Source organism: Devosia sp. T2-14 (genome assembly GCF_055397495.1).
In genome coordinates this window covers 1,770,115-2,679,977 of record NZ_AP027921.1, presented here as the reverse complement: position 1 = coordinate 2,679,977, position 909,863 = coordinate 1,770,115, and the positions used below count along the sequence as shown (strand labels likewise).

General features: G+C 63.5%; 852 protein-coding genes, 7 tRNA genes, 1 other RNA gene, 3 pseudogenes and 3 riboswitches (2 of these 866 only partly in view). Of the genes and pseudogenes, 354 read left to right on the top strand and 509 right to left on the bottom strand.

The window, feature by feature from the left end; all coding sequences use genetic code 11:
• A protein-coding gene (locus tag ACZ5WT_RS13035; protein ID WP_464284218.1) for a leucyl aminopeptidase crosses the window boundary here: on the bottom strand, positions 1-1,090 show its 5' portion. It extends 392 nt beyond the left edge of the window; only the first 1,090 of its 1,482 coding nucleotides appear in the window; the start codon lies at positions 1,088-1,090; the stop codon falls past the left edge of the window.
• Between the two features lie 209 nt (positions 1,091-1,299).
• On the opposite strand from ACZ5WT_RS13035, the gene ACZ5WT_RS13030 reads away from it, so the two are divergent.
• The 6 genes from ACZ5WT_RS13030 (at position 1,300) to rsmA (ending at position 8,692) form a co-directional block, all read left to right on the top strand.
• Complete coding sequence (locus tag ACZ5WT_RS13030) at positions 1,300-2,370, top strand: LptF/LptG family permease (protein ID WP_464284217.1); 1,071 nt, start codon at positions 1,300-1,302, stop codon at positions 2,368-2,370.
• Positions 2,367-3,437, top strand: coding sequence for an LptF/LptG family permease (locus tag ACZ5WT_RS13025; protein WP_464284216.1), 1,071 nt, complete (start codon positions 2,367-2,369; stop codon positions 3,435-3,437). The genes ACZ5WT_RS13030 and ACZ5WT_RS13025 overlap by 4 nt, the downstream gene beginning before the upstream one ends.
• A gap of 2 nt (positions 3,438-3,439) precedes the next feature.
• A complete protein-coding gene (locus ACZ5WT_RS13020) occupies positions 3,440-5,740 on the top strand; it encodes an LPS-assembly protein LptD (RefSeq protein ID WP_464284215.1) in 2,301 nt (766 codons plus the stop codon).
• A gap of 93 nt (positions 5,741-5,833) precedes the next feature.
• Positions 5,834-6,733 carry a SurA N-terminal domain-containing protein gene (locus tag ACZ5WT_RS13015; protein WP_464284214.1) on the top strand — a complete coding sequence of 300 codons (900 nt, stop codon included), beginning with the start codon at positions 5,834-5,836 and terminating at the stop codon, positions 6,731-6,733.
• Between the two features lie 94 nt (positions 6,734-6,827).
• Positions 6,828-7,826 (top strand): 4-hydroxythreonine-4-phosphate dehydrogenase PdxA, encoded by a 999-nt coding sequence (pdxA, locus tag ACZ5WT_RS13010; RefSeq protein ID WP_464284213.1) that lies wholly within the window; start codon positions 6,828-6,830, stop codon positions 7,824-7,826.
• Positions 7,823-8,692, top strand: coding sequence for a 16S rRNA (adenine(1518)-N(6)/adenine(1519)-N(6))-dimethyltransferase RsmA (gene rsmA, locus ACZ5WT_RS13005; RefSeq protein ID WP_464284212.1), 870 nt, complete (start codon positions 7,823-7,825; stop codon positions 8,690-8,692). Before pdxA ends, rsmA begins: the two co-directional genes overlap by 4 nt.
• Positions 8,693-8,749: 57 nt before the next feature.
• On the opposite strand, the gene gmk is transcribed toward rsmA, so the two are convergent.
• The 7 genes from gmk to fabD all read right to left on the bottom strand — a co-directional run bounded on the left by gmk (position 8,750) and on the right by fabD (position 15,063).
• Positions 8,750-9,388, bottom strand: a complete 639-nt coding sequence (gene gmk, locus ACZ5WT_RS13000) for a guanylate kinase (protein ID WP_464284211.1) — start codon at positions 9,386-9,388, stop codon at positions 8,750-8,752.
• 10 nt (positions 9,389-9,398) lie between these two features.
• Positions 9,399-10,289, bottom strand: a complete 891-nt coding sequence (locus ACZ5WT_RS12995) for a YicC/YloC family endoribonuclease (RefSeq protein ID WP_464284210.1) — start codon at positions 10,287-10,289, stop codon at positions 9,399-9,401.
• Positions 10,286-11,401 (bottom strand): endolytic transglycosylase MltG, encoded by a 1,116-nt coding sequence (mltG, locus tag ACZ5WT_RS12990; RefSeq protein WP_464284209.1) that lies wholly within the window; start codon positions 11,399-11,401, stop codon positions 10,286-10,288. Before mltG ends, ACZ5WT_RS12995 begins: the two co-directional genes overlap by 4 nt.
• A 162-nt stretch (positions 11,402-11,563) precedes the next feature.
• Positions 11,564-12,826 carry a beta-ketoacyl-ACP synthase II gene (gene fabF, locus ACZ5WT_RS12985; RefSeq protein ID WP_464287210.1) on the bottom strand — a complete coding sequence of 421 codons (1,263 nt, stop codon included), beginning with the start codon at positions 12,824-12,826 and terminating at the stop codon, positions 11,564-11,566.
• A 39-nt stretch (positions 12,827-12,865) separates the two neighbouring features.
• Entirely contained in the window at positions 12,866-13,102 is a 237-nt protein-coding gene (locus tag ACZ5WT_RS12980) for an acyl carrier protein (protein WP_046138081.1), read from the bottom strand.
• Between the two features lie 217 nt (positions 13,103-13,319).
• Positions 13,320-14,057, bottom strand: coding sequence for a 3-oxoacyl-[acyl-carrier-protein] reductase (gene fabG / locus ACZ5WT_RS12975; RefSeq protein ID WP_464284208.1), 738 nt, complete (start codon positions 14,055-14,057; stop codon positions 13,320-13,322).
• A 55-nt stretch (positions 14,058-14,112) separates the two neighbouring features.
• A complete protein-coding gene (gene fabD / locus ACZ5WT_RS12970; protein ID WP_464284207.1) occupies positions 14,113-15,063 on the bottom strand; it encodes an ACP S-malonyltransferase in 951 nt (316 codons plus the stop codon).
• A gap of 335 nt (positions 15,064-15,398) precedes the next feature.
• Here fabD and ACZ5WT_RS12965 point away from each other — a divergent pair, with 335 nt between their 5' ends.
• The 14 genes from ACZ5WT_RS12965 to ACZ5WT_RS12900 all read left to right on the top strand — a co-directional run bounded on the left by ACZ5WT_RS12965 (position 15,399) and on the right by ACZ5WT_RS12900 (position 29,491).
• Positions 15,399-17,168, top strand: a complete 1,770-nt coding sequence (locus ACZ5WT_RS12965) for a glucose/sorbosone family PQQ-dependent dehydrogenase (RefSeq protein WP_464284206.1) — start codon at positions 15,399-15,401, stop codon at positions 17,166-17,168.
• Positions 17,169-17,315: 147 nt separating this feature from the next.
• Positions 17,316-17,696, top strand: a complete 381-nt coding sequence (locus ACZ5WT_RS12960) for a VOC family protein (RefSeq protein ID WP_464284205.1) — start codon at positions 17,316-17,318, stop codon at positions 17,694-17,696.
• A gap of 159 nt (positions 17,697-17,855) precedes the next feature.
• On the top strand, positions 17,856-19,295 hold the full coding sequence (locus ACZ5WT_RS12955; protein ID WP_464284204.1) for a GGDEF domain-containing protein: 1,440 nt from the start codon (positions 17,856-17,858) through the stop codon (positions 19,293-19,295).
• A gap of 222 nt (positions 19,296-19,517) precedes the next feature.
• Complete coding sequence (rpsF, locus tag ACZ5WT_RS12950; protein WP_464284203.1) at positions 19,518-19,919, top strand: 30S ribosomal protein S6; 402 nt, start codon at positions 19,518-19,520, stop codon at positions 19,917-19,919.
• A gap of 18 nt (positions 19,920-19,937) precedes the next feature.
• A complete protein-coding gene (gene rpsR / locus ACZ5WT_RS12945) occupies positions 19,938-20,192 on the top strand; it encodes a 30S ribosomal protein S18 (protein WP_046169334.1) in 255 nt (84 codons plus the stop codon).
• 92 nt (positions 20,193-20,284) lie between these two features.
• Positions 20,285-20,857: a 50S ribosomal protein L9 gene (rplI, locus tag ACZ5WT_RS12940; RefSeq protein ID WP_464284202.1), complete on the top strand. Its 573-nt coding sequence runs from the start codon at positions 20,285-20,287 to the stop codon at positions 20,855-20,857.
• A gap of 260 nt (positions 20,858-21,117) precedes the next feature.
• Positions 21,118-22,605: a replicative DNA helicase gene (locus ACZ5WT_RS12935; RefSeq protein WP_464284201.1), complete on the top strand. Its 1,488-nt coding sequence runs from the start codon at positions 21,118-21,120 to the stop codon at positions 22,603-22,605.
• A gap of 2 nt (positions 22,606-22,607) precedes the next feature.
• Complete coding sequence (gene alr / locus ACZ5WT_RS12930) at positions 22,608-23,744, top strand: alanine racemase (RefSeq protein WP_464284200.1); 1,137 nt, start codon at positions 22,608-22,610, stop codon at positions 23,742-23,744.
• Positions 23,745-23,811: 67 nt separating this feature from the next.
• Entirely contained in the window at positions 23,812-24,348 is a 537-nt protein-coding gene (locus ACZ5WT_RS12925) for a DUF1697 domain-containing protein (protein WP_464284199.1), read from the top strand.
• A gap of 9 nt (positions 24,349-24,357) precedes the next feature.
• Positions 24,358-25,758 (top strand): DNA repair protein RadA, encoded by a 1,401-nt coding sequence (radA, locus tag ACZ5WT_RS12920; protein ID WP_464284198.1) that lies wholly within the window; start codon positions 24,358-24,360, stop codon positions 25,756-25,758.
• 129 nt (positions 25,759-25,887) lie between these two features.
• Positions 25,888-26,499, top strand: a complete 612-nt coding sequence (locus ACZ5WT_RS12915) for a CvpA family protein (protein WP_464284197.1) — start codon at positions 25,888-25,890, stop codon at positions 26,497-26,499.
• Positions 26,500-26,652: 153 nt separating this feature from the next.
• Positions 26,653-28,158, top strand: coding sequence for an amidophosphoribosyltransferase (purF, locus tag ACZ5WT_RS12910; RefSeq protein ID WP_464287209.1), 1,506 nt, complete (start codon positions 26,653-26,655; stop codon positions 28,156-28,158).
• Complete coding sequence (locus ACZ5WT_RS12905) at positions 28,158-28,892, top strand: SDR family NAD(P)-dependent oxidoreductase (protein WP_464284196.1); 735 nt, start codon at positions 28,158-28,160, stop codon at positions 28,890-28,892. The genes purF and ACZ5WT_RS12905 overlap by 1 nt, the downstream gene beginning before the upstream one ends.
• Positions 28,892-29,491, top strand: a complete 600-nt coding sequence (locus ACZ5WT_RS12900; protein ID WP_464284195.1) for a GNAT family N-acetyltransferase — start codon at positions 28,892-28,894, stop codon at positions 29,489-29,491. The genes ACZ5WT_RS12905 and ACZ5WT_RS12900 overlap by 1 nt, the downstream gene beginning before the upstream one ends.
• Positions 29,492-29,694: 203 nt before the next feature.
• Here ACZ5WT_RS12900 and ACZ5WT_RS12895 read toward each other — a convergent pair whose 3' ends face one another.
• Positions 29,695-30,957, bottom strand: coding sequence for a hemolysin family protein (locus ACZ5WT_RS12895; RefSeq protein WP_464287208.1), 1,263 nt, complete (start codon positions 30,955-30,957; stop codon positions 29,695-29,697).
• A 203-nt stretch (positions 30,958-31,160) separates the two neighbouring features.
• Between ACZ5WT_RS12895 and ACZ5WT_RS12890 the strand changes: the two genes are divergently transcribed.
• The 3 genes from ACZ5WT_RS12890 to ACZ5WT_RS12880 all read left to right on the top strand — a co-directional run bounded on the left by ACZ5WT_RS12890 (position 31,161) and on the right by ACZ5WT_RS12880 (position 33,456).
• A complete protein-coding gene (locus ACZ5WT_RS12890) occupies positions 31,161-31,598 on the top strand; it encodes an MAPEG family protein (RefSeq protein ID WP_464284194.1) in 438 nt (145 codons plus the stop codon).
• Positions 31,599-32,891, top strand: coding sequence for an RsmB/NOP family class I SAM-dependent RNA methyltransferase (locus ACZ5WT_RS12885; RefSeq protein ID WP_464284193.1), 1,293 nt, complete (start codon positions 31,599-31,601; stop codon positions 32,889-32,891).
• 79 nt (positions 32,892-32,970) lie between these two features.
• Complete coding sequence (locus ACZ5WT_RS12880; protein WP_464284192.1) at positions 32,971-33,456, top strand: TspO/MBR family protein; 486 nt, start codon at positions 32,971-32,973, stop codon at positions 33,454-33,456.
• Here the strand turns inward: ACZ5WT_RS12880 and ACZ5WT_RS12875 are convergent.
• Positions 33,379-34,641 carry an acyltransferase family protein gene (locus ACZ5WT_RS12875; RefSeq protein WP_464284191.1) on the bottom strand — a complete coding sequence of 421 codons (1,263 nt, stop codon included), beginning with the start codon at positions 34,639-34,641 and terminating at the stop codon, positions 33,379-33,381. The genes ACZ5WT_RS12880 and ACZ5WT_RS12875 overlap by 78 nt on opposite strands.
• A gap of 134 nt (positions 34,642-34,775) precedes the next feature.
• Here ACZ5WT_RS12875 and guaA point away from each other — a divergent pair, with 134 nt between their 5' ends.
• The 3 genes from guaA to der all read left to right on the top strand — a co-directional run bounded on the left by guaA (position 34,776) and on the right by der (position 38,750).
• The gene (gene guaA / locus ACZ5WT_RS12870; protein ID WP_464284190.1) at positions 34,776-36,347 is read left to right on the top strand and encodes a glutamine-hydrolyzing GMP synthase; all 1,572 of its coding nucleotides are present in this window, start codon (positions 34,776-34,778) and stop codon (positions 36,345-36,347) included.
• 129 nt (positions 36,348-36,476) lie between these two features.
• Positions 36,477-37,259: a tetratricopeptide repeat protein gene (locus ACZ5WT_RS12865; protein ID WP_464284189.1), complete on the top strand. Its 783-nt coding sequence runs from the start codon at positions 36,477-36,479 to the stop codon at positions 37,257-37,259.
• A gap of 39 nt (positions 37,260-37,298) precedes the next feature.
• Positions 37,299-38,750, top strand: a complete 1,452-nt coding sequence (der, locus tag ACZ5WT_RS12860) for a ribosome biogenesis GTPase Der (protein ID WP_464284188.1) — start codon at positions 37,299-37,301, stop codon at positions 38,748-38,750.
• Positions 38,751-39,348: 598 nt separating this feature from the next.
• Here der and guaB read toward each other — a convergent pair.
• Complete coding sequence (guaB, locus tag ACZ5WT_RS12855) at positions 39,349-40,851, bottom strand: IMP dehydrogenase (RefSeq protein WP_464284187.1); 1,503 nt, start codon at positions 40,849-40,851, stop codon at positions 39,349-39,351.
• Positions 40,852-41,265: 414 nt separating this feature from the next.
• On the opposite strand from guaB, the gene ACZ5WT_RS12850 reads away from it, so the two are divergent.
• Entirely contained in the window at positions 41,266-42,615 is a 1,350-nt protein-coding gene (locus ACZ5WT_RS12850; RefSeq protein ID WP_464287207.1) for an MFS transporter, read from the top strand.
• A gap of 105 nt (positions 42,616-42,720) precedes the next feature.
• Here the strand turns inward: ACZ5WT_RS12850 and ACZ5WT_RS12845 are convergent, their stop codons facing one another.
• Both ACZ5WT_RS12845 and ACZ5WT_RS12840 read right to left on the bottom strand, forming a co-directional pair.
• The gene (locus tag ACZ5WT_RS12845; RefSeq protein ID WP_464284186.1) at positions 42,721-43,461 is read right to left on the bottom strand and encodes an RlmE family RNA methyltransferase; all 741 of its coding nucleotides are present in this window, start codon (positions 43,459-43,461) and stop codon (positions 42,721-42,723) included.
• Positions 43,451-44,635, bottom strand: coding sequence for a Ppx/GppA phosphatase family protein (locus tag ACZ5WT_RS12840; RefSeq protein WP_464284185.1), 1,185 nt, complete (start codon positions 44,633-44,635; stop codon positions 43,451-43,453). The genes ACZ5WT_RS12845 and ACZ5WT_RS12840 overlap by 11 nt, the downstream gene beginning before the upstream one ends.
• Before the next feature lie 259 nt (positions 44,636-44,894).
• Here ACZ5WT_RS12840 and ACZ5WT_RS12835 point away from each other — a divergent pair.
• From ACZ5WT_RS12835 to ACZ5WT_RS12825, 3 genes are all read left to right on the top strand, one after another.
• Positions 44,895-44,968, top strand: a tRNA-Gln gene (locus tag ACZ5WT_RS12835).
• A 252-nt stretch (positions 44,969-45,220) separates the two neighbouring features.
• Positions 45,221-45,796 carry a putative immunity protein gene (locus tag ACZ5WT_RS12830; protein WP_464284184.1) on the top strand — a complete coding sequence of 192 codons (576 nt, stop codon included), beginning with the start codon at positions 45,221-45,223 and terminating at the stop codon, positions 45,794-45,796.
• A gap of 83 nt (positions 45,797-45,879) precedes the next feature.
• On the top strand, positions 45,880-46,419 hold the full coding sequence (locus ACZ5WT_RS12825) for a peptidylprolyl isomerase (protein ID WP_464284183.1): 540 nt from the start codon (positions 45,880-45,882) through the stop codon (positions 46,417-46,419).
• A gap of 99 nt (positions 46,420-46,518) precedes the next feature.
• On the opposite strand, the gene ACZ5WT_RS12820 is transcribed toward ACZ5WT_RS12825, so the two are convergent.
• From ACZ5WT_RS12820 to ACZ5WT_RS12810, 3 genes are all read right to left on the bottom strand, one after another.
• Complete coding sequence (locus ACZ5WT_RS12820) at positions 46,519-47,019, bottom strand: SRPBCC family protein (protein WP_464284182.1); 501 nt, start codon at positions 47,017-47,019, stop codon at positions 46,519-46,521.
• Positions 47,009-47,362 carry an ArsR/SmtB family transcription factor gene (locus tag ACZ5WT_RS12815; protein WP_464284181.1) on the bottom strand — a complete coding sequence of 118 codons (354 nt, stop codon included), beginning with the start codon at positions 47,360-47,362 and terminating at the stop codon, positions 47,009-47,011. Before ACZ5WT_RS12815 ends, ACZ5WT_RS12820 begins: the two co-directional genes overlap by 11 nt.
• Positions 47,363-47,502: 140 nt before the next feature.
• The gene (locus tag ACZ5WT_RS12810; protein ID WP_464284180.1) at positions 47,503-48,948 is read right to left on the bottom strand and encodes a xylulokinase; all 1,446 of its coding nucleotides are present in this window, start codon (positions 48,946-48,948) and stop codon (positions 47,503-47,505) included.
• Between the two features lie 114 nt (positions 48,949-49,062).
• On the opposite strand from ACZ5WT_RS12810, the gene ACZ5WT_RS12805 reads away from it, so the two are divergent.
• The 5 genes from ACZ5WT_RS12805 (at position 49,063) to ACZ5WT_RS12785 (ending at position 53,547) form a co-directional block, all read left to right on the top strand.
• Entirely contained in the window at positions 49,063-50,004 is a 942-nt protein-coding gene (locus ACZ5WT_RS12805; RefSeq protein WP_464284179.1) for a substrate-binding domain-containing protein, read from the top strand.
• Positions 50,005-50,053: 49 nt separating this feature from the next.
• Positions 50,054-51,565 carry a sugar ABC transporter ATP-binding protein gene (locus tag ACZ5WT_RS12800; RefSeq protein ID WP_464284178.1) on the top strand — a complete coding sequence of 504 codons (1,512 nt, stop codon included), beginning with the start codon at positions 50,054-50,056 and terminating at the stop codon, positions 51,563-51,565.
• Between the two features lie 4 nt (positions 51,566-51,569).
• Entirely contained in the window at positions 51,570-52,532 is a 963-nt protein-coding gene (locus ACZ5WT_RS12795; protein WP_464284177.1) for an ABC transporter permease, read from the top strand.
• 51 nt (positions 52,533-52,583) lie between these two features.
• Positions 52,584-52,760 (top strand): hypothetical protein, encoded by a 177-nt coding sequence (locus ACZ5WT_RS12790; RefSeq protein ID WP_464284176.1) that lies wholly within the window; start codon positions 52,584-52,586, stop codon positions 52,758-52,760.
• A 100-nt stretch (positions 52,761-52,860) separates the two neighbouring features.
• Positions 52,861-53,547 carry a L,D-transpeptidase gene (locus ACZ5WT_RS12785; RefSeq protein WP_464284175.1) on the top strand — a complete coding sequence of 229 codons (687 nt, stop codon included), beginning with the start codon at positions 52,861-52,863 and terminating at the stop codon, positions 53,545-53,547.
• Between the two features lie 128 nt (positions 53,548-53,675).
• Here the strand turns inward: ACZ5WT_RS12785 and ACZ5WT_RS12780 are convergent, their stop codons facing one another.
• From ACZ5WT_RS12780 to ACZ5WT_RS12755, 6 genes are all read right to left on the bottom strand, one after another.
• Entirely contained in the window at positions 53,676-66,785 is a 13,110-nt protein-coding gene (locus ACZ5WT_RS12780) for a DUF5801 repeats-in-toxin domain-containing protein (protein WP_464284174.1), read from the bottom strand.
• 208 nt (positions 66,786-66,993) lie between these two features.
• Positions 66,994-68,082, bottom strand: a complete 1,089-nt coding sequence (locus tag ACZ5WT_RS12775; protein ID WP_464284173.1) for an ABC transporter ATP-binding protein — start codon at positions 68,080-68,082, stop codon at positions 66,994-66,996.
• A gap of 3 nt (positions 68,083-68,085) precedes the next feature.
• Entirely contained in the window at positions 68,086-68,913 is an 828-nt protein-coding gene (locus ACZ5WT_RS12770; protein WP_464284172.1) for a carbohydrate ABC transporter permease, read from the bottom strand.
• Positions 68,910-69,824, bottom strand: a complete 915-nt coding sequence (locus ACZ5WT_RS12765) for a carbohydrate ABC transporter permease (protein ID WP_464284171.1) — start codon at positions 69,822-69,824, stop codon at positions 68,910-68,912. The genes ACZ5WT_RS12770 and ACZ5WT_RS12765 overlap by 4 nt, the downstream gene beginning before the upstream one ends.
• A gap of 73 nt (positions 69,825-69,897) precedes the next feature.
• Complete coding sequence (locus ACZ5WT_RS12760; RefSeq protein WP_464284170.1) at positions 69,898-71,196, bottom strand: ABC transporter substrate-binding protein; 1,299 nt, start codon at positions 71,194-71,196, stop codon at positions 69,898-69,900.
• A 58-nt stretch (positions 71,197-71,254) separates the two neighbouring features.
• The gene (locus tag ACZ5WT_RS12755) at positions 71,255-73,564 is read right to left on the bottom strand and encodes an alpha-L-rhamnosidase (RefSeq protein WP_464287206.1); all 2,310 of its coding nucleotides are present in this window, start codon (positions 73,562-73,564) and stop codon (positions 71,255-71,257) included.
• Positions 73,565-73,823: 259 nt separating this feature from the next.
• Here ACZ5WT_RS12755 and ACZ5WT_RS12750 point away from each other — a divergent pair, with 259 nt between their 5' ends.
• Positions 73,824-74,846: a LacI family DNA-binding transcriptional regulator gene (locus ACZ5WT_RS12750; RefSeq protein ID WP_464284169.1), complete on the top strand. Its 1,023-nt coding sequence runs from the start codon at positions 73,824-73,826 to the stop codon at positions 74,844-74,846.
• Positions 74,847-74,854: 8 nt separating this feature from the next.
• Here the strand turns inward: ACZ5WT_RS12750 and ACZ5WT_RS12745 are convergent, their stop codons facing one another.
• Positions 74,855-75,337, bottom strand: a complete 483-nt coding sequence (locus tag ACZ5WT_RS12745) for a hypothetical protein (protein ID WP_464284168.1) — start codon at positions 75,335-75,337, stop codon at positions 74,855-74,857.
• A 2-nt stretch (positions 75,338-75,339) separates the two neighbouring features.
• Positions 75,340-76,038: a helix-turn-helix transcriptional regulator gene (locus ACZ5WT_RS12740; protein WP_464284167.1), complete on the bottom strand. Its 699-nt coding sequence runs from the start codon at positions 76,036-76,038 to the stop codon at positions 75,340-75,342.
• A 617-nt stretch (positions 76,039-76,655) separates the two neighbouring features.
• Here ACZ5WT_RS12740 and ACZ5WT_RS12735 point away from each other — a divergent pair.
• The 4 genes from ACZ5WT_RS12735 (at position 76,656) to ACZ5WT_RS12720 (ending at position 83,615) form a co-directional block, all read left to right on the top strand.
• On the top strand, positions 76,656-77,981 hold the full coding sequence (locus ACZ5WT_RS12735) for a hypothetical protein (protein WP_464284166.1): 1,326 nt from the start codon (positions 76,656-76,658) through the stop codon (positions 77,979-77,981).
• Positions 77,982-78,045: 64 nt separating this feature from the next.
• Positions 78,046-80,088, top strand: coding sequence for a hypothetical protein (locus ACZ5WT_RS12730; protein WP_464284165.1), 2,043 nt, complete (start codon positions 78,046-78,048; stop codon positions 80,086-80,088).
• 90 nt (positions 80,089-80,178) lie between these two features.
• Positions 80,179-82,278, top strand: coding sequence for a type I secretion system permease/ATPase (locus ACZ5WT_RS12725; protein WP_464287205.1), 2,100 nt, complete (start codon positions 80,179-80,181; stop codon positions 82,276-82,278).
• A 2-nt stretch (positions 82,279-82,280) separates the two neighbouring features.
• On the top strand, positions 82,281-83,615 hold the full coding sequence (locus ACZ5WT_RS12720; RefSeq protein ID WP_464284164.1) for an HlyD family type I secretion periplasmic adaptor subunit: 1,335 nt from the start codon (positions 82,281-82,283) through the stop codon (positions 83,613-83,615).
• Positions 83,616-83,653: 38 nt separating this feature from the next.
• Here ACZ5WT_RS12720 and ACZ5WT_RS12715 read toward each other — a convergent pair whose 3' ends face one another.
• Positions 83,654-84,487, bottom strand: coding sequence for a c-type cytochrome (locus ACZ5WT_RS12715; RefSeq protein WP_464284163.1), 834 nt, complete (start codon positions 84,485-84,487; stop codon positions 83,654-83,656).
• A gap of 203 nt (positions 84,488-84,690) precedes the next feature.
• Here ACZ5WT_RS12715 and ACZ5WT_RS12710 point away from each other — a divergent pair, with 203 nt between their 5' ends.
• Positions 84,691-85,776, top strand: coding sequence for a helix-turn-helix transcriptional regulator (locus tag ACZ5WT_RS12710; RefSeq protein ID WP_464284162.1), 1,086 nt, complete (start codon positions 84,691-84,693; stop codon positions 85,774-85,776).
• A 182-nt stretch (positions 85,777-85,958) separates the two neighbouring features.
• Here ACZ5WT_RS12710 and ACZ5WT_RS12705 read toward each other — a convergent pair whose 3' ends face one another.
• Positions 85,959-86,549 carry a GNAT family N-acetyltransferase gene (locus tag ACZ5WT_RS12705; protein ID WP_464284161.1) on the bottom strand — a complete coding sequence of 197 codons (591 nt, stop codon included), beginning with the start codon at positions 86,547-86,549 and terminating at the stop codon, positions 85,959-85,961.
• A gap of 121 nt (positions 86,550-86,670) precedes the next feature.
• Here ACZ5WT_RS12705 and ACZ5WT_RS12700 point away from each other — a divergent pair, with 121 nt between their 5' ends.
• A complete protein-coding gene (locus ACZ5WT_RS12700; protein WP_464284160.1) occupies positions 86,671-87,096 on the top strand; it encodes a GNAT family N-acetyltransferase in 426 nt (141 codons plus the stop codon).
• Complete coding sequence (locus tag ACZ5WT_RS12695; RefSeq protein ID WP_464284159.1) at positions 87,093-87,983, top strand: DMT family transporter; 891 nt, start codon at positions 87,093-87,095, stop codon at positions 87,981-87,983. Before ACZ5WT_RS12700 ends, ACZ5WT_RS12695 begins: the two co-directional genes overlap by 4 nt.
• A gap of 230 nt (positions 87,984-88,213) precedes the next feature.
• Here ACZ5WT_RS12695 and ACZ5WT_RS12690 read toward each other — a convergent pair whose 3' ends face one another.
• From ACZ5WT_RS12690 to ACZ5WT_RS12675, 4 genes are read right to left on the bottom strand one after another with little or no spacing between them, the layout of a single operon-like run.
• Positions 88,214-89,329 carry an anhydro-N-acetylmuramic acid kinase gene (locus tag ACZ5WT_RS12690; protein ID WP_464284158.1) on the bottom strand — a complete coding sequence of 372 codons (1,116 nt, stop codon included), beginning with the start codon at positions 89,327-89,329 and terminating at the stop codon, positions 88,214-88,216.
• Positions 89,330-89,338: 9 nt separating this feature from the next.
• A complete protein-coding gene (locus ACZ5WT_RS12685; RefSeq protein WP_464284157.1) occupies positions 89,339-90,328 on the bottom strand; it encodes a serine hydrolase domain-containing protein in 990 nt (329 codons plus the stop codon).
• Positions 90,329-90,336: 8 nt separating this feature from the next.
• Positions 90,337-91,305 (bottom strand): ABC transporter ATP-binding protein, encoded by a 969-nt coding sequence (locus ACZ5WT_RS12680; protein ID WP_464284156.1) that lies wholly within the window; start codon positions 91,303-91,305, stop codon positions 90,337-90,339.
• Positions 91,302-92,258, bottom strand: coding sequence for an ABC transporter ATP-binding protein (locus tag ACZ5WT_RS12675; protein WP_464284155.1), 957 nt, complete (start codon positions 92,256-92,258; stop codon positions 91,302-91,304). Before ACZ5WT_RS12675 ends, ACZ5WT_RS12680 begins: the two co-directional genes overlap by 4 nt.
• Positions 92,259-92,465: 207 nt before the next feature.
• On the opposite strand from ACZ5WT_RS12675, the gene ACZ5WT_RS12670 reads away from it, so the two are divergent.
• The 5 genes from ACZ5WT_RS12670 to ACZ5WT_RS12650 all read left to right on the top strand — a co-directional run bounded on the left by ACZ5WT_RS12670 (position 92,466) and on the right by ACZ5WT_RS12650 (position 97,029).
• The gene (locus ACZ5WT_RS12670) at positions 92,466-93,965 is read left to right on the top strand and encodes an ABC transporter substrate-binding protein (RefSeq protein ID WP_464284154.1); all 1,500 of its coding nucleotides are present in this window, start codon (positions 92,466-92,468) and stop codon (positions 93,963-93,965) included.
• A gap of 105 nt (positions 93,966-94,070) precedes the next feature.
• Positions 94,071-95,021 (top strand): ABC transporter permease, encoded by a 951-nt coding sequence (locus ACZ5WT_RS12665; RefSeq protein ID WP_464284153.1) that lies wholly within the window; start codon positions 94,071-94,073, stop codon positions 95,019-95,021.
• Positions 95,018-95,845, top strand: coding sequence for an ABC transporter permease (locus tag ACZ5WT_RS12660; protein WP_464284152.1), 828 nt, complete (start codon positions 95,018-95,020; stop codon positions 95,843-95,845). The genes ACZ5WT_RS12665 and ACZ5WT_RS12660 overlap by 4 nt, the downstream gene beginning before the upstream one ends.
• On the top strand, positions 95,842-96,840 hold the full coding sequence (dgcA, locus tag ACZ5WT_RS12655; RefSeq protein WP_464287204.1) for an N-acetyl-D-Glu racemase DgcA: 999 nt from the start codon (positions 95,842-95,844) through the stop codon (positions 96,838-96,840). Before ACZ5WT_RS12660 ends, dgcA begins: the two co-directional genes overlap by 4 nt.
• A gap of 9 nt (positions 96,841-96,849) precedes the next feature.
• A complete protein-coding gene (locus ACZ5WT_RS12650) occupies positions 96,850-97,029 on the top strand; it encodes a KOW motif-containing protein (RefSeq protein ID WP_464284151.1) in 180 nt (59 codons plus the stop codon).
• Between the two features lie 61 nt (positions 97,030-97,090).
• On the opposite strand, the gene ACZ5WT_RS12645 is transcribed toward ACZ5WT_RS12650, so the two are convergent.
• The 4 genes from ACZ5WT_RS12645 to ACZ5WT_RS12630 form a co-directional block, all read right to left on the bottom strand.
• Positions 97,091-97,618, bottom strand: a complete 528-nt coding sequence (locus tag ACZ5WT_RS12645; protein ID WP_464284150.1) for a GNAT family N-acetyltransferase — start codon at positions 97,616-97,618, stop codon at positions 97,091-97,093.
• Between the two features lie 2 nt (positions 97,619-97,620).
• Positions 97,621-98,721: a M24 family metallopeptidase gene (locus ACZ5WT_RS12640; RefSeq protein WP_464284149.1), complete on the bottom strand. Its 1,101-nt coding sequence runs from the start codon at positions 98,719-98,721 to the stop codon at positions 97,621-97,623.
• Positions 98,722-98,929: 208 nt separating this feature from the next.
• Positions 98,930-100,516, bottom strand: coding sequence for an ABC transporter substrate-binding protein (locus tag ACZ5WT_RS12635; protein WP_464284148.1), 1,587 nt, complete (start codon positions 100,514-100,516; stop codon positions 98,930-98,932).
• Entirely contained in the window at positions 100,516-101,106 is a 591-nt protein-coding gene (locus tag ACZ5WT_RS12630; protein WP_464284147.1) for a helix-turn-helix domain-containing protein, read from the bottom strand. The genes ACZ5WT_RS12635 and ACZ5WT_RS12630 overlap by 1 nt, the downstream gene beginning before the upstream one ends.
• Positions 101,107-101,403: 297 nt before the next feature.
• On the opposite strand from ACZ5WT_RS12630, the gene ACZ5WT_RS12625 reads away from it, so the two are divergent.
• The 4 genes from ACZ5WT_RS12625 to ACZ5WT_RS12610 are packed head-to-tail and all read left to right on the top strand — an operon-like array spanning position 101,404 to position 104,871.
• Positions 101,404-102,396, top strand: coding sequence for an ABC transporter permease (locus tag ACZ5WT_RS12625; protein ID WP_464287203.1), 993 nt, complete (start codon positions 101,404-101,406; stop codon positions 102,394-102,396).
• A complete protein-coding gene (locus ACZ5WT_RS12620) occupies positions 102,396-103,295 on the top strand; it encodes an ABC transporter permease (protein ID WP_464284146.1) in 900 nt (299 codons plus the stop codon). Before ACZ5WT_RS12625 ends, ACZ5WT_RS12620 begins: the two co-directional genes overlap by 1 nt.
• Positions 103,295-104,128 (top strand): ABC transporter ATP-binding protein, encoded by an 834-nt coding sequence (locus ACZ5WT_RS12615; protein ID WP_464284145.1) that lies wholly within the window; start codon positions 103,295-103,297, stop codon positions 104,126-104,128. The genes ACZ5WT_RS12620 and ACZ5WT_RS12615 overlap by 1 nt, the downstream gene beginning before the upstream one ends.
• Positions 104,125-104,871: an ABC transporter ATP-binding protein gene (locus ACZ5WT_RS12610; RefSeq protein ID WP_464284144.1), complete on the top strand. Its 747-nt coding sequence runs from the start codon at positions 104,125-104,127 to the stop codon at positions 104,869-104,871. The genes ACZ5WT_RS12615 and ACZ5WT_RS12610 overlap by 4 nt, the downstream gene beginning before the upstream one ends.
• Positions 104,872-104,969: 98 nt before the next feature.
• Here ACZ5WT_RS12610 and putA read toward each other — a convergent pair whose 3' ends face one another.
• Positions 104,970-108,353 carry a bifunctional proline dehydrogenase/L-glutamate gamma-semialdehyde dehydrogenase PutA gene (putA, locus tag ACZ5WT_RS12605; RefSeq protein ID WP_464284143.1) on the bottom strand — a complete coding sequence of 1,128 codons (3,384 nt, stop codon included), beginning with the start codon at positions 108,351-108,353 and terminating at the stop codon, positions 104,970-104,972.
• A 140-nt stretch (positions 108,354-108,493) separates the two neighbouring features.
• On the opposite strand from putA, the gene ACZ5WT_RS12600 reads away from it, so the two are divergent.
• Complete coding sequence (locus ACZ5WT_RS12600; RefSeq protein ID WP_464284142.1) at positions 108,494-108,961, top strand: Lrp/AsnC family transcriptional regulator; 468 nt, start codon at positions 108,494-108,496, stop codon at positions 108,959-108,961.
• A gap of 48 nt (positions 108,962-109,009) precedes the next feature.
• Here ACZ5WT_RS12600 and ACZ5WT_RS12595 read toward each other — a convergent pair whose 3' ends face one another.
• From ACZ5WT_RS12595 to ACZ5WT_RS12540, 12 genes are all read right to left on the bottom strand, one after another.
• The gene (locus tag ACZ5WT_RS12595; RefSeq protein WP_464284141.1) at positions 109,010-110,824 is read right to left on the bottom strand and encodes a glucose/sorbosone family PQQ-dependent dehydrogenase; all 1,815 of its coding nucleotides are present in this window, start codon (positions 110,822-110,824) and stop codon (positions 109,010-109,012) included.
• Positions 110,825-111,025: 201 nt separating this feature from the next.
• Positions 111,026-112,603: a peptide ABC transporter substrate-binding protein gene (locus ACZ5WT_RS12590; RefSeq protein WP_464284140.1), complete on the bottom strand. Its 1,578-nt coding sequence runs from the start codon at positions 112,601-112,603 to the stop codon at positions 111,026-111,028.
• A gap of 61 nt (positions 112,604-112,664) precedes the next feature.
• Positions 112,665-113,654 carry an ABC transporter ATP-binding protein gene (locus tag ACZ5WT_RS12585; RefSeq protein WP_464284139.1) on the bottom strand — a complete coding sequence of 330 codons (990 nt, stop codon included), beginning with the start codon at positions 113,652-113,654 and terminating at the stop codon, positions 112,665-112,667.
• Positions 113,651-114,655, bottom strand: coding sequence for an ABC transporter ATP-binding protein (locus tag ACZ5WT_RS12580; protein ID WP_464284138.1), 1,005 nt, complete (start codon positions 114,653-114,655; stop codon positions 113,651-113,653). The genes ACZ5WT_RS12585 and ACZ5WT_RS12580 overlap by 4 nt, the downstream gene beginning before the upstream one ends.
• The gene (locus tag ACZ5WT_RS12575) at positions 114,652-115,824 is read right to left on the bottom strand and encodes an ABC transporter permease (RefSeq protein ID WP_464284137.1); all 1,173 of its coding nucleotides are present in this window, start codon (positions 115,822-115,824) and stop codon (positions 114,652-114,654) included. The genes ACZ5WT_RS12580 and ACZ5WT_RS12575 overlap by 4 nt, the downstream gene beginning before the upstream one ends.
• Positions 115,821-116,750 carry an ABC transporter permease gene (locus ACZ5WT_RS12570; RefSeq protein ID WP_464284136.1) on the bottom strand — a complete coding sequence of 310 codons (930 nt, stop codon included), beginning with the start codon at positions 116,748-116,750 and terminating at the stop codon, positions 115,821-115,823. Before ACZ5WT_RS12570 ends, ACZ5WT_RS12575 begins: the two co-directional genes overlap by 4 nt.
• Before the next feature lie 181 nt (positions 116,751-116,931).
• A complete protein-coding gene (locus tag ACZ5WT_RS12565; protein ID WP_464284135.1) occupies positions 116,932-118,383 on the bottom strand; it encodes a GGDEF domain-containing protein in 1,452 nt (483 codons plus the stop codon).
• A 221-nt stretch (positions 118,384-118,604) separates the two neighbouring features.
• A complete protein-coding gene (locus ACZ5WT_RS12560; protein ID WP_464284134.1) occupies positions 118,605-119,642 on the bottom strand; it encodes a sulfate/molybdate ABC transporter ATP-binding protein in 1,038 nt (345 codons plus the stop codon).
• A gap of 11 nt (positions 119,643-119,653) precedes the next feature.
• Complete coding sequence (gene cysW / locus ACZ5WT_RS12555; protein WP_464284133.1) at positions 119,654-120,526, bottom strand: sulfate ABC transporter permease subunit CysW; 873 nt, start codon at positions 120,524-120,526, stop codon at positions 119,654-119,656.
• A complete protein-coding gene (gene cysT, locus ACZ5WT_RS12550) occupies positions 120,516-121,373 on the bottom strand; it encodes a sulfate ABC transporter permease subunit CysT (RefSeq protein ID WP_464287202.1) in 858 nt (285 codons plus the stop codon). Before cysT ends, cysW begins: the two co-directional genes overlap by 11 nt.
• Positions 121,374-121,646: 273 nt before the next feature.
• Positions 121,647-122,138, bottom strand: a complete 492-nt coding sequence (locus ACZ5WT_RS12545; protein ID WP_464284132.1) for a group III truncated hemoglobin — start codon at positions 122,136-122,138, stop codon at positions 121,647-121,649.
• On the bottom strand, positions 122,135-122,737 hold the full coding sequence (locus tag ACZ5WT_RS12540) for a helix-turn-helix transcriptional regulator (RefSeq protein ID WP_464287201.1): 603 nt from the start codon (positions 122,735-122,737) through the stop codon (positions 122,135-122,137). The genes ACZ5WT_RS12545 and ACZ5WT_RS12540 overlap by 4 nt, the downstream gene beginning before the upstream one ends.
• 160 nt (positions 122,738-122,897) lie before the next feature.
• Here ACZ5WT_RS12540 and ACZ5WT_RS12535 point away from each other — a divergent pair, with 160 nt between their 5' ends.
• From ACZ5WT_RS12535 to ACZ5WT_RS12520, 4 genes are all read left to right on the top strand, one after another.
• Positions 122,898-123,500: a superoxide dismutase gene (locus ACZ5WT_RS12535; RefSeq protein ID WP_464284131.1), complete on the top strand. Its 603-nt coding sequence runs from the start codon at positions 122,898-122,900 to the stop codon at positions 123,498-123,500.
• Between the two features lie 95 nt (positions 123,501-123,595).
• The gene (fdxA, locus tag ACZ5WT_RS12530; protein ID WP_464284130.1) at positions 123,596-123,934 is read left to right on the top strand and encodes a ferredoxin FdxA; all 339 of its coding nucleotides are present in this window, start codon (positions 123,596-123,598) and stop codon (positions 123,932-123,934) included.
• Positions 123,931-124,482 carry a flavin reductase family protein gene (locus ACZ5WT_RS12525; RefSeq protein WP_464284129.1) on the top strand — a complete coding sequence of 184 codons (552 nt, stop codon included), beginning with the start codon at positions 123,931-123,933 and terminating at the stop codon, positions 124,480-124,482. The genes fdxA and ACZ5WT_RS12525 overlap by 4 nt, the downstream gene beginning before the upstream one ends.
• Before the next feature lie 97 nt (positions 124,483-124,579).
• Positions 124,580-124,861 carry a DUF6894 family protein gene (locus ACZ5WT_RS12520; RefSeq protein ID WP_464284128.1) on the top strand — a complete coding sequence of 94 codons (282 nt, stop codon included), beginning with the start codon at positions 124,580-124,582 and terminating at the stop codon, positions 124,859-124,861.
• Positions 124,862-124,910: 49 nt separating this feature from the next.
• On the opposite strand, the gene ACZ5WT_RS12515 is transcribed toward ACZ5WT_RS12520, so the two are convergent.
• Positions 124,911-125,933 (bottom strand): sulfate ABC transporter substrate-binding protein, encoded by a 1,023-nt coding sequence (locus ACZ5WT_RS12515; protein WP_464284127.1) that lies wholly within the window; start codon positions 125,931-125,933, stop codon positions 124,911-124,913.
• Between the two features lie 301 nt (positions 125,934-126,234).
• On the opposite strand from ACZ5WT_RS12515, the gene ACZ5WT_RS12510 reads away from it, so the two are divergent.
• From ACZ5WT_RS12510 to ACZ5WT_RS12470, 9 genes are all read left to right on the top strand, one after another.
• Positions 126,235-130,941, top strand: a complete 4,707-nt coding sequence (locus ACZ5WT_RS12510) for an NAD-glutamate dehydrogenase (RefSeq protein ID WP_464284126.1) — start codon at positions 126,235-126,237, stop codon at positions 130,939-130,941.
• Positions 130,942-131,022: 81 nt separating this feature from the next.
• Positions 131,023-133,092 (top strand): ATP-dependent helicase, encoded by a 2,070-nt coding sequence (locus ACZ5WT_RS12505; protein WP_464284125.1) that lies wholly within the window; start codon positions 131,023-131,025, stop codon positions 133,090-133,092.
• Positions 133,093-133,178: 86 nt separating this feature from the next.
• Positions 133,179-134,126 carry a class 1 fructose-bisphosphatase gene (locus tag ACZ5WT_RS12500; protein WP_464284124.1) on the top strand — a complete coding sequence of 316 codons (948 nt, stop codon included), beginning with the start codon at positions 133,179-133,181 and terminating at the stop codon, positions 134,124-134,126.
• 140 nt (positions 134,127-134,266) lie between these two features.
• Positions 134,267-135,532: an AGE family epimerase/isomerase gene (locus tag ACZ5WT_RS12495; protein ID WP_464284123.1), complete on the top strand. Its 1,266-nt coding sequence runs from the start codon at positions 134,267-134,269 to the stop codon at positions 135,530-135,532.
• Positions 135,533-135,648: 116 nt separating this feature from the next.
• Positions 135,649-136,521 (top strand): carboxylating nicotinate-nucleotide diphosphorylase, encoded by an 873-nt coding sequence (gene nadC, locus ACZ5WT_RS12490; protein ID WP_464284122.1) that lies wholly within the window; start codon positions 135,649-135,651, stop codon positions 136,519-136,521.
• Positions 136,521-137,351, top strand: a complete 831-nt coding sequence (gene cysQ / locus ACZ5WT_RS12485; protein WP_464284121.1) for a 3'(2'),5'-bisphosphate nucleotidase CysQ — start codon at positions 136,521-136,523, stop codon at positions 137,349-137,351. Before nadC ends, cysQ begins: the two co-directional genes overlap by 1 nt.
• Before the next feature lie 128 nt (positions 137,352-137,479).
• Complete coding sequence (locus ACZ5WT_RS12480; protein WP_464284120.1) at positions 137,480-138,028, top strand: PadR family transcriptional regulator; 549 nt, start codon at positions 137,480-137,482, stop codon at positions 138,026-138,028.
• A gap of 16 nt (positions 138,029-138,044) precedes the next feature.
• The gene (locus ACZ5WT_RS12475) at positions 138,045-139,295 is read left to right on the top strand and encodes an efflux RND transporter periplasmic adaptor subunit (RefSeq protein WP_464284119.1); all 1,251 of its coding nucleotides are present in this window, start codon (positions 138,045-138,047) and stop codon (positions 139,293-139,295) included.
• Between the two features lie 4 nt (positions 139,296-139,299).
• Positions 139,300-142,632 carry an efflux RND transporter permease subunit gene (locus ACZ5WT_RS12470; protein ID WP_464284118.1) on the top strand — a complete coding sequence of 1,111 codons (3,333 nt, stop codon included), beginning with the start codon at positions 139,300-139,302 and terminating at the stop codon, positions 142,630-142,632.
• A 48-nt stretch (positions 142,633-142,680) separates the two neighbouring features.
• Here the strand turns inward: ACZ5WT_RS12470 and ACZ5WT_RS12465 are convergent, their stop codons facing one another.
• The 9 genes from ACZ5WT_RS12465 to cysS form a co-directional block, all read right to left on the bottom strand.
• Positions 142,681-142,989 carry a hypothetical protein gene (locus ACZ5WT_RS12465; protein WP_464284117.1) on the bottom strand — a complete coding sequence of 103 codons (309 nt, stop codon included), beginning with the start codon at positions 142,987-142,989 and terminating at the stop codon, positions 142,681-142,683.
• 199 nt (positions 142,990-143,188) lie between these two features.
• Positions 143,189-145,084 carry an ABCB family ABC transporter ATP-binding protein/permease gene (locus tag ACZ5WT_RS12460; protein ID WP_464284116.1) on the bottom strand — a complete coding sequence of 632 codons (1,896 nt, stop codon included), beginning with the start codon at positions 145,082-145,084 and terminating at the stop codon, positions 143,189-143,191.
• Positions 145,084-145,404 carry an ArsR/SmtB family transcription factor gene (locus ACZ5WT_RS12455; protein WP_464284115.1) on the bottom strand — a complete coding sequence of 107 codons (321 nt, stop codon included), beginning with the start codon at positions 145,402-145,404 and terminating at the stop codon, positions 145,084-145,086. The genes ACZ5WT_RS12460 and ACZ5WT_RS12455 overlap by 1 nt, the downstream gene beginning before the upstream one ends.
• Before the next feature lie 95 nt (positions 145,405-145,499).
• On the bottom strand, positions 145,500-147,086 hold the full coding sequence (locus ACZ5WT_RS12450) for a LysM peptidoglycan-binding domain-containing protein (RefSeq protein ID WP_464284114.1): 1,587 nt from the start codon (positions 147,084-147,086) through the stop codon (positions 145,500-145,502).
• 200 nt (positions 147,087-147,286) lie between these two features.
• Positions 147,287-148,903 (bottom strand): citramalate synthase, encoded by a 1,617-nt coding sequence (cimA, locus tag ACZ5WT_RS12445; protein WP_464284113.1) that lies wholly within the window; start codon positions 148,901-148,903, stop codon positions 147,287-147,289.
• 4 nt (positions 148,904-148,907) lie between these two features.
• Complete coding sequence (locus ACZ5WT_RS12440; RefSeq protein WP_464287200.1) at positions 148,908-149,393, bottom strand: GFA family protein; 486 nt, start codon at positions 149,391-149,393, stop codon at positions 148,908-148,910.
• On the bottom strand, positions 149,393-149,872 hold the full coding sequence (locus tag ACZ5WT_RS12435; RefSeq protein WP_464284112.1) for a GFA family protein: 480 nt from the start codon (positions 149,870-149,872) through the stop codon (positions 149,393-149,395). Before ACZ5WT_RS12435 ends, ACZ5WT_RS12440 begins: the two co-directional genes overlap by 1 nt.
• Positions 149,859-150,239, bottom strand: a complete 381-nt coding sequence (locus ACZ5WT_RS12430) for a VOC family protein (protein ID WP_464284111.1) — start codon at positions 150,237-150,239, stop codon at positions 149,859-149,861. Before ACZ5WT_RS12430 ends, ACZ5WT_RS12435 begins: the two co-directional genes overlap by 14 nt.
• 46 nt (positions 150,240-150,285) lie before the next feature.
• Positions 150,286-151,704, bottom strand: a complete 1,419-nt coding sequence (gene cysS / locus ACZ5WT_RS12425) for a cysteine--tRNA ligase (protein WP_464284110.1) — start codon at positions 151,702-151,704, stop codon at positions 150,286-150,288.
• Here cysS and ACZ5WT_RS12420 point away from each other — a divergent pair.
• Positions 151,679-151,909, top strand: a complete 231-nt coding sequence (locus tag ACZ5WT_RS12420) for a hypothetical protein (protein WP_464284109.1) — start codon at positions 151,679-151,681, stop codon at positions 151,907-151,909. The genes cysS and ACZ5WT_RS12420 overlap by 26 nt on opposite strands.
• A 5-nt stretch (positions 151,910-151,914) precedes the next feature.
• On the opposite strand, the gene ACZ5WT_RS12415 is transcribed toward ACZ5WT_RS12420, so the two are convergent.
• Positions 151,915-152,928: a fumarylacetoacetate hydrolase family protein gene (locus tag ACZ5WT_RS12415; RefSeq protein WP_464284108.1), complete on the bottom strand. Its 1,014-nt coding sequence runs from the start codon at positions 152,926-152,928 to the stop codon at positions 151,915-151,917.
• Positions 152,929-153,067: 139 nt separating this feature from the next.
• On the opposite strand from ACZ5WT_RS12415, the gene ACZ5WT_RS12410 reads away from it, so the two are divergent.
• Positions 153,068-154,219, top strand: a complete 1,152-nt coding sequence (locus ACZ5WT_RS12410) for a DUF2865 domain-containing protein (protein ID WP_464284107.1) — start codon at positions 153,068-153,070, stop codon at positions 154,217-154,219.
• On the opposite strand, the gene gltX is transcribed toward ACZ5WT_RS12410, so the two are convergent.
• The 3 genes from gltX to ACZ5WT_RS12395 all read right to left on the bottom strand — a co-directional run bounded on the left by gltX (position 154,164) and on the right by ACZ5WT_RS12395 (position 158,194).
• Positions 154,164-155,489 carry a glutamate--tRNA ligase gene (gltX, locus tag ACZ5WT_RS12405; RefSeq protein WP_464284106.1) on the bottom strand — a complete coding sequence of 442 codons (1,326 nt, stop codon included), beginning with the start codon at positions 155,487-155,489 and terminating at the stop codon, positions 154,164-154,166. The genes ACZ5WT_RS12410 and gltX overlap by 56 nt on opposite strands.
• The gene (locus ACZ5WT_RS12400) at positions 155,486-157,153 is read right to left on the bottom strand and encodes an NAD+ synthase (protein ID WP_464284105.1); all 1,668 of its coding nucleotides are present in this window, start codon (positions 157,151-157,153) and stop codon (positions 155,486-155,488) included. Before ACZ5WT_RS12400 ends, gltX begins: the two co-directional genes overlap by 4 nt.
• Positions 157,154-157,237: 84 nt before the next feature.
• Positions 157,238-158,194 carry a hypothetical protein gene (locus tag ACZ5WT_RS12395; RefSeq protein WP_464284104.1) on the bottom strand — a complete coding sequence of 319 codons (957 nt, stop codon included), beginning with the start codon at positions 158,192-158,194 and terminating at the stop codon, positions 157,238-157,240.
• 193 nt (positions 158,195-158,387) lie between these two features.
• Here ACZ5WT_RS12395 and ACZ5WT_RS12390 point away from each other — a divergent pair, with 193 nt between their 5' ends.
• A complete protein-coding gene (locus tag ACZ5WT_RS12390; protein WP_464284103.1) occupies positions 158,388-158,816 on the top strand; it encodes a response regulator in 429 nt (142 codons plus the stop codon).
• Between the two features lie 3 nt (positions 158,817-158,819).
• On the opposite strand, the gene ACZ5WT_RS12385 is transcribed toward ACZ5WT_RS12390, so the two are convergent.
• From ACZ5WT_RS12385 to rpiA, 5 genes are all read right to left on the bottom strand, one after another.
• Positions 158,820-160,718, bottom strand: a complete 1,899-nt coding sequence (locus ACZ5WT_RS12385) for a PAS domain-containing protein (protein ID WP_464284102.1) — start codon at positions 160,716-160,718, stop codon at positions 158,820-158,822.
• A gap of 111 nt (positions 160,719-160,829) precedes the next feature.
• Positions 160,830-162,206, bottom strand: coding sequence for a class II 3-deoxy-7-phosphoheptulonate synthase (locus ACZ5WT_RS12380; protein WP_464284101.1), 1,377 nt, complete (start codon positions 162,204-162,206; stop codon positions 160,830-160,832).
• A 719-nt stretch (positions 162,207-162,925) separates the two neighbouring features.
• Entirely contained in the window at positions 162,926-164,323 is a 1,398-nt protein-coding gene (gene gor / locus ACZ5WT_RS12375; RefSeq protein ID WP_464284100.1) for a glutathione-disulfide reductase, read from the bottom strand.
• An 88-nt stretch (positions 164,324-164,411) separates the two neighbouring features.
• Positions 164,412-164,924 carry a DUF2059 domain-containing protein gene (locus ACZ5WT_RS12370; protein WP_464284099.1) on the bottom strand — a complete coding sequence of 171 codons (513 nt, stop codon included), beginning with the start codon at positions 164,922-164,924 and terminating at the stop codon, positions 164,412-164,414.
• A 29-nt stretch (positions 164,925-164,953) separates the two neighbouring features.
• Positions 164,954-165,655 carry a ribose-5-phosphate isomerase RpiA gene (rpiA, locus tag ACZ5WT_RS12365; RefSeq protein ID WP_464284098.1) on the bottom strand — a complete coding sequence of 234 codons (702 nt, stop codon included), beginning with the start codon at positions 165,653-165,655 and terminating at the stop codon, positions 164,954-164,956.
• Between the two features lie 254 nt (positions 165,656-165,909).
• On the opposite strand from rpiA, the gene ACZ5WT_RS12360 reads away from it, so the two are divergent.
• The 4 genes from ACZ5WT_RS12360 to ACZ5WT_RS12345 all read left to right on the top strand — a co-directional run bounded on the left by ACZ5WT_RS12360 (position 165,910) and on the right by ACZ5WT_RS12345 (position 168,746).
• Positions 165,910-166,503, top strand: a complete 594-nt coding sequence (locus tag ACZ5WT_RS12360) for a L,D-transpeptidase (RefSeq protein WP_464284097.1) — start codon at positions 165,910-165,912, stop codon at positions 166,501-166,503.
• 100 nt (positions 166,504-166,603) lie between these two features.
• Positions 166,604-167,617, top strand: a complete 1,014-nt coding sequence (gene moaA, locus ACZ5WT_RS12355) for a GTP 3',8-cyclase MoaA (RefSeq protein WP_464284096.1) — start codon at positions 166,604-166,606, stop codon at positions 167,615-167,617.
• A gap of 24 nt (positions 167,618-167,641) precedes the next feature.
• A complete protein-coding gene (locus ACZ5WT_RS12350; RefSeq protein WP_464284095.1) occupies positions 167,642-168,319 on the top strand; it encodes a dienelactone hydrolase family protein in 678 nt (225 codons plus the stop codon).
• The gene (locus ACZ5WT_RS12345) at positions 168,312-168,746 is read left to right on the top strand and encodes a hypothetical protein (RefSeq protein ID WP_464284094.1); all 435 of its coding nucleotides are present in this window, start codon (positions 168,312-168,314) and stop codon (positions 168,744-168,746) included. Before ACZ5WT_RS12350 ends, ACZ5WT_RS12345 begins: the two co-directional genes overlap by 8 nt.
• 138 nt (positions 168,747-168,884) lie before the next feature.
• Here ACZ5WT_RS12345 and ACZ5WT_RS12340 read toward each other — a convergent pair whose 3' ends face one another.
• Both ACZ5WT_RS12340 and ACZ5WT_RS12335 read right to left on the bottom strand, forming a co-directional pair.
• Positions 168,885-169,364: an Lrp/AsnC family transcriptional regulator gene (locus ACZ5WT_RS12340; protein ID WP_464287199.1), complete on the bottom strand. Its 480-nt coding sequence runs from the start codon at positions 169,362-169,364 to the stop codon at positions 168,885-168,887.
• A gap of 153 nt (positions 169,365-169,517) precedes the next feature.
• Positions 169,518-170,021, bottom strand: a complete 504-nt coding sequence (locus ACZ5WT_RS12335; protein ID WP_464284093.1) for a thermonuclease family protein — start codon at positions 170,019-170,021, stop codon at positions 169,518-169,520.
• 153 nt (positions 170,022-170,174) lie between these two features.
• Here ACZ5WT_RS12335 and ACZ5WT_RS12330 point away from each other — a divergent pair, with 153 nt between their 5' ends.
• A complete protein-coding gene (locus tag ACZ5WT_RS12330) occupies positions 170,175-171,701 on the top strand; it encodes a sensor histidine kinase (protein ID WP_464284092.1) in 1,527 nt (508 codons plus the stop codon).
• A 72-nt stretch (positions 171,702-171,773) separates the two neighbouring features.
• On the top strand, positions 171,774-172,937 hold the full coding sequence (locus ACZ5WT_RS12325; protein ID WP_464284091.1) for a serine hydrolase domain-containing protein: 1,164 nt from the start codon (positions 171,774-171,776) through the stop codon (positions 172,935-172,937).
• Between the two features lie 36 nt (positions 172,938-172,973).
• On the opposite strand, the gene cobT is transcribed toward ACZ5WT_RS12325, so the two are convergent.
• Positions 172,974-173,996: a nicotinate-nucleotide--dimethylbenzimidazole phosphoribosyltransferase gene (gene cobT, locus ACZ5WT_RS12320; RefSeq protein ID WP_464284090.1), complete on the bottom strand. Its 1,023-nt coding sequence runs from the start codon at positions 173,994-173,996 to the stop codon at positions 172,974-172,976.
• Positions 173,997-174,061: 65 nt separating this feature from the next.
• Between cobT and ACZ5WT_RS12315 the strand changes: the two genes are divergently transcribed.
• Together ACZ5WT_RS12315 and ACZ5WT_RS12310 are read left to right on the top strand one after the other, a co-directional pair.
• Positions 174,062-174,892: an adenosylcobinamide-GDP ribazoletransferase gene (locus ACZ5WT_RS12315; protein ID WP_464284089.1), complete on the top strand. Its 831-nt coding sequence runs from the start codon at positions 174,062-174,064 to the stop codon at positions 174,890-174,892.
• Between the two features lie 99 nt (positions 174,893-174,991).
• Complete coding sequence (locus ACZ5WT_RS12310) at positions 174,992-175,678, top strand: retropepsin-like aspartic protease family protein (RefSeq protein WP_464284088.1); 687 nt, start codon at positions 174,992-174,994, stop codon at positions 175,676-175,678.
• Positions 175,679-175,688: 10 nt separating this feature from the next.
• Here the strand turns inward: ACZ5WT_RS12310 and dusA are convergent, their stop codons facing one another.
• Positions 175,689-176,714: a tRNA dihydrouridine(20/20a) synthase DusA gene (dusA, locus tag ACZ5WT_RS12305; RefSeq protein ID WP_464284087.1), complete on the bottom strand. Its 1,026-nt coding sequence runs from the start codon at positions 176,712-176,714 to the stop codon at positions 175,689-175,691.
• Between the two features lie 113 nt (positions 176,715-176,827).
• On the opposite strand from dusA, the gene ACZ5WT_RS12300 reads away from it, so the two are divergent.
• Together ACZ5WT_RS12300 and ACZ5WT_RS12295 are read left to right on the top strand one after the other, a co-directional pair.
• Complete coding sequence (locus ACZ5WT_RS12300; protein ID WP_464284086.1) at positions 176,828-177,277, top strand: universal stress protein; 450 nt, start codon at positions 176,828-176,830, stop codon at positions 177,275-177,277.
• 84 nt (positions 177,278-177,361) lie between these two features.
• Positions 177,362-178,726, top strand: a complete 1,365-nt coding sequence (locus ACZ5WT_RS12295) for an FGGY-family carbohydrate kinase (protein WP_464284085.1) — start codon at positions 177,362-177,364, stop codon at positions 178,724-178,726.
• Here ACZ5WT_RS12295 and ACZ5WT_RS12290 read toward each other — a convergent pair.
• On the bottom strand, positions 178,723-179,652 hold the full coding sequence (locus ACZ5WT_RS12290) for a DMT family transporter (RefSeq protein ID WP_464284084.1): 930 nt from the start codon (positions 179,650-179,652) through the stop codon (positions 178,723-178,725). The genes ACZ5WT_RS12295 and ACZ5WT_RS12290 overlap by 4 nt on opposite strands.
• A 278-nt stretch (positions 179,653-179,930) precedes the next feature.
• Positions 179,931-182,405 carry a beta-mannosidase gene (locus ACZ5WT_RS12285; RefSeq protein ID WP_464284083.1) on the bottom strand — a complete coding sequence of 825 codons (2,475 nt, stop codon included), beginning with the start codon at positions 182,403-182,405 and terminating at the stop codon, positions 179,931-179,933.
• A 308-nt stretch (positions 182,406-182,713) separates the two neighbouring features.
• Here ACZ5WT_RS12285 and ACZ5WT_RS12280 point away from each other — a divergent pair, with 308 nt between their 5' ends.
• Positions 182,714-184,633, top strand: coding sequence for a putative bifunctional diguanylate cyclase/phosphodiesterase (locus ACZ5WT_RS12280; protein ID WP_464284082.1), 1,920 nt, complete (start codon positions 182,714-182,716; stop codon positions 184,631-184,633).
• Positions 184,634-184,654: 21 nt separating this feature from the next.
• Here ACZ5WT_RS12280 and ACZ5WT_RS12275 read toward each other — a convergent pair whose 3' ends face one another.
• Positions 184,655-186,514, bottom strand: a complete 1,860-nt coding sequence (locus ACZ5WT_RS12275) for an ABC transporter ATP-binding protein (RefSeq protein WP_464284081.1) — start codon at positions 186,512-186,514, stop codon at positions 184,655-184,657.
• 322 nt (positions 186,515-186,836) lie between these two features.
• Complete coding sequence (locus ACZ5WT_RS12270) at positions 186,837-188,687, bottom strand: ABC transporter ATP-binding protein (RefSeq protein WP_464284080.1); 1,851 nt, start codon at positions 188,685-188,687, stop codon at positions 186,837-186,839.
• A 315-nt stretch (positions 188,688-189,002) separates the two neighbouring features.
• Here ACZ5WT_RS12270 and pepN point away from each other — a divergent pair, with 315 nt between their 5' ends.
• Together pepN and ACZ5WT_RS12260 are read left to right on the top strand one after the other, a co-directional pair.
• Positions 189,003-191,642, top strand: coding sequence for an aminopeptidase N (gene pepN, locus ACZ5WT_RS12265; RefSeq protein ID WP_464284079.1), 2,640 nt, complete (start codon positions 189,003-189,005; stop codon positions 191,640-191,642).
• 231 nt (positions 191,643-191,873) lie between these two features.
• Positions 191,874-193,532, top strand: a complete 1,659-nt coding sequence (locus ACZ5WT_RS12260) for a sensor histidine kinase (protein WP_464284078.1) — start codon at positions 191,874-191,876, stop codon at positions 193,530-193,532.
• 191 nt (positions 193,533-193,723) lie between these two features.
• Here ACZ5WT_RS12260 and ACZ5WT_RS12255 read toward each other — a convergent pair whose 3' ends face one another.
• The 8 genes from ACZ5WT_RS12255 to ccmI form a co-directional block, all read right to left on the bottom strand.
• Entirely contained in the window at positions 193,724-196,486 is a 2,763-nt protein-coding gene (locus ACZ5WT_RS12255; RefSeq protein WP_464284077.1) for a bifunctional [glutamine synthetase] adenylyltransferase/[glutamine synthetase]-adenylyl-L-tyrosine phosphorylase, read from the bottom strand.
• Positions 196,487-196,667: 181 nt separating this feature from the next.
• A complete protein-coding gene (locus ACZ5WT_RS12250; protein ID WP_464284076.1) occupies positions 196,668-198,089 on the bottom strand; it encodes a sensor histidine kinase in 1,422 nt (473 codons plus the stop codon).
• Between the two features lie 4 nt (positions 198,090-198,093).
• A complete protein-coding gene (locus ACZ5WT_RS12245) occupies positions 198,094-198,765 on the bottom strand; it encodes a response regulator transcription factor (protein WP_464284075.1) in 672 nt (223 codons plus the stop codon).
• A 54-nt stretch (positions 198,766-198,819) separates the two neighbouring features.
• Complete coding sequence (locus ACZ5WT_RS12240; protein ID WP_464284074.1) at positions 198,820-200,346, bottom strand: Do family serine endopeptidase; 1,527 nt, start codon at positions 200,344-200,346, stop codon at positions 198,820-198,822.
• A gap of 158 nt (positions 200,347-200,504) precedes the next feature.
• Positions 200,505-200,945 (bottom strand): cytochrome c-type biogenesis protein, encoded by a 441-nt coding sequence (locus ACZ5WT_RS12235; RefSeq protein WP_464284073.1) that lies wholly within the window; start codon positions 200,943-200,945, stop codon positions 200,505-200,507.
• Entirely contained in the window at positions 200,942-202,915 is a 1,974-nt protein-coding gene (locus ACZ5WT_RS12230) for a heme lyase CcmF/NrfE family subunit (protein ID WP_464284072.1), read from the bottom strand. Before ACZ5WT_RS12230 ends, ACZ5WT_RS12235 begins: the two co-directional genes overlap by 4 nt.
• Complete coding sequence (gene ccmE, locus ACZ5WT_RS12225) at positions 202,912-203,385, bottom strand: cytochrome c maturation protein CcmE (RefSeq protein ID WP_464284071.1); 474 nt, start codon at positions 203,383-203,385, stop codon at positions 202,912-202,914. The genes ACZ5WT_RS12230 and ccmE overlap by 4 nt, the downstream gene beginning before the upstream one ends.
• A complete protein-coding gene (ccmI, locus tag ACZ5WT_RS12220; RefSeq protein ID WP_464284070.1) occupies positions 203,382-204,467 on the bottom strand; it encodes a c-type cytochrome biogenesis protein CcmI in 1,086 nt (361 codons plus the stop codon). The genes ccmE and ccmI overlap by 4 nt, the downstream gene beginning before the upstream one ends.
• A gap of 123 nt (positions 204,468-204,590) precedes the next feature.
• Between ccmI and ACZ5WT_RS12215 the strand changes: the two genes are divergently transcribed.
• Together ACZ5WT_RS12215 and ACZ5WT_RS12210 are read left to right on the top strand one after the other, a co-directional pair.
• Entirely contained in the window at positions 204,591-205,655 is a 1,065-nt protein-coding gene (locus ACZ5WT_RS12215) for a hypothetical protein (protein WP_464284069.1), read from the top strand.
• Complete coding sequence (locus ACZ5WT_RS12210) at positions 205,652-207,646, top strand: FAD-dependent oxidoreductase (RefSeq protein ID WP_464284068.1); 1,995 nt, start codon at positions 205,652-205,654, stop codon at positions 207,644-207,646. Before ACZ5WT_RS12215 ends, ACZ5WT_RS12210 begins: the two co-directional genes overlap by 4 nt.
• Here the strand turns inward: ACZ5WT_RS12210 and ACZ5WT_RS12205 are convergent.
• The 13 genes and pseudogenes from ACZ5WT_RS12205 to ACZ5WT_RS12145 all read right to left on the bottom strand — a co-directional run bounded on the left by ACZ5WT_RS12205 (position 207,643) and on the right by ACZ5WT_RS12145 (position 220,279).
• Positions 207,643-208,848, bottom strand: coding sequence for a hypothetical protein (locus tag ACZ5WT_RS12205; RefSeq protein ID WP_464284067.1), 1,206 nt, complete (start codon positions 208,846-208,848; stop codon positions 207,643-207,645). The two genes, ACZ5WT_RS12210 and ACZ5WT_RS12205, sit on opposite strands and share 4 nt — an antisense overlap.
• An 81-nt stretch (positions 208,849-208,929) precedes the next feature.
• Positions 208,930-209,406 carry an RT0821/Lpp0805 family surface protein gene (locus ACZ5WT_RS12200; protein WP_464284066.1) on the bottom strand — a complete coding sequence of 159 codons (477 nt, stop codon included), beginning with the start codon at positions 209,404-209,406 and terminating at the stop codon, positions 208,930-208,932.
• Between the two features lie 56 nt (positions 209,407-209,462).
• Complete coding sequence (locus ACZ5WT_RS12195; protein ID WP_464284065.1) at positions 209,463-210,839, bottom strand: ATP-binding protein; 1,377 nt, start codon at positions 210,837-210,839, stop codon at positions 209,463-209,465.
• Positions 210,840-210,852: 13 nt separating this feature from the next.
• Positions 210,853-211,512, bottom strand: coding sequence for a response regulator transcription factor (locus tag ACZ5WT_RS12190; protein ID WP_464284064.1), 660 nt, complete (start codon positions 211,510-211,512; stop codon positions 210,853-210,855).
• 22 nt (positions 211,513-211,534) lie between these two features.
• Positions 211,535-211,828, bottom strand: a complete 294-nt coding sequence (locus ACZ5WT_RS12185; RefSeq protein ID WP_464284063.1) for a hypothetical protein — start codon at positions 211,826-211,828, stop codon at positions 211,535-211,537.
• Between the two features lie 55 nt (positions 211,829-211,883).
• Positions 211,884-212,075 (bottom strand): annotated as a pseudogene (locus tag ACZ5WT_RS12180) (type II toxin-antitoxin system HicA family toxin); the annotation flags it as partial.
• Between the two features lie 2 nt (positions 212,076-212,077).
• Positions 212,078-212,320: a DUF1902 domain-containing protein gene (locus ACZ5WT_RS12175; protein ID WP_464284062.1), complete on the bottom strand. Its 243-nt coding sequence runs from the start codon at positions 212,318-212,320 to the stop codon at positions 212,078-212,080.
• A gap of 60 nt (positions 212,321-212,380) precedes the next feature.
• Positions 212,381-213,148, bottom strand: coding sequence for a glycoside hydrolase family 108 protein (locus ACZ5WT_RS12170; protein WP_464284061.1), 768 nt, complete (start codon positions 213,146-213,148; stop codon positions 212,381-212,383).
• On the bottom strand, positions 213,129-217,049 hold the full coding sequence (locus ACZ5WT_RS12165; RefSeq protein WP_464284060.1) for a baseplate multidomain protein megatron: 3,921 nt from the start codon (positions 217,047-217,049) through the stop codon (positions 213,129-213,131). The genes ACZ5WT_RS12170 and ACZ5WT_RS12165 overlap by 20 nt, the downstream gene beginning before the upstream one ends.
• On the bottom strand, positions 217,027-217,449 hold the full coding sequence (locus ACZ5WT_RS12160) for a hypothetical protein (RefSeq protein WP_464284059.1): 423 nt from the start codon (positions 217,447-217,449) through the stop codon (positions 217,027-217,029). Before ACZ5WT_RS12160 ends, ACZ5WT_RS12165 begins: the two co-directional genes overlap by 23 nt.
• A 260-nt stretch (positions 217,450-217,709) precedes the next feature.
• A complete protein-coding gene (locus ACZ5WT_RS12155; RefSeq protein WP_464284058.1) occupies positions 217,710-218,966 on the bottom strand; it encodes an Hsp70 family protein in 1,257 nt (418 codons plus the stop codon).
• A 173-nt stretch (positions 218,967-219,139) separates the two neighbouring features.
• Positions 219,140-219,793, bottom strand: a complete 654-nt coding sequence (locus ACZ5WT_RS12150) for a diguanylate cyclase domain-containing protein (RefSeq protein ID WP_464284057.1) — start codon at positions 219,791-219,793, stop codon at positions 219,140-219,142.
• A gap of 63 nt (positions 219,794-219,856) precedes the next feature.
• Entirely contained in the window at positions 219,857-220,279 is a 423-nt protein-coding gene (locus tag ACZ5WT_RS12145) for a YcgN family cysteine cluster protein (RefSeq protein ID WP_464284056.1), read from the bottom strand.
• 213 nt (positions 220,280-220,492) lie between these two features.
• On the opposite strand from ACZ5WT_RS12145, the gene ACZ5WT_RS12140 reads away from it, so the two are divergent.
• The 3 genes from ACZ5WT_RS12140 to ACZ5WT_RS12130 all read left to right on the top strand — a co-directional run bounded on the left by ACZ5WT_RS12140 (position 220,493) and on the right by ACZ5WT_RS12130 (position 223,847).
• Complete coding sequence (locus ACZ5WT_RS12140; protein WP_464284055.1) at positions 220,493-222,607, top strand: transglycosylase domain-containing protein; 2,115 nt, start codon at positions 220,493-220,495, stop codon at positions 222,605-222,607.
• Between the two features lie 119 nt (positions 222,608-222,726).
• Positions 222,727-223,299 carry a DUF1214 domain-containing protein gene (locus ACZ5WT_RS12135; RefSeq protein ID WP_464284054.1) on the top strand — a complete coding sequence of 191 codons (573 nt, stop codon included), beginning with the start codon at positions 222,727-222,729 and terminating at the stop codon, positions 223,297-223,299.
• Positions 223,296-223,847: a DUF1254 domain-containing protein gene (locus ACZ5WT_RS12130; protein ID WP_464284053.1), complete on the top strand. Its 552-nt coding sequence runs from the start codon at positions 223,296-223,298 to the stop codon at positions 223,845-223,847. The genes ACZ5WT_RS12135 and ACZ5WT_RS12130 overlap by 4 nt, the downstream gene beginning before the upstream one ends.
• Here ACZ5WT_RS12130 and ACZ5WT_RS12125 read toward each other — a convergent pair.
• Genes ACZ5WT_RS12125 through ACZ5WT_RS12115 form a run of 3 tightly spaced genes read right to left on the bottom strand, consistent with a single transcriptional unit; the run spans position 223,844 to position 225,339 of the window.
• On the bottom strand, positions 223,844-224,308 hold the full coding sequence (locus ACZ5WT_RS12125; protein ID WP_464284052.1) for an SRPBCC family protein: 465 nt from the start codon (positions 224,306-224,308) through the stop codon (positions 223,844-223,846). The genes ACZ5WT_RS12130 and ACZ5WT_RS12125 overlap by 4 nt on opposite strands.
• Positions 224,305-224,649, bottom strand: a complete 345-nt coding sequence (locus ACZ5WT_RS12120; protein WP_464284051.1) for an ArsR/SmtB family transcription factor — start codon at positions 224,647-224,649, stop codon at positions 224,305-224,307. Before ACZ5WT_RS12120 ends, ACZ5WT_RS12125 begins: the two co-directional genes overlap by 4 nt.
• A 9-nt stretch (positions 224,650-224,658) precedes the next feature.
• Positions 224,659-225,339 carry a glutathione S-transferase family protein gene (locus ACZ5WT_RS12115; RefSeq protein WP_464284050.1) on the bottom strand — a complete coding sequence of 227 codons (681 nt, stop codon included), beginning with the start codon at positions 225,337-225,339 and terminating at the stop codon, positions 224,659-224,661.
• Positions 225,340-225,480: 141 nt separating this feature from the next.
• Here ACZ5WT_RS12115 and ACZ5WT_RS12110 point away from each other — a divergent pair, with 141 nt between their 5' ends.
• From ACZ5WT_RS12110 to ACZ5WT_RS12100, 3 genes are all read left to right on the top strand, one after another.
• Complete coding sequence (locus ACZ5WT_RS12110) at positions 225,481-226,113, top strand: GntR family transcriptional regulator (RefSeq protein ID WP_464284049.1); 633 nt, start codon at positions 225,481-225,483, stop codon at positions 226,111-226,113.
• A 92-nt stretch (positions 226,114-226,205) separates the two neighbouring features.
• Positions 226,206-226,787 carry a biotin transporter BioY gene (locus tag ACZ5WT_RS12105; RefSeq protein WP_464284048.1) on the top strand — a complete coding sequence of 194 codons (582 nt, stop codon included), beginning with the start codon at positions 226,206-226,208 and terminating at the stop codon, positions 226,785-226,787.
• Positions 226,784-227,209 carry a DUF1284 domain-containing protein gene (locus ACZ5WT_RS12100; protein ID WP_464284047.1) on the top strand — a complete coding sequence of 142 codons (426 nt, stop codon included), beginning with the start codon at positions 226,784-226,786 and terminating at the stop codon, positions 227,207-227,209. The genes ACZ5WT_RS12105 and ACZ5WT_RS12100 overlap by 4 nt, the downstream gene beginning before the upstream one ends.
• Positions 227,210-227,211: 2 nt before the next feature.
• Here ACZ5WT_RS12100 and ACZ5WT_RS12095 read toward each other — a convergent pair whose 3' ends face one another.
• The 3 genes from ACZ5WT_RS12095 to ACZ5WT_RS12085 all read right to left on the bottom strand — a co-directional run bounded on the left by ACZ5WT_RS12095 (position 227,212) and on the right by ACZ5WT_RS12085 (position 229,994).
• Positions 227,212-227,856, bottom strand: a complete 645-nt coding sequence (locus tag ACZ5WT_RS12095) for a CatB-related O-acetyltransferase (RefSeq protein WP_464284046.1) — start codon at positions 227,854-227,856, stop codon at positions 227,212-227,214.
• Positions 227,857-227,962: 106 nt separating this feature from the next.
• Positions 227,963-229,156 carry a chromate efflux transporter gene (gene chrA, locus ACZ5WT_RS12090; RefSeq protein WP_464284045.1) on the bottom strand — a complete coding sequence of 398 codons (1,194 nt, stop codon included), beginning with the start codon at positions 229,154-229,156 and terminating at the stop codon, positions 227,963-227,965.
• Between the two features lie 22 nt (positions 229,157-229,178).
• Positions 229,179-229,994 (bottom strand): hypothetical protein, encoded by an 816-nt coding sequence (locus ACZ5WT_RS12085; protein WP_464284044.1) that lies wholly within the window; start codon positions 229,992-229,994, stop codon positions 229,179-229,181.
• 360 nt (positions 229,995-230,354) lie between these two features.
• On the opposite strand from ACZ5WT_RS12085, the gene ACZ5WT_RS12080 reads away from it, so the two are divergent.
• Positions 230,355-231,503, top strand: coding sequence for a DUF2336 domain-containing protein (locus ACZ5WT_RS12080; protein WP_464284043.1), 1,149 nt, complete (start codon positions 230,355-230,357; stop codon positions 231,501-231,503).
• A gap of 4 nt (positions 231,504-231,507) precedes the next feature.
• Here ACZ5WT_RS12080 and ACZ5WT_RS12075 read toward each other — a convergent pair whose 3' ends face one another.
• From ACZ5WT_RS12075 to ACZ5WT_RS12065, 3 genes are read right to left on the bottom strand one after another with little or no spacing between them, the layout of a single operon-like run.
• Entirely contained in the window at positions 231,508-231,840 is a 333-nt protein-coding gene (locus ACZ5WT_RS12075; RefSeq protein ID WP_464284042.1) for a DUF1491 family protein, read from the bottom strand.
• Positions 231,841-232,968 (bottom strand): peptidoglycan-binding domain-containing protein, encoded by a 1,128-nt coding sequence (locus ACZ5WT_RS12070; protein WP_464284041.1) that lies wholly within the window; start codon positions 232,966-232,968, stop codon positions 231,841-231,843. It abuts the gene before it with no gap.
• A complete protein-coding gene (locus ACZ5WT_RS12065) occupies positions 232,965-234,740 on the bottom strand; it encodes a PAS domain-containing sensor histidine kinase (protein WP_464284040.1) in 1,776 nt (591 codons plus the stop codon). Before ACZ5WT_RS12065 ends, ACZ5WT_RS12070 begins: the two co-directional genes overlap by 4 nt.
• 353 nt (positions 234,741-235,093) lie before the next feature.
• On the opposite strand from ACZ5WT_RS12065, the gene ACZ5WT_RS12060 reads away from it, so the two are divergent.
• A complete protein-coding gene (locus tag ACZ5WT_RS12060; protein WP_464284039.1) occupies positions 235,094-235,387 on the top strand; it encodes a hypothetical protein in 294 nt (97 codons plus the stop codon).
• Positions 235,388-235,562: 175 nt separating this feature from the next.
• Here the strand turns inward: ACZ5WT_RS12060 and ugpC are convergent, their stop codons facing one another.
• From ugpC to ugpB, 4 genes are all read right to left on the bottom strand, one after another.
• Positions 235,563-236,612 (bottom strand): sn-glycerol-3-phosphate ABC transporter ATP-binding protein UgpC, encoded by a 1,050-nt coding sequence (gene ugpC / locus ACZ5WT_RS12055; protein ID WP_464284038.1) that lies wholly within the window; start codon positions 236,610-236,612, stop codon positions 235,563-235,565.
• Position 236,613: 1 nt separating this feature from the next.
• Positions 236,614-237,462, bottom strand: coding sequence for a sn-glycerol-3-phosphate ABC transporter permease UgpE (gene ugpE / locus ACZ5WT_RS12050; RefSeq protein ID WP_464284037.1), 849 nt, complete (start codon positions 237,460-237,462; stop codon positions 236,614-236,616).
• Positions 237,463-237,474: 12 nt separating this feature from the next.
• Complete coding sequence (ugpA, locus tag ACZ5WT_RS12045; protein WP_464284036.1) at positions 237,475-238,359, bottom strand: sn-glycerol-3-phosphate ABC transporter permease UgpA; 885 nt, start codon at positions 238,357-238,359, stop codon at positions 237,475-237,477.
• Between the two features lie 78 nt (positions 238,360-238,437).
• Positions 238,438-239,766, bottom strand: coding sequence for a sn-glycerol-3-phosphate ABC transporter substrate-binding protein UgpB (ugpB, locus tag ACZ5WT_RS12040; RefSeq protein WP_464284035.1), 1,329 nt, complete (start codon positions 239,764-239,766; stop codon positions 238,438-238,440).
• A 352-nt stretch (positions 239,767-240,118) separates the two neighbouring features.
• Here ugpB and ACZ5WT_RS12035 point away from each other — a divergent pair, with 352 nt between their 5' ends.
• Together ACZ5WT_RS12035 and ACZ5WT_RS12030 are read left to right on the top strand one after the other, a co-directional pair.
• Entirely contained in the window at positions 240,119-240,334 is a 216-nt protein-coding gene (locus ACZ5WT_RS12035) for a cold-shock protein (RefSeq protein WP_464284034.1), read from the top strand.
• Between the two features lie 92 nt (positions 240,335-240,426).
• Positions 240,427-240,852 carry a SufE family protein gene (locus ACZ5WT_RS12030; protein ID WP_464284033.1) on the top strand — a complete coding sequence of 142 codons (426 nt, stop codon included), beginning with the start codon at positions 240,427-240,429 and terminating at the stop codon, positions 240,850-240,852.
• Here ACZ5WT_RS12030 and ACZ5WT_RS12025 read toward each other — a convergent pair.
• The 10 genes from ACZ5WT_RS12025 to mbhE form a co-directional block, all read right to left on the bottom strand.
• Positions 240,845-241,360, bottom strand: a complete 516-nt coding sequence (locus ACZ5WT_RS12025; protein ID WP_464284032.1) for a DUF6456 domain-containing protein — start codon at positions 241,358-241,360, stop codon at positions 240,845-240,847. The genes ACZ5WT_RS12030 and ACZ5WT_RS12025 overlap by 8 nt on opposite strands.
• Entirely contained in the window at positions 241,350-241,733 is a 384-nt protein-coding gene (locus tag ACZ5WT_RS12020; RefSeq protein WP_464284031.1) for a helix-turn-helix domain-containing protein, read from the bottom strand. The genes ACZ5WT_RS12025 and ACZ5WT_RS12020 overlap by 11 nt, the downstream gene beginning before the upstream one ends.
• Positions 241,734-241,914: 181 nt before the next feature.
• Positions 241,915-242,337, bottom strand: a complete 423-nt coding sequence (locus tag ACZ5WT_RS12015; RefSeq protein WP_464284030.1) for a Ros/MucR family transcriptional regulator — start codon at positions 242,335-242,337, stop codon at positions 241,915-241,917.
• A gap of 127 nt (positions 242,338-242,464) precedes the next feature.
• Positions 242,465-242,818 carry a monovalent cation/H(+) antiporter subunit G gene (mnhG, locus tag ACZ5WT_RS12010; RefSeq protein WP_464284029.1) on the bottom strand — a complete coding sequence of 118 codons (354 nt, stop codon included), beginning with the start codon at positions 242,816-242,818 and terminating at the stop codon, positions 242,465-242,467.
• Positions 242,815-243,114, bottom strand: a complete 300-nt coding sequence (locus tag ACZ5WT_RS12005; protein ID WP_464284028.1) for a cation:proton antiporter — start codon at positions 243,112-243,114, stop codon at positions 242,815-242,817. The genes mnhG and ACZ5WT_RS12005 overlap by 4 nt, the downstream gene beginning before the upstream one ends.
• Positions 243,111-243,590: a Na+/H+ antiporter subunit E gene (locus ACZ5WT_RS12000; RefSeq protein WP_464284027.1), complete on the bottom strand. Its 480-nt coding sequence runs from the start codon at positions 243,588-243,590 to the stop codon at positions 243,111-243,113. Before ACZ5WT_RS12000 ends, ACZ5WT_RS12005 begins: the two co-directional genes overlap by 4 nt.
• Entirely contained in the window at positions 243,587-245,110 is a 1,524-nt protein-coding gene (locus ACZ5WT_RS11995; protein ID WP_464284026.1) for a proton-conducting transporter transmembrane domain-containing protein, read from the bottom strand. Before ACZ5WT_RS11995 ends, ACZ5WT_RS12000 begins: the two co-directional genes overlap by 4 nt.
• A 40-nt stretch (positions 245,111-245,150) precedes the next feature.
• Positions 245,151-245,528 (bottom strand): Na+/H+ antiporter subunit C, encoded by a 378-nt coding sequence (locus tag ACZ5WT_RS11990; RefSeq protein ID WP_464284025.1) that lies wholly within the window; start codon positions 245,526-245,528, stop codon positions 245,151-245,153.
• Positions 245,528-245,953 (bottom strand): MnhB domain-containing protein, encoded by a 426-nt coding sequence (locus ACZ5WT_RS11985; RefSeq protein ID WP_464284024.1) that lies wholly within the window; start codon positions 245,951-245,953, stop codon positions 245,528-245,530. Before ACZ5WT_RS11985 ends, ACZ5WT_RS11990 begins: the two co-directional genes overlap by 1 nt.
• Entirely contained in the window at positions 245,950-248,325 is a 2,376-nt protein-coding gene (gene mbhE / locus ACZ5WT_RS11980) for a hydrogen gas-evolving membrane-bound hydrogenase subunit E (RefSeq protein WP_464284023.1), read from the bottom strand. Before mbhE ends, ACZ5WT_RS11985 begins: the two co-directional genes overlap by 4 nt.
• Positions 248,326-248,550: 225 nt before the next feature.
• On the opposite strand from mbhE, the gene ACZ5WT_RS11975 reads away from it, so the two are divergent.
• From ACZ5WT_RS11975 to ACZ5WT_RS11960, 4 genes are all read left to right on the top strand, one after another.
• Positions 248,551-250,647 (top strand): S9 family peptidase, encoded by a 2,097-nt coding sequence (locus ACZ5WT_RS11975; RefSeq protein WP_464284022.1) that lies wholly within the window; start codon positions 248,551-248,553, stop codon positions 250,645-250,647.
• Between the two features lie 74 nt (positions 250,648-250,721).
• Positions 250,722-251,330: a superoxide dismutase gene (locus ACZ5WT_RS11970; RefSeq protein WP_464284021.1), complete on the top strand. Its 609-nt coding sequence runs from the start codon at positions 250,722-250,724 to the stop codon at positions 251,328-251,330.
• Between the two features lie 179 nt (positions 251,331-251,509).
• Positions 251,510-252,055 (top strand): response regulator, encoded by a 546-nt coding sequence (locus tag ACZ5WT_RS11965; RefSeq protein WP_464284020.1) that lies wholly within the window; start codon positions 251,510-251,512, stop codon positions 252,053-252,055.
• Positions 252,056-252,139: 84 nt separating this feature from the next.
• On the top strand, positions 252,140-252,445 hold the full coding sequence (locus ACZ5WT_RS11960; RefSeq protein ID WP_464284019.1) for a DUF6958 family protein: 306 nt from the start codon (positions 252,140-252,142) through the stop codon (positions 252,443-252,445).
• Here the strand turns inward: ACZ5WT_RS11960 and ACZ5WT_RS11955 are convergent.
• Both ACZ5WT_RS11955 and ACZ5WT_RS11950 read right to left on the bottom strand, forming a co-directional pair.
• Positions 252,430-253,011, bottom strand: coding sequence for an LOG family protein (locus tag ACZ5WT_RS11955; RefSeq protein ID WP_464284018.1), 582 nt, complete (start codon positions 253,009-253,011; stop codon positions 252,430-252,432). The two genes, ACZ5WT_RS11960 and ACZ5WT_RS11955, sit on opposite strands and share 16 nt — an antisense overlap.
• Positions 253,008-254,522 carry a helicase HerA-like domain-containing protein gene (locus ACZ5WT_RS11950; protein ID WP_464284017.1) on the bottom strand — a complete coding sequence of 505 codons (1,515 nt, stop codon included), beginning with the start codon at positions 254,520-254,522 and terminating at the stop codon, positions 253,008-253,010. Before ACZ5WT_RS11950 ends, ACZ5WT_RS11955 begins: the two co-directional genes overlap by 4 nt.
• A 122-nt stretch (positions 254,523-254,644) precedes the next feature.
• Here ACZ5WT_RS11950 and ACZ5WT_RS11945 point away from each other — a divergent pair, with 122 nt between their 5' ends.
• Positions 254,645-255,946 carry a TIGR03808 family TAT-translocated repetitive protein gene (locus ACZ5WT_RS11945; protein ID WP_464284016.1) on the top strand — a complete coding sequence of 434 codons (1,302 nt, stop codon included), beginning with the start codon at positions 254,645-254,647 and terminating at the stop codon, positions 255,944-255,946.
• On the opposite strand, the gene ACZ5WT_RS11940 is transcribed toward ACZ5WT_RS11945, so the two are convergent.
• From ACZ5WT_RS11940 to ACZ5WT_RS11930, 3 genes are all read right to left on the bottom strand, one after another.
• Complete coding sequence (locus tag ACZ5WT_RS11940; RefSeq protein ID WP_464284015.1) at positions 255,943-256,944, bottom strand: asparaginase; 1,002 nt, start codon at positions 256,942-256,944, stop codon at positions 255,943-255,945. The genes ACZ5WT_RS11945 and ACZ5WT_RS11940 overlap by 4 nt on opposite strands.
• An 88-nt stretch (positions 256,945-257,032) precedes the next feature.
• Positions 257,033-257,371 carry an SH3 domain-containing protein gene (locus ACZ5WT_RS11935; protein WP_464284014.1) on the bottom strand — a complete coding sequence of 113 codons (339 nt, stop codon included), beginning with the start codon at positions 257,369-257,371 and terminating at the stop codon, positions 257,033-257,035.
• Between the two features lie 108 nt (positions 257,372-257,479).
• On the bottom strand, positions 257,480-257,902 hold the full coding sequence (locus tag ACZ5WT_RS11930) for a hypothetical protein (RefSeq protein WP_464284013.1): 423 nt from the start codon (positions 257,900-257,902) through the stop codon (positions 257,480-257,482).
• A gap of 226 nt (positions 257,903-258,128) precedes the next feature.
• Between ACZ5WT_RS11930 and ACZ5WT_RS11925 the strand changes: the two genes are divergently transcribed.
• Complete coding sequence (locus ACZ5WT_RS11925) at positions 258,129-258,998, top strand: NAD-dependent epimerase/dehydratase family protein (RefSeq protein WP_464284012.1); 870 nt, start codon at positions 258,129-258,131, stop codon at positions 258,996-258,998.
• Between the two features lie 17 nt (positions 258,999-259,015).
• Here the strand turns inward: ACZ5WT_RS11925 and ACZ5WT_RS11920 are convergent, their stop codons facing one another.
• The 9 genes from ACZ5WT_RS11920 to ACZ5WT_RS11880 form a co-directional block, all read right to left on the bottom strand.
• Complete coding sequence (locus ACZ5WT_RS11920; protein ID WP_464284011.1) at positions 259,016-260,677, bottom strand: urocanate hydratase; 1,662 nt, start codon at positions 260,675-260,677, stop codon at positions 259,016-259,018.
• A 93-nt stretch (positions 260,678-260,770) separates the two neighbouring features.
• Entirely contained in the window at positions 260,771-261,862 is a 1,092-nt protein-coding gene (locus tag ACZ5WT_RS11915; RefSeq protein WP_464284010.1) for a DUF917 domain-containing protein, read from the bottom strand.
• Entirely contained in the window at positions 261,862-263,115 is a 1,254-nt protein-coding gene (locus tag ACZ5WT_RS11910) for a Zn-dependent hydrolase (RefSeq protein ID WP_464284009.1), read from the bottom strand. Before ACZ5WT_RS11910 ends, ACZ5WT_RS11915 begins: the two co-directional genes overlap by 1 nt.
• Positions 263,112-264,470: a dihydroorotase gene (locus ACZ5WT_RS11905; RefSeq protein ID WP_464284008.1), complete on the bottom strand. Its 1,359-nt coding sequence runs from the start codon at positions 264,468-264,470 to the stop codon at positions 263,112-263,114. The genes ACZ5WT_RS11910 and ACZ5WT_RS11905 overlap by 4 nt, the downstream gene beginning before the upstream one ends.
• A 50-nt stretch (positions 264,471-264,520) precedes the next feature.
• Positions 264,521-265,273, bottom strand: a complete 753-nt coding sequence (locus ACZ5WT_RS11900) for an ABC transporter permease (protein ID WP_464284007.1) — start codon at positions 265,271-265,273, stop codon at positions 264,521-264,523.
• A complete protein-coding gene (locus ACZ5WT_RS11895; RefSeq protein WP_464284006.1) occupies positions 265,270-266,205 on the bottom strand; it encodes an ABC transporter ATP-binding protein in 936 nt (311 codons plus the stop codon). Before ACZ5WT_RS11895 ends, ACZ5WT_RS11900 begins: the two co-directional genes overlap by 4 nt.
• The gene (locus ACZ5WT_RS11890) at positions 266,202-267,395 is read right to left on the bottom strand and encodes an ABC transporter permease (protein WP_464284005.1); all 1,194 of its coding nucleotides are present in this window, start codon (positions 267,393-267,395) and stop codon (positions 266,202-266,204) included. The genes ACZ5WT_RS11895 and ACZ5WT_RS11890 overlap by 4 nt, the downstream gene beginning before the upstream one ends.
• Positions 267,396-267,578: 183 nt before the next feature.
• Complete coding sequence (gene osmF, locus ACZ5WT_RS11885; protein ID WP_464284004.1) at positions 267,579-268,490, bottom strand: glycine betaine ABC transporter substrate-binding protein OsmF; 912 nt, start codon at positions 268,488-268,490, stop codon at positions 267,579-267,581.
• An 83-nt stretch (positions 268,491-268,573) separates the two neighbouring features.
• Complete coding sequence (locus ACZ5WT_RS11880; RefSeq protein ID WP_464284003.1) at positions 268,574-270,118, bottom strand: aromatic amino acid lyase; 1,545 nt, start codon at positions 270,116-270,118, stop codon at positions 268,574-268,576.
• Positions 270,119-270,217: 99 nt separating this feature from the next.
• On the opposite strand from ACZ5WT_RS11880, the gene ACZ5WT_RS11875 reads away from it, so the two are divergent.
• Positions 270,218-271,351: a LysR family transcriptional regulator gene (locus ACZ5WT_RS11875; RefSeq protein WP_464284002.1), complete on the top strand. Its 1,134-nt coding sequence runs from the start codon at positions 270,218-270,220 to the stop codon at positions 271,349-271,351.
• Between the two features lie 74 nt (positions 271,352-271,425).
• Entirely contained in the window at positions 271,426-272,691 is a 1,266-nt protein-coding gene (locus ACZ5WT_RS11870; protein ID WP_464284001.1) for a DUF3422 family protein, read from the top strand.
• A gap of 53 nt (positions 272,692-272,744) precedes the next feature.
• On the opposite strand, the gene rhaM is transcribed toward ACZ5WT_RS11870, so the two are convergent.
• The 7 genes from rhaM to ACZ5WT_RS11835 all read right to left on the bottom strand — a co-directional run bounded on the left by rhaM (position 272,745) and on the right by ACZ5WT_RS11835 (position 279,011).
• Positions 272,745-273,077, bottom strand: coding sequence for an L-rhamnose mutarotase (gene rhaM, locus ACZ5WT_RS11865; RefSeq protein ID WP_464284000.1), 333 nt, complete (start codon positions 273,075-273,077; stop codon positions 272,745-272,747).
• A complete protein-coding gene (locus tag ACZ5WT_RS11860; RefSeq protein WP_464283999.1) occupies positions 273,074-274,069 on the bottom strand; it encodes an ABC transporter permease in 996 nt (331 codons plus the stop codon). Before ACZ5WT_RS11860 ends, rhaM begins: the two co-directional genes overlap by 4 nt.
• Positions 274,066-274,470: an endonuclease domain-containing protein gene (locus ACZ5WT_RS11855; protein ID WP_464283998.1), complete on the bottom strand. Its 405-nt coding sequence runs from the start codon at positions 274,468-274,470 to the stop codon at positions 274,066-274,068. Before ACZ5WT_RS11855 ends, ACZ5WT_RS11860 begins: the two co-directional genes overlap by 4 nt.
• A gap of 113 nt (positions 274,471-274,583) precedes the next feature.
• A complete protein-coding gene (locus ACZ5WT_RS11850) occupies positions 274,584-275,561 on the bottom strand; it encodes an ABC transporter permease (RefSeq protein WP_464283997.1) in 978 nt (325 codons plus the stop codon).
• Positions 275,558-277,063: a sugar ABC transporter ATP-binding protein gene (locus tag ACZ5WT_RS11845; RefSeq protein ID WP_464283996.1), complete on the bottom strand. Its 1,506-nt coding sequence runs from the start codon at positions 277,061-277,063 to the stop codon at positions 275,558-275,560. Before ACZ5WT_RS11845 ends, ACZ5WT_RS11850 begins: the two co-directional genes overlap by 4 nt.
• A 114-nt stretch (positions 277,064-277,177) precedes the next feature.
• Complete coding sequence (rhaS, locus tag ACZ5WT_RS11840; protein ID WP_464283995.1) at positions 277,178-278,164, bottom strand: rhamnose ABC transporter substrate-binding protein; 987 nt, start codon at positions 278,162-278,164, stop codon at positions 277,178-277,180.
• Positions 278,165-278,204: 40 nt separating this feature from the next.
• Complete coding sequence (locus ACZ5WT_RS11835; RefSeq protein WP_464283994.1) at positions 278,205-279,011, bottom strand: DeoR/GlpR family DNA-binding transcription regulator; 807 nt, start codon at positions 279,009-279,011, stop codon at positions 278,205-278,207.
• Positions 279,012-279,194: 183 nt separating this feature from the next.
• Here ACZ5WT_RS11835 and ACZ5WT_RS11830 point away from each other — a divergent pair, with 183 nt between their 5' ends.
• Positions 279,195-281,294 carry a bifunctional rhamnulose-1-phosphate aldolase/short-chain dehydrogenase gene (locus ACZ5WT_RS11830; protein ID WP_464283993.1) on the top strand — a complete coding sequence of 700 codons (2,100 nt, stop codon included), beginning with the start codon at positions 279,195-279,197 and terminating at the stop codon, positions 281,292-281,294.
• A gap of 126 nt (positions 281,295-281,420) precedes the next feature.
• Positions 281,421-282,710 carry an L-rhamnose catabolism isomerase gene (rhaI, locus tag ACZ5WT_RS11825; RefSeq protein WP_464283992.1) on the top strand — a complete coding sequence of 430 codons (1,290 nt, stop codon included), beginning with the start codon at positions 281,421-281,423 and terminating at the stop codon, positions 282,708-282,710.
• Positions 282,711-282,849: 139 nt separating this feature from the next.
• Here rhaI and ACZ5WT_RS11820 read toward each other — a convergent pair whose 3' ends face one another.
• Positions 282,850-284,346, bottom strand: a complete 1,497-nt coding sequence (locus ACZ5WT_RS11820; RefSeq protein ID WP_464283991.1) for a CoA-acylating methylmalonate-semialdehyde dehydrogenase — start codon at positions 284,344-284,346, stop codon at positions 282,850-282,852.
• 117 nt (positions 284,347-284,463) lie between these two features.
• Between ACZ5WT_RS11820 and ACZ5WT_RS11815 the strand changes: the two genes are divergently transcribed.
• Positions 284,464-285,342, top strand: a complete 879-nt coding sequence (locus ACZ5WT_RS11815; RefSeq protein ID WP_464283990.1) for a LysR family transcriptional regulator — start codon at positions 284,464-284,466, stop codon at positions 285,340-285,342.
• On the opposite strand, the gene ACZ5WT_RS11810 is transcribed toward ACZ5WT_RS11815, so the two are convergent.
• Positions 285,314-286,228, bottom strand: coding sequence for a LysR substrate-binding domain-containing protein (locus ACZ5WT_RS11810; RefSeq protein WP_464283989.1), 915 nt, complete (start codon positions 286,226-286,228; stop codon positions 285,314-285,316). The genes ACZ5WT_RS11815 and ACZ5WT_RS11810 overlap by 29 nt on opposite strands.
• A 399-nt stretch (positions 286,229-286,627) precedes the next feature.
• Here ACZ5WT_RS11810 and ybaK point away from each other — a divergent pair, with 399 nt between their 5' ends.
• A complete protein-coding gene (gene ybaK, locus ACZ5WT_RS11805; protein ID WP_464283988.1) occupies positions 286,628-287,101 on the top strand; it encodes a Cys-tRNA(Pro) deacylase in 474 nt (157 codons plus the stop codon).
• 86 nt (positions 287,102-287,187) lie between these two features.
• Here the strand turns inward: ybaK and ACZ5WT_RS11800 are convergent, their stop codons facing one another.
• From ACZ5WT_RS11800 to ACZ5WT_RS11785, 4 genes are all read right to left on the bottom strand, one after another.
• Positions 287,188-287,334 carry a DUF1127 domain-containing protein gene (locus tag ACZ5WT_RS11800; protein ID WP_464283987.1) on the bottom strand — a complete coding sequence of 49 codons (147 nt, stop codon included), beginning with the start codon at positions 287,332-287,334 and terminating at the stop codon, positions 287,188-287,190.
• Between the two features lie 262 nt (positions 287,335-287,596).
• Positions 287,597-287,728, bottom strand: coding sequence for a cytochrome bd-I oxidase subunit CydX (gene cydX / locus ACZ5WT_RS11795; RefSeq protein ID WP_464283986.1), 132 nt, complete (start codon positions 287,726-287,728; stop codon positions 287,597-287,599).
• 9 nt (positions 287,729-287,737) lie between these two features.
• Positions 287,738-288,886 (bottom strand): cytochrome d ubiquinol oxidase subunit II, encoded by a 1,149-nt coding sequence (cydB, locus tag ACZ5WT_RS11790; protein ID WP_464283985.1) that lies wholly within the window; start codon positions 288,884-288,886, stop codon positions 287,738-287,740.
• Complete coding sequence (locus ACZ5WT_RS11785) at positions 288,883-290,487, bottom strand: cytochrome ubiquinol oxidase subunit I (RefSeq protein ID WP_464287198.1); 1,605 nt, start codon at positions 290,485-290,487, stop codon at positions 288,883-288,885. The genes cydB and ACZ5WT_RS11785 overlap by 4 nt, the downstream gene beginning before the upstream one ends.
• 159 nt (positions 290,488-290,646) lie before the next feature.
• Here ACZ5WT_RS11785 and cydD point away from each other — a divergent pair, with 159 nt between their 5' ends.
• Together cydD and cydC are read left to right on the top strand one after the other, a co-directional pair.
• On the top strand, positions 290,647-292,386 hold the full coding sequence (cydD, locus tag ACZ5WT_RS11780; RefSeq protein WP_464283984.1) for a thiol reductant ABC exporter subunit CydD: 1,740 nt from the start codon (positions 290,647-290,649) through the stop codon (positions 292,384-292,386).
• Positions 292,383-294,032 (top strand): thiol reductant ABC exporter subunit CydC, encoded by a 1,650-nt coding sequence (cydC, locus tag ACZ5WT_RS11775; RefSeq protein ID WP_464283983.1) that lies wholly within the window; start codon positions 292,383-292,385, stop codon positions 294,030-294,032. Before cydD ends, cydC begins: the two co-directional genes overlap by 4 nt.
• Positions 294,033-294,078: 46 nt before the next feature.
• Here cydC and ACZ5WT_RS11770 read toward each other — a convergent pair whose 3' ends face one another.
• Positions 294,079-294,798 carry a Crp/Fnr family transcriptional regulator gene (locus tag ACZ5WT_RS11770; protein WP_464283982.1) on the bottom strand — a complete coding sequence of 240 codons (720 nt, stop codon included), beginning with the start codon at positions 294,796-294,798 and terminating at the stop codon, positions 294,079-294,081.
• Between the two features lie 182 nt (positions 294,799-294,980).
• Between ACZ5WT_RS11770 and ACZ5WT_RS11765 the strand changes: the two genes are divergently transcribed.
• From ACZ5WT_RS11765 to ACZ5WT_RS11755, 3 genes are read left to right on the top strand one after another with little or no spacing between them, the layout of a single operon-like run.
• Positions 294,981-297,239 (top strand): heavy metal translocating P-type ATPase, encoded by a 2,259-nt coding sequence (locus tag ACZ5WT_RS11765; RefSeq protein ID WP_464283981.1) that lies wholly within the window; start codon positions 294,981-294,983, stop codon positions 297,237-297,239.
• Entirely contained in the window at positions 297,236-297,646 is a 411-nt protein-coding gene (cueR, locus tag ACZ5WT_RS11760; RefSeq protein ID WP_464283980.1) for a Cu(I)-responsive transcriptional regulator, read from the top strand. Before ACZ5WT_RS11765 ends, cueR begins: the two co-directional genes overlap by 4 nt.
• Position 297,647: 1 nt before the next feature.
• Positions 297,648-297,848: a heavy-metal-associated domain-containing protein gene (locus tag ACZ5WT_RS11755; protein WP_464283979.1), complete on the top strand. Its 201-nt coding sequence runs from the start codon at positions 297,648-297,650 to the stop codon at positions 297,846-297,848.
• A 73-nt stretch (positions 297,849-297,921) separates the two neighbouring features.
• On the opposite strand, the gene ACZ5WT_RS11750 is transcribed toward ACZ5WT_RS11755, so the two are convergent.
• From ACZ5WT_RS11750 to ACZ5WT_RS11740, 3 genes are read right to left on the bottom strand one after another with little or no spacing between them, the layout of a single operon-like run.
• Complete coding sequence (locus ACZ5WT_RS11750; protein ID WP_464283978.1) at positions 297,922-298,872, bottom strand: substrate-binding domain-containing protein; 951 nt, start codon at positions 298,870-298,872, stop codon at positions 297,922-297,924.
• Between the two features lie 50 nt (positions 298,873-298,922).
• The gene (locus ACZ5WT_RS11745) at positions 298,923-299,927 is read right to left on the bottom strand and encodes an ABC transporter permease (protein WP_464283977.1); all 1,005 of its coding nucleotides are present in this window, start codon (positions 299,925-299,927) and stop codon (positions 298,923-298,925) included.
• Positions 299,908-301,449, bottom strand: coding sequence for a sugar ABC transporter ATP-binding protein (locus ACZ5WT_RS11740; RefSeq protein ID WP_464283976.1), 1,542 nt, complete (start codon positions 301,447-301,449; stop codon positions 299,908-299,910). Before ACZ5WT_RS11740 ends, ACZ5WT_RS11745 begins: the two co-directional genes overlap by 20 nt.
• A gap of 197 nt (positions 301,450-301,646) precedes the next feature.
• On the opposite strand from ACZ5WT_RS11740, the gene ACZ5WT_RS11735 reads away from it, so the two are divergent.
• Positions 301,647-302,672, top strand: a complete 1,026-nt coding sequence (locus ACZ5WT_RS11735) for a LacI family DNA-binding transcriptional regulator (protein ID WP_464283975.1) — start codon at positions 301,647-301,649, stop codon at positions 302,670-302,672.
• Positions 302,673-302,691: 19 nt separating this feature from the next.
• Here ACZ5WT_RS11735 and copM read toward each other — a convergent pair whose 3' ends face one another.
• Complete coding sequence (copM, locus tag ACZ5WT_RS11730) at positions 302,692-303,045, bottom strand: CopM family metallochaperone (protein ID WP_464283974.1); 354 nt, start codon at positions 303,043-303,045, stop codon at positions 302,692-302,694.
• A 112-nt stretch (positions 303,046-303,157) separates the two neighbouring features.
• Here copM and ACZ5WT_RS11725 point away from each other — a divergent pair, with 112 nt between their 5' ends.
• Positions 303,158-303,499, top strand: coding sequence for an ArsR/SmtB family transcription factor (locus ACZ5WT_RS11725; protein WP_464283973.1), 342 nt, complete (start codon positions 303,158-303,160; stop codon positions 303,497-303,499).
• Complete coding sequence (locus tag ACZ5WT_RS11720) at positions 303,496-303,969, top strand: SRPBCC family protein (RefSeq protein WP_464283972.1); 474 nt, start codon at positions 303,496-303,498, stop codon at positions 303,967-303,969. The genes ACZ5WT_RS11725 and ACZ5WT_RS11720 overlap by 4 nt, the downstream gene beginning before the upstream one ends.
• On the opposite strand, the gene ACZ5WT_RS11715 is transcribed toward ACZ5WT_RS11720, so the two are convergent.
• Together ACZ5WT_RS11715 and ACZ5WT_RS11710 are read right to left on the bottom strand one after the other, a co-directional pair.
• Positions 303,966-304,466: an SRPBCC domain-containing protein gene (locus tag ACZ5WT_RS11715; protein WP_464283971.1), complete on the bottom strand. Its 501-nt coding sequence runs from the start codon at positions 304,464-304,466 to the stop codon at positions 303,966-303,968. The two genes, ACZ5WT_RS11720 and ACZ5WT_RS11715, sit on opposite strands and share 4 nt — an antisense overlap.
• 14 nt (positions 304,467-304,480) lie before the next feature.
• Positions 304,481-304,822 carry an ArsR/SmtB family transcription factor gene (locus ACZ5WT_RS11710; protein WP_464283970.1) on the bottom strand — a complete coding sequence of 114 codons (342 nt, stop codon included), beginning with the start codon at positions 304,820-304,822 and terminating at the stop codon, positions 304,481-304,483.
• 92 nt (positions 304,823-304,914) lie between these two features.
• On the opposite strand from ACZ5WT_RS11710, the gene cobF reads away from it, so the two are divergent.
• From cobF to cobM, 7 genes are read left to right on the top strand one after another with little or no spacing between them, the layout of a single operon-like run.
• A complete protein-coding gene (gene cobF / locus ACZ5WT_RS11705; RefSeq protein ID WP_464283969.1) occupies positions 304,915-305,643 on the top strand; it encodes a precorrin-6A synthase (deacetylating) in 729 nt (242 codons plus the stop codon).
• Positions 305,644-305,689: 46 nt separating this feature from the next.
• Complete coding sequence (gene cobG, locus ACZ5WT_RS11700) at positions 305,690-306,877, top strand: precorrin-3B synthase (protein WP_464283968.1); 1,188 nt, start codon at positions 305,690-305,692, stop codon at positions 306,875-306,877.
• 2 nt (positions 306,878-306,879) lie between these two features.
• Positions 306,880-307,512: a precorrin-8X methylmutase gene (locus ACZ5WT_RS11695; RefSeq protein WP_464283967.1), complete on the top strand. Its 633-nt coding sequence runs from the start codon at positions 306,880-306,882 to the stop codon at positions 307,510-307,512.
• Positions 307,509-308,231, top strand: a complete 723-nt coding sequence (locus tag ACZ5WT_RS11690; RefSeq protein WP_464283966.1) for a precorrin-2 C(20)-methyltransferase — start codon at positions 307,509-307,511, stop codon at positions 308,229-308,231. Before ACZ5WT_RS11695 ends, ACZ5WT_RS11690 begins: the two co-directional genes overlap by 4 nt.
• Positions 308,228-308,989 carry a precorrin-3B C(17)-methyltransferase gene (locus tag ACZ5WT_RS11685; protein ID WP_464283965.1) on the top strand — a complete coding sequence of 254 codons (762 nt, stop codon included), beginning with the start codon at positions 308,228-308,230 and terminating at the stop codon, positions 308,987-308,989. The genes ACZ5WT_RS11690 and ACZ5WT_RS11685 overlap by 4 nt, the downstream gene beginning before the upstream one ends.
• Complete coding sequence (cbiE, locus tag ACZ5WT_RS11680; RefSeq protein WP_464283964.1) at positions 308,986-310,191, top strand: precorrin-6y C5,15-methyltransferase (decarboxylating) subunit CbiE; 1,206 nt, start codon at positions 308,986-308,988, stop codon at positions 310,189-310,191. Before ACZ5WT_RS11685 ends, cbiE begins: the two co-directional genes overlap by 4 nt.
• Positions 310,188-310,955 (top strand): precorrin-4 C(11)-methyltransferase, encoded by a 768-nt coding sequence (cobM, locus tag ACZ5WT_RS11675; RefSeq protein WP_464283963.1) that lies wholly within the window; start codon positions 310,188-310,190, stop codon positions 310,953-310,955. Before cbiE ends, cobM begins: the two co-directional genes overlap by 4 nt.
• Positions 310,956-310,976: 21 nt before the next feature.
• On the opposite strand, the gene ACZ5WT_RS11670 is transcribed toward cobM, so the two are convergent.
• From ACZ5WT_RS11670 to phnG, 16 genes are all read right to left on the bottom strand, one after another.
• Entirely contained in the window at positions 310,977-313,412 is a 2,436-nt protein-coding gene (locus ACZ5WT_RS11670) for an EAL domain-containing protein (RefSeq protein ID WP_464283962.1), read from the bottom strand.
• A 77-nt stretch (positions 313,413-313,489) separates the two neighbouring features.
• The gene (locus tag ACZ5WT_RS11665; RefSeq protein ID WP_464283961.1) at positions 313,490-315,214 is read right to left on the bottom strand and encodes an ABC transporter ATP-binding protein; all 1,725 of its coding nucleotides are present in this window, start codon (positions 315,212-315,214) and stop codon (positions 313,490-313,492) included.
• Between the two features lie 33 nt (positions 315,215-315,247).
• Positions 315,248-315,559 (bottom strand): hypothetical protein, encoded by a 312-nt coding sequence (locus ACZ5WT_RS11660; protein ID WP_464283960.1) that lies wholly within the window; start codon positions 315,557-315,559, stop codon positions 315,248-315,250.
• A 114-nt stretch (positions 315,560-315,673) separates the two neighbouring features.
• Entirely contained in the window at positions 315,674-316,417 is a 744-nt protein-coding gene (gene nagB, locus ACZ5WT_RS11655; protein ID WP_464283959.1) for a glucosamine-6-phosphate deaminase, read from the bottom strand.
• Between the two features lie 2 nt (positions 316,418-316,419).
• Positions 316,420-317,535 (bottom strand): ROK family transcriptional regulator, encoded by a 1,116-nt coding sequence (locus ACZ5WT_RS11650; RefSeq protein ID WP_464283958.1) that lies wholly within the window; start codon positions 317,533-317,535, stop codon positions 316,420-316,422.
• Between the two features lie 201 nt (positions 317,536-317,736).
• Positions 317,737-319,074, bottom strand: a complete 1,338-nt coding sequence (gene phnE / locus ACZ5WT_RS11645; RefSeq protein ID WP_464283957.1) for a phosphonate ABC transporter, permease protein PhnE — start codon at positions 319,072-319,074, stop codon at positions 317,737-317,739.
• Entirely contained in the window at positions 319,074-320,045 is a 972-nt protein-coding gene (phnE, locus tag ACZ5WT_RS11640) for a phosphonate ABC transporter, permease protein PhnE (protein ID WP_464283956.1), read from the bottom strand. Before phnE (ACZ5WT_RS11640) ends, phnE (ACZ5WT_RS11645) begins: the two co-directional genes overlap by 1 nt.
• Positions 320,046-320,146: 101 nt before the next feature.
• Positions 320,147-321,055, bottom strand: coding sequence for a phosphonate ABC transporter substrate-binding protein (phnD, locus tag ACZ5WT_RS11635; RefSeq protein ID WP_464283955.1), 909 nt, complete (start codon positions 321,053-321,055; stop codon positions 320,147-320,149).
• 65 nt (positions 321,056-321,120) lie between these two features.
• Positions 321,121-321,939: a phosphonate ABC transporter ATP-binding protein gene (gene phnC, locus ACZ5WT_RS11630; protein ID WP_464283954.1), complete on the bottom strand. Its 819-nt coding sequence runs from the start codon at positions 321,937-321,939 to the stop codon at positions 321,121-321,123.
• A gap of 223 nt (positions 321,940-322,162) precedes the next feature.
• A complete protein-coding gene (locus tag ACZ5WT_RS11625; RefSeq protein ID WP_464283953.1) occupies positions 322,163-322,777 on the bottom strand; it encodes a DapH/DapD/GlmU-related protein in 615 nt (204 codons plus the stop codon).
• Positions 322,774-323,478, bottom strand: a complete 705-nt coding sequence (gene phnL / locus ACZ5WT_RS11620; protein WP_464287197.1) for a phosphonate C-P lyase system protein PhnL — start codon at positions 323,476-323,478, stop codon at positions 322,774-322,776. The genes ACZ5WT_RS11625 and phnL overlap by 4 nt, the downstream gene beginning before the upstream one ends.
• 166 nt (positions 323,479-323,644) lie before the next feature.
• On the bottom strand, positions 323,645-324,418 hold the full coding sequence (gene phnK, locus ACZ5WT_RS11615) for a phosphonate C-P lyase system protein PhnK (RefSeq protein WP_464283952.1): 774 nt from the start codon (positions 324,416-324,418) through the stop codon (positions 323,645-323,647).
• 49 nt (positions 324,419-324,467) lie between these two features.
• A complete protein-coding gene (locus ACZ5WT_RS11610; RefSeq protein WP_464283951.1) occupies positions 324,468-325,349 on the bottom strand; it encodes an alpha-D-ribose 1-methylphosphonate 5-phosphate C-P-lyase PhnJ in 882 nt (293 codons plus the stop codon).
• Complete coding sequence (locus ACZ5WT_RS11605) at positions 325,346-326,434, bottom strand: carbon-phosphorus lyase complex subunit (protein WP_464283950.1); 1,089 nt, start codon at positions 326,432-326,434, stop codon at positions 325,346-325,348. The genes ACZ5WT_RS11610 and ACZ5WT_RS11605 overlap by 4 nt, the downstream gene beginning before the upstream one ends.
• 2 nt (positions 326,435-326,436) lie before the next feature.
• Entirely contained in the window at positions 326,437-327,036 is a 600-nt protein-coding gene (phnH, locus tag ACZ5WT_RS11600) for a phosphonate C-P lyase system protein PhnH (protein WP_464283949.1), read from the bottom strand.
• A gap of 1 nt (position 327,037) precedes the next feature.
• Positions 327,038-327,484: a phosphonate C-P lyase system protein PhnG gene (gene phnG, locus ACZ5WT_RS11595; protein ID WP_464283948.1), complete on the bottom strand. Its 447-nt coding sequence runs from the start codon at positions 327,482-327,484 to the stop codon at positions 327,038-327,040.
• A 76-nt stretch (positions 327,485-327,560) separates the two neighbouring features.
• On the opposite strand from phnG, the gene phnF reads away from it, so the two are divergent.
• Positions 327,561-328,286 (top strand): phosphonate metabolism transcriptional regulator PhnF, encoded by a 726-nt coding sequence (gene phnF, locus ACZ5WT_RS11590; protein ID WP_464283947.1) that lies wholly within the window; start codon positions 327,561-327,563, stop codon positions 328,284-328,286.
• 132 nt (positions 328,287-328,418) lie between these two features.
• Here phnF and phnN read toward each other — a convergent pair whose 3' ends face one another.
• The 9 genes from phnN to ACZ5WT_RS11545 all read right to left on the bottom strand — a co-directional run bounded on the left by phnN (position 328,419) and on the right by ACZ5WT_RS11545 (position 338,553).
• On the bottom strand, positions 328,419-328,982 hold the full coding sequence (phnN, locus tag ACZ5WT_RS11585) for a phosphonate metabolism protein/1,5-bisphosphokinase (PRPP-forming) PhnN (protein ID WP_464283946.1): 564 nt from the start codon (positions 328,980-328,982) through the stop codon (positions 328,419-328,421).
• Entirely contained in the window at positions 328,979-330,127 is a 1,149-nt protein-coding gene (locus tag ACZ5WT_RS11580; RefSeq protein ID WP_464283945.1) for an alpha-D-ribose 1-methylphosphonate 5-triphosphate diphosphatase, read from the bottom strand. Before ACZ5WT_RS11580 ends, phnN begins: the two co-directional genes overlap by 4 nt.
• Positions 330,128-330,402: 275 nt before the next feature.
• On the bottom strand, positions 330,403-331,470 hold the full coding sequence (locus ACZ5WT_RS11575; protein WP_464283944.1) for a Gfo/Idh/MocA family protein: 1,068 nt from the start codon (positions 331,468-331,470) through the stop codon (positions 330,403-330,405).
• Positions 331,467-332,321 (bottom strand): sugar phosphate isomerase/epimerase family protein, encoded by an 855-nt coding sequence (locus tag ACZ5WT_RS11570; RefSeq protein WP_464283943.1) that lies wholly within the window; start codon positions 332,319-332,321, stop codon positions 331,467-331,469. Before ACZ5WT_RS11570 ends, ACZ5WT_RS11575 begins: the two co-directional genes overlap by 4 nt.
• Positions 332,322-332,459: 138 nt before the next feature.
• A complete protein-coding gene (locus ACZ5WT_RS11565; protein WP_464283942.1) occupies positions 332,460-333,866 on the bottom strand; it encodes a CehA/McbA family metallohydrolase in 1,407 nt (468 codons plus the stop codon).
• A 100-nt stretch (positions 333,867-333,966) separates the two neighbouring features.
• Positions 333,967-335,079 (bottom strand): ABC transporter ATP-binding protein, encoded by a 1,113-nt coding sequence (locus ACZ5WT_RS11560; RefSeq protein WP_464283941.1) that lies wholly within the window; start codon positions 335,077-335,079, stop codon positions 333,967-333,969.
• 12 nt (positions 335,080-335,091) lie between these two features.
• Positions 335,092-335,922: a carbohydrate ABC transporter permease gene (locus tag ACZ5WT_RS11555; RefSeq protein WP_464283940.1), complete on the bottom strand. Its 831-nt coding sequence runs from the start codon at positions 335,920-335,922 to the stop codon at positions 335,092-335,094.
• A 4-nt stretch (positions 335,923-335,926) separates the two neighbouring features.
• Positions 335,927-336,883 carry a carbohydrate ABC transporter permease gene (locus tag ACZ5WT_RS11550; RefSeq protein ID WP_464283939.1) on the bottom strand — a complete coding sequence of 319 codons (957 nt, stop codon included), beginning with the start codon at positions 336,881-336,883 and terminating at the stop codon, positions 335,927-335,929.
• A gap of 323 nt (positions 336,884-337,206) precedes the next feature.
• On the bottom strand, positions 337,207-338,553 hold the full coding sequence (locus tag ACZ5WT_RS11545; protein ID WP_464283938.1) for an extracellular solute-binding protein: 1,347 nt from the start codon (positions 338,551-338,553) through the stop codon (positions 337,207-337,209).
• Between the two features lie 299 nt (positions 338,554-338,852).
• Here ACZ5WT_RS11545 and ACZ5WT_RS11540 point away from each other — a divergent pair, with 299 nt between their 5' ends.
• The 3 genes from ACZ5WT_RS11540 to ACZ5WT_RS11530 all read left to right on the top strand — a co-directional run bounded on the left by ACZ5WT_RS11540 (position 338,853) and on the right by ACZ5WT_RS11530 (position 342,740).
• Positions 338,853-339,899, top strand: coding sequence for a LacI family DNA-binding transcriptional regulator (locus ACZ5WT_RS11540; protein ID WP_464283937.1), 1,047 nt, complete (start codon positions 338,853-338,855; stop codon positions 339,897-339,899).
• A gap of 12 nt (positions 339,900-339,911) precedes the next feature.
• Positions 339,912-341,837 carry a DUF5054 domain-containing protein gene (locus ACZ5WT_RS11535; protein ID WP_464283936.1) on the top strand — a complete coding sequence of 642 codons (1,926 nt, stop codon included), beginning with the start codon at positions 339,912-339,914 and terminating at the stop codon, positions 341,835-341,837.
• A 66-nt stretch (positions 341,838-341,903) separates the two neighbouring features.
• Positions 341,904-342,740, top strand: coding sequence for an ABC transporter ATP-binding protein (locus tag ACZ5WT_RS11530; protein ID WP_464283935.1), 837 nt, complete (start codon positions 341,904-341,906; stop codon positions 342,738-342,740).
• Here ACZ5WT_RS11530 and ACZ5WT_RS11525 read toward each other — a convergent pair.
• The 5 genes from ACZ5WT_RS11525 to ACZ5WT_RS11505 form a co-directional block, all read right to left on the bottom strand.
• Positions 342,737-343,447 carry an ABC transporter ATP-binding protein gene (locus ACZ5WT_RS11525; RefSeq protein WP_464283934.1) on the bottom strand — a complete coding sequence of 237 codons (711 nt, stop codon included), beginning with the start codon at positions 343,445-343,447 and terminating at the stop codon, positions 342,737-342,739. The two genes, ACZ5WT_RS11530 and ACZ5WT_RS11525, sit on opposite strands and share 4 nt — an antisense overlap.
• Positions 343,428-344,189, bottom strand: coding sequence for an ABC transporter ATP-binding protein (locus ACZ5WT_RS11520; RefSeq protein WP_464283933.1), 762 nt, complete (start codon positions 344,187-344,189; stop codon positions 343,428-343,430). The genes ACZ5WT_RS11525 and ACZ5WT_RS11520 overlap by 20 nt, the downstream gene beginning before the upstream one ends.
• On the bottom strand, positions 344,186-345,193 hold the full coding sequence (locus ACZ5WT_RS11515) for a branched-chain amino acid ABC transporter permease (RefSeq protein WP_464283932.1): 1,008 nt from the start codon (positions 345,191-345,193) through the stop codon (positions 344,186-344,188). The genes ACZ5WT_RS11520 and ACZ5WT_RS11515 overlap by 4 nt, the downstream gene beginning before the upstream one ends.
• A complete protein-coding gene (locus ACZ5WT_RS11510) occupies positions 345,190-346,053 on the bottom strand; it encodes a branched-chain amino acid ABC transporter permease (RefSeq protein WP_464283931.1) in 864 nt (287 codons plus the stop codon). The genes ACZ5WT_RS11515 and ACZ5WT_RS11510 overlap by 4 nt, the downstream gene beginning before the upstream one ends.
• A 127-nt stretch (positions 346,054-346,180) precedes the next feature.
• Positions 346,181-347,347 carry an ABC transporter substrate-binding protein gene (locus ACZ5WT_RS11505; RefSeq protein WP_464283930.1) on the bottom strand — a complete coding sequence of 389 codons (1,167 nt, stop codon included), beginning with the start codon at positions 347,345-347,347 and terminating at the stop codon, positions 346,181-346,183.
• A 464-nt stretch (positions 347,348-347,811) separates the two neighbouring features.
• Here ACZ5WT_RS11505 and ACZ5WT_RS11500 point away from each other — a divergent pair, with 464 nt between their 5' ends.
• A complete protein-coding gene (locus ACZ5WT_RS11500) occupies positions 347,812-350,316 on the top strand; it encodes a PIG-L family deacetylase (RefSeq protein WP_464283929.1) in 2,505 nt (834 codons plus the stop codon).
• A 126-nt stretch (positions 350,317-350,442) separates the two neighbouring features.
• On the opposite strand, the gene solA is transcribed toward ACZ5WT_RS11500, so the two are convergent.
• The 4 genes from solA to ACZ5WT_RS11480 are packed head-to-tail and all read right to left on the bottom strand — an operon-like array spanning position 350,443 to position 356,090.
• On the bottom strand, positions 350,443-351,612 hold the full coding sequence (solA, locus tag ACZ5WT_RS11495) for an N-methyl-L-tryptophan oxidase (RefSeq protein ID WP_464283928.1): 1,170 nt from the start codon (positions 351,610-351,612) through the stop codon (positions 350,443-350,445).
• On the bottom strand, positions 351,596-352,474 hold the full coding sequence (locus ACZ5WT_RS11490; RefSeq protein WP_464283927.1) for a DMT family transporter: 879 nt from the start codon (positions 352,472-352,474) through the stop codon (positions 351,596-351,598). The genes solA and ACZ5WT_RS11490 overlap by 17 nt, the downstream gene beginning before the upstream one ends.
• 1 nt (position 352,475) lies before the next feature.
• The gene (locus ACZ5WT_RS11485) at positions 352,476-354,836 is read right to left on the bottom strand and encodes a PIG-L family deacetylase (RefSeq protein ID WP_464283926.1); all 2,361 of its coding nucleotides are present in this window, start codon (positions 354,834-354,836) and stop codon (positions 352,476-352,478) included.
• A gap of 30 nt (positions 354,837-354,866) precedes the next feature.
• On the bottom strand, positions 354,867-356,090 hold the full coding sequence (locus ACZ5WT_RS11480; protein ID WP_464283925.1) for an ROK family protein: 1,224 nt from the start codon (positions 356,088-356,090) through the stop codon (positions 354,867-354,869).
• Between the two features lie 197 nt (positions 356,091-356,287).
• Here ACZ5WT_RS11480 and ACZ5WT_RS11475 point away from each other — a divergent pair, with 197 nt between their 5' ends.
• From ACZ5WT_RS11475 to ACZ5WT_RS11450, 6 genes are all read left to right on the top strand, one after another.
• Entirely contained in the window at positions 356,288-357,523 is a 1,236-nt protein-coding gene (locus ACZ5WT_RS11475) for an extracellular solute-binding protein (RefSeq protein ID WP_464283924.1), read from the top strand.
• 70 nt (positions 357,524-357,593) lie between these two features.
• Positions 357,594-358,526 carry a carbohydrate ABC transporter permease gene (locus ACZ5WT_RS11470; RefSeq protein WP_464283923.1) on the top strand — a complete coding sequence of 311 codons (933 nt, stop codon included), beginning with the start codon at positions 357,594-357,596 and terminating at the stop codon, positions 358,524-358,526.
• Positions 358,523-359,383: a carbohydrate ABC transporter permease gene (locus ACZ5WT_RS11465; protein ID WP_464283922.1), complete on the top strand. Its 861-nt coding sequence runs from the start codon at positions 358,523-358,525 to the stop codon at positions 359,381-359,383. Before ACZ5WT_RS11470 ends, ACZ5WT_RS11465 begins: the two co-directional genes overlap by 4 nt.
• A gap of 3 nt (positions 359,384-359,386) precedes the next feature.
• Positions 359,387-360,895, top strand: a complete 1,509-nt coding sequence (gene argH, locus ACZ5WT_RS11460; RefSeq protein ID WP_464283921.1) for an argininosuccinate lyase — start codon at positions 359,387-359,389, stop codon at positions 360,893-360,895.
• Positions 360,895-361,962, top strand: coding sequence for an ABC transporter ATP-binding protein (locus tag ACZ5WT_RS11455; protein WP_464283920.1), 1,068 nt, complete (start codon positions 360,895-360,897; stop codon positions 361,960-361,962). The genes argH and ACZ5WT_RS11455 overlap by 1 nt, the downstream gene beginning before the upstream one ends.
• The gene (locus tag ACZ5WT_RS11450; RefSeq protein ID WP_464283919.1) at positions 361,959-362,858 is read left to right on the top strand and encodes a carbohydrate kinase family protein; all 900 of its coding nucleotides are present in this window, start codon (positions 361,959-361,961) and stop codon (positions 362,856-362,858) included. The genes ACZ5WT_RS11455 and ACZ5WT_RS11450 overlap by 4 nt, the downstream gene beginning before the upstream one ends.
• 97 nt (positions 362,859-362,955) lie before the next feature.
• Here the strand turns inward: ACZ5WT_RS11450 and ACZ5WT_RS11445 are convergent, their stop codons facing one another.
• From ACZ5WT_RS11445 to ACZ5WT_RS11420, 6 genes are all read right to left on the bottom strand, one after another.
• Entirely contained in the window at positions 362,956-363,750 is a 795-nt protein-coding gene (locus ACZ5WT_RS11445) for a sugar isomerase domain-containing protein (RefSeq protein ID WP_464283918.1), read from the bottom strand.
• A gap of 20 nt (positions 363,751-363,770) precedes the next feature.
• Positions 363,771-364,517 (bottom strand): GntR family transcriptional regulator, encoded by a 747-nt coding sequence (locus ACZ5WT_RS11440; protein WP_464283917.1) that lies wholly within the window; start codon positions 364,515-364,517, stop codon positions 363,771-363,773.
• Positions 364,510-365,388, bottom strand: a complete 879-nt coding sequence (locus ACZ5WT_RS11435; RefSeq protein WP_464283916.1) for an ROK family protein — start codon at positions 365,386-365,388, stop codon at positions 364,510-364,512. The genes ACZ5WT_RS11440 and ACZ5WT_RS11435 overlap by 8 nt, the downstream gene beginning before the upstream one ends.
• Entirely contained in the window at positions 365,385-366,236 is an 852-nt protein-coding gene (locus tag ACZ5WT_RS11430) for a carbohydrate ABC transporter permease (RefSeq protein WP_464283915.1), read from the bottom strand. The genes ACZ5WT_RS11435 and ACZ5WT_RS11430 overlap by 4 nt, the downstream gene beginning before the upstream one ends.
• Entirely contained in the window at positions 366,233-367,093 is an 861-nt protein-coding gene (locus ACZ5WT_RS11425; protein ID WP_464283914.1) for a carbohydrate ABC transporter permease, read from the bottom strand. The genes ACZ5WT_RS11430 and ACZ5WT_RS11425 overlap by 4 nt, the downstream gene beginning before the upstream one ends.
• 85 nt (positions 367,094-367,178) lie before the next feature.
• The gene (locus tag ACZ5WT_RS11420; protein WP_464283913.1) at positions 367,179-368,474 is read right to left on the bottom strand and encodes an ABC transporter substrate-binding protein; all 1,296 of its coding nucleotides are present in this window, start codon (positions 368,472-368,474) and stop codon (positions 367,179-367,181) included.
• Between the two features lie 413 nt (positions 368,475-368,887).
• Here ACZ5WT_RS11420 and ACZ5WT_RS11415 point away from each other — a divergent pair, with 413 nt between their 5' ends.
• A complete protein-coding gene (locus ACZ5WT_RS11415; protein WP_464283912.1) occupies positions 368,888-370,933 on the top strand; it encodes a methyl-accepting chemotaxis protein in 2,046 nt (681 codons plus the stop codon).
• A gap of 145 nt (positions 370,934-371,078) precedes the next feature.
• Here ACZ5WT_RS11415 and ACZ5WT_RS11410 read toward each other — a convergent pair whose 3' ends face one another.
• From ACZ5WT_RS11410 to ACZ5WT_RS11340, 15 genes are all read right to left on the bottom strand, one after another.
• On the bottom strand, positions 371,079-371,999 hold the full coding sequence (locus ACZ5WT_RS11410) for a sugar phosphate isomerase/epimerase family protein (RefSeq protein WP_464283911.1): 921 nt from the start codon (positions 371,997-371,999) through the stop codon (positions 371,079-371,081).
• A gap of 129 nt (positions 372,000-372,128) precedes the next feature.
• On the bottom strand, positions 372,129-372,584 hold the full coding sequence (locus ACZ5WT_RS11405) for an Lrp/AsnC family transcriptional regulator (protein WP_464283910.1): 456 nt from the start codon (positions 372,582-372,584) through the stop codon (positions 372,129-372,131).
• An 8-nt stretch (positions 372,585-372,592) separates the two neighbouring features.
• Positions 372,593-373,519, bottom strand: a complete 927-nt coding sequence (locus tag ACZ5WT_RS11400; RefSeq protein ID WP_464283909.1) for an electron transfer flavoprotein subunit alpha/FixB family protein — start codon at positions 373,517-373,519, stop codon at positions 372,593-372,595.
• Between the two features lie 14 nt (positions 373,520-373,533).
• A complete protein-coding gene (locus ACZ5WT_RS11395) occupies positions 373,534-374,280 on the bottom strand; it encodes an electron transfer flavoprotein subunit beta/FixA family protein (RefSeq protein ID WP_464283908.1) in 747 nt (248 codons plus the stop codon).
• Positions 374,277-375,065: a crotonase/enoyl-CoA hydratase family protein gene (locus tag ACZ5WT_RS11390; RefSeq protein WP_464283907.1), complete on the bottom strand. Its 789-nt coding sequence runs from the start codon at positions 375,063-375,065 to the stop codon at positions 374,277-374,279. The genes ACZ5WT_RS11395 and ACZ5WT_RS11390 overlap by 4 nt, the downstream gene beginning before the upstream one ends.
• Entirely contained in the window at positions 375,062-375,922 is an 861-nt protein-coding gene (locus ACZ5WT_RS11385) for a hydroxymethylglutaryl-CoA lyase (protein ID WP_464283906.1), read from the bottom strand. The genes ACZ5WT_RS11390 and ACZ5WT_RS11385 overlap by 4 nt, the downstream gene beginning before the upstream one ends.
• Positions 375,923-375,925: 3 nt before the next feature.
• The gene (locus ACZ5WT_RS11380) at positions 375,926-377,893 is read right to left on the bottom strand and encodes an acetyl/propionyl/methylcrotonyl-CoA carboxylase subunit alpha (protein ID WP_464283905.1); all 1,968 of its coding nucleotides are present in this window, start codon (positions 377,891-377,893) and stop codon (positions 375,926-375,928) included.
• Positions 377,894-377,895: 2 nt separating this feature from the next.
• Positions 377,896-379,503 carry a carboxyl transferase domain-containing protein gene (locus ACZ5WT_RS11375; protein ID WP_464283904.1) on the bottom strand — a complete coding sequence of 536 codons (1,608 nt, stop codon included), beginning with the start codon at positions 379,501-379,503 and terminating at the stop codon, positions 377,896-377,898.
• Position 379,504: 1 nt separating this feature from the next.
• On the bottom strand, positions 379,505-380,653 hold the full coding sequence (locus ACZ5WT_RS11370; protein WP_464287196.1) for an isovaleryl-CoA dehydrogenase: 1,149 nt from the start codon (positions 380,651-380,653) through the stop codon (positions 379,505-379,507).
• 25 nt (positions 380,654-380,678) lie between these two features.
• Positions 380,679-384,134 carry an indolepyruvate ferredoxin oxidoreductase family protein gene (locus ACZ5WT_RS11365; RefSeq protein WP_464283903.1) on the bottom strand — a complete coding sequence of 1,152 codons (3,456 nt, stop codon included), beginning with the start codon at positions 384,132-384,134 and terminating at the stop codon, positions 380,679-380,681.
• Between the two features lie 141 nt (positions 384,135-384,275).
• Positions 384,276-385,331, bottom strand: coding sequence for an ABC transporter ATP-binding protein (locus tag ACZ5WT_RS11360; protein WP_464283902.1), 1,056 nt, complete (start codon positions 385,329-385,331; stop codon positions 384,276-384,278).
• A gap of 10 nt (positions 385,332-385,341) precedes the next feature.
• Positions 385,342-388,539, bottom strand: coding sequence for an alpha-mannosidase (locus tag ACZ5WT_RS11355; RefSeq protein ID WP_464283901.1), 3,198 nt, complete (start codon positions 388,537-388,539; stop codon positions 385,342-385,344).
• Positions 388,536-389,351, bottom strand: coding sequence for a carbohydrate ABC transporter permease (locus ACZ5WT_RS11350; protein WP_464283900.1), 816 nt, complete (start codon positions 389,349-389,351; stop codon positions 388,536-388,538). The genes ACZ5WT_RS11355 and ACZ5WT_RS11350 overlap by 4 nt, the downstream gene beginning before the upstream one ends.
• The gene (locus ACZ5WT_RS11345; protein WP_464283899.1) at positions 389,352-390,242 is read right to left on the bottom strand and encodes a carbohydrate ABC transporter permease; all 891 of its coding nucleotides are present in this window, start codon (positions 390,240-390,242) and stop codon (positions 389,352-389,354) included.
• Between the two features lie 227 nt (positions 390,243-390,469).
• Complete coding sequence (locus ACZ5WT_RS11340; protein ID WP_464283898.1) at positions 390,470-391,786, bottom strand: extracellular solute-binding protein; 1,317 nt, start codon at positions 391,784-391,786, stop codon at positions 390,470-390,472.
• Between the two features lie 283 nt (positions 391,787-392,069).
• Between ACZ5WT_RS11340 and ACZ5WT_RS11335 the strand changes: the two genes are divergently transcribed.
• Positions 392,070-393,107 (top strand): LacI family transcriptional regulator, encoded by a 1,038-nt coding sequence (locus tag ACZ5WT_RS11335; protein ID WP_464283897.1) that lies wholly within the window; start codon positions 392,070-392,072, stop codon positions 393,105-393,107.
• Positions 393,108-393,164: 57 nt separating this feature from the next.
• Positions 393,165-394,208, top strand: a complete 1,044-nt coding sequence (locus ACZ5WT_RS11330) for a Gfo/Idh/MocA family protein (protein ID WP_464283896.1) — start codon at positions 393,165-393,167, stop codon at positions 394,206-394,208.
• Between the two features lie 18 nt (positions 394,209-394,226).
• On the opposite strand, the gene ACZ5WT_RS11325 is transcribed toward ACZ5WT_RS11330, so the two are convergent.
• From ACZ5WT_RS11325 to ACZ5WT_RS11300, 6 genes are all read right to left on the bottom strand, one after another.
• Positions 394,227-394,901, bottom strand: a complete 675-nt coding sequence (locus tag ACZ5WT_RS11325; RefSeq protein ID WP_464283895.1) for an ABC transporter ATP-binding protein — start codon at positions 394,899-394,901, stop codon at positions 394,227-394,229.
• Positions 394,898-396,103 carry an ABC transporter permease gene (locus ACZ5WT_RS11320; protein ID WP_464283894.1) on the bottom strand — a complete coding sequence of 402 codons (1,206 nt, stop codon included), beginning with the start codon at positions 396,101-396,103 and terminating at the stop codon, positions 394,898-394,900. The genes ACZ5WT_RS11325 and ACZ5WT_RS11320 overlap by 4 nt, the downstream gene beginning before the upstream one ends.
• 4 nt (positions 396,104-396,107) lie before the next feature.
• Positions 396,108-397,196 carry an efflux RND transporter periplasmic adaptor subunit gene (locus ACZ5WT_RS11315; protein WP_464283893.1) on the bottom strand — a complete coding sequence of 363 codons (1,089 nt, stop codon included), beginning with the start codon at positions 397,194-397,196 and terminating at the stop codon, positions 396,108-396,110.
• 68 nt (positions 397,197-397,264) lie between these two features.
• A complete protein-coding gene (locus ACZ5WT_RS11310; protein ID WP_464283892.1) occupies positions 397,265-397,669 on the bottom strand; it encodes a DUF2177 family protein in 405 nt (134 codons plus the stop codon).
• 17 nt (positions 397,670-397,686) lie between these two features.
• Positions 397,687-398,346, bottom strand: coding sequence for a ChrR family anti-sigma-E factor (locus tag ACZ5WT_RS11305; protein WP_464283891.1), 660 nt, complete (start codon positions 398,344-398,346; stop codon positions 397,687-397,689).
• The gene (locus tag ACZ5WT_RS11300) at positions 398,343-398,915 is read right to left on the bottom strand and encodes a sigma-70 family RNA polymerase sigma factor (RefSeq protein WP_464283890.1); all 573 of its coding nucleotides are present in this window, start codon (positions 398,913-398,915) and stop codon (positions 398,343-398,345) included. Before ACZ5WT_RS11300 ends, ACZ5WT_RS11305 begins: the two co-directional genes overlap by 4 nt.
• Positions 398,916-399,147: 232 nt before the next feature.
• Here ACZ5WT_RS11300 and ACZ5WT_RS11295 point away from each other — a divergent pair, with 232 nt between their 5' ends.
• On the top strand, positions 399,148-400,485 hold the full coding sequence (locus tag ACZ5WT_RS11295; RefSeq protein WP_464283889.1) for an NAD(P)/FAD-dependent oxidoreductase: 1,338 nt from the start codon (positions 399,148-399,150) through the stop codon (positions 400,483-400,485).
• A pseudogene (locus ACZ5WT_RS11290) lies at positions 400,485-401,153 on the top strand (DUF1365 domain-containing protein); the annotation flags it as partial. The gene ACZ5WT_RS11295 and the pseudogene ACZ5WT_RS11290, both read left to right, overlap by 1 nt.
• A gap of 24 nt (positions 401,154-401,177) precedes the next feature.
• Here ACZ5WT_RS11290 and ACZ5WT_RS11285 read toward each other — a convergent pair.
• A complete protein-coding gene (locus ACZ5WT_RS11285) occupies positions 401,178-401,738 on the bottom strand; it encodes a DUF2161 family putative PD-(D/E)XK-type phosphodiesterase (protein WP_464287195.1) in 561 nt (186 codons plus the stop codon).
• A 404-nt stretch (positions 401,739-402,142) separates the two neighbouring features.
• Here ACZ5WT_RS11285 and ACZ5WT_RS11280 point away from each other — a divergent pair, with 404 nt between their 5' ends.
• From ACZ5WT_RS11280 to ACZ5WT_RS11240, 9 genes are all read left to right on the top strand, one after another.
• Entirely contained in the window at positions 402,143-403,048 is a 906-nt protein-coding gene (locus tag ACZ5WT_RS11280) for a sulfurtransferase (protein WP_464283888.1), read from the top strand.
• A gap of 85 nt (positions 403,049-403,133) precedes the next feature.
• On the top strand, positions 403,134-404,348 hold the full coding sequence (locus tag ACZ5WT_RS11275; protein WP_464283887.1) for a YeeE/YedE family protein: 1,215 nt from the start codon (positions 403,134-403,136) through the stop codon (positions 404,346-404,348).
• Positions 404,345-404,710 (top strand): hypothetical protein, encoded by a 366-nt coding sequence (locus tag ACZ5WT_RS11270; protein ID WP_464283886.1) that lies wholly within the window; start codon positions 404,345-404,347, stop codon positions 404,708-404,710. The genes ACZ5WT_RS11275 and ACZ5WT_RS11270 overlap by 4 nt, the downstream gene beginning before the upstream one ends.
• Positions 404,710-405,288 (top strand): DUF6969 family protein, encoded by a 579-nt coding sequence (locus tag ACZ5WT_RS11265; protein ID WP_464283885.1) that lies wholly within the window; start codon positions 404,710-404,712, stop codon positions 405,286-405,288. Before ACZ5WT_RS11270 ends, ACZ5WT_RS11265 begins: the two co-directional genes overlap by 1 nt.
• A 98-nt stretch (positions 405,289-405,386) precedes the next feature.
• Positions 405,387-405,797, top strand: a complete 411-nt coding sequence (locus ACZ5WT_RS11260; RefSeq protein WP_464283884.1) for a PqqD family protein — start codon at positions 405,387-405,389, stop codon at positions 405,795-405,797.
• Between the two features lie 7 nt (positions 405,798-405,804).
• Positions 405,805-406,857 carry a serine kinase gene (locus ACZ5WT_RS11255; protein ID WP_464283883.1) on the top strand — a complete coding sequence of 351 codons (1,053 nt, stop codon included), beginning with the start codon at positions 405,805-405,807 and terminating at the stop codon, positions 406,855-406,857.
• Complete coding sequence (locus ACZ5WT_RS11250; RefSeq protein WP_464283882.1) at positions 406,854-407,606, top strand: glycosyltransferase family 2 protein; 753 nt, start codon at positions 406,854-406,856, stop codon at positions 407,604-407,606. Before ACZ5WT_RS11255 ends, ACZ5WT_RS11250 begins: the two co-directional genes overlap by 4 nt.
• Complete coding sequence (locus ACZ5WT_RS11245; RefSeq protein WP_464283881.1) at positions 407,600-408,277, top strand: glycosyltransferase family 2 protein; 678 nt, start codon at positions 407,600-407,602, stop codon at positions 408,275-408,277. The genes ACZ5WT_RS11250 and ACZ5WT_RS11245 overlap by 7 nt, the downstream gene beginning before the upstream one ends.
• Entirely contained in the window at positions 408,277-409,350 is a 1,074-nt protein-coding gene (locus ACZ5WT_RS11240) for a nucleotidyltransferase family protein (RefSeq protein ID WP_464283880.1), read from the top strand. The genes ACZ5WT_RS11245 and ACZ5WT_RS11240 overlap by 1 nt, the downstream gene beginning before the upstream one ends.
• Positions 409,351-409,353: 3 nt before the next feature.
• On the opposite strand, the gene ACZ5WT_RS11235 is transcribed toward ACZ5WT_RS11240, so the two are convergent.
• The 3 genes from ACZ5WT_RS11235 to ACZ5WT_RS11225 are packed head-to-tail and all read right to left on the bottom strand — an operon-like array spanning position 409,354 to position 412,035.
• Positions 409,354-409,842, bottom strand: coding sequence for a GAF domain-containing protein (locus tag ACZ5WT_RS11235; protein ID WP_464283879.1), 489 nt, complete (start codon positions 409,840-409,842; stop codon positions 409,354-409,356).
• A gap of 37 nt (positions 409,843-409,879) precedes the next feature.
• On the bottom strand, positions 409,880-411,043 hold the full coding sequence (locus ACZ5WT_RS11230) for a hypothetical protein (protein WP_464283878.1): 1,164 nt from the start codon (positions 411,041-411,043) through the stop codon (positions 409,880-409,882).
• Between the two features lie 11 nt (positions 411,044-411,054).
• Positions 411,055-412,035, bottom strand: coding sequence for an aldo/keto reductase (locus ACZ5WT_RS11225; RefSeq protein ID WP_464283877.1), 981 nt, complete (start codon positions 412,033-412,035; stop codon positions 411,055-411,057).
• A 207-nt stretch (positions 412,036-412,242) separates the two neighbouring features.
• Between ACZ5WT_RS11225 and ACZ5WT_RS11220 the strand changes: the two genes are divergently transcribed.
• From ACZ5WT_RS11220 to ACZ5WT_RS11165, 12 genes are all read left to right on the top strand, one after another.
• The gene (locus ACZ5WT_RS11220; RefSeq protein ID WP_464283876.1) at positions 412,243-413,298 is read left to right on the top strand and encodes a GntR family transcriptional regulator; all 1,056 of its coding nucleotides are present in this window, start codon (positions 412,243-412,245) and stop codon (positions 413,296-413,298) included.
• Between the two features lie 14 nt (positions 413,299-413,312).
• On the top strand, positions 413,313-414,851 hold the full coding sequence (locus ACZ5WT_RS11215; RefSeq protein ID WP_464283875.1) for an ABC transporter substrate-binding protein: 1,539 nt from the start codon (positions 413,313-413,315) through the stop codon (positions 414,849-414,851).
• A gap of 66 nt (positions 414,852-414,917) precedes the next feature.
• The gene (locus ACZ5WT_RS11210) at positions 414,918-416,090 is read left to right on the top strand and encodes a M24 family metallopeptidase (RefSeq protein ID WP_464283874.1); all 1,173 of its coding nucleotides are present in this window, start codon (positions 414,918-414,920) and stop codon (positions 416,088-416,090) included.
• Between the two features lie 39 nt (positions 416,091-416,129).
• Positions 416,130-417,110, top strand: a complete 981-nt coding sequence (locus tag ACZ5WT_RS11205; protein ID WP_464283873.1) for an ABC transporter permease — start codon at positions 416,130-416,132, stop codon at positions 417,108-417,110.
• A 5-nt stretch (positions 417,111-417,115) separates the two neighbouring features.
• Positions 417,116-417,961 carry an ABC transporter permease gene (locus tag ACZ5WT_RS11200; protein ID WP_464283872.1) on the top strand — a complete coding sequence of 282 codons (846 nt, stop codon included), beginning with the start codon at positions 417,116-417,118 and terminating at the stop codon, positions 417,959-417,961.
• A gap of 16 nt (positions 417,962-417,977) precedes the next feature.
• Positions 417,978-418,922, top strand: a complete 945-nt coding sequence (locus tag ACZ5WT_RS11195) for a succinylglutamate desuccinylase/aspartoacylase family protein (RefSeq protein WP_464283871.1) — start codon at positions 417,978-417,980, stop codon at positions 418,920-418,922.
• Between the two features lie 68 nt (positions 418,923-418,990).
• Positions 418,991-419,983 (top strand): ABC transporter ATP-binding protein, encoded by a 993-nt coding sequence (locus ACZ5WT_RS11190; RefSeq protein WP_464283870.1) that lies wholly within the window; start codon positions 418,991-418,993, stop codon positions 419,981-419,983.
• Entirely contained in the window at positions 419,973-420,947 is a 975-nt protein-coding gene (locus ACZ5WT_RS11185; RefSeq protein WP_464283869.1) for an ABC transporter ATP-binding protein, read from the top strand. Before ACZ5WT_RS11190 ends, ACZ5WT_RS11185 begins: the two co-directional genes overlap by 11 nt.
• Positions 420,948-420,969: 22 nt before the next feature.
• On the top strand, positions 420,970-422,205 hold the full coding sequence (locus tag ACZ5WT_RS11180; protein WP_464283868.1) for a metal-dependent hydrolase family protein: 1,236 nt from the start codon (positions 420,970-420,972) through the stop codon (positions 422,203-422,205).
• A gap of 50 nt (positions 422,206-422,255) precedes the next feature.
• Entirely contained in the window at positions 422,256-422,636 is a 381-nt protein-coding gene (locus ACZ5WT_RS11175; RefSeq protein ID WP_464283867.1) for a CidA/LrgA family protein, read from the top strand.
• Complete coding sequence (locus tag ACZ5WT_RS11170) at positions 422,633-423,358, top strand: LrgB family protein (RefSeq protein ID WP_464283866.1); 726 nt, start codon at positions 422,633-422,635, stop codon at positions 423,356-423,358. Before ACZ5WT_RS11175 ends, ACZ5WT_RS11170 begins: the two co-directional genes overlap by 4 nt.
• 71 nt (positions 423,359-423,429) lie before the next feature.
• Positions 423,430-423,930, top strand: a complete 501-nt coding sequence (locus tag ACZ5WT_RS11165) for a SixA phosphatase family protein (protein ID WP_464283865.1) — start codon at positions 423,430-423,432, stop codon at positions 423,928-423,930.
• Between the two features lie 65 nt (positions 423,931-423,995).
• Here the strand turns inward: ACZ5WT_RS11165 and ACZ5WT_RS11160 are convergent, their stop codons facing one another.
• Positions 423,996-426,065 carry a prolyl oligopeptidase family serine peptidase gene (locus tag ACZ5WT_RS11160; RefSeq protein ID WP_464283864.1) on the bottom strand — a complete coding sequence of 690 codons (2,070 nt, stop codon included), beginning with the start codon at positions 426,063-426,065 and terminating at the stop codon, positions 423,996-423,998.
• Positions 426,066-426,099: 34 nt separating this feature from the next.
• The gene (locus ACZ5WT_RS11155) at positions 426,100-427,350 is read right to left on the bottom strand and encodes a metal-dependent hydrolase family protein (RefSeq protein WP_464283863.1); all 1,251 of its coding nucleotides are present in this window, start codon (positions 427,348-427,350) and stop codon (positions 426,100-426,102) included.
• Positions 427,351-427,656: 306 nt separating this feature from the next.
• On the opposite strand from ACZ5WT_RS11155, the gene ACZ5WT_RS11150 reads away from it, so the two are divergent.
• The 8 genes from ACZ5WT_RS11150 to ACZ5WT_RS11115 all read left to right on the top strand — a co-directional run bounded on the left by ACZ5WT_RS11150 (position 427,657) and on the right by ACZ5WT_RS11115 (position 436,960).
• Positions 427,657-429,396, top strand: coding sequence for an ABC transporter substrate-binding protein (locus tag ACZ5WT_RS11150; protein WP_464283862.1), 1,740 nt, complete (start codon positions 427,657-427,659; stop codon positions 429,394-429,396).
• A gap of 83 nt (positions 429,397-429,479) precedes the next feature.
• Positions 429,480-431,327: a dipeptide ABC transporter ATP-binding protein gene (locus ACZ5WT_RS11145; RefSeq protein ID WP_464283861.1), complete on the top strand. Its 1,848-nt coding sequence runs from the start codon at positions 429,480-429,482 to the stop codon at positions 431,325-431,327.
• A complete protein-coding gene (locus ACZ5WT_RS11140) occupies positions 431,324-432,262 on the top strand; it encodes an ABC transporter permease (RefSeq protein WP_464283860.1) in 939 nt (312 codons plus the stop codon). The genes ACZ5WT_RS11145 and ACZ5WT_RS11140 overlap by 4 nt, the downstream gene beginning before the upstream one ends.
• Positions 432,259-433,215, top strand: coding sequence for an ABC transporter permease (locus ACZ5WT_RS11135; RefSeq protein ID WP_464283859.1), 957 nt, complete (start codon positions 432,259-432,261; stop codon positions 433,213-433,215). The genes ACZ5WT_RS11140 and ACZ5WT_RS11135 overlap by 4 nt, the downstream gene beginning before the upstream one ends.
• Positions 433,216-433,217: 2 nt before the next feature.
• The gene (locus ACZ5WT_RS11130; protein ID WP_464283858.1) at positions 433,218-434,501 is read left to right on the top strand and encodes an NAD(P)/FAD-dependent oxidoreductase; all 1,284 of its coding nucleotides are present in this window, start codon (positions 433,218-433,220) and stop codon (positions 434,499-434,501) included.
• Positions 434,502-434,544: 43 nt separating this feature from the next.
• Entirely contained in the window at positions 434,545-435,711 is a 1,167-nt protein-coding gene (locus ACZ5WT_RS11125) for a pyridoxal phosphate-dependent aminotransferase (RefSeq protein WP_464283857.1), read from the top strand.
• A gap of 86 nt (positions 435,712-435,797) precedes the next feature.
• Positions 435,798-436,523: a GntR family transcriptional regulator gene (locus ACZ5WT_RS11120; RefSeq protein ID WP_464283856.1), complete on the top strand. Its 726-nt coding sequence runs from the start codon at positions 435,798-435,800 to the stop codon at positions 436,521-436,523.
• 47 nt (positions 436,524-436,570) lie between these two features.
• The gene (locus ACZ5WT_RS11115; protein ID WP_464283855.1) at positions 436,571-436,960 is read left to right on the top strand and encodes a RidA family protein; all 390 of its coding nucleotides are present in this window, start codon (positions 436,571-436,573) and stop codon (positions 436,958-436,960) included.
• A gap of 202 nt (positions 436,961-437,162) precedes the next feature.
• Here ACZ5WT_RS11115 and ACZ5WT_RS11110 read toward each other — a convergent pair.
• Positions 437,163-437,237 (bottom strand) — tRNA-Gln (locus tag ACZ5WT_RS11110).
• 176 nt (positions 437,238-437,413) lie between these two features.
• Here ACZ5WT_RS11110 and ACZ5WT_RS11105 point away from each other — a divergent pair.
• A tRNA-Pro gene (locus tag ACZ5WT_RS11105) sits at positions 437,414-437,490 on the top strand.
• Between the two features lie 128 nt (positions 437,491-437,618).
• On the opposite strand, the gene ACZ5WT_RS11100 is transcribed toward ACZ5WT_RS11105, so the two are convergent.
• Positions 437,619-437,861, bottom strand: coding sequence for a hypothetical protein (locus tag ACZ5WT_RS11100; protein ID WP_464283854.1), 243 nt, complete (start codon positions 437,859-437,861; stop codon positions 437,619-437,621).
• Positions 437,862-438,044: 183 nt separating this feature from the next.
• Here ACZ5WT_RS11100 and ACZ5WT_RS11095 point away from each other — a divergent pair, with 183 nt between their 5' ends.
• Positions 438,045-438,278 carry a hypothetical protein gene (locus ACZ5WT_RS11095; RefSeq protein WP_464283853.1) on the top strand — a complete coding sequence of 78 codons (234 nt, stop codon included), beginning with the start codon at positions 438,045-438,047 and terminating at the stop codon, positions 438,276-438,278.
• A 200-nt stretch (positions 438,279-438,478) separates the two neighbouring features.
• Here the strand turns inward: ACZ5WT_RS11095 and ACZ5WT_RS11090 are convergent, their stop codons facing one another.
• Complete coding sequence (locus tag ACZ5WT_RS11090; RefSeq protein ID WP_464283852.1) at positions 438,479-438,664, bottom strand: DUF3008 family protein; 186 nt, start codon at positions 438,662-438,664, stop codon at positions 438,479-438,481.
• A 140-nt stretch (positions 438,665-438,804) separates the two neighbouring features.
• A complete protein-coding gene (locus tag ACZ5WT_RS11085) occupies positions 438,805-440,790 on the bottom strand; it encodes a BCCT family transporter (protein ID WP_464283851.1) in 1,986 nt (661 codons plus the stop codon).
• Between the two features lie 307 nt (positions 440,791-441,097).
• Between ACZ5WT_RS11085 and ACZ5WT_RS11080 the strand changes: the two genes are divergently transcribed.
• Positions 441,098-441,613, top strand: a complete 516-nt coding sequence (locus ACZ5WT_RS11080; RefSeq protein ID WP_464283850.1) for a hypothetical protein — start codon at positions 441,098-441,100, stop codon at positions 441,611-441,613.
• A gap of 19 nt (positions 441,614-441,632) precedes the next feature.
• Here the strand turns inward: ACZ5WT_RS11080 and ACZ5WT_RS11075 are convergent, their stop codons facing one another.
• From ACZ5WT_RS11075 to ACZ5WT_RS11060, 4 genes are all read right to left on the bottom strand, one after another.
• Positions 441,633-442,049: a hypothetical protein gene (locus tag ACZ5WT_RS11075; RefSeq protein WP_464283849.1), complete on the bottom strand. Its 417-nt coding sequence runs from the start codon at positions 442,047-442,049 to the stop codon at positions 441,633-441,635.
• 567 nt (positions 442,050-442,616) lie between these two features.
• Positions 442,617-442,946 (bottom strand): hypothetical protein, encoded by a 330-nt coding sequence (locus tag ACZ5WT_RS11070; RefSeq protein WP_464283848.1) that lies wholly within the window; start codon positions 442,944-442,946, stop codon positions 442,617-442,619.
• Between the two features lie 45 nt (positions 442,947-442,991).
• Positions 442,992-443,372, bottom strand: a complete 381-nt coding sequence (locus ACZ5WT_RS11065; protein ID WP_464283847.1) for a hypothetical protein — start codon at positions 443,370-443,372, stop codon at positions 442,992-442,994.
• Positions 443,373-443,384: 12 nt separating this feature from the next.
• Positions 443,385-444,122, bottom strand: a complete 738-nt coding sequence (locus ACZ5WT_RS11060; protein WP_464283846.1) for a glycoside hydrolase family 19 protein — start codon at positions 444,120-444,122, stop codon at positions 443,385-443,387.
• Between the two features lie 221 nt (positions 444,123-444,343).
• On the opposite strand from ACZ5WT_RS11060, the gene ACZ5WT_RS11055 reads away from it, so the two are divergent.
• Together ACZ5WT_RS11055 and ACZ5WT_RS11050 are read left to right on the top strand one after the other, a co-directional pair.
• The gene (locus ACZ5WT_RS11055) at positions 444,344-444,610 is read left to right on the top strand and encodes a hypothetical protein (RefSeq protein ID WP_464283845.1); all 267 of its coding nucleotides are present in this window, start codon (positions 444,344-444,346) and stop codon (positions 444,608-444,610) included.
• Positions 444,611-444,871: 261 nt separating this feature from the next.
• Positions 444,872-445,051, top strand: a complete 180-nt coding sequence (locus tag ACZ5WT_RS11050) for a hypothetical protein (protein WP_464283844.1) — start codon at positions 444,872-444,874, stop codon at positions 445,049-445,051.
• On the opposite strand, the gene ACZ5WT_RS11045 is transcribed toward ACZ5WT_RS11050, so the two are convergent.
• The 7 genes from ACZ5WT_RS11045 to ACZ5WT_RS11015 are packed head-to-tail and all read right to left on the bottom strand — an operon-like array spanning position 445,048 to position 452,602.
• Entirely contained in the window at positions 445,048-445,587 is a 540-nt protein-coding gene (locus ACZ5WT_RS11045) for a hypothetical protein (protein WP_464283843.1), read from the bottom strand. The two genes, ACZ5WT_RS11050 and ACZ5WT_RS11045, sit on opposite strands and share 4 nt — an antisense overlap.
• Positions 445,584-447,293, bottom strand: a complete 1,710-nt coding sequence (locus tag ACZ5WT_RS11040; protein WP_464283842.1) for a hypothetical protein — start codon at positions 447,291-447,293, stop codon at positions 445,584-445,586. The genes ACZ5WT_RS11045 and ACZ5WT_RS11040 overlap by 4 nt, the downstream gene beginning before the upstream one ends.
• A 23-nt stretch (positions 447,294-447,316) precedes the next feature.
• Positions 447,317-448,147 (bottom strand): hypothetical protein, encoded by an 831-nt coding sequence (locus ACZ5WT_RS11035; RefSeq protein WP_464283841.1) that lies wholly within the window; start codon positions 448,145-448,147, stop codon positions 447,317-447,319.
• Positions 448,147-448,917, bottom strand: a complete 771-nt coding sequence (locus tag ACZ5WT_RS11030) for a hypothetical protein (protein ID WP_464283840.1) — start codon at positions 448,915-448,917, stop codon at positions 448,147-448,149. The genes ACZ5WT_RS11035 and ACZ5WT_RS11030 overlap by 1 nt, the downstream gene beginning before the upstream one ends.
• The gene (locus ACZ5WT_RS11025; protein WP_464283839.1) at positions 448,914-451,331 is read right to left on the bottom strand and encodes a phage tail protein; all 2,418 of its coding nucleotides are present in this window, start codon (positions 451,329-451,331) and stop codon (positions 448,914-448,916) included. Before ACZ5WT_RS11025 ends, ACZ5WT_RS11030 begins: the two co-directional genes overlap by 4 nt.
• Positions 451,328-451,945: a hypothetical protein gene (locus ACZ5WT_RS11020; protein ID WP_464283838.1), complete on the bottom strand. Its 618-nt coding sequence runs from the start codon at positions 451,943-451,945 to the stop codon at positions 451,328-451,330. Before ACZ5WT_RS11020 ends, ACZ5WT_RS11025 begins: the two co-directional genes overlap by 4 nt.
• A gap of 9 nt (positions 451,946-451,954) precedes the next feature.
• Positions 451,955-452,602 carry a hypothetical protein gene (locus ACZ5WT_RS11015; protein WP_464283837.1) on the bottom strand — a complete coding sequence of 216 codons (648 nt, stop codon included), beginning with the start codon at positions 452,600-452,602 and terminating at the stop codon, positions 451,955-451,957.
• A 72-nt stretch (positions 452,603-452,674) separates the two neighbouring features.
• Between ACZ5WT_RS11015 and ACZ5WT_RS11010 the strand changes: the two genes are divergently transcribed.
• Entirely contained in the window at positions 452,675-452,971 is a 297-nt protein-coding gene (locus ACZ5WT_RS11010; protein ID WP_464283836.1) for a hypothetical protein, read from the top strand.
• A gap of 69 nt (positions 452,972-453,040) precedes the next feature.
• Here the strand turns inward: ACZ5WT_RS11010 and ACZ5WT_RS11005 are convergent, their stop codons facing one another.
• Entirely contained in the window at positions 453,041-455,401 is a 2,361-nt protein-coding gene (locus ACZ5WT_RS11005; protein ID WP_464283835.1) for a phage tail length tape measure family protein, read from the bottom strand.
• 102 nt (positions 455,402-455,503) lie between these two features.
• Here ACZ5WT_RS11005 and ACZ5WT_RS11000 point away from each other — a divergent pair, with 102 nt between their 5' ends.
• Positions 455,504-455,839, top strand: a complete 336-nt coding sequence (locus ACZ5WT_RS11000) for a hypothetical protein (RefSeq protein ID WP_464283834.1) — start codon at positions 455,504-455,506, stop codon at positions 455,837-455,839.
• A gap of 7 nt (positions 455,840-455,846) precedes the next feature.
• On the opposite strand, the gene ACZ5WT_RS10995 is transcribed toward ACZ5WT_RS11000, so the two are convergent.
• From ACZ5WT_RS10995 to ACZ5WT_RS10935, 13 genes are all read right to left on the bottom strand, one after another.
• The gene (locus tag ACZ5WT_RS10995; RefSeq protein ID WP_464287194.1) at positions 455,847-456,140 is read right to left on the bottom strand and encodes a phage tail assembly chaperone; all 294 of its coding nucleotides are present in this window, start codon (positions 456,138-456,140) and stop codon (positions 455,847-455,849) included.
• Positions 456,141-456,214: 74 nt separating this feature from the next.
• Positions 456,215-456,661, bottom strand: coding sequence for a hypothetical protein (locus ACZ5WT_RS10990; protein ID WP_464283833.1), 447 nt, complete (start codon positions 456,659-456,661; stop codon positions 456,215-456,217).
• Positions 456,662-456,748: 87 nt separating this feature from the next.
• Positions 456,749-457,936 (bottom strand): phage tail tube protein, encoded by a 1,188-nt coding sequence (locus ACZ5WT_RS10985; protein ID WP_464283832.1) that lies wholly within the window; start codon positions 457,934-457,936, stop codon positions 456,749-456,751.
• 46 nt (positions 457,937-457,982) lie between these two features.
• A complete protein-coding gene (locus ACZ5WT_RS10980; RefSeq protein WP_464283831.1) occupies positions 457,983-458,474 on the bottom strand; it encodes a phage tail terminator-like protein in 492 nt (163 codons plus the stop codon).
• Positions 458,475-458,476: 2 nt separating this feature from the next.
• The gene (locus ACZ5WT_RS10975) at positions 458,477-459,073 is read right to left on the bottom strand and encodes a hypothetical protein (RefSeq protein WP_464283830.1); all 597 of its coding nucleotides are present in this window, start codon (positions 459,071-459,073) and stop codon (positions 458,477-458,479) included.
• A complete protein-coding gene (locus tag ACZ5WT_RS10970) occupies positions 459,073-459,387 on the bottom strand; it encodes a hypothetical protein (protein ID WP_464283829.1) in 315 nt (104 codons plus the stop codon). The genes ACZ5WT_RS10975 and ACZ5WT_RS10970 overlap by 1 nt, the downstream gene beginning before the upstream one ends.
• A complete protein-coding gene (locus ACZ5WT_RS10965) occupies positions 459,384-459,983 on the bottom strand; it encodes a head-tail connector protein (protein ID WP_464283828.1) in 600 nt (199 codons plus the stop codon). The genes ACZ5WT_RS10970 and ACZ5WT_RS10965 overlap by 4 nt, the downstream gene beginning before the upstream one ends.
• A 9-nt stretch (positions 459,984-459,992) precedes the next feature.
• The gene (locus tag ACZ5WT_RS10960) at positions 459,993-460,379 is read right to left on the bottom strand and encodes a hypothetical protein (protein WP_464283827.1); all 387 of its coding nucleotides are present in this window, start codon (positions 460,377-460,379) and stop codon (positions 459,993-459,995) included.
• A 62-nt stretch (positions 460,380-460,441) separates the two neighbouring features.
• Positions 460,442-461,731, bottom strand: a complete 1,290-nt coding sequence (locus tag ACZ5WT_RS10955) for a phage major capsid protein (protein WP_464283826.1) — start codon at positions 461,729-461,731, stop codon at positions 460,442-460,444.
• A gap of 17 nt (positions 461,732-461,748) precedes the next feature.
• On the bottom strand, positions 461,749-462,606 hold the full coding sequence (locus ACZ5WT_RS10950; RefSeq protein WP_464283825.1) for a head maturation protease, ClpP-related: 858 nt from the start codon (positions 462,604-462,606) through the stop codon (positions 461,749-461,751).
• Complete coding sequence (locus tag ACZ5WT_RS10945; protein WP_464283824.1) at positions 462,584-463,861, bottom strand: phage portal protein; 1,278 nt, start codon at positions 463,859-463,861, stop codon at positions 462,584-462,586. Before ACZ5WT_RS10945 ends, ACZ5WT_RS10950 begins: the two co-directional genes overlap by 23 nt.
• Positions 463,862-463,870: 9 nt before the next feature.
• Positions 463,871-465,688 carry a terminase large subunit gene (locus tag ACZ5WT_RS10940; protein WP_464283823.1) on the bottom strand — a complete coding sequence of 606 codons (1,818 nt, stop codon included), beginning with the start codon at positions 465,686-465,688 and terminating at the stop codon, positions 463,871-463,873.
• Entirely contained in the window at positions 465,657-466,094 is a 438-nt protein-coding gene (locus ACZ5WT_RS10935) for a P27 family phage terminase small subunit (protein ID WP_464283822.1), read from the bottom strand. The genes ACZ5WT_RS10940 and ACZ5WT_RS10935 overlap by 32 nt, the downstream gene beginning before the upstream one ends.
• 31 nt (positions 466,095-466,125) lie before the next feature.
• Between ACZ5WT_RS10935 and ACZ5WT_RS10930 the strand changes: the two genes are divergently transcribed.
• Entirely contained in the window at positions 466,126-466,383 is a 258-nt protein-coding gene (locus ACZ5WT_RS10930; RefSeq protein ID WP_464283821.1) for a hypothetical protein, read from the top strand.
• 380 nt (positions 466,384-466,763) lie between these two features.
• On the opposite strand, the gene ACZ5WT_RS10925 is transcribed toward ACZ5WT_RS10930, so the two are convergent.
• Complete coding sequence (locus ACZ5WT_RS10925) at positions 466,764-467,147, bottom strand: HNH endonuclease (protein WP_464283820.1); 384 nt, start codon at positions 467,145-467,147, stop codon at positions 466,764-466,766.
• Between the two features lie 86 nt (positions 467,148-467,233).
• On the opposite strand from ACZ5WT_RS10925, the gene ACZ5WT_RS10920 reads away from it, so the two are divergent.
• Complete coding sequence (locus ACZ5WT_RS10920) at positions 467,234-467,602, top strand: hypothetical protein (protein ID WP_464283819.1); 369 nt, start codon at positions 467,234-467,236, stop codon at positions 467,600-467,602.
• A gap of 455 nt (positions 467,603-468,057) precedes the next feature.
• Positions 468,058-468,207: a hypothetical protein gene (locus ACZ5WT_RS10915; RefSeq protein ID WP_464283818.1), complete on the top strand. Its 150-nt coding sequence runs from the start codon at positions 468,058-468,060 to the stop codon at positions 468,205-468,207.
• 36 nt (positions 468,208-468,243) lie between these two features.
• Here ACZ5WT_RS10915 and ACZ5WT_RS10910 read toward each other — a convergent pair whose 3' ends face one another.
• Both ACZ5WT_RS10910 and ACZ5WT_RS10905 read right to left on the bottom strand, forming a co-directional pair.
• Entirely contained in the window at positions 468,244-468,513 is a 270-nt protein-coding gene (locus ACZ5WT_RS10910) for a hypothetical protein (protein WP_464283817.1), read from the bottom strand.
• Positions 468,514-468,606: 93 nt separating this feature from the next.
• A complete protein-coding gene (locus tag ACZ5WT_RS10905) occupies positions 468,607-468,900 on the bottom strand; it encodes a hypothetical protein (RefSeq protein ID WP_464283816.1) in 294 nt (97 codons plus the stop codon).
• A gap of 330 nt (positions 468,901-469,230) precedes the next feature.
• Here ACZ5WT_RS10905 and ACZ5WT_RS10900 point away from each other — a divergent pair, with 330 nt between their 5' ends.
• Positions 469,231-469,365: a hypothetical protein gene (locus ACZ5WT_RS10900; RefSeq protein ID WP_464283815.1), complete on the top strand. Its 135-nt coding sequence runs from the start codon at positions 469,231-469,233 to the stop codon at positions 469,363-469,365.
• Between the two features lie 627 nt (positions 469,366-469,992).
• Here ACZ5WT_RS10900 and ACZ5WT_RS10895 read toward each other — a convergent pair.
• Together ACZ5WT_RS10895 and ACZ5WT_RS10890 are read right to left on the bottom strand one after the other, a co-directional pair.
• Positions 469,993-470,691, bottom strand: a complete 699-nt coding sequence (locus tag ACZ5WT_RS10895) for an outer membrane protein (protein WP_464283814.1) — start codon at positions 470,689-470,691, stop codon at positions 469,993-469,995.
• A 127-nt stretch (positions 470,692-470,818) separates the two neighbouring features.
• Entirely contained in the window at positions 470,819-471,340 is a 522-nt protein-coding gene (locus ACZ5WT_RS10890) for a hypothetical protein (protein WP_464283813.1), read from the bottom strand.
• 149 nt (positions 471,341-471,489) lie between these two features.
• Between ACZ5WT_RS10890 and ACZ5WT_RS10885 the strand changes: the two genes are divergently transcribed.
• Positions 471,490-472,935, top strand: a complete 1,446-nt coding sequence (locus tag ACZ5WT_RS10885) for an ATP-dependent nuclease (RefSeq protein ID WP_464283812.1) — start codon at positions 471,490-471,492, stop codon at positions 472,933-472,935.
• Here the strand turns inward: ACZ5WT_RS10885 and ACZ5WT_RS10880 are convergent.
• The 4 genes from ACZ5WT_RS10880 to ACZ5WT_RS10865 are packed head-to-tail and all read right to left on the bottom strand — an operon-like array spanning position 472,932 to position 476,164.
• A complete protein-coding gene (locus ACZ5WT_RS10880; RefSeq protein WP_464283811.1) occupies positions 472,932-473,903 on the bottom strand; it encodes a toprim domain-containing protein in 972 nt (323 codons plus the stop codon). The two genes, ACZ5WT_RS10885 and ACZ5WT_RS10880, sit on opposite strands and share 4 nt — an antisense overlap.
• Complete coding sequence (locus tag ACZ5WT_RS10875) at positions 473,890-475,389, bottom strand: DEAD/DEAH box helicase (protein WP_464283810.1); 1,500 nt, start codon at positions 475,387-475,389, stop codon at positions 473,890-473,892. The genes ACZ5WT_RS10880 and ACZ5WT_RS10875 overlap by 14 nt, the downstream gene beginning before the upstream one ends.
• Positions 475,386-475,889, bottom strand: a complete 504-nt coding sequence (locus ACZ5WT_RS10870; RefSeq protein WP_464283809.1) for a hypothetical protein — start codon at positions 475,887-475,889, stop codon at positions 475,386-475,388. Before ACZ5WT_RS10870 ends, ACZ5WT_RS10875 begins: the two co-directional genes overlap by 4 nt.
• Entirely contained in the window at positions 475,886-476,164 is a 279-nt protein-coding gene (locus tag ACZ5WT_RS10865; RefSeq protein ID WP_464283808.1) for a hypothetical protein, read from the bottom strand. Before ACZ5WT_RS10865 ends, ACZ5WT_RS10870 begins: the two co-directional genes overlap by 4 nt.
• Before the next feature lie 471 nt (positions 476,165-476,635).
• Between ACZ5WT_RS10865 and ACZ5WT_RS10860 the strand changes: the two genes are divergently transcribed.
• The 4 genes from ACZ5WT_RS10860 to ACZ5WT_RS10845 all read left to right on the top strand — a co-directional run bounded on the left by ACZ5WT_RS10860 (position 476,636) and on the right by ACZ5WT_RS10845 (position 478,388).
• The gene (locus tag ACZ5WT_RS10860; RefSeq protein ID WP_464283807.1) at positions 476,636-477,277 is read left to right on the top strand and encodes a LexA family transcriptional regulator; all 642 of its coding nucleotides are present in this window, start codon (positions 476,636-476,638) and stop codon (positions 477,275-477,277) included.
• A 137-nt stretch (positions 477,278-477,414) separates the two neighbouring features.
• Positions 477,415-477,771, top strand: coding sequence for a hypothetical protein (locus tag ACZ5WT_RS10855; protein ID WP_464283806.1), 357 nt, complete (start codon positions 477,415-477,417; stop codon positions 477,769-477,771).
• Positions 477,772-477,846: 75 nt separating this feature from the next.
• The gene (locus ACZ5WT_RS10850) at positions 477,847-478,152 is read left to right on the top strand and encodes a hypothetical protein (protein WP_464283805.1); all 306 of its coding nucleotides are present in this window, start codon (positions 477,847-477,849) and stop codon (positions 478,150-478,152) included.
• On the top strand, positions 478,149-478,388 hold the full coding sequence (locus tag ACZ5WT_RS10845; RefSeq protein ID WP_464283804.1) for a hypothetical protein: 240 nt from the start codon (positions 478,149-478,151) through the stop codon (positions 478,386-478,388). Before ACZ5WT_RS10850 ends, ACZ5WT_RS10845 begins: the two co-directional genes overlap by 4 nt.
• Positions 478,389-478,521: 133 nt before the next feature.
• Here ACZ5WT_RS10845 and ACZ5WT_RS10840 read toward each other — a convergent pair whose 3' ends face one another.
• Positions 478,522-478,776, bottom strand: a complete 255-nt coding sequence (locus ACZ5WT_RS10840) for a hypothetical protein (RefSeq protein ID WP_464283803.1) — start codon at positions 478,774-478,776, stop codon at positions 478,522-478,524.
• A gap of 602 nt (positions 478,777-479,378) precedes the next feature.
• Here ACZ5WT_RS10840 and ACZ5WT_RS10835 point away from each other — a divergent pair.
• Complete coding sequence (locus tag ACZ5WT_RS10835; RefSeq protein WP_464283802.1) at positions 479,379-480,587, top strand: tyrosine-type recombinase/integrase; 1,209 nt, start codon at positions 479,379-479,381, stop codon at positions 480,585-480,587.
• Positions 480,588-480,737: 150 nt separating this feature from the next.
• Here ACZ5WT_RS10835 and ACZ5WT_RS10830 read toward each other — a convergent pair whose 3' ends face one another.
• Positions 480,738-481,046 carry a hypothetical protein gene (locus ACZ5WT_RS10830; RefSeq protein ID WP_464283801.1) on the bottom strand — a complete coding sequence of 103 codons (309 nt, stop codon included), beginning with the start codon at positions 481,044-481,046 and terminating at the stop codon, positions 480,738-480,740.
• Positions 481,047-481,319: 273 nt separating this feature from the next.
• Between ACZ5WT_RS10830 and ACZ5WT_RS10825 the strand changes: the two genes are divergently transcribed.
• The gene (locus tag ACZ5WT_RS10825) at positions 481,320-481,817 is read left to right on the top strand and encodes a MarR family winged helix-turn-helix transcriptional regulator (protein ID WP_464283800.1); all 498 of its coding nucleotides are present in this window, start codon (positions 481,320-481,322) and stop codon (positions 481,815-481,817) included.
• A gap of 76 nt (positions 481,818-481,893) precedes the next feature.
• On the opposite strand, the gene ACZ5WT_RS10820 is transcribed toward ACZ5WT_RS10825, so the two are convergent.
• Entirely contained in the window at positions 481,894-482,505 is a 612-nt protein-coding gene (locus tag ACZ5WT_RS10820; protein ID WP_464283799.1) for a biotin transporter BioY, read from the bottom strand.
• Between the two features lie 98 nt (positions 482,506-482,603).
• On the opposite strand from ACZ5WT_RS10820, the gene ACZ5WT_RS10815 reads away from it, so the two are divergent.
• Positions 482,604-483,518, top strand: coding sequence for an MBL fold metallo-hydrolase (locus ACZ5WT_RS10815; RefSeq protein ID WP_464283798.1), 915 nt, complete (start codon positions 482,604-482,606; stop codon positions 483,516-483,518).
• Here ACZ5WT_RS10815 and ACZ5WT_RS10810 read toward each other — a convergent pair.
• The 4 genes from ACZ5WT_RS10810 to pdxH form a co-directional block, all read right to left on the bottom strand.
• The gene (locus ACZ5WT_RS10810; RefSeq protein ID WP_464283797.1) at positions 483,508-484,332 is read right to left on the bottom strand and encodes a DUF1499 domain-containing protein; all 825 of its coding nucleotides are present in this window, start codon (positions 484,330-484,332) and stop codon (positions 483,508-483,510) included. The two genes, ACZ5WT_RS10815 and ACZ5WT_RS10810, sit on opposite strands and share 11 nt — an antisense overlap.
• A 73-nt stretch (positions 484,333-484,405) precedes the next feature.
• Positions 484,406-485,548, bottom strand: coding sequence for a M48 family metallopeptidase (locus ACZ5WT_RS10805; RefSeq protein ID WP_464283796.1), 1,143 nt, complete (start codon positions 485,546-485,548; stop codon positions 484,406-484,408).
• Positions 485,548-486,747, bottom strand: a complete 1,200-nt coding sequence (locus ACZ5WT_RS10800) for a DUF898 family protein (RefSeq protein WP_464283795.1) — start codon at positions 486,745-486,747, stop codon at positions 485,548-485,550. Before ACZ5WT_RS10800 ends, ACZ5WT_RS10805 begins: the two co-directional genes overlap by 1 nt.
• Positions 486,748-486,810: 63 nt before the next feature.
• Complete coding sequence (gene pdxH / locus ACZ5WT_RS10795) at positions 486,811-487,434, bottom strand: pyridoxamine 5'-phosphate oxidase (protein ID WP_464283794.1); 624 nt, start codon at positions 487,432-487,434, stop codon at positions 486,811-486,813.
• A 107-nt stretch (positions 487,435-487,541) separates the two neighbouring features.
• Here pdxH and ACZ5WT_RS10790 point away from each other — a divergent pair, with 107 nt between their 5' ends.
• Complete coding sequence (locus ACZ5WT_RS10790; RefSeq protein WP_464283793.1) at positions 487,542-488,477, top strand: DnaJ C-terminal domain-containing protein; 936 nt, start codon at positions 487,542-487,544, stop codon at positions 488,475-488,477.
• A gap of 113 nt (positions 488,478-488,590) precedes the next feature.
• On the opposite strand, the gene ACZ5WT_RS10785 is transcribed toward ACZ5WT_RS10790, so the two are convergent.
• Complete coding sequence (locus ACZ5WT_RS10785) at positions 488,591-489,544, bottom strand: L-threonylcarbamoyladenylate synthase (RefSeq protein ID WP_464283792.1); 954 nt, start codon at positions 489,542-489,544, stop codon at positions 488,591-488,593.
• A gap of 70 nt (positions 489,545-489,614) precedes the next feature.
• On the opposite strand from ACZ5WT_RS10785, the gene ACZ5WT_RS10780 reads away from it, so the two are divergent.
• From ACZ5WT_RS10780 to ACZ5WT_RS10765, 4 genes are all read left to right on the top strand, one after another.
• Positions 489,615-490,562 (top strand): histone deacetylase family protein, encoded by a 948-nt coding sequence (locus tag ACZ5WT_RS10780; RefSeq protein WP_464283791.1) that lies wholly within the window; start codon positions 489,615-489,617, stop codon positions 490,560-490,562.
• Between the two features lie 13 nt (positions 490,563-490,575).
• Complete coding sequence (locus ACZ5WT_RS10775) at positions 490,576-490,818, top strand: exodeoxyribonuclease VII small subunit (RefSeq protein ID WP_464283790.1); 243 nt, start codon at positions 490,576-490,578, stop codon at positions 490,816-490,818.
• A gap of 111 nt (positions 490,819-490,929) precedes the next feature.
• A complete protein-coding gene (locus ACZ5WT_RS10770; RefSeq protein ID WP_464283789.1) occupies positions 490,930-491,529 on the top strand; it encodes an SCO family protein in 600 nt (199 codons plus the stop codon).
• Positions 491,526-492,263 (top strand): TlyA family RNA methyltransferase, encoded by a 738-nt coding sequence (locus ACZ5WT_RS10765; protein WP_464283788.1) that lies wholly within the window; start codon positions 491,526-491,528, stop codon positions 492,261-492,263. Before ACZ5WT_RS10770 ends, ACZ5WT_RS10765 begins: the two co-directional genes overlap by 4 nt.
• A 159-nt stretch (positions 492,264-492,422) precedes the next feature.
• Here ACZ5WT_RS10765 and aroC read toward each other — a convergent pair whose 3' ends face one another.
• The 3 genes from aroC to fabI form a co-directional block, all read right to left on the bottom strand.
• Positions 492,423-493,538 carry a chorismate synthase gene (aroC, locus tag ACZ5WT_RS10760; RefSeq protein WP_464283787.1) on the bottom strand — a complete coding sequence of 372 codons (1,116 nt, stop codon included), beginning with the start codon at positions 493,536-493,538 and terminating at the stop codon, positions 492,423-492,425.
• 176 nt (positions 493,539-493,714) lie between these two features.
• Positions 493,715-494,326: a histidine phosphatase family protein gene (locus tag ACZ5WT_RS10755; RefSeq protein ID WP_464283786.1), complete on the bottom strand. Its 612-nt coding sequence runs from the start codon at positions 494,324-494,326 to the stop codon at positions 493,715-493,717.
• A gap of 59 nt (positions 494,327-494,385) precedes the next feature.
• Entirely contained in the window at positions 494,386-495,192 is an 807-nt protein-coding gene (gene fabI / locus ACZ5WT_RS10750; protein ID WP_464283785.1) for an enoyl-ACP reductase FabI, read from the bottom strand.
• 100 nt (positions 495,193-495,292) lie between these two features.
• Between fabI and ACZ5WT_RS10745 the strand changes: the two genes are divergently transcribed.
• Together ACZ5WT_RS10745 and ACZ5WT_RS10740 are read left to right on the top strand one after the other, a co-directional pair.
• On the top strand, positions 495,293-496,708 hold the full coding sequence (locus ACZ5WT_RS10745) for an FAD-binding oxidoreductase (protein ID WP_464283784.1): 1,416 nt from the start codon (positions 495,293-495,295) through the stop codon (positions 496,706-496,708).
• A gap of 86 nt (positions 496,709-496,794) precedes the next feature.
• Positions 496,795-497,352 (top strand): hemerythrin domain-containing protein, encoded by a 558-nt coding sequence (locus tag ACZ5WT_RS10740; protein WP_464283783.1) that lies wholly within the window; start codon positions 496,795-496,797, stop codon positions 497,350-497,352.
• Between the two features lie 62 nt (positions 497,353-497,414).
• Here the strand turns inward: ACZ5WT_RS10740 and ACZ5WT_RS10735 are convergent, their stop codons facing one another.
• Entirely contained in the window at positions 497,415-498,140 is a 726-nt protein-coding gene (locus ACZ5WT_RS10735) for an SOS response-associated peptidase (RefSeq protein WP_464283782.1), read from the bottom strand.
• 68 nt (positions 498,141-498,208) lie between these two features.
• On the opposite strand from ACZ5WT_RS10735, the gene ACZ5WT_RS10730 reads away from it, so the two are divergent.
• The 3 genes from ACZ5WT_RS10730 to ACZ5WT_RS10720 all read left to right on the top strand — a co-directional run bounded on the left by ACZ5WT_RS10730 (position 498,209) and on the right by ACZ5WT_RS10720 (position 499,393).
• Positions 498,209-498,610: an NUDIX hydrolase gene (locus ACZ5WT_RS10730; RefSeq protein WP_464283781.1), complete on the top strand. Its 402-nt coding sequence runs from the start codon at positions 498,209-498,211 to the stop codon at positions 498,608-498,610.
• Positions 498,611-498,643: 33 nt separating this feature from the next.
• The gene (locus ACZ5WT_RS10725; RefSeq protein WP_464283780.1) at positions 498,644-499,012 is read left to right on the top strand and encodes a TIGR02301 family protein; all 369 of its coding nucleotides are present in this window, start codon (positions 498,644-498,646) and stop codon (positions 499,010-499,012) included.
• Positions 499,013-499,114: 102 nt separating this feature from the next.
• Entirely contained in the window at positions 499,115-499,393 is a 279-nt protein-coding gene (locus ACZ5WT_RS10720; RefSeq protein ID WP_464283779.1) for a hypothetical protein, read from the top strand.
• A gap of 3 nt (positions 499,394-499,396) precedes the next feature.
• Here ACZ5WT_RS10720 and ACZ5WT_RS10715 read toward each other — a convergent pair whose 3' ends face one another.
• Positions 499,397-499,717 (bottom strand): DUF983 domain-containing protein, encoded by a 321-nt coding sequence (locus ACZ5WT_RS10715; RefSeq protein WP_464283778.1) that lies wholly within the window; start codon positions 499,715-499,717, stop codon positions 499,397-499,399.
• Positions 499,718-499,975: 258 nt separating this feature from the next.
• Between ACZ5WT_RS10715 and ACZ5WT_RS10710 the strand changes: the two genes are divergently transcribed.
• Positions 499,976-500,509 carry a DUF1269 domain-containing protein gene (locus ACZ5WT_RS10710; RefSeq protein WP_464283777.1) on the top strand — a complete coding sequence of 178 codons (534 nt, stop codon included), beginning with the start codon at positions 499,976-499,978 and terminating at the stop codon, positions 500,507-500,509.
• 6 nt (positions 500,510-500,515) lie between these two features.
• Here the strand turns inward: ACZ5WT_RS10710 and ACZ5WT_RS10705 are convergent, their stop codons facing one another.
• Entirely contained in the window at positions 500,516-501,841 is a 1,326-nt protein-coding gene (locus tag ACZ5WT_RS10705) for a dihydroorotase (RefSeq protein ID WP_464283776.1), read from the bottom strand.
• A gap of 78 nt (positions 501,842-501,919) precedes the next feature.
• Here ACZ5WT_RS10705 and ygfZ point away from each other — a divergent pair, with 78 nt between their 5' ends.
• The 3 genes from ygfZ (at position 501,920) to ACZ5WT_RS10690 (ending at position 504,217) form a co-directional block, all read left to right on the top strand.
• Positions 501,920-502,750, top strand: coding sequence for a CAF17-like 4Fe-4S cluster assembly/insertion protein YgfZ (gene ygfZ / locus ACZ5WT_RS10700; protein ID WP_464283775.1), 831 nt, complete (start codon positions 501,920-501,922; stop codon positions 502,748-502,750).
• Positions 502,751-503,073: 323 nt separating this feature from the next.
• Complete coding sequence (locus tag ACZ5WT_RS10695) at positions 503,074-503,676, top strand: YfbR-like 5'-deoxynucleotidase (protein WP_464283774.1); 603 nt, start codon at positions 503,074-503,076, stop codon at positions 503,674-503,676.
• Between the two features lie 112 nt (positions 503,677-503,788).
• The gene (locus ACZ5WT_RS10690) at positions 503,789-504,217 is read left to right on the top strand and encodes a hypothetical protein (RefSeq protein ID WP_464283773.1); all 429 of its coding nucleotides are present in this window, start codon (positions 503,789-503,791) and stop codon (positions 504,215-504,217) included.
• Positions 504,218-504,250: 33 nt separating this feature from the next.
• On the opposite strand, the gene ACZ5WT_RS10685 is transcribed toward ACZ5WT_RS10690, so the two are convergent.
• From ACZ5WT_RS10685 to ACZ5WT_RS10675, 3 genes are all read right to left on the bottom strand, one after another.
• On the bottom strand, positions 504,251-505,279 hold the full coding sequence (locus ACZ5WT_RS10685) for a cell wall hydrolase (RefSeq protein WP_464283772.1): 1,029 nt from the start codon (positions 505,277-505,279) through the stop codon (positions 504,251-504,253).
• 188 nt (positions 505,280-505,467) lie between these two features.
• Entirely contained in the window at positions 505,468-506,025 is a 558-nt protein-coding gene (locus ACZ5WT_RS10680; protein ID WP_464283771.1) for a hypothetical protein, read from the bottom strand.
• A 71-nt stretch (positions 506,026-506,096) separates the two neighbouring features.
• Entirely contained in the window at positions 506,097-508,379 is a 2,283-nt protein-coding gene (locus ACZ5WT_RS10675) for a putative PEP-binding protein (protein WP_464283770.1), read from the bottom strand.
• 177 nt (positions 508,380-508,556) lie between these two features.
• Between ACZ5WT_RS10675 and ispH the strand changes: the two genes are divergently transcribed.
• Complete coding sequence (gene ispH / locus ACZ5WT_RS10670) at positions 508,557-509,528, top strand: 4-hydroxy-3-methylbut-2-enyl diphosphate reductase (RefSeq protein WP_464283769.1); 972 nt, start codon at positions 508,557-508,559, stop codon at positions 509,526-509,528.
• A gap of 67 nt (positions 509,529-509,595) precedes the next feature.
• A complete protein-coding gene (gene rnhA / locus ACZ5WT_RS10665; RefSeq protein WP_464283768.1) occupies positions 509,596-510,042 on the top strand; it encodes a ribonuclease HI in 447 nt (148 codons plus the stop codon).
• 118 nt (positions 510,043-510,160) lie between these two features.
• Here rnhA and ACZ5WT_RS10660 read toward each other — a convergent pair whose 3' ends face one another.
• Positions 510,161-511,144 (bottom strand): DUF808 domain-containing protein, encoded by a 984-nt coding sequence (locus ACZ5WT_RS10660; protein WP_464283767.1) that lies wholly within the window; start codon positions 511,142-511,144, stop codon positions 510,161-510,163.
• A gap of 129 nt (positions 511,145-511,273) precedes the next feature.
• Positions 511,274-513,298 carry a glycine--tRNA ligase subunit beta gene (gene glyS / locus ACZ5WT_RS10655; RefSeq protein ID WP_464283766.1) on the bottom strand — a complete coding sequence of 675 codons (2,025 nt, stop codon included), beginning with the start codon at positions 513,296-513,298 and terminating at the stop codon, positions 511,274-511,276.
• Positions 513,299-513,421: 123 nt separating this feature from the next.
• On the opposite strand from glyS, the gene ACZ5WT_RS10650 reads away from it, so the two are divergent.
• Positions 513,422-514,024, top strand: coding sequence for a hypothetical protein (locus ACZ5WT_RS10650; RefSeq protein WP_464283765.1), 603 nt, complete (start codon positions 513,422-513,424; stop codon positions 514,022-514,024).
• On the opposite strand, the gene ACZ5WT_RS10645 is transcribed toward ACZ5WT_RS10650, so the two are convergent.
• Together ACZ5WT_RS10645 and ACZ5WT_RS10640 are read right to left on the bottom strand one after the other, a co-directional pair.
• Positions 513,962-515,863 carry a DUF2207 domain-containing protein gene (locus ACZ5WT_RS10645; protein WP_464283764.1) on the bottom strand — a complete coding sequence of 634 codons (1,902 nt, stop codon included), beginning with the start codon at positions 515,861-515,863 and terminating at the stop codon, positions 513,962-513,964. The genes ACZ5WT_RS10650 and ACZ5WT_RS10645 overlap by 63 nt on opposite strands.
• 43 nt (positions 515,864-515,906) lie before the next feature.
• On the bottom strand, positions 515,907-516,467 hold the full coding sequence (locus ACZ5WT_RS10640; protein ID WP_464283763.1) for a LemA family protein: 561 nt from the start codon (positions 516,465-516,467) through the stop codon (positions 515,907-515,909).
• A 305-nt stretch (positions 516,468-516,772) separates the two neighbouring features.
• Here ACZ5WT_RS10640 and rnk point away from each other — a divergent pair, with 305 nt between their 5' ends.
• The gene (gene rnk / locus ACZ5WT_RS10635; RefSeq protein WP_464283762.1) at positions 516,773-517,180 is read left to right on the top strand and encodes a nucleoside diphosphate kinase regulator; all 408 of its coding nucleotides are present in this window, start codon (positions 516,773-516,775) and stop codon (positions 517,178-517,180) included.
• A gap of 104 nt (positions 517,181-517,284) precedes the next feature.
• On the opposite strand, the gene ACZ5WT_RS10630 is transcribed toward rnk, so the two are convergent.
• The 4 genes from ACZ5WT_RS10630 to ACZ5WT_RS10615 are packed head-to-tail and all read right to left on the bottom strand — an operon-like array spanning position 517,285 to position 520,054.
• Positions 517,285-518,208 (bottom strand): glycine--tRNA ligase subunit alpha, encoded by a 924-nt coding sequence (locus ACZ5WT_RS10630; protein ID WP_464283761.1) that lies wholly within the window; start codon positions 518,206-518,208, stop codon positions 517,285-517,287.
• A 59-nt stretch (positions 518,209-518,267) separates the two neighbouring features.
• Positions 518,268-518,495, bottom strand: a complete 228-nt coding sequence (locus ACZ5WT_RS10625; RefSeq protein ID WP_464283760.1) for a hypothetical protein — start codon at positions 518,493-518,495, stop codon at positions 518,268-518,270.
• A complete protein-coding gene (locus ACZ5WT_RS10620) occupies positions 518,492-519,334 on the bottom strand; it encodes a S49 family peptidase (protein WP_464283759.1) in 843 nt (280 codons plus the stop codon). The genes ACZ5WT_RS10625 and ACZ5WT_RS10620 overlap by 4 nt, the downstream gene beginning before the upstream one ends.
• A gap of 51 nt (positions 519,335-519,385) precedes the next feature.
• Positions 519,386-520,054 (bottom strand): tRNA1(Val) (adenine(37)-N6)-methyltransferase, encoded by a 669-nt coding sequence (locus tag ACZ5WT_RS10615; protein WP_464283758.1) that lies wholly within the window; start codon positions 520,052-520,054, stop codon positions 519,386-519,388.
• A gap of 227 nt (positions 520,055-520,281) precedes the next feature.
• Here ACZ5WT_RS10615 and ACZ5WT_RS10610 point away from each other — a divergent pair, with 227 nt between their 5' ends.
• Complete coding sequence (locus tag ACZ5WT_RS10610; RefSeq protein WP_464287193.1) at positions 520,282-521,277, top strand: polyprenyl synthetase family protein; 996 nt, start codon at positions 520,282-520,284, stop codon at positions 521,275-521,277.
• A 46-nt stretch (positions 521,278-521,323) separates the two neighbouring features.
• On the opposite strand, the gene ACZ5WT_RS10605 is transcribed toward ACZ5WT_RS10610, so the two are convergent.
• From ACZ5WT_RS10605 to ACZ5WT_RS10595, 3 genes are all read right to left on the bottom strand, one after another.
• On the bottom strand, positions 521,324-522,199 hold the full coding sequence (locus ACZ5WT_RS10605; RefSeq protein WP_464283757.1) for a 4-(cytidine 5'-diphospho)-2-C-methyl-D-erythritol kinase: 876 nt from the start codon (positions 522,197-522,199) through the stop codon (positions 521,324-521,326).
• 4 nt (positions 522,200-522,203) lie between these two features.
• Positions 522,204-523,946, bottom strand: coding sequence for a tetratricopeptide repeat protein (locus tag ACZ5WT_RS10600; RefSeq protein ID WP_464283756.1), 1,743 nt, complete (start codon positions 523,944-523,946; stop codon positions 522,204-522,206).
• 103 nt (positions 523,947-524,049) lie between these two features.
• Positions 524,050-525,693, bottom strand: a complete 1,644-nt coding sequence (locus tag ACZ5WT_RS10595) for an electron transfer flavoprotein-ubiquinone oxidoreductase (RefSeq protein ID WP_464283755.1) — start codon at positions 525,691-525,693, stop codon at positions 524,050-524,052.
• A 124-nt stretch (positions 525,694-525,817) separates the two neighbouring features.
• Here ACZ5WT_RS10595 and ACZ5WT_RS10590 point away from each other — a divergent pair, with 124 nt between their 5' ends.
• The 3 genes from ACZ5WT_RS10590 to moaB all read left to right on the top strand — a co-directional run bounded on the left by ACZ5WT_RS10590 (position 525,818) and on the right by moaB (position 528,769).
• Complete coding sequence (locus ACZ5WT_RS10590) at positions 525,818-526,639, top strand: uracil-DNA glycosylase (protein WP_464283754.1); 822 nt, start codon at positions 525,818-525,820, stop codon at positions 526,637-526,639.
• 296 nt (positions 526,640-526,935) lie between these two features.
• Complete coding sequence (locus tag ACZ5WT_RS10585) at positions 526,936-528,222, top strand: MFS transporter (protein ID WP_464283753.1); 1,287 nt, start codon at positions 526,936-526,938, stop codon at positions 528,220-528,222.
• A gap of 10 nt (positions 528,223-528,232) precedes the next feature.
• On the top strand, positions 528,233-528,769 hold the full coding sequence (gene moaB, locus ACZ5WT_RS10580; protein ID WP_464283752.1) for a molybdenum cofactor biosynthesis protein B: 537 nt from the start codon (positions 528,233-528,235) through the stop codon (positions 528,767-528,769).
• Between the two features lie 68 nt (positions 528,770-528,837).
• Here moaB and ACZ5WT_RS10575 read toward each other — a convergent pair whose 3' ends face one another.
• On the bottom strand, positions 528,838-530,331 hold the full coding sequence (locus ACZ5WT_RS10575; RefSeq protein WP_464283751.1) for an MDR family MFS transporter: 1,494 nt from the start codon (positions 530,329-530,331) through the stop codon (positions 528,838-528,840).
• 425 nt (positions 530,332-530,756) lie between these two features.
• On the opposite strand from ACZ5WT_RS10575, the gene ACZ5WT_RS10570 reads away from it, so the two are divergent.
• On the top strand, positions 530,757-531,905 hold the full coding sequence (locus ACZ5WT_RS10570; RefSeq protein ID WP_464283750.1) for a PA0069 family radical SAM protein: 1,149 nt from the start codon (positions 530,757-530,759) through the stop codon (positions 531,903-531,905).
• 15 nt (positions 531,906-531,920) lie between these two features.
• Here ACZ5WT_RS10570 and ACZ5WT_RS10565 read toward each other — a convergent pair whose 3' ends face one another.
• Positions 531,921-532,505, bottom strand: coding sequence for a hypothetical protein (locus tag ACZ5WT_RS10565; RefSeq protein ID WP_464283749.1), 585 nt, complete (start codon positions 532,503-532,505; stop codon positions 531,921-531,923).
• 83 nt (positions 532,506-532,588) lie between these two features.
• Here ACZ5WT_RS10565 and ACZ5WT_RS10560 point away from each other — a divergent pair, with 83 nt between their 5' ends.
• From ACZ5WT_RS10560 to ACZ5WT_RS10530, 7 genes are all read left to right on the top strand, one after another.
• Positions 532,589-532,942, top strand: coding sequence for a DUF4180 domain-containing protein (locus ACZ5WT_RS10560; protein WP_464283748.1), 354 nt, complete (start codon positions 532,589-532,591; stop codon positions 532,940-532,942).
• A 46-nt stretch (positions 532,943-532,988) separates the two neighbouring features.
• Positions 532,989-533,639 carry a ribonuclease HII gene (locus ACZ5WT_RS10555; protein WP_464283747.1) on the top strand — a complete coding sequence of 217 codons (651 nt, stop codon included), beginning with the start codon at positions 532,989-532,991 and terminating at the stop codon, positions 533,637-533,639.
• A gap of 71 nt (positions 533,640-533,710) precedes the next feature.
• Positions 533,711-534,490, top strand: a complete 780-nt coding sequence (locus ACZ5WT_RS10550; protein WP_464283746.1) for a hypothetical protein — start codon at positions 533,711-533,713, stop codon at positions 534,488-534,490.
• 95 nt (positions 534,491-534,585) lie between these two features.
• The gene (locus tag ACZ5WT_RS10545) at positions 534,586-535,719 is read left to right on the top strand and encodes a DNA methyltransferase (protein WP_464283745.1); all 1,134 of its coding nucleotides are present in this window, start codon (positions 534,586-534,588) and stop codon (positions 535,717-535,719) included.
• A 118-nt stretch (positions 535,720-535,837) separates the two neighbouring features.
• Positions 535,838-536,374: a GFA family protein gene (locus tag ACZ5WT_RS10540; RefSeq protein WP_464283744.1), complete on the top strand. Its 537-nt coding sequence runs from the start codon at positions 535,838-535,840 to the stop codon at positions 536,372-536,374.
• A 26-nt stretch (positions 536,375-536,400) separates the two neighbouring features.
• A complete protein-coding gene (locus ACZ5WT_RS10535; protein WP_464283743.1) occupies positions 536,401-536,838 on the top strand; it encodes a VOC family protein in 438 nt (145 codons plus the stop codon).
• A 102-nt stretch (positions 536,839-536,940) separates the two neighbouring features.
• Entirely contained in the window at positions 536,941-537,327 is a 387-nt protein-coding gene (locus ACZ5WT_RS10530) for a c-type cytochrome (protein WP_464283742.1), read from the top strand.
• A gap of 4 nt (positions 537,328-537,331) precedes the next feature.
• Here the strand turns inward: ACZ5WT_RS10530 and ACZ5WT_RS10525 are convergent, their stop codons facing one another.
• Positions 537,332-538,375, bottom strand: coding sequence for an acyltransferase family protein (locus ACZ5WT_RS10525; RefSeq protein WP_464283741.1), 1,044 nt, complete (start codon positions 538,373-538,375; stop codon positions 537,332-537,334).
• A 299-nt stretch (positions 538,376-538,674) separates the two neighbouring features.
• Between ACZ5WT_RS10525 and ACZ5WT_RS10520 the strand changes: the two genes are divergently transcribed.
• Positions 538,675-538,812, top strand: a complete 138-nt coding sequence (locus tag ACZ5WT_RS10520; RefSeq protein ID WP_464283740.1) for a hypothetical protein — start codon at positions 538,675-538,677, stop codon at positions 538,810-538,812.
• Between the two features lie 161 nt (positions 538,813-538,973).
• Here the strand turns inward: ACZ5WT_RS10520 and mutY are convergent, their stop codons facing one another.
• A complete protein-coding gene (mutY, locus tag ACZ5WT_RS10515) occupies positions 538,974-540,026 on the bottom strand; it encodes an A/G-specific adenine glycosylase (protein ID WP_464287192.1) in 1,053 nt (350 codons plus the stop codon).
• 97 nt (positions 540,027-540,123) lie between these two features.
• Between mutY and ACZ5WT_RS10510 the strand changes: the two genes are divergently transcribed.
• The 12 genes from ACZ5WT_RS10510 (at position 540,124) to gcvPB (ending at position 552,866) form a co-directional block, all read left to right on the top strand.
• On the top strand, positions 540,124-540,639 hold the full coding sequence (locus tag ACZ5WT_RS10510) for a DUF721 domain-containing protein (protein WP_464283739.1): 516 nt from the start codon (positions 540,124-540,126) through the stop codon (positions 540,637-540,639).
• A gap of 98 nt (positions 540,640-540,737) precedes the next feature.
• Entirely contained in the window at positions 540,738-541,523 is a 786-nt protein-coding gene (locus ACZ5WT_RS10505; protein WP_464283738.1) for a DsbA family protein, read from the top strand.
• Between the two features lie 36 nt (positions 541,524-541,559).
• Positions 541,560-545,015 carry a chromosome segregation SMC family protein gene (locus tag ACZ5WT_RS10500; protein ID WP_464283737.1) on the top strand — a complete coding sequence of 1,152 codons (3,456 nt, stop codon included), beginning with the start codon at positions 541,560-541,562 and terminating at the stop codon, positions 545,013-545,015.
• 269 nt (positions 545,016-545,284) lie between these two features.
• On the top strand, positions 545,285-545,674 hold the full coding sequence (locus ACZ5WT_RS10495; RefSeq protein WP_464283736.1) for an AtpZ/AtpI family protein: 390 nt from the start codon (positions 545,285-545,287) through the stop codon (positions 545,672-545,674).
• 63 nt (positions 545,675-545,737) lie between these two features.
• Positions 545,738-546,472: a F0F1 ATP synthase subunit A gene (locus ACZ5WT_RS10490; protein ID WP_464287191.1), complete on the top strand. Its 735-nt coding sequence runs from the start codon at positions 545,738-545,740 to the stop codon at positions 546,470-546,472.
• 65 nt (positions 546,473-546,537) lie between these two features.
• Complete coding sequence (locus ACZ5WT_RS10485) at positions 546,538-546,765, top strand: F0F1 ATP synthase subunit C (protein ID WP_035087599.1); 228 nt, start codon at positions 546,538-546,540, stop codon at positions 546,763-546,765.
• Positions 546,766-546,860: 95 nt separating this feature from the next.
• A complete protein-coding gene (locus ACZ5WT_RS10480; RefSeq protein ID WP_464287190.1) occupies positions 546,861-547,499 on the top strand; it encodes a F0F1 ATP synthase subunit B in 639 nt (212 codons plus the stop codon).
• A 6-nt stretch (positions 547,500-547,505) separates the two neighbouring features.
• Positions 547,506-547,991: a F0F1 ATP synthase subunit B family protein gene (locus ACZ5WT_RS10475; RefSeq protein WP_464283735.1), complete on the top strand. Its 486-nt coding sequence runs from the start codon at positions 547,506-547,508 to the stop codon at positions 547,989-547,991.
• A 137-nt stretch (positions 547,992-548,128) separates the two neighbouring features.
• A riboswitch (glycine riboswitch) is annotated at positions 548,129-548,216 on the top strand.
• A gap of 158 nt (positions 548,217-548,374) precedes the next feature.
• Entirely contained in the window at positions 548,375-549,541 is a 1,167-nt protein-coding gene (gene gcvT, locus ACZ5WT_RS10470; protein ID WP_464283734.1) for a glycine cleavage system aminomethyltransferase GcvT, read from the top strand.
• 10 nt (positions 549,542-549,551) lie between these two features.
• Positions 549,552-549,917 (top strand): glycine cleavage system protein GcvH, encoded by a 366-nt coding sequence (gene gcvH / locus ACZ5WT_RS10465; RefSeq protein ID WP_464283733.1) that lies wholly within the window; start codon positions 549,552-549,554, stop codon positions 549,915-549,917.
• A 64-nt stretch (positions 549,918-549,981) separates the two neighbouring features.
• Positions 549,982-551,325 (top strand): aminomethyl-transferring glycine dehydrogenase subunit GcvPA, encoded by a 1,344-nt coding sequence (gene gcvPA, locus ACZ5WT_RS10460; protein ID WP_464283732.1) that lies wholly within the window; start codon positions 549,982-549,984, stop codon positions 551,323-551,325.
• The gene (gene gcvPB / locus ACZ5WT_RS10455; RefSeq protein ID WP_464283731.1) at positions 551,322-552,866 is read left to right on the top strand and encodes an aminomethyl-transferring glycine dehydrogenase subunit GcvPB; all 1,545 of its coding nucleotides are present in this window, start codon (positions 551,322-551,324) and stop codon (positions 552,864-552,866) included. Before gcvPA ends, gcvPB begins: the two co-directional genes overlap by 4 nt.
• 152 nt (positions 552,867-553,018) lie before the next feature.
• Here the strand turns inward: gcvPB and ACZ5WT_RS10450 are convergent, their stop codons facing one another.
• The 3 genes from ACZ5WT_RS10450 to ACZ5WT_RS10440 all read right to left on the bottom strand — a co-directional run bounded on the left by ACZ5WT_RS10450 (position 553,019) and on the right by ACZ5WT_RS10440 (position 555,066).
• A complete protein-coding gene (locus tag ACZ5WT_RS10450; protein WP_464283730.1) occupies positions 553,019-553,606 on the bottom strand; it encodes a hypothetical protein in 588 nt (195 codons plus the stop codon).
• Between the two features lie 22 nt (positions 553,607-553,628).
• The gene (locus ACZ5WT_RS10445; RefSeq protein ID WP_464283729.1) at positions 553,629-554,123 is read right to left on the bottom strand and encodes a redoxin family protein; all 495 of its coding nucleotides are present in this window, start codon (positions 554,121-554,123) and stop codon (positions 553,629-553,631) included.
• Positions 554,124-554,244: 121 nt separating this feature from the next.
• Positions 554,245-555,066, bottom strand: a complete 822-nt coding sequence (locus ACZ5WT_RS10440) for a protein-disulfide reductase DsbD domain-containing protein (protein WP_464283728.1) — start codon at positions 555,064-555,066, stop codon at positions 554,245-554,247.
• Between the two features lie 110 nt (positions 555,067-555,176).
• On the opposite strand from ACZ5WT_RS10440, the gene ACZ5WT_RS10435 reads away from it, so the two are divergent.
• Positions 555,177-555,752: a YqgE/AlgH family protein gene (locus ACZ5WT_RS10435; RefSeq protein ID WP_464283727.1), complete on the top strand. Its 576-nt coding sequence runs from the start codon at positions 555,177-555,179 to the stop codon at positions 555,750-555,752.
• A gap of 38 nt (positions 555,753-555,790) precedes the next feature.
• Here ACZ5WT_RS10435 and ACZ5WT_RS10430 read toward each other — a convergent pair whose 3' ends face one another.
• The 12 genes from ACZ5WT_RS10430 to coxB all read right to left on the bottom strand — a co-directional run bounded on the left by ACZ5WT_RS10430 (position 555,791) and on the right by coxB (position 568,647).
• Positions 555,791-558,670, bottom strand: a complete 2,880-nt coding sequence (locus ACZ5WT_RS10430; RefSeq protein ID WP_464283726.1) for an EAL domain-containing protein — start codon at positions 558,668-558,670, stop codon at positions 555,791-555,793.
• A 181-nt stretch (positions 558,671-558,851) separates the two neighbouring features.
• Positions 558,852-559,436, bottom strand: a complete 585-nt coding sequence (locus ACZ5WT_RS10425) for a GNAT family N-acetyltransferase (protein WP_464283725.1) — start codon at positions 559,434-559,436, stop codon at positions 558,852-558,854.
• 39 nt (positions 559,437-559,475) lie between these two features.
• A complete protein-coding gene (locus ACZ5WT_RS10420; RefSeq protein ID WP_464283724.1) occupies positions 559,476-560,777 on the bottom strand; it encodes a M16 family metallopeptidase in 1,302 nt (433 codons plus the stop codon).
• A 13-nt stretch (positions 560,778-560,790) separates the two neighbouring features.
• Positions 560,791-562,182 (bottom strand): threonine synthase, encoded by a 1,392-nt coding sequence (thrC, locus tag ACZ5WT_RS10415; RefSeq protein WP_464283723.1) that lies wholly within the window; start codon positions 562,180-562,182, stop codon positions 560,791-560,793.
• Positions 562,183-562,251: 69 nt separating this feature from the next.
• On the bottom strand, positions 562,252-563,010 hold the full coding sequence (locus ACZ5WT_RS10410) for an SURF1 family protein (protein WP_464283722.1): 759 nt from the start codon (positions 563,008-563,010) through the stop codon (positions 562,252-562,254).
• Positions 563,007-563,360: a DUF983 domain-containing protein gene (locus ACZ5WT_RS10405; RefSeq protein ID WP_464283721.1), complete on the bottom strand. Its 354-nt coding sequence runs from the start codon at positions 563,358-563,360 to the stop codon at positions 563,007-563,009. The genes ACZ5WT_RS10410 and ACZ5WT_RS10405 overlap by 4 nt, the downstream gene beginning before the upstream one ends.
• A 66-nt stretch (positions 563,361-563,426) precedes the next feature.
• Positions 563,427-564,263, bottom strand: coding sequence for a cytochrome c oxidase subunit 3 (locus tag ACZ5WT_RS10400; protein ID WP_464283720.1), 837 nt, complete (start codon positions 564,261-564,263; stop codon positions 563,427-563,429).
• 2 nt (positions 564,264-564,265) lie between these two features.
• The gene (locus ACZ5WT_RS10395; RefSeq protein ID WP_464283719.1) at positions 564,266-564,832 is read right to left on the bottom strand and encodes a cytochrome c oxidase assembly protein; all 567 of its coding nucleotides are present in this window, start codon (positions 564,830-564,832) and stop codon (positions 564,266-564,268) included.
• Positions 564,832-565,014, bottom strand: coding sequence for a hypothetical protein (locus ACZ5WT_RS10390; protein WP_464283718.1), 183 nt, complete (start codon positions 565,012-565,014; stop codon positions 564,832-564,834). The genes ACZ5WT_RS10395 and ACZ5WT_RS10390 overlap by 1 nt, the downstream gene beginning before the upstream one ends.
• Positions 565,014-565,946, bottom strand: a complete 933-nt coding sequence (locus ACZ5WT_RS10385) for a heme o synthase (RefSeq protein WP_464283717.1) — start codon at positions 565,944-565,946, stop codon at positions 565,014-565,016. The genes ACZ5WT_RS10390 and ACZ5WT_RS10385 overlap by 1 nt, the downstream gene beginning before the upstream one ends.
• 58 nt (positions 565,947-566,004) lie before the next feature.
• Complete coding sequence (gene ctaD, locus ACZ5WT_RS10380; RefSeq protein ID WP_464283716.1) at positions 566,005-567,708, bottom strand: cytochrome c oxidase subunit I; 1,704 nt, start codon at positions 567,706-567,708, stop codon at positions 566,005-566,007.
• 21 nt (positions 567,709-567,729) lie between these two features.
• On the bottom strand, positions 567,730-568,647 hold the full coding sequence (gene coxB / locus ACZ5WT_RS10375) for a cytochrome c oxidase subunit II (protein ID WP_464283715.1): 918 nt from the start codon (positions 568,645-568,647) through the stop codon (positions 567,730-567,732).
• Positions 568,648-568,974: 327 nt separating this feature from the next.
• Here coxB and ACZ5WT_RS10370 point away from each other — a divergent pair, with 327 nt between their 5' ends.
• The gene (locus ACZ5WT_RS10370; protein ID WP_464287189.1) at positions 568,975-569,484 is read left to right on the top strand and encodes an invasion associated locus B family protein; all 510 of its coding nucleotides are present in this window, start codon (positions 568,975-568,977) and stop codon (positions 569,482-569,484) included.
• Positions 569,485-569,502: 18 nt separating this feature from the next.
• The gene (locus tag ACZ5WT_RS10365) at positions 569,503-569,748 is read left to right on the top strand and encodes a PilZ domain-containing protein (protein ID WP_464283714.1); all 246 of its coding nucleotides are present in this window, start codon (positions 569,503-569,505) and stop codon (positions 569,746-569,748) included.
• 167 nt (positions 569,749-569,915) lie between these two features.
• Here the strand turns inward: ACZ5WT_RS10365 and ACZ5WT_RS10360 are convergent, their stop codons facing one another.
• On the bottom strand, positions 569,916-570,179 hold the full coding sequence (locus ACZ5WT_RS10360; RefSeq protein ID WP_464283713.1) for a YjiS-like domain-containing protein: 264 nt from the start codon (positions 570,177-570,179) through the stop codon (positions 569,916-569,918).
• A 153-nt stretch (positions 570,180-570,332) separates the two neighbouring features.
• Between ACZ5WT_RS10360 and ACZ5WT_RS10355 the strand changes: the two genes are divergently transcribed.
• The 4 genes and pseudogenes from ACZ5WT_RS10355 (at position 570,333) to ACZ5WT_RS10340 (ending at position 574,335) form a co-directional block, all read left to right on the top strand.
• Positions 570,333-571,220, top strand: coding sequence for a LysR family transcriptional regulator (locus ACZ5WT_RS10355; RefSeq protein WP_464283712.1), 888 nt, complete (start codon positions 570,333-570,335; stop codon positions 571,218-571,220).
• Between the two features lie 77 nt (positions 571,221-571,297).
• A pseudogene (gene xseA, locus ACZ5WT_RS10350) lies at positions 571,298-572,910 on the top strand (exodeoxyribonuclease VII large subunit).
• Between the two features lie 49 nt (positions 572,911-572,959).
• Positions 572,960-573,181 (top strand): DUF2093 domain-containing protein, encoded by a 222-nt coding sequence (locus tag ACZ5WT_RS10345; protein ID WP_464283711.1) that lies wholly within the window; start codon positions 572,960-572,962, stop codon positions 573,179-573,181.
• Complete coding sequence (locus ACZ5WT_RS10340; protein ID WP_464283710.1) at positions 573,181-574,335, top strand: hypothetical protein; 1,155 nt, start codon at positions 573,181-573,183, stop codon at positions 574,333-574,335. The genes ACZ5WT_RS10345 and ACZ5WT_RS10340 overlap by 1 nt, the downstream gene beginning before the upstream one ends.
• Here ACZ5WT_RS10340 and ACZ5WT_RS10335 read toward each other — a convergent pair.
• The 3 genes from ACZ5WT_RS10335 to ACZ5WT_RS10325 are packed head-to-tail and all read right to left on the bottom strand — an operon-like array spanning position 574,332 to position 576,726.
• Positions 574,332-575,585, bottom strand: a complete 1,254-nt coding sequence (locus ACZ5WT_RS10335) for an O-antigen ligase family protein (protein WP_464283709.1) — start codon at positions 575,583-575,585, stop codon at positions 574,332-574,334. The genes ACZ5WT_RS10340 and ACZ5WT_RS10335 overlap by 4 nt on opposite strands.
• Positions 575,586-575,627: 42 nt before the next feature.
• Positions 575,628-575,870 (bottom strand): DUF4170 domain-containing protein, encoded by a 243-nt coding sequence (locus ACZ5WT_RS10330; RefSeq protein WP_464283708.1) that lies wholly within the window; start codon positions 575,868-575,870, stop codon positions 575,628-575,630.
• Entirely contained in the window at positions 575,863-576,726 is an 864-nt protein-coding gene (locus ACZ5WT_RS10325; protein WP_464283707.1) for a 3'(2'),5'-bisphosphate nucleotidase CysQ, read from the bottom strand. Before ACZ5WT_RS10325 ends, ACZ5WT_RS10330 begins: the two co-directional genes overlap by 8 nt.
• A gap of 267 nt (positions 576,727-576,993) precedes the next feature.
• On the opposite strand from ACZ5WT_RS10325, the gene ACZ5WT_RS10320 reads away from it, so the two are divergent.
• Entirely contained in the window at positions 576,994-577,509 is a 516-nt protein-coding gene (locus tag ACZ5WT_RS10320) for a DUF6101 family protein (protein WP_464283706.1), read from the top strand.
• Positions 577,510-577,632: 123 nt separating this feature from the next.
• The gene (locus ACZ5WT_RS10315) at positions 577,633-578,427 is read left to right on the top strand and encodes a class I SAM-dependent methyltransferase (protein WP_464283705.1); all 795 of its coding nucleotides are present in this window, start codon (positions 577,633-577,635) and stop codon (positions 578,425-578,427) included.
• Between the two features lie 3 nt (positions 578,428-578,430).
• On the opposite strand, the gene ubiA is transcribed toward ACZ5WT_RS10315, so the two are convergent.
• Complete coding sequence (gene ubiA / locus ACZ5WT_RS10310; protein WP_464283704.1) at positions 578,431-579,360, bottom strand: 4-hydroxybenzoate octaprenyltransferase; 930 nt, start codon at positions 579,358-579,360, stop codon at positions 578,431-578,433.
• 224 nt (positions 579,361-579,584) lie between these two features.
• Here ubiA and ACZ5WT_RS10305 point away from each other — a divergent pair, with 224 nt between their 5' ends.
• From ACZ5WT_RS10305 to ACZ5WT_RS10280, 6 genes are all read left to right on the top strand, one after another.
• Positions 579,585-580,325, top strand: coding sequence for a 16S rRNA (uracil(1498)-N(3))-methyltransferase (locus tag ACZ5WT_RS10305; protein WP_464283703.1), 741 nt, complete (start codon positions 579,585-579,587; stop codon positions 580,323-580,325).
• 72 nt (positions 580,326-580,397) lie between these two features.
• Complete coding sequence (locus ACZ5WT_RS10300) at positions 580,398-581,768, top strand: glutamate--cysteine ligase (protein WP_464283702.1); 1,371 nt, start codon at positions 580,398-580,400, stop codon at positions 581,766-581,768.
• A gap of 127 nt (positions 581,769-581,895) precedes the next feature.
• On the top strand, positions 581,896-583,020 hold the full coding sequence (locus tag ACZ5WT_RS10295; protein ID WP_464283701.1) for a DUF6161 domain-containing protein: 1,125 nt from the start codon (positions 581,896-581,898) through the stop codon (positions 583,018-583,020).
• 80 nt (positions 583,021-583,100) lie between these two features.
• A complete protein-coding gene (purD, locus tag ACZ5WT_RS10290; protein ID WP_464283700.1) occupies positions 583,101-584,375 on the top strand; it encodes a phosphoribosylamine--glycine ligase in 1,275 nt (424 codons plus the stop codon).
• On the top strand, positions 584,356-585,390 hold the full coding sequence (locus ACZ5WT_RS10285; protein WP_464283699.1) for a patatin-like phospholipase family protein: 1,035 nt from the start codon (positions 584,356-584,358) through the stop codon (positions 585,388-585,390). Before purD ends, ACZ5WT_RS10285 begins: the two co-directional genes overlap by 20 nt.
• A 57-nt stretch (positions 585,391-585,447) precedes the next feature.
• Entirely contained in the window at positions 585,448-585,798 is a 351-nt protein-coding gene (locus ACZ5WT_RS10280) for a DUF1801 domain-containing protein (protein WP_464283698.1), read from the top strand.
• Here ACZ5WT_RS10280 and ACZ5WT_RS10275 read toward each other — a convergent pair.
• Positions 585,795-586,241, bottom strand: coding sequence for a nucleoside deaminase (locus ACZ5WT_RS10275; RefSeq protein WP_464283697.1), 447 nt, complete (start codon positions 586,239-586,241; stop codon positions 585,795-585,797). The genes ACZ5WT_RS10280 and ACZ5WT_RS10275 overlap by 4 nt on opposite strands.
• Before the next feature lie 384 nt (positions 586,242-586,625).
• Here ACZ5WT_RS10275 and mutL point away from each other — a divergent pair, with 384 nt between their 5' ends.
• On the top strand, positions 586,626-588,482 hold the full coding sequence (mutL, locus tag ACZ5WT_RS10270) for a DNA mismatch repair endonuclease MutL (RefSeq protein WP_464283696.1): 1,857 nt from the start codon (positions 586,626-586,628) through the stop codon (positions 588,480-588,482).
• A gap of 9 nt (positions 588,483-588,491) precedes the next feature.
• Positions 588,492-590,039 (top strand): VOC family protein, encoded by a 1,548-nt coding sequence (locus ACZ5WT_RS10265; protein WP_464283695.1) that lies wholly within the window; start codon positions 588,492-588,494, stop codon positions 590,037-590,039.
• A gap of 85 nt (positions 590,040-590,124) precedes the next feature.
• Here ACZ5WT_RS10265 and edd read toward each other — a convergent pair whose 3' ends face one another.
• The 4 genes from edd to ACZ5WT_RS10245 form a co-directional block, all read right to left on the bottom strand.
• Entirely contained in the window at positions 590,125-591,939 is a 1,815-nt protein-coding gene (edd, locus tag ACZ5WT_RS10260) for a phosphogluconate dehydratase (RefSeq protein WP_464283694.1), read from the bottom strand.
• Between the two features lie 64 nt (positions 591,940-592,003).
• Positions 592,004-592,699, bottom strand: coding sequence for a 6-phosphogluconolactonase (pgl, locus tag ACZ5WT_RS10255; protein ID WP_464283693.1), 696 nt, complete (start codon positions 592,697-592,699; stop codon positions 592,004-592,006).
• A gap of 192 nt (positions 592,700-592,891) precedes the next feature.
• Positions 592,892-594,373 carry a glucose-6-phosphate dehydrogenase gene (gene zwf, locus ACZ5WT_RS10250; RefSeq protein WP_464283692.1) on the bottom strand — a complete coding sequence of 494 codons (1,482 nt, stop codon included), beginning with the start codon at positions 594,371-594,373 and terminating at the stop codon, positions 592,892-592,894.
• Positions 594,374-594,400: 27 nt separating this feature from the next.
• Positions 594,401-595,339 (bottom strand): glucosamine kinase nucleotide-binding domain-containing protein, encoded by a 939-nt coding sequence (locus tag ACZ5WT_RS10245; protein ID WP_464283691.1) that lies wholly within the window; start codon positions 595,337-595,339, stop codon positions 594,401-594,403.
• Positions 595,340-595,545: 206 nt separating this feature from the next.
• On the opposite strand from ACZ5WT_RS10245, the gene cobU reads away from it, so the two are divergent.
• Positions 595,546-596,079, top strand: coding sequence for a bifunctional adenosylcobinamide kinase/adenosylcobinamide-phosphate guanylyltransferase (gene cobU, locus ACZ5WT_RS10240; protein WP_464283690.1), 534 nt, complete (start codon positions 595,546-595,548; stop codon positions 596,077-596,079).
• 1 nt (position 596,080) lies between these two features.
• Here cobU and cbiB read toward each other — a convergent pair whose 3' ends face one another.
• From cbiB to cobA, 4 genes are all read right to left on the bottom strand, one after another.
• A complete protein-coding gene (gene cbiB, locus ACZ5WT_RS10235; RefSeq protein WP_464283689.1) occupies positions 596,081-597,043 on the bottom strand; it encodes an adenosylcobinamide-phosphate synthase CbiB in 963 nt (320 codons plus the stop codon).
• An 81-nt stretch (positions 597,044-597,124) separates the two neighbouring features.
• Positions 597,125-598,576: a cobyric acid synthase gene (locus ACZ5WT_RS10230; protein WP_464283688.1), complete on the bottom strand. Its 1,452-nt coding sequence runs from the start codon at positions 598,574-598,576 to the stop codon at positions 597,125-597,127.
• A 40-nt stretch (positions 598,577-598,616) separates the two neighbouring features.
• On the bottom strand, positions 598,617-599,933 hold the full coding sequence (locus tag ACZ5WT_RS10225; protein WP_464283687.1) for a cobyrinate a,c-diamide synthase: 1,317 nt from the start codon (positions 599,931-599,933) through the stop codon (positions 598,617-598,619).
• Positions 599,899-600,735, bottom strand: coding sequence for a uroporphyrinogen-III C-methyltransferase (gene cobA, locus ACZ5WT_RS10220; RefSeq protein WP_464283686.1), 837 nt, complete (start codon positions 600,733-600,735; stop codon positions 599,899-599,901). The genes ACZ5WT_RS10225 and cobA overlap by 35 nt, the downstream gene beginning before the upstream one ends.
• 68 nt (positions 600,736-600,803) lie before the next feature.
• On the opposite strand from cobA, the gene ACZ5WT_RS10215 reads away from it, so the two are divergent.
• Entirely contained in the window at positions 600,804-601,532 is a 729-nt protein-coding gene (locus ACZ5WT_RS10215) for a cobalt-precorrin-6A reductase (protein ID WP_464283685.1), read from the top strand.
• On the opposite strand, the gene ACZ5WT_RS10210 is transcribed toward ACZ5WT_RS10215, so the two are convergent.
• Entirely contained in the window at positions 601,466-601,906 is a 441-nt protein-coding gene (locus ACZ5WT_RS10210) for a cobalamin biosynthesis protein (protein ID WP_464283684.1), read from the bottom strand. The two genes, ACZ5WT_RS10215 and ACZ5WT_RS10210, sit on opposite strands and share 67 nt — an antisense overlap.
• Positions 601,907-602,187: 281 nt before the next feature.
• Here ACZ5WT_RS10210 and ACZ5WT_RS10205 point away from each other — a divergent pair, with 281 nt between their 5' ends.
• On the top strand, positions 602,188-603,087 hold the full coding sequence (locus tag ACZ5WT_RS10205; RefSeq protein WP_464283683.1) for a cation diffusion facilitator family transporter: 900 nt from the start codon (positions 602,188-602,190) through the stop codon (positions 603,085-603,087).
• Positions 603,088-603,253: 166 nt separating this feature from the next.
• Positions 603,254-603,724: a hypothetical protein gene (locus ACZ5WT_RS10200; protein ID WP_464283682.1), complete on the top strand. Its 471-nt coding sequence runs from the start codon at positions 603,254-603,256 to the stop codon at positions 603,722-603,724.
• Between the two features lie 261 nt (positions 603,725-603,985).
• On the opposite strand, the gene cobO is transcribed toward ACZ5WT_RS10200, so the two are convergent.
• From cobO to ACZ5WT_RS10170, 6 genes are read right to left on the bottom strand one after another with little or no spacing between them, the layout of a single operon-like run.
• A complete protein-coding gene (cobO, locus tag ACZ5WT_RS10195) occupies positions 603,986-604,636 on the bottom strand; it encodes a cob(I)yrinic acid a,c-diamide adenosyltransferase (RefSeq protein WP_464283681.1) in 651 nt (216 codons plus the stop codon).
• A complete protein-coding gene (locus tag ACZ5WT_RS10190) occupies positions 604,626-608,504 on the bottom strand; it encodes a cobaltochelatase subunit CobN (RefSeq protein ID WP_464283680.1) in 3,879 nt (1,292 codons plus the stop codon). Before ACZ5WT_RS10190 ends, cobO begins: the two co-directional genes overlap by 11 nt.
• Before the next feature lie 6 nt (positions 608,505-608,510).
• Positions 608,511-608,729, bottom strand: coding sequence for an alkylphosphonate utilization protein (locus ACZ5WT_RS10185; protein ID WP_464283679.1), 219 nt, complete (start codon positions 608,727-608,729; stop codon positions 608,511-608,513).
• A gap of 9 nt (positions 608,730-608,738) precedes the next feature.
• Entirely contained in the window at positions 608,739-609,788 is a 1,050-nt protein-coding gene (gene cobW / locus ACZ5WT_RS10180; RefSeq protein ID WP_464283678.1) for a cobalamin biosynthesis protein CobW, read from the bottom strand.
• Positions 609,785-610,516, bottom strand: coding sequence for a CbtA family protein (locus ACZ5WT_RS10175; protein ID WP_464283677.1), 732 nt, complete (start codon positions 610,514-610,516; stop codon positions 609,785-609,787). Before ACZ5WT_RS10175 ends, cobW begins: the two co-directional genes overlap by 4 nt.
• Positions 610,517-610,537: 21 nt before the next feature.
• Complete coding sequence (locus ACZ5WT_RS10170) at positions 610,538-610,723, bottom strand: CbtB domain-containing protein (RefSeq protein WP_464283676.1); 186 nt, start codon at positions 610,721-610,723, stop codon at positions 610,538-610,540.
• A gap of 36 nt (positions 610,724-610,759) precedes the next feature.
• A riboswitch (cobalamin riboswitch) is annotated at positions 610,760-611,002 on the bottom strand.
• Positions 611,003-611,175: 173 nt separating this feature from the next.
• Between ACZ5WT_RS10170 and ACZ5WT_RS10165 the strand changes: the two genes are divergently transcribed.
• Both ACZ5WT_RS10165 and ACZ5WT_RS10160 read left to right on the top strand, forming a co-directional pair.
• On the top strand, positions 611,176-611,430 hold the full coding sequence (locus tag ACZ5WT_RS10165) for a DUF2164 domain-containing protein (protein ID WP_464283675.1): 255 nt from the start codon (positions 611,176-611,178) through the stop codon (positions 611,428-611,430).
• A gap of 133 nt (positions 611,431-611,563) precedes the next feature.
• Positions 611,564-611,860 carry a DMT family protein gene (locus ACZ5WT_RS10160; protein WP_464287188.1) on the top strand — a complete coding sequence of 99 codons (297 nt, stop codon included), beginning with the start codon at positions 611,564-611,566 and terminating at the stop codon, positions 611,858-611,860.
• Between the two features lie 29 nt (positions 611,861-611,889).
• Here the strand turns inward: ACZ5WT_RS10160 and ACZ5WT_RS10155 are convergent, their stop codons facing one another.
• Positions 611,890-612,834 carry a zinc ABC transporter substrate-binding protein gene (locus tag ACZ5WT_RS10155; protein ID WP_464283674.1) on the bottom strand — a complete coding sequence of 315 codons (945 nt, stop codon included), beginning with the start codon at positions 612,832-612,834 and terminating at the stop codon, positions 611,890-611,892.
• 148 nt (positions 612,835-612,982) lie between these two features.
• On the opposite strand from ACZ5WT_RS10155, the gene znuC reads away from it, so the two are divergent.
• The 3 genes from znuC to ACZ5WT_RS10140 are packed head-to-tail and all read left to right on the top strand — an operon-like array spanning position 612,983 to position 615,001.
• Positions 612,983-613,780 carry a zinc ABC transporter ATP-binding protein ZnuC gene (gene znuC / locus ACZ5WT_RS10150; RefSeq protein WP_464283673.1) on the top strand — a complete coding sequence of 266 codons (798 nt, stop codon included), beginning with the start codon at positions 612,983-612,985 and terminating at the stop codon, positions 613,778-613,780.
• Positions 613,780-614,598: a metal ABC transporter permease gene (locus ACZ5WT_RS10145; RefSeq protein ID WP_464283672.1), complete on the top strand. Its 819-nt coding sequence runs from the start codon at positions 613,780-613,782 to the stop codon at positions 614,596-614,598. The genes znuC and ACZ5WT_RS10145 overlap by 1 nt, the downstream gene beginning before the upstream one ends.
• Complete coding sequence (locus ACZ5WT_RS10140) at positions 614,588-615,001, top strand: Fur family transcriptional regulator (protein ID WP_464283671.1); 414 nt, start codon at positions 614,588-614,590, stop codon at positions 614,999-615,001. Before ACZ5WT_RS10145 ends, ACZ5WT_RS10140 begins: the two co-directional genes overlap by 11 nt.
• Positions 615,002-615,126: 125 nt before the next feature.
• Here ACZ5WT_RS10140 and rsmD read toward each other — a convergent pair whose 3' ends face one another.
• The 7 genes from rsmD to ACZ5WT_RS10105 all read right to left on the bottom strand — a co-directional run bounded on the left by rsmD (position 615,127) and on the right by ACZ5WT_RS10105 (position 623,685).
• Positions 615,127-615,684 carry a 16S rRNA (guanine(966)-N(2))-methyltransferase RsmD gene (rsmD, locus tag ACZ5WT_RS10135; protein ID WP_464283670.1) on the bottom strand — a complete coding sequence of 186 codons (558 nt, stop codon included), beginning with the start codon at positions 615,682-615,684 and terminating at the stop codon, positions 615,127-615,129.
• Positions 615,685-615,687: 3 nt separating this feature from the next.
• Entirely contained in the window at positions 615,688-617,550 is a 1,863-nt protein-coding gene (locus ACZ5WT_RS10130) for a pseudouridine synthase (RefSeq protein ID WP_464283669.1), read from the bottom strand.
• A gap of 125 nt (positions 617,551-617,675) precedes the next feature.
• Positions 617,676-618,377, bottom strand: coding sequence for a hypothetical protein (locus ACZ5WT_RS10125; protein WP_464283668.1), 702 nt, complete (start codon positions 618,375-618,377; stop codon positions 617,676-617,678).
• An 87-nt stretch (positions 618,378-618,464) separates the two neighbouring features.
• Positions 618,465-619,025 (bottom strand): signal peptidase II, encoded by a 561-nt coding sequence (lspA, locus tag ACZ5WT_RS10120; protein ID WP_464283667.1) that lies wholly within the window; start codon positions 619,023-619,025, stop codon positions 618,465-618,467.
• A gap of 115 nt (positions 619,026-619,140) precedes the next feature.
• The gene (gene ileS, locus ACZ5WT_RS10115) at positions 619,141-622,089 is read right to left on the bottom strand and encodes an isoleucine--tRNA ligase (RefSeq protein WP_464283666.1); all 2,949 of its coding nucleotides are present in this window, start codon (positions 622,087-622,089) and stop codon (positions 619,141-619,143) included.
• Between the two features lie 76 nt (positions 622,090-622,165).
• Positions 622,166-623,347, bottom strand: coding sequence for a glycosyltransferase (locus ACZ5WT_RS10110; protein WP_464287187.1), 1,182 nt, complete (start codon positions 623,345-623,347; stop codon positions 622,166-622,168).
• Positions 623,348-623,349: 2 nt separating this feature from the next.
• Complete coding sequence (locus ACZ5WT_RS10105; RefSeq protein WP_464283665.1) at positions 623,350-623,685, bottom strand: hypothetical protein; 336 nt, start codon at positions 623,683-623,685, stop codon at positions 623,350-623,352.
• Between the two features lie 158 nt (positions 623,686-623,843).
• On the opposite strand from ACZ5WT_RS10105, the gene ACZ5WT_RS10100 reads away from it, so the two are divergent.
• Positions 623,844-624,950 carry a helix-turn-helix transcriptional regulator gene (locus ACZ5WT_RS10100; protein WP_464283664.1) on the top strand — a complete coding sequence of 369 codons (1,107 nt, stop codon included), beginning with the start codon at positions 623,844-623,846 and terminating at the stop codon, positions 624,948-624,950.
• On the opposite strand, the gene ACZ5WT_RS10095 is transcribed toward ACZ5WT_RS10100, so the two are convergent.
• The 4 genes from ACZ5WT_RS10095 to ACZ5WT_RS10080 form a co-directional block, all read right to left on the bottom strand.
• Positions 624,920-625,903: a bifunctional riboflavin kinase/FAD synthetase gene (locus tag ACZ5WT_RS10095; protein WP_464283663.1), complete on the bottom strand. Its 984-nt coding sequence runs from the start codon at positions 625,901-625,903 to the stop codon at positions 624,920-624,922. The two genes, ACZ5WT_RS10100 and ACZ5WT_RS10095, sit on opposite strands and share 31 nt — an antisense overlap.
• 4 nt (positions 625,904-625,907) lie before the next feature.
• Positions 625,908-626,774 carry a TIGR01459 family HAD-type hydrolase gene (locus tag ACZ5WT_RS10090; RefSeq protein ID WP_464283662.1) on the bottom strand — a complete coding sequence of 289 codons (867 nt, stop codon included), beginning with the start codon at positions 626,772-626,774 and terminating at the stop codon, positions 625,908-625,910.
• A gap of 149 nt (positions 626,775-626,923) precedes the next feature.
• The gene (locus ACZ5WT_RS10085) at positions 626,924-628,147 is read right to left on the bottom strand and encodes an EAL domain-containing protein (RefSeq protein WP_464283661.1); all 1,224 of its coding nucleotides are present in this window, start codon (positions 628,145-628,147) and stop codon (positions 626,924-626,926) included.
• Between the two features lie 110 nt (positions 628,148-628,257).
• Positions 628,258-629,433: an ROK family transcriptional regulator gene (locus ACZ5WT_RS10080; RefSeq protein WP_464283660.1), complete on the bottom strand. Its 1,176-nt coding sequence runs from the start codon at positions 629,431-629,433 to the stop codon at positions 628,258-628,260.
• A gap of 191 nt (positions 629,434-629,624) precedes the next feature.
• Between ACZ5WT_RS10080 and ACZ5WT_RS10075 the strand changes: the two genes are divergently transcribed.
• The gene (locus ACZ5WT_RS10075) at positions 629,625-631,046 is read left to right on the top strand and encodes a sigma-54-dependent transcriptional regulator (RefSeq protein ID WP_464283659.1); all 1,422 of its coding nucleotides are present in this window, start codon (positions 629,625-629,627) and stop codon (positions 631,044-631,046) included.
• Here the strand turns inward: ACZ5WT_RS10075 and ACZ5WT_RS10070 are convergent.
• The 3 genes from ACZ5WT_RS10070 to ACZ5WT_RS10060 all read right to left on the bottom strand — a co-directional run bounded on the left by ACZ5WT_RS10070 (position 631,043) and on the right by ACZ5WT_RS10060 (position 632,660).
• Complete coding sequence (locus tag ACZ5WT_RS10070) at positions 631,043-632,008, bottom strand: DMT family transporter (RefSeq protein WP_464283658.1); 966 nt, start codon at positions 632,006-632,008, stop codon at positions 631,043-631,045. The genes ACZ5WT_RS10075 and ACZ5WT_RS10070 overlap by 4 nt on opposite strands.
• Positions 632,009-632,046: 38 nt before the next feature.
• Entirely contained in the window at positions 632,047-632,229 is a 183-nt protein-coding gene (locus ACZ5WT_RS10065; protein WP_464283657.1) for a hypothetical protein, read from the bottom strand.
• A gap of 68 nt (positions 632,230-632,297) precedes the next feature.
• Positions 632,298-632,660, bottom strand: coding sequence for a DUF427 domain-containing protein (locus tag ACZ5WT_RS10060; RefSeq protein WP_464283656.1), 363 nt, complete (start codon positions 632,658-632,660; stop codon positions 632,298-632,300).
• A 182-nt stretch (positions 632,661-632,842) separates the two neighbouring features.
• Here ACZ5WT_RS10060 and ACZ5WT_RS10055 point away from each other — a divergent pair, with 182 nt between their 5' ends.
• From ACZ5WT_RS10055 to ACZ5WT_RS10045, 3 genes are all read left to right on the top strand, one after another.
• Positions 632,843-633,133 (top strand): co-chaperone GroES, encoded by a 291-nt coding sequence (locus ACZ5WT_RS10055; protein WP_464283655.1) that lies wholly within the window; start codon positions 632,843-632,845, stop codon positions 633,131-633,133.
• A gap of 50 nt (positions 633,134-633,183) precedes the next feature.
• Positions 633,184-634,821 (top strand): chaperonin GroEL, encoded by a 1,638-nt coding sequence (groL, locus tag ACZ5WT_RS10050; RefSeq protein WP_464283654.1) that lies wholly within the window; start codon positions 633,184-633,186, stop codon positions 634,819-634,821.
• A 147-nt stretch (positions 634,822-634,968) separates the two neighbouring features.
• Positions 634,969-635,202, top strand: a complete 234-nt coding sequence (locus tag ACZ5WT_RS10045; protein WP_464283653.1) for a BrnA antitoxin family protein — start codon at positions 634,969-634,971, stop codon at positions 635,200-635,202.
• Between the two features lie 3 nt (positions 635,203-635,205).
• Here the strand turns inward: ACZ5WT_RS10045 and ACZ5WT_RS10040 are convergent, their stop codons facing one another.
• The 7 genes from ACZ5WT_RS10040 to ACZ5WT_RS10010 all read right to left on the bottom strand — a co-directional run bounded on the left by ACZ5WT_RS10040 (position 635,206) and on the right by ACZ5WT_RS10010 (position 641,823).
• Positions 635,206-635,955: a TSUP family transporter gene (locus tag ACZ5WT_RS10040; protein WP_464283652.1), complete on the bottom strand. Its 750-nt coding sequence runs from the start codon at positions 635,953-635,955 to the stop codon at positions 635,206-635,208.
• A gap of 16 nt (positions 635,956-635,971) precedes the next feature.
• Positions 635,972-637,171, bottom strand: coding sequence for a glycosyltransferase family 2 protein (locus tag ACZ5WT_RS10035; protein WP_464283651.1), 1,200 nt, complete (start codon positions 637,169-637,171; stop codon positions 635,972-635,974).
• Positions 637,172-637,237: 66 nt separating this feature from the next.
• Positions 637,238-637,945, bottom strand: a complete 708-nt coding sequence (hisG, locus tag ACZ5WT_RS10030; RefSeq protein ID WP_464283650.1) for an ATP phosphoribosyltransferase — start codon at positions 637,943-637,945, stop codon at positions 637,238-637,240.
• Positions 637,945-639,006 (bottom strand): ATP phosphoribosyltransferase regulatory subunit, encoded by a 1,062-nt coding sequence (locus ACZ5WT_RS10025; protein WP_464283649.1) that lies wholly within the window; start codon positions 639,004-639,006, stop codon positions 637,945-637,947. The genes hisG and ACZ5WT_RS10025 overlap by 1 nt, the downstream gene beginning before the upstream one ends.
• Before the next feature lie 28 nt (positions 639,007-639,034).
• Positions 639,035-640,450: a histidine--tRNA ligase gene (gene hisS / locus ACZ5WT_RS10020; RefSeq protein WP_464283648.1), complete on the bottom strand. Its 1,416-nt coding sequence runs from the start codon at positions 640,448-640,450 to the stop codon at positions 639,035-639,037.
• A gap of 150 nt (positions 640,451-640,600) precedes the next feature.
• Entirely contained in the window at positions 640,601-640,858 is a 258-nt protein-coding gene (locus ACZ5WT_RS10015) for a hypothetical protein (RefSeq protein ID WP_464283647.1), read from the bottom strand.
• A 341-nt stretch (positions 640,859-641,199) separates the two neighbouring features.
• Complete coding sequence (locus ACZ5WT_RS10010; RefSeq protein ID WP_464283646.1) at positions 641,200-641,823, bottom strand: DNA-3-methyladenine glycosylase I; 624 nt, start codon at positions 641,821-641,823, stop codon at positions 641,200-641,202.
• Positions 641,824-642,003: 180 nt separating this feature from the next.
• Between ACZ5WT_RS10010 and ACZ5WT_RS10005 the strand changes: the two genes are divergently transcribed.
• From ACZ5WT_RS10005 to ACZ5WT_RS09995, 3 genes are all read left to right on the top strand, one after another.
• Positions 642,004-642,396 (top strand): response regulator, encoded by a 393-nt coding sequence (locus ACZ5WT_RS10005; protein WP_464283645.1) that lies wholly within the window; start codon positions 642,004-642,006, stop codon positions 642,394-642,396.
• Positions 642,397-642,560: 164 nt separating this feature from the next.
• On the top strand, positions 642,561-643,142 hold the full coding sequence (locus tag ACZ5WT_RS10000; RefSeq protein WP_464287186.1) for a L,D-transpeptidase: 582 nt from the start codon (positions 642,561-642,563) through the stop codon (positions 643,140-643,142).
• A gap of 64 nt (positions 643,143-643,206) precedes the next feature.
• Positions 643,207-645,048, top strand: a complete 1,842-nt coding sequence (locus tag ACZ5WT_RS09995; protein WP_464283644.1) for a TadE/TadG family type IV pilus assembly protein — start codon at positions 643,207-643,209, stop codon at positions 645,046-645,048.
• A gap of 6 nt (positions 645,049-645,054) precedes the next feature.
• Here ACZ5WT_RS09995 and ACZ5WT_RS09990 read toward each other — a convergent pair whose 3' ends face one another.
• The 4 genes from ACZ5WT_RS09990 to ACZ5WT_RS09975 are packed head-to-tail and all read right to left on the bottom strand — an operon-like array spanning position 645,055 to position 649,871.
• Entirely contained in the window at positions 645,055-646,575 is a 1,521-nt protein-coding gene (locus ACZ5WT_RS09990; protein WP_464283643.1) for a TolC family protein, read from the bottom strand.
• A complete protein-coding gene (locus ACZ5WT_RS09985; RefSeq protein ID WP_464283642.1) occupies positions 646,572-648,566 on the bottom strand; it encodes an FUSC family protein in 1,995 nt (664 codons plus the stop codon). Before ACZ5WT_RS09985 ends, ACZ5WT_RS09990 begins: the two co-directional genes overlap by 4 nt.
• A complete protein-coding gene (gene mdtN, locus ACZ5WT_RS09980; RefSeq protein WP_464283641.1) occupies positions 648,547-649,593 on the bottom strand; it encodes a multidrug transporter subunit MdtN in 1,047 nt (348 codons plus the stop codon). Before mdtN ends, ACZ5WT_RS09985 begins: the two co-directional genes overlap by 20 nt.
• Entirely contained in the window at positions 649,593-649,871 is a 279-nt protein-coding gene (locus ACZ5WT_RS09975; protein ID WP_464283640.1) for a YtcA family lipoprotein, read from the bottom strand. Before ACZ5WT_RS09975 ends, mdtN begins: the two co-directional genes overlap by 1 nt.
• Before the next feature lie 140 nt (positions 649,872-650,011).
• On the opposite strand from ACZ5WT_RS09975, the gene ACZ5WT_RS09970 reads away from it, so the two are divergent.
• Positions 650,012-650,608 (top strand): IMPACT family protein, encoded by a 597-nt coding sequence (locus tag ACZ5WT_RS09970; protein ID WP_464283639.1) that lies wholly within the window; start codon positions 650,012-650,014, stop codon positions 650,606-650,608.
• A gap of 53 nt (positions 650,609-650,661) precedes the next feature.
• The gene (locus ACZ5WT_RS09965) at positions 650,662-651,159 is read left to right on the top strand and encodes a nucleoside deaminase (RefSeq protein WP_464283638.1); all 498 of its coding nucleotides are present in this window, start codon (positions 650,662-650,664) and stop codon (positions 651,157-651,159) included.
• A gap of 88 nt (positions 651,160-651,247) precedes the next feature.
• On the opposite strand, the gene ACZ5WT_RS09960 is transcribed toward ACZ5WT_RS09965, so the two are convergent.
• Positions 651,248-651,324: transfer RNA gene (locus ACZ5WT_RS09960), tRNA-His, on the bottom strand.
• Between the two features lie 270 nt (positions 651,325-651,594).
• On the opposite strand from ACZ5WT_RS09960, the gene ACZ5WT_RS09955 reads away from it, so the two are divergent.
• The 7 genes from ACZ5WT_RS09955 to ACZ5WT_RS09925 all read left to right on the top strand — a co-directional run bounded on the left by ACZ5WT_RS09955 (position 651,595) and on the right by ACZ5WT_RS09925 (position 662,266).
• A complete protein-coding gene (locus ACZ5WT_RS09955) occupies positions 651,595-654,267 on the top strand; it encodes a sensor histidine kinase (protein WP_464287185.1) in 2,673 nt (890 codons plus the stop codon).
• A 191-nt stretch (positions 654,268-654,458) separates the two neighbouring features.
• Positions 654,459-655,502, top strand: coding sequence for an extracellular solute-binding protein (locus ACZ5WT_RS09950; protein WP_464283637.1), 1,044 nt, complete (start codon positions 654,459-654,461; stop codon positions 655,500-655,502).
• Positions 655,503-655,556: 54 nt separating this feature from the next.
• Complete coding sequence (locus ACZ5WT_RS09945; RefSeq protein ID WP_464283636.1) at positions 655,557-657,200, top strand: ABC transporter permease; 1,644 nt, start codon at positions 655,557-655,559, stop codon at positions 657,198-657,200.
• A 167-nt stretch (positions 657,201-657,367) separates the two neighbouring features.
• Positions 657,368-658,849, top strand: a complete 1,482-nt coding sequence (locus ACZ5WT_RS09940; RefSeq protein WP_464283635.1) for an ABC transporter substrate-binding protein — start codon at positions 657,368-657,370, stop codon at positions 658,847-658,849.
• 81 nt (positions 658,850-658,930) lie between these two features.
• Positions 658,931-659,884, top strand: coding sequence for an ABC transporter permease (locus ACZ5WT_RS09935; protein ID WP_464283634.1), 954 nt, complete (start codon positions 658,931-658,933; stop codon positions 659,882-659,884).
• Positions 659,881-660,720 (top strand): ABC transporter permease, encoded by an 840-nt coding sequence (locus tag ACZ5WT_RS09930; protein WP_464283633.1) that lies wholly within the window; start codon positions 659,881-659,883, stop codon positions 660,718-660,720. The genes ACZ5WT_RS09935 and ACZ5WT_RS09930 overlap by 4 nt, the downstream gene beginning before the upstream one ends.
• Entirely contained in the window at positions 660,707-662,266 is a 1,560-nt protein-coding gene (locus ACZ5WT_RS09925) for a dipeptide ABC transporter ATP-binding protein (RefSeq protein ID WP_464283632.1), read from the top strand. Before ACZ5WT_RS09930 ends, ACZ5WT_RS09925 begins: the two co-directional genes overlap by 14 nt.
• A 76-nt stretch (positions 662,267-662,342) precedes the next feature.
• On the opposite strand, the gene bglA is transcribed toward ACZ5WT_RS09925, so the two are convergent.
• From bglA to ACZ5WT_RS09880, 9 genes are all read right to left on the bottom strand, one after another.
• Positions 662,343-664,013 carry a beta-galactosidase BglA gene (bglA, locus tag ACZ5WT_RS09920; RefSeq protein ID WP_464283631.1) on the bottom strand — a complete coding sequence of 557 codons (1,671 nt, stop codon included), beginning with the start codon at positions 664,011-664,013 and terminating at the stop codon, positions 662,343-662,345.
• A gap of 31 nt (positions 664,014-664,044) precedes the next feature.
• Positions 664,045-664,710, bottom strand: coding sequence for a UPF0149 family protein (locus ACZ5WT_RS09915; RefSeq protein ID WP_464283630.1), 666 nt, complete (start codon positions 664,708-664,710; stop codon positions 664,045-664,047).
• A gap of 70 nt (positions 664,711-664,780) precedes the next feature.
• Positions 664,781-666,094, bottom strand: a complete 1,314-nt coding sequence (locus tag ACZ5WT_RS09910) for a GH1 family beta-glucosidase (protein ID WP_464283629.1) — start codon at positions 666,092-666,094, stop codon at positions 664,781-664,783.
• A gap of 96 nt (positions 666,095-666,190) precedes the next feature.
• Positions 666,191-666,436 (bottom strand): hypothetical protein, encoded by a 246-nt coding sequence (locus ACZ5WT_RS09905; protein WP_464283628.1) that lies wholly within the window; start codon positions 666,434-666,436, stop codon positions 666,191-666,193.
• Positions 666,437-666,500: 64 nt separating this feature from the next.
• Positions 666,501-667,580, bottom strand: coding sequence for an Mrp/NBP35 family ATP-binding protein (locus ACZ5WT_RS09900; RefSeq protein WP_464283627.1), 1,080 nt, complete (start codon positions 667,578-667,580; stop codon positions 666,501-666,503).
• Between the two features lie 103 nt (positions 667,581-667,683).
• Positions 667,684-668,337 carry a fructose-6-phosphate aldolase gene (fsa, locus tag ACZ5WT_RS09895; protein ID WP_464283626.1) on the bottom strand — a complete coding sequence of 218 codons (654 nt, stop codon included), beginning with the start codon at positions 668,335-668,337 and terminating at the stop codon, positions 667,684-667,686.
• 82 nt (positions 668,338-668,419) lie between these two features.
• The gene (locus ACZ5WT_RS09890; RefSeq protein WP_464283625.1) at positions 668,420-669,604 is read right to left on the bottom strand and encodes an amino acid aminotransferase; all 1,185 of its coding nucleotides are present in this window, start codon (positions 669,602-669,604) and stop codon (positions 668,420-668,422) included.
• 63 nt (positions 669,605-669,667) lie between these two features.
• On the bottom strand, positions 669,668-670,594 hold the full coding sequence (locus tag ACZ5WT_RS09885) for an electron transfer flavoprotein subunit alpha/FixB family protein (RefSeq protein WP_464283624.1): 927 nt from the start codon (positions 670,592-670,594) through the stop codon (positions 669,668-669,670).
• On the bottom strand, positions 670,594-671,352 hold the full coding sequence (locus tag ACZ5WT_RS09880) for an electron transfer flavoprotein subunit beta/FixA family protein (protein ID WP_464283623.1): 759 nt from the start codon (positions 671,350-671,352) through the stop codon (positions 670,594-670,596). Before ACZ5WT_RS09880 ends, ACZ5WT_RS09885 begins: the two co-directional genes overlap by 1 nt.
• A 225-nt stretch (positions 671,353-671,577) precedes the next feature.
• Between ACZ5WT_RS09880 and ACZ5WT_RS09875 the strand changes: the two genes are divergently transcribed.
• The 4 genes from ACZ5WT_RS09875 (at position 671,578) to ACZ5WT_RS09860 (ending at position 674,606) form a co-directional block, all read left to right on the top strand.
• Positions 671,578-672,747, top strand: a complete 1,170-nt coding sequence (locus tag ACZ5WT_RS09875; protein ID WP_464283622.1) for a M20 aminoacylase family protein — start codon at positions 671,578-671,580, stop codon at positions 672,745-672,747.
• 30 nt (positions 672,748-672,777) lie between these two features.
• Complete coding sequence (locus ACZ5WT_RS09870; RefSeq protein ID WP_464283621.1) at positions 672,778-673,839, top strand: AbrB family transcriptional regulator; 1,062 nt, start codon at positions 672,778-672,780, stop codon at positions 673,837-673,839.
• A 24-nt stretch (positions 673,840-673,863) separates the two neighbouring features.
• Positions 673,864-674,160, top strand: a complete 297-nt coding sequence (locus ACZ5WT_RS09865; protein WP_464283620.1) for a hypothetical protein — start codon at positions 673,864-673,866, stop codon at positions 674,158-674,160.
• Positions 674,161-674,321: 161 nt separating this feature from the next.
• Positions 674,322-674,606, top strand: coding sequence for a hypothetical protein (locus tag ACZ5WT_RS09860; RefSeq protein WP_464283619.1), 285 nt, complete (start codon positions 674,322-674,324; stop codon positions 674,604-674,606).
• 42 nt (positions 674,607-674,648) lie between these two features.
• Here ACZ5WT_RS09860 and ACZ5WT_RS09855 read toward each other — a convergent pair whose 3' ends face one another.
• Complete coding sequence (locus ACZ5WT_RS09855) at positions 674,649-676,286, bottom strand: alpha-glucosidase (protein ID WP_464283618.1); 1,638 nt, start codon at positions 676,284-676,286, stop codon at positions 674,649-674,651.
• Positions 676,287-676,425: 139 nt separating this feature from the next.
• On the opposite strand from ACZ5WT_RS09855, the gene ACZ5WT_RS09850 reads away from it, so the two are divergent.
• Positions 676,426-676,761 (top strand): cupin domain-containing protein, encoded by a 336-nt coding sequence (locus ACZ5WT_RS09850; RefSeq protein WP_464283617.1) that lies wholly within the window; start codon positions 676,426-676,428, stop codon positions 676,759-676,761.
• Between the two features lie 2 nt (positions 676,762-676,763).
• Here ACZ5WT_RS09850 and ACZ5WT_RS09845 read toward each other — a convergent pair whose 3' ends face one another.
• The 3 genes from ACZ5WT_RS09845 to ACZ5WT_RS09835 are packed head-to-tail and all read right to left on the bottom strand — an operon-like array spanning position 676,764 to position 680,000.
• Positions 676,764-677,693, bottom strand: coding sequence for a 2-hydroxyacid dehydrogenase (locus tag ACZ5WT_RS09845; protein ID WP_464283616.1), 930 nt, complete (start codon positions 677,691-677,693; stop codon positions 676,764-676,766).
• A complete protein-coding gene (locus ACZ5WT_RS09840) occupies positions 677,690-679,018 on the bottom strand; it encodes a hemolysin family protein (RefSeq protein WP_464283615.1) in 1,329 nt (442 codons plus the stop codon). Before ACZ5WT_RS09840 ends, ACZ5WT_RS09845 begins: the two co-directional genes overlap by 4 nt.
• A gap of 46 nt (positions 679,019-679,064) precedes the next feature.
• On the bottom strand, positions 679,065-680,000 hold the full coding sequence (locus ACZ5WT_RS09835) for an AEC family transporter (protein ID WP_464283614.1): 936 nt from the start codon (positions 679,998-680,000) through the stop codon (positions 679,065-679,067).
• A gap of 158 nt (positions 680,001-680,158) precedes the next feature.
• Between ACZ5WT_RS09835 and glpD the strand changes: the two genes are divergently transcribed.
• Positions 680,159-681,688 carry a glycerol-3-phosphate dehydrogenase gene (gene glpD / locus ACZ5WT_RS09830; RefSeq protein WP_464283613.1) on the top strand — a complete coding sequence of 510 codons (1,530 nt, stop codon included), beginning with the start codon at positions 680,159-680,161 and terminating at the stop codon, positions 681,686-681,688.
• A gap of 28 nt (positions 681,689-681,716) precedes the next feature.
• Positions 681,717-683,204, top strand: coding sequence for a glycerol kinase GlpK (gene glpK, locus ACZ5WT_RS09825; protein WP_464283612.1), 1,488 nt, complete (start codon positions 681,717-681,719; stop codon positions 683,202-683,204).
• A 4-nt stretch (positions 683,205-683,208) separates the two neighbouring features.
• On the opposite strand, the gene ACZ5WT_RS09820 is transcribed toward glpK, so the two are convergent.
• Entirely contained in the window at positions 683,209-683,712 is a 504-nt protein-coding gene (locus tag ACZ5WT_RS09820) for a CAP domain-containing protein (RefSeq protein WP_464283611.1), read from the bottom strand.
• Between the two features lie 86 nt (positions 683,713-683,798).
• On the opposite strand from ACZ5WT_RS09820, the gene ACZ5WT_RS09815 reads away from it, so the two are divergent.
• A complete protein-coding gene (locus ACZ5WT_RS09815; protein WP_464283610.1) occupies positions 683,799-684,233 on the top strand; it encodes an EamA family transporter in 435 nt (144 codons plus the stop codon).
• Here the strand turns inward: ACZ5WT_RS09815 and ACZ5WT_RS09810 are convergent.
• A complete protein-coding gene (locus ACZ5WT_RS09810; protein WP_464283609.1) occupies positions 684,230-685,078 on the bottom strand; it encodes an aminoglycoside phosphotransferase family protein in 849 nt (282 codons plus the stop codon). The two genes, ACZ5WT_RS09815 and ACZ5WT_RS09810, sit on opposite strands and share 4 nt — an antisense overlap.
• A 217-nt stretch (positions 685,079-685,295) precedes the next feature.
• Between ACZ5WT_RS09810 and ACZ5WT_RS09805 the strand changes: the two genes are divergently transcribed.
• Positions 685,296-685,472 carry a hypothetical protein gene (locus tag ACZ5WT_RS09805; protein WP_464283608.1) on the top strand — a complete coding sequence of 59 codons (177 nt, stop codon included), beginning with the start codon at positions 685,296-685,298 and terminating at the stop codon, positions 685,470-685,472.
• A 50-nt stretch (positions 685,473-685,522) separates the two neighbouring features.
• On the opposite strand, the gene uxaC is transcribed toward ACZ5WT_RS09805, so the two are convergent.
• Entirely contained in the window at positions 685,523-686,929 is a 1,407-nt protein-coding gene (gene uxaC, locus ACZ5WT_RS09800; RefSeq protein ID WP_464283607.1) for a glucuronate isomerase, read from the bottom strand.
• Positions 686,930-687,120: 191 nt separating this feature from the next.
• Here uxaC and ACZ5WT_RS09795 point away from each other — a divergent pair, with 191 nt between their 5' ends.
• The 4 genes from ACZ5WT_RS09795 (at position 687,121) to ACZ5WT_RS09780 (ending at position 690,889) form a co-directional block, all read left to right on the top strand.
• On the top strand, positions 687,121-687,288 hold the full coding sequence (locus ACZ5WT_RS09795; protein ID WP_464283606.1) for a hypothetical protein: 168 nt from the start codon (positions 687,121-687,123) through the stop codon (positions 687,286-687,288).
• Between the two features lie 66 nt (positions 687,289-687,354).
• A complete protein-coding gene (locus ACZ5WT_RS09790; RefSeq protein ID WP_464283605.1) occupies positions 687,355-688,026 on the top strand; it encodes a response regulator transcription factor in 672 nt (223 codons plus the stop codon).
• Between the two features lie 6 nt (positions 688,027-688,032).
• Positions 688,033-690,498 (top strand): sensor histidine kinase, encoded by a 2,466-nt coding sequence (locus ACZ5WT_RS09785; protein ID WP_464283604.1) that lies wholly within the window; start codon positions 688,033-688,035, stop codon positions 690,496-690,498.
• A gap of 220 nt (positions 690,499-690,718) precedes the next feature.
• Positions 690,719-690,889 carry a hypothetical protein gene (locus ACZ5WT_RS09780; RefSeq protein WP_464283603.1) on the top strand — a complete coding sequence of 57 codons (171 nt, stop codon included), beginning with the start codon at positions 690,719-690,721 and terminating at the stop codon, positions 690,887-690,889.
• A gap of 110 nt (positions 690,890-690,999) precedes the next feature.
• On the opposite strand, the gene ACZ5WT_RS09775 is transcribed toward ACZ5WT_RS09780, so the two are convergent.
• The 7 genes from ACZ5WT_RS09775 to ACZ5WT_RS09745 all read right to left on the bottom strand — a co-directional run bounded on the left by ACZ5WT_RS09775 (position 691,000) and on the right by ACZ5WT_RS09745 (position 698,834).
• On the bottom strand, positions 691,000-692,547 hold the full coding sequence (locus ACZ5WT_RS09775) for a tripartite tricarboxylate transporter permease (protein ID WP_464283602.1): 1,548 nt from the start codon (positions 692,545-692,547) through the stop codon (positions 691,000-691,002).
• 15 nt (positions 692,548-692,562) lie between these two features.
• The gene (locus tag ACZ5WT_RS09770) at positions 692,563-693,048 is read right to left on the bottom strand and encodes a tripartite tricarboxylate transporter TctB family protein (protein WP_464283601.1); all 486 of its coding nucleotides are present in this window, start codon (positions 693,046-693,048) and stop codon (positions 692,563-692,565) included.
• Positions 693,045-693,989: a Bug family tripartite tricarboxylate transporter substrate binding protein gene (locus tag ACZ5WT_RS09765; protein ID WP_464283600.1), complete on the bottom strand. Its 945-nt coding sequence runs from the start codon at positions 693,987-693,989 to the stop codon at positions 693,045-693,047. Before ACZ5WT_RS09765 ends, ACZ5WT_RS09770 begins: the two co-directional genes overlap by 4 nt.
• A 168-nt stretch (positions 693,990-694,157) precedes the next feature.
• Positions 694,158-695,096: a LysR family transcriptional regulator gene (locus ACZ5WT_RS09760; protein WP_464283599.1), complete on the bottom strand. Its 939-nt coding sequence runs from the start codon at positions 695,094-695,096 to the stop codon at positions 694,158-694,160.
• A 123-nt stretch (positions 695,097-695,219) separates the two neighbouring features.
• Positions 695,220-696,494, bottom strand: a complete 1,275-nt coding sequence (locus ACZ5WT_RS09755; RefSeq protein ID WP_464283598.1) for a hypothetical protein — start codon at positions 696,492-696,494, stop codon at positions 695,220-695,222.
• Positions 696,495-697,027: 533 nt separating this feature from the next.
• Positions 697,028-697,942 carry a TatD family hydrolase gene (locus ACZ5WT_RS09750; protein ID WP_464283597.1) on the bottom strand — a complete coding sequence of 305 codons (915 nt, stop codon included), beginning with the start codon at positions 697,940-697,942 and terminating at the stop codon, positions 697,028-697,030.
• A 34-nt stretch (positions 697,943-697,976) separates the two neighbouring features.
• On the bottom strand, positions 697,977-698,834 hold the full coding sequence (locus tag ACZ5WT_RS09745) for an EboA domain-containing protein (protein WP_464283596.1): 858 nt from the start codon (positions 698,832-698,834) through the stop codon (positions 697,977-697,979).
• A 120-nt stretch (positions 698,835-698,954) separates the two neighbouring features.
• Here ACZ5WT_RS09745 and ACZ5WT_RS09740 point away from each other — a divergent pair, with 120 nt between their 5' ends.
• The gene (locus ACZ5WT_RS09740; RefSeq protein WP_464283595.1) at positions 698,955-700,337 is read left to right on the top strand and encodes a nucleotide pyrophosphatase/phosphodiesterase family protein; all 1,383 of its coding nucleotides are present in this window, start codon (positions 698,955-698,957) and stop codon (positions 700,335-700,337) included.
• 45 nt (positions 700,338-700,382) lie between these two features.
• Here ACZ5WT_RS09740 and ACZ5WT_RS09735 read toward each other — a convergent pair whose 3' ends face one another.
• The 6 genes from ACZ5WT_RS09735 to ACZ5WT_RS09710 all read right to left on the bottom strand — a co-directional run bounded on the left by ACZ5WT_RS09735 (position 700,383) and on the right by ACZ5WT_RS09710 (position 706,090).
• Positions 700,383-701,249 carry a UbiA family prenyltransferase gene (locus tag ACZ5WT_RS09735; RefSeq protein WP_464283594.1) on the bottom strand — a complete coding sequence of 289 codons (867 nt, stop codon included), beginning with the start codon at positions 701,247-701,249 and terminating at the stop codon, positions 700,383-700,385.
• Positions 701,246-702,439 carry a metabolite traffic protein EboE gene (eboE, locus tag ACZ5WT_RS09730; protein ID WP_464283593.1) on the bottom strand — a complete coding sequence of 398 codons (1,194 nt, stop codon included), beginning with the start codon at positions 702,437-702,439 and terminating at the stop codon, positions 701,246-701,248. The genes ACZ5WT_RS09735 and eboE overlap by 4 nt, the downstream gene beginning before the upstream one ends.
• Positions 702,436-703,647 (bottom strand): 3-dehydroquinate synthase, encoded by a 1,212-nt coding sequence (locus ACZ5WT_RS09725; protein WP_464283592.1) that lies wholly within the window; start codon positions 703,645-703,647, stop codon positions 702,436-702,438. The genes eboE and ACZ5WT_RS09725 overlap by 4 nt, the downstream gene beginning before the upstream one ends.
• Positions 703,648-703,671: 24 nt before the next feature.
• On the bottom strand, positions 703,672-703,899 hold the full coding sequence (locus ACZ5WT_RS09720; RefSeq protein WP_464283591.1) for a hypothetical protein: 228 nt from the start codon (positions 703,897-703,899) through the stop codon (positions 703,672-703,674).
• A 138-nt stretch (positions 703,900-704,037) separates the two neighbouring features.
• A complete protein-coding gene (locus tag ACZ5WT_RS09715; RefSeq protein WP_464283590.1) occupies positions 704,038-705,063 on the bottom strand; it encodes a Gfo/Idh/MocA family protein in 1,026 nt (341 codons plus the stop codon).
• 7 nt (positions 705,064-705,070) lie between these two features.
• Positions 705,071-706,090, bottom strand: a complete 1,020-nt coding sequence (locus ACZ5WT_RS09710) for a Gfo/Idh/MocA family protein (RefSeq protein ID WP_464283589.1) — start codon at positions 706,088-706,090, stop codon at positions 705,071-705,073.
• Between the two features lie 170 nt (positions 706,091-706,260).
• Between ACZ5WT_RS09710 and uxuA the strand changes: the two genes are divergently transcribed.
• Both uxuA and ACZ5WT_RS09700 read left to right on the top strand, forming a co-directional pair.
• Positions 706,261-707,454, top strand: coding sequence for a mannonate dehydratase (gene uxuA / locus ACZ5WT_RS09705; protein WP_464287184.1), 1,194 nt, complete (start codon positions 706,261-706,263; stop codon positions 707,452-707,454).
• A 19-nt stretch (positions 707,455-707,473) separates the two neighbouring features.
• On the top strand, positions 707,474-708,943 hold the full coding sequence (locus ACZ5WT_RS09700; RefSeq protein ID WP_464283588.1) for a mannitol dehydrogenase family protein: 1,470 nt from the start codon (positions 707,474-707,476) through the stop codon (positions 708,941-708,943).
• 159 nt (positions 708,944-709,102) lie between these two features.
• On the opposite strand, the gene ACZ5WT_RS09695 is transcribed toward ACZ5WT_RS09700, so the two are convergent.
• The 5 genes from ACZ5WT_RS09695 to ACZ5WT_RS09675 all read right to left on the bottom strand — a co-directional run bounded on the left by ACZ5WT_RS09695 (position 709,103) and on the right by ACZ5WT_RS09675 (position 715,135).
• Positions 709,103-711,439: a DUF7133 domain-containing protein gene (locus tag ACZ5WT_RS09695; RefSeq protein WP_464283587.1), complete on the bottom strand. Its 2,337-nt coding sequence runs from the start codon at positions 711,437-711,439 to the stop codon at positions 709,103-709,105.
• A gap of 57 nt (positions 711,440-711,496) precedes the next feature.
• On the bottom strand, positions 711,497-711,928 hold the full coding sequence (locus ACZ5WT_RS09690) for a c-type cytochrome (RefSeq protein WP_464283586.1): 432 nt from the start codon (positions 711,926-711,928) through the stop codon (positions 711,497-711,499).
• Positions 711,929-711,931: 3 nt separating this feature from the next.
• The gene (locus ACZ5WT_RS09685; RefSeq protein WP_464283585.1) at positions 711,932-713,506 is read right to left on the bottom strand and encodes a tripartite tricarboxylate transporter permease; all 1,575 of its coding nucleotides are present in this window, start codon (positions 713,504-713,506) and stop codon (positions 711,932-711,934) included.
• A gap of 9 nt (positions 713,507-713,515) precedes the next feature.
• Complete coding sequence (locus ACZ5WT_RS09680; protein WP_464283584.1) at positions 713,516-714,037, bottom strand: tripartite tricarboxylate transporter TctB family protein; 522 nt, start codon at positions 714,035-714,037, stop codon at positions 713,516-713,518.
• Positions 714,038-714,100: 63 nt separating this feature from the next.
• A complete protein-coding gene (locus ACZ5WT_RS09675; RefSeq protein WP_464283583.1) occupies positions 714,101-715,135 on the bottom strand; it encodes a Bug family tripartite tricarboxylate transporter substrate binding protein in 1,035 nt (344 codons plus the stop codon).
• Between the two features lie 453 nt (positions 715,136-715,588).
• On the opposite strand from ACZ5WT_RS09675, the gene ACZ5WT_RS09670 reads away from it, so the two are divergent.
• Positions 715,589-716,242: a GntR family transcriptional regulator gene (locus ACZ5WT_RS09670; protein ID WP_464283582.1), complete on the top strand. Its 654-nt coding sequence runs from the start codon at positions 715,589-715,591 to the stop codon at positions 716,240-716,242.
• Positions 716,243-716,326: 84 nt separating this feature from the next.
• Here the strand turns inward: ACZ5WT_RS09670 and ACZ5WT_RS09665 are convergent, their stop codons facing one another.
• On the bottom strand, positions 716,327-716,689 hold the full coding sequence (locus ACZ5WT_RS09665) for a sugar phosphate isomerase/epimerase family protein (protein ID WP_464287183.1): 363 nt from the start codon (positions 716,687-716,689) through the stop codon (positions 716,327-716,329).
• A 104-nt stretch (positions 716,690-716,793) separates the two neighbouring features.
• Here ACZ5WT_RS09665 and ACZ5WT_RS09660 point away from each other — a divergent pair, with 104 nt between their 5' ends.
• Positions 716,794-717,288: a hypothetical protein gene (locus ACZ5WT_RS09660; protein ID WP_464283581.1), complete on the top strand. Its 495-nt coding sequence runs from the start codon at positions 716,794-716,796 to the stop codon at positions 717,286-717,288.
• 161 nt (positions 717,289-717,449) lie between these two features.
• Here ACZ5WT_RS09660 and ACZ5WT_RS09655 read toward each other — a convergent pair whose 3' ends face one another.
• Positions 717,450-718,952, bottom strand: a complete 1,503-nt coding sequence (locus ACZ5WT_RS09655) for an FAD-binding oxidoreductase (RefSeq protein ID WP_464283580.1) — start codon at positions 718,950-718,952, stop codon at positions 717,450-717,452.
• A 253-nt stretch (positions 718,953-719,205) separates the two neighbouring features.
• Here ACZ5WT_RS09655 and ACZ5WT_RS09650 point away from each other — a divergent pair, with 253 nt between their 5' ends.
• The gene (locus tag ACZ5WT_RS09650; protein WP_464283579.1) at positions 719,206-720,639 is read left to right on the top strand and encodes an O-antigen ligase family protein; all 1,434 of its coding nucleotides are present in this window, start codon (positions 719,206-719,208) and stop codon (positions 720,637-720,639) included.
• On the top strand, positions 720,629-721,405 hold the full coding sequence (locus ACZ5WT_RS09645; protein ID WP_464283578.1) for a class I SAM-dependent methyltransferase: 777 nt from the start codon (positions 720,629-720,631) through the stop codon (positions 721,403-721,405). Before ACZ5WT_RS09650 ends, ACZ5WT_RS09645 begins: the two co-directional genes overlap by 11 nt.
• Positions 721,406-721,438: 33 nt before the next feature.
• Here ACZ5WT_RS09645 and ACZ5WT_RS09640 read toward each other — a convergent pair.
• From ACZ5WT_RS09640 to murA, 8 genes are all read right to left on the bottom strand, one after another.
• Positions 721,439-721,514, bottom strand: a tRNA-Phe gene (locus ACZ5WT_RS09640).
• Between the two features lie 230 nt (positions 721,515-721,744).
• A complete protein-coding gene (gene yacG, locus ACZ5WT_RS09635; protein WP_464283577.1) occupies positions 721,745-721,942 on the bottom strand; it encodes a DNA gyrase inhibitor YacG in 198 nt (65 codons plus the stop codon).
• Between the two features lies 1 nt (position 721,943).
• Positions 721,944-722,582: a Maf-like protein gene (locus tag ACZ5WT_RS09630; protein WP_464283576.1), complete on the bottom strand. Its 639-nt coding sequence runs from the start codon at positions 722,580-722,582 to the stop codon at positions 721,944-721,946.
• 9 nt (positions 722,583-722,591) lie between these two features.
• Positions 722,592-722,810, bottom strand: a complete 219-nt coding sequence (gene infA, locus ACZ5WT_RS09625) for a translation initiation factor IF-1 (RefSeq protein ID WP_035082742.1) — start codon at positions 722,808-722,810, stop codon at positions 722,592-722,594.
• Positions 722,811-722,885: 75 nt separating this feature from the next.
• On the bottom strand, positions 722,886-723,845 hold the full coding sequence (locus tag ACZ5WT_RS09620) for a UPF0262 family protein (protein ID WP_464283575.1): 960 nt from the start codon (positions 723,843-723,845) through the stop codon (positions 722,886-722,888).
• Positions 723,846-723,853: 8 nt separating this feature from the next.
• Positions 723,854-725,146: a histidinol dehydrogenase gene (gene hisD, locus ACZ5WT_RS09615; RefSeq protein ID WP_464283574.1), complete on the bottom strand. Its 1,293-nt coding sequence runs from the start codon at positions 725,144-725,146 to the stop codon at positions 723,854-723,856.
• Positions 725,147-725,156: 10 nt separating this feature from the next.
• Positions 725,157-725,591 (bottom strand): DUF2948 family protein, encoded by a 435-nt coding sequence (locus ACZ5WT_RS09610; RefSeq protein ID WP_464283573.1) that lies wholly within the window; start codon positions 725,589-725,591, stop codon positions 725,157-725,159.
• A 641-nt stretch (positions 725,592-726,232) separates the two neighbouring features.
• Positions 726,233-727,525, bottom strand: a complete 1,293-nt coding sequence (gene murA / locus ACZ5WT_RS09605) for a UDP-N-acetylglucosamine 1-carboxyvinyltransferase (RefSeq protein ID WP_464283572.1) — start codon at positions 727,523-727,525, stop codon at positions 726,233-726,235.
• A gap of 496 nt (positions 727,526-728,021) precedes the next feature.
• Here murA and ACZ5WT_RS09600 point away from each other — a divergent pair.
• Positions 728,022-728,096 (top strand) — tRNA-Thr (locus ACZ5WT_RS09600).
• A gap of 156 nt (positions 728,097-728,252) precedes the next feature.
• On the opposite strand, the gene ACZ5WT_RS09595 is transcribed toward ACZ5WT_RS09600, so the two are convergent.
• From ACZ5WT_RS09595 to ACZ5WT_RS09575, 5 genes are all read right to left on the bottom strand, one after another.
• Positions 728,253-729,176, bottom strand: coding sequence for an ABC transporter ATP-binding protein (locus tag ACZ5WT_RS09595; protein WP_464283571.1), 924 nt, complete (start codon positions 729,174-729,176; stop codon positions 728,253-728,255).
• 11 nt (positions 729,177-729,187) lie between these two features.
• On the bottom strand, positions 729,188-729,988 hold the full coding sequence (locus tag ACZ5WT_RS09590; protein ID WP_464283570.1) for an ABC transporter ATP-binding protein: 801 nt from the start codon (positions 729,986-729,988) through the stop codon (positions 729,188-729,190).
• The gene (locus ACZ5WT_RS09585; RefSeq protein WP_464287182.1) at positions 729,985-730,890 is read right to left on the bottom strand and encodes an ABC transporter permease; all 906 of its coding nucleotides are present in this window, start codon (positions 730,888-730,890) and stop codon (positions 729,985-729,987) included. The genes ACZ5WT_RS09590 and ACZ5WT_RS09585 overlap by 4 nt, the downstream gene beginning before the upstream one ends.
• A 15-nt stretch (positions 730,891-730,905) precedes the next feature.
• Entirely contained in the window at positions 730,906-731,883 is a 978-nt protein-coding gene (locus ACZ5WT_RS09580) for an ABC transporter permease (RefSeq protein WP_464283569.1), read from the bottom strand.
• Between the two features lie 96 nt (positions 731,884-731,979).
• On the bottom strand, positions 731,980-733,650 hold the full coding sequence (locus tag ACZ5WT_RS09575) for an ABC transporter substrate-binding protein (protein WP_464283568.1): 1,671 nt from the start codon (positions 733,648-733,650) through the stop codon (positions 731,980-731,982).
• Between the two features lie 315 nt (positions 733,651-733,965).
• Here ACZ5WT_RS09575 and ACZ5WT_RS09570 point away from each other — a divergent pair, with 315 nt between their 5' ends.
• Complete coding sequence (locus ACZ5WT_RS09570; RefSeq protein ID WP_464283567.1) at positions 733,966-737,373, top strand: response regulator; 3,408 nt, start codon at positions 733,966-733,968, stop codon at positions 737,371-737,373.
• 68 nt (positions 737,374-737,441) lie between these two features.
• On the opposite strand, the gene ACZ5WT_RS09565 is transcribed toward ACZ5WT_RS09570, so the two are convergent.
• Complete coding sequence (locus tag ACZ5WT_RS09565; protein WP_464283566.1) at positions 737,442-737,828, bottom strand: PRC-barrel domain-containing protein; 387 nt, start codon at positions 737,826-737,828, stop codon at positions 737,442-737,444.
• A 184-nt stretch (positions 737,829-738,012) separates the two neighbouring features.
• On the opposite strand from ACZ5WT_RS09565, the gene ACZ5WT_RS09560 reads away from it, so the two are divergent.
• On the top strand, positions 738,013-738,315 hold the full coding sequence (locus ACZ5WT_RS09560; protein ID WP_464283565.1) for a hypothetical protein: 303 nt from the start codon (positions 738,013-738,015) through the stop codon (positions 738,313-738,315).
• Between the two features lie 49 nt (positions 738,316-738,364).
• On the opposite strand, the gene ACZ5WT_RS09555 is transcribed toward ACZ5WT_RS09560, so the two are convergent.
• The 3 genes from ACZ5WT_RS09555 to ACZ5WT_RS09545 form a co-directional block, all read right to left on the bottom strand.
• Positions 738,365-739,030, bottom strand: coding sequence for a YiaD family glycine zipper/OmpA-like lipoprotein (locus ACZ5WT_RS09555; RefSeq protein WP_464283564.1), 666 nt, complete (start codon positions 739,028-739,030; stop codon positions 738,365-738,367).
• 106 nt (positions 739,031-739,136) lie between these two features.
• Positions 739,137-739,907: an SDR family NAD(P)-dependent oxidoreductase gene (locus ACZ5WT_RS09550; protein WP_464283563.1), complete on the bottom strand. Its 771-nt coding sequence runs from the start codon at positions 739,905-739,907 to the stop codon at positions 739,137-739,139.
• A 113-nt stretch (positions 739,908-740,020) separates the two neighbouring features.
• Positions 740,021-741,316 carry a hypothetical protein gene (locus ACZ5WT_RS09545; protein WP_464283562.1) on the bottom strand — a complete coding sequence of 432 codons (1,296 nt, stop codon included), beginning with the start codon at positions 741,314-741,316 and terminating at the stop codon, positions 740,021-740,023.
• Between the two features lie 320 nt (positions 741,317-741,636).
• On the opposite strand from ACZ5WT_RS09545, the gene hemA reads away from it, so the two are divergent.
• On the top strand, positions 741,637-742,917 hold the full coding sequence (hemA, locus tag ACZ5WT_RS09540; protein ID WP_464283561.1) for a 5-aminolevulinate synthase: 1,281 nt from the start codon (positions 741,637-741,639) through the stop codon (positions 742,915-742,917).
• A 22-nt stretch (positions 742,918-742,939) separates the two neighbouring features.
• Entirely contained in the window at positions 742,940-743,374 is a 435-nt protein-coding gene (locus tag ACZ5WT_RS09535; protein ID WP_464283560.1) for a GNAT family N-acetyltransferase, read from the top strand.
• A gap of 218 nt (positions 743,375-743,592) precedes the next feature.
• On the opposite strand, the gene ACZ5WT_RS09530 is transcribed toward ACZ5WT_RS09535, so the two are convergent.
• Positions 743,593-744,702, bottom strand: coding sequence for a hypothetical protein (locus ACZ5WT_RS09530; RefSeq protein ID WP_464283559.1), 1,110 nt, complete (start codon positions 744,700-744,702; stop codon positions 743,593-743,595).
• 431 nt (positions 744,703-745,133) lie between these two features.
• On the opposite strand from ACZ5WT_RS09530, the gene ACZ5WT_RS09525 reads away from it, so the two are divergent.
• A complete protein-coding gene (locus tag ACZ5WT_RS09525) occupies positions 745,134-745,517 on the top strand; it encodes a hypothetical protein (RefSeq protein WP_464283558.1) in 384 nt (127 codons plus the stop codon).
• 33 nt (positions 745,518-745,550) lie between these two features.
• On the opposite strand, the gene ACZ5WT_RS09520 is transcribed toward ACZ5WT_RS09525, so the two are convergent.
• Positions 745,551-746,753, bottom strand: a complete 1,203-nt coding sequence (locus tag ACZ5WT_RS09520; RefSeq protein ID WP_464283557.1) for an MFS transporter — start codon at positions 746,751-746,753, stop codon at positions 745,551-745,553.
• A 157-nt stretch (positions 746,754-746,910) separates the two neighbouring features.
• Between ACZ5WT_RS09520 and ACZ5WT_RS09515 the strand changes: the two genes are divergently transcribed.
• A complete protein-coding gene (locus ACZ5WT_RS09515) occupies positions 746,911-747,831 on the top strand; it encodes a LysR family transcriptional regulator (protein ID WP_464287128.1) in 921 nt (306 codons plus the stop codon).
• Between the two features lie 18 nt (positions 747,832-747,849).
• Here the strand turns inward: ACZ5WT_RS09515 and ACZ5WT_RS09510 are convergent, their stop codons facing one another.
• Positions 747,850-748,455, bottom strand: a complete 606-nt coding sequence (locus ACZ5WT_RS09510) for a TetR/AcrR family transcriptional regulator (RefSeq protein WP_464287127.1) — start codon at positions 748,453-748,455, stop codon at positions 747,850-747,852.
• 51 nt (positions 748,456-748,506) lie between these two features.
• Here ACZ5WT_RS09510 and ACZ5WT_RS09505 point away from each other — a divergent pair, with 51 nt between their 5' ends.
• Positions 748,507-749,214: a DUF4336 domain-containing protein gene (locus ACZ5WT_RS09505; RefSeq protein WP_464287126.1), complete on the top strand. Its 708-nt coding sequence runs from the start codon at positions 748,507-748,509 to the stop codon at positions 749,212-749,214.
• Here ACZ5WT_RS09505 and ACZ5WT_RS09500 read toward each other — a convergent pair.
• Together ACZ5WT_RS09500 and mscL are read right to left on the bottom strand one after the other, a co-directional pair.
• Positions 749,211-749,846, bottom strand: coding sequence for a response regulator transcription factor (locus ACZ5WT_RS09500; RefSeq protein ID WP_464287125.1), 636 nt, complete (start codon positions 749,844-749,846; stop codon positions 749,211-749,213). The genes ACZ5WT_RS09505 and ACZ5WT_RS09500 overlap by 4 nt on opposite strands.
• Positions 749,847-750,109: 263 nt before the next feature.
• On the bottom strand, positions 750,110-750,544 hold the full coding sequence (gene mscL, locus ACZ5WT_RS09495; protein WP_464287124.1) for a large conductance mechanosensitive channel protein MscL: 435 nt from the start codon (positions 750,542-750,544) through the stop codon (positions 750,110-750,112).
• Between the two features lie 167 nt (positions 750,545-750,711).
• Between mscL and ACZ5WT_RS09490 the strand changes: the two genes are divergently transcribed.
• Both ACZ5WT_RS09490 and ACZ5WT_RS09485 read left to right on the top strand, forming a co-directional pair.
• A complete protein-coding gene (locus ACZ5WT_RS09490; protein ID WP_464287123.1) occupies positions 750,712-752,334 on the top strand; it encodes an ATP-binding response regulator in 1,623 nt (540 codons plus the stop codon).
• A gap of 60 nt (positions 752,335-752,394) precedes the next feature.
• The gene (locus tag ACZ5WT_RS09485) at positions 752,395-752,742 is read left to right on the top strand and encodes a YciI family protein (RefSeq protein ID WP_464287122.1); all 348 of its coding nucleotides are present in this window, start codon (positions 752,395-752,397) and stop codon (positions 752,740-752,742) included.
• 16 nt (positions 752,743-752,758) lie between these two features.
• Here ACZ5WT_RS09485 and ACZ5WT_RS09480 read toward each other — a convergent pair whose 3' ends face one another.
• The 3 genes from ACZ5WT_RS09480 to ACZ5WT_RS09470 form a co-directional block, all read right to left on the bottom strand.
• A complete protein-coding gene (locus ACZ5WT_RS09480) occupies positions 752,759-754,111 on the bottom strand; it encodes an MATE family efflux transporter (RefSeq protein WP_464287121.1) in 1,353 nt (450 codons plus the stop codon).
• A gap of 93 nt (positions 754,112-754,204) precedes the next feature.
• Positions 754,205-754,873 carry a nucleoside/nucleotide kinase family protein gene (locus ACZ5WT_RS09475; protein WP_464287120.1) on the bottom strand — a complete coding sequence of 223 codons (669 nt, stop codon included), beginning with the start codon at positions 754,871-754,873 and terminating at the stop codon, positions 754,205-754,207.
• A 2-nt stretch (positions 754,874-754,875) separates the two neighbouring features.
• Positions 754,876-755,166 carry a DUF6460 domain-containing protein gene (locus tag ACZ5WT_RS09470; RefSeq protein ID WP_464287119.1) on the bottom strand — a complete coding sequence of 97 codons (291 nt, stop codon included), beginning with the start codon at positions 755,164-755,166 and terminating at the stop codon, positions 754,876-754,878.
• A gap of 133 nt (positions 755,167-755,299) precedes the next feature.
• On the opposite strand from ACZ5WT_RS09470, the gene ACZ5WT_RS09465 reads away from it, so the two are divergent.
• Both ACZ5WT_RS09465 and pdeM read left to right on the top strand, forming a co-directional pair.
• Complete coding sequence (locus ACZ5WT_RS09465; RefSeq protein WP_464287118.1) at positions 755,300-757,786, top strand: ligase-associated DNA damage response DEXH box helicase; 2,487 nt, start codon at positions 755,300-755,302, stop codon at positions 757,784-757,786.
• Between the two features lie 75 nt (positions 757,787-757,861).
• Positions 757,862-758,569, top strand: coding sequence for a ligase-associated DNA damage response endonuclease PdeM (gene pdeM / locus ACZ5WT_RS09460; RefSeq protein ID WP_464287117.1), 708 nt, complete (start codon positions 757,862-757,864; stop codon positions 758,567-758,569).
• Here the strand turns inward: pdeM and ACZ5WT_RS09455 are convergent.
• The 3 genes from ACZ5WT_RS09455 to ACZ5WT_RS09445 form a co-directional block, all read right to left on the bottom strand.
• The gene (locus ACZ5WT_RS09455) at positions 758,566-759,327 is read right to left on the bottom strand and encodes a TIGR02186 family protein (RefSeq protein ID WP_464287116.1); all 762 of its coding nucleotides are present in this window, start codon (positions 759,325-759,327) and stop codon (positions 758,566-758,568) included. The genes pdeM and ACZ5WT_RS09455 overlap by 4 nt on opposite strands.
• On the bottom strand, positions 759,324-760,250 hold the full coding sequence (locus tag ACZ5WT_RS09450) for a sulfite exporter TauE/SafE family protein (RefSeq protein WP_464287115.1): 927 nt from the start codon (positions 760,248-760,250) through the stop codon (positions 759,324-759,326). Before ACZ5WT_RS09450 ends, ACZ5WT_RS09455 begins: the two co-directional genes overlap by 4 nt.
• A 145-nt stretch (positions 760,251-760,395) precedes the next feature.
• Positions 760,396-763,923, bottom strand: coding sequence for a peptidoglycan-binding protein (locus tag ACZ5WT_RS09445; RefSeq protein ID WP_464287114.1), 3,528 nt, complete (start codon positions 763,921-763,923; stop codon positions 760,396-760,398).
• A gap of 205 nt (positions 763,924-764,128) precedes the next feature.
• Between ACZ5WT_RS09445 and ACZ5WT_RS09440 the strand changes: the two genes are divergently transcribed.
• Positions 764,129-764,800 (top strand): response regulator, encoded by a 672-nt coding sequence (locus tag ACZ5WT_RS09440; protein WP_464287113.1) that lies wholly within the window; start codon positions 764,129-764,131, stop codon positions 764,798-764,800.
• Here the strand turns inward: ACZ5WT_RS09440 and ACZ5WT_RS09435 are convergent.
• Positions 764,797-765,909 carry a quinone-dependent dihydroorotate dehydrogenase gene (locus ACZ5WT_RS09435; protein WP_464287112.1) on the bottom strand — a complete coding sequence of 371 codons (1,113 nt, stop codon included), beginning with the start codon at positions 765,907-765,909 and terminating at the stop codon, positions 764,797-764,799. The two genes, ACZ5WT_RS09440 and ACZ5WT_RS09435, sit on opposite strands and share 4 nt — an antisense overlap.
• Positions 765,906-766,262 carry a DUF952 domain-containing protein gene (locus tag ACZ5WT_RS09430; RefSeq protein WP_464287111.1) on the bottom strand — a complete coding sequence of 119 codons (357 nt, stop codon included), beginning with the start codon at positions 766,260-766,262 and terminating at the stop codon, positions 765,906-765,908. The genes ACZ5WT_RS09435 and ACZ5WT_RS09430 overlap by 4 nt, the downstream gene beginning before the upstream one ends.
• A 133-nt stretch (positions 766,263-766,395) precedes the next feature.
• Here ACZ5WT_RS09430 and ACZ5WT_RS09425 point away from each other — a divergent pair, with 133 nt between their 5' ends.
• Positions 766,396-767,037 carry a S24 family peptidase gene (locus ACZ5WT_RS09425; protein ID WP_464287110.1) on the top strand — a complete coding sequence of 214 codons (642 nt, stop codon included), beginning with the start codon at positions 766,396-766,398 and terminating at the stop codon, positions 767,035-767,037.
• Positions 767,034-767,486 carry an aminoglycoside 6'-N-acetyltransferase gene (gene aac(6'), locus ACZ5WT_RS09420; RefSeq protein ID WP_464287109.1) on the top strand — a complete coding sequence of 151 codons (453 nt, stop codon included), beginning with the start codon at positions 767,034-767,036 and terminating at the stop codon, positions 767,484-767,486. Before ACZ5WT_RS09425 ends, aac(6') begins: the two co-directional genes overlap by 4 nt.
• 30 nt (positions 767,487-767,516) lie before the next feature.
• On the opposite strand, the gene ACZ5WT_RS09415 is transcribed toward aac(6'), so the two are convergent.
• On the bottom strand, positions 767,517-769,127 hold the full coding sequence (locus ACZ5WT_RS09415; RefSeq protein ID WP_464287108.1) for a lysine--tRNA ligase: 1,611 nt from the start codon (positions 769,125-769,127) through the stop codon (positions 767,517-767,519).
• Between the two features lie 136 nt (positions 769,128-769,263).
• Here ACZ5WT_RS09415 and ACZ5WT_RS09410 point away from each other — a divergent pair, with 136 nt between their 5' ends.
• Entirely contained in the window at positions 769,264-769,677 is a 414-nt protein-coding gene (locus ACZ5WT_RS09410) for a tellurite resistance TerB family protein (RefSeq protein ID WP_464287107.1), read from the top strand.
• Here the strand turns inward: ACZ5WT_RS09410 and ACZ5WT_RS09405 are convergent.
• Entirely contained in the window at positions 769,674-770,501 is an 828-nt protein-coding gene (locus ACZ5WT_RS09405; protein ID WP_464287106.1) for a transporter substrate-binding domain-containing protein, read from the bottom strand. The two genes, ACZ5WT_RS09410 and ACZ5WT_RS09405, sit on opposite strands and share 4 nt — an antisense overlap.
• A gap of 4 nt (positions 770,502-770,505) precedes the next feature.
• Complete coding sequence (metZ, locus tag ACZ5WT_RS09400) at positions 770,506-771,714, bottom strand: O-succinylhomoserine sulfhydrylase (protein WP_464287105.1); 1,209 nt, start codon at positions 771,712-771,714, stop codon at positions 770,506-770,508.
• A gap of 40 nt (positions 771,715-771,754) precedes the next feature.
• Positions 771,755-771,830: riboswitch (SAM riboswitch) on the bottom strand.
• 78 nt (positions 771,831-771,908) lie between these two features.
• Between metZ and ACZ5WT_RS09395 the strand changes: the two genes are divergently transcribed.
• Together ACZ5WT_RS09395 and ACZ5WT_RS09390 are read left to right on the top strand one after the other, a co-directional pair.
• Positions 771,909-773,021, top strand: a complete 1,113-nt coding sequence (locus ACZ5WT_RS09395) for a 2'-deoxycytidine 5'-triphosphate deaminase (RefSeq protein ID WP_464287104.1) — start codon at positions 771,909-771,911, stop codon at positions 773,019-773,021.
• 102 nt (positions 773,022-773,123) lie between these two features.
• Positions 773,124-773,197 (top strand) — tRNA-Gly (locus ACZ5WT_RS09390).
• Positions 773,198-773,252: 55 nt separating this feature from the next.
• Here ACZ5WT_RS09390 and ACZ5WT_RS09385 read toward each other — a convergent pair.
• The 6 genes from ACZ5WT_RS09385 to hemP are packed head-to-tail and all read right to left on the bottom strand — an operon-like array spanning position 773,253 to position 776,981.
• On the bottom strand, positions 773,253-774,143 hold the full coding sequence (locus ACZ5WT_RS09385; RefSeq protein ID WP_464287103.1) for an energy transducer TonB family protein: 891 nt from the start codon (positions 774,141-774,143) through the stop codon (positions 773,253-773,255).
• The gene (locus tag ACZ5WT_RS09380) at positions 774,144-774,590 is read right to left on the bottom strand and encodes an ExbD/TolR family protein (RefSeq protein ID WP_464287102.1); all 447 of its coding nucleotides are present in this window, start codon (positions 774,588-774,590) and stop codon (positions 774,144-774,146) included.
• Positions 774,590-775,291, bottom strand: a complete 702-nt coding sequence (gene tolQ, locus ACZ5WT_RS09375) for a protein TolQ (RefSeq protein ID WP_464287101.1) — start codon at positions 775,289-775,291, stop codon at positions 774,590-774,592. Before tolQ ends, ACZ5WT_RS09380 begins: the two co-directional genes overlap by 1 nt.
• 1 nt (position 775,292) lies before the next feature.
• Positions 775,293-775,724: a hypothetical protein gene (locus ACZ5WT_RS09370; RefSeq protein ID WP_464287100.1), complete on the bottom strand. Its 432-nt coding sequence runs from the start codon at positions 775,722-775,724 to the stop codon at positions 775,293-775,295.
• A gap of 4 nt (positions 775,725-775,728) precedes the next feature.
• Positions 775,729-776,787, bottom strand: coding sequence for a hemin-degrading factor (locus ACZ5WT_RS09365; protein ID WP_464287099.1), 1,059 nt, complete (start codon positions 776,785-776,787; stop codon positions 775,729-775,731).
• A 14-nt stretch (positions 776,788-776,801) separates the two neighbouring features.
• Complete coding sequence (hemP, locus tag ACZ5WT_RS09360; RefSeq protein ID WP_464287098.1) at positions 776,802-776,981, bottom strand: hemin uptake protein HemP; 180 nt, start codon at positions 776,979-776,981, stop codon at positions 776,802-776,804.
• 417 nt (positions 776,982-777,398) lie between these two features.
• Here hemP and ACZ5WT_RS09355 point away from each other — a divergent pair, with 417 nt between their 5' ends.
• The 5 genes from ACZ5WT_RS09355 to ACZ5WT_RS09335 all read left to right on the top strand — a co-directional run bounded on the left by ACZ5WT_RS09355 (position 777,399) and on the right by ACZ5WT_RS09335 (position 783,676).
• A complete protein-coding gene (locus ACZ5WT_RS09355) occupies positions 777,399-779,717 on the top strand; it encodes a TonB-dependent hemoglobin/transferrin/lactoferrin family receptor (protein ID WP_464287097.1) in 2,319 nt (772 codons plus the stop codon).
• 67 nt (positions 779,718-779,784) lie between these two features.
• Positions 779,785-781,506, top strand: a complete 1,722-nt coding sequence (locus tag ACZ5WT_RS09350; RefSeq protein WP_464287096.1) for an ABC transporter ATP-binding protein/permease — start codon at positions 779,785-779,787, stop codon at positions 781,504-781,506.
• 17 nt (positions 781,507-781,523) lie between these two features.
• Positions 781,524-782,267 (top strand): ChuX/HutX family heme-like substrate-binding protein, encoded by a 744-nt coding sequence (locus ACZ5WT_RS09345; RefSeq protein ID WP_464287095.1) that lies wholly within the window; start codon positions 781,524-781,526, stop codon positions 782,265-782,267.
• Between the two features lie 3 nt (positions 782,268-782,270).
• Positions 782,271-783,140, top strand: coding sequence for a ChaN family lipoprotein (locus ACZ5WT_RS09340; protein WP_464287094.1), 870 nt, complete (start codon positions 782,271-782,273; stop codon positions 783,138-783,140).
• Positions 783,137-783,676 carry an invasion associated locus B family protein gene (locus tag ACZ5WT_RS09335; RefSeq protein WP_464287093.1) on the top strand — a complete coding sequence of 180 codons (540 nt, stop codon included), beginning with the start codon at positions 783,137-783,139 and terminating at the stop codon, positions 783,674-783,676. The genes ACZ5WT_RS09340 and ACZ5WT_RS09335 overlap by 4 nt, the downstream gene beginning before the upstream one ends.
• Positions 783,677-783,680: 4 nt before the next feature.
• On the opposite strand, the gene ACZ5WT_RS09330 is transcribed toward ACZ5WT_RS09335, so the two are convergent.
• From ACZ5WT_RS09330 to ACZ5WT_RS09295, 8 genes are all read right to left on the bottom strand, one after another.
• Positions 783,681-784,262, bottom strand: coding sequence for an NADPH-dependent FMN reductase (locus ACZ5WT_RS09330; RefSeq protein WP_464287092.1), 582 nt, complete (start codon positions 784,260-784,262; stop codon positions 783,681-783,683).
• Positions 784,263-784,282: 20 nt separating this feature from the next.
• A complete protein-coding gene (locus ACZ5WT_RS09325; RefSeq protein ID WP_464287091.1) occupies positions 784,283-785,293 on the bottom strand; it encodes a YeiH family protein in 1,011 nt (336 codons plus the stop codon).
• Positions 785,294-785,412: 119 nt separating this feature from the next.
• On the bottom strand, positions 785,413-786,915 hold the full coding sequence (locus ACZ5WT_RS09320) for a tripartite tricarboxylate transporter permease (RefSeq protein WP_464287090.1): 1,503 nt from the start codon (positions 786,913-786,915) through the stop codon (positions 785,413-785,415).
• Between the two features lies 1 nt (position 786,916).
• Positions 786,917-787,381 carry a tripartite tricarboxylate transporter TctB family protein gene (locus tag ACZ5WT_RS09315; RefSeq protein ID WP_464287089.1) on the bottom strand — a complete coding sequence of 155 codons (465 nt, stop codon included), beginning with the start codon at positions 787,379-787,381 and terminating at the stop codon, positions 786,917-786,919.
• Positions 787,382-787,450: 69 nt separating this feature from the next.
• Positions 787,451-788,425 (bottom strand): Bug family tripartite tricarboxylate transporter substrate binding protein, encoded by a 975-nt coding sequence (locus ACZ5WT_RS09310; RefSeq protein ID WP_464287088.1) that lies wholly within the window; start codon positions 788,423-788,425, stop codon positions 787,451-787,453.
• 104 nt (positions 788,426-788,529) lie between these two features.
• Positions 788,530-790,206: an FAD-dependent monooxygenase gene (locus ACZ5WT_RS09305; RefSeq protein ID WP_464287087.1), complete on the bottom strand. Its 1,677-nt coding sequence runs from the start codon at positions 790,204-790,206 to the stop codon at positions 788,530-788,532.
• Between the two features lie 358 nt (positions 790,207-790,564).
• Complete coding sequence (locus ACZ5WT_RS09300; RefSeq protein ID WP_464287086.1) at positions 790,565-792,013, bottom strand: NAD-dependent succinate-semialdehyde dehydrogenase; 1,449 nt, start codon at positions 792,011-792,013, stop codon at positions 790,565-790,567.
• Positions 792,014-792,079: 66 nt separating this feature from the next.
• Positions 792,080-792,973, bottom strand: coding sequence for a fumarylacetoacetate hydrolase family protein (locus ACZ5WT_RS09295; RefSeq protein ID WP_464287085.1), 894 nt, complete (start codon positions 792,971-792,973; stop codon positions 792,080-792,082).
• A 101-nt stretch (positions 792,974-793,074) separates the two neighbouring features.
• Between ACZ5WT_RS09295 and ACZ5WT_RS09290 the strand changes: the two genes are divergently transcribed.
• Positions 793,075-793,470, top strand: a complete 396-nt coding sequence (locus ACZ5WT_RS09290; RefSeq protein ID WP_464287084.1) for a carboxymuconolactone decarboxylase family protein — start codon at positions 793,075-793,077, stop codon at positions 793,468-793,470.
• 50 nt (positions 793,471-793,520) lie between these two features.
• Here ACZ5WT_RS09290 and ACZ5WT_RS09285 read toward each other — a convergent pair whose 3' ends face one another.
• Positions 793,521-794,081 carry a VOC family protein gene (locus ACZ5WT_RS09285; protein WP_464287083.1) on the bottom strand — a complete coding sequence of 187 codons (561 nt, stop codon included), beginning with the start codon at positions 794,079-794,081 and terminating at the stop codon, positions 793,521-793,523.
• A 153-nt stretch (positions 794,082-794,234) separates the two neighbouring features.
• Between ACZ5WT_RS09285 and ACZ5WT_RS09280 the strand changes: the two genes are divergently transcribed.
• Both ACZ5WT_RS09280 and ACZ5WT_RS09275 read left to right on the top strand, forming a co-directional pair.
• Positions 794,235-794,945 carry an IclR family transcriptional regulator gene (locus ACZ5WT_RS09280; protein WP_464287082.1) on the top strand — a complete coding sequence of 237 codons (711 nt, stop codon included), beginning with the start codon at positions 794,235-794,237 and terminating at the stop codon, positions 794,943-794,945.
• Positions 794,946-795,073: 128 nt separating this feature from the next.
• Complete coding sequence (locus ACZ5WT_RS09275) at positions 795,074-796,696, top strand: ABC-F family ATP-binding cassette domain-containing protein (protein WP_464287081.1); 1,623 nt, start codon at positions 795,074-795,076, stop codon at positions 796,694-796,696.
• On the opposite strand, the gene ACZ5WT_RS09270 is transcribed toward ACZ5WT_RS09275, so the two are convergent.
• The 6 genes from ACZ5WT_RS09270 to ACZ5WT_RS09245 form a co-directional block, all read right to left on the bottom strand.
• Positions 796,693-797,724 carry a FecCD family ABC transporter permease gene (locus tag ACZ5WT_RS09270; protein WP_464287080.1) on the bottom strand — a complete coding sequence of 344 codons (1,032 nt, stop codon included), beginning with the start codon at positions 797,722-797,724 and terminating at the stop codon, positions 796,693-796,695. The genes ACZ5WT_RS09275 and ACZ5WT_RS09270 overlap by 4 nt on opposite strands.
• Positions 797,721-798,785, bottom strand: a complete 1,065-nt coding sequence (locus tag ACZ5WT_RS09265; RefSeq protein WP_464287079.1) for an iron chelate uptake ABC transporter family permease subunit — start codon at positions 798,783-798,785, stop codon at positions 797,721-797,723. Before ACZ5WT_RS09265 ends, ACZ5WT_RS09270 begins: the two co-directional genes overlap by 4 nt.
• A gap of 61 nt (positions 798,786-798,846) precedes the next feature.
• On the bottom strand, positions 798,847-800,691 hold the full coding sequence (locus ACZ5WT_RS09260) for a glycosyltransferase family 2 protein (RefSeq protein WP_464287078.1): 1,845 nt from the start codon (positions 800,689-800,691) through the stop codon (positions 798,847-798,849).
• A 184-nt stretch (positions 800,692-800,875) separates the two neighbouring features.
• Complete coding sequence (locus ACZ5WT_RS09255; protein ID WP_464287181.1) at positions 800,876-801,862, bottom strand: Hsp33 family molecular chaperone; 987 nt, start codon at positions 801,860-801,862, stop codon at positions 800,876-800,878.
• A 216-nt stretch (positions 801,863-802,078) separates the two neighbouring features.
• Positions 802,079-803,011 (bottom strand): ornithine carbamoyltransferase, encoded by a 933-nt coding sequence (gene argF, locus ACZ5WT_RS09250; RefSeq protein WP_464287077.1) that lies wholly within the window; start codon positions 803,009-803,011, stop codon positions 802,079-802,081.
• A 117-nt stretch (positions 803,012-803,128) separates the two neighbouring features.
• Entirely contained in the window at positions 803,129-804,337 is a 1,209-nt protein-coding gene (locus ACZ5WT_RS09245) for an acetylornithine transaminase (protein ID WP_464287180.1), read from the bottom strand.
• A gap of 357 nt (positions 804,338-804,694) precedes the next feature.
• Here ACZ5WT_RS09245 and ACZ5WT_RS09240 point away from each other — a divergent pair, with 357 nt between their 5' ends.
• Positions 804,695-805,273, top strand: coding sequence for a GcrA family cell cycle regulator (locus ACZ5WT_RS09240; protein WP_464287076.1), 579 nt, complete (start codon positions 804,695-804,697; stop codon positions 805,271-805,273).
• Positions 805,274-805,392: 119 nt separating this feature from the next.
• Entirely contained in the window at positions 805,393-807,624 is a 2,232-nt protein-coding gene (locus ACZ5WT_RS09235) for an AI-2E family transporter (protein WP_464287075.1), read from the top strand.
• Here ACZ5WT_RS09235 and ACZ5WT_RS09230 read toward each other — a convergent pair.
• Entirely contained in the window at positions 807,611-808,009 is a 399-nt protein-coding gene (locus ACZ5WT_RS09230; protein WP_464287074.1) for a VOC family protein, read from the bottom strand. The two genes, ACZ5WT_RS09235 and ACZ5WT_RS09230, sit on opposite strands and share 14 nt — an antisense overlap.
• Positions 808,010-808,044: 35 nt before the next feature.
• Positions 808,045-809,325 (bottom strand): sensor histidine kinase, encoded by a 1,281-nt coding sequence (locus ACZ5WT_RS09225; RefSeq protein WP_464287073.1) that lies wholly within the window; start codon positions 809,323-809,325, stop codon positions 808,045-808,047.
• A 90-nt stretch (positions 809,326-809,415) separates the two neighbouring features.
• Here ACZ5WT_RS09225 and ppk2 point away from each other — a divergent pair, with 90 nt between their 5' ends.
• On the top strand, positions 809,416-810,273 hold the full coding sequence (gene ppk2 / locus ACZ5WT_RS09220; protein WP_464287072.1) for a polyphosphate kinase 2: 858 nt from the start codon (positions 809,416-809,418) through the stop codon (positions 810,271-810,273).
• A 39-nt stretch (positions 810,274-810,312) separates the two neighbouring features.
• Here the strand turns inward: ppk2 and ACZ5WT_RS09215 are convergent, their stop codons facing one another.
• Complete coding sequence (locus ACZ5WT_RS09215) at positions 810,313-811,146, bottom strand: MurR/RpiR family transcriptional regulator (RefSeq protein WP_464287071.1); 834 nt, start codon at positions 811,144-811,146, stop codon at positions 810,313-810,315.
• A 91-nt stretch (positions 811,147-811,237) separates the two neighbouring features.
• Here ACZ5WT_RS09215 and ACZ5WT_RS09210 point away from each other — a divergent pair, with 91 nt between their 5' ends.
• The 7 genes from ACZ5WT_RS09210 to ACZ5WT_RS09180 all read left to right on the top strand — a co-directional run bounded on the left by ACZ5WT_RS09210 (position 811,238) and on the right by ACZ5WT_RS09180 (position 819,317).
• A complete protein-coding gene (locus tag ACZ5WT_RS09210; protein ID WP_464287070.1) occupies positions 811,238-812,008 on the top strand; it encodes an N-formylglutamate amidohydrolase in 771 nt (256 codons plus the stop codon).
• A 39-nt stretch (positions 812,009-812,047) separates the two neighbouring features.
• Positions 812,048-812,560: a TRAP transporter small permease subunit gene (locus ACZ5WT_RS09205; protein WP_464287069.1), complete on the top strand. Its 513-nt coding sequence runs from the start codon at positions 812,048-812,050 to the stop codon at positions 812,558-812,560.
• Positions 812,557-813,882, top strand: coding sequence for a TRAP transporter large permease (locus tag ACZ5WT_RS09200; protein ID WP_464287068.1), 1,326 nt, complete (start codon positions 812,557-812,559; stop codon positions 813,880-813,882). The genes ACZ5WT_RS09205 and ACZ5WT_RS09200 overlap by 4 nt, the downstream gene beginning before the upstream one ends.
• A 122-nt stretch (positions 813,883-814,004) precedes the next feature.
• Positions 814,005-815,063, top strand: a complete 1,059-nt coding sequence (locus tag ACZ5WT_RS09195; RefSeq protein ID WP_464287067.1) for a type 2 periplasmic-binding domain-containing protein — start codon at positions 814,005-814,007, stop codon at positions 815,061-815,063.
• A gap of 63 nt (positions 815,064-815,126) precedes the next feature.
• Positions 815,127-816,488, top strand: coding sequence for a glutamine synthetase family protein (locus tag ACZ5WT_RS09190; protein WP_464287066.1), 1,362 nt, complete (start codon positions 815,127-815,129; stop codon positions 816,486-816,488).
• 99 nt (positions 816,489-816,587) lie between these two features.
• Positions 816,588-817,970: an aldehyde dehydrogenase family protein gene (locus tag ACZ5WT_RS09185; RefSeq protein WP_464287065.1), complete on the top strand. Its 1,383-nt coding sequence runs from the start codon at positions 816,588-816,590 to the stop codon at positions 817,968-817,970.
• Positions 817,971-818,162: 192 nt separating this feature from the next.
• Positions 818,163-819,317 carry an iron-containing alcohol dehydrogenase gene (locus ACZ5WT_RS09180; RefSeq protein WP_464287064.1) on the top strand — a complete coding sequence of 385 codons (1,155 nt, stop codon included), beginning with the start codon at positions 818,163-818,165 and terminating at the stop codon, positions 819,315-819,317.
• Between the two features lie 302 nt (positions 819,318-819,619).
• Here the strand turns inward: ACZ5WT_RS09180 and ACZ5WT_RS09175 are convergent, their stop codons facing one another.
• Positions 819,620-821,086 carry a mannitol dehydrogenase family protein gene (locus ACZ5WT_RS09175; protein WP_464287063.1) on the bottom strand — a complete coding sequence of 489 codons (1,467 nt, stop codon included), beginning with the start codon at positions 821,084-821,086 and terminating at the stop codon, positions 819,620-819,622.
• Between the two features lie 156 nt (positions 821,087-821,242).
• On the opposite strand from ACZ5WT_RS09175, the gene ACZ5WT_RS09170 reads away from it, so the two are divergent.
• A complete protein-coding gene (locus ACZ5WT_RS09170) occupies positions 821,243-822,157 on the top strand; it encodes a sugar kinase (RefSeq protein ID WP_464287062.1) in 915 nt (304 codons plus the stop codon).
• Positions 822,158-822,227: 70 nt separating this feature from the next.
• On the opposite strand, the gene ACZ5WT_RS09165 is transcribed toward ACZ5WT_RS09170, so the two are convergent.
• The 4 genes from ACZ5WT_RS09165 to ACZ5WT_RS09150 form a co-directional block, all read right to left on the bottom strand.
• The gene (locus ACZ5WT_RS09165) at positions 822,228-822,770 is read right to left on the bottom strand and encodes a DUF924 family protein (RefSeq protein WP_464287061.1); all 543 of its coding nucleotides are present in this window, start codon (positions 822,768-822,770) and stop codon (positions 822,228-822,230) included.
• Between the two features lie 60 nt (positions 822,771-822,830).
• The gene (locus ACZ5WT_RS09160) at positions 822,831-823,748 is read right to left on the bottom strand and encodes a VOC family protein (RefSeq protein ID WP_464287060.1); all 918 of its coding nucleotides are present in this window, start codon (positions 823,746-823,748) and stop codon (positions 822,831-822,833) included.
• Positions 823,749-823,922: 174 nt separating this feature from the next.
• Positions 823,923-825,731, bottom strand: a complete 1,809-nt coding sequence (locus ACZ5WT_RS09155) for an ABC transporter ATP-binding protein (RefSeq protein ID WP_464287059.1) — start codon at positions 825,729-825,731, stop codon at positions 823,923-823,925.
• A 359-nt stretch (positions 825,732-826,090) separates the two neighbouring features.
• Positions 826,091-826,222, bottom strand: coding sequence for a hypothetical protein (locus ACZ5WT_RS09150; RefSeq protein WP_464287058.1), 132 nt, complete (start codon positions 826,220-826,222; stop codon positions 826,091-826,093).
• 154 nt (positions 826,223-826,376) lie between these two features.
• On the opposite strand from ACZ5WT_RS09150, the gene ACZ5WT_RS09145 reads away from it, so the two are divergent.
• The gene (locus ACZ5WT_RS09145; protein ID WP_464287057.1) at positions 826,377-827,609 is read left to right on the top strand and encodes an aminopeptidase; all 1,233 of its coding nucleotides are present in this window, start codon (positions 826,377-826,379) and stop codon (positions 827,607-827,609) included.
• Positions 827,610-827,747: 138 nt separating this feature from the next.
• Here ACZ5WT_RS09145 and ACZ5WT_RS09140 read toward each other — a convergent pair whose 3' ends face one another.
• Entirely contained in the window at positions 827,748-829,022 is a 1,275-nt protein-coding gene (locus tag ACZ5WT_RS09140; protein WP_464287056.1) for an L-fuconate dehydratase, read from the bottom strand.
• A 128-nt stretch (positions 829,023-829,150) separates the two neighbouring features.
• Between ACZ5WT_RS09140 and ACZ5WT_RS09135 the strand changes: the two genes are divergently transcribed.
• Positions 829,151-829,942 (top strand): GGDEF domain-containing protein, encoded by a 792-nt coding sequence (locus tag ACZ5WT_RS09135; RefSeq protein WP_464287055.1) that lies wholly within the window; start codon positions 829,151-829,153, stop codon positions 829,940-829,942.
• A 2-nt stretch (positions 829,943-829,944) separates the two neighbouring features.
• Here ACZ5WT_RS09135 and ACZ5WT_RS09130 read toward each other — a convergent pair whose 3' ends face one another.
• The 4 genes from ACZ5WT_RS09130 to ACZ5WT_RS09115 all read right to left on the bottom strand — a co-directional run bounded on the left by ACZ5WT_RS09130 (position 829,945) and on the right by ACZ5WT_RS09115 (position 834,387).
• A complete protein-coding gene (locus ACZ5WT_RS09130; RefSeq protein WP_464287054.1) occupies positions 829,945-830,676 on the bottom strand; it encodes an SDR family oxidoreductase in 732 nt (243 codons plus the stop codon).
• Positions 830,677-830,761: 85 nt separating this feature from the next.
• A complete protein-coding gene (locus tag ACZ5WT_RS09125; protein ID WP_464287053.1) occupies positions 830,762-831,703 on the bottom strand; it encodes a substrate-binding domain-containing protein in 942 nt (313 codons plus the stop codon).
• A 122-nt stretch (positions 831,704-831,825) separates the two neighbouring features.
• Positions 831,826-832,821: an ABC transporter permease gene (locus ACZ5WT_RS09120; protein ID WP_464287052.1), complete on the bottom strand. Its 996-nt coding sequence runs from the start codon at positions 832,819-832,821 to the stop codon at positions 831,826-831,828.
• Positions 832,822-832,866: 45 nt separating this feature from the next.
• Positions 832,867-834,387 carry a sugar ABC transporter ATP-binding protein gene (locus tag ACZ5WT_RS09115; protein ID WP_464287051.1) on the bottom strand — a complete coding sequence of 507 codons (1,521 nt, stop codon included), beginning with the start codon at positions 834,385-834,387 and terminating at the stop codon, positions 832,867-832,869.
• Between the two features lie 207 nt (positions 834,388-834,594).
• Between ACZ5WT_RS09115 and ACZ5WT_RS09110 the strand changes: the two genes are divergently transcribed.
• The 3 genes from ACZ5WT_RS09110 to ACZ5WT_RS09100 all read left to right on the top strand — a co-directional run bounded on the left by ACZ5WT_RS09110 (position 834,595) and on the right by ACZ5WT_RS09100 (position 837,114).
• Positions 834,595-835,362 carry an IclR family transcriptional regulator gene (locus ACZ5WT_RS09110; RefSeq protein WP_464287050.1) on the top strand — a complete coding sequence of 256 codons (768 nt, stop codon included), beginning with the start codon at positions 834,595-834,597 and terminating at the stop codon, positions 835,360-835,362.
• Between the two features lie 24 nt (positions 835,363-835,386).
• Positions 835,387-836,211, top strand: coding sequence for an amidohydrolase family protein (locus ACZ5WT_RS09105; RefSeq protein ID WP_464287049.1), 825 nt, complete (start codon positions 835,387-835,389; stop codon positions 836,209-836,211).
• Positions 836,212-836,280: 69 nt separating this feature from the next.
• Entirely contained in the window at positions 836,281-837,114 is an 834-nt protein-coding gene (locus tag ACZ5WT_RS09100; protein ID WP_464287048.1) for a sugar phosphate isomerase/epimerase family protein, read from the top strand.
• On the opposite strand, the gene ACZ5WT_RS09095 is transcribed toward ACZ5WT_RS09100, so the two are convergent.
• Complete coding sequence (locus tag ACZ5WT_RS09095) at positions 837,111-838,511, bottom strand: FAD-containing oxidoreductase (protein WP_464287047.1); 1,401 nt, start codon at positions 838,509-838,511, stop codon at positions 837,111-837,113. The two genes, ACZ5WT_RS09100 and ACZ5WT_RS09095, sit on opposite strands and share 4 nt — an antisense overlap.
• 166 nt (positions 838,512-838,677) lie before the next feature.
• Here ACZ5WT_RS09095 and dapD point away from each other — a divergent pair, with 166 nt between their 5' ends.
• From dapD to ACZ5WT_RS09070, 5 genes are all read left to right on the top strand, one after another.
• Complete coding sequence (dapD, locus tag ACZ5WT_RS09090) at positions 838,678-839,520, top strand: 2,3,4,5-tetrahydropyridine-2,6-dicarboxylate N-succinyltransferase (RefSeq protein WP_464287046.1); 843 nt, start codon at positions 838,678-838,680, stop codon at positions 839,518-839,520.
• A gap of 88 nt (positions 839,521-839,608) precedes the next feature.
• On the top strand, positions 839,609-840,088 hold the full coding sequence (locus ACZ5WT_RS09085) for a DUF805 domain-containing protein (RefSeq protein ID WP_464287045.1): 480 nt from the start codon (positions 839,609-839,611) through the stop codon (positions 840,086-840,088).
• A 23-nt stretch (positions 840,089-840,111) separates the two neighbouring features.
• Complete coding sequence (dapE, locus tag ACZ5WT_RS09080) at positions 840,112-841,272, top strand: succinyl-diaminopimelate desuccinylase (protein WP_464287044.1); 1,161 nt, start codon at positions 840,112-840,114, stop codon at positions 841,270-841,272.
• Positions 841,269-841,811, top strand: coding sequence for a hypothetical protein (locus tag ACZ5WT_RS09075; protein WP_464287043.1), 543 nt, complete (start codon positions 841,269-841,271; stop codon positions 841,809-841,811). Before dapE ends, ACZ5WT_RS09075 begins: the two co-directional genes overlap by 4 nt.
• Before the next feature lie 16 nt (positions 841,812-841,827).
• Positions 841,828-842,388 (top strand): hypothetical protein, encoded by a 561-nt coding sequence (locus tag ACZ5WT_RS09070; protein WP_464287042.1) that lies wholly within the window; start codon positions 841,828-841,830, stop codon positions 842,386-842,388.
• Here the strand turns inward: ACZ5WT_RS09070 and truA are convergent.
• From truA to def, 3 genes are all read right to left on the bottom strand, one after another.
• The gene (truA, locus tag ACZ5WT_RS09065; RefSeq protein WP_464287041.1) at positions 842,385-843,122 is read right to left on the bottom strand and encodes a tRNA pseudouridine(38-40) synthase TruA; all 738 of its coding nucleotides are present in this window, start codon (positions 843,120-843,122) and stop codon (positions 842,385-842,387) included. The two genes, ACZ5WT_RS09070 and truA, sit on opposite strands and share 4 nt — an antisense overlap.
• The gene (gene fmt, locus ACZ5WT_RS09060) at positions 843,122-844,042 is read right to left on the bottom strand and encodes a methionyl-tRNA formyltransferase (protein ID WP_464287040.1); all 921 of its coding nucleotides are present in this window, start codon (positions 844,040-844,042) and stop codon (positions 843,122-843,124) included. Before fmt ends, truA begins: the two co-directional genes overlap by 1 nt.
• A gap of 125 nt (positions 844,043-844,167) precedes the next feature.
• On the bottom strand, positions 844,168-844,683 hold the full coding sequence (gene def / locus ACZ5WT_RS09055; protein WP_464287039.1) for a peptide deformylase: 516 nt from the start codon (positions 844,681-844,683) through the stop codon (positions 844,168-844,170).
• Between the two features lie 121 nt (positions 844,684-844,804).
• On the opposite strand from def, the gene ACZ5WT_RS09050 reads away from it, so the two are divergent.
• Both ACZ5WT_RS09050 and ACZ5WT_RS09045 read left to right on the top strand, forming a co-directional pair.
• Positions 844,805-846,223 (top strand): DNA recombination protein RmuC, encoded by a 1,419-nt coding sequence (locus tag ACZ5WT_RS09050; RefSeq protein ID WP_464287038.1) that lies wholly within the window; start codon positions 844,805-844,807, stop codon positions 846,221-846,223.
• 93 nt (positions 846,224-846,316) lie between these two features.
• A complete protein-coding gene (locus ACZ5WT_RS09045) occupies positions 846,317-846,808 on the top strand; it encodes a hypothetical protein (protein WP_464287037.1) in 492 nt (163 codons plus the stop codon).
• Here ACZ5WT_RS09045 and recR read toward each other — a convergent pair.
• The 6 genes from recR to ACZ5WT_RS09015 all read right to left on the bottom strand — a co-directional run bounded on the left by recR (position 846,805) and on the right by ACZ5WT_RS09015 (position 851,411).
• Positions 846,805-847,398, bottom strand: a complete 594-nt coding sequence (gene recR / locus ACZ5WT_RS09040) for a recombination mediator RecR (RefSeq protein WP_464287036.1) — start codon at positions 847,396-847,398, stop codon at positions 846,805-846,807. The two genes, ACZ5WT_RS09045 and recR, sit on opposite strands and share 4 nt — an antisense overlap.
• A 146-nt stretch (positions 847,399-847,544) precedes the next feature.
• On the bottom strand, positions 847,545-847,868 hold the full coding sequence (locus ACZ5WT_RS09035) for a YbaB/EbfC family nucleoid-associated protein (RefSeq protein ID WP_464287035.1): 324 nt from the start codon (positions 847,866-847,868) through the stop codon (positions 847,545-847,547).
• Positions 847,865-849,607, bottom strand: a complete 1,743-nt coding sequence (locus tag ACZ5WT_RS09030) for a DNA polymerase III subunit gamma/tau (protein WP_464287034.1) — start codon at positions 849,605-849,607, stop codon at positions 847,865-847,867. The genes ACZ5WT_RS09035 and ACZ5WT_RS09030 overlap by 4 nt, the downstream gene beginning before the upstream one ends.
• A gap of 63 nt (positions 849,608-849,670) precedes the next feature.
• Positions 849,671-849,766: signal recognition particle sRNA small type (gene ffs, locus ACZ5WT_RS09025), an RNA gene on the bottom strand.
• 52 nt (positions 849,767-849,818) lie between these two features.
• Entirely contained in the window at positions 849,819-850,493 is a 675-nt protein-coding gene (locus ACZ5WT_RS09020; protein ID WP_464287033.1) for a class I SAM-dependent methyltransferase, read from the bottom strand.
• 54 nt (positions 850,494-850,547) lie between these two features.
• Positions 850,548-851,411 (bottom strand): DUF817 domain-containing protein, encoded by an 864-nt coding sequence (locus ACZ5WT_RS09015; RefSeq protein ID WP_464287032.1) that lies wholly within the window; start codon positions 851,409-851,411, stop codon positions 850,548-850,550.
• Positions 851,412-851,509: 98 nt separating this feature from the next.
• Here ACZ5WT_RS09015 and ACZ5WT_RS09010 point away from each other — a divergent pair, with 98 nt between their 5' ends.
• Positions 851,510-852,370, top strand: a complete 861-nt coding sequence (locus tag ACZ5WT_RS09010) for an LOG family protein (RefSeq protein WP_464287031.1) — start codon at positions 851,510-851,512, stop codon at positions 852,368-852,370.
• Between the two features lie 120 nt (positions 852,371-852,490).
• On the opposite strand, the gene ACZ5WT_RS09005 is transcribed toward ACZ5WT_RS09010, so the two are convergent.
• On the bottom strand, positions 852,491-853,321 hold the full coding sequence (locus tag ACZ5WT_RS09005; protein ID WP_464287030.1) for a prephenate dehydratase: 831 nt from the start codon (positions 853,319-853,321) through the stop codon (positions 852,491-852,493).
• Positions 853,322-853,581: 260 nt separating this feature from the next.
• Between ACZ5WT_RS09005 and ACZ5WT_RS09000 the strand changes: the two genes are divergently transcribed.
• The 3 genes from ACZ5WT_RS09000 (at position 853,582) to ACZ5WT_RS08990 (ending at position 855,926) form a co-directional block, all read left to right on the top strand.
• Positions 853,582-854,139 carry a c-type cytochrome gene (locus tag ACZ5WT_RS09000; RefSeq protein WP_464287029.1) on the top strand — a complete coding sequence of 186 codons (558 nt, stop codon included), beginning with the start codon at positions 853,582-853,584 and terminating at the stop codon, positions 854,137-854,139.
• Positions 854,140-854,211: 72 nt separating this feature from the next.
• A complete protein-coding gene (locus ACZ5WT_RS08995; protein ID WP_464287028.1) occupies positions 854,212-855,150 on the top strand; it encodes a 2-hydroxyacid dehydrogenase in 939 nt (312 codons plus the stop codon).
• A 95-nt stretch (positions 855,151-855,245) separates the two neighbouring features.
• Positions 855,246-855,926 (top strand): YqaA family protein, encoded by a 681-nt coding sequence (locus tag ACZ5WT_RS08990; protein WP_464287027.1) that lies wholly within the window; start codon positions 855,246-855,248, stop codon positions 855,924-855,926.
• Positions 855,927-855,935: 9 nt separating this feature from the next.
• Here ACZ5WT_RS08990 and ACZ5WT_RS08985 read toward each other — a convergent pair whose 3' ends face one another.
• Both ACZ5WT_RS08985 and ACZ5WT_RS08980 read right to left on the bottom strand, forming a co-directional pair.
• Positions 855,936-856,865 (bottom strand): bifunctional helix-turn-helix transcriptional regulator/GNAT family N-acetyltransferase, encoded by a 930-nt coding sequence (locus ACZ5WT_RS08985; RefSeq protein ID WP_464287026.1) that lies wholly within the window; start codon positions 856,863-856,865, stop codon positions 855,936-855,938.
• Positions 856,866-856,921: 56 nt separating this feature from the next.
• The gene (locus ACZ5WT_RS08980) at positions 856,922-858,265 is read right to left on the bottom strand and encodes a leucyl aminopeptidase family protein (protein WP_464287025.1); all 1,344 of its coding nucleotides are present in this window, start codon (positions 858,263-858,265) and stop codon (positions 856,922-856,924) included.
• A gap of 141 nt (positions 858,266-858,406) precedes the next feature.
• Here ACZ5WT_RS08980 and ACZ5WT_RS08975 point away from each other — a divergent pair, with 141 nt between their 5' ends.
• Positions 858,407-859,180 (top strand): tetratricopeptide repeat protein, encoded by a 774-nt coding sequence (locus ACZ5WT_RS08975; protein ID WP_464287024.1) that lies wholly within the window; start codon positions 858,407-858,409, stop codon positions 859,178-859,180.
• A gap of 60 nt (positions 859,181-859,240) precedes the next feature.
• Here the strand turns inward: ACZ5WT_RS08975 and ACZ5WT_RS08970 are convergent, their stop codons facing one another.
• The 9 genes from ACZ5WT_RS08970 to ACZ5WT_RS08930 all read right to left on the bottom strand — a co-directional run bounded on the left by ACZ5WT_RS08970 (position 859,241) and on the right by ACZ5WT_RS08930 (position 867,630).
• Positions 859,241-860,239 carry a type II secretion system F family protein gene (locus ACZ5WT_RS08970; protein WP_464287023.1) on the bottom strand — a complete coding sequence of 333 codons (999 nt, stop codon included), beginning with the start codon at positions 860,237-860,239 and terminating at the stop codon, positions 859,241-859,243.
• Between the two features lie 22 nt (positions 860,240-860,261).
• Positions 860,262-861,236: a type II secretion system F family protein gene (locus ACZ5WT_RS08965; RefSeq protein ID WP_464287022.1), complete on the bottom strand. Its 975-nt coding sequence runs from the start codon at positions 861,234-861,236 to the stop codon at positions 860,262-860,264.
• Complete coding sequence (locus ACZ5WT_RS08960; RefSeq protein WP_464287021.1) at positions 861,236-862,723, bottom strand: CpaF family protein; 1,488 nt, start codon at positions 862,721-862,723, stop codon at positions 861,236-861,238. Before ACZ5WT_RS08960 ends, ACZ5WT_RS08965 begins: the two co-directional genes overlap by 1 nt.
• Positions 862,724-862,755: 32 nt before the next feature.
• The gene (locus tag ACZ5WT_RS08955; RefSeq protein ID WP_464287020.1) at positions 862,756-864,027 is read right to left on the bottom strand and encodes an AAA family ATPase; all 1,272 of its coding nucleotides are present in this window, start codon (positions 864,025-864,027) and stop codon (positions 862,756-862,758) included.
• A gap of 24 nt (positions 864,028-864,051) precedes the next feature.
• Positions 864,052-865,470, bottom strand: a complete 1,419-nt coding sequence (locus ACZ5WT_RS08950; protein ID WP_464287019.1) for a type II and III secretion system protein family protein — start codon at positions 865,468-865,470, stop codon at positions 864,052-864,054.
• A 13-nt stretch (positions 865,471-865,483) separates the two neighbouring features.
• Positions 865,484-866,392: a Flp pilus assembly protein CpaB gene (gene cpaB, locus ACZ5WT_RS08945; protein ID WP_464287018.1), complete on the bottom strand. Its 909-nt coding sequence runs from the start codon at positions 866,390-866,392 to the stop codon at positions 865,484-865,486.
• Between the two features lie 207 nt (positions 866,393-866,599).
• Positions 866,600-867,100, bottom strand: a complete 501-nt coding sequence (locus ACZ5WT_RS08940; protein WP_464287017.1) for an A24 family peptidase — start codon at positions 867,098-867,100, stop codon at positions 866,600-866,602.
• Between the two features lie 76 nt (positions 867,101-867,176).
• On the bottom strand, positions 867,177-867,374 hold the full coding sequence (locus ACZ5WT_RS08935) for a Flp family type IVb pilin (RefSeq protein WP_464287016.1): 198 nt from the start codon (positions 867,372-867,374) through the stop codon (positions 867,177-867,179).
• A gap of 73 nt (positions 867,375-867,447) precedes the next feature.
• On the bottom strand, positions 867,448-867,630 hold the full coding sequence (locus tag ACZ5WT_RS08930) for a Flp family type IVb pilin (RefSeq protein WP_464287015.1): 183 nt from the start codon (positions 867,628-867,630) through the stop codon (positions 867,448-867,450).
• Positions 867,631-868,023: 393 nt separating this feature from the next.
• On the opposite strand from ACZ5WT_RS08930, the gene ACZ5WT_RS08925 reads away from it, so the two are divergent.
• From ACZ5WT_RS08925 to ACZ5WT_RS08910, 4 genes are all read left to right on the top strand, one after another.
• A complete protein-coding gene (locus tag ACZ5WT_RS08925) occupies positions 868,024-868,479 on the top strand; it encodes a pilus assembly protein N-terminal domain-containing protein (protein ID WP_464287014.1) in 456 nt (151 codons plus the stop codon).
• A 112-nt stretch (positions 868,480-868,591) separates the two neighbouring features.
• The gene (locus ACZ5WT_RS08920) at positions 868,592-869,161 is read left to right on the top strand and encodes a TadE/TadG family type IV pilus assembly protein (RefSeq protein ID WP_464287013.1); all 570 of its coding nucleotides are present in this window, start codon (positions 868,592-868,594) and stop codon (positions 869,159-869,161) included.
• On the top strand, positions 869,158-869,742 hold the full coding sequence (locus tag ACZ5WT_RS08915) for a TadE/TadG family type IV pilus assembly protein (protein ID WP_464287012.1): 585 nt from the start codon (positions 869,158-869,160) through the stop codon (positions 869,740-869,742). Before ACZ5WT_RS08920 ends, ACZ5WT_RS08915 begins: the two co-directional genes overlap by 4 nt.
• 73 nt (positions 869,743-869,815) lie before the next feature.
• Positions 869,816-870,436, top strand: a complete 621-nt coding sequence (locus ACZ5WT_RS08910) for an HAD family hydrolase (protein WP_464287011.1) — start codon at positions 869,816-869,818, stop codon at positions 870,434-870,436.
• 45 nt (positions 870,437-870,481) lie between these two features.
• On the opposite strand, the gene ACZ5WT_RS08905 is transcribed toward ACZ5WT_RS08910, so the two are convergent.
• The 5 genes from ACZ5WT_RS08905 to ACZ5WT_RS08885 are packed head-to-tail and all read right to left on the bottom strand — an operon-like array spanning position 870,482 to position 874,663.
• The gene (locus ACZ5WT_RS08905) at positions 870,482-870,877 is read right to left on the bottom strand and encodes a VOC family protein (RefSeq protein ID WP_464287010.1); all 396 of its coding nucleotides are present in this window, start codon (positions 870,875-870,877) and stop codon (positions 870,482-870,484) included.
• Positions 870,878-870,888: 11 nt separating this feature from the next.
• A complete protein-coding gene (upp, locus tag ACZ5WT_RS08900) occupies positions 870,889-871,518 on the bottom strand; it encodes a uracil phosphoribosyltransferase (RefSeq protein WP_464287009.1) in 630 nt (209 codons plus the stop codon).
• A gap of 19 nt (positions 871,519-871,537) precedes the next feature.
• Positions 871,538-872,755, bottom strand: coding sequence for a phosphopentomutase (locus ACZ5WT_RS08895; protein ID WP_464287008.1), 1,218 nt, complete (start codon positions 872,753-872,755; stop codon positions 871,538-871,540).
• Positions 872,756-872,794: 39 nt separating this feature from the next.
• Entirely contained in the window at positions 872,795-874,111 is a 1,317-nt protein-coding gene (deoA, locus tag ACZ5WT_RS08890; RefSeq protein WP_464287179.1) for a thymidine phosphorylase, read from the bottom strand.
• A 51-nt stretch (positions 874,112-874,162) separates the two neighbouring features.
• Positions 874,163-874,663, bottom strand: a complete 501-nt coding sequence (locus ACZ5WT_RS08885) for a MarR family winged helix-turn-helix transcriptional regulator (protein ID WP_464287007.1) — start codon at positions 874,661-874,663, stop codon at positions 874,163-874,165.
• Positions 874,664-874,773: 110 nt separating this feature from the next.
• On the opposite strand from ACZ5WT_RS08885, the gene ACZ5WT_RS08880 reads away from it, so the two are divergent.
• Complete coding sequence (locus ACZ5WT_RS08880) at positions 874,774-876,033, top strand: HlyD family secretion protein (RefSeq protein WP_464287006.1); 1,260 nt, start codon at positions 874,774-874,776, stop codon at positions 876,031-876,033.
• A gap of 10 nt (positions 876,034-876,043) precedes the next feature.
• Positions 876,044-877,081 (top strand): FUSC family protein, encoded by a 1,038-nt coding sequence (locus tag ACZ5WT_RS08875; RefSeq protein ID WP_464287005.1) that lies wholly within the window; start codon positions 876,044-876,046, stop codon positions 877,079-877,081.
• A gap of 57 nt (positions 877,082-877,138) precedes the next feature.
• Here ACZ5WT_RS08875 and ACZ5WT_RS08870 read toward each other — a convergent pair whose 3' ends face one another.
• The 9 genes from ACZ5WT_RS08870 to ACZ5WT_RS08830 form a co-directional block, all read right to left on the bottom strand.
• On the bottom strand, positions 877,139-879,505 hold the full coding sequence (locus tag ACZ5WT_RS08870; protein WP_464287004.1) for an aldehyde dehydrogenase family protein: 2,367 nt from the start codon (positions 879,503-879,505) through the stop codon (positions 877,139-877,141).
• A 113-nt stretch (positions 879,506-879,618) separates the two neighbouring features.
• Complete coding sequence (deoC, locus tag ACZ5WT_RS08865) at positions 879,619-880,608, bottom strand: deoxyribose-phosphate aldolase (RefSeq protein WP_464287003.1); 990 nt, start codon at positions 880,606-880,608, stop codon at positions 879,619-879,621.
• Positions 880,605-881,399, bottom strand: coding sequence for a purine-nucleoside phosphorylase (locus tag ACZ5WT_RS08860; RefSeq protein WP_464287002.1), 795 nt, complete (start codon positions 881,397-881,399; stop codon positions 880,605-880,607). The genes deoC and ACZ5WT_RS08860 overlap by 4 nt, the downstream gene beginning before the upstream one ends.
• Positions 881,400-881,436: 37 nt before the next feature.
• Positions 881,437-881,847, bottom strand: coding sequence for a cytidine deaminase (locus tag ACZ5WT_RS08855; protein ID WP_464287001.1), 411 nt, complete (start codon positions 881,845-881,847; stop codon positions 881,437-881,439).
• Positions 881,848-881,874: 27 nt separating this feature from the next.
• Positions 881,875-882,840, bottom strand: a complete 966-nt coding sequence (locus tag ACZ5WT_RS08850; RefSeq protein WP_464287000.1) for an ABC transporter permease — start codon at positions 882,838-882,840, stop codon at positions 881,875-881,877.
• 1 nt (position 882,841) lies between these two features.
• Positions 882,842-883,963, bottom strand: coding sequence for an ABC transporter permease (locus tag ACZ5WT_RS08845; RefSeq protein WP_464286999.1), 1,122 nt, complete (start codon positions 883,961-883,963; stop codon positions 882,842-882,844).
• On the bottom strand, positions 883,960-885,567 hold the full coding sequence (locus tag ACZ5WT_RS08840) for an ABC transporter ATP-binding protein (RefSeq protein ID WP_464287178.1): 1,608 nt from the start codon (positions 885,565-885,567) through the stop codon (positions 883,960-883,962). The genes ACZ5WT_RS08845 and ACZ5WT_RS08840 overlap by 4 nt, the downstream gene beginning before the upstream one ends.
• A 27-nt stretch (positions 885,568-885,594) precedes the next feature.
• Positions 885,595-886,599, bottom strand: a complete 1,005-nt coding sequence (locus tag ACZ5WT_RS08835; protein ID WP_464286998.1) for a BMP family lipoprotein — start codon at positions 886,597-886,599, stop codon at positions 885,595-885,597.
• A 177-nt stretch (positions 886,600-886,776) separates the two neighbouring features.
• Positions 886,777-887,241: a CoxG family protein gene (locus ACZ5WT_RS08830; protein ID WP_464286997.1), complete on the bottom strand. Its 465-nt coding sequence runs from the start codon at positions 887,239-887,241 to the stop codon at positions 886,777-886,779.
• Positions 887,242-887,476: 235 nt separating this feature from the next.
• On the opposite strand from ACZ5WT_RS08830, the gene ACZ5WT_RS08825 reads away from it, so the two are divergent.
• From ACZ5WT_RS08825 to ACZ5WT_RS08815, 3 genes are read left to right on the top strand one after another with little or no spacing between them, the layout of a single operon-like run.
• The gene (locus ACZ5WT_RS08825) at positions 887,477-888,700 is read left to right on the top strand and encodes a cell surface protein (protein WP_464286996.1); all 1,224 of its coding nucleotides are present in this window, start codon (positions 887,477-887,479) and stop codon (positions 888,698-888,700) included.
• Between the two features lie 36 nt (positions 888,701-888,736).
• On the top strand, positions 888,737-889,675 hold the full coding sequence (locus ACZ5WT_RS08820) for a DUF6384 family protein (protein ID WP_464286995.1): 939 nt from the start codon (positions 888,737-888,739) through the stop codon (positions 889,673-889,675).
• Between the two features lie 4 nt (positions 889,676-889,679).
• The gene (locus tag ACZ5WT_RS08815; protein WP_464286994.1) at positions 889,680-891,239 is read left to right on the top strand and encodes a hypothetical protein; all 1,560 of its coding nucleotides are present in this window, start codon (positions 889,680-889,682) and stop codon (positions 891,237-891,239) included.
• A gap of 67 nt (positions 891,240-891,306) precedes the next feature.
• Here ACZ5WT_RS08815 and ACZ5WT_RS08810 read toward each other — a convergent pair whose 3' ends face one another.
• From ACZ5WT_RS08810 to ACZ5WT_RS08725, 18 genes are all read right to left on the bottom strand, one after another.
• The gene (locus ACZ5WT_RS08810) at positions 891,307-892,098 is read right to left on the bottom strand and encodes a 3-keto-disaccharide hydrolase (RefSeq protein ID WP_464286993.1); all 792 of its coding nucleotides are present in this window, start codon (positions 892,096-892,098) and stop codon (positions 891,307-891,309) included.
• Positions 892,099-892,261: 163 nt separating this feature from the next.
• Complete coding sequence (locus tag ACZ5WT_RS08805) at positions 892,262-892,660, bottom strand: VOC family protein (protein ID WP_464286992.1); 399 nt, start codon at positions 892,658-892,660, stop codon at positions 892,262-892,264.
• A 65-nt stretch (positions 892,661-892,725) separates the two neighbouring features.
• The gene (locus ACZ5WT_RS08800; protein WP_464286991.1) at positions 892,726-893,484 is read right to left on the bottom strand and encodes an iron ABC transporter ATP-binding protein; all 759 of its coding nucleotides are present in this window, start codon (positions 893,482-893,484) and stop codon (positions 892,726-892,728) included.
• Positions 893,481-894,476, bottom strand: a complete 996-nt coding sequence (locus ACZ5WT_RS08795; RefSeq protein ID WP_464286990.1) for an iron chelate uptake ABC transporter family permease subunit — start codon at positions 894,474-894,476, stop codon at positions 893,481-893,483. Before ACZ5WT_RS08795 ends, ACZ5WT_RS08800 begins: the two co-directional genes overlap by 4 nt.
• The gene (locus ACZ5WT_RS08790) at positions 894,466-895,428 is read right to left on the bottom strand and encodes an ABC transporter permease (RefSeq protein WP_464286989.1); all 963 of its coding nucleotides are present in this window, start codon (positions 895,426-895,428) and stop codon (positions 894,466-894,468) included. The genes ACZ5WT_RS08795 and ACZ5WT_RS08790 overlap by 11 nt, the downstream gene beginning before the upstream one ends.
• Before the next feature lie 78 nt (positions 895,429-895,506).
• Positions 895,507-896,427 carry a siderophore ABC transporter substrate-binding protein gene (locus ACZ5WT_RS08785; protein ID WP_464286988.1) on the bottom strand — a complete coding sequence of 307 codons (921 nt, stop codon included), beginning with the start codon at positions 896,425-896,427 and terminating at the stop codon, positions 895,507-895,509.
• A 163-nt stretch (positions 896,428-896,590) separates the two neighbouring features.
• A complete protein-coding gene (locus ACZ5WT_RS08780; RefSeq protein ID WP_464286987.1) occupies positions 896,591-897,172 on the bottom strand; it encodes an SCO family protein in 582 nt (193 codons plus the stop codon).
• 5 nt (positions 897,173-897,177) lie between these two features.
• Positions 897,178-897,663, bottom strand: a complete 486-nt coding sequence (locus ACZ5WT_RS08775; RefSeq protein WP_464286986.1) for a copper chaperone PCu(A)C — start codon at positions 897,661-897,663, stop codon at positions 897,178-897,180.
• 54 nt (positions 897,664-897,717) lie between these two features.
• Entirely contained in the window at positions 897,718-898,098 is a 381-nt protein-coding gene (locus tag ACZ5WT_RS08770) for a hypothetical protein (protein ID WP_464286985.1), read from the bottom strand.
• Positions 898,099-898,162: 64 nt separating this feature from the next.
• Positions 898,163-899,074 carry a LysR family transcriptional regulator gene (locus ACZ5WT_RS08765; protein WP_464286984.1) on the bottom strand — a complete coding sequence of 304 codons (912 nt, stop codon included), beginning with the start codon at positions 899,072-899,074 and terminating at the stop codon, positions 898,163-898,165.
• A 35-nt stretch (positions 899,075-899,109) separates the two neighbouring features.
• Positions 899,110-899,847 carry a TSUP family transporter gene (locus tag ACZ5WT_RS08760; protein WP_464286983.1) on the bottom strand — a complete coding sequence of 246 codons (738 nt, stop codon included), beginning with the start codon at positions 899,845-899,847 and terminating at the stop codon, positions 899,110-899,112.
• Between the two features lie 286 nt (positions 899,848-900,133).
• A complete protein-coding gene (locus ACZ5WT_RS08755) occupies positions 900,134-902,032 on the bottom strand; it encodes an ABC transporter ATP-binding protein (protein WP_464286982.1) in 1,899 nt (632 codons plus the stop codon).
• Complete coding sequence (locus ACZ5WT_RS08750; RefSeq protein ID WP_464286981.1) at positions 902,029-903,885, bottom strand: ABC transporter ATP-binding protein; 1,857 nt, start codon at positions 903,883-903,885, stop codon at positions 902,029-902,031. The genes ACZ5WT_RS08755 and ACZ5WT_RS08750 overlap by 4 nt, the downstream gene beginning before the upstream one ends.
• 158 nt (positions 903,886-904,043) lie before the next feature.
• Positions 904,044-905,135 carry a heparan-alpha-glucosaminide N-acetyltransferase gene (locus ACZ5WT_RS08745; RefSeq protein WP_464286980.1) on the bottom strand — a complete coding sequence of 364 codons (1,092 nt, stop codon included), beginning with the start codon at positions 905,133-905,135 and terminating at the stop codon, positions 904,044-904,046.
• Between the two features lie 47 nt (positions 905,136-905,182).
• Positions 905,183-907,033, bottom strand: a complete 1,851-nt coding sequence (gene recQ, locus ACZ5WT_RS08740; RefSeq protein ID WP_464286979.1) for a DNA helicase RecQ — start codon at positions 907,031-907,033, stop codon at positions 905,183-905,185.
• 232 nt (positions 907,034-907,265) lie between these two features.
• Positions 907,266-907,820 (bottom strand): DNA-3-methyladenine glycosylase, encoded by a 555-nt coding sequence (locus ACZ5WT_RS08735; RefSeq protein WP_464286978.1) that lies wholly within the window; start codon positions 907,818-907,820, stop codon positions 907,266-907,268.
• Positions 907,821-907,955: 135 nt separating this feature from the next.
• Positions 907,956-908,966, bottom strand: a complete 1,011-nt coding sequence (locus ACZ5WT_RS08730; protein ID WP_464286977.1) for an ABC transporter ATP-binding protein — start codon at positions 908,964-908,966, stop codon at positions 907,956-907,958.
• A protein-coding gene (locus tag ACZ5WT_RS08725) for an ABC transporter ATP-binding protein (protein WP_464286976.1) crosses the window boundary here: on the bottom strand, positions 908,948-909,863 show its 3' portion. It continues 56 nt past the right edge of the window; 916 of the gene's 972 nt are visible here — the last part of the coding sequence; its start codon lies off the right edge, out of view; the stop codon is at positions 908,948-908,950. The genes ACZ5WT_RS08730 and ACZ5WT_RS08725 overlap by 19 nt, the downstream gene beginning before the upstream one ends.

The window sequence follows — 909,863 nt, the reverse complement described above, 5'->3', positions numbered from 1 at the left end:
TGAAGCGCGGCTTGAAGCGATCCTGCGTGTACCAGAGCGCATCGGCCAGAACGAGGCGGCCTTCGGCGTCGGTGTTGATCACCTCGATCGTGGTGCCGCTCATCGCCTTGACGATGTCGCCCGGCCGCACGGCCTTGCCCGATGGCATGTTTTCGACGAGCCCGATCACGCCGACGACGTTGACCGCGGCCTTGCGGCCCGCAAGCGCCAGCATCAGGCCGGTCACCGCGGCAGCCCCGCCCATGTCGCCCTTCATGTCTTCCATGCTGGCGGCTGGCTTGATGGAAATGCCGCCGGTATCGAAAACGACGCCCTTGCCGACGAAGGCCAGCGGCGCGTCGCCTGCCTTGCCACCGCGCCAGTGCATGACCACGAGGCGGGCCGGACGGTCCGAGCCCTGCGCGACGCAGAGCAGCGAACCCATGCCGAGCTTTTCGAGGGCGGCAGGCTCAAGCACTTCGACTTCGACGCCAAGGGCCGACAGTTCGGAAGCGCGAGCGGCAAACTCCACCGGACCCAGCACGTTGGCAGGTTCGTTGACGAGGTTGCGCGCGAGAATGGTGCCATCGACGGTAGCGCCACGATCCGCAACGGCGGTTGCGGCCGCAGCGGGATCGGCGACATGGAGCGTCACGGTCAAAGCGGCCGGAGCATCGTCGGCCTGGGCGGACTTGTACTTGTCGAAGCGGTAGTGGCGAAGGCGAAGGCCGGCGGCCAGCTCCGCGACGGCAGCAGCGCCGGCGCCGGGTTCATCGATCACGACCGCAACGTCGGCGGCACGGGTGGCGGCGATCTTGGCCAGCAGCGAGCCGCCGCGATCCGTCCAGCCATTGAGCTGCACGGCTGCGTCGGCCTTGCCGCTACCCAGAACCAGCAGGCGCTTGCCACCGGTGCCGAGCACATCGAGCACCTGCCCCTGCTTGCCCTTGAAGGCGCTAGCTGCAGCGGCCTCGGCCCAGTCGAGCCCGGTCGCCTGCCAGACAGCGGCAGCGGCCCCAGCGGGAGCAGCGTTTTCGGCAGCATAGATGACGGTCAGGGGTGCGGTAGCGCCGGACAGCGCAGCGACGCGGATAGCGATGGATTGAGACATTGCGGGCCTTGATGGGCAGGACGGGCTGAGAAGCCGGACGAACAGGAAAGCCTTACATTGAGAGCTTTGCGCGCCGCGTCAATCCCGCAACAGGCCGGTGGGCAAAATCCGCACAGTGCGAAACCCTGACTTGTATGAGGTGGCGAACTGCACCAAGGTTCGCGCCGAAAGCGGGCTACCCCGCTCCCCGGAGTTGCTGGCCGAACCGCATGAAGAGACTGACAGCTTATCTCGCACGCCTGTTTGTCACCGATGCCGTCATTTTGTTCGGCGTCGTGTGCTTCCTGCTGTGGCTAGTCAACTGCCTGCGCTCTTTTGACGTGGTTTCTGTGAAGGGGCAGAGCATTGTCGTGCTTGGCGTGCAGGCGCTGCTGACGATGCCGCCGCTGGCCATCTCGTTCTTCTATATCTGCATCGGCATCGGGCTGGCGCGCGCGCTGCAGGCGCTGCAAGCCAATCGCGAGCTGCATATCATCCACACCAGTTATGGACTGGGCTCGTTGTGGCGCGCCACTGCAGTCGTCACTGGCGTGGGCGTTATCGGCGTGCTGCTGCTGTCCAATTTCGTCGAACCCTATGCCAACCGGCGGCTCAACGCGCTGAGCGCCAGCATTGCTGCCGATCTCGTCAGCTCCACCCTCAAGCCGGGGCGCTTCACGCAGGTAACGCCGGGCGTGATCCTGCTGATCGGCGGGCGATCCGGCAATGGCGAAATCACTGAGTTCTTCGCCGACGACCGGCGCGAAGCGGGCATGCGCCGCACCTACATCGCCGATACCGCCCGAGTTTCCACCGATGGGGAGAACTACATCATCGAGCTGCGCAACGGGCGGCTCGAATATGCCGAGGATACCGGCCGTTTCTCCGAAGTCTCCTTCGCGCGGTACGACGTCAGCGTGGAAAGCCTGGCCCAATCTGTGGGCTGGACCGACCCGATGCAGGAGCAGGACAGTATCGAGCTTGTGCGCGAGGGCATTGCCAACAATGACTGGAACGAGCAGCGCGTGATGATGCTGACCAATCGCATGGCCGAGGGCCTGCGCGTGATCGGCATGGCCATGATGGTGCTGGCGATGCTGGCTTTTCCCAGCGGCAAGCGCACGCGTTTCGCGGTGCCGATGGAGGCCGGCGTGCTGCTGATTGCTTTCGCCGAGCGCGGCCTGAGCGCCTATAGCCCGATCGGCACTGCGACCGGCGCGCTGGTTCTCGTGATAATCGCCGGCTGCACCCTGATGATGCGCATGCGCCCGCGTCCGATCATTCTGGGGGGCGCCCCATGAGCCGCATCGATTGGCTGGTGCTCAATCGCCTCGGCAGCCGCATCGGGGTGACGGTATTCGTGTTCTATGGGCTGATCGCCCTGGTCGAGTCGCTCGATACCTGGCGGTTCAATTTCGTCGCGGATAACCACGGCATGCCCATGGCCATCGTTATGGTGCTGATGAGCGCGGTTCGCTGGACCATCAAGACCCTGCCGGTGACCGTCTTGATGGGCGCTATCCTGGGGTTCATGGACCTCAAGAGCCGCCACGAACTGACGGTGATCCAGGCCAGCGGCATCTCGATCTGGCGGACGGTGCGCGCGCCGGTCATCGCAATCGCGCTGGTGAGTCTGGCGATCTCGCTGGTGCTGGAAACCGCTAGTACGCAGATCAACCGGGACCTCTACCCCACCCCCCCGGGACAGGCCGCAATGCTGATGCCAGCCGATGAGGTTTGGCTGGAGCAGCGCAACGAGGGGCAGCATTATGTGCTGACGGCGTCGGGCATGCAGCCGGGCGGCACGGTGCTCGGCGCGGTGACGGTGTTTCACCTGGGTACGGATGACCAGCCCCGCATCGAGGCGCCGTCAGCCGTGCTCGAACAGGGCCAGTGGGTGTTCCCCACCGCGACGCTGCGCTATCCGGACAAGCCGCTCGAGGTGGTGACCAACTACGCGCTGCCCACAGACTCCTCGCCCGCCGAGCTTAACCTGAAGCTCGCATCCACCGAGGACATGACTTTTTTTGAGCTGGCGGCACTGCTTAAGGCCGGCGTGAGCGACAGTTCCATGCGGAGCGCCGCGACCATGCGCATGATCAAGCTGCTGGCGCTGCCGCTTGTGCTAACCGGGTCTCTGTTCATTGCTTTTGCGTTTACCGCAGGTTATCGAAGAGGCTCTAATTATGGTCCCGCGGTTCTCTATGGGATCGTGCTTGGGTTCGTTGTGTTCGTGATTACCGAGATGGCCGACCGTGCCGGGTCGACTGGCGTTCTCGACCCCACGTTTGCGGCAGTCGGACCAGCGTTTGTAGCAATCGTCATCGGCGTGACGGTGTTGTTGCACAAGGAAGACGGGCGCGCGTGAGGATGAAGGCGAAAGCCAAGAGGGTGATATCGCCACGCCGCCTGGCCTGCGCCAGCGCGCTGCTTGCGCTTGCCCTGTCGTCCAATGCCCTTGCCCAGGGGCTCATGCCCATGGACCTGTTCAACGCCCCCGTCGACAGCAGCGCGCCCACAGCCGTGGAAGCCGCGACGCTGAGCTTCAACAGCGCGACCAACACCATTACCGCCAATGGCGACGTGGTGCTCAACCAGGGCGGCTATTCGCTGCGCGGGCAGAGCCTCGTCTACAATCGCAATAACGGCACCCTGAAATTCGTCGGCTCGGTATCGGTACGCGATCCGTCCGGCAATCTGGCCGAAATGACCGATCTTGATGTGACCGGTGGGCTCAAGCAGGCCTTCATCAATTCGCTGACGCTGACCACCTATGATGGCGCCCGCGTGACCGCAGAGAGCGCCGATTATGACGTCGCCCTGCGCACGATTCTCGAAAAGGCCACTTACGCTCCATGTGGCGAGTGCATTGATGATTCAGGCCGCCGCATAGGCTGGTCGATCAGCGCCGAGCGCGTGACCTACAATGCCGAAGACCGGTCGCTGTATCTCGAGCAGCCATCGCTGGCCCTGCTCGGCCTGCCGGTCGCTTGGCTCCCCTATCTGTGGCTGCCGGACACCAGCGCAACCGCGCTCGCCAATGTACGCATGCCGACTTACGACTACAGCGATCAGACGGGGCACCGGCTGGAAGTGCCCTACTACGCACATACGAGCCGCTGGACTGACATCATCCTCACCCCGACGCTGATGACGCGCCAGGGGTTCCTGATGGGTGCCGAATGGGTGCAGCGGTTTGATTCCGGTTCCTTCCGCATCAAGGCCTCAGGGCTCTATCAGCTCGACAAGAACGCATTCTCCTTCGCCGACGCCCAGCGCGACTGGCGCGGCGCGGTGCAGACATCCGGCGAATTTACGCCTATCGCAGATTGGACGGTGGGCTGGAGCTACACCGCGTTCACCGACGCGGCCTATCTCCCCGATTATCGGCTGGTCGTGGCCAAGTCATCGGTCAACGAAGTCTACGCGACCCACATAACCTCCGACACATTCATTGATGCCCGTGTGCAGGAGTTCAATCGGCTGGGCGACTATACCGCGGCGGATCAGAACAAGCAGGGGCAGGCCCTGCCCGCTCTGCGGTTCGACCATATCGAGGAACTTGGCCAAGACCGCGGCCGGATCGAGATCAGCGGGCGCCTGCTTGGCGTGCGCCGCGAACTGGATTCTAATGGCGTCAGCGGCGGCGTGCCCTATACCAACGGCTACGCCGGGAACAAGCAGCACGCGACGCTGCAGGCTGGATGGCAGACGCAGTGGATCGGCGCTGGCGGCTTTGTGGCAACGCCCTATCTCGGTGGACGGGCAGACGCTGCCTATTACGATGGCACCAGCCCCACCCTGCCCGGCGCAACGACGCTTTGGAGTGCAACGCCCATCGCCGCGATGGATGTCCGCTTCCCAGTAGCGGCCAATGACGGCTCGACTGTTCACCTGATCGAACCGATCGCGCAGGCGGTCTATCGCGGATCCGACACAGCGGCGGTCGGCATCACCAATGATAACGCCCAGAGCTTCGTGTTCGATGACACGAACCTGTTCAGCTACAACCGCTTCTCGGGCAGCGACCGCCAGGAAACGGGCCTGCGTGCCAATGTCGGCGGCCGTTATCAGGCCAACTTCGAAAATGGCGGCTATGTGGAACTGATTGCCGGTCAGTCGTTCCATCTCGCCGGGGTCAACGCCTTCGACACGACCGATGCCGCATTGACGGCAGCGGGCGGCGGGCTGGGCGGAACTGCATCCTATGCGGTGCTTGGTGCCTATGGCTCTTTCGTGCCCGGGCTCAAGCTGGGCGGCAAGGTTCAGATCGACACCACCAATCCCAGCATCGCGCGCGCCGGGCTGGGCGCCAGCTACGCGGCAGACGGCTACAGCGCCACGCTCGACTACACCTATCTTGCAGCGAACCCCGCCGGTGGTATGGCCGACAGCGCGCATGAGATTGGTGGCGAAGTCGGCGTTCCGGTGGCCGACTACTGGACGGTCAAGGCCAACACCTATTGGGATCTGGCGGGTAATACCTGGCTGCAGTTTGGCGGCGGCGTTGGCTATGACGACGGTTTCCTGGCCTTTGGCGCAGACGCCGTTCGCACCGGACCGACGCACAGCACACCCAACGATACTCGCGTCACGGCGACGTTCCGCCTCAAGGCTCCGGCGGGACTGAACGTGGGGCACACGGGCGTCGTGCCGGTACCCAAGTTCTAGTATCGGATTTTGGCCTCATTCGTGGGGCAATTGACAGCGCGCCGTTCCCACCGCATTGAGAGCGGGTGTTTTGACACGAGGCGGAAGACAACGATGGCAATGAATTTCTGGGGGCGCGCTGCGAGCGCCGTGTTCGTAGGCGTAGCGCTCTCTTTCAGCGCAGCCCTACCGAGCTTTGCACAGAACGTGAAGGTGACCGTTGACGGCACCCCGATCACCGACATGCAGGTTTCCCAGCGCATGAAGCTCTTCGTGCTCGAAGGCAACAAGACCGGCACCAAGGGCGCAACCGAACAGTTGATCGACGAAGCCATCCAGATGTCGGAAGCCAAGCGCCTCGGCATCACGGTGACCAATACGCAGGTCGACGAAGCCATGCTGCAGATCGCCCGCAACATGAATGTCAGCCAGGACCGGCTGGTGGCCATGCTGCAGCAGGGCGGCGTCAACATGGATACGCTCAAGGATCGCCTGCGCGCCGCCATCGCCTGGAATGCCATCACCGAAGCCGCAATCATGCCGCAGGTGCAAATTTCCGAGCTTTCCCTGGACCAGCAGGCTGCCACCAAGGTTCAGCCCTACCAGACGTTCGACTACATCCTCAAAGAGATCATCTTTGTTGGCCCCGGCTCGAGTGGCCGTACTGGCCAGGCAAGCAACTACCGTTCGAATTTCTCGGGCTGCGGTTCCGCGGTTGATCTGTCGCTGCGCTACACCGACGCCGCCGTGATCGATGTCGGCCGCCGCCATGCCACCCAGTTGCCAGAAGCCATCGCCAAGGAACTGGCCGGGCTCAATGTTGGCGGCATCACCAAGCCACGCGTCGTTGAATCCGGCGTCTCCATGCTGGCGGTTTGCGAAAAGGCCCAGGCGCAGGACCTGACCTTCATCAAGGGCGACCTGCGCGCCTCGGCCGGCAATGAGGCTCTCGCGGGACAGGTGACCACCTACCTCGCCGATCTGCGCAAGCGCGCCAAGATCATCTACAACTAATCAGTCCGGGCCCGCGCTAGCGGGCCCTTCTACCTGCTGGAGCCGGGGCGGTTGATTGCCAATCGCGGGCTCCGTTTGCCTGTTTGGGGGGGATATGGACAAGCCGCTGGCCATCAGCATGGGCGAACCTGCAGGCGTAGGTCCCGACATTATCCTGTCTCTGTTTGCGCGCCGGGCGGAACTGGGGCTCAGCCCCTTCTGCGTTTTCGGCAATGCCGACTTCTTCAAATCCCGCGCCGAGCGGCTGGGGCTGCCCGTGGCTGTGGTGAGTGTGAAGCCGGAAGAGGCCAACGCCACCTTTGACAATGCACTGCCTGTCGTGAGCGTCGAGGGACTGGTGCCCGACCATCCCGGACAGACGTCGCCGCTTTCCGCTGGAGCCGTTATCCGCTCCATCGAAGCTGCGGTGACGGCGACGCTCACAGGCCTATGCCGGGGGCTCGTAACCGCGCCTATCCACAAGGGTGCGCTCTATCATGCCGGGTTCAAGCATCCTGGCCATACCGAATTCCTGGCAGAACTCTGCGCCCTTGGCGGCAAGCCGCGCCTGCCTGTGATGATGCTGGCCCATGGCGGCCTGCGCGCTGTGCCGGTGACGATCCACGTGCCGCTACGTGACGTCCCCGACCTACTGACGCGGGAGCTGATCGTCGAGACAATCCAGGTAATCTCAAGTGATCTCAAGCGCCGCTTCGGCATTGCCAATCCCCGGATCGGGGTGGCGGGGCTCAATCCTCATGCCGGCGAAGGCGGTGCCATCGGCCGGGAAGAACTTGAAATCATCGGGCCGGCTATTACCCAGCTGCAGTTTGAAGGCATCGCGGCGGTCGGCCCCCTGCCCGCCGACACGTTGTTCTACCCAGCGCATTGGGAGCGCTATGACGCCGTGGTGGCAATGTATCACGATCAGGCGCTGATCCCGATCAAGACGGTGGCTTTCGAGGATGCCGTCAACGTAACCCTTGGCCTGCCCATCGTGCGGACGTCGCCCGATCACGGCACGGCCTTCGATATTGCCGGCACCGGACGCGCCTCGTCGGCCAGTTTTCTCGCAGCCATCCGGATGGCCGATACAATGACGGCGACACGATGAGCCAAATCGACAACCTCCCCCCTCTACGCGAAGTCATCGCGGAACACGGGCTTCGTGCCAAGAAAGAGCTGGGCCAGAACTTTCTGCTCGACCTTAACCTGACGTCACGCATAGCGCGTGTTTCCGGGTCGCTGGAAGGCGTTCGCGTCATCGAGGTGGGTCCGGGCCCGGGCGGGCTCACGCGCGCCCTGCTGGCCGAGGGCGCACGTGAAGTGATCGCCATCGAGCGGGACGCGCGTGCCCTGCCCGCCCTGGCGCAGATCGCCGAGGCCTATCCCGGCCGCCTGACGGTGATCTCAGGCGACGCCATGGAAATGGACTACCGCCAGCTGGCGAGCGGCCCCACGCGGATCATTGCCAACCTGCCCTACAATATTGCGACGCCCCTGCTGACCGGGTGGCTAACGCAGGACCCGTGGCCCTCGTTCTTCGAGAGCCTGACGCTGATGTTTCAGCGTGAGGTTGCCGAGCGCATCTGCGCGCAGCCGGGGGAAGATCCCTATGGACGCCTTGGCGTACTGGCGGGCTGGCGCACCGATGCGCGGATCGCCTTCAATGTGGGCCGACAGGCCTTTGTGCCGCCGCCCAACGTGACTTCGGCCGTGGTGCATCTGGTGCCCAAGCCGGTTGGCGACGACGTGAAGGTTAGGGATCTCGAGCACATCACACGTGCTGCCTTCGGGCAGCGCCGCAAGATGGTGCGGCAGAGCCTCAAGGCCGCTGGCGTGCCTGTGGAGGGCCTGTTGGCCGCTGCCGGGCTCAAGGGCGACGAGCGCGCCGAGGACCTGGCCATCGAGGCATTCTTGGCGATGGCACGTGCCCTGCCGGAACTGCGACGGATGCCAAAGGCAGACGCGACCGAATAAACAGAAAACGGGGCCACTGGCCCCGTTTTTCATTTCACGCGTCGATTCAACTGGCTCTCAGAGTGAATCGATCTGGTCCTGCAAGTCTTTGACGAAATTATCCAATTGGGTCAGACGCGGGCGCGCCAGGCGCGCCGCGGCGAGGATGGACCGCACCTTCTGCGTCGAGGCCTCAAGATCATCATTGATGATGATGTAGTCGTATTCGCCGAAATGCTGCATCTCGATCTTGGCATTGCGCAGGCGCTTTTCGATGGTGCCAGCGCTGTCCTGCGCACGGCGCTCAAGACGGGAGCGCAGTTCACTGATGCTTGGGGGAAGAATGAACACCGTCACCATGTCTTTGCGGCTCTGCTTATAGAGCTGCAGGGTGCCCTGATAGTCGACGTCGAACAGGATGTCGTTGCCGACCGCGAGCTGCTCTTCGACCTTGGCGCGCGGGGTGCCATAGAAGTTGTCATGGACCTGCGCCCATTCGAGCAGTTCCCCATCGGCCTTCATGCGGTTGAAGGTCGGCACGTCCACGAAATAGTAGTGAATGCCCTCGACTTCATCGCTGCGGCGAGCGCGCGTCGTGACCGAGACCGACAGGCGGATATTGGGATCCTGCTGAAACAAGGAGCGCGAAATGGACGATTTGCCGGCCCCGGAAGGGGAAGCGATAACCAGCATGACGCCGCGACGCTGAGACTCCATCAGCCAATTCCTATTCGATGTTCTGAACTTGCTCGCGTAGTTGATCGATCGCAGCTTTGAGGTCAAGGCCGATGGCCGTGAGCTCCACTGCATTGGATTTGCTGCACAAGGTATTGGCCTCGCGATTGAACTCCTGGGCCAGGAAATCAAGCCGGCGGCCGACCGCCCCGCCGCCCGCGATCAGCTGGCGGGCGCTGGCAATGTGCGCCACAAGCCGATCGAGTTCCTCGCGAATATCGGCCTTGGTGGCGAGCAGAAGTGCTTCCTGAACGAGGCGATCCTCGGGAATTGCGATGTCGGAGGCGACGTCCGCCACCTGCTGGCGGAGCTTGGCGAGAATGGTCTCGCGGCTGCGAGCCGGATGGCTTTCCGCGCGCTGCACGAGCGCGGCAATCTCGTTGAGCCGGTCGATCAGCACCTGGGCAATCTGGGCGCCTTCCTGACGGCGTGCAGCCACCAAGCCCTTGAGCGCCTGCGCAGCGGCCTCGAGAATGCCAGCCGACAAAGTTTCCTCGGCCTCGGAGGACATGGGCGTGTCGCGTTGCTCGAGCACGCCCTTAAGGCCGAGAATGCCATCCAGGGTTGGCGGCGCCGCGGTGATCTTGCCGCTCAGCTCGTCGATGGCGGCAAGGACCGTGGAAAGGGCCTGCCGATTAACCAGCAGATCGCCCCCAGCCCCATCGCGCTCGACGGAAAGATTGAAGGTCAGCGAGCCGCGCGACAGCGTCTTGCCGATCAACTGGCGGATATCGCTTTCGAGGGCGTCAAAGCCAGGCGCCAGCCGAAGACGGACATCAAGGCCTCGACCGTTCACCGATTTGACTTCGCAGGCGAAGGACGCGCCCGGCACCGAACCGGTGGCACGCGCGTAGCCTGTCATGCTGGCGAGCGACTGGCTCACTGTGCTGCAGGCTCGGCCGCGGCGCCGGCCTGCTCGGCCTCCAGCGCCTGGCGGGCGGCTTCGGCGTCGGCTTCGGCCTGTGCAGCAGCCTCGGCCGCTATCTTGCGATACTGGGCGACGTTCTTCTGATGCGCGGCATAGGTTTCCGCAAAGACGTGGCCCTCGCGCGGAGTTGCGCCCTTGGCCACGAAATAGAGGTAGTCGTGGCTATCGGGGTGGGCAACGGCACGCAGCGCATCGATGCCCGGATTGGCGATCGGCGTCGGCGGCAGGCCATTGATCTGGTAGGTATTGTACTCGGTCTTGGCCTCGATCTCGGAGCGGCGGATGCCGCGGCCAAGGGAGCCCTGCCCCTTGGTGATACCGTAGATAATGGTCGGGTCGGACTGCAGACGCATGCCTTCGCGCAGGCGGTTGACGAAGACTGCCGCGACCTGTGGCCGTTCGCTGGCAACGCCGGTTTCCTTTTCCACGACCGAAGCCAGCACGAGCATCTGCTCGGGAGTTTCCAGCGGCAGATCGGGGTCGCGCTCCGCCCATATGGAGGCCAGAGCGTCCGTCATCGCGGTCTGCATCTTGTCGAGCACCGACTGGCGGGTATCGCCGGGAACGTAATCGTAGCTGCCAGGCAGGACCGAGCCTTCCGGCGGCAGGGTCGAGACTTCACCGGTGAGGTTGCTGTCGCCGTTGATGCGCTGCAGCACTTCCCACGAAGTCCAGCCCTCGGGAATAGTCACTGCATAGCGGATGGGATTGCCTTCGCTGAGCTCCTTGAGGATCTCGGCCATGCTGGCGCCAGCGGGAATGCGGAAGTCGCCGGCCTTGATGACCGACTGGCGCTCGAGCACGCGACCGCCGAGCTGGAAAATGTACTGATTGGAGATGAGCCCCTGCTCTTCAAGGCGCGTCGCGATGGACGAAAGGCCCGATCCCGATTCGACCCGGAACGTGGTCTCTTCTTTGAGGGGTCCTGCCCCGTAAAACTGGGATGCGCCGTAGACCGCGAGGCCCCCGGCGACGAGCAGGCCGATGACCAGAAGGGTCAGCAAGCCATTGAGAATATCGATAAACCCATTGCTGGAACGGCGGCGCCTGGTTTTGCGATCATTCATCGTGCTGGTTCACCCTGGTAGCCCGCAAGCATGGAGATGCGGCCGGTCTTGTCACCGGTTTGAGTCAGCCTCATGGCCGCGGCATTCTTTGCATGCCACGCCACAAAGACAAGAGGCACACTGCGCGCGAGCGCAGTGTGCCTCTCATAGAGTCGTGGATAATCAGCTGACCTTGCGCATCACGAGAGACGCATTGGTGCCGCCAAAGCCGAAGCTGTTGGAAAGCGCCACGTTGATCTCTTTCTTGACGGCCATCTTGGGCGCCAGATTGATCACGGTTTCGACCGATGGGTTATCGAGATTGAGCGTTGGCGGCGCCACGCTATCCCGCATCGCCAGCAGGCAGAAAATGGCTTCGACCGAACCAGCGGCACCCAGCAGGTGACCGATGGCAGACTTGGTCGAGCTCATCACCGTCGTAGCGGCCGCATCGCCCAGAACGCGCGTCACAGCGCCCAGCTCGATCTCGTCGCCGAGAGGCGTCGAGGTACCGTGGGCGTTGATGTAGTCGATGTCCGAAGCGCTGATGCCAGCACGCTTGACCGCCGCGCTCATGGCGCGGAAGCCACCATCGCCATCAGGCGACGGCGCGGTGATGTGATAGGCATCGCCGCTGAGGCCATAGCCGATGATTTCGCCATAGATCTTGGCACCACGGGCCTTCGCACGCTCGTAATCTTCGAGCACGACGATCCCTGCACCCTCACCCATGACGAACCCATCGCGATCCTTGTCGTAAGGGCGCGATGCGGCCTGGGGGTTGTCGTTGAAACCGGTCGACAGCGCACGGGCTGCAGCAAAGCCGGCGAGTGCCAGGCGATTGACGCAGCTTTCAGTGCCACCGGCCACCATCACGTCCGCATCGCCCAGGGCGATCAGGCGCGCGGCATCGCCAATGGCGTGCGCTCCCGTGGAACATGCGGTAACGACGGAATGGTTCGGACCCTTGAGACCGAAACGGATCGACACATAGCCAGAAGCCAGGTTGATCAGGCGGCCAGGAATGAAGAACGGGCTGATCCGGCGTGGACCCTTTTCGTGGAGGAGCACGGAAGCATCATAGATGCCGCCGATACCACCAATACCCGAACCAATCAGAACACCGGTGCGTTCCTGCTCTTCCTGGGTCTTGGGCTCAACGCCCGCATCCTGGATAGCCTGAGTTGCAGCAGCCATGGCGTAGACGATGAAGGCGTCAACTTTACGCTGATCCTTCACGTCCATCCATTCGTCCGGATTGTATTTCCCGTCCGCATAATCGCCCAGCGGAAGCTGTGCGGCGATCTGGCAGGCAATATCATCGACCTGGAAGTCGTCGATCCGTTTAGCGCCACTCTTGCCGGCCAGGATATTGGCCCAAGTGGCTTCAACACCGCAGCCGAGGGGGGTTACAAGACCCATCCCGGTAACGACGACGCGTCGCAATTCCATGTTTTACTGCCTATCTCGGCTCAGCCCGCGGGCTTAGCCGACGGCCTTGGTGAGGAAGGAAACGGCATCGCCGAAGGTCTGAATGCCTTCAGCAGCGTCGTCCGGAATCTCGACCGAGAATTCTTCTTCGAATGCCATCACCAGCTCAACCTGGTCGAGGGAGTCCGCACCCAGATCGTCGATAAAGCTAGCCTTCTCGACAACCTTCTCGGCGTCCACATTGAGGTGTTCCACAACGATCTTGCGGACCCGATCAGCGACATCGCTCATATTTGACTTCCCTTTTCGAAATCGAGGTTTCGTTTCGCTTCTTATTGGCGCAGTGCCAAATCTTCAAGCACCGTTTGGCTGACTTGGAGGCAATGTAGGCGCGGTTCGATGCGCCCGCAAGGCAGTCTGCCACGGGTAACTGGCGGGGCGAGTATCACACTTGGAGCCGCACCACCAGAAGCCTAACAGCCGGTTTTCAACGGCTTTCGGCCTTTTATCAGATCATCGCCATGCCGCCGTTGATGTTCAACGTGTGCCCAGTGATGTAGCCTGCTGCATCGCTCGACAGGAAAACCGCAGCGGCGGCAATTTCCTGTGCAGTGCCCAGCCGATTGGCTGGAATCGTCGAAAGGATCGACTCGCGCTGCTTGTCATTGAGCTCATCGGTCATTGCCGAAGCAATGAAGCCGGGGGCGATGGAATTGACAGTAATACCGCGGCTGGCAACTTCGTGGGCCAGCGCCTTGTTCATGCCGATCAGGCCAGCCTTGGAGGCGGCATAGTTGCCCTGCCCGGGGTTACCCATGACACCGACAACCGAAGAAATGCCGATGATGCGGCCGAAACGCTGCTTCATCATGCCACGTAGTGCACTGCGGTTGAGATGGAATGCTGCGGTGAGGTTGACCGCGATCACCTCGTCCCACTCTTCGTCCTTCATGCGCATGAACAGGTTGTCGCGCGTGAGGCCGGCATTGTTGATGAGAATGTCGAGGCCACCCAGCTCGGCTTCCGCAGCCGGGACGAGCTTGTCGACCTCGGCGAGGTCGGACAGGTTGCAGGGCAGGATCGGGCTCGGCTTGCCGATTTCGGCGGCAGTGGCTTCCAGCGCCGCGACACGCGTGCCGCTCAGGGCGACGGTCGCGCCGGCTGCAGCAAGTGCTTTGGCGATTTCGCGCCCGATGCCGCCGCTGGCGCCCGTAACCAGAGCGCGTTTGCCAGTCAGATCAAACATTTAGTCTTCTCCACGGAGAGAGTGATTCAAGCCATTCACAGCCTGATTCAAGGTCTTATGCCAACAGTTCGGCCGCAAAGGCTTCGATATCGGCGGGTGAGCCAACGGCGGTTGCCACCGCATCGGCGTTGATACGCTTGGCCAGGCCGGTCAGCACCTTGCCGGCACCCAGCTCGGCCAGATGGGTCACGCCACCGGTGGTGGTCAGCCAGGTGACGCTCTCGGTCCAGCGGACGACGCCGGTGACCTGCTCAACCAGACGCTGGCGAATCTCGGCGGGGTCGGAAATTGGGGATGCCAGCACGTTGGCGACCAGCGGCACGGCCGGAGCATTCATGGTGACTTCTGCCAGCGCTGCGGCCATTGCCTCAGCGGCGGGCTGCATCAGCGAGCAATGAAATGGTGCACTGACCGGCAGGAGCAGAGCACGCTTTGCGCCCTTGGCCTTGGCGATTTCAACAGCGCGCTCGACTGCCGCCGTCGCGCCGGAAACCACGACCTGGCCGGGAGCATTGTCATTGGCCACGTCGCAGACATCGCCCTGGGCAGCTTCGGCAGCAACTTCGCGGGTGGTTTCGAGATCGAGGCCCAGCAAGGCAGCCATAGCGCCGTGCCCAACGGGAACGGCCTTCTGCATGGCCTGGCCGCGCGTCTTCAGCAGGCGAGCCGCGTCGGACAGCGAGAACGTGCCGGCAGCGCAGAGCGCCGAATATTCGCCGAGCGAATGGCCAGCCACATAGGCGGCATGATCGGCCAGGCGCACGCCCTTGGCTTCGAGCACGCGGATGACCGCGACGCTCACCGCCATCAGCGCGGGCTGGGCATTCTCGGTGAGGCGCAGGATATCATCCGGGCCTTCGAACATGGTCGCGGAAAGGCGCTGGCCGAGGGCCTCGTCGACTTCCTGAAATACGGCGCGGGCTTCGGGGAAGGCTGCGGCAAGATCCTTGCCCATGCCGACTGCCTGGCTACCCTGCCCCGGAAATGTGAAAGCGCGTTTGGTCATGAAGGCCCCCTTGTCGGTGCGCAGTTAGACACTCTCGAGGGAGAGTGTCCAGTTTCTGGGCGTTTGCCGGGAGTGTGCGGCGGTGTCAAGGCAGATATAGGGCGCGGCCGCCAAACGCCTTGGACTCAGCAGGTTACCGGCGGTTTTCGCGCATCCGGGAGGCAGTGAACGAATTTGAGGTTCACGCGTTCTACGCCCGACCGCGAAAGGATGCTGACATGATATCTCCCAAGATCGCCTGCGCGCTTCTTGCCTGCACTGCCTTGGTCGCTCCGGCAGTTGCACAAGGCCCTGATTCATACGTCACCGGGGCAAAACAATTCACAGAATCGGTGGTGGCAAAGGATCTCGCCAATCCGTGGGAACTGACGCTGGGCCCCGATGGCATGCTGTGGATCACCGAGCGGACCGGCAAGCGCATCAGTCGCATCGACCCGGCCACGGGCGAGCAGAAGGTGGCGATCACCATCGACGAGATTTCGGCGCCCGGCGGACAGGATGGCCTGATGGGCATGGCCCTGCATCCCGAACTCGGCAAAGGCACCGGCAACGATTACGTCTATACGGCCTACACCTACATCGACGAGGCCAAGGGCCCGGACCCGCAGGTCACCGACCCCAGCAGCCCCTATTACAAGCTCTACACCAAGATCATCCGGCTCTCTTACAACGAGGCCGATGGTACGCTGAGTGATCCCGTCGACCTGATCACCGGGCTGCCGGCAAGCAATGACCACAATTCAGGGCGCCTCAAGGTCGGGCCCGACAACACGCTCTATTATACGATTGGCGACCAGGGGAATAACCAGGGCGCCAATGTGTGTCTCCCCATCGAGGCGCAGCGGCTGCCGACCGCCGACGAGTTGGCCGCCAAGGACTACGTCTCCTATGTCGGCAAATCCCTGCGGCTCAACCTGGATGGCTCCGTGCCGAACGACAATCCGGAACTGGGTGGCGTCAAAAGCCACGTCTTTACCTATGGCCATCGCAACATGCAGGGCATCGACTTCGGCCCGGACGGCACGCTTTACGCCACCGAACACGGCCCCAAGACCGATGACGAGGTCAACATCCTGACCAGCGGCGGCAATTACGGCTGGTCAAACGTCGTCGGGTTCAAGGACGACAAAGCCTATGAGCACGCCAACTGGGAACTCGCGGCCAACCCGCCCTGTGCGGAGACCACGTTCAGCGAATACGTCATCCCGGACAATGTTCCTCACGTGCCCGAGACTGCGTTCACCGAACCCATGGTTGACCCGATTGCCACCATGTTCACCGTCGATACCGGGTGGAACTTCGTGGTGGCGGACTGCAAGGGCCTCGACTTCATCTGCTGGCCCACCGTCGGCATCACCAGCGTCGAGTATTATGAAGGCGGCGATGACCGCATTCCCGGCTGGGGCAAGGTGCTGCTCGCCCCCACCCTGAAGCGCGGGTCGATCTACATGCTCCCGCTCGATGAAAGCGGGAAGAAGGTGAATGGCACCATCGAGCGCTATTTCCAAACCAACAACCGCTACCGCGACATTGCCGTCAGCGCTGATGGCAAGACCATCTATGTGGTGACCGATGCCTCGGGCGTTGCCGAGAACGTCGCGGGTGGCACGACGACCGACCTCGACAATCCCGGCCAGCTCATCGCCTTCACCTATTCAGGAGAAGGTGATCCGAGCAAGGTCAAGCCGGCCGATGAGCAATCACTGCGGGGTCAGAACCAGGCGGCGGCCTCGACCAGCACCAGCGCCCCGGCGCCGGCAGCAGCTGTTCCGGTGGCAGACCTGCCGAGCTTTACCGACGCCCAGGTTGCGTCGGGCAAGACGGCGTTCAATGCCAACTGCGCCGTCTGCCATGGCGACACGCTGACCAACAACACCTATGGCCCGCCGCTGGCCGGTGAGTTCTTCCAGCCCAATTGGGAAGGAACTTCCGCCGTGGATTTCGTGGCCAAGGTGCACAGCATGCCGCCCGCCGCACCAGAATCCCTGACGCCTGAGGTCTATGCCGACATCGCGGCATACATCCTCTCGGTGAACGGACTACCGGCCGGCACGGAACCCCTGACCGCGGAGTCGGCCGGCACGATCAGCTTCGCCGCAAAGTAGGTTTCACCCCCTTAACGTCCCCCGGGAGGTCGCATCAGCGGCCTCCCGATCTTTTTGGAGAGGGCCGCGTTTCCGCCGCAGGATTCGTTTACACCCGCCTTGAGGAGGCGTATTTTTGGCGCCTCCAGCTCTGAACAGGAGGGAAATATGCTCACGGACCATCGTGCCTATGCAACTATCCCGGCTGCAGACATGAACCGCGCAAAATCGTGGTACAAGGACAAGCTCGGCCTGTCTCCCGCAATGGAAGACGACATGGGCTGCATGTACAAGCTGGGAGGCGGAACCAGCTTCCTGCTGTATCCGACACCCAATGCCGGCAAGGCGCCGAACACCCTGCTCTCTTTCGCCACCGAAGATGTGGAGGCGGAGGTGCAGGACATGAAACGCCACGGCGTGAAGTTCGAAGAATACGACATGCCCGGCCTCAAGACCGTCAATGGCATTGCCACCATGGGCAAGTTCCATGCGGCCTGGTTCAAGGATTCCGAAGGCAACATACTTGCCGTCGGCGACGAACCGAACTGATGCCCCCAAGCGAGCCGGGCATCGCTGCAATCTGCCCGGCTTGCATTGAATTCCCGGCCATACCCCCCTTGCTGCCCCTAACCAAGACAATGGGCGCAACGAGCGCGATAATCCATTAACTCGCCGTAGCTAAGATGCGCATGGGTAGGGATTTTTTCCATGCAATCACCGACCATAGCTACGATCTGGCGGGGTACCCTGCCTCGGAATCCCACACTGCAGTCGCTCGTAGTCGGTGCTCTGATATTTTGCGCCTGCATCATCGGCATTCACAGCCAGGTATTGTTTTCGCTGGCCAGTATCTGGCCCGCCAACGCGATTCTGCTGGCCATCATGGTGCTCAGGCCGGAAACCAATCGCCCCCTCACCTGGCTGACTTCAGCGTTGGCTTTTATTGGCGCCGACCTGCTGAGTGGCAATGATCTCGCACGATCAACGCTACTGAACGGAGCCAATATCGCTGGCGTGGCCGGCGGTGCATTGGCCTTCCAATCCATCCCGAAGGGGACGCTGCTGATGCAGCGCCCGATGGATGCGACCTTCATCGTCGTCAGCATCGTGTTTTCGGCCACCTGCGCCGCCGTGGCCGGAATGGTGCCGGGCATATACCTGTTTGCCATGCCGGCGAGCGACAGCTTCTATCTGTGGTTTGCGACTGAAATGGCCAACTACGCCATCTTCCTGACGCTAGCCTTCAGCCTCGTCATGCCGAAGGCCGCCGACCAACCGGGGGAAGTCCGCTTTCGTCAGCTCTCGATGGCCGCCGCGCTGATCGCGCTGGTAGGCTCCATCGCGCTGATGCACCTGCTGGGTCGCGCTGGCAGCATTGCTTTTTCGATACCGGCGTTAATCTGGTGCGCGGTGATTTTCCCGCCCACCATTGCCATGCTGCTGACGACGGCGGCCTGCGGGTGGTTGCTGATCGCAGCACCATTGAACCTGCTGCCGTTGCATACCGATCTGGCGGAATCGGCTTCGATGTCATCGCTGCGCCTAGGCGTCGCGATGCTGGCCATCGCTGCTTTCGCCGTCGCCTGCCTGACGGCGGCCTGGAACACCGCACAAGCAAGGCTGGAGCATGCTGCCAGCCATGACGCGCTTTCCGGCCTGCTCAATCGCGCTGCCTTCGTCGGACGAGCCGAACAGGCGCTTAAGAGCCCCGGGGCGTCCCTGTTGATGCTCGACGTCGATCATTTCAAGCAGATCAACGACAATCACGGCCATGCCATGGGTGACGCGGCCCTGGAAATGATGGGCACCACCCTGCGGAAGGCGCTGCGCGAGGGCGACGTGGTCGGCAGAATCGGCGGCGAGGAATTCGCAATCCTGCTGCCGCAGACCACGCAGATGACGGCAAGCGCTGTGGCCGAACGGCTGCGGCACGCCGTGGCGACCTGCCGCCTCGCGACCGATGGTGGGAAACCTGTGCCTATGACAGTCAGTATCGGCTTGGCCCACGTAACGGCGCAGTCCTCGCTCAACCAGCTCATGGCAGCTGCCGATGGGGCGCTGTATAGCGCCAAACACAACGGCCGCAACCGCGTGGCCATAGCGGGTACACGCGATCTGGATAGCCGTAGAAGCGCCCGCACTCGCTGAGAACTGCACGTTCTTGCGTCGGCCGGGGATTTGCCCTATAGCCACGCCAGCAATTCGTTTGGCCGGGGGCTGAACGGAGGGTTTGTGCGTTGCGCAGATAGGACTTCGGTCCGGCCTCCCGTGTTCCCGCTCTTTGCAAGACTGCTTTGACGCCTTTCCGGCTTCAAGGAGGCTCCGCGCCAGACGTTGCTGTGTTTGAAACCACGAAGGAAGGCGCAATTCATGGCCCTCTACGAACATATCTACCTGGCTCGCCAGGACGTGTCCCAGCAGCAGGTCGAAGAGCTGACCGCTGCGCTGACCGAGATCCTCGCTTCGGGCGGCGGCAAGGTCACCAAGAACGAATACTGGGGCCTCAAGGGTCTCTCCTACCGCATCCGCAAGAACCGCAAGGCTCACTACACCCTGCTGAACATCGAAGCAGCGCCTGCTGCTGTTGCCGAGATGGAACGCCAGATGCGCATCAACGAAGACATCCTGCGCTTCATGACCGTCCGCGTGGACGAGCACGAAGAAGGCCCGTCGGCGATGATGCAGAAGCGTGATCGTGATGATCGTGATGGCGACCGCGGTGGCCGTCCCGGTGGTGGCTTCGGCGGCGAACGCCGTCCGCGTCGTTTCTAAGATAAGGACCTAAAAGCTATGGCAATCAAAGACCTCACCACCGCCCAGGCCCGCCGTCCGTTCCAGCGCCGCCGCAAGACCTGCCCGTTCTCGGGCGAAGGCGCGCCGAAGATCGACTACAAGGACGTGCGTCTGCTGTCGCGTTACGTGTCGGAGCGCGGCAAGATCGTGCCGAGCCGCATCACGGCCGTGTCGGCAAAGAAGCAGCGCGAACTGGCCCAGGCCATCAAGCGCGCCCGCTTCATCGGCATCATGCCCTACGCCGTTCAGTAAGCTCCAGCTTACCTAACGACATACGTTGGGGCTCCGGATGGTCCGGGGCTCCTAACCGTCCTTGAGACGGGACAGCTACAAGGAATACCCCCATGAAAGTTATTCTGCTCGAGCGCGTTGGCCGCACCGGCACCATCGGCGAAGAAGTGTCCGTGAAGGACGGCTTCGCTCGTAACTTCCTTCTGCCCCAGGGCAAGGCGCTCCGCGCCACCGAGGCAAACCGCAAGAAGTTCGAAGCCGAACGCGCCAACATCGAAAAGCGCAATGATGACCGCCGCAACGCCGCTGCTGGCATTGCCGAAGGCCTCAATGGCCGTGAAGTCGTCATCATCCGCCAGGCCGGCGAAACCGGCCAGCTCTACGGTTCGGTTGCCTCGCGCGACATCGTGGAAGCTCTGGGCGCCGATGGTTTCACCATCCAGCGCAGCCAGGTCGACCTCGCCGACCCGATCAAGTCGGTTGGCGTGCACACCGTGCCGCTGAACCTGCATGCTGAAGTCGCCGTCTCGATCACCGTCAACGTTGCTCGCTCGGCCGACGAAGCCGTTCGCCAGAGCGCCGGTGAAGACGTCACCGTCACCGTCTACGAAGACGACGTGGAAGGCGACTTTGCCGCCGGCCAGAAGGACGCCCAGCAGGACGACCGCTTCGACGACGAACTCTAAGGCTTACGCCTGAGACGACAAAGGCCGGGCCCAGTGCCCGGCCTTTTTGTTTGCCACCCTGGCGTCGAAACGCTGGAGCCTGGCACCACCCGACTCGCCATTCTGCCGCCTTGCTCGCATGCAAGACACATTGGTTTCTGTCCCCGTTCTCCCCAGTGTTCACAGCGACAAGTCACGCGACGTTAACCGGTCCCCCGATAGGGCAAGACTCAAGGCAGAGTTGCGTGGTTAAGACACGTTAATGTTTCCCAAGAGGCATCATGGCAGAGCTCGCGCGGCTTCATCCCCCTGCAGACGACAAGTCATTTCGCCTGGCCCCGCACAACGTGGAAGCCGAGCAGGCCCTACTGGGCGCCATCCTGCTGAACAATGACGCGTTCTACCGGGTCGCCGACTTCCTAGAACCGGTGCACTTCTACGAGCCGATTCACCGCGACATCTACGAGCTGACGGGCAAGATCATCCGCGCCGGCAAATCGGCCGACCCGACGACAATCAAGACCCACCTACCCGATCAGCTGCTGCCCGATGTCACCATGGCGCAGTATCTGGCCCGACTCGCGGCCGAAGCGACCACCGTCATCAACGCGGCCGACTATGGCCAGTCGATTTACGACCTCGCCATCCGTCGCAACCTGATCCTCGTCGGCGAGGAAATGGTGCAGGTCGCCTACGAGTCCGACGTCGAAATGACGCCGAACAAGCAGATCGAAAAGGTCGAAGGCGAGCTGTTTCAGCTTGCTGAAAAAGGCCGCTACGATGGCGGCTTCCAGAGCTTCTCCAGCGCGCTGAGCGCATCTATCCAGATGGCGGGCGAGGCCTTCCAGCGTGACGGCGGCCTGTCTGGTATTTCCACGGGCCTCGATGACCTCGATCGCCAGATGGGCGGCCTGCAGCGCTCCGACTTGATCGTGCTGGCCGGACGCCCCGCCATGGGCAAGACCTCGCTGGTGACCAACATCGCCTTCAACGTCGCCAAGGCATACAAGGCCGAAATCGCGGCGGACGGCAGCCGCAAGGCGACCAGCGGCGGCGTGGTTGGCTTTTTCAGCCTCGAAATGAGTTCCGAACAGCTCGCAACCCGTATTCTGGCCGAGCAGGCCGAAGTGTCCTCATCGGACATCCGGCGCGGTCGTATTCACGACAGCCAGTTTTCCAAACTGGTTGACGTATCCAACATGATGAGCACGATGCCGCTCTATATCGATGATACCGGTGGTATCTCGGTGGCGCAGCTGGCCGCTCGCGCCCGCCGGTTGAAGCGGCAAAAGGGCCTCGACTTCCTGATCGTCGACTACCTTCAGCTGCTTTCCGGTTCGACCAAGGCTTCGAGCCAAAACCGCGTGCAGGAACTGACCGAAATCACCACGACGCTGAAGGCGCTCGCCAAGGAACTGGAAGTGCCGGTGGTTGCACTCAGCCAGCTCTCGCGTCAGGTTGAAGCGCGCGACGACAAACACCCGCAACTGGCGGACTTGCGCGAATCGGGGTCTATCGAGCAGGACGCCGACGTGGTGATGTTTGTTTACCGCGAGGAATACTATCTAAAGAACAAAGAGCCTAAAGAAGGCACGCCAGAGCACATGACCTGGCAGGGTGAAATGGAACAGGTACACGGCAAGGCCGAAGTCATCATTGCCAAGCAGCGTCACGGCCCTACCGGCACCGTGCAGCTCAGCTTTGAGGCGCAGTTCACGCGCTTTGGCAATCTGGCCCGCGCCGACTACCTGCCCGAGCGTATGGAATAGGCATGGCCTTGACGTCCGGCCTTGGCGGCCAACTCAGCATCGATCTTGGGGCACTCGCCCGGAACTGGCGCGCCCTGGACAAGGTGAGCGCCGGCGCGCTGACTGGCGCGGTTGTGAAAGCGGACGCCTATGGCGCCGGCATCACCATGGCGAGCAAGGCCCTGCATGCGGCGGGCGCACGCTTCTTCTTTGCGGCGACGCCCGACGAGGGCATGGCCGTGCGAGCTGCGGTGCCCGATGCGCACATCTTCATTCTCAACGGGCTCTATCCGGGCGCGGCCAACCTCTACATCCGGCAAAACCTGATGCCAGTGCTTTCCTCGATGGCAATGCTCGAGGAATGGCTGGCCAAGTGCGTCGAGCGCAACGAGGCCTACCCGTCGGCTTTCCACTTCGATACCGGCATGAACCGGCTGGGTTTCCGACTCAACGAAGCAGGCGTGGTGCGCGAGCGCATCCACAATCTCGGCTATGCGCCGCAGATGATCATGAGCCACCTGGCCTGCGCCGATCAGCCCAATCACGAAAAGAACCGCACCCAGCTGGCGCTGTTCGGGTCGGTGATGACGCAGTTCCCCGGTATTCCGGCGTCGCTCGCCAATTCGGCGGCGCTGATGACCGGACGGGACTACCATTTCCAGATGGTTCGCCCAGGCATCGCGCTCTATGGCGGCCGGGCGGTCAATGGACGCAAAAATCCGATGGCGCCCGTGATGACGCTGCATGTGCCGATTCTTCAGGTCATCGAAGCGCGCACCGGCGAAAGCGTCGGCTATGGCGGGAGCTACTCCCTGTCGCGCAACAGCCGCCTCGCCATCATTTCGCATGGCTATGCCGACGGCTTCTTCCGGTCCCTGTCGAGCACCAACACGCGCCCGGGCGGCAAGGTCGCGATTCGCGGAAAGATCTGCCCGATCGTCGGCAAGATTTCGATGGACCAGGCGACAGTCGATATCACCGAACTGGGTCAGGACATTCCCAATCCCGGCGAGGGCGCTGAGATCATCGGTAACCTGATCAGCGTCGATGATCAGGCCGACATTGCCGGCACCATCGGCTACGAGTTCCTGACTGCACTCAAGGGCCGCTACAATCGCAACTATGTGGGCGACGGCAACCTCCCGGTGAGCGAGACCTGATCGGTTCTCTTTTTGTTCTTGCCCGATGGCTCGCCTTGCGATAGTCGAGAAGACAACGAGGGAGCCCATGAGCGTCTTTGTCGTCCTGCTGCGCGCGATCGGACCGGTCACGCACAAGATCATGTCGATGACGCAATGGCGCGAAGCCGTGGCCGCTGCAGGGTTCGAAGCCCCCGAAACCTATTTCGCGACCGGCAACATGGTGGTGAGCGGCTCGGGAACGGCAGAGGCAGTCACCGACAAGATGAACCAGATTGTTCAGGAGCTAGGTCTGGGAGCCGGCAATCGGGCCGTGGTGCGCACCTCGGATCAAATCGAGGCCCTCTACCAGGCCAATCCCCTGCCCGAAGCCAGCGCCGAGCGCCCGAGTGAAGTGGCCGCCTATTTCTTCGCCGAAGCCAAACCGGATTTTGGCTGGATAAGGGATTATCCCGGCCCCGAACGCATCAGCATCTGCCGGGAACATCTTGTGGTGGACTATGGCGGCCGGGGCGCAGGCTCCAGGCTTCCCGCCATCATCGAACGAAAATCGGGGGTTGTGACCGCCCGCAACTGGAACACGCTGCGCGGCCTCGTCGCGCGGATCGCTGCCCGCACCGCATAAGGAAACGCCTTGGCCAAATCTCGCTCTTCATTTGTCTGCCAGGCCTGCGGGGCCGTCTCCAGCCGCTGGCAGGGCCGATGCGATGCATGCGGCGACTGGAACACCATCGTCGAAGAAATGGTCGATAGCGGCGTCGGAGCCGGGCCCAAGTCGGCCAAGTCGGGCGGGCGTCCGACCAATCTCGTGCCGCTCTCTGGCGAAACGCAAAGTGCCGCGCGCGTCGTGACGGGCCTTGCCGAGCTCGACCGCGTCACCGGCGGCGGCTTCGTCAAGGGTTCAGCGCTGCTGGTGGGCGGCGACCCCGGCATTGGCAAGTCAACTTTGTTGCTGCAATCGGCAGCGGCGCTCGCCAATCAGGGCAAGCGCGTCATCTATGTTTCGGGCGAAGAAGCGGTGGCGCAGGTGCGCCTGCGCGCACAGCGGCTGGGTCTGGGCGAAGCCAACGTCCTGCTGGCCGCCGAAACCAACGTCGAAATCATCCTCGCCACGCTCGAAAGCGGCGATGCGCCAGATCTGGTGATCATCGACTCTATCCAGACCCTGTGGACCGACCGCGTCGACAGCGCGCCGGGCACCGTCACCCAGGTCCGCACCTCGGCGCAGGCGCTGACGCGTTTTGCCAAGAAGAGTGGTGCCGCCGTTGTGCTAGTGGGCCACGTGACCAAGGATGGCCAGATCGCCGGCCCGCGCGTTGTCGAGCACATGGTCGACGCCGTGCTGTATTTCGAGGGCGACACCAGCCACCGTTTCCGCATCCTGCGGGGCGTCAAGAACCGCTATGGCGCGACCGACGAGATCGGCGTTTTCGCCATGACCGAACTTGGTCTCGAGCAGGTGGGCAATCCTTCTGCGCTGTTCCTCGATCAGCGCGACGAAGGCGCTGCCGGCTCCGCCGTGTTTGCCGGAATGGAGGGCACGCGCCCCATCCTCATTGAAATCCAGGCGCTCGTGGCGCCCTCGCCGCTCGGCACCCCCCGGCGCGCCGTTGTCGGCTGGGACAGCTCACGCCTTTCTATGGTGCTCGCCGTGCTCGAAACGCGGTGCGGAGTTCGCATCGGCGCCAACGACATCTATCTCAACGTCGCCGGCGGCCTGAAGATCAACGAGCCCGCAGCAGACCTCGCTGTCGCCGCTGCATTGATTTCCTCGCTGACCAGTTCGCCCCTGCCCGCCCAGGCCGTCTATTTCGGCGAAATCTCTCTGGCTGGTGGCGTACGCCCTGTTGTGCACGGCTCGTTGCGCCTGCGCGAAGCCCAGAAGCTCGGCTTCAAATCCGTCGCGACGGGGCGGCTCAGTGCCGCGGATCGCAGTTCCGGGCTTGAGGTCGCCGAGTATACCGAGCTATCGGAACTCGTGGGAAAGATCGCAGCCAATGGCAAACCCCGCGAGCCGCAACGCGACGAGTGGTGATGCGCTCACATTGCAGTGCTTTCGGGGGACATTGTTTCGCGTGGGCCCGCGCCGCCCTTGGCAGCGCAACACAAAGCGGTTAAACGAAGCCCAACAATGCCGGGGCGGCAACTGGAGCAGGCGAAGCATATGCTGACAGCGTTCGACGTTGGTGTTGGTGTGTTGGTGCTGATTTCGGCAATCCTCGCAACAGCGCGCGGTTTGACTCGTGAAGTGCTTTCACTGGCGACATGGGCAGGCTCGGCCGCCATCGCCATCTACATGTATCTCTATCATCCCGAGATCGCACGGCAGTACATCGCCGAGGCGGTCGTGGCTGATATTGCCACGGTGGTCGTGACCTTTATCGTCGCGTTGATCGTGCTGCACCTGCTGACCATGCGCATCGCCGACTTTGTCGTAGACAGCCGCATCGGGCCGATCGACCGCACTCTCGGCTTTGTGTTCGGCGTGCTGCGCGGCACCCTGATCGCCATCGTCATCACCATTTTCGGTACCTGGCTGCTGCCAAACAACCTGCCGAGCTGGGCTGCTGAATCCCAGTCGCTGCCGCATCTGCGCAGCATGGGCCAAACCCTGATTTCGCTGCTGCCCGAAGGGCTTGAGCAGCAGGTTACCAACATGCTCAAGGGCGGCACCGGCCTGACCGAAGACTCCGACGCGTCGCCCAATCCACTGGATCAGGGCACAGACTCGACCGAGGACGGCACGCCAGAGCCGACCGCGCCGGCCGCGATCTAATCGACGAGGCGAGTGCACTGCGCTCGCCACAACCCTGACCACCTTGCGTGGCAATGGTCGGGAACAACCAATATGGTCTATGGGACGGGCACAGGGCCGTCCCTGGCCCGTCGCCCCTGGCGACACGCAGAGTTGCGGTATATCCGCAAAGGTATGGAGACCCCGGTGAACCATCCGAGCGACGACGACAGCTTCGACATTGATGGCGACACGCTGCATGAAGAGTGCGGCGTGTTTGGCATTTTGGGGCATAACGATGCCTCGACCCTGACCGCGCTGGGGCTGCACGCCCTGCAGCATCGCGGCCAGGAGGCGGCGGGCATTGTCAGTTTCGATGGCCGCCAGTTCTTTACCGAAAAGCGCATGGGCCTGGTGGGCGACCACTATACCGACCCTGCCGTGCTGGCGAAGCTGCCGGGCGAGATGGCCATGGGCCATACCCGCTACTCCACCACCGGCGAAGTGGCGCTGCGCAACGTGCAGCCGCTGTTTGCAGAGCTGGCTGATGGCGGCATTGCCATTGCCCACAATGGCAATTTCACCAACGGCCTGACGCTGCGTCGGCAGATCATCGCGACCGGCGCCATTTGCCAGTCGACCTCCGATACCGAGGTTGTGCTGCATCTGGTTGCGCGCTCGCGCCATGCCTCGTCCACCGACCGCTTCATCGATGCGCTCCGCCAGATGGAAGGCGGTTACGCCATGCTGGCGATGACCCGCACGAAGCTGATTGCGGCCCGCGACCCTGTGGGCATCCGCCCGCTGGTGATGGGCGAGCTCAACGGCAAGCCGATTTTCTGCTCCGAGACCTGCGCGCTCGACATCATCGGGGCGAAATACGTTCGCGATGTCGAGAATGGCGAAGTCATCATCTGCGAGATCCAGCCCGACGGCTCGATCACCATTGAGGAGCGCAAGCCTTCGCACCCGGCGCCGGAACGCCCCTGCCTGTTCGAATATGTCTATTTCGCCCGCCCCGATTCCGTCGTGGCCGGCCGCAGCGTCTATGGCGCGCGCAAACGCATGGGCATCAACCTGGCCAAGGAAGCGCCGGTGGAAGCCGACGTGGTGGTCCCGGTGCCCGATGGCGGCACGCCCGCAGCAATCGGCTTTGCGCAGGCGAGCGGCATTCCGTTCGAGCTCGGCATCATCCGCAACCACTATGTGGGCCGCACCTTCATCGAGCCTACGCAGTCCATTCGCGCCTTCGGCGTCAAGCTCAAGCATTCGGCCAACCGCGCCGAAATCGCGGGCAAGCGCGTGGTGCTGATCGATGACTCGATCGTGCGCGGCACCACCTCGGTCAAGATTGTGCAGATGATGCGCGATGCTGGGGCCACCGAAGTCCATATTCGTGTCGCCAGCCCAATGATCCACTATTCGGACTATTATGGCATCGACACGCCTGATCCTGAGAAGCTGCTTGCAAACCAGCACAAGGATCTTGAGTCCATGTGCAAGTTTATCGGCGCGGATTCACTGGAATTCCTGTCGATCGATGGCCTATATAATGCCGTCGGCGGTGAATCGCGGAACCCGGATGCTCCGCAATTTACCGACCACTACTTCACGGGCGACTATCCGACGCAGTTGACCGACTTGAACGGCAGCGTCAAAAGCAAACCCAAACAAATCTCTCTGCTTAAAGAGGCCGGTTAATGGCTGGAACACAGGACCTTGCAGGCAAGGTCATCCTCGTCACCGGAGCCTCGCGGGGCATCGGCTATGCTGCATCCGTCGAGGCAGCGCGCCGCGGCGCGCACGTGGTGGCGATTGCCCGCACCGTCGGGGGACTTGAGGAACTTGACGACGAAATTCAGGACCTGGGCTCGTCGGCAACTCTGGTGCCGCTCGACCTGCGCGATGGCGACGCCATCGACCGTCTCGGCGCGGCCATCTTCGAGCGCTGGGGCGCCCTGGACGGCCTGATCGCCAATGCCGGGCAGCTCGGTGTGCTGAGCCCCCTGCCCCATGTGAAGCCGGAAGATTTCGAGAAGGTCATGACGGTCAACGTGACGGCGAACTATCGCCTGTTGCGCGCAACCGACCTGCTCCTGCGCCAGTCGACGGCCGGACGCGTTGCGTTCGTGTCGTCGTCCTCGGCCCGCTCGGCGCGCCCCTTCTGGGGCCTATACGCAGCCAGCAAGGCCGCCGTTGATGCCATGGCCAAGTCGTATTCCGGCGAAGTCGCCCAGACCAAGATGAAGGTCAACGTGTTCTATCCCGGCGCCGTGCGCACGGCGATGCGCGCCAAGGCCATGCCGGGCGAGAACCCCGATACGCTGCCCAAGCCTTCAGAGATCGCTCCCAAGCTGGTTGACCTGATGAGCCCTGCCATCAAGGAAAGCGGCCGCCTGTTCAACGTCGAGACCGGGGCGTTCGAAGAGATCTGATGGTGGACCTGCGGCCCTATCGCGCCAGCGATCTCGAAGCACTCTACGAGATCTGCCTCGTTACGGGAGACAGCGGCCAGGACGCATCGCCATTGCACAATGACCGGAAGGTCATCGGGCATCTCTACTCCGCTCCCTATGGGGTGCTGGAACCCGAGCAGGTCTTCGTCGCCGAGGATCAGGAAGGCGTTGCCGGCTATGTCGTCGGCACCTTCGACACCGACGCGTTTGACCAAAGGCTTGAGCGTGAGTGGTGGCCCGCTCTGCGGGAACACTATGCGAGCGTTCCCGCCGCAGACCTCACTGATACGGACCGCCTTCGCATCGAAGCGATCCGCAATCCGCATTCCAATCCGCCCGATATCGTCGCCCGCTATCCCGCCCATATCCACATGAACCTCCTGCCGCGGCTGCGCGGCAAGCGCGTGGGCACCGGCCTGCTCCAGCTCTGGATCGCCAGCGCCCGTGCAGCAGGCGTGAGCGGCATTCATCTCGGCGCCAATGCCGGCAATACCGGCGGCGTCGCCTTCTGGCAGGCCAGCGGTTTTCAGCCCGTGCAGAACAATGGCCGGACCGTGTGGTTCGGGATGTCGCTTTAGAGGCTCGATTGCGCCGTCGCTGATCCCGTTTTCGGACGGTCGACGACCGACGCTTAAGTGGGGTTGGAAGGAGGATTCCCGCCTGCGCGGGGCCGCATGGCACCTCCAGTAGACCTCATCCTGAGCCTGTCGAAGGACGAGGTCGTGCCCTATGAGGCCCGTAGTAGACCAGGGGCAGCTGCCTGCCCCTGATCACGCGTTACTTAATCGAGCTTGGTCATCAGTACTTTGTCGATGCGGCGGCCATCGAGGTCCATGATCTCGAATTTCCAGCCGTTGTGCTCGAATGTCTCGCCCACCTTGGGCAGGCGGTTGATGATCGAGAGGACGTAGCCGGCAACGGTTTCATACTTGCCATCGCGCTGGATGGTCAGCTTCAGCTTGTCGCCGAACTCATCGACCGGCATCCAGCCGGCAACGAGATAGGAACCGTCTTCGCGGCGCACCAGTGCCGGGTCGTCGCCCGTCTCTTCCTGGAAGACACCGGTGATGACTTCGAGAATGTCGCCCGAGGTCACGATGCCTTCAAAGTGGCCGTATTCGTCCACCACCAGCGCCATGTGCACTGTCGAGTTGCGGATGGCGCGGACCACGTCGAGCGCGTCTGCGTGATCCATCACCACCGGAACCGGCTGGACGAATTTGCGGATATCCAGCGGCTGGCCGTTGGCGAAGACACCGATGATGTCTTTGATCGCTACCACGCCGATGATGGAGTCGGCATCGCCATCCTGCACCAGCAGGCGCGAGCGGTGAGTATCGAGGATGGTCCGGCGGATTTCATCGCCGTCATCGGAGAGGTCCACAACGTCGACGTCGAGACGCGGCGTCATCAGGCCACGCGCGGAGCGGTCGGCCAGGCGCATGACGCCCGAGATCATCGAGTGCTCATCGCTCTCGATTACGCCCGCCGTCGTGGCTTCGGCGATGATGGTTTTGACTTCTTCTTCCGTCACCCTCTCCTCGGATTCCCCTGCCTGCCCCAGGAGGCGCAGCACGAGCTTGCCGGAGATATCGAGGACCCACACGACTGGCGAACCGATGGTTGCGAGCATTTTCATGGGGCCGGCCACGCGGGATGCCACAGCCTCGGCATCGCGCAGGGCGATCTGCTTGGGAACGAGTTCGCCGATGATCAGCGAGATATAGGTGATTAGGACCACCACGCCGCCAACGCCCAAAACGCTCGCGGCGTTTTCGTTGAGGCCGACGCTGGCCAGCCATTCGCTCAGGCGGGCGCCGAGCGTGGCGCCAGAGAAGGCGCCGGACAGCACACCCACCAGGGTAATGCCAATTTGAACAGAGGACAGGAATTTGCCGGGATCATCCGCCAGTTGAATGGCGGTCGCGGCTCCCTTGTTACCTTGCTCTGCCATGCCCCTCAGGCGGGCTGGACGAGCGGACACGACTGCCAGTTCCGACATTGCCAACAAGCCGTTGACGATGGTCAGGACGACGACGATCAAGATTTCTACGAACAAGGTCTTTTCATGTGGATGCGGCCCCGCTCTCAGCATCGGGTCGCTTTTGCCGGCACAATATAGGGGTAAACGGAGCGTTTACGCCATGGGTGTGGACAAAATGTCGTAACAGTTTCTGCGCGCACGATTTTTGGGTGTGGCGCGTTCAAATCTCGCGTTTAATCTCTGCAATACTCAGGAGGTTAGCGGTGCCGTTCGTCGACAAAATGCTGATCCTTGCCATCGCTGCGCAAGTATTGCTGACCCTGGGAATTCTGATCCTGATGGGATTTGAGCGCGTCCCGCGCGTCGTCAGCGGGGAGATTGCGGTCAAGGAAATCGCGGTCGAGCGAACGGCCTGGCCGCTGCGGGCGCGGCTACTTTCCAACAATTTCGACAATCAGTTTCAGTTGCCAGTGCTGTTCTATGTGGCCGTGCTGATCGCCCTGTGGAGTGGCGGCGCCGGGTGGGTGGAACTGGTGCTGGCATGGCTGTTCGTGGCAATGCGCTACGCCCATGCGGGCATTCATGTGAGCTCCAACCGCGTCTATCGCCGGTTCGGCGCCTATGTCTCAGGCCTTGTGGTGCTTGCCCTTCTGTGGGTATGGCTCGTGGTACGCCTTGTCATCCTAGCCCCGAGTATCTGAATGCGCCTTCCCGGTCGCCTGTCCGCCGCCATTGCCGTCCTGACCGATGTGGAGACCCGCAAGCGCCCGGTTTCGGAAGCGCTCAAGGCCTGGGGGCTCAACAATCGCTTCGCAGGTGCCGGCGACCGCGCCGCTATCGGCAACCTGGTCTATGACGCGCTGCGCCGCCGCGCCTCCCATGCCGCGCTGATGGGTACCGATAGCCCGCGCGCACTGGTGCTTGCCGTTGCGATGCGTGACTGGAACGAGGACCCGGCGGCGCTCAACGACAGTTTTGCGGCCGACAGCCATGCGCCCGAGCCGATGACCGACGAGGAAATGGCGCGCGCCATCGGCCAGTTGCCCGACGACACTCCCGGCTGGGTCATGGCCGACCTGCCGGAATGGCTGTCGCCCTCCCTGCAGCGCGCCTTTGACGAGAACTGGATCGCTGAAGGCATGGATATGGCCGGTCGGCCCTCGCTGGACCTGCGCACCAACACGCTCAAGTCGAGCCGCGACCGAGTGATGAAGTCGCTGGCCCGCTTCAACCCTGTCGAGACGGCCATTTCGCCGATCGGCATCACCATGCCGGCCGGCAACCGCGACGCCCGCACGCCCAACGTCACCACTGACGAGGGCTATCTCAAGGGCTGGTTCGAGGTGCAGGACCAGGGCAGCCAGATCGTGGCGGCCTTGGCCGGCGCCGTGCCGGGCGAACAGGTGCTGGATCTCTGCGCCGGTGCGGGCGGCAAGACGCTGGCTCTGGCTGCCGCTATGGCCAACAAGGGCCAGATCTTTGCCTATGACAGCGACCGCGCTCGCCTCGCGCCGATCTATGATCGGTTGAAGCGCAACGGCGCCCGCAATGTGCAGGTGCGCTCGCCCCAGCCCGAGGCGCTGGACGACCTCGTGGGCAAGATGGATCGCGTGGTGATCGACGCGCCCTGCACCGGCACGGGCACCTGGCGCCGCCGCCCCGACACCAAGTGGAAGCTGACGCCGGAACTGCTGAGCCAGCGCATGGGCGAGCAGGCGGCCATTTTGCAGGACGGCCAACGCTATCTGAAGCCGGGCGGCACGCTGGTCTATATCACCTGCTCGATCCTGCCCGAGGAGAACGATGATCAGGTCGCCGCCTTCCGCGCCGCGAACCCCGATTTTGTGTCGGTTGCGCCCGAGCAATTGTGGAGCGCCGCCTTTGGCACCACCCTGCCCCCCGAGCTTGCAACGCGGCAATCCGGCATTGCCCTGACCCCGCGCCTGACCGACACGGATGGCTTTTATCTCAACGCCCTGCGGCGTTCTGCATAACCATCACGCCATAGTTGAACCACATTGAAGATGGCGCGTTGCACCAACAGCGCCATCTCTTTTTTTGTGAGCTCAATCCATGACCATGCCTTCCCTCGCCGACTACAAGACACCCCGCCCATGGCTCACGCTTGGCGTGTTTCTGGTGGTCGTCATTGGCGTTGGCGGGCTGCTCGGCACCATTTCCACACCAGACGCCTGGTATGCAGGTCTCGCCAAGCCCTGGTTCAATCCACCCAACTGGATTTTCGGGCCGGTCTGGCTGGCGCTCTACGTCCTGATCGCAATCGCCGGCTGGCGCATCTGGATGATCGAGGCGCGCAGCGTGCCCATGGTCCTGTGGGGCCTGCAGATGGCACTGAACTGGGCCTGGTCGCCGGTCTGGTTCACCGCCCACGCGCCATGGACCGCATTTGCGATTATCGCAGCGATGCTGGTGCTGATCCTCGCCTTCATCTGGCAGGCGAGACGGCTCGACACCGTCGCCTCATGGCTGTTCGTGCCCTACGCGCTGTGGGTGGCCTTTGCCAGCGCGCTGAACCTGTCCATTGCCCTGATGAACTGATCGCGGAGCCTCAAGGCCTCGCGCCCAGGCCATTACCGGCGCCTCCAGCCGGCGATAGGACTGCGCAGCGATCACAATGGTGAGACCGGTGACGACGGCCGACGCGACGACGAAGCGCGTGGGGTCGCCAAGGCCGCCCTGGTTCAGGTCCGGTCCCCACGCAAGTCGGACGAGCTCCAGCACCAGGTAGTGCCAGACATAGATGCCGAACGAGATGCGGGCGAGATAGGCGGTTACGGGGTTGTCGAGCAGGCGGCCCAGCAGCACGCTCGAAGGCGCCGTGGCGAGTACCGTTCCGATCAGCAGATGGAATAGCGGGAACTGGTAGGGCACCCGAAGCCAGCCGTAGAATTCCCCGCCACCCTGAAGCCCCATGGCCCAGACCAGCGCGGCCGAACCGAGCAAGGCGAGCACAGCCATCGCGTCGAACCCGATCGAGCGCAGCTTTGCCAGCTTCACCTGTATCCCGCCGGCTAACGCGCCGGTGGCGAACATGGCGAAAAATCCGAACGGGTTGAACCAGGGCATCCAGGTCTTGGCGCCGCCCTGCAGGCCGAACCGCCATCCGAGGCGGTTGGTGTCGACCTGCACGGTGTTGATGAATATCCAATGCGCCAGCAGCGCCGCCGCGATCACGCCCAGCCAGGCGATCCGCGCGGAGATTCCACGCGGCGCGAACCGGAACAGGGCAAGGAAGCCCAGCGGCAGCAGCGCATAGGACGTCACCTCGAAGCCGATGGACCAGAGGGGGCCATTGATTTCAACAGGGAACAACGTGGTCCAGTGCCAGTCGCTGACCAGCAGCATGCCGGAAATATAGCGCAGCCAGAGCCAGCTATCGGGCTCGAAGCCGACGATGATGCTGGCGATGAAGGTCACAGTCAGCGCAACCCAATAGCCAGGCACGATGCGTGCGGCACGGCGCAGCGCATAAATGCGCAGCGACGGCATCGATTTACCGGCGTCCAAGGCCTGCCAGAAGGGGCGCGACAGCAGGAACCCGCTCAGCACAAAGAACATTGCCACGCCGAACCCGCCGACGCTGTTGAACACCCGCGCCAGCTCGGTTGCGCCCAATTCACTTCTGGAGTCTATGCGTTGCGCCAGGTGATGGAACAGCACGATGAAGCAGGCGCTGGCGCGAATGAAATCGGCGCCATGCAGGCGCGACTGATCGTTGGTCATGCTGATCCCCCCGAGGCGCACGGTTTTCCGCGTCTGCCTGCGGTGATAGTGCTGCCACTCCTGATGGCGCAGTGCAATCCTGTCCTGCGTGGGAGAAGCTTGCGGAATCTTCGCCCGGGCGGTATGGCCTCGCCATGCAAAGCCCAGACACCGCCGCCCGCCCGCAATCGATCCTCATCGTCGACTTCGGTTCGCAAGTCACTCAGCTGATTGCGCGTCGTATTCGCGAGACCGGTGTCTATTGCGAAATCCACCCATTCCAGAGTGCTGGCGCGGCCCTTGCGGCCATGCAGCCAAGCGGCATCGTGCTGTCGGGCGGCCCCGCCTCGACGCTCGATGAGAACGCTCCCACGATCGATCCGGCGATCCTCGCGGCCAACCTGCCGATCCTGGGCATCTGCTATGGCCAGCAGGCTCTGTGCATGGCGCTGGGCGGCAAGGTGGAAGCCGGGCACCATCGCGAATTCGGCCGCGCCGAGGTGAAGGTCGAGAAGCCCGCCGCGCTGTTTGATGGCGTCTGGGAGCTCGGCTCCGAGCATCAGGTGTGGATGAGCCACGGCGACCGCGTCGTTGCCCTGCCAGAAGGCTTCGAGGTCGTCGGCACCTCGGCCAACGCGCCCTTCGCCATGATCGCCAACGAAGCCCGCCGCATCTGGGCCGTGCAGTTCCACCCAGAAGTGGTGCACACCCCCGACGGCGCCAAGCTCTACGCGAACTTCGTGCACAATATCTGCGGCATCGAATCCAACTGGACGATGGCGGCCTACCGCCAAAAGATGATCGAGAAGATCCGCGCCCAGGTCGGCACCGGCAAGGTGATCTGCGGCCTTTCGGGCGGCGTCGATTCCTCGGTTGCGGCCGTGCTGATCCACGAAGCGATCGGCGACCAACTGACCTGTATCTATGTCGACCACGGTCTGATGCGCCTCAACGAGAGCGAGCAGGTCGTGACGATGTTCCGCGACCAGTACAATATCCCGCTGGTGCATGTGGATGCGTCCGAAGTGTTCCTGCGTGAACTCGACGGCCAGTCTGATCCCGAGACCAAGCGCAAGATCATCGGCCGCCTGTTCATCGAGACCTTCGAAGCCGAAGCCAAGAAGCTTGGTGGCGCACAGTTCCTGGCACAGGGCACGCTCTATCCGGACGTCATCGAGTCGGTGTCGTTCACTGGCGGGCCCTCAGTCACCATCAAGAGCCACCACAATGTGGGCGGCCTGCCCGAGCGCATGAACATGCAGCTCGTGGAGCCGCTGCGCGAACTGTTCAAGGACGAAGTGCGTGTGCTGGGCCGCGAGCTGGGCCTGCCCGAGAGCTTTATCGGTCGCCACCCCTTCCCCGGCCCGGGCCTGGCCATCCGCTGCCCCGGCGGCATTACCCCCGAGAAGCTGGACATCCTGCGCCGCGCCGATGCGATCTATCTCGATGAGATCCGCAAGTCGGGCCAGTATGACAAGATCTGGCAGGCCTTTGCCGTGCTGCTGCCGGTGCAGACCGTTGGCGTCATGGGCGACGGCCGCACGTATGAGTTTGTCTGCGCCCTGCGTGCCGTGACGTCGGTGGATGGCATGACCGCCGACTTCTACCAGTTCGACATGAACTTCCTTGGCAAGACGGCGACCCGCATCATCAATGAAGTGCGCGGCATCAACCGCGTGGTCTATGACGTGACGAGCAAGCCGCCCGGCACGATCGAGTGGGAATGATCTAGCGACCGACGTTCCCAGCGATACAATCGAATGGCGCGTGCGGTCCGGTGACGTCCGGGCCGCATTTGCATTCCCCCGGCAGCATGCTAAACGTGCGCCCAATTCACCAGTGACCTTAGGCAGACCATGTCCCAGGACAATATTTTCCGCGAAGTCGACGAGGAGCTGCGCAGCGACCGGATGCGCGCCCTGTGGCGTCGCTTCGCACCCTATGTGCTTGGCGCTGCCGTTGGCGTAGTGGCGCTCGTCGCCGTCAATGAAGGCTGGACCTGGTATCATTCGACCAATGCCGCGCAGTCGTCCGACGAGCTTTACAAGGCATTCGACGAGATCGAGGGCGGTGACCTGGCTGCTGCGCAGACCCAGCTCGACACGCTGATCGCCAACGGCTCGGGCAGCTACCCGACGCTGGCGCAGTACCGCAAGGCGGGCGTGCTGGCACAGGAAGGCAAGACTGCCGAGGCCGTCGCCGCCTATGACGCGCTGGCCAACAGCCAGTCGAACACCCGCCTGCGTGAACTCGCGCTGGTGCTGGGCGGTACGCTGATGATCGATACCGGCTCGCTCGCCGATGTCGAATCGCGGGTTGGCACCATTGCCGTCGACGGCAATCCGTTCCGCAACGCGGCGCGCGAAGCACTCGGCCTCGCCCAGTACAAGGCCGGCGACTACGCTGCGGCACAGGCAAGCTTCGAGGCCGTTATCAACGACCCGATGACCCAGAGCACCGTGCGCAACCGCATGGGCTACTACCTGGCTCAGCTGCTCTCGCAGGGCGCGATTTCGGGCGAACCCGAACCGGGCGCCGATGCTGCCGCCGCTGCCATCGAGAACACCCTCAGCGAGGAAGCGCCTGCTGCCGCGGACGCCCCTGCTGCCACCACCGAAGCAGTGCCGGCCGCGCAGTAAGCGGCCGCCTGACCTGACGCCAGATCGGAATCGATACGTATGACCGTCACCGTAGCCATTGTCGGTCGTCCGAATGTGGGTAAGTCCACGTTGTTCAACCGGCTCGTTGGGCGCAAGATTGCCCTTGTGGACGACACGCCCGGCGTGACCCGTGACCGCCGCGAAGCCGAGGGCCGCATTGCGGACCTGACGTTCCGCATTCTCGACACTGCAGGCTATGAGGACGTCACCGACGGCAGCCTCGAGGATCGCATGCGCCAGCAGACCGAGCTGGCCATCCGGGAAGCCGACGTCATCCTGTTCATGATCGACGCCCGCGCCGGTGTTGTGCCGCTGGACCAGCGTTTTGCGCAAGTTCTGCGCAAGGCCGGCAAGGATGTGCATCTGGTCGGCAACAAGGCCGAGAGCGGCGCCGCCGAGGCCGGGCTGGTCGAAGCGTTCAAGCTGGGCTTTGGCGAAGCCATTGCCCTTTCCGCCGAGCATGGCCTGGGCCTTTCCGAGCTCTATTCGATCGTCTCTGCCACTATCGACCGCAAGGCGGCCGAGAGCGAGGAGATGGAAGTCGGCGATCTCGACGAGATGCCCGAAGTCGATGTCTCGATCACAGAAGACATGCTCGAGGGCGAAGGCGACGAGGCAACGCTGCGCTGGAACCCCAAGCGCTACCTCAACGTAGCCATTGTCGGCCGTCCGAACGCCGGCAAGTCGACGCTGATCAACCGAATGGTTGGTGAGGAGCGCGTTCTGGTTGGCCCCGAGGCCGGCATTACCCGCGACAGCATCCTGGTGCCGTGGGAATGGGAAGGCCGCGTGATCAACCTGGTTGATACCGCCGGTATCCGCCGCCGTTCGCGCGTCACAGAGAAGCTCGAGAAGCTGGCCGTGGGAGACAGCCTGCGCTCGATCCAGTATGCCGAAGTCGTCGTGCTGATGCTCGATGCCACTATTCCTTTCGAGAAGCAGGACCTGGCGCTGGCCGACCTCGTGGAGCGCGAAGGCCGCGCCCTCGTGATCGCGGTCAACAAGTGGGACCTGGTCGAGGACAAGAATGCCGCGCTGGCGCACCTTCGGGAGGCCTGCGAGCGCCTGCTGCCGCAGCTGCGCGGTGTGCCGCTGGTGACCCTTTCGGGCCTGACCGGCAAGAATATCGACAAGCTGATGGACGCCATCTTCGCCATCGAGCGCAGCTGGAATTCACACGTGTCGACCGCCCGCCTCAACCGCTGGCTGGCGGGCATGATCGAGAGCCATCCGCCTCCGGCAGTGTCCGGGCGCCGCCTCAAGCTGCGCTACATGACCCAGGCCAAGACCAGGCCGCCGAGCTTCATCCTGTTCGCATCGCGCCCCGAGGCACTGCCGATGGCCTATCAGCGTTACCTGATCAACGGGCTGCGCGAGGCCTTCAACATCAAGGGCACGCCTATCCGTCTGTGGGTTCGTGGCGGCAGCGCCAACCCCTACGACGACAAGACCAAGCGCCGGATGGGATAGCAAAATCTGACCAGACTTTCATTGCCGGGCCTCGTCCCGGCAATGTCGTTTTTGCGCATGGCGTTACGCCGTCCGGCGATGCCGCACGGTTGCACAAGATCCAGCGTTGCATGCGGCGAGACGTGCCTCATGGAGAGTGGGAAAAGTGAGGCAAAGCCTCGCCGCATGCGCTGGGATTTCTGGTGGGCGGACTATCTGGTGAGGCGTGCCCCACCTTCCGCGGACCCACAGGGTTTACGAACATCCCCCGCTCCCAACAGCCATCTCACAGCCGGTTCGCGCGACCCGCTGGTGTCGTGAGACAGTGGGGAGATGATGCCACCAGTTCTTTGGGCGGGGATAAGCAGGATAAGGGGAAGCGCAGAGCCCTCGGGGCGAGCCTGAGGGTGACCGCCGGTGGGTGTGGGCGCGGGACGCACTACGCGCACGGCGTCGTCCCGGCCTTGAGCCGGGATCCATCCTGAGATGGGTGGGCGCACGCACGACCTTGCGGTGGTGTGGAATCTCGGGATGGGCCCCGGCTCAAGGCCGGGGTGACACCGAGTGTGGGGAAATGCCCCGGCCCTCCCCCCGATCAGGAAGGAAGGCCGCGCCCGCCTTAGCGGCCGCTGCGGTAGTTGGGGGCTTCGCGAGTGATGGTCACGTCATGGACGTGGCTTTCGGCCAGGGCGGCGCCGGAGATCTTCACGAAGACGGAGTTGTCTCGGAAGTCCTTGAGGTTGTGGGCCCCGGTATAGCCCATGGAGGCACGGAGGCCGCCAGCGAGCTGGTGCAGCACGGCGCCGGCAGCGCCCTTGTAGGGCACCTGGCCTTCAATGCCTTCGGGGACCAGCTTCATCTGATCGCGCACATCCTGCTGGAAGTAGCGATCGGCCGAACCCGAACCCATGGCGCCGACGGAGCCCATGCCGCGATACGACTTATAGGAGCGGCCCTGATAGAGGTAGACTTCGCCGGGGCTTTCGTCGGTGCCGGCCAGGAGCGAGCCGACCATGACGCAGGATGCGCCACCGGCCAGGGCCTTGGCCATGTCGCCCGAGAACTTGATGCCGCCATCGGCGATGACCGGAACGCCATGACGGGCGCCTTCCTCGGCGCAGGCCATGACGGCCGCGAGCTGGGGAACGCCAACACCGGCGACGATGCGGGTGGTGCAGATGGAACCGGGGCCAATGCCGACCTTGATCGAATCCGCGCCGGCGCCAATGAGCGCCTTGGTGGCTTCGGCGGTAGCGACGTTTCCGGCGACAATGCGGGTGGAATTGGACTCGCGCTTGACGCGCTCGACAGCCTCGGCAACGCGCACGGAGTGGCCGTGGGCGGTGTCGATGACCAGAAGGTCCACGCCGGCTTCGATGAGCTGCATGGAGCGCTCGAAACCCTGATCGCCCACCGTGGAGGCGGCGGCAACGCGCAGGCGCCCCTGCTCGTCCTTGACGGCGTTCGGATTGAGCTGGGCCTTTTCAATATCCTTGACGGTGATCAAGCCGGTGCAGCGGTAGTCGGCATCGACCACCAGCAGCTTTTCGATGCGGTGCTTGTGCAGGAGAACCTTGGCTTCGTCCTTGGACACGCCATCGCGGACGGTGACGAGGTTTTCGTGCGTCATCAATTCGCGGATCGGCTGAGCCGGGTGGGAGGCAAAACGCACGTCGCGGTGGGTCACGATGCCGACCAGCTTGCCGATGGAGCGGCCGCCCTTGCCGCCATTCTCGACCACCGGAATGCCCGAAATGCGGTTGATCTGCATCAGCGAGAGCGCATCCGCCAGGGTTGCGTCGGGGCCGATGGTGATCGGATTGACCACCATGCCGGATTCAAAGGACTTCACCTGACGGACCTGTTCGGCCTGCTCTTCAGCGGTGAGGTTCTTGTGAATGACGCCCAGACCACCGGCCTGCGCCATGGCAATGGCCATCGCGCTCTCGGTGACCGTATCCATGGCCGAGGAAATGATCGGAAGGTTCAGCGCTATGTCTTTGGTGACATAGGTAGAAATGTCGGTTTCGGTGGGAAGAATATCGGAGCGCGCTGGCTGGAGCAGCACGTCATCGAACGTCAGAGCCGCATCGCCGGTGATGGTGGTAATAATCTTCGCCAAGGCCAGACCTTTCCTGCCTTCTGATGCAATCAGAAATGTTGGAGTGTGAACCGGACGACGCAATCGGCGGGTTCAGGTTGGCGAGGGTACTTAGCACCGGGCCGCCAACTTGCATAGGGGCCGCAACGCAAAGGCGACCTTCGCGAAAATGCATAGCTGGGCGTGCGCGCTCAGTGCCACGTCCTCTTGGTTCGAGGCTAGCGAAGTGCTCGCACCGCACTATGAGGCCTTTTAGAGCGCGGCCATCCCGGTAAGCCATTGCAAGGCACGTCGAATTACGGAGGCTACAGGCCCTTCCCCCTCCCTGCACAGGCGTCCATAGTGTCGCACGCAGCGTTTGCGGCCCCTTTTTGATTCACCTGGTCTGTTTCAGTGATCCGCGTCACTCCCCTCATCCTTGCGGTTGCCCTGTTCATGGAACAGATGGATTCGACCGTCATTGCCACGTCGCTGCCCGCCATCGCGGCCGACATCGGGACGGAGCCGATTGCCCTGAAACTGGCGCTGACGGCCTATTTCGTGGCGCTGGCGATCTTCATTCCAATCAGCGGATGGATGGCCGACCGGTTCGGCGCCACCAAGGTGTTCCGGCTGGCCATCCTGGTGTTCATGCTGGGATCGCTGGCCTGCTCGTTTTCCTTCTCGCTCGAGACCTTCGTGGTCTCGCGATTCTTCCAGGGAATCGGCAGCTCGATGATGACGCCGCTGGCGCGCCTGCTGCTGGTGCGCTCAACGCCCCGCAACGAGCTGGTTTCGGCCATGGCCTGGCTGACGGTCCCTGCCCTGATTGGCCCGCTGACCGGGCCGCTGATCGGCGGTTTTCTGACCACCTATCTCAGCTGGCACTGGATCTTCTGGATCAATATCCCGATCGGGATCATCGGCATCGCCTGCGCCACGATTTTCCTGAAGGTGCCGGACGCCCGCAATCCCCGGCCGATCGACCTGCCGGGGTTCGTCCTGCTTGGGGTGACGTTCTCGGGTATCGTGTTTGGACTGTCGGTCGTGAGCCTGCCGGCGCTGCCGATCTATTACGGCTACGGTGCCATCGCGATCGGCGTCATCGGCGGGCTGCTCTATCTGGCGCACGCGCGCCGCGCATCTTACCCCCTGCTCGATCCGCGGCTGCTGCGGCACCGGATATTCCGGTCAGCCATTCTTGCCGGATCGATGTTCCGCATTGGCGTCGGAGCCTCGCCCTTCCTCCTGCCGCTGATGCTGCAGCTGGGCTTCGGGCTCAACCCGTTCCAATCGGGCGCGGTGACGTTCATCTCCGCCTTTGGCGCTATTGCCAGCAAGTTCATCGCCGAGCAGGTCTATGCCCGGTTCGGATTTCCACGGGTGCTCAGCATCGTTTCGGTGGCTGCGGGGCTACTGCTGTGCTCCCAGGGGCTGTTCAACATCGATACGCCAGTACCCTTGATGATGGGCGTGCTGCTGTTCAGCGGCGTACTGCGCTCGATCCTGTTCACCGGCACCAATGCCATGGGTTATGCCGACGTTTCCAACGAGGAGGCCAGCCAGGCCACCGCAATGGTGGCGGTGTTCCAGCAGCTCAGCATTGCGCTTGGCGTAGCCATGGCCGGCGCCATCCTCGAGATCAGCCCCATGCTGCGTGGCGGCGAGCTGGGCCTGCCGGACTTCCAGATCGCGTTCTTCGTGGTGGGCGGACTCAGCTGCCTGTCCGCACTGGTCTATCTTCGGCTGCCGCCCGATGCGGGAATTCTGGTATCTGGGCATCGGGTGAAGGGGGGCGAGGAGTGAATGCCACGCCTTCGTGGCTCGGGCCCCTCACTCCCTCGTTACCCTCGGGCCTGACCCGAGGGTATTAAGCTTGGCCGGCAGACGTCTACCGGCCAGTGGCCTATCCTATTCCTCGTCGCCGTCTTCCGGCATTTCATCATCCGCGCGACCCTTGAAGCCCTTGGCGATCAGATAGGCTTCGGCCGAATCCGAGCGGCTGGACGGCGGCTTGGCGTGGAAGGTGGTCTTGAAGTGGCGCTTGAGCATGTGCAGCAGCTCATGCTCGGTGCCGCCCTGGAACACCTTGGCGACGAAGCTGCCGCCCGGCGCCAGAACGTCGATGGCAAAATCGGCGGCGATCTCGATCAGCTGCACAATGCGCAGGTGATCGGTGGGGCGATGGCCGGTGGTGGGCCAGGCCATGTCACTCATCACCAGGTCGGCCTTCTTGCCACCCATGGCTTCGATTAGCATGGCGGGCGCATCGTCCTCGGTGAAATCCTTCTGCAGCAGGATGACGCCGGGAATCGGATCCATTTCGAGATAGTCGATGCCCACGATCAGCGGATTGATCTCGGTCGAGCCGGTGGCGGCGGCCGCAACCTGCGACCAGCCACCGGGCGCGGCGCCCAGATCGACGACGCGCATGCCCTTGCGGAAGAGCTTATGCTTCTCGTCCATTTCCTTGATCTTGAAGGCGGCACGCGAGCGATAGCCCGCGGCGCGAGCCCGCGCGACGTAGGGGTCGTTGAGCTGGCGTTCGAGCCACTTGGTGGAACTCACCTTGCGGCCCTTGGCCGACTTCACCCGAATCTTCAGGTCTTTTTCTGACTTACGGCCACCCGTGCCGAGGGCTTTATCCACCATTGCTGTTCCTTCGGGGATAGCGCGACGCGCGGTTGTGGGCGCGATCCGCGTCCATAAGGGAAATCAGGATGCCTTCGCGCAGGCCCCGATCGGCCACGCGAACGCGTTCGGTCGGCCATTCGCGGCGAATCGCCTCGAAAATGGCACAGCCGGGCAGCACCAGATCGGCGCGGTCACGGCCAATGCAGGGGTGTGCGACGCGCCGATCAAACGGCATGCCCAGCAGCACCTTCATCGTATCATCAACTTCGGCCCGCTTCATCCACAGACCGTCGACCTTCTGGCGCTCATAGCGCTCGAGGCCAAGATGCAGCCCGGCCAGCGTCGTCACCGTGCCCGAAGTGCCGATCAGGTGCACCGGGAAATTGGCGATCATCTGGCGCAGCTTTTCGCGGCCGCGAAACTGGCGCAGGTGCTCGGACACATGGTTCACCATGGCCTCGAACACCGCCGGAGTCACATCGACTCCACCGAATTTCTCGGCAATCGACACCACGCCCACCGGCAGCGACTGCCAGGAGCGGATGGAGGCCGACATGCGCCCCTGCGCCTTTGGCCGCCCACCGCGGAAATCAAGCCAGGCCAGCTCCGACGAGCCGCCGCCGATATCGAACATCAGCGCGCCCTGGGCCGCGCCCTCGATCAGGTCGGCACAACCGATCACGGCCAGTTCGGCCTCGGTGCGGCGATCGACGATTTCGAGCTCTATTCCCAGTTCCTGCTTCACGCGCGCGAGGAAGGCCGGGCCATTCTCTGCGGCTCGGCAGGCCTCGGTGGCGATCAGACGCGCACGAGTCGGCTGGTGTTCACGCAGCTTGTTCCGGCACTGGCGCAGCGCCTCCATGGTGCGTTCCATGGCAGCATCGCTCAGGCGGCCGGTGACGGAGACCCCCTCGCCCAGCCGGACGATTCGCGTAAAGCCATCGAGAACGCGGAAACCGTGTTCGTGCGGGCGGGCAATGAGAAGGCGGCAATTATTGGTGCCAAGATCAAGGGCCGCGTAGATGGGCCCCCGGTGGCGGCGCGGACTGGTGGCGGCTGGCGTCCGCGTGTCCGCTGCGGGCGGCGGCGATTTTGCCCCTGCCCTCCCCATTGGTCCCTGACCAGATGGAGCACGGATCGCCGGCTCGTCAGGCGACGAGAGCACGGCGGCGGACCGATCGGAATCGGTCACTGAAGTCTCCTGTCGTGCGCGGTCGCTGAGCCGGACCAGCCGGTCGCGCCCGAGCGCACTGTTTATTGCGTGTCATTTGGGAAGGTAGTGCATGGGGGAGATGAGCGCAATGGCGGGCTCACTTGTGCACTGCATGACAGATAATCGGATTATCTCATTGAGGCGCTTGCAATCCGTTTCGGCATTGTCTAGACAGTGCCCGCGCCGGACGGTTATCACCGCTTCGCCGCCCCACCCGGCGAACGCCAGGTGCCCTTGCTGGGGAATAGTTCAACGGTAGAACAGCGGACTCTGACTCCGTCAATCTTGGTTCGAATCCAGGTTCCCCAGCCAATCTTCATAACGCAAAATCAACAGCTTAGATTTCACGGCGACTCTTGATAGTTGCCCTCATGTTACGCTTCATGCGGCAACGGCAATATCTTGGTTTTTCGGAATTTTCCTTATAGCCCGGTAAATCCGTGCAACATGGACTGCGGCAAAGTTGTCATTGCCCCTTCGGGGCAGGCAATCTGGGTTGGACAGCCCAGCACGATAACCAGTCGAAAGCACACTTCTTCAATCCTAGCCCAACGGATAGCGACCATGAAAAGGTCTGCACAGACGCTAAGCGAATCCGATCGGCGTTTGGTGGCTGAATGGGCCGCCGCGTGTGCCGGGCGGGTCTTATGGATCGTCGAGGCCGAAAGCCCCGACGATGACCGCCCTCGTAACGCAATCGCGCGGACGCGGGCCTTCGCACGGGGAGAATTGAACACCGCATCGGAAATACGCCGCCGGTTTGGCGGCGGCAGCGCAGCTCGCGATGCAAAGACGCTGGCGGCAGTTGCCGCAGCGAGAGCGGCGGGCCAGGCTTCGGCGGTTTGTCACATGGGGGCGCATGCGCTTGGAGCAGCTGCATTTGCCGTAAAAACGGCCAGCCTGGCTGCCCAAAATCAAGTGGAAGCCGCCGACGCCGAGATCAGGTGGCAACTGGAATGTATGACGGAAGACGTGCGAGCCGCGCTTCTGCAACTTCCGCCGGTCGGGGAGCATCGGTCAGGTCCGCTGGGTCCTGGCCTGCTGGCGTCAGGGCAGACAGGGGCGATCATTCGTCAACTTCAGGTCCGTCTAGCTGACCCTGCCGTCAAAACAAGTGACGCCATCAATGGCAGCCGTTAAGAAGCAACTAGCTGGCGGACGACCGAAATGGGGGGCGGTTGCCGTCGATCGCGCACCAGACTCAAAACCAAGCGTAGAACAACATGCCATCATCATCTCCCCTCCCCAAGGTCGTCATTTCCACACCCCTGGGTGACATGACTGCCGTCATCGACGTGAACAGCGCCCCAATCACTGCAGCCAATTTCCTGGCCTATGTGGATCAGGGCCTGTTTGAGGGCACGAACATCTTTCGCATCGTGGCCGATCGCAACCAAGCCGATACCCTCCCGGCCAAGATCGACGTGGTGCAGCTCGGACACCGCATGCAGGGTACGACATACCCCACGCCCCTGCCCGCCATCGCGCATGAACCCACCAGTAAGACCGGCCTGCGCCATCGCGACGGCACGTTGTCCATGGCGCGGTACGCCCCGGGCACCGCTTCGTCGAGCTTTTCCATTTGCCTGGGTGACCAGCCGGAGATGGACGAGGGCGGCAGGCGACAGCCGGACGGCCATGGCTTTGCCGCCTTTGGATGGATCGTAGAAGGGATGGACGTTGCGCGGGCGCTGCATGCCAAGGCCGAGGACACTGACATGCTGAGCCAGCCTATTCCGCTCCTCGACGTGCGCCGCGCCTAGACACAATCCCGGGCACACCGGACCAACGTTGCGGCCGCGACACTGATGTCGCGGTCGCGCATTTTTAGACCCCGGTGCGCCGCGAGGGCCGCTGGTACGTCACTCCTCGCCGCCCAGCGTCAGTAGCAGTTCGGCCAGTTGGTCGAACTGTTCGGGGGCGCCTTCCATGCCGCCCAGGGATGCGTCGAGGGCTTGCTTGGTGGGGTAGAGTTCGGAGAAGGTCAGGTGCGTTTTGCCGTTATCTTCGACGAAGGTGACGGTGGAGATGGCGCCGTTCTCTTCTTCTTCGTTGGTCCAGACGATCCGCGAGGGTGGCACCACTTCGATATATTTGCCGAAGAAGGACCAAGTGTTTTCGGCGTCCTTGCCGAATTCGAGGCGGTAGGTGCCGCCGGTGCGCACGTCCATTTCACAGGAGCGCAGCGGGATGCCGATGGATTTGGGCACCCACCAGCGGGCGAAAAGTTCGGCATTGGACCAGGCCTCGAAGACCACCCGGGCCGGCGCATTGAAGGTGCGGGTCGACGCGATCTCGCGGTCGGATATGCGTTTCACCGTGGTGCGGCTCTCGGCCGATCCGCCATCTTGCCTATCGTTCATCACTCTTCTCCTTGAGTTTGAGTTCTTCGACGATCCCTTCGAGCCGGTCGAACCGGGCATCCCAAAGCTGGCGATACTGCTCAATCCACTCGGTTTCCTGCTCGAGACGGCTGAGGCCGAGCCGGCAAGTGCGCACCCGACCTATTTTCTTGGTGGTCACCAGCCCCGCCTGTTCGAGCACGCTGATGTGCTTTTTCATGCCCGTCAGGGTCATGTTGAACGTCTCGGCCAGATCGCTGATCGAGGCATCGGCACGCCCGAGTTGCTGGAGCACACCACGCCGGGTGGCGTCCGAAAGGGCGGCAAAGGACGTATCAAAACGGGCATGCTGAAACTGAACCATGCAGTTCAGTATATAGCAGTGCGGGCGTCATGCAAGAGGCGGCGAACGATCGGAGGGCGCGCCACTGCGAACGAATTAAGATGCTATTGGCAGTGACTTACGAGGAATTCGGACGGACCTAAGACCCCAAGCCGCTAGCCTCAAAAACCGGCATTGAACGGGCGCAGGCCCTGATAGAGGTCCATGAACTTGCCGAGGCGGTCGGCATAATAGCCCGCCTTGCCGCTATCGGGTTCGAAGGTGCGATCGTAACGCACGAGGCGGCGGACGACATCGGCGAGAGGCGCCGTTGCGTCGTGGGATCGTCCGGCGAGGATCGCCGCGCCCAGTGCAGCGGATTCGCGCGCGACGCAGCGGCGGAGAGGCTTTCCGAGCACGTCGGCCCGGATCTGGCACCACAAATCCGAATTGGCACCGCCGCCGCCGATATTGATGATCTCCGGATCTACGGCAGTCGACAGTTTGAGGGCGTCGAAGGCCAGGCGAACCGACAGGGCCACCCCCTCCAGCACCCCCCTGGCCATTTCGGCGGCGCCCGAAGTTGGATCAAGACGGGCAAAGGTGCCGCGCGAGGCGCTATCCCAGAGCGGCGCCCGTTCGCCCTGCAGGTGGGGCAGGAATAACGGAATGCTGCCGCTGGCATTCATGGCGAGCGCGGCGGTTTCCGCTGGCGAGCGGCCCAGCACGTGCGCGAACCAACCCAGAGCGGCGCCGCCGGTCTGTGTTGGCGCGGCGTGCATGACAATCCCCTCATAGGCAGGGAACAGCACAACGCCTGGCGTGGGGACAATGGTGGACGAGACAATGCCGGCCACTTCGCTGGTGCCGCTCTGATACATGGCGTCGCCGTTTTCGACGACGCCCACGCCGAACATACCTCCCCAGGCATCCATCGCCCCCACGACGACAGGCGTTCCAGCACAAGGCAGGCCCGCGCGGACGCGCCCCGCAACAGTGGTGAAGCTTGCCAGCGGCGGCAGCAGCTCGGCGGCGCGCGGAACCACGGCCAGCAGGTCCGCAACATAGCCCTTGGCATCGACGAGACCGACCGCCGAGATCGGATCGCTCATCACCGCGCCGGTCAATTGCAGCACGCAATAATCCTTGGGCAGCAGGACATGGCGGGTTTTGGCATAGAGATCGGGCGCAGTGCGGCGGATATGGGCCATGCGCGACAGAGCGTGGCTGGCATCAATCGGGATCGGCGCCCCGAACCAGGCGGTCTTCTGCGCTTGACTGATCTGGGTTTCCAGCATGGCGGCATCGGGCGCCGAGCGGCCGTCCTGCCAGACAATGGCGGGCAGCAGCGGCGCGCCATTGGCGTCGACAAAGACATGGGTATTGACCTGGCTGCAGATGCCGATGGCCTGCAGGCCCGAAAGATCATGCTCCGCGGCAAAGCCAGAAAGCGCGCCCAGGACGCCTGCCATCCAGTCCGCGGGGTCCTGCTCGGCATAGCCCGGTTGGGGGCGGCTGGTTGGATGCGGGTGGACGAAGCCAGCGAGTTTTTCGCCGTGTTCATCGACCAGAACGGCTTTGGTCGCCGTGGTCCCAACATCGATCCCGATCAGGGTGATTTTTGCCAAGTCCGCGCTCCCAAAGTCTCTGGCCGAGTCTCAACCTCTCCCATATGGTGCCAAACGGAAAAAGAAAACCAGTGGCAGGCTTTAGGGCCCGCGGCCTGGAAGGGGGACGACCAAATGACACGACAGAATCAGACCATTCGCGCGCTTCTCGCTGGCACCGCCCTTGTGGCCGCCGGCCTCACCGCGCAGGGCGCCGCTGCCCAATCCAAGATCGCGGTGATTACGCCGTATCTCTCCCAGCCCGGCACCCAATTCTACGTCGAGGCCTTCCAGGCCGCAGCGGAAGGCAAGGACTGGACGGTCAATGTCGTCGACACCGCTGGCGACGTCGCCGCCGTCATCAGCCGTATCGAGGATATGGTGACGCAGAATGTCGACGCGATCGTCATCAACGTCGACCCGACCCAGATCGCGGCGGGCCTGCAGGCCGCCAAGGATGCCGGCATCCCGGTGGTTGGCATGGACTCGGGCAGTGATCCGCTGCTGGTGACCAACATCACCTCCAACGGCTATGCGATGGCCGCCGAAACCTCGACCTATGTTGCCGACCGCATCAATGGCGAAGGCAATGTGGTGATGTTCGTGTTCGAGGCCTTCCCGCCCGTGCAGGTTCGTGGCGTCGTGGCCGATGCCGTGTTCGGCAATTACCCCGACATCAAGGTGATCGACCACGTCACCCCTGACGTCTCTGACGGCGGCATCGCCGATTCCCGCGCCAAGATGGAGGCGATCCTTGCCGCCAATCCCGAGCCGGGCAGCATCAAGGCGGTCTGGGCTGCGTGGGACCAGCCGGCCCTGGGCGCCCTGCAAGCCATCGAGGCCGCCGGGCGTGAAGGCGAAGGCATCGTCATCACCGGCATCGACGCCAATCCGCAGGCGCGCGAAGTCATCGCCACCGGTGGCAGTTTCGAAGCCAGCGTCGCCCAGGACTTCAAGGGCATCGGCACGGCCGCGGCTGATGTCGTCACCCGCCTCCTGGCTGGTGAGGAGATCAAGCAGAGCGTGATCTATGTGCCCACCAAGCTGGTGACCGCAGCCAACGCAATGGCCGAATAGACCTGACCGACCACAGCCGGCGGGTTCGCCCGCCGGCATGGATTTCTTGATGACCCTGCTTTCCCTCAAAGACGTGACCAAGGCCTATGGCGGGGTCCCTGCCCTCAAAGGCGTCGATCTCGACATTGCGCCAGGAGAAATCCACGCGCTGATGGGCGAGAATGGCGCGGGCAAGTCGACGCTGATCAAGATCCTGGCCGGGGTCGTCGCGCCCGATCAGGCCAGCATCACGCTCGATGGCACCCCCATCCAGATCGCCAGCCCAGCGCAGGCACATCGGTTAGGCTTCCGCTTCATTCATCAGGAATTCAACGTGGTCCCGGCGCTTTCAGTCGCCGAGAACATCTTCATGGGGCGGCACTATCCGCGCCGGGGGGGGCTGTTCATCGATTGGCGCGAGCTTAACCTGGCCGCACGGCAGACCCTGCTCAAGCTGGGGATCGATCACATCGACCCTGCCCAATCGCTGGGCTCGCTGTCGCTGGGCGACCAGATGCTGGTTCGCATTTCCAGCGCCTTCATCAGCGACGATGGCAGGCCCGCCCGGCTCTACGTGCTCGACGAGCCGACGGCCGCGCTCAACCGCAGCGAATCCGAACGCCTCTTTGCCGTGCTGCGCGAACTGCGCGCCGATGGCGCTTCGGTGCTCTACGTATCGCACCGGCTCGATGAGGTCATGGACATTTGCGACATGGCCACGGTGATGCGCGATGGGCGCAGCATTGATACCGGCAAGATTGCCGACATCACCCATGACGACCTCGTCAACCTGATGATCGGGCGCAAGGTCGAGGAAGCCTATCCACCCGTGCTCGCCGCGCCGCGCGCCGAGACCGTGCTGTCGGTGGAAGACCTAGCTACGCGGGGCGGCGGCACGATGTCGTTCGAGGTGCGGGCCGGCGAGGTGCTAGGCATTGCCGGGCTGGCCAATGCCGGTCAGCGGCAATTGCTGCGCACACTGTTTGGCGACCTGCCCAGCGCTGGCGGCACGATGATCCTTGCGGGCCAGACGTTCCGGCCGCGCAGCCCGGCCGATGCCTGGCGCGCCGGGATTGGCTACATTCCGCGTGAACGGCGCTCCGAGGGGCTCATCACCTCCCGCCCTATTTTCGAGAATACCACCCTGCCCCATCTCGCGGCCCAGAGCCGCTGGGGCGTCTGGCTGACGCCAGCGCGGGAAAAGCGCTTTGCCGCAGAACAGGGCGAAAGGGTTCGCTTGAAGTCCTCCGGGCCTGGCCAGCGGGTTCGCGAGCTCAGCGGCGGCAACCAGCAAAAGGTGGTCTTTGCCAAGGCGCTCGCCGGCAATCCGCGCCTGCTGCTGCTCGACGAGCCGACCCGCGGCGTCGATGTGGGCGCCAAGTTCGATATTTATTCCATCGTTCGCGCCATGGCGGCGCAGGGGCTCGGCGTCATCCTCGTCTCGTCCGACCTGCCCGAGCTGATCGGCATGGCCGACCGGATCGCCGTGATGCGCCACGGCGCTATTGCCGAAATCGTCGACGCCGCCGGTCTCGACGAAGAACGCCTCCTCAACCTCTGCTACGGCCGCGCCACAGGATAATTGCATGCTCACCATTCTGCGTCGCTACGGCACTCTCATCGGCTTTGCGGCAATCCTGCTGTTCTTCTGGATCAGCCTGCCCGACACGTTCATGACCGCTCGAAACTGGCTCAACATCTCCCAGCAGATGTCGATGCTGATCGTCGTTGCCTCGGGCATGACCATTGTCATGGTGATGGGTGATTTCGACTTGAGCGTCGGCTCCATGGCGAGTTTGGCCGGGATCGTCGCCGCCGTGCTGTTCACGTTCGACTATCCCATCTGGGCGGCAGTTTCGGTGGCCTTGCTGGTCGGTCTGGCAGGCGGGGCCATCAATGGGCTGCTCATCAGCTTCGTCGGCATCCTGCCTTTCGTGGCAACGCTGGCTACGCTCACCATGCTGTCCGGCGCGGCCTTTGTGGTCAGTGGCGGCAAGACCATTTCGGGGCGCGCCATTCCCGAGGATTTTGGCAATTTCGCGCGGGGCGGCATCGCGCTGGGAGACTGGGGCGGGGTCGCTGTCAGCGTGCCTAACCTGACGGTCCTGGCTCTGGTCGTGGTCGCGCTTGTCTGGGTTCTGCTGGAACAAACGTCGTTCGGTCGGCGTCTATATGCGATCGGCGGCAATATCGAGGCGGCCCATCTCAGCGGCGTGGCCGTGCGCAAGCTCAAGCTGATCGCCTTTGCGCTGACCGGCGGCAGCGCCGCGCTTGCCGGCATCATGTACGCGAGCCGCGTTGCGTCGGCCAACCCGACCCAGGGCAGCGGGCTCATGCTCAACGCCATCGCGGCGGTGTTCCTCGGCTCGACGCTCAGCGAGCATGGCGAACCGCGCCTGCTTTACACCATTGTCGGCGTGCTGGTTCTGGGCGTGCTCGACAATGGCCTGACCCAGCTCAGCGTGGACAGCTATGTCCGCCAGATTCTGGTCGGTGGCATCATCATCCTCGCCGTGTCGACCAGCTCATACACGAGGCGCCTCCGCTAACTGGCGCCACAAATAGGGCAGAGAATTACATGAGCAAGGATGGAGACACACATGGCTGAAGACAAACGCCATATCGAAAAGGTCCGCCTGGCCGGATGGACGGCGGGCGCCACCGAAAAGGACAAGAACACCAATCCACATCGCGGCAAAAAGAATGCCGATGAGGCGAACTGGGACGAAGCTTGGGAAAAGGGCTTTGCCGGAGAGGATTTCGACGTCTGGTCGTAACGGCCCGGCCGCCTCGCACTGACCGCTTGCCAATTGATCCATGTGGGACCAATCTCCACGGGCAGGACATCGAGTTGATCTCGCCCATGGGAGCCAGTTCATGATCGTAGATGGTGCCACCAGCGACGTTGATGAGGCCCAAACTGGACGCCTCAATCGCCGGACCTTCCTTGCGGGCACGGCCGCTCTCGGCGCCCTAGGGCTTGCAGGGTGCACGACAGCAGGCGGCGGCATCAGCCAGGCCGAGGCAGAGCGCATTTACGGCCCCCTCCCCAACGAACGCTTCCCCGTTCCCAGGGCCGATATCAGCAAGGTCAATCCGAAATATCTTCGGCAACGCGTGCGCTACGCCTCCAATGAGGCCGTCGGCACGATCATCATCGATCCCGGCCGCTACTATGTGTACCGCGTCGAGGGCGACGGCGAGGCGACTCGCTACGGTGCCAATGTCGGGCGGGCGGGCTTTCTGTGGAGCGGCAACGCCTATATCGGCCGCAAGGCAGAATGGCCGATCTGGACGCCGCCGCGGGAGATGATCTTGCGCCAGCCCGAAGCCGCGCCCTATGCCAACGGCATGGCGCCCGGGCTCAACAACCCATTGGGCGCGCGCACGCTCTATCTCTATCAGGACGGCCGCTACACGCTTTATACGATCTACAGCACCATCATGCCGGAGACGATCGGACGCGGCGTTTCCAGCGGCTGCGTCGGCCTTCTCACGCAGGACATGCTCCACCTCTACGATCGGACGCCGGTTAATACGAAGGTGATTGTCCTGAAGGCTTAGGCCTCCCACGCACCTAGGCTGGCCATCGCCTGGCCGACGGGCCTGCATCCACAGAACTGGACCGGTTTCAAAAAAGAATGGCACGCCAGGAGCGTGCCATTTTGGTTTGGATGGGTCGACGGAAGCGATCAGATATCGAAGATCTTGACCGTCTGGTTGTCGTCGAGGATCAGGTTGATACTCTCGGCCGCCGAGGTAAGGTTGCTGCCGGTGTCCTTGATCACCGCAACGTCGTGCCAGCCGGTCGCATCGTGAACCTGAATGGTCACGTCACCCTCGACACCGCCGCCAGCCGCACCGATGGCCTTGGTCGAGCCATCGGCATATTTGAACTGCACGTCGGCCTGGTTGCCCGTGGCACCCGGCAGCAACTGGCTGAGATCGATGGTATCGCCGATCACGAAGTCGGTAATGGTATCGACGTTGCTGGCCCCCATTTCGGCGAACCTGAATATGTCGTTGCCGCTGCCACCGGTAAGGGTGTCATTGCCAAGGCCGCCAAGCAGAATGTCATCGCCGTCGCCGCCGGTCAGGATGTCATTGCCCGCCCCGCCGAATAGCTGATCGTTGCCCGACCCGCCGTGCAGCTGGTCGTTGCCGTCATCGCCATACAGCACATCGTTTCCGGATTCGCCGAACAGCAGGTCGTTACCAGTCCCGCCATACACCGTGTCGTTTCCAGCTCCGGCGTAGACGATATCATTACCGCCACCGACAGAGATATTGTCGGCGCCGTCACCGCTGGAGACCTTGTTGTCTTCGTTGGTGAACGACGTGATAACGTCGCCATACTGGCTACCGACCACGTTGGCATTGCCGGCATTCAGCAACACGTTGATCGCAGTCGAAGACCCGGTGTAGTCAGCCGTTCCCGGAGGCCACGTCGTGAATGGCAGCGTGCCCGTCGCCGTATCCCCGTCCCGGTCGGTCGCCAGCAAGTTGAAGTTGAAATTCAACTCCTGCCCTGCCCCGCCACCCAGGATGCTGTATCCGCCGACCGACAGGCGCATGGATTCGCCGTCGAGGCTGAGACCGCCGCCAAAGGGATTGAAGGCGTTCGACGGATTTTCCACTTCGATCTGGTTGAACCCGCCGTTCGCGATCACCTGAACCACGCTTGCAGCGGTCAGGCCCGTCACCAGATAGCCACCATTGCCATCGCTTCGCAGCCCGGCAAGGTTGACGGTGACGCCATTGACAACGATCGACGTGATGGTTGCCACAGATCGAGTGCCGGTGAGAGCAGTCTGGTGCGCGGCGGTATCGCCCGCCACATCTGTTGCGGTAGAATTGTAGATGCGCACCCAGATTTCTGTGCCCGCTGGAGCGTCATTGGTGACGAAGGAGAAGGCATTCACATTGTAATGCCCGCCGTAGTTGTAGGTGCCTCCCCCCGTCGCGGCGTTCACAAAATCAAACCGGGTGATTTCGTTGTCCTGGTACTGATTGTTGTTAACGCCAATACCATTCGAACTCGTATTGACCGAGCCAGCCGTGATCGCGTTGGCTCCGGTCCGAACCGCAGCTGATATCAGCACGTCCCGATCGCCAGCACCGTTGATCACGTTGAACGCAACGTTGCCGTTCTCCGCAACCTGCAGGGCGTTGGGGTTCAGGGTTACTTGGCTTCCATCGTCCAGCGCCTCGTAGAACTTCACGGTATACTGGTCGTTGGCCTCAACTGTCGCGCTCGGATCGAGCTTGACGTCAAAGATCACCTTGCCGCCCGTGCCATCCGCATTCGCCCCGGTCTTGGCGACCAGTGTGTCGGTGCCAAAGCCATAAAGCTTTACCTGCTGGCCGCCGGACATCACGTTGCCAAGCTGGGAGGTCAGGTTAGAGCCATTCGTCCCGGAGAACACGATGGTGCCGCCATCGGCGCCGATATTCTCGAAGAAGTTGAGGTCGCCCTGGACAACAGCATCGGTTCCGTTGATCGCCCAACCGGCTCGCGCAACGATCGCGTCGGGCGCATCATCTTCCACCACGATAGTCGCAGTCGTGGGTGTGGAATACTGGGCGTCAGAGACGGTCATCCCAACGGTGAAAGACAGCTGGTTCTCGCCGCCGCCCGTCGGGTGGTCGACCGGACCTGACAGCGTCGCAGTCACCACGCCAGCGGCGTTCACCGAGAGGGTAATGATCGGCGTGCCGCCGACAGAGCCCACGAGCTGACCCGTGCCGACCCCAGTCCAGACCAGATCCAGACCGCCAGACTTGATACCCAACGGTGCTGATGAGAAGACGCTAGTCAGCGCATCCCCTTCCGCATCGACAAGGCCGAGGCTGCCGCTGGCGCTGGCATTGTTGGTGGTGTCCTGGCTGCCCAGCGTATCGGGATTGCCATTGGGCAGCCCTTCTTCGGATACGCGGATGGTCACCGGCGTAGCGGTCGGCGCCGTGTTCGCGTTGGTCACCACATAGCCCTGGGGCGCGTCGGCAAAGTCGCCATCGCTGTCCGTGATGCGGTAGAGGAAACTACCCGACTGGGCGCTGGCGGAGGCGTTCACCTCCGGATCGAGACTCCAGGCGCCGTTGGCGGTAAAGGTGAACTTGCCGATGCCCGCGACGGTGAAGGGGCCAGAGCCGATCAGGCTCCAGGTCGTACCGCCATCGAAGGAGACATGCGTCACCGATGCCCCGTCGGCTCCCTTGACGTCGTTGTCGAGCAGATTCGTGCCCGCAGTCACGCCGTCGGCTTCGCTCACTTCCAGGACCGGTCCGGCATTGGCCACCGGCACGTCGTCGGTGATGACCACGTCCAGCTGGCCGTTAGCCGAGGACCCGTCGCTATCCGTCACCACCACCGGGAAGACGATGGAGAAGGTGTTTTCGCCATTGGCATTGGCGTGAGTGACGTTGTCCTTGAGCGTATAGCTGTAGCTGACCGTGCCGGCACCCGTCGCGGTGTTCAACGTAAACCCGGTCACCGTCAGTGTGCCGGTCGTATCGTTGACGATGGTCTGCGGGAACGGACCGGCCACGGGCACTGGCGTGCCGTTGATGGTCAGCGAGCCGAAGCCGTCGGCAGCGGTGAAGCTGAACGAACCGGTCCCGGTCAGGGATTCGGGCGTGGTATCGGAACCGGCAGGCTCCGAACCGCGCACGCCCAGATCGTCTTCATCAAGCCGGATCTCACCGCCAGCTGTATCCAGACCGGTGATCGTCACCCCGTCATTGGCGCCGTTGATGGTGATGGTCAGCGTCGTCGTCGAGACGTCGCCATCGCCATCCGTGATGGTGTAGCTGAAGGTTTCCGTCAGCGTTTCATTGGAAGACAGCCCCTGCACGGCCGCCGCCCCGTTGTCGAGCGTATAGGTGTAGGAGCCGTTGGCGTTGAGGATCAGCGTGCCATAGGCGCCGGCGGTCGAGCCGCCCACCGTCCCCGCCGCCGAACCGGATACCGCCGTCACCGTGGCGCCGTCGGCGCCCTGGGTGTCGGCCTCCGAGCCATTGGCATCGCCTGTCAGCACATTGCCGTTGGCAACAAGGGCACCGTCTTCGGTAACGCTATTGGTATCGGCATTGGCCACCGGCACGTCGTCGGTGATGACCACGTCCAGCTGGCCGTTAGCCGAGGACCCGTCGCTATCCGTCACCACCACCGGGAAGACGATGGAGAAGGTGTTTTCGCCATTGGCATTGGCGTGAGTGACGTTGTCCTTGAGCGTATAGCTGTAGCTGACCGTGCCGGCACCCGTCGCGGTGTTCAACGTAAACCCGGTCACCGTCAGTGTGCCGGTCGTATCGTTGACGATGGTCTGCGGGAACGGACCGGCCACGGGCACTGGCGTGCCGTTGATGGTCAGCGAGCCGAAGCCGTCGGCAGCGGTGAAGCTGAACGAACCGGTCCCGGTCAGGGATTCGGGCGTGGTATCGGAACCGGCAGGCTCCGAACCGCGCACGCCCAGATCGTCTTCATCAAGCCGGATCTCACCGCCAGCTGTATCCAGACCGGTGATCGTCACCCCGTCATTGGCGCCGTTGATGGTGATGGTCAGCGTCGTCGTCGAGACGTCGCCATCGCCATCCGTGATGGTGTAGCTGAAGGTTTCCGTCAGCGTTTCATTGGAAGACAGCCCCTGCACGGCCGCCGCCCCGTTGTCGAGCGTATAGGTGTAGGAGCCGTTGGCGTTGAGGATCAGCGTGCCATAGGCGCCGGCGGTCGAGCCGCCCACCGTCCCCGCCGCCGAACCGGATACCGCCGTCACCGTGGCGCCGTCGGCGCCCTGGGTGTCGGCCTCCGAGCCATTGGCATCGCCTGTCAGCACATTGCCGTTGGCAACAAGGGCACCGTCTTCGGTAACGCTATTGGTATCGGCATTGGCCACCGGCACGTCGTCGGTGATGACCACGTCCAGCTGGCCGTTAGCCGAGGACCCGTCGCTATCCGTCACCACCACCGGGAAGACGATGGAGAAGGTGTTTTCGCCATTGGCATTGGCGTGAGTGACGTTGTCCTTGAGCGTATAGCTGTAGCTGACCGTGCCGGCACCCGTCGCGGTGTTCAACGTAAACCCGGTCACCGTCAGTGTGCCGGTCGTATCGTTGACGATGGTCTGCGGGAACGGACCGGCCACGGGCACTGGCGTGCCGTTGATGGTCAGCGAGCCGAAGCCGTCGGCAGCGGTGAAGCTGAACGAACCGGTCCCGGTCAGGGATTCGGGCGTGGTATCGGAACCGGCAGGCTCCGAACCGCGCACGCCCAGATCGTCTTCATCAAGCCGGATCTCACCGCCAGCTGTATCCAGACCGGTGATCGTCACCCCGTCATTGGCGCCGTTGATGGTGATGGTCAGCGTCGTCGTCGAGACGTCGCCATCGCCATCCGTGATGGTGTAGCTGAAGGTTTCCGTCAGCGTTTCATTGGAAGACAGCCCCTGCACGGCCGCCGCCCCGTTGTCGAGCGTATAGGTGTAGGAGCCGTTGGCGTTGAGGATCAGCGTGCCATAGGCGCCGGCGGTCGAGCCGCCCACCGTCCCCGCCGCCGAACCGGATACCGCCGTCACCGTGGCGCCGTCGGCGCCCTGGGTGTCGGCCTCCGAGCCATTGGCATCGCCTGTCAGCACATTGCCGTTGGCAACAAGGGCACCGTCTTCGGTAACGCTATTGGTATCGGCATTGGCCACCGGCACGTCGTCGGTGATGACCACGTCCAGCTGGCCGTTAGCCGAGGACCCGTCGCTATCCGTCACCACCACCGGGAAGACGATGGAGAAGGTGTTTTCGCCATTGGCATTGGCGTGAGTGACGTTGTCCTTGAGCGTATAGCTGTAGCTGACCGTGCCGGCACCCGTCGCGGTGTTCAACGTAAACCCGGTCACCGTCAGTGTGCCGGTCGTATCGTTGACGATGGTCTGCGGGAACGGACCGGCCACGGGCACTGGCGTGCCGTTGATGGTCAGCGAGCCGAAGCCGTCGGCAGCGGTGAAGCTGAACGAACCGGTCCCGGTCAGGGATTCGGGCGTGGTATCGGAACCGGCAGGCTCCGAACCGCGCACGCCCAGATCGTCTTCATCAAGCCGGATCTCACCGCCAGCTGTATCCAGACCGGTGATCGTCACCCCGTCATTGGCACCATTGATGGTGATGGTCAGCGTCGTCGTCGAGACGTCGCCATCGCCATCCGTCATGACGTAAGGGAATGAATCTGTGAGAGTTTCGCCCTCCGACAGGCCCTGGATGATGGCTTGTGACGCCGCGTCGGTCTTGAGGGTATAGGAATAGGTGCCGTCGGTACCGAGCACCAGAATACCGTAACTGCCATTGAACGTGCCGATGGAGGTCACGGCCTTGCCACTATCGGCGCCCGAGATATCGTTGGTGAGCACATTGCCACTTGTGCTGAGTGCATCTTCGCTCAGCGCATTGACGTCAGCGACCGCCGTCGGCACGTCGTCGACGATGCTGATCACCAGGTTGCCCGAGGCTGGGTCGCCATCGGCGTCGGTCACCACGATGGCGAAGCTCTCGCTGGTCGCGTCACCCGAGGTGTTGTCGGTCAGGGTATAGCTGTAGCCGATCGTGCCATTGGCGATGCTGGTGATGGTCAGCGTGCCATGCGCGCCGGGGAAGATCTGGTTGACCCCCGTCACCGCCACGCCGCCGATGGTCACGACCGCCGGGCCGTCGACCGCCACATAGCTGAAGCTGCCCGATGTGGTCTCGCTGTTGCCCGCGGCCGCCGAGCCTTCGCTCTCGCCCGGACGCGCCGGCAGACCCGCTTCGTTGACGCTGGTCCCCGCCCCACCCGCCATCGGCAGGTTGATGGTCACCCCGCTGTCAGCAATGCTGATGGTCAGCGTGGTGGAGGACGTGTCGCCGTCACCATCCTTGATGGTGTAGGTGAAGACATCGTCGACGCCGCCCTTGCTGTTGGCGTTGCGGACATAATTGTAGGAACCGTCGGCCGAGATCGTCAGGACGCCATAGGCACCGTTGATGACGGTATTGTTGGACACGGCTGCGGAAGCGCCCCCGGCCGTCGTGGCGACGATATTGCTGACCACAGCGCCGTCTGCACCCAGGGCATCGGCCACGCCATCGGTCGCATTGGCGTCGCCGCCGGCGACGTCAATGCCGGTCAGCACGTTGCCGGTGGCGACGGGCAGGTAATAGCTGAAATCGTCGAGGCCGAAATAGGCCGGCGCGTCGAGGGACAGGTGGTGGACGTTACCCAGGCTGGAGAGATCAACCAGGGTGGGGCCACCGGTAGCGCCGGGCTGAACCGATACGGTCAGCGTGCCAATGATGGCGTTGCTGGCGTCATAGGCGACGATGGTCACGGTGACCGGCGAGGCATTCTGCGAGGACATCCAGACCTGCAGCGGGCGGAACAGTCCGCCGTCGGCGCGGGCGATGGTCATCGGGTCGCCAGCCGTGCCTTCATAGCCAGGGACTTCGATGCCGGTCGCCTCGCCGAAGAAGGCCAGATTGTCACCCGACCGCGGGGCATAGGTCGCGTAGGGCGCCGTGCCTGCTGGATTGTGGACGCCCATCTGGCCGAACACAAAGCCATCGAGGCTGGGCAGGCGCTGCTCGCCGCCATCCGCCAGAGGGGGGATGTTGTCAAAGGTCATGACGACGGGCGCGCCCACCGAATCCACGTCAGCGCGGGCGGTCGGGACGTCGTCGTTGAACTCGAGATTGAGCGTGCCGGTGGCGGTATCAGCCGCGGACGTATCCGCATCGGTGTCGCCCACCGTATAGTGGATCACCTCGGAAACACTGGCTTCGGTGTTGTCGCCCAGCGGATGACGCACGGGTGCCAGCAAGGTCACGGTATAGTCGCCGGTCGACTGATCGACGACGATTTCGAAGAGGTTCAATCCATCACGGTCACCACCGGTGACCACGGCGGTCAGCGTGCTGGTTGCATTGTCCCACTGATAGGTAACCGTCTCCTGCCCGATCGTGCCCGGCAGGCCGTCCATGTTGGCCATGCTGAAGACAAGGGCAACGTTGCCCCCGGCGCCCGGCAGCGTGCCCTCGAAGGTTGCTTCATTATTGTCCGATTGGGGCGGCACCACGATGTCGCCGGCCGATGCGGCAGGGTTTGCACCCGCGAGGCCATCATCATCGACCATGGCGCTGGTCGTGCCGGCGGTCGGGATCAGGTTGGTCTGCTTGACCGAGAAGACGACATAGCCGTTTCCGAAGGTGACGCCGTCGCCGTCACCGTCAACGACGGTGATGAACTTGCCGAAATCGAGCGCGAGGTGGCTCGCCGCGCCGTGATCAATGTCGCTGTACATGGTCAGGACGGCCTTGCCGCCGACGATGGTCAGCTCGAATACCTTGGCGTTGCTGGCGGTGAAGCCGGTGACGGTCGTGCCGTCAGAGCGGACCTGAACCTGCTCGCCGCCGGAATGCAGCGTGCCGAAATCGGTCGCAGCAAAGGCCTTGATCTGGAAGCCGCCGCTGGCATGCGCGCCGTCGGCGCCGAATTGTGCCAGCGCCGACAGGTCGATCTGCCCGGTCTGCGGTGCAGCTGGCACGTCGACCGTTTGGGAGATGCCCATATTGTCGAGGATGATGCGCCCGGCCAGGGTGTTTGATGGGACGAGCTCAAGCCGCGACAGGCCGAGACCGGCGAAGCTGGTGCCTGCCGCGGTGAACACCGTCGAAGGAGTCTGCGCTGCATAGGCGACGTCGGCCGCGTTGAAAATGTAGGTGGCGATCAGCGCACCCGAGGCATCGTAGCCGTTCAGGGTGACCTGCGCGCCGCCAGCGCCGAACTTCCCGATTGCCATGCTATCGATGGTGAAGGTCGTGCCGGAGGCGGCCGTGAACACGATCGGCGTCGCGCCGGGGTTCTGCGGCGGGCCCTGCAAGGCGGATTCGGCGACATGATTGGCGATCACCGACCCGGCATTGACCGAGAGATTTGGACCGAGATTGGGGATCTGCCCGGTCGTTCCGGTGAAGTCGAATGTGGCCGTCGTGGTAACGGTCGTTGCCGCAACCGGTTCGTCCATTTCGGTCGCAGCCGGGGGCGCACTGGCAATGACCGGGCTGTCGTCGTCCACGTTGAAGCTGAGCGTGCCCGCGTCGGAGTCGCCATCGCGATCATAGACCTTGAAGCCGAACTGCAGCAGCAGGTTGTCCTCAAACGAGGTCTCGACGCCGCCGGTCGAAGGATCGTCCTGCGCCGGATGGGCCAGTGCGGCAGACATGGTCAGGGTGTAGGTGCCGTCTGACTTGATCTCAAGGGTAAAGACGGTAACCGGGCCCACGCCCGGCACGTTCATGGTACCGGTCAGCGTGCCGCCCAATTCGTACCCGACCGCAGCGCCACCAGCATTCGAGCCGGCCGCCCACGCGGTGGTCACGGCATAGGCCGTGCCGACGCCGTTGGCGCCCACATAGATGGCCTGGAGCGGGCTGACCGCTCCGTTCTGCCCATTGATGGAAAGGCTGTCGACGACGATCCGGTCGAGCCCGTCGGCACCGGCATTGAACACAATGGTGCCAGTGGCGGTCTTGCCATCGATGTTGTCGCCGGGGCCGCCGGGAATCCCGCCATTCTGGCTGTCATCATCAAGCAGGGCCACGGTGTTCGACGGCGTGACCGACGGCGCGTCGTCGCGGAATTCGATCTTGGCGCCAACTTCGATCACGCGGGTGACGGTATCGCCGTCATAGTCGGTGACCGAGACGCTGAGATTGATCTTGCCGGCCAGGCTCGCAATGTCGTTTGGCCCGTTGTTCGGATCATGCTGGATCGGCAGGTATTGCGCGATCGCGAGATGGCCGAAGTCGCCCAGCAGGTTCGTATCCGAGTAGGTCGCAATGGCGAAGGCGACATTGCCTGACGGGTCGGCGCTGCCATCAGCGGCGGCCAGCCGGCCGATGATCAGGCCGTTTTCCTCGAACAGGTAAATTGCCGTGCCGCCAGCCGCGTAGAGGCCGGACGGAGTGCCGTTAGGGCCGACGAGTTGAATGGCAACGGCCAGCGTCTGGGGCTCATCGGCCCCGGCATTGGCGGAAATGACGATTTCCGCTGCAGTATTGGCTGCATAGCCCAGTCGCACAGTAATGGCCTCGCTGGCCTCGAATGCGCTGAACAGGCCGCGGACGGTAGCTGAATTGGTGTCGTCAGCCTGGTTCCCGGCGCTTTCGTCATGCGTGACGGCGCTATTGGTGGCGCGCAGGCTCAGCGACGGGATGTCATCGGTGATCGTGACATTCGCCTTGCCGGTCAGCAGGACGCTGTCGCCGTCACCATCGGTCGCCTTAATGATCGAGCCGAAATCAATGGACGCAATCGAGCCCGCGCCGGAGACCAACTCGGTATTCTCGGTGTTGGTGCCGTCATCCACATGGTCGAGCTGGTCGAACAGCCGGAAGCTGAAATCGCCGTCGGCTTCCAGGGTGAAGGACAGCACGACCCGCAGCGTGCCCGGTACGAACCCGACGATGGTATCACCGACCAGCGAATACGACAGCGCGGCGCCCTTGGACTGCAGCTGCAGGCTCTGCAGCGTGGTCAGGGCGTTGGATGCAAAGGAGAAACCGCCGCCGGCGGCGGGGCCATCCGCGCCGAAATTCACCAAGGCGGACAGGCTGCCCGACGCAAGTGCGGCGCCCAGCACGGTGGTCGAGGACCCATCGGCGGTGCCGTCTCCCGGGCTGGTGCCGACCGACAGCAAGTTGCGAAGGTCATCTTCGTCAACGGTGATTGCGGCATTGCCGGCAACAACCGACGGACCGTCATCCTTGAACGTGATCACTCCGCCCACCTCGGCGGTGCGCGAGGCGGTGTCGCCGTCGCCATCGGTGGCCGTGACTGTGACGGTCACCAGGCCACTGAGGGTAAGCGCGTCGTCATGGGCAGCAGCAGAGGAGCCGTCGACTGCGTGGTCCAGCGCAACGTTCTGGGTGACCTTGAGGCGGCCATCGGCCAGAATCTCGATCTTGAAGGCGACCTGGTTGGCGCCATACTGGCCCTCCATCGTCGTGGCGCTGGTCGACACCAGCGTGATCGCGTGGCCGCCGATAGTGGTGGTGAGGCCCGTAGCGCTGCCGGCGGTCAGCGACAGCTGATAGGTCAGCGCGTTGGCAACTGCGGCGCCATCGGCACCATAGGTGACAACCGCCGAAACGATCGCGGTCGCGCTCGTGGCGGTGACAGTGCCGATGCCGAAGTTGGTGCCGGTTTCATCCAGGGTAACGGCGTCGGTCACAGTGACCGCGCCAACCGATGGACCATCATCCCTGAACGTGATCGCTCCGCCCACTTCGGCGGCGCGCGAGGCGGTGTCGCCGTCGCCATCGGTGGCCGTGACTGTGACGGTCACCAGGCCATTGAGGGTCAGCGCGTCGTCATGGGCAGCAGCAGAGGAGCCGTCTACGGCGTGGTCCAGCGCAACGTTCTGGGTGACCTTGAGGCGGCCATCGGCCAGAATCTCGATCTTGAACGCGACCTGATTGGCGCCGTACTGGCCTTCCATGGTAGTGGCGCTCGTCGACACCAGCGTGATCGCGTGGCCACCGATAGTGGTGGTGAGGCCAGTGGCACTGCCGCCGGTCAGCGACAGCTGATAGGTCAGCGCGTTGGCGACTGCGGCGCCATCGGCACCATAGGTGACAACCGCCGAAACGATCGCGGTCGCGCTCGTGGCGGTGACAGTGCCGATGCCAAAGTTGGTGCCGGTTTCATCCAGGGTGACGGCGTCGGTCACAGTGACCGCGCCAACCGATGGACCATCATCCCTGAACGTGATCGCTCCGCCCACTTCGGCGGCGCGCGAGGCGGTGTCGCCGTCGCCATCGGTGGCCGTGACTGTGACGGTCACCAGGCCATTGAGGGTCAGCGCGTCGTCATGGGCAGCAGCAGAGGAGCCGTCTACGGCGTGGTCCAGCGCAACGTTCTGGGTGACCTTGAGGCGGCCATCGGCCAGAATCTCGATCTTGAACGCGACCTGGTTGGCGCCATACTGGCCTTCCATGGTGGTGGCGCTCGTCGACACCAGCGTGATCGCGTGGCCGCCGATGGTAGTGGTGAGGCCGGTAGCGCTGCCGCCGGTCAGCGACAGCTGATAGGTCAGCGCGTTGGCGACTGCCGCGCCATCGGCGCCATAAGTGACAACCGCCGAAACGATCGCCGTCGCGCTCGTCGCGGTGACGCTGCCAATGCCAAAGTTGGTCCCGGTTTCATCCAGGGTGACGGCGTCGGTCACGGTGACCGCGCTAACCGACGGACCATCATCCCTAAACGTGATCGCTCCGCCCACTTCGGCGGTGCGCGATGCGGTGTCGCCATCGCCATCGGTGGCCGTGACTGTGACGGTCACCAGACCATTGAGGGTCAGCGCGTCGTCATGGGCAGCGGCAGAGGAGCCGTCGACCGCGTGGTCCAGCGCAACGTTCTGGGTGACCTTGAGGCGGCCATCGGCCAGAATCTCGATCTTGAACGCGACCTGGTTGGCGCCATACTGGCCTTCCATGGTGGTGGCGCTCGTCGACACCAGCGTGATCGCGTGGCCGCCGATAGTGGTGGTGAGGCCCGTAGCACTGCCGCCGGTCAGCGACAGCTGATAGGTGACGGCATTCGCTGCGGCAGCGCCATCCGCGCCAAAGGCAACGACGGTCGATACGATGGACGCGGCGCTCGTCGCGGTCACGGAGCCAACGCCAAAGCTGGTGCCGGTTTCGTCGACTTCAACCGACCCGCTCACCTGCAGCGGGCTCAGGTCCGGAATGTCGTCGAGGATTTCGTAGCCGAGGGTACCGCGGACCTGGTCGCCCGTTCCGTCGGTGACGACAAATTCGATGTTCTGCAGGGCGGCAAGATCTTCGCCCTGGGCGGCATGCTGGATCGGCCCGAGCAAGGTCGCCCGGATCGTGTAGGTCACGACGCCGGTGCCGTCGTCGCTGGCGGAAACCAGTTCGATGCGCAGGACGGGCTGGCCCAGCCCGTCGCGCCCGACAAGCGCGCCGCCTTCGAGCGCGAAATCAATGGGATTGCCGTTGAGGTCCTTCAGCTGTCCGTCGAGGGCATCCGGATTGACCAAGGCAAAGCCGCCCGCCAGATTGGCCGGCGCGTCATTGCCGAAATCGACCACAATGGTGGCGATCTGAACGGCTGCGCCAATGCCGGCGGCTTCTCCAGTACGGCCGGTATCCACCACCGCGCCCGGCAAAGCGTCCTCATCGAGCGCGCCAAGCAGTCCACGCGTACCATAGGAAATGGACATCAGGACGGGATCGTCGTCGAGCTCGGACGGGTAGTATTCTTCCATCGTCGTGCTGTCGAACAGCAGCTCGGTGGGCGGCAGCAGGTCGCCAATGGCGAGCGCATCGCCGATATTGCCCACGGGCACTTCGAAATTGCCGCCCGAGCCGGGCACGTCGCCGCCGGCAGATGGGCCGGCCGCGGTCTGGATGTCATTGGCGGCAAACAAGGCGGCCACGGTCTGCGGCGGGATTTCCACCGCGCCGATCATGACGGTTAGTCCCTCGACGGCGCCGTTTGGCACCACGATGACAGAACCATCGGGCTGAACGAATTCAAGGTCAGCGCCATTGACGCGCGGCTGGTCGATACTGGCGCCGGCCGGCAGGCGGACGACGTTGCCCTGGTCAACCTCCAGCACGAGGCGCTGGGCGCCCTCGGCTACCGCCGGCTGTGGTTCTACCGCTGGTTGGGTCGCGGCCTGGGCGACGAGCACGGGGGCCTCGCCTGCTGCGTTCTTGACCTGACCGGCGTCGACTGCACCCTCAACACGCTCAACCATGACCCACTCATCGCAAAAGGTTACTTGTTGCGGCGACTATAGGTTTGATTTTCTCGGCGGCACAATCTGTCGAAGTGGGTGATGTTATACCGGGGTATGCATCAAATTATAAATAGTTACTTAACCTTAACCACACCCGCATACCGGAGTATGAATTCTATATTTTTGGCCGGAAATCCGGGCCTCCAGCTCCTCCCCGCCTGGCAAATCAGTTGGGCGCCGGATGGCGGGCCCGCCCATCACTGTCGAACAGGATGGCGGCGTCGGGTGAAAAGGTCAGTTCCTGGGTCTGGCCAATGCTCAGACTATGGTCGCCATCGAGCACGGCTAGCCAGGAAATGCCCGACGGCAGCGTCAGGTTGACGTTGGTTTCATTGCCAAGCCGCTCGATCAGCGCCACCGCACCGACCAGTGTCCCGCCGCCATCGGTGACGATGGCATGGGGCCGAACGCCCAGCGTCAACGTATCACCCTCGCTGATCCCCGCCGTATCTGCCGGGATGGTCAGCGGCGAGAGGTCCTTGCTCCGCACGGTGATCGTGCCCTGCCCCACCGCGTCGACCACCACCGGCGCGAAGTTCATTTTCGGGGAGCCGATGAACCCGGCCACAAACAGGTTGGCCGGGCGCTGATAGAGCTCGATCGGCGCCCCGACCTGCTGCACCTCTCCGGCGCTCAGCACCACGATCTTGTCGGCCAGCGTCATGGCCTCGACCTGATCGTGAGTCACATAGATCATCGTGGCCCCGAGATCATGATGCAGCCGCGATAGTTCCATCCGCATGTCGACGCGTAGTGCCGCATCCAGATTGCTGAGGGGTTCGTCGAACAGGAACACTTCAGGCTGGCGCACAATGGCCCGGCCAATGGCCACGCGCTGGCGCTGTCCGCCGGACAACTGGCTCGGCTTGCGATCGAGCAGATGCTCCATCTGCAGGATACGCGCGGCTTCGCGGATCTTCTGGTCGCGCACATCCTTGGGCGTCTTGGCCAGCATGAGCCCGAAGCCGACATTGTCGTAGACGGTCATATGCGGGTAGAGCGCATAGTTCTGGAACACCATTGCAATGCCCCGGTCGCGCGGCTCCACGGCATTGCACAGCTGGTCGGCAATCCACAATTCGCCGCCCGAGATCTCCTCGAGGCCCGCAATCATCCGCAGCAAGGTGGACTTGCCGCAGCCCGAGGGCCCGACGAACACCACGAACTCGCCATGGGTGACGCTGAGATCGACGCCGCGGATAACCTCGACATTCCCGTAGCTCTTGTGCAGCGCTTTCAGCTCAAGTCCGGCCATGGTCTATCCTTTGACGGCGCCTGCGGTCATCCCCGCCACGATCTGCCGGTTGAAGAACAGGAAGACCAGCAGCGGCGGAATGGTGATGAGCGCAATATTGGTGAACAGCAGATTGTAGGACGTCTGGAACTGGCTCTGGAAATTGTAGAGCGTCAGTTGCACCGTCGCATTGGCATTGCCCGGCAGATAATAGAGCGGGTTGGTGAAGTCGTTGAACACGGCCACCGACTGCACCACGATATTGGTGACAGTCACCGGCCACAGCAGCGGCAGAATGACCCGGAAGAACACGTCGAACGGCCGCGCCCCATCGATGATTGCCGCCTCATCCAGCTCGCGCGGAATGGTGGCGATGAAGGCCCGATAGAGGATGATGGAGAACGGCAGGCCATAGGCCACCTCGATAAGGATCATCCCATGCAGCTTGGCAAACAGCCCGATGCCCTGCAGCAGCCAGATGGTCGGGACCACCGCGGGCGGGATCATCAGTCCGGCAAGGATCAGGAACTCAATGAGCCCGTTGAAGCGTGTCTTGCGGCGCTGCAGCACGAAGCCGACCATGGCAGCGAAGATCACCAGCAGCGTGACGCTGGCGACGGTCAGAATGGTCGAGTTGATGAAGGCGGTCAGCAGCATCCAGTTACGGGTGGTGACCACCTCGACAATGTTGCTCCAGAGGTAGTTCCCGGCAGGCCAGGAGAAATCGAGCAGCGCGGACTGTTTGCGGTCCTTGAAAGCCGTAAGGACGATGAAGGCGAAGGGCACAAGGAACACCACGCCTGACAGCAGGATGGTGACGGCGCTGAGCCAGTGGCGGCGAACGAAACTCATTCATGCCCCTCCCGACGATTGAGCAGCATGGTCAGCGGCACGACCAGCACGGCGATGAGGATGAACAGCACCACATTGCCGGCGGTCGAGAGGCCATAAAAGCCCGCCTGATATTGCTTGTAGATCACCGAGGCCACGGTGTCGGAGGCAAAGCCCGGCCCGCCCCGCGTCATCGCCCAGATCAGGTCGAAGGTCCGCAACCCGCCGATAAAGCTCAGGATGATGACGGTAACCGTCGCCGGCCGGCACAGCGGCAGGGTGACGTAACGGAAGTTCTGGAACTTGGTGGCGCCATCGATGCGGGCGGCCTCGTAATAGTCCTTGGGTATGGCGACGATGCCGGCAATGTAGATGACGGTGGCGAGCCCCACCCCTTTCCACACATCGACCAGCGCCACCGAGAACAGCGCCAGGCTTGGATTGGTCAGCCAGCCCGGCCCCTTGATGCCGAGCAGCGCCAGCCCCTCATTGATCATGCCCTGGGTCGGGTGCATCAGCACCGTGAAGGTAATGCCGACGCCCACGGTCGAAACCAACACCGGAAAGAACACCACCGAGCGCAGATAGCCGCGCGCCGCGATCTGGCTGGTCAGCAGCACCGCCAGCAGCAGGCCCAATACCACCTTGAGGCTAGAGGTAATCACTGCATAGAGCACGGTATTGATCAGCCCCTTGATCAGGAAGGGCTCGCGCAGGAACTGGGCGAAGTTATCCAGCCCGATGAAGGTGGAGTTGAACAGCGTCCATCGCGTCAGGCTGAAATAGAGCGAGGCGACGGTCGGCAGGAGAAACAGCACGCCATAGATGATGGCGGCCGGCAGGAAGAACCAGGCTGGGTAGGGCGATCGGCGTTTGAGCGCCGGCAATGGGGCGGCGCGCACAGGCGCACCGGTCGCGGACAACACGGCCATCCAGCTTTCCTCCTCCAGTTGGCGGTCCCGGGTGAGACCAGAAACCCGGAACCGCCCATGTGCAAGGGGCTAATTACCAGCCCGGGAGACCAAGCTGCTGAGCCTGCTTGCGCACGTCCTCATCGTAGAGCGCGGCACCGTCGGCTGCCGGGCGAATGCCAGAGCCAACTTCAACCGTGATCTGTTCCAGCGCTGGCCCCTTGATGGGCGAGAGGAATTCCAGCGCCGGGCCATTCTGACCGCCTTCGGCAAAGTAGGGCAGCATGTCGGACACGGCAGGTGGCACGTCGGCCGGAAGCGTGCAGCCACTGACCAGGTAGGGGCCCGAGGCGCCACCTGCCCGCGTCTGGGCTTCGCAGCCTTCAACGCTGGCGACAAAGGCGACGAACTTCATGGCCGCTTCCATGTTGGACGTGGTCTGCGGCACATAGAGCCCATCGGGCATCCACACGGTCAGACCGTTCTTGGCGGCATCCTCGCCGGGCTGGGCGAAGAAGCCGACATTGCCGAGCATGTCGGGGTAGGACGCCGCGATGGCCGTGGTGGCGAAGGTCAGCATCGGATAATGCGCACCTTCGCCCGCGGCGACCATGCGAATGCCGTCGTCATATTTGGCGGCTCCGAAGTCCTCGTTGTAGAAGCCCGCGTCATGGGCTTCCTGCAGCTTCTCGAAGCCGCGCAACGCGTTGGGATCGGTGGCGAACTTGGCCTTGCCGGCCGTGTAGTTGGCGGCAAAGTCGGGCTCAGCGGCCGACACGTTGTAATAGTCGGCCAACACGAACAGCTGGCTGGTCCAGGTGTCGCCATAGGTCTGGATCACGGCGACCTTGCCGGCATCCTTGATCTTCTGGTTGTTAGCCATGAACTCGGCCCAGGTCTTGGGAACCGACAGGCCCAGCTCTTCGTAGATGGCCTTGTTGTAGTAGATGCCGCCGCCCATGGCCGCACCCATCGGAGCGCCGCGCACGGTGCCGTCGGGCGCCGTCACCACCTGCTTGAACGAGTTCTGCACATTGGCCTGCCAGGGCTCGTTGGTCATGTCGACCAGGAACTGTTGCGGGTTAATGGCCTGGAACAGCGATCCCGAATTGTAGCGGAAAATATCCGACATGGTGCCGGTGGCCAGCCGCGTCTTGACCAGGTTGTCGCCTTCCGAGCCGCCCGGACGGGTTTCGATATCGATGTTGATGTCGGGGTTGGCGGCTTCGAAGCTCTTTACCAGCTCTTCGGCCACCGCCACGCCATCGGCGCCGCTGGGGATCAGGTAGGTGAGGTTCACGCTCTGGGCGAAGCTGGTGCCGGTCAGCGCCGTCATCGCCATCAGCCCGGCCGACAGGCCGGTCAGGACAATCCTTCGGGAAGTCGTCGTCATTGGTCTCTCTCCCTTTTGCCCGCACCATGCGGGCCCGTCCAAGCCGCCGCCTGTTCAATCAAGGCGTGCGGGCATTGATGCTGTGTTCGGCGCGCTTGCTGCGCGCCACCGGCGTATGCGTGAAGCTGATGGCATGCTGGCCTGGTGCGAGCACGCGCTCCCCTTTCCCGTCCCAGGCAACGCCATCGACCTCGATATTGCGGTAATCGGGCCGCAGCCGCAGCACGCCACGCGACCCCACCGGGACCTCCACGCTGTAGCGCACCTTTTCACCATCGACCGTCCATTCCGCACGGATCGGGCCGCGCGGGCTAGCATGGCTCGCCTTGACCGGCGACAGGTCGGCAATGATCGTCGGCTCGAAGATGATCGTGGCAAAGCCGGCATCATTCTCATCCGGCCGGAAACCTGCAACGCCCTCGAGCAGCCACTGGCACACTGCGCCATATGCGTAGTGATTGTAGGAGTTCATCTGCGGATTGTAGATGGAGCCATCGGCCTGGATCGCATCCCAGCGTTCCCAGATCGTGGTGGCGCCCATCTTCACCTGATAGAGCCATCCCGGCACCTGCTCCTGCAGAAACACATCTGCCGCGAGCCCGATTTCCCCGATCTTGACCAGCGCCGGCAGCAGCGCCGGAGTGCCGATAAAGCCGGTGCCGATGCGCCCATCGGCGCGGGCGATGGTCGCCTTGAAGTAGCGCTTGGCCGCTTCCTGACGGTCAGCCGGGATCAGATCATGCAGGAACGCCAGTGCGTACGATGTCTGGTCGTCATAGGCCAGGCGCCCCGATGGCGTGATGAACTCGCGGGCGAAGGCCGCCTTCACTTGTGCGGCCATGGCCTCGAGCCGCGTCGCGACATCGTCGTTGCCGGTAATGCGGGCGATGCGCGCCACAAGGCTTGAGGTGATGAAGAGGTAGATGGTGGCGGCGGCATCATCGCCAATGGTCGGCAGCGGCTTGGCACTCGGGCCGCTCGGTTGCAGCCAGTCGCCGAAGGTAAAGCCCCGGCCACCCCATTCGCGCGGCGGCGAGACGATGGGGCCATCGCTGATCGACCAGACGAAATCGACCCATTTGACCATGGCCGGCAGCACTTCCTTGAGGAAAGCCGCGTCGCCATAATGCAGATAGAGCTGCCACGGCACGATCGCCACCGCATCGCCCCAGCCGGTGCTGCCGAAGAAACCGGGATAGTCGGCCGGCTTGAGCCGTGTCGGATCGGGCACGACATGGGGCACCGCGCCATCGGCCCGCTGGTCGACCATCAGGTCGCGCATCCACTTCCTGAAGAAGTTATGGGTGTCGCCGAAATAGCAGGCGGTTCCGGCAAAAACCTGCGCGTCGCCGGTCCAGCCGAGGCGCTCATCGCGCTGCGGGCAATCGGTGGGCACTTCGATGAAATTGGCGCGCTGTGACCACACTGTGTTGAGCACCAGCCGGTTCACCAGCTCGCTGCCCGAGGTGAAGGTCGCCGTCACCTCCGTCACCGAGCTGATCGGCACCGACACGATGCTGCTCAGCTTAGCCCTGCCCTCAATGGTAACCCGGGCGTAGCGGAAGCCCTGGAAGGTGAAGAGGGGGCGGTAGTGTTCGACGCCCTTGCCGGACAGGGTGTATTCGAGCCGCGCTTCCGCTGTGCGGAAGTTCACATTGTAAAACTCGCCTTCCCGATTGAGCACTTCGGCATGCTCGACAATGACCCGCGCCCCGGCATCGCCGGATACCTCGAAGGCGACATAGCCGCCGCTGTTCTGCCCGAAATCATAGACCGTCCGGCCCTCGGCATCGCTCCAGCTCTTGACCACCGGCAACGGGCTCAGTTCGCGCACCGGCGTCGTCTCGTGGGCGATAAGCCGGCTCGGATCGAATTCGATTGTCTTGGTGCCGGCCGACACGCTTGGGGTGAAACCGGCATCGAAGATTTCACCGAAATAGATGCCCGACTTCCGCACCGGCAGTTCGCCACTCTGCCAGCTGGCGTCGGTCGCCAGCAACACCGCGTCGCCGGAATGCAGCTCGGCAATGGCAGCGATCTCGTCGCCCCAGGTGTTGAAGATCGGGGCCTTGCCCCACATCATCTGCGAGCGTAGCCAGCCGTCGGCCAGCCAGATTTTGATGCGGTTCTCGCCCGCCACCAGCAGCCCGGCGACGTCGTAGCTCTGGTAGCTCAGGCGATGGTCATAACTGGTCCACCCCGGCGTCAGCAGGTCGTTGCCCACCCGCTGGCCATTGATGAAGCAGCGGTAGAGTCCCAGCGCGCTGATATGCAGCGTCGCGCTATTGGGAACGCTATCGAGCGTGAAGCTTTTCGCGACGAATGAAGCGGGTGTGCCGACGCCCTGATCGGCCAGCGGGCGGATCATCCTGGCGGTCGCCCACAGGGGATTTGCCGCAATGGTCGCGTTTGGCCGCGCCAGCGTAGTCACTGCATCCGTCAAAGTATGCCTCCCTCGCCGCCGCTTGACGGCCCCTCGGTTTCCGAGGTGTATAATGTTCTACGTGTATCGTTCTACGAGAATGAGTTTTTGGCAATAGGCTTTTTGATGGCGGAATGTAATAAGCGGAGAGGCAGGCAATCCCCTGCATTGCTTGGAGAAACTGGCTGTTGAGCTGCGGACCCGCATGAGAAAAGCCCCGACTGCCAAACCGAGCCGCGTTACCATTCGCGAAGTTGCGCAGGATGCTGGCGTTTCGGTCGCCGCCGTTTCCAAGGTGCTGCGCGATGCCTATGGCGTCAGCGACGCAATGCGGCTCAAGGTGCGCCAGTCGATGGTCAAGCTCGGCTACCGGCCGCACACGGCGGCGCGCGGCATGCGGGGGCACACCTATACGCTGGGGCTCATCTTGCCTGAGCTGCGCAATCCGTTCTTCGCCGATATCCTGGCCGGTGTGAACACAGCGCTGGAGCGCACGCAATATCAGGTGCTGATGGGCATCACCCAATCAGGCGCCATGCTGGACGATGCGCTCGTCGACTCCATGATCGACCGCCAGATGGATGGGCTGATCGTCGTCGGCGCCAGCGATCAGGAACAGCTGCTCGATATCGCCCGGCGCAAGCCCCTGGCGACCATCGGCAATCACGCGCCCGACAATCAGCTCTACGATACCGTCAACAATGATGACCATGCCGGCGCGAGCCTGGCGGTGCGGCATCTGGCCGGCAATGGCTATCGCAGCATCGCCATGATGAGCCTGATTTCCACCTCGACCATCATCACGCAGCGCGAGCTCGGCTATCGCCGGGAAATGGTCGAACAGGGGCTGGGCGCCCATGTCAACGTGATCCGCACCCGCCAGACCCCGCGCGAGGTCCAGGTCGCCGCCCGGCGCTTGCTGGAGGGTCCGGACCGGCCCGAGGCCATCTTCTGCTGGACCGACTTCATCGCCCTCGAAGTGATCAGCGTTGCGACCGAGCTGGGCCTGTCGATCCCGCGCGATCTGGCGCTGGTCGGCTATGACAACACCAACTATTGCGACTTCGCCCAGAACAGCCTGACCAGCATCGATCAGTCCGGCGAACTGCTGGGCCTGCAGGTGACGCGCCTGCTGATCGAGCGCGTCAAGGGCCGCAGCGAAACCGAGCATTTCGTGGTGACGCCGCGCGTGGTCGCCCGCCGAAGCTCCTCCCGCCGCCCGCACTGACCGCGCCTTTACACCTCGATATTTCGGGCCGTCATGAACGCCCAGATGTCCCGGTTGACCGCGGTAACGGCTGATATCGCGGCGCGGATGCGGGCCATTTCCTCGTCATCGAGCGCTTCAACCTTGCCGTATTTCAGGTCATCGTTGAAATCGGCGATCCGCATCAGTTGGGTGCTGCTGAGCTCGCCATTGGCGTCGAACGAATAGATGCAGTGGTTATATTTGTTGCGCACCCGCGCCTCGCGCTGCAGCCGGTCGGCAAGGTCGAGCACGGCGCTGCGCGTGTCCGGCGTCACGCCGCTGGTCTTGGCCAGCCGCTCCAGCAGGTCCAGCCGGGCGCGGGTGGTGTTGAGCGTCAGGAAGATGACAATGGCCGCTTCCTTCCGCGTCCCCGCCAGATGGGCGATGAGGTAGATGAACAGGCTCTCGGTATTGGTCCACACATAGTTGAGCTGGCCCACCAGTTGCAGCACCTGGTCGATCCTGGCCATGGTCAGCGCTCCCGCATTGCGACCGGCCCGCGCGGCGTCCGGGACAGATGTTCCTGCAGGAACGCCGCGGCTGCCTGGGTACGATTGGTCACCCGAAGCTTGGCGATCAGATTGTGGACATGGGCTTTCACCGTGTGCTCCGACAGGGCCATGCGGTCGGCGATCAGCTTGTTCTGATAGCCTTCCGAAACCAGCTGCAGGATCTGCCGCTCGCGCGCGGTCAGGGATTCCAGCCCCAGCGCAGCGGCCTGGTCAGCCGCCCGCAGCACGGGCCCCGCGACGCGCACCGCTTCCGCGGGCGGCACCGCCCATTCCCGTTGCACATCGCGATGGAAGGCCCCGTCCTGGGACAGATACTCACCGCCCGCCACCAGCAGCGAGGCGACCGCGAGCCACACATCGAGCGGCAGCGTCAGCGGCAGGATGCCCTGCACCAGTTGATGGTCCATGAGGGTGACATCGAGCTCCTGCGTCCCGCGTTCGACGACGAGCCCGATGGCGGCGGCCGGAAAGCGGCGGCGGCATTCGCGTACATTGCTGGCAGAGGTCCAGCCGTCGCCATGGCTGACCAGCACGAGGCGGACACTGCTGTCGGGCATTTCGGCGCTGGAGAGATGGTCGAGCAGGCTGACCTCGAACATGGTGAAATGCCGTTGCGCCGCCTGGGAGAGACACTGATACACCGCCTGGCGCGACGCCATGAAGACGATGCGCTGCGGTGTCGCTCCCGCGCCCCCTGACCGCTCTGGCACGATCACCCTCCCCTGACTCGGCGGCTTTTTTGGCCGGCCACTCCTCCTGCTCCGCCGGCTCCGCGCGCCGGTCACGTTATGATTAACAAAAGTTAACACTGCCGGGCGTGACGCGAGCGTGATCTTTTCCATCGCACGGCCTCAGTCGATCGAGCCGGTAGCGGGGCCTTGATGGGCCGCTCCTGCCCAAGCGGACTAAGCCTTTGGGGCTTTTTCTAATCCCGGCGCGGGCAAAGGACGTCCATCGCGAACGCCCTGACTCCGAAACCACCGCCTCATGGGCCCTGCGGGTTAGGCCGAACAAACTAGGCAGATAAGGGCCCCGAGCCTGATCTAACTGCTGCCTGTTTTCCGGGGAGCGACCGTTTCACTATCGCCCGGTTTCGGCTGGCCCAGGCCGCCGAACGGGCGACGCCAAAATCGTCGGCACCAGCCGGATCGCCCAAGTGCATCCGGCTCCGCCGCCGCTTCGATCGCCTCCACCCCGCGGAACAGCCAGACTGACCTCGTTGGAAATGCATAGGGGTTATTGGCCAATCCGCTGCTTTTGAGCAGGAGAACCTCTGATGGCCGACAACTTTCAAAACAATGGCACGTTCACCGACAATTCCGACCTGAATTCCCACAACGACAATTCCGACCAATCGACCGACGGCAATACGCTCGACGTCGATGTGTCCGACGTCGGCAACGACAGCTCCGACAACTCGGACAATTCTGATAATTCGGATAACTCCGACAACTCGGATAACTCTGACAATTCGGACAATTCCGATAACTCGGACAACTCCGATAATTCAGACAATTCTGACAACTCTGATAATTCGGACAACTCCGACAATTCCGACAACTCGCTCAACCTCAATGCGACGCTGACGGACAACTTCAACGACAAGTCGGATAATTCCGATAATTCGGACAACTCCGATAACTCGGACAATTCCGACAACTCGGACAACTCCGATAATTCCGATAACTCGGACAATTCGGATAACTCCGATAATTCCGACAACTCGGATAATTCGGCTGATGGCTCGGATAATTCGACGACCAGCGACAGCTTCAATGACAGCCGCAACCAGTCGACCAATACCAGCATGCCGATTTCGGACTCGGGCAATGACAGCTCGGTGAACGACTCCTACAACGACAATTCGACCGATGACGACATCACGCTCGATCTGAACGACGTCGCCAACGACAAGTCGATCAGCGACTCCTACAACGACAATTCCACGACCGACGACAATTCGGCCGACGGATCGGACAACTCGTCCGGCAACGACAATTCGACGAATGACTCGAATAACGACAATTCGAACAATTCGACGAATGACTCCAACAACGACAGCTCGACGCACCTGGACGCCACGATCGACGTGGCGATCAGTGACTCGTTCAACAGCGCCACGGACTCGTACAACACGGATAACGACTTCGCTGACCTCGATATCGGCACCGCCACGATGGACAACCTGTTCATCAATAGCGGCACGCTCGATTTCAATCCCGGCGATGACGTGATCTTCGAGAATGTGTTCAACGGCGCCTTCTCGGGCGGCGGCGATGACGCTGGCTTTGCCATCAACCAGGTTGCCGACATTCTCGACAATGACGCGCTCGAGAACGTGCAGCAGAACAATGGCGGGGCGATCTTCAACGCCTACGCCACTGGTGGCAGCGATCTGCATGCCAGCGACAACACGTTCGACGTCTCCGCCGGTGATGACGCATCCAACCACAACATCGCCGATGGCAGCGCCTATGTCTCTGCCAATGCCTTCAACATGGAAGTTGTGCTGGGTGCGAACCTGCAGCAGAACGCCGTCGACGTGACGGTGGTCGGCGGCGACAACCATATGGGCAACGACGCCGGCAACGACGACGCATAACTCACCCCAAACGAACCCGGCCTGCGCGGCGCCACCGCGCAGGCCCACTGTCCGAGCGTCATGAATGCCCGCGCCAGCCGCGGCACTCGGAGGTAGCGCAGTGTTCCTGACCAACGACCCGACGACCGAGATCGTCGCCCATTTCCTCGGCTACTTCGAAGTGGCCGTCGAGGCGATGCGGACGCGGCTCGGCTACGAGCAGATCGAGGCCGCCCTTGCGCCCGGCCAGATCGATCCGGTCCTGGAACAGATTTCCGTCGAGATCACGCAGAAATTCGCCCTGGGTGCCTATCAGCCCGGCGTCGATTATGTGCCCCCGGTCTGGGAAATCCGCGGCAAGTCGCCGGTGGACGATATCGCCGCGCCCGCCCCGTTTTCGCGCATCCACCTGCCCCCGATCGACGCCGACGCGCCCGAGCACCCGCACGACGCGCCATACACCCCGACCGGCCCCTTCATCGGCCCCGAGCCCGGCTCGGTCATCGCCATCATCGCGCAGTCGATCACCCTGTCAGACGACGATATCGTGGTGCTGGGCCACTACGATGGCCCCCTGGTCTTCCAATCCGGCGCCGCCGAAGCCCTCACGCTCATGCACGGCGCGGCTTCGGCCATATCCGGCCCCGTTACCGGCGCCGCCGCGCTGCATGCCGTCAGCGACGTCCCCGTCTTCATCGAGCATGTGGCCGAGGTCTTTGCCGAACTCGCCACCGGCGAGGCTCCCCCCGACACCACGGTCCACGTCACCGAGAGCATCGAAGGCATCTATGTGAACGGCGAGCTCGTCGAGGAAGCCCCCGAGCTCATCAATGCCCTGCCCGTCCACCTGCAGCCCCTGATGGGTGGCGAGGAAGACGCGCCCCCGGAGGAACCCACCGGAACCCATGCCGAGGTCACCCTCTCGGGCGACGAGGTGGCGCCAACAGTGATGCTGCAGGCCGGTGGCAACCTGCTGGTCAACGAGGCGGGCTTCGTCAATGGCGGGATGGGCGGCGCGATCATCGCGGTCGGCGGCGACCTGCACCAACTCGACGTCATCATCCAGACCAACGCGCATTTCGATACCGACACCATCGGCGATGACGTGCCCGGCGCGGCGCAGAACCTCCCCAGCACCACCGCAGCCATCAACAGCGCCAGCTTCATTCAGGAAATCCGCGACGCCACAGGCGATGCCGCCGAGGCCAATCCCGGCGTGATGCCTTCTAACTGGCAGGTCTCCACCGTCGGCGGCGACCTCGTCTTCATCGAGTGGCTGAGCCAGTACACATTCTCGTCCGATCAGGACATCAGCGTGCTCTCCACCACCGGCGCCAACACCGTCGTCACGTCAGGCGAGAATGTGGGGCTCAACGGCGTGAGCTTCGTCAATCTGGGGCTCTATTTCGATCTCGTCATCGTCGGCGGCAATCTCTACGACGCCAACGTCATCGTGCAGACCAACGTGCTCTACGACAATGACACGATCCAGATGCTGGGCGACGGCTCAGCCGGAACGGGGTCCCTCGCCACCAGCGGGAATCTGCTGTGGAACGAAGCCTCCATCCACAATGTCGGCCCCACCAGCTTCGTCGAAGGCATGCCCGAGCATTACCACGAGGCGATGGCCAGTCTCGATGATGGCCAGCTCGGCATGCCGACCGGCTTTGCCACCGACATGCAGTTTGAAGGCTACGAGATGCTCAAGGTGCTCTACGTCGCCGGCAACATCTACGACCTGCGCTATGTCGAGCAGACCAACATCCTGGGCGACGCCGACATGGTCGCGGTGCAAAAGGCCGCCCTGCTCGAGGGCCAGCCCGAAACCCAGTGGGACATCAGCACCGGCGCCAACGCGCTGGTCAACATTGCCACCATCAAGGATTACGACGGCATGGGCGACACCGCCTATGTCGATGGCCAGGTCTATTCCGATGCCATCCTGATCCAGGCCGACATCATCGCCGCCGACAGCAGCCACCCCGGCACCGACGCACTGGTGACCGAAGTCATCGCTTTCCTCGACGTCGATGTCGCCCTCGACATGGCCCACGACGACGTTCTTGGCCCTGCCCCGCCATCAGCCGATGGCCCGCCCGCCGATATCCTTCAATCCGTGCTCGCCTAGTCCAATGCAGGCAGGGACCCGCCCATGACCACCGAGAGCCTTCGCCGATCCGGCGAGAACATCCTCGCCCGCCACCTGAATCAGAGCCAGATGGCCCGAGCCGCGCGGGTTGATCGCCTGATGTTCGACATCAGCACCGCAGCCGCTGAACTGGAAGCGCTGGCCGAGGAGGACGAGGAAGAGACCGCTGCCGAGCCCGAGGACGACCCCATCCAGCCGGAGCCGGAGCCGGAGACAGAACCCGAGCCTGAACCGCCACCCCCACCGCGCCCGGAACCCATCGAGGCGCGCGAGACCGAGTTCCGCGCGCCCGAACCCGCCGCTCGCCCCAGGATCCCGCCCATTGTCGATGCCGATCTCGGCCCGCTCAAGACCGTCAATGCCCCGGTGCGGGATGGCGGCGGCAAAGCCAGTGGCGGAGGCAACGGAGGGCGCGATGGCTTCCACAAGCGCGCCGCCACGCCCAACTTCGCCCAGAGTTTCCAGAACGGGCTCGATGTCGTCCGCACCAATCTGCTGATCGTCATGGGCTTCACGGTGTTCATCAACATCCTGGTGCTGGCCCTGCCGATCTACCTGTTCCAGATTTCCGACCGCGTCCTCACCAGCCGCTCGCTCGATACGCTGGTCATGCTCACTGCCGCCGTGGTGGGCGCCGTGGTGCTGCAGGCCGTGCTCGATGCCGTCCGGCGCTTCATCCTGATGCGCACCGCCGTCGAGGTGGCGGTGCAACTGGGCTCGCCCATTCTCAGCGCCGCCGCCCGCGCTTCGCTGCATGGCAATGGCCGCGACTATCAAGTGTTGGGCGATCTGCAGCAATTGCGCACCTTCATCGTCTCGGGCACACTTCTGTCTTTCCTCGATGCCCCGATGGCGCCGCTCTTCGTGCTGGCTGTTTACTTCATCCACCCCGATCTCGGGCACATCGTCGTGGTCGCGGCGCTCGCACTATTCGCCGTCGCGACCATCAACCAGCGCCTCACCGCCCGCCCGTTCGCCGAAGCCAACAACCTGCTCAGCCGCGCCACGCTGCATCTGGATTCCATGTCGCGGAACTCGCAGATCATCAATGCGCTGGCGATGATCCCCGAGGCGGTGCGCATCTGGGGCCGCGATACGGCGGGCTCCCTCAAAGCCCAGGTCCGCGCGCAGGATCGCAACATTCTGATGTCGAGTGTTTCCAAGGCCGTGCGCCTGCTCACCCAGGTCGCCATGCTGGGCTGGGGCGCATTCCTCGCCATTGAGGGCGAGATCACCGGCGGCATGGTGATTGCCGCCTCGATCATCGCCGCCCGCGCCCTCACCCCAATCGAGGGGGCCATCGAGGGCTGGAGCGGCTTCACCCAGTTCCGCGCCTCCTTCGGCCGCATCAAAAACCTGCTGCAATCCTCCCCGTTCAATTTCGAACGCCTGATGCTGCCCGAGCCCAAGGGACGGCTGGATGTCGAGCGCATCCTCTTCGTGCCGCCGCCCAACAAGAAGGTGCTGCTCAATGGCATTTCGTTTTCGCTGCTGCCCGGCGAGTCCCTGGCTGTGATCGGCAATTCGGGTGCCGGCAAGACCACGCTGGGCAAGATGCTGGTGGGGTCCATCCTGCCCACATCCGGCTCGGTGCGCCTTGACCTGATGGACCTGCGCAATTGGGACCAGCGCCAGTTCGGCGAGAATATCGGCTATCTGCCGCAGGATGTTCAGCTTTTCCCCGGCACCATCAAGGCCAACATCGCCCGCATGCGCGAAGATGTCAGCGATCAGGCCATCTATGACGCCGCCGTTCTGGCCGACGTCCACGAGCTGATCGCCGCCTTCCCGCAGGGCTACGAAACCTATGTCGCGGCCGATGGCGCCCCGCTTTCGGGCGGTCAGAAGCAGCGCATCGCGCTGGCCCGCGCCTTCTTCGGCGATCCCAAGCTGGTGGTGCTCGACGAACCCAATTCCAATCTCGATGCGCTCGGCGAAGCGGCGCTGGCCAAGGCGCTGCTGCATGCCCGCAAGCAGAAGATCACCGTCGTCACCATCACCCAGCGCCCGGCTCTGCTCAACGTGGTCGACAAGATCCTCGTGCTCAGCAATGGCTCGGTGTCGATGTTCGGCTCCCGCGCCGAGGTCATGGCCGCCTTGACCCAGAACAAATCGGCCAACGCCGCTCAGGCCGGTATCGACGCACCGGCGCCAGCGGGAGGGAAATAGCCATGTCCGCTGCCGCCGAGCTGCAAAACCTGGAATGGTATTCGGGCGTTCCCCGCTCCATCCGCAAGCAGACCCTGTTTGGCTTCGTGCTGGTCGTGGCGGCCTTCGGCGGCTTTGGCGCCTGGGCCGCCTTTGCGCCCCTCTCTGCCGCCGTCATCGCCCCCGGCAGCTTTGTCGCAACCGGCGAAAACAAGATCGTCCAGCATTTCGAGGGCGGCATCATCAAGGACCTGATGGTGCGCGAGGGCGATCAGGTCACCGCCGGGCAAAGCATGCTGCTGCTCGACGAAACCGCCGCCCATGCCAATGCCCAGCAGTTACAATTGCGGCTGGTGCGGCTCGAAACCATCTGGGCCCGCCTCAGCGCTGAAGCCGATGGCCTCACCGACTATCAGCCTCCACCCAGCGTCCTGGCCCTGCTCGACAATCCCGAAGTGGCCATGATCAACGAGAGCCAGCGCACCAATTTCAACGCCGCGCGCGACAAGCTGGATAACGAAACCGCGCTGATGCAGCAGAATGTCGCCGCCCTCCAGTTCCGCATCGAGGGGCGGCAGGCCCAGATCGCCTCGATGAACCGGCAACTGGACCTTCTGCGTGAAGATTACACCGTGATGGTCGACCTGCAGACCAAGGGCGTTGCGCCCCAGTCCTCAGTCCGCACCATCGACCGCTCCATCGCCGATGCAGAGGGCGACGTCGCCCGGCTGGAATTCGAGGTGCGCGAGGCCGAAGCGCAGATCGAGAAATATCGCCGCGAGATCATCCAGGCGACGGACGCGGTCCAGCAGGCGGCGCTTGATGAGATGCAATCGGTCGAGGCCGAGCTCGACGCCTTGCGCGAGCAGATCCAGCAGGCCAACAACGTGCTCGCACGCACCACCGTCGCCGCGCCGGTCGCCGGCACGATCGTGCGCATGTATTACCACACGACCGGCGGCGTCATCGAAAGCGGTAAGCCCATCTTCGAGATCCTGCCGGCCAATGTGCCGCTGATCGTCGAGGTCAAGATTCCGCGCATGCAGATCGATGAGGTCAATCAGGGCCAGTCGGCCACGGTGCGTCTCACCGCGCTCAACCAGCGCACCACGCCTGTGCTCAACGGCGAGGTTATCTACGTTTCAGCCGATACCATTGCCGACGCCGCCGACATGAACCAGGAAGTCTATGTGGCCCGCGTCAGCATTCCGCCCGAGCAGCTGGCCCGCGTCGACGGCTTCACGCCCACGCCCGGCATGCCCGCCGAAGTCTTTGTGCAGACCCGCGAGCGCACTTTCTTTGAATATCTCATCAAGCCCGTCACCGACAGCATGTCCAGGGCCTTCCACGAGCAGTAGCGACCCCGCGACGCGCCGCAAGCGCCGCGGGGCCAGCCTCACGGCGTCGGGATCGAGGGCAGCGACCGCAGATAGGCAACGATGGCCTTGAGGTCATCGGTCTTCATCTGCGCATAGAGCGGGAAGGCCATGGGGCCGGTCAGCTTGGACCCGTCAGGCCGCTCCCCCTTGGTGATCAAGTTGACGATCTCTTCGTCGCTATAGTCGCCCAATCCATACGGCGTGATATTGGCCGAAACCACCGTGCCCCACGGGCCATGGAACGGATTGCCGCCGGCACCCAGCAGGGTCTCGAATTGCGGGCGGCTTTGCTCGTCGAACTTGGTGTGGCAGACCGTGCAATGACCCACGGGCCCCGCCAGGTACTCGCCATAGGCCACCGTGATCCCCTCCGGCACCGACGCCACCGAGCTGATCGGCGGGCCATAGGCTGGCGGCAGCGGAATATTGTAGGTCGAAACGCCAGGGTCGTTCTCCACCGCCGGCACGGTGCGCAGATAGGCAACGACCGACGCCAGGTCATCATCGGAAATGCCGCGATAGACCTCGAACGGCATGGGCGGGCCGATCAGCGTGCCGTCGGGGCGTAGGCCCTCGCGGATCGCCTTGGCCAGCTCGGCGTCGCTCCACTTCGAGACGCGCCCGCCCGGCGTGATGTTGGGAGCGATGGCGGTAAAGGCATCGGATTGCTCGACCAGCCGGCCGCCCAGCGACTTGCTGGCATCGAACCCGGCCTCCCCGAACGGGGTGTGGCAGCTGCCGCAGGCCATGATGGTGTTGACGAGATAGTCTCCGCGATCGACCGACGCCGCCTGTGCGGCCCCCGTCGTTGCGCACAGTGCCAAGGCAAGTACCGGCAGAATTGATCTCATGTGTCGTCCCCTCGCAACGCGCCCCACAGGCGACTTACTCTATCGGACAACACATCCAGAACCCCATGACCAACTGTTCAAATCGCATGACTGCGCGTCCCAATGTCTGACGAATTCTCCGCAACGCAATCCGCTATTCTTGCATCAATGTTGCGGTAACGAACGATTTGTCTCTATGGTGACCCATTTGTTTGGCGAGGCGCATGAACAATTCCGCTACTGTTGCGCATCCGCGTGCCCCGCACTGCATGACCTGGCCGTTTCCGCCCGGGCTGGACAACTTTGCCGCCTGGCGCGCCGCCCTGTCCCGCCTGGTCGACTGTTCGATACCAGCCACTGAAGACCCCGGCCGGTTCGACTTCCACGGACGCAGCTGGCAATTGCCGGAATGTTTCGTGCAGGCCGGTGGCGGGTCACCGATGCGGATGGTCCGCTCGCGCGAGGTCATCGCCGACCGCCCCAATGCGCAGATGGCGCTCTACCTCGTCATCTCCGGCGCTATCTCCACCGAATATGAAGGCCGCCCCGTCACGCTGGGGCCGGGCGATATCGTCATCAACGACTATTCCCGCCCCTATCACAGCGAAACCTCGGCCTATGAGGGCATAACCATCACCTTCGACAAGGCCACCGCTCCGGACGGCTTTCACGGCGACGTGCATGGGCTGGTGCTCGAAGCGCACTCGGCCCCCGCCATTATCCTCGGCACCCAGATCCGCGCGGTAATCGACAACTTTGCGGGCCTCAGCACCGATCAGGCACAGGTGGCCTTCGACGGCATCTTGCGCCTCGCCGAAGCCTCGTTCGGCGCCGCCGTGCCCGATCTGACCCGCAGCGACGCGTCCGTATTCGAACGCGCCTCCCGGCTGGCAAGGCGCCGCCTCGCCGACGCGGATTTCGGCCCCGACGAGCTGGCCAGTGCGCTCAACGTCTCGCGATCCAAGCTCTTCCGCTCATTTGCCGATCATGGCGGCGTGCAGCGCTGGCTGCTCGGCGAGCGGCTCACTGCGAGCCTGCAGGCCATGGTGCGCTCCGGCGGCAAGCTCAAGGTTTCGGCCATCGCCCACCAGCATGGCTTTCGCAGCGAAGCCCATTTCAGCCGCGCCTTCCAGAAGCGCTACGAAACCAGCCCCAGCTCGGTCCTCGCTTTGGCGCGGCAGACGCATGGGACCATGCTTTACCTGGAATGGGTGGAAACCCACGCCAACCGTTATGGCGCGACTGTGGAGGCATGGCTGGTCTCGGCACTGGCCGCCGGCCGGACGACCGAAAACTCCGGCCCAGCCTAGGCCGCCATGCGGCGAGTGAGGCGTCGGGCCCAAGCGCCAACGGTCACTCGCCAATGCGGTGAAGTTGCCCCCAAGCATCACCGCACGCCATAGAGGCGCGCCCAGCTACCGGGAACCCGCCGGGGAACACCATGCCCATCCGTCCCCATCGCATGACCGTGCGTCCCAATTGCCGCAAAGGGTTAGCGCGGCTGCTCGAGCTGCCAGTTCAGGTTGGATCGCACAGCGGGCCATTCGGACGCGATGATGCTGTAGACGCAGGTGTCGCGGAGCGTACCGTCGCGCATGCGCATGTGCTGGCGGAGCACGCCATCGAGTTTGGCGCCTACCCGTTCGATGGCTCGGCGGCTCTGCTGGTTGAGGAAATGGGTGCGGAATTCCACTGCCAGGCATCCCAGCTGATCAAAGGCATGCGCCAGCAGCAGCAGCTTTGCCTCCGTGTTGAGCGGCGTTCTTTGCACGCGCCTGGCATACCAGGTGCCGCCGATTTCCAGCCGCGGGCTATCGATATCGATGTTGAGATAGGTGGTCATGCCAACGATGGCCTGGCTCGCCGGGTCGATCACGGTGAAAGGCAGCATCGTGCCCTTTTCCTGCAATCCGAGGCAGCGTTCGATCTGTGCAGCCATGCCCTCGGGCTTGGGCACTCCCGTATACCAGAGCTTCCACAGCTCGCCGTCTTCTGCGGCCTTCACCAACCCATCATGATGCTCTCGCGATAGCGCCACGAGTTTAACGCGCCGCCCTGCCAGCGTAACGGTGTCCAATGCCATATCCGCCCCCAAAATCCCCGCCAGTCTAGTCTCGGCGCGTTGCGCCAACAACTTCCTGCCCCTCCATTCTGGCAACTTGCCCCGCGATTGAATACCGTCGCGGCGTTGTTCCGAGACTCGCATGACTTACTTTATTGAATTGACCGCCGAACCGTCCGAGGCCGACCTGGCCAGGGTTGCCGAGGGACTGACCTCTTTCAACACGGCCGATGCAGGCCCATCGGGCCGCGTGCCCCTCGCCATTCTGGTGCGCAACGAGGCCGGGGCGGTTATCGGCGGGCTGTCGGGCTATACTGCCTGGGGCTGGCTTTATGTGCAGTGGCTGTGGCTGGCCGAAGCCCTGCGCGGCCAGGGTCTTGCCGGAAAACTGCTCGCCATGGCCGAGGCCGAAGCTGCTCAGCGCGGCTGCCACGGCGCCTATATCGACACGTTCAATCCCGCCGCGCTGCGCGTCTATCAGCGCCAGGGCTATGCCGTCTTTGGCGAATTGGCCAATTTCCCGCCGGGTCGCACCCGCTCCTTCCTGCAGAAGCCCTTATCCCCATGAGCCAGCCCTCCCGCACCATTCCCGGCATTCTGCTCTGCGCGATCGGCATTGCCTTCCTCTGCCTGATGGATGCCGTCGCCAAGGCGCTCGGCGCCAGCATGCCCACGTTCATGATCGTCTTTGTGCGCTATGCCGGCGCCGCCCTTTGGCTGGCCCTTTACATCGCGCTCACCCGCGGCGCCTGGCCGCTGCGCCAGAATTATGCCCGCCATGCCCAGCGCGGCGCGTTGATGGCCCTCACGGCCTGCTTCTTTTTCTATGGCGTCACCAATCTGCCGCTGGCCGTGGTGGCCGCGCTCGGTATGAGCGCCCCGATCTATGTGTCGCTGTTCGGCATCGTGTTTCTCAAGGAGCCGGTGTCGCTCGGGCTGGCGGGTGCCATCCTGCTGGGCATTGCCGGATCCATCGTCATCGTGTTTGGCGGCGATCCCATTCAGGTGTCCGGCTCGTCCGACCTGCTCGCCTGGGGCGCGGCCATTCTTGCCCCCATGAGCTATGCCGCCGCTATCGTGCTGATGAAGCATCACGCCGCCGATGAAGGCGCCGCCACCATGACTCTGGCGCAATCGACCGTCGCCGCTGCTGTCGCCCTGCCGCTGATCGTGCCCGGCTTTGCCATGCCTGCCGTTGCGAGCTGGCCGCTGATCGCATTGATCGGCCTGCTCGGGGCGTTCGGCTTCCTGTTCCTGATCAACGGGCTCAAGCGCATCCCGGCCTCGGTTTTCGCCGTGGTCGATTACTCCGCCCTGCTCTGGGCTGCCGGCTTTGGCTACCTGTTCTTCAGCGAAGTCCCCGAACTGCGCCTGTGGATCGGCGGCGGCCTGATCATCGCCGCCTGCGCCCTCGGCTTCGTCGTCGCCCAACGCCGCGAAGCCGCTGCGGCCTAGCAGCATCGCCGCCTGGGGCCTTTTGTGCGCCACCACCCCCACCCTCATTCCCTCCCCACAAGGGGGAGGGATGCGCAGGAGCCGATGATTTCGAGTTGAAAGAATGGGGGCAGGCAATTCCCGCACCCCCGATGCGGTTCCCTCCCCCTTGTGGGGAGGGCTAGGGTGGGGGTGCCGGCCTCTCACCGAACGCCGAGCAGGCACGCTCCCCCCATGTCTTGTCCCCCAGCCTAACCGGCCACCTTCCCGCCCGTCATCGGGGCAGCAACGCCCGTCGTGGTTGGGAAGCTGATCGGCAGGCCGCGCAGGGTGCGCACGGCGAGGAAGGCGAAGCACTCGGCCTCGATGGCATCGCCGCGCCAGCCGACAGCCTCGCCGGGCACGGCAGTCACACCGGCGCGCGCGTTGAGCATGGCCATGATCGTCGGGTTGCGGCGGCCACCGCCGCACACGATCAGCTTTTCAGGGCGGCGGGGCAGCAGGTCCAGCGCCTTGCCCACGGCCGAGGCCGTGAAGGCCGTCAGCAGCGCCGCGCCACTTTCGGCATCCATGCCGCGCGCCATGTCGGCGGTGAAGTCGAAGCGGTCGAGCGACTTGGGATAAGCCGCGGTCATGTAGGGGTGCTCAAGCAGCTTGGCGAGCCGGGCCTCGTCCACCATTCCGGCCGCGCCCAGCGCGCCGTCGCGGTCCATTTCGCCCAGGCCGAGCGATTTGACGAAGTCGTTGATCGGCGCGTTGGCCGGGCCGGTATCGAAGGCGATCACCTGATCGGCGCCATCCCACCACGTAACGTTCGCCACGCCACCGAGGTTCAGCACCGCCGTTTCACCCTTGGCGCCCAGCGTGCGCAGCAGCGCCGCGTGATAGACCGCCGAGAGCGGCGCGCCCTGCCCGCCTGCGCGGACGTCCGCCGTGCGGAAATCATAGGCCACCTTGGTGCCCAGCAGCTGCGCCATCAGCGCGCCATCGCCCAGCTGGCGGGTGTCGCCGATGCGGCCCGGCTGCGGCGCGCGGTGCAGCACGCTCTGACCATGGAAACCGACCACGCCGATATCGGCCATGGTCATGCCCTGCCCTTCGACAAAGCTGCGCACGGCGGCCGATTGCGCCTTGGTCAGCGCGGCTTCGGCTTCGGCAAAGATGGCGGGCTCGGCGCCCTCGAAATTCCACACGCGCGCCTGCGCCAGCGTTTCTTCCAGCAGGTCGCGCACCGACTGGTCATAGGGGGCCAGCGTATACTCGCCGAAGGTCTCGATGGTTTCGCCATCGGTCTTGATCAGCGCGATATCGATGTTGCCGTCCAGCACCGTGCCGGTCATCAAGCCAATTGCCCAGATCGGGTCCATGAGAAAATCCTATGCGAGGTTGATGGCGTCGCCGACGGCGCGCCGCAGGGCAATGATGCCGCTGTCGAAATGGCGGGTGGGATGAATGCGGTTGGTCAGCAGCGTCCAGGCGCGGCCCCGTGCAAAGTCCACCCACAGGCCGGTGCCGGTGAACCCGGTATGGCCAATGGTCTGTGCCGAGCAGTGCTCCCCGCCCGACCAGCCCTCATAGGGCCGTTCCCAGCCATGGGTGCGGCGGCCCGATAGCGGCGTGCGGATCAGCTCGATCGCCTTGGCCGATGCGCCTGACCCGTCGAGCAGCCCTCTGGCGAAATCAAGCACCGACCCTGCCGTGCCGAAAAGGCCGGCATGGCCCGAGCCCTGCAGGGCCGAACAATTGTCGTCATGGACTTCGCCCACCAGCACCCGGTTGCGCCAGGTGCAGTCCTCGGTCGCGGCCGATTGCGCAGGGTCGGCCGACCAGCCAAAACCCTTGCCCGGATCGAGGTCACGCCAGCTCTTCTTCGACAGCCGCTCCAGCGCGAAGCCGAGCAGGATAAAGTTGATGTCGGAATAGACCGATGGGCCGGCCCGCCATTCGCGCTGCAGGATGAAGGCGCGCAGCAGATCGGGATCGCGCCCATAGGTATAGATCGGCTCCACCGCCGGGAATGGCGTCTGGTGCCCCAGGCACTGCCGGAAGGTGATCTTCCGTTCCCAGGCATCGGCGTTGTACTGCCGGAAGTCCGGCAGCACCGAGATCAGCGGCGCATCGAGGTCGATGGTGCCAGCATCCGCCAGCTTCAAAATCTCGGTGGTGGTGAAGATGACCTTGGTCAGCGATGCCAGATCGAACCAGGTGCCCTCTTCCATTGGCCGCTGCATCGGCACGGTCTGGGCCGAACCGACGGCGCGCACCATGCGATTGCCGTCGCGGTCGACGACGCCCAGCACCCCACCGGGGATGCGGCCATTCCCGACCGACGCCTCGAGCGCCGCGAAGGCGCGATCAAATCCCACGGACGCGCTCATGCGGCGGGATAAAGGTGGCAGGCCACCTCCGTCTTGCTGCCGGGCTCGACTTCGCCATCGCGTGGTCGCGCCAGCTGGGGGCGGACGCTGTTGCAGATGTCCATGGCCACCGGGCACCGCGTATGGAACGCGCAGCCGGTCGGCGGATTGGATGGGTCCGGCAATTCGCCCTGCAGCACGATGCGCTGCTTGCGCTCGACGCCGGGCCGCGGAATGGCCGACAGCAGCGCCTGCGTATAGGGATGCTTGGGCGCCTCCATGATTTCTTCGGCGGGCCCCACTTCCACGATCCGCCCCAGATACATCACCGCGATACGGTCGCTGACATGGCGGATCACCGACAGGTCGTGGCTGATGAACATGATGGACAGGTTCAGCCGCTTCTGCAGATCCGCGATCAGGTTGATGATCTGGCTCTGGATCGACACGTCGAGCGCCGAGACGGCTTCGTCGGCCACCAGCAGCTTGGGGTTGAGCGCCAGCGCTCGCGCGATAGCGATACGCTGCCGCTGCCCGCCGGAGAATTCATGCGGATAGCGCTTGCCGGCATCCTCGGGCAGACCGACGATCTTGAGTAGCTCGGCCACGCGCTTGGCCCGCTCCTCGCGGTTGCCCACGCCATGCACCACCAGCGGTTCGCCGATGATCCCGCCCACGGTGTGGCGCGGATTGAGCGAGCCGAACGGGTCCTGGAAGATGATCTGCAGGTCGCGGCGGCGCGGCTTCATCGCGCGCTGGCTGAGGCCCATCAGGTCCTCGCCCTCAAACAGGATTTCCCCACCACTGGGTTCGATCAGACGGAGCAGCGAACGCCCCAGCGTCGACTTGCCGCACCCGGATTCACCAACGACGCCAAGCACTTCGCCCGCGCCGATTTCCAGCGACACGTCGGAGACGGCGTGGACGACGGCGCCATTGTGGCCGGGATAGGTCTTGCTGAGATTGCGGAGTTCTAGAAGGCTCATGCTGCAGGGTTCCAGCACCGGATCAGATGCGCGTCGCCCACCAGGGCGGGCATATCCGTGCCGCAGGGCGCCACCATGGCATGGCAGCGCGGATGAAAGGTACACCCGGCGGGGCGGCGGCCCGGAGGCGGCACCTGACCGGGAATGGCCGGCAGTTCGACGCCGGGAGGATTGGACGCAGGAATGGTGCGCAGCAGCGCCTCGGTATAGCGATGGCGCGGATGTGCGAAGAGCTCGACAGACGTCGCTTGCTCCACCACCCGCCCGCCATACATCACCGCCACGCGGTCGCAGTACTGCGACACGACGCCCAGGTCATGGGTGATCAGCAGCACGGCCATGCCGGTTTCGCGGCGCAGGTCGTCGAGCAGGTCCAGAATCTGGGCTTGCACGGTCACGTCGAGCGCGGTTGTCGGTTCGTCGGCCACCAGCAGCTTGGGCTCGCAGGCCAGCGCCATGGCGATCATGACGCGCTGGCGCTGCCCGCCCGACATTTGGTGTGGATAACGCCCCAAAGCGGTCTGCGGTGACGGGATTCCGACGCGCGCCAGCAGTTCCACGGCGCGGGCCTCGGCCTCGGCGCGGCTCACCTTGCGATGAAGTAATACCACTTCGGCGATCTGGTCCCCTACGGAGAAGACCGGGTTGAGCGAGGTCATCGGCTCCTGGAAAATCATGGCAATCTCGTTGCCACGCAGGGCTTCGAGGCCCTTGTCGTCGAGCTTGAGGATGTCCTTGCCGTCAAATTCGATGCTGCCGCTGACGATCCGCATCGGCGGCTCGGCCAGCAGCCTCATGATGGACAGCGCGGTGACCGATTTGCCGCAGCCTGACTCCCCCACGAGACCGAGCATTTCGCCTGCAGCGATGGTCAGCGACACCCCTTCGATCACCGGCCGGCTACCGACGTCGATATGCAGATCTGTAATGTTAAGCAGTGCCGGTTCGGCCATAGATTCCAACGGGTTCGGGTCAAGAGCATAATCGCCAGGTCCACCGGATATCATATCCACAGGACAGCTTGCACGGCCTGAGTTAGTACCATAGCGTTGGCCTTGTCCAGACTGGTCTTGTATTGGACTTAGTGTGGTATTTCGCGCCGCCCCGCCATTCAGAGGCGCGCAACGCGATCGCGCGAAATTCATCTCGGAGGATAATTAATGGCTTTGAAAAAGCTCGGAATTGCGCTGCTCGCCACCACGATGTTCGTCGGCGCGGCTGCAGCCGCAACCATCGACGTCGCCATCGACTCGTCGCCTGCCGGCCTTGATCCGCACCTGATCACCGCGTTCAACTCGGTCGTCATCGTGCAGAGCAACATCTATGAAGGCCTCACCGCCATCGACAAGAACCTGGCCGTTGTGCCGGCTCTGGCCGAAAGCTGGGACGTGTCTGAAGATGGCCTGACCTACACGTTCCACCTGCGTTCGAACGTCGTGTTCCACGATGGCTCGACCTTTGACGCAGAAGACGTGGCCGCTTCCATTCGTCGCGTCCAGGCTGAAGCCACCGCTTCGCCGCTCGCCAGCCGCGTTTCCCCGATCACCGGCATCACCGTGATCGATCCGGCCACCATCGAATTCAAGCTCGATGCGCCCTTCGCCCCCATCCTGACCTCGCTGTCGGGCATCGCCATTGTTCCGGCTGAAGTCGAAACCAATGTCGAAGCGCTGCAGCAGGCTCCGGTCGGCACCGGCCCGTTCAAGTTCGCCGAGTGGCAGCCGAACGGTTTCATCAGCCTGGCCAAGAACGACGCCTACTACGTGTCGGGCTCGCCCAAGGTCGATGAAGTCCGCTTCAATTTCGTTCCGGAATCGGCAACCCGTCAGGTTGGCGTGACCAGCGGCGAATATGACCTGCTCCCGGGCATCGATCCGGCAACCGCGCTGCAGCTGCAGGGCCAGCCCGGCGTGACCGTTCAGGAAACCCGCGACATCGCCTACACCCTGCTCGGCATGAATGCCTCGCGTGAACCCTTCACCAATCCGAAGGTCCGCACCGCGGTCAACATGCTGCTGAACCGCCAGGAAATCATCGACGGCGCCCTGTTCGGCGCTGGCGTTCCGGCCGGTCCGCTCTCGCCCGCACTGGTGAACTGGGCTGTCGATCCGTCGACCTATGCCTGCTACACCACCGACGTTGAAGGCGCCAAGGCGCTCCTCGCCGAAGCTGGCGTCACCACCCCGCTCAAGCTGACCATGAACGTGCTGCCGCGCCAGGATACGCGCGACATCGCTCAGGTCGTGCAGCAGCAGCTGGCGGCTGGCGGCATCGAAGTCGAGCTGATCACCCAGGAAATCGGTGATTTCGTGCAGTCGTGGCGCAATTCGGACTTCGACATGTTCGTCTCGGCCAATGGCGGCAACCCCGATCCCGACGAGTACTTCTACCGCACCTTCCGCGGCGGCGGCTCGACCAACGTCTTCAAGTATGACGACGCTGAGATCGACGCATGGCTCGACGAAGGCCGCACCCTGACCGACGCAGCAGCCCGCAAGGCTGTCTACGACAAGGTCCAGGCCAAGCTGGCTTGCGAAGGCCCGGCAGCGCACATCGCCTATGGCACGCTGTTCTCGGCCGTCAACGACAAGGTCCAGGGCTTCGAGATCTTCCCGAATGGCCGTCTGACCAGCCTCGTCAACGCGACCGTCTCCGAGTAAAGACCTACCCGGCGCAGTGCTTCGGCACTGCGCCGTCCTGTTTCTGGACCATCGGGTCCCTATCCGGACGCCACAGCGTCCGCTGCAATAATCGAGCCCCTGTTTATGCCGATGCGCTTCATCATGAGCCGGATTGCCGACCTGTTGGTCGTGCTGTTTGGCGTCTCGATCGTCGTTTTCCTGATGATCCGCCTTATCCCCGGCGACGCTGTCGCCATCATGCTTGGCGCCAATACCGAAATCACCCCTGAGCGCATTGCCGAACTCGAGTCCCGCGTCGGCCTCGACAAGCCCATCCTGGTTCAATACGGCCAGTGGATCTGGGGCGCGCTGCAGGGCAATCTGGGCACCTCCCTGTGGACCGGCCGTCCGGTCACCCAGGAAATCGCCGCCAATCTGTGGCCAACCGTCGAGCTGACCCTGCTGTCGGTCCTGTTCGGCGCCGGCCTTGCCATTCCGCTCGGCTGCTTCATGGCCGAAGCGCGCGGCAAGGGCGCCGAAGTCGCCGTCCGCATCGGCGCCATTGCCGGTTTGACCATCCCCTCCTTCTGGCTGGGCATCGTCTCGATTTTCCTAGTCGCCAAGTTCCTGCCCGGCGTGCAGGCGCTCGGCTATGTCCCCTTCCATCAGGACCCCATCGGCAATCTCAGCCGCATGATCCTGCCGGTGATTGCGCTGTCGCTGCCGATGCTGGCCAATCTCTCCCGTTTGGTGCGCTCGGCCATGCTCGATGCGCTCAATCAGGACTATATCCGTACGGCGAAGGCCAAGGGCGCCGGTCGTCGCCGCATCATCTACAAGCATGCGCTGCGCAACGCGCTGATCCCCTTCATCACCAGCGTCGGCGTTTCGGCCGGTTATCTCCTTGGCGGGGCCATCGTCATCGAGCAGGTCTTTGCCATTCCGGGCCTCGGCCGGCTGGTGCTGGGCGCCATCGCCGAGCGCAATTATCCCCTGGTGCAAGCCACCATTCTGGTCATGACCTTCGCCTTCGTCGTGGTCAATTTCATTGTCGACCTGCTCTATGCGGTCATCGACCCGCGGGTTTCCAAATGATCGCCTTCATGCAGCGCAACAAGCTGCTCACCTTCGCCGCCGTCTTTGTCGCGCTCCAGCTTCTGCTCGCCATCTTTGCGCCCCTGCTCGGCCTGCAGGACCCGTTCCAGCAGGTCATGGTCCAGCGCATGAAGGGACCTAACCTCGTCAACTGGCTGGGCACAGACCAGCTCGGCCGCGACGTGCTCGCCCGCATCGTGCACGGCTATCGTACCTCGCTCCTCACCTGCGCCACCGCCGTGGCGCTGTCGCTCGTCGTCGGCGGTACTCTCGGCATGCTGTCGGCCTATTATGGCGGCTGGTTCGATCGCATCACCATGCGCATCATGGACGTGCTGTTTGCCTTCCCGATCATGCTGCTGGCCATTGCCGTCATCGCCGTGCTGGGCCCCAGCACCTGGAGTGCTGCGCTCGCCATCGCCATCGTCTATACGCCGATCTTTGCCCGCCTGTTGCGCGGTCCGGCGCTGGTCATTTGCGAGAGCGAATACGTCAATGGCGCCAAGGCCATCGGCGCCTCCGACTTCCGCATCATCTTCCTGCACCTGCTGCCCAATCTCAGCTCGGTCGTGCTGGTTCAGACCAGCCTGCTGCTCTCGGCCGCCGTGCTCGTGGAAGCCTCGCTGTCCTTCCTCGGCCTTGGCGCTCAGCCGCCGACGCCCTCGCTGGGCCTGATGCTGTCGGAAGGCCGCAACTTCCTGCTGCTGTCGCCATGGCCTGCCGTGTTTGCCGGCTTCGCGATCCTCTTCCTGTCCTTCGGGTTTAACCTCTTGGGCGACGCCCTGCGCGACACCCTCGACCCGCGCCTCAAGGCCGTCTCCTGATGTCTGCCAAACTGACTGCCGCCGTCGAAAGCTTTGCAATCGACGGCGTCTTCACCATCGCCCGTGGCTCCAAGACCCATGCCGAGGTGATCCGCGTCACGATCGAACGCGATGGCCTTATCGGCCAGGGCGAATGCGTGCCCTATGCGCGCTATGGCGAAACCGTCGCGGGCACGCTCGACACCATTCTGTCGCTGACCGATCAGGTCGCGGCTGGTCTCGACCGGCAGGGCCTGCAAGCCGCCCTGCCCCCCGGCGCCGCGCGTAACGCCGTGGACTGCGCCTTCTGGGATCTCGAGGCCAAGACCGGCAACACCACTGCCGCCGCCATGGCCGGCATTACGCTGCCGCCTGATCTCGTCACCTGCTACACGATCAGCCTCGGCACGCCCGAGGCGATGGCGGCCGCTGTCAAAGCCGCCGGTGGCTATCCCCTGCTCAAGATCAAGCTGGGTGGCGAAGGCGACATCGAGCGCCTCAACGCCGTACGCGCCGCCGCCCCTAATACCCGCCTCGTCATCGACGCCAATGAAGGCTGGACCGAAGCCAATCTGGCCGCCAACCTCGCCCATTGCGCCGTACTCGGCATCGAGCTGGTCGAGCAGCCCCTCCCTGCGGGGAACGACGCCATGCTGGGCGCCATCACCCGTCCGGTTCCGGTTTGCGCCGACGAGTCCACCCATCACCGCGACGGGCTGTCCGCGCTGGTCGGTCGCTACGACGCCATCAACATCAAGCTCGACAAAACCGGCGGCCTTACCGAGGCCCTCGCCATGGTTTCCGCCGCGCAGTCGCTCGGCCTCAAGATGATGGCCGGCTGCATGGTCGGCACCTCGCTCGGCATGGCGCCCGCAGCCCTCGTCGCCGCATCGGCCGACTGGGTCGACCTCGATGGCCCCCTCCTGCTCCAGGCCGATCGTCCGCACGGTCTCACATACACCCACGGCAAGGTTAGCCCAGCCGCACCGATCTGGGGTAACTTCACGGACCGATAGGAGCCGAGGATGACCGGGATCAAAAATGGCGATCGCTGCACTGTCGTCGCGGGTACCCACAAGGGTCGCTCGGGCGTGGTGCAGGATCTCAACACCAGCAAGACGGGGCACCTGACCATCACGGTGCGCGAAGACAGCGGCGAGCGGTTCAAGACGCTCGCCAAAAATGTCGTGGTGCAGGAAAACTAGCGGCAAAACGCAAGAAATCCGTCAGCATGCTGCAAGACGCTGCGTGTTTGCGTATTCGCGCTCAGGCGGCGTCGGGCGCTGGCCGCTCAAACAGAATAGATGAGTGTTTCTGGTAGGTTGTGCGGGCATATTCGCGGAAACCGAGGGTTTCGGCGAGCCTGATCGAGGCCGCATTGGCCGGGTCGATCATGCAGACAGTCTTGGGAATTCTTTTTGAATCTGCATAGGTCAGCACCGCTTCCATCGCCTCGCGGGCCAGCCCCTTGCCGTGATAGTCCGGCAGCATGGCCCACCCCGCTTCCGGCGTATCGCCAAAGGGCGGATCGATGTCGCGGTGAAAGTTGGCCAAACCAAATTCGCCAACAATCTCATTGCTTTGGCGGTCGACGCCAACAAAATATCCAAATCCCAGCAGCTGCCAGTGGCCCGCATAACGCAATATGCGGGACCACACTTCCTCCTGCGTGCTGGGCCGTCCCCCGATGAAACGCGTCACATCGGGGTTCGTCCAGAGCCGGCTGCAGCCAACGAAATCATCCAGCGTGTGACCACGCAAAATCAGTCGCTGAGTCTGCAAAACCGGCGGCATTATCAGGCTCCGGCGGCGACTGCGGTGCGGGGCATTTCCGAGAAAATCTTGGCCTTGCCGTCGCGGATGATGACGATTTCTTCGAGGCGCAGCCCGAACTTACCCTGAAGATAAATGCCCGGCTCGATCGAGAAGCACATGCCCTCTTGCAGCACCGTTTCGCTAGTCGCGGTGATGTAAGGGGTCTCGTGAATGTCGATTCCCAGGCCGTGGCCGGTGCGGTGCAGGAAGTTCGGGCCATAGCCCGCCGCGGTGATCACATCGCGCGCCGCCTTGTCGACTTCCTTCGCCGGCACGCCTGGCTTTGCAGCCAAAAGTGCAGCAGAAACAGCAGCTTCCACGACAGCGTGGATCTCGTCATAGCTCTCGGGCTTCGACTTGAAGTAACCCATGCGGGTCATGTCGGACGGATAACCGCCGATCCGGCAGCCCGTATCGATCAGCACGGCGTCACCCGCCTTGAGCTTGGTCGAACCAGTATGGTGATGCGGGAAGGCGCCATTCGGGCCGAAGCAGATCGAGCAAAACACGGTGGTCGCGCCGTTGGCCTTGTAGAAAGCGCCAATGATTTCAGCGACTTCCACCTCAGTCATGCCTTCCTTGAGCGCAGCGAAAGCGGCTTCGACAGCGCGGTCGTTGAGCAGGTGGGCAGCCTTGATCGCAGCTTCCTCGGCCTCATCCTTGCGCGAACGCAGGTAGCCAACGGTGTCGGCCGTGAAGCGGCGGGTGGCGCCCGGAAGCGCATCGAGCACCAGCAGCGCGAAGTCGGCGCGCATGGTCTCGTCGAGCACGATGGACGGAGCGGCGGAAATGCCAGTCGCAGCAATCAGTTGGGCCAGCGCGGCATTGGGGCCTTCGGCGTCGCTCCAGGGGAAGAAGGGCAGATCGGTATGCTGGCGGGCGCTATCGACATTCAGCGCGGGCATCAGGAAACCGGCAAAGGTCTGGCTGACCATCAGCATGACAGGGCGCTCATCGCCGTGGGGCGAGAGATCGGCCATGTAAAGCATGTGGCTGGAAGGGCCGATAACGACGAGGTCGGTATTGGTGGCGGCCATCCGCGCGCGGAGGTTGGCCATGCGGGTGGTGAGGGTGGCGTTCATGTGTCGCTCATTTGCTGGCTGGGGCGCAGCAAGGGCTGCGTCATTCCCGCCAATGCGGGAATCCCTGCATCTGCAGGAAAAACAAAGGGAAATTAGAATGGGAACCGGACCGGAGGGACAGGGCCCGGTTCCCGATACGGCAGCGACCGGGGTCACCGCCGTAAACTGGAAAGCAATCGGCGGTGACCGGAGCCACCGCCGCTTCGAATTACTTCGTTACCAGACGGTAGTAGACGAAATCGGACGAAGTGCCATTCACATAACCGTTGACGTTCGGCGCCATGGCGACCTGGTAGGTGGCCTGGAACATGATGACGATCGGCGAGTTCTCCTGAACCTTCTTCTGAAGGTCGATATACATCGCGGAGCGCTTTTCCTGGTCGGGTTCGGCCAGTGCGGCGGTCACTTCTTCGTTCATCTCGGGCGGAACAGCCCACGCATTACGCCACGTGGTGGTCGGGGTGTAATTGTCGTCGGAGTTGTTCGAGTTGTAGGCGAAAGCCTTGGCATTGGAGTGCGGATCCATGAAATCCGGGCCCCAATAGAGCAGCATGGCCTGGTGCGTACGCTCGCGGTACTTCGTGATGACCTGAGCACCGGTGCCGGGCAGGATCTCGAAGTTGATGCCGGCTTCGGCAAAGCCAGCCTGGAGCGACTGGGCAATGTCGTTGAACGGGGTCGAGTTGATCACGTCGAGGGTGACGGTGAGCGGGGTGGTCACGCCGCCGTCAGCCAGGATCTGCTTGGCCTTCTCGAGGTCGTAGGAATACGGGGTCTCGTCATACGAGCCCGGGAAGCCTTCAGGCCAGAACGCCTGGTGCTTTTCCATCTGGCCCTTGAGGAAGGTCTGGGTCATGCCGTCATAGTCGACGAGATAACGGGCAGCTTCCCACAGTGCCGGGTTGGTCAGGTTCTCGTCCTTCTGGTTGAACGAGAGGAAGTGCACGGCCGACTGCGGATAGACTTCAACCTTGACAGCATTGGCGTCGAGGGTTGCGATCTGGTCCGGGGTCAGGTTCTTGGCCATGTCCACGTCACCCGAGGTCAGCAGGAGCTGCTGGGTGGCGGCTTCGGCAACGTGACGGATCAGGACCGTCTTCATTGCGGGAGCACCCTGGTAGTAGTTCGAGTTGGCTTCGAGGCGAACCAGCTCGGCAGGGCGGAAGTCCTTGAGGACGAATGCGCCCGAGCCAGCCGAGTTTGCGTTCAGCCAGGCATTGCCGAGGTCGCCGTTGACTTCGTTGGCCATGACGGTGACTTCGTCAACGATGGCGCCCGGACGAGCAGCCAGAACGTTGAGAACGAAGGCCGACGAGAAATCGCCATCCCACTTGACGGTGACGGTGTTGCCATTGGCCACGACCATGTCAGCTACATTCTCAGGGGTCCAGCCGAGCTGGGTGAGAATGAAGGCGGGAGTGAGGTTCAGCTTCACGACGCGCGAGAAGGAGAACACCACGTCTTCGGCGCGGACAGGGTTGCCCGAAGAGAACTTGACGCCATCACGCATGGTGAAGGTCAGGGTCTTGGCAGCTTCGTCGGCGACCCACTCGGAAGCCAGTGCGGCAGCCAGGACCTTGGTGTCCGCTGCGTCGTACTGCACGAGGTGATCATACAGGTTTGCATTGAGCTCGCCGGCCGTGAATTCATAGGCCTGTGCGGGGTCGATGGCGACGATATCGTCGATGTTCTGGGCAATGACCAGCGCATCGGCCGGGGTAGCGGCGTAGACTGCACCTGCCGCAAGCGGCAGAGTCAACGCGGTAGCAAGCAGAGCAGCCCGAAAGAGCTTCATCAGCGTTTCTCCTGTGGTTTGGCGATCTTCTTGTTCTTCACCGGCTTGGGGCCGGTTTTTGCTGCCGTCACAACATGGCGCGGAGGCCGTGCCGTAGAGCGGAAGAGGGTCAACGTGCCAGTCCAGAGCAGACGCGCCGGCTGGTCGGTATGATTGGTCCAGGAATGGGGGCGATTGCCCCGGAAATGCAGGCTATCGCCAGCGTTCATCACCATTTCGTCGCCATCAAGGCGCTGGGTGATGGAGCCTTCGAGCACGTAGAGGATTTCCTCGCCCTCATGGGCGACCGTCTCTGACTCGTAGCCCGGGGGCACGGTCATGACGAAGCTGGACAGCGTATTGCCTGGAAAATCGGCCCCGAGACGTTCATAGACGATGGACGAGCCATCGAGGGAAAAGCGGTTGCGTTCGCCTGCTCGCGTCAAGGCCGTCTGGGCTGTTGGAGCGGAGACGAAGTAGTCGATACCCACACCCAACGCACGCGCGATGCTGGCCAAAGTGCCTAGAGACGGCGTCGCGTGATCGCGCTCAACTTGGCTAAGATAGCCCACGGATACTTCGGCAGAAACGCCGAGCGCTTCGAGGGTCATGTGCAACTGCCGACGGCGAGCACGAATAAGGGCGCCCACTTTGGGCTGCCCCTCCGTCTCAGCAGTATTCAGTGCGCTGGCCGTCATCAAACCACCAAAATTTTTTTGATATAAGCAAAGATTTCTGTATGGTGAAAGCGAAATATGTAGCCCTTCACAGTCTACGAGAGAGTCATCTTGTGGGCCGATGATTTTGTTTTTGCAGGAGAAATTTGAGTGAGCCTGGAACCCCAGATTGCCTCATCCCCTGCCCCGAATGTCCAAGCTGGACGCAAGTGGGGACGCAGGCTTTCGGCGATCGCGGGCTTCGCGATCACTGTTTTCCTCACCTTTCTGGGCCTGTTAGCCATCACCTTCTTCATCGGCCGTGTGATCCCGATCGACCCGGTCCTGGCCGTGGTGGGCGATCGCGCGACCCAGGCGGTCTATGACGCCGCGCGGATCAGCATGGGGCTCGACCAGCCCCTGCCCGTGCAGTTCATTCAATATGTCGGAAAAGTTCTGACCGGTGACTTTGGCATGTCGGTTTCGACTGGCCGCCCGGTGGCAACTGATCTGGCCCGTTTCTTCCCGGCCACGCTCGAAATGGCGACCATCGGCATCATCATCGGTGTGCTGGTCGGTGTGCCGCTCGGCGTCATCGCCGCAAGCCGCCAGGGTTCGATCGTCGACCAGATCATCCGCGTGGTTGGCCTACTCGGCTATTCCATGCCCGCCTTCTGGCTGGGTCTGGTTGGGCTTGCCGTGTTCTACGCCCGGCTGCGGTGGGTGGGTGGCCCGGGCCGGCTCGACATTTTCTACGATGGCCTTGTGAACCCAGTGACGGGCCTCTTGCTCATCGACAGCCTGCTGGCCGGGGAAACCGACATTTTCTGGAATGCGGTGAGCCACCTCATCCTGCCCGCCTCGGTGCTCGGCTTCTTCTCGCTGGCCTATATCGCCCGCATGACGCGCAGCTTCATGCTCGACCAGTTGAACCAGGAATTCGTGACCACGGCGCGCGTCAAGGGCGTGCCGGAGCGCGTGGTGATCTGGCGGCATGCGTTCAATCCGATCCGGGTGCCGCTCATCACGGTGATCGGGCTCAGCTATGCGGGCCTGCTGGAAGGCTCGGTGATGATCGAGACCGTGTTCTCCTGGCCCGGCATCGGCAATTACCTCACCACGGCGCTGCTCAATGCCGACATGAACGCTGTGCTCGGCTCGACGCTGGTGATTGGCGCGGTGTTCATTTTCATCAACAAGATCTCGGACGTGCTCTATCGCGTCCTCGACCCGAGGGCCCGCTAATGTCCACAAGAGACTGGTTGCTCGAAGACTCCCCAACCTCACGCATGCAGGCCAATGCCGGCCGCGCCTATCGGGTGCTGATGGCATTGCTGAGCAATCCGCTGTCGGTGCTGGGCGGGATCATCATCCTTGGGCTGATCTTCACGGCCCTGTTTGCCCCTTGGCTGGCCCCCTACTCCGCCACCGGGCAGAATCTGGGCCAGCGTCTGCTGCCGCCTTCGGGCGAGCATTGGATGGGCACTGACGAGCTTGGCCGCGATATCTTCTCGCGCGTCATCTATGGCAGCCAGATTACCCTGACCATTGTCGGGCTGGTGGCGCTGATCTCCGCCCCGCTGGGCCTGCTGGTTGGCGCGATCTCGGGCTATTTCGGCGGCTGGACCGACCGTATCCTGATGGGCCTGACCGACATCTTCCTGTCCATGCCCAAGCTGATCCTGGCACTGGCATTCGTCGCGGCGCTCGGGCCTGGCATTAACAATGCCATCATCGCCATCGCCATCACCTCGTGGCCGGCCTATGCGCGTATCGCGCGTGCCGAAACGATGACCATCCGCAATGCCGAGTTCATTTCGGCGGTGCAACTGCAGGGCGCCGGACCGCTGCGCGTGATCGTGCAGCACATCCTGCCGCTGTGCACCTCCTCGATGATCGTGCGCGTGACGCTGGACATGGCGGGCGTGATCCTGACTGCGGCGGGCCTGGGCTTTATCGGCCTTGGTGCACAGCCGCCGCTGCCTGAATGGGGCGCCATGATCTCGCGCGGGCGTACGTTCATTCTCGACCAGTGGTGGGTCGCGACCATGCCGGGCTTTGCGATCATCATCGTCAGCCTCGGCTTCTGCTTCCTCGGCGACGGGCTGCGCGACGTGCTCGACCCCAAGAACGAGGGCAAGTAATGGCTCCCATGTTGCAGGTAGAAAACCTCAGGGTCAGCTTCCCCACCCATCGCGGGCGGGTCGAAGTGGTGAAGGGCATTTCCTTTGCCGTCGGCAAGGAGCGGCTGGGCATTGTGGGCGAAAGCGGGTCGGGCAAGTCCATGACCGGCCGGGCCATTCTCAAGCTCATCCGCAAGCCGGGCCTAGTAACCGCAGACAAGCTGGAATTCGACGGCATTGATCTGCGCAGCCAGAGCGAAAAGCAGATGCGCGCCATTCGCGGCGCCCGCATCTCGATGGTGATGCAGGACCCCAAATACTCGCTGAATCCGGTGATGACCGTGGGCGAGCAGATCGCCGAAGCGCTGGTGACCCACGAAAAGCTGGGGCGGCGCGAGGTCAACGAGCGCATCCTGGCCATGCTGGAAGCGGTGCGCATCAACGATCCCAAGCGCGTGGCCGGGCTCTACCCCCATGAAGTTTCGGGCGGCATGGGGCAACGCATCATGATCGCCATGATGCTGATCCCCGAGCCGGAACTGCTCATCGCCGACGAGCCGACCTCGGCGCTCGACGTGAGCGTGCAGGCGCAGGTGCTCGACATCATCGACGACCTCGTCACCCGCAAGGGCATGGGGCTGATCCTGATCAGCCACGACCTCAACCTGGTCAGCCGCTATTGCGACCGGATCCTGGTGATGAACTCGGGCAATGTGGTGGAGGAATGCGCTGCCGGGCAACTGGAGCAAGCGCAGCACCCCTACACGCGGGGCCTTCTGGCAGCGATGCCAACCATCAATGAGAGCCGGGCAGAACTGCCGGTGCTCGACCGGACGCAGTGGGCGGGCACATGAGCGCGATCAACCTCAAGAATCTCGACATTTCCTATGGCGACACCAAGGTCGTTCATGGGGTGAACCTGGATATCGCCGACGGCGAGAGCTTTGCCCTGGTGGGCGAAAGCGGATCGGGCAAGTCCACGATCCTGCGCGCCATTGCCGGGCTCGCGCCGGACTGGACCGGGGAAATCTCCGTATTGGGCAACCCGCGCGGCCATGGCGTCGACCGGCACTTTGCCACCGAATGCCAGATGGTGTTCCAGGACCCCTATGGCTCCCTGCACCCGCGCAAGACCATCGACGCCGCACTGAGCGAGCCGCTGGTCATTCACGGGCTGGGCAATCGCGGGCAGCGGGTGGAGGAGATGCTGAGCGCGGTTGGGCTCGACCGGCGCTTCCGGTTCCGCTTTCCGCACCAGCTTTCGGGCGGGCAGCGCCAGCGCGTGGCCATCGCCCGGGCACTGATGCTGGAGCCCAAGGTGTTGCTGCTCGATGAGCCCACATCGGCCCTCGACGTTTCGGTTCAGGCGGAAATCCTCAACCTGCTCAAGCGCCTGCGGGCCGAACAGGGCCTGACCTACCTGCTGGTGACGCACAACCTGCCGGTGGTGAGTTTTCTCTGCGACCGGCTAGCGGTGATGCGCCATGGGCGGATCGTCGAAGTGGCCGATGTCGACCAGCTCAAGCACGGCAAACTTGCCGAAGCCTATTCGCAGGAGCTGCTCGCGGCCACCGAAGGCCGCGTCGCGGCCGAGTAACGTCTCAAGACAGCTCTAAAACAAACACCCCCGGGTCACGCCCGGGGGTGTTTTCGTATGTGGCTATGCCCCCGGGGATGACCCGAGGGCTTGAGTGACTAGCCGGCCTGAGCCATCAGCGATGCGTTGCCGCCTGCTGCTGTCGTGTCGATGCAGACGTGGCGCTCGAGCCGCAGACGGCCCGCATCTGCGTCCGAGGTCAGCAGTGGCAGGATGGCACCGTCACGGGCGCTCATCGCAATGCGGATGGCCCGCAGATTGGCGTCGTCGGCATAGTAGGCCACGGCGTCGAACGTGCGGGCATGGCTGATCACGTCGAGATCGAGCGACGAGAGGATCGCCGTATTGCCCAGGGTTGCGGCCAGCGCGGCCTGCGCCTGCTGATCGGCCGGGGTGGGACCAAGGCAGAGCACGCTGCCGCGCGGGGCGGTATGCATGACGTTGGTCTCGCCGGTCGGGCCGGGCAACGGCAGGGCCGCGGTCTGGGCTTCGACCGAACCACGGGTGAAGCGCGGCAGATAGTGCGGGCCGCCAGCCTTGGGGCCAGTGCCCGAGAGGCCTTCGCCGCCAAAGGGCTGCGAGCCGACCACGGCGCCGATCTGGTTGCGGTTGACGTAGATATTGCCGGCATGAACGGTGCTGGACACCATGCGCACACGCGAGGAAATGCGGGTGTGCAGGCCGAAGGTGAGGCCGTAGCCGCTCGCATTGATCGCGGCGATGACCTGGTCGAGTTCGTCGGCCTTGAAGGTCGCGATATGGAGCACCGGCCCGAAGATTTCCTCGGGGATCTCCTCGATACCGCCAACGCGCAGCGCCGTCGGTGCAACGAAGGTGCCTTCGGCAGGCTTCTTCACCTGATGGATCACCTTGCCCGACTTGGCATAGGTGGCGATGTGCGCCTCGATCTTGTCGCGTGCAGCCTGATCGATGACCGGACCGATATCAGTCGACAGGAGCCAGGGGTTGCCCAGCGTCAGCTCGTCCATCGCGCCCTTGAGCATCTCGATGGTGCGGCTGGCCGCATCTTCCTGCACGTAGAGAACGCGCAGGGCCGAGCAGCGCTGGCCAGCCGACTGGAAGGCCGAGGCCAGGATATCGCGCACAGCCTGCTCTGGCAGCGCCGTGGAATCCACGATCATGGCGTTGAGGCCGCCGGTTTCGGCGATCAGCGGTGCGGTGGGCGCCAGGTTGGATGCCATGGCGCGGTCGATACGGCGGGCGGTCGGCAGCGAGCCGGTGAAGGCAACGCCTGCAATGGCAGGATTGGACGTGAGCGCGGTGCCCACTTCGCCGGCGCCCGGCAGCAGCTGCACAGCATCAACCGGGATACCGGCCTGGTGCATAAGCTGAATGGCGCGGAAGGCGATCAGCGGCGTCTGGGGCGCGGGCTTGGCGAGAACCGGATTGCCCGCAGCAAGAGCCGCCGCAATCTGGCCGGAGAAAATAGCCAGCGGGAAGTTCCAGGGCGAGATGGCCGCGAAGGGACCGCGCGAGCCAGCCAGCGCATGACGCTCAGCCTCGGCCGCGTAGTAGCGGAGGAAGTCGACCGCTTCGCGCACTTCGGCGACCGCGTCGGACCAGGACTTGCCGGCTTCGCGCGCCAGCAGCGCAAAGAACTCGGCGCTGTTGGCTTCGTAGAGGTCGGCAACCGCACGCAGGCGATTGGCGCGCGTGATGACAGGTACGGTACCCCAATTGGAGGCAGCAGCCGCGGTGATGGCGGCAGCCACGTCGGCCGTCGTGGCGTCGATGACGGTGCCGATCGTGTCAGCAGGATTGGCCGGGTTGGTCAGCGTAGTGGCCGCCCCCTGCCCGCCCGCAACTGCCAGCAGCGGCTTGGCGTGCCACTGGGTGGTCTGGAAAGCGGTACGGGCCGTGTCCATCGCCGGGAAAGCGACGGGGTCGGTAAGATCGAGGCCGGCCGAATTGGTGCGTTCGCCGAACAGCTTCGACGGGGCGACAATGGCCGGATTTGGGATGGCGTCGCCCAGCTCGAGCAGCTTGGCGATTGGATCCTGCGCGACGACGCTAGCGGGAATGCCTTCATCGGCGATCTGATAGACGAAGGAGCCGTTGGCACCGTTTTCGAGCAGACGGCGAACCAGATAGGCCAGCAGGTCCTTGTGGGCACCCACCGGCGCATAGATGCGGGTGCGGGTGCCGTGATTGGTGCGCAGCACTTCGTGCAGGCGCTCGCCCATGCCATGCAGGCGCTGGAACTCGAACGTGTCGTTGAAGCGGCCGGCTTCGGCGGCCAGGTGCAGCACTGCGGAGGCGGTGTGCGCGTTGTGGCTGGCGAACTGCGGATAGATATTGGTGGCGGCAAGCAGCTTGCGGGCCGCAGCGATGTAGCTGACGTCGGTTGCGGCCTTCCGGGTGTAAACGGGATAGCCCGGCAGGCCCTGCACCTGCGAACGCTTGATTTCGGCATCCCAATAGGCGCCCTTGACCAGGCGCACCATGATGCGGCGATCGAGCGACTTGGCCGTCGCATCGAGCCAGTCGATCAGCGGCAGGACGCGCTTGCCATAGGCCTGCACCACCACGCCGAAGCCATCCCAGCCGGCGAGTTCGGGCGTTGCCAGCACTGCGGCGATCACATCGAGCGACAGATCCAGCCGGTCGGCTTCTTCCGCGTCAATATTGAAACCCATATTGGCGGCGCGGGCGGCCAGAGCCAATTTACGAGTCGATTCAACAAGTTCGGTCATGACCCGATCGCGCTGGGCGAACTCGTAGCGCGGGTGGATCGCCGAGAGCTTGACCGATATGCCGGGATTGTCGCGGACGGAGGGCGACGTGCAGTGCGGCGCCAGCGCCGCTATGGCGTGGCTATAGGAATCGAAGTAGCGGACCGCATCTTCGGCTGTGCGGGCGGCCTCGCCCAGCATGTCATAGGAATAGCGATAGCCGAGCGTCTCTGGCTTCTTGGCGTTGGCAACGGCCTCGTCGATGGTGCGGCCGAACACGAACTGGCTACCCAGCAGGCGCATGGCCTGGCCAACCGCAGTGCGGATCACCGGTTCGCCCAGGCGGGCAATGGCGCGGTGAAGAGCGTTCTTGGGGCCGACTTCGGGATCGCCGAGAACGTCGGCGGTGAGGTTCAGGGCCCAGGACGAGAAGTTGACCAGCGCGCTGGAAGATGCGCCAAAGTGGCTGGCCCAATCGGAGCCGCCGACCTTGTCGTGAATAAGGGCATCGACGGTTTCAGCATCCGGCACGCGCAGCAGCGCTTCGGCGAGCGACATCAGCGCCACGCCTTCATCGGTATCGAGACCGTATTCGGCCAGGAAGGACTCCATCAGGCCCAGGCGATTGCCGGTACGGACGGTTTCAACGAGCTGGCGGGCATGCGCCGAGACGGCCTCGCGATCACTCTCGGAAAGGCCGGTATCGACGATCAACTGGCGGACGAGGCTGGTCTCGTCGGCGAGGTTACGGGCGCGAATGGATTGGCGGGCGGTAGCTATGTCGGTCACGTCTGGCTCCAGGGAACGCTGGGGCCGCGGGCCACAGCTGGAAAGGATAGTGACAGAAGGTTGACAGGCGTTTCGCCTGATCATGTAGCAATAGGGCACAGCAGGCGCTATCTTGGTGACACCTGTCAGGACAAAAGCCCATGAAAACCGTCACCTACGAGACTTTGGACCAGATCGACCGGCGGATACTCGATGAGCTGGCCCAGAATGGCCGCATCAGCGTGGCAGAATTGAGCCGCCGGGTGAACCTGAGCAAGACCCCGTGCCAGGCGCGGATCGCGCGAATGGAGGCTGCGGGCTACATTCTGGGCTACCGCGCGGTGATCGATCCGAAGCGCCTGGGCCTGCCCCATGTGGCCTTTGTCGAGGTGAAGCTGAGCGACACGCGCAAGTCGGCGCTCGCGGCATTCAACAAGGCGGTGCGCGCCATTCCCGAGGTGGAACAGGCCCACATGATCGCTTCCAGCTTCGACTACCTGCTAAAGGTGCGCACCAAGGACATCGCCGACTATCGCGAGGTGCTGGGCGAGCGCATCTCCTCCCTGCCCCACGTCGCGCATACGTCCACGCATGTGTCGATGGAAGCGGTGAAGGGCGACGAGGAATAGAAAAGGCGGGGCCATCGGCCCCGCCTTCGTTATGTCCACTATTGCCGCTTACCGAGCAGCGGCAACCTGTGACGGCTGGACCGCGGGGTAGGAATTGCCCCAGGAGTTGCGGATATAGGTCGCGATCTCGGCAACGTCGGTATCGGTCAGCGAGCTGAACGGCGGCATGTAGCCGAAGCCCTTGAGCACGACATTGGTGATGTAGTCGGCGTTTTCGAGCTTGGCGTTGCCCGCAAGCTTGAGACCGACGCCACCCTCGCCTGCCGCACCATGGCATGCCGAGCACTTGAGGTTGAACTTGGACTGGCCCTGCGCCATCAGCTCTTCAAGGGTGAGGTCGGCGGCGGGGGCTGCGGCTTCAACCGGTACTGCCTCGGCTGTTTTGGTGGCTTCGGCGGCGCCGCTGCTCAGCGCCACGCCGGCACCGTCGCTGCCGCCATAGGTGAACAGCAGGATCGCGCCGGGGTTGTGCATCACGCTGGTTGTCGGCTCCGGGCCGAACTTGGCAGCGGCCGAGCCGAAACCGTCGGTGGCGATGAAAACCGAGCGCCCATCGGGCGAGACCAGCACGTCGCGGTAGCGGTTTTGGGTGTTGAACCATTCCGTCGGCAGGCCTTCCGCGGCCAGCCCGTCCTCGGACAGCTTCTGGACGTAGAGTGCACCATTCTTCAGGGTCGGCAGCAGCAGCGAGTTGTCCCACTCTTCAATGCCGTTTTCGCCGGCTTCGTAATAGGCGACGGCGCCAGGTGCGATGGTGGGGTTGCAGATGAACCCGCACTGCGCGCCGAACTCGTAGCCGGTTTCGACGGTGAAGTAGGCCGCGATCGGCTCGACGACTTCGCCGGCAAATTCGCTCTCGATGTACTGCGGCACTTCGGGCGGAATGACGTTGGACCGTTCGATGCCGGCCGGGGCTTCGGCCCAGTTGGCAAAGACGTAGGCGGAGTCATCGACATAGCCCGAAACGTTCGGCCAGCCGTAGTTGCCGCCCGGCACGAGGATGTTGATCTCGTCGTCGCTGCTCGGGCCGTGTTCGGCCGAGTACAGAATATCGTTGCGACCGAAGGCGATGCCCTGCGGGTTGCGGTGGCCATAGGTGTAGATGTGGCTGCGGACGCCTTCGATTTCCGGGTTGTCGGCGGGGATGGAGCCGTCGAGCTCCAGACGCAGCACCTTGCCGGTATAGGCGTTCCAATCGCCAGCATCGACTTCCGCCTTCGTGGGCAGCTGCTGGGCGCGGATCGGGCGATGGTAGTTGCGGCCCTGGTTGCCGCCTTGCTCGCCCAGCGAATAGTAAATCTTGAGATCAGAGCCGATCACGAGACGGCCGGCATTGTGGTCGTTCCACGCCGGGATGCCGGAGATGAGTTCCAGCGGCTCGCCCAGCTGCTGGGTGGCTTCGTCATAGGTGTAGCGCACGAGCTGGGCCGACGGATCGGGGGCCTCGGCAGTACCGTTGTTCACCGTGTAGACCACATAGACGTAGTCGTTGCCGGTACCCTTGAGCAGTTCGGGGTGCAGGGCGAGACCAAGCAGGCCCTCATGCTGCGCGCCGGTATAGACGCCGTCGATCTTGAGCAGAACCTGCTTGACCCCTGTTGTTGGATTGACGCGCGTCACCTGCGCCGCGTTGCGTTCGGTGAGCCAGATCAGGTCATCGGGCCCCCAGACCATCGCCCAGGGGTTGGCGAGGCCGGTGGACAGGACCCGCGAGGAAAACAGCGTGCTATCGCCCGCCTCGATCTCAACGGGCGTGTACTGGGCCATGGCGGCCGTGCTGCTCAGCATCAGGCCGAGCGACACCAGTCCCGCCGCCGCGATCTTGGAAACCGAAGGCCTCGATACGCACTTGGACAAACTCATCGTCAATATTCCTCCAACAGGCAATTGGATCTGTTCAAACGATTCCAAGTTAGCAAGCTGCGGCGAAATGACCAAATCTGCCCAAGGACTTAGCGGCCAGCCTGTGGAAAGCAGGTCCGGGGGCTGGTCTACTGCAATGCCCCCAAAACAGAAACGGGGCGCCTGATGGCACCCCGCTCCAGTTCGAAACTGCGTCTTCGATTAGTCGATCTTGGCGTCGCGGAAGTACGGGACGTTCAGGGTCGAGCGCCAGAAGCCGGAGACCTTGGGGCTCATCATCATGTAGTTGTAGCGGTGGTACAGCGGCAGGATGACGTGATCGTTCATCAGGATCGCCTCGGCCTTGCGCATTTCGGCAAGGGACTCGGCTTCGTCGCCGGTGGACTTGGACGCTGCGATGGCGGCGTCGTAGTCAGCATTGGACCAGCCGATCAGGTTGTTCGGGCTGTCGGTGACGAAGTTGTCGAGGAAGGTCATCGGGTGCGGGTAGTCAGCGCCCCAGCCCATCTGTGCGATCTGGTATTCGATCTTCTGCACTTCGGGGTAGTAAACCTGCCACTCGGAAGCAGCGATGGTCACGTCGATGTTGAGGTTCTGCTTCCACATCTGCTGCATCGCTTCGGCCATCTTTTCGATCGCCGGGCTCGAGTAGATCATGAACGTGGTTGCGGGGAAGCCTTCGCCATTGGCAAAGCCGGCTTCAGCCAGAAGGGCCTGTGCGCCTTCGACATTTGCAGTGACGTCGAGACCGAAGGTATCGCGGCCATCGGTGAAGTCTTCACCAGCGATGGTCATGCCGGGAGGCACCAGACCAGTAGCCGGGGTATCGGCCGACTGCAGCACGAACTCGACCATTTCTTCGCGGTCGAGCGCCATGGAGAGCGCCTGGCGGACCTTCACGTTGTCGACCGGCGACTGGGCCGGGTTCATCATGGCGTAGGTGGTGCCCAGCGCCGGGACGATCATGAAGGCATCGGATTCAACCGACAGGCGCGGAATTTCCGGAGCCGGAACGGCTTCGATACCGTCAACCTGGCCAGCTTCCATGGCGGCGAGTGCCGTGGCGGGATCGGGGATCAGGCGGAAGGTGAGCTTGTCGAGCGAGACAGCGGCAGCGTCGTAGTATTCGGGGTTCTTTTCGAACACCACGGATTCACCGGCGTTGAACGCGGTGACGCGGAACGGGCCGGTGCCGATAAAGGTCGCGGCATTGCGGGTCCAGCCTTCAGGATCGGCTTCCACGATGTCCTGACGGACCGGGAAGAAGGTCGTGTAGGTGAGGAGCTGCATCATGTAGGGGACGCGAGCGCCGAGCGTGAAGGTCAGCGTCTTGTCGTCGGGAGCCGAGATCGCGATCTCGCCTTCGCCGGCATTGTTGTAGGCGTCTTCAGCGCCAACGATGTGGTAGAGCATCGGGGCGTTCATGGCGCCGGTTGCCGGGTTCAGCACGCGCTTCCAGGCATAGACGAAATCGCCAGCCACGACCGGCTTGCCATCGCTCCACTTCGCGTCACGAAGGTGGAAGGTGTAGGTCAGGCCGTCCTCGGAGATTTCCCAGCTCTCGGCAAGCGCAGGAACGATGTTGTTGTCAACATCGAAGCGGACGAGGCCTTCGAAGGTGTTGCCGATGATCGGTGCAGCAAAGGTCTCGGCGGTGGTGCCGGGATCGTACTTGGCCGACTCGTTGTTGACCACATAGGTCAGCTCGCCAGCGGCGAATGCGCCGGCCGTGGAGGCGAGGAACGCCGCCGTCAGAAGCGGCAGCAAGTGCTTGGTCATCGTCTTCTCTCCTGTTTTGGGCGGGGTTAACCCTTGCCCGGTCGTTATTCCTGCGGGCAGTTTAGGCTGCCGTCTGTTGTGCGCCATCGCCAGCATAGTGGCAGGCTGCAAGATGTCCGCCACCGATATCCTTCAATTCCGGCTCAACCTTTGCGCAAAGCTCCGTCGCCATCGGGCAACGGGTGCGGAAGCGGCAGCCGGTGGGAATATTCATCGGGCTCGGGATTTCACCGCGCACAGGATCAGCCGGGCGGGTCGCCGTCGGATCGGGCACGGGGATCGAGGCCAGCAGCGCCTGGGTATAGGGATGGCTGGGGCGGGCGTAGAGATCGGTATTGGAGGCCAGCTCGACGATCTTGCCGAGATACATCACCCCTATGCGATCGGAGATGTGGTGGACCATGCTGAGATCGTGGGTGATGAAGAGGTAGGTCAGGCCCAACTGGTCCTGCAGATCCTCAAGCATGTTGACGACCTGCGCCTGCACCGACACGTCGAGCGCCGAGATCGGTTCGTCGCAGATGACCAGATCGGGCTCGAGCGCGATGGCGCGGGCGATACCGATACGCTGGCGCTGCCCGCCCGAAAACTCATGCGCAAAACGGTTGGCGTGGTCGGCATGCAGGCCAACGCGGGCCAGCAGGTCATGCACCTTGGCGGTGCGGGACTCGCGGGTGCCGATCCCGGCAATTTCCAGTGGCTCGGCGATCAGGTCGCGCACCGTCATGCGGCCATTGAGCGACGCGTAGGGGTCCTGGAAGATCATCTGCACGCGGCGACGGAATGGCACCAAAGCGCGTTCGGAGGCCCTGGCGACGTCGACGCCATCGAAGGAAATGGAACCCGAAGTTGGCTCATAGAGCCGGATCAGGGTGCGTGCGAGGGTGGACTTGCCGCAACCGGACTCGCCCACAAGGCCCAGCGTTTCACCGCGCTGGATATCGAGATCGACGCCATCGACCGCGCGCAGAATGGGCTTGGGGCCAAACAGGGAGCCGCCGGTCGAGAAATGCTTGGTGAGATTGCGGACCGAAACCAGCGGAGCGCTCATGCTGCCACCTCATTGATACCAGCGACCTTGGGGGCGTCGGGGTGGTGGAGCCAGCAGCGCGCAGCCTGCGTTTCGCCGAACATGGGCGGCAGCACCGCAGCACATTGCTGCATAGCGTGCGGGCAACGCGGCGCAAAGGGGCAGCCGGCGGGCGGGTTGGCCATGTCGGGCGGCGAGCCGGGAATGGGTGTCAGGCGCTGATGGGTGTCATCACGCAGATCCGGTACCGAGGCGAGCAGGCCCGCGGTATAGGGATGGCGCGGCGTGGCGAAGAGATCGCGCACGGGAGCGGTTTCCATAACGAGGCCGCCATACATGACCACAATCCGGTCGGTGACTTCGGCAATGACGCCAAGATCATGGGTGATGAGGATCACCGCCATGCCGAGCCGGGTCTGGAGGTCTTTCAGCAGGCCCAGGATCTGGCGCTGGATGGTGACGTCGAGCGCGGTGGTCGGCTCGTCGGCAATCAGCAGCTTCGGATCGCAGGCCAGCGCGATGGCGATCATGACGCGCTGGCGCATGCCGCCAGAAAATTCGTGCGGATACGACTTGAGACGCTCGGCTGCCGAGGGAATGCGCACGAGGTCAAACAGCTCGATGGCGCGTGCCCGCGCTTCGGCGCGCGTGGCCTTGCGATGGCGCAGAATGGTCTCGATGACCTGCTCGCCCACGCTGAGCGTGGGGTTGAGCGAGGTCATGGGGTCCTGGAAGATCACACCGATCTTGTTGCCGCGCAGGTCGCGCAGGTCGGACTCGTCGAGCGCCGTCAGGTTCTGCCCTTCGAACAGCGCCTCGCCGCCCATGATGCGGCCATTGGCCTTGAGCAGGCGCAGCACCGACATGCAGGTGATCGACTTGCCTGAGCCGCTTTCGCCCACGATGCCGAGGACTTCGCCGGGATAGACATCAAAGCTCACGCCGCGCACGGCCTGCACCTGACCGCGCTGCGTGAAGAAGCTGGTCTTGAGGTCGCGGACGGAAAGGATGGAATCGCTCATTTGCGCATCCTCGGATCGAGCGCATCGCGCAGGCCGTCACCCAGGAAATTGAAGGCGAACATGGTCAGCGAAATAGCGGCGGCAGGGAAAAACAGCTGGTGCGGATAGGCGCGCATGGTTTCGACGGCATCGGAGGTCAGCGTGCCCCACGAGGCCAGCGGCGGGGTCACGCCGAGGCCGATGAAGCTCATGAAGCTCTCGATGAAGATGGCCGACGGGATCAGCATGGTTAGCGTGACGATGATCGGACCGATCGAATTGGGCAGCAGGTGCTTGGTGAGGATGCGGCCGGTGCTGGCGCCCATGGTGCGGGCGGCGGCAACATAATCCTGCTGCTTGAGGCTGAGGATCTGGCCGCGCACGATACGCGCCATGTCGACCCAGAATACGGAGCCGATGGCTATGATGATCGAATAGAGCCCGGAGTCGAACACCACCATCAACAACACGACATAGAGCGTCAGCGGAATGGTGGAGATGATCTCGACGATACGCATCATGATGGCGTCGGTCTTGCCGCCCATATAGCCGGCGATGCCGCCATAGAAGATGCCGATGAAGAAGTTCACCAGCGTGGCGACGAAAGCCACGGTCAGCGAAATGCGGGCGCCATAAAGCTGGCGGACGAGCACGTCGCGCCCGAGCTGGTCGGTGCCGAACACATAGGTACGGTTCCACGACCAGCCGGACGGGGTGATGGTGGAGCCATCCTCGGCAACCAGCTTGGCCGGCAGCGTCGAGTAATCGAGCGTGACGGTGGTATCGCCGAACTTGAAGGGCTGGGCCTTCTTGATCATGTCCTTGCGCTCGCCGCGCAGCAGGCCCAGCACATGGCCTTCAGCATCGACCTCATAGAGGTTGAAGTTGGAGGCGTTGAGGAAGAACCGGGTGGTATCCCCCTGCCCGTCCGTTACCGCATAGGTATCGAAAGCCGGCGGAATATTGGCGAGCTTGAGGTTCTGCTCGTAATAGGTGAACGGGCTGAAGAACGGGCCGAAAATGGCGGCAAGGATCAGCATCATGATAAAGCCGATCGACACGACCGCGGGCTTATTGGCCCACAGGCGCCGGCGGGCGTCCTGCCAGTAGGTCAGGCTGGGTGTCGCGGAGACCGCAATCCCATCGCTGGGCGGGAGCTTCTCCCACATGTTCGGGGCGATATCGCTCATGCTTTGGCGCTCGTCAGTTTGATGCGGGGATCGAGCACGGCATAGAGCAGGTCGACGATGAGGATCATCACCATGAGGGCGGCCGCGTAGAAAATGGTGATGCCCATGATCGCGGTATAGTCGCGGTTGGTGATGGAGAGCACGAATTGGCGGCCTATGCCGGGCAGCGCGAAAATCTGCTCGATGACGAAGCTGCCAGTGATCAGATTGGCGACGACGGGACCGAGCACGGTAACGACCGGAACAAGCGAATTGCGCAGGCCATGCTTGAACAGCACCTGACCGGGGCGAAGGCCCTTGGCGCGGGCCGTGGTCATGTAGTCCTGCTCGAAAGTCTCCAGCAGCGACGAGCGCGCGAGGCGCGCGACAAAGCTAATCCAGAACCCGGACAGAGCAAAAACCGGCAGGATATAGCCGCGCCAGTCATCGAGGCCGAAGGTTGGGACCCAGCCCAGGCGCAGGGCGAACACATAAAGCGTCACCGTGGCAATGACATAGCTGGGGATGGCGACGCCAATCGTGGCGATCAGCATGACCGTGGTGTCGGGCCACTTGTTCTTGTTGAGCGCAGCGACGATGCCGAGCGGCACGCCCACCGCGACAACGGCGATGACCGCGAGCAGGCCCGTGCGCAGGGTGACCGGCAGGCCATCGGCGATCATCTTGTTGACCGAGACGCCCGGATATTTGAACGAGGGGCCAAGATCGAAGCTGAGGATGCCGCGCAGGTAATTGAGGTATTGCTGCCAGATCGGCAGGTCGAGGCCAAACTTGGCGTTCAGCGCGGCGGAAATCTCCGGCGCCAGCATTCGCTCAGATACGAAGGGGCCGCCTGGCACCGCGTGCATCAGGAAGAACGTGAGCGTGACAATAGCCCACAAGGTAAGCAGCATCATGCCGAGTCGTTGCAGGATATATACTGGCATGTCGGAGAGTCCTGCAGTGATACGGCACGTCGAAATACGGCTGGCAGCACTTTTGTGCCACAGATTCTATTCCAACATCAAAAAATTTTTACTGCAAGCCGCGGCGACGCTAAATCCCTACCAACATGTATGATTTTTTGAGAATGGATCGAATTCCGACTCTGGCGTCTCCGACGCTCGGCTAGGCCGGTTTCGCTAATGGCGCAGCATCGGTGTAAACCACGCAATTGCGGCCATTGGCCTTGGCATCATAGAGCCGCCGATCGGCCCGCTGCATCAGTGCGCCGGAGGGTTGTTCGCCATCCCCCGCCGCAAGGCCGATACTCACGGTAACGGCTAGGCCAGGCTCGATGGTCGACCAATCGGTCGTCGCGATTGCGATGCGCACGCCCTCGCAGACTGAGGCGGCAGTTGCGATGGCGGCACCGGGAAAGACCAGTGCAAATTCCTCACCGCCCAACCGCGCGGCATGGCCGTGCGTGCCTATCTGTTCGAGCAGCGTACGAGCAACCCGATGCAGGACCACGTCGCCGACGATGTGGGAGAAGCGGTCATTGATGGTCTTGAAGTGATCGAGATCGACAATCGCCACGGCAAAGCTGGTTCCGGCAAGACGATTGAGGATGTGGTCGAAGCTGCGTCGATTGGCGATGCCGGTGAGCGCATCGGACATGGCCTGGTCGGCAAGCAAAGCAGCCCGGCTGCGGAGCGCGGCGGTTTCAGAGCGGATTTCCTCAATGCGGGCCCGGCGTCGCGCGGTTTCGCCGGATTGGCGCACATACAAGGCGTGGAAACGCTTCTGGATCGCCAGGGCCGCCTGAGCGTCCCCCAATGCTTCAAGAATATCGCCCAGCTTGCCTGCGGCATTGACCTGATGGTCCAACTGCCCCGTCCCGTCAGCCAAGGCCAAGGCCTCGCTCACCGCAGAGCGGGCTTCGTCCAACCGGCCGATGCGCTGCAATACATCGCCGAGCGAATAGAGGTAGTGAATGTGCAGGCTGATGCCGGGATCGCCGGGCAAGGCTGCGGATTGCTCAAGGCAGGCCAGAGCAAGCTCATACTGGCCCTGAAGGCCGAAATATTCAGCGCAGTTGCCGAGGCCCACGCGTTGCGTCCAGCGGTCGCCACTCGCATCGGCGAGGGTGATCGCCTGCTCGGTCAGTTCGATGGCCGTTTGCCGCTCGTCGTTGGCCAGACCCAGCTGCTCCAGCGCCATGGCTTCCTCTGCGCGCTTGGCATGCGCGAACCCCTGGATGAGCAGGTAAAAAGCCTGAGCGGCGCGATTGGAGAGGCGCTCGGCGATCAATACGGCGCGGGAGGTGAGTGCGATGCTGAGCTCGGCCTCGCGGCACACGGCGAGCACAATGCCCTTCGCGTTGAGTACAAATGCCAGGACAGCTTCGTCATTCGCCACCTCGGCGATGGAGAGCGCCCGATTGACCTGGTCGTAGGCTTCGTCGCTGAATCCGAGGTCGAGGAACAGGATGGCCTCAATGGCCAGGGAACGGGCCAGTTCAGGCTGGTTGTCCTCACGTTGCCACAACCAGCGAGCGCCCATCGCGCATTCGAGCCCCTGCTCGGCCTCGCCAAGCTTGTAGCAACTCCAGGCCATTTCGCAGAGGCTGGCTGCCATGAGCCCGGTATCACCGCGGGTTTCGGCATCACCATATACAGCTCGGAACTCATCCAGCGCCTCTTGGCAGCGATTGGCACGCAACAACTGCGTACCCCGCGCAAAGCGATCTGCGTTGGTTGATCCGGCTTCGTACACTGCCTACCCGCTGCACCCTAGGATTTTACCCTAGTCCGATTTTCTCGCCAGAATGCTAACGGATTGAAGCGCCTGAAGAACAATCAGCCAGCGGGGAACAGTTTCCAGCGGCGGGGGCGGAAGGCGATCCGGGTCTTTTCGCCGGCCGGGTGATCAAACGGCAGGTCGATTTCGACCTTATGGCCGTCGCCGCCGATTTCCAGCTCCACGCGGCGCGTGCCACCGACACGGCGAGCCGTCTGCACCACGCCCGCCAGAGAAGCATCGGCCTCGATCAACTCGACATCGTGCGGGCGGAAGAACAGCCGTGCATTGCCCGGTGCGGCATCGCCCGCCGGAACGCCGATGGCGCGACCGCCGACCCAGAGCTCGCCATTTTCGACGGTGACCGGCAATTCACTGGATTCACCGATAAAGCCGAAGACGAAGGGCGAGGTCGGGTGATCGTAGACCGTGTCGGGCGTGCCGACCTGCTCGATCTTGCCCTGGCTCATGACGCAGAGGCGGTCGGACAGTTCGAGCGCCTCTTCCTGATCGTGGGTGACGAAAACCGTGGTGTGTCCGGTGCGGTCATGGATTTCGCGCAGCCACTTGCGCAGGTCGCGACGCACCTGGGCGTCGAGCGCGCCGAAGGGCTCGTCGAGCAGCAGCACCGCAGGCTCGATGGCCAGGGCGCGAGCCAGGGCCACGCGCTGCCGCTGGCCGCCGGAAAGCTGGTTGGGGTAGCGCTTTTCAAGGCCCGCAAGCTGAACCAGATCCAGCAGTTCGAGAGCGCGACGGCGGATTTCACCGGCCGGAGGGCGGGTCGAACGCGGACGCACCTTGAGACCAAAGGAGATGTTCTCAAGGATCGTCATATGCCGGAACAGGGCATAGTGCTGGAACACGAAACCGATATTGCGCTCCTGCACCGAGCGCTCGGAAGCATCGGTATCGCCGAAGAAAATCTTGCCCGCTGTGGGCATTTCCAGGCCAGCGATAAGCCGCAGCAAAGTCGTCTTGCCCGAGCCCGAGGGCCCAAGCAGCGCGATCAATTCACCCGACAGAATGTCGAGCGAAACGTCATGCAACGCCGGGAACCGGTCGAATTCCTTGCGCACATTTTGAACGCGAACTTCCATATCAATTCCTATCAGTGGTTGGCGCCGGCGGCGATTTCTTCGCCGAAGCGCCATTCCAGAGCAGACTTCAACACCAGCGTGACCAGAGCGAGCAGGGCCAGCACCGAGGCCAGGGCAAAGGCCGCCGTGGCGTTGTATTCGTTGTAAAACATTTCCACCTGCAGCGGCATGGTGGTGGTCTCGCCGCGGATCTTGCCCGAGACGACGGCAACGGCGCCAAACTCACCCATGGCGCGCGCATTGCAGAGCAATACGCCATAGAGCAGGCCCCATTTGATATTGGGCAGCGTCACGCGCCAGAAGGTCTGCCACCCGTTGGCTCCCAGCGACAGGGCCGCCTCCTCGTCGCCGGTACCCTGATCCTGCATCAGCGGGATCAGCTCACGCGCCACGAAGGGAAAGGTGACGAAAATCGTCGCCAGCACGATGCCCGGCAGGGCGAACAGCACCTCGATCCCATACTGCTTGAGGAAGGGGCCCAGAAAGCTCCCTGCCCCGAACAGCAGCACATAGACCAGGCCCGAAATGACCGGCGACACCGAAAAGGGCAGATCGATCAGGGTGATGAGGAAAGCCTTGCCCTTGAATTCGAACTTGGCGATGGCCCAGGACGCCGCCAGCCCGAACACGACGTTCAGCGGCACGGCGATGGCCGCGACCAGCAGCGTCAGCCGGATGGCCGCCTGCGCATCGGGCTCACTCAATGCCGCAAAGAACGCATCCACGCCCCGGCCGAAAGCCTCGTGGAAGACGGCATAGAGCGGCAGGACAAGGATAATGCCCATGAACAACAGGGCAATGCCGATCAGCGTCCACTGCACGAAGCGGCTTTCGCTGGTGGGCGAGTGACGGCGTTTGACGCGTGCGCGGAGCTTAGTTGCCATAGCCATACCTCCTGCGGCTCCAGGCCTGGATGAGATTGATGGCAAAGAGCATGAGGAACGCGATGATCAGCATCACCGAGGCAATGGCGGACGCGCCGGCATAGTTGGTTTCTTCCAGCCGGATGACGATCAACAGCGGCGCGATTTCGGAGACGAAGGGGATATTGCCGGCGATGAAGATGACCGAGCCGTATTCCCCCACTGCCCGCGCGAAGGCGAGGGCAAAGCCGGTGAGAATGGCCGGCGTCAGGCTGGGCAGGATCACGCGGACGATGGTCTGGAACCGGTTGGCGCCAAGGGTGGCACTGGCTTCCTCCACCTCGTGGCTAACCTCTTCGAGGATCGGCTGTATCGTGCGCACGACAAAGGGCAGTCCGATGAAGATCATTGCGATCACAATGCCGACGGGCGTGTAGGCAATGCGCCAGCCCAGCGGGGCAACCAGGGCGCCAAGCGTGCCGTTGGGGGCATAGATCGCGGTCAGCGCAATGCCGGCCACCGCGGTCGGCAGGGCAAAGGGAAGGTCAACGATCGCATCAAACACCCGCCGGCCCGGAAAACGGTAGCGCACCAGAACCCAGGCGATGAGCGTGCCGAACACGACATTGATCGCCGCAGCGAGCAAAGCCGAGAGAAAGCTGACGCGAAGGGCGCCGAGCACGCGCGGATCGGTTGCTGCCTTCCAGAAGCCTTCGGGGCCGAGACCGGCCGAGCGCAGGCCCAGGGCAACCAGCGGGATGAGGATGATGAGAGAGAAATAGGTGAGCGTGAACCCGAGTGTCAGCCCGAAACCCGGGATAACGCTAGGCTGGCGGAAGACACTGCCACGGCGCTTAGCGGTGGTCATGGCAGCGGCGCTCAAGCGGCAATCCAGATGACTGATTTGGCAGCGGCGTTCATGTCGACCTCCCAACCGGTTCGGCGGCGCAACCCTATCTTTTCAGTCGAGTTTCACAAGATGACGCGATGGCGTTTGCATCACCGCCGATGGAAAATCCTGCTAGCCCGGAAGTCAAATGGAGATTTTGGTTGGCGCGCGCGACCGCTCAGCACCGGGACAGGAGAATCCTGTGCTTCGAGGCGCATGAATACCGGGAGATGCGGCCGACATTCGTCGCCGCTAGCGCGGCGGCGACCAGAGCGGGGTTTCACGCTCAAGCGGCCCCAGGCGGGTAATATCTTCGCCCCGGCGCATCGCGATGTTCATGCGGAACGAATTACCGATGCGCTCGGAGCGCTCAATGAACAGGGCCGCGATGTCGGGCGGGCACAATTCCTCGACCGTGCGGCGGAATAGAGCGAGCCACCGCATGAAATGCGCGTCGGACAACTCGGGGATGGCCATATGCTTGGGCATGGGACGCCCTGCATAGCGCCCGGTGCCCAGCAGCATGGAGCTCCAGAAATCGGCGATGACGGCGAGATGGTGCGGCCAGCCCTCGGGCGGAATGACCCGGTTGAACACCGGACCGATCACCGGATCGCGCCGCGCGTCATCGTAAAACCGGTCGACCACCGCACGGATCATCGTCTCGTCGAGACCTTCGGGTGTTTCCCAGCCGACGCGCACATGGCGCGTGCCGACGGGCGGACGGGGATTGTCCTCGCTCATGGCTTGGCCTCGCGAATGGAATAGCTGCAACGACGCCCGCCCATGACGATGTGCTCGTCGCGCTGCACCTCCGCCTCGGGCCCCAGAACCGAGCGGAACACGTCGAGTTCGGCGCGGCAGAAGCCCTGACATGCGGTGGCCGCAGCGCAAATGGGGCAGTGGTTCTCGATCAGCACCAATGAGCCATCCGCTTCCTCGCGCCAATCAGCCATATAGCCTTCGGCGGAACGAAGATCGGCCAGCGCGGCCACCTTGTCGCGCAGGCTCATGCTGTCGGCGACGACGGATTCGTAACTGGCGCGGGTTTCGGCCTCGCGGACGGAGATCAGCGTGTCCAGGGCATCCTCGCCCAGCGAAGTCCGGATGATATCAAGCAGTTGCACCGTCAGCGCAGCATGAGTGTCCGGGAAGCGCGATTGAGCGGCTGGGGTCAGGCTCCAGCTTTGGGTGGGACGCCCTACCCCCTTGGCTTCGCTGACCGCGGCGACAAGGCCTTCATCAGCGAGCCGCGCCAGTTGCTGCCGGGCGGCTTCCCCCGTCGTGCCGAGCAAACCGCCCACCGCGGAGGCCGACAGCGCGCCATGCATCTTGAGGACCATCAGCACACGTTCGGCCGGGCTGCGGGGCGACCATGCTTGATTTTCCAAGTTCAGGCTTGACATATTTGGGCTGGAGGTTTTCAAAGTCATTGCTTGGAAATTAAACGGCGCGCCGCAAAAATGCAAGCGCGCTGGCCTGAACCGAAATCGGAGCAATAAAATGGCCTTTGAACTTCCCGCCCTTCCCTATGCCCCCGCCGCCCTTGCTGAGCGTGGCATGAGCCAGGAGACGCTGGAGCTGCACCACGGCAAGCACCATCAGGCCTATGTGACGGCTCTCAACGGGTTCGTCGAAAAGAACGCGGACCTGCAGGGCGAGTCGCTCGAAGAGATCATCGCCTTCGTCAACGGCAAGGCCGACATGGCACCGGTGTTCAACAATGCCGGCCAGCACTGGAACCACATCCACTTCTGGAATGCCCTGTCGCCCAAGGGTGGCACCCTGCCCGGCAAGCTTGAGGCCAAGATCATCAGTGACCTGGGCTCGGTCGAAGCATTCAAGGATGCGTTCAAGACCGCTGCAACCACCCAGTTCGGTTCGGGCTGGGCCTGGCTCGTGCTGGGCACCGACGGCAAGCTCAAGGTGACCAAGACCGCCAATGGCAGCAATCCGCTGGCAACCGGCGAAGGCAAGCCGCTGCTCGGCCTCGATGTGTGGGAGCACAGCTACTATGTCGACTTCCGCAATCGCCGCCCGGACTATGTGACCAACTTCCTCGACAAGCTGGCCAACTACGAGTTCGCCGAAGCCAACCTGGGCTAAGCACCTCACTCCCACCACACGCGATGTCATCCCGGCCCTGCGCCGGGATGACACGGTGGGCGTGGCTGCGCTTGCGCGAATAATCGAGATTCTCAATGACTTACGTCGTTACCGAAGACTGTATTGCCTGCAAGCACATGGATTGCGTCGAGGTTTGCCCCGTCGACTGCTTCTATGAAGGCGAGAACATGCTGGTCATCAGTCCGGACGAGTGCATAGACTGCGGCGTTTGCGAGCCGGAATGCCCGATCGACGCCATCAAGCCGGACATGGAACCGGAGATTGCACCATGGGTTGAACTCAATCGCAAATATGCCCGGCTGTGGCCGAACATAACCGAAAAGGGCGCCGTTCCGGCCAACGCAAAGGCCATGGAAGGCGTGCCCAACAAGCTCCGCGACCTGTTCTCCGAACAGCCCGGAGAAGGATCGTGACGGAACTGATGGCAGACTTTGACTTTCCCGACACGATGCGACTGCACCCGCCGCGACAGCCGGTCATCGACGGGACCGAATTCCGGGCCACCATTTCGGCCATGGCATCCAGCGTTACCGTCGTCACGTCGGGACGGGGCGACCAGCGCATCGGGCGCACTGTCACCTCTATGCTGTCGCTGTCGGCCAATCCGCCGACCCTGCTGGTCTCGATTGATATCATGAGCCGACTGGCAGATGTCATTGCCAAACAGGGCAGCTACTCGCTGGCCCTGCTGGCCGACGACCAGGCCGCTGTCGCCAATGCCTTTGCCGGCCGCATCGAGCCGGCCGATCGGTTCGAGACCGCGAGCTGGAGCACCTGGCCCTCGGGCAATCCCATGCTGCTCGGCGCTGTAACTGCGTTCGATTGCGAAGTCGTCGGCTCCATCGAAACCGGCACGCATGTGCTGTTTGCCGGTGCCGTCATCGAAGCGGAGACCACGACCAGCCGGGTTCCCCTGATCTGGCAGCGGCATCGCTATCGCGGCATCACCGATCTCGATTAAGCCGCACAAAGGTGCCAAGCTGGCGGCACCAACCAATTCCGCTGCCCCCGCAACTCTCCCGCGGGTGCGGCATTAACCTCCGGTGAGGGAGGCGCTGATGCCTCGGTTCTATTTTCACTATCGCACCGACGACGAATTGATCCGCGATACGGATGGCAGCGAACTGCCGGACCTCGAAGCCGCCGAGCACAATGCAGCGGCGCTTGCCAAGGCGATCGTCGAACATGCCGCCAGCACCGGCGGGGATACGCGCGTGCCCCGCTCCATCGAAATCACCGACGCGGCGGGTGAGGAGCTGCTCTACCTGGTGTTCTGGGCTGGTCCCAAGTCCGGAACGGCAGACGGCGATGAGCCGATCAAGGCCGAGACGATACACTAGGCAACAAAACGCCGGCCCCGAGGGCCGGCGTTTTCATCTTGGGGCGAGATCAGGGGCCAGCGTAGATCTGGTCGAAGATGCCGCCTTCTCCAAAGAACGCCGGCTGGGCTTCGCGCCACCCGCCGAAATCCGCGATGGTCACCAGGTTGACCTCACCGAACCGCGCCAGATCTTCAGGCGCAGCGGCTTCAGGATGGAATGGGCGGTAGTAGTTGGCTGCGGCGATCGCCTGGCCTTCATCGGAATACAGATACTTCAGATAGGCCTCTGCAAGATCGCGGGTGCCCCGCTTGTCGACGATGCCATCGACAACGGCAACCGGCGGTTCAGCCAGGATCGATACGGAAGGTGTCACGATCTCGAAGGCATCGGGTCCAAGTTCCTCAAGCGCCAGGAAGGCCTCGTTTTCCCAGGCGAGCAGCACATCGCCAATGCCGCGCTGCACGAAGGTGGTGGTGGATCCCCGCGCGCCGGTATCGAGCACTGGAACGTGCTTGTAGAGATCGGTCACGAAGGCCTTGGCAGTTTCGTCGCTGCCACCCGGCTGCGCCTTGGCCCAGGCCCAGGCCGCCAGCAGGTTCCAGCGTGCGCCGCCCGAAGTCTTAGGATTTGGCGTGATCACCTCGACGCCTTCCTTCACCAGATCACCCCAATCGGCCAGCCCTTTAGGATTGCCCTTGCGGACCAGGAACACGATGGTCGAGGTGTAGGGCGCGTTGTTGTTTTCGAACGTGCCGCGCCAGTCGGGGCGGATGAGATTGGTACCGGCATCGACAATGGCGTTGATGTCGCTCTCGAGCGCCAGCGTGACCACATCGGCCTCGAGCCCGTCGATAACCGTGCGGGCCTGCGCCCCCGAGCCGCCATGGGTGACGCGCACCACGACAGTTTCGCCCGTAGTCTGTTGCCAGTGAGCGACGAAGGCGGCGTCAAATTCTTTGTAGAGTTCGCGGGTCGGATCGTAGCTGACGTTGGTCAGCGTGCGTTCCTGCGCGTGGGCCGTGACCACGAGGCCCAGCGCCAGCGAGGCCGCAAGGGCGGTGTAGGCCAGGAATTTGGTCGGGTTCTTCATCTCTGTCTCCCGGTGAGATCAATGATTAAAAGACTACCAGATCAATAGGGTATCACAAGGCGCGGACGATCGGGGATCAGGGGGCACGAGAAAACAGTTTGCTTCGAATTGCCACCTTCCGAGAAAATGATCGCCAAGGCGGGTCGAAACAACAGTCGCGCGCAAATTCATTCCAGAAGCTCCGCGACACCCAGACCGAGCAGTCTTATCGCCTTTTGCGCCCAGCGCCAGTAGGCGAACGGACTGGAGACAGCTGGAGTGCCTGTGCCTAGACTGCAATGGCGAGTGTGGGAGTCGTTACATGGAACTGGGCCAATCAAATCGACCGGCATTGCTGGATCGGGCCAACGCCTTGCTATCTGAAGATGCCAACTTTTCCAGGTTCTTTGCGGCCGCAATCCTGGCCACCGACAGCGACGACCTGGATCGCCAGTCGCCGGCGGAGTTCGAGGCCGTGCTCCGACAGTCCTATCAGCGCCTGCTGAGCTATGATGGCGACACCAGCCAGCTGACCGCGACGCCACCGCAAAAGTCCGGCGACCCGCTGGTGCTCGATATCATTTCGCCTGACATGCCGTTCATCGTCGATAGCGCCCTGGCAGCGGTCCGCGCCGCCGGTGGCTCGGTGCGCCTGTTCACCCATCCCGTCGTGCGGGTAGACGGGGCGACTGTCGGCACCATGACCGGCCGCGCGCTGAGCGTGCTGCATATTCACAGCGACCCGGTTGCCGATATCGACGCCCTGGTCAGCGAAATCGGCACCACGATGGCCGATACGACGCGCGCCGTGCGCGACTGGCAGCCGATGCTCGACCGTCTGCGCCGGGCCATTGCCGACCTCGAGAAGAGCCCATCGGCGGCCCAGCGCGAGGAGCCGCTGAAGTTCCTCGATTGGCTGATCGAGCATAACTTTACCTTCCTCGGCATGCGCGCCTACAGCATTTCGGGCGACGAGCTGGTGCCCGTGGACGAAAGCGGGCTCGGCATCTTGCGCGATCCGGATGTCCGCGTGCTGCGCAGCGGCCCGACCTTTGTCGAGACCACGCCCCAGCATACCGCATTCATGGCGTCGGACGAACCGCTGCTGATCACCAAGGCCAATGTTCGTGCCCGCGTGCACCGGCGCGTCCACATGGACTATGTCGGCATCAAGACCTATGGGCCCGATGGGCAGGCCATTGGCGAATTGCGCGTCGTCGGGCTGTTCACGGCGCAGGCGCAGTCCACGCCGCACACCGACGTGCCGATCATCCGGCGCAAGATCGCCGAGGTCATGCACCGATCGGGCTTCGATCCGCTCGGCCATGACGGGCGGGCCCTGCTCAGCGCCCTCGATAGCTATCCCCGCGATGAGCTGTTCCAGATCGATGTCGATCAGCTGTTCGAATTCTCGACGGCCATTGCCGGGCTGTATGACCGGCCGCGCGTGCGGGTTCTGCCGCGCATTGACCGCTTCGATAATTTCGTCTCCATTCTCGTCTATGTGCCGCGCGACCGCTACGACGGCGAAGCGCGCGCGCGCATCACGCGCTACCTGGCGCAGGTCTATGACGGGCGCGTATCGGCCTTCTATCCCCACTTTCCCGAAGGCGATCTCGTGCGGCTGCATGTCATCATCGGCCGCATTGCCGGACCGACGCCTCGCCCAAGCCGTACGGAGCTGGAAGCGCGCGTTGACGGGCTGACCTCCAACTTCGGTGACGTTCTGCTCGCCACCGCGCCCGATCCGGCGATGATCAGCGATTATCGCGGGGCGTTTTCAACTGCCTATCAATCGCGCAATACGGCGGCCGACGCCCACGACGATATCGCCGTGCTGCGGACCCTTGGCGATGGCGCCGGTGTTGCCATCCGTCTGCGCGAAACCGGCGGCGCCGATGGCTCGCTGGGACTCAAATTCTACCACCGCGAGAGCGCCATTCCCCTGAGCGACCGCGTGCCGATGCTTGAGGCCTTCGGGTTCCGGGTGATCGACGAACGCACTTACACAATCATCCCGCGTGATGGCGTTGAGCGCTACCTGCACGACATGGTTCTGGAGCCCTCGGACGGCGTCGCGCTTGCCGTGGCGACCCATGGAGCTGCGGTCGAAGAAGGCCTGCTAGCAGTATGGAACGGGCTCGCCGAGAGCGACCAGCTCAATGCGCTCGTCACCCGCACCGAACTGGGCTGGACCGATGCCGCCCTGTTGCGGGCGCTGTCGCGCTATCTGCGTCAGGTCGGCATTTCATATTCGCAGCGCTATATCGCGCAGGTGCTCGTCACCCAGTCAGAGGCCGCGGCGGCATTGGTCGCGCTGTTCAAGGCCCTGCACGATCCCAGCACCGACAATCATGAGGCCAGCGCAGACGCCGCCCGCCAGCGCATCATGGCCGCCCTCGACGCCATGGCGTCGCTCGACGAGGACACCATCGTTCGTCGCTTCCTCAATCTGGTGGAAGCCTCACTGCGCACCAATGCGTTCCAGCATGAGGCCGATGGCGGACGCAAACCAGCGCTCGCCATCAAGTTCGATAGCGCCCTGGTCGACGGCATGCCCGCGCCCCGCCCCTACCGCGAAATTTCGGTCTATTCACCGCGCGTCGAGGGCGTGCATCTGCGCTTTGGCGCCATTGCCCGCGGCGGCTTGCGCTGGTCCGACCGGCCGGAGGATTTCCGCAAGGAAGTTCTGGGGCTGGTCAAGGCACAGCAGGTCAAGAACGCCGTTATCGTGCCGGTTGGCGCCAAGGGCGGCTTCGTACCCAAGCGCCTGTTCCCGGGCATGGCGCGCGAGGCGTTCCAGGCCGAGGGCGCTGAGGCCTATTCCATTTTCATCGGTGCACTGCTCGACGTCACCGACAACCTGATCAACGGCACTGTCGTGCCACCACGGGACGTCGTGCGGCGCGATGGCGACGATCCCTACCTGGTGGTTGCTGCCGACAAGGGCACCGCGAGTTTCTCGGACCGGGCTAATGGCATAGCCATCGCGCGCGGCTTCTGGCTGGGCGACGCCTTCGCTTCAGGCGGCTCGGCCGGCTATGACCACAAGAAGATGGGCATCACGGCACGCGGCGGCTGGGAGGCGGTCAAGCGCCACTTCCGCGAAATGGACCGCGATATCCAGCGCGAGCCCTTCACGGTGGCCGGCGTTGGCGACATGAGCGGGGACGTGTTCGGCAATGGCATGCTGCTGTCGCCGGAAATCCGGCTGGTAGCGGCCTTCGACCACCGCGATATCTTCATCGACCCCACGCCGGACCCGGCTGCGAGCCTGGCCGAGCGGCAGCGCATGTTCGCCCTGCCCCGCTCCAGCTGGCAGGATTATGACAAGGGCCTGATCTCCGCGGGCGGCGGCGTGTTTTCCCGCAGCCTCAAATCGATCCCGCTCACCCCGCAGGTGCAGGCGACGCTGGGGCTTGAAGTCAGCCATGCCACACCGGCAGAGGTCATCCGCGCCATACTGAAGGCCGAGGTGGATCTGCTGTGGTTCGGCGGCATCGGCACCTACATTCGCTCCACGCTGGAAACCGACGCCGAAGTCGGCGACCGCTCCAATGACAGCATTCGCGTCACCGGCAACGACGTGCGGGCCAAGGTGGTTGGCGAAGGAGCCAATCTGGGCGCGACGCAACGTGGCCGCATCGAATATGCGCTCAAGGGAGGCCGCATCAACACCGACGCCATCGATAATTCGGCGGGCGTCAATTCGAGCGACCTTGAGGTCAACATCAAGATCGCCGTCGCACCGCTTCTGGCCGATGGCACGCTGACCGACGAAACGCGCAAGGCGTTCCTCGCCAGCATGACCGATGAGATCGCGGCGCTCTGCCTGCGCAACAACTACCTGCAGGGCCTCGCGCTTTCCCTGGCCCAGCGTGCCGGGCTGGCCGAACTGCCCAGCCACCGTGCCCTGATGGAGCAGCTGGAAGGCCGCGGCCTGCTGGACCGGGACGTTGAGTTCCTGCCCAGTCCCGCCGCCGTCGAGGCCCGCGCCGCCCAGGGCATGGGGCTGACCCGCCCCGAACTGGCGGTGCTGTTGGCCTATGCCAAGATGACGCTGTACGCCGACCTGCTGGACAGCACGGCCATCGACGACGACTACCTGGCCGGCGAGCTCTACCGCTACTTCCCCGAAACGCTGCACCAGGCCTACCCGGACGCAGTGGCGCAGCATCAGCTGAAGCGCGAGGTGATTGCTACCGTCCTCGCCAATGCGATGATCAACCGCGGCGGGCCTGCCTTTGTCAGCGAAATGACGGCGGCAACCCGCGCCAGCGCGGGCGAAGTCGCCCTCGCCTATGCCGCCACCCGCGACATCTATGGGCTGCCTGAAATCCACACGATGATCGATCGCCTGGACGGCAAAGTATCCGGCGAACTGCAGCTGTCGCTTTATGCCGAGGCCATGGCGCTGCTGCGCATGGAAACGCTGTGGTTCCTGCGCAATGCCGACGTCACCACCGGCATTGCCGGGCTGGTGCAGCGCCAGCATGCGGGCGTCAACCGGCTGCGCGCGCTGCTGCGGGACACCATGCCCCAAGCCTTGATTGACCGCGTATCCAAACGCGTCGTGGACCTTTCACTGGTGGGGGTGCCCGAGACGCTGGCGCAACGCATCGCCGACCTCTCCGTGCTGTCCTTTGCCAGCGATATTGTGCAGGTCAGCGAGCGCAGCCAGGTCAGCGTCCCCGACGCCGCAACCGCGTTCTTCGCCGTGTTTGATACATTTGGCCTGCTCAGTGCCATCGAACAGGGCCGCGCCCTCACGCTCCCCGACCGGTTTGACCGCATGGCGCTCGACCGCGCCCTGGCCAACTTGATGCGTGCGCAGCGCGACCTGACTGCCGACGTCCTCAAGGCCGATAGCGGTCCGGTCGCAGGGCGGCTCGAAGCGTGGAAAGCTATGCAACAGGCCGGTATCGAACGCACGGCAGCAGCAGTCGCAGAACTGACCCAGGGCGAGCTGACAGTGTCCCGCCTGTCGGTCGCAGCCGGTCTGCTCGCCGACCTCGCACGCGAAGTGTGATCGGGCACAAGCCCGCTCACCCATTGCGAACAAAACCAGAATGCATTCCTGTGAGGCTTTCCGTCTCACAGGTCTCGATTCGTGCTCGCCAGCCCCTCCTATCTCGATACGCTCAACCCCGAGCAGCGCCGCGCGGTTGAGCACGGCGTTGGAGAGGCGCGCCCCGGTCCCCTGCTGGTGATCGCGGGCGCAGGGTCGGGCAAGACCAATACGCTGGCCCATCGCGTCGCCCACCTGCTGGTCAAGGGCGCCGATCCGCGCCGCATCCTGCTGATGACCTTCTCGCGCCGTGCGGCCAGCGAAATGAGCCGCCGGGTCGAGCGCATCGCCGCCAAGGTTCTGGGCAGCGGCTCGGGTGTCGTTACCGATGCCCTCACCTGGGCAGGCACCTTCCACGGCATCGGCGCGCGGTTGCTGCGCGAACATGCGACCCAGATCGGGCTCGATCCGACCTTTACCATTCACGACCGCGAAGACTCGGCCGACCTCATGAATCTGGTTCGCCACGAGCTTGGCCTGAGCGAGGCCAAGAGCCGATTCCCGACCAAGGGCACATGCCTCGCCATCTATTCGCGCGTCGTCAACGCGCAGGGCGACCTGGCAACCGTGCTACAGGAAACCTTCCCTTGGTGCGCCATGTGGGAACAAGAAATCCGCCAGCTTTTCGCAAGATATGTGCAAGCAAAGCAGCAGCAAAACGTGCTCGATTATGACGACTTGCTGCTCTATTGGGCAGGCATGATGGACGACCCGCGCATGGCAACCGAGGTCTCCGCGCGGTTCGATCATGTGCTGGTGGACGAATATCAGGACACCAACAAACTGCAATCGTCGGTACTGCTGGCGATGCGGCCCGAGGGGCACGGTCTCACCGTCGTGGGTGACGACGCCCAATCGATCTATTCGTTCCGCGCGGCAACAGTGCGAAATATCCTTGATTTTCCAACGGCTTTCAGCCCGCACGCCGACATCGTCACCCTCGATCGCAACTACCGGTCCACCCAACCGATCCTCGGAGCGGCTAATGCGGTGATCGAACTGGCCACGGAGCGTTTCACCAAGAACCTGTGGACCGAGCGCCAGTCCGACGCTAAGCCGCTCCTGGTCACCGTGCGCGACGAAGCCGATCAGGCCCGCTATGTCGTCCACAAGGTCCTGGAAGCCCGAGAAGGCGGCATGTCCTTGAAAAATCAGGCCGTTTTGTTCCGTACGTCGAGCCACTCGGGCCCACTCGAGATCGAACTGACGCGGCGGAACATCCCCTATGTCAAATTCGGCGGGCTCAAATTCCTCGACGCCGCGCACATTAAGGACCTCCTGGCCATCATCCGCTGGGCCGAAAATCCGCGCGACCGGGTCGCCGGGTTCCGCGTGCTGCAACTGCTGCCAGGCGTCGGCCCCGGGACGGCCGGCAAAGCGCTCGATGCCATGGCGACCGGCCCCGATCCGATCTGGGCGCTGGGAGAAATCCCCACGCCGCTGCGGGCGGGCGAAGGCTGGACGGCGCTGGTCGAATTGATGCAGCGGCTGGCAAAACGGGGTACCGGTTGGCCAATCGAACTCGGCTATGCCCGGCTCTGGTACGAGCCGCTGATGGAGCAGAATTACGAAGACGCCGAGGTGCGCAAGCAGGACATCCTGCAGCTCGAACAGATCGCCTCGGGCTATCCCAGCCGCGAGCGCTTCCTGACCGAACTGACGCTGGACCCGCCGGATGCCACCTCCGACCAGGCGGGCGTGCCCCTGCTGGACGAAGACTACCTGATCCTCTCGACCATCCACTCGGCCAAGGGCCAGGAGTGGAAGGCCGTGCATGTGCTCAATGTGGTCGATGGGTGCATTCCGTCCGACCTCGGCACCGGCTCGACGCATGAACTCGAGGAAGAGCGGCGGCTGCTCTATGTGGCAATGACCCGGGCGCGGGACGAGCTGAACCTGATCGTGCCGCAGCGCTTTTTCGTGACCCAGCAGCATCGCCATGGCGACAAGCACATGTATGCCCAGCGCACGCGGTTCATCCCTCGGACGATGGTTCCGCTGTTCGAAGACATCCTGTGGCCGCCGGTAACGCCGGCCTATATCGAGGGTCTGTCCCCTGCTCCGGTGCGCATGGATATTGGCGCACAGATGCGCAACATGTGGACCAAGTAGCGGATCTTCCATACCAAAGTCGCCTTGCGTAGATAGCAGTGCGGAGTCACTGGTAAGCTCCCCTTCCCGAGCAACCGAGTGTATCGATGACCACGCTTTCAGAGTGGCTTGCCGCCCAACCTGTCGACCCCAAGCTGGCTTCGGTTGTCGCCACAATGGCCGCTGCCATCGCGGAGATCGCCGGAGTTTTGCGCGTTGCGCCGATCGCCGGGCAGACGGGGCTGGCCGGGGCAACCAACGTGCAGGGCGAGGCGCAAAAGGCCCTCGACGTGATCTCAAACGACATTGTTTTGAATCACATAGGCCAAAATCCCGAGATTTCGATTCTGATTTCGGAGGAGATGGATGAAGCCGTTCATTTCCAGAATCAGGGTGCTTATCTGGTGGCGACCGACCCGCTCGATGGCTCTTCAAATCTCGACGTAAACGGTGCTGTGGGCACGATTTTTTCGGTGCTCAATTCCGCTGGCGGCCTCCTTCAGCCGGGCACGGCCCAGCTGGCAGCCGGTTATGCCGTCTTCGGGCCTGCCACGGCGCTGATCCTGACCTTTGGCGCTTCGGTCGCGGTGTTCACGCTCGACAACGAAGGCGCCTACCTGCTGACCAATGACCGGGTGCAGGTGCCGGTCGCGTCGGCTGAATATGCCATCAACACGGCACGAGAACGGTTCTGGGACGACGCCACTCGCGGCTATGTCGCCGAGAATGTCGCTGGCGAAACCGGCCCTGCCGGCAAGCGCTACAACATGCGTTGGGTTGGCTCGATGGTCGCAGACATCCACCGCATCCTGATGCGCGGCGGCATCTTCATGTATCCGCTCGACAGCGAGACCGTGAGCAAGGGCGGCCGTCTGCGCCTGCTCTACGAGGCTAACCCGATGGCCATGCTGATGGAGGCCGCCGGGGGCCTGTCGACGACCGGACGCGGACGCATTCGCGATGTGGTGCCGACCAGCATCCACCAGCGTGTTCCCGTGATCACCGGCTCCGCCGAAGAAGTGCGCCGCGTCGAAGCCTGGTACGCCAAAAGCTGATCTCAAATGGCCGCCCCGCAAGGAGCGGCCAACCATACCGCGGGACGACCGTGACTTCCGTTCGATCCCAAATTGCAACGTTGCGATTGCCCGGCTATAGCTCCGTCTGATGCACCGGCGCCGTGCCGGGAGGAGCCACCATGACTGACGCCAGCCTGCCGAAGACCAATTCCAGCCCTTGGCCAAAGCGGCCGTTCCATCGGCAGTACCTGATGCGGCAGGCCAACAACCTGTTCGACTTCTTCCAGGCGCCCTCGATCAACCCCAAGGGCGGCTTCTTTGAGCTGGACGACGACGGCAATCCGATCGATGCGGCCAATTCCACGCGACAGATCCACGGCACGTGCCGCATGGTGCATTGCTTCGCCATTGGCAGCCTGATCGGCCGTCCAGGTTCCGACGAGATCGTCGACCACGGCATGCGCTATCTCTGGGAGCATCACCGCGACAAGAAGCATGGCGGCTATGTCTGGTCGCTCGATGACAACGGCCCCAAGGACGACAGCAAGCAGGCCTATGGCCATGCATTCGTGCTGCTGGCGGCATCGAGCGCGAAACTGGTGGGCCACCCGCTGGCCGACCAGATGCTGGCCGACATTACCGAGGTGATCGAGAAGCGCTTCTGGGACGACAAGGTCGGAGCGGTGCGCGAAGAGTTCAACAACGATTGGAGCGGCAACAGCACCTATCGCGGCCAGAACTCCAACATGCACTTGACCGAGGCGCTGATGGCCGCCTTTGAGGCGACTGGCGACAAGGGCTATCTCCGCAAGGCCGAGCGCATTGCTGAGCTGATCATCGCCAAGCATGCCATGCCGCTCGGGCATCGTGTGGCCGAGCATTTCGACGAGAACTGGGTGCTGGACAAGGATTATCTGGGCTCGGAAATGTTCCGCCCATCGGGCGCAACGCCGGGCCATTGGCTGGAATGGGCGCGCCTTCTCTATCAGCTGTGGGTGCTGGGCGAGAAGCGCATCTCGTGGATGACCGGGGCGGCGCGCGAGCTGTTCCGCCAGTCGATCGACCTCGGCTGGGACAATGTCCAAGGCGGGTTCTTCTACACGCTGGATTGGGACAATAAGCCCATCATGCGCGAGAAGCTGTGGTGGCCGGTCAGCGAGGCGATCGGGGCCGCCGCCTATATCAGCAGCTTCGACACCACGCACGACTATTTCCAGAGCTGGTATCGCAAGCTCTGGGACTATGCCGAGAACCACGTGATCGACCACGAGCGCGGCGGCTGGCTGAGCGAACTCAAGGAAGACCTGACGCCAACCTCGCGCCTGTTCGTCGGCAAGCCGGACATTTATCACGCGCTGCAGGCCTGCCTGATCCCGCTCTACCCGTCGACCGGGAGCCTCACCAAGGCGATCATCGAAGCGGACCACACACAGAAGAATATCTAGATCAGCGGGTTTGTTCTGCGGGCACGTCCCGTGGAGCAAATCTGTGCCTCGGCGGGCTGTTGCCACCGGAGCGGGGGGCGCGTACATCACGCCCGAGTTTTGGAGGACCACCGCCGATGTCGCTTTCAGATCGCCTGCCCGCCCAGTTGCCGCGGCTGCTTGTCGAGCGCGCCGTCGCAGCAGCCCTGGAGGAAGATCTGGGGCTGGCGGGCGATCTCACCAGTCAGGCGACCTTGCATCCGGACGCCCGGGCAACGGCCAGTCTTTCGGCGCGTGAGCCCGGCGTCATCGCCGGGCTTGATCTGGCGGCGGCGGCATTCCGGCTGGTCGGTGATGGTGTCACGTTCGAGCCCAAAGTGGCGGATGGCGACCAGGTTGCGGCCGGCGCGGTGATCGCCACCGTCAGCGGCCCTGCCCGGCTGGTCATGTCGGCCGAGCGCGTCGCCTTGAACTTCCTCAACCACATGAGCGGCATCGCCACGCTGACACGGAAATTTGCCGACGCGGTTGCGGGCACTGGCGCGCAAATCTGCGACACTCGCAAAACGACGCCGGGCATGCGCGCTTTCCAGAAATATGCCGTGCGCTGCGGCGGCGGGGCCAACCACCGCTATTCGTTGGATGACGCCATTCTCATCAAGGACAATCATATTGCCGTCGCCGGCAGCGTGACGGCAGTATACAAGGCCGCCGAGGCCTTTGCCGGTCACCTGGTATCCATCGAGATTGAGGTCACCAACCTCGCGGAGCTCGAGGAAGCGCTGGCCGCCGGCGCGCGCGTCATCATGCTCGACAATATGGACAATGACCTACTGCGGCAGGCCGTGGCGATCAATGCCGGGCGCGCCCGGCTGGAGGCCTCGGGGGGCGTCAAACTCGAACGCGTGCGCTCGATCGGCGAGACGGGCGTGGACTATATCTCCACCAGCCAGATTACCATGGCCGCGACGCCACTCGACCTCGGGCTTGATGTGGTGGTGGAGCGCTGATGGACGCCAGCCTGCAGGCACCAACCGATGCTCGTTTGACGAGCCTGGCGCTTGAGGCGGCGCGGGCCGCCGCGCGGGTGATCCTCGATGTGTATGCCCGCCCGATCAGCGCGGTGACCAAGGCCGATGGATCGCCGGTGACGGAAGCAGATGCGGCTGCGGAGGCGGTAATCCTCGACTACCTCAAGCCCACTGGCATACCCGTTCTGGGCGAGGAGAGTGTCGCGGCCGGTATTATCCCGGAACTGGGCGACCGGTATTTCGTGGTCGACCCGCTGGATGGGACCAAGGAATTCATCAAGCGGAACGGCGAGTTCACGGTCAATATTGCGCTGGTCGAAGACGGGGTGCCTGTCATGGGCGTCGTTTTGGCGCCAGCCACCGGAGAAACCTTCGTCGGCGATGCCTCTGGAGCCTTCTTCTGCAACTCACTCGCCGAGGTGGATGACGGGCGGAAGGCCCTGATCGTCTCCGCGCCAAAGCGCCTGCGCATCGTGGCGAGCCGTTCGCATGGCCACGTCGCCCTCGCCGCCCTTTGCGAGACGCTGGAAGTCGAAGCTGACGTGTCGGTCGGCTCATCGCTGAAGTTCTGTCTGCTGGCGCGCGGCGATGCCGAACTTTACCCGCGCTTCACCCCAACTTCCGAATGGGACACGGCGGCCGGTCAGGCTGTGCTAGAAGCCGCAGGCGGAGCAGTGGTGACGCTGGATGGGGCCCGGATGACCTATGGCAAGCACGCCCTGGGGTTCCTCAATCCCTACTTCGTCGCAGCAGCCAGCACCGAATTGGCCCAGCGCGCCGCCGCGGAGATGACGCGTATTCTGGCCTGAGGCGAGCCATGCAACTTCGCCTTAACTGCTCTCTGAGCCATGCAGACGCAAAACTTGCGTCATTCCAGCCAGGCATATAAAGAACCGGCATATATCGGCCCGACATATGGTGCCGATGGAGTCAGCGCATGAATGTCAGGACCCTTTGTCTCTCGATCCTCTATGAGGGCGAGGCGACCGGATATGAAATCCGGCGACTTTGCATAGAGGGCGAGTGCTCGTATTTCGTGGAAGCCAGCTTCGGCTCGATCTATCCGGCACTGGCGCGACTTGAGGACGATGGCCTCGTCACCAGCCGTACCGAACAACAATCGGGCAAACCGGCGCGCAAAGTATATTCGATCACCGGCGAGGGCCGTGCCGCGTTTGCCGCGGAGCTGACTGAGCCGCTGGAAGACGACATGTTCCGCAGCCCGTTCCTGCTCTTTGCCCGCTTCGCGCACATCTTGCCGCGCGAACTGGTTGAAATGCGGGCCAACGAATATCTGAACAGACTCGTCGAATCTCACAAGCAAATGAGCGCTGTGCTTGCGGATCGTACTAACCACGCCACCGATACGTGGGTCATCAACTACGGTCGCGCAATAATGGAGGTTGCCGAAGAACACATGCGCACCCATATGCACGATCTGATCACAATGGCGCGAGCCGAACCCAAAAAAGACGCAGCCGAGTAATAGGGGCTAAACTACAATGCGTGCACTGTTTTCCTACGGCCTGGCCTTCCTCATCCTGGTTATGGCGGGCCTGTGGCTGGCAACTGGAACACTTGTCGTGGGCGGCAACGGCCCGGGCAAGGGTGAGCGGGCGATCATCTCTGTCATCGAAGGCGAAGAGCATGGGCCGATCGCAACCACGCTGGCCGATGCCGGGGTGCTCGCCCAGCACGAACCTAGCCACACCGCTGACCCCTCCCTGACCATTGCTCAGCGCAATGACGCTGAAATGGGCGCCAAGACGGCCCTGCAGTCGGTTCGCACCTCAACCTACACCGCTCAGCCAATGGCCATCGAAGTGCCGCTTCGCGGCCGCACCCAGGCCAAGGCGTCGGTTGGCGCCGTCGCGGAGACGCCCGGCATCGTCGACGTCGTGCACGTGACCAAGGGCCAGCGCGTCGCCGTCGGCGACAAGCTCTGCACGCTTGACCAGGGCACGCGCGCTGCCGCCGTGGCGCAGGCCAAGGCCGGTCTGGCCCAGGCGGAAGCGACCCTGGCGCAGGCGCAGGCTGATTTCGATACCAATGCAGAACTGCGCGGCAAGGGCGTTGCTGCCGCGAACACTGCGCGCCAGCTCGAAGTTGGGCTGACCGCCGCCAAGGCCGCTGTAACCGGCGCCAAGGCCGGGGTAGACAATGCCCAGGCCGAACTCGACCGCACCGAGATCGTGGCCAAGGTCGCCGGCGTCGTGCAGGATCCGATGGCAGTCGCCGGTTCGATGCTCGGCCAGGGCCAGCCCTGCGCCACGATCGTGCAGCTTGACCCGATGGTCTTCGTCGGCCAGGTGCCGGAAGCCCGCATTGCCCTCGCAAAAACGGGCCTTGAGGCCAAGATCACCACCGTTACCGGCCAGGAAAGCTCTGGCAAGGTCACCTACATTTCGGCAACCGCCGATCCGGCCACCCGTTCGTTCCCGGTCGAAATCGAACTGCCTAACAGCGACTACTCGATCCGCGATGGCATCACCGCCACCGCCACCGTCAATATGGGAACCGCCCCCGCGCACCTGGTGCCGCAGTCGGTTCTGACCCTCAATCCCGATGGCGTTCTCGGTGTCAGCACCGTTGTGAATGGCATCGTCAAGTTCTTCCCCGTCACCATCGCAAGCGACACCCGCGACGGCGTTTGGGTTCTTGGTTTGCCTATCTCGGCCGACGTCATCACCGTTGGCCAAGAATACGTATCGGACGGCCAGGCCGTCGCAGCTACCAACGTAACCGCGAGCTGATACCATGCTGGACTTTATCGAACGCATCCTCAGGATGCCGCGGGTTGTTCTAACCGTCATGGTTCTGCTCATCGGAGCGGGCCTGGCGGCTTATGTCTCGCTGCCGAAAGAGAGCTTCCCGGCAATCGACATCCCGTACTTCTACGTTTCAGTCACCCAGACCGGCGTTTCGCCGCGCGATGCCGAGCAATTGCTGGCCAAGCCCATCGAAGACCGCGTCAAGGACATTGACGGGCTGGTGAACTACACCTCGACCTCGACCACCGGGCACGCCTCGGTGTTTCTCGAATTCGACGTGAGTGCCGACAAGGACAAGGCACTCAGCGACATTCGCGCCAAGATGGACGGCATTGCCTCCGTGCTGCCGGCCGATGCCCGCGAACCCACTGTGCACGAGATTTCGTTCTCGGACATGCCCACCATCTCGGTAGCAGTCTACGGCACGGTGCCGGAACGTGAGCTGGTCAAGCGCGCCAAGGACCTCAAGGAAGAACTCGAGAGCCTTGCGAACGTTCAGAGCGTGAGCCTGTCGGGTTCGCGCGACGAAGTTCTCGAAGTCACGATCGACCTCAACCGCCTCGAAGCCTACGACCTGACCGCAGCCCAGTTGTTCGACGCGCTGGCCAAGAACAACATGGTGGTTGCGGGTGGCACCCTGGACACTGGCCACGGCTCCTTCAACGTTGAAGTTCCCGGCCTTATCAAGAATGCGGCCGACGTCTACTCCCTGCCCCTCAAAACCTCGGGCGACACCGTTGTTACCTTCGGCGACGTCGCTACCATCACCCGCACCTTCGAAGATGCAACGTCTTACGCGCATGTGAACGGTCAGCCGGCCATTACGCTGGGCGTCGTCAAGAAGCTCGGGACCAACGTCATCGACGTCTCCGACCAGATCCGTGCAGCCACCGAGGCCTATACCGCCGACTGGCCGCAGGGCGTTGAAACGAGCTTCCTGATCGACCAGGCTGACTCCACCAAGGGGCTGTTCCGTTCGCTGGAAGCCGCCGTTCTGACCGCCGTCGCGCTGGTCCTGATCACCTGCGTGGCCACCCTCGGTTGGCGCGCCGCCATCATGATCGGCATGTCGATCCCGATCTCGTTCATGATCGCCTTCCTCGTGGTGCAGATGCTCGGCATGACCATCAACATGATGATCATGTTCGGCCTGGTGCTGGCGGTGGGCGTGCTGGTGGACGACCCTATCGTGGTCGTGGAATATGCCGAACGAAAGCTGCAGGAAGGTGTTTCGAAGAAGGAAGCCTTCATTCTCGCGGCCCGCAAGATGTTCGTGCCGGTGGTTTCGGCTACCTTCACGACGCTGGGCGCCTTCGTGCCGCTGCTGTTCTGGCCGGGCATTATCGGCAAGTTCATGAGCTACCTGCCGATCATCGTGATCGTTGTGATGTGTGCCTCGCTGGTTTCGGCGCTGATCTTCATGCCGATCATCGGCGCCATCATCGCATCGACCCATATCGACCCGAAGGCCAAGGAAGCCGCCGACGTCGTGATGTATGCCGACAAGTTCGACCCCAAGAAGGTCGGCGGCGTCACGGGTGTCTACGTGCGCATCATGCAGCACCTGCTGCACCAGCCCATCCTCACGCTTGGGGTCGGCTTTGCCATCGTGGTCGGCATGTTCGTCGCCTATATGAGCAACCCCACCCCAACTGAGGCCTTCCCGGCATCGGAGCCGGAATTCGGCACCATCAACGTGCTGACGCGCGGCAACTATTCCCCGAGCGAAATCCGAGACCTGCTGGTCGAGGTGGAAACGGAAATCCTGCAGGTTCAGGGCATCCAGGACGTTATCATGAGCTTCGGCGGTGGTGACGGCTTCATGACTGCCTCGGGGCCGGCCGATACGATCGGTTCCTTCCAGCTGCAATTGATGCCCTACAATGATCGCGTGAAGGCGGCGGAGATCTTCCAGAACATCCGCACGCGCGTTGCCGACATTTCGGGTCTGGAAGTGCAGATCGCCGGGCAGGAAAACGGCCCCCCCGCGGGCAAGGCGATCAACCTGCGCGTCGAGGGCCCCGTATATGACGACATCGCCCCCTCCGTGGCCAAGCTGCGCGACTATATTGAGCACGATTTGGGCCAGACCATTGATGTTGAAGACGGCCGCCCGCAGCCAGGTATTGACTGGCAGGTGACCATCGACCGCGAAATGGCCGCCAAATACGGCATTGGCGTGCGTGAACTCAGCCCCTATGTGCAGCTCGTAACGTCCGGCGTGAAGCTGGGCAGCTACCGTCCGGACGACGGCAGTGATGAGCTTGATATCCGTGTCCGCCTGCCGGAAGACGAGCGCACGTTCAACGCACTCGACTCCCTGCGTATCGTGACCCCGCAGGGCCTGGTTCCTGTCTCGAACTTCATCGAGCGGACGGCCGTGCCCAAGGTTGCCAACATCTCGCGGCGCAACGGCCTCTATTCGATGAATGTGGCCGCCAACCTTGAGCCGGGCGTGGAAACCAGCGCCAAGATCGCACAGCTGCAGGCCTGGCAGGCCGATCAGCAGTGGCCCGCTTCCGTCAAGATCGTCTATGGCGGTGCCGAGGAACAGATCGGCGACACCAATGCCTTCATCGTGCAGGCATTCGGCGCGGCGATGTTCCTGATCTTCCTGATCCTGCTGCTGGAGTACAACAGCTTCTATCAGGTGTTCGTGACACTCACGACGGTCATCATGTCCCTTGGCGGCGTGCTGCTGGGTATGACCATCACCGGCATGAGCTTCTCGGCCATCATGACGGGCCTGGGTATCGTGGCGCTGGCGGGTATCGTGGTGAAGAACGGCATCGTGCTGATCGACACCTACAACCACTACCACCGCGACGAGCATGTCGAGCCGGTCAAGGCAATGATGATCACCATCAGCCAGCGCGTGCGGCCGGTGCTGCTCACCGCAACCGTGACGGCACTGGGCGTGATCCCGATGGCACTGAACGTCGAGTTCGACTTCATCCGTCGTGAGATCGTCATGGGCGGCATTGCCGGCTCGTGGTTCACCCACCTCAGCGCCGCTCTGGTGTCGGGCCTGTTCGTCTCCACCGCCCTTACCCTGGTCATGGTGCCGGTGATGGTGGTGGCTCCGAACGTGCTGTGGGGCCAGATCAAGTGGATCGGCGAGCAGATCGGGCGTCTAGCCGGCCGCGGTCGCACTACGACCGCCGCTCCCGCTGGGTTCGATGGCATGACCGTCGAAATCCCCGAGGATGCCGATGGCGCCAAGCGCTACATCGTCAGCAAGGACGCCGGGCTGGTGGAAAAGGAAAAGAACGGTGTGACCGTGGTCAGCCGTCCGGACCGCCCGGAAGCGGCCGAATAGGCTTCAGACAGTCAAGCAAAAGGCCCGCAGCGATGCGGGCCTTTTTTGTTAGCGCGGGCGGTTGTCGTTGGCGGCATGTTGCGCCATCTCGCGGATGCCCCCCATCAGCTTGTCGAGAACTTCAGCCTCGTAAAGGCGCTTGATGCGATCAATCTCATCAAGCGTCACCGGATAGCCGAGCGCGTTGAGGCGACGAGTGAGCGCGTCAGCGTCCGGCACGACTTCGACGAGCGCGGGAGAGGCGGGTAACACGGAGAGCAAGCTGGCATAGGTCCGGTGGCCCAAATAGGCGGCCAGAGCCTCATCGGCATGCGCCGACCCTACCCTGCCAAGGACCCGGCGCAGCGATTTCTTCAATACGCGAATGTCTCGCGGTTGATCCTGGTGGATTGCATGACACGACCTTTGCTGGTCGACGTCCGCCGATTACGCGCCGACCGCAGGGGTCGTGACGATCTGAAATCTAACCCCCATTCAACCCGGCGGCAGGTTTGGAAGGGAGAGCCGGGAGCACCCTAGCGCAACTCAAGCGCGCCGAATACTCCCGGTGTGCCCCCTACTCCGCTGCGGGCGTACCGCGCTTGACGAACCCGTCGGGATCGTTGGCGGTTTCGAGCAGCTTTTCTTCGGCCTCGGTCGCCTCGCGCTGGCGGTTCCACATTTGGGCGTAGAGACCATTGTGGAGCAGCAAGTTGGAGTGGCTGCCGCGTTCCGCTACCACGCCATCGCGCAGAACCAGAATTTCGTCGGCATTCACCACCGTCGAGAGACGGTGGGCGATGACGACGGTCGTGCGGTTCTTCGAGACCACGTCGAGGGCAGACTGGATATCGCGCTCGGTCTTGGTGTCGAGCGCCGACGTCGCTTCATCGAGGATGAGCACCGACGGGGCCTTGAGAATGGTGCGGGCGATGGCAACACGCTGCTTCTCGCCACCCGAGAGTTTCAGACCACGCTCACCGACAGGGGTCGCATAACCCTTGGGCAGACCATTGATGAAATGGCCAACCTGGGCCATTTCGGCAGCGGCATGGATCTCTTCCTGAGAGGCACCGGGACGACCGTATTCGATGTTGTAGCCGATAGTGTCATTGAACAGCACAGTATCCTGCGGAACCATGCCGATCACCGAGCGCAGGCTGTGCTGGGTCACATCGCGCAGGTCCTGCCCGTCGATGGTGATCGAGCCACCCGTGACATCGTAGAAGCGATAGAGCAGCCGGGAGATGGTGGACTTGCCCGCGCCGGTGGGGCCGACAATGGCGACAGTCTTGCCTGCCGGCACTTCGAAACTCACGCCCTTGAGGATCGGGCGATCGGGATCGTAGTGGAAGGTCACGTCGTTGAACCGGATCGTCGGACCCACAACGTTCAGCGCGGGCGCGTTCGGCTTGTCCTCGATCTCGGGCTTCTGGTCGAGCAGCTTGAACATCTCTTCGATATCAGTCAGCCCCTGACGAAGCTCGCGATAGACGAAACCGATCTGGTTGAGCGGACGATAGATCTGGATCAGGAAGGTGTTGAGCAGAACGAAGTCGCCAACAGTGAGCGAGCCATTCATGACGCCCATAGCGGCCATCACCAGGATGACGATGGTGCCGGCGTAGAAGATCAGCGCCTGGCCAAAGTTCAGCGTGCCGAGCGAGGTCCAGATGCGGACGGCCGAACGCTCATAGCTCGCCATGGCGGCGTCGTAGCGCTTGGCCTCCATCTCCTCGTTGGTGAAATACTTCACCGTCTCATAGTTGAGCAGGCTGTCTATGGCCTTGGAATTGGCATCGGTGTCGCTGGTGTTCATGTCGCGACGGATGGAGATGCGCCAGTTCGAGGCCTTGATGGTCCAGACCAGGTAGCCCCAGATCACCAGGATCAGCACGCCAAGATAGCTGATGCCGAACATGGTGACGAAAATGATGGCCGTAACCACGAACTCGATAATCGTCGGAACGATATTGAGCATGGTGAAGCGGACGATGGTTTCGATGCCCTTGATACCGCGCTCGATAACGCGACTCAGCCCACCCGTGCGGCGCGCCAGGTGGAAGCGCAATGACAGCCTGTGCATATGCACGAAGGCCTCATAGGCAAGCTGGCGCACAGCGTTCTGGCCGACGCTGGCGAACCACACGTCACGCAACTGCTGGAAACCGGCGTCGATCAGGCTCGTCACGCCATAGGCGATGACCAGCATGATCGGGATAGCGACGCCCATGATCAGCGCGGCGTTGGGTGCCGAGCCATCTAGCGAGTCGATAATGCCCTTGTAGATGAAGGGAATGAAGGTGGTGGCGACCTTGCTGACGATCAGCGCGGCGAGCGCGAAGACCACGCGCCAGCGAAGGTCCGAACGGTCCTTCGGCCACATGTAACGCCAGAGATTGCGGATCGTAGAGAAAATGGAACCCTCGTCCGCGCTAACGGACGGCTTTGGCGCATCGGTTTTGGTGGCCATCAGGCGGATTCCGCTTCCAGAATGGGAGTAGTTGGGCCGAAGCCTGCGATCATGCCGGAATAGGCCGCGCCCAGGGCGGCAAGCCGGTCATGCTGGACAACATAGCAGTTGCGGGTGCCGCGCGGCCGGCGTTCGATCAAACCGGCATCGAGCAGCACCTTGATGTGCTGGGAGACCGTGGACTGCGCCAGGGTCAGTTCATCGGTGACGTCGGCGCAGCAACATTCGCCGCGTTCCTGTTTTGCCAGAATGCGCAGAATGTTGAGCCGCACGGGATGGCCCATCGCTCGCATGATGTTGGCAATATCGTCGTCTTGCATGGCTTCGCTGAGGTTTATCGTCATTTGACGATAAAATGGGCCTTGGCGAACAAATAATCAATGGCCCGCCGGTGGGCGGGCCATCTTGTGCAGCGCTAATTGGGCAGGCTGAACACCTGGCCGGGGTAAATCCGATCGGGGTCGCGGATCTGGCCGGTATTGGCCTCGTAGATCGTCGTGTACTTGATGCCTTCGCCGTAGACGCGCCGGGCAATGGTCCAAAGGTTGTCGCCGCGCCGGATGATGGCCTTGCCCGAGGCAAAGCGCTGGGCATCCGGATCGCCGACCGCAACCGCCACCAGTGTCGGCAGCGCGGGCTCAGCAGGCGCAGGAGCGGCCGCAACAGCCGCTTCAGGGGTCTTGGCCGGCTCCGGAGCCGGAGCAGCCTCTGCGGGTGCCGGAGCGGGCTCTGCGGCAGGCTGGGGCGCCGATGGTACCGTTGCGGCAGGTGCGGGTGCCTCTGCCGCGGGAGCGGAGGGTGCTGCCGGCGTCGGCGTGGCTGCGGGAGCGGCGGGAGCTTCCACTGCTGGGACTGCGGCGACCGCAGTCGGCGCCGTTTCCGGCAGGTCGACGCGGAAGTTCACCTCGGCGCGCGATATAACATTGGCGGTACCGGGTTCGAGCACGTCGACACGGACGCGTTGCTGGGCCCGGTTCAGCACAGGACCCGCCTCAACCAGCCAGCGCCCGTCGGCGACGGTGGTGTCGGCCACGAAGGCGTCTTCGACATAAAGGCGGATGGTTGCGCCCTCGGGGCCTGCGCCCGCGAAGAACGTGCGATCGCCTTCGATCTCGATGGCATCAATGGTGGGTTCAACGTTTGGCAGCGCTGCCGCGGGAGCAGCGGGCGCTACCGGGGCGGTCACTTCTGCATTGGCGGTTGCGACGGCCGGTGCCTCAGCGGCGGGTGCGGCTTCCACCGGCGCAGGCGCACTAGGCTCTACCGGCGCGCGCGCCGTTTCTGCCGGTGCTGCAGGAACAACGGGCTCGGCGCTAGCGACCGCAGCCGGCTCGGCCGGAGCAGCGGGCCCTGCTGCAGGCGGCGCCTCAGGTGCCGGTGCGGCGGGAGCCGCCTCGGCAACAGCGGGAGCCGGGGCCGGTGCCGGAGTGGTGGTAGCTGGTGCGGGTGCGGAAGTTGCGGGAGCAGCAGGGGTAACGGGAGCAGCGGGGGCCGGAGCCTCTGCGACCTTCGCGATCTCCCCCGCAGGATGCTCAACACCCTGAAGCACTTCACTGATGGCGCCAGGCGTGCTGGCTACTACGAGCGGCTCGCTCTTCTTGTCGTCATTGATCACGACGACGAAGGATTGGGCTGCACGGCCGGTCTTGCCGGTCTCGGCCAGCGTAATTTCGGTGCCACCGGGCGGGATCGGAGCATCGGGCACCAGAACCCAGTCGCCGCTTGGCTCAACCTTGGTTTTGCCCAGCAGTGCGTCGTTGGAATAGACCTCGACTTCGCTGCCCGGCGTGCCGCTGCCCGCGATAACCACCGAGCCATCGGGCTCGGCACGCAGCAGGCCAAATGTCGCCGCGACCAGGTCGTTGGGAACCGGAGCCGTCACGTCGACCGTGGGTTCGCCCACGGCCACCTCGGGCGCGGGTGCCACAGCGGCAGGCGCTTCAACGGCCGGGGCCGTTGCGGGTGCAGGCGCGGGTTGGGCAATGATGCCGGCATCGGCCATCTTGCCGCGCAGGCACAGACCCAGATTTTCGCCTGAATTGATGCAACTGACGACGGCCGGACCTGACAGAACACCGACGATGACGACAAGGGTAACCGCCGCTGCTCCGATGGTGAGAGCAAGAGGTTTTTTCGGTGCGGTCTCGGCCAGTTTGTCCTCCAGGACGAATGCGGCAGTTGCGTTAGTTGCAACCTGCCCGGTTATGCCACTTTTCCTGTCGTCCGCTGCGCCGCTTCAGTCTTCAACAGTTTGTAGGTGATGGATTCATACAGAGCTTCAAACGACGCATCAATGATGTTGGGCGAAACGCCGATCGTATACCAACGCTCGCCGGTGCCGTCGCGGCTTTCTACCAGTACACGGGTGATCGCGCCCGTGCCGCCATCCAGGATACGCACCTTGAAGTCAACCAGTTCAAGGTCTTCGATACGCGACGAATACTTGCCAAGGTCCTTGCGCATGGCCAGATCGAGCGCGTTGACGGGGCCATTGCCTTCGGCCACCGACATCAGCAATTCGCCCTCGACCCGGATTTTGACCACGGCCTCGGTGACGGTGATTTCTTCGCCCATAGCGTTGTGGCGGCGTTCGACGCTGGTGCGATAGTTCTCGACAGCGAAGTAGGACGGCAGCGTGCCCAGCACTTCATGGGCCAGAATGGCGAAGGAAGCGTCGGCGCCATCGTAGGAATAGCCGCGCGATTCGCGCTCCTTGACTGTCGCCAGCAGCTTCTCAAGGCGCCGGTCATCCTTGGCGATCTCAATGCCATGGCGCGCCAGTGCGGTCAGCAGGTTGGATTTGCCGGCCTGCTGGCTGACCATGATTGAGCGCTCGTTGCCCACGCTCTCGGGCGGGATATGCTCGTAGCTCGAAAAGTCCTTGAGCAGCGCCGATGCGTGGATGCCCGCCTTGGTGGCGAAAGCCGAAGCGCCGACATAGGGCGCCTGCCGGCTGGGAGCGCGGTTGAGGCGATCGTCGAACACACGCGAGATATGGGTCAGTCGCTCCAGACGCGCTGCGTCGATGCCCGTTTCAAAACGGTCGGCGAAGTGCCGCTTGAGCACCAGCGTCGGGATGATGGTGATGAGGTTGGCATTGCCGCAGCGCTCGCCGATGCCATTGAGTGTGCCCTGGATCTGGCGCACGCCAGCTTCAACAGCAGCCAGCGTATTGGCGACGGCCTGACCGGTGTCGTCATGGGCGTGAATGCCCAGGCGATCGCCCGGAGCCACGGACAGCACCTCCCCGACGATGTCGCGGATTTCGCTCGGCATCGTACCGCCATTGGTGTCGCAGAGCACCACCCAGCGGGCGCCGGCTTCAAGCGCGGTCCGCACGCAGGACAGCGCATAGGCCGGGTTGGCCTTGAAACCATCGAAGAAGTGCTCGCAGTCGATCAGCGCTTCCTTGCCGGCAGCAACAGTGGCAACCACCGTATCGCGCAGACTTTCCAGATTGTCTTCCAGCGAGATTTCGAGGGCGACCTTGACCTGCTGGTCCCATGCCTTGGCGACGAAGCACGTCGCGTCCGCGCTCGAGTTCAGCAGCCCCTGCACGCCGGGGTCGTTGGCGGCCGAGCGCCCTGCCCTCTTGGTCATGCCAAAGGCGGTGAACTTGGCCGTCTTGGTGCGCTTCTTTTCGAAGAACTCCGTGTCGATCGGATTGGCCCCGGGGAAACCGCCTTCGACGTAATCCACGCCCAGCTCTTCGAGCAGGCGGACAATGGAAATCTTGTCCTCAAGCGAGAACTCAATGCCGGCCGTCTGCGCTCCGTCGCGCAGGGTGGTGTCGAAGATATAGAGGCGGTCTTTGGTCATGAAACTACTCGGGCCAGCGGTCGGTATCGTGATCGGGATGCTGATGGTTTGAGGTTTTGATGGCGGCAGCCCAGTCGGCACCATCCTCTTCGGTGGTGCCGCCATTCTCAAGGCTGGGCAGCCCATCGAACCAGGCAACACGCCCCTCGTTGCCGGTATTGGCGTGGGGCGGGAAAAGCTCGGGATGATCGAGCGAACCGATGGTCAGGTTCACCCGGCCGCCGGTGGTGTCTTCATAGAACAGGGGCGTGCCGCACTCGCGACAAAAACCTCGCTCCACGTGTTCGGAGCTGCGGAAGCGGCTCGGGGCGCCGCGCGTCCACACCAGCGCATCGCGCGGGGCGGCAACCAGCGCGGCGAAGATATTGCCCATTGCCTTCTGGCACATGCGGCAGTGGCAGATGTGGGCATTGTCGAGCATTTCGGTGGCGTGATAGCGCACCGCGCCGCACTGGCAACCACCGCTGACTTCCATCTCGTAGCGCCGCATCACCGGCCTGCCTTCGGAGGCCATGCCTCAGTATCGTGGTCGGGATGCTGGTTGGAGTGGATCCCGGCGAGGAAATCACGCCATTCGTCGCTGGCCTCGGTGCGTTCGGGCAGCGAGGTCAGATCCTTGAAGAAGGGGAGCCGGTCGTTGAGATTGACCTGGAGCACCGGGGCCGCAACGGTCGGGTCGTCGAAGGCGCCGATGGCCAGCTCGAGCCCGAAGCGGGTTTCATAGGCCAGCGGCGTGCCGCAATCACCGCAAAAGGCGCGGCGGGCTGCGTTGGACGACTGGAACCACTTGGGCTCGCCACGGGTCCATTGCGCATTGTGCGCCGTTACCAGCGGACCAAAGAATCCGCCAAAAGCCTTCTGGCACATGCGACAGTGGCAGATGGACCCACGGCCGAGCCGGGTGACGCTGAAACGCACCGCGCCACACTGGCAGCCGCCAGTATGGGCCCCCGTGTTAGGCTGGGACATTGCACACCGCCTCAACATTGTGCCCGTCGGGATCAAAGACGAAGGCGGCGTAATAGTTCTCGTGATATTCCAGCCGCAGGCCCGGCCCGCCATTGTCGGTGCCGCCGGCAGCCAGTGCCGCGTGATAAAATGCGTCGACCGCTGCGCGGGTTGGGGCCGCAAAGGCCAGATGCACGTGCCCGCCCAAAGCCTGGCCGGTATTGATCCAGAATTCGGGGGCGTGCGCGCCGTAGCCGATCACCTTCACGCCGGGGAATTCCATCTCGCTGATGCGCTTGACGCCAAGGGGCGCCAGCGCGGCGTCGTAGAATGCCGAGGACTTTTCGAAGTCACCAACTGCGTAGCCAACATGGTCGAGAATGCTCATTGCCGTTCTCCCTTGCGCAGGACCGGACAGCCGTGGCGGTCAGCGATCATCGCTTCATCTCCCACTTGGTCTGGCGGTTACCGGCCTCGTCCTTGTAGTCCATCAGAGAAATGCCCTGCTCGGCAAGTTTGTTGCGGATCACGTCAGCCCGCACAAAATCCTTGCTATTGAGCGCGGCAAGGCGCTCGGCGATGGCAGTGGCGATGTGGGGCGGCTCTTCCCAGCCGTCATCAGACGTGATGAGCGAATCCGTGCCAAAACCAAGGAAGCGCAGCGTGGCGGCCAGCTGGGCGCGCGCATTGCCTTCTTCGCGATTGGCCTTTTTCGCCAACGCATCCAGAGCCACCGCGGCGCGATGGAAATTCAGGTCATCGGCCAGTTCGGCAACCACCGCCGCGTCGGGCGCATCGCCATCGGCAACCTCGCCGCCACGAGCCGCGCGCTGCCAATCGACCAGCTTGGCTTCGGCTTCTTCAAGGCGCTTCACCGAGAAATCGATCGGCTCGCGATAGTGCGTCATCAGCATGGCAAGGCGCAGAACGTCGCCGATCCAGGCCCGGCCACCCATGGTGCCGGTTTCCAGTAGCTCGTTGATGGTGACGAAATTGCCCAGGCTCTTGCTCATCTTCTGGCCTTCGACCTGAAGGAAGCCATTGTGCATCCACACCTTTGCCATGGCGTGGGTGCCATGGGCGCAGCGGGACTGGGCGATTTCGTTCTCGTGGTGCGGGAAGATGAGATCCAGCCCGCCACCGTGAATATCAAAGGTCTGGCCGAGGTAGCGCTCGGACATGGCGGAGCATTCGATGTGCCAGCCAGGGCGACCACGGCCCCAGGGGCTATCCCAGCCCGGCTCGGTGGCAGAGGACTGCTTCCACAGCACGAAATCGGCCGGGTTCTTCTTGTGGGCGTCGACCGCGATGCGAGCACCAGCCAAGTTGTCTTCCAGGTTCCGGCCAGAGAGCTGGCCGTAATCGGGCATGGACTTGACGTCGAACAGCACCTCGCCACCGGCCTCGTAGGCATGGCTATTGGCCAGCAGCGAGGTGATCAGCGACTGCATCTCTGCGATATTGTCGGTGGCGCGCGGCTGGATGGTCGGCTCGATCGTGCCCAGTGCCGCAGCGTCGGCTAGGAACTGCTGCTCTGTCTTCTCGGTGACGCGGCGGATGGCCTCGTTCAGCGGCAGATCGGGGAAGTCGCGCAGTGCGCGTGCGTTGATCTTGTCATCGACGTCCGTGATGTTGCGCACATAGATGACGTGTTCGGCGCCGTAGACGTGCCGCAACAGCCGGAACAGCACGTCGAAGACGATGACCGGGCGCGCATTGCCGATATGGGCAAAGTCATAGACCGTGGGCCCGCAGACATACATGCGCACATTGCCTGCATCCAGGGGAGCGAAGGGCTCCTTGGTGCGGGAGAGCGTATTGTAGAGCGTGATTGGCAGTGTACCCGAGGTCATCGTCGAAAAATCCTGGCCATGCAAAGGTGCGCTGGCTGACGGGCTCTTCGGGTATCAGATTTTGGATGAAGAAGACCGCGCCGCCAACGTGTGGTTAGCAGGTAATAATGCAGCGGTTAATCAGAATGAACCGGGTCTTCATGGCGCGGAGATTGACCGTTGCCCGTCCGGAAATCAAGCCGAAAAGCAAAAAGCGGCCAACTGACAGCATCATCCGAGCGAAACCTGCTGCACGACCTGCTGAACGATGTCGCCAAACACCGCCCTGCCCTCGGGCGAAACGGCACCGATGCGGACGGTGTCGCCGGCCTTGAGGAAGGGCGTGCGGGCCCGGCCATACTTCATTTTCTCGACAGTGCGCGCCTCGACGATGCAGGCGAACCCGATGCCATCGCGCTTGATGGGCAGTGCTTCATCGTGGCGATTGGAGACGGTGCCGCCACCAATGATGGTCCCCGCGCCGAGATTACGGGTGCGGGCAGCCTCGACGATCAGATCGGCGAAATCGAAATGCATGTCGGTGCCCGCATTTGGCTGTCCGAACAGGGTGCCGTTGACCTCAATGCGCACCGGCAGGTGCAGGCGATTGTCGCGCCACGCGCCGCCGAGGCTTTCCGGGGTAGCGACGATGGGGGCAAAGCTGGTGGAGGGCTTGGCATGGAAGAAGCCAAAGCCATTCTGCAGGTCGTCGACCACCAGCCGACGCAGCGAGACGTCGTTGCAGACCGTGACGAGTCGGATGGCAGCGCTGGCCTGCTCGCGGTTGGCGCCCATCGGAACTGGTCCGAGGATCACGGCCACCTCGGCCTCGAAATCTATCGCGAGGTCACCCTCGGGAACGCGGATGGGATCGGTGGGCGCGGAAAGCGAATCGGAGCCGCCCTGGTAAAGCAACGGCCGCGCCGACTGCAGCTCGGCATCCTTGCTGCCCTTGAGGCTGCGGACGCGTTCGAGATGGCTGAGGTAACCCGAGCCGTCGATCCACTGATAGGCGCGCGGCAAGGGCGCGAGGGCCTGCTCGGCAATGAAGGGCTGCCCCGCAATGGCGCCGGCATCGAGTTGGGCCGACAGGGCCTCAAGCGCGGGAGCGTGGGTCGCCCAATCGTCGAGCGCAGCCTGCAGCGTCGGCGCAATGCGGCCGGCGGAAACGAAGCGCTGGAGGTCGGACGAAAGCACCACAAGCTGCCCATCTGGCCGGTTGTTCCTGAGCGTTGCGAGCTTCATTGGGCGCGTTTCTCTTGTTGGTGTGACCTCGCAGCGCTACCACGGCGCTGACACGGCCACTATAGTGTTGCCAATGGTCCTAGCGTTATCTTAAGGCCCGACATTACGGCGCCACGCGCAGCAAAAGGATTGACCGAGTTTGACTAACCACGGCTCTCGCGCCCTTATCCTGACGGTGCTCGCGGCGATCTGCCTGCTTCTGGACGTGAACACAGCCTATGCGCAGGCGGCGCAGTGTGGACGGCTGGAAGACGCCTTGCGGCAGTTTGACCGGAATGCCGATTTCCAGCAGATGGGCGGCAATTCGCAGGCAGCGCGGCAGGCAGCGCGTGATGTGCAGCAGATGGAAAGCCGCTATGTGCGCGACGGGTGCAATGATGCCGCCAAGGCTGGCCGTACCCTGACGCCGCAATGTACTCAGATCGGCCGCGAAGTGCTGCGGCTGCGCGATGTCTATGCAAGTGTTTCCCGGCAGGTGGAAACGGCCAATGCCGTCGCCGGCCAGCGCGAAGCCATCCTTCAGGAACTGGCCCGATTCGGTTGCAATGTTGACCAGCGCTCGAGCGCCACCTTCACGACGCAGCGCCAGTCGGTCTTCGATCGTATTTTCGGCACAACCTCGGAGGGTGACTTTTCCGACGGCCAGATGGTCGATGGCGGCGGATATTGGGGCATGCAGGGCTATCAGACTGTGCGCACCGTCTGCGTCCGCCTGAGCGACGGCTACTTCTGGCCCATCAGCTATTCCACCCTGCCCGAATATATCGGCGCCGACGCGCAGCAATGTCAGGCGAGCTGTCCGACCACTGCGGTGGACCTCTATTACTACGACAATCCGGGCCAGGAGCCCGAGCAGATGCGCAACCAGTCGGGCATGCCCTATACCTCGCTGGGCACGGCGTTCCGCTATCGCGACGAGCTCGACACCAGCCCCAGCGCCAGCTGCAAGGTGGCGCCGCAGTCGGATGGCACCATCAACATGGCGCAGGCCACAGATGGCTCAACGCGTGCGATGCTCGCGGTGAACGGCGTCAGCTTCCCGCTGCCGCTGCGTGACCCGCGCGGTCAGGCTCCGGTGCAGGCGCCGATAGCGGCTCCGCTCGAAGTCGCAACGCTGGTTGATGTGCCCCTGCCCCGCCGCCGCCCCGCCGGGCCCGGCGAAACGGGGGTAACGCGCCCGGTTCAGGCCACCGCCAATACCGAGCTGCGCCTCGTGCAGTTTGGTGACCGGGTGGTCAGGGTAGTCGGTCCAGACACGCCTTACGCCCAACCAGCGGGAGCAGGCTCTTAAGCTCAGGCCCGTCGTGACGCCCGGTCAGCGCCAGGCGAAGCGGCAGGAACAGGGCCTTGCCCTTGCGGCCAGTGGCCGTCTTGAGTGCGTCGGTCCAGTGGCCCCAGGTCGAGCCGTCCCATGGCTCGGCCGGCAGCATGGCCTTGGCCAGAGCGAGAAACTCGCGGTCCTCGCTCGCCACGACGGACTCCACCGGGCCGGTGACCAGCTTGGCCAATTCTACGATATCGCCAAACTTGCGCAGGTTGTCGCGCAACAGCAGCCACATCTGCTCGCCCTCAAGGCCCAACGACGAGAGGCGAGCAACCGCGCCCTCGTAGGGCAGCGCATGCAGCAGGCGGGCGTTGAGGCCATCCAGTTCGGCCGGATCAAAGCGCGCCGGGCCATGCGAGATCATCGAGAAGTCGAGGCGATTGGCGATCTCATCAAGCGTCTCGTAGGGCTCGATCGGCAGGCTTGTGCCGGTGAGGCTCGCCATGATGGCGACGGCCATCGGCTCATAGCCCTCGTCGCGGAAATCGCTGATCGATTGGGAGCCGAGGCGCTTTGAGAAGCCCTGCCCGGCAACGTCGGTCAGCAGATTGTGGTGCGCGAAAATCGGGGCGGCGCCACCGAGAGCTTCGAAGATCTCGATCTGGGTGCCGGTATTGGAGACGTGATCCTCGCCGCGAATGACATGGGTGATGCCCAGGTCGATGTCGTCGACCACCGAGGGTAGCGTGTAGAGGTAGCTGCCATCCTCGCGCACCAGCACCGGGTCGGACATGGAGGCGGTGTTGACGGTCTGCGAGCCTTTGATGAGGTCTTCGAACACGACCGGACGGCCATCGAGCTTGAAGCGCCAATGGGGCTTGCGGCCCTCGGCCTCAAGGCGAGCACGGTCCTCGGCGGTCAGGTTCAGCGCAGCGCGATCGTAGATCGGCGGCTTGTTGAGCATGCGGGCGCGCGAGCGCTTGCGGTCCAGCTCGTCGGCGGTTTCGTAGCAGGGATAGAGGCGGCCGGCGGCAATCAGGCGATCGCGGGCAGCGTCATAGAGCGCGGTGCGATCCGACTGGCGCACGAGCAGGTCCGGCGTGATGCCCAGCCAGGCCAGATCGACTTCAATGCCGTCGGCGAATTCGCGGGTCGAGCGGGCATGGTCGGTGTCGTCCATGCGCAGCACATACTTGCCGCCATGGCGACGAGCATAGAACCAGTTGAGCAAGGCCGGGCGGGCATTGCCGAGGTGAATGCGGCCAGTGGGGGACGGTGCCCAGCGTACAACGGTCATCCGAGGGTTCGATCCTTATAGCCATTGGTAATCGGGTAGCGACGACCCAGGCCAAAGGCCTTGACGGTCAGCTTGGGACCCGGCGCCGATTGGCGGCGCTTGTATTCTGCAAGGTAGATCAGGCGCTCGATGCGCTCGACCAATGCGAGATCGTGGCCCTGGGCGACGATCTCGGCGATGGAAAGGTCGTCTTCGACGAGACCGGTCAGGATCGCATCGAGCACGTGATAAGGCGGCAGGCTGTCCTGATCCTTCTGGTCAGGACGGAGCTCGGCGCTGGGCGCCTTGTCGATGATCGCCTGCGGAATGACCTCCCCGGCCGGCCCCAGGCAATCGCCGGGAACATGGCCGTTGCGCCATGCGGCGAGGCGATAGACCTCCATCTTGAACATGTCCTTGAGCGGATTGTAGCCGCCGTTCATGTCGCCATAGATGGTGGCATAGCCAACGCCCATTTCGGACTTGTTGCCGGTGGTGAGCAGCATCGAACCAAGCTTGTTGGACACGGCCATCAGCACGACGCCGCGCATGCGGGACTGGATATTTTCCTCGGCGAGATCGGCTGGGCGATCACCAAAGATCGGGGCCAGACCCGCCAGCGCGCCATCGACCGGGTCGCCAATGGCGACGATGTCATAGCGAACGCCCAATCGCTCCGCGCAATCCTTGGCATCCTTGAGGCTGGCTTCGCTGGTGTAGCGATAGGGCAGCATGATGCAGTGGACATTCTCGGCGCCCAGCGCATCGACGGCCATGGCGGCAACCACCGCGCTGTCGATACCACCCGAAAGGCCCAGCACCACCTGCTTGAAGCCATTCTTGCGCACATAGTCGCGCAGGCCGAGCACGCAGGCGAGCCAGGGCGCCTCGTCGGTCGTGGTCAACTCGGTGACTTCGCCGCCATCGCAGGTCCAGCCATTGTCGCCGCGCACCCAGTCGGAGACGATGAAATCGGTGGCGAAGGACTTGCCCTGGAAAACCAGCCGGTTGCCTGGCTCGATGCCGAAGGAGGCGCCATCGAAGACCAGCTCGTCCTGGCCGCCTACCTGATTGAGGTAGAGCATGGGCACATCGTCTTCGGCGACGCGCGCACGGACGAGGTCTTTGCGGACATGCTGCTTGTTGGTCCAATAAGGTGAGCCATTGGGGCAGAGCATGATTTCGGCACCGCGCATGGCCAAGTGCTCGCAGACGCTCGGATGCCAGATATCTTCGCAGATCGGGATACCGATCGGCACGCCCTTGATCATCACTGGCGTGGTGAGTGGGCCCGGGACAAAGTAGCGCTTCTCGTAGAACACGTCGGAATTGGGCAGTTCGCGCTTGAGACGCGTGGCGATGATCTGGCCGTTTTCTGCCACCAGGACGGCATTGTGCAGTCCGGTCTTTTCCAGCCAGACCGTGGGCAGCACGAGAACGACATCTGTACCAGCCGTATCGGCGACAAGATCGCGCGCCGCCTGCATGGCGTCAGCAATAAACTTGGGCTTGTAGAGAAGGTCGTCCGGGAAGTAGCCGGTTAGGAAAAGCTCTGAGAGCAGCAGGATGTCTGCCTTGGCTGCCACCGCGTCGGCGAGTGCCTGCCGGGCCAGCGCCAGATTGCCGGGCAGGTCACCGACCTTTGGATTGAGCTGGGCAAGCGCAATTCTGAGGCGGTCTGTCACGGGCAAGCCTAACTGGATGGTGGACGGGCAAATTCAGTCTCTGCCATACCGCCCTCCCGTCCTCCCCCGCAAGAGGGAGGCGGATCAGAACTTGCCGGTCAGTTCGGCCCGCAGACCATAGCGGAACAGCGAAGCCTGGGTGGATGGCAGCGTCATGGTTGGCAGCGGGGCGCCACCAATCGAGCCATTGAACACGGCGTCGAGGCTGCCTTCGAGATACCAGGCGCGACCGCCGACCCGCAGGGTGAGATTTTCGGTAGGATGGAAACCCGCCATTGCTTCGAGCATGACGCCCTGCCCGCGACCGCTGATGGTGGTCTGGGCGTTTTCGTTGACGATAATGCCGCCGAAATCGAAACCACCCGGCGAGCTGCCGCCGAGCGCACCGGTCACCTTGGCATAGGGAATCCAGGCGGCTTCAGCCTGAATGTCGAACATCTCGAACTCGGCTGTGCCCTTTACGCCGAGGCGCAGGGCGTGAATGTCGAAATCGTCCCGGGCTTCGCCGAGGGTCGCGGGGTTGCCGCCGATGGCATATTTGCCGGTGCCGATATCGGGGGCGTCTTTCCAGTACTGGTAGCCGACAAAGCCACCAGCCGCGACACCGTCCGTCATGGTGCCGAAGGGCAGCCAGCCGAAATCAGCGCCAGCGTAGCCGATGCGGGAATTGCGGCCGATGTCCCCAGGCGTCGCGGGGGAAATGTCGTAGGTGCCTGTTGTGTGCAGGCCGAGGCCGGCGCGCGCGGCGAGGAAGGTCTGGGTCGACAGATCCTCGATCTTGCCGTGCAGTTCGCCGATCTGGGTCTGATCGCGAACCGAGAGGCCAACAGGTCCGAGAGGAGCGGTAAAGGTGGCATTCTGGCCGCCCCAGGAATACCAGTAAGCGACGCCGGTTTCGAAACGTATCGAGTCGTCGGTGTTTTCCCAGCCCTCGGGATAGGCGGGGCGCAGGTCGGGGTATTCGGGATAGTCTGCGGCTACGGCCGGCTGTGCGGCAATCAGTGCCAGGACGGCGGCGGCGCCGGCAAATGAACGCGTCATCGAGACCTCCGGATGAAACCCTTTCTGGGATGGTGGAGAATCTATCAACCATTACAGTTAATGTTCCGCTAAACCGCCGTTTGGCAATTTAGTAACCGTAGGCGCGCAGAATTGATCGGGTGCCTGGCAACTGACACGGCGCTGGGGAGTTTTCCCGCAACGCACTGAAATGAGTACGACTAAGAGCTTTGGGATGACACGCAGAATACTGGTGGTTGAGGACGAAATTTTCGTCGCGACCGAAATCGAACATGTGGTCGAAGAAATGGGTTTTACCGCCGTCGGTATCGCTCCCGATCAGCGTTCGGCACTGGCGCTGGCGGGGAAAACCGACGTGGCTCTGGTGGACCTCAACCTTCAGGATGGCCCGACCGGACTGAGCATCGGCCGTATCCTCGCCCAGACTCATGGGGTCACCGTTCTGTTCATGACCGCCAATCCGTCTCAGCTGGGCGATGGCGTGCCCGGGACCGTCGGCGTTCTCTCCAAGCCGGTCACCGACAGCGAACTGCGCGCTGCAGTTGCCTATGCCGTTGCCCGGCATGATGCGGCCGAGGCCACGCCGCCCAAACGCCTCAAGCTGTTCAACTGGTCCGGTGGAATGACCACCGCCGCGAACTAGGCCTTACTTCAGCCGTCCCGACCGGCGCAGCGCATCGACCGGCAAGTCCAGATCGACCCGCAGGCCATCGGCCTCCCAGATGCGCTTGAGTTGCCCGCGCAACTGCCCCTGAACGCTCAAATCGATCAGCCGCGAGCCGAAGCCGTTGAGCGCGTGCTCGCCGGAGAGCACCGGCCCGCCATGCTCTTTCCATGACAGATGATAGCGATCGCCGTCGGCCCTGCCCGTCAGCTCGATGCGTCCGTCCCCGGTGGACAGGGCGCCATATTTTGCGGCATTGGTGCCCAGTTCGTGGAACAGCAGCGCCAGCGGGGTGGCCGCGCCATCGTCAATCTCCGCGTCATCGCCGAGGAAGGCGAGGCGCAGGGCATCGCCCTGATTGTAGGGCAGCATCAACCGGTCGATCAGCGACTTGAGGGAACCCTGCTGGTCCGTGGGTCGGGCGATCGCGCCCTGCGGCCGGACGAAGTCATGCGCCTCGCCAAGGGCATAGACGCGCTGACGCAACTCGTCGGCAAAGTCCTTGACCTCGGGATGGCTGCGCGCCGAAAGGCTGATGATGCCCGTCAGAACGGCGAAGATGTTCTTGATGCGGTGGCTGAGCTCCTGGGCAACCAGCTCACGTTCCTCGGCGACGCGGCGCGTCTCGTGGATGTCGGTGCAAGTGCCAAACCAGCGCACAACCGCGCCGGTCTCGTCGTGCATCGGCAGGGCAAGCGCAAGGACCCAGCGATAGCAACCATCGCCCGTGCGCAGGCGATATTCGACCTGATAGTTCTCACCGGTCTGAACGGACTGGCGCCACTGCGCGATAGCCCGATCCCGATCGTCGGGGTGCAGCAGCTCTGGGAAGCTCTGCGATCCGGCATCCTCGGCGCTCATGCCGGTGAAGCTCAGCCAGCGCGCGTTGAAATAATCGCGCTTGCCCTGGGCATCGGCCGACCAGACCATCTGCGGCATCGCATCGGTGAGGGTTCTGAAGCGCAGTTCGCTTTCGGCCAGAGCCTCCGCAGTGCGGCGCTGCTCGGTGACGTCGACAGCGACGCCGGGGAGGCGCTGCACCCTGCCCTCGGCGTCCATGCGCGGCATGCCCGAGGCCACCAGCCAGCGGGTCGAGCCATCGGGTGCAAGGACGCGTGCTTCGACGTGCAATTGCGCGCCGGTGGCAACACTGGCCTCGAGGCTCTCCTTGAGGCGCGGCAGGTCTTCCGGATGAACGGCGGTGAAGTATTGCTCGATTGGTACGCCGAGGCCGGATCGGAGCGAGTCGATGTTGAACATCGCGGCAAAACGATCGTCGGCGGTCACGCGGTCGTCAGCGATATGCCAGTCCCAGGTGCCGACAAGCGTCGATCCATTAAGCGCCAGTGACAGGCGCTCCTCGCTGCGCGCCAGGGCCTTTTCGGTCATCACACGACCGGTCGTCTCATGGACGATGCAGAGGGTGCCCAGCGGCTCGGCATTGTCGTTGAGCAAGGGACTGTAGAGAAGGTCCATCCAGCCCGTCTCCAGCTGCCCGTGCCGGTCGAGGGCCAGTTCCTGATCGTGGAGAATGAGCGACTCGCCGCGCAGGCCAAGGCTGATCTTGTCCCGATTGAAATCGGCGATCTCCGGCCAGGCCTCGACGGCAGGCATGCCGAAGATGGCGGGATGGCGATTGCCGGCAAATTCGGCATAGGCATTGTTGTAGAGCAGGATGCCATCTGGCCCGATCAGCATGACCATCGGATTCGAGGCGGCCATCATCACGCGCACGGCGCCCTTGAGGCTTTCCGGCCATTCGGGAATGACTCCGAGCGGGTTGGAGGCCCAATCGAAATCATTGAACAGCTTGAGCGTCGGGTCCCGCTCAAGGCGGGCCCGCGCTTCGGGTGTGGCGTAGGGAAACAGTGACTTTGGCATGCGCTGCTTTCATGACGACGGCGCTACGGGCACATTCCCGTAGCACAATGAAAGACCGCGCGTCGTAACTGCAACGCTCGCAGATCGCAGCCGGTTCACCCGGCCGCGAATTTACTCGCCGGCAGCCAGACGCTGGCGAGGTGGCTTCTGCGTGTGGACTTCTTCGGAAACGAGGAAGGCCAGCTCGAGTGCCTGGCTCGCATTGAGGCGCGGATCGCAATAGGTGTTGTAGCGATCGGCCAGGGTTGCCTCGGTTACCGCAGAGACGCCGCCGACGCATTCGGTGACGTCATCGCCGGTCATTTCGATATGCACACCGCCGGCATAAGTGCCCATTTCGCGGTGGATCTCGAAGAACGACTTCACTTCCGACAGGACGCGATCGAAGGGGCGCGTCTTGAAGCCGGTCGAGGCCTTGATGGTATTGCCGTGCATCGGATCGGAGCACCAGACAACGGTGCGGCCGGCCTTCTGGACGGTTTCGATCAGGCGGGGCAAATGATCGTGGATCTTGTCCGAGCCGAAGCGCGAAATCAGCGTGATGCGGCCGGCCTCGTCGGTCGGATTCAACCGATCGAGCAGGCGCAGCAGATCATCGCTGGTGAGCGAGGGACCGCATTTGACGCCAATCGGGTTCTTGATGCCGGCGAAGTATTCGACGTGAGCTGCATCGGGCTGGCGGGTACGGTCGCCGATCCACAGCATGTGGCCGGAGGTGGCGTACCAGTCATTGGTGATGGAGTCGCGACGGGTCAGCGCCTCTTCATAGCCCAGAAGCAGCGCCTCGTGGCTGGTGTAGAAGCTGGTCTGGCGCAAAGCCGGCGTATTGTCGGGATTGAGGCCCAGCGCACCCATGAAGGTGATGGCGTCGTCGATCTTGCGAGCGACTTCCTCGTAGCGCGGGTACCAGTTGGAGCCCTTCATGAAGCCCACGGTCCATTCATGGATGCGGGTCAGTTCGGCATAGCCGCCCATCGAGAAGGCGCGAAGCAGGTTGAGCGTCGCGGCCGACTGGCGATAGGCATGCAGCATGCGCTCGGGATCGGGCACGCGGGCCTTTTCGGTGAAGGCAATGTCGTTGATGATGTCGCCGCGATAGCTCGGCAGCTCGACGCCATCAATGGTCTCGGTATCGGCCGAGCGCGGCTTGGCGAACTGGCCAGCCACGCGGCCGACCTTGACGACGGGCTTGGACGCGCCGTGGGTCAGCACGACGGCCATTTGCAGGAACACGCGGAAGAAGTCGCGGATGTGGTCCGCGCCATGCTCGGCAAAGCTCTCGGCGCAGTCGCCACCCTGGAGCAGGAAAGCCTCGCCACGTGCCACAGCCGCAAGCCGCGACTTGAGATCGCGCGCTTCACCGGCGAACACCAGCGGCGGGAAAGTCGACAGCTGCCGTTCGGCTTCAGCCAGCGCCGCAGCGTCGGGATAGGCAGGCACCTGCGAAATCGGTTTGGCGCGCCAGCTATCAGGGGTCCAGGTCGTCATGTTCGGCGGTTCCTTACGCAGGTCAGACTATGCGTGGGGGCGCAATACCAAGGCTGGGCGGCGCTGCCAAGGACAAACGGATCATCGCGAGCCCCGGAGCGCCACTGGAGCGAGCGCAAGGGCGCCGCTGGGCGAGCGAAAGCGCCCGCCGGCGCGGCGAGCGCCGCGGAGCCGTCGGTGTAGTGATGGGCTGCCGCAACTGCGACAACGGCGAGACCACGATCTCGTGGCGGGTAGTCCGCGATGGAGTGAAACCGAGGTCTCGCCGTCGCATCGGGGCGGCTCCTGCCCAGGATCTCGTCCTGGCGTTATGCCGTCGGGCGGAGCGACCTCCACCCCCCGATATCCCCCGCCGACCGTTCGTCGCGACCGCGCAGTAGTGCGGGTTGATGGGGAGAGAGTGGCACAGGTTTCGGGGGCGAGGATAAGGGGGATAAGTGGGGGCCCGGAGGCTGGATGGGTTGGGGAGATGCGGACATGGATCCCGGCCTTCGCCGGGATGACATCGGGGGTGGGGTGGATTTGGGCGCAGGATGTCGTGCGCATACCCTTCACCGCTGGCGCTGCCCACGGACTTGATCCGTGGGCCGATGTCGGTTCTTGCCGTGGGACCATGGCCCGCGGATCAAGTCCGCGGGCAGCACTGGCGGGCGGGAGGGATGGGAGTGTCCCCTCCTCTGCACTGGGGAGCGGAGGGTTGGAAACCCGTCCATCAAGGTCTAGCCGCCAATCTTTGTGCCGCTGCGGTAGGTGTAGCTGGGGGCCTTGAAGGTTACCAGTTCTTCGGCGGCGGAGGGGTGGACGGCCATGGCGCGGTCGAAATCGGCCTTGCTGGCGCCCATGCCCATGGGGATGGCGACGAGCTGGATCATTTCGCCGGCGCCCGGCCCCAGGATGTGGCAGCCGAGGACCTTGCCGCCATTGGCCTCGGTGATCAGCTTGAGGATCATGCGCTCGGTCTTGGTGGAGAGGGTGTTGATCATCGGGCGGAAGCGGGCGACGTAGACGTCGATATCACCATGGGTTGCGGCTTCGGCCTCGGTGAGGCCGATGACGCCGATTTCAGGCTCGGTGAAAACGGCGGTCGGGATCAGCGAGTGATCGACGGCCATCGGATTGTTGTTGAACACCGTTTCGGCGAAGTACCAGCCCTCGCGAATGGCAACCGGGGTCAGCGCGGCACGGCCGGTGACGTCGCCAACGGCGTAGATCGAGGGCACGGAGGTCTGCGAATAGGCATCCACGGCGATGGCGCCGGCCGGGGTGAGCTTGACGCCGGCGGCTTCGAGGCCAATTCCCTCAACGTTGGGCGAGCGGCCGGTGGCGAACATCACCGCGCCATAGGGGGCCGTGACGCCGTCGCTGAAGGTGACGCCGATATCATTGCCGTTGCGGATCATCGACTTGATGGTGGTCTGGTAGATGATCTTGATGCCGCGCTCGATCAGGCCCGCCTCAAGGCCGCGGCGCATGTCGTCGTCGAAGCCGCGCAGCACGCAATCGCCGCGATAGATGATGGTGGTGTGAACGCCAAGACCCGCGAAAATGGTCGCGAACTCGACCGCAATGTACCCGCCGCCCTCGATGAGTATCGAGTGGGGCAACTTGGGCAGATCGAACGCTTCGTTGGAGGTGATGGCCAGCTCAGCGCCGGGAATGGGCGGAATGAAGGGCGTGGCGCCGGTGGCGACGAGAATGTAGCGCGCAGTCAGTTGGCGGTCCCCGGCGACCAAGCGCACGGAATTAGGACCGGTGATGACGGCGCGATCCTTGATGATCTCAACGCCCGGCTTCTCGAGATTGGCCGTGTAGGCGTGCTCGAGGCGGGTGATTTCCTTTTCCTTGTTGGCGACCAGGGTCGGCCAATCGAAGGTGGCGTCAACGTGCCAGCCAAAGCTCGATGCGACATCGAACATGTCGCGGAAGCGGCTGGCATAGACGTAGAGCTTCTTGGGAACGCAGCCGCGGATGACGCAGGTCCCGCCAACGCGGAACTCTTCGACGATGGCAACCTTGGCGCCGTGGGTCGCCGCAATGCGCGCCGCCCGGACGCCGCCAGAGCCAGCCCCGATAACAACAAGATCATAGCTGTCGGTCACGTCGCGCTCCTTAATCATCGCCATCTACCGATGGATATGGGCTGGCGTTTCGCATAAAAAAAGGCCCCGCACAAGGCGGGGCCGGTATGCTCAAATTCACTATCGATCAGACTTCGAAGCCCTTGGAGCGCAGCTCGGCGCGCACCTTGGCGAAGAATTCCGAACGGGTATTGTTGGTGAACACCTGCAGGACAGCCTGGAGATCCGAGTTCACTTCGGTGTTAGCCTGGGCCAGCTTCATGCCAACCGGGGTCTCATAGAAAGCCACGATCTGCTGCAGCTCTTCGACGGTGAAGCGCACGGCATAGACGCGGGCAAACTGGTCCAGGAGCTCGCCCTTGCGGTTCTGGTATTCTTCGAGAACCTTGCCAACGGCTAGGTCGGTCTGTTCCAGCAGTTCCGGATTCTGCTGGACGATATCGCGCATCGTGCCGAGGCCGATTTCGACCAGAGTTACTTCGTAAACAGCGGCGCGATCGGTGAGATCAACATATTTGCGGGCCAGAGCCAGCTGCTCGGGCGGCACTTCCTGCGCCATGGCAGGGGCCGCAACGGCGAACATCACGGCGCTGAGCGCCACCGCTACCAGCGCCTTGGCGCGCGTCATAACACCGGTCATCGTCGAAAATCCCATCTTCTGCCGATCCATTAATTTGTGCCGCTCGTCAGCGCTTTTACGCCATCCGGTGTCGCCACATAAGCCTTCTTGCACATATTCAGGAACAACCCATGCTGCACAACGCCGGGAATGTCGAGCAAGTCGCGTGAAAGCGCTTCTGGCTGCGAAATGCGGCCAAAAAAAGCATCCAGAATGAGGTGTCCACCATCGGTGACGAAGGTGGTAGCCGGAGCAGATTCGCGCAGCTTGAGGCCGCCTTCGGCGCCATGGCGGGCGATGACGGCGGCAACGGCATGGCGCGTCGCGCCCAGGCCGAAGCGGTTGACTTCGATCGGCAGCGGGAAGCGGCCCAGCGTTTCGACGATCTTGGAGGCGTCGGCGATGACGACCATGGCATCCGACGCGGCCGCAACGATCTTCTCGCGCAGCAAGGCGCCGCCGCCACCCTTGATCAAATTGAGATGCGGATCGATCTCGTCGGCGCCATCGACGGTGAGATCGAGGCGGTCGAGCGTATCGAGATCGGAAAGGGGAATGCCGAGCGACTGCGCCTGGCGCGCGGTTGCTTCGGAGGTCGGCACGCAGATGCACTCAAATCCGGCAGCAACCTTGGCGCCCAGCAGATCAACAAAGTGCCACGCCGTGGAACCGGTTCCGAGGCCAAGCCGCATGCCGGGCCGCACATCGGCCAGGGCCATTGCGGCCGCCTGACGCTTCAAATCTTCACTCATGATCGCCTCGCGGTGGTTCAAACCTGGCCAATTGCAGGGGTTTGCCGCCCTGTCAATGCCGACTAAAGGCGTCGATCACGGTTAGGTGAATGACAACTGTAACCTGCTGGCAACACAATTTTGTCATCGTGGCCTCACTGTGGCGATTTTGGGGCGCGATCCTCTATTCGCTATTTCGCAAAGAGCGTAAGCAACCGCAATTGTAAGAAGGGGCGAATCGGAAGCCCGTTCTACTCCAGAGGCCAAGACGTCAGATGTTCAATATCAAGTCAGTGGTAGCAATCGGACTGTCGATACTGTTGTCGACAACCGGCGTCGTTCAGGCGGCAAGCTCGCTCGTATACGACTCCCGCAGCGGCAACTGGGTCGAAGCGGCCGAGCTGGCACCGCGCACCCGCGCCGGCAGCGCCATCCGCAAGGAAATCGTCGACTACCAGACCAAATATCAGCCTGGCACGATCGTGATCGAGACCGGCGAACGCCGCCTCTATCTCGTGCTCGAAGGCGGCAAGGCCATGAAGTATGGCGTTGGCGTTGGCCGCGACGGCTTCACCTGGTCGGGCTCGCACCGCATCAGCCGCAAGGCCGAGTGGCCAGGCTGGACCCCGCCCCCGGCCATGCGCAAGCGCGTGCCGGACCTGCCGGCCTATATGGAAGGCGGCCCGGACAATCCGCTCGGCGCACGTGCGCTCTATATCGGCTCGACGCTTTATCGCGTGCATGGCACGTCCGAGCCCTGGTCGATCGGCCAGGCTGTGTCGTCGGGCTGCATCCGCCTCACCAATGAAGACGTGAGCGACCTCTACGAGCGCGTCAAAGTTGGTGCGCTGGTGGTTGTGAACCACTAGAGGTCTGCCTCTAGCGCAAGATTTGGGGGCTGCCTTTCGGGGCGGCCCTTTTTGTTTGTGGCGGCTTTGAAAGCGGCCCGGCAGGCGATAAGTTCAGACCATGACCAGCCCACTGCCCCCTGCCCGCCCGCTCGTTGACCGTTATGGGCGGCACATTTCCTACCTGCGCATATCGGTGACGGACCGCTGCGATTTCCGCTGCGTCTATTGCATGTCCGAAGACATGACATTCCTGCCCAAGCGCGATGTGCTGAGCTTTGAGGAAGTCGAGACCATCGCCAATGCGTTCATCGCGCGTGGCGTGACCAAGCTGCGACTGACCGGCGGCGAACCGCTGGTGCGGCGCGACATCATGGATCTGGTGCGGACACTCGGGGCGCGTATCGGAAATGGGCTGGAAGAGCTGACGCTGACCACCAATGGCAGCCAGCTGCACAAGCATGCCCAGGGACTGGCCGATGCGGGCGTGCGGCGGCTCAACGTTTCGGTGGATACGCTGGACCCCGAGCGGTTTCGCGCCATCACGCGCCGCGGACGGCTCGACGATGTGCTGGCGGGGATCGACGCGGCGCAGGCGGCGGGACTTGCCATCAAGATTAACATGGTGGCGATGCGCGGCGTCAATGACGACGAAATCGAGCCGATGATGGCCTGGGCGCATGGGCGCGGCATGGGCCTGACGCTGATCGAGGGCATGCCGCTGGGCGAAGTGGGCATCGACCGGGTGGACAGTTACCTGCCGCTGCGCGAACTGCATGAAAAGCTGTCTCGGCGCTATACCCTGACCAAGTTGGACAAGCGCACCGGGGGCCCCGCCCGCTATGTGCATGTTGCCGAGACGGGAGGCGTGCTGGGCTTCATCACGCCGATGAGCCACAATTTCTGCGAAAGCTGCAACCGCGTCCGGCTGACGGCGACGGGACAATTGTTCCTGTGCCTGGGCCAGGACGATCAGGTGAACCTGCGCGACGCATTGCGCGATGGCGGGATGGCCGCGCTGGACGCAGCGCTCGACCATGCCATGCTGATCAAGCCCAAGGGGCATGACTTTGTCATCGACCGCGCCCGGCCGGAGCCGGCACTGGGACGGCATATGAATGTGACGGGCGGCTAACGACCGGGGGGAATGGAGGACTGCATGGGCGAACGGATTTTGCTGACGGCCAGCGATGGATTTGAACTCAATGCCTATCGCGCGACGCCGGAGGGCAAGCCGCGCGGCGGGGTGGTGGTGATCCAGGAGGTCTGGGGCCTCAACAACTGGATCCGCAGCGTGGTCGACCGCTTCGCCCGGCACGGCTACCTGACCGTGGCACCCGCGATGTTCGACCGGGTCGAGTTTGGCTACGAAAGCAACAATTACGGCCCCGAACAGTTCGCCATCATCGGCGAGCTGATGAAAAAGTTCGACCACAAGACGGCCCAGCTCGACGTGGCAGCGGCCGTTGGCGCGGCGTCGGCCGGGGGCAAGGTGGGCATTACCGGTTACTGCTTTGGCGGGGCGACGACGTGGCGCGCGGCTTCCCATCAGGGACTGGGGCTCAGCGCGGCGTCGGGCTATTACGGCGGCGGAGTGCCCAACTACATAGAGATGGCCCCGACTATTCCGATCGAAATGCACTTCGGCGACAATGACAGCGGCATTCCGCTCGACCAGGTGGACTCGCTCAAGGGGCGCCACCCGGAGGCCGACATCTATGTTTATTCAGCGGGGCACGGCTTCTGCAACAGCGACCGCCCGGACCGGTTCGACGAGGCTGCCTGCACCAAGGCATCGGCGCGCACGCTCGACTTCTTCCGCAAGCATCTTGGATAGCCTCGCCAGACACCGGGACTATCTCGAAGGCGAGTGGCGCGCGGCGCAGGCTGCGCCGCTTTCGGCACGCAAGGCGATGCTCGTCGCGATGCTGATCGACGCCTTTGTGGACCGGATGTTTACGGCGCTGCCGCCGGATGCCGGGGACATCCTCGAATATCGGGCAGAGGTGGCCGCTTCGTCTCCGGCGCTGGGGCTGTTGCTCGCACTGTGTAGCCGCAGGGATGGCGTGGACCTGGTGACCGAAGCGGTGCAAGTGCCGATCGCGGACTATGGCAAGCTGTCCGAAGCAGACTTCATGGTGAGCCTATACAACGACCATAGCGTGCAGCGGGTGCAGATCGTCGGGGCCGATGGAGAGCGACGCGACATGCACGAGGTGTTGCGCGAGGCGATGGGGGCGCTGGCGCTGGCCCACCAGCGCTGAGCCCCCCACCCTAACCAGCCATTCGAGCTTAGCTCTCATGGCCTTGCTCGCTCAAATCGCTCCACTGGAGCGATTTGTCCCTGCGGGCCGCTCTCAAGCCCCACAAGGGGGAGGGAGACAGATCGGGGCTTGCTGGGCCTACTTGTCGTCGTCGACGACGATGGCGAAGTCGAGCGGGAGGGCCGTGGTGTATTTGATCTGGCCCATGGCAAAGGCAGAGCTGACGTCGGTCAGGTTGATCTTGCTGATGAGGCGTTTGTAGAAGGCGTCGTAGGCGCCGATATCGGGCACGACGACACGCATCAGGTAGTCGACGTCGCCGCTCATGCGGTAGAATTCGACGACTTCGGGGAATTCGTCGATGACGCCGGCGAATTTACGCATCCAGCCGTCATTGTGCTCGTTGGTCTTGACCGAAACGAAGACGGTGACGCCGACATTGACCTTGACCGGATCCAGCACGGCGACGCGGCGCTGAATGACGCCGTCTTCCTCCATCTTCTGAATGCGGCGCCAGCAGGGGGTGGTCGACAACCCAACCTTGCGGCCGATTTCGGCCACCGGCATGGTCGCATCCTTCTGCAGCAGAGTGAGGATTTTTCTGTCGATCTTATCCAAAGCCATATCGCCCCCGCGAAATCAGATTTCTTATTCCGACTAAAACGCCGCTCATTTTGGACGATTAACTGCCACATTCGCCCGAGCTTAGCAATAACTTGCGCGACCCGAACGATAGCCCGAGGGCATCAGTGGCATCAAATCATCAGATAATCAGAGCCCAAACCCAGATAACCAGCCGCGCCACCCCTGCGGCCGGGCATGATCATCGCGCCAACTGCGCGGCGTGTCGAATCCGCCGGACCAGATGCCGCGCTTCTGGCGCTGCGCATCGGCCTGTTCGCCGCCATAAGCTCCGGCAGATATGGCGAGACCTTCGGCAACCAGGATGGCCCCCAGGTCGCGGCCGCCGACGGTGCAGCGGGCCAGCAGTCGATCGTATTGATCGCGGCCCTCGGGACGGCAATCGACGGAGTTGCGCGCGAGCAAGCCCGCCATCCGATCGCGGGCGGCCCAGCCGCAGGGCCAGGACTTACCGGAGGCGTCGGTGCAGTTCTGCGCCAGTTCGGGCGCGTCGAGGCCGAGCAGGCGCACACGATCCTCACCAAGGCGGAAACTGTCGCCGTCGCTGGCGCGCGCCATGCCGCTGACGGGCGCCGGAAACGGATCCAAAGCGGCCGCAGCCACCGCGACAACGGCCAGAACGGCGATGCCCAAAACGGCCCCGCGCGGGCCTTTGAACGGTCTATAGTGTGATCGTCGTGAGCCCCAGATTTCATCACCCGTTAACTACGCGGTCGCTAGTGTTGGACCAGTAGCGTAGCGAATGCGTTTTTTGTTCGCATTATTTAGTAACGAGTAATGAGTTCCATGGCGTCGCAACCGACGGTCATAGATGACGTCCGTTCACAGATGGGACGTGACGGCAAGCGTACGGCCCAGAAAACCGTACTGGACGCGCGACAGCGCCTCACCTCCAGTTCCGGCACCCGCGCCGATTACGATTTCGAGCTGATGCATGACTATGCGCAGTCGCGGCTGAACGCTGCAGTGCCGATGGCTGCCATCGTGGTCATCCTGTCTGTCGTCGCCAGCTTCTGGGTGCCCGTGGTGTTCACCACGCTATGGGCAGGGCTGGTCATTCTGAGCCTGCTGATCGTTGCGCTGGTGGCGCAGCGGTTCAGGCGCAGCGGGCAATCGAAATTCAATGCCGGGCGCTGGACGACCAGCTTCGTCGCCGCCGAAACCGTCTATGGGCTCGCCTGGTCGTTGATCGCACTGTTTACGCTGGTCGCTCGGCCCGACATGCTGACGCCGGTAATGTTTGCCATGGTGCTGGTGAGCGTGGCCGCCAACTCGGTGGCGACCCACACCCTGCCCCCGGCAACGCTGATGAGCACCCTGCCCGTGACCGTAACGGTTTCGGCCAATCTCATCGCGCTGGGCGGCACGCTGAACTACACGCTCGCCGCCGTCGCCATTTGTGGCGAGATCTTTTTCGTTTATGTCGCCCGCCAAATGCATGCCGCGGAGCTCGAGACCATTTCCCATCAGGCGGAAAAGGACGCACTGATCAGCGAGCTCGAAGAGGCAAGGCAGATGTCGGACGAGGCGCGGCGCCATGCCGAGCAGGCCAATATCGCCAAGTCGCAGTTCCTCGCGACGATGAGCCACGAGCTGCGCACGCCGCTCAACGCCATTATCGGCTTTTCCGAAGTGCTCAAATCGGAGCTGCTGGGGCCGCACCAGGTACCGCAATACAAGGAATATGCCGGGGACATTCACGGCAGCGGCCAGCATCTGCTGAACCTGATCAACGAACTGCTCGACCTCAGCCGCATCGAGGCGGGCAAATACGAGCTCAACGAAGAAGTGGTGTCGCTGGTCGATATCGCCGAAGACTGCCGCCGCATGATGGAGCTGCGCGCCAAATCGAAGGGCATCGAGCTGGTCTACAATGCCGGCAACAACCTGCCGAACCTGTGGGGCGACGAACGCGCCATTCGCCAGGTGGTGCTGAACCTTCTGAGCAATGCCATCAAGTTCACGCCCCAGCATGGCCGCATCGTGCTCGTCGTCACCCGGAGCGGGGATGGCGGGCAGTACATCTCGGTCAAGGATAACGGGCCCGGCATTCCAGATTCCGAAATCGAAACCGTGCTATCGTCCTTCGGCCAGGGCTCCCTGGCCCAGAAGACCGCCGAACAGGGCGCGGGGCTTGGCCTGCCGATCGTGCAGAAGATCATGGAGCTGCATCAGGGCCGGTTCGACCTGTTCAGCAAGCTGCGTTTCGGCACCGAAGTGATCGCCACCTTCCCGCGCGCCCGCGTGATGGATGCACTGGCACCGGTGGTGGAAAAGAAGAACCGCCTCGAGATTTACTCGCAGGCCGGCTAACCCATAGGCGTGATGGACTCCTCCTGCGGAAGCTGCGCCTTTAGACGCGCCGCTTCAGACAGGAGTTGTTCAATGAATTCCTTCACGCGCTTCGCAGGGTCTCTTAGCATTCTCGCGCTCAGTGCCCTGCCCGCTTTGGCCGCATCCGACATCAACGGCCTGCTCGAAAAGATCCGCGACGAGTACAAGCTGCCCTCGCTGGCAGCTGCGGTAGTAAAGAATGGCGAAGTTGTCGCGGCCGGGGCCGTGGGCACACGTGTCGTCGGCATGGACCTGCCAGTAACGGTGAATGACCGCTATCACCTTGGCTCGGACACCAAAGCCATGACGGCGACCATCGCCGGAACGCTGGTGGACGAGGGCAAGCTGCGCTGGGACAGCACGGTGGGCGAGGTGCTCGGAAGCAAGATCAAAGGCATGAGTGACGGCCTCAAGGCCGTGACGCTCCAGCAGTTGCTGTCGCATTCGAGCGGCATCCCCACCGACAATGACGAGATCCTGGCGCTGTATTTCAACGTCAATGCCTTCGACCATAACCCGGACGCGCTCCGGCTGATGGCTATCGATGCGTGGAAAGCCAATGAGCCAAAAGTGCCCGAGGGTTCGCCGTTCCAATATTCGAACCTGGGTTACCTGATCGCGGGCGCGATGATCGACACGGCAGCGGGAAAGCCCTGGGAAGTGTTGATGCATGAGCGCATCTTCGAGCCGCTCGGCCTGACCACCGCCGGCCTTGGGCCGCAGGCCACCTACGGCCTCTACGATGCGCCGATGGGCCATCGACTGGCTGCGGACGGATCGCTATCGCCGGCCACCTGGGGCGCGGCGGCAGATGTTCCTCCGATGCTTGGACCTGCCGGCAATGCTCATATGTCGGTGATCGACTTCGCGCGCTGGGGCGGCTGGAATGCCAGCGGCGGCACCGCCCCGCAGATTGTGACCAGCGCAACGCTCGGTGAAATCCACCGCGCCCATGTGCAAACTCCCAAAATGCCAAACCCGCCACCAGGCACCCCGGGCGAAGGCGAATATGCCTTTGGATGGGGCCTGTCGAAATTCGACTGGGCTGACTACGCCTTGCTGTCCCACAACGGCTCGAACGGCATGAACCTGGCCAAGATCCTGGTTGATACCAAGACGGGGCTGGCCATTGCCACGGTAACCAATCAGCCCGGCTCAGAGGCTGACCGCGCGCTGTCGGACGTGGTGCAGGCCCTCTATACCGAGCAGAAGTGACAGCGGGCGATTGCCGGCGACAGGCCGCCGGCTTCTCTAGGCGTCCTTGCCGCTGATGGCGGCGCTTTCAAAGGTCGCCATGTTGTTGTGCAGGTGCAGCGCGGTCTTGGCCAGCACGGCGGCCATGGCGGCGCCGCTTCCCTCGCCGAGGCGCATGCCCAGATCGAGCAGGCCTTTCTGGCCCATGGCGTTGAGCGCGCGGGTGTGGCCGTGCTCGGCAGAGACGTGGCCAAACAGGCAGTGATCGATGGCGGCGGGATTGATCGCGTGGGCGATGGCGGCGGCTGACGTCGCGACGAAGCCATCGACGATTACCGGCACCTTCTGGTGGCGGGCGGCAATCAGCGCGCCGAGCATGGCAGCGATTTCGCGGCCACCGAGGCGGGCGAGGACGGCCAGGGGGTGATCGAGTTCGCCGGCATGGCGGGCCAGTGCGCGATCGACGGCATCGGCCTTGCGGGCAAGACCTGCGTCATCGACGCCAGTGCCCCGGCCGACCCAATCGGCGCCGGTGCCGCCATAAAGCGCGGCGAAGATGGCGGCGGCGACGGTGGTGTTGCCGATGCCCATTTCACCGATGCAGATGAGATCAGGCTTACCGGCAATGGCTTCCATGCCATAGGCGATGGTGGCGGCGCACATCTTGTCGTCGAGCGCGGGCTCGAGGGTGATATCGCCGGTGGGCAGTTCGAGCGCCAGTTCGAACACGCGAAGATTGATTTCGTGCAGCGCGCAGATCTGGGAGATGGCGGCGCCGCCATTGGTGAAGTTGGCGACCATCTGGGCCGTGACTTCGCGTGGATAGGCCGACACGCCCTGATCGGTTACACCGTGATTGCCGGCGAAGATGGTGACCATGGGATTGTCGAGCCGTGGCTTGGCGCGGCCCTGCCAGCGGGCAAGAAACTCCACCAGCCCTTCCAGAGCGCCGAGCGAGCCGGCGGGCTTAGTGAGCTTGGCATCATGGGCGCGAACCGCCGCAACGGCGGCTTCGTCACCATCCGGAGCGATGGTCAGAAGCTCAATGACATCGGCGTAGGCAGGGCTGAGCGTGGGCATGGCGAGTCACGGTGGTTCGGGGTAGGAAGGTGGCGACTTGTTGCCGATTGCAGGACGAAAAGCAATTGAACGCCGAAGAACCCACCGTCGCACCAGCCGAACCCAGTGGCCCGAAAGGCCCCGTTGGCGGCCACGGACTGGGTGACGACCTGGTGATGGCGTTGCGGTTTTTCTCCCGCCTGCCGACCGGCAACACGCCCCACCAATTGCCCGACCTGGGACGTATTGCCATGGCTCTGCCGCTGGCCAGCGTGGTGATCGGCGGCGGCCCGGTGCTGCTGCTCATCGGCGGCACGCTGATCGGATTGCCGAGCTATTTCGCGGCCGCGCTGGCCGTAGCGGCAATGGTGCTGGCGAGCGGGGCCATGGCCGAAGATGCGCTGGCGGATGCGGCCGATGGCCTGTTTGGCGGGCACACGACCGAACGGCGGCTCGAAATCCTGAAGGACAGCCGGCACGGCACCTATGGGGTAGCGGCGCTGGCGCTGTTTCTGATGCTGCGCGTGGCAGCCCTTGGCGCGATGGCCGCGATCAATCCCTTGGTGGCGGGCGCGGTGTGGCTGGCGGCCAGCATCGTGGGACGGTCAGGCGGGCTGTGGCTGGCCGTGGCATTGCCCGCTGCACGCGCCGATGGCGCCTCGGCGGCGGCCGGACGGCTGCCAATGCGGAGTTTTGCCGTGGGCGCGGTGTTTGCCGCCGTGCTGCTGTTTCTGCTGGCCGGACCGGCGACCAGTTTGCTGGCACTTTGTTTTGCGCTGCTGTTGGCTTTGGCGGTGATCGCAGGCTGGACGGCCCTTTGCCGGCGGCTCGTTGGCGGGCAGACGGGCGACCTGATTGGAGCGCTGGTGGCGCTGGTGGAAATCGCCGTGCTGACGGGGCTGTTGCCGTTTGTCTGAACAGCGCGATCGCGCTTGGGGGCAGTTCGGCCTTGAAATTGTCATCGCACATGCCTTTATCGTCTTGATGAGACTGACAATCCCGCTGGAGGCGCAGGCATGATCTTTATCGGCATTGCGCTGGTTATCGCGGTGGGGCTTGCCCTGCTGATCAATGCCGATGTTGGAAGTCTCGCCGGACTGACGCAAATGCAGACGGCCCAACTCATCCCGCTTCTGGTGATCCTCCTGGTGTTTGCCGGTGGGCTCTTTACGCGCCGTCGCCGGGCATCCGAGCTGGTGGGGAGCCTGCTGCTGTGGGTCGGCATTTTTGGCGTGGCGGCCGTGACTTATGCCTATCGCGACGAGTTGACCGGCATGGCTGGACGCGTGATGGGCGAGTTCCGGCCCGGGGTTGCCGTGGTGGACGCCGAGCAAGGCATCGCCACCTTCCGCCGGGGCGTGGGCGGGCATTTCGAAATCAACGCGACGGTCAACGGGCACACGACGCCGATGATCTTCGACACCGGGGCGAGCGCCGTGGTGCTGACGATCGCCGATGCCGAGGCAGCGGGGATCGACGTTCGCGGGCTATCGTTCACCCTGCCCGTCGCGACGGCCAATGGCACCGGACGGGCGGCGCGCGTGCGGCTGGACCGCATCGAAGTGGGCGGGATCGTGCGCGAGCGCGTCGTCGCCTTCGTCACCGAGGCCGAAGCACTCAAGACCAGCCTGTTGGGCATGACCTTCCTCGAGACGCTGAGCCGGTACAGCGTTACCCAGAATTCGCTGGAGCTGGTGGATTAAGAGGGCGAGGCTAGACCGCGTCGGCGAGGGCGTGGCGGTTTACGGCTTCTAGGGCGCGCGTCATCACCGAGGAGTCGGCGCCGGGTTTGCAGGCATCGACGCTGAGAATCTGGCGGAACTGACGGGCGCCGGGCAGGCCGTTGGCAAGCCCCAGCATATGGCGGGCGATGTTGTTGAGGCGGGTGCCCTCGGCGGCGGCCTCACGGTCGGCATAGGCGGCCATGGCATGCATGATTTCGACGAGCCCTTGGGGCTCCTCGGTTGCACCGAAGAACAGGCGATCGACATCGGCCAGCAGCATGGGCGTGTGATAGGCAGCGCGGCCCAGCATGACGCCATCGGTGTGGGCCATCTCGGCCACGGCGATCTCGATGCTGTCCAGCCCACCATTGATCATCACCGGGAGCGGGGTGAGCCGCGCGCGCAGGCGATGGACCCGATCGTAATCGAGCGGGGGAATGGTGCGGTTTTCCTTGGGGCTGAGGCCCTTGAGCCAGGCCTTGCGGGCATGCACATAGAGGGCATCCACGCCAGCTTCGACCATCTTGTCGGCGAAGCGATCGAGACTTTCCTCGGTATCCTGATCGTCGATGCCGATGCGGCATTTGACGGTGACGGGGCGATCCGTCGCGTCGCGCATTGCGCGCACGCAATCGGCAACGAGATCCGGCTCGGCCATCAGGCAGGCGCCGAAGCGTCCGGACTGCACGCGATCGGAGGGGCAGCCGACATTCAGGTTGATCTCCGCATAGCCGAAGTCATGCGCCAGGCGCGTGGCCTTAGCCAGTTCGACCGGATCGGATCCGCCAAGCTGGAGCGCCACGGGCTGTTCGAAGCAATCAAAACGCAGGTGACGGGCCGCATCGCCGTGGACAATGGCGGCGCTCGTCACCATTTCGGTAAACAGCAAGGCTTCGCGCGTGAGGAGGCGATGGAGGTACCGGCAATGGCGGTCCGTCCAATCCATCATCGGGGCCACGCTAAAACGGCGGGCACGCCGAACGGTCTCGGCATCATCTCTGCGGGTCTGTTGCATGCCGCTTCCATAGTATTGATTAACTTGCGGGGCAATGCACGAGGGTATGATCTGGATCAAGACCAGCACCGCATGGCACGCATAAGCTGACTGAAGCAGAAAAGGAGCGCAGCATGTATACACGCATCGTCGTCGCCGTTGATGGTTCGGATCTGGCAGACAAGGCCCTCCGCCACGCCCTGACTTTGGCCAAGGAGTTCGGCGCAAAGCTATTCGTGGTGCACTCGACCGATCCGATGGTGCTGGCGGCGCCGGCGGCCGGCCTGATTGCCATGGATACGGGCGTCATCCTCACCGAAATCGAAAAAGCCAATGCAGACATGGCCAAGGCCACTCTGGACGAGGCCAAGCAAGTGGCACAGGCCAGCGGCCAGGTCATCGAAACACTGCACGTACCAGACAGTCTGCCGGCGGACGCCATCCTCTCCACTGCCAGTCGGCAAGGCGCCGATCTCATCGTCATGGGGTCGCATGGGCGGCGTGGACTGGGGCGGCTGCTGCTCGGCAGCCAGGCGGCCGAGGTGCTGGCGCATTCCGACATCCCGGTGCTGGTGATCAAGTAGGTCTCCCTTGGCGCTAACATGTTAGTTCTGGCGCCGATCACCGATTTCAAGTAATGCGGCAGGGGAGACCCGTGAGTATGCTTCATGCCCCTGCCCCGTTCCGTCGCCGTCATTGATATTGGCAAGACCAACGCCAAAGTCGTCCTGATCGACGCGGAGACGCGGCAGCAAATTGCCGGGCGCAGCACGCCCAACACTGTGCTGCGCGACGGGCCCTATCCCCATGCCGATGTGGAGCGGCTGTGGGCATTCATTCTCGATAGCCTGCGGGAGCTGCAGGCCGCACATGGGGTGGATGGGATATCCATCACCACGCATGGCGCCACCGCCGCGCTGATGGCCGGGGACACGCTGGCCATGCCGGTGCTCGATTATGAGCATGAGGGCCCCGACAGCATGGCCGACGCCTACGGCGCGATGCGGCCCGATTTCGCCGAGACGCTGTCGCCGCGCCTGCCGCATGGGCTCAATCTGGGCGCGCAGATCTTCTGGCAATCGCAGGCCTTTCCCGAGGCTTTCGCCGGTGTCACGGCCATCCTGACCTATCCGCAATATTGGGCCTGGCGGCTGACGGGCGTGATGGCGAGCGAGGTCACCTCTCTGGGCTGCCATACCGACTTGTGGGCGCCAGCGCGCGGTGACTTTTCGGGCATGGTGGCGGCGCAGGGCTGGATCGAGCGGTTCCCGCCCATCCGGCCTGCGGCATCGGTGTTGGGCAGCATTGTGCCAGAAGTCGCGGAAGCGACGGGGCTTGGTGCGGATACGCCGGTGACCTGCGGCATCCACGATTCCAATGCATCGCTGCTGCCCCATCTCGGCGGAAAAGAACCGCCCTTCAGCATCATTTCGACCGGCACCTGGACCATTGTCATGACGGTTGGCGGCGGCACAGATCGGCTGGATCCGGCGCGGGACAGCCTCGCCAATGTCGACGCCTTCGGGCGCGCGGTCCCCACGGCGCGTTTCATGGGCGGGCGGGAGTTTGACCTGCTGGTGAAGCAGATCGGCGAACCGCGCGCGGGTGACGTGGCGCGGATCATCGCCGAGGATATCCGGGTGCAGCCCAGCTTCATGCCGGGCGTAGGCCCCTTCCCCACCGCAGTGGGGCGCTGGACAGTGGACCCAACGACGCTGACGGCAGCAGAGCAAACGGCAGCGGCCTCACTCTATCTCGCACTGGTGACGCGGGCCAGCCTCGACCTCTGCGGGCTGGGCCACGAGATCATCATCGAGGGGCCGCTGGCGCGCAACGTCCTGTTCGGACAGGCGCTGGCATCCCTGACCGGCGTGCCGGTCAGCGCGTCGGGTGATGCGACGGGCACCAGTCTTGGCGCCAGCATGCTGTTTGGCGGGGCGACGGCACCAGCGGCGGCCGGGGTGGCGATTGCTCCCCTCGCTATCGAGGGCTTTGCCGAGTATGCCGCCCGCTGGCGCGCCGATATCGGCTAGGGAGCGGCGCCGGTCGGGTCGGTATCAATGGCGGTAAACCGCTTAGCCAACTGGCGCTCGCGCAGCCAGATATAAAGCCCGCTGAGAATGATGATGGCCGCGCCCAGGATGAACCACTGGTCTGGGGGCTGATTGAAGATCAGCCAGCTCGCCATGGCCATGTAGAGCAGGCTCAAATAGCTGAAGGGCGCGAGGGTCGATGGCGGCGCATAGCGATGGGCCACCGAGTTCAGATAATGCCCGCCAAGCCCCGCGGCGCCCATCACCGCGAAAGCTGCCCATGAAATGGGTTGGGTAGGCCAGACCCAGCCCGTGAAGGCCACCGGCGCCAGCAGGATAACCGGCGTTGCACCAGCATAGAACTGCTGGGTGAGCGCGGAATCCACGCCCGCAAGCTTGCGCGTCAGGATCGAGAACAGGGCAAGGAAAATGGCGCAGCCCACGCTGAGCAGCGCCGCCGGCTGGAATGCCTCGGAGCCGGGCCGGACAATGATCAGGATGCCGATGAAGCCCACGCCGATGGCGAGCCAGCGGCGCCAACCGACGGTTTCGCCCAGCAGCGGCCCGGACAGCGCACAGATGATCAGCGGTGACGTGAACTGGATGGCGCTGGTGACAGTGAGCGGCAGGTAGCGCATCGCGAGGAAATTGAGGCCGGTCGTGCAGAGCAGGCACGCACCGCGCAGGATTTCGAGCTTGAGATTGTTGCTCTTCCAGAGGTTCTTCCCGGTGACCGGCAGGAATAGCAGGAACAACAGCACCAAGTGCATGCCATAGCGAACGAAGACGATTTCCGTCGTCGGCATGCCCTCGATGGACAGCCATTTGGCCGAAATATCGAGAACCAGCAGCACCAGTTGGGACATCAAGACCAGGGCGATCGCGTAGTTGGCGCGGTTTTCAACCGGAGCGACAGCGTGGGTCATCTGGACGTCGAGGAAGTATTTGAAAACAAGGGCATGACAAGTCCAGGGGCCGCACGACAGGCAGTGCGCTAGGGTTGGTTGATGGCGGGCCGCATGTCAACGCGGTGGGGTAGGTTCTGGTATGGGAGATACACGAATACCTCCCAAGCACCGGGCTGCCCGCGGACTTGATCCGCGGATCACTCGTCGCGCAGTTCCGGGTTGGAGAGCTGTCCCCGGATCAAGTCCGGGGACAGCGCCGGTGGGGGTGAGAGAGGTCCCTGTCAGGACCCTGCCCGTCAGAACGTCTCGCTGAGATCGCGGACGCGGAGTGAGGTCACCAGTTCGGCGGCGGACGGCGTGGCGCCGTGCCGCGGGGTGAAGGTCAGCTCGGTGTGGCGGCCGGGAAGCAGTGTCACCGCGTTGTCGGAGAAATAGCCGGGCACATCGACACTGGCCGTGACGAACAGGGCTGGCTTGTCGCTGGTGAGGCTGAGGACCAGTTGGCCATCAACATCGGACCATGCGGCCCTCACCTTGGGCGAAACGAGTTCGTAGGCCTTGTAGGGCTTGGGAAAATAGTCGTTTTCGCCCAGCAGCTTGCCCTTCGCATCGCGCCAGGAAAAGAACAGGAACTCATCGGCGGCCAGCTCGCCGGCCTCAAGCCTGGTGACGTCGATGGCGGCGTCAGGACCGATGGCGGTATTACCCGAGAACACGACGCGATCACCGCCGCCAACTTTGATGGCGCGGACTTCGAGCGCAATCGTCGCGGGCTTTCCGGTGTCATTGATGCCGCGCAGGATGATCCCGGCATTGTCGGCGCTGGGAACCGCGACGACGTTGACGGGCAGATAGAACCTCTTGGCCATGTATTGCAGCAGCTTCCACTGCCCGCCGTAATCAAGGCTGGACCAGCTCGCCACCGGCCAGATGTCGTTGATCTGCCAGAACAGCGTGCCCATGCAACGCGGCTTAGTGGAGCGCCAATATTCAATGGCCGTCTTGATGGCGAGGCCCTGCTGGATCTGGCTGAGGAACACCATCTGGTCGAAGTCGCGCGGAAAGCGGAAATAGCGCGTCATGGTTTCGAGAATGCGCGCATTGCCGCCATTGTTGCGCTGATGGTTTTCCATCACCGGGGATGAGGGATTGCGATCCTTTTTCTCCGTAAAGGTCTCGATGACGTTCATCGACGTGAAGGACTGGAAACCGAATTCGGAGGCGAAGCGCGGATTGACAGTGCGGTAGGCGTCGAAGGATTTGGCGGAGTGCCAGACGTCCCAATAATGCAGGTCGCCACGCGTATCGGAGTGCCAGCCGTCGGAAAAATCCATGTAGCCTAGCGATGGCGAAGACGGCCAGAAGCGGCGGGCGGCATCCTCGTCCTCGACGATCCGGTGCAGCATGGAATTGAGCCGGTCGTAATTGGCGATATAGCGCTCCTTGTCGGCGCGCGTTTCGGGATACCAGTTAAGCGAACCGATGACCTCGTTGTCTCCGCACCAGAGGGCAATGCAGGCATGGTGGCTGAGGCGGCGCACCTGCTGGGTGACTTCAGTGCGCACATTGTCGAGGAAGTCGCGATCAGAGGGGTAGCTCATGCACGAGAACATGAAATCGTGCCAGATAAGGATGCCCAGCTCGTCGCACAGCTCATAGAAGTAGTCGGGCTCATACTGGCCGCCGCCCCAGATGCGCAGCATGTTCATGTTGGCGGCCTTGGCGCTGTCGAGCAGGTCGCGGATGACGGCCGGGGTGATGCGCGAGGGGATGGCGTCGGCGGGGATCCAGTTGGCGCCCATCATGGTGATGTCGCGGCCATTGATGCGGCACTTGAAGGAATGGTCGATCTCGTCCTTCTCGACGATCCATTCCAGCTTGCGCAGGCCGATCTGGCGAGCGGTCTTTTCGCCCTCGAGGTTGGTCACCAGCTCGTAGAGCGGCTGTTCGCCCTGCCCGGCCGGCCACCAAAGCTCGGGATCATGAATGGTGACGCTGTGGGTGACGATGTTCTCGCCTGGCTGCACCATCACCTTGTCTGCAATCACTTGGCCCGCGATGGCGTGCTCAAGTTCCACTGAACCTTGGGCAAAGGCAAAAAGGCGAGTCTTTATCGACAGTTCGACCGACTTCTGGCCGTGGGCCTGATCGACCTGAACGCTTTCCTGCCGCGCCAGTCGCGACCGGCGCAGGCTCATGGTGCCGTAAATGCCAATCGGCATCAGGCAGATGCCCCAGTCCCATCCCGCATGGCATGCTGCCTTGCGGATGAAGTTCATGTGGATGCCCTTCAAGCCATTGGTTTGATAATTGTAGGTGAAGGGGATCGGGAACGGGTGCGCGTCGGCGCGGGCCTTGGCCACATCGGGCGCGATATCGAACTCGATCCGCAGGGTGTTGTCCCCTGCCCGCACCTTGCCCGTGACGTCGATGTCGTTGCGGACGAAACTGTTCAGCGTTTTCGCGACGACCTCACCATTGAGCAGGATGGTGGCGATGCAATCGACCTCAGCGAGGGTCAACGTCAAATAGCCTTCGATGTCGGCGGCTGTGGCCGTGAAGGTGCGCTCGACGGACCAGGCCGTCTCGTTGACCCACATGACGGTTTTTTCGTTTTCGCCGTAATAGGGATCGGGAATGTGGCCGCCGGCTAGCAGGGCCGTGTGGACGTCGCCCGGCAGGGCAATCGGGGCAATGAGATCGTGCGTTGGTGAAGACAGCGTAAATTCGCCGCCCAAATCGAGGGCGGAATAGGTCGTTGGCACGGTCACTTTAGTCTCCTCACGGCGTGCTGCGGCGATCCCGGGCAGCGTTCATCCTGAGTGCGTGCCGGCTCGATGCAATCGATTGCATCAACGTTTAGCCGGTCTCGCGGCGGCTTCCAATGGGGCCAGACACGATTGCCGGGCCTTTTTGCATCGTTGCGATTTGCGCTTTAAGCCGGGTACGGCAATTGCCCAGACAAATTTACGTATGTGTTAGGACTTGCCCGAATAGGGTCCCCATACGAGGGGGCTCGTATTTTATGTCTGCAACGCAGAAGCTACTGCAGTTTTTTGCTGTCCCGAATGACCCAGAATTGGTCCAGGCGCAGGCGCGTGCCTTTAGCCGGCAGATTCCGCTGCTCTATGGAAACGTGGTGGTCAACACCCTGCTGCTGTCTGCCACCGTGACGGGGGCGCCGCCTCTGCTGCGTCTGTATATCCCGGGACTGCTGACCCTATTGTGCATCGTGCGCATGGCAACCTGGCTGCGCGCCCGAGAGACGCCGACCTACGCCCAGGCACGAAGGCTGCTTGTCAGTGCAGTGATCGCCTCGGGGGTGCTTGGCCTCGCCTTCACGGCGTGGGCGCTGAGCCTCTATGCCTTTGGTGACCCGTTCCACCAGGCGCATATTGCCTTCTATATCGCCCTCACCAGCATCTGCGGGGTATTCTGCCTGATGCAACTGCGGGCCGCGGCCGCGACCATGGCCCTCAGCATGCTGACGCCCTTTGCCATCTTCTTCATGAACAGCGGCAATCTAGTGCTAATGGCCGTCGCCGTTACCCTGACCATGACGGTCGCCACACTGCTTTGGATCCTGGTTGCCAACTATCGCGACTTTGGCGCGTTCGTTGCCTCGCGTACCGAAATGGCCAGCAGACAGGCCGAGACTCAGCGCCTGTCGGATGAAAACTACCAGCTTGCCAATGTCGACGCCCTAACGGGCCTGCCCAACCGGCGCTCGTTCGACCGGCAGTTGCAAGCCATGCTGGCCAAGGCCCACGCCGGTGGCTATCAGATCGCCGTGGCGCGGCTCGATCTGGACAGCTTCAAATCGATCAATGACATTTTCGGCCAGATCACCGGCGACCGTGTGCTGAACGAAGTCGCCCGGCGGATCAACGGAATTCGCCGCCCCTCAAGCCTATTGGCGCGGCTCGGCGCCGACAATTTTGCCCTTATCCTGGGCGGGCCCACAGACGAAGCCAATCTGCGCTCCTGCGGCGAGGAACTGACGCGCGCCATGCGGCTGTCCTTTGACCTCACGGGTACCAATATTCATCTATCGGCCTCTGCCGGCTTTGCCTCGTCGCGGCCCGGCGATACGGCGGAAACCCTGTTCGACCGCGCAGACTATGCCACCTCGGTGGCTAAGCGCGAGGCACGGGGCAGCGTCGTGGTGTTTTCCGAGCGGCACGCGCTCGACATCAGCCGCGTCCGCCGCATGGAACATGCGCTGCATACCGCAGACCTCGACGCAGAAATCTACATCCTGTTCCAGCCGCAGTTCGATATCGCGCACAACTGCACCACCGGCTACGAAGTGCTGGCGCGGTGGCGCAGCCCGCTGCTGGGCGAGATTTCTCCGGCTGAATTCATTCCCATGGCCGAGCGGTCGGGCGTGATCTCCAAGATCACGCAAACGGTGCTGCGCAAGGCGCTGGCGGTATCCGAACGCCTGCCAAAGTCACTGCGGCTGTCTGTCAATCTCTCGGCCCATGACCTGGGCTCGGCCACCGCGATCGAGGCTATCGTTGCCCTCGTCAGCAAAGCCGGGAAGCCTTGCCGTGTCGATTTCGAAATCACCGAAACCGCCGTCATGCGCGATATGGATCAGGCCAATGCGGGGCTGTTGGCGCTGCTGGCTCTGGGATCGCGCATTGCGCTCGACGACTTCGGCACCGGCCATTCCAGCCTCACCCATGTGCAGAAGCTGCCGCTAGACCGGATCAAGGTGGATCGCAGTTTCGTTGCCGAAGTGACCAATGACCCCACCAGCCGGGCAATCATCAAGACGACCGTCGACCTGTGCCGCAACCTGGGGATCACCTGTGTGTTCGAGGGCATCGAAACCGAACAGCAGCTGGACGCCCTTCTGGGGCTGGGCGGCACGGTGATGCAGGGATATCTGTTCGGTCGGCCGATGACCGAGGATATGCTCGGTGCCTATCTCGCCAGCGAAAATGAGCAGCCGCAACTCAGCCGCATCCAGCGTGTTGGTGCCGCCCACTAGAGAGCGGGCGACACCAAGGATTTACTCTGCGGCCGCTTCCAGATCGAGGAAGCCGCCCGACTGGCGTTCCCACAGCTGGGCATAGTGCCCGCCTGTAGCCAGGAGCTGGGCGTGACTGCCCTGCTCGACAATCTGCCCCTGTTCCAGCACCACAAGACGATCCATGGCCGCGATGGTGGATAGACGGTGGGCAATGGCGATCACCGTCTTGCCCTGCATCAGGCTCGTCAGCTGCTCCTGGATAGCCGCTTCCACCTCGGAATCGAGAGCGGAGGTGGCTTCGTCGAGCACCAGGATCGGGGCGTTCTTGAGCAGCACGCGGGCGATCGCCACGCGCTGCCGCTGGCCGCCCGAGAGCTTCACGCCACGTTCGCCCACATGGGCGTCATAGCCGCGATAGCCCTTGGGATCGACGAGACCCTGGATGACGTCGTGCACCTTGGCCTGTTCGGCGGCGCGGATCATTTCCTCATCGGTCGCCGACTGACGGCCATATTTGAGGTTTTCACGAACCGAACGGTGCAGGAGCGAGGTATCCTGGCTGACAAGCCCAATGGCCGCGCGCACGCTTTCCTGCGTGACATTGCGGACATCCTGCCCATCGATGCGAATACCACCGTCCTGAACGTCAAACATGCGCAGGGCCAAATTGACCAGCGTCGACTTGCCCGAGCCGGACCGGCCGACCAGGCCGATCTTTTCGCCCGGCTCCACCGTGAGGTTGAAGCGATCGATGACCGAACCATCCTTGCCGCGCCAATAGTTGAAGCTGACATTGTCGTAGGTCAGTTCGCCCTTGGTCACTTCCAGAGGCCTGGCATCGGGCGCATCGAGCATGGTCAGGGGCTGGGCGATGGTATCCATCGAGTCCCGGACGTTGCCGACCTGCCGGAAGATGTTGGAACCGATTTCGAGGATCCAACCGCTCATGTTCATGATCTGCAACGCGAACGGGATTGCCGTGGCCACCGCAGCAGCCGACAGCACGCCATTGTTCCAGCCGGCCAGCGCCAACCAGGTAACCGACACCACCAGCCCCGCATTGAGCAGGAACAGGATGGACCACATGTAGGTGAACACCCGCATCAGCTTGCGGAAGCTGATGGCGTGATCCATCACTGAGTCCGACACATACTGATCCTCATGACCGCCGGTCGAGAAGGTCTTGAGGGTCTGGATGTTGGTGTAGCTGTCGACGATCCGGCCCGTCATCACCGATTTGCTCTCCGAGAGTTCCTCGGAATAGCGGGCGATAAGCGGCATGGTGATGGTGAAGAGGATGGCATAGAGCAGCAGCCACACCCCGATCGGCACCAGCAGGACCAGATCAAGCTGCGCCAGCACGATGATGGCGACAACGACGAAGACCAGCGCGTACCACGCAGCGTCGATCGTAAGGTTCACCCCGATTTCGATCGCTTCGCCGGCTTGCATGATCTTGTTGGCGATGCGCCCGGCAAAGTCGTTCTGGAAGAAGGTCCAGCTCTGGCGGATGACGTGCCAATGGCTTTGCCATCGCACCAGATCGACCAGGTTGGGCACGATGCCGTGGTTGCGGATCAGGGTATCGAGCAGGAAGGTCAGCGGGCGAACCAGCACTACGACAAAGATCATCCAGAGGAAGGTCTGGCCGTTCTGGTCGAAGATTTCGCCGGGATTGGTGGTGGCCAGCATGCCGACCACTAGGCCGACAAATACAGGCATCAGCGCATCGGCGACTGAGCCGATGGAGACCAGCACGATGCGGGCTATGAAGGCCGCGCGGAACTGACCGACGAAGTAGCTGACGAAGGGACGGAGGCCCATGGGTGGCTGCCGATCCTTGGCGAGCGCGACGGGCGAATAGAGATTGTCGAAATAGGCAATGACGCGGTTGAACATTTGGAGCTCATTTTTCTTTGAGCCGCGCCTGACGGAGGGATGTGCTCGGGTCAGGTTCGGAATCGGTCCATGGGTTTGCGTTGTGCTACGCGGGGAGCCGTTGAGGCTTGAAGATGCGCGGTCGCGGTGATGGCCGTTTCGGTGTTGTCACCCATCGGTGTACTCCTTGGTTGGTAGGCGGTTGGACGTTGTTTCAGCTTTCACCGATGTTTCCCCCGGACTTGATCCGGGGGTCACTATCAGCGCCTGCTGAGGGCGAGAGGCCCGCGGATCAAGTCCGCGGGCAGCGATTGTGGGGCGGCGATATGGTGGCCAATGACCATCACTGCGCAGCTTCCTCAGGCTGGTCGGCGTCGAGGAACCCGCCAGACTGGCGGCTCCAGAGCTGGCTATAGATTCCGCCCGTATCGACGAGCTGGGCATGCGTGCCGGTTTCGACGACACGGCCCTTATCGAGCACGACCAGGCGGTCCATCATGGCGATGGTGGAGAGACGATGCGCGATCGCGATCACCGTCTTGCCCTGCATCAGCATCTGCAGCTGCCCCTGAATGGCCGCCTCGACCTCGGAGTCGAGAGCAGATGTGGCCTCGTCGAGCACGAGGATCGGAGCGTTCTTGAGCAGCACGCGAGCGATGGCGATGCGCTGGCGCTGGCCGCCCGATAGCTTGACGCCACGCTCGCCGACATGGGCGTCGTAGCCCTTGCGGCCTTGCGGATCGCTCAGCGTATCGATGAAGTCAGTCGCCTCGGCCTGCTCGGCCGCAGCACGCATCATCTCCTCGGTGGCATCGGGACGGCCATAGAGGATGTTGTCGCGCACCGATCGGTGCAGGAGCGAGGTATCCTGCGTCACCACGCCAATATTGGCGCGCAAGCTATCCTGCGTCACCTTGGCGATGTCGTGCCCGTCGATCAGGATGTGCCCTTCCGCGCGGTCGTAGAAGCGCAGCAGGAGGTTGACGATGGTCGACTTGCCCGCACCCGAACGCCCCACGAGGCCGATTTTCTCGCCCGGACGGATGTGCAGGTTGAGATCGTCGATCACGCCGGACTTCTTGCCGTAGTGGAAGCTCACCTTGTCGAACTTGATGTCGCCATTCACGGCAGGAAGCGCCTTGGCTTCGGGCTTGTCGGCCACGACGCGCGGCAACGAAATCGACGAAATGCCGTCCTTGACCGTTCCGATATTCTCGAACAGGGCAGACATTTCCCACATGACCCACTGGCTCATGCCCTGGAAGCGCATGACGAGGCCCAGCGAGACGGCGAGCGAGCCCGGCGTCATCACACCCTGCATCCACAGCCAGATGCCCGTGGCGCCAACCGAGAACAGCAGCAGAGCGTTGGACCAGAGCACGAGCATGTTGAGCACGGTGAACAGGCGCATCTGCCGGTAAACCGTGTCCAGAAACTCGTCCATCGCCTCCTTGGCGTAAGTCTCTTCTCGGTTGGAATGGCTGAACAGCTTCACCGTGGCGATGTTGGTGTAGCTATCGACGATGCGGCCGGTCATCAGCGAGCGCGCGTCGGCCTGAGCCTGGGAAATCTTGCCCATGCGCGGGATGAAATAGAACATCATGGCGACATAGGCCGCCAGCCAGACCAGGAACGGAATGGCCAGGCGCCAATCGGCCGAAGCCGCCAGCACCACCGCGCCGGTGAAGTAGACGACGACATAAACCAGCATGTCGAGCAGCTTCATCACCACTTCGCGCACGGCGAGCGATGTCTGCATGAGCTTGGCGCCAATTCGGCCGGCAAACTCGTCCTGGAAGTAGCTCATCGACTGGCGAATGAGATAGCGATGGCTCATCCAGCGGATGCGCTGGGGGAAGTTACCCAGCAGCGTCTGATGCATGGTGAGCGTCGAAATCAGCGCGAAGCCGGGCAGCACGATGACGATCATCGCGCCCATCATGGCTAGCTTCCAGCCATCGGTGGCGAGAAACGTCTCTGGGTCGGCGCCGGCAAGCCAGTTCACCACATCGCCGATGAAGCCAAAGATGACGATTTCTCCGATCGCCACCGCCGCAGCAGCAACGGCCATCAGCGCCAGCCACTTCTTGGCGCCGTGACTATAGTGCAGGCAGAAGGCCAGCAGCCCCTTTGGGGGCTCGACCGGATCTCCGGCCGGATAGGGATCTAGACGTCGCTCGAACCAACGCAGCATAACATTCACCATTCTAACAACCGGACGCGGCGTCGCCCTCTAGACGGTCGTCCGGCGACAAAAGCTGTCAGCAGGACGCTTGGGGCAGATAGTTACCGACCGGAATATTCGGATACCGCGCTCAATACGCCCGAAAGTGGCGCAGAGGAGCTGCGTGTGCAACCGGAGGAAGCCCCCTCCCCATTGCCAACTTATTTGGCGTAGAAGAGTGTGCCGAAGCGGTTGCTGGCCGATCAGGATACACGAATGTGGCGAGTCTGCTGTTGCGGAGCAGCCACAGTCGATTTCAGACAATTGATTTGACGGAAACACTAAATGCGCACCGAAAACGAGCACACTATCTACCTCAAGGACTACGCGCCGAGCCCATATCGCGTGACCTCGATAGATCTCGACTTCAGGATTCTTGCTGAAGGCACGCGGGTCCGCGCACTCCTGACCGTGGAACCGGCGGAAAATACCGCGCCCGGCACCCCTTTGGTGCTGGATGGCGACGAGTTGACTTTGTCATCAATTGCCATCGATGGCGCACCGCTGGCCCTGTTGGCCTATGCCACCGACGAGAACAGCCTGACCGTCTATGAGCCCCCGCTGCGCCGCTTTGTCCTTGAAACCGAGGTAAAGCTGCAGCCCGAGGGCAATACCAAGCTCATGGGGCTCTATCGCTCCAGCGGCACCTGGTGCACCCAGTGCGAGCCGGAAGGCTTCCGCCGCATCACCTATTATCTTGATCGCCCCGACAATCTGGCGGTGTTCAAGGTGACTATGACCGCTCCGCGCGACCTCGCGCCGGTGCTGCTGGCCAATGGCAACCTGATCGCCAAGGGCGATGCCGGTGACGGCTTGCACTATGCCGTGTGGGAGGACCCCTTCCCCAAGCCCGCATATCTGTTTGCGCTGGTGGCGGGCGATCTCGGCTCGATCACCGACAGTTTCACCACTGCATCGGGCCGCAAGGTGGATCTGGCGATCTATTGCACTCATGGCAAGGAAGAGCAGTGCCTGTGGGCCATGGACAGCCTCAAGCGCTCGATGGCGTGGGACGAACGCCGCTTCGGGCGCGAGTATGACCTCGACATCTTCAACATCGTCGCCGTGAGCGATTTCAACTTCGGCGCGATGGAGAACAAGGGGCTCAACATCTTCAACGATCGGCTGGTATTCGCCCAGCCGGAAACCGCGACCGATGGCGATTACGACGGCATCGAGCGCGTGATCGCGCACGAATATTTCCACAACTGGACCGGCAACCGCATCACCTGCCGCGACTGGTTCCAGCTCTGCCTCAAGGAAGGCCTGACCGTCTATCGCGACCAGGAATTCACCTCGGACGAGCGCAGCCGCGCGGTAAAGCGCATCTCGGATGTGGGCACACTGCGCCGGGCGCAGTTCCCCGAAGATGGCGGCCCGCTGGCCCACCCGCCGCGTCCGGACCAGTATCGCGAGATCAACAACTTCTACACGACCACGGTCTACGAAAAGGGCGCCGAAATCGTCCGCATGCTGGCGACGCTGTTGGGCGAAGCCGGTTTCCGCAAGGGCATGGACCTCTATTTCGAGCGCCATGACGGTCAGGCGACGACCATCGAGGCGTTCCTCGCGGCCTTTGCCGATGCCAATGGCGTCAACCTCGACCAGTTCAAGACCTGGTATCTGCAGGCCGGCACGCCGCGCCTAAGCGTCGACGAGCATTACGATGCGGCGGCGCAGACCTATACGCTCAAGCTCAAGCAGGAGACGCTGCCGACACCGGGCCAGCCCACCAAGTCGCCGCTCGTACTGCCCATCAAGTTCGGCCTGATCGGTCCCAATGGCAGCCCGATGGGCTGGAACGCGGTCAGCGGTGCCGAAGTGCGCGATGATCTGATTGTGCTGGACGGCGAAAGCGCCGAAGTGACGTTTACTGGGGTGGCAAACCGCCCGGTGCCCTCGCTGCTGCGCGAATTCTCTGCGCCGGTCATCATGCAGACCGGACTGACGCAAGACGACCAGCTGTTCTTGGCGCGTCATGACAGCGACCCGTTCAACCGTTGGCAGGCATTGCAGGATGTCGGCATGGCGCTGGCTGTCAGCGCGGTACGCGGCGAGCCGTGGAGCGACGCGGCCGTCACGGCGCTGAGCCAGGCCATGGGAGACACCCTGGGCAGCGAGGCGCTGGACGACGCGTTCAAGGCGCTGGCACTCGCCCTGCCCGATGAATCCCTGATCGGCCGTGAAATCGGCCGGGATGTCGATCCCTCGCTGATCCACGAGGTGCGTGACCGGCTGCTGCGTGCCGTTTTCGGGCCGTTGGCCGGCCAGATGCGCAAAACCTATGACGCGCTCACCAGCACCGCCCCTTACGCGCCCGATCCGTCGAGCACGGGGCGCCGCGCCCTGCGCAATCGCATGCTCGGTCTGCTGGTGGCCAGCGAAGCCGAAGGCGCCTCGGCACTGGCGGCCCAGCAATATGCCGAAGCCGGCAACATGACGGACCGCCTGGCTGCCCTGGCCTCTTCGGCGACGGCAGGCACGCCGGAGGCACCGGCCATGCTGGCTGACTTCCGCACCCGCTTCGGCGGCGATCCGCTGGTGCTCGACAAGTGGCTGGCGGTGACGGCTGCCGCGCCGCGCGACGACGTGATCGGCATCATGCAGGCCGTGCTGGCCGATCCCGGCTTCCCCAAGACCAATCCGAACCGGCTGCGGTCGCTGGTCGGAACCTTCGCCATGAGCAACCCGACTCAGTTTGCACGGGCCGATGGTGCAGGCTTCCGCTTCGTCGCCGATTTCGTCGCCGATGTGGACAAGATCAACCCCCAGGTGGCCGCGCGCGTGCTCACCGGATTCCGCATCTGGCCGATGCTGGAAAGCGGCCGCCGGGAGGCCGCAAAGGCTGCGCTGACCGGGCTTCAGGCCCATGGAACGCTGAGCCGGAACACCGCCGACATTCTCACCCGGATGCTCGCCGGCTAGCACCGCGAACACCGGTCGCTCCCGCCAAAGCGGGGGCGGCCACCCAACTACCTGCAGGCACCCTGTGGAAGAATTTTTTCTTCGCGGCTAAGTGATTCTCGTGACTCACGTTTTTGCGATCCGGCCGCCCGGGCGCCGGAAGGGGGTCTGGACACCGGAGTCGGCCTGATTCATTGTTCGTTAACGGGCAAATCGGGCGGGGCTAACACCCTCACAAGACGGGAGAATTCCATGCGGTCGGCGGAGGCATCCGGCGCCAGCGTAACCGGATTCGGTGCTGGCATGGGCAAGGCGGAAATCCGCCGCCAATCCAACCAGGGCAACGTCGCCCGGCCGTTCGCGATCGCATTGACGCCGGTGGCGTTGGCCGTGGCGGTCACCGCCATGGTTTCGGCCTCCCTCTTCGTCGCCTACGACACTGCGCGCACCTTCGAGGAAGCGCGACGCGAACTTTCCATTATCGGCAGTGTTCTGGCGCATGAACTGGCCTCGGTTGCCCCCGAAGCCGCCGCGGCCACACTGGACGCATCGAGGAGCCGTTTCGGCGGCATCGCCAAGGCAAGCTTCATCACCGCGAGCACTGTACCGCACCTGCCGTCTCTCGCCGAACAAACCGTGCTGGCCGAGCCGCATGGCACGCTGGCACTCGAGGCCGAGCAAGGCGGCGCCTGGACCGGCATCCTTCAGCGCGGCGCCGGGGCCTTCGGGCTTGCCGGTATCGTGGCCCTATTCGCCATGCGCCGCCGCCGCACCGACATGCCGGACCTCGTTCAGCGCCACAACTATCAGACGCTGGCCTCTGCCATTCCGATGGGTGTCGCCTGCTGGACCAAGGCGGGTGAGATGATCATCTGCAACGAACAGTATCGCGACCGGCTCGACCGGACCTCGGCGAAGATGACCTATCAGGAGGCCGTCAAACGCCTCACCATGGGCGGCTACATCAAGCTGCTCAACGAGGACGACGGCAGCCGTGTGCTGGAACTGCACCGCGAAGACGGCTCCTGCCTGCTGATCGACGAACGCCCCTTGGGTCAAGGCGCCTTCATGACGCTGGTCAGCGACGTCACCGAAGCCAAGAAAACCGACACGCTGCTGCATGCCATCCGCCAGGAACAGCGCCTGCTGGCTCGCCGCTACCACGAGGAAAAGCTCAAGGCCGAGGCCGCCAGCCGCTCCAAGACCAACTTCCTCGCCCATCTCAGCCACGATATCCGCACGCCGCTCAACCACATCATCGGCTTTGCAGAACTGATGCGGCACCAGACCTATGGGCCCCTGGGCGACGCGCGCTATGCCGATTACGTGCAGACCATCAAGACGTCTGGCGAGCATCTGCTTGCGTCGTTCGCCACCATCCTCGACCTGGCTGAACTGGAAAGCGGGCAGAAGGCCCTGCGCCGCGATGATGTCGACGTTGACGACCTGCTGGAAAATGTCGTGCAGCGCTTCAAGGCACAGGCCTCCCGCGCCGGCGTGACATTCGTGCTCGGCGAGCCGAGCGGCGCCGTGGTGGAAGGCGACCGTCTGGGCCTGTCTCGCATGGTATCCAATATCGTTGAGAACTCGCTGCGTTTCACGCCCTCCGGCGGGCGGGTGCACTTGTCGGCCTATGCCGCTCGCGATGACATGGTCATCGAGATCACCGATACCGGCCTCGGCATGAGCGAAGAGCGCCTCGCCAGCCTGTCGCAGCCCTTCGCCCTTGGCGACGCCACCTTCACCCGCGATGGCGTGGGTCCGGGCCTGGGCATCTCCATCTCGCGCGCAATCGCTGAACTGAGCGGGGGCAACCTCGCCATCGATTCAAGCCCGTCGCTGGGCACAACCGTGGCCATCTCGCTGCCGCTGGCGAACATGCAGGCCGCGCCTTCGGCTCAGGCTGCCTGAACCATGAACGGGGAATGGCATAAGGCCAATCCCATGCCTCGAAATGCCAGCCTGCAACAGCGCATTGACTGGCACCTCATGCACGCCGAGGCCTGCGGGTGCCGGGAGATACCGGACAGCGTCAAGCAGGCACTGGCGGAGCGAGGAATACCGCTGCCGCCTCGCAGAACCAGTTAATCCCGCGCTCGTGGCTAGAGCCCCCGCGCCGTCTCGTACCACTTGGCAGCCGCAGCAGTCACTTCCGAACGCATCGCCGTCAAATCCAGTTCGAGGCGTCCGAAGTCCGGATAGTGGGTCAGTCCTGCCAGCAGCTCCTTGAACGCTGCGGTCCAGGCTTCGTCCTTGAACGGGCTGACCAGAGCCGAACTCATCACCTGCAGCACAGTGGAATAGACGCCGTGGATCTCGGCGAGTCTGGCGCCTTCGGGCACGAGCCCGGTTTCACCAAGCCGGGTCAGAACACGAGCGGTTAGCGCCTGCGGCAGGGCAACGGTTGCGCCAGCGACCAGCTGGGCGGACTGCGCGACGAATTCGAGGTCCACCAGCCCGCCTTCGGCAAGCTTGAGATCGAACGGGTGGCGGGCCGGACGCTCGCGGGCCATCAGGCTGCGCATGGTCAGCACGTCCTCAATGGACTTAGCGGTGTCGCGTGGCTGGGCCATGACCTCGGCAATCGCTGCATCGACGTCATCCCCCAGGGCCTGGTCAGCGACGATCACGCGGGCACGGCTGAGAGCGAGATGTTCCCAGGTCCAGGCATTGTCGCGGTGATAGGCGCGGAAGCCCGAAAGGCTCGTGGCCAGCGGCCCGGCATTGCCGGATGGACGCAGACGCATATCGGCCTCATACAGCACGCCCTCGGCCGTAGGCGAGGTCACCGCCGCCACAAGGCGCTGCGTCAGCCGGGTATAGTAGTGGTTGGTGATGAGGGGCTTCTCGCCATCAGACTCGGCCTCTGGCGCATCGTAGAGCAGGATAAAATCGAGGTCTGATGTCACCGTCATCTCGCGGCTGGCCATCTTGCCGAAACTAAGGAGCGCAATGCGCCCGCCGACGATCTTGCCATGGCGGCGCTCGAACTCGCTGCGAACGCTGATCAGGAGGCGATTGACCAGCGTTTCGGCAAGAGCGGTGAACTGCTCCCCTGCCCCCGCTGCGCTAACCGTCCCCGAGAGCAGGCCCGCAGCGATCAGGAACTTCTGTTCCTGACCAATGATGCGGGCGCGGTCGATGATCTCCTCATAGGAACGCGACTCAGCGAGGAATGCGCCGACCTTGGCGACCAGCACGTCGCGGTGGGTCACCTCATTGGCGAAGGCCGGATCGATCAGCCCGTCCATGACGTGGGCGCGATGAATGACAGCCTCGGACATGCGGGGCGCGGAGGCCATCAACTGCACCAGCAGGGTGCGCAGGTTGGCGTGGCTACGGAGCAGCGCAAAGAGCTGCACCCCCGCAGGCAGGCGCGAAAGGAAGTCGTCAAATTTTGCCAGCGCCTCGTCGGCATTGCCGGCCGTGCTCAGGGTAGCCAACAGGGCGGGCAGCAGTTCGGTGAGGTGGGCACGGGCGGCGGCGGCGCGGGTCGCGGGATAGCTGCCATAGTGCCACTTGCGCACGGTCTCAATGGCCTTGTGCGCATCGGCAAAACCCATATTGGCGAGCGTCTCCAGCGTGCCGGGATCGTCGTCACTGCCGGTGAAGACCAGATTGCCCTCGCCGCTCCCCAGCGTTTCCCCTTCGGTGAACAGCTCGGAATAGTAGCCGACAACGCGTTCGAGCGCTGCACGGTAGCCAGCCTCGAAGGCACGCAGGTCCGGCTCGCCCATCAGGCGCCCCACCACGGCCACGTCCTCGGCGGAGGCCGGCATGATGTGGGTCTGCTCGTCGCGCAGCATCTGCAGACGGTTTTCGACGGCGCGCAGATACCAATAGGTCTGCGTCAGCTCGGTAGCGGCCTTGGGGGTGATCCAGTTGGCATCGGCCAGCGCCGCCAGCGCATGTGCGGTAGGCTTGACGCGCAGGGTCTTGTCGCGCCCGCCGGCGATCAGCTGCTGGGTCTGGGTGAAGAACTCGATCTCGCGGATCCCGCCCCGCCCCAGCTTGACGTTGTGCCCCTCGACGCGGATGTCGCCGACCTTCTTGGCAACGTTGATCTGGCGTTTCATCGCCTGAATATCGGCGATGGTGGCGAAGTCGAGGTGCTTGCGCCAGACATAGGGGGCAAGCTCGCGCAGGAACCCCTCACCCACCTGCCGGTCACCGGCGCAGGCGCGGGCCTTGATCCAGGCGGCGCGCTCCCAGTTCTGGCCGCGGCTCTCGTAATAGGCCAGCGCGGCATCGATCGACATGGCGACGGGGGTCGAACCGGGATCGGGGCGCAGGCGCAGGTCGGTGCGGAACACGTAGCCATGGAGCTGGCGGTCTTCCATCAGGGCAACCAGGCGCTGGATGATGCGCGAATAGACCTTGGTGGCCTCGCTCGGGTCGGCCAGCACGCCCTTATAGGGATCGTAGAAGGCGACAATGTCGATATCCGAGGAGTAGTTCAGCTCCTGCCCGCCATGCTTGCCCAGCGCAAAAATGGCGAGGCCGGAATTGGCCGCCGTTGCCTGCTCGGCCGGGATGGCCAGCAGTCCCCGCGCCGCTGTCAGCCGCATCAGCAGGTTGAGGGCCGCGTCGAGCGCCGCATCGGCGAGGTCGGATAGAGCCGCAGTCGACTGCGCCGTGGTCCAGGCGCCCCCGGTTTCGGCAATGGCCGCCAGCAAGGCCGTGCGCCCCTTGGCGATGCGCAAGACTGGCGCCAGTTCTTCTTCAGTGGCCGCCGCCCGCCCCATGGCCTCGACGGCATCGAGGATATCGGTGAACGCACCGTCGGCGCTGTCACTGAGGGCAGAGACCAGCCAGTCGGCATTGGCCTGGGCCAATTCCATCAAATAGGGAGCGGACTCGAGCAAGGGACCGATGGCCCCCGCCCCCCTCGCCAGAACCGCCTGTTGATCAGCGGATAATTGTGCGCACCACGCATCAAAACCGGGCGTGGCAACGGTCGGCAGGGGGAAGAGATTAATGGCCATGCCCGAAGGGATATCGTGGCGCAAGCGGGCGAGCAAGCAGGCTCGCGACGGCAAGAACCCCTTATCGTTCAGGCAGATCGATCACCGCGCGCACGCCGGGAGCATTGTCCTCGATGCGGAATTCGCCGCCATGCAACCGCGCCACGGCATCGACCAACGAGAGGCCAAGACCCGATCCGGTTTCGGAGCGGCTCTTTTCGAGGCGCACGAAACGCTCCAGCACCCGCTTGCGCTCCCCCTCTGGGATGCCGGGGCCATTGTCGGAAACCTCGATCAGCACGCGCCCATTGAGGCGGCGCAGCGCCACATTGATGCGGCCAGCGTCCCCATCTTCGGCGACTGGCTTGGCATATTTGACGGCGTTCTCCAGCAAATTGACCATGGCTTGCCCGATCAATTCACGGTTGGCGTGCAAATGCACCGCCTCCACGATGTCGGTCGTAATCACAATGTTCTCGTCTTCGGCGACCGGGCCGTAGAGCTCGGCAACATCGGCAACGACGGCGCTGACGTCCACGTCCGACAGCGCCCCTGATGGCGCCCCCGCCTCGGCCCGGGCGATCATCAACAGAGCATTGAAGGTCTGGATCAGGCGATCACTCTCGGCAATCGTCGTCTCGAGCGCCTGCTGGCGAACCTGGTCGCTTGCGCCCTCGCGCAAAGCGGATTCAGCCTGGTTGCGCAGGCGCGTCAGCGGCGTCTTGAGATCGTGCGCGACGTTATCCGTAACCTCCTTGAGGCCCTTCAGCAGCTGCTCGATGCGGTCGAGCATGGCGTTAAGGTTGGTGGCCAGGCCATCGAACTCGTCATTACGCTTGGTGACCGGCACGCGCTCGGAAAGGTTGCCGGACATAATCTTGGTGGAGGTGTCGCGGATAGTGTCGATGCGTTTCAGCACACGCCGTGCGGTGATCCCGCCAGCGATCAGCGAGAAGAAGATAATGCCCAGCACACCCAGCAGGAAGCTCTGCACGATGATGGCCGAAAAGCCGCGCCGCTCGACAACGTCGCGTCCCACGACGAGACGCATGCCATTGCTTACCTCGACCGAACGCACCACGGCAAAGCCGGACTTGGAGCGGCGCGGGCGCGCATTCTCATCGGGCGGGTCGATGAAGGGGTTGGCCCGTTCATAGTCGAAGCTGTAGACGCCCGGTTCGATCAGCACTTCGGGGGGAATGTCGGTGACGTTGCCCAGCAGATATTGCCCGCTAGCGTCGCCAAGAAAATAGACGCCCGGCCCCGGCGTGCGCGAAAGGCGATCGACCGCCAGAGCAAGGGCGCGGATGCCCTGCGTGGCGTCGATACGCTGCAACACCCGCACTTCGGTGGCGATATCCTCGGCCTGCTGGCGCTGGATGGAGACGCTCGACTGCCAGGTGATGAAGGCCAGAAGCAGAATGGCAAAAATCGAGAAGATCAGGATGAAGGTTGCCGTCAACCTGACCGTCGAAGTGCGCCAAAGCTGGAGAAAGCGGCTCAAGGGATCACTCGCGGATCATATAACCGGCGCCGCGCACGGTGTGCAGCAGCGGGGTGGCGTGCCCCTTGTCGATCTTGGAGCGCAGGCGGGACATGTGCACGTCGATGACATTGGTCTGGGGGTCGAAGTGATAGTCCCAGACGTTTTCGAGCAGCATGGTGCGGGTCACCACCTTGCCGGCATTCTTCATCAGATATTCGAGCAGGCGGAATTCGCGCGGCTGCAGCAGGATCGATTCGCCCTCGCGCTCTACCTTGCGGGAGAGCCGGTCGAGAAACAGGCTTCCCACCTCGTAGCTGGTTGCGGCTTCCGATGGACTGGAGCGACGCGCCAGCACTTCGATGCGGGCCAGCAATTCAGTGAAGGCATATGGCTTGGTGAGATAGTCGTCTCCGCCGGCGCGCAGACCGGTCACCCGGTCATCGACTTCACCAAGGGCCGAGAGAATGAGGACGGGCGTCTGGTCGCCCTCGGCGCGCAAGGATTCGATGATCGACAGACCATCACGGCGCGGCAGCATGCGGTCGACGATCAGGACGTCGTAATCCATGCCTGAAGCCATCGCATAACCGGTCTCGCCGTCGGCGGCGTGGTGGGTAATGTGCCCGGCTTCATCAAGCGCCTGGATCAGGTAGCTCGCGGCCTCTCGATCATCCTCGATCAGAAGTATTTTCACCGCGATGCTCCCCTTTTGGTTGCGGCCCCGGGGCGTACCCCGGGGCCGATAACATTACTTGCTCAGCGGCAGTCCGATGTAACGATCATTACCATCACGGCTGGCTTTGACGAGGGCCGTACCACGGCCCTGTGCCTTGACGCTGTCTAGAGCCTTCTCGAACTCGTCGAGGCTGGCAACCGGGGTGTTGTTGACCTCAAGGATCGAGTCACCGACGGCCAGACCCAGGTCGGCTGCCGGAGAGTCCGGAGCAACGTTCTGGATCAGCAGTCCACCCGAGCCGTCCGAGTTGGGTACAAGGGTCAGGCCAACGCTGGACTCAGTGGGAACAGCAGCCGGCGGAACCGGGGCATTGCCCTGGTCAGCCTGCGCCACCTGCTCTGCAGTGAGCTTGCCCAGCTTGACCTGCAGCTTGGTCTCGGCGCCATCACGCCAGATCGTCAGCTCCACGGTGGAATCCGGGGACTTGCCGGCAATCGTGCGGCTCAGGTCGAGGGCGTCATCGATCTTGTCGCCGTCGACGGCGGTGATGATGTCACCGGACTTGAGACCAGCCGGGCCTGCAGGGCCATCGGCAGCGATGTTGCTGACAATGGCGCCCTTGGCGTCAGCCAGACCGGCACCATCGGCGATGCCGCGGGTAACGTCCTGGATGCCGACACCGAGATAGCCACGGGTCACCGTGCCATGGTCGATCAACTGCTGAACGATGCCCTTAACGGTCGCTGCGGGGATGGCGAAGGCGATACCCACGTTGCCACCGTTCGGCGAGTAGATGGCGGTGTTGACGCCAACGACTTCACCCTTGGTGTTGAAGGCCGGGCCACCCGAGTTGCCGGTGTTGACGGCGGCATCGATCTGCAGGAAGTCACCGTAGCTGGAACCACCGATATTGCGGCCCTGGCCCGAGATCACGCCAACGGTCACCGTACCGCCGAGGCCGAACGGATTGCCGACGGCCACGACCCAGTCGCCAACGCGGCTGGCATCAGTCTCGAAGTTGACGAATGGCAGGTTGGTGCCTTCGATCTTGAGCACGGCCAGATCGGTGCGCTCGTCGGTGCCGACGATCTTGGCGACCTGTTCCGTGCCGTCATCGAAAATGACAGTCACCTTGGTGGCGTCGGAGACAACGTGGTTGTTGGTGACGATGTAGCCGTCAGCCGAAATCACGAAGCCCGAACCGGCGGCCATGAACCGGCGCGGAGCCTGTTGCTGTGGCGACTGCTGACCGAACTGGTCAAAGAAGTTACGGAATGGATGGTCCGGCGGCAGATCGGGGAAATTGAAGCTGAAGTCGCCGCCGCGGCCACCCTGTGTGGTGGCGCTGGGATTGGCCTGGGCCTCAACGAGCACCGAAACCACCGCCGGCTTGACGGCCTCGACGAGGTCAGCAAAGCCCGCATGTGGCTGGATTGTTTGGGGAACGACGATCTGGGCGGCGTGCTGCACCTGAGCCTGTGCATTGGCGGCCTGACCAGTCATGACGAATGCGGTGGAGACACCGCCGATGCCAACCAGGAGAGCCAGGGTGGAGGCCCCAAGCCAGCGGCTGGTACGCTTAAGTATGGTCGAGCGCATGTAAGTTGTTCTCCTTGGGCAAGCCCTCAACAGCTTGTGCTGCTAATATGGAATGCCCTGCCTTTCGGAGAAGTTGCGCCAACATTAAACCTTGGCAATGTTGGCGGCGGGATTGAGGCGGCAAACGCCACAGTCCAAACACCGCCAAAGCAATCGTTTTACTTTAATTCGTCGAGAACAGACTGTTCTTCGGCACTCAGGCCGGCAGTGACGGTACGACGGCGGCGGCCCAGAACGAAAAGCACTGTAAGCCCGCCCAGCAGCAGAACCGGGGCTGCGATCCACAACAGGACCGTGTGATTGTTCAGCCGCGGATTGAGCAACACGAACTCGCCGTAGCGGTCCACCAGATACTGGAACACCTGCTCGTCGGTATCACCGGCCACGAGACGCTCGCGCACGATGATGCGCAGGTCGCGGGCCAGTTCGGCATCGCTGTCGTCGATCGACTGATTCTGGCAGACGAGGCAGCGCAGGCCGGCGGAGATGTCGCGGGCGCGCTGCTCCAGCACCGGATCGGGCAAGATTTCGTCCGGGCTCACCGCCATGACCGGGCTGGCGAGGCAAGCCGCCAGCACGAGTGCGCGCAACCACTTCATTCGGCGGCCTCCGCAACCGGACGTGCGGCCCGGCGGGGAGCCCCGACGCGCATCTTGCGGTCGGTGAGCGAAATGATGCCGGCGAGCGCCATCAGCAATGCGCCATACCAGATCAGCGTGATGTAGGGCTTGTGCCAGACGCGAACGATATGGGTGTCGTCCAGTGGCTCACCCAGCTGCAGGTAGAGCTGACTGAAGCCGTAGGTCAGGATCGCCGCCTCGGTGGTCGGCATGCCGCTCGCGACATAAGTGCGGCGGTCGGCCATGGTCTGGCGCGTGCTGCCATCGGGTGCAGTAATGGTGAACCGGCCCTCGTCGGACATGTAGTTCGGACCCGGCACCTGATCGAAGCTGTCAAAGGCGATCGTGTAGCCCGACAGATCGGTGACTTCGCCTGGATTGAGCGTGGTGACGCGCTCGGTTTCCCAGGCGGTCGTGGCAACAATTCCCAGCACAGTCACGCCGACGCCGAAATGCGCGATGGCCGTGGACCATGCTGCGCGCGGCAACCCGATCAGGCGGCGCATGCTTTCGCCCAGGGGAATGCGGCCAAGCTTGCTGCGCTCGACGAGTTCAGCGATCGCGCCAAACGCTACCCAGAAACCAAGCAGCAGGCCGATCGGAGCCAGCGAGATCGAGACACCGCCCAGAGCGGAAATCAGGATGGTCAGGAACACTGCGAGCGCCCCTGCCCCAATCAGCCGCTGGGCAGCACCAACGACGTCGGCACGCTTCCAGGCCAGCAGCGGCCCGAAAGGCAGCACGATCAGGAGCGGCGACATCAGCGCAGCAAAGGTGAGATTGAAGAAAGGCGCGCCCACCGAGATGGTCGTGCCCGTCAGCGCATCAAGCACCAGCGGATAGAGCGTGCCAACCAGCACCGCGCCCGTTGCCGTGGCGAGGAACAGGTTGTTGAGGATCAGCGCACCTTCGCGGCTGACCGGCGCAAACAGTCCACCCTGCCGCAAGGATGCGGCGCGCATGGCGAACAGGAAGAAAGCCCCACCGATCAGCACGGCCAGCAGCGACAGGATAACCAGACCGCGCGTTGGATCGCTGGCGAAAGTGTGCACCGAAGTCAGGATGCCCGAGCGCACGAGGAACGTGCCCAGAAGCGACAGGCTGAAGGTGATGATCGAGAGGAAGATGGTCCAGATCTTGAGCGCATTGCGCTTTTCCATCACCAGCGCCGAGTGCAGCAGCGCCGTCCCGGCAAGCCACGGCATGAAGCTGGCGTTTTCCACCGGATCCCAGAACCACCAGCCGCCCCAGCCGAGTTCGTAATAGGCCCAGTAGGAGCCCATGGCGATGCCCAGGGTGAGGAAGGTCCAGCTCAGCATGGTCCATGGACGGACCCAGCGGGCCCAGGCCTGATCGATGCGGCCCGATATCAGCGCGGCAATGGCGAAGGAGAAGCAGATCGAGAACCCGACATAGCCCGCGTAGAGCAGCGGCGGGTGAATGGCGAGGCCAATATCCTGCAGGATCGGATTGAGGTCGTTTCCCTCGAAGGGTGCCGGGAAAATCCGGGTAAACGGGTTCGACGTAAACAGCGTGAAGCCGGTAAATGCGGCCGTGAGCAAGCTCTGCGTCGCCAGCACCAGCGCCAGCAGATCGTTGGGCAGGCGCCGGCCAAAAGCGGCAACCATCGCGCCAAAGGCCACGAGGATCAGGATCCACAGGACCAGCGAGCCCTCGTGATTGCCCCACACGCCCGAGATCTTGAAAATCAGCGGCTTGAGAGAATGGGAGTTATTGACTGCCAGAAGCAGGCTGAAATCAGAGGTGACGAAGGCCTGGATCAGGGCGGCAAAGGCCGCAGCCACCAGCAGGAATTGCAGGATCGCGCCCTGGCTCAGCGCCTGCGCGATGCGCTGCCCCGAACGCCAGTAGGCATAGCCACCGACTGCGGATACCGCAGCCAGTGCAAATGTCAGAATGAGGGCGAAATGACCAAGTTCGATGCTCACTGCGCGGTCTCCGGACGCCACTCGCCACTGGCCTTGAGAGCGTCGACAACTTCCTTGGGAATGTAATTCTCGTCATGCTTGGCCAACACGTTGGTGGCCGTAAAGCTGCCGTCCGGGCCCAAGCTACCCTCGGCGACCACGCCCTGCCCTTCGCGGAACAGGTCGGGCAGAATGCCGGTATAGCGCGCGGCGACGTCGTTGGCGCCGTCGGTCACCACAAAGTCGTTGTCCTGCCCTTCGCGAACCCACGTTCCTTCCTTGACCAGTCCACCTAGGCGGATCGGCTGACCAGCTTCGACTTGGCGGGCAATAACGTCCGACGGCGAATAGAAGAACACGATCTGATCACGCAGAGCCACCAGCACCAGAGTGGTGGCCAAAGCCAGCACCACGGCAAGGCCAGCGATCAGCGCGAGGCGCTTCTGCTTGCGCGTCCAACCTTTTTTGCGGATGGCATTTTGCGTGGTCATGGCTGAGATCCATTCAGTTCAAGGCCGGCGCCGAGCGCCAGCGTATCGAGATCGCCTCGATCAAAGGCCAGAGGGTAGGCAATTACGGCATCATCATAGGCCTGTTGAGCGCTTTGGACATCACCCAGAACGAGGTAGGCGCGCACAAGCTGCGTCCACTCCTCGATCGAGCCGCCCTGCCCCGCCAGGCGCTCGGCAAGGCCGGCAACCATTTCACCGATGCGCTCGGCATCCACTTCGGGGCTCGGCGCAACGCCGCCATTCTGGGCTACGGCCAGGCCCTGACGGGCTGCGGGAAGCCAGTTCTCGCCGCCCTTGGCCAGGGCAAGTACGGACTGCCAGGCCTGGACGGCTTCATCGTAGGCGCCCGAACGGGTGAGTTCAGCGGCGATATAGAGGCGGGACAACACGTGCTGGCTATCGGCAGCGGCTGCTGCGCGCAGCAGATCCATCGCCTCGGGCGAACCCTTGCCATCGGAGGCCAGCAGCAGGGCCTCGGCCAGTCCCGTCTGGAGATTCGGGGTGGCTTCGCTCAGTTCGATGATCCGGCGATAGGCGTTAACGGCGTCGTCATAGCGGCCAAGCTCAACATAGGCCGGCGCAATAACCGTCCAACCGCGAACGTCATCGGGCGTCGCAGCCAGCTGGGCTTCGATGCGGGCAATGGCGTCCGTCAGGTCGATTGTCTGTTCCTGAACCGGGGTACGGCCGACCAGCGGCTGGCTTGGCATTTCCGGGTGGCCATAAATGGCATAGAGGCCCAGCGAGATGGCAGCGAATGCGCCAAGGCCAAGGGCCATCTGCGTCCGGCCAAAGGCCATGCCTTCGCCGGCGGCGCGGCTGTCATCGGCTTTCACGCGCATGATTTCGCGGGCCAGCTCGCCCTTTGCGGCCGTCGCCTCGGCCTCGCCGAGCTTGCCCGAAGCAAGGTCGGCGTCAATTCCGGCCAGAACCAGGCGAAAATGACTATTGTCGCTACCCGTTTCGGGGTTCGTTACATTGACCGTACGGGAACCGGATGCGTAGAAAAGTACTACGCAAGCAATGGCGGTAACGGCGATGGCAGTGAACCAGATCAGCATGGGCCCAATACGCTTGACGCCGCCTCGCGGCAAGAGATGGTCATCTATAAGCGGAATACGGCAAAAAACCACCGAAACACGCACTAGTGGGTTGGACGCATTGCCACAGGCCTTCATTGAGGCATGATCGAACCCCGCGCAGACTTCGCCGTGATCGGATCGACGCCGCTAGCCCGGCTGGTTGCCGGGCTTTTGGCATCGGCGCATGGCAGAAGCGTGGTTTTTGCCGGCGAAAGCCAATCCGGCTACCGGCTCCCGCGGGGTGTGGATATCTCGGTCGCGCCGGTCACCCGTCCTGAGACCTGGGCCCTGCTCAGGCAGTGCCTGCCCGAATCTCTCAAGCTGCTTTCGCGCATTGGCGGCAAGGGCAGCTGGTCACGGGTTGATCCCATCCTGTTCGCCGAAGATGCCGCCGGCAAGGAGGCCCTCGCCCATATCCGGCAGATGGCGCTGGCCTTTGGGCACGGGGCCGAAATCGTGCCGCCCTCCTCTATCGGCGAAAAGCGCAGCGGGGTCCTGCTGCGGGACGCCGTGCAGCTCCATCGCCCCCAGCTTGAACCGCGTCTCGACGTCTGGCTCGACCAGCATGCCGTCCAGCGGGCAGCGGCGGGCGAAGCCATCACGGTCCGGCCCGACGGCAGCGCAGAGCTGACGTCAGCGACCGGGCGCATCGTGATCGATCAGGTGATCCTGGCCGACGCGCCCGCCATCATCGCCCATGTGCAGGTGGCCCATTGGCCCGCCCTGCTGTCGCGCCAGATAGCCAGCACGATCTTTACCGAGCCGACCCGCGCCATCGCGTCACCCGTCATGCACCAGCTCGACAATGGCCTGACGCTGTCGCAATCGGCGGGGCGCGGGATCGTGGCCATGGGCCCCGGTGCCATCGACCCATTCGCGGCATCGCTGGGTGTTTTGCTCGGACGTGAACGCGATTTTCGCCAAGCCGGGCAATCGAGCTACGAAACCATCGTGACGCAAGATGCAGCGCCCGCCGTGGGGCGCGTGCGTGGCGTCGGACCGGACGTCCTCGCGGGCCTCGGGCCCAGCGGAGCGTTCCTCGCGCCCGCGATTGCCCGCTGGATTGCAGGCAAGGCCAGCGACTTCGAAAACGCCTGGCTGGGCGCGCGCCTCGTCGATCGCAAGCCGGGCAATTCCGTTGTCGCCGAATTCGGGACGCAGCCATGAGGAGCAAGCCGCACCGGCTGGAGGCAGATAACCACCATCAACTGCAAGGACGCGCGATCGACCGGACGCAGCCACTAGAGTTCCAGATTGATGGCCGCACCGTCTCGGGATTCGCGGGCGACACCGTGCTGAGCGCCCTGCTCGCCGCCGGCATAGACACGGTGGGGGAGCGCGGCGGCGTTCCGCTGGCCCTCTCGGCCCGCCACGCCCCCACCATCGCCCCTGCGGGACAGGCGCGCGACCACCGCCGCCACCTGCCGCTGGAGCGCACGTTGGTCGTTCCAGGCGCCGAGTTCGTCACGACGCCCCACCGGCGCAACGGCCATCCATTCGTCCGACTGACGCGACGCGGCCGCCGCTCGCTGGGCGTCGATCTCGACCGCCCCGACGCACTCGCCCGCCCATGGCTGGGCAGCGCCGGAGAGGCAGGGCCAGAAGTCGACCTGATCGTCGTGGGAGGCGGCGTCGCAGGCATGTCGGCGGCACTCGCCGGTGCGAAACGCGGCCTGCGCGTCGCATTGATCGAAGCTGCCGCGCGTCTTGGGGGCACCGCGTCGCTCTTTGGCACGCTGGATGGCGAGGAGACGCCGCAGCACAATATCGCGCGCTTGTCCGAGGCCATTTCCAAGTCCGACGCCATCTCGGTTCTCACCAGCGCCGAAGTCTTCGCCCTGCGCAGCGGCGTGGTCCGCCTTCATCAGGTGCAACTGCGCGACGGCGCCTCCACCACCCGAGTGCTCGACTTGCGAGCCCCGAACATTGTGCTCGCCACGGGCGCGCTCGAACGCTTGCCGGTGTTCCCCGGCAACCGCCTGCCCGGCGTCAGCGGCGCCCTCGAAGCCTACGAAATGGCAGAGCGTTACGGCGTGTGGACCGGCGGCTCCGCGCTGATAGCCACCAGCAGCAGCCCCGCCTATCGCCTCGCCATGCTGGCCGCCGATGCGGGGATCACGGTCCCCCGCATCCTGGATTCCCGTCCTAGCCCCCAATCGCGTTTCATCGAATTTTCAAAGGCTTACGGCATCACACTGGCTGTCGGCACGATCGCCCAGACAGTGGTGCCCGCAAAGAAGGGCGGCCTGCAGGTCACGCCGCAACTGGCGATGGAAGCACTCTCCCGCACCGAGCCCACCCTCACGGTAGACCGGCTCCTGGTCTCTGGCGGCTGGCAGCCTGAACTGACGCTTTGGCACATGGCTGGCGGCACCAGTGAGTGGAACCCCACCCATGCCCGGCTCGATCCGCAGACTGGCCCGCAGGGGATCACGCTGGCGGGCAGCGCCGCAGGTTGGATCAGCCGCCGCGCCTGTCTTGCCAGCGGCAGCGACGCGGTCGATGCCCTGCTCGGCCGCGCGCACCAGCCGGTCGAAGAACTGTTGATCGACCCCATCTATGAAACCCCAGACGATGCCGCCCCGATCGGTGCTGTTCCCGATGAAACAGGGCACCCGGCCTTCCTCGATGCCGGCTGGCGCTATATCGAGCGTCCGCGTCAGCGCGCGGCACGCATTCCGGGGTGGCTGCCGTTCGGCCGCAGGCAAACAGGCTGGTCGCTGGCCGAAACGCCCCACCCGCTCGATATCGCCGAAATCGCTGCAGGCGTGCAGTTGGGCGCCATTCCTGCTGCCAGCGCCGGGATCGTGGCGCAGGAACGCGTGGCGATGGTGGTGATCGAGGCCGAGAGCGATCCGGCCGACGATCCGCGTGCCCACCTGCCCCTGCCGCCCGCCTATCTGCATGGCCGCTATCGCGGTGCCACCTTGTGGCTCGCAACACCAGACGAAAACCGCACGCTTGAGACCGGCGCGTTGATTTACGCCAACGCCGACGAAACCGACCCGCTCAAGGCTGTCGGCGTCGTCGTGCGCCCGATCAAGGGGCAGGCCGTCGTGTTGATCAAGGGAAGCGAGGGCCAAACAGCCAGCGTACGCGAGCCGGGCCGCGCCATCGCGATCCGGCTGGTCTCTCCCTATCGGGATGGCATGGTCTAGGCCCGGCGCCCTGCACTGACGCGGGCGCGCCGAAGGGTGTCGGCATATTCCGGGTTGAAACGGACTTCGGCCATCTTGATCCCCGCATCCAACCGCGCACTGACCGCGGCGTCCTCTGGATCCTGCCGGTAGAGATCGAGATTGCGCTGCAGATGCACTTCCAGCGCCTGCCCGGTCTGGCTCCATGCCTGCTCGAATACCGCATTGAGAGCGAGCGAATCCCTGCAGTCCCGGATCGTTGCGAGCAGATAGACGCCGTTGATGGCCGCCAGGATGCGGTCATCGTCGAGCCGGTCGCTGCCCTCGCGGCGGCGCATGGCCTGATTGAGATCGGCCACCACATCGCGCAAGCGCGGCTCGATGCGATCGGAGACCTGCTTGGTGATGGCAGCGAGCGTTTGCGACCACCGACTGCCCCGCGCAAACTCGATATAGCCGGTGAGTGCCCGGACCAGCCGGTGAAAGCGGTCGAGGCTGCGGCACACGAGGTCGATATCGGCAAAGGGCCCCATTGGCTGCAGAATGTGCAGCTGGTCCTGCGCATGCGCAGCAACGGCGTCGATCACCGGGGTGAAGCCCATGCGGATCACGGCTGCCTCGGTCGCATTGCCCGAGATCTTGATGATGGTGGTAACGAGGCGCGTCGGGTTGGCAACCTGCCCGATCGCGGCATGAAACAGCAGCGCCGCCAGCGCCGGATCCTGCAGGGGCATCGACTGCAACGCCACGCCCAGCGCTGCGTCGTCGCCGATCGTATTGATCGCCTTGCCAAATGCCTGGGCCTTGCCAAGCAGCGCGCGGCTCCGCAGGGCCAGCATCAAGGTCGGCAGGGCATCACGGGCTTCGGCGCTGCCCAACGCAGCGCGCAGGCGACGGTCTTTTTCGGGGTCGTTGGCGACGAGGGCTAGCCCGTCTTTCATGCGCGCCAGAACCTGCGGCACGACGGCCTCAAGCTCGGCGGCGGAATACTGCCCGCTGTTGACGCGGTCGCCCGAGATCAGATCGGGACAGAGATCGCGATAGACCCATGTCCAGCCTGCCTCGGCATGACTGCGCGCGACCGAACCCGCAAAGGGAAACGATACCGGATCCTGCACGATGACCGCATCCAGTACCCCGGCAAATGGCCGGATAACGGTACGGGCCGCGCGACGCGGCGCGACGGCTACAGTCTGGTCAGTCGTGTTGGAGGCTTGGGGCATCAACGCAAAGGGTTTGGAACATTGGATGTCCAAACCCTATCGCGCCTTGGTAAACAATCCTTGCACGGATTGGTTTTGGGCTTATGCGGCGCCCTGAACGACGGCCCAATTGCCGTTCTGTTCGCGGCAGGCCGTGCCCTTTTTCACATAGTCCTTGCCACCGGATTTGACCGTGTGGGTGAAGTCGCGGCAGTCGAGATTGTTGACGCGCACATAGGGGCCAACAGCCACCGAGCCGGTGGTGCCCTTGTCGCCCGCCCACTGGCGCGGCGCGCCCGGACGGCCAAACTGCAGCGCGTAGAACTGGGCGCTATTGGCTTCGGCAGAGTCCTTGGCCGTCATCAGTGCCAATGCCGCCGAATCAACGAAACCATTGGCCACGCTCGTGGTTGCCAGCGCGAGCTGCGTGGTCTGGGCCGGGGTCGGCACCAGCGGCTGCGCCATCACCGGCGTTTGCGACACAACGGGTGCCTGGACGACTTGGCTGGTACCGGAGCTGGTGCAAGCGGCCAGGGTCAGGGCAAGCAAGGGAGTGGCAAAGAGGGCGATACGGTTCATGTGCAATCTCGTGGTCGGTCAAAAGGCTCTTGTTGAGGTAATGCGGCGAAAGTGCGTCAGGTTGCGTTGGGCCTCGACATAGTTCCCAAACGCGCCGTGGGCAGCCGCAATTCGACCAGCAAACCGCCCAGAGCGGAAGGCTTGAGGGCCAGGCTGCCGCCGTACACATCCACCAGTTCCTTGACGATATCGAGCCCCAAGCCGCTGCCGGGCGTTTTCTCGTCCAGTCTGACACCGCGACGCAACACTTTCTGGGCGTCCTCGTCGCTGAGGCCGGGGCCATTATCGTCGATGCGGATCAACAGCATGGTGCCGGTGTCGCCGCGCTCGCTCGAGAGGCGCACGCCCACCTGACCCTTGGACCATTTGCAGGCATTGTCGAGCAGGTTGCCCGCCATTTCCTCAAGGTCCGCTTCATCGCCCCGGAACCAGGGCAAGGAAGCGTCAGGGCGCTGGAAGGCGATCGTCACTTCAGGATGGATCTTGCGCATCACGCGCGTCAAACGCAGCATGACAATGGTCGGGTCGGCCTTCTTGCCCACCACCGATGTCCGGGCCGCCAGGCGTGCCCGCTCGAGATAGGTCGCCACCATGTTGCTCATCTTGTCGCTTTCAGCGAGCACAACATCGGCAAGCGCGCCCTTTTTGGCAGCGGCTTCGTTGCGCAGCACGGCAATGGGCGTCTTTAGGCCATGGGCCAGATTGCCCACCTGATTGCGCGCGCGCTCGATGATCTGCGCGTTGGAGCGGAGCAGTTCGTTGACCTCTTCGGCCAGTGGGGCAATTTCGCGGGGATAGGTGCCGGTGACATTTCCGCTCTCGCCCTCGCGTACGCTTTCGATGGCAGCGCTGAGCCGGTCCATGGGCCGCAAGGCGATGCGCGCGACGATGAAGCTCATGATGGCCAGCATCACCCCCACCGCGCCGAGCACGATAAAGGCTTGCCCGCGGAATTCGTCCACGCGCTCAAGGATTTCGCTGAGATTGCCGGTTACGACGATTTGGTAGGTCGTCGGTGCCACAGTCACGGTCCGCTCGACGGCCCGCAGTTTGGTGCCAAACGCATCGGTGAGCAATTCGCTGCGCCGTCCGAGTGCATCCGCCGGCCCGGCCAGCCGGGGCAAATCGATGCCCACCACCGATGTCGAGAGGTTGTAGAGCGTGCCGTCGGCATCGCGGATCAGCCAGTACCAGCCCGAGCGAGGCCGGTCGAAGCGCGGGTCGGTCAGTTCGATGGAGTCGCTGAGCGGATCGCCCGCCTCCAGCAGCGCACCGGCAAGGCTTTCGACGTGGAAGTCGAGCGTTTCGGCAAGCGATGAATCGAGCGCACGCGAATAGAGGTCGGATAGCAGGAATCCGGTCGCGACCAGAGCCACGACCAGCCAGCCGGCTGACAACCAGAACAGTGAAGCCGCGATGGAGCCCTTCCGCATCAGCGCTCCAGCCTCAGTCTTCCGCGATCATATACCCAAGTCCGCGAACGGTCTGGATGCACTCGTCGGGTAGTTTCTTGCGCAGGCGGCCGACAAACACCTCGATCGTGTTGCTGTCGCGGTCGAAGTCCTGGTCGTAGAGATGCTCCGTCAGTTCGGTCCGGGAAATGACCTTGCCCTTGTGATGCATCAGGTAGCTCAGCAGCCGCAATTCGTGGCTGGTCAACTTCACTGACTGGCCATCGACCGTCACCTTGCCCGAGCGCGCGTCGAGCCGCACAGTGCCCGACACGATCTCATTGGAGGCAAGTCCGGCAGCGCGGCGCACCAGCGCACGGATACGCGCCAGCACTTCTTCCATGTGGAAGGGCTTGGCCACATAGTCATCTGCGCCGGCATCGATGCCCTGCACCTTGTCGCTCCAGCGATCGCGCGCAGTCAGCAATAGCACCGGCATTGTCCGCCCGGCGCGGCGCCATTCTTCGAGCACCGAAAGCCCGTCCATCTGCGGCAGGCCGATGTCGAGCACGATGGCGTCATAGGGTTCGGTATCGCCGAGGAAGTGCCCTTCCTCGCCGTCAAAAGCCACGTCCACCGCATAACCGGCTTCGGTCAGGGCTTCCTTGAGCTGGCGATTGAGATTGGTATCGTCCTCGACAACAAGAATTCGCATGTGCCGCCCCCAGGCCTGTTCGTTACTGCGCGCTCAGAACCAGGTTCTGCGCCTCCCCGCTGGGAGCCAGTACGCCGATAATATAGACGAGCCTGCCGCCTTCGTCACATACCTGAACGGACAGGATGTCGGCATTGCGGTCGATGCCGGCCGAAGCCAGCACGGCGTCAAGCGACTTGATCTGGCCGGACGAAACCGCCTCCTGGATCTGCCGTTTGTCCAGGCATGCCTGGGCCTGAGCCGGACTGACGGCAGCCAAACCCACCGCCAGCGCGAGGGCGATCGAAGCGAGCAATTTACTGGTCAAGGTTTTCATGAGGGCAACTTAGGACGGCGTTGCTGAATGGGACATGAATGAGGCAGGCAAGTAAAAAGCCCTTAGGCAATCCAGCTTGCTTGAGCGTCTCATTCGCCGTGTGGCGCGATTTTGTCCCAGCATCGATGGTGAAATATCGTTTGGTCAGAGGGCTATACCAGATTTCATGATCGCCGCGCCCCTGGCGCACAAAATAGCATCCTGCGGCAATCAGCAGCGCCTTTAGCTCGCGCAGGAAGCCCGCCACGGTCAGTGCGACGGATTGGGAATACGGGTGAACTGCTCGGCCAGCAGGTGAACCGGGATTTCCGCCAGTTCAGAATCAATGCCGTTGAGCTCGATGAGGTCGGCAATGGCGGCGAGCACCTTGGCATTGAGTGCCTCGATGCTCTCCGCTTCGACACTAAGACCGTCAATGTCGCTACTTGAGGCGACCCAGACTTGCGCCTCGGCATCCCATAGCGCGCGAACGACGATAGATGAGTGCTTCACCGCTGGCCCCTTTCAGGTTCGCCCTAATATCGGGCACACCAACGCCAGATGCAACGGGCCTCACGCCCGCCCGATGTCTCCCTTCAGTCCTTTGCGCAGGAACAGCACGGCGAGTGCCTCCATGATCAGGTGCCCCGCCGAGGCGCCGTCGAGGGCAGGCAGGTCGACGCCCAGCAGTTGGGCAAGGCCCGCCAGCAGCATGAAGGCGGCGACGATGTAGGTCTTGTAGCCGTTGAGGATGTCCACGATCGTACTCCAGTTTGTCGGTTGAGAAGAAACCACGCCCCCCGCCCCTGCGGCGGACAGGGCGGCCGTCCGGATGGCCGCGACGCGGGTCGTCCAGCCCCTGCCGAAGGTGGCAAAGCTGGAAAGCCGGTTGAGAAAGGTCAGGCGCCGGTCACACAGCGCATGGATCAGCGCCCCCGGCCCCCTGCGTGCGACATAGGCCGCCATCGCGTCGCGGGTGAGCGGTCCGATCTGCCCGTCCACCACCACGCCGAGTTCGGTCTGCAGTGTGCGGATCGCCCGGTCGGGGCCGGAATTGACGGCAAAGTCGAAGAGCGCCAGATCGAGCCCGGCCGGCAGTTTCTCCGCCCCTATCCGGTCCCAGTAGCCGGCGCGATAGATGCGCGCGGCTTCGGTCCGCTGCAGCTTCTGCACTTCGCTTTTGGGCAGCGCCCACCAGGGCGAAACCTTGCGCCATCGCGCCAGGGTCTTGCGGGTGATCCCCAGATTGGTTGCGCCACCGGGGTCTGCGGGGTGGTCGGCATAGCCGCCCTCGTGCCGCAGCACCACATCGAGGCAGGTGTCAAACCGGCTGCCAGCCATGGAATTCTCCTCGCGCAGCATGCCCCGCACCCAGCACCGGGCTAAGCTGCGAAACCGTGAAACCAAGGGTTGAAGGCGCCACCCCGAAATCGGCCACTTGCTCGGTGGCCGAATAGAGCGCCGTGGGCTCGCTACAGGTGAATTCCCGAACCAGCGTGTTTCCGCTCAGCACGGTGACCCGATAGGCCTCGGGGCCATGCTCAAGCGGCGCTTCTGCCAATCCCCACCCATCGCCATCGGCCCTGCTGCGCCTGATCCACGTCAGCCTGATATCCCCACCGGCCTCCCGCCGGGCCCGCAAGTGCACAGGCGGTAGTGGCAATGCGGGTCCCGCATCGGCGGCCAGCGTCAACGCCTCGCCCACCACGTCCGCCGACCCTGCATAAATCCGCAGGTCGCGCGTTTCACCCAGCCGCCCGGCCTCGACCGGCATTGTCACGCAGCGCCCGTCGAGCACCATGACCCGGCTCCCGGCCGTGGCCTTCCCCGCCCGCGTTCCATCGAGCCCCCGCAGTAGCCCACTGATCCGGTACTGCCCCACCCCGACCATTTCGGCCCGGGCAAAGCCGATGACCTCCCAGCCATCTGCGTCGGTCTCGATAGCTAGGCGATTGCTCCCGGCCAGCACGGCCAGTGGTTCCGCCGAAGCGAGGTGCCCCGCCAGCAAGGTCACGTCCACCACACTGCCCTGGTCCCAAACGCCCACCGGACCCGCTGGCAGCGCCGTCGCCAGCTGCCCCACCAGCCCACGCCGGACCAATTCGGCAACTCGGCTACCTGTCGTCTCGTCGGCCACCTGCACGCTGCCCGGCCAGGGCTGCGCGTAAGCCGCCAGCACCAGCCGGGTCCGTTGCACATCCTCGGGCAGCGGTGGGAGATGGGCCGCGACAACAACCGGCAAAGCCCGCGCCACCACGCCACCCGCCGTGGCCAGCGGCCGGTCTATCCCCGTTGCCACTGCATTGGCCGCAGGCAGGCTCCGCGCCGTTGCCCGGCGCGCGGTTCCATCGCGAATTTCGCTGATTTCGAACGGCCCTTCGGCCAGCCCCGCGACGTCGATCAGATCGGCCGGCTCCAGCGCCAGCATGGCCGGCGGCAGGTTGAACTCCAGCACTTCCCTGTTCGCGCTGCGGGCGTCGAGCATGCGCTCGGCGGCCAGCCGCGCACCGGAACCATCAAAGCTCAGCGCCGTCGTTTCGCCAGCCAGCGGCCCCTCGGCATGGCTCAGCGCAGTCACGGTGCCGATGAGATAATCGCGTTCGCGGTCAAGATAACTCAGCGCCAGCCGCCCCGGTGCCTCGGCCGGATCGGGGCGGCGGCGCGTCAGCACCGCCCCCTCGCCCGTCGCCAAAGCCTCGGGGTCAATCATCACTACCGCACCCCGCCGGGCCAACCCCAGATGCAGTCCATCGGCCCGGTTGCGCAGGGTGAGGCCGGTCGCTTCCATCAGCGGCTCCAGCGCATCGCGCGCCGTGGTCGCAGCCATCAGCGTCAGCCCGCTCACCAGCGGCGAGGCTGGCTCGGCCTTCAGGTCAACGCCATAGTCGGCTGATATCGCCGCCGCAAGCTCGTCGCTGGAAACGCCGCCCAGCCGCCCGGTCAGCCAGTGGCCGACGCGGTGATTGGGGCCATCGGCCCACACCTCGGTCAGCGCCGGAAAGGCCGGATAGGGCCGCGCGTCCCAGGTCCAGTGATAGATGCGATCGACGTCCACCATTCCCGGCGGATTGTTGGCCCCATCGCGCCAATGCGCCTGATGCGCCCGCAGCACTTGCCGCTGGATCAGCGGATCGGGCGCCCCGCTGGAAAAGTAGGGCCGCCCGCTTTCAACGCTTTTAGGATCGCCGAAAATGTTGGGCTGGTTAGCCCCCTTGTCGACCGCGCCGCACCCCACCTCCGTCAGCCAGATTGGCTTGCTGCCCGGCACCCAGGCGGTTGGCGTCGCCTTGCGCACCCCGCCCGGCCGGTCGTGATGGGCCTGGCTCCACCAGTTGCGGATATCCTTGTAGCGCCACACCCAAGGCTCGCCATGCGCGGCATCCTCGATGGGTGTCCGCACCTGCGCGCGGCGGTCGTCATCGCTGGCATAATACCAGTCAAAGCCCTCGCCGCCCGCCACATGGCCCGCCAGGTAGTCGAGGTCATACCCGCTCGCCGACAGGGCTGCATCGCGATGCCCCATGCCGTCCCGCCAGTCAGCCAGCGGCATGTAATTGTCGATGCCCACCGCATCGATCGCAGGCGATGCCCAGAGCGGGTCGAGGTGAAAGAACTTCTCGCCATCAGGCTGATAGCCCGAATATTCGCTCCAGTCGGCCGCATAAGTGACCTTGGTTCCCGCGCCCACCACCGCCTTCACATCCGCCGCCAGCGCCACCAGCGCCGAGACGAACGGAAAGCTGTTGCCCGCCCCGCGCACCGTGGTCAGTCCGCGCATTTCCGAGCCGATGACTAGCGCATCGACGCCCCCGGCCGCCTGCGCCAGGCTCGCATAATGCAGCGCCATCTGCCGGTATCGGCTGGCAAAGGTGGCCACCTGCGCTGCCGCTGCCCCCGTCTGGTCCGGCGAGCCCACCCGCCCCGGCGCCGGGTGGCAGCTGATGCGCCCGCGCCACGGATAGGCCGCCTGTTCCGCGCCCCCATAGGGGTCGGGCAGACCATTGCCCACCGGCACGTCCATCATGATCATCGGATAGAGCGTCACCTTGATGCCGCGCGCCTTGAGGTCGGCAATCGCCGCCAGAACCGCCCCGTCCGAAGGCGTACCGCCATAGGCCGCGCCGCCATTGTGGCGCGACACCACGGGCACATCGGCGCGCCCCAGCCCCATCACGCTCCAGCTGGTGCCAAGCACCGCCCGGTCCGCGGCCTCGACGCGCGGCCCGATCCGGCATTCGCCGCAGCGCAGGTCATCGCCGAACCAGGCCAGCACCAGCGACACATGTTCGAGATTGGGGCACAGCGCCGTCAGCTCGTCCATCGAGAGCGTCCAGTCGCTGACATTGGCCGAGACATGCGTATTCTCGACCGCCGTGTGCCCCGGCCCGGCCAGCCGCACGCGCGGCACCGGGTCGTAGCCAAATTCGGTCGCCCCAGGGATCACCGTAACCGCCCTTATGTTGGGCTCGAGGTCCCCCACGACGCGGCACAGTTCCACCGAAAGCTGGGGGATACGGTTGCCGAAGCGATTGAGCGGCAATTGCTCGACCACGAGATAGCAGAGCCCGCGATAGGCCGGCGCTGTGCCCTGCGTCGCTTCGATCAGCCCGTCGGGCAGCTGGTCCTCGGTGCCGCGATAGAAGCGCAGTGTCAGGCCCTCGGGGTCGAGCAATTGCCCATCCGCCCAGATGCGCCCCAGCCGGTGCACTTCGCCCTCGCAGAAGGCCACGGCAAAGCTGGCGCCCACCACATCTTCTTGCGCGCCGCCGGCGCCCTTTGCGCCGGTGTTTTCCCCGGCCAACAGTTCCAGCTCGTCACACCAGGCGGCGGCAAATTGCGGCCCGCGAAACCGGTCGGGGTCCGAAGCCGACATCAGCGTCGCCTCCACCCCATTTGGCCAGATCAGCTGGTGCCCCTTCAATGTGGGCCGCTGCTGTGCGTGGCAGACATTCATCAAGCCGCTCTCACCGCGAACCATCACGGCGAGCGCCTCACTCATGGTTTCCCCCACCAGTGCGATGGGGGTGATGCGTTGCGCCACCAGGCTGCGCACCCATTCGGCGCCGGTCCTTGTCTTGCCGCAGCCGCGCCCGCCGAGAAACAGCCAGGTCGTCCAGTCGCCCTCGGGCTCCTTCTGCTGATCGTGGGCCCAAAGGTTCCAGTCGTACAGCAGGTTGATCACCGCTACGTCGGATAGGGCCGCGACCTGGGTCGTGCCGTCAGCGTCGCTTGTACTGATCAATGCGCTTGGCCAGTTTTTCGCGCAGGTCGCGCATGTCATGCTTGTGCGGCGAGATCTCGGCCTTCACCTCGTGACCGGCCATGGTCGCCATCTTGTCGAAGTTCTTGATCAGTTCGGTCAATTGTTGTGCCTCCTTGTCGCCCAGTGTGTCCCCGCCGGCATTGGCCAGCTTGGTGACCTGCTTCTCCAGCACGGCAAACAGCCGCGCCATGGTTGAATCCCTGCGGTTGGCGAGGGTGGCTTGCCGCGAGATCCAGTGCTCCTTGCGGTAGCGATATTCGAGCTGGCCCTTGGTCAGCCCAAAGCGCGCGCAAATCTGCACCAGCGTCTCGTTGCTCGTCTCATAGGCGTGCCGAATGGCCACCCAGTCACGGGTGTCCTGCATCTTTGGTTCTGCCATGAAAGCCCCGGTGCCACTTGGGGAGGCACCACCGCCTCACCCACTTCTCCGACCATGCCTGAACTATACCCCGCCACCGTGACGCGTGGATAAGATGGATAAGTTCGTTGCTGGCGGGCTTCGATGTCCGGGCAACACCGCCCGCCACGCTGGCGTTCCCCCCGAGGGTGACGTCCGAGTTTCGTCAGGGGCAGGCCTCAAAGCCGCAGTCGTCTCCCTCCCCCTCGTGGGGAGGGATCAAGGGTGGGGGTCTGCCGCCCTCACCCGAATTTCCGGGCAGCGTCCACCGCCAGGCCCAGCCCCACGCTGCCCAGCACGTCGGTGCGCACCAGCTCCGCATCGGGGAACATGGCTCGCAACCGCCCGGCAATGGCAGGAACCTGCGTCGACCCGCCGGTGAGGATCAGGCTGTCGATATCGGCCACTTTTACCCCTGCCCTATGCAGCGCCTCATCCACCGTCGCCTCGATCCGCCCCACCGAGCTGTGCAGCGCCGCCGTCAGTTCGGCGATCGAAATGGCCGTCTCGATCCGCTCGTCGCGCACCGGGAACACGAAATCGGTATGGTCGGCATCCGACAGGGCGATCTTGGCCGCTTCCACCGCACCGACGAGGCGGTGCCCCAGCCGGTCTTCGATCAGCTCGATCAGCATTTCCATCTTCTCGGGCGCCTGCGCCTCGTTGCGGGTGCCGCGCAGGTCGCGGATGGTCTGTGCATTGTAGAGCCGGTTGATGCGGTGCCATGTCGAAAGGTCATAATAAGGGGCGACCGGCAGGTGCCGCTTGCCGTCCTTGGTGCGGGTGCCCAGCCCCAGCTCGGGCATCACCTTGGCCATCGACAGCAGCCGGTCGAAATCGGTGCCGCCGACATGCACACCCGCCGTCGACAGGATATCGCCGCCGCGCTCCACCGAACGGGCCCGCTCAGGCGACACGCGAATGACGGTAAAGTCCGAGGTGCCGCCGCCCAGGTCGACGATCAGCGCCAGGCGCTCCGCGCTGACCTGCCGCTCATAGTCCAGCGCTGCCGCGATCGGCTCGAACTGGAACGCGACGTTCGAGAAGCCCTGCGCCCGCACCGCCGCTTCCAGCTGGTCCTGCGCCGCCGCATCGGCCACCGGATCGTCGTCGACGAAATGCACAGGGCGGCCGCAGACGACGGTATCGATGGCCCCGCCCAGTTCAATCTCGGCGCGCCGCTTCACCTCTCCGATAAAAATGCCCAGGATTTCCAGAAACCCATAGCGCCGCCCTTTGACGCGGGTCGTGTCCTCCATCAGCGAGGTGCCCAGCACGCTCTTGAGCGAGCGCATCAGCCGCCCCTCGGCGCCCGTCACATATTCGGCAACGGCATCGCGCCCGAAATGGATCGTGTCATCCTCGAAACCAAAGAACAGCACGCTGGGAATGGTCTCGCGCCCATCCTCAAGCTGCAGCAATTGGGGAACCCCGCTTTGGTCGAGCCGGGCAATGGTGGAATTGGACGTGCCGAAGTCGAGGCCGCAAACGAGGGACATGGCATGCCATCCATCTTGGGAATGCGCCCGGCGGCGCGAGGACGGCTCTATTAGGAGTTCAGGCGCCCGCTGGCAACCGTGCTGGGTGCCAAGGCCCAGTGGCACACTGACACATTCGCCACACGCCTTCCCACCCATCTCGGGTGAGAAAAACGCGCGCCGGTGTAATCCCCTCAGGCCGCCTTGCGCTTGCGCTCCTGGGCAGGCCGTAGGTCGATCCCTTCCAGCCGGCCCATGCCGCGGCGCTGGGATTTCTTCAGCGCTTCGGCGGCGGCTTCGAAGAATTTGCGGTCATAGCCGCCGCTCGGATTGGTCACGGCCAGGCCGGCGCTTACGGTCACCACGCCCGAGTGGCTTTCCTTGTGGGCCAGCGACAGGCGGCGAACGGCGTCGAGCATCTTGGCGGCGGTGGCCCGCGCCATCAGCGCGGGAAGGTCTGGCAATACGATAACGAAGCTCGCCCGGCCCAGGCGCAGGCAGCTGTCGCCACTGCGGGGCAGCAGGGCACCCAACGTTGCCGCGATTTCCGCCAGGCAATCGTCGGTCACTTCCTTGCCATAGGCGGTGAAATACTCGGCGAACCGGTCGACTTCGATGACCAGCAGGCTCAGCGACACCCGTCGTGCCGCGGCGCTGGTCCAGCCCTGCGCCAGTTGTTCGTCGATCCGCGGCCCCAGCTTTGGCTTCATGCCAATGGAGCGCGCGATGGCCGCCTGTCCATAGGCTGGGGCCCGCTCTTGCCTTACCGGCCGCAGAGCCCCGATCGCCAGCCGGACACGCGTCCAGAACGGTTCATCGAGGTCTCGAGATGCCGTCGTATTGGTCATGTCACAACTCTGGCTATCAGATCGCCCGATCTGGCCACAACATGGTTAACGGCGTGTAAATACCTAGAGCTGCTCGGGCGGTTCCCATTCGGGCCATTCGACCGCATGATCTTCCCACTCGTCGGGAGCAATGTCCTGCTCGGCGAAGGTCCGGCCGCGGGCCGACACACCCACATCGACGACGGTCTGCGGATCGCCAGACACGAGCGGATGCCACCAGGCCAGCCCCTTGCCCTCGGCCAGCCGGCGATAGGCGCAGGTCGTGGGGATCCACTTGATCTCAGTCACATTCTGCGGCGTCAGCTTGATGCAGTCCGGCACCTTGGCCTGCCGGCCGGGATAGTCGGTGCAGGTGCAGGTATCGCCGTCGAGCAACTGGCACCGGACGTCGGACGTGATCAGGATTCCGGCATCCTCATCCTCGAGCTTGATGAGGCAGCAGCGGCCACAACCGTCGCAGAGCGCTTCCCACTCCGTCTCGGTCATTTCATCCAGAGATTTTTCTTCCCAAAAGGCCATCTTAACTCGTGACTGATAGGCTGTTGCCGGTTTGCTCTTGTCTGCCAACAAGCGCAATCATATTCCAGCGATCATGTTGCGTTGGACGTCGGTTACGGACAAACGTCCGGAAAGCCAAGCCGGGGGCGACTGGTGCAGGATCCGTTCTATACCAAAGAAAAACGCAAGAAATCCTCCAGCATGCTGGCAGCCGATGCGTGGCTGGATTCCTCGCTTTATGAGTTCTGGCAGTGGCTCGGCCGTGGCTATACACGCTTTCAGGACTTTATGGCGATTTTCCACGTGGCCGGCTTCAAACGGGCCATCGTGGAAGTCCTCAGCGACGGCTTTTCCTTTTTTGCCATCGGTTGCGTACTCATGGTCGCCCTGGCCATGCCGGCCTTCGATGTCACTGCGTCGGGTGAATTCAACAAGGCGGAAGACTATTCCGTTGTTTTCCTTGATCGTTTCGGCAACGAAATCGGCCGCCGCGGCATTCGCTCCGATGACTCCGTCGCCCTCAGCGACATGCCGGACTACCTGATCAAGGCCACCCTCGCGACTGAAGACCGACGCTTCTATGAGCATTTCGGCGTCGACCCGGTCGGCACCCTGCGCGCGCTGATGACCAATGCCCAGGGCGAGACGAGCCTGCATGGCGGTTCATCGATCACCCAGCAGCTTGCCAAGCAACTTTTCCTGTCGTCCGAGCGCACGCTGGAACGCAAGATCGTTGAGGCGTTTCTGGCTGTCTGGCTTGAGTGGCACTACACCAAGGACCAGATCCTCAAGCTCTACCTGGACCGTGCCTATATGGGCGGTGGCAATTTCGGCGTCGTCGCCGCCGCCGACTACTATTTCGGCAAGCGCGTGCAGGACATCAACCTCGCCGAAGCTGCAATGCTTTCAGGGCTTTACAAGGCCCCGGGCCGGTGGGCTCCGCATATCGACCTGGCGGCCGCACGCGGCCGCGCCAATGTGGTTCTGACCAACCTCGTCGCCGCCGGCTTCCTCACCGAAGGCCAGGTTACCGCCGCCCGCCGCCACCCGGCCACGCCGATCAGCCGCGCCGCCGATGCCAACTCGCCAAACTACTTCCTCGACTGGGCATTCGAGCAATCCAAGGGCCTGATCGAAACCCACAACCACGCCTCCAACAACTTCGTCGTCCGCACCACGATCGATACGACCCTGCAGCAATATGCCGAAGAGGCCGTGGTCTCGACCGTGCGCGAACAGGGCGAACAGTATGACGTGACCCAGGCCTCGATGGTGGTCACCGACACGGCCGGCGCCATCCGCGCCATGGTCGGCGGTGTGGATTATGGCAAGAGCCAGTTCAACCGCGCCATCGTCTCGACCCGCCAGCCCGGCTCGGCCTACAAGATTTTTGTTTATTCCGAGGCCTTTGAGCAGCTTGGCCTGACGCCATCCGACATGATCACCGACCGTCCGGTCTGCATCGGCGACTGGTGCCCGCAGAATTATGGCCGCAACTACAAAGGCACCGTGACGCTGGCTTCGGCCTTTGCGCAGTCGCTCAATACCGTACCGGTGACCCTATCGATCAAGACCGGACGCGACACCATAGCCGAGCTCAGCCACCGCATGGGCCTGCAGGCCGACTATCCGGTGACCCGTTCGCTGGCGCTAGGCGTGGCTTCGGTTTCGGTGCTGGACATGACCTCGTCCTATGCCGTGCTGGCCAATCACGGCTACAAGACCCCGGCCTTTGGCATTACCCGCATGACCACGCTTAACGGCGAGCTGGTCTATGAAGCCGACCCCGACGCCCCGCGCGAACGCGTGCTGAGCGAGACCACCGTTGCCAACATGAATTCCATGCTGCGCGGTGTCGTCACCGGCGGCACCGGCCGCCGCGCCGACGTGCCCGGCGTTCCGGTCGTCGGCAAATCGGGCACGACCTCGTCGTATCGCGACGCCTGGTTCTGCGGCTTCACCGGCAATTACGTGGCAGCCGTTTGGTTCGGCAATGACGACTACCACCCCACCAACAACCTGACTGGCGGCACGCTTCCCGCAATCGCCTGGCAGAAGTTCATGGCCTATGCCCATACCAATATCGACGTTCAGCCGGTGTTCGGTGTCGACTTCACGCCGCCCGCTCCCATCGTCGCCGCGGCCGATCCCAATGCGGTTGAAGAAGAGGCCGTGCAGCGTCCGCCCAGCCTGACGGCCGGAGCAGCGCGCAAGCTGATGGACCTGGCCGATCGCTTCAACGCAACGCTGCAGACGGCCGCGCCGCCGACGACCCAGGCCAGCGCGCAGATGCCCAGCCAGACGCAGGGGATCTAGCGACCATTTCCCCGCGCACCCTTCCGCCCCCCTGCCCCCCTTGCTATAGGCTTAGCCAGCCACTCCGCGCGCAGGTTCCGCCGCCCATGCCAAATCCCGCATTTCCGAGCCGCTGAACCGTGCGCTTCGTAATCTACCTCCTGATGATGATCGCGGTGGCGCTGGGTGTCGGTTTCGGCCTCAGCTATTACGCGCTCACCGACGGACGGCTGTTTGGGGTGGCGCAGGTGGGCCCGTGGCGCGCCTGGACCGATGTCGGTTCCAATGCTCCTAACCCCTATACGCGCAGCCATCTGGCCCGCACCGCCGCTTTCCAACTGGGCCAGTCGGAGGGCCTGCAATTTGTGGCAACCACCGACAGCGACGGCCAGCCCCTGACGCGCGACTGCACCTATCGCATCGACGGGCGCACGCCGCTGGCGACATTCTGGACGCTGGTGGCGGTCGATGGGAACGGCATCAATGTCGCTGCGGAAGGCACGCCAACCTCCCTGCGCAGCAGCAGCATTGTCCGCGCCAATGATACCGCCATCCGCATCTATGTCGGCACGCGCCTGATGCCGTGGAACTGGTTGGAGCTGGCGGGCCAAGGCCCCTACCAGCTGGTGCTGTCGCTCTATGACACGGCCGTGTTCTCGGGCTTTTCGAACGATGAATCCATGCCCGCCATTATCCGCGGGGACTGCGCATGATCCGGTTCCTGCTGTGGCTGCTGGGTGGCGTGGTGCTGGGTGGCATCATCCACATCGTGGTGATCCTGACCCTTCCCATGCTTGCCGACCAATCGGTCTGGACGCGCGTTGCCGACCTGGAAGCCGACAACCGCATGGTTGTGCTGCCGCAGATCCAGGCGGGCGAACCCAATCCCCTCGGGCTCGACCCGCAGCTGGCCTATGGGCTGTGCCGGGTGAACCTGGCCGATGGCCCGGCCTATGTCAGCGGCGTGCTTCCCGATGCGTTCTGGTCGGTGGCGCTGTTCGACAAGGCGGGGACCGTGACCTATTCGACCACCAACCGCGACGGCATAGGCCAGACGGTTGAACTGGGCATCTTCAACGCCGCCCAGACGCGCCTGCTGGCGCAGCAGCAGCTCGATATCGCCGAGGGGCTGCTGGTGGTTGAATCAAGCACCGACCAGCTGCTGATCCTTGTGCGGCTGGCGCCGCCCCATCAGGCGATGCGCGCGCGTTTCGAACAGGCGCTGGCTGACATTTCCTGCGGCGTGCGCCCCACCACCTAGTGCGACAGCACCAGGTCGCGCTCGATTTCGAGGACCAGGCGCTCAAAGCCGGTCTCGGTGCCGAACTGCAGGGCTGAGGCGCTCTGGGCGCCGGTCAGCAGCGCCACCTGTTCGGTATAGGTCATCAGCGAACCACTCGACGTATCCGCGAATTCCACGGTGGCCAGCGAAGCCGAAGCGGCCTGCCCATCGACGATCATGCGGTAGGCATAAACGATGCGCCGTCCCACTTCGATGTCCTGATATTGCGAGATCACGTCATGCTCGACGCCATCGGGGGTGACCATGCGACTGATCTCGCCACCGCCGACGCGGAAATCCATGTGATATTCCAGTTCACGCCAATCTGGGTGGCATGAGCTCCAGCGCCGCTTCAGTTCGGGCTGCGCCCAGAACGAGAAGCCATGGGCCGCGCTGCCCGCCAGCCGCCGCTCAATGGTGAAGGTGGAATGGTGCGTCATGATTGCTCCTCGGGGAATGCCGCCATGGCGGCGTCGAGCCGGTCAAACGCGGAATTGAGGTTGAGCTTGCGGGTGGTGACCCAGTTTTCGATATCGGCCAGCGCCGCGCTCTGGATGCGGAAGGTGCGGACCCTCCCGACCTTTTCGGAGAGCACCAGCCCTGCGGATTCGAGCACGGCGAGGTGTTTGAGTGCCGATGGCAGCGCCATGCTCGTAGGGTAGGCCAGCTCCTTGACCGAGGCCGGGCCACGGCTGAGGCGGTCGACCATGGCGCGGCGCTGCCCGTCGGCAAGGGCCTGAAACATGCGGTCGAGCTGGGCGGTGTCTGTATTGGCTTCCATCACGCCAGCCTATCCCTCCATGAAGCGCGGCGGAACCGCCTCGCGATAGGGAAACATGGTCAGCCAGGGACGCGCCTCGGCCAGTACGCGCGCCACGCTCGGCCGCTCGATGAGCCTTTCGAAATAGGCCGCCAGCGCCCCATGCTCCGGCGCAAAGGGATGGACGATAGACGCAAAGAACAGGCCGGGCGCCGCCGCGCACTCCGCGATCCCGAACGCATCGCCCGCCGCCCATTGCCGGCCGGCGATGTGGGCGTCGACCATGCCATAGGCGGTGTCGAGCGCGGCCCGCGCTTCTGCCACGCCATAGGCATCGCCCTGTCCTTCGGGCCGGATGCGGTCGAGCACGATCTTCTGCATCGGCACACTGATATAGAGATCGAAAAACCGGTCCCAGAGCCGCGCATCCAGCCGCGCAGACCGATCGGCGGGCAGCATGGGCGCAAGGCCTGCGTGGTGCTGGTCGAGATATTCGATGATGATCGAGGTCTCCGCCACCACCCGATCGGCCGCGTCATCGTGGAGTACCGGGATCTTCCCCACGGGCCAGCGCGCCAGGTGATCGGCACTTTGCCGGGAGTCGGCGAGATCAACATTCTGCGCGGTGAAGGGCGTGCCGTTTTCATAAAGCGCAATCAGCACCTTGTGGCAGAACGAGGCGAGCGGATGCATGTAGAGGGTGAGAGCCATGGCCGTCCTCAATAGTTTCCTATTAGGATAACTATCCACAGGCGCGGCCACCTGACAAGCAATAGTTTCCGCAGTCTGAAACTATTGAACGCACGCGATATCGCTGTCGACGGGCCAACGCGGATGAATTATCTATAAAACATGAGCATTGCAAAAGACGACACAGTCGCCGCGCGCATCAGCAAGGCGCTGGCGGAGCGGATCATTTCGGGCGCGATCGGGGCCGGCGAGAGGCTGCGCCAGGACCATATCGCAGAGGAGTTCGGCGCCAGCCATGTGCCGGTGCGCGAGGCGTTCCGCCTGCTCGAAGCCCAGGGACTGGTGGTGAGCGAACCGCGGCGCGGGGTGCGCGTCGCCGGGTTCAGCCTTGAGGAAGTGCGCGAAGTTGCCGAGATGCGGGCCGCTCTCGAAGTGCTGGCCCTGCGCAATGCCGCGCCGCACCTGACCCAAGCCATTCTCGACCAAGCGGAAAACGCCATTCGCGCCGGCGACCAGGCCAAGGATGTGCAGAGCTGGGAAGAGGCCAACCGCGCCTTCCACCGCATCATCATCGCGCCCTGCAACATGCCCCGCCTGCTGCGGACCATCGACGACCTGCATTCTGCCAGCGCCCGCTTTCTGTTCTCGGGCTGGCGCGCCGAATGGGAAGCGCCGACCGACCGGGATCACAGGGCCATCCTCGCCGCGCTGCGCGTTGGGCAAATCGACATGGCGGCTGCCGTTCTGACCCGCCACGTGCAGTGGAGCGGACAGCGCCCCAAATCGCGCCTGTGAATTTTATCTATACTTTCTTGCTCGAATCCCAGATTCGTGGATTCAATGGCGATAGATAGGCAAAACTATCTATAATTCAGCAAGGAGTTCTCATGTCAGACGTTGCACCTCCCCAGTCCAGAACCATTTTCAGCCCACTCGACCTCCAGAACCGTTCCCTGGCGTGGCGCGCTGGCGCCGTGGTGCTGGGCACGCTCTTCCTGGCCCTGTCGTCCTATGTCGAAGTGCCGATGGTTCCGGTGCCCGTCACCATGCAGACCCTTGCCGTGACACTGATCGGCGCGTTCTACGGCTGGCGCCTGGGCGGCATCACCATCACGGCCTGGCTGATCGAGGGCGCGTTGGGCATGCCCGTGCTGGCCGGCGGCGCGGCGGGCGCACACCACTTTGTCGGCTCAACCGCCGGCTACCTCTTTGCCTTCCCGCTGGCGGGCGCCCTCGTGGGCTGGCTCGCTGAAAAGGGCTGGAATGGCAGCCGCCCCCTGCTGGCCTTTGCCGGCATGGTGCTGGGCAATGCTGTCTGCCTGGCGCTGGGCGCGACGTGGCTTGGCCTGGCCATCGGGATTGAGGGCGGCATCGCCTATGGCGTAACGCCATTCCTGATCGGCGGCCTGCTCAAGTCGGCGCTGGGCGCCGCACTGCTGATGGCACTGACGCGCAACGCGGCCCGATGAGCATCAGGCTACGCCCGCACCACCTCCTTTGCCTGCTGACTTACGCAGGCAAAGGATACAGCGCCGCCTTCACCGCCAACTATGACGTCATCGCCGTGCGGATTGCCGGTGGCGAGGCGGTGACGCTGGTCGATGGCCCGGACGACATCTGCGCGCCGCTGCTCGGCGATGCAGAGCCCCATTGCTGGCGCGACAGCGTTGTCGAGCGGGACCGCCAGGCGCTCAGCGACGTGTCGGCTTTGCTCGGCGTGCCGCTGGCTGCGGGGCAGTCGCTGTCACTGACGGCCCCGATGCTGGCCCGCATGCGCCGTGGCTTCGCGGAGGCCACAGTGCGCACGGCCTGTTTTGGCTGCGAATGGAGCGATCTCTGCACCGCCATTGCGGGCGATGATTATGCCGGGACCGCTATCCCGCACTGCTGAGTTTAAGGCTTGGCGTCGTAATCAGCGGCCGCCGCAACCAGCGCGTCCAGGTTGTCGGCGGCCAGCAGGGGCCGGAGTGCCTCGAACTTGGCGGGCTCCCACTGATAAATGCCCAAAGCCAGCAGCGACTCGACGGTCGCTTCGGCAAATCGCCGGCGGACCGGCTTGGCCGGATTGCCAGCGACGATCGTATAGGGCGCGACATCCTTGGTGACGATGGAGCCCGACGCGATTACCGCGCCCTCGCCGATGGTCACGCCGGGCATGATCATGGCGCGCATGCCGATCCAGACGCCATCGCCGATCACCGTATCGCCCTTGCCCACATACGCATCTTCGATCACTTCGACGAACGGGTAGAGGCTGAACCAGTCCATCCGGTGGGTGTGGTTGCCGCCCATCAGGATGACAGCTTCAGCGCCGATGCAGACATAGTCGCCGATATGAAGCTGATCGATGACCCAGCGCGGCTCCCATGCGGCGAGGCTGAAGGCGTCGCCATAGTGGTAGCGCACCACGCTCTCTTCGAACGAGCCCGTCCAGGCGCCGCTGTAATAGCTGTGCTCGCCGCGCAGGTGGATATTCGGGTTGGTGACGGTCCGATGCAGATATTCGACAATCGACCAGTGTTTGGGAGGCGTATTCACGATAAGTCCTTGCATTCCAAGCCGGGGAGCAGAGCTGCACCCGCGTTTTGGCCCTTATAGCGCGGACCCAGGGCGCGATCCGCGCCAATTTTGCACCACATGCCGCTCAAGCGGCGATGCCGATAGCGCCTCCCGCCAGGGCCAGCCCAACCACCACGATCCAGGGCGGCACCTTCCAGACGACCAGCGCGACGAAACCCGCAAGCGCCATCGCGAAATCCAGCGGGCCCAGAACCGCGCTGGTCCAAACCGGATTGTAGAGCGCAGCGCCAAGGATGCCGACCACGGCCGCATTTGCGCCGCGCATGGCGGCCTGTGCAGCAGGCAGGCCTCGCAGCCCATCCCAGAAGGGCAATACGCCGACCAGCAGCAAAAAACCGGGCAGGAAGATCGCCACCAGCGCAATGCCAGCACCTATCACCCCGTTGGGAGGCAATGACCCCGCGGCACCCAGATAAGCCGCGAAGGTAAAGAGCGGCCCCGGCACCGCTTGTGCGGCACCATAGCCAGCCAGGAAGGCATCCTTGCTGACCCAGCCGGTGGCGACCGTTTCAGCATCAAGCAGCGGCAGCACGACATGGCCGCCCCCGAAGACCAGAGCACCGGCACGATAGAAGGCATCGAACAGGCCCAGCCAATGCGGCGCGCTGCCGCTCGCCAGCAAGGGGAGCCCAACCAGCAGCGCCGCGAAAGCCACAAGGCAGGCCACGCCGACCGCAGGGGAGACAGGAAACCGGGCCGTTACGCTCACTGGCACTGCCTCGCTGCGGCAGAGCACGAGCCCCGCCAATCCGCCAAGCAGGATCGCCGCAACCTGCCCCAGCGAACCGGCAAGCAGGATGGTCGCGAAAACGGCAGCGAGTGCAATGGCAGCGCGTTGCCGGTCGGGCGCGAGGCTCCGCGCCATGCCCCACACCGCCTGCGCCACCACGGCGACAGCCACCAGCTTGAGACCGTGCAACACACCCTGCGCCACTGGCCCGTCCAATGCCGCAGCCCCCAGCGCAAAGGCCAGGAGCAGAATTGCCGAAGGCAAAGTGAAGGCCGCCCAGGCCGCCAGTGCCCCCAGGGGCCCGGCGCGCCAAAGGCCGAGAGCGAAGCCAACCTGGCTCGATGCCGGGCCCGGCAGAAACTGGCAAAGGGCTACAAGGTCCGCATATTCGGCCTCATCCAGCCAGCGCCGCCGCACAACGATCTCGTCGCGAAAGTAGCCGAGATGGGCGATTGGACCGCCGAAGGAAGTCAGGCCAAGCTTCAGAAACGCTAGGAAGACCTCCCTCGCAGATCCGCGTTGCGTCATGCTCACCCCGCCCCTGTCGCGGCTATTTTTGCAGCACGACTTCGGCGTCGCCGATATTCTGGAAGCGTGACGGTATGACGACGCCACTATTGCGGCCGCTGCTGCTCGATCCGCCGCAGAAATCGTGGCGATTGGCGCGATCAACGAACCCCTTGAGGCGGCGCAGGGCCTCGTCCACCGCCAGCGACTGCTCATGCGGCGTTTCCACCAGCAGGCTATCGAGCGCGTAGTCGTAGCTGTTGAAGCGGTAGTTCACCGCCCGCACAAACCAGGCAATGAAGGCGTCATTCTCGTATTTCCGGGCCGCCATGTTTTCCGCGATGGAGGGCGGCAGGCCCGCCCGGAGACCGGCATAGGCTGCGGCACGCTGCCGATCGATCTCGATCACCGCGCAGACCGCCGCAAAGGTGGTCGGCAGGGTATCGAGGTCGGCAGCGATGTGGCTGCCGACGGTGGAATAGCGGGTCCGCGAAGATTGATAAGGCGTAGCCTTGAGCCACTGATAGTGGCGCTCGATCGTATAGCGCTCATCGCGCGGCGGCGTGATGCGGGTGCGCTGCAGTTCCACAGCGCTGTCAAACCGCCAGTCCTTGGCATGCGGGGCGACGAGGAAACGCCAGACGCGATCATGCATCTCGTTTTCCTGGTCGGTCTTGTTAAAGCTGGAGACGGGCTCCTTGCGCTGCGCGGCCAGGGCATTGCCGGCAGCGGGCATCGCAACATCATTGGTGAAGCTTGGGCGGGCACGGCCAAAATCGCCGACGGGCCGCGCCATCGAGCAGCCTGCGAGCAGCGCCGCCACAGCCAGAACGCCGGTCAGGCGGAAAAGTCTATCCACGCTTACGCTTCGGCCGCGTTGGATCGAGCCTGGTATCTGGCGGCTGAGATGTCCCGCGCTCATAACGCACCCCGGTAAAGATCAATATCTGGGCGGTGCCGGGCTCTCGAGCCTCGGCCGGCGCGATTCTCGGTCGCTGAGCAAAAATGACGAGCTTTCCCAAGCTGTCCTCCAGTGCTTCGCTCCCTCTTCCCTACGAGGGCAACGGCTAGCGTTGACATCAGCCGGCACGACGCCCCCGCGCCCGCTTTCCGTTCCGCATTAAGAGATCGTCAAGGTTAACAGTCCGCTAACGAATTACCTGCCAAAGTGATTTGGCATCAAATGTGATGCGATTCTGAGATGCACGGTTTCCGCAATATGCTTGGTTTTCAGCCTTACGAGACGTTTCAGCTGCTCATCGAGACTGGTGGCGTTGATCGGACCAACACCCTGCTGATTGCGGCCTGCGACGCCTATGCGCGGCGCGGCAAGCCAACCCCTCCCGAAATGGAACAGTTCGAGGCGCTTGCATCGCGTCTCTTCCCGATCGCCGCTTCTGCCGCCCGCGCCAAGGGCGCCGCCATTCTGGGCCGTGCCGAAATGCTGTCGCCCACGCTCGAGCAGCTGGTGGTCGAGAATATTGGCGAAGACCTGAACACGTTCCTCGCCGGGGCCCCTACCCTGTCGGACTCGACGCAGCTTGAGATCATCGCGCGTTACGACGTTCCGGCAGCGACGACCATCGCGTCCCGCGCCGAGCTGTCCAACATCGTCTTGGCCAAGCTGTTCCAGATGAATTCCCGCAAGGTCTATCGTGCGCTGGCTGCCAATTCGGCAGTCGCCCCGCGTGGCGCCTATCTGAGCGCCCTCGCCCGCTCGGCACAGATGGACCACATCGTGGCGGAATCGCTGGCCAAGCGCGACGACTTCGACGCCGCCCTGCTGGCTCCGGCCTTCTTCGATCTTTCCGACGCGGACCGGATCAAGGTCATCCGCGCCTTTGCCAACCGCGAAACCCCAGTGACACCGCTGCGCAAGACCATCGAGCAGCTCTCCGTCGCCAATCAGGAACTGACCAAGGCGCTGGTGAAGCTGTTTGCGGAAAACCGTCGTCCCGAGGTTACGCGTCTGCTGTCCCAGATCACCGGGCTCGATGAAGTCCGTTGCGGCCAGATCGCCCATGACGTTACCGGCGCTTCGCTGTTCGTCATCCTGCGCGCCTTTGGATGCAGCGCCTATGACGGGCTCAAGGTGCTGATCCACGCGACCAGCCACGACACCGAGCGTTCGCGCGCCCTCGCCGATTTCGCCACCATGTTCAGCTATGTGACCGCAGAATCCATGGCCTACCTGATGAGCGCATGGCGTGGCGAGGTGAACCTGCTCGACCTGAACAAGCCGGAATACCGCCCGTTCACCGAGAACAGCCGCCGCGCTCCGGTCAGCACGCTGGCACCGGCGCACAATCCGGTTGTCGACCAGGCCATCGAGGCGCTGGCCCGCATCGGCGTCCGTCGCGCCGGCTGATAATTCAGATGATTTCGATCCCTGGGTCGTCGCCGCGCAAGTCGAGGCTGAGCACCCAGAGGTCGGGATCGAACTCGATTTCCTGAGCAATGCGGGCGGTCACCTTGGCCGCCTCGACCCGGCCGAAGCGCCGCTGGAACACCAGGCTAGCGTCGTCCTTGCGGCTGGCCATCGGAGCGGGCGTGAACAGCGACCTTGTGCCGTCCAGGTGATCGACTTCGATGAAGACCTGCCCGGCAATGGGGTCGCCGCGGCGGGCGACGACACACATATTGCCCAGGTCATTGTGACGGCGCACGAAGACGCCGCACCAGATGTCGCTGCGGAGCGAGCCCACCTAGATGGAAGCGCCGGCCTGCCGCAACAGGCCAACGAGATCGGGCTTCACCTGGCCGGTGACCCGATAGGAGTGGAAGTTCTCGAACTCACGGATTGCCTTGGCGGTGCCGTCGCCGGGATGTCCGTCGATGGAGCCATGGTAGAAGCCGAGACTGGCGAGCCCCCGCTGGATCTGGCTGACCAACTGGGTGTTGTTGGCCGGGGCCAGGTCCGGATTGGCGGCCGCCATCATCTGCTGGGGCACGGGTTCGGGCTGAACGGCCGTTACCGGGCGCGGCGGCGCCATTGGTTCGAGCGAGGCGATCTGCACCGGCGCGGGCATGGCCTGCGCTGGAGCCGAACGGGCGCCGTCAACGGCGGCAATGATTGTATCCAGCGTCTGCGCAGCGGCCGTGCCGACGGTGTCGACGGCCTGATCGACGGGCCCAAGGGTGGGCAGGCGCGCAACGACACGATCCTGCGCGGGCTGGGCCGCTGGCTGGGCAACCTGCTGAACTGCTGGCTGCGGCGCCGGCTGCACGACAACCGGTTCTGGAGCAGGCTGCACCGCGGCCTGCTGGGCCACCGGAACGACGCCATAGGCATCGGCCCGCAGAATTGCGTCAATGACGTCGCGGGTGAGTGCCCCGGTCGGCGTCATGTTGTTGCGAATTTCGAACGAGCGAATCGCGTTGGCGGTCATCGGGCCATAGAAGCCATCGACCTTGCCGTTGAAGAGGCCGAGTTCGGTCAGCTTCTTCTGGACGGCGAAGGCATCGCTGTTGCCAACGGGCGCAGCCGGAATGGCCGGAGGCGCCGTGACGCTGCCGGTGGTCTCGGTTGCGACCGGGGTCGGCAGCACCTGGCGGACCGGCGCGGCCTGCGGCTCGGGCGCGACTTGCTGAGTGGTCACCGGCACGGGCATGTCCATCGCCGGAGCGAAGAACGGCGCGGGATGGCGCGTGGTCTGAAAGTAAAGTGCATTGCTGGCGGCCAGGGCAGTCAGCGTGACCATCGCCAGTAGGCCCGTCGAGGCCAGCGGCGCGCGCATGTAGCGCTCAAGGGTCCAATGGCCAGCGCGGCCTAGTGAGGCCGCAACGACACTGCCCGCCAGGAGAGGCAGGCGCGAGAAGGTGGTAGCCGTCATTGCGCTTTTCTTTTTTCGTCTTGCCATGAATGGATTGGAGCGGGTGCTGGCTCTCTACGGATGGGTGTTACCGAGGCAGTTTCTTCGTTCTTTATTGCCGGACCGTTTATGGGGAGCAAAACAGTCATGGTTGTCCCCGCCCCGATCTCGGACATAGCCCGAAGAGTGCCGTCGTGCAGGTCTACCAGACCTTTCACGATAGACAAACCGAGGCCAGTGCCATCGTAGCGGCGCGAGAGGCCATCCTGCACCTGGAAGAAGGGTTCGCCGATTCGATCCAGCGATTCGGGCGCCATGCCCACGCCTTGGTCGGTAACCGACAGGTTGAGGCTCTGGCCCTGCCGGCGCAGGCTGACGGTCACCCGCCCGCCCGGATGGCTGAACTTGATGGCGTTGGACATCAGGTTCAGCAGGATCTGCCGACAGGCGCGCTCATCGCCGACCATCTGCGGCAGGTGCTTGGCAATGTCGGTCACCACGGTCACCTGATGCTGCTTGGCGATGGCATCGACCATGCCGAGGCACGGCTCGATCATATCCTGCGCGAGGAAAGGCTCGGTCTGCAGTTCAAACTTGCCGGCTTCGATACGCGACATGTCGAGCAGCATCCGCACCACTTCGAGCAGGTGCTTGCCGCTCTGGTGGATCAGCCCGGCATATTCGCGATGCGTGTTCGACAGCTCGCCACCGATGCCGCTGGTCATCATTTCCGAGAATCCGACCACGGCGTTGAGCGGCGTGCGCAGCTCGTGCCCGATCGTTGCCAGGAAGCGCGACTTGGCTTCCGAGGCATCCTCGGCGGCGCGGCGTGCTTCGTTGATCGCGAGTTCATTGTCCTTGCGGCTGGTGACGTCGCGGAACAGGGCCACGACCTCGTGGCTCTGGCCGGCATTCTCTTCGTCGATCACCGGCGTGAGGCTGACTTCGACCCAGATGAAGCGCGGCACATTGCTCATGGCGCGCTCGTCGTCCTGGCGCATGCGCACTTCGATGAGGCGCGAGATGCCATCCCGATTCGCGTCGGCAAAGGCGGTCAGATAGGCGGGGCGGTCGAGAACATGCAGGCGTTCGCCAAGGCCGGCGCTGGTCAGCGCGTAGCGGCGGCAGCCAAAGAGCTTCTCGGACGAGCGCGAGGCCAGCAGGATTTCGCCTTCGCTGGAAAAGCGGATGACGCCGTCCTGCACATGCTCGATCAGGTGGCGGTAAGCGGTGACCTGCGCCTTGTCGTAGACTTCGTAGGCCGAGTTGATGCGGTTGGCCGTATGGGCGACGGTCAGCAGGCTGCCGAAGAAAGCGACGAGCGAGGTGCCGGTCAACATATGGGCCGGCACATCGATGACGGGGGCCGACAGGATGGCGGCAAGGCCTGCAAGGGCCAGCACGCAGCCCAGAATCACCCAGCTCTGCTGGCGCAGTTCGCGGCGGCCAAGCAGCGAGGCCAGGATCGGGGCCATTGCCGCAATGGCAAGGCCCGCATCGCCCAGACGGCCATCGGTGAGGGTCAGAATGCAGCCGAGGACCAGCACGGTATAGACCTGCCCGGCGGCGGCTTCTTCAAACATGCGGCGCTGATGCAGCGACAGGGTGATCATGCCGCTGGCCAGGGCAAGAACGGCCAGCGCAAACGGCAAGGCAGTGCCGGTGATCAACCAGAATATGGCGACGGGCATGCTCAGCGCGGCGATCAGAATGGACAGGCGCGAATTGTTGGCGAGCGTCTTGCGGCGCAGCATTTCCGGCCGATGCCCACTGCCGGCAACGGACTGGGACATCTCTTTGCTTGCGCCGAAAGAGAACAGGCTACGCATACACATTACTCACTAATCACGACGCCAGCAGCGGGCACCGGGGCACCCGAAACGCCTGAACGAAATCAGGTCTTGTTGCGCTCACACTGCCGCCCAAGAGCTAAAGGCCGACTTAAATCACAACGCCGTCAGTGGCTTGCATTGCTGGCGGAGCCGCCTTTCTCCGCTTAGCGTAAACAAGGTGTTGCACTGCCTGACAGGATCGATCGCAATTGATTCAAATTTTATCGAAATGTCCCAACCGGGCTTAAGGCGGCTCAGCCTAATGTCGGTCATGCAGGCCGAGATTGAGCCTGCGACGAGTTCTGGATGAAGCAATGTTTGTCGTGGTTCGCTCTGTCTTCTGGCTGACATTAGCCTACATGGTGATCAAACCAGGGTTTGAGCTTGCCGATGCCAGCCGCATGTCTGAACAGGCCATGCAGGCCGGCCGCCAGGTGGTGGCCGAGCAGGTCCAGAATATCGAATGTGATAGTTTTCAATGCCTTGGCGGCAAGGCTGTGGTTGCTGCCGCGCTTCAGGTTCCCCCGTCTGCCGGCACCCCCATGCATGAGACGCCGGCAATCAGTCTGGCCCCAATTCCCCGGCCCCGGCCGGACTGGGCGGGTTAGCGGGCCCCTTCAAGGGCCCCACACTAGCCTCCAGGGTTGCGCCACTTCCCCAAGTGACGAACTCCAGCACCCTGGCCTTTGCCGCAAGCACGATGCCCCGTGCTTGCGGTTTTTCTTGCGAATTTCTGCAGATTTCTTGCAGATTTCTTGCAGATTTCTTGCAGATTTCCTCCGGTTAGAGACGGCGGCCGGTGGTCCGGCTGAACGGATGAAGGGCGTCCGGCGGGATGGCGAATTTGACTTCAGCCGACTCGGTCAATGCGGTTCGTCCCGGCGCCACCATGACGATGCTCTGCTCCAAGCCGGGCACCCGCACATAGAGGTGGCTCTCGCCACCCACCGATTCGATCAGTTCGACCGTGCCGGTCAGCAGCATGTCTTCGGGACGGCCAGCACCCGCGACGATCGCGTCGGAGCGAACGCCGATGATGTCGGTGCCCGCCGGCAGATTGTTGGGCAGGGTGACGCCGAAGATGACACGGAGGGTTTCGAGGTCGATGAGGTTCATCGGGGGCGAACCGATAAAGCTGGCGACGAACAGCGATGCCGGGCGATCGTAGAGCTCGGTCGGCTTGCCGATCTGCTCGATGTGACCACCATTCATCACCACCAGCCGGTCCGCCAGGGTCATGGCCTCGAGCTGATCGTGGGTGACGTAGACGCTGGTGGTGCCGAGCGAGCGCTGGAGACGACGGATCTCGATGCGCATCAGGCCGCGTAGCTTGGCGTCGAGATTGCTCAGCGGCTCATCGAACAGGAAAGCCTTGGGCTGGCGCACGATGGCGCGGCCCATGGCGACGCGCTGGCGCTGCCCGCCGGACAGCTGGCGCGGCTTGCGATCGAGAAACGGGCTGATTTCCAGTGTGCGCGCCGCGGCTTCAACGCGGGCGTCGATCTCGGGACGAGGCGTGCCACGGTTCTTGAGGCCGTATTCCAGGTTTCCGCGCACTGTCATGTGCGGATAGAGCGCGTAGTTCTGGAACACCATGGCGATGTCGCGCTCGGCGGGCTCCTTGGTGTTGACCACGTTGCCGCCGATGGAAATCGTGCCTTCGCTGACGGTTTCGAGGCCAGCGATCATGCGCAGCAGGGTGGACTTGCCGCAGCCCGAAGGGCCAACCAGCACAACCATTTCGCCGTCTTCGATGCTGAGGTCGATGCCGTGCAGCACCTGGGCGCCGCCGGGGTAAGTCTTCTTGATGCCGGTCAGTTCAATGGCGGCCATGTTATTTCTCCGTTTCGACCAGGCCTTTGACGAACAGGCGCTGCATGAAAATGACGATCAGAACCGGGGGCAGCATGGCCAGCACCACGGCGGCCATGACGAGGTTCCATTGCGGATCCGCGTCGGCGACGGCCGCCATGCGCTTGATGCCCATCACCACGGTGTAGAATTTGGTGTCGGTGGTGACGAGCATCGGCCAGAGGTACTGCATCCAGCCGTAGATGAAGAGGATGACGAAGAGCGCGGCGATATTGGTGCGGCTGAGCGGCAGCAGGATATCGCGGAAGAACTTCGTCGGCCCTGCTCCGTCGACGCGGGCGGCCTCCATCAGCTCATCTGGAACGGTGAGGAAGAACTGCCGGAATAGGAAGGTTGCCGTGGCCGAGGCGATGAGCGGAATGGTGAGGCCCGCATAGGAGTTGAGCAGGCCCAGATCGGCGACCACCTTGAAGGTGGGAATGATGCGCACTTCGACCGGCAACATCAGCGTGATGAAGATGATCCAGAAGGCCAGCGTGCGCAGGGGGAAGCGGAAGTAGACGATGGCATAGGCCGAGGTGATCGAGATGGCGATCTTGGCCACGGCGATCACGATGGCCATGACCAGCGAATTGGCCAGCATCAGCGTCAGCGGCGGCGCGCCGGAGGTGGACATGCCCTGGCTGAGCATCTGGCCGTAATTATCGAGCAGATGCGAGCCGGGCAGCAGGGGAACGACCCCGCGCAGGAATTCGCCCGGGGCGTGGGTTGAGGCGATGACGGCGAGGTAAACAGGGAAGGCAATGACGATGACGCCGACGATCAGCACGAGATGGGTGAGCGCGGTCAGCCAGGGGCGGTTTTCTACCATGGGTCTGGCTCCTTAATACTGCACGCGCCGCTCGACCCAGCGGAACTGGACGATGGTCAGCACGATGACGATGAGCATGAGCAGCACAGACTGGGCTGCGGAGGAGCCGATGTTCAGGCCGAGGAAGCCGTCGGCATAAACCTTGTAGACCAGCAGGTTGGTCGACTGCGCCGGGCCGCCCGAGGTGGTGGCATCGATGACGCCGAACGTGTCGAACATGGCGTAGTTGATGTTGACGATCAGCAGGAAGAAGGTCGTCGGCGACAGGAGCGGCACGACAATGGTCCAGAACCGCTTGAAGGGCCCCGCCCCATCAATGGCGGCCGCTTCGGACAGCGAGGCCGGGACCGACTGCAGGCCGGCCAGGAAGAACAGGAAGTTGTAGGAAATCTGCTTCCAGCTCGCGGCGAGCACGATGAGGATCATGGCCTGATCGGGATTGACCCGGTGGTTCCAGGTGATCCCCAGCTGCCCGAGCAGGTAGGACAGGATGCCGATGGAGGGGTTGAACATGAACCACCACAGGATGCCGGCAACGACGGGCGCGACGGCATAGGGCCACACCAGGAGCGTCGTATAGATGCGGCCCGCGCGCAGCAGCCGATTGACGGCAACGGCCAGGATCAGCGACACGCCCATGGCGATCAGCGTCACCAGCACGGCAAAGATCAGCGTGCGCCAGAGCGAGTTGAGATACATCGGGTCGGCGAGGAGCTTGGAGTAATTGCCGAACCAGATGAAGGTGGTTTTGAACCCGAACGGATCTTCGCGCTCGAATGAGGACTTGGCCGCCTGCAGGGCTGGCCAGATGAAAAAGATCAGCGTGATGATGAGCTGCGGCGCCAAAAGGGCGTAGGGCAGCCATTTGTTCGGAAAGATCGTGCGCTTTGTCTGCATTGGGCATCCTGGGCGCGCCGGCGGCGCGCGGACGAGACAAGGCCCGGACGCAAAGGTCCGGGCCCCAAAACGTGGTCGTTACTGATTGGCGGCTTCGAATTCGCGCAAGATGACATTGCCGCGCTCGACGGCTGCATCCAGGCCCTGCTGGCCGGTCTTGGTGCCACCGAGGACAGCTTCGAATTCCTGGTCGATGGCGTCGCGGACCTGGGTCAGGTTGCCGAAGCGGATGCCCTTGGAGTTATCCGAAGGCGTGCCGCGGGTGATCTGGCCGATGGCGATATCGGAACCAGCATTGGCAGCGTAGTAGCCCTGCTCGGTGCCCAGTTCGAAGGCGGCATTGGTGATCGGCAGGTAGCCGGTGAACTGGTGCCAGTCGGCCTGGACTTCCGGAGCGCTGAGGAAGGTGAAGAACTCGGCAGCACCGGCATAGACTTCCGGCGACTTGCCATTGAGCACCCACAGCGTCGCGCCGCCGATGATCGAGTTCTTCGGCTCGGCAATCACGTCGTCATAGTAGGGGAGCGGAGCGAAGCCCACTTCGAAGCCGCTCGCATTGGCGACAACGCCGGCGCGCGAGGCCGAGGAGTTCATGTAGATGGCGCATTCGCCGGTGTAGAACAGCGGGGGAGCATCGGCGCCGCCAGCGGGGCCACCATACTTGAACAGGCCTTCCTGGCCCCACTTGGCGAGATTGTCCCAGTGACGAGCCTGGGTTTCGCCATTGAAGGTGAATTCGGTGGCGAGGCCGCCGAAGCCGTTCTGCAGCGTGCCATAGGGCAGATCGTGGATGGCCGAGAGGTTTTCGGTCTGGATCCAGCTCACCCAGCCGGTGGTGAAACCGCAGGCAGCAGCGCCCGACTCAACGATCTTTTTGGAGAAGGCTTCGACTTCAGCCCAGGTCTTGGGAGCGACGTCGCGATCCAGACCGGCTTTCTCGAACACGTCCTTGTTGTAGTACATGATCGGGGTCGAGGAATTGAACGGCATCGACAGGATGTTGCCTTCGGTGTCCGAATAATAGCCGGTCACCGGAGCGAGAAAGCCCGAGGGATCCCAAGGCTGGTTGGTGTCGGCCATCAGCTGGTGCACCGGATAGACGGCGCCCTTGGCGGCCATCATGGTGCCGGTGCCGACTTCGAAGACCTGCACGATGGCGGGCTGTTCATTGGCGCGGAAGGCGGCGATCGCGGCGGTCAGGGTTTCAGCATAGGAGCCCTTGAACACCGGCGTCACGACATAGTCGGACTGGCTGGCGTTGAACTTGGTAGCGATTTCTTCGAGCTTGGTGCCAAGCTCGCCACCCATGGCGTGCCACCAGGTCACTTCGGTCTGGGCAAGCGCGATGCTCGAGGTCAGGGCGACAGTCATGGCCGCGAGGCCGGTTGCAAATGCGTGGCGAACCATGGGTTCTCTCCTGCGTACGGGAAGTATCGACAGGAGGCTCCTGCCGGCTCGTCTCAGAGCGAGCCCGGCGTGCCTAACAACGGTGATTGACACTTGGGTGACGGGTTTACGACAGGGGGATGAAAGCGCTGCTCTCTCCCAGGCCGCGTGCTGGCGCGAAAGGTTAGGCCTTTCCTCCAACACAATTGTAGGTCATAGAGGGTGCACGTTTTACAGCCATCGATGGCTGCCCGCCTGACGCAAGTCCCGGTTTGGCTCCCCTCTCTTTTCCTGCAAACGGTTTTACCCCTGCGGCATGTGTCGTAGGGCAACGCTCGCTTGCTTGCGCTACGGGCTACTTAAGGACTTCAAAATGGCAACCTTCAACGGTACCGTCAAATTCTTCAACGCGACCAAGGGCTTCGGCTTTATCCAGCCAGACAATGGCGACAAGGACGCGTTTGTGCATATCTCCGCCGTCGAGCGTTCGGGCCTGCAGGGCCTGTATGAGAACGACAAGGTGACCTTCGAGCTTGAGACCGGCCGTGACGGCAAGATTTCGGCTACGAACCTGACGCTCGTTCAGTAATTTCTACTGGGCCCGCCCCCTGCGGGCCCAGCTCCGCCTCCCTTCGGGTTGAGGCACTGGTAATGCCGGGCCGCTTTGACTAAATAGGCCTCATGAGCGAACCACAGGCCTTTCAGGACATTGCAGAAAACCTATCCTTCCTGGACGACTGGGAGGATCGGCTGAACTATCTCATCGAGCTTGGGCAGGCGCTGCCTGCGATGGAAGAAGCCGACAAGACCGCCGACAACAAGGTCAAGGGCTGCGTCTCCAATGTCTGGCTGGTGTCCAGCCCGGACCGATCGGGCGATACGGCCATTCTGAGCTTCCGTGGCCAGTCTGATGCAATCATCACCAAGGGTCTCGTCGCGGTTCTGATCGCGCTCTATTCGGGCCGGCCCGCGGCCGAAATCGCCCAAACCGATGCACTGGAATGGTTCAGGAAGCTGGGCATGAGCGAGCATCTGGGCATGCAGCGGTCCAACGGCCTTGTGGCCATGGTCAACCGCATCCGCGCCGAGGGCAAAGCCCTCAGCTAGCCTCCCCTTCGTCCCGCACGATCAGCGGCAAGCGACTGTCGAGCCAGTTGCGCGCGTGACCGCGCTCATTGCCTGTCGCAGGGGGTGACAATCCGAATGTCACCGCCAGTTGCTCGAGGCCGATGCGCAGCACCAGCTTGGCGCTGCGCCGCGGCCAGCGCCGCTCCAGCTCGATCACCTGCAGGCCTTTGCCGAAACCGCACACGTCGAACAGCACGCCCCAGCAATCCGCCGGGAGCATTGTGGCGAGGCGGTTGAGCGTCTGGCGGGCAGCGGCCGCACTGTCGCTCGCAGTTTCCACGCCATTGAAGGCGCCGCGGCTGCCGCCAACCCGCGTTGGGTCGTAGGACATGGTCACACGCTGGGCGACTTGCGAGCGCAGGATCAGGCGTTCGAGTCGCTCGGCCGCAGCCAGGTGATGCGGCGCGAGGAAGGCCTGACCATCGGCTTCGCGATTCGCGGCGAGTCGCGCCAGGACAGCATCATCGCCACCAATTCTAAGCGTCATGATCGCGCTCCTCCCGCCGGGCCTGCATACTGGCCTCGATCTCGCGCTCGAGCAGGCAGACCTCTTCGTCAAAGCGGGGATCGTCGCGCATGTCTTCGATGAGGCCGCAGGCATATGAGACAGTTGTCCTATCGCGGCCGAAGGCCTCGCCGATTTCCCTGAGGCTGCGGCCCAGCACGACATGGGAGAGGTACATAGCCAGCTGGCGCGCCCGGGCGGTCGGCAGGCGGCTGCGGGACTTGTGGATAAGAAGCCGTATCGGCACGTTTTTCTCACGCGCAACGAGCGCGATGACGCCATCGCAATCGCGCTGCGCCGGACTTGACCAACCCGGGCTGAGGCCGGGGATAGCGTGAGAATGAGGGTCGTGCATGGTCTTGCCTCGTCACAATAAGGAATTAATTCCTACATACTGTGACGTGCAATGCCAGACGGGGATAAGTCCATACACAAATTCAAACGGCCGCTCTTGGGAGCGGCCGTTTGAAGGTTCGTAATCGCCGGGGCCCGCAGGCGCGGCGTGTCGTGGCGGTGGCTTGCTGCCTAAACCGGGCTTAGGCGGCCTTGCGGCCCAGACCGTTGTCCTTGGCCAACTTCGAGCGGGTTGCCGAATAGCTCGGAGCAACCATCGGGTAATCAGCGGGCAGACCCCACTTCTCGCGGTATTCTTCCGGCGAGAGATTGTAGTGCGTGCGCAGGTGCCGCTTCAACGACTTGAACTTCTTGCCGTCTTCGAGGCAGATGATGTAGTCGGCAGCAACAGATTTACGGATCGGGACCGCTGGCTTCAGTTCCTCGACAGGAACAGGAACCTCGTTGGTCTGCAATGCGCGCAGAGCCCCATGAACGTCGGTGATCAGCTTGGGCAGATCAGTCGGGCTCACGGCATTATGGCTCACATAGGCGGAGACGATTTCGGTGCTGAGCTCGATCAGGTCGTGCTCGTAACCGTTCGCCGCGCCGGCGGTGTCACTCATAATTCAACCTTTCGTTATTTTTATTGGGCCGCGACGAGGGCAGTCACAGCCATGAAGTATTCCTATGGCTGTTCAATGCATTCCGCAACCCAACGCGCCACGATTAACATGATACCAACAAAAGTAGCTATGCTACCTCATTTTGGCTTCTTTTAGACTTTAGTTCATCCTCGACCAGTACCGCTGGTGATTGACCACTGGTGCGATAACTTGCTCTTGCAAGTAGATGGGCAGCCACTGGAGTAGTCAGCAACAGGAAGCAAAAGCCTACTATTGCCCGCAACGCCACACCAAAATCGAAGCTCATCACAGCAACCGAGATCAGTATAAGGCCGCCACCGACAGCTCCTGCTTTGGAAGCAGCATGCATACGCGTGTAGAGATCAGGTAATCGCAGGACACCTATCGCTGCGACCAAGCTGAAGATGGCTCCCGCCAGCAACAAAACGCAACCTGCGTAGATGGCTATATCGCTAATCATAATGGAGCACCGCGCGACGAGACAGCGCGCGACAGTATGTAGCGCGCCAATGCAATTGTTGCGAGAAAGCCAAGCAACGCCAAGGCAATGGCGATATCAAGATACAGCATCAAACCTGTGCGCAGGGCGACGGTGCCCACGAATCCCATTGCAACAACTGTCAGCATATCTAGCGCCAGCACCCGATCGCCCAGCGTCGGGCCAATAATGATGCGCACAACCGTAATCAGCATGGCCAGCCCGAGCATTACGAGGACCACGAGAGTCGTCAGGGACAGAACATCGGCTGCTGTCATGCGTAGATCTCCCGAATCTTGGCCTCGAAGCCACCGGCAATGTCGGCAATCAGGGCTTCGCGCGTGCTGAGGGTGAGCACATGGACATAGAGCACGCTGCGATCGTCGCTGACGTCGACGCTGAGCGTTCCGGGCGTCAGGGTGATGAGATTGGCCAGCAGCGTGATTTCCGCATCGGATTTGACGCTGAGCGGAAAGGCGATGATGGCTGGACGCAGGGCCGATTTTAGGTCGGGCGTGAGCACCACGATGGCGACGCGCACCGCGCTGGCGAATAGTTCGTAGAGGAACAGCAGCATCAGCGAAACAAAGCGACGCATCTGGCGCAGCACCCGCGGCGGCGCGAAAGCATTGCGCAGAATCAGCAACGCCAATGCGCCCACGGCGCCACCAAACAGCAGGTTTATGGCGCTGAAGTTGCCGGTGATGGCAGCCCAGACTACGGCGAGGACGACGACAACTGCGGCCAGGCTCATGGGGTGTCTCCTGCCAGCCCGATGGCTTCGACATAGCGCGAGGGATCCAGGATATCCGGTGCGCCTGACTTGAGCGCCTCAAACAAGCCGTTTGGCCAAAGGCCAGCCGCAACAATGCCGGCCACCAGGACTCCGGTTGCCGCAAAGCGCATCCAGGATCCGGCATTTCTCGGCTCCGTCGCCACGACGGTCGTTTCAGGGGCGTTGCGCCAGAAGATATGCGCCCAGATGCGCGACCCGGCAATCAGCGTCAGCACTGCATTGATCAACAGCGCGACAGTGATGACTCCGCCGACCCAGCCGCCCTCGCCCGTGCCGGCCTGCAACAGCAGCAGTTTGGGCCAGAAGCCGAGGAATGGCGGGACGCCTGCGGTCGCCAGCACCAGCACAAGAAAGACAATCGATAGCGGCGCGCTGGCGGCATAAAGCCCGCCCATGTGCCGGGTATCGGTCTGTCCGGTGCGCCTTTCGATGAGGCCGACGACCAGATAGAGCGCCGTCATGGTCAGGATGGCGTGGAACACGTAGAGCCCTGCCCCGCTGACACCGGCGAGCGAGGGAATCGCGATGCCCGCCAGCACCGCGCCTATGCCGCCGATGACGAAGAAGCCGATGGCGCGCCGCAGGTTGGTTTCGGCAATGGCGCCCAGCGGCGCAATCAGCAGGGTGCCGACGGCAACGGCGATCAGCACCGGCTCGAGGAAGTCACGGCTGGCCGGAAGCAACACCACAAGCGAGCGCAGCAAGGCATAGACACCGACCTTGGTGAGCAGGCCCGCGAACAGCGCCGAAACCACGGCGGGCGGGGTGTGATAGGAGGCGGGCAGCCAGGCGTTGACCGGGAATGCAGCCGCCTTCATGCCGAAAGCCAGCAGCAGCAGGGCCGCGACACCGGCCATGGCCGCAGGATTGGCTGCGGGAGCCACGCGCATGATGTCGGCCATGTTGAGCGTGCCGAGCAGGCCATAGGTCAGGCCCAGCGCCAGCAGGAACAAGGCGGTCGCGAGGAAATTGAGGAAGCCGTACTTCACCGCGCCATCAAGCTGCAGCGGGCGGCCGCCCAGCACGATCAGGCCGAACGAGGAGATCAGCATCACCTCGAACCACACATAGAGGTTGAAGAGGTCGCCGGTGAGGAAGGACCCGGTGACGCCGGCCAGCAGCAGCAGCACCATGGAATGGAAGCCATCGCCCTCCTGCTCTTCGCCGCGCTCGCCCTGGGCGTAGAACAGCACGATCAGCGCCACGACGGCGGCGGCGAGGGCAAAGGACGCCCCGAACAGGTCGGCGGCAAAGCTGATGCCGAAGGGCGGCAGCCACTTGCCCATGGTCATGCTCAGCGGGCCGGTATCGTAGACGCGCAGCAGCAGGCTCACTTCGCAGGCGATAATCGCCACGACAACCAGCACGGCCAGCATGAAGGACATGCCGGAATTCTTGCGCAGCATGAGGGCGAGCGAAGCGCCCATCAGCGCCAGCACGAGCGGCAGCACCACGACCCAGTCGGCAGCGGAAGTCACGGTTTCAATCATCGCCTGGGGCAAAGCCACATTTTCCATATCAGTAGCTCAGTGGCGGGTTGGGCTCATCGACCGGCTCGGCGACGCGCATGTTGTCGGTATTATCGGCATCGAGCGACTGATAGGCCCGGAAAGCCAGCACCAGCAGAAAGGCGAACATGGCAAAGCCGATGACGATGGCCGTCAGGATCAGCGCCTGCGGCAGGGGATTGGCAATCGGGCCTGCGGGCTGGGTAAGATCGCCGGGGACGATGGGTGCCAACTCACGGGTCAGGCGCCCCGCGGTGAAGATCAACAGGTTCACGCCATTGCCGAAAATGGTCATACCCAGCAGCATGTGGATGACCGACCGCGACAACAGGAGATAGACGCCAAGAGCGATGAAACACCCGACCAGGGTTGCGAGAACGTAATCCATCAGGGTTCCTCCTCGCCGCTATCTTCAAGTCCGAGGGCGATGGCAGCGATGGTGCCGAACACGACCAGATAGACCCCGATATCGAACACCATCGGCGTCGACAGCGGCAGGGTGCCGTCACCCAGTTCGAGATAGAGCCAGATGCTGGTCATGAAAGGCGAACCGGTGGCGAGCGACAGCAGCCCCGAAAACCCGGCGATGAACACGCCAAAGCCGGCAATGGAAAGCGGATCGACCCTGAGGGCGCGGCGGGCTTCCTCGGCACCCGAGGCCATGCCCAGGATAGCAATTGAAGAGGCGGCAATCAGCCCGCCGATGAAGCCGCCACCCGGCTCATTGTGGCCGCGCAGGCAGATATAGACCGAGAACACCAGCATGATCGCCACGATGAGCGGAGCGATGGTGCGGAAGATCACCGTATTCATGATGCGGCCCTCCGGCGGCGCTTGGGCGCGGCGGGCGCCGCAGGCTTGGCCCGCCGCCGCAGCAGCGCCATGATGGCAAGGCCAGCGGCCATCACAACAGAGATTTCGCCCAGCGTATCAAAGCCGCGGTAATCGACGAGGATCACGTTGACGATGTTGTGGCCGTGCGCGATCGGCACGCTGGTTGCGGTGAACATGTCGGAGAGGCGCGTATCGAGCGTGCCGGACAGCACCACCATCAGCAGCAGGCTGACGCCCACGCCGCAAATCAGCGCCAGGGTGCCGTCGCGCGCCAGGTCCTCAAGGGGCCGGCTATCGCGCTCGTCGAGCCGCAGGCGGGTCATGACCAGCGCCAGAATGACCACGGACAGCACTTCGACCATGAACTGGGTAAAGGCCAGGTCGGGCGCACCGAACAGCAGGAAGATCAGCGCCACGGAGGTGCCCTGAATGCCCAGCGCGATAATGGCAATCAGACGGTTCGGGGCCAGCAGCAGGGCCAGCAGACCGATGATCGCCATGGCGATCACGCCCCATTCATAGGGCATCAGTTGCGGCCAGCTCAGCTTCTGCGACCAGTCGCCGAGCTCCGCCAGCGGCAGCAGCACATCGTAGCCGCCCAGCAGGGCCACCGGCACGATCAGCGCGATCGCGAAGCCGGAAAAAACCGTTACGAGGTAGATTTCGAGACGGCCGTGATGGAGGGCGCGGGTGACGGCGCCCGAGAAGCGGATCAGGCCGAACATGACGGCGTCGAATACCGTGTCGGCCGTCCAGCCGAGACCTGCCTCGAAGCGGCGCAGCAGCGTGCGCAGGGCTGCGGCCTGCCGGAAGACCAGAAAGCCAAGCACCCAGGTCGCCACCGACAGCCAGAGCAGCGGGCTCGTCAGGTCCATCGCCAGGGTCAGGTGGCTTTCGACGGCCTCGCCGAGCACGGCGGAGGCGCCGGGCTCCAGCACTGTGTGGCCGAGCCACGCGGTCATCACCGAAGCTACGACTCCGGCCGCGCCGAGCACGATGGGGCCCAGCAGCATCGGCAGAGGCGCTTCATGGGCCGATTTCGGCGTCGGCTGAGCGGGGCCGAGGAACGGCTTCACCAGCACCAGGATGGCGACGCCGGCCAGCATGGCATTGCCCGCCACCAGCACGGCCAGCACGGCGATATCGGTCCACTGGCCGGAGAGCAGGCCGAGATACATTTCTTCCTTGGCGAAATAGCCAAGGGTCAGCGGCAGGCCGATCATGGCCAGGCAGGCGAGGCCCGCGCTGATAAAGGTCAGCGGCATCTTGTCGGCCAGTCCGCCGAGCACCGTGATGTCGCGCGTGCCCGTCTCGTGATCGATCGCGCCGGCCACCATGAACAGGGCTGCCTTATAGAGCGCGTGCGCGAGGAAGTAGATCACCATGGCGGCGATCGCGGCCTCCGAACCCAGCCCGAGCAGCAGCACCGACAGGCCGAGCGAGGCGATCGTGGTCTGCGCCAGCATCTGCTTCAGGTCGGTCTGGCGCAGGGCGCCCAGCGCGCCCCAGAGCAGGGTCGCGCCGCCGAAGCAGACGAGAATGGTGGTCCAGGTATCGGTGCCGCCGAGCCAGGGCGTGGTACGGGCCAGCAGGTAGACGCCGCCTTGCACCATGGTCGCCGAATGCAGGAATGCCGAAACCGGCGTTGGGGCCTCCATGGCGTTGGGTAGCCAGAAGTGGAACGGCACCTGCGCCGACTTGGTGAAGGCCGCAGCCAGGAACGCCGCCAGAACCAGGCCATAAAGGGCATGATCCTGCAGTCCGGCGAGCGCGCTCATGTCCCAGGATCCGGTGATCTGGTGCACCAGAACGGCGCCGACGAGCAGGCCCATGCCGCCGATATTGGTGATGACCAGCGCCTGGATGGCCCCACGGCGCGAGGCCATGCGGCTGTGGTCAAAGCCGATGAGCAGGAACGAAGTGACCGAGGTGAGCTCCCAGAACAGGAACAGCGCCAGCATGTTATCGGCCAGCACCAGCCCCAGCATGGCGCCCATGAAGGCCAGCAGGAAGCCCAGAAAGCGTCCCAGATGGTGGTGTCCTTTTAGGTAGGACGCCGCATAGAGCACGATGAGCGTGCCAATGCCGGAAATCGTCAGGGCGAACAGCAGGCTCAGGCCATCGATATAGAAAGTCAGGTCGAGGTTGAACGCCGGCACCCAGCCGATTCTCGCCGAGATCGGATTACCGGCAACCACCGGATCAATCAGCGTGACGAGAAATGCAAAGATCGCGGCGGGCACCAGCGCGAGGACCCAGCCGGCAAATGGTTTGGTGAAGCGGTTTACAAGCGGCGCGAGGAACGCGGCAACAAATGGCGCAATCGCCACGAGTGCTATGCTTGCGTCCATGCCCAACTCCACTCGCAGTAACATCGAAAAAACCGACTCTTTGTCGATCTGCGAGAAGAACCCTAGCGGATGTCACCTATCCGACAAGGCTAAACGCCCTCACTGTTCTATTTGTCCAAGGTTTTAGGCCTCAGCACTTTCACCAGGGCAGTGCCACGGGCGTGCCCTCTTCCGTTGTGTGCATGGGGGGCCTATGTGAGTAGTCCAGCCTAATCGGATTGCCCCATGACCAAGACAAACCCGCCCGTCGCTGCTCGCAAGCCGCACTCCGCCACGTTCCACAACATCACCCGCGAAGACCCCTATCACTGGTTGCGCGCCGATAACTGGCAGGAAGTGATGCAGAAGCCCGAGACGCTGGACGGGGAAATCCGCTCCTATCTCGATGCCGAGAACACCTATTTCGAGACAGAGTTCGGCAAGCCCACCGAGGCGCTGCAGGACACCATCTACAAGGAAATCCGCGGCCGCATCAAAGAAGACGACAGCGGCGTGGCCTCGCCCGATGGCCCCTATGCCTACAATTCGCGCATGCTCGAAGGTAAGCAGTATCCGCTGATCGTCCGCACGGCGCGCGAAGGCGGCCCGGAAACCGTGCTGCTCGACTGCAATATCGAAGCGGGCGATGGGTATTTCGGCTTTGCCGGGGCCGAGCATGACCGCTCGCACCGCTATCTGGCCTGGGCGACCGACCGCGCCGGGTCGGAATATTACGACATCATCATCCGCGATCTGGAGACTGGCACCGATAGTGCCGAAGTCATCGCGCAGACGGCCGGCTCCTATGTGTGGAGCAATGACAGCAAGGCCATCTACTACACCGAGTATGATGACAATCACCGGCCCTACCGGGTGCGGCTGCACACGATCGGCACCGACCAAGCCCATGACCCGATCATTTTCGAGGAAGCCGATCCCGGCTTCTTCGTCGGCGTGGGGCGCACGCTTTCGGACAAGTACATCGTCATCGACGCGCACGACCACCAGACGTCGGAGTGCTGGCTGATCGATGCCGAAACCGGCGGCGAGCCACGCGTGGTGTCGCCCCGCCTGACCGATCGCGAATACGATATCGACGAGCGTGATGGCGTGCTGTTCATCCGCACCAATGCCGACGGCGCCGAGGACTTCAAGATCGTCACCGCGCCGGTCGACAATCCGGGCTCGGAAAACTGGACCGACCTGATCGCCCATCAGCAGGGCGTGCTGGTGCTCGACACCATCGTTATCAAAAACCACCTACTGCGGCTCGAGCGCTATGAGGGCCTGCCCCGCATCGTCGTGCGCGACCTGCGCAGCGGCAAGGAAGAGACGGTCAAGTTCGACGAGGAAGCCTATTCGCTGGGCATGTCGGTCGGCTATGAATTCGACACCTCGGTGTTCCGCCTGACCTATTCGTCGCCTACGACGCCCTCGCGCACCTATGACATGAACCTCGAGACCGGCGCCCGTACGTTGCTCAAGGAACAGGAAGTGCCTTCCGGCCACAATCCCGAGGACTATGAAACGCGCCGCCTTTTCGCCAAGGCAAGCGATGGCGAACTGGTTCCGGTGACCCTGCTCTATCGCAAGGGGTTGAAGCTGGACGGCTCGGCGCCTGCGCTGCTCTACGGCTATGGCGCCTATGGCATGTCGATGCCGGCATCCTTCTCGATCTCAGCGCTGTCGCTGGTGGATCGAGGCTTTGTCTATGCAACCGCCCACATTCGCGGCGGCATGGAGAAGGGCTATCGCTGGTATGTGCAGGGGCGCCGCGAGCACAAGACCAATACCTTCACCGATTTCATCGCGGCTGCCGAAATGCTCATCGAGCAGGGCTATTCCAGTTCGGGGCGCATCGTCGCCCAGGGCGGCTCGGCCGGTGGCATGCTGATGGGCGCCATTGCCAATATGCGGCCCGACCTGTGGGGCGGCGTGCTCGCCCAGGTGCCCTTCGTGGACGTGCTCAACACCATGCTGGACGAAACCCTGCCGCTGACGCCGCCGGAATGGCCCGAATGGGGCAATCCCCTGGCCTCAGCCGAGGATTATGCCCGCATTGCCGCCTACGCGCCCTATGAGCAGGTGGCCGCCCAGGACTATCCGCCCATCTTCGCGCTGGCCGGTCTCACCGATCCGCGCGTGACCTATTGGGAGCCCGCCAAGTGGGTTGCCAAGCTACGCGCAACCAAGACGGGGGATGCCCCATTATACCTGCGAACCAATATGGGCGCAGGGCACGGCGGTGCTTCGGGCCGGTTTGATCGGCTCAAGGAAACCGCCATGTGCTACGCCTTTGCGCTCAATGCCGTCGGGTTGGAAGGATCATTCCCCGCCAACTGATTGTTCCGTCGTCACATTCGGCCTATACGAAGGGCCGGATTTCCTCAGCGTCTATCCCAAATCGGAGGCCAATAATGTCGACCAAGTTCACCCTGCCGCCCCTGCCCTACGCCTATGACGCGCTCGGCCCCTACATGTCGGCCGAAACGCTCGAATATCACCACGACAAGCACCACCAGGCTTACGTGACCAATGGCGAAAAGCTGCTGGAAGGCTCGGGTCTCGAGATCCTGCCGCTGGAAGACATCGTGAAGGAGAGCTTCGGCAAGAATGCCGGCCTCTTCAACAATGCCGGCCAGCACTACAACCACGTTCACTTCTGGAACTGGATGAAGCCCAATGGCGGCGGCAACAAGCTGCCGGCCAAGCTGCAGGCGGCGATCGACTCCGACCTCGGCGGGTTTGACAAGTTCCGCGCCGACTTCATCGCGGCCGGTACCACCCAGTTTGGTTCGGGCTGGGCCTGGCTGTCGCTGAAGAACGGCAAGCTCGAAGTCAGCAAGACCGCCAATGGCGAATCTCCGCTGGTCCATGGCGGCAAGCCGATCCTGGGCGTCGACGTGTGGGAGCACTCCTACTACATCGACTACCGCAACGCCCGCCCGAAGTACCTCGAAGCCTGGTTCGACAACCTGGTGAACTGGGAACATGTCGAGCTGCTGTTCGACGAAGCCACCGCCTAAATCGACTTTCGCCAAGGCGCTGCCCGGCGCAATTTGACTGCAAAACCCGCCCGCTTCGCGCTGGCGGGTTTTTTCGTTAACGCCAAGATTTCCCCCATCATTTCTGTGGTTTCGCTTGGCCACACTTCAATGGTATCGTTGGGCGTGGTAACGCTTCGTTTACTTTCCGAGGGTCCCGCGTGTCCGAGCCAACCAAGGTCGTTGCCATTATTGCGGCGAATTCTGCGCTTTCGTCGTTGCTGGCGATGGTTGTGGCGGGCGACTCGCATCTCGAGGTCCGCCAGTTCGACAGCGACCTCGACCTCATTGCCTTCATGCGCGTTACCCCGATCGATATGCTGGTCTGCGATTTCGATCGCGATGGCCGCCCGGCTTTCGAGATGGTCGAGTCCATCCGCCTGAACAATTCGCTGATCAGCCAGGAAGTCCCCGTCATCGCGCTAACGCGGACCATCACGCCACCCATGCGCCATCAGGCCATCAGCGCCGGCATTGACGAAGTCATCATCAAGCCGATGTCGCCGCGCCACCTGTTGCAGCGCATCCAGGCCCGCCTGCGCAAGCGCACGGTCGTGGGCTCGCCGGGTGGCTATCGCGGGCCGGACCGGCGCAACCGCATCGCCATGCCGACGCCAAGCCCGCTCCCCGCCCGCCGGTCGACTGACAACGTGATTCCGTTGTTCCCCGATCGCCGCAAGCCACGCCATCCCGGCCTCGAAGGCTAACACCGCCTGCCATTTGGCCTTGCGCCCCTCCCCTTCTGCGACGACGATGCGCAGCGGCGCGATGTTGCGCTGGGATGAGGCCCCATGGCGAAGCAGGAACCCGAAAAATACTTGATGGAGAACGCCGTCTCCCCCGGTCACACGACGCGGGTGGACAAGGACAAGTTCGACGACATGAAAGCGGCGGTTCTCAAGGTGCTGCCATCCGAAGCGCCCGGCATGACGCCGGCCGAGCTGCGCGAAGCCATCGCTCCGCATATTTCGCAGGCCTTCTGGCCCAATGGCGAAAAGGCGGGATGGTGGATGAAGGGCGTTCAGCTCGACCTGGAAGCCAAGGGCGTGATCGCCCGGGGCAGCACCAAGCCGGTAAAGCTTTACCGGCTCATCTGACGGGCTTCGGTGACCAGCCGGCTCATGCGCGCCCACAGGTCCTCGATGGTGTCGGCAAACTGCACGGCGCGCTCATGGCCCGGCAGCCCCGGCGACAGCACGTCGGCCGCAAAGCCGCGCATCACCTCATAGGCACGATGGCGGTTGAGCATGATGACAGGCACATTTCGGCCGCTCGCCTTGGCCGCGGCCCAGGCACCAAACAGCATCGATGAGGAGGCCAGGGACCCTGGAAGGGCAACATAGGCCTCGGCCAGTTCCGCGATGCGGGCCAGGCGCTCTTCACGCGTGGGCAGCACTTCCGTCGCCACCCCGGCCAGGGCCGGCGGCAGCACGATGGCCGTATCGGCGATCAGCTGCACCCTGCCCCCCGCCGCCCGCGCAGCGGTGATCAGGGGCACCGGGATCACGCCGTCTTCTGCGATGCAGATCATGTTGGCGCCGCGCTTAGCGAAATAGGTGCCGGTCTGGCTCATGATCGAGGCGCGCTCGGCGTCGCCGGGTCCGCGATCCGATGCGAAAACGGCGACGCAAAGAGCCGTGTTGGTCAAATCTGTCACCATCATTTGCCGCGCTTCAGCCCGCCGAGAATGCCGCGCACCAGCGCGTCGCCGAGCCGGTTGGCCACGGTGCGCGCCAGCGAGTTCATCGCGGCTTCAGTCGGAGTCTGGCGGGTCGAGGCACGGGGGCGCGAAGCAGGTGCACGGCCCGTCGACTGCCCATAGTCCTGATAGCTCCGCTCCCGCTTGAGGCGCTCGTCATCGACCTGCTGGCGCTGTTCGGCCAACTGCTTGTCGCGCGTGCGGCGGCCCAGCACTTCGAAGGCGGAGTCGCGGTCAATCGGGTTGTCGTAGAGGCCTGCAACGGGCGAGCTGGCAATGATCGACTCGCGTTCGGCGGGCGTGATCGGCCCCACCTGCGCGGAGGGCGGGCGGATGAGCGTGCGGCCCACCATGGAGGGAATGCCCTTGTCTTCCAGCACCGAGACCAGCGCTTCGCCGATGCCGAGCTGGGTGATCACCTCGGCGGTCGAGAAGGCCGGATTGGGGCGGAACGTATCGGCCGCCACCTTCACTGCCTTCTGCTCGCGCGGCGTATAGGCACGCAGGGCGTGCTGCACGCGGTTGGCCAGTTGGGCCAGCACGGATTCCGGGATATCGACCGGGTTCTGTGTCACGAAATAGACGCCGACACCCTTGGAGCGCACCAGTTTGACCACCTGCTCGACCTTGTCGATCAGGACCTTGGGGGCGCCATCGAACAACAGGTGGGCTTCGTCGAAGAAGAAGACCAGCTTGGGCTTATCGAGATCGCCCACTTCGGGAAGCTCTTCGAACAGTTCCGAGAGCATCCACAGCAGGAACATCGAATAGAGCCGGGGCGAGCGCATTAGCTCGTCGGCGGCCAGGATCGAGATGAAGCCGCGGCCATCGCGGTCGGTACGCATCAGGTCGGCGATTTCGAGCGAGCGTTCGCCGAAGAAATTTTCCGCGCCCTGCTGCTCGAGCACCAGCAGCCCGCGCTGGATCGCGCCGATGGAGGCAGTCGAGACGTTGCCGTAGGAGGCCGAGATTTCCTTGGCGCGTTGCTGCACATCGACCAGCAGGGCACGCAGGTCCTTGAGGTCAAGCAGTAGCAGGCCTTCGTCGTCGGCCACCTTGAAGGCGATGTTGAGCACGCCTTCCTGCGTCGGATTGAGTTCGAGAATGCGGCTGAGCAGCAAGGCGCCCATTTCCGACACCGTAGCGCGGATCGGATGACCCTGGCGGCCGAACAGGTCCCAGAAGATCACCGGGAACACGTCGTCGCGGTAATCGTCGAAGCCGATATCCTTGGCGCGCTGCGTCTGCCAGCCCTGCGCTGCGCCCATCTTGCTGACGCCGCTGAGGTCGCCCTTGATGTCGGCGGCAAAGACCGGAACGCCCGCAGCCGAGAAGCCTTCGGCCAGCACCTGCAGTGTCACCGTCTTGCCCGTGCCCGTTGCGCCAGTCACCAGACCATGGCGATTGCCATATTTCAGAGCCAGGTATTCGGGCTGCGTGCTGGTCCCGAGAAAGATCTTGTCGTCAACGAGCATTCGCGCCGCCCTATCTTGAGGTGCGTTCTTATAGACGCCCGCGTTGCCTTGGGACAACTCGTAACTCTGTTTTCCATTGCCGATGGCGCAAAAGCCCGCCTCGCGGCACTATCCGGATCATGATGCAAAGCAAGCTCCGCCGCCGTCACATCCTCGCTGGCCTCGCCGCAACTGGCGTAGTTGCGCCCATGGCAGCCCGGGCGCAACCTGTGCTCGACGCCACGGCGCTGGGCGTGCTGCCCAATAGCGAAACCGACCAGACGGCTGCGCTGCAGCAGGCCCTCGATCAGGCGGCGAAGGCAGGGCAAGTGCTGCGCCTTCCCGCGGGCGTCATCCATGCCGCCGGGTTGACCTTCCCGGGCAATCTTACCGTCGAAGGCGTGACCGGGGCCACGGTGCTGGCGCAGTGGCAGGCTGGCGTGGTCGGAACCATTGCGGGGCGTAGCGCCATCGTGTTGCGCGATATCGGCTTTCGGGCCGAGGCCGGGGCTGAAGCGCTGCTGACCATTACCTCCAGTGAAGCCGTGACACTCGAGCGCTGCGACTTCGACAGTGCCGCCATCGGTCTCGATATCGCCGATTCGGCCGTCACCATCCGCGACTGCCGGTTCAACGACATGGGCGATGCGGCCATTCATTCCATGAACAGCCGGGGCCTGCTGATTTCGGGCAACCGGATCGAAGGGTGCGGCAATGCCGGTATCCGAATCTGGCGCAGCCAGAGCGGCCCCGATGGCTCCATCGTCACCGCCAATCGCATTGCGAAGATCGACTGGCGCGGCGGCGGCAACGGGCAGAATGGCAATGGGATCAACGTATACCGCGCCGACGAAGTCATCGTCGCCGACAATCACCTCGCCGACTGCGCGTTTTCGGCCATCCGCCTCAACAGCACCAACGATAGCCAGGTCAGCGGCAATACCTGCCTGCGCTCGGGCGAAGTGGCTGTTTTTTCCGAATTCGCCTTTTCAGGCTCGATCATCGCCGGGAACATCGTCGACGGCGCGGCCCAGGGCATTTCGATCACCAACCTGGACAATGGCGGGCAACTGGCCGTGTGTTCAGGCAATATCGTGCGCAACATCGCGCCGATATCGCTGGTAAACCCCGATACCAATCCTGTCGGCATCGCCGCAGAGGCGGAAACCGCCATTACCGGCAATACCGTGCAAGGTGTTCCGGGGATCGCCATCGCGGCCGGGTTCGGGCCCTATCTGCGCAATGTGCTGATCTCGGCCAATGTGGTTTCCAACAGCCTGATCGGCATCGGCGTCAGCGTGGTGGATGGCGCCGGGCCGGTCTATATCGGCCAGAACGCCATCGCCGCCGACACGCACGCGGTTGTGGGCCTTGCCTGGTCCGAGATCGTCGAACCAGACCTGCTGGGCAATGCGGCCCGCTACAGCAACGTAACGGTTGCCTAGCGCGCCGCTGCCCGCAACTCCCCCACTTCGGCTCCGCGCACGCTCTTGATGGGCTGGTGAGCCAGCGTTTCGAGCAGCGCGCGCTGCTCTGCATCGGGATCGGCATGCTGCAGCAGCATCGCGGCCAGCATGGCCTGTGAGGCGGCCATATTGCCGTCGTCGCATTTGAGGGCATAGCCCCAGCCCTTGTCGCGAATGGCGCCGCATTGCACGCCTTCCGCGCCGATCTTCTGCATCAGGCGCCCCTTGAAGGCGGTCATCAGCAGTGTATCGGCATGGCCGGTTCCTGCGACGAGGTGCGGATGGCGCGTGGCGGCGTCGAACAGGCGCCTCGCCGCCGTGGCGAGTTCGGGCGCAAGGCCGGTTCCTGTCGCCATGCGGGCGAAGCCAAAGGCAAAGGCCCGCAGGGGGGCTGCGAAAGTGGGGATCGAGCAGCCGTCGGTGCCGCAGCGGCTTTCGCTCAGGCTTTCACCGATTACGGCCTCAACGGCCGCGCGCACCTGCTTCTGCACCGCATGGTCACGGCCCACATAGCCTTGGGTCGGCACGCCCATGGCCTGCGCCACGCTGAGCATGCCGGAATGCTTGCCGGAGCAGTTGTTGTGTAGCGCGCTCGGCTTGGCCCCCGCTTCGCGCAGCTTTTCGCGCGCCTCGGCATTGGTTGGCTGATGCGCGCCGCATTCGAGATCGGTGACCGAGAGCCCCATGCGCCCCAGCCAGTGGCTTACACCGGAGACATGGGCGTCTTCGCCATGATGGCTGGCGCAGGCCAGAGCCAGTTCTTCATCGGTATGGTGGAAGCGCTCTTCTGCATGCTGGGCGAAAATGGGCAGCGCCTGCATGGATTTGATGGCCGAGCGCGGAAAGATGGGCCGCTCGATATCGCCCGCCGAGGCGATGATGGCGCCCGCGCCATCGACGATCACATAGGCGCCACGGTGGCGGTTTTCGATCCAGTTACCGCGAACGGTTTCGGCAAGAACGGGATTGGCATCCATCAAAAAAACTCCGGTCCAGACTGTCTTGAGAACAGTGCAGGACCGGAAAAGTCAACAGAGCATGGGAAGGAGGCAGGCACGGCGGATTTTAGCGGTCCCAGTCGGAGACCACGGTGAGGTAGCGCGAATTGACCCAGCCGCGGGTGTTGCGGGTGTCAACGAGGCACCAGTCGGCACCCGACTGGGCTTCGATGCAGCGCTCGACCCAGACATGGCTGCCGGGGGCGAAGGCGCCGACCTTCTGCGAATAGGAGGCGGGCCACTTGCGGACATTGAGCTGGTCCCACTTGGCGACGCCGCTGACGCGGGCCAACTGATCGACCGAATAGCCGGCAGCCATGGTGGGCTGGACGGCAAAGGCGCTGGCGGCGACAACGACCAGACCGCAGAGTGCGCCGACGAGAACTTTTTCCTGGTGCTTGTTCATTTGGTATCCCTCCGGACTGATCGTTTGTTGAGACCACATTGCCCCACCCCGTTTGAACTGCGCCTGAGACCGACGTTCAGATAGCGTTCATGTGGCGGGCAGCACGGCTCATTTCATGCTGCGCTGATGGACATAGAGGGTGATGGTGTTGCCGCCGGCGAAGCGCAGGGACACCACGTCGTGCTGGTCGTAGCCTTCGGCATCGAGCGCGCGCATCAGGGTGGCGTTACGGGCGATCGGCAGGCGGAGCGTGTCGACATTGCCGGCCACAAACAGCCAGCCATAATCCTCGAGTTCGCCTGCGACCTTGTCCTCACAAACCGGCACCAGATGAACGGGCTGGCCGTTGATGGCGGCGACCTGGCTGCGGGTCACGCGGGGCATGTAATTGAGCTGGTAGGCGCATTCCGTGTCGTTGACCGAGGGGGAAGACGGCTTCCCGCCCGGGGCAGCGACCTGGGCCATGCTGGGCAAAGTGGCGGCGGACATTGCGAGGCCGGACAGAACGGCGAGTGTGGCAAGCTTGAACATTTCAGGTCTCCTCTACCTGGGGTTGCGCCCCGGATTTGCGGGGCTGTCGATGGCTGTCATCGACCTTGGCAGCGGTTATGACCTCAGGCGTTTGAACCGGCGCTGAGACGCTCGTTCATTTCCGGTTTACCACTCACAAAGCGGCTCCGGCCGATTGGCAGCGGCCGGTTTCGGCCCTAGGCTCGGCATTCGACGCGACGATAATCGCGCGACAGAGGAGGCGCGTTTGACCAAGGTTCTGGTGACGGGTGGCAGTGGCAAACTCGGGCGCGCAGTGCTGCGCGACCTGGTGACCCATGGCTATGACGTGCTCAATGTCGACCAGCATCCCCTGGCCGATCCCGTCTGCCCGAGCGTGCGCGTCGACCTCACCAATTTCGGCGAAGTCGCGGCCGCGATCCTGGGTGGCGTGGATGAGCGCAAGGGGCCATTCGATGCCGTGGTGCACCTGGCGGCCATCCCGGCGCCGGGTCTGGCGGCCAATGCACGCATCTTCGCCAACAATGTCCCGACGACCTATAATGTGTTCGAGGCATGCAGGCTGGCAGGCATCAAGAACGTGGTTTTCGCCTCCAGCGAGACTGTGCTCGGCCTGCCCTTCGACACGCCCCCGCCCTATGCACCGGTGGATGAGCAATATTATCCGCGCCCGGAATCCGCTTATTCCCTGGGCAAGCTGCTCGACGAAACCATGGCGGCGCAGTTCTGCCGCTGGGACCCTGCCCTGCGCATTGTCGGGCTGCGCTTTTCCAACGTGATGAATCCCGAGGATTACCGGGCTTTTCCCAAATTCGACGCCGATCCGACCAGCCGGAAATGGAACCTCTGGGGCTATATTGACGCCCGAGATGGAGCGCAGGCGGTGCGGCGCGCCATCCAGGCTGACTTCACCGGCTTTGAGGCTTTCATCATTGCCAATGCCGATACGGTGATGGGCCGGTCCAGCATGTCTCTGCTGGCGGAGGTGTTTCCCACCGTGCCGATCAAGGGGCACCTGACGGCCAATGGCACCTTGCTATCGATCGAAAAAGCCAAGCGGATGCTGGGCTATTCGCCCCAATATAGCTGGCGGAGCGAGCTGGCCGGCAAGGGCTGAGCCCTCGCCGGAACGCGTCAGCCCACCGGGATGTGCGGGATGTTTTTCGTGGAGATTTCTTCCAGACTTTCTTCATAACCGGCATCGGCGTAGCGCATCACGCCAAGGGCGGTGTCGTTGGTGAGAGCGTGCTCCAGCCGCTCGTCGGCGGCCGGGGTGCCGTCGGCCACCACGGTGACGCCGGCCGAGGTCATGAAGCCCGCATAGCCACCGCCGCCCGAATGCACCACGACCAGATCGGCCATGGACGAGCAGAGCAGCATCGCGTCCAAAAGGGGCCAATCGGCAATGGCATCTGAGCCATCCTTCATGTTTTCGGTCATGATATTGGGGTGCGCCATGGCGCCCGCATCGAGGTGATCGCGGCTGAAGGCAACGGGGCCTTCGAGGGTGCCATCGGCCACCATGGTGTTGACGGCACGCGCCAAAGCGGTGCGTTCGCCGTGTCCGAGCCAGGCGATGCGGGCGGGAAGACCCTCGAATGGCACATGTTCGCGAGCCAGATTGATCCAGTTGGTGACGATCTTGTTGTCAGCAAACATGTGCAGCAATCTGGCATCTATCTTGCGAATATCTTCCGGATTGCCGGAAAGAGCCATCCAGCGGAACGGCCCAATGGCGCGCGCGAAAAGTGGTCGCAGATAGGCCTCGGTGAAAATCGGAATATCGAAGGCGTTTTCGACGCCACCGGCCTTGGCATGGGTGCGGATCAGATTGCCATTGTCGAACACTTCGCTCCCCGCCTGCTGGAAGGCGAGCATGGCGCGGACGTGATCGACGATGGAGGCGCGGCTGGCGGCCATCAGCTGGCCGGGGCCCTCAACGCGGAGACGCCGAACCTCATCAAGCGACATGCCCTTGGGGATATAGCCATAGACCAGATCGTGCGCCGAGGTCTGGTCGGTGACGATATCGGGGACGATGCCGCGGCGGGCGATCTCGGGATAGATCTCGGCGGCATTGCCGACGAGGCCGATGGAGGTGGCGCGCTTTTCGGCGACCGCCTTGTCGATCATGGCGAGGGCGGTATCGAGATCGGGGGCGATCTCCTCAAGGTAGCCGATTTCGCGGCGCTTGGCAGCGCGGTCGGCGTCGATGTCGATGCAGAGGATGGCGGCGCCGGCCATGCGACCGGCCAGCGGCTGCGCGCCGCCCATGCCGCCGAGGCCAGCGGTGAGAATGAAGCGGCCGGCGAGATCGCCGCCGAAGCGGTTTTCGGCGATGCGCATGAAGATTTCATAGGTGCCCTGAATGACGCCCTGACTGCCGATATATTGCCAGGCGCCGGCGGTGAGCCCGCCCCAGCAGATCAGGCCCTTTTTCTCCAGCTCATAAAACACTTCGGCCTTGGCCCATTGGCCGACGATATTGCAATTGGCCATGATGACCAGCGGCGCCTTGGCGTGGGTCTTGAGCAGGCCGATGGGCTTGCCGGACTGGATGACCAGCGTCTGGTCTTCATCCATGCGCAGCAGCGTTTCGACGATGGCCTTGTGGCTGGCCCAATTGCGCGCCGCCTTGCCCAAGGCCGCGTAGACGATGAGGTCATCGGGGTTCTCGCCGACGCTCAGCACGTTCTCGAGCAGGCGCAGCAGGGCCTCCTGCCGCCAGCCCTTGGCGCGCAGCTCGGGACCGCCAGGAATGGGAAAGTTGGGGTGGCGGGGATTGGGTGTGGGCATGGTGCTAACTTTCACTGAGCGAGCAAAAAGCGCGGTGTCATCCCGGCCTTGAGCCGTTGCCCCGGCTCGGGCCCGGGTGACATCGAGTGTGAATTAGGTGCGACGGCCATCCAGCGCGTATTTCGCCAGCTCGATGCCCATGCGCTCTTCAACGAACGGGTAGACGGTGGGGTCGAGGACGCTGGAGCTGAGGGGGATGACCGTTTTGGGGACGTGCAGGACGAAGATCTGCATGCCGACCTGCAACTGGCCGACACTGAGCGGTTCGCCATCGGCCGAGAGGGTGGTCAGCACGTCGGGGAAGGTCGCGATGCGCGTGCCGGACTTGTCGTCGACCGCCAAATATTCGTTCATCACATGCAGCACTTCGCCGGAAGCCAGTGTCACTGTGCCGATATCGAAGGCTTCCTTGGTGTAGACGACCGATTTGTCGGTGATGACACCTTCCACCAGAATGGAGCCGCCCGTGGTTTTGGCGATAGTTTCGATGATGGCGGTACCGCCACGTCCCTCGGCAGCCAAAATCGCTTCACCAAGCTTGAGCGCCAGCGAGATGCCGCCCAATGCGGCGTGCTTCTGCACGTAGCTGGCGCGCAGCGGATTGCGGCAGGAGGCGATGAAGCCGCCCGACTGATCGGCGGCCGTGCGCAGGATGGGCGACACCTTGGCGGTGGCGCCGCGCGTCACCAGTTCGATATAGCGGTGCTCGGAGCGGTTGCCGCCCACCGCCGTCTGGATCATCTGCTCGGGCGAGCCGGCCATGCCGATGGAGCCCATATCGCCGGTGGGGTGGGCGCGGATATCGCCCACCGCATCGACCACCTTGGTGCCGAGCACCGCCGAGGGCAGCCAGCCATTGAGGGTGGAGGACTTGCCGTTTTGCCCGACCATCAGGCCGCTGAGCTTTTCGCCCAGCGCATCCTGCAGGAGCTGGACCGCCTTGATGTAGTCGACGCCCTGCATTTCCCAGGGCGTCGTGGAAGCGGGCGCGCCGATGGCAGCGGCAGTGGCCACCCAATCATCGGCGTCGAGTTCTTCGATGCTGACAAGTTCCGGCTTGCCGACGCTGACGGCGGCCATGCCCAGCATGCGGCCGTGATCGGCCCAGCCGCCGCCGCCTGCCGCATAGACCGAGCCTCCGCGCACGGCGGCTTCGACGTCCTTTTCGGTGAGAATGCGGCCCATCAGTTCGTCCTCTGCAATCGTGTATCGAGCGCCAGCACCGCATCGAGCAGCACGGCGGTTCCCAGTGCGATATCGTCGCTGCTGGCCATTTCGTCGGGCGCGTGGCTGCGGCCATCAACGCAGGGCACGAAAATCATCGCGGCCTTGGTGATGCGCGTCATCCACGCGGTGTCGTGCCCTGCCCCCGACGCCATGCGGCGGTGGCGCGCGCCGGCGCTTTCGCAGGCAGCATCGAGCACGTCGAGCAATTCGGGGTCGCATGGGGTCGGCTGATTGTCCGACACGATGCGCGGGGTGCTGACCGTGACGCCGGTTTTCTCGGCGATGGCGGCGACGCCCTTTTCCAGCTCATCAAGGAAACGATCCATGTCGTCGCGGAGTTCGGCGCGCGCATCGATCAGCATGCGCACCCGGGCGGGCACGACATTGGCGGCGTTAGGCGTCATCTCGAATTCGCCGACCGTGGCGGCGAAATGCTCTTCGCCCACCGAGAGGGCCTTGCCCAATTCCTCGACCCCCAGCGCGATCCAGGCGGCGGTGGTCAGCGCATCCTTGCGGGCGCTCATCGGGGTGGTGCCGGCGTGATCGGCGCGGCCATCGACGATGATCTCAATCCGGGTGATGCCGGCGATGGCGGTGACGACGCCGACATCGAGCCCTTCATTCTGGAGGACCGGGCCTTGCTCGATATGCAGTTCGAGAAAAGCCTTGATGTCGTCGCGCATGGCGATGCTGACGGGATCGCCGCCGACCTGGCGAATGGCCTTTTCCAGCGTCAGGCCATTGCTGTCGCGGGTGAGCCATTCCTCGGGGCGGGTGCCGCTGATGCCCCGGCTGCCAATGCAGGAGACGCCGAAGATCGAGACTTCCTCGGCGAGGAAGTCGACAATTTCCAGCGTGTGATCGAGCACCTTGCCCTGATCGTGAAGGGCGCGGGCCACTTCGAGCGCCGCAATCACCCCGGCAATGCCATCGAACCGGCCGCCATCGGGCACGGTATCGGAATGGGAGCCAAGCATGATGGTGCCCAGTTCGGGGCGGTTGCCCGGAATGGTGCCGATGAGATTGCCGGCCGCATCGATATGGGTGACGGCCCCTGCTTCGCGCATGGCCTTTTCCAGCCAGGCCCGGCCTTCGAGGAACATCGGGCTGAAGGCGCGGCGGGTATAGGGGCGATCGGGCTCGGTGATGGCGGCCAGCGCATCGATATCGGCCTCGATGCGGTCGGCGCGGACGGGGGAATTGGGAATCATGGGCGGGCCTCCGGCCGAACAAATCTCCCGAGTCCGGGGTCGGCGACCGTGGTGCCGTCGAAGACCTGCTGGCCGCGCAGATAGGTCAGGCCAACGGTCCAGGGCAGTTCGATGCCATTATAGGGGGACCAGCCGACGACGTTGTTGCCACTGGCGGCAGCGTCGTAGCGCTGCGGGCGCGGCAGTAGGACGGTGATATCTGCATCCTTGCCGGCGGTCAGCGCGCCCTTCTGGTGATCGAGACGGAAGTGGCGGGCGGGGTTCTCGGCCATGAGTTTTGCGGCCCAGGTGAGTGGGATCTCGCGTTCCAGCGCGCCCTTGACGAAGAGCGGCACCATGACCTCGAGTCCCGGCACGCCGGAGGCGTTGGCGAGCATGTCGGGATTGGTCTTGCGGTTTTCCGACCAGCTTACGTGATCGGTGGAGACCAGCGTGACATTGCCGTTGCGCACATGCTCCCAGAGCTTTTCGACTTCGGCACGGGGGCGGATCGGCGGGTTGATCTTGGCCTTGCCGCCGAGACGGCGGACGTCGTTTTCCTCATCGAGCGTCAGGTAGTGAATGCAGCACTCGATGGTGGCGGCAAAGCCCTGATCGCGATAGCTGCGGGCAATATCGTAGCCGCGGCTGAGCGAGCAGTGGACCACATGGGCGGCGCAGCCGGTGGCGGCGCCGGTTTCGTAGATCTGCAGCGAGGCCAGCAGCTCGGTCAGCGGCGGGCGGCTGAGGCCGTGGGCGCGATAATCGGTGATCCCCAGCGCCTTGGTCTTGGCCATGGCGGCGCGGACCATTTCGTCGTCTTCGTTGTGGACGCCAGCGGTGAGGCCGGTTTCGGCGATGGCGGCAAAGCACTCTTCAAGCAGCGCGGGGGGAATGCGCGGGAAGCGGATGGGATCGGTGCCGAAGGTGGAGAACTTGAAGGCGGCGACACCGGCCTCGGCCTGCTCGGCAATGCGGGCGGCGCCCTCTTCGGGGTTGATGGTGCCATAGAGCGCGAAATCGACCCGGGCCTGCGGGGTCGCATGGGCGACCTTCTTGCGGACGGCCTCGGCGGAGCAGACGAGATTGCCCTCGTCATAGGGCATGTCGACGATGGTGGTGACGCCACCGGCAGCGGCCGAACGGGTGGACCAGATGAAATCTTCCTGGTCCTTCTGGCTCAGTGAGTGGGTCTGCGCATCGATGGCGCCGGGCAGGATCAGCGCATCGCCCAGCACGTGGCGCTCGTGGGCCGAGGGAGCAATGCCCTCCCCCACATGGGCAACCTTGCCACCGCGCACGGCGACGTAGCCGTTCTCGATGACGAGATCGGGGAGGACGACGGTTCCGGACAGGGCGAGATCGAAATCAGACATGGTTCAGTTTCCCACAAGGGGGAGGGAGACGACTGGGAGCCCTGATGGGATCATGCCGCGGCCCTTCCGAGTTGGCCGGTGCGCGCCATGAGGAACCGCTCCAGCGCGGCCAGGGCGTCGTAGATCAGCACGGCGAGGACGCCGACGATGAGGCCGCCCTGTAGCACGAAGGCGGTGTTGCTCGAGAGCAGGCCCGCGATGATCACCTCGCCCAGCGTGCGCGCCGCGACTGTCGAGCCGATGGTGGCGGTGGCCAGCGAGATGACGACCGAGAGGCGCACGCCTGCCAGGATAACCGGCAGGGCCAGCGGCAGTTCCACCTTGAGCAGGCGCTGCCAGCCGGTCATGCCCATGCCCTTGGCGGCATCGGTGACGGTGGGCGGCAGGTTGGTGAGGCCGGTGAGAGTGTTCTCGAAAATCGGCAGCAGGCCATAGAGGAACAGCGCCACCAGCGTGGGCGCGGTGCCGAAGCCGAGCATGGGCACGGCCAGCGCCAGCACGGCCACCGGGGGAAAGGTCTGCCCGATATTGGCGAGGCTGCGCGAGAGCGGCAGGAATTCGGCGCCGAACGGGCGCGTGACGATAATGGCGAGACCCACCGCGATAATGGTGGCCGCGACGGTGGCGGCCAGCACGATGGCGAGGTGGTTCAGGGTGATATCGAGCAGGCTCCCCTGATTGTAGATGGCCGGCTGGGTGCTTTTGGCAAACTGGGCGAAGAAGCCGCTGAACAGGTCAGGGTTGACCAGGAACAGCACCAGGATCACGAAAACGATCAGGCGGATGAGGTTGCCGATGGTCATTGCGGCCTCGCGGCAAGCCGCGTGAGGGCGGCGCTGGTCACCATGCCGACGATCTGGCCATCGCGGCGCACCGGCAGGGCTTCGCGCCCCGACCACAACAGTTCGGCATAGGCATCGCGGAGGGAGGCGGTGGCGTCGATGGGCTCGCCATCGACCTGGCCGGGCTCGACGTGATCAGCGACTTTGGCGAGCGAGAGCAGGCGGAACGGGCGCTCGCTCTTGCCGATGAGCTCGGCAACAAAGGGGGTCGCCGGATTGGCGATGATCTCGGCGGGCCTGGCGCATTGCAGCAGCTTGCCCTTGTCCATCACGGCAATGGTATTGCCGAGGTGGATGGCCTCCTCCATGTCATGCGTCACCAGCACCACGGTGGTGCCGAAACGGCGCTGGATCGCCAGCAGGTCCTCCTGCGCCTTGGCGCGGATGACCGGGTCGAGCGCGCCATAGGGCTCGTCCATCAACAGGATCTTGGGTTCGGCTGCGAGGGCCCGGGCGACGCCGACGCGCTGCTGCTGGCCGCCGGAGAGTTCGTGTGGCAGGCGATCGCGGAATTCGGCGGGATCGAGCTGGAAGAGGCTGAGCAGCTCATCGACACGGGCGTCGATGCGGGCCTTGTCCCAGCCGAGCAGCTTGGGAACCGTCGCGACGTTCTGGCCCACGGTGCGGTGGGGAAACAGGCCATGCCCCTGGATGGCGTAGCCGATGCGGCGGCGCAGCTCGTAGGCGGGGATGCCGGCGATATCTTCGCCATCGATGCGGATGTGACCGGAGCTGGGGGTGACCAGCTTGTTGATCATGCGCATCAGGGTGGTCTTGCCGGACCCGGACGTGCCGACGATGACGCAGATGGTGCGTGGCTCGATGGTCAGCGTCACATGGTCGACGACGACCGTGCCGCTATAGTCCTTGGTGATATTGTCGATTTCGATCATGGCCGGCGCCCCCCGCGCGACGTCATTTCAACCAGCGCGTCCAGCACGACGGCAGCGGCAAAGGCCAGCGCCACGGTGGGAACCGCGCCCAACAGAACCAGGTCCATCGCCGTCTGGCCGATGCCCTGGAAAACGAAGACACCAAAGCCCCCGCCCCCGATCAGCGCCGCGATGGTCGCCAATCCGATATTCTGCACCAGCACAATGCGGATGCCGGTGAGGATCACCGGAAAAGCCAGCGGCAGTTCCACGCCCATCAGGCGCTGCGCGCCGGTCATGCCCATGCCCTTGGCGGCATCGACGGCGGCGGGCGACACGCTTTGCAGGCCCACCACGGTGTTGGAAACGATCGGCAGCAGCGAATAGGCGAACAGGGCCACCATGGCCGGGGCCACGCCGATGCCGGAAATGCCGATCGACGACGCGCCGGGAATATTCGCCGCGACCCAGGCCAGCGGCGCGATCAGCAGGCCGAACAGCGCGATCGAAGGAATGGTCTGGACGATATTGAGGACGTTGAGCACGGCGGCGCGCAGTGGGCGGACCTTGTAGCAGAGGATACCCACGGGCACGCCGACGACCATGGCGATGGCCACTGAACCGAAAGCCAACGCCAGATGGGTGCGCCCTTCGGCCCAGAAGGCGGCGGCGCGGGTGCCGTATTCCTTGAGAATGGAAAGGTCGTTCCAGGCGCCGCTCCACAGCAGCAATGCCGCCGCGACAGCAACCGCCAGCAAGATGCCGATGCGAACCAGCGGCTTGAACCGCAGGCGCGTCAGCGCATCGGTGACCAGAAGGGCGAAGGCAAAGGCCAGGAGCCAGAACCCGGCGCCGGGCGACACGCGGGCAAAGGTATCACCATCGGGCGTGAGATAGCTGCCCGACATGCCGATGAAGACAAAGAGCACTGCCAAGACGGCAAAGCCGACGATCAGCTTGATCCGCGCAGAAAACCGCAGCAGGGCAATGGCGAAGCCAGCCAGCAGAACGGCAAAAAGAATTCCGGTTTCGACGGCAGGTAGCGCGTCGAAGAGGGATTTGGGCTCGCCCTGCACGATGCGATTAGCGCGAAACAGGACGAAGGGCAGCGCGGCACCCGCGCCGGCGATCAGTGCGATGAGGACACCCAGCTTGTCGAGCGCCAGCCAGGCGGGCCGGTCTGTAACGGGGGATGTCTCGGCGATGGTCATGCTGGCTCCCGGCTGGCATTTTGCGGAGGCTCACCCCCACCCTTGATCCCTCCCCACAAGGGGGAGGGAGACGATGGGACGTCACGCCTTGGCATATACGCCGTCTGGCGCTCTGGACTGGCTTCCCTCCCCCTTGTGGGGAGGGAATGAGGGTGGGGGTAGTCCCCACGCCGTAGGAAAGCCCTACTTCAGGAAGCCGTTCTGGGTCAGGTAGTCGGTGGCAACGGCCGCAGCGGCTTCGCCGCCGACCTGAACGCGACCGTTGAGAGTCTGCAGGACTTCGAGGGTCAGGCCTTCAAAGACGGGCTTGAGCAGCTCTTCGATCTGCGGATGCTCGGCCAGCACGGCTTCGCGGATGATCGGCGCGGGCTGGTAGACCGGCTGAACGCCCTTGTCGTCTTCTAGAACCTTGAGGCCCGAGGGGGCGATGCCACCATCGGTGCCGTAGACCATGGCTGCGTTGACGCCGTTGGTCTGCTGGGCAGCAGCGGCGATCGTGGCGGCGGTATCACCACCCGACAGGGTGATCAGCTGGTCCGGCTTGAGGGTGAAGCCATAGACTTCCTGGAACTTGGGCAGTGCGGCAGGCGAGTTCACGAACTCGGCCGATGCAGCAAGCTTGACTTCGCCACCGCCGGCAACCCAGGCGCCGAACTCGCTGAAGGTATTGAGGTTATTGGCTTCTGCCACGTCGTTGCGGATGGCAACGGCCCAGGTGTTGTTGGCCGGGGACGGCGTGAGCCAGACGATCTTGTTGGCGTCGTAATCGAGCTTGGCCGCTTCGGCATAGGCAGAAGCCGCGTTGTTCCACAGCGGGTCATCGGCCTTGTCGAAGAAGAAGGCCGCGTTGCCGGTATATTCAGGATAGATGTCGATTTCGCCGGCGATGATCGCCTCGCGTACGATGGGCGTGCCGCCGAGCTGGATGCGGTCGGTCACGGCGATATCGTTGGCTTCAAGCACCTGCTTGATGATGTTCCCCAGGACCCCACCTTCGGTATCGATCTTGGAAGACACGACCACCTGAGCATTCGCGGCGGTCACTGAGATGGCGAGCGCAGCGACGGCACTCAGGAGTTTTGATGTGAGGCGCATTGGTTTCTCCAGTTTTTATCCGAGTCCCAGACCCGGCTGTCCCTAACGTAGCGTCTTGGCAGAAATGGGCGAGGCTGCTGGTGCTAGTCCACAGGCCCCAGTGCGAAAAACTCGTCCAATTCCATAATCGTTGAGTGGGAAATTAGTTCGTTCATGAAGTCGTCGGAGGTGAGAGCCTGTTCGACAGCTTCAACTTCGGACGATAGCGGGCGGTCTGACCGATATGTGTCAGCATGCCGCCGGACCAGCGAATAGACGATGGCCGGGACGTTGCCCGGACGATCGCCCGAGATATCCATGGCCTGCGCGGCCAGCATGGCTTCAAGCGCCGCAAGACGCTGCAAGGCCAGGATCTGGCGCTCGAAACGCTCGACGACCAGCGGCAGGAAAGCAGCCTCATCCTCGATGCCCCCGGCCACCACCATGGACATGGGCGAAATCGCCTGGGTCATGGTGAGGACGCGGGCAAACAGCTCCCCGGCCAGCTTGATGATGGGCCCAAAGCCGGTAGCGATGGAGCCCGGATAGACGAGATTGACCGGCAGGTCGCGCCGCCCGCCATTGCCCAGCAGTACGCAGCGATTGAACGAATTGCGCGCGATATGGGCGAGGCCCAACTGCGCGGTCTGCAGGAACACCGTGACATCGAGAGGAAGCGAGCCGCCCGAGGTGAGCACCTGCCCGCCCGCAACCACCGGATTGTCGTCGGTGCGGCCGGTGGCGGCCAGCAGGATCTTACCCGCGGCAACCAGCGTCTCGAAGCCGGTGGCGAAGACCTGGCTCATCATGCGCAGGCTCAGCGGGTCTTGAATATGGGTGGCGTCGGGCCAGTCCCAGCCCTTGGCATTGAAGTAGAGCCAGGCTCCGATGCCGGCTTCGCGCTCGGTACCGACATGGGCCACCGCTTTCCACGGATCGCGCGAGGCGCCGAGCGCCCCGGCAGTGGTGAGGCCGGTGGCCAGCATGACGCGCACGGTGGCGGCTGCATCGCGCAGGGCATTGGCTGCCGCCGCAAATCCCACGGCATTGGTGGAAATGGACGCAAGGCTATCGCGGGGTGCGAGGCGGAAAGAGGACAGGCCAGCGGCGGCCAGGGCATCGCCGGCCGGCAGGCGCGCGCCGCCATACATGGCCTCGCCCGAGCCGGTCAACACCGCACCGATCTGGCCCATCAGGCCAATATCGGCGCAGCCAATCGAGCCGGTGCGGCGCACGACCGGCACCACGTCGTTGGACAGGAGCGCGAGGAACGCGTTCACCAGATCGGGGGTGCAGCCGACGCGGCCGGTCAGGGCCATGTTGACGCGAATGGCCATCGCCGTGCGGACGGTTTCGCTGGAAAAGGCGTCGCCGGTGCCGAAGTGATGGGCGCGCACCAGGCCCATGTTGAAATCGTCGAGCTGATCGGCCGACCACTCGATGTCCTTCATGGCGCCGACGCCGGTGGTGGAGCCGTAGACGGGCTGGCCGTGGGCCATGGCCTCTTCGATGATGTGGCGCGCATTGGCGACCCGCTCCATCGCCTCGCCATCGGCGACCAGAGGCGCCTTGCGCCCCCCGATGCGGGCAATATCGGCGAAGCTCAGCGGCTTGCCGCTAAGGGTGATTGGAGCACTACGGAGGTTCATCGCCAGTTCGTTCATGATGGTGACGCTATTGGATAGATCTGGAACATGGGATATCCCATTTATTGAACAGGCTATGTGGTTTTTCCGTGGAGTGAGCAGATGGACACCGCAACGCTGATCGCGGTGGATACGGTGCTGCAATTGCACAGCATTCGGGCGGCGGCGCGAGCGCTCGGCCGGCCCGCCTCGACCATCGCCGTTTCGGTATCGCGGTTCGAGGCCGAGATATCGGTGCGGCTGGTGGAGCGGGCGGGCTCGGGGCTGGTGACGCGGCTCGATGGGGTGCGGCTGGAGGCCGATATTGCAGCGGCCGCAGCGCTGGCGCGGGCCATCTCGCCGGACAAGGCCATCCGGCTCGATGCGCTGCAGCGCTTTGTCGAGATTGTCGGCCAGGGCAGCATCAGGCGGGCGGCGCGCAGCATGGGCATGGGCCAGCCGCAACTGTCGCGGCAGATCGCCCAACTCGAGACTGTGCTGGGCACGTCGCTGCTTGAGCGGGCGATTGGCGGCTCGGCCGCAACTCCGGCCGGGACGCGGCTGATGGAACAGGCGGAACAATTGCTGGCGGTGTGGCAGCGGCTGGCCAGCGCTTCGGGCGAGCGGTTTCGTAAGAGCGTTTCGACCGCGCGGCTCGGCTCAGTCGTGCCGCTGGGCTATGAGAGCGAAATCGCGCGCATGGTGGCCAACCTGGCCGCGCGCTGGCTCGCGGAGCGGCCACGTGCACCGCTGTTTGTGAGTTCCACCACCGCCGACGACCTGCTGGCGGGCCTCAAGAGCGGGGTGTTCGACGCGGCTTTGCTCGATACCGATGTTCTGCCGCCCGATCTCGACGGGCGGATGATGGGGCAGACGGCACTGGCCATTGTCGGGGGCAACGGAGCGGGAGCCAGTATTGCCGATGCACTGCTATCGGGGCCACTGGCAGTGCCGAGCGCCCGCAGTGGCTTGCGCCAGCGCATAAATGCCGCGCTGGATGATCATTTGGGCGATGCCAAGCGCAGCAGCCTGCGGCTGATCGAGGTCGATTCCATTCCGGTGATCGTCAATCTGGTGCTCAATCACGGCTTCATCTCGGTGCTGCCGCTGGCTTCGGTAAAAAGAATCGGTGCGGGATTGCCTTTTCTGCCGCTGCCGGAGCGTTATGACCTGGGGTTCTGGCTGAGCTGGTCGCGCGGGAATCCGGGGGTTGCGCAAGCTATCCTGGCCAGTATCGACCAAAGTTCTGCGCCGTAACGCCACGTTGCCAAAGCGAATTTGACGGCGCCACATCGCATATCTGCCCCGTTTGGGCGGTATCGGAGCACCCTATGGCCGCAGCCCTACTCGTCGATCACCCCTACCGCGCCGCGATCATGGAAGAAGTCCATGCGCGCCCCGTCGAGATCATCGACGATTTCTGCCGGCTACGCCGGCTGGTCGTGGTCATGCCGGCCCAGGCCGGGGCGATGATGAGCGTGTTCAACCGCTTCACCGAATTCTGCAGCCAGCAAGGTGTCGAGGTTCCGGCAGCCACCAGCCGCCAGCACAGCTTCAATACCGCAACCCGGCACGTGACCTGGGAATTCCACACCGAATTCGTCACCGTGACCTGGCGCAGCGCCCCCGACGACAAGGAAAACTGGCCCGGCGATATCGGGCTGGAAACGCTGGGCGATGGCCTGCTGATCGGCGCAATGCGGCTGGACGTGATCGCCGACAGCACCATTCCCGAATATCTGGTGCCCGGCTTCAATCTCGCCAGCCTCTGCCTGGCGGACGTTGAAAACGGCAAGGCGCAGGTGGCCACCGACTTCGTGCCCGATGCCGACCGCTATACAAGGTTCGAACTGGCCGCAGGTGGACTGTCGGTGCTGCGCCGATCGATCATCGTCCGCCGGCTGCTCGAAATCGAGACCTACCGCACCATGGCCCTGCTCGGCTTGCCTCTGGCACGCGCGGCCAATCCCGAACTGCGGACCGTCGAAATCGAGCTGACTGAACTGGTGGAGAGACTTTCGGAAGCGACCACGGCTGAGACCGTGCAGACCGCACTGACTCAGCTGCATGCACTATCGGTGCGGTCGGGGCAGCTATCGGAGCGGCTCGGATATCGCTTTGCGGCGGGGCACGCCTATGGCGACGTGCTGCGCATGCGGCTGGGCGGCATTCGCGAGAATTCGACCACGCGCGGTTCGACGCTCACCCATTATATCAGCAACCGTGTCGATCCCGGGCTGGCGACTTGCGCCGCGATGGAAAAGCGCCTCGCCGTGCTGTCGGACAAGATCGAGCGCGCCATCGGCATGCTCAATGTGCGCATCGGCGTCGACATGCAGGTGCAGAATTCGGCCGTGCTCGACAGCATTGCCCGCACCGGCCGCAGCCAGTTCCTGCTGCAGCGCACGGTGGAAGGGCTCTCGACCATCGCCATCAGCTACTACCTGCTCGGCATCGTCGGCTACGCGCTAGCGGGCCCGCTGGAAGTGGCGCACTGGAACAAGACCATGGCGCTGTCGATTGCCGCGCCATTCGTGCTGTTATTCGTGTGGCTGATGGTGCGGGCGATCCGGAAGTCGCACGAGCCGAAGCACTAGCATTTGCGCGGGGTCATTCCGGCGGCGGCCGGAATGACATCGACTGCGTGGCACTATTTCATCCAGAACATCGGCGCCAGGTCGATGGAGATGGGCTCGTTCTTTTCGTTGGTGGCCATGACGTCGGCCATGTGTGCCCACCAGCGCTGCATGACCGGTGTGCTGGGCAGATCGGCCATGGTGTGGTCGCGCCGACGCCAGAGGACGCCGAAGAGGATGTTGGTCTCTTCGTCGAGGTGGATGGAATAATCCTTCACCCCGGCCTCGTGCAGCAGGTCGACCAGCTCGGGGAAAATCTCGTCGTGGCGCTTCCGGTATTCGGCGGCCATGCCCGGATTGAGCTGCATCTTGAAGGCCTGCTTTTCGTAATCGCCGTCGATGATCATGCGCGCTGCCTCCACATGCGGAACAGGATAGGCAGTGCGATCACCACGATCAGCAATGAGCCGGTGAAGATGGTCATGACGATGCCGGGCACGTTGAGCAGGCCCAGGCCGAAGGTCACAAGGCCGACGATCATCGCGGCCAGCACCACGCCGAGGATCGAACCCGCGCCACCCAGGATCGAGACGCCGCCAAGCACGACCATGGTGATGGCTTCGAGCTCGAAGCCCTGCGCGATAGACGGACGGGTGGAGCCGAGGCGCGCAGTCAGCAGCACCGCCGCGACGCCGCTCATCAGGCCGGTGAGGCAGAACAGAATGAACTTGACCCGTTCGACACGGACCCCGGAGAAGCGCGCCGCGACATCATTGTTGCCGATGGCATAGACCCGGCGGCCGAAATTGGTGCGGTGCAGCAGAACCCAGTAGAGCACGGCGCAGAGGGCGAACAGCGCCAGTTCGAACGAGATCACGCCCCAGACATAGCCCTGCCCGAACCAGGAAAAGCTCTTTGGGTAGCCTTTGAAGCTCTGGTCGCCGAGCACGATGAAGGCGATGCCGCGGAAGAGGCTCATCGTGCCGATGGTGACCACGATCGAGGGGAGCCTGAGCCCGGTGACGAGAAAGCCATTGAACGCGCCGCAGAGCACGCCGACACCGACGCCAACCGCGACAAGGACCGGCGTATCGGCACCATATTGCAGCGCCAGGCCCATCATGGTGGAGGCCAGCGCGATGATCGCGGCCACGGACAGGTCGATCTCGCCAGAAATGATCAACAACGCCATAGCCAGCGCGATCAGCGCCTTCTCGGTGAAGTTGAAGGTGAGATCGGACAGGCTCCACGGATTGAGGAAATAGGGCGAGGCGAAGGAATTGATGATGAAAATCGCCACGGCCACGAGCACGAGCAGCGACTCCCAGCTCAGGACAGCGGATTTGATCGGGTTATCGAGCCGATCGGGGAGCGTGCGGTGGAGGGGGGTGTCGGTCATGGCTGATTGTCGTCCGATCCACCGCGTGGGCTTCCCTCCCCCCTGTGGGGAGGGAGTGAGGGTGGGGGTTGGTTGAGCGCCGTAAGAATGGAGGTCATCACGCCGTCGATGTTGCGCATGACGTCAGAATTGAAGACGCGCAGAATGCGATAGCCTTGGGCTGCAATCAGCACGTCGCGGCGGGCGTCGTAGATGAGCGCCTGATCGGTGGCATGTGTGTCGCCGTCAACTTCAACGACGAGGCGGTGCGCGTGACAGGCAAAGTCGGCGTAGTAAGGGCCCAACTGTACCTGACGACGGAAATGGTATCCGAGAGGACGCAGCTCACGGAGTGCGTTCCAGAGCCTAGCCTCCGGCGCGGGCATGGCCTTGCGGAGTTCTCTTGCGCGTTCAATGCCCAAACCGACCCCCACCCTTGATCCCTCCCCACAAGGGGGAGGGAGACGCTGGCTGCGCCGCCATGGGGTAACTGCACCATGGGGTTTGCCTGAAGACAATAGAGCCACAACACCCATCACGCAGCCTCCGCCTGCTTGAGGATCACGCGGCCCTGGCGGCGTTCGCTGCGGGCGTTGAGGACGACGGCGAGCAGGATGGCGGTGCCGGAAATGGCCATCTGCCAGAAGGGAGAGATGTTAATGACCGGCAGGGCGTTATTGATGACGCCGAGGAACAACGCGCCAAGCAACACGCCGGCCACGCTGCCAATGCCGCCGGCAATGGAGACGCCCCCGATGACGCAGGCGGCGATGATGGTCAGCTCGTAGCCGCCGGCCACCTCGACCGAGGCGATGACGTAGCGAGAAATCCAGAGATAGCCGCACAGGCCCGCCACCGCGCCGGCGATGACGAAGGCATAGAACTTGGTGCGGCCCACATTGATGCCGGTATAGACCGAGGCGGTGGGATTGACCCCGATGGCATAGAGCGCGCGGCCCAATGGCGTGCGGGTCATCAGCAGGTAGAACAGGCCCGCCACGACGATGGCGAACCAGCTGAGCAGCGGCAGGCCAAGGAAGATCGTGCGCTGGAGCTGGATGAAATCGGGGCTCATCTGGGCGGCATTCACCCAGGCGCCACCGGAAATGACGAAGACCGAGCCGCGGAAAATGGTCAGCGTGCCCAGAGTAACGACGATGGGCGGAATGTTGAGCTTCCAGACGAGGATGCCGTTGAAGGCGCCCAGACCGGCCCCGATGACGACGCACATGGCCATCAGCAGCGGGATCGGGACGCCGGGAAACGCGGCATTGGTCATGGCGACGATCATGCCGGTCAGGGCGAGATTGGAGGCCATGGATAGATCGATGGAGCGGGTGAGGATCACCGCCATCTGCCCGAGCGCCAGCATCATCAGGATGGAGGTGTCGTTGAAGATGGTCAGCAGGTTCTGGGGCTGGGCGAAGCGCGGGAAGCGCGCGGTTACCAGCACCAGGACGAGCAGGATGGCGAGGCCCAGCAGGACTTCGCGGTATTTGAGAAGGCGGTTCATGCTGCCCATTCCTCGGCAATGCCGGCGGCCAGCCGCACGAGCGTCTCGGGCTTGAGGCCCTTGTTTTCCAGCGTGTCGATGATCCGGCCTTCGCGCATGACGACGATGCGGTCGCTCATGCCCAGAATTTCGGGGAGTTCGGACGAGACCATGATGACCGAAAGCCCCTGCGCGACCAGCTCGGCCATGAAGCCATGCACGGCCGCCTTGGAGCCGATGTCGATGCCCTTGGTGGGTTCGTCGAGGATGATGACCTTGGGCAGCGTGGCGAGCCACTTGGCGATGACCACCTTCTGCTGATTGCCGCCCGAAAGGGTCGAGACATCCTGGCTGAGCGAGGAGGCGCGCAGATCGAGCCGCTCGGTATAGGTGCGGGCCAGCGCGAATTCCTCGGCGAGGCGCAGGAAGCCATGCTTGCTGGTTTTGTTGAGCGAGGGCAGCGAGACGTTTTTGAAGATGGGTTCGCCTGTGATGACACCCTGCTTGCCGCGCTCCTCGGGAACATAGACGATGCCGGCCTCGACCGCGTCAGCCGCCGACCTTGGCGCAATGGACTTGCCATTCAGCACCATGGTGCCACGCGAGGGCTGCGTCATGCCGAAGACGGCCTGCATCACCTCGGAGCGCCCTGCCCCGACCAGGCCATAAAAGCCCAGGATCTCGCCCTTGCGCACGGCAAACGAGATGTCGTCGAATTCGGTCGGGTGACTCAGTCCCTGCGCTTCGAGCACAACATCGCCGATTGCAGCGGTGCGCTCGGGGAAGATGTGATCAACGGCGCGGCCCACCATCAGGCGGACGATCTCGTTCTGGGAGGTCTCCTTGATGAGGCCCTTACCCACCTGCTCGCCATCGCGGAACACCGTGTAGCGGTCGGCGATGCGGTAGATTTCATCGAATTTGTGGCTGATGAAGAGGATGGCCTTGCCGTCTTCCTTCAGCAGGTCGATGAGCACATAAAGCTCCTCGATTTCCTTCTGGCTGAGGGCGGCGGTTGGCTCATCCATGATGACGACTTGAGCGTCGATGGAGAGCGCCCGTGCCACGGCGACCAGATGCTTCTTGGCGATGCCGAGTTCCTTGAGCTTGATGTCGGCGTCGATGCCGGAGGCCATGGAATCGAGGGTTTCCTGCGCTTCGGAGCGCATGGTCTTCCAATCGATCAGGCCAAGCCGGGTGCGCGGGGCATGGCCCAGATAGATATTCTCGGCAACCGTCAGCTCGTCGAACAGCACGGTTTCCTGGTGGATGGCGGTGATGCCGGCGTCGGATGCCGAATGGGCAGTGGGCAGCTGCACGGCGCGTCCGGCCACGGTGATCTCGCCGGCGTCGGGCTGGTAGATGCCGGTGAGGATTTTGACCAGCGTGGACTTGCCGGCGCCGTTCTCGCCAATCAGGGCGGTCACCTGCCCGGCATAGAGCTCAAGCGACACATTGTGCAGCGCCCGCACGCCGGGGAAGCTCTTGGAGATGCCAGTGAGGGTGAGAATGGGCTCGGTCATGAATACAGTTCTTACCCTGATCATTCAGTCATCTCCCTTGCGGGGGAGGTACAGGCCGGCGGGTTGGCCAGGTATCGAGGCCCGGCGCCGAAGCGCCGGACCCCAGGTGCAAGATCAGTAGATCTTGGCGAACTCGTCGATGTTGGACTTGTCGAAGGTGAAGGGAGCGGCCATGGCGCCCGAATTGGTGTCGTCCAGCGTCAGTTCGCCCATACGGCCCATCGAGAGCTTGGCGCCCGGCTTGGCTTCGCCACCCTTGATCAGGTCATCGGCCAGCATGACGGCCGAGTAGCCCAGGTCGATCGGGTTCCACAGGGCGACTGCCTGAGAAGCGCCATTGTCGATGAACTGCTTGAACTCGGACGGCAGAGCGAGACCGGTGACGTTGATCTTGCCGATCAGGTTCTGGTCGGTCACGACCTGGGCCGCGGCCACGACACCGACGGTGGTGGGGGCAATGATGGCCTTGAGGTTCGGATAGGACGCGATCAGGCCCTTGGCTTCGTCGGTCGACTTCACCGAGTCATCGTCGCCATAGACGACGGCGACCAGATTGATCTTGGGGAACTCGGTCGGCAGGACCGCCTTGGCGGCCTCGATCCAGGCGTTCTGGTTGGTCGCGGTCGATGCGGCCGACAGGATCGCAACGTCGCCGCCATCGGGCAGGTAGTCGGCGGCGAGCTTGATGATGGTCTCGCCGATCAGGCCGATATCGGACGGGTTGAGGTGGAGCTGGCGCCCCTCAGGAGCAACCCCGGAGTCCCAGGAGATCACCTTGATGCCGCGTTCCATGGCCTTCTGCAGGGCCGGGACCAGCGCGTCGGGATCGTTGGCCGAGATGGCGATGGCATCGACCTGCTGAGCGATCAGCGAGTTGATGACTTCGATCTGGGCTTCGGCGGTGGCGGCGGTGGGGCCGGTATAGATCACTTCAACGTCGCCAAGTTCCTTGGCAGCTTCCTGTGCGCCCTTGTTGGCGGCGTCAAAGAAGCCGTTACCCAGCGACTTCACGACCAGCGCGATGCGGGTCTGGGCGTAGGCCGGCGCGGCGAGCAGCACTGCAACGGCAGTGGTGGCAGCCAAGACTTTCAACAGTTTCATGGTGATCCCTCCCTGGGACGTTCTCGTCGTTGATCTACCCTCAGGCGACCGTCGATTGTCGGTCGTTGAGGGCACTGGTCTCCGCCACGATGAGCCGCACGCCTGCCGTCTCCAGCATTTGGCGGTCTTCGTCGCGTATGCCGCTGTCGGTGATGACGGCGGAAATTCTGTCGAGCCCGCACAGGATGAGGCTCGATCGGCCTAGGAACTTCGAGGAGTCGGCCAGAACGATCACCTCGTCGGCCTGCCCGATGAGGGCCAACTCGGACTGCACGACCATCGGGTCGGCCTCCATCAGTCCGTGCGGGCCAATGCCCTGACATCCCAGGAACATGCGCTTGGCGTAGAAATGCGAAGCGACGACCCCGCCGAAAGGCGACAGGATGACATTCTGTTCGCGGTAGACGGTGCCACCGGGGATGACGACCGCGTTGCGCGAATTGTGGATCAGGTATTCGGCAATGCCGAAGCTGTTGGTGAAGACCGACAGGCGGCGGGCGGTGAGGTGGTGCACCATCTGATAGGTGGTAGTGCCGCCGTTGATGATGATCGGCTCGCCATCCTTGCAGAGTTCCACCGCCGCACGCGCGATTGCGCGTTTCTGCGCAATGTTGATCGTTTCATTGACGGAAAATGGCCGACCCATCAGCGAGGCCTGCTCGGGCGGGTTCACCGCCTCGGCGCCGCCGCGAACCCGGCGCAGCTCACCCCGCACATGCAGGGCCGCAATGTCGCGCCGAATGGTCGCCTCGGACGATCCGGTAACCTCACACAGTTCGGCAACGGTCGCCACGGGACGCGTCTGCGTCGCTGCTAGGATGACCCGATGGCGCTCAGTTTCGTGCAATGCTGATATCTCCCTGCTGCATTCATTCACACCAATTCCGATCAGTGTCAATCAACCACCCGTCAATTTCGAGGCAATTGCGCTCGAACCGATCATCGATGATTGTTTTTGATTGACACTTATCGAGCAGCGTGGCCATGGTCCGAGCCATTCCTGATCGAACTACCCTCTGGGAGGAGTCGCATGTCCACCACCGCGCCCAAGCGCCTAGCGAACCTTTGGGATGATGCCAAGGCCGCCGCCATGAGCGAGCCGGAGCGCCTCGTCTACCGCTCCAACCTGCTCGGCTCGGACAAGCGCGTCACCAATTACGGCGGCGGCAACACCTCATCCAAGATCATGCAGAAGGACCCGCTGACCGGCGAGATGGTCGAAGTGCTGTGGGTCAAGGGTTCGGGCGGCGACAGCGCATCGATCAAGCTCGACGGATTTTCGACGCTCTACATGGACAAGCTGCGGGCGCTGAAGGGCCTCTATCGCGGGCTGGAATTCGAAGACGAGATGGTGGGCTACCTGCCCCACGCGACCTTCACCCTGAACCCGCGCGCCGCATCGATCGACACCCCGCTGCATGCCTATGTGGACAGGCCCTTCGTCGACCACATGCATCCCGACGCGATCATCGCCATTGCGGCGTCGGAGAATTCGCGGGAACTGACCCAGCAGATCTTCGGCGACACGATCGGCTGGCTGCCCTGGAAGAAGCCGGGCTTTGAGCTGGGGCTGTGGCTGGGCAAGTTCTGCGAGGAAAACCCCAATGCCAAGGGGCTGATCCTGGAAAGCCATGGCCTGTTCACCTGGGGTGACACTCCTAAGGAATGTTACGAAACCACGATCGGCATCATCAACCAGGCCATCGAGTGGTTTGAGACGCAGACCGCGGGCAAAACCATCTTCGGCGGCGCGGCGGTCGAGGCACTGCCGGCCGAACAGCGCCGGGCCATCGCAGCCAGGCTGATGCCTAGGATCCGCGGGCTGATTTCGGCCGACAGCCACAAGCTGGGCCATTTCGACGACAGCCCGGCTGTGCTGGAATTCGTCAATTCGAAGAATCTGCGGCCGCTGGCGGCATTGGGCACGTCGTGCCCCGACCACTTCCTGCGCACGAAAATCCGTCCGCTGGTGATCGAATTCGACCCGGCCAACCCCGATGTGGATGCGGTGATTGCACGGGTTCCCGACGACATCGCCGCCTATCGCGTCGACTACCAAGCATATTACGACCGCTGCAAGCACGACAATTCGCCTGCGGTTCGCGACCCCAATGCGGTGGTGTATCTGATGCCGGGCGTCGGCATGTTCACCTTCGCCAAGGACAAGGCGACGGCCCGCATTTCGGGCGAGTTCTATGTGAACGCCATCAACGTGATGCGCGGCGCCTCGACCGTTTCGACCTATGTCGGCCTGCCTGAACAGGAAGCCTTCGATATCGAATACTGGCTGCTCGAAGAAGCCAAGCTCGCCCGCATGCCCAAGCCGAAATCGCTGGCTGGGCGAATTGCGCTGGTAACGGGCGGCGCGGGCGGCATTGGCAAGGCCACGGCCGTGCGGCTGCTGCGCGAGGGGGCCTGCGTGGTGCTGGCCGATATCGACCAGGCGGCGCTCGACGCGGCCAGTGACGAACTGGGCAAGGCATTTGGCGCTGACTTCGTGCGCCCGATCGTACTCAATGTGACGCAGGAAGCCGTTGTCATCGCCGGCTTTGCCGAAGCGGTGGTCGAATTCGGCGGACTCGACATTCTGGTGTCCAATGCCGGCATCGCCTCTTCCGCACCGATCGAGGAAACCTCGCTCGAGCTGTGGAACAAGAACATGGACATTCTCTCGACCGGCTACTTCCTCGTCAGCCGCGAGGCGTTCCGCCTGTTCCGCCAGCAGAAGATCGGCGGCAATGTGGTGTTCGTGGCCAGCAAGAACGGCCTTGCCGCCTCGCCAAATGCCTCGGCCTATTGCACGGCCAAGGCAGCCGAAATCCACCTAGCCCGGTGCCTGGCGCTGGAGGGGGCGGCCGAGCAAATCCGCGTCAACGTCGTCAACCCAGACGCCGTGTTGCGTGGCTCCAAGATCTGGGCGGGCGAGTGGCTCGAGCAGCGCGCTTCGACCTACAAGACCGACAAGGAAGGCCTGGAGGACATGTATCGCGAGCGCTCGATGCTGAAGCGCAGCGTGTTTCCCGAGGACATTGCGGAGGCGATCTACTTCTTCGCCTCGGAAGCCTCGGCGAAATCGACCGGCAATATCATCAATGTGGACGCGGGCAACGCCCAGTCGTTTACGCGGTAAGGGGCACCGACCTCGCACGACCACGGTGTCACCCCGGACTTGAGGGGGCCCATCCTGAGATCTCAAGATGGATCCCGGCTCAAGGCCGGGATGACACCGAGCGTGAGGTGGCGGCGGAGGAAAACTATGACCGAACACATCATCGACCCATCCATCGTCGAGGCCGACAATGCCCGGCATGAGGCTGATCTGCGGGCGGATTACGAGAGCCTGGGCGAACGTCTCGACCGGCGCGGAATTGCCATTGATGCGATCAAGGCCAAGGTGGGCGGGTTCAACATCGCCGTGCCATCATGGGGCGTGGGCACCGGGGGCACGCGCTTTGCGCGTTTTCCGGGATTGGGCGAGCCGCGGGATATCTTCGACAAGATCGAGGACTGCGCTGTCATCAGCCAACTGACGCAGGCGACCAATACCGTGTCGCTGCATATTCCGTGGGACAAGGCTGACCCCAATCGCCTCAAGCAGGCAGCGAGCCGGTTTGGCCTGGGGTTCGACGCGATGAACTCCAATACGTTCTCGGACGCCAAGGGGCAGCTGCGGAGCTACAAGTTCGGCTCGCTGTCGGCATCGGATGCGGCGACGCGCCAACAGGCGATCGAACACAACCTGGAATGCATCGAGATCGGCAAAACCATCGGCAGCAAGGCGCTGACGGTGTGGATTGGCGATGGCTCAAACTTCCCCGGGCAGGTGAACTTCACCACGCAGTTCGAGCATTACCTCGACTCCATGAAGTCAGTTTATGCCGCCCTGCCCCATGACTGGCGCATCTATACCGAACACAAGATGTATGAGCCGGCCTTCTATTCGACCGTGGTGCAGGATTGGGGCACCAACTACCTCATCGCCAAGGAACTGGGCGACAAGGCCTATTGCCTGGTCGATCTCGGGCACCATGCGCCCAACGTCAATATCGAGATGATCGTGGCCCGCCTTGCCCAGTTCGGCAAACTCGGCGGCTTCCATTTCAACGACAGCAAATATGGCGACGACGACCTCGATGCTGGCGCCATCGACCCATACCGCCTCTTCCTGGTGTTCAACGAATTGGTGGATGCCGAGGATCGCTATCCCGGCTTCAACCCGGCCCACATGCTCGACCAGTCGCACAACGTGACCGACCCGATCGAGTCGCTGATGCTGTCGGCGTCGGACGTGCAGCGCGCCTATACACAGGCCCTGCTGGTGGACCGCTCTGCGCTCAAGGCAGCGCAGGAGGGCAATGACGCGCTGGCGGCGACGCAGGCGCTGCGGGTGGCCTATCGCACCGATGTCGAGCCGATCTTGGCGATGGCGCGGCTGGAACAGGGTGGCGCGATCGACCTGCTCAGCGCCTATCGCGCCTCGGGATACCGCCAGAAGGTTGCCGATGTTCGCCCGGCTGTCGAAGGCGGTTCCGGCGGCATCGTCTGAGATATCCACGACTCCCCTCGTGGACGAGGCAAAGGCCCATGGAGCGATCCATGGGCCTTTGCTTCTTTTGGGCACGCCTTCGTGGTTCGAGGCGTCAAGGGGCGCACCCCACCATGAGGCTACTAGAGCGGCGTGCCGCCTACTTCATCGTGGGCATCTGAAATTCGGCGCCGTCCTTGATGCCGCTGGGCCAGCGGGCGGTGACAGTTTTGGTGCGGGTCCAGAACTTGATGGCGTCGGTGCCGTGCTGGTTGAGGTCGCCGAAGGCGCTGGCCTTCCAGCCGCCGAAGCTGTGGTAGGCCAGTGGCACCGGGACGGGCACGTTGATGCCGACCATGCCGACATTGACCCGGGCGGCGAAATCGCGCGCCGCATCGCCATCGCGGGTGAAGATGGCGGTGCCGTTGCCATAGGGATTGTCCATGGTCAGCTTGAGGGCTTCCTCATAGGTCCTGGAGCGGACGACGCTCAGCACCGGCCCGAAGATCTCTTCTTTGTAGATATCCATGTCGGCGGTGACGTTGTCGAAGAGGGTCGGGCCGACGAAGTAGCCGTTCTCATAGCCCTGCAGGGTAAAACCGCGGCCATCGACGGCGAGCGTGGCACCCTGCGCGATGCCGGACTCGACCAGGGCCGCGATCCGATCCTTGCTTGCCTTGGTGATGACCGGGCCCATTTCGCTCGACGGATCGGTGGCGGGGCCGACTTTGAGGGCTTCAATGCGCGGCTTGAGGGCGGCGACAATGCGGTCGGCAGTTTCGTTGCCGACGGGGACTGCGACCGAGACGGCCATGCAGCGTTCGCCGGCCGAGCCATAACCGGCGCCCATCAGGGCATCGGCGGCCTTTTCCATGTCGGCATCGGGCATGATGATCATGTGGTTCTTGGCGCCGCCAAAGGCCTGCACGCGCTTGCCCTCGGCCGCGGCCGTTGCATAGACGTAGCGGGCGATCGGGGTGGAGCCGACAAAGCTGACAGCGCCGATTGCATCGTGCGTGAGAATGCCATCGACCACGGCCTTGCCGCCATGGACCACGTTGAGAATGCCCTTGGGCAGGCCAGCTTCGATGGCAAGCTGAGCCAGCTTGACCGGCACGGAAGGATCGCGCTCCGAGGGCTTGAGGATGAAGGCATTGCCTGCTGCGATGGCGGGCGAGAGCATCCAGAGCGGGATCATGGCCGGGAAATTGAACGGGGTGATGCCCGCGCCGATGCCGACCGGCTGGCGCATGGAATACATATCGATGGCGGGCCCTGCCCCGTCGGTGAACTCGCCCTTCAGCAGATGCGGCGCGCCGGCAGCGAATTCGGCGACTTCCAGACCGCGCTGGATATCGCCCTTGGCATCTTCGACGGTCTTGCCATGCTCGGCGCTGAGCAGCTCGGCCAACTGCTGCATATCGCGATTGATCAGCGCCACGAAGTTGAAGAAGACGCGGGCGCGGCGCTGCGGATTGGTCGCAGCCCATTTCGGCTGGGCGGCTGCGGCGGAGGCCACGGCAGCATTGAGATCAGCCTCGGTTGCCAAGGCCACGCGCGCCTGGACTTCGCCGGTCGCCGGATTGAACACGTCCTGGAAGTCGGCGGAATTGCCCGTGGTTTCGACGCCGTCAATGAAGTGGCCGATGGTGCGCATGGTGGTCTCCTTGTTTGGCGGAACCATGAGCGCTACGGTATCTGCATCGCAACGCGATAGATTTCGCATCTGTTGTGCGAAAATTGAAGTCCTGTAAGGGCACCCCAAGGAGAAGCCATGAACTGGGATGACGCCCGCATCTTTCTCGCCGTTGCCCGCAGCGGGCAGATTCTTGGTGCGGCGAAGGCGCTGGGGCTCAACCATGCCACGGTGGCACGGCGGCTGACGGCGCTGGAAACGTCGCTGGGCAGCAAGCTGTTCGTGCGCCGCACCAACGGCTCGGACCTGTCCGGCGAGGGCGAGCGGTTTCTGGTGCATGCCGAGCGGATGGAAAGCGCCATGCTGGCAGCGAGCCAATCGGCGGGAGCGGACAGCGCCATCGAAGGCACGGTGCGCGTTGGGGCGCCGGATGGGTTCGGCGTGGCCTTTCTGGCGCCGCGGCTGGGCCTGCTGGCGGAGCGGCACAAGGATTTGCGGATCGAACTGGTGCCAGTGCCCCGGGCCTTCTCGCTGTCGCGGCGGGAGGCAGATATCGCGGTAACGCTGGAACGGCCGCGTGAGGGGCGGCTGGTGGCGCGCAAGCTGACCGATTATCGGCTCGGGCTCTACGCGGCGCAGAGCTATCTCGATGCGCATGGCACGCCGGAAACGCTAGACGGCCTGGCCCAGCATCGGCTCGTTGGCTATGTCGAGGACCTGCTGTTCACCGCCTCGCTCGACTATACCGCCGAGTTCCTCAAGGGGTGGCGCTCCAGCGTGGCGGTGTCATCGGCGATGGGGCAAACCGAGGCGGTTCGCGCAGGAGCCGGGATCGGCATTTTGCACGGCTTCATGGCGGGCGGAGACGCGGGCCTTGTGCCGGTGCTGCCGGATCACAAGCTGACGCGCAGCTATTGGACCGTGGTGCATGAGGATTTGCGGGCGATCCGCCGGGTGGCGCTGGTCGCCGATTTCCTGACCGAGATCGTCAGCCGGGACCGGGCGATGTTTGGCTAGGCCGCATATGGGCGGTCGCGGGAATGAGCCAGTCGCGGAAGGCGCGGATCTTGGGATTATTCCGGCGTGCCTCGGGATAGACCAGATAATAGGCCCGCCCGTCGGACGCTTCGAACTTGAAGGGCTGGTAGAGACGCCCGGAGGCAATGTCCTCGCCGTAGAAGGCTGGGGTCAGCATGGCGACGCCGCGCCCGGCAATCGCCGCTGCCGCTTCGAGGTTTTGTGACCCGAGCTGACTGATCGGGCGGTTTTCGAACGTGTAATCGGTGACCCCGGCCTGTTCGAACCACATGGCGAACCATGGATCGTCGGCGTCCACCATCGGCAGCTTCAGCAGATCACGCGGCTCGTGGATGCCCCCGACCGACTCGGCCAGCTTCGGACTGAGCATCGGCGAGAAATCGGCGGCCAGCAGGCGGTGCCCGACCAGACCAGGCGCGATTGACACGCCGCCGCGGATGGCGACGTCAAATTCTTCCGCAGCGAAATCGACGACGCGCGGCGAACTTTCCACACGCACCGCCATGCTGGGATGCTCGATCTGGAAGTGCCCTAGGTTTTGCACCAGCCAATGGCTGGCAAAGGTGGGCACCGAACTGATGCTGAGCGTGCCATCCACCTGCCCGCGTGACGCGGCAAAAGCCGAGCGCAGGGTTTCAAACGCCGCAGTAACGTCGGGCGCCAGCCGCGCGCCCATTTCACTCAAGGCGATCTGGCGCGGCTTGCGCAGGAACAGCGGTGCGCCAACGCGCTCCTCCAGCACCCGTATTTGATAGCTCACCGCCGCCTGCGTCATGCCTAGTTCAGTAGCGGCCTTGGTGAAGCTCAAGTGCCGGGCCACGGCTTCGAAAGCCCGTACTGCGGTGAGGGGCGGAAGGGCACTCATGGATCAAATTTCCTTATGCGCACCTGCTGAGCATTAGTTGGAAAACCCGCCTTTTGCTAGCCATTCTAGCAGCATGGAACACCGCACAGGAGCCACCGGCATAAGGGTGGTTACTATTATAAGCACTATTGCCCGGCCGCTTTCGGCCCCTTTCCGCTTTGCCCAGCTTCGCTTGCCGCGCGTGTTTGGCGCGGATCGCCGCCGCCGCCAGGCCACGATCGACCTGATCCACTCCTCCCCGCACTTGTTGCGGGATATCGGGGCGAGCGAAGGCCTGGTGAGGATGCGACGGCCGTAAAGTCGTTGTCGGAAGCACGGAAGGACGCGTGTGTCGGGTGGCTTGCGCCGATGGCGCTGTGCTAGGCTTGAAATACCCGTTGTTTTCTTGATCTATCGTCCATGTCCAAGACCACTCCTGCCACGCTGGCCCTGACCAAGGCCGGCATTGCTTTCACCACTCAGGCCTATGACTACAACCCCGATGCCGACCGCGTCGGGTTGCAGGCGGCGGAGGCCATGGGGGTTTCGCCTTCCATCGTGCTCAAGACGCTGATGGCCGAGGTTGATGGCAAGCCGGTTTGCGTCGTGGTTCCCTCGGACGAAGAGGTGAACATGAAGAAGCTGGCGGCGGCCTTTGGCGGCAAATCGGCCCACATGATGAAGCCGGCCGACGCGGAGCGCCTCACCGGCTACAAGGTGGGCGGGATCAGCCCGTTCGGGCAGAAGAAGCAGGTGCCTACGGCCGTAGAGGAACTGGCGACGCTGGAGGACGAGATTTTCCTCAATGGCGGGCAGCGCGGGCTGCAAATCCGCATGAAGCCGGACGATCTGGTTGCGGCGCTGGGCGGCAATGCCGCCGACCTCATCCGGTAAAAGCAGCGCAAGTCAAACAGAGGTCCAGAAAAGACAAAAGGCGCCCGGTTGGACGCCTTCATCTAAGACTGGCAGTTTAGTGTCGCTTAGCGCGACAGTGCGCCGCGAGCGATATTCTTGATGTCACCCTTGGTGATGCCAAGATCATTGAGCTGGCGTGCGTCGAGAGCGCTGAGTTCGCGCATCGTGCGCTGGTACTGAGCAAACTGTGCGATTTTCTGGCGGATGTTCATTTTGGTTCCCCTTCGTTTTGATGACCAATATCTAGAGCCGACTGGTCGTGATTAGAAGATGGACTCTCTGCACATCCGTTATGCAGCCAGTGCAACCGAAACGAGCAGTTCATTCATCCACGCGTCATGAAGAATATCCAGCTCACAGAGCAATGACGCCCAATGCGCCGCCCAAGTCTTTGTAATATCAAAGCAAAACGGGCGCCGCTTGCGCAACGCCCGTCTTAATCAATTTTTGACCATTTGGAAAAGAGCCATGCGCCTAGCGCTGGATCGGTTTCCGTCCCTCTTCGCGGGCAATTCGGCGGTCTTCGCGCATCTCAAACCACATGGCGTTGAGAATGGCGAAACTGCAGGCTAGCCCAAGCCCGAGGATCCACGAGAAATACCACATGTGCGTCTCCTAGTAGGCGTTGGGGTTCTTTTCGAGCGACTGCGTCGACACCGGCCCACGCATCACGCGGAACACCCAGGCGGTGTAGAGCAGGATGATCGGCAGGAAGAAGCAGGTCACCACGAGCATGATGAACAGGGTCATGTGACTCGACGAGGCATCCCACAGGGTTAGACCCGACTGCGGCGCCGTCGAGGACGGCAGCAGGAATGGGAAGAGCGACAGGCCGGCAGTCGAGACGATGCCGAAGATGGCAACGCTCGAGGCAATCAGCGTCACCACGCCCAAGCGTGCCTGCAGGCCAGCCACCGCGCCGAGCAGGCCGGCAAAGGCCAGAACCGGTGCAGCGATCATCCAGGGATAGAGGCTGTAGTTGTTCATCCAGCCGCCACGCGTCAGCTCGACCGTCTTGGCCAGCGGATTGATCGGCCCGTTCGGATCGACAACGCTGGTGATGGTGTAGCCATCGATGCCCATTGCTACCCAGACGCCAGCCAGTGCGAACAGCACGATAGTGGCCAGCCCGGCAATGGTGCCGTAGCTGCGGGCCCGCTCGGCCAGTGGGCCAGCGGTACGGCCGGCGATCACCGCCGCGCCCTGGGTCACGATCATGCCGAGGCTGACGAGGCCGCAAATCAGGGCAAATGGCGTCAGCAACTGGAAGAAGTTGCCGGTGTAGAAAGCCCGCATCGTATCATCGAGGTGGAAGGGCGCGCCGAGCAGCACGTTGCCCACCGCGACGCCGAAGATCAGCGAGGGAACGGCACCGCCAATGAACAGGGCCCAATCCCATGCCGCACGCCAGCGCGGATCCTTGACCTTGCCGCGGAACTTGAAGCCCACCGGACGCAGGATCAGCGCCAGCAGGATCACGATCATGGCGAGGTAGAAGCCAGAGAAGCTGACGGCATAGAGCGGTGGGAAGGCGGCAAAGATCGCACCGCCACCCAGGATCAGCCACACCTGGTTACCTTCCCAGGTGGGGCCCACGAGGTTGAGCAGCACGCGCCGCTCATCGTCGGTCTTGGCGGCGAAGGGCAGCAGGGCCCCCACGCCAAGGTCGCGCCCGCCCATGATGGCAAACCCGATCAGCAGCACGCCGAGCAGCAGCCACCAGATGAGGCGGAGGGTTTCGTAGTCGAGTGGGATGGTGCTCACGATCCAAGCTCCTTGTTGGCTGGCGTTGCCGGGAGGGCGGCGACCACGAAGTCTTCGTCCTCGCCTTCATGCGAAGCAGTGAACAGCCTGTCCTGCGGACCCGCCTTGATGATCTTGACCATCAGGAAGACCATGATGACGAGCAGCACGGTGTAGAGGGCGACAAAGAAGCTCAGCGAGATCACCAGATCCCAGAAGTGCAGACCCGATGCGGCGTAGAAGGTGGGCAGAACCCCTTCAACCACCCATGGCTGACGCCCGAACTCGGCGATGAACCAGCCTGCCTCGATGGCCAGCCACGGCAGCGGAAGGACAATGAAGCCGATCCACAGCAGGGGACGATTGGTATCGAGCCAGCCGCGCGATGCCCGGTAGAACCAGACCGCGAAGAAGGCGATGAAGAAGAAGCCCAGCCCCATCATGATGCGGAAGGTCCAGAACAGCGGCCAGACGCCCGGCACGGTGCCGGCGGCCGCCTGAGCGACTTCCTCGTCGGTGGCATTGCCCACGTCTTCACGATACTGCTTGAGCAGCAGGCCATAGCCCAGATCAGCCCAATGCTCGTCGAACAGGGCCCGTGCAGCGGCATTGGTGCCGTCGGCGCGGATTTCCTGCAGGGCGTCATAGGCAATCATACCCGAGCGGATACGCGTTTCGGCGTGACCCACCAGTTCATTGATACCAGGCAGTTCTTCGTCGAACGAGCGCGTTGTGATCAGCCCACCAACCCATGGCACGGAGATCGAGAAGATCGGCTCGCCGCCGTCAGGGCCAGGAATGGCAAAGATGGTCCAGGGCGCCGGTGCGGCCTCGGTGTGATACATCGCCTCCATGGCGGCGATCTTCATCTTCTGGTGTTCAGTTGCGACATAGCCGCTTTCGTCACCCAGCACGACGACCGACAGAGCCGAGGCCAGGCCGAAGCTGGCGGCAACGACCATCGAGCGCTTGGCCAGTTCAACGTGGCGGCCCTGCAGCAGGAACAGGCACGAAATGGCGAAAATGAACACCGCGCCGCAGACATAGCCCGCGCTCACGGTGTGCACGAACTTGGCCTGGGCCACGGGATTGAAAATCACGGCGATGAAGTCGGTGACTTCCATGCGCATGGTGTCGGGATTGAACTTCGAGCCGACCGGGTTCTGCATCCAGCCGTTGGCCACCAGGATCCACAACGCCGAGAAGTTGGCGCCAAGGGCGGTGAGCCAAGTGACGGCGAGGTGGCCGACCTTTGAGAGGCGGTCCCAGCCGAAGAAGAACAGCCCGATAAAGGTCGCCTCGAGGAAGAAGGCCATAAGCCCCTCGATGGCCAGCGGCGCGCCGAACACGTCGCCCACATAATGGCTGTAGTAACTCCAGTTCATGCCGAACTGGAATTCCATGACGATGCCCGTGGCAACGCCCATGGCAAAGTTGACGCCAAACAGCGTGCCCCAGAACAGGGTCGCCTTGCGCCAGATGTCGCGCCCGGTCATGACGTAGACGCTTTCCATGATGGCCATCATCACGGAGAGCCCGATCGTCAAAGGCACAAATATGAAGTGATACATGGCGGTGGCTGCGAATTGCCACCGCGAGAGTTCGACAACTGTCATGTCGATCATGGTGCTACTGCCCCTATGGTTGGCAGCGCCCGAGTCGGCGCCGTCACTGCGCACTCTATGCCTATCGACCCTTGCGCATGCCTTGATTCAGATCAAGGCTTATCCGTCCGGTGGCACTAGTGTTGCCTCGGGGTGGACAACGGCAGCGGAGACAGGATGAGCAGTATCAGCCCCGATCAGGACCGCCGCAATGGCAAAACCCTCGGCGCACTGAGGAAATATGGCGGGAAATGGCTGTGGCTGGCCATAGCCGCGCCGCTGGCTGGCGGCGCGCTGCTGGTTTGGCAGGCTTGGACGCTGTCGCAGATTCTGGGTGGGGCCATCGAGTCTGGCACCGCTGTGGAAACACTGACGCCGGGCATCGCGCTGATCCTGCTGCTGCTGCTCTGCCGCGCCGGGCTGGCCGCCATTGGCGACCGGGCGGGCGTTGCTGCTGCCGAAACCATCAAGGCCAATGTGCGGCAGGCGCTTTTCTCGCATCTGCTGGCCCGCTCGCCGCGCGCCAGCGGACAGGCCCAGTCGGGCGCGGCATCGGCTGCCATTGTCGATCAGGTGGACCTGCTCAACGGGTTCTTCGCCCACTATCTGCCGGCAATGATCCAGGCGACGTTCCTGCCTCTGGCATTCGGCGCCATCATTCTACCGCTCGACTGGCTGGCGGGGCTGTTGTTCCTGGTCACCGCGCCGCTCATTCCGCTGTTCATGGCTTTGGCCGGGTGGGGCGCGCAGGCGGCGACCCGCAAGCAGGCACGCGCGCTGTCGCTGCTCACCGGGCGCTTCGCCGACCGGCTGCGTGGAATGACCACGCTGCGGCTGTTCGGCCGGGCTGAGGCCGAAACGGCAGGGATCGTCGCCGCCAGTGACGAATTGCGGCGGCGCACGCTGCGGGTGCTGCGCATCGCGTTCCTGTCGTCGGCCGTGCTGGAGTTTTTCGCCGCGCTGGGTGTTGCGGGCATCGCGCTTTATGTGGGGCTCACCTTCATCGAATTCCTGCAGCTGCGCAGCTCGCCGCTGACGCTCGAACTTGGCCTGTTCCTGTTGCTGATGGCGCCGGAGGTCTACAATCCCCTGCGCCTGCTCGCGTCGCACTATCATGACCGTGCTGCCGCCAAGGCAGCGATCGGGGAGATCGAGGCCCAGCTCGGCGAGTTGCCGCATGCGCCGGCACCACTGGTGAATGCAGAGGTCTCCGCGTCGACGGGTGCGATGGGTATCTCCCTTGCCGGAGTGACGCTGCGCACGCCGGACAGCGCCCGCGTGGTGCTGGCCGACGCGTCGATCTCTATAGCGCCCGGCGAACATGTCGCCATATTGGGGCCTAGCGGCATCGGCAAATCGACGTTGCTCGAAGCCATCGCCCGGCTGCGGCCGCATGAGGGAGAGATCGCGTTGGATGATCGGGACCTCGCAGAATGGTCGGAGGCAGCCTTGCGGGCGCGGGTCGCCTTGCTGGGGCAGAAGCCGCGTATCTTTGCCGGGTCGATGACGCACAATATCGGCCTGGCTCGCCCTGGCGCCTCAGCGGCGGATATCCGGCGTGCCGCCGAACGCGCCCATGTCTCCGGCTTTGCAGACGCACTGCCCGAGGGGCTCGACACGATGCTGGGCGAAGGCGGCCTCGGCCTTTCGGGCGGGCAGGCACAGCGTATTGCACTGGCGCGCATCTTCCTGCGCGACGCCGGACTGATCCTGCTTGACGAGCCCACCGCCCACCTGGATGCGGACCTCGAAATGGCCGTGCTCGATGAACTCAAGCTCTTTGCGCGCGGCCGCACCCTGATCATCGCGACCCACTCACTATCGGTGGCCGCAAGGATGGACAAGGCCTGGCGTATTGCCGGGGAGAACCTGTTGCCCACCCCCCTGCCCGCGCGCAAGAACAGGAGCGTCGCATGAAGTCCCTGCTCGCATTCCGCGCTCTTTTTGCCACCCAGTTCAAGGGGCTCGCGCTGGCACTGCTGCTGTCGCTGGTAACACTGGCGGCCGGTGTGGCCCTGCTGGGCACATCGGGCTGGTTCATCACAGCTGCCGCGCTTACCACGGCGGGGCTGGCGTTCAACCTCTTTGTGCCCTCGTCGATGGTGCGCGGCTTTTCGTTCATCCGCATTCTTGCCCGTTATGGCGAACGGCTGGCCGGACATGACGCGACGCTGCGCCTGCTGGCCGACCTGCGCGGCTGGCTGTTTGCCCGCCTGTTTCCGCGCATGCCGTTGGCCGATCGCAGCCTGCGCCATGGCGATCTGGTCAGCCGCCTCACCGCCGACGTGGATGCGCTGGATACGGCCTTCCTGGTGGCTATCGGCCCCATCGCTGCGGCGGTGGTGATTGGTGGCGGGCTGACGGCGGTGCTGGCCTGGCTGCTTCCTGCGGCGGCGCTGCTTTATGGCCTCTGCTTTGCCGCTGCGGTGTTGCTGGTGCCGCTTGGGCTCGTGCTGGTCAGCCGCCGCGCCGGCAGCGACGTGGTGAACCGTGCCGCCGACGCCCGGGCCGCCGTGTTGGACGGCATCGAGGGGCATGCCGACCTTACCGTGTTTGGTGTGCTGGGGACGGCGCAGGCCGGCTTCGTTGAGACTGCAGCACGGCTCGGCGCAGCGCGCGGACGACTTGCGACGCTGACTGCCACCGCCGGTTTTGGCGTGCAGGCACTGGCGGCGCTGGCGCTGGTCGGCTCGCTATGGTTCGGATTGCAGGCCTTTGATGCGGGAGCCGTCGAAGGCCCGGTGCTGGCCGGATTGCTGCTTGCCATCATGGGGAGTTTTGAGGCGACGGGCGTCATCGTGCGCAGCGTCGGCAAGCTCACGACGGCCATGGCGGCTGCCGAGCGGTTGACGGCGATCACCGACACGCCTCCCGCCGTTGTGGATCCCGAGAGCCCTGCCGCCTGCACGGCAGACTTCACCATCGCGATCGAAAACGTCACCTTCGGCTATGGCGGTGCGCCGGTCCTGAGAGACCTCGATCTGGTTGTCGCGCCCGGAGAGCACGTTGCCATCACCGGGCCGAGCGGCGTGGGCAAATCGAGCCTGCTGACGCTGTTGCTGCGGCTGGCCGATCCGCAGGACGGAAAACTCTCCCTCGGCGGCGCAGCGCTGCCCAGCCTGCGGCAGGCCGATATCCATGCCCGCATGGCGCTGCTCAGCCAAGACAGCCCGCTGTTCAACGACACGATCCGCGCCAACCTGCAGATTGCCCGGCCCGATGCCGATGACGATGCGCTATGGGCAGCGTTGAGCGATGCCGGCATTGCCGACTTCGTGCGCGCCCTGCCACAGGGCCTGAACGCGCTGGTTGGCGAAGGCGGGCGGACGGTTTCGGCCGGCCAGGCGCGCCGGCTCTGCCTTGCGCGCACGCTGCTTTCGCCGGCGCGCATCCTGTTGCTTGACGAGCCGACCACCGGCCTCGACCGCGCAGCCGAGGTGGCGTTCTTTGAAACGCTGCACAGCGCCGCGCGCGATCGCAGCGTGATCGTGGTGACCCATGCGGGGATCCCCGAGGGGACGGTCGATCGGGTGCTGGTGATGAAGGATGGTAAGCTTGGCTAGTTCCGCAGACCCTCGGGCCGAGCCCGGGGGTAACCAGTGGTGGCTGCTAGCCGCAGCGGACGCGCAGGCGCGCAATGTCGGGCACGACGACGTGCCGGTAGTTCTCGATCTCGATGACCCCGTCGGCCTTGAGCTTGCTGATCTGGCGGCTGACCGTTTCGATGGTCAGCCCCAGGAAGTCGCCGATATCGGCGCGGCTCAGAGGCAGGTCGAAGGACGTGACCTCGGCCTGAGTCGGGTCGATATGGCTGGCGATGAGGTAGAGGAAGCTCGCCACCTTTTCGGCAGCGGTCTTGCGGCCGAGGGTCACCATCCAGTCGCGCGCTTCGTCGAGTTCGCGCAGGGTCTGCAGCATGATGCGGTGCTCGAGGGCCGAGCTTTCGCGCACCAGCGCTTCCATCGCGGCTTTGGGCACGAGGCACAGGTCCACGTCGGACGCGGCTTCGGCGGTCACGCGGCTTTCGCGCGCAAACAGGCGCCCCAGCAGGTCGGGCGCAAATTGCAGCCCCACCACCTGCTGGCGGCCATCTTCAAGAACCTTCGACAGCTTCACCACGCCGCGCAGCACATTGGCATAGCCGGTGATGGGCTCGGCATCGGCCACCAGTTCTTCGCCCGCCTCGTGGTGGACGCGCCGCGTGTGGCGGGAAAGGGTCTGCAACTGCGCAGCAGTTAGCGCCCCGCACATGCCTTGGTGACGGGACTCACAGCTTTGGCAGAGAATGGGAAGGTCGGAATTGTGAATGTCGTTGCGGACGGGCTGCATGGAATGTCGCCTCCTGACGGCGTCTATATAATGTAGCCTTTGCAACGCACTAAGCTGCGCAACTGTCGCAGTGCCATCCTGCCGCATCTTTGCCGAAGGCTCAACACGGCATTCCTGTCACAGCACCTATTGACCTTCCCATGATTGGAACCTTTATATGCTGCAGGACGAGGTGAAAAAACATGACAGTACACGTCCATAGCAAACCAGTTTCCATCGATATCGAAGGCATGACCTGCGCATCCTGCGTGCTGCGTGTGGAGAAGGCATTGCTGAAGGTTCCCAGCGTCTCATCGGCATCGGTGAACCTGGCCACCGAGCGCGCCACCGTGCAGCTGGATGACGCCAGCAATGTCGACGCAGTTCTCAAGGCCATCGAGAAGGCCGGCTACAAGGGCAGCAAGACGCCCGAAATGCATGCGCATGGCCACGCAGGCCACCAGCATCACGACGAAGATGCTGCCATTCTGCGCCGCGACGTGATGATCGCGGGCGCCCTGACGCTGCCGATGTTCGTGCTGGAAATGGGCGGGCATCTCTACATGCCTTTCCATATGTGGCTGATGGATGCCGTGCCGATGAACGTGCTGTGGACGGCATATTTCATCGCCACCACAATCGTGCTGTTCGTGCCTGGCTGGCGCTTCTTCAAGGTCGGCATACCCGCCCTATTCCGTGGCGCGCCGGAGATGAATTCACTGGTCGCCCTGGGTTCAGGCGCTGCCTACCTCTATTCAGTGGTCGCGACCTTTGCGCCGCAGCTGCTGCCCGAGGGCACGCGCTACGTCTATTACGAAGCCGCTGCGGTTATCGTGACGCTGATCCTGGTGGGCCGGTGGCTTGAGGCCATGGCCAAAGGCCGCACCGGCGAGGCCATTCAGCGGTTGGTGCGCGAGCAGGCCAAAACCGCCCGCGTTCAGCGCGATGGCAAGCTGGTGGAACTGCCCATCGAGCAGGTGCAGGCCGGCGACAGCATTGTCGTGCGCCCCGGCGAGAAGATCCCGGTGGATGGCGAAATCGTAGAAGGCGCAAGCCATATCGACGAATCCATGATCTCGGGCGAACCCCTGCCCGTCTCGAAGACCGTTGGCGCCAGCGTCATCGGCGGCACGCTCAACACTTCTGGCAGCTTTGTGTTCCGCGCCACCAAGGTGGGTGGGGATACGATGCTGGCGCAGATCATCCGCATGGTCGAAGAGGCCCAGGGCGGCAAGCTGCCGATCCAGGGCGTGGTCGACAAGATCACGATGTGGTTCGTGCCAGCCGTTATCGGGCTGGCCATCCTGACCTTCGGCGTCTGGGCCGTCTGGGGGCCGGAACCCGCCTATACGTTCGGCATGGTCAACGCCGTTGCCGTGCTGATCATCGCCTGCCCGTGTGCCATGGGCCTGGCCGTCCCGACCTCGATCATGGTCGGCACCGGCCGAGCCGCCGAGCTGGGCGTGCTGTTCCGCAAGAGCGAAGCGCTGCAGCAGCTGCGGGACGTGAAGGTGGTGGCATTCGACAAGACCGGCACGCTTACCGAAGGCAAGCCGACGATGACCGACCTCATCGTCGCCGATGGTTTTGACCGCAACGACGTGCTTGCGCTGGTCGCGGCCATTGAGGCCAAGTCGGAGCACCCGACGGGGGCCGCCATAGTCGTGGCTGCTGAGGAACAGGGCCTCGCCCTGCCCCAGGTGACCGATTTCCACTCCACCGCCGGCAATGGTGTCAGCGGTAAGGTCGACGGGCGCAACCTGCTGGTCGGTTCGGCCCGCCACCTGGCAGGTGTCGACATTTCCGGATTTGACGCGGCTGCAGAACGCCTCGCCAATGAAGGCAAGTCGCCAGTGTTCGTCTCGATTGACGGCAAGGCCGCCGCCGCCATCGTGGTTGCCGACAGCATCAAGCCGACCAGCAAGTCGGTGATCGAGGCGCTGCATGGCATGGGCCTGCGGGTCGCGATGATCTCGGGCGACAACGAGCGGACCGCCGAAGCCATTGCCCGCCAGTTGGGCATTGACGAGGTCCGTGCCGAGGTTCTGCCCGCCGACAAGGTGGCAACCCTCAAGGCCCTGCGCCAGTTCGGTCAGGTGGCGTTTGTGGGCGACGGCATCAACGACGCTCCTGCCCTGGCCGAGGCCGATGTCGGCATCGCCGTGGGCACCGGGACGGACGCGGCCATCGAAAGCGCGGATGTCGTGCTGCTCGGTGGTGACCTCAAGGGCGTGCTCAACGCACTGACGGTCAGCCGCGCGACGATGAAGAACATCTGGGAAAACCTGTTCTGGGCGTTCGGCTACAACGTGCTGCTGATCCCGGTTGCTGCCGGTGTGCTCTATCCGGGCTTCGGCATCCTGCTCAATCCGATGATCGGCGCCGGCGCCATGGCCCTGTCCTCGGTGTTTGTTGTCGGCAATGCGCAGCGTCTGCGCGCCGTGAAAGGAGTATCCGCATGAATATTGGCGAAGCCTCCAGCGCTTCGGGCGTTTCGGCCAAGATGATCCGCTACTACGAATCCATCGGCCTGATCCGCGCGCCGCTGCGCACCGACAGCAACTACCGCGTCTATGGCGATGACGAAGTGCATGTGCTGCGCTTCGTGAAACGGGCCCGCACGCTGGGCTTTTCGGTGGATGAGACCGCGACCCTGCTCGGCCTGTGGCGGGACAAGACCCGCGCCAGTGGCGAGGTCAAGGAAATCGCCACCGGCCATATTTCGGCGCTCGAAACCAAGATCGCCGAACTGCAGGGCATGGTGAAGACCCTCAAGCACCTGGCCCATTGCTGCGGCGGTGACAACCGCCCTGACTGCCCCATTCTCGACGACCTCGCCGGCGAGCAACCTGTTTCGAAAGGACACTGACATGACTGAAAAGAACACCTTCACCGTCAACGACATGACCTGCGGCCACTGCGCCGGCACCGTTCGCAAGGCATTGGAAGAAGCCCTGCCGGGCGCCGCCATTTCGGTGGACCTGGGCACGCATAAAGTGGAGTTCACCGGGGACCGCGCCAAGGGCGAAGAGGCCATCCGCGAAGCAGGGTATACGCCCGAAGCAGCGTAACGGCAGCCCCCGCCACACAAACACAAAGGGCGCCCCGAGGGGCGCCCTTTGCTTTCCGTCAGTCGTTGGGGGACTAGAACGGGCTGGAAGCGTCAAGGAATTCCGCGACGTTGTCCTTGGTGATGACCGTGGAGTCGAGGATGTAGCGGCCGGCAACCTGGATGCCGCCGGTGTAGTGCGACGTGGTCAGCTCGATGGCCGTGGCGATCATGGCCGGGCTGTAGCTCACGTCGATCGGGGTCAGCTTGTCGCCGGCCTGAACGCGCTGCAGGATCTGCTGCATGCCGGCGCCACCCACGACGAACATGTCGTTCTCACGGCCGGCCTGCTTGATGGCCTCGATGGCGCCCAGCGAGATGTCGTCGTCCTGGGTCCACACGCCCTTGATGTCGGGGAAGCGGGTCAGGAAGTCCTGCATCACCTTGAAGCCGTCATCGCGGTTCCAGTTGGCGAATTCGTCGTCGAGAACCTTGATGTTGGTGCCTTCGATGCCGGCCATGAAGCCATCGAAGCGCTGCTGATCGATCGGAATCGGCAGACCACGCAGGATGACGATGTTGCCGCCATCAGGCAGCGCAGTCTTGAAGTAGGCAGCGGCGTTAGCGCCCAGGCCCGGATTGTCACCGGCGACGTAGAGGTTTTCGACGCCGCTGATCGAGAGCTGACGATCCACCACGGTGACGAACTTGCCGGCGTCCTTCACCTGCTTGATCGCCGAGGTCATGGCATCGGGATCGCCTGGAAGAATGACGAGGGCGTCGATATTGCGGGTCGAGACCATGTCTTCGATGTCAGCAATCTGCTTGGGCGCGTCGGGGGCCGAAGCAAACACGAACTCGACATTCGGATAGGTGGTCTTGAGGCGGTCGATGGCCTGCTGGGCGAAGTAGTTGACGCCGCCGGTCCAGCCATGGTCAGCGGCCGGCACGGACACGCCGATGGTCACCTTGTCCTGTGCCACGGCCACGCCGCCCAGGCTGCCGGCGATAACCGCCGTCGCCAAGAGGGATTTCACAAGCTTCATTTTAGTCCTCCCGTTGTGCCCTTTGATGGGCGATGTAAACCGTTGCTCGTTCAGCTGGTGCGGCGACCGCGCTGCAGCAGCACTGCGAGAATAATGATGACGCCCTGGAACGCCCCATTGAGGTATGGGCTGATTAGGCTTTGCAGGTTGAGGATGTTGCCGATGAGCCCGAGGATCACCACGCCAACCACGGTGCCCCAGACGCGGCCATATCCACCCTTGAGCGTCGTGCCGCCGATGATCACACCAGCGATGGCTTCGAGTTCCCACAGCACACCGGTGGTGCTCGAGGCCGAGCCGAGGCGCGGCACATAGAGCAGCACGGCCACGCCCACGAGAACGCCCTGCAGGATGTAGGTCAGCAGGCGGACATTCTCGACATTGATCGAGGAGTAGCGGGCCACCTGCTCGTTGGAGCCGATCGCGGCGCAGTAGCGGCCGAACGTGGTGCGGCGCATGACGATTTCGCCGCCGATTGCCACCAGGGCGAAAACGATGATGGGCCAGGGAACGCCCAGAAGACCGTCGTAGTAGACGGGGCGATAAACGTCGGCGACCTCGAAATTCAGCGATAGTGTGCCGCCATTGGCGAGGAAGGTCACCAGCGAGCGAAAGATGCCCATGGTGCCCAACGTCACGATGAACGCTTCGATTCGGCCGCGGGTGATCATGAACCCGTTGAACACGCCAGCCACACCGCCGAGCAGGAGGCCAGCCAGCATGCCGGCGAACACGACGCTCCAACCAATACCCAGCGATGGGATCAGCCAGTTCATCACCATGATCATGATGCCGGCGATGACGGCGGCCATGGAACCAACCGACAGGTCGAGCCCGCCAGCCGTGATGACAAAGGTGGCCCCGATGGCGATGATGCCGATGAAGGACGACCGAGCCAGGACGTTGGTGAGATTGTTATAGCTCAGGAAGTTTTCGTTGAGCGCAATGCCGAGCAGGACCAGCAGAGCCAGGGCCAGCAGCGGGCCGACGGTTTTCAGTTCAAGACGCATGGCGCGCTTGGGTTTGATCGAAATATCAGGCGCTGATGCGCTCATCTTGTCCACTCTGCTTGATGCCGGCGGCGTACCGCATGATTTCTGCCTCGGTGATCTCGGCGCCTTCGAGCAGGCCAGCCAGCCGCCCTTCGCGCATGACCACCACGCGGTGACTGAGGCCAATCACCTCCTGCATCTCCGAGGAGATGACGATGATCGATTTCCCTTCGGCGGCCAGGGCCGCGATGATGTGATAGATCTGCTGTTTGGTGCCGACGTCGATGCCGCGGGTCGGCTCATCCATGATGATGATTTCCGGCTCGCTCTCCATGGTCTTGCCCAGCATCAGCTTCTGCTGGTTGCCGCCCGACAACTGCCCAACGCGCACCGAAGCATCGCGGGCCCGAATATCGAAGCGGCGCACGGCGCGCTCCAGCGCCTTGTCCTCGCTTGATGTATCGATGAAGCCGCCCTTGAGGTGCTTCTTGAGGGTCAGCAAAGTCAGGTTTGGGCGCAGGCCCATATTGAGCAGCAGCCCCTTCCCCTTGCGATCCTTGGTCATATAGGCGAGGCCCGCATCGACCGAATGGGCAACCTGATTGAAATGGACCGGCTTGCCGCCGAGTTCGATCTCGCCGGCGCTGCGATGGGTCAGCCCCACGACTGCCTCGGCCACAGCAGTGCGGCCCGAGCCAATCAGTCCGGCAAAGCCGAGGATCTCGCCCTTGCGCAGGTCAAATGAGATATCCCTAACGCCCGGCGCCACCAGATTGCGCACCGACAGCACCACGGGGGCGTCCACATCGGGCTCGTGCTTGGGCGGGTAGAGGTTGGAGAGTTCGCGACCGACCATCATCTGGGCGATGGAGTCTGGCGTCAGGGCCTCGGTACCGACCGTGGCGATCAGCTGGCCGTCGCGCAGCACCGTGACGCGGGCGGCGAGCTCCATGATTTCGTCGAGCTTGTGGGAAATGAAGATCACCGCCACGCCGCGAGCGGTCAGGCGGCGGATCTGCTCGAACAGGGTTTGCGTCTCCCCTACCGACAATACGGCCGTCGGCTCGTCCATGATGAGAACGCGGGCATCGCGATTGATGGCCTTGGCGATTTCGACCATCTGCTTGTCGGCAACCGAGAGCGTGTTGATGCGCGCATCGGGATCGACATGCACATGCAGCATTTCCATCACCGCATGGGCGCGCTTGCGCATCTCCCTAACGTCGAGAAAACCGTTCCGCTTGAGTTCGCGGCCGAGGAAGATGGAGTCGGCCACCGTCAGGTGCTCGGCCAGGTTCAGTTCCTGGTGGATGAGCACGATGCCCATGGCCTCGGCGGCGCCATTGGGCGGCAGCACGACGTTCTGACCATCATAGGTGATCGAGCCGGACGTGGGCTGCTCGAAGCCGGAGAGAATCTTGATGAGAGTGGATTTGCCGGCCCCATTCTCACCAATGATGGCGTGAACTTCACCCGGGCGGATATCGAAATCGACGCTGAACAGCACCGGGATCTCTCCAAATGACTTGGAAATCCGGTTCGCTGACAGAATTGCCGGCACAACTGCGCCTTCAGCGGTCGCCATACCTCATGCCCCTCCCAATAGAGCGCTGCGGATTGTCCGTCTCTTCGCTCTTGACCAATGATGTAAAGGTTTTCATGAATGATGTAAAGGTTTACACAATGGCAAAACGGTATATGCCTTAGGGATTATCTGGCTAACCCCGTTCGATCTGCTAAAGGCAGCAAAACGCGGGCGCCAGAGAGCGTGCGGGGCACCAATTGCAGCACCAGAAACTGGCCACGATTGAAGACGTTGCGGCGATGGCCGGCGTATCCATCGCCACGGTCAGTCGCGCCATCAACGAACCGACCAAGGTCGCCGACGCCACGCGTCGCCGTGTAACCGAGGCCGTCGCCCGCACCGGCTACACCACCAATGCCATGGCACGGTCGCTGCGCATGCGCCGCAGCAACATGATCCTGATTCTGGCGCCGGACGTGGGCGACCCGAATTTCTCGAACATCCTCGTTGGCCTTGAGACCGAAGCCAGCAAGCGCGGCTATGGCATCCTGATCGGCAATACGCAGAACGATGCCACCCGCGAAACCGACTACCTGCGCTTCATCAGCTCCAACCAGGCCGATGGCCTGATCCTGTTTACCGGCCACCTGCCTTATGGCTTTGGCAGCGAAGGCGGCCCGACCCGCCTGCCGCCGATGGTTGCGGTCAATGAACCGGTCAGCAATAGTGACGTGCCATTCGTGGGCGTCGACAATTTCGAAGGCGCGCGGGTTGCGGCCGAGCACCTGATCTCGCAGGGGCACCGCCGCATCGCCTTTATCGGGCATTCCACCAGCAAGGCCGTCAACATGTTGCGGGAAGCAGGCTATCGCGCCGCGCTGGCGGGAGCCGGCATCACCATCGATCCACGGCTGATCTTGGCCGGTGACGGCACCACCGAGAGCGGGCGGCAGGCAGCCGAGCACATGTTCGTGCGCGACGTGCTGCCCACCGCCTTCCTTTGCGTCAACGACGCGACGGCGTTGGGCGTCATCATCGCGCTGAATACCCGGCACTATGACCTGCCGCGCCAGTTCTCGGTGATGGGCTTCGACGACATTTCGTTTGCTAGCTTCGTCACGCCATCGCTGACCACGATGAAGCAACCCCGCCTCAAGATTGGCGAGGATGCGATGGACCTGCTGCTGGCGCTGCTGGAAGGCAAGCCACCGCGCCAGAAGGAAATCCTGCTGCGCGCGGAGCTGATCGTCCGCAATTCAGTTGGGCGCGCGAGCCGCGATTAACCCGGCCCGCGCTCCGGATTTACTGGCCGTTCTTGGCGAGCCACTCTTCCATCCAGGCGATTTCGCTTTCCTGGGCCGCAATGACCGCTTCGGCGAGAGCGCGCACTTCGGGATCGGTACCGTGCTCAAGCACGACGCGGGCCATGGCGACGGCACCCTTGTGGTGCGGGATCATACCCTTGATGAAATCGACATCGGCATTGCCGGTATAGTCCATCGCCATGTCTTCATGCATCTCGGTCGCGGCGGCCTTGTATGCCGTGGTCGAGGGGCTGTCAGCGGCAGCGGCGGCGCCGTGGCTGGAATGGTCCTGAGCGACGGCGGGGGCGGCCAGAGCAACGAAGGCGGCGAAAGCAAGTAGCAGGGGCTTCATGGTGATCTCCTGGTGCGAATTTTGCCTTGCCGGTTTGCAGGATTGACCCTTGGGAAGGTCAAGGGCACAGGACCGGATTGACATCACCGACGCTTAATTGTTACTTAACTCTATGCTTAACCAAAGCCCTAATCTCGACTTGATGTTTCAGGCGCTGTCCGATCCCACCCGCCGTGCAATGATTGAACGGCTGAGCCGTGGCCCGGCTTCGGTCAGCGAGCTTGCCAAGCCGTTCGACATCTCGCTGCCCGCCGTCGTGCAGCATCTGGCAGCGCTGGAAAACAGCGGCCTCGTGACTTCGCAGAAGGTGGGCCGCGTGCGAACCTGCCAGTTGCAGTCGGACGCGCTGAGCCAGGCCGAGCAATGGATCAATGATCGCCGCACCAGCTGGGTCAAAAGGCTCGACCGGCTGGGCGAGCTGCTGGAAGCCGAAGAGCCGGAGACACGCCTATGACGACCCGCTCGGTGAGCCACGCAACCTTCACTCTCGAACGGCGCTACAAGGCAAGTGCTGCGCGCGTCTACAAGGCGCTGTCCGACCCAGCGACCAAGCAGAAGTGGTTCAGTCCGCCCGAGACCTGGGCCAAGAACAAGTATGAACTGGACTTCCGGATCGGGGGCACTGAAACCAGCATTGGCGGCCCGCCGGGCGGCACCGTCCACGCGTTTCGCGCCATCTATCAGGACATCGTGCCCGAGCAGCGCATCGTCTACACCTATGAGATGACCCTCGATGACGTGCGGATTTCCGTGTCCGTCGCGACGTTCGAGCTGGTGCAGGACGGTGACCATACGGCCCTCAAGATGACCGAGATGGGCGCCTATCTCGACGGGTTCGACGACGGCGGGCGCCTGCGCGAGGAAGGCACCAGCGTCCTGCTGGACAATCTGGGTGCCTACCTTGCGCGCGAGGGCGCGAACTAGCCGCGTTTGAGGCGCTCGAGGATTTCGTCGACCTTCGCCATCGAGGCATTGGCGCCCTGCTCCATGCCGGAATCGATCACGCCCTGGCGTGCCTCGAAGCTGTCGAGCTTGGAGATTGAGCGGTAGTGAACCTTGCCGTCGCGTTCCTCGAAATGGTGCTCTTCGTAGAACCGGTCGTCTTCCTCGAACATACCCTCGACTACGAAGGTGTTGCGGATCATCGACTTGGGCTCAACGGCGAGATAGGTGCCGAAAAAGGCGACTTCTGCCCCATCGCCCATGGATGAGATGATCCGCCACTTGCCGCCCGTGCGCACGTCGTATTCGACGATCTTGTTGTCCTCGCGCGGCCCCCACCAGTAGGCGACGTGTTCGGGCTTGGTCCAAACCGTCCAGACCAGATCGAGCGGAGCGTCGAAAACGCGGCTCATGATGATGAGCGGCTCGTCCTGCGGCAGCTCGGTCTTGAACAGGTTCTGTGTCGTATGGGCACTCATTGCTAGTCTCCTTATCAGTTCTGGCTGTCGGATTTCGGGGTCTGCAGTTTGGTAAGATAGGCGTCGAGTTGATCGAGGTTCTGTTCCCAGAAGGCGCGATAGAATTCGACCAGCGCCGCCACGTCGCGCATCGGGCCGGCCTCAAGTTTGCAAGGCCGCCACTGGGCCTGCCGCCCCCTGCTGATGAGGCCGGCATTTTCCAGCACTTTGATATGCTTGCTGACGGCCGCCAGCGTCATGTCGAAGGGCTCGGCAAGCTCATTCACGCTTGCCTCCCCGGTCGCCAGCCGCGCCAGGATGGCCCGCCTCGTGGGGTCGGCCAAAGCGGCAAGGGTCGTGCTCAATGTGTCCGTCATTTTGCATTCAACCATTTAGTATATTACTAAACAGTTGAATACGCCTCTACCTGCCGCTTGTCAACATCCCTGCCCTGAGGCAAGGAAGGCCCATGAAAACCATTCTCATTGTGGGCATCGGTGCCGGTAATCCCGAACATTTGACGGTGCAGGCAATCAACGCCCTCAACCGCGCCGATCGGCTGTTCGTGCCCGACAAGGGCGAGAGCAAGGCTGACCTGGCCGACCTGCGCCGCGAGATCATCGCCCGCTATGTGACCAATCCGGCAAGCCGCACGCGCGACTATGAGGTGCCTCGCCGAGATGCGGCCAACCCTGACTATGGCGCGGGCGTCGACGACTGGCATTCAGCGCTCGCAGCCATTTTCGCCGATCTCATGAATGACGTGCCCGAAGGTGGCGCAGGAGCGTTTCTGGTGTGGGGCGACCCCGGGCTCTACGACTCCACCATTCGCATCGTCGAGCGTTTGCACACCGAGTACCGCGTCGAGATCGTTCCGGGGATCACCGCCATTCAGACATTGACCGCCGCGCATGGCATTGCGCTCAACCGGATCGGGCAACCCGTACACATCACCACCGGGCGCCAGCTCGGCGCGGTCACCGAAGATACGATCGTGATGCTCGATGGGCAGACGGCCTTCACGCGCGCCGATCCGGAGCTTGAGATCTTCTGGGGCGCCTATCTGGGCACACCCGACCAGATCACCATTGCCGGTCGGCTCGGAGACGTCGCCGAGCAGATCGTCCAGACCCGCAAGCTGGCCCGCGAGCGCCATGGCTGGATCATGGATACCTACCTGCTGCGCAAGCGGGGCTGAGGGCATTCCTGTTCCCCCCGTCGCGCCAATCCGCTAAACCTTTGCCATGTCCCTAGCCCTGCCCATTGCCGCCACTCGCCGTGGCGCTTGCCCGACGCTCGACATGCCCATGCAGACTGGCGATGGGCTGCTCGCCCGCATCCGTCTGGCAGGCGGCCGGATCGACCCGGTACGACTGGAACAGCTCGCCACCATCTGCGGCACCTATGGCAATGGCATCATCGAGATCACCGCGCGGGGCAACCTGCAGGTGCGCGGCCTCACTGCGCCCGCCGTGCCGCACTTTGCGCGCGACGTGCGCCAGGTAATCGACATCGAAACGGGGCTTGTGGTGGAGACCCCGCCGCTGGCCGGCGACGACCCGCTGGAATTTGTCGATCCCCGTCCACTGGCCGCTGGTATCAAGGCATTTTCGATGCCGCTGACGGCCAGGCTGGGCCCGAAAGTGTCGGTGATCGTCGACGGCAATGGACAGATTGGCCTGGGGGCCCTGAAGGCGGACCTGCGGCTGGTTGCCGTCGGGAAGGATCGCTGGCTGCTCAGCATTGGGGCAACCCTGCTCGGCACCACCCATCACCCCCTCGACTGCGCCGAACTGGCACTGACCGCTCTCGCATCGCTCGGGCCGCAGGCGCGGGCAGACGATCTGGATGTGGCCGCTCTCATGGCTTCGCTTGGAAGCCTCGTGGAACACTCTGCGCCGGTGAATCAGCCGAGCAGCTCGCCCATTGGCGACTTCATCCTCAAAGACCACACCGCCACCGGGCTCGGCCTGCCCTTTGGCAGCATTGCCTGGCATGCGATCGGCGCGCTGGCGGACGGCGCTTGGCGCTTTGGCATCACCGAGTTCCGGCTGGCGCCCCATCATGGGCTGCTGGCCATTCATGCCGATCGGTCCCTGCTCGAGGAGGCCCTGGAGGTCGGTTTCATCACCCGACCCAACGACAACCGCACCCGCATCAGCGCCTGCATCGGCAGCGATGGCTGCGCGTCGGGACACATTCCGGCCCGTGCCGTCGCCTCCCGCCTCGCCGCGACGGTGGCGCCCGGCATGAGCCTGCATGTCTCGGGTTGCACCAAGGGGTGCGCCCATCCCCGCCGTGCCGCTTTGACGCTGGTTGGCCGTCCCGACGGTTACGGCCTTGTCATCGACGGGAAGGCGGGCGATACGCCCGTAAGCGTGCTGCGCGCGGACCAGCTTGAGTCCGTTACCGGCACTGCCGCGCAAGGATGACAATGACGCAATACGACTACATCAAGGACGGCGATGCGATCTATCGCCAGTCCTTCGCCATCATCCGTGCCGAGGCCGACCTGTCGGCATTCTCGGACGACGAGGCCGAACTGGCGGTCCGCATGATCCATGCCGCCGGCGCGGTTGAAGCCGCCCAGCATTTCGTTTACGGCCCCGGCTTCGTGCCCGCCGCCCGCGCGGCGCTGGCCGCTGGCGCGCCGATCTTCTGCGATGCCGAAATGGTGGCTCGTGGGGTGACCGCCGCCCGCCTGCCCGCGCAGAACGAGGTGATCTGCACCCTGCGCGATCCGCAGACCCCTGCCCTTGCCGCCGAGCTTGGCAATACCCGTTCCGCGGCCGCTCTGCGCCTCTGGCTGCCGCAGCTTGAAGGATCGGTCGTGGCCATCGGCAATGCGCCCACCGCCCTGTTCTTTCTGCTTGAGATGCTGCGCGACGGCGCGCCCAAGCCCGCCGCAATCATCGGAATGCCGGTGGGGTTTGTCGGCGCAGCGGAATCCAAGGATGCACTGGCCGAGAATTCCTATGGCGTGCCCTATGCCATCGTGCGCGGTCGCCTGGGCGGATCAGCCATGACCGCTGCGGCCCTCAACGCACTGGCGAGATCAGGCATATGAGCAGCAAACTTATTGGCGTCGGCACCGGCCCCGGCGACCCTGAACTCCTCACTCTCAAAGCTGTCCGCGCCATCGAAGGGGCGGATGTGGTGGCCTATTTTGCCAAGCAGGGCAATTCGAGCAATGCTCGCGCCATTGTCGCCGACCTCATCACCAATCAGATCGAGGAACAGCTCGGCTATCCGGTGACCACCGAGATCGACCGCCGCCACAACGACTACAAGAGCGCCACCAACGTTTTCTATGCCGAAGCCGCCGAGCGCGTGGCCGCCCATCTCGACGCAGGCCGCACTGTGGCCGTGCTGAGCGAGGGCGATCCGCTGTTCTATGGCAGCTACATGCACCTGCATGTCCGGCTTGCCCACCGCTATCCCACCGAAGTGGTGCCGGGGATCACCGCCATGTCGGGCTGCTGGTCGCAGGCCGGCCTGCCCCTGGTGCAGGGCGACGACATTCTCTCGGTTCTGCCGGGCACGCTCGATGAAGTCGACCTGCGCGCCCGCCTCGACAATACTGACGGCGCCGTAATCATGAAGGTCGGCCGTAACTTGCCCAAGATTCGCCGGGCCATCGAGGCCGCCGGACGGCTTGAAGATGCAATCTATGTCGAGCGCGGCACCATGGCGAATGGCCTTTCGATGCGCCTCGCCGACAAGACCGACGGAATCGCGCCTTACTTCGCGTTGATCCTGGTTCCGGGTTGGAGAACCCGTCCATGAGCGGAAAACTGATCGTCGTCGGCACAGGCCCCGGCAATCCCAACCAGACCACACCTGAGGCAGTCGCAGCCATTGCCGCGTCCAATGTGTTCTTTGGCTATGGTCCCTATCTCGACCGGTTGGCGCTGCGCGATGACCAGCGACGCGTCGCCTCGGACAACCGGGAAGAACTGGCCCGCGCCAAGGACGCCTTGATGACCGCCGCTTCGGGTGAGCAGGTCTGTGTCGTGTCGGGTGGCGACCCGGGTGTTTTCGCGATGGCTGCAGCGATCTGCGAAGCTATCGAAGAAGGCCCGCCGGCCTGGCGCGCGGTCGACCTCGCCGTCGTGCCGGGCGTTACCGCCATGCTGGCCGTCGCGGCCCGGGCCGGTGCGCCGCTCGGTCACGATTTCTGCGCGATTTCCCTTTCGGACAACCTCAAGCCATGGCCGGTTATCGAGGCGCGCCTGCGCGCCGTGGCGACTGCCGGCCTGGTCATTGCGCTTTACAACCCGATCAGCAAGGCGCGCCCCTGGCAGTTGGGAACCGCCTTTGCGCTGCTCCGCGAAGTACTGCCATGGTCGACCCCGGTCATCTTTGGCCGCGCCGCTGGTCGGCCGGACGAAGCCATCACCATCATGAGCCTTGCCGAGGCCGATCCGGCGCGCGCCGATATGGCCACCTGCGTCATCATCGGCTCGGCGGAAACCCGCCTCATCGAGCGGCCGGACATGGCGCCGCTGGTCTATTCGCCCCGTTCCACGGGTGGGCCAAAATGAGCTGGCTTTCGGTTGTCGGCATTGGCGAGGATGGCCTGGCCGGTCTCGGCGAAGCGGCCAAGTCTGCGATCGCTAGTGCTGAGGTGGTTTTCGGTGGGGCGCGCCACCTGGAACTGGCAGCCTCGCTGATCACCGGCGAAGCCCGCCAGTGGGTGTCGCCGTTTTCCGATTCCGTTGCCGCGGTCACGGCCTTGCGCGGCCGTCGCGTCTGCGTGCTGGCATCGGGCGATCCGTTCCACTACGGCGTCGGCGCCACGCTCGCGCGCCAGATCGATGCCAGCCAGATGGCGGTTTACCCCCATCCCTCCTCGTTCAGCCTCGCCGCCGCCCGTTTGGGCTGGCCGCTGCAGGATGTGGTGACCCTGTCGCTGCACGGCCGATCGATTGACCTGATCCGCCCGCACCTGCATCCGGGCACTCGCATCCTGGCGCTGACCTCGGACGAGCAAGGCCCGGCGCAATTGGCGCAACTGCTAACCGACGCCGGCTTTGGCATTTCCATCGTGACGGTGTTGGAGGCGCTTGGCGGCCCGGCGGAGACGGTACGCACGCAAGTCGCGATGAGCTTTGCTCTCGATGGCATCAACCCGCTCAATATCTGCGCCATCAGCGTCGTCGCCCTGCCCCAGGCGCGCATTCTGCCGCTCACGCCGGGGCTCGACGATGCCCTGTTTGAGCACGATGGCCAGATCACCAAGCGCGACATCCGCGCGCTGACCCTATCCGCACTTGCACCGCGCCGCGGTGAAATCCTCTGGGATATCGGCGCGGGTTCGGGATCGATTGGTATCGAATGGATGCTGGCCGACCCGAGCCTGCGCGCCATCGCCATCGAGGCCAATCCCGAACGGGCCGCCCGCGCCACCCGCAATGCCACCGCCTGTGGCGTGCCGGGCCTGCAGGTCATCGTCGGGACGGCACCCGAGGCGCTGGCAGGGCTTGAACAGCCCCATGCGATTTTCATCGGCGGCGGCGGCTCCGACCCCGGCGTCATCGACGCATCAATCTCGGCGCTTCGGGCCGGCGGACGCCTCGTCGCCAATGCGGTGACGCTCGAATTTGAAGCTGTGCTGCTCGCCCGCCACGCCGAGCTTGGCGGCGCATTGACCCGGATCGCCCTATCGCGCGCCGATGCCGTCGGCAGCATGACCGCCTGGCGCCCCGCCATGCCAATCACGCAGTGGGTGTGGAGCAAGCCATGACCGTTCATTTCATCGGCGCTGGTCCCGGCGCTGCAGACCTCATTACCGTGCGCGGCATGAAGCTTCTGGCGGCCTGCCCGGTCTGCCTCTATGCGGGCTCCATCGTGCCACGCGAGATGCTCGACTGGTGCGGGCCCGATACCCGCCTCATCGATACCGCCCCCTTCTCGCTCGACGAAATCGAAGCGGAATATGTCCGGGCCCATGAGGCCGGCGAAGACGTGGCGCGCCTTCATTCCGGCGACCTCTCCGTGTGGAGTGCGGTGGCCGAGCAGATGCGCCGCCTTGATCGCCTCGGCATCCCCTACACGTTGACGCCGGGTGTGCCAGCCTTCGCCGCCGCCGCCGCCAGCCTTGGCCGCGAACTAACCATCCCTGGCGTTGCGCAGAGCCTGGTGCTGACCCGCGTTTCGGGCCGCGCCTCGCCGATGCCGGCGGACGAAAACCTGGCCGCCTTTGGCGCCACCGGGGCTACCTTGGCCATTCACCTGGCCATACATGCGCTAGATCGCGTCGTGGCGGACCTCACCCCGCTCTACGGCGCGGATTGTCCGGTCGCGGTGGTCTTCCACGCCTCATGGCCGGACGAAAAAATTATCCGCGGCACGCTGGGCGATATCGAAGCCCGCTTTGCCGCCGATCCGGTGGAGCGGACGGCGATCATTTTCGTCGGCAAGGGATTGGGCAGCGAGGGTTTCCGCGAGAGTTCGCTGTACGACCCCGACTATCAGCGCCGGTTCCGGGGCCGAGACGGTCTGCTCTGAAGCAGGCCGATGGCGACGCGCTCAGGCGCGTCGCGCGGTTCTCACTAGGTCGCTCCAGTCGATGGTGCCGGGCCGTCCGAGCAGGAAGCCCTGAGCCTCGTTGCAGCCTTCGGTGCGCAACACTTCCAGCTGCTCCAGCGTTTCCACGCCCTCGGCCAGAACCGGCACATGCAGGCTCCGCCCCAGTGCGAGAATGGCGCGGACGATGGCTTTCGACTGCTCGTTATCCTCGACTTCGGCAATGAACGAGCGGTCGAGCTTGATCTTGTCGAAGGGGAAGCTGCGGAGCGTATCGAGCGAGGAATAGCCCGTCCCGAAGTCATCGATGGCGACCGACACACCCATGGCCTTGATCTGGCGCAGAATGTGCAGCGCACGCTGCTTATCGGCGATGATCGAGGTTTCGGTGACTTCCAGTTCCAGCCGCGAGGGGGACAGGCCCGACTGCAGCAGCGCATCCTGCACCGTCTCGATCAGCTCAAGCTGGCCGAGCTGGACGCCCGAAATATTGACCGCGATCTTGTGCGGCTCCGGCCAGGACGCTGCATCGTGGCAGGCCATTCGAAGCACCCAGCTGCCGATCGGGGTGATGGCGCCGCATTCCTCGGCGATCGGGATAAAGTCGGCGGGGGAAACCAACCCGTAGCCCGGGCGGTCCCAGCGCAACAGCACTTCGTAACCTGTCACCAGGTTGGTCGAGACCGACTTCTGCACCTGATAGACCAGATGGAAGGCATTCTGTTCCAACGCGGTCCAGATGTCCTTGGTCATGGAGCGGCGCTCGCGCGCGTGCTCGTCCATTTCGTGCTCGTAGTAGCAGATGCGCTGGTCGAACTCGGACTTGGCGCGGTACATGGCGAGGTCGGCATTGCTGAGCAGCTTGGAGCGCTCATCACCGTCTTCGGGGTAGATGGCGACGCCGATGCTGCCACCCGTGGCCAGCGTGGCCCCTTCCACGGGAACCTGGGTGTAGAGGGCGGCTTCCAGGCGATTGAGGAAATCGCGCAGGGTTTCCATGGAGGTAAAGCTCTTCAGCGCGGCAAACTCGTCGCCGCCCAGTCGAGCCACGACCTCGCCATCCTTAAGGCACTCGGACAGGCGCTTAGCGAGGGTCTTCAGAACCGTGTCGCCGGCAGCATGGCCGAAGCTGTCATTGACTTCCTTGAACCGGTCGAGGTCCATCGCGACAACGGCCAGATAGCCATCGCCTTCTGCCGCCTCGGCCAGCGCGACATCGAAGCGCTCTTCAAACATCGCGCGGTTCGGCAGGCCGGTCAGTCCGTCATGGCGCGCGAGGTGCGCGATGGCCGCCGCTGAGCGCTGGCGTTCGGAAATATCATCGACCGTGGACACCCACGAACCGTCGCCCACCGGGCTGTGTGCAACGCACAGCGTCCGGTCATTGGGGAAGCTGTGCACGATCTCGCCGCCATTGGCGATAAGCGGCAGGTGATCGGCAACAATCTGGTCGGTTAGCGAGTCGATCTGGTCCGGCACACTGCCGGTGCCGATGATGGTCAGCCGGCAAATGTCGCGGAAGGTCATCCCGGTCAGGTCACGCCCTTCCTCAAGGCCCAGCAGCTGCAATAGCCGCGCATTGTGCAGGCGCAGATAGCCATCGGCATCGTAGAGGCTCAGCCCCTGGGCCATGTGGGTCATCGCCAGCTCGAGCTGGCGGGTGGCGCGGCTAAGCTGCTGCGCATCATGCAGCTGCCGTTCACGCTCGCGCGCGGTGCGGCGGCGATCGGCCTCGTCGAGCACGGCGCAACCCAGAGCAGCACCCAGAATGAGCAGCGAGATGAAGGCCAGCAGGATGGCCATCCAGCCGCCGTTGATTTCACCATCGACAACGACAGGGAAACACTGCGACAGGTCGATCGCGCCCATGGCGGTGAAATGCAGGCCACAGATGGCGAGGGTCAACAGACCCATGCCTCCGAGCATGCGGCGCTTGCCCTGCCCCAGCGCGACAACGAAGGACAGCCCGCCGAGCACAACACCAGCCAGAACCGAGGCGGCAACCATGGTCGAGTTCCAGGACGGCTCACCGCCAATGACCAGGGCAGCGATACCCGTATAGTGCATCGAGGAGATGGCTACGCCGACGACTGCACCGCCCAGGAAATGGTCGCGCTTGCCTTTGCCGTGGATCGCCATGGTGATGCCTGCGCCGCACAGGAGAATGGCGATCGCCAGCGAAGCGGCGGTGTATCCGAAATGATAGCTCAGCGCGAAGCCTGGCTTGTAGGCCAGCATAGCGACAAAGTGCGTGGCCCAGATGCCGAAACCAACCGACAGCGCCGCCACGCCATTCCAGACCATCCACATTCGCCCTTTGGCGCGGCTGGCATGGCGAAGAAGGCCCACGCACGCATAGGAGGAAATCAGGCAGATGCCGGCGGCCAGGGCGACGAGCAGTGGATCGTGGCGCTGCAAGAAGAAATCTATAATAGGCAAGTAAGTGCGCCCCGTAAGACCGAGGCGCTCTTATACGAACTGCCAATTAATCAGCAGTTACGTGAAAGCCATTACTTCTATCCAGCGAGGTAGCCGAACTGGGCCCTGTGCAGCACCGCATAGGCGCCGCCCGCCTCAAGCAGCGCCTCATGCCGTCCCTGCTCAACAATGCCGGTTTCGTCGATCACGACGATACGGTCGGCATGCTGAATGGTTGCAAGGCGATGGGCGATAACCAGGGTGGTCCGCCCTTCGGAAAGCTCGCTCAGCGACCGCTGGATGGCCACTTCGGTCGCCGTATCAAGCGCCGACGTTGCCTCATCAAGGATCAGGATGGGCGGGTTCTTGAGGAAGATGCGAGCAATGGCCACGCGCTGCTTCTGCCCGCCCGATAGCTTGACGCCCCGCTCGCCGACGACGGTGTCCAGCCCATCGGGCAGACGCGCAATCACCTTGTCGAAGCGAGCGCGCCGGGCCGCTTCCATGATGGCTTCGTCGCTCGCACCGAGCTGACCATAGGCGATGTTCTCGCGAATGGTGCCGCCAAACAGGAACACATCCTGCTGCACGATGCCGATCTGGCTGCGCAGGGAAGCCTGGGTCATGTCGCGGATGTCGATGCCATCGATGGAGATCGACCCGGCGCTCAGCTCATAGAACCGCGGCAACAGCGAGCACAGCGTGGTCTTGCCAGCGCCAGAGGGGCCGACAATGGCCACTGTTTCTCCGGCATTGATGGCGAGGCTCACACCATTGAGTACGCTACGGCCATCCTCATAGGAGAAGTGGATATCGTTGAAGACGATATCGCCCTTCAGGTGATCGACCACCTTTGCGCCGGGCCGGTCGGCGATATCGGGCTCGGTGTCGATCAGGTTGGTGAAGCGGCGGAAACCGGCAATGCCCTTGGGATAGCTCTCAAGAACGCCGGTGATCTTGTCGACCGGGCGCATGAAGACGTTGACCAGCAGAAGGAAGCTGACAAAGCCGCCATTGGTCAGTTCGCCCTGCACCACCAGCCAGGCGCCCACCAGCATAACTACCAGCTGCACAAGGCGCGTGCTGAGATAGGTGATGGTGATGCTGGCCGTCATGTAGGCGTAAGCCTGCAGCTTGGTCTTGCGGTAGGCATTGTTATTGCCCGCAAAGAGCTTGGCCTCATGCGGCTCGTTGGCGAAGGCCTTGACCACGCGGATGCCCCCGATCGAATCCTCGATGCGGGTGTTGAAGTCGCCCACCTGGCGGAACAGCGTGCGCCAGTTCTGCGTCATCTTCGCGCCGTAGCGGCTGACCAGCCAGGTCATCACCGGCACGATCAGCGTGGTGATCAGGGCCAGCTGCCAATTGACGGTGAACATCAGCGCAAAGGCGCCGAAGAAGGTCATTATGGCCAGGAACACGTCCTCGGGCCCGTGGTGGGCCACTTCGCCGACATCCTCCAGATCCTTGGTCACGTGGGTGATCAGGTGACCGGTCTTGTTGTTGTCAAAGAAGCTGAAGCTGAGCTTTTGCAGGTGATCGAACACCTGCCGCCGCATGTCGGTCTCGATGCCAATGCCCAGCATGTGGCCGAAGTAATTGACCACGCCCATCAGCACCGCGTTGAACACGTAGATCGCGAGCAGCATGGCCCCGGCGATCAGGATGAAGCCGAATTCCGAACGCGGCAGCAGCTGATCGATGAAATAGGAGACCGCCATCGGGAAGGCGAGTTCGAGAAGGCCGGCAATGATGGCGCAGCCGAAATCGAGCACGAACAGGCCCTTGTAGGGGGCGTAATAGGAGAAAAAACGCTTGATCATGAAAAGGCACTAACAGGGGTTTGAGGCGTGTGGTCAGGCGTGACCGGCAGGCATGATGGAGAGCAGATCGAAAGCGTCGCCGCCATCGTCTCGCGCGGCATGGGCGACAATAGCCTGCTCCAGCGCCAGCACATCAAGCACTTCGTGCGGGCGCCACCCGCATGGGCAACCATCGGGATCGAGATGGGCATCGGCCACTTCACGATAGATCGTGCCCAGCGCCGCGGCCATGACTTCCAGCACCTCCAGCGGAGATGCCTGAGTGGAGGCCAGCGCGCCGGAATAGGACGCCATCAAGGCCGCCCGAATGGCGGCATAGCTCGCATCGCGATTGGTAGCCGGCATGGCGAACCCCTCCAGAACGATGCCGCGACATCGCATATAAAGTGGAGTAGTTCAATCATATTAAGTTGAAAGGGTGGCCATAGCTCCGAAACTCGGGGCTATGGCCGGACTAGATCAGGCATCCACTGCCAGAGCAGCCGCAGCCGCCGGGTCACAGATCACCGTGACGTGGTTGTGCAGCTGCAGGAAGGAGGCCGGGCAATCGACGTCAACCGGACCTTCGAAGGCGCGCTGGAGGGCTTCTGCCTTGGCGGGACCGGTGGCCAGCAGCACGATGCGGCGGGCGCTCAGAATAGTAGCGATGCCCATGGTCACGGCAGCTTCGGGCACTTCCTCGCCAGCCGGGAAATCGGGCGCGTTGGCGACGCGCGTCGACTGATCGAGGGCCACCTTGCGGGTGCGGCTGTTCTGCGGCGAGCCGGGTTCGTTAAAGCCGATATGGCCGTTGCGGCCCACGCCGAGCAGCTGCAGCTCGATGCCGCCTGCGTCAACAATCGCCTGCTCAAAGGCTGCCGCGCTGGCTTCGGTGCCGGCGGAGTCCGGCAGGTGCCAGCTGGTTGGCGCGAAATCGACATGGTCGAACAGATGCGTGCGCATGTAGCTGGCAAAGCTCGCCGGGTGGCTGGCCGGCAGGTCGCAATATTCGTCCAGATTGAAGCTGGTATTGCCAGCGAAGCTCACCTTGCCGGCGCGGAAATCCTTCACCAGCTGGGCATAGACGGCAATCATCGAGCGGCCGGTGGCAAGCCCGAGCGCGGCCTTTGGATGGGCGTTCACCGTGTCGACGACCATCTGCGCGACGCGCAGTTCGGCGGCGTGGGGAGTATCGAGGACGATGAGTTCGAAGTTCTTGGACATAGTCATACCTTGGCAATGCTAGCGGGGTCGGTGGTCAACAGGTTCTGGCGCAGCAGGTCCTGGCTCTGGCTGATGGTGCCGAGCAGGCCTGCGCTGCGACCGAGCGTGCTGACCACGCATTCGGGTGGATTGGGGATGCACAGGGGCATAAAGCGGCTGATCCGTTGCAACAGATCAGCCCGGGCGCCGATGCTGCCGCCCAGCACGATGCGCTGGGGATCAAGCACGGCGGAAACGGCAAGAATGGCGACAGCCAGGGTACGCGCGACTTCATCAAGGGTCGCGGCGGCGATGGCGTCGCCCTGCTCTATCGCGTCGAGGATGTCGCGAACGGTCAGGCCCGCGGCGCCTCCGGCGGCCTGGTAGCGCTGGCGAATGGCGATGCTGCCGACACTGGTTTCAAGCACACCGGCGTGGAAATTGCGGCTGTCATAGGGGTCGGCGCCAATCGGCAGGGTCGAGATCTCACCCGCGGCACCATTGGCGCCCGACAGGATCCGTCCCTCGTTGATGATGCCCATGCCGATGCCGGTGCCGAGGGCGACGAAAACGAAACACGCGATGTCGCGCCCCTCGCCCCGCCACATCTCGCCCTTGGCTGCCATATTGACGTCGTTGTCGACGCGGATCGGGAAGCCGAGGCGCTGTTCCAGCTCGTCGGCAATGGCAAAGCCTTCCATGCCGGCGATATTGGGCACCATGAACATGCGGCGCGTCCGCGGATTGAAGGCCCCGGCAATGCCGACGGCGCCAGCCGCGATCCGGCTCATCGGCTGGTTCACCTGTGCCGCAAGCGTCTGGCAGGCGTCGCACAGCTGCGCCGTCACCGCATCGGGGCCGTCCTGGCTTGTGGGCACCTCAAGTTCGGCGAGGATCTGGCCGTTGATATCGGCTAGTGCGGCATGGATCTTGCTGCCGCCAACGTCGGCGCCAAAAAGCAGCGCCCGCATTGGCCTGAGCTGATACATGGCCGCGCTGCGCCCGACACTGCCCTTGGTGTGCCCGGCAACTTCGAGCCAACCATCGTCCTCAAGCTCGCGGAACACTTCCGACATGGTCTGCTTGGACAGGCCCGACACCCGCGCCAGATCGGCACGCGACACCTGGCCATCGTTCATGGCCGTGCTGATCACGGTCCAGAACGTGTGCTGGCGGGTCGAAAATGGGTGTGGCGCGTCGATTTCAGGCAGCTCACGATTAGTTCTACAGGTTGACCAATCGCCCGTTCAAGCCGTCAGGTCAAGGGCGACAGCCCAAACTGAGACCGGCAATTCCGTAAAATCCGCTGAAATTGGTTCGACGCACTGCCAAATACGATCCTACCCCGCTTTTGGCCCGATCAGGCGGCTGCGGATGGCGTTGGACATGGCGTCGAAGATGAAGATCACGAGCAGGATCAGCAGCACCATGTAGGCGACTTTGTCCCAATCGGAGTTGGTGCCCATGGCTTCGAGCAGTTTAAGGCCGATGCCACCTGCACCCACCGCGCCGATCACCGTGGCCGAGCGCGTGTTGCTCTCCCAGAAGTAGAGCGATTGCGAGACGAAGACCGGCAAAACCTGCGGAACCACGCCGAAGCGATTGACCGCCATTGGGCTCGCGCCGACGGACTTCATACCCTCACGCTGCTTGTCGTCGACATTCTCCAGCGCCTCGGCATAGACCTTGCCGAGGGCGCCCGTGTCGGTGAAGAAGATCGCCGCGATGCCGGGGATCGGGCCGGGGCCAAAGCCGCGGGTGAAAAACAGCGCCCAGATCAGCATGTCGATCGAGCGGATGAAGTCGAAGAACCGCTTCATGACCCAGTTGGCGGGACGGTTGAGCGTGATGTTGCGCGCCGCGATGAAGGCCAGTGGGAACGCGACGAGAGTTGCGAACAGCGTACCGACGAAAGCCATGACAAGGGTCTGCATCAGCTTGGCGAGGATATCGCCGTGCTGCCAGGCGCGGTTGCCCAGCCATTCATCAAGCACCAGCTGCGCATTGGACTTGTCGGGGTTCACCCGGTCGCCGCTGAAAACCAGGCCGATGGTCGAGAACAGGTCGTTCCCCCACAGCGGCGAGCGCGGATCGTAGAGGAAATTGGCCCAGCCTAGGAACCGGCGCTGCACGTAGACCTGGTTGCTGCGGATCTCGGCCTGACCGGCAAAGCCGAAGTCCACCAGAACCTTCTGACGGTCCTGCACGATGGCGCTTGGCACGCCTTCGGGGGCCAAGGCCGCGTCGGGGGTGATGGCGACCACATAGGTCCGTCCGTCAACCTGAACCGCCACTTCGGTGGTCGAAATCTCAAGGCGATCGTCGGCGCCAAAGGTTGCGGTCATGCTACCGTCGGCATTCGGCGTCAGCCAATCAATCGTGGCGCCCTCGGGATATTGCCCGCGGCTGGACCACTGCGCGGTGACCACGCCATCGTCGCCGAAGCGCAGGCGCGGCTGCGCGCGCCAGGAGAACCAGTCCTGCAGGTAGATCGCGGCGCGATCCCATTTACCATTCTGCAGAGCCGGCCCGACATTGAAGAAGAACCAGGCAAAAACCAGGTAGAGCACGGTGACGGCAAGGCCGGCCACCAGACCCCAGCGCTTGAAGAAGCTTTGGTGAAACACTTCGGGGTATTTGGTTTCCAGACGTTTGCGCTCGGCAATGGAAATGCTCATCACGCCGCTCCCCGGCCCAGTTCGAAGGATTGATTGCCCACCAGGCGGCGGCGAAGCCAGCCGGAGAACTGGTCGATGGCGATAATGGTCACCAACAGCAGAATGATGATCGCATAGGTCTTGGCGGCATGGTCGCGGCCGATGGACAGGCGAAACACTTCGCCAATGCCACCGCCGCCCACCGCGCCGATAATGGTCGAGGCGCGCACGTTGATCTCAAGCCGCAACAGGGCGTAGCTGACGAAGTTGGGCATCACTTGCGGCACGATGGCGAAGCGCACGCGCTCGAGCCAGGTCGCCCCCACCGAGCGCAGCCCTTCCTCGGGCTTCATGTCGGCATTCTCGACCACTTCGAAGAACAGTTTGCCCAAGGCGCCGATCGTATGCAGCGACACGGCCGCAATGGCGGCGATCGGGCCGATGGAGAGCACCGCCGTCAGAAGACCTGCGATGACGATTTCGGGGAAGGCGCGCATCACTTCCATGACGCGGCGCACAAACCAGCGCACGGCGCCCGCGCCGACCAGATTGGTGGCTGCGAAGAAGCACAGCACGAAAGCCAGAGAGCCACCGATGATCGTGGAGACGATGGCGATATTGACCGTAATTACAAGCTGATAGACGAAATGCGGAATATAGAAGCTGCCGCCGATATAGTGCCGGTCAGAGGTGTAATCGAACTTCTGCGAGCCATCGTAATAGGGTGACTCCAGATCGAACATCGCGCGGAAGATCTCCAGCGGATCGTTCGGAACGAAGTTCTTGAGGAAGTCGAACATGTAGGGGAGGCGTTCAAAGAACTTCCCCGAATTGGCGGCATTGGCATAGTTCATGGCCAGCACCAGCGCGACCAGCACGCCCAGAACGATCAGGATGCTATAGACCCGCCGGATCAACACCTGACTGCGATAGTGCTGCAGCAGTGTCGCCGAAGCGGGCGACAAGTCTGGCGTGTGGGAGATGTCGGCCATGGGCAACGTCTTTCCGAACTCTCGGTATCACCCCTGCCGTGAGCCGGGATGACACCGGGGGAAGTTGCGGTGGTTCGTGGCCACCGCAACCGCTGGGTTGATTAACCGCCGATCACCGACTTACGGGCGTCGATGATGGTCTGGTAGAAGGCCTGGTTGGCCGGGACGAAATCGACATAGCCACCAGCGGTGAAGCTGTCGAAGCACTCGAAATCAGCGGCTGGCAGGCCGACGAAGAAGTCGGTGACCTTCTGTTTCATTTCGGCGCTGAGCTTGTTGGAGACCATCAGCGGGCCGTTCGGGATCAGCGGCGACTGCCAGACCTCGACCAGGTCGTCCATGTCGAGCAGGCCCTTGTCGACCATGATGCGCAGGTTGCCCGAGGTGTAGCCCTCGGAGAATTCGCCAGCGCCCGAACCGAAGGTGGTGCCAACATCCCAGGTGCCATCAAGCACGCCCAGGACGAGGTTCTCGTGGCCGCCGCCAAAGCCGGTTTCGCCGTAGAATTCAGCGATCGGCGCGCCGATATCGGTCGGCAGCGAAACGTTGGGAACGAGGTAGCCCGAGGTGGAGTCCGGATCAGCAAAACCCAGCTTCTTGCCCTTGGTGCTGGCCAGATCGGTGATGCCGCTATCAGCGCGCGCGACCATGATCGAGTGGTAGCCGGTCGAGCCGTCCTGCTGCTTGGTGGTCAGAACCGGGTCAACGGCTTCCGGGTCGGCAAGGTAGATCGAGGCATAGGACGAAGCGCCCATGATGGCGATGTCGATGGTGCCGCCCAGCAGGCCCTGGATGACGCCGTTATAGTCCGGCGAGGGGAAGAACTGGACTTCGGACACGCCGGTCGCGGCCTTCAGCGGCTCGGCGACGCATTCGGAGCGGCGGATCTGGTCGGATTCATTCTCGCCACCATCCAGGCCGATGCGCAGAACGGTGACGTCCTGGGCGAAGGCAACGGTCGACATCGAAAGGGCCACGGAGGCCAGCAGGAGCTTACGGATCGCGAACATGGAGAACTTCCTTTTGAGACGCGGGTTGTGTCGGCATGCCGGGCGTGGCCGGCAGCGCAACGCGGTTATTGCGCCGGGGTAGCGGCTGCAGATTTGAGGGTGAGCGGGGCGATCGAGGTCGAGGTCATTGCCTCGGAGAAGGCTTCCTTGAGCCCGTCGGCGCCGTAGATGGTGCGGGCCACATCGGTGGTCAGCTCGTCGGGAGTGCCGTCGAACACCACCTTGCCGGCAGCCATGCCGACGATGCGGGTGCAATAAGCGCGCGCCGTATCGAGCGTGTGCAGATTGGTGATGACGGTGATGCCCTCGGCATTGATGTCGCGCAGGCTGTCCATGACGATCTGCGCATTGCGCGGATCAAGGCTGGCGATCGGCTCGTCGGCGAGGATGACTTTGGGGCCCTGCATCAGGGCACGGGCGATGGCCACGCGCTGCTGCTGGCCGCCCGAAAGGGTCTGCGCCCACTGCAGGGCGGTCGGGGCGATATCGAGGCGCTCAAGGGCCTTGAGCGCCTCCAACTGCTCGGTGGGCGAGAATACCTGTATCAGGTTGAGCACCGGATTGCGGCCATTGAGACGGCCGAGCATCACGTTGGTGATCACATCGAGCCGGGGCACCAGGTTGAACTGCTGGAAGATCATCGCGCAGTCGCGCTGCCAGTTGCGCAGGGCGGCGCCGCGCAGCTCGGAGGTGCGGACACCCTCGTATTCGATATAGCCGGACGAGACGTCGGCCAACCGGTTGATCATGCGCAGCAGGGTCGACTTGCCGGCGCCCGAGCGCCCGATGATCCCGACCATCTGGCCTTGCGGGATTTCCAGATTGACGTCGCTGACAGCGAGCTTGTCGCCGAAGCGTCGCGAAACATTGGAGATCTTCAGCATCCGGCGCCCTCGCCTATTGAACTGGGCGCAGACCTAGGGGGACGACATAACGCCCGCGTGTAGGTTCAATGACGATTGCATGACGATGCACAGAGGGGGATGCGGGCCGAGCGCCTAAAAACAAAAAGCCCCCGGATCAGGTCCGGGGGCTCCAGGGGCCACAGTGGCACACCTCATGGTTCGAGGCTCGCGAAAGGCTCGCACCACGAGGGCGTGGCAGGGCCTAGCCGTCATACTTCTCCAGAAACGCCTCGATCCCCAAGGTCCGGAAATCCGGCAGGGCCTGGTGCAACCGGTCGTGGCTCCAGTCCCACCATTTCATCGCATCCAGCCGCCCGGCGACATCGTCGGAAAACCGCTGCTTAATCGTCCGCGCCGGGACGCCCACCGCAATGGCGAAATCCGCCACGTCCTTGGTCACCACCGCATTGGAGCCGATGATGGCGCCGCTGCCGATGGTCACGCCCGGCATCACCACCGCCCCATGCCCGATCCAGGTATCGTGGCCGATTTTGATCCCCTGCCCGGCGCGCCAGTCAAAGAACTCCTGGTCGTCCTCTTCGCCGTCGAAATACCAGGCCGAGCGATAGGTGAAGTGATGGAGCGAGGCGCGCTCCATCGGGTGCATGCTGGCATAGATGCGCACATGGCTGGCGATATTGGCGAATTTGCCGATGTCGGCATAGGCGATCTGGGTGTTCTCGACGCAGTAGGAATAGTCCCCAAGCGTCGAGCGCGACACCGTGCTGCCCGCGCCCACCTCGGTAAACCGGCCCAGGGTGGAGCCGGTCACGTTGGCCGTGGGGTGGATATATGGCTTCTCGCCAAGCCGGGTCATGCCGCCACCCGGGGGGCAAAACTGGTCACGTCGACGATCCGATCGGCCACGGCGTTGCGCACGTCCTCGTCGTGGAAAATGCCCAGCAACGCTACGCCGGCCGCCTTCTTCTCGCCGATCATCGCCACCACCACCGCGCGGTTGGTCGCGTCGAGCGAGGCCGTCGGCTCATCGAGCAGCAGCACGGGGTGATCGGTGATGAAGCCGCGCGCAATGTTGACGCGCTGCTGCTCGCCGCCCGAGAACGTCGCCGGCGGCAGGCTCCACAGGCGTTCCGGCAGGTTAAGCCGTGCCAGCAGATCGCGCGCCCGCTGCTGGGCTTCGGTCTTGTCAACGCCACGGATCACCAGCGGTTCGGCGACCACATCGAGTGCCGAAACGCGCGGAACGGTGCGCAGGAACTGGCTGACATAGCCGATCGTGTCGCGGCGCAGCGTCAGCACAGTGCGCGGCGCGGCCGTGGCCAAGTCGGTCGCCACCCCGTGGTGGTTGAGCACGATAGCCCCGGCATCGACGCCGTAATTACCGTAGACCATCTTGAGGATCGAGCTCTTGCCCGCCCCCGATGGCCCGCCCAGCACGACACATTCGCCGGGCTGGACGTCGAAATTCACATTCTCCACCACCGGCAACACCACGCCGTCGCGCAGATGCATGGTGAAGGTCTTGGCGAGGTTTTGGACTGATAGGGCGGTCATGATTGGACTCCATGCGAGCGAAAGAGACCCCCACCCTTGATCCCTCCCCACAAGGGGGAGGGAGACGATGGGGCAACGTTCCGTGGCACAATCTCGTCATCGCGCCGAATAGGCTTCCCTCCCCCCTGTGGAGAGGGAGTGAGGGTGGGGGCATGGGTGAACACCGGCTTCACACCTGCAAAATCGAGCTGACCAGCAGCTGCGTATAAGGCTCGCGGGGATCGTCGAGCACGCGGTCGGTGAGGCCGGCTTCGATCACCCGCCCATCCTTCATCACCATCATGCGATGGCTAAGGAGCCGGGCCACGGCGAGGTCGTGGGTCACGACGATCGCCGCCAGGCCCAGTTCGCCGACCAGTCCGCGCAGCAGATCGAGCAGGCGCGCCTGCACCGATACGTCGAGGCCGCCGGTCGGCTCGTCCATGAACACCAGCCGTGGGCCGGTGACGAGATTGCGGGCAATCTGCAGGCGCTGGCGCATGCCGCCGGAGAATGAGCGCGGCTGGTCGTCGATGCGGTCGGAAGCGATTTCCACGCGCCCGAGCCAGTCGAGAGCGGTTTCACGGATGTGCCCGTAATTGCGGTCGCCCACCGCCATCAGCCGCTCGCCCACATTGGCGCCGGCCGATACCGTCATGCGCAGGCCATCGGCCGGGTTCTGGTGCACGAAGCCCCAGTCGGTACGGACCAGAAAGCGCCGTTCCGCCTCGCTCAGCTCATAGATATTGCGCCACTGCTCATCGCGCATCCGGTACATCGTCCGGCCCGCACTCGGCTCCAAAGTGGCCGATAGGGAGTTCAGCAAGGTGGTCTTGCCCGAGCCGGATTCCCCCACAATGGCAAGCACTTCGCCGGGATAGAGCTCGAAGCTGACATCGGCGCAACCCAGCCGGCTGCCGTAATACTTGGTCAGGTTCTCGACCTTGAGGAGTGGTTCGCTCATTTGCTCACTCGTGAATTATGGGAATGGCTCAGCGGCAGAAACGGACCGCTCATTCTGCAGCCTCCATCACGTCGCCGCCCAGCACGCCCCGGTGCCCGGCCAGCCTGCGCTCCTCGCAATTGTCAGTGTCCGAGCAGACGAACATGTGCCCGCCGCGATCGTCGAGGATCACCTCGTCGAGATAGACCTGCTCGCCACCACACAGTGCGCAGGGCTCGTCGAAATGCTGGATCTCGAACGGGTGGTCTTCGAAGTCGAGGCTCACCACTTCGGTATGGGGCGGCACGGCATAGATGCGGTGCTCGCGCCCTGCCCCGAACAGCTGCAACGCCTCGCTCATGTGGAGCTTGGGGTTGTCGAATTTGGGGATCGGCGACGGGTCCATCACATAGCGGCCCTCGACCTTGACCGGATAGGCGTAGGTCGTTGCGATATGGCCGTGCCGGGCGATGTCCTCATAGAGCTTGACGTGCATCAGGCCGTATTCCTCGAGCGCATGCATCTTGCGCGTCTCGCTTTCGCGCGGCTCAAGGAAGCGCATGGGCTCGGGGATCGGCACCTGATAGACTAGGATCTGCCCCTTGGAGAGCTTGCGCTCGGGGATGCGGTGGCGGGTCTGAATGATGCTAGCATCGGCGGTGTGGGTGGTGGTCGCCACCTGCGCCACCTTGGCGAAAAATGCCCGGATCGACACGGCATTGGTGGTGTCGTCGGCCCCCTGGTCGATCACCTTGAGCACGTCTTCCGGGCCGATGATCGATGCGGTGACCTGCACCCCGCCGGTGCCCCAGCCATAGGGCATGGGCATTTCGCGGGACGAGAACGGCACCTGGTAACCCGGCACCGCGATGGCCTTGAGAATGGCCCGGCGGATCATCCGCTTGGTCTGCTCGTCGAGATAGGCAAAGTTGTACTGAGCGGGGGTGGTCATTCTGCGGCTTCCTGCATTTCGGCGGCGTCGTGCTCGGCGCGCATGCGGCGGATCAGGTCCAGTTCGGCCTGAAAGTCCACGTAATGGGGGAGTTTGAGGTGTTCGACGAAACCGGTCGCCTGCACGTTGTCAGAGTGGGCGATGACGAATTCCTCGTCCTGCGCGGGGGCAACGATGTCCTCGCCGAATTCGCTGGCGCGCAGCGCGCGGTCGCAGAGCGACATGGCCATGGCCTTGCGTTCGGCCTGCCCGAAGACCAGCCCGTAGCCGCGGGTGAACTGCGGCGGAACCTTGGCTGAGCCCTTGAATTGATTGACCATTTGACATTCGGTCACCCGGATGCGGCCGAGATCGACGGCAAAGCTCAGCTCGGGCACGTCGAACTCGACGCTGACTTCGCCGATGCGGATTTCGCCGACAAAGGGGTGGGTGCGGCCATAACCGCGCTGGGTGGAATAGCCCAGTGCCAGCAGGAACCCTTCATCGCCGCGCGCCAGGGCCTGCAGGCGCAGGTCGCGTCCGAGCGGGAAATCGAGGGGTTCGCGGGTCAGGTCGCCGACCTCGTGATCGGGATCGGTTTCCCCATCGGGCTCCATCAGCCCCTGCCGGCCCAAAAGGTCGGTGACGCGGGGCGCCTGTTCCGCCTCGCTGTCGCGCTTTTGCGGCGCCGGCACGGCATCCTCGACCACCGAAGGATCGAGCAGACGGTGGGTGTAATCGAAGGTCGGCCCCAGCAGCTGCCCACCGGGCAGATCCTTGAAGGTCGCCGAAACACGCCGTTCTATCAGCATGTTACCGGTTTCGATCGGCCGGGAATAACCGAAGCGCGGCAGCGTGGTGCGATAGGCGCGGACCAGGAAGATCGCTTCGATCAGGTCGCCGCGCGCCTGCACCAGAGCGAGGGCGGCCAGTTCCTTGTCGTAGAGCGAGCCCTCGCCCATGGTGCGGTCGACGGCGAGGCCCAGCTGTTCGACGATCTGGTCGAGGCGCAGCGCGGGCACCGAGCGGTCGCCACGGCGACGGTCGGCCAACAGCGCATGGGCATTGGCAATGGCGGCTTCCCCGCCTTTGACGGCTACATACATGTCTAGTGTCCTTCCGAAATACGGGTCGAGCGCGGCAGGCCCATCACCTGGCCATCGGCCACCAGCAGCAGGTCGATTCCGCGCGGGTAGAGCTGGCGGTTTTCGGCCCACTGAGTGAGGAAATTATCGGGCAACCCCAACGGGTTGATGTGGCCGTGCCCCTTGATTCCCGGACCTTCGAGGGTCAGCGCCGGGCCACCATCTAGCGACGGCACGGCCAGAACGATGGTGGTCGAGCGGTCGGGATATTCCTGGCTACCCAGATTGAACTGATCGAGCAGCGGTAAAGCACTGACAGCACTCGCGAAAGCGAACACGGCCCGGCCCGGCTCGCGGACGATCGGGGCGCCGGTGTGGAAGCCGATAAAGGGAGCGACGCCAGCGTCGTTTCGCAGGGCCTCATCCAGCCAGATTGCGGTATCCTGATCGGCTAAGGTCAGGAGAACACTCGCCAATTCGCCGGTCAGCGGACCATGGGAAGCCGCTGGCCGGGACAGACTTTGCGGGGTGCCGGGGTTGGCGAGGGCATCCATGATCGCCCGGAAGCAGCTTTGGGACTGCAGGACGGGTGCGGTGAAACCGCCATCGAGAACAGCGTCCATCTCAATTGTCTCCGCGAACCATGGTGAAGAAATCGACCCGCGTGGCCGCCGTCTCATCGCGGCTCTGCTGATCGGCTTCGGACGCAAGTGCCTGAAGCGGCGTGATAATCTCGCGCTCGACGGCTGCGCCATCGCGCTGCCACAGGGCATCGATGACGGCGATGACCTCGGCCTTGGCGAGATCGCGCCCCAGGCAATAGCCGTGTCCGACCTCGCCACTGGCGATGCGGACGCTGGCGCGGCTGACGGTTGCCTCACCCAGATTGAACGGTGCGCCACCGCCGCCGGCCCGGCCGCGGACCATCACCATGCCCACTTCGGGCTGGCGGACGATGGTGTGTTCGGGCTTGTTTTCCCAGCTGTCCCAGAGGTTTGCGAGGGCGCGGCTGGGGGCGGCGGCGAGGGTATCGAGTACCGCCTTGCGGGGATTGGGACTGTCTGTCTGCATGCTTGCCTCGATTTGTCTATTATAGTAGACAACTGATGTCGTTATTCCGGTCCTACGCCGCCTGTGTGAAAGTGCAATGACAATCTCAAAAGATGCGTCCGGCGGGGTCGCCTTATGGCGGCAGATAGCCGATGCGATCCGGCTCGATATCGTTGGCGGCAAGCTGGCACCGGGCGATCGCCTGCCTACCGAAGCTGTTCTGGCTGAACGATTTTCTGCCAATCGCCATACCGTGCGGCGGGCCCTTGCCGTGCTCGCCGACGATGGTGTCGTGGGGGCAGAACAGGGCCGCGGAACCTTTGTGCGCAACACCAGGCGACTGAGCTATCCCATCGGCCGGCGCACCCGGTTTTCGGAGGGTTTGGCGGGCCAGGCGCAGAGCACGACCAGCCGCCTGATCGGGCATAGAATCGAGTCTGCCAACGCGGCGACGGCCCAGGCGCTGGGGCTCAAGCCGGGGGCCAGAGTTACAAGCATGGAGACCATTTCGCTTGCAGATGGCAGGGGTTTGTCTCGCGCCACAACGCGGCTGAATTATAGGGATTTTCCGGATTTTGCAGAGCGGTTCATGACGCTCAACTCGTTCACGGCAGTGTTCGCCAGCTATGGCATTGCCGACTATGCGCGTGCCTCGACACGCATTTCAGCGCGCCATGCCGACGTGGAAGAAACCAAGCTTTTGGGGCTGGTGCCAGGAGCGATCTTGCTGGTGTCGGAAGCGATCGACGAGGATTCCAATGGAAATCCAATATCTTATGCGCTGAGCCGGTTTCCGGCGGATCGGATGGAACTGGTGGTGTAGCGTCGCACTATCCACACCTTCGGCACCGACCACGGACTTGATCCGTGGGGCATTATCTACTCGGCGAGCGTGACGGGAGGCCCGCGGATCAAGTCCGCGGGCAGCGGCGGTGTGTGGGAGAGATTTTGGGCGTTAGGGGTGCTCGACCAAACCAGCGCAGTCTTGCAGCATGCTGACGAATTTCTTGCCCGCTTGCTGCAATTCGCCCGAATTATCGATGCGTACCGTGTTGGCCGGCAGGTGATCGTCGACCTTGCGGGCCAATCGGGCCTGGATGGACTCGATGGTCTCGCGACCGCGATTAGCGAGACGCGTGGCGATGACGTCGCGCGTGGCAGTGACGAGCACCACGACCGCATCGGGATAGCGCTCGACCAGTGCCGGGATCATCCGGCGCGACAGGTTGGCGATGACCACCTTGCCGGCACGCAGATCGTCCTCGATGGCAATCGGCAGACCGTAACGCAGGCCATGGGCATCCCAGCTGAGGGCGAAGTGACCGCGCGCCTCGGCAGCGGCGAATTCGACTGGGGTCAGGGTATCGTGATCTTCGGTATTGCCGTCGGCGGGACGGGTGACGACGCGGCGCACGAAATGGAACTTGCCGCCATCCCCCAGGCGCTCGCGCGCATAGAGGATGAGGCTATCCTTGCCAACACCGCTTGGTCCGACGACCGCTACAAACCGCCCGCTCATATCACCCGCTGACCTTGGCGCCACACGGTGCGCACAATGGGAATCCCGTCTTCGACCCGAACATGGACCAGATCGGCGCGCATGCCGATAGCAATCTCGCCGCGGTCGGTGAATCCGGCCGCATCGGCGGGGCGCTTGGTGACCATCTGAATGGCCTTGGAGAGGCTGACGCTTTCGACCACATCGGCCAGGGCAAAGGCAGATTGCAGCATGCTGAAGGGGATATAGTCGGAGGAGATGATATCGAGCAGGTCGGCCTCGGCGAGGGCCCGGGCCGAGACATTGCCCGAATGCGAGCCGCCGCGCACGATATTGGGACCACCCATGAGGATGGCCATGCCGGCCTGGCGCGATGCCTTGGCGGCTTCCATCGTGGTGGGGAATTCGGCGATGTCGATGCCGAGGCCAACGGCCTCATCGACGTGATCGCGCGTTGCATCGTCGTGGCTGGCAATGACGATGCCCCGGGCCTGGCACAGCTCGGCGATCGCGCGGCGATGCTTGCCGGAGAATTCCTGCGATTCCGCATTGCGGCGGCGGGTGAAGGCATCGAGCTCGGCATCGCTCATCTTGAGCTTGCCCTGGTAGTAGGTCTTGTAAGCGTCCATGGACGAAAACTGACGCTGGCCGGGGGCGTGATCCATCAGCGAGGCGAGACGGACCTGCGGATCATCCTGGATGAGGCTGAAGCTTTCGAGGCAATCGGGGGCCGAGACTTCGCAGCGCAGGTGAATGTGATGCTCGGCCCGCAGGCGACCGGCATCGCTGCCAGCGCGAATGGCATCGGCGAGAATGCGCATTTCGGCGGCGCCCATATCGGCGTGTTCGTCGAGGCCCACGCGGATGGCATCGAGCACCGTGGTGATGCCCGAAGCGGCGATCTGGGCATCATGGGCCTGAACGGCCGCCACGGGGTTCCAGCGCACCTTGGGGCGCGGAGCATAGTGGGTTTCCAGATGATCGGTGTGGAGTTCGACGAGGCCGGGGATCAGGTAATCCCCGTCGAGATCGAGGCCGGTGCGCGAGGGGGAACCGATATCGGTGATGACCCCGCCATCGATGCGCACGGAGCCCTGCCGAACTTCGTCGGCCAGCACCACGCGCGCGTTGCCAAGAACCAGATCTCCGGTGGCGATGGAATTCATGAACAGACCAATCCTTGCGCTCAAGTCAGCAAGCGCGGGCACTAGCACGCATGTGTGACTGTTCCGCGACGGCGGGGGTGATGGGGGCGTGGCGGTTGTGGAAGGACAGATACCCCCACCCTTCATCCCTCCCCACAAGGGGGAGGGAGACGACTGGGAGTTCGGGGCAAGGTAGGGCGGCATGCGCTGGGTGGGCTTCCCTCCCCCTTGTGGGGAGGGAGTGAGGGTGGGGGTGGTGGCCCCAGCAAAGGGCCCACTTCCCCTCCCCGATCCGCTTAGCGGAAGTGGGTGGCGACGGATTTGAAGAGTTCGAGGTCGGCCAGGGAATCCTGCAGGGTGGTTTTGGGGCGGGTGCCGGTGGTGATGCTGTGGTGGAAGGCGTTGAGCTCGATGCGGAAGGGGTCTTCGTAGAAGGGGCCGACGATTTCGGTGCCGGTATCGGTCATGGTCGAACTGGTGATTTCGAGGCGCGTCGGCAGGTTGCGGATATAGGGCGTGTCGTAGTTCATGCGGAAATGCTGGGTCTGGGTCAGCACTTCGATGCCCGCATCGAAGCGGGAGACATCGTCGATGACGGCTTCATAGAGCGCGGTGAAATGGCCGTAGTCGAACAGGGCCACCACCGTCTCGCCGCCATGCTGCAGCGCGTAGGAAACGCCCTTGGGCGTGCCGAGCAGGTCGCGCATGGCCGAGAAGCTGTGCGAGCTGAGGCCGGTGAGCACCTGATAGGCGCGCAGGGCGTCAGGCGGGCAATCCTCGCCCATGACCGACTTCAGGATGGCCTGGGTGGCGGCGCGGCCTTCGGCGATCAGCGCGGCGGGAACGTCAGAGGGTTTGAAGATATTGCGCGTCTGGGCGACGAAGAACGGGGCTTCGCGGATGATGTCGCGCACGCGGACGTGGCGAATGGTCTCGAGCGCCGGGAGACGGTTTTTGAGTTCGAGGAAGGCGCGCGAGAAGCGGCGCATGTAGCCGACGAAGACGATCTTGTCGTTGGTGGCATCGAGCTCGAGGATCGGCCGGAGCTGATCGGCGGACAGGCAGGCCGGCTTTTCGATGAAGACGTGCTTGCCGGCGCGGATGGCCTGCTCCAGCAGCGGTGCGTGGAGGAAGTCGGGCGTGAGGATGAAGACCGCGTCGAGATTGGGATCGGCAATCAGGGCCGCCGCATCGGGGTGGCGGGTGGGGACGCCATAGCGGGTGGCGACATAATCGACGAGGCTTGGCGACACGTCGGTGACGGCGGCGATGGCAAAGCGGGCATCGTCGGCCAGGAGCGGCAGATGCATGAGTTGGGCGACTTCGCCCAGGCCAATGAGGCCGACCTTGATGGGGGTGGTCATGCCGAAATTCCATTCATATAGGCGAGATTGCGGGCGGCGAGCTGGAGCGGGGTTTCGAACGTGTTCTCGGCCACGTCCTGCTCGACCACGATGGGGCCGGTGAAGTTGCGATCGGCGAGGAGACGCATCACTGCCTGGATATCGACCGCGCCATTGGGCAGCGGGCACATGACCCCTGCCCCATAGGACTGGGCGACGCTCAGGGAGCCATCGAGCACCTTGGCGCGCACGGCGGGATCGACATTCTTGAGGTGCATATAGGCGATGCGGGGGAAAACCCGCTCCATATAGGCGATGGGGTCCTGGTCCCAGAAGGCGTGGTGGCCGGTATCGAAGCACAGGTCGATATCGGTTTCGGCCAGGAGGCGATCGATCTGGGCTTCGCGTTCGACGGCTGTGCCGACATGGGGGTGGAAGCTGAGCTTGAGGCCGTATTCGCCCTCGACCAGCGCCTGCGCATCGCGGACCATGCCCGTCAGCACCTGCCAGCCGGCTTCATCGAGCACGCCCTCCTGCCCCTTGGGATAGAAATTGCTCTCGTCCATGATGACGAGGTGGCGGGCATCGAGCGAAACCAGCAGGGCCGACAATTCGCGCAACGTGGCCATGAAGGCCGGCGCCGAGGCGGCATCGCCGAAGGTGTGGACGTGGGTAGCGCCGATCAGGGTCAGACCGCGGCGTGCCATTTCCTGCTTCAGAACGGCGGCATCCTTGGGGAGGAAACCGAAGGGCCCGAGTTCGGTGCCGCGATAGCCGGCGGCGGCCACCTCATCAAGATATTGCTGCCAGGTGAAGGCATTGCCGGTGGGATAGGTGATGCCCCAGGAACAGGGGGCGTTGCCGATCAGCATGGTGGGTACTCGGGGTAGGTTGGGCGGAAGAGTGGATTCCCCGCCTGCGCGGGAATGACGTTGTGGGTGTGCGGGTTGGCCGGGGGCTGTCAGGCCCCCACCCGGCCTCCCCCTGGCAGGGGGAGGAGCAGGACGGGATCAGCCATCCAGGTAGATCGGGTTGCTCAGGGCGCGGCGGATGGGTTGGTGGGCGAGGTCGGTGCCCTGGAGCTGCCAGGGCAGTTCGCGGCCATCGAGGGCAGCGGTGAATTCGGCGACGAGGCTGTCGCGGCTGGCCTTGGCGACGATCTCGGCGCGGATGAAGCCGGCGGCGGTGTGCGGCAGGGCAAAATCGTGCTGCCAGTTGTCGCCCGCGATGGTGACTTCGCCGATGGGGCCGGACTTGTCGATCCAGACCAGCAGGTCGCCTTTGGCACCCTTGACCAGCGCCTGCACGGCGCGGGCGCCGGGGACGGTGGAGCCCATGGGCTGGCCTTCGGCTGTTATTTCAAGATGCGGGCCGGTGGGGCTTTCGGTGATGTAGCCGTGCCCCGACTTCATCGCGGCCAGCACCGCATCCTCGCTGAGCTCGGGCAGGAAGAGCACGGTGGTGGGGCGCGCGAGCACCAGCGGGCCCTCGGGCATCAGGCGATCGGGCTGGTGGAAATCGGAGCCGCCAATGGCGGAAAGCTTCATCCCCGCGGCGAGGCGCTGCTGATAGCGATCGAGCGAGACCCAGTTCCAGGCCAGCCAGGTGGATTGCCAGACTTCCTGGCAGTCAGCGGCAGGGAAATCGTAGTCCCACGGGATGGTGGGCTTGTCGTGGTTGATCGAGAGCAGGCCGCCGTGCTCGTGCACCAGACCGGCCAGGATGTGGGCGTCGGACGGCTGGGTCATGCGGAAATCGATCCAGGCGTCGACGCCATAGACGTTGGCATGGCCGACGGCGGTTGTGACTTCCATGGCGCGCACGAAAACCAGATCGGGGCTGGATTGCGGGTGGAAATAGCGGCGCTGGGTGATGGTGTTGTGGTCGGCGATGGCGAGGAAATCGAGCCCGGCCTGCTTGGCGGCGGCGTGCAGCAGCTCTGGGGCGCCGCGGGCATCGGAATGGTAGGTGTGGCAATGCAGGTCGCCGCGATACCAGCCGGCCTCGGCGCGCACCGGGAAGGTGCGGGCGGGCTGGGGCGCGAGGGTGCGCGGGGCGCTGTCGAGAGCGATGGTGACGCTGACTTCGGCACCGGCCTCGGGAACCTTGTAGAGGCCGAGGATGACGTTCCAGGTTCCAGACGGGATCTCGCCGTGGACATAGCCTGGGGTGGCGTCGTCTGTGGCGATGAAGAAGCTATCGCGCGCGCCGCCGCTCCAGCCGCGGAAACCTTCATTGGTGGGATAGCCAGTGTCGCGGGGATCGAAGGCGCCGAGGTCGATGACGCAATCCTCGGCCTTGGGATAGGCGAGGGTTACGTCGATGCGGGTGGTTCCGGCGGGGACCTCGAAAGGGATGTAGAAATAGGGATGGGCGGCCTGATCGGCTCGGGTGACGGTGACGGTGGTGGTGGTCATGGCGCGAGACCCAAAATTGAACCAGGCAGCCCCCGACTCTTGATCCCTCCCCACGAGGGGGAGGGAGACGACTGATAGGCCGGGTAAGACGACAGAGATGTCACAGAGGAGCCTCGTTGTCGGCGGGGATGCGCAGGCCGGCGCTGTCGAAGAGGTGGACGTGCTCGGCGAGGAAGCCCAGGGTGACGGCCTTGCCGAGCTGGAGGTGATCGTCGGTGAAGATGCGGGCGGTGACGCGGGCGGCGTCGGCACGCTCGACGGTGACGAGGCTTTCGGGGCCCATATTCTCGTTGGCGAAGAGCTCACCCGCGAGCGTATTGCCGCTGCCTGATGAGGCGATGGTCAGGTGCTCGGGGCGGATACCCAGGGTGAGCGACTTGCTGGCCTTGAGGGCATTGGCGATGCCGTTGGACATGGGCAGGCCGGCAATATGCAGGCCATCGGCCACGAGCTGGAGCTGGCCGTCGCCGGCCATGGCTTCGACGGGCACCAGGTTCATCGGCGGATTGCCGACGAAGTTGGCAACGAAGGTCGTCTTGGGGCGGCGATAGATCTCGATGGGCGAGGCGTATTGCACGATCTTGCCCTGATCCATCACCGCGATGCGGGTGGCCAGCGCCATGGCTTCGGCCTGGTCGTGGGTGACGTAGACGGCCGTCATGCCCATGTCGCGCTGCAGATGATTGAGGAAACCGCGGGCCTCGAGGCGCAGCTTGGCGTCGAGGTTGGAGAGCGGTTCGTCGAACAGGTAGACGCGGCTGGGATAGACCAGGGCGCGGGCGAGCGAGGTGCGCTGCTGCTGGCCGCCGGAAATCTGGCTGGGGAGCCGGTCCATCAGGTGGCCGATCTTGAGCACGTCGGCCACTTCCTTGGCGCGGCCATGGCGCTTGGCGACGTTCTCGCCGCGGACCTTGAGCGGATAGGCGATGTTGTCGGCCAGGTTCATGTGCGGATAGAGCGCATAATCCTGGAACACCATCGAGATCTGGCGGTCCTTGGGGTGGAGGTAGGTGACATCGTCGCCACCGATCAGCACCTGGCCCGAGGTGGGGGTTTCCAGGCCCGCAATCATGCGCAGGCTCGTGGTCTTGCCGCAGCCCGAGGGGCCGAGCAGGCACACGAATTCGCCATCGCCGATCGACAGGCTGATATCGGAAACGGCGTTGAACTCGCCGAAGGTCTTGGAGACGTTTTTGAACTCGACTGAAGCCATGAATGAGGCGCCTTAGGCTTTGATGCCGCCGAAGAACCGGAAACCGAATTTCCAGCTCACGAACAGGTAAAGGACAATGACAGGGAGCGAATAGATCAGCGCGTAGGCGGCCAGCAGGGTCACCGTGGGCGTGCCTGCTTCCGAATAGAAGGAGTAGATGGCCACCGATGCAGGCATGTTGGAGTCGCTGCGCAACAGGATGAAGGGGATGAGGAAGCTGCCCCAGATGTTGACGAAGGCCCAGACCACGACCACCACGATGCCGGGGCGGATAACCGGCAGGGCGACGTCGAAGAAGGCCTGCACAGGGGAGGCGCCGGCCACCATCGCACTCTCCTCATAGGATTTGGGGATGGAGTCGATGAAGTCGCGCAGGATGAACATGGCGGTGGGCAAGAGGCCCCCTGCGAAGACCAGAATGACCGCCAGGTGGGTATCGATCAGTCCTGCCGCCGAGACGATGAGGAAGATCGGCACCATGGCGGCCGAGCCCGACACCACCGAGGAAAACAGCAGCAGGATATAGGTGACAGCGCCCTTGCCGGGGATGGAGGAGCGGCTGAGCGCATAGGCGGCCAGCGTTGCCGCTGCGCCCACCAGAATGACGCCGCCAACCGACTGGATCAGGCTGTTCCACAAGGCGCGCACGGCGAAATTGTTCTGGAACACCGTGACGAAGTTGGAAAGCGTCCACGGATCGGGAATGGCGAGGCCCAACTCGGCCTTCGCATTGAAGGGGGCGAACAGGAACCAGATCAGTGGCAGGGCGAAGACGACACCGATCAGCGCGGCGAGTGCCGAGAATGCGATGCGTCCGAGATAGGCGGGAAGCGTGAGTTTCATTGGTCTAGCTCCGCTTCTTCTTGCGGCCAAGGCTGAGATAGATCAGCGCGAAGGCGAGGTTGATCAGCATGATGATGACGCCCACCGCTGCACCCTTGCCGAACTCGAAGTCGCGGAAAGCCACGCGGTAGTTGTAGATCGAGATCAATTCGGTGCGGTACGACGGCCCGCCATTGGTCAGCAGGAACGGCGTGAAGGTGTTGAAGGTCCACATGGTGATCAGGATGAGATCGGTGACGATGTGGCCCCGGATCAGCGGCAGGGCGATATCCTTGAACTTCTGCCAGGATGATGCGCCCGCCACGTCTGCCGCCTGGAAATAGCTCGGCGGGATGGAGGAGAAGGCGGAATTGAACAGCATCATCGAGAAGGCGGCACCGCGCCAGGTATTGAAGACGACGATGACCCAGAATGGCTGATCGAGCAGGAAATCGCCGCGCGGCAGGCCGACGCTGGTCAGCAGCATATTGAGCGTGCCCTGATCGCGATCGAGGAAGGCGAACCAGGCAAAGCCGATCACCACTTCGGGCAGTATCCAGGCGGCGATGACGAAGGTCTCGGTGATCCGCTTGACCCACGGCGGCACCGTCTGGATCAGCCAGGCGAGCAACAGACCCAGCAGCGCCTGCCCCACCAGTGCGGACAGAAGCACGAACTGGGTGGTGAGGATCAGCGAGAAGCCAAACTGGCCGCGCTGGAAGAAGTTCGAGAAATCGAACAGCGTCATGTAGTTGGCGAGGCCAACAAATTCCGGATTGAGCGCAGACCGGCCCAGCAGCGTGCGATTGGTGAAGGAAACGAAGATCACCCAGAAGAAGGGCGCGATGACGAAGATCGCCACCAGCAGGCCCGCTGGGGTGAGAAAGGCAGCGCCGGCCCGGGTGGACAGCAGCGCGAAGCTTTTGGCAGCCTTGGGCTGGGGGGAGGCCGCGAGCGGCTCGGTGGTGGTCTCGGTGGTCATGCCGTTTCCCTGATATCGTCCAATGCGCGGTGTCGGTCCGGCACTGGCCGGAATCCGGATTTGTGGGCCATCCAGTCACTGGATGACGCGGGTCGCCTTCAGCATGGATTCCGGCCTGCGCCGGAATGACACTGTGGGTTAGGTCTCGATCCCGTTAGGGAGCGGTGCTGCGGGGAGCGTGACACCCCCACCCTGCTCGATTCACGGACTTAGTTGGCGCTAAGCCCGATCTCGCGTCCCTCCCCACAAGGGGGAGGGAAAGAAAGAGGCAGTGGGGTGTCCGACGCCCAAGGGCGCCGGACGGTCCGTGGAGGACGGCTGGATCAGAGCAGGTCGACGGTGTTGTCGGCGCCCACGATGCGGATGACGCTGGCCTTGTACTGGGCCAGGGCTTCTTCCGGCGACAGTTCGCCAGAGACGACGCTTTCGGTCATGCGCTGGATTTCGGCCGAAACCGCATTGTAGCTCGGATCGTTGGGGCGAGCGGTGGTGATCGGCAGCAGGGCCTGGCTGGTTTCCGTGAGGAAGGGGCTATTGGGAATAGCTACGTCCGTGCGGGCCGTGATGCGGGGCTGGATCTTCTGGAACGCGGCAAGCTGCTCGGGCTCGTTCATGAACGAGAGCAGAGCCCAGGCTTCCCTGGGGGAGTCGGTTGCGGGATTGAGCACAAAGCCCGTGCCGCCGGAAATGGTCACGAAATCTTGGCCACGAATGCCCTTGCCGGGCGTCTGAGCCGGAACCTTGACCCAACCTTCGACCTGATCGCGGTTCGGCACGGCGAATTCGGAACCTTCAGCGGTGACCGAGCGATAGAAATAGTCACCCTCGAACAGCAGCGCGGTGACACCATCGCGGAAGTTGGCAAAGCTGCGGTTGCGGCCATCGGCCAGCAGCTGAACGCGGGCATCGCCGAGCTTTTCGTCGACATAGATGGTCTTGTAGAGGTTGAGGGTATCGAGGATGCCCTGGCTACCAACGATCCACTTGCCGCTCGCGTCCTTGACCCCTTCGCCGGTGCCCAGCAGCGCCAGCCAATAGCCCTGCATGGTGGTGGCTTCGCCCATGGCAACGCCAGCATTGAGCTGGATCGGGAAGCTGTCGGGGTTCTTGGCCTTGATGGCGCGACCGGCTTCGAGCACGTCTTCCCACGAGGCGGGCTGCCAATCGGCAGCGATTCCGGCATCGGCAAGGATATCCTTGCGGGTGTGGATCATGCGCACGTCGGTGCCAAGCGGAATGCCGTAGAACTTGTCCTGGTAGAGCATGAGGGCGCGCGAACCCTCGGACAGCTTGTCCCAGCCGGACCAGTCATTGACTTCGGCGCCGGCGACTTCATCGAGGGACTTCAGCAGGCCACCCTCGACAAAGCTCGGGATGAGGAAGCCGTCAAACGCCGACACGTCGGGGCCAGCGCCGGTGGAGAAATCGAGCGCGAGCTGCTGGGTCAGCTGGGCATCTTCGCCGCCGAACTGGTTGAGCTTGACGGTAACGCCGGGATTGGCAGCGACGAAGGCGGGGATGACGCCCTCTTCGATCCACTGCGCGGTGGCGGAATTGACGCCGCCAATGACGCAGCGGCAGGTGATTTCGAGATCGACGGCAAATGCCGGGCCAACCATTGCGGTGGCGCCGACCAGGCTGAATGCCAGGGCACGAACACGATTGTTCATCGCGAATTCTCCTCCATGTGGCGGCTCCGAATTTTCCGGTAGCCAAGATTGGCCCATCACCCCGCGGATAGCGGAGAGCGACGAACCCGCAATTGATGAACACGTTTTCACTTTGAGTCAACAGGCGACCAAAATCCGGAACAACGTGCGCAGGGAGCCTGCCAAGCTTGTGCAACGAATGTGTGACTATCCGGCGCTTTCCGGGCATTGAGGGGCGTGCATCAGCCTTGACAGTGAGGGGGCAAGGGCTCACTAGAATTGCACACGCTTTCATAATTTGAGTTCGGAGTGACCAAGGCTTGAGCGAGCGAAGCACAGCAGCGCGAGAGCGCGCGACAGCGGAAATGGTGGCCAAGGCCGCCAATGTTTCGCGAGTCGCGGTGTCGCGCGCCTTCAATCCGCACACCTCGCTGAAGCCGGAAAAGCGCGAACTGATCCTGAAGGTGGCGCGGGAGCTGAACTACACGCCGGACCGCGCGGCGCGGGCGCTGGTGAGCGGGCGATCGCACCTGGTCGGCATCATCGTACCTGACGTGTGCAGCCACTGGGAAAGCCAGGAAATCGACGCGCTGACCACCGCGCTGCAGAACGAGGGTTTTGCCACCCTGCTGTTCAAGACCCGCACCGACTACAGCATGGACGAGACGCTGCTGGCCTATATGCGCGGCTTCAACCCCGACTCCGTCATCGCCTTCGTGGAGAACGTCAAACCGACGACGCTGGCGCGCGTGCTGGACCGCGCCGTGCCGATCTATGTGCATTATCCGCATGCCCAGAACGCCGACGAGACCGTGCCGACCGAGGGGCCGCTGTATGACCGGATCAACGTGCTGCAGCATACCGGCATCGAGCAGGCTGTGGCCATGCTGCAGGCCTATGGGGCCAAGCGCATCGCCTATGTCTCGGGCGCCAGCCAATCGCGGGCCAATGTCTCGCGCGAGTGGATGTTGCGCAGCGTGCTGGCCGAGCGCGGCCTACCGCCGCCGATCGTTGCCAAGAGCGACTTCAGCTATGACACGGCCTATGCCGCAACCATCGACCTGTTCCGCGTGGGCGGGGGCGCCGACGCGATCTTCGCCGCCAATGACGTAGGCGCATTCGGGGTGCTCGATGCGCTGCGGCACGACCTGGGGCTGCGCGTGCCCGAGGACGTGAAGGTGGTCGGGTTCGACGACATCGCCCAGTCTCACTGGAAAAGCTACAACCTCACCACGGTCAAATTCGAGCTCGACGAGCGCGTGCGCGCGCTGGTCCGGCTGATCCTGCGGCGGCTCAACGAACCCAATGCCCCTGCCCTGGTGGAAACATTGCAGACCCGGCTTGTCGTGCGCGGCACGGTCGGCTGACCGGAACACGACATGACCACACGACGCATCCACCTTGTCTTCAAGACCCATCTCGACATTGGCTTTACCGACCACGCCGAGAAGGTGCGGCGGCAGTATCACGCCCAATTCATTCCGCAGGCGATCAGCACGGGCGAGCATTTCTATGCCGAGAACCTGACAAGCCCTGCCTTCATTTGGACGACCGGCGCCTGGCTGATCTGGGACCACCTCAACAGCCAGGATGCAGCCAGGGTCGCCCGGCTGGAACGGGCCATCGAGCGCGGGCTGATTGCCTGGCACGCCCTGCCCTTCACCACCCATACCGAACTGATGAGCCCGGACCTGTTCCGCGCCGGCTTGAGCTATGGCCAGGAGCTCGACAAGCGGTTTGGCCGCAAGACGATCGCTGCAAAGATGACCGACGTGCCCGGCCACACGCTGGGCATGGTGCCGCTGCTGGCCGAGGCGGGCGTGAAATTCCTGCATCTGGGTGTGAACACGGCGAGCCCGGTGCCGGACGTGCCGCCGATCTTCCGCTGGCGGCCCCCCGATGGCAGCGAAATCGTGGTGATGTATCAGGCTTCCTATGGGGAAACCGACTTCCCGGCCGGTGACGACCTGGGGCTGAGCTTTGCCCATACCAGCGACAATATCGGCCCGCAAAGCGTGGGGCAGACTGTTGAAGCGCTGCGCAATATGGGGCACGCCCAGCCGGGTGCGGAGATCGTCGCCTCGACGCTCGATGCGTTCGGAGCGGAGATGTGGGCGCGGCGCGAGCAGTTCCCGGTGGTGACGACGGAGATCGGCGACAGCTGGATCCACGGCGCGGGCACCGACCCGCACAAGCTGGCGCGCTTCCGGGCGCTGCAGCGGCTCTATGATGGCTTTGATGGCGCGCTGACGCCACAGCGGCAGGCCTTTGGGCGCGGACTGACCATGGTGGCCGAACACACCTGGGGCGTCGACATCAAGACCTACCTGCGCGACGACAAGGCCTGGGACCGGACGGATTTCGAGGCCGCGCGGGCCAGCGACTATCGCTTTGCCTATGCCGAACAATCCTGGGACGAGCAGCGCGGATATCTGACGCGGGCGACCGATGCGCTGGAAGCCGCTGATCGCGCGGCGGCAGATGCAGCGCTCGCCGAACTGGCCTGCCCGGCGGAACCGCAGGGGCTGGCACAGGGAAACGCCCTCACCGTCGACGGCTGGACCGTGACGCTAGACCCGGCGACGGGCGACATCACCGGGCTGACCCGTCCGGATGGGGCCAGCCTTGAAGGCGCCCATGGGCCATTGCTGGCCTATCGGCACGAAAGCTATGACAGCGCTGCCTTGCAGGAGCATCTCGACAGCTATCTGCAGCACCGTCAGGAATGGGCCATTCTGGACCATGACAAGCCGGGGCTGGCACTGGCGAAAACCGCGCGGACTGCCGAGTTTGCGCCGCAGCTGCGGGGCCTTGCCGGGGCGGTTGCCGTGGGCGCGATGCCGGCGGATGGCCATGACGACCTCGGCGCACCGCGGCAGGTGGAATGGTGGTTCCGGCCCATCGACGGCACCCGGATCGAGATCAAGCTGGTGCTGCGCGGCAAGCCCGCCAACCGCATGCCCGAAGCCGGTTTCGTGCACCTGACGCCGGCCGGCGGGACGCAGTGGGACTATCGCAAGATGGGCCTGTGGCAGCCGGTCGACCGGATTGCACGGCGCGGCGGCGGGCAGTTGCAGGCCGTCGAGGCGGTGCGGACCGAAGCCGGCTCGCGGCGCGTGACGCTGACGCCGCTCGATACGGCACTGGTGGCCCCGGCGGGGTCGGCCTTTCTGCCGTTTGCCAGCGAGACCCCGGACCTTTCGGCGGGCGTGCGCTTCAACCTCTACAACAACAAATGGGGCACCAATTTCCCGATGTGGTGGGAAGGCGACTTCGCAACGCGTCTGGTGCTGGCAATCGACTGAAGCCTCGCCCCGTCAAATTGACAGGTTCGCCGGGATTAACTAGCGAACTTGTCCAACGGGGGCGACATGAGCTCAACACCAGACAGGAACCCAGTGGTATCGCCGCGCCTGCGGGCCGAAGCGGTGACGCTGGAATATGGCGAACGCAGGGTTTCCCAAGACCTGACACTCGACATTCCCGACGGGCAATTCACCTGCATCGTGGGGCCCAATGCCTGTGGCAAGTCCACCCTGCTGCGGGCCCTGTCGCGGCTGCTGGTGCCCAGCAGCGGACAGGTGCTGCTCGACGGGCAGCTGATCCACAAGCTTCCGGCCAAGGAGGTGGCGCGACGGCTGGGGCTGCTACCGCAGACCTCGCTCGCGCCCGACGGCATCACTGTGGCCGATCTCGTGGCGCGCGGCCGCTACCCGCACCAGACTTTGCTGCAGCGCTGGTCGGTGAAAGACGAGGCGGCGGTAACGGCGGCCATGGAGGCGACCGGGGTCACCGGGTTGGCGGAACGGCTGGTCGACGAGCTATCGGGCGGGCAGAGGCAGCGGGTGTGGATTGCGATGGTGCTGGCGCAGGAAACACCCATCCTGCTGCTGGACGAGCCGACGACGTTTCTCGACATCGCCCACCAGATCGAGCTGCTGAACCTGCTGCGCCAGCTCAATCGCAGCAATGGACAGACCATTGTGGCGGTGCTGCATGATCTCAACCACGCCAGCCGCTATGGCCACCACATCGTGGCGATGAAGGATGGGGCCATCGCGGCGCAGGGCGCGCCGCGCGACGTGATCACGGCCGCGATGGTGGAAGGCGTGTTCGGCCTGCCCTGCGTCGTGATCGACGACCCGGTGTCTCACACGCCCCTGGTGGTTCCGGCGGAAGACCTCTCGCACAAGACGACGGACCGCTAGTGCCCGACACCGAGGAGCCGGTCGACGGTTTCCGGCTGGGCTTCGAGGTCGGCTGACGTGCCGGACCAAGCGACACGGCCACGCTCCAGGATCACGACATTCTCGGCGAAATCGAGTGCCGCCTTGATGCGCTGCTCGACCAGCAGGATGGTCATGGCCTTGCTCGATGCCAGCTGGGTAAAGGCGGCCATCAGCTCTTCGCAGATAACCGGCGCCAGGCCTTCCAGCGGCTCATCGAGCAGCAGGACGCTGGGCTGGCCGAGGATGGAGCGCGCGGTGGAGAGCATCTGCTGCTCGCCGCCGGAGAGTTGCGAGCCGAGATTGGCCCGCCGCTCCTTGAGGCGCGGGAACATGGCATAGGCTTCTTCGATCGCCGATTTGGGGCGGCTCTTGAGGCCGACGAAGAGGTTTTCTTCCACCGTCAGCGACTTGAAGATCGAGCGGCTCTGCGGCACGTAGCCGAGGCCACCGAGCCCGCGAGCGGGGCCATCCTGCCCGGTGATTTCGGCGCCACCGAGCGTGACGGTGCCGCCATAGTGTTTGGTCTGGCCGGCAATGGTGGCGAACAGCGTCGTCTTGCCCATACCGTTGCGGCCGAGCACGGCCAAGCGCCCGCCTGCGGGAACGGAGAAGCTCACCTCTTCGAGGATGCGCGTGGGACCATAACCCGCGCTCAGCCCCCTGACGTCAAGCGACGCTGCGGTCATCGGCATAGCTCCCCAGATAGGCGGCGCGCACACGCGCATCGTTGGAGACTTCGGTCGGAGTCCCGTCGAAGATGATGGCCCCTGCCGCCAGCACGACGACGCGCTGGGCAAAGCGGAACACGAAATCCATGTCATGCTCGATCATCAGCACCGCCAGATCGGGCGGGAGCTGGGCCAGAGCGCGTTCGATGAGCACGGTATCGGAGCTGGGCACACCGGCGGCGGGCTCATCGAGCAGAAGCACCTTGGGGCGCAGGGCCATGGCGAGCGCGATCTCAAGCAGGCGCTGCTGGCCATAGGCGATCTGGGCGACGGGGACGCGGGCGATCTCGCGCAGGTTAAGCAGGCCGAGAATGTCGGCGATCTCGGCCATCACCTCGGGCATGCCGTGATAATCGGCGAAGATGCGACCGCTCTTGCCCTGCCGCTGCAGAATGCCGAGGGCGACGTGTTCTTCCGGCGTCATTTCGGAGAAGAGGCGCGTGACCTGGAAGCTGCGCACCAGACCCTGCTTGACGCGGGCCGACGGGGACGTGGCGGTGACGTCGTGTCCGTCAAGGTGAACCGAGCCGGCATCGGGCTTGAGCAGGCCGGTCACCAGATTGACGAAGGTGGTCTTGCCGGCGCCGTTGGGACCGATCAGGGCGATGCGGTCGCCCTTTTGCAGGGACAGGGACACATCATTGGTCACGGCGAGGCCGCCGAAGTTCTTCTTGAGGTTCCGGACTTCAAAGACGCTCATGACTTTGCTCCGCGCAGGCGGTTCCAGATCGACTCGGCGGCGCCGGTCAGGCCCTTGGGGGCGAACAGCACGACAGCGACGAGCAGGACGCCGACAATGGTCAGCCAGTGGAAGGGATTGATGGCGGAGACGCGATCTTCGAACCAGACGAAAACCAGTGTGCCGAGCATGGCGCCGAACAGCTTGCCGGTGCCGCCGAGCACCAGCATGACCAGCGCCTCGGCCGAGAGAGTGAAGGACAGGCTATCGAGGCCCACGACCTTGGTGGCGACGGCCGAGAGTGCGCCACCCAGCCCGGCGACGGCACCGGCGATGGCGTACATCTTGACCAGGGTGAAATAGACCGGCGCGCCCATGGCCCGGATACGGACCGGGTCCTGCTTGATGCCGCGGCACAGCATGCCGAAGGGCGAGCGGACGATGATGCGCAGGACGACGAAGACAACCAGCAACAGGACGACGGCCATGATGAAGGCGGTGCGGCCGAAGAGATCGAAGCGGAACATGCCCAGGAGCGGCGACGGGGCGATGCCGGAGAGGCCGTCGCTGCCGCCGGTCCAGGCGGAGAGCTTGTTGGCGGCTTCATGGGCGAGCGACACCACGGCGATAGAAAGGACGAGCTGGCTGAGGCCGTGTCCGCGCAAGATGACGAGGCTGGTGACGGCACCGGCAAGGGCACCGGCGACCGCGCCGATGGCCAGCATCAGCAGCGGATCGGTGACGCCGAACTTGGCGGCGAAAATGCCAGCCGCATAAGCGCCCGCGCCGAACAGGGTGGCATGGCCAAGTGTGGCGACGCCGGAATAGCCGGTGACCAGATCAAGCGAGAGCACCAGCAGCATCACCGCGACGATGCGAGTGAGCAGGGCCAGATTGGTAGGAAACAGAAAAAACAGCACCACAGCCACGGCGGCCACGATCAGCACCGCAATCATGTCCTTGAGGGCGGTGCGGCGCCAGGTATTTGCAGGATCGACAAGGGTGTTCATGCTGGTGTCGCTCATCGGGAACGCCCCATCAGGCCATTGGGGAAAACGCAGACGATCGCGATCACCGCCAGATAAAAGAAGAACTCGCCATATTCGGGCACGAGGTAGCGGCCGGTGGTCTGCACGGCGCCGAGCAGCAGCGCGGCAACCAGCGCGCCGGTGATGGACCCTGCCCCGCCGACCGAGACGACGACGAGGAACGTCACCATGTAATGCAGCGCGTAATAGGGCTCGATGGGCAGCAGTTGCGCACCGACGACACCGCCGAGCGCGGCCAGACCAATCGCGAGGGCGAAGCTGACCGCGTAGACGACGCTGGTCTTGACGCCCAGGGCGCCGGCCATGGCGGCGTCATCGACCGAAGCGCGCAGGCGCACGCCGAAGGCGGTGCGCTCGACGATGAACCAGAGCGCTGCCGCGACGATGGCACCGACGGCAACGGCAAAGAGCTTGTGGGCGGCGATGGTGCGGAAGCCCAGATCAACGGGCCCCTGCAGCGCGGATGGCAGGGCGATGGTCTTGAGGGTGGGGCCGAAAGCGAAATTGGCGATGCCAATGATGGCAAAGGTGATGCCGATGGTCATCAGCACCTGCGTCAGTTCGGGCGCGCCATAGATGCGGCGATAGAGAAAGCGCTCGAGCGGGATGGCGATCAGCACGGTGACGACGACGGCCGCGATCACCGCGACGCCGAAGGGCAGGCCCATCTGCTGGGTAGCGTAGGAGGCGACATAACCGCCGATCATGGCGAAGGCGCCATGGGCAAGGTTCACCACCTTCATCAGGCCCATGGTGACGCTCAGGCCGATAGAGATGACGAACAGCACCATGCCATAGGCGAGGGCATCTGCGGCGATTGAGAGAATGGTTTGCATTCGGGCTTCTACCTCAGGGGCAGGATACCCCCACCTAGCCTCCCCCTGACAGGGGGGAGGGACAGATTGAGCCGAGCCAGGCCTCCCCCTCAGGGGGAGGTTAGGTGCGGGCGCGGGCTAGCAGGATTTACGGAGCCTTCCAGCCGGGATCGCCCTGGTTTTCGAAGGTCTGGATTTCCTTGTTGATGTACTGGCCATCCTGCTGGGCGACTTCGCGCAGGTAGATGTTCTGCGTGAGGTGACGGTTTTCCGGATTGATGGAAACCGGACCGCGCGGGCTGGTCCAGGAGAGGCCCTTGACCGCTTCGACGGCCTTGGCTGCGTCCTGTGTGCCGCCGGTGGCTTCGATCATCTTGGAGATCACATACATGCCGTCAAAGGCGCCGACGGCGGGGAAGCTCAGGTCGGAGGCACTGCCAATGGCCTTGGAGGCCGCTTCGACGAAGGCAGCGTTCTCGGGCGAGTCGTGGCTGACCGCGTAGTGGAAGGTAGTGAGCAGGCCCAGGGCGTTGTCGCCCAGCGCGGCGAGATCGGGTTCCTGGGTCAAATCGCCCGGTGCGAGCAGGGTGACGCCGGCATCCTTGAGGCCGTTTTCGACATAGGCCTGCACGAAGCCCAGGGTCGCCGGGCCGGCGGGCAGGAAGGCGAAGACGGCTTCGGCGCCCGAGTCCTTGATGCGCTGCATCATGGGGCTGAAGTCGTTGGTGTTCATCGGCATGCGCACCGACTCGACGATCTCGCCGCCGGCACCGGTGAAGCCGGCAACGAAAGCCGCTTCGGAGTCGACGCCCGGACCGTAGTCGGACACCACGGTGATGACCTTGTTGATGCCGCGCTCACGCGCCACTGATGCCATCGGGGTCGAGGTCTGCCAGGTGGTGAACGAGGTGCGGACCACGAAGGGGCTCGCATTGACGATGGCCGAGGTTGCCGCATTGAAGACAACCATGGGCACGTTGCCCTCTTCCAGGATCGGCGCGGCGGCCATGGCATCGGGGGTGTAGTAGTAACCGCCCAGATATTGCACGCCTTCGCTGACGATCAGCTCCTGGGTCAGCGCGGCCGACTGCGCGGGATCGGCAGCGGGCAGATCGCGGTAGACGATCTCGATGGTGTCATCACCAACGGTATTGCCGTTGAGGGCAAACCAGGCATCGATGCCAGCCTGGAAATTCTTGCCCTGAAGGGCTGCCGGGCCCGAAAACGGGCCGACAATGCCGACCTTGATCGTATCAGCAAAAGCTACGCTGCTGGTCAGGGCCAGCGCGAGGGTCGCAAGTACCAACTTGGACATATTCACTATCCTCCCTTTGTGGATTGACGCCCACGGTTGCCGGTCTCCACGTCCGACGTGGCGGCATAATGCTTGCTGGGACCGTCAGATGGAAATGAATTCAATTCGCGCTGGCATAACCCATAGGTAATGGGTGCGGGAACCCCAAACAGGCCATCAACGGCGCCCTACCCCGGCTTTTCCAAGGGCTGCGGACGCGGGCGCGCGGCGGACGGAAAAGCGACTTCGGGCCTGACGTGGGCTCCCGGAGAAGTCAGCGGAGGTTCCGCCAGCGACGGACGACAGTTTAAGCTGCGGACAGCACAGGAAAATCCTGCCGGACACCAATTAGCTGAAAGAACAATCAGATATCCCGATTAACACACTTGAGTTAAGTTAATAGGCCTCCCATAGTCCGTGACAGGACTGTCACATCATTTGCCGCAAGGCACAGCAGACGGCCTTAAGGAGAGGAAAAGATATCCATGACTCGATTGACCCGGAGAACCTTCATCGCATCGGTGCCGCCTCTGCTGGCTGCAACGCAGATTCCGGCCTGGGCGGCTCCTGCTTCCCACCTGGAACTGATCGCGGCTCAGAAGGGTGAACCCGCAATCGTCAAGCTGTATCGCCAGCTTGAACGCCTGACCTCGACGGTCACCCTGATGACCACGGGCGCACACCCGGACGACGAGCCCAGCGGCATGCTGGCAGCTTTGCGCCACGTCTACGGCATCCGCCCGGTGCTGTATTGCATCACCCGCGGTGAAGGTGGCCAGAACGCCATCGGTCCGGAACGCGGTTCGGTTCTCGGCGTGCTGCGCACCCGCGAAATGACCGAAGCCTCGCGCTCGCTCGACGCCTCGCTCGCCTTCGGCGGCCAGGGCCACAACGACAGCGTGCATGACTTCGGCTTCTCCAAGGACCCGAACCAGACCATCGACCGCTGGGGCCGTGACCGCGTCATCGAGCGCATGACCTGGGCGTTCCGCTACTACCGTCCTGACGTGATCATGAACTGCTTCCTCGACGTGGGCGGCCAGCATGGTCACCACCGTGCAGCCAACGTCGCGACCTTCGTCGTTGCGGAACTGTCGGGCAATCCGGACGAGTTCTCCAACCAGATCGCAGCCGGCCTCAAGCCGTGGACCGTTCCCAAGATCTACCAGCCGGCCTATGGCGGCGGCGGTGGCGTCTATGACGACGAAACCCCTCCCCCGCCCCAGACCCTGATCGTTCGTGCTCCCGAGCGCGACCCGATCTCGGGCGCAACCTTCCCGCAGATGGGCGAATGGTCGCGTTCGTGCCACCTCACCCAGGGCATGGGCCGCTGGCAGCCTGAGCCGAAGACCGAGTGGGAACTCAACCTGTCGTGGGCTGCCAATGGCGAAGCCGGCAAGAAGGAAGAGGACATCCGCGAAGGCCTGATCGCCACCGTTGGCCACATTGCCGAACTCGACGGCATGCCCGCATCGGCTGCCGACGCTCTGCGCAACGCACAGGGCCTCATCGAAGAAGCCATCGCTGACTACGGCGACCCGGTTTCGGTGCTCGGCAAGCTTGCCGAAATCGGCAAGGCCATGGCCGAAGCCCGCGCCACCCTGCCTGTCGAACTGGAAGACAATGTCGCTCACCGCCTCGATCGCAAGATCAAGGAAGTCGACCTTGCCCTCGCAACCGCTGCCGGCATGAACATCCGTGCCTACACCGATGGCGGCGACCTGCGCCCCGGCCAGGACATCATCGTCAAGACCATCGTCGATGCGCCCGAGACCATCGCAGTCGAAAGCATTGCCGTTGTTGCCCGCGAAGGCATCAGCAGCGAAGCCGCTGAAGACGGCGTGAAGGTGTCGATTGCAGCCGATGCCGACCTGACCAACCCGCTGGCCGAGCAGTTCGACCCGCTGGGCGGCAATGGCGACGCCTTCGTTCGCCTGACGGCAAACATCGGTGGCCACAAGGCGGTGCTGGACATCGACCTGGAAGACGCACTGCGCGTGCTGCCGCAGGCATCGCTCGAGCTCAAGCCAGACGCCGTGGTGTTCAACACCGAGAAGGCAATCGCACCCGTCGCCATGACTGCGGTTGTTGCTGGCGCCACCACGTCCGACCTCGACTTCAACCTGCCCGAAGGCTGGTCGATGACGGCAACCGGTGAAACCGGCGAAGCAGCAGGCTCGTTCGAACTGGCCCCGCCGGCTGATCTGGGCACGACCCGCATCACCATCGCGCCCAAGCTGCTCGACAAGCCCGCCTATGCCATCAACACCTTCTCCTACCCCCATATCGGCAAGTCGGTCGTTCCGACCGAAGTCGCCGTGCCGGTGCAGTCGGTTGGTGCGGTCATTCCGGAAGGCAAGGTCGGCTATATCGGCGGTGGCAACGACAACGTCGCCATCTGGCTCAAGCGCCTCGGTGTGGACCTGAAGGAACTGACCCCCGCGGACATGGAAGCAGGCGCTTATCGCGACCTCGACACCCTGGTCGTCGGCATCTTCTCGTTCGGCCGCCGCAAGGATCTGGTGGCTGCGCTGGAAGGCGTGCATGAGTGGGTCCGCAATGGCGGTCACCTGGTTACGCTCTACCACCGTCCGTCGGACGGCTGGGATCCGGAGAAGACCCCGCTGGCTTTCCTCGAAATCGGTACGCCGTCGATCCGCTACCGTGTGACCGATGCCAAGGCACCGGTGACCGTGCTGGAAGGCGACCACCCGCTGCTCAACTACCCCAACACGATCGGTCAGGAAGACTGGGACAACTGGGACAAGGAGCGTGGGCTCTACTTCGCATCGAAGTGGGACGAGGCCTACAAGCCGCTGCTCGCCATCAATGACGCTGGCGAAGAGCCGCTGGCCGGTTCGCTGCTGTCGGCAGAGATCGGCGAAGGCCGCCACACCCACACCAGCCTCGTGCTGCACCACCAGCTGGACAAGCTGACCCCAGGCGCATTCCGCCTGCTGGCCAACCTGATCCAGCCGGCCAAGCACTAAGCAAGCCATCCGGCCCGCGCCTTCCTCCCTGGCGCGGGCCGTCTCTGGCCGCGGACCAACCAGCGGCAAAAACCCTCGGCCATTTCCATGGCCGAGGGTTACTTTTTTGGCGGACAGAAAGTTGGTCTAGAGCAGGCGCGCCAGGTGGAAGGCGCTGAGATCGATGGCCGGGCGGCCGTCGAGCACCCATTGCGCCGCGCTCTCGCCGATGGCTGCGGAATGCTTGAAGCCGTGCCCCGAGCAGGGTGACACCACCAGCAGATTGGCGTGATCGGGATGCCGATCAATCAGGAAGGCGCTGTCGGCAGTGGCGGTATAGATGCAGGTCGCAGTTTGCACGGGGCGGGCGGTGACGTCGGCAAGCCGTCCGCGCAGGTGGGCGTCGAACATGCGCTGGCTGTCACTGACCGGGACGTGGCGATCGAGATGGTCGGGATCGCTGGCGGCGCCATAGAATTCGTCGGCCGTCTTGACCGACGTGCCGTCGAGCGAGGGGAAGCCGTAGAAGAAGCCATCTTCGCTATCGCCATGCGGCCACATGAAGACCGGCGAGCGCTGCCAGGCGGGCGTTGCATCCTGCTCCAGTGCGAACCAGTGCATGACCTGGCGGGTCGGCTTGAGGATGCGGTCGAAGGGCGCGCCCAGCAGGCCCGGCGCCCACGGCCCGGCCGAGACGATGGCCTCGGCGGCGACGATCTGGCTGCCATCGGCCAGGTGAATGGTGACATCAGACGGACCGGGCTCGATGCGCGTCACCTTCTGGCCGAGCTGCAGGCTGGCACCGAGCTGTCGGGCGCGTTCGAGCTGGGCTTCGACGCAGAGTTCCGGCACAAGGTAGCCGCCGCCGGGCTCGAAATAGCCGATCTCGCTGTCGGTGGGCGTGAGATTTGGGAAGCGATGGCGGATTTCATCGGCGTCGAGGATTTCGTGCGGCACGCCGTAGCGCTCGGCCGCCGCAATCGAGCGACGGATGAAGCCGGTGCGGCCGGGGCGCTCGACGTTGTCGTCGCGCTCGGAGACGATGATGCTGCCCACTTCGTGGAACAGATCCCTGCCCGTTTCGCTTTCCAGTTGGCGCCAGATTTCGTGCGAGCGCGCGGCCAGCGGCACATAGGCCTCGCCCTCGCCGATACCGCGTCTAGTAATACGGGTCTGGCCGTGGGTGGAGCCCAAGGCATGAGGCGGAGCAAAGCGGTCAATCCCCACCACGCGCGCGCCGCGCTGTGCCAGCTGGTAGAGCGCAGCGCTTCCCATGGCGCCGAGGCCGATGACGGCAATATCAAACGTCGCGGACATCTGCAGACGTATCCTTCCGTGGTCGCGGGCGATCCAGCCGCGAGGTGAGCAACAGGGCGAAGATGACGATGGTGATACCCACGACCGTGGTCCAGGAGGGCACTTCGCCAAAGGCGAGATAACCGGCAAGGCTGGCCAGTACGATGGAGAGATAGCCCAGTGGCGCCAGCACATTGGCGGGCGTCGACTGGTAAGCGCGCAGGAAGCAATATTGGCCGACCTGCGCCAGAATGCCGATGGCGAGCAGCAGCGGCCAATCGGTGACGGCCACGGCCTGCCAGCTGAACGCGGCGGGGACCGAGGTGAATAGGGTCAGCCCCACGGTGTAGAACACCATGAGCACGGTGGTGTTCTCATTCTTGAGAGCGCGGGTCTGCACCGTCGCCAACGATCCGAAAAGGACCGACGCGAGGGCGGCGACAATGCCGAAATTCCAGGCGACCTCGCCCGGCGCGACCATGACCAGCACCCCGGCAAAGCCGATGGCAGCGCCGACCCAGCGCCAGGGGCCCGAGCGCTCGCCCAGCAGCCAGGTTGCCAGGGCCAGCACGACGAGCGGGCGCATGAAGCCGATGGCATTGGCGAGCGCCAGCGGCAAAGCGGTCAGCGCGGCGAAATTACCGGTGAGCGCGGCAGTATTGCAGAAGACGCGGAAGGTGTGGCGGCCCCATTGCTTGGTCTGGCGCAGGGCGGCGCGGTGCCGCCACGCCAATGGCAGTACGCTCACCAGCCCGATCAGCGAGCGGATGAACACAATCTGCACGGCCGGATAGCTGGCGCCGCCAAGCTTGACCAGAACGGTCATGACGGTCACCAGCAGCATATCCGCCATCAGCCAATAGAGGCCGGCGCGGGACGTCATATCAGGCGGGCTGCAGCAGGTTTGCAAATAGCCGGAACGCGCCGGGCACCAGTCGATCGAGCTGGTGATGCAGCACGAGGCTGGTATGGGTGTGGCGCCCCTTCCCGATGCGAGCCGAGATGAGAGAGCCGGTAAGGGGAGCTTCACCCGCGTCGCTCATCGACAGCAGCGGCTGATAGACATCATCCCATGACGAGGCGAAGTAGAGGCCGCGCTCCTTGTCCCAGCCATCGAAATCGGCTGCGGTGATCTGGTTCGGCCCGGTGAACAGCGGATGGTCGGGAGCCAGAATCTTCACGGCGGCGGCCGGATTGGTGACGCGCCAGCGCAACGACGGGCTGCCGATGGTGATCGGGCGCGGCGGCGTCTGCTGCGAACGCCAGCCATCGGTGGGGCGATGATAAAGCGTCACCAGATTACCGCCCTGCTCCACCCAGTGGTGCAGGCGCCGATTGGCGACCTGCAGGTCAGGGCGCGTGCCATAGGCGAAGATGCCAACGACGATCGTATCGAAGCCCGAGAGGTCGCCGCCAAGCGCTTCGGCATCGAGCATGACGGGATTGGTGCCCAGCCGTTCGAGCCAGAGGCCGACATTGTCGCTGCCCCCGCCGATATAGCCGATGCGGGCAGACGGGAGCTTCAGATCGAGTGCCAGTACATCGAGCGCGAGCGGGCGCACGAAGCGGGTGCGGCCAATATGAGGATAGGCAATCGGGGTGACCGAATGGGCCTGCTTGCCATCGACACGCACGGGCAGCGTGTAGCGGCCGGGTGGCAGCATGACGTCGGGTGTTACGACCGCACGGGTGTCGTCCACGGTGATATTGAGGCCCAGCACCGAATCGACGCTCACGCCGGACAGCGGGGCATCGGACTTGATCGCGACCGCGCGGCTGTCGCTGGCCGGAAGTGGCAGCACCAGAGCCTCGGAGGCGATGGACAGGGCGTGAGCCGGAGCGACCTCGACACGTTCTTCGGTATCGACGAGGAAGGTCAGCGTTTCGCCTGAAACCGTGGCCTCGACCTGCACGAAGAGGCCGGTATTGCCGCCCATGGAAAGCCAGTTGGGGGCAAAGGCATTGGTGACGGGCGCATCAGGGCGGGCCTTCAGCTCGATGGTGGTGCGGGGGCCGGTGACGCGCTGCGGGGCAGCGGGAGCAAAGGCGGCGCCGGCGATTGCCGTGACGGTGACAGCATCGGCAGTGCCTTTCTCGACTTCGAGCAGCAGTTCGATTGTGTCGCCGGGGGCGATATCGGCAGCGGATACGCTGGCGAGCACTCCGATGCCGGCGGCGAGGGCCATGGCGGCGTCGATTTCGCTCAGCTTGCGGGTGAGGCGGTGGCCGTGGGCAGCCTGCTCGTCGGCAGTAAGAGCAGCGGCCTTGATGGACCGGCGGGCGTCGGCAAGGGCGCCGAAAACCTGCTCGCGATCGGGGAAGGCCGCAATGGCGCGGGCGATTGCGGCATCGGCTGCTGCCAGGTCAGGGCTGGTGCCGAGGTCGGCGAGGCTGGTTGGAAGCGAGGCCGCGATAGTCGGCTCGGCGCCGCCGCCGACCAGATGCAGGGGCCATTGGGTGATGGGCGGATTGCGCCAGTGCCCCATATTCTGGGTGGCATGGTAGGCGCGCGAAATTTCGCCGAGCCGGTCGAAGGAGAGGCCGGTGACACTGTCATTGGCTTCGGCAACCACCGTGGTCGTGGCGGGCGGCGGCGGCACTTCGTCGTCGTAATAGCCGTTTTCGCCGCCCGTCCATGCGGGCAGATAGTACTTGCTGACGCGCCAGGGCAGCAGCCCCTCGGCGGCGTGCTCCGGATAGGCAGCGGGATCGGCAGCCAGCGCCAGGGCGCGTTCGGCGGCCTCGGTCATGGCGCGGTGGTGACCGTGCTGACCGGGTACGTCGAGGAAGGTCGGAATGACGATATCGGGCCGGAACTCGCGATAGGCGCGGACCAGCCGCTCGATGGTGCGATCATCGCCCCAGCGCGCCAGGGTGTCGGGGCCGGATTTGGAGAAACCGAAATCGTGCACCGGATCATCGGGGCCGTGGCCGAGCCAGGCGATATCGGCATCGATCACCCGCGCCGATTCTTCCATTTCACGTGACCGCAGGACACCGAGTACGCCACCGCGCTCAGGCCCAAGCGTGTTCTGTCCGCCTTCGCCGCGCGTCGAGCAGGCGACGATGACGCGCATGCCCATCTGGTGGCGCATGGTGGCCAGCATGCCGTTCTGCTCGTCATCGGGGTGCGCCCCGGTATTCATGACGGTGATGGTGGAGCGCAGGCGCCCCAGCGCACGATGGAACGAGACGAGGTGGGAGGAGGCGGCCTGACGGTGCAGGCGTTCGCGGTCAGTGAGCATCGGACAATCCCGAATCAGGAGGGTAACGCGTCAGTTGGTTGGGTCACCGACGCTGAGATGGGGTGAAACCGTATCGAGCAGCGGCAGCGCCGCTGCACCAAGGGCCGCCGTCAGCAGGCCGGTCTGGCCGCGCAGGACACGCGGCAGCGAGCGCTGCTGGCGAGTCGCGACAGAAACGGGCAGCGGATCGAGCGCCGAAATGACGGCCTCAAGCACCGAATCGGGGAGGCCACCACCAAAGATCACCGTCTCAGGATCGAAAATGTTCTCGAGCATGGCGACGGTGGGCGCCAGATAATCGGCGGCCATGGAGATCCAGGCCAGCAGCGTCGGATCGTTATCGTCGTGCAGCTGCTGGATATCTTCGACCGTCGCCACATAGGTGCCGGCCATGGCCAGCCGCTCGCGCAGTGCAAAGACAGAAACGAAGCGCTCCAAAGCGCCGGCCGCACCGTAGCTGCCGCGGCCCTTGCGCGGTACCAACCCGATATGGCCGATTTCGCCGGCATTGCCGAAGGCGCCACGCAGCGGGCGGCCGTCCTGAATGACGCCAAGGCCGAGACCGACGCCGAAATAGAGATAGCAGAAGGTGCCGAGCTGGCGCCCTGCCCCATAGAGACGCTCGCCAACGACAGCGGCGGTGGCGTCATTTTCGACCACGACATGCTGCCCGGTGGCCTTGGAAAAGAGTTGGACCGGATCGGAGCCCGCCCAGCCGGGCAGCGTCGCGGGACCAACCGAGCTCATGCCCTCGACTTCAAACGGGCCGGGCATCACCACACCGACGCCGAGCAGCTTGCTGGCATCGACGCCAAGCGCGGCCTGCAGCCGGGAAACTTCGGCCGCGACCCTGCCTGGCACCTTGTCGGGACCGGTTTCTTCAAGCGGCACAATGGACTGGCCGCGAATACCACCCGAGAGATCAAGCAGCACGGTCACCATGTGATCGGCGGCGATTTCGACACCGGCGGTCAGGGGGCCATTGGGATTGACGGCAAACTGGATCGGGGGCTGGCCACGGCCGGAGCGCAGGCGGCCGAGCTGGATCAGCAGGCCCTCTTCCAGCAGCTCTTCGACAATATTGGCAACGGCCTGGGGGGTGAGCTGGGCGCGGCGGGCGATCTCGGTGCGGCCGAGATGTTCGTGCAGCCGAATGACTTCAAGGACGACGCGACGATTGTGTGCACGATTGCGCTCGGGATTGGACCCAATGGCAACGCGCTGGCGCAGATTTTCCTTGCTCCGGCTGTTCACTATCGCCTGCCTCCCTCTGGGCGCAGCTAACACGCCTTCATCAATGCAGACTAGACGGGGAACATAATAACTCAAGTAGATTATTTTATTGACAAGCTGCTGTCACATAATGGACGCTAGCTCTGGATTGGCGGTCATGCGCCTTTCTCGAGTTAGAGATGGCTGTCGATGGATCGACGGTCAAACGGAGGATATTAATGTTCACCAAGGCAAAAATGGCCGGGCTTGCAGCCGGTATCAGCTTCCTCGCACTGGGTTCGGCCCAGGCTGTGGAAATTGAGTACTGGCAGTACGTCTTCGACAGCCGCGTCCAGGCAATGGACAAGCTGATCGCAAACTTCGAAGCCGCCAACCCTGACATCACCGTCAAGCAGACGACCTTCCCCTATGCTGACTACCAGACCCGCGTCGTTGCGGCCAAGGTTGCCGGCCAGGGTCCGGACGTCGTGCAGCTGTTCTACGGCTGGCTCGACAACTTCGCCTCCGGCGGCCTGATTCAGCCGCTTGATCCGGCTGTGTTCCCGCATGCCGAGATCGAATCCGAGTTCTTCCCAATCGTGTCGGCAATGAAGCGCGGCGACGACTACTACGGTCTGCCGACCGCAGTGCGTTCGCTTGCCCTGTTCTACAACAAGGCCCTGTTTGCCGAAGCTGGCATCGAAGCGCCGAGCACTCTCGACGAGCTCGTTGCTGCTGCACAGGCAACCACCAAGCGCGACGGCGCTGGCAACATCACCACCGCTGGCATCACCATGGATATGGCTGGCCAGGACCACCACTGGTGGCGTGAAGCCCTCATCCGCCAGAACGGTGGCGTTCCCTACGATGCTGAAGGCAATGTGGCTTACAACGACGCAGCCGGTGCTGCCGCTGTGAAGTTCTACACCGACCTGCAGACCGAGCATAAGGTCGGCCTCGTCGGCTTCATGGACGAAGGTCAGGCAGCGTTCCGCGCTGGCATGGCCGCAATGACCATCGACGGCACGTTCCGCCTTGGCGCATTTGCGTCCAACCCGTTCGAATGGGGCGTCGTCGAACTGCCAGCCAATGCTGACGGCCTGCGTTCGAACTACTCGAGCTACTTCGCAAACGCCATCGGCGCGACCGCAGAAGGCGAAGAGAAGATCGCTGCTGAAAAGTTCCTGGCTTACATCTCCTCGCCCGAAGCGATGGAAATCTGGCTTGAGACCGTTGGCGAGCTCCCCGCCCGCCGCAGCGTTGCACTGACCGAAGCCAACCTGGCTGACCCGATCCGTGCACCGTTCCTCAAGGGCCTGGAATACGCATACACCACCAAGTTTGTGGACGAGGCAGCACAGCGCCAGACCTCCATCGATATGGTGAACCGCGTTCTGCTCGAAGGCCAGTCCATCGAAGATTCGCTGAAGCAGGCCGCTGAGGCCGAGCAGGCAATCCTCGACGCAGCCAAGTAATCGTCATTTCCCTCGAAGCGGCTGGCGACGGAACTCCCGTTGCCAGCCGTTCTCAATCGCAGGAGCGAACATGGCGTCGGCGAACGCACAACCGCACAATGGCTCGGCTCGCTTCTGGGACCGGCTCAATATCAGCACAAAACGGGTGATCTGGGCCTGGGCGTTCCTCGCCATCCCCATCCTCTTCTATGCAGCAATCCGCTTCTATCCCACGGCGCAGGCCTTCTGGCTGTCGCTGACCAACTGGGATCTGCTGCGCCCCGCAAAATTCATCGGTTTCGCGAACTATACCAAGATGTTCGCCGACCCCGCTTTCTGGAAAGTGTTCCAGAACACCACACTTTACCTCGTCGTCGGCACACCAATCAGCCTGCTGATCTCGTTCGTGATCGCCTATTACCTGGACCGCGTGCGCTTCATGCACGGGTTCATCCGCGCCCTGTATTTCCTGCCGTTCCTCACGACCGCAGCGGCCATGGGCTGGGTGTGGCGCTGGTTCTATCAGCCCGTCCCGATCGGCATCATCAACGGCATCCTGAGCTCTGTCGGCCTCGAGCAGCAGCCCTTCCTGCGCTCTACCGCACAGGCGCTGCCCTCCATTCTCGTGCCAGCAATCTGGGCTGGTCTGGGCTTCCAGATCATCATCTTCATGGCCGGCCTTCGCGCCATTCCGGGCACCTTCTATGAAGCCGCACGTATTGACGGTCTTGGTGACTGGGCGATCCTGCGTAAGATCACCGTGCCCCTGCTGAAGCCGACCACGGTCTTCCTCGTGGTGTTCTCGTCCATCGGCTTCCTGCGTATTTTCGACCAGGTCTACAACATGACGAGCAATGACCCCGGTGGTCCGCTCAACTCGACCAAGCCGATCGTGCTCATGATCTACCAGACTGCCTTCTCGTCCTATCAGATGGGCTATGCGGCGGCGCAGACAGTGGTGCTGTTCACCATCCTGCTCATCGTATCCCTGCTCCAGCTCTATGTGCTGAGGGAAAAGAAATGACCGCCACCAACGCTTCGACCACCGAGCTGGCGGCCAACCGCCGCGACATCCGCCCCGGCCGCATCATCGCCTGGACCCTGCTGCTGATCGGCGGGCTCATCATGGTGACGCCCCTGCTCTACATGTTCTCGACCTCGCTCAAAACGGCAGGTCAGGTCTATGATCTCAAGCTGATCCCTTCGGCGCCGACCTTTGAAAACTACATCAAGGTGCTCGGCGACGGGCGCTTCATGCAGTGGTTCCTGAACTCGACCTTCATCGCCGTGACGGTGACGATTTCGAACGTCTTCTTTGACAGCATGGTCGGCTATACGCTGGCCAAGTTCGAGTTCCGTGGCCGCCAGTTCATCTTCCTGGCCATCCTGTCGACCCTGATGATCCCCACCGAAATGCTGGTGATCCCGTGGTACCTGATGTCCAGCCAGCTGGGTTGGCTCAACTCGTACTGGGGCATCATGTTCCCCGGCATGATGACGGCCTTCGGCACCTTCCTGATGAAGCAGTTCTTCGAAGGCGTTCCGAACGACTTCCTGGAAGCTGCACGCGTGGATGGGCTCAACGAGTTCACCATCTGGTGGAAGATCGCGATGCCAATGGTGGTACCCGCTATCTCGGCCCTGGCAATCTTCACCTTCCTGGGCAACTGGACCGCGTTCTTCTGGCCGCTGATCGTCACCACCTCCAAGGAACTCTACACCCTGCCCGTCGGCATCTCGAGCTTCTCGGCCGAGGCGTCGATCCAGTGGGAGCTGATCATGACGGGCGCCGCCATCGGCACCATCCCGACGCTCCTCGTGTTCCTCGTCCTGCAGCGCTACATCGTCCGCGGTGTGATGCTTGCCGGTCTCAAGGGGTAATCCATGACCGATCCACGCCTATCCGATACGTCGGTCTTCCCCGATCCCGTCTACAAGGAGACGGTGCTCCGTCCCCTGTTTGACGGGGCCAAGGATCACCATGTCGCGGGCTTCCGCGCCATTGATCGCGCGCATCTGGTGATGTTGACCGAAACCGGCATTCTCGCCGCCGACCAGGCGCGTGACATTGCCAAGGCGCTCGACAGCATCGATGCCGAGATCAACCCGGCCGAGCTCGTCTATACCGGTGAGGTGGAAGATTTCTTCTTCCTCATCGAAAAGGAACTCAAGAAGCGCGTCGGCCCCGATCTCGGGGGCCGGCTGCACACCTCGCGTTCGCGCAACGACATCGACCACACCCTGTTCAAGCTGGGCCTGAGGGAGCGCCTCAACGTTCTAATCGCCAAGGCGCTCAACCTGCACAAGGCGCTGATCGAGGCGGCGGAGCGGGAAAAGGCAACGCTGATCGTGGCCTATACCCACGGCCAGCCGGCGCAGCCGTCGACCTTCGGGCACTACCTGTCGGGCATGGTTGAATTCGTCGGCCGCGATATCGAGCGCCTGTTCGAGGCCTATCGCATCGTCGACCTCTCCCCCATGGGTGCGGCCGCGATCACGACGTCGGGCTTCCCGATCGACCGGGCTCGCGTAGCGGACCTGCTGGGTTTTGCGGCGCCGCTGCAGAACTCCTATTCCTGCATCGCCGGCGTCGACTACATCACCTCGACCTATAGCGCGATCGAGCTGATGTTCCTGCACCTTGGCCGTCCGATCCAGGACTTCCAGGTCTGGACCAGCTTTGAAGTCGGCCAGATGTATGTGCCCAACGCCCTGGTGCAGATCTCCTCGATCATGCCGCAGAAGCGTAATCCGGTACCGATCGAGCATCTGCGCCACCTCGCCAGCCAGACTTACGGCCGGGCGCAGGCCATGCTGACGGTGATGCACAACACCCCGTTCACCGACATGAACGACAGCGAAGGCGAAACGCAGGCCATGGGTTACCAGGCCTTCGAAAGCGCCTACCGGGTTCTCGACCTGCTTGCGGCCCTCGTGGCGCAGGTGCGGATCGATCCGGCGCGGGTTGCCAACAACATCCGCCGTTCCTGCATCACCATTACCGAGCTGGCCGATAGCCTGGTTCGGCGCGAAGGCCTGTCGTTCCGCGAAGGGCACGAGATTGCTGCGGCCGTGGCCAAGGCAGTGGTCGCCATTGGCGGAGACCTGGTCAGCGATGGCTATGCCCCGTTCACCGAGGCGTTCGAAAAGGCCACTGGCCGCAAGTCCAACCTGGATGAAGCGGTCTTCGCCGAGCTGGTTTCGCCGGAATACTTCGTGTCGGTTCGCACCCGGTTTGGCGGCCCTGCCCCCGAGCCACTGGCGGCGGCATTTGCCGGTTACCGCCAGCAGGCAGCTGACTTTTCTGCACAACATCAAAACTTGCTGCGCCGCCAGGCCGATGCCGCGCGCATGCTCAAAGAGCGTTTCGACGCATTGAAGGGAACCGCCTGATGGCTAAGATCGAACTGCAAGGGCTGATCAAGGAATACGGCTCCAGCCGCGCCGTCCATGGCATTGACCTGACGATCAATGACGGCGAATTCGTCGTGTTCGTCGGCCCCTCGGGCTGCGGCAAGTCGACGACGCTGCGCATGATCGCCGGCCTCGAAGACATTTCGGGCGGCAAGCTGCTGATCGGCGACGAAGTGGTGAACCAGCGCGAGCCCAAGCAGCGCAACATCGCCATGGTGTTCCAGAACTACGCCATCTACCCGCACATGACTGTTGGGCAGAATATCGGCTTTGGTCTCTACACCTCCAAGCTGAGCAAGGCCGAAAAGGCCGCGCGCATTCTGGAAACCGGCAAGATCCTCGGCCTCGAGAAGCTGCTCGACCGTCGTCCGGCGGCCCTGTCGGGGGGCCAGCGCCAGCGCGTGGCCATCGGCCGCGCGATGGTGCGCGACCCCGTGGCGTTCCTGTTCGACGAACCTCTGTCCAACCTCGACGCGCAGCTGCGTTCGCAGATGCGCATGGAGATCAAGAGCCTGCACCGTCGCCTGGGCACCACCATCGTCTACGTGACGCACGACCAGGTGGAAGCCATGACCATGGCCGACAAGATCGTCGTGATGCGCGACGGCAATATCCTCCAGGTGGGTTCGCCGACCGATCTCTACGAGAACCCGGTCGACATCTTCACCGCACGCTTCATCGGCAGCCCGTCGATGAACATGCTTGAAGGCACGCTCACCTCGGGCGCCCTGACCATTGCTGGCGTGGCGGCATCCGGCTTCACCCTGCCCGCGCATGAAGGCAAGGTCAGCGTCGGCATCCGTCCGCATGACCTGGTCGTCGGCGAGGCAACCGGCGCGGGCTTCAGCGCATCGGGCACCGTGGAAGCCGTGGAGCCGCTCGGTTCGGAAACGCTGGTTCACGTGCAGATCGGCAATGCCATCGTTATCGCCACTGCCCCCGGGCGCGTGGTTCCCGCTATTGGCAGCTCCATCTCGGTGCATGCCGGCGTCGGCTCGCTCTACCTGTTCGACTCTGCCAGCGAGAAAGCTCTGGGCCGCGCATGACTTCCACTTCAAAGAACGCCAAGGCTGTCCTCAGCCTTGGCCGCATCTATTGCGACATGGTCTTCCGTGGCCTTGACGGCATGCCGCAGCTCGGCCGCGAACTTTTCGCGGATGACTTCGCCTTGACTCCCGGTGGCGGCGCACTGATCACGGCCGCCCATATTTCTGCCCTTGGCCGCCCCTCGGCCCTGCTCGCCCGCTTCGGCACTGATCCGCTTTCGGTGACGCTCAACGGCGAGATCGAAGAGCTTGGCCTGGACCTGCAGTTTCTTGATCGTCACGACGACGCTGGTCCCCAGCTCACCGTAGTGATGGTTCACGACGGCGACCGCGCTTTCCTGTCGCGCCGCGCCGGGCATGCCCGTCCGCGCACGTTTGAGACGGCGCTGGCCTGGTCGGATGCGGCGCATCTTCACATCGCTGAATATGCCACGCTGCACGAGATGGCCGATGCCATAACGCTCGCCAAGAGCCATGGCCTCACCGTCTCGCTGGACCCCAGCTGGGATGACGAGCTTATCCGCGACCCGATGTTCTTCTCGCGCGCTGCCGGCGCCGATGTCTTCCTGCCGAACCTGGAAGAAGCACGCGAACTGACGGGCCGCGATGACCCTGCCGAAGCCCTTGAGATTCTCGGGCGTCACTTCCCGGTCGTTGCCCTCAAATGCGGTGGCGACGGCGGTCTTCTCAGCATGAATGGCACTGTCGTGCGTTTGCCCAGCGCCAAGGTCGAGGTCGTTGATACGACCGGTGCCGGCGACGCCTTCAATGCAGGCTTCCTGCATGCCTGGCTCGACGGCGCTGACGCCAATAACTGCCTCGCGGCGGCCATCACGTCTGGCACGCTTTCCGTCCAGGCCTCGGGCGGTACGGGCAGCCTGCGCGCCATCGCCTGACAACCCGACATTGCGGCGCCTAGCGCCTGCGAATGCATCTCACATAAAGGCGGTGGGCTCACTCTGTGTGCCCACCGCCTTTGCTTTGGGGAAGCTGCTAGTCTTCCTTGGCCATCGATTTCTTGAATTGCGGCAGGTGCTTGGCCTGCGCGGCCAGCATCTTCTCGCGGTACTGGCCATAGATGATGTCGGTATCGTGCAGGGTCACACCCGCAATGGTCGGCGAGGCGAAAACCGGAAGTTCGATGTTGCGGTCGGCCAGCTTCTGGGCGGTGCGGGCCAGCAATTCGTGCATGTTGATCATTGCCAGGACAGTCGAGGCGCCAGCCACCGGGCGGCTCCAGCCCTTGATATCGACGATGGCGTCTTCGATCGGCGCGCAGGTGTCGATGACGATATCGGCAGCGTCAGCAAGGCGCTTGCCCGAAGAGTGGGTCGCGGGCTTGTCGAGGTTGGCCTTGGCGGTGATAGCGATCACGGTCAGGCCGCGCTTCTTGGCATAGAGCGCCGTATCGATGCCCGAGGCGTTACGGCCGGAATGGCCGAAGATCACGATGGTGTCGCCGGCATTGAGCGGCTGGTGATCGAGGAATTTCTCGGCGTAGTTCTCGGTGCGCTCCAGCCAAAGCAGCTCGCGCACGCCGCCGGCACCCAGAATGTTGTGCCACATGACACGCGGGTCGGTCAGCGGATTGAAGCCGAGATAGGAGCCATAGCGCGGATAGGTTTCCTGCACGGGCAGCACCGAATGGCCCGAGCCATAGAGGTGCACGAGCCCGTCATTGGCCAGGCTCTCGGACATGGCGCTCGCGGCCTTTTCGTACGCCGCCTCGTTCTCCGCCCCTGCCTGTTCGGCGAGCTTGACGAGTTTGCTGATGTAGAGCGTGGACATGGTAGTCTGCCTTTCTGAAACTAGACGAAGAGTGTGGAGCGGATTTCGTAGCGGTCCGCCCTCATGACGGAGAGGGCGAATTCGAAGGGGCCGGTGCGATCGAAGGTGATGCGCTCAACCTCGAATGCGGGCGTATTGGCGGGCAACTCGATCAGCTCGGCGTCGCTCGCGGGGACGGCGCCCACGCGATAGACCTCCTTGGCCTTGACCGGATCGATGCCGCAATTGTCTTTGAGCCAGCGATAGAGCGAGCTGATCCCGGGCGCGGCCTCATAGAGCCCCGGCACCCGTTCGCGCGGCAGGTGGGTGGTCTGGATGCCGATTGGCATGCCATTGCCCAGCCATAGCCGCCGCAACTGGACGATTGGCGTGCCCACGGGGACTTCGAGCGCCTCGGCGATGACAACGGTGGCCGACATGAGCTGGGCGCCCAGCAGGCGCGTGCCCGGCTCGAGCGCCAGCGTGCGCATTTCATCGGTGAAGCTGGTGAGGCCCCGCACGCCGGCGACCATGGTGGCCGAGCGCACAAAAGTGCCCCGCCCATGCTCGCGGCGCAGCATGCCCGCCTCTTCGAGATTGCGCAGCGCGTGGCGCAGGGTGATGCGCGAAATGCCAAGCATATCGCCCAGCCGGTCCTCATTGGGGATCTGCGATCCGGCCGGCCATTCGCCACTTTCGATCAATCCCCGCAATGCCGTCTCGGCTTGATGCCAGAGCGGTTCGGGGCGGCTGCGGTCGGGCTTTTGCAGGCCATGTGGCTCATCCATGTCCGCTTCTCCATGCTTGCCCCATTGCGCCGGCATACGCGGCCCCGATGAGGCCGGCGCCAGATCCATTGCGGGCTGCCAAAAGTTCCACCTGCCGCAGATGCGGCGGCAAATGGCGGATCAGCCCGGATTCGATCAAAGGCGCAAGCACATCAAAGGCATCCACCACGCCACCAGCGAAAATGACCGCCTTGGGTGCGAGTAGCGCCACCGCGCCGGAAAGGGCCAAGCCCAATATGTGCATCGGGTATTGCAGCGCTTCAGTTGCAGCCCGGTCGCCGCTCCGCGCGGCCGCAATCAATGCCGCGCCATCTGCCAGCCCGAGGTTGCGCGCCAAGTCGTCCAGCGCCCTGCCCGAGGCCTGTCGTTCGAGCCAGCCGCTGACGTCCTCGCCCGGGGCATCGACATCTGCCGCGGCCCAGCCGAAGGAACAGGCTGCGCCCATGTTGCCGCTGACGATCCGGCCATCGGACAGGACCGCAGAACCAATGCCGGTGCCGATGGCGAGCAGGATTGCGTCGCTGAGCCCCTTAGCGGCACCACTTTCGCGCTCGGCCAGCAGGCTCAGTTGCGCATCATTGCCCAGACCGATCGATAGGCCCGGAAATTCCGCGGCGAGATCGAGTCCATCGAGATAGGGCAGATTGGGGACCCAGCGGCAGGTGATGGCCTCGGCGAGGCCCGGAATACCGAGACCCAGTGCCCTGGCGTCCTGCTGCTCAAGATGGGATTGCAGCAGGGCGAGGAATTCGGGCTGGGAGGTGGGCGCGGGCACATTGGCGACCGTCTGCACGGCGGCGGGATTGGACGAGGACGCCACGCCGATGCGGCAGCGCGTTCCACCCAGATCGATGGCGAGGATCGCGCTCATCCCTTGACCCCGCTTGAGACGATGGAGTCGACGAAGAAGCGCTGCAGGAACACAAAGAGCAGCACGGGCGGTAGAACCGCCAACGTCGCCCCGGCCATAACGAGGCCAGTATTCATGGCGCCGCGATTGTAGCTCAGCAGCCGCGAGAGCGAGATGACGATGGGGTACTGGTCGGTCTTGCCCTGCAGCACGGTCAGCGGCCACAGGTAGCTGTTCCAGTGGTAGACGAAGGCGAAGAGGGTCAGCGCGGCGATAGCCGGCATGACGGCGGGCGCCACGATCTTGAACAGGATGCGCATCTCGCTGGCGCCATCGACCCGAGCGGCGTCGATCAGCTCGTCAGGCACCCCCTTAATATATTGGCGCATCAGGAAGATGCCGAAGGCATTGGCCAGGTTGGGGACGATGACGCCGAGCAGGCTCGCATTGAGGCCGAGATAGCCGGTGATGCGGTAGAGCGGGATCAGCGTCACGATCGGTGGCAGGAACATGGCCGCGATCAAAAGCGCAAACAGCCAGTCGCGGCCCTTGAACTGGTACTTGGCGAAGGCATAGCCAGCCATGAGGCTGGTGATGATGATGGCAATCGTGGTGGTGAGTGCGATTATTGCCGAATTGGCAAAGGACTGACCTAGGCTGACCACGTCGGCCACCTGGACATAGGCGTCGAGGCTTGGATTGGCAGGAAACCAGACCGGCGGGGTCTGCATGCTTTCCTGCGGGGTCTTGAGGCTCGACAGCACCATCCAGGCCATCGGGAAGGCCGCGACCACTGCCACAAACACGATCAGCAGGGTGAGAAGGCCCTCTTGCGGGGAGACAAAAATGCGGGCGCGCTTCTTGCTCATGTCCGCTCCTCCCGGCTGCGCGCGATGGCAAAGAGCGCGGTGATGGAGACGATCAGGGCCAGCATCAAGGTGACGGCCATGGCCGAACCGAGACCGCCCTGCGCCCGCTCAATGCCCACGCGGCGGATGTGGTAGGTCAGGACGTTGGTGGAATTGACCGGCCCGCCCTGCGTGATCAGCGCGACGGGCTCGAAGACCTGCACCGCATTGATGACGGCGATGACGGTCGAGAACAGCAACGTATTGCTCAGCAGCGGCAGCGTGATGGCGTAGAAACGGCGCCAGGCGGATGCACCGTCGACGCGGGCGGCCTCATAAAGCGAGCCAGGAATCTGGGTCAGCCCGGCCACGGCCAGCACGGTGAAGTAGCCCACCTGCTGCCAGACATTGAGCACGACCAGCGACACCAGCGCGGTCTGTGGCGAGGAGAGCCAGGGCTGCGGGCCGATGCCCACCCAGCCGAGCATCTGGTTGATCGGCCCTTCCGTTGGCGAATAGAGCTTGGACCACACCAGGGCCACCGCGATCATCGGCACCATATAAGTGGAAAACAGCACGGTGCGCAGCATGATGCCGCCCGGCGCCAGGTGTTGATGCACCAAGAGGCCCAGCGCCACCGAGAGCGGCACGATGATGACGACAGATAGCCCGGTATAGATGGCCGTGTTGAGCAGCGCCGTCTTGAAGTCGCGGCCCACCGAGGTCGGCCCGAAAATGGCGAAAAAATTGTCCAGCCCAACAAAGCGCGCTGTTTCAAAGCCGGTCTGGGTCGACCAGTCGTGAAACGCCAGCCAGATGCTCAGCAGCATCGGCAGCAGCACGAAGACGCCGATCAGGCTGGTGGCAGGCGCCAGCATGGCGATAGCCGATCTGTTGTGATTGCGGGGCATGGCCTATCCGGGAGAGAGGGGCATGGGCAGCGAACCGCCCATGCCCGGCCGATTACTTCGCGTTGCGCTCGAGGATTTCGACCGCATCGGCCTGCGCATTGGCCTGCGCTTCCGCAGCGGTGACCTGGCCAAACTGCAGCGCTTCCAGCGTCTGCTGCAGGGATTCAGAGAATTCCTGCCCGCCCAGCACCACCGGGAACGGCTTGGCATCGGGCAGCGGGCCGGTATAGCCAGCGAGGAAGGCATCGCTGCTTAGCCGGTCGGCAAAGGCGGTAACGTCCGAGGTGCGCGAGGGCAGAATACCCATCGACATCAGGATCTCGCCCATCGCCGAGGCACCCGCGGCGCCTGAGTCAGGCCCATTGAGCCAGGTGAGGAACTTCCAGGCGGCAGCCTGTTCCTCGGCAGTCGCCTGCGCATTGACCACCGTCATCCAGGAATAGGAAATCGAGTGGGCCTTGTCGCCGGATGGACCGACCGGAATGGGGGCTGTCGCGATATTGGAAAAGGCGTCGCCCATGCCTGCCTTGAGAGCGGATTCCCACCAATTGGCCATGATGATCATGCCCGTCTTGCCCGAGACGAAATTGTCGAGGAACGGACCGGTGGTATTGGCATCGGCCGTGGCCATGGCCGGGACAGAGTAGCCGGATTTGATCAGCTTTTCGTAGAGCTCGAAGGTTTCCTTGGCCTGTGGCGTATCAAGCGTCGGCTTGCCGTCGACCACCAGTTCACCGCCATTGGAAACCAGAAGCGAGGCGAACGGATGCAGGACGCCTGCGGCCCAGGAGTTGATCATCCCGAAGCCCTGCTGGCCCTTGGAAGCGTCGGTCAGCTTCTCGGCGGCAGCCAGGAATTCGTCCCAGGTCTTGGGCGGCTCGGCAATGCCGGCAGCCTCGAATAGCGCCTTGTTGTAGTTGAGCGCATAGACGTCGATTTCATTGGGAACGCCATAGAGCGAACCCTTGGCAGTCGCAGCGCCAACCACGCCAGCGGGCCAGTTGGCCGTCACATCGCTCGCGACATCCGCCGGGGCGGCAGCCACAAGGCTATCCTTGGCAAGATCGGGCAGCCAGGCGTCGTAGATGCCGGCGATCGTCGCGCCACCGGCTCCCCCGCCGGACGTACGCAGGGTGGTCAGCAGATCGCCGAACGGCACGGCCCGCACGGTGATCGTATCGTCTTTGTTGGTCTCACCATATTTGGTGATCGCGGTTTCCAGCAGCGCCACGGTCTCGGGCGGCCAGTGTGTCAGAAACGAAATCTCGGCAGCGTGCGTCAGCGCAGTGCCGGACACCAGGACAGTCGCCACGCCAGCTAGACGGCGGATGGCCCTAACGTATTGCATGAATGTTCTCCCGTCTCGTTCCGGCCAGCCTGACGCCGACCGACAGAGACGTACGTTATGTCGTTATAACGACATAATCAAAGAGAATCTTCGGGGCCTCAACTTGACAAGCTGCGTGCTCGCAGCCGCCCCTATTCGCGGCCGAAATGTGGCCCGCCCGACTAATCCATAAGTCGCATACAGGGGCGATTTGGAGCGACAAATTGCCCCTGTCAGACCCGCCCTCACAAATTCGATTACCGGTGTTGTCGCTCTGTTAACGGGTGTCCGGCAGTTTCCGCCACGGGAATAGGGTCACCGGGTAAACCCCGGCCGCTGTTGAAGGAATGCCACTGGCACTCCGGTGCGGGCAGAGCCACGCCCATCCAGCGCAGTCCTGGGCCGATGGCTCACTACACAATCTAGAGTTCAATATGTTCAAGGTCATAACCGGCAGCATTGCGCGCCGTATGTCGTTCCTCCTCATCATGTTCGTGGTCGGCTTTGTCGGGCTGGTGAGCTTCCAGTCGTACAATACGCACAACAATCTGATCGAGATGAAGAAGGTCGAGATCAAGAGCGTCATCGAAACGGCGGTGAGCCTGCTTGAGAGCTACGACGCGCGAGTGCAGTCGGGTGAACTCACCCTTGAAGTTGCCCAGGACGCTGCCAAGAAGGCGCTCACAGCCATCAACTATTCCGAAGACGACTACGTTTTCGCTGTTACGCACGACTACATCATGGTCGTGAACGCCAATCCCGCCGTCGTGGACACCAACATGCGCGACCGCACGGATTCCTCCGGCAAGCGCTTCATCGAGGAATACACGGACGGCGCCCGCACCCAGGGCTCGATCTTCACGACCTTCCTGTTCACCAATGCCGGTGTAGAGGATGAAATCGAGAAGCTGACCTATGTGCAGAATTTCGCTCCCTGGTCCTGGGCAATCGGCACCGGCGTGCTCCAGACCGACATTGACCAGCTCTACTGGAGCAGCATCTCGACGAGCGGCGGCACTGCCCTCGTGATCATTGCCGGCCTGATGATTGTCGGCTGGTTCATCGCCCGCAGCCTCACCAAGCCAATCAACCTGCTCAACCAGCAGATGGTCAAGATCTCAGAAGGCCAGTTCGACACCGTCGTTTCGGGTACGGACCGTGCTGACGAGCTGGGCACCATGGCGCGCGCCGTGGAAGTGTTCCGCGACAACGGCATGAAGGTCGCCCAGATGACCGAGGCGGAAGCCGCACGCATCATTCGCGACCAGAAGGCGCGCGCCCAGATGATGGGCGAACTGCAGACCGCCTTTGGCGAAGTGGTTGATGCCGCGATTGCCGGCGACTTCTCCAAGCGCGTCCATGCCGAATTCCCCGATGACGAGCTCAATGCGCTGGCCAGCTCGGTCAACAACCTAGTGCAGACCGTCGACAATGGCCTGGGCGAAACCAGCCTCGTGCTCGACGCCCTGGCCAATACCGACCTGACCCGCCGCATGGAAGGCCAGTATCAGGGTGCCTTCGCGACCCTGCAGTCCGACATCAACGCCGTTGCCGACAATCTGACCGAAATCGTCGGCCAGCTGCGCGGCACCTCGGGCACGCTCAAGACCGCCACCAACGAGATCCTCTCGGGCGCCAATGATCTGAGCGAACGCACCACCAAGCAGGCTGCGACCATCGAAGAGACGTCGGCTGCAATGGAACAGCTCGCCGTCACGGTCGTCGACAACGCGCACAAGGCTGAAGACGCCTCCAAGATGGCCAATTCGGTGTCCCGTTCGGCCGAAGAAGGCGGTCAGGTCATGGCGCAGGCCAATGACGCGATGGAACGCATCACCACCTCCTCTGCCAAGATCTCCAACATCATCGGCATGATCGACGACATTGCCTTCCAGACCAACCTGCTGGCGCTGAACGCGTCGGTGGAAGCGGCGCGTGCTGGCGAGGCCGGCAAGGGCTTTGCAGTAGTGGCCGTGGAAGTCCGTCGCCTGGCCCAGTCGTCGGCGGAAGCGTCGAGCGAAGTGAAGGCGCTGATCGACCAGAGCGCCATCGAGGTCAAGGCCGGCAGCAAGCTGGTGGCCGAGGCATCGGGCAAGCTGGCCAGCATGCTGGAATCGGTCCGTGCCACCAACACCCTGATGGATGGCATCGCCCGGGACAGCCGCCTGCAGGCTTCGGCGATCGAAGAGGTCAACGTGGCCGTCCGCCAGATGGACGAGATGACCCAGCACAACGCGGCGCTGGTCGAGGAAATCAATGCCTCGATCGAGCAGACCGAAACCCAGGCCTCCGAGCTGGATCGGGTCGTGGACGTGTTCCACCTCGACAATAGCCGTCAGCGCAAGGCCGCTCGCGTCGAGGCTCCCGTTGAGCAGAAGACTGCCGGGATCAGGGGCATGCAGCAGAAGGTCAAGGCCGCCGCCGCTTCCTATCTCTCCCAGGGCAATGCTGCCGTAAAGGGTGACTGGTCCGAGTTCTAGGATCGTCCGATCAAACACACGAAAGGCGCCGCAAGGCGCCTTTTTTGTTGCCGGTAGGCAGGGCAATGCGGCCAGCAAAAAGGCCGCCGCCAAGTTGGCGACGGCCGGTCTTGTCCGAGTATCTGGGGGCCCTGCCCCGGTCTACTTACTTCGGGTTGGTCTCGGCAGAGAGATAGGCATAGCCCTCGCAGGTGGAGGTGATGCCATCGGGCTGCGGACGATCGTTCTCGATGAAGTAATATTCCACACCAGCTTCGTCGCGCAGATCAAAGATCTCCTGGAAGTTGATGAAGCCCTGGCCGACGGTGGCGAAGGTCGTGACTTCCTTGCCATCCTCGGTCACCTTCTGGGCGTCCTTGACGTGGAACAGCGGGAAGCGGCCCGGATTTTCCTTGATCAGTTCCAGCGGGTTGGCGGCGCCATTGGTCGCCCAGTAGAGGTCGAGTTCGAACGCGGCTGCGGCCGGATCGACTTCGGCGAGCAGGATGTCATAGCCCGACTTGCCGTCGGCGATTTCGACGAATTCGGCGTCGTGGTTGTGGTAGGCGAGCGTGATGCCTGCTTCCTTGAGTGGCGCGCCGGCCTTGTTGAGAACTTCGGCGAGACGGGTGTAATAAGCCGTCGGCTCTTCGCCTTCGACCTTGGCCACGCCGCTGATGCGGACATAGGTCGCGCCCAGTTCCTTGGCCGACGAGATCACGACGTCGAGACGATCGGTGAGGTCGTCGCCGTTAACGCCCAGCGATGGCACCTTGAAGCCGAACTCTTCGGCAAAGGCCTTGATCGCAGGGACTTCGACGCCCTGGAAGCTCGGAACGGGGTCGGCCAGCTTGGGGCCCGAGAATTCGATATTCTGGATGCCGCATGCGGCGATCTTTTCCAGCGTACCGCGGGCATCTTCGGCGAGTTCTGTGCGGACGGTGAAGCCGACGACGCCGATCTTGTCGACGGGGATACCCAGGTGCGACGTTCCGCTCTGCGCCATGGCCGGAACGGCCGACAGCATGATTGCAGAAGCAACCCCAGCCATTGCAATCGCATCAAATGCGCGACGTGAAAACTTCATAAGCACCTCCCAATGATTGAATGCTAGAATACTAGCGTACCAATTTCTATTGGCAAGAGGGTTTGGCTACGTCGTTGGTCGGAGGTATGCAGGCGGAGGAAATGCCCGAATTTCCGGGCCGCTCAGTGTTCAAACCGGCAGAATGGTGACGTTCTTGACCTCGCGCAGCGCGAAGCTTGAATTGACGAAGGCGACGCTGGGCAGGTGCAGGAGCGAGCGCTTCACGAACTCCTCGTAGTGCTTCACGTCGCGCGACACGACGCGGAGCATGTAGTCGTGTTCGCCGGACATCGAGTAGCATTGCACGACGAAGGGCAGCCGCATCACCTCGGCCTCGAAGGCATTCAGCGCTGCTTCGTCGTGATGGTTGAGCTTGACGAAGCAGATCACCGAGACGTCGAGTTCCACCTGCGCCGGATCGAGCAGCAGCGCCCTGCCCCGGATAACGCCCTGCGCCTCCATCTGCTTGATGCGCCGCCAGCATGGGGTGTGGCTGAGGCCGACTCGCTCGCCCAGCTCGGTCATGGGGATGTCCGGCTCCTGCTGCAGCACCCGCAGGATCTTGAGATCAATCGCGTCGACCATTCCGCCCCCTAGAGTTTGGCCGTCAGCTCCGGCACCAGGGTGAAGATATCACCCACCAGCCCATAATCGGCCAGCACGAATATCGGCGCGCCGGGGTCCGAATTGATGGCGACGATCACCTTGGCTGCCTTGATGCCCGCAACATGTTGAATTGCCCCTGAAATTCCGCAGGCTATGTAGAGATCGGGAGCGACGACCTTGCCGGTCTGGCCCACCTGGAGATCGTTGGCGGCGTAGCCCGCATCGACCGCGGCGCGGGATGCGCCGAGCGCCGCGTTGAGTTTTTCCGCGAGCGGGCCCAGCAGGGCATCGAATTGCGCCTTGCTGCCAAGGGCGCGGCCGCCTGAGACGACCACGCGGGCTGCCCCAAGTTCGGGGCGGTCGCTGATGGTCTTTTGGGTTTCGATGTGTCTGGTCCGGCCGGTCCATTCAGGGACGGAGATGGTCTCGATCGCGGCACTCCCCCCCTCTGGGGCGGGGTCGAAGAGGGGCGTTCGGATGGTCAAAACCACTTTTCCATCAGGCACTTCCACGGTCTGAATGGCGTTGCCGGCATAGATCGGCCGCTTGAAAATCAGAGGTGCTTCGATGGCGATGACGTCGGATACCTGCATCACATCGAGCAGCGCCGCCACGCGGGGCATGGTGCTTTTGCCGGTGCTGGAAGCGGCGGCGGCGATGATGTCGTATTGATCCGCCAGCGAGCGGATGAGCGCTGCCAGTGGCTCGGCCAGTTGATGCTCAAGCGAGGGGGCATCGGCGTGGAGGACTTTGCTCACGCCCGCGATATTTGCGGCTCCATTGGCGATGGAACCGGCATTATGGCCAGCCACAAGAAGATGAATTTCACCGAGCGAGTTCAAGGCGTTAACAGCGCGCGTCGTGTCCGGTGAAAGCGCGCTCCCGTCATGTTCGGCCAGCAGCAGAATGGTCATTGGCGGCTCCCTTTCTACAGGATGGCCTGGGCCCGCAGGCGGTCGATCAGCTCGTCGACCGAGGCGAGGATGACGCCGGGTTTGCGGGCTGGCGGGTCTTCGGTGCGCAGGACCTTGAGGCGCGGGGTGAGGTCGATTCCGATTGTGGCGGGATCGATCTGGGTCAGCGGTTTGCTGCGTGCTTTCAAGATGTTAGGCAGGCTGACGAAGCGCGGCTGGTTGAGACGCAGGTCGGCGCTGACCACGGCGGGCAGTGTCAGCTCCAGCGTCTGTGTGCCGCCATCGACTTCGCGGGTGACACGGACTTTGTCAGCGGAAACAGTGACTTCCGAGGCAAAGGTGGCCTGCGGCCAATCGAGCAGAGCAGCCAGCATCTGGCCGGTTTGGTTGCAATCGTCGTCGATGGCCTGCTTGCCGAGCAGCACCAGATCGGCGGCCTGATTGCGGGCGATTTTTGCCAGAACCTTGGCGACTGTCAGGGGCTCCGGAGCAATTTCTGTAGCAACCAGAAGGGCTTGCGTTGCGCCCATGGCGAGGGCGGTGCGCAGGATATCCTGGGCGATTGCGGGGCCGATGGTGACGGCGATGACTTCGGTGGCGGTACCGGCTTCGAGCAGGCGAACGGCCTCTTCGAGGGCGATTTCATCGAAGGGGTTCATCGCCATTTTGACATTGGCGAGGTCGACGCCGGAGCCATCGGGCTTGACCCGGATGCGGACGTTGAAATCGACTACGCGCTTGATAGGAACCAAGATTTTCATGGCGTTACCCAGCTCGGTTTGCGCTTTTCGAAGAAGGCAGAGATGCCCTCGCGGGCCTCTTCGGTCTCCCAGGCGTCGGCCAGAGCGGTGACGCTGGCCTCGATGACGGCGGCATCGATGCGGGGGCCGAGGCGGTGTGCGAGCGCCTTGGCGCGGGCCACGGCGCCGGGGGCAGTCGCAAGAAACGGCAAGATTTCTGCTTCTATTTCTTGATCCAGCTTTTCAGCAGGAACGGCCCGCGCGACCACGCCGAGCGTCACCGCCTCGACCGCGCCGAACACCCGCGCAGACATGAAAATGCGGCGGGCCATGGCCTCGCCGAGGCGGGCAAAAACATAGGGGCCGATGGTCGCCGGGATCAGCCCCAGCCGCGTTTCGGTGAGGCCGAAGCGGGCGGTGTCGACCGCAATAGAGACATCGCAAGTGCACAAAAGGCCCACGCCGCCGCCGTATGCGGGCCCCTGCGCCTTGCCGATCAACGGCTTGGACAGGGTGTTGAGGGTGCTGAGCATCTCGGCGAGACGGCGCGCCTGGGCGATGCGCTCATCGCGGCTGGCAGCCATTTGCTGGCGCATCCAGTCGAGGTCCCCACCCGCACAAAAGCTGGCTCCGGCCCCGGTCAGCACGACCACGCGTGTTGCAGCATCGGCTTGCAGCATGCTGACGGTGTTCTGCAGGTCTGCGATCATTTTTCCGTCGAGCGCATTGTGCCGCTCGGGCCGGTTGAGAGTGACCGTGGCAACGCCGCGTTTGTCCGTGTCCAATTGCAGGGTGGTGACGCTCATTTTTGCACCTCGCGCAGGCTGCGGGCCAAGGTCGCCGCCGCAATCAGTTTGGTCATGTCGAGGCCGGTGGCGAAGCCGCGACCGGACAGCATTTCGACCACGGCCTCGGTGGCGACATTGCCGCTGGCACCGGGAGCGAAGGGGCAGCCGCCAAGACCCCCGGCGGAGGAATCGAAAACACTGAGGCCGCGATCGAGGCAGACGGCGATGTTGTTGAGGGCGCGACCGCGGGTGTCGTGGAAGTGGCCGGCGAATTTGGCGGCTGGGGCGACGGCGAGGACGGCGTCGAGCATGGCGGATGTGGTGCCCGGCACGGCGGCGCCGATGGTGTCGCCGAGGGAGACTTCACGGCAGCCCATGGCGAGCAGCGCGTCGGCGACTCGGGCGACGCTGGCGGGTGGGGTCGGGCCATCATAGGGGCAGTCGGTGACGCAGGAGACGTAGCCGCGCAGCGGAATGCCATCGGCCAAAGCGGCGGCGGCGACGGGGCGGAAGCGCTCGAGGCTTTCGGCAATCGAGGCGTTGATATTGGCGCGGGAGAAGCCCTCGGAGGCCGAGGCGAAGATGGCGACTTCGTTGGCCTTGGCGGCGCGGGCGGCTTCGTAGCCGCGCATATTGGGCGTGAGGGCGGCGTAGACCGCACCGGGGCGGCGGGTGATGCCGGCCATGACTTCGGCGCCATCGGCCATCTGGGGGACCAGCTTTGGCGAGACGAAGCTGGCCACCTCGATATGGGTCAGGCCGCAATCGGAGAGAAGGTCGATCAGGGCGATCTTGTCGGCCGTGGCGATCAGCCGGGTCTGGCTCTGGAGACCATCGCGGGGGCCGACTTCGTAGATGGTGACGCTGTCGGGCATGGCTCAGGCCTCCGGCTCGAGATTGAGCAGGAGGGCGCCCTGATCGACCTGATCGCCGACGCTGACCAGCACCGAAGCGACCTGACCCAGGCGGGGCGCGCGCAGGGTGTATTCCATCTTCATGGCTTCGAGCACGACGAGGGGTTCACCTGACTTCACCGCCTGCCCCGGCGCGGTGAGCACGGCGCGGACGGCGCCGGGCATGGGCGAGAGGACATGATCGGCCGCGTCTTCGGCCTCGGCCTCGCCATCGAGGGGATCGTGGAGGGTGAAGGCGAAGCTGGCGCCCGCGGTGAAGACGGTGATGGTGTGGCCGAGGCGGACGGCCTTGGCAGAGGTGGTTGCGCCGTCGACGGTCAGGCGGCCGGGGGATGGAAGCGTTGCGGTGAAACGGCGACCGCGGGCTTCGATTTCGTAGGCAGCGGGGAGCAGCGTGACCGAAACGGGAATGGCGGTTTCGGCATGGAGCGTGACGCGGTGCGTGGCGCTGCCCCAGGCGCGCCAGCCGGTGCGGGCGGCCCATGGATCGGGGTTCTGCGGGCCGGGCAGATCGAGCACGGTGAGAGCGGCCAGGGCGATGGCGGCATCGGGGAGGTCGGGAGCGGTGGTGAGCGCGGCCTGTTTGCGGGCGATGAGGCCGGTATCTACATTGCCGCTGGCCAGATCGGGATCGGCAGTGAGGGCGGCGAGGAACGGCAGATTGGTGACTGTGCCGGCCACCTGACACTGGGCCAGGGCGCTGCGCAGGCGGGCGAGTGCCGTTGGGCGATCGGGGCCGTGGGCGATGAGCTTGGCGATCATCGGATCGTAGAAGGGGGAGATGGCGTCGCCCTGCCCCACCCCGCTATCGGTGCGGATGGGGCCTGACGTTTCGGGCAGGCGCAGGTGGCCGAGCGTGCCGGTGGCCGGGAGGAAGCCCTTGACCGGGTCTTCCGCATAGAGGCGAGCCTCGAAGGCCCAGCCATTGATGGCGAGGTCGGCCTGCTGGAACGGCAGGGGTTCGCCTGCGGCGACGCGCAGTTGCAGTTCCACGAGGTCGAGGCCGGTGATGAACTCGGTAACGGGGTGCTCGACCTGGAGGCGGGTGTTCATTTCCATGAAGTAGAAGCGGTCGGGGCGGAGGCCATCGCTGGCATCGACGATGAATTCCACCGTACCGGCCCCGGCATAGTTGATGGCCTTGGCGGCGCGGACGGCGGCCTCGCCCATGGCGGCGCGCATTTCGGCGGACATGTCCGGCGCGGGGGCTTCCTCAATGACTTTCTGGTGGCGGCGCTGCAGGGAGCAATCGCGCTCGAACAGGTGGACGGCGTTGCCGTGGTTGTCCCCGAACACCTGAACCTCGATGTGGCGTGGGCGGGCGACGTAAGACTCGATGAGGCAATGGCCATCGCCGAAGCTGGCCAGGCCTTCACGCTGGGCGCCCGCCAGTGCCTCGGGGAAATCGCGGGGATCATCGACGCGGCGCATGCCTTTGCCGCCGCCGCCGGCACGGGCCTTGATCAGCACAGGGTAGCCGATGCGGTCGGCCTCGGCTGCCAGAATTACGGGGTCCTGGCTGGCACCATGATAGCCGGGGACCACCGGCACGCCGGACTGCTGCATGAGGGCCTTGGCCGCATCCTTGAGGCCCATGGCGCGGATGGCGGACGGCGACGGGCCGATGAAGACCAGACCTGCAGCGGCGACGGCTTCGGCAAAGGCGGCGTTTTCGGAGAGGAAGCCATAGCCCGGGTGGATCGCCTCGGCGCCGCTGGCGAGGGCGGCGGCGATGATGGCTTCGCCGCGCAGGTAGCTTTCACTGGCTGGTGGCGGGCCGATGCGGTGGGCCTCGTCGGCCAGGGTAACGTGAAGGGCATTGGCGTCGGCATCGGAATAGACCGCGACGGTTCTGATGCCGAGGCGGCGGGCGGTGCGGATGACCCGGCAGGCGATTTCTCCGCGATTGGCGATCAGGATGGTTTGGAACATCATCACATCCTGAACAGGCCAAAGCGGGTTTCGGGAATGGGCGCATTGAGCGTCGCCGAGAGGCTGAGGCCCAGAATGGTGCGGGTCTGGCGCGGGTCGATAATGCCATCGTCCCAGAGGCGGGCCGAGGCGTAGAGCGGGTGGCTCTGGGTTTCGAACTGGGCGATGACCGGGCCTTTGAAGGCGGCTTCCTCTTCGCTGCTCCAGCTTTGACCGGCGCGCTCCAGCCCATCGCGCTTGACCATGGCCAGCACGCCCGCCGCCTGCTCGCCGCCCATCACCGAAATGCGGGAATTGGGCCAGGTCCAGAGGAAGCGCGGGCTATAGGCGCGGCCGGCCATGCCGTAATTGCCGGCGCCGAACGAGCCGCCGACCAGCATGGTGATCTTGGGGACCTGGGTGGTCGCCACCGCCGTCACCAGCTTGGCGCCGTCCTTGGCGATGCCGCCCGCCTCGTAGCGTTTGCCGACCATGAAGCCGGTGATGTTCTGCAGGAAGACCAGCGGAATCCGGCGCTGCGAGCAGAGTTCGACGAAGTGGGCGCCCTTGAGGGCGCTTTCGGAGAACAGCACGCCATTATTGGCGATGATGCCGACCGGCATGCCCAGAATATGGGCGAAGCCGCAGACCAGCGTGGTGCCGTAGCGCGCCTTGAACTCGTCGAAGCGGGAGCCGTCGACGACGCGGGCGATGACTTCGCGGATATCGTAGGGGGTACGGGGATCGGCGGGGACGATGCCGGGGATTTCGTCGGGATCGTAGAGCGGATCTTCCGGCGTTGCGAGCTGCATTGGCGTGCGCTGGCGACCATTGAGATTGGCGACCGCGCGCCGGGCCAGCGCGAGGGCATGGGCATCGTCGCGGGCCAGGTGATCGGCCACGCCCGAGAGGCGGGTGTGGACATCACCACCGCCCAGCTCTTCAGCGGTCACGACCTCCCCGGTCGCGGCGCGCACCAGGGGCGGGCCGGCGAGGAAGATGGTGCCCTGATCCCTTACGATGATCGCCTCATCAGACATGGCGGGCACATAGGCGCCGCCGGCTGTGCAGGAACCCATGACCACCGCGATCTGGGCGATGCCGCGCGCCGACATATTGGCCTGATTGTAAAAGATGCGGCCGAAATGCTCCTTGTCGGGGAAGACCTCGTCCTGGCTGGGGAGGTTCGCGCCGCCGGAATCGACCAGGTAGATGCAGGGGAGATTGTTTTCGGCGGCGATTTCCTGCGCGCGCAGGTGTTTCTTGACGGTCAGCGGATAATAGGTGCCGCCTTTCACGGTGGCGTCGTTGCAGACCACCATGACTTCGCGGCCTTCGACCCGGCCGATGCCCGCAATGGCGCCGGCGGCGGGCGAGGCGCCGTCATACATGTTGTGGGCGGCGAAGAGCCCGACTTCGAGGAAGGGCGAGCCGGGATCGAGCAGGGTATCGATGCGCTGGCGGGGGAGCAGCTTGCCGCGGGCGACGTGACGGTCCCTTGCGGCCTGTCCGCCACCGGCCATGGCGGCATCGGCAGCGGCGGAAACCGGGGCGAGCGCGGCCGTCATGGCAGCCAGATTGGCATCGAAGCCCCCGCTGCGCCGGGTGATCGACGACTTGATGACCGCCATATCAGCGTGCCTCTGCGAACAGTTCCCGTCCGATCAGCATACGCCGGATTTCCGACGTGCCAGCCCCAATTTCGTAGAGCTTGGCATCGCGCAGCAGGCGGCCCGCCGGGTATTCGTGGATGTAGCCATTGCCGCCCAGGGTCTGGATGGCTTCCAGTGCGAGCTGGGTGGCTTTTTCGGCGGAATAGAGGATGCAGCCGGCGGCATCCTTGCGGGTGGTTTCGCCCCGGTCGCAGGCGGCGGCCACGGCATAGACATAGGCGCGGCAGGCGGAAAAGGTGGTGTACATGTCGGCCAGCTTGCCCTGCATGAGCTGGAACTCGCCGATGGCCTGGCCGAACTGCTTGCGCTCGTGGACATAGGGGATGACCAGATCCATCACCGCCGCCATGATGCCGAGCGGGCCGCCCGAGAGCACGACGCGTTCGTAATCGAGGCCGCTCATCAGCACCTTGGCGCCGCTACCGACCGTGCCGAGAACGTTTGCGGCGGGGACTTCGCAATCCTTGAACACCAGTTCGCAGGTGTTGGAGCCGCGCATGCCCAGCTTGTCGAGCTTTTGCGCGGTGCTGAAGCCGGGCTGGCCCTTCTCGATGATGAAGGCGGTGATGCCCCTGGGGCCCGCCTCGGGGTCGGTCCTGGCGTAGACCACCAGCGTTTCGGCATCGGGGCCGTTGGTGATCCACATCTTGGTGCCGTTGAGGATGAAGGCGTCGCCCTTTGGCGTGGCGGAGAGGCGCATGGCGATGACGTCGGACCCGGCGCCGGACTCGGACATGGCCAGCGCGCCGACATGCTCGCCCGAGCAGAGCGGGGGCAGGTATTTACGCTTTTGGGCCTCAGTGCCGTGGCGGTTGATCTGGTTGACCGCGAGGTTGGAGTGGGCCCCGTAGCTGAGGCCGATGGAGGCGGAGGCGCGGGAGATTTCCTCCATGGCCACGACATGGGCGAGGTAGCCCATGCCCGAGCCGCCAAAGTCGGGATCGGCGGTGAGGCCCAGCAGACCCATCTCGCCGAGTTCGGGCCAGAGATCCCTGGCGAAGGTGTTGGTGGCGTCGATCTCGGCGGCGCGCGGGGCGAGGCGCTGCTGCGCCCAGCGGCCAACTGTCGAGCGGATCGCCTCGATCTCCTCGCCCAGCCCAAAACTCATTCCCGTCGTGAACATGAATTCCCCCCTATTCCGCAGCCATGGCCGGAACCGGCGACGGCGATTGATATGCGGCCAGCAGTTCGGCGGCGCGGGCGCGGGCTTTCGTTGCCGCCTCGGCCTTGACCGGGCCATAGCCGCGCACCTGGTCGTAAAGGCCGAGCAACTGGCTGGCCTGGCTGGCATTGCGGGTGTTGAACCCGGCCAGCACCGTTTCGAGCAATGCCTCGTAGTCGCTGATCAACTGGCGTTCGAGCCGACGATCAGCACTGAACCCGAAGAGGTCGAGCCGGGTTCCGCGCAGGCGGCGCATATTGGCGAGGAGGCGGAAGACCGGCAGCATCCAGGGCCCGAATTTGCGCTTGCGTGGGCGGCCATCGGCTGCTTTTCCGGGCAGGAAGGGCGGGGCAAGATTGAATTCGAGGCGGTAGTTTCCATCGAATTGCGCGGTGAGCCCTACGAGAAAGTCGGGGCGGGAATAGAGGCGGGCGACCTCGTATTCGTCCTTGTAGGCGAGCAGCCGGGCATAGGTCTGCGCCACGGCGCGGGCGGCCCCCTCCCCGGCAATAGCGAGCGTGCGGGCGACGGCGGCGCGGTATTTCTGCGCGAGAGCCTCATCCTGATAGTCGGTGAGGTGGCGGGCGCGGTGTTCGACCAACTGATCGAGGGACATCGCGGCGAGCACCGGGGGCGCGGCCGGCGCGGCGATGGCGGCTTCGACCGCGGCGCGGTCGGCGGCAATGCGGCGGCCCCAGTCGAAGGCCAGAAGATTGGTGGATACGGCGACCTTGTTGAGCCGTATGGCCTCGGCGAGGCTCTCAAGGCTCAGCGGCACCAGACCTTGCTGCCAGGCATAGCCCAGCATCATCACATTGGTGGCGACGGCATCGCCGGTCACGGCTTCGGCTATGGCGGTGAAGTTGATGAAATGCTCGGAGGAGCGGAGCTGGTTGCGCAGGGTGGTTTCGACTTCCACCGTCTTGAAATCGAGGTCGCGCTTGCGCACGAAATCGGCAATGGGCGCCAGGTGGGTATTGACCACGCCATGGGTGCGGGCGGGATCGCAGAGCTGCGCGCCCTCCTTGGAGACGGCGACCACATCGTCGGCGGCCAGCAGCAAGTCGGTGCCGCCGGTGACGATGCGGGGAGAGCTGACATCCTGCGGCGTTGCGCCGAGGCGGATGTGGCTGAGAACCGCCCCGCCCTTTTGCGCGAGCCCAGCCATATCAAGCACCATGGCGCCCTTGCCATCGATATGGGCGGCCATGCCGAGCAGCGCGCCGATGGTCAGCACGCCGGTGCCGCCAACGCCGGTGATGGCGATGTTCCACGGCTTGGCGGTGAGCGGCGGGACAACGGGCTGCGGCAGCTGGCTGGCGTCGAAGGCGGCGAGCGGGGCGCGCTTGCGCAGGGCGCCGCCATGCACGGTGACGAAGGAGGGGCAAAAGCCCTTGAGGCAGGAATAGTCCTTGTTGCAACTCGACTGGTTGATGACCCGCTTGCGGCCGAGCGGGGTTTCGAGCGGCTCGATGGAAATGCAGTTGGACTGCACCGAGCAATCCCCGCACCCTTCGCAGACCGAGGGTTCGATATAGACGCGCTTGTCGGGCTCGACCGCGATGCCGCGCTTGCGGCGGCGGCGCAGTTCGGCGGCGCAGGTCTGTTCGAAGACGATGGCCGAGCAGCCAGGCATTTCGCGGATCTCTTCCATCACCGCATCCATGTAGTCGCGGTGCCTGAGGATGACGCCGGGCGCCAGTTCGGCGGGGTCGTAGAAGTCCGGCTTGTCGGTGAGGAAGTAGATGGGTTTGACACCCTCCTGATGCAGCTGGTGGGTGACCTGCTGCGGGGTGAGGTTGCCATCGACATGCTGGCCGCCCGTCATGGCCACGGCGTCGTTGTAGAGCAGCTTGTAGGTGACGTTGGCGCCCGAGGAGACAGCCTGGCGGATGGCCAGAATGCCGGAATGGAAATAGGTGCCGTCGCCCAGATTGACGAACATGTGCTTCTCGTCGGTGAAATGCGACATGCCGGTCCAGGGCACGCCCTCGGCACCCATATGGGAGAAGGTCTCGGTGCGCCGGTCCATCCATTGCACCATGTAGTGGCAGCCAATACCGGCAGCGGCGCGGCTGCCTTCGGGCACTTTGGTTGAGGTATTGTGGGGGCAGCCGGAGCAATAGAAGGGCGTGCGGATGAGCGGGGCGACGTGATGCTGGGTCGCAGCGTGGCGCTTTTCGAGATAGTCGAGCTCGGTCGCGATCTTGGCCTTAAGACTGGCATCGAAGCCGAATTGCAAGAGGCGCCCGGCAATGGCGCGCGCCACGGTGCCGACGGTGAGCGACTCCGATAGCGGCAGGACGTGATGGTCCTTGTCGTCGAACTTGCCGATGATGCGCGGACGCACATCGGCGCGCCAGTTGAACAGCTGCTGCTTGATCTGGTTTTCGATGATCTCGCGCCGCTCCTCAACGATCAGGACTTCTTCGAGGCCTTCGGAGAAGTGGCGGATGCCCTCGGGTTCGAGCGGCCAGGGCATACGCACCTTGTAGAGGCGCATGCCAATGGCCCTGGCCTCTTCCGGACCGATTTCGAGCTCCTTGAGAGCCTGCAGCACATCCTCATAGGCCTTGCCGGAGGCGACGATGCCGAAGCGGGAATTGGGCGTATCGAGCACGACCTGATCGACCTTGTTGGCCCGGGCGAAGGCGATGGCCGCATAGCCCTTGTAGTTCTGCAGGCGATCATCCTGCACCATGGGCGGATCGGGCCAGCGCAGGTTGAGCCCGCCCGGCGGCATCTCGAAATCGGTGGGCAGCACGAACTGGCGATGCTCGCCGGAAAGATCGACCGAGGCGGTGGTTTCGACCGTATCGGAGATGAACTTCATGCCCACCCAGCAGCCCGAATAGCGCGACATGGCTACGCCAAGCAGGCCCATTTCGAGGAATTCGTGGATGGAGGACGGATAGAGTACCGGCATCAGCGCCGACATGAAAGCGTGATCGGACTGGTGCGGCATGGACGAGGATTTCGCCGCGTGGTCGTCGCCGGCAAAGCACAGCACGCCGCCATGTTCGGAACTTCCGGCCGCATTGCCATGCTTGAGCACGTCGCCAGACCGGTCGACGCCGGGGCCCTTGCCGTACCAGAAGCCGACAACGCCCTGCTTGCGCGCGCCCGGCGAGAGATGGAGCTGCTGGGTGCCCCAGATGGCGGCGGCGGCGAGGTCTTCGTTGATGCCGGCCTGAAAATGAATATCGAGTGGTTCGAGATACTTTTTCGCGGCCATGACCTGCTGGTCGTAGCCGCCGAGCGGTGACCCCCGGTAGCCCGAGATCAGCGCGCCGGTGTCGAGTCCGGCAGCGCGGTCGCGCCGCATCTGGGCCATGGGCAGGCGGACCAGGGCCTGCAGGCCAGACATGAACACCCGGCCATCCGTGGCCGAGTAGCGGTCATCCAGTGAAATCACCTTTGACGTCATGCCAACCTCCCGAAGGTAGATTGGCACGATGTGCATAGGAGCGTTTCACTATCCGCAGGGCTGGACCGGCCCGATTTAGGATGCCGTCCGCCTAGCTGGCGTCAGGATAGGATCGGCATCCCGGCTACGGCAAAGGTCGCGTTACCGCAGCGCCCTGCCCGCCTGATCGAACAGGTGCACGCCCTCCTGCGGCAGGCCGATATGGATGGTCTGATGCAGCTGGAGATCGGGTGCACCATCGAGCTTGATGGTGATGAGCTCGCCGGTCGGCAGCTCGACATAAGCCAAGGCATATTCGCCGAACTGTTCGATGACCGAAAGCGTGCCGCTGAAGTGGGCGGTTTCGGGGGAGGCCAGTTCGAGGTGCTCGGGACGGACGCCCAGCGTGCGGGCATTGACCAGATGCGGGTGGCTAATGGTCAGCAGCTTATTGCCCGGCAGCACGAGGCCATCGCCCATTGGCGACACGGTGATGAAGTTCATCCGCTGGCTTGCGATGAAGCCCGCAACGAAGGTGTTGACCGGATCGCGATAGAGCTCCAGCGGGGAGCCGACTTGCTCGATCCTGCCGGCATTGAGCACGACGATCCGGTCTGCCAGCGTCATGGCTTCGACCTGGTCGTGGGTAACGTAGATCATGGTGGCGGTGAGCGTGTCGTGCAGCTTGGCGATCTCGATGCGGGTCTGGGCGCGCAGGGAGGCATCGAGGTTGGACAGCGGCTCATCGAACAGGAACACTTTTGGATTGCGCACGATTGCGCGCCCGATGGCGACGCGCTGGCGCTGACCGCCGGACAGGGCCTTGGGCATGCGTTCGAGATAGTCCTCGATCTGCAGGATCCGCGCGGCTTCCCGCACCCGCTGGTCCACCTCGGCTTTCGGCGTCTTGGCGAGCTTGAGGCCGAAAGCCATGTTTTCGTAGACGCTCATATGCGGATAGAGCGCGTAGGACTGGAACACCATGGCGATGCCGCGCTGGGGAGAGGGAATGTCGTTGACGACCTTGCCGCCAATGGAGATTTCGCCGCCCGATATCGGCTCCAGCCCGGCAATCATGCGCAGCAGGGTGGACTTGCCGCAGCCTGACGGGCCGACGAAGACGACGAACTCGCCGGACTTGATGTCGAGATCGACACCGTGGACGACTTCAAGCGATCCGTAGGACTTGCGGATGCCGCGCAGCGTAACATCGGCCATCAGAGCCTCCTCACGTTTCGATCATCAGCGTTGCGATCTCGAAGGGCCGCAGCGAGAGGGTGACGCCATTGTCCCTAATCTTCAGGGGTTTGCTGGCGCCCTCCTCCATCAGGTTGACGGTGCGGACGGACTTGACCGGGATGCCGAAGGTGATGGTCGCGTCGGCCCGGATATTGGCGTGCTCGAAGATGCGCAGCACCAGGGCGTCGGACTTTTCAGCCTTCTTGACGGTCTCCAGCGTGACGTTTTCGGCATCGACCCGGGCGAAGCTGAAGGCGCCCAGTTCGGCCACGGCGCTGGCGGCGGGCTTCAGTGACCCGATGACGGCAACCGGATTGTTGAAGCGCTCGGCGGCCCGATGCACGCCGGCCAGGTCGGCAATGCCGTCATGGATCATGAGGGCATAGCGCAGGCGATGCTCGCCGATGTCGGCCCGCGGATCGGGGAAGGTCGAGCCACGTACCAGGGTCAGCCGCACGGATTGCTCGAGGCAGTCGTAGGCGTATTTGCAGTCGTTGAGCAGGGCGACGCCGAAGTCACTCTCGCTGATATCCACCCAGCGGTGCATGGAGGCTTCGAAGCGGGCCTTGTCCCAGCTGGTATTGCGATGGGTAGCGCGCTTGACGTGGCCGAACTGGATTTCCGAGCGGATCTCGGAGGTGTTGAGATCGAACGGGAACTGGGCCTTGAGCACCGTCTGGCGCTCATTCCAGTCAATGAACGTGTCGAACTCGATCTGCCGGGCGCCCGAGGCCAGCGAGATGACCTGCACGACGCGCGAGTGCTGGTAGCTGCGCTCGACGCGGATGGCGGCGCGATGGGGGCCCGTTTCGACCACCGACACCGAAGTCTTGCCATCGGCCAGCGGCCAGAACTGCTCCTCGAAGTAGCGGTCGATATCCCAGGCATCCCACTCCATCGACTTGTCTTCGTAGGCGATGAGGCGGTTGGCCTTTTCGCCCTTGGGCAGGACTTCGCGATAACGGCTCTTGTCGAGGATCGAGGTGATCTCGCCGGCCTTGTCGAAGGTGACCTTGAGCAGGTCGTTTTCGAGCTGGGTGGTGGAGACGCTGAGTGCCGAGCTGGCCTTGGCGGCGCCATTGACGAGTTGCGCGCCGGTCCAGCCCAGGGGAGCGATGTCGCTCACAGGGGCGGCGAATTCGGTGCTGCCATCGGCCCGGGTCAGTTGCTGCACGGGCGCGCTCGCCCCGCCGGAAACCAACGACAGGCCGTTTAGCGCGGCGTCGGTGCCCAGCGACACGAGGCCCGAGCGGGACTGGCCGGTGAAGTTGAACAGGCGAAGCTGCTCGGTGCCGGGCTTGGCGAAGGCCTGCGCGGCGCCGTGCCACGGACCGTTCTGCGAGCCGAGGGTCGAGAAAATCTGGCCGTACTCGTTGTCGCTGTCGACATAGACTTCGGGGATCGAAGTGCCGGGCAGGATGTCGTGGAACTGGTTGATCAGAACCAGCTCCCAGAACTCGGCCAGCGTGGCAGCCGGGTAAGGTGCGCCTGTCTGCACCAGCGCCATGGCGCCGAGGAATTCGAGCTCGCGCAGCAGGCGTTCGGCCCGCCGGTTATTGGCCTTGTTCTTAGCCACCGAGGTCAGCGTGCCGCGGTGATATTGCAGGTAAAGCTCGCCATTCCAGGTGGGGAACCTGTTGCCCGGCTTGTCCATCGCCTTGCCGAGGCGGTCGAGGAAGGGAACGATGCCTTCGAGCTTGACGCGGGGCGCGCCGGGAATGCCGCGCTCCATGCGGATGCCGCGCTCGATCATGCCGCGGGTGGGGCCGCCGCCGCCATCGCCATAGCCATAGGACATGACGACTTCGTTGTGCACGGCCTTGGGCTCGTAGCGCTTCCAGGCGCCCATGGTTTCGCTGACCGAGAGATCGCCATTGTAGGTCGTGAAGATCTGCTCGCTGTCGTATTTCTGCGCGGTGATCAGCTGGGCCTTGGTGACGGTGCCGTCGATGCCCTTCCAGTGGAAGCTGTCATAGGGGAAGCGGTCAGTGTCGTTCCAGCTCAGCTTGGAGGTGACGAAGTATTTGAGGCCCGACTTGTCCATGACCTGCGGCAGGTTGGCGGAATAGCCGAAGGTATCGGGCAGCCAGACGGTCTTGGGATCGACGCCGAAATGCTCGAGGTGGAAGCGGCGGCCGCGCATGATCTGGCGGACGAGACTCTCGCCGGAAACGATGTTGACGTCGGGCTCCACCCACATGGCGCCTTCGATCTCGAACTGGCCGGATTTGACCCGCTTGAGCAGGCGTTCCCAGAGCTCGGGATAGTCCTTCTTGAGGAAGTCGAAGAGCACCGACTGATTATACATAAAGATGAATTCGGGATATTCCTCCATCAAATTCAACACGGTAGCGAAGGACCGCCCGGTCTTGTCGCGGGTGTGCATGACGCGCCAGAGCCAGCCCACGTCGAGATGGGTGGAGCCCACCGCCGTGATCTGGGGCTGCACCTCGGTATCGACGAGCTTGTAGATTTCGGCCGCGATCTTCTCCGCGGCGCCCATCGAGGCTTCGAATTCGGGAGTGAAGCCATCGCGGCGATCCAGCGCGCGCAGGGCTCGGTCGATGATGTTGAGGATGGCCTGGCGGCGCGGGTCGTTCTGGTAGAGGCGGACTGCCACGTCGAGCGGGGTCTGCAGGTCCCAGTAGAGCTTCTCGGCGCGTTCGCTGCGCGTGTAGAAATCGACGGTGAAACCGACCAGCGGACGATCGAAGAAGGTGAAGGCGTTGACCAGCAGGACATGCTTGTTGCCCGGCTTGGCATTGCGCTCGATCACTAGTTCGGTGTGGTTGCCATCAAGCGCCTGGGCGATGTGGCCGTCGAGATAGGCCAGACACTGCGGATCGGTCGAGCCGGGGCGGTCCTGCCACTGGCTGGTGAACTTGAGCACGAAGGTCTTGCCCTTGGCCGCCTCGGGCACCACGACTTCGGCGGCAAACCAGGTGTGGCCCTGCTTTTTGGCCCAGACCGAATGCGGACCGAATTGCTCCCACTTGCGCCAGTCGGCCTTGAGCGCCTGCTCGGCCGTCACGTCGGCGCGCTGCACGTGCCATTGCCAGCTCACGCCATCGACATGCGTCAGGATCTTGTGTTCGAGATCCTTGCAGAGGCGGATGAGCTTGCCCTCCATCTTGAGATCGTCATCCAGCAAGCCGAGCTTGGACGATTGGGGATTGGAATAGGTCATCCTTTGACTCCGACACCGGCGAACCCTGTGTTCATGTTTCGCCGCAACAAGAAATAAACGCCGACCGCCGGCGCTGCGTAGATGATGGAAAAGGCCGTGAGGAACCCATAGTTGATGGCGCCCTGCTGCCCGAAAGCTGCGTAGAGGCCCACCGACATCGGGAAGGCGTCCTGCACACGGGCAAAGATCAGCGGCAGCAGGAACTCGTTCCAGGCGCCGGTGAAGCTGTAGAACCACACCACGGCGATGCCGGCCCGCGACATGGGCAGCACGATCCGTGTGATGATCTGCAGCAGCGAAGCGCCCTCGACATAAGCAGCTTCCTCCAGCTCGATCGGCACCGTGTCGAAGAAGTTCTTCAGCAGCAGCAGCGTGAACGGCAGGTTGAGAATGGTCAGCGCGATGATGACGCCGAACTGGTTGAGCAGGCCGCCGCGCTGAGCCGCGAAATAGAGCGGCACCAGGACGCCCGCCGAGGGCAACATGCGCAGCAGCACCAGCGTCCACAGGAAGGCATTGCGCCCCGGAATGCGCAGCCGGGACAGCGGATAGGCCGCCGAAATGCCAACCACGACGCTGAGCGTCGCCGTGCCGGCGGCGATCAGCATGGAATTGAGGAACTGCTTGCCGGCATTACCGCTGACGGCGAGCGCGAAATTATCGAGCCCCACCGTGCGGGGAAGTTCCAACTGCCCGGTCGAGAGGGGATTGAAGGCGTTGAGAAACAGCCAGGTGAACGGGCTGACCCAGATGACAGCCATGAAAGCCAGCGCAATCGCGGTGATGCGCGAGGTGGTCTCGTTGGATTCCATCTATTTGGGCTCCCGCAGCATGCGCAGATAGACCAGTGAGAGCGCGCCGACGATGACCAGCATGGCCACCGAAATGGCGCTGCCGAAGCCCAGATTGCCGCGCGAAAAACTCTGATTGTAGAGGAACACCGCTAGGGTCTGCGTCTGGGCGCCCGGACCGCCGCCGGTCATGGCGTAGATCAGCGGGAAGTAGGTGAAGGTCCAGATGGTGATGAACAGCATGTTGGTGGCGATGTGGGGCCGGATGATCGGCAGCTGCACCATCCAGATGCGCTGGAACGGGGTGGCGCCATCGACCTTGGCCGCCTCGACCACTTCGCGCGAGACCGAATCCAGCGCTGCCGAAAACAGCAGATAGGACCAGGCCGTGCCCTTCCAGACATTGGCGATGGTGACGACGGGCAGTGCATAGTCGTTGATGAAATTGATCGGCTTGAAGCCGAGCGGCACCACGATGAGCTGGTTGATGAGGCCCGTCTGGCTGGTGGTGGCCGACCAAAGGAAGGCCGCGACGATATCGGGCAGCAGCCAGCCGAGCATGATGCAGACTTCGACGACGCTGCGAATGGTGGACTGGCTGCCCCGCAGGAGCGCCGCTAGCAGGAAGCCGAGCACCGACTGGCCGACGATGGCGGAGAAGAACACGAAGACCACCGTGGTCCACAGCGATTCCAGAAAGCCGCGGCGCGTGAACAGGCGCTCGAAATTCTGCAGGCCAACCCAGCTCCACTCGACCGACTTGCGCCCGACCAGCGCCAGATCGGTGAAGCTGAAGGCAAAGGCCCAGGCGGTGAAATAGAGCAGCGCCAGGATCAGCAATGCCGCCGGCAGCATGGCCAGCCCGAGAACGAAGAGATTGCTGGTGAGCCAGGGGTTGGCCTGGTTTTTCATGGGTGTTTTCTCACTCGCGCACCGACGGGCAAAGACTCGACGTCATCCCGGCCTCGAGCCGGGATCCATCCTGAGATGCCAGTTGGGGCCACCTGGCGGCGGCGCTGCGATCTCGAGATGGGCCCCGGCTCAAGGCCGGGGTGACATCGCGGGTGCTGGAAAATCCAACTTCCCGTCACGGCGGCACCTGGAGGACTAGTCTGGGCGCCGCCGCGTCGGGAGGTGACTTATTCGTAAGTGATGACCTTCTCGGCACCGAACTCGTCGACCAGCGCGTCGTGATAGCTCTGGATGACTTCGTCGACGCTGGCGCCATCGAGCAGGTCGGACGTCGCCTGCTGGATCAGGGCCGAGACGGTCTGGTAGCCGGGGATGGTGTCGCGGCCCGTGGTGTCTGCGGCCAGGGCGGTTGCCTTGGCGAGGAATGGGTCGGCGGTATATTCCGGCGATTCCGAGATATCGGTACGCACGGCCATGCGGTGGTTGGCCAGTGTCCAGGCCTTGAAGTTGGCTTCATCGAAGATGGCCGTCACCAGCTTGAAGGCCATGTCCTTGTCGGACGCCTTGGAGTTGATACCAAGGGTCCAGCCGCCCGAAATATTGGTGGTGGTCTTGGTGCCGGGCTCGCCCGAACCGGGCCATGGGGTCCATGCCACCTCGGCATCGCGGTCTTCGCGGCTTGGAGGATTGTTGCAATCCCACAGGCACGCATCTTCCCAGGAACCAGAGGCGAGAATGCCCAGCTTGTCGTCGGCCAAAGCCTGGCGGACGGCGGCGCCGATATCGGCCGCGTAGTTCAGGTCGGCCGGATTGAGCTGCCGCTCGACGAAGACCTGATGGTAGAGATCGAAGGTGCGGCGCAGAGCCGGGCTGTCGCCGATCCACTGGTTGGTATCGCGCTTAAGCAGGCGGTTGCGGTCGCCCTCGGGCACGTCGGCGCCGAGCAGCGCCATGTAGACGCCCTGCATGGTGGTGGCTTCGCCCTGCTTGATGCCGGCCGGCAGCTGGAACGGATACTGCACGCCGGCATCCTTGAGCTTCTGGGCGGCGTCGAGGATGTCGTTCCAGTTCTTCGGCTCCCATGGCATGGCAATGCCAGCCTTCTCGAAGTTGGACTTGTCGTACCACAGCATGCGCACGTCGGTGTCGGTGGGCAGGGCATAGACCTCGCCCTGATAGGACGCCACTTCAAGCAGGCCCTTGAGGTAATACTGATACTGGTCCCAGGCGGCGGCGCGCTCGTTGAGCGGCTCGAGATAGCCGGCAGCGGCCAGCTCGGACACCATGAAGCTATCGACCAGGTTGACGTCGGCTGCCGTGCCGGCGCTGAGGTCGAGCGCGATGCGCTGGTCATAGCCCTGGCCGGGCAGCTTGATGGCGTTGACCTTCTCGCCGGTCTCGGCCTCAAACGCCTTTATGCCCGACTCGATCAGGGCCCCGAAGCTTTCCATATACATGATCGACACTTCGGCCCTTGCGGGCAATGCGGCGGCAGCCATCAACGACAATGCTGCCACAGTGGTCAGAAAACCCTTCTTGAGCATCAACTCCTCCTCAGAAGCTCTCGCCATCTCGTTGGACGGCCCCGCGTCTGGAACCCTCATCCCAACGCCAAGCGAGGTAACCACATCATATGCAACGTTGCAATTGTGAATCGCATTTGGTCAGGCATGATGACCTTCATGATTTTTTATTGTTTTACACCAACATGTTGCGTATTGCGCAATCGTTTCAGATCGAATGCCGATGTTGTGCATCGTTGCAAAATTTGCAGTGTTTGGTTTCGTGGGCGAGCAGTGTAAAAACGGGGCGGGGAACGACACGCCAATGACCAGCAAGACCACATCGAACGGCAACGGACGCAGCGCGGGAAACCAGCGCGTGACCTTGCGCACCATTGCCGACATGACGGGCCTGAGCCTGTCGACGGTATCGCTGTCGCTACGCGGCGGTACCACGCTGAAGCAGGAAACGCGCGACAAGGTTGCCGAGGCCGCCAAGGCCCTGGGCTATGTGCCCGACCGCGCCGGGGTGCGTCTGCGCACGGGCAAGACCAATGTTATCGCGCTGGTGCTGGACGGCGCCGAGGACTCGATCGACTTCGCGCGCCACATGATCCAGGGCATCGGCCAGGCCATCAAGGGGACGCGCTATCACCTGACGGTCATCCCGGAATTCGAACGTTACAATTCGGCCGAGACCATCCGCTACATCCTCGACAATCGCACAGCCGACGGGGTGGTGATCACCCATACCGGACCGCGCGACAAGCGTGTGCAGATGATGATCGATGCCGACTTTCCGTTTGTCAGCCACGGCCGCACCGAATTCTATACCCCGCACGCCTATCACGATTTCCACTCCGAGGATTTTGCCGCCATGGCGGTGGAGCGGCTGGCGAGCAAGGGCTGCCAGCGCGTGATGCTGGTGATCGGCGACGACCGCACCACCAACCACCACAACATCGTCACGGCCTTTCACAAGGCGACGGCGCGGGCCGGGATCGAGGCTCACATCCTCGAGGATACGCAGGGGCGTAGCCCGGAAGAAATCCGCGCCATCGGGCTGGCGCTTGCCAACAAGCCCGACCGGCCCGACGGCATTATCTGCGACAGCGAAATTCGCACCATCGCGCTGGTGGGGGGCCTGCAGGAGGGCGGGCTCACGCTGGGGCGGGATGTGCACATCATCTACAAGCAGACCTCGGGCATCCTGCCGACCCTGTTCCCCGCCATGGACAGCATCCGCGAGGATGTGTTCGCCGCCGGGGGCGAACTGACGCGCCTGCTGCTCAAGCGCATCGACGGCGAGGATGTCGAGACCCTGCAGACTTTGGCCGAGCCCCAGCCACACTGGAGAAGCTGACGGCCGAGACGGGCGGCAACCGAAAAATCGGGCCGCCTCCAGAGGAGGATGGATTCCATGCGACTGCTCATTCTGGGCACAGGCGGCATGGCCAATAGCCATGCGACCAATTTCGCCGCCATCGATGGCGTGAGCATCGTGGGCGGCGTCGACGTCGACCCGGACCGGTTGAGGGCCTTCTGCGACGAGCATCATATCGGCCGGCAGTTCGCCTCGCTGGAGGAGGCGCTGGCCTGGGGCGAATTCGACGCTGTGGCCAATGTCACCCCCGATCGCATCCACCACCCCACCACCATGCAGGCGATCGCCGCGGGCAAACATATATTCTGCGAGAAGCCGCTGGCAACGGACGCCACCAAGGCCATGGAAATGACCGAGGCGATGGAGCGCTCGGGCAAGGTGGGCATGGTCAACTTCACCTATCGCAATTCACCGGCGCTACAGAAGGGGCGCGAAATGGTGCTGTCGGGCGCCATCGGCGCGGTGCGGCACCTGGAGGCGTCGCACCTGCAGAGCTGGCTGGTGGGCAATCACTGGGGCGATTGGCACACAGAGACCAAGTTCCTGTGGCGCCTAAGCACGGCGCATGGCTCCAATGGCGCGCTGGGCGATATCGGCATCCACATCGTGGACTTCGCCTCCTATGGCAGCGGGCTGGACGTGGCGCATGTGTTCGGGCGGCTTAGGACTTTCGACAAGGCGCCGGGGAACCGGATTGGCGAATATGTGCTCGACGCCAATGACAGCTTCACAATGAATGTCGACTTCACCACCGGCGCCATCGGCACGATCCAGGCGACCCGCACCGCAGCGGGGCAGATGGACCAGCTGCGGCTGCGCATCTATGGGGAAACCGGCTCGGTCGAGATCATCTACGACACCGGCACCTCAACCCTGCGGGCGTGCTTGGGCGAGGACGTGCACACCGCCACCTGGCGCGATGTGCCGTTCGATCCGGTCGAAACCAACTACCAGCGCTTTGTCAGCGCAGTGCGAGCCAGCAAGACACAGGAACCTTCGTTCCGCCGCGCCGCGACGATCCAGAAAGTGCTCGATGCGGCCATGGCATCCAATGCCAGCGGGCGGGAGGAGACGGTCTAGCCCCCCTGCCCTCTCCCACTACTCGGTTCGCCCGGCCACCACTCGGATCTGACGGCGGCAGGTATTGGCGATCTTGTCGTCATGGGTCGAGATCAGGAAGCTGGTCTTTTCCTCGCGGTTGATATCGCCGATCAGCTCCATCACCTGCTCGGCGGATTCCCGGTCGAGATTGCCGGTCGGCTCGTCGGCGAGAACCAGCTCTGGCTTGTTCATCAGGGCCCGGGCGATGGCGACGCGCTGCTTCTGACCGCCCGAGAGCTTGGTGGCGAGATAATCCGTGCGGCTTTCGAGCCCGACGCGGGCCAGCAGTTCGCGGCCGCGATCTCGCGCTTCGGCAGTTTCTCGACCAGCGCGCACGGCGGCGGGGAAGATGACATTCTCGAGGGCGGTGAAATCGGGCAGCAGGTGGTGGAACTGGAAGACGAAGCCGATATGGCGGTTGCGGAATTCGGTTAGCGCGCGGTCATCGGCGCGCGTCAGATCCTCGCCCAGCATGATGTGCTGGCCCGAGGTCGGCTTCATCAGTGTGCCGAGAATGGTCAGCAAGGTGCTCTTGCCGGAGCCGGAGGGGCCAAGCAGAGCGGTGAGTTCGCCGGTTTGCAGCGACAGATTGAGCCCCTTGAGCACACGGGTTTCGGCTTCGCCTTCGCCATAGGTTTTGACGAGGTCGCGGACCTCCAGAAGCGCACTCATTGGCCGATCACCGAAACCGGGTCCACCCTCGCGGCGGCGCGGGCCGGCAGGATGGAGGCCAGGATGGCGCCGATCGCCGTCAGCGCGATGGCCAGCCCATAGGCACCCTGCCGGACATCGACCGGCAGGCCGCCCGGCGGGGCGAGTTCGGGCACCGGGAAAGGCGAGAGCACCGCATAGCCAAGCCCCGCTCCGATCAGCCCGCCAAGGATGCCGATCAGCGCGCCCTGGGTGACGAAGACGAAGATGACGAAGAGCCGGCTGGCGCCCATTGCGCGCATGATGCCGATCTCGGGCCGCCGCCGATAGGTGGAGAGCAGCAGTGCGCTGGCCACCCCAATGACGATGGTGATCAGCGCGAAGGCCTTGATCAGGTCGCCGGAACTGCCCTGCGCCCGCAGGCCATCGAGCAGCTGGGCATTGCCCGCAGTCCAGGGCGTCGCCTTGAGGCCGGTATCAGCCGCAATGCGCCGGGCAAAGGCGTCGGCCTGGTTGAGGTCTTCCAGCTTGAGTTCGATGCGCGAAATGCCCTGCGGCATATCGAACAGAATTCTCGCCGTGCCAAGGCTGACAAAGGCGGTGCGGCTATCCAAGGCGTCGAGGCCCAGCTCGAAAATGCCGCCAACCACGAGCGGCCGCTCATTGCCGCGGTCGGACTGCATCCGCACCACCTGGCCGATGCCGACGCCCAGCGTATCGGCAAGCTTGCTGCCGATGATCACCGTGGAGTTGGTGAGGTCGGTATTTCCGGCGATGAGGCGCTTCCCGATATTGGCGATGGCGGAAACCTTGCCCGGCTCGACCCCGGTTACGCCCACGGGCGCATTGGACTGGCCGCGCACCAGAAAGCCATTGCCCACGATCTGCTGCGAGGTGGCCGCAACGCCCGGCGTTGCGGCGATGATGGGCATGAAGGCATCGGCGGTGCGCAGGAGCTCGCGCTGGTTGGCGGCGCGCTGTTCGACCAGCAATACACCGGCATCATCGGGCAGCAGCGAGCCCGGATCGCGGGCGGGCGCCTCGATGGTCACATGCGCGATGTCGCCGACGGTGCGCTGTACGAGGAACACCGCGAGGCCCCCGATCAGCGCGCTCATGAAGATGAAGACGAAAACACCCACCGCCACGCCGGCGATCAGCAGGCCGGTCTGGGCCTTGCTGGCGGTGAGGTAGCGCATGGCGATCTTGAAGCCGTATTGCATGACGCTATTCCGCCACTGCGGGCCGACCGACGCTGACCGCAGCGGGATCGAGGATGACCGCGTCGCCCACGGTGAGGCCACTGGTGACGATCACCCGCTCAGCCGGCCAATCGGAAAATGCGATGGCGCGTTGCTGGACCGTGCCGTTTTCGAGCACCAGCAGATGGCTATCGGGGCCTTCGGTGACGATGGCGCTGCGCGGCACCGACAGGGCGGCGTCAGTTTGCGACACGATGATATTGGCATTGACGGTGAGACCGACCGGCAGATCGACCGCATTGTCGAACGCGATCTTGACGGCGCGACCGCCGGTGGAGGGATCCACGGTCGGTGCAGCGAAGATGACGGTGCCGTTTTGCGGGACGGAGTCGCCAGCCGGGCGAAGCAGCGCAACGAGGCCATCGTGTATGCGCGAGGAGTAGATTTCGTCGACATCGGTTTCGACCAGCAACTCGCTGAGATCGGCGACGGTGAACAAATCCGACTGGGTATCCACCATTTGACCCTTGTCGACTGACCTGTCGAGCACCACGCCGCTGAGGGGCGCGGTGATGGTGTATTGCGCCAGCTGGCTCTGCGCCTGCTCAACGGCGGCGCTCAGACGGTTGACCTCGTTGCTGGCGGCGGTCAGCGACAGCTCGGCGTCTTCGCGGGCCGAGCGCGTGGCATTGTCGCCCAAAGCGCGGGCCCGGTCGGCAATCGCCTGCGCCTGCTGCTGACGGACCAACCCGGCATCAAGCGCGGCGGTGGACTGGAGCAATTGGGCCTTGGCTTGAGAAGCATCGAGCTGCAACAGCACGTCGCCGGCCGCTACACTGGCCCCCTCCTCGGCACCAACAGCAATCGCCTGCCCGAGTACGGCCGAGCGGACCTTGACGGCATGGCGGGCGGCGACGCGGCCATTGACGGCCAGTGCCTGGGTTATCGGGCCTTCAGCGACGATTTCGACCGCAACTGCGGCAGGCCCGGACTGCCAGGGCCGCTGCACGAAGGCGTAGGCGCCAGCGATGAGCAGGACCCCGCCAATGGCCATCCACACCCAGCGAGATCGCCCCTTGCGGGCGGATTTGGGTGCGGTTTGGGGAGACGCCATGTTTGACTACCTATGAGCTTAGATAGCCAACACTACGCTCGCATTTCCCTATTGGATCAATGGTCTGATCAGCGCAGAAAGAACTGCGTGATGAAAAAGCCTGAAACCGCCGCAACGCCAGTGAGGGCGGTGCCCCAGGCGAGATCGATCAGGGTCACGGACCAGGGCCAGCCGCGCAGGGTGGAGAGATTGGTGAGGTCATAGGTGCCGTAGGCGACGAAGCCCAACACCAGCCCGGCCACCAGCGCCTTGCTCCAGCCGCCATCGGCCAGCGCCGGGGCCACCGCGAAGTAGACGATGCCCCCGACATAAAACAGGTAGAACAGTCCGGCGATGAGCAAGTTCGGCTGATCGAGCAGCAGCTCGCCCAGACGGGGGCGATAAATGCCCGTCGACAGTTTCGTCAGCCACACAAAATCCACCGCAAAGAACACGAAGGCGGTCGAGAGGTAGGCGACCAGATGGTTGACCATGGACCTTGTTTCCTTGGCTAGATCTTGAGGATGGGCTGGATCAGCCGCACCAGCCAGCTGCTGAAGCGCAGTGGCGCGTCGGTTACCGCCAGGCAGATGCAGTCGGCCTCCGGCGTGGCCGTCGGCGTATGCAGGATGGAGCCGTCGGCATCCTCGATGTCGCCGGGGCCGAACACCATTTCACCATCGCGGAAGCTGCCGGACAGGACCAGGGTCAGCTCACGCCCGCCATGGCTGTGCTCGGGCACCGGCTTGCCGGCGGGAATGCGCAGCAACCGCACCTGCGTCGTCGGATCAGCGGTGGGCAGCATCATCTGCGCCGCACCCCGCCCCAGTGCGCGCCAGTGAATGGTATCAATATCGCCGCCGACATAGGCGCGCAGGGGCATGGGCAGGACGGGCTTGCCCGAAGCCATGGCCTTGGCCGGCTTTGTCTTTGCTAGCGGAGTTTCAGTATCGAGACGGGCGCGCATGGCGGCCCAAGCGTCATCGGCCAATGGCTCGGGCGCGATGGTATCGAGCATCGTGCCGCCGAGCATGTCGGCCTGCGCCGACTGCGCGCGGCATTGCGGGCACAGGGCGAGATGGGAGGCGACGGCAATGGTCCAGCCTTCCGACAGGGTGCCAGCGGCATAAGCGAGCAACAGGTCTTCGCTGAGGTGGTGCTGCGGGATCATGGCTGTTTGCTCCCGCCTTCGAGAACCGCGCGGAGCTTGGCAAAACCCAGCCGCATGCGCGATTTGACGGTACCGAGAGGCAAAGCGAGCCGCGTGGCGATCTCACTCTGGGACTGTTCCTGGTAGAAAGACAATTCGAGCACCTGCAATTGCTCGGAAGGCAGGCTGGCCATGGCCTCGCGCATCAGCCGGGCATTCTGGCTGATATCGAGTGCCTGATCGGCAGCCATCGGCGTCTCCGGCACCAGCGCCGGGTCATCGGGATCGATCTCGGCGCGGCGGTCGCGCCGGAGGGCGTCGATACGATGGTTTCGGGCGATGGTGAATATCCAGCTGGCAGCAACGCCCCGCGTGGCATCGAACAGGCTGGCCTTGCGCCAGACCGACATCATGGTTTCCTGCATCAACTCTTCGGCCCGATTGCGGTCGACCTTGGCCATGTAGGACTTGATGCGCGGACCGAAATGGCGGAACAGCGCCTCAAATGCCTCCACGTCCTGGGCACGCCCGACCTGCAGCAAGAGCAGCGTCATCTGGTCGTCAACGTTGTCGCTATCCTCACCAGGCATGGGTCTCGTTCGTTGTTCGCGGCGGCGCACGCGCACCGCACCAGTCAATCCCGCAACAAGTAGAGCAGCGGGAGTGCTGGTCAAACCAAAATTGGATGCAAGCGAACTTTGTCTCATGGCGGGGAGTACGGCGGCCCCGGCGGATTGGATCACGCGCCAGTTTTATTTTCCGGCGAGTCATCCAGCTGGCGGGGTTGGTCGTAGTGATCGTACCAAGCATGAGGTTACGATCGTGAAGCGCGCCCAGTCCCATTCGCCGTCACGCAGGATCGCCGTTGTGGGGTCCGGCATTGCCGGGCTCTCGGCAGCCTGGTTGCTGAGTGGCACCAATGACGTGGTGATCTATGAGGCGGAAGACCGGCTTGGAGGTCATGCCCATACGGTCGACGTGCCCACCGGAGCGACGTCGACGGCCGTCGATACCGGCTTCATCGTCTATAACGAGGGCAATTATCCCAACCTCGTCGCGCTGTTCGAGCATCTGGGTGTTGCGACGCAGGACTCGGAAATGTCGTTCTCGGCATCGCTCGATGGCGGCCGGCTCGAATACTCCAGCTCGGCCATGATGGCCCAGCCCAGCAATATCCTGCGCGCCCGGTTCTGGCGCATGCTGCGGGACCTCACGCGCTTCTATCGCGACGCGCCGGGCCTGCTGGGTCGCAGCGAGCTGCAGGAAATGACGCTCGGTGAGTTTCTCGATGACGGCCACTATGCGCAGTCGTTCATCGATGACCATCTGTTGCCCATCGGCGCGGCGATCTGGTCGGCATCGGCCGGTCAGATGCGCGACTATCCGCTTTTTGCGTTCATCCGGTTCTTTGAGAGCCACGGCCTGCTCAAGCTGGCCGGGCGGCCGACCTGGCGGACGGTCACCGGCGGCAGCCGCAGCTATGTGGACCGTATCGCCGCCCTGACATCGGCCAATGTGCGGCTTGGATGCGCGGCGAAAGCCGTGGCGCGCGTCTTCGATGGCGTGATGGTAACCGACATCCACGGCCACACCGACCGGTTCGACGAGATCGTCATTGCCACCCACGCCGATCAGGCGCTCACATTGCTGGCCGATCCCGACGCGGTGGAGAGCGAATTGCTGGGCGCGTTTCGCTACACGCCGAACCTGGCCGTATTGCACACGGACCGCAGCCTGATGCCGCGCCGCCGGCGGGCCTGGTCGAGCTGGAACTATGTGGCAGGGGCAACCGGGCCCGAGGATGCGCTGTGCGTGACCTATTGGATGAACCGGCTGCAGAATCTCGATCGGCGCCACCCGCTTTTCGTCACGCTCAACCCGAACCAGGCGATTGCGCCTGACCAGGTGCTGCGCAGTTTCAACTACGACCACCCGCTGTTCGACAAAGCGGCGCTCAAGGCGCAGCAGCAGCTGTGGCGGCTCAATGCCAACCGCAATACGTGGTTCTGCGGCAGCTATTTCGGCTACGGCTTCCATGAGGATGCGCTACAATCGGGGCTCGCCGTCGCCGAGGCTCTGAGCGGGGTGGCGCGGCCGTGGCAGGTCGCCCCGCACGCTGAACGCATCGCGCGCCGCCCGGTGTTGGAACCGGTGCCCTGATGGCAAGATCGGGGCTCTATCGCGGGCATGTCGTTCATAGCCGGCTGCGCCCAAAGCGGCACAGCCTGCGCTATAGCGTCTTCACTCTGCTGCTCGATCTGGATGAAGCGCCTGACCTCAGCCAGCGCAGCCGGCTGTTCGGGTTCAATCGCCGCGCGCCGCTCAGCGTATGGGAAAAGGATCTCGGGGACAGGCGCAGGAGCGGTCTGCGCGACTGGGTCGAAGATGTGCTGGATCAGGCGGGGCTCGACATTACCCATCCACGCGTCGAAATCCTCTGCTATCCGCGGCTGTTTGGCTTCGTCTTTAATCCGCTGACCGTCTACTATTGCGGCGATGCAGGGGGCGTTGTCCGGGCGCTGATCTACGAGGTTTCCAACACGTTCGGGGAACGCTGGATCTACGTGTTGCGGACCAGCGAAGAAAAGGGACCATACCGGCATAGCTGCGCCAAGCAGTTCTATGTCTCGCCCTTCATACCGATGGATTGCCGCTACAATTTCCACGTCGTGGCGCCGGGAGAGCACGTCCTGGTGCGTATTGACGAGACCGACAGCGAAGGCCTGCTGCTGCGCGCGGCTTTTGGCGGCGAGCGGCGCGAGTTCACGGACCGGGAGCTGGCGGGCGCCCTGTTCCGCTATCCCCTGATGACGCTCAAAGTGGTGGGCGGCATCTATTGGGAAGCCCTGCGCCTACTGCTCAAGCGCGTGCCGGTTTTCCGCCACAGCCCGACGGCAGATCGCGTGCCGGTGTCGATCGTGCCAAGTCAGGCGGTCGGCGGCAGCACGGCGGCCCGGCCGAGCTCGGTGAGCCCCGTAAATCCCCCGGCTCTCCCGCACAAACCAGCCATAGACATTGCTGCGCAGAATGGTCGGCGCCCGACCGACCAGCGCCTTGAGCTGCTTGGGGCTTTGCGGGCCGCTCAACAGTGCGGTGGCGCAAACCAGGCAATCCTGCCGATAGGCGGTCATGATCGGCTTGCCGCGCCCACCGCCCTTTTGCGGATCGCCGACCCGGCGTTTATGTTCGTCGAGCAGGCGGGACCGCTTCTTGGGATCGCGGCGCGGCAATGCGGCAAAGGGCGCGACGATGACGTCCACGACACCGGTCGAGGACACGGCAATGAGCCCGAAGCCAAGCCTGCGGCACAGGTTGCGGAACCGGGCATCGTGCTCGCGGCCCCTCGATGTCTTTGAGGCGCTGGCAGCCAGCCAGACTTCGTCGCAGAAGGTCGCACGGTTGACGCCCTGCATCACCAGTTCGAGGTTGAAGGCCAGCTTCATCTCGCAGACGATGAGAACCGTTGGGTCTCCGTCCCTGACGCCGACCAGATCGCAGCCGTTGACCTCGCCTTTGACGGAATAGCCGGCGCTTTCCATGAAGGCCTTCAGCGGCAGGTAAAGGTCTGTCTCAGCCATCATGGGAGATTTTGGTCCAGATGCACATCAGCCTGACTTAGCTGAGTCTTGGGAGCCTTGCAGCGATTACCCGACCCGGCCGGGCGCTGCCCGAAAGTCAGCGCTAGAAGTTCATTCCATTTGCGGTTGGCGGCCTAGTGGTCCTTTCCCGCAATCGCCCGGACTTTGGGGGCCCATACTTCGATAACTCGATCAGTTCCATCTAGAATTCAGGCATTGATTGTCAGGAGTTTTCCGCAATGCGTCTCGCATCGTTTGTCGCCGCTGCCGCAATGGTCGTCGCAGTCCCCGTTTTTGCTGCCGCGCAGGATGTTACGCCGCTGGTGACGGCCGAGTGGCTCAAGGCGCATGCCGGTGATGAAAACCTGAAGATCATCGACATCCGCGATGACGTGGCCGGTGTCGACCTGGGCGCCCTGCCCTATATCGCCAACGCGGCCGTGGCTCCCTATGGCTCGGCTGGATGGCGCGTTGAGGTCGACGGCGTTCCCGCGCAGATCCCGCCCCCGGAGCAGATCGCCAAGCTGATTGGCGGGCTCGGCATTGATGGCGACGATCACGTGGTGATCGTGCCGTGGGGCACCGATTCATCGGAATTCGGTGGCGCGACCCGCGTCTACTGGACCTTCAAATACCTCGGCCATGACGCCGTTTCGATCCTCGACGGCGGCTGGCGCCAGTATGATGCCCAGGGCGGCGAGCGCGTTGCCGAACCGGCGACCCCGGTTGCGGCGGAATTCCCGATTCAGCTGCGCCCCGAACTGCGCGCCACGACTCCTGATGTCGAAGCCGCGCTGGCAGCCGGGACCAAGCTGATCGATGGCCGCCCCGAAGCGCAGTATCTCGGCCAGTCCAAGAGCCCGGTCGTGCGTATCGAAGGCACCATTCCGGGCGCGCTGAACCTGCCCCACTCCAAGCTCTATAGCGGCGAATATGCCAGCTTTGCCCAGCCGGAAACCGTAGCCGCGCTGTCGCAGGCGCTGGGTCTCGGCGCCCACGAGAAGAATATCGTCTTCTGCAATACCGGCCACTGGGCTTCGATCGCCTGGTTTGCGCTGCATGAAGTTGGCGGCAACGAGAACACCGCCATGTATGACGGCTCGATGGCCGAATGGGCTGCCGATCCCGCACGGCCGATCCAATAATCGTCCGCCTAGCTATTGAACGCACTCCGGGCACCGCGCTTACTGGCGTGGCCCGGAGTTTTCTCCATTCAGCGTCGACGGTTTCATGACTGATATTTCCATTTCCGCGCCAAAATACCTGCCGCCCGCCGTTGCGGACCGGGCACCGCTTTTGGTCACTGCGGCCTTTCTCATTCTCGGCTTTTTCATCATCACCTATCTGGTGGACCTGCGTCAGGGCGGGCTGTTCCTGATTGGCGGCGCGCTGGGCGCGACGCTCTATCACGGCTCGTTCGGCTTTACCGGCGGGTGGAAGCGCATGGTGGTCGAAAAACGCGGCCGCGGCATGCGGGCGCAAATGCTGACCATCGGCGTCGCCGCGCTGGCGATGATCCCGCTGGTGGCCGCCGGCAATATCGGCGGACAGGCCATGGTTGCTGCTGCTGGCCCCGTCGGGGTCTCGGTGCTGCTGGGCGCAGCCATATTTGGGCTGGGCATGCAGCTGGGCGGCGGCTGCGGCTCGGGCACCCTGTTTACGGTCGGGGGCGGTTCGGCGCGCATGCTGGTGACGCTGGCCTTCTTCATCGTCGGGGCGCTGATCGGCACCGCTCATCTGCCGTTCTGGCTGCAGCAGCCCAATCTTGGCGTGATCAGTATCGGCGCTGAACTCGGCACCGGCTTTGCCATCGCGGTGACCATTGCCGGACTGGCGCTGGTCGCGCTGGTGACGGCCCTGATCGAGAAGCGCGCCCACGGCAATATCGAGGCCGAGCCCGCACCGGCACGGCCCGGCTGGAGCTGGATCCTGCGTGGGCCGTGGCCGCTGGTCGGGGCTGGCCTGCTGCTGGCCATTCTCAACGTTGCGACGCTGCTGCTGGCCGGACATCCCTGGTCGATCACCTATGGGTTCGGACTTTGGGGCGCCAAGATCGCGCAGGCCGTTGGGGTCGACGTGGCGAGCTGGGAGTTCTGGACCTGGCCTGCCCAGGCACAGGCGCTCAACTCGAGCGTGCTGGCCGATACGGTTTCGGTGATGGATTTCGGCCTGGTGCTGGGGGCTGCGCTGGCGGCATCCATCGCGGGCAAGTTCGCACCCAAGGCCAAGCTGCCGATCGGCTCGCTGCTGGCCGCCGTGGTTGGCGGGCTGCTGATGGGCTATGGCGCGCGGCTGTCATTTGGCTGCAATATCGGCGCGCTGTTTTCCGGCATCGCCACGGGGAGCCTGCATGGCTGGCTATGGTTCGCGGCAGCATTTGTGGGCTCGTTCGGCGGTATCCTGCTGCGCCCGGTGTTTGGTCTTGATGGGTTTGCCAAGAAATGAGCGCACGCAATACGATCCTGTTCGGCGCCGTTCTGGCTGCGACCACTGCCGCCATCGCCTATGACACCATCGCCAATCCGGTGCCGCCGCGGCCGCAGGCCCAGGCCCAGACCGCTGTTGCGGGCGGATCGCCCTGCGCTGCGGGCGCGCCGGTGGTATCCACTGCGCCCTGCGCGGCTGGGGCCCCGCAATTGGCCGCGCCACCTCCGCCTCCGGCGACCCCGCCAGCGGCAAGCGGCCTGCGCGCGCCCCCGCCCCCGCCGGCTACGCCTCCTACCGCGCCAACCCTGAAGGCGGCGCCACCTCCGCCCGCCAGCAAGCCTGCTGGTGCTGAGGCTCCTGACCTGGCCGTGAGCGGCTGATGGCTGACGGAGCGCGGGAACGGGCCCTGAGTGAGATGGCCTTTTGCGAGGCGATTCTCGCCAAGGGCGGGCTCACCGTATTGAGCGAAACGCTTCGGGGCGTCGATAGTATCGGCGCCTTCGAGCATTATCCCGCGGGCGACGTGTTCGACCCCGCGAGCAGCAGCCAGTGGTACTATCACTGCCATCCCGCCGAGGAGGGCAGCGCCGAGCACGGGCACTTCCACTGCTTCGTGCGACCGCTGGGGCCGAGCGGGCCGATCCACCATCTGGCGGCGCTGGCCGTAAACCCGGATGGGCGGCTGGTACGCATCTTCACCGTCAATCAATGGGTGGTGGGCGACGACTGGGCCGATGCCGAGGCGACCATTGCCTTGCTGGGCCAGTTCGATATGCAGATGCCGCGGCCGTCCTACCTGGTCAATCGGTGGCTTACGACAGTCCTGACTGCCTACGAGACCGAGATTGCCCAGTTGATCCGCCAGCGCGACCGGGTTCTGGCGGCGCACCACCCCCTGGACGGTGGGGAAATCAGAGAGGATCGCGGGCTGGAAGTAACGTCAGAACTGCGGCTCTGACGCTCGCAAAAGACAATCTGCTGTTCTTCGATACTGGTTTGCCGGAATCGCTTCGCGAGTGATACGGAACATGCGTTTTATTATGTGCTAGCGATTTAATGACCAATACCTTTGCAGTCGGCTCTGTTGATGTTGCCGCAGAAGAATTTGATGGCGAGTTCGTGGTGCTCGACATCGCGCGCGGGCACTATTTCAGCCTCGCCAGCGGCAGTGCGCTGATCTGGCGAGGACTGACCGAGGGACATTCGACCGAGGCCCTGTGCGGCGAACTGGAAACGCCAGTTCGCGAGCAGGTTGAGAGCGTCGTGTCCTCGCTTGTCGAGTATGGCTTGCTGAAGGCTGCACCGCGTGAGCCGGGCACCGACATTGCCCCGATTGCCCAAGCCCTTGCCGTGGGCGAGCTGACGTTCGAGGTCGAGGTGTTCAACGACCTTGCGGACCTGCTCGTCGCTGATCCTATTCACGATGTGGACGAGGAGGCCGGCTGGCCACATCGGCCTGCGGGCTGACGGCGTCATGGCCTCGATTGGCATTAGCGACGCGACGGTCGTCGACTACGCGCACGGTCTGCTGGACCACGGTTCCGTCGCTGCGGAGCAAGTCGAACGCTTCAGCCTACCCGGTCTCGACCTGACGGCGACCCTTGCCAGCGAAGGATATGCCGCGCTGTGCCGGCAGGCGCTGGTCGATAGTCCCACCTATCGCGATGGCGGGCAAAGTCAGGTTGCGGTTGCCGTCATCGACCATTTGGCGCGGCCGGACATGCCGCAGGCGCATTGGAGCAGCCCGACCTTTGGCATTGGGGAATTCGTTCAGGGCCTAGAAGCCAGCGGTCTGGACGGGCTGTTCGATGCCACGCACACGATCTGGCAGTTCTTCTCGGCGAGCCGGGGCCAGGGCATCCAGACCTTGCAGGCCAGTGGCGCCTTTCCGCCCTGGGAGGCGAGCTTTCCGCTGAGGAACTTCCTCCATTGGAGCTATCAGGCGCAGGGCATGCGGCTGGTGCATGCGGCGACGCTGGGCCGAAATGGCCGCGGCGTGTTGCTGGCTGGTGCCGGTGGCGCTGGCAAATCCGGCACGACGCTGGCTGGAATATTGCACGGGCTGACCAGTGCCGGCGACGACTATGTGGCGATCGGGCTCGAGGGGCAGCAGGCGACGGCCTATCCCGTGATCAAGCTGATGAAGCAGGATCGCGCTGGCCTTGCGCGGTTGGGTATCGATCCGGTGGAGCGTGCGCTGGGCGAGCCAAACTGGCAGGGCAAGTATACGTTTGACTTCGAGGATCTCGTCAAAGGAGCGCGGGCGCGATCGCTGGCGCTATCAGGCATTCTGATCCCGCGCATTTCTGGTGTCAGCAAGTGCCGGATCTCACCGGCGCCGATGCGCGACGCGCTCTATGGCCTGCTACCCAACAATCTCCAGCAGCTGCCGGGCGGCCTGCGGCAGGGGCTGAGCTTTGTTGCGGCGCTCACCAGGGCATTGCCCGCCTACTATCTTGACCTGAGTTCGGAGCCCGAGGACATCGCCCAGACGATCTCGCAGTTTCTGGAGGAGTCCCGGCCATGAAGCTGGCAGTGATGATGGCAGCCTTCAACGCGGCCCCCTATATCGGCAATGCGCTGGCCTCGATCCTGACGCAGGAGCACGACGCCGAACTCGACATCATCGTCATCAACGATGGCTCGACCGACAAAACCGGCCAATTGGTTGCCGACATTGCGAAAGAGGCGCCGCAGATCCGGTTGATCGAGACGGCCAATCAGGGAGTCACGAGGGCCCGAAACGAGGCCCTCGCGGCGCTGGCGCCCGACACCGATTTCGTCACGTTTCTCGATGCGGATGATCTGGTGCCGGCTGGCCGATATGCCAGGGATCTGGCCCTATTCGCGACCAATCCAGACCTTCAGCTGATCTACGGAACGACGCAATTGTTCAGGGTGGCCGGGCCGGACCGCCTGTCGCCGGCGGCCGGCACGCCGACCGCCAGTGTGCGCGGGGTTCAGTTGGCTGCCGGGATGTATCGCCATGACCTCATCAAGAGAACCGGGGCCTTCGATACCCAGTTCAAGCAGGCCGAGGACATGGACTTCCTACTGCGCATGTTTGAAAGCGGCCCGCGCTATCAGGTGCGCGAGGACACCTGCCTCTTCTACCGGCGGCACGAGACCAATATGACCCATGACGCCGCGCAACTGCGGCGGGACTTCTCGCGGGCGCTGCTGCTTTCCATCCAGCGCCGCCGGAAGGGAAATCTGCCGCCGTTCCCGGCGGGACTGTTCGACACCAGGGACGTGGCAGGGAAAAGCGAATGGTAGTGCCCTATTCGGTGGTCATTCCGGTCTACAATGGCGCAGATACGATTGGCGCGGCCATTGCCTCCATTCTGGGGCAGAGCCTGCCGCCGAGTGCCATAGTGGTGGTGGATGATGGCTCGACTGACGAAACCGCGCGTGTTGTGCGGTCTCTGGCCGGACCGATCACCCTGCTGCAGCAGGACAATGCGGGCCCCGGCCCTGCCACGACGCTGGGCATTCAGCATGTCGAGACACCGCTGCTGGCGACGCTCGATGCGGACGATCTGTGGCTAGCGCACAAGATCGAGCGGCAAATGGCGGTGCTGGAAAGCACGCCAGACTGTGCCGCTGTGTTCGGCAAGCTGGCCAGTTTCCGCGATGACCCGGCCAGCGCCGACTTTGCTGGCGCCCGCGACGGCTGGTCCCGCTCCACCATGCTGGTGCGCTGTGATGCGGCCGTGCAGACGGGCGCGATTGCCGACCTGCCGGGGCGCGCGGGTGAAATGATCGACTGGTGGGCGCGCATGCGCGAGCGGGGGCATATCCTGACGATGCTGCCGGAAGTCCTGGCGCTGCGCCGCATTCGCCCGGGGAGCCTGACCCACGGCAATTCCGGTCTCGGCGGCGCCTATCTGCAGGTGGCACGCGCCGCGCTGGAACGGCGGCGGCAAAGCGCGAAAGGCGGCGCCTGATGGAGCGCGCGCCTGCGGCCCGCTTTCCAGCCTATGCCTGGGCCTGGCCGAAAGGCGGCCGCGACCTGCTGCTGCGGGCAGCAATTCTTCATGACTTGCACAGTGCCGGCCTGGCATTCGGCGCGTGGCTGGAGAGGCATGATCTCAACGATGTCACCTTTGCCGAGCAGCGCTTGCTGGTGGCGATCTCGGCGAGGCTGCCCGCCTCGGCAATGCCGGAAGCGGTGCGAACCCGCCTCAAGGGCGTCGAGAGGATGCTCTGGACCCATTCGACGCTGGTCCTGCAAGCCGCGGGCCCGGCGCTGCAGGTTCTGAGCGCGGCGCGCATTCCCGTCATGGTGCTCAAAGGCGCGGCGCGGGCGGTGATCGATCCGCGCGACGTGCGTGGGCGGTTTGCCAGCGATGTCGACCTGCTGGTGCCGCGCCGGCATTTTGAGGCGGCCTATGCCAGCTTGCGGTCGGCAGACTGGCAGCACAACCAGAAACGCGAGCCCGACCTGTCGCGGATAACCGGCATCAACCTCTATCGTGGTGCCCACGGCGATCTCGATCTGCACAAGTTTCCGCTGCACCAGCTCGCCCCTGGCGACGAGGATCAGTCGCCACTGTGGAACCGCGCGACGCAAGGCATGTTCCGCGGCCTGCCGGTGAGTGTGCCATCGCCAACGGACCGACTGCTGATGGCGATCGCCCATGGCGGCATTGACGGGCACCAGCATAGTGACTGGCTGGTCGATTGCGCCGCACTGATGAGCGGCGGCAGTGTGGACTGGGACCTGTTCGAGCGCCTCTGCGCCGAGCGGCAACTCGAGGCGCATGCAGGCCTCGCGCTGTCTTATCTCGTGGAGGCGCTGGGGATGGAGATGCCGCCCGACGCGCTGGCCCGTCTGCGGAGCACGGGGAGCAGGTCCACCTTTGAGCTTTGGTCAGCCCTTCTACAGGCCCACCCCAAGCGGGAGCACACCAGACTCGGCGCGCTGGGCCGGGGCGTCGCCCGCGGTCACCACCAGATCAGCAAGGCCTGGACCTTGGCTCGACTGGAGAGGCGCAACCGTGGGCGAGCAGTTCGCTAGAGGCTATTGCCGCGCGACCATGATAGCCAGCTTGGCCGGAATCGCGATGACGTCGCGGATCATCTGCACGCGCTCCGGCGTGAAGTGACCTTCCACGTTCAGCATGTTCACAACGGCGATCAGCGTGTCCCCGATGATGATCGGCATGTTGACGATCGACTGGCAGCCGAGCTCGTTGATGAGTTCGTGGTCGAACAGAACCTTGGCGATATCTTCGATCGTGTTGGCGATGAAGAACGCGCGCTGCTTGTGCACGATATCAAACCAGGGGCCGTAATTGAGCGGCTTGGTGCCCGATGTCGGGTAGCTGACGGGGTCACTGGTGTAAGCGCGGCGGGAGAGTTCATTCTCCATGTCGACGATCATCACCGTGAACAGCTTGGCGCCGACGGTCGCCTGCACGAAGGCCTGGAGAGCCTCGTAGGCCTCGGGGCCCTTGGCCGTGGCGATCGCTGCATCGAACCTGGCGATGGCGTCTGAATGGTCGGTCATTGGTCGATCCTTGTCGGAATATTCAGGTCGGCAGCGGCTAGGCCCAGTACTTCCGCAGCGTGGTGGGTGTGTGCATGTTGCCGTAGAGATAGGCCCAGAATTCGGCCCGACGCTCGGTCGGCACCGTCTTCCAGACGTCGTGGACTGCCATGTCGCCACCGTAATAGGCATAGACGAACGGTGCCCGCAGATTGTGACTGAGGAAGGCGAGGCGCGAACGGGCGGTTACCGGGTCCTGCAGGGCCTTGTCGGCCATGACGGGGACGATCTCATCGAGGGTCATGCCCTGCGCGTGCATCATCCAGGCGGCATTGCAGCGCATGGCGCTGCGCAGACGCTGCAGGGCGACGCCCAGCTCGTCCTCGGGGCCGTTGACCCAATCGAGGAAGAACATGCCGTTGTCGGCAATGCCCTCGAACAGCGCACTGCTCGCCGAACTCGTCACCACCTGGGCGCCATCAAGCGGCATCTTGCCCTCGGCGACATAGCGTTCGCGCAGGTTCATATGCACCAGGTGCCCCGGGAACACTTCATGGGTTGCCAGGTGCTTCAGGGAGAAGCGCGTGTAGGGGAAATCGAGATTCAGCAGAACCTTGCGCGTCGGGTAATCGCAATAGGCCGAGAACGGCACTGCCGTGACGCCCTCGGGCTCCATCCACTCGTGCGACATGGGATACATGGTCGCCGTGACCCGCTCGCGGCCCTCAAGAATCAGGCCCTTGAGTTCGGCGAGAACGGCTTCCTTGGGGATGCGCGCCTGGACTTCCCAGCGGTTGAAGTCTTCCGCGAGGCTCCCGCCGGCATAGCCAAGCTCATCGAGCTTTTCGCGAATGGTCTGGCGGTAGCCTTCCAACTCGCTGTCCGGCACGAGCTGGGTCGTCACCCGGATCTGCCGGGCAACCCGGTCGACAAAGCTGATCGGCTTTTCCTCGAACGTGGTCACCAGCGCCAGCAGCGAGTCGATCATTTCGGCGACATAGTCGCGACGCAACGGGCTTTCCGCCTCGGCGGCATTGCGCACCGCCAGGGATTCGAGCCGCGCACGGGCTTCGGCATAGTCGCGCAGTTTGATCGGTTCGACCTCGGCCATGGCGACCGGAATCAGGCCTTCCTTGTCCAGAAAGCCGTCGCTGCGGGGCGTATTGCGGTAGAGCGCGTCGATACCGGCCGTCAGGCCTGCGAGTTCATTGCCAATCAGCATGGCCAAAGCTCCTAGAGGTGACCGGCAACCGGCTTGGGATGGTAGGGGGCTTCCATCAGCGCCACGTCTTCGTCGCTGAGTTTGACCTCGAGCGCTGCGATGGCATCATCGAACTGATGCAGCTTGGAAATACCGACGATCGGCGCGGTGATGCCCGGACGGCTGGCGACCCAGGCATAGGCGATCTGCGCCGGCGGACGGCCATGGCGTTCGGCCACGGTGCGCACGGCGGCGACCACGGCATCGTCTTGCTCCTTGGAGCGGTCATAGAGCGCGCTGGCGGTCTTGTCGGTCTGCGAACGGGTGGTGGCGCTGGCGGCTTCATCGCCACGTCCGGCGAGACGGCCACGCGCGAGTGGGCTCCACGGAATGACGCCAATGCCCTCTTCGCGGCAGAGCGGCAGCATTTCGCGCTCTTCCTCGCGATAGATCAGGTTGTAGTGCGGCTGCATCGACACGAACGGCGCCCAGCCATTGGCGCGCTGCATGCCGAGCGCCTTCATGAACTGCCAGGCGTGCATCGAGGAGGCGCCGAGATAGCGCACCTTGCCGGCGCGAACGACGTCGTTGAGGGCGTCGAGAGTCTCTTCCAGCGGGGTTTCGTAGTCGAAGCGATGCAACTGGTAGAGGTCGATATAGTCGGTTCCCAGGCGCTTCAGGCTGCCATCGACTGCCTCAAAAATGTGCTTGCGCGACAGGCCCCGGTCGTTGGGATCAGCGCTCATGGGATTATAGAGCTTGGTAGCGAGCACAAGCTTGTGCCGCGCGATCGGCGACAGAACGCGCCCGACGACTTCCTCGCTGGCGCCGCCCGAATACATGTCAGCCAGATCAAAGAAGTTTATCCCCAGATCGACCGCCTTTTCGATGATCGGGCGCGACGCTTCCTCATCGAGCACCCAGGGCGCCCACTTGGACGAGCCGAAGGTCATGCAGCCCAGAGCCAGGCGCGAGATTTTGAGGCCAGTGCGACCTAGGTTGCTATATTCCATTAGAACACCTTCTGGGATTTCGATCGGGAGAAGTCGTCGATCTGATTGGCGGGCCTAGGCTTTTTGCTGCCATATGAGCCTGATTTTTATGCATTTCTGCATAGATTTTCAGCGAATGCAAACGCTGTACAAAAAAACCTCAACCCCTATTGCGCTCTGAGAACCAGCTGTTACGGTTGAGGTGTACTGACATGGTAGAACACATACATGTTCCCGATTGACGCTTCCAGTATTGATAAGTCGCTGCCCGTCCCCGTGGGTACTCAGCTGCATGGTCTGCTGAGCTACACGCTGGCCTTTGGCGATCTGCCATACGGCACGAAGCTGCAATCTGTGCGTCAGCTGGCCGCCGAGCTGGGCATCGCCCCCATGACGGTCAGCCAGGTCTACCAGCAGCTCCGCGATGAGGGGCTGATCGAGATGCGTCAGGGGCTCGGTGCGTTCATTGCCCGCGAACGCGTGGGCACCACCGACCAGGACCAGCCGATCAATGCTCTGCGCGGCGATATCGAAAAGATCATCAGCAAGGCCGAGACGCTGGGTGTGTCACCCATGGCGCTGGTCTCGATGATCAATGCCCAGGCCCATCTGCGCCGCCCGAGCGTCGGGCTGAACCTGGTCTTCGTCTGCATTTTCGAGGGACCGGGCCGCGACTATGTCGAGCAGATCCGCCCCACGCTCAGCGTCAATGACAATATCCGACTGGTAACCCTGGATGCCATCAAGGCGCCCGGCCCCCAGCGCGATGCCTGCCTCGCCGCCGATCTGGTGCTGACCTTCCTGCATCGCGAGGGCGAGGTGCGCACCATTACCGGCCTCAACAACGTGCTGGGCCTGCGGTTCATCCCGTCCCAACGCACGCGGCAGAGCCTGGCCGGGCTCGATCCGCGCATGCGGGTGGCGGCCGTCACCCACTTCCAGGAATACATCGCGATCATGCGCCCCGGCGTGCGCGAATTTGCCCCTCACATCACTGACGTGCGCGTCACCTGGTCATCGTCGCCCGACCTGCAGGACGTTCTGGGTGCCTGCGACGTGGTGATCTACGCCACCGGCGCCGACCACATCGCCGACCTCGTTCGGGCCAATGTGCAGTGTTTCGAATATCGCCACGCGCCCGATCCGGGTGCGCTGGAAACGACCTTGGCGCCACACCTGACCGCATTGCGGCAACGACGCATCGCACAGGAGAGCGGCGTCGACGGGTCTGTCACCAATGCAACGGCAGGGCTGGCAAACCAGCCTGCCGACAAAACAATCTAAGCAAGGGAATGGGAATGAAGAATTTTCTTTTGACGACCAGCGCCATCGTGGCGTTGAGCTTTATGCCGGCTGTTGCCATTGCGCAGGACACCCCTACCCTTGTCATCGGCGCTGACGTCGATGCCGGTACGCTCGACCCGCGCCTGACCCGCGACAGCACCGCCTCGCGCACGGCCGACCTGATCTATTCGGGCCTGGTTCACATCACCCCCTCGCTGGAAGCCGTGCCTGACCTGGCCGAAAGCTGGGAGAATCCCGATCCGACCACGTTCATTTTCAAGCTGCGCGAAGGCCTCACCTTCTCGGATGGCTCGCCGCTGACCGCCGATGACGTGGTGTATACCTTCACCACCATCACCAACCCCGATTTCAACGCTCCGCAGCGCGCGCTCTATTCGCCGATCTCGGCCGTTGAAGCCGTCGATGCCCAGACCGTCAAGTTCACGCTGAGCGCTCCCTATGCGCCGCTGCTGAGCTATCTCGATATCGGCATCGTGCCCAAGGCACTGGTCGAAGGCGGCACCGATATCGCGCTGAACCCGGTCGGCGCCGGCCCGATGAAGATGGTGTCGTGGAACCGCGGCAGCGAAATCGTGCTCGAGGCCAATGATAGCTACTGGCGCGGCGCTCCCGAAGTCGAGAAGGTGGTCTTCAAGGTCATCGGTGACAACTCGGCTCGCGCCCAGGCGTTCGAGTCGGGCGATCTGGATGTCATCCAGTCGCCGCTGTCGCCCCAGGATATCGAGCGCCTCAAGAATGATGACCGCTTCGGCAACGTCATCATGGCTGGCCTGGGTGTGAACTACCTGAACTTCAACACCAAGGATCCGATGCTGGCCGATCCAAAGATGCGCCAGGCTTTCGCGATGCTGGTTGATCAGGACACCATCGTTGGCGACATCTACCAGGGCGTTGACCAGGTCACCCACTCGCTGCTGCTGCCCTCTTCCTGGGCCTATACCGACACCATCTCGCAGCCGACCTTCGACGTAGATGGCGCGGTCGCCCTGTTCAACGAACTGGGCTGGTCCGACAGCAATGGCGACGGCATCCTCGACAAGGATGGCGCAGACCTGGCCATCACCATCGCCACCCACAGCGAAGACCCGAACCGCGTGCAGACCGTTGAGTTCATGCAGGCGATCTTCGAAATGGCTGGCGTCAAGGCAACCGCCCAGATCACCGACTGGCCGTCGTTCTCGACCAACTACGTGCAGGCCGGCAAGCACCAGATCGCCGTGCTCGGCTGGCTCAACATCGTTGACCCGGACCGCCTGATGTTCGCTCAGTTCACCACTGGTGGCCCGAGCAACTGGAGCGGCTATTCCAACCCAGAGGTTGATGCGCTGCTGCAGGAAGGCCGTTCCACGCTGAATCAGGCCGATCGCGTCACCGCCTACCAGAAGGCTGCGACGATCCTGGCCGAAGAGCTGCCCTACTACGTCACCTCGGCTCAGGGCTACCAGATGTTCTACGCCAAGGATCTCCCGGTTGAGCAGGTCCAGGCGACCCCGCGCGGCAACCTGCGCGGCCTGATCGGGTTCACCGACTAATCACTCGATCTCCGGCCGGCGCACACTGCGCCGGCCGGTACTTCCGCCTGTTTCAAGGACATCGTCATGACTTTTTCGCAGCGCCTCAGCGCCGATTATTATGCTTCGGTCCATCGCGACATTCGCGCCCGCATGGCCGAGAGCGGCGTGGATGTGCTGCTGCTCGATTCCAATGACGACGTCATCTACACGACCGGTTTTTCGCACTACACCACCGAGCGCCCGGTGGTCTTCGCGCTGACCCAGACCGATGCCTATCTGCTGGTGCCCGAGCTGGAGCGCCACCATGCGCTCGTGCAGAATATGGCGGCCGAGTTAGTGGTCTATTTCGAGTTTCCCGGCCGCGACCGGCCGTTTTCCGTGCTGGCGCGCACCCTGGGCGACATCAAGGGCGTCGTCGCCCATTCCCCCGGCATCTCGTTTGGCCGCGTCCCCCAGATCGCAGCCGCCTTCCCCAATGCGACGGTGCAGGCTTCCGGCATTGTTGGGCAGATGCGCCTGACCAAGCGCCCCGAGGAGCTGGTACTGCAGCGCGAAGCCGCGCGCATCTCCGATTCCATGGTGGCCGCCGGCGTCGCGCTGATCAGCGAATCCCTGCGCACCGGCAGCCTGATGCCGACCGAGATCGAAATCGAATCCCACATCATCCGCCATGCGCTGGACACCATGTATCGCGAGCATGAGGACGTCATGCTGGTGCAGGGCACCGCTGGCGGTCTCGTCTATTCCGGCCAGCGCTCGGCCTTCCCGCACGGCATGCCCACCGGCCATCGCCCGCAGCGCGGCGAGAGCATGATCCTGTCGCTCGGTTGCCGCGTCGGCGGCCGCGCCGCCGAAAGCGAGCGCACCTTCATTCTGGGCGAACCCAGCGCCGAACAGGAAAAGTTCTATAACGTCGCGCAAGAGGCCCAGGCCATGGGCACCGCTGGCCTCGTCGCCGGCGCCACCTGCGCCTCGGTCGATGATCGCGCCCTCGCCTTCATCCGCGAGTCCGGCATGGGCGAATATTGCCTGCATCGCGTCGGCCACGGCATGGGCGTGATGTTCCACGAAGCCCCCTGGGTCGAAGGCGGTGATGACACCGTGCTGGTGCCCGGCATGGTCTGCTCGTCCGAACCGGCTCTCTATGTGCCCGGGCTCGGCGGTTTCCGCCTCGCCGATACGGTGCTGGTCACCGAGAACGGCCCCGAGAGCCTGACCCAATTCCCGCGCAAGCTCGATGAGATCGTGATTGCCTGACCCGATGAACCCTCACACCGATAGAAAGGAGTCGACGCAATGGTAGCCTATGTCCTCCGCCGACTTCTGCTGCTTATTCCCATGGCCATCGGCATGGTGGTCGTCACGTTCGGCCTTCTGCTGCTGATCCCGGGCGATCCGGCCGCCGTGCTGCTTGGCCAGGACGCCACGCCCGAGGCCATTCTCAACCTTCGCAATGCGCTGGGGCTCAATGACCCCTGGTACATTCGCCTCTGGGACTATTTCGCCGGGCTGCTGCAGGGCGATATGGGCCGGTCGATCTTCCAGAACCAGCCGGTCTCCGAAATCATCATGGGCCGTCTTGGCGCCACGATCGAGCTTGCCGTGATTGCATTGCTGCTGGCCACCATTATCGGCGTGACTTTGGGCGTTGTCGCCGCGGTGCGCCAAGGGTCGTGGATCGATACGCTCACCATGCTGTTCGCGCAGCTCGGCGTTTCCATGCCCGTTTATTGGCTCGGCCTGCTGCTGATGCTGCTGTTTGCGGTGCAGCTGGGCTGGCTCCCGGCCATCGGTCGCGGCGTGCCATTGCATGAAGCGCTGCTGGCTGCCGTCACCGGCCGCCCCCAGGTGCTCTGGGACTCGCTGACCCATCTGGCCCTGCCCGCACTGGCGCTGGCTGCCAATTCGGCCGCCATCATCTCGCGCCTGGTGCGCGCCTCCATGCTCGAAGTGCTGCGCGAGGACTTCGTCCGCACTGCCTATGCCAAGGGCCTGCGCCGTGGCCGCGTGGTCGTCCGCCATGCCCTGCGCAATGCCCTACTGCCCGTACTCAGCATCATCGGCCTGCGCTTCGGCGCCCTCCTGGGCGGCGCGGTGATCACCGAGTCGATCTTTGCCTGGCCGGGCCTTGGCCAATTGACCATCGCCGCCATCTCGCAGCGCGACCTGCCGCTCATCCAGGGCATCGTGCTGACCTTTGCCATCGTCTTCGCGCTGGTCAACCTGGTGGTCGATCTTCTCTATGCAGCGGTTGATCCGCGCATCCGGCTCGGGTGATCTCCATGCGTCTGCCAAAAGCTCTCCAGAACACCTCCCTCGTTGTCGGGCTGGTGATCTCCCTCACCATCATACTGCTCGCCGTCTTCGCCCCCTATGTGGCGACCCATGGCGTCGAGCAGATGGATATGCGCAACCGCTTTGCCGGCCCCACGATGGAGCATTGGCTGGGCACCGACAATTTCGGCCGCGATCTCTGGTCCCGTCTGGTGTTCGGCGCCCGCATCTCGCTGACCATCGCCATCATCTCGGTGGTTTGCTCGGCTGTCATCGGCACTGTTGTGGGGCTGGTCGCCGGCTTCTTTGGCGGCTGGGTCGACCAGATCCTGATGCGCATCACCGACGTGTTCCTCGGCTTCCCGGCCATCGTGCTGGCCCTGGCCATCGTCGCCGTGCTCGGACCTGGCGTGCTCAACGTCTCCTTCGCCATCATCGTGGTGGCCTGGACGGAATATGCCCGTGTCGTGCGCTCCACGACCCTGGTGCTGCGCGAACAGAATTACGTGCAGGCGGCGCGCGCCCTCGGCGCCAGCCCCATCCGCATCATTTTCAAGGAAGTGCTGCCCAACGCGCTCGGCCCGATCATCGTGCTGGCCTCGCTGGGCTTGGGCACCGCGATCATCTCGGAATCGGCGCTGAGCTTCCTCGGCTTCGGCCTGCCGCCACCGACCCCAACTTGGGGCTGGACGCTCGCCTACGGCACCAAGTTCATGCGCGACGCGCCGTGGCTCTCCATCATTTCGGGCGCGACCATCATGGTCACCGTGCTCGGCTTCAATCTCCTGGGCGACGGCCTGAGGGACGTTCTCGATCCACGCCAGCTGTCACGCGGCGGGGCCAAGGCCAAATAAACTAAGGAACTTCGCTATGGTAAAATCCATCAACCAGCTTCGCCCCAAGTTCACCACCAATGCCGATGGCAGCGATGGCGTGCTGTATATCCACGAGCTGGTCGGCGAACAGGACGGCCCCACGATCGGCATTTCCGCCTCGATCCACGGCAATGAGAACACGGGCTCGCAGGCAATTCTCGAGCTGTTCCACATCCTCAAGGACATGCCGCTGAAGGGCCGCATCCTGCTGCTGCCGGTGGCCAACCCGCAGGCCTTTGCCGTCAACGAGCGCTTCAACACGATCGACAAGGTCGACCTCAACCGCCAGTTCCCTGGCAGCCCGACCGGCACCTATAGCCAGCAGCTGGCCCATGCGCTGACCGAGCAGTATTTCAACGTCATCGACGTTCATATCGACCTGCACAGCGGCACCGATCGCCCGACCGTGGACTATGTCTACATCTGGAACGACGAAGAGCTGTCGCGCTCGTTCGGCTCCAAGCTGCTCTACCGCCCGGTCGAGAACAAGCAGGGCACCGTGTTCGGCGGCACCACCAAGTCGGTGACCATCGACAAGCGCAACATCCCCGTTGCGGTGATCGAACTGGGTGGCGGCATCGTCGACCAGACCCCCTATATCAAGCGCACCGTTGACGGCGTGCTCAACATGCTGCGCCAGAAGGGCGTGATCCCCGGCGAAATGCTGCCGCATCCCAAGCAGATCGTCGTCACCGAGCTGGCCGGCGTGCGTCCGAGCCAGGGCGGCTGGATCGAGACCCTGGCTCCGGCCAATGGTGAAGTCATCACCGGCGATCAGCTGCTGGGCCGCGTTGTCAGCCCGTACAATTTCGAAGTCCTCGAAGAGATCAAGACCCCGTTCGCCAACGGCGTGATGATCATGCAGCACCTGACGCGCAACGTCGTTCAGAGCGGCGACTATGCCTACATGGTCGGCAATCTCGAAGGCGCAACCGACTAAATTAGCGAGTCCAGTCGGGCTCCCCCAAGAGGCCCGGCTTTTCGGAGACGATGGTAATGAGTGAAACAATGAACGGTACCCAAGCACCGGTTCTGCAAGTCTCGGATCTCGGAATCGAGATCAAAGGGGCTAACGGCTCATTCGCCGTCGTCTCCGACATCAGCTTGTCCGTGCATGCGGGCGAGACCCTGTGCATTGTCGGCGAAAGCGGCTGCGGCAAGTCGATGACGGCGCTGGCACTGCTGCGCCTGCTGCCTGAGGCGGCCAATGTCACATCCGGCAAGATCATGATCGATGGCGTCGATTTCCTCGGCATGAGTCAGCGTCAGGTCGAGGACTTCCGCGGCGAGAAGATCGCCATGATCTTCCAGGAGCCCCTGACCGCGCTCAATCCGGTGATCAAGATCGGCGAGCAGATCGCCGAAGCCGTCCGCCAGCATCGCAAATGCTCGCGCAAGCAGGCCGACGAACGCGCCATCGAGGCGCTGCAGCTGGTTCAGATGCCCGACCCTGCCCGTCGGGCGGGGCAATATCCGCACGAACTTTCGGGCGGCATGCGTCAGCGCGCCATGATTGCCCTGGCCCTGGCCTGCGATCCCAAGATCATCATTGCCGACGAGCCGACCACCGCTCTGGACGTGACCATCCAGGCGCAGATCCTGGGCCTGATCTCGGATCTGCAAAAGCGCCTCGGCACCGCGCAGATCCTCATCACCCACGATCTCGGCGTCGTCTCGGAAGTCGCTGACCGCGTCATCGTGATGTATGCCGGCCGCAAGGTCGAGGAAGCCAGCATCTTCGATCTCTTCGATCGCCCCCTTCACCCCTATACGGTTGGGCTGATGGGCGCCGTGCCGCGTCCGGGTGCGTCAAGCGAGGCCGGTGACCGGCTGGCCGACATTTCCGGCACGGTCCCTCCCCTCTGGAACCTGCCCAAGGGCTGCGCCTTTGCCCCGCGCTGCCCCAATGCCTCGGCACGCTGCCTTGAGGAACGTCCACCCTTTGAAGAAAAACGGCCGGGCCATTGGGCCGCCTGCTGGGAGCACAATGATGCAGCCTGATAGCGCACCGCTCTTGAGCGTCGACAATCTGGAAGTTCACTTCCCCATCCGCGCCGGCGTGTTCCAGCGTCAGGTGGGGGCGGTCAAGGCCGTCGATGGCGTCAGCTTCACGCTCGGGCGTGGCGAAACCCTCAGCCTTGTCGGTGAAAGCGGTTGCGGCAAGTCGACCACCGGACTGGCCCTGATGGGCCTGGTCAAGCCGACCGGCGGCAATGTCAATTTCGACGGCCAGGCTATCCGCGGCTTCGATCGTGCTGCGCTCAAGAGCTATCGCCGCCGCATGCAGATCGTGTTCCAGGACCCGTTCTCCTCGCTCAATCCGCGCCAACGGGTCCGCGACATCATCCGCGCCCCGCTCGACATCCATAAGGTGGGCACCCCCGCCGAGCGCCGCGACCGCGTCGCCGAACTGATGGAGCGCGTGGGCCTGCGTCCCGATCAGGCCGACAACTTTCCGCACCAGTTTTCCGGTGGCCAGCGCCAGCGCATCGGCATTGCCAGGGCCCTCGCTCTCAAGCCCGACGTCATCGTCTGCGACGAGCCCGTCTCGGCGCTCGACGTGTCGGTGCAGGCGCAGATCCTCAACCTGCTGAGCGACCTGCAGCGCGATCTGGGTGTCTCTTACCTGGCCGTTTCGCACGACCTGGGCGTGGTCGAATACATCTCGCATCGCGTCGCGGTCATGTATCTCGGCCGCATTGTCGAGATCGCGCCCAAGGCCAAGATCTTCGCCATGCCGACCCACCCCTATACCGAACTGCTGATGCGCTCGGCGCCGTCACTCGACCCGCGCAACCGCCACCAGTTCAGCGCCAACAACGACGATATCCCCAGTGCGACCAAGAAGCCCTCGGGCTGCGCCTTCCACACACGTTGCCCGCTGGCGACTGACGTTTGCAAGAGCGTCGACCCCGAGCTGACCGAGCGCGCCGATGGCCGGCTTGTCGCCTGCCACAACAAGTAACTTCGAGATTTCAGGACCGACTATGACTTCGAGCTATCTCTTCACCGGCGGCCGCATTCTCGATGCCGAGGCAGGCGCACTGCGCGATGGCCTCGACGTGCTGGTGACGGGCGACCGCATCGTCGCGGTCGGCAATTCGGTCGACGCCCCCTCCGACACGATCGAAGTCGCCCTCGGCGGCCGCACCCTGATGCCCGGCCTGATCGATTGCCATGTGCACGTCGTCGCCGAAACGCTCGATCTATGGGGCAACATGATCGCCCCCTCCTCGCTGGCTGCCCTCCGTTCGGCGCGGGTGATGAACGAAGCGCTGCTGCGCGGCTTCACCACTCTGCGCGATCTCGGCGGTGCCGATCACGGTCTCGTCCGCGGCGTCGAGGAAGGTCTGATTACCGGTCCGCGCCTCGTCATCTGCGGCAAGGGCCTGACCACCACTGGCGGTCATGCCGACCTGCGCAAGCGCACCGATGACCGCCCAGGCCTGTTCTCGGATCGCACCGGCTCGATGGGCCTGATCGTCGATGGAGTGGACAATGTCCGCGCCGCCTGCCGCACCCTGATCAAGGAAGGTGCCCATTTCATCAAGGTGATGGCCAATGGCGGCGTCTCATCGCCCAATGACCCGATCCACTCGATCCAGTATTCGCGCGACGAAATCCTCGCCATGGTCGAGGAAGCCGACAATGCTGGCCTCTATGTCTCGGCGCACGTCTATACCGACAAGGCCATCGGCCGCTGCGTCGAGCTGGGCGTGCATTCGCTTGAGCACTGCAACCTGATCGAGCCCGAGACCGCCCGCGCCGCCGCTGCCAAGGGCTGCATCGCCGTGCCGACCCTTGTCGCCTATGACGCGCTAGCCATCGAGGGCGAAGCGCTGGGCCTTGGTGCTGCCGAATTCGCCAAGATCGAAACCGTCCGCAGTGGCGGCCTGCGCTCGCTCGAAGTGATGCGCGACGCCGGACTGCCCATGGCGTTCGGCTCTGACCTGCTGGGCGAGCTGCGCAAGTATCACTGCATGGAATTCGAGATCCTGGCCCGCGTGCTCACCAATGCGGAGATCATCCGCTCCGCGACCACTATCGGTGCCCGCCTGTGCCGTCTGGAAGGCGAAGCCGGGGTAATTGCCGCCGGTGCCTCGGCCGACATTCTGGTCGTCGATGGCGATCCGCTCGCCGATATCACCCTGCTGCAGGGCGATGGTGCCCACCTCTCGGCGATCATGGCACGTGGCCAATTCGCCAAGCACCGGTTGAACTGATCCGCCTCGACCCGCAAAACTAGACCAACGCATTCCCTTTGTGAGTCGCGATGCTTTTCGGACTGTTCGTCCTGCTGGCCTGCCAGCTCGCCGGTGAGGTGATCGCCCGCGGGCTGGCCCTGCCCGTCCCCGGCCCGGTTATCGGCATTGTGCTGCTTTTCATCCTGCTGGTCATTCACGGGCGACTGAAGCAGCCCGAGCGCGCCGAGCAGGGCGACGTCGCCAAGGCGGCCGATGGACTGCTGGCCAATCTGGGCCTGGTGTTCATTCCGGCCGGCGTTGGCATCTCGCAGCACTACCAGCTCATCTTCGACAACGGCATCGCCCTGATCGCGGCGCTGGTCGTCTCCACCGTGCTGACGCTAATCGTCACCGTAGGGGTATTCCGCGGCGTCAGCCGTCTCGTTAGCCGGAGCGGGAGCCAGTCATGACCGAAGCCGCACCATTCAATCTCTGGGTCTATCTCGCCGCCACTCCCCTGCTGTGGCTGACCCTGACCATTGGCGTCTTTCTCGCGGCTCAGCGGCTTGCCCGGCTGAGCGGCTATCATACGCTGGTCAATCCGGTGCTGATCACCATCGTGCTTGTCGTCATCGTGCTGCAGCTGACCGGCACGAGCTACGACACCTATTTCGATGGTGCGCAGTTCATCCATTTCATCCTGGGCCCAGCCACCGTAGCACTGGCCGTGCCGCTCTATCGCAGCCGAAAGCTGGTGCGCGCCTCGGCGCTGCCCATCCTCGCCGCGCTGGCAATCGGTGCGCCCTTTGCCATGCTCTCGGCCACCGGCATTGCTGCTCTGCTGGGCGCCGCTCAACCGATCGTGCTGGCGCTCGTGCCCAAATCGGTCACTGCCGGCATCGCTGTTGGCATCGCCGGCGAGATTGGCGGCGAACCCGCGCTCACCGCCGTTCTGGTTATCGCCACCGGCATTCTGGGCGCTGTTATCGTTACCCCGCTGATGAACGCCCTCAAGATTACCGACTATGCTGCACGCGGCTTTGCGGCGGGCCTGACCTCGCACGGCATCGGCACGGCAAGGGCATTCCAGGTCGATCAGGTTGCCGGAACTTTCGCCGGGCTCGCCATGGCGCTCAATGGCCTGGTGACTGCCTTCGTGGCCGCATTGATGGTCAAGTATCTCGGGCTCTGACGCTGCCGCGCGCGAGCGCGCCATGCTGGCGTCGGCATGCAACTTCGGAGGACTGCGGGATGCGTCGGCTCATGCTTCTGCGCCATGCGAAATCGGACCACCCCGCGGGCGTTGCAGACCACGACCGGCAACTCACCGCGCGCGGCCGCCGCGATAGTTCGGCCATGGGCAGATATATGGCCGAGGAAGGTCTCGTGCCCGATCTGGCGATCGTCTCGACTGCCCGCCGGACACAGGAAACCTGGGAGCTCGTTGACGCGGCCCTAGGCAGAGATGTGCTCCGGCACGACGAACGGCGCATTTACGAAGCGTCGACCAGTTCCCTACTGGCCGTCATCAACGAGGCCGATCCCCAGGTCGCCTCATTGCTTCTTGTCGGGCACAATCCGGGCATCCATGCCCTCGCACTCAGGTTGACTGGGCCGGGCGGACACCCCGACCAGAACCAACTCCAGCAGTTCCCCACCGCCGGGCTTGTCGTCATCGACTTCGACACCGAGAGCTGGAGCGACGTCACCACATCCTTCGGCAAGCTCGAGCGATTTGTGCAACCGAAGCCCGACCTCGACTAAGGCGCAGCGGCGGCGCTTCGGGCATCCTTTTTTCGACCAGCCAGAAGCGCAGCCGCGCCGCTAGCCTACGATTTCAAGTGTCGTTCGAAAAAGCTCGCGAGCTTGCCATAGGCGAAGCGGGTCAGGGTGCGGTCTTGCTTGGCCCAGGCGTGGCCCGTTCCGGGCAAGGAGACCAGCTCGAATGTCTTGCCCTGACTGATGAGCTTTTCGACGAGCGCCATAGTGTCGGCATAGAGCACGACTTCGTCCTTGGTGCCGTGCAGGATGGTCAAGGCGTCCTTGAGGCCCGCGCTGTGGAACAGGGCCGATTGGGCGCGGTAGCGCTCGATATAGTCCTCGCCTTCGGTGAGACCCATGATCCAGCCCTGCTCGGGATAGGCGTGCCAGACGTTGGTTGCCGGAGCGCCCGCGAAGCCCGCCGCGTAGAAACCGGGCTTCTTGAAGAGCGACATCAGCGTCATGAGGCCGCCATAGCTGGAACCCCAGAGACCCACGCGCTCGGGATCGGCATAGCCGAGACCGGTCAGCGTGGTGACGCAATCGGCGATGTCTTCGATGTCCTGCGTGCCATAGCTGTTCAGCATGGCCCGGTTCCACTCGCGACCGCGGCCGAAACTGCCCCGGATTTCAGGGCTAACGACGACGAAACCGCGCGAGGCGAGATATTGGTCAATCCCCCAGCTCGGATGCGCCGCCCGGCCGCCCCACTGGTTCAGCAGGCCATCGGAATAGACCGAGCCAACCACCATCGGGTGGGTACCATCGGGCTTGAAGCCATGCGGTAGCATGACGCGCGCCATGAGCTCGGCGTCATCCACATGGCTCTTGAACGGGACGTAGCGCACGTCCGCCCAGCGCCTTTCGGCAAAGGCAGGCAACGGCGAATGCGTCACCTTCACCGGCTCGCCCGCGCCCCCCGTGGACTGCACGAAGAGTTCGGGCGGCGTCATGTCGTCGCTGAACAGATCAGCGAACGTGCTGAAATCCGGCGCATAGGTGGGGACGTGGATGCCGGCAGGTCCAGTCAGGCGCGTCACGGCGCCGCCAGTCAGGGCGACGGAATAGACGTGGCGCTCTGCCGGATGCGCTTCATTGGAAATGAAATAGATCTTGCCGCCGGACGCATCGATGGCGAATTCGGCAATTTCCCACGCGCCAGAGGTGATCGGCTCCAGCGTTGCCCCCTGCGCCGACAGAAGGTGCAGGTGATTGTAGCCATCGCGATCGGTGAGGACGATCAGGCCGCGGCCATCGGGGGCAAATGCCACCTGCCAATCGGGGCGAATCTTGACCGGATCGTGCGCCGCGTAAAACACGCTTCGGGCACCGCTACGCGTGTCGAACATGAAGATGGTGTAGTTCTTGATCGACAGGTCGCTGCTGCTGATGAACAGCGAATTGCCGTCCTGCGAGAGGCCGTAGCCCCAGATGGCGTCTTCGGCGTCGGGCCGTTCGAACCATGACACCGCGCCGCCCTCGGCCTTGACGAGGCCGACGCGACGGCGCGTGAGCAGGTCACCGGGGAAGGAGCGCACGAAGCGGTCCTTGCGCGCCTCGCCGTGAGAATCGTAGGAGATCTCGATCTTGCGGGTATTGGTGTCGTCGGCCTCGACGAAAACGAGGTTTCCATTGGCGGTCCACTGGAAGGACTCGACGCCAACGAACTTCGATCCGGCCAACAGGGTCTTGGGCTGCGCCGCGACGTCTGCAGCGACGGTCACAAGCGAACTCCCGGACAGGAAGGCCAGCGCGGCGCCATCAGAAGATGCGGCAATGGCGCTGACACCCTGCGTGCCGATGGCCAATGGGGCGACGGCGCCGTCTGCCGTTGCGAGATAGAGCTGCCCCTGCAGAACGAAGGCCAGGCGGCCTTCGCTCAACCAGGCCAGTTCGGAGATGCCGGCTGGCTCGCCGCTGGTGCGGCCGGCGCCGAGATTGGTGAGGCGGCGCCGGGTCTTTGAACCCTTCTCCCAGATCCAGATATCGCGAAATGTGTGTCCGCCCTCATTCCAGAGGAAAGCGAGGCTACTGCCGTCCGCCGACCAGCAAGCGGCGATCGGCAGGGTGCCGATGATGCTGGGCTCGCTGTAGAGCGTATCGAAGGTCAAGGGGGCGGTAGTAGGCTCGACGGACATGGGCATCTCTCGAAGAATGAACGGTGTGACGGATTTAGGCCGACTTGGGGCTGAGATCGGTCTTGTAGATTTCGCCATCCTTCATGATCAGGCGCAGGTTCTTTTCGGGCTCGGTCAGCACCGAGATGTCCTTGAGCGGGTTGCCGTCGACGATGAGAATGTCGGCGATGGCACCGGGCGCGATGACACCCAGGTCACCCGAACGCTGGACGATTTCCGCATTGATGGAGGTTGCCGACTTCAGCACGTCCACCGGGCGCTGCACGCGGGCGCGAATGGTCAGTTCCTGGAGCTGGGCGAACTCCATGTCACCCATGAGATCGGTGCCGAAGCCAAGCTTCACGCCGGCATCTTCGCAGAGACCCAACATGACGATGCCGGCATCGTTGACCATGTTGAGCTTCTGCATGACGTAGGGCGACAGGCCCAGGCGCTCGCCGTGCTGGGCGGTGACTTCGTAGGCGACCAGGGTGGGCACAACGAAAGCATCTGCCGCGGCGACCATGGCGGCGGTCTCGGCATTGATCAAATTGCCATGCTCGATGGTGCGCACGCCGGCCCGGATCGAGTGGGCGATAGCGGCGCTTTCATAGGCGTGGGCGCAGACATATTTGCCGCGCACAGCGGCTTCCCGCACGACCGTGCGGAGTTCCTCTTCGCTGTATTGCGGGACTTCGATGGCGTCATTCGGTGAACCGACGCCGCCCGATGCGAGCACCTTGATGTGGTCGGCACCCTTGCGCAGTTCGTTGCGCACGACGCTGCGAAGATTGTCGGTGCCTTCGACGATGCGGCAGGTGAAGTAGAAGGCGCTCGAATTGAGGTCGATATCGAGGCTCTCATCGGTCGAACTACGATGGTCGCCGTGTCCGCCGATCTGGCTCAGGGCCGGACCACCGACAAACAGCCGCGGGCCCGGAATGAAACCCTGGGCAATGGCGTTGCGGATGCCGACATCGCCGCCGGCCACGTCGCGAACGCTGGTGAAGCCCCGATCGAGCATCTTGCGAATGCGGGGCACGGCGCGCGCGGTCATCTCGGTCAGAGGAATATTGCGGTCGTGTTCGGCGACCAGGTTGATCGCGAACACGTGGGCGTGGGCGTCGATCATGCCGGGCATCAAGGTGCGGCCGCCAACGTCGTACTCGGTGACGCCCTTGCCGGTAATCGACTGGTCGGTGACGGCCTCGATGCGGCCATCCACGACGAGAACGTTCATGCCCGGAATGGCCTCGTCGCTGCGCCCGTCAAAGAGCGTGGCGTTGGTGAAAGCGATGGCTGCCATGTATTTTTCCTCCGGCCGAACACGTGCCTACCGGCTGCGATCAGCCAGTTTTCGGCGCTAATGTGTCGGCATCACATGCGGCTGTAAAGTCGTTTGATCAAAAAATCACAAACTTGCCGTTCTGAGCATTTCCGGGAACCTCCAGCCGGTTTTGCACAGCCAGGGTCGTTGACAGCGCGCCAAACCGCCTTCTAGTATCTTAGCGTTTGATCAAATGCTCAGACGCCGATTTTCGGGCTTTAGGGGAAGCAAGCCACGGAATCGCCGAGGTTGAAGGGAACTGCCGGATTGGCAGAAAGGGATAAAATGACACATCGGACATCTGCCAGGATTGCCCTGGCCGGGCTGACGCTTGCCTTGATGAGTTCTGCGGGAAGCTTCGCGCAGGAAGCCCGCACCGGCGGGACTCTGCGCGTGTTGGGCACGGCCGAAGTCGACCGGTTCGACACCGTGCCGCCGGCAACTGCCGACACCGGCAGCTTCTTCCGCGCAACGACGCGGCAGCTGATCAACTTCGCGGCCTCAACCGATGCCGATGAGCAGATCGCGCCGCAGGCCGACCTTGCCGACAGCGTGCCCGTGCCGACCGACGAGGGCCTGACCTATACGTTCAAGCTGCGTCAGGGTGCCAATTGGGACGCGGCGGACGGTCCCCGCCAGGTCGTCGCGGGCGACGTGGAGCGCGGCTTCATGCGCCTCTGCAACCCCTTCATTCCTGCTCCAGCAGTTTCCTATTTCGAGGACCTGATCGTCGGCTTCACTGACTTCTGTGCCGGCTTTGCCGGTGTGGAACCCACCGCAGAAGCAATGAAGGCCTATATCGAGGCGGGCGACGTTGTCGGCATCGAGACGCCTTCTGACGACACCGTCATTTTCCGCCTCAAGTATGCGGCAAACGACTTCATCTATCTGCTCACCCTGCCGGTCACCACGCCCGCTCCGGTGGAAGTGCTCGATTACCTGCCCGATAGCCCCGAATATCGTGAAAACTATGTTTCGAACGGCCCCTACACGATCGAATCCTATGTGCCGGACACGCAGGTCACGCTGACCCGCAACCCCGCCTGGCAGGCCGAAAGCGATCCGCTGCGCAAGGCCTATGTCGACAAGATCGAGGTCATTGCCGGTGTGCAGCCGGACGCCGCGATGCAGCAGTTGCAGTCCGGTGACGGCGACATGCTCTATGACATCAACGTTCCGCCGGTCACGGTGCAGATGCTGACCATGCAGGGTGACGACAAGATCTCGACCCTGGCCGAGGGTTCCTCGCGCATGATCTGGATCAACACCGTTTCAAAGAACAACGATGGTGCACTGGCCAACCCGCTCGTGCGCCAGGCGCTGAACTATGCCGTCAACAAGGCCGCCATCGTGCAGCAGCTCGGCGGTCCTGAATTCGCAACGCCGCTCAATGGCATCTTCCCGCTCGGCATTTTGGGCCACCACGACTTCGCGCCCTATCCGACTGCCGATAGCCAGGGCGATCCCGCAAAGGCCCGCGAACTGCTGGCCGAAGCCGGTTATCCCGATGGGCTGTCGCTGAAGATGCCGTTCCGCAATGCCGGCAACGGCGCCGCGGAAGCTCAGGTGCTGCAGGCCAGCCTCGAAGCTGCAGGCTTCAAGATCGAACTGGTGCCGACCCCGGCGTCCGACTTCTATCCGCGCCTGATCACCAATTTCGAGAATGCGCAGAACGGCGTTTGGGACCTCGTGCCTTCGGGCTGGTCGCCGGATTGGCCGGGTGGGGCTGCTCGCTCGATCTTCCAGCCGCAGTATACCTATGACGGCACCCACGGGACGTTCAACTTCTCGGACTACAACAACGAAGCAGCCAACGAAGTGGCGGCTAGGGCCCTTGCAACGTCCGACCTCGCAGAAGCTGCCAAGCTCTGGAATGAAGTCGACGAAATCGTCATGGCCAATCCCCCGACCGTGCCGCTGATCTCGCAGACCACCGTTCTCTACCACGGTGCCGGCGTCCAGAACTTCCTGCCCTATGCCGCAGGCGGCAACGGCGACTGGACCAATGTCTGGCTGAACCGCTAGTCCCAGCACAAACTCCGACGGAGGCCGGCTCGTGCCAACCGGCCGGCCTCCCGACTTTGGCCCCCTTGGCGAACCATCCGCTTATGACCGTTCTTTCCGTTCGAAACCTGAACATCGACATCCCAACCGGGGATGGTCATGTCCACGCCGCCCGCGACGTTTCGTTCGACGTGGAAGCCGGGGAACTCTTCGGCATTGCCGGTGAATCCGGTTCAGGCAAAAGCGTCCTGTCCCAGGCCATCATGGGCCTCCTGCCCGGTGCCATCATCACGGGCGAAATCATCTTCGAAGGCCGCAACCTGTTGACGCTGTCCCCTAAGGACATGCAGCGACTGCGCGGCAATCGCATCGCCATGATCTCGCAGGACCCGCTCTCGAGCCTGCATCCGTTCTATACGATCGGCGCACAGATCACCGAAGCCATCCGCACGCACCGCAAGATCAGCCAGGCAGAGGCGCTGCAGGAAGCCATCGACATTCTCGGACGCGTCGGCATCCACGATCCCGAAAAGCGCGTCCACGACTATCCTCACCAATTCTCGGGCGGCATGCGCCAGCGCGTGATGATCGCCATGGCCATCGTGCTTCGCCCGGCCCTGTTGATCGCCGACGAGCCCACCACCGCGCTCGATGTGACCGTGCAGGCACAGATCATCAGCCTGCTCAACGAGATGCGGCTTGAACTGGGCACGGCCATCATCATGGTCACGCACGATCTCGAACTGCTTTCCTCCATCGCAGATCACGCCATGGTCATGTATGCCGGCAATCGCATGGAAATGGGACCCGGCGAGGCCGTGCTCACGGCACCGGCCCATCCCTATACGCTTGGCCTCCTGCGCTCATCGCCGAGCAACGAGAGCCGCGGCGCCCTGCCCTCCATTCCCGGCCAGCCGCCGAGCCTTCTCCTAGACCAAAAGGCTTGTGCATTCGCGCCACGCTGCGCGGCCGCCATGAACATCTGCCGGCAGGAACGCCCGCCGCTGCGCGACTTTTCTGATGGCACCCGCTCGCTCTGCTGGCTCGAGGACAAGGCAGCCAAAACGGCTGCAGCCCTCCCCGCCGCGCCGGAGGAACCGAAGGCCATCGAGCAGGATTCCGACATTGTCGTCAGCGTCTCCGACGTGCGCCTGACCTATGGCGGACGCTCGCTCTTCGGCAAGAACATCAACCTCGAAGTCCTCAAGGGCGTCAGCCTGGAACTGCCCCGCGGCAAGACGCTTGGCATTGTGGGGGAGAGCGGCTGCGGCAAGTCCACCCTGGCGCGCATCATTGCTGGCCTGCTGCCCCCTACATCTGGAGATGTCACCATCGAAGGCCAGAGCGTCATCGGCCTTGACCGCCGCGAGTGGGTCGAGATGCGCAAGCGCGTGCAGATGGTGTTCCAGGACCCCTTCGGTTCGCTCAATCCGCGCCGGCGGGTCGGATCGATCATCGGCGATCCCTTCCGCATCCAGAATGTGGCCCATGGCACGGCGCGCAAGAACAAGGTCCGTGATCTCATGGAGATCGTGGGGCTCAATCCCGAGCACTATAACCGTTTCCCGTCCGAGTTTTCCGGCGGCCAGCGGCAGCGTATCGGCATCGCCCGTGCCCTGGCGCTCAACCCCTCGATCATCATTTTCGATGAGCCGGTTTCCGCGCTCGATGTGTCCATCCAGGCGCAGATCCTCAATCTGATCGGCCGCCTGCAGCGCGAACTCGGGCTGTCCTATCTCTTTATTTCCCACGACCTCGCCGTCGTCCGGCACGTCAGTTCCGAGATCATCGTGATGAAGGCTGGCCAAGTGGTCGAGCGGGGCGACACCGAAACGCTTTATCACCAGCCGCAGCATCCCTATACGCGCGAACTGCTGGCGGCGGCCGATCCGGATTATCGCAAGAGCGGCGGCGGTTTCGCCGATCCCCTCTCTCAGGGGGTGACGCCATGAGCACCGAAATCAAGCAGCGCGGTTCCCTGGAACTGACCATGCGCCGGCTCATCTCGGACCGGGCCGGCATGGTGTCGATGCTGTTCATCATCGCACTGGTGGCCGTGGCCGTTGGCGCTGACGCCATCGCAGCCCTGACCGGGCATTCCGCGACTGCCCAATTCCTCAACACGGGCCTCACCCCCACGGGCCTGCCTGTGCCGCCCAACGGCGAATTCCTGTTCGGCACTGACCAATTAGGGCGCGACGTTCTGGTGCGCCTTGCCCATGGCGCCCGCATCTCGCTGGCTATCGGCGTCGTAGCTTCGCTGCTGGCCGCCGTCATCGGGGTGACCGTCGGGCTCGTGGCCGGCTACTTCGGCGGCTGGATCGACGTGGTGCTTGGGCGGCTGATGGATCTCGTCATGAGCATCCCGGTGCTGCTGTGCATGCTTTCGCTGGTGGCCGTGTTCGGCCCGAGCGTGTCCCTTAGCCTCACGGTGATCGTGTTCTTCTCCTGGACGACGATGGGCCGCGTCATTCGCGGGCAGGTCCTGTCGCTTAGGGAACGCGAGTTCGTGGTCGCGTCGCGCTCGATGGGCGCGGGACACCTGTCGATCATGTTTACCGACATCCTGCCCAATCTCGGCGCGCCGATCATCATCTACACCACCATGATGGTACCCACCTCGATCATCTTCGAGGCGACCCTCTCCTTCCTCGGCCTCGGCATCGTTCCGCCGGCGCCGAGTTGGGGCGGCATGCTGGCCGAAGCGGCCAACAATTCGATCTACATGTTCGCGTGGTGGCTGGTGCTCTTTCCGGGCCTGGCGCTGCTCTTCACCACCCTCTCGTTCAACATCCTGGGCGACGCCCTGCGCGACGCGCTCGACCCCGCCAGCATGCGGCACAGGGCTCCCAAGAAGAAAAAGAAGTCAGTGAGGGCAGCGTCATGATCTCCTTCGTCGCCAGCCGGATCGGCTTTGCCGCGCTCGTCCTCGTCATGCTCAGCGGCTTCGTGTTCACCCTGTTCTTCGTTGCACCGGGCGATCCGGCGCGCATCGTCGCCGGTGAGCGCGCCACTGAGGCGCAGGTTGCCATGGTGCGAGAAAATCTCGGCCTCGATCGCCCGATCGTCGAACAGTATTTCAGCTTTGTCGGCCGCAGCCTCAGCGGCGACCTGGGCTATTCCTATCGCAACCAGCAGCCTGTGCTGGACCTGATCAAGAACCGCATGCCGGCCACCATTTCGCTCTGCGTCGGTGCCGTTGTGCTCTGGCTGATGATGGGCGTCCCCATCGGCATCATGTCGGCGCGGCGGCCGGGAGGCCTTGCTGATCGCATCGGGCAGGGCTTCGTGCTCATTGGCGTGAGCTTCCCATCCTTCGTGCTGGGCATGGCCGCGCTCTATTTCCTCTATTTCGTGCCGCGCCAGGCTGGTTTCACCCTGTTCCCGCCCGGTGGCTATCGCCCGTTCCTCGACAATCCCGGCCTGTGGGCCTGGCACCTGATGCTGCCCTGGTTCACGCTCGCCTTCACCTCGGCCGCCATCTATGCGCGACTGACGCGCGGGCAACTGCTCGAGGTGCTGGGTGAAGACTATATCCGTACCGCGCGGGCGAAAGGCCTGTCGGAACGCAAGGTCGTCTACAAGCACGGCGTGCGCTCGATCTTCGCGCCACTCACCACCCAGTTGGGAGCGGATATTGCCGCGCTGCTCGGCGGGGCGCTGGTTACCGAACAGGTCTTTGGTCTTCAGGGCATCGGCTCACTGGCCGTGCAATCGGTGCAGACGCTGGACCGGCCTGTGATCATCGGCGTCGTCCTGCTGGCTGGCTTCTTCATCGTCATCGCCAACCTGATCGTGGATTTCCTCTACATCCTGCTCGATCCGCGTATTCGGACCTGACCATGACCAGCCCTACCCAAGACACTCTCTGGACACGTACGGCGCGGCTGCCGGCGGAATCCGACGCGACGCTGCCGCAGGCGGTTGATGTCGCCATCATTGGTGGCGGTTTCACCGGCATGACGGCCGCGCGTGAACTCCTCCTCGCCGGCCGCTCGGTGGCCGTATTGGAGGCAGGCCAGATCGGTACCGGCGCCAGCGGCATGAATGCCGGCTTCGTGGTGCCGAACTTCGCCAAGGCGGATCCGAACGCGGTTCGCTCCAAACTTGGAACAGAACGCGGCAACGCGTTGCTGCGCTTGGTCGGCGACGGCGCCAATGCGGTGTTCCGTACGATCGAGGAAGACGGCATCGCCTGCGATGCCCAGCAAACCGGCTGGCTCAACCCCGCCTATGGCGCGGCGGGTGCGGACATGCTCAAGGCCCGCGCCGCCCTGTGGCGCGACCTCGGGCGGCCAGTTTCGTTTCTCGATGCCGACCAGACCCGCGAGCAGACCGGCATGAGCATTTACGCCGGCGCACTGCTCGATGACGAGGGCGGCACAATCCACCCGCTCGACTACCTGCGCGGTCTTGCGAAGGGTGTCCGGCGCCGGGGTGGCACGGTGCATGAGAGGCAATGCGTCGACAAGGTCTCGCGGGACGGCGCCGCCTGGCGCCTGACCATGCGCTCGGGCGCCACGCTTAAGGCCAACAAGGTGCTCCAGTGCACCAATGCCTTTACCGCTGGCGTTGCCTCGCGCATGGGACGCTCATCCGTGCCCCTGCGGGTCTATCAGATTGCCACGACCCCGGCCGATGCGGACACTGTCCGGCGCATCGCACCCGATGGCCGGCCCGTGGGCGATACGCGGCAAAACCTCTTCACCTACCGGCTCGATCGCGACAATCGTCTGATCAGCGGCGGAATGGCGGCCATCCCGTTTGGCGCCTTCGATAGGCTTGGCCGCGCCGTCGCCGAGCGCCTCAGCGAAGAACTCGCTTTGCCCCAGGCAGTGGCTCCCGAAGTGGTCTGGACGGGCGTAGCCGCCATGACGCCGGACTTCCTGCCCCGCCTCTACCGGATGGGCGAGGGATGGTTTGGCGGCATCGGCTGCAACGGACGCGGCATCGCCATGACGGCGCAACTCGGACGCGTCCTGGCGCGCGCTGCATTGGGCGACAACGTTCAGGATCTGCCGATCCCACTGCGGCCGCTCCGCCCCCTTCCCTTCCACCAATTCACGCCAATGGTCGCTTCGGCTGCGCTTATCCAGGCCCGCCTCAAGGACATGCTGACCAAATGATCGACCAGTACAGCGGCCATCAGCGCCGCCAGGACATATAGTTATGAAGCAACTCGCCCGCCGCATTACCGGCACGTCCAAGAAATCCTTCGGCATGTATGCGCGCGCCGCAGCCAGTGGCCGCGACGACCTAATCCATATGGAACTGGGCAAGCCTTTTGCCGATACGCCCCAGCACATCAAGGACGCGACCATCGCCGCTATCCAGGATGGTAAAGTCCACTATTCGGACCTGCCCGGCATTCTCCCCCTTCGCGAGGCCGTCGCAGCAAAGCTGGCGCGCCAGAATGGCATGGACGTTACGCCGGACCAGGTCGTGGTCACCAATGGCCTGACCCACGGCTCCTACGCAGCCTTCATGGCCTTCATCGATGACGGCGATGAGGTCATCCTGCTCGAGCCCTACTACCCCCAGCATGTCGGCAAGATCGAACTGGCTGGCGGCACCGCGGTTCCCGTGCCGCTCGACGCTGCGAACGGCTATGCGATCGACGCCGCGCGGATCGAGGCCAGCATCACTGACCGCACCAAGATGATCGTGCTGATCAATCCGTGCAATCCAACCGGCCGCGTCTATACGCGGGAGGAACTGACCGCGCTGGCCGACGTCGCCATTCGCCATGACCTCATCGTGGTATCCGACGAGGTCTACGAAGAGATCGTCTATGACGAGGCAAAGCACATATCCATTGCCTCGCTCCCCGGCATGGCCGAGCGCACGGTAACGCTCTTTGCCTTCACCAAGAGCTACGCCATGGACGGCTGGCGCATCGGCTATCTGGCCGCACCCAAGGCAGCTGTCGGGGCAATCCTCAAGATCACCGCCAATGACGTCACCCATGTGAACACCTTCATCCAGGAAGGCGCCCTCGCCGCACTCAACGGCGATCCTGCCGTGCTGGCCGAACTGATCGCGGATGACCGTCAGAAGCGGGATCGCGTGGTGACCCGGCTCAACCAGATTTCGGGTGTAACCTGCCCCTGGCCGCAGGGCACCATCTACGCCTTCCCCGACGTGTCCAAGTTTGGCCTCCCGGGACAAACTTTCGCCGAACGCCTGATGGACGAAACCGGCGTCGTGGTCGAAGCCGGCAGCTTCTACGGGCCGGCAGGCGAAGGCCATCTGCGTTTCTGCTTCGGCTCGCTGTCGCTGGAGGACATCGATCTGGCGCTGGATCGTGTCACGAGTTTCGTCCGGCAGCTCGGCTGAGTGGGCATTTGCGTGTTGCGGACTATGTCCTTTGATCATACTAGCAAACAACAAAAGGTCGTCAGCGCATGGGAAAGGGTATTCGATTGCTCGAAAGCAAATTCTCGACCGGCGAGCTGAAACCAGTTTCTTCGCGCAAGACTGTGCATGACCTTGTTTACGAGCAGTTGCGCGATGCCTTGATGTCGGGTGCTTTCGAAGCACGAAAGGCATTCACGATCGCGTCGTTGTCCGAGCGCTTTCAGACTTCGCATATGCCCGTGCGCGAAGCACTTCGGCGCCTGGCGTCAGAAAATGCCCTGAGCATTTCGGCGTCTGGCACAGCTTACGTCCCCGCCATCACGGCCCCTGAACTGCGCGACATCACCCGCGCCCGCATGATCGTCGAAGGCGCAACTGCGCGCATTGCCGGGCCCCTGCTCACACCAGAAGACATCGCCACGCTCGAGCAGATCCTGAGCCGCCATCGGGCCAGCGCGAGTGCCGGAAACAATACCGAGATGACGGCCGCGAACCGGGCGTTTCACTTCCATATCTACCAGGCATCCGGCAGTCCCGTGCTCCTGAGCCAGATCGAAAATCTCTGGCTTCGCTCCGGACCCTATGTGCGCTTCCTGTCCGACAGGATGAGCGAACTGCTCAAGACAGAGCACAAGGCCGGTTTTACGGACCAGCACGAAGCCATGATCGATGCGATCAAGGGTGGCGACTGGGAGGCGCTGGGAGTTGCCTGTGAAGCCGATATCCGGGCCTCGCAGGATCTGCTGCTCGACATCCTCGCCACCGAGGACGGCGCGACGGACACGCCCTAGAGCGCTCCAGTTCGGCGCTGCCCACCAACACACGAAAGTAGAACACCATGTCGACAGACCGCTGGGCGATTTCCTCTGGATCGAAGTTTGAAAAGCTGGCCGGCTATTCCCGCGCACTCGTCGACGGCGAATGGGTTTTCGTCTCCGGCACGGCCGGCCACGCGCCCGACGGCTCGATCTCGCCCGATCCGGAAGAACAGACCCGCCAGTCGCTCCGCACCATCGCCAAGGCGCTGGAACAGGCCAGTGCCAGTCTGGCTGATATCGTGCGTCTCAACGTCTACGTTGCGGATCGCCAGGACGTGATGACGGTATCGAAGGTCCTGGGCGAGACATTCTCCGACCCCCGCCCCACGAACACCACCATCATTTGCGGCTTCCCGGTCGAAGAGATCAAAGTCGAAATCGAGGTCACTGCTCGAAAGCGCGGCAACTGAAAGAGTTGCCGTAGGCAGGCTCTGTTCGGCCACGCTGGGCGAATCGCGCACCGAATCTCATCAGAACCTTGTCACTCACACGGCCGTCCCAAGGACGGTCGTGCGCACGGGCTGTCGCGACCTACCTGCGTAGTGCCACGGGGCAGCGCCTCGTCGGCCCGCCGATTCAAATGCTAGCTATTTCAGGGATTTGAGCGGTAGTTGGCTGGGGCGCCAGGATTCGAACCTGGGAATGTCGGTACCAAAAACCGATGCCTTACCACTTGGCGACGCCCCAACTGGCGCGGTTCCTACACGGTTTGCCGGTGCTGTGCAACACAGCCTGAGCACTTCATAAAAAGCCTGTGGGAGACGCTTGAACGAGACGGAAAGCGCAGCTATAACCCGGCCCATCGCGACTGGCAGAGACCGCCCAAAAGGCTGATTTGCCACAAATCCCGTGTCGCATTGTGACGGAGTATAGCGCAGCCTGGTAGCGCACCTGCTTCGGGAGCAGGGGGTCGCGTGTTCGAATCACGCTACTCCGACCAATCAAGCCGGGCGTCTCCGAGAAATCGGCGGCGCCCGGTTTTTTCTTACCGACAGGGTTACCGACAGGGTTCGGGCAAAAGAAGAAGCCCCGGCGTTGGCACCGGGGCTTTGGGCATTGTCACAAGGCTCAAGCAGTAGGTTGCATCTGCTCCGCAACCATTGCCAAGATGACCGCCAGTGGCTCTGCAGCAGCACCCCACTGAGTGGCGTACTGAATCAGCAGCAGAATGCGCCGCTCCTCATGCTTAGGAATGCCCGCAGGAATACGAGGTCTTGCATAGGTGTTCTTCGCGGCCATGCGCTGCGCGTCCATCCTGGCTTTGCCGGGAACCGATCCAGTCTTTTCAACGTTTTTCGGAACGTCCGACATCCTTAGAGCCTTCTGATGTTGGCTCTAATCGTGTCCAAACTGTCCCGGCTCGCGGGCCGGGACCTTTTCGGTACCGGTGAGGAGCCCCACGGGAGATAGGTCCTCCGGCCGCCGAAAAATCGAAACGTACGATCGGTGAAGTACATCATCGTTGGATTTTGAACGGCATTATTGGAGGAACCAATGCTGAACGAAAGCAAGGTTGATACCGTCGCCATCGAAAGAGAGGGGCAGGTCTATTCGGCGGTCTATTTCGTTGAGCACGGGGTACTATATGCGTGCGTTGCAGGGCAGGCAGTCGCGACCGCGTGTACCACCAATCCATATGATCAGACCCGCGCTTTGTTGGAGGCGCGCATTCTGGAAATGGAGGGAAGACGCGACGATAGCCCGATATTCACACGCTGGAACCGCTGACGCGAAATCAACGTTAGGGACGCCGTGGCGCCTGCTGGACAGCGCTACGGGCGGGGCGCTGCGACCAAACCCCTAGCGGTGCCCCGCTCTCTGGCGGCCACCACTTGGCGCTTTGTCTCCGGCCGACCCTGCGGCGGCCCGAAGCACTCATGAGCATCCCGATGGACCCGTCTCCTGCCAGGTTGGCGTCAAGCTGCGACTTAGTGCTTCGCAACATGGTCGGGTTTGCCTTTGCGTTTCGTCGACGCCATTCTTTCCAGTTCTTCTTCGCTCATCGACATCATCGATTTGGACGCCCCCTTGAGATCTCGTTTGGGCGTATCGCCGCGCTTTGCTGATAATGCAGCGCCGGCGGCTTTTTGTTGTGCAGCGGATTTCGCGGGCATAGCGCATCTCCCAATCTTCATTTCACTTGCGAGAACAACGCGGATAAAAGCGGAAAGGTTCGAGCCCTACCAGATGCACCGCGACGTGGGCACGCCGAAGCGGCCGGAAGGAACCTCTGCCGTTGACCGGTCGAGACGCGCTAGGCGCCAGTTGGATGCTCGGGGGCCCCGTGCACAAGCTGGACTTCCGGCGACTTCACAAGGGCCAGATAGCGCTCGAATTGCACGAGTACATCGGCGATGATCTGGTCGCGTCCCATTCCCATCACATCATAGCCCCGGCTACCGCTCGAAAAATACGTTCGAGCCTCGTATCGCATTTCCGGCTTACCGGCTCCCATGGGCGAAAGCACCGCTAACGGATGGCTGGCCAGGGACACGCCATAAACGAAATCCCGCACACCTTCAGCGGGGGACCGCAGGGACACTGCACCATCCTCTGACTGCTCAATGCTCGTCGGCCGCCCGCGGCTATTGAGTTCATCAGCCACCTGCTTCAACGCAGACTGCACCTGGGTATCGATGAAGATTTGGACCTCAGACGGGCGTGGCGCCCGTAGCATGAGGGCAAGCCGTCGCTGCCAGGTTACACCGGCCGCGGGTTGCGCTGGCGCGGACGTCGTAGCCGTTTGTTGTTGAGCGACGTCTGCCCGCATCCCGGTCAAAAGAGACCACAGGAGGGCCAAGATGACGATTATGAAGGGTAGCGCACTGGCGATGGTAACCGACTGCAACGCCCCCACTCCACCCGAGAGTAGCAGGACTGCCGCAACCACACCGGTGAAAGCGCACCAAAATACCCGCTGAAGCGTTGTAGTTTCGGTGTCGCCGCCCGCCGCAATGGCGTCAATCACCAGCGATCCAGAGTCTGCCGAGGTAACGAAAAAAATCCCGACCAAAATGACGGCGAGCGTCGAGGTGACAGTCGGAAACGGCAGATAGGTGAAGAATACGAAGAGCCCAACGGATAGATCATTCGCGATAGCTGTTCCCAGCGCGCCTCCGGCAACACCCGCATCAAGAGCAATGGCGGTGTTTCCGAATACGGTCATCCAGATAAAGGTAAAACCAGCCGGAATAAACAACACCGCAATGATGAACTCCCGAACGGTACGGCCCCGCGAGATACGGGCTATGAACATTCCCACAAAGGGTGACCACGATATCCACCAGGCCCAGTAGAACAGGGTCCAAGCATCGATCCACGGCGTTGGTTCATACGCATAGATGTTGAACGTCCGCAGCACGAGGCTGTCCAGGTAGAGACCGAGGTTCTGGACGAGATCGCGAAACAATGCCGCGGTTGGACCAGCCATCAACACGAACAGCATCAGGCAGATTGCGACCAGCAGGTTGATTTCCGAGAGTATTCGCACGCCCGTGTTGAGTCCGCTCACAACCGAGATCGTCGCAAGCCCTGTGACAACCCCGATTATTAGCAGTTGAACAAATGGCGTTACCGGTACGCCAATCAGGAAGTTCAGACCCGCGTTAATCTGGCTGACACCCACGCCCATGGAGGTCGCCAGACCAAAGATCGTGCCGACAATTGCGAAGACATCAACCGCATGTCCGATGGGACCATTGATGCGGCCTTTCAGCAAGGGATAGAGCCCGGAGCGGGTGGTGAGCGGCAGGTTGTAGCGATAGCCGAAATAGGCAAGCGAAAGACCGACGACCGCATAGATCGCCCAGGCATGAATGCCCCAGTGGAGGAACGTGACAGACATCGCCTCGCGTACTGCAGCCACTGAGCGGGGCTCGGCAGTAGGTGGCAACATGTAGTGCGTCATGGGTTCGCCGACACCATAGAACATCAAGCCGATCCCCATGCCGGCTGCGAATAGCATCGCAATCCACGACAAGAAACTAAAGTCGGGCGATGAGTCGTCGGGCCCCAACTTGAGATTGCCGAAGCGACTGAAACAGATCAGCAGCATGGCGATCAAGACGATGCCGACGGCAAGCAGGTACAGCCAGCCAAAGTTGGTCAGAATGCCGGACTGCAGCCCGCCAAAAATCTCTTCAGCCTGCGACGGAAAAACGATTCCGATTGCTAGAAAAACGGCGATAATTGCTAGCGAACCAAAGAACACCGGTCGGTTGATGACGAATGGTTTGAACAAGATAGTCCCCAACTCGCAACCTGCCGGTTGGACACTATGCCCGAGCCTGCGTCACGAAAACTCGCCACGATCAACAAGGTTCCAGAACGTTGGGTCCCCAGCAGCGACAGCCGGTTAAGGCGGTCTATGCTGGCGTTCCCCAAAGGAGCAGTGGTTATAACGCAATTGGGGAATACTCATTGCCCGGTTTGCTAGACCCAATGGACCCCAGGCTTGGAGCTCGTCCATGCACCTGGGCCTAGGGAGGGCCAGCGACCTCCATCAATTGCGCTCCCGCTCCCCGCCTTCAACCGCGCGAGGTTATACTGTGTCTGGTGATTTTGAGCTGCGAGCAATTAAGCAAAGGCTCAGTCTCGAAGAGCAGCATGCAGCCATTATGTCCCGAGTGGCGTCGTTAGAGGCCAGTCTGGCAGAGGCCAAGAACATGCTGGCCCATATCGATGAGCTACTGCTTTCAGTGGCGCAGATCATGGGCGATGAGCCAGAAGGCGGCGCAGTACCGTATGAGCCTGTCAGGCGCGCGACGGGAAATCCCAAAAAAGAAGTGATAGCGCAGGAAGTCAGGGATTACCTGAAGGCTGGCGGCAGACCCATGTCTCGCCGGGAGCTGTTTCAGCGCCTCTGCAACGACGGAATTACGCTCAGAGGAACAAATCCCGAGGTGGTTCTAAGCACAATGCTCTGGAGAGCGGGCAATATGTTCGGGATCGAGCGCCTGAATTCCGGAGGCTACGCGCTTAAATCTTGGCGACGAAAACGCCAGGCGCACGAACCATCCGAAACCAATGCTGCAGCTCTTCACAGAGAGGGCCCAGATCGTTAGATCTGAGCCCATAATTGCGTTAGGCGCGGTCGTCTATATACACGATAACCGACCCGTCGGCATTGCTCTTCACGGCGACCACATCGTCCGCGCTATGGCCATCGGCCTCCAGCTTCGCCTTGATGGCTGCATTGGCAGCGATATTGGTATGCAGCTTAGTCACTGCTTCCGCGTTAGCTGTCAGCGCCTCGGCCACGGTGGACAGATCCACGTCTGCAGAGCCTGCGACAGACGATACCACCGAGCCATAAGTCTGGTCGGCCACGCCGCCGGCATTGGCATTAGCCTTTACGTCGGCGCCAACCTTGGCACCCACAGCGGGGGTCTCAACAGTGACACCAGCGCCGGCACCCGCACCTGCATCCTGAGCAAAGGCAGGAACCATGACCGAGGTCAGAAAAGCTGCAGCGGCCGTAATCACGAGGGCGTTCTTCATGTTTCTTCTCCGTTTGTAAAAGCGGTTGAGGAACGGGTTCACGTGTTGATGGTTGCGAATTGTGATCGGCATCATCAACAGCAACCATGAGCTTTGCCGCGCATTGAGCTCGACGCACTGTCTTGTTCATGGAGGATACGATGTCGCGAGATGGTTTGCCGACAGGCGAAGGCACTTCGTCCGAGAATGACGTCTTCGATCCGCATCCTGCCACTGAGGAAGACTATGACAAGATTCCGAGCCCTGGTGGGGTCAAGCCACGCAAGGGGCCGGACATAGGGCCCAATACTTACCTGAACGACGGAAATAAGGTGGTGCGCTCGCCGAAAAAGCCACGCTGATCGGCCTACTTGGACCGCGCTAGCGGAACGCGTCCCTTCCCGATGAATGCCTGGAGCACCTGCACTGGTTCGCCCTAACCGGCGAGCTTTTTGCTGGGAACCAGAATTCCCGATCAGCGTTTATCGACTATCCAAAGTCAGTGGGCCGTCGGCCCTTCGGCCCATGTTTAACTCTTGCCCCGGCTCGTCACCGGGGCTTTTTGTCGCACGCCTATGATGGCGGCGCTCACGACCTCGTATTAGCCCCCTTCCCCCGCAGCCGGTCCCACAGGGCCAGCGGATCCTTGCTGACCAAACTGACCCAGATCACAAGGTTGCGGCCAGAAATGCCAAGGACGCCGGCAATGGCATGGGACCAGTCTCCGGGCAAACTGAGGTTCGACACGATGGCATCGGTGGCCAGCACCGCCACGGCCATACCGCTGATCACCGCCAGCACGCCAGTGAGTAAGCTGTGGCGCTTGATGTCGAGCAGCACCGCCAGCACTGCCATGATAAAGGAGGCAAGCAGGGTCGAGACCTTGATGCCGAAGAGGGTCTGAATGGGATCGGTCATGGGAAGGACTTCCGTTGAGAAGGAGGCGGCCGGAGCCGCCCGGAGTTAGCGGCGGAACATCTCGGCCAAGCGCTCGGCAACGCTGCGCGGTTTGGGCGCCAGCTTGGCGATGGCCTCGGCCTCCTTGGAGCCTACCGGGGTCAGCGGCAGCTTCCTGCCCTCGGTGGTGACCACCTGCGGCCGAACGGTGGCGCGGAAGGACTGCCACTGTGACCACAGATACATCGCGAGACCGGCATAGGCCGAAATGGAATAGCCACCGCCCTGGCCCTGCAGAACGGCCACGATAAGCGCCTGGTGCTCCGGTGGCAGCGAGAGAAACAGCGGCGCAAGGCCGGCGGTCCATGCCACCAGCTCCTGCAGCCGGCGCCAGAGCCAGCCGAGCAGCACGTTCTGCGCGACGGCAACAAAGATCGAAGTCAGCATGATGTGGTCCTCCTAGAACCGGACAAAGAAAAGGGCCGCCGCAGCGACCCCGAGAGCGATTGTGATGATGATCGGCCACGGCGGGCCGGACTTGCCCTTGACGGGCGGCGGAGCCTGCGGCGCTGGACGGGTAGGAGCTGCTGCGCGATAGCCACCGGCCTTCAGGGCCTTTTCGAAAGCCAGGGCGTGCTCGGCGATCACTTCGGCTTTGTCGGTGCCGTTGACCGTGCGCCGGGCAGACCTGAACTCGGCCAACTCGGCATTGTCGGTGTCATCCACATCGTCGATGTAGTCCGACAGCCCCTTGCCAGTGAACCAGCCCTTGAGCGTGCCCACGACAAGGATGCGCGCGGCCAGCTCGAGGCCGAGGGCCAAGTCTGGATTGCCCAGCAAGTCGATGCCGAACTCGCGCCCTACGCGCGCATAGTTCGCCCGGCCGGTGATCTGCACCAGCCCCCGGCCTCGGTATCGGTAGCCGTCACCGCGGAGCGTGTTGCCCAGCCGCTTGCCGATCTTGGTGCCGGGCTCGTATTTGTCGAAATACGACTTCGAACCCTGCTCGTAGATGGCCTCGTAACGCCCGCCTGTCTCGACGATGGGCGTGGCCAGAACATAGGCCAGCCGCTGGAGATTGCCGTCGCCATAGCGGGCCCAGGCGTCGAGGATGGCGTTGATGCCTGTCACCTGAGCCTGAGCCAGCTTGCCGCCGAACAGCGACGAGCGCACGGCGTTGAAGAACGCAGCGTTCATGTTGAACCTCTTGTTATGGGTGGTCGTGACCCCCGGCGAAGCGGGAGGGGGCAATGGAAAATCCGCCGAGGCAGGTGCAGCTAGCCGGTCGACTCTCGCCAGGCGTCGCGCTAAAATCGCTCTATTGAACCAGCTGTCCCTGCGGGAACGCCCATCTTGCTGCATTCCGGCGTGTATTCGTCGGCGTCCCGTAGGAAGCGATCGATCGCATGGAGTTATGCATGTTTACCGAGAATGTGGTCCTTGAAGTTGCCGTCACGCATGAGGGCGAAGAGCACAAGGCAACCTACTTCATCGAAAACGGCGTCATCCACGCCAACATCAACGGCAAGAACCTGCGCCTGCCGCATGGGCGCGCTCCGGTCGAGCAGACGGTGAAAGCCGTGCTGATCGGGATGCTCGAAAGGCAAGGCCGGTTGGCAGATAGCCTGAGCGGCTATCGGACCTCTCAGGAACAAAAAACCGCAAAACGCGTTCGTTTGCCGTAGCGCCTGCTGGGGCGCTATGACCTTCGACGTCAGTCACTCTGCCCCGCATTCGTGCGGGGCTTTTTCTTCGCTACCGTCGATGGGGCGAACCAAGTGACAGGTGCGGGCCGTGGCGCTGCGCAGTTTCTCGATGCTCGGGAACTCAAAGCATGCAGCGACGTTCGGTGTGCGTGGTAACCTTTCCCAGGCACCGCACCTTCGACATCGGTCACTTCGCCCCGCATTCGTGTGGGGCTTTTTTTGTCCACGCAGGAGGGACAAATGCCGGGAAAGAAAATCGAAGCGCGCGACGATGACACCCTGATCATCAGGGCCAAGGTTACGCGCGTATCACCGGATGGGGATCAGGTGACTATCGACGTCTGGGGCCAGAAGATCACCGGGCACACCCAATACGTGCCGTTTGAGAAGCACGATAAGGGCCACAACTGGCCGGGCTAGGCCGCCGCGTAGCGCCAGAGGTCGTCCAGTTCTGTCTCGCTCATGCCGAGGGCCACGCGGGCCGCGTCGACCAGCGGGTGATCGCGCTCGAAGAACTTGGCGAAGTCCAGTTTGGCCGAGGCTGCCGCCCACATCAGGGGATCATAGGTCGGGTTCGGCCCTTCCACTGTGCCCGGATCGTTCATCGCAGCCACCCAGGCGCGCAGCTCCGCTTCATGGCCTGCCGCCCGCACCACGAACCAGAACTGATCGGGCTCAAGATTGGGAAAAGGATTTGGTGGCGGCGGCTCGTAAGGCGGGATGGTTCTGACGCGCACTCGGTCCTCGTCAGGCGTGCCCGGTTCGGCTGGGGCCATTTCCCATTGGTCCCAGACTGCGAACCGGTCAGCGTTCCCCATGTCTTCCGGGACAGTAAACTCAAGGCCATCAATGGCGGCGATGATTGACCCGAACTCGGTACGGCGCACGCCCTCGATCACTCTTTTTCGCGTATAGGCAGCTGGCGGCAGAGTGGGCCCGTAGGTTTCCGTTGTCATATTAGATCCGAGCTCGCTGTCCATGTGTAGCCATTGGGTGCGTTGACCGTCGTATAAAACCTGAAGCTGACCTTGGTGGGGGAGTCTAGGAAAGTGGTGGCAGCTCCGTTGTGAGCTAGCGTTGGAATGCTACGCTTGGCCGTCCTGAAATGGACGGTGAAACCCCGCACGCCTGTAGCGCTGACACCGCCATCGCTGTACTCGGTGGCGGTCTCATAGAACCGCTCGCAGATCAGTTCCTCTAGGCTAGGATGAATAGGCGACGACGGGTCACCCTCATTGGATGCGTCACCCTCGACCAGCGATACGTTGGCCAGATACATCGTATGCGCATTGGCTGCGCCGCTAATGAAAATCAGCTCTAGCCGGTCATCGCCGTTGGTGCCGAAAATTTTCCCAGCGATGCTCGGCACCGTGAAGACGATTTGCGTCATGCCTCCGAAAGTGGATGACACAGCAAAGGTCTGGATCGGGGTGTAAACGGTTGCCGAAGGGGAGCCGCCAGTACCAAAACTCTGCTGAACGGCCAGGGTAAAGTTCTGTGGCACGGTATCCGAAATAACAAACGATGCGGTGACCAGCTTCCCCGCTAGCGTATCCACGCCCTCGATATTCTGCCTGACATTCGAGCCTGCAATGCCCGTGCCAGTGAATGAAAACCCCGCGTAATGCCGGCCGTATGCCGCACCGGCAGGGGAATTCAGCTTGTTCGCGGTGCAGGAAATTCCGGACTGCAAGTTCACATACCAGCGGTCAGCAGTATGGCCACCCAACCCAGCGCCAACGAGAACAGCCACACCACGCTGCCAGATATTGAACCGGCCATTGTCGATCTTGTTGCGCCGGCCTGCGACCAACCCCACGCCCAAATCCGCGCGCGCCAAAGACTGGCGCACCGCGGACAAACCAGTGGTGTCATGAATAAGTTTGCCAGTGTTGTCATCCATGATGACAAGCCTGCCGGCCGTCGCCGACGCTGGGCCGTTAACATTGCCGGTTCCCGTACCGTTTTGCCCTGGCGGCCCGCGCATTTCCGCTGCCTCGGCAATGTCGGTGGTCCAAGTGCCATCGGCATTTAGGTAGTCGCCGACATTGGCCGTTGGCGCAGAGCCTTCGCCGCCGACATATCCACCAAGGCGAGCGACGCGTCGGGCGCCGTCGGCCACATAGACGATCTGTGGGGACCAGCCCTTCTGTCCCTTTGGTCCGGAATACGGCGCCGGGGCGGTCCAATCGTCATAGGTACCCGACGCCTTGGAATAGATCGCCGCCGTACCATCCCCGATATTGGAAACGAGGACGCGATAGCCGGCGCGAAGCGGGTGGCCCACGGTCTCCAGCGCTAGCCTGGCTGGAGTGTCGTCAACCTGCACATCGAAGAAGGCACTGACCTCACCCATGCGCTCCAGCGCCATGCGGTTGGCCCGGGTCGAGCGCTCGATAATGCCGACATAGCGGATGATGTAGGGCTCGGTCGCAACATTGGTGCCGGGCCACGGCCACAGTAGTTCTAGCTCACCATTGGCTGTGACGGCGGCGATCGGGACGGCAGGAACCAGCGGCTGAGACGGCACGCAAAACAGGTCGCCGACCATGATGTTGTCGTCGGTCCCGCCCGAGCCCCAAAGCGAGCCAGTGCCGGACACAGTCGTGCCGCCGCCCTCCACCGACACGAGGCCGCTGGAGTACCAGGTTGGGAGGTTCATGGATGGTTTCCTAGTGTGAGCGGTTAGGCCCCGGCCTTGTATCGGCCAGGGTGGATTTCGAACTCGCAGGCATAGATTGAGGTGTAGTCGGGCGGCACGATCGAGCAGGCGCCAGTGGAGTTGAAGGCCCACGGCGCGCGCCGATTGACGTTGATATTGTCGCTTTGCCGATCAATCAGCACCGCCGGAGTGCCGAAGCGGGTGAACGCTCCGGCATAAGAGACCCCGTAAGCCTCGGCGATGGTGGTGAACCAGCCATAGGTGTTCTGGGGGCCACTTCCCCAGGTCATGCTGACCCCGTTGTTCCGTACCGACTGAAAGCGCCGAAGGTAGAGCGAGGTTCCACGCAGCACGATGTCGAAGTGGCGGGCCAGCGGGACGAAATACTCGCACGGGCAGGAGCCGCCCGGCAGGCCGATCCAGTCGCCTTCCTTGAACATCACCAATGGCGGGTGCTGCTCCATGAACGAGCGCGGGGCCTGCGTTCGGGTCATTCGGGCGCGGACATCGATGTAGTCAGTTCCCGTGGGAACGGTGCCAATGAGTTCTTCAGGCAGGTTGCGGGTCGCGACCTGGACAACGCCGAGGTTGTCTGTGGGACTGAAATTGACTTCGTCCGGTCCCCACTCCTGCGGGAACAGGGCCGACCAGCTCTCGCAGTAGGGCGTGGAGCCATAGGTCCGCTGCAGGTAGGCGGGGCCACTCAGCAGGGTCGGAAAGGTCACCGTGCGGGAGATCGACAGCTTGGCACTATCCGGCAGCAATTGGATACTCGGCCGGCTGCTGTCGAAAGAAATGTCATCGGCGTTGATGACCTGAATGCGGTTGTTGTCCGCATAGAACGCGTCGACCATCAAACACCTGCCGTCACGTTGATGAAGGTGGGCGCCGGCAGCGTGCCGGTGAACGGACCGAGATCCACTGGCGCACCATTGGGCGGATAGGCCCGGAACGCCCCATTGCGAGCGCCAGCGGTGCGGGTCTTGGCCTGAGCGAATACGGTGTCGCCCTGCCCCGTCGCGCGCAGGTGCGGATTGTTCGCTCGGTACTTGCCCTGCCCGAAGACAACATCTCCCGGCTCAATCTTAAGCAGGTGGAGTGCCGGGTCGACGGCATTATTCCGAAACGCCAGCACCTGATAGGAGCGCACGGCGGCGGGCAAGTCGGCAGCAGATGACGAGGCGAACTCGCGCAGCCGTATCTGGGTGGTGGTGGCATAGGCGCATACCAGGCGCACCGCAGCGCCACTGGTCTGCACGGGCATGCCATGCGGGATCATCTTGCCGTCATAGGCCACAAAGAAACGCGGGACATAGCCCAGATTGTGCTGCAACAGCAGGTGATCGAACACCTGGGACTGGCCGTAGTAGAGCTGCGACAGGTAGGCGTCAGAGCCAACCGTCACCGTCCTGCCGGCGACCGCAGGATGGCTCACGGCCGTGGTGCCGCTCGCCACCACGCCGTAATACCCCAGATCTGAATGGAACAGGATGTTGTCGAGCCAGGCCAAGGGATTGAGAACCAGGCGGTTGGAAAGCGAGTTTGGGTCGAGCGGGTCACCCCCGCCCGGCGCTTCCTCAAAGATCGCGCAGCGGAACTCGTCGGCATACAGGCGGACACTCATGACGATATCGCAATCCGCTTGAGGTTAGGACTGATCAGGAACTTGCCGTCGTCGGACTGAATGGAGCCGCGCTTCATGGTCATGTCGCCGCTGTTCATATCGAGCGCCCACGCCCCGCTCCCGGCGCTCATCACGCCGTTTTCGTTGATCACGGCGATGGGCACGCCCGCCGATGACAGGAAGGCCGTTTGCCCGGCCATCAGGCCGATGCGGGTGGGCTGTAGCGGGTCCATCGGCACGTCGAGGAACAGCGTTGCGGCCCGAAACGTCCCATCATTAACCGCCGCCTGCAGCACGTAGCGGGCACGATAGCCCTCGGGTGCTGCTATAGCTTCCCAACGAATGTTCACCTCGGCGGTATTGCCGCCCATCGCCGCATAGAGGCTTTCCAACGCGGTCGCGATCGCGCCGCCCGGCCCCAGCGCCACCTCGATCACTTCGGTGAAACTGGCTTCCAGCCCCTCCAGCTCGACGCTGATCTCGCGGAACAGCGTTTCCCGCTTGGTGTAGTTCTCGCGGTCGACTTCCTCGAGCAGTGTGCCGAGCTGCTTGAATTGCTCGATCAGCGCGCGCGGCTTGAAGCCCATCTTGTCCATCACGTCCTTGGCGACGTTGGACAGGTCAATCATGCCGCTCGGCAGCTTCACATCCGCAATGGTCACCGGCATCCAGGTGCTGGCCACGGTTGGGCGGCCGGATTGCGGGAGATATTCCAGCTGCACCTCGATCGCCTGCCCGCTAAGCTCGATCGAGACCGGAATGCGCGCGGCTCCGGTGAGCAGGTCAGGCTTGGGCACGAGCACCGTATACGGCAGGCTGCCGTCGGGACGCTGGTGCGACACCCGGACGAACTGCACGTCCACCGCGACCGAGGGGGCCGACCAGAACACGTCATAGGCCAGCGTTCCGGGCACAGGAGCAGCCGAAGGGCCAGAGACTTCCTGCGGCGCCGGGCGATTGGTCACCACGGGCGCGAAGCTCAGCGGCCGCTCATCGGTGCCCGGCGTCCAGGCATGGTCGGCCGGGTCGATTTCCTGCAGGCCGAACACGACCCAGCCCCAGGGCGAGATCGTGCGAGCCGTGATCAGGAAGCGCTTGCCCGCATAGTCGAAGCGCTCGCCGGTCCATGCCAGCACCTGCAGGGGGCGGAACTGAGCGAACTCCGGCGGCATCGCCACCACATGCGTGATGAACCGCCGCCCCTCTTCGATCACCGCCTTGATGACGCGCTGCGCCTGCGTGCCCGAGAACGTTGTACCGAGGTCGAGCCCGCGCACTTGGCGGCGGCCGTCGTCTTCCGCCTCGAGATCGCTGCGGTAGTAGGGCGCGGTTTCCTTGTCTTCCCAGGCCTGTGCCGGTTCGCGGTAGGTCGCCGTCGCCCCGTTGATGATCTGGTCGAGGTTGGGGAACGGGATCGAGCCCAACGGCTCGCTGCCCAGCACGTCGGCGTCGGTGAAGGCGCCATCGATCGTGTCGGGCACGCCCACCAGCGGCCAGACCGTGCCGTCGCTGGCATGGCTGATCCGGCCATTGCTGCCAATCAGCAGCTCGGTGATGACATCGGCGGGCCGCTCGTTGAGGTTGATGCGGCGGCCGGCGCGGAAGCGCTTTTCGCTGCCGCCCGCCTCCAGCGCCACGGCTTCATCGCAGGCGTCCATGGCGGCCGCCCATGCGGCATAGGGCATTTCCGCAGCGGTCTTCTTGCCGCCCCAGATATGCTGGCCGTTGTAATAGATGCCGCGCTCGATGTTGTAGATGATGACGAAATTGTTGTCGGAGAATGCCCAGGTCGCGGGGTTATCCCAGCGCTGCGCACCGCTGCCGCCAGCAGTGCTGTCCTTGCGCGGATCATAGAGCTTGACGCCCTGAAACTCGCCCACGAAGCTGGGGAAGCCGGTCCACAGGGTTTCTGACCACAGCGCCGTGCTGATGAGATAGGGCACGCCGCGCCCCACCATATCCTCTGCCCAGGTGCGGTCGGCATCGCCACCGAACTTGCTGACCAGATAGCTGTCGGCAGCCGTTTGGGTGCCGTCGAAGAACTTCCACCACAGGTGCCCGGCATATTCCGGCACAGGGAAACCCTGCGCGACCGCGCCGGATCCTGTCAGGGTGACACGCACGCCGTTGACGAACAGCCCAGCGAGGCCAGTCACCGGCAGGTCGCCAAACGAAAGCACGCTGGTGAGGTAGGCATTTGGCACGCCAGCGGCATCGCCCCAGGCGTTCTGGTATTCGAGCTTGCCCGCCTCGCCGACGGTGCCGACCAGAAAATACTGCGGAACCTTGCCCCCGATCTGGGCAGATCCGCGCGTGCCGGTACGCTTGTCTTCGGGCTTGCTGAACGCTTGCTTGAGCAGGGTCGAGGCGATCGAGAGAACGACGCCAACGATCAGCTGGATAATGAAGTTCATGACTTGGCCTGCCCCCACCACGTCTCGATTTTGCCAGCCGTATCGCCGTGGCGGCGAAACCTGTCGCCGTCGCGCAGCCGCTGCTGTTCATCCGACTGCATCGCAGGACTGGTCTTGGTCAAATCAATGGCGCTACTCACGGCATCGAGCGACAAGCCGCCCTCCCCGTCCGCTGCCGCGTCGTCCACCGCAGCGCCATCGACGCGGCCGGCTAACAGCAGTTGTGGGATCGAGACGAGGTTCCAGGTTGCCGGGTCGAACAGGCCACGATGCAGCTCCACGCGGGCCACACGCACGTTGTGCCCGAACACCATGTCCATCGGAGAGCCGGCGGCGCTGCTGATGTGATCCAGGCCAAAAGTGACGCCACGCGCCTCCACCCCGATCGTGTCCACAATGGCGGGCACGTTCAGGAGGGTCGCTCCACCCATCGCGTTGCGGCTGACTGGAACGGACGCGCCCGCTGGAACGACATTGATGGCCACATTGTCTTCGCCGGTCCAATAGACGAACTGCGCAGGCGCACCGCCCTTGGTTTTGCCGTCGACCGTCAGAATATCGCGCACGACAATGGCCCCGCTCGCGAGAGCGGAGCCGGTATCGACATCGTACATGGATAGCTCCTACGCGCCGTAGGTCTGTTCGGCGGCGAATTTGATGGTGGAGTGCATCCCGTCCACCTTCGACGGAAAGGCGCTGTTCGGGGTGATCCTGAACTTTGCGCACGGCTTTGCCATCACCACGTCGGCACCGGTGCTGATCGACGCCGGCAATGGCGGCCAGATCTCGACGCTGGCAACCGCACCAGTGATGGGATTGGCGGTGCGCGGCTCAGCGAATTGCCCCAGGTAATACCGCCCCCCGAACACGATCCCGAAATAGGTGCCAATCGGGATCTCGTACCCGGTCGGGAAGTCGCTGAACGAGGCATGCAGGCGGTCAGTGATCACGTGGAGCTTGGGTGCCGCAGAACCGATCAGCACCCCATCCGGATCACTGGCGGGGTACGGCAACCGATAATTGTGGAGCAGGACGGTCTTGAGCCCCCCTGCCCGCGAATTGAGTAGCGCCATGATGCCTTCCGCCTCCGCGTTCAGCAACGGGATCGTGGTCAACTCGGCCTTCCATAGCGAGGGCGCGCGATCGGCATAGCGGGTTTCGCCGCCGCCCGTGGACGAACGCTGTTGCTGGAAGCCCTGCACGAACTGCACGTCCTGCACGCGGAGCAGATCAGCAAAGTCTTGCCGCGGAAGCGGATTGGCAAGTGCCATGGAATCCTCGTTTGTTCAGGGTGACAGCCATCAACCCATGAGCTTGGATGAACAGGCAATGGGGAGGCACAAATGAGCGCAGAAGAAAGTCTACGTCGGCTGCTAGACACAATAGCGGAAATAACAGACGCGGTAGCTCGACTGGCCCGGGAAGTCCGGTCCGAAAAGAAGATGGTCGAAACACTGTTTGCGGCCAGCTACGGCATGAAATGGCCCACGGGCGACATGCTGCACACTCTGAAGGCGGCTTACCTTTCAGTGCGGGAAAATGCGCCCGACATAGAAAAGCCAATCATAGACCAGCACATTTCTCGGATTGAGGAGCTTTTGAAGGTCGACCAGACGGGCACGAAGCCGACGATCCACTAGTCCCCATTGCCGCGCGGAGGGCTTCGATGGCTGCATCTAGCCGCGCCCATGCGGCTGCTGTGTTGCTGGTCATCCAACCCTCCGCAAATCGTTTCGCTGCACCGTCTTGATCGCATCGGGCAGCTGCCGGCGCAGTTCCTTGGTGACCTCGCGGGCAATGGCAGGGGCCACGTCTGCCGACGTCCCTGGCGGAACATTGATCTGGTTGTGGATGATGATGTCGCCACCACCGTTTCCGTTCGCGGCCATCGCCATAGACCGGCCATTCGGAATGACCTGTGACCCGCGCGGCAGGTTGACCAGCTCGGGTCCGCGCTCGCCCACCCACGCCATACCGCCGGGAGCGTAGTTTGTGCCCTCGGCAAAGCCCGGAATGCCGAAAATGCCTGGACGGCCGAAGCCACCAGCAACACCCCACCCGCCGCCGAGGCTGTTGCCCATGCCGCCAACCCTGCCCATCAGCGAGCCGAAGATCATGTCGAACAGCCCATTGGCCGCCATGCTCAGCGCACGGTCGGCGATGCTGTCGAGTGCCTTCCCTGCAGCATTGCCGAAGCTCTCCCACAGGCTCGTGCCGCTCATCAGGTCGCGGCGGAAATCCGACATGAACGCGCCGAACGTGCTCTTTCCGAAGTTGTAAGTTTCGATCAGCTGTGCCTGCGCCGCCTGCTGCCGCTGCAGCTCAATGGTTGCGGCCGCGTACTGCGCTGACATGAGGTTGATCTGATCTGTCACCTGTGACGTGATCGGGATGCCTGCCTGTTTCGCCTGGTTCAGCAGGTCAAACGCCGACTTCTGGCGCTCAATCTCATAGGTGGACTGGCCCAAGAGTTCGAGTTCAAGCCGTTGCGAGGCAATGCGCTGCTGGAACTGATCGACGTTGCCGTTCCACTGGTCGAATGGCTTCTGCGCAGCTTTCGCGCCTTTGGCATTGGCCTTAGCATTGGCTTCCGCTTCTGCCGCGTTGATGCTGGACAGGACGCGCTCATATTCCTTCGCTGCGCCGGTAATCTGCCCGTAGCTCTGAGCGGTCGCCATGGCCTGGTCAGCCCGATTTTTCAGATCTTCACGCGCAATATCGAAGCGCGACCGCGGATCGACATAGAGGTCCTGCATGCCGCCCAGCGCACTGCTGAATTCACGAGACATTGCGATGCTGATCTGGATGCTTCGAGGAATTCGGTTGAGCGCGGCCGAGGCACTGTCAGCCTGCGCCTGAATTGCCATTAGCTGCTTTGCAAGCTCGTCGGCCTGCAGCGCCATCTCCCTCAGCGCGGGGTCCTCTGACGTGTTGTAAAGCTCGCGGGCCGCCGTAGCCGCCGCATCGAGCTCTGCACGTGTTGAACTCGTATCAATCGCTAGCTGGCGCATCAGTTCGATTTGCCGAATTCCGGCATCTAGGCCTGATGGGTCACCACCCCCATTCCTACCAATGTCCTGAACCTGCCGCAGAAATTCGGCAGTCTCCGCCAACGCGTTGCGGTTGCCCTCAATGCGGCGCTGAACATCTGCGAGGGCCTTTTCCTGCTCACGCAGCGTAGCCCGCAAATCGGACGCGACCACGCCCTGAGGGAGCTTTATCGCCGCATCAAACGCGGTTTGGGCAGCATCCCGAACGGCATGATAGCCCTCAAGCAGTTCGTCCAGGCTCGCATTGTGGGCTTTGAGGGCGTCCGTGGCGTCGTCGGCCTTGTTGAGGGTGCTCATAAACCACTGCACACCTGCCGCCCCCAGACCAATGACAGCAATAGTTGCCAAGTTCAGCGGATTGAGCAGCCCGACAATGGCGCTTCCCAGCCCCTGCGCGATGGCCTTACCACTACCCATCTGGTGGAAAATACCGCCGACCTGCATGCCCTGCTGCATGGCCAGCATCATCGGCGCCTGCCCCATAGCCGTCATCATGGCAATGTCCTGCGCCTGAAACAGCAGGTTGGTGGTGTGCGCCTGATTGGCACCGCCGGCAGATTGCCTCCGAGCTGCGTTGGCACGTATCGAGGCAGCAGCAGCCGCATCCGCTGCGGCGGCGCTCGACCGATACGAAGCAGCCAGGTTGTCATTCGCCGCGGCGGCCTGCCCCAGCTGGGCCGCGTGTCGCTGCTCCAGCGCCATCAGGGTGCTGAGCGCCTGCTCCTGGCTGATGTAGCCCATGTTGACTGCGTTGGCTGCGGCGGCAGAAGCGCGCTCGGCCTCGCGCTCTAACCGGATGCGTAGGCCATAGGACTTGTCCACCGAGGCGGCCAGGTTATCGAAAGCACGCTGTTCGGCCGAGCGACGCGCTACCGATTCCGTCGCGATGCGGTTTCCGGCCTCCATGGCGGCGCGGGCCTTAGCCATACGCGCCTCAAAGCTGGCAACCGAACCGGTTGATCGGTCGGTTGCCTTGCCGGCGTCCACCATCTTCTTTTCGAATTGGTCGAGCACGGCCATCGAGCCGTCGGCGCGAATGACAAGGCGGGTCACAACCTCGGTCATTGATTGCCTACCTTTTGCGACATGGGGTAGCGTCTCCAAAAATTGGAGGGCTCAGAGTTGAAGAGAGTAACGGCGGCGTTGGGCGTTGCATTCTTGGGAATGCTCTTGTTGGCATCACAAGCAATCGCTGAAGATCAGAACGACCCAGTTCTCTTCTGTGGGTCGATGGGCGAGCTGGCTGAGGCTGTAATGACAGTTCGACAATCAGGTGTTGCTATGTCAAAGGCGATGGGGATTGCGGCCAACAACGAAACACTGAGGGATGTGGCTACCAAACTCATCATTGCGGCCTACGACACTCCCCAATTCAGCGTGGACGAAAACCGGCAGGACGCGGCAACTCGATTCCGCAACGAATTTGAAGTCGAGTGCTTCAAAGACTTGATAGAATAGGCGTCCATCACTTCCGGTCGTCGGCCTCTTCCCGGTATGACGAGAGGAGTGCATCATCCAGCCGTTCGATGATCTCGATTTCCCAAGGCAACAGGCGCATCCCCGAGAGCCGGGAATACGCGTCGAGATCGGCCCAGGTGATAGGCGTGGCACCGAAACCGTTGCCAGCATTTCGGCGCCGGATGCGGGTGAACGCCGCCCATAGATACCGCAGGGCATCGGGGAACGGTGGCAAGGTGAGTTCAGCTTCGAGCTCGGCGCGCCGCTCTGGCGTCCGTGCCCGGTCTAGCTGGCCCTGCAGGTGTTCACGGTAGGAGTGGCCCTCTTCGTCGCCGGCCGACAGGGTGAATTCGCGCTCCGCGTAGTCCAGCAGCTCTAGGCGGAGCGCGGCGTAAAAGCCCGTTCGCTCGCCAGGAACTCCATGGCCTGCGTGAGGGTACCGACCCGTTTGGGATGCGACAGGAACTCGGTGGCGTTCTCGGCGCTGAACGGGAAGTCCTTGCCGTCGATAATCACCGGCGACCAGCCGACCAGGCGCTGTACCAGATCCGCGATGTTCTTGGCGCGCACCTGGGCAGGTTCGTCCTGCTCGGCCTTCCACTTCCGGCCATTGAACTGCGCCTGCTCGACCTGGGCGGCCTTTTGCAGTCGCTCGCGGGCGAAACGGTTGTTCAGTGCCTCGGTCTGAGGATGGCCGGGGCCAGCGAACTCCCAGAGCCAGCCGGTCGGGTTGCCGGCGGCGTCGAGCACCTCCATCTTGCCGGTGTCGGCAGCCTCGAATGCGTCGAGGCTGAAGGATGGCACGGCCTGTTTGTTGGTCATGTGTTTTGTCCTTTGTCGGAAGGGCGCAGGCAGCACCGACATGCTGCCCGCTGGTCGCCGGAGCGACGTTCGAGGGCTGTCGGGCCCTTACGCGGCGGAGGTCTGGAAGCCGATCATGGTGGCCGGATGCGCGCCGCCCCGTTCATCGACGCCGACGAGGCAGGTAAAGGTGACGGTACGGCCGTTGTCCTGCCCGAGCTCGCTCTTGGTCGCGCTCGCCAGGGTGATGTTCGGCAGGTAGAAGGCGCAGAAGTCGGCGGCGCCGGGCTCGTTTTCTTCGAACACCAGATGCAGGCTCAGTTCGTCCTCGTCGAGGTACTGCTGCACCCGGGCGATATCCTTCTTGAGCGCGGTCACCGACAGGGAGATCTGCGCCGAGTTGGTGAACACTTCCGGGGTCAGCACCGAGCCCACCACCGGCACCCCGGAGGCGTTGAGCTGCAGCGTCAGATCGATGCTGGACACGTCCAGCACGTCGACGCCGCCCAGCATGATCTTGGCCTCAACCGCCGTCAGGCCGATCGTGGTGGTCTTGCTCGGCGCGGTGAAATACGGCGCGCTGGCCCCGTCGAGGGCGTCCATGTCCTGGCCGACCACGCCGAAATTGACCGTCGCCATGCCGTTGGGCTGCAACTGCAGCTGCATCGAGCCGATGCGGCACCCGGTGAAGATTTCCGTACCGTCGATATCGGCCTCGTATTCCTCGAAGGTGAAGCTGCGCGGCGTCACGCCCTGGATCAGGGTCTTCGGCCGGCTGATGGTGACGTCGGTATCGGCGACGGCATTGACCGTCAGCGTTTCGGCCACCGTGATGGTGGTGGCGTCGAGGTCGGTGATCCGAATATTGCGGTCGTTGTTCCCGGCCGACGCATGGTCGCTGAGGCGGATGATCTCGCCAATCTTGAGCCCAAGCGCGATCGGTGAACCCGCCGCAAAGACGATGCCACTGGCCGTGGTGGTGATCGAGGTGAAATCGGCGGCAGTCAGCACCAGCGGCGCCGAGAACGTGCCGCGGAACACCGCCTCGATCAGATCGTCGAAGGTGCCGACCGACAGGTCACCGACATAGCTGCCGGTCACCGAGCGGGAACCATGGCGGCCACGCGTGGTCATGCCGTCGGCGCGGATCTCGCCCGAGTTGATCGGCTCCTTGGCCAGATTGAACCCGCCGGAGTTGATGCGGAAAATATCGGCACCGGTGGCGCCCGGCAGTACGCCGAATGCCGTCTCCAGCTTGTAGGCAATACGAAGATTCCGCCCTGACTGATAAGCCATGACCTGTTCCTTTTCGATGATGGCCCTTATTGGCCGGGTGTGGGGCTCAGCCCTGGTGGAAGTACTGGAACGGCACCGACATGGTGACGCGGAACCAGTTGCCCGCGTTCACGCCGGCTATCTCGTCGTCGTCACTGCCCTGCCCGCCTTCGTCGACGCGCGGCACCCAGGTGCGGAGGTAGCAGCCATCGGCCTCATAGAGCTTCTTGCTGCGGAACAGCTCACCTATGGCCTCGGCATACTGCGTCGCCGTCGCCTCGCCGGTTCCATCCGGCACAAACACATGTGCGTAGATGAAGCCATTGGTCTGGCTGAGCTGGTCGCCGGGCACGCCCACGCCCCGGATGGTCTGTCCGGGCATGGTGGTCATTTCGAAATAGACCCACGGCTGCAGCCGCGGAAAGCTGGAGCCAGGCACGACTGCCTTGGGCGGCCAGGGATCGGCCGGCGTTTCGTTCGGATAGGCGATGCGCGTCGTCGCCAAGTTGGCCTCCAGATAGGCCCTGACGTCCGCCTTGGCGGCGCTGTAGCTGCCCATGGTCAGCGCTCCGAGATAACGAGTGCGGGATAGCGGTATTGGGCCTTATTGCCGCCGGAGCGGGCACTGAGAACGGAGCCTCCCATCAGACCGCGGAAAGTGAATTCGATGTGCGCCTGGTTGCCGAAGCGCTGACGCAAGCCGAACGCGGCCTGCTCATAGACGTGGTCGGAGCCGGGAACGCGCATGCGCATCTTGCCCAGCTCGATCTTGCGGGCATACGGCACGTAGTTGGAGATGACGATCTCCCCGGTGCCATCCCAGCCCGCCAGACTGGCGGCCTCAACGCCATCGACGAACAGCGCATGTGCCATGCGGTATTCGCCGGACAGAACCGGCGACAATTCGAACAGCAGCTCCATCGCGGCGCGCACCACCTCCTCGAGGCGGGGATAGCGATAGACGATCACGCCGTCGGCTCGCACTTGCTCCTCGCGCGCACCGGCAACGCCATCGACCTGCCGTATCACGCGCGACGGGCGCGGCGGGGTCTGCATCACGCGCTGGTTCTCGCGCTTGGCGAGATTGATCAGCACCTGGCGCGTCTCCTCGGCCGTGCCTTGGGCGGCGACCCGGAACAACTGCTGATTGCTGGCCATCAGGTAAGCCGCACCCGTAGGTTCCAGCGCACCAGAACCCCAGCCATATGGATCGGTTCGGCGGCCGTGACCTTGCCCATAACGCCCATGCTGATGAACTCGTCATTGATCCGCGGCAGGTAGGCGCCGAGCGAGGATGGCGACACGACCACTTCGCGGTCAGCCTGGGTGATGAGCCCGATGAGTTGCTCGACCTTGTAGCCGCGCACGAAGCCGCGCGCCTGCTGCTCGGTGGAGCCGCGCTGGAAGGCGATGTCCTGCCCATGGGAGGCAATTTGCCGATCGAGCGCCACAATGGCGTTGGCCGGCGTCACAGCGCGTAGACTCGGAGCGGCTGCAACAGCATTTCGGTCGCGGCCTTGATCACCTCAGTGGCCCCCTCGCCTACGGTGTAGGTGAAGCTGCCGACGCCCTCGACTTCCTCGGAGCGCAGGAACAGGCTCTGCTCGCTCATCGAGCGCAGGTGTTGCACGCCGATGATCACGGCCTGCTTCGCGCTGGCCGGCACCTTGTCGGCAGCGTAACCGGCCTTATAAGTGATCGTCACCGCGTCGGGCGCGCATTCCGTGGGCGGGAACGCGTAACCGAAGACGAACGCAACGCCATCCCCGAAGCTGCGGTATTTCGCAGGATCGACTGTCTGCTCGGTGCCAGCCGGATCGCGATATTTGACGCTCTCGATGCTCACCACCGGCCGATACGGCAGGCGGATGGAACGCATGAAGCCCGCCCGCGTCAGCTCAAGGGTTTGCTCCCCGAGAGCCCGACCCAGCCAGCCGGTGGGACCGTCGATGCCAGCCTGCACCGCAGCAATAAGCGCAGTGATCGTGGTATCGGTGTCCGCATGCCCTCCCGGCACTTCTGCCGGGGTGACAATCGGGGCTGGGCCGGTAATAACGCGGACGGTCATGGTCAGGCCCTACGCTACGGGAGCGTCATTGGGGTGGCCGCGCAGGATCACGGCGCCGGCAGCAATCGAGGTGCCAGACTGCTTGGTGATGACGGCGCGGATATAGCGCTTAATGCCCTTGTAGCCCTGCTTATAGACAGAGCTCGCAGCCAGAGCCGCCGGAAGCGTACCGATCAGGTCGCCAGCTGCAACATCGGTGAAGTCGCCATCGGTCGTGGTGTCCGATTCCTGGAGCCTGATGTCGTAGAGGCCGTCGCCAGCAATCGCGCCGGTGTTGACGATCAGCGTGGCCGAGTTGAAGCCCTGGAGGTCTGCATGAGTGCCCTTGGCCGTGGCCGCAACCACAGCGGGAACCAGCGAGGCCAAAAGGCCAATGCCAGAAATGAAGTCCTTCATGGGACGTTCCTTTCAAAGTGGAATGGGTGGGATGCGGGGCGACCGAAGCCGCCCGCAATGGATCAGGAAGCGGCGATCTTCAGCAGCTTGATGGCTTCGAAGTTGACCACACCGCCACCGACCCGCTTCGTGGTGTAGAAGTGGACGAAGGGCTTGTTGGTGTACGGATCGCGCAGAACGCGGACGCCGAAGCGGTCAACGATCAGGTAGCCGCGATTGAAATCCCCGAACGCGATCGGGAAATTGCCAGCGCCAACAGCCGGCATATTGTCGTCGTTGGCGACCGGCTTGCCCAGGATGGTGGCGACACCAGCAGCGGCAGTCGGCGGGGCCCAGAGGAAGTTGCCATCGGCATCCTTGAACTTCCGAACGGTGCCCATCACGGCATCGCTCATCAGCCACGATGCGTTGTTCCGGTAGCCGGACTTGAGCGCATAGTAGAGGTCGACAAGCGCATCGGCCTTGCTGACGGTGGTCGAGGTGTCGGCGAAGTCGGCCGCCTTACCCGACGCGACGTAGCCCAGCTTGCCCCACGCATAGGAGGCATTTGCCACCGCCTCGTAGGAGAGAACGCCACGCGGCTTGTTCACGCCGTTGCCGCCGATGAAGGCGGCGCCTTCCTGCTCGGCGAACTCGATCGACACTTCGTCCGCCAGCCAGGCGGCGATATCAATGCGGGAATCATCCAGCGCCGTCTGCGTGATAGCGGGGTTGGCGTAGAGCTCGGCCGCGTTGATCGAGATTTCGCGCAGCGTCGGGGTGTCCGTCTCGGGGCGGCCCTGTTCCTCGCCGACCCAGCCGGCGCCGGCGCCGCCCATGTTCACCAGCTTCTTGTAGGTGCTGGTGCCGATCGAGATGACGCGAGCCAACGAGCGCATGGTCGACACGGTGCCGAGAACGCGGTCGATGCCGGCCTCGGTCTCTTCCGGGACCAGGTAGCCACCGTCTGGGTCGGACTGCGTGGTCATCTTCGCATTGACCTCAAGCTCGCGCATGTCGGCGTCAATCGCCCGGTCGCCCTTGCGGAACCAGGTATTGAACGCAGTCGCGTGAGCGGCCACGGCCGGGTCCGCCACATCGCCGGCACCGCCGACTTTGATGGCCGCAATCGCGGCATTCACGCTGTCCAGCTCCTTGGTCAGCTTGCCGAGATCGGCATTAATGCGGTCAACCTTCTCGGTCTGCACCACATCGGCCATGCCAGCCTTGATGTCGTCCAGTTCCTTGGTGCGTTCGGCTTTGAAAGCTTCGAAGGTCGTCTTGAGTTCATTGAGAACCTTGGTCTGTTCGGACGCGTCGGCGCGAACAGACACCAGCCCGCGGGCGCGCGGGTTCAGCAGATCGTGCTGCATGGTCTTTCCTTTCGGGGTTATGACCGGATGGTGTTGATCAGCTCCCGGATGGAAGCTGCAGAGACGCCTGCATCACGCGCGGCGGAGGCCCGGCTTGCATCACGCAGGGCCGGATCAAGATGTCCAAGCTCGGCAAGGATTTCCTGCCGGGCGGATCGGGTGTGACCGGCCTTGCCCAGCGCCGCTTCAGTCTGGCGGCGGGCAATAAGGCTGCGGTCGGAATTTTTGGCTTCGGGCAGATCGGCGCCCAGGTCATTGTCGAGGCGGTCAGCAAAGCCGTTCTTGATGGCTTCGCTTGGTCCCATGAATGTTTCGGCATCCATCAGAGCTTCGATGGCCCCCCGCTTCCGTTCGGTGCGGGCCTCGTAGATATCAATCAGCGCATTGTCGAAGGTCTCGAACAGTCCGGCCGCCTCGGCCAGCTCATGCCGATTCCCGACCACAACGCCCCATGCGTTGTGCACCATGATGAAGGTGCCCAAGCCCATGACAATCTCGTCGCCGGCCATGGCGATGATTGAGGCGGCAGAGGCTGCGATACCCATCACCTCAACAGTGACTTTGGCGGGATGCGCCCGCAGCAGGTTGTAGATGGCCAGACCTTCGAACACGTCGCCGCCCGGCGAATTGATCTGGACGCGAACATCGACATTGCCGATCTTGCGCAAGGCCCCTGCGCAGCGCTTGGCGGTAAAGCCCTCGCCGGTCCACCAGTCTTCCCCGATGATGTCAAAGATCGAAATGACGTTTTCGGCAGTTTCGCCAGCAGCCTTCGGCTGGGCGGCCCACGCATCAAACGCCTCGCCTGGAGCATCAGCCTGGAAGTTCTTGGGCTTCTGCAGGGCTTTGATTTCAGGCAGCTTGCGGAGGCTCATCGCCATCATCCTTTTCGGGTTTGTCGCCGCCGGCTGTGTTCGGCGGATCGTAGAACTGCCCGCCCTTGCCATCAGCGCGTGGGTTGCGGTCTTCCAGCTCCAGAACATCGTCCGGGGAGAACACGCCCCACTGGAGGGCTTTGACGTAGGCTTCCCAGCGAGCCTTGATGTCGCCCTTGACCAAAGCGGATCGGTTGAATTTCGCCCGCGTATCTTCGTCATCGAGCAGGTCGACGGTGATGGCCTCTTCCCACATGGTCAGGTGGTCTTCGAGCGTCCAGGTAACGAAGCCGATGGACTGCTGCTCGATGCCGGTGCCCCAGCTGGTGCTCTTTTCGGTGTCGCCGATCATGTGAGGCGGGACGCCGAAGAACATGGCGATATCGGTGCGGGAGAACTTGCGGCTTTCGATCCACTGCGCATCCTGCGCATTCATCGCCAGCGGCGAAGCGTCCATCCCTTCTTCGAGGATGAGTGCCTTGCCCTCCTTTTCCCCGCCAGCACGGAAATCTTCGAGGCTTGCGCGGAGGTTTTCAGTGCCTTCCGGCCCAAGTTTTCCAGGATGCTTCAGCACCGTGCTAACACGCGCGCCGTTGCGGAATGTCGAGGCGCCGTGATCCTCCATCGTGAGGGACAGGCCGATGGTTTCACGGGCATAGGTGATGGCAGAAACGCCATGCACGCCGTCCAATGTCAGCCCGACAAGGTGAAAAACCTCATTCTGAGCCAGCTTGATCTTGCGACCGTCCTTGCGGGTGTAAGTGTATTCGAGCGTCAGATCGTCGTTCTGCTTGCACTCGACGCGATCAGGGTGCAGCGGGATCAGCGACTGCACCTCGCCCCTCGACCGCACGACCAGGGCGTAGGCATTGCCGCGCAGCAGCAGATGCGCCTGCATCATGCGCCGAAACACGGCAGGCTTTTGCCATCCATTCGGCTTGCGGCTGAATATTTTGGCGACGGTGCTGCCAGAGACAGATTCCCGCGTTCGCTCATCAACCTTGCGGATGATATCGATCGGCAATGTAGCAACGGCGCCAGCAATGATGCTGACGCACCGATAGACCGCCGCCACGCGCATTGACTTGTCGGGCGTCACCGACGCCCCGGAAGCGGTCAGAGTGCCGGTACGAAGCGCCTCTTCCAACTGCTGCGGGGTGTTGATGACAACTCCACCTCCCGAATCCTGGAAAGACGCACGCGGCGATACTGCCGGAGACGAAGCGTCCCCGAACCAGCGGTCCCAAAATGCCATTGCGTTCTCCTAGAGGACCAGCGCACCGCGCGCGCGATAAACGGAGGGGGCCTGAACGCCCATTTCATTCGTCGCGGCGCCGACGGCCATTGCGATTGTCACCATGCCGTCGATCCTTCCGCGCGAACGTTCCTTGTCGAAGGCCCGGTTTTCCTGTCCGTCGCTGACAAGTTGAGCATTAGCCGCGCAGGAGTAGGTCACCGGCGAAGCGTCGATCGTTATCGTCTTTTCCAGAATGCGGTCTTCCAGCCGCTCAATGGAGCGCGGCATGGTCAGTTGCTTTTCTTCGAACCGGACCAGTTTACCCTGGGCGTGGCTGACGAGCTTGAGACCACTACCCTCTGGCTCGTCCGGCCCTTTGTAGCGCCAGACCGGCAACCCGATCTGTTCGCAGGCCGCGATAAAGTCGGCCATGCCGGCCGGGTCGAAGGCCAGAAACTCGACCTCGTGCGCAGCGCACAGCTCCTGCACCTTGGCCGCTACGAATGTCTTGTCGATCACTGCGCCCGGAACTGCCGTCAGACATGACGCCGGATCCAGCGCCCATTTGTCATAGGGCGCCATGTCAGCGCGGGCTCGGTCCTCGATGCCGACCTTGGTCGTCCAGTAGAACGTCTTGACCCACAGGTGGCCGGTGTCGTCGACCCAGCACACCGACAGCGCGGTCAGGTCGTTTTTCTTCGACAGGTCCAGCGACAACCAGCACCGGAAGCCCTTCATCTTGGCTTCATCAACGGCGCCCTGCACCGCCGCCCAGGCTTCCTCGGCAATCCAGAATTCGGTGGAGCCCACCGGGATGCCGAAATACAACCGCTTCACCGACAAGGCCGTCGATAGCAGCTGCTTGGCCGTGTTGACGCGTCCCTGAATGTTCTCCAGCGGAAACGTCACGCCCAGCGCCGGCAGTGCCTTGGTCCAGACCTCGGGCGTATCGAACACCGTTTCACGGTCGGCCTTGTCGACCCGTGCCACGAACGAAAATGCCTCGTCGTCGTCAAACTCGCCCTTCGCGACCCGCTGGTAAAACTCGCTGTACTCGGTGCCGACGATCTGGTTGGACGCCGGCGTGTTGGTGCCCAACAGCATCAGCGCATCGCCGGGCATCTTGGCGATGGCTTCCTTCCAGAGCTCGATCGACGTGTTGGTCTTGAACTCATGGATTTCGTCCGCCGCCACCAGCGTTGGCTTCGGCCCCGACACCGCCTCCCCATTCGCCAACGCCTGAAACAGCGCCTCATGTTCGGGGAACTCGATCTTCCAGGCGTTGTCGCCCTCGCCACGGATCAGCACATCACCGCGCGAGGCCATACTGTCGCCGTCGTCATGGCCCGGTGTCGTTGCCCGGCACATGGCCACCGCGTCCTTGAACAGCACGTTCGCGGTATTCTTGTCCTGGCCGATGGCGAATGCCTTGGCCCTTGGGATGCCGTAGAATCCCGTCATGTACAGACCGATCGCCGCCATCAACGGCGACTTGGCCTGCCCCTTGCCGGTTTCCAACCATGCCGAGCGGAACCGCATACGGCCCGACGCCTTGCGCCAGCCGAATATCGACCCCGTCGTAAAGACGTGCCACGGCAGTGGGTGGAACGGCTGGCCGACGAACGTGCCCTCGGTGATCGAGAGCATGGCCGGTAGAAACCGCAGCGGCCGGTTAGCATGTTCCAGTGACCAGTGCAGTCCTCGAGACGGTCCGTCGCGCAAGTCGCGCATGTGGCGCTCTGCAGCGGCCGCTACGAGCTCGCCGACCACAATCTTGCCTGCCAGCGCGTCCTGGGCCCAGGCCGTGACCGGATCAGCCGGCGGCCTTTTTGTTCGTGAACTCATCGGATGCGCGAACCACCGTTTTCTTGCGCTCCGCCTTCGTCGCTCCAGACCGGCGGCGCGGCGAGAGGCCAAATTCTGCTTCAAGGGTCGCCGCGTCGGACGCCATCTCGCGCATGGCCGCGAAGTGCGGACTTGTCCGAGCGATCGCCCGTGCGTTGCCGCGCTTGGGTTTGGTCACCGCGCCGTGCTCAGCCACTTCCCGCAGCGAGCGGTCGTAGAGGACATAGGCAACCACGAGGCGTTGCATCGCGTGGGCGTTGCCTGGCGCCATCAGGGCCCGGTCGCGCAGCTCGGTGGTGATCCGGCGCCAGTGCTCGGTGGCCGCCTCAACCTCCAGTACATCGCTGAACAGGCTTTCCCAGTCGGGCTCGGGAACAATGCTGCCGGTGTTCTCAACAAGGTTCATGGCGCACACGACTCCGAATGGAATATTGTTTATGGGCAACGATTCGGAGGTGACCTGGGAAATGGGAAGCAGTGGGAAGCACTATATTTCGGGGGAATACATTTACGGCCCTACCGACAGCGGAAAGTTCTACATCAGCGGCGGCTACATCTACGGGCCGCGAAATTCCGGGAAGTTTTACATCGATGGAGATTACATCTACGGCCCTTGGCAATCAGGCCGCTGGTTCATAAGCGGAGGCTATTTTTACGGGCCTCCTAACGAGGAACTCCCATGGCTGCGCGCCTAGATACACATCACCCCCTTCGGGGGTGGCCCCAACTTTTGTTTCTGAATTTCATCTCGGTGCGAACGCTCCCCCCAGCCGGTCAGGCCCCCAAAGGGCTGTAGAGATTAGGCCCTCCCCCCCTATTGGGCCGGCGTCCGTCGATAGCGTCTTGGCAACCACGATCCCAAAGCCTTGGGAACACAATCGGTTCTCGGTCGTTCGCCCCATGTGCCCTGGAGTTGAGACATGCTGACTATTCGGGAAAAGCGCAGACGGATCAAAGCAGGGAAGCTGGCCCTACTGGTAGTAGCCGCGGTCATCGTTCTGACCCCGAAGGACTTCAACCCTCTCCCGAACATGGCATTCCCTGGCATCGGACAAGCCGTAGCAGCTGAGTAGAACTAGCCGCGGTTCCATGGGTGATCGGCATAGGTCGGGAGACCACTGATGTCGTTCCCCTGCTCTTCCCGCCCGTGCTCTTCGCGCTGCTTGGTGATGTCGTGGTCATCCGCGCATAGCGGCTGCCAGTTGTCTCTATCCCAGAACAGACGCTGATCCCCTTTATGGGGGATGATGTGATCAACGCGCAGTCCAATGCGGCGCGGGTTGGCCTCGGGCGTCCCATCCATACGCATGGTGCCGGGGTTGAGCAGGCCACGCGCTTGGCACCTCACACAGAACTGGTTGCCGGGCTCGGAGAGGAATGCCTTGCGGGCACGTTGCCATTTGCTGCCGTAGCCACGCTCGGCGGTCTTGGTTCGTTGGGCACCAGAATTTGTCGCCAATCACAATTCCTCCCCGCGAGGCCCAGGCTATTGGCAGGTCGTCACATTCCCGCTTTAAGTCTCTGCCTGTTTGGTTTGGAGGAGAAATGACAGCTTACAAGGACATTTCGCAGGACTACGCGAAAACCGGGATCAAAGCAGTAACGCTGCTCAACGGAGGCGCAATAGTCGCGCTGCTAACCCAACTCACGGCGCTATCTGGGATCGCAGCGTCTGTCCTACTGGCCGGCGTTTTTTGGACCATTGGAGTTTCGCTGGCCGCTTCTGCTTGGTTCTTCGGTCACATGGCCGCCCAACACGTTCTGATATTCGAGCGTGACGATGCCGACGCAATGCTGGACCGTGCCTACCGGTGGATGCACGCAGCCATAGCCAGCGTCATCGCAGCGCTCATTTCCTTCGTGGCCGGGTCGCTGTGGCTATTCATCGGCTACTACACAGCCAATTCTGCCTAGACCGATACAAAAGCAAATCCTTTCTACGCGCAACGATTGATTGAGCATGTCATTGCGGCAATTATAAATTAGTTAGCCGACATGAGGTGCGAGATGATGCATCCAGTGGCCCGTCTTAAACGAACCATCGGTGATTTGTTGCGAGACAAGTCATTGCTCGAGAAATGCAGGTTTTTGTCGCCCGTCGATATTGCCGCGCAGATCACTGACGTCATGACTGCGCATGAAGTCCCGATTCGGAATATTGTGGTGACGCCGCTGTCGCCAGATCAGGACTGCAGATACTGTGTTTCGTATGAGTTGGACGAGAGCGGCGAGACACAAGCTCAGCGGTTCTTTCGCCGGACTGCCTGATCCTGGACAACGGGCTAGGAATTCCATTCCTGCCAGCCAGCGGAGGCTTGGCACTTGGCGGTATGTTTGTTCTAGTCGGCAGACAAACGGAGGGCTCAGCCATGTCGGCATCAAAGGCTATCGAAAACGCGCAGAGCGCCAAATACGGCAAGGATGTCGATGAGAAGATCGCCTACCTTGCAAGCGCCATCGAAGAGTTGGCTAAAGCCATCAAGGACATCGAGTACGAGATGTACCGCAGCAAGAAGTAGTCCCCTGGCTGTTATGCCAAGGGCTGGGGAATGGGGTTAGGCCGGCTGTGGCGTGATGTGGTCTATGCCGTAGCAACGAGAGGTCACGAGGGTGACGCCCTCGCGCTGCTCAAGCTCTGCGCGCCAGCCTGGAATGAAGTCGTCCAGTTCGTCTACGCTAAAGCCACCCCGGCAGCCCCGTCCCTCAAGATCAATCATCGCAGGCTGAGCGCCCCAACGTTTGCTGTAGGCGTCATAGGCACGCAGGTGCATATCCCAAGGGATGCCACCAGTGAGGCGCTGCACTGGCGCACGCTTGTCGGCCATGCTGTCTCTCCAATGCAAAAGCCCCTCTGGCAAGAGAGGGGCCGAATTACAGACCGCTACAGACGGCTATTGAAGCGCCATCGGCCGAGGTGCTTAGTCACGACACAAGGGACGCAATTCCTCGACTAACCTTTCCAAACCACGCTTGAGTTCTGCAACTGCCTTGATAGACGCCTGCGTGCGCTGATCCGTCTTGTTAGAGGAACGCAACGCTGACAGATCAGCATCGATCAAATCCAGGCTGCACTCCATTTCAGCCAGGGTGAGGCTATCGCCGATGCCTGAGGACTTTGCGTCCTCCACTTCGCGGCGGAACCGGGCCATGTCCGGCTTCCAAGTCTCGGTCACGTAGATCAGGGATGGGGGTAAAAGTTCTTGTGTTTCCATTTGCAATTTCCACCAAATCTCAGCGCGCCGCAGCGCAACGGGTTCAGTGTCGATCACATCGACAGAAATGACATAGGAGCGACAACGGCGACGTCAAGGGGCCCAAGTCGAGGTTCTAGGCCCTCGATTTGTCGACGCCAGGAGCGCGCAATTGTCGGCATTGGTTTCAGCGTTCGGTAACTCGATCACCGCTACCTGTTCGGTATGCAAACACCGACCGAACGACGTCACGAAGATCGCGAGGCGCCAACACTACGGGGCCCAGCCATCGCGGATTTGGGGCAAGCACGTGTTTCTGTGTCCGTGCTCAATGTATCGCACGCGGGGCTCATGATGGAGCTGACCGAAGAGGCTACACTGCCGACGTCCTTCACCTTGCTGTTCGCCGACGCCAAGCAGCCATGCGAACTGGTATGGAGAAAAGGCGCGATTGCTGGTGTGCGCTTCGCGGTGGACCCGAAATAGCCGGTTGTCGGCCATCACGGGCACCGCATACCAGCTGAGCGCACAGGGCTCTGCCAATTAACGCCACAGCGGAATATATTCGCCACAATATGTGCTTCGTGCGCCCTTGCCTTGGCCGACAGCGATCGGAACCAGAGGGCCAACCAGATAGTGTAGGAACTATGTGTCAAACCAAGACGGCGCCAATAGCGAACGGAATGCAGCCAGGTTGACGATTATTGATTACGAAATCAGCAAGGCACGTAAGTTTGGAAGCGTCGGGCCTTGGTGGCTCCCAAATCCATGGTTGGATGAACTCTTGCGCGAACGACAGCAGCTTTGCCCGGGCTTGCAGGCGGCTCGCCAGCGCAAATAAAAAGGCCCGCCGAAGCGAGCCTTGATCTGACGCACTGCGCCAACATATGCAAACTATGGAGTGAGTTGCCCCGCCCGTCAAGCGCGCCGACCAATGACTGCTGACGACCCCACAGCGGCCATTCACCGAAATCTGCCTAAAGTCGAAAAGCCGACTTCCAGCCGCCATCAGCAAGAACCTTGGGCTTCTGTTGGGAGACGAAAAAAATTGAACAGCGCTAGAAAGGAAGGCCCGACAATGTCGGGACCTCGCGTGATTTCAGGGCTGCCAGCTCAGAACCGAAAGTTCAGGCCAGCCTTTACGGTTTGTAGTTTCAGACTTTCCGCTGCTGGTGCGGTCGGGACAGCAGGGTCTGTCGCGTTCGCAGTGCCGAGGTCCGCGTAGGCGTATTCCGCCTGCACTGAAATATTTTCGGTGATGGCATATTCGAGGCCAGCGCCCATGGTCCAGCCAATGCGATTGGAGGCCTTCAAGTCTGGGACCGGAAAGAGGCTTCCGCTGAGCACGGGATTGAAGCGGCCGTGAGCGAGGCCGCCGTGAACGTAGATCAGTAGGCTATCGGTCGGCAGGACGCCGGCACGACCGCGAATGGTGCCGAGGTAACCAAGCTTGGAGCTGTAATCCAAGCCAAGACCAGGGTCGACCATGCCGGTTTCGAAGCCCGAAAGTGCGATATCAGCGACCGCGCCAAGCAAGAACGAATCCACCTGGTAGTCGTAACCAAGTTGGACGCCAGCTAAGCCGGTGACCTTGTCGTCGATGGCGACAAACATCGCAAGCAAGGGAATATTGAAGCTAGACGTGGATTGGCTCCGCGCGGCCCCTGCAAAAACGCCGGCATAGAAGCCTGTCCAGTCATATACCGGCTCAGTGACAACGGGCGTCGGTACGGAAATCACGCCGAGGTCCTCGGCAAATGCACCGGTAGTCAACAAAGCAGCACAGGCTGCAACAATGGCAATTCTCTTCATAATGCCCCCGAAAGTGACTCGAGTTAGTTGCTAACTATACGAATCGTCAAGAACAAGTGGGGACGTCCGGTTGAGCCCTCCCCATTCCAATAGCCGTCATTCCGCTCCCCACCCCATTCAAGCCGCCTCAAGGTCGCCGCGGCGCCGCCGTAAACTTGAAATGCACAGCAAGGTCATCAAGCGCATCGAGGAGGTCGCGCGTGCCACGAGCGCGTGCCCGCGAGCTCTTACCGGCAACCATGGTGATGGATTGATCATAAACAACGACGCGCTCTACCAAGCTTGAGCGGACCATGCCCAGGTGGCGCACGGCATCCTTGTACTGCCGCCTGGCGTCCTCGCCGATTTCTGCCGTCGCGCCATACGCCTGCCCGGAGGTGTCGACCTTTACCGCCGCATAGTCGATAGCCCGCGCCCCGCCGATTTGGGCACGATCATGCAATAGCCTGTATTTGGCGGCCGCCGCCTCCTGCGGTTCGGTAACGCCCTTAATGCGGGCCAGTCCACCGATCAGCTCGAGCATATTCATCGCAACGCCAACCTTGCCGACGTGTGGCCCGGTCTTGGTACGGCGTTGATGGAAATACTCTGCGTCCGTCATCGCGGGGTCGGGCACTAGGCGGACCTGGACGAACTCGTGCTTGGACATGAAACGACCTCTCGGGTGGGAGAGGTCGGGCAGGCTGATGTGACTTCGTTAGCATGCCAGCCGCTTGAGACAGTAGCAAGCTTTTATTAGCCCCAACGAACTAAGAAGATGCAGACCGGCCATTTAGCTGCGCAGTAGAGGAACTACCGTTGTCGGATCCCAAAAAGATACTTTCGAGCAAATATCTGCCCCAAAATCGGTTTCAAAATTTTGGTCAAGCAATAGTATCGGCCAAAATACGGGGGTTTCGGGGAATTTCTACCGATATCGATTTTGAGTATCCTGTAACGGCACTCTCAGGATTTAATGGTTCAGGGAAGAGCACGATTGGGCAGCTTATGCTGTGCGGGTACAAGTATCTTCAGAACCAACCTGCGCAGAAGCGCTTCTACGTGGCCAATTTCTTCCCTGTATCGGCCGCTGACCCTGAGCCTTTTACCGCTGACGCAGCGGTAACATTTCGTTACCAAACGGAAAGGGCCGACGTTCTCCAGGAACTAACAGTAGCCCGGAGCGTGAAGGAGTGGTCTGGCTACAAACGACAGCCATCAAAGAATACCGAATACATTGGTTTTACCGTCTACATCCCGAAAGTCGAGCGTCGGGACATGTCAATTTACAGTGCCAAGAACCTGCTACTTACAGAGCGGTCTGCCTCAAGCAACGCGAAAACCTACGTTAGCCGTATTTTGGGATCGGAATACCAGGATGTTTACTTTCAGGGAGTAAGCGCTCGGTCCAAACAAAGCGAGCTAGGCATGGCGAAGCGCTTTGGACACATATACTCAGAAAATAACATGGGATTTGGCGAAGGCCGTGTCGTGTATACCGTTCGCCTTCTGGAATCATGCCCTGAAAAGAGCCTAATTGTCTTGGAAGAACCGGAGACTTCGCTTCACGAGAACGCTCAATACGAGTTGGCGAAGTATCTAATCGATGTATCTTCGCGTCGCGGGCATCAGATTATTTTCTCGACCCACTCCAGTCACATGATGAACGCACTTCCCGCGGAGGGGCGAAAGCTGCTCGTCCGGTCCGGCACCGGGGTCCAGGTCTTTGACAGAGTATCCTCATCGAGAATTAAGACAGCGCTTTCGGCCGGTGCGAACGGTCATACAATAGTCTGCGTAGAAGACAATTTCGCTCAATCCAAGCTCAGGGAAATCCTCCGGCAACATAGCCTGCCTTTGCTTTCTTCCGTGTCAATAGTACCCTTCGGCGATGCCAAGGCAGTCCTTTCGGCACAAAGTGCTTTGGTACAATCTGGCTTCAGAGCCATAGCCGTCCGCGATGCAGACATGCCTGAAAACAGAGCCCAGAATCAGTTCCGCTTGCCCGGACGTCTCCCGCCGGAGAAAGAGGTGTTTCACACTCCTGCAGTGACTCAGATGCTTCTTAATAACTACGGCATCGACTTTGGCGCACTGATGGCGGCCAATCCAGACTTGGATCACCACAAATACGCTGAGGTGTGCTGCGAAAAAGCCCAAGTATCGAGAGAGGTTTTGGAATCTGACTGCATACGGGTCTTTTTGAATCATCAAGAACCGGACTGGTCGAGGGAACTTTGCCAGTTAATTTCAGCGGCAGCCTAAAACTTGCTTCGTTCCAGAAATACGTCGTTCCAGTCGGTTCCGACATTGGGCGGTATCTCGACCTGTGTGAAGACCTTTCGAAGCTCCAGGCGGTTCGCCAGCGTGTAGGCCGCCTTCTGGCCGTCCTTGTTGGCGTCATTGTCCCCGAAGATCAGAATGTCTTTGAAACCCTCGGGCGGCTCCCAGACGGCCAAGCGGCCGCTGTTCAGCGCGGCCCAGACCGGCACACGAAACATTGCTGACGCCGCCAGTGCGGTTTCCACGCCCTCGGCAATCCCGAGGACCGGGTGTTTCGGCTCAAGCCGCATCAATCGCACCGCGCCGCCGTCCGGCAGCTTCCCGATGGTCAACCGCGGGTTCCGCATCGGGGATTTGTTGCCGTCATCGGTCAGGAAAGTGCGTTGGAGACCTGACAACCCGCCACTCCGATCCACATAGGCCGAGAGCATGCCGGCGCGGGTCGCCTCGCCGTAGGGTATAGCGGGATGGAAGCGAAGGGCGCGGCTTTCCACCACGACCCCCAGCCGACGCCGCAGGTATTGCCCGGCGGGGTTGTCGGCGGCGATGGGCTTGCCGCCACGCCAAAGGGCGACCACCTGCGCATGATCCTCCGCGGGGTTCGGCTCATTATGCGGGGCGCTTACGGCTACAGGACTGCTTTCCGTGCCGATGATGGTTTCCACGAGCCGCGCAGCCTCGGGGAAATCACAGCGCTTCATGTCCATGATCAACGCGAAACCGTTCCCGGCGCTGCCGTTGGCGTTTTCGCTTTCGCTGCTGTGAGACTGGTTGCAGAACCACGTCCCCTTGCCGTCCTTGTCGTCGAACCTGAAGCGGTCCTTGCCACCGCAGACTGGGCAGGCCGTGCCTCGGTTGGTCAGCAGCTGGGCATCGGCCCCTAGCGCCGGAAGGATTTCGCGCCAGCGGTTCTGTGCCCGTTGCATGATGGGGGTTCTATGCTGGTGCATTCTCGCCTCCCTGCGCCTTGCGCGCCTTGTCCATTGATTTCGCGTACCTGATGTTTCCCGAGCGAACCCAATTGTGGACCTCCGGCCCCGGCTGCTTGACCACGGCGCGCAGGCCCCGGGGCCAGACGCCAAATCGGTCTCGGTAGCGATGCGACGCCCAGCCCTCGCTCTTGCCCCGGTTTTCCACGAACCAGAGCAAGCCAGACCAGAAGCGCTGCTTGGCCTCGCGGTCATCCGCGAGCTTTGCCCCAGCCACCTGGAACAACTCGCCATCAGCGGTGTCGATGGCCTCACGGCGTACTGGCGCAAATCCACATTCTGGGCAGGCGTGGACACCGGCTGGCTTCAGGGCGTGGCACGAGCTGCACTCTTTTGGAACCTTGAGTTCTCGAAGCTTGGCTTTCGCCTTGCTGGCTTCCTTGCGCTTCCCGTCGTCCAGGCGCTCGTGCTGGATATCGGTCACGAACCCCAAATTCAGGGTGGTGTCGGAATGATCGAGGATCAGGCAATCGGCCTTTCCGTCCGCCGTCCGAAGCCCGCGCCCGATAATCTGGACGTAGAGAATTTCGCTCTTCGTCGGCCGGGCGAGAATGATGCAGCGCACATCCCAATCCACGCCGGTGGTCAAAACCCCCACGTTGACCACGACCTTGACCCGCCCGCTGGCGAAGGCCCTTGCGACTTCCTTCCGCTCGTCTCGCTCGGTGAAGCCATCGACGTAGGCTGTCGTGACCCCTGCGCGTTCGAACTCGTCGACCAGGGAACGCGCGTGCGCCCGATTAACCGCAAAGCAGAGGGTTGGGCGGTTCTCGCCCTTAGACAGCCAGGTCGAAACGATGTCGGCCGTGAGCTGCGGTTTGTCCATCGCCGCTGCCGAGCCAGCTTCATCATAGTCGCCGGCAACGGTTCCCACGCCAGACAAGTCGGGGTGTGACGGAGCATAGGCACGAAATGGCGTCAGCCGTCTGCGTTCAATGAGCTGGGCCAGAGACACCGGACGGATCAGGTCGGTGTAGTGCTTGCCTAGCCCCTTCGACCATGGCGTCGCACTGAGCCCGATGAATGGCAGTGTCGTCCGCTCTGCCATCCACGTCGTGATGATCTTGAATAGTTGATGGGCCTCGTCGACGATCACGAGGTCTGTTTCTGGCAGGCGACGGCGCGCCAACGTTTGCACGCTGGCCACCTGCACCGGCTGCGTGCGGTCGGTGCCCGGGTGGTCGGCCTGGATGACGCCAACACTGGTCACCCCGTATTTGGCCAGACGCTCCACGGTTTGGTCGATCAACTCGATGGCCGGGACCACGAACACCACGCGCTTCGACTTTGCCAAGGCGCGCTGAATGATCTTCACGGCGGTTTCGGTCTTGCCGGCGCCAGTCGGCATCTGCAGCATTGGCCGACGACGGCCAGCGCCGACGGCCAGGTATGTCTCGTCGATGCCCTGCTGCTGATAGTCGAACAACTGGAGGTCGGAGGCCATCATGCCCGTTCCCCCTCAGTGCTGACTGATGGTTTAGTGCCTCTCTGGCTAAGTCCTTGCTTCCCCCTACCTCCTACATCCTCCCCTCCATCCTCCATCTGCGGAGCCATTTCGGAACCAGTTCCGAACTGGTGGGGAACTGGATCCGAACTCACATCGCCTAAGCCGACATAAGTTCGGAATTGCTCGGGCATGGGGTGAACGTCGTTCGGCTTCTTCGGTCGTTGAAACTTGCGGAAGTTCCGAATTGCACCGTATTTGCGGCCGTCGATTTCGTAACCGGCCACCGCGTCAATCGACACCAGTTCGGTAAGCAGGGTATCGACATCGACGTGATCGGCAGGAAACAGCCTCATCTTGATCGTGGTCAGCTTCCACTCAAAGATGCCCTTGTCATCTGCTTCGACGCCAAGGCCGAGGAATAGCAACCGTGCGTCCCGGCTCACCTGCACCAAATCCTCGTCGGTAAAAAACCCGGGGTGGATTGATCGGATGCGGCTCATACCCGGTCCATCCCGAGCAGATCAGCGAGACTGTTCCATGCGGCGACCAGCGCCACCGCATGCTTGAGGTTCGGATCGCTGGCATTGGCCCGGAACGCAACGCGATAGCTGTCAAACGCAGCGCGTTCGGGATCGCCGCGCATGTCGACAACGTTCAGACCCAGCGTCCGCAGGTAATCAACATCGGCAGCAGGCGATGAGCGGAGCAAGTAGGTTACGTCGTTGCCCTCGACTTGGGACATGGCTTCGCCATCCACGATCTCGTCGTGTTTCATTTCCAGATCCTTGGATTGGTGGCCGGGGGCGATTGTCACATCAGCCTGCCCGACCGAGATTAGGGGATATCGAGCCTATGCTCGAGCGTGGCTGATCGGCGGACCCTCGCGCGCATGTGGCGTCGGGCTCATGCAGCTTCTCCCGGCACCTCAAAGAACAGGCTATCGCTCCAAGTGTGGCCTTCCGACATTGCGGCCTGACGGATCTTAGCCATTGCCTTAGCCGTAGGCTGGGCGCCAAACTCCCAGCGAGAGACGCTGCCTTGACCGACGCCCACCAGAGCCGCGAATTCAGCGACGTTCAGGCGGAACACGGTCTCGCGAATGTGCCGAAGCGGGGTCATCCCCGTTTTTGGGCGGCGAACTGCCCGCGTCGCTATTGCGCCGATACCGGGACTTTGGGGGGCAGGATTTGTTTCCATGCGCCGCAACCTATGCGCAAACGGAATTATCCGCAATTAGATTTTTTCGATGTTAACCAAAATCCGTGTATGGGTGTGGAGAGACCATCTGTTTTCGGATATAAATCCGCGTATGGACATTTTTGACAAGCTCGACAGAATCCTTGAACAGCCCGGCTGGACGCAGGTTCGCGTGTCAGAGCAGCTCGGCGTTGCGCAATCATCCGTCAATCGCTGGCGCCAGCGTCAGTCCGAGCCTCGCGGTCATTATCGCGATGCTGTTGCAGACATCTATCAGTCGATGTTTGGTGACCCTCTACGCGCAGCAGACGGTGTTCAGCAGGTCCCTCTTCTGTCCTGGATCAGTGCCGGCGCCCTATCCACGGACGAAGTGGCGCAGGAAGCAATTGGCACCGTTCTTGTAGCTGATTTGCCCCCAGGAGACTGGCTTGCCCTTGAGGTTCAAGGGACCAGCATGGACCGCATTTCACCGCCTGGCAGCCGAATCTTCGTGAACCGGAAGGATAAGACGCTGGTCACGAATGCCTGCTACGTCATCGACGACGGCGAGGGCCACGCGACATACAAGCGGTTCCGGCCTAATCCCACCCGGTTCGAGCCCGTATCAACCGATCCGACGCATGAAACGCTGTTCCCCGATAACGAGCCCACCATCGTGGGGCGTGTCGGGCTCTCTCAAATCCGGATGTAGACATCCAAGGATAATCGCCCGCGTGAAACTTCCGCATTCGGAAGTCAACCCCGCACTAGCTATCTGATTGCGGATTTTCTGTTTGCGGATATTCCGCATTTAGATAAATTGCCTTCAACGAACCGTTGGAGGCACACATGCCGTCACCCACCCTCACCCGCCGTGCCCTACTTGCTGGAACTGGCGCAACCATCGCAAGCACTGCGCTTGCTGTCCCCTTTGCTCAGGCTGCCTGTGCGCTGCAGGACGATATCCGTTCTATTGACCCGGTCATCATCGAAGCGATCGCAGACTGGAACCACCGCCAGGATGCCGCTGCACTCGCATGGGCAGCTTGGGACGAACGGGAGGTCCGGGCCGTATATCACGGCACCGACGCACGCTACCTGAACTGGGTCGGCCGCCGGGAAGAGGCTGAAGAAGCCCTGGCAAAACTGCTCAAACTGCTGCGGTCCACCGATCTGGACTTGGGCCATATCTACCGTCGCGCCTGACCCGAAAACAAATCGGCTCGGGTAAGCGGTGCAACGCTCCCCGAGCCTCCATCAATACCTTTGGAGGTTCAATTAATGGGCAAACCATCCAGTACCACACGCCGCGCCGCCATTGTAGGGGCCGTCGCTACGGTTACCGCCATATCTCCCGCCCTTGGCGCCGCGTATCGCTCCGGAGCGAAGACCACCGATCAAATGCTGGTCGAACTAGCCGACCAATTCAAACGCGACGCCATGGCAATCGACCCAACGATCACGAGCGTGTGGCTCAGCCGGGACATGCGGATGGAGAGCAACCACGCCGGAGCTCCAAACGCCATCATCTTCGAGCGCAAGGGGGAGCCGCTGCGCGCCAGTGACGAGAAGGCAGGTGCAGCGTGAAGCTCAGTCCGTTCACGTATCCAGAAGACGTGGCGGTGACCCTCCGCAACGAACTCTTCATCGTCGCCTCTCTGTTGTCGACCGCCTCGGATGCCGCCGACTGGAAGTTTCAAGGGCGCGATGTTGAGGCGGCCGCGGTGATCTACGCCGCCCGCAGCAAGGTGGACGAGATCATCGCGGCCATCGCCGATGCTCTGGCCAATGATGACGAAGTGACAAACGGAAACGGTGCGTGATGGCTATGACCAAATCCCCACGCGATCAGCTGATCATCAAGCAGATCGTGGCTGGAATACTGGACGAGAGGATCGGCTGATGCACGAGAAACCTATTGGTTGGCGGATGATCCGTCCGGAGGACAGGAGATGCTCAGGTCAAGGTACCCTGCCGCTTGTCTTCGAGATCCTTTACCTCGATCATAAGCCGATGATACGCGACCAGGAGCTTTCCAAGCTTCTTGGCCCGGTCTGGATGTTTAACCCCCAAAGCAATCAGCTCTTTGGCCTCCGCTCGGAGCTGAAGAAGCAGGTCCTGAAGGTCCGTGGAAATGGTTTGCATCCATCGCCATTCACGCAAGCGGCGGGCAGACGTTCGGATGCGTGCATCAATGTCTTCGGCGCACATCAATTCTCTCCGACTGACCATCGCACGCTACCGCAAGCTCTGGCTCGTTCGATCCATCATGGTCGTAAAGGTGAAAATACGGATAATCGCGGTCGTCAAAGGCGCCCGGACAGAAAGCGTTCCCGACCATCGGCTTGGTTTGAGCTGCGACAGCCGAACACGTTCGCAAGGACCGTCATCAGGACAGCACTGGGGGCAACGCGATGAGCGAGACGATGTGCGAAGCCTTGGACCTTGTATGGGGCGCTGCGGCCATCGCCAAAGTAATCGGACAGACTACCCGCGCAACTTATCACATGCTCGAGGCTGGAGAGCTACCTGCCCGGCAGGTTGGGCGGCGGTGGGTGGCTAGTCGCAGCAACCTCGAAACCTTCTTTGCCGAAACCACGACAGCATTCCAGACGAAGAGGGCTTCGCGGGATGAGTGATGTCGCCGACGACGACGAACCGATGACCCTTAACGACGCTTGCAAGGTCATCTTCAAAAGCGCCATCAGCCCCGCTACGCTACGAGCCGAAGCCCAGCGCGGGCGCCTTGTGATTGAGCGGATCGGCCGGCGCGATTTCGTGACGCGCGCCGCCATCCGGGAAATGAGGAAGAAATGCGAAGTGGACCAGTCAGCAAAGGGCCCCGGCTCTGGCTCCAGCCAGAACGCACAAATGCCAACGGCAGCGTCGAAGCAGGGGTCTGGGTCATTCGCGACGGATCCCGTAAGCGTAGCACGGGCTGCCGCGCTAATGACCTTGGAGGAGCTGAGCAAGCCCTCGAAGCCTACCTCGCGAAAAAGCACAAGCCGCCCAAGCGCAACGGTGATCCCACTGAAGTCCTGATCTCGGACGTGATGAACCTATTCGCCAAGGACATCGTGCCGGAGAGGAGTAGGCCCAAAGAAACCATCTCCCGCATTCGACGCATACTGAGCTGGTGGGGCGACCCCTTGGCATCGTCACGGTTCATGGAACAGGTCGGCGTCTATGAAGAGATGACAGGACATGTCAGCGACGTCAGAACGGCCACCTGCAAGGCATATGTGCAGTTCGTGGATGCGCAGAGATCTGCCTCCATGGATTTGGAACTGCTGCGCGCAGCCATCAATCACGCTCACCGCGAGCAGGTAATAGACCGGCCTGTGCCCGTAGCGTTGCCGCCAAAATCATTGCCGCGTGAGCGCTGGCTGACTCGCGAGGAAGTAGCATTGCTGGTGAGGCTGGCGTGGCGGAGCCGTCGGTCACAAGACGGGCAGCAGGATGCGTGGGCGACGCGGCAGCACCTGGCACGATGGATGCTCATGGCCCACTATACCGGCACCAGAAAGGCGGCGATCCTCAACGCGTCGTTTGTGCGGGAGATCGGCCGGGGCTTCATCGACCTGGATGCCGGGCTCTGGTATCGGCGGGGCGAAGGCGTCAGGGCCACCAAGAAGCGCCAGCCACCTGTGCCGCTGCCGCGCCCACTCCTGGCCCACCTGCGCCGCTGGCACAAAGCCGGGCAGCGATATGTCATCGAGTATCAGGGCAAGCCTATCGACCGAATCGACAAGGCGTTTCGCCAGTTGGTTGTATACAGCCAGCTTGAAGGCGAAATCGTTCCACACACCTTTCGGCATACCGCCATTACCTGGGGGATGCAGCGCGGCATGGACCCGTGGGATGCGGCCGGCTATTTCGGACTGAACCTGCAAACTTTGCTGGACGTATACGGGCACCATCACCCCAATCATCTGCGGGAGGCCGCCGACAAGATGGCGCGGCCCAAGCTCCACCGACAGAGTTCCGACAGAGTTAGCGGAACAAAGCAAGATTTTGGATGACGATCTCGGGTTAAAAGCCCCAGAACACCGGCCTCCCTGCTTTGGGGATGTACTTCGGGAGCAGGGGGTCGCGTGTTCGAATCACGCTACTCCGACCAATCAAGCCCGGCTTCTTCTGAAGCCGGGCTTTTTCGTTCCCAGACCATCCGGCTAGAGCTGATCGTTATATTTTTCCTTGAGCTTGCCGACCATGCGGGCAAGGTCGGAAAACGTGGCCCCTTCATCATTGGCGGCCATGGAATTGGCCATGTGGAGATAGCGCAGCGGGAACAGCACGGCGTCGCGCTGCTGGGGCTCCATATCCTCGGTGAAGCGATCATCGCCCGACAGGGCCTGCTCGGCGCCGCTGAGCGCCTTGGCGATGTCGTCGGTGGTCGCAGCGCCCTTGTCGACGAGCATCTGGTTGATCGCCGCCAAGGCGCAGAGCAGTCCCTGCATCTGTAGGCTTGCTACGTTCATGGCACCCTCCTCCTGCTGGGTTTAACCGTTCGTCCGGGCATTCGTTCCGGCATGCCGGGGTCGCCGCGGGCCGAATTCATGCAGCAAACTTGCGTGATCGCGCGCCCCGCCACAAGCCCGCCATGAACTGGGTTCTTACCAGAATGACCCGACATTTTTGCCGCGATCAGCCGCCGGGGAAACACCCGATTAACGGTTGCTTATTGCAGTCTGCAAAAAACGGTTTTGGCAACGTCTTCGGGGTCGTTGCGGCGACGCGAAGCGTTTGTATGAATGACTCGGCATTGGAATGACCCGAGCAAGACCCCGGCGCAGTCCCGCGTCGGGCCCGACATGGCGCCGGAGTTGGCTTTGCAGTCACTTTCTACATCTGCGCTTGCAGAGCTGCTGGAATTGACCGCCCGCATGCTGCATTCGCGTGGCTACGCGGCGGAGATGTTCCCGGCCCAGTGGACGGCGCTCCGCTACTTTTCGCGGGCTCCCCTTGCCCAGTGCACCGCCAGCGAACTGGCGCGCTTCCAGGGGCTTGCCAATGGCCCTGTCAGCCGCACCGTGCGAACGCTCATCCAGAAGGGTCTGCTGGCCAAGGCGGCCGAGCAGCCAAAGGGGCGTGCCGAGCTGCTTGAGGTGACCGTGGCCGGCCAGGCCATGCTGGCCATCGATCCGACGCTTGAACTTGAAGCCGTACTGTCCGAGCTCCTGCCGGAACAGCAGGAATGCCTTGCCCGCTCACTGGAGGCCGTGGTGCGCGCGCTGTCGACCCAGAAGTGATAAATTGCTCACTGATCATATTATGGGCAAGAAAAAGGCCGGCAGAACCGGCCTTCATCCAGAATGGTCTAGCGGCTTAGCGCTTGACGAAGAGGCTGTATGCGCCCGTGACGGTCAGCGCGGCCAGAGCCATCTTGAGCACGTCCCAGATCACGAAAGGCTGCACGGCGCCGGCAAAGGCCGAAGCGACGACGTTGCTCTGGTCGATCCAGCCAGCCTGGCCGGACAGCAGCAGCAGCCAGGCAAAGCCCAGGGCCAGCAGCACGGCATCAGCCACCACCATCGCGGCGAACAGCGTCAGGGGCTTGCTGGAAGCGCCGCGATCGGCCGCGAAGCCAATGATTGCAGCCATGGCGAGGAAGCCGAGCAGGAAGCCGCCGGTCGGGCCGACGAGATAGGCAAGGCCGCCGCCGGTGGCAAAAACGGGCAGGCCCATCGCGCCTTCGAGCAGGTAGAGCGCCACGGTGGCAACGCCGACGCGCATGCCGAAGGCAGCGGTCAGCGCGGCAATGGCGAAGCCCTGCAACGTCACCGGAACCGGCCACACCGGAACGTTGATCTTGGCGCACAGCGTGATGAGCAGGGTGCCCAGCACCACCGTCGCCAGGTTCGACACCAGCCGGGTGGATTCACTCTTGGGCTGGAATGCTCCAAGGAGCGTGTTGGGCGTGGTCAAAGTCACAGCCATTTCATACCTTCCATGCTGTCTGAACCGGCAACCCTTTCCCGGGCCGCTCGTGTCGTTCAATTTCATGTCCTGTTTAGTCTCTCGGGAAAGTGAGTGCAATGGCGTCTCCCGCTGCCACGCTGTCATTTGACACCAGCTTCGAGCCGCATACCGGCGAGCCGGTGCCGGTTGCGCCGGGTCTGGTGCGCGTCACCGCGTCCAATGCCAGCCCCTACACCTATACCGGCACGAACAGCTTCCTGCTCGGGCATGAGCGGCTGGCGCTGGTTGATCCGGGCCCCGATGAACAGGACCATATCCACGCCCTGATGCGCGCCATTTCCGGGCGCCCGGTCGCCGCAATCCTTTTGACCCACACCCACAGCGATCACAGCGCCTCGGCGGCCAAGCTCGCCCGCAAGCTGGGTGCCCCCCTCTGGTTTGGCGGGCCGCACCGGCTGTCGCGCCCGCTGCGGCGATTCGAGAGCAATCCCTTCCGTCGCTCCTGCGACTGGACACTGATGCCCGATCGCACGCTTACCGACGGAGAACGAATCACGGCCGGCGATATCGAGCTGCGTGTCCACACGACGCCTGGCCACTGCGCCAATCACCTGGCCTTCGGCTTCGGCGACATCCTGCTCACGGGCGACCACATCATGGGGTGGAATTCGACGCTGGTCGCCGTGCCCGACGGGTCAATGACCGACTACCTGGCCTCGCTCGACAAGGTTATCGCCCTGCCCTACCGGCGCTATGTGCCGGCCCATGGCGGTCCCATCGCCGATGGCCCTACCTATGCCCGGGCACTCAGGGCGCATCGCGAAATGCGCAACGAACAGGTGCTGGCCGCCGTAGCCAAGCGAGCCCAGTCGATCACCGCCATCGTCGCGACCATCTACCCCACCCAACCACTGATGGTGCGCCGCGCGGCCAGCCTCACCATCGCGGCCCATGTGGAATATCTGCAGTCCAAGGGATTGCTGGTCGTGTCGCGCGGGCCATTCGGTACCCGCATTCGCCTCAGCTCGTAGGAACCCTGGGCGTCGGCTCGATGTCGGCGTCAGCCTCGACCGGGTCGTTGGCATTGGGATTGTCGCGCAACAGCGTCGTCACCGCGTCGTCGAGCGCACCGAGAAAGGCCTCGATCCGCTTCCCGTTCGAACCAAAATCATGCAGCGCATTGAGCGAAGCCGAGCGCATGTCGACCACCGACGTGCTCAGCGTGCCGGTGACGCGGATCACGGCTTCTTCGCGCCAGCCGGGTAGCGTCACGATCTGCGCGTTGATCTGCCCGGGTTCGAGATCGGCCGTCGGCGCCCGCAGCAGGCGGATATCCCAGCCGTTTTCCTCAACCAGCCGCCTAACCAGCTCGAAGGTCGGCTCCAGGCCCAGCGGATAATTGCGCGTTTCGATATTGGGGAACACCTGCGCCATCTGCGCGCGGGACAGCATGCGCGGCGTCGGCATTGCCGCCATGCCGGGCTCGAACAGCAGCGGCAGGCCATCGCGGTCGGTGGTGGCGATGTCGGTCACCGCCGGATAGCGCAGCATCAGGTTGCCGTACCAGGTGAAGGGCACGAGGCACAGCGCGCCAAACAGCAGCCCGAGCAGCGCCCGGCCCCAGCCCTGATCGCCGGTGAACCAGAGCCGTCCCAGCGCAAAGACGCCGGTGAGCACGGCCAGCGCTGCGGCCACGCCGGCCATCAAAATAAGCACGAGGAACACATCGCTCGGAATCACCCGCAGGTGATGCAGCGCCACCGGAATGACCAGCAACGGCACCGCGACGCTGCCGAGACGGCGCGCCCAGATGGCCCATTTCGATGTTCGGATCAGAATGCGCACGGCCGCCCTTTCACATGGGAGGCAAGCTTAGCGGCAAGGTCTTGCGCGAATTTGAAGATTTGGCGCCACGCACTCATTTGCTCTTGGTTTGCGCCGGCAGGGTTGCCGCCAGATTGCCGCACATGGTGCGGATCGCGAGCCACTCGGCGTTGCTGAAGGGCGGTTCCAGCCCGCTTGGCCGCTCCTGCCCCATGATTTCGAGCGCCGCCTTGCGGTCGGCCGTCAGCGGATGGGTGCTGAGCAAGGCCAGCGAGCGGGCAAAGCCGTCCTCCTCGCCCACGCGATTGATCAGGTCGGCAAGCCCAGCAGGATGAAAGTCCATGCGCTGCGCCACCTGTGCCGCGAAAGCATCGGCCTGCCGCTCCGCATCGCGAGAGAAGCGCGAATCGATGATCGTCGAGCCAAGGCCCGCCGCCACCGAGACCCCCGTCAGGTCGCCCAGGATCAGCCCGATCAACGCGCCGGTTCCGGCGGTTGACACCAGCTGCTCCATGCCGTGCCGATAGGCGACGTGGCCGATTTCATGTGCCAGCACCCCGGCGAACTCGTCCTGCGTTTCGGCGAGGTCGAGCAGCGCCGAAAAAAAGAAGACCTGCCCGCCCGGCAAGGCGAAGGCATTGGGGATGTCGGATTTGACGACCCGGATATCGAGGTCGAACGGCGAGCCCGTTCCCGCCAGCGCCTCCGCGCCGAAGCGGGCAATGGCGCGGTTGGCGAGGCTCTCAGGATCCGGGTCGCAGATCTGCAGTCCGCCGGTTTCGCCCAGGCTCACCTGCATCTGCTCGGCCACGGTTTCGCCCAGGCTCTGCTCCCAGCTGGGCGGCACGATCGCCACGATGCGGCTCGCCAGCAGCGGCACACCATAGAGATAGGCGCCGATCACTGAGGCCAGCGCCAGGGTTGCCATCACCGCGATGCGGGTCTGCCGCCCGGCCTCCTTGCGGCGACGTTCGGTTAGGGACGGTACCGTGGCCAGCACCCGCGCGACCTCGGTCTTGCCGACGATGACCACCCGCGCCCCAGCAGGCAGGCCATTGGCTCCCAGCCGCAGCTCGTTCCGACGGCTGTGCACGGAATAGAGTTCGCGCGCCGGCCAGCGCGCCAGCACCGCCATGTCCTCAGCCCGCCGGATCACCAGCGTTTCGGCCGCATATTCCAGTTCGACCGGCTGAACATCGGCAACGAGGCCATCATGATAGCGTGCGGCGATACCCATCAATACGACCCGACATTGAGTGCGTCAGCCAGTCCCTCGCCTGCCAGCGAAGTGTCCTCGCCCCGCGCCCGGACATTGCGCAGGCTATCGAGCCCGCTGACCCTGGCGCCCGTGGCGATCAACTTCCAGAAGCCCAGGCCAATGAACAATTCGGCCATCATGGTGAAAGCGGCCAGCAGCAGTAGATAGCCAAAAACAATCGCCGCGAGCGTCACGAAGCTGCCCTGCATATGCGTCAGCAGCACTTCAAGGTCGAAGCCGCCGACCGTGATCGCGCCGCTGGCGACAATGCCCAGCACCACGAACCCGCCGATGGCCAGCGCGATATAGCTGCCGACCAGCCCCAGCCCGAACAGCCCATATTGCGCAAACAGTCCGCGCGCCCGCACCGTGACGGTCAGCGTCGCCTGCCCCAGCCGGACCGATGAGAACATCCGCGTCAATTCCCGCGCCTGATAGCGCAGGACCAGCAGTCCGATCACCCCGGCGGCAATCAGCACCGGCACCAGTGCTCCCGGCTCGGGCAGCGTGCCATCCGTTGGGAATGCCCCCTGCGCCGCACTCATGCCCACCCCGACCGCGCCGATCACCACGGCCACGGCATAGGTCAGGTAATAGGGCCCGGCGAGCAGTTTCCAGGTGCCGGTAAAGCCGAACTGGCGATCGCCATACCAGCTGTTGCGATAGCGATAGGCCCACAGGTTGGCGGCCATGAAGGGATAGACCAGCCCGGCCGTGACGATCATCAGCAGTGACCAGCCAAACCGCCGGAACGCATATCCCCAGGCGCTGCCGCCCTGATCGCAGCGGATGCCGCGCCACAACGTGCGCGACAGGCGGAAATCGCGCGCCCGGTAGATCGCGTAGCCCATCAGGAACCACACCAGCACGGCGACGCCCGAATAGCCGATCACCGCTGCAGTCGACGACTGTGTGGAAAGGTAGAAAAACACGCCATAGATCGGCAGGAACACGGCCAGCGCCATCAGGAAGCCGAGCAGCAGCTGGGTCGCATTGCCGGTATATTCCAGCGCATCGCCGCCGATCTCTGTGTTGGACCAATAGAATCGCCGCTTCCAGGTGGTCAGCCAGAAGCGATAGAGCCCGATGGTGGGGATCAGCATCAGATAGCCGCGCAGCAGGATGCTACCCAATGCGCGCCGCGTTCCGGTGAACGTCACCGGCTGCCCCTCGTCCATCACCAATTCCCCCACTTCAGATCGGTTTTAGGCGAGCGGTGGGGTGTTGGGAAGCTGCCTGCGTTACGGATACAGCCGCGCACTCACCCAGCCATCGCCATCGCGCGTAAAGCGCACGCGGTCATGCAGGCGGAACTCGCCGTCCTGCCAGAATTCGATGCTGGTCGGCATGATGCGGAAGCCGGACCAGTGCTGCGGGCGCACCACCGGACCATCACCCACTTGCGCCGTCAGATCGGCAACACGGGTCAGCAGGCTCTGCTTGCTGTCGAGCGGGCGAGACTGCTGGGATGCCGAAGAGGCAATCTGGCTGCCCACCGGGCGGCTGGCGAAATAGGCATCGGCCTCAGCGGGCGAAACGACCTCGACCGGACCGCGCATCCGCACCTGCCGGCGCAGCGATTTCCAGTGCATCACCATCGCGGCCTTGGGCTGGGCCAGCAGTTGGCGGCCCTTTTCGCTCTCGAAGTTGGTGAAGAAGCAGAAGCCCCTGTTGTCATGCGCATTGAGCAGCACCATGCGCACGTCGGGCATGCCCTCGGCATCGACGCTGGCCAGCGCCATTGCATGGGGATCGTTGGGTTCAACCTCTTTTGCGCGGGCGAACCACTCCTCGAAAACCGCATAGGGATCAAGGCCGGAGCGATCGGCATCACCGAACAGGCGCTGGGTCAGGGATTGCTGCATTTGGGATTATCCCTTCGTCGCGGGAACTGGACAAGCCGGGGGGTGGTCGCCATATAGGACAGGAAACTTGGGCGAAGCAACGCCCCCCTCGACATTGAATGGACCAAATGCGCGATCCTTATACCGTGCTTGGGGTGCAAAGATCGGCGAGCGAGAAGGACCTCAAGTCCGCCTACCGCAAGCTGGCCAAGAAGTATCACCCTGACCAGAACCCCGACGATCCCACGGCACACGCAAAGTTTGCCGAGGCGAACAATGCCTATGAACTGCTGACCAATTCCGAGAAGCGTGGCCAATATGACCGCGGCGAGATCGATGCGGACGGCAACCCGAAATTCGCCGGCTTCAACCCCGGCGCCGGTGGCGCACGAGGCCGCGGTCAGGCGGGCGGGTTTTCGGCCGAGGACATTCTCAAGGAATTCATGAGCGGCTTCGGCGGTCAGCAGCGTGGTGGCCCCGGCGGCGGTCGCGCTCAGGCCGGTGGCGCACAGTGGGACCCCTTTGGCGGTCCCGACGCTGGCGGCGCGGGCCGCACCATGCGTGGCGAAGACATTGTGGTCAACGCCACGATTTCGCTCGAGGATGCCCACAAGGCCGCATCCATCCCGGTGCGCATGCCCACGGGCAAGGTGCTGTCGGTCAAGCTCCCTGAAAAGGTCGAGGAAGGCCAGCAGATCCGCCTCAAGGGTCAGGGCTCACCCGGCATGGGCGAACCAGGCGACGCGCTGGTGACGGTACGCTTCGAGAAATCCAAGCAGTTCCGCCGCGATGGCGCAGACCTGCGCACCGATGTGCCGATCACGCTTTACGAGGCGGTACTCGGCGCCAAGGTGCGCGTTCCCACACTCGATGGCTCGGTTGAACTCAACCTGCCGCCCGGCATCGACACCGCCAAGGCGCTGCGCCTCAAGGGCAAGGGCCTCTATGGCGATGGCGACCTGTACGTCAACATCAAGGTCGTGCTGCCCCCGGGCGGCGATCCCGACCTCGAAGCCCTCGCTCGCTTCATGCGTGACCAGAAGCCCTACAAGGTCCGCGACTAGTCTCAGCCACGCAATCTGAGGTGGACCACCGCGACCTCAGTCGTCTCCCTCCCCCTTGTGGGGAGGGACCAATGGTTGGGGTTCTGCGGCCTCAATAAACTCGGTGCTGCCACTCAGTCCCGCGGCGCCGCAGCCCTTTGCAGCCGGTCGTTAATCGCCTCGCCCAGCCCCCGGTCGGGGATCGGCGCCACTGCGATCCGGCTAATGCCCGACGCATCCAGCTCATGCAGCATGGCGAAGAGGTTCCGCGCCGCCTCGCGCAGGTCGCCGCTGGGCGAGAGGTTGCGCATCACCCCGTCAAACGCGCCCGTCGGTCCGAATGCCAAAAATGCCTCGCCCGCTTCTGGCTGGGCATTGAGCCGCATCAGCGCATTGGGCGCATAGTGGCTCAGCAGCATGCCGGGCGCCGAGATCGCCGAACCCTCTTCGGCCAGTTCCACCACCACGCCGAGCGCTGCTTCGATGTCCTCGCGCGCCACCGCTCCGGCACGCAGCTGCACCAGCCGGTCGCCGTCGACCCGGATAATCGTTGATTCCACACCCGCCTTGCACGGCCCGCCATCGAGCACCGGCACGCGACCGCCAAAGCCCTTGCGCACCTGCTCGGCCGTGGTCGGCGACAGCCGCCCCGATGGATTGGCCGAGGGCGCCGCCAGCGGGCGTCCGACCGCCGCGATCAGCTCCAGCGCCAGCTTGTGGTCGGGAATGCGGATCGCCACCGTATCGAGCCCGGCCGTCGCCACGTCAGCCAGCCCGTTGCCCGGCTTGGCCGGCAGCACCAGCGACAGCGAGCCCGGCCACAGGCCTGCCGCCCGGCGCGCCAGCGGAGAAAACTCCACCAGCGTTTCGGCCATGGCCACATCAGCGCAGTGAATGATCAGCGGATTGAAGCGCGGCCGGCCCTTGGTTTCATAGATCGAGAGCACCGCATCGGCATTGGTGGCATCGGCCCCCAGCCCATAGACGGTCTCGGTGGGAAAGGCGCACAGCTTGCCTGCCCGCAACAGGATAGCGGCCTCCTCCACGGATTTCGGTGTATCGGCCGCCAACACTGCATTTTTGCTCATGGCGGTTGTTTGACAACGCCGCTCCGGCGCGTCAAGACGAAGTAACGTTACGACTGGAGACGTTACCCGCGTGACCACGCTGCTAGTCAGCCAACCCAACTTTGCCGATCACGTCACGCCGCAGGGGCATCCCGAGCGCGCCGAGCGCATCCGCGCCGTCGATGAAGCGCTGAGCCATCCCCGCTTCGATGGCCTGATCCGCCGCAATGCGGTCTCGGGCGACCTGATGCTGGCAGAACTGGTGCACGACGCCAGCTACATGGCGCGCCTGCGCGATGCGCGTCCGGCAGAGGGCATCGGCCAGCTCGATGCCGATACCTTCATTTCCTCGTCCTCCATGGCCGCGGCGGCAGCCGGGCTCGGCGGCGCGCTCGATGCGCTTGGCGCGGTGCTGCTCGGAGAGGTCGACAACGCCTTCTGCGCCATCCGCCCGCCCGGCCACCACGCCGAAATCGCCCGGCCGATGGGATTTTGCCTCATCAACACCGCGGCCATCGTGGCCCGCGAAGCCCAGCGCAAATATGGCGCCGAGCGCATCGCCATTGTCGATTTCGACGTGCATCACGGCAATGGCACGCAGGACATCTTCAAGGATGACCCGACGGTCTTTTACGCATCGAGCCACCAGATGCCGCTGTTTCCCGGCACCGGCAGGGCCAGCGAGACCGGCATCGGCAATATCGTCAACACGCCGCTGTCACCTGACACCGATGGCCAGACCATGCGCGAGGCCTATCTCTCCCACATCATTCCGGGGCTGATCGACTTTGGGCCCGACCTGCTGCTGATTTCGGCGGGATTTGATGCCCATCACCGCGATCCCCTGGCCCAGCTCAACTGGACCTCGGAAGATTACGGCTGGCTCACGGGAAAGTTGATGGATGCAGCCGCCCGCGCCTGCGGCAACCGCATTGTGTCGCTGCTCGAAGGTGGCTATGACCTCAAGGGACTGGCGGGCGGTGTTTCGCACCATGTTGCCATGCTGATGGACGGCGCCACCGGGCGCCTGGACGACTAGGATAGAGATCGCCATGACCGATAACGACGACGTCAAGACCCTGAGCTTCGAAGCGGCCCTGGCCCAGCTCGAAGACATCGTCGGCAAGCTCGAATCGGGCCGTGCGCCGCTGGCCGAGTCGATTGCCATCTATGAGCGTGGCGAGGCCCTCAAGGCGCATTGCGAGACCCTGCTGCGCACCGCCGAAGCCCGTATCGAGAAGATCACGCTGTCCCGCGACGGTCGCGCAAACGGCACCGAGCCGCTGGACGCATAAGCCATGCCTTCGTGGTTCGACAGGCTCGCCACGAGGTCCACAGAAACGACGATGCCTGAACAGACCTCATCCTGAGCTTGTTGAAGGACGAGGTCGTGGCAGGAAGCTGCAATGACTCCGAAATCTCTTCGTAATTTCCGCATCGTGCTGTGGGCGCTGGTTGCCGTTGTGGCCATCGGCGCGACCGCGCTGTTCATGTTCCGCCCCCCGGCCCGCCCGCTTGGCGTCACCGGCCAGGAATTTGCACTCAATTCCACCAAGGGTGGCGCCTTCACGCAGGACGACCTGGTGGGCACCCCAAGCCTGGTATTCTTCGGCTTTACCCATTGCCCCGACGTCTGCCCCACCACCCTGGCGGAAACCACCGCCTATCGTGCACAGCTGGGCCTGACGCCGGAAGACCTCCGCATCATCTTCGTGTCGGTCGATCCCGAGCGCGACACGCTGGAAATGATGACCAATTATGTCGAGGGCTTCGATCCCTCGATCATCGGGCTGGTCAGCCACAACCTCGAGCAGACCGAGAACGTCAAGAAGGCGTTCGGCGTGTTCTCCGAAAAGACCGGCGAGCCGGGTGACCCCTATTATTTGGTCAACCACACCGCCCTCACCTTCCTCATCGACAAGAACGGCCAGTTCCAAAGCACCCTGTCCTACGAGGAAGACAGCAAGACCGCACTCGGCAAGATTGCCCGGCTGGTGGGCGGTTGAGCGAACGTATCCGCCTCGATCTGGCGCTTGAGCAGCGGGGCCTGGTGCCCAGCCGCGCCCGTGCGCGCGACGCCATCCTGCGCAACACCGTCACCATCAATGGTGTCACCGCGGTCAAGCCAAACCAGATGGTAGGCCGCGACGACAAGCTCGCGCTAAGCGATCCCGCTGCCAACTACGTTTCGCGCGCGGCCCTCAAGCTGATCGCTGGCCTCGACGTGGGCAAGATCGACCCCAATGGCAAGATCTGCATCGACGTGGGCGCCTCGACCGGCGGCTTCACGCAGGTGCTGATGGAACGCGGCGCCCGCCGCATCTATGCCGTCGATGTCGGCCACGATCAGTTCCACGAGCGCCTCAAGGGCAGCGACCGCATTGTCAGCATGGAGGGCGTCAACGCCCGCGACCTCACTGCCGAGACCATCCCGGAGCTGATCGACCTGCTGGTCTCGGACGTCAGCTTCGTCTCGGTCACCAAGGTGCTCGATGCGCCCCTGGCCCTTTGCGCCCCCACGGCCGATGCGGTGATCCTGTTCAAGCCACAGTTTGAAGTCGGCCGCCAGAATGTCGGCAAGGGCGGCATCGTCACCAGCGAAGCGGCCATCGCCACCGCGCTGGCCGACGTCATCGCCTTCGTAGAAGCCCAGGGTTTCACCCACCGCCTCTCCACGCCCTCCCCCATCAGCGGCGGCGACGGCAACCAGGAAATCGTGCTGGTCTTCGGGCGCGGCTAGACCACCGCCCTTAACCACACGCCAGGCTGCCCGCGGACTTGATCCGCGGGTCACTCTCAGTATCGCATGCGCGACGAAAGGCCCGCGGATCAAGTCCGTGGGCAGCGCAGGTGATTGGGAGACTGTCGTTGTGAACGCGGCCTGCGAGAGCAAGAACCCTCAGCCCCGATCGAACCCCACCGCACCTTCGCGCCCGGTCTGGCCGCGATGGCGCAGGGCGTGGTCGGCCAGCACCAGCGCCATCATGGCTTCGCCCACCGGCACGGCGCGAATGCCCACGCAGGGGTCGTGGCGGCCCTTGGTGATGATGTCGGTGTCTTCGTTGGCCGTGGTCACCGTCTGGCGCGGCTGCAGGATGGACGAGGTCGGCTTCACCGCAAAGCGGCACACTACCGGATCGCCGTTGGAAATGCCGCCCAGGATGCCACCGGCATGGTTGGAGAGGAAATAGGGCTTGTCCGCCCCTGCCCGCATCTGGTCGGCATTGTCGACGCCAGTGAGGCTCGCCGCCTCAAATCCAGCACCGATTTCCACGGCCTTGACCGCGTTGATGCTCATCATGGCCGAGGCCAGGTCGGCGCTCAGCTTGCCATAGATCGGCGCGCCCCAGCCCGCCGGTACGCCCTCGGCCACCACCTCGATCACCGCACCCACCGAATTGCCGGACTTGCGGATGCCGTCGAGATAGTCGGCCCAAACGCCTGCCGCCACCGCGTCGGCGCAGAAGAACGGGTTCTGGTCGACCTGGTCCCAGTCGAAATTATTGTAGTCGATCTTGTGCGGCCCCACCTGCACCAGGCTCGCCCGGATGGTTACGCCAGCCAGCACCTGCCGCGCAACCGCGCCCGCCGCCACGCGCGCAGCAGTCTCGCGTGCCGAGGTGCGCCCGCCACCGCGATAGTCGCGAATGCCGTATTTCTGGTCATAGGTGAAATCGGCATGGCCCGGACGGTACTTGTCGCGGATATCGGCATAGTCCTTGGAGCGCTGGTCGGTATTCTCGATCAGCAGCGAGATCGGCGTGCCGGTGGTGCGCGGACCATCGGTGCGCTCGTCCTCGAACACGCCCGAGAGAATCTTCACCTCATCGGCTTCGCGGCGCTGGGTGGTATATTTCGACTGGCCGGGCTTGCGGCGGTCGAGATCGCGCTGGATCATTTCAGGCGTCAGCACTAGGCCCGGAGGGCAGCCATCGACCACCACGCCAAGCGCGGGTCCATGGCTTTCACCCCAGGTGGTGAAACGGAAGAGATGTCCGAAAGTATTGAACGACATAGCGCAGCCCCATGGTTGCGCACGTTCTAGGAGCCACGGTGGCTTAGGTCAATTGGACTGACGGCTTGGGTGGGTGCCCCGTGCGGTCGCCGCCATCGCACCACACCCGCCACACTCACCGCCGCTGCCCGCGGACTTGATCCGCGGGCCTCTCGAGGGGACCGATTCCCGGCGGTCTACCCGCGCAGCAGCTCCATCCGGCCGGGCGTGAAGTGCATGATGGCGTCCTGCGGGGGCGCCCAGTTGATCACTTCGACGATGGGCGCATGCTCGATCAGTACGCGCAGCGTGCGGGCGATGCCGCCATGCGCCACCACTACCGATGGGCCCTTGAGCACATGGGCGAATTCGGCGAGACGCGCTTCCACGTCACGGTAGTTCTCGCCGTTTTCCGGGCGGTAGTCCCAATAGTCCTCGGTGCGTTCGCCCGGCGCGATAGCCATATTGGCCGGCAGCTGCTCGAACAGTTCGCCTTCCAGCACGCCGAACGAGATTTCCATCAGCCGCACGTCATACTGAACGTCGGGCAGGTGCGTGGAAAATCCGGCGCGCACCCGGTCCATGGTCTCGCGGGTCCGGCCCAGGGGCGAAGCGTGCCACTCGAACGCATTGGGGTCGAGCTCGCGCGCTGCGAACAGCGCGGCGAGCGTGTGCCCATTCTGGTTGGCTTGCCCGCGTCCCTTTTCGTTGAGCGGAATGTCCTTGCGCCCCTGATAGCGGCGTTCGGCATTCCAGGGCGTTTCACCATGCCGGACGAAGTAAATCTCCGGCCAAACCAGGGCTGTCATGGCAAGTTCCCGCGTCGCTAGCCGACGCGTCCTACAAGGCTAGAGTGGAGGGCGAGCGACTATTCGCTCGCCTCTGGCGCGTCATCGAGCAGCTTCATGCCGACGACGTTGAAACCAGCATCAACGTAGTGGATTTCACCAGTAACGCCAGATGCCAGATCGCTCAGCAGATAGGTCGCCGCGCCACCGACGTCGTCGATGGAGACATTCTTGCGCAGGGCCGAATTGGCTTCCTGCCAGTGCAGCATGTCGCGCAGGCCCGAAATGCCCGAGGCGGCGAGCGTCTTGATCGCGCCGGCCGAGATGGCGTTGACGCGGATGCCGGCCTTGCCCAGGTCAACGGCAAGGTAGCGCACGGAGGCTTCCAGAGCCGCCTTGGCAACGCCCATCACGTTATAGTTCGGCACATACTTCACCGCGCCATAATAGGTCAGCGTCAGCAGCGAGCCGCCCGGATTCATCAGCGCTTCGGCGCGCTTGGCGACGGCGGTAAACGAATAGACCGAGATATCCATGGTCAGCGCGAAGTTGTCGCGGCTGGTGTCGAGGTAGCGGCCTTCGAGCTCATCCTTGTTGGAGAAGCCGATGGCGTGCACGACGAAATCGAGCGAGCCCCACTTTTCCTTGATCTGGCGGAAGGTCTCGTCCATCGCCGCTTCGTCAGAAACGTCGCACTCAACGAGGAAGTCCGAGCCCACTTCGGCGGCCAGCGGCTCGACGCGGCGCTTCAGCGCTTCGCCCTGATAGGAGAATGCCAGTTCAGCGCCCTGCTCGTGCAGCTGCTTGGCAATGCCCCAGGCGATCGAGCGGTTGTTGGCGAGACCCATGATCAAGCCGCGCTTGCCTGCCATCAATCCTGTGGCCATTCTCTGTATTCCCTTCTTGGAGTCGTTGCGCCGGTTGTGGCACATGGGGCCCCACCGGGGCAAGTTCGCCGCCCTGCTATCCGCCAACATTGGTTTAGCCATGCCGCTTTCTTCCGCCCAGGTTGTCTCCCAGCTTACCGCGCTTGTGGGCGCCAATGCCGTGGTGGGCGACAGCGACCGCATGGCGGGCTTCCTCAAGGAGCCCCGCAAGCGCTTCCACCAGCCTGCCGCCGCCGTCACCCTGCCCCAGTCGGTCGAGCAGGTGCAGGCCATCGTGCGCTGGGCTGGCGAGCATCGGGTCGGCCTCATTCCGCAGGGCGGCAATACGGGGCTGGTGGGTGCACAGGTACCCCTGCGCGGCGACGAGGTCATTGTCAGCCTGAGCAAACTCGACCGCATCCGTTCCATTGATGTCGCTGCCGGAGCCATGACGGCCGAAGCGGGCGTCATTCTCGAAAACGCGCACAAAGCCGCCGAAGCCGAAGGCAGCATCTTCCCGCTCTGGCTCGCCTCGGAAGGATCCGCCCGCATTGGCGGGTTGCTCTCGTCCAACGCTGGCGGCGTCAACGTTTTGGCCTATGGCAACGCCCGCGAACTGACCATGGGCGTCGAGGCCGTGATGGCCGATGGACGTCTCTATCGCGGCCTCAATGCCCTCAAGAAGGACAATACCGGCTACGATCTCAAGGATCTCCTCGTCGGCGCCGAGGGCACGCTGGGCATCATCACGGCCGCCACGCTCAAGATCTTCCCGAAGCCCGAAGATTTCGAAACGGTCCTGGTAAGCATTTCCGGCCCCGAAGCCGCGCTGACCCTGTTCCTGTCATTGCGCGAGCGCATCGGCAGCCGCCTTAATGCCTTCGAGATCATCCCGGTGCTGGGCCTCGACATGCAGCTGCGCCACGGCATGCTCGACCGCGACCCCACCGCCGGTCCCTCCCCCTGGTATGCGCTGATCGAAGTCTCGCGCATGAAGGGCGGCGCGCCGGGCGCGCTGATGTCGGCCATCGAGGCCGCCTTTGCCGACAGCCTCATCGACAACGCCGTCTTTGCCGAATCCCTCTCCGACCGCACCCGCATGTGGGCCTTCCGCGAGCAGATGAGCGAGGTCCAGTCCAAGGAAGGCGCCTCGATCAAGCACGACGTTTCCGTGCCGATTGCTGCGGTGCCGCAGCTCATCGCTGAGGGCAGCGCCGCCGCGCGGCGCCTCGTGCCCGGTATTCGTCCGGTGCCGTTCGGGCATATGGGCGATGGCAATATTCACTTCAATTTCAGCCAGCCGGTGGGCGCCGATCCCAAGGCCTTCATGGCCGCCTCAGACGAGCTGGTGCACGAGGCAATCTACGAGATCGTGCTGCGCCTTGGCGGTTCGGTATCGGCCGAGCATGGCATCGGCCAGCTCAAGGTCGACCTGCTCAAACAGGTGAAGGACCCAGTGGCACTCGACCTGATGCGCACCATCAAATCAGCCCTCGACCCGCTCGGCATACTCAACCCCGGCAAGATGCTGGGCTAGACGCGCACCTCCGTGTGCCTACTTGATCGCCTGGCCGGTTGGCCCCATCTCGGGGTCAATCATTCATTCCGGCACCAGGTTTGCTCATGCTGCTCGATATCGGCTTTCTCGACGACGAAACCCGTCCGCCCGTCATCAAGCTCGAGGGACTGACCGAAGCGCAGCGCGCGCCCGGCCAGCACCTCAGGGACATCCACGACAATCTGCGCCGCAACATGAAGACGCTGGCCGCGCTCATCGAGCGCGCCAATGCCGGCACCATGACTCCCGAACAGGTCGCCGCCGAAACCGGGGACCTGGCAATGATCGCCAATTACCGGCGCTTCGGGAACCTGTGCGGGCAGTATTGCCAGGTGGTCAACACGCACCATTCCATCGAGGACTACCATCTCTTCCCGGCACTGGCCCAGCAGGGCGAAGGCTTCCGTAAGATCGCCGAGCGCCTGCAGGCAGAGCATGTCGTGGTGCATGAACTACTGGTCCGGCTGGTCGACGCGCTCAACGCCCTCGCCCGCGATCCCGGCCCCGACAACTTCACCACCGCCCGCACCATCTACGAAGCCCTCGAACGCGTCCTGCTTTCCCACCTCGGATACGAAGAAGACGCTATCGGCGACGCCCTGGGCTATTTCGAGATCATGTAGGGGCAGACCCTTGTGGTTCGAGGCGCGAGCCGTATGCACCTCGAACCACAAGGCCGTGGCACCTAAAACAGATCCATCTGCCCCCCGGCGACCTTCTTCCGGCGCGGTTCCGGCTTCTCAACCGCGGCCGGCTCGATCAAGCCGGGATCATCGTCCCGCGCCGAGTTCACCCGCGTCGACACCGGATGAAACTTCAATTCCCCGTCGGCCAGCGGCAGGGCCAGCTGCAGCGCCTCGGCTGCCCGCACCTCGCGCACGTTCAGCCAGTCGTCGATGGCTTTCTCATCAAGGATGGCGGGCATGCGGTGATGGATCGGCGCCAGCTGGTCATTGGTCGGCACCGTGATCGTCGCCACGCTGTCGATTTCCTCGCCATTGGGGCCCATCCACGTCGCATAGAGCCCCGCCAGTGCCAGCGGCCGATCGTCCTGGCGGGTGATGTAATAGGGCTGCTTGGATTTGTCAGGATTGGTGTGCCACTCGTAATAGCCGCTGGCCGGCACGATGCAGCGCCCATGCTTGAGCGCATCGCGGAAGGCCGGCTTCTCGGCCATGGTTTCGACCCGAGCATTGACCAGAAGCGGGAACTCGCGCGGATCCTTGACCCAGCCCGGCACCAGGCCCCAGCGCGCGAAATGCCCTTCGCGGCGGCCATGGGCTTCCCAGATGGCGGCAATCGGCTGGGTGGGCGCAATATTGTAGCGCGGCACCACCTCGATGGAGTTGAGCAGCTTGAACAGCTCCACCATCATTTCGGGCGGGAGCGTCGAAGCGTAGCGTCCACACATGTTCCTGCCTCCTGAATCAGCCGCGTTAGAGGTAGTCTCTGCGGGTACGAATCGCAAATGAGCCCACCGTGACTGTTGAAACTCCCAATGCTGCCAGCGTCGCCATTGTCCGCGAGGGTAAGGTCCTCCTGATCAAGCGCGCCTATGCGCCCTATCAGCATTTGTGGACGCTGCCCGGCGGGCGCATCGAGCCCGGCGAGACCATCGAGCAATGCGCCATACGCGAGATTTCGGAGGAGGTTGGCCTCACCATCCGCAATCCGCGCCCGGTCATGGTGCAATCGCTCGGCCGCGACAGCACGTTCCAGCTCGCCATATTCGTCACCCGCGATTTCAGCGGCATCCTGCGCGCCTCCGATGAGGTCGCCGATCACAAATGGATGGCCCCATCCGCCCTCATCGCCCTGCGCACCACCAGCCGCCTCGATGACGTGCTTGCGAGGGCCTTCGCAGTTCTCGCGCAAAGCTGATAGACAACAGGGCAATCGCTGCGGACCGCCAATTTGAAACAGCTTCGACTCGCCGCCATCGCCGTCTCGCTGGCCCTCGTGACAGGGCCCGCCTTCGCCATCGACCCGCCCTATCAGCGCCAGATGGAGCGGCTCGCCGAGGTCATGGGAAGCCTCTATTTCCTGCAGCCGCTCTGCGATGCCGGGGTGGAAGACTGGCGCGAGCAGATGAGCGAGCTGATCACGCTCGATGAACCCGACGAGGATCGCCGACAGCGCCTGGCTGGGGCGTTCAATGTCGGTTACGAGGCCTATGCGCGCCTGCACCGCGCCTGCACGCCTGCCGCGCGCGAAGCGCTGATGCGGCTGCTGGTCGAGGGCGAGAGCATAACAAGGGAAATACATACGCGCTTTGCCGAGTAGCCGCTGGGCGGCCGCTGACTTAGTACAATCGCGCACGCCTCGTTAACCTTCGGGTTACTTCCTGCGCGCCTGCCTCCCCGTTCCCGTGCTAACTCCAGCGACATGACTTCGAGCAAAATCACCTTTGCGTCCACCGCCGGGCATAGCGTCCTTGACCGCGATCAGGGCGAGCGCCAGCTTGCGCTTGAATACCTGGCCGAGGCCTGGAACGTGGCCGAGGAAGACGGCGTGCACAATGCCGCCCTGGCGCATGCCTCGCTGTTTGCCGCGCTCGCCACCTTCGTCAAGATGCATGGCGACGAGGCCACCGCCGATCTGGTCGCGCTGCTGCCCGACCGCATCCGCTCGGGCGAATACAATCTCGATCGCGTGCTGCAGTAGGGCTCAGCCCTGCTCGTCGCTGGTCTTGCTTGACCACAAAAATCCGATGATCGCCCCCTTGGTCGGCCGCATCAGCGCCAGTGGCAGGATGATCGCCGCCGGCACCAGCACCATCAGATAAGTGCCTGGGCTCGCCCCGCCATTCAGCTCGATATCGAGCATGATGAAGGCCAGGATGTGGATGGCGATGGTGATGACGATGAGCGGCAGGAACAGCCCGACATTATAGCGGGCCATGGGCTCACCGCAGGTGTCGCAGGCATCCACCTGCGTCAGGAAACCGTGGAACAGCTTGCCTTTGCCGCAGCGCGGACATCGCCCCATTACACCCCGTCCAATAGCGCCCCAGACAGACGGTTCTTGCAGCGGCTCAGTCGACATGGCGAGAGCTCCAACGGTGACGACCACCACTATATGGTGCGCCGCACTCCTTGTCGTCAGACCGCCCGATCGGCGGATTGTCGCGGGCTCCGCCAGCGCCTGCCCTATCCTCCGCCTTCCCCACTGAAACCGATCGGGCCCTGCCCCGTTAACAGGGCACTGCTCGGCAATCGGCCGCGCGGAATTCAGGAAGGAACCGTCATGTCCGAATTTGTCGTAGTCGCCTTTGACCAGCGCGGAAAAGCCGATGAGGCCCTCGCCCGTCTGCGAAAACTGCAGCGCGAATACCTGGTCGACCTGGAAGATGCCGTCATCGCCACGCGGGAAGCCGATGGCAAGGTCGATATCAAGCAGAGCGTCAACATGGTGGGGATCGGGGCCGCGTCATCTGGCCTGTCGGGCGCCCTGTTCGGCGGGCTGATTGGCCTGTTGTTCCTCAATCCGCTGGCCGGTTTTGCGCTGGGCGGTGCCATCGGCGCCGGCACGGGCGCCCTGGCCGGCAAGCTCTCGGACTACGGCATCGACGATAACATGATCAAGGAGATCGCGGCGTCGATTCAGCCCAATACCTCGGCGCTGTTCCTGCTGGTGCGCAAGGCGCAGCCAGAAAAGGTCATCGCCGAGCTAGAGGGCATTGGCGGCGGCCGCATCATCCGCTCGTCGCTCTCCCCCAGTGACGAGGAAAAGCTGCAAGCCGAAATCGCCAAGCTGGGCAACGCCAACGCGGCCGCCTGATCGCGATCAGTGTGGCAGGGCTTCCAGGAACCGCATGGGCTGCCCGACAGAAGACGTCACCAGTTCGCCCTGCCACATCACCGTATTCCCGCGCACGATCGTGCCGACCGGCCAGCCGGTCACCGTAACACCGTCATAGGGCGTCCAGCCGGCGCGCGACTTCACCCAGTCATTGGTGATCGTTTCGCGACGCTTCATGTCGACGATGGTCAGGTCGGCGTCATAGCCGACCGCGATGCGGCCCTTGTTGGCAATGCCAAACAGGCGGTTGGGGCCGTGGCTGGTCATGTCGACAAAGCGCTGCAAGCTCAGCTTACCGGCATTCACATGGTCCAGCATGGTCGGCACCAACGTCTGCACGCCCGTCATGCCCGAATGGCTCGCGGGATAGGGATGATCCTTTTCCTCACGCGTATGCGGCGCGTGATCGGACCCCAGGATATCGGCGACGCCATTGGCGACACCCTTCCAGATGCCTTCGCGATGCGCCTTGTCGCGCACCGGCGGGTTCATCTGCGCATAGGTGCCCAGCTTGGTGTAAGCGGTCTCATCGAGCGTCAGGTGGTGCGGCGTCACTTCCACCGAAGCCACGTCCTTGTGGTCGGCGAGGTAGACGATCTCTTCCTTGGTCGAGATATGCAGCACATGGATACGCTTGCCGGTCTTGCGGGCAATGTTCACCAGCCGCGTCGTGCAGCTCATGGCGACTTCCGGCGAGCGCCAGACCGGGTGGCTGCTGGGGTCGCCCGGCACCCGCAGGTGCTTGCGCTCCTCAAGCATGTATTCGTCTTCCGAGTGGAAGGCGGCGCGGCGTGAAATGGCGCGCAGAATGGCTTCCACCCCGGCGTCGTCCTGCACCAGCAGCGAGCCGGTGGATGAGCCCATGAACACCTTGATCCCGGCGCAGCCCGGCAGCTTTTCCAGTTCCGCCAGCTGCCCGACATTCTCATGCGTGCCGCCGATGTAGAAGGCGAAGTCGCAGTGCATGCGGTTGGTGCCGGCGGCAATCTTGGCCTCGAAGGTCTCGCGGCTGGTGGTCAGCGGGTTGGTGTTGGGCATTTCGAACACCCCGGTCACCCCGCCCATCACCGCCGACAGCGAGCCCGATTCAAGGTCTTCCTTGTGCGTCAGGCCCGGCTCGCGGAAATGCACCTGCGTGTCGATCACGCCGGGCAGGATATGCAGCCCGGTGCAGTCCACCACATTGTCGGCCGATCCATCGATCTGGCCCAGCGCCACGATTCGCCCATTGCGGACGGCGATGTCGGCGAGCCCTTCGCCATCATGGTTCACCACTGTCGCGTTCTTGAAAATCGTGTCGTACTGCGCCATGTCTGGTCCCGCCTGTCCGTGCCGTCTTCCGTTTCTCGGGCCGGTTTAGCGGACGCCCTGTCCGGGAAGCAAGAGATCATGACCATTCACCTGCGCGCTGACCGTGTCGTCTTCCGTTTCTCGGGCCATGACGCGCATAAACTGCTCAATGACGTCCTGACCGGCCACATTCCTTCCGGCCCCGCCGAAACCACTGCCTGGTGGGCGCTTTTGTCGCCGCAGGGCAAGATTCTGGCCGAGGGCACAGCCGGCTGGGCCGAAGATGCACTCTGGGTCGACGCGCATCAGTCTGTCGCCGACGATTTCTTCAAGCGCATGAAAATGTACCGCCTGCGCGCACAGGTGGTGATCGATGACCTGCGCGAAACCCATCGCGTCGGCTACAGCACCGCGCCCGTCTCCGGGGCCATCAGCCACCCCGACCAGCGCGGCAGCGTGAGCCTGGGCCACCGCATCATTGCGCCGGTCGAGGCCACGTCCGGCTGGTCAACTGACGCCACCCCATTCCTGGCCGCCCGCATTGCTGCTGGCATTCTGGAACAGGGCGCCGACTTCCCCGCCAACGACACCTTTGCGCATGATATCGGCCTCGACATTCTCGATGGCATCGACTTCGTCAAAGGCTGCTATGTCGGCCAGGAAGTGGTCAGCCGCATGAAGCACCGCGGCACGGCCCGCCGCCGCCCGGTCATCGTCTCCGACATCGCCGCCGCCCCTGGCACCCCCGTCGTCTCGGGCACGCGCGACGCTGGCAGCATCGGCCAGGTGGCCGATGGCAAGGCCGTCGCCATCCTGCGCCTCGACCGCATCACCGACCTCTCCGCCATCACCATCGATGGCCACCCCGCCACCCTCACCCTCCCCAGCTGGGCCACCTATCAGTTCGGCGAAACCAGCCCCGAAGACTGAGCTACCACCGGGTCATTCCGGCGAAGGCCGGAATCCATGCGGTGAACCACCCCAAAGCTGGATGTGGCGGCAGCCCACGGACATGGATCCCGGCCTTCGCCGGGATGACACCGCGCGTGGGGCCCATCGCCGCCCCCCACGCCGTTCAACCAGTAGACCTCATGGTGAGGCGCGAGCCCTTCGCGAGCCTCGAACCACGAGGGCTTGGTACAAGTCCTCGGCCCGCCTACCCGAAAGCCTCAACCCCCTGGCATCGGCGCTGTCGAATCGTGGCTTGATTGGTTAAAGTTAACCATAACAGTCCGCTAGCACTCTGGAACCAAATGGCACGCACCAGTGCACGCGCCTGGCAACGCATGTTGTCCGGCCGCCGCCTCGATATTCTCGATCCCTCGCCGATGGACGTGGAGCTTTCCGATATCGCCCATGGCCTGGCGCGCGTGGCGCGCTGGAATGGCCAGACCGAGGGTGATTATCCGTTTTCGGTTGCCCAGCATTCGGTGCTGGTGCTCGAGCTTTATCGCGCCTCCAACCCTGACTGCGATGGCAAGTCGCAGGCGCAGGCCCTGCTCCATGACGCGCCCGAATATGTGATGGGCGACATTATCTCGCCCTTCAAGGCGGCGATGGGCGGGAATTACAAGGACGTCGAAAATCGTCTGCTGTCAGCGATTTACCTGCGCTTTTCGCTCCCCGCGAACATGACCGCCGCCCTGGCCAAGCAGGTCAAGAAGGCCGATCGCGAAGCGGCGTTCTTCGAGGCCATCCACCTGGCCGGGTTTGAAGATGCCGAGGCCCGCAAGCTCTTCGGCGAACCCAGCCTGCCCGCCTTTGACGTCGATGCCTTCGACCGTCTCATCCGGCCCTGGCCGACACGGGAAGCGCATGACCGTTTCGTCGAGGCTTTCGAGGCGATTCTCGTCTAGGCCGTTCGGGTGATTAACCCTAACAAAAGATGAACTTTGCGCCCGATTGCGCAGTATGGTTTCTGAACCGTTAAGAAGTTGCGGCAGCCGCTTCATTTCGGGACAGAATGCCATGTACTTGCTAAATCGCCATCTGGTTACGGGTGTGACGCTGGGCGCGCTTGGCCTGTCGGCCTTCGCCGCCTTCGCCTTTGCCGACGAGATGGGACGCCCCGACGGCGTCGATCCGTCGAGTCTGGTGCGCTATGAGGGCCGCGATTATGACGTGGCTTACGAGGATTGGATCGACACCGATCCGCAGGCCATCTCGATCGTCAAGAAGATCGAGGGCGGCAGGGTCAGCTACGTGACCATCACCACCACGGCCTCGGGCACCTATTCGACCGATGCCATGTTCTCAAAGACCGTGCGTTACCCCGGCATCACCGTGGGCGAGCAGCGCCGCGATGACCGTTTCTCCTATTGGAGCAACGGCCACTGGACGGCCTTCAGCACGCGCATCGGCGACTCGTTCACCTACTACAGCGCCAGCAAGCGCTGATCTGCGTTAGCTTAAGAGCCCGGCTTTTCGGCATCAGCCGAAAAGCCACCCGCGCTTGAACTTGTAGAAGACATGCAGGCCGATCTGGGTGACCTTGGTCATGCGGGGGGCCCAGGGCGGGCTCACATAGGTCGCGTGGTAGTGGGTCGCGTCGCCCACTTCGGTCAGGTAGAGCTCGCCGCTGGCATAGCGCTTGGCGATATCCTCGGCCTGTGCCCAGGATTCCTTGTCATTGATGACTTCGGGAATGCCGTCGCAGGCAAACGAGAACTGGCAGGCATTGCGCCGGCTCTGGTTCTGGAACACCACGCCGCACATCGTGTCGGGATAGCGATGATCCTTGACGCGGTTGCCGACGACCTGCGCCACGGCCACCTGCCCGCGATAGCTTTCGCCGCGCGCTTCGAAATAGATGGCCGTCGCCAGGCACCAGAGTTCCTTTTCCGATGCTGCGATCACTTCACCGGACGCATAGCCGCCGGTGACGGGGGCGGTTGCGCGGGCATAGGCCAGCTGCGTCGAGGCAATGGCGGGCATCGGCAGCGCCGCCGGTGCAGAGGATGGGGCAATGCCGGCAATGGCGTCGAGCGCCGCGGCGGCTGCCGGGCTGACCGAAGCCACGGCGGTGCCGGGCTCCACATCGCCGCTTGCCGTGCTGGCAAACTGGATGGCTACGGGCTTGTTGGCCTCGGCGCGCAGCGACGCAATACGGGTGCGCACTTCATCGAAGGTCTGCGAAACGGCAACCACGTCGACCTTCGGGCGCAGGCGATCGGTCTTCTGCGCGCGGTTGGGGCCGGTAAAGCTGGCCGTATTGAACAGGTGATCGACCGAGCCGGTCAGCACGGGATCAACACCGGAATAGGAGATGCTGGCAGTAACGAGGTTGGCGTCGGACGAGGCAATGCCGTCCAGCCCATCGGCCGGACCGAAGGCGCCGCTGGTGAGCCCGCCATAGGACAGGCCACAAAAAATCCCGACGACCAGCAACCTGGTGAAGGGATGGCGACGGCGGACCGCTCGTGCCGGGCGCGGGGGCGCCGGCCGGGGGAAAGAAGCCATTACTCGTTACTCAACGCTACGCAACAAAACTACTGATCGGCGAACGTGACGCTAAAATGCCGACAGAACTAATGATGTCTGATTAGGGTTAGCAGCGCGTAAACAAGCTTTGGGGCGACGCAATGGATTAACCATGGCGTCGATTCGGCCAAACTATGACTGGCGGATTTGCCGCAGGCGAAAGCGGACTAAACCCCGCAGGCCGCCCGCACTGGCGCGACCTGGTCGGCGATGTCGCTCACCCGGTAGCGCACCGAGAGGGAGCGCGAGGTCACTGGCGTCACCCGCACGGTGAGGTTGGTGGTTCCCGCCAGCCCATCGAGAAACGCAACGGCGTCGCGGGTATTGGAAATCATCACCGCCGTATTGTCGGGATTGACGAGCAGCGTCCGGCTGCGTGCCGCTTGCAGGTCCGACTGTGTCGTGAGCCCCACATCGCGTCCCAGCGCCGATATCAGGTTCCCGGCAAAGCCGAAGGCAATGCTGAGCACTCCATTGTCGCAGGCCACGGTGATGGTCGCCGGCTGGCGCCCCGTTGGGCGCGCGGGGATGAGCTGTTCCGACTGCAGCACGACCTGCGCCGTTCCCTCGGGAACCGCTGGCGCGGCAAAGGCCGCATCAAAGCACGCCAGGCGCTCCGCATCGGCGGCGATGGTGGTGCATTGGGACCCGATGGTCTGGGCCATGGCCGGAGCGGCGGAAAACGTCAGCAGCGGCAGCAGCGCCAGAACCGGCAATAATTTCACGTCGGTAACGTCCCATCCCTTGCGTCGGTAATCCCGACATCGCCCCTGATATAGGGATCATTTCCGGCTATTTAAGCAGATGCCTGCGCCAGCGTCAGCCGGGCGACGGGCACACGATAGGGTGAGCAGCTGACATAGTCGATGCCAAGGCCCGAAAAGAAGCGCAGCGACGCCGGATCGCCGGCATGCTCACCGCAGACGCCAATCTTGAGCTTGGGATTGGCTGCCCTGCCCCGCTGAATGGCAATGGCGATCAGCTCGCCCACGCCCTTTTCGTCGATGGTCACGAAGGGGTCGCGCTCATAGATGCCCTTGCGCTGATAGGCGGCAAGGAAGGTGGGCGCATCGTCGCGCGAAATGCCGAATGTGGTCTGGGTCAGGTCGTTGGTGCCGAACGAGATGAAATCCACCATCTGGGCGATATCGCCCGCCCGCAGGCAGGCGCGCGGCAGCTCGAGCATGGTGCCGAACGAGAACTTCACCCGGTTAGTGGCCAGCAGCCCTGAATTGTTGGCCACCGAATAGACGCGCTCCCGCACGAAGGCCACTTCGCTGGCCGTGGAAACGAAGGGCACCATGACTTCGATGGATACCGGCTCGCTCTGCTTCTCGCTGGCCACCCGCGCTCCGGCCATCAGGGCCTGAACCTGCATCTGCAGCAGTTCGGGATAGGTGATGGCCAGCCGCACGCCCCGATGGCCCAGCATGGGATTGATCTCGGCAACCCGGTCGAGATGCAGGCGCAGCGCCCGCACCGCCAGCCCCAGCGAGGCAGCCGTTTCCTCGATCTCTTCATCGGTGCGCGGCAGGAATTCATGCAACGGCGGATCGAACAGCCGCACCGTCACCGGCATGCCGTTCATCGCCGAGAACAGCGCCGAATAGTCGCCGGTCTGGTAGTCCACCAGCCCGTTGACGGCGCGATTGCGGTCTTCCTCGTCCTCGCTGAGGATGACGCGGCGCAGCGCCACCATGCGCTCGGGCGAAAAGAACATGTGCTCGGAGCGCGCCAGCCCGATGCCCTCGGCACCAAAGCTCAGCGCCGTCGAGGCGGATTCGGTGGTTTCGGCATTGGCGCGCACGGCAATGGTGCGGCTGGCATCGGACCAGCCGAGCAGCTTGCCGATAGCGCCACCGATATGGGGCTGGCTCAGCGGCAGGTTGCCGGCATAGACCTGCCCGTCGCTGCCATCGATGGTCAGCCGGTCACCGGCACGGAATTCGCGCCCGCCGATGCGGCAGGTCATTTCCCCGGCATCGACCGACAGCGTGCGTACCCCGGCCACGCAGGGCTTGCCGGTGATGCGGGCGATCACCCCGGCATGGCTCGACATGCCGCCGCGCGCCGTCAGGATGCCGGTGGCCGCGCGCATGCCCTCGATATCGGCCGGGCCGGTTTCGTTGACCACGAGGATGCAGTGGCGGCCGCGCGCCCGCAGCCGCGCCGCGTCGTCGGCATTGAAGACGATGACGCCGCTGGCCGCACCGGGCGAAACGCCCAGGCCCGTGGCGATGGGGGCAGCGCCATCCACCGATTTGAGGCGTGGATGCAGCAATTGCGTCAGCCGGGTCGGATCGACGCGGCTCACCGCATTCTGTGTGGTCCATACCTTGCGGTTCACGCGATCGACCGCCGCTTCCAGCTCGGCGCCCGCGGTCACCTGCACTGGCCGGGCCGAGAGGAACTGCACCTGCCCGCGCTTGATGGCGACGAGACAATTCATGTGCCGGCCCGCCTTGGCGTCCAGCAGGTTGACCAGCGCATCGATGGATTCCGACATGCGCGGCAGGGGCGACCCATTTACCGGTGCCGGCCCCAGCGCCCCGGTCACCGCATTGCGGGTCAGGAACTGTTCGATCTCGCCATCGGCAGCGGCCTGCACCAGCACAATCTGGCGGCCGCGGTCATCGTCGGCGCGGCCGGTCCAGCCCTGGCCAAAGCCATAGCTGTCGAAGGCCGATTTGATCGCCTTGGCGAGGGGGCGCGTGGGATCGACGGAGTCTTCGGGATTGGCCGGGGCCGCAATGCCCACCTTGGCTGGCATCAATCCGCCATTGTGCATCGCCGCGGAAGTGCGCACCACCAGCACCGGGGGCTTGCCATCCTTGCCCACCAGCTTGAACAGGCAAGCCACCCAATGGGTGCGCAGCCGCGTGTCGCGCTGGCCGCGCTCGCTCTGCAGCGCTTCCCAAGCCGCCCGCGTCAGCGCGATGGTCGGAATGGTGGGGAACCCGGTTTCGCCGACGCGGAAAATCCAGCGTGCCTTGCCGCTCAGCAGCTTGAGCTGGCTGGCTGACAGGTTCGCTTTCCCCAGCGCCGGGGCAATCGCGAACATTTCCTGGGCCAAACTCACTGCTTAGTCCTTGCCGTCCTGCCGGAACAATTGACTCCGGTCCCTCTCCGCCTGCGTCTAGGCACAGGAAAACCCTGCTACTTTTCCCCGGCCCACGCTACGCGGCATAATGCCTGCGCGGCTGGGTCGCTGCAACAAGACTTGACTTGCGGCACCAGCGAAAGCATCTGATCTGATATGGAAAAGCGGCCACATCTAGACATTTTGCTCTGCGCCCCGCGCGGTTTCTGTGCCGGCGTCGACCGGGCGATCCAGATTGTCGAGCTTGCGCTCGAAAAATACGGGGCGCCGGTCTATGTGCGCCACGCCATCGTGCACAACAAATACGTGGTCGATGGCCTGCGCGATAAGGGTGCAATCTTCGTCGAGGAACTCAGCGAGATCCCCGAAACCGACGCGCCCGTCGTCTTCTCCGCCCATGGCGTTCCCAAGTCGGTTCCAGCCGATGCCAAAAGCCGCAACATGTTCTTCCTCGATGCCACCTGCCCGCTGGTCAGCAAGGTGCATGTCGAAGCGCAGCGCCATTTCGCCGAGGGCCACGAAATCGTGCTGATCGGCCATGCCGGCCATCCCGAGGTCGTGGGGACGATGGGCCAGCTGCCCGCCGGCGCCATTTCGCTGGTCGAATCCGTCGCCGATGCCATGACGTTCACCCCCAAGGACCCGCAGACGCTGGCCTTCGTCACCCAGACGACCCTCTCGGTCGATGACACCCGCGAAATCGTCGATGCTCTCAAGCAGCGCTTCCCTGCCATCAATGGCCCGCACAAGGAAGATATCTGCTACGCCACCACCAACCGCCAGGAAGCGGTCAAGGCCGTGGCGCCCGAGGTCGATGCCATGATCGTGGTCGGCTCGCCCAATTCGTCGAACTCGTTGCGGCTCGTCGAAGTTGCCGAGCGCGCCGGCTGCAAGGTCGCCGTGCTGGTGGATCGTGCCAGCGAGATCGACTGGTCGATGTTCGAGGGCATTCGCTCGCTTGGCGTCTCGGCTGGTGCCTCGGCGCCCGAAAAGCTGGTCGATGAAGTGATCGAGGCCTTTGCCCAGCGCTACGACATCAAGGTCGAAGCGCGCGTGACGACCAAGGAAAACATCGCCTTCAACATTCCCCGCGAACTGCGCGCCATCGAAGCATCCGTCGCCCGATAGCGAGTTATCCCCGCGCCTTTGCCGGTCCGCTATCGTGCGGACGGCATCCCTATCCCCGAAAGCACCCATGAGCGACATCGTCATCATCCATACCGACGGCGCCTGCTCGGGCAATCCCGGCCCGGGCGGCTGGGGCGCCATCCTGCAATATGGCGACAAGACCAAGGAACTTTCCGGCGGCGAAGAGCTGACCACCAACAACAAGATGGAGCTGACCGCTGCCATCGAGGCGCTCAACGCGCTCAAGCGCCCCTGCACCGTCGAGCTCCACACCGACAGCCAGTATGTCAAAAACGGCGTCCAGAGCTGGATGCACGGTTGGAAGCGCAACGGCTGGAAGACCGCCGACAAGAAGCCGGTGAAGAACCTCGAACTCTGGCAGGCCCTCGACGAAGCCACCAAGCGCCACCAGATCGAATGGAAATGGGTCAAGGGCCACGCCGGCCACGAACTCAACGAACGCGCCGACCAACTCGCCAACGAGGGCATGGCCCCGTACAAGACCAAGCGCTAGGGCTCGCCAGCCGGCCCTCAGCCGCAATATGGACGACGACGGGTTGCGAGGGATGCCCTTTTCCCCCACCCACCGTGGCTGCCCGCGGACTTGATCCGGGGGACGAAGTCCCGCGAACCTACGCCTTCCGGAACACCATCCCCTTCACCCCTTTCCAGGCCGGAACAATGGCATGCTCCACCAGCGGGATCAGGGCCGTTCCCAGAGCGATGCCGAAGACGAAGTCCTGCACCGCCGTCGCCAGCCAGTGAACGATGCCCGTCACCGATGCCGGAACCGCGCCCGCCACCAGGGCCGCATTGTGGTCGATGAAGTGCTCCACATGGCCCAGCCCGAAGCTGGCCAGGCCGTGGATCACGATTGAGCCGCCGACCCAGATCATCGCCGCCGTCCCCACCACGCTCAGCCCGCGCATGAAGCCGGGCATGGCCCGCACAAGGAACCGCCCGAAAGCGCGGCCGGTATGGGTGATGCCCTTGCGCGCCAGCGCCAGCCCCACATCGTCGGCTTTGACGATCAGCGCCACGCCGCCATAGACAGCCACCGTGATGCCGACCCCGACCAGCGCCAGCACCAGGGCCGTCATCCAGATGCTGTCCGTCGATACCGCGCCCAGCGCGATGGTCATGATCTCGGCCGAGAGAATGAAGTCGGTCTTGATCGCCCCGCTCACCCGCTCGACTTCCAGCGACGCGGCATCCTGCGGCACCGGGTCGACCGCCTGCTCGACGCCATGCGCCTGATGGGGAAACAGCGCCCCGAACACCTTCTCGGCGCCCTCGAAACACAGATAGGCCCCGCCGAACATCAGCAGAGGCGAAATCGCGCCCGGCGCGAAACTGCTCAGCAGCAGCGCAATCGGCAGCAGGATGACAAGCTTGTTGCGGATCGAGCCGAGGGCGATCTTGCCGACAATCGGCAATTCGCGGTCGGCGGAAAAGCCGGTGACATACTTTGGGGTGACCGCCGCATCATCGATCACGGCACCGGCCGCTTTGGCGCCGGCTTTCACCGCCTGCGCGGCGACGTCGTCCAGCGAGGCGGCGGCGACCTTGGCGATCGCGGCCACGTCGTCCAGCAATGCGAGTAGTCCGACCGACATAAAAGTCCCCCATCACGCCTCAGCGGCGTGATGGATAGTGCACGAAATCCCGATTGGTTTCAGCCAGTCAGAAAATTGGCAGAAATCTACAAGAAATCTGCAAGAAAACTGTCAGCATGCTGGCAGAAATCAGCCAGCAACCTTCGAGAAATCTGCCACCAGATGCATGGTGTCGCGCAGGCGAGCGAGCAGGTTCAGACGGTTCTCGCGAACAGCCGGATCAGCATCGTTCACCAGAACAGCCGTAAAGAACGCATCGACCGGGGCGCGCAGAGTCGCCAGTTCGGTCATCGCGCCCTTGTAGTCGTCCTTGCTCACATGATTGCTCACGGCGGCATGCACGGCGTCCACGGCGAAGGCCAGGGCAGTTTCTTCCGGCAGCTTGAGGGCCGCCTGTTCGACAGCGCCGGCATAGGCCTTGCCGTCTTTTTTTTCTTCTGCTGCCAGGATGTTAGCGGCGCGCTTGTAGCCAGCCAGCAGGTTCTGCCCATCGGCCGAAGACAGGAGGGCCGACAGCGCATCGGCGCGCTGGGTCACCTGCAGCATGTCATTGCTATCGCTGGAAATAACGGCATCCACCAGGTCGTGGCGGGCACCGGCATCGCGAAGCGATACCTTGAGCCTGTCATGGAAAAACGCCAGCAGATCGGGCTCGACATTGAGCGGGAACTTCAGGCCATTCTCGGTGATGATGCGGATCACACCCAGCGCCGCGCGGCGCAGGGCGAAGGGGTCGCGCGAGCCGGTCGGCTTCTCGTTGATGGCCCAGAAACCGGTCAGCAGGTCGAGCTTGTCGGCCAGCGCCACGGCAATGGAAGTCGGCTCGGTCGGCACCTTGTCGGTGGGGCCCAGCGGCTTGTAGTGGATCTCGACAGCCGTCGAAATATCGGCTGGCTCACCCTGCGCCGCGGCGTAGTAGCGGCCCATAAGCCCTTGAAGTTCCGGGAATTCTCCGACCATGCCGGTGGTCAGGTCGGCCTTGGCCAGCATGGCGGCGCGCTTGGCGCGCTCGGGATCGGCACCGACCAGCGGCGCGATTTCACCGGCCAGTTTGACCAGACGCTCGACGCGGGCAAACTGGGTGCCCAGCTTGGCGTGGAACACGGTTTCCTCGAGCTTGGGCAGGCCATGCTCGAGCGGCAGCGCCAGGTCGCCTTCATAGAAGAACACGGCATCGCTGAGGCGGGCGCGGATAACGCGCTCATTGCCGGCAGTGATCACGGCACCGCCATCGGTGGCTACCGTATTGGAAGTAATGATGAAATTGGGCGCCAGCTTGCCGCTCGCATCGCGCAGACAGAAGCACTTCTGGTTTGCGCGGATGGTGGCGATGATGACTTCCTCGGGCAGCTTGAGGAAATCGGGATCGAACGAGCCCATCATCACGACGGGCCACTCAACCAGCCCGGCGACCTCTTCGAGCAGGCCCTCATCGGCGATGACGGTCAGGCCCTGTGCAAAGGCCAGCTGGTCGGCATCGGCACGGATAATGTCCTTGCGGCGGTCGATATCGAGCACGACCTTGGCGCGCTCCAGCGCTGCCACGTAGTCGTCGAAACGGCGTACGCGAATGGCTTCGGGCGCCAGAAAACGATGACCATAGGTGGTCTGCCCTGCTGCCAACTCATTGGACGCAAAGGGAATAACCACCGGCTCTTCGTTTTCCGCGCCAAAGGTCGCAGTGATAGCGCGCAGGGGGCGCACCCAGTTGAAGCTGCCCGACCCCCAACGCATCGACTTGGCCCAGGGGAAATCGGTCAGGATCTTGGGCAGGATGCCGCTCAGCAGCTCGACTGCCTCGGCGCCCGGCTTGTTGATATGGGCCACATAGAAATCGCCCTTCTTGGGGTCGCTTTCGACCTTAGCCTCATCGAGCGAAGCCAGCCCTGCCGAACGCAGGAACCCGTCGATTGCCGGCTGCGGCGCGCCGACCTTGGGGCCCTTCTTTTCTTCGCGGGTATCGGGCGAACGGGCAGGCAGGCCGGTGACAGTCAGCGCCAGGCGGCGCGGCGTCACGAATGCCTTGGCTCCCTCGTAGACCAGACCGGCATCGACCAGTGCGTTGGTTACGGCTTTCTTGAGGTCTTCAGCCGCACGGCGCTGGAAGCGGGCGGGAATTTCCTCGGAAAAGAGTTCAAGCAGGAGTTCGGGCATGGTGGATACCGGAGTTGGAAGGCGTGGTCTGCCTAGCAATGGAAGCGCACAAAGTCCATGGGCGGGCGCGGCATGACTTGGCGAAACCCGCGCGCCGCGTGATGATGGTCACAAGGAGTTGCCATGGCCGCGCAAGATAGCATCACCATCGCAGTGGCCGTCGACCGGCTCGAACACATGTTCCGCGAACCGGAGGCCGACCCGCTGGCCGGGCGATTTGAAACCACCTCGGGCATTGACGAGGTGCTGCAGCAGCTGATGTCGATGCCCCGTCGCAACCGGCGCAACTGCCACATCGACGTCAGCGTGGCCGATCCCCGCGAGACGCGGGATGCCGCCGTGCTGAAGACGGCCATTGCTGGCTATTGCGACGAGCGCGTCGCCGATATCGAGCTCTCACTCGCCCAATCCCTTCACGCCGGCCGGCAGGCACTGTGGCTCGGCCTGGGCTTCCTCGGCGTGTGCCTGATCCTCTCGGGCACGTTCCGCAACCTCGATGGCATGCCGGATTTCTTTCGGCAGCTGTTTGGCGAGGGCTTCAATATCGCCGGCTGGGTGGGGCTATGGCGTCCGATCGAACTGCTGCTGTACGATTCCTGGCCGTTCCGGCGCGATCTGCGGTTGCTGCGATTGCTACCGAACCTGCCGGTGACACTGACGCGGCTACCAGCCACCCCCGCCACCGCCGCCGCCGCCACCGCCCGAGGAGCCACCACCGCCGCTTGAGCTGAAGCCGGAGGAACTGGCCTGCACGGGCTGGGCCGCGACCATGGCAGCGGCCATGCCGGTGGTGGCCGAGGCAATGGAGTTGGACAGGCGGCTGCTATCGAACGAGGACGAGCCGGAATACCAGCCGGGACGATAGGTCGAGCCATCAACATCGGCGATGGTGTGACGTGCCAGTTCGCCCTCAAAGTGCTGGGACCACGGCTTTTCCACGCCCAGCGCAATGGCATAGGGCAGGATACGCTCGAAGCGCGACACGGTCATAGGCGGCGCGGCATCCATATTGAGGCGGTTCTTTTCGGCGGTCTCGAGATAGAGCTTGAAGCCATCGATCTCGTCCATGACCTTGCGGCCCTGCACTGTTGGTGCGCGCATCAGCACGGCAAAGACAAGCGTGACCAGCACGATCGAGCCCGCCGCAACAGCGGCAGTATTGATCGATAGCCCGGTGGAAAAATCGACGAAACTGGCCGCGATATTGAAGCCCACGATGGCAATCCAGGCCAGCGGGATCAGCCGCATGATCGAGTTGCCGCGCAGCAGTCCGCGAATAGCCGAGACGGCGACGCTGACGACGATGCCCGCGATGACGGCGGCGACCAGCCATTCGATTTCGAGCACATCGAGCACCACCATGGCCGCCAGGATGCAGACGGCCAGGAACCCGCCGAACAGCACGAAGCCGGTATTGTGGTTGAACCAGACCGTGCGGTTTTCATTTTCGACCGACGAGACGAAATCGGCGCGGCGCTTGGCGAGGTCGGGGCCGGCCGACTGGTCGATCGTCACCCGGCCTTCCTTGGAAAAGTAGTCGAACAGCACCTGCTCGCCGCCAATCAGGGGCGCATCCGGCTGCTTGCCCGTCACCGCGACGGAGAGCTTTTTGCTGGAATTGTCGATGGCCACGAGACCCTTGACGCCCAGATTGAAAATGCTCGCCGTGATGGCTGCCCAGCCACCCTTGTCGAAGCCCCAGTTGTGAACGTAGTGCACCAGCGCCGGTGAAAAGTCCTTGGGCGGATGGAAGAGCGGGATGATCGTGCCCTTGGCCGGATCGCGGCCGACGGCCCGCCACGCCGAGAAATTGTAAGCCAGGACGACAATGACGCCCAGGATCGGCAGGATGGATTCGCGCAGGTCCGACAGCCACTGCATCAGCGCATCAAACCCCTGCGGCGCCTGCAGAATGCCCTTCTGGAAGCTCACGGCAAAGCTCATCCCCTCGCCCGCCGCCAGCACCCGCGAGGTACGGAACACCGCTTCGATGTCGGAGGTGCGGGTGATGGTCACCGCCTTTTCGGTGGAGCCGGGATAGCCGGTAAAGCCAACCAGATCCTGGATCACCGCGCCCTGAGGCAGGGTGACCCGGGCGACGGATTTGAGGATCGGAAAGTTCCAGTAGTTACCGGTAGCATTCCAATAGAGTTCGTCGTGGTCGGCAAAGCTGCGACCCATACGCGTCATCGTATAGGTGATGACATAGCGATGGACGCCACGGGCGAGCACCAGGTCGGGATCGCCGATCCAGATGCGCTGGAAATTGCCCATGCGCTCGACACGGAACTCTTCGGGCTGGCCATCGCGGGTCACCGATTCCGCTTCGAAGCCGGAGCGCAGCTTGCGGCCCTCGCTATCGAGCATCACCGTGGGGATATCGCGATAGATGCCACGCCGGATATCGATGCCTTCGGCATTGATATCGACCGTTTCCACGACTCGCACCGAGCCATCGACGTGCAACGTGACATCGGCTGCAAAAGCCCGAATTTCCTCGCGCGCCAGGGTTGGCAGAACGAGCAGAAGCCCGATGGCAATCGCCACCACCGACCGAAAAACCATTCTCACCGCCGCCACTCCCATACCCACATGCGGGTGAGAAGGTTCAGTTGAACTTGACCGACGGAACCGCCCGGTCGGCTTCGTTCTCCAGCTCGAAATACTGGGCCTTCTGGAAGCCAAAGCCGTTGGCGACGAAGTTGGACGGGAAAGACTCGACTATGATGTTCATGTTGCGGGTGGCGCCATTGTAGTAGCGGCGCGCCATCTGGATCTCGTCTTCCACGGTGCGCAGGGCGTCCTGGAACTCAAGGAAGGTGGTGTTGGCCTTGAGGTCCGGATAGGCCTCGGCCGTAGCGATGAGGCGGCCGAGGGCCGAGGACAGCTGCCCTTCGGCCTTGGCGCGCTCTTCAGGCGTGCCCGCAGCGGCGCTGGTGGCCGCGGCGCGGGCATTGGTCACCGCTTCGAGCGTCTCGCGCTCGTGGCCCATATAGCCCTTCACGGTTTCCATCAGATTGGGGATCAGATCGGTGCGGCGTTTGAGCTGCACGTCGATGCCAGACCAGCCTTCCTCGACCATCTGACGATTCTTGACCAGCCCATTGTAGATGGTGACCGCATAGATCGCAGCGACAACGACCAGCCCAAGAATGATCCATCCGATCATGTGCGTAACTCCCTCGCGCACCAGCAATTGGGGCGGACATTGGCACTCCGCCACTAGCCGCGCAATGGGCGATGACTTGACTTGTCGGCTTCAATCACTAACTTCATGTCCATGAGTATGATCGCTGCACATTGGCTGGAAAACCCCCTCGCGGGATATCAACCCTAAGCATGCCTGCAGCGCCGGCGCCTGCTTAGGGTAGGTACGCCGCGTCATACGCGCGATTGGCGCTATTCATTCCAACTTTCAAATTCCCTGCCGACCGGCGCGCGACTGCGCGACATCGGCCCCATGAGACATTCAAAATGACGAACACTGACCACAACGACCTCACCCCCGACATCGTGCTGGGCTCGGCGGACCACCACCAGCTCAACCAGCTGGCCATGGCCGGCCTGGAGCGCACGCCCGACCTGTCGGACGACCTGCTCAACGAACTCGAGCGCGCGAACATCGTCGATGACGCTGCCGTGCCTGCCGATATCGTGCGCATGGGTTCGACGGCCACCTATCGCAAGGATACCGGCCAGGAGCAGGAAGTGACGCTGGTTTACCCGGTCGACGCTGATATCGCCGCCGGCCGCATCTCGATCATGACGCCCATCGGCACGGCCCTGATCGGCCTGCGCGTCGGCCAGTCGATCACCTGGCGCGACCGCGCGAACAAGCGCCACATGCTGACGGTTCTGGCCGTCACCGCACCGACCGCCTAAACGTATCGACCAAAAGAAAGGCCCCGCAATGAGCATAGAGCTCCGGGGCCTCACCGCTACAAATCGCTCCGGCTGGAGCGATTTGCGCCAATCTTGTTGATAGGTCAGGCGGCGCCGCCGCCTTCGGTCTGCAGCCAGGCTTCGCCACAGGCCTTGGCCAGTTCGCGGATGCGCAGGATGTAGCTCTGGCGCTCGGTGACCGAGATGACGCCGCGTGCGTCGAGCATGTTGAAGTTGTGGCTGGCCTTGATGACCTGCTCATAGGCGGGAATGGCCATGCTGTGGCGATTGGCTTCGCCACCCTTTTCCAGGATTGCGCGGCATTCCTCTTCCGCGTCGGCAAAGTGGCGGAACAGGATTTCGGTGTCGGCCACCTCGAAATTGTACTTGGACGATTCCTGCTCGTTCTGCAGAAACACATCGCCATAGGTGACTTTGTCGTCGCCGGTGCCGCCATTGAAATTGAGGTCGTAGACGTTCTCGACGCCCTGCACATACATGGCGAGGCGCTCAAGGCCGTAGGTGATTTCGCCCGGAACGGGCGAGCATTCAAAGCCCGCAACCTGCTGGAAATAGGTGAACTGGCTGACTTCCATGCCGTCGCACCAGCATTCCCAGCCCAGACCCCAGGCGCCCAGGGTCGGGCTTTCCCAGTCGTCTTCCACGAAGCGAATATCGTGCAGCTTGGCATCGAGACCGATCTCGGCCAGCGACTGCAGATACAGCTCCTGGATATTGGGCGGGGACGGCTTCAGGATCACCTGGAACTGATAATAGTGCTGCAGGCGATTGGGGTTTTCGCCATAGCGGCCGTCCTTGGGACGGCGGCTGGGCTGCACATAGGCAGCCTTCCATGGCTTGGGGCCCAGCGCGCGCAGCGTGGTGGCCGTGTGGAACGTGCCGGCACCCATCTGCATGTCATAGGGCTGCAGGACGACACAACCCTGCGCCGCCCAGAAATTCTGCAGCGTCAGGATCAGACCCTGAAACGAGTTCTTGGGGTCCAGGTGGGGCGGGCGGTTGGTCATTTTTGAATCCGGCGGGAGAACGGGCGCGAACCTAGTTTCTGCGCCCCTTGCGGTCAACCTCAGTCCTTCTTGTCGCCGGGACGGAACGTGCCGTCTTCCCCACGCTTGAGGTCGATAATGCCCGGCTGCTGGCGTTCGGCCAGGTCACGCTCGCGGCGCAGGCGGCGCTGTTCGTCGTCATCGGCCTTGAACTTGCTGGTCCAGTCACGCCAGATCTTGCGGAATCCCAGCCAGATGGCGATGCCGACAAAAGCGAAAACGAGAATGCGTAGCAGCGCGGCGCTCATAGTCCGAACCTCCCCCAGAGTGCGCGATCTTCGACCGTCGCTGCGATATCACCGGTCAGGCCGCTGGCAAAGCCAAAGCGGGGGATGCCCAGCCACGGCCGCTTGGCTTCGATGACCTTGAGGACCAGATCGGGGCCGTAGCGGGTGTGGAGCACTTCGTGCAGATCGCCGATCGTGTCGGCCAGACCCAATTCGACGGCCCGCAGCCCGGTCCACCATTCCCCGGTGAACAGGGTTTCGTCAGTGCCCCGCAGGCGGCTGCCGCGCCGCTGCTTCACCACGTCGATGAACACGTTGTGGATGTCGGTTTCGAACTGCTTGATGCGTTCAACATCGCTTGGCTTTTCGGGCATGAACGGATCGAGCGTCGATTTGTTGTTGCCCGCCGTATGCACGCGCCGCTCGATGCCGAGCTTTTCCAGCGCGCCGACAAAGCCGAAGCCCGCCATGATGACGCCGATGGAGCCGACGATGGAGCTGGGATCGACGATGATTTCGTCCCCGGCCACCGCGATGAAATAGCCGCCGGACGCCGCTGCATCCTCGACGAAGACCAGCACCGGCTTGTAGTATTTGTGGGCGAGGTCGCGGATGCGCTTGGAAATCAGCCGGCTCTGCACGGGCGAACCGCCCGGCGAGTTGATGATGATCGCCACGACCGGGGCCGATTTGATGGCAAAGGCCCGCTGCAGCAGTGGCGCGACGCCGGCAATATTGAGCCGTCCCGGGCGCTGTTCGGCCGCAATGACGCCATGCAGGCGAACGACGGGGATAATGGTCTTGCCGCGCCCGGTCAGGCGCTGCAGCCAGTTTCGCTTCGGTGTGGTCAGTTCGGCCATACCAGATCCTTGTTGCGCTTCGCGGCCAGATTTAGGGCGCGCCGGCATGGATTACCAGACAAGCCGGGCCGATCCGCGAAAGATAGCATCGAATTCCGGCCGGAAGGCCCGCCCCTCGGCCCCGTGCAGTGCGCGGCTGGCCAGCAGGGTCAGCGGCGCACGCGACCCCTTGATGGCCCGCACAAGCACCCGGCTGGCCGGCTCGCCCTCGCGCGGGCTCAGCGGCAGCACGGTGACGGCGCCAAAGCGCTGCGTGAAGCCGTTGAGCAGCGGCGCAAGGCTGGTCGACGGATAGACGAAGATCACTTCGCCGCCCGGCGCAGCGCAGCCTGCGGCGGTCTTGATCCACAGATCGAGCGTTGCCGCATCCATATGGCGGGCCCCTGCCCGCCCCGCATCGCTGGCCAAGGTGCCTTCTGAAAAGAACGGCGGATTGGCGATGACGCTGTCATAGGCGTTCTGCACCAGCCCTGCCGCCGCCCGCTCGGCGCCTTTTGCAGTGATATCGACCGTCAGCACCTGCGCGCGATCGGCCAGGCCGTTATCGGTAGCGTTGGCACGTGCCAGCACAACGGTTTCCGCATTCTGTTCGGCAAGGGTAGCGTGCATCGCGGCGTGATGGATCATCGCCACGAAGGCAGCCGTGCCCACACCGCTCCCCAGATCAAGCAAATTTGCGCGATCATCGCCCACGGCGGCGCCCAGCAGAACACTGTCCAAACCGGCGCGAAACCCCTGGCTGGGCTGGGTCAGGGTGAGCCGGCCGCCCAAAAAGGCATCGCGCGTTACAGAATGGTGTTTTACAAAGGTATGAGGCTGGTCTAGGGACATCGCACCCTTTAGGGCCTGTTTTATCGCGACCATATATGGGCCGGTACAGCACGCTCAACCAGATTTGCCGATTTCGCGTGAACGGGGACGGAATAACGGTGTCAGTTCTGACGCAGATGAGAGAAGCGCCAGTCGTCAACCCGGTCGAGCGGTTGCTCGAAGTGACCGGTCCCGACATGGCCAAGGTCAATGCGCTGATTCTCAGCCGCGCGCATTCCCACGTCGATATGGTGCCCGAGCTGGCCCGCTATCTCATCGAGAGTGGCGGCAAGCGCTTGCGCCCCATGCTGACCGTGGCCTCGGCCCAGCTCTTCGACAAAGGCACGGGCAGCGCGATCAATTTCGCCGCCGCCGTTGAATTCATGCACAACGCCACCCTGCTGCACGACGATGTCGTCGATGAAAGCGACATGCGGCGCGGCAAGCCCGCGGCCCGCATGGTGTGGGGCAACAAGGCCTCGATTCTGGTTGGGGATTTCCTGCTCGGCCAAGCCTTCATGATGATGGTGGAAACCGGCGACATTGCGGCGCTCGGCGTGCTGTCGGCGGCATCGGCAGTGATGGCCGAGGGCGAAGTGTTCCAGCTCGCCAAGACGGGCGACCTGACCACGACGCCGGAAGACTATGCCGAAGTGATCCGCGCCAAGACTGCCGTGCTGTTCGAGGCCGCCTGCGAAGTAGGCGCCATGTCGGGTGGCGCGGACGACGTCGGCCGCAAGGCGCTGGCGCGCTATGGGCTCGAGTTGGGCAATGCCTTTCAGCTGGTTGACGACGTGCTCGACTATGGCGGGCAGGCCGGAACGCTGGGCAAGAATACCGGCGATGACCTGCGCGAAGGCAAGATGACCCTGCCGGTCATTCTAGCGCTGGCCGAAGGCACCGAGGCCGAGCGCCTCGCGATCACCTCGGCACTGGGCGACATGTCGGCAACCGACGATCAGGTGGCGGCTGTGGTTGTGGTGATGGAACGCCACAAGACCCTGGCCCGCACGCTCGATCAGGCCCACGGCCACGCCCGTGCCGCGCAGGAAGCGCTTTCGGCCCTGCCGGAATCGCCGATGCGCAATCTTCTGGGCGAGCTGGTCGAATTCACGGTGGCGCGGGCTTACTAAGCGTCGTGCCACGCCCTCGTAGTTCGAGACCCGCGACGGCGTGCCCTTAGGGCCGAATCAGCGGGGCGGCGGCGACCCAGTGGTCGGGATTGGCGGCGCGCATCACCTGCGCTGCCAGATGGGCCTGCCCGGCTGAGCCGAACAGGCCAAAGCATGTGGCCCCCGAACCGGACATGCGCGCCAGGATGCAGCCCTGCACCGCTGCCAGCTCATCGACGATTTCGCCGATAACCGGCACCAGCTTCACCGCCGGTGGTTGCAGGTCATTCCGGGTTTCGGCCAGCCAGATGCCCAGCTGCGCGGGACGCGTCAGCGGCGAGGGCAATCCAGGCAGCGGGTAATTGTCATGGGCGTTTAGGCGCCGGAACACGTCAGCCGTGGGCAGCGCCACCATCGGATTGACCAGCACGATATGGCAATCGGGGAATTCGGGCAGCGGCGCGAGCACCTCGCCCACGCCCCGCGCCACCAGCGGGCTTGATATCAGGCAGGCCGGCACGTCGGCACCGAGCCGCAAGGCCATTTCGGCCAGTTCGGTGCGCGGAATGGGATGGGTCGAAAGGCCAGACATCAACCGGAGCGCCGCCGCGGCGTCGGCCGAACCGCCGCCAATGCCGGCGGCAACCGGCAGGTTCTTGGTGAGGCGCAGGCGCAGGCCCGACTCGACAGCATCGGGCCAGCGGGTGCGAAACGCCGCCACGGCGCGCGCCACCAGATTGCTCTCGCCGGTCCCCAGGCCTTTGCCAAACGGACCGTCGATGGTCAGGCTGTCGCTGTTGGCCGGCTCGGCCGCCAACTCGTCCGCCACATCCGCAAAGACCACAAGGCTTTCAAGGTCGTGATAGCCGTCCTCGCGGCGCCGCAACACGTGCAGCGCCAGGTTGACCTTGGCCGGTGCCAGCTGGACGGGGATATCGGCCATCGCCTTAGTCGGTCGCGTTTTCTTCGGTCAGCCCGTCTGCCAGCTTGGGCGCGACCCGTTCCTTGACGTTGCCAACCGTATCGACCGAAGCCGCCACCCGCCACTGGAAGCGCGCTTCAAGCTTGCGGCCAGCGCGCCAATAGGCGTCGCCCAGGTGGTCGTTGATTTCGGCATCGTTGGGGCGCAGCAGCACGGCCTGCTCCAGCGTGGTCACGGCCTCGTCGATGCGGCCCAGCTTGTAGAAGGCCCAGCCGAGCGAATCGACGATGTAGCCGTCCTGCGGCTGGGCTTCGACGGCCTTCTCGATCATTTCGAGCGCCGGCTCGAGGTTCATGTCCTGATCGATCCAGCTGTAGCCGAGATAGTTGAGCACGGCCGGCTGGTCGGGATTGAGCTTGAGGGCCTTGAGGAAGTCGGCCTCGGCCTTGGGCCATTCCTTGGCGCGCTCATAGGCAATGCCGCGCACATAGTAGAAGCGCCAATCCGCCGGGCTTTCGCCGCCGGTCAGCGCCAGCGCCTTGGTATAGGCTTCGGCGGCAGGGATATACTGCTCGTCATAGCGCAGGAGATCGCCGAGCACCGACACGGCATCAAGATCATCGGGGCGGCTCTTGACCACGTTGTTGAGGCGGCGGAGCGCCTCGGCCCGGTCGCCGGTGACGTCGAGGTTTTGCGCCACGCGCACCACGGCGGTGGGCTTCATCGGCGAATTGATCGGCACGGCGTCGTAGATGGTATTGGCGGCCTGATGCTGGCCTGCCGTATCGAGCAGCTGGCCGAGCGCCAGTGCAATCACGTCGGCCGACGGATCGAGGTAGAGCCCCATGCGCAGGAAGACCAGCGACAGATCGAGGCTGCCATCGCGCGACAGGGCCACGCCGATGCCATGGAACATTTCGGCCGCGCCGACCTGCACATTGGCGGCAAACACGCCGGGGCGCTGCTTGGCTTCGACCTGCGCCTTGACGATGCTGACCACCGGATGGGTCAGGCCGCGCGCTTCGAATTCGCCGATGACATCGCTGGCTTCGTCAAACCGGCCGGCATTGGCCAGCATGCGGGCATAGACTTCCACGATGCGCGCCACATAGGGCTCGGCTTCGTAGGCGCGGCCCGCCAGTTCGATCGCGCCTGCGGTGTCACCCGCAGCTTCGGCCATCAGGGCGCGGTGGAAAACCAGGAAATCTTCGAGGCCCGACTGCCCCAGCGCGTCGAGCACCTTGTCGGCATCGGCCTTGCGATTGTCGCCGACCAGCGCCCAGGCGCGCAGGATGCCGCCAGTAATGCCGGTGAAGCTGTCCTGCCCGATCGAAGAGAGCAGCTGCTCGGCCGCGCCATAGCGGCGCTCCTTGAGCGCTTCAGTGGCAATGATCAGTTCGGCAAGTTCATTATTGGGGTCGAGCTGCAGCAGGTGCTTGGCGGTGGATGCCGCCTGCCCGATCTGCCCATCGGCCGCAAAGGCGATGAAGGAGCGTTCGACCAGGACCGGATTGTTCCAGTCGCCGCGGGCTGCCTCGGCGAAATAACGCGATGCCTCATCGGTGCGCAGATCCTGCAGCGCCTGCTGGCCGGCCATATAGGCGCCGGTGACGCTGCTACGGAACATCGGCAGCAGGCCGAGCGGGGCCAGGGGATCAGACTGGGCGGTCTTGACGGGCTGGGCATAAGCGACGGGAACAGCGGCTGACGCTGAAAGCAGCACGGCGACAAGCGCGGGGCGCGCAAGACGATTGAAAAGCGATGTCACGAGGCTGGTCTCTCCTTGGCCGGACGGCCCTTTCTGGCGGCGAAGATTGTCCGTTTTGGGACTGCGCCGCAAGGGCGCGCCCGATAGCGTGATCCACTACCAGTTACATTCCGCTATAGTTGGGTCCACTACCACCTTCGGGCGGTACCCAGGTAATATTCTGGGCGGGATCCTTGATGTCGCATGTCTTGCAATGAACGCAGTTGGCCGCATGGATGCGGAACACCGGTGCACCGCCCTCCTCCGCCATTTCATAGACCCCCGCCGGGCAATACAGCGGCGCAGGCTCGCCGAATTTGGGCAGGTTGTCGCGCACCGGCACGGCTGGATCGGCGAGGCGCAGATGCACCGGCTGATCCTCGTCATGCGAGAGATTGGCCAGATAAACCGACGAGGCGCGGTCGAAGGTCAGTTTGCCATCGGGGCGCGCATAGGTCCGGCGCGGGCCGCCCAATGGACGCAGAGCGGCGAAATCGGGCTTGCGATGATGCAGGGTGCCCAGCGGCGACGCCTTGAACAGCGCCTTGCACCACATATCCATGCCCGCCGCCATCACGCCGGCCACGGTCCCCAGACGCGACCACAGCGGCTTGACGTTTTCCACCGCACGCAGCTCGTCCTTGATGCCGGTCTGGAAGATGCGCGTGGCAAAGTCCTTGATCAGGTCGTGCTGGCGGCCCTTTTCAATCGCGGCGCCCACCGCATCAGCCGCGCCGATCCCGGAGAGTATGGCATTGTGGATAGCCTTTAGGCGTGGCGCGTTCATGAAGCCGGCGGCGCAGCCGATCAGGCCGCCACCGGGGAAAGCCAGCGTCGGCACCGATTGCCAGCCGCCCGAAGCCAGTGCCCGCGCGCCATAGCTCAGCCGCGTCGCGCCCTCGAGCAGCGGGGCAATGCTGGGATGGGTCTTGAAGCGCTGGAATTCGTCGAAGGGCGACAGGCTGGGGTCGGCATAATCGAGATGCACGACCAGCCCCAGATAGAGTTTGCTGGCCTGTGCATGGTAGGCGAAGCCACCGCCTGACGTCGCGTTGTCGAGCGGGAAGCCCATATAGTGGTCGACCTTGCCGGGGTGGTGGCGGTCTTCCTGGATCTCCCAGACTTCCTTGATGCCAAGGCCGTATTTCTGCGGCTCGCGCTCGGTTGAGAAGGCCAGGTTGAGCTGCTTGGCCAGTGAGCCGCGCGCGCCCTCGGCGATCAGCGTATATTTGGCCTCGAGCGCAATGCCCTCGGCATGGCCGGGCTTGGGCTTGCCTTCATGGTCCAGGCCAAGGTCGCCGGTGATGATGCCGCGCACCGGGCCATTGCCGCTGCGCAGCACATCGACAGCAGCGGTCATCGGAAAAATATCGACGCCCAGCTCCGCGGCCTGCTCGCCAAGCCAGCGCACCAGATCGCCGAGGCTCACGATGATCCCATTGGGCGTGTGCATCTGCGGCGGCAGGGCAAAGCCGGGGAAAGCGAAATCGCGCCTGGCGGTGAGGAAATGATAGGTGTCTGTGGTGACATCGGGTCCCACCGGGGCGCCCTTGAGACGCCAGTCGGGGATCAGCGCATCGAGCCCGATCGGGTCCATGACGGCACCTGAGAGGATATGGCCACCGACTTCGGCCGCCTTTTCCACCACTGTGACGGCGATCTGCGGATGGCGCTGCTTGATACGGATCGCGGCCGCAAGGCCCGATGGACCGGCACCGACGATCAATACATCGGTGGAAAGGGTTTCGCGCGTACCGGCCTCTGCCATATAGAATGCCTCAACGTTCCGTTACGGTGTGGTCGCGCTGTCGACCGGAAAACCGGTCCACTTTTCCCGGCAGCGAACCATGCGCGGCTGGCCGCGCCAAACGGGCTGTGACATAACAGAGAACATGGCTGAAGATCGACCGCTAAATCACGACGAAATGCTCGCCGTGCTCGATTGGTATCGGGCTGCGGGGGTTGATGTCGCCGTGGGCGAGGAGCCGGTCGACCGCTTCGCCCAGCGCCCGCCCGCGCGGGTAACGCCGCCTGCCCCTGCCACGCCAGCTGGCATGCCGCCCGCTGCCGAACAGCGGCCGCTGGCCCCCGCCGCTCCGTTGGGCGGCGACCCCAGTGAGGCACGCGACCTGGCCGCGTCGGCGCAAACACTCGAAGAACTCGAACAGCGGCTCGCCAGCTATGATGGCTGCGGGCTGAAACTGCGCGCCACCCAGCTGGTGTTTGCCGATGGCAATCCGAAGGCGCAGATCATGCTGATCGGGGAAGCGCCCGGCGCCGAAGAGGACCGGCAGGGCAAGCCTTTCGTCGGCAAGTCCGGCCAGTTGCTCGACCGCATGCTTGCTGCCATCGGGCTCGACCGCACCAAGGTCTATATCGCCAATACCGTGCCGTGGCGTCCGCCGGGCAACCGCACCCCGACGCCCGAGGAAATGGCGCTGTGCCTACCTTTCCTGCATCGACAGGTGGAGCTGGTCGCGCCGCGGCTGGTGATGACGCTTGGTGGCCAGGCCATGCAGACGGTGTTCGACACCACCAACGGCATTGTCAAATCGCGCGGCAAGTGGGCCAACCTGACCATTGGCAACCATACGGTTGACGCCATCCCCACGCTCCACCCGGCCTACCTGCTGCGCAACCCCGCCGCCAAGGAACAAGCCTGGCAGGACCTGCTGAGCCTCAAGCTCAAAATGAAAGAACTGGGGATCGGCTAAGCATCCAGGTTATGGGGCGGACGCGTGTTGTCCCACCACCGACGCTGCCCACGGACTTGATCCGTGGGCCTCTGGTCGCTCACCCGTGCTGCAACTGGCCCGCGGATCAAGTCCGCGGGCAGCGCTGGTGAGTTTTTTTGCATCGCGGTTCCCGGCGGTTTTCGGTCGCGTCCCGCTCCTCCGCGCAGGCCGCGACACAAATCCGCCCTTACCCCCTGCCATTTGCCGGATGTCGCGTTATGGTCACCTTTGAGTGATTTGCAACGTTCTTCCGATATAGTTCAGCCGAAAGCGTCATGGCCTCTGTAATCAAGATTTATGCCCTGTTTCTGGGCTCCGCGCTGTTGATGTTCGGCGGAGGCATGCAGGGGCTGCTGCTCTCTGTGCGTGGTGCCGAAGAAGGTTTCTCCCTGTTCTCGCTGGGTTTGATCGGCACCGGCTGGTCGGTCGGCTTTGTCGCCGGGTCGATCGGCGTACCGATGATCGTGCGCAAGGTGGGCCATATCCGCGCCTATTCGGTGATGGCCGCCATCGGCACCGTCACCATCCTGCTCAACCTGCTGCTGATCAACGACATCAGCTGGATTCTGCTGCGCGCGCTGTCCGGCTTCTGCTTTGCCGGCGCGGCGATGATCGTGGAAAGCTGGCTCAACGAGGTCGCCGAGAACAAAAGCCGCGGCACGATCTTCTCGATCTACACCACCATCAACATGGCTGCCTCAACCATGGGCCAGATCGCCATGTCGATCACCGGTACGGCCGGCTACGTGCCCTTCGTGCTCGGCGCCATCAGCTTCATTCTGGCTGTGCTGCCGACCGCACTCACCTCGAGCCCGCAGCCACGCCCGCTCTCATCGGCAAGGATCGATATCGGTCTGCTCTATCGCACCTCGCCCGTCGCTGCCGTGGCGGCTTTCTCGGTGGGCATGGCCAACGGCGCCTTTGGCACGCTGGCACCAGTTTATGGCTACGAGCGGGGACTGGACCCGAGCGGAATCGCGCTGCTGTTCGCCATCGCCGCGATCCTGGGCGCGGTGGCTCAGGTTCCGTTCGGCCGCCTGTCGGACCGCGTCGACCGCCGGCTTGTGCTGATTGGCCTCTCCGGCTTTGCCGCCTTTGTCGGCGCCCTGACGGTGCTCATCAATCCCGATGCGGGGTGGATGATGTATGTGCTGTTCGCCGCCTATGGCTTTGCCGCCAACCCGATCTATGCGGTCGCCGTCGCCCACGCCAATGACTTCGCCAAGGATGGCGGTTTCGCCAAGATCGCCGGCGGCATGCTGCTGATCATGGGCGTCGGCCTCGCCATCGGCCCGGCCGCAGCCTCACTGCTCATGGGCGCGTGGTCGCCGGTGGGCCTGTTTGTGATCACCGCATCGTTCCATGCCCTGCTCGCGCTTTTCGCCTTCTTCCGCATGCGTATCCGCCGGAGCAAGGACGCTGCACAACGCACACCGTTCCAGCCCATGCCCGAGCAGCAGACCACGCCGGAAGCCATTGTGCTTGATCCGCGGACTGATAGTGATGGCATCGATGTGATGCGAAGCGAAGAGCCCGTGCCGGACGAATTGCGGACGGCTTAGGAGAAGCACGATGTTCAAGACGGCACAATTTGAAGACCGGGCTTTCAAACCCCTGTCCATCGCTGTTATCGCCGTATCCGACACACGGACACTGGAGACCGATACCGGCGGCGCGCTACTGAAGTCGCTGCTCGAAGCCGATGGCCACACCTGCGCGACGCGCGTGGTCATCCGCGACGATATTCAGCTTATCCGTCAGGCGGTGCAGGGATTTGTCGCCGACCCGACGATCGACGTGGTGCTGACCACCGGCGGCACCGGCTTTTCCGGCCGCGACGTGACACCCGAAGCGATCGAACCGCTGTTCGACAAGCGGATGGAAGGCTTTTCGGTGTTGTTCCATCAGTATTCGGCAACCACAGTGGGCACCAGTTCGCTGCAATCGCGCGCCACGGCCGGCCTGATTGGCACCACCTTTGTCTTCTGCCTGCCCGGCTCACGCGGCGCCTGCCGCGATGCCTGGGAAGGTATTCTCACCCACCAGCTCGACTACCGGCACAAGCCCTGCAACTTCGTCGAACTGATGCCGCGGCTGAGCGAGCGCTGAGGCATTCGACCCATCCAATCAAAAACGGCGCCCCTTGCGGAGCGCCGTATTTTCCATTCACGTAAGCCTTAGTGCCCGTGCGCCATGTCGCCACCATCCCCTTCGGGGCGGCGGATCATGAAGGCAGCCACCACTGCAAACAGCGAGATGATAGCGCCAACGAGGAAGGCAGCGCGGATGCCGCCAGCCAGAGCCTCGACCGGGTCAAGACCTTCAGTGGCCAGCGCGGCGGTGCGGATCGTCATCAGGGCGATGAAGAGCGCAATGCCAGCCGCACCCGCCAGCTGCTGGGCCGAACCCAGGACAGCCGAAGCGTGGGAGTAGAGATCCTTGCGCACCGAGCCCATCGACGAGGTGAAGACCGGCGTAAAGACTAGCGCCAGACCGATGCTCAGCACGATATGGCCAGCCATCAGCGCCCAGACCGAGGTATCCTGACCGACAGTGGTCAGGGCCCACAGCACGATGGAGACCAAGACAGTGCCCGGCACGGCCAGAACGGTCGGACCAACGCGATCGAGCAGGCGACCCACAAACGGACCCATCAGGCCCATGATCAGGCCACCCGGCAGCAGCAGCAGGCCGGTCTGCAGCGTATCAAGGCCCACCACCTTCTGCGTATAGATCGGCAGCAGGATAACGGTACCGAACAGGGCCATCATGGCGATCAGCATCAGGCTGACCGACACGGTGTAGTTGCGGGACTGGAACACACGCAAGTCGAGCAGCGCCTTGTCGTCGCGCTGCAGGCCGATCTGACGCCAGACGAAGGCGATCATGGCGACGACGCCGACGACAATCGGAGCCCAGACGGGAATGGCACTCGGCTCGCCCACATGGGCAAAGCTTTCGCCAAAGCTGGACAGGCCATAGATCAGGCCACCAAAGGCCAGGGCCGAAAGGATCACCGAGAGCACGTCAAGCGGCGCATAACGGGGCGTCGAAACGTTCTGGATCTTGCGCCAGCCCAGCACCAGCGCACCGATGGCAATCGGCAGCACGAGCAGGAACATCCAGCGCCAGTCGAGATGGGCCAGAATGAAGCCACCGATGGTCGGGCCAATGGCTGGAGCCACTGACATGACGATGGAGATATTGCCCATGGTCTTGCCGCGCGCCTGCGGCGGCACAAGCGTCATCACGGTGGTCATCAGCAGCGGCATCATGATGGCGGTGCCGACGGCCTGCACGACGCGGCCGACGATCAGCAGCTCAATGCCCGGCGCCACGGCGCAGAGCAGCGTGCCGGCGGTGAAGATCGACATCGCCAGCAGGAAGATCGGCCGCGTGTTGAGACGCTGCAGCAGGAAGCCGGTGATCGGGATGACCACGGCCATGGTCAGCAGGAATGCGGTGGTCAACCACTGCGCCACGCTGGCGGCAACGTTGAGGTCGGTCATCAGATGGGGGATGGCGACGCTCATGATGGTTTCGTTGAGAAACACCACGAAAGTGGACACCAGCAGCAGCGCGATCACGAGCTTGTTGCGGGCGGCGTCAGTCTGGCTGATCGGCGGAGGGCCGGCCAGATCGGTGTCGAAGGTCGTCGTTTCGGTACTCATGGTAAGGCCTCGAACCCTGAATTGCTTTGTCACTGGGACGACGGGCGGCGTCGCTTGGTTTCGACGTCACCCTTGAAAAGATTTGCGCGACAACCTGTGTCAGCAGCGATTGGTTAAGCTCAACCTTAAGTTATTAACCCGACGCGGCGCGGTCAATACTAAATAATAGACTTAAGCATTAGGCGTGCGTAATGCGCGCGCCAAAGGTCGGCTGGTTTAGGCCCGGAACAGAACCGCGTCCACCCACACAATCGCAATTCTGACCTGCAAATTCGCTTCGCGGCCCCTTCCCGCGCGCCGCCTGCCGCCCCATATATGGCACAGGCAAATATTAACGTTCTTGTTTCGTTCTCATTTCGCTGCTACATCTTCCTATGCCTTTCCCGTCACGATTCGACGGCAGGCCGTCCGGCAGGAGATGTATCATGGCCCTCTATCAGGCCCCCTCTTTCGAAGCCCTGGAAAAGCTGAGCCGCAGCCGCGACGCCGATCTCGCGCGGCGCGAACTGCTTGAGCCCAACCGTATCCGCGGCCGCGGCGCGCAGTCCAATCACACCGGGCGGTTCGAAAAGCAGGTGCGCGAGGGCTTCGACGATGGCTGGTCGACGGTCGAGCCGATGCCGATCTTCGAAACGATCGAGCATGTCGAACGCGCCAAGACCATCATCACCAGCAATGACAGCCCCGATATCGGTTTCGAGCGCTCGATCAACGCCTATCGCGGCTGCGAGCACGGCTGCTCCTACTGCTTTGCCCGGCCCACCCATGCCTTTCTCGGCCATTCGGCAGGGATCGAGTTCGAGCGCGACATCTATGTGAAGGTCAATGCGGTGGAAGCGCTGCGGGCGGAACTCGCGGCCAAGAGCTATCGCGTAAAACCCATCGCCATGGGAACCAATACCGACCCCTACCAGCCGGCCGAGCGCAAGCACAAGCTGACGCGCGGCATACTCGAAGTGATGCTGGAGACCCGTCATCCGGTGATGATCACCACCAAATCGGCACTGATCCTGCGCGATCTCGATCTGCTGGGCGAGCTGGCCAAGCTGGGCCTGGTCAAGGTTGCGATTTCGATGACCTCGATGGACCACAAGCTGAGCCGCCGCATGGAGCCGCGCGCCTCGTCCCCTGCCCGCCGCCTTGAAGCCATCCGGGCGCTGAGCGAAGCAGGCGTGCCGGTGGCGGTGTTTGCCTCCCCGATGATTCCCGCGATCAACGACATGGAGCTCGAGCGCATTCTCGATGCGGCCAAGGCCCAGGGCGCAATAAGCGCCTCGATGATCCTGCTGCGCCTGCCCGGCGAAGTGCGCGACGTATTCCGTGAGTGGCTGCTGCGCCATTTCCCCGACCGGGTGCGCCATGTGCTCTCGCTGGTGCGCGATACGCGCGGCGGGAAAGATTATGACTCGCGCTGGGGCGTCCGCATGACGGGCGAAGGCCCTTATGCGACCCTGCTGCGCCAGCGTTTCGACAAGGCCCGCGAGCGCTACGGGCTCGAGGTCAAGCTACCGGGCCTGCGCAATGACCTGTTCGTCGCGCCCAAGCTCGAAACCAAGCAGATGAGTTTGTTCTAGCCGGGCGGCCCGTCTCTAGTATTGAGCCACCTTGCGGGCATAGGCGGCCATGAAGTCGATCGAGGCGCTGACGCCGCGCATCGAAAGCCAGACTGGCCTGGTCTCTCCGCCGGTTACCGGAACGGTGATCATGGCCCCATTGCGCTTCATCATCTTGTCGAGCAGGGCTTGCTTGCGCGCGGGATCGACGACGAAGAAGCGGTTGGCCGTTTCGTAGCGGATTTCGAGATCGGCGGTGAAGTCAAACTGCTCCGCAGCCTCTCCGCCAAAGGCGATGATCATGGGCCGGCTGGTATCGATCGCGATGCCGTCAGCCGCCACCGTCACTGCCACGTCACGCTCGCCGTTTAGGCGGTTGTGAAAAATCGTGATCTTGTAGGCCGGCAGGCCCGCACGATTGAGAAGCTGGCTGCCGGTGCTGGCGAAGCAGGAGAAGCCATAATAATCGGTCGCATCGTCGTCGATCGCATCGGGGCATGCTGCCAGCCAGTCGCGATTGTATTCCCGCCACTCCCCGTTCGCATGATGAAAGGGCTCAGCGGCGAGCGGCAGCGCACTTCCAAGAAGTGCAAATAGCGCGAAGCCGTTCCTGGCAATCATTGGACTTTCTCATTGCTGGCGCGCCCCGACAAACTATAGCAAAATGATTGGCCCGATACAGATTGAATAACGGAGACATCGCCATGAATATTTCGGAACACAACGGGCTGATTATCTACGAGCTGGACGCCAAGGGCGGGCTGCTGGGCAGCGACATCACCGCCCCCGACATTATCGGGGAAGCCTATCAAGCAAATCCCGACATCATCGCCGTACCGCTGTCCCGGCTCGCCCCTGGCTTTCTCGAATTGCGCACCGGCATTGCGGGCGAGGTGTTCCAGAAGATGGAGCAGTATGGCCAGCGCATCGCCATCCTCGGCAATATTGCCGCCCAGGCGGCAGCCAGCAAGGCGCTGCACGATTTCGTCTACGAGACCAACCGGCGCGGTCACCACCTGTTCGTTCCCGACCGGGCAGCGTTGCTGGCGCGGCTGTGAACGCGGATAGCGTTGACTTGGCTCGCCCGAAGCCGATGCTGGCGGCATGCTGTTCGATTCGACGCTCCAGACCGATCCCGACTATTCCCATGAGCTCGCGCTAAAGGCGCGTGGCGCGCGCGTCGTCGCCGGCGTCGATGAGGCCGGGCGCGGACCGCTTGCCGGTCCAGTGGTGGTTTCGGCTGTGGTGCTGGATCCGCTGGCCATTCCCGAAGGGCTCAACGACTCCAAGAAACTGAGCGAAGAGCAACGCGAAGCCCTGTTCGAGCAGGTCGTCGCTTCGGCGCTGGCCGTCTCCGTCGTCGTGGCCCCACCATCGATCATATTGGCCCGGAACATTCGCGGGGCTACCCTTTGGGGCATGGCGCAGGCCGCGTCGAGCCTCGCCCTGCGGCCCGACCGCGTGCTGATCGATGGCCGCGACGTGCCGATGGGCCTGCCCTGCGAGGGCCTGGCCCTGATCGGCGGCGACGGGCGCAGCGTTTCTATCGCTGCAGCCTCCATCGTGGCCAAGGTCACGCGCGACCGCATGTGCCGCATCATGGATGGCGACGCGCCCCATTTCGGCTTTGCCGGTCACAAGGGCTATTCCACCGCCCGGCACATGCAGGCCCTGATCGATCACGGCCCCTGCCGACACCACCGCGAGGAATTTGCCCCGGTCGCAGCAGCCCGCCAGAAACTCGCCATCGCCTAGGCTGCTTCCCTTTTGTTTCCGGCCATTCTACCAAAGTGAGAATGCCCCGGGACAAGGCTGGGAATGCTGCCATGGTTCGTCGCGTACCGCTCTTCCTGTTGCTGTTGTCGCTCGCCACGCCTGCCGTTGCGGCCGACCTGACGCCCAATAGCGGGCCGATGCAGTTTTCCGCCCAATTGCTGGATGGGGGTATCCAGATTGGCCAGTTCAGTGCCGATGCCGTCCTGGCGGAGGGCAACTTCACGGGCATCATGTCGGCAACAGTCGGCGGCGTCACGCTCCAGGGCGAGTTGATCTCCAGCCGTAGCTATCTCGAAAACGGCACCTGCCTGCTCTATGCCGAATCCGGCCGCAACCGGCTGCTGCTGCGCGGCCCATGCGACGACAGCCAGTTCGGTGGACAGCAAGGAAGCTTTGAAGGGTTCTTCGAAGGCGTTGGCTCCGTGCGCGGCGGCATGGTTGGGACAATCGCCGCAGAGGGGGCGCCAGCCTCCGTTCAGCTTGTCGAGGCGATAGGCGTGCCGGCCGGCACGCTCACCTGCTTCTGGTACGAGCACCACCGCGCCACCAGCAATCACGAGATCAACGAATACCTGACGGCCATCAGCATGATGATCGTGCTCAGGCTGCACGAGGATGGGCGATATGAAACGGGGGCGAGCGCGGGCACCTACCGGTTGATCGGCGACAAGGTATTGCTCGATGGAGGAATGTTTTCAGGCGCCATGGGCACCCTGCGGCCCGACCGTTCGGGCGCTGCTGCAGTGGTGTTTCTGCGCGAGGAAAACCGCGACCGAACAGGCGCGGGTCTCATTGATCCCGACACCACCCACTGCACCCAGCAGGACTAGGCCGCGCTCTTAACCTCCCGCTAACCCCTTACAAACGCTCCATTAACCCTGTCGCGCTATAACCGTCTCGTTAGTACTGCGTTAGGGTTAAGTAGATGTTGCGTACCGCGCGTACGGCCGTCATGGCCGATGTGGTAGAGGCCCAGCGCCTCCCGATCGATACCATTCTTGAGGGCGATTGCATCGACCACATGAATGCCTTGCCGGCCGGCTCGGTCGATCTCGTTTTTGCGGACCCGCCGTATAACCTGCAGCTTGAACAGAGCCTCACCCGCCCTGACCAGAGCAGGGTCGACGCGGTCACCGACGAATGGGACAAGTTCGAGAGCTTTGCTCATTACGACACGTTCACCCGTGCCTGGCTGAAAGCCGCGCGGCGTGTGCTCAAGCCCGATGGGGCCCTCTGGGTCATCGGCAGCTATCACAATATATTCCGCGTCGGCACGGCCCTGCAGGACCTCGACTACTGGATGCTCAACGACATCGTTTGGCGCAAGGCCAACCCGATGCCGAATTTCCGTGGCACGCGCTTCACCAATGCGCATGAAACGTTGATCTGGGCCGCCAAGAGCCAGAAAAGCCGCGTGACCTTCAACTATGAAGCCATGAAGCTGGCCAATGACGATACGCAGATGCGTAGCGATTGGCTGTTCCCCATCTGCACCGGTGCCGAACGCCTCAAGGACGAGGACGACGGCAAGGTTCATCCGACCCAGAAGCCCGAAGCACTGCTGTTCCGCATTCTCAATGCGACGACCAAGCCAGGCGATATCGTGCTCGACCCCTTCTTCGGCACCGGCACGACGGGCGCCGTCGCGCGCAAGCTCGGCCGCCACTTCATCGGCATCGAGCGCGAGCAGCCCTATATCGAGGCGGCCCGCCAGCGCATCGCAAGCATTCGCCCCGGCGTATTCGAGGCGCTGCAGTCGGTGACGCCCAAGCGCAAGGAAACCCGCATTCCGTTCGGATCGCTGGTCGAACAGGGACTTATTGAGCCAGGCACGCAACTCTTTGACCCGGCACGACGTTATTCCGCCATGGTTCGTGCAGACGGCTCGCTCGTCTCAGGCACTCACCAGGGCTCCATCCACAAGGTGGGCGCCTTGGTTCAGGGCGCCGAGTCATGCAACGGGTGGACCTTCTGGCACCACGAGCAGAACGGTCGGGTTGCGCCGATTGATGATCTCCGCGCCGACGTTCGACAAAAACTTGATTTGCTTTCTGCCTGATCCTGACCTCCAATCTCGTCTCAGGCTCTACTCACTGGCCGCCGGTTTGCCCCGGCGGCCTTTTTGTTTGCAGGCCATTTGTGCAAAATGGCCTCGACCAATCTCTGAAGGAGCCCGCATGGCTGAGGCCCAGACGCTGAGTTGCACCTGCGGACAGGTGCAGCTGACCACTAGGAAGTCCCCGATCATCGTCACCGAATGCCACTGCGACTCCTGCCGTTCGGCCGGGGCGGTTCTGCAAACGCTGCCGGGCGCCACCTCGGTGCTGGACGCCAACGGTGGCACGCCCTTCGTGCTCTATCGCAAGGATCGCATCGGCTTCCCCAAGGGCCGTGACCTGCTCGCTGAATACCGGCTTTCCCCCGATGCCCCGACACGGCGCGTGGTCGCCAGTTGCTGCAACACCGCCCTGTTCCTCGAATTCGAGCATGGCCACTGGCTCAGTATTTATGGGCACCTCTGGCCCCAGGGCACAATGCCGGAAATCGAAGTCCGCACCATGACCGGCGACCGCACCGGCGGCCCGGCCCTGGGCTCCGAAATTCTCAGCGGCAAGCTCGCCACGGCCGGCTTTTATGCCCGCCTGCTCGGCGCCTGGATCGCCATGGGCTTCAAGCAGCCCAAGATCAGTGTCAGCGGCACGGTAACGCCCTAGCGTTCGCCAGCACCGGGAGGTTTCGCATGGCAATCAAGCGGATGGACAATGTGGGCATTGTCGTCGAGGACCTCGGCGCGGCCATCGCATTCTTTGGCGAACTCGGCCTGGAGCTGGAAGGGCGGGCGACAATCGAGGGGGAATGGGCCGGACGCGTTACCGGCCTTGGCGACCAGCATGTCGAGATCGCCATAATGCGCACGCCGGATGGTCATAGCCGGCTCGAACTTTCCCGTTTCCTGACGCCCCGTGTCGTCGCCGACCACAGGAACGCTCCGGTCAACGCGCTGGGCTATCTGCGCGTCATGTTCACCGTCGACGATATCGATGAAACGCTGGCCAGGCTTCTTGCTCGCGGCGCGCAGCTGGTCGGCGAAGTCGTGCAATACGAAGACAGCTACCGCCTCTGCTACATCCGCGGGCCGGACGGGCTTCTCATCGGCCTCGCGCAGGAACTTCGATAAGCACAAATCTTGGTGGCCGCCCCGGCCTGTTCTATACTCGCTGCGATGGCCCGACGATCCGGGACTGATTTCGGTCGCGAGGCCAGTCAGGGAGGTCGTGAGATGGTTCGTATTTCACTTGTAATCGCCGCCCTCGCCCTGTCCGCCGGTTGTGCCCTTGCTCAGGGCGACGCCGCTTTGGGCGAACAAGTCTTCGAGCGATGCGCCAGCTGCCATACTGTGGGCGGAGGCGCCAGCAACGGGCCCCCGCTCGATAATCTGATCGGCCGTCCCGCTGCCTCGATCGAGGGGTTCAAATATTCCGACGCCATGATTGAGGCGGGGCAGAAGGGCGTGGTCTGGGACGTCGAGACCCTGACCAAGTTCATCACCAAGCCGCGCAGTGTGGTCAATGGGTCCACCATGTCCTTCACGGGCTTCCGCAACCCAGAGGACGTGGCCAACGTCATCGCCTACCTCGCGACCTTCTCCCCGCCACAAGCAAAGTAGGCGGCTAGGCTGGCACGGGACTCCGTCGGCGCAGCCGCATAGCGGGCACTTCGATGTAGCGGGCCGACACATAGGCGAATGCCCCGGCCAGCAACAGCGACAGCAGGACATGCAGCACGAGGCTGCTGCGCATCGGCTCGAACTGCAGCAGATACTGCTGAATCGGCCAGCCATAGAGATAGAGTCCGAAGGAAATATCGAGCCGATTGGCCAGATCGGTCAGATATTTGACATGCAGGCTCCCCAGCACCAGCGCCGCATAGCCGGCGGCGAACACCCAGGCGACAATGGCGAGCGGCGTGGGGCCCGGGGCCAGCACCACGACCAGCCCAGCGACGGCAGCGAGGCCGTTTAGTGGCAGCTTCCTCCGGTAATGGTAGGCGCATGTGCCAAGCGCGAAGCAAAACGAGAAGCGCAGCACGCTGAACAAAGGGCCCAGCTGATGTTCCCTGGTCTGAAGCGCCAGCAGCGCCACGCCCAGGGCCACCGTCAGCGCCGCAAGAAACCGTCTGGACCGCCCCAGGCCGAGCATGACCGCGACGAGAAACAGCGCATAGATGGTCAGCTCATATTTGATCGTCCACAGTGGCCTGTTGATCTCGCCCGGATTGGGGCTATCGACGAACACCGCTGGCAATTGCGCGCCCTCGAACTGCGTCGCTGCATAAAGCGGATATAGCAGGGCATCTGAACTGAAGAAAAACGCGGTCAGCGGCAGCGTCGTGGCCAGCAATCCAGCAAGCACCGCGACGACAACGCCCGACCATAGCAGCGCGGGCATAATGCGCAGTATTCGTGCCAGCGCGAACGCGCGCCAATTGGGATGCCGCTCGATGCTGCGCGCCAGCAGGATGCCGGAGAGCAGGAAGAACACGTTCACCGCATTGGCGCCAAGGTTGTAAGGGCCCCAGGATAGAGGCTGCGCGCTGGGATCGTGATAAACCAGCATGAACGAGTGGGAGAGAATGACGGCGGTTGCGGCGACCACCCTCACCATGTTGAGATTATTGCCAGGCCGCTCCAGCACCTCGTCAAGGGTCGCGGTCATGTGCGCCCCCAATAGTTGGCGCGATAAACCTGAATTGACCTGATACGCATTCTGTCAGCAGGCAGGCTCTCGGGCCCGCCGCCTCTATTGGATGACTGGTGCATTGTTGTTCCGTAATTCGACACATTGATCTTGGGTGATGGCGAACTACGGATTGGCCGGGGGCCGGTCCGGACGGAACAGCGCCCCCGCGCAACGACTTTCGGGTCTACCCCGTGCCAGGCGACCGGCGGAATGCCGCTCGAAAAGGCCCATTGTGCGACCATGCCGGGCACGTCATGGACGTGGTCGATTGAATTATGCGCTTCATCAATGGCGTTCTGGTCATGGTGATTGTGGGCTTGCAGCGGCAGGTGGACGTCGTGGTGCATTCTCTCCACGCCCGTCGCAGCCGCAGCGGCATGAGCGGCAGCAGCCGAGACTGGCGCCACCAATAGGGGCAGCGACAACACGACCAACAGCAATAGACGCAATATCAGGCGACGACGGACCATCCGTCACCGTCACCTCAGCCGTGTTAAGGAGTTGATAATTTGCATCAATCGCAAAGCGATCAACTGTCCGGTGATTTTGGCTGTTCGGCCGGTGCGAGGCTCACTTACTCCAAACCCGCCGCAGCCAGCACCTTGCGAAACAGGGTCGGCAAGGCTTCACCCTTGAGCGCCTTTGGCTCGGCCCACCAGCCGTTGTCGAGGTCATCCCCCGGCACCTGCGCCGCCCACACTTGGAGCTCCAGCCGGAAATGGGTGAAGACGTGGACAACCTGTCCACGGTGCCGCCAGTCGGCAGCGATCGGATAGGCGGGCTCGGGTAGTTCGGCGCCCCAGTCCGAGCCGGGCACTTCGGTCATGCCGCCGAGCAGTCCTTTTTCTGGCCGGCTTTGCAGATAGACGTCGCCCGCCGCGTCGAGCATCACATAGGCATGCCCCTTGCGCACCGGCCGTTCGGCCTTGGTCGGCTTGACTGGATAGATGGTCGGGTCACCAGACCGGGTGGCGATGCAACCGGGCTGTATGGGGCAAAGCATGCAGGCTGCGGCGCGCGGCGCGCAGATGGTGGCGCCAAGATCCATCATTGCCTGGGCGAAGTCCCCTGCCCGCTCAGGCACCGAAGCCTGCAAAGCCGCCCGCAATTCGTCCTTGGCCTCGCGCACCGGCACCGCCAGCGCATAGTAGCGCGCCAGCACCCGATCGAGATTGCCATCAAGCACCGCCACGCGCTCGTCAAAGCAGATCGCCGCAATCGCCGCGCTGGTATAGGCGCCAATCCCCGGCAGGGTTTGCAGCGCATCCGAGCTGGCCGGAAACACACCGCCATGCTCGCTCACCACCGCTTGAGCACAGGCATGCAGGTTCCGCGCCCTGGCATAATAGCCCAGCCCCGCCCACTCCTTGAGCACGCTATCGAGCGGCGCGGCCGCCAGATCGAACACCGTAGGCCAGAGCGTGGTGAAGCGGATGAAATAGTTCTTCACTGCCGCGACCGTGGTTTGCTGCAGCATCACCTCGCTCAGCCAGACCCGATAGGGATCAGGCCGCACGCCCCCGGCCCTGTCGGCCGGCGCCACCCGCCAGGGCAGATCGCGCGCATGCCGGTCATACCAGGCGAGCACGGCCGCAGCGTCGATGGGGGCAGGATTGGGAAGGTGCATGCCCCCGGATAGCGCTAGCAACGGCTTCTTCACAAGGGGAAATGGCGCGTGGCAGCTCCCCCTTGTGGAATGCCCTGCCCTGGGGATACTTCAGGCCATGGCCAAAGACGACCTTCCCGAACCCAAGCGCCGCAACAAGACCCTAAGGCTGGCCGACGTGCTGACAGGCGCACTCGATCCGGTGCTGAAGAAGCGCGGCTTTGCCAGCCGGGATATCATTGCCCATTGGGCGGCCATGGCGCCAAAGCCCTATGATCAGGTCGCCATTCCCGACAAGCTGAGCTGGCCACGCGGCGAGCGCAGCGCGGAGGGGGCGACGCTGGTGCTGCGCTGCGTGCCCGGCCATGCACTGGCGATTTCCCATGAGGGGCCCAAGATCGCCGCGGCAGTGAACCGCTATTTCGGTTTCGTGCTGGTGGGGGCGGTGCGCCTGTCGGCCGAGCCATTCACCCCCGGTTCAGGCAAGGCCGCCGATAAACCGTTTCAACCGACACAGAGCGTCATGGAAAAGGTCGGGGCCCAGGTGGCCGACGTCGAGGACGACGCATTGCGCGAGGCGCTGCGCACGCTTGGCCACGCGCTTTCCAGCCGATCGGCACGCAAAGGGGACTGAATGGGCGCGCACCGTTCACTGTAGGTTGATGAACTTGCCTACTTGCCCACACATTTGCCCCGTGTAGTGTCACGCACAACAAAACAGGAGCCTGAATCGTGAACTTTACCCGCCGCGAAACCCTTGTTCTGGCCGCCGCCGCAACGGCCCTGAGCCTGTGCGGGGTTGGTGCTGCCAACGCTGCCGACGGTGACATGATCGACATCGCCAAGCTGATGGCCCCGGCCGGCGGCATGGTGGACCATGTTCAGGGCAATCCTGATGCTCCGGTGACCTTCATCGAATATGCGTCGCCGACCTGCCCGCACTGCGCCACCTTCGCCACCACCGTGCTGCCGACCCTGATCGAGCAGTATGTCGATACCGGCAAGGTGAAGCTGATCGTGCGCCCCTTCGTGCGCAACGTGCTCGACGCCGCAGTGTTCATGCTGGCCGAGGCCGCTGGCCCGACCAACCATCACAATGTGCTGCAGACCTTCTTCAAGACGCAGAACACCTGGGCTGCCTCGCCCGCTCCGCGCGACGCGATCCTCGAAATCGCCAAGCAGCTCGGCTTTACCCAGGAAAGTTTTGACGCTGCATTGACGAATCAGGAGCTGTTCACCGGGATGGAAGCGATGCGCGAGCAGGCGCTGAACGAATTCGGCCTGACAGGTACCCCGACATTCTATGTCAATGGCAAGACGCTCACCGGTGATAAGACGCTCGAGCAGATCTCTGCTGAAATCGATCCGCTTATCCCTGCCGATTTCGTCGCCCCAGCTGCCGCCGCTGCTGCTCCTGCAACGGACGCAATGGCTCCTGCTGCCCCGGCTACCGATGCAATGGCGCCTGCCGCTCCTGCAACCGATGGCATGGCTCCGGCGGCTCCCGCTGCACAGTAAGCTGCTTTCCGGCAGCGCCACCCCGGTGGCGCTGCCATGAAGTTTTCGCGCCTCAAGCTCCACGGCTTCAAATCGTTCTGTGACGAGATGACTCTCGTCATGGAACCGGGCCTGACCGGCATTGTCGGCCCCAATGGCTGCGGCAAGTCCAATCTCGTGGAAGCCATGCGCTGGGTGATGGGCGAAAGCTCATACAAGGCTATGCGCGCCTCGGGCATGGATGACGTGATCTTCTCGGGTTCGGGCAACCGGCCCGGCCGCAACTCGGCCGAAGTCACTCTCGTCCTCGACAATTCCGACCGCACCGCCCCCGCGGCACTCAACACATCCGATGTTCTCGAAGTCACCCGCCGCATCGAGCGCGAGGCCGGGTCGGTCTATCGCGTCAACGGCAAGGAAGTGCGCGCCCGCGACGTGCAATTGCTGTTTGCCGATGCGTCCACAGGCGCCCACTCGCCTGCCATGGTGCGCCAGGGCCAGATCGGCGAACTGATTGCCGCCAAGCCAACCGCGCGCCGCGCCCTGCTCGAAGAAGCCGCCGGCATTTCGGGCCTGCATTCGCGCCGCCACGAAGCCGAATTGCGCCTGCGTGCCGCCGAGGCCAATCTCGAACGCGTCGACGATATCATCGCGCAGGTCGGCACCCAGCTTGAGACCCTCAAGCGCCAGGCGCGCCTTGCCACCCGCTATCGCTCGCTGTCGGGCGATATCCGCCGCGCTGAAGCCACGCTTTATCATATCCGCTGGGTCGCTGCCCGTTTCGCCGAGAAGGAAAACGAGGCCCAGCAGGCCGTGCTGGTGCGCCAGCTGGCCGAGGTTACCCATCTCGAATTCGAAGCCAAGAAGACCTTCGAAAACGCCGATGCCGCCCTGCAGCCGCTGCGCGAGCGCGAGGCCGTTACCGCCGCCGTCCTGCAGCGCTACACCATCCTTGCCGAGCAGCTGACCGAGGAAGCGCGCCGGGCCGGGCAGCGCCAGGCCGAATTGCAGGACCGCCTGAAGCAACTCGACGCCGACGGCGTGCGCGAACGCGAGCTGGTGGCCGAAAGCGAGACAACGCTCGCCACCTATGAAGAAGAGCAGGAAATCCTGCTTGGCGAAGCCGAAGCCGCGCAGGACGAGTTCGACCGTGCCCGCACCGCCGCCGACGAGGCCCGCGCTGCCGTAGCCCAGGCGGAAGCCGAAGCCCGTGCCGCCGCTGACGCCTTTGCCCAGGTCCGCGCCCGCCGCGCCCAGGCCATGCGCAGCGCCGAAGAAGCCGCCACCCGCATTCAGCGCCTCACCCAGGAACTGGCCAGCGTCGAGCGCGACGCGGCAACCGTGTCGGCAGCGCTCGATTCCGACGAGACGCTCGCGGAAAAGCGCGCCGCGCTGACCGAGGCGCAGGAAGCCGCCGCCGAAGCCGAGGAACTGGCTGTCATCGCCGAAGAGACTACGGCCGAAACCCAGGCGCGCCTCGACGAGTCCCGGCCCCGCCTCGCCGAAATCGAAGCCAACCTCACCCGCCTCGAAGCGGAAGCGTCCACCCTGGGCAAAATGCTCAATGTCGGCGCGAGCCTCTGGCCGGCGATCGTCGACGAGCTGCGCGTTGAGGCCGGTTACGAAACCGCACTCGGCGCCGCGCTGGGCGATGATCTGGAAGCCAGCTCGGATGCCGGTGCGCCCATGCACTGGTCGGTGCCGGTGGACCACACCGACGACCCCGCCCTGCCGCAGGCGGCCGAACCGCTCAGCCGCTATGTTACCGGCAGCGCATTGCTCAAGCGCCGCCTCGACCAGATCGGTCTGATCGATGCGGTCGATGGCCCCGGCCTGATGCATGCGCTCAAGCCCGGCCAGCGCCTGGTCACCCTCGATGGCGCGCTCTGGCGCTGGGATGGCTTTGTCGCCGCCGCCGATGCGCCCTCCCCCGCCGCGCAGCGCCTCGCACAGCGCAACCGTCTCGCCGAGCTTGATGAGGAAATCACCCGCGCCAAGGGTGAGCGCAATGCCTTCCGGCGCGACGTCGAAAACCTCACCGCCGCGCACGACATGGCGCGACAGGACGAGCGCGGCAAACGCGAATCCTGGCGCGTGGCCCATCATGCCATCAGCACGGCCCAGATCGAGGTCGACAAGGCCCAGCGCGCCATGGGCGACCTTGCCGCCCGCCAGTCCGCACTCGAAGAAGCGCGCGCCCGCCTCACCGATAGCCTCGAAGAAGCCGAGGCCATCCGCGCCGGTGCCGAGGATGCGCTCGAACAGGCCGGCACCGAAGACGACGCGTCCCTCCTCGCCGAGGACAAGCAGATCGCCCTCGACAAGACACGCGAGCGGGCAGATCAGGCGCGCCTTAAGCTGGGCAGCTTTGAAAGCTCCGCCCGCATGCGCGAGAGCCGCCTCTCGCAGCTCGAACGCGACAAGCAAAGCTGGGTGCGCCGCAGCGAAGGTGCGCTCGCCCAGCTGGCGACGCTCGACCAGCGCCGCGCCGAAGTCGAAAAGCAGCTGCGGGCCGTGGCCGAGACGCCCGACGAGTTCGAAACGCGCCGTGCCGAACTGGAAGACAAGATCGAGCAGGCCAAGATCGATCACCAGGCGGCCGGCGACAGTTTCAACGTCGCCCAGACCCGGTTCCGCGAAGCTGACAAGGCCCTCAAGGCTACCAGCGACGTGCTCGCCAATGCCCGTATCGAGCTGACCCGCATCGAAGAGCGCGTGAAGGGCTTTATCGCCCAGCGCCAGCAGATCGAGCGGCAGATCGAGGAAACCCTCGACATCCCCGCCAGCAAGACGCTCGAAGCTTCGGGCATCAAGCCGGAAGAGCCGCTGCCTGCCGAAGGCGCCACCGAGCAGAAGGTTGATCGCCTGAAGGCCGAGCGCGAGCGGCTGGGCGGGGTCAACCTGTCAGCGGAAAAGGAATCCATTGAGGTCCAGGAAAAGCTCGACCTGATGGTTCGGGACAAAGAGGATCTGATCGAGGCGATCGCCAAGCTGCGCACCGGCATCCAGTCGCTCAACAAGGAAGGCCGCGCCCGGCTCAACGAGGCCTTCGTCAAGGTCAACGCGCATTTCCAGGAGCTGTTCACCAGCCTCTTCGGCGGTGGCACGGCCGAGCTGACCTTTGTCGAAAGCGATGACCCGCTCGAAGCTGGCCTTGAAATCATCGCCCGCCCGCCCGGCAAGAAGCCGCAGACCATGACCCTGCTCTCGGGCGGCGAGCAGGCGCTCACCGCCATGAGCCTGATCTTTGCGGTATTCCTCACCAATCCTGCGCCGATCTGCGTGCTCGACGAAGTCGACGCCCCGCTCGATGACGCCAATGTGGAACGGTTCTGCAACCTGCTCGAATCCATGCGCCAGCGCACCAACACGCGCTTCATGGTCATCACGCACAATCCGATCACCATGAGCCGCGTCGACCGCCTGTTCGGCGTCACCATGGCCGAACGCGGCGTCAGCCAGCTGGTATCGGTCGACCTCCAAACCGCAGAGACGTTCCTGGAAGCGGTGTAGCGCGATCACGCCCCCCAAAGCCACACCCGCAAAACCACGTCCGGCAGCCCCTCCGGGCCTTGAGAATCTCCCCGAACTGCCGCGACTTTGCCACGATCGCGTGTGGACAGCATGACGCACCCCCGCCCCGACCTAATTTAACATTTACAATCAATGCGTTACGGCCGCCGCGCGCTTCTTGACACTCCAAGACCCCACCACTATGTTGCGCGCGACTTAAAAGGGTGTCCCGAAATCTCGGGAATTAGCCGACCGAGGGGAGCAAGCGGATGTCAAAACCGCAAGATACCAAAGGTCAGCCGGACAGCGCCCAAGAGGTAACCCGCGATCTCGCATCACGGATTGCCTCGGCCAAGAGGGAACGGGATATCGAGGACAACAGAGCCTCGAGAGACGCCTCCCCGGAGATGAGCGGTATGGCGCGCGGAATGCGCATCGGCACCGAGTTCATCGCCGCAATTCTGGTGGGGGCAGTTTTTGGCTACCTCATCGATCTTGGCCTGGGGACCAGCCCCTGGGGCTTGCTCATCATGTTGTTGGTGGGCTTCGCCGCTGGAATACTGAACGTCACCCGCGTGGTGGCACAGATGAATGCCGCATCGCCTCCCCCGCCGGGCTCCGATCTGGGCCCCGACGAGGAAGACGAAAATGATAAATGATGACGCTTAGAGGGCTCTATCTTGGCCGGTACTGATCCGATCCACCAATTCGTCATCCAGGACATGTTCCCGCTGTTCACCCTTGGGGGTGACGGCACCGAGGGTTCCGGTGTCCATTTTGCTTTCACCAACTCGTCGCTGTTCATGGTCGCCACCGTTGCGATCATCTCGCTCTACCTGGTCCTGTCGACCGGCTCGAAGAGCGTGATCCCGAGCCGCGCGCAGCTGGTCAGCGAGCTTCTATATGAGTTCGTGGCCAATATGGTCAGAAGTGCCGCCGGCACCGCGGGCATGAAGTTCTTCCCGCTGGTGTTCAGCCTTTTCACCTTCATCTTCGTGGCAAACATGCTCGGCATGGTGCCCTACTTCTTCACCGTCACCAGCCACATCATCATCACCTTCGCGCTGTCGATGCTCGTGTTCCTGACTGTGGTGATCTACGGTTTTGCCAAGAACGGTCCGAAGTTCCTCAAGCTGTTCGTTCCGTCGGGCGTTCCCGGTTACATCCTTCCCATCGTGGCGCCGATCGAGTTCATCTCGTTCATGAGCCGCCCGATCAGCCTGTCTGTGCGTCTGTTTGGCAACGTGCTGGCTGGCCACATTACTCTCAAAGTCTTCACCGGTTTCATCGTGACCATGAGCAGCCTCGGTTTCCTTGGCATTCTTGGTTCGGCGCTGCCGTTGATTATGGGCGTCGCCATCACCGGACTGGAATTCCTGGTTGGTGCTGTTCAGGCCTACGTCTTTGCGGTTCTGACCTGCATGTACCTCAACGACGCTATCCACCCCTCTCACTAATCTACCTGACACGGCGGGCTGTTCCGCCAGAACCCCGCTTAAGAGTCGCTTGAAAGGACTAAAAAATGGAAGCTGAAGCCGCAAAGTTCATCGGTGCCGGTATTGCTTGTTTCGGTATGGCTGGCGCCGCTATTGGCGTGGCAAACATCTTCGGCAACTTCCTGTCGGGCGCCCTGCGCAACCCGTCGGCAGCTCCGAGCCAGTTCTCGAACCTGATCTTCGGCTTCGCCGTGACCGAAGCTCTGGGCATTTTCTCGTTCCTGGTTGCCCTGATCCTGCTGTTCGTCGCCTAATAACGGCACGACAACGATCTTTCGCAGCCGGACTGGTTCCGGCTGCGCATACATTTCCGGCCTCGGCCGGCTGACCGGATTTAACGGGACCTCACCTGATGGTAACGCAAGCCTACGCCCAAGAGGCGGCTCCACCGGCCGAAGTACACGTTGAAGGCGCTCCTGGCGCAGTCGACGCTACCCATGCCGATCCGACCGCCAACACCCATGCGACCACCGCTGCAGACGCTGGCGCGCACGATTCAGGCGTATTCCCGCCGTTCGACCCCTCGACCTTCCCCAGCCAGCTGCTGTGGCTCGCCATCACCTTCGGCGCGCTCTACCTGCTGATGAGCAAAGTCGCCCTGCCCCGCATCGGCGGCATCCTTGCCAACCGCAAGGCGCTTATCGATGCCGATCTCGCGGCGGCAGACGCCTCCCGCCAGAAGACCGACGCTGCCATCGCCGCTTACGAAGCTGCACTGGCTGCCGCCAAGTCCAAGGCTCAGGGCATTGCCAACGAAACCCGCGAAACGATCCAGGCCGACCTCGCTGCCAAGCGCAACGCTGTCGAAGCCGACCTCACCTCCAAGGTGAGCGCCGCTGAAGCCCGCATCACCGCAACCAAGTCTGAAGCGCTGACCCATGTCGACGAGATCGCCACGGATGCTGCCCAGACCGTTGTGACCCAGCTGGTTGGCGACGTTTCGACTGATAGCGTCCGCGCTGCAGTCGCCAAGGCGAACAAGGAGTAAGCGGCAATGGAATGGCTCGATAACTCATTCTACGCGACCGTCGCACTCGTCATCTTCGTTGCGGGCGCCGTCTATTTCGGCATCCCCAAGATCGTCGGCAAGATGCTCGACGGCCAGATCCAGAAGATCGCCGACGACCTCGCCGCTGCCAAGCAGCTGCGCGAAGAAGCCGCTGCCCTGCTCGTTGAATATGAGCAGAAGCGCGTTGCTGCCGAGAGCGAAGCTGAAGGCATCATCGCTGCCGCCAAGGAAGAGGCTACCCGCCTCACCGCCGAGGCCCAGGCATCGCTGGCCGAAATGGTGACCCGTCGCACCAAGGCCGTCGAAGACAAGATCGCCCAGGCTGAAGCCCAGGCTGTCGCCGAAGTGCGCGCCCGTTCAGCCGACGTCGCCATCGAAGCCGCTCGTCTGGTCCTGACCGACGAGATGGGCAAGAAGGGCGGCCAGGTCGTCGACAAAGCCATCGCCGATGTCGGCAACCGCCTGAACTAGGCTTCCGGCACTATCCAGTTTCAAGGGCGGGCATTTATGCCCGCCCTTTTCGTTTGTGGCTGCGCGTCCAGCCCCAACACAAAATCCTGCACCGCTCTTCGAGCGCGATTGACGCCAAAAAGAATCTCCACCATGGTGCAGCCACTGCGGGAGAGACTGGATTTCTCCGGCGCCGAAGGAGCAACCGCCCCGGAAACTCTCAGGCAAAAGGACCGCAGTAAAACCAACACTCTGGAAAGCGGACCGGCGATATCGCCAGGTCCCACCGAAGGAGCAACCGGCGCTCAGCCGGGAAATCTCTCAGGTGATGAGGACAGAGGGGGCACGAAATTCGCCACAGGGCGGAGCTTTCGTGTCACCGTGTCCAAATCCAGGAAGTGTTGATGGCTGACAGCCCCACTGAGACCCTCAAGACCACCCCGCTTTTTGAGCGCCACGTTGCCGCTGGCGGCCGAATGGTGCCCTTCGGGGGCTACAATCTGCCGGTGCAGTATGCCGGCGGCATCATGACAGAACACAAATGGACCCGCGAGCAGGCCGGCCTGTTCGATGTCAGCCATATGGGCCCGAGCTTCCTCCAGCTGAACAATCCCACCGGCGATGCCGAGGCCGATCACGCTGCCATCTCAGCCATCATCGAACCGCTGGTCTGCGGTGACATTGCTGGCCTCAAGCCCGGCCAGATCCGCTACACCCTGCTGCTCAACGAGAACGGTGGCGTCATCGACGACCTGATGATCGCCCGCTCGCCGAAATTTCCCGGCTCGCTCTACATCGTGGTCAATGCCGGCACCAAGGAAGGCGACTTCGCCCTCATCGCATCCGCGGCTGGCGACAAAGCCAAGCTGACCCGCGCCGATGACGGCGCACTGCTTGCCCTGCAGGGCCCCGAAGCGGTTGGAGTGCTGGCCAGCCTCATTCCCGGTGTCGTGGAACTGGGCTTCATGCAATACGCGCCCTACGAGCTCCAGGGCCAGACACTGATCATTTCCCGCTGCGGCTACACGGGCGAAGATGGGTTTGAGCTGCTTTGCCCCGCCGCCTTCGCAAACACCCTCTGGGACACGCTCCTTGCCGATCCACGGGTCAAGCCAATCGGCCTCGGCGCCCGCGATAGCCTGCGCCTTGAAGCTGGGCTGCCGCTTTACGGACATGACCTCAACGAGACCATCTCCCCCATCGAGGCGGATCTGGGCTTTGCCGTCTCCAAGCGCCGCCGCGAGGCCGCCGATTTCCCCGGCGCAAGCCGCATCCTCGCCGAGCGGGACAATGGCCCCCAGCGCGTTCGCGCAGGCCTGTTGGTCGAAGGCGCTCCGGCCCGTGAAGGCGCCGAGATTCTCGATGCGTCAGGGGCCAGCATCGGCGTCGTCACCAGCGGCGGCTTTGCCCCCACGCTCGGCAAGGCCATCGCCATGGGCTTTGTGCCGCCCGCCCATGCCACGATCGGCAGCAAGCTCCAGGTTTCGGTGCGCGGCCGCGCCCAGCCGGCCGAGGTCGTCGCTACCCCCTTCGTGCCACACCGCTATTTCCGCAAAACAAAAGCCAGTTGAGAGATCGACCATGACCACCAAGTTCACCCCTGACCACGAGTATATCCGCGTAGACGGCTCGACCGGCATTATCGGCATCACCCCCTATGCACAGGAAGCCCTGGGCGACATCGTGTTCGTCGAGCTGCCCGCCGTCGGCAAGGTGCTCAAGAAGGGCGACGAAGCCGCCGTCGTCGAGAGCGTCAAGGCCGCCTCGGAGATCTATGCCCCGGTTGCCGGCACGGTGATCGAAGTCAACGAAGCCCTGTCGGGCGAACCCGGTCTCATCAACTCCGATCCGGAAGCAGCCGGCTGGATCTACAAGATCGCCATCGCGGATGCCGGGGAGATCGACGCCCTGCTCGACGCCGCGGCCTATGCTGATTTGACGAAGTAAGCAGGCCCCCCACCCTGCCCATCAAGGGTGGGGGCACGCACACACTGGAAGCCTGAGAAACCCCATGCGCTACCTTCCACATTCCGAAGCCGAACGCGCCGAAATGCTCGGCGTCATCGGTGCGGCCTCCGTCGATGATCTGTTCAGCGCCGTTCCGGCGCGGGCCCTCAAGACCTTCGACCTCGGTCTGCCCGCCCATAGTCCCGAATTTCTCGTCGAGGCCCATATGCGGGCCCTCGCCGGAAAGAACCAGGCCGGTGCCGATGGCCCGTTCTTCGTTGGCGCGGGCGCCTATCGCCATCACGTCCCGGCGACGGTTGATCACCTGATCCAGCGTTCGGAATGGCTCACCGCCTACACGCCCTACCAGCCCGAAATCTCGCAGGGCACCCTGCAGATGCTGTTCGAATTCCAGACCCAGGTGGCCAAGCTCACCGGCATGGATGTGGCCAATGCCTCGCTCTATGACGGCTCGACCGGCACCGCCGAGGCCGTACTGATGGCGCGCCGCCTCACCCGCCGCACCAAGATCGTGCTGTCGGGCGGCCTCCACCCGCACTACCGCGATGTGGTGAAGGCCTATCTCAAGGACGACAGCGATCTCGAATGCCTCTCGGCTTCTCCTGAAGGCCAGGGCGACATTCTCGATCATATCGACGAGCAGACGGCTGCCATCGTGGTGCAGACGCCTGATTTCTACGGCCACCTGCGCAACATCAAGACCGCCGCCGACGCCGCACACGCCAAGGGTGCGCTGCTGATCGTGGTGATCACCGAGGTCGTTTCGCTCGGCCTGCTCGAGGCCCCCGGTGCGCTGGGCGCCGATATCGTCGTGGCCGAAGGCCAGTCGATCGGCAATGCGCTCAATTTCGGCGGCCCTTATTTGGGTCTGTTGGCCACGCGCAAGGAATTCATCCGCCAGATGCCCGGCCGCATCTGCGGTGAAACCGTCGACGCGGAAGGCCAGCGCGGCTTCGTGCTGACCCTTTCCACCCGCGAGCAGCACATCCGCCGCGAGAAGGCGACCAGCAACATCTGCACCAATTCAGGTCTGTGCGCACTGGCCTTCTCGATCCACATGGCGCTGCTGGGAGAAGCCGGGTTTACCCGCCTTGCCCGCCTCAACCACGCCAATGCCGGGAAGCTGGCCGATGCGCTTGAAGCCGTGCCGGGCGTCGAGGTTCTCAACAAGACCTTCTTCAACGAAATGACCATCCGCACCAACCAGCCCGCAGCCGGGCTGATCGAGCGGCTGGCTGCACGCGGCATTCTGGGCGGGGTGCCGGTCAGCCGGCTCGAACCCACCAATCCCGCGGTTGAAAACCTCATCGTGCTGGCAGCAACCGAACTCACCACGGATGCCGATATCGCCGCACTGTGTGCCGCCCTTGCGGAGGAACTGGCATGAGCATGAACAATCAAGGTCGCCCCACCGGCACCGGCACCTCGGGCTATGCCTCCACCTCCGGCTCGGCGCTTCTCCCCAACGAACCCTTGCTGTTCGAGATCGGCGACACCGAGCATTCCGGCGTCGACCTGCCTGAGGTCACCATCTCCACCGACCGCCTCGGCGGTTTCGAACGCAAGATGCCGCTTGATCTGGCAGGCCTGACCGAGCCCGAGGCCATGCGCCACTATGTGCGCCTCAGCCGCCTCAACCACTCGATCGACAGCGGCATGTATCCGCTGGGGTCGTGCACGATGAAGCACAATCCGCGCCTCAACGAGAAGATGGCGCGCCTGCCCGGCTTCTCGGACATTCACCCCCTGCAGCCGGTTTCCACCGTGCAGGGCGCACTTGAGCTGATGAACCAGCTCAGCCACTGGCTGATGACCCTCACCAACACCGCGGCCGTGGCGCTGACGCCCAAGGCCGGCGCGCATGGTGAACTGCTTGGCATGATGGCCATCAAGGCCGCGCAGGACGCCGCCGGCCAGAGCCACCGCACCATCGTTCTGGTGCCCGAAAGCGCCCACGGCACCAATCCGGCGACTGCCGCCTTCCTTGGCTACACCGTCAAGCCGATCCCGGCGCGCGACGATGGCACAGTCGACGTTCAGGCGGTCAAGGATGCGCTGTCGCCCGAGGTGGCCGCGATCATGCTGACCAATCCCAATACCTGCGGCCTGTTCGAACCCCAGGTGATCGAGATCGCGGAGGCCGTCCATGCGGCCGGGGCGTTCTTCTACTGCGATGGCGCCAATTTCAACGCCATCATGGGTGTGGTCCGCCCGGGCGACCTCGGCATCGACGCCATGCATATCAACCTGCACAAGACCTTCTCGACGCCCCATGGCGGCGGCGGTCCCGGTGCCGGTCCGGTCGTGCTCTCGGCCGCGCTGGCGCCGTTTGCGCCGGTGCCGTTCGTTCGCAAGGCCGGAGAAGGTTTGGAGCTCGTCGAACACGCCGAAGGCGACGCCCTGGGGCGCATCACCGCCTTCCAGGGCCAGATGGGCATGTACGTCCGCGCGCTGACCTACATGCTCAGCCATGGCGGCGACGGACTGGCACAGGCCGCGCAGGATGCGGTGCTCAACGCCAACTACATCAAGGCGCGCCTGCAGCATGCCTTCTCGGTGCCGTTCGGCGACTATCCGACCATGCACGAAGCGCTGTTCGACGACAGCTTCCTGGCGGGCACCGGGGTAACCACGCTGGACTTCGCCAAGGCGCTGATCGACGAGGGCTTCCACCCGATGACCATGTACTTCCCGCTGGTGGTGCATGGCGCAATGCTGATCGAGCCGACCGAAAGCGAAAGCAAGCAGACGCTCGACCAGTTCTGCGCAGTGATGGAAGAGCTCGCTGCCGACGCCAAGGCTGGCAATACCGAGCGCTTCACCGCTGCGCCGCTCAAGGCGCCGCGCCGTCGCCTGGACGAAACCCGCGCCGCGCGCTCGCCGATCCTCAAGTGGGAACGGACAGAACTGCCGAAGGCTGCCGAGTAAGAGCACCCCCCACCTAACCTCCCCCTGAAGGGAGGGGGAGGATAGGCGGGGGTAACTGGCCCAGTGCGGGTCCGAATGCTGCCCTTATCGCCAAAAAAAGAACCCCGCGGACTGATCCACGGGGCTCCCAAACTCAATAGTCTCAGCTGATTTCAGCCTCTGGTGTCGAAGCCGACCCAGATGGTGATGTCCTCGCCGCCCAGATAGGGGATGGCGACATTTTCCAGCACCTTGACGAATTCTGCGGAGCGTTCGGTCGGCGAAACGGCGACGGGCAGCGTGTACTTTTCCGAGAACACGGCCTGGCCATCACGCTCCACGGCAAAGCGGATCGGGGCGTTGACCGAAGTCTGCTTGCCAGCGGGGCCGAGCAGCACGCGGCCGACCACACCCATATTGACGGTGATCAGGCCGTTGGACACCACGCAGTTGCGCGAGCTTTCGTCGATCACGCCCTGATACTGCAGCGCCTTGGGGTCGCCGGTGCGGCCATTGCCGTAATAGAACATCGCTTCGCCACCGGGCCGCACGCGGATCTGCGGGCATTCGGTTGCGATGGCGGGCAGCGCATTGGTCTGCGCCTGCGCAACGGCCGCCGGCGTCGGCGTAGCGTTCTGAAGCTGCTGGTTTTGCGCGCTGTTGCCGCCGCCAAACATGCTGCCCATCGAGCAGGCAGCAAGCAGGGTGGCCGTGGCGCAGGCAGCGGTCAGGCGCAGCAAAGTGGAAATAGGCTTGGTCATAGGCTGTCTCCTGACGGGAACACTAGCTTCTGGCAGCTTCGAGCGCCATCAGAATGGCAGGGGCGCCGCTTGCCGTCACGCCGGGAGCGTCTTCGACAAACACGGCATCGACCACGCCATCGCGGATCAGCATGGCCGAGCGCGCAAAACGCTTGCCCATGCCTGCTGCGGAAAAATCCTTGTCCATCCCAAGGGCCTCGGCCAGCTCGGCATTGCCGTCGGCGATGAACTCAACCTTGTCGAGCGCACCGGACGCTTCAGCCCAGGCCTTCATGACGTGGTGGTCGTTGACAGAGGCACAGACGATGCGATCGACGCCCGCGGCCTTCAGCTTCGGCTCATTGGCCACAAAGCCGGGAAGATGGTTGACGTGGCAGGTGGGCGTGAAGGCGCCGGGCACTGCGAAAAACACCACCAGGCCACTGCCGAGAACGGCGTCGCTGGTCGTATCCGTCGGGCCATCGCTACCCACAAGCTTCACCCGCACGGACGGAACCGGACTGCCGCGATCGATCATGTGTGGATATGTCCTATGCCTCAGGCCACCGGGCGGTGGCGTTTCCCTCGTCAAGTGCTTTTGGGATAAGCGGCTTTAGCATCGCCGACAAGGGGCTAATACCCCGTTACCCCCGCACCGTTCATTCCGGAGACGCCGCCGAAACGGCGCGCGTGACCTCGAAAGCCCCCTCGCCGGTGAGGAAAGTGAGCTCGATATCCTGGCTGTCGAGACTTGCAGCGCCCCCTCGATCCAGGATGGGGATGAGCACTAGGTTTGGTTCCGGGCTTTTTTGCGGCGTACCGAACAGGGGCAGGCCGCTGGCCGTTGCGGCAATCAGCGAGGCCGGATCAAGATCAGGGTCGCTCACCTCGACCGCCAGCATGCTGGGGTCAGACGACAGCGCCACGGCGCCGATCGGCTGGGGATCGCTCCCCCATTCCATCGGGGTCATGGCAACCGCCTGGCGCAGCCGCAGCCCGTTGGCGCGGTCAGGAGCGCTGTCATCGAGGGGCAGCGAGAAATGCGCCTGTGCGGGGACGCAGATATCCGAACAGATGCCCAAGACGGCGCTCAACTCCAGCTTGGTCGTGCCGGGCTCAAGGCTCAGCTCAACCGGCAGCACGGTCGGGCCGAAATAGGCGTAGTCGAGGTAGTTTTCCGTCTCGTGCCGGGTCGGATAGGGCCAGAGAATTTCGTGGTCGCGCACGCCACCAGCTGCGAAAGTCAATTCGGTCGGCAGGCCGGTATCACCCGGTACGCGCCAATAGGTCTTGTTGGTTTCGGGCATGTCGATTTCGAGCCCGACCAGCGTCGAGCCGTCGGGCTTGATCTGCCCGGTGCTGATCAAGCGCAGCTTCACGCCCGGGGCAACATCCTGCCAGGGCGTCTCCCCGGCAACCACGGGGACGGTCAGCAATGCGAGGGCTAATACGGTCGAGGCTGGATACATGGCAAAAGGCATTAGCCCATGATCGGGTTTAGAAAAAGCTCACGAGGCATCATGCCTTCGTGAACTTGCTGTTGTCGTCATCGTAACTTGGCTTTGGCGGCCCAGGTGCCTACAATTAGCCCATGAAATCGCTCGAAGGACAATTCCTCGTGGCCATGCCCGACATGGCAGACGAACGCTTCGCGGAGAGCGTCATCCTGCTGGTGCATCATGGCAGCGAAGGCGCAATGGGACTTGTGGTCAATCACGAGCTCGCCAACCTGCACTTTGCCGACATTCTCGATGAACTCGACCTGGGTGACCCCGACGCGGTAATCCGCCTGCCCGCCTCGATCCGCCAGCGCGCCGTGATGCGCGGCGGCCCTGTCGAAAAGGGGCGTGGCTTCGTTCTCCACTCCTCCGACTACAAGAGCGGCAACACCTATCAGGTGGCCGAAGGCGTATCGTTGACGGGCACGCTCGACATTCTCAAGGCGATGGCCTTTGGCCCCGCGCCGCAGTCGGCGCTGCTGGCCCTGGGCTGTTGCGGCTGGGATGCCGGCCAGCTCGAAGATGAAATCGCCGATAATGGTTGGCTCCACGTGCCGGCGAGCCGGGAGCTGATCTTCGACACGCCCATTGCCGACCGCTACAAGGCCGCCCTGGCGAGCCTCAACATCACGATGGCCTCGCTTAGCCCCGACGCCGGGCACGCATAGTTGCGCCCCTCGGGCCACGCCCGAGGGCTGTGGCGGCGTTACCGCCCCATCTGCGCGGCGATCTTCTTGCCCAGTTCAGCGCCGGTCATCGCAGCACCGAAGGCAAAGCCCTGCGCATAGCGGCAGTTGAGCTGGCGCAGGCGCTCGATCTCGTCGACCGACTCGACGCCCTCGGCAATCACCATCAGGTCGAGGTCCGACGCCAGATTGACGACGGCGCGAATGATCGGGCCCTGCGTATGCGCGATGCCGTTGACGTCGCTCATCTTCACGAAGGGCGCGGCAATCTTGATCGTGTCGAACGGGAAGCGATGCAGGTAGCTCAGTGACGAGTGACCGGTGCCGAAATCGTCAAGCGCCAGCCCAAGGCCGAGATTGCGCAGCGCCTGCAGCATGTAAGCGGAGTGCTCGGGATTGGTCATCACCTGGCTCTCGGTAATCTCGAGCTTGAGGTGACGCGCCAGTTCCTTATCCTGGCTCACAAGGAGACGCATGTCGTTGAGCAAGGTCTCGGTTGCCAGCTGGGTCGGCGAGAGATTGACCGAGATGAAAAAGTCCTCGGGCAGGCCCATCGTGGTCATCCAGTCCTTGGCCTGAGCCGCAGCCTGTTCGAAGGCCAGCCGCCCGAGCTTTTCGATCTGGCCCGACCGTTCGGCCAGCGGCACGAACTCATCGGGGGTCACGGCGCCGCGCGTGGGGTGCATCCAGCGCATCAGAGCTTCGGCGCCGACCATCTGGCCGGTCTGGATGTCCATCACCGGCTGGAACTGCACATGCAGCTCGCCCTGCTTCATGCCGCGCTCAAGGTCTTCCTCGCTGGCCCGGTTATAGGCGGCGATGGAGCGGGCCGAGGCGCGATAGGCTTCGATCCGGTCACCGCCAAGGCGCTTGGCGTAATACATGGCCAGTTCGGCATCGCGCAGCACATCGGTGGCCGAGGCCGGATTGCTGTCATAGATCGTCACGCCGATCGAAGCGGTCAGCGTCAGGTCCCGGTCGCCAAAGTTGAACGGGGCCTTGAGCGCCTTGCGGATCTGCTCGGCCGTTTCGGCAATCTTGCCGGCGGCCTGCTCGGAGGCGAGAATTACCGCGAACTGATCGCCCGTCACCCGCGCCACCGTATCGAGCGGACGCATTATGCGCGAAATGCGGCGGGAGATGGCGAGCAGCACCGAATCGGCGGCGGAATGGCCGATGCGCTCTTCGAGCTCCATGAAACGGTCGATATCGATAAGGAACACCGCCGGCTTGGTGCCGCCGGGCGTGCGGGCCCGAACCAGGGCACGCTCCAACCGATCAAGGAACAGCTGGCGGTTGGGCAGTCCGGTGAGGCTATCGTGTACAGCGTCGTGCAGCAGGCGTTCGCGAGCGGCCCGGTCTTCGGTCACGTCCTGCAGGGTGCCGACGATGCGGTTCACCTGCCCGTCGCCCCCCAGCACCGGCTTCACGCGCATGCGGAAGGTGCGATAACTGCCGTCATGTCCGGCAACACGCATATCGGCCGATACCTTGCCGCGCCGCAGTTCAACCAGCGTATCGAAGGCCGTGCGGAAGCGGTCGCGGTCGTCGGGATGCACCCGGTCGAGCCAGCGCTTGATGGCACCGCGCAATGCGCCGCGCTTTTCGCCCAGACGCGTAGCCAGTTCGTCGCTCACCGCCACGCGGTCGCGCTCGATGTTCCAGTCGAAGACGAAGTCACCCGAACCGGTCAGTGCCAGTGCACGGCGCTCGACTTCGGACAGCGTGCCGATCGACACCTGCCCCTCGGAAAAGGCGTGCTGCACCGCGGTGAAGCCCAGCAGCATGACGATGAGCACCAGGCCGCCGCCAACGGCCGGTTGCGCCACGTCGTTGGACACCTGCCCGGTCACCACCAGCCAGGAATAGAACAGCCAGGCGATCAGGATGATCCAGGTCGGCACCAGCAGCACGGCGCGGTCGTAGCCGCGCAGGGCCAGCAGCAGTATCAGGAAGAAGCCAGAGATACCCAGCAGGGCGAGCACCAGCCGGGCGATGGTCGCGGCAATGGCGGGCTGCAGGAAGGCGAAGCCGAACAGCGCCAGGAACAGCGCAGCCAGACCGAGCGCCAAATGGATGAAGCGCAGGTGCCATCGATGCAGGTTGAGATAGATGAACAGGAACCCGGCCAGCGTGGTGGCTATGCCAGCCTCGGCCGCGGCGCGCAGTGGTTGTACGCCACCGGCCGGCAGGCCAAGCAAGCGACCCAGCACGCCAAAATCAATCAGCAGGTAGATCAATACCGCCCAGGCAAAGGCTGCCGTCGCGGGGAATACGCCACGCCCCTTCACCACGAACATGATGGTGAGGAACACGGCCGCCAGCGAGGCAACGCCCAGCACCACGCCGCGGAACAGGGTGAAGGAGTTCACATAGTCGCGGTAGGCGTTGGGCTGCCACAGGTAGAGCTCTGGCAGTTCGTCGCTGATCAGCTCGGCCACGAAGGTCACGGTCGCACCCGGATCGAGCGTCACCTCGAACACGTCGGCTTCGCTGTCCGTCAGGCGGACCGGACGGATACCGGCGCTTGGTGTCAGCGCCTTGATGCGGTCATTGCCCAGATCGGGCTGGAAAATACCGGAGCCCGGCAGGCGGAAAAACGGCGCCACGAGCAGGCGTTCGATCTGCTGGTCGCTCTCGTTGCGCAGCGCAAACAGCGCAAAATTGGGATTGGTCCCCTGCTCGGTCGCCCGCACTTCGATACGCCGGATGATGCCATCTTCACCGGGCGCAGTGGACAGTTGCACGCGCCCCTCAGTGCCAGGCAGGATTTCGACAACGTCCGACAGATTGAGGGCGTTGACGTCTTCGGGGACCGAAATGACTTCGAAAGCTGCGGCTGGCGCAAGAGCGGCCAGCGCGAGCACAAGACACATCGCGAGTGCAATAAGGTGACGCATCAAAGGCGAGTATATCCTGCGGTAGGCTTCAATGTGGCAGCGTCTCACGCAGTTTGCACGCGCAAACTCGCGTTGAAACGGCATCCTCTTGGCGGGAGCGCCCCTTTGGTAGCGGGGATTGCTCCCCCCGACAAGGTTACCGAACTGTTGCCAAATCGCAACAAGGTTGAGGTACTACCGCTTAGCGATGGTGCCCAAACCGCCGCATTTCGTAGCGTTCCTTGTGCAATCCGAACAGAACATGGTCTTCCCAGCGTCCGTTGATCTGCAGGTAATTCTGGGCAAAACCCTCTTCGACGAAGCCGTTCTTTTCCAGCACGCGGCGCGAGGCCATGTTGCCGGGCAGGAATGCCGCGTGGATGCGGTGCAGCTCCAGAGTGTCGAAAACGAACGGCAGACTGACCGACACGGCCTCGCTCATCAGACCGCGACCGGCATAGGCCTGCCCCATCCAGTAGCCCAGCGTCACGAACTGGGCCGCACGCCGCCGGATGTTGGACAGGGTAATGCCCCCAACCAGGGTTTCCTGCCGTCCATTGGTCTGGAAGATGAAGAACGAATAGTCGGTTCCCTCCTCCGCCTCTTCGCGCGCCCGCTTCACGCGAGTCGCAAAGATGCGGCGGCCGAGATCGGCCTCCGTCCAGCGGGGTTCAAACGGCCGGAGGAAATCGCGGCTGGACCGGCGCAGCGCATACCAGGCCTGATAGTCGCCCATCTGCGGCAGGCGCAGCAGAACATGCGGCCCGCGCAGGGTGATCAGGGGCATGGGCGACGACCAGGGCCACTGCATGGCGGTGCCCGTGGCCTAGCGCTTCAGATGTTCGCCGATGGCGCCGACATCGGCGAGATTGCCGATGGGGCCAATGCCGGCCAGGGTGGGCATGCCCTGCGTGAAGATCTGCTCGGCCACATCCTGCACGCGCTTGGCGGTGATGGCGCTGATCCGATCCACCGTTTCCTGCATCGGAATCGGGCGGCCCCACAAAATCTGCTGACGCGCCAACTGCCCGGCGCGGGCCGATGGGCTTTCCAGCGACATCAGCAGGCCGGCGCGAATCTGGTTGCGGACGCGCGTCACTTCCTCGTCCGTGATGCTCTCGGTGGCGCGCTTGAGTTCGTCGAGCACGACCGGCACCAGATCGGCGACTTCGTTCTCGCCCGTCGCCGCGGCAACACCGAACACGCCGCTATCGGCAAAGGCCCAGTGAAACGAGTAGACCGAGTAGCAAAGGCCACGCTTTTCGCGCACTTCCTGGAACAGGCGCGAGCTCATGCCGCCGCCCAGGATCGATGCCAGCACCTGCGCCGCATAAAACCCATCGGCATTATAGGCCCGGCCCTCGAAGCCGATGACGATATGGGCCTGCTCATGGTCCGATAGCAGCCGTTCCTGGCCGCCCTGATACTCGGCGCGCTGCGGCGCCGGCGCGCCATTTGGCTTGAGATCGGCAAAGCGCTCGCGCGCCACCTGCACCAGCCCGTCGTGATCGACATTGCCGGCGGCGGCCATCACCATGTGGTCGCCCACATAGTTCCGGTTCATGTATTTGCGGATCATGTCCGGATTGAATTCACGGACGGAATCGACGGTGCCGAGAATCGTGCGGCCGATCGGTTGGGAGGGAAATGCCGCATCCTGGAACAGGTCGAACACGTGATCGTCGGGATTATCGCGGGCCGCGCCGATTTCCTGGACGATCACCTGCTTTTCGCGGCTCAGCTCGTCATCCTCGAACTTGGAGTTCTGCAGGATGTCGCTCAGGATATCAGCGGCCAGAACCACGTCTTCCTTGAGCACGCGCGCGAAATAGCCGGTATGCTCGATCGAGGTCGCGGCATTGAGGTCACCGCCGACATTCTCGATGGCCTCGGCAATCTCCAGCGCATTGCGCGAGGTTGTGCCCTTGAACGCCATGTGCTCGAGCAGATGGGAGATGCCGTGCTCTGCCTTGCGCTCGCTGCGCGCCCCGGCCTTGACCCAGACACCGAGGGACGCGCTTTCGAGGTGTGGCATGTCGTCGGTGAGGACCACCATGCCATTATCCAGAGTTGTTGATCGTAGGCTCACGCGAGGCTCCTCCACGAGGCCAGGCGGTAGAGACCGCATGGCCTCCGATCCGTCAGGCAGCGCGCGTACGCGCTGAAATGAAGTCTTCGACCGCCATAGGGTCGTTGGCAAGGACACTGACGCGCTCCTCGCGCGAGTGCAGGTCCGCCAGCCATGCTGGCAGCGGCGCCTCGACGCCCGAGGCCTCCAACACGGCGGCCGGGAACTTGGCCGGATGCGCCGTGCCCAGGGTAATCATCGGGGTCGCGCCGAGATGGGACCGGGCGACATGCGCGCCGACCGCCGTATGCGGATCGAGCAGGTAGCCCGACTCGCGCAGCGTGGTCGCGATGGTTGCCCGCGTTTCGTCTTCGCCGGTGGTGCCGGCGGCAAAGCTCTTCCGAATCACGGCCAGCGCATTCTCCGGCAGCGAGAAGCCGCCCGACTGCTTGAGGCCATCCATCATACGCAGCACGGCGCTCGCGTCACGATCCACGCCCTCGAACAGCAGACGCTCGAAGTTGGACGAGATCTGGATATCCATGGACGGGCTGATGGTGGGCGCCACCCCATCCATCTCGTAACGGCCGGTGTCGATGGTCCGGCGCAGGATGTCGTTGGCGTTGGTGGCGATGATCAGCTTGTCGATCGGCAGGCCCATGGCCTTGGCGCAGTAGCCGGCGAAGATATCACCGAAATTGCCGGTCGGCACGGTAAAGCTCACCTTGCGGTGGGGGCTACCGAGCGAAACCGCGGACGTGAAATAATAGACGATCTGCGCGACGATGCGGCCCCAGTTGATCGAATTGACGCCGCTGAGGCGCACCCGGTCACGGAAGCTGTGATGGTTGAACATCGCCTTGACGATGTCCTGGCAGTCATCGAACGTGCCTTCAATCGCGATGTTGTGGACGTTGGCGTCCAGCACCGTGGTCATCTGCAGGCGCTGCACGGCAGAAGTGCGGCCAAGCGGATGCATGATGAAGATGTCGGTGGTGTCACGGCCGCGGAAGGCCTCAATGGCCGCCGAACCGGTGTCGCCCGAGGTCGCGCCGACGATCGTCGCCTTGAGGCCGCGCTCGGCCAGGATGTGATCCATCACGCGGCTCAGGAACTGCATGGCGACGTCCTTGAACGCCAGCGTCGGGCCATGGAACAGCTCGAGCACAAAATGGTTGGGTTCGATTTCGACCAGCGGCGTCACCGAGGGATGCCGGAACACGGCATAGGCGTCGTCGATGATGGCCTTCAGTTTGGCCGGAGCAATCTCGTCGCCTGTGAAGCGGCTGATGATGTCGAAGGCGACATCGGCGTAGCGCTTGCCTGCAAAGGAGGCGATTTCGGAGGGGCTGATCTGGGGCCAGCTCTGGGGAACGTAGAGGCCACCATCGGAAGCCAGGCCCGCAAGTACCGCGTCAGAAAAGCCGAGCACGGGAGCCTGTCCGCGCGTTGAAACAAACTGCATTCGGGGAAAGAGCCCTTTTAGAATTGCTGCAACCTATTCAAACCGCGCCGCGTCCGCAAGTTTGCCGGTTCACGCTTTGTTAGCGGCGCGCTGACGCCAGAGCCAGAACCCCAGCATGACGACTGCCACGATAGCAAAGCCGAACCAGGTATAGGCATAGCCCAGATGGTTGTTCGGGAATTCAATCACCGTCTCGCCGCCCTGTGGCAATTCTCCCGCCGGTCCGGCTGGCATATCGACATAGAAGGGCGCGATCGGTGCCAGGGCTGGGTCGACCATGGCCGCGAGTCGGGCGGGGTCTCGCACCCATTCGATGCGGTCGGACGTATTGGCGGCTGGAGTCATGAAACCGGCAGGCTCACCGGGCCGCAGCAGGCCAGTGATGGTCACCTGACCGCCATCGCCCTCGGCATCGGTCACCGCGGCTTCCTGGAAGCTCTGCGGAATGAAGCCGCGATTGATGAAGACCGTGCCCCCATCAGCGAGCACGAAGGGCGTCATCACCCAATAGCCTGGCCCCTGCGCCTGACCGCGCGGGTTGACGAGGCTGGTGAAGACCGTAACGGTCTGGTTGTAGCGGAAAGACCCAGTGAGCGTGACCGGCTGGAAGATCAGTTGGTCAACATCAAGGCCTGCCCAGCTCGTTGCCGGGGGCACCGGGATGGGGTCAGCGCCCAGCCGCGCGTCGACGGCCGCGATCAGGGCTTCCTTTTCGGACAGCCGATCGAGCTGCCAGGTACCTAGCCAGGCGCAAGTAACAGCCAAAGCCAGCATCAGGACCACGAAGGTCCAGGTCATTGCACGACCAAGCGCGCGGTTCTCGGTCATTGGTGCCCCTCATGAGCGTCGTGACGGTATTGCTGCGCCACCAGCACGCCCTTGAAGGGCGGCAGCAAGGCCAGCGACAGGATGATCGTGGTGGGGATCCACAGGATCAGGTGCATGTAGGGCGGCGGGTTGAACAGCGCGCCCACAATGAGGGCCAGCAGGATCACCACCGGAGCCACCAGGAAGATCACGAAGATCGCCGGGCCATCGCCGCTATCGGCAAATTTCAGGTCGAGGCCGCACACGGCGCAGCTGGGCGCGACCTTGAGGTAACCGCGAAAGAGCTTTCCTTCACCGCAGCGCGGGCAGCGACACAATAGACCGGTGACGATTGGCGAAGGATTGGACAAGGCAGCTCCAAAGAGATCGGGGCGCAGCTTGCAAGCTGCGCCCCGTCGTAATTGCTTAGTAGCGCACTAGTGGTTCAGGGCGACGCCCCAGCTGCCCCAGACGTAAATCGAGGCGAACAGGAACAGCCAGACCACGTCCACGAAGTGCCAGTACCAGGCGGCGAATTCGAAGCCCAGGTGACGCTCGGGGGTGAAATCACCACGCTGCGCGCGATAGAGGCAAACGGCCAGGAAGATGGTGCCGATGATCACGTGGAAGCCGTGGAAACCGGTCGCCATGAAGAAGCTGGCGCCATAGAAATTGCCCGAGAACGAGAAGCCGGCCTGGGTGTATTCGATGAACTGAACAACCGAGAACAGCATGCCGAGCGCGATGGTCAGGGCCAGGCCCCACTTCAGGCCCTTGCGGTCGTTGTTCAGGAGTGCGTGGTGCGCCCAGGTCACGGTGGTGCCCGAGGTCAGCAGGATCAGCGTGTTGAACAGCGGCAGGTGGAACGGGTCGAACAGTTCGATGCCCGTTGCCGGCCAGGTGCCGCCGGTTGCTTCGACGCGGGCATACTGCTCGATGTCGTCGTTGCGGAAGAAGCCGTCGAAATAGGCCCAGAACCAGGCCACGAAGAAGAAGATTTCGGACGTGATGAACAGCAGCATGCCGTAACGGTGGTGCATCTGCACCACTGGCGTATGGTCGACGCCGTTATTGGCTTCTTTGATCACGTCGCTGAACCACGCGTAGAACGCGTAGATCACGCCGGCCAGGCCGACGAAGAAGATCCATGGCGTCCAGTGATGCATCCAGCTGACCGCGCCGATCATCATCACGAACACCGCGACCGACATAACAATCGGCCACGGGCTGGGTTCGACCATGTGGTAGTCGTGGTTCTTGGCTATTGCCGACATGGTCAGCTTCCCCCGTTTTCTGCAGCGTAGAAGGTATAAGAGAGTGTGATCTCTTTGATGGTATCGAGCTCACGGTTATCCGCGAGATCGGGATCGATGAAGAACACGATGGGCATTTCCACAGTTTCACCGGGCTGCAAAGTCTGCTCGGTGAAGCAGAAACACTCCATCTTGTTAAAATACACGCCCGCCCGTTCCGGCGAAACGTTAAACGTTGCCATGCCCGTTACCGGTTTGTCGGACAGATTGGTAGCCACGTAATTGACGGTATCCACCGTGCCGATCTTGTCGGTGACGATGGCGGCCGGCTTGACCACCCACGGAAGATGGTGGTCGACATTGCTGTCGAAGCGCACGGCCATCTCGCGATTGATCACGCCCTTGGGGTTACCGTCGGATTTGCTGGGTGTACCACCAAAGCCGGTGACCTGGCAGAACAGCTGGTAGAGCGGCACGGAGGCATAGGCCAGGCCGACCATGCTAGCGACGATCACCAGGCCAAATACGGCAGTGCGCTTGTTGCGCTGGGCCGTAGTGGCGGCGGACGGCATCTGAGTCACATCGGCCATTACAGTGCCCGATCGAAGAGCGCCGGCCCCATCTTGACGATGGTCAGCATGTAGAAAGTCACGGCGAACAGCAGAAGCGCCACACCGAGGGCAATCGAACGGCGGCGGCGAATCTTCGCGCGCGCAGCAGCAGCCTCGGGGCTTTCGGGCACAACAGCCCGTAGATCGTCAGGGGCACTCATCAGAAACCACTCCAAAAGCGCAGCATCAGGTTATCCGCCAGGTAGGCGAGAAACACGACGAACAGATAGCTGAGGGAATAGGTAAAGAGCGAGCGGGCGCTTCGACGCATGGCGACACTTTCGTCGGTGCGCAGGAGCTTCCAGGCGTAGTAGACGAAGGTCAGGCCGGTCGCGGCAGCAACCACGGTATAGACCCAGCCCGAATAGCCCAGCACCGACGGCAGCATGGCAGCGATTGCCAGCAGGACCGTGTAGGCAAAGATCTGGCGGCGGGTGGAGAGTTCACCGGCAACATTGGGCATCATCGGCACGCCGGCGGCGCCATAGTCGCCCTGCTTGTAAAGTGCGAGCGCCCAGAAATGCGGCGGCGTCCAGAGGAAGATGATGAGGAAGAGAATCACGCTCTCGATCGAGACCGTTCCGGTGACCGCAGCCCAGCCAACCATGGGCGGGAAGGAACCGGCCGCGCCACCGATGACGATGTTCTGCGGCGTCGAGCGCTTGAGCCACATCGTATAGATGACAGCATAGAAGAAGATGGTGAAGGCCAGCAGGCCAGCGGCAACCCAGTTGGTCGCGAGGCCGAGCAACAGCACCGAGAATACGGAGAGCACGACACCGAACACCAGCGCTTCGCCGGCTGTAACCCGGCCTGCCGGGATCGGGCGATTGATGGTGCGGCTCATGATGGCGTCGATATCGGCATCGTACCACATGTTGAGCGCACCCGAGGCCCCTGCCCCGATGGCGATACACACGATGGCGATGAAGCCGATGATCGGATTGATCCCGCCAGGCGCGACCAGCAGCCCGACAATGGCTGTGAACACAACCAGTTGCATGACGTTCGGCTTCAGCAGAGCGAGGTAATCCCCCACCCGTGCCTCGCCGGCCATGCCGGTTACATTCCTGCTGTCGTCGATAAGAGCCACTGACCTTGCCTTCTTGGAGTTGTTCGGGCCGCGAGATGACGCGGCCCGGTTTGATTGCTTAGTGCGCGTTGGTCGAGTCGATGCGCGGCAGCGTGGTGAACTGGTGGAACGGCGGTGGGCTGGACAGGGTCCATTCCAGGGTCGTTGCACCGACACCCCAAGGGTTGTCGCCTGCAGGACGCTTCTTACGGCTAGCTTCCCACATCGCGTAGAAGAACACGAGCATTGCGGCGAAGGTGATGTAGTAGCCGATCGAAGACACGCGGTTCCACATGCTGAAGGCATCCGGATAGTCGATGTAACGACGCGGCATGCCAGCCAGGCCAAGGAAGTGCTGCGGGAAGAAGATCAGGTTCACGCCGACGAACATGGTCCAGAAGTGCAGCTTGCCCAGGAACTCGGAGTACATGTAGCCGAACATCTTGGGGTACCAGTAGTACCAGCCAGCGAAGATCGAGAACACGGCACCGAGCGACAGCACGTAGTGGAAGTGAGCAACCACATAGTAGGTGTCGTGCAGGGCACGGTCAGCACCGGCGTTGGCGAGCACCACACCCGTCACACCACCAACGGTGAACAGGAAGATGAAACCGATAGCCCAGAGCATTGGCGTACGGAAGGTGATCGAGCCGCCCCACATGGTGGCGATCCAGCTGAAGATCTTCACGCCGGTCGGCACCGCGATGACCATGGTGGCCGCAACGAAGTAGCGCTGCACGTCGAGGCTGAGGCCGGTGGTGTACATGTGGTGAGCCCACACGACGAAGCCAACGAAGCCGATGGCGACCATGGCGTAAGCCATTGCCATGTAGCCGAAGATGGGCTTGCGCGAGAAGGTCGACACGATGTGGCTGATGATGCCGAAGCCCGGCAGGATCATGATGTACACTTCGGGGTGACCGAAGAACCAGAACAGGTGCTGGTACAGGACCGGGTCGCCGCCACCCGAAGGAGCGAAGAACGCGGTACCGAAGTTACGATCGGTCAGCAGCATGGTGATCGCACCGGCAAACACCGGCAGGGCCAGCAGCAGCAGGAACGCAGTCACGAGGACGGACCAGGCAAACAGCGGCATCTTGTGCAGCGTCATGCCAGGAGCACGCATGTTGAAGATCGTGGTGATCAGGTTGATCGCGCCAAGGATCGAGCTCACGCCAGCGATGTGGAGCGAGAAGATCGCGAAGTCGAGTGCCGGGCCAGGATGGCCAGCGGTCGACAGCGGCGGGTAAACGGTCCAGCCGCCACCAAAGCCAAGCATGCCAGGACCCGCGCCTTCAAAGAAGAGCGAGATCATCAGCAGCAGGAAGGCGAAGGGCAGGAGCCAGAACGCGATGTTGTTGATGCGCGGGAACGCCGTATCAGGCGCACCGACCATCAGCGGAGCGAAGTAGTTGGCAAAGCCACCCATGGTGGCCGGCATGACCACGAAGAACACCATGATCAGCGCGTGCGCAGTGGTGAACACGTTGTACATGTGCTTGCCGGCGTCGAGAGCGGCGCCGCCAGCAGGATCCATGCCGTATGCCATGGCTGCGAGGCCATGGAAGATCTGAATGCCGGGCTCCTGCAGCTCCAGGCGCATGACGCCGGAAAGCAGGCCACCGATGATCCCCGTCACAATGGCGAAGATCAAATACATCACACCGATGTCTTTGTGGTTGGTCGAGTAGACCCAACGACGCCAGCCGGTAGGCGTATGCGCGTCATGCTCGCTGTGAGCATGCCCTGTAGCGTGGGCTTCGAGGTTAGCTGTATCGGCCATAGATTGTCCCCTGACCCCTAATTATTGTACTGCAGCCAGCGTCGAGTTGGCGGTTTCGTAATCGCCATCTTCCTCGAACGCCTTCATGAACACTGCAAACTCATCCTTGGTGACGACGCGCACGGCGATCGGCATGAAAGCATGATCCTTGCCGCACAGCTCCGAGCACTGGCCGTAATAGATGCCGGTCTCGCGAGCGTTGAACCAGGTCTCATTGAGACGACCAGGAACCGCGTCGATCTTGATGCCAAACGAAGGCACGGCGAAAGCGTGGATCACGCCCGTGGGGTCTGCAGTGATCTGCATACGCACGGTGGTGTCGACCGGAACAACCAGCTCATTGTCAACAGCGAGCAGGCGCGGCTGATTTGGCTTGAGCGAGGTGCGGTCTTCTTCATTGAGCATGATCTGCGACAGATCCACGCCCTGATCGACATATTCATAGTCCCAGTACCACTGCTGGCCGATGGCCTTGATGGTCAGCTCGGGAGCAGGAACCTCGACTTCGCCGAACGAGAAGATGTTCGAACCGAGATACTTGCGCTCGCCGTCTGGCGTCGTGAGCTGGTCGCTCAGCACGCCGAACGAGGGAATTGCAATGATGATCAGCGCAACGATCGGCAACACGGTCCAGATGATTTCGACCATCGTGTTGTGCGTGAACGCTGCCGGAACCGGGTTCCGCTTGGCGTTGTAGCGGACCATGATCCACACCAGCAGACCCAGAACGAGGATAACGATAAACGAAATCGACCACATCAGGACGCCGTCGTGGAAGGCCACGATCGAGTCCATGATTGGCGTCACTGACGGCTGCAAATGGTACTGACCTGGAACCGGATGGCCAGCGGCACCCTCCTGCGCCGTGGCCAGAGCAGGGGCCAGCGCCATTGCGGCTGCCGAAACTGCCCCCATCTTTCTCAAGAATTGCCCGGTCACTCAAACCCCCTATCGGCTTCAATTGGTGTATCACACCCAGATTGAGAGACGAAAAAGCGGCATAGCAAACGCCGCCCCGACTCAACCTCGGAGCGAAAAACTCGTCAGTGACCTAAATCACATCGGATTGAACGAGTCCATTGTGGCGAAGGGGGGAGGCAGTGCGTCATAATGTGCCCAACCAGACTCTACACCGCCTCACCGTCGCCGCAGTTTGGCCGCCATATCCCAGCGATTCCGGGCTTTGGTTGACTTGATTGGCCGGCTGTCGGAAACAGGAAAACCCGCGTGCCCGCGCGCGATTCGTTCAGGAGAAGTGATAGAGTGATGCGGATTGTGAAGCGTAGTCTCGCCGGTCTGGGCCTTGCCGTGCTGGTCGCGGCGACAGCAACAGGCACCAGCTTTGGTCAGGGCGTGGTTCGCGCCCAGTATGGCGACTGGCAGATGAGCTGCGACACTCCGCCCGGCGCGAGCAGCGAGCAATGCGCCATTATCCAGAACGTGATGGCCGAAGATCAGCCCAATGTGGGCCTCTCTGTCATTGTGCTGCGCACCGCCGATCGCGAAGCGCGCCTGCTGCGCGTGCTGGCTCCGCTCGGCGTGCTGCTCCCCAACGGGCTTGGCCTCAATGTCGATGGCCAGGATATGGGCCGCGTCGCCTTCGTGCGCTGCCTGCCCAATGGCTGCGTGGCCGAAGTCGTGCTGGATGACAGCCTGATCGAGACCCTGTCGAACGGCAAGGACGCCATCTTCGTGGTCTTCAAGACACCGGAAGAAGGCATCGGCATTCCGGTGTCGCTCAATGGCTTCAAGGACGGGTTCGCCCAGCTCCCGTGATCGCGTCTGAGAGTATATATGACTGAAGAAAGACGCGCCGCCCCGCGTCAGCGCACGCTGAAGGGCGGCCGGATCGTCATCAACAATGGCTCGTCGACCTTCGACTGCACCATTCGCAACCTGTCCGAGATCGGTGCGCGCCTGAGGGTCACCAGCATCATCGGGATTCCCGATGCGTTTCACCTGGCGATGGATGACGGCCGCAAGTTCGACTGCGCGGTAGCCTGGCGCACTGAAACGGAACTGGGCGTCAAGTTTATCTGAGCCCCCCCAGACAAAAAAGCCGGACAAGCGCCACGGCGCCAGTCCGGCAAGTCGTCAGGAAACGGGACCAGAGGCAAACCTGGCCCGGGAATTGGCGGAGGGACCGAAACGGACCCTACGCCAGGCAAGAGCGCCGGCTGGAGGTTGGCCAGCGCAATCTCGATGAATCAGACACCGCGCCAGGAGCTGCGGGCCCGCGCGGCAGTCAGCGTCTGGCCGGCCCGGGCGGGCTCTGCCAGGGCCACAGCCACGTCTTCGCGCGAAATCCCCATATCGCTGAGCTGAGCATGATCGAGCTCAAGCAGGGCCGACAGCGCCACACGCCGGGTGCGTGCCACTTGTGCCTTGGCGATCCAGCGCGCGAACGCGACAAACGGATTGGCAGGCGTGGCGGCCGCAATTGACCGCTCGCCCGAAAGCGAGTGAGCCATAATAGTCTCCAGACATGTGGTTTTGCCGAAGGGAACGGCGGGGCCGGCGCAAAGCTCTACTGCGCCGATAGTGTTAAATTAGCCCGCTAGACTTCCATTCGTCTAACAAATAGATTTCATCCGCTCTATCAATTCGCGTGATGGGAATTGCAGATGACGGCCCCTCTCGACCTCGACCAGCTCCAGAGTTTTTGCGCGATCGCCGATTGCGGCAGCTTCACCGAGGCGGCCCGGCGCGTGAACAAGACCCAGTCCGCCGTTTCCATGCAGATCAAGCGCCTCGAGGAACGGCTAGGGCAGACCCTGCTCACCCGCGACGGGCGCAGCGTGACGCTGACCCTGCATGGCGAAGCGCTCTATGCGCGGGCCCGCAAGATGCTGCGCACCAATGCCGAAATACTTGATCACTTCTCCGATGGCGACCTGGCCGGCTCGATCCGCTTCGGCGTGCCCGACGACTATGCCGTGCGCCTGCTGCCGGTGATCCTGTCGAGCTTCCAGCGCACTCATCCCAAGATCGCCGTGGACGTTGCCTGCATGGCCTCCGAACACCTGCTCGAAGGCATGCGGTCGGGGCGTTACGATCTCATCGTCTTCACCCAGGGCACCGAGCAGAATTACGGCGAGCTGTTCCGGACCGAAAAGATGTTTTGGGTGGCCAGCCATGGCGGCCGCGCCCTGGCCAGCGAACCGCTCGCGCTCGCCTGCGGTCCGCAATACTGCATCTGGCGCAAGGACGCGATGGAAGCGCTCGACCGCAAGGGCAAGGATTTCCGCGTCGCCTACACGTCGTCCAACGCCACGGCCATTTCCAGCGCCGTGCTGTCAGACCTCGCCGTCGGCTTCCTGCCGGAGAGTGCCCTGCAGCCGGGCATGCGGGTGGTCAATGACGAAGTCGGCCTGCCCCGCCTCGCCGATGCGCAGATCGCCCTCAAGCGTGCCAGCCACGCCTATGGCGGCATTTATGACGCGCTGGCCAACCACATCGTGCAATCGATGGGCAACCTCGACACGCCCCGCGCGGCGGAAGCGGCCGAGTGATCGCTTTCGCGGGGATGACTCCGGCGACCGCCACGCCCGGCCCTTGACCTCCATCGGCCGATGTCGCACCAGAGGTTATGGCCGAAGCCCTGACCAATGCCGCCGAATTTACCGTTAGTGAGATCGCCCAGGCGGTCAAACGCACCGTCGAGGACGAGTTCGGTCACGTCCGCGTTCGCGGTGAGATTTCCGGCTATCGCGGCCAGCATTCCTCCGGCCACGCCTATTTCACCCTCAAGGACGAAAACGCCTCCATCGACGCCGTCGTGTGGAAAGGCAATTTCGCCCGGCTGACTTTCAAGCCCGAAGAGGGCCTGGAAGTGATCGCCACCGGTCGGCTGACGACATTCCCGCGTTCGTCCAAATACCAGATCGTCATCGACAATATCGAACCGGCCGGTGCCGGCGCGCTGATGGCGCTGCTCGAGGAGCGCCGCAAGAAGCTCTTGGCCGAAGGCCTGTTCGCGCGCGAACGCAAACGCGCCCTGCCCTACCTGCCCCGCGTCATCGGCGTCATCACCTCGCCCACAGGCGCGGTGATCCGCGATATCCTGCATCGCCTCAACGACCGCTTCCCCAGCCACGTCCTGGTCTGGCCGGTGCGTGTGCAGGGCGACACCTGCGCCCCCGAAGTGGTCAACGCCATCGAGGGCTTCAACGCCCTCCTGCCCGATGGCCCCATACCGCGCCCCGATCTGCTGATCGTTGCCCGCGGCGGCGGCTCGATTGAGGACCTCTGGGGCTTCAACGAAGAGGCCGTGGTGCGCGCCGTCGCCAATAGCGGCATCCCGGTCATTTCGGCTGTCGGCCACGAAACCGATACGACCCTGATCGACTACGCCTCCGACATGCGCGCGCCGACCCCGACTGCGGCGGCCGAAGCTGCTGTGCCGGTGCGCGCCGAATTGATCGGCTATGTGGATGATCTCGGCGGGCGGCAACGCCAGGCGGCCCGCCGGCTCGCCAGCACTGCTCGGATCGCCTGCGCGCAGCCAGCGCCGGGCTGCCACGCCCCGCCGATCTCGTCGCCACGCAGCGCCAGCGGCTCGACCATGCCGCCAGCAACCTGTTCACCGGCCTGCGCCATTCCGTGCAGGACCACCGCGTCCGCTTTTCGCGCGTCGAGCCCAAGCTCAGCCCGCGCGTGCTGCAGGCCCAGCGCCAGGAAGCCGGCGAGCGCCTCCGCAACCTGAGCCTGCGCGCCGAAGCAGGCCTGCGCAAAGTGGTGGACCGGGCCCGCCTCACCCATGATCCGCGCGCCGAGCGACTGGGCTCTGCTGCCGAACGACTGGTTGAGCGCAAACGCGCCCAGTTCGATGCGATTGCGCCCAAGCTCTCGCCCAATGCCCTGCGCGCCGAGATGCGCCATGCCCAGGGTCAGTTGGCGCCGCTCACCGCCCGGCTCATGGCCAGCATTACCCAGAGCCTCGGCGACCGCCGCACTGCCCTTTCGCAGTCGGGCAAACTCTTGGTGTCGCTGAGCTATCGAAGTGTTCTGGCGCGCGGTTATGCCGTGATCAAGGATGGCGACGGCAATCTGATCCACCAGCGCGCCAATCTGGCGCCGGGCGACGCCGTGGCAATTGAGTTTGCCGATGGCGCCGTTGGGGCTACCATCGTCGGCAACCCGGTCATCAAAAAGAAACCGCGCCCCCAATCAGACGGTGGTGGCCAGGAAAGCCTCTTTTGAACGCCCGTATTGCTCGCTATATCGGGGCGAGGGTTGAAGGAAGGTCCGCATGAACATCTTCGACAAGGGCTTCGCGCCTACCGAAGCCGTGATCCGCTATGAGGATGGTGACTACACCGTGCTCAAGCCCGGCAGCTTTGTCCGCTGCGCCATTACGGGCAAACCCATCCCGCTCGATGAGCTCTTCTATTGGAGCGTCGATCGCCAGGAACCCTACGCGGATGCGACGGTAGCCCACACCGCATTCGAGCGTTTCGGCCGCGGAGCCTGATGGTGGAGGCCGAAGCGTCGGGCCACCGCCGATATCTGGTCGTTTCCAACGGTCATGGCGAAGACGCCATCGCCGCGGCGGTTGTTGCCCGTCTGCCCAAAAATATCGCCGTTGAAGCCTATCCCATGATCGGCTCGGGCAATGCCTACGCCGGCGTCTGCCCGGTCGTGGGGCCCCGCGCAACTCTCGCCTCCGAAGGCTGGCGCAATGTCAAAGGCTCTCTGCGGCGCGATATAGCGACCGGCGGCCTGGGTACGGTGCCACCTGCTCTTTCCTTCCTGCGCAAGGTCGTGGGCAAATATGATCGCGTGGTCGTGGTCGGCGACATGGTTGGCGTCATCGCCGGTTTCCTCACCGGCCATCGCGGTTTCTATTATCTCGACGTCTACAAGACCGGCTCTGCCCGCCTCTATTCCGGGCCTGAGCGCTGGGTCATCAAGCAGGCCTGCAAGACCGTGTTCTGCCGTGCGGACAATCTGGCCAACTCGCTTGGCGAAATGGGCGTCGATGCCCGCTCTGCCGGCAATGTGATGATGGACGCCATTCCCTATGGCGACTACGACGCCAAGTCCCGCCGTTCGCGGCCGCTTGCCGTCACCCTGTTGCCGGGCAGCCGCGCCCTCACCGCCGAGAGCTTTGCGCTGCAGGTCAACGCCTTGCGCGCCCTGCCTGCCGAACTGCGCCCTGACATGTTCCTGGCGGTCGCCGGCAGCATCAATGTCGATGACATGGCCAAGAAAGCCGGGCTCAAGCGCACGTCCATCCTCAGCACCGAGCCGTCCGATCTCGGCGAATTGTCCGATGGCGAGCTGACCATTCACATGGCGCGGGGCGGCGCCATGGGCAATCTGCTAACCGAATCCGATCTGGTGCTGTCGCAGGCCGGCACGGCCACGGTCCAGGCGCTGGGACTGGGCAAGCCCGTCATCACCTTCATCAATCCGCGCGATCGGCGCTCGCGTTTCACTGATGAGCAGGCACTGTTCGGTGAGGCGCGCACCGTCGTCGACGCTGAAACGCCTGCCATCACGGCAGCCCTGCGACGCCTTTTGTCCGACGATGAGGAGCGGCGGCGCCTCGCCAATATCGGCCGCCAGCGCATCGGCGGCCCCGGCGCCATGGCCGCCATCATAGACGCGCTGACCGAAGCCTAATCGGCGGTCAGCGCCCGCCGATAGGCCACCAGATAGCCCAGCCACAAGGCAAACAGCACGGTCTGCGGCAGCAGGCCGAACATGGCATTGGTCGTTCCGAGCACACCGTACCCCACAACCAGCATCACCGAACCCAGCACGAGGGGCCGGCTATCGGCGCCCTTCACGCCCCACAGCAAGGCCAGGGGCGACAGGACGATCAGCGCGTAAGCGAGAAGTCCCAGAAGCCCCGACATGGCAGCGAAGTTGCCGATATCGCTGTGGAGGTTCTCCAGCGTATGCAGTTCGACGGCATCCGGGTTCAGTTCGCGGAACAGTGGCATGATCTGCCCATACCCAATCCCGACGATGGGCGACGACTTGAACGCCTCCCACGCTGTCTGCAGCAACGCCACACGGGCGCTATCCTGCTGTTGAAGAGCCTGCAGGACGGGAGCTTCTGCAACGAGTTCAGTCGGTGCGCCTTCCGCGGATGGCACCACCGGGTCAATCGGAGCCGTTGAGCTGAGCGTAGCCGACGTCGCCGCACCCAGAAGTGTCACCGCTCGGTTCTGGGGAGAGAGGGCCACGACTGAGATCGCCGCAACAACCGCCAGAGCCAGCGCGACCAGCATCAGTCGGTCCCGCCGATGCCACCAAGCAATAAAGGGAAGCACGATCGCACCAAGGGCGACCCAAGCCAGCAGCGGGCCGCGCGAACCCGAGAGCAGCACCGCAATCAGCGCGGCCACCGGCCCAAGCAGGAAAATCAGCCGGAGCGGCGAGCGGTCGGCGACCACGCCAATCAGCGCACCAAATCCCAGCATGGTGGCAATGCCGCCATAGTGGATGGGGTTGTTTCCGGCCCCGGCGCGCGCGCCTTCCACAGCTGCGAATTCGGCGAGACCCACAAGGCAGGCCGCGATGGCCCCGACCAGGCAAGCCATGGCAAACGTTTTGGCCGAAAGCCATTCGGCGTTGCGTGCGAGGATCGCCGCGATACCGGGCGCCAACAGCAGCGGGGAGAATGCGGCCAGCGGCAACATATCCGCTTCGCCGCGATAGACGAAGGGAACGGTTACCCCCACCAGCACCAGCGCAAGCAGGATCATCCGGATCGGCCAAGTCTTGAAAACGGCGTCGCGCGTGACGAGCGCCAGCAAAAGGCCAACCAGTCCCACGACCAGCACAATATAATCAGCCACGAATGGAGCGGTGCCCATGAAAACGAGCCCCGACACCATCATGATGCTGGAAAGGGAATTCAGCACGCCGCCATCCTCATTCGTCTAAAGCGCAGGAAGATCTGGTGGTCAGCCCTTGTAGGTTTCCGGCTCGAGCAGGCGGTGCAGGTGCACGATGAAGTAGCGCGTCTGGGCGCTGTCGACGGTCATCTGGGCCTTCTGCTTCCAAACGGCATAGGCCGCGGCGTAGTTCGGATAGAGCCCGACGATGTCGACCTTGTCGAGGTCGGCGAAGGTCACGCCTTCAAGGCTCGACAATTCGCCGCCAATCACCAGATGCAGCAGCTGCTTGTTGGGATCTTCGTTAGCCATCGGTCAGGTCCGTCTGTGAGGAAAGGGAGGTTCCGGGTTCGGCATGGTCTTCCGCAGGGCAGCCATAAACCTTGATCAGCGCCGCGTGGACGAGCGGTTTTAGGCTCATGTCGCTGAGGGCTGCAAGCGCCCCGTGGCGCACATCCCGGCGGTTGAAGCGCGGAAAGCCCGTGCACACGTCGGCAAAGTGGATACCGGCCTCATCGAGGATCAGTGCAGCGGCGGCAATATCCCAGTCCTGGCTCCCGCGCCGCGCCACGGCGGCATCGAGTTCGCCCGTCGCCACCTGCACCAGCCGGTAGGCCAGCGATGGATAGGCGGGACCCCTTGTATAGTGCAGGCCCGCGGCCTGCATTTCCTGATGCACGGCGCCCGGCGCGGGGATCAGCGGAGGCGCACCGGCACGGCGGCTGCGGCGGATCGTGGCACCGTTCAGCGTCGCCCCCTCGCCCTTGGCCGCGCAATACATCTGGTCACGCACCGGCGCATAGACCACACCGGCCACTGGCACGCCGTTCTCCACCACCGCCAGCGATACGGTCCAGCTGTCTTCGCCACGCAGGAACCCTCGCGTGCCGTCGATGGGATCGACAATGAACACGCGCTCGCAGTCGAGACGGCTCGGATTGTCCGAAGTCTCTTCGCTGAGCCAGCCATAATCGGGGCGCGCATGCAGCAGCGAGGATGCCAGGTAACGATCAACGAGAATATCGGCCTCACTGACGGGCGAGGCATTCTCCTTGTTCCAGCTCTTTACATCGCGGCGAAAGAAGCCGCTGGCAATGATACCGGCTGCCACCGCGGAGGAGCGGAGCAGTTCAAGATCATCGCTATATGTCGTGGCAGGTGCTGGCATTGCCGCGCCTTTTAGGCTTGGCGCCGGTCTTGGGCAAGACCCGAGCCCGTCAGGACCCCGGCATCGACAGATGTGGCACAGTTAACAGCCCTCAAAACAGCTCGGTTAACCGGCTCCTACTCGGTGCAACGTCCCGCTAACCCTCTCGAAAAACAAGATAAACTTAACCGAACCGATTAAGGGGCCGGGTAAGGGGACGCGCTATGGTGAGCCCATAAAGAGAGCACCAAAAACCAGCTCTCGAGGTTGACAGGAAGGCGAATTTAAATGGTTCATGGTGTCGCGATGGAAGGGACTTCGGTCGTTCTCGCATTCGGCAAGCCAATGCTGGCGGAACGCCGTTTTGTGGCTGCCAACGACAATGGCCCCAAGGACCCGATCAAGACCGTGACCGTGCGGCGCGTGCTCGAACAGAGCGGCGTGGCCATCAAGATCAAGGTGCCGGTCACCGAATTCATCGGCGTTGCCGTCGCAACGCGGATTTCCGAAGAAGGCGTGCTGACCAGCTCGATCGAACTGGTGCATTCCGACTACGAACTGAACTACCGGGTGTTCGAAGAAGAAGGCAATCACAACGTTGTTGCCGAATGGCAGAACTGGGGCAAGAAGCTCCGCCTGCCGCTGTTCATCAAGGCCGGTGACGGCGCCTACATGCCCTATAGCCAGCAGGTCGATGGCGTGATGGTCGGCAACAGCGCGGCGCGCCGCAAGCTGGTCGCCGATGCCAACCGCCGCCCGCGCTTCCTCAATCGCCGCCAGCCGGGCCAGCCCGACGCGTCGTAAAGTTCCTGCACCTCCAAGCACGCTTGAAAAGGGTTGACCGGTGGTGCGGTCAACCCTTTTGGCGTTTTGGTGGTATAATCCCTGTCCGGACCGCCATTCCGGTCCGCCAGCAGGGAGGACGATATGAGCGACGCAGGCTTCGTAGGCAGTATTCCCCAGCATTACGACGCGGGCCTTGGCCCGATCATTTTTGCCGATCCGGCCGCCGACATGGCCCGCCGGGTCGGGGCTCTCAAACCGAAGCGGGTGCTCGAGACCGCAGCCGGCACCGGGATCGCCACCCGCGCGATCCGTGACGCACTGCCCCCGGACAGCCAGCTGGTCGTGACCGACCTCAACATGCCCATGCTTGATATCGCCCGGCTCCGCTTCCGCACCGAAGAGAAAATCCGCTTCGAGGCCACCGACGCCACCGCCCTCCCCTTCCAGGATGGCGCGTTCGACCTGGTCAGCTGCCAGTTCGGCGTGATGTTTTATCCCGACAAGGATCTGGGCTACCGCGAGATCAAGCGGCTGCTGCAGCCGGGCGGGCATTATCTGTTCAGCGTGTGGGACAGCCACAAATACAACGCCAATGGCCGCCTTGCCTACGAAGTGGTCGGGCGCTTTTTCGATGCCGACCCGCCGCAATTCCTGAAGGTGCCGTTTTCCTACCCGTTCGACGCCATCAAGGATTCGCTGCTCGCCGCAGGGTTCGGCGATATCTCGGTCGATGTCTGCCGGCACATCAAGCCGGTGCCGGACCCGGCCAAGCTGGCCCGCGGCATCATTTTCGGCACGCCGGTCTTCGATCAGATCCAGTCGCGTGGTGGGGTCGACCCCGAAGCCATCGTGAAGGCCCTGACCGACGCCTATGCCGCCGAATTCAAGGACGGCACCATGCTGCTGCAGTGGCTGGTGATCTCGGCGCGCGCCTGACGCCTACCAGACCCAGTCCGCCAGCAGGGCCAGGGTCATCGCGATGCCAACATAATGGTTGGCCTTGAACCGGGCGAGCGCATTGCCCGGCACTTCACGGTCGACCGTCAGGATCTGCCAGGCCAGCAGGCCCGCCGCCACCAGCGACAGCACCGCAAAGACGATTCCTGCGCCGGCAATGGTGGCCGCGGCAAGCCACAGCACATAGGCCGCCGCATAGAAGCTGCCGCAGATGAGCTTGACCTGGTCGCCGAACAGGCGCGCCGTGGACTTCACGCCGATCAGCATGTCGTCCTCGATATCCTGCAGCGCATAGATGGTGTCATAGGCGATCACCCACAGAATGGTGCCGGCATAAAGCAGCAGCGCCGGCAGCGCGAAACCGCCGGTTTGCGAGCTCCAGCCCACCAGCGCGCCGTAGGAGAAGGCGAGGCCCAAAAAGGCCTGCGGCCACCAGGTGACCCGCTTCATGAAGGGATAGATCGCCACCAGCACGAGCGAGGCAATGCCGGCCCACAGGGTAAACCGGTTGAACTGGAACAGGATGACCGAGCCCAGTAGCGCCTGCGCCACCAAAAACGCCAGTGCGTCGCGCGCCGTCACCGCGCCCGACGGAATCGGGCGCAGCCGCGTGCGCGCCACCTTCATGTCGATGTCGCGGTCGACAATGTCGTTAAAGGTGCAACCCGCGCCACGCATCAGAATGGCCCCGGCCAGCATCAGCACGCACCCCCACCAGTCAAAACCCATCGCCGGCTGCGCGACCGCCGCCAGCGCCAGGCCCCAGGCGCAGGGCCAGAACAGCAGCCAGAAGCCAATCGGCCGATCCCACCGCGCCAGTCGCGCATAAGGCTTCAGCCAGTCGGGGGCAAAACTGTCGACCCAGTTGCCCGAATGGGCGTCGGCGACGGTGTCGGGTTTAGGCTGGTTCATGCTGGCGCCTTGTCTATGCCGCGCCCTCGTGGTTCGAGGGTCGCTACGCTCCCGCCTCACCATGAGGGCCACCTTGGAAGCGGCTTCCCCGTGGCCCTCATGGTGAGGTGCGAGCCCTGATGCAGGCCTCGAACCACGCGAGTGTGGCACAAGGCATATATGTCCGGCTTGCCCCGGACGGCAGTTCAGTCCTAACTGCGGCTTTATCCTACCGCAAGACGCCCATGCCTCGCACCCATTCCGCCCTGCCCCGCCTGTTCATCGAACCCGACCTCGCCGGGGGCATGCAGCTGACCCTGGGCAAGGATCAGTCGCTTTATCTCGCCGCCGTGCTGCGCAAGACGGTGGGCGATGAGGTCGTGGTGTTCAATGGCCGCGACGGCGCCTGGCTGGCGCGGCTGGCTGCTGATTCCAAGAAATCGGTGGTGCTCGATCTGATCGAGCAGATCGCCGCCCAGACGCCGAGGTCCGACCTCTGGTACGGTTTTGCACCGCTCAAGACCGAGCGGCTGGATTATGTGATCCAGAAGGCAACCGAGATGGGCGCGGGGGTGATTCAGCCCGTCATCACCCGCTACACCCAGGTTAACCGCCTCAAGCATGATCGATTGGTGGCCAATGCGATCGAAGCGGCCGAACAATGCGAAGTGCTGAGCGTGCCGGTAGTGGAGCCCGAGATCACCCTCGACCGCCTGCTCGATTCCTGGCCCGCCGAACGCCGGCTCATCCTTGCCGATGAGGGTGCCGCCTCGGCATCGCCAGTCGAAATTCTGAATGGGCTCAAAGGGATGCCGGTCGGCGTCCTGATCGGGCCGGAGGGCGGATTTTCCGACGAGGAGCGCACGAAGCTCCGTTCCCTGCCCTATGTCGTGCCCATCAGCCTTGGTCCGCGCATCCTGCGCGCCGATACTGCGGCGGTTGCGGCGCTCGCAGTAATTCAGGCAATCATCGGTGATTGGCGATAAAACGCGATTGCTTTCGGCTTGAGCGGCGTTATGTTCCGCCAACACGAAACCCTCCTATCCCGAGGACTACCTATGGCTGGCGCCGACCCCCACTCGCCCCTGATTGAATCGCGGGCTGACCTGATCGAGGCGATGTCGCGCGGCAATAAGCCAGCCAGCCAGTGGCGCATCGGCACCGAGCACGAAAAGCACGTATTCCATACCAATCCCCTGCGGCCCGTGGCCTATGAGGGCGAGAACGGCATCCGCGCGCTGCTCGAAGGCATGGCGCGAGAAACGGGCTGGGAACCCTTCTATGACGAAGGCAATCCGATCGGGCTGCGCAACAATGCGGTAGCCGGCGGCATTTCGCTGGAGCCCGGCGGGCAATTCGAACTCTCCGGCGCGCCGCAGGATGACCTGCATGGCACCGCCGCCGAACTGGCCGAGCATATCCGCGTCGCCAAAAAGGTTGCCGCACCCCTCGATATTCATTTCCTCGGCCTCGGCGTCACGCCGATCTGGGCGGTCAAGGAAATCTGCAGCATGCCGAAGTCGCGCTACGGCATCATGACCCCCTATATGGACAAGGTCGGAACGCTGGGCACGTCGATGATGTACCGCTCGGCGACCGTGCAGGCCAATCTGGACTTTTCCAGCGAAGCCGACATGGTCAAGAAGCTGCGCGTCGCCCTGGCCCTGCAGCCCGTCGCGACGGCGCTGTTCGCCAATTCGCCTTTCTCGGAAGGCCGCGATTCCGGCTATCTCAGCTATCGCAGCCACATCTGGCTCAATACCGACGACGACCGCACCGGCATGCTGCCCTTCGCCTTCGATGAAGGCTTCGGCTTCGAACAGTATGCCGACTACGCCCTTGATGTGCCGATGTATTTCGTCATCCGCAACAATCAGTACGTCAACACGTCGGGTGAGAGCTTCCGCGCCTTCCTGCGTGGCGAACTGCCCCAGCTGCCGGGCGAAAAGCCGACCATCAAGGATTGGGAAGACCACCTCTCGACCATTTTCCCCGAAGTGCGACTCAAGCAGTTCCTCGAAATGCGCGGCGCCGATATGGGCGACGCGGCCTCCGTCGTGGCGCTCTCCGCCTTCTGGACGGGCCTGCTCTATGACGACGTCTCGCTCGAAGCGGCCTATGAGCTGATTGAACCCTGGACCAATGAGGAACGCGAAGAGATTCGCCGCGAAGTGCCGCGCCTCGGTCTGATGACCCCGCACGACCGCTCCAACCTCTATGACGTTGCCGCGCAGGCCGTCGGTATTGCCGAAGCGGGTCTGGTCCGCCGCGACCGCCGCAACGCCCAGGGCAAGGACGAAACCATCCACCTCGCCCCGCTCGAAGAAACCATCCGCCTCGCCAAGTCTCCAGCCGAACGCTGGCTCGACAAATACCGCGGCGAATGGAACGGCGACCTGACCCACATCTTCAAAGAAGCCGAGATGTAGGCGCCCACCAGCTCATCTTGAGAACTGGAGGATTGACGCCTCGTTTCGGGATGAACACATTGTTGCCAGGGACAACACCGTTGCGCCGGTGACGCCTGTCTCCCGCGAAGCGAACGCGGGGGACGGCATGACAGATTTGGCCACCATCAAAGGTATCGACGGGTACGTCTTAGAGTGCCCGGAGCAGGGCCTGCCGCGGCAGGTTTTGACCCAAGACGAGCTGCTAAAGTGGTTTGAAGCGGAAAGAACATTCTGGCTGCAGTTTGGCCAATCAAGTGGTGAGCTCGAACTTACGTACGCGGGCCAGTCGGTAGACCTAGCTCGCCTCAACCACGACCACCTCCTCAGCATCGCCCCACTCGGAAGTGCGGTTACCCGCAGAAAACTGATAGAATTTATGGTTGAGGCCCGATCATACCGGGTACTAATCGGCCAAAGCCCCTTGGGCAGCGCAATCGGGCAACTGGCAAGAAGTGATTTTGCCTCGGCTCACTACGTTGCGAGCGCTCTGTCCAAAGCGCTCGTTCGCTTCGACGACAAAAACGTACAGATGCAGATGAACCGGTATCGCGCGCTCCTGCTGACGGCCCCAGCATGGCTGACTGCCGCAGGATTGAGCGACTTACAGAGCTCAAGAGAAACGCTTGAGGAGGTCAAGCAAGAGTCGCTGGACCGGATGCAGGCGCTTGAGGAGCAGTCAGTGGCGCGGCTTGATGAGCTGAGAGGATTCCAGAACGACATGGAGGCCCGCCTTAAGTCCCTCCATGATCTCTACCACAAACAGATTCAAACCGAGGCCGCTGCAAAATACTGGGAAGACAAGAGCAATCGCTCTGCCTTCATCGGCTGGTTTTCTTTTCTGGCCTTTGGCGCGCTTGTTGCCCTTCCACTATATCTCGGGTGGAGCCATTTCAGCGACATCGAGAGCTGGCTCGTGAAACTTACAGCGGCGACCGCCGATAAATTCTCGCTTACCCCGATAGTGGCAATCTCCATTCCCTTCCTCGCCTATGGCTGGATCTTGCGGCACCTGAGCCGGGTCTTCATACAAAATCTAGCCTTGGCAGATGACGCTAGCTATCGCCGTCTCATGACTATGACGTTTCTTGGTCTCAACAAGGACCCAAACAGCGGTGTCACCGAGGCTGAACGCGCCATCATTCTGAATGCCCTGTTTCGCCCAGCTCCGCCAAATAGCACCGACGATGGACCGCCCAATGGCCTGCTGGATCTGATTAAGAGCAAGTCCTGACTTGCTTGCCTATCCCCCTCCCCCCTTGCCTCCGCCGCCCCAGTCGTGCATCACGCCACCAACAGTGACGGAGGCATTTCATGCGGGTTCTGGTGATCGGTTCGGGTGGGCGTGAACATGCCCTGGCGTGGAAAATCGCACAGTCGCCGCTGCTGACCAAGCTGTTCATTGCCCCGGGCAATGGCGGCACCGGCGCCGTGGCCGAAAACCTCGATCTCGACATCACCGACCATGCCGCCGTGATCGCCGCCTGCCAGACCCATGCGATCGACTTCGTCGTCGTGGGCCCCGATGCGCAGGTTGTGGCCGGGCTGGGCGACGATGTTCGCGCCGCTGGTTTTGATTGCTTCTGCCCCAGCAAGGCCGCCGGCCAGCTCGAAGGCTCCAAGGGCTTCACCAAGGCCCTCTGCGACGAGATGGGCATTCCCACCGCCGCCTATGGGCGCTTCGACAACGAGGCGGCGGCCCTCGCCTATCTCTATGTGCGCGGCGCGCCGATCGTCATCAAGGCCGATGGCCTGGCGGCCGGCAAGGGCGTTACCGTGGCGATGAGCGTCGAGGAGGCGGAGGCCGCCATCATCGATTGCTTTGCCGGCGCCTTTGGCGAATCGGGGGCCGAAGTGGTCATCGAGGAGTTCATGGAAGGCGAGGAGGTCAGCCTTTTCGTGCTTTGCGATGGCACCAACATCCTCCCGCTCACCACCGCGCAGGACCACAAGCGCGCCTTTGATGGCGATACCGGCCCCAATACCGGCGGAATGGGCGCCTATTCGCCCGCGCCGGTCATGACCCGCGAAATCTACGAGGAAACCCTCGAACGCGTCATCTGGCCGACGGTGCGGGGCCTGGCCGCGCGCGGCACGCCCTATCAGGGCGTGCTCTATGCCGGGCTGATGCTGACCGACGAGGGCCCCAAGCTCGTCGAATACAATGCCCGCTTCGGCGACCCCGAAACGCAGGTGCTGATGATGCGCATGGAAAGCGACCTGCTGCCGGTGCTGCATGCCACCGCCAAGGGAGCGCTGGCCGGTCATGACGTGACCTGGAAGGATCAGTTCGCGCTCACCGTCATCATGGCCACCAAGGGCTATCCGGGCGCCTACGGCAAGGGCAGCGAGATCCGCGGCGCCGAGGGCATCGACGACGATACGATTGTTGTGTTCCACGCGGGAACGCGCCGCGATGGTGAACGTTTAGTTGCTGCCGGTGGACGGGTTCTCAATGTCACCGCGCTTGGCACTGACCTTTCCGAGGCGCAGAAGCGTGCTTACGCAGGCGTGGACAAGATTGATTGGCCCGAGGGCTTCTGCCGCCGTGACATCGGCTGGCGAGAACTTGCCCGCACGCAGGCCTGAACCCTTCCTAAACCTGCCCGGCCTATTCTTCCGCAAGACCGTCTTTGACAAGACGCCGCCGAAACGTCCGCTGACCCCGCTGCAATTGCGCGGCAAGGCCACGGCCGCAAGGCTGCGTGGCCAGGGCAGGGAGCGGGGTGAGATGGGCACTTTGTCTGGACCACGGATTGGTGTTGCGCTGGGCGGCGGCTCGGCCCGCGGCCTCACGCATATTCCCTATATCGAGGCGATGGACGAGCTGGGCCTGCGCCCCTCGGTGATTTCGGGCACCTCCATCGGCGCGCTGATCGGCGCCGGCTGGGCGGCCGGCATGAGCGGCAAGGAATTGCGCGAGCATTCCTATCAGGTGCTGGGCACCATGCGCATCATCGCCACCAAGCTTTGGTCGACCCAGATCCGCGGCATTGGCGGCATCCTCAAGAACGGCATTTCGATGCAGCTGGACGCCACCAGCATTGTCGATGCCTTCACGCCGCAGAATTTCCCGATCGAATTCAAGGACCTCAAGGTGCCGCTCTATGTGGTGGCGACCGATTTCCAGTCCTGGCACCAGGTGGTGTTCAATGCTGGCCTGCTGCGCCCGGCCATTGCCGGATCGATCGCCATTCCGAGCCTGTTCAAGCCGGTGCATTACGCCAGCCACATCCTGGTGGATGGCGGCGTGGTCAATCCGCTGCCGCTCGATCAGGCCGATATCGACACCGATTTCCTGATCGGCATCGACGTCAATGGCGACCCCTCCGAGGGCATAACCAAGACCGATCACAAGGCGCTCGATATCTGGTTCGGCTCGGCCCAGATCATGATGCACTCGCTCACCGCCCACATGATGGCCGCCTACCCGCCCGATATCTATATCCGCCCCCATGTGGCGGCGATCGGGGCGCTGGAATTCTGGCGGGTGCGTGAGATCGTGGCGCATGCCGAGCAAGAGAAGGAACGCTTCAAACGCATCCTGGACCAGAAAATCGAAGACTATATCCAGGGCAAGGTGCCGGTTTTCGGCAGTGAATAGCTAGCCAAGGCGCTACGGCAATGGCAGACAACCCCATCTATTGGGGACACTGCCGACATGCGCGATCCGAAAATTGCCGACCTGCTCGACGCCATTGGCAGCGCCAACCCCACCAATCATGCCGTGGTGCTGACCCTGCGCGCGCTGGTCGCCGCCACCGCGCCCGATGCGGATGAGGTGGTCAAATATGGCGGCCTGCTTTATTCGACCACGCGGCCCTTTTGCGGGATTTTCGCCGCCGCCAATCACGTCACGCTGGAATTCAGTCGCGGGGCCGAGCTGACCGATGCGGCGGGCCTCTTGCTGGGCAAGGGTCAGTTTCGGCGCCATATGCACTTCACGACGCCCGAAGCGGTCGATGCGGCCGTGGTGGGCCCCTATGTCGCCGAGGCGCTGGCGCGGGCCTAGTCCCGCAACGCCTTGAAGAAGTCGCGCAGCATGGCTTCCGAGCGCGAGGCGCCGACACCCCCGATCACCTCGGGCGCATGGTGGCAGGTGGGCTGGTCGAACAGCCGCACGCCGTTTTCCACCGCCCCGGCCTTGATGTCCTCGGCCGCGAAATACACCCGGCGCAGCCGCGTATGGGCAATCGCCCCGGCGCACATGGCGCAGGGCTCCAGCGTTACATAGAGATCGCAGCCATCGAGCCGCCCGGTGCCGCGCTTTGCCAGCGCGGCGCGAATGGCCAGCATTTCGGCATGCGCCGTGGGGTCGCCCAGCGCCTTCATGCGATTGCGCTCAGCCGCCAGCACCACGTCCCCCTCCATCACCACGGCGCCCACCGGCGCCTCCCCAAGGCGAGCGGCTTCCTCGGCGAGCGACAGGGCGAGTTCCATGGGGGATTGGGTCATGGGCGAGATGTAGCTGGTTCGGTCCCCGCCACTCAAGCCCCCCAAGTCCGAACACCATCAGTCGTCTCCCTCCCCCTTTGTGGGGTCTGCTTTTTCGCCGCGGGCGAAAAAGCTTGGGATCAAGGGTGGGGGTCGGAGAGCCCCAATATGGCGGCTCCCAGCCCCCACCTAGCCTCCCCCTGAAGAAGGGGGAGGGACAGATCACGCAATAGGGCACCTTCGCGCCCCACCCACCAGCCAGATTTCTCCCCCTTCAGGGGGAGGCTAGGTGGGGGTCCTTCCACCCCACGCAAAAGCTTAGGTGGGGGTACTCCCACCCCCGCACAAATCCGGTTCGGAAACTCCTCCGCCCTGCCCTATATTAGCTGCCTAGGAGAATCGCCCTTGCCCATCCGTCAGCTGCCCGAAGACCTGATCAACCGCATCGCCGCCGGCGAGGTGGTCGAGCGCCCTGCCAGTGTGGTCAAGGAGCTGGTGGAAAACTCCATCGATGCCGGCGCCAGCCGCATCGTCGTCACCACCGCTGCCGGTGGAAAAAGCCTGATCCGCATCGAGGATGACGGGCACGGCATGGACCACGCCGATCTGGTGCTATCGGTCGAACGGCACGCCACCTCCAAGCTCAGCGAAGATCATCTCGACGATATCCGCTCGCTGGGCTTCCGCGGTGAAGCCCTGGCCTCGATCGGCTCGGTGGCCGAGCTCAGCGTCTCCTCGCGCCCGGCCGCAGCCGAAAGCGGGCTGCGGGTCGAGGTGAAGGCCGGCGTCAAATCGGGGCCCATGCCGCTGGCGATGAACCGGGGCACGGTCATCGAGGTGAAGAACCTCTTCGCCAATGTCCCTGCCCGCCTCAAATTCCTCAAGACCGATCGGGCCGAAACCGGCGCCATCACCGACGTGATCAAGCGCCTCGCCATGGCCAATCCGTCGATCCACTTCGTGCTCAATGGCAGCGACCGCACCCCGTCCAACTGGCCTGCCGTCACCGGCACCGGCGCGCTCGAAGCCCGGCTGGGCCAGGTGATCGGCGACGACTTCACCCAGAATGCGGTGCGCCTGGCCCATACCCGCCACGGCGTCGTCGTCGCGGGCCTCGCGGGCCTGCCGACCTATACGCGCGCCAATTCGCTGAGCCAGTTCTATTTCGTCAACGGCCGCTCGGTGAAGGACAAGGTGCTGGTGGGCGCCGTCCGCGCCGCCTATGCCGACTATACGTTCCGCGACCGCTTCCCGGTGGTGGCGCTCTATATCGCCATCGACCCGGCAGAAGTGGACGTCAACGTACATCCGGCCAAAGCCGAATTACGCTTCCGCGATGCGGGCGCGGTGCGCAGCGCGGTGATCCGCGCCATCGGCGAAGCGCTGGCCGCAGCCGGATTCAAGGCTTCGACCAGCGTTGCCGACGACATTCTGGGCGCCTTCCAGGCACCCGAGCATCGCGCGACACCAGTCGGGGAAGCCCCCAGCGCCAGCTATGGCACCAGCTACGGCTATGCCCGCTCCATGCCGCCGGTGAGTGGCTATGAGCGCGTCTCGGGCTATGGCGCCAGCAATCCCTATTCGTCCAGCTATGCCCCGCCCGCCTCGCAGCAGGGCATCGATGGCCTCAACGAACCCAGTGGCCGCGTCGAGGCCGAAGTCGCCCCTCCCCTCATGGAATTTCCCCTGGGCACGGCGCGCGCCCAGATGTTCGACAATTACATCATCGCCCAGAATGGCGAGGGACTGCTGCTGGTCGATCAGCACGCGGCCCATGAGCGGCTGGTCTATGAGCGTTTCAAGGCGCAGCTGGCCTCCGGTCCCGTTGCCAGCCAGGCCCAGCTCATCCCCATGGTCATCGAAATGCCCGAGGAAGACTGCGCCCGTCTCGAAGACGTCGCTGGCGACCTCGAACAGTTCGGGCTCTATCTCGAACGCTTCGGCCCCCGCGCCATTGCGGTGCGCGAAACCCCGGCTTTGCTGGGCACCTCCGATATCGAGGGGCTTGTCCGCGACGTGGCCGATGGCCTTGCCGAATGGGACAGTTCCACCGCCGTTGCCGACCGCATGGATGAGATCATCGCCCGCATGGCCTGCCACGGCTCGGTGCGGTCGGGCCGGCGCTTGCGCGTCGACGAAATGAACGCGCTGCTGCGCGACATGGAGGCCACGCCCCATTCGGGCCAGTGCATCCACGGACGGCCGACCTATGTCGAGCTGAAGAAAAAAGACATCGAGCGGCTGTTCGGCCGCAGCCGGTAAGGAGAGACTATGACCAGCGGCATTCACCACATCACGGCCATTACCGGCAATGTTCAGGCCAATGTGGACTTCTATGTCGGCTTCCTCGGCCTGCGGCTGGTCAAGCGCACCGGGGGCTACGAGGACCCCAAGCAATTGCATCTGTTCTATGGCGATCAGGTGGGCTCACCCGGCTCGCTGCTGACCTTTCTCGTCTGGGAAGGCGGCTCGCAAGGGCGGGTCGGCGAAGGCATGGTCAGCGAGATCGGCCTCGCCATTTCGCCCACCAGCATCGGCTACTGGCTGGAGCGCGCGCTGCGCCATCAGGTCAAGGTCGAGGGCACGGCCCAGGAATTCGGCGAGACGGTGCTCAAACTGCGCGATCCCGATGGCGTCCTGCTCAAACTCACCGGCGTCGCCCTGCCGCCGCTGGAGCCAGTTACCGGCAGCGACGTGCCGCAAGAGCACGCCATCAGCCGCATTCGCGGGGCGACCCTGCTCACCACCCAGCCCGAGCAGACCAGCGCCTTCGTGCAGCGCTATTTCGGCTATTCCCCTTCGGGTCGCGAAGGCACGATCGAGCGGCTGGTATCGGGGTCAGGCGATATCGTCGACGTGCGCGACGCCACCGGCTTCTGGAGCAGCGCGCCGGGCGTGGGGATGATGGATCACCTGTCGTTCCGCGCGCGCGATGGCGAAGAAGTGCGCGCCGTCGAGGCCGAGCTCGCCAAGCGCAATTCCAGCCTCACCAATATCCACGACCGCAGTTACTTCACCTCGCTCTATGTGCGCGAGCCCGGCGGCATTCTGATCGAAATGGCCAGCGACGGCCCCGGCTTCACCCTCGACGAGCCAGTGGAAACGCTGGGCACCGCCCTCTTCGTGCCGCCCGATGCCGCCCTTGACGCCGAGGACATCAAGGCGCTGCTGCCCCAGTACGGCCTACCGGGCGAAGAGCGCGTCATGTATCGAGACCTTCATTTCACCCACCGCTTCCAGACGCCTGAGCAGCCGGACGGCACGACCCTGGTGCTGATGCATGGCACGGGCGGCAACGAGACCGACCTGATGCCGCTCGGCCGCCGCGCCGCCCCAAATGCAACCCTGCTCGGCCTACGCGGCCGTGCCACCGAGGATGGCGTGCAGCGCTGGTTCCGCGGCATCGCCCCGATGCTGTTCGATCAAAAGGATATCCGCTTCGAAGCGGGCGCGTTGGAGGCGTTTCTCGAAGAAGCCCAAACCGCCTATCGCCTCGCTCCCGAAAAGATGGTGGGCCTGGGCTATTCCAACGGCGCCAACCTGCTGGCCGCCATGCTGATGCTCCACCCCGCCGTGCTGCGCAAGGCGGTGCTGCTGCGCCCCGTCATGGTGCTCGACAGCCTCCCCGAGACCGATCTCACCGGCATGTCCGTGCTCATCGTCGTCGGCGAAACCGACACCTATCGCCCCAAGGGCGAAGCCCTGGCCGAAACCCTGCGCGGGCTCGGGGCCGAGGTGGCGGTCGAGGTCTCCCCCACCGGCCATACCCTGGGCGATCAGGACCCGGTCATCATCGGCCAGTGGCTCGCGGCGCAGTAACCCTGCGCCCTGGTGGCATAAGCCGTCCCCCGCCACCGGCCCCTCCCTCCCCCTTTGTGGGGAGGGAGGGGCCGATAAGTCAGCCCTACTGGAACACACTCGCACCGCGGTCCGCGACGCCCACCAGGCTGCGGAACCCGGCGAACAGTTCGCGGCCCATGCCATAGTGCTGGCTGCGCAGGTCTTCGGTCGCTGGCGTGCGCGAGAAGAATTCCTTTTCGTCGCCGAGGAAGGTCAGCGTGCCTTCATTGGCGTCGAGACGGATCATGTCCCCGTCGCGGATCTTGGAGATCGGGCCGCCGTCGATGGCCTCCGGCGTCATGTGGATGGCGGCGGGCACCTTGCCCGATGCGCCGGACATGCGGCCGTCGGTCAGCAGCGCCACCTTGAAGCCGCGATCCTGCAAAATCCCCAGCGAGGGGGTCAGCTTGTGCAGCTCTGGCATGCCCAGCGCCTTGGGGCCCGAGAAGCGCACCACGGCAATCATGTCGCCAGTCAGCTCGCCCGCCTTGAACGCGGCCTGCAGGCCTTCCTGGCCATGGAACACCCGTGCCGGGGCCTCGATGACGCGGTGCTCGGGCTTGACGGCCGAGACCTTGATCACCGAGCGTCCGAGATTGCCGCTGAGCAGCTTGAGGCCGCCGGTCGGCTGGAACGGCGCCTTGGTCGAGGTCAGCACCTTGGGCAGCGCCGATTCAGCGGGCGCGGCCTCGAAGGCCAGCTTGTCGTCGATCAGCTTGGCTTCCACGGTATAGCCCGAGAGGCCATCGCCCCAGACGGTCTTGACGTCCTCGTGCAGGTGGCCGCTTTCGAGCAGTTCCTTGATCAGGAAGCCCATGCCGCCGGCGGCGTGGAAGTGGTTCACGTCGGCCACGCCATTGGGATAGACGCGGGCCAGCAGCGGGGTCGCGTCGCTGAGGTCGCTCATGTCGTCCCAGGTCACCTGCAGGCCGGCGGCGGCCGCGATGGCGATCAGGTGCATGGTGTGGTTGGTCGAGCCGCCCGTGGCGTGCAGGCCAACCAGCCCGTTGACGATGGCCTTTTCATCGATGATGTGGCCGACCGGGGTGTAGTTGTTGCCCAGCGCCGTCAGCGAGAGCGCGCGGACCGTGGCTTCGCGGGTCAGCGCATCGCGCAGCGGCGTGCCAGGATTGACGAAGCTCGCGCCCGGCAGGTGCAGGCCCATGATCTCCATCAGCATCTGGTTGGAGTTGGCCGTGCCGTAGAAGGTGCAGGTGCCCGCCGAATGGTAGGACTTGCTCTCGGCTTCCAGCAGCTCGGCGCGGCCGACCTTGCCCTCCATATAGAGCTGGCGAACCTTGCTCTTCTCGTCATTGGGCAGGCCCGATGGCATGGGGCCCGCCGGCACGAACACCGCTGGCAGGTGGCCAAAGGTCAGCGCGCCGATCAGCAGGCCGGGCACGATCTTGTCGCAGATGCCCAGATAGACGGCGGCATCGAACATGTTGTGGCTGAGCGCGATGGCGGTCGACATGGCGATCACGTCGCGGCTGAACAGGCTCAGGTCCATGCCGGGCTGGCCCTGGGTCACGCCATCGCACATGGCCGGAACGCCGCCCGCCACCTGTGCCGTGGCGCCGATCTCGCGGGCCGCCTGCTTGATGATATCGGGATAGAATTGATAGGGCTGATGGGCGCTCAGCATGTCGTTGTAGCTGGTGACGATGCCCAGGTTCAGCGACTTACTGCCAGCCAACTGCGCCTTTTCGGCCGGCGAGCAGGCAGCAAAGGCGTGGGCAAGGTTGCCACAGGACAGCACGGCACGATTGACGCCGGCCTCGCGGGCGGCATCAACGCGGCTCAGGTACTCACGGCGACTGTCGCGGCTACGCGCGGCGATACGATCAGTGACATCCTGGATGGCCTGACGAACAGACATTTCGAGCTCCTTAGTAGCGGAGCCCTTCGTGGCCTAAGCGGTCAATTTGGGATCGCGAAGGGGACTATGGGCACCAGTAAACGTTGACGGCATGGCCAGAGCGCAAGACAGCGCGAACCGGCATGTCCTCGACGGGACCGTCAGCAAGCGCGATGTCTAGAACGATAGCCTTTTCCTCGCCTTCGATATGAAGGTACAGCCCATCCGTGTTGAGGAGACGCGGAAGGGTAAAGGTGATGCGCGGCTCGCCCGCACCGGGCGCCCGGATCGAAACAGTCGGGCCGGCCGCGGTCAGCGCCTCGTCGAGCGTGTCGCCGCCCGGGAAAAACGAGGCCGTGTGGCCGTCATTGCCCATGCCAAGGATTACGGCTGCAAAGCGCTCAGGCAGTTGGGCCAGCATTGCATTAGTGCGCGCCACGCCTTCGGCATCGGGTTCGGCGCCGCCCGAGTAGAGCGGAAAGAAGCGTGCCGTGGCCGCCGGGCCCTGCAGCATGCGTTCGTTGACCAGCAGCGCATTGGAGCGGTCGCTGGTTTCGTCGACCCAGCGTTCGTCAACCAGCGTCACGATGACCTTGGACCAGTCGATGTCCTTGGTCTTGCCCAGCGCCTGGAAGAACCGGCCTGGCGTCGAGCCGCCGCTGACCGCGATGGCCGCCGTGCCGGTTTCGGCGATCGCCGCGCGAATGCGATCGGCAACGGCCTCAGCCAATTCCTTGGCCAGGGTCGGCTTGTCAGCAAAAGTGCGGCGTTCGATCGTCATGCTTCTGGTCACTTTCCTACGTCAGGCACGGTATCCGGCCTCTGTCGCCCCTCGCCCCAAAGGCTGAGGGACGGTGCGAGGGGTGAGCTGCCGAACCTGCAGCATGGCACCCCTTTCTCGTCCTGTCGCCGCCCATCTCCACAAAGGGGGAGAGGTAAACTGCCGCGCCCCCTGCAGGGCGCGACGGTTCGGCTAGATGTCGTCTTCGTGCCAGGTGCGGCCGTCGCGCTCGATCAGCGCAATGGCGCCGCTCGGGCCCCAGGTGCCGGCCACATAGGCCTGCGGCGGCTCGCTCGAACGGTCCCAGGCCTGGCGGATCGGGTCGATCCACTTCCAGGCTGCTTCCAGTTCGTCGCGGCGCATGAACAGCGTCTGACTGCCCCGCACCACGTCCATCAGCAGGCGCTCATAGGCTTCGGGCGTCCGTTCGCTAAACGTCTGGGCGAACGAGAGGTTCAGCGGCACTTCGCGCAGGCGCATGCCGCCCGGGCCCGGATCCTTGATCATCATCATCAGCTTAACGCCTTCGTCGGGCTGCAGGCGGATGATCAGCTTGTTGGCCTTGGGCGCGCCTTCGGCATGGTCGAAGATCGAGTGCGGAATCGGCTTGAACTGGATGCAGATTTCCGAAGCCCGCTGCGCCATGCGCTTGCCTGTGCGGAAATAGAAGGGCACGCCGGCCCAGCGCCAGTTTTCGACCTCGGCCTTGAGCGCCACGAAGGTCTCGGTGCGGCTGCCCTTCTTGTCGTCGGGCAGTTCGTCCTGATAGCCGGCCACCGAGGTGGTTTCGGACTTCACGCCCTTGTACTGGCCGCGCACGGTGTTGCGCGAGACTTCGCCATTGGTGATCGGCTTGAGGGCGCGCAGCACCTTGAGCTTTTCGTCGCGCAGGGCGTCGGCATCGTCGCTGGCGGGCGGCTCCATCGCCACAAGGCAGAGCAGCTGCAGCATGTGGTTCTGGATCATGTCGCGCAGGGCGCCGGATTCGTCGTAATAGCCGCGCGTGCCCGCACCCACCGATTCAGCAACGGTCAGCTGCACGTGGTCGATATGGGCCGAGTTCCAGATGGGCTCGAACAGCGTATTGGCAAAGCGCAGCGCCAGCAGATTCTGCACCGTCTCTTTGCCGAGATAGTGGTCGATGCGGTAGACCTGATCTTCCTTGAAGATCTTGGCCACGCCGTCATTGATCTCCATCGAAGAGGCCAGGTCATGCCCGAGCGGCTTCTCGATGACCACGCGCGCGTCGCGGCGATAGAGCTTGTTCTTTTCCAGATATTCGGCAATCGGCTCGAACAGGTCGGGCGCCACCGCCAGGTAGAAGGCGCGCACGATCTTGGGGTCTTCGCGCAGCGCCTTGCCGAGGTCGCCGGTGTTTTCCGGATTGCTGACGTCGACGGGCACGTAGGAGAAGATCCCGACGAAGCGGTCGATGACCGCCGCGTCCTGATATTCCTTTTCCACGAAAGCGGTGATCGCCTCGCGGGCCGCCTTCTGGAAATCGGCGTCGCTCAGCTTGGAGCGCGAAGCGCCGATGATGCGGCTGCTCTCGTCGAACTGGCCGTCCTTGAACCGATGGTACAGGGCCGGGATCAGCTTACGCTTGGTCAGGTCGCCCGTGGCGCCGAACACCACATAGTCGAAAGGCTGGACGGGAATGATACGGCTGGACACGGGGGCAAGTCCCTATTTGAAGCGAGGTCAGACGGTTTGGTTCTGTTTGGCGAGAATGACCGCGCCATGCAACGGCTCATACGCTGGCAAGGTAACAAAATTACCATAGCGCTGCTGCAGGATCGGAAACAGCCGCTGGCCGAAGCCACCGACAATGGCCATCACCTTGGCATCATGCGCCTTGAACCAGCGGACATAGGTGTCGATCGAGTCCATCTGGATGTCGATCATTTTCTGGGCGACGGGATCGCCCTTCTCGAAATATTCGAACAGCAGCGGCATCATCTTGCCGTATTCGGCGGGCGCGCGGCCGATCAGGGCATCGTCGCACCCTTCCGAGCCATCGTTGCTGATGATCTTGACGTCGAGTTCGACGGCAAAGGACCAGGTCATCACCGCCTGGTTGCTGCCACCAAGCGCGGCCGTCACCGCATCGGTCAGGGGCGAACCCTCGACAAGCCCATCTTCGGCTTCCACGGCGTAGCGCACCAGTTCGCGTCCCAGAATGGCGCCCGACATCTGGTCGCCGATCGGGAAGCCCCAGCCGCCCGCCTGATAGCGCTTGCCGTCGACGATCGACATGGCCGCCGAGCCGGTGCCCACGATGATCACGCCGCCTTCCTGGCCATCCAGCGCCCCGGCATGGGCAATGTCGATGTCGTCATAGACGGTGACGCTGGCAAAGGGCCATTTGCGCGCGGCGAAATCGGCGCGGGCCGTGTCCATGCGGCCGCCGGCCATGCCGAAGCAGGCATGCGTATTGGCGGTTTCGGCATAGTCGATGCCAGCTGCCTTGAACACGTCGCGCGTGCCGTCCAGGATCGCCTTGTAGGCGGGGTCGCCGCCGTCAATCTGCAGATTGGAGCGACCGTTCTTGACCTCGGCGAGCGTCTTCAGGTTCTCGTCGGCCAAGCGGACGCGGCAATTGGTGCCGCCGCCATCAACGCCAAGAAAGTACTTGGGCACGCGGTTCATCTCCGTAGATTGGACGGATTCCAGGGTGTTTCGGCGCGGACCATAAAGCCAAAGATGTTTATACGAAAGTAGGATAAGCCACAAAAATCACGGCCCGCTGCAACCGCTAGAATGGCATGCAATTGCAGGCGGCGGAACTGGTTCGGAGCGCGCCTCATTTGGCGCTATAGTCGCGAACCCCTACACGGAGCAATACAATGGCAAGACACGCGCTGGTTCTGGGCGGAGCACGCTCGGGCAAGACGGCTTTTTCCGAGCGGCTGGCCATTCGCGGCGGCACGAGTCCGGCCTATCTGGCCACCGCCGAGGCGCTGGATGGCGAAATGCGCGATCGCGTCGCCAGCCACCAGGCCATGCGCGGCACCCGTTTCACCACCGTCGAGGAGCCGCTGAATGTGCCCAAGGCGCTGCTCACCATCGCGGTCAACCACGACGTCATCCTCGTCGACTGCCTGACCCTTTGGATCACCAACCTGCTGATGAACAATGACGACGTCTCGAGCGCGGTCAGCGAGCTTTCGGCCACCCTGGTCGGGCTGCGGGATACCAAGGTGGTTCTCGTCAGTAATGAGGTGGGCCAGGGCATCGTGCCGGACAATGCCATGGCCCGCACCTTCCGCGACCTCGCCGGTTCGGCCCACCAGCGCCTCGCCGAGGTCTGCGACGACGTCTACTTCATCGTCGCCGGCCTGCCGATCACCCTGAAGGGCGAAGCCCCCGCCTTGCCCTAGCCTAAGCCAGGAACGACAGCACCGCGAGCACGGCACTCACGCCCAGCAGCACATTGAGCGTCGAGCGGTACAGCACCAGCGCCCGCAGGATATCGCTGCCCACCAGGTCCTTCTTGCCCTCGCCGAAGGTCGGCAGATCAACCACTTCGCCATCATAGCTGCGCGGGCCGCCCAGCGCGAAGCCGAGCGCCCCGGCAAAGGCCGCTTCCGGCCAGCCCGAATTGGGCGAGGCATGCTTTTTCGCATCGCGCCGCGCCATGGCCCAGGCCTTGCTCGGGCTGGCATGCGCCGTGATGAAGCAGGCCATGGTGACCAGCACCGCCGTCAGGCGCGCCGGGATCCAGTTGACCACGTCATCGAGCTTGGCCGCCGCCCAGCCATAGTCGCGATACCGCTCGTTCATGTGCCCGATCATGGAATCGGCGGTGTTGATGGCCTTGTAGAGCGCGATGCCCGGCAGGCCGAGCAGCACCAGCCAGAACCACGGCGCCACCACGCCATCGGACGTGCTTTCGGCCAGCGTTTCGATGGCCGCGCGTGACACCCCAGCCTCGTCCAGCGCCTGCGGATCGCGCCCGACGATATGGCTGACCGCTTCGCGCCCGTCGGCCAGTGAAATGCGCAGCGCATCGGCCACCGCCTGCACGGCGCGGCCCAGTTCCCTCTGCGCGAGGAAGGGCGTCGCGACCAGGATTTCGAGCACAAAGCCAAACGGCATGCCGCGCAGCACGAACTGCACCAGCCCCGCCGCCAAAGCTGTCACCAGCAACAGCAGCCCCAGCGTTACCATGCCCGCCTCGCGGCGCTGGCGCGGCGTGCGCTCGCGCTTGTCGACGCGCGTTTCAAGCCAGGCGATCGCTCGCCCGAACCAGATCACCGGATGCCCGATGGTTTCGGTCAGCCGCTGCGGATAGCCGATCCACCGTTCAAGCAGCAGGGCCAGCGGGGCAACGAAAGGGGTCATGGCGAATTCCTGTTTCGGCTGGCACCACTACGTCATTCCCGCGCAGGCGGGAATCCCCCGGCCGATTGAAAACGCGCAACCCTAACCTGCTAGCGCCAGCAGCGCGTCAATATCCAGATGCCGCTCCAGATGCGCCGCCAGCGCGTCCAGCGTTGCCTCAATCCCCGCCTCGTAATCGAGATCGGCGCTCGCCGCCTGCCCGAGATAGGCCCGCCGAAACCCATCGGCGGCAAACAGCCCGTGCAGGTACGTGCCCTCCACACGCCCATTGGCGCTCACTGCGCCCTCAGGCTCGGCCCCCACCTGCGCAAAGGCCCGCCCCCGGTCGGGCCCTGAGGTCTCGCCCATATGCATGTGATAGCCCGAAATCGCCTGCCCCGATCCGGCATGCGTCGCCGCCTCGACGCGCAATTGCTTGACCGGCGTCAGCACCGTCTCCACGTCGAGCAGCCCCAGCCCCTCGCTCGTCCCAGGCGCCCCTTCGATGCCATCGGGGTCGGCAATGCTGCGCCCCAGCATCTGGTAGCCGCCGCAAATGCCCATCACCCGCCCTCCGGCCCGGTGATGGGCGGCAATATCCACGTCCCAGCCATTGGCCCGCAAAGCCGCCAAATCCCCCCGCGTGGCCTTCGAGCCCGGCAGGATGATGAGATCGGCATCGCGCGGCAGCGCCTGCCCCGGCTCGACCAGCACCACGCTGACGCCGGGCTCGGCCCGTAAGGGATCAAGATCGTCGAAATTGGCGATGCGCGGCAGGCGCGGCACCGCAATGGTGAAGGCCCCACCCGGCCGCGCCGCAAAATCCTCCAGCGCCAACACGTCCTCGGCGGGCAGCCGCGCCGCACCGGCAAACCACGGCACCGGGCCGAGGCACGGCACCCCGGTGCGCTGGCTGATAAAGCTGACACCCTCGGCAAACAGCGCCGGGTCGCCCTGGAATTTGTTGATCAGGCTCGCCCCGATCAGCGCCGCATCTTCGGGGGCGATCACGGCAAAGGTCCCCACGATCGAGGCGATAACGCCGCCGCGATTGATATCGCCCACCAGCACCACCGGCACGCCGGCCGCCTGGGCAAAGCCGAAATTGGCGAGGTCATTGGCCCGCAGATTGACCTCCGAGGCGCTCCCTGCCCCTTCGACCAGCACGATATCGGCATCGGCAGCCAGCTCGTGAAAAGCCGCCAGCACTTCGGGCATCAGCTTGCCGCGTTCTGTCCAATATTGCCGCGCCGACATCGACGCCCGCCGTTCTCCGCGCACCACCACCTGCGAACCCGTTTCCTGCTCGGGCTTGAGCAGCACCGGGTTCATGGCGGTGATGGGATCGCGCCGCGCCGCCCGCGCCTGCAGCGCCTGCGCCCGGCCGATCTCGCCACCATCAGCGGTCACCGCGGCATTGTTGCTCATATTCTGAGGCTTGAACGGAGCCACCCTGAGCCCCCGATTGGCCAGCGCGCGGCACAGCCCCGCCACCAGCAGGGACTTGCCGACATCAGACCCGGTGCCCATGAACATCAAGGATTTAGCTGGCATATTCAGGCCTCATCGTCCGCGTCCACCCACCGGGCACCCTCTATGCCGCATCCACCACATGCGCGTAAGACCCCATCACCCGCCCGATCACCGCGCCCATCGGCGGCAGGGCATCACCGCGCGCATCAGTCGCCGCGAATAGCGGGGTCAGCCGCGATTGCTTGGCCGACGAATAGTGGAATTCATGGCCCTTGAGATGCCCCGGCCAGGGCAGGTCGCCCGATTGCACCAGCTTGCGATAGCCCAGGGTCCGCTTGGGCCGGTCGATACGCGTCGTCACGGGCAGCAGGCCCGCCATGGCGTGGCCTTGCCCCGCCTTGTCGACCAGCGTCTCCCCCAGCACCATGAAGCCGCCGCACTCGCCATAAAGCAGCGCTCCGCGATCCCGCGCCTCGGCCAGCCCCGCCTTGAAGCGGGCGGCATCGGCCAGTGTCGCGCCATGCAATTCAGGATAGCCCCCGGGCAGGAAAACTGCGTCGCTTGCCGTATCCGGCGCCTCATTGGCCAGCGGCGAGAAAAAGCTCAGCTCCGCCCCCATGGCCCGCCAGCCATCGAGCAGATGCGGATAGACAAAGGCAAAGGCCGAATCGCGTGCAATGGCGATGCGCTGCCCCAAAGGCGCCAGCGGCGCGGGCGACGACGGCGCATCGGGCAATGTCCCGGCCAGCGCCTGCAGCCGCGCGAGGTCGACATAATTGCCCACCGCCTCTGCCGCCAGATCGAGAAAACCCTCAAAGGCACTGACTTCATCGGGCAGCACCAGTCCCAGATGCCGCTCGGGCAGCCCCAGCGCAGCATCGCGCGGAATGGCCCCGAGACAGGGAATGCCCGTCGCCGCCAAGGCCTCGACCAGCATGGTCTCGTGCTTCATCGACGCCACCCGATTGAGGATGACACCCGCCACGCGCACGCCGGGCCGCCAGTTGGCAAAGCCCGCCACCAGCGGCGCCACCGACTGGCTTTGCCGCTCGGCATCGACCACCAGCACCACCGGCAATTCCAGCAGTTCAGCGAGGTCGCCGGTGGAACCCATATTGTCGGCCGCACCGTCAAACAGCCCCATCACGCCTTCGATCAGCAGCAGATCGGCCCCGGTTGCCTGCGTCTCCGCCAGCGCCTTGAGCCGCGCCGGGCTCATCGACCAGGGGTCGAGATTGACCGCGTCGCGCAAAGCCGCCCGGCCGAGAAAGGCCGGGTCGATATAATCCGGCCCGGTCTTGGCCGGTGCCACCACCACGCCTCGCCGCCGCAAAGCCGCCAGCAGCCCCAGCGTGATCACCGTCTTGCCCGACCCCGACCGCGGGGCGGCAATCACCAGCCCCTTAGCCAAAGACGTGCCTCCGGGCCTCGCCCACATACCAGTCCAGCGTTTCCCGATAAGCGCTGACCGGTCCCAGCACCACGATGGCCGGCGTCGGAATATCGGTCAGCGTCGGGGCCACTTCGAGCGTGGTTTCAAGCACCGACTGCAGCGGCGTTGCGGCATGGGAAACAATCGCCACCCGGTCCGTCCCCGCTCGCCCCGCCGCCATCAGCCGCGCCGAGATCGAGCCCAGATGCTTGACCGCCATGAACATCACGATAACAGGCGCGGCATTGGCCACCGCCTGCCAGTCGACGCCCTGCGGCACCGCCCCGCTTTCATCATGCCCGGTGAGGAAGATCACCGCCTGGTTGGTGTCACGATGAGTGATCGGCACCCCCGCATAGGCCAGCCCGCCCAGCCCGGACGAAATGCCCGGCACGATGCGGAAAGAAATCCCCGCTGCCGCGAGAGCCCCCGCTTCCTCGCCGCCCCGTCCGAACATGAAGGGATCGCCCCCCTTGAGGCGCAGCACGCGCTTGCCCTGCTGCGCCAGCTCGATCAGCTGCAGCGAAATATCGGCCTGCTTGGGCGATGGTTTGCCGCCGCGCTTGCCGGCAAACAGTTTCGTCGCCCGGCGCGGCGCCAAGGCCAGCAGCTCCGGCGACACCAGCGCATCGTGCACGATCACATCGGCCTGCCCCAGCCCGTGATAGGCCAGCAGCGACACCAGTCCCGGCCCCCCCGGCCCAGCACCGACCAGCCAGACCGTGCCGGGTTCCAGCACGGGGAAATCGGCACTATCAAGCGCGGCGAAATGGCCCTTGCGACGCGGGCGGCGGATCCAGTCAAACATCAGTATGGCCATCCCTCTCGCAGTGCGGGAGAATGGGCGCTTCGGCGGCCGGGCACAGAGGACATGTCATGAAAATTCTCATTCTGGGCGGCACTGGCGAGGCGCGGGAGCTGGCCAATCGATTGGTGGCGCTGGGCCATGATGTCACGACCTCGCTGGCCGGTCGCACCGCCGATCCCAAATTGCCGGCAGGCGCGCTGCGCATGGGCAAGTTCGGCGGCATTCCGGGGCTGGCGGCCTATCTGCGTGCCGCAGGCATCGAGCGGCTGGTCGACGCGACCCATCCCTATGCCGGGCAGATTTCGGTCAATGCGGTTGCCGCCAGCCAGCAGACCGGCATTCCGCTGGTGCGCTACATGCGCCCCGCCTGGGAGCAGGCGGTTGGCGATGACTGGCTGACGGTCGAAAACACCACCGAAGCCGCCGCCGTGTTGCCGGCCAGCGCCAGGGTAATGCTGACCACCGGCCATAGCGGGCTCGATCACTTCCTGCAGCGCGACGACTGCCACTTCATCGTGCGCACCATCGAGGCGCCGGACAAGCCCTTGCCGCCGCATGCAACGCCGCTGCAGACGCGCCCCCCCTATTGGCTGGGGAGCGAGCTGGAGCTGCTGGAGCGCGAGAAGATCACTCATCTCGTCACCAAGAATTCGGGTGGCGCGCAGACGAGCGCCAAGCTGGAAGCGGCCCGCAAGCTCGGGGTGAAGGTCATCATGATTGCGCGCCCGGCCTATGGACCGGCCCGTGAGGTCGATACGCTCGATGCCGCCATCGAGGCGCTGGGGCTGGGCGGCTGACCATAGTCGGCCAGCACGAAATCGCTCCCGCATTGCGCGAGGGCACAGGTCGCGGTCGCTGATTTCTGCTTGGGCAGCACGATCACGCCCGCCACCGCCGCCACGCCCTCGCTGACGCCGCGCGCCAGCTCAAACTCGTCATCGGCAAAGAACCGCAATGGCACGCCATAATGGGCCGCTGCCGCCGCCAGTTCGGCGCTGGCGCGCTTGCGCGCATGGGTGCCGATGGCCACCAGCTCGGTTGGATCAATCCGGGAATGGGCGAGGCACGAATCGATCAGCGCGACGATGTCGCCCTGCGTCGCCCCGGTAGTGCAGCCCACGCCGGCAACAAAGGCCCCTTGGGGGCGAACATCCGGATCAAAAATCGTCATCAATGCCTCTTCGTGCAGAGGCAGGTTCGTAAGTGACCGGTGCAGCTTCGGACTTGGTCCCCGATTTGGGTCGACCGCACCGAATTCTGTTTCAGTTCCGTCACGGGAACTCTGCGCAAAACTGGTTCTAGGCGGGCAGAACCGCGTGGTCAATCAATGGGTTGCCGCAGACTCCGCCCACATCGGAATGCTTCTGAAAATGATTTGCAAATTCAATGACTTGCGCGATCCGCGTCCGACGGTTAAGCCAAGGTCCGATCCCTGTTTCCCGGAATATTGTCTTGAGCGACACCGCTAAGAGAACGTTGGCTATTGCCGCGACCAGTCTTGTCATCGGGCTTGTGGTGCTGGGGCTGAAATTCCTCGCCTGGACCATTACCGGCTCGATCGCGCTCTATTCCGATGCGCTCGAATCGATCGTCAACGTGGTCACTGCCATCGTGGCGTTGATCGCGGTGCGGCTGGCGCAGAAACCCGCCGATGCCGCCCTGCCCTATGGCTATCACAAGGCCGAATACTTCTCGGCCGTCGTGGTCGGCGTGATGATCATCGTCGCCGCCATCCTGATCCTGCGCGAAGCCTTTCTTGGCTTCATGTCGCCTGCTTTGCCCGAAGCGCCGGTACAGGGCCTCGCCATCAGCATCGCCGCCACCGCGATCAATGCCGTCTGGGCCTTCGTTCTGGTGCGCCACGGCCGCAAGGTGCGCTCCCCCGCGCTCGAAGCCGATGGCAAGCACCTGATGACCGACGTCGTCTCGACCATCGGCGTGCTGGGCGGCCTGGCCCTGGTCTATGTCACCGGCTGGGCCCAGCTCGATGCGATTTTGGCCGCGCTGGTGGCACTCAATATCCTGTGGTCCGGCTGGGGCGTCATCCGCTCCAGCGTCGGCGGCCTGATGGACGTGGCCGTGCCGGTCGATACCCAGAAGGCCATCCGCGAGGTCATCGCCAACAATGCTGACGGCGCCATCGAGGCCCACGACATCCGCACACGGCAGGCCGGCAAGATGACCTTCATCGATTTCCACCTGGTCGTGCCCGGCCTGATGACCGTCGAAGCCTCGCATGAAATCTGCGACGCCATCGAGGCCAAGCTGCGCGAAACCGTGCGGGATGTGCAGATCACCATCCACGTCGAACCCGAAGCCAAGGCCAAGCACGCCGGCATCGTGGTGCTGTAAGGGGCCACCACCGGCCCGTCGGCGGTGTCGGGTCCCAAGTCATGCCGCAAGCGCGGAACAGGCCTCCCTCCCCCTTGTGGGGAGGGAATGAGGGTGGGGGTGAGCGCCCCGATCTCTCCTCCGGCCACCCTTGCACAAACCCCGCGACGCAGGCAGATTCGCACCCATGCGCATCCTTCTCGTCCTGCTCCTCACGCTCTTCGCCGCCCCAGCCTTTGCCCAGGGCTGGGAGACCTACGGCAATGCCCGCTATGGCTATAGCGTCGATATCCCGCCCGATTTCCGCGGGCTGGGCGAGAGCGACAATGGCGATGGGCAGGGCTTTGCCATCAAGGGCAAGCCGATCGATCTGCTGGTCTGGGGCGGCAACCTCAGCGGCACGTTCGAGGCCGAAACCGCTCAGCGCATGGCCTGGGACACCGATGACGCCTGGAACCAGACCTATCAGGCCGCCACGCCCCGATGGGCCAGCTGGTCCGCCATCAAGGGGTCCCGCATTCTCTATCAGCGCCTCGTGCAGCTGTGCGACGGCACCAGCTACGCCGCCTTCCGCGCCGAATATTCCGTTAGCGACAGCGCCCTGATGGACCCCATCATCGACCGCATGGTCCGCTCCCTGCGCGGCGACGGCTGCTAGGCATCGGGGCGCTCCCCCCACCCTCATTCCCTCCCCACAAGGGGGAGGGAAGTCCGCTCCACTGTTGCGGCACGACTGAGAAAAACCCGATCTCAAAGTCGTCTCCCTCCCCCTTTTGGGGAGGGATCAAGGGTGGGGGTCTACCGAGCCACCCCACCCACCGTGTCATTCCGGGCTCGACCCGGGGCCCATCCCGAGAACTCAAGATGGATCCCGGCTCAAGGCCGGGATGACCCCGCGCGTGTCCAAAAACGCGCCCCCCTAAAACTCAATCCCCGCCTGCGCCTTAACTCCGGCGCGGAAGTGGTGCTTGATCTCGGTCATTTCCGTCACAAGGTCCGCAATCTCGATCAGCTCGTCCTTGGCGTTGCGGCCGGTCACGATCACATGCGTATCCACTGGCTTCTGCGCCAGAAACTCCACCACTTCCTCGATCGGCAGGTAGTCGTAGCGCAGCACGATGTTGAGCTCATCGAGCAGCACCAGCTTGTTGGACGGGTCCATGATCAGCGCCTTGGCCTGTTCCCACGCCTTGCGCGCGGCGGCGAGATCGCGCTGGCGGTCGGCCACGTCCCAAGTAAAGCCCTCGCCCATGGCGTTGATGGTCACCAGCTCGGGGAATTTCATCAGCACGTCTCGCTCGCCGGTTTCCCAGACGCCCTTGACGAACTGCACCACGCCCACCTTGTAGCCATGCCCCAGCGCGCGGAACACCATGCCGAAGGCAGCGGTCGATTTGCCCTTGCCCTTGCCAGTATGAACGATCAGCAGGCCCTTTTCCTGGGTCTTGGTGGCCAGGATCTTGTTCCGCGCCTCGCGCTTCTTCTTCATCTTTTCGGCATGATAGGCGTCGCGTTCCGCCTCGCTCATCAGGTCGGTCTTCTTCAGCGGCTTTTCGGGCTTATCGGTCATTTGGCGTGTCCTCGAGCAGGGCATAAGCGGAATTGGAGCGCGGCGTCCACAGGCCGCGCTGGCGGGCGTCGTTGAAGCGGGCGATCAGTTCATCATATCCATGGCGGTTGGCTGCCTGCAGCCACACGCGCACGGCATCGTCTTCGACAAATGCTTCGAAGGCGAGGTCGAAGTGATGCGTCTTGACCGCGCCGGTCGTCGCAGCGAAGGCAAACATGAAATCCACTGTGGCGATGATTTCAAACGCCCCGCGATAGCCATGGCGCTGCATGCCGGCGATCCATTTCGGATTGACGACACGCGAGCGCATCACATGGGAAATCTCTTCCCCAAGCGTGCGGATCAGCGGCCGTTCGGGGCGGGAATGATCGTTGTGATAGGCGGCGGGTTTGACCCCGCTCAACGTTTCGGCGGCCGCCGAAAGCCCGCCCTCGAACTGGTAGTAATTGTCGCTGTCGAGCAGGTCGTGCTCGCGGTTGTCCTGGTTATGGATCACCGCATCGATGTCCCCCAGCCGCGCGGCGAACCGTGCCCGCTCGGGCGTGCCCGAGGCCTGCGCCCCATAGGCATATTGCCCCCAGTCGAGCGCGCGGCCGGCAAGGTCGGCCTTGCTGGTCCAGGTCCCGGAATCGATCATCGCGCCGAGCCCGGTGCCATAGGTACCCGGCTTGGAGCCAAAAATCCGGTGCCCGGCAGCCAGCCCCGCGTCGCGTTCCGATTGCCCCTCCGCCATCAGACCAAGGGCATCGGTGCGCATACGTGCCGCGATCGGGTTTTCCTCTGTCGGCTCGTCAAGTGCGCCGATGGCGCGGATGGCCCGATCGAACAGGCTGATCTGCGCCGGAAACGCATCGCGGAAAAAACCCGAAATGCGCAGCGTCACGTCGACACGCGGCCGTCCCAGCTTGGCCAGAGGGATGATTTCATAGCCCGAAACGCGCAGCGAGCCGGGGTCCCAGGTCGGCCGCGCCCCGATCAGTGCCAGCGCCTGGGCAATGTCGTCGCCACCGGTGCGCATATTGGCCGTGCCCCACACCGAAAGAGCCACCGAGCGCAGATGGTGCCCATGGTCCTGCAAGTGGCGCAACACCAGGTTCTCGGCCGATTTGCGCCCCAGTTCCCACGCCGTTGGCGTCGGCACCGCCCGCGCATCCACCGAATAAAAATTGCGTCCCGTCGGCAGCACATCCAGCCGCCCGCGCGATGGCGCGCCCGATGGCCCCGGCGCAATAAACTTGCCATCCAGCCCATCGATCAGCGCCGCCATTTCGGCCGGACCCGATTTGTTGAGGCGCGGCCGAATGATGCTCTCCACCGTTTCGAGAACCGCGCGCGTGGCAGCCCATTCGCTTGGTGCCGTGCGCGTGCCATCCACCAGCTCAGCCGCCAGCTGCTCCAGCCGCTCCACCACGTCACCGAGCGTGCGAATACCCCCACCCTCATTCCCTCCCCACAAGGGGGAGGGATGCGCAGGAGCCGCTTGCGCCGTGGTTTGCTCAGAAGCCGCAACAAAATGCGGAGCAGGCTTCCCTCCCCCCTGTGGGGAGGGAGTGAGGGTGGGGGTATCGGAGCCAAGGTTCGGCACAGGCCCCACCCACGCCGTCCCCAGCTTCACCGTCAGCGGATCAAAACCCAGCTTCAAATCATCTGCCAGCGCCCGGATCAGCGAGGCCTCGCCCGGCCCCTCGCCGCGCGGAACGCGGGCCAGCGCCACGATCAGATCGCGCTCAAGCGCGCCCTGCGGCGACTGCCCGAACACATGCAACCCGTCGCGGATCTGCGCTTCCTTGAGGTCGCACAGGAAATTATCGATCTTGATCAGCGCTTCGGTTTCATCCTCGGGCAGCCCGATATCGCGATCCAGCCGCGCATCGCGGGTGAAATCGAGAATACGCCGTTTGAGATCGGCCAGCCGTCGCCGGTCCATACCCGATGCCGCATAATATTCATCGAGCAGCGCCTCGAGATCTTTCAGCGGCCCATAGGTTTCCGCCCGCGTCAGCGGCGGCACCAGATGATCGATGATCACAGCGCCGGTCCGGCGCTTGGCCTGCGTACCCTCGCCGGGATCATTGACGATGAACGGGTAGAGGTGCGGCAACTGCCCCCACAGCGCATCGGGATAGCTCGCCGCATCCAGCGCCGTCGCCTTGCCCGGCAGCCATTCGAGCGTGCCGTGCTTGCCGTTATGGATCAACGCATGCGCCCCAAACTCATGCCGCAGCCACAGGTAGGCCGCGATATAGGCATGCGGCGGCACGAGCAGCGGATCGTGATAGCTCAGCGTTTCATCGAGCTGATATCCGCGCCCCGGCTGCAACAGCACCGCCACATTGCCAAACATCAGCGCCGGCAGGTGGAACACATCCCCCCGCACAAACGGATCGGCCTCCGGCGCGCCCCAACGGGCCGTCACCGCCTCGCGGATCGCCTCCGGCAGTCCCGCCAGCAGCTCCGCATACCGCTCCGCCGACAACACCGCCGCCGACACGCCCCGCTTGGGGTCCGCATTTGTCGGCCCGGATTGCAGGAGGGCGATGAGGGTCTCGGGGGTAAGTGCCTCCGGAGTTCCGGTGGCATAACCTGCCCCATCCAGCGCCCGCAGCATCTCCAACGTCGAGGCCGGGGCATCATATCCAACCCCATTCGCCAGCCGGCCGTCGCGCAGGGGATAGTTGGCGAGGACCAGGGCAATCTTGCGCTCACCACGCGGCGTGGCGCGCAGGCGGGCCCAGTTGGCGGCGAGGGTTACGGCCCGGTCGATGCCGGAATGATCGGGGGCATAGGCGCTCAGCGGCACCTGGCAGCGTTCGTGCCAGACGGCGTCGGCCTTGTGACCGACCAGCAGCCCGCCGAGGCGGCCATCCACTTCGGGCATGACGAGATACATCGCCATATCCTTGGACGAGAGCCCCTGGCTATCGGCCAGCCACTGCGCCTCCGAGCGGCCTGACTGGACCAGCTGGATCACCGGCGCATCGGAACCCGAGAACGGGTTGGCGCTGGGCGCCAGACCATCGATACCGAGCGCGAAAGCGGTGAGGTTGAAAATCGCCGCCGGCGGAAAGGCGGCCAGCGCATTCTGCACGAAGCGGACGCAGGCCGCTTCCTTGAGCGAGGAGACCAGCAGCGGCACCGGCGCGAGGCCACGCGCCTCGATCGCGGCGATCAACGCTTCGATGGTCGCAGTCCCCGCCCCTTCGAGCGCGGCGCGATAAAACAGGATCGGAACATGGGCTCGACCGTCGCCGTGCAGGGCGCGCAGGCCGGCTTCGTCGGTCATGCCAGTCGCGGGATGCCACACGCCGAAGCGGGCGAAGGGCTGAGGTGCAGTTTCAGCAAGAAATCCGCCAGAAATCTGCAAGCTTGCTGCACGACCATGCGTGCTGGCGGCGAGCGTGTTGAAGGCCCGCAAAATCGTATCGGCATTGTCGGGGCCACCGGCAATGAACAGGGAATGCAGGCGTGTCCAGTCATCGGGATGGACGCTGGAGCGCTCTTGCAGGATGGGATCGGGGTTGGCATCGCCAGGCAGCAGAACCAGCGGAATTCGACGATTTCTGCACAAAGCCGTCAGCTCATCGACGCCATATTGGAAATAGGCGGCGCCGCCGATAAGGCGCAACACGACCAGCCGGGCATGGGCCACGGTCTGCTCAAGCCACAGGTCGACCGACAGATTATTGGTCAGCCGCAATGTGTTGGCGAGGCGGAGTTCGTCCTCGCCCGCCCGGTCGGCGGCGCCGGCCAGCATGGCCAGCTCGCTATCGGCGGAAGAGGCGAAGACCAGCGCCCCGGGGCGCTGGTTGAGGTCGATGGCTTCGCCTTCCTGTTGGATAGCGCCGGCCTGTGCAGAGAGTAAGTGCATACAGTGTCAGGCTTTTTTCAAAAACTCGGTGCGCAGCACGAGACCCTTGACCTTCTCGGCATTGCACTCGATTTCGGCGGTATCGTCGGTCAGGCGGATATTCTTGACCAGGGTGCCGCGCTTGAGCGTCACCGAGGTGCCCTTGACCTTGAGGTCCTTGATCAGGGTCACGGCATCGCCATCGTTGAGCTGGGTGCCGTTACTGTCCTTGGTGATTTCGCTCATTGCTCGCTCCTAAGCTGCTGCCTGTTCTAGGCTTTTGGTGATGGCGCCGTGGTCGAGCGGCGTCTCGCCGATCACCACAAGCGCCGTATCGCGCACTTCGCCATCCTTCCAGGGACGGTCGAAATAGGCGGTGACACGGGGACCGACGGCCTGGATGGCCAGCCGCGCTGCAGCGCCGGGAACCGCAGCGAAACCCTTGAGGCGCAACACATCGTGGTCCCGGATGGTCTGCTCGATCACCGCCAGCAGCTGATCCTTGCCAGCGATTTCGGGCAGGCGGATCGAGAAGCTGTCGAAGTCGTCATGCTCATGGGTTTCCCCGCCATGCTCGAGCTCGTGATGGCTGGGCCGGTTGGCGATATCGTCCTCGCTGCCCATGCCCATGCCGAGCAGTGCCGCGATATCGACATGGCCGTTGCGGGCGCGGATCAGGCCGACGCCGGGGCGCATTTCGGCGCGCAGGTTGGCCTCGACCTTGTCGAGCATTTCCGGCTCGACAAGGTCGGATTTGTTCACGATCACAAGGTCGGCCACCGAGAGCTGGTCCTCGAACAGCTCGCCCAGCGGGGTTTCGTGGTCGAGCATTTCGTCCTGGCGGCGCAGGGCGTCGACGGCGGCTTCGTCGGCGGCAAAGCGGCCTTCGGCGAGCGCTGCCGCGTCGGCGACGGTGACGATGCCGTCGATGGTGACCTGGGCCTTGATCTCGGGCCAGTTGAAGGCGCGGATCAGCGGCTGGGGCAACGCCAGGCCGGAGGTTTCGATGACGATGTGATCGAACTTTTCGGGGCGGGCGAGCAGCGCCTGCATGGTGGGAATGAACTCGTCGGCCACGGTGCAGCAGATGCAGCCGTTGGACAGTTCGACCATGTCCTCTTCGCGGCAGGTCTCGTCGCCACAGCCGGCAAGGATGTCCTTGTCGACGCCGAGGTCACCAAACTCGTTGATGATCAGGGCGATACGCTTGCCCTTGGGGGCGTGCGCGAGCAGGTGCCGCACGAGAGTGGTCTTGCCGGCACCGAGGAAGCCGGTGATGACGGTGGTGGGGATCTTGGTGGTCATGCGAGGGCTCCCGCGGGGTTGGCGCTGCGGGCAGCGAGAAGGTCATTGAGCTTGCCGAAGACGGTGCCCAGGATCAGCCAGAACACCAAAGCGGTGCCCAGGGTGGCGGCGGCAAATTCAGCGGCGAGATGGGCCGGAACGGCGCTTGGTTCATCGGGCGCAGCAGGGGCGCCGATGATGTGCGGGATAACCACGAGGGCGATGGCGATCGCAAAGGCCCAGCCGGCGCGGGTCTTGGCGAGCAGCAGCATGGCGCCGCCGGTGGCCAGGGCCGTGCCCGCCCACCAGATCTGGCGCGGCAGCACTTCGGCCGCCGGCATGCCCGGCAGTTCGGGCGGCAGGCCATAGGCCGGGGCCAGCGAGAAGGCCGCAAAGCCGGCAATGCCCCACAGGAACCCATTGGCGAAAGTGATCGGAATGCCGGCAAACAGCGAGACGGCGCCGATGACCAGCGCGAAGCCGGCCGCGGCGAGCAGGGTCGCCAACGTCGTATAGGCGGTGCGCTCGAAGCCATCCTGCGGCGCCCACTCCTCGGGCTCGGCGGCCGTCGTGGCAGCGGCGTCATGGGTGTGCTCGGCCTCACCCGGACCGTGGCTATGCCCGCCTTCGCCCTCGAAGGTCTCGGCATGCAGGATCAGCGGCGTGATGCGGAACTGCTGGATGGCGGCATTGACCAGGCCAGCACAAAGGGCTGCGACAAGCGCAGCAAAAAACAGATTGCGAAACATGATGGTTCTCTCTGTTCTGCCTTAGTGGCAGGGGAAGCCCATGGCATGACGGGTGTCGTGCGCGCCGTTGTGCAGGCGATAGTCGCCCGCAAAGCCGGTGCCGACCAGCAGGGTCAGGCCAAGCATCAGGGCCAGCGAGCCTGCGATCAGGCGCTGGGAGAGAGAAAGCGACTGGATACCAGTCGAAACGTTGGTCGCGGTCGTCATAGCAGCACCCTCCGTGCGTAATGGTTCTGGGCGTTGAGCCCGGCTAAGGTGCTGGCAGGTCTCCTGGCTCACGGTGATTGCCGCTCCCCTCGCCTTCCCGATCGCTCGCGATCAGTGGCCTTTTGAGAGGAGCGCACCGCTTACAGTTGCGGGGGCAGCCACGGTTTTGCGCCCTGATGGGTACGTCGCACCGTGTTCCCTTTCCTTCCTGCCGGATACGGCGGGAAGGGTATCCCCTTGCCACTACGGACGCGGGGAACCAACACAAGACCAGAGTTACGCCGCCCGAGGGGTGCGGGTCAATCAATGGATTCAGGCTGGGGATAGTCGGGGGGCGCCGATGATCGGAAACGGCTCCGAATGGCAAGGGCAAAGCGAGTGGCACAGTGTCGCCGAACCCGCCCCGCCCGCCACCGGCGACTCACGATATGAGTGAGGCAAAGGAGACCCCTATGAAACCGATCAAGTTCAGCCGCGAAGAAACCAAGGCCATCGTGGGCGAGATCCAGGACTATTTCCGCGACGAGCTGGACCAGGATATCGGCGCCATCCCAGCAGAAATGCTGATGATGTTCTTCGTCGACAAGATGGGCGCGTATTTCTACAACCGCGGCGTCTATGACGCCCAGGCGCTGATCCGCGAGCGCATGGACAGCCTGACCGATGATATCTTCGGACTGGAGCAGCCAACCAAGAATCTGCGCTGAAATCCGCTTTCGCGGCGCGCCGGCCATGGCTAGATAGCCGGGCCGGAGTTGCCGGTGATTTCAGGAGGAAGCCTTGGGCTTCAACGTCGCTGTGCTGGCCCCGATCGGGCTGCTGATCGCCTCAAACGTCTTCATGACCTTTGCCTGGTATGGGCACCTCAAATTCCCCGCAGCCTCGCTGTGGGTCGTGGTCATGGTGAGCTGGGGCATCGCGTTCTTCGAATACTGGCTCGCCGTTCCGGCCAATCGCATCGGCTACGGCGTCTATTCCGGCGCCGAACTCAAGACCATCCAGGAAGTTATCTCACTATCGGTCTTCGTGCTGTTCAGCGCGTTCTACCTCGGCGAGAAGCTGACATGGAACCACGGCATCGGCTTTGGGCTGATCGCCCTTGGCGCTTTCTTCATTTTCCGCGGCCCATTGAAATAAGGGCGAGGGGCCCCCCTCGCCCCATCAAACTAGTTCAGGCAATCAACGAGGCTGGTGGCCAGCCCGCGCAGCAGCTCGGGATAAAGGTTGGGCCCTTCGGTCAGCGCACCACCTTCGGGATCGAGCACACCGGCCTTGGCGCCGGTATTTTCAGTAATGGCACCGATGATGGCCGGCTCGAAATTGGGTTCGGCAAAGACACAGGTGGCGCCCAGCTCGGCGACCCGCGCCTTGAGCTCATCGATACGGGCGGCGCCCGGCATCACGTCCGGCGTGACGGTGACCGACCCCGCCAGGTTGAGGCCGAAGCGCGCCTCAAAATACTGATAGGCATCGTGAAAGACCACGAAGGGCTTGTCGGCAACCGGAGCCAGAGTGGCGGCGATTTCGGTCTCCAGGACCGCCAGCGCCGAGATTTCTGCGGCGGCGTTGGCCTCGTAAGCAGCGTCATTTTCGGGGTCCGCTGCGGCAAGGGTCGACGCGATCTGCGTCACCATCAGCGCGGCATTTTGTGGATCGAGCCAGAAGTGCATGTCAGCCTCAGCATGATCGTCGTGGTCGTGATCGTGGTCATGCGCTTCGCCCTCTCCATGCTCATGGTCGTGGTCATGAGCGGCGAAGGCGCCGCCCTCGCGCATGGGCAGCATGGTGATTTCAGGGTTATCGGCCAGCTCAACCACCTGCGCCTTGACCGCCAGTGTATCGAGCGCCTTGGCAAGGAACAGCTCGAGCCCGTCGCCGGTCCAGAACACGATATCGGCGGCTTCCAGCGCCCCGGCATCGGAGGGCTTGAGCGCATAGGTGTGCGGCGAGGCCGAGCCCCGCACGATGAGGGTGGGCTCGCCGACACCGGCCATGACCGCGCTGACCAGTGAATGCACCGGCTTTATGGATGCCACCACATTGGGCGCGGCCATGGCGCTGGTGGTGAGCAAAGCTGCTGATAACAGCGTGAGCGGGGTGAGCAGATGCATCGGCGGACCTCGTTTGACGGCGTGATATGTTATGTTATTACGCTTGCAGCGGTGTTATGCTATAACGTATTGAAGAGCGTCAAGGGGTAATTTGGGGCGGCGATCCATGATCCGGCCACGACGCGCTCCCGCTGAAACGGATGATCTTATGGATGCCTCGGCAACGAAAGAAACGCTAATCACGCTCAGCAATGCGAGCGTTACCCGGGGTGGGCGCACGCTGGTCAGCGGCGTGGACCTGACGATTTCGCGCGGCGAAATCGTCACGCTGATCGGCCCGAACGGCTCGGGCAAATCGACCACGGCCAAGCTGGCAACGGGCGTGCTGAAGCCCACCACGGGCACGGTGACGCGCCAGGCGGGCCTGCGCATCGGCTATGTGCCGCAAAAGCTGGCCATCGACTGGACGCTACCCCTCACGGTCGATCGGCTGATGACCCTGACCGGGCGCTACAGCAATAGCGAAATCGAAGCGGCACTGACGGCCGTCGGCGCGGAAAAACTGAGCAAGGCGGCGGTGCAGGAGCTTTCGGGCGGCGAGTTTCAGCGCGTGCTGTTTGCCCGCGCGATGATCCGCCAGCCTGATCTGCTGGTGCTCGACGAACCAGTGCAGGGCGTCGACTTCTCCGGCGAGGTGGCGCTCTATGACCTGGTGCGCAAAATCCGCGACACCACGCGCAGCGGCATCCTGATGATCAGCCATGACCTGCATGTGGTGATGGCCGAAACCGATACGGTGATTTGCCTCAATGGCCATGTCTGCTGCCGTGGCACGCCAGCGGCAGTGAAGCGGAGCCCGGAATATCTGCGGCTGTTCGGCGAACGCGCGGCGGGATCGCTGGCGATCTATCAGCACCATCATGACCATGAACATGACCCGGACGGGCATGTGCATCCCCATGATGAGCATGCGGTTCACAGCCACGCACACGACGGAGCACGCTAATGTTCGGTGACTACTTCTCTCGCGCCCTAATTGCCGGCGTCGGGTTGGCGCTGGTGGCGGGGCCGCTGGGCTGTTTCGTCGTGTGGCGGCGCATGGCCTATTTTGGCGACACCATGGCCCATTCGGCGCTGCTAGGTGTGGCGCTGTCCATCATTCTCTCAATGAACATGACGCTGGGCGTCTTCGCCGTGGCAGCCCTGGTGGCAGGGGCGCTGATCGTGCTGGAAAAGCAGGCGACGCTGTCGACGGACGCGCTGCTCGGCATTCTCAGCCATTCGACGCTGGCGGTTGGCCTCGTGCTGGTGGGGTTCCTGACCACGGTGCGCATCGACCTGATGGGGTTCCTGTTCGGCGATATCCTGGCCGTGTCGGTTGAGGATATTGCCATCATCTATGGCGGCGGGATTGCTATCCTGGCCATCTTGATCCTCGGGTGGCGGCCACTGCTGGCGTCGACCGTCAGCCCCGATCTGGCCGAGGCCGAGGGCTTGCGACCTGAAGCCAGCCGACTGGTGCTGATGATCCTGATGGCATCGGTCATCGCCATTGCCATGAAGCTGGTGGGTGTGCTGCTGATCACCTCGCTGCTGATCATCCCGGCAGCAACGGCGCGCCGTTTGAGCTCCACGCCCGAGATGATGGCGGTGACGTCAGCCGTTCTGGGCGCGCTGGCCGTGGTGGGTGGCCTGTTTGGCTCGCGCACCTGGGACACCGCCTCTGGCCCTTCCATCGTGGTCATGGCTCTATTCGTATTTCTGGTATCGCTGGCGATTCCCGTTTCGCGACTGTTTGGCAGGAGAGTGACTCATGGCGCATAGCCACGACGTTCCGGTTGATCTGACCCGCAATCAGGGGCTGGTGCTCGGCACGCTGAGCCAGTCAGTCGGCCCTCTCAGCGCCTATGACATTCTCGACCGGCTGCGTGCCGATGGGCTGCGGGCCCCGTTGCAGGTCTACCGCGCGCTCGACAAGCTGGTGGAACGTGGCCTCGCGCATCGGCTGGAATCGATCAATGCCTTCGTCGCCTGCGCAGACGAAGATTGCCATCGCGCCGGGCTGATCGCCTTCGCCATCTGCGGCAGCTGTGGCAAGGTGGATGAATTCACCGACGCGGTAATCGAGGAGCGGCTTGGCGACTGGGCCGGCGCCAAGGGCTTCAAGGTGGAGCGCACGACTATGGAAATCCGCGGCAAATGCGCGGAGTGCCTGAAGGCGGCTTAGGCGGAGAGCCCCCCACCTAACCTCCCCCTGGTAGGGGGAGGGACCACCCGGTGAATGGGGCGAAATCTCGCACAGGCTCGATCTGTTCCTCCCCCTACCAGGGGGAGGTTAGGTGGGAGCCTGCGCTAAGCCCCAAACCGCAGGAAATGTACGGCGGCGGCGCCGTATTCGCGGCGGTCATCCAGCGTGAAGCCGGGCGGAATTTCCACCGTGGCGTCGACGCTTTCCTCGAACACGATGGTCGCATCGGGAGCGAGCCAGCCATTGGCGGCGATGCCGGCCAATGCCTTCTCGCCCAGGCCCTGGCCATAGGGCGGATCAAGGAACACCAGATTGAACTGGCCGAACGTGCCCGGCGTGCCCAGATCGGTGGCATCGCGGCGCAGGAGCTTGGTGACGCCCCCTGCCCCGAAGGCCTCGATATGGTCGCGGATCAGTCCCCGGCCCTCGGCCCCAACCTCGACAAAGGTGACGTGGCTGGCGCCGCGCGACAGGGCTTCCAGCCCCAGCGCGCCGGTACCGGCAAACAGATCGAGCACGCGCACACCCTCAAAGACCGGGCCGATGCGGCTGGCGAGGATGTTGAACATCGATTCGCGCACGCGGTCGCCCGTCGGACGAATGGAATCGTCCGACGGCGAGCTGAGGGCTTTACCCCGGAATTTACCGGCAACAATGCGCATCGGTTAGGCCTTGGGGCGACGCGGTGCGGAGGGCCGGCCGGCGCCGCCGGACGGACGACCACCACCGGATGGGCGACCTGCGCCACCCGGACGACCTGCACCGCCCGAAGGACGGCCAGCGCCACCTCCAGGCCTGCCGCCAAAGCCACCCGACTTGCCGAAACCGCCGGGACGCGGGCCACGGGCGGGAGCAGCGCCATCGCGCTTGGGCATTGGCTTGCCATCGGGACGCATGCGCGGCTTGCCATAGGTCTTGGCCTCGGAACCGAACTCGTCACGACCCGGACGCTGAGGGCGGTCGGAGCGCTGCGGGCGATCCGAATGCTGAGGACGCTCGGAGCGCTGCGGACGGTCGCCATCGGGCCGGAAACGCTGTGGCTTGTCGCTGAAGTTACGGCCGGGACGCTTCACCTCGCCCTTGAAGGCGGCGCCTTCACCGCGCTCGCTCTCTGGACGCAGACGCGGCGTGTATTCGCGTGCCGGCGGACGCTCGGCCCCGGCGTCGCCACGACGCGGACCGCGCGGCGTGCCTGTGAACTCCCGACCCTGCGGGGGACGCGAACCGCCCTCGGGGCGACCTGCACCGCCGGGTCGACGATCATCTTCGCGGCGCGGGCCGCGCGGCTTGTCTCCAAATGGCTTCTTATCGCCAAACGGCTTTTTGTCACCAAACGGCTTTTTATCGCCGAAGGGCTTCTTTTCAAATGGCTTCTTGCCGCCCGCAGGGCGCGGAGCGGCCTTGCCGAAGGTCCGCGCCGACTGATCGTCGCGGTCCGGGCGCTGCACGACGCGGGTATTACGCTTGGCAACAAACTCTTCGGGAGCGCGCCCGTCTTCGTCGAAATGGATGCGGCGGGGTGGCGGCGCGTATTCGTCGTCACGCACTTCTTCGCGCTTGGGCATCGGCTTGCGGCTGTCCGCGCGTCCGGGACGATCCTGGCGAGGCCGTTCGGCGCGCCATTCTTCCTCGGTCTTCTCAGCACCATCAGTGAAGCGGAAGCGCTGGCGGGCGATTTCGACCGTGTTGGTGCCGCGTCCGGTGAGACGATCACGCGTGGGCTTGCCTTCGAGCGCATTGGCTTCGGGCATTTCGCTGTCGAAGTCGACGTCGGCGGCATCCGCGAGCTTCTTGCCAAGCTGGTCGCGCAGCATTTTGGCCTTGATGGTTTCAACGCCACCGACGGGAATATCGCCGAGCTGGAACGGGCCATAGCTGACGCGGATCAGGCGGTTCACCTCGAGGCCAAGCGCACCGAGGACGTTCTTGACCTCGCGGTTCTTGCCTTCGCGAAGAGACAAAACGAGCCAGACGTTAGAGCCCTGCTCGCGCTCAAGCGTCGCATCGATCGAGCCATACTTGATGCCGTCGATCTCGATACCGTCCTTGAGCTTGTCGAGTGCGGCCTGGGTGACGGTGCCATGGGCGCGCACGCGGTAGCGGCGCAGCCAGCCGGTGGCGGGCAGTTCGAGAACGCGCTTGAGGCCGCCATCATTGGTCAGCAGCAGCAGGCCTTCGGTATTGATGTCGAGACGGCCAACCGAAACGACGCGCGGCAGGCCGTGCGTTTCCAGGTGCTCGAAAATGGTCTCGCGCCCTTCCGGATCCTTCTCGGTGACCACGAGCCCGGCGGGCTTGTGGTAGAGCCAGACGCGGGTGCCCTGACGGGCGGCCAGCGGGGCGCCGTCGACCATGATCTTGTCGCGGTCGGTAACGTTGAAGGCGGGGGTCAGAACCTTCTTGCCGTTGACCACGACGCGGCCTTCGGTGATCCACACCTCAGCATCGCGGCGGGAGCAGAGGCCAGAACGGGCGATGACCTTGGCAAGGCGGTCGCTGGATCCGGGAGTGGAGGGAGTTTCGCTCATAGGCGGCAGCTTTCTATCATGCGGGACCCATTTGCCTGTCGCATCTGCGATTCAGGCGGGCGGCGCGGAAAAGACGAAGCGGCCGGATGGTCCGGCCGCTTGCAGATTCAGAACTGACAGCTAGGTCAGTTGGTAATTTCTTTCTGGGTCAGACCAACGCCGGGACCAGAGCTGGTGGACGGACTGGTTGACGTATAGGTCGCCCGAATCGCCTTGCGCACCGCTTCGGGGCACTTGGGGTCGTTGATCGAGACCAGTTCGCCAGCCGGCGTCGAGCAAACCAGCTCGGCGCTGCCGACGCGGGTGAAATACTCTTCAGGCGGCAGGTAGAGCGGGCGCTTGGTATTGGTGCGAACCGCCATATTGGCGGCCTGCATGCGGGCGGTCAGCGTGCGGGCTTCCTGCTCCGTCAATGGGCGGCCAGCAACCGAGCGCAGGTCAACGACCTTGGCGTTGCGCAGGCGCTGCATGTCGGCTTCGGTCAGATTGGTCGTGTCGATACGCACCGTGTTGCTATCGACCGGCAGCTGGGCCACGGCCTTTTCCGGCGACGGCGCAGGTAGGGCCTGGCCGGAAGCCGGCAGCACGAGGGGCGCGCGGGCCGAGGTCAAGTCTTCCTTGGCTGTTTCGCCTGGGATGAGGCCGACGCCGCGGGCGGTGCTGGTCATCACCTCGCGCTCGAAGGTGCCGAAATCGGTCAAGGCGTTGGTGCCTTCAACGGTGGTGCAGGCAGCCAGTGCGAGGGCGAGCACGAGACCCAGCGATGCCAAACCAGCCCGCTTTGCCGCGCCAAGAGCAGCTTGCTGCCCGGTCAATCCAATACGCATGAAACGTCCTTCGAGATGTCGGCCGCGCTTATAGCGCATTCTGCCGCCTAAGACCAGATTCTGGCAGTAACGTGTTCGGCCACTGCATCAGGCTTTACTACGAGTCCGCCCAAAGCCAAGCAGATCGGCAATCAGAACGATGACACCGGCGGTGATGGCGACATCGGCAAGGTTGAAAATATAGAAGGACCAGGTTCCCCAATGGAGGTGGAAAAAGTCCGCGACTGCCCCGTAAATCAGGCGATCGATCGCATTGGACAGGGCGCCGCCGATGCACAGCGCCAGGCCCAGCCGGATCAGCCGCGTCTCGGCGCGCACCCACCAGATCGACAGCGCAACAATGGCCACAAGCATGACAATGCCGAGCGCCCAGGGCGGCAGATGGTCGAGCATGCCGTAGGAAATGCCGGTGTTCCAGACGAGCACATAATCAAAGAAATCGGTGACGCGAACGAATTCACCACCGCGCCAACCCGTCATCGAAAAGGGAACGAAGCTGGAAAAGACTTCAACGCAGGTGGATTGGCCGATGGCGATGCAGTCGTTCGATACCTGAAACGCCTTGTGCGCACGATCAATGCCGAAGGCGAGGATGGCGGCGGTCAGCGAGGCATAGACCGAAGGGTTAGCGATGGACTTCAGATTCAACGGGACACCCCTCTGGCCTCCACCCGGCGGGGGGAGCAATCCACGCAATCAGGCACACAATGACCATGCTTGGCCAGCCCCTCCCCTGTTTGGGGAGGGACTTGCACATTGATTATTAGAGCCCTGCCGCGGCGCGTTCGCGCAGCGCCTGGGCGTCACGCGGGGACACATCCGGATAGTCCGGATCGGCGCCAACTTCCGGCAGCACCTTCCACGAGCGCGCACAGCGCTTGCCCTGTGCCGGAGCGAAGACCACGGCAACGCCGGGCACGTCATCGAGCGTGAAGGCGTCAGACGGGCCGGCATTCTGGATGATCTCGACACCAGAGGTGATGGCGATCTCGGCCAGGTCCTGCTCGTGCAGCGCCACAAAGAAGCGGGCGTCGTTGATGTAGACCTTGGGCGCAGCTTCGAGCGACGAACCGATGCGCTTCTCGCGGCGCTCAATTTCGAGCGCACCGGTGACGACGCGGCGGACGGCGCGGATGAGCTGCCACTTGGCGGCCAGCTCGTCGTTGAGCCACTCGGACGGCACCTGCGGAAACTGGCGCAGGTGGACCGACGATCCCGCCTCGGGGTGCCGCTCCAGCCAAACTTCTTCCATGGTGAAGACCAGCATGGGCGCGAGCCAGGCGGTGAGGCAATCGAACAGGTGGTTGAGCACCGTGAGCGAAGCCTTGCGCTTTACCGACGAGATCGGGTCGCAATAGAGCGTGTCCTTGCGGATATCGAAGTAGAACGCGCTCAGCTCGATATTCATGAAGTTGGAGAGCAGCGTGATGACCTTGCGGAAATCATACTCGTCCAGCGCGCCGCGCACCTGGCCATCCAACTGGGCAAGGCGGTGCAGGATGAGCTGCTCGAGCTCGGGCATGTCGCGGAAGTCCACGGCGTCGCTCGGCTGGTAATGGGCAAGGTTGCCCAGCAGCCAGCGCAGCGTATTGCGCAGCTTGCGATAGCTATCGACGGTGGTCTGGATGATTTCCTTGCCGAGGCGCAGGTCTTCCGAATAGTCGGCCGACGCCACCCAGAGGCGCAGGATATCCGCACCGAACTGCTTAATGATGTCCTGCGGAGCAACGGTGTTGCCCAGCGACTTGCTCATCTTGCGGCCCTCGCCATCCATGGTGAAACCATGCGTCAGCACGGTCTCATAAGGCGCGTGGCCGTTGGTGGCGCAGCTTTCGAGCAAGGACGAGTGGAACCAGCCGCGGTGCTGGTCCGAGCCTTCGAGATACATCGAGGCCGGGAACTTGAGATGCGGCCACTTCTGCTTGTTGCGCAGCACCCAGGAATGGGTCGTGCCACTATCGAACCAGACGTCGAGAACGTCGGTGACCATCTCGTAGTCTTCGACGCTGTAGCCGTCGCCGAGGTAGCGGGCGGCAGCGCCGTCCTTGTACCAGGCATCCGCGCCTTCTTCCTCGAAGGACTGGGCGATGCGATGATTGACGGTCTCATCCTTGAGGATCTCGCCAGTCGTCTTGTTGACGAAGACGGTGATTGGCACACCCCAGGCGCGCTGGCGCGACAGCACCCAATCGGGGCGGTCGGCGATCATGGCGCGCAGGCGGTTCTGGCCGCTTTCGGGATAGAACTTGGTGACGTCGATGGCGTTGAGTGCACGGTGACGCAGGGTATCGCCTTCGCCGGCAATGTTGCGGTCCATGTAGACGAACCACTGCGGCGTGTTGCGATAGATCACCGGCTTCTTGGAGCGCCAGGAATGGGGATACTGGTGCTTGACGCGGCCACGGGCGACCATGGCATGGCGCTCGGCCAGGGCGGCGATGACGCGGTTGTTGGCGTCGCCCTTCTTGCCGTTGTCGTCGATGACGCGCGCGCCGTCGAAGCCAGGGGCATCCTTGGTGTAGAAGCCGTCATCGCCCACGACATAGGGGATGGCGCTATCGATGCCCTTTTCGCCCAGCAGGCGCGTGGAGTTCATCCACATTTCAAAGTCATCGAGGCCGTGGCCCGGCGCGGTGTGCACGAAGCCGGTGCCCGCATCGTCGGTGACGTGGTCACCATCGAGCAGGGGAACGTCAAACATGTAGCCGCCATCGAGGCCGCGCAGCGGATGCTCGGCAATCGTGCCGGCAAGCAAGTCCGGCTTGACCGCGAAGACCCGCTCATAGGCATCGACCTTGGCCTTCTGCATGACATCGGCCACGAGCTCATCGGCGATGATGTACTGGTCGCCCACGGCAGCCCAGTTGCCTTCCGGCGCCGAGGTGACGCGATAAAGGCTATAGGCGATCTTGCTCGAAAACGAGATCGCCCTGTTGGCCGGGATGGTCCATGGGGTCGTCGTCCAGATCACCACATAGGGGCGGACAGCCGCGCTGCCAGCTGCGGGATCGACACCGCCGAGCTTGCTGACCGGGAACTTCACCCAGATGGTGTCGCTCTCGTAGTCGGCATATTCGATTTCAGCTTCGGCCAGCGCGGTGCGCTCGACCACGGACCACATCACCGGCTTGGAGCCGCGATAGAGCTGGCCGGTCATCGAGACCTTCATCAACTCGCGAGCGATCTGGGCTTCGGCGTCAAAGCTCATGGTGAGGTAGGGATTGTCCCACTCACCCACGATTCCAAGGCGCTTGAATTCGTCGCGCTGGATATCGACCCACTGCTCGGCAAAGGTGCGGCATTCCTGGCGGAATTCCACCACCGGAACGTCATTTTTGTCCTTGCCCTTGGCGCGGTACTGCTCTTCGATCTTCCATTCGATGGGCAGGCCGTGACAATCCCAACCCGGCACATAGGCCGCGTTGAAGCCAAGCATCTGCTTGGACCGGCTGATCATGTCCTTGAGCGTCTTGTTCAGGGCATGGCCGATATGGATGTTGCCATTGGCATAGGGAGGGCCGTCATGCAGCGTGAACAGCGGCCGTTCCTTGGCCTGCTCGCGCTGAAGGCCATAAATATCCATGTCTTCCCAACGCTTGAGCCAATCAGGCTCGCGGGCGGGAAGGCCTGCGCGCATCGGAAAATTGGTTTCCGGCAGGAAAAGCGTCGAGGAATAGTCGGTCTCGGACGCGCTGGCGGCTTGGTCGGTCATGGAACGGCAATCAGTTTGGGAAGGTCGGGCCGCCTTTTAGCAAGGGGAGACGCCAGGGGCAAAGGTTGATTTGCACTCAGGCCAGCAAGGGCACCAGCCGATCGCGCAAAATGGCATCGAGCGGACCGGCCAGATCCGGCGCCAGGGAGGCCGAAAGCTGCCTAGCCGTTTCACCCATGGAGGGGCTTTCATAGACCTCGAGAATGGCCGCGCGGATGGTCGCTGGATCGCGTTCGGCCCGCGACAATACCCGCGCACTGCCCAGGTCAGCCGCTCGCCGCGCGTGATAGAGATGCTCGAGGTGCCGCGGAATGGCCAGTTGCGGCAGGCCCATGCCGAGCGCCGCACAGAGCGAGCCGTGCTGGCCGGCATTGACCGTCATGCGACTGCGGCGGGCAATATCCTCGAACGGCATGGGCGCGCGCTCGACCTTCACACCGGTCGCCGTCATCCGCTCTGCAAGGCCATCGGGAATGTTGGACATGAAGAGTCGCACCTTTGCCCCGAGGCTTTCGATGGCGGTGAGCAGGGGGAGATCATCGCGCTCGTCGGTGGAGAAATAGATGAAAATCTCATCCCCTCCACCGAGCGAGCGCGGCATGGAGCGATCTATCGGAGGCAGATAGGGCTCCGTGCGGTTGGCAACAAACGGGTCCATCGCGGCAATAGTTTGGATAACCGGCAAGTTGCAGCAATAAATATCTGAAAAGCGGGAAAGCGGTGCAGTGCCGAAGGCCGCCAGGGCCGTGTTGAGCGCATCGAGCAACAGCAGTTCATCGTGGTGACGCTCGGCATATTCGGGCAGGAAGACCGGAAATTCATCCAGCCCGGCCGGCGGAGCGAGATAGCCGGTACCGGTGACAATCGTCGTCAGGCCCGCCACATGGGCCGCCAGGGTGGCGCAGGGCGCGAAATCGGCGACAACAGCGGTGGAGGCGCGCGCCTGGAACACGGCGAGCCACCAGCGGATCTGGCGGATGAGCAGGTCGGGATCAGAAAAGCCGATATCGCCCAGATGGTCAGCCCAGGTGGCGGCCGACGTGCGGGCGGGACCCGAGCGACGTTCGAGGCTGGTGATATAGCCCGCCCCCTGAAACACGAGCTCGCAATGCGGCTCAAGAACGCTGGCGTGTTCGAGCCGGCACATGGCGGCATCGAAGGTGCAGTGTTCGCCCAAGGCTTGGGCGATACGGGCAAGGGACACGGCATGGCCGCGCCCCGCCCCGCCTTCCCAAGCCAGCATCACGCGGGGGCGCATGCTCAAACGGCTTCCGGCGGGCATCCTTCAATGCCCGGATAGCAGTTTTCGCCGATGACCGGCGGTGGCGGCGGCACGACAACAACGACGGGCGGGGGCGGCGGAGCAACGTAGTCGCTGCCCGACGAGGTGCCTTCCATCGGCACGGTATTGTTGTTGGGCAGGCACTGGGCGGTGTGGGCTGCCTTGTCGGAGAAGAACAGGTGCAGACAATCGGCGGTGTGCTGGAAATAGGCGCGCTGGATTTCGGAACCCTGCGACGGCAGCGCCGACAGGGTGATTGCAGTCGCGGCGACGGCGAGGCGTCCGCCGGCAGGCCAGGCTGGTAGCTTTGCCATTCGGGTTCCTTTCAACGGGAATGGCATGAGGCTAGGGACGAGCTGGCACGCGCGCATCAAACACATGTTCGATGCCAGCCGGACAATCGGCTGGCAAACAGCTTGTGCAGCAGCGGAACTCGGTGTTCACTGAGCTGGTACAAGTCACCAGGTGCCCTGTGGACGCTATCTTCAAGTTGATCGAGAAGATCTACGAAGCTGGTACCGATCCCGGACAATGGCAAAACGCACTTGTAGGTCTCGCCGACGCTACCGGAACAATAGATGCCACCCTTGGCGGCCAAACCGGCGCTCGCCTGCCGCTGTTGATCACGGCGCGGGCAGACCCGAGCTATGTCCACGCCTACGAAAACCATTATCACCAGCGCAACCAGATGCAGCTGGCCATGCGCGGCGCACCCGTCGGGCGGGCAGTGCTTGATGCCATGGTGATCGACCGCGCGCAGTTCAGCGCTAGCGAATTCTACAATGAATGGTGCGTGCCGCAGGGCTTCCTTTATGGCGGGGCGGTCAATCTCGCCACCGCCCAGGGCTGGCGCGCCTCACTGATGGTCTCGGGTGATCGCGAGCTTGGCGAAGCGGCTCTCAGAGTCCTCCAAATTGCGACGCCGCACATCATCCGGGCCTTCCAGCTCAATCAGCTGCTGCAGGAAAGCCAGGCGCTGAGCCTGGGCGCCTTTGCGGCGCTGGAGCATCTCGACCGGGGCGCCCTGCTGGTCAGCGCCCAAGGCACCGCACGAACGGCCAACGGCATCGCCGATCGTATCCTGGCAGAGGGCGACGGGCTGCGGCTTAAGGACGGGCGGCTGACCTGCCTCCGGCCCGCTGACACAGCGGCGCTGGAAAAGATGATCGGCAAGGCGGCCCGCGGCGATACCTTGCCCGACGAGGGCACGATGCGGGTGGCGCGCGCCGGGCGCAGCCCGCTCGTCGTGCAATTGCTGCCCTTTCCCTCCAGCAACTGGTGGAGCGGGTCGGGTCAGCAGGTCGCCATGATCTTCGTCACCGATCCCGAAGCGCGGATGGAGCAGGTGATGCAGCGCCTGCGCCAGCGCTATGGGCTGACCCCGGCGGAGGCAACGCTGGCCTGGGAAATCGTGCGCAGTGGCGGGCGCAAGGATGCAGCCTTGCAGCGCGGCATTTCCGTCGCGACCGCACGCAGCCAGCTCACCGCGATCTTCGACAAGACCGGGGTGCGCCGGCAGGCCGAGCTGGTGCGGCTATTGCTCGACGATCAGGCGGAGCCGCCGATAAAGCCGAGGTGAGCGTCGAGATCGCTGAGCGGGCGGGCGATTGCGAGGGCAGCGCGCGCCTTGCCGCAGTCGCGGTCCATGGCGGCGATCAACTCATCGAGCCCCGAAAACACTTCCTGCCCGCGGATATGGGCAATCAGCGCCACGGTGATGGTCTGGCCGTAGATGTCTTCGTCGAAGTCGAACAGATGCGTTTCGAATGGCGGCAGCTGGTTGTTGAACATCGGCTTGCCGTAGGCGGCAACGCCATCGAACACCCGGTCGCCGAGCCGTGCCCGCACGGCATAGACGCCCTGTGCGAGCTGGAAATTGGCGTGGGTCAACGTATTGGCCGTGGGATAGCCCAGCTCGCGGCCGCGCTGATCGCCCTTCACCACGCAGCCATCAAAGAACCAGTGATAACCCAGCAGCCGATTGGCGGCGGTGACGGCACCCTCGGACAGGGCGGCGCGGATGCGCGAGGAGGAGATGACCTCATCGCCTTCATCCATCAGGTCGAGCGTTTCGACCGCAAAGCCCTGAGCAGCCCCGGATGCCTTGAGGAAGGTCGGCGTGCCGCGACGCTGGCGGCCGAAATGGAAGTCTGACCCGACGATCACGCCAGTGACAGCCAGTGCGTCCACCAGGAAGCGCGAGACGAACTCTTCCGCTTCGATCTGCGAGAAGGCGCGATCGAAATTGAGAATGGCAATTGCGTCGAGCCCGAAGGCCTCGGCAAGGCGGGCCTTGGCGTCGCCATCGGTCAGCCGGAACATGAAGGGCGCCGGGGCAAAAACGTCGCGCGGATGCGGCTCGAAAGTCAGCACCATGGCCGGAACGCCGGCCTCGGCCGCCCGGGCTTTCAGCGTAGCGATCACCGACTGGTGGCCACGATGGAAGCCATCGAAATTGCCGATGGCAACATAGGCCCCGCGCAGGGAGGCGGGGACGCTGTCGAGCGAATCGAGCCGGATAAAGTCGCTCACGGGATCACCAGACCAGACGAGGCATGAAACCGGCAAGATGGGCCCGGCTGGGCGCCACCAGGTCGGCAATGGCCTGCGGATCGGGCTTACCGAACGCGTCGAGTTCGGCGGCGTGAATGGAACCGGTGACGAACAGCAGGTCGATGCCGAACTGGGCCGCGCCGGTCGCGTCGGTGCGCACGCTGTCGCCGATGGCAAGCACGCGCGATTTGTCGAGCTTGCGCCCGGCGGCCTCCTCGGCGAGGCGGAACGCCTCTTCATAGATCGGCTGATAGGGCTTGCCGGCCATCAGCACCATGCCCCCCATGGCGGCATAGAGATCGCCCAGCGCGCCGCCGCAATAAATGATCTTGTCGCCATGCTCGACCACGCGGTCGGGATTGGCGCAGATCATCGGCAGCTTGCGCTCCAGCCAAAGCTTGGCGCGCTGGCGATACATTTCTGGCAGGTCATCGTCGCTATCGAGATCGGTTACGACAACGACTTCGGCTTCCTCGGCGCTGGTGCGGCGGACGTCGAGCCCTTCATAGAGCGAATCGTCCTCCGTCGCTGGCCCCACATGGTGGATGGCCCGCCCGCGATACTTGGCGATCATCGAGCGCGTGGCATCGCCCGAGGAAACGATGGCGTCATAGGCCTCGCGATGCACACCCAGCCGGTCGAGCATCTCGATGATCGGCGGCGACGGGCGCGGAGCATTGGTGATGAACACCGCCTTGCCGCCGGCCTTGCGGAACTGGGTCAGTGCATCGACGGCAGTCGGGAAAGCGGCGACGCCATTGTGCACCACGCCCCACACATCGCTCAGCACCGCATCATAGCGGCTGGCGAGATCGGAGAGGCCAGAAATGGACGGGAGGGAGCTGGTCATCGCACAATTCCGATGCAAACAGGATTGGGGGTTCTATGTGGCAGCTTGTGGGTCGGGATCAAGCGGAAACGCGTATCGGCCTCGGTATATAGCGCGAGCGGGCCCTGCCCGCCGGACCTGAAACAGCACACCAGCCTTGTTGGCGAGGGCTATTCGACGCGGCGAAGACGCGCGGCGGTCGGGCGCATCGGCTCGATCATCAGATCGGGGCGCACCGGGCCGGGCGCGGAAATGTAGGGCCCCTGCACGAGCGAGAAGCCATCTTCGAGCAGTTCGACGATCTGGCGCTCGCTGATGATACCAGTAGCCAGCAGCTTGATGTCGAAGCGGGCGATGTAATTGGCAATGTCCGAGGCGTGGAAGTCGGTAAAGGCTTCGGGCTCGTCGATGAAACGGGCCGCATCGATGCGGAGCGATCGCACGCCCTGCCCCGCCAGCTCGGCAATGTCGATGCGCAGCGACTTGACGCCGGTGATGGAAAAACCGGCGCCCTTCTTGACCATGGAATCGGCGATGGCGCGCTCGACCGTGGTCAGCCCCTGCCAGTCGGCCTCGCTGATGTTGAAGATCAGGCCCGAAGCGATCGCGCGATTGGCTTCGATCGAGGCAATCAGCTGCTCGGCTCCCGCCGGGTCCCCGAGGGTGGCGCGGGAAAGCGGAATATAGAGCGTAACGGGCTGGCCGCCGGTGCGCGCGCGGCGCGAAATGGTGACAGCTTCCAGCAGGCCCAGCCCTTCGAGCTGCAGCAGCACATCTTCGCCACCACGACGCGGCATGAAGTCGGCGCGATCTGCGAGGTCCCCATTGTCGAGCATCAGCCGCGGCACGAGGTCATAGCCCTGCGGGCGGCGCTGCGGCAGCGTAACGACCGGCTGGATGTGGTAGATCAGCCGGTTCTCGGCCACGGCCTGGCGCAGCTTTTCGAGCGGAATGATCGGCTCGGGCTCACGTGGCGCTGGCATCGGCATTGCGGGGGTCGCGCGAGCGGGCGACGCGGCCTGTGCAGCACGCACTTCGATCTCGGCGACGGCTTCGGCGACCTGGCGGATGACGGTTCCGAGCACAGAAATATCGGCTTCAACGCCTTCAAGGCGCGGCCCTGCATTGATGTCGGCCATGGCATTGATGCGCTGGCCCAGCACCGCACCGGCCTGGGCATCGGTCGCCAGCAGGCGCGAAAGATCCTGGATGCCCTTTTCCAGCCGGTTTTCGGCGCGCTGGCGCAGGGTGCGTTCGAGCATCACCACGCAGACGCAACCAAAAACCACAGCAGCGAGAATGGCTTCGGCCGGGGTAAAGGTCAGCCCAAAATAGGCCGCGGCGCCAAAGGCGGCGGCCGCAAGGGCAATGAACGTGTAGACCAATGCCTGCACGGGCGGACCTCGGAACCCTTCACTCGCCGGGATTCGGCATATCCCTCATAGCATCGCGCAAGGGGCTGCAAAAGCGCACTGCCCGCGCTGTCCATGGCTATTTGTGGCAATCAGGCGGCAAACAGGCTCCATCCACGGGAAAAATACCGCTGGAAGATAACAAGCTGGGCCGCCCCCGACGCCGCAACGGAGCCACCGCCCCGCCCGATCGACACTGCAACCGGAATCGGCTCGTGCGCGCCCAGGTCATCGAGGTGCCGGTTGACGTGTTCGAGCAGCACCTGAACTCTATCGCGCGGCATGACGGCATCGATGACAGACAGGTCCTGCTCGATCACCGCCCTTGTGCTCATGATGGATAAGGCAAGAGCCTGCCCGGCCGCCTCAATCCAGCCATGGGCGACGGGGCCCAGGCTGTCCCAGTCCCATTTCATGGGATCCCCGGACGGCAGGGCGACACCTGCGGCCTGCAAGCGCTGTTCCAACCCGGTGAACGATGCAATCTCGTGCACCCGAGCGGGCTTGCCCCTGGCATCAGCGACCATGATATCACCGAGCTTGGCATCCTTTCCGGTATGATCGTCACGCAGGTTTCCCTCGACAACCACTCCGGCAGCCACACGACGGCCCAGCTGAAAATAGGCAACGTTGACCAGTTGCGAGGGGAGCTGGGCAACATATTCGGCCCAGCAGGCTGACGTGCCGTCGTTGAACCATTGCGCCTCGAGCCCGGTGACCTCCGCAATTTCGGCGGCCACATCGGCGGACTGGCGGCATGCGCCGGGTCCAGTGCCCGACGGGGTCGCGACTCCGATACCCAGAAGCCGCTCGGCCTGCTGTGGGTTCATGCCGGCGCGAATGGCGGCAATTTCCGCGCAGACCTCGGCGACAATGGTCGCTCTGTCGATATGGTCGTGGCTGTGCCGCGACCCGGCCAGAATCGTCCCTGCCATATCGATCAGCACAACCTCGACATGCCGCCAGCCAATTTCGACGCCAAGGACGTAGACCCCTTCGGGGTTGATGAAGTAGGGCGTGGCCGGCTGGCCGCGGCGGCCCCGCAGCACGCTGCCGCGTGTCACCAGATTTTGCGCTTCCAGTTCGGCAACAATGCGCGACGTCGTCTGCGGCCCAAGGCCCGACAACCGCGCGAGATCGGCTTTGGAGACACCGGCATTGAGGGCGATCAACGTGAGCACGGACCGTTCGTTGGCCACGCGCACGCTTGACTGAGCGACACCCCGAGCGATGAGATCGAGACCATCGACAGCAAAAATCTTCCGCATAGGCACAGAGTTACCCGGGTTCCGGCGACATGTTCAAGTGCCAAGTCTGGCGGCAAATACGCAAAATGCAAATGCGCGGAACGGATTATTTACCCTGTTGGGGAAGTATTGCGTAAACACCGGGACAACCGCGGCGGCGGCGAACAACCGGCATAGTGAGCAATTGAGCGCGAGGGCCGGGCCGTATGGCGATGCACAACCGAAGCGATGGCGACCCACATGGCCGACTGCTGCTGATCGATAGCGATCATGCTGGCGCGCAATTGGTGGTCGAAACGCTGACCCAGAGCCTGGGCAGCACCGTTCGCATCACCGTGGCCTCGGGCGGCCGTCCGGCCGCCGAACTGCTCCGCGATACCGGTTTCGACATCATTCTCGCCGACCTTTCGAGCCTGCACGACCTCAGCGCGCGCAGCGATGACGCCGTAGGGCGGCTTGTCCGGCTGGCCGATGGCGCGCTGATGATCGCTCTTTCGGACGGCGCGTCCATTTCCGCGGCGGTCGGTGCGATGCGCGCCGGCGCCCACGACTATGTGGTCAAACCCGTCAACGGTCCGGCCATGGCCGCCCGCATTGGCGAACTGGCGCAGCGGCACGGCAAGGGCCGTACCCTCGCCATCGATCCGCGCGCCGAGGGGCTCTCGGACTATGCCGGCTTCATCGGTGCATCGAGCGCGATGCAATTCGTCTATGAGCAGATCGGCCGCATCGCCACCTCATCCGCGCCGGTCTTCATCACCGGCGAAAGCGGCACTGGCAAGGACGTTTGCGCCGAGGCCCTGCACGGCAAGGGCCCGCGCCTGGGCAAGCGGCTTGTGGCCATCAACTGCGCCGCGATTCCGCGTGACCTGATGGAAAGCGAACTGTTCGGCGTGGCGCGCGGCGCCTTTACCGGCGCCCATGACGACCGCAAGGGCGCGGCCGAGTTGGCCGACGGCGGCACGCTGTTCCTCGACGAAATCGGCGAGATGGACCTGTCGCTACAGAGCAAGCTACTGCGCTTTCTGCAGACCGGCACGCTGAGCCGGGTTGGGGAATCGGGCGTGCGCCATGTCGACGTGCGGGTAATCTGCGCGACCAACCGCAATCCGATGCAGCTCATCGCCGAAAAGAAGTTCCGCGAGGACCTGTTCTACCGTCTTCACGTACTGCCCATCCACCTGCCCCCACTGCGGCAGCGGCCGACCGACATCATGGTGCTGGCCCGCCATTTCCTCGCGCGCTATTCTGCAGAAGAACACAAGAATTTCTCCGGCTTTTCGCCAGAAGTTTGCAGTTTGCTGACATCTGCTGAATGGCCCGGCAACGTGCGCCAGCTGCAGAACCTGGTGCGGCGCCTCGTGGTGATGTGCGACGGCGGCGAGATCACCATGCCGATGGTGGCCGCGGCCGATATCGAATCCCGCGGTGTTGTGGTGGTGGCCCAGTCGGCCCCGCGCGCCGACAGAAAGCCTGCCATCCTGCCCATGTGGCAGCAGGAACAGCGCATTATCGAAGATGCCATCGCAGCGTTTGGCGGCAATGTGTCCCTTGCTGCGGCGGCGCTCGAGATCAGCCCATCGACCATCTATCGCAAGCGTCAGGGCTGGGCCGACATGCAGGCGGCAAGCTAAGGCGTATTGGCCTCGCGCGCCTTGGCGCGGTCGAGGCCGAGGTAATGCTCGCGGAAAATCACGACGAGACCCGAGCCCACGATGATGACCGCGCCCACGACCATGGGCACGGTGGGCACTTCGCTGAAGATCAATAGCCCAATGATGATGGTCAGCAGCAGCGACACATATTCGAACGGCGCAATGACCGACATGTCGGCATAGCGGTAGCAGGAGGTGAGCAGGAGCTGCCCGATGCCTCCGGCGATCCCTGCACCTACCAGCAGAGCGGCCTGTTCCGGCGTAGGCCAGACCCAGCCAAAGGGAAGCGTCAACAGCGACAACACGCTCGCGCAGACGAAGAAATAGACCACGATGGCCTCGGTGCGCTCGGTCTGCACCAGCTTGCGCACCTGCATCATGGCGAAGGCGCTGAGGACCGCACCGCCAAAGGCCGCCATGGCACCAATCGCTTCACGATCGCCGATCGGCTGGCCGCTGGTGAACAGTGTCAGTCGTGGCCACAGGATGATCAGGACGCCGAACAGGCCGATGATAACGGCCGACCAGCGGAACAGGTGCACTCGCTCCTTGAGCAGGAGCGCCGAGAAAACCACGATGAGTAGAGGAGCGGCATAACCGATGGCGGTCGACTCGGGCAACGGCAGCCGCGTCAGGGCGAAAAAGCCGAGCGCCATGGACGACGTGCCGATCAAGGCGCGCAGCACGTGGCCCCAGGGATTTTTGGTATGAAGCGCGGTGCGCAGCTGCCGCCGCCAGAGCAGATAGAGCAGCACCGGCAGGATGGCGAAAAAGCAGCGGAAGAACACCAGCTCACCCGTTGGGATGGAGCCGGTGGCCTTGAGCATGGTCGCCATGACCACGAAAAAACAAACGGAAAGGACTTTGAGCGTAATGCCCCGGAAGGGCCCGCCAATGTGCTGGCCCGGATTGGCGGCACCAACAGTGCTAGGAGCGCTCACAGCAGTCTCTTGATGCTGCAGCCGGATTTAGCGGCTGACTATTGCTCCAGCTTTTCCTTGGCGATGCGCGCAGTGGCGAACGCCTTGTGCTCGGGGCCGACAGCACTGCCGGTCTTGAGCACCTTGCCGGTAGCGTCGTGGATTTCCCAATGCCAGTTAGCATTCGGGCCGCTGCCGCCCTTGAGGCGCAGCTTGATCTGAAGAGAATTATCCTGGGTCATGACTGCCTTATGGCGCAGGTTGCACAAAGGGGAAAGGGGGGCCCGCAAGAAATGCGCCCGCCCTCCCCTTAAACTTCTGAAAAGCGATACTCGATGCGAGGCCCGGAAAAAGCAAGATGGTCGCGGATGGCATGCACGAGCGGGCACGGATCGGGATAGTACCAGGCCTGATCGGGCCCATCGGCGGTCAACGTCTTGATGGTGTAGAAATGGGCCTCGCCCTTATAGGGAGAGAGGTCGCGCGTATCGGACGCCTCCAGAATGTCGGCGCGCACATCATCGCGCGGCAGATAGATCTGCATGGTCTCGCCCGGCTCGTGCACCTCGAGGGCATTGAGGGAACTGCCGATCTCGGCATCGTCAAACACCACATGCACCCGGCCCTTGGCGGGGACGATCCTGATATCCTTGTCCAGACATTGGCTTGTCATGTTGTCCTTCTAACGCGTGGTTTGAGCCGTCCCCGGATCAACGCGCGAAAGGAAAGTCGGTTCACGTTACCTTGACTTGGATGGGCGCCAATCTTATATCCCCTGCACTCTGTTAGCACTCTATCATCGCGAGTGCTAACAGTGACAATATTGCTTACCAAACGCCGCCATAGGAGCAAAACATGGGCTTTCGTCCTCTGCACGACCGCGTGGTCGTCCGTCGCCTCGACAGCGAAGAAAAGACCAAGGGCGGGATCATCATCCCCGACACCGCCAAGGAAAAGCCCTCCGAGGGCGTGATTGTCTCCGTGGGCCCTGGCGCTCGCGACGACGCCGGCAAGGTTGTGGCGCTCGACGTCAAGGCCGGTGACCGCGTGCTGTTCGGCAAGTGGAGCGGTACCGAGGTCAAGGTCGACGGCGAAGACCTGCTGATCATGAAGGAATCCGACATCATGGGCATCGTCGAAGCTTAATTGCTTCTAGTCCCCATTCGTCATTAATCCTATTTCAAGGAGCGCCTCACATGGCAGCCAAAGAAGTAAAGTTCTCGACCGACGCTCGCGACAAGATGCTGCGCGGCGTCAACATCCTCGCCAACGCGGTGAAGGTAACCCTCGGCCCCAAGGGTCGTAACGTTGTTATCGAAAAGTCCTTCGGCGCTCCGCGCATCACCAAGGACGGCGTTTCGGTCGCCAAGGAAATCGAACTGGAAGACAAGTTCGAAAACCTCGGCGCACAGCTGCTGCGCTCGGTTGCTTCCAAGACCAACGATGTTGCTGGCGACGGCACCACCACCGCGACCGTTCTGGGTCAGGCAATCGTTGTTGAAGGCGTGAAGGCAGTTGCCGCCGGCTTCAACCCGATGGACCTCAAGCGCGGTATCGACCTGGCTGTTGACGAAGTCGTGGCTTCGCTCAAGGCTTCGGCCAAGAAGATCACCTCGTCGGCTGAAGTTGCCCAGGTTGGCACCATCTCGGCCAACGGCGAGTCCTCGATCGGCGACATGATCGCTGAAGCCATGCAGAAGGTCGGCAACGAGGGTGTCATCACCGTCGAAGAAGCCAAGACCGCTGAGACCGAACTCGACGTCGTCGAAGGCATGCAGTTCGACCGCGGCTACCTGTCGCCCTACTTCGTGACCAACGCCGAAAAGATGACCGCGGTCCTCGAAGACCCCGTCATCCTGCTGCACGAAAAGAAGCTCAGCAACCTGCAGGCGATCCTGCCGATCCTGGAATCGGTTGTGCAGTCGCAGCGTCCGCTGCTGATTATCGCTGAAGATATCGAAGGCGAAGCCCTCGCAACCCTGGTTGTGAACCGTCTCCGCGCTGGCCTCAAGGTCGCTGCCGTCAAGGCTCCTGGCTTCGGCGATCGCCGCAAGGCCATGCTGGAAGACATCGCTATCCTGACCGGTGGCCAGGTGATCTCCGAAGATCTCGGCATCAAGCTCGAGAACGTGACCATCGACATGCTCGGCACTGCCAAGCGCGTTGAAATCACCAAGGAAAACACCACGATCGTCGACGGCGCCGGTGCGCAGGAAGACATCCAGGGCCGCGTTGGCCAGATCAAGGCGCAGATCGAAGAAACCACTTCGGACTACGACAAGGAAAAGCTGCAGGAACGTCTGGCGAAGCTCGCCGGCGGTGTTGCCGTGATCCGCGTTGGTGGTTCGACCGAGGTGGAAGTCAAGGAGCGCAAGGATCGCGTCGACGACGCTCTGAACGCAACCCGCGCTGCCGTTGAAGAAGGCATCGTCCCCGGCGGTGGTGTGGCCCTGCTGCGCGCTGCCAATGCCATCAAGGCAAAGGGCATCAACGCCGACCAGGACGCAGGTATCGCCATCGTTCGTCGCGCTCTGCAGGAGCCCGTGCGCACCATCTCCAACAATGCCGGCGCTGAAGGCTCGGTCGTTGTTGGCAAGATCCTCGAGAACTCCTCGCCGACCTTCGGCTACAACGCCGCTACCGGCGAATATGGCGATCTGGTGCAGCTCGGCGTTATCGACCCGGTCAAGGTCGTCCGTCACGCTCTGCAGGACGCAGCTTCGGTTGCTTCGCTGCTGATCACCACGGAAGCCACCATTGTGGAAGCCCCCAAGGAAGCAGCACCGGCAATGCCGGGCGGCGGCATGGGCGGCATGGGCGGCATGGACTTCTAAGAAGCCCAACCGTCTGAGACTTCGAAGTCCGTTTCTTCCCAGTCACGAACTTCCAGAGAAAGCGCGGTGGCAACACCGCGCTTTTTTATTGTCGCCGGCCAGCGCGCAGCGCTAGGGTGCGCCAAATTCCGACACGGAGAGAAGTTGATGCGCACACCAAGACGCGGCAGCGCCCTGGAGCAGGCGGAGGCGGCGTTCAAGGCGGCGACCAGCAAGCCAGTGGAGGCAGCACCCAAAGTGGTCGCGCCGCCATCAGGCAAGGAAATGGTCACCATCCGTCTCGACCGGGCGGTGCTGGAGCATTTTCAGGAAGACGGCCCAGGCTGGCAGGACAGGATCAATGCGGCGCTTCGTGCAGCCGCCGGCCTTGCAGCCGAATAGGCCTCAGCCGAAGATCAGCAGGCGCAGCGCCAGAGCAATCGAGACAACGACTACCAGCGGCCGAATGAGCTTGGCGCCGTAGCGAATACCTGTGCGCGCACCAACATAACCGCCGATCAACTGTCCAACCGCCATCGCGATGGCCGCGGGCCAGACCACATCGCCCGCCGGGATGAAGATGGTCAGCGCCGCCAGGTTCGAAACTAGGTTGAGGATCTTGGTATTGCCCGACGCCCGCGTCAGGCCAAAACCGAACAGCATGACAAAGCCGATGGTGAGGAACGAGCCGGTGCCCGGCCCGAAAATGCCATCGTAAAAGCCGATGGCGGCGCCCATCAGCGGGACGAACAGGCCGAATGGCAGGCGGGCCGCCTTGTCGGCATCGGACAAGTTCGGCGCGAAGAGGAAATAGACCGCAATGCCGATCAGCGCTACGGGCACGGCGACATCGAGCAGCGACACATCGATCTGGCGCACGATCAACGCACCGACGAGGCTGCCGGCATAGGTCAACGCGATGGCTGGCACCAAAGCCTTGAGCGAGACGAAGCCACGCCACCAATAGGTCAGCGCCGCCATGCCCGTCCCCACCACAGACTGCATCTTGTTGGTGGCCAGCGCCGCAACGGGCGGAATGCCTGCCGACAACAATGCCGGCAGCGAGAGCATGCCCCCTCCCCCGGCGATTGCATCGATGAAGCCGGCCAGCATGCCGACGCAGCCAAGCGCAAGGAGAACTAGGGGATCGAGCATTTTCGTCTGACTGGTTTCAGGAAGCGGGCGGTTCGTCGCGCGTCGCATCGACGATGCGGCGTTCGTAGATGGGAATGTTGATCATGGAGGACATGAAGCCGCTCATCATCAACTGGAAACCCGACACCAGAGCCGTCATGGCCAGGATGATCGGGCGCATGGTGCGCGAGGTGTTGAGCGGGCCGAAGTCGCGCCGCGCCCATTCGCCCACACCCCACAGCAGGGCCGCCGAACCGATGAGCATCAGCACAACGGCCACCAGCAGGATACGCTCCAGCGTCAGGGCTTCAAGCAGGCGGTCATAGCTGCCCGAGCGCGGGATGAACCCATAGCGCGAGGCAAAGCGCCGCCCGATGACGGCAAATGAGATCGACTGCAATCCGACGATGATGCAGAGCGCGGCGACGAGGAATGTATGCACGTCGAAATTGACGCTGCCGATATGCACCGGGCCGGGCAGAAGAATGGCCCCCACCACTAGGCCAACCGCCAGCAATGCGATGCCCGGGTAGAGAAACAGCCAGCGCGGGGAAAACAGCAGCAAGAAGCGCAAGTGGCGCCAGCCGTCGCGGAACGAGCGCAGGTGGGGCGGACGCGAGCGGCCGTCCTTGGCAAGGGTGGTGGGCACTTCTCGCATGTCGAGCTGCGCCAGCGTGGCCTTGACCACCATTTCGGAGGCGAATTCCATGCCGGTGGTGCGCAGGTTGAGACCCAGCACGGCGGCGCGCGAGAACCCACGCAGCCCGCAATGGAAGTCGCCGATCGGGGTACGGAAGAACAGCCGCCCTACGAAGCTCAGCACGGGGTTGCCCAAATAGCGGTGATGCCAGGGCATGGCGCCCGGTGCAATGCCGCCAGCGAAGCGATTGCCCATGACCAGGTCAGCGCCGTCGCGCAGCTGATCAACAAACGCGTCGAGCCGGGAGAAGTCATAGCTGTCGTCGGCATCGCCCATGATGATGTAGCGGCCGCGCGCCGCCTGAATGCCACCGGCCAGCGCGGCGCCATAGCCACGCTCGGGCACCGGAACGACCCGCGCACCAAGGCTTTCGGCGATCTGCTGGGATCCGTCGGTCGAGCCGTTATCGGCAATGACGACTTCGCCTGCGATGCCGGTGCGATCGAGAAAGCCGCGCGCCTTGCCAATGCAGGCCGCCAGTGTTTCGGCCTCGTTGAGGCACGGCATCAGAATAGTCAGTTCAAGGTCGTCGGCCACGTCGTCCCCCCGGCGCACCTGCTGCTTGTGCCGTGAATCGGGGCGTGGGGCAATCGGCGGCCGGGATCAGAAACCGGCCGTCGTTCCCAGTCGTGCCAGCAGGGCATCCAACTGCGCCTTGCGGTCCGCCGACCAGTCAGCGGTGCGGGAGGCAAACAGGCACGCTTCGCTCTGCAGCATCACGCCATCGTCAAGCACGCGCAGGCCATTTGCCGCCAGCGTCGAGCCCGTGCTGGTGATGTCGACCACGATATCGGCAACGCCGGAAGCCGGGGCGGCTTCGGTGGCGCCCAGGCTTTCCACCGTGCGGTATTCGGCAATGCCGGCGCGCGCGAAATGCTGGCGGGTGATGGTGATGTATTTGGTGGCGATGCGCATCCAGCGGCCATGGCGACTGCGGAAGTCAGACGCCACATCGGCCAGATCGTGCATGTGGGTCACGTCGATCCAGGCATCGGGAACGGCAACCACGACATCGGCGCCGCCAAAGCCAAGCGACTTGATGTTGGAAACCGCAGCGAGGCCGGTCTCGCTGGTTTCGTGGATCAGATCGAGCCCGGTCACGCCCAGGTCGATATTGCCGCGGATAAGTTCGCGCGCAATCTCGGAAGCGGGATAGAAGCGCACCGTCACGTCGGGCATGCCTTCGATGGCGCCGAGATAGGAGCGCGCGCCGCCGGGGCGGGTGATAGTCATGCCATTGGCGGCGAACCACTCGCGCGTCAGTTCTTCAAGACGGCCCTTGGAGGGCACGGCAAGCGTAATTCCGGTCATCAGCGAACCTCCGCCTCCATGCGATCAACCCAGACGGCGCAGCCAGATGCCGGGATGGGTGCCCGGGCGCCGAGGCGCTCGAGCAGGCGGTCATATTGGCCGCCCGAAGCCAGCACTTCGCCACTTGGGCCGGTCATTTCGAAGACGATGCCGGTGTAGTAATCGAGGCGCGGCGAGAAGCCGGCGTCGAAGGTGACGCGCGCTTCACCGAGCCCATTGAGATGACGGCGGATGGCGCGGATGGGCGCACCGAGCATGAGTTTGTGCTGGCTGGCCAGCGCTTCAATCTGGGTCAGAGCCTGCAGCACCGGGCCGGAAATCGCCAGGTAGTCGCGCAGCAGCTTTAGCGTTTCAGGCGGGACCTGCGCGGCATCAAGCGCCTGCTGTTCGAGATAGCGGTCGGCAATCTCTTCGGGCGTGCGGCCATCGGAGAGACTAAGGCCTGCGGAGACCATCTGCTCGGTGACGTTTTCGATCAGCGCGCCGCGGCTGGGCTGCTGTTCGCGGGCTGCATTCGGCGCGGCCTCAAGCCGGGTCAGCAGGCGATCAAGCGCCTCGGTGTGCCCGAACCGGTTGCGGATGCGCGGACGCCAGGCGTCCGGCATATCAGCCTGCACCAGCAGGGCCTCGAACATGCCGACACCACCGAGACGAATGTCCGGGGCGACGCCAAAGATCGACAGCGCCGCGCGGGCAAAGGTCAGCACCTGGTCGAGCGCCACATCGCCGTCGGGCTGGCACAGCAACTCGATGCCGGCCTGGTCGAATTCGGCCGGGCCGGTCGAGCGCTGGCGGAAAATCGGGCCCATATAGGAGAAGGCCGCGGGCTTGCCGACGCCATCTTCGATATAGGCCCGCACGATGGGCAGCGTGAAATCGGGCCGCAGGCAATATTCGTCGCCGGTATTGGCCGTGGTCAGCAGCAGGCGGCGGCCGAACTCTTCACCAGCCAGATCGAAATAGGGATCGGCGGGCAGCAGCAGCGGCGGCGTGGCACGTGTCGCGCCCTGCGCTTCGACCAGCGATTCAAGCTGCGTGCGGCGGAAGGCACCGTTGGTCATGATCGCGTTCCACGAAAGGGACAGGGCATTATTGCTCGCTCAGCAGCTTCTGCACGGCAGCGACCAGCTCTTCGCGCTTGATCTCAAACTGGCCGGGACGGGCCGCTTTCCACTCGGCGTTGTCGGTGATGGCCGCCGCAGCCTGCTTGCCAGCGATCAGGTCCTTGATCTGCAGAATGCCCTGCTCGCGCTCCTGGCTGCCCTCGATGATGACGATGGGCGAGTTGCGCTTGTCAGCATAGGAAACCTGCTTGCCGAAATTCTTGGTGTTGCCCAAGAACATTTCGGCGCGGATGCCGGCATTGCGCAGTTCGGCGACCATGGCCTGGTAGCCGGCCATCTGTTCTTTATCCATGACCAGCACGACGACCGGACCAACCGGCTCGGTGGCACCAAGGTTGCCGGTGAGCTTGAGCGCGTTGGCCAGGCGCGACACGCCGATGGAGAAACCGGTTGCCGGAACGGGCTCGCGACGGAAGCGGGAGACGAGGCCGTCGTAGCGGCCACCGCCACCGACCGAGCCGAACACCACGTCCTGGCCCTTTTCGTTCTGCACCTTGAAGGTCAGCTCAATCTCGAACACCGGGCCGGTGTAATATTCGAGGCCGCGCACCACGGAAGGGTCGATCTTGATCTTGTCGGCGCCATAGCCGGCGGCGTCGAACAGCGCCTGCATGGCCTTGAGTTCACTGGTGCCGGCATTGTCGACTTCGGCGCCCTCAACATAGCCGATGACCACCGCCGACTGCGCGTCGGTGAGCCCTGCGCCCTTGGTAAAGTCGCCGCTTTCGTCCTTGCGGCCAGCGCCGAGGAGGAGCTTCACGCCTTCAGGGCCGAACTTGTCGAGCTTGTCGATAGCGCGCAGCACGGTGAGCTTCTGCTCGTCGGTGGTGACACCAGCGGCCTCAAGCACGCCATCGAGCACCTTGCGATTGTTGACGCGGACGACGTATTTGCCCTCGAGGCCGAGCGCATCCATGACGTCAGCCATCATCATGCACATTTCGGCATCGGCTTCCGGTCCGCCTGCGCCGACGGTATCGGCGTCGAACTGCATGAACTGGCGGAAACGGCCCGGGCCGGGCTTTTCGTTGCGGAACACATAGCCCTGCCGATAGGAGCGGTAGGGCTTGGGCAGGGTTTCGAAATTCTCTGCGAAGTAGCGGGCAAGCGGCGCCGTCAGGTCGTAGCGCAGGCTCATCCACTGCTCATCGTCGTCCTGCAGCGAGAATACGCCGGCATTGGGCCGGTCGGTATCGGGCAGGAACTTGCCGAGCGCTTCGGTATATTCAAACAGCGGGGTTTCGACCGGGTCGAACCCATATCGCTCGTAAACCTTGCGGATCTTGTCGATCATCGCGCCAACGGCGGCGATCTCACCCGGCGTACGGTCCTCAAAGCCGCGCGGAAGACGCGGGGTGATCAACTTGGTCTTTTCGGTCATTTGGCAGTCCTGCAAGGTCGCGCCGTTCGTAGCGGATCGATGGATGGGAGACAACAGGGCAAGCCATCCGGCGCCCTTACAACGGCACCGAATGCTGCTTTTTGCTGAGTGGCGACAGGGAGGCCGGCCCAATGCCGGCCTCCCCAATCGCTACATACCGGGCCTCCAGAGAGGCGTGCGGGCGGGATTGACCGGGATGTTGATCCAATGGCTCTCGGTTTCTACCGGGGGCAGGCCGATATCGGCACGCAGATAGGCAGGCAGGTCGCTCGGAATGCGCGGACGATTCCACCAGGCGAGCAGCGCCGCGCCGATAACGGCCAGCAGCCCGCGCTGATGCACGGCGTCAGCGATCGAGTATTCCAGGCGCAGCACGACGCTGCCCTGATCAAGGGTTGAGTACGACATGTGATTTCCGGGCGCGTCAAAACGCGAACCGGCCTCTATTGAGATGGTGGGATGGCAGAAATTCGGGAGTCGAAACGACCCGAATTCGACGCATCAGTGTTGGGTTGGGATGTCCGTGGCCGCGAAGGCCTGATCGATCAGGAAACGAGGCTTAGCCTCGTGGGAAGGCCTGATGGTTGGGACCACGACGGTGAGAAAACATGACAGTCATTTTATGCTCCCCCTCGGGCTGGTGTTTGGACGCACGTTTCCTAGCTCGCGATTCCGTGATGCGCAAGTAATGATGTGGCGGGTTGTCGCAGGCAGGCATTTGCTGTGGCGATTTCGCCACAGGGACGGGATCAGCGCGGGCGCGTCAGTGCCTGGCGCTCGGCCTCGACCTCATCGCGGCAGAAGCACCCATCCATGTGGTCGTTGACCAGACCCATGGCCTGCATGAAGGCGTAGCAGGTGGTCGGCCCGACGAACTTGAAGCCGCGCTTGCGCAGGTCCTTGGAGAGGGCCACCGACGCATCGGTCTGGGCGATCTTGCGCAGGCTATCCCAGCTCAGGTCTTCGGGGCGGTGTTCCGGCTTGGTTTCGAACCGCCAGAAATAGGCAGCGAGCGAGCCGAACTCGCGCTGCAGTTCGAGTGCCCGGTTGGCATTGTTGATGGTCGCGGTGATCTTGCCGCGATGGCGGATGATGCCGGTATCCTGCAGCAGGCGCTCGATGTCCGCTTCGGTCATCGCCGCGACCTTGGCAATGTCGAAGCCATGGAACACTTCGCGGAAACGCTCGCGCTTGCGCAGAATGGTGATCCAGGACAGGCCCGACTGGAAGCCCTCAAGGCAAACCTTCTCGAACAGGCGCGTGTCATTGGTGACGGGGCGCCCCCATTCGCGGTCGTGATAGTGACGATACAGAGCGTCATCACCGGCCCAGGGGCAGCGTGGCAAGCCGTCGACTATCGACTCAATTGACATGGGAGCACCGCCTTCACTATCGAGAACGAGGGAATGCTTAGACCGCCGCACGTTCCTTGGGAATCGCGGCACACACTATTCGACACAAGACTTTGAGACGACTAACCGCCGTGGATAATCCACGGGGGATCTTTCGAGGATCTGCGCGTGATCATTCCGGGACGCCTACGAGCGCTGGTTGTGGACGACAACGCTTATGCGCGCGCCATTTCGGCGGCGGGCCTCAAGAAGCTCGGCGTAGGCGACGTGGTGGAGGCCCAGGGCGGCGCCGAGGCGATCCTGCACCTGATGAGCACCCCGTTCGACCTGATGCTGATGGACTGGTACATGCCCGATGTGAGCGGCGCCGGGGTGATGAGCGTGCTGCGCGATCCCCGTTTCGGCGCGCCGGCCAATACGCCGGTTATCCTGATGACGGCCTATGCCAGCCGGGACAATGTGATCCGCGCCCGCGAACTGGGTGTCAATGAAGTGCTGGTCAAACCCTTCACGGTCGACCAGCTTGGCACCGCGCTGGGGCGCGTGCTGGGGCAATCGCGGCAGGCAGCTTCCGACGGGTCGGTATTTCTCTAGTAGCTTGCCGCTAACCATGCGGCCCACCAATGGCTTAACCATGCCGGTTCACGCCATTTTTGGCCATTTCGCGGCATTGTGGCGCCAAGCTGGCACCGGCCAGCATGGATGTGAGTGCTGCCATGGTCGGACTGAGGACTGCCAGCAAGGGCCTGCTGGCGCTGATGATATCCCTATCGGCCCTGCTGCCGTCGTCGGCGGCCGGATTGCAACCGGGATGGCGCTTTGCGCCGCCCCCGGGCGTGATCATCACCCAGGGCAAGCCGCAGCACGCGCTGATGCTGCAGGGCAATCCCCATGTGAACCCGATCTTTCTGCGCCAGGTGGTGCCCTATTCCACCAGCGAGCGCAGCGGCACGATCGTCATCGATACGCGGGCCCATTTTCTTTATTTCGTACTCGGGGATGGGCGGGCGCTGCGCTATGGCATCGGCGTCGCCAAATCGGGCTTTGAATGGAGCGGCACCCACAAGGTGACGCGCAAGGCCGAGTGGCCAAGCTGGACCCCGCCGGCTGAAATGCTGCGCCGCCGCCCCGACCTGCCGCGCTTCATGGAAGGCGGGCAGAACAACCCGCTGGGCGCCCGCGCGCTCTATCTGGGTTCGACGCTCTACCGCATCCACGGCACCAACGAGCCCTGGAGCATCGGCCAGAACGTGTCGTCGGGCTGTATCCGGATGACGAATGCCGACGTGATCGACCTCTACGAACGCGTCAAACTTTATACGAGAGTGGTGGTCCTTTAATAAGGGTTTTCCACGAGACTTCCCTTCGCGCGCTGGCGCGACCGAGAAGCTGGGGTTCTACCAAATGCAGCGTCTGATCTCACTGGTTTCGCGTTTTGGCCGCGACGAACGCGGCGCATTCGCCGTGATCTTCGGGCTGATGGCCATCGTCCTCGTCGCCCTGGGCGGCGCGGTGGTGGATTATGTGCGCCTCGAACAGACCCGCAACCGAGCCCAGGTGGCGCTGGATGCTGCCGCACTGGCACTGCACTCGGAAATCAACATCGCCGGCATAACCGATGAGCAGATCCGCGCGCGAGCGGAAGCCCTGGTGATGGAGCGCGTCGGCACGGAACTGCCCGTCACAGTGAAGGTTGACCAGATCCTGATCGACAGAAAGGCGGGGTCCATCACCTTGGCCGGCAGCTTCACGATGCCGACCCTGTTCGTTGAGCTGGTCGGTGTTCCGGAGGTGGGGGCCGCCTTCACCTCCCAGGCCGTGCGCGGCGCGCTGGACATGGAGATTTCGGTGGCCCTGGACGTCACTGGCTCGATGTCGGGCACACGCATCACAACGCTCAGGGACTCGATGACCGCCTTCATCAACGAGGTGGTGCAGGATGACCAGACGCTGAACTATACGAAAGTGGCGCTGATCCCCTATTCGCAGGCCGTCAATGCCGGCAGCTACGCCACTGCCTTGCGCGGACCCATCCGCGGCCCAGTGAGTATCAAGGACATTGGCTGGTCCACTGGATCGGCCAAGGCCATTACCGGCGCGACGAACAAAAACCCAGTCGTCGTGACCGCCAAATCGCATGGTTTTTCCAACGGCGATTGGGTCTTTATCTGGGGTGTCAGTGGCATGACGGATATCAATAACGGCGCCTTCCAGGTCGCCAACAAGACCAACGATGAATTCCAGCTGAAGGGCGAGAACGGCGAAAAGTTCAAGAAGTATTCCAAGAACGGCAGCGTGATAAAATGCCTCTATGAAAGGTGCATGTCGCTGGTAACAACCAGCACGCCGCATGGCTACAACAACGGCGAGTACCTTCACGTGACGGACGTGAAGGGGCTAACCGGCATGAACAACGTCAGCTATCAGGTGTCCAGCGCGACCTTGACCACGCTATATCTTAACGGAGCGCCGACCTCCGGGGCAGGCACTTACACGGCCAATACCGGACAGTTGCACTGCACCTGGCAGACGCCCGCGGAAGGATGCAGCTACTATCGCTTCCAGAGCCCCGACGGCAATTGGAACACCTTCGCTGCAACCACCTGCGTCACCGAGCGCGCAGTCAACGGAATGACCGACCTTCCGCCGACAGCCTCGTTTGTGGGCCGCAATTACCCACCGGCAGGTAATCCCTGCCTGACCAGCCCCATCGTGCCGCTGACGTCGAACAAACCGGCCCTGCGAGCGGCGGTCGCAGCGCTGAAGGACGGCGGCTCGACCTCAGGTTCGCTTGGCGCCCTTTGGTCCTGGTACATGTTGGCGCCCAACTTTGGCTATGTCTGGCCCTTTGAGAGCCAACCTGCGCCCTATCGCAAGGAAAACCTGCTGAAGACCGCTATCTTCATGACCGACGGTGAGTTCAACACTGTTCACTGCAACGGCGTTGTAGCCCGCAATTCCACATCGGGCAGCGGCGGCACCAGTGACCACATTTCCTGTGTCGCTCCAAATGGAGATCCCTATGTGCAGGCACGGGCATATTGCGATGCGATGAAGGACAGCAGCCGCTCGATAACGATCTATACCGTTGCGTTCGATATCGCCGCGGGCTCACCCGCCGACCAGCTCATGAAATACTGCGCCAGCGGCCCTGACTACGCCCTGTCGGCAGCCAACGACGCAGACCTGCGGAACGCGTTCGAACAGATTGCCCGTCGTCTCTCCGCGCTCCGCATCGCCCACTAGCCCCGCCTACGGCACACCGGCATTGGTCAGCTGCCCCGTGGCGAAAGCCATGGTGGCGGCGGCGCTGAGGGAGTCACTGCGGGCCTGGGCGCGGGCATATTGGGCCTTGAGCAGGCCGGTCTGGGCGATGCTGATATCGGCCAGGGTGCCCAGCCCATTCTTGTAGTAGTTGAGCGCCGCGTCGTAGTTGGTCTGGGCGGCGTTCACCAGGGCCGTGGCCGCTGCATGGCCCGACAGGCTGGTGCGCAACACGTCATAGGCAACCACGATTTCGCGCGCTGCCAGGTTTTGCAGCTGGGCAAATTCCTGCTCGGAGGCCGCCGCCTGGGCAATGGCCGCATCCATGCGGGCGTCGCGCAGGCCGCCGTCGAAGATGGGAATGCTGACGCCCATCAACAGCGCCGCATTGGGCTGGTTGACGTCGAGGCTGCCGACGGTGCCAAAGCGGCTGTCATTGACCGAATAGTGGCCAATGGTCTGGTTGACGGTGCCAGTCACGGCCACCTTGGGCATGAACTCGGCGCGGGCGGCGGCAATGCCTTCCTTGTTGGCTTTGACGCGCGCGAAGGCCGCCTGCACATCGGGCCGCCGCTGCAGCGATGCCACGATCAGGTTGTCGAGATCGACCGGTACGGCGCGCGGCAGGGGGCGCCCCGAAATGTCCTGCACCTTGATAGTCGTGGTGGGCGAGATGCCCATGGATTCGAGCAGATAGTGATAGGTATTGCGCTCGCGTCCCACGGCCTGGGTCAGGTCGAACTCAGCTTGCGCGACAACCTGCTTGGCCTGCGCCACTTCCATTGTGGTCGCGACGCCCTGCCCCAGTCGCGCTTCCGATGCGGTCAACACCACCTTGGCATTGTCGAGCGCTTCACGGTTGATACGCGTCTGCGACCGCGCAGCGCTGTACTGGTAGAAGCCGTTGCTGACGTCGAAGATGAGTTTCTGATGCGCTGCGTTGAAGTTCACATTGGCGGCAAATGACAGTTGCTGCGCGCTGGCCAGCGCCGCATCGCGCCCACCAAAATCAAACAGCAGCCATTTGACCGCCAGGGCCGGAGATGCCTGCACGCCCTTGGTGGTGACCGTGCCCGACGGCACGCTGATCAGGCTCGTATCGATCCCGGGCGCCGTCGCCGAAGTAACGGCATAGCCCGCCAGCACATCGGCGGTCAGGATGGGCAAGTAGCTGGCTTCCACCGCTCCCGCGGCCGCAGCTGCCTCGCGGGCGCGCTGCCAGGCGGCGCGCGTCACCGGATTGGACAATTGTGCGATATTGATCAGCTCGGGCAGGCTGTAATTGTGGCTGGCATCCAGCTTGGGCGCGGCAATGGCGATTGGCATGCCACCGTCCGGCGTAACGGCGTAGTCGGCAATGCCGGGATTGACCGCCTCTTGGCCAGCAGCACCGCGATAGGGCGTCGAGGCGCTGGCCGGAGCCAGCTTGAGGGCGCTCGATGAACAGGCCGAAAGCGCGACGGCGATCAGACCCGCAGCGGCTAGGCCAAGCAGCCGGCGCGCCCTCACGACAATTGTCCAATGGCGGCGGACAGTTCGGTCTGCAATTCGCGATACAGCGTCATGGTCCGCTCCAGATCCCGTTTCCACCAAGAGCGTGCCGTGCCCTGTCGCGCGGCAACGATCTCCAGCCGCTCCAGCGCCGCATCGCCCCGCGCGAGACTGGCCGTAAGGTCGGCACGCGTCTGCGGTCTTGGTGTCACAATAGCTGAACCCGCACGATCGAGGAACTCGGCCGCCGTCGCTTCATAGGCAAGCGTTGCTGCTTTCACACAGCGCGGCGCGCCGAACAGGTAGCGAGGCATGCTTCGAGTGACTTCCAGCCGCGCCATGGTCTGGGCGGCGCTCTCCACCGCATCGGCTATGGTACGGCCATGTGGCAGCACCGGCGATTTAATGCGCAGCCGGTTAGCCTCAAACATAGAAAGCCCGCCCAGCCGCCTGGCTTCCGCCAGCAAGGGCCAGACGCTTGCCAGCCGCACGGGCTCGCGTTTCAGCGCGCGGCCCAGCGGCTCGACCGCTCTCTGCAGGGCCTTGGCAAAGCCGCTCGAAACACTCACGGGCCAGATGCCGAGGAAGATCAGCGCCACCACGACATTGCCGATCAGGATGCCGATGATGCGGTTGCTCGCCACCGCAAGATCAAACGTCGGTCCGTAGCCGTGCAGAACGCAGAGGAAGAAGGCCAGGGCCATCTGCCAGCCCATATACTGGATGCGCCCGCTGCCATTGGACACCCAGGCGGCGATGAAGCTTCCCACGCCCACCAGCAGCAGCAAATGCCCGATATCGGTCATATGCGGCATGAACAGGATGATCGAGCCGACGCCCATGGCCGCGCCCACGACGCACCCGGCGATGCGCAGGGCCGATTTGTGCAGGGTTTCCCCGGCGCTGCCGAGCGCCACGTAGAAACAGGTGATCATGGCAGTGTGGACTTCGAACCAGTCCCAGGCCGTATAGATCATGTAGGTGATGACCACCGCCAGCAGCGCCTTGAGGGCAAACTGGGTATATACCGGGTTGGTGAAGGCGTCGGGCGCCAGCATGGACGATTTTGGCTCGGCCGGGCCATCGTCAACAATCGCGCCGCTCCACAGCCCGGCGAGGCGTTCCCCAAGTTCGGGTAAGGCGCCCGGAACGTTCGAATGCGATGCCTGCCCGAGTGGTTCCCCGGCTTCCACCAGGTCAGCCAGTTGAACGAGCATGGCGCGCGTTTTGGCGTCACCTTCCCCCGGTTGCGCGAAGGCCAGGGTGAGCAAGTGCTGGCTGGCGGGCGCCATGGCGACCAGCCGGCCGCCTTCCTGCTTGGAAAAGTAGCCGAACAGCCCGCCCATGCGCGCCAGGGTACCGATCTCCTCGGTCCCCTCGGCCAGCAGCTCTTCTGCCTTCTCTCTCACGGCCGTTTCGCCGGCCAGCAATTGTGCGGCGACGCGAAGCCGGTCGGCGATGGCGCGGCGGGCAAGCCTGGCGGGATTGGGGCCGAACAGCACGTTGACGAGGATCAGCGTGGCCATGGGGAAAAACACCACGACCCACATCCAGCTCAGCCCGCGCGACAACAGCTCTGGAATGGGCACGATGTCATAGAGCGTCATGACGAAGGCCAGCACGAATCCCACTGTCGCCGCGATGGCCCCTGCCCGGCTGGCTTGCGAAAAGAACATGCCACCGAAGGTGAACAGCACCAGGAAGCCCAGCCGCAACATAGGCTCGTCGGCGGCGATCTGCAGGAATAGCAGACCAATCAGGATGCCCACGGAAGCGGCGACGATCAGGGCAATGGCGATGAGGATGCCGGAACCTGCATTGTTCCGCGCCGCAAAGAAGATCAGGTAGCAGGAGAGCGCCGCCTCGGGCACCTGCTGGCTCATCGACACCAGCACCACGATCATGCAGGCCAGCGCCATGCGCAGCGAACGGCCCAGCCGCCCGTCATAGGGCTTGAGTTCCTGCTTAAGGAATTCGAGCAAGCTGGCCCTAGTGGTTGGCGCTGCCATCGCCGGTCTCTGATTGGGTATCGGAAATGACGACGACTGCCGACGCTCCCACCCGCATCAGCCCATCCGGCGGCTCGTGCAGATGCACATAGACCGGAAAGCGCTTGGCGACCTTGACCCAATTGAGGGAATTCGAGACCAGCGGCAGCCCAAGGATGGTCGCCGATTCCTCCGACCTCACGCCCCAGCCGATTGCCGAAACCGTGCCCCGGATCGGGTTGCGTGAGTCGGCCATGACAAAGACCTGCGCCTCGCTGCCGATGACAATGGAAGGCAATTCGGTTTCGCGGAAGAAGGCCACCGCTTCCCAGCCCGAAGTATCGATCAGCGAGAACACCGTTTGCCCGGTGATGACATATTCGCCCGGCGGCATGATCAGCCCGACGACGCGGCCGTCGAAGGGCGCGCGCACGATGGTGTTGTCGAGATCGCGCTGGGTCAGCGCCACGGTGGCGCGGGCCGTGTCGACCTGCGCCTGGCGCGTATCGAGCGTGCCGATGATCTGGGAGGCGCCCTGTGACTGCTGCAATGCCTGATCCAGGCTGACCAGTGAATCATTGTACGCCGTGCGGGCCTGATCGACCTGCTGGGCGGTGACGAATCCCTGCTCCAGCAGCGGCTCCAGACGCTCCAGCGTCTGCCGGGCCAGGTCGGCATTGAACTGAGCACGCTCGATCTGCTTCTGGGCGACGTCGGCATTGCTCTGTTCGGTCGCGATATTGCGCTGGCCCTGCGCCAGTTCCGACTCGGCGGCGCGCAATTCGGCCTGCGCCTGATCGTGCCGCAATTGGAACGGCTCCGAATCGATGCGGAACAGCACGTCGCCCTTGCTCACCGCGGCGTTGTTTTCAACTTCGATCGCAATGATGCGCCCCGGCACCGTCGACGAGATATGCACGATGGGCGCTTCGATCTCGGCGACATCGGAGCGGGGATTGGTGACGTTAGTGGCCCAGGCCACATAGATCAGCACCAGCGTGGCGACGATGATGCCGTAGCCGATGATCTTTCCCAGAATCGCGCGCATCAGCCAATGACTCCCGACCAGATCAGCCACGCCAGAATGCCGCCCGAAATGGCCAGGCACAGATAGACCAGTGGCGGGGCGGGCAGATGCTCATCGATCTTGAGCCGGATCAGCAGCGCCCGGACGATTAGCGCCAGAATGACGCCCCCGACCGCACAGATGATCCAGGCCGGGAAGAACGATCCGAAGATCGGAACGGCTGGGGCCCCGGCTGTGCCGGAGCCGGAGCATCCGGCGAGGCCGACTGCCAGCAGCACCGCGAAAATCAGTCTCAACATGGGGGATTTCACCAGTGGCACCGCTCGTCAAACGAACATAGCGGTTTTGGCGCGGGCGTAAACCTCTGGCACCGCCCGCAGACGTGGCTTTGCCACACACTGTTCGACAGTTGCCCCGCGCCAACTGCTATAGGGGAGGCATGAGCACGCATCATACCCTGGCAGCCACCGCGACGGCCCGGCAGGAGATCAAGAAAAGCCGCTTTATGGCCATCGCCGCCCCCGTCGACGACGAAGAGGCTGCCAAGGCCTTTGTGGCATCGCATACCGATCCCGCCGCCAATCACAATTGCTGGGCCTGGCGGATCGGACAGGGTTACCGGTTCAACGACGATGGCGAGCCCAGTGGAACTGCCGGCAAGCCAATCCTTCAGGCCATCGATGGGCAGGGACTGGATCGCGTCATCGTTGTTGTGACCCGCTGGTTTGGTGGCGTCCTGCTCGGCAGTGGCGGTCTCGTCAGGGCCTATGGCGGCACCGCTGCCCTGTCCCTGCGAAGTGCCGACAAAATCCCAATCGTCGACACCGTGATGGCCGTGGTGACATGCCCGTTTGGAGACCTGGCCCTGTTGCAGGCGCGGCTGAACGCATTGTCGGACATGCAGATGAACCGCCCAACCTTCAACGACAGTGGTGCCGAATGGACAGTCGCCGTCCCGCGTGGCCAGGCCGACGAAGTGGCTCGCCTGGTGCCCAATCTCACGGGCGGGCGGGCTGCGCTGCGCTTTGAGGAATAGGCGCGTTGCGCCTATGGTCGGGCACGGCCAACTAGGTTTTGAAGGGAAACGCCATGATTACTGACCTGGATCGCAAGCATCTGCAGCGCTGTGTCGACCTGGCTGCCCAGGCCCTGACAACGGGCGACGAGCCCTTTGGTTCGGTGCTGGTTTCGTCCGATGGCCGGGTCCTGTTCGAGGACCACAATCACGTGGCCGGCGGCGACCATACCCAGCATCCCGAATTCGCCATAGCGCGCTGGGCCGCCAACAACATGACGCCAGCAGAGCGAACCGTTGCAACAGTATACACGTCAGGCGAACACTGCCCGATGTGCTCTGCCGCGCATGGATGGGTCGGACTCGGCCGCATCGTCTATGCCAGCTCCTCAAAGCAGCTGGGCGAATGGATGACCGCGCTCAATGCGCCGGAATCACCGCTGCACGCGCTGTCGATCGAAGACGTCATCCGGAACGCCCAAGTCGAAGGCCCGGTCGAGGAATTTGCCGAGCAGGTGCATCAGTTGCACGTCTCGTTCCACACAAAGGCCAAAAACGAGCCTGCTGGCTAGCGCGGTGAGGGCGACGCCAATGATTCGACAGGATCGGCGCGCGACGCCCGCCCAGGGACCTGACGCTTCACGATAGCAATAGGGAGAATGGTACCGCCTCCCCGGATTGAACGGGGGACCTCTAGATCCACAATCTAGCGCTCTAACCAACTGAGCTAAGGCGGCAAATGCTCTGCGAGGGAGGGCGTTGAGCACGTCCCGAAAGCGGGCGGAACATAGGTCGAGAATTTCAGGAAGACAAGCACCGAATTTGGCTGTGGATGACCTTCGTGCCAGACGGCTGATTTAACCATCCCTTTCGAAGGTCGGGGTCAGTGTTCGCGCCGCACTGGACCCTGCCGTTGGCGCCCTATATTGAAGAAACCTTGAGGTTCCGGGGGCAATATGTGTCGGAATGGCACATACACGAACCGGGAACGGAGAAATTTGTCGCATATGAATGCCGACTGGATCACATCGCCGAGCGCCCGCCGTGTGCTGCAGCACGCCGAGGATTCGCGGCCGGCCTGGCTGTGGTCGCAGGATGGTCAGGACCTGCTGTGGCAAAATGCAGCGGCCGAGCTGTTTCTGGCCAAGCTGAAAAAGTACGGCCTGAAGCTGGCGCCCGTTGCCGTGCCGATCAAAGGCCAGGTTGCGCGCAATATCCGTCTGGGCTCGATTGGCCGGAGCAGCCTGGCGCGCATCCAGTTCATCGCCGGTGAAAAGCCGACCTCGAGCACCTGCGCGACGACGCCTCTGATTTGGCAGGATGGCCAGACGGTGCTGCTGATCGTGGGCGTTGATCCCATCGACCCCGAAATTCTTGCCGCCGCCCAAGATGAAGCCGACGAGGCCATCGATGCGGTTGTGCCCGAAATCCCTCAGCCCGAATCGGCGCTGGTAGACGAGTCCGCGTCCGATTCGACATCCCTCGATGCCGACGCGGACATGGCTGCCGCACGCGAAGCGCTCGACGAGCCGACCCTGCATGAGCCCCCGCCGGATTCAGCGCCCCCGCCTCCCCAGCCCGACGAAAGCGTGGTTTACGCGCAGGAGCTCGAAAACTGGCGCGCCGTCGAGCAGGAAGCCAAGCTTGAGCTTGTGCGGCCCAGTGAGCCCGAGCCGGTCGTTGAAGACGAGGCCGAACCCGTCGTCGCCGAGAGCGAATCTGAACCCGAGCAGCCGGCCGAACCGGTCGACGAGGCAATGGATCTGCCTACGTCCAACCGCCTGAGCCGGTTGTTCGACCAGCTGGCCGCCGACGCAGAACTCTATACGGCGCTGACCGACGACGATGACCTGCCTCCGCAAATGCCGGAGCCCGAAGAGCCGGAAACCAAGCAGCTCTACAAGGTCACCGGACGCAATTTTATTGCTGAATTCGCCGAGACGGACGAGCCCGAGCTGACCGAGGCGGAAGCCGATCTCGACCAGTTGGCCGCGCTCGATGCCGCGGTCGAAGCGCCCGTGGAAACGGCCCCAGAGGAAGCGCCTTCGGAGGAGACGCCCGAGACCGTAGCGAGCGCCCCGGAGGCGCCCATTGTTTCGGCACCGCCCGATGCCGAGGCAGTCGAACGCGTCTCGCGCTATAATTTCGACGAGCTCTCCCGCATCCTCACCGATCGCGTGGGCGACGCCACGCCGCGTGCGACCGAACCCGTCGCCACGACGGAACCCGTCGCCACGCCCGAACCGCCCCGCACCGGTGCACTGATCAACCTGGGCGGCGAGACTCTGGTGCTCAACCGCCTGCCGCTAGGCATTCTGGTGTTCCGTGACCAGCAGATCCTGTTCGCCAACCGCGCCATCACCGAAATGGTCGGCTATGGCTCGGTCGAGGAACTGCGCAATGCCGGCCTGGCCGCCGTGTTCCCCGCAGCGGGCCCAGACGGGCACAATGCCGGCCCGGTGAACCATCTGGTGCAGCGCGACGGCACGCTGGTGCCTGTTACGGCGCGGCTGCAGTCCATGTCCTGGCAGGGGCGCCCTGCCCTCATGCTCTCGGCCAGCACCACCGAAGTGCGCACCGGCCACGAGGCTGCGGTCAATGCCTTCGCCCAGACCTTTGCCGAAGTGCGCGGCGATGGCTTCCTTGAAGCGTCGCGCGCTGGCGTCGTCAGCTCCATCACGCCCAAAGCCGCCCGCCTGCTCAACCAGCAAGGCTCGGTCGAAGGGCGGCCGCTTTCGACGCTGATTTCAGTCGGCGACATGGCCAATCTGCGCGAGTTCCTCGAACGTCCCGCCCGCTTTGCCGAAACCGCGCGCCCCTGCGTCACGCTGCGTTCGGCCTCGGGCACCGCCGAGATCATCCTGTTCGCGCAGGGACAGGCGGGGGTCGTCACCGGTCATTTCGGCTTTGTGCGTCCGCGCGAGGCCGCGCAACTGCGCATTGCCGGCACCACGGAATCCGATCCGGCCCTGCTGGCGCGGATCAGCCGCGGCGTGCGGCGGCCTCTCAACACGATTATCGGCTTTTCCGACCTCATCCGCACCGAGGCCTTCGGCGCGCTGCACAATGAGCGCTACGAAAGCTACGCCCAGGACATCACCACCGCCGGACTCGAAATCGCGGCGCTGGTCGATGAACTCGACGACTATGCCCGGCTGCGCGACGGCCGCTACATGCCGCAGCGCGCCAGCATTGATCTCACGGCGTTGCTTGAAAGCTGCGTGCTGCGTATCCGCCAGCAGGCCAGCGGCGCGCGCGTCATCGTGCGCAACGCCATTTCGGAAAACCTGCCCCGCATCACCGCCGATCGCGCGTCGCTGGCGCAGGCGGTGCTCAACCTGCTGGCCAGCGCCATCGACCAGACCCCAACCGGCGGCGCCGTGGTGATCTCGGCGCGTCGGGAAGATGATGGCGGAATCGCCGTGCATGTGCGGGACAGCTCAACCAATGCCGTGGACATGTCCGAGCGGTTTGTCGTGTTCCGCGATGGCATCGGGCAGAACGGCCAGATGATGGCACCGGTCCGCTCCAGCGTCGGCCTGGCGCTGACCCGCTCGCTGCTGGCGGTCAATGCCTTCTCGCTTTCCGTTGATCCGGCGGGCGCGCAGGGCATGCTGTTTACGCTGGTCATCCCCTCCGATCTGGTCGAACGCCCGGCTTTGCCGCCAGCCTCCGAGTAATTGGGCGCATTTTTCGGCAATTTCTCCGGCCGACTAAGAAGTTGAATCAGCACGGTTATTGCTCCGAAAAATTGAACCGTTCTAATCTGTAAGGCTTTGTTTTTGTTGAGCTTATTGACTTGCGCGGGCAAGTTGTGGTCAACGGAGCCATCCGGGCGAGACCTTGACCTCGCCTTAAGGGAGATCTTCAGATGACGAATACCCTTCGCCTTGCTGCGCTGCTCGCTTCCGTTGCCATGATCGGCGCTTCTGCCCCCGCTTTCGCCCAGAGCGGCGAAGTCAACATCTACAGCTATCGCGAACAGACCCTGCTGCAGCCGCTGCTGGATCGGTTCAGCGCAGAAACCGGCATCAAGGCAAACGTGCTTTATGCCGGCGACGGCCTGCTCGATCGCGTCGCTGCCGAAGGCGAACTCTCCCCCGCAGACGTGGTTTTGACGGTTGACATCGGCAATCTGGTTGGCGCCGAGGAAAAGGGCCTGACCCAGCCGATCACCACGCCCGTTCTCGATGAGCGCGTGCCGGCCGCTTTCCGTGACGACAATGACAACTGGACCGCACTATCGCTGCGCGCCCGCGTGTTCTACGTCTCCAAGGAGCGCGTCGACGCGACCGCCCTGACCTATGACGATATCGCCGGCCCCGAGTGGAAGGGCCGCCTCTGCACTCGTGCAGGCGACCATCCCTACAATATCGGCCTGATTGCCCAGCGCATTGCCGCCCATGGCCTTGATGCCACCCGCACCTGGCTCACCGCCGTGCGCGACAACCTGGCCTATGCCCCCACTGGCGGCGACCGCGAAGGCGTCAAGAACATCCTCGCCGGCACCTGCGATCTCAGCATCAGCAACACCTATTACATGGGCGTCATGCTGAACAACGACGCCGAGCCCGAGCAGAAGGAATGGGCCGCATCCGCGCGCATCATCTACCCCGACGCTGAAGGCGAAGGCACCCAGGTGAACGTGGCGGGCGGCTTTATCGCCAAGTACGCGCCCAACGTCGAAAACGCCAATGCGCTGATCGCTTTCCTCCTGTCGGACGAAGCCCAGGGCATCTATGCCGACACCAACTATGAGTTCCCCGTGGTTCCGTCGGTCTCGCCGTCCGAACTGACCCTGAGCTGGGGTACCCTCAAGCCAGTCAACACCCCGCTGGTCGAAGTCGCCGCGCATCGCGCCGAGGCCGCTGCGCTGGTTGACGAGCTGAAGTTCAACGAAGGCGCGCAGAACTAAGCTGTTCCGCGCGACGTCTTCCAGCGAAAGGGGACGACCATCGCTGCAGATGTGATGCAGGTGAAAACCACAGAGACCGGCGGGGCGCGAGCCTTGCCGGTCATTGCCTTTTTGATGGCTGCGCTGATGGGCCTGCCCATCCTGTGGCTAGGCTGGTCGGCGCTTGCTGCCGTGGGCGGCAGCAACGGGCTGGCCGCCACAATGCTGCCGACCTCGCTTCGCGATACGGGCCTGCTGATGATCTCGGTCGGGATCATCACCGGCTGCACCGGGCTGGTCGCGGCATGGCTGGTTACCCATTACGAGTTCCCGCTGCGGCGGCTGTTCGATTGGGCGCTGGTTCTGCCGCTGGCCGTGCCGACCTATCTGGCCGCCTATAGCTATGTGGAATTCCTGGGCTTTCCCGGGCCGATCCAGACCATCGTGCGCAGCATCAATGGCGCGACGACCCTCAAGGAATACTGGTTTCCCGAAATCCGCAGCCAGTGGGGCGCGACCATCGTGCTCTCGAGCGTGCTCTACCCCTATATCTACGTCGCCTGCCGCGCCTTTTTCCTGATGCAGTCGGCCAGCCTCAACATTGCCGCGCGCACCATGGGCGCTGGCGGCATGCGCACTTTCTTTTCGGTTACGCTGCCGCTGTCGCGCCCGGCCCTGGTCGTGGGAGTCACGCTGGCCATGATGGAGGTCGTCAACGACCTTGGCGCCGTGCAGTATTTCGGCATCAATGCCATCACCGCCATCATCTACTCCACCTGGATCAACCGCTCCGACTTTGGCGGCGCCGCCCAATTGGCCGTGACCGTGGTGCTGGTGATTGCGTTGCTGATTGCCGCGGAGCAGCGGGCCCGACGCGACCGAGTCTATATGGGCCACCGCGATAGCCGCGTGCCCCCGGCCCGCGAGCCGCTGCAGGGCGGGCGCCGCTGGCTGGCCTTCAGCTTTTGCCTCGTCCTGCTGGCCCTCGGCTTTGGCATCCCGGTGGGACAGCTGACCTACCTGGCTTTCCGGGTCGTCATGCCCGAGACCATCAGCATGACCATCGCGGCACTGGTGCCCACCCTTACGCTGGCCAGCATCGGCGCCGTCATCACGGTGATGGCGGGCCTGCTTGCGGCCAAGCTGGCGCATCGTTCGGGCCCATCGGGACGCGGAGCCATACGTCTCGCAACTCTGGGCTATGCCATTCCCGGCACCGTGCTGGCCCTCGGCTTGCTGCAGCCGCTCGGCCAGGCCGATCTCTGGTTCAATCGCCTGACCATGGCCCTGATGGACTGGCGGCCGGGCCTGATCCTCTCCGGGTCGATGGCCGCCCTGCTCTATGTCTATACGATCCGCTTTCTCGCGGTGAGCCACTCGACCATCGACGCCGCCATGAAGAAGCGCGGGGATTCGATCCTCGATGCCGGACGAGTGCTCGGCGCGCGGCGGCTGAGCCTATTGTTCAAGGTCGACCTGCCGACGCTGGCGCCAGCCCTGTTGAGTGCGGCCACGCTGGTTTTCGTCGAAATCATCAAGGAACTGCCCGCGACCCTGCTGCTGCGGCCCCTGGGAATCGATACGCTGGCCACGCTGGTCTACATGCGGGCCAATGTCGGACTTTTTGCTCAGGCGGCGCTGCCTGCACTGTTTATTGTGCTGGCAGGACTGATACCGGTCATTCTTGCTACGCGACTGGGCGATCGTAGGAAAGTATAACAGGGCGGCATGCTGCCATGTTAGTGACGATCCCCTATACATTTTCGCCATTGGCCGGGAAACTGCGGTTTCGCCGCGCCAAGCCAGACTGGATGCAGGTTGGCGCCTGGTAGCATCCATATGGCGCACCGACTGGCGGCATGGCCGCCGCAACTGGGAGTTGCTGCATGAACAAGACGTTGAAGGCATTCGGTCTCGCGCTGGCGTTGACCACCGCTATGGCAGGCATCGCGATGGCTCAGCCGACCGAGTTGCGCGTCGCCGTGGCCCTTGAGCCACCGACGCTCGATCCGACCGCCGGGGCGGCGGAAGCCATCGACATCGTTGTCTATCAGAACGTGTTCGAAGGCCTGACCCGCATCGACGAGAATGGCGCGGTGCAGCCAGGCCTGGCCAGCGAATGGACCATTTCGGAAGACGGCCTCACCTACACGTTCAAGCTGCACGACGGCGTGACCTTCCACGACGGCACCTCCTTTGATGCCGAAGACGTCAAGTTCACCTTCGACCGCATCCTGGCGCCCGACAGCGTCAATGCGCATCGCGAATTCTACGAGCCCATCCAGTCGGTGACGGTGATTGATCCGCTGACCGTGGAGCTCAAGCTCGACCGGCAGATCGGCCGGTTCCTGTTCGATATCGGCCGCGGCGACGCCGTGATCGTGGCGCCGGAAAGCGCCGATAACAACGCCACCCAGCCGATCGGCACCGGCCCGTTTGCCTTCGTGCAGTGGGACAAGGGCAGCCGCGTTATCCTTGAGGCCTACGCCCCCTATTGGGGCGAGCCCGTTCACCTGACCAAGGCGACCTACCTCTTCATCGGGGACACGGCGACCCTCACCAATGCGCTGCTCGCCGGCGACGTCGACGGCACCAACAATATGGGCAGCGACGCGCTTGCCGTGTTCCAGAACGATCCGCGCTTCCATATCCTGGTCGGCAGCACAGAAGGAGAAACCCTGCTTTCGACCAACAACAAGAAGGCGCCCTTCAACAACCTCAAGGTACGCCAGGCCATGGCCCACGCGCTCAACCGCGAGGCCATTATCGAAGGCGCGACCAATGGCTATGGCGTGCCGATCGGCAGCCACTTTGCCCCGCACAATCCCTATTACGTCGATCTGACCGGCACCTACCCCTACGACCCGGCAGCGGCCAAGGCGCTGCTGGCGGAAGCCGGCTATCCTGATGGGTTCAGCGCCACGCTGAAGATGCCGCCCGTAGCCTATGCGCGTCTCTCGGGTCAGATCATCGCCAGCGAATTCGCGGCGGTCGGCATCAAGCTCGAGCTGATCAACGTCGAGTGGGCCCAGTGGCTTGAGGACGTTTATGCCAACAAGGATTTCGACCTCACGATCGTCAGCCATGTTGAGCCGTTCGACATTGGCAACTACGCCAACCCAGATTACTACTTCGGCTACGATAATCCGACCTTCCAGGCGCTGATCGAGACTCTGAATGGCACCACCGATGAAGCCAAGCGCAAGGAACTTGCCATCACCGCGCAGACCATTCTCGCCGATGATGCCGTCAACGGCTATCTCTTCGAGCTGCCCCAGACCGGCGTTTGGAACGCTAAACTCACCGGCATGTGGCAGAATTCGCCCATCGAAGGCCTTGTCCTGCGCGACATCCGCTGGACCGAATAGTTCGCTGGAGGCCCCTGCCCTCAACCCCTCCCTGTTAACGGGAGGCCATGAGGGCGGGGGGCTCCGGTCCCGGATTTCCGTATGATCCTCTTCGCCCTCCGCCGCTTTCTTGGCTTCGCGGCAACCCTGCTGGTTGCCGCCCTCGTCATTTTCTACCTGCTCAACCTGCTGCCGGGCGACCCGGCGCAGTTTATCCTCGGCATCAATGCCACCCCAGACTCGGTCGCGCGGCTGCGCGCGCAGATGGGGCTGGACGCACCGGCCCATGAGCGCTTCATCAGCTGGGTCTTGGGCATGCTGCGCGGCGATTTCGGCATGTCTTACACGCAGCGGGCACCGGTCGCAGACCTGATCTGGGCGCGTCTGGGCGTAACTCTGCCTCTCTCCATCTTTGCCATGATCATCTCGATCGTCGTCGGCCTGCCCCTCGGCATTCTGGCGGCGCGCCAGCGCGGCAAGCCGCTCGACACCATCCTCATGGTCGCCGCACAGACCGGGGTGGCCATCCCCAATTTCTGGTTCGGCATGCTGCTGACCCTGCTGTTTGCCGTGACCCTGCGCTGGCTGCCCACTGGCGGCTTCATCCCCTGGAACGAGGATGGCGGCGCGGCCCTGCGCGGGCTGATCCTGCCTAGCCTGGCGCTGGCCCTGCCGCAGGCATCCATCCTCGCCCGCGTGATGCGCACCGCTCTGGTCGATGTGACCAGCCAGGACTATATCCGCACAGCCCGCGCCAAGGGTCTGACCATGGGCGAAGCAGTTTGGCGGCATGGTGTGCGCAATGCGCTGCTGCCGGTGCTGACCATCCTCGGCCTGCAATTCGCCTATCTGGTTGCCGGCACCATCATCGTGGAAAACGTCTTTTACCTGCCGGGGCTCGGCAAGCTGATCTTCACTGCCATTTCCGAGCGCGACCTGATCCTGGTCAGCGGCGCCACCATCATTCTTATCGTGACGGTCACCGCCACCATGCTGCTCACCGACATCGCCTATGCCCTGGTCGACCCGCGCCTGCGGGAAAGGGGCACGTCATGAGGCGACTGCTCAATCATCCCAGCCTGGTCATCGGGCTGATCGCCACGCTGATCTTTGCGGCCATCGGGCTGATTTCGCTGGTGTGGACGCCCTATCCCATCGAGCTGATCAATGTGCCCATACGTTACCAGGGTCCAAGTCCCGAGCATTGGCTGGGCACCGATAATCTCGGCCGCGACATGGCTTCGCTGGTGATGGCCGGCACCTGGACCAGCTTTCTGGTCGCGGCGATTGCCGTCGCCATCGGCGCGGGCATCGGTGTGCCCCTGGGCCTTGCCGCTGCCGCCTGGGGCGGGCCGATCGAATGGCTGGTGCTGCGCTTCGCCGATTTCATCTTCGCTTTTCCGGCCATTATCGTGGCCATCCTCATCACCACGCTGGTGGGTCCCGGCGCAGTCAATGCCATTGTGGCCATCGGCATCTTCAACATTCCGGTCTTCGCGCGGGTGGCGCGCGGCGGGGCACTGAGCATTGCCACGCTGGATTTCGTGGCGGCCGGTCGGCTGGCCGGCCTGGGCAATGCGATGATTGCCTATCGGCACCTGCTGCCCAACATAATGAGTCTCATCATCGTGCAGGGCACGATCCAGCTTTCACTCGGCATACTAGCCGAGGCGGGGCTGAGCTATGTCGGGCTGGGCACCCAGCCGCCCGCAACGAGCCTGGGACTGATGCTGCGCGACGCCCAGAGCGTGTTCCTGCTCCACCCCTGGCTGACGCTGGTGCCTGGGGTCTGCATCGTGCTGATCGTCATTGCACTCAACATTGCCGGAGATGGCCTGCGCGACGCCATCGACCCGCGTCTCCGGCAGGGTAATAACAATGTCATTGCTTGAAGTTTCTGGGCTTTCCGTCCGTTTCGGTGCGACCGAGGCGGTCAGCGATGTCACCTTTTCGCTGGAGCCGGGTGAACGCTTCGGCATTATCGGCGAAAGCGGATCGGGCAAGACGCTGACGGCGCTGGCGGTCACGGGCCTGCTGCCCGAAGGGGCAGCATCCACCGGCACCATTACCCTTGATGGCCAACCCCTGCCCCAATCCGAGCGCGAGATGGCGCGGCTGCGCGGCAAGCGTGTCGGCATGGTGTTTCAGGAGCCGATGACCGCGCTTAATCCGCTGATGCGGGTGCGCGAACAGATCGAGGAATCCCTGCGTCTCAATGCCTATCACGGCGCGGCGCAGTTCGAATTGCCGCATCTGCTTGAAGAAGTGGGTCTCGAACTGCGGCACGGCGAGCGCTTTCCCCATCAGCTCTCGGGCGGGCAGCGCCAGCGCGTGATGATCGCCATGGCCCTCGCAAGCCGGCCTGACATACTCATTGCAGACGAGCCGACATCGGCGCTCGATCTCATCACCCAGCGCAAGGTGCTCGACCTGATCGCCGAGATCTGCGCCCGGCGGCAGATGGCGCTACTGTTCATCAGCCACGACCTCAAAGCCGTTGGTGCCCTCTGCACTCGCGTCGCCGTGATGCATAAGGGCAAGCTGGTCGAAACCGGCCGGGCCACCACCCTGTTTGCCGCGCCACGTGAAGACTACACGCAGCGCCTGGTTGCGGCATCGCGCTTTGACGTCCGGACGCAGTCCCGTCCAGCGCTGGGTCCGACCCTGCTCGAAGTCGATGGCATTACCCGCGACTATCGCCAGGGCGGCACGCTGTTCTGGGCCGACAAGCCCTTACGGGCCGTCGACAAGGCGACCTTCTCCGTCGCCAGCGCAGAATGCCTGGCACTGGTAGGGCCATCGGGGTGTGGCAAGACCACGCTGGCCAAGATCATCGTCGGTCTCGACAAGGCTACCGCCGGCACAATCCGGCTCGACGGCGTGTCCTATCACGGCGGCAACCTGCCCCGCGCCCTGCGGCGCGACATCAGCCTCGTGTTCCAGGACCCGTTCGGCAGCTTCAATCCGCGCCTGACGGTCGCCGATTCCGTGGGCGAACCGCTGCGGCTCGAAACCGGGCTGGAGCGCGATGCCGCGCGCGGCCGGATCGAGCAGGCTGTCACCGCCGTTGGCCTCAGCACCGCCATGCTCGAACGCTATCCGCACGAATTCTCCGGTGGCCAGCGCCAGCGCCTCGCCATCGCCCGGGCCCTCGTGACACGGCCCAAGCTGGTCGTGCTGGACGAGCCCGTTTCCGCACTCGATGTCTCGGTGCGCGGCGAGGTGCTGGACCTGCTGGCCGGGCTCCAGGCCGATTTCGGCCTGACCTATCTCATCATCAGCCACGACCTCGACATGGTGCGCGCCATGGCCGATCGGGTGCTGGTCATGGAAGCAGGCAGGATCGTCGAAGAAGGCGCTCCCGAACAGATCTTCGCCCGTCCCCAGCACCGCCTGACCCGCGACCTGGTAGCTGCGCGCCTCCCCGAGATCGCGTAGAAGGTGGATGACGCAGTAGCCCTCATGGTGAGGTGCGCTTCTTCAGCGCCTCAAACCACGAGGGCGTGAGGCTGGCTCACACCACCCCCACATAGCTCCCAAACGGCGCCAGCGCGATGCGGCCATCGACTGGCGTTGCCGTCACGCCCGGGCAGCCGGCATCGCGCGCCACCATGCCGGCCGGCAGCACAAAGTCCGCCGCCTGCTCGCTCATGTTGAAGACGCAGACCAGCCGCTCGTTGCCGTCCGAGCGGACGAAGGCCAGCACATCGCCAGTGCCCTCGATCAGTTCGATCTTGCCCTTGGCCAGCGCCGGGTGGGCCCGGCGGAAAATCAGCAAGGCGCGGTAGAATTCGAGCACCGAGCCGTCGACCTTGTCCTGGGTGTCCACCGCATGCAGCAGGTGCTCGGCCGGTACGGGCAGCCAGGTGCGGTTGGCCGTCGAAAACGCGCCATTGGCCGCATGGGCCTGCCACACCATCGGCGTGCGGCATCCGTCGCGTCCCTTGAACTGCGGCCAGAACTCGATGCCATAGGGGTCCACCAGATCCTCGAAGGCCAGTTCGGCCTCCTTGAGGCCCAGTTCCTCGCCCTGATAGAGGCAGACCGAACCGCGCATGGTGAGGATCAGCGTCGCGGCCAGCCGGGTGAAGGCCGCTTCCTGCCCATGCACCGCCCAGCGGCTGACATGGCGCACCACGTCATGGTTGGAAAACGCCACGCAGATCCAGCCATCGGGCGCCGAGGCTTCCGTAGCCGCGATCGACTTGCGGAAATGCTCGGCTGAGAACTCGCCGCCCAGATAGTCGAATGTGTAGGCCATGTGCAGGCGATGGTCGCCCGACGTATATTGCGCCATCACCTCAAGCTGATGCTGGCTGTCGCCGATTTCACCGACCGTAGTCTTGCCGGGATATTCGTCCATCAGCGCGCGCAGGCGCTCGAGAAAGACCAGGTTTTCCGGCCGCGACTTGTCGAACAGGTGTTCCTGGAAATTGTAGGGGTTCACTGCCGGGGCGGTCGAGGCGTTGAAATCCTCGGGCTTGACCACCGGGTTGGATTCCAGCCCCGTCGAGTGGAAATAGAAGTTCACCGTATCAAGCCGGAACCCGTCGACACCCCGTTCCAGCCAGAAGCGCATGTCGCTCAGCAGCGCATCCTGCACGTCGGGATTGTGGAAGTTGAGGTCGGGCTGGGAGACCAGGAAATTGTGCATGTAATACTGCATACGCCTGGAGTCCCACTGCCAGGCCGAACCGCCGAAGATCGACAGCCAGTTATTGGGCGGGGTGCCGTCGGGCTTGGGATCGGCCCACACATACCAGTCGGCCCGCGGATTGGTGCGCGACTGTCGCGATTCCGCGAACCAGGCATGCTTGTCCGACGAGTGCGAAATCACCTGGTCAATGATCACCTTGAGGCCCAGCGAATGGGCCTTCTGCACCAGCCGGTCGAAGTCTTCCAGCGTGCCGAAGCTGGGGTCGATCCCGCGATAGTCCGAGACGTCGTAGCCGAAATCCTTCATCGGCGACGTGAAGACCGGAGAAAGCCAGATGGCGTCGACGCCCAGATCGGCGACATAGTCGAGCCGACTGGTGATACCAACCAGATCGCCGACGCCGTCCCCGTTCTGATCCTGGAAGGATCGAGGATAGATCTGGTAGATGACCGCCCCCCGCCACCAGTCCTTGTCGATGGCTTGCTCGTCCGTCGTCTTGGTCTCGGTCATCATCGTGTTGGCAGTCATCTGGATCTCCGAGGAGGGTTGATGCGGCTCGTCAGTTGGCGCCGTGGCAGCGCTTGTATTTCAGGCCCGACCCGCAAGGGCATGGATCGTTCCGTCCGACCGCATCGCTGCGGATCGGGGTCTGTTTCGGCGTCAGGCGATGGGCACGATAGAGGGTTGCCGCAATTTCGGGAATGATGCGCGGCGCATCCTCGACGAAGGCGAGGAATTCGGGATCGCTCTGGGCAGCAGCATCCTGTTCGGGATCAACGGCGCCGAGCAGCGACATGACAGCAAAGGCGGCTTCCTGCGCCTGCGACTCCTGATGGCTCTTGAGCAGCTTTTCCCACGCGGGCAGGCGCAGGCTCATCGCCGTTTCAAAGCCCATGATCCAGATTTCCCAGAGCACGTCCTCGGGATTGTCGTCATCGACCTCGTAGAGCGGCTCGTAGCGCGCTTCGCTCAGCTCGGCAGTGATTTCCTCGTAGCGCGCCATGATCAGGGCGGTCAGCTCGGCCTCGTTGACCGACGGCGCTTCACCGGCCTCGCCGCTCCAGACCAGCGGCAGCCATTCTTCCTGCGCGATGGGTTCGGGCGCTGCGGCAACGCCGCACAGATAGCCGTCGAGCTGGCTCAGGGTCATGCCGTCATCGCCAAGAGCGATCAGCATGGTGTCGAGGCGGAGCTGGCTTTCAGACAGTTCGGCAAGTTCGTCCAAGGGGAAATCCGTTCAGTGGTAAGGGCAGACCATCCATGATCTGCCCTCACCGCCGCGCAAAAGCAACGGACTATCGGGTATTGTGCAGCATGCCCTGAAAGGCGCGGTAGCTCGATTTGGGTGTGCGTTGCTGCGTATCGTAGTCGACATGCACGATGCCGAAGCGCTTGTTGTAGCCCTCTGCCCATTCGTAATTGTCCAGCAGCGACCAGGCGAAATAGCCGCGCACATCGGCGCCCTGCTCGCGCGCGTTCACCACCGCCTTGAGGTGATCGTCGTAGTAGCGCACGCGGCGCGGGTCATCGTCGCCCTCGACCTCGGCCATGCCGTTCTCGGTCACGTAGAGCGGGATCTTGGTATATTCGTTGGAGACGCGCACCAGTAGGTCCGTCAGGCCCTGCGGATAAATTTCCCAGCCCATCTCGGTCTTTTCGAGCTGGCCCTTGACCTGCTCCATCGGCTGGCCCGGCTTGTCGGACGCCTTGTAGATGCCGCGCGTGTAATAGTTGATCCCCAACCAGTCGAGCGGACGGGACACCACTTCCATGTCGCGCTCAAAATCTTTCGGCAGGTAGGGCGCCAGCCACTGGGTGATCTCCTCGGGATACTTGCCTTTCAGCACCCCGCCCAGATACCAGCGGTTGAACATGGCGTCGCCCAGATTGGCCGCCTGCAGGTCCTCGGGGCTTTGCGAGGCCGCTTCCGACTTTTCGAGGTTGAGCACGATGCCGAGGTTCTTGGCTCCGTTGGCGCGCAGCGCATCAATCCCGGTGCCATGGGCAAACAGCACATGGTGCATGGCCCGCGCCGCCGCGCGCATGTCTCGATAACCCGGCGCGTGTATGCCGAGGAAATGGCTGAGAAACGCGACGCACCAGGGCTCGTTGATGGTCGCCGTGGCGTGCAGGCGATCGCCGAACTTCTGCGCCACCAGCGCGGCATAGTCGCCAAACCAGCCGGCAATGTCGCGGTTCATCCAGCCGCCCTTGTCCTGCAGCGGCGACGGCAGGTCCCAGTGATAGAGCGTGGCATAGGGTTTGAGATTGCGCTCAAGCATGCCGTCGATCAGCCGGTCATAGAAATCGAGCCCAGCCTGATTAACCGCGCCAGTGCCTTCCGGGATCAGCCGGGGCCAGGCAAACGAAAACCGGTAGCCATCAAAGCCCCCATCTCGGATCAGGTCGAGGTCGCCGGGCCAGAGCTCATAGTGATTGCACGCATTGAGACCGGTATCCCCGTTCGCGACGTTTCCGGGCGTTGCTGAGAATGTGTCCCAGATCGAGCTACCGCGCCCGTCGCGCTGGCCGCCCTCGATCTGATAGGCCGCCGTGGCGACGCCAAACGTGAAACCCGGACCAAAGTCCTTGCGATCAACTGAGAACATTAGCGCTCCTCTGGCCGGCATTTTCGCCGTTACCCAAGCCAGATAACGCAGGTTTGCGGCTCATGCAATCGATTGCATTAACGAAAGAACAGACTATCAGGCCAGCTTGTTCAACTTACTCATGGATGCAGACTTGGCTTTGGCCGCCGCCTGAGCATTGCTGCGCAGCTGCATTTCAGTGGTCACCACCTGCGCAGCCGCCGTTCTATTGATATTGGCCGTCATGGAATCGCGCATCGCCTGCGAGCGCAGCATGCCCTCATCGATGATGGCGCGGCGCTTGGCGCGCGACTGCATCATCATGCCATATCTGGATGTATCAGCGACCTTGGCCATGCCCAAGGGTGGCGGCTCGCCCTTAACAAATGATGAACGGCGCGCCCGCAACAGGCGCACCGATTGGCCCCTACCCCTTCAAGCCCGGTCCCGCCTTGAGGACCGCCTGCGCGATCGCCCGATAGGCATTGGCCTCCGCACCCTCGGGGCTCGCCACCATTGGCGGACGGCCCGCATCGGACCCCTCGCGGATCGACATGACCAGCGGGATTGCGCCCAGGAAGTTCATCTGCAATTCGGCGGCTGCGCGTTCGGCGCCGCCGGTGCCGAAAATGTCATAGCGCGTGCCGGTATCGGGCGCGATGAAGTAGCTCATGTTCTCGACCAGCCCGAGCAGCGGCACGTCGAGCCTGCGCAGCATGTCGATGGCCTTCTTGGCGTCGATCAGCGCCAGGTCTTGTGGAGTGGAAACGATGACCACACCATCGACTACGGCCTGCTGGAACAGCGAAATATGGATATCGCCGGTCCCCGGCGGCAGGTCTATGACCAGCACGTCGAGTTCACCCCAGTCGGTTTCGCGCAGCAGCTGGCGCATGGCCGAGGTCGCCATCGGGCCGCGCCATACCACGGCCTGATCCTTGGTCAGCATGGAGCCGATCGACATGGCCTTGATGCCATAGGCTTCGTGCGGGGAGAAAATGCCGTCCTCGCGCACCGCTGGCTGGCCCTCGAGAGCCATCAGCTTGGGAATGGACGGTCCATAGAGATCGGCGTCGAGAATGCCGACCTGCAGCCCGCCGGCGCTCAGCGCCAATGCCAGGTTGACCGCAGTCGTCGATTTGCCCACGCCGCCCTTGCCCGAGCCGACGGCGATGATGCGCTTGATCCCGGGCACACGTGTTTTGCCGGGCGGCACAGGCTTGCCATGCGAAAAGGTCGGGCCGGATTTCGGCGGCGGCTTGCCGCCGGTCAGCGACACCATAACCTTGCGAGTACCGGCAATCTTCTGCGCCACTGCGGCGGCCTCGTCGCGGGCGGGGCCAAAGGCGGCCTCCATGCCGGGCGCCACCGCGATGGCGAAAGCCACCGCGCCGGATGTCACGATAATATCGGAGAGGCCGCCATACCCCGCCAGATCACCGCCGCCGGGAATTTCCACGGCGGCCAGAGCTGACTTGATGGCGGCGGCGAGTTCGATATCGGCCATGGCTTTTACCTACGGACCCTATCGAAGTCCGCTTGAACATAAAGAAAAAGGTCTCGCCGCGACAGCAGGCGAGACCCCGGATTGTCGCGGCGAAGTCGTGTCCCTAGAGGATCGACTGGCCGGTTGCCTTCCAGTCCTTCAGGAAGCCGTCGATACCTGCGTTGGTCAGCGGGTGATCGGCCAGCTTGCGAATGACTGCCGGCGGGATGGTGGCGACATCGGCACCGGCCAGCGCGACCTGGGTCACGTGGTTGGGCGAACGGATCGAAGCAGCCAGGATCTCGGTGTCGAAGGCGTAGTTGTCATAGATGATACGGATATTCTCGATCAGCTCGACGCCATCGAGGTTGATATCATCCAGACGGCCAAGGAACGGCGAGATATAGGTCGCGCCGCACTTGGCTGCCAGCAGGGCCTGGTTGGCCGAGAAGCAGAGCGTGACGTTGGTCTTGATGCCGCGTTCCTTGAAGGTCTTGGTGGCCTTGAGGCCAGCAAGGGTCAGCGGAAGCTTCACCACGACGTTGTCCGCCAGGGCAGCCAGCACTTCGCCTTCGGCGATCATGCCGTCATATTCGAGCGACGCCACTTCGGCCGAAACCGGACCGGGGACGATAGCGCAGATCTCCTTGACCACTTCCTTGAAGTCACGGCCGGACTTGGCGATGAGCGAGGGATTGGTGGTCACACCATCAAGCAGACCGGTCTCGTAGAGCTCCTTGATGTCCTTGATTTCTGCAGTGTCGACAAAGAACTTCATGGTTCCCTCCTGTGTCAGTACGTGCCCGCTACTTACAAAGATGTAGCACGGCAAACCCTGGCTGCAAGGTCACTTGCCAGCCTTATTTGATGGCGGCGAGCATCGCGTCAGCGAGGTCGTCGATACGGTCTTCGGGGATCCCTGCGACGTTGATACGGCTGTCACCAATCATATAGACGCCGTTCTCTGCCTTAAGGTGCTCGACAACCGAATTTTCCAGACCGAGCAGCGAGAACATGCCGCGGTGAGCGGCGATGAAGTCGAAATCTTCGGAGTTGGACTTCTGGCGGATGGCCGCGCTCAGCTTTTCGCGCAGGCGGATCATGCGGCCGCGCATCTGGTTGAGTTCGGTTTCCCACTCGGCGCGCAGCTCGGCATCCTCGAGGATGGTGCGGATAATTTCGGCACCGTGATCGGGTGGCTGGCTATAGGCGCCGCGGATGATGTTGAGCAGCTGCGACTGGGCGATATCGGCCTGGGCAGCGTCCCGTGCGATCAGGATGGCAGCGCCGACGCGTTCGCGATAGAGACCGAAATTCTTCGAGCCCGAGAACGCGATCAGCGCTTCGGGCACCGAGGCGATCACCTTGCGGGTGCCATAGGCGTCTTCGAGCAGGCCATCGCCGAAGCCGAGATAGGCCAGGTCGATGAAGGGCAGCGCACCGGTGCGGGCGAGACTCGCCGCGACCTGGTCCCACTGTTCGTTGGTCAGGTTTGCGCCAGTCGGGTTGTGGCAGCAGCCGTGCAGCAGCACGACGTCGTCCTTGCCCAGCTTGTCGAGCGCCGCCAGCATGTCGGCGAACTTCACGCCGCGCGTTTCGGTGTCGAAATAGGGATAGGTCTGGACCTTGAGGCCCGAATTGATGGCGATCGGGTTGTGGTTCGGCCAGGTCGGGTCGGACACCCAGACGGTCGCGCCTGGACGGGCGCGGTTGACCAGCTGCATCAGCACCCAGAGCGAGCCGGTGCCGCCGGGCGCCTGCGCGATGCGCACGCGGCTGCGGTCAACGCTGTCGGCCAGCGCCAGGTCGAGCACGGCAGCGCCATAGCCCTTGTTGCCGGCAATGCCGAGATAGGTCTTGGTCTTTTCGTTGGCCAGGATCCGCTCTTCCGCCTTGCGGACGGCGGTCATCACGGCGGTAACGCCCTTTTCGTCTTTGTAGACGCCGACGCCAAGGTCGATCTTGGTGGGACGCGGGTCGGCCGCGTATTCGCCCATGAGCGCCAGGATCTTGTCGCCGGGGGCCTTGGTAAGGGTCTCAAACATGTCGGGATCGTTCCGGTGGAAAGCGCCGTCTTTATAGGCGGCGGGTGAGAATTTGCAATCAGATCAGCGCTTGAGACCGGCCTTATCCAGCTCGGCAATCAATTGCGGTACAATTTCAAACAGATCGCCGATCAGAGCCGCATTGGCCAGTTTGACCAGCGGTGCCTCGGGGTCGGTATTGATGGCCACGATCTTCTTGGCGCCCTGGATTCCGGCCAGATGCTGCAGTGCACCGGAAATGCCAATGGCAACATAGAGATCGGGGGCGATGATCTTGCCGGTCTGGCCGACCTGCCAGTCATTGGGGGCGTAGCCGGCATCCACCGCCGCCCGCGTCGCGCCAATTGCCGCACCCAGCTTTTTCGCCAGCGTTTCGATCAGCTTGAAGTTCTCGGCCGAGCCCAGCGCCACCCCGCCGCCCACGACGATCTGTGCCGTGGCGAGGTCAGGCGTATCGCTTTCGGTGCGGTGGCTGGCGATGAGCTTTGCCGCCGAAACAACCGGGCTGTCGATCGCCTCGATGGGCGCCGCATTGCCCGCCCCCGCCGCCCGGAACGCCGAAGCGCGCAGCGTGAGGATATGCTTATTCTGGCTGTCGGTGACGGTCTGCACAGCGTTGCCGGCATAGATCGGCCGCACGAAGCGGTTGGGCCCCAGGATCTCGACAACGTCGGTCACCGGCATCAGGTCAAGCCTTGCGGCCAGCCGCGGCATCACGTCCTTGCCCACGCTGGCGGCGCTGGCGACCACATAGTCATAGCCTCCAGCCAGGTTGTGCAGCAGGGTTTCGAGCCCATCTGCCAGCTGGTCGCCGCGGGCGGTCAGCACCTTCGCCACACCTTCCAGCGCAGCTGCGGCCTGCGCCACCGCGGCGTTATCAGCCACCACCAGCACATCGACCGCGCCCAGTTCGCGCACCCCGTGCACGACGCGCGCAGTGGCTGGCGACAGAATGCCAAGATCATGATCGGCGAGAACGAGAACGGTCATCACAGGGCCTCCATCTCGGCGACATCGGCGGCAATGAATGCGGCCAGTTCGGCAACCGAGCCCACCGTCCTGCCAGCCGCGCGTTCGGCGGGCGGAGATACCTTCTCGATGGTGAGGCGCGGTGTCAGGTCCACCCCGAATTCAGCCGCCGGGCGCGCCGCCAGCGGCTTGGAACGCGCCTTCATCACCATCGGCAGCGCCGCATTGCGCGGCGTATTGAGGCGTAGGTCCGCCGTCACGATGGCGGGCAGCGCCACGGCAACGGTCTCGCGGCCGCTATCGACCTCGCGGGTCACTTCCAGCCCTTCGGCCGTTACCTTGATCTCGGAGGCAAACGTCGCCTGCGGGCGGTTGGTCAGCGCCGCCAGCATCTGGCCGACATGATTGCTGTCGTCATCGACGGCTTGCTTGCCCAGCAGCACGATATCGGGATTTTCCTCGGCCACCACCTTGGCGAGCAGCTTGGCAATGGCCAGCGTCTCGAGCGCCGCATCGGTCTCAATCAGGATGCCGCGATGGGCGCCCATGGCGAGCGCGGTCAGCACCACGTCATTGGCGGTCTTGGGGCCGATGGTGACGACGACGATTTCATCGCCATGCCCCGCCTCGCCGAGTTGCACGGCAGCTTCCACCGCATGCTTGCAGAACGGGTTCATCGAGAGGCGCACGCCCTCGGTCTCGACCCCGCTGCCATCGGGCCGAACGCGGATGCGCACGTTGTGATCGACGACGCGCTTGATGGCGACCAGGATTTTCATGGGCATCTCCGGCAAGTTGCCGGTGTCATTACAAAATAGCCGCGCCCGGGCAAGCCGCGCCCGGAGAAATTTGGGCCACTGCGAAGGCGATTGTTGGAAAAGGGTGCCGGGGCCTTACGACGGTTCGCCAATACACCCCTCGCCCCATTCAATCCGATGCAGTAAGGTTGACGCCGCTGATTGGGCCAGCGACACTGACCCAAATCCCAAAATCCCGGACCACCCATGCCCGTCATTAATCGCATTGCCGAATTCCACGACGAAATCACCGAGTGGCGGCAGGATTTTCACGCGCATCCGGAAATCCTCTACGAGGTCGTGCGCACGGCAGGCATCGTCGAGAGCAAGCTGAGGGCCTTCGGCTGCGACGAGGTGATATCAGGCATCGGGCGCACCGGCGTCGTCGGCATCATCAATGGCCGCTCCAACACATCGGGCCGCACCATCGGCCTCCGCGCCGACATGGATGCGTTGCCGGTGACCGAAAAGACCGACCGCGCCTATGCGAGCACCATCACCGGCAAGATGCATGCCTGCGGCCATGACGGACACACCGCCATGCTACTGGGCGCGGCCAAGTATCTGGCCGAGACGCGCAATTTCGACGGCCGCATCGCCCTCATCTTCCAGCCGGCTGAAGAAGGCGGCGCCGGCGGCAAGGCCATGCTCGATGACGGGCTGGTCGATCGCTTTGGCATCAGCGAATTCTACGGCATGCACAACTGGCCCGGCATGCCTGCCGGCCATTTCGGCATCCGCCCCGGCGGCATCATGGCCGCCACCGACCGCTTCTACATCGACATCGTCGGTCGCGGCGGCCATGCCGCCCGCCCCCAGACCACGATCGACCCCATCATCGTCGCCGCCAACATGATCGTGGCGATGCAGTCGATCGTATCGCGGAATGTCGATCCCCTGCACAATGCGGTGCTGTCGGTGACCATGGTCGAGGCCGGAGAGGCCGACAACGTGATCTCGCAGAGCGCCAAGATCACCGGCACCGTGCGCACGCTCGATGGTGCCGTGCAGGACCAGATCGAACAGCGCCTGGTAGATTTCGTGCCCCAGTTCGCCAAGAGCTTCGGCGCCGAGGCAACCGTGCGCTATGCGCGCGGCTATCCCGTAACCGTCAATTCGCCCGAGCAGACCGCTTTTGCCGCCGAAGTGGCCCGCGAGGTGGTGGGCAAGGACCGCGTCGATGCCGATACGCCCCCTTCGATGGGCGGGGAGGATTTCTCCTTCATGCTCAATGAGCGCCCCGGCGCCTATATTTTCGTGGGCAATGGCGACAGCTCCGAACTGCACACCGATACCTACGACTTCAACGACGCCGTCATTCCGGTCGGCGCCACCTATTGGGTGAAGCTGGCCGAAAAGGCGCTGCCCGTCGGCTAATCGCTCCCGCTCCCAGATGAAAAGCTTGCCGTGCCCGCTTCGTCCCTCTCGGCCAGGATTGTGCCGGTCCTCTTCGCGCTAGCGCTCTCCGCGGCCGGTGGCGGAATCGCCACCTTTGGAGGCATGCCCGGCGGCTGGCTGATGGGTGGCGCCGTGGCCGTTACCCTGGCCGCCATGGCGGGCCTGGCCGTGGAGTTTCCCAATTGGCTGCGCGACGTGGCCTTCGTCCTGATCGGCATGTCGATGGGGGCAAGCGTTGATCCCAACAGCCTGCAATTGCTGGCCAGCTGGCCGGTGAGCATTGCTGCCCTGCTGATCGAAACCGCCGTTATCATCTGGCTGACCGGCTGGATGCTGGTGAAGCTATTCAAGCTCGATGCCGGCACGGCCTATCTCAGCTCCTTTCCCGGCCACCTGTCGCTGATCCTGGGCATTGCGGCTTCGGGTGTGGGCAATGCCAGGCAGATCCTCGTCATCCAGGTGTTCCGGGTGCTGGTGCTGATCATCTGCGTGCCCATCGGCGCGCTGCTGCTGCCCGGCGAACACCTGCCGGCGCCCGCCTCCCGCGACTGGCTCACGGTCTGGGAATTGCTGGCCATTGCGGCGGGCTGCGTCGCGGTGGGGCTGGTGTTCCGCAAGCTCAAGGTTCCGGCCAGCTTCGTGCTCGGCTCCATGGCGGCGGCTACCGCGGCAAAACTCGCCGGTCTCTACACCGCCGACATGCCCGGTCCCCTGATGACCATCACCTTCATCCTGACCGGCGCGCTGATCGGCTCGCGCTTTGTCGGGGTCACGCGCTCCGAACTGTTTGGCGCCGTCCGGGGAGGATTGGTCGCCACCGGGCTCATGGTCTGCATTGTCACGGCCACCTCCTACGCCGTCAGCGAACTCGTCGACCTGCCATTCGGCCAGGTCTGGCTCGGTCTGGCGCCTGGCGCGCTTGAGGGCATGGGCGCATTGGGCATCGCCCTGGGCTACGACACCGCGTTCATTGCCGGGCATCACGTCATCCGGCTCCTGGCGCTGGCCTTTGCCATTCCTGCGGCGGTAGTGTGGATCCGACGGCGTGAGGCCGCCATAATCACGCAATAAGACCGGGCCGAAGGAGACATTACGATGCGCAAAACCCTGATTCTGCTCATGCTTCTTGCCGGTGTGGCCCCAGCGGCGGCCGTGCCCGTCTGCAGCGGCGTCAACAGCGAGGGCATTCACCTCAGCTTTGGCTTTTCGGTGGGCGGCCCGTTCAGCGAGGCCGAGATCAACGAATTCGACAAACAGACCCTCAATGGCAAGGGCATCAGGGCAACGCGCGTCGAGCGCTGGAGCGGCTGCATCCGCGCCTGGGTGCTGCAGCCCGATGGCCGCGAAGTTATGGAATTCTATGATCCGGAAACCTTCCGCCGCGTCGAATAAGGTCCCACGGACCTTGCCGGCGCATTACCGGAACCTGTTCGCCAGATTACCGCCGATTTCCGATAATTCATATTGTTTGCAGTAGTTTAACTGGCAGTCACGCTGCGGCAGCGCGATAGTTTGGGGGTTCAAACAAGATCTCCAAACCACGGAGCACTGCCATGTTCAAGACCATCATCGCCGCCGCCATCGCCGCAAGCAGCCTTGGCGTCGTAGCCCTTCCAGCCCAGGCCGCCACGTCGCATGCTGGCGTCACCTGCGACAGGGGCGCTTCAATTGCCGGCAACAAGGATTTGATTACGCAGGAACTGCGCGCCAAGGGCTTTAATGTCGAGAGCGTTGAATCGTGGAACAACTGCGTCCGCGCCTTCATCGTCCAGCCCAACGGATCGCTGAGCATGGCTTTCTTCGAGCCCGGCTCGCTGAAGCAGATCCCGACGTCATAAGCCATCGTGCCCCCGGGGCTTCGGCCCCGGGGCAGGCCGCGTCTACTGGCCCAGGCTCACGCGCCGCCCGCTGGGCAGCGCGATGAACGCATAGCCGTTGGCGCCCAGTTGCAGCGCCTGCTCACCCAGCACCGCATTCTGCGAAATGGGCTCCACCTGCACATCCCCCGCCAGCCCTGTGATCGTCACCTGCTGCGGCTCGGCCGACAGGTTGAACACGCAGAGCAGCCCCTGCTCGCCCTCGTTGCGGCGGAAGGCCAGTACCGGCTCGGCGGTGCGGTAGAAGGCGATATCACCCAGCCGCAGCGCCGGATGGGTTTTGCGCCACGCCAGAATGGCGCGATAGAAAGCCAGCGTTGAGTTGGCATCGGCATTCTGCGACGCCACGTTGAGTGCCGCCTGCGGCGGCTTGATCGGCAGCCAGGGCGTGCCTGATGTAAAGCCATTGGGCGGCGCCCCCTCATCCCATGGCATGGGCGTGCGGCAGCCATCGCGGCCCTTGTCTTCCGGCCAGAAGCGGATGCCGCGCGGGTCGGTCAGTTCCTCAAACAGCAGGTCTGTTTCGGGCAGGCCCAGTTCCTCGCCCTGATAGAGGCAAACCGAGCCCTTGAGAGACAGCACCAGCGCCGCCGTCTGGCGCGCCAGCTCCCCCTGCGACTGGCTATGCGGCGCCCACCGCGTCATGTGGCGCGGCACGTCGTGGTTGGAAAAGCTCCAGCACGGCCAGCCATCGGGGCCGGCCTTGAAGAAGGTCTCGATGCGGCTGCGGAAATGGGCGGCGGTGAATTGCGGCCCCAGGAAGTCGAAGCCGTAGCACATGTGCAGCGTGTCGCCGCCCGATGTGTATTCGGCCATCAGCTGCACCGACTTGTGGCTGTCGCCGACCTCGCCGACCGACGTCGCCCCCGGATATTCGTCGAGCAGCTTGCGCACCCGGCGCAGGAAATCGACATTCTCCGGCTGGCTCTTGGAGTATTTGTGCTCCTGCATGTCATAGGGATTGACCGCATAGGGCAGGTGCTCGTCGCGCTTGTTGGGCGGGTTGGAGCGCAACTTGCTGTCATGGAAATAGTAGTTGACGGTATCGAGCCTGAATCCGTCGATGCCGCGCTCCAGCCAGAAGCGCATCACATCGAGCACCGCCTGCTGCACCTCCAGATTGTGGAAGTTCAGGTCCGGCTGGCTGGCGAGGAAATTGTGCAGGTAATACTGCCCCCTGCTGGGATTCCATTCCCAGGCCCGGCCGCCGAACACTGCCGGCCAGTTGTTGGGCGGGGAACCATCGGCCAGCGGATCGGCCCATACATACCAATCGGCCTTGGCATTGGTGCGGTTGAGGCGGCTTTCCTCGAACCAGGGATGCTGGTCCGAAGTGTGACTCACCACCTGGTCCATGATCACCTTGAGCCCGCGCGCATGGGCCTGCTGCAGCAAGCTGTCGAAATCATGCAGCGAGCCGAACAGGCGATCGACCTCGCGATAGTCGGAGACGTCATAGCCCATATCGGCCTGCGGTGACTGGGTGATGGGCGACAGCCAGATGCAGTCGACGCCGAGCCCGGCAATATGATCGAGCCGCCGGATGATGCCGGGCAGATCGCCCACACCGTCGCCATTGCTGTCCTGAAACGAGCGGGGATAGACCTGATAGATCACTCCGCCGCGCCACCATTCAGTCATTGCTGTCTCCCTTGATCGCGCCCGCAGGCTAACCCGGCTCAACGTGCTTGGAAACGATCGCGTTGCGCAGGGCAGCGATGTCGTCGAAAATGGCCGAGGTGGCTCGTCATAGGCATGAAGGCAGACGGAGGATCCGACCATGCATGTGTTGAGGGCAGCAGACCGCGCACCGAGCCAGAGCCGCACAGTGCGCTTCGAGGGGACCGAATACGGCACCCCCATTTCGTTCTTTTCAGTCGACAACGAGCCCGGCCAGGGGCCGGTGCTGCATGTCCATCCCTATCCCGAAACCTGGATCGTGCGCTCGGGCCGCGCCCGCATCGTCGCCGGGGACCAGACCATCGAGGTCGGCCCCAGCGACATCGTCGTCGTGCCCGCGGGCGTCCCGCACAAGTTCACCAATATCGGCCCCGAGCGGCTGGGCATCGTCTGCATCCATGCCGCCGGCACCATGGTGCAGGACGACCTGGAATAACCCTAGACCACCGCGCTGATCAGCGGCTCGCCGGAAAAATGCGCGTCGAGGTTGGCGACCAGCAGCGCCCCCATGGCGTCGCGGGTCTGCACCGTGGCGCTGCCCTGGTGGGGGCTGAGCACCACATTGTCGAGCGCGAGGAACCCTGCGGGCACAAGCGGCTCGTTCTCGAACACGTCGAGCGCCGCGCCACCGAGGCCGCCATTCTGCAGCAGCTCCAGCATGGCCGGTTCATCGACCAGCGTACCGCGCGCCACATTGACCAGCATGCCCTTGGGCCCCAGAGCTTCCAGCACCTGCCGGGAAACGATGCGCTCGGTACCCTTTCCGCCCGGCGCGATGATGACCAGCCAGTCGCTGTCGCGCGCCATCTCGACAAGGCTGTCGTAGAACACGAAGGGCTCGTTGGGCTGGCGCTTGCGACCATGATAGACCACGCGCATCTTCATCGCCTGGGCGCGGCTGGCAATTTCCTTGCCGATACGACCAAGGCCCAGAATTCCCACGGTCTTGCCGGTGAGTTCGGAGAACAGCCCCATCCCGGCGCCCGGCCACTTGCCCTGCCGCACGAACTGATCGGCCTGCGGAATGCGCCGCGCCAACGCGATCATCATCCCGATGGTCAGCTCGGCCACCGCGTCATTGAGCACGTTGGGCGTATTAGTGACGCGGATATTGCGCGCCTTGGCGGTTGCGGTGTCGATATTGTCATAGCCGACGCCAAACCCGGCGATGATTTCGAGCTTGGGCAGCGCATCCATTAGGTCCGCCTGCACGCCCGAACCGGCATGCGCCCGGATGCGCCCGCCATTGGCCGCCAGCCAGGCCTTTGGATCGGCCTGTTCGTGCAGCTTGTGCACGGTGAAGCGCTCGGCCAAAGCGGCTTCGCAACTGGCCAGCAGCTTGCCGGTCTGGAGAATTTCGATGGTCATGGACGGGCCTTGTCGTTGGATTTGGTCGTGGCGGGCTTGGCGGGAGGAATGCGCGTCACCAGCAGCTGGTTGAGCCGCATCTTGTCGGCATCGACGACCTCGAAGCGGTAGCCCTCGGCCTCCACCTTGTCGCCTTTGCGCGCGGCGCGGCGCAGCCGGTGCACCACGAAGCCGCCGATGGTTTCGAACGAGCCTTCCGAGCCGATATAACTGATATTGAGCGCCTGCATCACATCGACCAGCGGGGTCACGCCGTCGACCAGCCAGCTCTGGTCGTCACGCTGCAGGATCTGCCGCTCCTCGAACGGATTGACCAGCCCATGCACCAGCGCGGCCATCAGGTCCTTGAAGGTCACGACGCCGACCACGTTGGCATATTCGCTGGTCACCAGCGCGAAGCCGGTATCCTGGGACTGGAACTCGGCGAGCACCTCCCAGACGTTGAGCGAGTCCGGCACCGAAACAATATCGCGCCGCATCTTGGTGAATTCGACGGCCCCGGCATTTTCGAACGCCGCCGACAGCACATCCTCTGCGCGTACGCTGCCGATGACATTATCGAGCCCGCCATCACATAGCGGATAGCGCGAAAAGGGGTGGTGCTGAACCTTGTCGCGCTGCACTTCGAGCGGGTCATTGATATCGAGGAACACGATCTCGTCGCGGACCGTCATCACCGATGTGACGCTGCGCAATTCGAGCGACAGCACGTTCTCGATGAGCTGGTGTTCCTTCTTCATCAGCGCGCCCGACGCCTCGCCACCGGCCAGGATCATGCGAAAATCCTCGGTGGTCACCTCGTCGCGCTGCTCCGGCTCGATGCGGAAAAGACCGATCAACCAGTCGGACACGCCGCTGAAAAACCAGACCAGCGGCCGCAGCAGCCGGATCTGGGCTTCGAGAAACCAGCAGACATTCAGCGCGATCCTCTCGGGCATCATCATGGCGATGCGGCGCGGCACGAGGTCGGCAAACAGGATGAAGGCGGTGGTCACAATGACAAAAGCCAGCACGTCGCCGGTGGTCTGGGCGACATCAAGCGGCAGGAACATCTCCAGCCCGCTCGAAATCAGCGGCCCGATCGAGCCCGAGCCGATCGCGCCGGCCAGGATCGACACGGCATTGGTCGAAATCTGCAGCGCCGTGATGACGACGCCGGCTCGTCCGCGCAGCTTCATGAAGCGTCGCGCGCGCGGGTCGCCTGCTTCGGCGAGGGCACGGATGCGGATTTCGCGGGCGGCCGCAAAGGCAATCTCGGCCAGTGCGATGAAAACACTGATGCCGATGAGCACGACGATCAGGAGCAGTCCAAGAAACGATGACATGACCGAACTCTAGGCGGTTTTCTCCGACTTGTCGCGCGGGGCGCGGCTAAAGACTGAGCAAATAGAGCCACATGGATATGGTCGCGGCCGATGCGACGGTTGCAATCAGGATAGTGTTGGCGGCCACGCTGGCGCCGCGATTGTAGTAGGTGGCGAAGATATAGACGTTCACGCCGGCCGGCATGGCCGAGAGCAGGATACCATAGCGGGCGATCTCCATGGGCACGTGCAGCACCCAGATCATCAGCACATAGGCAATGGCCGGGTGCACGATCAACTTGATGATCGAGGCCACCAGCGCCTGCCGCCAGTTTTCCGAAAGCTTGAACTCGTTGAGCGCCCCCCCAATGCCGAACAGCGCCGCCGGAACCACGGCCGAGCTCATCATCACGAAGAATGCCTCGGCCGGCTCGATCAGCTTGAGCCCCGAGAAATAACCGAGCAGCCCAGCCGCAATGCCCCAGATCAGCGGATTGGAGGCAACGCGTCTCAGCGCGACCAGTAGCGTCGTGCCCAGCGACTGGCCGTCGCGGCGCATCAGTTCCATCGTCACCATGCCCGTGGTCAGCAGGATCGCCCCATGCACACCGATGATCGACAGCACCACCGGCAGTGCATCGGCGCCATAGGCGCGCTGGATGATCGGCAGGCCGATCAGCACTGTATTGGTGAACATGCCCGAAAATCCGGCCGCCACCGCCTCGCCCGGCGTGTTGCGGAACACTTTGAGCGCAATCACGATGCCCAGCACGAAGCAGGCCAGCGCCCCCACATAATAGGGGCCGATAATGCCGATATTGAAAGCCGAACTGAAGTCGCTGGTCACCAGCGAATGGAACAGCAGGCAGGGTGTCGCGAAATTGTTGACGAAAGCGATCAGGCTCTTGATGCCCTCCACCGGAAACAGCCGCAGGCGGACCGCGCCGAAACCAAGCCCCATCAGCGCAAAGATGGGCGCAATGACTGTGAGGATGGCGAGCATGGAGGATATTCCGGGCGGGAGACACCAAGGCCTAGCCTTCCCCGCCCAGCGGGTCAATGACAGACTTGTATGGTAGATCGCCTCCGCCAAAACGAAACTAAACGCTTCCAAAACGAAACCGATACGCATACAAACGAAGCCAGCTAGAGGATGGATCAATGGCTGCCAGCGAGAGTGTCGACGTCTTTGTCATCGGGGGCGGGATCAATGGCGCCAGCATTGCCCGTGACGCGGTTGGCCGCGGCTACACCGTCGCCTTGGCCGAGATGAACGACCTGGCGTCGGGCACCTCATCGGCAGCGACCAAGCTGGTGCATGGCGGGCTGCGCTACCTTGAGCATTACGAATTCCGCCTGGTGCATGAATCGCTGGCCGAGCGCGAAGTGCTCTGGGCCGAGGCGCCGCATATCATCAAGGCCCTGCGGTTCGTCCTGCCCCACCACAAGGGCCTGCGCCCGGCCATGGTGCTGCGCGCCGGGCTGGCCATGTATGACTATATGGGCGGGCGGCGCCTGCTCCCGCCCACCAAGACGCTCGACCTAACCCGCCACGAAACCGGCAAGCCGCTCAGGCCCGGCTACCGACTGGGCTTTGAATATTCCGACTGCTGGGTCGATGACGCCCGCTTCGTCGTGCTCAACGCCCGCGATGCCGCCGACAAGGGCGCCGCCATCCATGTGCGCACCAAGGTCACCGGAGTCCGCCGCGATCATGGCGGTTGGCTAGTCGAGCTCGATGGCGAAGCCGGGCGCCAGACCATCCGCGCGCGTCTCGTGGTCAATGCCAGCGGGCCCTGGGTCGATCAGGTCATCTCGGGAGCGATGGGCAAGGCCGGCGCGCACAATGTCCGACTGGTCAAGGGCAGCCATATCGTCGTGCGCAAGCTCTACGACCACGACCGCTGCTACATCTTCCAGAATGCCGACGGCCGCATCATTTTCGCCATTCCCTATGAAGACGACTTCACCCTGATCGGCACCACCGACCAGGATTATGCGGGCGATCCCAAGGACGTGAAAATCTCCGAGCAGGAGACCGATTACCTGCTCTCCGCCGCCAGCGAGTATTTCGCCAAGCCTGTGACGCGCGATTCCGTCCACTGGTCCTATTCGGGTGTCCGCCCACTGTATGACGATGGCGCCAGCGCCGCGCAGGAAGCCACCCGCGACTATGTGCTCAAGCTCGACGGCGATGCCACAACCGGCGCCGCCATCAACGTCTTTGGCGGCAAGCTCACCACCTCGCGCCGCCTCGCTGAATCCGTGCTCGAAAAGATCGAGCAGGTGCTGGGCAAGAAGGGCGCGCCCTGGACGAAGACCTCCACCCTGCCCGGCGGCGACTTCGAGCCCCTCGCCTTCGAGGCCGAACTGCGCCGCCTCGCCATGAACTATTCCGGCCTGCCCCCCGCAATGCTGCGCCGCCTGATGCGCCTCTACGGTACCAAGGCTCGCGTGCTGCTCGGCAGCGCTCAGGATTTGAGCGCCCTGGGCCGGCACTTCGGCTGCGATCTCTACGCCGCCGAAGTCGACTATCTCATTGCCAATGAATGGGCCCGCACGGCACAAGATATCCTATGGCGCCGCACCAAGCTCGGCCTGCGGTTCTCTGCCGAGGAAGTTAAGGCGCTGGAAGAGTATTTGGCATCCAAAGACGTGCTCCAGGCACGCGGAGCCATACCCTCCCCTTGATGGGAGGGATCAAGGGTTGGGGGGAAGCATGACCAAGTACATTCTGGCGATTGACCAGGGCACCACGTCGAGCCGGGCGATCGTCTTCGCCGGAGATCGCACCGTGGCGGGGCTGGGCCAGAAGGAATTCACCCAGATCTTTCCGCAAGACGGCTGGGTTGAGCATGATCCCGAGGAAATCTGGGAGAGCGTCGTCTGGTCGGTCCGGAAGGCCCTGAGCGAGGCGAAACTCGAGGCCAAGGATATTGCCGCCATCGGCATCACCAACCAGCGCGAAACGACGCTGATCTGGGACCGCACCACCGGCAAACCCATTCACAATGCCATCGTCTGGCAAGACCGCCGCACCACCGCCTTTTGCGCCAAGCTCAAGAAATCAGGTCACGAAAAAACCGTCACCAAGAAAACCGGGCTGCTGCTCGACCCGTACTTCTCGGGCACCAAGGTCAAATGGCTCCTCGACAATGTCAAAGGCGCCCGCAAGCGCGCCGAGAAGGGCGAACTGGCTTTCGGCACCATCGACAGCTTCCTGATCTGGCGGCTGACTGGTGGGCGGGTTCACGCCACCGACGCCACCAATGCCAGCCGGACACTGCTGTTCGACATTGCTGGAAATCAGTGGGACGCGAACCTGCTCTCCCTGTTCGACGTCCCCCAATCGGTGCTGCCCGAGGTTAGGGATTGCGCTGACGATTTTGGCGTCACCGACCCGACCTTGTTCGGTGCAGAAATTCCCATCCTGGGGGTAGCAGGAGACCAGCATTCTGCAAGCATAGGGCAAGCATGCTTCAAGCCGGGGCTTGTTAAGTCGACCTATGGAACCGGGTGTTTTGCACTTTTGAACACCGGCACCGACATGGTGCGATCCAAAAATCGCCTGCTCACCACCATCGCCTATCGCCTCGACGGCAAGACCACTTACGCGCTCGAAGGCTCGATTTTCATCGCGGGCGCGGCGGTTCAATGGATCCGAGACGGCCTGAAACTGGTCAAAAATGCCAGCGAGACGGGTCCGCTGGCGCAAAGCGCCGATCCCAGCCAGAACGTCTACATGGTCCCGGCCTTTGTCGGGCTGGGCGCACCGTGGTGGGATGCCGAGGCGCGCGGCGCCATTTATGGCCTCACCCGGAACTCGGGTCCCGCCGAAATTGCAAAGTCAGCACTTGAGGCAGTTTGCTACCAAACGCGTGACCTGCTCGAAGCCATGCGCAAGGACTGGAAAGGCAGCGGCGACACCGTATTGCGCGTCGATGGCGGCATGGTCGCGTCCGACTGGACCATGCAGTTTCTCGCCGACATCCTCGACGCACCGGTCGATCGTCCGGCGATCCTGGAGACCACGGCGCTGGGTGCGGCGTGGCTCGCCGGATCGCGGGCCGGTGTGTGGCCGGGCATGGCTGAATTCGCCGAAACCTGGGCCCGCGACAAGCGTTTCGAGCCCCGCATGGACGCGGCCGAGCGCAAGCGCAAGATCAAGGGCTGGGACGTAGCCGTGCGAAAAACGCTTACGGCATAACGCCTTAGCTCAACCAAGCCTGGAAGCTGCCGCCGGCGATCATCGCCCAATAGAGCTTGCCGCCGGGACCGCGCGCCGAAGCCAGCCCGAACTCGACAAAGCGGTGGCTGAGCAGGGTCGAGCGGTGCCCGGACGAGTTCATCCACCCCTCGATGGCGCCGGGCAGGCTGGTATAGCCCTTGGCGACATTCTCGCCCACGGCACCGAGATATCCGGCTGCCGTCACCCGCTCGCGCAAGGTGGTGCCGAGGTCGTGGCTTAGCGTATTTTTCTGCGCCATCAGCCGCGCCTGCGAGCGCGCTGCCTCTTCGAGGCGCTTGTTATAGGTCCATGCCGGCGCGCCATTGGCCTTGCGTACGGCATTGATTGCCATAAGGATTTCGTCCGTCGTCAGCGTCTCCGGCGTGGCGGAGGCGGCCTTGGGCAGAGCCGGAATCGTGGTGGAGCAGGCAGCAAGGGCAGAGGCCGACGCGAGCACCAGAAAGCCGCGGCGCGTGAATTTCGTCATAGATAGATTCCGGTAGCCGATGGGTTATGGCAGGGTGGAGCGGGTCGAATCCCACCCGATATTGCGCAGGGAGCGCCGATTAGCAAATGAAGATCGTGTGGGAAAGCTGGCAGTTCTGGGCGCTGCTATCAGCGGGATTTGCGGCCCTGACCGCCATCTTTGCCAAGGTCGGCATCGAGAATATCAACTCCGACTTTGCGACACTCATCCGCACGGTCGTCATCCTTTTTGTATTGGCCGGCATCGTGGCAGCGACGGGGCAGTTCCAGCCGCTCGACAGCATTTCGAGCAAGACCTACCTGTTTCTCATCCTCTCGGGCCTCGCCACCGGGGCATCCTGGATCGCCTATTTCCGGGCGCTCAAGATCGGACAGGCCGCGCAAGTCGCGCCGGTCGACAAGCTCAGCGTGGTGCTGGTTGCCATCTTCGGCGTGATCTTTCTCGGCGAAAAGCTGAGCTTCCCCAACTGGTTGGGCGTCGCGCTGATCATGGCCGGCGCAGTGCTCGTCGCCTGGCGCTAGGCCTGATCGTAGGCGCTGAGCAGGTGCGGCAGCACTGCCAGGTCGGTCGTGATGGGGTTGCCCTCGGCCAGATCCCAGCAGGCGCTGAGGGCCGAATGCGCGGCGGCATAGCCGAACACCCGTTTGCGCGGGAAGCCCAGGCGCTGTTCAAACGCATCGGCCAGGGCCGCGATCCGCTTGGGGCTGGCCGCCAGCTGTGTCGCGCCATGGGGATTGCGGAAGACGTTGGCGACCTCATAGAGCGGATCGCCGATCAGCCCCTTGGGATCGATCGCCAGCCAGCCCCGGTCCGATGACATGATATTGTCGTGGTGCAAGTCGCCATGCAGCGGCAGTTGGGCGCTGGGCCGGTCGAACAGCTTAAGCGCGATGCCGGTCGCCCGCGCATAGAGGTCGCGCGCGGTATGCGGCCAGGCCCGCACATCGGTATCGAACAGCGCCTGAAAGCGCTCTCGCAGGGGCTGCAGATCCTCGGGAACATCGGGACGCGGACGATGCAGGTTGGAGACGATGGTGCAGATGGCAATGGTGCCCTGGTCGTCGTGGCCAGCGCGAACCGCGTCGCCCAGTGTGCCGCCGTCGAGCCATTCCATGTAGATGGTATCGCCATGGGTATCGAAGACGGTGGCCGTGCCCTCCCCGCCATACCACTGCAGCAGGCGCGCGCCTCGCCCCTCTTCTTCAGCCGCCAGCGGCTTGAGAATTTTGAGGCAACCCAAGTTACGGCCATTCTGCTCGACCCGGAAAACCCAGCTGCGAGGGGACTCCGCCACAGGCGTCGACTTGGTCAGGGACCAGCGGATCATGGCGCGACTAAGCGCAGTTTCGACAGGAGACTGATTCATCATCGCGTCCATTAGAGCAGAAGCCGGGGTTAGTTTCGACTGGCCCCACGCTGATTGCCGCAAAACTTGATCGCATCAAGGCGGTAACACACGAGTAAGGCTATCGATTGGGCGAATGGCAACCCTAAAGGCACGGGGCATGGCAACGGCAAGGCTTCGTTAGCCTTGGCGGCGCACAGTTGGACCAGCGAAATCAGGTCCAGAGGGGGATCGTGACATGACGCATCAACCTATCGACGACCGGCATGAACCAATTGGTCTCACCGATATCGTCGCTGCCGACGAGCTGCATCCCACTATCGGTCGGCAACTGGCTAATGGCCTGGGCGGGCTGGTTGTGCTGTTGGTGACAGGCGTGATCGTCGTGCTGCTGGTGCTGTGGAAGGCACCGTAGTCGAAGGATCGCCGGAGCAAGCCCCGACAATCCGTTGGCAATTTCACCGCTTACTTGATGCGGTAGGCATCCTTGGCGGCCTGGTAGCTCAGGTGCGTGGCGATGTCGCGTGCCGTCGACTTGGTGATGCGATTTTCGCCGACCCAGCGGCCGAGGAAGCCGCAGACTTCGCGGCGCCACACATCGTGGCGGGCCGGGATGGACAGCAGTGCGCGGGTATCGTCATTGAAGCCGGCGAGATTGTAGAAGCCAGCGCTTTCGACAACCTGATCGAGATAACGGCGAATGCCCTGCGGGCTGTCATGGAACCACCACGGCGGACCAATCATCATCGAGGGCCAGTAGCCAGCCATGGGCGCCAGCTCGCGCGCATAGGTGGTTTCGTCGAGCACGAAAGCGATGATGCGCAGGTTTGGCTCGTTACCGCAGCGCGACAGCAGCGCGCGCAGACCGTTCACATAATCGGTGCTGCCCGGAATGTCGGCGCCCATGTCGGGACCGCGTTCGGCCATGACTAGTGGGTCGGTGTTGCGGCGCGAACCGGCATGGATCTGCATGACCATGCCATCTTCCACCGAAAGCAGCGCCATTTCGGTCAGCATCTGCGCGCGGAACAGCTCGGCATCGGCCGCGTCGTGCTTGCCGGCGAGGATCTTGTCGAGCAGGGCCTGCTTTTCCACCAGCGGCAGATCGGCAGTGTTGGCGGTGGGCACGCCATGATCGGTGGCAACAGCGCCGAAGCGGCGGAAATACTCGCGCCGATTGCGGTGTGCATTGATCAGCCCTGACCAGGTGCTGATGTTTTCGCTCGCCATTTCGCCGAACTTCTGCAGGTTTTCTGCGATGTTGGCGCGGCTGGGATCGGTCACGTCGTCCGGCCGGTAGGTGGTGCGCACGCGGCCGATATGGCCGTTGGCTTCCATCTTCTGGTGATGCACCAGCGGGTCGAGCGCGAATTCGGTGGTGGCGATGACTTCGACGCGCGCACGGTCGAGCAGCGCGTGGGGCAGCAGGTCCGGCGTCGCCAGCGCAGCATCGATGATGTCGTAGATGCGGTCGGCGGTTTCGGGTGAGAGCTCTTCGGTGATACCGAAAGCCCAGTTCAGCGAGTGGTCTATCCAGGTCTTGGATGGGGTACCGGCGAACAGATAGTAGTTGGCGGCGAACAGGCGCCAGGCATCGCGACCGGCAGCGACGGGCTTGCCGTCCTTACGCGGCACGCCAAGATCGTCATAGCTGAGGCCGCGGCTACGCAGCATGCGCAACACGTAGTGGTCCGGCGTGAGGAAGAGCGCCGCCGGATCGGAGAAGCGGTTGTTGTTGGCGAACCAGGACGGATCCGTATGCCCATGCGGGCTGATCAGCGGGAGGTTGGCCACTTCGGGGTAGAGCTCGCGCGCGATGGATTGGGCGGGCTCGGAAGCGGGGAACAGGCGGTCGGGATGGAGATGGGTCATGGCGAGTTTTTGCCATGATCCGCGACGCAGTTCAATATCTTCCATACAAGATTTGCGCCAGTGGCATTTTATGTAAATTAACCGCATTGGCAGGTTCGCATTCGCCGGCAATGAGCTCGGGATTAACCTTCCAGCGGGTGAGAAACAGCGCAAACGCGGCAACCCGGAGGTTAGAACTCAGGGGTGATATGATGGCTCATATCGAGAGCAGTGACAGCGATGACGGCCTCGTCCAGGCGCGACACAATGCGCGGCAGGCGGGGTATCTGCAGAATGCCCAGATCATGCTGGTGGCGGCCGGATTGGCGGCCTTTGGCATCGTCGCCGTTGCGGCAACGATGATCACTACGCTGCTCTAACCAAAAACCGTTCCCAGTTGGGGCCTGTGTGCTCTAGGGTGTCGCCGGGGGGACTACCGGCAACACATGCGCATATTGCTCGTTGAAGACAATGAAGACCTTGGCGAAGCCATCGAAAAGCGCCTGCGCAATGCGGGCCACTCGGTGGAATGGGTCCGCGACGGGAATGACGTCGTACCAGCCGCCGAAAGTGATGATTTTGACGCGGTGACGCTTGACCTGATGCTGCCCAATCGCGACGGCATCGGGCTGATCGCAGAATTACGGCGCCGCAAGTTCAATGCGCCAATCCTGGTGATCACCGCGCGCTCCGAAATCGACGACAAGGTGAGCCTGCTCGACCTGGGTGCGGATGACTATCTGGTCAAGCCGTTTGACCTGCGCGAGCTGGAAGCTCGGCTGCGTGCGCTGATCCGGCGCACCGGCGGGCAGACCACCAGCACGCTGGGGGTGGGCAATCTCGAACTGGACCTGGCCGGGCTCAATGCCAGTGTCGGCGGGATCTCGCTGGAGCTGGGGCGGCGCGAATTCCGGCTGCTCGAAATCCTCGTGACCAATGCCGGCAAGGTGGTGCCCAAGGAACGGCTGATGAACCAGCTGTTCAATTTCGACGAATCCGTTTCGGTCAACGCGCTGGAACTGCACATCTCTCGCCTGCGCAAGAAGCTCGAGGCGGCCAATATCGAAATCGGCACGGTGCGCGGCGTTGGCTATGTGGTTCGGGCACCCCATGGGTAACAGCCGGTGAGCGCGCCCAGATCCTTTTCCATCCGCAACCGCATCGTGGCGCTGGCGCTGGCGCTGCTGCTGGCGGCGGCAGTGGTGCTGATCGTCTTCATCCGGGACTATGCCGAGCGCGCAGCCGACCAGGCGTTTGACCGGCTGCTCGCTGCATCGGCGCTGACCATTGCCGGGGCGGTGCAGGTGGAAGACGACACGGTGATCGTGGAACTGCCATTCGCCTCGTTCGGCATGTTTTCCGGGCGGGACCGGGTGTTCTATGCTGTGGAGGACCGCAACGGGCGGGCGGTGACGGGCTATGATGACCTGTCGCGCAATCTGGGGGAAATGACCGCCGCCGGGCCAACCTTTGCCGACACCATGTATCGCGGCGAACTGGTGCGGGTGGCGAGCGTTGGGCGGCTGACATCGTCGGGCAGCGACACCGATTGGGTGACGATCCACGTTGCAGAGACCCAGACGGAGCGCAACGCGCTGGCCGCCGAAATTCTCGGCAATGCCATCGTGCCGGTTATCGCGCTGACCCTGCTGGCGGTGGGGCTGGTGTGGTTTGGCATCGGGCGCATGTTTGCCCCGCTCTATCAGCTCGAGCAGGAATTGCGCGGGCGCGCGCCGGATGACCTGAGCCCGGTTGACGTACCGGTGCCGGTGGAGGTGAGCCATCTGGTGAGCGGGCTCAACGCATTCATGGCGCGGCTGGGCAGCGCCATGGAGCGCGTGACGGGGCTGGTGGCGGAGGCGGCGCATGAGGTGCGCACGCCCCTCGCCTCTTTACGCGCGCAGGCCGAAGTGGCCATGGACGAGCAGGACCCCGAAGCCCTGCGGCGGCGGGTGGGCCGCATCCACCAGGGCGCGATCCAGGCGAGCCAGCTGGTCAGCCAGCTGCTGATGGAAGCGACGATTTCGCACCGGCTGGAAAACCAGGAAACCGACACCACCGCCTTTGGCTTGGTGGTGGACGAGGTGCGGCAGCGGCTTGACCCCGATCTGGCACGGCGGCTGGTGGTGAACCTTCCCGAAGCTGTGGCCAGCGCGCCTATCCTCGGCGATCGCGTGGCGTTGCGCGAGATGGTGCGCAACGTGGTGGACAATGCGCTGGTCTATTCGGATGGCCCGGTGGAAATTGGCGGCCGCATCAACGAGGGCATGTTGACCATGGCGGTGCGCGACCATGGGCCGGGAATTGTCGAGGCGGAAAAACCCATGGTGCTGGAGCGGTTCAAGCGAGGGGCAACAAGCAGCAACAAGGCCGGGTCGGGGCTGGGCCTGTCGATCGTCAAGCGGGTGGCCGAGGCGCATCGGGGCGCCCTCCGCCTGCTCGATGGCGCGGGCGGAGGGCTAGTTGTGGAGATTGACCTGCCGGTGGCGGGCCGCGCGCCCAAGCCAGATCACAAGCGCCGGGCGCTGGGTGGCGTTGCCGGGCTGGCGCTCTGCCTGCTGTTGGCCGACCCCAGAAGTGCGCAGGCGGCCAGCGCGGTCTATCCGGCGGTCGATGGAAGCACCGACACCGTGCTCAGCATTGTCGGCACCACCGACACGCCGCTCTTCCTGCATTTCATCACCGGCTTCCAGGCGCAGCGGCCGGATGTGACCATCCACTATTCCGAGCAGGATTCCCTGCCGATCTATCAGCAGTTCCTGTCCGGCGAGATGGAAGTACCCGACCTGATGATCAGCTCGGCCTCGGACCTGCAGATGAAACTGGCCAATGATGGCTATGCCCTGCCCTATGACAGCCCCTGGCTCAACAGCCTGCCGGACTGGGCACATTGGCGAAACGAGCTGTTCGGGTTCACCTTCGAGCCGGCTGTGATCATCTACAATCCCAACCGGATCAGCGCCGCCGAAGTGCCGCGGACGCACCTCACTCTGGCCGAAATGCTCGAGACCCAGACCGACCGGTTCCGCGGGGCGATCGCCACCTATGACATCGCGCAATCGGGCGTTGGATACCTGCTGGCGTCGCAGGATCAGGTAATCTCGTCGAACTTCTGGCGGCTCGCTGCCGCCTTCGGGCGCGTGGGAGCAGTGTTCTCGGGATCCAGCCCGGCCATTCTCAACGGTGTGGCGGATGGTTCGCTGGCGCTGGGTTACAACGTGCTGGGTTCATACGCTTTCGCGCGCAAGGCCGCGGGCGCCAATATAGAAATCGTCGTGCCGGATGACTATGTTCTGGTTCTGACCCGCGCCATGCTGATCCCGCGCGACGCGCCCAACCCCGAACTGGGCAAGGCCTTCGTAGACTATGCCCTCTCGCCCGATGGGCAGGGCGTGGCCGCGGGGCAGACGGCGCTGGGCTCGGTGGCGCTCGGCGGCAGTGGTGAGTGGACCAGCGACGCCATTTCGGCGCGCGGGCGCGGCGTCATCCAGCCCATCCCCCTCGGGCCAGCGCTGCTGGTGTCGCTCGACCAGCAGCGGCGCAAGCGGTTCCTCGATAGCTGGGGCGAGATCGTCTCTCCCAAGCCGTAGCTTTGCGCCATACCAAGCATGCACAGAACGCATGCCCAAGACCTTAGTTGTAGGGATTTGGGGCATTTTTGGCCAAAATCACGGCCAGCATCCCATTGGGTGCATATGTTGCATAGCTGGCCTGCCCTTTGTGGCCTAGCAGAAACAGCTCAGTGGGCCCATCTGTCTAGTCATGAAAGCGGCCCGGCAATTCGGCTGGGTCAGATGAGGAACTGGATAAATGAGCAAGCCCCGCAAGTCGTTCTTTTCGACCCTTGGTACTATCGTTGATGTGTTCGGCAGCGCGACTGCCGTCTCGCGTGCGATCGAGGCCGGGCGCACTCCCGAAGCCCGGCACCTCCAGACCCTGGGTGTTGATCCCGCCGCGTTCCGTTCGATCGGCAAGTACTAAGTCTCCCTGACGCGGGGCGCTTTCACCGGCGACCCGCGACCTGCCGATAGACGAGAAAAAGCCCGGATGCTCCGCAAGGTGCATTCGGGCTTTTTGCTTTCGTCGACTGATCAGTCTTCGTCGCTGGCCAGCTGCCCCAGCACCTGCCCGCGGCCGCGCAGGCGGAACCACAGGGGCACCAGTACCGCCGCCGCAGCCAGCACATAGAGCGTGATAGCAATCGGAGAGTGGAACAGCACGATCGGATCGCCCTGGCTGATGGCCAGCGCGCGGCGTAGTTGCTGCTCGGCCATCGGGCCAAGGATCAGGCCGACCACAACCGGGGCAATCGGATAGCCGAAGCGGCGCAGCAAATATCCCAGGATGCCGAAAGCCAGCAGCAGCAGCAGTTCGAACGAGAAGCGGATGCCGAACACGTTGCCCGACATGGCGCCATTGGCACCCAGCGTGCCGAGGGTGGCGAACACCAGAATGCCGCCATAGAGCCAGGGCTTGGGAATGGTCAGCAGCTTCACCCAAAGCCCGATCAGGGGCAGGTTGAGCACGATCAGCATGAAGTTGGCGACGAGCAGGCTCGCGATCAGCGCCCAGACCAGGCTCGCATTGTTGGTGAAGAGCAATGGACCGGGCTGGAGGCCGAACTGCTGGAAACCGGCCAGCATGATGGCGGCCGTTGCCGTGGTCGGGAGGCCGAGCGTCAGCAGCGGCACCAGCGTACCGGCGGCCGAAGCATTGTTGGCGGCTTCGGGCCCAGCAACACCTTCGATGGCACCATGACCAAATTCCTCGGGGCGCTTGGCGAAGGTCTTTTCGGCGCTGTAGGACAGGAAGCTCGACACGTCGGCACCACCCGCCGGCATGGCGCCGATGGGGAAGCCGATAGCCGTGCCGCGCAGCCACGGAACCCAGCTGCGCTTCCAGTCATCCTTGGTCATCCAGATAGAGCCCTTGACTGCAAGGACCTCTTCTTTGACCGCGCCGCGATCGGCCGCGATCTTGAGGGTTTCGCCAATGGCGAACAGTGCCACGGCCAGCGTTGTCACTTCGATGCCGTCGAGCAGGTCGGGAATACCAAACGACATGCGGGCCTGGCCGGTCTGCAGATCGATGCCGATAATCCCCAGGCCCAGGCCAATAAACAGGGCCGTCAGCCCGCGCAGGGCAGAGTCCCCGAAGGCCGCAGAGACGGTGATGAAGGCCAGCACCATCAGGGCAAAATATTCAGCGGGGCCAAAGGCCAGCGCGAATTTCACCACCCAGGGCGCAACGAAGGCCAGGGCCAGCGTGGCGATGAGCCCGGCGACGAAGGAACCGATGGCGGCTGTGGCGAGAGCGGGACCGCCCCTGCCCTTGCGGGCCATCTTGTTGCCCTCGAGCGCGGTGACGATCGAGGCGCTTTCACCCGGCGTATTGAGCAGGATGGAGGTAGTGGAACCACCATACATCCCGCCATAGTAGATGCCGGCAAACATGATGAGCGAGCCGGCGGGGTCGAGCTTGTAGGTCACAGGCAGCAGCAGTGCCACGGTGAGCGCGGGGCCGATGCCGGGCAGCACGCCAACGGCAGTGCCCAGGGTAACACCGATCAACGCATAGATCAGGTTCTGCCACTGCAGTGCGTCGAGAAGGCCCTGAGCGAGAAGTCCGAAAGTATCCATGTCAACGACGTCCGATCAGGGAATAAGCCGTTCAAGGGGACCGGCTGGCAGCGACAGCTGCAGACCCTTGGCGAAAATGAACCAGACGATGAAGGCAAAGACCGCCCCGATGGGAATGGTCTTCCACAATGGTCCGCGCCCGAAACCCTTGGCGGTGAATGCGAACAGCACGCCGGTCGCGATGGAGAACCCGGCCCAGGAGAGTAGCAGCATCTGGCCAACCAGACCGCCGACGATCCACATGATCGGGCCGTAATTGTCGTCAGACCGCTCGGGGAAGCCCCGGCGCATGGCCGAAACCAGCGTACCCAGCGAGAGCAGCAGCAAGCCACCGGCGATGATGTAGGGGAATACCGTGGGGCCAACGCGCTGCTGGACCGGGGCCACGCGCATCAGGCCAGTCTGCCAGATGATTACCCCGGCGATGACGGCAAGGATGGCGGCGATGACAAGCGCCGCCCCATCGGGGCGGCGCGAGAGGTTTGGTTGACCCTGCGTCATTCGACCAGGCCAATGTCTTTCAGGATGGCTGCCGTTGCATCGGTGTCAGCTGCGAGCTGAGCGGTGAAGGCATCGCCGGCGAGGTAGGTGTTGACCCAACCCTTGGTCTCAAGCGTGGCCTTCCAGGATGCCGAGTTCACCATCTTTTCGATGTCGGCGGTGATGGCGGCCTTCTGCTCGTCGGAAATGCCGGGAGCAGCAGCAACCATGCGCCAGTTTTGCAGCGCCATGTCGACGCCAGCTTCCTTGAGGGTCGGTGCATCGACGCCCGGGATGCGGGTGTCGCTGGACACGGCCAGCAGGCGCAGTTCACCGGCAGCGATCTGCGCGGCGAATTCGGAGTAACCCGAAATGCCCACGGTCACCTGGCCACCGAGCAGAGCGGCAAGCGCTTCGCCACCGCCCGAGTAAGCGATGTAGTTGACGGTGGTAGGATCAACACCAACGGTCTTGGCGATGAGGCCGGCCGTGATGTGGTCGGCGCCGCCGGCCGAACCGCCAGCCCAGGCCACTGCACCGGCATTTTCCTTCAGCTTGGCAACCAGGTCAGCCATGGTCTGCAGCTCGGAAGCAGCAGGAACAACCACCACGACGGCTTCACCGGTGAGGCGAGCGATCGGGGTCACCATGTCGAGCGTCACGGGCGATGCGTTGGTGAGGATTGCACCCACCATCACGTAGCCACCGACGATCAGCGCGTCCGGATTGCCGGTCGACTGATTCACGAACTGGGCGAGACCGATGGTGCCGCCGGCGCCAGGAACGTTGGTGACCTGCACATTGCCGGAGATGCCTTCGGCCTGCAGGGATTCCTGCATCGAGCGGGCGGTCTGATCCCAACCACCGCCAGGAGCAGCCGGAGCCATGATGGTGTAGTCTGCCGCGTAGGCGGGCAGCGCGAGCGCGCCAGTCATCAGCGCAGCCAGAAACAGCTTGTTCATTAGAGTCCTCCCATGTCGTATCCAGAACGTCGTTACGTTCGTGACGGGAGAATAAGCACGCGTCCCTGTCACCGTCCTGTCAGCAGAAGTGACACCCTGCGGACGCGGCCGTCGGATAGTTTCGATGAGATTGCGCCAGCACACCGGCAATTGCAACGCCGGTTGATGTCAGGCTTCCGCGGGGTAGTGGAGCAGGAAATCCATATGATTGCCCAATGGCTCGGCCTCCTGACTGAAGGCCAGGGCAATGGAGTTCAACACGGGCGACGGCGATTTGCCTGAGCCCGGAAAGTAGGCGCCCAAGGCATAGGAGACGTCCGACGCCAGGGGACGCACCGCGAACTTGCTCCGGCTGAAATAGGCTGCCCCGACGAGCGGATCGGCAATGGCGATGCCGACGCCTGCCGCTACCAGTTGAAACGCGGTTTCCACCGTGGCTGTCGTGACCTTGATCCGCAGGTCCTGCTCCACGGGCTGGAGGAACGGTCGCAGCGCGTCGCGCAATGGTGGTTCCCAATCGATGCCGATGAAGGGATGGCCAAGAAAATCGGCGGGCTCCAGAGCGGCCTTTTCGGCGAGGGCGTGGCCGGCGGGCAGCCAGGCCACAAAGCGCACATTGGCCAGCGGTGTGGCCGTGAGGTCGGGACGATGGGAAGGAAGCGGTGCGATGGCCACGTCGAACTCGCGGCCACTTTCAAGGCGCCCATTGGGGCCGCGCGTCAGCGGCACGAGTTCAAAACTCAGGTCGGGGTAGCTGGCCAGGATGCTGGCAACGATGCGCGGCAGGAACGACTGATTGAAATAGGCGGGAGCTGCAATCCGCACGGCCCCATCGCCATTGCGGCGCACGGTTTCGGCGATACGCTTCAGGGCCTCGGCTTCGTCGAGCAACTGGCGCACATGCATGTGAAAGATCTGACCGCGCCGGGTTGGCACCAGGCCACGCCCCAGCCGCTGGAACAGCTCGAAACCGAGCTCTTCCTCCAGCGTCTTCAGGATCCGGCTCACCTGAGGCTGGGTTCGGTGCAACTGCGTCGCCGCCTCGGTGACGCTGCCCGTAGCCATAACGGCATCCAGAACCTTCAGAGGCCTGATATCCAGGTTCATGCGCGCTCCTCCCCTACGCCCTTTTAGTATACTAGAATACTTTTAGGGTCGCGCCATGTAGACTTTGTACGTGCAGATGCGCTGGCGGGGAGGTGAGACCCCGCCAGCAAGGCCAACAACGGACTAGTTGAAGGCCTTTTTCGCGGTGACCTTGAGTTGATAGCCGAGAGGCTGTGCGGCGATCCGGTTCACCCGCCCTTCAACGTCGGCAACGAAGCCGCCGCCTGGCGCCCAGGACAGCAGCCCCAGGGCATAGAGCGTGCCATCGGTCTTCTCGCTTTCGGCGATGTAACCAGCACCCAGTTCCACCGAGAGCCCCTCGCCCAGTGCCGACTTGATGGCGGCAACGGAATCGATCGCGACGTCTCCATTGCTTTCGCGGAACATGCGCGAGCCGATGTTGAGCGTGATGCCATCGGTGAGCTTGGAGGTGAAAGAGGCCCCCGCGCCATATTCCTCGGCGGAGGTTGCTTCACCAGCGACGGCCAGAGTGAAGCCATCAAAGCTGTAGGAGGCGGAGACCAGGGCATTCCACCAGCCCAGATCGTTGAAGGCGATGGCGCCGCGCAGGCGGGCCTTGTCGATGACGGCGGTCGCACCGGCATGCACACCCCAATTGCCAATCGTGCCGGTGAGAATGTCGGACGCGACGACAGTGGCGTGGGCGGTCAGAGTCTTGCTGGCATAGTTGACGACGCCCACCGCAGTGCCCGTGGTGTCGAGCTTTTCCGCCGCTGCACCGACCGACCAGCCATCGCCTAGATTGTGGACCACCTGGATCACGTGGCCGCCATCCTTGATGTCGACCTTCGGGGTGGCGCTGTTGTAGGAGACGCCGGAAACAGCATCCTGATTGAACAGCTTCTGATAGGTGAAGGCGGTGTCATCGTCCTTATTGGTAATGGAGCCCTTGAGGCCCGCCGAAAGCACGGTGGTGTCGCCAGCGGTAATGTAAGCGTGCTCAAGCTTGAGGAAGGTGTCGGTCTTTTCGAAGACCAGATCCTTGACCGAGGGGCGCTCGCGACCATCGATGCGGATCACGCCCTGCACCCGGCCGAAATCGGAATCGGCAGTGCCGACGAACCGAAGCTGGGTATCAACCGAGGACCGCCAATCGAGCAGGCCATTACCGGCGATGATGCCGTCGTGACCGGCCTTGGAGGCCAGGGTCGCGACGGGGCGATACCAATCGCGATAGTCGCCGATGATGAATTCGTACTTCACTTCGCCCGAGACCTGCAGACAGTTCGTCTGGGACGAAATGGTTAGGCCGGTCAGCCCGAGTGCACTGCAAACATCGAGTTGCGTCAGCACACCCAGATCGCTGGACTGAGCCGGCAAGGCGGTCAGCCCGCCAAACACCGCGCTGACGCAGAGCAATTTCAGAAAGCGAGACATCGCCACCTCCTCATGAGGGGGAGCACGCTGCCCGGATGTCCCTTCACCCCTAGATCAAGTGCGCCTTATGGAAGCGCTTCCTTGAAATAACCCCGTGGCGAACATTGCGAATCCAGTCCGCATCGTAAAATGCGTATGTTGGATGCAATCATACGCCGACGGCATATCGAATATTCTTCGATATTTATTTATCATATTTATAGAATAATTTGCCACAACTCGAGTCCGACGCACCACAAATCTTAGCTCTATTTCGATATGCGAAGCAACATTGCGCTTTTTAGTAAATAACCGCCTGTAAGGATGCACGCGCATGGACTCGTCTACTGGTATACTAGCATATTTGATAGCAAGCTCGGCAGAAAACTATTGGCGCGAAACCCTGCGCCACCGACGCTGCGCCGAAGACGGCAACTTCCGCGGCACGGTCTGGCTGGGAAAGGGCTTCAACGCGACAAGGGACAGAATCGCGGTGCCCAAACGAATAAGGGCGGGCCATTCGCCCGCCCTCAGGTGATCCAGGGGTACCCAGACTATTCGATGATGACGTTGCCCAATCCGGGCACGATCTCGACCTTGGGTTCGCGGCCGCCGCGCAGGATGGAATTGCCCTCATGCAGCTTGGTCTGGTCGACCTTGACCCCATTGATCCAGTCACTTTCATGCATCTGCCCGCTCTGGCCGTAGGCGGTCAGCGCGTTCTGGTAGGTTGCCTTGCGGATTGCCTCTTCGGACACGCCGCGCTCGCGGGCCAGCGCTGCGGTCTTGGGCACGGCCAGCGGATCGGAAATGCCCCAATCGGTCGCCGAGTCGAGGATGATCTGGTCGCCACCATACTTCTTGAGCAACTCGACCATGCGAACATTGCCCATCTTGGTGGATGGATAGATCGAGAACGCCGCCCAGAAACCGCGATCGAGGACCTCATCGATGGTTTCCTCATTGTTGTGGTCGATGACCACCATTTTGGGGTCGATGCCATGCTCGATGACCACATCCATCGAGCGAGAGGTGCCCTTCTTCTTGTCGCGATGCGGGGTATGCACCATCACCGGCAGGCCCAGTTCCTTGGACAGCTCGAGCTGGGCCCGGAAGTAGCGGTCTTCCAACGCGGTCTGCTCGTCATAGCCAATCTCGCCGATGGCCACGACGCCCTCCTTGAGCGCGAACTGGGGCAGGATTTCCATCACGCCTTCGGCGAGGGCCTCGTTATTGGCTTCCTTGGAATTGAGGCCAATGGTGCAATAGTGCTTGATGCCGAACTGGGAGGCGCGGAACCGCTCGAACCCCACGATCTGGGAGAGGTAGTCGATATAGGACCCCACAAAGGTTCGCGGCTGTCCGATCCAGAACGAGGGCTCGATCAGCGCGACGACACCGGCGGCGGCCATGGCCTCGTAGTCGTCGGTGGTGCGGGAAATCATGTGGGCGTGGCTATCGATGAACATCGGTATTCCTTGAATAAAGCGAGTGGCGGCGGCGCTAGGCGGCGAGCTTGTTCCAGGTCAGTGCGCCGGAACGCGCCTGGGCGATTTCCGCAGCAAGTTCGGTCTGCATCTGCGCCGCACGCGGATGAGGGCTTTCGAGCAGGCAGAGGGCAGCAGCGCGGCGCTCGGCCGGCTCATCGCTGCCAATCAACCGCTGCAGGTCGTCGAGCGAGCCATCTCCTGCGAATGGCGCCAGGCACCGCCAAACCTGGAGGTCGACCTGACGGCCGGCGGCCCAGCGTTCGTGCACATGGTCGCTGAGGGTCGCGGCCAGCTTGGCATTGCGCCGGGTATCAAGCCCCATAACGGGCTCCAGCGTTGAACCGATAAACAGCACCTTGAGCACCATGTGGTTCCAGCGGTGCTCATCAAAATGCTCGGCGGGCAGCGGACTATTGTGGGCGATGGCCTCGAATACGGCCTGGATCGAGGTGCGGAGCCCCTCCCCGATCTGCCAATTGATTTTGGCATCGAGCGGATAAAGCGGCAGGCCACGATAGAAGCTGACGAGTTCCGAAAGATCGGCCTGCTGGCAGAGCCGCTGGAACGTTTCGCCAAAATCGGCATTGCCCTGCGCATAGACCAGAAGGCCAAGCACCCGCCCGGCATCCTCGCGCGACCATGCTGCGGGGTTCCACCCGGTGCGAGCGACATCCGCCGCAGCCAGGTCCGCAGCATCGAGATCCAAGGCCCCCTTGCCCAGCTTGCGGGCAATGAGAGCCAGTGAGAACTGGAGCTGCCTGAAATCCTTGCCCGGCAAATCCGCCAGAGCCTGATCAAGCCAGGATCGAAGCTCGTCGGAAACACGCTGCCGCAGCCAGCTGGTCAGGAGATCGGTGGGGGTCGGGGCCATACGAAATGTTCGCTCTATGGGACGAAGAGGTAGCTATTCGCATAGATGGTATACTAGTATTGCATGCGGGCAAGGCCCTGACCTTCGTTCCCCAAATTTTGAACCAGTTGGCGATAGACCATGAAACAAACCCTCGTGCTGCTCGTCGTCGGGCTGACGCCGTCGCTCGTCGGCCAGCACACGCCCAATATCGAAAAGCTCGCGCGGCGCGGCGGCCAACGTCCGCTCAAAACCGTCATTCCCGCGGTGACGTGCACCGTCCAGGCGACGCTGATGACCGGCCTTGAGCCGGGCGAGCACGGCGCCGTGGCCAATGGCTGGTTCTTCCGCGAGACGTCCGACGTGGCGCTGTGGAAGCAGTCCAACAAGCTGATCAAGGGCGAGAAAATCTGGGATGCGGGCAAGAAGCTCAATCCCGACTTCACCTGCGCCAAGATGTTCTGGTGGTACAATATGTACTCGACGGCCGACTGGAGCGCGACGCCGCGCCCCATGTATCCGGCCGATGGGCGCAAGGTGCCCGACCACTATACCTACCCGACAGACCTGCGGGACGAGCTGAACGAAAAACTCGGCACCTTCCCGCTGTTCAAATACTGGGGCCCAGCCGCCGACATCACCTCATCGGAGTGGATCGCCGGAGCGACCAAGCATGTGATGCAGACGCGCAAGCCGACCCTGTCGATGGCCTATCTGCCCCACCTCGATTACGATCTGCAGAAATATGGCCCCGACCTTTCCCACCCCAAGGTGCAGGAGGCGCTGCGCGAGGTTGACCGCGTGGTCGGCGACCTCATTGCCGAGGCCGAAAAGCTCGGGCACGAGATCATCATCGTGTCCGAATACGGCATCACCCCGGTGAGCGACGCCATCCACATCAACCGCGCGCTGCGCCAGGCCGGCATGATTGCCTGGCGCAATGAGATGGGACGCGAAGTGATCGATCCCGGCGCATCGCGCGCCTTTGCGGTGGTCGACCATCAACTGGCACACATCTATGTGCGCGACCCCGCCGACATGGCCGAGGTCAAGGCGCTGATCGAAGGGCTGGATGGCGTCGAAAGCGTGCTCGACGCCGCTGGCAAGGACGCCAACGGCCTCACCAATGACCGGTCCGGCGAGCTTGTCGCCATCTCCAAAGCCGATCGATGGTTCAGCTATTACTATTGGCTCGACGACACCAAGGCGCCGGACTATGCGCCGACCGTCGATATCCACCGCAAGCCGGGCTACGATCCGGTGGAGCTGTTTATCGACCCCGCGCTGAAATTCCCCAAGCTGCAGACGATCTGGAAGATCGCCAAGCGCAAGCTCGGATTCCGAGCCCTGCTCGACCTGACTTCCATCAAGGATACGCAACTGGTCAAGGGATCGCACGGCCGGTTGACGGATTCCGAGAATGACGGCCCGCTGGTCATCAGCAGCCGCCCGGACTTGCTGCCCGCAGGCGCCGTGGCCGCGACCGAGTTCAAGCAACTGGTTCTGGACCACGTCTTCAAATAGCCAAATCAAAAGGGGCTGCGGATCACTCCGCAACCCCTTTTGAGTTCAGGTGCCACGCACCCAGCGTTGCAATTGCAGGGTCAGCGGAAAGCCCAGCGCCACGATGACGGCCAGCACGGTTTCGCCCTGCATGGCGACAAACATCGCGTCGAGCAGGGAAATCGCGGCGATCAGCAGGGGGATGGCGCGGCCGATATCGCCCGGCCCCTTGCGCAGGCACAGGCGCACCGCGACCGCATCGGCCACGGCCAGCGCTGCTACGAAGGGCAGCACTATCGGATTTGCGATGCCAGCATAGAGGCCATAGGCCAGCGGCAAAGCAAGGCAGATGAATGGCCAAACCTGCCCCACCGCACCGGCGCCCTCGCGCTTGGCGACGTAGGTCAGCCCCATCACATGCGCCATCAGCAGGGCCGCGCCGATCCACAGCGGCTGCGGCAGGGCCCCCGCCAAGGCCACACCCGCCGCGATATAGACCAGCACGCGGCACATCCCCATCAGCGCCGGGCCAAACGGATTTTCCTTGTGGCGCCAATTGTATCCGACGATCACCAGGGCCAGTGCCAGTCCGACCAGCCCCGACCACCAGCCATGGCCGGTCCACAGACCTGCCGCAGCGAGCAGGACCACGCTGGCGCCGAGCATCGCAAAGCCCCAGCCGAACACGGCTTTCTGGGTCACTTCCCCCGCCGGGATTGGGCGGAACCGCTGGTTCCTGGCGTCCATTTCGGCATCAAAGGCGTCGTTGAGGAACATGCCGGCGGTATAGGCCAGACCCACCGCGATCACGAGCAGGCCCAGTGGCCCCGCAGCGATCGCGCCGCCGGCCAGCGCCACGCCGGCGATAGAATTGGTGAGCACCGTCGGCAAATTGGAAACGCGCCCGAGGCGCAAGGCGGTTTTTAGTTTCACGATGTCAGCTCGGTCACGACCCAGTTGAGTTCGCGTGCAATGGCGGTGCTCACCGGCACGCCGCGATACTGCTCGGGCAACACGTCCCAGGTGTAGGTTTCGACTTCGAGGTGCTCCGAGATCGGCGTCTCCCAGTGCAGCGCCAGGATTTCGCGCAGGAAGGCCTGCGTCGTCCCGAAATTCTCCATCTCGGCGAGAAAGAGCGGAACATGGAAATGCACCCGCCATTCGCTGCCGATCGCGACCTCGATGTCGGCCAAGGCCGGACCAAGGTCATCCCACTTGTCGAGCTTGTCGCCACGCCGCCCCACCACCTGGTGGAGATAGGTCGGCTCGTTGAACGGGCTCAGCAGCGCCGGCGTGTTGGCATCGACCGAAGCGATGCGCAGGGCCGAGCTCAACTGGAGCTTGTAGACCGGCACATTGTTTTCACGGAGCAGGGCAATACTGCCGCGCGGATCTTCATACTCGATGGCCGCGTGGCAAACGTCGTAGCAAAGGCCCAGATGCTCGCGCAGGGCCCTTGCCGCTTCGGCGGCATCAAGCCCGCTAAGCGCCGCCAACTGCTGGACAGCGCTGTCGCCATAGAGGTGGTTGGTGAAGAAATCGACGGCTTCTTCGATAGTTTCGAGGAAGCAGCGCGGCTCGGGCTCGAGCGCCAGGCGGATCATGCGGCCAGTGCGCTGGCGCAGTGCGATCAGATAGGCCGTGTGCGCCACAAGATTGCCAACGATCTCCGGCACGCGCCCTTCCGCCCAAGCGGCGAAGGTGCCCGGCACGGTGCTAATGCTGCCATCCATGCCTTCGGGAAGCAGCGCGGCCAGAATATCAGCCAGCGTGTCGCTATAGGCCAGGCGCGCCGGATCGGCCCAATCGGGGCTATAGACCTGCTCTTTGACCCGCACGCCGTGGAATTCGCCAAACGGGAAGCCGTTTATCGTGAAAACATAGGCGTTTTGCGCCGCCAGAAAATCCTGCAGTTCTGCCAGTGCTGACAGCGATTTCAGGTCTTCGGCCGCCGCTGCCGAGAGGCGTAACCCGATGCCGAGGGGCGCGTCACCCACCGTGGCCGCGCGAATGGCCGGTATGTTCTGGCGCAGCGCAGCAAACACTTCGGGCCAGGTCTCGCCCTTGTGAATATTGGTGCAATAGGTCAGCTGCCCAAGATGGGGGTGAGACGGGATGATCACTTTGCGCCCCGCTCCTTGAGGTGGCTAAGCGCCTTGAGCATCAGCGCCTCGTCGATTTCATGCACTTCGAGACCAATGCCGACGCCATTGAGCAGCGTCACAGTCAGCTCGCCGCCCAGATGCTCGCGGAAGTCGCGCAGGCCGCGCATCAGCGCATAGCCGTCGGCTTCAAGCGTCTCCAAAGCCGGGTGCCACAGTTCGAAGCCGAGCCCGCTCAACACGCGTTGCACGCGCGCGCCGTCCTCAGCGTCGAGCAGGCCCGCCAGCACCGAATACTCGGTGTCCAGTGCGATGCCGATGGCGACGGCCTCGCCGTGACGCACGGCAAACTTGGTCAGCAGTTCCAGGCGATGTGCGGCCCAGTGGCCAAAATCGAGCGGGCGGGCCGTGCCGGATTCAAAAGGGTCACCGCCCTGCCCGATCTGGCGCATATGCAGTTCGGCACAGCGGCGGATCATGTAGGCCATGGCATCGCGCTCGAACGCCGCCAGCGCAGCGACATTCTGCTCCAGCCAGGCAAAGAACCGGCTGTCGCGGATCAGGGCCACCTTGACCGCCTCTGCGATGCCGGAGCGCTTGTCGCGCACGGGCAATGCCTCGACGAAATCGAGGTCATTCAGCACGGCAAAGGGCGGCGCGAAGGTGCCGTAGAAATTTTTGGAATCGAACAGGTTCACCCCGTTCTTGACGCCAACGCCGGAGTCATTCTGCGACAGCACCGTGGTGGGAACGCGGATATGCCGGATGCCCCGATGGGCCGTGGCCGCGGCGAGGCCGACCGTGTCGAGCACCGCGCCGCCGCCGATGGCGATCACATAGGAGTGGCGGTCAATATGATGCTCCACCATGGCCTGCTGCATCGCGATGACATGCTCAAGGCCCTGCTTGATCTGCTCGCCCCCGGGAATGACGATCGGCGCGGCAACCAGCTCGATGTGCTCGCCGTGGTGGCTTGCATACGCGCCGATCGCGTCCGCAAGACCCGGCCGTGCCGCCAGCACGCCCGCGTCGACGAACACGATGATCTTGTGGCGCTTGTTGGTTTCAAGCCGTTGCAGCGTGTCGCGCAGCACGGGATTGTCGAGGGCAAACAGATCGGCCGTGAAGCAGACCGGAAATTCGTAGGCGACGGAGAACCGCTGCACCTGGATGTGCTCCCGGTCAGTTGCGAGGTGATCGCTGGCGGCCTGTGAGGGTGAAATGCCCATGTGATTCATATGCGTGACTTTCCGCTACCGCAGTTGTGCGCGCCGGGCGCAGATGATCAGGAGGGCGGCGTTGAGTGCGCAGGCGGCGAGCCACCCGGCCAGCGAAAATGGCGCCGGGCGAACGATCAGGCCCGTGACAGACAGGAGCAGCCCCGCACCCGCAACCACTGTGGCGGCGCGTGCCATATCGCGCAGGTTGGCTGGGGTCGGCGCCAAAACCTGGGCGCCTTCATCGCTGCCGGACCAATTCATTCGTGAGACCTCCCATCCCAGTCAATACTAGTATCCTAGAGTTTCTAGCATTGGCAAGATCGGGAGATGGGGCCGCGCGGGGTTGGTGCACAGGCATTGGAAAAGAGGCGGGAGCGCGCGAACGCGCTCCCGTTGGCTTCATTCCTGCAGGGTTCGGAAGGTCGCCACGCGCTGCGCCTCAAGGGCGAGCCGCGATACGGTAAAGGCATGTTCGACCGACATGGCCGTTTCGGTGCGGTCCAGCACGTCGGCAGCCAGGTTCCGGAAATAGGTCAGCGGAACCTTGGAGCAGTCGATGTAGCGGGATGCCTTGTTATCGACGTGGAACAGGTGGTCGGTGCCCGGCCGCCCCTCGACGTCGACATATTTGCGCAACTCGATATAGCCCTCGGTGCCCAGCACCGTCAGCCGTCCATCGCCCCAGTTGGAGAGAGCATCGGGCGTATACCAATCCAGACGCGCATAGCCCTGCGCCTGGTCGCTGCGCAGCAGCAGCTCGCCGAAATCCTCAAAGAGCGGATCGCCGGGATTGGCAAAGTTGCCGGTCGTGGCCGCCACGATCTGCGCGTCAGTCGATCCGGTGAAGGCCAGGAACTGGTCAATCTGGTGCGTGCCGATATCGCCCAGGATGCCGCCATAGAGGGTCTTGTCGAAAAACCAGTCCGGACGGGTCGCACGGTTGAGGCGATGCGGGCCCATCGACAGGGTCTGGATGACACGACCAACCGCGCCATCGCGCACCATTTCCAGCGCCTTGATCGCTGCGGGCACTTCGAACCGCTCAGAGAAATCCACCGACCAGATGCGCTTGGTCTTTTCGACTGCGGCGCGGATTTGGTCGAGTTGCTCGAACGAGATGCAGCCGGGCTTGTCCAGCATGACATCCTTGCCCGCTTCCATCGCCTCGATGGCGAGGGCAGCGCGCTGGTGGGGTGGCGCGGCAATCAGCACCAGGTTGATCTCGGGGTCGTCGAGCAGCGCCTGCCGCTCTTCGATCCGGGACATGTCGGGGAAGCGCTTGAGGAAACCGGCCAGGGGCGCTGGTTCACCCTCGGTCCACCAGCCCTTGGCCCGCGCGCCGGCGGACAGCATGCCCTCGAGCATGCCGTAGATATGGCGGTGATCGATCCCGATCACCCCGACCACAACGTCTGACTTGTTCATCTGCGGCTTACGCGTCCATCTTTACGGTGCGTTCTTCGCGCGACGACAGCGTCATCGCGTCGATGAGGCGGTGCACCTTCAGAGCCTCATCGCCATTGACAGCCGGTTGGCGGCCAGCATGCAAGGCCTCGAAGAAATCACGCAGGGCCGAGGCGTGCCAATCATGGGGGAAGGCCATCGGATCTGCGCCGCCACCAGTGCCGGCGGCCTCGCCGAAGGTCTCGGTGCGGCCATCGTGATGGGTGATCACCAGCACGCCCGATTCGAGATGGGCCGAAGCCTGGTCGAATTCGAGGGTGATCGACTCAGCGCCGCCTGGGAAGGCGGCAGTGGTCGCAGTGATTGCCCCCATGGCACCGGACGCGAATTTGACGCCGGAAACCACGAAGTCTTCAGCTTCCATGCGATGCAGGCGCGTCGTGCCCATCATGGCGGTGACGCTGGTGATCGGGCCGGTGAAGGACAGCAGCAGGTCGAGCGTATGGATCGCCTGGTTGATCAGCACGCCGCCGCCATCACGCGCATAGGTGCCGCGGCCCGGTTCATCATAATAGGCCTGGGGGCGCCACCACGGCACATTGGCCTTGGCGCTGGCGAGCTCGCCAAACATGTTGTCCTTGATCAGTTGGGTGAGCTTGATCGAGGCGTCGCGGAAACGGTGCTGGAACACCACGCCCAGCGTGACGCCGGCTGCGCGGGCGATCTCGGCCAGTTCCTCGGCGCCCGCCGTGTTGCGTTCCATCGGCTTTTCCAGCAGCACATGCTTGCCTGCGGCGGCGGCCTGGGCCACCAGATCGCGGCGCACGTTGGGCGGGGTCAGGATAATGACCGCCTGCACGTCCGGATTGACCAGAAGGCTTTCGAGACTGTCTGCGGGCGGCAGATCGCGCATGCTGCAGAATTCGTTCAGGCGCTTGGTATCGCGGTCATAAACCGCCACAACCCGAGCGATATCCTGAATGTCGCGCAGCGCGCGGGAATGGATGTCTGCCACCATCCCCACGCCAATAACTCCAACACCGATCATATTTCCTCCGCCAGCTGTGAATTGGTTGTGCCGTCCGCGCTTGCCAACTTGCCCGCGCTTCACTACGTATTCTAGTATCCTAGTTCGAATAGGGTCGCAAGAAGGCCGTAGCAGGGTCTGCTGAGACGCTCTCAAAGGTGCATTTAGGAGGAGAGAAGATGACTATGCTTATGCGGCAGACCTGGCGCTGGTTTGGGCCTGAAGACAAGGTCAGCGCGCTGGATAGCCGGCAGGCCGGAGCAGAGGGGCTGGTGTGCTCGCTCTATCATCTACCACCCGGACAGGTATGGTCACTCGACGAAATCCAGCGGCGGCAGGCCGAGGCACGCATGTTGCCGGATGGCCGTCCGACCGGGATGGAATGGGAAGTCATCGAGAGCCTTCCAGTCTCCGAAGATATCAAGACGCAGTCCGGTGCGTGGCGAGACCACCTGGCCAACTGGAACCAGAGCCTCGAGAATATCGCCCGCTCGGGCCTTGAAGTCGTGTGCTACAATTTCATGCCCATCCTGGATTGGACGCGCACCGACCACCGCTTCGTGCTGCCCCATGGCGGCACGGCGATGACCTTCGATCTCGCCAACTTCGCGGTGTTCGATATTCACCTGCTCGGCCGCGCCGGAGCCCGCGACGGCTTCCCGGCAGACATCGTTGCCGAAGCCGATCGCCGGATCGTTGGCATGTGCGAAGAACAGCGCGAGGCGCTGTCGGATGCCATCATTGCCGGGCTTGCCGGCGCCGTGGAAAGCTGGACCATCCAGACCCTGCGCGACGCCCTCGCCCGCTACAGCGACATCGACACCGAGCGCCTGCGGCGCAATCACTTCGACTTCCTGGAGGCCGTGGTTCCCACCGCCGAAAAGCTCGACCTGCGGCTGTGCTGCCACCCCGATGATCCCCCGTTCTCGCTGCTTGGCCTGCCCAAGGTCATGTCGACTGAAGACGATTACCGCCGCATGGTGGAAGCCGTCGACAGCCCGGCCAATGGCATCACGCTATGCGCCGGTTCGCTCGGCTCGCGTGAAGACAATGACATTGCCGGCATGGTTGAGCGGCTGGGGTCAAAGATCCACTTCGCCCACCTGCGCAACGTCACCCGCTATCACAGCGGCGTGCCGACCGGGTTCCTTGAAGACGATCACCTTGGTGGCGACGTCAACATGGTCGCCGTGGTCAAGGCCCTGATGGCCGAACAGCAGCGCCGCAAGGCGGAAGGCCGGAAAGACTGGCAGATTCCGATGCGCCCCGATCACGGGCACGACCTGCTCGATGACGCGCAGCGCGGCGCCCGCGCGGGCTATCCCGCCATTGGCCGCCTCAAGGGCCTGGCCGAGTTGCGGGGGGTGATGCACGCCCTGGCGTGACATCGGGAGGAACAGACACATGGCCACACTCAGCCAATCCAGCCTGACGCAGGCGAGCGGTGCCGTCGCCCTGCCCGCTTATGATCGCAGCGCGGTCACCCCGGGCATTGTCCATATCGGCATCGGCGCCTTCCACCGCGCCCACATGGCGAGCTATGTCGATGCCGTTCTTGGGACCGATCCCAGCTGGGGCATTATCGGGGCGAATCTGCGCCGCCCCGATACCAAGCAGGCGCTCGAACCGCAGGACTATCTCTATACCGTGGCGGTGCGTGATGCCTCCGGCACCAGGACCCGCATCGTCGGTTCGATCCTTGGCATTATCGACGCCTCGCAAAGCGCCGATGCCCTGATCGCCCAGATGGCAGCGCCCGAAATCCGCATTGTCTCACTTACGGTGACCGAGAAGGGTTATTGCCACGACGGAGCCAGCGGCGCCTTGCGGCTGGACCATCCCGGCATCGTGCGCGACCTGGCCAATCCGACGTCGCCGCGCAGTGCGCCGGGCGTGATCGTCGCGGCCCTGCAGCGCCGGCGCGACGCCGGGCTGAAGGGCTTCACCGTACTCAGCTGCGATAACCTGCCCAGCAATGGCCGGGTCGCCGAGCGCGTGATGATCGAATACGCCAACGAACTTGATCCCAAACTGGCGGCCTGGATCGCGGCGAACGTGACGTTCCCTTCCACGATGGTCGACCGCATCGTGCCGGCTACGACCGATCCGGACCGGACCGACATCGCTGCCCTCACCGGGCTGGATGACGCATGGCCGGTGGTGACCGAGCCGTTCAGCCAATGGGTGGTGGAAGACAGGTTCGTTGCCGGCCGGCCCGCCTGGGAAGCCCATGGCGTGCAGATGGCCGATGACGTCGAGCCCTTTGAGCACATGAAGCTGCGCATGCTCAACGGCTCGCACTCCACCATCGCCTATCTGGGACTGCTGGCCGGCTACGAGCTGGTTTCGGAAGCCGTCGGCGACGCCAATATCCGTGCACTGCTGCACCGGCTGATGACCGACGAGGTCATCCCGACCCTGCATCTGCCTGGTGTCGACCTCCACGCCTGCCGCGACAGCCTGCTCGAACGTTTCGCCAATCCCGCGCTGAACCATCGCCTGCGCCAGATCGCCATGGATGGCAGCCAGAAGCTGCCGCAACGCATTCTGGCCCCGATGCGTGACCGGCTTGCTGGCGGCCTGCCGGTCAACTGCCTCACCCTCACCGTCGCCGCTTGGATCGCCCAGCTGCATGACCAGCTTGGGCAGGGGCGCGAGCCGATCCTTGATCCGCTCAACACCGACCTGTCGGTGGCGCTGCTCGGCGGCGGCGACACGGCAGACGGGCTGCTCGGGAGTTTCCTGGCGCTCGCTGCCGTGTTCGGCGACCCCGCACAATATCCTCAGTCGGCCAAAGACCAGATCAGGGAGCACCTCGCTGCCCTGCTCAGCCAGACACCGGCCGTGGCCATCCAACGAGCCAACGCCGCCTGACGATAACTTTTCCTCCAGCTCTCCCTGACTTGCCCCGCCCGGCTCCTCCCGTGGCGGGGATTTTTTTGACTGGCGTTTCCGTCGGCACCCCAGCGTGGCAGCCAACAAAAAGGGGAGAGGCCGAAGCCCCTCCCCCACTTGATCCGGGATCGTCGTGTCTTACTCAGCCTTGCCCGGCCACTTGATCAGAGCCGTCACGGCCGTGATACGCGGAGCCAGTGCAGCGTCCTCGCCGAGGGCGATGAAGGCGGCAGGCTCGGCACCCAGCGTCACAGTCGGGATACCGTCCACTTCAGCGAGGGCCGATTCAGGCCGTGCCGGAGCGTTGGCGGCCCGCTGGGCGGCCAGGGTAGCTGCGGCTTCGCGGTCGGCAGCGCTCGACTGTGCGTTGAAGTCCGGGAATGCGCGGTCACCGAAGGTGCCAACGTTCCAGGAACCACCAAAGCCGCGCGGCAGGGCTGCCGGCTTGCCAGGATCGGCAGCACCGGCCAGCTGGACTTCCATGCCGAGCAGGACGGCATCGACCTGCCAGGCTTCCAGATCAGCACCGGCGACGGCGTCGAGCATATGCGCGACGTCTTCGGCCGTGCCGACACGGGTGATGCCGGTAGCGACTGTCGTCAGGGCGTTGGCGATACCGGTATAGCGGCTCTTCTGCGCCAGCAGACGATCGAACAGGGCCACCACCTCATCGTCATGCACACCGCTCAGCGCGGCGTCGAGAGCGATATAGTCACGGCCATAGGTGTCGATGATCGAGACCAAGGCATCGAGACGATTGGCATCGTCCAGTTCACCGGCGGAAGCGGCCAACTGGTAGATAACCTGCCAGTCATTGCCGGTATTGCCGATGGTGCCGAGGAAGGCCTTGATCACGTCGGCATTGCCGGCGGTCAGGAAGGGCTCGGCAACGCGCAGTGCAGCAGCGCGCACTTCACGGTCAGCGTCGTTCAGTGCCTCGATCACGAGGTCTGCCTCAACAGCCTTGAGGCCATCGAGGGTCCACAAGGCATGCAGGCGGGCAATGGCGTTCTTGTCCGAACGGACCAGCTCGACCAGGGCCGGGACGGCTTCGATCTTCTGCTGCACCACCATCAGGCGCTGGGCATGGTCACGGTACCAGCCGTTCTCGTTTTCCAGCAGGGCAACGAGTTCCGCAGGCGACGCTTCGGTCAGCTTGATCTGCTCGGTGGTCTTCCCGCTTTCATGGGTGATGCGGTAGATACGGCCATTGGCGCCATGGGTGTTGCCGAGGTCGTGCTCTTCAACCCAGTCGTGCAGGTACTTGGTGATGAACACCGCGTCCTGAACGATGCCGTGATAGAGATCCAGGACGTAGAAAGCGCCATCCGGACCGGTCGCAGTGTGCACCGGACGGAAGCGTTCTTCGGTCGAGGTCAGGAAGTCGGCATTTTCGTACGACTTGCGCAGGTTGATCCCGGATCCGGAATCGTTCAGCGAGCTCATGGTGACGAGGTTGCCTGCGGGCTCCGGCACGAACACATTGCCATAGTCAGCGGGTGCAAGGCCGGTGCCACGGTTGACGGCGGCGCCGCCGGCCGAGGTCAGCTCGGTGAGCGCACCGCGCTCGTCCAGCGTGCCTTCAGCATAGCCGCGGTTGACGCCGGGGGTCGGACGGGCGGTCCAGACGCGGTTGGCATCGCGGGTCGGGCCACCGATCCACTCGTGGTTGCCGCGGTTGCGCGTAAACACGGTGCTGCGGCCATAGTAGTAGTCCGGCACATAGCTCATCGAGGGAGCGGCCGAGTTGCCCTGGCGCAGAATGCGACCTTCGTCGTCAGCAGTCACGCCCCACTGGGAGATCGAGATGCCGCGCGAAACGTCGAATTCCTTGCCGTTCCACTGGTACACTTCATCCAGGTAGGCGTTGTAGATGCGATTATCGATGTTCCAGAACATGCCGTTCGGGTTGTGCTCGATCGAGCCGCCCACGCCACCGTAGTTGTTTTCGGTCAGCGCAGTCTTGCTGTCGGCGACGTCGTCGCCGTCGGTGTCTTCGAGCAGCCAGATATTGGGCGCCTCACCAACGATGACCTTACCCGGCTCGAGGATCAGCAGTGCGCGCGGCAGCACCAGGTTCTCTGCGAACACCTTGCGGCTATCCATGACGCCATCGCCATCGGTGTCCTCAAGGATCACGATGGAGCTGCCCGGCTTGGCAGAGGTCAGCTCTTCCATGTTGAGCATGAAGGTGGTTTCGACCACCCACAGGCGGCCGTCATAGTCCCACTGCATCACGATACCGTCGCCAAGCAGAGGCTCGGAGGCGACCAGATCGATCTTGTAGCCCGGAGGCAGCGTGAATGTGCCGAGCGAATCCGTCGGCTCCATATAGCCGAAATTCTCCGGCAGCGGCTTGTAAGCCGGCGGCCAGGGCTGGCTCGCCGTCTGCGCGATGGCCGTGCTCGCCATCAGCGAGCCCGCCAGCAGCGACAGGGCGAAGACAGTCCGATACTGCTTCTTTTGGTTCAGCATAAAAAGGGGTCCTCCATAAAATGCGGCCGGGGCCGCAACCCACCGTGGCGTTCGGCCTTACTGACCGAACGCAATTCCTTCGAGCTCTGCTGGATCGGCGGCGATCGCCACGCTGCCGGGTGCCATGCCGTTTGCCTGTGCGATGTAGGCAATGATGGTGGAGACCTGGGCATCCGACAGGGATCCGGGTGCGTCGGCTGGCATCAGTTCCTTGATGTAGCCGTGCAGGTCAGCAACCGGCAGGCCCAGCCAGGAGAAGGTGTCGCTGGCGAGGGCGGGAGCGGACATGCCTTCAAGCTCGGCGCCATGGCACAAGGCGCAGGCGCGCTGATAATTTGCCGACCCGCCAACAGCCTGGGCCGCGGTGAACTGCAGCGGCGCCAGATCCTGTGCCAATGCGCCCGCGCCGCCCAGCGACAACGTCAGGGCAATGGCGCCGAGTGCCTTAGCGGCGTGCAGCCGAATGGGGAATGCAGAGTTGATCTTCATCATCTATTCCTTTGAAGAATGGGAGTTTCCGCCAGCCGCCGCAGGCGCGACGCCTTCGTCCGCGTTGTTCGAGCCGGTGTAGTGCTTGATGAATGCTCGGACGCGGGTGCCTACGGCGGGAATGGTCATCAGCACGGTGATCACCAGCACCGCGCAGAGCACTGCGCTGACCGGGCGGGTGAAGAAGGGCGTGAAGTCGCCACCGGTCAGGCCCAATCCGCGGCGCAGGTTGAGGTCGAGCAGGTCGCCGAGCACGATGCCGAGCACCAGCGGGGCCATCGGGTACTTCATCTCGCGGAGGAAGAAGCCGACGAGGCCAAAGCCGAGCATGACATAGACGTCGAACATGCGCTGAGTGACAGCGAAGGACCCGACCACGCAGAGCACTGCGATCACGGCCATCAGGCGTTCGCGCGGCACGCTCAGGATCTTGATGAACAGCTTGGTCAGCGACAGGCCGAACACCAGGTTGGCCAGCGTTGCCAGCAGCAGCATGGCGATAACCTGGTAGAGGAACTCCGGGTTCTCCACCATCAGCATCGGGCCGGGGCGAATGCCATGGATATACATGGCGGCGATCAGCACGGCGGCAGCTGCCGAACCCGGCAGAGCCAGCGTCAGGGTCGGGATCATGGCGGCCGAAACTACGGCATTGTCGCCGGTTTCTGCTGCAATCAGGCCTTCCTGACTACCCTTGCCGAACTCCTCGGGGTTCTTGGAGAGCTTCTTGGCGGCGGCATAGGAGGTCCACGCGCCGACGTCTTCGCCGACACCGGGGATGATGCCCACGATGGTGCCGATGACGCCCGAACGGATGATGGTCTTCCAGTAGCGGAAGATTTCGCCGAGGCGGGGAACGACGCGGTCATTGACCGAGATCACCTTGGCGTCGTTGCGGCGCTTGATGGTGCTGAGGATTTCAGCGACGCCAAACGCACCAACCATCGCGGGAATGATGTCGATGCCGGCACCCAATTGGGGAATGCCGAAGGTGAAGCGCTGGTAGGCGTGCAGGCTTTCCATGCCCACCATGGCGACGAGCAGGCCGATAATGCCGGCGATATAGCCCTTGAGGGGCGTATCGCTGCCGCTCATCTGGCCAGAGATCACGACGCCGAACAGCGCCAGCCAGAAGAACTCGTAGGACCCGGACTTCATCGCCACGTCTGAAAGCAACGGCGAGATCAGTGCGAGGAAAAAGATGCCGACGAGCGTCCCCAGGGTGGACGAGGTGGTCGCAAGGCCCATGGCCAGACCCGCCTTGCCCTGCTGGGCCAGCGGGAAACCATCCAGCGTCGCCGCAGCGTTTGCGGGGGTGCCAGGAATATTGAGCAGGATAGCCGTGCGGCTACCGCCATAGATGGCGCCGAGATAGACGCACATCAGGGTCAGGATGGCCTGTTCGGGGGCCATCTTGTAGGTCATGGTCACCAGCAGGGCGACGCCCATGGTGGCCGTCAGGCCTGGGAGCAGGCCGATCGCCAGGCCCAGCAGAGTGGCCCAGACGACGTTGAAAAGAGCGGCAGGCGTAAGGAAGAACCCAATACCCTGCCCAAGCATTAGCAGACCGTCTAGCATGACTGCTCCTTATGGCAGGCGAACAAGGAAGACTGTGGCGAACAGGTAGTAGATGGCGCCGCCACCAAGGACCGCGGTGATCGCCGCCCAGATCAGCGAGCGCAGGACCGGCTCGGGCTGGTTGGTCAGGATCAGGTCGAGGGTCACGATGAACGCGAAGATGAAGAGCATCGACGCCGCCCAGAACGGCAGCCATCCCACGAGGACCAGCGCATAGACGCCGATCAAGAACATGCAGGCCATGACGCGAGCTACAGACATGGTCTTGAACAGGTCTACCAGTCCGCTCCAGCCGCCGGCCGAAGGGATCTTGTAGGAACGCAGGCCGAGCAGCACACCACACAAGGCGAGCGCAGCGCCCAGGATCATCGGCACCAGGCCTGGAATGGTCGAAGGGTGAACGCCACGCGCTTCCAGGCGGGGCATTTCGTATGAAGTGTAGAAAATCCAGATACCCAACACGACCAGAAGTATGGACGTGACAAGGTCAGCGCGGGCCCTGACGGCCTGCTCCCTAGAATCGTCTTGCATTTTTGGCTTGTCCTTTGGGCAGCAAGCAAAGGGGCGAAGGCTTGTGCCTCCGCCCCCTCGAAATTACTGCGCGATCGTCTCGGTACGGGTGGCGCAATCGACGCCGATGGTCGACGGGTCATTGACCGCTGCGCCACGCTCAACCGCAGCACAGGCCTGTGCGACAACGGTTGGGGAAACCAGGGTGCGGGCTTCAGCGCCGGAAGCTGGCGTGAACAGGGCACCAAAGCCTTCGGCATAGGCCTTCAACTCAGGCGAGGTCGCCACCTTCTCGGTCCAGATGCCATTGAGGGTGTTGACGATCTCGTCAGGAGTACCCTTGGGAACCAGCACGCCGAAGTAGTTGTAGGCGAGCGGCAAGTTGGGGAGCCATTCGGTGATCGGGGGAACCGGATCGACACCCTTGATGGTCAGCGGCTCGCTCGACAGCACAGCCAGCGGACGCAGGCGACCGCCACGGATCAGTTCTGACTGCTCGCCAGCGAGCTGGGTGGTGACCATGGCTTCGCCCGAAGCGGCAGCGATGGTGGCCGGGCCGCCACCTTCATAGGCGACGAGGTTGTAGTCGAAGCCACCTTCTTCTGCGAGACCGGCGATTGCGGTGCCGCCAGCCGAGCTGATGCCAGCCGTTGCCACGGTGATGCTTGCGCCACCGGACTTGAAGGCTTCGAGCAGTTCACCAAAATTCTTGTAGGGGCTGTCGGCAGGGACGCTGACCACGGGAACGTTGGCGACGCTGAGATAGAGATTCCAGTCGTCGATCTTGGTGCCTTCGAGCAGGCCGGTCACCGAATAGGTGGCGGCGTCGGCAATGCCGGTGGCCAGAAGGGTATAGCCGTCGCGTGCCGAGTTCAGCACTTCCTGGGTGCCGACAGCGCCGGATGCGCCGGGCTGGTTGACCACAACGACGTCGACGCCGAGCGCTTCGGCCAGGATCGGCGCGGTAACGCGGGTAACCTGGTCGGTCGCGCCGCCAGCACCCCACGGCACAATGATATTGATGGGGCGATCAGGAGCCCAGGTCTGGGCTGACACGCCTGCAGTCGCAGATAGAAACGCCAAGGCACTCATTGCCAACGCGCCGTTACGGATGTGCATTATCGATTTCCTCCCGATATGTGCAAATGAGCCTTGTGCTAGCCCACTAGGATACTAGCATACTCAGAAGGTGGCGCAAGTGGCCTGAATCGCCAAAGGCCGATGGACGCGATTTCCAAATCGGGTTGCGTCCGTAAATCGTGAGTTGGGAACTCTACTATACAAGTGCACAATTGCCCCATGGCATCGATTTCGATATAATGATTCCGGGAGGAAAGGATGGCGCGAAGCAGGCATAGTCCTGGAACGAGCTCATCTGAAATATTCACAGGCAGTTGCGCAGCACGCAGCGCCACCGCTCAAGATAGCACATCTTGAGTTTTACTTGTCCCAAGCTTCCTGGATTAGCGAACGCCGTCAGGAGAATCGGGACAAATATCGCCAATTTGGACTACGATCATGCAAGAAAAACAAAACACAGAAAACGCAGATCAATTCGATAGCAGCTACCCGATGATACGGGCCAATATTGACTACGGGGCGGCGATGTCGCCGCAGATCTACGAAATTCTGCGCCGCGCCATCATCGAAAATCGCATCGCGCCGGGCACGCCGATCTACGAAGCCAAGCTTTCGGAGGTTTTGGGAGTGAGTCGCACGCCGTTGCGGAGCGCCCTCCAGCAGCTGGCCAAGGAAAATCTCGTCGAAACGCGGCCGCAGGTCGGCTCGATCGTTGCGCCGGTGGACGAGCGGAAGATTTTCTCCGCGGTTTTCTGCCGCAGCGCACTTGAGACCGCCGTCATCCGCCGCCTCGCGACCATGGAAAACCCGGACCTCAATCGCCTCTCGCGCGTCCTGGCGCTGCAGGCCGAGTGCACCGCGCGCGACGATTACATCGCCTTCTTCGAGTTCGATGAAGAGTTCCACGCCCTGCTCGCCGAACTGGCCGGTGTGCCCGAGGCTTGGCGGTTGGTGCTGGCCAACAAGTCCCAGGTCGATCGTGCCCGTCTGCGCCTGCAAAGCACCATTCCCGGCCGCGCCGCCTCTGCCTATCAAGAGCACCTCAAGATCATCGAGGCCGTTCGCACCGGCAATGCCGAACTGGCCGCGACGCTGCTCGACAAGCACATCACCTCGGCGCTCGATGAGGCCCGGCCCCAGCAATAGAACAAAAACACAAAGGGCAGGACCGCGCTTGACGATCCTGCCCTTTCAAAGAGATGGGCGCCCCTTGTGGGGCGCCCTTTTTTCTTAGCCCTGAACGGCGTTGCGCATGTAGTCGAGCTGCTGGCGCACGTCTTCGAAAGCGGTCATGCGGCGCGCAGTATATTCGCGCTCGAGGAAAGCCGGGATGTCCCAGCCATTGTCGCGGATCATCTGCATGGTCTCGATGATCGGCGTGTCGCCGGCGCCGAGCGGCACGTTCGGGCCTTCCTTGACCATGCGATCCTTGACGTGCAGGTGCGTGATCCGGTCGTGATACTTGGCGAGGAAGGCGATGGAATCCTTGCCTTCTTCATTGCCATTGGCCGCCGTGAAGTGGCCGATATCGAGGCAGAGGTCGAAGCCCTCGCCGAATTCCATGACGCGTTCCATGCTTTCCCAGGAACCGATTTCCTTCGGGTCGGGATTGCCATGGGGGTGGCCGGCAAAGGTGATGCCGTATTCTGGACGAAGGGCACCAGGCGCGGCACGGTTTCCATCTTGGTCGAACCGCTGTGGAACACCTTGATGTCGGAAGCTTCCATGGCCTTGAACATCGCGTCGATTTCTTCGTCGCTCACGTCGACCGAGAAGGCGTTGGACATGGAGAAGACGCGAATCTTAGCGTCGTCATACTTCTTGCGGATGGCAACCTGCTGGTCCTGCAGAGCGCCAGACAGGCGGAAGTCACGCAGGGTGGCGCGCTTTTCTTCGTCGGTGGCGCCGTCCTTGTAGGTCGGCCGGAACGTGCCGACGCTGAGTTCGACAAGGCCAAGGCCAAGCGCCTGCAGTTGCGGGATCAGGGTGTCGGTCGCCTCTTCGGGCGTGCTGGTCTGCGGGGTGGTGTAGGTTCCGCGCAGCGAGTTCGTCACCGAACCGATTTCAACGCCGCTGAACACGAGATCTGCAAAGGCACTGCGGACAGGCAGCACCGAAAGCGCAACGCCGGACAGCGCCAGCGTGCCAAAAGCACGACGCGTAAGATTCATAAGAGTCCTCCCAGAAGATGATTTACACTAGGATACTAGTGTTCATCTGCGAGCAACTCAAGCCATTCCTTATGCGTAGATGCCGTTATGATGAACGATCGGGCGCGGCCCATGCCCGACGAAAAACGGCCGCCGTCCCTGCGGGAACGGCAGCTTGCCACCGAAAAACACGGGAATGCCGGTTAGAGCGACTGACCGTGCCGGAACAGATTGGCAGGGTCATACTTTGCCTTGACCTGCATCAGGCGCTCCAGATTGGCGCCATAGTAGCGCTCACGCCAATCCACCAGCGACGCGTCGGGGAAGTTCTGGAAGGCCCCGGTGCCGCCGTTGCGGGTCAATTCCGCATAGAACGCGTCCTGCCAGTCGAAGGCCGGCGGCAGCACGCCGGGGCGACTCGCATCGTCGTCGCTCCAGCTGATGCCGACCACCGACAACCAGCGGCTGTTGCGATGGGCAAAGGCCGTGGCATCGGCTGCGACCTCGTTGATGCGTCCGCCGGTCTGGAAGAAGAAAAGGTCGCCATGCGCGCCGGTGCCCGGCCAGCGCTGCAACTGCTCGAAGGCCTCCTCAAGGAACGCCGCATCCGGCGCAGCCGGCAGGAAGGTGGAGCGCTCGCGGAACAGCGCGGGAGCGCCGGGCTCGGCCAGAAAGTTCTGCCCCTGCCAATAGGGCAGCTCCTGGATGTCGCTGAATTCCGGCGCGGCGACGGCCATGACCGGCGCAAGCAGCGTCATCAGTTCATCCCGGCTGCCGGCATATTGGCCCAGCAATGTCACCGGAACCTGACGTCCACGCGCACCCAGGTCGGGCGTCACGCCGCCAAGCGAAATGCGCGAGCCCAGCGCGACAGGCGCGGCGTCAGCCGCGGCGAACAGAGCTTCGGCAACCGCCAGCGTCTTGTCGCGCCAGACCATGCGGAACACCGTCAGCTGGGGGTCCGCCGGAACGGTCTCAAGCGTGAAGGCGGTACTGACACCAAAATTGCCGCCCGCTCCGCCGCGCACCGCCCAGAACAGATCGGCGTTTTCTTCGTCGGAAAGCGTCCGCAGGGCGCCATCGGCAGTCACGAGCTGCGCGCCACGAACGCTGTCGCAGGCCATGCCCAGACGCCGCATGTTGAAGCCAATGCCGCCGCCCAACAGGAACCCCGCCGCGCCAACGCTCGGGCAGCGGCCATGCGTCAGCATGCGCCCGGCTTTGTTGAGCGCGGAGTAGATCTGGCCGTTGAGCGCCCCTGCCCCCACCGACACCCGCCCGCTTTCGGCGTCATAGGCGATGGTCCGCATTTCGCGCATGTCGATCACGAGATCGCGGCTCGACGAAAATCCGGAATAGGAATGCCCGCCGCCACGGATGGCGAAAGGCACGTCATAGTCGCGGCACCAGTTCAGCACATCGGCGACCATTTCGGGCGAGGTGCAATAAGCCACGCCCTGCGGCCGCACGTCACGGAAGCGCAGATTGTTGGGCAGCGCCGACTTTTCGTAACCGCTATCGCCCGGCCGCACGAGGTGATCGGCCGTGATGCGGCGCAGCATTTCCCAGCGGTCGATCCCCTCAGCGGCCGCTTCAGGCGCAGCCGCAGCCTGCTCGGCCCAGGCTGGCCCCATGGCCGCCAGCCCTATCGCGGTTGCTCCGCCTGCGAGGAAGGTGCGGCGGGAAAACTGCGTGCGTGCGGCCATGATCAACTCATCAAAACTGAAGCGAAATGAGTGGCATGGCGAGTGTTAAGGCGCGGTGTGCGTGGGCCTCGGGCGCTCCCGGCTAGCTCGTAGGAGTGATTGTCATTGCAGGGTGTCGCCGCCATCGTCTGCGTCAGGCGCCGGGCCTGCGGATAGCGGACCTCGCCAGTTTGTGCAGGAGTCATTGCAGGTGATCGAGACGCATACGGACCGGGCACTCCGCCTTGCGGAGCCGCCGCAAGTGGGCCGCTGAATGCGTACCGCCGGAGGAGCGACCTCCGAACTGCGGCGGCCGCCTCCTGTCGCGCAGGCACGCCGCCGGCAACCAGTTGCCCGCATCGAGACGGCCGGTGAGGCCGTCCACGCCGAGGGCCTGCACTGGATGGTCATGCTGTTTCTGGTCGGGCTGGTCATCCCGTGGATCATCTATGTGGGACCACTCCGGTTTTCGGTCTACCGGCTGATCCTGCTCGGCGCCCTGGTGCCGTGCCTCGTCATCTGGGCGCGTGGCGGCGCCGGGCGCATTCGCCTCGCAGATCTCGCCGTGCTGGCCTTCTGCGGCTGGGGCGCGGTGTGTCTTCTAGTCAATCATGGGGTGAGCGCGGGCCTGCAGCCAAGCGGCATTCTCTTCATCGAGACCGCCGGCCCCTATTTCCTGGCGCGCTGCTTCATCCGGACAGAGCAGCAGTTCGAAGCCATGATCCGAGTGCTGTTCTGGATCATGGTATTCCTGCTGCCCTTTGGCCTGATCGAGCTGTTCACCGGATACAAGCCGCTGCTGCGCCTGTTCGGGCTGGTCATGCCAACCATCGACGAAACGCTGATGGATGTGCGCTGGGGGCTGCGGCGCGTACAGGGACCGTTCGAGCATCCGATCCTGTTCGGCGTGTTCTGCGGCGGCATCCTCGCGATGACCTTTCTGGTTCTCGGCTATCAGCAACCTGCCTGGAAGCGATGGGGGCGGACGATGATTGTCGGCGCCACCTCCATGTTGGCTTTGTCCTCGGGCCCTATCAGCGCGTTGTTTGTGCAAGCGTTTCTATTAGGCTGGAACTGGATCCTGCAGGGGGTCAAATCGCGTTGGAAGATCCTGTGGGCCTTGGTGGTGGGCTCATACGTCTTCATCACCGTCTATACTGGCAAGTCAGTCGCCTCCTTCTACATCAGCCACGCGCCGCTTTTTGACTCATGGTCTGCCTATTACCGGCTGTTGATCTGGGAATATGGCTCGGGGACGGTGGCGCGCCATCCGGTGTTTGGCATCGGGCTCTACGAATATGAGCGCCCCTACTGGATGCCGCCCAGCGTCGACATGTTCTGGCTCAACAACGCCATCATGTTCGGGATACCCGGCGCGACCCTGCTCGCCCTGATCGTCGCCGCGAGCGCCGCTAGCACCGGCCTCCGGCGCAATCTCAGCGAGAAACTCTACACCTATCGAGCGGCCTACCTGATCGCATTGGGGGGGTTCTTCATCGCCGGCTGGGGTGTTCATTTCTGGAACGGGACCTATTCCTATTTCCTGTTTCTCGTCGGCAGCGGGCTTTGGATCGCCGACCGGGAACCGGAGAGGGCCGAGGCGCCCCTGAAAGCTACGCAGCGGGCCGGCAGTCGCCCGCCACTGCGCCAGGCCAGACCAGCGGCGCAGAGCCGGAGCCACCGAGAGGGAGTTTCAGATGGACGCTAAACTATCGGGCACCACCACCGCCACCAGCCTGGGCCGGCGGCAGGCCGGGGCCGACGCGATGTCGCCCGCGGCGGCGGTTGCCCAGGTGCAGGATCTGATCGTGGCGCAATTCCGCGGCAAACAGGTGCGCGTCTATGAGGCCGGGGGCGGATCGGTGTCAGTGCTGCCGCTCGACCGGTTCGACAGCTACAGGGTCACGGTTGTCGATATCGACGAGGTGCAGCTAGATAACAACCAGTATGCTGACGAGAAAATACTAGGAAACATCGAGACTTACCGGTTTCCGCCGGATAGCTTCGACCTCGTGGTCTGCCACAATGTGCTCGAGCATCTCGAAGCGGCCGACGAAGCGGTGATGCGCTTTTACGAGTCGCTGTCGCCGGGCGGGCTGGTGTTCATCTCGGCGCCCAATCCCGGCTCGTTTTTCGGCATGGTCACCAAGTATACCCCGCACTGGTTCCACGTCTGGGTCTACCGCACGCTGCTCCGGGACAAGAATGCCGGCAAGCCCGGAATGCACCCGTTTCCCACGGTATACCACCCCATCGTCACTCCGCATGTGCTTGTAAAATTTGCGGAATCCAACGGATACGAGGTGCTGCACTGCAACCCGTTCACCAGCAAGCACCTGTCCGAATTGCGTCAGTCCCGGCCTTTGATTGCGCGGATGATCGAGCTGGGGATCGGGGGGCTGGATCTGGTGACGTTGCGCCGCCTGCCGCTGATGCTGGGCGACTACCACGTGGTGCTGCGCAAACCGGAGTGAGCACCACAATTCATTGATTTATTTGAAGAAAAGTGGTGCCCGGGACCGGAATCGAACCAGTGACACGCGGATTTTCAATCCGCTGCTCTACCAACTGAGCTACCCGGGCAACGGGGCGGATCAACCGCCCGGCTTCAAGCCAAGGGCCTTATAGGGGATGGGTTTTTTGCGCGCAAGCGGGAAAAGCGCCTGTGGAAAAGGAGTTTGCTGCGACACACGCAGAAGCCCCAGAAAATGGGCCGCAATCGTGCAGAAACCGGCAGATTTCTTGCAGCATGCTGGCGGTTATCTTGCAGATTTCTTGCAGATTTCTCGCACCAGGCGTGCGCGAGTGCCGATTTAGAACTCGTCGTCGTCCGAGTAGGGCACGGAATCATCGGTCTCGCCGGCGGGTTCGTCATCGCTGGCAGGAATCACATAGGCGCCAGTAAGCCACCGATTGAGATCGACGTCGGCGCAGCGCTTGGAGCAAAATGGCTTATAGGCCTCGACCGCGGGCTTGCCGCAGATCGGACACTTCTTGGCGGGCGTGGTCATATCACACGCCCGACAGGGTGGACTGGTTGAGCCAGTTGAAATGGACCGGGTACCCCTCGCCTGCAAGCAGCTGCGCGGTTTCGGTCAGCGGCAGGCCGACAACGCCGGTATAGGATCCCGACAGCTTGACGACGAAGGCCCCGGCAATGCCCTGGATGGCGTAGCCGCCTGCCTTGCCGCGCCATTCGGCGCTGGCGAGGTAGGCTTCCATCTCGCGGGTGGAGAGGCGCTTGAAGCGGATGCGCGTTTCGACCAGCCGCTGGCGCTTGGCGCCCGATGGCGTCAGCACGGTCAGCGCGGTATAGACGCGGTGAGCACGGCCCGAAAGCAGGCGCAGGCACTCGCTGGCCTCTTCCATGGTCTCGGCCTTGGGCAGGACCCGGCGCCCGACGGCCACGACCGTATCAGCACCCAGGACCAGCGCGCCCTGACCGAAGCCGGCCGAGCGCGCCTTATGCTGGGCGGTCAGGGCCTTGAGATCGGCGAGGCGAATGGCAAGCTTGCGCGGCAGTTCGCCCTTTTCGGGCGTCTCGTCGACATGGGCCGGAACCAGATGCTCAGGCTCGATGCCGATCTGGTTGAGCAGTGCAAGCCGACGCGGCGAGGCGGAGGCCAGGATCAGATCCGGACGGCTGGCCATGGCGTAGCCTTACTTGAAGCGATAGGTGATACGGCCCTTGGTCAGGTCGTATGGAGTCATTTCACACAGGACCTTGTCGCCTGCGAGCACGCGGATGCGGTTCTTGCGCATACGGCCTGCCGTGTGGGCAATGATCTCGTGTTCGTTTTCCAACTTGACGCGGAACGTCGCGTTGGGAAGCAATTCTGTAACCACGCCCGGAAATTCGAGCACTTCTTCCTTCGCCATACTGTCTCCTGAAAGGACCCATGGGGCATTGATTTGCCGGCCGGGGGTCGGAAATTGGCCGGAACCTACTTCAATTCAACGGATTTGTGAACCACCGGAAACCAGTGGATCGAGTCGCTCCCGAACACGCTTGCGCAAGTTGTCGCGCAACTCGCGGTAAGCGGCGAGAACAACGTCCCGATTACCCTCTACCAGAGAGGGGTCGGCCACCGTCCAGGACTCGACTGCACCAGCCTCAAGACCCTTGCGGGCCACGGCTTCCAGCGCGTCTTCGGACAGGGTGATGACCAGGTCGAAATGATTGGCAACCAGCTCGTCAAGGATATGGGGCGTATGCACGCTCATATCAATGCCGATCTCTTCCATCACCTCATGCACGAACTGGTCGGCCTTGCCGCCATGCACGCCCACCGAGCGGGCGATGATTCTGCCGGGGAAGGCCTGGCGGGCCAGCGCCGCTGCGATGGGCGAGCGCACCGAATTCATCGAGCAGACGAAAAGCACGGTGGGCAGCTCGCTTTTGCTCTCGTCGATGCGGCTGGCATAGGGCTGCACAGCGCAGATCAGCGTGAACAGGCGCCGCGCCGTATTGAGATCGATGATCAGCTTGTTATCGAGCCGCGTGCGCAGCAGCTCGGCCGCCTCGTTGTGCATGCCGCGCCGCGCCATATCGACGGTTTCGATCTGGAACGGCTGGGCCGAGCGGATCGCCTCGTAATAGGCGTCGCGGATTCGGAAATAGTCGCGGATCAGCCGGCGGAACGGCGTGAGCGAGAGATAATGCGCCGCGATGGGCTGGAAAGTTTCGGGGTGGCGCACGTCGAGCACGATGAAATTGCCGACGATGGACATGTGGAGGGCAAAAGGCCCGGTGGCGGTGACGCGCGCCGGGCGGAAGGAATTGTCTTCCAGCAGGTCATAAATGGCGATGCGCCATTCATGCACCTCGTCGGGATTGATCGAGGTGATGGTATTGGGATCGAGCGTGACGGTGACCAGGCGATCGGTAGAGGTTTGCCGCGCCTGGGTTTCCATCGAGATGCTCAATGGTTGAGCCGGATCGAAATGGAGCGCCCGTGCCCATCCAGCGCCTCAACCTCGGCCAGCGTCACCGCCGCCCTGCTGAGCGCGGCGAGCGAGCCGGGGTCGCAGCCCAGAATCGTCGTGCGCTTCATAAAGTCGATGACGCCCAGCCCCGAGGCAAAGCGCGCCGACCGGGCGGTAGGCAACACGTGGTTGGAACCGCCGACATAATCGCCAATGGCTTCGGGCGTGTGGTGACCGAGGAAAATCGCGCCGGCATGGCGGATCGCGTTCAGCATGGTGTCGGGATCGGCAATGGCCAGCTCGACATGCTCGGACGCAATGCGGTTGGCCAGCTCGGCGGCTTCATCGAGCGACGCCACGGTGATGATGGCGCCGAACTCGTTCCAGCCGTCGCGGGCGATCTCCTGCTTGGGCAGCAGCGAAAGCTGGCGATCGACCTCGGCCTCAACCGCGTCGGCCAGGCCCTTTTCGGTGGTGACCAGGATGGACTGGGCCCCTGCCCCGTGCTCGGCCTGCGCGATGAGATCGGCAGCGACCCAGGCGGGGTTGGCTGAGCCATCGGCGATGACAAGCACTTCGGAGGGCCCGGCAATCATGTCGATGCCGACCTGGCCGAAAACCTGGCGCTTGGCCGTGGCGACATAGGCATTGCCGGGGCCAGTGACCTTGTCGACCTTTGCGATGGTGGCGGTGCCATAGGCGAGCGCGGCAACGGCCTGCGCCCCACCGACGCGGTAAATCTCGGTGACGCCGGCTATCTTGGCGGCGGCGAGGATGGCGGCGTTGATCTGCCCGCCCGGGGTCGGCACCACCATGGCGATGCGGGCGACACCGGCCACCTTGGCGGGCACGGCATTCATCAGCACCGACGAGGGATAGGAGGCGAGGCCACCCGGGACATAGATGCCGACAGCATCAACGGGTGTCCAGCGGGTGCCCAGGGTGACGCCGAGGGCATCGGTATAGATGTGGTCTTCGGGCTTGCCCTTGGCGTGGTGCGCCCAGATGCGGTCATGCGCGGTCTGCAGCGCCGCGCGCACCTCATCGGACACGGTTGCCGCGGCGGCGTCGATCTCCTCGGGGGAGATGCGCAGATCGGCCACGGCGAAATCGGTGCGGTCGAACTTGTTGGTCAGCTCGACAACGGCTGCGTCGCCACGGGCGCGCACATCGGCGATGATGGCCGCGACGGAATCGTTGACGTCCTGGCTGGACTCGCGCTTGCCGTCGAGCAGGGCCTGGAAGCGCAACTCAAAGCCGGGTTCGGCGGTGTCGAGACGGATGGGCATTGGACGTCCTTTAGTCGATCTGGTGGGCGGGCTTGGCCGAAGCGGCCCAAGCGGCGCCGAGGTCTGACAGGCGCGCTTCGAGGCATTCAACGCCCAAACGCACCGTGCCGCCACCGGCAAAGCTCAGCTCGACAATGCCGGCCGGGCCATCGATGGGCATGAAGGTGATGGCGAGCAGTTCGAGCACGCCTTCGGGGGAAGCCGGATCAAACCCATTGGTGACCACGGACTGCACGGCATCGAAATGCAGGGCCGCCCGCTTGCGGATGCCCTTGTCGCGCCGGCCCTTGGCCGATTCCCAATCAAACCGGTTCATGATCAGGGCAAACCGACGGTCGCCGCGCGCATAGCCCATATCGGGGACGCGCACGACAGCGTCCTGCACATGAGCGGAGATGACTTCGAGGTCTTCGCTATCGAGCGCGAGCAATTTGAGGTCGGTCATGGCTGGTCGGCCCTGTTTGCGTGGAGACGAGCCTATCTGGTCATCTCCCGTCCGATCTACAAGCTTGCGCCGTTTGGGGAAAGGGGGGCGGGGAAAAAGGGTGGGGCGGTGGTGGTGGGCTTCTCCTGCCCGCGGCGCTGCCCACGGACTTGATCCGTGGGCCTCTATCAGGTCCTGCCGTGTTGCAAGGGGCCCGCGGATCAAGTCCGCGGGCAGCGCCGGTGGGTGGGGAGAGGATGGGGCACGCCATCGTGGTTCGAGGCGCTGAAGAAGCGCACTTCACCATGAGGGCTACTGGGGGCGCGGTGCCAAAGTAGACCTCATGGTGAGGCGGGAGCCTTTGCGACCCTCGAACCATAGGGGCGTGGCGAAATCTCGGGATGGGCCCCGGGTCGAGCCGGGGTGACCCGGTGGGTGGGGTGGGGTGGCGCCAATGGGAAACTGCCCTGCCCTCCCCACCGCGCTGCCCACGGACTTGATCCGTGGGCCGTTATGCGCGCTTGCCGCGTGACGATGGCCCGCGGATCAAGTCCGCGGGCAGCGGCGGTGGGTGTGAGAGCATTGGATCGAAATACCTCCCAAAAGCAAAAACGCCCGCGGGGTGGGCCGCGGGCGTGATGATTGACTGGTGCGCGGCTGGACTAGCCGGCCAAGCGCTCGATCTGGGCGCCGCAGCGGCTGAGTTTTTCTTCGAGGCGTTCGAAGCCGCGATCGAGGTGGTAGATGCGGTTGACCACGGTTTCGCCCTTGGCGGCGAGGCCGGCAATGACCAGCGACACCGAAGCGCGCAGATCGGTTGCCATAACCTGGGCGCCCTTGAGCTGGGCCTTGCCGTGCACGGTGGCCAGCTGGCCATCGACGGTGATGTCGGCGCCGAAGCGGGCCAATTCTGCCACGTGCATGTAGCGATTCTCGAAAATGGTCTCGCGAATCTGGCTGGTGCCGGAGGACATGGTCATCAGGGCCATGAACTGGGCCTGCAAATCGGTCGGGAAGCCGGGGAAGGGATCGGTTTCCACATCGACCGGCTGGATGCCGTTGCCATTGCGGTGCACGCGCAGGCCCTCGGGCTCGTCGGTGAGCACGACGCCGGTCTGGGCCAGAATATCCAGCGCCGCCTGCAGGTGCTCGGTGCGGGCGCCCTTGAGCAGCACATTGCCGCCCGTCATGGCCGCAGCCATCGCGAAGGTGCCGGTTTCGATGCGGTCGGGAATCACGTCGACCGTAGCGCCATGCAGGCGCTCGACGCCCTCGATGGTCAGCGTGCGGGTGCCGATGCCGGTGATCTTGGCGCCCATGGCGACCAGGCACTCGGCAACGTTGGTGATTTCGGGTTCCTGGGCGGCATTCTCGATCACCGTGACGCCACGGGCCAGGGTTGCTGCCATCAGGATGGTGTGAGTCGCGCCGACCGACACCTTGGGGAAATGGATATGCGCGCCGATCAGGCCACCCTTGGGGGCCTTGGCCACCACATAGCCTTCATCGATGTCGATCTCGGCGCCGAGCGCCTTGAGGCCGAACAGGAACAGATCGACCGGGCGCGTGCCGATGGCGCAGCCGCCGGGCAGCGAAACGCGGGCCTCGTGGCAGCGGGCCAGCAGCGGCCCGATGACCCAGAAGCTGGCGCGCATCTTGGAGACCAGCTCATAGGGCGCAGTGGTGTCGACGATATCGGCGGCATGGAAGGTCATGCGCTGGCCAACGCCACCATCTTCGCCGCGACGGCGGCCATGCACGGCGATATCGACGCCGTGATTCTCGAGGATGCGCTCGAGCTGCTTGACGTCGGCCAGGCGCGGCACGTTCTGCAACACCAGCGGCTCATCGGTGAGGAGCGCGGCAATCATCAGCGGCAAAGCGGCGTTCTTGGCGCCGGAAATCGGGATTTCCCCGTTCAGCTCATTGCCACCGATCAAACGAATACGATCCATAGTCTGTTCCTATATGGCGGGCGCAAAGGCCCATCTACCTGGGAGGGAGGTAGGCCAAGTCCTAGTTGCCACGTAAGCCAGACTCGCCGCACTCAGCGTCTGGAGTGGGTACATTCCCGTGAGGGCGGCCTGCAAGCCCCCGGCTTTCGCCGCGCCCTGACGTGAATCTCCTCACCCCAGTAGTTCATTGATAGTCACCGAAACTGGTTTACGGTTTATTGACCGTAACATTTTCGGGGGCCGTTGCAGGGTCCGGCGCCTGCCGCTCCGAATCGGCGCGTGCCTTTGCCTGCCCCTTGCGGCGCTTGAGGTTCTCGCGGAGCTTTGCGGCCAATCTTTGCTCACGCTGGGCAGCTTGTTCGGTTTTCGACATGGCTCCGGGGAATCTGTTTTGTGCCTAAGGCGGTTGATAGGCGTTTTTTGGTCTTGCGTCGAGATTTGGCCTATGGCACTAGAGCCCCCGTCGCGGCGAGGAACTCCTTCCCACCCCGCAGATGCTGCCGTAGCTCAGTGGTAGAGCACTCCCTTGGTAAGGGAGAGGCCGACAGTTCAATCCTGTCCGGCAGCACCAGTTTTCTCCCAGATATATTGATGTTTGCGCTGCCGGGCGGATGCCTTGCGGCGGTTTGTTGTTGGGCGCGGTCGCGGCGAATCGCGTGGGGGCGCGAAAACAAAAACGGCGCGGGGTTAGCGCGCCGTTTGAGGGATTGAGAGGCCGTTGGGGCGCCTAGATGTTGTGGCGGACGAAGTGGCCCGGGGAGACTTCCACGGCGGGTTGCAGGTCGCGGCGGGCGGCCTCGCGGATGGCGTCGGCGCGGGCGGCAAAGCCGGTGCCGCTGGTCTCGTTGAGGCGGACGGCCGGGTCGGGCACCGCATCGAGCAGCAACTGGGTATAGGGGTGCTGCGGATTGCGGATAACGTCGGCGGGCGCGCCCCATTCCACCACACGCCCCGCAAACATGATCGCCACGTCGTTGGCCAGATACTGAGCCGTGGCAATGTCGTGGGTGATGTAGAGGAACGAGATCGAACGCTCGGTCTTCATGCGCCGCATCAGATCGAGCACCGAGCGGCGAATCGAGACGTCGAGCATCGAGGTCGGCTCGTCGGCCACCACGAGTTCGGCCCCCACCGCCACGGCACGCGCCAGATTGACGCGCTGGCGCTGCCCGCCCGAGAGTTCGTGCGGGTATTTGTCGATATTGACGTCGACATCGAGCTCGACGTCGGCGAGCGCGTCACGCACTGCCTGGTCGAGCGCCTTGCCCGTCAGCCCGCGATGCAGCTGCAGCGGGCGCTGCAGGTGGTGGCGCACGGTGTGGGCGGGATTGAGCGCGGCAAAGGGGTCCTGGAACACCATCTGCACGCTGCGCATATAGCCGAGCTTTTCCTCGCGGCTTTGCAGCCTGGCGATATCCTGCCCCTTGAAGCGCACGGCGCCCCCCGAGAGATCGAACAGGCGGGTAACAGCGCGGCCGAGCGTGGATTTGCCCGAACCGCTTTCGCCCACGATGGCGAGCGCCCTGCCCGCCTTGAGCGTGAGGGTCACGTCGCGCAGGGCCACCACTTCGCGGGTGGCGCCGAACATCGGCTTGAGGGTGAAGAGCTTGGTGACGCCCTCGAGCTCAAGCAGCTCGGGACTGGTTTGCATTGCATTTGTCATCACGCGATCGAGCTCCTCGATAGAACCGGCATGGAGGACCACAGACGCCGCGTATAGTCGTGCCGCGGGGCGGTGACGATTTCGGACGCCGGAGCGACCTCCACCAGCTCGCCCTCGAGCATGACCGCGATGCGGTCGGCAAACTGGCCCATCAGGGCCAGGTCATGGGTGATGAACAGGATCGAGAAACCGAAGCGCTGCTTGAGCGCCATGATTTCCTGCAGGATCTCACGCTGCACCACCACGTCGAGCGCGGTCGTGGGCTCGTCCATGATGATCAGCTTGGGATCGAGCGCCAGCGACATAGCGAGCACGATACGCTGGCGCATGCCGCCCGAGAGCTGGTGCGGGTAATCGTCGAGCCGGTTGGGCGCAATGCCCACCAGCTCGAGCAGTTCTTCGGCCCGGGCGCGGGCCTGTGCCGTGGTGCCGCCGGTGTGGCGGACAATGACGTCGCGGAACTGCTCGAACACGGTCAGGACCGGATTGAGCGAGTTCATGGCGCTCTGGAACACCATGGAAACCTTGGACCAGCGCCACTTGGACAGCTTGTCGAGCGGCATGGCGAGAACATCCTCGCCATCGATGATGATCGAGCCCTTGGAAATCAGCGCCGGGGGTCGGTGCAGGCGCATCAGCGAGAAGGCGATAGTGCTCTTGCCCGAGCCGGATTCCCCAGCCAGACCGAGCACTTCGCCATGCCCGATGTTGAAATCGACGCTCTTTACGGCGGTGAACAGGCCCTTGGCGGTCAGGAAATCGACCTGCAAGCCGCGAACTTCTACGAGATTGCCGGTCATGTCGTTGCTTCCTGGCGCTTGAGAAGGCGCTGCTTGTCGAGTTTCTCCTGGGCGCGAACGGCCGCGGCGATGGTGCCGAGGGTGCGCAGGCGCGGGTTGGAAATTTCGTCGACGCCAAAGTTGAGCAGGGACAGGCCCACCCCGATGCCGGCGACGGCAACAGCGGGGACCAGCACTTCCCACCAGGCCCCGACGGTGATCGCTGAGGCATTCTGGGCGTGGTACATCATGGTGCCCCAGGAGATGGACATCGGATTGCCCAGCCCGAGGAACTCGATCGTGGCCTGCGTGATGATCGTGTAGGTCACCGAGCCGATGAAGTTGAAGCCGATGATCGAGAGCAGGTTGGGCAGAAGCTCAACCAGGATCATGCGGTGGGCCGGTTCGCCGATCAGCTCGGAGGCCAGGATATATTCCCGGTTTCGCAAGCTCATCGTCTGCGCGCGGGTAATGCGCGCCCCCCAGGCCCATGAGGTAACGCCAATGATCAGCGCGATCACGATGGGGCTGGATTCCCCGAGGAAAGCAGCGATCACCAGCAGCAGCGGCAGCTGGGGAATGACCAGCACGACGTTGGTCAGGAAGTTGATGGTTTCGTCGATCTTGCCGCCGAAATAGCCGGCGGCAATGCCCAGCAGGGTGCCGATGGCCACCACGACGAAGCCGGCGAAGAAGCCCACGGCCAGCGAGGTGCGGGTGCCGTAGATCACCTGGGTGAAGACGTCGCGCCCCATTCGAGTGGTGCCCAGCCATTCATCGGGATTGGGCGCCTCATGCGGGCGGCCGACGCGCTGCATCGGATCGGCCTGCAGGATCAGCGGCCCCAGAATGGCGATGGCGACATAGATCAACACGATGGCCAGACCGATGGCGGCCTTCTTGTTGCGCAGGAAGACTTTCAGTGTCTCGAACATGGCTCAAACCTTCCGCAGGCGAGGATCGAGGAAGACGTAGACGAGATCGACCACCAGATTGGCGGCGAGGGTCGCCAGCGTCATGATCAGCAACTGGCCCTGGATCAGCGGGTAGTCACGGGTGACGATGCCGATGAACAGCGTCTGGCCCAGGCCGGGATAGTTGAACACCACCTCGGTCACGAGCGAGCCGCCAAGGATGGCGCCGATGGTCAGGCCGAGCGAGGTCACCGAGGGCAGCATGGCGTTGCGGGCGGCGTAGTTGAAGCGGACGCGCGCCTCGGACAGACCCTTGGCCGTTCCCATGACCACGTGATCTTCGCCGAGCTGGCCGATCATGTTGTTGCGCATGGTGACGAGGTAACCGCCGACAAAGACGACCATCAGCGTCGTGACCGGCATCAGGCTGTGATAGAGCACGCTGCTGAAATACTGCCACGTCCAGGCCGGATCGAGGCTGGGATTATAGGCGTAGCTGGTGGGCAGCCAGCGCAGCGCCACGCCGAAGGTAAACAGCGCAACCAGCGCAATCACCACCGCGGGAATGGCCTGCAGGGCCAGCGACAGCGGGGTGACGATGGTGTCGAAGGCGCCGCCGCGACGCCAGGCCGCGAAAACACCCAGAACAGAACCGACCGCGAAGGCGAGCAGGGTCGCCGTTCCGGCGAGGAACACCGTCCAGGGCAAAGCATAGGCGAGCACCTGATTGACGGTCTGGGGATAGAAGCGGATCGAATAGCCGAGGTCGCCGGTAAAGACCGACTTGAGATAGGCGAAATACTGCTCGTGCAGCGGGCCGGAGGCGAAGCCGAAGGTCTCGATCAAGGCCGCGCGCGCTTCGGGCGGCAGGGTGGTGTTCTGCTGGGAGAACAGCACGTCGATCGGGTTGCCGGGCATCAGGCGGGGCAGGAGGAAATTGACAGAGGCGGCAAGAAAAAAGGCAGCGAGGTAGAAGCCCAGCCGACGCAGGACGAAGGACATTTTGATGTCTCCGGGTTGCACGGAACGCCATCACGGCGTTGCGAAAAGACTACCCCCCGGGCCGTTGGGAACCCGGGGGGCGCTCAGATCGCGAGACTACTTGGCTGCGACGGGGCGCAGGGCCAGCAGGTGCAGCAGACGCTCAGGAACGCCAGCATAGGCGACCGGACGAGCGACCGGATTGTCGGCGTTGAACCAGCCTTCGAAGCGCTTGGTGTTGTATTCGTACCAGAGCGGGTTGTTGAAGACGTTGATCAGCGGCATGTCCTGGGCAATCAGAACCTGGATCTGGTTCATGATTTCAGCCTGCTTGGCAGCATCGGCCGTGCCGTTGAAGGCGTCGAGAGCAGCATCGAGCTCAGGATTGACGTAGCGAGCCGAAGCGAAGCGGTTCGCACCGATGTGGCGCGAATGCAGCGACAGATCGAGGAAGTAGTGCGGGGAAACGCCAGTGGTCACCGAGTTGATGGCGGCCTGGTAGTTGCCCTGGATCAGCTGATCGGTCCATGCCGGGCTTTCCGGAGTGGCCAGGCTCGCCTGGATACCGACTTCGTTGAGGCCTTCGACGGCCAGCTGCACGGTGTTCACCCAGTCGGTCCAGCCGTTGGGAACGATGATCTCAAGGGTCAGCGGAGCGCCCTTGGGAGTCTCGACGAAACCGTCGCCATTAGTGTCGGCATAGCCGGCTTCAGTCAGCAGGGCCTTGGCGCCATCGATATCGAAGGCGGTGAACTTGCCGAACTCGGTCTGCACTTCCGGATTGTTCCAGGAGTGGTAAGCGCGGCCCAGACCCGACGGATAGTCGTTGACGGTCGGATAGCCGTAGCCGGCGATGTCGACCATGGCCTGGCGGTCCATTGCCATCGAGAAGGCGCGACGGAAGTTGACGTCGTTGAACGCCTCGTTGCGGCCCGGATCGGCATCTTCCATGTTGAGCGAGAAGAACACCGGCGAACCAGCCGGGAACCAGTAGCCGTGGTTTTCCGGGTCCTTGCCGACATAGGTCTGCTCGATATCGGGCAGGAACGAACCGAACCAGTCGAGTTCGCCATTGGCGGCCATCGCCAGAACCTGGTCGTTGTTGGAAACCTGCGGCAGACGCATGCAGTCAACCTGCAGGGTGGCGGCATCCCAGTAGTTCGGATTGCGGCACTGGATATATTCCTGCGGCGTGAAGCGGCGGATTTCGGTCAGCGGGCCCGAACCAACCGGTGCAGGGTTGGTGAAGGTGACGGGGTCGGCAACCTTGCTCCAGATGTGCTCGGGAACGGTGTAGACCTGTGCCAGCTGGTAGATCAGGCCGGCATCGACCTTCTTGTAGACGATGGTGACGGAGTTATCGTCATTGGCGGTCGCGGACTCGATCTGGGCCCAGACAGCGCGCACGTCGAGCGCCGGGAAGTCCTTGATCAGCTGGTAGGTGAAGGCCACGTCCTTGGCGGTCAGCGGCTCGCCGTCCGACCACTTCAGGCCATCGCGCATCTTGAAGGTGACCGACTTGAGGTCGTCAGCATAGGTGAACGACTCGGCCAGGCGGAAATTGGGCTTGCCACCGTCGATCGCGTTGAAGACCACCAGGCCTTCATACATGAAGTCTTCCATGGTGGGCAGCACGGTGGTGCGGTTGAAGACGTTGTAGTTTTCAACCCAGGCAGTCAGCTGCTGGGGAACGGCGGTGAGGATGGCCTCGCCTTCCGTCTGCGCCATCGCAGCCGGGGCCAGCATGGCTCCGGTCAGCAGGGTGGCGGTCAATAGCCGGTACTTCATGTTCAATAATCTCCCTTGGCTCCCGATCGCCGTCCGTCAGCTCTGAATGGCCTGGTGGACGGCGCCCGCATCAACAAGCCCATTTCAGGTCATGGCAGCGAGTGGCCATAACAGTCGTTTGGCGGGCGTTATTGTCACCCCGGCAAAATCGGCGTTATCGCAGGCAATATCGGCAATTTCGACAAAACCGGCGCGAACGCTTTAGCTTCGGGGGTATTTGGGGCACATTGCCGCCCGCCGGCGCGCAAGACGCCGGAGGCACGCGGCGCCCGCTGGGAGGCAGGACGCGCGGGCCGGTGAGGAGGATGCAGTTCCATGAAACGCCTGTCGCTGGCGCCGTCCAGCTTTCGCGGTCGGCTGTTTGCCATTTTCCTGGCCATTGCCACGATTCCCCTGGTGCTGACCGCCTACGCGTTCGTGTCGATCCTTGCTGCCAATATCGAAGAAGAGACCATCGAGAAACTGACCTTCGTGCGCGACGCCAAGCGCGCCGAGGTCAACCAGTATGTGACCTTCGCCATGCGGCAGGCCGAGTCGCTGACCAAATCCAATGCGGTGCGCTATTCGATCGGCGACTTCTATGGCTTCTCCTATGCCTTCCGCATGATCGACCCGTCCCCCGAACGCGCGCAGGCGGTGCTGCACCGGCTGTTTCCGGTGGGCAATACCGATCCGCAGCTACTGCCGGCCGACAATGACGAGCTGATCCGCACGGCGCTGGAATACTCCAATGCGCACCAGCAGTTCCACGAGGAATTCGCCAGCTTCGTGCGCACCTCGGAATTCGACAACGTCTATCTGGTCAATACCGACCGGCGCGTCGTCTATTCGGTCGAGAAGGACCGCTATCTGGGCGCCGACATGCGCGTCGCCATGGCGAGCACGCCGATGGGCGAACTGGTGCGCTCGGTGCTGGACGCGCCGCCCAATGTCAAACTGATGGTCAGCGACTTCGCCTATGACAGCGTCAGCGGGGAATTTGCGGCCTATGTGGCGATCCGCGTCGAGTTCTATCAGCGCGTGCGGGGCGTCGCGGTGTTCCGGCTCAATGCCAATGGTCTCGACCGGGTGGTGCAGGCCCAGCATCGCGATACCGGCAGCCTCTATCTGCTGAGCGCCTCGGGCCAGTTCGTGTCGGTGCCGGCCGATCGCCCGCTGTCCATCGGCAGCATGGCCGTGGTCGACCACCTGCGCGACCGGACCTCGGGTGCGGGCATTATCGGGCGCGGCTTCAACAGTGAAGCGGCGCTGGCGGCGTGGTCGCCGGTGCGCTTCGGCGAGGTCAACTGGCACCTGACCGCCGAAGTGCCCACCAGCGTCGCCTTTGCCGATACCGAGGCGCTGACCCAGTTCGTGCTGATCCTGGCGGCGATCTGCCTGCCGGTGATCTTCTGGCTGTCGCTGGTGCTGTCGCGCACGATTGCCGCCCCGCTCAACAAGCTGACCGACGCCGCCGAATCCATAGCGGCGGGCGATCTCGAGCGGGAAATGCCCCATATCAAGAAGCCCAACGAACTGGCCCGGCTGGCCGCGAGCTTCCGGCGCATGCGCATTGCTGTGCGCGAGCAGCTGACGCTGATCAGCCAGAAAAATGCCGAGCTGGAACAGCATGTGCGGGTGATCGAGGAAAAGAACGCCGCGCTGGAAGAAGCCGACCGGCAGAAGGATACGTTCGTGGCCAATACCAGCCACGAATTGCGCACACCACTCAACGGCATTATCGGCATTTCGACCACCCTTTCGGCGGGTGCGGTGGGTGAACTGACCCCGGTGCAGCGCTCGCAGATGGAGCTGATCACCTTCTCGGCGCGGCGCCTGTCGCGGCTGGTGGATGACCTGCTCGATCTCTATCGCATCCGGCTGGGGCGGATGCGGCTCGATATCCACCCGGTGCATGTGCCGACCTCAATCCGCAATGTGCTGCAGGTATCCGAGGGGATCCTGCGCGGGCAGCCGGTGAGCGTGGAGCTCAACATTCCGGACTCCCTGCCCTTCGTGCTGGCCGACCCGGTGCGGTTCGAACAGATCCTCTACAACCTGGTCGGTAACGCCATCAAATATACCAAGCGCGGCACCATCACGATCACCGCCGAGCAGCAGGACAAATCGGTGCTGCTGCGGGTATCCGACACGGGGATCGGCATTGCGCGGGATAATCTGGAACGCATCTTCCAGCCGCTGGAGCGCGCCACGGACGACCAGGCGGGCGGCGCGGGGCTGGGCCTGACCATTGCCCGCCAGCTGACCCATGCGCTGCATGGCAAGCTGTCAGCGGAAAGCACGCTGGGCAAGGGGTCGGTGTTCACGCTGGCGCTGCCCATGGCGGAATCGGTATCGGCCGAGACCACGATGGCGGCGGCAGCGCACAGCATCGGTCTGCGTTCCGATGCGCTCAACGGCCTCATCATGGACGGGTGCGAGACGGAGGGGCCGATCCTCGAAGGCGTGCCGCTGATCCTCGTCGTCGACGACGAGCCGATCAACGTGCAGGTGCTGCGCAACGTGCTGCAGCCGCATGGCTATGCCGTGCGCGCCGCCGAAAACGGGCTGAAGGCGCTCGAATTCATCGACCGGCAGAAGCCCGACCTCGTGGTGCTCGACGTGATGATGCCGGTGATGGGCGGGCTCGAAGTGGCGCGGGCGCTGCGCGAACGCTATTCGCTGCTGGAGCTGCCAATCATCATGGTGACGGCACGCAGCCGCACCCGCGACGTGATCGCCGGGTTCGAACATGGCGCAAACGATTATGTGGTGAAGCCCTTCGTCAAAGATGAGCTGCTGGCCCGCGTCGCGACACTATTGGCGGCGAGCCGCGCGCAGTCGCAGGCGCGCGAGAATATCGAGCTCAAGACCGAAATCGACCGCCGCGTGCAGGTGGAAGACGCCCTGCGCCTGTCGCAGCAGCGCATGACGCGGCTACTCGATACGCTCGATGCCGGCATTATCTGCGTCAGCGATGCGGGGCGGATCACCTATGCCAACCGCTTGGCGTCGCGCCTGTCGAGCAGCAAGCTGACGCCGGGCACCACACTGGTGACGGACATCCTGACGCCGAGCCTGTTCGACGCCATCAAGCGCAGCATCGAACAGGATGGGCAGGCAAGCCTCGACGATGTGCCATTCGGCACGCTGGAGCAGACCGTGCTGATCAGCGGCTTCGATGTGGAACCAGCCGCAGGCGGCGGCGTGGCCCTGGTCATCGCGCTGGACTCAACGGAATCGCGGCTGGCCGCCGAGGGGCTGGCGCGCTCGGTGCGCGGGCTGATCGACACAGTGGGCAACCAGATGCCCAATGCCACCCCTGCCCCGATGGCCGCCGAGGCGCCGCAGCCCGGCGTCGACACGCTCGACCGGCATCGCTACCGCCTGACCATCGTCAAGGTGATCACCGAAAGCCTGCGCGTATGGCGCGAAGCGACGGGGAAATCCAAGTTCGACCTGGCAGAAGCGAGCGGGGTGTGGCGTGTGAGCCTTGATCGCTCGTCGCTGCAGGCGCGCACGCTCGACAAGTATCTGCTAATCGAGACGCTGCCCGAGCAGCCGCGCTGGCGCGATGTGATCCTGACGGCCGAATATGTGCTGGGTGCGGTGGCGGGTAATGACATTGCCAGCAAGGATATCGAGCCGCTGCAGACTGCTCTGGCCCTGCTGCGGACGCAGGTTCGCACCCAGCTGGCGGGCACCAGCCGCGACACCGCCCCCGAACAGACGCCCGTGACCTGACTCGAAAATGCCGGCACCCCGAAGGGTGCCGGCGCGAGTATCATTTGGTGCTGAAATACCTGATGTGGCTAGATCCAGTACGGAGCCACACCATAATAGTCGTAGACCCGACGACCGTTTTCAGCAGTCCAGTAATCGTCGTCATTGTCGTATTTGGGCGCGCCTTCGAGCTGGTCCTTGGTGACATCGACCCGGTAGCCGCCCAGGCTTTCGTCATAGTTCAGCTTGGACCAGGGCAGCGGATAGTGTTCGTGGCCCATGCCCAGGAAACCGCCGAAGCTGAGCACCGCGTAGGAAACCTTGCCGCTGCGCTTTTCGACGAGAATGCGTTCGATCGAGCCAATGTGCTCGCCATGGGGATCGTAGACCTTGGTGCCTTCGACCTTGTCGGAGGCGATGAGGTCATGAGTTTCCTTGACGCTGGCATCGCGGGTGCGCATGTCATCGTAAGCCATTGTCGAACTCCTAGTTGGTTGCGTGTGACAGGGAAACGCCTCGATCCGGCGAGGGTTTCGAAATTTCTGGAATTGTGATCGGGCGGAATGACGCAACCGCGCCGACGGCGTGGCGGAACCCGCGGGCAGGCGGCGCATTTGATCTGCTGAGGGTTCCATACGGCCCCTGAAGGAGAGAGCGCTAATGGCCGAGATTAGACATCTCAAGGAACCGACCGTAGCGGAGGTCGATGCCCTGATCGACGAAAACGGCTCGCGGATCGAACTGCCCGAGGACAGCGAACTCAAGGTCGCGGGCGAGCATGACCTGACGGTCGGCGCCACCGGGCCGACTAATTGGTGGCTTTACGGGCTGGGCGCGCTGGGCATCATCATCCTGGTGCTGCTGGTGATGCAATTGATGACCGGCGCGCCCGGAACGGACGTGCAGCCCGGTTCACCCACCGCCGGGCCGGTGATCGAAGCCCCCGTCGTGCCCGCGCAATAAAAAAGGCGCGACCCGAAGGCCGCGCCTTTCATTCTGGAGACCGCAGAGATCAGCCGTTGATCGGCGCGATCTGGATTTCCACGCGACGGTTCTGGGCACGGCCCTGCTCGGTGGCGTTGGACGCGATCGGGCTGCTTGAGCCCTTTCCCTCGATATAGAAGCGGCGCTGATCGATGCCCTGGTTGGCCAGGATGGTCGCGACGGAAACCGCGCGGCGCTGGCTGAGCGAGAGGTTGTGCGACGCCGAACCGGTCGAGTCGGTGTGGCCATAAACGTCGACAATCGACTTGTCGTACTTCTTGAGCACGAGCGCGACCGACACCAGGGTCGAATTGAACGCCGGGTTCACGGTCGACTGGTCGGTGGCGAAGGTGATGTTGGACGGCATGTTCAGAATGATGTTCTGGCCAACGCGGGTGACCGACACACCGGTGCCCTGCAGCTGCGCGCGCAGCTCGGCTTCCTGCTGGTCCATATAGTTGCCGATCGCGGCGCCGGTCAGGCCGCCGACGCCAGCGCCGATCAGCGCGCCGACGCGCGGATCACCACCCACCACTGCGCCAACCAGCGCGCCAGCAACGGCGCCGCCGCCGGTGCCGATCAGCGCGCCACCAGCGGTATTGGAAAGCTGGGACTGGCCGGTATAGGGATTGGTGGTGGTGCAGGCGGTGAGCGCCAGGGTCGCAGCGACAGCGACCAGAATCTTCGACTTCATAGAATATCCCCCTGAAGGATGGTGAGTGGCAACTTGGTGACCTCTCATTACGGCAGGAAGGTGGTGAAGCAAAGAGCCTGAACGGCAGATGAACCGCCGACTTTGCCTAAGTGTGCGCCCACCCGCCATCAACAAGAAACTGCTGACCCGAAATCATGGCACTGTCCTGCGCTGCAAGGAATAGTGCCATGCGGGCGCAATCATCGGGCATGACATGGCCGGGCACAGCCTGCGCGGCGCTGATTTCCTTGAGGCCCGCCTCATCGAGCCACAGATCAAGCTGGCGCTGAGTGATCACCGCGCCGGGCACCAGCGAGTTGACCCGCACGCCCGAGCGGCCCAATTCGCGCGCCATGGAGCGGGTCAGCCCATGAATGGCGGCCTTGGCGGTTTCGTAGAGCGGAATCTGGGGCGTCATGATCATCCAGCTGATCGAGCCGGTATTGATGATGGAGCCGCGCCCGGCCGCGATCATGCCCGGGGCGACCGCCTGAATGGCGAAGAAGGCGTGCTTGAGATTCACCGCCATGCGCTCATCCCAATAGGCCGGGGTGACCTTGCTCCAGTCGTGGCGCTCATCGTGGGCGGCATTATTGACCAGCACCAGCGCATCGCCATGGACCGTGGCAAAGCCGGCAATGGCGGCTTGATACGCCTCGGTATCGGTGATGTCGCAGCGGGTGAAGCGCACGGTGTGGCCGGCGGCGGTGAGTTCTGCGGCGAGGGCTTCCCCGGCTTCAGCGGCAATATCGACAAAGCCGACCTTGGCGCCCTGCGCAGCAAAATTGCGCACGAGGCTCTCCCCGATGCCTGAAGCCCCGCCGGAAATGACGACGGGGGTATTGGTCAGGCTGGGATAGCGGGCGAACTGGGTCATGGGGCCTCCGTGCCAAGGTGGTAGCGCGGGGAGGGAAACACGGCAAGGTGGCACGCCCTCGTGGTTCGAGGCTCGCGGAGGGCTCGCACCTCACCCTGAGATCTACTGGCAGGCTAGCGCGGGGCCACGTCGCGGCGTTCCATCTCTTCGAGCAGGGCGGTGACCTTGTCGACATTGGCCAGGTGCCGCTGTTCCATGGAGAAGTTGAGCGTCACATATTCCCGGCCGGGACAGAAGGTGACGATATTGGTGGCCGAATGCCAGGCGCCGCAATAGATCGGCTCGATCATGCCGTGGGTCATGGGGCCATAGGTGCGGTGCGGCGGCACCAGGGTCAGCACCACATGAATGCCGCCATTGAAGCGCCAGAAACGCCGCCCCGGCAGGAAGGGCAGCACCCGGTTGATGCTGCGCAGCGAACGGAACATGGCGTTCATCATCACCTGGAACCTGGTGATATCCTTCTGCTCGATGGCGGCCACGGTATCGTCGACGGCGCGCACATAGTCGACGAAATCCTCGATGACCGCGAACTTGGCTTCGAGCGCCCGGACGCGGAAGAAGTCGTCGTCGGCGTCGTTCCGCTTGGTGTCGAGCATGGTATAGGCCGCGCCGATCACCTTTTTGCTCATCGCCTTGTCCTCGCCCTCGCCATTGAGGGCATGGGTGACCAGCGCAAACATCAGCGAGCGCTGGCGGACGTCCAGCTTGTGGGCCAGCGCGCGCAGGCGCTGCCGCTTGAGCGCCAAAGTGCGGAAGCCCCAGGGTTTTTCCGCTGGGGCCAGGATATTGGCGATGGCGATATAGATGAGCGCGGTGGCGCCGCCCTGCAGCGCCCCCTTGAAGCGGGCCACCCAGCCGAGCTTGTTGGCCTTGTCGGACATGGTGCCATGGCCAGCCGATTGGGAACGGGTGAGCAGCGCCGAGTCTGACCCTTCGAGGAGGGCGTGGCTGGAGCGCACCTGAATCACCGAGGCGCGCCCTTCGGCATCGGGACCGCCCCGCCGCACTGCCGCCATGACGCGGAACAGCGGCAGGTCAGGCGTGGTAAAAATGTCGGTCGACTTGCCGATCCATGCGTCGGGAAAGTCATCGAGCTCATCGACGACCTCGACCGAAGTAATCGCGTCGAGGATATGCTTGGGAAAGGGGTGGCCTGGCCGGGCGCCAATGAAGCCATGGCTGAGCTGGGGCGCCAGCGCCACCATTTCGGCGACCAGGTTACCCAGGCCTTCGCGATCAAAGCTGAGGGTGGAGAAGGCGGTGAAAAACACCGTGTCCTGCCCCTGATAGAGGAACCACTGGAAATCGGTAAACAGCGCCTGCGGGTGGCGGCTGACCGCCACCTGCGCCAGATCGAGCGCCTCTGCATGCTGGCCGGCAAAACTGGAAGACGAAAAGCTCTTCATAGACCTGTTCCCCCAAACGACCCCTTCCCACTTGCCCGAAGCGTATTCCGCGGGAATTTCGTCAGCAACAATATGTCGCACCTCCAGTTAATACTTGCGTATGATTTTGAGCGCTGTGAACGGTTTGTTGCGGCAAAAGAGGTCGTTTCCGGCATTGGCAGCGGCGGCCGCAAACTTTAGAATGAGTCTGATGTTTGCCGCGCCGTCCCTTGCGCCAGAACGGGTTATGAGGGCCCGAACGCGTCGAATTGACCTATTTCCACAAGACCGGGGCGGGCCTAACTATCCCCCGCCAATGCACGGCACAGAAGGACATTTCGATGGACTATCGCGGCATATTCGAAGATGCAGTGGACTCGCTGCGGTCGGAAAAGCGTTATCGCGTGTTCGCCGATATCGAGCGCGTAGCCGGGAAGTTCCCGCGCGCGATTTATCGCGACGACGCCGACAACCAGCGCGAAATTACCATCTGGTGTTCCAACGACTATCTGGGCATGGGCCAGCACCCCAAGGTGATCGGCGCCATGCAGGATGCAGCCGGGCGCCTCGGCGTCGGCTCGGGCGGCACCCGCAACATTTCGGGCACCAACCGCCCCCTGGTCGAGCTTGAGCGTTCGCTCGCCGACCTGCACCGCAAGGAAGGCGCACTGGTCTTCACCTCGGGCTTTGTCTCCAACGAAGCCTCGATCGCCACCATTGCGCGCCTGCTGCCCGAATGCGTGATCTTCTCGGACCAGCTCAACCACGCCTCGATGATCCAGGGCGTGCGCCAGTCGGGCATGGAAAAGAAGATTTTCCGCCACAACGACGTGGCGCATCTGCGTGACCTGCTGGCTGCGACCGACAAGAAGCGCCCCAAGCTGATCGTGTTTGAATCGGTCTATTCGATGGATGGCGACATCGCCCCCATCAAGGAAATCTGCGACCTGGCCGAAGAATTCGGCGCGCTGACCTATATCGATGAAGTGCATGCCGTGGGCATGTATGGCCCGCGCGGCGGCGGCATTGCCGAGCGCGACGGGTTGATGGACCGCATCGACGTCATCGAGGGCACGCTGGCCAAGGGCTTTGGCACGATGGGCGGCTATATCGCCGCCAACCGGGCCATCATCGATGCCGTGCGCTCCTATGCGCCCGAATTCATCTTCACCACCTCGCTGCCCCCGGCGCTCTGCGCGGCGGCCCGTGCCTCGATCGAGCACCTCAAGGGCAATGGCCTTGAGCGCGAGCAGCACCAGCGCCAGGCGCGCCTGACCAAGGCAATCCTGGCCGATGCAGGCCTGCCGGTGATGGAAACCGAAACCCATATCGTGCCGCTGATCGTCGGCGATGCGCGGCTGGTGAAGGCCGCCAGCGACATGCTGATGGAAAAGCACGGCATCTATATCCAGCCCATCAACTACCCGACGGTTCCCAAGGGCACCGAGCGCCTGCGCATCACCCCGACCCCGCTGCACACTGACGAGATGATCTTCGAGCTGCGTCACGCGCTGGTCAGCGTGTGGGCGAGCCTGGAAATCCCGCGCGCTTCGGCCGACGCTGCCCTCACCGCCAGCAAACTAACCTCCGGCGATTTGACGCTGCCGACCAACGGGGGCTAATTCTCGGGCAGGAGGGACCGCAATGTCCGGACTGCCTGCGAAGCTTGCCCGCGCCAGCCCAGACGATGCAGACGCGATCCGCGACCTCGTTCGCGCCGCCTATGCCAAATGGGTCCCTGTCATCGGGCGTGAGCCGCGCCCGATGATCGCCGACTATGCCGAAAAGCTCGGGACATTCCGCTTCGACCTGGTGCGTTTGGGCGGAGCGCTCGTCGGCCTGATCGAAACCCAATCTCGAAACGATCACTACTGGATCGAGAACGTCGCCGTGCACCCCGGCCGGCAAGGCGAAGGACACGGCATCCGGCTGATGGCTCATGCCGAAGCGCTGGCCGCTGCGGCCCCGGGCAAAGCGAAGTCCGCCTCCTCACCAACGCTGCCTTCACGACCAATATCGCCCTCTACGAACGCCTCGGCTACCGCACCACCCACACCGAGCCCTTCGGCAATGGGATGACGGTGTACATGAGCAAGGCGCTCTGACGGTCGAGAGGGGGCCGAAGGGCGCTTCAAGATTGGACCTGACCTGTCAATGTCGGCGGACGCGCCTCAAGCAGGCCTCGTGGTTCGAGGCCGGACCCTCACCGTGAGGCTACCGCTCGCTTCGGAAACATGACGGTGAGCCACAGAACGTCCATGGCGGCCGCCTTGCGGAGGTCTATCCGTCAGTCCGGCTCAAAGCCGTCCGTAAAGTTCCTCGGGGGCATCGATTGGCCGCAGCCATTTGAGTGACTGAATCGTCCAGGCGGGGTCGTCGGCCTGCAACATGGCTAGCAGACCATGCAGGTGGTCGGCACCGTACGTAATGTAGATTTTCTGGTGACTGTCGCGCTCGATGCGGTCTGCCAGAGACCGGTTTCGGAAATCCACGACGACCTTGTCCATTTCTTCCGGCGCTGACTTCTTGCTGAATGCCATGGACAGGTAGCCGCGGCACACTGTCCCCGCAAGCCTGCGCAAGTCGGGAGAAGCCTGCTGCAGCCAACTTACGATGCCCGCTACACTGTCGGTCATTGAGGCAGACGCAGCACCGTCTGTAGTATCGGCGGTCTGCGAAGCGGCAAAGACCGGGTCCGCCTGCATCAGGCGGTCGTATTCGTGCATCATGTCGGCCGTGCTTACGTCCGCCTGCACATGGCGGTCAGGGTGCTCAGCCATGTCGGACTGCAACAAGCCGAAGTAATTGAGCTGGAAGTTGAGGCCGCAAATGTCGCTCAGCAGCTGGTAGTTGGTGTTCAGATCGCCCCCGCCAGCCAGGTGCTTGCTGAACCACGCCTCGCCATCCGGCGAACTCTGGACGCCTTCGTAATAGAGCACATAGCCCTCGGACAACGCCTTCTCCAGATCGTAGACGACGCCCTTGTAAAAACTTTCGGACCCGACATGCGCCATGCCCTGGAAGACCACGGTCTTGCTGCCGTTCGACAGGGTTGCCTGCGGCACCGTCATCGGCTCGAGGTCGGTGTAGAGCGCGAAATAGTAGATTGGCGCGGCCAGAATTATGGAAAGCGTGAACAGCAGCGCGAAGAATGCCTTGGCGACGCTTGAGAAAAACGACTGGATCCGCTGGCCCGCGAACAGCTTTCGCACCAGCCAGGCGCCGGGCAATGCCAGGATGAGGGCCAGAACGGATAAGCCAAGCACGACGAGCCAGGACACATCGATCAGCACCGGCAGGGCCAGTAGGAACCCCGCGGCCAGCACGAACCAAATGATGGCAGAGAGCCGCAGCTTGAAACGCTCGCCCCAATTGCGCGACGAAGAGTTGGCCAGTCCATCGGTCATGCTTGCCCCCATCAACTCACTACACGGCATGATGAATACGGCCGCGCTCGCTGTTTCAAAGAGTTATCTGCGCCATGGTTTTTCGTCTAGTTCACCGACAGCAAGTTTCCATCCAGCTGCAAAAATAACAGCAAGAGAGGGAATACGGCGCGGTCAACGTTCGCCGATACCTTCGATAACGATGCGGATGAGGCGTCTGATTTCGTCCTTGGCGAAGGGGCGCCCGGCGAGGACTGAGAGCATGGCTTGCCCGTAGACTCCCAAGAGAACGAGGGCCATGAAATTGGGGTCATCGTCCCTGCGGATGGCCCCCTGCCCCTGGCCGAGGCGCTGGAGGGATGGTGAGCGGAATGTCGGCTTTCGATAGCATTGCATTCCAGACATCCATTGGCCAAAATGCACTCTATGGAAGCCTTCATCGCACTTGCTAGATGACAACCTTCGCTACTGAGCGAAGCCCTGATGGGAGGCTGACGCTGATCGCAGATGAGTGTGTCAATCCAGATGGCACCTTGGGTGTCGCAATCGGCTTTAATGATGCACCTTGGCATATCCACCCGCCCGAACACATTGATGGAACTGCGCTTGCCCAGAAATGGGCACGGGACTTAGTCGCGGATGTCATCAACGATCGTATGCTTATAGTGACTTCCCGCAACGAAGAGTTTGAGGAAGTCAGGTTAGCCGGTTCTTTAGAATTCGAAGTCGATTTCAAAGACCGTAATGAATCTTTGGAATTCAGGTTCTGGAGCGGTCAAGTCGTAAGTCTCGAAGACCTTATCGATGAGAAAGTGAGCTACCTGCCGTTGTCGTGAAGCTGCTGTACGCTTTCAGAGCGGTTTGTGTGGTCAGACAGATGGGATCGCCCGATCCGTGACCTGGCGCATGCGCCAGATCAGCGGCACGAGGATGATGGCCACGGCCGGCAGGACGAACCAGTTCAAGGTCGACCAGCCCGACGAGGTCAGCAGAGCGCCGGATGAGAACGAGGCGATGGCCACAGTGCCGAAGACGATGAAATCGTTCGCGCCTTGCACCTTGGTGCGCTCGGCCGGCGTGTGACAATCGGTGACCATGCTGGTGGCGCCCAGGAAGCCAAAGTTCCAGCCCAGACCGAGCAGGATCAGCGACACCCAGAAATGGCCGACATCGACACCCAGCAGAGCAACGATCGCCGAGCCGGCGATAATGGCGAGGCCGATGGCGGTGATCTTCTCCTTGCCGAATTTGGCCATCAGAGGGCCGGTGAAAAAGCTCGGACCGAACATGGCCAGCACATGCCACTGAATGCCGAGGGCCGCATGATCGATGGAATGCCCCATGCCCACCATGGCCACCGGGGCCGCGGTCATGATGAAGGTCATCAAGCCATACGAAACGACACCTGCGGCGACGGCAAGCAGATAGCGTGGGGTTTTGAGAATTTCGGAGAGCGGCCGCCCTTGATCCTGGTTGTCGACAGCGCTGATCGACGTGTCGCGCTTTCTGAGCAGCAACAGAACCGGGATGGCAAACAGTGCCAGGGCTGCCTGGCTGATGAAGCTGCCGGCGAATGGCAGCGACGGGATGCTCTCACGCGTCCAGATGACCAATTGCGGACCGATAATCGCTGCAGCCAGGCCTCCGACCATGACCGCCGAGATGGCGATATTCTTGAGCGGTCCAGTAATGCCATCCGCCGCTGCGAAGCGGTAGCTTTGAACATATGAAGCGTAGAAGCCGGCCAGGAAGGTGCCTAGGCAAAACACCAGGAAGGAGGCCCAGACGATACCGATTGTGGCGATCAAGCCGCCAACTGCACCGACGCTGGCGCCGATCAAATATCCGCTCCGCCGCCCAAAGCGCTTCATTATGAACGCCGCCGGCAGCGTCCCAAGAGCAAGACCGAGATTGTACAGACTCACCGGCAGGGTGACCAAAGCCGGATCGCTCGACAGGCGCTGGCCGACGAGGCCACCGAGCGAAATGATGATAGGCCCGTTTGAACCACCAAATGTCTGAGCCAGCGCCAGAACGGCGATATTGCGGCGCTGCGCCTTGTCTTCACTCATAGTGGTATCCGGGACTTTCCACGCATCGCAGCGCGGGTGACTTCGAGACATGTCCGCGTGAGGCACCCGTAGTGCCGGCAGACTCTTGACGCGGACGCTACCCGAAAAGCATCATGACCGAAAATGATCTTACTTCATCTAACCATGCATTCTGCTCATGATAGACCGCCAGCATCTTTCGATTATCCGTGAGCTTAGCCGCACGGGTAGCATCACGGCGGCAGCTGAAAAGCTCAATGTCAGTCAATCGGCCCTCAGCCACGCCATTGCCAAGCTTGAAGCCCGGCATGGTGCCAAGATTTGGGACAGACAAGGCCGACATCTTCGGCTGACAAGGGCCGGTGAACATCTTCTGGAACTCGCCGAGCGCTTTCTACACGAGCTTGAGCATGCTGAAGCCATGCTGTCGGAACTGGCCCGGGGTCGACGGGGTATCCTGAGGATCGGCGGCGAATGTCATCCTTGCGAGCGCTGGTTGATGGCTGTGACCGGCCCGTATCTAACCAGATGGCCTGATGTCGACATTGATGTGCGCACGACCTTCCGGTTCGACGGCGTCGACGCACTTCGCGCTCATGAGATCGATCTGCTGGCCACGCCGGATCCGATCCATGCTCCAGATTTGCGGTTTGTGCCGACGTTTGACTACGAACTGCGCTTAATCGTCCCCGAGGCCCACCCGCTGGCACAGCGGGATCATGTTGTAGCTGAAGATTTCGTTGCCGAGACGTTGTTCACTTTGCCTGTGGGAGTCGAACGCCTGGACATTTATTCACGTGTGTTGGTTCCGGCAGATTGCCGCCCCTCTCGCCGTGTCGAAATCGGCACGCCTGAACTCATGCTGCAACTGGTATCGGCCAACCGAGGCATAACGGTGATGCCGGATTGGCTTGTCGCCGAAAGCGGGAGTGGCCTTCCTGTGCGATCCATCAGAATTGGCGAGAAAGGACTGCAGAAGTCTATCAATCTTGGTTTCCGGGAGAAGGACAACCAAACTGACTTCATCGTGGCCTTTGTTGAGATGGCCAAGCGGACGCCTGCTCCGATCTCGTTATCCAACTTCATGAGACCGGTTTGAGGGCGTCCAGGGACGAAGTCATGGCTTCTGCCTCGGCGGCCCTTTGTCAAAGGCGCGTTCGCCGATACCTTCGATAACGATGCGGATGAGGCGTCTGATTTCGTCCTTGGCGAAGGGGCGCCCGGCGAGGACTGAGAGCATGGCTTGCCCGTAGACTCCCAGGAGAACGAGGGCCATGAAATTGGGGTCATCGTCCCTGCGGATGGCCCCCTGCCCCTGGCCGAGCACCAGAATATCCCTGACAAGGCCCTGGAAGGATGGCCGATCGGGTGGTGGCTCGAGGGACGGTCTTTCGGAGGGTGCGAGAGCCAGCTTTGCCAGCGCGGGATTGGCCAGACACCACGACGCGCTATCAAGCAGGACCGCTTCGAGCAAAACCGGGACGTCTTCGCCCGCCGCCATGCGCTCGCGGTAGAGCCCGTCGTTCGCCTCAACGCGGGCGATGAGTTGCAGGCCGATGTCCTCTTTCGAGGCGAACAGGTTGTAGACCGTCTTGCGGGTCAGGCCAGCGCGGGTTGCGATTTCCCCGACAGAGGTCGCCGCAAAGCCCAGTTCCCGAAACGCTGCGTTGGCGGCATCAAGGATGAGGAGGCGGGATCGCTCAGTTCGCTTCGGGATTGCCATAATTACACAGTCGTATAAATTTATACTCTTGTAAACACATGGGAGGCCGTCGTGTTGCGGGAGTTTGGTCCGAATATCTGGATCGCGGAGGGGCCGGCGGTCACGGCGGCGGCCGGATTTCACTATCCCACGCGGATGGCCATCATGCGGTTGAGCAATGGCGAGCTGGTGCTTTGGTCACCAACCGCTCTGTCAGACGAGCTTCGCGCCGCAATCGAGGCATTGGGGACGGTGCGGTTTCTGGTCCCGCCCAATTCGCTTCACCACACGTCCCTGGGCGACTGGCAACGCGCCTATCCCGACGCCACGGTCTATGCGCCGCCGGGCCTGCGCGAGCGGCGCGGGGATATCAGGTTCGACGCTGACTTTGGTGATGAGCCGATTGCGGCCTGGGCCGGGCAGATCGACCACGCAATCATGCGGGGCAACCGGATCACAACGGAGGTTGTGTTCTTTCACCGCGAGAGCCGAACCGCTGTTTTCACCGATCTGATCCAGCAGTTTCCACGCGGATGGTTCAGCGGCTGGCGGGCGCTCGTGGCGCGGCTGGACCTGATGGCGGCGGAGGAACCGGCGGTGCCACGCAAATTCCGGATCGCCTTCGCGGACCGCCGCGCCGCGCGCCAATCCCTCCAGCACATTCTGGCGTGGCCCACCGATAAGGTGATCATGGCCCATGGCCCGCTGATCACCCATGACGGCCAGGCGTTTCTGCGCCGGGCGTTTCGCTGGCTGCTGGGCCGCCAGGGGGCGGCCTAGCTGGTCAGGACGATGCGCATCAGGTCAGCGGTGTTGCGCGCGCCGAGTTTTTCCATGACGCGGGCGCGATGGACTTCGATGGTGCGGGGGGAAATGCCCAGTTCGCGGCCGGCTTCCTTGTTGGATTGGCCATTGGTGATGAGCTGGAGCACTTCGCGTTCGCGCGGGGTGAGCTGGGAGAAGCCGCGCACTTCCACCGGGCGGCGGCCGCCCTGCATGGCGCCCAGGTGAACGTCGCGGCGCAGGGCGTCGCGGATGACGGTCAGCAGATGTTCGGTATCGACGGGTTTTGAGACCACATCGGACGCGCCCAGCTTCATGGCGGTGACGGCCGCATCGAGTTGGGGTACATCCGCAAGCATGAATACGGGCGTACCGGTGCGCATGGCCTTGACGCGGCGCAGCAGGCTGAGCCCGCTTTCTTCGCCCATGCGCAGGTTCAGCACCACGATATCCGGGCGGCGGCGCTCAAGGCTGACAATGAAATGGGAGGCTTCCAGCGAAAATGTGGTCTGGAACCCCTCCAGCCGGAACAGGACGCTCAACGCCTCGCAGGTCGTCGGGTCGGGATCGACGATGTGGATCAGGCGGTCGCGGTTCAGAAAGGCGTGGTAGTAGATGTCTTCGCTCATTTTGCCTTTGCCCCCTGGCAAGTTTCGCAATGCGTTCAATCCACCCGGCTTTGCTCCGAATTCATGGTGCCATCACCTCCACTGCCGGATCGGTGAGTCGCCACTGTAGTTTGCGCTAAGTGTTCGCGCTGTCATGCTTACTAGTCCGTAGGAGTCACTACCTACATTGCTAGGTATATATTCTTATTATCATCACGTCAACGGACATTTCTCCTAGCATCCGAACAGCAAAAAGGCCGGTGTCGCCACCGGCCTTTTTGCGATTAGCGCGGATTGGCGCGCAATGCGTCGCGGATTTCGGTGAGCAGGACTTCTTCCTTGCTCGGCGCTGGGGTGCTTTCCACCGGCTCGGCAGCAGCCTGACGCTTCATGCGGTTGATGCCCTTGACCACCATGAACAGCACAAAGGCGATGATGGTGAACTTCACCACGGCATTGATGAACAGGCCGATATTGAGCGTGGCAACACCGGCAGCCTGCGCGGCGGCCAGCGATGGCACCGGCACGTTGTTGGGGTTGGACAGCACGACGAACAGATTTGAAAAGTCGATGCCACCGATGATCAGGCCGATAAGCGGCATGAAAATGTCATCGACGATCGAGGAAACGATGGCGCCGAATGCCGCGCCAATGATCACGCCGATGGCGAGATCGATCATATTGCCCTTGATCGCGAAGTCCCGGAATTCCTTGAACATCGAACACCCTTTTTGTTGATTTGCGTCCCACAAGCGGCCGCCCCCGCGACCCGCGGGCAATAAGGATTCATTAACCCGTCGACAAAAGCAATGGGTCGAGAGTTTGTCTTGCGCAGCTTTGTTGCGGGGACGATAGTCCGCACGCCCCCAAAACCCACAGGACCCCCATGGCTCCCCACAAAAGCGAGGCCGTCGACAGCCTGCTGCAGGCCATGAACCACATCCCCCTCGGGATCGCGGTGTTTGATGCCGGCCTGCGCCTGATCACGGCCAATGGCCGCTACAGCACCATGCTGGTGCTGCCACCGGACCTGACCAAGCCGGGGACGCCGCTGTTCGATATCGCGCTGTTTCTGGCGGATCGGGGTGACTTCGGGCCCGGCGACGCCGCACGGCTGGCCATCGAGCGCATCAATGTGCTGACCGCTTCGCCCACCACGGTGACGCAGCGGCTGGGCTATCTGGGTCAATCGTTGGAGTTTCATTCGAGCCGCCTGCCCGATGGCGGGCTGACCATCAGCTTCTCCGACGTGACCGCGCGGGTGCGGGCCGAGCGCGAACTGGCGCGGGTCAACCAATCGCTGGAAGAGCGGGTGGAGGAACGCACGGCGGCGCTGACCCATGTCAATGCCGAACTCGAAAGCGCGCGCGCCAAGGCCGACGCCGCCAACCACGACAAGACGCGGTTTCTAGCAGCGGCCAGCCACGACCTGCTGCAGCCGCTCAATGCGGCGCGGCTCTATACCTCGACGCTGATCGAGCGCTCCAAATCGACGGGGCTGGCCGACCTCGCCAATTCCATCGAGGCCTCGCTGACCGCCGTGGAAGACATCATGAGCGCCCTGCTCGATATCTCTCGTATCGATAGCGGCGCCGTGCGACCGACCCCGACGGTTGTGGCGGGGCGAGATATTCTCAAGAAGATCGAGGTGGAGTTCGGCCCGATGGCGCGCGAACGCAATATCGCGTTGCGCATCGTGACCACCGAGGCCTCTGTGATGGTGGACCGGGCGCTGGTTGGCCGCATTGTGCAGAACCTCGTCTCGAACGCCATCAAGTATACGCCGCCCGGGGGCAAGGTTTTGGTGGGATTCCGCCGCCGCGGCAGCCGAATGCGGCTGGACGTGATCGACACCGGCATCGGCTTCAACCGGGATCAGCACAAGCTGGTCTTTGCCGAGTTCTCGCGGCTCGAACGCGGTGCGCGCATGGCGCAGGGGCTGGGGCTGGGCCTATCCATCGTGCAGCGTCTTGTCACCGCGCTGGGGCTGACGCAGGAGCTGGACAGCAATGAAGGGCGCGGCTCGCGCTTCTCTATTTTCCTGCCCGCCACCCGAACGGTTCGTGTGGCGCCGGAAGCGGCCATGCCACCCACCGAGGTCGGTTTCGGCACTCAGGGGGTCAAGATCCTCTGCGTCGACAATGAGCGCGCCATCATCGAGGCGATGGAGGGGCTATTGCGGCACTGGGGCTGCGACGTGCGCAGCGCGCTCTCGCTCAAGCAGATCGACCGTGAGCACCTGCTGGAGGGCTGGTATCCCGATATGGTGCTGATGGACTATCACCTCGACCAGACTTCGGGCCTCGATGCGATCGAATGGCTCCGGCACAATCTGGGCGGGCATCTGCCGGCGGCACTGGTAACGGCCGATCGCAGCCCGGCGGTGCGCACCCTGGCCGAGGAGCGCGGTATTGCCGTGGTCACCAAGCCGGTCAAGCCGGCGGCGCTGCGCGCAGCGATCAGCGGGCTCGCCAATCAGAGCCGGAGCCCGACCAAACGCGTGGGATAGGTTGGGTGTCGGTTCTCCTGCGCCCTATACGTCTAAGCAGTAGGATCACCGGAGGATGCCATGCGCTATCTGTGCCTTGTTTGTTTCGACACCAGCCTGATCGACAAGATGCCGCCCGAGGAATGGGCGCAGATCACCCGCGATTCAGCCGAATATGATCGCGAGCTGATGCGGCTTGGCCATTTCGTTGCCGCCGAGGCGCTGCATGGGACAGAAGCGGCCACCACCGTGCGCATGCGCAATGGCGAGATGAGCGCCACGCCCGGCCCGTTTGCCGAGCTGAAGGAGCAGGTCTCGGGCTTCATCCTGATCGAGGCCGCCGATCACGACGAGGCCCTGCGGATCGGCGCCAATATTCCCCTGGCGCGTATCGGCAGTGTCGAAGTGCGGCCGGTCATGGTGTTCTGACCGGCCGGGAGAAGCGTCAAGCAGCGGCCGTGAACAGCCCCGCCTTGCGGCGTTCCAGCGCCCACCAATAGATGGCGCCGCGGGCGACGAACCAGCAGTGCAGCGCCGCCCAGAGGCCCCAATTGCCGATCAGCGGCTCCAGCGCCAGCGCGGCGACGAGGAACACGACGAGCGAAATCACCATGCCGTTGCGCATCACGGTGTTGAGCGTGGTGCCGACCAGAATGCCGTCATAGAGGAAGGCGGGCATGAAGGTGACGGTGCAGAGCGCCGCAATAGGCAGATAGGTCAGCGCATAGGCCTGCACCTCGGCATTGGTGGTCATGAGGCCAATGATCCAGGGGCCGCTGAGATACCAGCCGAGGCCGAGGGTCAGCGTGAGGATCAGGCCCCACAGCATGCTGAGGCCATAAGCCTGATCGAATGCCGGCCGCCAATTGGCGCCGACGGCCTTGCCGGTCAGCTGTTCGGCGGCCTGCGCGATGCCATCAAGGAAATAGGCAATGACCATCAGGAGGTTGAGCAGCACGGCATTGGCCGAAAGCGCGACTTCACCCATGCGCGAGCCCTGCGCGGCGAACCAGGCATAGGCGCCCATGAGGGCCGCGGAGCGGATCATCAGGTCACGGCTCAAGCCAAACATGCGCTTGAGCGCCACTGTATCGGCAAGTTCGCCGGGCGCGATCTTGTCCAGCACGGAGCGCAGGCCGCCATAGTGGCGCAGCAGCAGATAGAGCCCGACGCCGCAGGCCACGACCTGCCCCAGCACGGTGCCAGCCGCAGCGCCCGCGACGCCCCAGCCGAGCAGATAAACAAAGGCGATGCTCGTGACGATATTGATCCCGTGCAGCAGCAATTGCAGCAGCATGCCGGTCTTGGCCGAGGCCCGGCCATAGAACCAGCCGAGCAGCGCGTAATTGACCAGCGAGAACGGCGCGGAGACGATGCGTACGTGGAAATAATCGGCCAACGCGGCCGATGCACCGGCTTCGGGCGCCAGAAGCGAGGTTGCGAGCAGGAGAATGGGCGCGGCAAAGGCGATCATCAGCACGCCGATGCCGACACCGAGCAGGATGGCGCGAACCACATGCAGCAGCCCGTCGCGCGGGTCGCGAGCGCCCACCGCCTGCGCGGTCAGCCCGGCCGTGCCGATGCGCAGGAAATAGGCCAGCGAAAAGATGATGTCGAACAGCAGCGCGCCAAGCACCAGGCCGCCGAGCAGGCCCGCATCACCGAGCCGGCCGATCACCGCGATATCAACGATGCCCACCAGGGGCTCGGTGATGAAGGCGACGGAGGCAGGCAGGGCAATCTTCCACACATCGGCGTGACGCACGTCGAAGGGGTGTTGCGGGCGGGGCTGGGACATTGGGGCGACTCTTATGCAGACCCCGGCGTCCTAGCACATGGCGCGCATGGCCTGCCACGGCGTCATTCCCGCGCAGGGCTGTCGGCCACCGCGCTACCGCGCCACGTCCATAGTGATCACCACGTCGGCGCGGTCCTGGGAGAGGCACACGAGGTCGTAATTGGGCAGGTCGTTGCGCTCGATATGGGCGCGGTTGCGCTCCTCGGAGAAGAGGCCCTCTTCGCCATGGCGCTTGAGCAGCCTTGCCTTCACCAGATCGCGGGAGACATCGACGAATATCGCATAGTCGAGCAGCGGCTTGACACCGGCCCAGGGCGGATCGGTCAGCAGCAGGTAATTGCCTTCGACGATCAGGATCCGCACCTCGGGCGCGACGGTGAAGGCATCATCGACCACATCCTCGATCTTGCGGGAATAGCCGGGGCCGCTGACGGCCTCGCGCGCGGTCTTGAGGTGGTGAAGGAAATTGACGAAGGCAGCACCTTCAAAGGTGTGCGGCGCGCCCTTGTAATCGGCCTGCCCCATGGCCTCGAGCTTGGCGTGGCGCATATGAAAGCCGTCCATGGGCACGAGCGCCGCGCTGCCGGGGTGAACGGCATCGAGCATGACGACCAGTTCGGCGGCGAGGGTCGACTTGCCGGCGCCGGGGCCACCGGCGAGGCCAATCGCGATGCGGCCAGTGCTCTGGCTCGACAGATCAAGAATGTGGGGCACGAGCCGCGCCAAGGCTTCCTGCGGCGTGAGGCGCAGGCGCTCGACCACGATCAGCGCGCCTTGGACAGGCGGATGATCAACCAGATCGGCACCACCAGCGCCGCGCCGGTGACGATATAGCCGCCGATGCCGCGGAACATGCCGAAACCGTCGCGCAGCGCTTCGCGGAACAGTTCGATGGCGCCGCGCACCACGCCCTGCACGTTGACGCCGAACACGCTCATGGCAAAGCCCACCACCAGCGAGATCAGCGCCAGCTTGAGCATGACATTGATCGGGTGGCCGCCAAGGAAGCGCTGCAACGCCGATGGGCGCGTCTCGGACGGATATTGATCGGTCATTGGCAAAACTCCGGCGCCCTGTTGTGGTGCTGGTGGATAATATAGGGTCATTTGTGTTTTTCAGAAGGTGTCACTTGCGCGCTTTTTCCCTCGTGGATGACCCTGGCCTACCTCTCCCTGAGTGGGAGGCTCCATGACCGCCCTGCCCCCGATCATCGCCGAGTGGTTTGCCCGCAAGGGCTGGGCGCCGCGCCAGCATCAGCTTGACGTGCTCGAAAGCTGGCAGGCAGGGGCGTCGGCGCTGCTGATTGCGCCGACCGGCGCTGGCAAGACGCTGGCCGGCTTCCTGCCGACGCTGGTGGATCTGGCCGATGGCGGGTTCGAGGGGTTGCACACGCTCTACATTTCCCCGCTCAAGGCGCTGGCAGTCGACGTGCAGCGCAATCTCAACGCGCCTATCCTCGAGATGGGTCTCAAGATCACAGCCGAGACGCGCACGGGGGACACGCCCGCCAGCAAGCGCGCCCGGCAGCGCAGCAAGCCGCCGCATATCCTGCTGACGACGCCCGAGCAGCTGTGCCTGCTGATCAGCCATCCCCATGCCGACCTGTTCTTTGGGTCGCTGCGCCGCATCGTGCTCGACGAATTGCACGCGCTGGTGACATCCAAGCGCGGGGAATTGCTGTCGCTGGCGCTGGCGCGGATCGCCAAGCTGGCGCCAAACCTGGCCATCACCGCGCTCAGCGCCACGGTGGCAAAACCACATCTGCTGCGCGACTGGATCGCCCAGCCCTTACCCCAGCGGGAAACGCGTCTGCTGGCCACCTCGGGCGGCGCGCCTCCGGTGCTGGAAATCCTCAAGACCGAGCAGCGGCTCCCCTGGGCCGGGCACTCCGCCAACTATGCGCATGGCGATCTCTACGAGGTCATCAAGCAGCACAAGACGACGCTGCTCTTCGTCAACACGCGCTCGCAGGCCGAACTGCTGTTCCAGGGGCTATGGGCGATAAACGAGGATCTGCTGCCGATCGCGCTGCATCATGGCTCGCTGTCGGTCGAGCAGCGGCGCAAGGTCGAGAGCGCCATGGTATCGGGCGCGTTGAAGGCCGTGGTCTGCACCTCGACGCTCGACCTGGGCATTGACTGGGGCGATGTGGACCTCGTGGTGCAGGTGGGCGCGCCAAAGGGCAGTTCGCGCATGCTGCAGCGCATCGGTCGCGCCAATCACCGGCTCGATGAGCCTTCCAAGGCGGTGCTGGTACCCTCCAACCGCTTCGAAGTGCTGGAATGCGAGGCGGCGGTGGAAGCCGTGGCGGAGAACCATCAGGATAGCGAAGACCCGGTTTCAGGCGGTTATGACGTGCTGGCCCAGCACATTCTGGGCATGGCCTGCGCCGCGCCGTTTGCCGCCGGTGCGCTCTATGATGAAATCCGCATGGCGTGGCCCTATCGCGACCTGCCGCGTGGACAGTTCGACCGGGTGCTCGATTTCGTCGCTACCGGTGGCTATGCGCTGCGCGCCTATGAGCGCTATGCGCGGCTCAAGCTGACTCCGGACGGGCTGTGGCGGGTGGCCAATGCCCAGGTTGTGCAGCAATACCGGCTCAATATCGGCACCATTATCGAGGAGCCGATGGTGCGCGTGCGGCTGGTACGCAGCCGGGCGCTGAAGACGGGGCAATCGCAAAGTCCGATCGGCGCGGGCGGGCGTGTGCTGGGAGAAATGGAGGAGTATTTCTTCGGCACACTGCTGGTGGGCGACACTTTCATGTTCGGCGGCGAGATCGTGGCCTTTGAGGGCATGCGCGACAACGAGGCCTATGTATCGAGGGCGCAGGCGAGCAATCCCAAGATTCCCAGCTATATGGGCGGCAAGTTTCCGCTCTCGACCTATCTGGCCGAGCGCGTGCGCGCCATGCTCGACAGTCCCAAAAGCTGGCAGGCCTTGCCCCCGCAGGTCAGCGGCTGGCTGGCGCTGCAGCAGCGCGTGTCGGTGCTGCCAAAGCGCGACAGCCTGCTGGTCGAGACCTTCCCGCGGGGCTCGCAGAATTTCATGGTCTGCTATCCGTTCGAGGGGCGGCTGGCACACCAGACGCTGGGCATGCTGTTGACGCGCCGGCTGGAACGCGCCCGGGCCCGGCCGCTGGGCTTCGTAGCCTCGGAATACGCGCTGGCCATTTGGGGGCTCGGCGATCTCTCGGCACTGATCAAATCGGCGCGGCTGTCGCTGGATGACCTCTTTTCCGAGGACATGCTGGGCGATGACCTGGAAGCCTGGCTCGATGAATCGGCGCTGATGAAGCGGACCTTCCGCAACTGCGCCATCATTTCGGGGCTGATCGAGCGGCGGCATCCCGGCAAGGAAAAGAGCGGCCGCCAGATCACCATGAGCTCAGACCTGATCTATGACGTGCTGTATCAGCACGAGCCCGACCACATCCTGATCCAGGCCACCCGTCGCGACGCGGCGCGGGGACTGCTCGACATTGAGCGGCTCGGCGACATGCTGGCCCGCATCCGCAGCCACATCGTCCACCGGCCGCTGGCGCAGATTTCGCCGCTTGCCGTGCCGGTCATGCTCGATATCGGCAAGGAGCCGATCTTTGGGGAAGGTCGGGAATCCGCGATGGCCGATGCAGCCGACGAACTGATGAAGGAGGCGCTGGGCGAAGGGCGGTGACCGCGCTAGAAGCGCCCCCTTAGCGAATCTGCTAAGATCGGACTCGCGTCATCCGCGAAAGACCCTGGGCCATACGTGAACTACTCCCTATCTACAGCCGAGATCACGGAGACACCGCTCCTGCGTTTCGCCGGTCAGAATTTTGAGCCCCTGCCCTCTGGCGCGCTGTATTGGCACGCCCAGCAGACGCTGCTGGTTGCCGACCTGCATTTCGAAAAGATGAGCAGCTTTGCCCAGCGCGGGCAGATGCTGCCGCCCTATGATACCGGCATGACGCTGACCCGCCTGGAGGCCGATACGCGCCGGATGGGTGCGCGGCGGCTGATCTCGCTCGGCGACAGCTTTCATCGTGCCAATTCGAGCAGCCTGCTGAACCCGGCCGACCGGGCGCGGATCGAGCGGCTGACGGAGACGGTGGATTGCATCTGGCTTTCGGGCAACCACGATCCGCTGCCGCACGAAATCGGGGGGACTTGCCTCGAAGAGCTTGAACTGGCGGGCCTGACGCTGACCCACGAGCCGCGGCGCGGAACGACCGGACTGATTGCCGGGCACCTGCATCCGGCAGCCCATATCCTGATGGCGGGGCGGGCGACGCGGCGACCCTGCTTCGTGCATGACAACCGGCTGCTGATCCTGCCGGCCTATGGCTCTTCGACCGGATCGATCAACATCCTATCTCCCGCTTTTGCCGGGCTGTTCAACTGGCCGTCGCTGGAAGTGACCATGCTGGGCCGGGACCGCACATATCCGGTGAGCCCGCGGCGGCTGATCGGCGGCTAGCGCCGGAACACCACGCCACCGAGCCAGCCGGTGAACAGCGCGAGGATGACGCAGACCACGCCATAGAGCAGCGGCTGCTGCACAGCCGACAGCGCCAGGAACCGCTCGAAACCCATCTTGCGCACGGCAAAGCCCTCGGAGCGGCGCGCGACGATCTCGCCATTCTTGAACACATAGGTCAGCGCCACATAGGGGCCCGGCGGAGCATTGCTGGGCAGGGTCAGGCGGGCGGAATAGAAGTTGTCGGCCATGAAGTTCACGGCATTTTCCTGCACGCCGAACAGACCTTCCTCAGTCATCAGGCGCACCAGTTCGCGGCCGAAGATCGCCGATTTCCACCAGTCGCCGCTGCTGGTCACCAGGGTATGTGCCTCGGGCAGGATATAGTTGGTGGTCAGGGTGGTGATGTCGGTAATGTCAGCCAGGCGCGCGCTCGACAGCACGTGGAAGTAGCTCGGGAAGCCGTTGAACTGCACCTGATCGGCATTCATCCAGATGCCAAAGAAATTGGCCTTCTTGCGCGCCACCCGGTTCTGTGTGGGACCCAGAACGACCACGACAACCTGGAACGGCCCTTCGACATATTTCTGGGTCGCGCCGGCGTCGGGCGCGATGGTGCCGAAGAAGGTCATGCGCTCGCCATCAAAGCTCGAGGTGATTTCCACCGAGTCATTGGACAGTTGCGAAATCAGCCGCTCGGCCTGGGCGGGCATGACCAGCGCGAAAATGATCAGGACTGCGGCAAGCAACCGGGTCATCGGGCGCCCCCCACGACGGCCATGCTGAACACGTCAGACGGGGCAATGACCAGCGACAGGCCAAAGCGGATCGCCACGGCAAGCACCAGCAGGGCGAGCAGGCCGCGCAGCTGTTCGCCGCGCAGATACTTGCCGGCGGAAGCGCCAAACTGCGCCCCGACCGTGCCGCCAACCATCAGGCAGAAGGCGAGCAGGATATCGACGCTCTGGCTCTGCACGGCATGCATGATCGTCGTTGCGGCCATCAGTGCCACGACCTGGGCCAGCGAGGTGCCGATGACGACATTGCCCGGGACGCGCAGCAGATAGACCAGCGCAGGCACCATGACAAAGCCGCCGCCAATGCCCAAAAGCGAACCGACAAAACCGATGAACAGGCCAATGACCAGCACGGGCAGCACGCTGATATAGAGCCGCGACTTCTTGAACCGGACACGCATGGGCAGGCCATGGATCCAGTTGTGCTGATTGGGCAGGCGCTCGCGCACCACAATGCCCTGACGCTGCTTGAGAATGGCGCGGGTGGACTCGACGAGCATCAGCACGCCCACCGACCCAAGCAGGATGAGAAAGCCGAGCGAAATGAACAGGTCGAGCTGACCGGCATCGCGCAGCAGCGCGAAGGTTGCGACGCCACCGAAGGCGCCGAGGATGCCGGACAACACCAGGTAGAGCGCCAGATGGAGATCGATCGCGCCGCGCCGGTAATGCGCGAGGGCGCCCGAAGTCGAGGCAGCCACGACCTGGCCGGTGACCGAAGCCACGGCCACGGGAGCGGGCACACCCGAGAAAATCAGGAGGGGAGTCAGCAGGAATCCGCCGCCGACCCCAAAGAGGCCAGACAGGAAACCGACCGCCCCTCCGATCCCCACGAGAAAGAAGAGGTTCACGGACAGTTCGGCGATCGGCAGATAGACCTGCAAGACCCGGATCCGTTCGAAAAACACTACGCCGCACGAGTTTACAGGATCGTACGTGAACAATAGGTCAAGGCCGCCAACTTATCGGCGGCGACTTTCGCGATCCGGCTTAGGACCCTGCCGAGGCTGTGTCAAACCACAGTTTCGCTCAGACGGGCTGGCTTCCCAGCACGGCCAGCAGGCGCGGATTGATGGCGCCGACTTCACTCATGCCCGTGCCCCGCTCGAAGGCCTTGATGGCTTCGGCGGTCTTGGGGCCAGGCAGGCCATCGGCCGTGCCGATATCGAAGCCGAGCCGGCCCAGCGCGAGCTGCACCTTGGAGACGACATCCTTGGCCGCGATGGGCTGACCGGGATCGAAGGTCGGTGACCACGTGCCCAGCGGCGCGAAATTGGCCGCCAATTCGATCGGTTCGGCCCGCCAGGTCTGCAATTCCTCGGTGACGCGGCTGACCGCTTCGGCGCTCAGCGACTTGACGATGTCGTCGCGCGCCTTGCCGGCATCGGCGTCGCCATTGCGGGCGGCAAGCGAGAACCACTTGAACGACTGCTGGAAATCCTGCGGGACGCCCAGGCCGCGGGCATAGAGCATGCCCAGGTTGAACTGGCTGTCGGTCATGCCACGCGATGCGGCGCGCGCGAACCACTCGGCGGCCAGTTCGAATTCCTGCTCGCCCAGCTGACCGCCCGCGTAAAGCGCGGCCAGGTTGTGCATGGCCATGCGGTTACCAGCCTCGGCACCGCGCTGGTACCAGAGCTTGGCGACCTCAAGCTGCTTTTCGACGCCTTGGCCGACCTCGTAGAGATTGCCGAGGCGATACTGGGCCGGCACGAAGCCTTGCGCAGCGGAACGCTCGTACCACTTGGCGGCTTCGGCATAATCCTGCGGGACCGCACGACCTTCGGTGAAAATGGCGGCGATCTCAAACTGGGCACGGGCGTCGCCATCGGCAGCGGCCTGGCGCAGCTCCAGCGGTCCAATCGCCTCGGGGGGCAGCTCGAAACTCTCGACGGCAGCGGTCGTGTCGGCATCGGCGGCGGCGGGGGCGGCATCGACAGGGGCAACTGCAGCAGGCTCGACCTTGGTCGCCGTCAGCTTGGCGGGCATGGGCGTTGCCACATCCGTCTTGCTGAAGCGCATGGCCTCGTCGGGATTGATCGAGGCGGTCGTGGTGCTGTCGATCATGTCGATGACGCGTGCCTCGGGGCGAACCAGCGAGACATCATCGGTCGCGGCGGGCTCGGACGATGGCAGGTTGATCTGGCTTTCGACGGCCACTGCCGGCGCGGGCGCCTTGGCCGGCGTCATGCGCTGAATGACGAGATTGAGTGCCAGCATGGACACCGCGACCAGCGTTGCCGCCAGCAGCAGCGGACGGCGGTGACGGGTGAGGAAGCTTGCCTGAACGAGCGGCACATCGCCTTCAGCCTGCGGACCGAAAGCGGGCGCGACCGGCTCTGCCGCAACCTTGCGGGTGAGCTTTTCGCGGATGGGCTTGGCGGGCTTTTCCGGTTTGGCCGCCGGGATCTCGGCTGGCTTGTCGCTGGCCGTTACGGCCTGTGGCGGCCGCACGCGCGACAGAGCACGGCTGATCAGCGAACCAGCGGCCGATGCCGGGGTCGCGACGGTTTCCTGCCGCGCGCGCTGGGCACGGCGGGCAGCGGCGACAAAGGTGCTGGTGCCGGTGAGGCCTGCTGGCGCATCAACCTGCGGCACGGCGCCCGGAGAGGGCGCGGCAAAGGGCTCGGGTTCGGTGGCGGCAAAGCTCGATTGCGGCCGCTGCGGGCGTTCGACCTTGGCCGGATCGAAGGCCGGACGGGCCGGGTGAGCCGCCTTTGCAGCGGGACGCGCCGCATCCTTGGCATCAAGGGCTGCACGCACCGGACCGGTGGACTTGAAGCCGGGATCGATCAGCGGGGCATCGTCGATCGGATTGGCCGGCATGAGATCGCTCTTGGCGGCCGAATTCGGGCCCGCCAGCGCGGACAGCATGGCATCAAGGCGCGTGCGGTCTTCCGCCGGGTTTTCAACCGTGGCGGCGGCCGACTTGGCAGCGGGCGTGGCGGGCCGTTCCGGAGCGACGGGATTCTGGCGCTCGCTGAGAGCGGCTTCCAGTCGCGCCAGGCGCTCGGCCGTGTCCTTGCCGGCTGTGTTGAGCAGCGCTTCCATGCGGTGCTCAAGCGCCGACATGGAGTCGTCGGTGATTGCAGCCGCCTGCGCGGGAGCAGCGGCATTGGCGGCGGACTTGGCGACGGCTTCCGAGGTGCGCTCGGCCACCATATTGGCCAGCGTTTCATAATCGGGGGTCTTGCCCGCCGACTTGATCAGCCCGGTGATGCGGTCTTCGATGCTCTTGAGGCTGTCGGGGCCGAACATGGCGACCGGGGCCGGCGCCTTACGGGTCACCGCATCGCTGGTGCGCTCGGCTACCAGCGTGGCAATGGCCTCGATATCGGCGGCATCGGAATGCTGCGCGTAGAGTTCGGCCAGACCATTGAGCTGGGCGCCGGTTTCATCCATGCGCTGCATCAGCAGCTTGAGCTGGCTTTCGACCTGCGTCGTATCGACGGCCGGGGCCATGCGATCGGACAGGGCCTCGATCTGGCTTTCGATGCGCAGGAAGCGGGGCTCCATGCCGGCCATCACCGCGTCGCGCAAGGAAGCGATATCCTGCTTGAGACCGGCCAGATCGCCATTGGAGGAGTCAAATTCGCCAATGCGCGAGGCCAGTGCCTCGACGCGATCCACCAGCTTGGCGGGCGCGGCGGAGCCAGTCTGCATGGCCTGGGTGAAGGCCGCCATTTCACCGGTCAGCCGTTCGAAATCGCCCGACGAGAGCGCGACGTTGCGCTCGATCGCGTCGATCCGGTCATAGACGTTGCGCACGCTGTCTTCGATGGCGCTCATCGAGGGACCAATGGCGCCGATGACCTCGGCAACGGGTTCGCGGGCGTCGCTGGCGAGTTCGCGCTCGACCTGCTGGGCCTGCAGCTCAGCCAGCTTGCCGACCACGGAGGACACATCGTCGAGACGCTTGTTGATGGCCGACAGGTCGACCTTGGGCCCCTCTTCGATGAGGGCGGCCAGCGCGCCGATCTGGGCTTCGAGACGCTTGACCTGACCGGTTTCACCGATGGCACCGGCCAGCAGTTCGACGACATGTGTAAGCTGTTCGACCTGAGCGGCCACCTCGCGCACGCTGCCATTGCTGGCGCGCTGCGACTTGAGTTCGCCTTCGAGACGTTCGAGGCGGCCCGACAGGCCACCCACCAGGGCGGTCATCTCGCGGAATTCGGGCATATCGACAGGGCGGCGCCCAAGCGCTGCGGCCGGCGCAGACATCTGCCGCCCGCGAATTTCGGCGATGGCGCTAGTCAGGTCATCCTGTTCATCGGCGAGCTCTTCGCGTTCGCTGAACCGGTCAACCGCTCGCTTGACCGTGCGCAGCGCCTCGCGGCGGCGTACGGCGGGCTCGGGACCGATCACCTGATCGCGCAGGTTGCGCACCCGGCGGGTGAGGCCGGTCAGGGCGGGCTGGCCCAGGTCCTCATCACCATAACGGCCCTCAACCTGATCCAGCAGCGCGACGAGTTCGCCGCGCAGCGCCTGCCACTCGCCCGGCTGGGGCTCGTGTACGAGGTCGGAATAGTCCGGGATTGAGTAAGCGCGGGCCATGGATAGTCCCTGTCATGAAAAGGCGGACCCCTCGCGATTCAACACGAAGGTATGACGCTCACTCTTGGGAAAACATGGTAAACATCCCGTTAAGTATTGCCGCAATATGCAAGAGCCCCGGGCCTTCTGAGCTGTTTTTGTGGCTACACAATCCGGTCGATTCGGTGTTCTACGCACCTGCAACCGCATGAGGAGCATTCATCGCATGAGCCGTCGCCGTATTATCATTGTCGATGACCACCCCCTGTTTCGCGCTGCCCTGCGGCAGACCCTGTCGGGAGGCGATGCGACGGTGAGCGTCGAGGAGGCCGGCGATCTCAACGGGCTGAGCGCTGCGCTTGATGCCGATCGCGACTGCGACCTGGTGCTGCTCGACCTCAACATGCCTGGCGTGCGCGGTTTCTCGGGCCTGCTGCTGCTGCGGGCGCAGTATCCCGACATTCCGGTGATGATCATTTCCGCCGTGGAAGACAGCACCGTGGTTCGCCGCGCCTTTGAACTTGGCGCCGCGGGCTATCTCCACAAATCGGTGGGGCCGACCGAAATCCGCCGCGCCATCGAGACCGTGCTGTCGGGAGACGTGTTCGTTCCCGCAGGGACCACGCTGGGTGAAGACGACGCCCACACCGCACTGATGCGGCGCCTGTCGACCCTGACGCCCCAGCAGGTGCGCGTGCTGATGATGCTCAGCGACGGGCTGATGAACAAGCAGATCGCCTATGAGCTGACGATTTCGGAAGCCACCGTGAAGGCCCACGTTTCGGCCATCCTGCAGAAGCTCGACGTCGACAGCCGCACCCAGGCTGTTATCGCCGCCTCCCGCATTGAAGACGGCCAGTTCGAGGCTCTGTTCTCGATCGGCTCGGAAAACCCCTAGTCGAGCGTTACCCGGCCGGCGGCCCAGTCGTCGGTTCGGGTGCCGACCAGTTCGGAAATATTGGCTTTGCCCTGCGCACGGATGGCAGCAACCAAGCCGCGCTTGAGACGGTCGAGCATGTCGAGGCCGCCGAAAACCAGCGCCGAATAGAGCTGGATAGCATTGGCGCCCGCCTCGATCTTGGCCAGGGCCGATTGCGGCGAGTGGATGCCGCCAACCCCAATGATCGGCAAAGCCCCAACCCGCTGGCGCATCTGCGCCAGGCGCTGGGTCGACAGGGTGAACAGCGGCTTGCCCGAGAGACCACCGGTTTCGGTGGCATTCTCCATACCCGCCACGGCATCGCGGGTGATGGTCGTGTTGGAGACGATCAGGCCATCAAGATCGGTCGCCAGCACGACCCCAGCAATCGCGTCGAGCGCCGCTTCATCCAGATCGGGCGCAATCTTGAGGAAGACCGGTACACGCGTTTTCGCCTTGGCGCGGGCAGCAAGCACTTCGCCGAGCAGGCGGCGCAGCGCCTCGTCGGCCTGCAGGTTGCGCAGGCCTGGCGTATTGGGCGACGACACATTGACGGTAAGGTAGTCGGCCAGATCGGCAAAGCGCTGCACGCCAGCCACGTAGTCGGCGACGAAATCTTCGCTGTCCTTGTTGGCGCCGATATTGACGCCCAGGGCCGCCGGGACACGCAGACCCTTCAGCCGCTCGAACGCAGCCTCATTGCCCTGATTGTTGAAGCCCATCCGGTTGATGACGCCTTCGGCGGGACCAACACGGAACAGACGCGGCTTGGGATTGCCGGCCTGCGGACGCGGCGTCACTGTGCCGATTTCGACCATGCCGAAACCCATCAGGGCCAGCGGGCGGGCGACTTCGGCATTCTTGTCGAAGCCGGCGGCCATGCCGATCGGGTTGGTCAGTTCAAGCCCACACAGAGTGGTGCGAAGTTCGACCCCGTCGGGATGGGTGCTTTCCGGCGCGAGGCCAAGGCGCAGCGCCGTGATGGTCGCGCCATGCGCGGTCTCGGCATCCATCTTGAGCAGCGCTTCGCGCGTGAGACCGGCGAGCGCCGGAATGCGCAGCAGCGGGGAGAGACCGGAGAAGATCATCGAACAGCCTCGGGCAAGCTAGAGGAACCATCGGCGGCAACGCTCAGCGGAGCTTCCCAGGCGATGGCGGACGTTGAAAGGGGACCACCATAAAGGTGAGGGAAGAGCGCGCCGCCGCGCGAGGGCTCCCAGAGCAGATCCGCGCCCAGATCGGCCGTGCGGACGGCGAGCAGCACCAGCCCATCCTGCCCCTTGAAGTGCAGGCGCAGGGTTTCGCTCAATTGCCCGGCGGTCGAAAAATGGATGTAGCCATCGGCGGCGTCGATCGGCATGCCGGCAAAGGACGCGGTGCCGCGGGCAGGCGCGTAGGCCGCCTCGGTCGCGATCTTGTAGACGAATTCTGGGGTGCTCATGCGCGCGAACCTAATTGCGGGCGGGCCATGCCGCAAGCGGGGTGGAGGCGCTCTTTACAAGTCTGTGGCGGATTGGTAGGTATAGGACTTAATTCCAAAGCTAAGATATATTTCCTCTAGCAGGACCCTTGTCATGCTGTCACACCGAGCCATCTGGGACGGGATCGACGCTCTGGCGCGCCGTCACGGACACTCTGTGTCTGCGCTGGCAAAGCTGGCCGGGCTCGATGCCACCGCATTCAACGTTTCCAAGCGCGTCAGCAAGGACGGCCGGGAGCGCTGGCCATCAACCGAGAGCATTTCCAAGATCCTTGAAGCCACGGGGGATAGCTTCGAGACGTTTCTCACTGGCACCGGTGCATTCATGCAGGTGAATGAAAGTGCCGCGAACCGCACGGTTCCCCTGCTTGGCCTCGCACAGGCCGGCTCGGGTGGTTTTTTCGACAGCGCGGGCTTTCCGGCGGGGCAAGGCTGGGACGAGATCGCCCTGCCCTCGCCGGGCGAAGGCAGCATCTATGCGCTCGAAGTACAGGGTGACTCGATGGAGCCGCTCTATCGCGAGGGTGACCGCATCGTCGTCTCGCCCACCGAGCAGGTGCGGCGCGGCGACCGGGTGGTGGTCAAGACCCAGGACGGGGAAGTGATGGCCAAGATCCTCTTCCGCCAGACCGCCAAGCAGATCGAGCTGCACTCGCTCAATCCGGCCTACCAGCCGCGCATTCTCGATTTGAGCGATATCGAATGGATGGCCCGTATCATCTGGGCAAGCCAGTGAGCGTCACCGTCAGCACGGCAACGGCCTCTGACGTCGCCGTATGGTCAGCCCTACGGCACCAACTCTGGCCGGACGCCAGCACTGACGAGCACGCCGACGAAATCGCAGCCATTCTTGCCGAGCCGGGCGCCAGCGTCACATTGCTCGCACGTGCCGCCGACGGCATCGTGGTCGGCTTTGCCGAAGCCACCATCCGCCACGACTACGTCAATGGCTGCGACACCTCTCCGGTCGGGTTCCTAGAAGGGATCTACGTGGTGCCCGAACAGCGCCGGCAGGGTGTTGCAGCGGCACTGGTCGGCGGGGTCACCGATTGGGTGCGGAACCAGGGGTGCACCGAGCTGGCCTCCGATGCGCCGGTCGACAATGCCGACAGCCACCAAATGCACAACGGGCTGGGCTTCGAGGAAACCCAGCGCGTCGTCTATTTTCGCAAACGTCTTACCTAAGCGCGCCCGCCAGGACGGGCGCATTACAGGTCAGGCGAGCATCTTTCCGGCAAGCGCGTCGGCGATCAGCTTGCGCGTTTCGGCCACGCCAAACAGGGCGATGAACGAGCCGAAGCGCGGGCCCTGATCGTCGCCGAGCAGCACCTGATAGATCGCCTTGAACCAGTCGCGCAGCGGCTCGAACTTGTGCGCGTTGCCGATTGCGTAGACGAGATCCTGTAGGGCCGTGCCGTCGGTCGAGCCTTCATAGCCGGCGAGCTGGTCGTAAAGATCCTGCAAGGCTGCACGCTCCTGGTCGGTGGGGGCGCGGTAGGTCTTGAAGGGTTTGACCTTGTCGTTGAAGTAACGAACGGCATAACCAGCGAGGCGGTCGATCTCGGGATGGGTCGCGGCGCTCGCACCATGCAGGTAGCGCGAGATGAAGCCCCACATGACCTTGGTGTCCTCGGCATTGGCCGTGGCAACCAGGTTGAGCAGCAGCGCGAAGCTGAGCGGCACGTCCGGGTTCGGCACGTCACCATAATGCACGTGGAAGGCCGGGTTCTCGAGGCGCGCAGCAACGTCCTGCCCCTGATAGGCGGCGACGTGGCTGTAATAGTCGTCGACCGTGCGCGGGATGACGTCGAAATGCAGGCGCTTGGCCACGCGCGGCTTCTGGAACATGTAGAGGCCCAGGCTTTCCGTCGAGGCGTAGGTCAGCCATTCGTCAATGGTCAGGCCATTGCCCTTGGACTTGGAGATCTTCTGGCCCTCGGCATCGAGGAAGAGCTCGTAGACATAGTGCTCGGGCGCCTGGCCACCGAGAATTTCGCAGATCTTGTCGTAGATCGGCGCATTGGTCTGGTGGTCCTTGCCGAACATCTCGAAATCGACGCCCAGCGCTGCCCAGCGCATGCCAAAGTCCGGCTTCCACTGCAGCTTCACATGGCCGCCGGTGACCGGAACCGTAGTGTCACGGCCATCTTCGTCGGTGAAAGTGATCGTGCCGTTCTTGGCATCGACTTCCTTCATCGGCACGTAGAGCACGCGGCCCGAAACCGGCGAGATCGGCAGGAAGGGCGAATAGGTGGCCTGGCGCTCGGCACCGAGCGTGGGCAGCATCACCTTCATGATGTCGTCGTAACGCTCGAGCGCGCGCAGCAGCACCGTGTCGAACTTGCCGGACTTGTAATATTCGGTGGCGCTGGCGAATTCGTAGTCGAACCCGAAGGTATCGAGGAAGCGCCGCAGCATGGCGTTGTTGTGGTCGCCGAAGCTGGGATATTCGTTGGTCCAGGGATCGGGCACCGAGGTCAGCGGCTTCTGCAGATGCGGCTCCATGGCCTCCTTGGAGGGCACGGTTTCCGGAATCTTGCGCATGCCGTCCATATCATCGGAGAAGCACAGCAGGCGGGTCGGAATCTGGTCGCGCGTCAGCAGGCGGAAGGCCGTCCGCACCATGGTGGTGCGGGCCACTTCGCCAAAGGTGCCAATGTGGGGCAGGCCCGAAGGACCATAGCCGGTCTCGAACAGGGCTTCCTGCTTGCCCGATTTCTCGAGCCGTTTGACCAGCTTGCGAGCCTCTTCAAACGGCCAGGCCTTGGCAGTTTGGGCAGCGTCAAAGAATGCAGGGTCGAGAACGGGCAGGAGAGCGGGCGTCAAGGTTGAGGCCTTTCAGATAAGGGGTGTCGGTGTGTTGCATTATGGCAGGCATTGCGTCAACGTTTTCACCGCGCTGCTTGCCAAGGCTGCGCGACGTGCATAGCGTTCTCAACGACTTAGAAATCCGAGAAGTCCCATGCCCACCACCGCTCATGACGCCCTCGTACACTTGATGATCGTCGCCGCCTCGGCCGATAGTGCCATGACGGAAAAAGAACTGGTCCGCATTCAGGCGCTGATCGGGCGCCTGCCCGTCTTTGAGGGATTCGATAGGGATCGGCTGACGGCGGTTGCCAATGACTGTGCCGACAAGCTCAACGGCCCGGGCGGGCTCGACCAGGTTCTCGACGATGCCATCGCCGCCCTGCCCAAGAAGTTGCAGGACACCGCCTATGCCGTCGCCGTGGAAGTCGCCTCGGTCGACCTTCATCTCGAGCAGGAAGAGCTGCGCTTCCTCGAATTGCTGCGCGACAAGCTGGACCTCGACCGGCTCACCACCGCTGCCATCGAGGTGGCGGCGCGGGCACGCCATCGCCGCATGCCTTCCTAGTAAAACCCCACCGGGAACCAGCGCAGGTAGAGTTCGTCCAGCGCGCCCTTGTCCTCAAGCTTGACCAGCGCCCAATCGATAGCGTGACGCACCGCGTCATGCCCGGCGGGCACGGCAATCGCCATGCCCTCGCCAAACAGGTGCGGACGGAAATAGGGCCCGCCGGCAAAACCGCAGCAGTTCAGGTTTTCATTGAGCCAGAAGGATGCGCGCATCCCGTCGCCGAAGAAGACATCGGCAGCATTGTCGCGCAGTGCATCGAGCGCTGAAATCTCGCTATCGAAGGGTTTGATGACAGCCTTGGGCAGATAGCGGGTCAGGAAGGTTTCGTGGGCGCTGCCGCGGCGCACGGCGATGGTCTTGCCAGCCAGCGCATTGGCCTCGAAGGTGCCGATATCGGATGCACGAGTCACGAAGCGCCCGGGCAGCGCCAGATAGATCGCCGAAAAGTCGAAGCGCTTGCCGTTCTCTTCGCTCAGGTCGATCCCGGCGATCAGGGCGTCGCCCTGGTTGTCGGCCAGAGCATCGGCGGCCTGCTCCCAGGGCCAGGCCTGGATGGTGCAGGCCACATTGACCTCGGCACAGATGCGCTTGGCCAGATCGACATTGAAGCCGACCAGTTCGCCGCCCGCGTCACGGAAATTGAACGGGGGGAAATCCGCCGTCGTCAGGAAGCGGATGGCCGGCACGGGGGTGAGGCTGGGCAGGATTTCGCGCGCCGAAGGGTCGGAATGGTGCGGCAGGGTCTGGGCCATGGCGGGCATGGTGAGCAGCGCCATTGCCGCCCAGACCAATACCCGCCCAAACCCCGTCCGCTTTGCCATCCGGTCAGACCTGATCGAGGCCATAGAGAAGGTCGGCGATGAGATCGTCGCTGGCCTCAAGGCCGACCGACAGGCGGAGCAGGCCCGGCGTCACGCCGGTTTCCAGCCGCACATCCTCGGTGAGGCGCGCGTGGGTCGTGGTGCGCGGATGGGTAATTAGCGACTTGGCATCGCCCAGGTTGTTGGAAATCAGGATCACCGCAAGACTGTCCGACAGCGTGAAAGCCGCATCCTGCCCGCCCTTGACGTCGATGGCCAGCAGCGTCGAGCCGCGCTGCATTTGCCGCTTGGCCAGCTCATATTGCGGATGGCTGGGATGGTGCGGATAGATGACGCGATTGACCTTGGGATGGCCAGCGAGCGCTTCGGCAACCTTTTCGGCGCTGTCCGTCATCTGGCGGATGCGCAATTCATAGGTTTCCAGGCCCTTGAGCAGCACCCAGGCATTGAAGGCGCTGAGGGTCGCGCCGGTCTGGCGCAGGAACATATGCACGTCACCCTCGATCAGCGCCTTGGAGCCCAGAACGATACCGCCCAGCACTCTGCCCTGTCCGTCGATATGCTTGGTGGCCGAATAGGTAACGAGATCGGCGCCGAGTTCCAGCGGCTTCTGGTACAGCGCCGTCGAAAATACATTGTCGACGATCAGCTTGGCACCATGGGCGTGGGCGATCTCGGCCACCGCCTTGATGTCGACCAGCTCAAGCGTCGGGTTGGTCGGCGTCTCGATGAAGACGACCTTGGTATTGGGCCGCATGGCGCGCGCGAAATTCTCGGGATCGCGGCCATCGACCAGCGTCGATTGCACACCGAAGCGCGGCGCATAGTCTTCCACCACGTAGCGACAGCCGCCGAACAGCGCCTGCGCGGCCACGATATGGTCGCCGGCGCGCACCTGGCTCATCACCGCATTGGTGACGGCAGCCATGCCCGAGGCAAAGGCGCGACCGGCCTCGGCGCCCTCGATCAGCGCCATGCGCTCCTGAAACATGTCGACGGTGGGATTGGCGAAGCGGGAATAGTTGTGACCGCCGGGGATCTTGTTCTGAAACAACAGTTCGGCATGCTCGGAACTCGGATAGGAATAGCCCGAGTTCAGGAAGATCGCTTCGCTGGTTTCGTTGAAGGGCGAACGCATGCCGCCGCCATGGACCATCTGGGTCGCTGCAGCGCGCCGTTTCGGATCATTGAGGGGGTTGTTCGCCTTGGACATCTTCACGCCTTCAAACAAAAAAAACCGGCACGCAAGGGCGGCCGGTTCCCAAACGGTCTTTAGCAATTTCTTTTAAGTGGCTGCAAGCGACCGGCCAAATCACCACTGGGTTGTGATGTAAAGCCAATTGCCTGTTGGCGTCAATTGGAAGGGTTGGTAGGGAAGTCCATGGCTAAAGCAGGAAACCCATGAGCATGGACAAGCAACAGGTCTGGCCGCAGGGCGTCTTCCCGGCGCGGCTGATTGAGCAGCTCACCCGCCAGGGTTCGATCATGGTGGCGCGCCCGTTCGATGACGATCAGGTGCAACCGGCCAGCCTCGACCTGCGCCTGGGCGACGTGGCCTATCGCGTGCGCTCCAGCTTCCTGCCTGGCCCCGACCATTCCGTGGCCGAGCGCATCGAAGCACTCAAGCTGCACGAGATCGACCTGACCAAGGGCGCCGTGCTGGAGCGCGGCTGCGTTTACCTCGTCCCCCTGCAGGAAAGCCTTGACCTGCCCGATACGGTCAGCGCCTCGGCCAACCCGAAAAGCTCCACCGGCCGTCTCGACGTATTTACCCGCGTCATCGGCGATCGCGCCCGCGGGTTTGACCAGATGCCCAATGGCTATGTCGGCCCGCTCTATCTCGAAGTCAGCCCGCGCACCTTCCCGGTTCTGGTGCGCACCGGCTCGCGCCTCAGCCAGATGCGCTTCCGCTGCGGCGACAATCGCCTCACCATTGCCGAGCATCAGGCGCTGCATGCCAGCGACACGCTGGTGTTCGAGAACAACGTGCCGGTCGGCGAGGGCGTGGCCCTGTCGATCGACCTCAAAGGCGCCGACCGCAACGGGCTTATCGGCTTCCGCTCCAAGCGCCACACTGCCGTGATCGACGTGGACAAGAAGGGCGCGCTCGACGTGCTCGACTTCTGGGACCCGCTGGTCAATCGCGGCCGCGAAGAGCTGATCCTCGATCCCGACGAGTTCTACATTCTGGTCAGCGACGAAGCGGTGCATGTGCCGCCGACGCATGCCGCCGAAATGGTGCCGTTCGATCCGCTGGTCGGTGAGTTCCGCGTGCACTATGCCGGTTTCTTCGATCCCGGCTTTGGCCACTCCTCGGCCGGCGGCACGGGCAGCCGCGCCGTGCTCGAAGTGCGCAGCCGCGAGGTTCCCTTCCTGCTCGGCCATGGCCAGACCATCGGCCGGCTCATCTACGAGCGCCTCGCCGAAGCCCCGGACCGCCTCTATGGCTCGGCGCTGGGCTCGAACTACCAGGCCCAGACCCTCAAGCTCTCCAAACACTTCAAGCCCTATTCGGGCTAGGTGGGGCAGCGGCCGCGTTCGCAATGCGGCCGTTGAACGATGCATTTGGCTGCACCGAGCGCCTTGACGCCCAGCGCGATTTCACGCATCTAGAACCCCGTTGCGGGTGTAGCTCAATGGTAGAGCTTTTGCTTCCCAAGCAAGTGACGAGGGTTCGATTCCCTTCACCCGCTCCATTCCCCCCAATTGCTGGATTGTCGCCCTGAACGGGCTGCGCATTCCTGTGTGCCTTCAGTTCCGGAAGGTCAGCGGGATGGTGAAGTCCCAGGAATTGCGGCCTGCATCGCCGGGGATGGCGGGAAAGGGCGCGGCACGGCGCACGGTATCGAGCGCCGCCTGATCAATGATCGGATTGCCCGACGAGCGCGCCACATTCAGACTGACCACCTGTCCACCGCTATCGACCACGAAATAGACTAGCGCCTCGCCGCTATCACCGCGGGCATCGCGCGGATAGCGCAGCGCCCGGCGCAGCTTGTTCTGCACCTGGCCTGGATAGCGCGCCACATCGGCACTCCCGCCTGATCCGGCACCGGCCTGACCTGCGGACGCGGATGCCGCAGCGGTATCGGCATTGCTGTTGCCGCCCGATCCGGCCTGTTGCGGCTTGGGAGCGGCCGTCTGACGGGGCGCCGCCTGCGGGCGCGGCGTGGGCGTCGTTGGCCGGGTGAATGACAGCACATGCGGCACTGGCGCGGGGGTCAGATCGGATGTCTCAACCGGCTCCAGCGGCGCCTCCTGCGGAACAGGCGCTGCAAACTCCTCGGGGGCGATCGCCTCCAGCGACGCCACCAACAGCGGGATTTCCGCCGGCGGGCTTTCATTGGCAACAGCTTCGGCCGGCGTGGGTTCGACCGCAGTCTCGCTCTGCGGCTCCAGCATTTCCGGAACCACGGCCTCGACCGGAACGGCCTGTTCCGCGCCAGCAGAAACCTGATCCACGGCGGCGTCGCTTTCTATGACGTCGCTCGCATTGGCCGAGACCGACGCCATGGCGATCAACTCGACCTCCATCGCGCCCATGCTGGGTGCATCATCGGGCTGCGGCAGGCCGACCCAGAGCAGCGCGGTGCCGAAAGCAGCCGCATGCACCAGCGCCGATCCGAGCAATTCCATGCGCATCTAGCGGCCCGGCTCCTGCTCGGTGATCAGCCCGATGCGCGAATAACCGGCCGCCGACAGGGCGCCCATCACCTTCATGACGGCGCCATAGGCCGCCGTCGCGTCGCCGCGCACATAGAGACGTTCTTCGGTGCCCTCCTCGGCGAGGCTGGCGATCAGCGGCACCAGCCCCTCCAGATCAATCACGTCGCGCTCCACCGAAATGGTGCCATCGGGCTCGACGGTGACCGTGATCGGCTTACGCTCCAGCACCATGGTTGACGCGGCCGTCTTGGGCAGGTCGATCGGTACGCCGACCGTCATCAGGGGCGCGGCGACCATGAAGACGATCAGCAGCACCAGCATCACATCGACCATCGGGGTGATGTTGATCTCGCTGATCGGCCCCCCACGGCCACGCTGGCGCCCCCTGCCCCGGCCCTTGCCGGCCCCAATCGACATGCCCATCAGAGCGGCTTTCCGGCGTCGAGCTGGCGCGACAGCAGGGCCACCAGCCGGTCGGCAAAGCCCTCCAGCTTGGCGATCAGGTGGCCGGCATCGGCGCTCAGCTTGTTATAGGCAATCACCGCGGGAATGGCCGCCAGCAAGCCCAGTGCGGTCGCGAGCAGGGCCTCGGCAATGCCCGGTGCAACCACGGCGAGGCTGGTGTTTTCGGCGGCAGCGATGGCGGTAAAGGCATTCATGATGCCCCAGACCGTGCCGAACAGGCCGACAAAGGGACCGGCGCTGCCGATCGTGGCCAGAAAGCCCAGGCGTTTTTCGAGCGCTGTGCTTTGCTCGCTCACGGCCAGATCGAGCGCGATTTCGAGGCGGCTTTGCAGGCCGGGCGCGTTGGACGCCTGTTGCTGGTGGCTTTTGTCCCACTCGTCCATGGCGGCCATGAAGACGGCGGCGAGCCCGCTGGGCGCGGCATGCTGCATGTCCTGCTGCAGCTGGGAGAGCGGCCTGCCCGAGGCGAAGGCCCGCTCGAACGCCCGCATGTCCCGCCGGGCGCGGCCATAAGTAAGCACCCGGTTGGCGATGATCGCCCAGCACCAGACCGACGCGATCAGCAGGCCGACCATCACGGACTTGACCACCCAGTCGGCCTGCATGAACAGCCCGAACATCGAAAAATCGTGCAGCTCGGCCGCGTTCACAATGTCCATCTCAAACCCCGAATGCGATGTCTGGACGGGCGCTGGTGACCAGCGCCGGAAGGCAGGCATCGGCGGCGAAGGCCGCGCCCTCGCAGGCGGTGATGTCGTTGATCAGAACCCGCCCCAGCGCCGCGCAATCGAGCCCGGTCAGCTGGAACTGCAGCACCTTGGTCTTGCCTTCTGCTAGTCCCTTGAAATCGAGCGTCACGATCCGCTCGATGGCGCCGTCAGTCTTGAACAGCGCCATTTCCACGGCGGCGCGGTCAAGCGGGGAGCCCAGCCCGTTGGTGGCAAGGAAGGTGACGCGGCACCCACCCTCCACCGGCTGCACGGCATTGAGCTCGATAGCCAGTGCTGGCTGCGGGGCTGCGTCTTCGGCTAGCGCCGAACCGGCGCCGGCGAGCATGGCGAGGGCAGCAAGGCCCGAGGTCAGCTTGCTCATGCGGCTAGGCCGTCCGGGCCTGATTGAGCACCGGCAGGCCCTCGGCCAGCGCACGCCATTCCGGGCGTTCGGGATGCTTGCGCTCGCGGGTGCCGACGAGGTGAATGATCACTTCGCCATCGGCCCCGAACACTTCCACCGAAGTCAGATTGCCGTCCTCGGTGGGCTTGCGCACGGCCCAGACGTTAGCGATCTGATCGAGCCGCAGGTGCATGTGGAAGGTCTTGTCCATCACGTTGAGCCATGGGCCCATCGGCTTGATGGTCTTGATCTCGCCGGAATGGATCTGCGTGCAGCCGGCATTGCCGACAAAGGCCATAATCGGCACCCCGGTCTCAGCCGCCGAGTTGAAGAGCTGTTCGACCGCGCTGTGATCGAGCTCCCAGGCCAGGTCCGAACCGATGAGCTCCAACGCATCGAGGCGGCTGAGCTTGAGTTCGCGCAGCAGGCCGAACACCTGATGGGTGTCGGTCATCGCCTGCCAGCGGGTGCGGAGGTCAGCAACGTCGACCGCGCCGCTGTTCTTCGACTCGGACACAGGGGCAGCATCAACCGCCAGCACATCACTCTGTTCGGCCAGCGTCAGCGCATCGACGAGGGCGTTCCACGCCGTGAGATCGGTCGTTTCGCGGGTATGGACCTTGTGGACGGCATTGCCTTGCGCGTCAAAAAACTGCAGCGAACGGAACACTTTACCGTCGTCATTGGCACGCTCGATGGCGAAGCCGTGGCGCCAGTGCTTGGGGAAAATTCGCAGGTCGATATTCTCGCCAACCACCATTGCGGCATGCGGGCTGACATGCACCTTTTCCACCGGGCCGATCTTCTCGCTGACGCAGCTTTCGTTGCGCGTCAGCGCCATGATCTCGCCGACGCCGGCGAGGCCGTTCAGCAGCTTTTCAACATCGGCCTGGATCGCCGTCGTGGTGCCCTGCCCGACAAAGGCGGCAACCAGTTCGCCTTCGGAAATCTGATGGATGCGCGCAAAATCGCGCGCCCGCATTTCGGGGTGCCTGGCGCGAATATCACGGATTTCAGCGGGGGATTTTCTCTGCATCGCCATCTCTTGTGTCTCCGTCACTTGGTCAGGATAAGTTTGTTTTGTCTTGTCAGGCGCAGCACATAGCGCGTGCCCTCATGCATGATGACCAGAGCGTTACTACCGCCGAGCAGATCCGTACTTGTCGTCGATTTCTCAGAATCGAGAGACGGTACGTTTTTAGTTTGATCAGGGTCTGTTTTGGGCTCGCCGCTCATGAAAATCTTTGCATGTCAGTTGTTTATCGCCCTGCCGATGGACCACCGGACGCCGGTCGATTTCCGCGACCTCTAGCGCCGGGATTGACGCGTTGCAATAGCTGATTTTTCGAGTCATATTTGTTGAGCGGGGCTGGCGAGGCGGAATGGCATTAGCGGAACGCCTAAGCAGACCCGCGTTTATTCCTGTCTTTTCAATAACATAAATCTCGAAAGCTGCCTTTGCCATCGGCAGACAAAAGCCCGATGTACCGCAGCGAAGAGCGCAAAACTATTATTGACTCTTTTTGTCATGTTAAATATGAAGCGACCGACGATGGCGGGAGCTTCTCCCTGCCCTCACCCAGCCAGCAAGCCGATCGCCAAGATCTCGCCAGCGAGCCAACAGTATAATTCAAATATGCCTTGGGGACTCGCATGAGCAATCATGAGCGGAGGGCGCACGCTGCTGCGCCAAATTCTACACACCTGCGCCTGGCGCTGATCGGCGGAACGGCCCTGGCGTCCAGCCTGCTGATGGCAGGCGCCGTGCAGGCGCAAGCCAGCCTGACCGCCACGCAGGCCACGCAATTGCAGCGGCTGACCGTTACCGCCACCCGCAATGCGAGCAAGGTGCTGGATGTGCCGATGACCGTTTCGGTCATCACCGCAGAGGACCTCGACAAGCGCGTCGTTCGCGATATCCAGGATCTGGCCCGCTATGAGCCCGGTGTCGGCGTCGCGCGCCAGACCTCCATTGCCAATCCCTTTGGCCAGCTCACTGGCTTCACCATTCGCGGCATGGGCGGCAACCGCGTGCAGATGCTGGTCGATGGCGCGCGTGTCCAGGAACAGGTCATCGATGGCAGCCGTGACTTCGTCGACCCCTTCAACCTGAAGGCCGTCGAGATCGTCCGCGGTCCCAATTCAGTACTGTGGGGAGCCGATGCGCTTGGCGGCGTCGTCGCCTTCCAGACCAAGGACCCCTCCGACATCCTGAAGGGCCAGGACAAGCCCTGGGGCGTGGAGATCAAGTCCGCCTTTGACAGCTTCGACAATAGCTGGCGCAAGCAGATCACCGCCGCCTACGACTTTGGCGACGTCGAGGTCCTTGGCAGCTTCGGCAATCTGACCAGCACCGAGCCCAAGGCGATCAAGGCCGATCCCGAAGGCGGCATCTGGGGCTGCCCCATTCGCCCGGCCTATTTCCGCTGCAACCAGCTCTACCCTGCCGATACCAATGCCTATAACGGCCTGGTCAAGGTCGTCTGGACGCCCAATGCCGATCACGAAATCAAGCTGACCGGCGAGTTCTTTGACCGCAACACCGTCGTCCAGCAGATCTGGGACTCGGGCGCGGCGGCCACCGGCATCCCGACCACCCTGGCCTATGTCTCCAACGCCTATCCGCGCACCCTCGACATGGAGCGCTATCGCCTGGCCATCTCGCATGACTGGCAGGTCGGTGCCAGTTGGCTCGACTCGGTCAAGTGGAACGTCTCCTACTCGCCCCAGGCGCGCCGCATGGACAGCACGTCCTACCGCACCTATTCCAATCGCCAGACGCGCGTGCAGTCGATCCGCGACTATGCTGAGAACTTCTGGGAAGCCGACCTGCAGCTGCAGTCCTCGTTCGAGCTGGGCGAGACCGATCACACGCTGACTTATGGCTTCGACGGCGATTTCATGCGCGGCGACTATACCAGCAGCACCGCCACCTGGGACTCGCGCACGGGCCTCACCACCACCGTGGTGGGCAATACGGGCTTCAGCTTCCCGCGCACCGAGACCATCCGCGCCGACTTCTTCGTGCAGGACGAGATCAAGCTGCTCGATGACCGCCTGACCATCACCCCGGGCGCGCGCCTGGCCACCTACCATATCGATCCGACCGTCGACCCCACCTATGCAGGCCTTCCCGGCTATGCACCGGCGCCGATCAGCAGCGTCGAGCTGCTCAAGAAGCTGTCAGTGACCTATGAACTCGATGACAATTACTCGGTCTACGCAGCCTATGGCGAAGGCTTCAAGATGCCGAACGCCCAGCAGCTGTTCCAGTCGAGCTCCAATCCCTTCACGTCGCCGCCTTCGACCATCGTTCCCAATCCCGATCTGAAGCCGGAAGCGGTCAAGAATTATGAAATCGGCCTGCGCGGCGAGTTCGAGGATGGCTGGTTCAGCGCCAGCACGTTCTACTCCAACTACGACAACTTCATCCGCAGCCTGCAGGAAGTCCCCGGCAAGCCGAACCACTACTGGTCGAACAATGTCGAGGAAGTCCATCTCTGGGGCATCGAGCTTGGCGGAGAATATGAGTTCTACGAGAACATCTTCGCCACCGCCAACGTGTCCTGGCAGCGGGGCGTGCAGCGCATTTCCGCTGGTGCGGCGGAGACCGGCTTCGATGGCGCGGTGCCGCTGACGGCGGTCCTGGGCCTGCGCTACGAAATCCCCGAGCACGGCTTGGAGTTCGAGGTCATGGGGACCTTTGCCTCCGGCCAGGGCGAGCGGGCGCTGCCGACGACGTTCAAGACCGATGGCTATGCGGTGTTCGACGCGTTCGGCACCTGGAAGCCGAGCGAGAATGTCGAGATCAATTTCGGCGTTCAGAACATCTTCGACACCGCCTACTTCCCCAACACCCTCTCCGGTTACACGACGGTCCCGGCCTTTGCCGATATCGCGGCCCAGAACCCGCTGGAGCTGCAGCGGGGCCCCGGCCGCACCTTCAAGATCGGTACCACCGTCCGGTTCTAAACGACGTCACACCTGATCTGCCGGGAGGGTGCCCCGCGCCCTCCCGGCCGCTTTTAGGGGCAAACAGATGGTTCGCGTGCTTTCCCAATTCTGGCGGCTGATCGCCCTGTGCTTGCGCGGAGACTACCGCAAGCTGGGCCTTGTCATGTTCGCCATTGTCGTCGGGCTCGACCTGCTCGGCATCTATGCCACCATCCGCCTCATCGAATGGACCGGGGCCTTTTATGGGGCGCTCGAGCAGTTCGACGCGGCCGAGGCGGTGCGGCAGGTCGGCATCTTCGGCATTATCGTCGCGCTGAATTCCACCCGCCACCTGGTGGGTCTCTATCTGCGCAAGCGCCTCGAAATGCGCTGGCGCCGGACCCTCACCAGCAATGTCCTCGACATCTGGCTGGCCAACAAGGCCTATTGGCACATGTCCGTGGCTGGCGGCGCCGAAGGCGTCGACAATCCCGACCAGCGCATTGCCGAAGACGTCGTCATCTTTCTGCAGAAGCTGCTCACCGAAGCGCTCGACCTGATCTCGCGCGTCGTGGGCCTCTTCTCCTATCTCGTCGTGCTGTGGAGCCTGGCGCAGTTTCCGCTGTCGCTGGCGCCGATCGGCATTCCCTTCGAAATTCCGCACTACATGATCTGGGCCGCCTTCATCTATGTGGCGCTCTGCACCGGCCTCACCCACCTGCTGGGCAAGCCGCTGAAGCCGGTTCTGGTGCAGCAGCAGAAGCGCGAGGCCGATTTTCGCTTTGCCCTCGTGCGTCTTCGCTCCAATACCGAGGCCGTGGCGCTGGGCAATGGCGAGGCCGCCGAACGGCGTCTGCTCGGCAACCGCTTCGAGGCCATCGCCGCCAATTGGGGCCACCTGATCCGGCGCGAATTGATCCTGGGCGGCTTCACTTACCCCTTCAACAGCTCGGTGCTGCGCATTCCGCTCTTCGTCGCCCTGCCCGGCTATCTCGCCGGCCACGTCGCCTTTGGCGGGCTGATGCAGCTCAGCAGCGCCTTTTCCAGCGTCGTGACCACACTCTCCTGGTTCATCTTCTCCTACCGCGACCTCGCCGACCTGGTTGCCGCGTCCTCGCGCCTCGACAATTTCATCGCCGCCGCCCGGCGCGCCGGTGAGACCCGGGGCGGCGTCGCGGCCGACCCGGCGCTGACCGACAGCATCGAAATAGAAAATGTCGCCGTCGCCACCCCGACCGGCCGTCCCCTGCTGTGCCTCGGGCGCTTCAACATCGCGCCGGGCGAAACTATCTGGGTGCGCGGCGCGTCGGGGCTGGGCAAGTCCACCTTGCTCAAGGCGCTGGCCGGGCTCTGGCCCTATGCCTCGGGGTGCCTGCGTTGCGCCGTCGGCAACCAGATCTTCCTACCGCAACGCCCCTACTTCCCCAGCGCCTCGATCTATTCGGCCCTGACCTATCCCGAGGACCCGTCGAAATACGAGCAGACCTATCTCGATGATGTGCTGACCCGCGTGGGGCTGGCCAACCGCATCGACAGCGCCCCCGGCCAGGATCCGGCGCAAGGCCTGTCGGGCGGCGAAGAGCAGCGGCTGGCGCTGGGGCGTCTGCTGGTGCTCAAGCCCGACTGCGTCTGGCTGGATGAACCGACTTCGGCGCTCGATATCGCGGCAGAGGCGCAACTGTTTGCCCTGCTGCGGAGCGAGTTGCCCGACGCGACGATGGTGATCGTCGCCCACCGCCAACCCAAGGGCCTCGGTCCGGTGCGGATGATGGAGCTCGACGATGAGCCCGCATCTGAACCCAACCTGCCCATTCCCGTTCTAGCCTGAGAATAAGAGGACTATCCATGTCGACCACTCCCCATCAACGCGAGCGCCTTTCCGCCGATCCGGCAGCCGTGATCAAGGCGCTGCCCGGCATGGGCCGCCTGATGATCAACACCCGCCAGGGCGGCGCGACCCACGAACGCATGGGCGTGGTCGAGACCGTGACCGAGGACAATGGCTGGCTGGTCTGCTCGGGCGCCGAGCATGCCTCCCGCATCCAGGCCGGTGCCATCACCGCGATGATTGTCGACCGCACCAGCATCATGGGCGGCCAGTGCTATCCGCGCATCGATTTCATGCGCGATGCCGATACGGTTCTGTGCAGCGTCATCGGCTTTGCCGGTATCGAGCCGTTCGACGCCGTGGTCACCCAATTTGGACCCGGCGAAACCCTCGAAATCGCCGAACGTACCCCGCCGGGCGGAAATGCTGCTGCCGAGACCGTCCCCAATGATCCGGGCACCGTCCCCTTCCAGGCGGCACTGGCCAGCGCAGAGACCGTGACCGTGCGCATCACCCGCCCGGGCTTTACACAGGACTGGATGGGCGTGGTCGAAAAGGTCAGCCCATCGCGCGGCTTCATCAATGTCATGCGCACCGATTTCCATCTGCATTTGCGCGCCGGTGCCGTAGCCTCCTGGCGGCAGGACCAAGACGGCAAGGGCGCGATCATGGTGGCTCTCGACGCCGATGGCGAACCGACCGGGCTCACCGTGCATGGCCCGATTGCTGCATTTGCCGCCCCCATGGCCGAGGCTGTCTGACTCATGAGCGAAACCATCTCCCATCCCGCCGGCACCTGGCTCGATCCCGCAGCGCGCAAGATTGTCAGCCATGCCGAAATCCTGTCGCGCATGAGCCTGCAGCAGGTCGTGCTGCTGGGCGAAACGCATAATCGCTACGACATTCATCGCTGGCAGTTACATGTCGCGGCGGGGCTGCTCGCCCTCGGCAAACCCATTTCCATGGGCTTTGAAATGTTCCCGCGCCGCGTCCAGCCAGCGCTTGATGCCTATGTCTCGGGGAGCATCGATGACGATGCCTTCCTCGAACAATCGGAATGGCAGACCGTCTGGGGCTTCCCCCCGGCGCTCTACCTGCCGTTGTTCCAGTTCTGCCGCCAGTTCAAGGTGCCGATGCTGGCGCTGAACTGCCATCGCCCGCTGGTCACCCGTGTCGGCAAGGAAGGCTGGGACGCCATTCCGGTTGAGGAGCGCGATGGCCTGACCCCAGCCAAGCCCGCAACGCCTGAAGCGCGTGAGTACCTCTTCAACCTGACCGGTGGCCGCCGCGAAGGACGCGATGCGCAGACCCCGATGGACCCGGCCTTCGACCGCTTCATCCGCGCCCAGCAGACCTGGGACCGCGCCTTTGCCTGCAATATTGCGACGGCCCATGCCGCAAACCCCAACGCCATCGTCATCGGCATTATCGGCCGCGGGCACATGGAATATGGCCACGGCACACCGTTCCAGTTGGCCGACCTGGGCATCGACAAGGTGGCCGTGTTGCTGCCCGAAGATGGCGACTACCAGCCGCAATACGACACGCCGATCGCCGCCGGGCTCTTCCGCCTCGATACCAATGACGTCGCCCCGCTGGAATCGCGGGCCCAACGGCCAGTGGAACAGAAATGATGTCAGTCCTTCGCACCGCACTCGTCATCGCCGCCGGCCTCGCCTTGTCGGGAATGGCCCATGGCCAGGAGGCTGCGCTCTCGACCCTGCCGGGCGGGGCCAGCCTCGTCACCGAAACCCATGGCGATTGGACCGTCACCTGCACCACGCCCAGCAGCGGCAAGCAATGCGCCTTCTCGCAGGCGCTAGCCGATTCACAAACCGGTCAGCGCGTGCTGATGCTGGAATTGAGCCCGCCACAGGATGGTGCCGTCACTGGCATGCTTGTCGGCCCGTTCGGCCTGAACTTCGCCAAGGGGCTGGCTCTGAGCGTCGATGGCGAGACGCTGGGCGCTCCCCTGCCCTTCCTCACCTGCATTCCCACGGGATGCCTGGTGCCGGTCAGTTTCGACATGACCCAGATCACCCGCATCAAGGCCGGCGCGACACTCACGGCAACCGGCACGGGTGCCGATACCCAGCAGCCAGTGCCAATCTCGGTCTCACTGGCCGGCTTCACACGGGCGCTCGAGCGCTCGGCCGAGCTGGCGCAGTAGGTCCCTAGACCGCTTCGAGCTTGCGCGCGTGCAAGGTCCCGCGCGCAAGCTTTTGCAGCTCCGCCAGTTGCTCGGCGATGATGGCCCGGGTTGGCGCATCAGCCAGCAGTCCATCATTACCCAGCTTGCCGGCCACGTCGGTGATGATGATTTCGGGCTTGTTCAGCACATCGGCATCCAGAAACACCATGATCTGGCGCAGGTGATACTGCGCCCGCACCCCGCCCATACGGCCCGGCGATGCGGTCTGGATCGCCACGGGCTTGCGCGTGAACGGGCCGGGCTGAATGCGCGACAGCCAGTCGAGGGCATTCTTGAGCACGCCCGGCACCGAGAAATTGTATTCCGGGGTCACGATGACGACTGCGGCGGCCTCGGCAATGGCCTCGGCCCATTCCTGCACCCGCTCGGGATAGGCGCCCGTCTGCAGATCAGCGTTGAAATGAGGGATATCGCCAAGTCCATCAAGGAAAACGAATTCCATGTCGGCGGGCGCAATGTCGGGCAGCGTCCGCGCGACGGCACCGTTGTAGGACTGCTGGCGCAAGCTGCCACAAATGACGGCGACCTTGGTGACTGGGTTCATCCTGTTCATTCCTTCCGTTCTCAGCGCAGCACGAACAGCATCGCGAGGACCGCGAAGCCGAGCAGGCAAAGAGTTGCAAAAATAGCCGGCATCACCTTCTGGCCGCCAAGGCGCAGCATGGTCTTGAGCGAGGTCTTGACCCCCAGCGCCCCGATGGCCGTCACCAGCAGGATCTGCGAGGTGGCCTGCAGCCCGCCAGACAGCCATTCCGGCAGCGCCACGAGGCTGTTGAGACAGGCCAACGCCAGGAACACCACGAGGAACCATGGCAGGCCCGGCACCTTGTCCTCGCCCGACCGGCGGCCGGTAAAGGCAATGATCAGCATCAGCACGACCGGCAGCAGGGTGATCCGCATCAGCTTGGTGATGGTCGCCGCGTCGCCCGCTTCCTGCGAGACCGAGAAGCCGGCGCCGACCACCTGGGCGACGTCATGAATGCTGGCCCCCAGCAGATACCCGATCTGCGCGTCGGCCAGGCCCAGCAGGCCGAATAGCGGCGGATAGGCCACCATGGCGATGGTCGAGAGCATGGTGACGACGATCACCGTCATCAGCGTATCGCTATTCTCGGCGTCGCCGCGCGAAATGACGGCGGAAATCGCCAGCGCCGCCGAAGCGCCACAGATGGCAACCGCGCCGCCCGAGAGCAGACCGAACCGCCATGACTGGCCCAGCACCCGCGCCGCCAGCATGCCCGCGCCGATGGTCAGCGCAACCAGCGCCACCACGGTCGCAATGCTGCTCCAGCCGAAGGCAAGGAAATCGCTGACTGAAACCCGGATGCCGAGCAGGGCAATGCCGAGCCGCAGCACGAAGCGGGCGCTGAGATCGATGCCCGGCGCGCAGGCGCTTTCCCCGGCCAGCAGGAAGTTGAACGCCATCCCCATCAGCAGGGCGACCAGCATCACCGGCACGGCATATTGCAGCGAAATGAAGCTGGCCGCCGCGGCAATGGTAAAGGCCAGCAGCACACCCGGCCAGAAGCGGAACGCGGCGCTGTTGAGCGATTGAGGGCTAGCAAGAGACAGCATCGGCTACTTTCGGCGGAATGCGGGGCGAGTTTGGAGAGCCACCTCGTTTCCGAGGCGGTTTCAGCAGGGCGGAGAGGTCGGATGGAATGCGGTGGGGCCTAGCGCCCCACCGCTCCAGACTATTCCTGCAGCGCTTCTTCGCGCGTCTTGCGGATGGCGGGCAGGATCATGATCACCAGCAGCACCGCCGCGACGGCCAGCAGCGTGGCACTGATCGGATGGGTGACGAAGGTGGACATGTTACCGCGCGAGAGCAGCAGCGCCCGGCGCAGATATTCTTCCAGCATCGGCCCCAGCACCATGCCCAGCACCAGCGGAGTGACCGAGCAGTCGAGCTTGCGGAACACGAAGCCCAGCAGGCCGAACAGCACCAGCATCAGCACGTCGAATTCGAGGCCCCGCAGCGTGTAGACGCCGATGGCGCAGAACACCATGATGGCCGGGAACAGGTACTTGTAGGGAATGGTCAGCAGCTTGGCCCACATCCCCACCAGCGGCAGGTTCAGCACCAGCAGCATCAGATTGCCGACCCACATCGAAACCACGAGCCCCCAGAACAGCTCTGGCTGGCTCTCGATGATCATCGGACCCGGCTGGATGCCGTGCAGGATGAGCGCACCGGCCATCAGGGCCATCACTGCGTTGGGAGGAATGCCCAGCGTCAGCAGCGGGATGAACGAGGTCTGTGCCGCCGCATTGTTGGCCGCTTCCGGACCGGCGACGCCTTCGATGGCGCCCTGGCCGAAGCGGGAGGGATCGGCTGCGGTCTTCTTCTCGACGACATAGGCCGCGAACGAGGCCAGCATGGCGCCCCCGCCCGGCAACATGCCCAGGATCGTCCCGATGCCCGAACCACGCAGGGCCGGCTTGACCATGCGCTTCATCTCGGCGCGGGTCGGATAGATCCGGCCCAGCTTGGCGGCAACGGCAGCCTTGCTTGAAGCCGAACGCGAGAGGTTGTCGATGACTTCGGCGAGGCCGAACACACCCATGGCGACCGGGATCAGGTTGATGCCCTCGGCCAGCTCGGGAATGCCGAAGCCGAAGCGGAAGGCGCCCGAATTGACGTCGATGCCGACCGTGCCGATCAGCAGGCCAATCAGGATCATGCAGAGCGACTTGAGCAGCGAACCCTGCGCAATCACCACCGAGGCGATGAGCCCGAGCACCATCAGCGAGAAATAATCCGCCGGGCCGAATTGCAGCGCCACCGCCGCCAGTGCCGGCGCCAGCAGGGCAATCACCAGCGTTGCGATGGTCCCGGCCAGGAACGAGCTGAGCGCAGCCGTGCTCAGGGCCAGTGCCGCCTCGCCCTTGCGGGCCATGGCATGGCCATCAAGCGCGGTGACGATCGAGCCGACATCGCCCGGCAGGTTGACCAGAACCGCGGTGATCGAGCCGCCATACTGGGCACCGTAATAGATGCCGGCGAGCATGATCAGCGAGGTCGTGGGCTCCATCGAAAAGGTCAATGGCAGCAGCATGGCGATAACGGCGGGCACGCCCAGGCCCGGCAGCACGCCGACCATGGTGCCCAGCAGAACGCCGAGGAAACAGTAAAGCAGGTTGGCCGGATTGAACGAGGTCTGCAGGCCAATGAACAGGTTGAACAGAAGATCCATACTAACCACCAAACCAGGTACCGAGCACCGGGGTGGGACGACCCAGGGCGTAGACAAACAGGGCGACACAGCCGGCAGCCAGGCCAACGGCCAGCAGCAGAGCCGGAACCGGGCGCGACTTGGGCAGGGCGAGCCCGCCAACCAGCACGATCGTGACGACGGCGATGAACAGGCCCGCGCGTTCGATCAGCAGGGGGAACAGCAGGCTGCTTCCGAGCACGGCCAGGAACGGGCGCAGCTCGGCCCGGTTGAATTCGATGACATCCTTGAAGATGGCACTGCGCAGGATGACCTTGGCCACGATCGGGATCGACAGCGCAGTCAGGCCACAGCCCAGGATGAAGGGGAACAGGCCGGCGCCCAGATTGCTCATGGAGCCGAAATTGTACTGGCTCGAAAGGGCCATCGCGCCCAAACCGATGAACAGAAACAGGAGCCCGGCGACTAGATCTTTGGAGATCGACATTTCGATGCCTTTCAGGACCGTCGCCCGGCGAGGCGCGTCGGGCTGACGCGCTTCACCGGGCAGGTTGGCTTACTGCTTTTCGAGACCGAGCTTTTCGATCATCGGCATCCAGAACGTGGTCTGCTCTTCGCGGTAGGCGGCGATCTCGGCGGGCGTCATGGTGACGACGCTCATGCCGACATTAGCCATCTTCTGCTGCACGGCTTCGTCCTGCAGGGCATCCGAGAGCGCCTGGCTGAGCTTGTCGAGCACGGGCGCGGGGCTGCCGGCGGGAACGCCGAGCGACTGCCAGCTATGCACGACGAAGCCCGGCAGCGCGGTTTCGGACAGCGTGGGCACGTCGGGCATGGCTTCGAGGCGCTCGGCATCGGTCACGGCCAGAACCTTGACCTTCTGCGTCGCGACGAGGTCGGCCACGCCACCGGGCGGCACGAACAGCAGCTGGATCTGCCCACCGAGCAGGTCCTGCAGCGCCGGAGCGCCACCCTGGTAGGGCACGTGCACGGCCGACACGCCAAGCTGCTCAAGCGCGGACTGCAGCGCGATATGCTGCGAACTGCCGATGCCGGGCGAACCGAAGTTCAAGGAGTCGGGGTTGGCCTTGCCGAACTCGATCAGCTCTTCCAGCGTGTTGAAGGGCGTGTTGTAGTTGGTGATCATCAGGAACGGATGGCGGCCGAGCAGGCCGACATAGTCGAAGTCCTTGTTCGGATCGTAGGGCAGGCTGGCGAAGGTGCCCAGGTTCAGCACGAGCGTACCGGCATCGAGCGAACCGACGGTGTAGCCATCAGCGGCGGCGCGGGCGATGGCCTGCGTGCCGATAATGGTGCTGCCACCGGGCTTGTTGTCGATCAGCACGGTCTGGCCGAGCTTTTCCTGCATGCCTTCGGCGACGATGCGCGCCACGCTGTCGCTCAGGCCGCCCGGTGCATAGGACACGACCCAGGTGATCGGCTTGGTCGGATAGTCCTGCGCGATCGCAGGAGCGGCAGACACTGCAAAAAGACCGGCAAGCAGCGTGATGGTTTTAACAAACTTGGGCATGATTCCTCCCTTACCCTTGTTGATAGTTTGCTTGTGGCGTGCCCCTCCCGCGCGACCTTGTGGCCTGGTGCGGGACTGGGCTTGGCGTCAGAGACCCGGGCGCATTACGCGCCGGTGACCTGGCTCCAGACGGCGACCGAATCCTCTGGTTCGCTGTCGCCGCGCCAGCACACGTGCCCATCGGGCCGTACGAGGACGAGGCGAGTTTCGTAGAGCGCTGCAACCGCGGCATCGTCGAGATCGACGACGCGGAGCGGGATGCCGCGCTGAAGGGCAATGGCGCGCATGGCAGCAACATCGACCGGACCCTTGCCGAGCCGGATCAGCACGAAACCGGCGCCGAACAGGTCAAGGGTCGAAAGGCCATTGGGCGAGTTGCCGGCCAGCCAATGGTGCGGCGCACGATGGCCGGGGCGCGTCGTCGGCTGATACCAGCGGCTGTCATCGGCCGGAGCATCGGTGCCGTCGGCAACGACGACGGGCGAGCCCTCATAGCGATAGCCGAGATGGATGCCCAGGGTTTCCCATTCGGTTTCGGTGGCCGAGCGAATCTGATCGCCGACGGCCTTGCGAACGGCCTCGCCCTCGGGACTGTCCTCGTCGATCCCGGCGCAGTTGGCGACGGACTTGAGCTGCTTGTAATTGTGCGTCGAGGCGGCCGAATTGCGCACGGCAATCGGATGGCGCTCATTGGTATAGGAGTCGAGCAGCGCCTGCCCGCCCCAGCCCTGCAGCACCGCCGCCAGCTTCCACGACAGGTTATCGACGTCACCGAGCCCGGTGTTCATGCCGAAGCCTCCGGTGGGCGACATGGTGTGGGCGGAGTCGCCCGCCAGGATGATGCGACCGCTCTGGAACGTCTCGGCGATCAGCTCGCTCCGGCGCCACGGCAGTGCCGAGATCAGTTCGAACGGAATAGTGTCCGAACCCAGCGCCCGCACGATCCAGGACTTGCCCGCGGCGATGACGGCCTGCGCCTCTTCCTCGGACTTGGTCACCACGGTCAGGCGCCAAAGCTCCTTGCCGTCCATGGCGCTGACATTGCCCCACCAGCCATTCTCATCCATGACGAAATAGCGTTCGGCGTCGCCCATCTGGTGGCTGGACGAGAGCTCTGCCGAGCGGAAGAAGATGGCGACCGAATAGTCCAGCTTGCGCTGGCCATGCATCTCGATGCCGAGCTGGCGACGCACATTGCTGCCTGCGCCATCGCAGCCGACCATGTAGGGTGCGGTATAGATGCGCTTCTCGCCGGTGACTTCATCGGTGGTGTGAACCACCACTTCCTCACCCATGTCTTCAAAGCTGTCGACCCGGGTCAGCAGGCGGTAGTCGATCAGGGTGCAGGCCTTGACCCGCGCTTCGAGCATGGGGTTGAGGAACAGCTGGCTGCAGCGCCACTTGGTCTCGGGGCTCTCGGCAACGTCACCCTGGTCCTGCAGCGAGGGATAGGGGATCTTGCCCAGGAAGTGTCCGGACAGCGTCGTCGTATAGACCATGGACAGGCCGTAATCGCGCTTGAACTCGGTCTGGCGCACATAGGACGACAGCCCGATGCGGCGGAAGATTTCCATGGAGCGGATGCCGACCAGGCCCAGCTTCGGGGTCTGGATGCTGCCGTCGGTCTTTTCCAGAATGGTCGAGCGAACACCGCGCGCCGCAAGATCCAGCGCCAGCGCCATGCCGATCGGACCGGCGCCGACGATGATGACGTCGGGATGCTCCGCGGCTGGCGCGGGTGCCCGGTCGGTGCGTTTCTGGGGAGACACGTGTGAGTTCATGGCTGGTTCTGACCTAATCTGACGATGCTATGCGCGGCACTTTCGGCAAACTTGTTCACAGGCAACGACCCGTGACAGGGCTTGGGGGTGTTGTGGTCACCCTGGTTTCGTGGAGAATTCCCGAGGTCACCCCGCCTCGCCTCTAAAGTGCCAAATGATCAATAATCGAACGTTATCGTTCTATAACCGGAATATTTGCTAGTGGGAAGCAGTTTTCTGGTCGGTTGCGGGGGTAATTTTCTCTGGAAATGCCTTGCGCGCCGGGCGTTTGGGGCAGGCATGGCGAGCCGATCCCGAACCCGGGATGCGAGTCCCACTCGGGACCCGTTTCTGGCTTTTCCCGCAGTCTGGCCGGCGATCAGATACCGCCGATGCAGACGTATTTGAGCTCGGTGAAATCATCGAGCCCGTAGCGCGACCCTTCCCGGCCCAGTCCGGACTGCTTGATTCCTCCGAACGGGGCTTCGGGGGTGGAAATCAGCCCGGTATTGACCCCCACCATGCCGTATTCCAGCGCCTCGGCGACGCGGAACACCCGCGCCATATCCGAAGCGTAGAAATAGGAGGCGAGGCCAAAATCGGTGTTGTTCGCCTGCCGGATGACATCGCTCTCATCGGTAAAGCGGAATAGCGGCGCCAGCGGCCCGAAAGTTTCCTCGTGCGCCACAGCCATCTCGCCGGTGACCCCGCTCAGCACGGTGGTTTCAAAGAATGAACCGCCCAGCGCATGCCGGTTGCCGCCAAGCAGAACGCGCGCGCCCTTTTCAGTGGCGTCAGCGATATGGGCCTCGACCTTTTCGACCGCAGCCGCATCGATCATCGGCCCGAGCACGACGCCCTCTTCGAGCCCGTTACCGATCTTGAGCTTGGCAACGGCCGCCACCAGCTTCTCGGCAAACGCCTCATAGACGCCGTCCTGCACATAGATGCGGTTGGCGCAGACGCAGGTCTGCCCGTTATTGCGGAACTTGGCGATGACAGCGCCTTCGACCGCCGCATCGATATCGGCATCGTCGAACACGATGAAGGGGCCATTGCCGCCCAGTTCGAGCCCGAGCTTTTTGATCGTGGGAGCCGACTGCGCGTAGAGCTTGGCGCCCACTTCCGTCGAGCCGGTGAAGGTGATCTTGCGCACCACCGGATTGGAGGTGAATTCGTCGCCGATCATCCGCGAGGCGCCGGTGACGACGCTGAACAGGCCCGCCGGGAGCCCTGCCCGCTCGGCCAACACGGCCAGCGCGATCGCCGAGAACGGCGTCTGCGAAGCCGGCTTGAGGATGATGGCGCAACCTGCTGCCAGCGCTGGCGCAACCTTGCGCGTCACCATGGCATTGGGGAAATTCCAGGGAGTGATGGCGCCGACCACACCGATCGGCTGCTTCATCACCAGAATGCGCTTGTCGGGCTGGTGGCCGGGGATCAAGTCGCCATAGACCCGGCGCGCCTCCTCGGCGAACCACTCGATGAACGAGGCGCCATAGGCGATCTCGCCCTTGGCTTCGGCCAGCGGCTTGCCCTGCTCGCGGGTCAGGATCATCCCGAGGTCATCCTGGTTTTCCATCACCAGGTTGAACCAGCGGCGCAGGATGTCGGCGCGCTGCTTGGCGGTGCGCGCCGCCCATTCGGCCTGTGCCGATTGCGCGGCATTGATGGCGCGGCGCACGTGGTCGATCGTCAGCGCCGGAACGCGGCCGATTTCGGCACCGGTCGCGGGATCGCGGACCAGATGGCCGCTCTCATCCGCCTCGATCCACTCCCCCGCCACAAAAGCAGCCTGTCGCAGCAGTCGATTGTCCTTCAAGTCCATTTCCAGCCTCGCTCCCTGCGACACGTGAATGAAGGCGGCCGACGCCTGAGCCGGCCGCCTGGGATTCTATTCGTCCTTGATGACCTTGTTGGTCAGGCTGCCGATCCCTTCAAGCTGAACTTCGACAACGTCACCTGCCTTGAGGAAAATCGGCGGGTTGCGCTTGAAGCCCACACCGGCCGGCGTGCCCATGGCAATCACATCACCGGCTTCGAGGTCGATGAACTCGGACAGGTGATTGATGATGTAGGGAATGTCGAAGTGCATGGTCGAGGTATTGGCATTCTGCATCTCGACGCCATTCACCGTGGTGACGATCTGCACATTGTGCGGCTCAGTCATCTCGTCGGCGGTGACGATCACCGGGCCGAGCGGGCCCGAGGTGCGGAAGTTCTTGCCGGCAATATACTGGGTGGTGCGGAACTGGTAGTTGCGCACGGTCACGTCATTGAACGCGGTATAGCCGAACACATAGTCCATGGCCTCGCCGATGGCGATCTGGCCCTTATGCGAGCGGCCGACGACCACCGCCAGTTCGCCTTCCCAATCCAGCTGCTCGGAGACCTTGGGCGCCAGGATATTGGCGCCGTCACCGATCAGGGTGTTGTTGAAGCGGTTGAACATGATCGGGATCGGGCTCATCTCGAAGCCAGCTTCCTTGGCATGCTCGGCATAATTGCGGCCGATGCAGAAGAACTTCGGCGGATTGAAAATCGGCGGCAGCATCTCGACGTTCGACGCGTCACGAACTGCGGCGCCATACTGGCCGTTGGCGGCGTTCATCACGGACCGGATCTCGGCGAGACCGGTCTCGCCGCGCTGCACGAGTTCGAGAACATCCTTGGGGGCGCCCACGCGACCGAGTTCAGCGTAAAGCGCAGGCAAATCGACAAGAAAACCGTCAGCATGCTGCACGCCATAGCTGGCAAGGCCCTGAGATTTGTAGCTTGTAAGTTTCATCAAAACCCCATTATGTTCGATATTCGGTATACAGTGTTCGATAGTAGGTCAGTATCTGCGCTTGAGCAAGTAGGCCGCCCCGATAGCCAAGGAGCATAAAAGTGACAGACCAGCCCCAGCGCAGTGACCGTTTCGAGCAGGGCCTCGAGACCCGCAAAGCCGTTCTCGGCGAGGCCTATGTGCAGCGATCCCTCGACAATGCCGGCGACTTCGGCTGGCCGCTGCAGCAACTCACCACCGAGTATTGCTGGAACGAAGTCTGGAACCGGCCTGGCCTCGACCGCCGTTCGCGCTCGCTGCTGAACCTTGGCATGCTGGCAGCGCTCAACCGCCCGCACGAATTCAAGACCCATGTGAACGGCGCGCTGAACAACGGCCTGACAAAAGAAGAAATCCGCGAGGTTATCTTGCAGATTGCTATCTATTGCGGCGTGCCGGCGAGCCTGGATTCCAACCGCCTGGCCACCGAAGTGTTCAAGGAACGCGGCCTGCTCTAGCGCGCTGCCCGGGGACAGGAACCCTGTCCTCGGGCATCATCGCGAAGGGATTAGCGGGCGTCCGCCATGGCGCGTTCACGGGCCGCTTCGCGCTCACGCTCGAAGGCCACGAAGTCAAAGGTGGTGAGGTCGATTTCCTGGATGGGCGGATATTCGCGTGGCACGCCGTTCCAGCCGATTTCGTCGATGCCCCAGTAGAATTCGAGCAGGTTGCCGTCCATGTCATTGGCATAGAAGCGTGGCTGATTGCCGGGACCGCCGATGCGGCAGTTGACGATCTTTATGCCCTGGTCGCGCAGTTGAACATACTTGCTGACCAAATCTTCGGACGAGGAAAATTCGAATGCCAAGTGATGCAGGCCCAGGCGAAGCTTGTCGGATTTCGACAGATCGGGATCGGCAAGTTGAAAGATAGAAATGCAGTGATGCGTTGCATCGCAGCGGACAAATGCGCCCGCGCTGACGGCGACGCCATGGCCAATCTTTTCTTTCGGATAAGTGAAGCGTTCTGTAAGACGAAGGCCAAGGTGGTTGGTATAAAAATCAACGGCTGCATCGAGGTCTGCAACGGAAATGCCAACATGGCCAAGCTTTGAGGGTCTGGATTTCATGCCTTCGCTACCACTTAGTTCGATATAAGAACATTTTTGTTCGATAAATTGATAGCCAACGAAATTACCCGTGTCAACCGACTGGCCTCGGCCAGCGCTGGCATCTACAAACCCTCAGCCCACTCGGCTTGGAACTAGCCTAAGGAATTCAGCATGGCGGAAATCTCATCGACCGGCGATCAGATGCTCCAGCTCCTAGAACTGGTGGCCCTTGAAGGGCAGATGACGACGGCCGAACTGGCTGTCGCTTCCGACATGAACCGCACCGTGGCCCATCGCCTGCTCACCACGCTGCACAATCGCGGCTATGTCATCCGGCGCGGCAAGACCTTTGCCATCGGCCCCAAGATCACCCAGCTGGCCTCGACCGGCACGATGCTCGACATTCTCCAGATCGCGCATCCGATCATGCGCGAACTGTCCGACGCGATCGGCGAGACCGTCGTGCTGCACAAAATCGACGCCGACCATGCGCTGGTGCTGGAGCAGGCCGTCAACGAGGACCACCTGATCCGCGTGCAGCATCGCGAGGGTTCGCGCCATCCGCTGCATACCGGTGCCAGCGGCCGCGCCATCCTGGCCTTCCAGCCGGCCCAGTCGATCAAGCGCCTGATTGCCGCCACCGCCAATCCCGAGCACCTCAACGACACGCTGGCCAAGGTGCGCAGCGAAGGTGTTTCCTACTCGGAGAACGAATTGCAGCAGGGTGTGCATGGCGCTGCCGTGCCCCTGCGCGAAGCCGGCGACATTGTCCGCTACAGCCTGGGCATTCTTCTGCCGGTGCAGCGTGCGGCCAACCTCAAGGCCGCCATCCCGCTGCTGATCAAGGCACGAGATGCCATCGAGGCGGCGCTGGCCGGCTAACCAGCGTTATTTTCGACGCGAAAGCATGGCTCCTGTGACGCAGGAAACCTTGCGCGCATCGGCGAGCAGTGCTTTACCGGCGCTTTCGCCGCGGCACCGTCCTGCCCGGCATAGCGCGCAGGGTCCGCATGATACGTCTTGAGAGCATCGGCAAACAGAACGGCAAACAGATCGTCTTCATCGACGCTTCTGCAGTGTTGCAGAAGGGCGAGAAGATCGGCCTGGTAGGCCCCAATGGCGCCGGCAAGACCACCCTGTTCCGCATGATCACCGGCCAGGAACAGCCTGACGAAGGCCAGGTCTCGGTCGATCGCGGCATTTCCATCGGCTATTTCAGCCAGGACGTGGGCGAAATGGAAGGCCGCAGCGTCGTGGCCGAAGTGATGGATGGCGCTGGCCCGGTCAGTGCGCTGATCACCGAAATGCGCGAGCTGGAAGCCGCCATGGGCGACCCCGACCGCGCCGATGAAATGGACGACATCATCGCCCGCTACGGCGATGTGCAGCACGAATTCGAAGAGCTGGACGGCTATTCGCTGGATGGCCGCGCCCGCGAAGTGCTCGATGGCCTGGGCTTCAGCCAGTCCATGATGGATGGCGATGTTGGTGCGCTGTCGGGCGGCTGGAAGATGCGCGTGGCCTTGGCCCGCATTCTGCTCAAGCGCCCTGATGCGCTGCTGCTCGACGAACCGAGCAACCACCTTGATATCGAGAGCCTGATCTGGCTCGAGGATTTCCTGCAGAACTATGGCGGCGCGCTGTTCATGACCAGCCACGACCGCGAATTCATGAACCGCATCTGCACCAAGATCGTCGAGATCGACGCCGGTTCGCTCACCACCTATTCGGGCAATTACGAGTTCTATCAGCAGCAGCGCGCCATCGCGGAAAAGAACCAGCAGGCCCAGTTCGAGCGCCAGCAGGCCATGCTCGCCAAGGAGCTCGACTTCATCGCCCGCTTCAAGGCCCGCGCCAGCCACGCTGCGCAGGTGCAGAGCCGGGTGAAAAAGCTCGACAAGATCGACCGCGTCGAGCCGCCCAAGCGTCACCAGAAGGTCAGCTTCGAATTCCGCCCCGCCCCCCGTTCGGGCGAAGACGTCGCCTCGCTCAAGGGCGTCAGCAAGAGCTATGGCAGCCGCAGCATTTATGACGGCCTGGATTTCCAGGTCCGCCGCCGCGAGCGCTGGTGCATCATGGGCGTCAATGGCGCCGGCAAATCCACCCTGCTCAAGCTGATCACCGGCACGGCCGATCCCGATTCCGGCACCGTTACGCGCGGTCCCAGCGTCAAGATGGGCTACTTTGCCCAGCACGCCATGGATATTCTCGATGGCGAGCGCACGATTTTCCAGACGCTGGAAGACAATTTCCCGGCCGCCGGCCAGGCGCCGCTGCGCGCCCTTGCGGGTTGCTTCGGCTTTCCCGGCGACGAAATCGAAAAGAAGTGCCGCGTTCTCTCCGGGGGCGAGAAGGCGCGCCTCGTAATGGCCATCATGCTGTTCGATCCGCCGAACTTCCTGGTGCTCGACGAGCCGACCAACCACCTGGATATCGCCACCAAGGAAATGCTGATCGAGGCACTGTCGCAGTATGAAGGCACCATGCTGTTCGTCAGCCACGACCGCCACTTCCTGGCAGCGCTCTCCAACCGCGTGCTGGAGCTGACGCCCGAGGGCGTGCACACCTATGGCGGCGGCTACACCGAATATGTGCAGAGCACCGGGCAGGAAGCCCCCGGCCTGCGCAGCTAGGCCTTTCGGGCCTCGCGCAGCAGCAGCCAGATGAAATAGACCCCACCCAGACTGACGGTGACGATCCCCACCGGCAGCTGGGCCGGGGCAAAGGCGCGCTGCGCTACGAAGTCCGCCGACACCAGCAGCAAGGCGCCCATTGCCGCCGATGGCAGCATGGAGACGCCTGCCGTCCCCGCCACGCGCCGCGCCAGCTGCGGGGCCGAGAGCGCTACAAACCCGATCGGACCAGCGGCTGCCGTCACGGTTGCGGTCAGCGCCACGCCCAGCACCAGCAGGCCCAGCCGCGTGCGTTCGGCACTAACGCCCATGGCCTGTGCCGCATCGTCACCCAGTTCGAGCTGCGCCATGGGGCGCCCCATCAGCAGCGCCAGCGGGATCAGCACGGCCAGTACCATAGCCGCGGGCACCAGCCGGTCGAGCCCCAGCCCGTTCAGCGTGCCCACGCCCCACACCGCCGCGGCCATGGCCACATCCAGCTTGGCGCGCAGCAGCATCCAGGTGTTGAGCGAAGCCAGCATGGCCGCGACGCCGATGCCGACGATAATCAGCCGGAACCCCTGCACGCCCCGCCGGTAGGCCAGCGCATAGACCAGCAGCGCCGTCAGCAACCCGCCGGCCAGCGCCCCGCCGGCAATCGCATAAAACCCGCCGCCCAGTAGGATGATCACGATCAGCGCCCCGGTATAGGCGCCCGCATCAAAGCCAATGATATCGGGGCTACCAAGCGGATTGCGGGTCAGCGACTGGAAGATCGCCCCGCTCATCCCGAGCGCCGCGCCCAACAGCAGGGCCAGCGCGGTCCGCGGCAAACGCCACTCGACCACCACCATATGCACGCGCCCATCGGCCCCGCCCAGCAGGGCCTGCAGCACGTCGGGCACCGCAATCGGGTATTCCCCACCCAGCAGCGTCAGCAGCGCGACGGCCAGCGCAATGCCGAACAGCGCCAGCGTTACCGCGACGGCCTGGAGATCGAATAGGGCCGAGACCCGCCCGCCAAACCAGCGTATTGCGCGCGCACTCATAGCCCGCTCACCCTGCGGCGCCGCGCCAGCGCGATCAGCACCGGAGCGCCCACGAATGCGGTCACGATGCCCACCTGCAATTCACCCGGCCGCATCAGCAGGCGCCCGGCAATATCCGCCGTCAGCAACAGCACGGGCGAGAGCACGAGGGTGAACAGGAAAATCCAGCGCTGGTCGGGCCCGACGATCCAGCGCGCGACATGGGGTACCATCAAACCGACAAAGCCGACCGGCCCCGCCGCCGCTGTTGCCGCCCCGGCCAGCAGGGTCGTCGCCACCACGACTAGGGTTCGCGTCCACTTGATATTGGCCCCGAGCGAGGCGGCCATGTCATCGCCCAGCGCAATGGCGTTGAGCGACCGCGCCACGACAAACGCGAGCCCCAGCCCCACTGCGATAAAGGGGAACACCGCGCCCAGCGCATCATAGCCGGGCGCGGCCAGCGACCCGGCGAGCCAGAGCCGCATATGGTCAAACACCGCCGGATTGAGCAGCGTGATGCCCGAGGAAACCCCGGTCAGCACGGCCCCCACCGCGACACCCGCAAGCGTCAGCCGCACCGGCGTCGCCCCGGCCCGTCCGGCGGTGCCAACGGCATAGACCATCACCGTCGCTACCAGCGCGCCGCCAAAGGCCAGCCAGATCTGCCCATGGATGGAACCGACGCCGAAAAACGCCATTCCCAGCACGATGGCAAAGGCCGCGCCAGCATTGACGCCCAGAATGCCCGGATCGGCCAGCGGGTTGCGGGTCAGCGCCTGGATCAGCGCGCCGGCCACTCCGAGAGAAGCGCCGACGCAGAGCCCGGTCAAGGTGCGCGGCAGGCGCAGCGCGCGGATGATGGCGTGCTCGTCACTGTCGTCATAGGCGAAAATCGCATCGAGCACCGTGCGCAGCCCGATGTCGCGCGAGCCGATTGCGATACTGGCGGCGACGACACCCACGAGCACGGCGAGCGCCACCAGCAGCCAGGCTAGCCGGACGGCATTGGTCTGCGCCACGCCGGGCCGCTTGTCGTCGCGTCTCGCGAGATCATGGCTGGTGGTGACGGCAGGGTTCATGAGTCTCCGGCGCGTTGCGCGGCTCTGCGCGTAGCTATGTATACCCAATTCAGGAGTCAATTTATTCGGCAGCAGCGGGGGCGGCCGTCGCCGCCTCGGCTGGCGCAACGGGTTCGCTGGTCATCGGTGCGTGGGGCGATTTGAACCAGTAATAGGGTTTCACCACCAGTTCGTGCACTGCCCTTATGGTCGCCGCCCCCATCAGCAACCAATAGACCGGCAGCAACACCTGCTGCACCAGCAGATGCTGTTTGTTGAGCCGCGCCAGCCCCGTCGCGCTCAGCGCAAGGGCGCTACCATAGCCCAGCACCATAACGCCCAGATAGAAATAGCCCCATGGGCCCTGAAGGCCGCCATGGCCGGTCAGCCATTTGACCGCCAGCGTCACGGCAAAGCAGCAGTGCAGCACCGGCGAGAGGATCATGCCCAGCACGAGGCTTTGGAACATCAGGAAAGCGGGCAGCCCCATCTGCGCGCACAACCGCCCCGGATCGCGATTATGCACGATGAAGGTCTGCATCCAGCCCTTCATCCAACGCGAGCGCTGTCCCAGCCATGGCCGCAGCCGCACCGGGGCGGTCTCCACAGTGTGGGAAGCCAGCATTTCCACTCGCAACCGGCGGCGCGCCAGCCGCATGCCGAGATCAGCATCCTCGGTCACGTTATAGGCGTCCCACCCGCCCAGCTCGCGCAAGGCGGCAATCCGGAAGTGGTTCGAGGTGCCGCCAAGCGGCATCGGCATGCGCCAACGCGCCAAAGCGGGCAGCAGCACCGTGAACAGCCCCGCATATTCGGCGGTAAACAGCGCTGTCAGCCAGTTCTTGCGGCCGTTCTCGATCACCAGCCGCGCCTGCAGGCATACAATGTCCGGCTCGTCGCGGAACCGCAGCGCCGCCTTCCACAACTGATCGGGGGCTGGAATATCCTCGGCATCGAACACCACCACATGCTCGCCCCGGCACAGCGGCAGCGCGAAATCGAGCGCCTTGGGCTTGGTGCGCGGCGCGGCGTCGGGCACTTCGACCAGGCTGAAACGCGGATCGCCCAGCCGCTGGCGCACGGCCTGCACGGTGCGGGGCGAGCGCGCTTCGACCACGAACTTGATATCGAGCCGTTCGGGCGGATAGTCGAGCGCGCCCAGTGCCGCGAACAGTTGCGGTACCATGGCCGCTTCATTGCGCAGCGGCACCAGCACCGAATAAACCGGCAGTTCCGCATTCTCGGGGCGGATCGGTTCCGTAGCCGGAGCGACCGGCTCCACCACCGCCGCCAGCCGGATGAGCGCGGGAACCACCAGCAGGCCGATCACCAGCGGCAGGATCCACGCCTGCGCGAAATAGGGCGCCAGCAACACCAGGCCCAGCAGCAGTATGAGCGCCATGGCGAAGCCGTAGCGTGCCGGTTTGGTCAGCTCCAGATGTGCGCTGGCATAGGGCCAGCGCCGCGACAGATTCTGGCGGGCATCATCGACAAGTGCCGTCGCCGCCATGTTCGTGAGATACGCGCGCAGGGCCGGCTCGGGCACCAGCGCAACGAGGTCAACGAGCGCCGGATTGTCGGCGATCTGCCGCTTGAGACGGAGGAGGTCGAGAAAGCCCGGCGCGACATAGGCAATATCGCGCCCTTCCACCCGCACCCGGAACATGCGGACATCGGCGAGCGCTTCCAGCCGGGTCGGTGCAAAATCCCGTGCCTCGCCCAACGGTATGCGGTCGATGAATTGGTATCCTGCCCAATTGGCCGCGCGCGCCATGACCGCGCTGTAGCCCATGCCCAGCGTTGCCGCGCAGTATTGGAGAACGTCGACTTCCTGCACCAGTGCGGCTTCGAGCACATCGCGCGCCACACTGTCGTCGGCACCCGGTCCACCCAATATCGCCTTGGTCAGCTCCAGCGCATAGGACATGGCGCGGCGCCGCTCACAACACGCAGCGCAAATCGCGCGTGGTTGCCCACGATGGAATGATGCTCACGCTGCCCCCTGCCCGGTCGCGTACGGGGCAATACTGATCCCAATTCAACCAGCAGGCAAGACAGAAGAGCGCAAACAAAAATCGCCCCTCCATTTCAGTGGAGGGGCGATATATCGTCTAATGTTTGGTGCTGAACTGGTTCGGATTGAAGTGGTAGGCGGTCGAACAGAATTCGCAGACCACTTCTATCTCGCCATCCACCGCCATTTCCTGGTGATCGGCGGGAGTAAAGCTCGTTGCGAGCATTTCCTCGATCCGATCGGCCGAGCAGGAGCAGCGGTCAGCCATCGGCATGGGCGTAAATACTCGCACGCCGGTCTCGTGATAGAGTCGGAACAGCAGGCGTTCCGAGCTGATATCGGGATCGGCCAGTTCGAGATCATCGACCGTCGCCAGCATGGAGCGGGCTTCGTTCCAGCCGTCGCCGTCTTCGCGCGGCTCATCCTCAAACACGCCGTCGCCCGGCAGATCCGCCCGCTTGGACATGCCATGCTCGGGCAGGTGCTGGATCAGCACGCCACCGGCACGCCAATGGGGACGATGGTCGCCCTTCTTGGTGAACTCAGCCACGGCCAGACGCACCTGGGTCGGGATTTGTTCGGACTGCATGAAATAGTCATGCGCGACTTCTTCCAGCGAATGGCCATCGAGCGCCACGATGCCCTGATAGCGCTCGGTATTGGCGCCCTGGTCGATCGTCATGGCCAGATGCCCCTTGCCCAGCAGTTCGCCGGGGCGGGTGCGGCCCTCTTCGGCAGCCTTGAGCAGGGCATCGTGATCGAAGCGCGCATAACCGCGCAGCCCGTCGGGCGCGTCGAAATCGACGACGATCAGGTTCACCGGCCCGTCGGTCTGGGTCTGCAGGATGAAGCGGCCCTCGAATTTGAGCGACGAGCCGATCAGCGCCGACAGCACCACGGCTTCGCCCAGCAGGCGCGCCACCGGGGCGGGGTAATTGTGTCGCGACAGGATGCCGTCGAGCGCTTCGCCGAGGCGAACGCTGCGGCCGCGCGTATCGAGCTTGTCGAGCGTGAACGGCACGACGGAATCGTCGCCGCTTTCCGGCCGGTCGAGCCCGAAGGCACTCATCAGGTTCTCGGTCATCGTCGTATCCGTAGTCATTCGTTTTGGCTTTCTTGAGGCTAAACCCTCAAGGCGCGACGCACCACCCGCTCGCGCAACAACCCGTCATACAGCACGCAGGCAACGGGAAACCCGCTGCGGCAACGGAAACTCCGTTGCGTGCCTCCCAAAAGGGAGATCCCCGCTTGCGCGGGGATGACACGTTGGTTGATGGCAACCGATGCTAGCGGCAGACCGCTAGTTTACGTCGACCCCAAAGGCCCAGCACAGAATGGCTTTCTGAGCGTGCAGGCGGTTTTCGGCCTCGTCAAACACCACCGACTGGGGACCATCGATCACTTCGTCGGTCACCTCGTCGCCGCGATGGGCGGGCAGGCAGTGCATGAACAGGGCGTCCTTGTTCGCCAAGCTCATCAAATTGGTATTCACCTGGTAGGGTTTCAAGACCCGGCGGCGCTCGGCGGCATCGGTGTCACCCATCGAGACCCAGGTGTCCGTCACGATCAGGTCGGCATTCTCGACCGCCTCGCGCGGATCCTCGATCAGCTTGACCCACTTGCCGGCCTTTTCAATGTCCAGCATCAGGTCCTTTTCCGGGCGATATTCGTCCGGCACGGCAATGGTCAGTTCGCATTCGAACAGCTCGGCCGCATTCACCCAGGAATGCAGCACGTTATTGCTGTCGCCGACCCAGGCCACCTTGGCGCCCTTGATGTTGCCGCGATGCTCTTCGAACGTCATCAGGTCGGCCATCACCTGGCAGGGATGGGCGCGACGGGTGAGGCCGTTGATCACCGGCACCGACGACCCCTCGGCCAGCTCCACCAGGTCGGCGTGGCTGAGGATGCGGATCATGATGGCGTCGACATAGCGGCTCATCACGCGGCCGGTATCGGTCAGCGTCTCTTCGCGGCTCAGCTGCATTTCCTGGCCGGACAGCATGATGGTCTCGCCGCCCAGCTGGCGCATGCCGACGTCGAAGCTGACGCGGGTACGGGTCGACTGGCGCTCGAAAATCATGGCCAGGACCTTGTCCTGCAGCAGCCGTGGCCGGTCGCCCTGCTTGAGGCGGGTCTTCAGCGAACCGGCGGCATTGAGCATGCCGCGCAGTTCGGAATAGTCGAAATCGTCAATATTGAGAAAATGTCTTGGAGTGCCGGTCGTCGTCATGGGCCGGGTGCTTTCTTGGCTGAATTGGGTATATGCGCAGACTATCGTCTTCCGCCAGCAGGCGGAGGGAACAAGCCGCGTCGTCGGCGGCCATAGTAGCAAACACCCAGTGTCATCTTAGCCAACAGCCGGAACCGAGGCCGTTTCGGCCTCAATGGCGTCGAATGCCGCGCCCAGCTTTTCCATCGCCTCGACGATCTCGGCTTCGGTGACGATCAGCGGCGGGATCAGCCGCAGCACATTGTCGCCCGCCCCGATGCTCAGCATCTGGTGATCGTCGCGCAGGCGCGCCACGAAATCACGCACGGGCGGCGTAATTTTGATACCGGCCAGCAGACCCTTGCCGCGCAGTTCCAGCACGTAGTCGGGATATTTCTGCGCCAGCTGCTGGAGATGCCAGGTCAGCTTCTGGCCCATCTGGTTGACGTGATCGATGAAGCCTGGCGCCAGGATCCGGTCGAGCACGGCGTTGCCGACGGCCGTCGCCAGCGGATTGCCGCCATAGGTCGAGCCATGCGTGCCCGGAACCATGGATGCGGCCACGTCGCCCTTGGCGAGGCACGCCCCGAGCGGGAAGCCACCGCCAATGGCCTTGGCCACCGCCACGATATCGGGGGTGATGCCCGACCATTCATGGGCGAAGAAGCGTCCGGTACGGCCATAGCCGCACTGCACTTCATCCAGGATCAACAGCAGGCCGTGCTCGTCGCACAGCGCGCGCAGGCCCTGCATGAATTCATTGGTCATGGCGGTCACGCCGCCTTCGCCCTGCACGGGCTCGATCAGGATGGCGCAGGTCTGCGGCGTGATCAGCGCCTTGACGGCGTCGAGATTGCCGGGGGCAGTGTGCTTGAAGCCGCCCACCACCGGGCCGAAGCCTTCGATATAGCTCGGATTGCCGCCAGCGGCGATCGTCGCCATGGTGCGGCCATGGAACGAGCCGGTGAAGGCGATGATCTCGTAGCGGTCGACTTCACCCTTGGCCCAGAAATAGTGCCGCGCGGTCTTGATCGCGCATTCCAGCGCCTCGGCGCCCGAATTGGTGAAGAACACCGAGTCCGCGAAGGTGTTGTCCACCAGCCGCTGGCCCAGCCGTTCCTGCTCGGGGATCGTGAAGACGTTGGAGGTGTGCCACACCTTGTCCGCAGCCGACTTGAGGGCGCTGATCAGGTGCGGGTCACCATGACCGAGTGCATTGACGGCAATGCCGGAATGGAAATCGAGATAGTCTCGGCCATGCTGGTCATACAGTCGCATACCCTCGCCCCGCTCGAAAGCGAGTTCGGACCGGGCATACGTGCCGTATAGCGCAGACATGGAAGCAATCCTTTTTTCGATGACAATGCAGGTTGTCGAGGGAACGTGGCAATAGCGCCACAAAAACCAAAAACGCGCCCGTTGCGCAGCGCGTTTCCACGCCAGAGTTAGGCCATTTTCGCCAGATAAGTCAATGATCACGCCCCAAGTGCCTGATTTGACTCAGGGATTGTTAGGACAATTTTAACCAGTGGATTTTCGGGGAAAGTCGCCCCCAAGTCTTGATCCCGATTCCACCCATGGCGTATCCTGTTGCTCATTGGGAACACGATATCTCGTGTAGCGGACCCACCCAACATACGACGCCTAGCGTTTGATGGCTGCCAGATTCATTTCGGCAGCGCAATGAAGGATTCTGTTTTGACGATGGTTTCAGGAGCACAATCGGCGGGCTGGACTGACGAGCGCGTCGAGACCTTGAAGAAGCTATGGATGGAAGGCCTCAGCGCCAGCCAGATCGCCGGCGAATTGGGTGAAGGCGTGACGCGCAATGCCGTGATCGGCAAGGTGCATCGTCTGAAACTCTCCGCCCGTGCCAAGCCCACCAACGCGGCGCCTCGCGCCCGCCCTGCGCCGCGCCCCGCGCCGCGCCGGGTTGCCAGCCCAGCGGCCACCCTGTCGGCCGGTATTTCCAGCATGAGCGCCGCCGCCAAGGTGCGCCCGGTCATGGCGCGTCCGCAGTCGATCGGCGCGACCGCCCTGGCGCAGAGCCCGGAAATGGATGCCGAGCTCTATGTGGCGCCCGTCGCCGCCGAGCTCTTCATCCCCGAGGACAAGCGCCTCAACCTGCTGCAGCTCACCGAGAGCACCTGCAAGTGGCCGATCGGCGACCCGCTGAACAAGAAGGATTTCTACTTCTGCGGTCAGCACAGCCTGGAAACCGGCCCGTACTGCGAATTCCATTCGCGTCGCGCCTACCACCAGCTGGACAAGAAGCGTCGCTGATCGTCTGCTGACACCGACCCCAAGGGCCCGCCATTGTGCGGGCCCTTTGTTTTTCGGCGCCTGTCTGGCCATGCAACGCTTTCCCCACCCTGACGTTTAGTGGCGGTTGAGGATTGTCCATGCAGCCAGATCAATCGCCCCCGCGGGCCTCGGGGAATCCAGTCCTCGAAACCATCGCGGTCCTGCTCGTCGTCGTCGCCGGGCTTTATCTTGGTGCCGGCATTCTCGTACCGCTGGTCCTGGCCATCCTGCTGGCCTTTGCGCTGGCGCCGGTCGTCAACCTGCTCGAGCGGCTCCACATTCCCGATGTTCTGGCGGTGCTGCTGGCCGTGCTGATGGCGGCGGCGATGATCGGCGCCTTCGCCTATGTCGCCAGCACCCAGGTGGTCGGGCTCGCGGCGAACCTGCCAGGCTACCAATCCACCGTCAGCGAGAAGCTGCAGGGGTTGCAACAGTCCTTTGGCTGGGGCGGCGAATTCATCCAGCGCGCGCTCGATGCTGCGGCAGCCCTCGGCAGCCAGTTTTCCGGCACCGGCGGGGGCCTGCAGGATAGCGGCATGACTCGGCCGGTCCCCGTCATCATCGCCAATGACACGTCGGACTCGCTGGGCCTGATCTCTACCATTCTGGGCTCGGCCCTTGGACCGCTGGCCACGGTGGCCATCGTCACCATATTCCTGATCTTTCTGCTGCTGGGGCGCGACGACCTACGTGATCGCTTCATTCGCCTCGTCAGCCGCGGCAATTTCAGCACCACGACGCTCGTGATCAATGATGCCGCCGCCCGCGTCGGCCGTTACCTGCTGGTGCAGTTCGGCGTCAATTTCACCTATGGCATCATTTTCGGCACCGGCCTGATGCTGATCGGGGTGCCCAATGCGATCCTGTGGGGCCTGATGGCGACGCTGTTCCGCTACATCCCCTTTGTCGGCACCATCATCGTGGCCTCCATTCCCTTCGCGCTGGCCTTTGCCGTCGATCCCGGCTGGAACATGCTGATCCTGTCCGTCGCGCTGTTTGCCGGGCTGGAGCTGATCACCACCAATGCGATCGAACCGCGCCTCTACGGCACCAGCACCGGCCTTTCGCCGCTGGCAGTGCTGCTGGCCGCCATGTTCTGGGCGACGATCTGGGGTCCGATCGGTCTGATCCTCTCCACCCCGATGACCGTTTGCCTTGTCGTGCTGGGGCGCTATGTCCCGCAACTGGCCTTCCTCGAAACCCTGCTGGGCAGCGAGCCGGTGCTCACCCCGCAGGAACGGCTCTATCAACGCCTGTTGGCGGGCGACACCGAGGAGGCCATCGACATTGCCGAAGAGGCCATCGAGGAGCGAGGCGCGCGCGCCTTCCACGAAAATGTTCTGCTGCCTGCGCTGCGCCAGGCCAATCAAGATCTCAAGAACAGCCCCGAAACCGCAATGTTGCGTCGGCGCATGGCCAACAGCCTGCACGAGCTGATCGAGGACATTACCGAAACGCCAGCCGATGCGCCCCGACAAGTCCTGTTGATCGGCGGCAAGACCGAACTGGACGAAGGCGCGGCTGTCATCGTTGGGCAGATCCTTGCCGAGGATGGCATCGCCGCCGACGTGCTGCCGCCCATGGCCGTGCGGCAGGAGAGCATCGGCCAGCTCGACCTCGAGGACTACAAGATCATATGCCTCTGCTATCTGGGCGAGGAAATCCGCGCCAATGTGCGTTATGCGGCCCGGCGCCTGCGCCGCCTCAAGCCCGACCTGTCCATCATCGTCTGCCACCTGGCCGAGGATGGCGCGGTCGAGACCGCCGAAACGCTGCGGGCCGACGCGATCGCCGCCTCGCTCGAACAGGCGCGGACCATCATCGCCAGCCTTCTCAAGTCGCCCGACGCCCCCATCGAGGATGTCGCGCCGCTGCCCATAGAGCGGGCCGCCCATGGCAATCCGGAACTGACCAAGGCCCTCGCCGAGATCGCCGAGATGCTCGACATGCCGCTGGCCACCATCCACCTGCTCAGTGACGAGCGTCTGCAGGAGGAAGAAGGCGCTTATGCCCTAACCCTGGAAGCCACCGCCGATCCCAAGTCGATCATCATTCACACCAGCGACGACAAGAACCCGCTGAGCAGCAACAGCTATCTCATCGAAAACGGCGTTGAACTCTATGCGGCCGTGCCGCTCGTGCTGCCCGACGAGCGCATCATCGGCACGCTGGCCGTGCTGGCCTATGAGGAAAAGCCGTTCACCGAGGCCGAGATCGCGGCCCTCGAGCGCCAGGCAGCGATGCTCATCAGCCGCTTCGGCACGCGCGAAACCCGCAAGCCGCCTGCCCGTCGCCGGCCGGCTCGCACCCGATCGGCTACACCAGGTTGAGTTGCCAGGTCACCCCGAACTTGTCGCCCACCCAGCCGAAGCGCTGCAAGGGGCCATAATTGTCGATCGGCATATACACCTGCCCGCCTTCGGCCAGCGCGTTGAACGTGGCGTCGAGTTCTTCCGCCGAGGTGCAGGTGACAAAAACCGAGACGGCGGGCGTGAAGTCCCAGTCATGTTTGACCGGGCTGTCGGACGCCAGAAAGCTGCGCCCATTCAGGCTGAACTCGGCCATCACCACCGTTCCCTCGGGGCCCGGCATGCCAGCGGCATAGCGGTTGACGCGCTTGATCTCGCTATTGGGAAACACCGAGCAATAAAAAGTCATGGCGGCTTCGGCCTTGCCGCCCTGAAACGTGAGGAATGGCGTGAAAGTCTGGGTCATCACTCGCTCCTGTCTGACGGGCGCGACCTTAACACTCAGGGCAGGAACACATCCACCCGCATGCCTTCGCCGGGCTTGCTGCGGATCGTCATCTGGCCGCGATGGCGGCTGACGATATGCTTGACGATGGCGAGCCCCAGGCCCGTGCCCTTCTTCTTGCGGCTGGTATCGGCGTCGATGCGATAGAACCGCTCGGTGAGGCGCGGCACATGCTCGGGCCCCACGCCCGGACCGTGGTCGATCACCGTCACCTGATGGTGCAGCCCCTGCCGGTCGGTGGGGGCGAGCGTCACCTCGATATATTTGCCGGTCGCGCCATACTTGATGGCATTGTCCATCAGGTTCTCGAACACCTCATAGAGCTGTCCGCGATCGCCCGTCGTCATGGCCGTGCCGTCGCACAGCGTCATGCGGATTTCCACGTCGGCCGCACTGGCCTGCATCATCAGCCCGTCGCGCACTTCGCGCAAAAGGCCCGCCAGGTCGATGCTATCCTTGGGGCGCACATGCTGGTGCATTTCGATGCGCGAGAGGCTGAGCATGTCGTCGATCAGCTTGCTCATGCGCTCGGCCTGCCCGCGCATGATGCCGAGGAACTTTTCGCGCGCCACCGAGTCCTTGGCAGCGGGTCCGAGCAGCGTGTCGATAAAGCCCAGCAGCGAGGCCAGCGGGGTGCGCAATTCATGGCTGGCATTGGCGATGAAATCGCTGCGCAGCGCATCGACGCGCTTGAGTTCAGTGAGGCTCTGCAGCGTCACCACCAACTGGCGGTCCTCGTCCTCGAGCCAATCGCGGCCCGCGCGGCGCAGCGGCGACACCAGAACCTTGTCCCAGGTTTCGGACGGCAAGGTTTCGTGCAGCTCCACTGTGCGCACTTCCCCGGTGCGATTGACGTGATCGATCGCCTGCACAAGCTGCGGATTGCGCAGCGACAGCGTCACCGGCCGGCCTAGTTCCAGCGCAGGAAACTGCAGCAGAGCCGCCGCATTGGCATGCAGCATGGCGCCTCGCCGGTCGAGGATCAGGCAGGGGTCGGCCAGCGCGTCGGCAAAGGCCAGCACGGCCCCGTCATCGGACACCGGCTGCGCGGGCGCCTGTGTGCGGCCCGCTTCGACAGGAGCTGCCGGCGCGAGCAGCACCACGCCCGCCGCCACCACGACAAAGCTCACCGCGGCCGTCAGCGGGTCGAGTTTGCCCAGCAGCATCAGAACCAGAAACACACCCAATATGCCGGCCAGCAATCCGGCATGCACAGTGATGCGAGCCAGCGCTACCGGCAGCGCGCTCGGAGTTTGACGGGAATGCGGTTCGTCCATGTCCTGCTTCTAAAAATCGGCTGTGTGACTCGCCTCTTGCGCGTCAACATACCTTCATAGCACGGTGTATATGACAATGGAGACACACCCGTGCCCGATCCCCTTGACGGTTTTGACCTCGACAATCCTGAGCTGCCCAAGTCCATCAAGAAGCAGGCCCTGACTTCGGGCGGGTTCCCCTACGACAGCAAGCTCGACACGATCGAATATGAGACGCAGATGTATGGGCTGCAAAAGCAGCTCGTGCTGCTGCAGGCCCATCTCGCCAAGACCGGCGAGCGCGTGATGATCGTGTTCGAGGGGCGCGACGCCGCCGGCAAGGGCGGCACCATCAAGACCTATCTCGAAAATCTCAATCCCCGCTACAACCTGATCGCGGCGCTGCCCAAGCCCAACGACCGCGAGCATACGCAGTGGTATTTCCAGCGCTATGTCGACTGGTTCCCGGCGGCCGGGGAAACCGTGCTGTTCGACCGCTCCTGGTATAACCGCGCCGGCGTTGAGCCGGTGATGGGTTTCTGCACCCCCGAGCAGACCGAGCACTTCCTCGAAGAGGCACCCAAATTCGAAGAGCGCATCACGCGCGACGGCATCCACCTGTTCAAGTTCTGGCTCTCGATCGGCCAGCAGATGCAGCTCAAGCGCTTCCACGACCGGCGGCACGATCCGCTCAAGGTGTGGAAGCTGTCGCCGGTCGATATCAAGGCGCTGCACAAATGGGACGCCTATTCCGAGGCCGCCGACCGGATGCTCAGCCGCACCGACAGCGACCACGCCCCCTGGACCGTCATCCGCGCCAATGACAAGCGGCGCGCCCGCCTCAACGTCATCCGCAGCGTGCTCGACAGGCTCGACTATACCGGCCGCGACCGGTCACTGGTCGGCGAGATCGACAACAAAATCGTCCTCGACGCCAAAACCTTCCTGCGGCACGACGGCGAAGAGTAGCGGGAGCGAGGGCACCGTCTCGCCCCCGCACCAACAGCCCTACTTCTCGATACTTCCCATGCGCTTGCTGGCCGTGGCCCAGCTCAGTTCCGTGGTCCGCGCGATCACCGCTTCGACCAGCGTGAACAGCGCCCCGTTGGCGTCCCAGGTGCGGCCCATATCGGTGCGGCAGGGCAGCACCATTTTGGCGAAGCGGCTGACCGGGCTCATCCACTCGTCGGTCACCAAAATCACCTGCGCCCGGCGCGCGGCAAAGCCCGCCGCCACTTCGACCAGGCTCGGATCGTAGCGCCGTACGTCAAAGATGATCGCCACGTCCCCCGCCCGCACGTCGATCATCTGATCGTCCCGCGTGGCCGGGCGGCCATCGAGCCGCCGCACGCCCTGCCGGATCAGGCGCAGATGGGCCTCCAGATACCCCGCCAGCAGATCAGTAAAGCGCCCGCCCGCCAGGTAGACCGTGCCCTTGCTGTCCGCCAGCCGGGCGCAGACCGCCTCGAATTCCGACGCCGGTATCCGCGCCGCCGCGCCGCGCAGGTTGTCCACCGCCTGACTGACGAAGCGATCGAGGAAATTCTCCTCATGTCCCACCTCCGCCGTGGCGGCGAGGCTGCGTTGCAGCGGAGATTTGGCGCGCTCTTCCAGCTCCTCGCGCAGCGCCCGCTGAAAGTCGGGATAGGACTTGTAGCCCAGCGCCGAAACAAAACGCAGCACGGTGGCCGAGCTGGCGCCAGACTGCTGGGCGAATTCGGCGACCGGGGCCAGCCCCAGCGTCGGATAGGCCCCGAGCAGGCCGCGCGCCGCCCGCTTTTCGGCGGCCGTCAGACGATGGATCGCTTCGTGGATACGGCCGGCAACGGGCTTACCTTCCATGCGATCCCCTGAACTCTTGATTTCAGTATTGACAGTTTTGCCCAGTATGGAACTACTGTTACAAAAGTAAAGCTATGCTGCGTGGGGCCACATGGACGACGGTGGGCGGAAAGCGGTGCGGGTGACCAACGAGCGCGGATCGTCGCCCTTCGTCCTCGTCTGCGACCACGCCAGCAACCGCATCCCCGAAAAATACGGCGACCTTGGCCTGACGCCGACCCAGCGGCTCAGCCATATCGCGTGGGACCCCGGCGCACTGGCGGTCAGCCTGCATCTGTCGGACCTGCTCGATGCGCCGCTAGTCCATTCCACCGTCTCGCGCATCGTCATCGACTGCAATCGCGACCTCACCGCGCCCGACCTGATCTGGACGCTGTCGGAAAGCACGCGGATCGAGGCCAACGAAAACCTCGACGCCGCCGAGCGGCAATACCGCATCGATCACTTCCACCGCCCCTATCACGACGCCATCGAAACGCTGCTTGATGCACGCCGCGCGGCCGGGCAGGAAACCATCCTGGTCTGCATGCACTCGTTCACGCCGGTCTATCACGGCGTTGCGCGCCCCTGGCCGATCGGGCTGATCCACGGCATCGACACCACCTATACCAAAGCGCTTTTCGACGCGCTCAAGGCCGACGAGCCCGAGCTCAACGTCGGCTGGAACCTGCCCTATGCCGCCCTCAACGGGGTCACGCTGACCCTCGAAAAGCACGGCGACGGGCGCGGGCTCGATGCCACAATGATCGAAATCCGCAATGACGAAATCGTCGCGCCGGACCGGGTGATCGATTGGGCCATGCGGCTCGAACGGTGTCTGGTCGCCGCCCGCGAAACTCTGCGAACCACCCGGCAGGAATAGCAAAGGGACCCCAATGACCCAAAGACAGGACGCTGCATTGTGCCAAAGCCGATAGTCTTCTTCGTCACTTGGGTCGATCGCATCAATCGCTGGGTCGGGCGGTTTGCCATGGCGATTTTCTTCGTCATGGCGGCGATCATGCTGTGGTCGACCGTTTCGCGCGCCGTGTTCGGCGTCCCGGTCAACTGGGCGCTCGAAACAACACAGTTCCTGCTCTCGGCCTATTATCTGCTGGGCGGTGCCTATGCCATGCAACAGGGCGCCCACGTCCGCATGGACCTGTTCTACACCCGCCTGCCCGAGCGGGGACGAGCGCTGCTCGACGCCGTGACCCTGCTGGCGGTGATCTTCTTCCTTGTGGTCCTGCTCTGGGGCGGCGTGTCGAGCACGCAATATGCCATCCAGTATGGCCAGAAGAACTACTCCGCCTGGTCGCCGATGCTCTGGCCCGTCAAGGTTGCCATGACCACCGGCATCTTCCTCATGCTCTTGCAGGTCATTGCGCAGCTGTTCCGCGACATTGGCCAGGCCGCGGGTAGGCCCATCCCATGACACCTGAACTCATTACCCTCTTCATGTTCGCCACCATGATGGTGCTGCTGTTTACCGGGCAGCGCGTGTTTGGCGTGATCGGCTTTGTCGGCTCGGCGGCTGCCCTGTGGCTATGGGGGCGCGGCGCCATCGAAATGCCGTTCAACCAGGCCTTTCAGGTACTCAACTGGTATCCGCTGATCACCGTGCCCTTCTTCGTCTTCATGGGCTACATGATGAGCGAGAGTGGCATCGCCTCCAATCTCTATCGCATGTTCCACGTCTGGTTCGGCCCGGTGCGCGGCGGGCTGGCTTTGGGCACGATGGGGCTGATGGTGCTGATTTCCTGCATCAACGGGCTGTCGGTGGCCGGCATGGCCATCGGGGCCACCATCGCCCTGCCCGAGCTGCTGCGGCGCGGCTATGACAAGATCATGGTCACCGGCGTCATCCAGGGCGGCTCGACCCTGGGCATCCTGATCCCGCCCAGCGTGGTGCTGGTGCTTTTCGCCATGATCGCGCGGGCCCCGATTACCGAATTGTGGCTGGCTGGCATCATGCCCGGCCTGCTGATGGCCACCATTTTCGGCGTCTATGTCTATGTGCGCTGCCTGATCCAGCCCGAACTGGGGCCGCCGATTGCCCCCGAGGAACTGGAGAAGATCACGCTGGGCGAGAAGATTGCGCTGCTGCGCGAAGGCATCATGCCGGTGGCGGTCTTCGCCATCATGATGACGCTGTTCCTCACCGGTATAACCAGCCTCACCGAAAGCTCGGCCGTGGGCGCTCTGCTGGCGACGCTGGCGGCCGCCCTCTCGGGCAAGCTCAATTGGCAGGTTCTGGAATCGACCACGCGGAACACGCTGCTGATCAGCTGCATGTTCCTCTGGATCATCCTGGGCGCGCTCTGCTTCTCGTCAGTCTATGACGGCCTGGGCGCGGTGCGGGCCATCGAGGGTCTGCTGCTGAACACGTTCGGCCTCGATCCCTGGGGCATCCTGATCCTGATGCTGCTCAGCTTCATCGTCATGGGCATGTTCCTCGACGATACGGCCATGCTGGTCATCGTCGCACCGCTCTATATTCCGCTGGTGCGCATCCTCGGCTTCGACCTGATCTGGTTCGGCATTCTCTACACGATCACCTGCCAGATCGCCTACATCACCCCGCCCTTTGGCTACAACCTGTTCCTCATGCGCGCCATGGCACCGCCCGAAATCACGCTGGGCGATATCTATCGCTCCATTCTGCCCTTCGTGCTGCTCATGGTCCTGACGGTGATCCTGCTGATGATCTTTCCGCAGATCGCGCTGTGGCTGCCAGGTCTCTATTCCGGCCGCTAGGGAGAAAATCGGCATGACAACACGAGAAGGAGGCCGCTGACCGAGCTTAGTCCAACGTCGAGTCCAATCACGTGGTCCGGCAGACCCGCCGGAGCTTCAACATCGTAGGGGATGAAACTGTCATGACTGATCTACTCAACAAGCGTAACTTTCTGAAGCGAGCGGGTCTGGCCACCGCTGGCGCCGTGGGCGCCACCACACTGGCCATGCCGCATGTGCGGGCCCAGGCCCCGATCCGCTGGCGCCTGCAGACCTATGCCGGCCCTGCCCTTGCCGAGCATGTGGTGGGCAATGCCGTGGAATGGTTCAACACCGCCGCCAATGGCGAGATGGAAATCGAACTCTATACCGCCGACCAGCTGGTGCCGCATGGCGAGCTGTTCCGCGCCGTCCAGACCGGCACGATCGACGCCGCCCAGAGCGACGACGACTCCGCCGCCGCCCCGGTCGACATCAAGGTGTTCGGGGCCTATTTCCCCCTCGCCTCGCGCTACTCGCTCGACGTTCCTGCCCTCTGGCACTGGCGCGGCCTCAAGGAAATCTGGGAAGAGGCCTATGCCGAAATCCCCGATGTGACCTGGCTTTCCACCGGCGCCTGGGACCCGTGCAACTTCGGCACGACCAAGCCGGTCCGGAGCCTCGCCGATCTCAACGGCCTGCGCGTCTATACCTTCCCCACCGCCGGCCAGTTCCTCGCCAAATACGGCGTCGTGCCGGTCTCGCTGCCCTATGAAGACGTCGAGCCGGCGCTGCAGACCGGCGAGCTCGACGGCATCTGCTGGTGCGGCACCACCGAGCTGCACACGGTGGGCTGGGCAAATGCGCTCAAATACTACCTGACCAATCCGCTCTCGGGCGCCTGGGCCGGGTCCTATTTCGTCAACACCGCCCGCTGGAACGAGCTGCCGCCGCATCTGCAGCAACTCTACCGCCTGATGATCGACAGCTCGCATTATTACCGCCAGCACTGGTACTGGGCCGGCGAAGCCAATTACCGCATCAACGGCAATCTCGAGCTGACCACCATCCCCGCCGCCGAATGGGCGAGCGTGGAAGCCGATGCCCGCACCTTCTGGGAACAGATCGCCGGCCAGAGCGAGCGCAGCGGCCGCGTCGTCAAGATCATCAACCAATACAATGCCGACATGGAAAAGGCCGGCGCACCCTATCGTTACACCTGACCATTCAGCCCGGCCGCATGCGTGCGGCCGGGCTTTTTCATGCGTTTTCCGGGGGAGTTATTGATGTCTGTCTACACACTGGAAGCACTGCGCAATGACGTGGTCGCCGGCACGATCGATACCGTGCTCGTGGCGTTTCCCGACATGCAGGGCCGGCTGATCGGCAAGCGCCTCCAGGCCGAGTATTTCCTCGACACCGCCCATGACGAAACCCATGGCTGCGATTACCTGCTGGCCGATGACATCGACATGGAGCCGGTGCCGGGCTATGCCGCCGCCAATTGGGGCAAGGGCTATGGCGATTTCGTCATCAAGCCGGACCTCACGACGCTGATGCGCGCCAGCTGGCTCGATGGCACCGCCCTGGTGCTGTGCGACGTGACCGATCATCACCATGACCCCGTCGCCCACAGCCCGCGCGCCATTCTCAAGCGCCAGCTCGAGCGCCTCGCCGCCATGGGCTACACCGCCAATGCGGCCACCGAGCTCGAATTCTATCTGTTCGATGACGACTACCGCACGGTCCTGCAGAAGGGCCACCGCAACCTGCAGACCTCGGGCGACTACATTCAGGATTACCACATCTTCCAGACCACCAAGGAAGAAGGCGTGATGCGCGCCTTGCGCAAGCACCTGCAGGCCTCGGGCATTCCGGTGGAATCCTCCAAGGGCGAATGGGGCCCGGGGCAGGAAGAAATCAATGTCCGCTATGCCGACGCCCTCACCATGGCCGACCGCCATGTGGTGCTCAAGAACGCCACCAAGGAAATCGCCTATGCCCAGGGCAAGTCGGTAACCTTCATGGCCAAGTGGCAATATGGCCTGGCCGGCTCATCGAGCCACATCCACATGTCGCTGGCTGACAAATCCGGCAAGCCGATGTTCGTCGATGGCAAGGACGAGCGCGGCATGAGCCCGCTGATGAAGCAGTTCATGGCCGGCCAGCTCGCCCATGCGCGCGACATCACATATTTCCTTGCGCCCTATATCAATAGCTACAAGCGCTTCCAGGCTGGCACCTTCGCGCCCACCAAGGCGATCTGGAGCCCCGACAACCGCACCGCCGGCTTCCGCCTCTGCGGCGAGCACACCAAGGGCGTGCGCGTCGAGTGCCGCATGGGCGGGGCCGATCTCAATCCCTACCTGGCGCTGGCCGCGCTCATCGCCGCCGGGATCAAGGGGATCGAGGACAAGCTGGAGCTCGAACCGGCCTTTGTCGGCGACGCCTATTCCACCCGGCGCCTGCGCGAAATTCCCAAAACCCTGCGCGAAGCCACCGAGACCATGCGGAAATCGGCCATGCTCAAGGCCGCCTTCGGCCAGCCGGTGATCGACCACTATGTGCACACCGCCGAGTGGGAACAGTTCGAATACGACCGCCGCGTCACCGACTGGGAACTCCAGCGCGGCTTCGAGCGGAGCTGACCCCCAATGCTGCCGCAATGAACGACCCTAGTAAGCCTGCCTACCCCCACGGCGTCATTCCCGCGCAGGCGGGAATCCATCTTTCCCAAGGCCAATACCATGACCGAACCGGTTGAGATCATCTCCCCCATCGACGGCAGCGTCTATGCCACGCGCCAGCAGGCCAGCGCCGCCGAGATCGAGGGCGCCGTCATCCGCGCCAGGGCCGCCCGCACCAGCTGGCACGAAGTGACCGTCGCCGAGCGCCAGAAAATCCTCACGCATTTCGTCGACTCGCTGCTGCTGATGAATGACGAGATCGTGCCCGAACTCGCCTGGCAGATGGGCCGCCCCGTCCGCTTCGGCGGCGAGAGAAAGGGCGTCGAGGAACGCGCCCGCCACATGATCGAAATCGCCCCCGAGGCCCTCGCCCCCAGCGAGCGCCCGGCCAAGGATGGCTTCACCCGCTATATCACCCACGAGGCGCTGGGCACCGTCATGGTCATCGCGCCGTGGAACTATCCGTTCCTCACCGCGGTCAATTCCATCATTCCGGCCCTGATGGCGGGCAATGCGGTGATCCTCAAGCATGCCAGCCAGACGCTGCTGGCCGGTGAGCGCTTCGCCGCCGCCGCCGAGCAGGCCGGCCTGCCGCTCGGCCTGTTCCAGAACCTGGTGCTCGGCCACGCAGATACCGAAAAGCTCATCGCTTCGGGCGCCATCGATCACATTAACTTTACCGGCTCGGTCGAAGGCGGCCGCCGCATCGAGAAGGCCGCCGCCGGCACCTTTGCCACGCTCGGCCTGGAGCTGGGCGGCAAGGATCCCGCCTATGTCCGCGCCGACGCCGACCTCGATTACGCCGCCGAAAACCTCGCCGATGGCGCCTTCTTCAATTCGGGGCAATCGTGCTGCGGCGTCGAGCGCATCTATGTGCACGAGGCCGCCTATGATGGCTTCGTCGAGCGCTTCATCGCCCAGGCAAAGAACTGGCCCCTGGGCGACCCGCTCGATCCCGCCACCATTGTCGGCCCCATGGCGCGCGGCAATTTCGCCGACCATGTGCGCCAACAGACGGCCGAAGCGCTGCGCTCAGGCGCCACCCGCCATCTCGATGCCCGCCATGATCGCGATAAGCCCGGCTCGCCCTATCTCGCGCCCGAAGTGCTGACCGGTGTCAATCACCAGATGTCGGTGATGCGCGAGGAGAGCTTTGGCCCGGTCGTCGGCATCATGAAGGTTGCCGACGATGCGGAGGCCGTCACGCTGATGAATGACAGTCCCTACGGCCTCACCGCCTCATTATGGACCGCCGATCTCGACGCCGCCGCAAAGCTGGGCAGCAGTATCGAAACCGGCACGGTCTTCGCCAACCGCTGCGACTATCTTGATCCCGCCCTGGTCTGGACCGGCGTCAAGGACACCGGCAAGGGCGGGGCTCTCAGCGAAATCGGCTACGCCAACCTGACGCAGCCCAAGAGCTATCATTTGAAGCGGGTGTAGAGGCAACCAGCCCTCCCCACCCCCGATGTCACCCCGGCCTTGAGCCGGGGCCCATCCTGAGATTTCTCCGCCTCCGCAAGGTGGCTCGAACGACCGATCTGGCGGCATGACACCCATCTCAAGATGGATCCCGGCTCAAGGCCGGGATGACACCGAGTGTGGGGTGAGACTAAGAACAACGAGGGCACACAAATGACCAAAGCCAACTGGAACTACCCCACCGCCATCAAGTTCGGCCCCGGCCGCATTGCCGAACTGCCCGAGGCGCTGAAGACGGCGGGGATCACCCGGCCCCTGCTCGTCACCGATGCGGGTCTGGTCAATCTGCCCGTCACGCAGAACACCATCGCCCTGCTCAAGGCCGCCGGCATTCCCGTCGGGGTCTTTGCCGATGTGAAGCCCAATCCGGTCTCGGCCAATGTCGAAGTCGGCATCAAGGTGCTGCGCGAAGGCGGCCATGATGGTGTCATCGCCTTTGGCGGCGGCTCCGGGCTCGATGTGGGCAAGGTCATCGCCTTCATGGCCGGGCAGACCCGCCCGATGTGGGATTTCGAAGATATCGGCGATTGGTGGACCCGCGCCGATCCCAAGGGCATCTTCCCCATCGTCGCCGTGCCCACCACGGCAGGCACCGGCTCGGAAGTGGGCCGCGCGGGGGTCATTACCGATGAAACCACCCACACCAAAAAGGTCATCTTCCACCCCCTGATGATGCCCAAGGTGGTTATCGCCGATCCCGAACTGACTGTGGGCATGCCGCGCTTCATCACCGTGGGCACCGGCATGGATGCGCTGGCCCATTGCCTCGAAGCCTATTGCGCGCCCGGCTATCACCCGCTGGCCGATGGCATTGCCGTCGAAGGCATTCGCCTCGCCATGGAAAACCTGCCCAAAGTCGTAGCCGATCCCAATGACATCGAAGCGCGCGGCCACATGATGAGCGCCGCCGCCATGGGCGCCACCGCATTCCAGAAGGGGCTCGGCGCCATCCACGCGCTCAGCCATCCGGTGGGCGCGCTCTATGACACTCATCACGGCATGACCAATGCGGTGTTCATGCCCTATGTGCTGGCGGTCAACAAAGCGGCCATCGAAAGCCGCATCGCGCGGCTCGCCGCCTATCTGGGCCTCGCCCCCAGCTTCGAGGCCTTCCAGCACGCTATCATCGGCCTGCGCCTGCGGCTCGACGTGCCGCACACCCTCGCCGACTTCAAGGTCGACACCGCCAAGCGCGACCTCATCGCCGACATGGCCATCGTCGACCCAACGGCGGGTGGCAACCCCATCGAACTCACCCGCGTGCGGGCGCTGGAGATTTTTGATAGGGCGATGGAAGGGCGGATCTAGCTGGTACGCCCTGTTCCCTCAGTCGTCTCCCTCCCCCTGGCGGGGAGGGATCAAGGGTGGGGGGCGGTTGGCCCGAATATCCGGGCTCTCGCCACCCCCCTCCTAACCTCCCCCTGAAGGGGGAGGAACCGGCCAGTGTGTTACCCACGATCTCGCCCCTGAGTGGAGCGCGTCCCTCCCCCTACCAGGGGGAGGCTAGGTGGGGGTGCGATCTCACCTCCCCACCAGCGCTGCTTCACCGCACAAAAAAGCCCGCGGAACCAGTCCGCGGGCAGCGCTTGTGGGTGTGATGTCGGTGCGGCCTACGCCCCCACCACCTCAGCCACCGTCTCGGCCACGCCCACCTCGAACAGACTGTCGAGATGCGTCGCCACGGTCTCCCCGAACGTCTGGTTCTCCGCCAGATCCGTCCCGAACACTTCGGACAGCCCGACCAGACCCACATAGAGTTCCTCGGCGTCATCGCCGGCAGCGGCCGAAATGGCCATCATGCGCATGGCCAGCGGATCGCGGACGTCGATATTCTCGCCCTTTTCGTCGATGCCAGTGACGTAACGCATCCAGGCCGCCACGCCGAGCCCGAGGCGTTCGAAGCTCTCGCCCGCCGCTATGCGGTCGCGGATGGTGCCGAGCAGGCGCTGCGGCAGCTTCTGGCTGCCATCCATGGCGATCTGCCAGGTGCGGTGCTTGAGCGCCGGATTGCGGAAGCGTTCCAGCAGCTGGTCGCGATAGGCGCCGAGGTCCACGCCGGACATGTCCAGGGTCGGCATGGCTTCCTCGGTCATCAGCCCGTGGATCAGCTTGACCAGGTTTTCGTCGCCCATCACGTCGGAAATGTACTCGTAGCCCGACAGATAGCCGAGATAGGCCATGGTCGAGTGGCTGCCATTGAGCATGCGCAGCTTCATGTGCTCGAAGGCTTCGACATCGCTCACCAACTGCGCACCGGCCTTTTCGAAGGGCGGACGGCCCTGCGGGAAGTGGTCTTCGATCACCCACTGGGTGAAGGGTTCGGTCATGATCGGCCAGGCGTCTTCCGCGCCGATCAGCGCCGCGATTTCGGCCCGGTCGGCATCGGTAGTGGAGGGCACGATGCGGTCGACCATGGTGCCGGGGAAGGCCACGGCATCAACCCATTCACCCAGCCCAGCATCGCGCAGCGCGGCCAGTTTGGTGACGATGCGCTTCACGGTCGCCCCGTTGGACGGCAGGTTATCGCAGCTCATCACCGCGAAGGGGGCGATCCCGGCGGCCTTGCGGCGCGCCAGCGCTTCCACCAGTATGCCGGGCGCCGATTTCGGCGCCTGCGGATTGGCCAGGTCATGCACGATATCGGGGTGGCGCTGGTCGAGTTCCCCCGTTGCCGGATCGTGGCAATAGCCCTTTTCCGTCACCGTCAGCGAGACGATGCGGATGGCCGGGCTTGCCATCAGCGCCAGCAGTTCCTCGCGCTCGGTATTGGCATCCAGCACCTTGAGGATCGAGCCGATAACGCGCGGATGGGTGCCCGAAGCGTCGCGCACGGCCACGGTATAGAGCCCGTCCTGCGGTTCCAGCGCTTCCTTGGTGTCGGGGCGGCGCAGGCTCGCGCCGATGATCGCCCAGTCGGGGTTTTCGGCCAGCAGGTCGTCGACATAGACAGCCATATGCGCGCGATGGAACGCGCCGATCCCCAAATGCACGATGCCGGCAGTGACGCTGCTGCGGTCATAGGCGGGCATGATGACGCCCTGCGGCGGGGATTTGAGGGTGGCGGCGGTCAAGCGCATGGTCACAGATTCTCCGGCGAAAGTTGGCGCACCATAATGCGTTCTTATCTTGTATGGAAGAACATCGCACAGTAAGACGGCAGAGGGCATTGGTGGGCTTGCGAGGCCACGGCCTTTACCGGCATAAGGCTCCACCACGCAAGGGAGGATCGGGTATTGGCACAGCAGCGCTTCGTCAGCATCGGTGAATGCATGATCGAGATGAGCGGCGGCGAGGACCGTCAGTATCGCCTCGGCTATGCCGGCGATACGCTCAACACCGCCTGGTATATGCGGGCCCTGCTCGGCAAGGATTGGTCGGTCGATTATTTCACGGGCCTCGGCGAAGACCGCTATTCCGGCGATATCCGCGCCTTTCTCGAAACCAACAATATCGGCACCAGACATATCCGCACCGTGCCCGGCCGCCGCCCCGGCCTCTACATGATCCATCAGGACAAGGGCGACCGGCACTTCACCTATTGGCGCGATACGTCCGCCGCCAAGCTGCTCGCCGATGACAAGGATGCCCTCTGGGCCGCCGTCGATGGCGCGAAAATGGTCTATTTCTCCGGCATCACGCTGGCCATCCTGGCGCCACGCGCCCGCGGGCGCCTGCTCGGCGCCATCGTCAAGGCGCGCGAGGCGGGCGCCAAGGTGGTCTTCGATACCAATCTGCGCCCGGCCCTGTGGACCAGCCCGCGCGTCATGGCCTCGGTGCTCACCGCCGCCGCCACGCTCTGCGATATCGTGCTGCCCACCCATACCGACGAGGCCCCGCTCTTCGGCGACAAGTCCGTCGAGGAAACCGCCGAGCGCTATCTCGAGCTGGGTGTCGAGGAAGTGGTGGTCAAGGACGGGGCCGGTGAAGCCCTCATCGCCACCGCCAGCGAGCGCGTGCGCATCGCACCCAAGCCCGCCAAGTCGGTGGTCGACGCCACCGGGGCCGGCGACAGCTTCAACGGCGCCTATCTCTCCGCGCGCCTCGCTGGAAAGTCCCTGCGCGAAGCCGCCGAAGAAGGCCACCGCGTCGCCGGCGTCGTCATCGGCCAGAAGGGCGCCCTGGTCGATCCCAAGCTGCTGGCCAACTAACGCCCCGCCACCGGCCAGTCCCTCCCCCTACTAGGGGGAGGTTAGGTGGGGGCAGCGTCCCCCCCCCCCCTCAAAACATGCTGTCGCCCTGCGCGACCATATAGGCCACCTCGTCCGGCGTACTCTCCCGGCCGAGCGCCTTGTTGCGGAACGGGAACCGGCCGAAGCGGGCGATGCAGTCACGGTGTCCGACCATGAATTTCAGCATGTCGGGCCCGAACTGGGCGAAATGCCGGCAGCCCTCTTCCTGGATCACCAGCGATTCCGCATGCATGTAGGGCATGAAGACGAACATGCGCCGGTCCATCGGAATCTCGAGATCGAGCCCGGCCGCCACCATTTCCTGGGCCAGCACCAGCGCCATCTTGTCCTGCGCGAAGGCCTCGGGCGAACCGCGATGCAATTGCCGCGAAAACTGGTCGAGAACGATCAGTTCGGCCAGCCGCCCGTCCGGGGTTTCGCGCCACTGCCAGGCCTCGCCCCGCGCCACCTGCCGGTGGGTTTCGGCAAACTGGGCCGCCAGCACCGCATCGAATTCGGCCTTACCGCCGAACCAGTCGTCCCGGCCGTGCTCCTCGAACCAGAAGCGGTTCACATCCTGTGCAGTGCGCATATGAAAAGACCTTCCGTTGAGAAACGGAAGGTCTAGTTCTATTCGCTGCAAAGGTCGAGGCTAGGCGCGGAGCACCTGGATGCGGTTGCCCGACGGGTCGGCGGTTTCAAAGCCACCGGCAATGTCGCTGACCGGCGCCTTGGCCGCTTCCAGCCGGGCCTTGAGTCCATCAAAGCTCGCCGCATCTGGCAGCTGGATGGTAAACCAGCGCAGGCCGGCCGAACCAGCCGGTGCCTGGGTCGCGGCGGGGCCGGACCAGATGTTGAAGGCGATTGTATGGGGCATATAGTCGAGCCCGACATCGCCCATGCCGAAGGAATCGATCAGCAGGAAGCCGGCAAAACCGACGACGTCGCGATAGAAATTCATCGCTTCACGCAGGTCGCGGACATGCACGTGGACGTGCCCGATGCGGGTGCCCTCCAGCATGCGGTCGACCAGCACGGCCGGTTCGCCCAGCTCGGCCAGCAGGCCATCGAGATCGATCGGGTCACGCCCCGAATGCGGCTTGCCGTCGACCGTGGTGGCATAGGTGCCGGTTTCCGGATCGCTCAGCGTGCCGCGCCATGGCGTCTCGAAAGTGATTTCGATGCCGTTATTGTCGAAGTCCCACAGATAGATGGCTTCCGACACCAGATGGTCGGTGGGGGAAATCCGCACGTTGCGCTGCAGGGCGCGCACCGCCATCTGGGCCAGCGCCCGACGGGTCGGCACGTGGATGGCGACGTGATAGAGCCCGAGCGAATTGCGCACCGATGGGCGAATGGCCCCGGTTTCGAGCACGATGAGAACCTTGCCGCCGATGCCCATGCTCAGGGCATTGCCGGTTTCGGAAATCAGGTCGAGCCCCACCACGTCCTGCCAGATGGCAAGCGCCTTGGCCCGGTCGGTAACGGCAATATGCACGGCGCCCAGCGTGGTGGTCAGCGGGAGCACGGGAAGCGACTTCACGTTGGTCTGTACGGATGCGTCGATCATCTCGACCTCCTTGGGTGTGTGTTTGTTGACCGAAATATAGTCCCGCCCGGCCGGGCACACAAAGACGACAGTGTCGAAGGCATTGTTCGGTGCAGGTGAGGCAATCCCCGCCAACACCGACACCAAAACCAAAACCAAAACCAAAACGCCGGGGCTTCTACCCCGGCGTTTCAACTACGCGATCTTCAGCCCCTTGGTCAGCTCCAGCGCCTGCTTTTCGAACAGGCGGCGGTAAATCCCGCCGTTGAGCCCGATCAGCTGGGCGTGGTCGCCCTCTTCGACAATCCGGCCCTTGTCGAACACCAGCAGGCGGTCGAGCGAGCGGACGGTGGACAGCCGGTGCGCGATGACCAGCGTGGTGCGGCCCACCATCAGACGTTCCATCGCTTCCTGGATCTGCACTTCGCTCTCGCTGTCGAGGCTGGACGTCGCCTCGTCGAGGATCAGCACCCGCGCATCGGCCAGGAACGCCCGGGCGATGGCGACGCGCTGCCGCTCGCCACCCGATAGTTTCACGCCACGCTCGCCCACCAGCGTCTCATAGCCCTTGGGCAGGTTGACGATGAAGTCATGCGCATTGGCCTGCATCGCCGCCTGCTCGATCTCGGCGCGAGTGGCGCCGGGCCGGGAATAGGCGATGTTTTCGGCCAGCGTGCGGTGAAACAGGATGGGTTCCTGCTGCACGATGGCAATCTGACCGCGCAGGCTCGCCTGCTGCACGTCGGCAATGTTCTGGCCGTCGATGACGATGCGGCCCGAATTGACGTCGTAGAGCCGCTGGATCAGCTTGACGAATGTCGTCTTGCCCGAGCCGGAATGGCCGACGAGGCCGACGCGCTCGCCCGGCTTCACCGAGACCGAGAAGTCCTTGTAGAGCGGGGTGGCATGCGAGCCATACTGGAAGGTCACGTTCTCGAACGCGATCGCGCCATCCTTGAGCGCCAGCGGACGGGCGCCCGGCTGGTCCTCAATGCCGAGCGGCTGGTCATAGAGCGAGACCAGCTCTTCCATGTCGTTGACCGAGCGCTGCAGGTTGCGCACATGCTGGCCCACGTCGCGCAGGTAGCCCTGCAGCACGAAGAACATGGTGAGCACGAAGGCGATATCGCCCGGCGAGGCCGCGCCCTGCTGCCACAGCAGCAGCGAGGTGCCCATGATGGCGGTCTGCATCATGGCCATCATGATGCCCTGCAGGCCCCCATTGAGCGTGCCGCGCGTCCACACCCGCCGCGTGCGGTTGCGCCACTTGGCGACCACCCGGCTCATGGTGTGCTGCTCACGCTTTTCGGCGCCAAACGCCTTCACCACGCTGTTGCAGCTGACGGCATCAGCCAGCGAGCCGCCCATGCGGGTGTCCCACACATTGGCGAGGGCGCCGGCGGGGGCGACGATGCGCATCGAGACCCAGACAGTGACCCCGACATAGATCAGCGAACCCAAGCCCACCACGAGGCCCATCACCGGCCAGGCCAGGCCCAGGATGACGGTCGAGGCAACCAGCATCAGCAGCGACGGCCACAGCGCCACCAGGAGGGTGTCGTTGAGCAGGTCGAGCGCCCCGCTGCCGCGGGTGATCTTGCGCACGGTCGAGCCGGCAAAGGTATTGGCATGCCAGTCGGTCGAGAAGTGCTGCACGCGGCGGAAGGCGTCGCCGATCACGTCGGTCATGATCGCTAGGGTGAAGCCGATCATGGTGAACCACACCGACTGGCGCAGCAGCACCGCGCCCAGGTAAAGCCCAGACATGGTGAGGAACGCCACCAGCGCGGCATTCCAGTCGGCAGCGGAGGGCGTGCCGGCGCCGCCGGCGACGGCATCCACCAGCCGCCCGGCAAAAATCGGGCTGAGCGCTTCGGCAAGAGTTGCCGCCAGCACGAGTACGGCAATGCCGGCGGCCTTGAGCGGCTGGCGGCGCCAATGATTGAGAGTGAAGCCGAGAACCTTCTGGAATGCCTCGGCCCTGAATGGGTCTTTCGAAGTCATGGAGACAATCCGGCCCCGCTTTCCGGCAGCCGGCCCTGTAAAAAGGGGAAATGGGGCACAGCCAGTGCGGGGCAAGAATCCGCGTCAGATCAGAGAGGCTGTGGGGGAGAAAACTGCAGTCGAAGGGCCAGTAGGGCGGCCCGCGGATGGCAAGGACCTAACGGTGCGGCGTGCCAAAGGGCGCGGCGTAAATCATGACTGTCATCGATAACGCCTCCCTGTTCGATTGTTGCAGCGATGGACGATTTGTAGACAAACCGTCCTGTCTTGCCAACAGGCTTTTTGGGGATAGTAGACGATAATATCGTCCAAATAGAAACGCGGCCGGGAGGGAAAGCCACCCGGCCGCGCATCTGACGCTAGTCGCGGGGCGAGGCAGCGCCCGGTGCGACGATTGAGCGTGTCGCCATCTGGGCATATGCCAGACTGATGACGAATACGCTGAACAGCGCCAGAGTGGCGATGATCAGGAGGTGAATATTTTCAGCCATTTACCTGCTCCTGTGGTGTTGCCCGATGATTGCCACGCAGGACTTTGCCCCGCTTGATTTAGGTCAAGGGATTTTACGATTTCCGCGACTGGCAATCGCCGCGCGAGGGGACTAGGGTTTGCCCAACCACATCAAGAAGAGGCGTTTGCCCACAATGACTATTGATCCCGTCAAGCTCGACAAGCTGGCCCAGGTAGCCATCAAGGTCGGCCTGCAACTGGCCGAAGGCCAGGACCTCGTGATGACTGCCCCGATGTCTGCCGCGCCCCTGGTTCGTCGCATCACCGAGCATGCCTACAAGGCAGGTGCCGGGCTCGTGACCACCATTTATTCTGACGAAGAGGCGACCCTGGCCCGCTACAAGCACGGCCATCCCGCCAGCTTCGACAAGGCCGCCGGCTGGCTCTATTCGGGCATGGCCGAAGCCTTCAAGAACAACGCCGCGCGTCTCGCCATTGCCGGCGACAACCCGATGATGCTTGCCGGCCAGGACCCCGACAAGGTCACCCGCGCGATGCGCGCCAACTCGGCGGCCTACAAGCCTGCCCTGCAGCTGATCACCGGCTTTGACATCAACTGGAACATCGTTTCCTACCCCACCCCCGCCTGGGCCAGGCTGGTCTTCCCCAATGACAGCGAAGAGGTTGCGGTCGGCAAGCTGGCCGACGCCATCTTCAAGGCGAGCCGCGTCGATCAGGACGATCCGATCGCCGCCTGGGCCGAGCACAATGCCAACCTCAAGACGCGCTGGACGTGGCTGAACGGCAAGGCCTTCTCGGCGCTGAAATATACCGGTCCGGGCACCGATCTGACCGTCGGCTTGGCCGATGGTCACCGCTGGAAGGGCGGCGCGTCGGAAGCCAAGAACGGCATTACCTGCAATCCCAATATCCCGACCGAAGAAGTCTTCACCACGCCGCACCGCCTGCGCGTCGAAGGTCACGTCTCTGGCACCAAGCCGCTCAGCCACAATGGCGCGCTGGTCGAAGATATGTGGGCCCGCTTCGAAGGCGGCCGCATCGTCGAGTTCAAGGCCAGCAAGAACCAGGACCTGTTCAACAAGGTGCTCGACACCGACGAAGGCGGCCGTCGCCTCGGCGAAGTGGCGCTGGTGCCCCACTCCTCACCGATCTCGGCTTCAGGCATCCTGTTCTTCAACACGCTCTATGACGAAAACGCCTCCTGCCACATCGCGCAGGGCCAGTGCTATTCGGACTGCTTCGTTGATGGCAAGAACCTCACCCCCGAGCAGATCGCCGAACAAGGTGGCAACACGTCCAACATTCACATCGACTGGATGATCGGTTCGGACAAGATCGATATCGACGGCGTCCATGCCGATGGCAGCACCGAACCGGTGATGCGCGGCGGCGAGTGGGCCAACTAGAAACCAACAAGAAAACTGTCAGCATGCTGCAAGAAAACTACCGGCATGCTGACAGAAATCTGGCTGCTTCTTGCAGATTACCAGACCCGACGGCGCTGCCCGCGGACTTGATCCGCGGGCCTCTGTCGACCGGGAAAATCAGTCCCGGAACGTATTCTCGCGGATGCTCTCCGGCTTCATCTCGATCGAGAACCCCGGCCGCACCGGCGGCATATAGGCCGCGTTGCGGATGTCGCACGGCTCGATGAAATGCTCGTGCAGGTGATCAACATACTCGATCACGCGCCCTTCCTTAGTCCCTGATACGACAAGATAATCGATCATGCTGAGGTGCTGCACATATTCGCAGAGCCCCACGCCGCCCGCATGCGGCCAGACCGGCAGGCCGTATTTGGCGGCCATGACCAGCACCGACAGAACCTCGTTCAACCCGCCGATACGGCAGGCGTCGATCTGCACGATATCGATCGCGCCGTCCTTGATGAACTGCTTGAAAAGAATACGGTTTTGGCACATTTCGCCGGTCGCAACCTTGACCGGTGCAATCGCCTGGCGGATCGCCTTGTGGCCCGAAACGTCGTCCGGGCTGGTCGGCTCCTCGATGAAAAACGGATTGAACCGCGACAGGGCCTTGACCCAGTCGATGGCCTGGTTGACCTCCCAGACCTGGTTGGCGTCGATCATCAGAAAGCGGTCGGGCCCCATGATTTCCCGCACGATTTCGAGGCGGCGGATATCGTCGTCGAGGTCGCGGCCGACCTTCATCTTGATGTGCTGGAAGCCCTCGGCCACCGCCTCTTTGGCCAGCCGCGTCAGCTTCTCGTTCGAATAACCCAGCCACCCTGCCGAGGTTGTATAGCACTGGTAGCCCTCGGCCTTGAGAATGGCCATGCGCTCGGCCTTGCCGGCTTCGGCTTTCCGGAAAATCTCCAATGCTTCCAAAGGCGTAATGGCGTCGGTGAGGTAGCGGAAGTCGATGATGTCGACGAGCTGCTCGGGCGTCATGTCGGCCACCAGCTGCCAGACCGGCTTGCCCGCTTCCTTGGCCAGCAGGTCCCAGACGGCATTGACCACTGCCCCGGTCGCCAGGTGCATCGCGCCCTTGTCGGGGCCGATCCAACGCAGCTGGCTGTCGCCGGTAATGTGCCGCCAGAACCGGCCGGGATTTTCGGCGATCCAGCCCAGATCGAGCCCGATTACCCGGCTTTCCAGCGCCCTGATCGCCGCCACCACCACCTCGTTGCCGCGCCCGATGGTGAAGGTCAGCCCGTGGCCGGTATGAGCGCCGTCAGTCGCCAGCGTCACATAGGCGGCCGAGTAGTCGGGATCAGGATTCATCGCGTCGGACCCGTCGAGCGAGGCCGAAGTGGGGAAGCGCAGGTCGTGGGTGGCCAGGGCGGTGATGGTGGTCATGACAATCTCGAATGATGGGCGGTTGCACCGCGAAGTGGTGCGTTAAGCATGCCGATTAACGGGACAGAACGTGTGGCGTGGCAATGTGTTGGGACAGAAGCGGCCAGGCAGGACCGCGAGGAGGCGCAGTGAAGACCAGTGTGTTCGGACGCAGCTATGGCCGGTTCTATGCGTGGTTGCTGAACCTGGGCATACCGCGCGCTTTGGTGCTGATGACGACCATTGCCACCACGACCTCGCTGGGCCTGACCATGCTGCTGATGGAGCTGGTGAACGCCCCTGACGATCTGTTCTGGTACGCGATGCTGGTGGGGGCCCTGTCGCCGCTGCTGACCGCGCCGCTGCTGAGCCTTGCGGCCGTGTTCATGGTTTTTCAGCTGAACGCCGCCAAGACCGCGCTGACGATGGCCGCCGACACCGATGCGCTGACAGGCGTTGCCAATCGGCGCTCGTTCATGGTGCGGGCGGAGCTGGCCTTTGCCAATGCCCGCGCCACCGGCGCCCCCTTCTCGGTGGTCATGCTTGATATCGACCACTTCAAGGCGATCAACGATGCCCACGGGCACAGCGCTGGCGACGATGTGCTGCGCGAAGTGGCCCGCGCCTGCCGCGACAGCCTGCGGGCCAGCGATTGCTTTGCCCGCTTTGGCGGCGAGGAATTCATCTGCCTGCTGGAGGTCACCAATACCGACGGCGCCGCCGCGGTCGCCGAGATTTTGCGCAAGACCGTTGCCAGCCTGAGCTTTGAAGACCGCACGCCGCCGAGCGTCACGGTCAGCCTTGGAGTGGCAGGGTATCTGGCGCGCAGCGAAAGCCTGCATGACATCCTCAATGAAGCCGACCGGCAGCTCTACGCCGCAAAGGCAGCCGGTCGAAATCGCGTGATGGTTGCGGACGGTGTTGCCCGCATCGCATCCTGATCTCAGGCGGTCCAACCGCCGTCGATGATGTGGATATGGCCGGTCGTATAGGTTGCCCCGGCCAGGTAGACCGCCAGGTCAGCCACTTCGGCGGGCTGCCCGATACGGCCGATCGGCTGGCGCGCGATGAAGGCCTTCTTGGCCCCTTCGAAGTCACCCGTCGCTTCCCAGCGCTGATGCAGGCTGGGCGATTCCACGGTGCCCGGGCAGATGGCGTTGACGCGAATGCCCTGCGTTACATAATCCGCCGCAACCGACTTGGTCAGCCCGATCACCGCCGCCTTGGAAATGGAATAGGCCGCCCGGTTGGGCACGGCTTTGATCGAGGATGCCACTGTCGCCATGTTGATGATCGAACCATCCTGGCGCGCCAGCATCTGCGGCAGTACAGCCTGAATGGTGCGGATCTGCGCCTTGACGTTGAGGTCGAGCGCGAATTCGATATCGGCGTCAGTCATCTCGAGAACGGTGCCGTTGTGGACGACGCCGGCGCAGTTGAAGAGCACGTCGATATGGCCGATTTCAGCGACCGCCTGCTTGACTGCATCGGTGGACAGCACGTCGAGCACGCGCGTGGTGATGCCGGCAATGCCGTCGAGATCCTTAAGCCGCTCGGCATTGATGTCGGTCGCGATCACCTTGGCCCCGGCTTTCACAAAGGCCTCTGCCGACGCGCGGCCAATGCCCTGTGCAGCAGCGGTGATGAGTACGATCTTACCGTTTAGGTCGGCCATTTTTCATTCCTGAAGAAGTTGGGCCGGGCGGCCCCGGTGGGTGCTTGCGCGCGGCAAGTCCAACGGGGTGCCCGGCCCGATTGGTTTAGTCGTAGAGGACGGCCGCGATCTCGGGGTCGGCCATGTTGGTCTTGTCATAATAGTAGAAGCCGGTGTCAATCACGGGCGGCAGGGTTTCGCCCTTGAGCGCCTTGACAGCAGCGGCAACGGTTTCATAGCCGATGCCGACCGGGTTCTGGGTGATCGCGCCAGCCATCAGGCCGCTCTCGATCATGCCCTTCTGGGCGGCGCCGGAGTCAAAGCCGATGACCACGACATTGCTGTTCAATTCCTGCTTGCCGTTGGCAACGCCAATGGCCGAGCCTTCATTGGCGCCGAAAATGCCCTTGATGTCGGGATTGGCCAGCAGGATCGACTTGGTGATTTCAGTCGACTGCAGCTGGTCGCCGCCGCCGTATTGAACGGTCACCACTTCGATCTTGGGATAGGCTTCCTTGATGCGGTTGACGAAGCCGTCAACGCGGTCGATGCCGGTGCGGCTGGTCTGGTCGTGCGCGACGACGGCAACCTTGCCCTCGCCACCGATCAGTTCGGCCATTTTGTCAGCGGCAAGCGCGGCAGCTGCCACGTTGTCGGTGGTTGCAGTGGTCAGCGGGATGTCGCTGGCAACGCCGGAGTCAAAGGCGATGACCGGGATACCGGCGGCCTTGGCCTGTTCCAGCAGCGGGGTTGCCGCCTGGCTGTCGAGCGCAGCAAAGCCGATGGCATCTGGATTGCGCGACAGAGCCGCGGCCAGCATATCCATCTGACGGTCGACCTGGCTTTCGCTCTCGGGACCTTCGAAGGTCACGTTGACGCCAAGCTCGGCCCCGGCCTTGTCGGCGCCCGCCTTCACGGCCTGCCAGAACTGGTGCTGGAAGCCCTTGGAGATCAGGGCGATATCGTATTTTTCCTGAGCCAAGGCGATGCCACCGGCGCTCAGGAGTGCGAAGGCGCTGATCGCGCCAAGCAGGGTACGTCTAAGCATTATAGTCCTCCCATAAAGATAGAATTCTGCATGTTCGTTACGGAGCGTAGCCGCTCTCTTATTGGCGCCCTTGAACGCAACCCCTCCGGATCGCGCGCTGCGGGCGCAGAAAAAACCGGCGCCTACAAAGTGCGGCGCCGCAGGATATCGGCATAGACAGCCAGGATGATGATCGAGCCGGTCACGACCGTCTGCCACTCCTGAGCCACCGAAAGGATACGCAGGCCATTGGCCAGCACGGATATGATGAGGGCGCCGATCAGCGTGCCAAGCACCGTGCCGCGGCCGCCCGACAGCGAAGTGCCGCCGATGACCACCGCCGCGATGGCATCGAGCTCATAGCCCTGGCCAAGCGCCGGCTGCGCCGAATTGAGGCGGCTGGAAATCAAGAGGCCCGCGACGCCGCAGATGGCGCCGGCAACGGCGTAGACGGCGATCTTCCAGCGATCGACATTAACGCCCGACAGGCGCACGGCCTCTTCATTGCTGCCCAGAGCGAAGGTGTAGCGGCCCAGCGCGGTCTTGCTCAGCACGAAGGCCGCCAACAGCGCCACGCCGAACAGGATCATCACGCCATTGGGAATGGGCAAAGCCGGGATCAGCGAGCCGACGATGGAGCCCTGCGCGATCTGGGTGAAGCCGGGCGTGTCGTTGAAATAGATCGGGCGCGTGCCCGAGATGACCAGCGACAGGCCCTTGAGGATCAGCATCATGCCCAGCGTGGCGATGAAGGGCGGCACCTTGAGCTTGGCGATGATCGTGCCCGACAGCAGTCCGCTGGCGGTGCCGGCCAGGATCGAGCCGACGATGCCCAGCGGCAGCGGCATGCCCAGATAGGTCAGGATAACGCCGGTGATCACCGCACAGAACGTCATCAGCGTGCCCACCGACAGGTCGATGCCGCCGGTGATGATGACCAGCGTGGCGGCGATGGCGAGCACGCCATTGACCGAGGTGGCCTGCAGGATGGCCAGCACGTTCTGGGTCTGCATGAAATTGGGCGAGGCCAGCGAGAATACCACGACCAGCGCGATGAGCCCGGAAAAGGCCAATAGGCGATGGAAGGCGCCGGAGATGCGCACACCGGGTTTGCCGGGAGTGGCTGCGGTATCAGTCATGATTGTTCTCCAGCGCACGAATTGGCCACGCCCAGCCCCATTGCCTCACCCCGCATGCTGCACCTCCGGCGCCATCACGGTTTCGCGCTGCGTGGCGAGCCGCATGATCTCTTCCTGGCTGGCGCCGCCCGGCAGGGTGCCGGTGAGCCGGCCCTCGCACATCACCGCGATCCGGTGGCTGAGGCGCAGGACTTCGGGAAGTTCGGACGAGATGACGATGATCGCCCTGCCCTGTTCGGCCAGAGCATTAAGCAACTTGTAGATTTCGGCCTTGGCGCCAACGTCGATGCCGCGCGTGGGCTCGTCGAAAATCAGGATATCGCAGTCGCGCAGCAACCATTTGGCGATGACCACCTTCTGCTGGTTGCCGCCCGAGAGCAGGCGCGCCTCCTGCGTGTCGCTGGGGGTCTTGATGGCCAGCTGGGTGATGTAGCGCAGGGCGGTTTCGCGCATTGCCGCGTCGTCGAGCACGCCGAGCGGCCCGGTGAAGCGTTTGAGGCTGGCCAGGGCAATGTTGTTGCGCACATCGAGCCCCGTCGCGAGGCCGAAATGCTTGCGGTCCTCGGAGAGATAGCCAATTCCCGCGCGCACTGCGTCACTGGGCGAGGAGATGCCGACGCGCTGGCCATTGACCCAGATCTCACCGCCATCGCGCCGGTCCGCCCCGAAGATGGCGCGGGCGACCTCGGTGCGGCCGGCGCCCATCAGGCCCGCAAAGCCCAGGATCTCGCCCTTGCGCACCGAGAAGCTGACATTGCGGATTTCACGGCCGCGATTGAGGTTACGCACTTCGAGCGCCACCGGCGCATTGGTGGTGTTGGGAATGACCAGCGCCTCATTGCTGAGGGTGCGGCCCACCATCATCGAAATGATGGTTTCCATCGGGGTATCGGCGGCCGGGACCGTGCCGACATATTCGCCGTCACGCATCACCGTAACACGGTCGGAGATGCGTTTGATCTCGTCCATCTTGTGGCTGATATAGACGATGCCGACGCCCTCGGCCTTGAGCCGGTTGATGATGGCGAAGAGCTCGGCGATCTCGGTGTCGTTGAGCGCGGCGGTCGGCTCGTCCATGATCAGCACACGGCTACGATAGCTCAGCGCCTTGGCGATCTCGACCATCTGCTGGCGGGCAATGGTAAGGGTTTCGACCTTTACCGTGGGGTCGAGCCGCAGGTTCATGCTGTCAAAGATCGCCTGCGCGTCGCGATTGAGCGCCGCTTCGTCGAGCATGAAGCCGCGGCGTGGTTCGCGGCCAATGAAGATGTTCTGCGCCGCCGTCAGGTCGCGCATCAGCGCCAGTTCCTGATGGATGATGCCGATGCCCATATCCTGGGCCTGGCGGGGCGAGGCGGGCGACACGGGCTGCCCATCGAGGCGGATTTCACCGGCGTCGCGGGTATAGACCCCGGCCAGGATTTTCATGAGCGTGGACTTGCCGGCGCCGTTCTCTCCCATGAGGGCGTGAACTTCGCCTGCCCGCAAATCGAACCGGGCGCGTGACAGGGCACGAACGCCAGGGAACGACTTGTCGACGTCGATCATCTCGATCAGCGGCGCCATTACGAATGCGCCTGCCACGTATGAACGGGGTCCCGCTGCATTGCCGGAAATGTCCTCCCGCGCATTCTTGCGATGCGCATACAAACAATCTATTCATAAATGAACGCACGTGGCAACTGCTAACATGTCAGTCGGGCACTTCGCTCGCTTGACCCCCGCAGCAGACACCCACAGTCCGTTGACACTAAGGCGGTGCCGGAGGGACCAATGAGCGAAGACGGCAATGATCGGTATCGGGCTCCGGCGCTCGATAAAGGTCTGGATATTCTCGAACTTCTGGCCGCAACGGCAGATGGGCTGAGCCAGGCCGAGATCGCCAAGTCGCTCGATCGCTCGCCCAATGAAATTTATCGCATGCTCGACCGGCTGGTGCGGCGCGACTATGTCCGCCGTACGCCCGAAGACCGTTACGAGATCACCCTCAAGCTGTTCGAGCTGGCTCATGCGCGCCCGCCGCTGCACCGCATGGTCAGCCAGGCCATGCCGGTGTTGCGCAGCTTCGCCCTGCGGGCCGAGCAGGCCGTTCATATGGTGGTGCAGGACCGCAATATCCTGGTCGTCATCGCGCAAGTGGACGGGCCCGGCTACTGGAACGTCTCGATCCGCGTCGGCAGCCGGATCGGCCTGGTCAATACCGGCTCGGGCCATGTGTTCCTGGCCTTTGCGACGCCCGAAGAGCGCCTGCTGATGCTGGAGGAACAGGACCCGGGCAATCCCGAAAGGATGACCAAGGCGCTGGAAGAGCGGCTCGAAACCGTCCGCAGTCAGGGTTACGAGGTCATGCCGAGCGCGCAGGTTTCGGGGGTATCCAACCTCACCGTGCCGATCGTGGGCCCGCTGGGTACGGTGATCGCGGTGCTGACCTGCCCCTATACCCAGCGCCTCGACAAGCAGGACGCGCCCGATGCCCAAGCGGTGCTCGCCCTGCTACAACAGACGGGCCTGGAAGTAACAAGACGCTCGGCCGGTCCCTAGAGGCGAGCGGGAGGACGTCCCCTGATGCGCATTCTCGATACCCATCTGCACCTGATCTATCCCGACCGCTTCAGCTATCCCTGGCTGGACGGGGCGCCGGCCATCAACAAGCCGTGGAGCCTTGAGGACTACTTCGCCGAAGCGCTGCCGCTCGGCATTGAATCGGCGCTGCATATGGAAGTCGATGTCGCCGAAAGCGACATCATGGGCGAGACCGAATTTGTGCTGGGCCTGCCCCGCATTGCCGGGGCCATTGCCGCGTGCCGCCCCGAAAGCATGACCTTTGTCGACCAGATCGAGCAATTGGCCGACCATGCCCATGTGAAGGGCGTGCGGCGTATCCTCCATGAAACCCCGGATGAGCTGAGCCAGTCGGACCTTTTCATCGAGAATATCCGCCACCTGCCCGACTACGACCTGAGCTTTGACCTGTGCCTGCGGGCCGACCAGCTGCATCTGGGCACGGAGCTGGTACAGCGGGCGCCTGACGTGACCTTCATCCTCGACCATTGCGGCAATCCCGACATCGCCGGACAGGGTCTGGACCCATGGCGCGCTGGCATCACCGAGATCGCGCACAACCCCAATGTCGTCGGCAAGGTTTCGGGTCTCGCCAATCACTGCGCGCGCGGCTGGACCGCCGAAACATTGCGCCCCTATTTCGAGCACATGATCGAGAGTTTCGGCTGGGACCGGGTGGTGTGGGGCTCCGATCATCCCGTGGTCACAGTAACGGGCGGCACACTGACCGATTGGGTCGAGGCAAGCCGGGAAATCGTCAGCGGGGCAAGCCAGGACGAGCAGGCCGCGCTGTTCCACCGCAATGCCGAACGCATCTACAAGGTCTGACCACAGGCAAAATAGCGGTTGAAACGATGCCAAGGCCGTGGAAGGCTTCCACAAAACAGGAGGCCCGCCATGGCTCAGATCAGTGCCGACCGCATCGCCGTTTCCACCTGGTCACTGCACCGCTTTCTGGGCGTCACCTATCCCCATGACCTGACCACCACCGAGATCGGCCCGGCGAAGGAAACCTATGGTGAGGGTGAGGAGTCGCTGCTCGGCCTGCCATCCGCGCTGGCCAATCACGGCTATCACCGGCTGGAAATCGTCTCCTTCCACCTGCGCAGCCGCGATCCGGTCTACCTCGAAGAGCTGCGCGACCAACTGCGGGTGTCCAAGGTACGCCTGCAGACCTTGTTGATCGATGCCGGCGATATCACCCATCCTGAGGATGGCGCCCGCGACACCGCCTGGATTGCCAGCTGGATCGAGATCGCCAATGCTCTGGGCGCCGACAATGCCCGCATCATCGCCGGCAAGCAGAAGCCGAGCCGGGAAACGCTGGACCGGTCGGTCAAAGCGCTGAAATCGCTCGCCGATGGCAATGCCGGGTCGCCTGTGCGCCTGGTGACCGAAAACTGGTTCGACCTGCTCTCCGAGCCCGAGCATGTGCACTACCTGCTCGATCAGCTGGACGGGCGCGTCGGCCTGCTCGGCGATTTCGGCAATTGGGGCGGCGACAATAAATATGAGGACCTAGCCTCGATCTTCGGGCGCGCGGAGCTATGCCACGCCAAGGCCACCTTCATCGACGGCGACCTCGACGAAGCCGATTACGGGGCCTGCGTGACGCTGGCCGAAGAGGCTGGCTACAAAGGGCCCTATACGCTGATTTTCGACAACGAAATCCCCGGCGAATGGCATGGGCTGGCCGCCGAACGCGACTTCATCCTTTCCCGCGATATCTAGGCCCGGTCGGACTTGAGCGGCTTGAGGGGCTTGAGACCGGCAAGCAGGGTCGGCAGGAGTTCGGTGACGGTCGGGTGGATGTGCATCGTGTGCATCATGGTGGTGTAGGGCGTACCCGCCGCCATGAGCTGCAGCAGCGACTGCACCACTTCATCGCCGCCGATGCCCAGGATCGACGCGCCCAGGATGAGCTTGCTGTCGGCGTCCACCAGCACCTTCATCAGGCCCTGCGTTTCACCGCGTTCGCGCGCCCGCGCCACCCGGCTCATCGGCATGGTTGACATCAGCACTTTGCGCCCGGACTTGCGGGCCTCGGTCTCGGTCATACCGATGCGCCCAAGGGGGGGATCGATATAGAGCGCGTGGACGGGGACGCGGTCCGCGATCGAACGCTTGCCGCCATCGATCACGTTGTCGGCGACGATCTCGAAGTCATTGTAGGAGGTGTGGGTGAAGGCGCCGCGGCCGTTGACGTCGCCCATGGCCCAAATGCCTTTGACGCTGGTGCGCAGGTGCTCGTCGACCGGGATGAAGCCGCGCTGATCTGTTTCAATGCCGGCAGCACCGAGATTGAGCTCGGCCGTATTGGGCGTGCGGCCCAGCGCCACCAGAAGGTGACTGCCCTCGACCGACGCCCGACGCTTGCCGGATTTGAGTGACAGCAGCACCCCGCGCCCGGCCCGCGCCACCGCTTCGACCTCGGTTTCGAACAGGAAGGACACGCCTTCCGCCTCGAGGATGGTGCGGATGGCTTCCGAGATATCGGCATCCTCGCGCGAGGCCGGCCGGGGGCCGCGCTCGATCACGGTGACCTTGGATCCGAAGCGGGCATACATGTGGGCGAATTCGAGCCCGATATAGCTGGCGCCGACGATGAGCAGATGCCCGGGCAAGGTATCGAGATTCATCATCGTCGTATTGGTGAGATAGCTCAGCCCGCTCAGCCCTTCCCAGTCGGGTACGCTGGCCGTGGCGCCGGTATTGATGAAAATCTGCGGTGCGGTGAGCGTGCGGCGGCCGACGGCGACCTCGGTCGGCGAGACGAAGCTCCCGGTGCCGCGGACATATTCGAGCTTCTTGAAGCTGGCGACCCAATCGTTGAGGCCGCGCACCGAGGCTGAAACCACCGCATCCTTGCGCGCCTTGACGGCCTTCATGTCGACCGAGATCGAGCCCTTGATGGTGACGCCGAAGGCCCCGGCCTGCCGGGCAGCCCAGGCGGCCCGGGCGCTGGCCACCAGGGTCTTGGTGGGTGTGCAGCCATCGTTGATGCAGGTGCCCCCAATGTGCTCCCGCTCGATGAGAGCGACCTTGCGGCCTGCGCCGGCCAGACGCGCCGCCAGGAACGGGCCTGCCTGCCCCCCACCGATTACGATGGCGTCAAATTTCTCCGGCATGGGCCCAACCCTCCACGGCGGAACAATATTGTGCGCCGAAGGCAGGCGCTAGTGCGTTGAATAGCCTCAGCCAAACATTATGCGCGTGCGATTTCGGCCAGGCGGGCAATTGACACGCTCACTCGCACCGCTATGTTCCGCCTCCCCCTTCGAAGGAAATCCTGCAATGTCCTACGCCGATCTCGCCAAGACCATTGATGACGCCTTCGAGGCTCGGGCCGACATAAATTCAGGCACGCAGGGCGTGGTGCGCGAAGCGGTCAACGAAGCACTGAACCTGCTCGATAGCGGTGCCGCCCGCGTGGCCGAAAAGATCGACGGCACCTGGCAGGTCAATCAGTGGCTCAAGAAGGCCGTCCTGCTGTCGTTCCGCCTCAATGAAAACCGCCTGATCGAAGGCGCGCCCGGCGGCGCCAGCTATTGGGACAAGGTGCCAACCAAGTTTGAAGGCTGGGACGAAAGCAATTTCCGCGCGGCCGGTTTCCGCGCCGTGCCGGGCGCCGTGGTGCGCCACTCCGCCCATATCGCCAAGGGCGTCATCCTGATGCCGAGCTTCGTGAACCTTGGCGCGAGAGTCGATGAAGGTTCCATGGTCGACACCTGGGTGACCGTCGGCTCCTGCGCGCAGATCGGCAAGCATGTGCACCTGTCGGGCGGCGTGGGCATTGGCGGGGTTCTCGAACCCCTGCAGGCTGGCCCGGTGATCATCGAAGACAATTGCTTTATTGGCGCGCGCTCCGAGATCGTCGAAGGCGTGGTGGTCGGCGAGGGCTCGGTCATTTCGATGGGCGTGTTCATCACCTCCTCGACCAAGATCGTCGACCGCAATACCGGCGAAGTCCACATCGGCAAGGTGCCGCCCTATTCGGTCGTCGTGTCGGGTTCGCTCCCCGGCAAGCCGCTGCCCAACGGCAATCCCGGCCCCAATCTTTACTGCGCCGTCATCGTCAAGACGGTCGACGCGCAGACCCGCAGCAAGACCGGCATTAACGAGCTGCTGCGCGACTGAGCTGACTCTGGCGGGCCAAGGCCGATTCACCTAGGATATGCGCGCGCCGGATGGGTCCCGGCGCGTTCGATTTCCGAGGGGGAAAATCATGGACGCACTCAAAGTACTCTATACGACGACTGACGGACGACGTATCTCACGCAAGCAATGGTGGCTCGGCGTGGTCGGGGTCATCATCGCCAGCATCGTGCTGACGATGATCCTGGGCCTGGTCGGCCTGGGCGGTACATCGGGCTGGGGCCAGTTGATCGCCTACGTCATCCTGTTCTATCCGAACTGGTGCCTCGGCATCAAACGCCGCCAGGATCGCGACAAATATGCAATGGACTTCAAGATCCTGATGGGGGTTTCCGGCCTGCTGACGCTTGTGCAGGCGCTGGGTATCGGCATGACCATGACCGATATCGGCAACGGCGTGATGATGCCGGTGCCCGACATGTGGCTGTCGGTGCTGTATGGCCTGCTGGGGCTGTTCGGTATCTACATGTTGGTACAGCTCGGCTTCCTGAAGGGTACACCGGGTGCCAATAGCTATGGCCCCGACCCGCTCGGCTATGCCGCAGCCTGATTAAGACAAGGACGGGATTGCTCGTGACTGCTGTTCTGACGGACGATCCCGTCCAACTGCTCAAGGACCTCATCGCCTGCCCCTCGGTGACGCCCCATGAAATGGGCGTGCTGGATGTTGTCGAGGAAACGTTGACCCGGATCGGTTTCACCGTGACGCGGCTGCGGTTTGAGGGGGACGGGTCCTACCCGGTCGATAACCTGTTTGCGGTGCGCGGCAATGGTGGCCGGCGCCTGCTGTTTGCCGGGCATACCGATGTGGTGCCGCCGGGCGACGCTGCCTTGTGGACCTCAGACCCGTTTATCGCCCGCGAAGCGGACGGAAAGCTCTATGGCCGGGGCGCCGCGGACATGAAGTCCGGACTTGCAGCATTCCTGGCATCTGCTGGCGGATTTCTGGAGAATTCTGGCACTTTTCTTGTTGCCATCACCAATGACGAGGAAGCCGACGCGATCAACGGCACCGCCAAGCTGATGGAATGGGCCAAGAGCCAGGGACACGACTTCGATTTCGCCATTGTGGGTGAACCAAGCTCGGCCAGCCTGCTCGGCGACAGCATCAAGATCGGCCGGCGCGGATCGCTGTCGGGCGTGATCACTGTGACCGGCTCGCAGGGCCATGTCGCCTATCCCGAAAAGGCCAACAACCCGCTGCCGACCCTGGCGCGGATCGTGACGGCGCTCGATGTCGAAATCGACGGCGGCACCGAGCACTTTCCGGCCAGCAATCTCGAAGTCACCTCGATCGATGTCGGCAATGCGATTTCCAACGTCATCCCGGCGGCCGGGGTGATCCGCTTCAATATCCGCTACAACGACCTGTGGACGCCGCAGACCCTTGCGGACTGGGTGCGCGAACGGATCGCGGGGGTTGAGCATGGCGGGGCGAGCGTGGCCTTTGAGGTTGCCGGAACGCCGTCGCGCTCGTTCCTGTCGCCGCTCAGCGCCGATGTCGAGACGCTGGGCGACGCCATCGAGGCGGTGACCGGGCGTCGACCGGCGCTGTCGACCGGCGGCGGTACGTCGGATGCGCGTTTCATCGCGCAATATGGGCCGGTGGTGGAATGCGGGCTGGTGGGCCCCAGCATGCACAAAGCCGACGAGCATATCGCCGTCGCCGACCTCATCGGGTTGACCGAAATCTACCGCCAATTCATGGTCCGCTTCTTTGGAGCATCGGCATGAAGATCTGGGGCGCCCTGAGCAATGCGGTCCGCGGCTGGGTAATGATCCTGCGCGGGGAAGCCGGGTGGCGCGATCATTTCACGCTGACACTGCCGGGGCTGGTGACGGCGCTGGTCGTGCTGGCCTTCGTGGCGTTTCTGGCCGTGATGGTGACCTCAATCGGAATTGGCATGCCGGCCGCCTCGGGCGTTATCGCGGCCATCGTGGTGCTGGCGCTGCCGGTGATCTCGCTGCTGGTGACCTTTCTCGCCACGCGGCTCGCCATGGCCAGCACGGTATCGAGCTATGAGGTGATGGTGCCCGGCACCTATGCGCTGACCGCCTTCGTCGTGCTGGAAGGGATTCTGGCCCTGACCGGCGGGCCGCTGGTGATGCTGAGCTGGCTGGTGATGGCGTTCCTCATCTACCGGCTGGCGCGGGTCGCCACGGGCTGGAACATGGGCGTTTCGGCCGGATTTGCAGTTTTGACAGTGGTTCTGCTTGTCGCGGTGCGTCTGGCGCTCTACATGCTGAGCACCCCCACCGTCTCCCCCATCTGACCATCGAGACCGATCCTTGGCCAATTCGACCACCTCCTTCCTCGATGAACTCAAGGCCGCAACCCGCGGCTGCGTGGCGCTGCTCGTTGGCAATCGCCAGGCAGCGAGCCATTTTGACTTCAGCCAGCGGGGCCTTGTCAGCAGCCTGATCGCCGCAGTGATTGCCGTTGGCCTGGCGGGGTTCGGCCCCTTGCTGATCGGCGTGCCGATGCCATCGGGCGCGGCAACCGAGTCGGTTATCGTCAACGGCCTGCTGTTCGTGGTGCAGGCGCTGACCGCCTATATCGCGCTGCGCCAGATGGGCCGCCAGGATGGGTTCATCCCCTACCTCGTGGCATCCAACTGGATCACGCTGGCTTCGGCGGTGCTGCTGCTGCTCTCGACGCTGCTTGGACCGATCGGCATTGCCGTGCTGGTGCTGGTGGTGATCCTGGCGCTGACCAGCTTCATCAATATTGGCCGCTTCATCGTCACGCTGACGCCGATGCAGATTGGCCTGCTTTTCCTGTCGCAGGCGGTTGGCGTCTTCGTGGCGCTGGGCTTTATCGCCGTGCTGATCGGACCGCCCGTAGCCTAATAGTCCGCCCGCGTCAGAAAGAGACCCGATGAGGGCGCCATTGCGCCGCAGCGGCTGCGATCCCGTGCGTCGAGCGCGGCCCGGAAATCGGCCGGCGACCACTTGCCCTCGCCCACCAGCTTGAGTGAGCCGACCATCGAGCGCACCTGATGATGCAGGAAACTGCGGGCGCTGGCGGTGATGACGATGTGCTCCATCTCGCGGCGCACATCAAACACGTCGAGCGTGCGCAAAGGCGACTTGGCCTGACATTCCGACGAGCGGAAGGTGGTGAAATCGTGGAGGCCCAGGATGAGGCTCGCCGCGTAATCCATCGCGTCGGCATCGAGCTGCATGGGCACATGCCAGACGTGGTTGCGCTCCAGCACCGCCGGGGCGCGGCGGTTGAGAATGCGATATTCGTAATGCCGCGCCTTGGCCGAAAACCGCGCCTCGAAGCTGTCCTCGACCGCTTCGGCGGCAATGATGGCGACCGCATGCGGACGCAGGTGATAGTTCAGCGCCTCGCGAATGCGGAACGGGTCCCATGTCTTACCGAGATCGAAATGGGCCACCTGCCCCAGAGCATGCACGCCCGCATCGGTGCGCCCGGCCGCCTGGGTAGTGATGGTTTCGCCCGACATGGCGAGGATGGCTTCTTCGAGCGCCTGCTGCACGCTGGGGCGATCCGGCTGACGCTGCCAGCCGGAGAACGGAGTGCCGTCATATTCGATGGTGAGCTTATAGCGGGGCATCAGCCCACCATTGCCGGAAGGGTCGCTGCGCCGCGCAGGAACGTGGCGGCGTCCATGGCGCCCTTGCCTTCGCGCTGCACCTGGGTGAGGCGCACGGCGCCGGTGCCGCATGCAATGGTGAGATTGTCGAGCAGGGTGCCCGGCGCGCCCGAGCCCAAGCCGATGGTCGATCGCAGCGCCTTGATGCGCACCGGCTTGCCAGCGAGCTCAAGCTCGAACCAGGCGCCGGGAAATGGCGAGAGGCCGCGAATGTGGTTGTGAACCTCATCGGCGGGGCGCGACCAATCGATACGCGCTTCGGCCTTTTCGATCTTCTTGGCGTAGATAGCGCCCTCTTCGGGCTGCGGCGTAAAATCGAGGCTGCCGCGCTCGAGCGCCGCCAGGGCCCGGCCCATCAAGTCGGCGCCGACGCGCATCATGTCGTCATGCAACTCGCCCGCGGTCATGTCCGCCCCGATGGGAATGATCTCGCCGACGGCGACGGCGCCGGTATCGAGGCCCTCATCCATCTGCATGACCATGACACCGGTCTGGCGGTCGCCGGCCATGATGGCGCGCTGGATCGGCGCGGCGCCCCGCCAGCGTGGCAGGAGCGAACCATGCAGGTTAAGGCAGCCAAACTCTGGCGCGTCGAGCACCGGCTTGGGCAGCAGCAGGCCATAGGCCACGACCACGGCGACATCTGCCTCGTGACTGGCAAAAACGATCTGCTCGGCCTCGCCCTTGAGCGACTTGGGCGTGAAGACCGGAATGCCAAAGCCTTCAGCGGCCAGATGCACCGGCGACTTGCGCTCTTCCTGGCCACGCCCCGCGGGCTTGGGCGCACGGGTATAGACGGCAACCACCTCGTGGCCGGACGAAACGATCTCGGTCAGCGTGGGGACGGAAAAGTCCGGCGTGCCCATGAAGATGACGCGCATGTAGCAAACTCCTGGGCACGCCCTCGTGGTTCGACAGGCTCACCATGAGGGCTACTGATGGTCTACAGCGTCATCCCCACGAGGGCGGGAATGACGCTGTGTGTTGGACGTCGCGAAGGGAGGGACTAGCCGGCGGCGCGCTTGGCGGCCTTGTCGAACTTCTTGATGACCCGATCGCGCTTCAAGCGGCTGAGATAGTCGATATAGAGCACGCCATCGAGGTGATCGAGTTCATGCTGGATGCAGACGGCCAGCTTGCCCTCAGCTTCGCGCACGACTTCGTTGCCCTCGAGATCGGTGTATTTCACCGTGACGTCATTAGGGCGTTCGACCTCGTAATAAAGCTCGGGGATGGAGAGGCACCCTTCCTCGGTGACCTGCATCTGCTCGCCGAAATGGATGATCTCAGGATTGATGAGGACCATCGGGTCGGCGGGACCTTCCTCGGGTGCCACATCGATAACGACGATGCGCTTCATCACGCCTATCTGCGGCGCGGCCAAGCCGATACCCGGCGCATCATACATGGTTTCGAGCATGTCATTGGCCAGGGTCTTGATCTCGTCATCGATCTCGATGATCGGATCGGCAACGGCACGCAGGCGCGCATCTGGAATAACAAGAATGGGGCGAACGGCCATGGCAAAGTTCCGGCGGAAAGGGATTTGCCTCTCGATATGGTATTTCCGCGCGTGCGGTCAACTCTTGCCGCCCAACTCACGGAACATTTCACGAACACCCGAATCGGCGTAAGAACCAGGGATGGACACTCTTCTCTTCACGCTCGGCGATTGGCCGGTCACCCAGCAGCAGGCCCTAGTCGGCGGCGCCATCGTGGCGGCCCTGGTGGTGGTTGGACTGCTGATCGGGGCAATGCGGGCCAGCGCCGGACGCGCCGAAGCCGCCGCCCAGCAGGCGGCCGAGCAGCTGCGCAGCAATTTCGAGAGCCAGATCAGCGAGCGGGACAACCGCATCCGCGATCTCGAGGGGCAGGTTCGCCAGGTGCGTGAGCGCGGCGATGATCTGCTCGAAAGCGAGCGCGGCAAGAGCAGCGACCTTTATGCGGAACTCTCGGCGCTGCGGGCGCGCATGTCCGAACAGACCCGGCAGTCCGAAGCCAACCTGGCGCGGTTTCTCGAAGCGCGCCAGCAGATGACCGACGAGTTCAAATCCATCGCCGGGGATGTGCTGAAGAACCAGAGCGAGACCTTTACCCGGCAGAACCGTGAGCAGGTCGACGTGCTGCTCAAGCCGCTGCAGGACAAGATCGGCGAGTTCCATACCGGCCTGATCAAGGATCGGGCGACGATGGGCGAACAGATCCGCGCGCTGCTGGAAAGCAATGTGCAGATCACCACCGAGGCCAATAACCTGACGCGCGCTCTCAAGGGCAATTCGCAGACGCAGGGCGCCTGGGGCGAAATGATCCTCTCGACCATTCTCGAGAATTCAGGCCTGCGCGAGGGCGAGCAATATGTGACCCAGCAGAGCCATTCGGGCGAGAATGGCGCGCGGCTGCGCACGGACGTCGAAGTGCTGATGCCCAATGACGACCGGCTGGTCATCGACTCCAAGGTCTCGCTGACGGCCTTCGAGGCCTATACCAATTGCGAGGACGAGACGCGCGAGCAGCATCTGGCCGCCCACCTGGTCTCTGTGCGCAGCCATATCCGTACGCTGGGCGAGAAGAGCTATCAGCGCCACGCCCGCAGCAGCCTCGACTATGTGATGATGTTTGTGCCCATTGAGTCAGCATTGGCCACCGCCATACAGGCCGATGCCAAGCTGGTGGAATATGGCATGAGCCAGGGCGTGATGCTGACCACCCCAACCACGCTGATGACCGTGCTGCGCACCGTGCGCAATGTGTGGGACATCGAGAAGCGCCATCGCAATGCCGATGAAATCGCCGAACGTGCCGGCGCGCTCTACGAGAAGGTCGCGGGGTTCCTCTCGACCATGGACAAACTGGACGGGCATCTCGACAAGGCCCGGCAGAGCTTCGAGGACGCCAAGGGGCAGCTCTCGACCGGCCGCGGCAACGTGGTGCGGCAGGTGGAAATGCTGCGGGAACTGGGCGCCAAGACCAACAAGGCCCTGCCCTCGGGCTGGGATGGTGGCGTCGAGGACGGCCCGACCCTGCGCATTGTCGGCAAGGATGAGCCGGGCGACCTGGCCTAACGCGCGCACCGCCGATCACGATTGGGAAAGTGGCGAACCAGAGCGCGGCTGATGCGTTCTGTCTTCGTCATTGAGCCAGCGTGGGAGACGAAAATGGCGCAGCATCACGACAACCACGATTCCATGGTGCCGCAGAACACCAATTTCGATAATGCCGACCAGCCGGGCATTGCCCAGCCCTATAGCCAGAGCGAGATCGAGGATCTGCTCTATGGCGACGACCGCCCGGCCTCCGAGCGGCTGGCGCGGCTGCGGGCGATGCGCGAGGAAAGCGCAATCCGCGAAAGCGGCGACTGGGGCGGGCAGGACCCTGCCTCCATGCTGGAAGAGCTGGACCGCGCGATTGACGAACTCAGCGCGACCATCGCCAATGCCGAGGAAGAGAAGGATTTTTCGGGCCTCGCCACCACCTTCGACAACGATCCCGATGACCGCCTCGACACAATGGCGCCCGATGACGAAGATGCGCGCCACGCCATTACCGGGGAAGACGAAATTCTGGACGAAGAGGAAGAGGCGGCGCTGCTGGAAGAGCCCGAATGGGACGGCGGCGACGAATTCCGCACCGACCGGAACCTGAACTAGATGGTGGTGCGTGCCTTGAGGGCCTGGCTCAGCGTGCCCTCATCGAGATAATCGAGTTCGCCACCCACCGGTACGCCATGGGCGAGACGGGTCACCTTGGCGCCTGAACCGGCGAGGCGATCGGTGATGTAATGGGCCGTCGTCTGGCCCTCGACCGTGGCATTGACCGCCAGCACGATTTCCTTGAAGTCGGCAGCGCGGGCCAGCAGCGCATCGATGGAAATATCGTCGGGCCCCACGCCATCGAGCGGAGACAACACGCCGCCGAGCACATGATAGCGCACCGCACCAACCCCGGCCCGCTCCAGGGCCCAGAGATCCGCCACATCCTCGACCACGATCAGCATGCCGCTATCGCGGCGCGGATCGGCGCAGATCGAGCAGGGGCTGGCAGTATCGATATTGCCGCAGACCTCGCAAGTGCGTACGGCCACAACGGCACGATCCAGCGCCGCCGAGAGCGGGATCATCAGCTGTTCTTTTTTCTTGATCAGCTGCAGGACCGCCCGGCGGGCCGAGCGCGGCCCAAACCCCGGCAGACGCGCCAGAAGCTGGATCAATTGCTCGATTTCAGGTCCGCCGGAGGCCATTTGAACCATCTCGTTGAGAAGAAGACCCTAGCACCGCGTCATTCCCGCGAAAGCGGGAATCTCCTGTTGAGGAGCGTGTGCAGAGGGGATTCCCGCTTTCGCGGGAATGACATTGCGGGAAACAGCAGGCGTCGTGGCGGAGAGAACTAGAAAGGCAGCTTCATGCCGGGAGGCAGGGGCAGGCCGGCGGTGACTTCGGCCATGCGGCGCTGGGTTTCAGCGTCGGCCTTGGTGCGCGCATCGCGATGGGCGGCAACGATCAGGTCTTCCAGAACCTCTGCGTCATGATCCTTGAGCAGGGAGGGATCGATCTTGAGACCCTTCATCTCGCCCTTGCCAGTGAGCACGACCGACACCAGACCACCGCCGGACCGACCCTCGACTTCGAGATTGGCAAGCTCGGTCTGCATGACCTCCATCTTGTCCTTCATCTCGCTGGCGGCCTTCATCATGCCCATGATGTCTTTCATTCGTCGTCCTCTTCGGGGGGTGGCGGCGGTGCATCGTCGGTGGCGGCGGACGCGTCGTCGCGCACGCTCACGTTCACGATTTTCGCACCGGGAAATGTCTCAAGTATGGCTTTGACCAGCGGGTCATCATGCGCCGCCTGCTGGGCCTGCTGCTTGCGCTGCTCGACCTCCTGGCGGATCGTCATTCCCTCGGGGGGCTTGGTCGAAACCATGACCAGCCAGCGCTGGCCGGTCCATAGCTGCAGCCTCGCTGACAGGGTTGCGATCATGCCGGGATCGGCACCTTCGGTGAGCGCAACCTCGATCTTGCCCTGTTCGAACGAGACCGGGCGCATCTGGCCTTCCAGCGCCAGCTTGAGCAGCACGTCGCGCTTGGCCTGGGCGAGCGCGATCAGCTCCTTGTAACTGGCGATGGTGGAGAGCGCCGGCTTGATTTCGGCCGTCGGCTGGGGGGCAACCGCAGAGACCGGCATCGCCCGCGGGGCCTCGACCACGCGCATGGCGGACGCAGCGCCACCGCCGCCGGGGCGGCCGGGAGGGACCGGAGCAAAGGTCTGCATGGCCGGCGCCGGGGCGGGCTGATTGGCCAGCCGCGCGATCAGGTCGTCGGGGCTGGGCAGATCGGCGGCATAGGCCAGCCGGATCAGCGCCATTTCAGCGGCCTGCAGGCCATTGCTGGCGCGGGCCACTTCGTCATAGCCCTTGAAGAGGATCTGCCAGGCGCGGGTCAGCGCCCGCATCGGCAGCTTGCCGGCCAGTTCGGCCCCGCGATTGCGCTCGTCGGGCGTGAGCGAGACATCGTCGGAGGCGGCCGGGACAACCTTGATGCGCGTCACCAGATGGGTGAAATCGGCAAGGTCTGCGACCAGGGTCTGCGGATCGGCGCCCATGTCATAGAGCGCGCGGAACGTCTCGATGGCGTCGCCGATACGGCCGCCCATCAGTTCCTCGAAGAGGTCGATGATGCGAGCGCGATCGCCCAGGCCGAGCATGGCCTTGACCGTGGCGGCGGTGACCGTGCCGTTGCCGTGGGCAATGGCCTGATCGAGCAGGGAGAGGTTATCGCGCGCCGAACCTTCACCGGCACGGACGATCATCGCCAGCGCCTCGGGCTCGAAGGCGATGCCTTCCTGGCCCAGGATCGATTCGAGATAGGCCGTCATGATCTCGGGCGTGATGCGGCGCAGGTCGAAGCGCATGCAGCGGCTGAGGATCGTCACCGGAACCTTGCGGATTTCGGTGGTGGCGAAGATGAACTTCACATACGGGGGCGGCTCTTCGAGCGTCTTGAGCAGGCCGTTGAAGGCCGCCGTCGAGAGCATGTGCACTTCGTCGATGACGTAAACTTTGTAGGGCGCCGACGAGGGCGCGTATTTCACCGAGTCGATGATCTCGCGGATGTCGTTGATGCCGGTATTGGAGGCGGCGTCCATCTCGATGACGTCGACATGGCGGCCCTCGATAATGGCGCGGCAATGCTCGCCTTCGACGCTCAGGTCGAGCGTGGGATGGGGGCCGCTGGCATCTTCATAGTTGAAGGCGCGCGCCAGGATACGGGCGGTCGTGGTCTTGCCGACGCCGCGCACCCCGGTGAGGATGAAAGCATGGTGGATGCGGTTCTGCGCGAAGGCATTGCCCAGCGTCTGCACCATGGCATCCTGGCCGACCAGGGTGGTAAAATCACGCGGACGGTATTTGCGGGCGAGTACGAGATAGGGCGAGGTCGTAGCGTCAGCCATCAAGCCCTTCCAATCGTGCCTTGCGTGGGAATCTGCCTAGAGCCATGGCTCATCATAAGCTGAAGTAGGAGGCTGGCAACGACCCGTGAAGGTCTCGTTGGGGCTGCTTCCTTCCGGACCTGACCCGGTTGGCGAGGAACACGTCCGCGCCAACCTCCCGTGCGCTATATGCGAATAAATCGAGGCAAAGGCAAGACCCGGTTACTGCGCACTATACCGCGTAGGCCACCCAGCCCCGGAAGCTGAGGGCGTGATAGAACTGCGCGACCCCATCGAAGCCGGCTTCGCGCAACAGAGCTTCCTCTTCCTCGGGGGCGAGAATTGCCAGTTTTGTGCCGATCGCCTGCCGGGAAGTTGCCAGCTGATCATGCGGCGTACCATCGGCCGCCCCATAGGCAACGTGCCGGGCAATCCATGTCGAGCGCTCGGGCTCGGTCTGTGGAAAGCTGATATGGGCGAGAACGAAAGGCGCGCCGGGCCGGAGGCGGCGATGGATCTGCCGCAGCGTTTCGAAGCGCTGCTCGCGCGGCACGAAGTGGAAGGTGAGCAGGCTGGTCGCGCCATCGAAGGGGCCTTCGGGGGCGGCGTCGATATAGCCCTCATGCAGCTGCACGCGATCCACCAGGGCCCCGAGGGTTTGCCGGGCCAGCTCCAGCATCGCGGCCGAGGGATCAATGCCATCAAAGGTCCAGGCGGGACGGGCCTCGGCAAAGGCCTTCAGCTCCAGCCCGCCGCCGGCGCCCAGCACCAGCACGCGGCCTGCCGGGGGCATGCGCTCGGACAGCAGCTGCGTCGTCATGCGGTGCAGGTCGAAATAGCCCGGCACCTGCAGCGGAGCCCGATCGGTGTAGGAGGCCGAGGCCGATCCAGCAAAATGCGATGCCATGCGCGGGGCTCCCCATCAACTCACGTAACCTATATTGTTACATATGTCGCAAGGTCAAGCTGCGGGGTCAGCGTTGTCATAGGGTTTGGGTGGATGGACCAGCGTCACCAGCACCACCGAAATCAGCATCAGCAGATACCACGAGCCCAGCTTGCTCCAACTGACCATGGCCCAGCCATCGGCCTGGTTGGGGTAGATCCAGGCGCGCGACCAGGTGCCGATATTCTCGGCGATCCAGATGAACAGCGCGACCAGCAGGAAGGCCAGCAGCATGGGCATGCGATGGCGGAAGCGGAACACGCGATAATGCATGGAGCTGCGCCAATAGAGCACGATCACCGCTGCAAACAGCAGCCAGCGGAAATCGTAGATGAAATGGTGGCTGAAGAAATTGACGTAGATGGCCAAGGCCAGCAGCGCCGTGGCCCAGACCGGCGGATAGTGCGCGAAACGGATATCGAAAATGCGCTGGATGCGCGCCATGTAGGAGCCGACGCAGGCATACATGAAGCCGGAAAACAGCGGCACGCCGCCAATGCGGAACAGCGCCTCTTCGGGGTAGATCCATGACCCTGCCGCCGTCTTGAACAGCTCCATACCGGTGCCGACAATGTGGAAGATGAGGATCACCTTGGCTTCGCTCAGCGTTTCGAGCTTGAAAGCCAGCATGCCGATCTGGATGAAAAGGGCGGCGAGGAACCAGAAGTCGTAGCGGGCAAGCCCGATTTCGGGCCACCACAGCCGGGTGACGAGGATCATGGCCAGCATCAGCCCGCCGAACAGGCACGCCCAGGCTTGCTTGAGGCCAAAGACCAGAAACTCGACGAGACCATCGGCAAAGCGCCCGCGCGGCAGACGCGCCAGCACCGCATGGGCCGCAGCATCGATGCGCGCTTCCAAACTCGTGAACTGGTTCAAGCGCCCTGCCCTTGCTCGGCTGCCCCGTGGTGGATATGCCCTATGGAGGGTTTCGGAATCAAGGCAATGCGCCGGTCCGACTTGAAGGAGAAGCCGGCATGGCCAGACGTCGTCCCACTTCACTGCGCACTTCGGTTGAGGACGTCGCCGCGTCCAAACGGGCGCCCCAGACTCCGCAGACCCAGTCGGCGGCCTTCCGCCTGGCCTTTGCCGACGACGAGTTCATGACGTCGGAAGATACGCGCGGCGTCCGCTTTCAGCTCGAATACCTCAAGCCCGAATTCCGGCTGCGCGAGCGCGGCATCAACTCGACGGTCGTGCTGTTTGGCGGCGCGCGCATTCCCGCGCCGGGCCAGCCGGCCTGGGCGGCCAAGAACGAAACCCAGAAGCGCAATCTCGAGCGCGCCTCGGTCTATTACGAGGAAGCTCGGCGCTTTGCCCAGCTGGCCTCGTTCACCTCCAAGACCCTCGACTACAAGGATTTCGTGGTGGTGACGGGCGGCGGCCCCGGCGTGATGGAAGCGGGCAATCGCGGCGCCGCCGATGTCGGTGCGCCCTCGATCGGGCTCAACATCGTGCTGCCGCACGAGCAGGCGCCCAACCTGTATGTGACGCCTGAGCTCAGCTTCAACTTCCACTATTTCGCGACGCGCAAGATCCACTTCCTGATGCGCGCCAAGGCCGTGGCGATTTTCCCCGGCGGCTTCGGCACGATGGACGAGTTCTTCGAGGCGCTGACGCTGATCCAGACCGGGCGCATGGAAAAGGTGCCGCTGCTGCTGTTCGGCGCGGACTTCTGGGGCAAGGTCATCAATTTCGAAGCGCTGGCCGAAGCGGGCACCATCGCGCCCGAGGACACCAAGCTGTTCAACGTGGTCGACAGCGCCGAAGCGGGCTGGGACATCGTGCGCAAGTTCTATGACCTGCCCGAGATCGATGAGGTTTTGCGGGGGGATTGAGCCTCCCCCAACACGCAGGCTCTGCCCGCGGACCATTTTCAATGCAGCACAATCTACGAGGGGCCCACGGATCTAGTCCGTGGGCAGCGGCGGTGGTGAGGCAGGCGTCCTGCCAGAGGCCTAGTTCGCCTCGGAGGCCGGGTAGACGCCCAGGATGCGGAAGTGGTCGGTGAAGAAGCCGAGTTCTTCGAAAGCCAGTTTCACGCTGGTGTCGGAGGGATGGCCCTCGATATCGGCGTAGAACTGGGTGGCGGTGAAGGCGCCGCCGACCATGTAGCTTTCCAGCTTGGTCATGTTGACGCCATTGGTGGCAAAGCCGCCCATGGCCTTGTAGAGCGCGGCGGGCACGTTGCGCACGCGGAAGACAAAGGTGGTCTTGACCTTGCCATTACCGGCAGCGGCTTCCTGCTTGTCGCGCGACAGCACGAGGAACCGGGTCGTATTGTGGTCGGCATCCTCGATATTGGAGGCCAGCACGTTGAGGCCGTAGATCTCGGCGGCAAAGCGCGACGCAATGGCGGCAACCGACTTGTCGCCCTTTTGCGCGATTTCGCGGGCCGAGCCGGCGGTATCGACGGCATTGATGGTGCGGAAGCCGTTATCCGTGATGAATTTGCGGCACTGGCCGAGGGCCACCGAGAGCGACTGCACGGCCTTGACGTCTTCCAGCGTCGCGCCGGGCACGCCCAGCAGGTTCATTTCGACGCGCAGGAAGGTCTCGCCGATGATGAAGAGACCGCTTTCGGGCAGCAGGTGGTGAATATCGGTGATGCGGCCATAGAGCGAATTTTCGACCGGAACGACGGCAAAATCGGCGCGGCCGGACTGCACGGCCGCAATGGTCTCCTCAAAGGTGACGCAGCCAATCGCTTCCTCGCCGGGAAATACATTGGTGGCGGCGGCATGGCTGAAGGCGCCGGGCTCGCCCTGGAAAGCGATCTTTCTGGTCATTTGTGAGGTCCGTTCATGGTGGGCGCATGGCTTTTGAACCCGGGCGCAGCCGGAGTCAATTCGAGCGCGACAAGCGTTCAGGGCGCGCAAGTGGTGGGGAAATGTCGCAGGTCGGCTTTGGATGGTTGCACCAGTCAAGCCTAGGTACTATCTTCCGCGCGCGTCGAGCCCCCCGCCCAACGTGATTTTCCGCTTGGGATATCGCAAGTTGCGACGGGTTCGGCTAACGTCCTCAGGGGATGGACCGGCAGAGAGACCAAATGAATTCGTTCGAGCTAAACAAGATCATGGGCGCCGTGCTGGGCACGTTGTTGTTCATCATGGGCGTAGGCTTAGTTGCCGAGGCCGTTTATCACCCCGTCGAGGGCAAGGGGCCGGGCTACGATCTGCCCGAACCTGCTCCGGCAACCGGCGCCACCACCGAAGTCGCTGCTGCTGAGCCGGCCGTGTCGATCGGCGTTCTGCTGGCCGCCGCCAACCCGGAGCGCGGCGCTGCTGCCGTCAAGAAGTGCCAGGCCTGCCACAATTTCGGCGAGGGCGAGCCCAACAAGTCGGGTCCGCATCTTTATGACGTCGTTGGCCGTGCTGAAGGTTCGGTTTCCGATTTCAGCTACTCGGACGCGATGAAGGCCCATAATGCCGCTGGCGACACCTGGACCTACGAAAACCTCGATCACTTCCTGACCAAGCCGAGCGACTATGCTCCGGGCACGAAGATGGCCTTCGCGGGTATCAAGACCGCCGAGGAACGCGCTGACATCCTGGCTTACCTGCAGACGCTGTCTGCTTCGCCGGTACCGTTCCCCGCAGCCGAATAATCGCGCCAGACGCGAAAATGAACATAAGCCGCGCCCGGCAAAGGCGCGGCTTTTTTCTTGAGGAGAATTCCGTTGCTGCTGCTGCATCTGACCGACATGAACGAAAACAGCTGGGCCCAGAAGCTGCGCGCGGCGCTGGCGCCCTATCCCGTCGTGCAGCGCGGCGACGATTATGACCCCGCCGATATCCGCTATGTCTATGTGTGGAAGCCCAAGGCGAACGCGTTCGACGGGCTGACCGGGCTCAAGGCGGTGCTGTCGCTGGGCGCGGGCGTCGATGCCCTGATGAAGCATCCGCACCTGCCCGACGTGCCGATCGTGCGCTATGTCGACGAAGATCTCAGCCAGCGCATGAGCGACTATGTGGTTGCCCATGTGTCGATGCATCACCGGCTCTATACGCGCTTCCGCGCCGACCAGAAGGCCAAGCGCTGGAGCCAGTTCTATCCGCCCTCAGCCGGAGAAACCTCGGTGGGCATCATGGGCATGGGCGTGCTCGGGCAGGACGCGGCGCGGCGCCTGCTGCCGCTGGGCTTTACCCTGCGCAGCTGGAGCCGCAGCCCGAAATCCATCGAGGGGGTGGAGAGCTTTGTCGGCAACGAAACGCTCGACGCTTTCCTCGCCGGCACCGATATCCTGGTCAACCTGCTGCCGCTGACGGCCGAAACCGCCGGCATTCTCAACTATGAGACCTTCGGCAAGCTGCGCCGCGGCAAGCTCAATGGCGGGCCGGTGATCGTCAACGCGGCGCGGGGCGGGCATCAGCGCGAGGCCGATATCGTGCGGGCGCTGGCCGATGGCACGCTGGGGGCGGCGAGCCTCGACGTATTCGAAGTCGAGCCCCTGCCCCAGACCAGCCCGCTCTGGGATATCGAGAACTGCTATATCACGCCCCATGTAGCGGCGATCTCCAATGAAACGTCCGGCGTGCGGTACTTTTCCGAGATCATCCGGTCATATGAAGCGGGTAAGCCACTGATCAACGTTGTAGATCGCAACCGGGGATACTGACGCGATCGTTATTCCGGGGCGAGCCAGACTATGTAATGTGTTAACCGTGACGCCATTTGATGGTGTCACGGAACACAAGAAGCGCCCGGGGCCGCATGACCGACAGCACAGCTAACACCGCCAAGCCGAAATTTTATGACCGGCTGAAGCAGGCGACCCAGCACAGGCTGGCTGAACCCATATTGGCTCTGCTGTGCTTCCTTGAAGCGATGATCCTGCCGATCTTTCCCGAGATCATGCTGGCCCCGATGATCGTGGCGGATCGCCGCCGCGCCTGGCGGCTGGCCGCGATCTGCACGGTATCCTCGGTGGTTGGCGGGCTGGCCGGCTATGCGATCGGCTATTACCTGTTCGACACCATCGGGCGCGCCATCATCGACTTCTACGGCGCAGGCGACGGCTTTGCCTCGCTGACCCAGAGCTTCAACGAGAACGGCCCGCTGATGATCATCATCGGCGCCATCTCGCCCATCCCCTACAAGGTGATCACCATCACCAGCGGCGTGGCGGGGCTGGACCTGTTCACCTTCATCTTCTACGGCCTGATCGGGCGCGGACTGCGCTATTTCGTGCCGTGCGGCCTGTTCTATTTCTTCGGCCCGGCGGCAAGCGCCTTCATCGAGAAGCACAAAGCCCTGGCGGGCTGGGCCATGCTGGCGCTGGTGGTGGTCGGATTTGCCATGGCGCCGCTGCTGTTCCCCAAGAACGGCGCCGAAGTGCAGGAAGTGGTCAGCGTGGTCGAGCAGGTCGTGCCCGAGGAATTCATTCCGCAATAGGCGCGGCGGCTACAGCTCCAAGGCCCAGTACTGACCATTGAGATCGGCGCCAAAGGAGTGGTGCCGCTCTTCGCGCACCAGCTGGAATCCCGCGGCCTGATAGATGCGGCGCGCGGAGGTCAGGCAATCCTGCGTCCACAGGATGATGCGGCGATAGCCGGCGTCACGCGAGAAGCGGACGGCCTCATCGACGAGGCGCTTGCCCAGCCCCTGCCCCCGGAATGCCGGCTCGACATAGAGCATGCGCAATTGCGCCGTGCCCTGCTCCTCCCCGACGGCGGGCAGGATGAAGACCGATCCGGCAACCTCCCCGCCCTGCTCGGCAACCCATAACGCCTTGCCCGGGCTGGCCGGCGCGGCCTCGAACTCGGCATAGATGGTGGTGATCAGGGTTTCGAACTCGCCGTTCCAGCCCTGTTCGAGATTGTAGAGCAGGGCCTGGCGATGGATGAGCCAGCCGATCTCGCCGATCCGGCTTGGCCTCAGAACCAGCGGATCGTCGCCGGGCTCACCGAGCAGCGACAGGATGCGGCGCATGGCGCCAACCAGATCGCGCCGCCCGAACTCGTCCAGCGGCTCGAGCAGGCTGTCGGCGGCGGCCGCGTCACTCGCGGCGTTGAAGCGGCGATAGACTTCGTCGCCCTGAGGCGTGAGCGCCAGCGGAGACGAGCGCTTGTCACCGGCCTGCGGCAGCACGGCCACCACGCCCTGATCGACCAGCCGCAGCACCAGTCGGCTCATCTGGCCGCGGTCCATATCGAGGCCCCCGGCAATGACCGACGCGCTGGCGCTGCCGCGCTTGCCCAGTTCGTAGATGACGCGGGCCTCGGCCAGGCTATGCGGGCTCTGGTGCATGCCCTCTTCGAGCAGTCCGATTATCTTGGTGTAGAAGCGATTGAAGGCACGAATCTGGGCAATGTCGTTGGCGCGCAAGGACATGGCAGGCTCCAGTGGTTGATTGTTGACACAATCAACCACTTAGTTGTCAAAGTCAACTATTCGTAACGCTGCTTCAGGACGCCATAGACGGCGCGAATGCCCTGATCGGTGCCGCCCTGCGAGCGGCCGGCGCGTGCCTCGGGGGCCCAGCCATAGATATCGAGATGCACCCAGGCGGCAGCATTGCTGACGAAGCGGCGCAGGAACAGGGCGGCGGTAACCGAACCCGCAAAGGCGCTGCTGCTGGCATTGTTTACGTCGGCGACCTTGGAATTCATCATCGCGTCATAGGGCGACCAGAGCGGCATCTGCCACAGCGGATCGTCGCTGGCGGCGCCTGCCTGCATCAGGGCGCGCGCCAGGGCATCGTCGGTGCTGTAGAGCGGCGGCAGCTCAGGGCCGAGCGCCGTGCGGGCCGCCCCAGTGAGGGTTGCCATGTCGATGAGGATTTCCGGGCTTTCCTCATCGGCCAGCGCCAGGGCATCAGCAAGGATCAGCCGCCCCTCGGCATCGGTATTGCCGATTTCGACCGTCAGGCCCTTGCGGGATTTGAGGATATCGCTGGGGCGGAAGGCGCTGCCGGAAATAGCATTCTCGACAATCGGCACGAGCACGCGCAGGCGCACCCGCAGCTTGGCGGCGACGATGGCATGAGCCAGGCCCAGTACGTTGGCCGCGCCGCCCATATCCTTTTTCATCAGCAGCATGCCGCTGGCCGGCTTGATATCGAGGCCGCCGGTATCGAAGGTGACGCCCTTGCCCACCAGCGTCACCTTGGGATCGGCCGGATTGCCCCAACTCAGATCGACCAGGCGAGGCGCTTCGGCGCTGCCGCGACCGACGGCGTGGATCATCGGGAAATTGGCCGCGAGGTCATCGCCCGTGGTGACCGTGATGGCCATGTTGCGCGCCGCGGCAAAGGCGCGGATTTCGGCTTCAAGCGCATCGGGGCCCAGATCATTGGGCGGGGTATTGATAAGGTCGCGGGCCAGGGTTGCCGCCTCGACCTGCCGCTCGACTTCACCGGCATCGGCCTCTGTCGGCATGACCAGCTGCGGTGCAGGCTTGCCATCGCGGTAGCGGTCGAAGCGATAGGCGCCAAGGCGGAAACCGATGGCCGCCATTGTGGCATCGCCGAAGGCGCCCTGCAGCGCATAAGTGCCAGCGCCGAGCGCCGCACCGGCGAGACCGATGACGAGGGCCGGACGATCCCCTTTGGCGCCCATGCCGAAGAGGTAACCCATGACTGCGCCATCGGCACCTGGCAGCGGCAGCAGGCGCCCGCGCTGGCCGGCAAAGCCATTGGCGCTGGCCCAGGCCAGATGCGTGGCGCTCAGCGAAGCGGCATCAAGACCGCCTTCTTCAACGCAGATCAGGGGAATGCTGCCAGCCTCGGCCATGGGAAACTCCGCTCGATATTTGCCTTGGTTGTAGCGAGGCGCGGGCCCGGCGGCAACGACCGGAAATGGCGCCTTAACGGGCTGTTAGGGTTAATGATTTATTGAAGGGGCACGGTACCGACTGGACCGAGGAGTTCACCCGTGACGTCGCTGGACAGCCTTTATAGACCCCTGCGCACATTGTTGCTTGCCGGTGTGGCTGTGGTGGCGATCAGTGCCTGCGCATCGAACCGGGGAAGCATCGGGGCAAGCACCGATTATTCGGGCATGCCGGCGGGCCAGAGCCAGCAGACGCTGGGCGATCTGACCGCCCGCTACAAGTCCAACCCCAAGGATAAGGCCGTCGCCATCCACTATGCCGCGGCCCTGCGCGCCGTGGGGCAGAGCAAGCAGGCGATTGCGGTCCTCGAAATCAGCATGAGCCAATATCCGGGCGACGTGGACATTTCCGTCGCCTATGCCAAGGCGCTGACCGCCGATGGCCGGTTCGAGCAGTCGCTGCAGGTGCTGGACAATGTGATCCGCCCCGAAGCGCCGGACTGGAATGCACTGCTGGTCAAGGGCGCCACGCTCGATCAGATCGGCCGCAACCAGGAAGCGCGCGTGCTCTATACCCAGGCCGAAGTCTATGCGCCGGGCGAAGCCTCGATCGCGGCCAATCTGGGCCTGTCCTATGCAATGACCAACGAATTGCCGGCCGCCGAGCAGCATTTGCGCCGTGCGGTGCAGATGCGCGGCGCCAACAGCCGGATCCGCCAGAACCTGGCGCTGATCGTGGGCCTGCAGGGGCGGTTCGAGGAAAGCCGGGCCATCTACGCCGCCGAACTGCCCCCCGAACAGGTCGAAAGCAACATGGCTTACGTGCGGGCCCTGCTGACCCAGCAGAACCGCTGGGACGTCATCGCCAAGAGCTAGGCGACTTCCTTTTCGCAAAAGTAGGGGATGCCCGCCTGCGCGGTGACGCGCGGGTGTGCGCTAGCCGCCGGCTACGGGCCCGCTGAAGACCTTGATCATGGCGGGGGCCATGATGACGATGAACAGCACCGGCAGGAAGAACAGGATCAACGGCACGGTGAGCTTGGGCGGCAGCGAGGCGGCCTTTTTCTCGGCGTCCATCATCCGCATTTCACGGCCTTCTTCCGCCATCACGCGCAGCGCCTGACCCACCGAGGTGCCGTAGCGGTCGGCCTGGATCAGGGCGGTCATCACCGACTTGACGCCATCGAGCCCGGTGCGGCGGCCGAGGTTTTCGTAGGCGCGGCCGCGATCTTCGAGAAAGGCCAGTTCGGCCGTGGTCAGCGTCAGTTCCTCGGCGAGCTCGACGCTCTGGGCGCCGATTTCGCGCGCGACGCGCTTGAAGGCGTGTTCCATGGACATGCCGGCTTCAACGCAGAGCAGCAGCAGGTCGAGGCAGTCGGGCCAGGCTTTCTTGATCGAAGCCTGCCGCTTGGTCGTGGTGTTCTTGAGCAGAACGTTGGGCAGATAGACACCCACTATGGCCGCGCCGATGGCATAAACGAAATTGAGGTAGAGGGGCCGGTCGCCGGGCGCCAGGATGATCGTGTACATCCCCACCACCGCGAAGACGATGAACGGCGTGACGAAGCGCATGAACAGGAAGGTGGTCAGGTGCCCCTGCCCGCGATAGCCGGCCATGGCCAGCTTGTCGACGGTGGCATCGTCCTGAAACGCCTTCTTGAGGTCGAAGCGCTCCACCACATTCTTCATGTAGGTCTTGGTTTCGCCATTGCGCCGGATGCCGCGCGCCACCGTCGAGTTGCCGACGCCGCGCAGGCGAGCCATTTCTTCGGCGCGCATCTTCTCGCGTTCGAGGGCGACGCGCCGGATACGGTCCTTCATCTCCGAGCGGACGATGAAGCTGGAGCCGAAGGTGAACACCACGGCAGCTGCGGAAATGGCGGCGAGAACCGAAATCAGGAATTCCCGCTGGGTCAACATTTCGATGATGTTCATGCCGACGCTCCCCTGTCCCCGCTCAGTATTCGAACTGGATCATGCGGTTCATGACGAAAATGCCCGCCGACAGCATGATAAAGCCGACGCCGAGCCAGATATTGCCGATCAGGGTGGTGAAAAGCGGCGCCAGATAGGCTGGCGAGACCAGGCTGACCAGCGTGCCGACCACAAAGGGGAGCGAGCCGATGATACCCGCCGAAGCCTTGGCTTCGGACGACATGGCCTTGATCTTCTGCTTCATCTTCTTGCGGTTGCGCAGCACCTTGGCGAGGTTCCCCAGCGCCTCGCTGAGATTGCCGCCGGCCTGCTGCTGCACGGTGATGACGACGACGAAAAAATTGACCTCGGGCAACGGCACGCGATCAAGCAGCACGGTGACGGCCTCGGTCATCGACATGCCGAAGGACTGCTGGTCGAGCACCCGGCCGAATTCGGATTTCACGGGCTCCTTGGCGTCCTTGGCGACGACCCGCATGGAATCGTTGAGCGGCAGACCGGTCTTGACGCCGCGCACAATGGCTTCCACCGCGTTGGGCAGTTCGTCGAGAAACAGGCTCTGGTACTTCTTGCGCTTGTTGTTGACGTACATGCGCGGCAGCAGATAGGCGGCCGCCACTGCAAAAACCGGCGCGAGGTAGATCGGCACCTGCACCAACACAAGCAGCACGAACACGCCGATTCCGAAAATGATGCTGTTGCGGATGAACTGGGGCGCCTTGATCGTCATGCCCGCCTGGAACAGCAATTGCGACAGGCGAATGCGCTTTTTGGCGTTGAGCGCGTCCGTTTGCGACTTCAGCGCCTGCTGCACTGTCTTGCGGCGATCATCGCGCGTGCGCGCGGCATTGGTTTCCAGGCGGTTGGAGCGGATGTCACCCTGCAGGGCCTTGCGGCGCTTGTCGGCCCGGCCACTGCCCAACGCGTTGGGCACCAGCGCCAAGCCGGCGGCGCCGACGGCAAACATGGTCAGGATGACAAGCAGGATGGTGTTCATCACGAATCCAACAGATCGCGCTGTTCAGTATTGGACTTTTCGAGCGCCTCGACGAGGTTGGCTTCCTCATTGAAATAGCGGGCGCGCTCGGAAAACTGCGGCTTGGTTATGCCGGTGGAGCGATGGCGTCCGATGAGCATGCCACCCGCGTCTTCCCCGAGAATGTCGTAGAGGAAGATGTCCTGGGTGACGATGACATCGCCTTCCATGCCCAGGATTTCGGTGATGTGGGTGATGCGTCGCGAGCCGTCGCGCAGACGAGCGGCCTGCACGATGACGTCGATCGACGAGGTGATCATCTCGCGGATGGTGCGGCTGGGCAGGCTATAGCCGCCCATGGTGATCATGGATTCAAGGCGGCTGAGCGCTTCGCGAGGGCTGTTGGCGTGCAGCGTGCCCATCGAGCCGTCGTGACCGGTATTCATGGCCTGGAGCAGGTCGAAGCTCTCGGGGCCACGCACTTCGCCGACGATGATGCGTTCGGGGCGCATACGCAGGCAGTTCTTGATGAGATCACGCATGGTGATCTCGCCCTCGCCTTCGAGGTTCGGCGGACGGGTTTCAAGGCGCACCACGTGCGGCTGCTGCAGCTGCAATTCGGCCGAGTCTTCGCAGGTGATGACGCGCTCGTCCTTCTCGATGAACGCGGTGAGGCAATTGAGCAGGGTGGTCTTGCCCGAACCGGTACCCCCCGAGATCAGCACGTTGGCGCGCACACGGCCCAGAATGCGCAGCACTTCGGCGCCTTCGGGCGAAATGGAATTGTATTTGACCAGCTGCTGAAGGGTCAGCTTGTCCTTCTTGAACTTACGAATGGTCAGCGCGGCGCCGTCGATGGCCAGCGGCGGGGCAATGACGTTCACGCGCGAACCATCAGGCAGGCGCGCGTCGCAGATGGGGCTGGATTCGTCGACCCGGCGGCCGACCTGGCTCACGATGCGCTGGCAGACGTTCATCAGATGCGCATCGTCACGGAAGCGCACATTGGTCAGGCGCACCTTGCCGGCGACTTCGATGTAGCAACGCTGGGAGCCGTTGACCATGATGTCAGCGATGTCGTCGCGCGCCAGCAGCGGCTCGAGCGGACCGTAGCCCAGCACGTCGTTGCAGATGTCCTCAAGCAGGTCTTCCTGCTCGGAAATGGACATGATGATGGACTTGAGCGCGATGATCTCGGCGACGATGTCGCGAATTTCCTCGCGCGCCGCGTCCTGGTCCATGGTCGCAAGCTGGCTGAGATCGATCGAGTCGATCAGCGCGTTGAAGATGGCCGACTTGGTGTGGAAATACTCCTTGTCGCGCGCCGCATCGATGGGCGCGCGCACATCAACCACGTCCTCGTTGCGCACGCGGGCGGACGTTGCCTCGCTATCGCTGGGGCGGCGCGGTGGGGACACTTCGGCACGCGGCGCGGCGCTGGGAATCGGACGCGCGACTTCGCCGACGCCCGGTGTATTGCCGCCAAAACTTGTACGCTTGCCAAACATTGTCGTCCTACCGTTCTAGTGAGCCGTGGCCCTCACGCCCGCTTCTTGAGGAACGAGGGCAGGCGCATGAGGCTCGATGACTTGCCCCCGGCATGCGTCGCCTGCCGCCCCATCACATGCATGCCGATGGCGTTGTAGACGTCGTTGATTTTGTTGTTGGCCGCGATCTCCGCGATCATCTGGCCATTGTTGGCCGCCGTGCCGAACAGAGCTGCGTCAAATGGAATATGGCCCACCAGCGGGCAATCGACCGAACTTGCGAACTCGCTGGAGCTGATCTCGGGGCGGCGCGGCATGCCCACCTTGTTGAGTACCAGGCACGGCGCCTTTTCGGTCGGGCGCAGTGCCCGGATCGTGTCGGCGAGGTTCTTGGCATTGCGCAGGCTGGCCAGATCGGGCTCGGCCACGATGACCACCTCGTCCACGGTTGCCAGCGTGTGGCGTATCCAGGCGTTCCAGGCATGCGGAATGTCGAGCACCACGACAGGCATGGTGTTCTGGCACAGCTCGAGGATCTGCTCGAATTCGCGCTCTTCGAAATCGAAGGTGCGATCGAGCGTGACCGGCGCGGTCAGCAGGCTGATGTGGTTGGCGGCCTTGCTCATCAGGCGATCCAGCATGGTCTGGTCGACCTTCTGGTTGGCGCTCAGGGCATCGGCCAGGCCATGCGGCGGATCCTGATTGAAATTGAGCCCGGCGGTGCCAAAGGCCAGGTCCATATCGAGGATCAGGCTATCCTGGCGCAGGCTCGTGGCGATGGCCCAGGAGACGTTGTGCGCGACGGTCGACCCGCCGGCGCCACCTTTGGCCGAAACGAACCCCACCGTCCGGCCGATGGGCGCGGCGTTTTCGGCGGCGAACAGGTCGGTAATGGCGGTGACGATCTGCTGGGCCGTGGCCGGCAGCACGATATATTCGGAAATGCCCGAGCGGATCAGCTCGCGATAGAGCAGCACGTCGTTGACATGGCCGAGCACGACGACCCGTGTGGAGGCGTCGCACACTTCCGCCAGGCGGCCAAGCGCGTGGGAAATTTCCTCGGGCGGGAGCGTCGTCTCGACGATGATGAGGTTGGGCGTCGGGTTCGCCTTGTAGGTCTCGACTGCGCCGTCGATCCCGCCATTGTGGGTGGTCAGGGCAACCTTGGACATGCGCCGGTCGTGGATCGCGCTTTCCACCAGCTGGGCCGTCTGGGAATGCTCGCAGAAGGCCTGGATGGTGATGCGCGGAATAAGGCGCGCGCCCGGGGCGATCTCGGCGGCCGGCTCTTCGGCCCGCTTGGGTTCAGATGACAGGAAACTCATAACCATTCTCCTTGACGCCCGGCCTCAATCGAGGACGAAGCCGACCGACCCGCTGAAACCACCGCGCATTTCGCCGCTGCGACCAACACCGTAGAGGTTCTCCATGCGGCCGAGGAAAATCGACTCCGCATCGCTGGCGATGGTGGAGCGATCGGTGGGAACCGGGATCGAATTGGCGGGGCTGGGCCCAACCAGGTAGGGGGTGACCAGGATGACCAGTTCGGTCTGCTCGGTCTGGAACTCACGCGAGCGGAACAGGGCGCCCAGGATCGGGATGTCACCCAACCAGGGGAACTGGTTGATCTGCTGCTTGGACTTCTCTTCGAGCAGCCCACCAATGGCCAAAGTGGTGCCGCTGGGCAGTTCGACCGAGGTATTGGCTTCGCGCTTGGTGATCGAGAAGTCTGCCTGCGGTTCGGAAACCGACGTTTCGACCTTGAGCGCGATGTTGCCGTTGGACTTGACCACCGGGGTGAAGCCGAGTTCGACACCATAGGGCTTGAACAGAACGGTGCGGGTACGGGTCCCGTTATCGTTCTCATCATAGGTGTAGTAGGGCAATTCGCCGCCCGCCAGGAACTTGGCAGACTCGCCGGAAATGGCGGTCAGCGTTGGCTGCGCGAGGACCCGCAATGCGCCCCTGCCCTCAAGGGCCCGAATGGCGGCGCTCACGCTATTGCCGCCGCCGCTGAAGCCAACGTCGAGACCCGTCAGCGGGAAGGCGTCCGTGAGCAGGCCGTTGGCGAACTTCAGCAGGTTGGTGGTGCCGACATTGAAGACCGCGCCGAGATTGATGCCCAGCTGCTTGGCCACGTCACGCTTCACCTCGGACACGGTGACCTGCAGCATGACCTGCTGGGCGCCGGCCACATCGATGATGTTGGCGACGTTTTCCGGCGAACCGGCGAACTGCACTGCCACGGCCGTGGCGCGATCACGGTCGTCGCTGGACAGGACGCTGCCGGTGAGCACGACACGGTTGGTGTCACCCAGGATGACGGACTCAACCTGAATGCGGGAGCCCGGAATGACGCGCGCCAGGGCGCTCTGCAGCGCATTGCCGACCTGGGAAGGCTGCTCGATCACTTTGACGTCGAGCACAGCGATGGTGCGGCCCTGATCGTCGAGGAAGAAGATATTGGTATTGCCGCCCGAGATGCCCTGCACGATCGCCCGCGTGCGGGTCCGCATGATGGCTGCGGCAACACCGGGCTGGGACACGATCACTTCGGCTGCGCCCGCTGGCAGATCGATCAGCGTGGTCTTGTTGAGCTCGACCTCGACCTTGCGCGTCGCGCCATAGGCGGCTGCACTGATTGTGACGTGGCTTTCCTGAGCGACAAGCGCCGGACCAGGCACTGCGGCCAGCAACCCGATGGCAATGACCGGGCTGGCGAACAGGCCTGCGGCGCGGCGGCGGAGCGTGGTGAGCAGTGCGATCATGATCATCTCCACCCTATTGGGGCGCCAGCTGAGGTTCGAAAGGCGCAGCGTTCTCGCTGGACGTCTCGGGGTAATAGGCGGGATCGACGAGGCCGGCCTGTCCCACGATCGCGGGGTTACCGGCGATGACCGACTGCTCGCGGCCGAAACGGATCAGCCGGACAGTCTGGTTCGAGTTCGGCGAGTCCGAGGCCACGCCCTTCTTGAAATCAACCACCGAGCGCAGCGTCAGCGAGAGCTGGCCGCGCGTCGAGGCGTTGATGAGCAGTTCCGCCTGCGACGGCGTGAGCTCGAGCGTGGCAATTGTTGAGCTATCAAAGGTCACCGGCGTCGTCGTGGGCGAAGACGGGTTTTCCTGGCCGCCGCTAGCGCCCATTTCGCCGAGCCGCTTGCCGATGGCGAGCACCCGGACATTGGTAAGAATAGCCTCGGAATTCTGGCCCGCCGGGGTCTGAGTGGTCAGCACCACATCGACATGGTCGTTGGGGATGACAAAGCCGCCGGCGCTGGACACCGCGGTCACGCCAACCGAAACTCCGCGCATGCCCTCGCCGAGCACGGCCGACAGGTAGCCCTGATCGGCCCGCACCAGCTTGGCCTCGCGGATCGGCTCGCCGGGGAAGAACTCAAAGCGCGCCACAGCGCCGGTCAATTCGGCGGGGGCGTCAGGCATGGCGGAAATGGTCACATATTCGGAGCGAACCGCACCTTCAGGCCAGTCCTGCCACTCCAGATTCTCAGCGCTCAGCCGTTCGCCGATCCCTACGGGGGCCCTGACCACCAGGATCTGGGTCTTGGCTTCCTGGACGACTTCCGTCGTCACCACCTGCTGGGGAGCGGGCGCGCCTCGGGTCACCAGGAAAGCGGCAAGACCACCAGCGACAAGCGCCGCAGCCAACAAGATGATACGCGCCGGCTTCATGACTCACTCCGGTTGTACGCGGGCCGCATTGGACCCAATTCCACCGGGAGGAGTGTGAACCCAAAGGGTCAAAGTTTGGTTAACCGGAGCTTTTCGAAGTCGGTTAACAATGCGTAAACTTGGAAATCAGTACAGCAGCCCAACAGCCATCAAGACCAGATTGACACCAATACTGGCAATACGCCTCGCTCTACTTGCCACTATCGATCAGGCGACAAGACGCTCGTAGATTACCGAGTTGGAATAGGTCAGCAAGCCAGCAATGGCCAGGGCGATCCCATAGGGCACGCCCGACTTCTTGTCATGCAGGCGCTCGAGCCAGCGATAGCGGGCGAGGAACGGGGTCAAGGGGAGATTGCGCAGAGCCAGGATGGCCAGCGTCAGCACACCGCCGAGCAAGGCCGCATAGGCCAAGTAGGGCAAGGTAAGCCCGAAGCCCAGCCAGAGGGTTGTCGCGGCAGCAAGCTTGGCGTCACCACCGCCGATCCAGCGCAGTGCGAACATGGCAAAGGCCACCGCCAGCACGACAAGCGCGCAGGTTACGTGCATGGCGAATTGCTGGAGGGGAAGGTTGGTGGCCAACGCGACGACAAAGAAGCCGACGGTCAGTGCCAGCACCAGCTTGTTGGAAATCCGCATCGTCAACAGGTCGGACGACGCCGCCAGAGCCATGGCAAACGGAAAGAACAGCAGGGCGATGGTGGACATGATCTAGCTCCAGGCGAGTGCAGGCTTAGTCTGCAGCAAGGGCCTTAAAGGAGTGCGAAGATCGGATGCAAGGAAATCAGGCGTCGCCCGCGCCGGTCAGGGCCGCGGTGATTTTGGTGTAAATGTCATCAAACATGCGATGCATGCCACCGTTGACACCCAAAACGGCGGTCAATATGGCGACGGATATCAGTGAGGCGATCATCGCATATTCAATGGCGGTCGCACCACTCTCGTCGCGGCAGAGCGCGATGAACGCTTGGCAAATTCTCAACTCGCCCTCCGCATCGGCGCAGCCGATGAAAAAAGAAGAGGCCCAAGGGCCCCTTCCAATTCGTTCAAGCTAATTAGCCGCCAGCAGCGGGCTTCGGCTTCAGAGCATTGGTGATACCGTTGAAGGTGTCGCCGAGCTGGCCGCCGAGCAGGGTAACTGCGCCGATGATGGCGACGGAGATCAGAGCGGCGATCAGGCCGTATTCAATTGCGGTCGCGCCGGACTCGTCCTGCGCGAAGCGTGCGAAAATGTTCATTCCCAGGCTCCATTTTTACGTCATTGCATGACGTTCATCGTTCGACACGTCACACGTCGAACAAGCTCGAAAGCTAGAGAGGACATCTTGAAATTGCGTTAATCGGGCGCCGCACCTGAAGTAACAGGCGAGCGCTTTTCCTCATGATAATCAGGACGTTAATACGCTCGATGGCATTTTACGAACCCCATCATCCGCGCGGTATATTTCCCAATACGATCCAGTTACTTCGCTCAATAACACATGCCCCCCCCGATCTTCACTACAATACTGGGCAAACAAGGGAATACCCCCATCTTTGACAGTCAAAGCAGCATCCACGGGCGTTTGCCAAATATAAACCATTCCAGCGGAAAATGTGGCTTCGAGTACCAGTACCGCCGGAACATGTTCATGCGCCCCATGCTTGCCGCTGTCTTTGCCATCAGTCTGTCGCTGGCGTCGAGCCTTACCCCGGCTCCGGCCCTTGCCAATGATGGCGCGCCGATCAACGTCAACGTCAACATGGCGCGCGTGCTGCGCATCAATGCGGCGGCAGCCACGGTGATCATCGGCAATCCTGGCATTGCTGACGTCACCATCCAGGATCCCCAGACGCTGATCCTCACCGGCAAGAGCTTCGGACAGACCAACCTGATCGTGCTCGATGCTGCGGGCAATCCGATTGCCGACACCATGATCGAAGTGGTGCAGATGCAGGCCGGCGTGGTGACGGTGTTCCAGGGCCAGGCCCGGACCAGCCTTGCCTGTGCGCCCGTATGCCAATCGGTCGTCATGATGGGCGACGATACCAACTATTCGTCGCAAGCCATCGCCTCGTCCCAGTTGGTCCAGCAACTCGCCAACTGAGCATTCACCGCTCGTTAACCGTCATCACAGCGAGGCGGTCGCAAGGGCCTCATCCTAACTATCGGTTAGCCGTGCCCGGGACATTCTCGGGCGCGATAATCGAGCGCGGATCATGGCCGGACGCATTGCCTTGCTGATGAGACATCTGCTGCTGCCCAGGAGGCGGCGGGATTTCGTGCGCGACGAGCGCGGCGTGACCGCCGTGGAATTCGGGCTGCTGGCACTGCCCTTCTTTTCGATCCTGGGTGCAATTCTCGAGACCTCGCTGGTCTTCCTGTCCGGCCACGTGCTGGAAAGCGCGGTCAATGACGCGAGCCGCCAAATTCGCACCGGTCAGGTGCAGCAGTCGAGTGTCACCGCCGCTGGCTTCAAGACGATGGTCTGCGACCGTCTCTATGGGCTCTTCCCCGACTGCAACGGCCTGCATGTCGAGGTTCGGGAAATCGGCAATTTCACCTCTCTGTCCTATGAGCCGCCGATCGACCCGGCATGCAAGAAAGACTGCAAGTGGACCCGCCCGGAAGTGTTCGTGCCGGGCAAGGGCTCCAGCACGATCAGCGTTCAGGTTCACTACAAATGGCCCGTAGTGCTGAACTTCGCCATCTTCTCGCTTGCCACCCTGCCTGACGGCAACCGCCTGCTGGGGGCCGCAGCCGTGTTCCGCAACGAGCCCTTCTCATGAGGGCGCTCTGGCAAAGGCTGCGCGGCAAGATCGCGCGGTTCGGCCTCCGCGAAGACGGTATCGCAGCGGTCGAGTTCGCGCTGATTTTGCCGGTCATGCTGTTCGTCTATATCGGATCGGTGGAGGCGAGTGCCCTGATCTCGATGGACCGGCGGGTGCAGTCGATCGCCGGCACGCTGGGCGACCTGGTCTCGCGCGCCGACGCATCCGTTACGTCTGGGGACCTGCTGGACTATTTCCGCGCGGCTGGCGGGATCATGACCCCCTACCCCACCGACAAGCTGCGACAGACGGTGACGCAAGTCTCGGTCTCTGCCGATGGCAAGACGGCGACCGTGGTGTGGTCCTACGAGTTTGATTACACCAAGGCCAGCTACGCCGTTGGCACCAAGCACCGCAAGGACTCTACCTTTCCCCTGCCCCCGCAGATGGCCACCATCGCCAAGGGCAAGACCGTCATCGTGTCGGAGGCCAGCTCGTCCTACCTGCCGCTCTACGGCTTCGTTTATGCCAAGCCGATCGATCTGAAGCGCGAGAACTTCTTCATGCCCCGGTTCGGCAAGCCCATCGTGGTGAAGTAGGCGCGCGGCTTGCGCCCTGCGGTGCCCCATGGCACAAGCCGGGCATCTATATTCTGGCCCGGCGGTACCCCTGATGGACGATACTCTAGTTCCCGTTTTTGACCTTGGCGGCGTATTCGTCGACTGGAACCCGATGTACCTGTTTCGCAAGCTCTTCGAGACCGAGGAGGACGCGCAGTGGTTCCACGACAATATCTGCACGCTCGACTGGAACCTCGAATTTGACGCCGGCGAGATCTACTCGGAAGGCGTCGCCAAGCTGATCACGCGTTTCCCCAAATACTGGCGCGAAATCCAGGCCTTCGACCTGCGCTGGAAGGAAACCCTGGGCCCCTTCATCCAGGGCACGATCGACATCCACAACGAGCTGATCGAGCAGGACATCCCGACCTTCGCGATCACCAACTTCTCGTGGGAGAAGTGGGTCAGCTGCCTGCCCGAATGGCCGTTCCTCGAAAAGTTCGACGGCGTGATCGTGTCGGGCCTCGAAGGCCTGGTGAAGCCCGATCCGCGCCTCTATCGCGTGTTCTGCGAGCGCTACGGCCTGGCGCCGGAAAGCTGCGTGTTCATCGACGACAGCGAGTCCAATATCGTATCGGCCCGCAAGTTCGGCATGCACGGCATCCACTTCAAGGATCCGGTGATGCTGCGCCAGGAGCTGATCGGCCTGGGCCTACCGCTCAAGGCGAAGTAGGAAAAAGTAAACCCCGGAGCGATCCGGGGTTTTTGCTTTTGGGGCCTAGCGGAAGCGGCCGCCCTTCTGGATGACTTCGATCTTGTAGCCATCGGGATCGGTGGCAAAGAAGAAGCGCGCCACCTGCACGTCGCCATTCTTGAAATCCACCAACTTGCCGACGGTCAGGCCCGCCGCGCCGAAGCGCGCATATTCGGCGTCGATATCGTCCACAACGACAGCCAGGTGACCGTAGCCGTCGCCGATATTGTAGGGCTCGGTGCGGCTGGCATTGATGGTCAGTTCCAGTTCGAACCCGCCTTCGGCCTCGGCCATATAGACGAGGGTGAAATCGGGGAATGCGATGCGGTCGACCACCTCGAGCCCGAAGGCGGTGCGGTAGTAGTCGACAGAGCGGGCTTCATCGATGACGCGGATCATCGAGTGGACAGGCTTGGCCATGGACGTGTCTCTTACTTGGTGCCGTACATGCGGTCGCCGGCATCGCCGAGACCGGGGATGATGTAGCCCTTCTCGTTGAGATGGCTGTCGATGGCGGCGGTGTAGATCGGCACGTCGGGCTGGGCTTCGCTGAAGTGCTTGATGCCTTCGGGCGCGGCCAGCAGGCACAGGAAGCGGATGTCGTTAGCGCCGCGCTCCTTGAGCTTTTCAATCGCGGCCGTCGCCGAATTGCCGGTAGCCAGCATGGGATCGACGACGATGATCAGGCGGTTGGCCAGATCGGCGGGGGCCTTGAAATAATATTCGACCGGCTCCAGCGTCTCGTGGTCGCGATAGAGCCCGATATGGGCGACGCGTGCGGCGGGAACCAGGTCGAGCATGCCATCGAGCAGGCCATTGCCGGCGCGCAGGATCGAAGCGAACACCAGCTTCTTGCCCTTGATGGCGGGGCTTTCCATCGAGGCCATCGGCGTCTCGATCGGGATCATCTCAAGCTGCAAGTCGCGGGTGACTTCATAGCACATCAGGTGTGCGATCTCGCGCAGCAGGCGCCGGAAACCGGCAATCGAGGTCTCCTTGTTGCGCATGATGGTGAGCTTGTGCTGGATCAACGGGTGATCAAGGACGGTAACGTTGTTCATTGGGACCACCCGGGGCGTATCAAAGGAAACTCTTGCCGTGTCGGCCGGGCGCGAGGCCGAGCCAGCGGGCTATGCTTTCGCCAATATCGGCGAATGTCGTGCGAATGCCAATCTCGCCTTGCGGCAGGGCTGGGGAAAAAACCAGGATCGGCACCTGCTCGCGCGTATGATCGGTACCTGGCCAGGTCGGATCATTGCCATGATCGGCCGTCAGCACCAATAGATCGTCATGCCTTAGCTTGGCGATCAGCTCGGGCAGGCGCGAGTCGAAATATTCGAGCGCCGCCGCATAGCCGGGCACGTCGCGGCGGTGGCCATATTCGCTGTCGAAATCAACGAAGTTGGTCATGATGAAAGCCCGGTCATCGGCCATTTCCATGGCGTCGAGCGTCTTGTCGAACAGCTGGGGCAGGCCGGTGCCCTTCATCTTGTGGGTCACGCCATGCCCCGCATAGATGTCGGAGATCTTGCCGATGGCATAGACCTGCTGGCCGGCTGCCTGGTTGCGGTCGAGCAGGGTCGGCTCGGGCGGGGCAATGGCAAAGTCGCGACGGTTGCCGGTGCGCTTGAAGCTCGCGGCTTCCTCGCCGACGAATGGGCGCGCAATGACCCGGCCGATCATCAGCGGCGCGGTGAGTTCGAAGGCGATCTGGCAGATCTCGTAGAGCCGATCGAGCCCGAAATGGCTCTCATGCGCCGCGATCTGGAACACCGAGTCGATCGAGGTGTAGCAGATGGGCTTGCCGGTGCGGATGCTCTCCTCGCCCAACTCGGCGATGATGGTGGTGCCCGACGCGTGCTTGTCGCCAAGGATTCCCGGCAGCTTGGCGCACTTGATGAATTCGGCGATCAGCTCGGGCGGAAAGGTCGGTTCGGTCTGGGGGAAATAGCCCCAGTCGAAGGGCACCGGGACGCCGCCGATTTCCCAATGTCCCGAAGGGGTATCCTTGCCGCGCGAGATTTCGCGGCCCACGCCGAAGCGCCCGCCTTTGGCCTTGGCAGAAAGGCCCGGCGGCAGAGTACCCGTCGACAGCTGGATGGCCGCGCCAATGCCTAGCGCGTCGAGATTGGGCACGTTGAGGGGCCCGGCCCGCAGCCCCGCCCGGTCAGCCTTGCCGGCCGCAGCCCACTCGGCGATGTGGCCAAACGTGTTCGAGCCGACATCGCCATACCTGTCAGCGTCCGGCGCGCCGCCAATGCCGACGCTGTCGAGTATGCAGAGAATGGCGCGGGGCATCGGGGTCTCCTGGCGGGTTCAGAACAGGCACGGCGTCGGTCAAGGGGCCGGGGCAACCCGGTCCGCGATCAGGGGAAAGCCGGAGGCCGTCTCGCCCAATACATAAGCAGCCCTCAGGCGCGTTTCCGCCTCGGCAGCGCTGGCCTCGTCGCGGGCGTGAATGCGCGCGATCGGCATGCCGGGTTCGACCCGGGCGCCGAGGCCAAGCAGGGCATCGAAGCCCACCGTGTGGTCGATGGTGTCGGTGGGCGTGGTGCGTCCGCCGCCCAGAGCCACGACCGCCATGCCGACGCCGCGCGTATCTATGCTGGCGACAATGCCCTGCCCCTCGGCGAACACGTCGCGGACGATCGCAGCGGGCGCCAGATGGCGATCCATGGCTTCAACAAAATCGGCGGGGCCGCCCAGCGCGGTCACCATCTGCGCGAAGCGCTCAATGGCGCGGCCGCTGTCGAGGGCGTCATCCACCAGCGCGCGGCCGGCAACGGCATCCGCCGCCACACCAGCCATGGCGGCGACTTCAGCGCAGAGGGCCAGGGTCACTTCGCGGAGGCGCGCGTCCTGATGCTTGCCAGTCAAAAAATCTACCGCGTTGCGGACCTCAAGGCCGTTTCCGGCCGCTGAGGCCAGCGGCTCGTTCATGTCGGTGATCAGCGCGCGGGTCGGCAGCCCGGCACCATAGGCGACATCGACGAGGCTCCGGGCGAGATCGCGCGACTTTTCCAGCGTGGGCATGAAGGCGCCCGAGCCGGTCTTGACGTCAAGGATCAGCGCACCGAGGCCCGCCGCGAGCTTCTTGGAAAGGATCGACGCGGTGATCAGGGGGATGGATTCCACAGTCCCGGTCACGTCGCGGATGGCGTAAAGCATCTTGTCGGCGGGGGCGAGATCGGCGGTCTGACCGATAATGGCGCAGCCAACCTGCTTCACCACCTTGCGGAACAGGGCATTGTCGGGGCTGGTCGTATAGCCGGGGATGGCGTCGAACTTGTCGAGCGTGCCGCCGGTATGGCCCAGGCCGCGACCGGAGATCATCGGCACATAGATGCCAAGCGCTGCCAGGATCGGCGCGAGCATGAGGCTGACATTGTCCCCGACGCCGCCGGTTGAATGCTTGTCGGCCACCGGGCCATCGAGATCAGACCAGTCGAGCACGGTGCCGCTGTCGCGCATGGCCAGGGTCAGCGCCACGCGCTCTTCCATGTCCATGTCCCGGAAATACACCGCCATGGCAAAGGCTGCCGCCTGCGCCGGAGAAACAGCGCCATCGGCAAAGCCGGCAATGAAGGTGGCAATCGTATCGGCCGCGAGCGGCAGGCCATCGCGTTTGCGGGCGATGACTTCCTGGGGAAGCATTGTCATGGGCAAACCATAGGACAGTTCACAAGAACAGAGAATACTCGGCGTTCAGCGCGCACCATCATCCGTCAGCGCCCGCTCCACGACTTCCTTGGCGTGCCTGAACTGGCGCAGCGAGTCCCGGGTATTGGTGAGCATGCTGGACATGAAGCGCTTCACAATTGCCAGTTCTTCGGCCGTAAAGCTGTCGAGTACCGCGCTGTTGAGCGCCATGAAGCGGTTGCGCAGATGCAGGAATTCTTTGTCGCGCGCCGCTGGACCAAGCGACAGGATCACCCCGCGGCGATCGGTGGGATGGGGATGGCGCTGGATATAGCCCCGCGCCTCCAGCCGATTGAGCAGGATGGCGGTGGCGCCGCTGGTCAGCCCGAGATGTTCAGCGAGCTGCTTGGGCGTCGCGTCGCCATCAGCGTTCTTGATGAAATAGAGGCTCATCAGGTCGGTCTGGTTGATGCCAGCCTGTTCAGCCAGCAACCGATAGACCTGCCCGACCTCCGAGGTGAGGTCGCGGATCAGGTCTTCCAGATTGTCTGTTGCGTCCTGGTTCATATTCCTCACGTGCATTTTAGCTATGCAGCATAGTATCTTTGTTGCAAAGGCAAGTGAAGCACCCTAAATCTGGCGTCCCCCGCCACGGCCGCAGATGTATGGAGTGCAACATGTCACAGGTTAAAGCTAGCGCAGACGCTAAAGGCAAGGCCCTCGCCGACAACGTCACACGGCTGGATCGTGGCGTGGCCGAGGAAATGGATACCGCCACCGACACTGCGGTGAGCGTCCAGAGCCCAGCAGCCCAGAATACAGTTGCCGTCGCCGAGCCCGTTTCAGTCGACACCGAGACCGCGCCTGCCCCGACAAGAAGCCGCAAGAAGGCGGGTATCATTGCCCTCGGCATGGTTGGGGCGCTGGTTGCCTGCGTCGCCTGGTACCCGCTGTCCGATCACCACGCCCCCTATGCGGGCGGCGCGTCGGTCATTGCCGACGTCACTCAGATCTCCTCGCGCGTCGCAGGGCCTGTGGCCTCGGTCACGATCACCGACAATGCCCAGGTCAAGGCCGGCCAGCCCCTGTTTGCCATCGACCCGACCACCTATCAGATGGATGTCGAGCAGGCGCGCGCCCAGCTCGCCCAGGTGCGGGTGTCGGTCGGCTCAGGCGTCGCCGCCATTCCCGCCGCCCAGGCCAAGCTCGAACAGGCCCAGCTGGCACTCAAGACCGCCGACGATGATCTCGACCGGGCCCGCCAACTGTTCGACAAGGGCTTGCTGGCCCCTGCCAAACTGAGCGCCGCCGAGGCCAACCAGCGTTCGTCGAGCCTCAGCGTCCAGGCCGCCGAGGCCGAGGTCGAGCGTGTCACGATGACCGCCGGCTCCGTCGATGATGACAATCCCAATGTGCGTACCGCCCGCGCCGCGCTGGAGAAGGCCGAATTTGCCCTGGCGAGCACCACCGTCTTGGCGCCCACCGATGGTTATGTGTCGAATCTGTCGCTCACCGAGGGCCAGTTCGTGGGCGCTGGCACGGCGGCGATGACCTTCATCAACCCGGCAACCCAGATGGTGATTGCCGATTTCCGCGAGAACCAGCTGATCAACGTGCAGCCAGGCGACAAGACGGTCGTGACCTTCGAGGCGGCACCGGGCAAGCAGTTCGCCGGCACGGTGGAAAGCATCGCCTGGGGCATCAGCAGCGGCCGCGTCACCGCCAATGGTCTGTCACAGCCGACCAGCGACACCCGCTGGTTCCCCCCTGCCCGCAAAATTCCGGTCCGCGTCAAGCTTGATGACCTGTCCGAACTGCCCGCCAATATCCGGCTCGGCTCGGAAGCTGGCGTCCTGATCATTCCCGAAGAGGGCTTCATTCCGGCTGTCGCCAAAACCCTGCTTGGCTTCGGCGGCGTGCTGGCCGGCTTCAACTAGGTCGCTCGACATGGAAGAGCTGTCACGGGTTGATCCCCACGAAGACCCCTATCTCGCGCTGCGCACGGCACTGGCGGTTCTGATCTGCCTCGTGCTGGCGGAGCCGCTCGGGATTACCATGCCCATGCTGCCGGTGGTGATGGGCATGAGCATCATGTCCAACCAGCGCGGCGCGATCAACGGCCGGACCTTCGCCACTCCGATCGTGCTGCCGATCATCGGCATCATCTTCAGCTGGGTTGCTGCCGTCACGGTGAACGAGCCCATGCTGTTCGTCATCGTCAATGTCGTGCTGGCGGTTGGCGGGCTGGCGCTCATGCTGTTCCGCGGCTCACGCGGCGGCATGATGCTCACCGTCTTCCCGCTGATGATGGCGATGTCGGCGCTCTATAGCGACTATGCGCTGGCCGTGATGCGCGACAGCATGGTGATGGGTGGCGTGGCGCTGGGCGTCGCGGTTGTCGGCCTCAACATGCTGTTCCCGCCCAAGACCAAGCGTGTCCATGACGAAGTGGTCGCGCCGCTGGTTAGCAACCAGGCGGGCAAGCATCTGCTGATCCGTTCGGCGGTCTACGTGCCGGTAATGCTGCTGGTCTTTGCCTCGGGCGACATGAACATGATGATCATTCCGATCATGCTGCTCTTCGTCTGCGCTGAGCCGCGGCGCGGTACGCAGATGAACCAGGTCATCGATCGTGGCGGCGGCACGCTGGTCGGCGGCCTGCTCGCGGCCGGCGTGATGATCATCTATAGCGTGGTGCCCGAAGTGCCGGTGCTGATCCTGCTCTGCACCATCATCACCTACTATCTCATCGACAAGATGACGACCGGCAAGCGCCGCCCGCTCATCTACCAGTATACCTGCTCTGCGGCCCTGGTGATGATCCTGCAGGCCACGTCCGGCGGCCGTGACGCGCTCGAAGTCGTGCTGCAGCGCGTGGTGATGAGTGCGGGAACCATGGTAGCGGCCATAATGGTACTGGCCCTGCTCGAAGCCGTTTTCCTCAATCCTAAGGAAGACGAACCGACACAGGCAGCCCTCGCCTGACCGCCCCGATCCGCTCCCTCCTCGTCATCGGGAGGGAGCCAGATCGGGGGCACCGCACTAGGCGCCGTAGGGGATCCAGACATTCTTGACCTGGGTGGCGCGGGCGAGCAGGTAATCCCCCTCGAAACGCCGGTCGGCCAGATCGTAGTTGAGGCCGCGCGTGGTCCAGGTCTGCTTGACGTTGGTGATCGAAGCCTTTTCGACCATGGCCGAGGCCTCGGCACTACCGACAAACCACATGCCATCGACGCCATCATGCTCGGCCAGGGTCTTGGCCAGCGAGACGCTGTCGCCGGTGACGATATTGATCACCCCGGCAGGCACGTCGGAGGTTTCGGTGACCTGATAGAGGTCGGTCACCGAAAGCGGCGAACGGTCCGAAGGCACCAGCACCACCGTATTGCCCATGGCCAGCGCGGGAGCCAGGAGCGCGATCGAGCCCAGCAGCGGGCGCGTGGCGGGTGCGACTATGCCCATCACCCCGATCGGCTCGATCATGGCGGCAGCCACCGCACGCAGCGGCGGATTGTGCACGGCGCCGTCATACTTGTCGGCCCAACCGGCAAAGGCGAACAGCCGCTCGACCGAGCGGGCAACCTCGTCGGCACCATCCTCGCCGGTCTGCGCCTTGAGACGGGCGGCGAATTCGGCGCGGCGATAGTCGAGGTTCTCGGCGAGGAAATACAGGATCTGCGCCCGCGAATGGGCCGCGGTGCTTCCCCAGCTCAGTGCGCCGCGCGCCTTTTCGACGGCGTTGCGGATATCCTTGCGATTGCCCTCGCCCACTTCGCCCACCAGCTTGCCGGTGGGGTCGAGCACGGGGCGCGAATAGCCGCTATCGGGGCGCGCCTGCTTGCCGCCGATATAGAGCTTTGCGGTCTGGTCGAGATGGCCGGTATCGAGCGGATTGGCCGACGCCGCTGCCAGGGCCTTGAGCGCAGGGGCGGGCTTCAGGTCCTTTTCCCAGCTCGGCTTGAGATAGGCGGCCATGCCTTCACGACCACCTTCACGGCCAAAGCCGCTTTCCTTGTAGCCGCCGAACCCGACTGCCGCGTCGAAATTATTGGTGCCGTTGATCCAGACCACACCGGCCTTGATCTTGGGGGCAATATCAAGCGCCAGATTGATGTTCTCGCTCCAGATGGTCGCGGCGAGGCCATATTTGGTGTTATTGGCCAGCGCCACCGCCTCTTCGGGCGTGCGGAAGCTCATGGCGACCAGAATGGGCCCAAAGATCTCTTCCGCCACCAGCGTATTGGCGGGCGAGACATTGGTGACCAAAGCGGGCTTGAGGAAGCAGGTGCCACCGGGCAGTTCGCCATCGGGCTCATAGACCACCGCGCCTTCGGCAATGCCGCGCTTCATCAGGTCGCGAATACGCTCGACCTGCACCTGCGCCACCAGCGCGCCGATATCGACTGACTTGTCCAGCGGATCGCCGACACGCAGGCTCGACATGCGCAGCTTCAGCTTGGCGATGAAGCGCGCCTCGATGCTCTCCTGCACCAGCAGGCGCGATCCCGCGCAGCACACCTGGCCCTGATTGAACCAGATGGCGTCGACCAGCCCCTCGATGGCGCTGTCGATATCGGCATCCTCGAAGACGATATAGGGCGACTTGCCGCCCAGCTCGAGGCTCAGCCCTTTGCCGGAACCGGCCGTGGCGGCGCGGATGGCCTTGCCCACTTCGGTCGAGCCGGTAAAGGCGATCTTGTCGATGCCGGGATGGGCGACGACGGCCTGGCCAGTTTCGCCCTCGCCGGTCACGATATTGACCACGCCCTTGGGCAGGCCGACGCGCTCGCAGATTTCGGCGAACAGCAGCGCCGTCAGCGAGGTGAATTCGGCGGGCTTGAGGATCACGGTATTGCCGGCGGCCAGCGCCGGGGCGATCTTCCACGCCAGCATCAGCAGCGGGAAATTCCACGGAATGATCTGCCCGCACACGCCATAGGGAACGGCGTCGGGGAATTCGCGGCTCAGATGCTGGGCCCAGCCGGCATGGTGATAGAAATGCCGCGCCACCAGTGGAATATCGACGTCGCGGCTTTCGCGGATCGGCTTGCCATTGTCCATGGTTTCGAGCACCGCAAACAGGCGGCTGTGCTTCTGGATGGCGCGGGCGATGGCGTAGAGGTACTTGCCGCGCTCGTAGCCCGATAGCGCGCTCCAGCCCTTGAAGGCGGCGCGGGCGGCCTTGACCGCCGCATCAACATCCTCGGCGGTGCCATTGGTCACCTCGGCCAGGGCCGTGCCGGTAGCCGGATTGTCGGCGGTGAAGGTCGTGCCGGGCTGGGTCCACTTGCCATCGATGAAATGACCGAACTTGCGCCCGTGGCTGTCGAGCCAGGCCAGCGCCTGATCGGGGCCCTCGGGGGCCGGACCATAGTCGAGGGTCTCGAAGATTTGCGCGATCTTGTTCATTCCTGAAATCCTCCCGCGGGGGCTAGCCTACCGCGCATGTCCCGGGACGCATCCCGGTTGCTGTTCACCGCATCCCCGCGCAGGCGGGAATGACCCTGTGGGTTGGCGATGGATCAAACCATCGGCTGGCGATAATCGGCCGAATAGTGCCCGGTCAGGCCATGCTCCAGCTGCCGTTCGATGTCGGTCAGCAGGCTCGAGGCGCCGAACCGGAACAGGTGCGGCTGCAGCCAGTGGGTGCCCAGCTCTTCCTTCATCAGCGCCATATAGGTCAGCGCATCCTTGGCCGTGGCAATTCCGCCGGCGGGCTTGTAGCCGATCTCGATGCCGGTCTCTTCGGCGAACCAGCGGATCATGCGGATCATGGTGAGCGAGGTCACCAGATTGGCATTGACCTTTTCCTTGCCGGTCGACGTCTTGATGAAGTCGGCGCCCGCCATCATGCAGACCAGGCTCGCCTTGGCGATATTGGTCTGGGTGGCCAGCTCGCCCGTGCCCAGGATGGTCTTGATATGGGCGTCGCCGCAGGCCTTGCGGAAGGCCTTGATCTGGTCGTACAGCCCCTGCCAGTCGCCGCGCAGCACCATGCCGCGCTCGATGACAATGTCGATTTCCTTGGCACCATCGGCCACCGACAGCTCGATCTCGCGCAGCTTGGTTTCGACCGGCGCCAGCCCATGCGGGAAGGCGGTCGAGACGGCGGCCACCGGAATGCCGGTGCCCTCAAGCGCGTTGACGGCCGTCTTGACGAAGTTGTGGTAGACGCAGACCGCGCCGGGCAGGATGCGCAACCCGCCCACGTCGAGCCGGTCGAGGATATCCTGGCGCAGCGGGTGCCGCGCCTTGGCGCAGAGCCGCTCTACGCGCCCATCGGTATCGTCGGAATTGAGCGTGGTCAGGTCGATCAGCGTGATGGCCTTGAGCAGCCAGGCGAGCTGGTAGTCCTTCTTCACCGAACGGCGCGCGCCGATGGTGCCGGCCCGGCGTTCCAGCGCCGAGCGGTTCATGCGCACGCGCTCGACCCAGTCGAGATCGAGCGGGAAGCCCGGATTGCGCTTGTGGGTCAGCTCAGACGGCGTGTTGTCTACAACGCGTAAGCTCATAGTTCCTCCACCAGCGCGGGGATAAGCTTTTTCAGCTTGGCCGCGCCTTGTACCGCCATGGTCTTGGTATGCTCATGGCTGATGTTCTCGGCCGAAAGACCCGCGCCCATATTGGTGATGGACGAACAGGCCCAGACCTTCATGCCCAGATAACGCCCGAGAATGACTTCGGGTGCCGTGGACATGCCGACTGCATTGGCACCGAGCCGGATCGCCATCTGGATTTCGGCGACGGTTTCAAAGCTGGGGCCAGAATACCAGAGATAGACGCCCTGCCCCACATTGATCTGCAGGCGCTCGCCGATGGCCACGGCCTTGGCGCGCAGGTCTGCATTGTAGCAGTCCACCATGTTCACGAAGCGGCGGTCGGTCGGCTCGCCGATCAGCGGGTTCATGCCGGCATAGTTGATGTGATCGGAGATCAGCATCAGGTCGCCGGGGGCCAGCCGCTCATCGACCGAACCGGCCGAGTTGGTCAGCAGCAGGGTCTGCGCCCCAATCTCGGCCATGGCCTCAAGCGCCGGGCGCATCGCGGCGGCATTGCCGTGTTCATAATAGTGCTCGCGGCCGGTGAGGATGGCGATGCGTTTGCCGCCCATCATGCCGATCAGCAGGTCCCGCCCATGCCCGGAGACACCGCCGCCGGGAAAGCCCTTGAGCTCGGAATAGGGGATGATGACCTTGTCTTCGAGCAGGTCCCCGATGGCGGAGAGGCCCGAACCCAGCACCAGCGCCGCCGCGATGGGCTCGGTGCCGGCGATCTTCTGGATGGTCTTGGCAGCTTTAGTCATTGTGTTCTCCGACGACAGGCCCTGGCAGCCCTGAAACCTACTTGCCCAGAAATTCGGGTCCGAAGCTGTGCGGCAGCAATTGGCCGAGCGTCATGACCATCGGCTCCCCCGCGACGCCATGCGAGATGACTTCGACGCCGGGATCGGCAAATTCCCGAATGCGTTGGCGGCAGGCCCCGCAGGGGGTGACGGGCGCGGCGCCCGGCCCGGTCACGTAGATCCTGGTGATGCGCTTGGCCCCGCCCGCAATCATCGCCGCGATGGCCGAGGCCTCGGCGCAATTGCCCACCGGGTAAGCGGCGTTCTCGATATTGCAGCCGGCATAGATTTTGCCGTCGTCGGCGAGGATCGCAGCGCCGACCGAGAAGCGCGAATAGGGCGCATAGGCCTTGGCGCGAATAGCTTCGGCGGCCTCGAACAAGGCCTGATCGGTCGGTGTCTTCGCCATTGTGATCCTCTGCGCAGCCCCGTGGGGCTAGCGCTCCTTGGTATAGGGAATGCCACCGGCCTTGGGGCCAACGGCCTTGCCGATGAAACCGGCCAGCAGGATGACGGTCAGCACATAGGGCAGCGCCTGAATGGCCTGGACCGGGATTTCGACGTTGAACAGCGTCGCCCCCTGCAGGCGGATCTGCAAGGCATCGAGGAAGCCGAACAGCAGGCAGGTGAACATGGCCGGAACCGGCTTCCACTTGGCGAAGATCAGCGCCGCCAGGGCAATATAGCCCTTGCCCGCGGTCATGTTGTTGCCGAAGCCCGAGCCCTGCGCGATCGAGAAATAGGCGCCCGCCAGCCCGCAAAGCAGGCCGGTAATGATCACCGCCTGATAGCGCAGCCGGACCACCGAGATACCGGCCGTATCGACCGCCTTGGGGTTTTCACCCACGGCGCGCAGCCGCAGGCCGAACCGGGTGCGGAACAGCACGAAGGCGGTCACCGCAACCATGATGAAGGCGATATAGACCAGGATATAGTGGCCTGAGATCAGGTCGTAATAGATCGGACCCAGCACGGGCACGCCCGCCAGTTCATTGGCAAAAGGCAGGGTCACCGGTTCAAACCGGCCGCCCGGCCCCAGCGCCGGGGTACGGCCGCCCTGGGAGAACCAGGTCTGGCCGAGGAAGGTGGTCATGCCGGCGGCCAGCATGTTGATGGCGACGCCCGCGATCAGCTGGTTGCCCTTGAGGGTGATGGCGGCGACGCCCTGCAGCAGGGCCGTCGACAGCGACACAGCCATGCCTGCCAGCAGGCCCATCCAGGCCGAGCCGGTCACGGCGGCGACGGCACCGGCAGCGAAGGCTGCGGCCAGCATCTTGCCTTCGAGGCCGATGTCGAAAATGCCGGCGCGTTCCGAATACATGCCGGCGAGACACGCGAGCAGCAGCGGCGTCGACAGTCGGATCGTGGCGTCGAGAATGGAGAGGATAATGGCGAAATCCATGTCAGCTCTCCGTGCTGGCGCTGGAAACGGCGGCGACAGGCCGCTCGGGCAACAGCATGAAGGCCCGCTCAAGCGTCGGGCGGAACAGCCCTTCCATTGCACCAGTAAACAAGATCACCAGCGCCTGGATGACCACGATCATCTCGCGGGTCACCGCCGGAATGACGAATTGCAGTTCCTGGCCGCCCTGATAGAGCGCGCCGAACAGCAGCGCTGCCAGCGCGATCCCCACCGGGTGATTGCGGCCCATCAGCGCCACGGCGATGCCGACAAAGCCCGCACCCGCGACATAGTCGAGCACGAGGCGGTTCTGCACGCCCATGACTTCATTGATCGCCACCATGCCGGCCAGCGCGCCCGAAATGGTCATGGTGATCATGATCATCTTGGAGTTGGAAATACCGGCATAGCGCGAGGCGGTCGGGTTCTTGCCCAGCACGCGCATGGCGTAGCCGAACTTGGTGTGCCAGACCAGAATATAGACGCCGATCAGCGCCAGCACGGCCACTACGATGGACAGGTTCACCGGCGAATAGCCGAAGAAGCTGAAGAACTGGCGCAGCTGCGGCACCCGGCCACCCACCGCAATGGTCGCCGATTCCGGCGCCATGGTGGTCGCGGGCTTGAGCACGCGGTTGACCATGTAGACCATCAGCGCCGCAGCTATGAAGTTGAACATGATGGTGGTGATGACGACGTGGCTGCCGCGCTTGGCCTGCAGCCAGCCCGGAATGAACGCCCAGAAGCCGCCCACTGCACCGGCCGCGATCACGGCCAGCGGCATGGCGAGCAGCCAGTGGGTCTGGTCGAGGGCCAGCGCCACCACGATGGCCCCGAGCCCGGCCACATAGGCCTGCCCGTCACCACCGATATTGAACAGGCCGGCATGGGCGGCAACCGCCACGGCCAGGCCGGTAAAGATGAAGTTGGTGGCGTAATAGAGCGTGTAGCCAAAGCCATCGCCATAGCCGAAGGCGCCATAGATGATGACCTGAATCGCCTCGATCGGGTTTTCGCCGATCATCAGCACCACCAGGCCCGAAACCAGGAAGGCGGTGAACAGGTTGATCGCCGGCAGCAGCACGACATCGGCCCAGCGTGGCAAAGGACGGCGGGCACTCATGGCTTGGCCTCCTGGCCATCTTTAGCGGTCTTGGGCGTCTGATCCTTGCTGATACCGGCCATCATCAGGCCGAGGTCACCTTCGGAAGCAGTCGCAGGGTCGGCTTCGCCGACGATGTGGCCGTCGAACATCACCAGGATGCGGTCGGCCAGCGAGCGGATTTCGTCCAGTTCCACCGAGACGAGCAGGATGGCCTTGCCGGCATCGCGCATCTTGATGATCTGGTTGTGGATGAATTCGATGGCGCCGATATCGACGCCGCGCGTCGGCTGGCCGACGATCAGCACATCGGGATTGCGCTCCATTTCGCGGGCCAGCACGATCTTCTGCTGGTTGCCGCCCGAAAACAGCGCGGTCTTGAGATTGATGTCGGCCGGGCGCACGTCGAAGGTCGCGATATGCTCGGCCGCCTTGCGCTTGGCCGCGCCGATATCGAGGAATGGGCCGCCGCCATAGTCGGGGCTATCCTGATACCCCAGAATGGCGTTTTCCCATTCCTGGAACGTGGTCACCAGCCCCATGCGCAGGCGGTCTTCGGGCACATGAGCAAGCCCGGCGGCGCGGGCGCGGGCAGCGCCGTCATCGCCCTCGAGCGAGAGCGGATTGCCGTTCAGCAGCACCTGGCCCTGGCGCTGGTCGCGCATGCCGGAAATGGATTCGAGCAGTTCGGATTGCCCGTTGCCCGAAACGCCGGCAATGCCGACGATCTCGCCCGCGCGTACCGAGAAGCTCACGTCCTTGACCCGCACGATGCCCATGTCATCGGCGACGACGAGGTTCTGCACTTCCAGCATGGTCTTGCCGGGATGGGCGAGGCCCTTGTCCACACGCAGCAGCACGCGGCGGCCGACCATCAGCTCGGCAAGCGCCTCGGGGCTGGTCTCGGCGGTCTTGACCGTCGCCACCATCTGGCCCTGGCGCATCACCGAGACATTGTCGGTAATGGCCATGATTTCGCGCAGCTTGTGGGTGATCAGGATCACCGTCTTGCCCTGGGCGCGCAGCGTTTCGAGCACGCGGAACAGGTCGTCGGCTTCCTTGGGCGTCAGCACGCCGGTCGGCTCGTCCAGAATCAGGGTTTCGGCACCGCGATACAGCGCCTTGAGGATTTCGACGCGCTGCTGCTGGCCGACCGAGATATCCTCGATCAGCGCATCGGGGTCGACATCGAGATTGTATTCGCTGGCAAGGCGCTTCAGCTCGGCGCGGCCGCGCGCCAGGCTCGGGCCCAGCAGGCCGCTATCCTCGGCCCCCAGCACGATGTTCTCCAGCACCGAGAAATTGTCGACCAGCATGAAGTGCTGATGCACCATGCCGATACCCAGCGCCAGCGCATGGCGGCTGTCAGTGATGGCATGTTCCACGCCGTTGACGCGGATGACGCCGCTATCGGCGGTGTAAAATCCATAGAGGATGGACATGAGCGTCGACTTGCCCGCGCCGTTCTCCCCCACGATGCCGTGGATGGTGCCGCGCTGGACCGCAAGATCGATGTCCTTGTTGGCGTGAACCGCGCCAAACCGCTTATTGATCTTTTCAAGCTCGATCGCCCAGCCTGAGGCAGGGGACGATGCAGCGGCCGTTTCCGGCCGCTGCGGGTTCATGGTGTCGTTACCGGACATCAACGCTGCTTAGAGCGGGCAAGCATTGTCGGTGTAGTAGTCGTGCACCGGGATGGTACCAGCGATCACGCCGGCCTTCAGCTCTTCAACCTTGGCCTTCATGGCGTCGGTGATCAGCGCTGCGTTGTTTTCGTCGACGGCATAGTCAACGCCGCCATCGGCCAGGCCCAGGTCAATGCGACCGGGCTTGAAGGTTGCGTCATCGCCGGCTTCCTTGAACGCATTGTGCACGGCGACGTCGACGCGCTTGAGCATCGAGGTCAGCACCGAGCCGGGCTGGAGGTGGTTCTGGTTGCTGTCCACGCCGATGGAGTACTTGCCAGCATCCTTCATGGCCTGCAGCACGCCAATGCCCGAGCCGCCAGCAGCGGCAAAGATCACGTCGACGCCGCTGTCGATCTGGGCCTTGGCCAGTTCGCCGGCGGTCACCGGGTCGTTCCAGGCTGCCGGGGTGGTGCCGGTGTAGTTTTCGGTCAGGCCGATTTCCGGGTTCACGGCGCGAGCGCCATAGGCATAGCCGCAATAGAAGCGGTGGATCAGCGGAACGTCCATGCCGCCGATGAAGCCGACCTTGCCGGTTTCGGACTTCAGGGCAGCCAGCGCGCCAACGAGGAACGAGCCGGTGTGCTCATCGAACATGATCGACTGCACGTTGGGCTGGTCCACCACGGTGTCGATGACGACAAAGTTGGTGTCCGGGAATTCCTGGGCGACGGCGTTGAGGGCTGCTTCCCACGAGAAGCCGGCCATCACGATGGGGTTTGCACCCTGGCCTGCGAAGCGGCGCAGGGCCTGTTCGCGCTGGGCGTCGTTCTGCAGTTCGAGATCGAGGTAATTACCGCCGGTCTCTGCCTTCCAGGCCTCTGCACCATTGTAAGCGGCTTCGTTGAACGACTTGTCGAACTTGCCGCCCAGGTCGTAGATCACCGCCGGATCGGCGAACGCAGCGCCGGTAAGCATGGCGCTGAGCGCAACGCCACCTGCAATGGCCTTGGTGAAGGTAGTGAGTTTCATTGCTTGTTCTCCCTGTCCTGCACCGAGCGTTGGCCCTGTTCCAACGGACAATCTCAGTGCGTTAAGCGGATACAATCGTGCAAACGTTGCGCCCGCAAGAGGGATTCGAGGAATTTTATCCGGTTGGTCAAATTCTTGCGACACTGGTTACCGCGCCTGACAGAATAGGCGCTGGACCTACTCTGCCGCGAGTGGCGTCACCGTGGCGCCCATGGCCTCGCCGAACCGCAGGAAGAAGCCATCGATGATCTTCTGCGCGGAATTGCCGACAATGGCCTTGCCCAGCCGCATGATCTGCCCCGATGCTCCGCCATCAGCGCCAAATGCCAGAAGGGTCTCTTCGCCCACATCGGCCAGCACGATATCGGCCGACCCCTCGGCCAATCCCAGCAGCCCGCCCTTGCCCCGGCCCGACAGCGTATAGCGCTCCGCCGGCACGATATCGGACAGCACCAACTCGCCCTTGAACACCGGATTGACCACGCCGAGGCTGACCTTAATCTCGAGGTCGAGCGTGGTCTCGCCCGACCAGTCGATGCTGTGGCATCCGGGAATGGCGGCCTTGAGCACTTCGGTATTGTTGAGTGCCGCCCAGACGGCGGCGCGGGGTGCGGCGATGCGGTAGCGGCCTCCAAACTCCATCAGTTCGCCCCCCTCAACGCCTGGGGCGTCCCCGCCCCAATACGGCCTTGATGCACCGTGAGAGATTTGTCGGCCATGCAGTGCTACTCCGCTCTTTACGTGCGGCTTTTTCGCACCAATATGGTCTAAATAGTTGTCCTGACACCGTGTTGCAATTGTCAGCAGGCCGGGCAAAAGCAATCTATAGCGCCAGTGGCGCAGTCCGGGACGGACGTTTACCTACGAGGAGTGAAGAATGGCCAATGAAGTGACCGCAGCACCGGCAACCGCGAGCGTGCCTGCAGCCCTCGCCGAAAAGCCCCTGCAGTACCTCGACAAGGCGGTCAACGCCATTCGCGACCTGGGCATCTGGCCCGAGCAGCAGGGCGAGCAGCCCATTACCGGCCTTCTGAGCCAGATCACCGACCTCGATGAAACCCGCGTCGTGCTGATCGGTCGTACGCTCAGCCAGGCGAGCGCCTTCAATGAGGTGGTGCGCGAGCAGATCGCCGCCATGAAGATCGGCGAACGCTACGAAGAAATCACCAAGGGCTTCGATTCGATCCGCGACGATGCCAAGGGCATGGTCGACCAATTGGCCGACAACAAGCTCGACCTGCTCGAGCGCGCGTCCAACGTGTGGATGAAGGTCAGCCGCGGCGACATCGCGCAGCGCTTCAACAAGATCCGTGACACCTATCTGGAAGTCACCAAGGACACCAAGGACCAGATCGACCGCGAGCAGACCATCCTCGAGGCCTATCGCGATTTCCGCGGTGCGCTGAAGCAGGCGGAAGTGATGGCGCTCGAAGTGCTGCAGACCGCTGAAAAGCGCCTGGGCGAAAAGAAGGTCGTTCTCGATGGCGCTTCGGCGGCTGTCGCAGGCTATACCGGCTCGGTTCCCGCCGATCGCGCCCGCCTCGAAATGGATCGCGACGAAAAGCTGCGCGAAATGCAGAACGAGGAAAAGCGCTACCAGATCGCCAAGGACCTCTCGGACAACCTGACCATTTCCTACAACACGTCGGAAGTGGTGATGGCCCGCCTGATGCAGACGACCAATGCCAAAGAGCGCGTCTACCAGCAGTCGATCTCGTTCTTCTCGACCAACGAAACCGTGCTGACGGCGCTCAGCGCCTCGTTCACCGGCATGTTCGGCCTGCATGAATCCACCGAAACGCTCAACGCGATGAAGGAAGGGATGAGCAAGAGCCTCGAGACCCTCTCGGAAATCGGCGACAAGGTGCAGGAAGAGGCCGTCAAGGCCGGCTATGGCCCCACGGTTCGCGCCGATGCGGTCAAGAAGCTGGTCGACTCTGTGGTCAACTTCCAGGAGAAGAGCCGCACCATCATCAACGAGATGCGCGTGGCCTCGACCAAGAATTCCGCCGAAATCCGCGATGCGGTGGAAGATGGCAAGCGCCGTCTGGCGGCACTGGCTGCCGATGGCAACGCACTGCTGCTCGAAACCAAGAGCTGAGGGGTACGCCTAGGTTAGCAAGGGTGAACGCCAACAATGAGTGACGTGACAGCGAAACCCGCTGCGCCCCTGGATGAAGTCATGCTGGCGATGGACGTGGTCGACACGCTCCGTCACCGGCAGGACTTGGCCGTGCGCGAACTGGGCACCGATGCCAAGGAAAAGCAGCTGATCGACAAGCTGCGGGACATCTATCACCAGCAGGGCATCGAGGTACCGGACCACATCCTTAAGGAGGGTGTGGCGGCGCTGCAGGAAAGCCGCTTCGTCTATGATGCGCCCAAGCCGGGCTTCGGCACGACCATGGCGCGCATCTATGTTGGCCGCAAGCGCTGGGGCAAACCGGTCGGCGCTGCGCTCGTGGCGCTGCTAGTGCTGGGCGTTGGCTATTTCGGCGTCTGGCAGCCCTATCAGCGCGGCCAGGCCGAGCAGGCCCGGATCGAGCTGACCGAGGGCGTGCCCGCCCAGCTGGACGCGCTCTACAACACCATTTTCGAAGAAACCAAGGTGCAGCGCGCCGTGCTGGAAGCCGAGGCCCTGCGCACGCGCGGCAAGACGCTCGCCGCCGAAGGCGATCGCGCCGGTGCCGAAAAGGCCCTGACCGATCTGACCGCCCTGCGCGACCAGCTGCGCCAGGAATATACCCTGCGCATCGTCAACCGCACCGACGTGCAGTCGGGCTTCTGGACCATTCCCGAGGTCAATACGGCGGCCACGAATTACTACATCGTGGTCGAAGCGCTCGATGCCGACGGCAAGACGCTGAGCCTGCCCATTCTCAACGAGGAAAACGGGCAGACCGAAGTGGTCAGCATGTGGGGCGTCCGCGTTCCCGAAAGCCTCTATGACGCAGTCGCCGCCGACAAGCGCGACGATGGCATCATCCAGGTCAATGAAGTCGGTCGCAAATCGGCCGGTTTCCTTGATGTCGAATACAACATGCCCGTTCTCGGCGGCGCAGTAACGCGGTGGTAGAGCAATGAGCATCCGCGGGCCCGAAGCCCTGGCAAGCCTTGATGAAGCGATGCGCGACATCAGGCGCGAGGAAGAAGACATTTCCGCGCGCCTGGCGCGCTCGGCCGAGAAATTCGGCAAGATCAAGGAAACCGAAGCCGAGCTGTTCCGCCAGCTGGCGCAACTGCGGCTCGACCCCTCCGTGCAGGGCGAACTCGACGGCGCAATTTCGGCTGCCGAAAGCAAGGCCCGCGACCTGCTCAAGGCCCATGCCAAGGACCTCAGCAAGACCGAAAAGGACATTGCCGAGATCGACGCCACACTGGCGCAGCTGATTGCCGACCGCGCCGCGACGCTCAAGGTGTTCGAAGGTCATCAGGCCGAGCTCAAGGCACTCGCCGCCAAGCTTGGCGCCAGTATCGCGCGGGACCCGGCCTTTGCCGCCAAGCGCCAGCAGGCGACGGAAATGGCCGATATCGCCGCGCAGTCCATGCGCAAGACCGAACAGGCCGAGACCGACCGTGAGCAGAAGGGCAAGCCCTATCGCGACGATCCGTTGTTCATGTATCTTTGGGAGGCCGGTTACGGCACTGCCGCCTATCGCGCCAACAACCTGTTCCGCTATTTCGATGGCATGGTTGCCAACCTGGTCGGCTTCCAGAAGGCCCGGCCCAACTTCGCCATGCTGAACGAAATTCCGCTGCGTCTGCGCGAGCATGCCGAGCGGCAGATCGAGAATGCCAAGGCGGCCGAAGCCGAAGTCGACGCTTTGGAAACCGCCGCTATCGACGCGGCCGGCGGCAAACCGATGCGCGAGGCCATGGAGGCCGGTCAGAGCAAGATCGACGCGCTGGACGCGCAGATGATCGCGCTCGAAGACAAGCGAGACGAAACCGCGAGCCGCCTCGGCCAGCTGTCGCAGGCCGGTAATCCCGGCTTTGAAGGGGCACTGGGAGACCTTGCGGCCGCACTGGGCCGCGAGGACATCCAGTCGCTGCTCGCCGATGCCCGCCGCACCCGCACCGGGCAGGACGACACTATCGTCGCCCAGATTGACGATGCCCGCGCCCGCCTCAAGGACGAGCAGGGCGAAACGCGCGATCTCAATGAGCGCCTCAAGACCCTCGCCGCCCGCCGACGCGAACTTGAGGACATCCAGTGGGAGTTCAAGAAGCAGCGGTTCGACGATCCGCGCTCGAATTTCCGCGAAGACAAGCTGGTCGGCGACCTGCTGAACGAATTCCTGCGCGGCGGCATAACCGCGGCCTCCTATTGGGACCACTGGCAACGCAGCCAGAACTGGAGTGCAGGCACGTCAGATTGGGGTGGCGGCGTCGGCCTGCCCAATAATGGCCGCCAGCGTTCCAACTCGCCCTGGCCCGAGGCCGGCGGCAGCACCTTCAACTGGCCCGATTCCAGCTTCGGCGGCAGCTCCGGCAAGTCCAAGAGCAAGGGCGGTTCAGGCGGTTTCGGCGGCGGCTGGGGCGGCGGTTCCAGTAGCAGCGGCGGCGGCTTCTCGCGCCCCCGCACCGGCTCGGTCGGCACCCGCAAGCACGGCGGCTTCAAAACCGGCGGCGGGTTCTAAGCGGCAATCGAACCCTGGGGCATCCCGACGCAAGGCCGGGATGCCATATTTATTCGATCAGCTCACTTCAGAGCGGGCGGACCCAGATATTGCGGAAGGTCACATCGGAGTTGTGATCCTGCAGCCGGATGGGCTCGCAGCCATGGGCGCTATAGGTCGGAGAGCCGACATAGGACGTGGTGCCAGTCAGCTGGACGTGGTTCTGCACCAGCACGCCATTGTGGAAGACCGTAATGTAGGCGGGCTTTCGGACGCTGCCATTCTCGGAAAAAATCGGGGCTTCGAACACGATATCGTAGGTCTGCCACTCGCCCGGGGCGCGTGACGCGTTCACCAGCGGTGCATATTGCTTGTAGACCGAGCCCGCCTGACCTTGGACATAGGTCGGGTTGTCGAAACTATCTAGGATCTGCACTTCATAGCGGTTCTGGAACTTGATGCCGCTATTGCCCCGGTTCTGACTATCGAAGCCGGCGATGTCGGTCGGGCTGCGCCATTCGATATGCATCTGCACATCGCAGAAGTTTTCTGCCGTGACGACGTCACCCTTGCCGATGGACCAGATACCATCGGCGATTGGCCAATCCACGGCGCCGCCTTCGGCCGCCGCCTTGACCCAGGCGTCGGTATTGTTGCCGTCAAACAGGATTATGGCATCCGACGGAACGCCGCCCTCAGGCGTGGCGACCGATACCGGGACTGGCTCCCAGAATTCGGTGACTTCAGCCTGCACCCCACGCGGCACATCCTTCAAGGTGAGCGCTGGCGGTTCCGGCGTCTGTGCAATAGCCGTCACCGACGACAACGCACTGACCATGAGCGCTGCGCCCAACACATAGGACTTTCTATTGAATGCCATTTGATTACTCCATCCTCAGGGTTGGCCTCGTTCGGCCCGTCGGCGGGATTATCTGTTTTTTGACCGCCCACACCCGAAGTGTAGCATCCTAGAATACCAGAACAAGGCGCAAATCGCTGGGGCAAATCTCCCCACTGCGGCGGCTGGGCCTGGGCGTCGCTGCTCAGTTGACCGGCTGCGTCGCCATCAGTTCCCAGACATTGCCTTCGCTATCCTCGAAATAGGCGGAATAGCCCCATTCGGACTCGGTGCCGGGGGTGACGATGCTGCCACCGGCAATCAGCACCTGATCGAGAATTTCGTCCACCTCGGCCGGGCTTGCCGCCTTATGGCTGAGCACGAAGCCCGGCGTTCCGGCCACGGCGGCATCCTTGCCGGCGGTCTCGGCAATCTGCTCGCGCGAGAACAGCACGAAGGAGAACTTGTCGTCGAAGAAGAAGGCCACATGGTCCTCCCCCGCCGCGATCTGATCGTCGGAAATGTCGAACAGGGCGCGGTAGAAGGTGAACGCCCGCTCCAGATCGTCGACCCCGATGGTGATGATGGAGATCGATGGCTTCATGGCGTTGCTCCCTGACGAATAGGGGCCCTCTCTAGCGCGGTCGCGCCGCGGGGGCCACCATCATCTCACTCGTAATAGAGGCTGACGCGCTGCCCGCCAATTTCGTGCACCTTGATCTCCATGTCGTAGACGTCGGAGAGCACTTCGGGCACCACGATCTTGGAGGCCGGGCCCTCATGGGCCACCTTGCCGCGCTTCATGGCCACGATGTAGTCGGAATACCACGACGCGAAGTTGATATCGTGCAGCACCAGCACCACGGTCTTGCCCAGCTCGTTGGCGGCCTGGCGCAGCGTCTTCATCATGCCCATGGCATGCTTCATGTCGAGATTGTTGAGCGGCTCGTCGAGCAGCACGTAATCGGTGTCCTGGCACATCACCATGGCGACAAAGGCCCGCTGGCGCTGGCCGCCCGAGAGTTCGTCGAGGAAGCGCTCCGACAGCTCGCCCAGGTTGAGATAGCCGATCGCCCGGTCGATATGGGCCTTGTCCTCAACCGTCAGCCGCCCCTTGGTATAGGGATAGCGGCCGAACGAGATCAGGTCGCGCACGGTGAGGCGCGCGGTCATGTGGTTTTCCTGGCGCAGGATCGACAGGCGCCGCGCCAGCACGTCCGATGGCGTATTGGACACGTCCAGCCCATCGACGGTCACCGTGCCCTTGTCCATGCTCATCAGGCGGCTGACCATGGAGAGCAGGGTTGATTTGCCGGCGCCATTGGGGCCGATGATCGAGGTGATGCCGCCCTTGGGCAGGTTGAGCGTGACCCCATCCACCACACAGCTTTCGCCGTAGTGCTTTGTCACCGCATTGGTGATGATCATCGGGCCGATCTCCGCAACACAAGAACTATGAACACAATGCCACCGAGGAACTCGATGATAATCGAGAGGGCCGTGTCGAACTCAAACACCCGTTCGAGCACGGTCTGCCCACCCACCAGAAACACTATCGCCAGCAGCGCCGCGGCGGGCAGCACATATTTGTGACGGCTGGTGCCGATCAGCGAATGCGCCAGCGTCGCGACCAAGAGGCCAAAGAAGGTGATGGGTCCCACCAGCGCCGTCGAAACCGACACCAGAATGGCCACCAGCGTCAGGATGACAACCACTGTGCGCTTGTAATCGACGCCCAGATTGATGGCCTGCGCCCGCCCCAGCGTCAGCACGTCGAATGTGTGCATGATGCGGAAGGCGAAGATCGACACCACCAGCACGATGACAGCCGAGATGGTCAGCAGCGCCGGGTCGGTGGTGGAAAAGCTCGCATACATGGTGTCCTGCAGCACGTTGAACGCACCGGGATCGAGCATGCGCTGCATGAAATTGCTGATGGACCGGAAGAGAATGCCGAAGACGATGCCGACCAGAACCAGCAGGTGCAGGCTCCGCTCTTCCCCCAGGAACAGCCAGCGGAACAGCAGCAGCGAGAACACCACCATCACGCTGACTTCGAAGACGAATTGCAGCTGCGGATCGACCGTCACCAGCGCGCCGATCCCTAGGAAGAACACCATGCCGGTCTTGATCAGCATGTACAGCGCGTCGAAGCCCATGATCGAGGGCGTGAGGATACGGTTGTTGGTGACCGTCTGGAACAGCACGGTCGAGATCGAGATCGCATAGGCGACCAGCACCAGGCCGAGCAGCTTCTTGCCGCGGAAGCTCAGCACGAAGCTCCAGCTGCCCTTGGCGCCCAGCGTCATGAAGCAGACGATCGACACCACGGCGAGGACCGACAGGACCAGCAACACCAGCGCCGGACGAGAAAGCTTGATGGGCAGCGCGCCGCGTTGCGTCGAAAGATCAGGCAGCATGGCGACGGGTCCGCAGCAACAGGTAGAGGAAAATGCCGCTGCCCACGACGCCCACAACCACGCTGATCGGGATTTCGTAGGGGAACCGCACGATGCGTCCGATGATGTCGCAGATCATCACGAAGGCGGCGCCGCCCACGGCCACCCAGGGCACGGTTCGGCGCATGTTGTCGCCCACGGTGAGGCTGACAATGTTGGGGATGATAAGGCCCAGGAAAGGGATCGACCCCACCGAGACCAGCACCACGGCGCTCACCACCGAAACAATGACCAGACCGAGCATCATCACATGCTTGTGGTTGAGGCCCAGATTGGTGGTGAAGTCACGACCCATGCCGGCAACGGTGAAGCGGTCGGCGGCGATATAGGCGATGATGCAGCAGGCCAGCCCGATCCACAGCAGCTCATAGCGCCCGCGGATCACGCCGGAAAAGTCGCCCATGCTCCAGGCCAGCAGCGAGGCATTGAGCCCCATGCGATAGGCGAAGAACGAGGTGACCGAGCCGATAATGCCGCCCAGCATGATGCCGACCAGCGGCACCAGCAGCACGTCGCGCAGCGGCACCGCGCGCAGCACGCGCAGGAACAGGGCCGTCCCGGCCAGCGCGAAGACGGCGGCGACCAGCATCTTGGCCATCAGCGGCCAGCCCGGCGCGAAAATCGTCACGACGAGAAAACCCAGGCTCGCCGCTTCGGTGGTTCCCGCCGTCGAGGGTTCGACGAAGCGGTTGCGCACCACCATCTGCATCACGAGGCCAGCAATGGCCATGGAGGCACCGGCCAGCAGGATGGCCAGGGTGCGCGGGATGCGGCTGATCAACAGCACCTGCATCGGCCGGTCTTCGGCGCTGGATGACAATAAGGATGCGAGCGACACGTCGCTCACACCCACAAAAAGACTCGCTATCGCCAACCCGATGGTGACGATGATGGCCAGAACTAGATATCGCAACCGGCTGCCCCAATCGGTGCCGTAAAAAGACAAATCCCGGCAGCCTGTCGGCTGCCGGGGGAGTTCACTACGCTAAGCTTAGCTGTTGAAGCCAGCCAGAACCTGATCGAGCAGCAGGTTGACGGCGGCATAGCCGTTCATCGAGATGTAGGCGGCCTGCGGATCGAGGTAGACAACGTGACCGGCCTTGGCAGCGCTGGTCTGGTTGAACAGCTCGTTGTCGAGCAGGGCAGCAGCGGCGCCGCCATTCTCGCCGACACCGGCGTCGCGATCGACCACGAACACCCAGTCAGGGTTCATTTCGAGCAGGAATTCGAAGGTCACAGCATCGCCGCCATGATCGCCGTCCTTGACCGAAGCCAGGGCCGAGGGAACGCCAACTTCGTTGTAGATCCAGGACACGCGCGAGTCCGGACCATAGACGCCGAGCTTGCCGGCATTGGTGACCAGCACGAGAGCGGTGCCCTTGTCCTTGGCGGCAGCAGCGACTTCAGCGACCTTGGCATCGAGCGCAGCGCCGAGTTCGGCAGCCTTGTCCTGCTTGCCGAAGACTTCGCCCAGGGTTGCCAGGTTCTTCTTGACGCCTTCGATCATCGCGCCGTTGTCGACCGACATGTCGAGCGTGGGCAGGATGTCCTTGGCGGTTTCGTAAGCGGTGCGCGAACGGGCAGCCACGATATAGAGGTCGGCTTCGGAAGCAGCGATGCCTTCGAAATCGGGCTCCTGGAGCGAACCGATCTTGATCTGGTCAGCGGTCAGGAAGGGCTGCAGGTAAGCCGGGGCGTTGGAAGCCGGAACGCCGGCAACAGCCACACCCATTGCGCTCAGATTGTCGAACGCGGCCCAATCCTGCACCAGGACCTTTTCCGGCACGCCCGAAATCGTGGTTTCACCCGCAGCATGGGTGATCACCTTGTCCTGCGCGATGGCAGCAGAGGCGGAGAACGAGACGGCGCCGGCGACAAGCGCGGCAATGATCGCTTGGGTGTTGAGCTTCACGGATGCTTCCAATCCAGAGGGGTTGAAACTGGGACGCGATCTAATCATGACCGCGCTTGTCCGGTTTACTAGCCGCACGGCATCCGTGAGTCAAAGCCTTATATGACGTTTTTCTTCATATTTTCAAAGCATGGCCCGGAGAGGCCCGGGCCATGCTGGATTGTCAGGATTTTGCGAGCAGATTGCGCAACTTACCCAAAGCGCTGGTCGCGCCCTCGCCATAGGCGATGGTGCCCTGGAAGCCGCCCTTGCTGTCCAGCAGGAAGACCGAGGCAGTGTGGTTCATGGTGTAGTCGCCATTGTCGAGCGGCGACTTTTCGTAGAACGCACCCCAGGCCTTGGCGAGCTTGGCCACTTCGGCGGGCTCGCCGGTAATGCCGGTCACGCGCTCGCCGGCCCAGCTGACATAGTCACCCAGAATGGCGGGGGTGTCGCGCTCGGGGTCGACGCTGACGAAATAGGCCTGCAGTGCCTTGCCTTCGTCGCCCAGCGCTTCGAACCATGAGCTGATTTCGGCCAGCGTGGTCGGGCACACATCGGGGCAATGGGTGAAGCCGAAGAACAGCAGCGAGGGATGGCCATCAAAGACCGTCTCGTCCACCGGCGCACCGGTCTGATCGACCAGGTCGAACTGCGCCACGCCGAACGTGCTTTCCGGCTCCGGACGCGGCAGGAAGACGGCGATCAGCGATCCGATCGCCAAAGCGGCGACGGCGATCCACAGGCCGATGCGAAGATTGCGCATGCCCATCAGTGTGCATGCCCGCCAGCGGCCGGGGCGTCAGCGGCCGGGGCGCCGACCGGCAGCATCACTTCGACCGAACCGGCCTTTTCGAAGGTCAGGGTAACAGCAATGCTCTCGCCTTCCACGAACGCCTGCTTGAGGCCCATGAACATGATGTGGAAGCCGCCTGGGGCCAGCTCGACGGTTTCGCCGGCCGGGATCTCGATGCCGTCCTTGACCTCGCCCATCTTCATCACATTGCCCTCAAGGGCCATCTGATGGATCTGGGTGTCGGCAGCGACTTCGGAGCTCGCCGAGATCAGGCGGTCGGCTTCGGTGCCGGTATTCTCGATGGTCAGATAGCCACCGCCCACCGGGGCGTTTGGCAGGGTGGCGCGGGTAAAGGGCGCCGAGATGTTGATGGGCCCCAGATGGATGACGCCATTATGGGCAAAAACGGGTGCAACGACGAGGGTGGCGGCCACGAGGGCGGCGCTGAGCATGCGGATCATGTGCTTAATTCCGGTTTGAAAAGGGTCTGGGTGGCCCGCAAGGGGGCCGTGAGGTCAGACCAGAACCGGAGGCGCGCGCGGACCGCCGGGGGCGGTCAATATGGCGGGTATGAAGCTCTGTGCCGGCGCCAGCAGCGGCGCGGCCAATGCCACGCGATCATGAGTGGGCAGTGCAGACGACGCCGGTGGCGTCAGGTCGGTCTTGCCAACGCCGGTTGCCGGGCACTTGGCAATGGTGACGTCGCTATCGGGGGCATCGACGCCCGCGGGCGTACACAGCACCCAGCTGGCTTCAATCGTGGCATAGCCCAGTTCGGCGAAGCCGAGCTGGCTGGCCCGCGCATGATGCATCGGCGCCAGCAGCGTCAGCAAATAGATCGCGAGCACGGCCAGGGCCGTTCCGATCTCTCTGCTCATGTGACGCGTGTTGGACATAAAACCTTCCTAGGCGGCTTTGGCGCCCGGCTCAAGATCGCTTTTGGGGCGCATTTGTCGCGGCTCACACCGCCGGGACATAGGTCTCGGCGCAGAGCGCGAGGAAACTCTTCATCGCTGCAGACAAAGGCGTCGACTTGCGGCGGGCCACCAGCAGCTGCCGCAGCGCCCAGGGCTCGGCCAGCGGCGCGCAGACCAGGTCGGTCCCCGCCAGCAGGTGGAGACTGGTCGAGCGCAGGAAGCCGATGCCGAACCCCGCCTCGACCATGCGCACCAGCGCCGGAAAGCTCTCGACGCGGACATTCTCCACCAGCGCCTTGCCGTTCTTGCCGGCGGCTTCACCGACGAGACGATCGAGCGCCCCCGTCTGGTGGATGCCCACCATCGGGTGATCGATCACGGTGTTGAAGGAAATGTCCTTGCGCGGCTCGATCTGGGCGGCCAGCGGATGATCGGGCGGCGCCAGCACCCAGACGCGCTCATCCTCGAAGGCGCGAATCTCGAAGCGCGAGAAATCGTAATTGTCCGAGACGATAGCGATATCAGCGCGCCCCTCGTCCAGCGCCAGCAGGGCCTTGGCCGTCGACATTTCCTGGATGTTGAGCACGATGCCGGGATAGCGCGTCGTATAGCGGGCCAGCAGTTCGGGCAGGCGCCCGGTTAGCGCCGCGCTGGTACAGGCCAGCCGCAGGTCGCCGCGCGCGCCCGACCCAAAATCGGCCATCACCGCATCGAGGTCGGCAATGGCGCGCAGCACGGTGCGGCACCCTTCGGCATAGGCTTCGCCCGCATCGGTGAGCCGCACGCCATGAGCCGAGCGATCGAACAGCACCACGCCGAGCCGGCTTTCGAGATCGGACACGCGGCGGCTGACGGCCGAGGAGGCAATGCCTTCGCGCTCGGCGGCGCGGCCTATCGAGCCGGTCTCGGCCAGCAGCAGGATCAGTCTTGCGGTGACGCTATCAAATGGTGCCATGGGGTCTCCCTGAATCGGCACCATACTCATCGGCGTCAGTTCAGCAAGCTCAGGCCGCGCGCCATGTAGAAAATCCCGATGGCCGTGACGATCAGGCGCGTCCATTTCTTGAAATTCGCGTCGGTCAGCCGCTGCAAAATCCAGTGGCCGGCGCTGGTGCCAGCAATGGCGAAAGGCGCGGCCAGCGCGATGGCGGCCCATTCGAACGAGGTCAGCACCGTCGTGGCATTCCAGTAGAACACCACCTTGGCGGCATGGGACACTACCTGCGTCGCCGCCTTGGTGGCGATGATCTGCCGCCGGTCCATCGCCGTGCGGATGAAGAAGATATCGATGGTCGGTCCGGCCACGCCAACGGTCAGGTTCAGCGCCCCGCCCATGAAGCCGCAGATGAAGGCGTGATGGGGCTTGCTGGCATCGAGCGACAGCCAGTGCGGCGGTATCCACAACACGATGGGCAGCAGGCCAATGGCGATGCACACCGCGGCCAGCGTCGGCTCATAGCGCACCAGCAGCAGCAGAAGCCCGGCGGCGAGCAGACCGAGCAGGATGACGCCGAGCACCTTCCAGTCGATGAACTGGCGCGACATCCAGGCCCGCGAGCCATTGGCAATGATCTGGATGGCGCCCTGCACCGCAATGGCCGTGCCCACCGGCAGCACCATCAGCAAAATGGCCAGCAGCACCAGCCCGCCCGCCATGCCGAACACGCCCGATAGCGTCGACGTCAAAAAAACCGCCAGCAACAGAGTGCCGGCCACCGCAAGGCTCATGAATGTCTCCCCAACTGCCCCACTCATGCGCCCAAGCCGCGCGCCGCGCCATGACGGATGCGGCAAGGCCGGGTGCCGAAGCTGGTGGACCTGGTTCGCGAGATTCTCACATGCGCGGTGTCATCCCGGACTTGATCCGGGATCCATTTCGCGATCTCAGGATGGGCCCCGGCTCAAGGCCGGGGTGACCCGGTGGGTGCCCCACCCACCGAACAGGCTTCCCTCCCCCCCCTGTGGGGAGGGAATGAGGGTGGGGGTATTCCACCCACCGAAGCCAAGACGCCCCTTACGTGCTCGCCGCCCTTGCGTTGGCCTGAGCCACCATCTCGTCGGGGATGTCGTCGAAGCTGGCATAGTTCATGTTGTAGAGCTTGGCGTAGAGCCCTTCCTTGGCCATCAGCTCGTCGTGATTGCCCGTCTCGATCAGCTCGCCATTCTGCAGCACGATGATGCGGTCGGCACCGCGGATGGTCGCGAGGCGGTGGGCGATCACCATGCCGGTGCGGCCTTCCAGCAAAGTCAGCAGCGCCTTCTGGATCTGCCGTTCGGTGTAGGAGTCGATATTGGCCGTGGCTTCGTCCAGCACCAGTATCTTGGCGTCGGCGACCAGGGCGCGGGCAAAGCTCAGCAACTGCCGCTGGCCCAGCGACAGGTTGGAGCCGCGCTGCTCGAGCATGCTGTGATAACCATTGGGCAGGCGTTCGATGAATTCATGCGCGCCCACCGCCTTGGACGCCTTGATGACGTCATCGAGCGTAGCCGAGGCCTTGTTGTAGCGGATGTTGTCGAAAATGCTGCCGGTGAACAGGAACGGTTCCTGCAGCACCATGGCCACCTGCTCGCCCAACGATTCCTGGGTCACGTCGCGCACGTCGTGGCCGCCCACCATCACCGATCCGCCTTGCACTTCGTAAAAGCGGTGCACCAGCGACATGGCCGAAGTCTTGCCCGAACCGGTCGGGCCCACCAGGGCCACTGTCTCGCCGGGATTGACCTTGAAGCTCACATTCTTGAGCACGGGGCGGTCGGCGGCATAGCCAAACACCACGTCGCGGAATTCCACGGAGCCATCCATGTCGCGGGTCAGCGTCACGGCATCGGGCTTGTCGGTGATCGAGGCGGGCACGTCGAGCACTTCGGTAATGCGGCGGCCCGAGGTCATGGCGCGCTGCATGATCGAATATTGCATGGTCAGCGAGCGGATCGGGTCGAAGAAGCGCTGGATGTAGAAGATGAAGGCGACAATGACGCCGATCTCCAGTCCGCCATTGAGCACCAGTGAGCCGCCCACCACCACCACGATGGCCATGGCGATGCCGGTAAGCGTGTCGACGATCGGCACCATGACCTGCGCATAGCGCGAGCCGGTCAGCTGGGTCTGCAGGTTGTGATAGGCCTTGTCGTCATAGAGGTCGAAATTGACCTTCTGGCGATCGAGGTTCTGCACGGTGCGCACGCCATTGATGCCTTCGGCCATGGCGCCGGCGGTGATCGAATTGGTCTCGTGCGCCGCCCAGAAGGCGCGCTTGGCCGGCGGCAGCCAGAAGATGCGCACCACGAACAGGATGGGCATTGTCGAGAGCGTCAGCAGGCCCAGCCGGAAGTCGAGCGAGAGCAGCACGAAGACGATGCCGAACAGCAGGACGACGTCGCCCACCGACAGCACCGAGGTTTCGAGGAATTCCTGCATGGAATTGACGTCGCCCTGCAACCGGCTCATCAGCCGGCCCACTTCGGTCTTGTCCATGAAGCTCAGCGAGACGCGCTGCAGCTGGGCGAACATGGCGCGGCGCATGTCGAACAGCACGTTCTCGGCCACCTTGCCCACCTGGCTTTCCTGCACCCAGGAGGCGCCGAAATTGACCACCACGGCCACTGCAAAGGCGGCGACGGCCCAGGTCAGGTTCTCGGCATTGCCGCCCTGGGTCATGCCGCTGTCGATGGCCATGCCGATGATCAGGGGAATGGCCAGCTGGGTCGCCGTGAACACCAGCACTGCCGCGACCGACAGATAAATCTTGGTCTGATAGGGTTTCACGAAGGCCCAGATGCGGCGCACCGTGCGCGGATCATAGGCCTTGCCGAACACTTCTTCCTCGATGCGATGGCTGCCCACGCTGGCGCGTGGCGGGCGCTGCCCCGGAAAGGCAGCGACTTCGCGATCTTCTTCTTCCACAGCGCTCATTGGGCCGCGCTCCCGAGTTCGATATCTTCAGTGGGGCGGGTCTGCAGGTCATAGAGCGCGCGATAGCGGCCCCCCAGCGCCAGCAATTCCTCGTGGCTGCCCTGTTCGACGATTTTGCCCTCGTCGAGGAACAGGATCGTGTCGGCATGCAGCAGCGAGCTCAGCCGGTGCGAAATCACCAGCGTCACCCGGTCCTTGGCATAGCGCCGAATGGCGCTGCGGATGCGGTGCTCGGTGCCCGCATCGACCGCGGCCGTCGAGTCATCGAACACCATCACGGCCGGCCGCAGCACGAGGCTGCGCGCGATCGACAGGCGCTGGCGCTGCCCGCCCGAGAGCGACACGCCGCGCTCGCCCACCACCGTGTCGTAACCTGCTGGAAGGCCCATGATGTAGCTGTGCAGCTGCGCGCTTTCGGCGGCCTTTTCGATCTTGGTTTCCTTGGACCACGGATCGCCATAGGCGATGTTGTTCTCGATGGTCGTGGTGAAAAGGAAGCTGTCCTGCTGCACCACCGCGACGGCGCGGCGCAGCGATTGCAGGCTGACCTCGCGCACGTCCTGGCCGTCGATGGTCACCCGGCCACCCGTCACGTCATAGAAGCGGGGAATGAGGTGGGCGAGGGTCGACTTGCCGCTGCCGGGCGCGCCGACAATGCCGATGGTCTGGCCGGCCTTGGCCTCAAAGCTGACGCCGTCGAGCGTCGGATAGTTGGCGCCGGGATAGGTGAACTGCACATTCTCGAACCGCAGCGTGCCTTCGGTCACCTTGAGGTCGGGCACGCCGGGCGCATCGGCGATTTCCACCGGCTGGTCGAGGAAGGCATAGAAGCGCTCGCCGCAGGTCGAGGCACGGGCAAAGGAGTTGACCATCAGGCCGAGCTGGCGCACCGGCATCTGCAGAATGGTCATGAAGGTCAGGAAGCTCGCCAGCGTACCGACGCTCATCTCGCCCGCGATCACCTTGTTGCCGCCGACCCAGAGCACCAGCCCCATGGCCGCAAAGAACGAGAAGGTCATGGCGCTGGTATTGCGCACGCGCACATCGACGCGTTCATGCGCCAGCTTGAGGGCATCCCGGGACGCCGCGTCAAACTTGTCCAGCTCGAACTTCTGGCCGGAAAAGGCGCGCACCACGCGGATGCCGCCGAGGTTTTCTTCCATCACGCGGCTCAGCGCCGAGAGTTTTTCCTGCAGCACAACCCAGGTGGCGCGCAAAGTCAGCTGCGCAACCGACGAGCGCCAAGCGACGAAAGGCACGAAGCTCAGCGCCAGCAGGCCCAGCACCACATCGGTGGTCAGCAGCATATAGGCGCCCACCCCGATCAGTACCGACAGCAGCACCACGCGCACGAAACCGGTGGCAAAGAACATGCGAACGCCATCGAGATCGAGCAGGCCGAGCGTGATCAGGTCACCGCTATGGACCTTGTCATGGTAGGAATAAGAGAGCCGCTGCACCTTGTCGTAAAAGGCCAGGCGCAGCTCATAGCCGACATGGTGGCCGACGGACTCCGAATAATAGTTCTGCAGCAGCGTGAAGAAGCCGCGCGCCACCGAGACGCCCAGCAGCATCATTGCGGTCCAGAACAGCGCTTGTTCGGCGCCATCTGCCGCCGTGGTCAGGATGCCCTGCGCCTGGTCCACCGCATGTCCGAGCAGGCGCGGGATCATCAATTGCAGCACCGCGGCAACAACGGTGGCACCAATCGCCGCCGTCGCCTGCCAGGGATGGCGCAACGAATAGAGGGTGATCCGCATGATCGGGCCGTGGCCCTTGCCGGCATGAGCCGCAGCCACATGTACCCGTGCATCGCCGCGTGAATGGACGCGGCCAGCCTTGTCGGTGGTCAAGGAAGTATCCAGACTTCAAAAAAATTGTGTGGGTCCGAACGGGGCAAGGGCCAACCAGCGCCGCGGTTCGGACAAATCAACTCGCCCGAACAATCAACCCCCATTCGCAGTGCCATTCAAGATCGAATCGCACCCAAAAGAGCAAGATTTTGCGCGTTTTACTGCGCCGGTAGTTGATCGGGGAAATTGAGGGACGGATAGATCAGCGCCGAGCACTGCCGGTTCTGCGCATCGAGCAGCGCCTGCTCCTCGGCATTGACCAGCCCCGTCGTCATGGCGCTCCACAATTCGTTCTCGATCACCCCTTCGAGCCCGCACTGGCAATAGGTCACGCACATCGGCGCCGAGGTGCCGCCTGCCTCGCAGGTGCTCTGGCACGAGCGCAGGAAATCGGCGTCGCGCATCGCCACCTGCGGCTCGAACACCGCGGCCGCCGGATAGATCAGCCCGAGCAGGATGGGCTGGTGCAGCACGTAGATCAAAAGGCTCCACCGCCCCATCAGCGCCAGCAGGCGCGGCAGACGCCCGGTCGGGGCAATCGCCGCCAGCCGCTGCGACAGGCCGGACGACAGGATCAGCCGCGCCACGACGATCCCAAGCAGGGTCACGCCGAACCAGGGAAAGACCGGCACTAGGTCATTGGTCGGCGGCGGCACCTGCCAGAAGCCGATCCAGCTCCAGACCTTCTCGTTGAACAGCGGATCAGAGAAAAAGAACGGCAGCGCGATGATCACGACGGCGACCAGAGCCACCAGCACTATGGGCAGCCGCAGGAAGGCCAGCCCCATCAGACTGAACAGGGCGATGGCATGCAGCACGCCGAAATAGACAAAACTGTCGGGGAAGGCGAACCAGGTCGCCAGGGTGATCACCAGCGCGCCGGCGACGATGAAAATCCAGCGCCGCCAGAAGCTGCGCCAGCGGATGCCCTGGCCGTGGCCTAGCACCAGCGAAATGCCAGCAAACAGCAAGAAAGTTGCAAGAATGCTGCGCGCGAATGCGACCCAGGCCGGATCGTAGCCGACGTCAGCCGCGATGAAGCGGAAATAGCTGAGATCCCAGCATAAGTGGTAAAAAATCATCGCCAGAATGGCGATGCCGCGGGCAGTATCGAGGATGGCGAAGCGCGGGCGCGATGCAGAAATCTCGGTCATTCTTGCACCATGCCACAGCGCGACACCGAACGGGAAGGCGTAGGAGGCCAGCGCCCGCCCGCTCAGTGTCGCTATTGCCGGCGTGTTGGCAGCCACATCGACAACGTTAGGAAACTAACGGCGAATTGGAAGGTTCCGTAGGCCTAGACCTGCTGCGCCAAGACCGCCAGAAACGCCTCGCCATAGCGGTCGAGCTTGGCCTGCCCGACGCCAGGAAGATTAAGCATATCATGGGGATGGCGCGGCTGGGCCAGCGCCATGGCGCGCAGCGTCGCGTCGTGGAAAATCACGTAAGGCGGCACGCCCTGCGACTTGGCGATGCGGGTCCGCTCCGCGCGCAGCGCCTCGAATAGCGGCCGCGCATGTTCGGGTATATTGGCCACCCGCTCCAGCGAGCGTCGCACTTCGACCGATTTCTTCGGCCGATCCTTGCGCAAGGTCACCGTCCGCTCACGCCGAAACACCGCCCGCGCTCCCTCGCCCAACGTCAGGGCACCGTGGTTGGCGTGGTCGACAACCACCAGACCGGAGGCCGTCAGCTGGCGCAGAACCGACTGCCAGGTCTTGGGATCGAGGTCATTGCCCTGGCCGAAAACCGGCTGGTTCTGGTGGCTAAAGCGTTGAACCTTCTCGGTTTCCTTGCCCATCAGCACGTCGATGACATGGGCGGCGCCGAAGCGCTGGCCGGTGCGGTAGATCGCGGCCATGGCCTTGATCGCGGCCTCCGTACCATCCCAGCTTTCCACCGGCGAACGGCAGGTATCACAGTTTCCGCAATTGCCCGGATGGCTTTCCCCGAAGTGATTGAGAATGGCCTTGCGCCGGCATTCCGCCGTCTCGCAGACCCCCAGAAGCGCATTGAGCTTGCCATGTTCGAGGCGCTTGACCTCGTCGGGCGCCCCGCCCTCGTCGATCATCCGGCGGCGCTGCACCACGTCGGCCATGCCATAGCTCATCCAGGCATCGGCCGGCTGGCCGTCGCGCCCGCCGCGGCCGGTTTCCTGGTAGTAAGCCTCGATAGATGCTGGCAAATCCATATGCGCGACATAGCGCACGTCGGGCTTGTCGATGCCCATGCCGAAGGCGACCGTGGCCACCATGCAGATGTTTTCCTCCTTGAGGAACGCATCCTGATTGGCGGCGCGCATCTCGGCAGGCAGACCCGCGTGATAGGGCAGAGCCGGAATGCCCTTGCCCGAAAGCCAGTCGGCCGTGTCCTCGACCTTGGCGCGGCTTAGGCAATAGACAATACCCGAACTGCCCTTGTGAGCGGCAAGGAAAGCCAGCAGCTGGTCGCGCGCCTTGTCCCGCTCGACGATCGAATAGGAAATGTTGGGCCGATCGAAACTGGTGGTAAATACCTGAGCCTGCTCAAGTCCCAGCCGCTCGATGATATCTTCGCGCGTCGTGGGATCGGCGGTGGCGGTCAGCGCAATGCGCGGCACGCCGGGGAACAGTTCCACCAGCTTGATCAGCTCGCGATATTCCGGCCGGAAGTCGTGGCCCCACTGGCTCACGCAATGGGCTTCGTCGATGGCGAACAGCGCAATATCGATGCCCGACAACATGTTGGCAAAGCCCGGCGTCGCCACGCGTTCGGGCGCCACATAGAGCAGATCGAGCTGGCCATTGCGCAGCTGGCGCCGCACTTCGGCCGATTCCTCGGCGCTGAGCGATGAATTGAGCGCCGCCGCCTGCACGCCTGCTTGCTTGAGCGCTTCGACCTGATCGCGCATCAGGGCGATCAGCGGCGAGATGACAATGCCCACGCCGTGCCGGCAGATGGCCGGGATCTGGTAGCACATGGATTTGCCGGCGCCGGTGGGGAACAGCACCACCGCATCGCCACCGCCGACGACATGGTCGACCACGTCGGCCTGCTGGCCGCGGAAGCTCTTATGGCCGAAAACCTCGCGCAACACCCCCAGCGCATCGCGCGGCCGTTCGACGATGGCTTCGCCGAACAAATCAAAGCTGGACTCAAGTGTGCTCACCCAGCCCTTGAATCACAGGGGTGGGTGGGCCGCAAGGCGGCACAATGGCATGGCGGGGCTATCCACCGCGCAAAGCGGCTGAGGCGCGACGCGGGTGGGACAAGGGCTCGGCTGCCATTGCGTCGGCCGGGCCGGGAAACCGGAAAAACCAGCCCGTTCCCTATACCACCAGGTCCGGTTGACGCGCGCCGGCCTCGTGGGAGGTCAACCACGCGCAGGCCCATTGGTTCCCCTAGCGGAGGGGCTTGCTGAGAAAGGGCGAGCCGCGCCGCACAAACCGCCACGGGGTCTCGACGCCTTTGGTGATGCCAATGCGCGGGCCGGTGGCGATATCGGCGGGCGCGTCACCCAGGAACAGCGCGAAAGGCGGCGCGTCGAGCGCAAGAGCATTGTGGCTGATATCGACGCCGAGCGCCTGGCAGAGCTTGCCGGGACCCGAGCACAATTGCCGATCACCCATGCCACCGCGCCGCGCGGCCATCTCGAAACGGCCGTGGGTGGGTTCGAGTGCGCGGATCAGCACGGCGCTGCCGGGCTGGCAGACGAAGTTGAGACACCAGTGGATGCCGTAGATCTTGTAGACATAGGCATGGCCGGGTGGCCCGAACATGGCGGCATTGCGCGGGGTCGGACCATTGAAGCTGTGCGAGGCCGGATCATGGGGATCATAGGCCTCCACCTCCACCAGCGGCCCGCCTATGCCATCGACCAGCAACGTCACCCCGATGAGATCGCGGGCGACCTCTGGGGCCGGGCGGGCGAAAAAGGCGGGCGGGAGATGGGTCATGTAGCTCTCATACCCCCTCCTGACCTCCCCCTGGAAGGGGGGATTCGTGCGGTGATTGGCTGCGATCCCGCCCAGAACTGGATCGGTCCCTCCCCCTGACAGGGGGCGGTTAGGTGGGGGGTATCTCACACAAAACTAGATGTGGTGGCAGCGCACCATGTGTCCGTCGCCCACCGCGACCGGCGCGGGCATCACCTCCTTGCAGACCGCGGACACGCGCGGGCAGCGCGATACGAAGGGACACCCCCGGCTTTGCGCGGTCCAGAGCGGAATGTCGGTGGCCCGGCGGGTGCGGGTGGTGGCGATCTTGCGGTTGGGATTGGGCACCGCCTCGATCAACAACTGCGTATAGGGGTGCTGGGGGCGCTCGGTAATCTCCTGGCTGGGGCCCTGTTCCACCAGATGCCCGGCATAGAGCACCGCCGTATCCTCGGCGAAGTAGCGGGCCGTGGCGATATCGTGGGTGATGTAGAGCGCGGCCAACTGGCGCTGCACCTTCATGTCCTCAAGCAGGTTGAGAATGCCCAGCCGCACCGAGACATCGAGCATCGAGGTGGGTTCATCGGCCAGGAGAACCACGGGCTGCACCGAGAGAGCGCGGGCAATGGCGACGCGCTGGCGCTGACCGCCCGACAATTCATGCGGTCGCCGCTGCAGGTAGTCGGCCGCTGGGCGCAGACCGACCCGATCAAGCAGCGCCAGCATTTCCTCGCGCACCGCCTTCCCCCCGAGATCGGGGCGATGGAGCCGCAATGGCCGTTCGAGGTGATAACCTATGGTCTGGGTGGGGTTCAGCGAACCGAACGGATCCTGGAACACCATCTGCACGTCGGCGCGATATTGGCCCAGGCGCTTGCCGGAAAAGGCGGTGATGTCCTCGCCCTCAAAGGTGATGGTGCCCCGCGTCGGCGTATAGACCCGCGCCAGCATGCGGGCGCAGGTGGACTTGCCCGAACCCGACTCCCCGACCAGCGCCAGTGCGCGGCCGCTCACCAGTTTCAACGACACCCCGGACAGCGCCCGCAGCACGGTCGAATTGAAGATGGAGCCGCCGATGACAAAGTCCTTGTCGACGCTGTCCATCTCAATGACGGTGCGGCCAATGGCCGGGGTGGCGCCGGTCTGCTCTAGTTCAGCAAGTGACATGCGGCCTCGCTTTGGTGCTCGGGATAGAAGCGCAGTTCGGGTGCCTGCTCGCCGCAGACCGCCATGGCATGGGGGCAGCGCGGGGCGAAGCGACAGCCCCTGGGCAGGGAGCGAAGATCAGGCGGCGTGCCGGCAATGCCTTCGAGCCGGGCGCGCGGGCCGGTCAACGGCGGAAAGCTGTTGCCCAAAGCTCGGGTGTAGGGGTGCTGGGGAGCGGCGAGGATGGCGCTGGCCGGCGCCACTTCCACCAGTTCGCCCGAATACATCACCCCGATGCGGTCGCAGAACTCGATCATCAGGCCCAGATCGTGCGTGATGAACAGCACCGAAAAGCCCAGCCGACTTTTGAGTTCGACGATCTGCTCGATGATGTCGCGCTGCACCACCACGTCGAGCGCGGTCGTCGGTTCGTCCATGATGATGAGGCGCGGATTGAGTGCCAGGGCAATGGCGATGCAGATGCGCTGGCGCATGCCGCCGGAGAACTGGTGCGGAAAGTCATCAAGCCGCTGTGGCGGGATGCCCACCAGTTCGAACAATTCCACCGCGCGCGCCCGTCCCGCCGCCTTGCTCAGGCTGGGATCGTGGGTTTCGATCACGTCCAATATCTGCTCGCTCACCGGAATGACCGGATTGAGCGCGTTCATCGCCGACTGGAACACGAAGCTGACTTCGCGCCAGCGATAGGCCTTGAGGCGGGCCTTGTCGAATTTCAGCACATCCTGGCCATCGAGCCGCACCTGCCCGCCGCTGACCAGCCCGGGCAGGCGCGTCAGGCGGGCCAACGCAAAGGCCACGGTGGATTTGCCGCAGCCGCTTTCACCAGCGAGGCCAAACGCCTCGCCCTCGCGGATATCGAAGTCGATGCCATTGACGGCGCGAGCCACCGAATTGTCC

Coding starts and splice junctions, on each gene's coding strand:
- ACZ5WT_RS09725 (WP_464283592.1), bottom strand. CDS start 703,647: ATGGGCATTTCACCCTCACAGGCCGCCAGCGATCACCTCGCAACTGAC.
- ACZ5WT_RS11400 (WP_464283909.1), bottom strand. CDS start 373,519: ATGACCATTCTGCTGCTGGCCGAACATGACGGGAGCGCGCTTTCACCG.
- ACZ5WT_RS09005 (WP_464287030.1), bottom strand. CDS start 853,321: ATGACCAGAAAGATCGCTTTCCAGGGCGAGCCCGGCGCCTTCAGCCAT.
- upp (WP_464287009.1), bottom strand. CDS start 871,518: ATGAACAACGTTACCGTCCTTGATCACCCGTTGATCCAGCACAAGCTC.
- ACZ5WT_RS11060 (WP_464283846.1), bottom strand. CDS start 444,122: ATGAACGCTGCGTTCTTCAACGCCGTGCGCTCGTCGCTGTTCGGCGGC.
- ACZ5WT_RS11185 (WP_464283869.1), top strand. CDS start 419,973: ATGCAGCCTGATAGCGCACCGCTCTTGAGCGTCGACAATCTGGAAGTT.
- ACZ5WT_RS11990 (WP_464284025.1), bottom strand. CDS start 245,528: ATGGATTACGTTCTCGCAACCCTGGTCGGGTGTTTCATCGCTCTTGGC.
- ACZ5WT_RS11355 (WP_464283901.1), bottom strand. CDS start 388,539: ATGACCTATTCCAATCCCCAATCGTCCAAGCTCGGCTTGCTGGATGAC.
- ACZ5WT_RS09745 (WP_464283596.1), bottom strand. CDS start 698,834: ATGGCCCCGACCCCCACCGATCTCCTGACCAGCTGGCTGCGGCAGCGT.
- ACZ5WT_RS12070 (WP_464284041.1), bottom strand. CDS start 232,968: ATGACGGCTACCACCTTCTCGCGCCTGCCTCTCCTGGCGGGCAGTGTC.
- cobM (WP_464283963.1), top strand. CDS start 310,188: ATGACCGTTCATTTCATCGGCGCTGGTCCCGGCGCTGCAGACCTCATT.
- ygfZ (WP_464283775.1), top strand. CDS start 501,920: ATGACCATTCACCTGCGCGCTGACCGTGTCGTCTTCCGTTTCTCGGGC.
- ACZ5WT_RS09125 (WP_464287053.1), bottom strand. CDS start 831,703: ATGCTTAGACGTACCCTGCTTGGCGCGATCAGCGCCTTCGCACTCCTG.
- ACZ5WT_RS09890 (WP_464283625.1), bottom strand. CDS start 669,604: ATGTTTGAGACCCTTACCAAGGCCCCCGGCGACAAGATCCTGGCGCTC.
- cysT (WP_464287202.1), bottom strand. CDS start 121,373: ATGACCACCGCTAAGCGCCGTGGCAGTGTCTTCCGCCAGCCTAGCGTT.
- ACZ5WT_RS11265 (WP_464283885.1), top strand. CDS start 404,710: ATGGCTGACGGAGCGCGGGAACGGGCCCTGAGTGAGATGGCCTTTTGC.
- ACZ5WT_RS10830 (WP_464283801.1), bottom strand. CDS start 481,046: ATGAACGTAGCAAGCCTACAGATGCAGGGACTGCTCTGCGCCTTGGCG.
- ACZ5WT_RS12645 (WP_464284150.1), bottom strand. CDS start 97,618: ATGCCGCCGGTTTTGCAGACTCAGCGACTGATTTTGCGTGGTCACACG.
- ACZ5WT_RS12640 (WP_464284149.1), bottom strand. CDS start 98,721: ATGAACGCCACCCTCACCACCCGCATGGCCAACCTCCGCGCGCGGATG.
- ACZ5WT_RS09755 (WP_464283598.1), bottom strand. CDS start 696,494: ATGTCTCGCTTTCTGAAATTGCTCTGCGTCAGCGCGGTGTTTGGCGGG.
- ACZ5WT_RS11820 (WP_464283991.1), bottom strand. CDS start 284,346: ATGCGCACCATCGGCCACTTCATTGACGGCGTCGAAACCACGGGCAAT.
- cobU (WP_464283690.1), top strand. CDS start 595,546: ATGGCAAGACACGCGCTGGTTCTGGGCGGAGCACGCTCGGGCAAGACG.
- ACZ5WT_RS09050 (WP_464287038.1), top strand. CDS start 844,805: ATGGACACTCTTCTCTTCACGCTCGGCGATTGGCCGGTCACCCAGCAG.
- phnD (WP_464283955.1), bottom strand. CDS start 321,055: ATGTTCGCGATCCGTAAGCTCCTGCTGGCCTCCGTGGCCCTTTCGATG.
- ACZ5WT_RS10535 (WP_464283743.1), top strand. CDS start 536,401: ATGGCAATCAAGCGGATGGACAATGTGGGCATTGTCGTCGAGGACCTC.
- purD (WP_464283700.1), top strand. CDS start 583,101: ATGCGGGTTCTGGTGATCGGTTCGGGTGGGCGTGAACATGCCCTGGCG.
- nadC (WP_464284122.1), top strand. CDS start 135,649: ATGTCGCTTTCAGATCGCCTGCCCGCCCAGTTGCCGCGGCTGCTTGTC.
- ACZ5WT_RS08920 (WP_464287013.1), top strand. CDS start 868,592: ATGGCCGGACGCATTGCCTTGCTGATGAGACATCTGCTGCTGCCCAGG.
- ACZ5WT_RS10045 (WP_464283653.1), top strand. CDS start 634,969: ATGCGCACACCAAGACGCGGCAGCGCCCTGGAGCAGGCGGAGGCGGCG.
- ACZ5WT_RS10000 (WP_464287186.1), top strand. CDS start 642,561: ATGATATCCCTATCGGCCCTGCTGCCGTCGTCGGCGGCCGGATTGCAA.
- ACZ5WT_RS10040 (WP_464283652.1), bottom strand. CDS start 635,955: ATGCTCGATCCCCTAGTTCTCCTTGCGCTTGGCTGCGTCGGCATGCTG.
- ACZ5WT_RS11535 (WP_464283936.1), top strand. CDS start 339,912: ATGACCACACGACGCATCCACCTTGTCTTCAAGACCCATCTCGACATT.
- ACZ5WT_RS11040 (WP_464283842.1), bottom strand. CDS start 447,293: ATGAACCTCCCAACCTGGTACTCCAGCGGCCTCGTGTCGGTGGAGGGC.
- ACZ5WT_RS12885 (WP_464284193.1), top strand. CDS start 31,599: ATGCGCCTTCCCGGTCGCCTGTCCGCCGCCATTGCCGTCCTGACCGAT.
- ACZ5WT_RS10330 (WP_464283708.1), bottom strand. CDS start 575,870: ATGGCTAACGAAGATCCCAACAAGCAGCTGCTGCATCTGGTGATTGGC.
- ACZ5WT_RS12710 (WP_464284162.1), top strand. CDS start 84,691: ATGAACAATTCCGCTACTGTTGCGCATCCGCGTGCCCCGCACTGCATG.
- ACZ5WT_RS09325 (WP_464287091.1), bottom strand. CDS start 785,293: ATGCTGTCTCTTGCTAGCCCTCAATCGCTCAACAGCGCCGCGTTCCGC.
- ACZ5WT_RS11725 (WP_464283973.1), top strand. CDS start 303,158: ATGCTTAACCAAAGCCCTAATCTCGACTTGATGTTTCAGGCGCTGTCC.
- ACZ5WT_RS10570 (WP_464283750.1), top strand. CDS start 530,757: ATGGCCCTCTATCAGGCCCCCTCTTTCGAAGCCCTGGAAAAGCTGAGC.
- ACZ5WT_RS11225 (WP_464283877.1), bottom strand. CDS start 412,035: ATGGAATATAGCAACCTAGGTCGCACTGGCCTCAAAATCTCGCGCCTG.
- ACZ5WT_RS11720 (WP_464283972.1), top strand. CDS start 303,496: ATGACGACCCGCTCGGTGAGCCACGCAACCTTCACTCTCGAACGGCGC.
- mltG (WP_464284209.1), bottom strand. CDS start 11,401: ATGAATGATCGCAAAACCAGGCGCCGCCGTTCCAGCAATGGGTTTATC.
- ACZ5WT_RS12830 (WP_464284184.1), top strand. CDS start 45,221: ATGAAAAGGTCTGCACAGACGCTAAGCGAATCCGATCGGCGTTTGGTG.
- hemP (WP_464287098.1), bottom strand. CDS start 776,981: ATGAGCGGCGAGCCCAAAACAGACCCTGATCAAACTAAAAACGTACCG.
- ACZ5WT_RS08880 (WP_464287006.1), top strand. CDS start 874,774: ATGTCACAGGTTAAAGCTAGCGCAGACGCTAAAGGCAAGGCCCTCGCC.
- ACZ5WT_RS12905 (WP_464284196.1), top strand. CDS start 28,158: ATGGCTGGAACACAGGACCTTGCAGGCAAGGTCATCCTCGTCACCGGA.
- ACZ5WT_RS12515 (WP_464284127.1), bottom strand. CDS start 125,933: ATGAAGAACCCGACCAAATTCCTGGCCTACACCGCCCTTGCGGCCTCG.
- ACZ5WT_RS10200 (WP_464283682.1), top strand. CDS start 603,254: ATGCGCATCCTTCTCGTCCTGCTCCTCACGCTCTTCGCCGCCCCAGCC.
- ccmI (WP_464284070.1), bottom strand. CDS start 204,467: ATGCTGATCTGGTTCACTGCCATCGCCGTTACCGCCATTGCTTGCGTA.
- ACZ5WT_RS11015 (WP_464283837.1), bottom strand. CDS start 452,602: ATGGCACTTGCCAATCCGCTTCCGCGGCAAGACTTTGCTGATCTGCTC.
- ACZ5WT_RS11385 (WP_464283906.1), bottom strand. CDS start 375,922: ATGCCCGACAGCGTCACCATCTACGAAGTCGGCCCCCGCGATGGTCTC.
- ACZ5WT_RS09650 (WP_464283579.1), top strand. CDS start 719,206: ATGCGTACCGCCGGAGGAGCGACCTCCGAACTGCGGCGGCCGCCTCCT.
- ACZ5WT_RS09780 (WP_464283603.1), top strand. CDS start 690,719: ATGAGCAAGCCCCGCAAGTCGTTCTTTTCGACCCTTGGTACTATCGTT.
- ACZ5WT_RS08855 (WP_464287001.1), bottom strand. CDS start 881,847: ATGGCGAAGACACCGACCGATCAGGCCTTGTTCGAGGCCGCCGAAGCT.
- ACZ5WT_RS12540 (WP_464287201.1), bottom strand. CDS start 122,737: ATGGTCCTCAAGATGCATGGCGCGCTGTCGGCCTCCGCGGTGGGCGGT.
- ACZ5WT_RS11520 (WP_464283933.1), bottom strand. CDS start 344,189: ATGAGCGTCTTTGAAGTCCGGAACCTCAAGAAGAACTTCGGCGGCCTC.
- ACZ5WT_RS12170 (WP_464284061.1), bottom strand. CDS start 213,148: ATGGCTGGCAGCCGGTTTGACACCTGCCTCGATGTGGTGCTGCGGCAC.
- ACZ5WT_RS08780 (WP_464286987.1), bottom strand. CDS start 897,172: ATGCGCAATCTTCGCATCGGCCTGTGGATCGCCGTCGCCGCTTTGGCG.
- ACZ5WT_RS09680 (WP_464283584.1), bottom strand. CDS start 714,037: ATGCAAGACGATTCTAGGGAGCAGGCCGTCAGGGCCCGCGCTGACCTT.
- tolQ (WP_464287101.1), bottom strand. CDS start 775,291: ATGGACATTGTGAACGCGGCCGAGCTGCACGATTTTTCGATGTTCGGG.
- ACZ5WT_RS09620 (WP_464283575.1), bottom strand. CDS start 723,845: ATGGAAACCCAGGCGCGGCAAACCTCTACCGATCGCCTGGTCACCGTC.
- ACZ5WT_RS12450 (WP_464284114.1), bottom strand. CDS start 147,086: ATGGCCGATGCCGGCATCATTGCCCAACCCGCGCCTGCACCCGCAACG.
- ACZ5WT_RS11920 (WP_464284011.1), bottom strand. CDS start 260,677: ATGCCCACACCCAATCCCCGCCACCCCAACTTTCCCATTCCTGGCGGT.
- ACZ5WT_RS11285 (WP_464287195.1), bottom strand. CDS start 401,738: ATGCAGGGCGTCAACCGTGCGACCTTCTGCGACGAAGTCTGGCTGGCT.
- ACZ5WT_RS12500 (WP_464284124.1), top strand. CDS start 133,179: ATGACCACGCTTTCAGAGTGGCTTGCCGCCCAACCTGTCGACCCCAAG.
- ACZ5WT_RS10525 (WP_464283741.1), bottom strand. CDS start 538,375: ATGACCGCGACCCTTGACGAGGTGCTGGAGCGGCCTGGCAATAATCTC.
- ACZ5WT_RS09555 (WP_464283564.1), bottom strand. CDS start 739,030: ATGAAGTCGAAGATTCTGGTCGCTGTCGCTGCGACCCTGGCGCTCACC.
- ACZ5WT_RS09010 (WP_464287031.1), top strand. CDS start 851,510: ATGGCCAGACGTCGTCCCACTTCACTGCGCACTTCGGTTGAGGACGTC.
- ACZ5WT_RS09410 (WP_464287107.1), top strand. CDS start 769,264: ATGCCCACCACCGCTCATGACGCCCTCGTACACTTGATGATCGTCGCC.
- ACZ5WT_RS12430 (WP_464284111.1), bottom strand. CDS start 150,239: ATGAGCATTCTCGACCATGTTGGCTACGCAGTTGGTGACTTCGAAAAG.
- ACZ5WT_RS09425 (WP_464287110.1), top strand. CDS start 766,396: ATGCTGTCACACCGAGCCATCTGGGACGGGATCGACGCTCTGGCGCGC.
- ACZ5WT_RS11890 (WP_464284005.1), bottom strand. CDS start 267,395: ATGACCATCGCCGAGACATCCCCCGTTACAGACCGGCCCGCCTGGCTG.
- ACZ5WT_RS11140 (WP_464283860.1), top strand. CDS start 431,324: ATGAGCACCGAAATCAAGCAGCGCGGTTCCCTGGAACTGACCATGCGC.
- ACZ5WT_RS10130 (WP_464283669.1), bottom strand. CDS start 617,550: ATGAGCGAAACTCCCTCCACTCCCGGATCCAGCGACCGCCTTGCCAAG.
- ACZ5WT_RS12310 (WP_464284088.1), top strand. CDS start 174,992: ATGATCTTTATCGGCATTGCGCTGGTTATCGCGGTGGGGCTTGCCCTG.
- ACZ5WT_RS09490 (WP_464287123.1), top strand. CDS start 750,712: ATGGCTCCCCACAAAAGCGAGGCCGTCGACAGCCTGCTGCAGGCCATG.
- ACZ5WT_RS12270 (WP_464284080.1), bottom strand. CDS start 188,687: ATGCTGCGTTGGTTCGAGCGACGTCTAGATCCCTATCCGGCCGGAGAT.
- ACZ5WT_RS10955 (WP_464283826.1), bottom strand. CDS start 461,731: ATGCAGCACGATCTGCTGAACCCGCGCGCCCGCGGGCTGGTGTCTGTT.
- ACZ5WT_RS10420 (WP_464283724.1), bottom strand. CDS start 560,777: ATGCGGTCTCTACCGCCTGGCCTCGTGGAGGAGCCTCGCGTGAGCCTA.
- ACZ5WT_RS11665 (WP_464283961.1), bottom strand. CDS start 315,214: ATGATCAAGCGTTTTTTCTCCTATTACGCCCCCTACAAGGGCCTGTTC.
- ACZ5WT_RS09235 (WP_464287075.1), top strand. CDS start 805,393: ATGCAGCCAGATCAATCGCCCCCGCGGGCCTCGGGGAATCCAGTCCTC.
- ACZ5WT_RS11660 (WP_464283960.1), bottom strand. CDS start 315,559: ATGCCGGCTACCAATCGCGATGCGAGCTATGCCGCCATTCGGGCGGCC.
- ACZ5WT_RS10720 (WP_464283779.1), top strand. CDS start 499,115: ATGACTTCGAGCAAAATCACCTTTGCGTCCACCGCCGGGCATAGCGTC.
- ACZ5WT_RS11905 (WP_464284008.1), bottom strand. CDS start 264,470: ATGTCTGATTTCGATCTCGCCCTGTCCGGAACCGTCGTCCTCCCCGAT.
- ACZ5WT_RS12790 (WP_464284176.1), top strand. CDS start 52,584: ATGGCTGAAGACAAACGCCATATCGAAAAGGTCCGCCTGGCCGGATGG.
- ACZ5WT_RS12680 (WP_464284156.1), bottom strand. CDS start 91,305: ATGAGCCTTCTAGAACTCCGCAATCTCAGCAAGACCTATCCCGGCCAC.
- ACZ5WT_RS08960 (WP_464287021.1), bottom strand. CDS start 862,723: ATGTTTGGCAAGCGTACAAGTTTTGGCGGCAATACACCGGGCGTCGGC.
- ACZ5WT_RS10740 (WP_464283783.1), top strand. CDS start 496,795: ATGCTGCTCGATATCGGCTTTCTCGACGACGAAACCCGTCCGCCCGTC.
- ACZ5WT_RS10390 (WP_464283718.1), bottom strand. CDS start 565,014: ATGAGTGCCCCTGACGATCTACGGGCTGTTGTGCCCGAAAGCCCCGAG.
- ACZ5WT_RS10865 (WP_464283808.1), bottom strand. CDS start 476,164: ATGAAACACGACGAGATCGTGGATGGCGAAGCCATGTCCCAAGTCGAG.
- ACZ5WT_RS09035 (WP_464287035.1), bottom strand. CDS start 847,868: ATGAAAGACATCATGGGCATGATGAAGGCCGCCAGCGAGATGAAGGAC.
- ACZ5WT_RS09880 (WP_464283623.1), bottom strand. CDS start 671,352: ATGAAAATCCTGGTCGCCATCAAGCGCGTCGTCGATCACAACGTGCGC.
- ugpA (WP_464284036.1), bottom strand. CDS start 238,359: ATGCAGACAAAGCGCACGATCTTTCCGAACAAATGGCTGCCCTACGCC.
- ubiA (WP_464283704.1), bottom strand. CDS start 579,360: ATGAACCAGCCTAAACCCGACACCGTCGCCGACGCCCATTCGGGCAAC.
- rsmA (WP_464284212.1), top strand. CDS start 7,823: ATGAGCCAAATCGACAACCTCCCCCCTCTACGCGAAGTCATCGCGGAA.
- cydD (WP_464283984.1), top strand. CDS start 290,647: ATGAGCAGTATCAGCCCCGATCAGGACCGCCGCAATGGCAAAACCCTC.
- ACZ5WT_RS09995 (WP_464283644.1), top strand. CDS start 643,207: ATGCAGCGTCTGATCTCACTGGTTTCGCGTTTTGGCCGCGACGAACGC.
- ACZ5WT_RS09230 (WP_464287074.1), bottom strand. CDS start 808,009: ATGACCCAGACTTTCACGCCATTCCTCACGTTTCAGGGCGGCAAGGCC.
- ACZ5WT_RS12635 (WP_464284148.1), bottom strand. CDS start 100,516: ATGAAGCTCTTTCGGGCTGCTCTGCTTGCTACCGCGTTGACTCTGCCG.
- mbhE (WP_464284023.1), bottom strand. CDS start 248,325: ATGGACGCAAGCATAGCACTCGTGGCGATTGCGCCATTTGTTGCCGCG.
- ACZ5WT_RS12065 (WP_464284040.1), bottom strand. CDS start 234,740: ATGTCCCAGTCCGTTGCCGGCAGTGGGCATCGGCCGGAAATGCTGCGC.
- ACZ5WT_RS09335 (WP_464287093.1), top strand. CDS start 783,137: ATGATGTCAGTCCTTCGCACCGCACTCGTCATCGCCGCCGGCCTCGCC.
- ACZ5WT_RS09595 (WP_464283571.1), bottom strand. CDS start 729,176: ATGCAAACCAGTCCCGAGCTGCTTGAGCTCGAGGGCGTCACCAAGCTC.
- ACZ5WT_RS11440 (WP_464283917.1), bottom strand. CDS start 364,517: ATGGATGAGCCACATGGCCTGCAAAAGCCCGACCGCAGCCGCCCCGAA.
- ACZ5WT_RS12395 (WP_464284104.1), bottom strand. CDS start 158,194: ATGACGCGTTCATTTGCCGGCGCCGCCGCCGTCCTGGCACTGATTGCC.
- ACZ5WT_RS12800 (WP_464284178.1), top strand. CDS start 50,054: ATGACCCTGCTTTCCCTCAAAGACGTGACCAAGGCCTATGGCGGGGTC.
- cobO (WP_464283681.1), bottom strand. CDS start 604,636: ATGACCGATAAGCCCGAAAAGCCGCTGAAGAAGACCGACCTGATGAGC.
- ACZ5WT_RS10595 (WP_464283755.1), bottom strand. CDS start 525,693: ATGGCAGAGGCCGGTACGCGCGAAACCCTTTCCACCGATGTATTGATC.
- ACZ5WT_RS11755 (WP_464283979.1), top strand. CDS start 297,648: ATGACTGAAAAGAACACCTTCACCGTCAACGACATGACCTGCGGCCAC.
- ACZ5WT_RS12325 (WP_464284091.1), top strand. CDS start 171,774: ATGAATTCCTTCACGCGCTTCGCAGGGTCTCTTAGCATTCTCGCGCTC.
- ACZ5WT_RS09435 (WP_464287112.1), bottom strand. CDS start 765,909: ATGATCTTCTCCGGTCTCTCCCCGCTGCTGCGCATTCCGGCGCTCGCC.
- ACZ5WT_RS11020 (WP_464283838.1), bottom strand. CDS start 451,945: ATGTACGATGTCGATACCGGCTCCGCTCTCGCGAGCGGGGCCATTGTC.
- ACZ5WT_RS09940 (WP_464283635.1), top strand. CDS start 657,368: ATGAACAAGACGTTGAAGGCATTCGGTCTCGCGCTGGCGTTGACCACC.
- ACZ5WT_RS09750 (WP_464283597.1), bottom strand. CDS start 697,942: ATGTTCATCGATAGCCACGCCCACATGATTTCCCGCACCACCGACGAC.
- ACZ5WT_RS12370 (WP_464284099.1), bottom strand. CDS start 164,924: ATGACCGGTGTTATGACGCGCGCCAAGGCGCTGGTAGCGGTGGCGCTC.
- ACZ5WT_RS10540 (WP_464283744.1), top strand. CDS start 535,838: ATGGCTGAGGCCCAGACGCTGAGTTGCACCTGCGGACAGGTGCAGCTG.
- ACZ5WT_RS12775 (WP_464284173.1), bottom strand. CDS start 68,082: ATGGCCGGACTTGAGCTGAAAGCGCTGCACAAGAGCTACGGGAATGTC.
- ACZ5WT_RS11510 (WP_464283931.1), bottom strand. CDS start 346,053: ATGCAAACCATTCTCTCAATCGCCGCAGATGCCCTCGCCTATGGCATG.
- ACZ5WT_RS09365 (WP_464287099.1), bottom strand. CDS start 776,787: ATGGCGATGCAGAGAAAATCCCCCGCTGAAATCCGTGATATTCGCGCC.
- ACZ5WT_RS10315 (WP_464283705.1), top strand. CDS start 577,633: ATGAGCGACGCAGGCTTCGTAGGCAGTATTCCCCAGCATTACGACGCG.
- ACZ5WT_RS10875 (WP_464283810.1), bottom strand. CDS start 475,389: ATGATGGCCTCCGACCTCCAGTTGTTCGACTATCAGCAGCAGGGCATC.
- ACZ5WT_RS11685 (WP_464283965.1), top strand. CDS start 308,228: ATGAGCGGAAAACTGATCGTCGTCGGCACAGGCCCCGGCAATCCCAAC.
- ACZ5WT_RS12815 (WP_464284181.1), bottom strand. CDS start 47,362: ATGGTTCAGTTTCAGCATGCCCGTTTTGATACGTCCTTTGCCGCCCTT.
- osmF (WP_464284004.1), bottom strand. CDS start 268,490: ATGCGCCTCACATCAAAACTCCTGAGTGCCGTCGCTGCGCTCGCCATC.
- ACZ5WT_RS12195 (WP_464284065.1), bottom strand. CDS start 210,839: ATGCGGAAGGGCTCCATCGCGGCTTCACTGTTCTGGTTGTCAGCCGGC.
- ACZ5WT_RS09280 (WP_464287082.1), top strand. CDS start 794,235: ATGGCGGAAATCTCATCGACCGGCGATCAGATGCTCCAGCTCCTAGAA.
- ACZ5WT_RS09480 (WP_464287121.1), bottom strand. CDS start 754,111: ATGTCCCAGCCCCGCCCGCAACACCCCTTCGACGTGCGTCACGCCGAT.
- ACZ5WT_RS11745 (WP_464283977.1), bottom strand. CDS start 299,927: ATGAGCGCATCAGCGCCTGATATTTCGATCAAACCCAAGCGCGCCATG.
- ACZ5WT_RS12770 (WP_464284172.1), bottom strand. CDS start 68,913: ATGAGTTTCGTTCGCCGCCACTGGCTCAGCGCCGTCACCATCCTGCTG.
- cysQ (WP_464284121.1), top strand. CDS start 136,521: ATGGACGCCAGCCTGCAGGCACCAACCGATGCTCGTTTGACGAGCCTG.
- rpiA (WP_464284098.1), bottom strand. CDS start 165,655: ATGAGTGAAGATTTGAAGCGTCAGGCGGCCGCAATGGCCCTGGCCGAT.
- ACZ5WT_RS09525 (WP_464283558.1), top strand. CDS start 745,134: ATGACAACCTTCGCTACTGAGCGAAGCCCTGATGGGAGGCTGACGCTG.
- ACZ5WT_RS08805 (WP_464286992.1), bottom strand. CDS start 892,660: ATGAAGCCATCGATCTCCATCATCACCATCGGGGTCGACGATCTGGAG.
- ACZ5WT_RS12720 (WP_464284164.1), top strand. CDS start 82,281: ATGTCCGCTGCCGCCGAGCTGCAAAACCTGGAATGGTATTCGGGCGTT.
- ACZ5WT_RS10080 (WP_464283660.1), bottom strand. CDS start 629,433: ATGCGGAAGATTTTTGCTGTCGATGGTCTCGATCTCATCGCTCGGGGT.
- ACZ5WT_RS10355 (WP_464283712.1), top strand. CDS start 570,333: ATGACGGCCCCTCTCGACCTCGACCAGCTCCAGAGTTTTTGCGCGATC.
- ACZ5WT_RS11195 (WP_464283871.1), top strand. CDS start 417,978: ATGGTAAAATCCATCAACCAGCTTCGCCCCAAGTTCACCACCAATGCC.
- ACZ5WT_RS09700 (WP_464283588.1), top strand. CDS start 707,474: ATGGCCACACTCAGCCAATCCAGCCTGACGCAGGCGAGCGGTGCCGTC.
- ACZ5WT_RS08875 (WP_464287005.1), top strand. CDS start 876,044: ATGGAAGAGCTGTCACGGGTTGATCCCCACGAAGACCCCTATCTCGCG.
- ACZ5WT_RS11335 (WP_464283897.1), top strand. CDS start 392,070: ATGACCAGCAAGACCACATCGAACGGCAACGGACGCAGCGCGGGAAAC.
- ACZ5WT_RS10230 (WP_464283688.1), bottom strand. CDS start 598,576: ATGCCAGCTAAATCCTTGATGTTCATGGGCACCGGGTCTGATGTCGGC.
- ACZ5WT_RS10015 (WP_464283647.1), bottom strand. CDS start 640,858: ATGTCGTACTCAACCCTTGATCAGGGCAGCGTCGTGCTGCGCCTGGAA.
- ACZ5WT_RS09130 (WP_464287054.1), bottom strand. CDS start 830,676: ATGGCCGACCTAAACGGTAAGATCGTACTCATCACCGCTGCTGCACAG.
- ACZ5WT_RS09000 (WP_464287029.1), top strand. CDS start 853,582: ATGAATTCGTTCGAGCTAAACAAGATCATGGGCGCCGTGCTGGGCACG.
- uxuA (WP_464287184.1), top strand. CDS start 706,261: ATGCGGCAGACCTGGCGCTGGTTTGGGCCTGAAGACAAGGTCAGCGCG.
- ACZ5WT_RS10770 (WP_464283789.1), top strand. CDS start 490,930: ATGACTCCGAAATCTCTTCGTAATTTCCGCATCGTGCTGTGGGCGCTG.
- guaA (WP_464284190.1), top strand. CDS start 34,776: ATGCAAAGCCCAGACACCGCCGCCCGCCCGCAATCGATCCTCATCGTC.
- ACZ5WT_RS08940 (WP_464287017.1), bottom strand. CDS start 867,100: ATGTCCACCATCGCCCTGCTGTTCTTTCCGTTTGCCATGGCTCTGGCG.
- ACZ5WT_RS09900 (WP_464283627.1), bottom strand. CDS start 667,580: ATGGCCGATATCGAACTCGCCGCCGCCATCAAGTCAGCTCTGGCCGCC.
- ACZ5WT_RS09045 (WP_464287037.1), top strand. CDS start 846,317: ATGGCGCAGCATCACGACAACCACGATTCCATGGTGCCGCAGAACACC.
- ACZ5WT_RS11365 (WP_464283903.1), bottom strand. CDS start 384,134: ATGACGTCAAAGGTGATTTCACTGGATGACCGCTACTCGGCCACGGAT.
- ACZ5WT_RS11230 (WP_464283878.1), bottom strand. CDS start 411,043: ATGCTGATTGGCAATGAACTCGCAGGCCTGACGGCCGGTATCGACGCG.
- ugpB (WP_464284035.1), bottom strand. CDS start 239,766: ATGGTTCGCCACGCATTTGCAACCGGCCTCGCGGCCATGACTGTCGCC.
- ACZ5WT_RS11470 (WP_464283923.1), top strand. CDS start 357,594: ATGGCGTCGGCGAACGCACAACCGCACAATGGCTCGGCTCGCTTCTGG.
- ACZ5WT_RS12880 (WP_464284192.1), top strand. CDS start 32,971: ATGACCATGCCTTCCCTCGCCGACTACAAGACACCCCGCCCATGGCTC.
- ACZ5WT_RS09145 (WP_464287057.1), top strand. CDS start 826,377: ATGACTATTGATCCCGTCAAGCTCGACAAGCTGGCCCAGGTAGCCATC.
- ACZ5WT_RS09790 (WP_464283605.1), top strand. CDS start 687,355: ATGCGCATATTGCTCGTTGAAGACAATGAAGACCTTGGCGAAGCCATC.
- ACZ5WT_RS11830 (WP_464283993.1), top strand. CDS start 279,195: ATGTCCACCACCGCGCCCAAGCGCCTAGCGAACCTTTGGGATGATGCC.
- moaB (WP_464283752.1), top strand. CDS start 528,233: ATGTTCAAGACGGCACAATTTGAAGACCGGGCTTTCAAACCCCTGTCC.
- ACZ5WT_RS10815 (WP_464283798.1), top strand. CDS start 482,604: ATGGCGTCTCCCGCTGCCACGCTGTCATTTGACACCAGCTTCGAGCCG.
- ACZ5WT_RS12865 (WP_464284189.1), top strand. CDS start 36,477: ATGTCCCAGGACAATATTTTCCGCGAAGTCGACGAGGAGCTGCGCAGC.
- ACZ5WT_RS09330 (WP_464287092.1), bottom strand. CDS start 784,262: ATGAACCCAGTCACCAAGGTCGCCGTCATTTGTGGCAGCTTGCGCCAG.
- ACZ5WT_RS12755 (WP_464287206.1), bottom strand. CDS start 73,564: ATGATCCGCCCGCTGGCCGATCAGGGCGTCGGCACACCCGCTTCATTC.
- ACZ5WT_RS11270 (WP_464283886.1), top strand. CDS start 404,345: ATGAGCGCACGCAATACGATCCTGTTCGGCGCCGTTCTGGCTGCGACC.
- ACZ5WT_RS12580 (WP_464284138.1), bottom strand. CDS start 114,655: ATGAGCGATTCCATCCTTTCCGTCCGCGACCTCAAGACCAGCTTCTTC.
- ACZ5WT_RS11070 (WP_464283848.1), bottom strand. CDS start 442,946: ATGACCGATCCCATTCAGACCCTCTTCGGCATCAAGGTCTCGACCCTG.
- ACZ5WT_RS11115 (WP_464283855.1), top strand. CDS start 436,571: ATGTCGACAGACCGCTGGGCGATTTCCTCTGGATCGAAGTTTGAAAAG.
- ACZ5WT_RS10905 (WP_464283816.1), bottom strand. CDS start 468,900: ATGGAAACACAAGAACTTTTACCCCCATCCCTGATCTACGTGACCGAG.
- ACZ5WT_RS11570 (WP_464283943.1), bottom strand. CDS start 332,321: ATGCTGATCGGCAACGCCCCCTGTTCCTGGGGCATCACCTATCCCACC.
- ACZ5WT_RS10585 (WP_464283753.1), top strand. CDS start 526,936: ATGGCCTCTGTAATCAAGATTTATGCCCTGTTTCTGGGCTCCGCGCTG.
- ACZ5WT_RS11100 (WP_464283854.1), bottom strand. CDS start 437,861: ATGTCGGACGTTCCGAAAAACGTTGAAAAGACTGGATCGGTTCCCGGC.
- ACZ5WT_RS08760 (WP_464286983.1), bottom strand. CDS start 899,847: ATGAGCCTTGCGGTGGCCGGCACTCTGTTGCTGGCGGTTTTTTTGACG.
- ACZ5WT_RS11430 (WP_464283915.1), bottom strand. CDS start 366,236: ATGAGCAAGAAGCGCGCCCGCATTTTTGTCTCCCCGCAAGAGGGCCTT.
- ACZ5WT_RS11420 (WP_464283913.1), bottom strand. CDS start 368,474: ATGCAATACGTTAGGGCCATCCGCCGTCTAGCTGGCGTGGCGACTGTC.
- ACZ5WT_RS09465 (WP_464287118.1), top strand. CDS start 755,300: ATGACCGCCCTGCCCCCGATCATCGCCGAGTGGTTTGCCCGCAAGGGC.
- ACZ5WT_RS10660 (WP_464283767.1), bottom strand. CDS start 511,144: ATGTCGGTCGGACTACTCGCATTGCTGGACGACGTGGCCGCGATCGCC.
- ACZ5WT_RS12795 (WP_464284177.1), top strand. CDS start 51,570: ATGCTCACCATTCTGCGTCGCTACGGCACTCTCATCGGCTTTGCGGCA.
- ACZ5WT_RS11610 (WP_464283951.1), bottom strand. CDS start 325,349: ATGACCACCCCCGCTCAGTACAACTTTGCCTATCTCGACGAGCAGACC.
- ACZ5WT_RS09795 (WP_464283606.1), top strand. CDS start 687,121: ATGGCTCATATCGAGAGCAGTGACAGCGATGACGGCCTCGTCCAGGCG.
- ACZ5WT_RS09575 (WP_464283568.1), bottom strand. CDS start 733,650: ATGAAGTACCGGCTATTGACCGCCACCCTGCTGACCGGAGCCATGCTG.
- ACZ5WT_RS12020 (WP_464284031.1), bottom strand. CDS start 241,733: ATGCACGACCCTCATTCTCACGCTATCCCCGGCCTCAGCCCGGGTTGG.
- ACZ5WT_RS11690 (WP_464283966.1), top strand. CDS start 307,509: ATGAGCAGCAAACTTATTGGCGTCGGCACCGGCCCCGGCGACCCTGAA.
- ACZ5WT_RS12875 (WP_464284191.1), bottom strand. CDS start 34,641: ATGACCAACGATCAGTCGCGCCTGCATGGCGCCGATTTCATTCGCGCC.
- ACZ5WT_RS10170 (WP_464283676.1), bottom strand. CDS start 610,723: ATGACGACCGCGACCAACGTTTCGACTGGTATCCAGTCGCTTTCTCTC.
- ACZ5WT_RS12215 (WP_464284069.1), top strand. CDS start 204,591: ATGATCGAACCCCGCGCAGACTTCGCCGTGATCGGATCGACGCCGCTA.
- ACZ5WT_RS09140 (WP_464287056.1), bottom strand. CDS start 829,022: ATGACCACCATCACCGCCCTGGCCACCCACGACCTGCGCTTCCCCACT.
- ACZ5WT_RS10340 (WP_464283710.1), top strand. CDS start 573,181: ATGGTGGAGGCCGAAGCGTCGGGCCACCGCCGATATCTGGTCGTTTCC.
- ACZ5WT_RS12330 (WP_464284092.1), top strand. CDS start 170,175: ATGGCGTCGCAACCGACGGTCATAGATGACGTCCGTTCACAGATGGGA.
- glpD (WP_464283613.1), top strand. CDS start 680,159: ATGGCTGCCAGCGAGAGTGTCGACGTCTTTGTCATCGGGGGCGGGATC.
- ACZ5WT_RS11375 (WP_464283904.1), bottom strand. CDS start 379,503: ATGGCGGTCATCAAGTCGTCGATCACCCGGCGCAGCGGGGGCTTCGAT.
- ACZ5WT_RS12925 (WP_464284199.1), top strand. CDS start 23,812: ATGAGCGTCTTTGTCGTCCTGCTGCGCGCGATCGGACCGGTCACGCAC.
- ACZ5WT_RS10550 (WP_464283746.1), top strand. CDS start 533,711: ATGGTTCGTCGCGTACCGCTCTTCCTGTTGCTGTTGTCGCTCGCCACG.
- ACZ5WT_RS09865 (WP_464283620.1), top strand. CDS start 673,864: ATGCGCAAAACCCTGATTCTGCTCATGCTTCTTGCCGGTGTGGCCCCA.
- ACZ5WT_RS11560 (WP_464283941.1), bottom strand. CDS start 335,079: ATGGCTTCAGTCGAGTTCAAAAACGTCTCCAAGACCTTCGGCGAGTTC.
- ACZ5WT_RS11315 (WP_464283893.1), bottom strand. CDS start 397,196: ATGGCGTCTCCCCAAACCGCACCCAAATCCGCCCGCAAGGGGCGATCT.
- ACZ5WT_RS08910 (WP_464287011.1), top strand. CDS start 869,816: ATGGACGATACTCTAGTTCCCGTTTTTGACCTTGGCGGCGTATTCGTC.
- ACZ5WT_RS09535 (WP_464283560.1), top strand. CDS start 742,940: ATGTCCGGACTGCCTGCGAAGCTTGCCCGCGCCAGCCCAGACGATGCA.
- ACZ5WT_RS10305 (WP_464283703.1), top strand. CDS start 579,585: ATGCCTCGCACCCATTCCGCCCTGCCCCGCCTGTTCATCGAACCCGAC.
- ACZ5WT_RS11810 (WP_464283989.1), bottom strand. CDS start 286,228: ATGAGTGCCCTTCCGCCCCTCACCGCAGTACGGGCTTTCGAAGCCGTG.
- ACZ5WT_RS11235 (WP_464283879.1), bottom strand. CDS start 409,842: ATGACCGACCATTCAGACGCCATCGCCAGGTTCGATGCAGCGATCGCC.
- ACZ5WT_RS10835 (WP_464283802.1), top strand. CDS start 479,379: ATGCGAAGTGGACCAGTCAGCAAAGGGCCCCGGCTCTGGCTCCAGCCA.
- ACZ5WT_RS11530 (WP_464283935.1), top strand. CDS start 341,904: ATGAGCTCAACACCAGACAGGAACCCAGTGGTATCGCCGCGCCTGCGG.
- ACZ5WT_RS10370 (WP_464287189.1), top strand. CDS start 568,975: ATGCGGATTGTGAAGCGTAGTCTCGCCGGTCTGGGCCTTGCCGTGCTG.
- hisS (WP_464283648.1), bottom strand. CDS start 640,450: ATGACCGAAAAGACCAAGTTGATCACCCCGCGTCTTCCGCGCGGCTTT.
- ACZ5WT_RS09630 (WP_464283576.1), bottom strand. CDS start 722,582: ATGGCCAGCCGTCCGGATCTGATCCTGGCCTCCGCCTCGCCGCGTCGG.
- pepN (WP_464284079.1), top strand. CDS start 189,003: ATGCGCACCGAAAACGAGCACACTATCTACCTCAAGGACTACGCGCCG.
- ACZ5WT_RS09675 (WP_464283583.1), bottom strand. CDS start 715,135: ATGCACATCCGTAACGGCGCGTTGGCAATGAGTGCCTTGGCGTTTCTA.
- ACZ5WT_RS09970 (WP_464283639.1), top strand. CDS start 650,012: ATGAGCACGCATCATACCCTGGCAGCCACCGCGACGGCCCGGCAGGAG.
- ACZ5WT_RS09190 (WP_464287066.1), top strand. CDS start 815,127: ATGTCTGTCTACACACTGGAAGCACTGCGCAATGACGTGGTCGCCGGC.
- ACZ5WT_RS10920 (WP_464283819.1), top strand. CDS start 467,234: ATGACAGCTTACAAGGACATTTCGCAGGACTACGCGAAAACCGGGATC.
- ACZ5WT_RS12210 (WP_464284068.1), top strand. CDS start 205,652: ATGAGGAGCAAGCCGCACCGGCTGGAGGCAGATAACCACCATCAACTG.
- ACZ5WT_RS09765 (WP_464283600.1), bottom strand. CDS start 693,989: ATGAACAAGCTGTTTCTGGCTGCGCTGATGACTGGCGCGCTCGCGCTG.
- ACZ5WT_RS11165 (WP_464283865.1), top strand. CDS start 423,430: ATGCTTCTGCGCCATGCGAAATCGGACCACCCCGCGGGCGTTGCAGAC.
- ACZ5WT_RS10125 (WP_464283668.1), bottom strand. CDS start 618,377: ATGCGTATTGGATTGACCGGGCAGCAAGCTGCTCTTGGCGCGGCAAAG.
- ACZ5WT_RS10210 (WP_464283684.1), bottom strand. CDS start 601,906: ATGACGATTTTTGATCCGGATGTTCGCCCCCAAGGGGCCTTTGTTGCC.
- ACZ5WT_RS11490 (WP_464283927.1), bottom strand. CDS start 352,474: ATGACGTCCCGCGCCGGCCTCTATTGGCTGATGGCGGATATGCTGCTG.
- ACZ5WT_RS12100 (WP_464284047.1), top strand. CDS start 226,784: ATGAGCATCAGGCTACGCCCGCACCACCTCCTTTGCCTGCTGACTTAC.
- ACZ5WT_RS12150 (WP_464284057.1), bottom strand. CDS start 219,793: ATGACCAATACGACGGCATCTCGAGACCTCGATGAACCGTTCTGGACG.
- pgl (WP_464283693.1), bottom strand. CDS start 592,699: ATGACGATCGAACGCCGCACTTTTGCTGACAAGCCGACCCTGGCCAAG.
- ACZ5WT_RS09320 (WP_464287090.1), bottom strand. CDS start 786,915: ATGGATCTTCTGTTCAACCTGTTCATTGGCCTGCAGACCTCGTTCAAT.
- ACZ5WT_RS08770 (WP_464286985.1), bottom strand. CDS start 898,098: ATGTCCAACACGCGTCACATGAGCAGAGAGATCGGAACGGCCCTGGCC.
- ACZ5WT_RS09720 (WP_464283591.1), bottom strand. CDS start 703,899: ATGAATTGGTCCGGCAGCGATGAAGGCGCCCAGGTTTTGGCGCCGACC.
- ACZ5WT_RS12060 (WP_464284039.1), top strand. CDS start 235,094: ATGTTTGTCGTGGTTCGCTCTGTCTTCTGGCTGACATTAGCCTACATG.
- ACZ5WT_RS09265 (WP_464287079.1), bottom strand. CDS start 798,785: ATGAACCCTGCCGTCACCACCAGCCATGATCTCGCGAGACGCGACGAC.
- ctaD (WP_464283716.1), bottom strand. CDS start 567,708: ATGGCCGATACAGCTAACCTCGAAGCCCACGCTACAGGGCATGCTCAC.
- ACZ5WT_RS11005 (WP_464283835.1), bottom strand. CDS start 455,401: ATGGCCGTGCTCGACCAATTCGAAAAGAAGATGGTGGACGCCGGCAAG.
- ACZ5WT_RS12595 (WP_464284141.1), bottom strand. CDS start 110,824: ATGAGTTTGTCCAAGTGCGTATCGAGGCCTTCGGTTTCCAAGATCGCG.
- ACZ5WT_RS09110 (WP_464287050.1), top strand. CDS start 834,595: ATGAGCGAAGACGGCAATGATCGGTATCGGGCTCCGGCGCTCGATAAA.
- ACZ5WT_RS12005 (WP_464284028.1), bottom strand. CDS start 243,114: ATGACAGCAGCCGATGTTCTGTCCCTGACGACTCTCGTGGTCCTCGTA.
- ACZ5WT_RS09715 (WP_464283590.1), bottom strand. CDS start 705,063: ATGAACAAGTCAGACGTTGTGGTCGGGGTGATCGGGATCGATCACCGC.
- mutY (WP_464287192.1), bottom strand. CDS start 540,026: ATGCACCTTCCCAATCCTGCCCCCATCGACGCTGCGGCCGTGCTCGCC.
- ACZ5WT_RS11065 (WP_464283847.1), bottom strand. CDS start 443,372: ATGCTGACTTCGATCTTTGTTGCCGTCGCGCAGAACGTGCTGCTCGGC.
- ACZ5WT_RS09160 (WP_464287060.1), bottom strand. CDS start 823,748: ATGATCGACGCATCCGTACAGACCAACGTGAAGTCGCTTCCCGTGCTC.
- gltX (WP_464284106.1), bottom strand. CDS start 155,489: ATGACCGTTGTACGCTGGGCACCGTCCCCCACTGGCCGCATTCACCTC.
- ACZ5WT_RS12650 (WP_464284151.1), top strand. CDS start 96,850: ATGACCGGGATCAAAAATGGCGATCGCTGCACTGTCGTCGCGGGTACC.
- ACZ5WT_RS11930 (WP_464284013.1), bottom strand. CDS start 257,902: ATGTTCAAGCTTGCCACACTCGCCGTTCTGTCCGGCCTCGCAATGTCC.
- ACZ5WT_RS09840 (WP_464283615.1), bottom strand. CDS start 679,018: ATGTCATCGTTTCTTGGACTGCTCCTGATCGTCGTGCTCATCGGCATC.
- ispH (WP_464283769.1), top strand. CDS start 508,557: ATGGAAAAGCGGCCACATCTAGACATTTTGCTCTGCGCCCCGCGCGGT.
- ACZ5WT_RS09395 (WP_464287104.1), top strand. CDS start 771,909: ATGGACAAGCAACAGGTCTGGCCGCAGGGCGTCTTCCCGGCGCGGCTG.
- ACZ5WT_RS11485 (WP_464283926.1), bottom strand. CDS start 354,836: ATGCTCACTGACCGCGAACGCCTGCACCGTCAGGCCGCCTCCTCCCAC.
- ACZ5WT_RS08905 (WP_464287010.1), bottom strand. CDS start 870,877: ATGGCCAAGCCTGTCCACTCGATGATCCGCGTCATCGATGAAGCCCGC.
- ACZ5WT_RS09860 (WP_464283619.1), top strand. CDS start 674,322: ATGTTCAAGACCATCATCGCCGCCGCCATCGCCGCAAGCAGCCTTGGC.
- ACZ5WT_RS12575 (WP_464284137.1), bottom strand. CDS start 115,824: ATGAGCGATATCGCCCCGAACATGTGGGAGAAGCTCCCGCCCAGCGAT.
- ACZ5WT_RS09270 (WP_464287080.1), bottom strand. CDS start 797,724: ATGAGTGCGCGCGCAATACGCTGGTTTGGCGGGCGGGTCTCGGCCCTA.
- cobA (WP_464283686.1), bottom strand. CDS start 600,735: ATGTTTGACTGGATCCGCCGCCCGCGTCGCAAGGGCCATTTCGCCGCG.
- ACZ5WT_RS12495 (WP_464284123.1), top strand. CDS start 134,267: ATGACTGACGCCAGCCTGCCGAAGACCAATTCCAGCCCTTGGCCAAAG.
- ACZ5WT_RS12015 (WP_464284030.1), bottom strand. CDS start 242,337: ATGAGTGACACCGCCGGCGCGGCGAACGGTTACGAGCACGACCTGATC.
- ACZ5WT_RS09545 (WP_464283562.1), bottom strand. CDS start 741,316: ATGAAGAGCTTTTCGTCTTCCAGTTTTGCCGGCCAGCATGCAGAGGCG.
- ACZ5WT_RS09105 (WP_464287049.1), top strand. CDS start 835,387: ATGCGCATTCTCGATACCCATCTGCACCTGATCTATCCCGACCGCTTC.
- ACZ5WT_RS09695 (WP_464283587.1), bottom strand. CDS start 711,439: ATGCTGAACCAAAAGAAGCAGTATCGGACTGTCTTCGCCCTGTCGCTG.
- ACZ5WT_RS12125 (WP_464284052.1), bottom strand. CDS start 224,308: ATGACGCACCATTCCACCTTCACCATTGAGCGGCGGCTGGCGGGCAGC.
- ACZ5WT_RS11380 (WP_464283905.1), bottom strand. CDS start 377,893: ATGTTCCAAACCATCCTGATCGCCAATCGCGGAGAAATCGCCTGCCGG.
- ACZ5WT_RS10155 (WP_464283674.1), bottom strand. CDS start 612,834: ATGCATCTGCTCACCCCGCTCACGCTGTTATCAGCAGCTTTGCTCACC.
- ACZ5WT_RS09455 (WP_464287116.1), bottom strand. CDS start 759,327: ATGACCCGGTTGCTTGCCGCAGTCCTGATCATTTTCGCGCTGGTCATG.
- ACZ5WT_RS11945 (WP_464284016.1), top strand. CDS start 254,645: ATGCAAAGCAAGCTCCGCCGCCGTCACATCCTCGCTGGCCTCGCCGCA.
- ACZ5WT_RS12510 (WP_464284126.1), top strand. CDS start 126,235: ATGGAACTGGGCCAATCAAATCGACCGGCATTGCTGGATCGGGCCAAC.
- ACZ5WT_RS12915 (WP_464284197.1), top strand. CDS start 25,888: ATGCTGACAGCGTTCGACGTTGGTGTTGGTGTGTTGGTGCTGATTTCG.
- ACZ5WT_RS10065 (WP_464283657.1), bottom strand. CDS start 632,229: ATGACCCAGGATAATTCTCTTCAGATCAAGCTGCGCCTCAAGGGCGGC.
- ybaK (WP_464283988.1), top strand. CDS start 286,628: ATGTCCAAGACCACTCCTGCCACGCTGGCCCTGACCAAGGCCGGCATT.
- ACZ5WT_RS11050 (WP_464283844.1), top strand. CDS start 444,872: ATGCCGGGAAAGAAAATCGAAGCGCGCGACGATGACACCCTGATCATC.
- ACZ5WT_RS12960 (WP_464284205.1), top strand. CDS start 17,316: ATGCTCACGGACCATCGTGCCTATGCAACTATCCCGGCTGCAGACATG.
- ACZ5WT_RS10945 (WP_464283824.1), bottom strand. CDS start 463,861: ATGGCATTTTGGGACCGCTGGTTCGGGGACGCTTCGTCTCCGGCAGTA.
- ACZ5WT_RS11345 (WP_464283899.1), bottom strand. CDS start 390,242: ATGAAAAACCAGGCCAACCCCTGGCTCACCAGCAATCTCTTCGTTCTC.
- ACZ5WT_RS11030 (WP_464283840.1), bottom strand. CDS start 448,917: ATGAGTGTCCGCCTGTATGCCGACGAGTTCCGCTGCGCGATCTTTGAG.
- ACZ5WT_RS09240 (WP_464287076.1), top strand. CDS start 804,695: ATGGTTTCAGGAGCACAATCGGCGGGCTGGACTGACGAGCGCGTCGAG.
- ACZ5WT_RS09260 (WP_464287078.1), bottom strand. CDS start 800,691: ATGTCCTATGCGCTGGAGCTGACCAAGGCGATATTGGGTGGACCGGGT.
- ACZ5WT_RS08950 (WP_464287019.1), bottom strand. CDS start 865,470: ATGATCGCACTGCTCACCACGCTCCGCCGCCGCGCCGCAGGCCTGTTC.
- ACZ5WT_RS09345 (WP_464287095.1), top strand. CDS start 781,524: ATGTCGACCACTCCCCATCAACGCGAGCGCCTTTCCGCCGATCCGGCA.
- ACZ5WT_RS10895 (WP_464283814.1), bottom strand. CDS start 470,691: ATGAAGAGAATTGCCATTGTTGCAGCCTGTGCTGCTTTGTTGACTACC.
- fsa (WP_464283626.1), bottom strand. CDS start 668,337: ATGAAGTTCTTTGTCGACACTGCAGAAATCAAGGACATCAAGGAGCTC.
- ACZ5WT_RS10790 (WP_464283793.1), top strand. CDS start 487,542: ATGCGCGATCCTTATACCGTGCTTGGGGTGCAAAGATCGGCGAGCGAG.
- ACZ5WT_RS12130 (WP_464284053.1), top strand. CDS start 223,296: ATGATCCGGTTCCTGCTGTGGCTGCTGGGTGGCGTGGTGCTGGGTGGC.
- ACZ5WT_RS11205 (WP_464283873.1), top strand. CDS start 416,130: ATGGTAGCCTATGTCCTCCGCCGACTTCTGCTGCTTATTCCCATGGCC.
- znuC (WP_464283673.1), top strand. CDS start 612,983: ATGGATGCCTCGGCAACGAAAGAAACGCTAATCACGCTCAGCAATGCG.
- ACZ5WT_RS10705 (WP_464283776.1), bottom strand. CDS start 501,841: ATGGCGCAGTACGACACGATTTTCAAGAACGCGACAGTGGTGAACCAT.
- ACZ5WT_RS11150 (WP_464283862.1), top strand. CDS start 427,657: ATGACACATCGGACATCTGCCAGGATTGCCCTGGCCGGGCTGACGCTT.
- ACZ5WT_RS10225 (WP_464283687.1), bottom strand. CDS start 599,933: ATGTGGGCGAGGCCCGGAGGCACGTCTTTGGCTAAGGGGCTGGTGATT.
- ACZ5WT_RS11240 (WP_464283880.1), top strand. CDS start 408,277: ATGGAGCGCGCGCCTGCGGCCCGCTTTCCAGCCTATGCCTGGGCCTGG.
- ACZ5WT_RS10745 (WP_464283784.1), top strand. CDS start 495,293: ATGCCGCTTTCTTCCGCCCAGGTTGTCTCCCAGCTTACCGCGCTTGTG.
- ACZ5WT_RS12560 (WP_464284134.1), bottom strand. CDS start 119,642: ATGGAAGTTCGCGTTCAAAATGTGCGCAAGGAATTCGACCGGTTCCCG.
- ACZ5WT_RS11475 (WP_464283924.1), top strand. CDS start 356,288: ATGTTCACCAAGGCAAAAATGGCCGGGCTTGCAGCCGGTATCAGCTTC.
- ACZ5WT_RS09655 (WP_464283580.1), bottom strand. CDS start 718,952: ATGGCCGCACGCACGCAGTTTTCCCGCCGCACCTTCCTCGCAGGCGGA.
- ACZ5WT_RS10145 (WP_464283672.1), top strand. CDS start 613,780: ATGTTCGGTGACTACTTCTCTCGCGCCCTAATTGCCGGCGTCGGGTTG.
- ACZ5WT_RS12080 (WP_464284043.1), top strand. CDS start 230,355: ATGCTTGGTTTTCAGCCTTACGAGACGTTTCAGCTGCTCATCGAGACT.
- ACZ5WT_RS08925 (WP_464287014.1), top strand. CDS start 868,024: ATGCGCCCCATGCTTGCCGCTGTCTTTGCCATCAGTCTGTCGCTGGCG.
- ACZ5WT_RS11455 (WP_464283920.1), top strand. CDS start 360,895: ATGGCTAAGATCGAACTGCAAGGGCTGATCAAGGAATACGGCTCCAGC.
- ACZ5WT_RS11860 (WP_464283999.1), bottom strand. CDS start 274,069: ATGACCGACACCCCCCTCCACCGCACGCTCCCCGATCGGCTCGATAAC.
- ACZ5WT_RS09710 (WP_464283589.1), bottom strand. CDS start 706,090: ATGATCGGTGTTGGAGTTATTGGCGTGGGGATGGTGGCAGACATCCAT.
- ACZ5WT_RS10685 (WP_464283772.1), bottom strand. CDS start 505,279: ATGGCTTCTTTCCCCCGGCCGGCGCCCCCGCGCCCGGCACGAGCGGTC.
- ACZ5WT_RS12200 (WP_464284066.1), bottom strand. CDS start 209,406: ATGAACCGTATCGCCCTCTTTGCCACTCCCTTGCTTGCCCTGACCCTG.
- ACZ5WT_RS09520 (WP_464283557.1), bottom strand. CDS start 746,753: ATGAGTGAAGACAAGGCGCAGCGCCGCAATATCGCCGTTCTGGCGCTG.
- ACZ5WT_RS12700 (WP_464284160.1), top strand. CDS start 86,671: ATGACTTACTTTATTGAATTGACCGCCGAACCGTCCGAGGCCGACCTG.
- ACZ5WT_RS10605 (WP_464283757.1), bottom strand. CDS start 522,199: ATGGCCGATATCCCCGTCCAGCTGGCACCGGCCAAGGTCAACCTGGCG.
- ACZ5WT_RS09930 (WP_464283633.1), top strand. CDS start 659,881: ATGAGGCGACTGCTCAATCATCCCAGCCTGGTCATCGGGCTGATCGCC.
- ACZ5WT_RS12235 (WP_464284073.1), bottom strand. CDS start 200,945: ATGAAGTGGTTGCGCGCACTCGTGCTGGCGGCTTGCCTCGCCAGCCCG.
- ACZ5WT_RS11245 (WP_464283881.1), top strand. CDS start 407,600: ATGGTAGTGCCCTATTCGGTGGTCATTCCGGTCTACAATGGCGCAGAT.
- cysW (WP_464284133.1), bottom strand. CDS start 120,526: ATGGCAACTAAGCTCCGCGCACGCGTCAAACGCCGTCACTCGCCCACC.
- ACZ5WT_RS10485 (WP_035087599.1), top strand. CDS start 546,538: ATGGAAGCTGAAGCCGCAAAGTTCATCGGTGCCGGTATTGCTTGTTTC.
- ACZ5WT_RS12805 (WP_464284179.1), top strand. CDS start 49,063: ATGACACGACAGAATCAGACCATTCGCGCGCTTCTCGCTGGCACCGCC.
- fabD (WP_464284207.1), bottom strand. CDS start 15,063: ATGACCAAACGCGCTTTCACATTTCCGGGGCAGGGTAGCCAGGCAGTC.
- ACZ5WT_RS12585 (WP_464284139.1), bottom strand. CDS start 113,654: ATGAGCGCTCCGCTGGTTTCGGTCCGCAATCTCACCAAGCATTTCTCG.
- ACZ5WT_RS12760 (WP_464284170.1), bottom strand. CDS start 71,196: ATGACGACGACTTCCCGAAGGATTGTCCTGACCGGCCTGTCGGCCGGG.
- ACZ5WT_RS10510 (WP_464283739.1), top strand. CDS start 540,124: ATGGCCAAAGACGACCTTCCCGAACCCAAGCGCCGCAACAAGACCCTA.
- rpsF (WP_464284203.1), top strand. CDS start 19,518: ATGGCCCTCTACGAACATATCTACCTGGCTCGCCAGGACGTGTCCCAG.
- ugpE (WP_464284037.1), bottom strand. CDS start 237,462: ATGGTAGAAAACCGCCCCTGGCTGACCGCGCTCACCCATCTCGTGCTG.
- gcvH (WP_464283733.1), top strand. CDS start 549,552: ATGACCACCAAGTTCACCCCTGACCACGAGTATATCCGCGTAGACGGC.
- ACZ5WT_RS09510 (WP_464287127.1), bottom strand. CDS start 748,455: ATGGCAATCCCGAAGCGAACTGAGCGATCCCGCCTCCTCATCCTTGAT.
- phnC (WP_464283954.1), bottom strand. CDS start 321,939: ATGCTGAAGATCTCCAATGTTTCGCGACGCTTCGGCGACAAGCTCGCT.
- ACZ5WT_RS11305 (WP_464283891.1), bottom strand. CDS start 398,346: ATGATCCCGCAGCACCACCTCAGCGAAGACCTGTTGCTCGCTTATGCC.
- ACZ5WT_RS08825 (WP_464286996.1), top strand. CDS start 887,477: ATGGCCAATGAAGTGACCGCAGCACCGGCAACCGCGAGCGTGCCTGCA.
- ACZ5WT_RS09085 (WP_464287045.1), top strand. CDS start 839,609: ATGGACGCACTCAAAGTACTCTATACGACGACTGACGGACGACGTATC.
- ACZ5WT_RS09310 (WP_464287088.1), bottom strand. CDS start 788,425: ATGCCCAAGTTTGTTAAAACCATCACGCTGCTTGCCGGTCTTTTTGCA.
- gcvT (WP_464283734.1), top strand. CDS start 548,375: ATGGCTGACAGCCCCACTGAGACCCTCAAGACCACCCCGCTTTTTGAG.
- ACZ5WT_RS09295 (WP_464287085.1), bottom strand. CDS start 792,973: ATGAAACTTACAAGCTACAAATCTCAGGGCCTTGCCAGCTATGGCGTG.
- ACZ5WT_RS13030 (WP_464284217.1), top strand. CDS start 1,300: ATGAAGAGACTGACAGCTTATCTCGCACGCCTGTTTGTCACCGATGCC.
- pdxA (WP_464284213.1), top strand. CDS start 6,828: ATGGACAAGCCGCTGGCCATCAGCATGGGCGAACCTGCAGGCGTAGGT.
- ACZ5WT_RS11845 (WP_464283996.1), bottom strand. CDS start 277,063: ATGACCGAGCCCATTCTCACCCTCACTGGCATCTCCAAGAGCTTCCCC.
- ACZ5WT_RS09355 (WP_464287097.1), top strand. CDS start 777,399: ATGAGCAATCATGAGCGGAGGGCGCACGCTGCTGCGCCAAATTCTACA.
- cbiE (WP_464283964.1), top strand. CDS start 308,986: ATGAGCTGGCTTTCGGTTGTCGGCATTGGCGAGGATGGCCTGGCCGGT.
- ACZ5WT_RS12745 (WP_464284168.1), bottom strand. CDS start 75,337: ATGGCCAGGATCGACCAGGTGCTGCAACTGGTGGGCCAGCTCAACTAT.
- ACZ5WT_RS12705 (WP_464284161.1), bottom strand. CDS start 86,549: ATGGCATTGGACACCGTTACGCTGGCAGGGCGGCGCGTTAAACTCGTG.
- ACZ5WT_RS11800 (WP_464283987.1), bottom strand. CDS start 287,334: ATGAACATCCGCCAGAAAATCGCACAGTTTGCTCAGTACCAGCGCACG.
- ACZ5WT_RS09385 (WP_464287103.1), bottom strand. CDS start 774,143: ATGCGCATGGAATTGCTCGGATCGGCGCTGGTGCATGCGGCTGCTTTC.
- fmt (WP_464287040.1), bottom strand. CDS start 844,042: ATGCGCGTCATCTTCATGGGCACGCCGGACTTTTCCGTCCCCACGCTG.
- ACZ5WT_RS09370 (WP_464287100.1), bottom strand. CDS start 775,724: ATGAGCAAGCTGACCTCGGGCCTTGCTGCCCTCGCCATGCTCGCCGGC.
- ACZ5WT_RS09340 (WP_464287094.1), top strand. CDS start 782,271: ATGAGCGAAACCATCTCCCATCCCGCCGGCACCTGGCTCGATCCCGCA.
- fabI (WP_464283785.1), bottom strand. CDS start 495,192: ATGGCCACAGGATTGATGGCAGGCAAGCGCGGCTTGATCATGGGTCTC.
- ACZ5WT_RS10300 (WP_464283702.1), top strand. CDS start 580,398: ATGGCTGGCGCCGACCCCCACTCGCCCCTGATTGAATCGCGGGCTGAC.
- ACZ5WT_RS10265 (WP_464283695.1), top strand. CDS start 588,492: ATGACCAGCGGCATTCACCACATCACGGCCATTACCGGCAATGTTCAG.
- fabG (WP_464284208.1), bottom strand. CDS start 14,057: ATGTTTGATCTGACTGGCAAACGCGCTCTGGTTACGGGCGCCAGCGGC.
- ACZ5WT_RS12190 (WP_464284064.1), bottom strand. CDS start 211,512: ATGCGAATTCTTGTTGTCGAGGACGATACCAATCTCAATCGCCAGCTC.
- ACZ5WT_RS11095 (WP_464283853.1), top strand. CDS start 438,045: ATGCTGAACGAAAGCAAGGTTGATACCGTCGCCATCGAAAGAGAGGGG.
- ACZ5WT_RS10880 (WP_464283811.1), bottom strand. CDS start 473,903: ATGCACCAGCATAGAACCCCCATCATGCAACGGGCACAGAACCGCTGG.
- ACZ5WT_RS12715 (WP_464284163.1), bottom strand. CDS start 84,487: ATGAGATCAATTCTGCCGGTACTTGCCTTGGCACTGTGCGCAACGACG.
- rhaS (WP_464283995.1), bottom strand. CDS start 278,164: ATGAAACTGTTGAAAGTCTTGGCTGCCACCACTGCCGTTGCAGTGCTG.
- ACZ5WT_RS11175 (WP_464283867.1), top strand. CDS start 422,256: ATGCTTTTCGGACTGTTCGTCCTGCTGGCCTGCCAGCTCGCCGGTGAG.
- ACZ5WT_RS09945 (WP_464283636.1), top strand. CDS start 655,557: ATGCAGGTGAAAACCACAGAGACCGGCGGGGCGCGAGCCTTGCCGGTC.
- ACZ5WT_RS08845 (WP_464286999.1), bottom strand. CDS start 883,963: ATGAGTGCCCGCCGTCCTTTGCCACGCTGGGCCGATGTCGTGCTGCTG.
- ACZ5WT_RS12415 (WP_464284108.1), bottom strand. CDS start 152,928: ATGAAGCTCGCAACGCTCAGGAACAACCGGCCAGATGGGCAGCTTGTG.
- ACZ5WT_RS10320 (WP_464283706.1), top strand. CDS start 576,994: ATGGTTCATGGTGTCGCGATGGAAGGGACTTCGGTCGTTCTCGCATTC.
- ACZ5WT_RS11210 (WP_464283874.1), top strand. CDS start 414,918: ATGACTTTTTCGCAGCGCCTCAGCGCCGATTATTATGCTTCGGTCCAT.
- ACZ5WT_RS10520 (WP_464283740.1), top strand. CDS start 538,675: ATGCGCTTCATCAATGGCGTTCTGGTCATGGTGATTGTGGGCTTGCAG.
- ACZ5WT_RS11770 (WP_464283982.1), bottom strand. CDS start 294,798: ATGCAGCCCGTCCGCAACGACATTCACAATTCCGACCTTCCCATTCTC.
- cbiB (WP_464283689.1), bottom strand. CDS start 597,043: ATGACCCCTTTCGTTGCCCCGCTGGCCCTGCTGCTTGAACGGTGGATC.
- ACZ5WT_RS08735 (WP_464286978.1), bottom strand. CDS start 907,820: ATGACCCATCTCCCGCCCGCCTTTTTCGCCCGCCCGGCCCCAGAGGTC.
- ACZ5WT_RS09690 (WP_464283586.1), bottom strand. CDS start 711,928: ATGAAGATCAACTCTGCATTCCCCATTCGGCTGCACGCCGCTAAGGCA.
- ACZ5WT_RS12260 (WP_464284078.1), top strand. CDS start 191,874: ATGCGGTCGGCGGAGGCATCCGGCGCCAGCGTAACCGGATTCGGTGCT.
- glyS (WP_464283766.1), bottom strand. CDS start 513,298: ATGCCCGAACTCCTGCTTGAACTCTTTTCCGAGGAAATTCCCGCCCGC.
- ACZ5WT_RS09470 (WP_464287119.1), bottom strand. CDS start 755,166: ATGACCGATCAATATCCGTCCGAGACGCGCCCATCGGCGTTGCAGCGC.
- ACZ5WT_RS09685 (WP_464283585.1), bottom strand. CDS start 713,506: ATGCTAGACGGTCTGCTAATGCTTGGGCAGGGTATTGGGTTCTTCCTT.
- ACZ5WT_RS11970 (WP_464284021.1), top strand. CDS start 250,722: ATGTCGACCAAGTTCACCCTGCCGCCCCTGCCCTACGCCTATGACGCG.
- ACZ5WT_RS09485 (WP_464287122.1), top strand. CDS start 752,395: ATGCGCTATCTGTGCCTTGTTTGTTTCGACACCAGCCTGATCGACAAG.
- ACZ5WT_RS11500 (WP_464283929.1), top strand. CDS start 347,812: ATGACTCGATTGACCCGGAGAACCTTCATCGCATCGGTGCCGCCTCTG.
- ACZ5WT_RS11975 (WP_464284022.1), top strand. CDS start 248,551: ATGACCAAGACAAACCCGCCCGTCGCTGCTCGCAAGCCGCACTCCGCC.
- ACZ5WT_RS12820 (WP_464284182.1), bottom strand. CDS start 47,019: ATGAACGATAGGCAAGATGGCGGATCGGCCGAGAGCCGCACCACGGTG.
- ACZ5WT_RS11180 (WP_464283868.1), top strand. CDS start 420,970: ATGACTTCGAGCTATCTCTTCACCGGCGGCCGCATTCTCGATGCCGAG.
- ACZ5WT_RS12240 (WP_464284074.1), bottom strand. CDS start 200,346: ATGCGCTCGACCATACTTAAGCGTACCAGCCGCTGGCTTGGGGCCTCC.
- ACZ5WT_RS12035 (WP_464284034.1), top strand. CDS start 240,119: ATGGCAACCTTCAACGGTACCGTCAAATTCTTCAACGCGACCAAGGGC.
- ACZ5WT_RS10140 (WP_464283671.1), top strand. CDS start 614,588: ATGGCGCATAGCCACGACGTTCCGGTTGATCTGACCCGCAATCAGGGG.
- ACZ5WT_RS09845 (WP_464283616.1), bottom strand. CDS start 677,693: ATGACCATCGAAATTCTCCAGACCGGCAAGCTGCTGGCCAGTTGCGAA.
- ACZ5WT_RS10075 (WP_464283659.1), top strand. CDS start 629,625: ATGCACAACCGAAGCGATGGCGACCCACATGGCCGACTGCTGCTGATC.
- ACZ5WT_RS12470 (WP_464284118.1), top strand. CDS start 139,300: ATGCTGGACTTTATCGAACGCATCCTCAGGATGCCGCGGGTTGTTCTA.
- ACZ5WT_RS11145 (WP_464283861.1), top strand. CDS start 429,480: ATGACCGTTCTTTCCGTTCGAAACCTGAACATCGACATCCCAACCGGG.
- ACZ5WT_RS10860 (WP_464283807.1), top strand. CDS start 476,636: ATGTTAACCAAAATCCGTGTATGGGTGTGGAGAGACCATCTGTTTTCG.
- ACZ5WT_RS09175 (WP_464287063.1), bottom strand. CDS start 821,086: ATGCGCTTGACCGCCGCCACCCTCAAATCCCCGCCGCAGGGCGTCATC.
- rsmD (WP_464283670.1), bottom strand. CDS start 615,684: ATGCGCATTGTTGCCGGTAAATTCCGGGGTAAAGCCCTCAGCTCGCCG.
- ACZ5WT_RS11940 (WP_464284015.1), bottom strand. CDS start 256,944: ATGGATGCCAATCCCGTTCTTGCCGAAACCGTTCGCGGTAACTGGATC.
- ACZ5WT_RS11960 (WP_464284019.1), top strand. CDS start 252,140: ATGGCGAAGCAGGAACCCGAAAAATACTTGATGGAGAACGCCGTCTCC.
- ACZ5WT_RS12845 (WP_464284186.1), bottom strand. CDS start 43,461: ATGGTGGATAAAGCCCTCGGCACGGGTGGCCGTAAGTCAGAAAAAGAC.
- ACZ5WT_RS09850 (WP_464283617.1), top strand. CDS start 676,426: ATGCATGTGTTGAGGGCAGCAGACCGCGCACCGAGCCAGAGCCGCACA.
- ACZ5WT_RS10275 (WP_464283697.1), bottom strand. CDS start 586,241: ATGACCCAATCCCCCATGGAACTCGCCCTGTCGCTCGCCGAGGAAGCC.
- ACZ5WT_RS12105 (WP_464284048.1), top strand. CDS start 226,206: ATGTCAGACGTTGCACCTCCCCAGTCCAGAACCATTTTCAGCCCACTC.
- ACZ5WT_RS10365 (WP_464283714.1), top strand. CDS start 569,503: ATGACTGAAGAAAGACGCGCCGCCCCGCGTCAGCGCACGCTGAAGGGC.
- ACZ5WT_RS11055 (WP_464283845.1), top strand. CDS start 444,344: ATGTTTACCGAGAATGTGGTCCTTGAAGTTGCCGTCACGCATGAGGGC.
- ACZ5WT_RS08835 (WP_464286998.1), bottom strand. CDS start 886,599: ATGAAACTCACTACCTTCACCAAGGCCATTGCAGGTGGCGTTGCGCTC.
- thrC (WP_464283723.1), bottom strand. CDS start 562,182: ATGCAGTTTGTTTCAACGCGCGGACAGGCTCCCGTGCTCGGCTTTTCT.
- ACZ5WT_RS11190 (WP_464283870.1), top strand. CDS start 418,991: ATGAACGGTACCCAAGCACCGGTTCTGCAAGTCTCGGATCTCGGAATC.
- ACZ5WT_RS11880 (WP_464284003.1), bottom strand. CDS start 270,118: ATGAACCTCCGTAGTGCTCCAATCACCCTTAGCGGCAAGCCGCTGAGC.
- ACZ5WT_RS10425 (WP_464283725.1), bottom strand. CDS start 559,436: ATGCCCCTGATCACCCTGCGCGGGCCGCATGTTCTGCTGCGCCTGCCG.
- ACZ5WT_RS10360 (WP_464283713.1), bottom strand. CDS start 570,179: ATGGCTCACTCGCTTTCGGGCGAGCGGTCAATTGCGGCCGCCACGCCT.
- ACZ5WT_RS10950 (WP_464283825.1), bottom strand. CDS start 462,606: ATGAGCCTCCGCAAGCTGCCTGAAATCAAAGCCCTGCAGAAGCCCAAG.
- aroC (WP_464283787.1), bottom strand. CDS start 493,538: ATGTCGTTCAATACTTTCGGACATCTCTTCCGTTTCACCACCTGGGGT.
- moaA (WP_464284096.1), top strand. CDS start 166,604: ATGACCAGCCCACTGCCCCCTGCCCGCCCGCTCGTTGACCGTTATGGG.
- ACZ5WT_RS09815 (WP_464283610.1), top strand. CDS start 683,799: ATGAAGATCGTGTGGGAAAGCTGGCAGTTCTGGGCGCTGCTATCAGCG.
- ACZ5WT_RS12460 (WP_464284116.1), bottom strand. CDS start 145,084: ATGGCCACCAAAACCGATGCGCCAAAGCCGTCCGTTAGCGCGGACGAG.
- ACZ5WT_RS11505 (WP_464283930.1), bottom strand. CDS start 347,347: ATGTCCAAGTTGGTACTTGCGACCCTCGCGCTGGCCCTGACCAGCAGC.
- ACZ5WT_RS12695 (WP_464284159.1), top strand. CDS start 87,093: ATGAGCCAGCCCTCCCGCACCATTCCCGGCATTCTGCTCTGCGCGATC.
- ACZ5WT_RS09560 (WP_464283565.1), top strand. CDS start 738,013: ATGGCCGAGATTAGACATCTCAAGGAACCGACCGTAGCGGAGGTCGAT.
- ACZ5WT_RS09440 (WP_464287113.1), top strand. CDS start 764,129: ATGAGCCGTCGCCGTATTATCATTGTCGATGACCACCCCCTGTTTCGC.
- ACZ5WT_RS12615 (WP_464284145.1), top strand. CDS start 103,295: ATGGCTCCCATGTTGCAGGTAGAAAACCTCAGGGTCAGCTTCCCCACC.
- chrA (WP_464284045.1), bottom strand. CDS start 229,156: ATGACGCAACGCGGATCTGCGAGGGAGGTCTTCCTAGCGTTTCTGAAG.
- ACZ5WT_RS09030 (WP_464287034.1), bottom strand. CDS start 849,607: ATGGCTGACGCTACGACCTCGCCCTATCTCGTACTCGCCCGCAAATAC.
- ACZ5WT_RS09405 (WP_464287106.1), bottom strand. CDS start 770,501: ATGGCAAAGCGGACGGGGTTTGGGCGGGTATTGGTCTGGGCGGCAATG.
- ACZ5WT_RS10640 (WP_464283763.1), bottom strand. CDS start 516,467: ATGATCGGATGGATCATTCTTGGGCTGGTCGTTGTCGCTGCGATCTAT.
- ACZ5WT_RS10965 (WP_464283828.1), bottom strand. CDS start 459,983: ATGACCGTCCGCGTTATTACCGGCCCAGCCCCGATTGTCACCCCGGCA.
- ACZ5WT_RS08850 (WP_464287000.1), bottom strand. CDS start 882,840: ATGGATTTCGCCATTATCCTCTCCATTCTCGACGCCACGATCCGACTG.
- ACZ5WT_RS12435 (WP_464284112.1), bottom strand. CDS start 149,872: ATGTCCCAGCCTAACACGGGGGCCCATACTGGCGGCTGCCAGTGTGGC.
- ACZ5WT_RS08930 (WP_464287015.1), bottom strand. CDS start 867,630: ATGAACATTTTCGCACGCTTCGCGCAGGACGAGTCCGGCGCGACCGCA.
- recR (WP_464287036.1), bottom strand. CDS start 847,398: ATGGCCTCCGGCGGACCTGAAATCGAGCAATTGATCCAGCTTCTGGCG.
- ACZ5WT_RS12675 (WP_464284155.1), bottom strand. CDS start 92,258: ATGGCCGAACCGGCACTGCTTAACATTACAGATCTGCATATCGACGTC.
- hisD (WP_464283574.1), bottom strand. CDS start 725,146: ATGCCCATCCGTCTCGACACCGCCGAACCCGGCTTTGAGTTGCGCTTC.
- cydC (WP_464283983.1), top strand. CDS start 292,383: ATGAAGTCCCTGCTCGCATTCCGCGCTCTTTTTGCCACCCAGTTCAAG.
- ACZ5WT_RS11330 (WP_464283896.1), top strand. CDS start 393,165: ATGCGACTGCTCATTCTGGGCACAGGCGGCATGGCCAATAGCCATGCG.
- ACZ5WT_RS12935 (WP_464284201.1), top strand. CDS start 21,118: ATGGCAGAGCTCGCGCGGCTTCATCCCCCTGCAGACGACAAGTCATTT.
- deoA (WP_464287179.1), bottom strand. CDS start 874,111: ATGCTTCCCCAGGAAGTCATCGCCCGCAAACGCGATGGCCTGCCGCTC.
- gcvPA (WP_464283732.1), top strand. CDS start 549,982: ATGCGCTACCTTCCACATTCCGAAGCCGAACGCGCCGAAATGCTCGGC.
- hemA (WP_464283561.1), top strand. CDS start 741,637: ATGGACTATCGCGGCATATTCGAAGATGCAGTGGACTCGCTGCGGTCG.
- cueR (WP_464283980.1), top strand. CDS start 297,236: ATGAATATTGGCGAAGCCTCCAGCGCTTCGGGCGTTTCGGCCAAGATG.
- ACZ5WT_RS10530 (WP_464283742.1), top strand. CDS start 536,941: ATGGTTCGTATTTCACTTGTAATCGCCGCCCTCGCCCTGTCCGCCGGT.
- ACZ5WT_RS10010 (WP_464283646.1), bottom strand. CDS start 641,823: ATGTCAATTGAGTCGATAGTCGACGGCTTGCCACGCTGCCCCTGGGCC.
- ACZ5WT_RS10555 (WP_464283747.1), top strand. CDS start 532,989: ATGCTGTTCGATTCGACGCTCCAGACCGATCCCGACTATTCCCATGAG.
- purF (WP_464287209.1), top strand. CDS start 26,653: ATGGAGACCCCGGTGAACCATCCGAGCGACGACGACAGCTTCGACATT.
- murA (WP_464283572.1), bottom strand. CDS start 727,525: ATGGATCGTATTCGTTTGATCGGTGGCAATGAGCTGAACGGGGAAATC.
- ACZ5WT_RS10840 (WP_464283803.1), bottom strand. CDS start 478,776: ATGTGCGCCGAAGACATTGATGCACGCATCCGAACGTCTGCCCGCCGC.
- ACZ5WT_RS12025 (WP_464284032.1), bottom strand. CDS start 241,360: ATGACGCTTAGAATTGGTGGCGATGATGCTGTCCTGGCGCGACTCGCC.
- ACZ5WT_RS09150 (WP_464287058.1), bottom strand. CDS start 826,222: ATGGCTGAAAATATTCACCTCCTGATCATCGCCACTCTGGCGCTGTTC.
- ACZ5WT_RS11310 (WP_464283892.1), bottom strand. CDS start 397,669: ATGGTCAACCATCTGGTCGCCTACCTCTCGACCGCCTTCGTGTTCTTT.
- ACZ5WT_RS09430 (WP_464287111.1), bottom strand. CDS start 766,262: ATGAGCACCCCAGAATTCGTCTACAAGATCGCGACCGAGGCGGCCTAC.
- ACZ5WT_RS12000 (WP_464284027.1), bottom strand. CDS start 243,590: ATGAGCCTGGCCGCAGTTGTCGTCGTCCTCGCCGTAGTCTGGGCTGCC.
- ACZ5WT_RS09210 (WP_464287070.1), top strand. CDS start 811,238: ATGGACGACGGTGGGCGGAAAGCGGTGCGGGTGACCAACGAGCGCGGA.
- ACZ5WT_RS09530 (WP_464283559.1), bottom strand. CDS start 744,702: ATGACCGATGGACTGGCCAACTCTTCGTCGCGCAATTGGGGCGAGCGT.
- copM (WP_464283974.1), bottom strand. CDS start 303,045: ATGAAGCCCCTGCTACTTGCTTTCGCCGCCTTCGTTGCTCTGGCCGCC.
- ACZ5WT_RS11425 (WP_464283914.1), bottom strand. CDS start 367,093: ATGCTGGCGCCTGCCACCAGCCTGATCGGCGTCTTCGTGCTGCTGCCG.
- ACZ5WT_RS11580 (WP_464283945.1), bottom strand. CDS start 330,127: ATGAATTCCATCGCCACCGGAGATCTGGTTCTTGGCAACGCGCGCGTG.
- cobW (WP_464283678.1), bottom strand. CDS start 609,788: ATGACCACCAAGATCCCCACCACCGTCATCACCGGCTTCCTCGGTGCC.
- ACZ5WT_RS10985 (WP_464283832.1), bottom strand. CDS start 457,936: ATGGCTTATCAGTCAGGGCGGAATCTTCGTATTGCCTACAAGCTGGAG.
- ACZ5WT_RS12740 (WP_464284167.1), bottom strand. CDS start 76,038: ATGGCGTCGCGCCAGGCGGTGTATCAGTGTCTCTCCCAGGCGGCGCAA.
- ACZ5WT_RS09910 (WP_464283629.1), bottom strand. CDS start 666,094: ATGTTCTCAGTTGATCGCAAGGACTTTGGTCCGGGTTTCACGTTTGGC.
- ACZ5WT_RS10820 (WP_464283799.1), bottom strand. CDS start 482,505: ATGGCTGTGACTTTGACCACGCCCAACACGCTCCTTGGAGCATTCCAG.
- ACZ5WT_RS10490 (WP_464287191.1), top strand. CDS start 545,738: ATGTTCCCGCTGTTCACCCTTGGGGGTGACGGCACCGAGGGTTCCGGT.
- ACZ5WT_RS12155 (WP_464284058.1), bottom strand. CDS start 218,966: ATGTCCCTCGTTTGCGGCCTCGACTTCGGCACGTCCAATTCCACCATT.
- ACZ5WT_RS10160 (WP_464287188.1), top strand. CDS start 611,564: ATGACCTTTGCCTGGTATGGGCACCTCAAATTCCCCGCAGCCTCGCTG.
- ACZ5WT_RS11950 (WP_464284017.1), bottom strand. CDS start 254,522: ATGCTCGTTGACGACAAGATCTTTCTCGGGACCAGCACGCAGCCCGAA.
- ACZ5WT_RS10345 (WP_464283711.1), top strand. CDS start 572,960: ATGAACATCTTCGACAAGGGCTTCGCGCCTACCGAAGCCGTGATCCGC.
- ACZ5WT_RS09925 (WP_464283632.1), top strand. CDS start 660,707: ATGTCATTGCTTGAAGTTTCTGGGCTTTCCGTCCGTTTCGGTGCGACC.
- ACZ5WT_RS10410 (WP_464283722.1), bottom strand. CDS start 563,010: ATGACCGAGAACCGCGCGCTTGGTCGTGCAATGACCTGGACCTTCGTG.
- ACZ5WT_RS09020 (WP_464287033.1), bottom strand. CDS start 850,493: ATGGCATCGCATTTTGCTGGATCGGCCTCGGCCTCCTACACCGATCGG.
- ACZ5WT_RS10060 (WP_464283656.1), bottom strand. CDS start 632,660: ATGACAAGCCAATGTCTGGACAAGGATATCAGGATCGTCCCCGCCAAG.
- ACZ5WT_RS08800 (WP_464286991.1), bottom strand. CDS start 893,484: ATGATCATCACCAATGCGGTGACAAAGCACTACGGCGAAAGCTGTGTG.
- ACZ5WT_RS09950 (WP_464283637.1), top strand. CDS start 654,459: ATGACGAATACCCTTCGCCTTGCTGCGCTGCTCGCTTCCGTTGCCATG.
- argH (WP_464283921.1), top strand. CDS start 359,387: ATGACCGATCCACGCCTATCCGATACGTCGGTCTTCCCCGATCCCGTC.
- ACZ5WT_RS13015 (WP_464284214.1), top strand. CDS start 5,834: ATGGCAATGAATTTCTGGGGGCGCGCTGCGAGCGCCGTGTTCGTAGGC.
- phnE (WP_464283956.1), bottom strand. CDS start 320,045: ATGGCCGACATCTCCCACACGCCAGACTTGTCGCCCGCTTCGGCGACA.
- deoC (WP_464287003.1), bottom strand. CDS start 880,608: ATGAGCTTACGCGTTGTAGACAACACGCCGTCTGAGCTGACCCACAAG.
- ACZ5WT_RS10545 (WP_464283745.1), top strand. CDS start 534,586: ATGTTGCGTACCGCGCGTACGGCCGTCATGGCCGATGTGGTAGAGGCC.
- def (WP_464287039.1), bottom strand. CDS start 844,683: ATGGCCGTTCGCCCCATTCTTGTTATTCCAGATGCGCGCCTGCGTGCC.
- ACZ5WT_RS10940 (WP_464283823.1), bottom strand. CDS start 465,688: ATGAGTTCACGAACAAAAAGGCCGCCGGCTGATCCGGTCACGGCCTGG.
- fdxA (WP_464284130.1), top strand. CDS start 123,596: ATGACTTACGTCGTTACCGAAGACTGTATTGCCTGCAAGCACATGGAT.
- ACZ5WT_RS10105 (WP_464283665.1), bottom strand. CDS start 623,685: ATGGCAAAGCTACCAGCCTGGCCTGCCGGCGGACGCCTCGCCGTCGCC.
- ACZ5WT_RS10575 (WP_464283751.1), bottom strand. CDS start 530,331: ATGAGTACCGAAACGACGACCTTCGACACCGATCTGGCCGGCCCTCCG.
- ACZ5WT_RS09095 (WP_464287047.1), bottom strand. CDS start 838,511: ATGCCGGAGAAATTTGACGCCATCGTAATCGGTGGGGGGCAGGCAGGC.
- ACZ5WT_RS12380 (WP_464284101.1), bottom strand. CDS start 162,206: ATGACGACCTGGACCCCTGATAGCTGGCGCGCCAAACCGATTTCGCAG.
- ACZ5WT_RS10850 (WP_464283805.1), top strand. CDS start 477,847: ATGGGCAAACCATCCAGTACCACACGCCGCGCCGCCATTGTAGGGGCC.
- ACZ5WT_RS10165 (WP_464283675.1), top strand. CDS start 611,176: ATGAAACCGATCAAGTTCAGCCGCGAAGAAACCAAGGCCATCGTGGGC.
- ACZ5WT_RS11045 (WP_464283843.1), bottom strand. CDS start 445,587: ATGACAACGGAAACCTACGGGCCCACTCTGCCGCCAGCTGCCTATACG.
- ACZ5WT_RS11815 (WP_464283990.1), top strand. CDS start 284,464: ATGAACTGGGATGACGCCCGCATCTTTCTCGCCGTTGCCCGCAGCGGG.
- rhaI (WP_464283992.1), top strand. CDS start 281,421: ATGACCGAACACATCATCGACCCATCCATCGTCGAGGCCGACAATGCC.
- ACZ5WT_RS08820 (WP_464286995.1), top strand. CDS start 888,737: ATGAGTGACGTGACAGCGAAACCCGCTGCGCCCCTGGATGAAGTCATG.
- ACZ5WT_RS11170 (WP_464283866.1), top strand. CDS start 422,633: ATGACCGAAGCCGCACCATTCAATCTCTGGGTCTATCTCGCCGCCACT.
- ACZ5WT_RS09935 (WP_464283634.1), top strand. CDS start 658,931: ATGATCCTCTTCGCCCTCCGCCGCTTTCTTGGCTTCGCGGCAACCCTG.
- ACZ5WT_RS08870 (WP_464287004.1), bottom strand. CDS start 879,505: ATGAACAAGATCGCGCAAATCTTCGAGACCCTCGACTATGGTCCGGCC.
- ACZ5WT_RS12825 (WP_464284183.1), top strand. CDS start 45,880: ATGCCATCATCATCTCCCCTCCCCAAGGTCGTCATTTCCACACCCCTG.
- cydX (WP_464283986.1), bottom strand. CDS start 287,728: ATGTGGTATTTCTCGTGGATCCTCGGGCTTGGGCTAGCCTGCAGTTTC.
- ACZ5WT_RS11870 (WP_464284001.1), top strand. CDS start 271,426: ATGGCCGCAGCCCTACTCGTCGATCACCCCTACCGCGCCGCGATCATG.
- ACZ5WT_RS11350 (WP_464283900.1), bottom strand. CDS start 389,351: ATGGAATCCAACGAGACCACCTCGCGCATCACCGCGATTGCGCTGGCT.
- ACZ5WT_RS10910 (WP_464283817.1), bottom strand. CDS start 468,513: ATGGCCGACAAGCGTGCGCCAGTGCAGCGCCTCACTGGTGGCATCCCT.
- ACZ5WT_RS11405 (WP_464283910.1), bottom strand. CDS start 372,584: ATGGTCGACGCGATTGATCTCAAGATCCTGCGGGTGCTGCAGCAGGAG.
- ACZ5WT_RS08860 (WP_464287002.1), bottom strand. CDS start 881,399: ATGACTAAAGCTGCCAAGACCATCCAGAAGATCGCCGGCACCGAGCCC.
- ACZ5WT_RS09550 (WP_464283563.1), bottom strand. CDS start 739,907: ATGACCCAGTTCGCCCGCTATCCCAGCCTGACCAATACCCCCGTCGTC.
- ACZ5WT_RS08885 (WP_464287007.1), bottom strand. CDS start 874,663: ATGAACCAGGACGCAACAGACAATCTGGAAGACCTGATCCGCGACCTC.
- ACZ5WT_RS09195 (WP_464287067.1), top strand. CDS start 814,005: ATGACTGATCTACTCAACAAGCGTAACTTTCTGAAGCGAGCGGGTCTG.
- ACZ5WT_RS08985 (WP_464287026.1), bottom strand. CDS start 856,865: ATGTCCTTGCGCGCCAACGACATTGCCCAGATTCGTGCCTTCAATCGC.
- ACZ5WT_RS10695 (WP_464283774.1), top strand. CDS start 503,074: ATGGCACGCACCAGTGCACGCGCCTGGCAACGCATGTTGTCCGGCCGC.
- ACZ5WT_RS11550 (WP_464283939.1), bottom strand. CDS start 336,883: ATGACCACCGAGACCACCACCGAGCCGCTCGCGGCCTCCCCCCAGCCC.
- phnG (WP_464283948.1), bottom strand. CDS start 327,484: ATGCAGACAGACAGTCCCAATCCCCGCAAGGCGGTACTCGATACCCTC.
- ACZ5WT_RS12610 (WP_464284144.1), top strand. CDS start 104,125: ATGAGCGCGATCAACCTCAAGAATCTCGACATTTCCTATGGCGACACC.
- ACZ5WT_RS13020 (WP_464284215.1), top strand. CDS start 3,440: ATGAAGGCGAAAGCCAAGAGGGTGATATCGCCACGCCGCCTGGCCTGC.
- ACZ5WT_RS11340 (WP_464283898.1), bottom strand. CDS start 391,786: ATGCTCAAGAAGGGTTTTCTGACCACTGTGGCAGCATTGTCGTTGATG.
- ACZ5WT_RS11275 (WP_464283887.1), top strand. CDS start 403,134: ATGACTGATATTTCCATTTCCGCGCCAAAATACCTGCCGCCCGCCGTT.
- ACZ5WT_RS11390 (WP_464283907.1), bottom strand. CDS start 375,065: ATGAGCGTCACCACCCTGCAATTGGACACGGACAAACGCGGCGTTGCC.
- ACZ5WT_RS11900 (WP_464284007.1), bottom strand. CDS start 265,273: ATGACCATCGGCAACCTCATCCGCCTGATCGTTTTCGTGATCCTGGTG.
- ACZ5WT_RS11280 (WP_464283888.1), top strand. CDS start 402,143: ATGCGTCTCGCATCGTTTGTCGCCGCTGCCGCAATGGTCGTCGCAGTC.
- ACZ5WT_RS10935 (WP_464283822.1), bottom strand. CDS start 466,094: ATGAACCTTGTTGAGAACACCGGCAGCATTGTTCCCGAGCCCGACTGG.
- ACZ5WT_RS09120 (WP_464287052.1), bottom strand. CDS start 832,821: ATGACTGATACCGCAGCCACTCCCGGCAAACCCGGTGTGCGCATCTCC.
- ACZ5WT_RS11565 (WP_464283942.1), bottom strand. CDS start 333,866: ATGACCACCACCACCGTCACCGTCACCCGAGCCGATCAGGCCGCCCAT.
- ACZ5WT_RS10495 (WP_464283736.1), top strand. CDS start 545,285: ATGTCAAAACCGCAAGATACCAAAGGTCAGCCGGACAGCGCCCAAGAG.
- gcvPB (WP_464283731.1), top strand. CDS start 551,322: ATGAGCATGAACAATCAAGGTCGCCCCACCGGCACCGGCACCTCGGGC.
- ACZ5WT_RS09275 (WP_464287081.1), top strand. CDS start 795,074: ATGATACGTCTTGAGAGCATCGGCAAACAGAACGGCAAACAGATCGTC.
- ACZ5WT_RS09305 (WP_464287087.1), bottom strand. CDS start 790,206: ATGAACTCACACGTGTCTCCCCAGAAACGCACCGACCGGGCACCCGCG.
- ACZ5WT_RS11695 (WP_464283967.1), top strand. CDS start 306,880: ATGACGCAATACGACTACATCAAGGACGGCGATGCGATCTATCGCCAG.
- ACZ5WT_RS12360 (WP_464284097.1), top strand. CDS start 165,910: ATGTTCAATATCAAGTCAGTGGTAGCAATCGGACTGTCGATACTGTTG.
- ACZ5WT_RS10475 (WP_464283735.1), top strand. CDS start 547,506: ATGGAATGGCTCGATAACTCATTCTACGCGACCGTCGCACTCGTCATC.
- ACZ5WT_RS11325 (WP_464283895.1), bottom strand. CDS start 394,901: ATGAGTGCGCTTCTGGAGGTCCGCGACCTCGTCAAAACCTATGGCGAA.
- nagB (WP_464283959.1), bottom strand. CDS start 316,417: ATGTCCAAGAACTTCGAACTCATCGTCCTCGATACTCCCCACGCCGCC.
- ACZ5WT_RS12030 (WP_464284033.1), top strand. CDS start 240,427: ATGAGCGAACCACAGGCCTTTCAGGACATTGCAGAAAACCTATCCTTC.
- ACZ5WT_RS12660 (WP_464284152.1), top strand. CDS start 95,018: ATGATCGCCTTCATGCAGCGCAACAAGCTGCTCACCTTCGCCGCCGTC.
- ACZ5WT_RS10710 (WP_464283777.1), top strand. CDS start 499,976: ATGTCCGAATTTGTCGTAGTCGCCTTTGACCAGCGCGGAAAAGCCGAT.
- ACZ5WT_RS09855 (WP_464283618.1), bottom strand. CDS start 676,286: ATGACTGAATGGTGGCGCGGCGGAGTGATCTATCAGGTCTATCCCCGC.
- ACZ5WT_RS12620 (WP_464284146.1), top strand. CDS start 102,396: ATGTCCACAAGAGACTGGTTGCTCGAAGACTCCCCAACCTCACGCATG.
- ACZ5WT_RS10110 (WP_464287187.1), bottom strand. CDS start 623,347: ATGCGCCCCCGCGTGATGCTGGCTTGGGAAGGCGGGGCGGGGCGCGGC.
- ACZ5WT_RS12535 (WP_464284131.1), top strand. CDS start 122,898: ATGGCCTTTGAACTTCCCGCCCTTCCCTATGCCCCCGCCGCCCTTGCT.
- ACZ5WT_RS12140 (WP_464284055.1), top strand. CDS start 220,493: ATGCTGGCAGCCGATGCGTGGCTGGATTCCTCGCTTTATGAGTTCTGG.
- yacG (WP_464283577.1), bottom strand. CDS start 721,942: ATGACCACGCCCGCCAAGAAGTGTCCGATCTGCGGCAAGCCCGCGGTC.
- bglA (WP_464283631.1), bottom strand. CDS start 664,013: ATGACTGCCAACACGATGATGACCGAGACCAAGACGACGGACGAGCAA.
- ACZ5WT_RS10870 (WP_464283809.1), bottom strand. CDS start 475,889: ATGAGCCGCATCCGATCAATCCACCCCGGGTTTTTTACCGACGAGGAT.
- ACZ5WT_RS09315 (WP_464287089.1), bottom strand. CDS start 787,381: ATGTCGATCTCCAAAGATCTAGTCGCCGGGCTCCTGTTTCTGTTCATC.
- ACZ5WT_RS09760 (WP_464283599.1), bottom strand. CDS start 695,096: ATGAACCTGGATATCAGGCCTCTGAAGGTTCTGGATGCCGTTATGGCT.
- phnN (WP_464283946.1), bottom strand. CDS start 328,982: ATGAGCGGGCGGTTTGTAGCGGTCGTCGGACCAAGCGGTGTTGGCAAG.
- dusA (WP_464284087.1), bottom strand. CDS start 176,714: ATGCAACAGACCCGCAGAGATGATGCCGAGACCGTTCGGCGTGCCCGC.
- ACZ5WT_RS09165 (WP_464287061.1), bottom strand. CDS start 822,770: ATGCGCACTGCACAGGATGTGAACCGCTTCTGGTTCGAGGAGCACGGC.
- ACZ5WT_RS10900 (WP_464283815.1), top strand. CDS start 469,231: ATGATGGAGCTGACCGAAGAGGCTACACTGCCGACGTCCTTCACCTTG.
- ACZ5WT_RS09590 (WP_464283570.1), bottom strand. CDS start 729,988: ATGACCGGCAATCTCGTAGAAGTTCGCGGCTTGCAGGTCGATTTCCTG.
- ACZ5WT_RS10295 (WP_464283701.1), top strand. CDS start 581,896: ATGACAGATTTGGCCACCATCAAAGGTATCGACGGGTACGTCTTAGAG.
- ACZ5WT_RS11915 (WP_464284010.1), bottom strand. CDS start 261,862: ATGGGCCGCATTCTCACCGAAAAGGACGTCGAAGCCGCCGTGCGCGGA.
- ACZ5WT_RS10590 (WP_464283754.1), top strand. CDS start 525,818: ATGGCTGAAGATCGACCGCTAAATCACGACGAAATGCTCGCCGTGCTC.
- ACZ5WT_RS12275 (WP_464284081.1), bottom strand. CDS start 186,514: ATGTTCAACCGCGTCATTGCCTATTTCGACAATCTCTATTCGCCCGTC.
- ACZ5WT_RS12520 (WP_464284128.1), top strand. CDS start 124,580: ATGCCTCGGTTCTATTTTCACTATCGCACCGACGACGAATTGATCCGC.
- ACZ5WT_RS10890 (WP_464283813.1), bottom strand. CDS start 471,340: ATGTCCAAGCACGAGTTCGTCCAGGTCCGCCTAGTGCCCGACCCCGCG.
- ACZ5WT_RS10990 (WP_464283833.1), bottom strand. CDS start 456,661: ATGACCAACAAACAGGCCGTGCCATCCTTCAGCCTCGACGCATTCGAG.
- ACZ5WT_RS10915 (WP_464283818.1), top strand. CDS start 468,058: ATGTCGGCATCAAAGGCTATCGAAAACGCGCAGAGCGCCAAATACGGC.
- ACZ5WT_RS09885 (WP_464283624.1), bottom strand. CDS start 670,594: ATGACCGTTCTCGTTCTCGCCGATCATGATCTTGGCATTCTGTCGCCA.
- ACZ5WT_RS09740 (WP_464283595.1), top strand. CDS start 698,955: ATGAAACAAACCCTCGTGCTGCTCGTCGTCGGGCTGACGCCGTCGCTC.
- ACZ5WT_RS11410 (WP_464283911.1), bottom strand. CDS start 371,999: ATGAAGTTTTCACGTCGCGCATTTGATGCGATTGCAATGGCTGGGGTT.
- groL (WP_464283654.1), top strand. CDS start 633,184: ATGGCAGCCAAAGAAGTAAAGTTCTCGACCGACGCTCGCGACAAGATG.
- metZ (WP_464287105.1), bottom strand. CDS start 771,714: ATGTCCAAGGCGAACAACCCCCTCAATGATCCGAAACGGCGCGCTGCA.
- ACZ5WT_RS11910 (WP_464284009.1), bottom strand. CDS start 263,115: ATGATTCCCAATTCCCCCGTCCGCGCCGACCGCATCGAGGCCGATATC.
- ACZ5WT_RS09200 (WP_464287068.1), top strand. CDS start 812,557: ATGACACCTGAACTCATTACCCTCTTCATGTTCGCCACCATGATGGTG.
- ACZ5WT_RS09875 (WP_464283622.1), top strand. CDS start 671,578: ATGCCCGTCATTAATCGCATTGCCGAATTCCACGACGAAATCACCGAG.
- ACZ5WT_RS10650 (WP_464283765.1), top strand. CDS start 513,422: ATGGCCGCGCAAGATAGCATCACCATCGCAGTGGCCGTCGACCGGCTC.
- ACZ5WT_RS12730 (WP_464284165.1), top strand. CDS start 78,046: ATGCCCGCGCCAGCCGCGGCACTCGGAGGTAGCGCAGTGTTCCTGACC.
- ACZ5WT_RS11605 (WP_464283950.1), bottom strand. CDS start 326,434: ATGTATGTAGCCGTCAAAGGCGGGGAAGCCGCCATTGCCAATGCCCAT.
- ACZ5WT_RS09955 (WP_464287185.1), top strand. CDS start 651,595: ATGAATGCCGACTGGATCACATCGCCGAGCGCCCGCCGTGTGCTGCAG.
- ACZ5WT_RS09565 (WP_464283566.1), bottom strand. CDS start 737,828: ATGGCTTACGATGACATGCGCACCCGCGATGCCAGCGTCAAGGAAACT.
- ACZ5WT_RS10620 (WP_464283759.1), bottom strand. CDS start 519,334: ATGGCCGAACTGACCACACCGAAGCGAAACTGGCTGCAGCGCCTGACC.
- ACZ5WT_RS12780 (WP_464284174.1), bottom strand. CDS start 66,785: ATGGTTGAGCGTGTTGAGGGTGCAGTCGACGCCGGTCAGGTCAAGAAC.
- ACZ5WT_RS08810 (WP_464286993.1), bottom strand. CDS start 892,098: ATGGCATTCAATAGAAAGTCCTATGTGTTGGGCGCAGCGCTCATGGTC.
- ACZ5WT_RS11435 (WP_464283916.1), bottom strand. CDS start 365,388: ATGAGCGCGATCCTCGCCATCGATCTGGGTGGAACGCGCTGCCGCATC.
- ACZ5WT_RS09810 (WP_464283609.1), bottom strand. CDS start 685,078: ATGAATCAGTCTCCTGTCGAAACTGCGCTTAGTCGCGCCATGATCCGC.
- ACZ5WT_RS11875 (WP_464284002.1), top strand. CDS start 270,218: ATGGACACCGCAACGCTGATCGCGGTGGATACGGTGCTGCAATTGCAC.
- ACZ5WT_RS10430 (WP_464283726.1), bottom strand. CDS start 558,670: ATGCGTCACCTTATTGCACTCGCGATGTGTCTTGTGCTCGCGCTGGCC.
- infA (WP_035082742.1), bottom strand. CDS start 722,810: ATGGCGAAGGAAGAAGTGCTCGAATTTCCGGGCGTGGTTACAGAATTG.
- truA (WP_464287041.1), bottom strand. CDS start 843,122: ATGCCCCGCTATAAGCTCACCATCGAATATGACGGCACTCCGTTCTCC.
- ACZ5WT_RS10960 (WP_464283827.1), bottom strand. CDS start 460,379: ATGAAGGACTTCATTTCTGGCATTGGCCTTTTGGCCTCGCTGGTTCCC.
- cobT (WP_464284090.1), bottom strand. CDS start 173,996: ATGCCCACGCTCAGCCCTGCCTACGCCGATGTCATTGAGCTTCTGACC.
- ACZ5WT_RS11200 (WP_464283872.1), top strand. CDS start 417,116: ATGCGTCTGCCAAAAGCTCTCCAGAACACCTCCCTCGTTGTCGGGCTG.
- ACZ5WT_RS11985 (WP_464284024.1), bottom strand. CDS start 245,953: ATGAATACGGTGATCTTCCGCACCATCGCTCCGCTCATCGTGGCGATC.
- ACZ5WT_RS09500 (WP_464287125.1), bottom strand. CDS start 749,846: ATGAGCGAAGACATCTACTACCACGCCTTTCTGAACCGCGACCGCCTG.
- ACZ5WT_RS12765 (WP_464284171.1), bottom strand. CDS start 69,824: ATGGCCGTGTTGTCCGCGACCGGTGCGCCTGTGCGCGCCGCCCCATTG.
- ACZ5WT_RS09570 (WP_464283567.1), top strand. CDS start 733,966: ATGAAACGCCTGTCGCTGGCGCCGTCCAGCTTTCGCGGTCGGCTGTTT.
- ACZ5WT_RS10280 (WP_464283698.1), top strand. CDS start 585,448: ATGCGCGATCCGAAAATTGCCGACCTGCTCGACGCCATTGGCAGCGCC.
- ACZ5WT_RS12980 (WP_046138081.1), bottom strand. CDS start 13,102: ATGAGCGATGTCGCTGATCGGGTCCGCAAGATCGTTGTGGAACACCTC.
- ACZ5WT_RS09115 (WP_464287051.1), bottom strand. CDS start 834,387: ATGGCGCCGCTGATCGAGATGATCGACGTCGACAAGTCGTTCCCTGGC.
- gmk (WP_464284211.1), bottom strand. CDS start 9,388: ATGGAGTCTCAGCGTCGCGGCGTCATGCTGGTTATCGCTTCCCCTTCC.
- ACZ5WT_RS11250 (WP_464283882.1), top strand. CDS start 406,854: ATGAAGCTGGCAGTGATGATGGCAGCCTTCAACGCGGCCCCCTATATC.
- ACZ5WT_RS08840 (WP_464287178.1), bottom strand. CDS start 885,567: ATGAACCCGCAGCGGCCGGAAACGGCCGCTGCATCGTCCCCTGCCTCA.
- ACZ5WT_RS11360 (WP_464283902.1), bottom strand. CDS start 385,331: ATGGCCGATGTTACGCTGCGCGGCATCCGCAAGTCCTACGGATCGCTT.
- ACZ5WT_RS08830 (WP_464286997.1), bottom strand. CDS start 887,241: ATGGAGTTTGGAGGCCGCTACCGCATCGCCGCACCCCGCGCCGCCGTC.
- pdxH (WP_464283794.1), bottom strand. CDS start 487,434: ATGCAGCAATCCCTGACCCAGCGCCTGTTCGGTGATGCCGATCGCTCC.
- ACZ5WT_RS10805 (WP_464283796.1), bottom strand. CDS start 485,548: ATGGGTATCGCCGCACGCTATCATGATGGCCTCGTTGCCGATGTTCAG.
- ACZ5WT_RS11750 (WP_464283978.1), bottom strand. CDS start 298,872: ATGAAGCTTGTGAAATCCCTCTTGGCGACGGCGGTTATCGCCGGCAGC.
- ACZ5WT_RS09285 (WP_464287083.1), bottom strand. CDS start 794,081: ATGAAATCCAGACCCTCAAAGCTTGGCCATGTTGGCATTTCCGTTGCA.
- ACZ5WT_RS10400 (WP_464283720.1), bottom strand. CDS start 564,263: ATGTCGGCAATAGCCAAGAACCACGACTACCACATGGTCGAACCCAGC.
- ACZ5WT_RS12160 (WP_464284059.1), bottom strand. CDS start 217,449: ATGGCAGAACCAAAGATGCAGGACACCCGTGACTGGGTGGCCATTCGG.
- ACZ5WT_RS09515 (WP_464287128.1), top strand. CDS start 746,911: ATGATAGACCGCCAGCATCTTTCGATTATCCGTGAGCTTAGCCGCACG.
- ACZ5WT_RS11090 (WP_464283852.1), bottom strand. CDS start 438,664: ATGCCCGCGAAATCCGCTGCACAACAAAAAGCCGCCGGCGCTGCATTA.
- ACZ5WT_RS09965 (WP_464283638.1), top strand. CDS start 650,662: ATGATTACTGACCTGGATCGCAAGCATCTGCAGCGCTGTGTCGACCTG.
- ACZ5WT_RS10775 (WP_464283790.1), top strand. CDS start 490,576: ATGACCGATAACGACGACGTCAAGACCCTGAGCTTCGAAGCGGCCCTG.
- phnH (WP_464283949.1), bottom strand. CDS start 327,036: ATGGACGCTGTTCTCGATGGCGGTTTCACCGCACCCGTCCTGCAGTCC.
- ACZ5WT_RS12115 (WP_464284050.1), bottom strand. CDS start 225,339: ATGGCTCTCACCCTCTACATGCATCCGCTCGCCTCGTTCTGCCACAAG.
- ACZ5WT_RS11135 (WP_464283859.1), top strand. CDS start 432,259: ATGATCTCCTTCGTCGCCAGCCGGATCGGCTTTGCCGCGCTCGTCCTC.
- ACZ5WT_RS11215 (WP_464283875.1), top strand. CDS start 413,313: ATGAAGAATTTTCTTTTGACGACCAGCGCCATCGTGGCGTTGAGCTTT.
- ACZ5WT_RS11895 (WP_464284006.1), bottom strand. CDS start 266,205: ATGATCGAAATCGACAATATCACCAAGGACTATAGCGGCACGGTCGTC.
- ACZ5WT_RS11010 (WP_464283836.1), top strand. CDS start 452,675: ATGAGCGCAGAAGAAAGTCTACGTCGGCTGCTAGACACAATAGCGGAA.
- ACZ5WT_RS10185 (WP_464283679.1), bottom strand. CDS start 608,729: ATGAGCGAAATCACCAAGGACAGTAACGGCACCCAGCTCAACGATGGC.
- der (WP_464284188.1), top strand. CDS start 37,299: ATGACCGTCACCGTAGCCATTGTCGGTCGTCCGAATGTGGGTAAGTCC.
- ACZ5WT_RS11300 (WP_464283890.1), bottom strand. CDS start 398,915: ATGCCTGGTGAGGATAGCGACAACGTTGACGACCAGATGACGCTGCTC.
- ACZ5WT_RS08970 (WP_464287023.1), bottom strand. CDS start 860,239: ATGAACATCATCGAAATGTTGACCCAGCGGGAATTCCTGATTTCGGTT.
- ACZ5WT_RS09770 (WP_464283601.1), bottom strand. CDS start 693,048: ATGACGCAGGGTCAACCAAACCTCTCGCGCCGCCCCGATGGGGCGGCG.
- ACZ5WT_RS11850 (WP_464283997.1), bottom strand. CDS start 275,561: ATGAACCGCCTTCTCAAATACCGCGAAGTCCTGCTGGGCCTCGCCATC.
- gor (WP_464284100.1), bottom strand. CDS start 164,323: ATGATTAAGGAGCGCGACGTGACCGACAGCTATGATCTTGTTGTTATC.
- ACZ5WT_RS10325 (WP_464283707.1), bottom strand. CDS start 576,726: ATGCCAGCACCTGCCACGACATATAGCGATGATCTTGAACTGCTCCGC.
- ACZ5WT_RS09350 (WP_464287096.1), top strand. CDS start 779,785: ATGGTTCGCGTGCTTTCCCAATTCTGGCGGCTGATCGCCCTGTGCTTG.
- solA (WP_464283928.1), bottom strand. CDS start 351,612: ATGTCCGCGACGTTTGATATTGCCGTCATCGGCCTCGGCGCCATGGGA.
- ACZ5WT_RS11320 (WP_464283894.1), bottom strand. CDS start 396,103: ATGCAATACGGCTTCAAGATCGCCATGCGCTACCTCACCGCCAGCAAG.
- uxaC (WP_464283607.1), bottom strand. CDS start 686,929: ATGACCCATCTCCATCCCGACCGCCTGTTCCCCGCTTCCGAGCCCGCC.
- ACZ5WT_RS09835 (WP_464283614.1), bottom strand. CDS start 680,000: ATGCTCGCCATCCTCACAGTCATTGCGCCCATCTTTGCGCTGATGGGG.
- argF (WP_464287077.1), bottom strand. CDS start 803,011: ATGACGACGACCGGCACTCCAAGACATTTTCTCAATATTGACGATTTC.
- ACZ5WT_RS09300 (WP_464287086.1), bottom strand. CDS start 792,013: ATGGACTTGAAGGACAATCGACTGCTGCGACAGGCTGCTTTTGTGGCG.
- ACZ5WT_RS08990 (WP_464287027.1), top strand. CDS start 855,246: ATGACCGACAGCACAGCTAACACCGCCAAGCCGAAATTTTATGACCGG.
- ACZ5WT_RS09380 (WP_464287102.1), bottom strand. CDS start 774,590: ATGGGCATGTCGATTGGGGCCGGCAAGGGCCGGGGCAGGGGGCGCCAG.
- ACZ5WT_RS12120 (WP_464284051.1), bottom strand. CDS start 224,649: ATGGAAGCCAATACAGACACCGCCCAGCTCGACCGCATGTTTCAGGCC.
- ACZ5WT_RS11555 (WP_464283940.1), bottom strand. CDS start 335,922: ATGAAACTCACGCTTCCCGCCTATCTCGGACGCATCGCATTCTCGGCA.
- ACZ5WT_RS10690 (WP_464283773.1), top strand. CDS start 503,789: ATGTACTTGCTAAATCGCCATCTGGTTACGGGTGTGACGCTGGGCGCG.
- ACZ5WT_RS11450 (WP_464283919.1), top strand. CDS start 361,959: ATGACTTCCACTTCAAAGAACGCCAAGGCTGTCCTCAGCCTTGGCCGC.
- ACZ5WT_RS09670 (WP_464283582.1), top strand. CDS start 715,589: ATGATACGGGCCAATATTGACTACGGGGCGGCGATGTCGCCGCAGATC.
- ACZ5WT_RS11765 (WP_464283981.1), top strand. CDS start 294,981: ATGACAGTACACGTCCATAGCAAACCAGTTTCCATCGATATCGAAGGC.
- ACZ5WT_RS11025 (WP_464283839.1), bottom strand. CDS start 451,331: ATGAACTTCATTATCCAGCTGATCGTTGGCGTCGTTCTCTCGATCGCC.
- ACZ5WT_RS12600 (WP_464284142.1), top strand. CDS start 108,494: ATGAAAACCGTCACCTACGAGACTTTGGACCAGATCGACCGGCGGATA.
- ACZ5WT_RS12300 (WP_464284086.1), top strand. CDS start 176,828: ATGTATACACGCATCGTCGTCGCCGTTGATGGTTCGGATCTGGCAGAC.
- cysS (WP_464284110.1), bottom strand. CDS start 151,704: ATGACCTCGGGTACACTGCCAATCACGCTCTACAATACGCTCTCCCGC.
- rnk (WP_464283762.1), top strand. CDS start 516,773: ATGACGAACACTGACCACAACGACCTCACCCCCGACATCGTGCTGGGC.
- ACZ5WT_RS12735 (WP_464284166.1), top strand. CDS start 76,656: ATGGCCGACAACTTTCAAAACAATGGCACGTTCACCGACAATTCCGAC.
- ACZ5WT_RS09985 (WP_464283642.1), bottom strand. CDS start 648,566: ATGGCAGCGCCAACCACTAGGGCCAGCTTGCTCGAATTCCTTAAGCAG.
- cpaB (WP_464287018.1), bottom strand. CDS start 866,392: ATGAAGCCGGCGCGTATCATCTTGTTGGCTGCGGCGCTTGTCGCTGGT.
- ACZ5WT_RS09215 (WP_464287071.1), bottom strand. CDS start 811,146: ATGGAAGGTAAGCCCGTTGCCGGCCGTATCCACGAAGCGATCCATCGT.
- ACZ5WT_RS10445 (WP_464283729.1), bottom strand. CDS start 554,123: ATGATCGATCGCGGCAGTCCGGTTCCGTCCGTGCGGGTGAAGCTTGTG.
- ACZ5WT_RS11465 (WP_464283922.1), top strand. CDS start 358,523: ATGACCGCCACCAACGCTTCGACCACCGAGCTGGCGGCCAACCGCCGC.
- ACZ5WT_RS12205 (WP_464284067.1), bottom strand. CDS start 208,848: ATGCCCCAAGCCTCCAACACGACTGACCAGACTGTAGCCGTCGCGCCG.
- ACZ5WT_RS12480 (WP_464284120.1), top strand. CDS start 137,480: ATGAATGTCAGGACCCTTTGTCTCTCGATCCTCTATGAGGGCGAGGCG.
- ACZ5WT_RS08965 (WP_464287022.1), bottom strand. CDS start 861,236: ATGAACACCATCCTGCTTGTCATCCTGACCATGTTTGCCGTCGGCGCC.
- ACZ5WT_RS10190 (WP_464283680.1), bottom strand. CDS start 608,504: ATGCACTTACTCTCTGCACAGGCCGGCGCTATCCAACAGGAAGGCGAA.
- ACZ5WT_RS10055 (WP_464283655.1), top strand. CDS start 632,843: ATGGGCTTTCGTCCTCTGCACGACCGCGTGGTCGTCCGTCGCCTCGAC.
- cobF (WP_464283969.1), top strand. CDS start 304,915: ATGAAAACCATTCTCATTGTGGGCATCGGTGCCGGTAATCCCGAACAT.
- ACZ5WT_RS12385 (WP_464284102.1), bottom strand. CDS start 160,718: ATGCCAAAGTCACTGTTTCCCTACGCCACACCCGAAGCGCGGGCCCGC.
- ACZ5WT_RS12570 (WP_464284136.1), bottom strand. CDS start 116,750: ATGCCAGTATATATCCTGCAACGACTCGGCATGATGCTGCTTACCTTG.
- ACZ5WT_RS11415 (WP_464283912.1), top strand. CDS start 368,888: ATGTTCAAGGTCATAACCGGCAGCATTGCGCGCCGTATGTCGTTCCTC.
- ACZ5WT_RS12630 (WP_464284147.1), bottom strand. CDS start 101,106: ATGACCCTCGAAGCGCTCGGCGTTTCTGCCGAAGTATCCGTGGGCTAT.
- ileS (WP_464283666.1), bottom strand. CDS start 622,089: ATGACCGACCAAGCCGCCAGCGCGTCCGAGACCGACTATTCCTCGACG.
- ACZ5WT_RS11125 (WP_464283857.1), top strand. CDS start 434,545: ATGAAGCAACTCGCCCGCCGCATTACCGGCACGTCCAAGAAATCCTTC.
- ACZ5WT_RS09445 (WP_464287114.1), bottom strand. CDS start 763,923: ATGGCCCGCGCTTACTCAATCCCGGACTATTCCGACCTCGTACACGAG.
- ACZ5WT_RS12440 (WP_464287200.1), bottom strand. CDS start 149,393: ATGCGGCGCTACGAGATGGAAGTCAGCGGTGGTTGCCAGTGCGGCGCG.
- ACZ5WT_RS10435 (WP_464283727.1), top strand. CDS start 555,177: ATGAAATCGCTCGAAGGACAATTCCTCGTGGCCATGCCCGACATGGCA.
- ACZ5WT_RS08765 (WP_464286984.1), bottom strand. CDS start 899,074: ATGGCACCATTTGATAGCGTCACCGCAAGACTGATCCTGCTGCTGGCC.
- ACZ5WT_RS12290 (WP_464284084.1), bottom strand. CDS start 179,652: ATGACCCACGCTGTCGCTCCGGTTGAAAACCGCGCCAACTACGCGATC.
- ACZ5WT_RS12110 (WP_464284049.1), top strand. CDS start 225,481: ATGAGCATTGCAAAAGACGACACAGTCGCCGCGCGCATCAGCAAGGCG.
- ACZ5WT_RS10450 (WP_464283730.1), bottom strand. CDS start 553,606: ATGACCAAGCCTATTTCCACTTTGCTGCGCCTGACCGCTGCCTGCGCC.
- ACZ5WT_RS08895 (WP_464287008.1), bottom strand. CDS start 872,755: ATGCCCCGCGCCATTCTCTGCATACTCGACAGCGTCGGCATTGGCGGC.
- ACZ5WT_RS12670 (WP_464284154.1), top strand. CDS start 92,466: ATGGCTTTGAAAAAGCTCGGAATTGCGCTGCTCGCCACCACGATGTTC.
- cimA (WP_464284113.1), bottom strand. CDS start 148,903: ATGACCAAAGACCGCCTCTATATCTTCGACACCACCCTGCGCGACGGA.
- phnE (WP_464283957.1), bottom strand. CDS start 319,074: ATGAGCATTTCCATTGCCGAGCGCAAACGTCTGGAAACCAAATACCCC.
- ACZ5WT_RS10175 (WP_464283677.1), bottom strand. CDS start 610,516: ATGTTTCGCAATCTGTTTTTTGCTGCGCTTGTCGCAGCCCTTTGTGCT.
- ACZ5WT_RS10855 (WP_464283806.1), top strand. CDS start 477,415: ATGCCGTCACCCACCCTCACCCGCCGTGCCCTACTTGCTGGAACTGGC.
- ACZ5WT_RS09180 (WP_464287064.1), top strand. CDS start 818,163: ATGACCAAAGCCAACTGGAACTACCCCACCGCCATCAAGTTCGGCCCC.
- ACZ5WT_RS11515 (WP_464283932.1), bottom strand. CDS start 345,193: ATGAGCGACACCAGCATGAACACCCTTGTCGATCCTGCAAATACCTGG.
- ACZ5WT_RS11575 (WP_464283944.1), bottom strand. CDS start 331,470: ATGACCACCCCCATCAAGGTCGGCCTCATTGGCCTGGGCGAAGTCGCC.
- ACZ5WT_RS11260 (WP_464283884.1), top strand. CDS start 405,387: ATGACCAATACCTTTGCAGTCGGCTCTGTTGATGTTGCCGCAGAAGAA.
- ACZ5WT_RS12690 (WP_464284158.1), bottom strand. CDS start 89,329: ATGGACCCGATCTGGGCAATTGGCTTGATGACCGGCACGGTGCTGGAC.
- ACZ5WT_RS11545 (WP_464283938.1), bottom strand. CDS start 338,553: ATGAACAATCGTGTTCGTGCCCTGGCATTCAGCCTGGTCGGCGCCACC.
- ACZ5WT_RS11035 (WP_464283841.1), bottom strand. CDS start 448,147: ATGGTCGACGCGTTCTATGCGGACAACAACCGCATTCAGGTCATCAAC.
- ACZ5WT_RS11220 (WP_464283876.1), top strand. CDS start 412,243: ATGTTCCCGATTGACGCTTCCAGTATTGATAAGTCGCTGCCCGTCCCC.
- ACZ5WT_RS10090 (WP_464283662.1), bottom strand. CDS start 626,774: ATGACCAGCTCCCTCCCGTCCATTTCTGGCCTCTCCGATCTCGCCAGC.
- ACZ5WT_RS09645 (WP_464283578.1), top strand. CDS start 720,629: ATGGACGCTAAACTATCGGGCACCACCACCGCCACCAGCCTGGGCCGG.
- ACZ5WT_RS09155 (WP_464287059.1), bottom strand. CDS start 825,731: ATGACTTCGAAAGACCCATTCAGGGCCGAGGCATTCCAGAAGGTTCTC.
- ACZ5WT_RS08980 (WP_464287025.1), bottom strand. CDS start 858,265: ATGGCCGAGGCTGGCAGCATTCCCCTGATCTGCGTTGAAGAAGGCGGT.
- rnhA (WP_464283768.1), top strand. CDS start 509,596: ATGAGCGACATCGTCATCATCCATACCGACGGCGCCTGCTCGGGCAAT.
- ACZ5WT_RS10980 (WP_464283831.1), bottom strand. CDS start 458,474: ATGGGCAGCTACAGCGCCGCCAAGGCGGACGTCAGGGCCTATCTGGAG.
- mscL (WP_464287124.1), bottom strand. CDS start 750,544: ATGTTCAAGGAATTCCGGGACTTCGCGATCAAGGGCAATATGATCGAT.
- ACZ5WT_RS10645 (WP_464283764.1), bottom strand. CDS start 515,863: ATGGTTTTTCGGTCGGTGGTGGCGATTGCCATCGGGCTTCTGCTCGTT.
- ACZ5WT_RS09580 (WP_464283569.1), bottom strand. CDS start 731,883: ATGTCCTTCGTCCTGCGTCGGCTGGGCTTCTACCTCGCTGCCTTTTTT.
- ACZ5WT_RS13025 (WP_464284216.1), top strand. CDS start 2,367: ATGAGCCGCATCGATTGGCTGGTGCTCAATCGCCTCGGCAGCCGCATC.
- ACZ5WT_RS09185 (WP_464287065.1), top strand. CDS start 816,588: ATGACCGAACCGGTTGAGATCATCTCCCCCATCGACGGCAGCGTCTAT.
- ACZ5WT_RS11130 (WP_464283858.1), top strand. CDS start 433,218: ATGACCAGCCCTACCCAAGACACTCTCTGGACACGTACGGCGCGGCTG.
- ACZ5WT_RS08755 (WP_464286982.1), bottom strand. CDS start 902,032: ATGAGCGCTGTGGAAGAAGAAGATCGCGAAGTCGCTGCCTTTCCGGGG.
- phnK (WP_464283952.1), bottom strand. CDS start 324,418: ATGAGCGAACCACTCCTCAAGGTCGAGAACCTGACCAAGTATTACGGC.
- ACZ5WT_RS11445 (WP_464283918.1), bottom strand. CDS start 363,750: ATGTCCACGCTCTACATCAGCAAACTCGTCAAGCTCGCCGAACAGGCA.
- ACZ5WT_RS12590 (WP_464284140.1), bottom strand. CDS start 112,603: ATGACCAAGCACTTGCTGCCGCTTCTGACGGCGGCGTTCCTCGCCTCC.
- ACZ5WT_RS08775 (WP_464286986.1), bottom strand. CDS start 897,663: ATGATCCGCATGCTCAGCGCCGCCCTCGTGGCCGCCACCCTCGTCGTT.
- ACZ5WT_RS11075 (WP_464283849.1), bottom strand. CDS start 442,049: ATGAAGAACGCCCTCGTGATTACGGCCGCTGCAGCTTTTCTGACCTCG.
- ACZ5WT_RS10565 (WP_464283749.1), bottom strand. CDS start 532,505: ATGATTGCCAGGAACGGCTTCGCGCTATTTGCACTTCTTGGAAGTGCG.
- rpsR (WP_046169334.1), top strand. CDS start 19,938: ATGGCAATCAAAGACCTCACCACCGCCCAGGCCCGCCGTCCGTTCCAG.
- ACZ5WT_RS08955 (WP_464287020.1), bottom strand. CDS start 864,027: ATGAGTTTCCTGTCATCTGAACCCAAGCGGGCCGAAGAGCCGGCCGCC.
- ACZ5WT_RS09610 (WP_464283573.1), bottom strand. CDS start 725,591: ATGACCGACCTCAAATTGCTCGCGCTCGATAGCGAAGACCTCGAAGTC.
- ACZ5WT_RS12545 (WP_464284132.1), bottom strand. CDS start 122,138: ATGAGCGAGGACAATCCCCGTCCGCCCGTCGGCACGCGCCATGTGCGC.
- ACZ5WT_RS11395 (WP_464283908.1), bottom strand. CDS start 374,280: ATGAAAATCTTGGTTCCTATCAAGCGCGTAGTCGATTTCAACGTCCGC.
- ACZ5WT_RS10715 (WP_464283778.1), bottom strand. CDS start 499,717: ATGGGGCGATGTCCGCGCTGCGGCAAAGGCAAGCTGTTCCACGGTTTC.
- ACZ5WT_RS10630 (WP_464283761.1), bottom strand. CDS start 518,208: ATGACCAACCGCCCGCCCCACCTGGACCCCAAGAACTCGTTTCAGGGT.
- ACZ5WT_RS12390 (WP_464284103.1), top strand. CDS start 158,388: ATGACACGCAGAATACTGGTGGTTGAGGACGAAATTTTCGTCGCGACC.
- ACZ5WT_RS10825 (WP_464283800.1), top strand. CDS start 481,320: ATGACTCGGCATTGGAATGACCCGAGCAAGACCCCGGCGCAGTCCCGC.
- hisG (WP_464283650.1), bottom strand. CDS start 637,945: ATGACCGGAATTACGCTTGCCGTGCCCTCCAAGGGCCGTCTTGAAGAA.
- ACZ5WT_RS11255 (WP_464283883.1), top strand. CDS start 405,805: ATGGCCTCGATTGGCATTAGCGACGCGACGGTCGTCGACTACGCGCAC.
- ACZ5WT_RS11625 (WP_464283953.1), bottom strand. CDS start 322,777: ATGACCCGGCTTGGCGAGAAGCCATATATCCACCCCACGGCCAACGTG.
- ugpC (WP_464284038.1), bottom strand. CDS start 236,612: ATGGCCGCCATTGAACTGACCGGCATCAAGAAGACTTACCCCGGCGGC.
- ACZ5WT_RS10755 (WP_464283786.1), bottom strand. CDS start 494,326: ATGACAGCCCTGGTTTGGCCGGAGATTTACTTCGTCCGGCATGGTGAA.
- dapD (WP_464287046.1), top strand. CDS start 838,678: ATGTCCTACGCCGATCTCGCCAAGACCATTGATGACGCCTTCGAGGCT.
- ACZ5WT_RS11740 (WP_464283976.1), bottom strand. CDS start 301,449: ATGGCGACCGCTGAAGGCGCAGTTGTGCCGGCAATTCTGTCAGCGAAC.
- ACZ5WT_RS10025 (WP_464283649.1), bottom strand. CDS start 639,006: ATGACCAACGGTGCCTTCCGCCGCACGCAGCTTGAATCGCTGGTCGAA.
- ACZ5WT_RS09075 (WP_464287043.1), top strand. CDS start 841,269: ATGAAGATCTGGGGCGCCCTGAGCAATGCGGTCCGCGGCTGGGTAATG.
- cobG (WP_464283968.1), top strand. CDS start 305,690: ATGTCCCTAGCCCTGCCCATTGCCGCCACTCGCCGTGGCGCTTGCCCG.
- ACZ5WT_RS09255 (WP_464287181.1), bottom strand. CDS start 801,862: ATGACCGAGAACCTGATGAGTGCCTTCGGGCTCGACCGGCCGGAAAGC.
- alr (WP_464284200.1), top strand. CDS start 22,608: ATGGCCTTGACGTCCGGCCTTGGCGGCCAACTCAGCATCGATCTTGGG.
- ACZ5WT_RS10440 (WP_464283728.1), bottom strand. CDS start 555,066: ATGCCTTTTGCCATGTATCCAGCCTCGACCGTATTAGCCCTCGCATTG.
- mdtN (WP_464283641.1), bottom strand. CDS start 649,593: ATGCGCGCGATTCTGGGAAAGATCATCGGCTACGGCATCATCGTCGCC.
- edd (WP_464283694.1), bottom strand. CDS start 591,939: ATGTCTGTTCGTCAGGCCATCCAGGATGTCACTGATCGTATCGCCGCG.
- rplI (WP_464284202.1), top strand. CDS start 20,285: ATGAAAGTTATTCTGCTCGAGCGCGTTGGCCGCACCGGCACCATCGGC.
- ACZ5WT_RS09225 (WP_464287073.1), bottom strand. CDS start 809,325: ATGGACGAACCGCATTCCCGTCAAACTCCGAGCGCGCTGCCGGTAGCG.
- ACZ5WT_RS12955 (WP_464284204.1), top strand. CDS start 17,856: ATGCAATCACCGACCATAGCTACGATCTGGCGGGGTACCCTGCCTCGG.
- ACZ5WT_RS09975 (WP_464283640.1), bottom strand. CDS start 649,871: ATGTTGAGACTGATTTTCGCGGTGCTGCTGGCAGTCGGCCTCGCCGGA.
- ACZ5WT_RS12850 (WP_464287207.1), top strand. CDS start 41,266: ATGGAACAGATGGATTCGACCGTCATTGCCACGTCGCTGCCCGCCATC.
- ACZ5WT_RS11160 (WP_464283864.1), bottom strand. CDS start 426,065: ATGTCCGTCGAGCCTACTACCGCCCCCTTGACCTTCGATACGCTCTAC.
- ACZ5WT_RS09100 (WP_464287048.1), top strand. CDS start 836,281: ATGGCTCAGATCAGTGCCGACCGCATCGCCGTTTCCACCTGGTCACTG.
- ACZ5WT_RS11650 (WP_464283958.1), bottom strand. CDS start 317,535: ATGAACGATGGCCAGGTGTCGCGTGCCGATCTGGCGCGGGTGTCGGGC.
- ACZ5WT_RS10975 (WP_464283830.1), bottom strand. CDS start 459,073: ATGGCCAGCAATCAGCAGTTGTTCCGGGTCGCCGCCCAAGGCACGGCC.
- ACZ5WT_RS08730 (WP_464286977.1), bottom strand. CDS start 908,966: ATGTCACTTGCTGAACTAGAGCAGACCGGCGCCACCCCGGCCATTGGC.
- ACZ5WT_RS12900 (WP_464284195.1), top strand. CDS start 28,892: ATGGTGGACCTGCGGCCCTATCGCGCCAGCGATCTCGAAGCACTCTAC.
- ACZ5WT_RS11525 (WP_464283934.1), bottom strand. CDS start 343,447: ATGACCGCAGCGTCGCTTGACGTCAGGGGGCTGAGCGCGGGTTATGGT.
- ACZ5WT_RS09820 (WP_464283611.1), bottom strand. CDS start 683,712: ATGACGAAATTCACGCGCCGCGGCTTTCTGGTGCTCGCGTCGGCCTCT.
- ACZ5WT_RS12145 (WP_464284056.1), bottom strand. CDS start 220,279: ATGACCGAGACGGAGTGGGAAGCGCTCTGCGACGGTTGTGGCCGCTGC.
- ACZ5WT_RS11710 (WP_464283970.1), bottom strand. CDS start 304,822: ATGACGGACACATTGAGCACGACCCTTGCCGCTTTGGCCGACCCCACG.
- ACZ5WT_RS10735 (WP_464283782.1), bottom strand. CDS start 498,140: ATGTGTGGACGCTACGCTTCGACGCTCCCGCCCGAAATGATGGTGGAG.
- ACZ5WT_RS10610 (WP_464287193.1), top strand. CDS start 520,282: ATGAGAGAAGCGCCAGTCGTCAACCCGGTCGAGCGGTTGCTCGAAGTG.
- ACZ5WT_RS11955 (WP_464284018.1), bottom strand. CDS start 253,011: ATGATGGTGACAGATTTGACCAACACGGCTCTTTGCGTCGCCGTTTTC.
- ACZ5WT_RS12565 (WP_464284135.1), bottom strand. CDS start 118,383: ATGGCAGCCAGCCTCTGCGAAATGGCCTGGAGTTGCTACAAGCTTGGC.
- ACZ5WT_RS11155 (WP_464283863.1), bottom strand. CDS start 427,350: ATGGCAGCCATCGCTTTCACCAACGCCACGCTCTTTGACGGGCGCAGC.
- ccmE (WP_464284071.1), bottom strand. CDS start 203,385: ATGACCACGCAAAATGCCATCCGCAAAAAAGGTTGGACGCGCAAGCAG.
- ACZ5WT_RS12185 (WP_464284063.1), bottom strand. CDS start 211,828: ATGAAAACCTTGACCAGTAAATTGCTCGCTTCGATCGCCCTCGCGCTG.
- phnF (WP_464283947.1), top strand. CDS start 327,561: ATGACAATCTCAAAAGATGCGTCCGGCGGGGTCGCCTTATGGCGGCAG.
- ACZ5WT_RS12725 (WP_464287205.1), top strand. CDS start 80,179: ATGGCCCGAGCCGCGCGGGTTGATCGCCTGATGTTCGACATCAGCACC.
- ACZ5WT_RS12350 (WP_464284095.1), top strand. CDS start 167,642: ATGGGCGAACGGATTTTGCTGACGGCCAGCGATGGATTTGAACTCAAT.
- ACZ5WT_RS12455 (WP_464284115.1), bottom strand. CDS start 145,404: ATGCAAGACGACGATATTGCCAACATCATGCGAGCGATGGGCCATCCC.
- ACZ5WT_RS12295 (WP_464284085.1), top strand. CDS start 177,362: ATGCCCCTGCCCCGTTCCGTCGCCGTCATTGATATTGGCAAGACCAAC.
- ACZ5WT_RS10215 (WP_464283685.1), top strand. CDS start 600,804: ATGAAAATTCTCATTCTGGGCGGCACTGGCGAGGCGCGGGAGCTGGCC.
- ACZ5WT_RS08915 (WP_464287012.1), top strand. CDS start 869,158: ATGAGGGCGCTCTGGCAAAGGCTGCGCGGCAAGATCGCGCGGTTCGGC.
- ACZ5WT_RS09775 (WP_464283602.1), bottom strand. CDS start 692,547: ATGGATACTTTCGGACTTCTCGCTCAGGGCCTTCTCGACGCACTGCAG.
- ACZ5WT_RS10785 (WP_464283792.1), bottom strand. CDS start 489,544: ATGAGCAAAAATGCAGTGTTGGCGGCCGATACACCGAAATCCGTGGAG.
- ACZ5WT_RS10560 (WP_464283748.1), top strand. CDS start 532,589: ATGAATATTTCGGAACACAACGGGCTGATTATCTACGAGCTGGACGCC.
- ACZ5WT_RS09805 (WP_464283608.1), top strand. CDS start 685,296: ATGACGCATCAACCTATCGACGACCGGCATGAACCAATTGGTCTCACC.
- mnhG (WP_464284029.1), bottom strand. CDS start 242,818: ATGATTAGCGATATAGCCATCTACGCAGGTTGCGTTTTGTTGCTGGCG.
- ACZ5WT_RS08795 (WP_464286990.1), bottom strand. CDS start 894,476: ATGCTGCCTGATCTTTCGACGCAACGCGGCGCGCTGCCCATCAAGCTT.
- ACZ5WT_RS10395 (WP_464283719.1), bottom strand. CDS start 564,832: ATGGCCGATGTGACTCAGATGCCGTCCGCCGCCACTACGGCCCAGCGC.
- glpK (WP_464283612.1), top strand. CDS start 681,717: ATGACCAAGTACATTCTGGCGATTGACCAGGGCACCACGTCGAGCCGG.
- ACZ5WT_RS08815 (WP_464286994.1), top strand. CDS start 889,680: ATGAGCATCCGCGGGCCCGAAGCCCTGGCAAGCCTTGATGAAGCGATG.
- ACZ5WT_RS12665 (WP_464284153.1), top strand. CDS start 94,071: ATGCCGATGCGCTTCATCATGAGCCGGATTGCCGACCTGTTGGTCGTG.
- ACZ5WT_RS10500 (WP_464283737.1), top strand. CDS start 541,560: ATGAAGTTTTCGCGCCTCAAGCTCCACGGCTTCAAATCGTTCTGTGAC.
- rhaM (WP_464284000.1), bottom strand. CDS start 273,077: ATGATCATCGACGGCGATTACGAAAAGCAGGCCTTCAAGATGCAGCTC.
- ACZ5WT_RS10800 (WP_464283795.1), bottom strand. CDS start 486,747: ATGGACGAGGGGCAGCCGGTGACGTTCACCGGAACGCGGCGCGCATTG.
- ACZ5WT_RS12475 (WP_464284119.1), top strand. CDS start 138,045: ATGCGTGCACTGTTTTCCTACGGCCTGGCCTTCCTCATCCTGGTTATG.
- ACZ5WT_RS11370 (WP_464287196.1), bottom strand. CDS start 380,653: ATGAGTTTTGGGCTGGGCGAGGAGATCGAGGCGATCCGCTCGACAGTT.
- ACZ5WT_RS10625 (WP_464283760.1), bottom strand. CDS start 518,495: ATGAGCGCCGCGCTGCTACGCATTCTCGTTTTCGCTTTTGTCGGCATC.
- ACZ5WT_RS12750 (WP_464284169.1), top strand. CDS start 73,824: ATGAGAAAAGCCCCGACTGCCAAACCGAGCCGCGTTACCATTCGCGAA.
- ACZ5WT_RS12785 (WP_464284175.1), top strand. CDS start 52,861: ATGATCGTAGATGGTGCCACCAGCGACGTTGATGAGGCCCAAACTGGA.
- ACZ5WT_RS10930 (WP_464283821.1), top strand. CDS start 466,126: ATGGGCAACGATTCGGAGGTGACCTGGGAAATGGGAAGCAGTGGGAAG.
- ACZ5WT_RS11715 (WP_464283971.1), bottom strand. CDS start 304,466: ATGAGTGCCCATACGACACAGAACCTGTTCAAGACCGAGCTGCCGCAG.
- ACZ5WT_RS11935 (WP_464284014.1), bottom strand. CDS start 257,371: ATGAACAAGCACCAGGAAAAAGTTCTCGTCGGCGCACTCTGCGGTCTG.